Below are 911,483 nucleotides of genomic sequence, written 5' to 3'. Positions count from 1 at the left end.
TTCGGGCGAGAGCCTGCTGGTACGGTCCCGGGTCGTCGACGTCGCCTTCGTCGATCGTTCGGCCGGGGTTGACCGAGTCGGTGACCATGCTCAGGTAGACGATGAATGCCAGGTTGCCAAACGGCAGGATGACGTAGATCAACACTTGCAGGGGGCCGAGGGTGTCGCCGACGGAGATGCCGATGACGAACAGGATCGTGATGAGAAACAGCGGCCCGGCGACCAGGACGGTGACGTACGATTCCGCGAGCGTGCCGAGCAAGTCGAGCATACGTTCTTGCTGGGACTCCGACTCCTCCTGGTAGTCGTGGTACTGGCGCTCGAGGAACGACGAGAGGCTGTGGCCGCTCTTGAGGACGCTGATCAGGTTCTCAGAGAACTCCCGAAACTGGGGGCTCGGGGAACGTCGGCTCATCGTCTGCAGCGCCGTGATCACGTCCGTGCCGAAGGTGTCCATGTTCCGGACGGCGACGCGAAACTCGCTCGCGGCCTCCCCGTAGGTGTCGTCGTGCGCGGCGACGATACGAACGACCGTCGGAAACTCCATCCCGCTCTGTGAGAGGGCGTAAATGAACGCGACGGTCGACGGCAGGGTGTACTCGATCCGTCGTGCCCGGTTATCGGCGACGTAGCCCGGGTACCACCACCGAAACCAGTAGGTGCCGACGCCGGCGAGCACGCCGAGGGTCAGACAGGAGACGAGTAAGAGCCCGAATAGCTCGAGTGCCGAGAGCGTCGGGATGCCGGCGACGTTCGCGAGAAAGGAGAGGGCACCCGGCAGTTGCTCGCGCATCACCGCGGGTTCGATCGAGAGGACGAGGAGAAGTCCCCAGCTGACGTAGATGCCGAGAATACTGCCGACGACGGCGAGCAGGCCGGCGTAGAGGAGCGACTTCGCCCCGTACTCGCGGTAGGTGGTCGGGATGTGTGCCGCTCGAAGCGCGTCCTGTCTCCCGGGGTGTTCGGACCTGAACTCCTCGACGTAGGGGCCGAAGAGCCGATCCGCCGTCCGGGCGAGGAGCGTATCGACCCCCCGGTTGACGGCCGCGAGCAGGATCGGCGAACAGAGGACGACCGCGAACGCGAGCGGGAGGAAGTTTGCGCGGGTCATGATTGTGGGTGCAGTCGGTCTCTCCGCGTCACTCCGTTTCGAGCGAGTCACCCGCTCGCTTCGGCGGTGTCGCGTCCGCGTCGTTCGTGCTTTCGCCGGTCTCGGTTTCGCCGCTCGTGCTTCCGTCGACTCCGTCGAGTTCGCCGGTCCCGGTTTCACTTGTCTCGAGTCCGTCGAGTCCGTCGCTCTCGCTCGCGTCCTCGATCCGCTCGAGCACGCGTTCCTGGTCGGCGTAGTACTCGTTAACGAGCGCCGTGAATCGTCGGTAGTCCGAAATCTCGTGTTCGAGCGCGTACTCGAGGAATCGTTCCCGGTTGCGTCGTTCGGTCAGGAGTTCCCGCTGGGTCCAGCCGCGTTCGTGTTGAATCTCGGCCACGACGTGGCTGGTTTCGGCGGTGAACGTGTCCGTCTCGCCGTCCCAGGAGTAGGCCGTCGAGTAGTCCAGCTCGCCCGTTCGTTGGTCGATGCCCTCGATCTCTGCGAGGACCTTGTTCCGCCGAACGCGCTCGCCGCCGAGCCTGGTGAGCGTCTGCACCGAGAGGATGTCCAGGCTCTGGACCATCGCTCGGGGGACGTTGATCGGCTCGTTCTCGAGGCGGTTGATGACCGTCTGCACGGAGTCAGCGTGCATCGTCGAGTAGGTCGTGTGGCCGGTGTTCATCGCCTGGAAGAGCGTGATGGCCTCCTCGCCGCGAACCTCCCCCACGACGATGTACTCGGGGCGGTGGCGAAGCGCCGACCGCAGGAGGTCGTACATGGTGACGTTCTTCCCCTCGTGAACGCGCTCGCGAGTGACCGAGGAGAGCCAGTTGTCGTGGTGTAACTGAAGTTCGCGGGTGTCCTCGATGGTGAGGACCTTCGAGCGCGGCGGGACGAACATCGAGATGGCGTTCATGCTCGTCGTCTTCCCCGAGGCGGTCCCGCCGGCGAAGAGCAGGCTTTTGTTGTGCTCGATGGCTAGCCAGAGGTAGGCCATCTGCTCGACGCTAAACGTTCCGTACCGGACGAGGTCGACCGGCGTGAGCGGTTCGTCGGCGTACTTCCGGATGGTGAACGCCGATCCGCGTGGCGTGACCTCCGTCCCGAGGGCGAGTTCGGCCCGGGAGCCGTCCTCGAGGGTCGTCTCGACCATCGGGTCGCCGATGGAGATGTGGCGCCCGGAGTGCTGGGCGAGACGGACGACGAACCGATCGAGTTCGTCCTCGCCGAAGCTAACGTCCGTCTGGACGTCCGTGTACTGATCGTGGTAGACGAAGATGGGGAGATCGTACCCGTCACAGGAGACGTCTTCGACGTGCGGGTCGTGCATGATCGGGTCGAGTCGCCCGTAGCCTCGAAAGTCCCTGAATATGTAGTAAAAGAGGCGGTAGAACGTCGCCATATCGACCTCCGCGCCGTAGCGCTCGAGGTACTCGCGGACGGTGGATCGAAGCAGCGTCTCGACGTCTTCGTCCTCGTCGGTCTGTCGGTAGAGCAGCGGATCGCGCACGTCCTCGAGGAGCGTCTCGAGCACGAGTCGCTCCTCGTCGGTGAGCGTGGGTTCGACCGTCCGGTAGCGGTGGTGGTTAGCCGCCTCGTCGTACTGAACCACGACGAACGAGAAGGGGGCGTTCACCCAGTAGCGGTCGACCTCCTCGAGCCCGTCAGCGTCGTCGAACGTGACGAGCGGGCCGTGCGCGGCAGGGTCGTAGGCCGTCACGTCGATGTGCGAGCCCTGTAGCACCTCGACCACTCGACGCAGCGTTCGTCGAATCTGGTCGAAGGTGGACTCGAGGGTCGAGTCGGGAGGGATCGTCGTGTCGTCATCGACGGCCGAGGGGATTTCGTCGGTTCCGGCGTTCTCGTTGGTTCCGGCGTTCTCGTTGGTTCCGGCGTCCTGGACGCTTGCAGCCGTTGGACCGTCGCCGTCGCTCCTCTCGTTCGCGTCGGTTGCCGACGACGGGTTACTCGCGGGGACCTTCGCGTTCTCGGTAGTGTCCGCGGTGGTGTCGAGTTCGGCTGCCGCATCGGTGTCGCTGTGTGGTTCCATCGTCTCTGTTCGCAGTCTCTTCTACGGTGAGGCCGTATCGCCTTAAATCAGATGGCCATCTGCCGAGTGCCCGACGCGTGAATTCGACGGACGTCAGCACCGCCTTCCCGGCTGGGCTGTCTTGCTCGGATGTGCAGAAAACGCACAATGGGCGTTACGTTCATACCCCGTGAGTGCGAAGGCGTCTTTGCGTAATGAAGCGCGAGCACTTCACGCTATCTGCCAGCAACGTCGACTGGATCGAGACCGACAGCGACCCGAAGAAACCTGCCGTAACGATCGACTGTACCGGTCCAGCGACACTTCTCCGAGATCGTCTTACTGACCCCGATGGCGAGCCACTCGAGGCTGGCCAGACGGATGCCGCGCTTCGACTCCAGGGTCCAGTCGATGCCGAGGATACCGACGGCGTCGTCAGCGTCACGAACCGCGTGACCGGCGAGTTCGTTCTCGAACTCAACGTCCCTGCCCAGGACGTCCTCCAGTTCATCCGGGCCGCCCGTGGCTACGGCGAGGGAACGACCGACGACGGCGGGCGCTACCACGTCACGATCACCCTCGACGGCGAACCGTTCGTCGAGTACGACAAACGCACGTTTCTCGTCTACGACGACGACGGCGACCTGCTCCGACACCGGAGCCTGATCCCGAGCGGCGTCGAACTGTAGCCACTCGCAGGGACTCGATTCTGACCTGTCGGGAACGGACCGGCAGCTATAAGTGATTTAGGGTAGCCTAAACTAACGAAGACAGCGGTTGCCAATGGCTCACGAATCTCTGCTCACATCGACGGCCGACGACCGACTCGCGGACGCACCGCCGACCAGCGACGTCATCCTCGAACTCGAGGGCGTCGCGAAGCACTACGGCTCCGAGGCGGTCATCGACGACCTCTCACTCACCGTCCAGGACGGCGAAATTCTGACTCTCCTCGGGCCGTCCGGGTGCGGAAAGACGACGACGCTCCGACTCATCGCGGGCCTCGAGCGACCGAACGGCGGGGAGATTCGCCTCGACGGGACGTCCGTGGCCGGGAACGGGTCGTTCGTTCCGCCGGAAGACCGCGGCGTCGGCATCGTATTCCAGGAGTTCGCGCTCTTTCCGCACCTGACGGCCAGGGAGAACGTCGCGTTCGGGCTCACCGACTGGCCCACGGCCGAAAGGGAGGCCCGCGTCGACGAATTGCTCGCTCTCGTGAACCTGAGCGAACACGACGACGACTATCCCGAGGAACTCTCCGGCGGCCAGCAACAGCGAGTCGCACTGGCTCGCTCGCTCGCTCCCGAACCCGAGATGTTACTCCTGGACGAGCCGTTCTCGAACCTCGACGTCGACCTCCGCGTCGAGATGCGCGAGGAGGTTCGCCGAATCATCAAGGAAACCGGCGTGACGGCCGTCTCGGTCACCCACGACCAGGAGGAGGCGCTCTCGGTGTCAGACCGGGTGGCCGTCATGAACGACGGCGATCTGGAGCAGATCGACGAACCCGAACGCGTCTTCCAGCACCCCAAGTCGCGGTTCGTTGCGGGCTTTCTCGGGCACGCGAGCTTCCTGTCGGGAACCGTCCGCGGCGACCACGTCTCGACGGCCCTGGGTCGCGTCCTGCGAGCGGACGTCGACGGCCTCGTCGCCGAGTACGACGGGACCGACATCGACCTCCTCCTGCGCCCCGACGACGTAACGGCTTACCCCGCAAGCGGCCCCGAGGCCGACGGGACGGTCGTCTACCGGCGCTACCTCGGCCCGACGATCCTCTACCGTGTCGAACTCGACGACGGCGAGACCATCGAGTGTATGCACAACCACTCGGATCGGATCGACCTGGACGAGCGCGTCGCCGTCAGGGTGACCGCCGACCACGACCTGGCGTGGTTCCCCGCCGACCAGCGCGTCGACGCCGTCGAATCGGGCGTCGAGAGCGAGGCGACCTCGAGTTCGGCCGATTGAGCGTCTGTTTGGTTGTCTGACTTCTCTTACAGCGAATCAGTCTCGTGGCGAAACGTCTGAAACTCGAGCGTCCGTCCCTCCGGATCCTCGGCGAAGAACTGGTAGATTCGATAGCGGTCGTTCTCGACCGGTTCGCCGAGCGCCCGACCCGCAAGGCGGTCGTACATCGCGTCGACCTCGTTCGCGGTGTCGAAGACGAACGTGATCGTGCCGTCCGTTTCGGCGCTCTCGCGAGCACAGAATCCGAGCAGAAGATTGTCGTAGGTGAGGATCGTGCAATCGGGCTGTTTGAGCCACCGTTCTGCGCCGATATCCTCGACGTAAAAGTCGACGATCGGCTCGAGCGATTCGGTGCCGAAGAAGACGATGCCGGACATACCCGAACCGAGTGTGGGTGACGGAAAAACCGTTGGGGTGCCGGAGTATTTATGAGACGTCCATCGACAGTGACAGGTATGTCTCAGTCGGGTCGGCGGATGGCGACAGTCGCCGTACTGCTGTCGGTGGTGCTCGCCGGCTGTGCGGCGCCGATGGCCGACACGGACGGCGTCGACGGCTCGACGGATGAGGACCACGCGACCGACGAACGCGCCCTCGAGGTGCACGGAGACGTGCCGCTCGACGCGAACGCGACGTTCGAGCGCGTACAGACGCTCCTCGCGGTCGACCTCCGGCCGCCGACGGTGTACGTGAACGACCCCATCGAGCGGCCGCCGCGCCCCGTCCAGGATCCCTCGAGTTTCTACGCCGTGATGGGGATTCCGGCGCCCGACCCGGCCGACGGGGCCGAGGAACTCCGGGTCGGTGGCGTCTCGAGTCCGATGCAGGCGGTGTATCTCCTTCCCGAGGTAGAAGCCTCGCCAGCGGAGATCGAACAAGTGTTCGTCCACGAACTGGTCCACACCGCGCAGTTCCAGCGGGGAGCACCGCGGCGAGTCAGGGCGGAGATCCCAGCCAAACACCGCGGGACGACCGACGCCAGGCTGACGGTGACGAGCCTGGTCGAGGGAAGCGCCGTCTACGTCTCGAGTGCGTACGTCGAAACGTACGACCTGCCCGTGACGCCCGAGGACGACCTGCTCGAGTCGCTGTACCCGAACGCCGGCCCGGGAACCAGGCTCGCCTGGGGACCGTACCACCATGGCGGTCGGTACGTCGCGGCGGCCGCCGAATCGCCGGCTACCCACTGGAGCGTCTACGAGACGCCGCCGGTGACGATGCAGGAGGTTCGTCGTGGCGAACCCGCCATCGCTTCAGGCGAGGCCGAACTCGAATCGTTCGGGATCGACATCGACGCCGAATCAGCTGGCTGGGAGAGCGACCCCGCCAAGACGGACGTCGTGGGGTCGTTCGTCCTCGAACAGGTGCTCGCGACGGAACTCGCCCCGGAAGTGGCGAGAGAGGCCGCCGCTGGCTGGTCGTACGATCGCGTGCGACGGTTCTCGAGTGAGGGGTCGGTGACCGGCGACGGCGATAACGACGGTGACGAGGTCGACAGTTACGTCTGGGCGATCAGATTCCAGGACGAATCGAACGCCTCGCTCGCGACGGACGCAATGGCCACGGCGCTCGAGCGCCGGGCGACGAGCGTCGAGGCCGAGTCCGGAACCGACGCGGTAAATCGCACGGCGACGACGACGCGCTGGCGAACCGAGACGTACGCATTCAGCCTCGAGCGTACCAACGACCGGACGATCGTTCTGTTCGCCGGCGACGAGACGTACGTCGAGTCGGCGAGCCTCGAGGGAGTTTCGGCAACGGGCGACGTCCAGGTCGCGTTCGACGAGCAGAAATCGATGGCGGCGTCGGCCGACTCGAGTCGACGCCTGCCCTCGAGCGTGTCGATCGAAACGGTCGGACCAGCGGTACGGCCAGCGCCCTCTTCGCCTGGCGACACGCTGTTGGGCGTTCGAGCATCGTCTCGCGGCGCCGTCCTCACCAGAGGTGCGCGATGACCGTTCGCCGGACGCTGGCGATCCGCTGCGGCATCGCCGCTCCGACCGTCGCGCTGGCTGGAATCGTCCTGTCGACGCTCGTCGCGACCCCCGAGACGTTCACCTGGCGAACGCGTGCACTCTCGGACATGGGCCGGGTCACGGCGCGAACGTTCTGGATCTTCAACGGCGGTCTGGTCCTCGGCGGTCTCCTCGGTACACCGTTCGTCGCCCTGCTCTGGTCGCGTGCCCGTAACCGGCTCGAGCGGATCGGCATCGCGCTCACCGGCGTCGCCGTCCTTGGTATGATCGGCGTCGGGATCTTCTTCCTCGGACACACGGCGTACTACCTCGAGTCGAGCCTGCACGGCCTCGCCGCGCTGACGGTGTTCGGCGTCGCCCCAGTCGCCCAGCTGCTCACCGGGACGGGACAGGTGCTGGCCGGTGATCGATGGGTCGCGGTCGCGTCGATCTGGCTCGGTGTTGCCCACCTGGCCGGCTGGCTCGGCTGGCTCCTCGTTCGTTCCACGGCGCCAGACCCGGGACACTGGTTCGCCGTCCCGGAGTTCGTCGCCGCCGTCGCCTTCGGCGCCTGGATACTGATCCTCGCGAAAACGGCTGCTACTCGGTCGGGGACTCGAGACAGGTCCTGAGAGACGGCTCGAAACGACTACTGATTCGCGCCGAACCGGGTGAACAGCCCGGAGAATCCGATACGATCGGCCCACGAGGACTGGTCGTCGCCGAGGGCGGCGATGCCGCCGGGGCCGGCGGTACACAGCAGGCCGCTCGCGACCGTCAGCCCCTCGAGGGCCGCCCCGGTTTCGGTGTCGTATCGCCACCGGGCCGCGCCGTCGCTCGCATCCAGCGCGTAGATGACCCCTTCGTCGGTACCGACACAGCACGTGCCGTCGACGACGGCCGGTGCGGTCGGCGTCGCCCCGCCGGTGTCGAACCGGAACCGCTCGGCGCCCGAGGCCAGGTCGACCGCGTACACGCTCAGATCGCCGCTGGCGACGTAGACCGTTCCGTGGGCGACCGCCGGGGCCTCGAGGACGCCGCCGGTGTCGAATCGCCAGCGAATCGTGCCGTCGGCCGCCTCGAGGGCGTAGAGACTGTCGCCGGCCGTGGCGACGACGAGGTCGTCCGTGGCGGCTAGATAGCTGGCTCCCTCGGCGTTCACGCCAGCGCCGACGTCACCGTCGCCATCACCGTCACCCTCGACGTCGACCGCTGCCCGGATGTCGCGCGTCCACTCGAGCGTGCCGGATTCGCCGTCGAGGCGTCGAACGATTCCGTCAGCCGTTCCGGCGAAGACGCCGCCGCTGGTGACGGCGACCTTCGCGACGGCCGCGGTCCCGTCGGTCGCGAGCGTCCACTCGACGCATCCTGACTCGGCCTCGAGGGCGTACACCGTTCCGCCGTCGTCGTCGGCATAGACGGTTCCGTCGTCGACGACCGGGGCGACCCGGCAGGTCGCCTCCAGCCGGTACTGCCAGCTTCGTTCGCCGGTCTCTCGGTCGAGCGCGTACACCGTCCCGTCCGCGCTCGTGGCGTAGACCTCCTCGCCGACGACCGTGGGCGCCCCGATCACGATACCGTCGGTCTGATACCCCCAGCGCTCGTCGCCCGTCTCGAGCGAGAGCGCCAGCACGCGACCGCTGTCGGTGCCGACGTACACGGTGTCGGCGACGACGGTCGGTGCGGTCGTTCGCACCTCTGGATCGAACCGCCACTGGACGTCGACCGCCGACGAGAGCGGGTTGCCGTCCGGAACGGCCCCGGTCCGTGCGGCGTCGGCTCGAGTGGCGCTCCAGTCGGCCCACTCGTCGTGGTCGTCGATGGGTTCGCGCGCACTCGTCGACCGACTCTGCGCCCGCACGGCCGCCTCGGCGACGGCCGGGACCGGATCGGCTCCGAGCGACTCGAGGGTCGACGGCTCGACGCCCACGAACCCGAGGCTGTGACACGCCTGTTCCCTGACGCGGCTATCGGGATCGGCCAGTCGAGCGACGAGCACGTCGACCGCGTCCGCGAGGTCTACGTCGCCGCGAGGCGCCAGTGCGGACAGCGTGCGAGTGGCGAACGCTCGAACGCTGTCGTCTTCGTCCTGGAGCGCGTCGACGAGCGCCGGGACGCTCGACTCGAACCCACCGGAGTCGTCTTCGGCGACTGCCGCGAGGGTTCGAGCCGTCGTCGTCCGAACCACGGGCGAATCGACATCGAGTCCCGCGGCAACCTTCGACAGCGCCGTCGGTCGTAGCTGCTCGGAGCACTCGGCGAGCACCGACAGTCCGAGCACCGCGATTCCGGCCGCCCAGGGGTCGCCGTCGACGCGGCGACCGAGTCCCGAGAGCTGATTGTTGATCGCGTCCGTGTGCGTCGGTGTCTCCCCGCCGGCCACGAGCGACGCGGCGTCGACCAGTCGGTCCTCGACGGCGTCGAACTCCGTCTCGAGCGTCGAGTCGTCCTGGAGGACGGCGACGGTCGCGAGCGAGAGCGTCGCGTAGCCGCGAACGGCCGTCGTCTCGTGTTCGAGGAGGTCGGCGACGGCGTCCGCGTTCTGGCTCACTGACTCGGATTCGACCGCCGCGAGCGTCGCGAGGTCGGCCGCGACTGCCTCCATCGACCGATCGTCTGCGGACTCGAGGAGGAGCGCCACGACGGACCGACCCGACCCATCGGCTACGGCCGAGAGTGTTCGAAGGTGGGCCTGACGTTCGAGTCGTCCGGCGTTCGCCAGCCGTTCGAGCAGGCTCGAGGCGAGCGGTTCCACGATGGCCGTATCGACGCGAGCGAGGTCGGCCAGCGAACGGGCCAGGGCGGTCGTTCTCGCCGTCGTCCCGTCGTCGAGCTGGTCCAGGACGGCCTCGGTCGGCGTCGGATCGGTCTCGATGGGTCTCGTGAGGAGAGTTTCGAGTGCCTCGAGCGCGGCACTCCGTTCGGCTGGTCGACAGTCGTCGGCAAGTCGATCGAGAACGGCGTCGACGACGGCGGTCGTTTCGTCGCCGGTCTCCGGGAGCAACACGCCGAGGGCCTCGAGTGCGCCGGTTCGAATCGAGGCGTCGTCGGCTGTGGTTTCGGCGACTGCCAGCGCCCGAGCCGGCGATCGAATGCGGTCGCCGTCGGGACCGATCGTGGTGAGCGCGGCGACGACGTTCGTCCGGACGGTCCGGTCGGGATCGTCCACCGATCCGAATAGCGCGCCCAGCGCCGACCGAACGTCCTCGGGGTAGGCCTCCCCCAGTCTCTGGAGGGCGATCGCGGCGTTGTTGCGGACACTCGCGTCGTCGTCTTCGAGGCGAGTCGCCAGCGGTTCGACGGCCGAACGGACGTCTCGCGGCCGTTCGGTGGCGACGCCGGCGAGGTCGCGAGAAGCCGCTCGTCGGACGGCGACGGTGTCGGCTGCCAGACGGCTCGAGAGGGATCGAACGGCCGGATGGACGTTCGCAACCTGCTCCTCGGCGACCTCCGCCAGCGACCGGGCGGCGTGGCCCTGTCTCCACGTGTCGGTCTCTTCACCTCGCCCTTCCTCGAGCTGTGCGAGGGAATGTTCGACGACCGCCTGGTCGACGTCGCCGTCGAGAGCGACGGCACCGAGCGCGTCGGCGGCTGGCCGTCTGACTGACTCGTTCGGTTCGTCCAGGCACGCGGCGAGGGCATGAACCTCGACGCGAACGGCGTCGGGGTTGGCCGCCGCGACGGCGGCCAGGGCTCGAGCGACGTCCGCCCGCACCGACGTCCCGTCTTCGTCTTCGTCTTCGTCTTCACCCTCGTCCTCCTCGAGGCGAGCCGCGAGTTCCGCCACGACGGGCGCGACGGCGTCGGGGTGTTCCCCGGCAACGGCCTCGATTGCGGCGGCAGCGTGTTCGCGGGTTTCGATGGCGTCGTCCTCCAGGACGGCGGCCAGCGCGACGACCGACGACCGAACGGTAGCTGGCCGTTCGTCGGCGACGGCGCGCAGGGTCGCCGCCGCGTCGGTTCGGACGGCCGCCTGGACGTCAGTCAGGCGATCCGTGACGGCCGGAACGGACGACTCGAGGCCCGTCAGCGCGGGGTCTGCAGTGGCGACGTGTCGGAGTGCGCGGATGGCCGATTCGCGAATCGAGGGGGTGTCGGTGAGCGCCGCCGTGAGCGGATCGAGTGCGGTCGACGCCCGCTCTGGCGTCTCGGTTGCGACTGCCATCAGCGTGATCGCGGCGTCCTGGCGGACGTTTGGGCTCTGGTCGTCGAGTCGTTTCGCGACGGGTTCGATGGCGACCGGCGCGGGGTCGTCTCCGACCGCGAGCGCGCGGAGTGCGGCCATCGCGTCGGCCCGGATCGCTCCGTCGTCGACGAGTCGCTCGAGCAGGGGCGAGGCGGCGTCGGTCGTCGCGGCGAGTGCGGCCGGGTCCGATTCGGCGACGGCTCGCAGGGCTCGAACGGCGTGTCCGCGAACTGCCTCATCCTCGTGGTCGGCGGCCGTAGCGATCGAGGCTGCCACGGGCCTGACCGCCTGGGCGTCGACGTCGGCGACGGCCGCCAGCGCGGCGGCCGCTCGCCGGCAGACGAAATCGTCTTCGGCATCGTCGTGGTCCTGGTCCTCTTCCTCGTCGGAAACGATCGCTGCCAGTGCGTCGACCGATTCGAGCAACGTGGTCGGCTCCGCGTCACCGATGGACGCGAGGGCGTCGACGGCGTCGGCGCGGACGGCGGTCGATCCCTCGAGTCGATCGGTCAGCGCTGGGACGGCAGCCGTGACTTCCTCCGGGTGGTCCCGGGCGATTGCCGCGAGCGCCGCCGTCGCGTGAGACCGAACCGACGGTTCGTCCTCGAGTCGGTCGATCAATGCTGGAACTGCCGAGCAGACCTCGCGCGGTCGATCGGCCGCCTCGCCGGCGAGCGTGCTGGCCGCGTACGTCCGAACGTCGGGGTCGTCGGCAGAGAGAAAGCGCTGTAGTTGGTCGATCCCGAGGGTAACCTCGAGGTCGTCGCCCGGCTTTCCGAGCACGGGGTCGTCCGGGTTCGAAGGGTCGTTTCGTGGCATAGATGCGTGATAGACGCGAACCGTACTGGTCCAGCACGGTCCACAACTGATTGTGAATCCGTCTGGGGGGAGTTAATTCTATCCCCGCTGTTTCGTTGCCCAAGACTGTCAGCTGGCGCTGGATTTCGAGTCTCGGGACGCGACTGATCGGGTCGAAGTGTGGGTGTGAGTGTAGGTGCAGGCGTAGGTCTGGGTGTGAGTGTAGGTGCAGGCGTAGGTCTGGGTGTGAGTGTAGGTGCAGGCGTAGGTCTGGGTGTGAGTGTAGGTGCAGGCGTAGGTCTGGGTGTGAATGTGAGCGAACACGTCGTCTATTCTGCTGGAGGCGGTACGATGTGCGGAACGGGCCGGAAACGGCTACTTCCGCCAGAACGGAGTGGGGAGGTCGTCGGCCGGGGAGGCCGTCTGCTTGTCAGCGTTCTCGACGTAGTTCTGGACCAGGTAGTACGCCGCGACGTAGGCGACGCCGGCGAGCAACACCGCGAGTATGAGGTTTCCGATGAGCAGGAGCTGGATCAACAGCAGGGCGGTCTCGAGGTGTGCCCACTCGGAGACGATAATGGGGTCGGTGCCGAAGAGGGTTGCACCGACGTAGAAGCTCCCGAGATAGACGGCGGGTTTGATGGCGGGATTCAGGACGGCTACGGAGGAGAAGATCGCGGGCTTCGAGATCCAGGACCACCAGTACGCGAATAGAAAAAACGAGCCGATTCCGAGCCCGCCGGTCGGCAGGGCCGTGACGAAGATGCCGATGGCGAAACTCGTCGCGACCTCGTGGGGCGTGTGTTCCTCTTCCCACGCCGTCCGGAGCGCGTGCCGGACCCGGTCCTGCACGCGTATCACCTGGTTACGAAACATTCTGCCTATCAGCGCAACCTCATCTATCGAGAGAGAAAAGCGTGTCGACAGGTGTCAGCCGGAAATACAGTATTGGGGCCACATCGGTTTCACGCGGCGGCACATCAACGCTCGAGGGGGGACGGGTGTGAGGAGTGTAAGTGTGAGGGTGACTGAAATTGCGCGAGCAACTGTGGAACCTTGGGAGTCGTGGAACCTTGGGAGTCGAGGGAGCGGGCAAAGTCGTGGGAGCGGACAGAGTCGTGAAAGCCGGTAATAAGAGAAGTGCGTGCGTACGAGTTCGACGCTGCCTCCTCAGACGTCGCTCCCCTCCCAGAGCGGATAGAGGTCGTCCATCACCGGGTCGGTGATGGTCTCGCCGTCCAGGACGAGCGACGGTCGTTTGGCGTCGCCTTCGAGCGCCTGGACGCGACCGACGACCGCCGCCTCGATGTCGGCCGCCGAAAGCGAGTCGAGACACGCCTCGAGGTCGTCGTCGGGAATCGTCGCGAGCAGGGCTCCGGAGCCGAATATCCGCAGCGGGTCGACTTCGGCAGCCCTACAGAGAGTCGCCGTCTCCGACCGAACCGGAATCGCGTCGCGGTCTACCTCGAGTCGAACCCCCGAGGCCTGGGCGAGTTCGAGCAGGCCGGCCGTCACGCCGCCTTCAGTCGGGTCGTGCATCGCATTCGCGTACTCCCGGAGGATTCGGGCGTCGGGGACGACGCTGACCTCCGCCAGGAACGTCTCGGCACTCGAGCGCGTCGCCTCGTCGACGCCGAGTTGCTCGCCAAAATCCGCCGCCAGGATGGCCGTCCCCTCGATGGCGGCGGCTTTCGTCAGGAGCACGTGGTCGCCCGGTCTGGCGCCGCCGGTCTCCAGGACGCGTTCGGCGGCGCCCATCGCGGTCAGCGAGACCAGCGGGCGCTCGAGGGCGTCGACGTACTCGGAGTGGCCGCCGACGATGGTCGCCCCCAGCGAGCGAGCGGCGGCGTCCAGGTCGCGGGTGACGGTCTCGAGGGTGTCGTCTCCGTCGTCAGCCGCCGACGAAGGGAGCAGGATGACGGTCGTGAGCCAGCGAGGGTCGGCCCCGCTAGCGGCGACGTCGTTGCAGGCGATGTGAACGCCGAGGGTGCCGACTTCGCTGGCGGCGAGCGAGATGGGGTCGGAACTCACGACGAGGTGACCGCCGGGCCAGTCGATGACCGCGGCGTCCTCGCCCGTCGCCGGACCCTGCAGGACGGAGTCGTCGGCGTCGCCGGTCCGGCCGAAGACGTGCGCCACGAGGTCGTCGGGGTGGACTTTGCCGGGCATACGACGAACGTGGGCGATGGACGGCTTGTAGCTGTCGAAGGACTCGAGTTGGGTATCACTACTTCAAAATTTATGGTTCTGTTGAAACCCTCAACTGTTGATAGAGATCGGGTGCTGAATATAGAGGATGAGTGCAGCACGACAACATCGGTTATTTCGCATTGACACCGGTGAATCATCCGATCACACACGTGCTTACTGATTGTGTCACCCAATTAGATTTGGCTTATAGGTTATGATCAGTGATCAACACCATTTCGAGAGACTGATTGGAGTTGACGGCCTTCGAGAGGGATTCTTCGATTCTTCCGCGTAACGAGCTACGGGTTATCCATCGTAGCCCATGCCAACCATCCCTCAACGTATTCAATTTTCGCGGGATCGCACCGTGGATAGGGGAAGTAGACTGTTTGAGTGTCTCCGGAAGCAACATCGATCCCCAACTCTGTGCTTTGGCCAGCGTAGGCCACCGTCGTCTCGTCGAGATAGGCTTTTAGGTGTGGATACAGCGTAACGTCCTTCGTGTGGTTGTTATCGACTCTTCCAACGTATCCATACACTGGAGCGTCATCGTACGTTCCAATCTGGCCCCAGTCTCCATCGAGAGTCACGTACTCCTCGGAGGCGGGCCCGATATCCTCGACCCCACCACCGTCAGTAGAGAGCGTATACCCCTCTATCGCGTCAGGATTGCCTTCAGAAGCCATCACCGTAAACAAATACGTCTCGTCCTCAGCAACGCCGAACCCCGTATCTTTTGCATGCGATTCATCGGAAAATTCTGCTCGAACCTCTGGAATATTCCCACCTTCCCACGGCCCAATTCGACCCCGAACACCGTATCGACCGCTTTCGGCGTCTCTGAAAAATTCGTGGTCGGTAACGAGCTCTGCGTACGATCCCTCGACATCTGATTCGAGGGATTCACCGTCGGCACAGATCGGGGTGAAATCGGTGTCGAACGTCTCCGTGGCAACCGTCTCGACGTCTCGGTCATCCTCAGGGGTCAAATCAGATCCATCATCCGGTGTTGAACCACGTGAGAGACACCCCGCTACACCAGCAGTTGGCACCGTGATTACTCCAAGTAGATACCGTCGTCGTTTCATTTGTTGAGTTATTGAGACCCGCTCGAAAATAGTTATTTGGGTAACTAAAAGAGGGGTTGTAGTCCTACTGTACGAGGTGTATTAGTCTTGGCTGGTCGGGGCGTACTCCGCCTGTACTGAACGGTTATCAACTCTCGCAGATTGTCTCTCATCTCGTGCCACATTCGCGCTTTGTATTCAGCACGGTCGTTGAAACCTATCACCGTTTGAGGGTTTCAACAAAGCCAAATTTATAGCGTTACGCGGTACGTTTGACTAGCCAGTCACTCGCTAATCGTCTCGAGTCCGTCGACCGGATTGACCGAGTAATCGACCGAGAGGACGTCCTTCGTCGCCCGGATCTTGCCGACGAACGTCGAGATGTCCTCGAGCGACCCCTCCAGGACGAACAGTTCCATGCAGAAGTGATCGCCGACGTGGCTGTGAAAGTTCGAGGCGACGAGCGACTCGTGTTCGTGACGGAGGCGCATCATTCGCTCCTCGACGCTGGTCGTCTCGTAGTCGAACATGACGGTGACGATGCCCATGAGTTCGCGACCCTCGAGTCGGGTGTCCTCGAACTCGCCGAGGAGGTTTCTGGAGGCTTCCCTGACGACTTCGCTCCGACCCGTGTATCCGTGATCGTCGGCGAACTGATCGATTCGCTCGAGCAACGCATCCGGCATCGAGACGCTAACGACGGCCATGTAATAATTCGGCGCTATGAAATTGTTAAGCCTTATTATTCCGGTGCGATTCGGGTTTAGAGCGAGAGGTAGAGCGGATCCGAATGCAAATCTGGATATGGTTTCGGATTCGGATTTAGATTCGGATTTGGATTCGGATTTACATTCAGTAGTCGGCGTTACCGCTCGAGTCTACAGATCAAGGATAAACGACCGGCGACCGACGACCGACGACCGATGATCGACAATCGACGACTGACGACTCAGCGAACCCGAGAGAACCTCTCGTTACACTTCCGCGTCGCGGGCCAACGGTATCTTGCCCGAAAACCCGGCGACGGTGACGGGCGTCGACGAACGGCGTGAGACGAACACTCGTGGCGAAACGCGGGGTCGAATGCGTTCGATCCCGTCCTGAAGTCGGCGTCTGGTTTTCTCGATGAGTAACTCGAGATTACACGCCGGAAGCGTCGGGGCTGGGGCGTGTATTCTCTCTATTACAATGGCCGGTCCCCGCACACGAGTGCACGTCATGTCTGGAAATCGGCCCCGAAACGCGCCACGCTCGCGGGTCTCCCGTCGGACGTTCGTCGCCGCAGCGGGTGCCTCCGGTGCGGTGGGACTCGCCGGATGCATCTACGGCGGCGGTGGTGAGGACTCCGAGGGATCGGTCTCGTTCGGCTTCGATCCGAGCGCCGCGAACGAAGTGGGCGACGACATCGAGGACCTGTACCACGAGAACGGGCTGAGCGAGGACATCGAGATCGAGTTCCGCCCCGGGGCGGACAACAGCGACGAACGCCGGGACAACTACCAGACGGCCCTCGACACCGGCGAGGCCGAACCCGACCTGATGCTGATGGACAACGGCTGGGTCAACGTCTTCATCCAGCAGGGGCTCATCGCGAACCTGAACGAGGAACTCGAAGATGAGGACGTCCAGCGGGTCAACGACGAGTACTTCGAGGGGTTCACCGCGACGGCTCGAGACCCCGAATCCGAGGACCTCTACGGCGTACCGCTCTTTCCGGACTTCCCGGTGATGATCTACCGGAAGGACTACGCCCGCGAGGCCGGTTACGAGGACGGCGACTTCGAGACCTGGGCCACCGAACCGATAACCTGGGAGGAGTGGTCGAATCTCGCGGAAGAAGTCGTCGACGCCTCTGACGCCGAGTTCGGCCTCTCGACACAGTGGGACGTCTACGAGGGGACGTCCTGTTGTACGTTCAACGAAGTGTTGAGCTCCTGGGGCGGTGCGTACTTCGGCGGGCGGGACAACCTGTTTGGCCCGGTCGGCGAGCGACCCGTCACCGTCGACGAACCTGAGTTCGTCGACTCGCTCCGGATGATGCGAACGTTCGTCGACGAGGAGTACGACGACGCTCTCGAGGGCTACGCGTCCGGCGTCGCCCCCTCCGACATCACCTCCTGGACCGAGGACGAGTCGTTGCCCGAGTTCGAGAACGGCAACGCGGCGTTTCACCGCAACTGGCCGTACGCGATCCGGGCCGGCGCCGAGGAACACGGCGTCGACAACGTCGGCACGATGCCGATTCCCTACGCCGTCACCGAGGACGAGGCGAACCAGTCCGGTACCGGCGGGACGACTTCCGCCCTCGGGGGTTGGCACATCGTGCTCAACCCGAACTCGAACAACCTCGAGCAGGCACGCGAGGTGTTGCGGGTGTCGATGGAGGACGACTTGCTGCTGGGCATCCTCGACATCTGGGGCTGGCTCCCGCCCAAGCCCGAACTCTTCGAGTCCGAGGAGGCCGAGAGCATCGAGCCGATGGGCGCGTACATGAACACGCTTCGCCTCGCCGGCGAGAACACGATGCCCCGACCCGTCACGGAGGTCTGGGGTACCGAGTCGACGCGGATCGCCGAGGAAGCCAACAGCGCGGTTTCGGGATCGAAGGACCCCGAGGACGCCGCCACGGACCTCCAGACCGCTCTCGAGGACATCGAATCGGGGTGACGTGACCCATGAGTACAGAATCGAGCGGCCCGACACGCGAATCGAGACGGACGGGACCGCTCGTCGCGATCACCAGGTGGATGGAGAACCTCGGCGAAACCGGCTTCGCCTACCTCCTGTTGACGCCCGTCTTCGTCCTCCTCGGGGCCATCGCGCTGTACCCGCTCTTGCGAACCCTCGAGATGTCGCTGTTCACGGACCTCATTGGCGCGGGATCTGGGGAGTTCGTCGGCCTCGATCACTACGTGAGTCTGTTTACCGGCGACGCGGACCGGTGGCTCCCCGGGTCGTCGACGTTCCTTCCGACCGATCTCACCGGGAGTGCGATGTTCCGGAGCGCCCTGATGGTGACGCTCATCTTCACGTTCGTGAGCGTCTTTTTCGAGACGATCATCGGATTCGGTCAGGCGCTCGTCCTGGATCAGGACTTTCGGGGCCGGAGCTGGGTTCGCGTGGCCATCATCATCCCGTGGGCGATCCCCATCGTCATCCAGGGGATGATCTTCTACCTGATGTTCCACCCGAGCACCGGGTTCGCCGCCGACCTGATCGCCCGGCTTGGCATCGTCGCCCAGGAGAACACGCTGAACGATCCCTCGAGCGGGTTGATCATCGTCACCGTCGCGGACATCTGGAAGACGTCGGCGTTCATGGCCTTACTCATCCTCGCGGGCCTCCAGAGCATCGACCGGAGCCTCTACGACGTCGCGAAGGTGGCGGGCGCCACGCGCTGGCAGCAGTTCAAGCTCATCACGTTCCCGCTCATCGTGCCGACGTTGGGCATCGCCATCCTCTTCCGGACGATCGACGCCATGCGCGTTTACGGTCTGATCGACTCGACCGCCGGCTGTACTGCCGTGCCATCGCTGACGTGCATGGTCGTCGCGACGTTCACGACCCAGCGCGGCCTCGCCTCGGCGATCGCGTTCGTCACGGCAGGCATCATCGGTGCGGTCGTGTTGATCGTCGTCTACCAGCAGTACAAGGAGGGGTTGTAGATGGGGGTCGAATCGGGAACCGGAACGCCGCCTCGAGCCGAGTCCGGAACGCCCGACGCCGCGTCGGAAACTCGCCGCGGAGAGGCCGAGGACGGCGGCCCGCTCGAGCGCTGGACGCGATCGGTGCTCACCGACTCGGGGAGTCGGGACCGCCTCTACCGGGCGCTGTTTTACGTCGTCGCGATCTTCTTCCTGGCGACGACGTTGTTCCCCTTCTACTGGCTGCTCGTGCTCGCGCTGACGCCAAACACGGACATCATCGCGGGCGACTGGACGCTCTCGTTCCTGGGCCTCGAGATCCCGTTCCCGACGCCGCAGGCGTTCCGGGTGGAGTCGTTCGTTGAGGTCTTCGAGGTGATCCCGTTCCACCTCTACGTCTTCAACAGCTTCGTGCTGGCGACGATCACGACCATCATCGTCATCATGATCGCGAGCCTCGCCGGTTACGTCTTCGGGCGCCTCGAGTTCCCCGGCCGCGGGGCGCTCATGCTCGGGATCCTGGCGATTTCGTACTTCCCGCCGGCGGCGTTCCTGGTGCCGCTGTTCGAGGCGTTCACCGGCAACGCCGTCGTGATCCCGTTCCTGGGTGTCGAACTGTTCCAGTCGCCGCGGCTGGTCAACAGCCCGCCGTCGATGGTCCTGCCGTTCAGCGCGCTGTTCTTGCCGCTGGCGATTTTCATCCTGACGACGTTCTACGCCCAGATTCCCGACGGCCTCGAGGACGCGGCGCGCGTCGAGGGGACGACCCGGCTGGGAGCGCTGTTCCGGGTCATCATGCCGCTGTCGGCGCCCGGCGTGGCGACGGCGGCTGTGCTCACCTTTATCGCCGTCTACAACGAGTACTTCTTCAGTTCGATCATGGCCATCGGGAACCAGCCCCAGAACTGGTCGCCGCTGGTCGGCGGGATCCTGAGCTACCAGACCCAGTACTCGACGGAGTTCAACCTGATGGCGGCCGCGAGCATCATCGGGGTCCTGCCCGTCGTGATCCTCGTCGTCGTCGCCCAGGAACGCATCGTCAGCGGACTGACCGCCGGCGCACTCAAGGAGTAAATCATGGCACGCGTAACACTCGAACACGTCACGAAACGCTACGAAGACGTCACCGCGGTCGACGACATGAACCTCGAGATCGAAGACGGGGAGTTCGTCTGCCTCGTCGGCCCCTCGGGGTGTGGAAAGTCGACGACGATGGAGACCATCGCCGGCCTCACGAAGCCCACGGAGGGTGAGGTCTACATCGGCGACGTCGACGTCACGAACTTGCCGCCGAAGGATCGTGGGGTGTCGATGGTCTTCCAGAACATCGCGCTGTTCCCACACATGGACGTCTACGAGAACATCTCGTTCGGTCTCCGACTCCGGAAATACGACAAGGACGAGATTGACCGCCGGGTCGACCAGGCCGCCGACATCGTTCAACTCGAGGGCATGCTCGACCGAATGCCCGACGAGATGTCCGGGGGACAGCGCCAGCGCGTGGCAATCGCGCGGGCGATCGTCCGCGAGCCGGACGTCTTCCTGATGGACGAACCGCTGGCGAACCTCGACGCAAAGCTCAGAGTCCACATGCGGACCGAACTCCAGCGTCTGCACAAGGAACTCGATACGACGATCATCTACGTCACTCACGACCAGGCCGAGGCGATGACGATGTCCGATCGCATCGCCGTCATCAATGCGGGCGAACTCCAGCAGATCGACCCGCCGCTGGTCTGTTACAACGAGCCCGCCAATCTGTTCGTCGCCGGGTTCATCGGCTCGCCGTCGATGAACTTCGTCGAGGGCGAACTCGCCGAGGACGGCCTCCGAAGCGAGTGGTTCGACGTCGCGTTCGACCCGTCCACGATCGAGGGCGTCACGGTCGGCGACCACGTGACACTCGGCGTCAGGCCGGAGGACGTCCACCTGGCCGACCGAACCGAGTCGCTCTCGACCGCCACGCGGGAGATCCCCGTCACCACGGACGTCCTGGAGCCGATGGGCAACGAGGTGTTCGTCTACCTGCGCCTCGCGGACGGCCCGAGTCGAACGATGGACGAGGACGTCGCCGGCGCTTCGACGGGCGAGTTGCTCATGAGCCTCGATCCCGACACGCCGATCGAGGAAGACCAGGAGACCAGCGTCGTCCTGGATCGCTCGAGCATCCACCTCTTCGACACCAGGTCGGGCGAAGCGCTGGTTCACGGCATCGAGACGCTCGCCGAACAGTCCCCGGGCGACGACACGACGCCGACCGAAGCGGGGTCCGACAGCTACTCATGAGCAACCTCGTCATCGCGATCTACTACGGCGGTCTGCTCGTCCTGTTTTTCTTCTGGATCTACGGCATCGTCTCGTTCGTCCTCGACGTGCGATACAAGATCGTCCCTGGAATCCGTCGGTACCGCCGGGGGCGACGACGTCTCGAGGACGATGCGACAGAACGAGACGAGCGGGACGAACGGGAGCGACAGCTGTACTGAGTCGAGTTCTGACTCGACCGGGAGACGCACTCACCGCACATGACGCCACAACACGACCGAACGACGCTTCGGACCGGCCTCGTCGGCCTCGGAAACATCGGGCAGTACCACACGGAGCGGCTGCTCGACCTCGGCGTCCCCCTCGTCGGCGGCATGGACATCTCCGCGGAGGCTCGGGAGAGCTTCGCGCGTCGCTACGACGTCGACGCGTACGACGACCACACCGACCTCTACGACGAGGTCGACGCCGTAATCGTCACCACGCCGAACAAGTTCCACGAGGAGTACACCGTCGCCGCGCTCGAGCGAGACGTGCACGTTCTGGTCGAGAAACCGCTCGCGCACTCCCTCGAGAGCGCCAGACGAATCGTCGACGCCGCGAAGGCGAGCGACGCCGTCTGCATGGTCGGGTTCAACAACCGCTTCCTGAACACCGTTCGAATCGTCCGCGATCGGATCGAACGCGGCGACCTCGGGCGGGTGAACCACATCGAGGCGAACTACGTCCGTCGGCGAGGCGTTCCCGGCCGCGGCTCCTGGTTCACCCGCCGGGCGGTCGCGGGCGGCGGTGCGTTGATCGACCTCGGCGTCCACGCCATCGACCTCGCACTCTACCTCCACGAGTACCCCGACGTCGTCGAGGTCAACGGCGTGACGCGAACCGAGTTCGGCATCCAGGAGGAGTACGCCTACCTCGACATGTGGGGCGACGACGCCGGGCCGGACGAGTTCGACGTGGACGACTCCGCCAGCGCCTTTATTCGCTGTGCGGACAACCGGACGATCTCGCTCGAGGTCGCCTGGGCGACGAACCGCCCGCCGACCCACGAGTTCTTCGTCCGCGGCACCGAGGCGGCCGCACGGTTCGACTTCCTCGAGGGGGATCTCTCGTTTTATTCCGCGAGTGCGGCCGGTCCACACCACCTCGAGGATACGTCCGTGGAGACGGCTCACAACGACACCCACGCCGACGAACAGCGCGCGTTTTTCGACGCCATCGTCAGCGGCCGGTCGCTCGAGGACAGCGTCGACCAGGCGTTCGCGGTGCAGCAGGTGATCGACGGGATCTATCGCTCGAGCGACCTGGGCAAGTGTGTGATGGATTTCGAGTCTCCTTGATCGCCTCTGGCCGTCCTGCCGTCGAGACGGCGAGACGTCGAGAACTGGACGACTGCGCGTACCCGCCCTTTTATTTCGCCAGCAGTCGTCGGTCGAGACGTATGGACATCGGCGTACACACCCCACCGCTGTACGGTGAATCGCTCGAGGACGCCGTCGCCTACCTCGCCGAGCGGGGCGTCGGCGCGATCGAACCCGGCGTCGGCGGCTACCCGGGCGACACCCACCTGCCTCGAGACGAGTACCTCGACGACGAGGACGCGCAAGCGGACCTCCACGCGCTGCTCGAGGATCACGAGATGCGAATCAGTGCGCTCGCGACCCACAACAATCCGCTCCACCCGGACGAGGAACGGGCCAGTGAGGCGGATACGGAACTCCGAGAGGCGATCGAGTTGGCCGACCAGCTCGATGTCGGCACCGTCACCTGTTTCTCGGGTCTCCCCGCGGGTGGACCGAACGACGAGGTCCCCAACTGGATCACGGCGCCGTGGCCGAGCGAACACGCCGACGCCCACGAGTACCAGTGGGAGGTCGCCCGCGAGTACTGGGGCGACCTGGCCGCGTACGCGGACGATCACGGCGTCGATCTGGCGATCGAGATGCACCCGAACATGCTGATCTACGAACCCAGCGGCCTGTTCGAGTTGCGCGAGGCGACCAACGAGCGCGTCGGGGCGAACTTCGACCCCTCGCACCTCTACTGGCAGGGGATTTCGATCACGGACGCGATTCGCCATCTCGGGAAGCGCGACGCGATCCACCACGTCCACGCCAAGGACACCCGCATCTACGAGGAGGAGTCGCGCGTGAAAGGCGTCCTGGACACGACGGCCTACGACGACGAGGCCAACCGGTCGTGGCTGTTCCGCTCGGTGGGCTACGGACACGGCGAGGGTCACTGGAAGGACATCGTCTCGACGCTACGCATGGTCGGTTACGACGACGTGCTGAGCATCGAGCACGAGGACTCGCTCACGAGTTCGACGGAGGGCCTCGAGAAGGCCATCGAACTGCTCGAACGGGCGGTCTTCACGGACCAGCCGGGCGAAGCCTACTGGGCCGAGTGAGGGACTCGCCGGTGTCGATGAATTCTATTCCGTGTGATTTCTGACTCCCTAACTCCCGCCCACTCGCCGCCAGGTCCGCCGCGACGCGGCTTCTAGGAGCGGCCCTCGGTACTTCTCGAGGTCGAAGTTGAGCCCGATGTAGACGCTCACGGCCGCGAGCGCGATCCCGGCCGCGACGTCCGAAAACCAGTGGATGCCGAGGTACATCGTCGAGACGACGACGCTCAGCGCCAGGACGCCCGAGATGGGAACCCAGAGCGGATACTCGTCGCGGGTTGCCAGTGCGAGGAAGAAGACGCTCACCGACAGCGACGTGTGAAGCGAGGGGAAGACGTTCGTGTTCTGGTTGATCTCGTTGGTCAGGAACCGGGCCTGTGGATAGGACTCGTAAAGGAGCGGGACGACATCGAGGGCGAGCAGGTTTCGCGGCCCGTAGGCGATGAACAACACGTAACAGAGCAGGCCGATGGCGTAGTTCGCCGTAAACGCGAGCACCAGCGAATTGAACCGGTCCATTCGCTGTAGCGAGAAGTACGCGACGAATGGGAACAGGAGCAAGAAGGCGTAGCCATAGAGGTAACTGAAGACGAAAAACGACGTCAGGAGGTCGCTCTCGAGCGACTGGAGCACGATGACGGGGTTCTCGGCGAACAGTTCCCGCTCGAACCGGTCGATCAGCGGCGTGATGTTTCGGCCGACGACGCGAAACTGTAACCACGACATGATGTCCTGGGAGGCCCACGGGACGCTCTGGGAGGCCCCCCATCTGAGGACCAACACGCCGAGGAGGGCGCCGAGGGAGAGGGATGCGTTTCGAAACCGCGAGCCAGCATCCCGGAGTGCGCGGGTGAATCGTGCCGGCCCGATCAGGACCAGGGTCGCGGAGCAGAGCATCACGCCGACGCCGAGCGCGAGGTCCAGCACGACTCCTTCGAGTGCCATACGCTCCTGGTACGTTCTCGACGGGGTTAAAACAATCTGCTCGCGGTCGAATCAGTTCACGGTGATCGACCGAAGGCCTGGGTGAGCACTGTGACCGAAGGCCTGGGTGAGCAATATGGCCGAAGGCCCAGTGTGACTGTGACCGGAAGCCCTGCTATGCAAAGCTGACGCGGCCGATCACTCGACGAGTTCGCCGTTGACGTAATTGTATCCAGCCTCCTCGAACAGCGCGCGTGCCTGTTCCTCGTCGAGTTCACCGTCCTGGCCCGGGAACGCGTACCCCGAAGCGTAGCGGTCGGTGTCCCACTGGTCGGCAGGGATGCCGACGAAGGCACTCTGGGCCTCTGGCGCCCTCGCATACCCGTGAAAAATCGCCTCGACCGCATTTTCTCGGTCGATCAACTGCGATATCACGCCCCTGAACCGAGGATTGCCGAGCGAGGAGTGGGTCAGATTGTACCCGATCATGTAGAACGCCCCGGTGTCCTGGGTCGTCGTCCGAATGGATTCTTCGTCCTGGACCTCGTCGAGTCGAGTCGCCGGGATCTGATTGGCGATGAAGTCGAGGTCGCCGTCGATCAGCGCGTCGAGAGCGGCTCCGGCGTTCGGCAGGACGCGAAACTCGAGGCCGTCGAATTTGGCGTCAGCCTCCGTGGACGCGTCTTCGTCGTCGAACTGATCGTCCTCGTCCCCATCTTCGAGTTCGTCGTCCATCTCGTCTTCGAGTTCGTCGTCCGTCCCATTGGTGGTTCCGCCGTCTGACTCAGGCTCCGTCTCGGGGTCGTCCGTCGCCGGTTCGTCTTCGTCTTCGTCTTCGTCTTCGGACTCAGATTCGGATTCGGGCTCGTACAGCACGTGGTCCTCGAACAACTCGAGGGTGACTGACTCCCCGTCTTCGGACTCGACGAACGCGAACAGGCCGGAGCCGATGGGTTCGGAGTTATCCCAGTTGAGGGCGGCGGTCTGGTGATCGCCGACGAGTTCCGAACGCTCGTACCAGACGTGTTCTGGCAGCAGGGGGAGCGTGAGCGCCCATCGGGCCACTTCCCGAGAGACGTCGTCGAAGCGAATGCGGGCGGTTCGCTCGCCGACGACGGTGACCTCGTCGATCAGCGACTGACGACCCCGTAATTGTGGTGCCGTGACGGGGCTTTCGGCCTCTCCGAGCGAGGTGTCGGAGAGAAAATCGACCGTGAACCGGACGTCCTCGGCGTCGATTGGTTCGCTGTCGTGCCAGTGGAGGCCGTCGTGGAGTGTCACCGTCGCCTCGAGGGCGCCACTGGATTCCTCCCACTCGATGCCGTTGGCGAGCCAGTGGACGTACTCCTCTTCGAACTTCCGAACGAGCGGATCGTACACCAGGTCCAGAATCGTCTGGACGTCGGTCAGGTCGACAACGAGCGGGTTCAGGCGTGACGTGCGCTGATAGCCGAACAGTCCGGCACGAAGTGGTCGGTCGATCTCGTCGTCGGGTGGATTCGTGACGGCCTCGAGATACTCCCGCGGGGTAAACGGGATCCGGGACAGTGAGAGGTCGGCGTCGACGGCGCCGAGGTGGTCGTGGTGGGCGACGACAGTGTACGGAGCCGTATCGTCCTGGGTGAGGTAGGTAAACAGGGAGTCGAAGATCTCGCGTCGTTCGTCTCCATCCGCCTCGCGCTGTGAATCGAGGTGATTGTCTGCCGTGGGATCGGAGAAGCGAAACGGGTTCTGCCAACCTTGCTCGCCGACGAAATCCGAGTGGAGGAGCGACCGGAGCGAGTCGACTTCGTCGATGCCGGGGTGGCGGACGATGAAGATGTCGTAGTTTCGCTCGATTAGCACCTCGCGGTAGAGTTCGGCTTCCTCGAGCGGGACGTGATCGGTGTCGATTCCGACTGTGCGGAGGTTGTCGGTCAACTGGTTCGCGATTTTCGGAGCGATGACGTCGTCGTCGGTCGGAACGGTCTTGATTTCGAGTGAGATTGGGTCGGGCGAGGTGCCATTGGTTCCCGACCAGATATACTCCGAACAGCCGGCGAGGGACGCGCTGGCAGCGGCCCCGAGCGTGGCCAGGACGTCTCGCCGGCGTACCCGATTATCCATCACCTCACTGGTTACTTACGGCGCAGTATATGACTTTCTACTCAATCGACATTGCGTGTCTTTGGCAGTTTGCCGTCCTCGAACGGGGGTGGCATCTCTTCGGTCACGTCGGAGATGATACACCGAACACGACGACCACCAGTGGGCACCCTGCGGTCGCGCGATATGCGAGAGACGGAAATTGAGTGTAGGGCCAGAGTGATGGTTCGAGCATTGAGTGTAAGGCCAGAGTGATGATTCGAGCGTCGAGACTCGAGTTCTGATTCGAGTGAAGCCTCGAGTAATCGCTCCCAAACGTGACGTAGCGACCGATTACCCGCTCGCTCGAATCTCGGCGCTCGCAGTACGGTCGGCATAACAATGGATGCATACGGAGCCCTGACTATACGGCTTCCAGACAGGTTTCCCGCGACGATCGCCCGCAGGAATCGGGGCGAGCGCTGTAAGATGGGGATACCAGGCGGTAGCCGGCGGAAACAGAGCCATGAAACTCGCACTCATCGGTTTCGGTCAGGCAGGCGGAAAGGTCGTCGACGCCTTCTGCGCGTTCGACGAAACGATCGGCGGCCACGTCGTCGAGGCGGCGATCACCGTCAACACCGCGACGGCCGACCTGCGCGGACTCGAGCACGTAACTCCCGAAAATCGCGTCCTGATCGGGCAGTCTCGCGTGAAGGGCCACGGTGTGGGCGCCGATAACGAACTGGGCGCCGAGGTCGCCGCGGCCGACGTCGACGAGATACAGACGGCAATCGATCGCGTGCCCGTCCACGACCTGGACGCCTTCCTGATCGTGGCCGGGCTGGGCGGCGGGACGGGATCGGGCGGTGCCCCCGTGCTCGCGACGCACCTCAAACGGATCTACAACGAGCCGGTGTACGGCCTCGGCATCCTCCCCGCGACGGACGAGGGCGGCATCTACACGCTCAACGCCGCTCGGTCGTTTCGGACCTTCACGCGCGAGGTCGATTCGCTGCTCGTCTTCGACAACGACGCCTGGCGCCAGACCGGCGAGTCGGTCGGGAGTGGGTTCGAACGGAGCAACCAGGAACTCGTCGAGCGAGTCGGTCGACTCTTCGCGGCGGGCGAAGTCTCGTCGGGCGACCACGTCGCCGAGAGCGTCGTCGACGCCTCCGAGATCATCAACACGCTCGAAAACGGCGTCGCCACGATCGGCTACGCGACCCAGCCCGTCGACTCGAACACGTCCGGAATCCTCGACCGCGTCTCCGGAGCCTCCTCGAGCACCAACTTCGGCACCGAACACGGGGCGACGAACCGAATCACGAGCCTCGTCCGAAAGGCGACGCTGGGCCGACTGACGCTCCCCTGTTCGGTCGCGAGCGCAGACAAGGGACTCGTCGTGGCGACGGGCCCGCCGGACGAACTGAGCCGGAAGGGAATCGAGCGTGGACGTACCTGGCTCGAGGAGGAGACCGGGAGCATGGAGATCCGCGGCGGCGATTACCCGCGACCGGGTGCCGACGAGGTGGGGGCCATCGTGCTCCTCTCCGGAGTCACGGACGTGCCACGCATCGAGCAACTCCAGTCGGTCGCCGTCGAGACCAAGGAGACGACCTCGGCTATTCGAGCCGAGCAGACCGGCGGCCTGGAGTCGCTGCTCGACACCGGCGGTGAACTCGACGCGCTGTTCTAGGGGCACTCGTCAGATTCGATACCGAAAACGAAACCCGCCGGCAGGTCGCGGGACATGAAACGTTAAGAGAGTTGACTGTGTATTCGGCCACGAGCATGGCTACCACGAGGCGGAGTGACCGGCGATGACGGTCGAACAGTTCCACATCGACGGCGACGTCGCACTCGTGACCGGCGCCTCGAGCGGCATCGGCCGGACCATCGCCGAGCGCTTCGCCGACGACGGCGTCGACGTCGTAATCTGCTCGCGGGAGCAGGGGAACGTCGACCCCGTGGCTGAGGCCATCCAGGACAGCGATCGACCGGGAAATGCACTCGCCGTCGAGTGCGACGTCACCGATAGTGAGGCCGTCGCGGCCCTCCTGGAGGCGACCGTCGAGACGTTTGGCGGACTGGACGTCCTCGTGAACAACGCGGGCGCCAGTTTCATGGCCACCTTCGACAGCATCAGCGAAAACGGCTGGCGGACGATCCTGGACATCAACCTCACCGGAACGTACCTGTGTACCCACGCGGCCGCCGACCACCTCAAGGACGGCGGCGGCATCGTCGTCAACCTCTCGAGCGTCGCCGGTGTCCAGGGCGCGCCGTACATGAGCCACTACGCGGCGGCGAAGGCCGGCGTCAATGCCCTCACGTCGTCGCTGGGCTTCGAGTGGGCGAGCGAGGGGGTGCGCGTCAACGCCGTCGCTCCCGGCTTCGTCGCGACGAAGGGCGTCGAGGCCCAGATGGGCATCGCGGCAGACGAGGTCGACCGCAACGAGATCGACCGACGGATGGGGACCGTCGATGAGATCGCCGACGTCGTTCAGTTCCTCGCCAGTCCCGCCTCGTCGTACCTCGTCGGTCAGACGCTCGAGGCCGCCGGCAAACCACCGATCATGGAGAACCCCGACACCTGACACCAGGCATCTGAGATTTAACACCTACTACCTACGATGACCCGAAAAACGCTTCACCTGCCCGTCGCCGCACAGCCTTCCGTCCAGTCGCTCGTCGACATCGCCAAACGAGGCGAGGAGCGGGGATACGAACGCGCGTGGGTTCCGGAAACGTGGGGACGCGACGTCGTAACCGTCCTCACGCGAATCGCCACCGAAACCGATGAGATCGGCATCGGCCCGAGCATCGCTAACGTCTACTCGCGCTCCCCGGCGCTCATGGGGCAGACGGCCGCCACCCTCCAGGAGGTCTCCGACGGCCGTCTCCGTCTCGGCATCGGCCCCAGCGGCCCGGCCGTTATCGAGGGCTGGCACGGCGTCGAATTCGATCGTCCCCTCCGGCGCACACGCGAGTACCTCGAGATCGTCCGGGAAGTGACCAGCGGGGAGACGCTGTACTACGACGGCGACGTCTTCTCGCTGGCGGGCTTTCGACTACGCTGTGACCCGCCCGAGACGTCGATTCCCGTCGACGTGGCCGGTATGGGGCCGAAATCCGTCGAACTCGCCGGGCGGTTCGCCGACGGCTGGCACGCCATCGTCTTCACGCCCGAGGGCATGCGCGAACGTCTCGAGGATCTCGAGCGGGGGATCGACCTCGGCGACCGCGAGCGCGACCACGTCCGCGTGACGCTCTCGCTGACTGCCTGTGCGCTAGAGGACGGCGAACGAGCCCGTACCCTCGCCCGCCAGCACCTGGCGTTCTACGTCGGCGCGATGGGCACGTACTACCGGGAGTCCCTCGCTCGGCAGGGATACGAGGAGGCGGCGAACGACATCGCGGCTGCCTGGTCGAGCGGCGACCACGAGCGGGCGTGTTCGCTGATTCCCGACGACTTACTCGACGACCTCGGCGCGGCGGGGACGCCCGAGAGAGCCCGCGCCGAACTCGAGAAGTTCGAGACGATCGATGGCGTCGATTCGCTCGCCATCGGCTTCCCGCGGGGGGCCACGACCGAGGAGATCGAGGCGACGGTCGACGCGCTCGCGCCTGAGCGTTGAGTCCTCAGTTTCCGGGCTCCGGCGGACGAGTCCGGCGATCTTCCTCGCCAGGTAGCACGTGTGAGCGTTTAAGAGAACTCGTCACGAACGTCACCCATGAGCATGAGCTACCGGAAGGTGAACTACGAGGAGGTCGAGCAGGTCTCGGACGCGATGCACCTCCTGAGCGAGCCACTGGGATGTCGCCAGGTCGGCGTCACGTTCTCCCGGTGTCCGCCGAACTGGAACAGCAAACCGCACGATCACACCGGCGACGACCACGAAGAGGTGTACGTCCTGGTTCGAGGCACTGCGGAGGTTCGCGTCGACGACGAGTCGGTCCCCGTCGAGGAGGGGGACGCGGTCTGGATCGCACCGGAGGCAGAAAGGCAGATCAGAAACGGTGACGAAGAGAGCGCATTCGTGTTGATAAGTGCCCCCGAGTTCGATTCGGGGGAAGCCGACGACGATACCTGGTCACTCACGGGTTTTCAGGGCTGAGTCCTGTCTTGTCCTGGTCCTGGTCCCGGTCGCGCTCTCGCTCTTATCCTCGCTCTCACACTCACTCTCACACTCACTCTCGAACTTCAGTCGGACGAATCACGTTGTCCACGGCCTCCCGGAACCCGTCGCTCTCGCAGTACCAGAGCCACGTTCCGGTCAGGGCGGTCACGAGGGACATCGCGACGAGCGCGGCGACGGACGCGGTGTACGCGATGGAAGCGTCACCCGTGACGGCGCCAACGTTCGCGGGATTGTCGTGGACGAAGAAGAAGTAGACGACGAACCAGCACGTCGTGGCGGTCGTTCCAACCAGCAGCGGTGCGCCGTAGCCGTAGTTCTTCACCCAGACGAACCCCATCGCGAGAAACGGGCCGAGGTACCCGACGAGAACGATGAACTCGATCTGGCTCTCTGTATACGTCACGCCGGCCGCCGACTGGGCGATAGCGAACAGGGCGCCGCCGACGAGGTAGCCGGTAAACGACATCGTGACGATGAGGCGTCGATCCACGTCTCTCACTGGCCGTTTGAGGGGCTTAATTGTTGTCGACGACTCAGCTCTCGAGTCGTCACGGCTCGCGATTGTCACAAGCTCGTCGACCCAGGACCGGTCGACTCAGGTAGCGGGCGCCGAAACGACGACTATGACCGTGGTTCGAATACCGGTTGGCGGCGGGACGCCCGAAGGAACCAACAGCGCCTACCTCGTCGACGAACGGGTTCTCGTCGATCCTGGACCGCCGACCGAGGCGGCGTGGTCGGATCTCCAGAACGGCCTCGAAATCGAACTCGAGACGCTCGCGGACATCGAGTACGTCGTCTGCACCCACTGGCACGCCGACCACGTCGGACTGGCGCCACGTCTCGCCCAGGCCGCCGACGCGACGGTCGCAATGGGCAAGCGCGACGCGCCCCTGCTCGCGGCGTACGCCGCCGAGCGCGAGGCCCGACTCGATCGAGACGCCGCAGCGATGGTCGCCTGGGGTGTTCCAGAGGACGTCGTCACCGCGGTCGTCGAGAGTGATCGATCGTCACCGCTTCCCCACGCAATGCCCGTCGAGTCGCTGGTCGACGGGCAGACCGTCGCGGGCCTCGAAGTGCTCGAGACGCCCGGGCACACGGCGGGGCACGTCTCGCTCGCGACCGACGAGGCGCTCGTCCTCGGAGACGCCGTGTTGCCAACGTACACCCCGAACGTCGGCGGGAGCGACACGCGGACACGCGACATGGACCCGCTCGGTACCTACCTCGAGACGCTAGATCGACTCCTCGCCCGCGAGGGGGTCGAATCGGGTGCGGTAACGCTCCGTCCAGGACACGGTGAAACCGTCGACCCCGAGCGGATCGAGACGATTCGAGACCACCACGACGAGCGAACGCAACGGGTCGTGACGGCTCTCGAGAAACGCACGAAAGCGACGCCGTGGGACCTCGCCCGGGACCTGTTCGGCGAACTCGAGGGGATCCACGCCAAGTTCGGGGCCGGCGAGGTTGCGGCCCACCTGGAACGACTTCAGCGGGATGGCGTCGTGGTGTGTGAGGAGGGTGGTCGGTACGCACTAACGAAGGAATGAGCCGGGTCAGTTCGAATCCACGGGCGAGTCGTCAACGCCCCCGAGCGGAATCGCCCGTGCCGCGGTCGCCTTGAACGACGCGACGATGGGGCGACCAGGTTCGAGACAGAGCGAGTCGACGCTCGTTCGCGTGACGAGTGCCTCGAGTGTGGCTTCGTCGGCCCGTGCCCCCTCGAGCCCGGCTCCGTCGATCCCCGTTCGCGCCTGCGCTCCGTCCACGTCGACGCGAACCTGGGCGACCGCGGTTCCTTGCTCCACGCGCTCGACGGTGCCCTCGAACCGGTTGCGAAAACTCGTCTGGCCTGGTCGCGATCGTTCGCCCGGATCGGACAGGACGACGGCGTCCGACCGGACGCTGACCTGGACCGTGTTGGAATTAGCGGGTGCGACGGCGACGACCCGCCCGATTTCAGTCTCGACCGTCGCGAGTTCGCCCTCGCGTTCGACGACCGTTCCCGATAGCACCGTCTCCGTGACGCTCGCGACGCCCTCGAGGGCCGTCTGGTGACGCTCGAAGCGCCGACGGAGATCCCGTGCAGTCTCGGTGATGGTGGTTCCGCCGCCGTCGGCGCCGCCCCGGTTGCGCTCGGTGAGTGGACCCAGTTCGTCCTCGAGTTCGACGATCCGGCGCTGGAGGCGGGCGTAGGACCGCCCCAGCACGTCCGCGGCCGCATGCATCGATCCGTGGGCGTCGATCGCCTCGAGCATCTCGACGTCGCGGCGGTCGACCGTGACCTCGCCGACGGAGAGTTCCGTTCGATACCCGCGCTCGATCGTCATGGGTCAGTAGACCAGATCCCCCCGGATAAACTGCCGCGTTCGGTCGTCGCTGGGGTCCTCGAAGATAGTATCCGTCTCGCCGATCTCGACGATACCGTCGTCCAGGAGCAGGCCGACGCGATCGGCCACCCGTCGCGCCTGGTGCATGTCGTGGGTCGCCATCGCGACCCCGATGCCGTTCGAGCGGGCCGTCCGGACGGCCTCCTCGAGGATCGCCGTGTTCCGTGGGTCGAGTTCCGACGTGGGTTCATCCAGGACGAGGACGTCCGGATCGTACGCGAGCGCTCGAGCGAAGGCGACGCGCTGGGCCTCGCCACCCGAGAGCGAGTCGACGTCGCGGTCGGCGTACGAGGCGAGGCCGACGATCTCGAGGGCCTGCGCGACGGCCGGAGGCGTCGCCTCGCGTCCGAAGATCGAGGCGAAACTGCGCCGAACTCGTTCGGGCCACGCCTGACGAACGCGCAATCCGTAAGCAACGTTCTGCCGGACGGTCGCGTCGAAAAGGTTTGGCTCCTGAAACACCATGCCGACGCGGCGGCGGTGGTCGAGACGCTTGCCGTTACCGTTCGCCCAGACGTCCTCGTCGCCGTGACGAATCGTCCCGTCGTCGGGACGCTCGAAGAGGGCGAGGAGTCGCAACAGGGTCGTCTTCCCGACGCCCGAGGGGCCGATGAGCGCGACGACTTCGCCGGGGTCGACCGAGAGGGAGACGTTCTCGAGGACGCGTTCGCGGCCGTAGCCGTGGGAGATGCCGCGGGCCTCGATGGGTTCCCTCGGTGCGTTCGTTGCGTTCGTTGCGTTCATTGCATTCGTCTTGTCAGTCTCGTTCGCGTCGTTCGTCACGTTCGTCGCGTTCGGTCCGTCTGCCTCGCCCGTCTCGCCCGTCTCGTCCGTCACCCTCATCGGTACCGCCCACCCCCGCCATCGCCCAGCCGAAGCACCAGCGCGTTCACGAGCAAGACGAGCGCGACCAGGACGCCCCCGAGGATCATCGCCGTCTCGTACCGACCCTGTCGGGCCTCGAGCTGGATCGCCGTCGTGAGCGTCCGCGTGTACGACTCCCCGGAGACGACGATGTTCCCGCCGACGATGAGCACCCCGCCGACCTCGCTAATTGCCCGGCCGAAGCCGGCCAGGACGGCCGTCGCGATGCCATAACGGGCCTCCCTGATCGTCACGATGGCCACGTCGAGCCGGGTGCCACCCATGGCGAACGCGGCGTCACGAACGCCGGCGTCGACGCTCGAGACCGCAGCGAGGCTGACGCCGGTGATAACCGGCATCGCGAGGACGATCTGAGAGAGGATCATCGCCTCCGGCGTGAAAGCGAGCTCGAGCGAGCCGAGCGGCCCCTGGTTCGAGACCCCGAAGAGCACGACGAGTCCGACGACGACGCTCGGAAAGCCCATCCCGGTGGTGATGATCGAGGTGAGCAGTCCCTTCCCGCGAAACGACGTAAATCCCAGCGCGAGCGCGATGGGCAGGCTGAGCAGCGTGCTCACGAGGACGGCGGCGGTGCTGACGTACAGGGAGACCTCGATGATGCTCCTGACGTAGGGCCACTCGAAGGGGAACGCGACCGCTGGCGTTGGGACCGAAGCGGCCTCGAGCGCCAGTGTGGTCATTCCGTGTCTCATCTCCGTAGGGCCACCGTAGTCGTTTCGAATTCTCGATCACTCCTCGGCGTTCGACTCGTCGGACGAGTCGCCGGACGACGACTGCCACGCCGTCGGCACGTACTGTTCGAAGTCCGGCTCCTCGGCGAGTGCCTCGGGGAAGAACAGTTGTTCGTCCGAGACGGTGTACTCCTCGATGATCTCCTGGCCCTCGAGGCTCGTGAGGAAGCCGATGTAGGCCATCGCGAGGTCGTAGGCTGCGTTCTCGTGGACAGCCGGATTTACCGCGACGATCCCGTAGGGGTTCATCAGGGACTCCGGACCGCCTTCGACCGGCCCCTGGACGTGAATCTCGAGGTTGATCTCAGACTTCATTGAGAGGTAGGTTCCCCTGTCAGCCAGGGTGTACCCGCCCATCTCGTCGGTACGGGTCAGCGCTTCGCCCATCCCCGATCCGGTCTCGAGGTACCACTCGCCGCTCTCGGCGGGATCGATTCCCGCCTCGTACCAGAGTTCGAGTTCCTTGGTGTGGGTTCCGGAGTTGTCCCCTCGAGAGACGAACGTGGATTCGTTTTCAGCGATTGCGCCGAGGGCGCTGTCGACCTCGCCTTCGCCGCCGATTCCCGCTGGATCCCCGCTCTCGCCGACGATCACGAAGTCGTTGAACATGAGATCGCGTCGGTTGATCCCGTACCCGTCCTCGATGAACTCGTCCTCGAGCGAGCGGGCGTGGACCATGACCACGTCGGCGTCGCCGTTTCGCGCCGTCTCGAGCGCGGCGCCGGTTCCCTGGTCGACGACGTGAACGGTCGCCCCGAAGCGCTCCTCGAACGGTTCGTTCAGCGCGTCCAGGAGCCCCGTGTCGTCGGTACTGGTCGTCGTCGCCAGCGTGAGGGTTTCGCCGGCGATCTCGGCCCCGTCATGTTCCGAATCGCCACTCGCGAAACAGCCGGCGACGCCGGCCGCCGCGGTGGATCCGGCGACGGCCAGGAACCGACGGCGTTGTATCGACATGGATACCACGATACGCTCCAGTCGCAAATAACCGTCGATCAGCCGTAATCGGATGTGGTTACGGATTGGTGAGTGCGAGACGAGACACCGTTGCCTCGAACTGCGTTATTCGAGTGGGAGTGATCGCACGTCGATCCCCTCACGGCGGCCGTCGAGAACCGAAAACTTCTCGCCGCGACGACGCTCGAGCCAGTAGAGTAACCGCTCGGCCCACGCAAGCTTTTTCGATTTCTCCGGGTCCACGGAGGGGTCGTCGAAATCCCAGCCGACGAAATCCAACCGACTGGCCCCGAGGTGGTCCGCGAGAAACGCCGCCCGGTCGCCGTCGGTGAACCCACCGAAGTTGCGGACGGGCCCGACGGGTTCGGCCTGAGTCGTCGCCAGGACGGACTCCTGGTCGCACTCGGGGACCACGGTTCGGACGGCGGGAACGTTGTCGCCGTGTGCGTGGACGGCTACCGGGGTTCCGCGGCAGGTAAGCCGTTCGACGGTTTCGGGATTCTTGTCCAGGTCCGTCACCATGCAGTCGACCTCGACTCCAGCGGCCTCGAGTACGTCCACTGCCGTCGAGGCCGCGATTACGACCTCGGCCGCTCGAGCCGTCTCGATGGCCTCGTCTGCCTCGAGCGATGGCCCCGCTCCGGCGACGACGACCCGGGCACCGTGCACGAACGCCAGTCGTCCGAGGTCGAAAGTCGAGATGAGACCCGCGAGCACGTCGCGAGCGCGCTCGTCGGCCCTACGGTCGAACCCGAAATCGGCGAGAATTTGCTCGTACGCCGGTTCCCACTCGTGATAGTCCATAGTCGTCACTGTCTCATCTTAGCGCCGACCGCAATAATCCGTTTGTGGGCCGAGCGTTGCCTCGCAAGTACCCCTACCCGTGAGGCCACCCGGCTTCCACTTCCATCTTTCGAAGCGGATGCCATAAGCTTTCTCTTACTCAAACATCCGTCTGACGCCGTTCCGGAGATTTTCGAAATCATCGTCTGAGGCCCCGAAACGCCGAAATATCACGGATGCTTGATCGTCCGTCGCGCACAACAGCACACGTCCGTCAGACAATTCGACCGGGGTTGCACCCGTATTGTGTGCCAACTCGCCGACTCGTTCGCGTTTCGAGGGTGGAAGGCCGTCGATTTCGAGAATCTGATGACATATTTCGTCGGCCAGCGACGGATCGACTCCGCCCTCGCGAAGGTGTGCCCGGAGGTCGCGCGTCGACTCGACGTCGAGCCGAGCAACTCGAACACCGTTTTCCAGCACCTGGTCACGGTCGGTGAACGCCTTCCCGATGTGCGCGGCGTCGCGCGTCTCCGCCACGTCGTGCGTTCGAACGACGTGGGCCCCGCGTTCGACGGCCAGTGCGGTCGCCGCGAGGCTCGCGGGGAGGCGTTCGTCGGTGTCCTGGCTAACGAGGTCGCCAAGGAAGTTCTTCCGGTTTATCGAGACCAGCATCGGCCGGCCGAGCGCGCGAAACTCGCGAAGACGGTGGAACGTCTCTCGGTCGTGGGCGAGCGTCTTCGCCTCGCTCCAGCCGCCGAAGGCGGGATCGACGATGGTCTTCTCGGTCAGCCCGTTCTGCTTCAGCGCCTCGTAGATCTGGTCGACGTAGTCGGCCGACTCGGCCCACTCGGGCGACTTCCGAGCGGTCCAGTCGGTTTCCTCGACGGCACCGGGTCGCTCGAGGTCCGGCGGACTCGCCATCTTGACGACGGCGGCGTCGTGGTCCCGACAGACCGCGGGCATCTCGGGGTCGGCGAACCCGCAAACGTCGTTGACCAGGTCGAATCCGTTCTCGAGGGCCTCGTGGGCGACGGCCGCGTAGCGCGTCTCGATAGAGAACACCGCGTCTCCGGAGACGCGATCGATCGTCTCGAGAGCGACGTGGAGGCGCTCGAGTTCCTCCGCTTCGCTGAGCACGTCGAAGCGTTTGTTGGCCGACTCGAGGCCGATGTCGACGATGTCAGCGCCCTCGCCGACGAGTTCCTCGTCGACGTATCGGGCCGCCTCTTCGGGATCGTCGAACACGCTCGGATCGTACGGCGACTCCTCGCTGACGTTCAGCACGCCCATGATCCGGGGCGGGTGCTCGTCTCCGATGCCCAGTCCCGCGGCGTCGACGCTGTCCATGAGGGTACTCGAGCGGGCGGCTACAAAGGGCCCGTGATTCCGGCGAACAGTTCAGTCGTCGGACCCAGGGTGCGTCCGTCACGAAGTGGTCTGTCGAGATGGTCACGAAAACGCCCCTCGAGCGAAACGAACGTCTCCTCGAGAGCGTATTTCCCACCGGTTGGGAACCACGGCCCCTTCTTAGGTGGATAGACAGCCTACGATTACCTGTAAGAGGTACAAGACAATGTCAACTAACACGTTCAACCGGCTCGAAAGCCGCTACGGCGGTATCACCCTCGAAGGCCACCCCCACGCTCTGTCGGCGTGGTTCGTCGTTGCCCTTCGGTTCGTCATCGGCGGCATGATCCTGTTCGCCGGGATCGGCAAGGTCAGTGACTGGCCGTTCGACGCGAACGGCTACCTCGTCCACGGCGTCGACGCGGCCAGCCCCGTCAGTGGGCTCTACGCTTCGATGGCGGCCAACGCCGCGCTGATGGACGTCATCAACGTCGCCATCCCGGTGACCCAGGTCCTGATCGGCCTCGCCCTCATCGCGGGGGCGTTCGTCCGGCTGGCGGCCCTCGGCGGCGCGCTCCAGATGACCGCCTTCTACCTCGGCGGGTGGGAGGGCGACATCCTCGCGCTGTTCGACTCGACGCTGATCTACGCCGTCGTCTTCCTGGCGATCGCCGCCTTCGGCGCCGGGCGCATCCTCGGCCTCGACCGCTACATCGAGCAACTCGAGATCCGCGGCGAACCGCTCGTCGAGCGGTACCCGGCGATGCGGTACCTGCTGGGCTGAGCCCCTGACCACTCGGGAAGCGAACAGTCTCTTTTTGTCTTCGCGGCCGAAACCCCGACCATGGGAAAAGTGAGTATCGGGATGCGTGGCTGGCGTTTCGACGAGGAAGACATCCTCGACGAAGACGGCGACTTTCTCCCGCTCGCACAGATGCCCGAGGACGCCCGCAAACGGATGATCCGACTCGACGTCATCTACAACGCGCCGTGTCACGGCTGCTGGTTGATCCACGGCGACGAAAACCTCGAGGCGTGCAACCGGGCGCGGTACGTCTACGGCGAACCCCTCTCGGAGGTTATCCTCTGTGAGGAACACGAACCCGACTTCGTCTACTGGTTCCGCGAGGAGGGTGGCGACGCCCACCGCGGCAGCGACGACTTCGCGGAGGCGTTCTACGAGTGGTTCCTCGAGGGCGGTCGCGCACCCGAGGGCTACGAGGGAATGGAGTACGTCGAGACGGATCCGACGGACCTGCCGAAGCCCCCGAAGGCCGACCCCGACGAGCACGGCGACCTGATGGGCGACGACATCAGCGACCGGGTCGGCCTGAGCAACGAGGACATCGCCAACGCGGACGTCGATCTGGGCGCCGAGTATCCAGGACGGAAATGACCGACGACCCGCGAACGTGTTCGCCGGAAACCGGTGACGAGAGTCGTCGAAACCCACCCGCCGTCGCCGTCGTCGACGCCCAGACGCCCGGCAACGTCGGCACCATCGCTCGAGCGATGAAGAACTTCGGCTTCTCGGAGCTGCTGCTCGTCGACCCACCCGAACTGGACCCCGACGGGGAGGCCTACGGCTTCGCCGGCCACGCACGCGAGGACGTCCTCCCGAACGCGCGGGAGGTCTCGTTCGACCACCTGGTCGAGAACTACCACACCGTCGGGACCACGGCGATCACGAACGAGGACGACCAGCATCACGTCCGCTTTCCGTTTTCCACGCCCGCCGAACTCGCCGGCCGCCTAGAGCGCGTCGTAACCGACACCGTCGTCGTCTTCGGCCGGGAAGGCGTCGGCCTGACGAACGAGGAACTCGCCCGCCTGGACGAGGTCTGTTCGATCCCCGCCAGCGAGGCGTACCCGGTGCTCAACCTCGGCCAGGCCGCGACGATCACGCTCTACGAGCTCCGGACGCTCGCGCTCGAGCCCGGAGACGTCCAGCTTCCCGATATCGAACGTGTCCGAGCCGACGAGCCGTCGCTCGAGCGCCTATACGACCAGTGGGCGGCTCTCCTGGAGGAGATCAACCACCCCGAGGAGAAGCGAGCGAAGACGATGCGGATGCTCCGGCGACTACACGGCCGAGCCGATCCCACTGTCCAGGAGGTCACAACCTTGCTCGGCGTGTTGCGTCGGGCGACCGAGCGGCCGGACCAGGAGGGGACCTGAGTGCTTTTCCAGGCCTGAACTGATGGGTGAAACCGATAGCGTTCCCCCGATTTCACGTATCAGGCGACGCTTGGAACGGTACTGAGAAGCACGAACTAGTACGAAGAGGTATCAACACTTCCGAAGGTGGCCGCCAGGGATATAGTCCTCGGCTCACGACCACCGAGCAATGGACGCACACCGTCGTCACGTTCTCGCGATGCTCGGCGCCGCCAGCACGCTTCTGGCCGGCTGTTCCGATCTCGCCGACGAGGGCGATCAGTCGCTCGAGCCCAGCGATGAAGAGGCCAACGAGGATTCGAACGCAGACGATGACACAGACGGGGCCGCCGAGGACGACGAAACCGACGAAGAGACGACGCCCGCCTGGCTCGAGGGCGGCGGACTCCCCAGTTACGCGTCGGTCCTGCCGTCGACCGACGCGCTGGTCGACGCCGAAACGACCTCGCGAGAGTACTTCTTCACCGCCGTCGACCTCGCGACCATCGTCGGGACCCTCGATGACAATCCCGGCGAGGGAACGGTGCCCGACGACCCCCTTCTCCAGAATCCGATCGCCGTGGTGTCGCTCGGCATCTACGGACTGTTCGCATTCGGATCCTCGCCCATTGCACAGGTACAGGCCGAGGCGGAGGGCGAGTCCGACGACGCTGCCCTCGTCTACGTCGACGGCGCGTACGCCCTCTACGGGGCGTACGACCTCGAGACGGCCCGCTCGGGGCTCGAGGCCGAGGGCTACGAACTGCAGGCCGAGGCGGAAGACGGCGCCGACGACTTCGTCGTCTTCGCGGACGACGCCTCGAACGAGGTCGTCGGCGTCACTGACGACGCGTTCGTCTACGCGTTCGGCGCCGACCAGGCTCGGTCCCTGGCGGCGGTCTCTGCCATCGTCGAGACGAACGTCGGCTCGCAGTCGCCGGCCCACGAATCGGACGCGACACTCGAGACCCTGCTCCGTGCAGGGGCGAACACCGGAATCACGTCGTGTCTCGCAGGCGCCGGCGAGTCGCTCACCGACCTCGAGCCCGGCGACCAGGTCCAGGAGGACGACGTCGCGTTCGACTTCTCGCCCTTCGAGGGGGCGACGGGAATCGTCCAGGGACTGCAGCTCGTGGAATCCGAGTCCAATGCTCGCGTAATCGTCACCTACGAGTCCGAAACCGCCGTCGACGCCGAGCGTCTCGAGTCGGGTCTCGGCGGCGAGGCCCGTTCGTTCGACCTGGAGACGGGCGGCTCTGCAGTGCTTGTCACAGCCGTCTACGGAACCGATCCGATCGAGGAGTGAGGGGCGAGCGAACGTTACTCGAACGATGCAGCCGAAATCACTATCCTTTTCATATCAATAAACTACAAAAAATGTAGTTATGGTCCTCGATTAGACTCGGACGGCCGACTCGCGGCGACTCTCTCGAGTGGAAACGGACCCGAGAGCAATCAGGCGCGCTTCTGAATCTCCTCGCGCAACACCTCGCTCACGAGGTCGCCGTCGGCCTTCCCGCGAAGCGCGCCCATGCACTCGCCCATGAGCCCCGAAAACGCCTGCATCCCCTCGTCCTCGACCTGGTCGGCGTTTCGCTCGACGACCTCCAGGACGGCCTCGCGGACGTCGTCTTCGGCGGCGGAGCCGAGTCCGGCCTGCTCGGCGACCGCCCGCGCCTCCTGGTCGGGGTTCGCAGCCAGTTCGGTGAGGAGATCAGGCACACCCTCTCTCGCCAGGTCGCCGTCCTCGGCCATCGCGAAGACGGCCTCCAGGTGGTCCTCGCGCAGATTTTCGACCGGCACGTCGTCCCGACGCAGTTCCGTGAGCGTCGACTCGAGCGTCGTCGCGGCGAAGGTCGAATCGACGCCATCGGCGACGACGCGCTCGAACAGCGGCATGTGGGTGCCGTAGGCGACCTGTTCGGCGAGGCCGGCGTCGAGGTCGTACTCGGCCTGGTAACGCTCGACCTTCTCGGTCAGCAGTTCGGGTTCGGGAACCTCGCTCGGATCGGGTTCGACCGGCGGCACGTCCGTCTCGGGGTACATTCGGGCCGCACCCGGGAGCGGGCGGAGGTAGCGTGTCGTCCCGTCCTGGTTCGCGCCGCGGGTCTCCTCGGGGACGCCATCGAGAGCCGTCCGCGCCCGGTCGGCGACGGCGTCGATGGCGGATTCGGCGACCTCCGTCGCGGCGGCGACGATGGCCACGGCGTCCTCATTCGACGCATCCACCGCGTCGCGAAGTGCCGCCACCTCGTCGTCGGTGACGCCGTAGGCCGGGAGTTCGTCGGTGTGGAAGATGCCGCCCGCGCCGTGGCGCTTCGCGTGGTCGGAGAACTCGGTCCCGAGGCGGCGGTCGGGCGCGATCTCGCGACCGACGAGGCCGTCGAAGCCCTCGAGGCGGACGCCGAAGACCGCCCCGCCATCGTTCAGGGCACTCGCGACGACCCCGCTGTCGGTGTCCTCGAAGACCGCCGTCACGTCCTGGGGATCGTGCACGGCCGCCTCGCGTGATGCGAGTTCGTCGCGGACCGAGACCAGTTCGGCCTGGCGCCCGACCTCGGTTCGGACGATGTCGGCGATGTCGTCCAGGCTCTGGACGCCCTTGATCTCGACGCGAGCGCCGTCGGCGATGGAGACGTTGACGTCCTGGCGGATGGTCCCCAGGCCGCGCTTGACCTTTCCGGTCGAGCGCAACAGCATCCCGATGCGTTCGGCTGCCTCCTGGGCCTGTTCCGGCGTTCGAATATCGGGTGCCGTACCGATCTCGACCAGCGGGATGCCGAGGCGGTCGAGGCTGTAGGTCACGCCGTCGTCGGTCTCCTGGACGCGCTGGGCGCTCTCCTCCTCGAGCATCATGTCCTCGATGCCGACGTCGCCCACGCTCGTTTCGATGGCCCCACCGGTGGCGACCAGCGTCGAGCGCTGGAAGCCCGAGGTGTTCGAGCCGTCGACGACGATCTTGCGCATCACGTTCGCCTGGTCGACCGGCGTCATGTCCATCAACTGAGCGACCTCGAGGGCCGTCTCGAGAGCCTCGTCGTCGAGGCGATGGGGTGGTTCGTCGTCCTCCTCGACGAGACAGGTGCTGTCGTAGGCGAGGTAGGTAAACTCCCGTTCGACCCGACTCTCCTCGAGGGCGGCCTCGTCGAGTTCGCCCAACTCGCTCCGCGTCGGGTGGAGGTAGCGGGTGAATCGGCGGGCCGACTCGTCGGGTTCGCGCAGGTCGGTCGGACACGCACAGAACAGTTTCGTCGCCGTGTCGAGTTGCTGGTGGATCTCGAGTCCGGCGACGAGGCCGAGCGCCTCGTAGTCGTAGTCCGCGGTCATTGGCGAGCACTCGGTGGCGGAGGGGTAAAAAACCGTCCAGTCCGTCCCGGGGGCCAGTTCAGTCGTCGTCGCTCGGGGATTCGTCGAAGGCGGTTTCGCGAACGTCAGCATCTCGGTTGGCGATGGCTCTCGCCGTCACCTCGAGCACTGACCCTTCGGTCGCCTCGAGTGCGCCTGCCTCGATCCGTCGGTATCGCGCGGTCCCCGCCTCGCCGACGAAATTCCGGTCCCCGAGCGGCCGGGTGTCGAGGGCGACCAGAGACGCCACGTCCTCGAGCGCCTCGAGCAGGAGTTGCGTTCCGGGCGCGAGGTCGAAGTCGACGAGCACCGTCGCGTCGGCCGCGCCGACGAGTTCGGCGACGCGTCTTCGAGCGGCGGCAGAGACCGGCGCGAACGGTTCGGTTCGTACGCACTCCAGGTTGCGCTCGGTCGCGCGCTGGTCGACGGCTCCACCGGCCGGTGCGGGACCGGTCGTCACCTCGGCGCCCGCTCGCTCGAACCGTTCTATCACGTCGGCAGCAGTCTCTCCCGTGCCGACAATGTGAACGCGTCGCCCCTCGAGTCTCGACGGGGTCGTCGATTCGATCCCCCGGTCGTCCACGGTACCGAGATCCCCCGACTCCGAGCGCGGAAACGCCGTCACGCTCGCCGCCCCGGTCACCGGGTGTCGGGTGACCGTCGCATTCGCGTCGAAGGCCGACTCGAGCACGTCGGCCGTCAGCACCTCGCCCGGCGGACCGTCGGCCTGGACCGTTCCGCCCGCCAGGACGACCAGTCGGTCGCAGTAGCGCGCCGCCAGGTCGAGGTCGTGGATGGCCGCGACGACGGCCCGCCCGTCCGCGGTCAGGTCGCGGGCCAGCTCGAGCGTCTCGACCTGGTGGTTCACGTCCAGGCTGGCCGTTGGCTCGTCCAGCAACAGCAGGGGTGTGTCCTGGGCGAGCGCCCGCGCGATGAGAATTCGCTGGCGCTCGCCGCCGCTGACCGCGTCGATCGGCCGATCGGCGAACCGGGCCGTTCGCGTCCGCTCGAGCGCCCGGTCGACCTGTCGACGATCGGTCTCTGTAGGCGGGGAGAACCGCGAACGATGGGGGTATCGCCCCATCTCGACGACGGTTCGGACGTCGAAGGCGAACGACAGCGACGTGTTCTGAGGGACGACGCTCACGAGTCGACTCGTCTCACGGGAGGCGAGCGTCGCGACGTCCTCACTGTCGATCCGGACGTTGCCGCCGGCGGGCGTGATCGCGCCGCTGAGCGCCCGCAGGAGGGTGGTCTTCCCCGCGCCGTTCGGACCCACGAGCCCGACGAACTCGCCGCGGTCGACCTCGAGCGAAACGCCCTCGAGGACCTCGAGGTTTCCGTAGGCGACCCGGAGATCCTCGATTTCGACGAGCGGTCGGGGAGACGAGTCGGTCACAGCGAGTGCACCTCCCGTCGAACGAGCAGAAAGAGGAAGAACGGCGCGCCGAGGGCCGCCGTGACGATTCCGACCGGAACCTCCGCGGGACCAGCCCGAGCGAGGGTGTCTGTCGCGACCAGAAACGACGCGCCGGCGAGCGCGCTCGTCGGGAGCAGGATTCGGTGGTCGGGGCCGACGAGCAAGCGCAGGACGTGCGGGACGACGAGGCCGACGAAGCCGATGACCCCGGCAACGGCGACACCCGCAGCGGTGACGACCGAGGCGATAACGAGCAAGAGGAGTTTGGTTCGCTCGACGTCGACCCCGAGGTGGTGGGCGTCCTCCTCGCCGAGCAGGAGGACGTTCATCTCGCGGGTGTAGGCGCCGAGGACGCCGACGCCGACGAGGGCGACGGGGAGGGCGAAGCCGACGTCGCCCCAGTTGCTCCCGCCGAGGTGGCCCATCATCCAGACGACGGCCGCCCGGAGGCTGTCACCGCTATGGACGAGCATGTAGGAGATGAGTGCGCCCAGGAACGCCTGGACGGCGACGCCGGCGAGCAGGAGGGTGGTGACGGGGGTGCGTCCACCCTCGGTTGCGATGGCGTAGACGAGCATCGCGGTGGCGATGGCCCCGACGAACGCGGAGAGGTGCAGGCTCGCGAAGGGGATTAGCGCTGGGTACGCGATGGCGGCAACGGCGCCGGCGGCTGCACCAGTGGAGACGCCGATGATGGAAGGGTCAGCCAGGGGGTTCCTGAAGAACCCCTGCATCACCGTCCCGGCGGCGGCCAGGCCGAAGCCGACCGTGGCCGCCAGCGCAATCCGCGGCAGGCGGACGTCGCCGACGATCGTCTGGTGGCTCGCGGGAACATCGAACCCGAAGATAGAGGCGTAGGTGAACCCGGGTCGAGGAACCGGTCGCTCGAGCAGCGGAACCGCCATCGTGGTCCACTCGAGACCCGCGGGGACGATCAGCACGTTGAGCATCGCTTTCGTGACGACGAACGGTTCGATCCGGACTGGTCCGAGGGCGGCGCTCCCGATCATCACGATACCGAGCAGTATCGCCAGCCCGATCGACCACGAGAGCCCGGATCGCTTCACGTTGGCAAGCTCGCTTGCTTTAGATAAATATTTATTGGATAGCCGTGGAGCATCAGGCGATGCGACGACTACTCATCGTGACGATCGCGTTACTCGCGCTCACCGCGAGCGCCGGTTCCGTGTTGGCTGCCGGGGGCGCTGCGCCAGCGGCTTCAAGCGGGATCCAGACTCCGGCTCAGGCCGACTCCACGTGCGAGTACCCGATCGAATTCGAGGACGCGACAGGCGAACAGGTGACACTAGAGGAACCGCCAGAATCGATCGTCGCGCTCTATCCGAGCGACGCGCAACTGGTGTACAGCGTCGGGGCCGAGGACCGACTCGAGGGCATGCCGATTGGTCCGTACACCGAGGGGCTCGAAACCGAGGGCAAGACCGACATCACCGCCGACGACGGTGCGGTAATCACCGAGGAGGTCATCGCGCTCGAGCCTGACATCGTCCTGGCGGCGAACCTCGCAACGTTCGAGGAGGACAAGTTGAATCAGCTCCGAGACGCCGGCATCGACGTCTACGTCTTCGACGCCTCGGGATCGCTCGACGACGTCCGCGCCGACGTCGAAACGGCGGGCCAGCTTACAGGCGCCTGCGACGGCAGTGACGTGACCCTCGAGTGGATGGACGAGCGCCTCTCAATCATCGAGGACGCGCTCGCCGACGAACCGCGCCCGTCGGCCCTCTACGCGATTGACGGCGAGGTCTACACCGCCGGAAACGGCACGTTCCAGGACGAGGTGCTGACGACAGCCGGCGTCGAGAACGTGGCCGCGAACGCTGGCATCGAGGGCTGGGGAATCATCAGCGACGAGACGATAATCGACGAGGATCCCGAGTGGATCCTCTACGGCGACGACGCTTACGACGAACCGCCCGTCTCCGACGCGGTCGGCGAGACGACGGCGATGCAGGAGGACCAGCACTTCGGCGTCGACGCCAACGCGATGGCCCAGCCCGGACCGAACGTCGTTTTGGCCATCGAGGATATCTTCGCCGCCGTCCACACCGACGCCTACGCCGAGGTCGAAGCGGATTTCGAGGCGGCCGACGAATCCTACGAGGAGTCGCTGGCCGATCTGCAGACGACTGGCTCCGACGAAGATAGCGCTGAAGAAAATGCCGACGGCGGGAACGAAAGCGACGCGAACGACAGCGAGAACGAGACGGAAGACGAAGATCAGGACGCAAACGAATCCGACGACGAGGATTCGATTCCCGGCTTCGGTGTTCCCGTCGCGCTCGCCGCTATCGCGGGTCTGCTCGGACTCCGTCGGCTGTAGCTCCGGACTCGGCAGGTTCTTTCCGAATCACCGCGGAATTCTTGCAGCGAGGTGTTTCGTTGTCCACCTTCTGTTCGACGAGTCTGTAGTCACGCTCGAGTCGAACGGTGGTCAGGGTCCGAGGTACTCGTGAGAACGCTAGTCGGATCGAACAAAAGCCGAGAGCGTACGTAGGGTAGATTCGCTCGCCCCGGTGTGTCGATTAGTCCCTCCGTTCACTCACATTTCTGCTGTGTTTTCGATTGCTCTTCGGCCGCTTCCTTTCGTTTTTCCTTTTTCGATTTCCCGTCCTGGTTGTCAGTGTCGTCGCTGCCATCGTCGCCGTCGTCAGCGTCGTCGCCATCGTCAGCGTCGTCGCCGTCGTCAGCGTCGTCGCCATCGTCAGCGTCGTCGCTGCTATCGTCGCCGTCGCCACTGTCTTCGCCGTTGTCAGTGTCGTCGCCATCGTCAGTGTCGTCACCGTCGTCACCGCTGCCACTATCATCATCGTCGTCGCCATTATCGCCGTTACCGTCGTCTTCTCCGTCCCCATCTCCGCCATTGTCCCCGTCATCTCCATCTCCGCCATTGTCCCCGTCGTCTCCATCTCCGCCATTGTCTCCGTCGTCTCCATCTCCGCCATTGTCTTCGTCACTGCCGTCGCCGTCGTCACCATCGTCACCACCGTCGTCTTCCTCAGGTTCACCACAGAACCGAATATTCGATATTCCGGCTTGCTGTCCGCTCTGCCCCGCTTCGAGATCCGTCTCGACGAACCCCTCGGTCTCACCGTCTCCGTAGTCGTAATCCTCACAATCGCTGCCACCGTAGACACGCACGGAGTACACGACACAGTCGTCGTCGACTGTCCATTCGAAACTGTACGCGTCGCAGCCGTCTCCCTCGCCCTCGCCTTCGGACTCGGTCACTTCCACGGTGATCGCACAGTCACCTTCGACCTGTTCGACGGAACAGCCATCGAACTCGTGGACCGCCATCAACTCGCCATCGGGACAGTCGTACTGCCCCGGTGGCACGCATCCCTCCTGCCCGCTGTCCTGTAGCGATCCGAGACACCCACTCAGCGAACCCATGGCCACCCCGGTCGCCACCAGCACCGTTCGTCGTTTGATGGTGTTACCCATGCGAGCACCGATACCATCACCAGATATTGTTAGAGACAAGTTGAAAATTCGAAAAAAGACCAGACCAAGGATTCGATAGTACCTTCTCTCTGTATGATCGCCTTATTTCCCAGCACACCGGGACTACAGGCCAGGTAGGTTCACCGAACGCCTGGACTTCCACCACGGCGAGCAGACTTTCAGCCGACCACGTCCCAAGCGACCGAGGGGTCGACCCTCGGTAACGCTCGTGACGGCACTCGAGTCGCGATTCCACGCCGCATACCGAGTCGAGACCGGATTTCGCATCGTCTGCGCGCGCCATCTCGTTTTGAAAAGCGTTTACTCACCCGCCCGCCGAGTTGGCCCATGGTCGAGAACGTCATCTGGCCCGCGTACCTGGATTCCACCCGCACGCGGGCCGAGGGGCGACGCGTACCCCTCGAGCTGGCAGTCGAAGAGCCGACGGTCGAGGAAATCGCGAAGGCCGTCCAGCAGATCGGCTACGACGCGACCGTCGAACGCGACAAGGCATACTCGCGAGAGCACTGGGTGCCCCGGGGGCGGGTCGTCGTCCGCGGAACCGACGATTCGACAAAGAACGACCTCGTCCAGGCAGTCGCGGCGTACGTCGTCGCGCTGCGGGAGTGATGCGGCGGATTGGAACGGTCGTCCGGACGGCCCAGGGGCTCGCAGTATTGCGGGCTGAGCCTGTGGGCGACGGGGACGACGGCAACGACGGCGGGGGCGGTACTGGCGACGATAGCGGACGAAACGCCATTGGCACGATGGTCCTGGACGACTCTCTCGAAACCGTCGGTCGCGTCGTCGACGTGTTCGGTCCGGTCGACCGACCGTATCTCGCGGTTACGCCGCAGTCGAGCGTTCACCTGCCCGGCCTCGTCGGGTCGACGCTGTATGCACGATAACGTCGTGCGTTTCGTGCGTAGTGGCGGATCTCTGGCGTAGTGGCGGATCTCTGGCGTAGTGGCAGTCGATGTCTGCCTGGTATCGTTACTCTCGGATCGCCCTCGAATTGGTACTCCTCGGGTCAGTCTCGAGTCGTTACTCCTCGTGTTCGTCTTCGTCGACTCGGCGTCGCAGCCACTCGAAGGCGAGTCCACCGCCGGCGAGCGCGCCAACGCCGGTGAATCCGGGGGTCGAGTCGTCCGTTTCGTCGGCCGACGATCCGCCATCTTCGGTTGCGGATTCGTCGCTGGAGTCGTTGGAGCCGATGGTGTCGTTGGAGTCGTCCGTCTCATCAGAACCGCTCGAGTCGTCGGTACTGTCGCTCTCGTTGCCCTCGCTGATATCACTGGAATCGTTTTCGGAACCACCGTCGTCAGAATCCCCTCTTTCGTTGGAGCCGTCCTCTTCGTCGGTATCATCGTCGATCTCGCTCCCCCCGTCGGACTCGTCGTCTCCGTTCTTTCCGTCGTTGCCCTCGCCGTCCGGTCGCAACGCAGCCAGCGCCTCGCCGTCGACGCTCCCAACGTAGAGCGTTTCGTCGACGAGTGCGAGGGGACTCAGTACCGTCCTGGTGTCTCTCTCCCACTCGACGGAGCCGTCCCAGGCGTCGAACGCGAAAAACCGCATCCAGGACTCCTCGTCCCCATCGGTCGATCCTGGGCCACTTTCGAGACCGGCGTAAACGTGCTCTTCGTCGATGATGAGCGGACTGGTCCCTTCGCCGGACGGCTCTGGATCCCACGCTTTCTCTCCCGTCTCGATGTCGTGGCCCGTAGCGGTGTCGTTGTTCGTCCCGTCGACGGTGTAGACGAGTTCAGAGCCGATCACGGGTGGGTGGTTGTGCGCTCGACCGGCCACGCGAGCGATTCGACCTCCGAATTCGACATCGTGGTAGGAGAGTCCAGCGTCCGATTCGTCCTGGTAACCGACGGCCAGGATGCCATAGTCAACGACCGGCGTGACCGTACTGAACTGTCCATCGTCGTCGTTGGCCTCGAGGTCGAACGTCCAGCGTTCGGAGCCGTCGCTGGCCTCACGGGCGTACAGGCGCGTCTCGTCCGCGACGAAAACGACGCCGTCGTCGATCGGGACCGACATTTCGTGTAGCTCCCCGTCGTCCGGTTCGAACTGCCAGTGCGCTTCGCCGCTTGTGGCGTCGATCGCGTAGAGGACGCCGTCGCCGACGACGAACACGGTTTCGTCCGCGACGTTAGGCGACCGAATTCCGTCGCTGTACTCGAGGTCTCGCTGCCAGCGAACGTCGCCGTCTTCGGCGTCGACCGCGGTGAGGCCGTCGCCGCCGACGTAGACGGTTCCGTCGGCAAACGCTGGCGTTCGATCGGCGCCGAGGTCGTCGGTTTGCCACAGCTGTGACCCGTCCTCGGCTTCGTAGGCGTGTACGGAGCCGTCGTCCGCTCGGAGGTAGACCGTCTCGTCGACGACCGCGACGTGGCCGCCGCAGTCACACGACCAGGCGACCTCGAGAGACCCGGGGTCGTCGATTCCCGATGCGACCCGTGCGTTGTTTCCGGGCCTCCCTCCGAGGGAAGGCCAGTCGCCCGGGTCGGCGGCCGTCGTCGACGCGACGGCAGTCGTCCCACTCGCTGCGGCGAGGGCACTTCCGGCGGTGATCGTTAGCCCGGTACGCCGGAGAAACGTTCGTCGGCTGTGGTCTGACATACGCGGGCCCTTTGACGCTACCCAGTTATCTACTGTTTCGGTAACTCAATTTCGACATCGAAACGGTACTCGTGAGACGATTGCGCCGGGAGCAACGGACCACGTCCCTGGGTCGAAAATAACCGTTCACGAAACCGGGCCCCGCTTCGTTTCTACGAAATGATACGTTCAGTGGCCGATCCAGGTACCTCGTGCGTTGATCGGCGGCGTTTTCGTCCCCGGGCACCCGACGCCACAGCTACTCGAGGGTGAGTCCGCCGCCGCCGGCGAGCGCCGCGATGTCGGTGAATTCGGACGGAAGATTGCCTGCCTCGAGAACGCAACACCAATACGACGGCCGGTCAAATCGCGACCCATGAACGAGCGGATTCGGTTGGGCAGCGCGGTTGGATTCACCTGCCTGCTCTTTATCGGCGTCCAGTTCGGCGCGCTCGCGCTCGTCGAACCGTTCACCGCCGCCGAGATGCAGGCCGTCGAGGACCCCTCCGACCCGACGAACAGCCTGGTCTACGTCGGGGCGATTCTCGTGATGACAGCGTTCATGCTCGCGGCGTTCAAGTACGACCTCCAGTGGATCATTCGGGGGCTCATCGTCGGCGTCAGCGTCTTGCTCTCGTGGTTCGTCTTCGCTGAGATTCTCCCGTCCGTCGCCACGGTCGGCTCGATCGGTGTCTTCCCCCTCCTCGTCTCGCTGGGCGTCGGAGCCGCCCTCGTGATCTATCCCGAGTGGTACGTCATCGACATCGCCGGCGTCGTCATGGGCGCGGGCGCGGCCGGCCTCTTCGGGATTAGCTTCGGCCTCTTGCCCGCTCTCGTATTGCTCGTCGTGCTCGCCGTCTACGACGCGATCAGCGTCTATCGAACGGAACACATGCTCGACCTCGCCGAGGGCGTGATGGACCTGCACATTCCCGTCGTCCTCGTCGTCCCGACCTCGCTGTCGTACTCCTTCCTCGAGGCTGGCGATGTGCCCGGTGAGATCGAAGATCGAGGCGCGGGATCGACGGCGACGACCAACGGCAGTTCCTCGGAAGCCGATGCGGACGATTTCGAACGCTCCACCGTCGAACCGACCGATTCCGAGGCCGTCGAGAACGAACGAGAGCTGGAGCGAACAGAGCCCAGGCCAGAACCGGACGCAGAACCCGAAGGCGTTCGCGACGCCCTCTTCATCGGTCTCGGTGACGCCGTCATCCCGACCATCCTTGTCGCCAGCGCCGCGTCCTTCCTCGATGTCGGCTCGCTCGATGTCCCGCTGATCACGCTCAACGCGCCCGCGTTGGGTGGCGTGCTGGGCACGCTCGCGGGGCTGCTGGTCCTGATGGCCATGGTCCTCAAGGGCCGACCGCACGCCGGATTGCCGCTGCTCAATTCGGGAGCGATCGGTGGCTATCTCGTCGGCGCACTGTGGGCTGGCGTCCCAATCGCGACCGCCCTCGGGCTGTGAGTCGGCGACTCCCGACCACGTCGTTTCGTGCGGGGGGGGGGGGGACGGATTCGACGGCATGAACGTGAACGTAAACATGAACATGAACGTGAAGGCTTATAGCCACCCAACTGGTTAGTTAACCTATGGATCGGTCGTTCTCGAAGAAGCGCCCGTGGCTCGCCGCGTTACTCGGTGTACTCGTCACCGGCTTCGGTCACTGTTACCTCCGCCGCTGGCGGCGTGCGCTGGGCTGGATCGTTTTCCTGTTCGGCGTCAGCATCCTGTTCGTCGAGACGACCACGCTCGAGGCGCTCGCGGCCGGCGAGAGCGGCAATCTGGCGGAATTGTCCCCGCTCGTGTTCGTCGCGATTCTCAGCGTCGTCGACGCGTATCTACTCGCGGTGGCGCACAATCAGGTCGTCCGGCGAACACCCGCGCCCGACGGGACCCTCACACACTGCCCGTACTGTGGGGAGGAACTCGACATGGATCTCGAGTTCTGCCACTGGTGTACGAGCGATCTCTCCGACTTTTCGAACCTGGAAGCACAACAGGAGATGCCTACTGCCTCGGACCGGTAGCCCTCGCGGCGGCTACCGTAACACGGCATCGTCGTACTCGGTGGTCGCCCGCTCCGCTGTCGCCAGCCCGCCTCGCCTTCTCGTTTCTATCGCAAGAGTATACCCGCTGCGCTCGTTTCTGCCTTCGCGACGAACACGGGTTTCGAGCCCGTCACGGACCCTGACGACGGTCGAACCAGGGAGTGTGACGTGAACAGCCGCCGTCACGGAAGCCGGAACGTTGGCCCCTCGTCCGTATCCTGGACCTCGACGCCGATGGCCTCGAGTTCGTCGCGCAGTTCGTCGGCGCGCTCGTAGTTGCCCGCGTCTCGTTCCTGCTCGCGGATCTCGAGGACCAGGTCGACGACCTCGCCCGCGAGTTCGACGTTACCGCTCGCATCGGCGCCGCCGAAGGTCAACCCGAGCACGCCGCCGAGGTCCTCGAGGGTTTCGACGGCTCGATTCAGGCCCTGGTAGTCGTACGCCCCCGGTCCGCTCTCTCCGTCGACGCCCTCGAGATGTCGGTTCGCCGCGCTCGCGACCTCGAGCAGGGCCGACTGTGCCTCGCGGGTGTTGAAGTCGTCGTTCATCGCCTCGGTGAAGGCCTCCCGCGCAGCGGCCACAGACTCACGAAGTTCCTCGTCGGCGAATTTCGACTTTGCTATGGGGGAATCGAGCGCGTCGACGGCGGCGTCGTAGGCGCGCTCGAGGCGTTCCCAGCGCTCCTCGGCCTCCGCAATGGTCTCGTCGCTGTAGAGTTGCTGACTGTTGTACGCCCCCGCGGTGAGGAACGTTCGGAGGACGTTTGTCCCCCACTTCTCGACGGCTTCGTCGACGGTCACGAAGTTGCCCAGACTCGAGGACATCTTCGTCTCGCCCATCTGGAACAACTCACAGTGGAGCCAGTAGCGGGCGAACCGGTGGCCCGTCGCGGCCTCGCTCTGGGCGATCTCGTTCTCGTGGTGGGGAAAGACGAGGTCCCGGCCGCCGACGTGAATATCGAGAGTTTCTCCGAGGTGGGTCATGCTCATCGCCGAGCACTCGATGTGCCATCCAGGACGCCCCTCTCCCCACGGGGAGTCCCAGGTCTGGCCGGTCGGCGTCTCCTTCCAGGTCGCACCTTTGCTGTGTTCGTGGACGGCCGCCTCCGAGACTGGACCTGCCTTCCAGAGCGCGAAGTCGGCGGGGTGGCGCTTTTCGGCCTGTTCGTCGGGTTCGCCCTGGGCTTCGATCGACTCGATGTCCTGGTTCGAGAGTTCTCCGTACTCCTCGAACGTCGTCACGTCGAAGTAGACCGAGCCATTGGACTCGTAGGCGTAGTCCGACTCGACGAGCGTGTCCACGAGGTCGATGATTTCGGGGATGTGTTCCGAGACGCGGGGGTACACTTCTGCCCGCAGGAGGTTCAGCGAGCGCATGTCCTGGATCGTCCGCTGGACGTAGGTTGTGGCGACCTCGGCTTCGTCGTCTCCGAGGTCGTCCTGGCCGACGCGGGCGACGATTTTCTCGTTGACGTCGGTGAAGTTCTCGACGTGACGCACGCCGTAGCCGGTGTGTTCGAGCCAGCGGTGCATCACGTCGACGTGCACCCACGAGCGAGCGTGCCCGAGGTGGGGCGGGTCCGAAACCGTCAGGCCACAGTAGTAGAGGAGGACGTTGTTGGGATCCTGTGGCTCGAACGGCTCTTTTTCGCCCGTCAACGTATTCGTCACGTGCAGGGTCATTACTCGAGTGTCTTCGCGGGCAAACCTTAAAGCGTCGGATGGGGTGTCGACCGTCGACACGGGCCTACTCAATCATCCGGCCGCTTGCGTTCCACGCTCATCCCACCAAGTTGTTTTGGAAGAAGCGTTATCAACGGATTTCGAAACGTTGAGACAATGCCCGAGCCACTGCTGATTTTCGCGCTTCTGATCGCCGTCTTCGTTGGGTTCAACATCGGGGGCTCGACGACGGCGCCGGCGTTCGGACCCGCCGTCGGGGCGTCGCTCGTACCGAAAGTCGTCGCTGGGGGGTTGATGGCCGTCTTTTTCGGCCTCGGTGCGGCGACGATCGGTCGTCGCGTCGTCGACACGCTCGGGCAGCAGGTACTCCACGATTCGTCGCTCTTCACGCTCGAGTCGAGTATCGTCATCCTCGGCCTCATCGGCCTCGCGCTGTTCGCCGGCAATCGAACTGGTGTCCCCGCGTCGACCTCGATGACCACCGTCGGGGCAATCGCCGGCCTGGGCGTGGCCAGCGGCGAACTGCAGTGGGCAACGATGCGCGAGATCGTCTTCTGGTGGGTCGTCGCCCCGATTGCTGGGTTCGCTGTCTCGGTAGCCATCGGGTACTTCTCCTACCAGCGGATCGCCGACTGGATCTCGGAGTCGAGTTCGAACGAACCACTGTTCGCCCTGGACCAATCTGGAACGATTCCCTCGATAACCGTCACCTCGAGCCAGCGCGACGAATTACTGGCCGGGGGCGTAGTCGTCGCCGTTGGCTGTCTCATGGCGTTCAGTTCCGGCACCTCCAACATCGCGAACATCGTCGCGCCGCTGATCGGCGGTGGCGTACTCGACATGTCGGCCGGCATCGTTCTGGGATCGGCCGCCGTCGCCCTGGGTGCGCTGACGATCGCTCGACGAACCATCGAGACGCTGGGCAACGAGATCGTCGAACTCCCCCTCCCTGCCGCACTCGTTGCGTCGACGGTCAGTGGGGTTATCATCACTACACTCTCACTGCTGGGAATCCCCGCGAGTTTCGTGATCGTCGCGACGGTCTCCATCGCGGGACTCGGGTGGAGTCGGACACTCCGCAGCGACGACGGTTCCAACGGCAGAATACGCGCTCCCATCGGCGATGGCGGCCTCGACCCTGCTGAGGCCAGGGGAGCCATCGCGTCGAAGAACGACTCGTCCGAACCCGAACTCGAGTTCGACCCGTTCGAGAGCGCCCGCGTGCTCACGCTCCAGCACGTGATCCCGATCGTCTCGACCGTCGGTGCCTACGCCGTCTTCTCCGTCGCACCGGTGTACTGACGTGGGATTCGCCTCACTCGAGACCGACACGCTCCTCCTCACTCGAGTGCCGTCTCCAGGACGCCCTCGATTGCCCGAACGGCGTTCGCTCCGTCGAGTCGCTCGACCGCGACGACGAGCGTTTCGGGTTCGAACCCGGCGGCGACCACCTCGATGTCCGCGATGCTCAGCGCCGCGAGGGCCGTCGAAACCGCTCGCGCGTCCACCTCGCCCGTCGCGACGATTGCCGTGTACGCACTCGAGTCGCCCCCGGTGCCGAGGAGGGTCGAGCCGACCGCCAGGATGGCCTCGTCGGGGTCGTTGACTGGCCCGACGCCGCTTTGCATGCGAACGCGGACGGTCCGGTCGTCCGAATCGAGTGCCTCGAGTTCGTCGGCGTAGCGCCTGAGCGCCGTCGCGACCGCGTCGGCTTCGCCGTCCACCGCGAGGAAGCGGGCGGCGGCGGTGTAGTTGACCACGCCTGCACGGAGCGCGGTGTGGAGAAACGGATGGGCGTCGACTGCCCGTCGCGTGTCGGCTGCGAGTGACATGTTCGGCGGTGTGGAGGCGACCAGTATAAACGCGCCGGCCGACGGCGACGGCGGCAACGAGGACGGTGGCGAAGACGGCGGCTACGGAGGGGGTGGGTAGGACGGCGGCTACGGAGGGGGTGGGTAGGACGGCGGCTACGAAGATAGTCACAGAAATGGCAACAACGGCGACGGTGGCGGAGATGGCGGTAACGGAGACGGTGGCGGCTACAGTAACGGAGACGACGAGACCGGGGCGCTTTTGGGCACTTCGGACGATGAACCGGACATGGAACCCGAAGCCGTCGAATCTCTCATCGAATCCGAACTCGAGGACGCCGACGTGACCGTCGCCCGCGCCCGCGGCGACCACGACGACGATCACCTGGCGGCGACGGTCATCTCGCCGGCGTTCGAGGGCCTCCCACTCGTCCAGCAACACCAACGCGTTTACGACGCCCTCGAGGGACACATGACGACCGACATCCACGCCCTCGAATTATCGACGTACACTCCCGCGGAGTACGCCGAGCGCGTCGACGACTGAACGCTCGTCGGTGCCAACTCGACGACCGAACGCTCGACAACAGTGACTCGACGACCGAACGCTCGTCGGTGCCAACTCGACGACCGGACGCTCGACAACAGTGACTCGACGACCGAACGCTCGTCGGTGACAGCCCCGGCGACTGAACACTCTACGGCGGCGACTCGACAACCGAACGCGCCACCAATCCGCACGTTTATCCGACTCACCTGAGAGGATTCGGCTATGGAATCGTTGCATCCGCGCATTCGCCTGGTGTGGATCGCTCGGTGGGTGCTGCTGGCGGTCCTCCTCGGCGTCGCCGTCAGCGCCGTCGACCAGTGGCTGTTCTCGATACCGATCACCGTGACGGTCGCCGTCGTCGCACTCGCACTCGTTCTCGGCATCGTCTACGCGATCGTCCTCTACGGCCGCTGGCACTTCGACCTCCAGGACGACGCGCTCTACCTCGAGCGGGGCGTCGTGACGTTCGTCGAGACGGCCGTCCCGTTCGTTCGCGTCCAGCACGTCGACACGCAGTTCGGCCCCGTCGAACGGGCGCTGGGCCTCTCGAGCGTCGTCGTCTACACGGCCGGCTCGCGAAACGCCGACGTACGAGTCCCGGGACTCACCCCCGAACGCGCCCGCCGCCTCCAGGACACGCTCCGGGAACTGGCCGTCGAGAGCGAGGCCGACGACGGCGTATGACGGGCTCGAGTCGCCTCCACCCGTTGAGCGCGGTCACGACCACGGTCCGGTCGGCCGTCGTCGGATTCTCGATGCCGTTCTTCCTCGTGAGCGCGCTGAGTGCCGTCTTCGACGCCGTCTCCGTGTCCTGGACACTGTATCTCTCACCCGTCGGACTGCTCGTCGGCGCCGCGTACGGACTCGCGTACTACTACCGGTTCGGGTACGCGCTCACGGAGGATACGGTCGACGTCGCCTCCGGCGTCTTCTCCCGACGCGCTCGAGAGATTCCCTACCGGCGCATTCAGAACGTCGACGTTCGCCAGGGCGTGTTCCACCGCGTGGTGGGTCTCGCCGTCGTCTCGATCGAAACCGCCGGCGGCGGCGAGACGGAAGCGGCACTCGATTTCGTCGGCGAGGACGAAGCGAAGCGCGTGCAGCGCGAGATTCGGCGGCGAACCGCCAGACGAACCGGTGCGGCCGAGACCGCCACCAGTACGTCCGCTCCAGCGGCCAACTCCACGACCACACCGGACGAAACCGACCAGCACGAACGTGAGCACGAGAGCGAGCGGGAGCACCCCTCGAGCGGCCAGGCCCCGGCCCCCACGGGTTCGGACCTCGGGGCCTCGACCACGAGGACGGAAACAGAAACGGAGACGGAGGCGCCGTTCGAGGACGACCGACCGACGCTCCTCTTCGCACTCGACGCGCGGGAGTTGTTGCTCTACGCGTTTACGACGGTTCGCCCGGCAGCGGCCGCCGGCGTTCTCGCACTCGCGTTCTTCTTCACCAACCAGGTAGAGGCGCTGTTGCTCGCGACGGCCCAGCCGTTCGGCGGCCCGGCCTCGTTCACAGACGGGACGCCCTCGAGTTACCTGATTCTGGGGCTCGCCTCGGTAGTGAACGCCGTCGTCGTCACCTACGCCGTCAGCGTCGCCTACACCTTCGTCACCTACTACGACTTCCGGCTCGGACGCGCCGGCGACGACTTCGTCTACGAGCGCGGCCTGCTCCAGCGTTACAGCGGCTCCGTTCCGGCCGAGAAGGTCCAGTCCGTGACGATCACCGACAATCCGCTCCAGCGCGCCCTCGGCTACGCGGGCCTCTGGGTAGAAACCGCCGGCTACGGTCCGGACTCGAGCGGTGGGAGCACGTCCGCCGTCCCGCTGGCGAGGGCTGAGCGTGTCCAGACGTTCGCGGAGAACCTCACGGGCACCGAGCCCCCGCGATTCGAGTCGCCACCGGCAGTCGCCCGCCGGCGCTACCTCGTGCGCTACGCGCTCGTCGCGGCGGTTTTCGTCGTGCTCGCGTTCGGCGTCTCGAGCCTGACCGGATTTGGGACGGGGTACTGGTATCTCTCGGCGGCCATCTTCTTCGCGGTGCCCCCGGCGGCCCACCTCCGCTACGTCAACCTCGGGTACTCCGTCGGCGACGACCACCTCGTGATCCGTCGGGGCTTCTGGCGACGCCGGACCACCGTGATCCCCTACTACCGCATCCAGACCGTCTCGAACCGCCGGTCGATCTTCCAGCGTCGACTCGGACTGACCTCGGTCGTCGTCGACACGGCCAGCTCTCAGACGTTCGTCTGGAAGACGCCGACGATATACGACGTCGACCTCGGGGACGGCCGAACCGTCGCCTCGACGGGTCGGAAACGGTTGCAGACGGCCCTGCGCGAGCGTCGCGACGCGACGGACGAGGGGCCGCGGTTTTCGGTGGATTTTACCTGACGCCCGCGAACCGCTAGGGTATGGGAGACGAGTTTCGCACGGAGGAGGACAGTCTCGGCGAGATGCAGGTCCCGGCCGACGCCTACTGGGGCGCACAGACCCAGCGAGCGGTCGAGAACTTCCCCATCTCGGGGATCACGTTCGGCCGCCGGTTCGTTCGCGCCCTCGGCGTCGTCAAGAAGGCCGCGGCCCAGGCCAACCGCGACCTCGAGTTGATCGACGAGGACGTCGCCGACGCCATCGTCGAGGCGGCCGACGAGGTCATCGCGGGCGACCTCGACGACCAGTTCCCCGTCGACGTGTTCCAGACCGGTTCTGGCACCTCCTCGAACATGAACGCCAACGAGGTCATCGCCAACCGGGCCGCCGAGCTCATGGGTTCGGAAATCGGCGACCGCGTCGTCCACCCGAACGACCACGTCAACTTCGGCCAGTCAAGCAACGACGTGATCCCGACGGCGATGCACGTCGCCGCCCTCGAGGCCGTCGAGAAGGACGTCATCCCCGCGCTCGACACGCTTCGCCAGGCGCTCGAAGCGAAAGAAGAGGAGTTCGACGACGTCGTCAAGACCGGACGGACGCACCTCCAGGACGCCACGCCGGTCACCCTGGGCCAGGAGTTCGGCGGCTACCGAACGCAGGTCGCGAAGGGGCTCGCCCGCGTCGACAAGACTCGTGAGCACCTCGCAGAACTCGCCCTCGGTGGAACCGCAGTTGGGACGGGGCTGAACACCCACCCCGAGTTCCCCGGGCGCGCCGCCGAGTACATCACCAAAGAGACCGGCGTCCAGTTCCGCGAGGCCGACGACCACTTCGAAGCGCAGGCCGCCCACGACGCCATGTCGGAGGCCCACGGCGCACTTCGCGTCGTCGCAGGGTCGCTCAACAAAATCGCCAACGACCTGCGACTGCTCGCCTCGGGCCCGCGAAACGGCCTCGGTGAGATCGAACAGCCCGAGAATCAGCCCGGATCGTCGATCATGCCCGGCAAGATCAATCCCGTCGTCGCCGAGGCCGTGAATCAGGTCCACAAACAGGTCGTCGGCAACGACGCCGCCGTCGCTGCCGGCGCCGCCGAGGGCCAGATCGACCTCAACCTCTACAAGCCCGTCCTGGCGCACAACTTCCTCGAGTCGGCGGAACTCCTCTCGAACGCGAGCACGGTGTTCGCCGACCGTTTCGTCCGCAAGCTCGAGGCAAACCAGGAGTACTGCGAACGGCAGGTCGAGCAGTCGATGGCGCTGGCGACCTCGCTCAACGTCCACATCGGCTACGACAAGGCTAGCGAGGTCGCGAAGACGGCGCTCAAGGAGGACAAGACGGTTCGCGAGGTCGCCCTCGAGAAGGGATACCTCACGGAGGACGAGGCCGACGAGGTGCTCGACCCGCGGAAGATGACCGAGCGCGGCATCCTCGGCGACGAGTAACTGACGGGTTCTCGACACACTTCGAGTAGCGTTTTTCCACCGCGACCTATCCTCGTTTTCTCGGGTCGACCTGTAATCGAAACTGATTGATCCGCATCACGCTCACTGGATCGTGACGCTCATTTTTTCTCGAACCCGACGCCAAAATCGACCGAGAGTGGCCCAATCGGCGGTGAATACGGTGAAATAAACGAACCCACGTGATTTTTGGCCTGGGTTCACGTCACTCCTCGTATGCACACCTGTCGCAACTGCAACCAGTCGTTCCAGACGTCGCTCGCCCTCGAGATACACCGGGACTCGTGTGAGAAAGGACAACTGTACTGTCAGGTCTGTGGGGAGCGATTCCGGGAACGCGACGCGACTCGAGACGGCTGGCACTACGCGTGCCCGACGGAGGACTGTGATGGCGAGGGACTCCACGAGGACCTCTACGAAATCGACGCGATTCGGAAAGCGACTCACTGATCGACTGGATCGACTACTCCACTGACCTTCTGACTGGCTGCCCTTCTAATCGCTGCGGCCACAACTCTCAATTTCTGCCCGCTGTCAGACGCTTTATCGGGCTGTCCGTCGAATCCCGACCCGATGGAACGACTCGAGCCGAGGATTCGCTGGGTCTGGATCGTCGCCGCCGTCGTTCGAACCGTGATCCTGGGCACCGTCCTGGGGGGCCTCCTGGTGGCGTTACAGACTCGCGAGGTGCTGGCGATCGGCACGGATAGAATTCTCCTCGGAACCGTCGCGCTCGTCGTCCTCGTCTCTCTCGTCCGGACCGCCGTCGCCTGGCGCCGGTACGCCGTGTTCGGCTTCACGCTCCGCGACCAGTCGCTGTACATCGAGCGCGGCGTCTTTACCCGGATCAAGACCGTAGTCCCCTACGTCCGCGTCCAGCACGTCGACTCCAGGCGGTCGCCGCTCGAGCGAGCCCTCGGATTCGGGACGCTCGTGGTCTACACGGCAGGGTCCAGGAACGCCGACGTGGCGATTCCCGGCCTCACGCCCGACCGGGCCGAGGCGTTACAGGAACGGCTCCGCGAACTCACGATCGAAACCAACGGTGAAGACGCCGTATGAAGCGCCTCCATCCGTCGTCGGTGATCGTCCGCTCGCTCTCGCGGAGTCTCAACCTCGGCTTTCTCTTCTTCGTCGTCGGTCTCGTCTCGTCTCCAGGCGAGGCCGGGGCGAACCTCTTCGTCATCGGCGTGTTCGTCCTGGGCGGGATCCTCGTCGGCATCCTCTACGAACTCGCCTACTACGAGCGATTCCGGTACGCCGTCGCCGACGACACCTTCGACGTCGTCTCGGGGGTCGTCTCGCGACGCGACCGCGAGGTCCCACTCCACCGCGTTCAGAACGTCGACGTCCGCCAGACGGCGCTCCATCGCCTGTTCGGCATCGCGGCGGTCCACGTCGAGACGGCCGGCGGGAGCCAGACCGAGATCACGCTCCGGTACGTCGACGAGGCGGAGGCTCGAGCGCTCACCCGCCGTCTCCGAACGGGTGCCGGCGTCGGGGCGGAACCCGATGACGTCGACCGCGAAGGGCCGACGGCCGTCGACACGGACGCTGGCCGTGCGCCTCGAGAACCTGATGGGGTCGCGGGAGAACGACACCAGGACGCCGAACGGACCCTCTTTCGGATCAAGCCGAAGGAACTCGCCATCCTCAGCGTCTTCACGATCGATCCCGGCGCGAGCCTCCTCGGGGGGCTCATCCTCTCGTTCGCCAGCGGGTTCGACCCGACGACGCTCGTCCCCATCGACCTCCTGGAGAGCGACCTCCCAGGAACGGGAGTGGTGGCTATCCTCTGGGCGGGGTTCCTCTTTCTGCTCGCGGCCTGGATTCTGAGCGCGCTCCTCACGCTGACGCGGTACTACGGTTTCCGACTGACGCGAGTCGGCGACGAACTCTACTACGAACGGGGCCTCGTTCAGCGCTACAGCGGGACTATCCCGCTCGAGAAGGTCCAGACGCTCACGATCACCGAGTCCGTCCCCTACCGGTGGTTCGGCTACGCTTCGCTGGCGGTCGAGACCGCCGGCTACGGTCCCGAACAGTCTGATTCCCGCGGGACCGAATCGGCGATTCCGCTGGCTGAGGTCGGTCGCGTCGTCGCGCTCGCCAGGTCGATCGAGCCGTTCGAGGCGAGCGAGATGGGCGAGACGATCGGGGCGGCGGAGACGGCCGATTTTACGGGATCCGCCTTCGACGCCCCTGACGCCCCTGACACCCCTGACACCCCTGGCGCCCCTGGCGCCCCTGACGCCGTCGGCGCCGTTGACGCTCCCGCTGACGCAACAGACGCGCCCACCGACGATTCACACGACGTTGACTTCCCACCGCTCGAGCGACCGCCGCTCAGGGCCCGCGAACGCTACGCCGTCCGGTACATCGCCGTCATCACCGTGGTGCTCGCCGCCGGCTACGTCCTGGCCTCCCGAACCGAAATCGTGCGCGACTGGTACGCGTTCGCGCCGCTGCTCTTCCTCGTCCCACCCGCGGCCCACCTGAAGTGGCGCAATCGCGGCTACCGAGTGGGCGAGGCGTACTTTTACGCGCGAACCGGCTTCTGGCGACGGTCGACCAAGATCGTTCCCGCCTACCGGGTGCAGTCCGTGCTGAACGCACAGACGGTGTTCCAGCGCCGACGTCGCCTCGCGAGCGTGACGGCAGACACGGCCAGTTCGGCGACCCTTCTCGGACGGCCCGCGACGGCTCACGACATCGACGCCGAGCGGGCGTTCGAGGTCCAGTGGACGCTCGAGCAGCGGCTACAGGAACAACGACGAGTTCGGTCTGGCGAGGGCAGTGGATCGGCCAGCGACTGAGGCGAGGTGGACCTGAACAATTCCAGACCGCCGGATTCTCAGGTTACGGCATCGGGGTCGACCGCGTCGAGCGAATCCTCGTCGAACAACGTGTCCAGGACGTCCACGAAGGCCCAGACGTCGTGATAGCCCAGATACAGGGGTGCGGGACAGACCCGGACGACATTCGGCGGGCGAACGTCGACGACGTAGCCGCGTTCCCGGAGAACCGCGCCGAGCGCGTAGGCCTGGTCGTGCTCGAGAGCGACGTGGCCGCCGCGGCGGTCGGCATCGCGAGGAGTCCCGACGTCCACGCCGTACTCGCTCAGGCGCTCGTCGGTGAGTTCGACGAGGTACTCGGTGAGCGCGACCGACTTCCGTCTGATTGCTTCGAGTCCGGCCTCCTCCAGGACCGACAGCGCGCCGTCGAGCGGCGCGGCCGAAAAGATCGGAATCGTCCCGATCTGCCAGGCACCGGCCGAGCGGGCGGGCGTGTACTCGAGGTTCAGGTTGAACTGTGTCTCCTTCTCGTGACCCCACCAGCCAGCGAGTCCAGGACGCGTCCCAAAGTGGCGTTCATTGACGTAGAGGCCGGCGACAGCGCCGGGGCCGGCGTTGCAGTACTTGTAGTGACACCAGACGGCGAAGTCCGCGCCGATTCCTGAGAGGTCGTGGGCCATTGCGCCGATCGAGTGGGCGAGGTCGAATCCCGCGAACGCGTCGTGCTCGTGGGCGATCTCGGTGAGTGCCTCGAGGTCGAACAACTGGCCGCTCCGGTAGAGCACCGAGGGGAAGAACAGGATCGCCGTTTCGTCGTCGACGACCTCCCGGATCGCGTCTTCCTCGATGGTTCGGCCGTCCTCGCTCTCGACGCGAACGAGGTGCTCGTCGGGGTCCAGTCCGCGCGCTCGAAGCTGGGAGGTGATGGCGTAGTGGTCGGTCGGAAAGTCGAGTTCGTTGACCACGACGGTGTCGCCGTCGGCCGCCTTCAGGAAGGTCCCGATCAGCGTGTGGATGTTGACCGTCGTGGAGTTACCGATGACGACCTCGTCGGACTTCGCGCCGACCATCGGTGTCAGTCGGTCCCCGAGGCGCTCGCCGTACCAGAACCAGGGTGGGTCACCCTCGGTCCAGCCACGCACTCCGAGGGTGCGCCACTCCTCGACGACGTGCTCGAGGGCGGCGACGGCCTCGTCGCTCGCCGGACCGAGCGAGTTGCCGTCCAGGTAGCAGATGTCAGGTACGTCGAAACGGTCGCGAAAGCCCGCGAGCGGATCGCTCGCGTCGAGTTCGCGGGCCCTCGATTCGCTGGCGTCGAACTCCCCGTCGCTATCCGATCCGGCTCCGTCCTCGGGGTCGCTCATACACCCACCTTCGCGGCCACCCCCATTCATCTTTGTGCCGCGGCAAGGGCCCGTCATGGACACACGACGGACCGACCTGAATCCGGAGGTTGCGAGCCTACTCGAGGAGCCGACCTATCGAACGCTTCCGCCGTGGAACGCCCTCTCGGTGGAGGCAGCCCGGCGACTCGAGGACGACGTCTTCGGCGGCGAGCCGACGATAGCACTCCCCGAGGTGACAGACACCGCGATTCCTGGACCCGACGACGGGAGCGAGATTCCGATTCGCGTCTACCGCCCGCTCGAGGCTCACGACCTCCCGGTACTCGTCTTCTACCACGGCGGTGGGTGGACGCTCGGCACGCTCGACTCCGCCGACGACCTCTGTCGGGCGTTCGCCGCAGAGACGGGGTCGCTGGTCGTCTCGGTCGACTACCGTCTCGCCCCCGAACACCCGTTTCCGGCCCCGCTCGAGGACGCGGTCGCCGCCCTCAAGTGGGTCGGCGAGCACGTGGAAGCCGTCGGTGGCGACTCAGGTCGAATCGGGGTCTGTGGCTCGAGCGCGGGGGCCAACCTCGCAGCCGCGGTCGCCCGGTGGGACGCTCGGGAAGGAGCCGACGTGCTGGCCCAGCAGGTGCTCTGCTATCCGATCACCGACCACGCGTTCGACACGCCGTCGTACACGGAGAACGGGGACGGCCCCCTGCTCACCCGCGCGGACATGCGCTGGTTCTGGGATCAGTACCTCCGCCACCCGGTCGACGGTGCGAACCCCTACGCGTCGGTCCTGCGGGCTCCCTCACTCGAAGGACTTCCACCGGCCACCGTCGTCACCTGCGGTCACGACCCACTTCGTGACGAGGGAATCGCCTACGCCGGGGCACTCCAGGGTGCGGGCGTGGCGACGACTCATCACCATTACCCGTCGTTACCCCACGGCGCGTTGAGCCTGGCCGATGAGGTCGAGCGATCGGCCGAGGCGATGGAGAAGCTCACCGACCGGATCCGGTCGGCGTTATGAGCTGGTTCCGACGGCGACGCGTACGCCGACCCGCTGATCAACCGAGTTCAGTTCTATTAGCTATAGATAGTATAGCATCAACTCAGGGGAGAATTCGAGGGAGTACGCGCGTTCGCGAGTAGAACGGTGCACGACGGTGGCTCGACGTTCAACACTTTAGGCGAGTGTGTCGAACACGTCCCGTATGCACGGACACACGACGACTGAATTGCGACGGAAACTCGAGAGGCAGGGTTCGTTGCGACAGCGACTCGAGAGACAGCTTTCGGGATGACCGCACACGTTTCCATCGAGGACTACGACGCACTCGCCTCGAGCAAGTCGCGAGCGGTCGCCCTGGACTGTCTGGTCGCGGGTATCGACGCGGCCCACCCGCGACGGGTCGTCTCCGACGCACTCGCACTCGACGACGAGCACCTCACCGTCAGTCCTGTCACCGGCCCCTCGAGGACCTACGACCTCGAGGCGTTCGACGACATAGTCGTTCTCGGCGGCGGAAACGCGGCGGGACACGTGGCCGCGGCGCTCGAATCCCTGCTGGGGGATCGGATCGACGGCGGCGTCGTGGTCACCGACGACCCCGTCGAGACAGACTGTATCGACGTGCTACCCGGCGATCACCCCGTCCCTTCCGAACGCGGGGTCGAAGGGGCGAACACAGTCCTCGAACGGGCCGCGGACGCCGGCCCGGACGACCTCGTCCTTGGCTGTCTCACCGGGGGCGGTAGCTCCCTTCTTCCAGCCCCGGCGAACGGTCTCTCGCTCGAGGCCCTCCGAAAGACTACCGAGGCACTGCTCGCGAGCGGCGCATCCATCGACGAGATCAACGCCGTCCGCAAACACCTCTCGAGGCTCAAGGGCGGGAATCTCGCCTGCGCCGCGGCTCCTGCGACCGTCGTCGGGTTGCTCGTCAGTGACGTCGCCGGAGACGATCCAAGCGTGATTGCCAGCGGGCCGCTCTCGCCCGACTCGACGACCTTCGCGGACGCGCTCGACGTGCTCGATCGCTACGGAATCGACGCTCCGGAACCGATCCTCGAGCACCTCCGACGCGGGGCCGACGGCAACGAACGAGAGACGCCGACCGGCGACGATGCGGTGTTCGACGACATCGACTGCCACGTCGTCGCCAATGCGAACACGGCACTCGAAGCCGCCCAGGAGGTCGCCGCCGACCGCGGCTACGCGCCGCTTGTACTCTCTTCGTCCGTCCGAGGCGAAGCACGCGAGGCCGCGAAAACACAGGTCGCCATTGCCGAGGAAATTGCCCGCACGGGGACGCCAGTCGAGCCACCGGCTGTCGTCCTCTCGGGCGGGGAAACCACTGTCACGCTCGTAGACAATCACGGACGAGGCGGCCCGAACCAGGAGTTCGTCCTCGGTGGGGCGCTCGAACTCGCGGTCCCGGCGGTCGTCGCCAGCGTCGACACCGATGGTATCGACGGTGCGACGGACGCAGCGGGAGCCATCGCCGACCAGCGAACCGTCAGCCGCGATGGATCACTCGATCCGCTGAAGGCGCGACGAGCGCTCGAGCGAAACGACGCCTATCCGGCGCTCGGGTCGGCGAACGCGCTGATTCGGACGGGAGCGACCGGAACGAACGTCAACGATCTTCGGGCCCTCGTCGTGGAACGGGGGGTCACCGAACGGTAAAATTCGGCCCGAGTTCAATATAGCAGGATACGATTTATCTGTCTGTTGTGGGCCGGGCAGTATGGACAATAACCCAACAGCTATGGTTCGATTCATAACTCGAAACTCCGCAAATCGCTCGTTCAGACCCCCAGCGAGTAGATGTTCGCTTCATACACCGTTCGAACCTGATCACCCCAATCGTGGGTGTACGTGTCGATCACGTCACTCGCGACGTCCCCCCGCAAGTACTTGACGACCCCGCGATCACCCGTCCGATCGCGGAGATGGGTCGTGAAAAAGTGCCGGAAGTAGTGGGGCGTCACGTTCTCGCTCGCACCGCCGCCCGTTCGATACCAGCCCCGCGCTCGAGCACGTTCCTCGACAATATAGCGCACGTCCGAGGGCTCGAGGCGCTGGCCCCAGCTGTCGCCGGTGTCGAGGAAGAGCGGTTCGGCCGTCGACCGCGCGTCTGGTCGAATCGCCAACCACTCGGCGAGAACCGCCTGTAGCTCCGAATCGACTGGAATCACGGTTCCGCGCTTGCGCTTGTTCGATGCCGTCCGTTCCTCTCCGTTGACGACCGCGCCGCGTATCGGTTTCTCGTCGACGTACAGCGAGTCAGGACGGGCCTCGAGTTGAACTCGTGGCGTCCACTCGAGGTCGACCGCCTCGAAATTAGCGTGCAGATCGCGTAGATCCAGGTTACAGAGCTCGCCGACACGCATTCCCGTCTTGAGGAGGGTGACGACCACGGCGCGCTCGAGGGGATGAGCGAGGTCTCCGACGAACGATCGCATTTCGGGGATCGAGATCTCACGTCTGGTCGGGTTCGTGTCGATCGATTCGTTCATCTCTTCGACGACCAGCGACATCGGATTCCCCTCGAAGGCCTCGACGCGGGTCATGTAGTCGTAAAATCGGTGGACGTAGGAGGCGTAGGTGGCGATCGTACTCGGCTCGAGGTGGCCTCGCAGGGAGTGTACCCAGGCCATACACTCCCGGCGAGTCGCGTTCGCAGGCGTAACGCCGCTCTCGTCTTCGACGAACGTCTCGAACTGCCCGAGAACGCGTTCGTAGGCCTCGACCGTCCGCTCGCTCTTGCCGTGATAGCGTTGCTCCTCGAGGAAGTAGGAAACTGGCTCCTCGATCGTGGCTGGCTCGCTCGCTCGGTCAGTTGCCATCGGTATCACTGCTCAGGGTGTATCCGCCGTGGCGGCCGCTGTATCGAACCCGGTTCGTCGCCTGGAGGCGCTCGAGCGTCTCGTCGAGCTGAGACTCGATGTCGTCGCTCACTGCATCGAGCAATTCTTCCCACGAATAGGTCCCGGAACGAAGTAAGTCGAGGACCTGTGTTTCGAGACCGCTACCCCCAGGGGTAGCGTCCGGAGAAGGGGTCTCCGCTGTTAACGATTCGAACCCCTTCCGACCGGATTGTACCATACTTCTTACATACTCGCTCTGACTCATGTCGAGTTCGTCAGCGTGGGTGGCCCAGTTTTCTTTCTGGTATCTAGGGACGTACGTTCTGACGACGACGGTCTCCGAATCCGGATCGTCACTCATGGAAGACGGTCCGTACTCGAGGATAATCAATCTAGCTATTACTCGAGATAAGAGACCTTATCTAAACATGGATGCCTGGATTATACCTAACTATGAGTATGCAATTCTATATTTGCGGATAGCATATGCTGTAGTTTGGGATTAGAGATTGGTCAGAATGAGTATGTTGATCAAGATTAGAATTCAACGAATTGCTGCAGCATACGAAGGCTAGCCTGGTAAGTCGTCCATGACGAAACTGAACCGGGGTGCTTCACTACCGAGTCCGAGTCGATTGTGTCCCGAATCTCTAATTATCCGGAGCGGGGAATTCTACATATTCTGATAAATAGTGTGGCGTCGATCCAGCCGATGATGACCGGTGGCGGAGTCCGCTCCAGGAGGTGTGGTCGAACGGTGGTCGAAGGTCGTTCAGACCCGGGTCGAGGCGCGTCGATGAACGTGTCCGTCCGAAGTCGTGATGTATCCATCTTCGACAACGAGCAATAGAGGGCCAGGTCGCTTGTTCAAAGTCGAGAGACGAGCGGTCGTGGGTCGGACATACCGCAAGCTGGCCGTGTTCGCACATCACTCCGCTATCGAGAGGGTGCGTCCATCTGCCGAGCGGACTCGAGCGTCTGAGAGAAGACGGAACGGAACCCACGGATTCGGATTGCGTGTCGCAATTAGGACACTGTCGTTCCAGCACGCCTGGAGATCGAAAACGACCTGTTCTCCAGGACGAAGGCTCGGTTGACGTTCTTCGAGAGGGCTTTCGTCGGGAAATGTAGCGAAGAGGCGGAGGGGACGTTCGATCAACGGGTGGCGTCGTCTGGAATCGATTACGACACCAGGGTAGCTCAGACAACGATGTATCGATGTCGAGGAGCCTCCGTTTGGCCGGAGCAACAATTGCGACCGTCTGAGATGGGGATTCACCCCGTATTGGGTAACGGGTTCAATCACTCTCCTGGAAGTACTGGTTGATCGTGTCGCTGTCTCTCAACATTCGCTTTCGCTACAGCCGCTACACTTGCTCTTGACCACAGCGAAACCCCTCGAGGAGTGCGCCCAGTTGCGGCCAGATTTGATCGTTTTGCTGGTGGAATTAGTACGTCTTTGGTATCGAGAGGGTCCTTCGACCGGGCCAGTTCACCTCGAGGCGCTCGAACCTGCCTTTGGGTTCCGTACCAGCGCGTGTGGACGTTAGTGCACGGGGTGGAGAAGCCGCTTCGGGTGGATCGGTCTCGGAACGCTCTCTGGGTCAGAGAACCGCTCACGCGGCCCGTGAAGGTGTTCGATGACACGGTGCGGCCCAACGGGCCCGATTGGTCCTGGTGGTGTGGCGCGTCCAGCTACAGGCGGTTTCGTCCGTTGATGACGCACGATTCATCTCGCGCTGGCTTGGGAACTGGCGACAGAAGTGGTCGATGTACTTCCTAGAACGGCAAGCGTGAATATCGAGGGGAACGAAATTGTCTCGTCCGGTCCCGACTCTCGATCGCTGCTCGTCCTGGTTGTTTCGGGCAGTTTGCCGCCTCAGCCCGCCCGGCGGGTTGGGAATACACCGACGTTCGGTCGCCTCGAAACCGTCCCTCAACCCCGGTGAAATTGGGGCGGGCTGGTGGGAATAGTGAGCTCATCTTGACAAATCATCAGTAATTCCTGTCTAATCGAAGACTGAGGTACAACTCATAAACTCCATAATGGTATATTGAATTTGGCCTGGTGAGAAGGAAGCTGATAGCTCGAGTATCGCCGGAACTATCGCCGGACGTCGTGGCTACCGCGATACCCGGAGTCGGTCGTTCCAGCACGTTTCGTCCGGGTGGCGAACGGATCGTGTTCCGGACAGATACCGTTCGGCCGTACCTATTTGTCGTCGGATCGTGACTGTCTACCTATGTCCACGATCCTACTGGCAGTCGATCGAGACGAGGACCGGGCAGTCGCACAGGCAGAGTCCATCGTCGGCCTTGAACTGGAGTCAGCGTCGACGCGAGTGCGAGTCGTCCACATCTTCACCGATAACCCCGAAGGGGCGTCCGTCACACAGCTCGGTGCTGTCCGTCGAGCGAAGGCGGTGCTCGAGGCCGCTGGGTTCGATGTCGGGGTCGAGGGCCGAAGTGGGAATCCCGTCGACGAAATTCTCGACGCCGCGGACGAACACGAGGCGGACGTCATTACGATCGCCGGTCGAAAACGGTCGCCGGCAGGAAAGGCGCTGTTCGGCAGCGTGGCTCAGGGCGTGTTTCTCAACACGAACCGGTCCGTCTTGCTGTGCAGTGAACGGGACGCCTGAGTGTCTTCCCGGACCGTTCACCTCGAGCACGATTGACGATTCCCTCGACGATGCCACGCTCTGCGGGGCACCGACCGCTCGAGCAGGCGCCCCCAACGGCGTCGATTTCGACGATGCGATCGGAGAGAGGATGGTAATTCTCCCGGTCGTCGTGACGGTGTGCATACGCCTCGAGGAGGATGTCCGGACTTGTCGTGATCACTGCGAAAACGATCGAGTTCGAGGTGCTGATTGACGTAGTACCCACGTGATCGACGTGCCGTCGACGTGATCGAGGGAGCGTCGACGTGATCGAGGAAGGCATTACCCACAGAGCGGAAATCGGCATCTAACAATGTGACCATCCATCTTCACTGTGGACATGACCGCTGACAGCGAGCACTCGATCGTCTACGTCGGGTGTACCGCGCCCGGTCGGAACGTTCTCGAAGCTCTCCTCGAACACGGCCTGCCTATCGACTCGGTCGTGACGATCGATCCCGAGATGGCCGAGGCGAACGCCGTCTCCGGCTATGCCTCCCTCCGACCGACCGCGGAGGCCCACGACCTCGAGGTGTACCACCCGCGGACGTACTCGATGACCGACGCGGCCGACCTGGATCACTTCCGGACGATCGACCCCGACCTCCTGATCGTCAACGGCTGGCAGCGATTGATTCCGGAATCGATCCTTGAGACGGCAACCCACGGCGCCCTCGGGAACCACGGCAGCGCGTTCGGCCTGCCGAAGGGGCGCGGCCGCTCGCCACTCAACTGGTCGCTCATCGAAGACCGCGACCGATTTCTCCTCTCGGTGATTCGACTTGATCCTGGCGCCGACTCCGGGGACGTCGTGACGACCCGGAAGTTCGACGTCACCGAGTTCGACACCATCGAGACGTTGTACTATAAGGTCTCGATGTGTCTCGAAACGATGCTCCTGGAGGTCGTCGAGCCGATTCTCGAGGGCGAACGGCCCTTCGAACCGCAGACCGGGGAACCGACGTACTATCCGAAGCGGACTCCCGAGGACGGCGAGGTGCACTGGGCAGACGGCACTCGGGAATTGTACAATCTCGTTCGGGCGGTAGCCGATCCCTACCCGGGTGCGTTCACCTACGTCGATGGCGACGGCAACGCGGAGGCCGACGCGCCCAGCAACGCTGACGGCTCCCGGAACCACCTTGAACAGGTTATGATCTGGGAAGCCATTCCGTTCTCGTCGGACCTCGCGAAGTCGGCTCCGCCCGGGACAATCGTCGAGGTCTTCTGGACCGACGAGTTCGTCGTCGCGACCGGCGACGGAACTCTGCTCGTCCGCGAGTGGGAAGTGGACTCGACCTCGGACTGGGAACCCGCCGTGGGCGATCGGTTCGACTCCCGCGGCGAACCGGATCGCGTGGATCGGCCCGACCAACACGAAAATCTCTCGAGTTCAAATTCGAATACGGGTACAGATTCAGGTCAGGGTGACCGGAATGCCTGAACTCTCGACGCTCGAGCGCCTCGAGTATACCCTCCAGGAGTACGAACACCTCCTTCGTACGTTGCTCGAAGACGGCGTCTCGTTCGTGGGCTTCGGCCGGCCCCTCGACCGCGACGAGGTGATCCTGCGCCACGACGTCGATCTCTCACCAGAACTGGCTCTCGAGATGGCACGGCTCGAGGCCGCGCTCGACATTTCGTCGACCTACTGCGTGCTGGTGACGACGCCGATTTACAATCTGCTCGAGGTCGATCGGTCGAAGGCTCTGGGGGAAATTCAGGCGCTTGGTCACGACGTGGCGGTTCACTTCAATACTCACCACTACTGGGACGGCCGGCCGAGCGACGACGAACTCCGAACGCAGGTGCGCGCCGAGTGCGACGTGCTGGGGACGATGCTCAACCGCCACGTCGACGTCGTCTCGTTTCACCGCCCGCCCGAGTGGGTGCTCGACGTCGACTTCGACGGATTCGAGAACACCTACCAGCCGGCGTACTTCTCGGAGATTACCTACCGGTCGGACTCGAGCCAGAAGTGGCGCTCCGAGGCGCCGTTTCCGGAGGGACGGCCGGAACGGATGCAACTGCTGGTTCACCCGGGGCTGTGGGGAGAATCTCCCAGACGGATGGCCGACATCGTCGCCGAGATCGCGACAAGACAGCGTGCACACGTCGACTCGTACCTGGACGGGCTCGGCGTTTGAGGGTTGCGTGGTGTATCGGGGCCCGGCGAGGCGTTACGACTACGAGAGTGCGACTTCGAGTTCCGTCTCCGTGTCGCCATCCGCGAGTAGCGAGCGAACAGCGGCCACTTCTGAGGAAATTTCGGCGGCGTTCTCCATCAGAACCGTCTCACTGGGGAACAGTTGCTCGCCTAGGACCAACCCGTGGTCCCTGGCGGTCGAGCCCGTGACGGTGAGGTAGACGCCAACGCCCGTCTCGGCGATGGCCCGCTCTTCCTCGACGCCCTCGCCGGGGTACTGAAACCGGACGTTCTCGAGGCTTTCGGTACCGAGGACGGCCCGAACCAGCCGTTCGTAACGGGGCGTGATACACAGCGGGCCCGCGTAGTCTCGCAGGAAGTCCCGATCGATCGCCTCGCTCGTGGGGGCGGCGTCGGGTGTCGCCATCAACGTGTGGTAGACGGTGTCTCCCAGGCCAGAAACGACCTGGACGTCGGTGTTTGCGGGATCGATCCGTGCGTTGACGTCGGCGATGCGCTCGAGGGGGTCCGAACGCAGGTCGACGACCTCCTCGAGAATGAGGTCGGCGCTGTCGAATCCAAGTGCGAACTCGTGAGTTCGAAGGGCGCGAAACGGTTCCTCGCGGCCGACGAGGACGAGTTCAGTCCCCTCGGAGACGCCGTCGACGCCCTCGAGCGGGATTGTGACGCTGTCGAAGACGATCCGTCGGGGCTTGCCGGCCCGGTCGTCCCGGAGCAGGGTGTACTCGGGGGCCATCGAATCGTCGACGGCGCTGTAGGTGGCGAGGCGATGGTAGATGTCGGGCTCGTCGGGCTCGACGGAGCCCTTGGTCACGGCCTTCTCGTGTCGAAGCGTCGTGATGACGTCGTCCGCGAGGTCCGGTACGTCGAGCCGACGTGCCAGCAGGTCGAGGACCGACTCGAGCGGTCGACCTTTTCGCGGCATCGCGAGTGGAATGCGCTCGCCCATTGGCGTAGCTGTGAGACGGGCAGCTAAACCGGTTACGTTTCAGGTGAAAATGTCGTGGCTGTGGTGTCTGTGGCGGCGTGGTAACCGTGGTGTTTGTGGTGGCCGTGACGGTCGTGGTGTCCGTGGCGTCAACCAGGGCTTCGATCGAAACGAGAGCACGGAACGGTCGACAGAACGGAACAGCTACTCCGAGAACATCGAACCCAGCTGATTCCGCCACTCCGTGATGTCCGTGACCTCGTCTCGGACCTCCTCGAGGTCGTCTTCGAGGGTCTCGACGTCGGACTGGACGTCCTCGACCGACGATTCGACATCGTCGATAGATTCCTGCAGATCGGATTCGACCTCCTCGAGGTCGCCTTCGATGCTCTCCAGGTCGCCTTCGACGCCCTCCAAATCGTCCTCGATGTCGTCGACTGCCGAATCGGTGTCAGCGAGTTCGGCCTCGAGGTTCTCAGTTCGTTCGTCGACGGTTTCGACCGTCTCGCTGACCGCCTCGAGGTCGGCCTCGAACGAGTCGACTAGCTCCGTGAACTCGTCGATGAGCTGTTCACCGGTCCCGTTCTCGTCGAGGAACTCTTCGAGCGCGCCGGTGTAGGCGGCGAGTTCTTCCACCCGGGACTGGAGGTGCTCGATCTTTGCGGCGTCGCTACCCGAAAGGGTGGCCTCCGGTGGTTCGGAGTCGACGTCGGCATCCAGGGCCGACCGGATCGCCTCGCGGTCATCCTCGTCGAGTTCACCGGAGCGGAGTTCCTTGGCGAGAGCCGCGCCGACGGACGCGGCGTCGGCTGGGAGCGATTGGGCGTCGTTCGCCACGTCTGCGATCTGTTTGTCGGTCACGTCGGTTTCGTCCTCGATCTCATCCTTGCCCTCGTCCATATCGCTGTCCGTGTCGTCGTCGCTGGGATCCTCGAGGTCCAGTTCCTCTGCCTCGGCGTCTTCGACGTCGGTGTCTTTGGCGTCGGCATCTTCGGTATCGTCTACCGCATCGTCTGCGTCGTCCGCCTCAGCGGCCGCCGCCTCGAGGTCGAGTTCTATCGTCGGCGCGTCGTCTTCCGGTTCGTCCTCGTCTGCGGGATCCGGTAGCTCCTCGCCGTCGAATCCGAGGTCGATGTCGGGGGCGTCCTCGTCCTCGTCGTCTCCTTCGTCCTCGTCGACTGGGGTCGGGTCGGTGTCGACGTCGCCCAGATCGAGGTCGAGTCCTTCGTCCTCGTCGAGGAAGCCGCCGGTGTCTTCGTTGTCAGCGTCGCCAGCGTCGTCGGAAACCGTATCCTCGCTTTCCGATTCGTCGAAGTCGAGGTCGATCGACTCGTCCTCGTTTTCAGCTTCTGTGGGCTCGCCCTCGTCTTCGGCTTCTGCGGTTTCGTCCTCGTTCGCGGCTTCTGTAGTCGCCTCCGCGGATTCGTCCTCCGGTTCGCTCGACTCCTCATCGTCTCCATCGTCCACACCATCCTCATCGTCCTCGAGGCCTGGCACGCTGTCGGCTTCCCCCGACAGCATGTCCTTGACCACCTGGTTGCTGTCGTCGGCGATGATGTCGTCGATCATCGTCTCGTCGAGGTGGCCGGCCGCTTCCTCGTCTGCCTCGGCTTCGTCCTCCAGATCGCCATCCCCATCACCTGCTTCGTCTCCGTCCGAGGACACACCCTCGATCGTCGGTTCGGTCAGAAAATCGGTCGGGTCCGTCTCCTCGTTGAGGCGGACTCCGTAAACCGTGACCAGCGAGTTGTCGGGCGAGACGACACCGGAGAACTCGACGTGGTTGTCCTGGAACGCCGTCCAGTTCTCGCTGTGGTACTCTGGGTGGAAACCGACGCTGTCCATCGGGAACGATTCCGGGATCGATTCGGAGAGTCGGATCGTCGCCGGTTCCTCTCGCGTCGATTCGAATTCGAACCGGACGGCCGGCACGGGGAACTCGTCTGCGGTGAACGACTTTCGCACCGTTATCCCATTGTCGGTCACCTCGACCACCTTCTCACCATCCGCGGTTTCGCTCATGCGAGCAACGTTAATTCAGCATTACCTTAAAACGAACGGGCGTTCGTTTGGGGCGACCGAATTCGTTTCTTTTCAGGTGAGATCGACCCGATCACCGATCTCGACGACATCGAGTCGCTTGGGGTGTTCGAAACTCCGGGCGTGATGGTGGAGCACTTTCGGGTCAGCGGTCAGCCCCTTCCACATGTCCCAGTGGCTGGGGAGCAGAGTCTCGAGTTGCAGCGCCTCGGCGCACTCGATGATCTGATTCTCGTCGTTGTACCACCGCGTGCGCACGGGTTCGCGCGTTTCCTTGTCGGGAATAGTGCCGACCGTGCCGAATGCGAGGATTCCGAGGTCGAGATCGTACGTCTCGCCGATGCGCTCGAACGAATCGTCCTCGGGGGGTTTGGTGTCGCCACCGTGGAACACCGTGCCCGCCTCGTGTTCGATCACGTAGCTCACGGGGTGGGTTGCGTCGGGGTCGTTGGCCGACTCGACGTGAATCGTGAACTCGCCAATCTCGAGGGTGTCGCCCACTGTCACTTCGGCGAACTGGTCGTCCGTCACGTCCCAGTTATCGGTCCACGCTTCGTCTTCGCGCGCGACCGCGAGACTGTCGTCGGGGGCGTACAGCGTGGCGCTCGAGTTCGCCAGAATCGGCGCCTGGCTCGGGCCGTGGACGTGGTCAGTGTGTTCGTGGGTGACCAGGAGGGCGTCGGCGTGGTCGACGTCCTCGGGATCGAAGGGCACGGGAACCATCCGTACCGTCCGTGGCGGGTCGCCCAGGCCGACGTAGGGGTCGACGTAGATGGTTGTCCCCTCGCGCCCCTTCAGGACGAAGCCGTTACAGCCCAGGTACCAGATCGAAACCCCGTCTGGGTCGGCCGATTCGATCGCGTTCGGGAGCCAGTCTCCCCAGTCGCTCGTTGCCATGCTCGAGTCTGTGTGAGGGCGGTGGGTAAGTGTTGTCGTTCGATTTTGCTCGCAAAATTTCGGGTTCTCTCGAGCGTTAACAGTTGTCAATTAAATTATATAATTTGCAGGGTATTACTATGATTGGTGTAGTAATATCGGACCGGTCGCGGCCGTGCTCACCAGGTCCCGTGGAACGTGTCGAACTCGAGGTTCTCGAGGGGTTCGTTCCCGACGGCAATCTCGTACTCGCCGGGGGTGAGCATCGGCTTGTGGAAGCGGGGGCCGTCGTCGGTCGTAATCCGGGGACACCCGGTGTTGACGAAGGCGTCCATGTCGAAGTTGCGAAGGCGGTCGGGGGTAACCTCGTCCATCGTGATGAGGTAGGCGTCGTCGTTGCCCTCGAGGATTTCCTGGGCTTTCTCCCAGCGGCCCTGTCCGATTTTGGTACAGAAGATGACGCCCCACTTCTCGGCGTCCATCGCGCGGTGGACGGCGCCGTAGCGCTGTTTCATGAACTTCTCCGTATCCGCCACAGTGACGACGTTGTTGACCGGGTCGGCGATGACGACGTGCTTGTCGGGGTGTTCCATCGCCAGGCCGAGCGGGTGGAACTTGCCGCCGCCGACGTAGAGCACCTGGTCGGCGGGGACGTCCGCGCTGGCGTAGTTGCATCCCAGTACCTGCCCTTCGTGGGTCAGGCGGTCGTCGCCGCGACGTGTCTTCACCTCGTAGCCCTGCTGTTCGAGGAAGTCGCGCATTTCATCGAAGCGATTCATGTGCTGGGCGGTGGTGACGAGTCCGACTTCCGGTAACTCGTCGGGCGACTCGAGCGTCTCCAGGGCCTCCTGGATGATCGGCGTCACCTCGACGTTCGAGAACAGCGGGACGTAGATCACCTTGTCCGTATCCTTCATCGGCGAGTGGCCGAAGTGGACGAACACGTCGGTGCGTTTCATCAGGTAGGTGTCCAGGTCGCAGGCACCGTAGCAGGGCTGGCCCGAAAGCATGATCGTCACGTCCTCTGGGACCAGTTCCCGGAGGTCGTCGGCCACCTTCGGGCCGCGGCGTTTCAATCCCTCGGGGAACTGCAACCCGATTTTCTTCGCGTCTTTCTCCTCAACGGCCTCGACGATTCGCTCGAGTTCGTAGTCCCACTCCCGGTCGTGTTTGAGGGACATACCCGTGTTCCGGAGGTCACCCTCGCTGTACTCCGACTCCTGGCTCATTGGACGATATTGCGGACGCGGACGTAAAACGACGCGGGTTTCCGACGCCGACGGCGGATCCGGCACATACAAACGGCCCGCGTCCCAACCAGAGTTCATGAGCGTCGAAACCGCCCCCGACCCGACCGAGACCGACGTCGAAACCCTCGGCGAAGCCCTCGGCGAAGCCATCACGACTCTGCCCGAGTACGAGGCCTTCGAGGAGGCCCAGCGCGCCGTCGAAGCGGACGACGAGGTCCAGGCGAAAATCGACGAGTTCGAGCGCGTTCGCCAGGAGTTTATGATGGCCCGCCAGACGGGGACGGCCTCCCAGGAGGACTTACAACACCTCCAGGAGACCCAGCAGGAATTGCACGCGATGGAGCCGATGGCTGACTTCCTCGAGGCGAAGGGCGACCTGACGGCACGCCTCGAGACGATCAACCGGGCGATTTCGGACCCCCTCGCGGTCGACTTCGGCGGCGAGGCCGGCGGCTGTTGTCACGACTGAGCGGCGTCCCACCGATCTGAACGGCCGTTCTGGTCACTCGCGTTCCGTTCGAATCGAGCACACCGACGCGAGTATTTTTCGTCCCAACAGTCATAATACTGGAGGGTAAATGGAGGTCAATGGCAGCCGAAGACCCTGCAGATGGGTACCTGTTCGACCTCTACCGGCGCTACATCGGTGAACCGGACGACCGGACCGATGTGTACGTCGGGTTCGGACTGTTTCTCGGTGGTATTGGATTCGCGATCGTCGCGCTACTCATCTACCTGTGGAGTAGTACGCTCGAGGCTCCGGCGTACTTCGTGTGGGTAGAGCCGGCGTACTCCGTAGCGATGATCTCCCTTCCCGTCCTGATGCTGGGGATCGTGGTCTTGCTCCCGTCGGAACGACGAGTCCTGTACACCTCGATCGCCGGACTCGCCGTCACGGTCGTGGCCGTCGGTGGATTCCTGTACGCCTACCCCGATCACTGGAACAGGTACGGGAACAATTACACCACCCAGATCGTCGCAGTCTACGCTGTTGGACTCGCCGGCGTCACCGCCTCGACGGGGGCGGCGCTGATCGCGCACTACCTCGAGATGGCCCAGGCCGTCAACGAGGCGAGTGGGGACGACCAGGACGGCGAGGAACTCACCTACTCCGACGAGGAAATTCGAGAGGACATCGACGCCGCGATGGAGGGCGTCGAACTCTCCTGGGGAGGCGTCCAGAAGTCCGAGAACAAACGACTGACCTTTTCGGACCACGAGTTCGACAGCGAAAACCTGGACACGAACATGGCGACGAAGACGACCCGGTCGAGTGGCGTCGACGCACAGGTTGCGGGCCTCAAGGGGCTCAAGGGTGGAGAGAAGAAGACCGCCGTTTCGGAGTCGTCGGTCGACGACCAGACCCAGAAACTCAAGGAACTGCGCGAACAGCGACGCAAGGAACAGGCCGCCGAGGAAGCAGGGGGGCGTCGCATCACGAACCCGCTCTCGGGGCTGCTGGAGCGCTTGCGGTCGCTGGTAAATCGTAATTAACGCACTCGCCGATGGAGTAATTGGACTTATAACCTCTAGCTTTCTCGGAAATAAACGTACATAGATTTATAATCCGTCAGTGGAGTTGAGGAAACATGGCCAAAGGCCTAGACGTTGGAACAATGAACATCCTGTCGGCACAGCAGGATGGTTCCGATACCGTATTTGTGCAGCAGCGTAACTCCTTCGTGGAGATCGAATACTCCGACATGGCGGAGCAGATGCTCTCGCGAAGCGAAGTCCTTCACATCCGAAAGGACGACAAGGTGTACGTCGTCGGCGACGACGCACTCAACTTCGCGAACATCTTCAACAAAGAAACTCGCCGGCCGATGAAACACGGCATCCTCTCGGCCGACGAGAAGAGCGCGATTCCGATGATGAAACTCATCATCGAGCAGGTCGTCGGCGAGCCGTCCTATCCCGACGAGAAACTCTACTTCTCGACGCCCGCCGATCCGATCGACGACGATCTCTCGACGCTCTACCACCAGAAGACGATCGAGTCCTTCCTCAACGACATCGGCTACGACGCCGAACCGATCAACGAGGGGATGTCCGTCATCTACTCCGAACTCGCGGACAACAACTTCACCGGCCTCGGCATCAGTTTCGGCGCCGGGATGACGAACGTCTGTCTTGCGTACTACGCAGTCCCGGTCATGAAGTTCTCCGTCGCCCGCGGTGGCGACTGGATCGACGAGCAGGCCGCCCGCGCGACCGGCACCCCGGTCGACAAGGTCACCTCGATCAAGGAGGACAACTTCGAACTCGACTTCACGACCGACGTCGGCGGCGTCGAAGGTGCGCTCTCGATCTACTACGAAAACCTCCTGGACTACGTCATCGAGAACATCGTCAAGGAAGTGGACGACGAGGACGTCGAGGAAGGCCTCGACGTGCCCGTGGTCGTCACCGGCGGGACATCGAGCCCCAACGGCTTCGAGGCCCTGTTCCGAGACCACCTCCAGGACGCAGCGATTCCGTTCTCGATCAGCGGCGTGAGCCACGCCGACGAGCCGCTGTACAGCGTCGCTCGCGGTGGACTCGTCGCTGCTCGTTCGGACGAGGACGTCGATTACGAGGAAGAGGAAGCCGAAGCGACGGCTGCGAGCGAGTAACTCGTTCGGTTTCCAGTTCTCAGTTCTCAGTTCTCAGTTTTCGGTTTTCGGTTTCCGGTTTCCGGTTCCCGGTTCCCGGATCACATTTTTCTTCGACAGCGTTTCCCGTTGACCTCGACGGCCGTCAGCGACCGTCAGGTTTCGTAAAAGCGGTTGAACGCGTCCTGCCAGGATTCGAACGCCATCTCTCGGCTCTCGTGTTCGACGGGTACGTCCGCGAATCCGCACCGATTGCACGCGGTCGTCGTGACCTCCCCCAGCGTGAGCCGCTCGAGTGGAGCCTGGCACCGTGGGCAGTCGTCCATGGCTACGGAATGACAGGCAGCTATCTTAAGTGTATGTTCTCGATCCACTGGCACTGCCACCAGCACTGGCATTGGTACTGGCGCGCACGGCGAACGACAGTCGTTTGCCTCCGAGTTGTATTACTACTGAGCATTTGGAAAACTATTTGTATGCGGCCTGTGTATGCTGTCGTATGAGCACGACATCGTCACCCCAGTTCGAGCGAACGATCGATCGCTGTCGGCCGACCGACGTCACTCCCGTGGCGCTCGACGCCTCTGATCTCGACTCGACGGCCCCCGAGTACCTGCGCGACCTCAAGCGCGAGTTCACGCGAAACGACCTCTTCCCGGCCGGGCTGACGGTCGACGCCTGTTTCGCGGAGGACTGTTCGCTCGATACGCAGGCCGAAATCGATCGAGTTCGAAGCTACGTTCGCGCCGGCGCGTTCCTCGGCGTCGGCACCGTGACCGTCGATTGCGACGACGTCGCGAACGCCGAGAAGGTCCGTCCCGCGCTCGAGGCCTGTGCCGAACGGGCCGACCGAGAAGGGCTCTCGTTCGAACTCGACGCACCCATTACCCTCGACCGCGAAGCGTAGGCGATGCCCTCGGGGCTCTCCCGCCGACAACTCGCCCGTGTTCTCGAATCAGTTGCCGATTTTCCCAGTCCCGATATCGACCTCGAGCAGTACCTCACGCCCACAGAGCTCGCCGCGCACCTCAGTCACCTCGCCGCCGTTCACGGCGACCTGACTGGCGCGACGGTCCTCGACCTCGGAACTGGAACGGGAATGCTGGCGCTGGCTGCGGGCCAGTACGCCCCCGACAGGGTCGTCGGGGTCGACGTCGACGCCGCCGCCCTGGTCCAGGCGAGACGCAATCAGGGGCGCGTCGACGAGGTGGCCCGCGAGGTCGGAGCAACCTCGATCGTCGGACCGAGTTCGGGCTACGAGTGGTTTCGCGCCGACGTGTCTCGGCTTCCGTTCGAACGGGAGAGACTCTCCGCGCCAGTCACCGTTCTCTCGAACCCGCCGTTCGGTGCACAACGGGGTAACCGCCACGCCGACCGGAGTTTCCTCGAGGCCGCTGCAGATCTGGCCGACGTCTCCTACACCATTCACAACGAGGGGAGCCAGGAATTCGTCGAATCGTTCGCGGCCGACGAGGGCGGCACCGTCACCCACGCATTCGAAGCCGAGTTCCCGATCGACCACCGATTCGCCTTCCACGACCGCGAGCGGGCGATGCTCGAGGCCGAGGTGTTTCGGGTCGAGTGGCGGGAGAGGGAGTCGCGGTCGTAGTTCGAGTTCGGATCGCGGTCAGTTGTATGTCTCCTTGCTCGCGATCTGGACCGTCGTCTCGCCGGTGGTCACGAACAGATCGTTTCTGACACGAGTGAACTCCAGGCCGTCGACCGCGACCGACTCGTCGGCGGCCGGAACCTCTGCCCTGGTCGGGTCGGCGGATGCGTTCGCGCTGACCTCGAGGACGAACGCGCCGTCGGCGGGTGCAATCGTGACGTTCTTGCCGTCGATTCGGGCGTTGGCGGTCGATGGCTCCGAGGCGTGAGCGAGCACCCGCCGGTCGTCGTGCTCGAGCCAGACCTGGTAGACGGTGTCGTTCCCCACGGGGGTCCACCCTGCGCGAGTGGCCGTAATCGACTCCCGCCAGCCGGGACCGCCGACGTGGACGGTTTCCGAGCCGCTAAAGGCCAGCCGCTGGACAGAGACCGACTCCGACCAGATGTGACGGTTGGGGCTCGAGACGATCACGCCGCTGCCCTCGACCCCGCCCGCGTCGAAGGCCTCGAGGTCGACGACGGAGGCGATCGGGTTCTGCGCCTTCTCGGCGTACGTGATCGAATAATCTTCGACGGTGAGCGTGCCCTCCGTCGAGCCCGCGTCGTCTCCATCCAGGACGAACAGGTTGACCGGAATCGCTGGCCCACAAATCGCCGCGAGGACGACGAAGACGACCACGACTGCCGCGTACTGGCGTGAAGTACTCGCGAGCGACGGGACTCGGGATTTCGGTTGCGCGACGAGTTCGCGGAGTCGATCGCTGGTCGCCGCGTCGTTCGCGAACAATCGGGAGAGAAGGCCGCCATCCTCGAGTATCGGCGCGGTTGGCCGCGAGAGTCGGCGCTCGAGGCGAGCGGGGAGAATCGAGCGCTGAGAGCCGGTCACCGCAACGGTGATCACGAGCGCGAGCGCGATGACGACTACGACGCCGGGGCCCCGGAACAGGACGTACCGGTTCGCGCCGTCGAACCAGTAAATCGCCCAGAGCGACTTCGAGAAGCCGTAGATGAGGACGGCGAGCCAGATCGCGAGCGGGTCCGGCCGGTAGCCGTCGTCCCGGCGGTCGAAAATCACGAGTGCGACGACGAGGCCGACGAAGAATCCGAGGGCGTGGCCCTGGATGGCCGTCGACGCCCACCACGGGGCCGCCGGCGGCCGGGGTTGGACGACGTACCACCCGATCGGCCGCTGGAGGGCGCCGTAAATCGTCGACAGGGTGCCGTGGACGCCGATGGCGCCGATGAGCGTGACGATGGGGTACCGAACGATCGCGAAGCCCGCGAAGGCGAAGACGACGCCCGAGAAGCCGATGACCGGGCCCAGCGCGAAGAGGCCGGTGATCACGCCGACGGCGAGGACGCCCGCGGGGAAGACGACGAGCGCGCGAAGCCACGGGTTCGTCAGGAGACTCGAGGCGAGACCGCTCGACGTGTTCGAGTTCGACTCGACGGTTCTGTTCCGGCTCCCGTTCGCGTAGTGCCCCCACGCGTACTCGGCGATAGGCGCCACGACGATGGTGCCGATGAGGTTCCCCGTGAGGTGGCCCGGGTAGGCGTGGGCGAACGGGGCGGTGAGGATGCCCAGCGGGTAGAAAAACGACCAGGCGCGAAACGGCGTCACGACGGGGTTGTCGAAGTCGGTGATCCCGTCCTGGACGAAGAGGTAGACGGCGATCACGAAGCCGACGACGACCAGCGTTCCCCACGGCACGCCGAGGACGAACCGGTCCTCGAGGACGTCCCGCCAGCGGCGCTCTCTCGGGTCGAGTCGGCTGACGACGAACAGCGAGCAGAGCACCGTCAGGACGACGAGTGCGGTGAGTCCGGTCGTCAACCAGTTCATACCTGCTGGTAAGGGGGGAGCAGTATAGGGATTTCCCTCTCTAGGGTCGTGCGTCGTTCGGTATGTGACGAGGGGAGCCGACGACGACCCCGAACGAGCGCTGGACGCCAGCGGCTTCGAAAGGTACAAGCGGCCAACGGCCGGAGAGTGGGACATGGAACTGCGGGTCACCGAGAGTAGCGAGAACGAGCTCTCGATCGAAATCGTCGGCGAGGATCACACGTTCATGAACGTGCTCAAGGGTGCGTTGCTCGAGCACGACGACGTGAGCGCGGCAACGTACGACATGAATCCCGAGCAGTCGGGCGGTCAGACGGATCCCATCCTGACGGTCAAGACTGAGGGTGGCGTCGAACCGCTCGACGCGCTCGAGGAGGCTGCCGGCGACGTTCGGTCGAAGACGGCGGCGTTCCGCGACGCGTTCGAGGCGGCTATTTGAGGATCGAGTTGCTGTTCTCAGCCTGGTGTGACGAACGGGTAGCACGTCGTCCGTGGTCCCGTGGTCCCGTGGTCCCGTGGTCAGCCGTGAGTCGCCCATCGCACGTCTCGTGTAGCGCGAACCGAGCGAGTCCACGAACTGTGCGAGTAGTGCGAACGGCATCGGCCGTCCTGGATCGGCCAACTCGAGGCACTGACGCAACGAGTGCGCCGCTTGGAGACATCAAACGCGAGCTTCGGTCGAACGCGCCCGCTTAGTAATGGGAGCAAGAGCGGGAACGGCGAGCGGTCACGGCCTGGCCAGTCACAGCCTGACTGGCACGTCACGCTCGTCGAGGTAGCGCTTGACCTCTTCGATCGAGTACTCCCCAAAGTGGAAGATGGAGGCCGCCAGGCCGGCGTCGGCGTCCGCCTCGGTGAATACCTCGTACATGTCCTCCGGGCCGCCACAGCCCGAGGAGGCGATGACCGGCGTGTTGACCGCGTCCGAGACCGCGCGCATGAGCGGGACGTCGTAGCCGTCTTTCGTCCCGTCGGCGTCGATGGAGTTGACGAACAGTTCGCCGGCACCTCGGGACTCGGCCTCCTGGGCCCACTCGACGACGTCGATGCCGGTCCCTTCGCGGCCGCCCTTCTTCGTGCACTCGAACCAGCAGGACTCGCCGTCGAGGTCGACGTAGTGTTCGCCGCCCTCGTCGAACCGTCGCCGTGCGTCGACGCTGATGACGATGCACTGGCTGCCGAACGCGCGGGCACCCTCGTTGATGAGCTCCGGGCGCTCCAGGGCACCCGTGGTGATCGAGACCTTGTCCGCTCCCGCGCGCAGGGTCTCCTTGATGTCGTCGACGGTTCGGATGCCGCCGCCGACGGTCAGCGGGATGAACACCTCGTCGGCGACTCGCTCGACGACCGAGAGCATGGTCTCGCGGCCCTCGGCGGAAGCGGTAATGTCGAGGAAGACGAACTCGTCGGCCCCGGCCTCGTTGTACGCGCGAGCCATCTCGACGGGGTCGCCGGTGTACTCGAGGTCCTCGAAGTGAACGCCGGTGTATACCGCCGGGTTCCCGTCGTCGTCGACGTCGACGTCGATACACGGGATAATACGCTTGGTGAGCATCTGTCTCGAGGTTGGGTCGACCGGGGTTTGACGGTTTCGACCACGGCAGGTGCCCGCGTCTGCGCCGTTTTCAGATTGTGTAGCCGTTGTGTGTTCTGGCCAGTCATCGGTAGTCGGCCGTCTGTCGTCTGCCATCCGTCGTCTGCCGTCCACCATCTGTCTCCCCTCGTTCGTCGTCTAGTAGCGCTTAAGTGCTCGAGTCCGAAACACTCGCGTATGACAGACGAGACGGAACCCACCCACGACGAGGATTCGGGAGCCACCGTCGGCCACGACCTCGAGGACGAGCGAACGACCGCACCGATGAGCCCCTTTTCGCCGCGTGATGCGGCGTTCGGGTTCGTCGTGATGGTCATCGGCGTCGCGATCACCCTCGCGATCCCGATGGGTCTGTTCTAACTGCTAACTGCTAACTGCTAACAGTTAACCGCTAACCGCTAACCGCTATCCTCGGTTTCGCCATCGCTCTAGTCTCTCGTTTCACTCGATTACGCCACGCCGAGCACGGCACGCTGAGCACGCCATGCTGAGCATAGAAAATCTCATAGCTCGGCCGTGTCCGAGCGCTCCGTCGAAGAAATCAAAACGGCGTCGGAGGCCACCACAGCCACCGGAGAGAGTCAGAAAACGTATTCGTCGTCGTGGCCCATCATTCCGTCGTTCTCGAGGCCCGTTTCGTCCTCGTCCATCGGGCCGCTCGTCTTGTACGCCTTAATCCCCGTCGAGAGCAGGTCCTCGATCGCTTCTTCGCGGTTGACGAACTCGCCGCGTTCCACCATCTGCGCGATCTGCATCTCGAGATGTTCCGGTATCGTGATCTCTACTTTCGGCATCTGATTCGGGTTTCGGTGAGGGGGTATTTAAGATTGACGGGGGCAGGAATGGACGACCACGGAATAGACGACCACGGTGCAGTCGCTCGCGACGATATAGCGGGTGGAAAATGAGTTCGTCAGAAACGGTGATGCCCGCTACTTGCTCATCATCGACTCGAGCGTGTTCTTGATCGACGAGGCTGGCTTCGCCAGCATATCAATCTGACGGCGCATTTTCCGCTGGTTGAAGTAGCTCGCGAACGCCAGGATCGTTGGCGGCCAGAGGCCGACGAAGAGTCCTCGCTCCTTGTCTCCTCGCGCGAAGAAATAGTACCACGAGAGGCCGACTGATGCAGCTGCAGCCATAAACGCAGGCCCCATGGCCTGGGATCCCTTCTTTTCCATCTCGTCACTCGTCTCCCGCTCTGTGAGTCGTTGTGTACTCGCCATGCGATAGACCCATCGCCCACGCCCGTATTGGTTATAAAGCGCGTATCCCTCGGTACCGAGGGATTGGGTCCCTCGAACGTTCGTTCCATCCGATTTCACACGGGTCAACGGGCGGGGAATCTCGGATTTATTGTGCGAAACAGAGCGCCCTCTCGACATCGAACGGTACGGTTACGGTCGTCCCGCACGGACGAGTCGACGATGAAGGACGTCACGAATCTCTATCAGGAGTTCGGCGACGAACGGTTGCCGCCCGGACAGCGCGAGACGTCGAAGTTTCCGGTCCTCTCGAAGGGCGAGACGCCGCCGTGGGACCCCAACACCTGGGAGTTTACCGTCACCGGCGCCGTCGAGAACCCCCTCTCGTTCACGTGGGAGGAGTTTCGCGATCTGCCGGCCGAAACCCAGCGCCAGGACTTTCACTGCGTCACCGGGTGGAGCAAGTTCGACTGCGAGTTCACCGGGGTGCCCTTCACCGACCTGGCCGAGCGCGCCGGGGTGACGGACGACGCGAGCCACGTCATGTTCGCGGCCCTCGACGACTACACGACGGACCTCCCGCTCCAGAACTGTCTCCGCGAGGAGGTCCTCTTCGCGTGGGCCTTCGACGGGGAACCGCTCGCGCGCGAACACGGTGGGCCGCTTCGAGTCGTGACGCCACACCGCTACGCCTACAAGGGGGCGAAGTGGGTCACCGGCGTGGAGTTTCTGACCGAACCGGAACTGGGGTACTGGGAACGACGGGGGTACTCCGAGACGGCCGATCCGTGGAAGGAAGAGCGGTACAGCTAGCTCAGACGTCTTTTCGCGTGAACCAGGCGCTGCTGGCGAGGACCAGGACGAGCGTGATCGCAACGAGAATCGCGACGCCGACGAGGTCGTACTCGCCCTGGAGGAGGACGGCGTTCGGATCGTAGTAACGCATCGGGACGACGGCGCCGAGGAACTCGTAGCCGGTTCCCTCGAGTAACGATTCGCCGAGAAAAATTCCGAAGGTAATTCCGAGGGCTGCGCGCTGGGCGATCCCCACCCGGTCGAAGACGACCGAACAGCAGAGGCCGATCCCGGCGCAGGCGAACAGGTAGGGGATCGAGAGCAGGTGGACTGCGAAGACGTCCGCCACGGAGAGCGACTCGTCGATGAGCCACCCGCCCGCGAGGATCACTGGCGGGAGGAGAAGGTTTACCGTGACGATGGGCACGGCGAGGGCGGCGAACTTCTCGGCGACCAGTTGCGATCGCGAAACCGGCATCGCCAGGATGGTGTCCATCCGGCCGCGGTCGACGTCGTCGGCGATCAGTCCGGCGCCGCTGTAGGCCAGGTAGAGCCCGAGAAGGATGACCCAGCCGAAGACGTAGAACTCGAAGGCGAGAAAGCCCTCGAGCGACGCCATCGTCTCGACGTCGAATAGCTGGAGGATCTGTGGCGGGTACGCATCGAGGAGTTCGTCCTCCTGGAACGAGTCGCGGAAGGAGGGGTAGACCCAGATGATCATTCCGGCCAGCGCCATCATCCCGAGTGAGAGGTAGAGGCTGCCTTTCACCCGTTTTCGGGCCTCGTACCGGAGGAATTCAAACATCGTCCTCGCCTCCGTAGAACCGCATGAAGACGTCCTCGAGTGGGGCCTCCTCGATCGAGAGGTCCAGCAGGTCGTACGGCGAGAGGCGCTCGAGCAGGGCGTTGATGTCGCCGGTGAAGGTGAACGCGCACTCGGTGAAGTGCGTTGTCTGTTCGCTCGCAACGGCCGCGTCGGCATCGCTGGCGCTCGTCTCGAGACCGTGAACGCCCTCGAGGTCGAGGATTTCGACGGGAATCGATTCGCTGGCGTGGATGCGAACGACTTTCCCGCTCCGGGTGAGCAGGGTTTCGATTGGGTCCACGGTCACTAGCTGCCCGTTGCGGATGATGCCGACGCGATCACAGAGGCGGCGAACCTCGCTCAGAATGTGCGAGGAGAAGAACGTGGTCACGCCTCGGTCGCGTTCGCCTCGCAGAAACTCCGAGAAGCGCTGCTTCATGAGCGGGTCGAGCCCGCTGGTCGGCTCGTCCAGGATCACGAGGTCGGGGTCGTGCATGAACGTCGTAACGATCCCAAGCTTCTGGACGTTCCCACGGGAGTACTCGCGCACCTGGCGATCGAGCGGCGGGTCGAACAATTCGAGCAGTTCGTCCTGGCGCTCGCCTCCTTTCACTGCGGCGTGTAGGTCGAGGATTTCGGTTCCGGTGGCCTCCTCGTCGAACCCGGGGTCGTCCGAGAGGTAGCCGACCTGGCGCCTGGCCTCGAGCAACGCCTTCCGGTCGCGGACGTCCGCGCCCAGGACCCGGGCCGATCCCGCCGTCGGCGAGATGAAGCCGAGAAGCATGCGGATTGTCGTGGTCTTGCCCGCCCCATTGGGGCCGAGGTAGCCGAAGATTTCGCCGCGGTCGACGGTGAGCGTGAGGTCGTCGGCCGCTCGCACGTCGCCGTAGTTCTTCGTGAGCCCCTCGAGTTCGATGACGGCCATACCGAAGCCTACTCAGCACGGCCATTTGGTTGTACTGGTGGTGTTACCAGTTATCTGAGAAAAATTCGGAGTTCCCCGTGGTCATGGTCGCCGAGAGCCCGGGGTCCGTTACCGACCGAGAATGGGACCCTGCGTTCGATTATCGACTGGGGATCGAGTCCCCACATCCAGTCACTGACCGAGGATCGGTTCCTCGAGTTCGGCGACCGCCGCGAGAATCGCCTCGACGTGGTCCTCGTCGACGCCGTTATCGAAGAGGGCTGTCTCGAGATAGGCTGCGACGGCGTCGAAATCGGCAGGGTCGAGATCCAGATCCGCGTGCGCCTCGCGCATGTCCGCGCCCGTGTACGTGACGGGTCCGCCGGCCACCGAACTGATGAACTGGACCTGGTGGGCGTACAGTTCCTCCAGGTCGTAGCCGTCGAAGTAGCCCGCGAGCTGGTCGTCTGCGAGAACCTTGTCGTAGAAGTCCGAGACGACCGATTCGACAGCTTTCCGTCCTCCGATTTTAGTGTACACGTGTGGTGCCATCGTCGGCTCTATTTTACCGGGAGGTTCGAACCGTTCGCCACGTTCTCACCGCGTGGGAATCGGCGAAAGCGAGCGCCTACTCGTGAAGTGACCGGGGCGTCTGGAACGCCTACTCGAGGAGCGAACGGAGCGACCGAAATACCTACTCGAGGAGCGAACGGAGGCAATTCCCGCCCAGCAGGCCGAGCCCGACGACGCTCGCCAGGATCGCCACGAGCGGATTCAACAGTCCTGCAGCGGCGGCGGGGATCGTGAGCACGTTGTACGAGAAGGCGAGGCGCTCGTTTTGCTCGACCCGTTTGCTGGCAGCCGCGGCCAGTTCGAACGCCGTCTCGATGGACGCGAGGTCGTCTTCGACGATCGCCAGGTCGGAGGCGTCCGAAGCCAGGTCGGTGCCGCTCCCCAGCGAAATCCCGAGGTCCGCCTCGGCCAGCGCGGGCGCGTCGTTCGTCCCGTCGCCGACCATCGCGACCCGCCCACGCTCCCGGAGGTGGCGAACCGTCGCAACCTTCCCCTCGGGCGGGACGCCCGCGAACGCGTGGGAGACCGCCGGGTGGGCCTCGAAGGCGTCCGTGGCCTCCGGGTCGTCGCCGGTCAACACGACCACGTCCATGCCGCGTGTCTCGAGCGCCGAGAGCGTCTCCTCCCAGGCGGGGCGGGGCTCGTCGCCGACGACGATCACGCCCTCGGCGACGCCGTCTCGACCGACGACGACGGGGAGGCGCCCGAAGCCGCGCGCCTCGCTCGCGCGGGCTTCGACGTCCTCACCCAGTGTCCACCCCCGGTCGGCGAACGCGTCGGGATGGCCGACGAGCACACGACCGTCGCCGACGGTTCCCTCGACGGCGTTTCCGTGGCTCTCGAAGTCTGATACCCGGTTCGGGGTAGCGTGTTCGCCCGTCGCACCGCCATCGGGGCGAGTGGCGGTGTCGTCGCGATCGCTACCGCTCGAGTCGGACCCACCCACGGCGTAGGCTCGAGCGATGGCGTCCGCAGCGGGATGGGACGCCCGCTGTTCGAGCACTCCCGCCGCTTTCAGCAAGTCGTCGGGTGCCTCGGTCTCCAGGACGGTCATCTCGCCGCGGGTGAGTGTGCCGGTCTTGTCGAAGACGATCGTGTCGATCGCCCGGAGTCGCTCGAAGACGGTCTCGTCGAAGACGACGACGCCGCGTTCCATCGCCGCCTCGATGGTCGTCGCGATCGACAGGGGCGTCGCCACACCGAGTAGCCAGGGGGTGCCGACCAGGACGACCGTCAGCGACCACAGGGTCGCCTCGCCTGGACCGCGTCCGAAGACGAGCGCGACGATGCCGGCGGCGATTGCGGTGCCGACGAGCGGTCGAACGAGTCGGCCGGCCAGGTCGTCGACCCGCCGCTGGGTTCCGTGGACGGCGGTCTGGAGGTCCCAGACCGTTTCGGTGAGGCGCTCGAGGCTGCTCGATCCACGATCGTCGACCTCGATTACGGCGGCGTCGGCGGTCACGATCGAGCCGCCGACGACCTCGTCGCCCGCGTCTTTGGCGATGGGAACGGATTCGCCGGTCACGATCGCTTCGTCGACCGTGCAGGTCCCCTCCGCGAGGACGCCGTCGATCGGGATGCGCTCGCCCTGCTTGACGAGGACGGTGTCTCCGGCCTCGAGGTCGGCCACGTCGACGTCGGTGACCGATCCGTCCGCCTCGTACCGGCGGGCGCTGTCGACCTGGGAGATCGTGAGTTCGGTCAGGCGGTCCATCGCGCGCTGTTTGACTATCGACTCGTAGAGGATCGCGCCCATGACGGCGGAGGCGACGACGAGCACGAGGTCGAAGTAGACGTTCGGACTGGTCACGAAGACCGCGACGGAGCTGTAGAGGTAGGCGCCGACGATGGTCATCGCCGCGAGCAGATCCGTGTTCGGGCGTCGAAGCTTGAGGCTGACGTAGGCGCCCCGGAGCAGTGGCATCCCGGTGACGTAGAGGACAATTCCCGTCAGGACGAAGTAGACCCGCATGAACATGATACCGCCGTCGGTGAAGATCGTCTGGAACGACGAGAGCGGGCCGATCGGCGCCATGTCCGCCATGTAGGAGGGGTAGAGCATCACGATATAGGGCAAGAGCAGGAACGACCCGAAGACGACCCCCAGGACGTACCGGACCTGGCGCATGTCGTCGGTCCGTCGCTTGCGAACACCGCTCATCTCGCGCGAGCGGCGGCTCTTCCCGGTCTGGTCCGCCTGAGTCTGTGATCCAGCGTCGTCCCGGAGGTACGCCGTGTACCCCGTGATGCTCAGGGCGTCCTGGAGGTCCGCCGGCGCGACGGTCGCGGGGTCGTGATCGACGCGAACCGACTCGGTGACGTAACTCGCCTCGGCCTCGAGGACGCCGTCCAGGTCGGTCGCGACGGACTCGAGGTAGGCCTCGCAGGTGGCGGTGTGCATGCCGTCGACCCGGAGATGGGTGCGTATCGGTGGGCGGTCGTCCTGTTCGTCGCTTTCGGCTCCGGCCGTGGGTTCGGATTCAGTTTCGGCTCCGGCCGTGGCTTCGGATTCAGTTTCGGATTCGGTTTTGGCCCCGGATTCAGTTTTGGGCCCGGATTCGGTTTCGGTTTCGGTTTCAGCTTCGACTTCGGCTCCGGCTGTGGCTTCGACGTCCGAGGCAGTCTCCTTCTCGCCTGCAGTTTCGACACCGTCGGCATCGTCCGAGTTACCGCCGTTCTCGACGTTGGAGCCTACGTCTTCCAGGAGGCCCTCTGGCTCACCGTCAGGGTCTCCCGTCTCGACAGCTACCGCCTCGAAGTGTTCACCGTGCGCGCCACTCGAGGGATCTGCGGGACCCGATTCCACCGCGAGATCCGCCGACGGATCCGGCTCGAGTGTCTCCCAGACGCGCCGACACCCTGGCGAGCAGAACGTCGCGTCGTCCTCGAGCGTCGCCTTCTTTTCGGGCGTCGACGAGTCCTCGACCTCTCGGCCACACAGCGAGCAGATGGTTGTCGCTGGCGACCGGTCGTCCTCAGCCACTACAGACCACCGGGTGGTCGGCGATCCACCCCTGTTCGCGGGTCCGTGTGAGTCGCTCGACGGGACTGCATCGGCTGCCCGATCTCGAGACCATTGCCGACCGTAGGGACGCGAGCGGTTAAACGAGTTCGAAATCGAACCCCGAGAGAGCGACCTCGAAACGCTGAAGGCGCCCCCACACCGAAATGCGCCAATGGATCGACCGTCGGGTCAGGGACGAGTCGACGCGAGCGGGCGGGCGACGGCCTCCGCGACGGGAGCGGGCCGCCGACTGGTGAGTCGGAGCCGTACCATCGGCGACGTCTCGTTCGGGAACGCCCTCGAGCACGCCCAGGGAACGCGATTGCAGTGGGCGACGGCCGACGGCCTCGAACTGGTCGGCTGGGGCGAGACCGCCCGGTTGAGCGCGAGCGGATCGGATCGGTTCGACGAGATTCGGGCGCAGGCGACGACGGCGTTCGACGGGGTCGACCACGACGGTCCGGCTGTTGCCCGTCCTCGGGCGTTCGGCGGATTCGCCTTCCACGACGGCCACGAGCCGCGCGACCCCTGGATGGGGTTCGCCGCGGCGACGTTCGTCGTTCCGTCGGTGGTTCTCGCGCGAACCGACGAGGGAACGTGGCTCACCGCGGTCGACACGAGCGACGACGACGCGACGACGGCACTCGAGTCCTGGTACGACCGGCTTTCGGACGGGCCTGCGATGCGCTCGAGCGGGACGGGCCCCGGAATCGACGACACCCGGCGAACGACGACGCGCGAGCAGTGGACCGCGGGCGTCGAAACGGCCCTCGAGCGCATCGCGGACGGCGTCCTCGAGAAGGTCGTCCTCGCCCAGGCCCTCGATGTCGACCTCGAAGGCCCCCTCGACGTGCCGGCCTGTCTCGAACGCCTGCGCCGACGATACCCGAACTGCTATCGTTTTCTCTTCCAGGACGGCGAGAGTGGCACGTTCTTCGGAGCCCCGCCCGAGCGCCTGGTGGGAAAGTCCGGCACTGACGTCCGGACGGAGGCGCTCGCAGGGTCGGCCCCTCGAGGCGATACCAGGGAGGCCGACGAGGAACTGGCCAACCGACTCCTCGACAGCGAGAAGATCCGGCGCGAACACGGAATCGTCGTCGACACGATTCGCAACCAGCTCGAGGCGCTCGCGGCTGACATTCGGGTCGACGAGCGACGAGTCAAACGGCTGGCCACGATTCAACACTGCTGGACGCCCATCGAGGCGACGCTCGAGGGGGGCCACCACGTACTCGACGTCGTCGAGGCCCTGCACCCGACGCCAGCGGTGGGCGGCATCCCCCCCGGAGCCGCCTGGGAGACGATCCGCGACGTCGAGACGTTCGACCGGGGGTGGTACGCGGCACCGATCGGCTGGTTCGACGCCGTCGGCGACGGCGAGTTCGCCGTCGGCATCCGCTCGGGGGTCGCCCGCGAGGACGCGGTGACGCTGTTCGCCGGAAACGGCATCGTCGCCGACAGCGACCCCGACGACGAGTGGGACGAGGTCGTGCTCAAGTACCGACCGATCCTGGACGAACTCCGCGAGTGATTTCATGACGACACCGAACCGCGCGACACTCTGGGGTCGCACGCTCGTCGACGAACTTGCTGCCGGGGGCCTCGAGGCCGTCTGTCTCGCCCCCGGCAGTCGGTCGACGCCGCTGACGGTGGCGTTCGCCGAACACCCCGAGATCGAGACGTACTCTCTCCTGGACGAGCGCTCGGCGGCGTTTTTCGCCCTCGGACGCGCGCGACGAACCGGCGAGCCCACGGCGCTCGTCTGCACATCGGGAACGGCGGCGGCGAACTTCCACCCGGCGGTGATCGAGGCGAGTCAGGCCCGGGTTCCGCTGCTCGTCCTGACCGCCGACCGGCCGCCCGAACTACGCGACAGCGGGGCGAATCAGACGGTCGACCAGGTGAAGCTCTACGACGACGCCGTTCGCTGGTACGCCGAACTCCCGGTTCCCGAACCCGACGAGCGCGCACTTCGAAGCCTGCGGACGACCGCCGCTCGAGCGCTCACCCAAACGACGGGCACGCCGGCCGGCCCAGTTCACCTGAACTGCCCGTTCCGCAAGCCCCTCGAGCCGACGCGAGTGCCGGACGCGGTGCCAACGGGGCTCGAGGACACGCTGGCCGGACGGGGACGCGACGGACCGTTCGTTCGGGTGTCGGCGGGGGAGACGACGTCGCCGGCGGACTCACGAACACCCGAACGGATCGCTAGAGCACTCGAGAACGCCGCCCGGCCGCTGATCGTCGCGGGGCCGGCGGACCCGCCGGTCAGAGAACCCGCAACGAGCGCCGTCCTCGACCTCGCGACTGCCGTTGGTGTGCCGATCTTCGCGGACCCGCTGTCGACGCTGCGGTTCGGGTCGCACCTCGGGGCAGCGGTGGAGGGCGAACCAGTCGTCTACGGCGGCTACGACACCTACGTCGACGCCGTCCCGGATCCCGACGTCGTCGTTCGATTCGGCGCCTCTCCCACGTCGAAATCCCTCCAACACGCGCTGCGGGACGCCGACTGCCGGCAGTTCCTGGTCGACCCCGCGGGCGAGTGGCGCGAGGCGACGTTTACTGCGACCGATCTCGTCGTTTCGGAGCCCGCACCCCTCTTCGAGGCCGTCTCGAGCGAACTCGAGGACGAGACGACCTGCGCAGGAGCCGATAGCGACTGGCTCGAGACGCTCGCGGCCGCCGAGGCTCGACACTGGGCGGTTTCGACGTCAGGTCGAGCCGACCTCGAGTCTGCTCCCTTCGAGGGGGCGATCCTCGCAACGGTGTTCGAAAACGCGCCCGATCCATCGACCGTCTTCGTCTCGAACAGCATGCCGATCCGGGACGCCGACCGCTTCGGCGAGCCTCGAGACGCCAACCTCACCGTCCTCGCGAACCGGGGGGCCAGCGGGATCGACGGTATCGTGAGCACCGCACTCGGGGCCGGAAGCGCAACCGACGACCCGCTGGTGCTCGTCACGGGCGATCTTGCGCTCTACCACGACGCCAATGGCCTGCTTGCGCTCGAGCGCTGCGGCGTCGACGCGACGATCGTCCTGCTCGACAACGACGGCGGCGGCATCTTCCACAAGCTACCCATCGAGTCGTTCGATCCCCCCTTCACGGAGCAGTTCCGGACGCCTCACGGCCTCGAGTTCGACCCACTCGGCGAACTGTACGGGTTCGACGTCCGCCACGTCGACCCCGCCGAGTTCGAGGACGCCTACCGCGAGTCACTCTCGATGCCCGGCACGCAACTGCTCTCGGTGTCGTTCGACGCCGAAGCGAGCCACCGTCAGCGGGACGTGCTCGAAGAGCGCGTCCTGGAGAGGGTTCACGACCTCGGTTTCGAGGAAGGCGGTAACTCGGGGTCGAGTGATTGAGTACGGCGATCGGTCGAGTGCGGCAATCTGTCGAGCGTGGTGATCTGTCGAGCGTGGTGATCTGTCGAGCGTGGTGATCTGTCGGGGGTGGAGAGGGCGGAGGGAACGGCGGGAGACGAGAACCTATTTCACGACCTCGAACCCACGTCGAACCATGGTTTCGGAAACGTTCGATCCCGCCCGGTGGGAGCCGGTCGATGGGTTCGACTTCCGCGATATCACGTATCACCGCTCGCTCGAGTCGGGGACCGTCCGCATCGCGTTCGACCGTCCCGAAGTGCGCAACGCCTTCCGGCCGGGAACCGTCGACGAACTGTACGACGCCCTGGATCACGCCAAACGACAGACCGACGTCGGGTGCGTCCTGCTGACCGGGAACGGCCCCTCGCCCAAAGACGGCGGCTGGGCCTTCTGTTCGGGCGGCGACCAGTCAATTCGCGGCGACGCTGGCTACGAGTACGAGGGCGATGAAACGCGCGCGTCCGAACAGGGTCGACTGCACATCCTCGAGGTCCAGCGCCTGATCCGCCACATTCCGAAAATTGTCGTCTGCGTCGTTCCCGGATGGGCGGTCGGCGGCGGCCACTCCCTGCACGTGGTCTGTGACCTCACGCTCGCGAGTGAGGAGCACGCGAAGTTCCTCCAGACCGATCCCGACGTGGGGAGCTACGACGCCGGCTTCGGCTCCGCGTACCTTGCCCGACAGATCGGCCAGAAGAAGGCCCGCGAGGTGTTCTTCCTCGGGAAGACGTACTCCGCCGAGGAAGCCGCGGAGATGGGGATGGTGAACGAGGCCGTTCCTCACGAGGACCTCGAGGAGACCGCACTCGAGTGGGCCGCAGAGATCAACGCCAAGAGCCCGAACGCGATGCGGATGCTCAAGTACGCGTTCAACATGGCCGACGACGGCTTCGTGGGCCAGCAGGTGTTCGCCGGCGAAGCGACGAGGCTGGGCTACATGACCGACGAGGCAAAGGAGGGGCGGGACGCCTTCAACGAGGGACGAGAGCCCGACTTCTCGGAGTACCCGTGGCACTACTAACAGTACCCGTGGCACTACTAACAGTACCCGTGGCACTACTAACAGTACCCGTGGCACTACTAGCCCGAAAGCGACGATGATCGACTCGAGCGCAACGGATCCGGGCGGGTGGCGCACGTACCTCGTCACCCAGGAGTCCGTCTCGGCCGGGAGATCGACCCTCGAGATCGTCGGCGCGGCACTCGAGGGCGGCGTGGACGTGATTCAGCTCAGGGAGAAGAGTGTGAGTGCCCGCCGTCGGTACGAACTCGGGCTCGAACTCCGCGAACTAACCGCGGCCGCGGGCGTTCCCCTGATCGTCAACGATCGAATCGACCTCGCGCTGGCGATCGAGGCCGACGGCGTCCACGTCGGGCAGTCCGACCTCCCCGTGGCGGTCGCTCGTGACGTTCTGGGGCCCGATGCGATCGTTGGCTGCTCGGCCTCGACGGTCGCCGACGCGAAGCGGGCGGAAGCCGACGGCGCGGACTACCTCGGCGTCGGCTCCGTCTACGCCACGTCCTCGAAGAACGTCGACCCCGACGAATCTGGCGTCGGGCCGGCGCGAATCGCCGCCGTCGTCGACGCCGTCTCGATCCCCGTGGTCGGCATCGGCGGGATCACCACTGAGAACGCGAGTCCCGTCGTCGAGGCCGGTGCGGCCGGCGTCGCAGTGATCAGCGAAATCACGGCCGCCGACGATCCGAAAGCGGCGAGCGAGCGACTGGCGGCGGCGGTTCGGCGCTGACGAGACCGTAGGCCGCCACTGTCGAGACCGCGGGCCGTCACTGACAGCCACCGAAAGCCGCCACCGCGGCCGCAATGCCAACGTTAACACTCTTTCGAGTGGCACGTTCGAACAATGAGTACGGCAGAGGTGTCTCGAACGAAGGCCTGGGTGATGGCCGCTCGTCCCCAGACGCTGCCGGCGGCCGCCGCGCCAGTGCTCGTGGGAACGGGTCTCGCCGTTTCCGAGGGCGTGTTCGCGGCGCTCCCCGCGCTGATGGCCTTCGTCGGGGCCGCGTTGATCCAGATCGGAACGAACTTCGCCAACGACTACTACGACGCCGTGAAGGGCGCCGACACGGACGATCGAGAGGGATTCACCCGGGTCACCCAGTCGGGGCTGATCGACGCCGGTCAGGTCAAATTCGCGACGCTCGTCACCTTCGCCGCGGCCATCCTCTCGGGCGTCTACCTCGTCTACGTCGGCGGCGTCCCAATCCTCGTCATCGGCCTGGTGAGCGTCTTCTGTGGCTGGGCCTACACCGGCGGCCCCTACCCCCTCGGCTATCACGGCCTCGGGGACCTCTTCGTCTTCGTCTTCTTCGGCGTCGTCGCCGTCGTCGGCACCTTCTACGTCCAGGCGGCCGCCCACATCGAGCCCCTGATCACGACGATTCCGGCGGGAACGATGCCACCCGAGGCGTTCGTGGCGAGCATCCCCGTGGCCGGCCTCTCGACGGCGATTCTCGTCGTCAACAACGTCCGCGACCGCGAGACCGACGCCGAGACGGGCAAGCGCACGTTGGCCGTGCGACTGGGCTATCGGTTCAGTCGCCTCGAGTTCGCAGCACTCGTTTCCCTCGCCTACGTCGTCCCGCTCTGGTTCTGGATCGGCTGGGGGTTCTCCGCCTCCGCGCTCCTGCCGCTGCTCACCGCCCCGTACGCGCTCGCGGTCACCCGCACTGTCTGGACCAGAACCGACGGCGAGGCGCTGAATCCGGCTCTCGAGCAGACCGGGAAACTCCTGGCGGGCCACGCACTCCTGTTCGCGGTCGGCATCGCCCTCGAGGCCGGGCCCGCGGTCGGAACCGGGGTGGGGCTCTGATGGGGCTCGACCTCCAGTTTCGCCCCTTCGAACTCGAACTCGAGCAGCCCTTCGAGTCGGGCGACGCGACGATCACGACCCGCGAGGGGTTCCTGATCCGCGCCGAGTTCCAGGGAGTCGTCGGCATCGGCGAGGCGACCCCGCTTCCGGGCTGGACCGAATCCCTCGAGGACTGCGAACGGGCGCTCCAGGAAGCCGTCGACGCCGCCGACGACGGGTCGGGCGCCGTCCTGGACGCGGTCGAGGACACGGCGGCGGCCAGACACGGCGTCTCCCTGGCGATTTCTGATTGCTACGCGACCCGCGGGGCCCGGCCGCTCTACCAGTACCTGGGCGACGGGTCCCGAGTCGCCAGGGTCCCGGTCAATTCGACCGTCGGCGACGACGACGCGGACGCGACCGCGGCGGCCGCACGCGACGCCGTCGACCGCGGATTTCGGTCGTGCAAGCTCAAGGTGGGCCGGCGCTCGGTCGACGAGGACGTGACGCGCGTCGAGCGCGTCCGGGAGGCCGTCGGTGACGACGTCGAGGTGCGAGTCGACGCGAACGGGTCGTGGACGTTCGACGAGGCCGTCGAGGCCATCCGCGGACTCGACGAGGCGGGGGTTTCGATCGTCGAACAGCCGCTGCCGGCCGGAGCCCTCGAGGGGCACGCCGACCTCCGCGGGCGCGGTCCGAAGATCGCCCTGGACGAGGGCTTGCTCGAACACGGCGTCGACGCGATTTGCGAAGCGAGCGCCGCCGACGTGTTGATCCTGAAGCCGATGGCCCTCGGCGGGCTGGACGTCGCTCGGGAGGTCGTCACCTGGACCGGCGAACTCGGCCTCGAGAGCCTGGTGACGACGACCATCGACGGCGTCGTGGCGCGGACGGCGGCGGTTCACCTCGCAGCCTCGATGCCCGACGTCCCGCCCTGTGGCCTGGCGACGGGCGAGTTGCTGAAGACGGACCTCGGTCGCGACCCCGTGCTCTTCGAGAAGGGGGCCGCCGTCGTCCCGCAGGCGAAGGGGCTCGGCATCGACGACGTGTGGGGGGCGACGTGACGGGGGCAATCGGACCGACGGGACTCGAGTGGGCGACCGACGACCTCCTCGCGCGGCGAGCGGCGACGACGCCCGAGCGAACGGGGCTGATCGACGCCGACGAGGGCCGTCGATACAGCTACGGGGTCCTCGATCGAGCCGTGGACGTCCTCCTGGAGCGGCTGCCAGGCGAGCCGGGTGATCGGCTCGGCGTCGTCCTGACGACCCGGCCCGCGTTCGTGACGCTGCTTTTCGCGGCGATGCGCGGTCAGCGAACGCTCGTCCTCCTGAACGTCCGTGAGACGGCCGAGGAGTTGCGGTCGAAGGCGGATCGAGCGGACGTCTCCGTCCTGCTCTGCGAGGACGACACCGAGGGCCTGGCACGCGAAATCGGCGACGGATCGGTTCCGATCTACACGGTCGATGGCACGCAGGGTGGGAACTCGAGTCCGCTCGCGTCGCTTGCGTCACTCGTTTCGCTCGAGCCAAACGCGGATCGAGACCCGTCACTCGAGTCGAGCACAGAAGGGGCCCCGACACCCGAATCGGAATCGGACACGGAAGGCGAGACGAATCGAACCCCCGAACTGGCCGACACCGGTAGGCATAGCGGCGGGAAGGAACTCCTCGTCGCCTTCACCTCGGGCACGACCGGCGAACCCAAAGGCGTCCGCCTCACCGCCGAGAACCTCGTCTCGAGCGCTACGGCGTCGGCGTTCAGGCTCGGCGTCGATCCCGACGACCGCTGGCTCTGCTGTCTCCCCATGTACCACGTCGGGGGGCTGGCGCCGGTCTTTCGGTCGGCGCTGTACGGGACGGCGGTCGTCCTCCAGCGCGAGTTCGACCCGGACACGACCGCGCGAACGATGGAATCGCACGACGTGACCGGTGTCTCGCTCGTCCCGACGATGCTCTCGCGGTTGCTCGAGGCGGGCTGGCGGCCGCCGGCGAGTCTCCGTTTCGTCCTGCTCGGCGGCGCTCCCGCGAGCCCCAATCTGATCGACCGCTGTGGGCAACGCGGCGTCCCTGCGTGCCCAACCTACGGCATGACCGAGACGGCCTCCCAGATTGCGACGGCGACGCCCGAAGAGGCGATCGCCCACGAGGGCACCGTCGGACGACCGCTCGTCTGCACGGAGGTGGCGATTCTCGACGACGACGGTGATCCCGTCGAGACGGGCGAGACGGGTGAAATCGTCGTCTCCGGCCCGACCGTCACGCCGGGCTACCTCGAACCCGAGCGAACGCGGGCCGCTTTCGACGAGCGCGGCCTCCGCACGGGCGACCGTGGCCGGCGTGACCAGGACGGTCGCCTCTGGATTCTCGATCGGCAGAGCGACCGGATCGTCACCGGCGGCGAGAACGTCGATCCCACGGCAGTCGCGGCCGTCCTCGAGGATCATCCCGCGGTGTCGGCCGCCGCTGTCGTCGGCCTGTCCGACGAGGAGTGGGGCGAGCGCGTCGGTGCGCTGGTCGTCGCCTCGAGCAGGGAGGAGATCGATCCGCACGAGGTCAGAGCGTACTGCCGCGACCGCCTGGCCGGGTTCAAGTGTCCGAAGACGATCGGGATCGCGTCGTCGCTCCCGCGAACGCACTCCGGAACCGTCGACCGTGAGCAGGTCCGCGCGCGGCTCGAGGAGGCGGGCGTCGACGTCTCGGGCGATCGGTGAAGCGCCGAGCGGTCGGTGAGGTGCCAAACGGTCGGTGAAGCGCCGACCGGTCAGTGAAGTGTCGAGCGGTCGGTGAGGTCTGCTAAAACGCTAAGGGCGTCGCCCCCGTCCTTTCCAACGTGTGCACCCTGACGCTCGCCTGGCAGGTGTTCGAGGAAGCGCCGGTCGTCGTCGCCGCCAACCGCGACGAGGGTCTCGAACGACCCAGCGAATCCCCGGACCTGTACGTGACCGATCCCCTCGTCGTCGCCCCGCGTGACGCCGAGGCCGGCGGCACCTGGATCGGGTTCAACGACCACAACCTGTTCGTGGGAATCACGAACCGATGGACCGACGCCGACCTCGCGGGCGAGCGCTCTCGCGGCCGCCTCGTCGCCGACGTGCTCTCACGACCGTCCGCACTCGAGGCCCGGACGTTCGTAGCGGAGGCCGTCGATGCCGTGGAGTTCGAGGGATTCAGTCTCGTGGTAGCCGACCGCGACGACGCCTTCGTCCTGGAGTGGGACGGCAGGCTGCGGACGACGACGCTCGAACCGGGCGTGCACGTCGTCGTCAACGTCGGATTCGACGAGACGTTCGAGATTCCACACGGGCGAGCGGACGCTGCGACAGCCCAGGCCGAGAACGCCCGCCGCGTGCAGCGGGACCTCTCCGCCGCGGCGGTCGACCTGGCATCCGACGCAGCGGAGGCGCCCTCGACCGACGGTGTCCGGTCTTCGGACGTAGGCTCGACCCGCACGCCGGCGCTCGAGTGGCTGGAGCAGGCCCGAACGGTCCTCGGCGATCACGAGTACGGGGTCTGCGTCCACGGAGACGGGTACGGTACGCGGTCGTCGTCGCTGATCGTCCTCGGGGACCGGCGAGGGTACGCGTTCGCCGACGGCCCGCCGTGTCGAACGCCGTATCGGGACGTCGAGGTCGACGCCGGGGGTCGCCTGGAGCGCCCACTCGAGCCACTAGTCGAGAACTGGACCGACCGCGAAGGGCACATTTAAGCGGCTTGCGACCGGTGGATCGGGTATGAACGCGCCGGAACCAGGAGCGGTCGGTATGGTCGGAGGGGAGTTGCGATGAGCGTCTCGGCCGCCGAAGCGGAGCTGTCGGAGGACGAGTTCGCGGGCCTCGAACTCGTCCGGCAGACGAGCGGGATCCACCAGAGCGACTTCTGGAAGGAACTCGGCGTCTCCTCGCGCAAGGGGAGTCGAATCGTCGAGTCCCTGGTCGAGAAGGAACTCGTCGACCGCGAGGAAACCGTCTACAATGGACACAACACCTATTACATCACGCCGACGGCTCGAGACCTCGATTTCACCCTGTTGATGGCTGGCGATATGCTTTCGCCGTTCATCGGCGAGGAGGAGGTCGATCCCAACAGCGACGCCTTTTCGCAGTGGATCATGAACCTGGCCTACCAGGAGTAACGGCTCACGTTTCGGGTTTCGAGTTTCGAGTTTCGCTGATTTTCGCCCAAAAATCGGATCGCTTTCAGACGCCGTCGGGACGCCGTTCGATCAACACGAACGGATCTCGCTCGCGGTTGTAGTAGGGAACGTCGCCGTCGATCGCTTCGATGAGGCGGCGATGAACTTCGCGCGCCGCCCGCCCTTCGTCGGGACTGAGGTGGTGAAGTCCGCGCATGTCGAGCCAGAAGTCGCCGTCGAGCCAGAGGAGCGTCTCGTCGTTCGACTGGTAGACCATCTCGCCCTCGTCGGTCAGTCCGTCGATCGCCAGCTGACGGCCCGAGAGTTGGGCACGCGCGAGCACGGCGACGAGCTGGCGTCGTGAGACCGGCGCGTGGAGGGCGACGTCGTCGATCGCCTCGCCGAAGTACTCCTCGACGAGGTCGCAGGCGCGAGAGAACTCGTCGAACTCGATTTCTTCAAACTCGACTTCCAGATCCGGTGTAATCTTCATAGATACCTTCCCGCTATACGCTCATGTCACGATTCGTGAATCTAGTATATAAATCTACGTAGAGCGCGCTACTCGAGCGCGCTCGCCGCTCGGACGAGGCGGCGCTCGCCGAAGGCGGGGCCGACGAACTGGATACCCACCGGGAGGCCACCGGTCTCGCCGGCGGGTGCCGAAATCGCTGGCAGATCCGCCAGGTTGACTGGGACCGTATTCGCGTCGGCCAGGTACATCTGCAGCGGGTCGTCGAGGCTCTCGCCGAGTTCGAACGGGGTGACCGGCATCGTTGGCGAGGCGAGCACGTCGGCTTCCTCGAGCGCCGCGTCGAAGTCCTGTTTGACCCACGCGCGGGCGTCCTGGGCCTTCTTGTAGTACTTGTCGTGGTAGCCCGCCGAGAGCGCGTAGGTACCGAGGAGGATGCGGCGTTTGACCTCGGGGCCGAACCCTTCCGCGCGCGCCGTCGAGAACGACTCGTTCCAGTTGCCCTCGTAGCCGCCCGAGTGTCCGTACCGGACGCCGTCGAAGCGCGCCAGGTTCGAGGACGCTTCGGACATCGCGATCACGTAGTAGGCCTCGACGGCGTGTTCGACGGAGGGGAGGCTGACCTCGTGGTAAGAGGCACCCTGGTCCTCGAGCGTGCCGATAGCGTCCAAGAAGGTCTCGACGACGCCCTCCTCAGCGCCTTCAAGCAGTTCCGTGGGGACGCCGATGGTGAGGCCGTCGACATCGCCGTCGGCCGCCTCGGCATAGGTTCCTCGGTCGGCGTTGGGATCCTCGCGGGTCGTCCCGTCGTACTCGTCGGGCCCGGCGACGACGTCGAGGAGGGCCGCGGCCGCTTCCGTGGTCGCCGCCAGTGGGCCGATCTGCTCGAGGCTGTTGGCATAGGCGACGAGGCCATACCGAGAGACGAGGCCGTAGGTGGGCTTGATCCCGACGACGCCGCAGAACGCGGCGGGACAGCGGATCGACCCGCCGGTGTCCGAACCCAGCGCGATGTCGGCTTCGCCGGCGGCGACGGCCGCGGCGGAGCCACCGGAGGAGCCACCGGGGACGTGTCCTGGTGCGGCGGGATTGTCCGTCGGGCCGAAGTGGGAGGTTTCGGTGGTCGTGCCCATGCCGAACTCGTCCATGTTGGCCTTACCGACGATGGTGGCACCCGCCTCCGAAATACGGCCGACGACCGTGGCGTCGTACGGCGGGACGTACTCTTCGAGCATCCTCGATCCGCAGGTGGTTCGCACGTCCGCCGTGGAGATGTTGTCCTTGACCGCGACCGTTTGGCCGGCCAGCGGCCCGTCGTCGGCCCCGTCGATGGTCGTCTCGGTGATGAAGATGTCCTCGCTCATGGCTGATCAGGAGACGTTCGGCCCCTTGAAGTACTCGTCCTCGCTGTCCGGCGCGTTCCGGAGCGCCGTATCCGTCTCGAGGCTGCCTCGGACCTCGTCGGCGCGCATGACGTTCGTCAGGTCGGCGTCGGTGTCGACGTCCGGAACCGAATCGAGCGTCTCGAAGGCGGCCAGGATGTCGGCGAACTGCTCGGTGAACTGGTCGACCTCGTCGTCCTCGAGGTCGACCCGGGCCAGTGCCGCGACGTGGCGGACGGCCTCGGGGGTGACGGCGTCCTCGCTCATATGCGACCACTGAGGGCACCGGGGAGTAAGGGTTTCGATACGCCGGGGATCGGGCGACTGTCGTCTCTCGGCGTGCTCGCGAGTGAGTTTGGATCCATCGGGCCGGGCGACTTCGTGCAGGCCAGTGCGTTCAGGCCCGCCTTGACTCGTCTGAAACGACGGATTTCCGCCGCTCGAGGCGCGTTAACGACCCCATAGTAAGGGTAGGGAGTGACGATTGACGTCGTATGGAATGCGATAACTGTGCCACGAACGACTCGGTCGCGTACACGCTCAAGACGCACCTCGAGAGCGAGCCATCGGAGACGGTCGACCTTCACTTCTGTTCCTCGCGCTGTCTCGGCGACTGGACCTAAGCGGGCGTCTCGAGTCGTCCGCTCGTCCGCTCGTCGACCGCCCGTTCCACGCGGTCATTCATCGATCAGCTATCGCTCGAGAGAAGCGACGACACGTACCGCGTGACGTGATCGTCCATCCGTCGCTTGTACCCGGCCTGGCGGGCGAGACGGTCGAGTTCGCGGGCCACCAGGCTGCCGTACTGGACGGCCTTCTTCTCTCGCCGGGCAACGGAGTCGGGGAGATATCGACTGGCGACCGCCCGGAGCGCCCGCTTTCGCTCGTCCTCGTCGGCGAGCAGGTGCGGGGGGAGCGCGAGCGCCGCCTCGACGACGGCGTCGTGGAGCAGCGGCGCGACGGGGGAAACGCCGGCGGCTTCGGCTGCCAGGACGTCTCGCGGTAGCTGTGCCGGGAGCGTCTCGATCTGTTCCCGAACCGCACCGCGGACCGTCTCGGCCTCGACCCGGTGATCGAGGTGGACGACCTTCTCGTACCCACCGAAGAGTTCGTCGGCCCCCTGGCCGACGGCCATCGCGTCGAAGCCGTCCGCGGCGATTCGTTCGGCCACGAGGTACAGCGGCAGGGCGATCTGAACGTCCATGGCGTTCGTTCGCCCGATGGCTCGGGCGACCGCGGGCGTCGCGCGTTCGAGGTCGCTCGGCTCGAGGGAGACGACGGTCAGGTCTCGGCCCATCGCCTCGGCGGCCGTGCGAGCGGCTTCGACATCGTGACTGTCCTGGAAGCCGACGACGTACAGTGGCGCGTCGAGCAACTCGGCGACGAGTGCAGAGTCGACGCCACCGGAGAAGGCGACGGCGACGTTTCGCGCATCGACGGCGTCGATAGCGGTGGCGATGGCGTCGTCGACGGCGTCGATGGCGGTAGCATCGTCTCTTCCGTCGACCCCTGATTCCGAGACGTCGATTTCGGGAAGTGACCAGATCCGTTCGAGCCCCGACGGTCCCAGGCGGGAGCCTGCGGGAACGAGTACCGGGGCCGCCAGGGATTCGGGCGAAAACGCCACTCGATCGGGGGCCAGCGAGACATCTCCCTCGAGAACGGGTTCCTCGACGAACAGCGGAACGCGACCGAGGACGTCACGCACGAGCGCGTCGTCGATCCAGCCGGCGAACCCAGCGGTTCCGGGGAAAGGGTCGCGCGTCTCGAGGGCGTCGCGGATGCGGGTGGCCGAGGCGCCCCGAATGGGGTGTCCCTCGGTACCGCCACGAGAATCGGAATCGGAATCGGAATCGCAACCGGAATCCATACCCGTCATCGAAACAGCTGAAAGACCCCGCCCTTGATCCGGCGCTTGACGCCGCCGGCGGCCTGGCGGAAGCTGATGTGCCAGGGCGTTCGCTTCCCCTCGATCGTCGTCCGTCCGTCGGCGATGGCCTCCAGGATCGCGTCGGCCGAACGCTCGTCGGTGTCGACGCGCGTGACCGCCTGGCCGACCATCTCGCCGATGTGGGCGTCGCTCCCGGCGGTCATCGGCAGGTTTCGAGAGCGCGCGAAGCGTTCGGCCTGGCGGTTCGCCCGTCCGGTCAACAGGCGGGAGTTGTAGACTTCGATCGCGTCCGCCTGTGCGAGGTCGGCGCGCGATACCCGGGCCATCACGCCGTGTCGGGATTCCTGGAACGGGTGGGGGACGACGGCGATGCCGCCTTGCTCACGGATCGCCTCGAGGGTGGACTCATAGGAGAGCCCCGGCGGGACGGCCTCGGCGATGCCGAATCCGAGAATGTGGCCCGCTTTGCTCGAAATCTCCATGCCTGGAATGCCAACGAGGCCGTAGTTCGGGGCCCGTTCGACGGCCTCGAGGCTCGCGGCGATTTCGTCGTGATCGGTGATCGCGATGGCGTCGAGGCCGACGGCCGATGCTTGCTCGAGAATGAACTCGACCGGGTCGCGGCCGTCGTACGAGAGCGACGAGTGGACGTGGAGTTCGACCGACAACACGGTTCTCTGGGTCGTACTCGTGCCGGGCCGGACAAAATACTGCCGATCGGTTGCGGCCGATGGTGGCTTCCGAATTGTACGTATTTGGCCGACTACGTACTGAATAGAGGCCGTTCGATAGTGAACCGCTCTCGGGGCGGACCTGGACGACTCTGGACCAGGTGGTCACTGGGTTCGAGCGCGATTCGCGGAACTCGATGGTTCGTCGAAGTCTGTAAACATCAACAAGAAACTTCGTTCAATCCATACGTTCTACAAATATGTAGCTTCATTTGGATCGGTTTGTCACAACCGTTTATGTTATAAACCACGTTGGAATACGCGTTCACATCCCATGTCAGGGAGTAACGGAGATAAGCAGAGGGGAACCGGGTTCTCACGTCGAACATTCGTCAAAGCGACCGGGGTCGCTGTAGGGGCGGCGCTGGCCGGTGGGGCAGCGACGAACACCGTAGGAGCGACCGACGACATCGATCCACGATTTCTCAACTGGCGGGTGCTCGAGGCGCGTCACGCCTGGGATCGAGGATATCGCGGTCGAACCGACCGGACGATTGCGCTAACTGATTCCGGCCTGGACTCGCGGCATCCGGATCTCGGGCCGTGGAACGGTGTCCAGGCGTTCGTCGAGGACGATCAGGTCAAACTCACGAAACCGGACGAGAACGACCTCGAGCGCGTCGAGACCGGCGACGCCGAGTCCTTTTCGGGAACGATGGGACCGGGGACGTTCGTCTCCGGCGAGGAGGTCTACCACGAGTTCACGACACCCAGCGGCGTCGAGGAACTGGACGCCTCGCTCTCGTGGTCGCCGTTCGTCGAGAACACCAACGACCTCGAGTTCCGACTCGACGAGTACGTCGACGGCCAGTGGGAGACCGCCGCGCGGGCCGCTTCGGCGGACATGCCGGAGACGATCCGGGCGTCGGTTGCGCCCGACCGGCGATACCGGTTCGTCGCCGAGGCGTACATCAACACGCTCTCGGAGTACGAGATTTCGGGCACGTACTTCGCGTACGAGGGCGAGCGAACGACCTACGACTCGAGCGTCGTCTTCGAGGGAACCGACGGCACGCCGACGGCCGACACCCCCAAGACGGTGGGCTGGTACGACGCCGGCTCTCGCTACGGGTTCTACGAACGACCGCGCGACGAGAACGGCCACGGGACCCACTGCGCGTCCATCATGGGCGGGAGCGGCCGGGCTAGTGCCGTCGACCCGGACACGGTCCAGACCGACGAACCTCGCACCGCGCTCTCGGCGGTGACCGGCAATTACCTCGCCTACGAGGTCGAGGCCGACGCCGGCACGGGGGTCTTCGGTTCCGCGTACGGCGAACTCATCGAGGTCCTGATCGAGGGACCCGACGGGCGAACGCTCGAGCGGACCACGCTCGACACCGACGAGGGTGTCCAGGACAACGTGACCGCGGTAACACCGGCCGAGGAATCGGGCACCTATACGGTATACGTTCGGACGGCCGAGGGCGAACTGGCGACGTCTGCGTACGTCGATTCCGTCGCTGCCGGTGCGTTCATCGACCCCGACAAGACCGCCGCCGACCGAACCGGCGAACACGATGGCTTCCACTCCGGTGTCGCGCCGAACGCGAGCCTCGTGTGCCTGCAGGGGCTCTCGGGTCCGACCGAGGACCTGGGTCGACACGCCGAGGACTTCGCCGACCTGTTCAACATGCGCGCGGTCAACATGTCCTGGGGCTACGTCGGCGGCCTGCCGCTGGGCGCAGCGGCGGGTACGCTCGACCGAATCCCGGCTCGAATCAAGGAAATCGCCGACGCGGGCGTGCTGTCGGTCGCGGCGGCGGGCAACGCTGCAACGCCGGCCAACGGGAACGGCTCGCCGGCTGTCGCGGACGAGGCGATTTCGGTCGTCGCGACCGGCCCGCTCGACGGTATTTCGGCGTACTCGAGCGGTGGTATCGGCGGCATCGACGAGGAGGACTACGACACGTACATGAAACCCGACGTCACCGCACCGGGCGGGTACGTGACGGATACAGCCAACGCGGCCGACACCGGCGTCGCGGATCAGCCGGAGGACGAACAGGCGCCGATCCGGGGCTACACCGGCAAGGCCGGCACGTCGATGGCCTCCCCGTACACGAACGGCACTGCCGGGCTGGTCGCCCAGGCGATGGAGGAGGACGCGCCCTCGAGCATCGCGCTGCCCGAACCCGCGGAGACGGACTTCGACGACGTGATGCGCCTCAAGCAGGTGCTGCTCGCCACCGCGTCGGAGACGGCGCTCACCGCTGCGCCGTACCACCGCGCGAAGGCACCGACGTACGACTTCGGCGGGCGGGACCCGTTCGAGGGGTACGGTCGCGTGAACCCCGGCCCGGCCATCGACGCCGTGACCCGAGAACTGTCGGGTACATCGAGCGAGGTCGTCGGCCTGAACGTCCCCGAAGACGAGCGCGCTGCAGCGGGCTACGTGCAGGCCGGACCGGGCACGGTCACCGCGAACGTCCAGGTCAGCCACCTTTCGGGCGGCGACAAGGGCGCGGCGAAGGGTGATCCGCACATCGACCTGTTCGTCTACGATGCCGCGAATCCGGCCGACAACGGCGAGCCGAACGTGCTTGGACGGGCCCAGGGGCTCGACGGAACCGCCGAGACGTCCGTCTCGTTCGGCCGCGACGCGGGCGAGCAGACGGTGTTCGTCGTCGCGAAACTGGTCAACGTTCCGAGTTGCGTCAACGGCGACGATGTGCAGGTCCACCTCGATCTCTCGGTGGACGTCGAAGACGGCTTCTTCGTCGACGGCACCCGCGACGACGACGCCAGCGTCTTCACGGGCGGCCAGACCAACCACGTCGAGTTGACCGCGAACCCGAGTGCCGACGCCGAACTCCGGGACGTCGTCCCCGCCGAGTGGGACGTTCTGACCGAGTACTCCGACGACGTCACCCGCGTCGAGGAGGGCGAGGGCGTCCAGTACGTCTACTTCGGGACGGCCGCGGCTGACACCGACACGTCGGTCGAGTACTTCGTCGAGGCGCCCGACGAACTGCTGCTGAGCGACACCTACGACTTCGGCCCTGCCGAGGTCGACGCAGGCGACGGTTGGGTCGCGGTTTCGGGAACGAGCGACTCGAATGTCGTCGTCGGTCAGAGCACCTAGAACCCGGTTCACCGCCTCGAGCCTCGAGTCCGCGGTTCGAACGATGGCTCGAGTCTCGAAGCGTACCACTACCGATACGAATCTACTTTCACGATGTCAGAGGACACGTCACGACACGTAAACCGACGCACAGTACTCAGGACTGCCGGCGCCGCCGGCGCGGCCTCGCTCCTCCCGTTCTCGGGAACCGCGGCAGCGGACACGGACACGTCGGTGCTCGACGGCCTGCTCGACACCGCGACCGACGTGCTTCAGGAGGTGATCGTCGTTTTCGACGACGCCGAATCGGTCGGCCTCCTCGGAGACCTCGACCTGCAGGCGGGACTCGTCGAGTACGAGGTCCTCCCGATGGCCTACACCGCCCTGACCGGCGACCAGCTCACCACGGTCGCCGACTGGGATGCCGTTCGACGGGTCGCCAAGGCCGTCGACCTCGAGTTTTACAACGACGACTCCCGCGAGGCCACGGGCGCCGACGTGGTTCAGTCGGACCTCGGCTACGACGGCTCGTCGGTGGACACCGTCGTCATCGACTCGGGCTTTTCCGGGCCGCACCCCGACTTCGACGGGCGACTCGAGTCGAACTGGCAGTGGGTCGACAATCCGCTGGGAGACCCCGACCCCGACTGGATCGACCTCGGATCCGAGGCAGACACCGACGACCTGGGGCACGGTACCCACTGTGCCGGTATCGTCGCCGGCGACGGAGCGGCGAGCGACGGGCAGTACCGCGGGATGGCTCCCGGGGCCCGCGTGTCGGTGTACTCGACTAACGAGGCCGTCTACCTCCCGTTCGTCGTCGGCGCGTGGGACCACATGCTGGCCCGGGCGGACGACCCCGATGACGACTTCGACCCCGACGTCGTCTCGAACTCCTACGGCGTCGCCCGCGACATGCGGTACAACCCGAACGACCCCGTCAACGTCGCGTCCTGGGAGGCGTTCCAGCGCGGGATCGTCCCCGTCTTCGCGGCGGGCAACGACGGGCCCGATTCGGACACCCTCTCGCGGTTCGCCAAGGCGCCCCACGTTCTCGGCGTGGCAGCCACCCGTGACGACAAGCACGTCACAGATTTCTCCTCTCGCGGGCGCACGCCCGACGAGGAGCGTGAGACCAACTACGACCGCCGGAAAGCCCTGCGAAACCTCGAGAAGTTCCACGCCGCGATGACTCGCGGGCAGTACGTCGTCGACACCGATTCGTGGACGGGCGAACTCGGCCCTACGGGTACCGGCAGCGACTACTACGAGTGGGTCGCGCCGAAAAACGCCGACGTCCTGGAGCTCGACCTGTCGTTGACTCCAGACGGCGAGCAGATCACGCTGACAGTCCACCGGGGCTCGAAAGACGGCGAGGAAGTCGCCAAACTCGGCGAGGAGCCCGTCTACCAGCACCGGACGCTGACGACGGACGTCGAGGGCGGCGAGACGTACTGGATCGAGGTCGAACCCGCGACCAACGTCGTAGTTACCTACGAGATCGACCTCGAGGCGTTCGAACAGCTCGGCGAACCGTATCGGTATCGGCCAGTCGGGCTCTACCGCCCCGGCGTTGCGACCCCGGGTAACTCCGTGATGAGTACGGTCGGCCCGACCGACCCGCTGGACGCCCTCGAGCCGGACGAGGAACTCTACTACTCGCCGATGACGGGGACGAGCATGGCCTGCCCGGCGGCCGCCGGCATCTGTGCCCTGGTGATCGACGCCGCGCGCAAGAACGGCCACGATTGGTCGCCTGCGGACGTTATCTACACGGTTGAATCCCAGGCCCGCGACGCCCACACTGCCTACACCCCGTGGAACGCCGGCGCCGGCTTCGTCGACGCGCCGTCAGCCGTTCGGCGAGCGGAGGCCGGTGACTTCGCGAAGCACAACGACGTCGAACTGGCCGATCCCGACACGCCCGAGACGCTCGAGGTGGCGGGCGCTCGCGAGGACGACGGGTCGGCGTTCACCGCCGGCCAGACCAATCGCGTCGACGTGACCGTCGAGTCGGTCTCACACGAAGCAATGGTGCGGGACGTCGTCCCCGTCGAGTGGTCAGTCGACGACGCCTACGGCGACGTGGAGCGCGTCGAGGAGGACGGCGACGTGCAATTCGTCTACTTCGGGACCGCGGTTCCGGGTGAGACGGCCACGTTCACCTACTTTGCGGAGGCACCCGAAGAGACGGGGACGTACACGTTCGGCCCAGGTGAGGCGAACGCAGCCAAAACGGACGACGACTGGGTGGCGTTCGGCGATGCCGACGATAACACCGTCCTGGGCGTGGAAACCTGAGGCGGCCGGACTTCATTTCGGTTCGAGGTTCGACTCGAGCGGCATCCTTCAGGAAAACAGTTCCGCGACGCTTCCCGACTACTCGAGGGTCACCCACTCCCCGCGCTCGTCGCTTCGCTCGACGGCGTCGAGGACCCGCTGGGCTGCCAGTCCGTCCTCGAAGCTCGGTTCGTACTCCTCACCCGCGTCGACGGCCGAGAGGAACTCGTAGTTCTCGTGGACGAAGGTGTGCTCCCAGCCGATAACGTGCCCCGGCGGCCACCAGTGATCGACGTAAGGGTCGTCCTCGTCGGTGACCAGCACGGTCTCGTAACCCCGGTTGCCCTCGTGCAGGACCTCGAGTTCGTTCAGCCGCTCGAGGGAGAATTTCAAACTCCCCTTCGAACCGTGAACCTCGATCGTGTGGTCGTTCTTGTGCCCCGTGGCGAATCGCGAAGCCTCGAGCGTGCCCATCGTCCCGTTCGCGAACTCGACCTGTGCGGAGTAGGCGTCGTCGACGGTGACAGGGCGCGTCTCCCCGTCCCCGGTGGGCCGTTCGTCGACGAACGTTCGGAGATGTCCGTTGACGCGCTCGATTTCGCCTGCGAGGTCGTCGCTCCCGACCAGAAAACGCAGGAGGTCGACCGTATGCGAGCCCAGGTCGCCGAGTGCGCCCGACCCGGCCATCTCCTCGTCGTTTCGCCAGGACCACTCGGCCTCGGGGTCGACCAGCCAGTCCTGGAGGTAGCGCCCGCGGACGTGGTGGATCTCCCCCAACTCGCCCGCCTCGAGCAGGTTCTTCGCGTACTGAATCGCTGGCACGAACCGGTAGTTGAACGCGGCGCCGGCGGGGACGCCGGCCTCGCGGGCCGCCTCGGCCATCTCCTCGGCGGCCTCGAGCGTTGGCGCGAGTGGCTTCTCACAGAAGACGGGGGTGCCGGCCTCGAGGGCGGCGATGGTTGGTTCGGCGTGGACGTGGTTCGGCCCGAGGTTGTAGAAGACATCGACATCGTCGACGACGTCGGCCCAGTCGGTGGCGGTCGACGCGAAGCCCAGGCGGTCAGCGGCGTCCGCGAGGGCGTCCTCGTCACGGCCGATCAACACTTGCCGCTCGACGTCCGGCGCCTCGGGGAAGAACATCGGGAGCCGTGCGAACGCGTTCGCGTGCGCCTTGCCCATGAATCGATACCCCAGTACCCCGACGGAGAGACTCATACTCGGATATCCATCTGCACGGTAGTTATTGGTTTGCGTCTCGACTCGATTCTCCCTGTCTTCGGGTGAAAAATAGCTGCCGATAATACGAGAGCGAGGCAAATATTACTGGTAGATGGAAAGTTATTACCCGTAATCTATCGTGGACATCGAGTATGGAACAGGAAGATCGTGACTTTGCCGCGTTCGAGACCCGGGCTGTCACCGCCGGCGAGGAGCCGTTCCGCGTGGGGAGCGAGGCGGGCGACGTCACCACCCCCATCCACCTCTCGTCGACGTTCGCCCTCCCCGGACTCGACACCGACCTCAGCCTCGAAGACGTCGACCCCGACCGCGGCGAGTTCCTCTACTCTCGACTCTCGAACCCGACGCGACACGCCCTCGAGAAACGCCTGGCGAGCCTCGAGGGCGGCGAACACGCGATGGCCTTCTCCTCGGGTACCGCAGCCATCTTCACGACCCTGCTCTCTAGCGTCGAACCCGGCGATCACCTCGTCGCTGGCGACGACCTCTACGCCGGCACCCGGCGGATGCTCGAGTCGGTGTTTCGCGACCGCCTCGACGTGGACGTGACGTTCGTCGACGGGAGCGACGTGGCGTCTCTCGAGGGTACCGTTACCGACGAGACGGTCGTGATCTGGATGGAGACGCCGACGAACCCCCGGATGACCCTGTGTGACGTGGCCGCGATCGCAGAAATTGCCGAGAGCTACGACGCGCTGCTTGGCGTGGACAACACCTTCGCCAGTTCCTACTTCCAGCGTCCGCTCGAGTTGGGCGCCGACGTCGTCGCACACAGTACGACGAAGTACCTGAACGGTCACTCGGACTCCATCGGTGGAGCCGTCGTCACGAGCGACGATGATCTCGCCGAAGAGATCCGGTTCCAGCAGCAAGTCGGCGTCGGCGACATGCTCGCGCCCTTCGACAGCTACCTCGTCCTCCGGGGGCTCAAGACCCTCCCGATGCGCATGCGCCAGCACGAGGCGAACGCGATGGCCGTCGCCGAGTTCCTCGAGGGCCACGACGCCGTCACCGACGTCTACTATCCCGGCCTCGAGTCCCACCCGCAACACGACCTCGCGGCCCACCAGATGGAGGGCTTCGGCGGCATCCTCTCGTTCGAACTCGCGGGCGAACTCGAGGATGCGAAGCGGTTCCTCGAGGCGCTCGAGGAGTTCACCCTCGCGGTCAGCGTCGGCGGCGTCGAGAGCCTGATCGAACTTCCAGCGGCGATGACTCACGAGCCCCTTCCGCGGGAGGAGCGAGAAGCCGTCGGCATCACCGATACGCTGATTCGCGTGTCCGTCGGCGTCGAGTCGATCGACGACCTGCTCGCTGACCTCGAGTCGGGATTCGCGGCGCTCGATGCGCCGTCCGTGGCAGCGGACGACTGAGGACGTTTTTGGTACCGTCTCCGATGACGACTACGGCCGTTCCTCGTTCGGACTCCGAATTTCACTCCGCATATGGCGCGCGTTCCAGTTCAGCAGCCAACGTTCGAAGCCGTGCGATACGCTCGATCGTCGAGGGATGGGCGTAAGTATCCACCTGGAGAGGGTCGCCACCATCCGTCGCTCCCTCCCGTGACCGATCGAAACCGTGCGGAAGCAAGCACATTCCTTCGAGGCCACGGTAGTGCCCGCCGGACGTCGCCTCCGCATCGTTTCGTGCGTCTTCCACGGGGGCGTTCGAGTGTCCGTCGAGTCGCTCGAGGACGCCCGCGAGCGTCGCCGGATCACCGGTGGTGAGAGCGCCAGCGCGGTCGGCGACGAACTCCCGCTGGCGCGAAAGGCTGCGGCTGAGGAAGACGACGGCGGTCGCGACGACGCCGAGAACGATCCCGCCTACGACGACGGTGACGGCCAGGGCTACGGCGAGTTGTAGGAGTCCGTTCAGGGTGAACACGGGCGCATCGGTGAACGACGACCCGAGGAGTGCCGCGACGAACAGGAGCCCACCGTAGACGTACGATCGAGTCCACCGCGGCAGGTGATCCCCGAAGACGACGTGTTCGTCGGCGATCAGCGCCGGGAGGAACGAGGCCAGGGTCATCACGGCCGCGTCGCGGTTCTTCAGATGTGCGAGTTCGTGGGCGAGGACGGCGTCGAGTTCGGCGGAATCGAGCGTCTCCAGGAGCCCCTCGCTGACGACGATGGTGCCCGAACGAACGCTGCCGACGGCGAAGCTGTTGGCCACCTGGGTATCGGCCACGGCGACCGCCGGAACGGCGACGTCTAGCTGGGCGGCGAGTCGCGTGACCCGATCGGTCAGTTCCGGCCGCTCGTCGGGGACGAGCGCTCGGGCGTCGGCTTCGGCGAGGAGTTCCAGGCGGGCGTACCGCAACTGGACGACGAGCAGACATCCCAGACAGAGGGCCGTCGCGAGAGCGAACGCGACGCCGCGAGAGAGTCCGACGCCGTCGAAAACGGGGGCGAGCCAGGGCTCGAGCAAGGTGACGAAGACGAGGGCGAGCACCAGGTTGGCGAGGACGATGGCACCGAGCGTCGTCGCCATGCGTCCGAGGAGGTCACGGGAGGCCATGCACCCGGTTGAACCTGTCGGTCGAAAATAGTTTCGTCGCGCCGACGTCGTACGCTCTCACCTGTCCGATTGACTACTGGTCACAGTGGTAACATTTTTACGGGTCGACCACACACGAAGTGATAGTGTGGGATACGACCGCCACAACGCCGCCCTCGTCGCCTGTTGTGTCTTCGCGATCCTCGCCGCCGCCGCGTTCCTCCCCGCGGCCGGCTACGGCGACTACCCCGACCAGGACGCCGTGAGCGACGACCACTACCTCGAGTCCGGACCCGGGACCGACGGCGGGAACGGGTCGAGCGATTCGGACGGAGACGCGACGGACCCGAATAGCGACGCAAGCGACAGCCCCGACGAAAACGAACGCGAGAACGGATCGACGACGGACGACCAGGAAGATAGTGACGACTCCGACTCGAGTGCCGATCCGGACGATTCGGACGACGGACCTGACGACGCCAACGACGAAAACGAATCGACCGCTGCCGGGGACACCGCCGAACCCGAAGACGGCACGTCGGACGGCGGTGCCGACCTCATTCGAGCCGCTGTCGTCGCGCTCGTCGGCCTGGTCGTCGTCAGCCCGATGGTCCTGCTCTGGCGGGGAACACACCCTGCTCGAGCACCCGGAAACGTGGACGCGGACGTAGCTCTTCCGGACGGATTCCTCCCTCGCCTGCGGTTTCGTCTCAAGCGAATCCCACAGGTGACGATGACGGCGACGATCGGATTCACGCGCGTGACGCCGGCTATCGTCGACAGCTTCGTTCGAACCGGGCGCGCCGCCGGGTCGGCACTCGGAATGGTTGGACACGGTCTCGGTCGCGGACTCAGGTCCGCGGTCGTCTCGCTTCCGACAGGAATCGCTGGCGCGCTGGGTTCGCTCGGTGGACGTTCCCGCTCGTTCTCCCTCTCCGGGGGCATCGCGTCGCTCTTCGACGGCTTCAGCCTGCCTCGACGAGAGGCCGGTTCCTGGACGCGGTCGACGGCCGCTCGAGGCGACGGCCGAACGACCGACGACGCCGAGACCGAGGCCGATCCTGAACCCCAGACGGTCGAGGAGGCCTGGGCGAGACTGACCGAACTCGTCTCACGGAGACGAGACCGGTCGAAGACGCCGGGTGAGTACGCGAGTGCCGCGGTCGACGCCGGTTTTCCGGAGTCGGCCATCTCGACGCTCACCGAGACGTTTCGAGAGGTTCGGTACGGAAACTACCCGGCAACCGACGCTCGCGTCCGTCGCGCACGAGCGGCCTACGAGCGGATCGTTTCGAGACACGACGGAAGGGACGGTGAGTGAGAGTGAAACGAACGATCCTGATCGTACTCGGGGCGGGCGCTCTGCTGACGACGCTCCTGGTGACCACCGGTGTAGTGGTGCTCCCGCCGGCTAGCGCGGCCATCGGCCGGGACGCGATCGTACTCGGGGGCGGTGGGGTCGCGATCGTCCTGGGCGCGATGGTGCTCGTCTCGACGGTAACCGATGCCGGGGCACACTCGGGGCTCGGAGGCCCAACCGACGACGGTGTCTCGGTCGACCGAATCGGCGACGATGTCGAGCACGCCCTCGAACGACAGACGCTCGGCGAGGATCGCGCCGAACGGGTTCGACGACGAAGAGCGCAGAACCGAGTGCGCATCGCCGTTACCGACGCGGTGATGGCGACGCTGATCGACTGCGGCTACGACGCGGAGGACGCACGAGAGGCGATTCGATCGGGGACGTGGACGGACGACCCGCGGGCGGCCGCCTATCTTTCGGACGCAGTCACGTTGTCGAACCAGACGCGGTTGCGGGACTGGCTCGTCGGTCGGCGCGAGCAGCGACAGGTCCAGGCGGCCGTGACGGAACTCGTGGTACTTCGGGAGTCGCCCCCCGAAGACCGCTCCGACGAATCGATGCCGGGGACCGTCCCCAACGGACTCGGGGACCATGAACCCGACCTCGAGAAGCAGGATCGGCCGTGGAGGCGAGCGAGATCGTGAGCGACGCGAACGCGGTCGAGTTGGGAGCAGACACATCCAGTAGGGGCAGAGCCGACGCACCCAGGTCCGAACCCGACAGCGTCTCCGTCGACGATACCGCTTCCGACGGCACCGAACCGCTGACCTCGAAATCGGAGAAGGACACGATCGAAGCCGTCGGCGGCGATTCAGCCGCTCGGACGACGGGAACCGTCGCCGACGAGCGACCGATCTCGAGCGACCGCTGGATGGTCGCCCTCGGGATCGCCCTGGTGGCCATCGGCGTCGGCGTGATCGCTCGCGACGCCGCCGTGTTCCTGTCGTCGGTCGTGGCCCTGACCTACGCCGCCTACGGCTACGCGACGACCCCGCCGTCGCCACAGTTAGCCGTCGAGCGACGGCTCGACCCGTCCGATCCCGTCCCAGGCGAATCCGTCTCGGTTACCGTCACGGTGTCCAACCACGGAACCGATGCCGAACCGGACATACGTGTGGCCGACCAACCGCCGACGAACCTCGTCCTCGACGGGGCGTCCAGGACGGTCGGCAGTCTGGCACCTGGCGAATCGCTCGCGTTCGAGTACGCCGTTCACCCGAGACGCGGCACGCACGTCTTCGGCGACGTCGTCGTCGAGAGCCGGAACGTGAGCGGGAGCGAACGGCTGCGGACGCGGTATGCGTTCGATAGCGGGGGCGAGGTCGAAGACCAGGATCGGGACCAGGACGACTGCAATGGGGCGAACCGCCTGACCTGGAACGACGCGCTCGAGCGCCTCCCCCTCGCGGGACAGACGATACAGCACCCCGGTCGGGTCGAGACCGACGTCGGGGGCGAAGGACTGGAGTTTCACTCGCTTCGCCCCTTCCAGCCGAGCGATCCGATGCGTCGGGTCGACTGGAAACGACTCGCGCGAACCGGCGAGTTGACGACCATCGAGTTCCGCGAGGAGCGAGCCGCGTCGGTCGTCGTGGTCGTCGACGCACGGGACGCGAGTGCGGTCGTCCGGAACCCGGGCGAACTCGATGGTCGCTCGCTTTCGATCCGTGCCGCCGAGTGGGTGGCGACGACGTTACTGGCCGAGAACAACCGCGTCGGAGTCGCCCTCTACGGCGGCCGCGGAGACTATCTGCTCCCGCGGACCGGTCGCGACCAGTTGGCTCGCGTCCGTCGGTTGCTCGACGGCGAGTGGTGTGGCTCGTTTGGCCGCCCGTCGTGGCTCGCCCACGGCGACCGCGCGGTCGACCGGTTCTGCCGCCACCTGGCCGACGAGAAACAGCTGGTCTTCGTCACGCCCCTGCTCGACGACGCTCCCGTCGCGTCCGCTCGTCGGTTCCGCGCCTACGGGCACGAGGTGACCGTCGTCTGTCCGGGGGTTGCCGACCGACCCGACCTCGCCGGCACGCTCGAGCGCGACGCGCTCGAGCGCCGGCTATCGACGCTCCGGAGCCACGGCGTTCGCGTCGTCGAGTGGCGCCCCGACGAATCGCTCCACGTCGCAGTCGACCGGAGTAAACGGCGGTGGTCGACGTGAAGACGGATCGTGCGGTCGCAGCCACTGACCTTCGCTTGCTCGCCGCGACCATCGCGGCGGTAACGACGGTCGGCGTCTGCTGGGGCGCTGGGTACGGACTGGAGGGTGCGCTGGCAGGATTGGGCGCACTCGGACTGGCTCTGGGGGCTGTACTCGCCGCTTCAGACCGACTCGCTCGTCGAGCCCTCGGCAGCGTCCTCATCACGACAGGCCTGCTCACCGTCCTCGGCGGCTGGAGTCTCGCTGTCCACGAGGGCGGTGTTGGCCTGCTCCTGGTCGTCGCGAACACGGTCGCCGTGCTCGCAATCGGTGTCGCAGGGATCGACGGGGACTCGAGTCGGGAATCGGCCGCCTGGTCGGTTCGTGACTCGACCCTCTCGTCACTCCCCGTTACCGTCGGGATTTTCGCCCTGGCGACCGGCGTCGTCGGACGGGTGCTTTCGGGGACGAGACTGACGCTCGAGGCGATGACGATCGGAACGTACGCGAGTTTTCTCTCCGTACTCGCGCTGTCCGCGGTGGCGACGGTGCTGATCGCGTGTGCCGGGTCCGCCCTCGAGCGACTCCTCCCGGATCGAACGTCGACGCTGACCGTTCGATCGATCGTCGAACGGGTACGGAATATTCCGACGGGTGGCTATTACGTTCTCGTGATCGGGATCGTCGTGTTGCTGGCCCCGGGAACCGGTGACGCGTTCGAGTCGACGTTGCGAGCGATGGGAACCGTCGGCTCGCTCGTCCGCTTCGTCCTGGAGAGCGGCGCCCTCCACCTCGCCCTCCTGGGCGCGTCTCTCGGGGCGGGTGTGATCTGTCTCAGCTGGATGGTCGCGTCGCCGGCGCGTGCCTGGTTCGGTCCCGTCCCGCTCCGGACGGTCGCGTTTGCCACCGGTGGCCTGGTCGTCCCGCCCGTCGCGTTCGCGCTAGCATCCCTCCCGTTCGTCGAGGTGGACCCGATCGTGGCGGTCTGGGTTCCGTTCGGCGTGTTGTTGACGGCCGTCCTCCTCGAGTTGCTCGTCATGACGTCGGACCTGCGCGACTGGCGAGGATGGCTTCGGCGACTCGGCTGCGGGTCGATGCTCGTCGTAACGTTCGTCGGCTCTCGGCTCGGTCTCGCTCCGTTAGGCGTGTTTCTCGCCGTGGCGAGCGCGATTGCGGTCTGGGATCTCACCGAGCGGAGTCACGCCCTCCGCGCACAGCTGGGGCCGTCGGTCGACAGCCGTCAAACGGAACTCGTCCACGCGATGGGGACGGTCGTCGTCGGCGGAGTCGGGGTTTCCCTCGCGGCACTCGCCATGTACGGGATCGGCGCCGTGACACCGCCGGGGCAGCGATGGCACGCCCTCGCCCCGGTCACGCTGGCACTGCTCGCGGTGTTCGCCCTCGTCGGATCGATCGCTATGAGTTCCGAATGGCTGTCGGCGGCACGACGTCGTGTCGTAACTGGACTGCGAAGCCAACTCGCCGTCACCGCCCTCGTCGTCCTCCTCGTCCTGGCGATGGCAACCGTCGTCGACGCACTCGACGCGTTGCTGACCGTCGTCCTGTTGATCGGGGTTCCGATCGCCGTCCTCTGGTTGCTCGGCCGGCTGTCCTCAAGCGACGCGGCTGGCGACTTCAAACAGCCGCCGCCAGGTAGATATTGACGGGCGCGTAGGTGACTCGAGCGATCTATCGGTCGACGTACACTCGCGAACGGACGGTTCGAAGCGCTTATACCCGCCACGCTGATAGCACCAACCGACTCGTCGGTCCGCGGGCGACGGCGGGCACCTGTTCGGCTCACGCCACAGGTTGGAATGTGGAAGCTACTCGCGTGTCGAACGCAAGATCGCTTCTGAACCGGGAAACGCCCGCAGACTACCAATGGCACGAAGCTTCTACTCCCACATCAAGGAGGCATGGAAGAACCCGGGCGACGGCAAGCTCGGCGAACTGCAGTGGCAACGAAAGCAGGAGTGGCGCAAAGAGGGCGCCATCGAGCGTATCGAGCGCCCGACGCGACTGGACAAGGCGCGCGAACTCGGTTACAAGGCGAAGCAAGGCATCGTCGTGACGCGCGTCGCCGTCCGTAAAGGGAACGCGCGCAAGCAGCGACACAAGGCCGGGCGTCGGACGAAGCGCCAGGGCGTCAACCGCATCGGTCGCCGGAAGAACATTCAGCGCATCGGTGAAGAGCGCGTCTCCCGAAAGTACCCCAACCTCCGCGTCCTCGCCAGCTACTGGGTCGGTGAAGACGGCGGGCAGAAGTGGTTCGAAGTGATCCTCGTCGACCCGAACCATCCCGCCATCCAGAACGACGACGACCTCAACTGGATCTGTGCCGACACGCACAAGAATCGGGCCTTCCGCGGGCTTACCAACGCCGGCAAGTCCAACCGCGGTCTCTACAACCGCGGCAAGGGAACCGAGAACGTTCGCCCCTCGCTGAACAGCGGCAAGCGCAGTTCCGAGTAATCGCGCACTCGGTCGCTCGAGACTCGCTTTCCACGAACGAATTCTGGCGCCTCTCGAGCGTCAGTACCGTTTTCGATCCCGTTCGAGTAGCTCGAGTAGCTCAACTGGTTCGGGCCACGCGAGCGAGCGTTCAAGCCCGCCAGGTACGGGAGCTGATATCAAGTTCCAGCCCGCCAGGTACGGTAACCGATATTAACATACTGGAACGTGTACGTTCACCCATGCGAGATCGAATCCTGGTTCCGGTCGACGGCTCGGATCGCGCGGCAGACGCTCTCGAGTTCGCGTTCGAGAAGCACCCGGACGCGACCATCGTCGGACTCCACGTCATCGACCCGGCCGACCTCTACGGGGCGCCGGGTCTCGAGGGCGGTGCGATGATCAACTACGAGGAGATTCACCGACAGAGTACGGAACGCGCCGAGACACTACTCGAGAACGTCGCCGAGAAGGCAGCCGACCGCGGGGTCGACTGTGAGACCGAACTCGTCGTCGGTCGTATCGCGCGCTCGATCATCGACTACGCCGAGGAGAACCCGGTCGATCAGATCGTCATTGGAAGCCACGGTCGGCGGGGTGCGAGTCGTATCCTCCTGGGGAGCGTCGCGGAGACGGTCGCTCGTCGGTCGCCGGTCCCCGTAACGATCGTTCGGTGAGTCGGCAGATACGGGTCTTCTGGCACCTACCACGGCCTACCACGGCCTACCACGACCTACCACGGCGGGTCGTCAGTACTGCGAGCGTTCGACACGCTCAGGCGCCTCGAACGGCGTCGACAGCTCGAGCAACTGGACGAGAATGCGTCCGGTCGCCCCCCAGACGGTGTAACCGTCGACGTGAAAGTAGTGGATGACGATGTCGCCGTAGTAGGGGTGATCGCGTCTGTCGTACTCGTAGTTGTCCGGGTCGAGAAACCCCGAGAGCGGCAGGACCACGATCTCGGCGACTTCACGCTCGTCCGGGTCGTACGATCGATCCGGAATCCGCCCGACGAACGGCGTCACGGCGTACTCCGTGATCGTCCGAATGTCGTCTAGCTGGCCGACCACGTCAACCGCCGACGGCTCGAGACCGATTTCCTCGTCGGCCTCCCGGAGGGCTGTCTCGAGGATCGAGTCGTCCTGGGGCTCCCTGCCGCCGCCGGGAAAACTCATCTGGCCAGGGTGTTCCCCGAGGTGATCGGCCCGGCGCGTAAAGAGCAGGTAGTCCTCGCCGTCGCGGTCGATCACAGGGGCGAGCACAGCGGCGTCGTACGACTGGTCGTCGATCTCGGTCGGCTGAAAATCGGCGACCGCTTCGAGTGTGAACCGTCGAGTCGTCATACTGATCCTCGGTCAGGCGTCCTCGAGCGCCTCGACGAGTCTGGTTCGTTCGGCCACCAGGTTGAGGGGAGCCCACGCCTCAAGGTCGTAGCTCAGATCGATCAGGTCTTCGATGGCCGTCTCGTCCACGTTCTCGGTTTCGTCGTTACCCTCGTCTACGTTCTCGGTCTCGTCGTCGCCCTCGTTCACGTACTCGGGACCGTCGCCTCGCCCGCCCTCACCCTCGAGCACCGCCTCGACGTCCGCCAGAAACCGATCCCGAGCGGCCTCCCCGACCGCGTCCTGGTCGGGGTCGCGCGGCGACACGTCCAGGATGTGCGGGAGGTCCTCCGCGTGCTCGGGGGTGCGAGGGAACGCGGTCGGGCCGGGGACGAAGAGTGCGTCACCGTCGTTGTCGCCGTCACCGCTCTCGTCGCCTCCGTCGGTGGCGTGACCGTTACCACGGGGTTCGTAGCGAACCAGCGCGAACGCGTCCAGCGACGCCTCGATCGCTCCCGCCGCAGCGTCCTCGTCGACCGACTGGCCGTCCGCGCGGAACGCGACCTCCGAGAGGGCGCGCTCGAGTTCCGCCCGAGTGAGCCCACCGAAGAGGTCGACGATCCCGGCGAGTTCGTCGCTCGTCCGCTGATCGGGTACGGTCCCCATAGCTCCTGCAACGGACGAAACGGTGATTAGTCTTGCGTGCTCGACTCGAGCGAGGCGGCCGAAGGCGTCCACGGCGTCGCCGCCTGGACGAGCGCGTCCGGATCGACGGGCGCCGCCGTCCAGGACGGGAGTCGTCGTTCCCCTTCGGGTGGGGTGAGCGACCTCGCGTAGCGCGTTACCTGCTCTCGCTCCCCGTCTCGATCGTACGAGAGGCCGTTGAACGCCGCGTCGGCCCGGTACTGGTCGATCAGTCGGTCGGCTGCCGTGCGGTAACGTGTCGTCAAGATTCCGTAGTCGATGTCGACGTCGTTGGCCTCGAGCACGCGAAGAACAGCGGAGGCGACGTCTCGACTCATCCCCTCGAGGCCGGCGTCGCCGTCGACGGTTCGGTGGTCGTGTCGGTGGATACCGAGGTCGACCTGTGCGGATCCCTCGAAGCCAGCGTGCTCGAACGCGTCGCCGAGGGTCGCCACCTCGAGCCCCCACGCCCGGGGCGGCCGGAGTCGGCTAGCGAGATCAGCCGTCATCGCGAACTCGCCCGCCAGCGCGTATCGGAACGCGGCGAGGTACTCGACGACGGGGTCGTCGTGGTCGGCGCGCAGCGCCTCGACGAGAGGCTCATAGAGGAGTCGATAGAGCCGCCCGTACAGTCGGTCGTCTTCGACGCGCGCATAGTATCCCTTCGAGAAGTCGTAGCCCATCGCCAGCGGCCCGAGCAACCGGGCGACGTGATCAGCCCGAAAGCTCGTCGCGTCGGCGTCGTGGACGACGACGTACTCCCCCTGAGCAATCGCCGGGCCGAGCGCGAGCCACACGTCCCGCCCCTTCCCCAGTTCGCCGTCGAGTCCTTTCCTCGCCAGCAGATCCTCGACGGCGGGTGCGTTACACCACAGTACCTGGGTCGGCAGGTCGAACGACTCGACCCACGCCCGAAACGACTCGATCCGGCCAGGGTCGGCCCGGACCGGAACGACTACGCGCTCGGGCGCCGGCCGAATCGACTCGAGTGCCGACAGGACGCCCGTCGCCGCGGGACGCTCCTGTTCCCGATCGGTCATCGGCACGACGATAGCCGTCCGCTCGAGAACGGGCTCGAGACCGTCGAATCCGATGGGGGCATCCGTCAGTCGGTGGAGCGTGGCGACGCGCTCCTGCGTGTACTCCATCGGTGAATCGTTCGGCTGGAGGGTAAAAACGGCGACGACTTGGGCGAAGCCCGCCTCGAGGCCGGTAACTCGCCGATTTTCGGCCCGTACGAGTGTACTTTGTCGCGATTTCACTCGGCTATCGACCTTCGAATCGAAATAGTTCCGAGACACCGGTCTTTTTCTTCTCCACCTTCGTAGGAGGTCAACATGAAATCTATCCGGAAGGCGCTCCGCGAAGGGGAACTCGAGAAAGACACCTACGAGCGAGTGACCTGCGCCGAGTGCGGGAAACCGCTAAAGACGGAGAACGACCCGGACACCATCACCACGATTCGGCGGTGTCCGGACTGCGAGCGCGAGTGGAAGGAGATTCGCTAGGGCTCGCCGGAATCGCCGCCGGGCCCGACGAAGAGGTCGTCGAACATCGACGCGCCGAGCGGGTCGAATCGACCGGCATCGACGTTCTCCTCGACGTGTTCGAGCCGGCTCGTGCCGACCAGCGACGTCGTTACCCCCGGCGCCGACCGCGCGAAGTTGATCGCCCGCTGGACCGGCGTGTCACCCTCGAGGACCGCAGCCACGTCTTCTGGAAGGTCGCTCGTGAGTTCGCCCTGGGCGATGCTCGCACTCGTGAACACGTTGAGCCCGGCTTCGGTGGCAAACTGGAGGACGCTCTGTGGTCCCTCCGGGCCCGGCTGACTCGCGACCGTGAACGCGTCGGCCATCGTGACGTTGAACGGGAGCTGAATCGCCCGAAAGTGCGTGCCACCCGTGCCCGCTTCGCGCGCGGCAGAGCGAGCGCGCTCGACGATTTCGCCGATAGAGAGGTACGACGGGTGATCGTCCGGGACCCGGAACGCCTCCCAGGTCGCCACGCCGTAGTGTGAGAGGTCTCCCGCGGCGGCCCGCTCCTCGAGACGGACGAACGTCGCCTCGAGTTGGTCGTAAACGGCCTCTCGGGACCGTTCTCGTAACTGGGTCTCCGGGTTGTGCACGTAGTAGAGGTCGACGTGCGTGTCGAGGTTCTCGAGGGACCGATCCAGCTGGTCCTCGATGTAGTCGGGAGCGATGCAGTGGCTCCCCGCGGCGAGATCCTCTCGGTCGACGATTCCGGACTCCACGTACGTTTTCCTGACGTACTCGCCCGGGTCGTCCGGTCGCTCGCCGTTGAAGGGGACGAAGCCGCCCTTGGTCGCGACGAAAATCGCGTCGCGGTCGATACCCGTCCGCTCGAGGGCCCGTCCGACGACGCGCTCGCTGCGCTGGCACCGATAGTTGATCGCGGTGTCGAGGACGTTACAGCCTCGCTCGAGCGCTCGCAGGATGGCGGCCTCGTAGCCCTTGTCGACGTCGTCCGTCGGTTCGCCGAGGTAGGTCCCGAGGCCGATGCTCGAGAGCAACCCGTCGCCGTAGCGCCTGAAGTACGTTCGCCCGAACTCCTCGTTGTGGTCGTCGCGGTAATCCCACGTCGCCGGTCCGGTAGCCATGTCACGCTCTTGGAGCGTCGACGGTAAAAGACCGACTCTCCTCGACTTTCGAGTCGTGCGATTCGACGAGCAGGCAGTAGCGATGTCAGTAGCGACAGTGTCAGGAGCGCTCGCCCGCCATCGCCGAAAAGACGCGTTTTTCGAACTCCGGTTTGCTCACGCCGTCGGAGGGGCCGATGCCGTTCATGTGATCGACCGACACCTGACCACCGCCCATGCGTGCGTGACCCCCGGCGTTCGCCATCGGAATGTCGCTGACGGCGTGGCGAAGGGCTTCTCCCATGTGAACGCGGTCGTCTCGAGAGCGACCGGAGAGGTGGATCGTGCCGTCGTGTTCGCCGTAGACGACGACCGCCGTCACGCCCTCCAGGTGCATCAATTCGTCTGCGGCCTGGGGAATCGCGTCGACGTTACCGATCTCACCGACGTCACAGATGGCGAACGATCCCTCGATGCGCTTCTTCTGGATCGCGTCGGCCTTGATCTGGAGCACGTCGTCGCTCACCTGTGGGTTCGCGATCCGGTCCAATTGATCCTCGTCGATGGCCGGGAAGAGAAACGACGCGGCCTGGAAATCGGCCGCCGAACACCCCTTCGTGAGGTGGTTCGTGTCCGAGAGGATGCCGTAGAGCAGCCCCGTCGCCAGTTCCTCTGTCAACTCCACGTCGCCACCACCGGAGTCCTCGCTATCGACCAGGTCGACGCCTATCTCCTCTAGGTACTCGACCAGGATTGCCGACGCGGCGCCGTACTCCGTTCGTACGTCAGTAAACGTGGTTCCGGCACCGTTTCCAGGATGGTGGTCGACGACGACGAGCGGTTCGACCATCTGAGCGCCAGTGAATCCCCTCGGCGTGTTGTGATCGACCAGCACGACCGTCTCGGAGTCGATGTCCGAGGCCGACTCGACGGTCTCGAGTTCGAGTTCGAGTATGGTTCGAAACGCTCGATTCTCCTGGTGGCGGATCTCTCCTGGATAGTAGAGAGTCGCGTCGGTGTCGACGCTCTCCGCGATCGCTGCAACGCCCATCGCCGAGGCCATCGCATCTGGATCTGGATTCGGGTGCATCACGACCGCCACGTCGTCGTACTTCGTGAGGAGCCGTCGCAGTCGATTCCCCGGCGATCGGTTGAACCAGCGAAGAACCCACCAGCCACCGAGTGCGAGTGCTACGAGTCCGACGACCCCCAGCGAGAGAACGAGCGGGTCGATCACTCGTAACGACTCGATGGACTCGCTGACCATCCCGACGCCACCACTAGCACCATCGGCCACGGGATCGATTCGTGTGCCGCCCCGGGTTCCCATACCCCACACTCAAATTGAACGCCCATGAAGGTTCCCCTCGATTGTACCGGCCACAAACCGCCCGTAATAACCGCCTACGAGGGCGAATCCTCCAGATGCGCCGCTATTGCTGACTCGTATCCATCTCGATAGGTCGGGTAGTCGAACTCGTATCCCAGTTCGCGCAATTTTGCGTTCGAACACCGCTTGCTCGTCAGGATTCGACGTCGAGCCGCCTCTGTTAGATCCCCCGCCTCGAGTCGTTCCGCTTTCGTTCGCTTTTCGGGCGGTTCTTGCCCACACTGCTCGGTCAGCCAGTCCGCGAACGCCCACTTCGACGCCGGTTCGTCGTCCACTATCTGCACTACATCGCTACGACCGAGGTCGTGCTCGAGGAGGTATCGAATCGCGCCGGCGGCATCGTCTCGATGGATCATATTCAGGTACCCCTCCGTGACCGGTCCCTCGAGATAGCGCTCCAGGCGGTACCGGTCCGGCCCGTAGAGACCGGCAAACCGGGCGACCGTCCCCTCGAAGCCGTACTCGGGAGGTCGCTCGAGGGCGATTCGCTCGGCCGCTGCCAGCACCTCGGTCTTCTCGGTCGTCGGCTCGATCGGCGTCTCCTCGTCGACCCAGTTCCCACCGTGATCGCCGTGAACGCCCGTCGAGGACGTGTAGACGAGACAGTTCGGTTGCCGGTCCCGTTCGCCGAACGCCCTGATCGCAGTCTCGAGTCCCTCGACGTAGACCTTCCGAGCAGCGTCAGCTCCTCGACCGCCGCTACTCGCGGCGAAGACGATCGCGTCGGCGTCAGGGAGATCCTCCAGCGCCGACGGGTCGGTCACATCAGCCTGGACGGCCTCGAAACCGGCATTCTCGATCGCCGCGAGCCCGTCGGCAGATCGACGAACGCCAATCGCCTCGTGACCTCGATCCTCCAGCTGACGGCCCAGTTCCAGACCCACGTACCCACAGCCGAGAATAGCGACGCGCATACCCGTACATCGGGAAGCCGAATGCAAATGCATAACGACTGCGCTCGCACCTCACGTGCCGCGGTCGACAATCGCGTGTTGAATCGCGACGTACTCCTCGAACGTCATCGGTGCACGACGTTCGATCTTCTGTTGAATCTCCGTGGCGCCGAGGTCGCCGTCGACGTCGGCCGCGAGCGTATCCACGTCGATGACGGCCGTCGTCATCCCTAACAACAGGTGTTCTCCCGCCAGTTCGACGATCGTCTCCGGGTCAGGTTCGCCGTCCTGGAGCGACTGGATCTGGGCGGCCTCCTCGAGAGTCAGAGTCGGTGCCTCCCCGTCCTGGAGCGCCTCCAGTGTCGGTCGGCCGATGCCGGTTTCGGTCTCGGCTTGCTCGAGGCCAGCGTGCTCGAGTGCCGATCGAAGGTCGTCGTCGTACTCGGTTCGAAGCGAGTCGCGGGTGTCCGGGACGGAAAGGCGCTGCTCGTAGAACATATTTGGTGGAAGGTCGGTCAGTACCAAGTCGGTTTTCATCGACGTGTTTCGATTCGATATTCCATATTTAAAGTTATAAAATCAAGTCAGTACTTTCTTATAGTTTTACGTCATCTGTCGTTCAATGCCTTCCAGGACGCGACGACGATGGCTCGCGACGTGCGTTGGTGCAAGCGTAACGAGCCTCGCCGGGTGTGCAGATTTTGGCAGTTCCGATTCGCCAGAGACCAACTCGAACGACTCTAAATCCACTGACTCGAGCGATGGCGGACTCGTTTCGGGGTCATCCGGCGAGGGACCCTCGGTCGCGAGTGACGAGTGGCCGATGGCCGGCGTCGACATTCAGAATACGGGGTATCATCCGACTGCGACCGGTCCGACGAGCTCGGTTTCGGAGCGGTGGCGACTGGAGACCGGTGGTCGGATTACGGGTGGAGCGGCGATTGCTGATGGGACAGCGTATATTGGTGATTGGGATTCGGGTTTTTACGCGATTGATATCCACAGCGGCGATGTGATTTGGGAGTCAGATGAATTGTTGGGTGATCTCCCTGGAACTCCAGCGGTCCTCAATAACCAAGTATATCTAAATACAAATGGACTGTTATTATCGGGCAATGTGAGTAATGGTGGGAAAATTTGGGAGTCAAAATGGAATGCATATACCACTGTTGGAAGCCCAACGGCAGCGGGCGGTTCAATATATGCCAACACGGACGAAGGCCTAGTTATCCAGTTTAATGGTAACTCAGGTAGTGCGGAATGGACTCACGAAATCAGTGGGCGAGGGACTAACACTCCGATACTTTCAGAGGGGATCCTATACACAATGGGGGTTCCTCATTTTGTCTACGCAATTGACATTGAGACGCAAGCACGGATATGGGAAACAGAAGTAGACGAGACAGTAACAGGACTCACTGCTGGTGAAAACCATGTTTATGCGGGAATACGCCAAAAGGAATCGGTCTGTGCATTTGAAAAAGAAACTGGTGAGATCACGTGGGAATGTGATGTTGGGAATACTGTCATCTCATCAGTTAGTTATGATTCAAACTCGCTATTTGTCACAACCCGAGATGGAGTCGCATGTATCGATACAATTGACGGGAAATTAAAATGGGTAAGCCAATCAGGTGGGGTTTGGGGGAATGTATCACTTACGGATAAACTAGCATATACGGGATCTAAAGATGGGGTCTATGCATTCGATAGAGAAACTGGTGATGAACGGTGGTACTATGAAACAGATGGCGAAGTTGCCTCAGAACCGGCTTTTGCTGACGGAATTCTTCTTATCGGAACGAGAGAGGGAACAATATATGCACTCGAGTAAGTGAACTATCCGAGATTTTCTATTTACCACAGGCTGCTGTCTCACTATTTTCGAGGTACCCAACATCGGGCCACGTTTCCGTACACTCAGTTCTAACCCCTGTACGATCACCAACCCCTTGTCCACCAGGCGGAACAACAATTACGACGACAGTGCTCCCTCGAAACGAGATTGCTTTGTTAGAACCTAGCCGCTTCTGGTTGCCACCGATATTTACTGAAACGTTCTTGTCCTCTCGAACATAGGTCGTTCCTCCAGTAACTAGCGGCGTTCCAGTATTGGATGTGACTTCAAATCTAGCATATTTCGACGCTACGTTTACGTTCCAGACGTTTGCTGTTGCGACCCAGTATCCAGGTACAGGTGTGATCGGAATGCCAGCGGGAACACGTTTTGGTGCATCGCCCTGCAACCACTCCTCTTCCTCATCAATGACAATCTCCCCCTCTTCATTGACTATTTCAGCGTTTTCTAATCGTTGTTTGATTACCTCGTCGGTTATCTGCTCAACCTCTGCCCGTATCTCGGCATCAATTTCTTCTAAACCAGAACCAAACGAAACACTCTGGCCTGCAATTTTTTCGGAGATAATTGGGCGAGAAACAGCAGTAACTTTTGCTTTCCACGCTCCTTCCCTCCCACTGAATTCACTTGGGTACTCCTCAGCAAGATCGTCGGCAATCTGTTCAGTGATCGACTCTGTGAGATTTCCTTCACCTAACTCAATTGCGGCCATATCAACTGTCTTTTTCTGCTTAATCGTAGACTCAATGCTATCCCAAATGTTGACTTCTTTCTCTCCAAATAATTCAGAATTAATGTCATTGGCTATTTCCGTAGATAACGTGGTGATCTCTTGGTTAATCTGGTCCTCTATCTGTGATATCTCTCCATCCAGGTCAGCTCCCACCGCCTCCGCCAACTTCGCTGCCCGCAACGTCTCGCCCGCCGTCCGCATCGGCACCCGCTGCTCTTCCTCTCCAAGATCCAACCTCGGAATTTTCGACAAAATACCCGTCATCACCGAATCGTACGGAATCGAGAAGTAGTTCGCATTTCGCGTCGCCATCGGCGCAAATTCCGAATCGTTCCCGACCGCCGGTACCCGCTCGGCCGTCACGTTCTCCGTCACCAGATACGACGGCGACCCCGACACCCGATAGCTCACCCCCTCGAGCAACGGAACCTCCTGGATCGGCTCCGGATCCGGTTCCGACGTGCTCATCGCCTCTTGCATATACGCCGTCGCATCTCCGAGCCCCGAATTCGCCTCCTCGAGCTCGTCGTCCAGGCCCGCCATCACGTCGTCGTGCGTTTCGGCAACGGCCTCCAGGTCAGAGAGCAGAAGTTCGAAGTACGCGAGACGAGCCTCGTACATCGCCTTTTCCGCCGGGTCGACGTACGGACCCCGTCGGTCGATAGAGGCGTCCCGTTCGGCCTCGACTTTTGCGACCAAATCTTCGACGGGCCCGTCCTCGCCAGGTTCTTTGATCATGTCCGCCCGTTCGAAGGTCACCTCGAGACTCTCGATGTCGGCCTGAATCGCGGTGAGATCCTCGATCACATCGGCCTCCAGGACGCCGTACTCGTAGTCGGCGTCGAGTCGTTTTCGCGACGGGATTTCGAGGGAACGCTCGAGGTCGGCTCCGGAGTGGGCTTCGACGGCGGCGTCCGAAACAAGCCTCTCGAAACCGGCCTCGGTGCGTGAGCCGACGAACGCGTTCGCGGCCCTGTCTGGGACGTCGCTGAAGTCGCTCGAGTAGACGCCGGTCCCACCGTACTTTCGGTGAACGCCGTACTCGGTGCGGGCCTTGACCCTCGAGTCCGGGCTGTGATCGGCTTCGTACAGACGAACGCGCACGTCGAACGTACTCCTCGCGGTCGCGTTCGTCTCGATCCGTTCGGTCTCGTTCGTCCGGGTGTCGTTCCAGGACGCGGTCCGTTCGAAGCCATTGACGACGGTGGCGTCGTAGGTGTAATAGGCACTCGCCCGGCCAGGGTCGCGGACGGTGACGTCGGTTACCGTCGTGTTACGGTACGTTCTCGGCGAGCGATCCAGACGCTCCCAGTGTGCGCCTTCGTCGGGCGGGGCGGGTTCTGCTCGCGTGTGGGTTTCGTCGACCGTAACGCTCGAGGCGGCGTCGACGGTATAGACTCGATCGAATGCCGCCGGAATCGAGTGCTCGTTTTTCTCGTCGAACATGTGTCGAAGCGGCATGTACGCGCTCTCGCTGACCGCGATCGTCTGTTCTTCGTCCATCCCGGGTGCGTGACCGGAGAGGTCCTGCAGTGACGGCGCCTCGGGCGGGTTGCCGCCGACCTGATCGCCGTAGACGTACTGGAGGGAGTCACACACGTCCTGGCTGTCGATGCTCGGCGATTCGCCGTCGTTGTAGCCGCCGTAGAGGTCGTCGCCGTCTTTGGCCGCGAGACAGAGCCAGGCCTGGCGCATGGCATCACCGCCATCGACATCCTGGGTACCGAAGACACCGCGCTGGGTCGCGTAGGCGGCGCTGTTCGCCGTCACCTCGACGTGGCGATTGGCGATCACTTCCGAGACTGGCATCCCGGCGTACTGGGCGTAGCCGCGGGCCCACGCGAGCGGATATAGCCGCCCACTAAATTGCCGACCGAAGCCCGATCCTTCGAGCGCACCGGTGTTGAGTGCGGTTTCGTAGGCAGCCGTCCGACGCTGGAGTTCGAATAGCGGCGTTGGCACGGAGACCGCTACGGGTTCGGCGCGGCTCGCGATGACCTCGCCGTCACGTTCGACGGTCGTTCGGACGCCGTCTATCGTCACGTCGAGTCGGCCAGTCTCGTCCGCCGAGACCGTCACCCGGTCCATCCCACGTTCGAGCGACTCGAGGTCGTTCGCGGGCAGGACGGAAACGGTCGTGGTTGTTCCGCGGACGTTCTGTCCAGCGCCCGCGAGGTTCGTCTGTACGTTCAGGTAGATTCGAAGGGCGAGGTAGTTCTCGAGAATCTCGCGGTCGCTACTGGCGTTGACGAGGTCTCCGTAGGGGGTGTTCGCGGGTTCGATAATCGGCTCGCTGGCGACCTGATCGGTCGCGTCCAGGACCGCGTGGCGGATGGCCGTTTGCGTCGCAGCGGTCGTTCGGTCCATCGCGACGGCGGGATCGACGTCGGTTTTGGGGGTCGGTCGCGACTGGAGTGCGCCCACGAGGGTGATACTGCTGACGAGCAGCAATACGCCGATGAGCGCAAACGGGACGCGCCCACGATCGTCGTCCGCGAGCGAGATGGTGGGCGTTCGGGTCACGTATCCCACACCCGTACGACGATGGTGACGTCCTCGACCGTGACTGCCTCCGCGGCTTCTTCAGGCGTATCGAACCGGGCTTCCATGTCGGCAGCCATCGACCGAGCGAGGGCGTCGACGAGGTGTGCGTTCGCCGCCTGTGCGTCGCTATTGGACTGTTCGAGTGGGGTCTCGAGATCCGCAGGATCGACACCGTCCAGGACAGTCGCGAACCGTTGGTATCGATAGACGGTACGGTCCCGGCCGAGGCCGCCGCGCTCGAGCACGAGCGACGTCTGTTCCGGCGGGAAGTATCCCTCGACGATCGCCGTGGAAACGCTGGTTGCGATTGGGTGGTATGTCTCTCTGTCCGGATCCTCGCCCTCGCTCCTATCCTTGTTCTCACCCTCGCCCCCGTCCTCGCTCTCGATGTCGTCCTCGTCTCCACCGAAATCGGCGGAGTCGAAGCGGTCGAACGCGAAGCCGCTGGGTACGGTCATCGAGACGCTACTCACGTCGGCCGTCGGCGACGGAGTCGGGCCGATGCTCGCTCGTCCCTCGAGTGGCGCCCCCTCGTAGGGCGTCCAGTGGGCCGCCACGGCGACGTCACCGTCGACGACCGCGAATTCACTGACGATCGGTCCCTCGATCGTCGTCGCGAAGAGGCGACCGTCCTGCGTGAGCGGTTCGTCCTCGAGCGTCACGTTCGCGAGTGCGGCGTCCGCGAGAACGCCGGCGGCCGGGCCGTGTGTTACGCGCACGAGGTCGCTCCTGGTGTAGTCGTCCGGGTCGTCGTAGGCGTCCTCGGGGGCGCGCTCGAGGGCCGGTTCGAGTGTGTATTCGACGCTGACCGTCGTCGAGCCGAGCAGTTCGACCGCGTGGGTCGCCGTTTCGGGGGTGTGGCCGGTGTCCTCGTCACCTGCGAGATAGATGCCGAGAACGCCGACGGCGGCGCTCATCAGCACGAGACAGAGTGCGACGTCGAGGACCGTACTGACGGCTCGGGCGTCGCCAATGCAGCGCCACCGAGTGCTGATATCAGCCGCGGTCGTCTCGGTATTATCGGCCGTGGACGGCTCGGTATCGGTCGCAGCCGTCTCGGTATCGGCTGTGGACGACTCGTGGTCAGGTACTGGCGAAAAAAGGCCGAGCACTGACGTCACGACCGGACCTCCACGTGGAGCGTAGCGCTCGACACCTTCCCCGAAGGCTCGAGGACGGCTATCGGACGGGTCACGGTATCGCCAGTACTTGTTTTCCCCTCAGGGGTTGAGGCGATTGAGGGCGGACGGTCACCCGTTGCAGAGCCGCGCTCGTACCGACCGTCGACGTACCTCGCCCAGCGTCGCGTTTCTGGGTGGCCTTTCTCGAGCGTCGTCACCGTCACCGTCACGGTTCGGTCGATGGGCAGTCGATCCGCCGGGATCTCTCCAACCGGGTCGTCCGACCCGTTCGGATCGTAGACGCCGTCGGCGGCGATGGTCGCGTGCACTGCCTCGAGCGTGGGTTCTGCAACGGACCGATCGCTGCTCGTCTGACCCATCCCTGAGAGTGCACCCGCGTACACGCCGAGTGCGAGACAGACCGTGGCCACGGCTACGAGTGCGGCGAGCGGTTCGGTTTGCCCGCGCCGGTTCGAACGGTCCGTCGGTGGAGCCGTACTCGGGTGAGGCAGGCTCTCGCAGTACCGTCGAATCACCCGGCGAGCGGTGGGAAACAGGAACATGGCCTCCTCTGGCCGCGCCATCACATATAAACGTCAGACCGTGAAAATGATCCGGAACGTTCAACTTGATTCCCTCGGAGTCCTGCATATGAAAGTAGCCCTGATTGGGATCGGCCAGGCCGGCGGGAAGGTGGTCGAGCGCCTCACGAAATTCGACGCTGAAATGGACTTCGACGCCGTCCAGGGAGCGTTCGCCATCAACTCCGCGACCCCGGACCTTCAGTCGCTCGAGCACGTCGAGACGCACCTGATCGGCGCCGACCGGGTGAACGGGCACGGCGTCGGCGGCGACAACGAACTCGGCGCGGAGATCATGCAGTCGGACGTCCAGGAGGTGCTCGGCGACCTCGACGGTCACGTCACCTCCAGGTCCGAGGCAATCTTCGTCGTGGCCGGTCTCGGTGGCGGCACCGGGAGCGGTGGCGCACCGGTTCTCGTCCACCACCTCCAGCAGGTCTACGACATCCCGGTGTACGCGCTCGGCATCCTCCCCGGACGGAACGAGGGGTCGCTGTACCAGGCGAACGCGGGTCGATCGCTGAAGACGATCGTTCGCGAGGCCGACGCGACGATTCTCGTCGACAACGACGCCTGGCACAGCCAGGGCGAGAGCGTCGAGAGCGGGTTCGACACGATTAACCAGAATATCGCCCAGCGATTCGGCCTGCTCTTCGCGTCAGGCGAGGCCGTCGAGGGCGTCGGCGAGAGCGTCGTCGACTCGAGTGAGGTCATCAACACGCTTCGTCAGGGCGGGATTGCCGCACTGGGGTACGCGAGCGCGCCGTCGAGCGACGACAGCACCCAGAACATTCGAAGCGTGATGAGCGTTTCCCGGCAGGCGTTGCTCACCGGGACGAGTTTGCCGGAGGCGCGGGTCGGCGACGCGGCGTTACTGGTCATCGCGGGGAAGCCGGAGACGATTCCGCGCAAAGGCGTCGAGAAGGCGCGGCGCTGGCTCGAGGACGAGACCGAGAGCATGCAGGTTCGAGGTGGGGACTTCCCCCTCGATAGCGATCGGATCGCCGCGCTGGTCCTGCTGGGCGGTGTCGAACGCTCCGACCGTATTCAGGAGTTCCTCGACCGTGCGCGTGCGGCCCAGCGCGCCGAAGACGAGAAAGCGGCCGGCGACCCGGCTGACGCCTTCGCGAACGACGAACTCGAGAATCTGTTCTGAGAGGTGTCGGCCTTCAGAGGGCAGCCTGATTCCTCAGCTGTCGAGATCCCTCGCTCACCGATCATCGATCACTCGACGTGGGCACCGCTCACCGCTCACCGCTCACCGCTCACCACTCACTCGTTCGGGTTTTCGTCCTGCACTTCGACGATCTCCGCCTGCTCGAACGTTTCGATGCCCCCCTCGAGTCTGACCTGGATGGTCTTCCCAGGAAGTGCCGAATCGTCGTCTTTGTTCGATCGCTGGGGGACGGAAACGGCGGTGACGCCGTCGATCGTGACGTCGCGACGCTGGATAGGATCTCCCTCGTACTCGACGGTTTCCCAGGTTTCGACGTCGAATTCCTCGATGTCTTCGCCGAAGTACTCCTCTGACTCCCGTTCGATCGAGTCCGCGGTCTGGGATTCGCCGGTCGTTCGGTTGTCATCGAACTGGACCTCCTCGTGTTTGTACTGCTCGAGCTGGACGAGCATGCTATGGATTACCACGTGAGCGGGGAAAACGCTGTGTGCGGCGTATGCAAGAGGCCCTCGCCTCGGGGGACAGAGAAGAAGCGGCGCTCGAAATCCGAGGGGGTCGGCGCTCACCACTCGAGGGAGCGGCGCTCGGACTTCGGGGTGATCTTCGACCCTCTAGGGATCGGTCGTTTCCTCGCCGAGCGAGCCGTCGCCCATTCGCTTCGCACGGAGGTATCGCGCCCGGTAGCGGTTCGCCCCGTCGTAGACGTCCGCCTCGCGGATCTCGTCGACTCGTCCGCCCGCGACGGCGTCGACGATTTCGGCCAGCTGGTTCATCTCGCTGGTCGTCAACTCGAGTTCCCACGTCTTCTCCTCCTCGCTCTCGAGAATGGCCCACTTCCGGGCCGCGGCGACGACGAGCGAGCAGGGCTCTCGGCAGGGGAAGACGCCGTCGCCGGGATCGGTGTCGATCGGATCGTCGGCCGCGTACTCCCACTCGCGGCGTTTGAGACACTGGGAGTCGACGCAGCAGGCTTCGGTCAGCCACTCGAGGGCATCCCGCGGGAGTTCGTCGACCACGTCGTAGATGCCGGTCTGGCGCTCGGCCGTCTCGAGCCAGTGGTCGATGTCGATGTCGCCGCGTTGCTCGCGGTGCCAGTTGGCGACCGTGGCCGGGTATATCGTGCGAACGGTTTCGACCAGATCGTCACCCGACAGGCCGGCGAAGCGCCACCCCACCACAAGCGTTGGAGCCGTTTTCAGCGGTCGGTACCGTCCTTCCTCGTCGTAGGTGACGATGTCGCGGGCGTCGCGAGGGTCGTCGTACTCTTCGAGCGTCTCGTCGGTGACGTCGGCGTCCTGGACGTGGCGGATCTCGTAGACGCGTTCGCCGGTGCTGTGGTCGGTGTCGGTGCCTGCGCGGGGATCGGTGCCGGCGTGGCCTGTGCGGTCGCCGTTTTCCGCCGCGAGGTGGGTCGTGATCTCGAGTTCGCCCCAGTGACGGACGACGCCCGACTCGAGGGCGTCGTATCGCTCGATAACGCCGGTCGCTTCCGTTTTCGTCGCTACTGTCTCGACGTCCGGGTCATCCAGCGGCGCCCCTTCACACCACCGCAAGAACGCGCGCCGGGCGGTTTCGCGGCCGCCGACCGTCTGATCCCAGACGTACCAGTTCGTGACGTAGGGGGCGATCGGATCGAGCGACTGGCGCAACTCGTCCATCGATCGCTCCGTCGCGTCGGCTACGGTCGACGCCTCGATTTCGACGGTCGCGGTCGGAGTCTCGAGTCGGTGTGTCGAACCGTCCGCGAGTCGCTCCGCGACAAGTCCGTCGAAGTCGATCACCGGTTGGTCGTCCTCGTCAGTCTCGAGTACTGTCTCCAGGAGCGCTTCGAGCACCACGTCGGCGACTCGTCGATCCGACTCGTCCACGTCAGCGGCATTTCGCTCCACGTCAGTCACCCGCCGCCGGCGTCTCGCGCGTCCAGGACTCGACTTGCTCGAGCGCATCGCCGACGTCGGCGCCGGCGTCGACCGCCCGCTCCAGGATCACGTCGGCCATCAACGGTTCGGTACCGACCGCTCCGGCGTACCAGATGCGCTGGCCGTCGACGGTTCCAGGCACGTCCCAGCCCGTTCGGTAATCGTCGGTGAGCCCCATGTCCTCCGGGATGTCCTCCTGGGTGTGGAAACCGTCGGCGACGAACAGGGGGACGACGACGACGTCCTCGCTCTCGAAGTAATCGGTGACGTCGTCGACTTCCGGCTCTTCGTCCATGTAGAGTGCCCGTACTTCGTCGAAGCGATTCATCTCACGGATGCGCTCGGTGTGGTGTTCGATGGCTTTCGCGGAGTTCTCGTTTCGCTCGGTCCCGTGGCCGACCACCGCGAGCCCGAACCCGGGGCCGACCTCGGGGTCGTCGGTCACCGTCTCGGCGCGCTTGACGATCACGTCAGTCATCGCGTCGTGGGTCCCGACGGGGCCGCAGTAGTGAACGATTTTCTCGGCGTCGCCGACCTCGAGCGTGACTTCGGTGGCGTCGGTGCCGTCCGACTCCCACAGGTCGGGGTCCCAGCCCTCGAGGCGGAGTTCTCGCGGGATCACCTGTTCGGTGAAGTACCCCTCGCTGATGAACAGGGGGACGACGAACACCTCGTCGGATTCTACGGTCCGTATCACCTCTCGAAAGTGGGGTTCTTCCTTCCAGAATCCCTCTCGAACCTCGTCGAAGGCGCCCGTCTTCCGGATCGTATCCGCGTGGTCGTACGTCGGCTGTGCGGAGTCCGGATTCAGATGCGATCCGTGTGCCACGATGACCAGCGCTTGCATACTCGGTCGTTAGGATGGCAGCGGTTTATCGACTTCGCTGTCGGTGCGTTCGCCGTCGGCGGCCCTACTCCCTTCCTCCTACCCCGGCGGCTCGAGCCGTCCGACCAGCAGGGCGACCGCGACGACGACGCCGATCGAGACGATCAACACGCTGGCGTACGCGACAGTTCCGCCGACCACGGCAGCCGTCGACCAGGCGATGGCGATCGCGAGAACTGCGAGAGCGAGGACGCCGAGGGTACCGGGCTCGAGCCCGCTCACGGCTCGAAGCTGTTCGACGCCGCGCTCGAACGTCGTCGGCTCCGGCTCTTCTCGAGCGGGTTCGCCGAGCGTCTGGTCGACGTCGACCGGACGGGTGGTCGGGAGCAGCGTCACCGCGAGCGTCGTTTCGGTCGCGCCGTACCCCGTCGAGAGGACGATCGATCCCTCGAGGGGCGCCTCGAGTGCCACCGGATCGAAGTCGACCAGGATGGGGGTTGGTCGATCGGGGTCGACGTAGTGGTTTCCGTCTCGAGCGTTCCCATTGCCCGCGTTCAACGCCTCGATCGATGCGGCGCCCGCTAGCTCGCCGGTCAGCCGGCAGTGAACGTGTGCCGGCCCACCCTCGCTCTCGAGTCGGATCTCGAACGGGTGGCTCGCCTCGAGCGAGCTGGCGCTGGCAGCGAGGCTGTCGGACCCGGTTCGATCGACGGTGACGGTGGCCGCGTGGCGGGACACGAGATCACCTTATGCCGGCGATGTTTCGCGCATGTCCGGTGGGAGCAGGTTCGGAATGCCGTCTTCGATCGGATAGGATTCGCCACATCCAGTACAGACGAGCGATCCCGAGATGATCTCCTCGTCGTCGTACTCGGCGTCCTCGAGTTCGAGGTCGTCTTTGTCGAGCGGGCAGCAAAGGATCTCTAGCAACGACTCGTTCATGGTTCGACAGGGGACCGCATCCAGCAAAAGGTTTCGGGAACGGCCGCGTGTCGACGATCGACTGACGCCCATGAACATTTATATGATTGGGTGAGAAGAAAGAAACGAGACGACGGCGTCGAACGCTGGTCTCTCTCCTCTCGAATATGGTTGCCTCGAAGACCGTCGAATCCATCGGACGACTCGGCGATATTGCGACGACACTCGATGCGTGTACGTCCGTCGAATCGGTCTACGAGCACGCGCTGATCGCGGCGGCGGACGCGCTGTCGTTCGAAGCCGCGAGCATCTGTACGCAGCAAGACGGTCGCTTGATCCCCCGGGCAGTGTACGCGAATCACTTGATTCCCGGCCAGGCGCTATCGGCGGACGCCGGCATCGCCGGTCGAACGCTCGCGACCGGATCCACCATCCTTGTCGACGACCTCCGGGACGACGCCGACGCCGCCCCGACGTGCGACTCTTTTCGCTCGGTCCTCTCCATTCCCATCGCCGACGACGGCGTATTTCAGGTGTTCTCGTCGGAACCCGGTGCGTTTTCCGACCTCGACCGTCGAATCGGCGAGACGCTCGTCGCAATCGTGGTCAACGCTCGAACCAGCGTCGAATACGAGGCGGCGCTGGAGACCGAACGCGATCGATTCGCGGCGCTGTTCGAGAACGTTTCCGACGCGGCCGTCCAGTACCGAATCGAAGGCGAGCGCTACCGGATCGAGCGCGTCAACTCCGCGTTCGTTCGCGTCTTCGGGCATGACGCCGAGTCGATCGTCGGCGAATCGATCGCGGACGTACTCGAGGCACCCGACGACGGAGGTGACGACCCCACCCGAACGCCGTTACTCGAACACGCACCTGACGGAGAGACCGAATCCGAAGTCGTCAGAAATACGCCCTCCGGACCGCGACCGTTCTTGCGCCGAACGGTCCCCATAGTAACGGGTGACGAAACGACCCGTGGATACCGGATCTACACCGACCTCACCGCGCTGAAAGTCCGGGAACGCGAACTCGAGCGACAGAACGAGCGCCTCGACCAGTTCGCGAGTATCGTTAGCCACGACCTCCGAAATCCCCTCACCGTTGCGAACGGCTATCTGGGATTCGTCCGGGACGAACTCGGCACCGACCACGACGCGGTCGCCGAAATCCAGCAGGCTCACGACAGAATGGAACAGCTCATCGACGACGTGCTGGCGGTCGCTCGCAAGGGCGACGGGACGGGGACCCTCGAGCCAGTCAGACTGTCCGCCGTCGCCGAGCAGGCCTGGGAACACGTCGACACTCGAGACGCCCGTCTCGAACTGGACGATGGCGGTGTCTGGATCGATGCGGACCCGACGCGTTTGCTCCAGTTGTTCGAGAACCTGTTCCGGAATTCGGTGGAACACGGTTCGGCCCGCGATCAGCACGGATCTCGTGCCGACGACGCCGTGGAGCAGGGGACCGCTTCGGGCTCTTCCGAACCCGGACCCAATGACGATTCGCCAGGAGGGCGAGGCAAAGCGGCGGTCTGCGTCCGAGTCGGCACGTGCGATGACGGATTCGCGGTCGAGGACGACGGCCCGGGCATCCCGCCGTCTGAACGCGAGGCCGTATTCGAATCCGGCTACAGTTCGGGCTCCGGGAGTACCGGACTCGGTCTCGCTATCGTCGAGCGAATCGCCGAGGAACACGGCTGGAGTGTCGAGTGTACCGACGGGTCGGCCGGTGGAGCCCGATTCGAGTTCACGGGCGTCTACCTCAACAGCGCATCCGCGATTGAAACGCCCGATTCGTCGGCGGTGCCGGAATCGAACGGTGATGTCCAGTGATTCGGTTTACTCGACTCGTTCGACTCGCTCGACTCGTTCGACTCGCTCAATCCGCCCGATTCACTCGACCCAGCCAATTCGCCCGACTCGCCCGACTCACTCGACCCCCTCGAACCTCTCGAGTTCCCCAAAAGGCTGCCACGTTGGTGCCGGGGGTGATGGCGTGAACGGCGCCGGTGCCAACCCCAACCCGAACATCGACCTCGTCGACGTCACGTTCTACACCGCCAGTTCGTCCCTCAACGTAACCGACATCGCAGGGAACGAGCTCTCGTTTGGTCTGACCGGGTGGGATCCGTTCGTGAACGACCGCGACATCGACGAGCAGGTCGACGCGGCAGTCACGGCTCGAGTCACGGAGGTCAGGTACGACCTGCAGAACTTCCTCAAAGTCACCCGATCCGACGGCTCGTTTCAGGTCGAACGGAACGGACAAACGACGGCTGCCATCCGCGACGACGTCGGCACCGACCGACCAGTCCGGTACTCGTTACCCGAGGGACAGTACCGGTGTTCGGTCGAATCGAGCATCATTGTCCACCTCTGCTTCGACGGCGCCGGAACGATCAGGTACCGGCCGGAATCCGGCCTCACGATATCGTTTCCCCACCCCACGACGGTCACCTTCGGCTTCAAGACGTACGTCGACTACCCGCGCCACGAGCTGACCGTCGAACCCACGACAGCGGGGTTTGCAACGGCCGTATCCCACCTCGGCGCCGCCATCACGACGACGACGGTCGACCGAGTACACCGAAACCATCGGGGCTATCCCCCGACGATACGCCTCGGTTCTGAGACGACCGTGCCAGCGGCCGTCGAGGCGTCGACACCCGATACCGGGATCGAACTCCTGATTCCGGACTCGCTCTCGGCACTCCTGCCGGTGGCTCCACTGGCGTACTATCTAGGGGCTCGCGTCAGTGTCCAGGACGACTCGGCACCGATCCTTCGTGCGCCTGCTGTCGACGTCCACCACGAGTTCGACCCGCTCCCGGCGTTCGAAGGGCAGGCAGCGACGCTGTTGAAGCGAGTCTTCTTCCTCGACATGCTCGCCACGTGGTACGACGATTCGGAGTGGACTGTTCGGGCGCACAGTATCCTCGAGTCGGCCGGAATCGACCTCGAGCCGTGTGTCGAGGCACCGCTCGCGGAGCGTCTCGAGGCCTATCTCTCGTTTCCGGGGCCGCCGCTCGAGGACGCGCTTCCCTCCTGGCCGTACCGGATGACGGTCGAGCCGTCGCCGGAGTCGGTTGCTCAGCTTCCACATCTGTTGTACGATATGGCGGCGATCGAGCTTCCGAAGGTGGCGGAGGCGACGGAGGGGACTAAAGTGGCTGAAGTGACAGAGACAACGGAGGCGATGGAGACGACAGAGGCGACGAAAGAGGTGGCAGAGCCGACGGACGCGACTGACGTGATTGATGGGACGGAAGCGATGAAAGCGACGAAAACGACCGAGAAGAATCGATCGGCAGTCGATTTTCCCTCGAACAACGAACAGCGTTTCGAGGCAATTTCTCGGCTGCGAGGTCGCCTCCAGCCGGGTGGAGTCACGTCGGATCCAACCGACGCCGCGTTTACGTCGATGCCCGCCGCCTACCGCAATCGCCTCGAATACCTCGGAGCCGACCGTCGACAGCGGGCCGTGGTCGTCGCGTTCACGGACGAAATCGCGGACGCGGAACGAGCCTCGGTCGTCGATCGCTACCGACGACGAGACGACGTGCTCTCACCGACCGTGACGGCACTTGAGGACCCCTCTCGCGAGGAACTCGCCGATGTCTTCGAGACGGGAGTGGACTTCCTCCACGTCATCGGTGACTGCTCCGAAGCCGGTATTCGCTGTCGTGACGGCGTCCTCGAACCGGCATCGCTGGAGGAGAACAACGTCCAGCTGTTTCAGATCGACGGGCCCCGGTCGCTCGCCGTCGACCTCGTCGAGCACGGGAGCGTCGCCGGAGCCGTCGGGGTCCCCGGGGTCGCCGGGACCGCTGGAGTGGGTGGAGACCACGACGACGATGTCGGCCGCTCGGGCAACACGACCGTCGGCGAACTGCTCCTGTACGGCCACAGTTTGGCCACGGCAACGCAGTGTGCGGCCAGCACTGACAACACCCAGCCGCGAGCCGTCGTCGGCGACGGCAGCTACCGGTTCGTCGCTAGCTGGTGGCCGACCCTGATTTACGTGCTATCTGCTGGCGGCCGTCGAGCCAGTAAGGAGGGCGATGACGAGTGCACAGCCAATGACGGAGACGCACGAGGAGATTCAGACGGACTCCGGGTAACGGCCGTTCCGTTCCCCATCGACCCAGTCGGGGGATACGCGGTCCCAAACTGGGGTGACGGAAAGCGCCTGCAACCGAATCCGCTCTCGTTCGAGGTCGATCCTGGATCAGTGACCGACTTTCTCGCGGAGTCCGAAGCCCCGATCTACTACGACGGCCGATTTTACTGGCCGGAAGAACAGCTACTGCTCGCCTACCCGATCGCGTGAGTTGGGACCGTGACGAAACGGACCCTAACTGCGCTCGCGAACGCGCCAACAGACGGCTCGATTCATCGATCGGCCGGGCCTGGCGACACTACTCGTAGGGCGACTCGCGGACGACCGTCTGTTCGCGTCCTGGACCGACGCCGATGGCGTAAAGCGGCGCGTCGAGTTCCGTCGACAGGTACTCGAGGTACGTCCGCGCGTTCTCGGGGATGGCCTCGTAGCCCTCCTCGGCGACGGCGGCCCAGTCGACGTCCGGCCAGCCCTCGAAGGTACGGTAGGTGGCCTCGCAACGAGCCCATTTCTCGGTCGTCGGCGGGACGGTGAAGATCTCCTCGCTGTCGAACTCGTAGCTGTGGCCGACCTTGACCTCTTCGAGTCCGGCGAGGACGTCGATGTGGTTGATCGCGAGGCCGGTGAAGCCGTTCGTGCGAGCGGCGTGGCGCAACATGGGGATGTCGAGCCATCCGACGCGGCGGGGGCGCCCGGTGACGGTGCCGTACTCGCCGCCCTCGTCGCGGATGTAGGTTGCGAGTTCCTCCTCGTCCTCGTCTTTGCCTTCGCCTTCGTCCCCATCGCCAGTACTCGACTCGGCGTCGTAGCCGGGAGTCTGCCCCTCGACGCCGCCGAGTTCGGTCGGGAGCGGGCCGGTACCCACCCGGGAGAGGTAGGCCTTCACGATGCCGATGACCTCGCCCTGGCCGACGACGGTCGGTCCCAGGCCGGTGCCGACGGTCGCACCCCCCGCGGTCGGGTTCGAGGACGTGACGTAGGGGTAGACTCCGTGGTCGATGTCGATCGATGTGCCCTGGGCACCTTCGAGCAGGACGTTCTCTCCCGCGTCGACGCGCTCCTGGAGGAAGGTGCCACAGTCGACGGTCATATCCTCGTCCGCGAGCCGCTCGCCGTAGGCGCGGTAGGTCTCGAAGAGGTGGTCGACGTCGAAGGCCGCCGCCGTCTCGCCTTCGAGGGTCACGTCGAAGACGTCCTCGGCGAGCGCGCGCTTCTGGGGGACGACGTACTCGAGACGCTCGCGGAGGACCTCGGGGTCCAGGAGGTCGCCGATGCGGACGCCGCGGCGGCCCGCCTTGTCCTCGTAGGTGGGGCCGATGCCGCGTTTGGTCGTCCCCGCGGCGAGGTCGGCCTTCTCTTCCTCCTCGATGCCGTCGAGCACGCGGTGATACGGGAGTATCGCGTGCGCGCGTTCGGCGACGCGAACGTCCGGCTCGAGGCCCCGCTCGCGGAGCTGATCGAGTTCGTCGAACAGCGTCTCGGGGTTGACGACGCAGCCGTTGCCGAGGACGCCTGTCTTGCCGCGCACGGCGCCGGACGGCACCAGCGAGAGTTTGTACGTTTCGTCGCCGTGAACGACGGTGTGGCCGGCATTGTCGCCACCCTGGTAGCGAGCGACGACGTCAGCAGCGTCGCCGTAGAGGTCGACGACGCCGCCTTTGCCCTCGTCGCCGAGTTGCGACCCGACGATTGTGACAGTCATACAGGCGCCGGATTCTTGCCCGGTCGATAAACCGGTTACGGTCTGTGGGGCGCGACGGGCGATATTCGATCCACGTTTGTGTATAGGAGGTTCCTTTTCGAAGAGAAAATCTGGGTGGTCGTGAATATCTCCTCGAGTATTCGTCGAGTGTCGTCACAGTACCCGAACCCGAAACGTTAACCTCTGTCACGACAGAGTGTCAGGTGACGGTTCATTTTGCCGCAACGCGAGGGCAATCTTTAAAAGGTGCAAAGACAAGTTAACAAATGCCATGATAGACCGACTTGAGAAGGAAGTCGATATGCTGGAACGACATCTGCAGGTCCTGAAGATGGTCATCGATAACGAACCGATCGGGATCGTCAAGATGTCCAACGAAACCGGGTACCCCCACCACAAGGTTCGGTATTCCCTGCGCGTACTCGAAGAAGAGAACCTCATCGAACCCTCCAGCCAGGGGGCAATCAAGACCGAGCGGACGGTCGAGTTCGTCGACGAACTCGACGGCAAACTCGACGAGATCGTCGACAAGCTCGAGGGCATGAAGATCGAAGACGTCGCCGAAGTCGAAGGCTAGCCTAGAGTTCTGGGACGTTCATGTGGAAGCCGCCCGAACGCGACTCCACGAGGCACAGGTGATACCCACCCTGTTTTCGCGACAGCGACACGTAACTCAGCCGTGAGTCTCGCGTGAGGAAGCCGCCGCCGCCGGTCGCCTGCTCGGTCACCTCGAGGGCGCCCGGCTCGAAGAAGCTCGAGGTGACGAAAAACGCTGCGGCGAGTTCGCCGTGGTTGGCTTTGACCGCCGAGACGGATTCCTCCAGCGTCTCGAGATCCGTTTGGGTGGCGGGATCGCGCGATCCATCGAGGTTGGCCGCGAGCAACGGATTTCCCATCTTGTCGAATGCGACGACGTCGAATGCGACTTCGTCGGGAACGCCCTCGGTGTCGTCCCCGTCGAGGGAGACTGAGGCGTCGAGTTCGGCTCGATCGATGCGGGGGAGGGCGTCGTAGAGATCACCGAGGCCGTCCGCGTGGCCGGTATCACGGATTTCGAACGGCAGGATAGCGACGAGCCACTCGACGAACTGGTACTCGATCCGCGACCCGAGGAACGCCTCGTACGGTTGGCCGTCGACGACGACCTCGCTCGCGTCGAACTGCGTGTGGTGTTCGAGACGGAGGTTCTCCGCGACGTCCTCGCGACTCACGTTCTCATCGTGGGCCGTCGCCAGCGTCGGCTGACTCTTCGAGGCGTACCGGACGAACAGGTTGGTCCTGGACAGCGCCTCCTGGGGCGAGAGATTGGTCCCGTCGACGGGGACGCCCGCGGCGTCGGCCGCTCGAACCTGCTCGAGTTCGGTCTCGAGCGTTTCGATGCGTTGTTGCAATCGGTCGACGGTCGCCGAGAGTTCCTCGGCGCGCTCGCGGTACCGGTCGCGCTCGGTCGCGAGTTCCTGCTGGCGCTCTTCGAGTGTCCCCTTCTCTCGCTCGAGTTCGTCGACGCGCTGAGTGAGTCGATCGATCTTGTCCTCGCGCTCAAGCATGTCCTCCTCGAGAGTCTCCCGGGGGACGTTTCTCGCGGTGCTAGCGGTGGATCGAGCACGACCCTGCCCTGATTCGCTGGTGGTCCCGTCCTGTTGTGGCTTCGAACGACCGGTACTCGAGTTCGACGCCTGGGTCGACGAGGCCCCACCGGTCGCAGACGAGGCAGTCGCCGATCCAGACTGGCGCGACCGATCACCCGTCGTTCGGCGCCGACTTCCGGCGTTCGATTGCGATCGCGACCCGTCGTCGTCCGTCCGGTCGGGACGTGAGGACTTCTTCGGGTCGATCGAGGGGATGTTTCGAGTTTCCCGCCATTGCTCTTCCTGCTTGAAGCGTTCGTCGAGCGGATCACTCTCCGACGGCTCGTTGTCGGTTTCGGGTGCTCGGCCGTCTGTCTCTCGTTCGTCGCCGTCCTGGACTTCGTTGTCCTCGCGGGCCTCGCGGGCCTCGTGGGCCTCGCGGGCCTCGCGGGCCTCACGAGACTCGCCGCTCCCGTCGTCCTCGTCGGTACCCTCCCAGGGAACGCCGTCGGCACCGAGTTCCTCCGCGGCGGCTTCCACGTCCTCCGGATCGAGCGAGTCGCTCGAGGTCGGCGGCATCGGTTCGGCATCTTCCACGGGCGTCGCCGCGTCCGGTCCGGCGTCGGTTGGTGTATCGGGCGCGTCGTCTCCGCGACCGGACTCGCCACTCGCGTCCGGTCGGCTCTCACCTCCCGCCGGGGGCATCGGCTGCGCATCGGCATTCGATTCGTCGTCGACCGTCTCGGCGTCATCGAGTTCGTTGTGTTCGTCGTGTTCTTCGGGTTCGTCGTGTTCGACGGTCGAGCCAGTATCAGTTCGAACGTCGGCTTCGGTCGCCGGTTCCGTGATGCCGGACGTCTCTACTGGCTCCGATTCCGGTTCGGCCGTCGCACTCGTCGTGATCCCACCGGCGGTATCGCTCGTTCCATCGGACACCGGCTCGGACTGCGATTCGACGTCGCGCTCGCTGTCGGTCGCCGTACTGGTCTCACCGACTGTCTCGCTCGCCCCGCCGGACCCCCTCGCTGATGCCGTCGAGGCTCCGGACGTCGGCTCCGGTGTCGGCGCCGATCCGGGGACGTCCTGGATGTCGATATCGACGTCGACCACCTCGTAGATTCCGACCTCGTCGTCGGCCCGTTCGAACGCCTCATCGCCGCTCAGGAGGCGTTGTGCGTTCCCAATGTAGGCCGCGGCCATCCGTCGACCGCCGTAGTACACGAGGTAGTAGTCGCCGCTGAGTACCTGTTCGCTCAGTTCGACGTAGCCGGTGAACGACCCCTCCTGGAGCGTCTGGTCGACCTCGCTCAGTGGCGTGTCGTTTGTGTAGTACTTTGCTCTGGTTTCGCCGCCCTGCTCGTCCATCGTACACAGCAGTGGCAGGGACGGGTGTGGCGCCTCGTAGGTCGTGCCAGTTGCTCCGTCGAACTGTTCGAGAGCGCCGTCAGCGACGCCGACGATGCGTCCGTTGAGCATGAATGCCCAGGCACCGCCGGTCGTTACGGCACCGGAGAATTCCTCGTCGGCGAGTGAAGAGAGACCGTCGTAGCCGCCGGAAAACGGACGGGAATCCCATCGCTCGACGCGCTCTTGCGTGCGCGGATCCATGTTTCAACAAGCGGGAACCGGTGTAAATACGTTTCGCCTGGTTCGATGGCGAACCGGAGGTCTATCGGCGGCCTCGAGTTTCGTTTAGTGGCGTTCCAGGCCTGAACGAACGAGTGAAACCGGCGGCGTTCATCCGGTTTCACTCGGAGTCGACGTATGGATGGGTACTAGATCTTCGACTCGGCGTCGTCGGCCAGTTCCTTCATGCGCTTGCCTATCCGGCCGGCGCTCGAGAACTCGTCCTCGCTCATCGCGTTCGCGAGCGCGTTGCCGAGGACGAAGACGGCGTGTTTGTGCTCGCTCTTTGACTTGTGGACGTCGTCGGGGTCGACGTCGAGTTGGTGATAGGCGTCGAAGAGGCTCTCGTCGACGTGCTCTCGCTCGGAGAAGTACTCCATGATGACGACGAGTTCGTCGTGGAGCTCGAGCAGTTCGTCCTTGTGCATACCCGCGACTATGAACGGTTCCGATTTAAGCGTTGTGTGGCTCAGCGTGCCAAATTCGGGCGATCAGTCCCGGCCGTCTGCGGTCACGTCTCGTCCTTTCGGTGATCCCGTTAACGCCCCTGTCGCCCCTTCGTCTGTCGATAATCGGACGCCATCAGGTCGACGAAGTGCTCCAACCAGGCCTGGGTCTGGGCCCGGGTCTGGGCTGCGGGCTCGAGCATGGGCACGAGTTCGAAGCCGCGACCCCGGATCGTCGTCGCGTGGTGGGTCTCGATCTCGAGGTTGTCCGCGGCCGTGGTCGTGTACTCGGTGCCGATTTCGGTGAGCGCGCGCTGGCCCACGGGGACGATGATCTCGGGGTTGATCATGCGAATCTCGGCGTTGAGGTACGGTTCGCAGGTGACGATCTCCTCGTCCGTCGGCGGGCGCTCGGGGTCGCGACAGCGGGTCAACAGGGTAAGATAGACGTTGGCGAGTTCCGGTTCCTCGGGGTCGCTCACGCTCGCGCAGAGACCGAGTCGCTGGAGGATTCTGTAGAGGCCACCATTAGCCCCAACTTCACTCGTTCCACCGTCGTCACCGGCCCCGCGTTCGCCTTCGTCTTTGGAACCCGCCTCGAGGAACGGAATCCCGACCACGTCGGCCGGAGCGCTCGGTCGTTCGCCGACGAACAGGAAGTCCGCCCCTACGTCGCCGTAGCCGTGGACGACCTGCGTGCGCGGCGCACAGAGTTCCGGGCAGTTCTCGCAGTTCTCGTCCATGCCGAACGGGTTCGCCGTCGACAGCTGATTCGCGTCCACGGTCGTCTCTGGGCTGGCTGCTACAAAAACGACGCGCTCCGGTCCGTACGGTCCCTCCCCCACCCTCGACACTCCAGAGCCGAATCTCAGCGCCCGAGGCCGCCGCGTTCGTTGACCTCGAGGATGAACTTGACGTTCCGGACGATTTCCTCGGGCGAGGTGTCCTCGGTCTCGTCGTAGAGGTCGCTCGTCCGGTAGAGGATGTTCGCCAGTTGCTTGCTCTCGCTCGAGTCACTGCGCACGTCGTCGGCGATTTCCCGGAGCAGAGCCACGCGCTCGGAATCGGGCTCGAACTCGTCGTCGCTCATGGTTTCTCGGTGTACTCGTTCATGGATTCAGCGCTCCCCTCGCTCTCGTCCTCACCCTCGCTCATGCCCGCGTCCACCGGCGGCGTTCGCTCGGCAACCGACTCGGAGACGGCCCGCCGGTGGACGATGCCGGTGTTGTTCGCAACCGACGCGGTCAACTCACGGAAGGCCTCGCCGGTCTCGCTCTCCTCGTCCAGGACGGTCGGCCGTCCCTCGTCGCCACCCTCTCGGACCCGGGGATCGAGCGGGATCGAGCCGAGGAACGGCAGGTCGTGTGCCTCGGCGAACGCCGACCCGCCACCGGACCCGAAGATGTCGTGTTCGCCGTCGCAGTCGGGACAGACGAACGTGGCCATGTTCTCCGCGATGCCCAGGACGACGGTGTCGTGGCGGGCGAACATCTGGAGCCCCTTCCGGGCGTCGTCGAGGGCGACGTCCTGGGGGGTCGTCACGATCACCGACCCCGTCACCGGGATTGTCTGGAGCATCGTCAGCTGCGTGTCACCGGTCCCCGGCGGAAGGTCGATCACGAGGTAGTCGAGGTGACCCCACTCGACGTCCTCGGTTAGCTGGGTGATCACCTTGTGGACCATCGGGCCCCGCCAGATGACGGGGTCGTCCTCGCCGACGAGAAAGGCCATGCTCATCAGCTTTACGCCGTACTTCTCCGGCGGGACGAGCGTCTCGTCTTCGGTCGCCATCGGCGGCTCGTCCGCATCGACCATACGGGGTACGTTCGGGCCGTAGACGTCGGCGTCGAACAGGCCGACGCGGGCGCCCCGCCGGGAGAGTCCCGCCGCGAGGTTGACCGCGACGGTCGACTTCCCGACGCCGCCCTTCCCGGAGGCGACGGCGATCACGTTCTTGACGTTCGGGAGCACCTCGTCTCCGCTCGAGTCGTCGCGGTCTGGAATGCTCGCGGAGAGCTCCGGGTCGATCCCGTCCTCGGCGAGGGCGTCCCGGACGGCGCCAGCGATGGCGGTTTCGGTCGGCGAGTACGGCGCTCCAAGAGCGAGGTCGACGGCAACCTCGCCGTCCTCGCTAACGGTTACGTCGTTCACGAGGCCGAGCGTGACGATGTCGTCCCCCAGTTCCGGGTCCTCGACCGTTCGCAGACGGTCTCGGACGGCGGCTTCGTCCATACCTACTGGTGGCCGCTGGCGCTCGAAAAGCGTTGTGTTGTCTTCAGCAGGCATCGGCCTCGGGTGCTCGTCGCCCCCGTTCGAGGCTGCCGTCTCAGGTCCGAAAGTCGAACCGCGGCCCGCCGTAGGTGGGCGGTTCGGGTTCGAGTTCGACGCCGTGCTCGAATCGAACGAAGTTGAGGTAGTAGAGGCGGCCGCAGCCCTCGATTGCGTTCCCGTCGCGGTCGGTCACCGGTCCGTCCTCGCCGCAGCGAAAGGCGATGCCGCCCGCTGCCTCGCGAACCTCGAACGGGTCGGTTCGCGTCGCGTACTCCCAGCCAGGCTGGCGGACGGTCGTCACGGACCGATCCGCGAGGTCGGGGGCTCGCTCGAGGCTCACGACGGCGTCACAGTGCGGGCAGGTGTAGCGAACGGTGACGGTGTCGGTCATACCAACTTCCACGTCGCGGCGTGCCAAAAGCCGTGCGCCCGATTTCGGTCGGAACCGACGGCAGAACCAACCACCCGGAACACCTTTTGTGCTGACCGCAGTCTGCTCGAGTATGATCGACGAGACGGCCGAGGAGATCAAGGAAATGCAGACGCACAGTTCCTCGGTGGTAGCGATAAAGGCGACGCGCGCGCTGACGGACCTCCTCGAGCGGGAGTTCGCGACCGTCGAGGAGTACGTTCGCGACCTCGACCGAAACGCGACGGCCCTCCGCCGGGCCAACCCCTCCCACGCCTCGCTCCAGAACGCGGTCCGCGAGGTCGTCCACCAGGTCGAAGACGCCAACCCCGACACCGTCTCGGAGGCCAAGACGTTCACCGAGACGGCCATCGAGGACGTCGTCGCTCGCGTCGAGTCCGGGAAGACCCGAGCCGCCGAGAACGCCATCGAGTACCTATCAGACGGCGAGACGATCCTGACCCACGACTTCTCCTCGACAGTCATCGAGGCCCTCGAGCTGGCCACCGAGCGCGGGATGAGCTTCGATGTGTACGTCACCGAGGCCCGGCCGCGCTACATCGGTCGCAAGACGGCCCGGCGACTGGCGACGCTTCCGGGCCTCGACGTGACCCTGATCACCGACAGCGCCCACGGCCACTACCTGCCCGAGTGTACGCGCGTGCTCATCGGCATGGACTGCATCGTCGACGACTCCCTCTACAACCGTGTGGGGACCTTCCCCATCGCGTCGACGGCGGCCCAGCTCGAGGTGCCGGTCACGGTGCTCGGCTCCGCCGCGAAGATCGTCTCCGAGGGCTTCGCCTTCGAGAACGAGTACCGGACGCCCGTCGAGGTCATGGCCGAGCCGGCGGAGGGGTTCTCGATCGAGAATCCCGCATACGACGCGACCCCCGTCGCCCTCCTCGAGAGCGTGATCACGGACGAGGGGCGGAAGACGTTCTAATTCTACGGTGGGAAGCGATCGAGTTTGGAGTCGGTACCTCGGAACGAACGGACGGCGAGCGGGGGGGGGGGGCGAATGGAGATAAAGAAACGGGTGACGACCAGGGACGGCGAACGGGGATGGGGAGATTCAAGAGGCCCGCGCGTGCCATCTCGAGTAGATGCGCCACGATCACCTCATCACGAGTAAACACCTCACGCGGGAGGACATCGAGGCCGTCCTGGACCGGGCCGCCGAGATCGACGCCGATCCGGACGCCGTCGCCGGAAACCACGAGGGGACGCTTCTCGGCCTGCTCTTTTTCGAACCGAGCACTCGGACGAAAATGAGCTTCGAGACGGCAATGAAACGCCTCGGCGGGGACGTTGTCGACATGGGATCCGTCGAATCCTCGAGCGTCAAGAAAGGGGAGACGCTCGCCGACACCGTCCGCGTCATCGAGGGGTACGCCGACGCCATCGTCGTTCGCCACCCCAGTCAGGGCTCTGCGAAGATGGCGAGCGAGTTCGTCGACGTCCCGCTCATCAACGCCGGTGACGGGGCGGGCCACCACCCGACACAGACGCTTCTCGATCTCTACACGATTCGGGAAAACGCCGGCCTCGACGACCTCTCGATCGGCATCATGGGCGACCTGAAGTACGGACGGACGGTCCACTCGCTGGCCTACGCGCTGTCGAACTTCGACGCCCACCAGCACTTCATTAGCCCGGAGAGTCTGCAACTGCCGCGGGAGGTCGTCTACGACCTCCACCAGGAGGGGGCGTCCGTGCGCGAACACGAAAGCCTCGAGGAGGTCCTCGCCTCCCTGGACGTGCTCTACGTGACCCGTATCCAGCGCGAGCGGTTCCCGGACGAAAACGAGTACCAGCGAATCGCCGGCGAGTACCAGATCGACCTCGAGACGCTCGAGGGCGCGAGCGACGACCTCACCGTGATGCACCCGCTCCCGCGGGTCGACGAGATCGCGGCCGAGATCGACGACACCGACCACGCGGCGTACTTCGAACAGGCTCACAACGGGGTGCCGGTTCGAATGGCGCTCCTCGACAGCCTCCTCGGAGGTGACTCTCGATGAGCGATAATCACGATCACAGTCACGACCACGACCACGATCACGATCACGACCACGATCCCGACCACGACCACGAACTCCGCGTCAGCAAAATCAGAAACGGCACCGTCATCGACCACGTGCGGGCCGGCCAGGCGCTGAACGTCCTCGCAATCCTCGGGATCGACGGTAGCCAGGACGAGGAGGTCTCCGTCGGGATCAACGTTCCCTCCGATCGCCTCGCCCGCAAGGACATCGTGAAGGTCGAGGGCCGCGAGCTGAGCCAGGAGGAAGTCGATGTAATCTCGCTAATCGCGCCCGACGCGACGATCAACATCGTGCGAGACTACGAGGTGGCGAGTAAACATCGCGTCGAACGACCCGAGGAGGTCGAGGGCGTGCTCACCTGCCCGAACGCGACCTGTATCACGACCGAGAACGAACCCGTCACCTCTCGCTTCGACGTTCTCGAGGACGGGGTTCGCTGTTCGTACTGCGAAACGATTGTTCGCGACGAAATCGCCGACCTGATCGACTCGCGGTAGGTGACGAACGGATTTCTCGTCCGATTTCCGAGACTATCCAGAATCTCTAAGTGTTAGGCGATTGATTCTCTACTCGTACATGTCGCGTACGATCAAATTCCTGCTCGTCCTGGTCGCCGTCGTCGTTCTCTGGAAAGTCGTCTTCAGCACGTCCGAGGTCGACGTCGAGTACGAACCGACCGAGTAGATACGCACACCGAACGAATCAGAACCGCTTACCGTCTCGACGTCCTATCGCCGCCCATGTACGGCGTCGTGACGCGAAACCCCGACGAAGTCGCGTGGGACGACTTCGGCCGGGCATTCTACGAAGTCAAGGACGTGACCGGCCGGTCCGCCGAACCGCTCCCCGACGCAGTGAACATGGTCTCCTGTTTCGGCGACAACGCGGCGGCCGACGCCGACCCCTCGCTCGTCCCCGTCGACGACGAGGGCCGTCCCGCCACGCGAGACCGACCCTACTTCGACTGGGCCTACATCTGCCCCTCGCGAACCGAGTACCAGGAGGGGCTCTTCGAGATCATCGACGACTGCGTCGCCGTGAACGAGGACGTTCGACTCGACGACGTCGGCTTCCCGCGCCCGGAGTACTGTCGATGCGAAGTGTGCGAACGACGCTTCGCCGAGAGCGAGTTCGAGGACCGATTCGCCTGGCGGGCCGACGTCATCACCGAGTTCGTCGAGGCGGCGGCTGATCGCATCCCCGGTCGAGTCTACCTGACGCTGTATCCCGACCCCTATCCAGGACACCTCTCCGAGCGATCCGGGCTCGACATCGCGGCCCTCGAGCCTCACGTCGACGAGTTCGTCGTCCCCCTCTACGACATGGGGTACACGACGACCTACTGGCTGGAGACGATCGCCAGTGGGTTCGAGAGCGCGCTCGAGACGCCGTTCAGCATCGAACTCTACGCAGTGGACATCGACCTCGAAAACCTCTGTCGGGCGGCCGAGGTTGCCGGTCACTACGGCACCGACGTCATCTTCGGCTACGAGGCGGGCAACGCGCGGGCGGCGGTGCGACGTCTCCAGGCCGACCGACGCGAGGGGGTCTCTCACGGCGAACCCTGACACGGCGTCGGTCCCGCTCTGCTGGGGTGACGACGGTTGGTGCCAGGAACGGGAACCAGCACATACTATTTGACCGTGGGCCTCGAACACCCGACTTACAGCGATGTACGAGCGAATCCTCCTCCCCACCGATGGCAGCGAGACGACGGCTCGCGCCCTCGAGCACGCTATCGACCTCGCGAACCAGTACGATGCTGCGTTACACGTCCTCTACGTGATCGACAAGGCCGTCTTCGCGGGCGATGTCGAAACCGGTCCCATCGTCGAGCAGTTCGAGACCGTCGGCGACTCGGTCCTAGAGGACGTCTCCGGCGAGGCTGCCCGGGCTGGCGTCGAGCCGGTTATCACTACGCTCGAGCGCGGCAGTCCCCACACGAAGATTCTCGAGTACGCCGAAGGTCAGGGGATCGATATGATCGTGATGGGGACGCACGGGCGAACCGGGCTGGATCGGTACCTGATCGGGAGCGTGGCCGAGAAGGTGGTTCGACTCTCCGATGCGCCGGTGTTGACGGTCCGTCAGGCAGAAGACGTTTCGGGCGACGAGCGGTAACCGGTGGCGTCTCGGTGCTCGTGACTCGTTACTTGTTGTTAGTTATTCGTGACTCGTTACTTGTTGTTAGTTACTCGTTGCCCGTTACTCGTTACCTGTTAGTCGTTGCCCGTTACTCGTTACCTGTTAGTCGTTGCCCGTTACTCGTTACCTGTTAGCCGTTACCCTCGTTCCCATCGTTCGTTGGCCATTAGCCGTTACCCTCGTTGCTGTAACTCGTTATCCGTCACATCCATCGATAGTCACTCCTTGGCAGCATCGCCCGCCAGCTCCTCGAGCACCGTTTCAGCGTTTTCGACGGCCTGTGGCTTCTTCGCCGGATAGGCCTCGACTTTCGCGCGGAACGTGATCCCCTCGCCGAGTCGGACGTCCCCGCCGAACGCGGCTTGCTTGTCCAGTCGGAGAAACAGTTCGCAGTTGTCGGTGACGCGGTCGTCGAGTTCCGCAAGCAGTCGGTCGAACGTCTCGAGGTCGGTCAACTGGGCGAGAACGTGGCGGACGTCGTCGGCGTTTTCGACGCGGGCGGAGAGAACGAGGATACGGTCCCCATAGTGCCCCTCACTCTCGACGCGTTCGATCTCGAACTCCTCGGGGAGGAAGCGTCTCAGCGCCGCCTCGACGCGCTTGTCGTCTTCGGTGGCGTAACAGAACGTTCGCAAGTCGACGTAGTGAAGCGGAATCTGTGGCATCGGCGTGTCCTCGAGTCGAAGTCAGACGGGCAGTGGTGAGACGTGCTACTGGGGCAGGCAGATTACGCGGCGTCTTCGTCTTCGCTTTCGTCTTCGTTTTCGTCCTGGAGGGCGTCCTCGTCGTCGGCCACCTCGAGGGCGTCCTCCGGAACACCGGCCTCCTGGCCGTCCTCGAAGCTGATGGTGTAGGTCGTGTCGCCGAACATCGACTCCATCGTCTGGGTGACGGTGCCGGTTTCGCCGTCGAACTCGCTGTGCTTGTCGTGCAAGACGACGCGGTCGTCTTCGTCGAAGCTCATACCGGCTTTTCCCCGTCGTCGGGTAAAAAGGGCGTGATTCCTGCCAGCCCTGGCGAATCCGTTTGGAGAGCTGCGACTATCTGTCGATCCAGGCGTGTACCCACTCGTAGGCGGTACCGACGGCGACCGCGATTCCATAACACCCGAAGACGAATGGGATCCAGTAGACCCAGAACTCGAAGCGTGGCGCGAGCTTGTGGCCGATCGCTGTGCCGATGGTGTAAATGATGTAACCGGGAAGCGCGAGTGGGGAGAACAGGGCTGTCTTGAGCCAGCCGAGGCCGAACGGAACGACCAGGAGGAGAAACGTGCCGATGGTCACCGGGGCCGTCAGGATGCGTCGGGGGGTGGGGGTCATTGGGCCACCTCCGTGTCCGTGTCCGCGTCCGTCTCGAGCAGGCCGTGTAGCGCGAGAACGCGGGCCGCCGCCGCCCGCGTGAACGCGTTTTTCGTGGATCGGTCGAGCATGAAGCGGGTCGTCTCGAAGAGGTAAGCGGTCGACCCCAGTTCGTGCGCTGCCTTCTTGAACAGAAGCGGACTCGGTTGGGTGCTCTCCATGGCCACGAACCGGTGAGCGGGCATGTACCAGGGAACGAGGTCCTCGTTGAGGGACGCCGCGAGTTCGTCACCGTGGGCGTCAGGCGTGTGGAAAACCGCCTGGCCGACGTACCGGTCGTGGAGCCCGTAGATGCCGAGCGATCGGTGCAGATCGAGCACGACGTCGGGGTCGTGGCGTTCGACGGCGTCCCAGATGCCGCGAGCGAGGTCAGTTATCGGTTCGCGATCCAGCGGAAACATCCGGTTGAGATCCCCGTCGATGCCTTCTCGCTGTTCGTTCTCGACGGCGACGCGGTTCGCCTCGGGAACGACGACGACTGTCCCCGCCTCGGGGTTCCAGTCGACCATCTCGTTGGCGATGTCGATGCCGTTATACTCGTCGCCGTGGATCCCGCCGAACACCATCACCGTCGGGCCATCTTCCGACGCGTCGATTGCGTGCAGCGGCGTCTCGTGCTCGGTTCCGGGGAGGAGGCGCTCCGTCTCCCGTTCGACGTCGTCCGCCGCAGACGGCGCTCGAGCCGCCGAAACGAACGTATCATCACGCATCGTCTGACTCGCGGCGGCCGCGACCGTGACCACCCCAGCGGCGAGCGCCCCACCGGCGCCCAGGACCGTCCGTCGTTTCATCGTCCAGAACGATAACGTACTCCCTTAAGCGGGTTTCCATCGACGAGATCGACGTCAAAATAGATACACTTCGACGACCATCATCTCCAGTGCGAACGACCGATCGCGTTCTTACTGACCGAGTTCTTCGAGCAAGGTCTCGGCTGCTGCCCGGGAGGATTCCGGCCCGCGGCCCGTGATCAGGTCGCCGTCGACGATCACGTCCGTGTCGGCCCCGGCGTCGGCGTCCCAGTCGGCGCCGGCGGTAGTGACCTCGTCTTCGACCCAGTAGGGGAGCTTGCGGCCGTCGGGGAGCAGGTCTCGGTCGTCGACGATGTCTTCCTCCCAGTCGTTGGGGAACCCGGTGACCCGTCTCCCGTTGGCGACGAACGCGCCGTGGCTGTCGCGGGCGAACGCGAGTATACCGACGGCGTGGCAGACGACCAGGGCCTTCCCCTCGCCCTCCAGGATCGTTCTCAGGGCGCCTCGAGCGTGATGGTCCTGATTGATGTCCCACTCGGTGCCGTGCCCGCCCGGGAAGACGACTGCGTCGAAGTCCTCGGCGTGGACGTCCGCGATGGCCTCCGGATCGCGCAGTCGTTGGTCCGCCTCGTGGCGCTCCTGGACGCGTTCGGCGGTCTCCTCGCCGACCGTCTCGGGATCGATCGAGCGATCGTCGATCTCCGGCGGCCCGCCGGAGGGCGTCGCGATCGTCACCTCGACGCCCGCGTCTTCGAGCGTCTCGAGCGGGTCGATGCACTCCTCGCCCCAGTAGCCGTACTCGCTCACGACGAATAGTGCGGTTGCGTCCGTCATCGAGTGAATCGACGAGTGCCACGGGGGAGTATCCTCCCCTGTCGTGTGCAGGGGTTGCCCTCGAGCGCCCTGACGTCCCAGCGCTCCGGCGTCTTACCTCTCCGATGCCCAGCGCCCGGTTTCCTCCTTCTCCGACGCCCAGTTCCCCGACGTCTTGCCTCCCCGGCGTCCTGGTGCCCCAACGCCCAGTGCCCCGACGTCCCAGTATCCCGACATCCTGGTGCGCTCAACTATTCTGACGGTCACCTCGGCGTGCAGAGGACTTTTCGGTCCCGATGGCGTTACTCGAGACGACCATGTCACGACGTCCCAACCCACTGGACGACCTCGGTGCGTTCCTCGAGCGACTCGGCCGCGAGTTCACGGACGCGACCAGTTCGTGGAACCCCGAGTTCACCCCCAGAGGCGGCCTCGGTTGGTCGCTCCACGACCGTGAACCCAACGTCGACGTCGCCGACTACGGCCACGCGTTCGTCGTCAGCGCCGACGTCCCCGGCTACGACGCGGACGACCTCGAGATCCAGGTGTCAGCCGAGAGCCTGCAGATACGCGGCACTCGGGACCAGACGCGAGATCGAGACGATGCGAGCATCATCAGACACGAGCGGCAAGCCAGTTCTTTCAATCGGCGAGTGGCGTTTCCCGACCCGGTCGAGACCGCCGCCGTCGACGCGACGCTCAACAACGGCGTGCTGACGGTCACGCTCGCGAAACGCCAGCCAGCAGGCGAACCCAGGCGAATCGACATCGACTGAGCGACTCACTCCTCGGAACTGCGCTCGGAATCGAGATTCAGCGCCTCGAAAAACCGTCGCCGAACGCGGGTCCCGACGAACGCCAGCACGCTCTCGTTATCGCTGGCCTCGTCAGCGAACAGTCCCAGCCCAATTCGGCCGCCAGCCATGTCGTGGTGGCCGCCAACCGAACCGAACTCGCCGTAGGCTTCCTCGAGAACGTCACCGATGTTGATCCGCGGGTCGATCGACCGCCCGCTCAGTCGAACCGTCCCGTCGACGATGCCGTAGGTGAGCGTCGTGTTGACGCCCTCGATGTTGAGGAGGTAGTCCGCTGCCTGAGGAAGCGCGTCCGTCTCGACCGTTCGACCGACGCTCGCGATCACCGACGACCCACGGCGCTCGCGGGAGGTTATCGCCCGACCGATCGCGTCGATGGTCGCCGGCGAGAAGGCGCTGCCGTACAGCTGTTCGAGCGTCTCGAGGTCGGCCTCGGGGTACACCGCCAGCGCGGCTTCGTACTCCCGCTGGGTCGGCTCGCGGACGAAGTCCAGGCGCTCGCGGTGAAGCGCGAAGAGCAACGCGGATGCCAGTCGCGTCGTCAACGGGACCTCGAGTTCGTGGAGATACTCGACGAAGATCGTCGCCGTCGCCCCGTAGTCGGTTCGGACGTCGACGAACGCCGCGTCGCCGGATTCGCCGGGGTGGTGATCGACGATCACGTCCGGTTCGAACCGAACGTCGAGCGCCGTGTTCGCCGTCGGCATGGAGTGATCGACGAACGCGATACAGTCGTATTCGCCGATCTCGAGGTCCTCGAGCGGTTCTACGTCGACCTCGAGGCGGTTGACGAACGCCCGGTTTTGCTGGTGGGATATCTCGCCGCCGTAGGCGATGGCCGTCTCGGCGACGTCCTGGTCGGTCGCGATCGCTTCGAGTGCGAGCGCGCTCGCGAGCGTGTCCGGGTCGGGGTTGTCGTGACAGACGATCACGAGCGACGAACAGTCGGCGAGGACGTCCGCGAGGTCCGCTGCACGAGACATACCTGACGTATGAGGGGGAAACGCTTCAACGTCGCTACTGAATTCGATGTGTCGTCATCGAAACGAATACTGTCGGTCGGCATTCGACGTTTCTCCTGGAGCGGCGCGCTGTCGGTCGTCGTTTTTCGAACCGCCTCGTACGGGTGGTGGTGCGATCGACGCTGGCTATCACCCTCTCTGGATCTGTCGAATTCCCCGGCGCCAACGAAGCCGTCGAACCTAGCGAACCGAGCGAATCCAGCGACCCCTTCGAAGCCATTGGAGTCGTCGAATCTATCGAAGCCGTCGAACCCGTCGACGACATTCCGATACCACTTAGCGATGACGTCACGTAACTCGACTATGGACCAGCACGACTTCGTTCGACTCTCGCTGCTCGCCTTCGGACTCGTCGTCCTGAGCTTCGTCGTGCTCGGATTCAGTCGGATCGTCCTCCCGTCGTTCCAAATGGCCCAGACGGTCGCCGCCCCCATCGGCCTCGTCGGGTTCGCACTCGCCGTCTTCCTCTTCCTCCGAGCGACCGCCGCGGCGATCGGTATCGTGCCCATCGAGGAAGACGCCGACGCGGATGCAGAGGGGGACGCGTAAGTCGTAACCCCGGACGCGAACGCAACCGTTTTTCATCGCACGCGCGAATTTGCCGCTATGACTGCGTTCTCCGTCACCGAAATCGCCGACCTCGGCCTCGAGGCCCGGGCGGCCCTGTTCCAGCGCGACGCCGGAATCGATGCCGCCAGGAACGACGCCCGCGAGATCGTCGAGCGCGTCCGCGAAGAAGGCGACGTCGCTGTCCGGGAGTACTGTCGCGAGTTCGACGGCGTCGACGTCGGCAACCTCGAGATCACCGACCAGTGCGAGCGCGCCGTCCAGGACCTCTCGGACGACGTCCGCGACGCCATCGAAACCGCCATCGAGAACGTCCGCGAGTTCCACGAGGCCCAACTCCCCGAGGACTGGCGACACGAGTTCGACGACGGCCGCGAACTCGGCCGACGATTCCGGCCGCTCGAGCGCGTCGGCGTCTACGTCCCCGGCGGCACGGCCGCCTACCCCTCGAGCGCGATCATGGGTGTCGTCCCCGCCGTCGTCGCGGGCGTCGAGCACGTCTCCGTGGTGACGCCGCCAGCCGAGGAGATCAACCCGGTCACGCTCGCGACGATCCACCTCGCCGGAGCCGACGCCGTCTACAGCGTCGGCGGCGCCCAGGCCGTCGCCGCCCTGGCCTACGGGACCGAGAGCGTCACATCTGTCCAGAAGGTCGTCGGACCCGGCAACCGCTGGGTGACCGCCGCGAAAGCCGAGGTTCGCGACGAGGTGGAGATCGACTTCCTCGCGGGGCCGAGCGAGGTCGTCGTCGTCGCCGACGAGACCGCCAATCCCGACTACGTCGCCGCCGAACTCCTCGCCCAGGCCGAACACGACCCGAACGCCTCCGTCGTCGCCGTCACGGACGACGAGGCGACCGCCGAGGCCGTCGTCGACGCGCTCGAGGAATCGCTCCCTGAACGCGAGCGCGAGGAGACCATCCAGGAGGCACTCGAAAACGACGCCAGCGCCGTCTTGCTCGCCCGGTCGATGAGCGAGGCGATCCTCTTCACCGAGGAGTACGCCCCCGAACACCTCGCGATCGTCGCCGACGACGACGAGTCCATCCTGGAGCGCGTCGACAGCGCCGGGAGCGTCTTCCTCGGCCCGAACACCCCCGTCGCGGCGGGTGACTACGCTAGCGGCACCAACCACGTCCTCCCGACGAACGGCGGCGCAAAAGTCACGGGCGGCCTCTCGGTGGAGCACTTCCTCCGGGCCACGACGGTGCAACGGCTCTCCGGCGACGGACTCACGGAACTCGCGCCAACCATCACGACTCTCGCCGACGCAGAGGGCCTCGAGGCCCACGTCGAGAGCGTCCGCGTCCGTCTCGACGTCCAGGACGACGAGTGAGTTCCCCCTCCCTCGACGAGCGTCACAGTTAACACCGAGGCAGCCGTGGAGTGCAGTATGAGCACGGAGAGCGCAGACGGTGGATCCGCCAACCCACGAATCGAGGTGACCGAGACCGCCGCCGAGCGCGCCCTCGAGTTACTCGAGACCGAAGACTACGACACGACGGAGGCCGGACTCCGACTGTTCGTCCAGCAAGGCGGCTGTGCCGGCCTCTCCTACGGAATGCGATTCGACGAGAAACCGGAGGCCGACGACACGATCTACGAACACCACGACCTGCGGGTCTTCGTCGACCCCGCGAGTCTCAAGTACATCGAGGGCAGCGTCCTCGACTACGAGAGCGGCCTCCAGGCCGAGGGCTTCCACGTCGAAAACCCGAACGTCGTCAGCGAGTGTGGCTGCGGCGAGTCCTTCCGGACCTGATTACGCTACTCCTGGAGTTCGAACGCGACCGTCACTTCTGCCTGATACTGTCGATCCTCTACGGACGCAATTTCGACGCCCAGTTCGTCGACTTCGACCCAGTAGACGTTGTTCAGCGTCGACTCCGCCCGGTCGATGGCGTCGTCCGCTGCGGCGTCGAAGCTCTCCGTACTCGTTCCGATCAGGGTGATCTTCTTGAAGACCATTGCACGGCCCCCTACATCGGTCGTCGCCTTAAACGTACGCTGAGCACTGTTCGAATCCGAGCACGAGCCCGCCGCTGGTTCCCGCTTCTGGGCTCGATGTGAGCACTCGAGTTCCTATTTGGCGTCAGTGCTGGCGTCCTCGATGGTTCTGATGTTGTCTGAGCAGGTCGTCCAGGCGTCTGCTCGAGAAACGGGAGTTCGGCGGTGGCTCGACGAGTGCTGCAGCTCTTCAGTATGAAAACGATATGAATGGAAGCGGCGAGTCGGAGTTTCCAGCGGATCTCTCACGCCAGTACTGACCGAAACGCGGGCGGGCTTATCTGCCGTGTTCGGGATGGGTACGGGAGGTACCCCGCCGCTGTGGCCGCTCTAATGCCGATCGGCGGAATCGAACCGCCGCGAGGACGCCAGTATCGGTGGATGCTGAATGCGATATGAGTAGTCGGCGGCGAGCCGGGGTTCCCAGCGGGTCTCCCACGCCAGTACTGGCCGAAACGCGGGCGGGCTTAACTACCGTGTTCGGGATGGGTACGGGTGGTGCCCCGCCGCTCTGGCCGCCGTAATGCCGACTCGCGGAGTCGAACCGCGATTATACCGGGGTCGGTGTACGGTGTCTAAGATTCTCTGGTCGGTTGTGACCGTGGTGTACGTGTAGTCCAATTAGCGCCTGGACCCGTTCTTACGGGTTGATCCATGCGAAATGAATGGTGGCTTGATCTGTTAGTGCTCGCGGGCTCAACACCTCGTTGCCTCGGTGCGTACACCCCGAGTCTATCGAACTCGTCTTCTACGAGTGATCTCGGTGGTATCTCTTTTTCAGGTGGGTTTCGAGCTTAGATGCGTTCAGCTCTTACCCGTGGTGCGTCGCTGCCCGGCACGTGCCCTCTCGGACAGCCGGTACACGAGTGGCACCCATTCGGAGTTCCTCTCGTACTATACGAACGTTCCCGTCAGATACCGTAACACCCCCAATAGATAGCAGCCGACCTGTCTCACGACGGTCTAAACCAGCTCACGACCTCCTTTAATAGGCGAACAACCTCACCCTTGCCTGCTTCTGCACAGGCAGGATGGAGGGAACCGACATCGAGGTAGCAAGCCACCCGGTCGATATGTGCTCTTGCGGGTGACGACTCTGTTATCCCTAAGGTAGCTTTTCTGTCAGCAATTGCCCGCATTGGGCGGGCTAATTGGTTCGCTAGACCACGCTTTCGCGTCAGCGTCCGTTGTTGTGCCGGACACTGTCAGGCTTCCGTATGCTCTTGCGCTCTTTCTCGGGTCTCCGACCCGAGTGAGGAAACCTTGGGGCGCGCTCGATATCTTTTCAAGCGCGTACCGCCCCAGTCAAACTGCCCGGCTACCAGTGTCCTCCGCCAGGAGTGAGAGTCGCAGTCACCATCGGGTAGTATTTCAGTGATGCCTCGGTGGCCCGCTAGCGCGGGTACCTGTGTAGTGGCTCCTACCTATGCTGCACAATGGCGACCACGTCTCAGTGACAGCCTGCAGTAAAGCTCTATAGGGTCTTCGCTTCCCCTTGGGGGTCTCCAGACTCCGCACTGGAATGTACAGTTCACCGGGCCCAACGTTGGGACAGTGGCGTGGCGCTCTCATTGATCCATTCATGCAAGCCGCTACTAAAGCGGCAAGGTACTACGCTACCTTAAGAGGGTCATAGTTACCCCCGCCGTTAACAGGTCCTTCGTCCCCTTGTACGGGGTGTTCAGATACCTGCACTGGGCAGGATTCAGTGACCGTACGAGTCCTTACGGATTTGCGGTCACCTATGTTGTTACTAGACAGTTGGAGCGCCCGAGTCACTGCGACCTGCCACTTTCCGTGGCAGGCATCCCTTATTGCGAACGTACGGGACTAACTTGCCGAATTCCCTAACGTCGGTTGCTCCCGACAGACCTTGGCTTTCGCCGCCACGAGTACCTGTGTCGGATCTCGGTACGGACAGTGTGCTTGCCTTTTCACGGGCTCTGGGTTGACCTCTCTTGCGTTATCCAGCCATTCGACCGCTTCGTGCCATTACGGCTTCCACGGTCTTGGACTGTTCACCCGGGCGAAAGCCCGGGAGAGGCGGCCCCAAAGCGTCGGCTTTGAGTGCACACTGGCATAGGAATATTAACCTATTTCCCTTTTGTCAGCTTCGAATTGCGGGCTGACTTAGGACCGGCTAACCCTCAGCTGATTAGCATTGCTGAGGAACCCTTACTCGTTCGGCCGTCGGGGTTCTCACCCGACTAACGCTGCTACTATGACCAGAATTTTCGTTACTGCACGGTCCACACGAAATCTCTTCCGTGCTTCCACCCGAACAGTACGCCAACCTACGGAATCGTGCGGTGAGGCACGTCGCTAGGTCTCGGTGATGAACTTGAGCCCCGATCATTTTCGGCGCCGCAAACCTCGGCCGGTAAGCTGTTACGCTTTTCTTAGAGGGTAGCTGCTTCTAAGCTCACCTCCCGGCTGTCTAGGGCTTGCGACCACCTTCGATCGCACTTAGTCCATACTTGGGGACCTTAACCCAGCTCTGGGTTGTCTCCCTCACGGTACACAGGCTTACCCCGCGCACCGGACTCCCCGCGTCGACGGCGTTCGTAGGTTCGGAGTTGGACAGGGGGGCGAACTCCTCTCGGAGTCCGGTCCCCCAATCCGTCGCTCTACCCCACGAACTACCTCGGCGGAGGTCATGCTTCGACATGTTTCGGTTGGAACCAGCTGTTTCCGGATTCGATGGGCCTTTCACCCCTAGACATAGGTCACGCGAGGGTATTGTAGGACACCAACGCTAGCGGGCCTCCACGTGGCTTTCGCCACGCTTCACCCTGCCCATGCCTAGATCATCCGGTTTCGGGTCGTGCCCGCCTGACTCCCCGCGCTTGAACACGGTGACCCTGGTCGTAAGACTGCGGTCATATCGGTTTCCCTCTGCCTTCCCCGATACTCGGGTTAGACTCGTCAGACAGGCACACTCTCTGGTTCGTTTTTCAAAACGTACGACGGAACACCGGCTTCCCTCTCGGCTTACTACAGGTTCGCACCTGGTTCATTGTGAGAGGGACCTTGTATGCCCCGTCGCTCTATCGCCAACTGAGTTCACGCCCTATTGCACCTCCCTTTTTGGGGTGCTTTTCAGCGTTCGCTCACGCTACTTGTTCGCTATCGGTCTCGAGGAGTGTTTAGTCTTCGCGGTCAATGCCCGCGGTTTTCACGAGGGATTTCCAACCCCCGCTACTCTGGAGCTGACGCACACTTTAGTGATCGACGGTACGGGACTGTCACCCTGTTTCGTACCCTGTTCCAAGGGATTTCGCGTCGATGGTCAAGTGCTGAGAGTCAGTCCGAACACCACATTGCCCGTGAGGGCTTCGGTTTGGACTGTGTCGGGTTCACTCGCCGTTACTAACGACATCGCGGTTTGCTTTCTTTTCCTGTCGATACTAAGATGTTTCAATTCTCGACGTTCCCCATTGCGCTAAGCAATTGCAAGAGGATTCCTATTCGGAGATCTCGGGTTCTTCCCCTCCGTGCGGGTCCCCCGAGCTTATCGCAGCTTGGCACGTCCGTCATCGGCTCTCGAGCCGAGCGATCCACCAGTTGGCACAGTAGCCACGTTCTTTCGGATCGGTGCTGCACAGAATGCAGCGGTTGTGACCCGGGAACGGGTCCAGTGGACGCCTGGACTACACGTACATACGGTCTTCATCTGCCATCAGTAGACGGCTGGTGGCATCGACCCTTCCCACCCACGCTTGCGCGGGGTGGTGCATCAGTTTTGCTTACGGATTATATTCTCTTTCGGTCACGTACTTAAGGGCACGGATTCGACTTCGCCTGGTGACTCCCCCACACGACTGCCACTGGCATGGAGTTCACTCGAGCCGAGACGTACTCCGGGAGCGCTCGAGAGCCCGAGCCACAGATTCGCCGGGGAGTGAACGCTTTTGGTGGTTCCCACACCACTCTCTGCCATGCCACCAGCTAGCGACGACTCGAGCGCACCGAATGTCGGCGAACTGACGCCGCCGACGCGAACCCTGATGGGACCGGGGCCGAGCGACGTGCATCCGCGCGTGCTCCGGGCGATGAGTACCCCTCTCGTCGGACACCTCGACCCCTCGTTCATCGAGATCATGAACGATGTGCAGGAATTACTCCGGTACGCCTTCCGGACGGACAACCAGTGGACGATCCCCGTCTCGGGAACCGGCTCGGCCTCGATGGAGGCCGCGATCGGCAACGTCGTCGAGCCGGGAGACACGATGCTCGTTCCGACCAACGGCTACTTCGGCGGGCGCATGGCGTCGATGGCTCGCCGTGCGGGCGGCGAGGTCGTCGAGGTCGACGCGCCGTGGGGCGAACCGCTCGATCCGTCCGCGGTCTCGGACGCGCTCGCGGAACACGACCCCGACGTGTTCGGATTCGTCCACGCGGAAACGAGCACAGGCGTTCGCCAGCCGAACGTCCCCGAACTCACCGCGGCGGCCCACGACCACGACGCACTCGTGATCACCGACACGGTGACCTCGCTCGGCGGCGTCGAACTCCGCGTCGACGACTGGGACATCGACGTGGCCTACTCCGGCCCGCAGAAGTGTCTCTCCTGTCCGCCAGGGGCCAGTCCGCTCACCCTCTCCGACGAGGCGATGGAGAAGGTTCTCTCGCGCGAGGAACCATCCCGGTCGTGGTACCTCGACCTCTCCCTGCTCGAGGGCTACTGGGGCGACGAACGCGCCTATCACCATACGGCCCCGATCACCAACGTCTACTCGATCCGGGAGGCCCTCCGGCTGGTCGCCGAAGAGGGAATCGAGAACCGCTGGGAGCGCCACCGACGACTCGCGGGCGCGCTCAAGGCCGGCGCCGAGGGGATGGGCCTCGAGATGAACCCGGACGACGAGTACTGGCTCCCGAGCCTCAACGCCGTCCGGGTTCCGGAGGGGATCGACGACGGCGAGGTCTGTGACGAACTCCTTGAGCGCTACGACCTCGAGATCGCGGGCGGCCTGGGCGACCTCGCCGGCGAAATATTCCGCATCGGCTGTATGGGCTACTCCGCATGTCCAGAGAACGTCACGCTTCTCGTGGCCGCGCTGGGCGACGTGCTCGACGATCTCGGTGCGAACGTCGATCCGGACGGCGGCGTCGCTGCGTGTCGTGAGGCCCTCCGATAAGTGAGTGCGGGGACTGTCGTTAGACAGTTACTTTCGGTCCTGGCGGTGCGCGTTCGACCTGATAATCTTCGCCGTCGGCGGCGATGATGGCCCACTCGTAGCCCGTATCGAGACTCTCGAGTCGAACCTCGAGGTCGTCTACGTCACCGGGTTCGGTGACGAAACAGTGAAATTGTCCCGAGCATCGTGGAAGCTGTTCGACGTCGGAGACGGCGTTGACGTGAACGACTTTCCACGCCCGTTCTGCGCGGAAATCCGGTCCGTTGCCCTCGACCGTGTAGCCGAGTTCTGCGAAGATCGACCTGGCCTGCTCGACGAGTCGCATGTTAACAGGACCCATTCAGACGAAGATACACTGGACACCATGATAAACGTTTGCACGGCGACAATCTCGAAGGACGTCGATACCTCAACTGCTACGTCAACTATTCCTGGTAATTACTCGTGGGCGGCGTCCCACTCGGTCGGTTTTCGGAGGTTGCCACACCGGTTACACAGGATGCGCCCCATCGGATCCATCGCGTTGTCGATCGATTCGCAATTCGAACAGAACCAGCCGTAGCGACGCCTCCGCTCGCGGCTCTCGTAGGCGACTAGGAACGGTCCCTTGGATCCGCGGTCGCCGTCGGTCGTCTCGACGTAGACCGTGTCTCCATCGTCGGTAGCCACCGCTTGCATACCGCCTGCTACGGAATCGGCGGGTAAATGACTGTCCTTCCGGGTCTCAGGTCGACCGTTCCCGGTAGGTGCCGAGCACCTCCTCGAGAACCAGACACTCCTGGTCGGTCGGTTCGTAGTGCCTGTCGATGAAGTCCTCGGCGTCTTCGTAGTTCCCGCGAAGCCCGTACTTTCGGACGGTGATGAGCGCGTCCAGGAAGAACGTCCCGCCGTCTGCGCCCACCTCCTCGGTTCGAGCCGGTCGGTCGATGTTCAACTCGCTCTTGATCTCGTCGAAGTTGAACGTCTCGACCTCGTGGTCTGGGTTGATCAGGGTCAGCACGTACTCCGCGGAGAACCGGTAGAACTCCGATTTACTCTCGAACATACCGTCGTCGACGAGGTTGTCGATGGCTTCGACGACGTCGTCGGGATATCTGACGGTATCTTTTGCCATACCTTCCAACTCACTGCTACGACAGCATTATTGTTGCGGGAACAATCTAATAAATGACATAAATACTCTCGAACGCGAAATTCGAGGTTCGGGCGCGGAGATCCGAGACTCGAGACTCGTATCGACGCTCGTAACGGCGCGAACATTTTAGGGGTCTCCGTGGCTCTCTTCGGACGACGACAGGGAGACCCACGTGTATTCTGGACTCATCTTCGAATCGCTGCCGTGGTGGATCGCCGCGCCACTGTTACAGCTCGGTATCCTCGTCTTCGGGATGGCTCTCGACGAGACCTACGTCAATCGGGCGACGGTGCTGACGGGAGCGATCGCTCTCTACACCCACTCGGTCATCGCAGGCGGGGTCTGGATGCCGGTCGGGCTCTACCTCGATATCGGCGTCGTGATCGGCGCGTACGGCCTCTACGCCTACGTGGTCGACGCCTACGTCGCCAACTGGTTTCGGGTCGCCGCCTTCTTCGTCTACTCGCCGCTGTCGGTCTTCCTGGTCATCCTCCTTCCGGACGTCGTCTTTCCGCTGGCGCTCGTCCTGGCCGGGTACGCCAACCTCCAGTTGATGGCGACTCTCGATCCCACCGAACCCTACTATTTCGGGCCGGATTCGCCCGACGAGTTCGAGGAGGTCGTGGCTGTGGCGGACGACGGTGGCGAGGACAGAGGCGAGGACGCTGATGAACCGGAGACTGAACCGAACGTCTCGGGCGAGGACTCAGGCGTCGACCTCCCTGGCACGGAACCGACTCCCACCGGTGGGGATTCGGACGAACGCGGAATTTTACCCGAGTTCATGCGTCGGTTGTAGCCCGCGGCGACTCGTTCGCAAGCTGGACCAAAAGCGACCGTTCAGCCCTCGAAGCCGTCTTCGAACACGAACGCCCCGTCTCGCTGCACGACGTACACCCACCTTTTGTCTCACTCGTCACTTCGTGCCTCGCTCGCAAAATCTGGACCAAAAAGCGGCTGTTCAGCCCTCGAACCCGTCCTCGAACACGAACGCCCCGTCTCGCTGCACGACCTCGCCGTCCACTTCGATGAACGAATCCTCGCTCATGTCGACGATCATGTCCATGTGAACGGAACTGTCGTTTCGCTCGTTGCCCTCGCCGACCGTCTCCTCGTAGGCGCGGCCCACTGCCATGTGGACCGTATCGCCCATCTTCTCGTCGAACAGCATGTTGTAGGTGAACTCGGTGATGTCGCGATTCATCCCGATGCCGAGTTCGCCAAGCCGGCGGGCCCCGTCGTCGGTCTCGAGCACCGTCGAGAGCACCTCCTCGTTCTTCTCGGCCGCGTGGGAGACGACTTCGCCGTCCTCGAACTCGAGGTACACGTCCGTGATCTCTCGCCCCTGGGCCATCAGCGGCTTGTCGAAGAGCACCTCGCCCTCGACGCTGTCGGGGACGGGCGCGGTGAACACCTCGCCGCCAGGCAGGTTCTTCTCCGCGTAGTCGTTGAGCGTCGGGTTCCCCGCGACCGACATCGCCACGTCCGTCGTGTCGCCGCTCACGATGTGAACCTCGTCGGCGGGATCGAGGATCTCGACCAGCTGCTGCTGGAACTCCCGCTGGGCGTCCCAGTCTCTGGTGATCGCACCCCAGACGAACTCCTCGTAGGCCTCGGTGCTCATCTCCGCGTCCTGGGCGTTCCCCGGGGCGGGGTACTGGGTGCCGACCCAGCGCTTGCCCATGACTTCGTCCTGGATGGGCTTGTAGGCCTGCCCGAACGCTGCGGTGACTTCGGGGTCGACGTCGCTCGTCTCGTAAGTGTTCTCCGAGGCGCGGATCGAGATGAAGACGTCCGTCTCCTCGGCGGCCGCGAGGACGTGGCTGGGGCACTCGAGGTCCTCGGGATCGACGGCTCGCCGGTAGGCGCGGCTGGCGGCGCTGTTCGACGCGCTGAGCGATGGGTGGGCGCCGCGCTCGCCGAGCAGTTCGTGAATCGCCACGACGAGGTCCTGGGCGATAGGCGGTGCGCTGATTCTGACGTTGTCGCCTTTCTGTACGTCGACGGAGTGGTCGACAATGATTTCGGCGTGTTCGCGGATGCGTGGGTCCATACCCGCTAGTCGTGAAATCCCGTCAAGAAACTTTATCATTTGGTTGACGAGGGCAACGTTAGAGGTCGGTTCCCGACTCGCTCCTCGAGTTTGAATCGACGCTCGATTGGACACGCCGACGGCCTCACGTACCCATCGATGCACCCACCACCTCACGTACCCACCGACGCACCCACCACCTCACGTAACCACCGACGCACCCACCACCTCACGCACTACTCGAGCGTCGGCGGTTCCTGGCGACCGATGTGTATCTCGTGGGCCTCGACGTCCTCGATTGCGGCAACCCGGCCGCCGACGCTCACGGAGCCGTCGTCGGTCTCGAGGGTCAGGCTAGCGACCTCCTCGCTCATCTCGAAGGAGACGTCGACGATCTGGCCGCGAACGACCCGCGAGCCCCCGCGCTCGACGTCGCGCCCATCGATGGTGGCGTAGAACTCGCCACCGTCCTCGATGAGGTCCTTGACGCAGCGGCGGATGGAGGCGTACTTCCGGGGGTAGGGACGACCTTTACCGTTCTCACCCAGGGTTTGCTCGGCGGTCGTCCAGAGCACGGTGCCGAAGAAGCCCGACACCAGGAAGCCGAGCGCGGAGCGGTTGAAGATGACCCCGTAGCGGTCCTGGTCGTCCCGGAGGGCGTCCTGGGTCGCGTACATCGAGTAGTTGCCGTCGGCGACGGCGATGACCGGCGTGGTAATCCCACGGCGGGCACGCGCCGTCGTCGCCACGGCCTCGTAGTCAAACTCCGCGGGAAGGGGGGCCTCCACGGCAGGCGTCACGATCAGGTCGACGCTGACGTCGGCGCTCGTCGCCGCCCGGAGCTGGTCCTCGAAGCGGATCAGCAGGTCGGGGGTCAGGGACAGCGCTAGTTCGTACTCGGCCTGCTCGATGATCTCTTCGAGGTAGCGCAAGATCGTCGATCGCGACTTCACGAGGGAGACGGCCTCCGTCTCTCGTGCCGGAGCGGTGTACCGGGCCTCGAGTTCGTCGACCATCTCCTCGAGGGCGTCCTGGACGTCGTCGAACGCGTCGCCGGGGTCGATCGCAACGATCTTCATCGGGCGGGATTCGCGGAGTTCGACCAGACCGCGGTCGCTCAGACTGCGGACGGTGTCGTAGACGCGCGGCTGTGGGATGTCGGTTCGATCGGCGATCTCGCTCGCCGTGAGTTGTCCGTGTGCGAGGACGGTCAGGTAGGCGTCGATCTCGTACTCGCCGAGATTGAATCGATCGCCCACGCGTTCGACCGTCGAACGCAGTTCGTCTGTGGCCATACGCGGTCATCGAACGCGACGGCTAAAACATTTCTTATGTTTCGAGTAGCACCTGATTCCAGAACAGAGTACCCGGCGTCGAACCCTTCAGAACGCTTAACCACGACGCCCCTGACAGTGAGGGTATGCTGCAGAACGCCACGGGTGGCAATGAGACGGCCGTCGAGGAGGGGCTACGGTCACTCGCCCCCAACTGGATTCCGCCCGGGGTCGTCGACATGGCGTTCGCCGTATTCGTGCTGATCGTCGGCTGGTACCTCTCGAAGGTCGTCGTTCGCCTCACTGGTCGGACGATCGCCCAGAAAATCGAACGGCCATCGGTGACGCGAACGGTCCTTCGAGCCGTTCGAATCACAGTCATCGCGTTCACGGTCCTGGTCGCGGCCAACATCCTCGGTCTAACTGGCTTCGAAATCCTGCTTCCGGTGACGGTCATCTCGGCCATGGTGGGTATCGTGCTCGCTCCGTTGGTCGGCAGCCTGATCAACGGCCTGTTCGTCCTCTCGGACCAGCCATACGAAATCGGCGACATGATCGAAGTTACCGACAGTGGGCACCGGGGATTCGTCGAGGACATCACGATCCGCTACACGAAGATATTCACGCTCGAGAACACGTTTATCGTCATCCCGAACTCGGAGATAAACGCCCGGGACGTCGTCAACTTCTCGGCCGAGGACGAACGGACACGGCTGTCCATTTCGTTCGAGATCACCTACGAGAGCGACCTCGAGACGGCCATACGTGTCTCCGAGCGAGCGACGCGAGGCGTCGACAACGTGATCGCTGGCGGCCCGGATATTCGCATCGGGAGCGCCCGGTACGCCGCCTCGCCGACGTGTGACGTCCTCGAGTATGGCGACAGCGGCGTCACCCTGCAGGTTCGGTTCTGGGTGAATCATCCGTACAAGATCACGGTCGTCCGCTCGGCGGTCCATCGAGCGATCCGCGACCGATTCAGCGCGGAGGGAGTCGAGTTTGCCTACCCGCACACCCACCACGTCTTCGACGAGACGAGTGGCACCGCTCGAGTCGCACAGGTCGACCGCGAGACCCAGCCCCGGCCGACGAGTCGGAAACACGAACAGGTTGCTGACGGGGACGGGGTCGGGGACGGGGACGGGAACAGGAACGAATAGCCCTCGAGCGACCCGTTTGAGGCCCGTACTGTGGCCCCGATCGATAGCAGTCCAGAGCAGAGTTACAACGAGCGGCAACACTCTCGCCGTAAAAGGTTTCAGGAGCCGCCTACGCGACGGCCTGGCCGACCGTGATCACTTCGCACTCGAGGTGGTTCTTGAGGTAGCGCTCGATGTTAGGGTTGTCCATCACCCGCCCGAGGATGCGTCGCCAGCGGCTCACCTGCTTGCTGCCCACGACGACGACGTCCGCCGCCTCGCCGGCGACTTCGTCGAGAATCGTTTCCTCGACGAGAAACCCTGATCGGACGACGTATCGGGTGTTCTTCAGGCGACCGAACTGGCGCTCGACAGCTGATTTCAGATCCGTCCGCGTCACCGTCTTGCCGTTCTGATAGAGATTGACGTGCAACACCGAGAGAGCCGCGTTTCGTTCGTTGGCGACCTCGATGGCCTCCTCGAGCGTGCGGCGAGAATTGTTCGTTAATGGGTATCGAACGGGGACCACGACCAGTGTCATCAGGAGAGAAAACGCGGTCCGTAGTGGTAAACGTTTCACTCGGTGTGTTTGCTCGACTCGAGTCGTGATTCGAGTCGACGCACGCGCCCCTCGATAGCGGGGTCGATGCCGTTCTCTCTGGCGTATTCGACCAACACGTCGTACTGGCTCGACTCCGTTCGCTCGACGCGATCCGCCGGGTCAAGCGCGGGAAACTCGTCGTCGGTGTGAAAGAGGTAATCGGAGGTTGCCACTCGGTAACGCTGGTCAGGGTCGAGCGGTTCCCCGCCGACGCTATCGACAGCGACGCTGTGATCCGTCGGGTCCCACTCGAGGATGACGCCGCTCACCTGGGCGTGCCACCAGTCCGGTTCGGCGAACCCCAGGTCGAGTCCGGCGGCCCCCTCGAAGATGGCCTCGAGCGTCGAGCCGCTGACCTCGGCGACGGCGACGGGTTCCTCGAACGGGACGAGGCTGACGACGTCGGCGACCGTGACGTCACCCGAGAGCGTCGTCCCGGTCCTGAGCCCGCCGCTGTTCTGGATAGCGACGTCGGCCCCGGTCTTCCAGCGGTAGGCGTCGGTGACGAAGTTCCCGAGCCTGGCCTCGCCGCCAAAGAGTGTCGTCTCGGACCGGTCGAGTGGCTCGTCGACGCGAGCGATCACCTCGTCGAGTCCCGTCTCGTCCTGGAGGGCTTCGAACGACCGGACCACGTCCTCGTGGGGCTCGAGTCCGGTCGTCTGCCGAATCGTCGCGGCCGGCCCGTCGCGCTCGAATGTCAGGTCAACGATCGCCGTCCCGCCGTCGCCGGGTCGCGTGAGTAGCGTCCCTTCGACGACCTCGTTCCGGGCGCTCGGAACGTGCCCACCGAGGACAACGTCGGCATCAACCTGCCGCGCAAGGGCGTCGTCGCCTCGCCCGAGGTGCGAGCAGACGACGACGTAGTCGGCCCCCTCGTCGCGGAGGTCGTCGATCGCCGCCCGCGCGGTCTCGACGGGATCGTGGACGTCGATGTCCGTCGCCATCGGGTTCAGCGACACCGTCCGCGGCGTCGTGACCCCCGTGAAACCGATCCGCGTCCCGTCTCGTTCGAGCACGGTCCACGGCCGGACGCCAACGTCCGACCCGAACGGGCCGCCGTTGCGCCGCACGTTCGCGCTCAGCCAGGTCTGTGGGGAGCGGCGAACGATCTCGCGGGCCGCGTCGACGCCGAAATCGAAGTCGTGGTTGCCGAAGGTCTCGAGGTCCGGGTCGACGGCGTCGTAAAATTCCAGGGCCTGTCTCCCCTCCATTACGAGCGGCAACACGCCGGGTGCCGTGTTGTCGCCGGTACCGACGACCACCGTGTCCTCGTCCCGGTACTGCTGGAGGGCGGTCGCGAGCCGACCGATTCGTGCGGGCTCGTCGCAGGCGTTTTCGACGTCGGAGTACTGGAGGACGCGAGCGGGCATTCGCCAGTCCTTTCGATTCGGAGGTCTTTGCTCCGTCGGTTCGTCACCCTCGGCGATACCGTCGCGTCCACCGCGGCTCCGAACGGAGGGCGAGCCACCATCCGAGCGCTCCGGCGATACAGGCGATCACGGTCAGTGCGGCCGCGACGGCGGTAGTCAGCGACACGGCGACGAAGCCGACGACGAGCGTCGGCACCAGGGCGACGGCGACGCCGAGGGTGAACGCGCCGAACCTGACCGCGTCGAAGAGGAACTCGTTGGGGTCGAAGCCGGCGACGAAGACGGTCAGACCGTAGTAGTACAGCGCAAGGCCGACGAGGAGCACGAACCCCACGACAGCGTCGAGAAGCGGCGGTCGAGCCCAGACGAGCGCGACGAGGTAGGCGAGCGTCATCGTCGGGAGGCCGACGAGGTAGAACGCACGCCGCTTCGCTCGAAAGACCGTGGCGACCGAGACGGGATAGGCCGCGTAGGACTCGACCGCGTCGAACTGGGTCAGCCAGTTGTAGGTCGTGAAGGCCGACAGCCCGAGCACGCTCCCGAAGAACGGACCGAGTGCGGGTTCGATCCCGACGCCGTCTCGAACGATCCCGACGAGCACGACGACGAGGCCGAGGAGGATTCCCACCGACACGAGCGGCTTCCAGACGCCGCCGCTCGACCGCGCCAGGTCGAGCAACGTCTTCGCGACGAGAGGGTCGCTTCCGGGCAGGGACTCGAGTGTACGAAAGCGCTGGCGGTGCGTTCGCGTCGGACGCGCGTACGCGGGATCGTAGATTCGAACGGAGAGCGCGGCGGTCACGACGAGGACGGCGACGAGGGAGGCGCCGATCTGGAGCGGTGCCCCGACCAGGACGAGGTCGGTCACGGAGACGGACGGGCGAGGGCGGCCCGCGATCGACCACGCGCCACCGACCGCGAGGACGCCGAGCAGGCCGCCCCGCGTCGATAGTCCTCGGGTTCGGAGGGCGATGAGCGCGAGCGTCGCCGTCATTCCTGCGGCGAAGACGAGCCACAACGAGAGCCAGAGTCCGAGTACGTCCGCTGGCGTCGAAACCGAGAGCCCCTCGAGCGCCACGACCACCAGCGAGAGCGGCAGGATCATCGTCACCCCGTAGAAGAGGGCGTCCTTCAGCAGGAAGTGAGCGAGCAGCCGTCGCCGGGACAGCGGCAGGGTGTCCGCGCTCGAGAGGAGCAAGGAGAGGTCGCCGAAGACGTTCTCGAGCATGTCCGAGCCGGCGAAGGCGGCGGTGCCGCTGTAGAGGCCGAACGCGAGGGCTGCGACGTGGACCCCGGCCAGGATCGAGTCGTTCGTGTAGCCCGTTTCGCGCAGGGCGAACCCACCGGCGACGACGAGGGCGGCGACGACGAGCGGAAAGGCGTAGAACCGTCGACCGCCGAACAGTCGGGCGTGGAGTCGCCACTCCTCGAGGGCAAGCGTGCGGAAGACGAGCCAATCGAGAGACGTGGTCATGGTGATTGAGACTCTGGCGGTGCTACTGGGGCGGTACTGGCGTCGAACCTTCGCCACCGAGCGTCGGAACGTCCGCTGAATCGGTCGTTTCGACGTACTCGAGGAATCGCTCGCGAAGCCCGCCAGCGTCGACGGGCGTTTCGACGATGCGGCAGGTGCCGTCGGTGACGAAGCCGACGCGGGTACAGATCGCCTCCGCGACGTCGACGTTGTGCGTCGACACGAAGATCGTGTGTCCGCGGTCGACGTACTCGAGCAGAAACGCCTTCACCTGCTCCTGGACGAGCGGGTCGAGGTTGACGAGCGGTTCGTCGATGAAGACGAGGTCGGGTTCGTGGAGGAACGCCTGCGTGATCATGACCTTCTGCTGTTGGCCTCGCGAGAGGTCGGTGTGCAGCGTCTCGAGTTTGCTCGCGAAGCCGAGGCGGTCAGCCCAGGTGTCGACGCGGGCGGAGACGGTGTCGAGTTCGAGCCCGCGGATCGAGCCCACGAACTCGAAGTACTCGCGCGGCGTCAGGAAACTCGGCGGTGACTGTTGCTCGGGGAGGATTCCGACACGCCGGCGCGTCTCGACCGGTTCGCTCGTGGGATCGGTCTCCAGGACGGACACCTCGCCTGCGTCGGGGGCGAGTCGGCCCGTGAGGATGCCGATCGTCGTCGTCTTGCCGGCGCCGTTGGGGCCGAGAAAGCCGAAGAGTTCGCCCGAATCGACGGCGAAGCTCATTCCCGAGAGTGCGGTCACCGATCCGAACGACTTCTCGAGTCCGGCGACGCGGAGCGCGACCATTGCTGTGGACGATTCGTCGGGCGTTCCCCATAACTGTACTGTCCGTTTTGTCGAGGAGTGACAGCACGGCGGGTCGTTTTCGGTCGCGTCAGTACTCTGTCCCGCGTCAGTACTCTGTCCCGCGTCGCGCCTGCTGGCCGTCGTCGAAGGGGTGACGACGCTTGGCGACCTCCGTCACGAGGTCGGCGTGCTCGAGGAGGTACGCCGGTTCGGTGTGTCCGCCCGTGAGCACGACCTCGAGCGAGTCGGGCTTGTCATCGAGGAGTTCGACCACGGATTCGGGCTCGATGAGGTCGCTCTCGACCGCGTAGAGGATCTCGTCGAGAACGAGCATGTGGACGCCGTCGTCGGGATCGGAATCGAGCGGAAACGGCGTCGTCAGGTCGGCTTCGTTCGCTGCCGACACCAGGTCACGAGCGCGCTCGAGTCCAGATCGGGCCTCGCGCTCGTGGTCGACGTCGTCGCTCCCGTCGGCCATCCCGTGCCAGCCGTAGTGGCCGAGGTTCTCGTAGCTGAACCCGGGGAGGGACTCGATGGCGTTGTACTCGCCGCGGACGGCCTCGACGCTCGAGGCGCCGCCCTTCATGAACTGGAGCATGTGGACCCGAAAGCCGTTTCCCGCGGCCCGCAGTCCCAGTCCCATCGCGGCCGTGGTCTTTCCCTTGCCGTCGCCCCACCACACCTGCACCAGACCGAACTCCGACGGGGCGTCGGGCGTGATCGGTCGGGCCGTGGGGGAGTTCCCGCCACCGGGAGTGTTCTCGAGGACGTCAGACTCGTTATCGACGTCGGCCCTTGCTTCCCATTCGCTGTCGCTGTCGGCGCCTGTCTCCGGCTCGGCGTCGCTGTCGCCCTCACGCTCGGCGTCGCGGCCGCCCTGACTCTCGCCGCCGTTAGCCGCTGGTCCGTCCATGCGCCATCTCGGACCGTCACGACCTAACCGTTTGTGCCATCGACCGGTGTCCCCTCGCATCGACCGGCCTCAGTCGGGGTCCCAGACGAGTTCGGACTCGGCTCGGCGCTCGCGGTACCGTTCGCGAACCCAGGCGACGCTCTCGGGATCGTCGGTTCGGAGGACACCCGCGAGCCCGTTCTCGGAGTACACCGTTAGTCCGGCGACGACGGTCTCACCTTCTGCGATCCAGATGGCGTACGGCGTCTCGAGCGCGGCCGTGTACAGCCGACCGGAGCCCGCGTCGATGATCTCCCGAAGCCGGTCGTGCTGATCGTCGTCGAGCGAGGACAACAGGGTCTGATCGAGAACCAGTTCCGCGCACAACCCGCCGTTCTCGATCGACTCCAGGAACTCGTCGAAGTAGAGGTCGAAGACCACCGGAGCCGTGCCGTACACCGCCGACGATTCGTGGACGTACCGCATGGTCGTCTCGAGGGCCGTCCACGGCGCCTGCGGACTCGGCACGTCGATCGATGCCTCGCGAAGGAACGACAGGTCGATCGACTCGAGGGGGAGTTCCTTCAGGATCGGCTCGCCCCGTTCGATCTGCTCCAGGACGGCGAGGTAGTCCTGTCGAGCGCGACAGGCGAGTCGCCCTGTTTCGGTCGCGAGGTAAGCCGAATCACGTCGTTCGATACACCCGGTCTCGAGCAACGACGCGATCCCGCGGTCGATCGTTGATCGGGACGTGGACAGTTCGTCGACGAGTTCGGGTTTCGTCCGTGGCGTCTCGAGGAGGGCTTCCAGGAGGGCGTTTCGTGCCGCGAGTAACTCGTCCATGCACCAGTTCGTCTCGTGGTTCGTGGCGAGGCACTAATAACTCTCGGACGTTGCCAGGTTCGAAACGGTTCCGTCTGTCGATCGTTACTGCGTCGACTCGGCCACGCGCTCGGTGAACTGCTCGCGAACTTTGTCGATTTTGGGCGCAGCGTGCATCCGACAGTAGGCGTCCGTGGGGTTCTTCTCGAAATAGTCCTGGTGGTACGCCTCGGCTTCGTAGAACGTCTCGAGCGGTTCGACCTCGGTCGCGATTTCGTCGTCGTAGACGCCCTCGGCCTCGAGTTCCTCGATAAACGCCGTCGCGAGTTCGCGTTGCTCGTCGTCGTGCGTGAAGATTGCTGACCGGTACTGGGTACCAACGTCCGGTCCCTGCCGGTCCACCTGCGTCGGATCGTGGACGGTGAAGAAGATCTCGAGAATTTCGTCGTAGCCGATCACGTCGGGGTCGTACTCGAGTTGGACGACCTCCGCGTGGCCGGTCTCGCCCGTGCAGACGGCCTCGTAGCTCGGGTCCTCGACGTGGCCGCCCGCGTATCCCGACGTGACCGACTCGATGCCCTCGAGTTCCTTATACGCCGCTTCGATACACCAGAAACAGCCGCCGCCGACGGTCGCTCGTTCCATGGGTGTCGTACGTGCTGGCCGGCAAAAGGTGTGACGGGCTTCGGCCGTGCTGGCGCCCGGTCACCGATCATCGTCGCGCTCGCCGGCATCTGTATCGCTTTCGCCGTTCCCGTGATCCGTATCGGATCCGCCTGCTGGAGCCCCGTTACCTGCGTCCGACCCGCCAGGGAGGACGTGCGGATCGGCGGTCTCGTCGCCGTGGACCGTGTCGTCTCGTTCGAACGCGTAGAAGGCGAGCCCCGCGACCACGAGTACGAGAAGGCCCGGGATCGGGACGGTCCCGAGCACGACGTGCAGCGACAGCGCGAAGAGCATCGGAACGGCCACAACGGCGGCCCACAGCCACGGACGCTCGAACTCGAGGCGGTCGGCGTCCCGGTAGACGACGATAGTGACGGCGCCGATGAGAACAGCGCCGACGAGGGCGACCACGAACTGGGCGGGAAGTGCCATCACCTCGATCAAGGGCCGATCGGGGGAAAAGCGTTCTGAGACGACGGCTCGCTCTCGAGCACGGCGACCACCTCACTCGAGCACGGCGACCACCTCACCCAAGCACGGCGACCGCCCGAACCGGGGCGCCGTCCCCGTTCGCGACCGCGAGCGGATACGCGTGGACGGTGAACGCCTCGCCGGCGGGAAGCGCCTCGAGCCCCCTGAGGTTCTCCAGGAGGAGCCGGTCGTCGGCGAACATCGTTCGGTGGAAGGGGTAGTTGTCGGGTTCGTCCTGGACGGGTTCGCTTCCCGGCGTCGGGTCGACGTTCATCGCGTCGATGCCGAGGTCGAGGGTGCGCTCGACCAGCCAGTCGGCGGCCGCCGCGGTCAGGTAGGGGTGGTCGAACGCTCGGTCGGTTCCCCAGTGGGTTTCCCAGCCGGTTTGGCAGATGAGGAGGTCGGGATCTCCGTTTTCGTCTCCGGTCGTGGTCGCGTCAACGTGCGCATCCGTATCGGCGCCTGCGTCAATGTCTGCATCCGTATCCGCCTCAACGTCCGCGTTCGCGTTCGTGTCTGCGTCAACGTTCATGTTCACGTCCACGTCCACGTCCACGTCTGCGTCCGCAACGGCAGCCACCGCCCGCTCGAGGTCGTCCGCCCCGATCGGTTCTCGAGGCTCGAGCGGACGGCAATCTGCGAGAACGGCCCTAAATCGGAACCGCTCCACGTCGAAGTCGTCGAGCGTTGGGCCATCCGACCGCATGTGCGCGGGCGAGTCGATGTGCGTCCCCGTGTGAGAATCGAACGACAGACCCGTGGTCGCGTAGCCGTCGTCTTCGACCGTCGCCGCGGGTTCGACCGCGACCGGCGGCGAGCCCGGATAGACGGGCATGCCAGTCTCGAGCGGGTACGAGAGGTCGTGGACGGGCATCGACTCACACTCCCTCTCCTTGTTCCTCGCTCGAGTCGCGTTCTATCGGCACCTCGCTCACCTCGCGTTCTGCTGGCTCGCTGCTCACCTCACACTCGAGCGTCTCGAGGAACGAATCGACGACTTTCGCGCGTTCCTCGGCAACTGCCCGCCCCTCTGGCGTGTACATTCGGTCGGGCAATCGCAGCAACTTCTTGTAAACGTGATTGACACTGGTTGCGCCGGCCCGCGTATCGTCTTCGGCCGGCGGGAGGGAGGAGTCGTAAATCGTCGTTCCGAGTTCGCCCCCGTAGGAGAACGTGCGCGCGAGGCCAATGGCTCCGAGCGCGTCCAGGTTGTCGGCATCCGAGAGGAGGCGTGCCTCGGTCGTCCGGGGGTCGACGTCGTTCGAGAAGCGATGCGCGCGGATGCAGTGGGCGACGGCGTCGACCGACTCAGGAGGCTGGTCGAGCGACTCGAGGATCGTCCGGGCCTCACGGGCACCCCACTCGGCATGGTCGTCGATGGTGCCCGCATCTTCCTTCGGTCGGCCGATGTCGTGGAGGACCGCAGCCAACAGTAGTACGTCCTGATCGACGTCCGTCCGCTCGGCGGCGAGGCGGCGCGCATTCGTCTCGACGCGCCTGACGTGGTGCCAGTCGTGGGCCGGAGCCACCGCTTCGTCGAAGTAGGATCTGGCGATGGGGCGAACCTGCTCGAGAACGTCGTTCATGGGCACTCGTTTCATGGGCATTCGTTCGTGGCCGCCGGCAAAATCGTTCGGGAACGACCGACGGTTCGGTCGGTCGTGCGAACTCAAGTGATCGAGTGATCGGGTGATCGAGTGATCAAGTGATCAAGTGATCGAGTGATCGAGTGATCGAACGATTTTGTCGGCGGACACCCACTCGAACGCCGGACTGTCTGACTAAGAATTAAGAGTCCGCCGTGCATGGGTGGGTACATGGACGACACTCCACAGGAGATTACCTCGCTCGTCGGACGCGAGGTCTACTCGAACAACGGCGTCTTCGTCGGCGAAGTCGAGGACCTGCGACTGAACGTCGGCGGCGAAGCCGTCACCGGACTGGCACTCGGCGGACTCAACTACGAACTCTTCGGCGACGAGGTCAACACCGCACGCGGCGTCATCCTGCCGTACCGTTGGGTGCGATCCGTCGGCGACATCATCCTCGTGACCGACGTCGTCGAACGGGTCAAGGAACCGGACGAGGAAGAAGACGAACTGGTCGCGTAGGCTGGCGGGACGCGGACGCTGACGCGGACACAATACACGAATCCGCTTCTATCTATCCTGACGAGAGCGGGCCGTCGTCGCTCTAACTCCCGTTTCCTTCGCCCTCGACACCCATCGCATCGAACAGCGTTCGCTTCACTGCCTCCTCAGTCAGCGTCAGGAGCGTCTCGCGCGTGTCGTCGGAGATTTCGATTCCCGTGAAGATCCCGAGAGGAATCTCCGCGCTGGCCTGCGTCGAGTGACCCGCCGTCTCGCCGATCTCGCCGTAGGCGTCGGCCAGAACACTCCCGATGTTCATTCGGATGTCCTTCGAGCGAGCGGCGAGGAATATGGTCTCCTCCGCCACCCCGAAGACGGCCGTCGTCGTCACCCCTTCGAGGTTCAAGAGGTGATTCGCGGCCTGCATCAGCGCCTCCCGGTCGCGGACGAATCCCGCGTTCGAGACGAGGTGGCTCCCCTGGACGTCCCGATTCGCGATGGCCTCGGCCAGCACGTCCAGCGTCTCGGGCGACATCGAGGGCGACTCGACCTGCTCGAGCGTGTCGTGGTTCGCGAAGGGATAGAGGTAGGCGGCGGCGGTGAGGTCCGCGGGCGTCGTATCGCGTTTGAAGTCGAGGGTTTCGGCCCGGATGCCGTAGAGCAGCGCCGTCGCCACTTCCTCGGAGACGTTCATGTCGAACTCCTGGATGTACTTCGTCATGATCGTCGAGGTCGAGGACATGTTGGGTCGAATGTCGGTAAAGAAAGGCTCGATGTCCTCTTCGGGTTCGGCGTGGTCGATCAGCACGTCGACCTCGAGCTCGAGGTCCTCGGTGCTCGTGTGGTCGACGAGCGCGACGGTGTCGTAGACTGACTGGTCCTGGACGTCGTCCCACTGCAGGAGGTCGATGCCGAGCAAGTTGACGAACGCCCGGTTCTCCTGGTGGCCGATGTCTCCGAGGTAGATAATGTCGGATTCGATGCCGAGGTGGGCTGCAATCGCCTGCAACGCCGCTCCGCTGGCGATCGAATCGGGGTCGGGACTGGGCTGGGTGACGATCGCCAGCCGGCCGGTCGTCTCCTCGAGCAGGCCAGCGAGCGTTGCGGCGTTGTGCTCGAGTTCGCCGGACTCGAGGGCTCGCAGCGCGGAGTCGGCGATGACAGTCGAGGGATTGATGACGATGTCGGCCCCGAGGTCGGCGAGTTCGTCGCCGGAGACGGGATCGCTCGCGCGCGCGACGATAAACTGGTCGCCGTTGGTGTCGCGGATGCGCTCGACGGCCTGTTTGTTGGCCTCGACGTCGGAGGCGAGGATGAGGACGACTGAGCGGTCGGCGACGAGTTCGGCGGCCTCGACCTCGCGGATGTCGGCGGTTCTGGCGTCGAGGTCCTGGTCGCGGAGGGACTCGACGCGGTTTTCGTCGCGATCGATGATCAGGACGTCTTTTCCCTGTTCGGCGAGTTCCTCGGCGACGGCGTAGCCGACGCTCCCGCACCCGAGGATCGCGTAGTCCGAGATCGACGAAATTGTAACCCCCGTACTCATGTGACAGTCCGGTTGAACCGACTGTACTTAACGTTCCCGAAGACGGTTACGGTTGTCGTTGCACTGTCCGGCCGACGGCGTGTTCGTGCGTGCCACATTGCCTTCTAAAGGAAACCTATTTGAGCGACGGGCAAAAACTCGAATGCATAGGGCCGGTAGCTCAGTTAGGCAGAGCGTCTGACTCTTAATCAGACGGTCGCGTGTTCAAATCGCGCCCGGCCCGCTTTGCTCCTCACGAACAAACCCGTGATCGACAGGTAACGAAACCGGTGTGATTTGAACGCAGGGAAGTCGCGCGCAACGCAGTGAGCACGGCCGACCGTGGGTTCAAATCGCACCCGGCCCGCCTCGAGCCCGATAATTCGAGGAGTATAGATTTCGAGAGATACGGCGCACGATCGAGCGACAACTGTTCAAATCACACTAGAGTGTCATGGGCGCTCGAGAGCTGGCGGTGGCCGGGAACGATCGATTCCGGGACGATTTCAGGAATGCTGCAGATTCGAGCGAACGTCGGCGATATCGAGTAATCCGGTCGCCACCGAGAGCACCGCCCAGACGGCCACGCCGAGGGCGACAGCGAGGAGGAGTGACGGAATCGAGGTGATGTAGTCGGTGACGGCGAAGACGACTATCGCCATGACGCTGGTGATAGCGCAAATGGCGGCGAGTCGCCGAGCCAGGAAACCCACACGGAGTGAGAACTCCTGGTGGATGATGTAGACGTTGGCGAGAGTATACATCGAGTACGTAATGATGGTGGCGATTGCGGCGCCAACGACGCCCATCGTCGGAATCAAGAGAACGTTGAGGCCGACATTTAGGATGGCGGTTAATCCCTTGACGAGGGCTCGAGAGTGCGCGCGACCGAGGTAGTCTAGGCCGTTACTTGTGAGCTTGGTCACGGCCTGGAGGATAGCGAACAGGGCGAGCATCTGTAGGACCGAGATAGCACCGACTTGTCGATCATGTGTCAATCGAGTTCGGGGATTTCACAGAGCGATTCGAAGGACAGAAGGAACGTTCGGGTACCAATGCAGCGGTTACAGCGAGTTCGTGTTCACTTCGATCCCGTCGACGAAAATTCGAAGGTCGTCGGTGGAGCTCACTTCGAACGTTTCGATGTCGCCAGTGAAGTACCACTGGGTCCAGGATTCGGTGAGATACCAGTCGACCTGCCCATCGCCGTACTGCTCGCCCTCGGTCACCCACTGAGCGATCTTCTCGTCTGGGCGGATGTCGCCGCTCACTTCGACGAAGTATTCTGTAGTTCCCTCGAGTCGCAACACGGACTCCGCGTCCGCCCGACTCGACGTGTCCAGACTGTTGGGGTCAACCGTCTCGCCGTCGACGAAGACCCGGAGGTCGTCGGTCGAGTCGACCTCGAACGTCTCGATTTCGCCAGTGTAGTGCCACTCGGTCCAGGAGCCGGTGAGGTACCAGTCGACCTGGCCGTCGCCGTACTGTTCGCCCTCGGTCACCCACTGAGCGATCTTCTCGTCCGGGCGGATGTCGCCGCTGACGGCGATCAGGTAGTCGCACTCGCCCTCGAGTCGGAGAGTCTTCTCCGCCGGTTCGGCGTCGTTAGACGCTCCGAGAGCATCCGGGTCGACCTCCTCTCCATCGAGGTAAACACTGATCTCCTCGACGTTCTCGAGTTCGAATGCTTCGACCTCGCCGGTGAAGTACCACTCGGTCCAGGAGCCGGTGAGGTACCAGTCGACCTGGCCGTCGCCGTACTGTTCGCCTTCGGTCACCCACTGAGCGATCTCAGGCGCCGGTTGGATGTCGCCGCTGACGGCGATCTGGTACTCGCCTTCGCCCTCGAGACGGATCGGGGTTCCGTCGGGATCCGTCGCTTCTTCCCGTTCGTCGTCGTTCTCGCTATTTTCGTCACTCGTCTCCTCGGGTGCCCAGTCGCCATCTGGCACTGGACACGTCCCGCTGTTCGAGATGCCGCTTGTGGACGGGCTTCCGCTCACGCTCGTTCCGGTGACGTTGATCGTCGAGTTCTCGATCCGAACGTCGCTCGAGTTCCGAACGCGGACGCCGTCTCCAGCCTTTTGGAGACAGAGATTGCGCAGTCGGGCGCCGCTCCGACCACTGAGGTAGATGCCTGCCTTCGAGGAGTCGCCGGTGATCGAGACGTTATCGATGATCGTTCGTCCCGAGCCGCCCTCGTCGAGCTGAACGGCGTAGAAGTCGCTATCCTGGCGGATCACGCAATCACGAATCTCGATTCCCTCGTGGGAGTTCGACGTATATATCGCGTGGGCGCCCCTCGGATCGCCCATCACAAATTCGCAGCCTTCGATGGTGATGTCGCCCGAAGTCGAGCTATTCGAGTTGATCCAGATACCGCGTGCCGCGCTCGCACCGGACCACCTCGCTGGCGGAGCTTGCGACTGGTTGAACACGGTATCCCGCACCGTCGTGTTCCCGCCGATTCTGACGCCCGTGTTCGTGTCCTCGAGGTAGCAGTTGTCGATCAGCAGGTGACCAGGCATATTGTGAAAGTACATCGAGTTATTGGCGAAGCCCGAGACCGCCACGTTTCGCAGCGTCAGGTCACCCTCAGAGCCGACGATTTGTAGTCCCCCACGGTTTGACGATTCGTCGACGGCCGCAGAGCCGTCCATCGCACGGACGTTTTCGACGAGCCCCTGGGTGCCGCGGTGGGCGTCCAGGTAGAGGAGCTCCGAGTTAGCGCGGCTCGAGGGGTCGCTCATCCGCCCGACGAACTCGACGTTCCTGAACGTCCAGTCGCCGCCGTGGAGGAAGTTGACCGGAGCCGCGCCGTCAGCGGACAAATCGACGTCGATGCCATCGATGGTCCAGCCGTTGCCCGTCAGGTGGAGGTATCCTTCGGTGACGTGGGATGGAACGACGAACGTCGCGTCCTCGCCGTACCACGTCCAGTCGTTCGCTCCGTTCCGAAAGGAATCGAGACGATACTCTCCTGGTGGGAAGTAAATCGTCGTACCATTGCCGTGAACGGATTCGAGAACGGCGTTGATCGGCGTGTTTCCGGAGTTATCGGCACCGGCATCTACGATGTTGACGTCAGCGTCGATGTCAGCGCCGGCCGCCGCCGTTCCCGTCCCGGCGACGAGACCGGCGGTTGTGCCGGCGAGTTTGAGATACGAACGCCGATGGAGGATTCTATCGGCCGTTTGGGCCTGGTTACGTTCAGGTAGCTGATCGCTACTCGAGTCGACCGGAGTGTCGCGTGCCATACAGTCAGGAGAGATTACCAATGATACATAAACTTTCTCGTCCAATAATTGGGTATTTGTTTTGATATTCAACGATGTGTGAATGAGTGGCCATTAATTAAGCCATACTTACAAAAACTACTGAACTATTGTAGACGGTCCCTCCGGGCGATTAGCACCGAAATACTCGGGATTTCTGAATATAATTCCACGAGAATGGGACTGTTCTTGCGGTAGTTCTCTCGTGGCGAACGAACCTGTCTAATCCGCATTACAGCACCCACTGACAATCGTTTGGTGAGTATTATCTCATTGGTAGGAACACCATCTTCTCGAGAATAGGTCGACGGCGTTTTACCGGCCGTCTGTTACTCGTAGCCCACTGTCAGCCGGCGAATTTGCGGCTTAACGGAGATTATATTCGACACCTCGTGGCGTGTAGTAACCTTTAAACCAAAGTGCGCACAAGTGGGGAACAGATGGCGAGTAACAAGATTCTCGGAATCGACCTCGGAACGACGAACAGCGCCTTCGCGGTGATGGAAGGCGGCGATCCGGAGATCATCGTCAACGCGGAGGGCGACCGAACGACGCCCTCCGTCGTTGCGTTCACTGACGACGACGAGCGCCTCGTCGGAAAGCCAGCGAAGAACCAGGCGATCCAGAACCCGGAGAAGACCATCGCGTCGATCAAGCGCCACATGGGCGAGGAGGACTACACCGTGGAGATCGAGGGCGAGGAGTACACGCCCCAGCAGATCTCGGCGATGATCCTCCAGAAGATCAAGCGCGACGCCGAGGAGTACCTCGGTGACGACGTCGAGAAGGCCGTCATTACGGTCCCGGCGTACTTCTCCGACACCCAGCGCCAGGCGACCAAAGACGCAGGCGAAATTGCCGGTTTCGACGTCGAGCGCATCATCAACGAGCCGACGGCAGCGTCGATGGCCTACGGTCTCGACGACGACTCCGACCAGACGGTACTCGTCTACGACCTCGGTGGCGGCACTTTCGACGTCTCCATCCTCGACCTGGGTGGGGGCGTCTACGAGGTCGTCGCGACCAACGGGGACAACGACCTCGGTGGCGACGACTGGGACCACTCGATCATCGACTGGCTGGCCGAGGAGTTCGAGGACGAACACGGTATGGACCTCCGCGAGGACCGACAGGCCCTCCAGCGGCTCAAGGACGCAGCCGAGGAGGCAAAGATCGAACTCTCCTCGCGAAAGGAGACCGAGATCAACCTCCCGTTCATCACGGCCACCGACGACGGCCCGATCCACCTGGAGAAGTCCCTCACGCGTGCGAAGTTCGAATCACTCACCTCGGACCTGATCGGGCGAACCGTCGAACCGACCGAACAGGCCCTCCAGGACGCGGGCTACGAGAAGGAGGACATCGACGAGGTCATTCTGGTCGGCGGTTCGACCCGGATGCCCCAGGTTAGCGAGCAGGTCGAGGAACTGATCGGCGAGGCGCCCCAGAAGAACGTCAACCCCGACGAGGCCGTCGCGCTGGGCGCGGCGATCCAGGGTGGCGTCCTGGGCGGCGAGGTCGACGACATCGTCCTCCTGGACGTCACTCCCCTGAGCTTGGGGATCGAGGTCAAGGGCGGCCTCTTCGAACGCCTCATCGAGAAGAACACGACGATCCCGACCGAGGAGTCGAAGATCTTCACGACCGCGGCGGACAACCAGACGTCCGTCCAGGTGAGGGTCTTCCAGGGTGAGCGCGAACTCGCGAACAAGAACGAAATGCTCGGCGAGTTCCACCTGACCGGCATCCCGCCCGCACCCGCGGGAACGCCACAGATCGAGGTCACGTTCTCCATCGACGAGAACGGCATCGTCAACGTGAGCGCCGAGGACAAGGGCACCGGGACCAGCGAGGAGATTACCATCGAGGGCGGCGCGGGACTCTCCGACGCCGAGATCGATCGCATGCAGCGCGAGGCCGAGGAACACGCCGAGGAGGACAAGCAGCGTCGCGACCGTATCGAGGCCCGGAACACGGCCGAAGCGACGATCCAGCGCGCGGAAACGCTCCTCGAGGAGAACGACGACGTCGACGACGACCTCCGCGAGAGCATCGAGGCCGCGGTAGACGACCTCGAGGAAACGATCGACGATTCGGACGCCGACGCCGAGGCGATCGAATCGGCGACCGAAGACTTGAGCACGGAGCTTCAGGAGATCGGCAAGCAGATTTACCAGGAGGCGGCTGCGGCGGGTGCCGGTGGCGCGGGTGGCGCAGGCGGTGCGGGCGCCGCTGGAGCCGGCGCGGGTATGGGCGGCGGCCCGAACCCCGGCCCCGACGGTGCGGCCGGTGACGACGAGGGCGAAGAGTTCGTCGACGCTGACTTCGAAGACGTTGACGAAGACGTCGACGAAGACAACGACGAGTAACGGGGAACAACGCTGAATCGGCCGTCGTCAACGCGCTGATTTTCGCTGTCGAGGACGATGCGAATCGGTGTTCGTCAGCCCAGTACTTGCGTCCGTTACGAGCCTGGTTACGTGCCTGATTACGAGCTTAGTTACGTGCCTGATTACGAGCTTAGTTACGTGCCTGATTACGTGCCTGAGAGAGAGCGGCTCCCGGGCGCCGTCTGAGGGCTGAGGCTCGGCCTGGAAGGTAGGTGGTTCAATTAAAGAGTTGAAAGACTCGATCCGAAGATTGGGAAACTCGATCCGAAGTCGGGAGACTCGAGTTCGAGCCCTTGCCGGTTCGCTCTCACGACGTTACCCTCACTCGAGTAGTGAACGCAGAACGGTCGTTTCAAGTGTCTCAACGGTATACCAGTGGATAACGAATGAGTGAGGACTTCTACGACGTGCTCGGCGTGAGCCAGGATGCCTCTGCCGAGGAGGTCAAGAAGGCGTACCGGAAGAAGGCCACGGAGTACCATCCGGACGTCAGCGACGATCCGGACGCCGAAGAGAAGTTCAAGAAGATCCAGAAGGCGAAGAAGGTGCTCACCGACGAGGAGAAGCGCCAGGCCTACGACCGGATGGGCCACGACCGATTCGAACAGGCCGAGAAACACGGGTTCGACGCCGGCGGTGGCGGCCCGGGTGGAATGGGCGGAGATCCGTTCGGCGGCATGGGCGGTATGGGTGGTGGAATGGGCGGCGGCCTCGGCGACATCTTCGAGCAGGTCTTCGGCGGCGGCGGTGGCCGCGGCCGCGGTCGCAATCGGCCCCGCAAGGGCCGGGACCTCCGGACGGGCCTCGAGATCGATCTCGAGGAGGCGTTCGAGGGCGTCAAAAAGCAGTTCACAGTCGAGCGCCCGGAAGCGTGTGAGACCTGCGACGGCGAGGGCCATCCGCCCGAGGCCGAGGCGTCGACCTGTCCGGAGTGTCAGGGTCGCGGCCAGGTGACCCAGGTCCAGCAGACGCCGCTCGGCCGGGTCCAGCAGACGACGACCTGCCGTCGGTGTGAGGGCGAAGGCACGCTGTACTCCGAAACCTGTGACGACTGTCGCGGGGAGGGGTACGTGCGCAACGAAGCCTCGCTGTCCGTCGAGATTCCGGCGGGCATCGACGACGGCCAGACCCTCCGGATGGAGGGCGAGGGGGCCCCGAGTCCGAACCGTGGACCCCACGGAGACCTGCTGATCGACATCTCGATCGTCGACCACCCCGAGTTCGAACGCGAGGGCGACGACCTCCACTATCGGCTACCGATCTCGTTCCCGCAGGCCACCTTCGGCGACACCGTCCAGGTACCGACGCTTGAGGGATCCGTCGAGTTCGAGGTGCCGAAGGGAACCCAGAGCGGCGAGACGTTCCGCCTGGAGGGGAAGGGAATGCCGCGCCTGCGACGGTACGGCCAGGGGGACCTCTACGTGCGCGCGCAGATTGTCACGCCGGAGTCACTCAATGACGAGCAGCGGGAGGCGCTCGAGGCGTTTGCCGAGGCCGGCGGTGAGGAGATCGACGTGAGCGAGGGGTTCTTCGAGAAGATCAAGCGGAGTTTCTAGGTTCTAGTTTTCGAATCTCAAACTTCGAACCTCTACCTTCGAACTTCTAATTCCTGGACCCTCGAGCCGACGCGGAAGTGGCGGCGCTTTTGTAATCGTGGTGAGTAAGACGGGTATGGAGACGCTGGCTGCGTGTTTCGAACGCGAGCGGCGGAGTGAGCGGCTGGCACTCGAGGACGGAACCGGCCGAACATACGATGCCCACTGGCTTCGCACCTCGTCCTGGAAGGCCGGAAACTTTCTGCGCCACACGGGCGTTCGACGGGGCGTCACCGTTGGCGTCGTTGGATCGGGTCCACTGCCCCTGCTCTCGTTTTTTGGAGCGGCGTTGCTCGAGTCCCGGACCAGGTTCGATCCGCCCCGCGACCTGCGAGGGAGCGAGGGCTTCCGAACGCTCGTCGCACCGGTTAGCGATCTCGACGGGTACGACCTCCCCGAAGGCGCTCAGCGGGTCGGCTACGGCGACCGCCCCGACGATCCAGGGGTCCGTCACCTGGAGAGCGGCCTCTGGAGCGAGAATCCGTCGTTTCCGCCCCTCGAAGTCGATCCCGAGACGCCGCTGCTCGTTGCCGACCGACGCGAGTACAGTCACCGGTCCGTGCTCGAGGCGGCCCGAGACGTCGTCGACGAGTGGGGAATCGAGTCCGGCGACCGCGTCGCGCTGCAGGCGCCCCTCTCGGATCCGCGGGCGGTCGTCGGGGGTGTTGTCGCGCCGTTGCTCGTGGATGCGGTCACCGTGCTCTCCGATTCGGTCTCGGGTTCGAAGCCTCTGACCGAGAACGTCGGCACGGACGTCGACTTCGTCGTTACGACCGAAGGCGAACATTCTCACACAGCGGTCCCCGTTCTGCCGCTGTTTGCGATCCAACTCGAGTAGACGTCGTTCATTTTCTCGGCCGTATCACCCTGTTCGACGTCAGCCGTCAACCGTCGGTCGGCGGGACGTACCGCTCGGCCGGCGTTCGTTCGCGACTGAACGCGGTCGACGCGAACACGAGTGCCAGCACGCTACACGATCCACCGAGGACGCCCACAACTAACGCGACCGTCCCCGACCCGATCAGCGCCAGGGCGAGCAACATCGGAGCGAGCGTCCCGGCCGCCAGCCCCAGGACGAGCCGGGACGCGCTGCGCATCCCGAGGTTGCCCCTGAGGAACGCGAGGAGGCCCCCGTAAATCGACAGCGGTCCGGCGAGGAGGACGAGTCCGGCCAGCAGAAGTCGAACGGCCGGGACGAACATCGCGAGTCCGCCGGCGACGACGAGTACCATCGCTCCCGCCAGTCGGCGTGAACGGTTACTGCTTGCGGTCTCACCTCGAACCACGTCCTGTCGGTGGTCGAATGCGTTCCTAACCGTTTCGGTTCGTGGCCCGCCGGGTTCTGGTCAGCACCGAACCTGGAGACGCGAACCGGGAAAACGGTCGACAATCGCCCCTGGTGAACGGATAGACGATGTTCTGGGTAATGGACCACGTTCGTGTTCAGCAACTGGAACGTATAGGAAACGTCATTATCGGTGACGGTCATGAATGCGTGTATGACGCAATTGCTCCATCAGCTCCGGGGGGAGGGAGGGAGCACGCTGGGCGGTCAGCGGGGACGACGAAACCGCGAGCAGTGTAGTGTTCTATCGCGAGGCACGCGATGATCGACCGCGCCGACCGGGGGCTGACGCCGGTACTCGCCCTGACGATCATCATCGGCATGGTCGCCGTCGCCAGCATTGGCATCGTCCTCGTCGGAACCGGGGCGCTCACGACGTCCTCGGACCAGCTCCAGGATGAGCGCGTCGAACAGTCGTTCGTCAACCTCGGCTCGGAACTGAACACGGTCGCCGCCTCGAGCGACGACACGCGGTCGGTCGCGCTCGGCCTGGCAGACGCCAACGGCCAGGTTTCTCTCGTGGATTCGGGCCACATTACGGTGACTGCGTCCGGCCTCGAGGACCCCATAATCGACGAACCGATGCGAGCGATCGAGTATCGTGACGGCGATACGGTCGTCGCCTACGAGGGCGGTGCCGTCTTCCGCGCCACGGGTGCCCAGGCGAGACTCGTCTCCGCACCACAGGCCGAGTACCGTCAGGACGCCTTCCGACTACCGATCACGCGACTCGAGGGCGTCGAATCGGTATCGAACGACCGGATTCGCCTCTCGAAAGTACGGAGCGATCGGCCGACCCGCGATAGCCCGAGCGTCGCGGGTCGGTTCGTCACGATCACGATCGAGAGCCCGTACTACGCCGGCTGGGCGACCCACTACGAGCGACAGGTCGGCGACAAGTACGTGACGGTCGATCACGCGAACAGGACGGTCACCATCCTGCTCGGACAGCCCAATCCCGACGGGTCCTACGACGGAGCGGTCACCGCCGTTGGGGACGTACTCGATAACGGCGGGAACCCCTCTGTGAACGGCTCGATCTCGGCGACCGGAAACGTGAGTATCACCTGTGAAGCACCTGCCAACTGTACGGGCGGCGAAGCGGTCGACCTTCGGCCGCTCGACGACGACATCGCGTACCTGTTCGAGACGTCGGCGGAGGACGCCCGCTCTATCGACGGGACGACCCTCGAGAACGGGACCTACTACGCGGACGAGTTGCTCCTCGCGAAGGGAGACGGCTTCGAGATCGATCTGAGCGAGGGGGACGTAACCATCCTCGTCGATGGGAACATCGGACTCGACAACGCGAAGATCGAGGTCGTCGACGGTGCGGGAACGGAACACGTCGCGAGGGTGTACACGACCGGCGACGTAGCTATTGGAGGCGGTAGCGGCGGCGTCACCGTCGAATCCGACGATCCCCGGCACTTTCAGCTCTACGGAACCTCGGAGATGAAGTTCGCGATCGGTCAGGGGACGTTCACGGGAACCATCTACGCACCACGGGACGAGCCGGCCGAGGGGACGAACGAACTCGTCGACGAGTACCTGAACAACGCCGACTGCTCGCCAGACGCCGACTGGGCCGACGTCTGCATTGGAACGGGGAGCGTCGACTTCACGGGATCGATCATCTCGGGCCCGATGTCGATCGCCCAGAACGCGAAGTTGACGTACGATCCGTCGCTTTCGACCGTCGAGCCGACGATCGCGATCCCGCCGGAGCACTTACCGCCGAAACTGAACCACCTGACCGTCGTCGTCCACGAAGTTGCCGTCGAGCGCGAGTGACGAGTGGCGAGTGGCGAGTGACGAGTGGCGAGTGACGAGTGGCGAGTGGCGAGTGACGAGTGGCGAGTGACGGGTGACCGGCCGTTCGCGCGCCAGCTATTTCCCTGTCTCTTTCAGGAACGCCGCCCCGTCAGTGCCTCGCTCGCGGGTGCGAACGAAATGGTCGAGCCGAGTCCCTCCTCCGTCGCCCGTTCGTACAACATCGCCGCGGCCGCGACGGTTTCGATCCCGGTCCCGCCGCTGTCGAACACCGTGATCTCGTCGTCGCTCGTTCGTCCGGGCGCCTCGCCGGCCACAATCTCGCCCAGTTCGGCCTGGACGTGATCTTCGGCTATCGCACCGGCCTCGAGCGCCGCGAGGAACGAGCCCCCGTCGTAGGTCGCCCGGTCCCGAAGGTCGGGAACGTAGGTGGCCCGTTCGATCGTTTCCACGTCGAGTTCGCGCTTCTTCGGGTGGTACTGCCCCATCGCGGTGACGTGGGTTCCGTGCTCGAGGACTGAGCCGTCGAAGACGGGGTCACTCGCCGTCGTCGCCGTGATCACGACGTCGGCACCGTCGACGGCGGCGGCGCTCGAGTCGACGGCCGAGACGCTGGCGGCGAGTTCGTCGTCGAACTCGGCGGCGAACGCCTCGCGATTCGATTCGGTCGGCGAGAAGACGCGAACCGTCTCGAAATCGCGAACGGTAGCCGTCGTGTGGACCTGTCCGCGCGCCTGCGGGCCGGTGCCGATCACGGCGAGGGTATCGGCGTCCTGGCGAGCGAGTTCGTCGACAGCGACTGCGCCGGCGGCGCCGGTCTTGAATGGGTTCATGTGAGCACCGTCGAGCAGGGCGATTGGTTCGCCGCTGTCGGCGTCGAACAGGGGCGTGACGAACCAGGCGTCGCCCGAGCCGAACCCGGCGCTGTACATGTAACCCCCCATCGCGCCGGTTTCCGGAAGTACGGCGGAGTAGGTCGTCAGGAGTCCACCCGGATCGGCACGAAAGAGTTTGGTTCTGGGTTCGGCGGGCGCGCCGGTGCCGCGCTGGCGGTACCCGTCACGAACGGCATCGACGTAGTCGGCGGGCGAGGCAAGACCTACCGTCTCTTCACTGGTGAGAAACAGGACGTCGGTCATACTCCCACGAGGAGACCAAGAGATAAAAACCGCGTGGCTGGGGTTACTCGGAGTTGATCGTCGGGTGCGTGGCTGGGGCGTCCTCGATAGTATCGACGGGACCGTTGACGAACATCGCGTGTCCGATGACGCCGATTGCGACGGTGGCGCTAATTGGGACTGCCGCCGTCAACGAGACACCGACGACGGTCAGGGCAGCGGTGATTCCGAGCAGTGCGACCGGGATAAGTCCGAGAACAAGGTCGTAATAGCCAGCCATAATCTATTACATTCTATGAGGAATAGGCATATAAGCGTTTCCCATAATTAGCCGATATTGAATTTGTCCCTGATTCGTATAGATGGGCGATTATCGCCATAACTTATGGCGTGGTTCCGACCGGCGAAAATGTCCTGGTTCGAAACCCCCTCTCAAAATTGGTATGGTCGAATTCAATATGTACACGGCCGCAAACGGCCGATTTCGAATCGTCGACCACTTCGGCGACCGATTCGGTCCGGGTCGGCCTGCACTCGAGACATTGGTCACTGACCTGACGATACCCGAGGCGTGAGTATCTAATCGGAGATCACTCGAGCCAGCCCACTTTACGGAGTCCCACCGAGAGCCCGACACGCCAGGTCCCGAGCACGAGCAGCCCAATACCGGTGATGACGACGTTGAACGCCCACAGCGAGTTGCCGTCGAAGAACGGGGACGAGCGAAGAATGAGGCCGACGTTCGCTCCACCAACCCAGGCGACGGTCGTGACGACGCCGGCGGTCTTCGTCGACGTGATCGCTCGTCGAGCGTACGCCCCGGCCAGGAGGGCGACGACCGTCCAGCCGACGAGAAACGGCAGGGCGGTCTCGAGGGCGGCTCCCGGTTCGCTCGCGATCGGCAGGCCGTGCTGGCGTCGGCCGATCAGCATGATCGTCGTAATGAGGGCGAGGTCGACCGCCCCGACCAGCGCAACGGCTCGCTGTCCAGGACGATCGGTATCGAATGCGGTAGGTAGCGCTCCCATGCCCATCGGTCGGGGCGGAGCCCGTATTGCTGTCACGGTTTCTGGCCTTGCATCGGTGTCATCAGGTTCGCTCCGCGTCACCCGTGGCTCTCGAACAGTCCGCCGTGCGTTTCAGGAGATGACTACAATAATATAGTCCGAATACAAACGATGTGACAGATGGCCGTGGTCGACCAACGCCGCGAACGGTGTGATGGATGCGGACGGGCCGTCGCGCTCGAGAACCTGACCACCGTGACGATGCCCGATGGGGAACGCCTGGCCTGCTGCCCGACGTGTGCGCCCCACGCCCGCGAGGCCGCCCGAAAACTCGAGTCGATCGACCGGCCGCGCGGGACCTGTGGTGGCTGTCGCTCGAGCTTTCCGCGAGACGACCTCGAGGACGTCGTGTTGCCCGATGGAGCGGTGATAACGTGTTGTCCCGACTGCCTCGAGGAAGTTCCCGGCCATGGGGATGCGGGAACCTCGGCATCGGATGGGCTAGACGACGGTACCGGAACGTCCGCCGACGAACCGGCGGAGACGACCCACCTCGCGACCCGTCGAACGCTCTGTAGTCAGTGTCACGAGTACGTCGACGAAGAACTCTACCACGTGACGACGATCGACGGCCGGACCGAGGAGCTGTGTCCTGACTGCAAGGCACTTGCCGAGGAGAAAGGCGTCGTCAGCGGCGTCAAGATGCGCAAGTCGGAGGCGCGGGAGATCCTTCGCGTCGGCGACGACGTGACGAGCCGGGAGCTTCGTGAAGCCTTCCTGACCCAGATCAAGCACGCCCACCCCGACAAGAAGAGCGGGAGTGAGTCGGCATTCAAACTCGTCAAAGAAGCCTACGACCGGCTGAAGTAACGTGTTGACGTCCTCGCGCGCCTGAAGACGCGGGAATCACGCCGTCCGTTCGAGTCCGTCCATGCGCCTGACGAACCCGATCGTCGCCGGATCGAAAGCGTAGGCGGCGTCACAGACCTCGCAGCTGGCTTCGAGCAACTGGCCGTGTTCCGAGAGTTTCCAGAGTTTCGTCTGCCCCTGCGTGATGTCCAGCGTCACCGGGTGGCCGCAGTCCGGAATCGTACACGGGAACCGGACGTACCAGTTGGGGACCGACAGCGCCCCGAGTGGAGAGAGTTCGCTCCGAAGCCGACAGAGCAGGTTGAAGATCGTGAACGAGAGGTTCTCCCGATCGATGGCGACCCCTTCCACGTCGGCGATGAACCCGCCGCGGAACGCCTCCTCGTCGTACAGCGGGAGAACTGGAATCCCCTTCGCGAGCGCGTACCCGATCTCTTGGTTGACCCAGGGACTGGTCGACGACGCCTCGGTGAGTACGGCGACGACGACGTCGCTGTTGGCGAGTCGGCCCTCGAGTCGCTTGCGCGTTCGGCCGGATTCGATCTCTTCGAGGGCGATGTGGACGCCGAACGGGAAGTTCTTGACCGTCGAGAACAGCTCCTGCACGAGGTCGATGTCGACGGGTGCGTGGGAGACGAACACCTGCTCTCCGGTCATCGGTAGCTCTACGAACCCGAAGACAGCAATCCGTAATGAATGTACCTACTTCTTACCCTTCGGCGTGTGTAATTGTATCGAGAACGAGATCCGAGAACTCGATATCGGAGAGGTCGTCCCCCAGCCGATCGAACCACTCGCGTTCGACTCGCCACGTCCCGCGCCGGTCCCCATCGGTGGATCGAGACACTGCCTCGAGCGTTCCCGGCTCCCACTCGCGTTCCTCCGCGACGTCCAGGACGATTCGAACGACGGTACTGACCTCGTGGGTGGTCACGCCTGGCACGTTGTGCACCATTTCGTACTCGAGTCGCGTTCGCTCGTCGGTTCGCTCTAGCGATGTGGCGTAGACGCCCTGGCTCATCAGGCGGTTCTCGAGGGTGACCTCGAGTGGGTGTGCGGTCGACGTGTCGTCGGCGCTCGGGCGGGTCTCGTCGTCGCTCATCGGTACTGATTCGAGTTCGCTGGCGACGGACAAAAAGCGTCCGGCTCACCGGCCTGCTCTCGCGTCATCATCGTCTCCGCCCCGTTCCGTCTTTGGTCCGGTCCCACTTACAGGGGCTCGACCAGATCGGCGAGCGCCACCGCTGGGTCGTCGGCCTTGGCGACGCCGCTGGCGAGCAAGACGCCGCTCGAGCCAAGGTCGGCGGCGGCGACGACGTCCTCGCCGGTGCTGATCCCCGCGCCACAGAGCACGGTGACGTCCTCGTCGACCCGAGCGGCGGCGTCGACGGCATCCTCGACCACGTCCGGATCGGCCTGGCTGACCGGCGTCCCGGTGCCGATCAGTTCCGGCGGTTCGACGGCGACGGCGTCGGGTCCGAGCGCCGTGGCCGCCCCGATCTGGGCCGGGTTGTTCGCGCAGACGACGGTCTCGAGGCCGGCGCGGTCGGCCGCCCGGATCGCGCCGTCGACGTCGGCGAGTTTCAGGCGGCGTTCGGAGTGGTTGATCAACGTGCCCGCCGCGCCCGCGTCCGCGACCGCCTCCGCGAGTGTGTGCCCGGTATTGCTCCCGTAGTCGATCGGATCGACGTGCTGGGCCCAGGTCTCGACGCCCGTCTCGGCGACCCGTTCGAGGTGCGTCGCCTGCGGGGCGACGGCGATGCGAGCGTCGGTCGTCTCGTCGACGTCGCGGGCGGCTTCGGCGACGGCGACGGGATCACACGGATACGTCTTGAGGTTGATCAGAACGAACATGCTCGAGAGGAGACCCTCGCGACCAAAATAGTTACCGAGTGGTCGTCGTCTCGAGGTCCGTCTCGGGTTCGCCGGGTACCGACGGATCGTATCGATGGCAGGCAACCGGTCGGCCGTCCGGACGGGTCTCGAGCGTCGGCGACTCGCGCTCACAGACGGTCTCGGTCGACGCCGCGAGGTAATCTCGAGCCGCTTCCAAATCGCCGTCGTCGATGGATTCGACGGCCGCCGTGAGCGCCGCCTCGAGGTCAGGATCCGCGAGTTCCGCGGGTAGGTCGAACGTCGATCGAACGGCGTCGTCGGTGGTGGCGATAGACCCGGTAGCCGCGTGATCGGTGCCGTCCGGTCCACGTCCGGCGCCAGCGACGGCGACGGCGGCACGGACGTCATCTGCGGTCGTCCACTCGTTCTCGAGGCGGAATCGGAACTGCACGAGCCCTTGCCACTGATCACGAGGGATGGTCACGCCGGCAGGCGGGATGATCGCCGGACACCGGGGGTGGAATCGGCACCCGGTCGGCGGGTCGGACGCGTCGGGGAGGTCGTCGGTCAGGGGCTCGACGCCCGCCCGCGGTGCGTTCGGATCGAGGCTGGGAATCGACGACACGAGCAGTTGCGTGTACGGGTGAAGAGGGTCCTCGAAGACGTCGTCGACCGCGCCGTGCTCGACGATTTCGCCGAGATACATCACTGCTGCGCGGTCACAGAACCGGCGCACGAGTTCGACGTCGTGACTGATGAAGACGATTGCGACGTCGAACTCGCGCTGGAGACGCCCCAGCAACTCGAGGACGTCGGCCTTGGTTCGGCCGTCGAGCGCGCTCACCGGTTCGTCCGCGACGAGCAGATCCGGGTTCAACACCAGCGCCCGAGCGATGGCGATGCGCTGTTTTTCCCCGCCGGAGAACTCGTGTGGGTACTGGTCGGCCGCGGCGGCGGAGAGCCCGACCCGCTCGAGCGTGTCCTCGACGACGTGTCGGCGCCGCTGGGAACCGTGCAAGCCGTGGATGCTGAGGGGCTCCTCCACGGACTCGCCGACCGTTTGACGAGGATTGAGTGCCGAGTCCGGATCCTGGATCACGAGCTGTGCGCGCCGGCGAAAGCGGCGCAGTTCGTCGCCGTCGTACGCGCGAACGTCGTCACCGTCGAACCGAACGTCGCCGCCGGTCGGTTCCTCGAGGCGGAGTACCGACAGCGCGGTCGTGGATTTCCCGCAGCCGGATTCGCCGACGAGCCCGAACGCCTCGCCGGGCTGGACGTCGAAGCTCACGCCGTCGACGGCCCGAACGGTCCCGATCTCGCGCCGAAGCAGTCCCTCGGTGATCGGATAGTGCTTCTCGAGGTTCCTGACTGAGAGCAGCGGATCGGCCTCAGTCATCGTCGGTCAACCCCGCCGACGCCGAGTTCTGGAGCGGTGTCGAGGACCGTCCTCGCGTCTTTTCGGTCGCCGTGGTAGATACACGCCGCGCGGTGGGCGTCCACGCCGTCGACCGGTTCGAACGGCGGTTCGTCGACTCGACACGCCTCGACGGCGTGTGGGCACTCCCGACGGAAGCGACAGCCGTCCGACGGGATTGAGTCGTCCCGGTCGACGGTATCAGTACGGCGATCCGGCCCGTCCGTTCCACCCTGGCCGATGAAACTCCGGAATAACGACTGGGTGTAGGGGTGTCCTGGTCGCTCCAGGACGGCTTCGACCGGGCCGCTCTCGACGGCGTTCCCGGCGTACATGACGACGACGCGGTCGGCCAGCGAGGCCACGACCCTGAGATCGTGGGTGACGAGCAACAGCGTCAGTTCCCGCTCTCGTCGGATGTCGTCGATCAGGTCGATGATCCGAGACTGGATCGTGACGTCCAGCGCGGAGGTCGGTTCGTCGGCAATGAGCAGGTCAGGCTCGGCGGCCAGGGCGATGGCGATCAGGACGCGCTGGCGCATCCCGTCGGAAAACTCGTGCGGGTAGGCGTCGAGCCGATCCGCCGGTCGCGAGAGGCCGACGGTCTGTAGGAGGTTGATCGCTCGCCCCCGTGCATACTCGTCGCTGACGTCCCGGTGGAACGTGATCGCTTCGACGAGCTGATCGCCAACGGTGTACACCGGATCCAGCGCGTTCTGGGCGTTCTGGAAGAGGTACGCGATCCGGTTGCCGCGGATCGATCGAAGTAGGCTTTCGTCGGCCGAGAGCAACTCCTCGCCCTCGAACGTCACCGAGCCGGAGACGTCGACCTGCGAACTCGAGACCAGGCCGGTGATCGAATCGCAGGTCAGCGTCTTCCCGCTCCCGCTCTCGCCGACGAGGCAGACGGTTTCTCCCGCCTGGACGTCGAAGTTCACGCCGTCGACGGCCCGAACGGGACCGGCGGCGGTCGCGATGTGGGCGTGCAGGTCGTCGACGGAGAGCAGTGGGTCCGTGTCAGTCATGAGTCCCTCGTGGATCGAGCGCGTCTCGCAGTCCGTCGCCGGCCACCTTGAACGCCGCGACGGTCAGTCCCAGGGCGATGGCTGGGAGCGTCGAGACCCACCACGTGTCGAGCGGGGCTGCCCTGAACAGCCCCTCACCCATCGTCATGCCCCACGACTGGAACGTGGCGTGGAAGCCGAGGAACGCGAGTGCGGCCTCGGTCAGGACGAGCACGGCCATCAGGTGGAACGCCGCCGGGATCACGCTGTTGGTGATGTTCGGCAGGACGTGTCGACGCAAAACGTACGGCCTCGAGGCGCCGAGCACTCTGGCGGCGAGAACGTATCCCTCCTCGCGTCGCTGCAGCGTCTCGCTCCGGACGATCCGGGCGATCCCGCCCCACGAAAGCAGGCCGAATGCGGCGAGCAGGACGAAAAACGAGTCCCCGATGAACAGGTACGCGATCATGTAGATGACGATCGCCGGGATGCTGAGCTGGACGTCGACGTAGCTCATCAGGAGGTCGTCGACGGAGCCGCCGTAGTACCCCGCGACGAGACCGACGATCGTCGCCAGCGGGACGATAATGCCGACCGTAACGAGCACGGCGTAGGCCACGGGTCGAGCGCCGACCACGAGGAGGTCGACCATCTCGTACCCCCAGCGGTCGGTTCCGAGCACGTACTCCCAGCTCCCGTGACACTGCTGGTCGTAGACCGAGTCACCGGTAACCGAACCGACGCAGTCCTGTCCCGTCTCCAGGTAGGAACCGCTGAAGCCGACCGGTGGCTGGAGTTTGTCGGTTCCAGCCGTCCCCGATTCGAGCGTCAATCGGGGCTGGAGCCCCGTTATCATCGCGTAGAACGCCGTGAGGACGACGGCACCGAGAACCACGAGGCTGGCAACCGTCGCCCACCGTCGCCGAAGCCGAGCGAGGAGTCGATGGCCGTGCGACGGGTCGACGATCATCGGGACGGCGCCGTAGGCGACGACCACGACCAGCGCGAGCAACAGCAGCCAGTCCTCGGGACCGACGTACCATCGAGCGACGAGAAAGATGCTGTCCTTCCATCGGTAGTAGAGGTAGGCCAGTCCAACCGCGAGCACGCCGACAACGAGCGCGATTCGTTCGAGCGAAAACCGACGCGACGCCGAGTCGACCCGATCCCAGTCGATCTGTTCGAGCGCCGCGACGTCCGCCTGCCCCGTTGGATCGTCTCTGGAGGGGCCGTTCGATCCCGATTCCGTCATTGCGAGTCGTGCAGGAACCTGTCGCCTCTGCGAATAAGTGTTTCTGTTCCGTCACAATCGCAACACTCATATATCCCTGGCTGACACGTGTGCTGTACTCGTGATTCGCGATCTCGTCGTCACGTCTATGCCACTCGCAGGTGATCACCGGTGAGATTGGGGCGAATTCTGGCTCAGCGTCTCGCGCTGGGGGCGATTGCCGCCTGGGCCGTGCTCACGGTGATGTTCGCACTGTTCGCCGCGACCGAAGACTGGGTGCTCGACAGACGACTCGCGCTCGCGGCCTACGGCGGTGCTGACCCCGACGAACTCGAGTCTATTCGCCAGTCGTACCTCGCCAACCGAGGGCTCGACAGACCGCTCACCGAGCAGTACGTCGACTGGATGGGAAACATGATCACCCTGGAGTGGGGCAATTCCTTCCAGAGCGGCGAGGCCGTGTTTCCGCTGGTCCGCGAGGCCACCCTCGAGACGGCGCTGTACGTCGTCCCGGCAATCGTGCTGGCGACGACGCTCGGGCTGGCAGTCGGCGTCTACGCCGCCATGAACGTGCGCTCGATTCGCGGCAACGGAGCCATGGGAATCGTGTACCTGCTGTTTGCGATCCCGAACTTCTGGGCCGGCTTCCTCATCCTGAGCGCGTCCGCGACTGCCGGCGCTACCTTCAGGTGGGGAAGCGAGTTCAACTGGATCGTCGAGACCGAGTTACCGTTTCTCTACGGGCGCGTGCTTCCGGTCGTCCTGGTGACGACGACGCTACTCGCTGCAATCGTCAGCTACGCTCGAGCGTACGCCCGCCAGTACTACACCGCGGACCTCACCAAACTCGTTCGCGCGAAAGGCGGTGGACGGCTCGACGTCGCCAGACACGTGTTACGAAACGCGGCGATCCCGTTGCTCTCGCTCGTGTTCGCCGAGACGCTCGCACTGCTCGCGATTTCGGTGATCATCATCGAAGCGGTCTTTGGCATCGGGGGGCTTGGCTCGCTCTTCTACAACGCCGTCTGGGCGCGCGACCTCCCCGTCATGATGGGCGTGACGGTCGTCATCGTCGCCTTCGGCATCGTCGGCAACGTCGTTCAGGACCTGGCGTACTCACTCCTCGATCCTCGAGTGGACACCGGGTCGCGGTGAGCAGCACGGGCGTCCAGGAAAGGAACCGCTGGTCGGGCGACGATCAATCCTTGCGCTTGACGACGTCACCGAGCGTGTAACTCCCGCTCGAGGAGCCACCATCCCAGTCACTGTCCTCGCTCGACCCGGATCCACCGGTGAGGCTGATTTCGAGGAATCGCTCGAGTTTGCTCTGGACGCGGTCGCTGGGCAAGGTATCCCCGCGCTCGAGTTTGCGGATCAGACTCGCCTTCTCGTTGAGTTCGTTCGCGAGGTCGGACTGACTGAGGTCCTTCTTCTCTCTCGCCCGACGAATACGGTCGTCGTAGTCGGTGACGATCTCGTCCATCTCGTCGAACATGTCGCGACGACGCGAGCCACCGGACCCCGAGGAGCGACCGCCGCTCGAGGTACCGCCGCCGGATCCAGAGCCCGACCCCGACCCCGACCCGGAGCCCGTCGAGTACTTCGTCGACGTGCTCGAAGCGGAGGCTGTCTTCACCTCGGTGCCGAAGTCGGTACAGTTCGAACACACGTCCAGCTTCGCGCCTTCGACTTTGATGGTCTTCGGGGACGACGTCTCGGCGCCACACATCTCGCACTGAACCATGATCGGGTCTAACGCACCACGCGTGATAAAGGGTACGGCGCCGGCGGCCTGGACGGGTCGTGTATCGAACGAGGCCACGGACTCCTGGAGACGGGAAGATGGCGGGAGCACGACGAAAATCTGACGAAAAGATGACGGGAAGACCACCAGAAGTCCCTCGAAGTCGGCGCTACTCGAGCGCACTCCAGGAGTAAAAGAACCGCTGGAGCGCCGTCAGGTGGCCGACGACGGCGAGGAAGACGAGCAGCCAGCCGACGAGCGAGAGGCCGCCGGCGTCGAACGACTCGAGCGGATACGCGAGGAAGCCGACGATTCCGATAATCGCTAGTCGGTCGGCGCGGCCGACGAGCCCACCGTAGACCCGGTCGAGACCCACCGCCTGGGCCTGAGTGCCCAGGTAGGAGGTCATGACGACACCCGTAACCGCCAGAAAGCCCAACCAGTAGTCACCGACGCCGGCGGCGAGCCCGCCGATGATCACGATGTCTGCATACCGGTCCAGGACGTGATCGAGCAGGTCCCCCGCTGGGGAGGAGACGCCCTGTGCTCGAGCGAGCGCGCCGTCGATGATGTCGAACCAGCCGTTGAGGAAGACGAGTGCCGCGCCGACGGCGTACCAGACGGGGTGAGCGACCCCGCCGAGGTAAAACGCTAGACCGGCGGCGATCGCCACGAACCCGGCGATCACGCTCACGCCGTCGGGGGACATCCCGATCCGGTCGAACCCACGGACGAACGGATCCAGGAACCTCGAGACGTACGGTCGGAACTTATCGAGGGTCATGCCAGGTACCCCACGAAATCGACATCGCCGGCGCTCGGTGCTCGCGTACCGTGGACGACGGCCTCGAGTTCGTCGGCGACCGCCTCCGGCTCGCGGTCGGTCGTGTCGATTTCGTAGACGGACTCGAGGCCGTGGCGGTCGACGGCCTCCGAGAGGATGACGTCGAGCGCCTCGCTTTCTGCGTTCTCGCGAGCTTTGTTCGCACGTTCTCCGCGCTCGCGCAGTCGTTCCTCGAGTGTCTGGGGAGCACACCGCAAGACGGCAATGCGATTCGCTGGCAGGTGATGGGCGAGGTGCGACTCGATCAGGACGTCATCCCGGTCTGCAAGTCGCGCCTCGAGCGCATCCAGGTCGGCGACCTTGCTGTCGCGCGCTTCGTCGACGGTCGTGTATAGCCCCTCGCGTTCGAGGAGGTCGTTGAGGTGGATCACGTCGTAGTCCTCGAGTCGAACCTCGTGGCGGTCATCGAGTTGGTGCTCGTGGCAGTCATCGAGTCGATCCTCGAGGATTGTCGTCGCCGTTGTCTTTCCCGTCCCCGGGGTGCCGGTGATCGCGACCCTCACGCGCCGTTCACCTCGGTTTGGGTTCCGCCGTCGGGGCCGAGTTCGCGCTGGTGCCCTCGGTCCTCGAGCACCTCGTTGAGCGTCTCGACAGCTCGATCGGTTTCGGACGGCGTGCCGCAGGTAATACGGATGCACCCCGGGAGCCCGAAACTCGTACAGTCGCGGACGATCACGCCCCGTTCTTGCATCGCCTCGGCAACCGTTGTCGCCTCCCCGACGTCGACGAGGACGAAATTCCCGTCGCTCGGCCAGACGTGTGCATCGATTTCCTCGCGCATGGTCGCTCGAGCCTCGGCGACGGTCGCAACAGTTCGCTCGACGTGTTCGTCGTCATTGATGGCGGCCAGGCCGGCCCGACAGGCGAGTTCGCTCGCGGCAAACGGGGTGTTCACACGGGCGTAGGCGTCCGCCCATGCGTTCGGAACGATTGCATATCCGAGCCGCAGGCCCGCCAGGCCGTACGCCTTCGAGAACGTCCGGAGAACGGCGACGTCGTCGCGGGCGTCGAACCCGTCGCGACCGGAGATCAAAGCGACCGCGCTGTCGACGTCGGCGAACTCGCCGTAGGCCTCGTCCAGGACGACGAGCGTCTCCTCGTCCGTTCGGTCAGCGATTTCCGCGACGGCCTCCAGGTCGATCGTCGATCCCGAGGGGTTGTGCGGGCTGGTGAGGTAGACGATTCGTTCGCCGTCGTAGGCCTCGAGGACCGTCTCGGCGTCCTGTGAAAAGTTGTCTTCGCGCGCGAGGGCGTACTCGGTAACGTCGCCGTGGTGGAACCGAGCGCTCATGCCGTAGTAGGCGAACCCCGGGGCGGGAACGAGCACGTCGTCACCCGGCTCAAGGGTCGCCCTCGAGAGGTAGTCGATGGCACCGTCGCCGCCGTTTGCGAGCCAGATCTGATCGTCCGCGATGGCCCAGCGGTCGGCGATGGCGGCGGTGAGATCGGCGTGAGCCGCCTTCGGGTAGGAACTCACGCTTCCAGCGGCGTCTTCGATGGCGGCGACGGCCGCAGGGGAGGGGCCGTGGGCGTTCTCGTTGGAGGCGAGTTTGACGAACGTCGAGGGATCGCGCCCGAGTTCGCGGGCGACCTCCTGGATGCCTCGACCCGCCTGGTAGGCGACGTGGTCGGACAGATCGCGCGGGTGCATACGTGAGCCTTTTCCTCACGACGCTTAAGCGTGCTTACCTGTGCCGGGCACCCCTGTGCACGCTCTCACTACTAATAGTTGTAAAATCTGGATCTACACCACTCACGTCTGAACGAGGGCTGATCGTGAAATGGGTTATCTAAGCGACGCTGGCATTGTGGTATGCTATTCCATATGTGATATGTGCCCCTTGATTCGATATTCGTACTATTGTGTAAATTCGGTTTTCAAGCGTGTGTATGCCTATCTATTGGTTTGACATACCGGCTCAGACGAGACAGCAAATTTTATACGGTTCGAAGGGATCTTATCAGCCGAAATGTCGAACGAAAACGCCTATTCACGGCGCACCTTCCTGAAGGCAACTGGTGCAGGTGCCGCGACTGCCGCAGTCGCAGGGTGCTTCGGAGGAGATGGCAACGGTGAAGGGAATGGTAACGAATCTGGAAACGGGAACGGAAACGGAAACGGAAACGGCGAGGACAGCAGTGCGTCCGACAACGATCTTCGGCTGATCAACTCGACGGTGTCGTCCCTCGACCCCATCCAGTCGACTGACACCGCGTCCGGGATCATTATCGGCCAGGTGTACGAGAACCTGACTCACTACCCCAATGGTGAAGCCGAGGTCGAGAATCAGCTCGCCGAGGAAGTCGAAATTTCCGACGACCTCCTCACGTACACCTTCACGATCAAGGAAGCGCAGTACCACGACGGAAGCGAACTCACGGCTGCCGACTTCAAATACGCGTGGCGCCGCCTCGCCGAGTCCGAGGAGAGTCAGCGCGCGAACTTCGTCACCGACATGCTCGGCATCGAGGCCGAAGTGGACGACGAGGGCGTCGTCACCCCTGACTCCCTCGCCGTCGAAGCCGTCGACGACCGAACGCTCGAGGTGACCATTGCCGACCCCGAGCCCGCAGCACTCGACATCCTCGCGTACGACTCCTTCGCGGCCATGCCGGAAGGCCTCGTCGACGACATCGAGGGCTACGACGACGCCGAATACACGCAGGAAGACATTTCCACCGACGTGATGGTGGGAACCGGTCCGTTCGAGTACGACCTGTGGGAGCCAGGCACGGAAGCACGCGTTGCCGCCTTCGACGACTACCACGGCGAAGCCGCCTCCGTCGACGGTGTTCACTGGCAGATTCTCGAGGACGACGACGCCATCTGGACGTACGTCAACGAGCAGAACGCAGACGTGTTCGGCATCCCGACGCCGTTCTACGAGCCGGACAACATCGACGCAGAAGAGGACGACCAGGGACGCCAGGTCGGTACCTACGGTCCGCTCGAGAACGAGGAAGAAGTCAACTACCTCGGCGTCGCCGAGATGAGTACCTTCTACGTGGCGTTCAACGCCGCCCAGACGCCAAAGCCGGTTCGCCAGGCCATCGCCTACGTCACCGATCACTCGGAGTTGATCGAGAACGTGTTCAAAGAGCGCGGTGAGGAAGCGTACAGCTTCACCCCGCCTGGAATGTGGCCCACCGGAAACGACGAGTACAACAGCTACGTCGACGAGTGGCCCTACAGCGCCAACGAGACCGACCGTGATTCGGCCCGACAGGTCCTCGAGGAGGCCGGCTACACGGAGGACGATCCGTTCGAGCTGACGATCACGACGTACGAAAACGAGGCGTTCCAGGAGTTCGCGACCCTTACTCGAGACAAGGTCGCTGGCCTCGGCATCGATCTCTCGATCGAAACTGCAGAGTTCGGGACGCTCATCAGCCGCGGTGAAGACGGCGACCTCGGCTTCTACTCGCTCGGCTGGATCTGGAGCTGGGTCGACCCTGCCTACGGTCACTTCGGGTTCAATCCGGAGAACACGAACACGGATAATATGCCCGGAGAGGCGAACGGATACTACCTCGACTGGCAGGAAGAAGATTCCGAAGAGATGCAGAAAGCCGCGGACGCCTGGGAGACGATCGAGAACAACCCGTCGCCCGACGACGAGGACATCCGTGCCGAAGCGCACGTCGAGATCGAAGAGGCCGTTCGCGACGACATGATCCTCCTGCCGCTGTTCCACAACCTCAACGAGCGGTTCTGGTACGATCACGTCGACATCCCGGAGACCGGCCCGCTCGGCGGCCACCGCCAGCAGTACAACACCGTTACGCTAGACAGGTAATCCCTGTCCTCGGTTACTCGATTTTTGGTAGCACGGGTTCTCTAGTGCCAACAAACGTTCCACGCTACAGTCAAATGACTCGACGAAATCAGCATACATATAACAGTAGACCACCTATCCACTCCAAGATTCGACATATGGTCTATAATCAGACGACGGGTGAGGTTCAATGAGCCGATGGAAGTATTTCTTCCAGCGGGTCGTCCTCATGATTCCGGTCCTCTTCCTCGTAATGACGCTCATCTTCGTCATTATCCGAATGGGACCGCTCGACCCGGTTGCATCGATGCTCGGACCGGAAGCGAGTGGCGCGCAAGCGGAACGGATTCGGGATCAACTCGGTTTGAACGATCCGCTCTGGCAACAGTACGTCGACTTCATTGTGTCCCTCGCGACGTTCGACCTGGGTCAATCGTGGGTCATCCACCCCGGTCGATCGGTGAACGCCCTCATCGGGACGTACGCCCCACGAACGATCTGGCTCGGGTTCTGGGCCGTGTTGCTCCCGCTATTTATCGGTATCCCGCTCGGATTCTACGCGGGATTGAACCAGAATAGCTGGGCCGACTACGTCGCGTCTTTCTCCGGTATCGTCTGGTTGGCGATGCCGAACTTCTGGCTGTCTATTATGGTTCTGGCGATCCTTCGCCGAACCCAAGGTGGTGGCTTACTCGGATTCGATTGGTACACCATCGGGCCCGACGTCAGGAGTCTCATCGGCACGCCACCTCTCAACTTCGTCGGATTTGAGAACGGATTCTATTTCGACGGGGGGATGCTCGCGGTCGCGATTAAAGTGATCCTCCCACCAGCGATCGTCCTCGGCTCCGCCTCGATGGCGACGGAGCTTCGAATCGGCCGAACAGCGATGCTCGAGACGATCAACTCGAACTACGTCGAAACGGCGAAGGCAAAGGGACTCTCCAATCGCGTCATCATCTGGAAGCACGTCTTCCGAAACGCGTTGATTCCCCTTCTTCCAGTGATCACGAACGAGGCGCTCCTCCTGATCGGTGGCTCGGTCATCGTCGAAGTCATCTTCGGTATCAACGGGCTGGGACGGTTGTTCTTCCTGGCTGCCTATCAGGGGGACCTCCCACTGGCTGGGTCACTGATCTTTATCTTCGCGCTAATCACCATCTCGCTGAACATCATCCAGGACCTGCTGTACACTGTTCTCGACCCACGTGTGGGGTATGAAACATGAGCTACGACGAATACGACGACACCACGTTTCGCGAACGCATCGCTACGAACCCACAACCAGCCCTTGTCTGGGTGGCAGGGTTGCTCGTGTTGCTCGCACTGGAGACCGGGCGTATCGCGAGCGGCTTGCTCAAAGCCGGTAGCGGAATTCGATTCGGTCTCGAGGGCGCTGCTTCGATCCCGGCCTGGGTTGGAAGGAACGTCGATGGGACACTCGGACCGATAGCAGGAACCGTCGGCACTATCTTGACGGCACTCCTGTTGATCGCCGTCGCAGCGGTCTTCGTCAAATTGCTCTTCGTTCCCGTCTCGCTCGTAAAAACGTTCGGCCTCTCCCGGGGAACCGGTGCCGACGACGTTATCGAACGGGCCCTCGTCGCCGCAGGGCTGGCTATCGGCGTCGTACTCGTTGTCTTTACCCCCCTCGGAGCCGGTCTCGAGGTCGCCATCGGCTGGTTGACGTCGCTGACCGAGTGGGTCTCGACCCTTCCCTCGATAACCAGCACCGAGACGATTCCGAACGCCGGGCACAGAACTCCCGATGGTGGGTGGGAAGGGACCTTCCTCGGCCTCTCGTCCGGACAGGCCTGGGCGATTCGCGTGTTCGTCGTCTACGCATACGCGTTCACTCTTCTCGTGTGGATCTGGAAGGGGTATACAACCTTCCGGACCCACTACCGTGAAGCCAACTGGACGCCGCGAGACGACAGCATCAACCGATTTCGGACCCATTACTGGGGAATCTTTGGGCTGATTGTCGTCTTTACTTTCGTGGTCATGGCGGCCTGGGCACCGGCCCTCGCTCCCGTCTCGATCGACCACAATCACTACAACCCGTACGATCACGAGTTCGAATATCTCGACGGAGAGAGCGTCGAGACGGTCAGTCACGGGACGGCGAACTTGCAGACGAAATCGACCGGCGGATCGAATAACGTCGGTCCGATGAGCTACGACCAGTACGATCGCTGGGCCCCGATGGGGACGACACAGAGCGGGAAGGACCTGTTTACGTTCCTCGTCTTCGGTGCTCGAACGTCACTGGTGATCGGTATCATCGCAATCGGTCTCGGCACGCTGATCGCGCTGTCGCTGTCGCTCGTTACGGCCTACTACAAGGGCGTCGCTGATCTGTTGACGGTCCTGGCCAGTGATACGATCATGACGATCCCGGGATTCTTACTCCTCTTGCTGGTTTCAGTAATTTTCCAGCAAGCGAACCACCCGCTCGCAACGATCTACGACGGTGGTATACTCATCGCACTGATTCTGGCGCTCGTCTATTGGCCGGGCCTATGGCGGTCTATACGTGGGCCCTCGCTCCAGGTTGCCGAACAGGAGTGGGTCGATGCCGCGAAAAGCTACGGACAGACCCCCGTGATGACCATGAGAAAGCACATGGCCCCGTACGTCGCGGCGTACATCATGATTTACGCGTCGTTGCTTCTCGGGGCGGCAATCATCGCGACGGCAGCGCTGTCGTTCCTCGGATTAGGGATCAATCCTCCGACTCCCGAGTGGGGGCGCATCGTCAACGACGGTCGTTCGTACGTCTCGACGGCCTCGTGGCACATCTCGACGCTTCCCGGCCTACTGATCGTCCTCGTCGTGACGGGCTTCAACGCGCTGGGCGACGGAATCCGCGACGCGATGGACCCGGAGAGTGACGTAGAGAGCGGTGAAGCCGGTGCGGCAGCCACTGGAGGTGGTGGATGATGTCCATGCAATCAGTAGCTGATCCAGTTTCGACCCGTCCAGAACCGATCGTCTCGGTTCGAAATCTCCGAACCGTGTTCCACACGGACAAGGAAGTAATTCGAGCCGTCGACGGCGTCTCGTTCGATATCGTTCCCGGCGAGACGGTGGGTATCGTCGGTGAGAGTGGCTCTGGAAAGAGCGTCACCGCCCGGTCGCTCATGGGTCTGGTAGATAACCCAGGCCGAATCGATCCGGCCAGTAGCATTCGCTTTACCCATCTCGAAACGGTCCGAGAGTTTGCCAAACGGTTCGACGACAACACCGTCGACGTGGCGAGCCTCGAGTCACGGTACGATCCGGAGACGCTGTTCGAGCGACTCCCCGACGTCACGCCGGAGACACTCGGGTACACGTCGGCCTCGGAGGCAACCCTCGCTGATTTCCTCGCAGCCGGGTACGGTGAAGAACTCGGTCTCGCCGAGGACGGTGCCGTCGAGGAAACCGACTTCGTGTTCGTCACTGAGGGCGACGCGAGCGTTCCAGAGCAGATCACGTCCGGCTTCATCGAGATCACTCGACTCGGGGACGAAGCACAGCGTGCCATGCGAGGTGGCAAAATCGCAATGGTGTTCCAGGACCCGTTGACGAGCCTCAACCCGGTTTACACCGTCGGGAACCAGATAAAGGAGGCGCTGAAACTGCACCAGGGGATGAGCGGGCGCGAGGCCACCCAGGAGGCAATTTCTCTGCTGGAAGACGTCGGTATTCCGGACGCACGGCGTCGCGTCGAGGAGTACCCACACCAGTTCTCCGGCGGGATGCGACAACGAGCGGTCATTGCGATGGCACTGGCGTGCGATCCGGAAGTGCTGATCTGTGACGAGCCGACGACCGCTCTCGACGTGACAATTCAGGCCCAGATCCTCGAACTCCTCGAGGATCTCCAGACCGAACGGGATCTGGCAATCATGTTCATCACACACGACATGGGCGTGATTGCAGACGTCACCGATCGCGTGAACGTGATGTACGCCGGAGAGATCATCGAAACCGCCGATGTCGAAACCCTGTTTGGCGATCCAAAGCACCCATATACACAGGGATTGCTCAGGTCGATTCCCGGAAATCAGACCGGTGATCGGCTCGAAACGATCGAAGGCAACGTGCCGACGCCAAACGAGCCAGCAACGTACTGCCGATTCGCTCCCCGATGTCCGGAGGCGTTCGAGGCCTGTGAGGAGGTACATCCAATACAGGTTCCAGTCGACGAGGAATCCGAGGACCACACTGCGGCGTGTCTGCTGTATCCGGAGGGCAAGTCCGAGATGCAACGCCTCGAGTGGCATACTGCAGGCGACGAGCGAGTGACGGAGACAGGTGATAGCCAATGAGTCAGAAAGCGATGCAAACCGAACGAGCGGACCAGAAAGAGGACGTAATGGTCGAGGTCGACAACCTTCGAACGTACTACGATACTGGCGGTCTCTTCGGCAGCAACCCGGTCAAGGCTGTCGACGGTGTCTCGTTCGACATCAGACGCGGTGAGACGCTCGGTCTCGTCGGCGAATCCGGGTGTGGGAAGACGACGCTCGGACGAACGCTCATCCAACTCGAGAAAGCGACAGGCGGCGAAATTCGATTCGAGGGAACTGACATTACGACGCTGAGCGGTGCCGACCTCAAAGCCTGGCGTCGAGACGCGCAGATCGTCTTCCAGGATCCGGATTCGAGTCTCAACGATCGAATGACCGTCGGCGAAATCGTACGCGAGCCACTCGACGTATTCGACTGGAAGACGCCGCGGGACCGGCGACAACGCGTTCGCAAACTCCTCGAGAAGGTTGGGCTCCAGCGTGAGCACTACTTTCGGTATCCACACCAGTTCTCCGGCGGACAGCGACAGCGGATTGGGATCGCCCGAACGCTGACACTCGAGCCGGAGTTCATCGTTCTCGACGAGCCAGTTTCGGCCCTCGACGTTTCGGTCCAGGCGGAGGTCATCAATCTCCTCGAGGACCTGCAAGACGAGTTCGGGCTGACGTACCTGTTTATCGCCCACGACCTCTCCGTGGTCAGGCACATCTGTGACCGGGTTGCGGTCATGTATCTCGGAAACATCATGGAGATTGGGCCAACCGAGGAGCTGTTTACTGATCCGTCGAATCCCTACACGCACGCGCTCCTGTCTGCGATCCCCAAACCGGACCCGACCGCGAAGAAAGATCGAATCACGCTCCACGGCACGCCGCCAAACCCCCGCCACCCACCGGATGGATGTCCGTTTAGCACGCGGTGTCCAGCACGGATTCGACCACCGGAGTTCGACCATCTCGGCGACGAACTCTGGACACAGCTGGGGACGCTCAGAGAGATTCTCCGAGAACGAAAACGGACGGAGCGAAAAATGAGTGACCGGGTCCGCGAGTTGCTCGGTAAGGATCCCCGCCTCGGAACTGTCGACGAAATCTACGACGAATTGTTTAGCGACATTTCAGTTCCCGAAGACGTCGAACGAATCCTGTCGAACGTCGCGAACTACGTCCGCGACAACGACGAGGAAAGCGCACTCGAGATCATGAACGAATCGTTCGGCAGCGTCTGTGACCAGGACATGCCCCAATACTACACCGTCAGTGAGTCCGGGCGAAAGAGCTTCTGTCACCGTCACGACGATGCATACGAGGAGCCAGGCCCGGTCCTGGACGAGCGTCACCGGTGACCGGACGTGGCTAGCGAGACTCTCGGTACACGAGCGCGCCTCGCTGGTCTAGTGGTCATCGATACGCTCACGTACGTACTCGTGGTTGCGGCGGTCGCTACGGTCGTCGCCCTCGCTATCGGTATTGGAACCGGTGGCGGGTTCGTCCGAGGGAAGTTCGTCCTGTTTTTGCTGGGGTTCGTCCTCATGGCTTACTCGGTCGTTCGGTTGTGGCCGTCGTCACCGACGACTACTGCCGACGAGTCGACGGAGCACTCGGACCTCCAGATGGCCGTCGAGAGGAGAACTCATCGGACACCTTTCCAGGCGTTCGTCCGTGCCGTCCCACCGCTGCGATGGGTTCGACTGCCGCCACCGGACGCACGACTGTCTTCACCGCTGAAGCTGTTTGTGAGTAGCCTCTGCGTTCTCGCCGTCTCGTACCTGATGGAAACGTGGTTCGGCGTTGCCTGAACGGACCGAGAGACGCGTTCGGTACTGATTCTGCCCTTCCAGAGGGGGCGAGGCTCGTCGGTTCGGTCCCGAACCCCACTCGACACTCGAAACCATTAACAGGCTCGTCCTCTGAAATGGACTATGACTAAGGCCGAGGATGACAGCTTAGGCATGCGTCGGACCTCAGGTGCGACCAAACAGGCCTGGAAGCAGACGAACGAGGACATGCAAGCGATGGCCAAGGGACGCCGCGACGATGGATGGGACGCCGTCGCGATTCCGACAGTGCATACCTCGGTGATTTCGCGCGATTCGGGCGACGACGATCGGTTCGGGTTCATCTACGTCGTTCCGAACAACCACGCCGACGCGTTCACTGACGCGTTCGAGCGCGGAACCTTCACCACGTACGAGGCCTACCAGAACGAGGTGAACAACGTCACGTTCCTGGTGACGGAACTTCTCGACCCCGACGCGAAAATCGCGATTCTCGTCGCCGGGTCGTACGAAGAACGCTTCTTCCAGCCGGTCATGCCGGCGATTCTCGACGAACAAGCGCTATATTCTCATTTCAAACTACTCAACGGTGACGTACTCGGTACGATTCGTCACGACGAGTACGAACCGCTGCTCCCGGATTCGCTCAAACAATAGCCCTATTCCCCTACTCCGTCCTGGAGAGGTTTTCGACGGGAAATCCCACGACTGTTTTCCGAGGTATACGAGGTCGTCCAACCGGGTTCGACCAGGTCGGAGCCTACGATGACCGATCGGTACGTGCTGGTTTTGTGTGCCACTGGGTGGATGAGATGTGCGACACTGGGTGGATGAGATGTGCGAGTTAGTTGGTTCCGATGTCGGTGGCGATAGCGGTGTCGGTGTCGGTGCCGATATCGATGCCGATGTCGGTTTCCGTTTCCGTTTCCGTTTCCGTTTCCGTTTCCGTTTCCGTTTCCGTTTCCGTTTCCGTTTCCGTTTCCGTTTCCGTTTCCGTTTCCGTTTCCGTTTCCGTTTCCGTTTCCGTTTCCGGTGCCGATGTCGACGTCAGTACCGTTCCCAATTACTCGAGGACGACCAGCGTATCGCCCATGTCGACGCTCTGACCTTCCTCGACGGCTACCTGCGAGACGGTTCCGCCCGTCGAGGCGACGATGTCGTTTTCCATCTTCATCGCTTCCAGGACGACGACGACGTCACCAGCGGCGACCTCGTCGCCCTCCGCGACCTCGACGGCGAGGATGGTTCCCTGCATCTCGGCGTCGACGCGTTCGCCGTCGCCCTGAATCTCGACGTCGCTGCTGGAGTCGTCACTGCTGGCTGATTGTGGCGGTCCGCCGGCGGTGCTCGACCCCCCGTTGCTGGCCGCCTGCGGAATTTCGCCGCTGCGATCCTCGAGGTTGACATCGAAGCGTTTCCCGTTCACCTCGACGGTAAACTCGCGTTCGACGACCGTCTCGTCCGCGCTGGCGCCAGTGCCAGTGGACTCTTCACTCCCCCACTGTTCCTGGGCCTGTTCGATCCTGGACGGCTCGAGTTCGTTGTCCAGGTACTTCGTGGTGTGTCGGCCCTCGACGAACATCTCGTCGGTCAGCATCAGGCGGTGGAACGGGACGATGGTCGTGATGCCCTCGATCTCGTATTCTCGCAGGGCGCGAAGCGAGCGTTCGATACACTCCTCGCGGTCTTCGCCCCAGACGATGAGTTTGGCGATCATCGAGTCGTAGTCGGTGACGAGTTCGTCACCCTGGCTGAGGGCGTCGTCCAGGCGGACGCCGATTCCTCCTGGTGGGTTGTAGGTCGTCAGCGTCCCCCCAGAAGCCGGTTGGAAGTCCTTCGCTGCGTTCTCGGCGTTGATACGGAACTCCATCGCGTGGCCGTCGATCTCGACATCGTCCTGCTCGAAGTCGAGTTCCTCGCCTGCGGCGACCCGGATCTGGCGCTTGACGATGTCGAGGCCGGTGATCTCCTCGGTCACACAGTGTTCGACCTGGATGCGGGTGTTGACCTCGAGGAAGTAGAAGTTCGCGTCGGCCCCCAGGACGCTCTCGCGCCCGAGTTGTTCCTCGACGAGGAATTCGACGGTACCGGCGTTCGTGTAGTCGGCGGCGGCGACCCCGCGACGAGCGGCCTCGCCGATCTGTTCGCGCAGTTCGTCCGACAGCGCGGGCGATGGGCCTTCTTCGATGACCTTCTGGTGACGGCGCTGGAGTGAACAGTCGCGCTCGCCCAGGTGACGCACGTTGCCGTGCTCGTCGGCGATGATCTGGACCTCGATGTGGCGGGGCTTTTCGAGGTAGCGCTCGAGGTAGACCGAGTCGTTGCCGAAGTAGGCTTCGCCCTCACGCTGGGCGCTCTCGAGTTGGTCGTCGACCTCGCTCTCGTCCTCGACGACCTTCATGCCGCGGCCGCCGCCACCACCTTCGGCCTTGATCGCGATCGGGTAGCCGTGTTCGTCGCCGAAGGCGCGGACCTCGTCAGGGTCGGTAACGGGGTCGGTGGTGCCGGGCACGATGGGCACGTCGGCCTCGTGCATGATCGTTCGGGCCTTGGTCTTCTCGCCGAGGCTCTCCATGGCCGAGCTCGAGGGGCCGATCCAGGTGATTCCCTCTACTTCCTCGACTTTGGCGGCGAACTCGGCGTTTTCGGCGAGGAAGCCGTAGCCGGGGTGGATTGCGTCGGCATCGGCCTTTTTCGCGGCCTCGATGACTGCCTCGTGATCGAGGTAGGAGTCGGCCGCGCGAGCGGGGCCGACGTTGTAGGCTTCGTCGGCGTAGCGGACGTGACCACCGTGTTTGTCGGCGTCGGAGTAGACGGCGACGGTCCCAACGTTCAATTCCTCACAGGCCCGCATGACTCGTACCGCGATCTCGCCGCGGTTCGCGACCAGAACCTTCCTGAACATTCCTGTTCGAATCGACGGAAGGGGCCTACCTTACTTTTTCGCAACGGAACGAGTCAGCGGTGAAACGGATTCGTGTTAACACACCCCTCCCCGGCGTGGCAGACGCCAAGCGTTCACCGTGCGAATTTTCGCCACGGGACGAGTATTTCGCTCGAAATGTCGTCTGTCTGTGCGAGACGAACGACGCGAGTGCTGTCGGAAACGATCGATTCGCCCAAACGATCGATTCGCCCGTTCGACGGAGAATTCACGCACACCGATACTGGGTTACGTTCGGACGGCCGGTACAGTAGACGACGACTCCTCGCCCTGACGGGACTGATCGAATCGTTACGCCCCCCCAATCTCGAGTACGTAACGAAGAAAGACACGAGACGCCCGCAACGGCCTCAGAATCGACCGGTGCGGCCGGCCGCAGCCCAGGGGTTCGTCGGCGCTCGAGTCGGGACGCGAACGGTTCGGCTCTGCTGGGCGTCGATCCGGCCGGCGAACGACCAGCGCTTGCCGTCCCAGGTCTCCTCGTCGTCGGTCTGGGCGGCCGCCGCCTCGAGGTCCCGGAGGTGGGCGCCGATCGCTGCGACGATGGCCGCGGCCTCCTCGCTGGTGGCGTCCGCCGGGAGGGTAATCGAGACGTCTTTTTCGAGGCCGAGGTCGAGTTCAGCGCCGAAGTCGGCGTCGTCATCGAGTGCCGTTCCCTCGACCGGTTCGTCATCCTCGGTCTCGGTTTCGGTCTCCGTCTCGAGCGCCTCGGAGTCGTTCGCCGTCATCACAGGGGGATGTTCCCGTGTTTCTTGTCGGGCGTGTCTTCGCGTTTAGTCTCGAGCATCTCGAGGTCCCGGATCAGCCGTGGGCGGGTTTCGGTCGGACGGATCACGTCGTCCAGGAAGCCCTTGTCGGTGGCGGTGTAGGGATTGGCGAACTCCTCGCGGTACTCTTCGATGAGTTCCTCGCGCAGGGCGTCCGGGTCGTCGGCCTCGGCGAGTTCCTTGCGGTAAAGGATGTTGACCGCGCCCTTCGGCCCCATGACAGCAATTTCGGCCGTCGGCCAGGCGTAGTTGATGTCCGCGCCGAGGTTCTTCGAGGCCATCACGCAGTAGGCGCCGCCGTAGGCTTTGCGGGTGATGACCGTCAGGAGAGGAACGGATGCCTCCGAGAACGCATAGAGCAGTTTTGCTCCGTGGCGGATGATCCCGCGGTGTTCCTGGTCGGTCCCGGGCATGTAGCCGGGCACGTCGACGAAGGTCACGATGGGGATGTTGAACGAATCGCAGAAGCGGACGAACCGGGACGCCTTCATCGAGGCGTCGACGGTGAGCGTGCCGGCGTTGACCCGCGGCTGGTTCGCGACGACGCCGACCGACCGACCGTCGAGTCGTGAGAAGCCGACGACGATATTTTTCGCGTAGTTCTCGGCCACCTCGAAGAACGAGCCCTCGTCCATCACCGTCTCGATGACGTCGGTCATGTCGTAGGGCTTCTGGGGACTGTCGGGGACGATGGACTCGAGGGCCTCGTCCCGACGGTCGGGGTCGTCCCACGGCTCCACCCGCGGGGGGTCCTCGACGTTGTTCTGCGGGAGGTACGAGAGCAGTCGCCGGATGTCATCCAGGGCCTGCTCTTCGGATTCACAGGCGAACTGGGCGACGCCCGTCTTGTTCGCGTGCGTGAGCGCCCCGCCGAGTTCCTCGTGGGTGACGTCCTCGCCGGTGACGGTCTTCGTGACGCCGGGCCCGGTGATGTACATGTGGCTCGAGTCCTCGACCATGAAGATGAAGTCCGTGATCGAGGGAGAGTAGACCGCGCCCCCGGCACACGGCCCCATGATCGAGGAAATCTGGGGGATGACGCCGCTGGCTTGCTGGTTCCGGCGGAAGATTTCGGTGAATCCGGCGAGACTCTTGACGCCCTCCTGGATGCGGGCGCCCGCAGAGTCGTTCAGGCCGACGATGGGGGCACCGACCTCCATCGCCATGTCCATCACCTTCGTCACCTTCTCGGCGAAGACTTCGCCCAGAGAACCACCGAAGACGGTAAAGTCGTGGGCGAAGACGAAGACGTTCCGTCCGTCGACCTCGCCGTAGCCGGTGACGACGCCGTCGCCGAGGACCTTGCGCTCTTCCATCCCGAAGTTGCGCTCCTCGTGGGTTCGGAGCTGGTCGAACTCGGTGAAGGTGTCGTCGTCGAGGAAGTACTCGATGCGCTCTCGCGCGGTCATCTTTCCCTTCTCGTGCTGGCGTTCGATTCGCTCTTCACCGCCCCCGAGCAGCGCTTCCTCGCGCATGGACTCGAGTTCCTCGATACGCTCTTCCATCGTCATCGGTCGTTCCACCCGTGGCCGCTCATTGCCCGAGGGAACGACCAGGGGCACAAAAAGCGTTCTGGGATGGTCCCTTGCGGGTTGTGTCGCCGATTGGCGCCGTACCTCTCGGTGTGTCACCAAACAACTTCACCGATCGGAACACCGCCAATTCCACGTCTATCATGAATTTACCGCCGGTGATCGTCGGGAGGAAGCCCTATTTTCGTCGAAACCCCGTGATATATCGGAACGTGATCAATTTCACGCATAAAGTCTTTGTATCCCCCGCGATATCAAGAAGCATGGTACAGAAGCTACCACGACGAAAGGTGCTAACCGGTATCGGTGCAGCAGGTGCACTCGGCATTGCTGGCTGTCTCGACGGACAGGGAGACGGCAATGGTGGGAACGGCAACGGCAATGGAAATGGCAACGGCAACGGTGGCGCTGAAGTCGACTACGATGGAACCGTTCGATACGGGGTCTTGATGCCCGAGACGGGCGACCTCGGCAGTCTCGGTGGGACGATGCGTGACGGGGCGTTGCTGGTCGAACGCCAGCTCAGTGGCTCCCTCGACTTCGACGTCCAGACGGGCGACACGGAAACGGATCCCTCCGCCGGCCAGTCGTCGGCACAGAACCTCGTCGACAGCGGGATGCCCGCGGTCGTTGGCCCGGCCGCCTCGAACGTCAACCTGCAGGTGACTCGTCAGGTCTTCATCCCGAACCAGGTCGTCGGCATGTCGCCCTCGTCGACCGCACCGGCGGTCACGGACCTCGAGGACGACGGCTTCATCTTCCGGACGTGTCCGAGTGACGCACTCCAGGGCCCCGTCATGGCCCAGGTCGTCTCGGAGGACCTGGAGGGAACTTCGACTGCGACCCTGTATCTGAACGACGACTACGGGCAGGCACTCGAAAATTCGTACGTCAATGCGTTCGAGGAGGAGGGCGGCGAGGTGACGAACCGCGTCTCGTTCGAGGCCGAACAGTCCACGTACAGTTCACAGCTCGGTGACGCCCTCGCCGACGAGCCGGACGTGCTGATGGTCGTCGGCTTCCCACAGTCCGGCATTACGCTCTTCCGCGATTACTACAGCGACTACGCGGATGACTGGGACGGCTCCATCATCGTCCCCGACGGCCTCATCGATTCGGAACTACCGGGCGAAGTCGGGAACGAAATGGAAGACGTCTGGGGTACCGCACCGAGTGCCGCCGGTCCTGGAGCGGACTTCTTCGCCGACCAGTACGAAGAGGAGTTCGGCTCCGCTCCGGAAGTCTTCAACGCCCAGGCCTACGACGCGGCCGCGGTCATCACCCTCGCGACGATCGCCGCGGGCGGTGACGAGGCCGACGGCACGGCGGTCCGTGACGCCATTCCCGAGGTTGCGAACCCCGAAGGAACCGAGTACGGGCCGAGCGAACTCGCCGACGCCGCCGCCGCAGTTGCCGACGGTGAGGAGATCAACTACGTTGGCGCCTCCTCCCCCGTCGACTTCGACGACAATGGAGACATGGTGAGCGTCGCCTACGACGTCATGCGGTACCAGGGTGGCGGTATCGAGGTTCAGGACACGATCGACTTCGAAGCGGAATAGGGTCGATCGGACGCAGTCGATTTTTTGACGTTTGTCGATGCTCCGACTCGAGTAGCGGCTATTGCGATTTCGATATGCACGTTCGAGAAATCACGATACTGGATCCGCCTCCGAGAAACCACGATACTGAATCCGCCTTCGAGAAAGAGTAATCCCACGAAACGCCGAAAGGAGTAATTCGTCGATTGCCGGGAACCGATTACCCGCCGAGGAACTGCTGACGCACCTCGTCGTCGGCCAGCAATCGATCCCCGGTGTCGGTGTAACTGTTTTCGCCCTGTGCGAGCACGTAGCCCCGGTCACAGTGTCTGAGAGCAGTCTTGGCGTTCTGTTCGACCATCAGGATTGCCGTCCCGTCGTCGTTGATCCGATCGATCCGGTCGAACATGTCCTGGACGAGGTCCGGAGCAAGCCCGGCCGACGGCTCGTCGAGCAACAGCAGATCTGGATCGAGCATCAGGGCTCGCCCCATTGCGACCATCTGGCGCTGTCCGCCGGACATCGTCCCGGCTTTCTGCTCGCGACGCTCCCGAAGCACCGGGAACCGTTCGTAGACGGCCTCGAGTCGATCCTCGGGCACCGAGTCGAGGATGTACGCGCCCATCTCGAGGTTCTCCTCGACGGTGAGCGTGCCGAAGATGTTCCCGTTCTGGGGGACGTAGCTGATGCCCTTGTGGATAATCTCTTCGGGGGCGAGGGGGTGAATCTCCTCGTCCTGGAAGGTGATCGACCCGCCCATGTACGCCGTCAGGCCGAATACCGACTTCATGAGCGTCGACTTACCGGCACCGTTCGGGCCGACGATGGTGACGTACTCCCCCTCGCCGACGTCAAGGTCGACGTCGGTCAGGATCTGGAGGTCGCCGTAGCCAGCGTCGAGGTCCCGAACGGAGAGGATCGTCTTCTCGGGGACTGTCGCCAGCGGGTCCCGGAGTGCGGAGACCCCGTTGCTACCGCTATCACCGTCCGCGCTCGGTTCGGTCGATCGGTTCGTCTCGGTTTCGGCCGTCTGTGTCTGTGACTCTGGCTGATCGGCGCTCATACGTCCATCTCCCCCAGGTACGCCTGGATAACCCGTTCGTTGCTCTGGACCGCTGCCGGTTCGCCTTCGGCCAGCACCGATCCCTGGTGCATCACGATCACGTGTTCGCAGTTCTCCATGATGACGTCCATGTCGTGCTCGACGAGCAGGAACGTGTACCCCTGCTCTCGGAGTTCGTGAACCCGATCGAGCAGTTTCTCCTCAAGCGTCGGGTTGACGCCCGCGAGCGGTTCGTCGAGCAATAGCATATCCGGATCGGTCATCAACGCCCGGGCCATCTCGAGGAGTTTTCGCTGGCCGCCCGAGAGCGTTCCCGCCTGCGTGTGAGCGATGTGATCGATTTCGAAGAAGTCGAGCATCTCCCAGACCCGGTCACGGATCTCGATTTCCTGTTCGACGACCTCTCCGCGGACGCCCGGCGTCACCGACCGCCACAGCGATTCGCCGAGTTGCCCCTGTGGGGCGAGCATGAGGTTCTCCAGGACGGTCATCTCCTCGAGTTCGCGAGCGATCTGGAACGTTCTGACGAGGCCCTTGTTGGCGACCTGGTCGGGGCGGAGGCCCGTGATGTCCTCGCCCTGGAAGCTGACCGTCCCCGAGTCGGGCGTGTGCGCGCCAGCGATGCAATTGAACGTCGTCGATTTGCCGGCCCCGTTCGGCCCGATGAGCCCGGTGAGCGATCCGGCTTCGACCTCGAAGGTCGCGTCGTCGACGGCGACGATGCCGCCGAAGGTCTTTCGAAGGTTCTCGATCCGGAGCGGGACGTCGGTTGCCGGTTCGGACTGGTCCCCGGCCGTCGCCTCCGTCCCCGCGGCTCGAGCCGCGTCGTCCGCGTCGGTACTGGTTGTATCACTCATCGTGGTCACCCCCCGTGGTCCCGGCACGGGTGTCGCGGTCGAGTCCAACTGCAGCCGCCGATTCGGTTCGGTGGCCGAGCATCCCTTCTGGACGCTGTTGCATGATGACGATGAGTACGACGCCGAGCAGGATAAATCGGAACGACGAAATGTTGTCGACCAGGAACGCCAGGAGCGGAGCGAAGTTGAAGACGGCAAGCGGTTCGACCGCGCCGGCGAACGTCCCCGGTGGCACTCCGAGGTCGACTGCGCTCGAGACGATGTTGCCGAGGGTTCGTGGCCCCTCGAACAGGAGTCCGACGAAGAGGATCGATCCGATGACGCTACCAGTGTTCGATCCCGACCCGCCGATGATGACGGCAATGAACACGTAGAAGGTGACGATGGGTCGGAAGGAGTCCGGACTGACGTAGCTCTGGGAGCCCTGCCAGAGGATACCGCCGAGTCCCATCAGGGCACACCCGAGCATGAACACCTTGATCTTGAACCAGCGGGTGTCCTTGCCGAGTGACTGTGCGACGAGTTCGTCCTCGCGAATCGCCTTGAGGACCCGTCCGAACGGGGAGTTCCCCACCCGGGCCAGGAGCCAGTAGATGGCGACGACGAACACGGCCATCACGAGAACCCAGGCGGCGCGTTGAGCCAGCGTGTTGTTGGCCGCGTAGTAGGTCTCGACCAGGCCATCGGTGGGGCGGGCGGGAAGGTCCGTCCCGCTGCCGCCGCCGGTTCCGAACCCGAAGGTCGCCACCGTCCAGTCCGAGAGATTCTTTGAGTTGGCCGTGAGCCGGATAATCTCGGATAGGCCGAGGGTTACGATTGCGAGGTAGTCAGCGCGTAGCCGAAGCGCCGGAACCGCGGCGATGAGGCCGACGAGCGCGGCGACGATCATGCCCGCAATGATGCCGATCGGAAGCGGGAGGCCCAGTCCCTGGCCAGAAATCGCGTCAGGCGGCGTCGACACCACTGACATGGTGTAGACGCCAACGGCCATGAACCCGGCGACGCCGATGTTGAACAGGCCAGTGTACCCCCACTGGAGGTTGAGGGCCAGTGCCAGCACGGCGTAGGCGGCGAACAGGAACGACAACCGTGTGTACCGGGATTTGAGCGCTCCCATACCGTCACCCGAGATGAGCGTAAAGATGGCAAACAGCGCATATACGCCGAGGAGCGTGAGCAGGACGAGCCGGAAGTCAGTCGCTGCCACCTCCCGGGCCAACACGCCCCGAACGTCGGTCGGCTCGTCGGCGCCGGACGATCCGCCGCTTTCTTGTTCGACGCTCATGCGGTCGTCACCCCGCCGAAGATGCCCTGCGGACGGTAGAGCAGGACAAGGATCATGATGACGAACGCCGCGGCGGCGTTGAAGTCCGAGGGAATCCAGATGAGCGACACCTCGTGAACGAAGCCGATGACGAAGCCACCGGCGATGGCGCCGTAGATGGAACCGATCCCGCCGAGAATGACCGCGGCGAAGATGAACAGCAGGAGGAACCAGCCGAGGTTGAACTCGATCGTCCCGCGCTCGAGGACGTACAGGTAGCCGGAAATGCCGGCGAGTGCCCCGCCGATGACCCAGGTCGCCGTGACTACGCGCTCGGTCGGAATCCCCGTGACGAGCGCGAGGTCCTTGTTGTCTGCCATCGCGCGCATCGCCTTGCCGAGTTTCGTCCGCTGGAGCATGAGGTGCATCCCGAGCATCAACCCGACGGCGACGATGACCAGCGACGCCTCGTGAAGGTCGACCGAGAGGCTGAGAATTTCCGCGTCGACGTCCCGAGTCGACGTGACACCGCGGTTAGTTCCGTCGTAGACGAGCTGGATCACGTAGCGAAGCGCGAGCGCGGCTCCGATGCTGGCGATCAACAGCGAAATGCCGCCCCGTCCGCGCATCGGCTTGTAGACGAGTCGGTCGATCGCGACGGCGACGATCACGGTGGCGACCGCGGCGACGGCGACACCGAGTAAGATACCGAGCGGCGCTTCCACGATGGAGGCGCCGATCTCGTTGACGTTCTCTCCGCTCCCCGATCGGACCAGCAACAGATACCCCGTATCTGCCGTACCCCACCCAGCGACCAGCAGCGCTGCCCCCCAGCCGGTGAACGCACCAGTGGTCACCAGGTCACCGTGAGAGAAGTTCGCGAAGTTGAGAATGCTGTACGTCATCGAGAGTCCGATACCGGCGAGCCCGAAAATGAGGCCGACCACAATTCCGTTCCAGATGAGACCTCTGAACCGACCGAACGTGAGCGTCCCACCGAACGTTCGGCTGCCGGTCAACGGAATCTCGATCCCTGCAAGACGGGCGATCAGGTCGAGTGCCAGTAACACCCCCGCAATAATCGCCACGAACAGAAGCGGTTGCTCCCGTATACGGGCTCCCCAAGTAATTGATTCTGAACCTCCCATGTGTGAAGCTATCAAGTAACCAAGCGAGTGCGGGTATAAATAACTCTTCGGTCTTGTGGCGGTCGATATCACGAGACAGTGTCGGGTTGGCGAACTGTTTACCCGGTTGAAAGGCGTAAACCGCGAACGCCATACACGGTTCGGGCGCGCTCGGTTGCACAACCCTCGAAGTAATTCGACGTCGCCACTCGGTCCATGTAAATGGATCACGCTGACGCCCGACGGACGGTCAAGCCTCGCCGTACACCGGAACGGCCGCGCCGCTGGTCACTGAGGCGCCGTCGCTACAGAGAAACGCCATGACTGCAGCGATGTCGGCCGGGTCGACCCACGAGTCGTGGTCCGCGTCGGGCATCATCTCTCGGTTTGCTGGCGTGTCGATCACGCTGGGGAGGACGCAGTTCACCCTGACCGCCCCGCGGTTTTCCTCGGCCAGCGTCTCGGTCAGGATCTTTACGCCGGCTTTGGTGATCCGATAGGGGCCGTCGCCCGACCCACCCTCGAGCCCCGAGCGCGCGCTCACGTTCACGATGGCACCCCCGGTCTCCTGGAGGTGCGGAAGGGCGTATTTCGACGCCAGGAACGCCGACTTGAGATTGACGTCGACCAGCAGTTCGAACTCCTCGAGCGGCGTCTCCTCGATGTAATTGCCTCCGCGCCAAGTCCCGGCGATGTTCAGCAGGTGGTCGAATCGGCCGTGATCGTCGAGTACCGTCTCGAACAGGGATTCGACGGCCGACTCGTCTGTGAGGTCCGCCTGGTAGAAGTGGGTGTCCGCGTCGGGGTCGAGCTGTGCGTCCTCGTCGTCGGGTTCGACGACGTCGACGGCACAGACAGTTGCGCCCGCGTCCCGAAAGCGGTCGACCGCGGCGCTTCCGAGCGCACCGCTGGCGCCCGTGATGACCGCGACGGTTCCGTCGAACTCGAGTGTCGGTGTCGACATGGGCGACCCGTCCACGCCCAGCCGAATCAAACTAGAGGGCGAGTAGAGTGGGTATCGCACTCGAGGACGAATCGACCAAAGCCGCACTCGAGGGCGAATCGACCAAACTCGAATGTCGGTGAGGAATGGCCGAGGTCGCTCTCGAGGGCGGAACGGCCGAAATCACACTCCGATGCGAAAGACCACGGCGGCAATCGACAGGGCAGACTTCAAGCACGTTCGTCCAGTGTGTCCACACAGGCAATGCGACTCATCGCTCACCGCGGATTCGCCCGGACGGCCCCCGAAAACACGATTGGGGCGATCCAATCGGCAGCTGAGTACGCCGACGCCGTCGAATTCGACGTCCGACGGTGTGGCTCCGGCGAACTCGTCGTCTTCCACGACGACACACTCGAGCGCGTCACCGTCGAGTCCGGCGCCATTGCGGATCGCCCGCTCGAGGAACTGCGAGCGCTCACCGTCCTGGACTCCGAGGATACGATTCCGACGCTAGATGAAGTCCTCGAGGCGCTGCCGCCCTCGCTAGAGGTCAACCTCGAGATGAAGGAACTCGGTATCGCCGCGGACGTACTCGAGGCGCTCGAGGGAGTCGAAAACCGGGTCGTGACGACCTCGTTTCTCCACCCGGAACTCCGACGAATACGCGACCTGGATCCCGACCAGCCGACCGGCCTCCTGGCCAGTCGTCATCTCGAACATCCGGTGACGACCGCCATCGAACTCGATTGCGACGTTATCGGGGCAAACTACTGGCGCTGTCTGTTTACTCGGCTGGTACCCCGAGCGAAGGCGCTCGGCCTGGAGGTTCACGCCTGGTCGATCGAACACGAGTTTCTCGCCCGAGCATTGGGATATCGCGGCGTCGATTGTATCTCCGCCGATCGGCCGCTAAATCTGTAGCCGTCGATCCGGGTCTGTGATGGCGGCGTCGAACGGCTCCCCGTGACAGCACCGCTTGTACGGCCTCCCGTGACGGCACCGCTCGCACACCCCGTTCTCGAGAGGCACACAGCCCCTAACTCCGGGCTACTCGACGTGATAGTTCACCACGTGCTCGGGGGCGGCGCTCGAGGCGGGTTCGTCGCTCGTCACCTCGTCCTTGCGTTCGTCGCTGTCGTCCGACTCGAGGGTGACCCCCAGTCTCTCCTGACCAGGGTCCGGCAATATATCCGAGACCGTCTCGACGTGGTCGGCGATCGCGCTCGGTCGCTCCTCAGCGACCCGTTCCAGACAACCGAGGAGGCGATTCGTCGTCTCATCGTCCAGCGAATTGGACGATTCCGAGAGAAACTCGACGACCCCCGGTACCGACGGGGCCACGTCGTCCGGCGACTCGGCGGCCAACTGCTCGAGGCAGTAGGCGACGTCACGGTGGACGTCGGGGGTCGACGCTCCGAGCATCGACCGGAGAACCGGCACCGTCGGCAAGCAAGTCGACGGATTCGTGTCGACAGTTCGGCACACGGTTGCCACGCCCCGTTCGCGTACCGCTGGATCTGGATCGCTGAGCCTCGCGACGACGGCTCCGAGATCGAACGATGCGTCTCCTCCCGTGGGACTTCCGTCCCCGTCCCCGTCCCCCGACATGTACGATTGGACACCTGCGACAACGAGAGCATAAGTATTGTGGCCGACCGAGCTCCCACCGACTCGAGCGATATTACTACACCACTGAATAATACCACTAAATTATATCCCGATGCAGCACGGACTCCCCTACGATGGCGTTTAGCGACCAGCTACTCGAAACCGGCACCCCGATCTGGGAAGCTCAACAGACCCACCCCTTCGTGCGAGAGCTCGCGGCGGGAACGCTCGCAGATGAGGCGTTCCGCGCGTGGGTACGTCAGGACTACCGGTACTTGCTCGATTACGCGCGAACCTTCTCGATTGCAGGATCGAAGGCGCGAGACCCTGACACGCGGGCGCACTTGCTCTCGGTCGCGCACTCGATCCTGGACGACGAACTGGAGTTACACCGCTCGTTCGCCGCGGAGTACGGCCTCTCGCGAGCGGACCTCGAGGCAACCGAGAAGGCGCCGACGTGCGTCGCGTACACGAACTTCCTCCTCCGGACGGCCTACGAGGGGTCGATCGCCGAAATTGCCGCTGCGATTTACCCCTGCGGGCAGGGCTACCTCGACATCGCGGCCCACATGGACGGCCTCGCAATGGAAGAGCACCGCTACACGCCGTTCATCGAGAAGTACACGAGCGACGAGTTTCACGACTCGGTCGCCTGGATGCGCGCGTTCGTCGACCGCTGTGGCGAACGGTATCCGGGCGAACGCGAGGCGATGGAACGCGCGTTCCTGACGAGTGCGAAACTCGAGTACCGGTTCTGGGAGATGGCCTACCACCGGGAAGACTGGGGGCTGTCGGAAGCGACCGAAGGACGAAACCGCGTGGACTCGCAGTAACCTATCAGTCGTAACTGGAACCTATCAGTCGTGACCGGACACGCAAACCGGCTCGTACGGCTCCTCGAGGTACTCGATGTCCGAACGCGAGAGCGAGACGTCGAGCGCCTCGACGGCCTGCTCCAGGTGCTCGACGCTCGTCGTGCCGACGATCGGCGCGTCGACCCACTCCTGGTGGAGGAGCCACGCCAGCGACACCTGGGCCATCGTGAGCCCTTTGTCCTCGGCCAGTTCCTCGACACGTTCGTTGATCTCACGGCCGCCACCCTCGCGGTACGGGTGGGCGTACAGCTGTTCCTCGGCATCGCCGCGGGTCGTCGTATCAACCCGTTCGTCCGGGCGGGTCAGGTAGCCGCGAGCCAGTGGCGACCAGGGGAGGACGCCAATCACCTTCTTCTGACACAGCGGTAGCATCTCTCGTTCTTCCTCGCGGTAAACGAGGTTGTAGTGGTTCTGCATCGTGACGAACCGGTCGAGGCCCAGTCGGTCGCTCGCGTGCAACGCGTCCGCGAACTGGTGGGCCCACATCGAGGAAGCGCCCAGGTACCGAACCTGATTTCGCCGGACCGCGTCGTCGAGCGTCCGGAGGGTCTCCTCGATCGGCGTGTCCTCGTCCCAGCGGTGGATCTGGTAGAGGTCGATCGTGTCCATCCCCAGCCTGTCGAGGCTGGCCGTCAGTTCCTGCTCGATGGCCTTCCGCGAGAGTCCGCCCGAGTTCGGGTCGTCCTCGTCCATCTGGAAGTAGCACTTCGTGGCGACGACCGACCGGTCGCGGTGCCCCTCGAGGGCGTTCCCCAGAATCCGTTCGGACTCGCCCCGTGAGTACATGTTCGCCGTGTCGAAGAAGGTGATCCCGAGGTCGATCGCTCGCTCGATGATCTCGCGGCTCTCCTCCTCGTCGAGCACCCACGGTCGCCAATCGCTCGAGCCGAAGCTCATACACCCGAGACAGAGGCGGCTGACGTCCATGCCGGTCGAGCCGAGGGTCGTGTACTCCATGCGGGATGATCGACTATCGGGGCCAAATAGCCACTCGTTTCAGACGATGCCGCGAGCCAGCGACCCAAGTATGGGGAGTCCGAGTGCCGCACCGACGGTGAGGTAGATGGCGGGCGCCATCTCGAGTGCCGGGCCTCGACCACTACCGAGCACGAACGCGAAGACGACGAGCACGACGAGGCCGAATCCGAGGCCGTAGCCGAGCGCTCGCAGGAGGCTCCGTGCGACGAGGCCGACGAGAACGCCCCCGGCGACGAGGCCGATCCAGTGGAACCACGAGAGGACGAGACCGAGGCCGACGGCGAGGAGCAGGGCGAGGAGGTGAATCGAGCGTTCGGTTCGAACTCGAGCCAACGTCGGTCGGACCGTCGTCGCCGTCTCGTCTCTACTCTCCGAAGCCGTCATCGCTCCACCCCCTCGAACCGCGTCGCCGTCTCGCCGGCGGCCTCGAGGTCCATCGGCTTGTACTCGCCGTCGGCCCACCGCCCGAACTGGTCGTCGTAGTGGGCCGAGAAGTAGTCGCCCGAGTTCCCACCGGGGAGGATTGCCCAGGCTTCGTCACCGGGTTCGACCACCATCCGCCAGCTGGCGCCGACGGCACTCTCGACGCGGTAGTTGTCGACCGTCGCCCGGGACCCGTCGGTCGGTCGCTCGTCGTAACTGAGAAACGGCGCCTCGCTGCCAAAGGGGTGCCCGATGGGCCCGGTGGTATTCCAGTCGCCGTAGGTATCCCACCCTTCGGCCTCGAGTTCCTCGAGGGTCGTCTCGAGCGCCTCGACGAGAATCACCTCCCGCGAGCGGCCCTCGAAGACTGGGCTCTCGGCGGGCAGCGTCGCGACGATCCAGTCGTTCGGGTAGTACTCGGAACCGAGGTCGGCGGGGTCGAAGATCGGCTCGAGGACACCCTCCCGGAGGTGCTCGAACCAGCGGGCGAACAGCAGGGCCCCGCGGGAGTCGCGCACCATCTCGTACTCCGGACCCCAGTCCTCGAGCGTTTCGAGGGCGTCCTCGAATTGGTTGAGATCGTCGACCGTCCCGTCCTCGAGTGCCGCGGTTCCGATGTCGAGCAAGTCGGGAACCGTGTCGACGGCGCGCTCGTCGCGACGGTCGGTCTGGAGGTCGCGATGGTAGGCGACGTCGGTTGCCAGGCCCTCGTCGGCCGCGGCATCGAGCACGTCGTAGATTCGTCTACCACGATAAGGCATCGCGAAGGCGGTACCGAGGTAATGCTCGGGGTCGTCCGCGGTCCGCTGATTCGCCGTCGCCAGCAGGTCGGGATCGATCGCCGCGGGCTGTTCCTCGAAGGGGACGAACCCGTCGGCTTCCCAATCGGAGACGTCGTAGGGCTCGTAGCCTTCCCACTCGCCTTTGCCCGCGGAACCGTCGAAAACGCGATTTCCAGCGATCGGTTCGCCGCTCGAGCCGTCGCCCTCCCGACGGATCGGCAACTGGCCGACGGCGACGTACAGCGTCCGTCCGTCCGCGTCCGCGTACACGAGGTTCTGTGTCGGCACATCGAACCGGCTGGCGGCCTCGAGCGCGTCGTCGACGCCCTCGCTGACCGTCAGGTCGTAGACGGCCTCGGTCGTCCGTGTCGCGCTGAGTCCGGTCCAGGCGACGCCGACCGTCTCGCCCTCGCGTTCGAGCAGGGGGCCATGGACGGTCTTTCTGACGGTGATCGACCGATTCTCGCCGCCGGAGACGGCGATTTCGCGCTCCTCGGTCTCAAACTCTCGCCACTCGCCCCGATACCGGTAGCGCTCGTTCTCGTCGTCTATCTCGTAGGTGTAACAGTCCAGGACGTCCGCGCCGACGTTCGTGAAGCCCCAACCGGCGGCCTCATTGGCACCGATGATGACGAAGGGGACGCCCGGGAACGTCACCCCGCGAACCGAGGCTTCCGGAGTCTCGACGTGCTGTTCGTACCACAGCGGCGGTGTCATCAACTGGAGGTGCGGATCGTTCGCGACGACGGGCGTCCCGCTCTCGGTGTGCTCGCCCGAGACCAGCCAGCTGTTCGAGCCGACGCCGGGCGGCGACTCGAATCGCGAGAGCCACGTCGCCAGGGAGGGGGTACTCGAGTCGCGGGCGTCCGCGGTGCGGTCGGTCCCGGGTTCGTCGTCGCCGGCGTCTGGACCGTCCTCGCCTGTACGGACGCCTCGAAGCTCTCCCAGGTCGTCGACGTGTTCCGGACCAGTTCGCAGTACTGGCGTGTCGTGGTCCATCCGCTCGGGGAACAGCGCCTCGAGAATCGCCGGGTCGAGCCGATTTTCGAGCACCCGGCGTCGAAGCGCGCTGAAGTTCCCCGTGAGCGTCCAGGCGATCTGTTTCTCCATCAAGAGCGTGTCGGCGGGCACCCACGGGTCCGGCTCGAACTCGAGCAGTTCGAACTCGAGCGGGAGCGTCGTGCCCTCGAGCGCCGCGTTCACGCCGTCGGCGTAGGCCTCGATGAGCGACCCGGCGTGGGTCTCCTCGAGGGCGTTCCAGGTTGCCTCGGCGGCTCCAGCGAAGTCCATCCGGACGTGGAACTCGTCGCTCTCGAGAGTGGCCTCGCCGACGACGGCCGACAGTTCGCCTCGCATCTGTCGACGCTGGAGGTCGAGCTGGAAGCCGCGGTCGAACCCGTGGAGGTGGCCGACGGCGAAGTACGCCGCCCGCTCGTCGTTCGCCTCGACGTGGGGAACGCCCTCGTCGTCGATTCGAACGGTCGCGTCGCCGTAGGGACTCTCGACGCGTTCCGGGCGTTCCCGGTCGGCGGCGTTCCAGGCGGACCCCGAAAGCGGCGCGAACTGCTCGAGGAGGTCGCCCGCGGACGAGAGTGAGAGGCCGGCGACGCCCGCGAGGACGGCCACGGCGAGCGCGCCCCGTCGCGTCATTCCTTCGTTCACGGCCGGTGACATTCGCGGGGTGGCGTATAACTACTCGGGTCGCGGCGGTGGAGAGACGCTGGGCGTGCTAACCACGGCCTGCTTCCCTTAGAGGGCCGCCTGGTCGACCCGCTCGAGCCCCCACTGGAGCAGCAGGTACGCCCCGAGACCGGCCACAACGTAGCCGGCGAACAGGAGCCAGGTCGTCGTCGTCTCGCTCCCGATGGCCAGTTTCGCGACCGTGTTCGCGGGATGTTCCGGCAGCAAACTCGTGACGACCAGGAGGCCGACGATGCCCGCCGAGTAGAGCAACTGTGCCTGTCGTCGGTCCGGGGCGTACAGCGCCACACCCATACCGAGGGCGACGATGAGTAACGCCAACGCGGCGACGAAGACGATCAAGGCCGCTGGGTTGGCGATCGCCGTCCCGTTGAACGCGAGCAAGAGGAGCCAGGCGAGTCCCTGCAGCGGGGCCAGGCTGGCCGTCGCGACGAGTTTCGCGTCGATCACGTCGGGGAACGACAGCGGCGCCACCCGGAGCAACTCTAACGTGCCACGCTGGCGCTCCTCGATCAGCGAGTCGACGGCGATCGAGCCGCTGATGAACACCGGCAGGAACAACAGGAGCGGCACCAGGATGGTGTAGGTGAACCCGAAGTACGGCGTCGCGCTCGTCGAGGGCACGGACAGGGGTGGCGACTCGAGGCGGTCGGCGTTCGCCTGCCGTTCCTCGAACTCCACCGTGCGGAACGTCTCCTGGAGTTCCGAGATCAACAGCGTCGTCCCGATCCCCTCGTCGGGTGCCGTGACCACGATCGCGAGCCGGCCGTCGTCCAGGCGGTTGGTTTCGACGACGGCGGCGACGGCTCGTCGGTCGAAGTCGGCGTAAGCGGCCCCGCGGTCGTCGTAGAGTCGCGGTTCGATGGCCTCTCGATGGTGGACGGCCTCGAGTAGCGCGTCCCTGTCGTCGCCGGTGAGCGCGACAGTCATCTCCTGGCCCTCGACCGCGCCGGGGTCGTACAGCGAGACGAGGCCGACGACCAGGAAGCCCGAGAAGCCGGCGATGACCAGCTGGATGGCCAGCGCGAGCACGATGGTCTTCTCAGAGCGCAGGGAGCGCCACTCGCGGCGGACGATGGCGAGTCGGGCGTGCAGGGTCGAGTCATCCTCACCCGCCCGAAGCTCACGCGACAAGCGCGATCACCCCGAGGTTGTAGACCGCGTGAACGAGCGTCGCAGCAGTCAGGCCGAGTGCGTACGCGGTCCGGCCTCGGCTGGCACCGATCGCCCCAATGATCGCCGTCACGACGTGCAACGCCAGGGGTGCGAGGAAGACGGCGACCACCACGGCAACGGGGGCACCAGAGAGTGACGGACCGAAGGCGGCCTGTCCCTCGAGCAGGTCGGGAAGCCCGACGAACTGGGCGGCGTGGGTGAGTTTTTCGCCCAGGAAGAAGCCCAATCCCGAGAGCGCGCCGAGGACGACCGCCGTTCGGACGGACGATTCGAACCGCGAGTGGGCGTAGCCCGCGTAGACGTGGAGGCTCTTCGCGAGTTCCTCCAGGAGCGCGGCGACGACGAAGACCACCGGGAGCGACACCGTCTGCGGTAGCGCGAAGACGAGCGCAACGGTGAGCAACTGGCCGGCGAAAACGAACGGGATGAAGACGACCGGCATCACGAGCACGCTGGCGTACCCCCGGACGTGCGCGGCGACGGCGTCGACCGCCTTCGATGGGATCGGCTTCTGAGTGAACATGTCCTCCTCTCGGTAGCTCCCGAGACCCAGTCCGAAGAGGACGAGCGCGCCGAGAGTCAGCGGCGACGTCGAGAAGAGGTACTCACCGAAGCGGACGCTCTCACCCTGGAGGTCCAGGACGACGAGCGTCAGCGGCGAGATGAGCGAGATCGGCGTGACGTTCGTGAAGATCGCCGGCACGAACGCGTAGGTCGTCAGCACCACCGAAACCGTCACCGTGACGAACGTGAGTTCCTTGAACGAGCGGGCGAACATCGCCCCGACGAACGTGGCCGCGAGGAAGGCGAGCGCGATGGGGACGACGGCGGCGACCGACAGCCAGCTCCCCTCGATCACGTGCGCGATTACGACGACGATTCCAAGGAGTGCCAGCAGGTACGGGAGCGTCTTCCCGGCGACGATCTCGTATCGCGAGGCGGGCGAGACCAGCAACAGTTCGCCGCGGCGCTTGATCCGCTCGTCCATGATCGTGCTCCCGTAGGACTGAATCACGACGTTCATCGGGACGACGAACAGGAACGCGAGCACGAGCGATCGGAAGGGAAACGGCGGCGTGATCGATCCCGGTGTCTGTGGCTGGCTCGGCTCTTCGATCGAGCCGCCGCCGAACTCCGGCACGCTGATGCCCGAGCCAGATCCGTCGCTCGAGTCCGCGGGAGCACCGCTGTTACCGTCGCTCGAGCCGTCGGCACCCGTTCCGTCGCCGCCGTCAGTCGAACCAGCACCGGATCCGGTCGATCCGCCATCGCTCGAGTCGCTCCTGTCGCTCCTGTCGCTCGTCGAATCAGGGCCGGATCGCTGCTGGTAGGTCAGGATAACGGAGACGGGAAACGCGGCGCTTCGATCGTTCTCCGCGTACATTCGCTCCTCGTTCTGCGCCTCGACGGCGTCGGCAAACGCGGCGTAGGCGGCCCTCTCTTTCGAGGTCCGTGCCCTGTCAGGATCGATGACGTCGCCGCGGTATACGTGCACGTCGGCGTCGGTGCCCGGTTCGACGGTCGTGAACGTCGGATTCTCGACCGCGACCGCGTGGTACAGGCTCTCTTCGTCGACGGCTACGGTGTAGAGTCCGTCCTCGAGACCCACACCCTCGTCCACGGTCGCGAAACCCACTGCACCGACGACGAGGGCGAGCACGAGGACGATCAGAATCGTCTTCCGGTCGACCGTGCCGGCGCTCCGGGAGACTTCCCAGCGGGCGATTCGGGCGGTTCGGCGGACGAAGCCGCGAACGGCGTCCGTTCTGGACGTCGAATCGGTCGAATCAACTGAGTTGGCGGCCTGGGCGTCACTCGAGTCGGGGCCAGCCGTCACGCAGCCGCCTCCCCGGCCACGTCGAGAAAGATTTCCTCGAGACTCGGCGTCTTCGTCTGAATGTCGGTGACGGAGCCGCCGGCCGCCTCCACGGCGTCGCGGACGGCGTCGACGCCATCGAGGTCTCGAACCACGTATCGAAGATCCCCGTTCTCGCGACCGATCTCGGCTACCGGGGCGGCGATCGCGTCGCTTCCCACCACGTCGTCCCCCTCGGTGGAGACGAAGACGTGGTAACTAGTCCCACCGTAAGTCGAGCGGATGTCCTCGATGCTTCCGCGAGCGACGATCTCGCCCTCGGCCATGATGACGAGGCGATCACAGACGCTCTCGACGTGAAAGAGGTTGTGTGCACTGAAGACGACCGTCTTCCCCTCCTCGCTGAGTTCCCGCGTAAACTCCAGGATGGCGTTCGTCGTCAGGGGATCGAGTCCGGAGGCGGGTTCGTCGAAGATGAGCACGTCGGGGTCGTTGACCAGCGCGCGTGCGATGGCGACCTTGCGCTTCATCCCCTTCGACATATTGCCCAGTTCTCGATCACGGTGCTCGAGGTCGAGGCGGTCCAGGAGGGCGGTGATGCGCTCGCTCGCCACGTCATCTGGAACGTCGTAGAGGTCGGCGAAGAACTCGAGGTAGGAGAGGGGCGTCATCTCCTCGTACAGCGGTGACTCCTCGGGGAGGAAGCCGAGACGGCGCTGCATCGCCGAGGAACCGGCGGGGTGTCCAGCCACCACTGCGGTTCCGCCAGTCGGTTCGATCAGTCCGGCGAGCATCTTCAGCGTCGTGGTCTTGCCGGCGCCATTGTGACCGACGACGCCGAACACCTCGCCCCGATCGATCGAGAACGAACTGCCTTCGACGGCGACGAAACTGCCGTACTCCTTGCGTAGATCCGCAACGTCAATCATTCAATTGCATCGATAGAAGGAGACCCCGCAGAAAAGGCTAGCGGCCGGTCGAAATTCGAGTGAGCGCAAACTGTGCAGCGCGAGGGCGTCCCATGCGGCGGTTAGCCCTCCCCCCATCCCTACACTTATCCTTAGCCCTACACCTATCCCAACTCTATCCCTGCCCCTGCCGATTCGGCGCACCGAATCGCACCACGACCGCGAACAGGGCTGCCGACCCACACAGCAGGCCGAACAGGAGCACTCGAGGAGTAACCCGGTCAAACCCGGCGGTGGCGAGTTCGACGGCGGAAGCGAGTCCGATCGTTCCTACGGCCCCGACGACGACCCACTCGAGGACAGTACCATCGACTCGAGCGTCCAGGCGAGCGAGTAGCGCGAATCCGTCGCTCCGAGGGTCGTCGACGTCGGGCACGCGGAGGCGACGCGTTATCCCGTCCCCGTCTCCGTCTTCGGCTCGGACGGCCTCGATCCCTCGTCGGTACGACGCGAGGATCGCGCCGACCAGGACGCCGACGAAGACCGCCTGGCCGACTGGCACGGACGGCACCACCAGGGCGAACAGCCCCAGCGCCAGCGGCGGCGCGGCGCCGACGGCGACCGTCTCCAGGACGTCGACGAGCGGCAACGACTCCGCTCGAGGGACCGTCTCCCCGGAAGCCGCCGAGGTCTCGCCGGAAGCTTCGCCTCGTCGGTCGCTCACGTTGCTCGGGGATTGTCCCCGTTACGTCGAAAAGCTTTCTTCCGGGACCGTTCGCGAAGCTCGAGTCCGTCGAACCCGGCTACGGTGGTCGCTCGAGGGAGAATCGTTCGTCGGTCTTCGTGTACCAGCTCCCGGCCAATCGTCCGACGGCGTCGACGTTCGCTACGTCGATTTTCCCATCGGTCGTCACCTCCTCGTCGAGGTGTACGTAGCGAACGTCGCCGAGGACGAGCGTGGACCCACCAACATCGAGCAGGTCTCTGCGGGTGCACTCGAGGGCAACCTTCGAATCCGCGACTCTCGGTGGTGCGACGACCGTCGACTCGGCGCGCTCGAGACCGGCGTGCTCGAACTCGCTGTCGCCGGCCTCGAGGGTGGCGCTGGTTTCGTTCATCGCTTCCGCGAGGTCCTCGGTCACGAGGTTGACGACGAACTCGCCGGTGTCGCGAACGTTCCGCGGCGTGTCCTTGGGGCCGTCCGGACCGTCGACCGGCGCGAAGACGACGACTGGTGGCTCGACCGAGGCGACGGTGAAGAAGCTGTAGGGGGCGAGGTTGTCGACGCCGGCTTCGCTTCGGGTGCTGACCCACGCAATCGGGCGCGGGACGACCGCACTCGAGAGGACTCGATAGAGCGACCCCTCCCGTTCGTCGACGTCGATTTCGATCGCGTCGGTTGACGTCGTGGAATCGATCACTGTTGATCAGCGCCTCCGCCGCAGCTCTCGTTTCGCGGATCGACGAAAGTACTTCCAGGAACGTCTTCGCAAAACGTCTTCGTAGTTTCAACGTCGGTACAGCTGTTAGTGACATGGTGCAGTTCCGTCGTCGGTGGCTCGGTTGGGCCGGCTATCATCGTTAGTGATTGCCTCGTGTTATCTGGTACGATACCGAACTGCTATAGGCTTTCGAGACGAAGAGAAACCAGATACCTACGATGTCATCTGACTCCACTCCACTCGAGGTCGAGCGCGCTGATACGTCCACTGACGGCGACGTCGCCGTCGGATCCGAACCCGAGGACTCGCCCTGCCCCGTCATCGATTCGATCGAGCAGATCGGCTCCCAGTGGCGACTCGCCGTCCTCCACGAACTCCAGAAGGGCGAGTACCGCTTCAACGAACTCAAGCGCGCGACCGACGCGAACGCCAGGACGCTCTCGCGGGTGCTCGAGGACCTGGGCGAACTCGGGTTCGTCGACCGGCGGATCGAGGAGGACGCGCCGATCGCAACCTACTACAGTTTGACCCCGAAGGGGCGGTCGCTCGAGCCGGTCTTCGACGAAATCGAGTGCTGGGCAGGCAGCTGGCTCGAGGAGTCCACGTCTGAGGACGAGTAGCGACTACAAGGACCGCAACGTCGACTGAAAGCTGCCGGACGCGAGACGAGTCACTCCCCCCAAAATCGGTGTCTTCGAAGTGTTCGTTGGCCAGGTCCCCGATCAAGTCCGTGACCTCGTCAGCCGTCTCGTCGTTCAGGTCGTCGGTGTCGAAGTTTTCTAACTGGGGATCGTCCAAGGCCTCGGTCGTCGTTTCCGTCTGGTCTGTCCTCTCGCCGATCATCGACGAACTACGACACGAGTCGGCGATCGAGTCGGTCACGAGCGCTGACGAAATGATTGATGGCGCCACGAGTGGGAGACGTGCGGTACGCACAAAGACGAACGATGACTTATCACGCACTATTCGACCCATGGTAGCTCCCGGACGCGTCGCCGCGATTCACTTCACCGGCCGCATCGCCGAGGGGGACGCCGTAGGCGAGGTCTTCGACACGACCGACGTCGACGTCGCCCTCGAGGAGGGCATCTACCACGACCATCGCGACTACAAGCCACTCGAGGTCAGGGTCGGCGAGGGGAAGATCCTCCCGGGCATCGACCGTGCGCTCCGGGAGATGGCCGTCGGCGAGCAACGAACCGTCGAACTCGAACCCGAGGAGGCGTTCGGGGCTTACAGCGAAGAGCGCGTGCTCGAGGTGCCAGCTGAAACGCTGGCATCTGATCCGTCCGATCTCGAGCCCGGGACGCTGGTCCGGGACGACAACGGCCGAACCGGGTGGATACAGGCGGTCGAGGACGACGGACGCGCCGTCGTGGACTTCAATCACGAACTCGCCGGGACAACCATCGAGTGCGACCTCCACGTGCTGGCGGTGAGCGACGATTCGACGGAAGCGACGGACGAACTCCTCGCTGACGAGCGCTCGCTCTCGAGGTCGAAGGAGGTCGATGCGGACGAGGCGGGTGCTGACGAGACGAACGCGAACGAGGCAGCCGAGGAAAAGGCGGATTGACGCTTCGACCTCGAGATCCGTTCACTCCTCGACGGTCACCGTCACCCCGTGCGGTTCGTAGGCGTTACAGGCGTACCCGTCCTGATTCCACGGGAACTGCTCGTCGGAGATGGCCTCGAGTCCCGCCTCGGGATCGGATATTGGACCGAACTGCGTGTACCCGTTCTCGTCCGTCGCTCGCGAGTAGAGGACGTGCTCGCCCGATTCGGCCTCCCAGAGGTAGCGGAACTGTCGCCAGCCGCCGGGGCCGAGATCGGGGCCGAAGAACTCCGCTTCCTCCCAGCTCTCGCCACCGTCGGTGGAAACTTCCACGGACTCGACGTGGTCGTCGCCGGCCCAGGCAACCCCGAGCACCTCGACGCTGCCGTCCTGGGCGCGCGGCGACACCGTCGATTCCTCGCCGGGATAGCCGATGATCGACTTGACGACCTGGTCGTAGATGTACGGGAGGTGGTCGAGTTCCCCGTTCGCGGCCGCTTCCATCTGTGCCCAGGTGTCGAACTCGTCGATCGTCTCGTTGTGCTCGGCCTCCTCGCCCTCGGGGATGATCCGGTAGGAGTTCTGCTGCCAGTGGAGGTACTGCTCCCACTCCTCGCCGATCATCATCATGTCCATGACCTCGAGTTCGCGGAGCCACTTGACGTTGTTATTCCCCATCCATCCGGGGACGAGGAGCCGAACGGGGTGGCCGTGTTCGGCCGTCAACGGTTCTCCGTCCATCTCGTAGGCGAGTAGGCAGTCGTCCATCACCTTCTGCATCGGGATGGAGCGCGCGAAGATTCGCTCGCCCTCCGGGTGATCCCCGCCAGCGGCCATCAGCCACTTCCCGTCGCTCGTGTCCGCGCCGTGGGCCTCGAGGATCTCGCTCACCGGCGCACCGGTCCAGATGGTGTTACCGACCGCGCCGAAGGTCCAGGGGTTGCCCGCCACCTCGGGGTCGAAGTAGGATCGACCGTTGCCCGAACACTGCATCGTGTGGGCCACCGACTCGGTCGAGTACTCGCGCTCGAGGGCTTCCATCGAGAGCGAGACGGTCTCCTCGCCCAACCTGAGTTCGATCTCCCACTCCTCGGCGTCGATCTGGGGCGACAGGTAGTGATTCCGGATGTAGTGTTCCTCCTTCGGCGTGAGGTAACTCGTGTAGGTCTCGCGGGCCGCCGCCTCCGCGTTCTCCGGATCCGGTGAGTAGATGCGCAATCCTGGATAGTGCTCCTCCAGGTACTCGGACGTCCCCTGTTCGGGTCCGCCGTCGCCCTCACCCTCGTCGGACCCCGATTCCTCTTGCTCCTGTCTCGCTACCGCCGACCCGGTTACGCTCAGTCCCGCGAGTGCGCCCGATGCCATCATGAACTTTCGCCGATCGAGCAACCGCCGTCGTCGTCGTTCGGTCTCGCCCGACTGCTCGTCCCCGCCGCTCGTTGACTGTCTCTGCATGACAAACCCACTCACACCACAGGTGGCGATATAGCTAACATAATTCTGCCGCATCGTTCCCCGCTCGATAAAACGTCTACCGATCACTCCAATAGAGAATCGTGCGGATTGACCGGCTCTCGGCCCCTCGAGTCCGGAACGAAACGTCGCTCGAGGTCGAGAAAACGGCTAGTCGTCGGCCGCTTCGCTCGACTCGTCGTCACCGTCGCTACACGGTTCGACCTCGATCGTGCCGACCATCTCCTCGTCGTGGATCGCACAGACGTACTCGTACTGCCCGACGGCGACGAAGCGATGGTCGAATGTCTCTCCGCTTTCGCGGGTGGCCTCGTGGTCGATGTCGTCGGCTTCGCCCTCTCCGCCTCCGTTTTTGCCCTCGTCGGCCGAGAGGTCGTAGGAGGCGAACGGCTCGGCTCCCTCCGACACCGACGCGTTGTCGGACGCGTCCGGGTGGGCGGTCACGTTGTGTCCCTCCTCCTCGAACGTCCAGCGGACGACATCGCCGGCCTCGAGCGAGACCGATTCCGGTTCGAACGCGAGCTCGCCGTCCGGCGCGACGGTGACGGTCGCGTCCGGTTCGTCCAGGACCTCCACGGTACCGATCATCTCCTGGTCGTGGATCGTGCAGACGTACTCGTACGCTCCGGGGGTTTCGAACGCGTGAGCGAACGTTTCGTCGGCCTCGCGGGTGGCCTCGTGGTCGATCTCGGAACCCTCGTTCTCGGCCTCGTTCTGGCCGTCTTCTTCACCCACGTCTTCGCCTTCACCCTCGTCTTCGCCTACGCCTTCATCGTCGTCCTCGCCGCTCGAGAGATCGTAGGAGGCGAACGGCTCGGCCCCCTCCGGCACCGACGTATTGTCGGAGGCGTCCGGGTGTGCGGTCACGTTGTGCCCCTCCTCCTCGAACTGCCACTCCACCGTGTCCCCGAGCCCGATCTCGAGCGCGTCGGGTTCGAATCGGCGGTCGCCGTCGGGGTCGACGGTGATCGTTTCGTCCGCGCACGCGTCGACCTGCACGGTACCGACCATCGTGTTCTCGTGGGGGACGCAGACGTACTCGTACTCGCCGGGGGTGGTGAAGACGTGGCGGTACGTACTCCCCTCCGGAACGACCGAGAAGTGGGCGTCACCCTCGTAGGAGGCGAACGGCTCCGCGTTCGGCGGGTTTCGATTCTTTTCCGACGCCCCGGGAAGGGAGGTGACGTTGTGGCCCGCGCTGGCGAACGTCCACTCGACCGCCTCCCCGAGACCGATGTCGACGTCCTCGGGTTCGAACCGCCAGGCGCCGTCGGGGCCGGCGACGACCTGCGTCACGGCGGGGTCGTCGCTCGAGTCGTCTTCGCCGTCGAGTCCGTCCCCTTCGTCGCCGTCTCCCTCGTCATCGGCTTCGGATTCGACGTCCGTTCCATCGCCGTTTCCCTCGTCCTGGAATCGATTGCCGTCAGTTCCGCCGACCTCGCCGGCCAGGGCCGCGGTCAGGGTGACGCCCGTTCCGAGGTGGCGCAGAAAGCGCCGTCGGGTGTTCGCGTCGCTCATGTGAATCCAGTCCACTACATGGGAGCGCCGACAAAGATGCTATTCCACGAACGCGTGACTGACAGGGTCTCGTGAACGAATTCGGCGGATAGCTCTTTTCCAACTAGAGGCCGGTCACTCGAGCACGTCGAACGCCACCGCCAGGTCGAGCGGCCAGTAGACGAACCGGTACCGGCCGGCTGGGAGCCCCGGGCAGACCTCGAGTCCGGAGTACAGCTCCTGGACGGCCGCCTCAGTGAGTTCGATCTCCCAGTCGAAGCCCTCGCCGGGTCGGTGTATGATGCCCTCATCCGTGTATCCGATGCCGTGTTCGGAACGGTGGCCCCGGACCTCCTGCCAGCCAGCCTCGGTCTGGACCTCGAGCGAGAATTTCCGGTCGTTGCCGGTACCCTGCTCGACGCTGGTGAGGTTTCTCATCGTGATGGACACCGACTCGCCGCGAGCGACCTCGAGCGAGTCGACGCGCATGGCGAACGCATCCGCGTCGCCCCAACGAACCGACTGCGCGGACGAGAGGCGCTGGAAGTCGTCGTCCGAGCACTCGAGCGGTTTCGGAATCGTCGCCGGATCGCCGTCAGGCTCGACGCCACCCTCGAGTCCGACCGGGTCGATGACACGCTCGTGAGCCGCCTCGACGGTTTCGGTGTTTCCCCAGCCGTCGGTGAGTGTGACGACGGCGTTGTGGAGCCATACCCCGTCGCCGTCGAACGAGACGCGCGTGAGCGAGGACGGGTAGGCCAACGCCTCTCCACAGCCGCCGTCGCTCGAGTCGACGACCTTCGCCGTCGCCGTGATCGCGCTCTCCTGGGCGTCGAATCTCACGTCGTCGATCTCGATGCTGTCGTGACAGATCGTCGGGCCACCGGATTCGAGGAGCACGAGCACCTCCGTCTCGAAGTCGGTCTCTTCGAGGAACGGGTCCACAGTTTCGGCGGTTCGGTTCGTCGCGACGGCGTCCAGTCGCTCGAGGACGTCGGGATCAGTGAGGAGCGCGACGGTGCCGACCCCGTCGGCGGCCCACAGCGGTTCGTCGGTTCGGGGCTCGAGTGCGATGGTCTCGACGGCAGTGATTTCGGGACTCGAACCAGTGTCGTCGTGATTCGAGTCGTCGGTGCCGTTGGTGCTGTTAGTCCCGTCACCGTCGCTCGGGTCGTCCTCATCGTCTCCGTCACCGGGGTTCGAGCCGGTCGGACTGGCGTCGAGACAGCCGGCGACGGCGAGCCCGACACCGAGTGCGCCCGAGCGAAGAATCGTTCGCCTGGAGGGATCCATACGCGATACTCTCGCTGGAGACGATAAGTGCTCTCTGGAAGGTCAAACAACGATTTCACCGTTGCTTCGGGGACGAACGCGACAAAATCGGTAAGAACTACGGACTCCAGCCGGCTACTCCGCCGGATCGAGTTCGACCTGCTCGAGCGAGCGATTCAGGTGACAGACCTCGTGTGGCGGATCGCCGAACAGTTGCTGGATCCGGTACTCGCGGTCGAACTCGACACCGTCGGGTTCGCAGTAGGCGTGGCTCGGACAGTCGATGTACGGACAGGGGCCGCTCAGGCTCGCCTTGCTCCCGCTGAACGCGCCCTTCGAGGGGACGTTCGCCGCGACGGTCGCCGGTTCGACCTCGACGGCGCGGACGCCTTCGTCGTGCATCGCACACTCGAGCGTCTGGGCGTTCTCTCGCACGTCGGTGACGCGGTAGCGGCGGCCGACCTCGAGGTTGAGACACTGGCTCCGGTAGGGACAGCCGGCGCAGCCGTCGGCCTCGCCCTCGTAGACGAACTCGGTGCCGGGGTCGGCGAGACGCGTCCCGAGAAGGGTCACGGTGGTCATTGGTAGTATCCTTCGAACCGCGACCGGTTAAGCCTCACGTCACTCGCTCGAGTCTGCTCCAGCGGCTCGCTGGTCGATGTCGTCGAGGTGGGGCGACGTGGTCAACCGCACCGCTCAGTCGGCTCCAGCACGTTCGAGGTAGTCCTGGGCCGCGATTCGGATCACGTCCTCGGGGCCCTCGACGCAATCGCGTCTGAGCGCCGGGTACCGGCCCTCGAGTCGGTCCGCGATCAGGCCGTCGATGGCGGCGACCTCCTGGACGGTCATTCCCTCGAGTTCCATCGAGAGGATGCTCGCGACGGCGCTGCTGACGGCGCAACTCTCGCTCTCGAAGGCGATGGCCTCGATGGTGCCGTCGGGAGCGACGTCGACGTGGAACTCCCCGTCGTCGCCACAGGAGGTCTCCTCGGAGGACTTGACGAGGTCGGGGTTCTCGAGACCGCCCGCGTTCCGGGGGTCGCAGTGGTGGTCGTAGAGAACGTCGTGGTACCGGTCGGATTGCAGGTAGGCGTCTAACTTCGCGCGGGCGTCGTCGATCGCCTCGAGCAAGGCGTCGACCTCCTCGCGCGTGTTGTAGACGTAGAACGACGCCCGGACCGAACCAGGAATGTTGAGGGCGTCGTGCAGCGGCTGGGTGCAGTGGTCGCCCGCCCGGACGGCGATCCCGCGGTCGTTCAGGAGCGACGAGAGGTCGTGGCCGTGGACGCCGTCGACGTTGAACGCGACCAGGCCGGATCGCTCCTCGCCCGCGGGCGGCCCGTAGGTCGTCACGTCCTCGCGCGCCTCGAGTCGCTCGAGCGCGTACTGAGCGAGGTCGTTCTCGTGGGCGGCAATCGCGTCCATCCCGATCTCCTCGAGATAGTCTGCCGCGGCCGCGAGCGCGATCCCCTCCGCGATGGGCGGGGTGCCCGCCTCGAACTTCCAGGGGAGTTCGTTCCAGGTCGAGTGCTCGAAGGTGACGTGACGGATCATCTCGCCGCCGAAGAGGAATGGTTCCATCTCCTCGAGAATCTCTCGCTTACCGTAGAGTGCACCGATGCCCGTCGGTCCAGCCATCTTGTGGCCCGAGAAGGCGAAGAAGTCCGCCCCCATCGCTTCGACGTCGATGGGTCGGTTCGGTGCGGACTGGGCGCCGTCGACGACGACGTAGGCGTCGTGCTCGTGGGCCATCTCGGCCAACTTGGCGACCGGGTTGATCGTCCCGAGGACGTTCGAGACGTGGACGACCGAGACGACCGCGGTGTCCGGACCGATGAGTTCGTTGGCGTGCTCGAGGTCGAGGTGGCCGTCGTCGGTCACCCGGACGAAGTCGATGTCGGCACCGGTCTTCTTCGCGACCTGTTGCCAGGTCACGACCGAGGCGTGGTGTTCCATCTCCGTCGTCACGACCTGGTCGCCGGGCCCCAGTTCGTTGAGCCCCAGGCCGTAGGCGACGAGGTTGATACTCTCGGTAGCCCCCTTCGTGAAGATGAGTTCCTCACGCCCGCCGCTGGCGCCGACGAACTCGGCCAGTCTGTCGTGGGCCTGTTCGTAGGCGATCGAAGCCTCGTGGCTCAGCGTGTGAATCCCGCGGTGAACGTTCGCGTTGTACGTCGAGAAGTACTCCTCGAACACGTCGTAGACCTGACGCGGCGTCTGGGTCGTCGCCGCGTTGTCCAGGTAGACGAGGTCCTGTCCGTCGACGTCGCGCTCGAGGATTGGGAAGTCCGATCGTACAGAATCGGTCATATCTCGTGATTACCTCCATTGATTAAAGTAGTTGCGACGGCGTCGAAATACGCATCGTTCGAGATGGGTACAGAATACGTGGGCACCAAGACGAAAGTACGCGGGTGCCGAGACGAAACCCACATTACCCGGACGCACGACAGTACCAACGAACGAACAGTGACGCGCGTCTGCCTCGTCGGCTCGCCCGACGTCTCACTCCAGTACGAACTCCTCTCTCGAGAGACGTCTCGGGAGGCCCTGTCCACGTACGACCTGGCTCGCCCCTTCGAGAACTCGCTGTCAGTTCGGACAGTGAGCCTCGGGGCCGCCGTCTCGCTGTGTAACGACCTCCAGTGGTACCTCGTCCGGTTCGTCGACGAGGTCTTGATCCAGGAACCGAGCGTGAGCGACGACGAGTGGCTCTCTCGCGACCTCGCCGTCGCCCTTCGAAACGGCGACCTCCAGCCCGCGGAGACCGGCGAGCACCTGAAGATATTCGGGCTCGAGCGAGCCGAAGCGCCGGGGCTCGAGACTTCGACGGGTGACGGCGGGAAGCCCGACGATCGACAGCGTGCGACCGACACACGAAACGACGAACCCGGCGGCGGAGACGAACGAGCGACCGACGACGACTCGATTTCCGGGCCCGCACAGGCGACGACGCGTCTGGCCGGCAACGGAGCCGAGCCAGGCGGCCCGCCGAAACTCGTCGAACCGCTCTACGTCCGCCGAACGGACGGGGAGATGCCCACGTACGACCTCAGGGACGTCGAGGAGACACTGATCGTGCGACTCACCGAATCCGAATTTTCGCCATAGCTCGAGCTTATCCGTCGCTCGAGCGGATCTCGTCGGCTCGTCGATTCATCGATTCGTCGGCTCGTCGGTTCGTCGGCTCGTCGGTTCGTCGGCTCGTCGGTTCGTTGTGGAGACCCACAACGACCAAACCTTCACTACTCTGCTCGAGAAACACGCTCCATGGTCATCTCGACCGAGCCAGCGTGGAAGGAACTCGTCGACGGACTCGGACGGGAGTATCAGGACGCGGTCGTGTACGGCGATCTCGAGCAGGAAACGATCCTGCACGAAGGGGACGTTCGACTGCTGGCGAACGGATGGGTCGAACTTCCCACTGGTAGACTCCTCTCCCCAGACGCAGTCCATCACATCGACACATAGGTCGCCCGTCGAGACGGACGCCTCGAGGGCAAGCGAGAAATACGCGCGCAACGACGTTCGTGGTGCCAACCCGGCAGAAATCGGAACCGTCAGTCGAACAGCCCCGTCGAGAGGTACCGTTCCCCGTTGTCCCAGAAGACGGTGACGACCAGCGGGCAGTCGTTTTCCGTCTGACCGCCGTCGGTTCGGGTCTGGGTCGCCGGCGTGAGCGGCCCGTCGAACGCGTCGGGGAGTTCCGGACACTCGAGATCGGGATCGGCCACCTCGTGAGCCACTTTCTGTGAGACCAGACTCGTCGCACCGCTCGACTGTCCGACGAGGACCCCTTCCTCACGAGCCAGGCGGCGACACTCGTCCTCGGCGTTCTCGAGAGCGACAGTCTCCACGCGATCGATCAGGTCGGTGTCGAGGTTGTCGCTGACGAATCCTGGACCCATGCCCTGGAACTCGTCGTTTCCGGCCACCCCCGTCGAGAGCACGGCGTTGCGCTCGGGCTCGACGGCGACGATGTCCACGTCGGGGAACTCCTCGCGGAGTCGGCGGCCGACGCCAGAGAGCGTCCCGCCGGTGCCGACGCCGGCGACGAAGACGTCGACCGTGCGCTCGCCGACCTGGTCGACGATCTCCTCTCCGGTCGTCCGGTAGTGTGCCTCGGGGTTCGCCGCGTTCTCGAATTGCCCCAACTGGACGGCGCCTTCGGCCTCGAGTTCGTCGGCACGCTCGCGAGCGTCGGTCATGTCGCCCTCGACGAGTTCGAGGTCGGCCCCGTAGGCGGCCATGATCCGGCGCCGTTCCTCGGACTTCGAGGCTGGCATCACGATCGTGAGGTCGTAGTCACGGGCCGCCGCGACGAGCGCAAGGCCGATGCCCGTGTTGCCGCTGGTCGGTTCGACAATGCGGTCGCCCGGCTCGAGCCGTCCATCGCGTTCGGCGGCCCGGACCATTGCGAGCGCGGGGCGATCTTTGGCCGACCCGCCGGGGTTGAACGACTCGATCTTGGCGGCAACCGTCGCCCCCTCGGGCGAGTCGACCTGGACCAGCGGTGACCCGATCGTGTCCAGGATACTGCCTTTCATTGTCCATCGGTAGGGACTCGATCGGTAAACCCGTAGCGGACCCCGGCAGGACGTGCCGGTGACGAAATAGAACGGGATGCCACGAACCAATCCGTTAAGCCGTTCGCGTCGAAACTATCTCGCGTGACGCTCGAGACGATGCGACCGAACCCGACCTGGGACAGCGCCGCCTACGAGGACACCGTTTCCACGCTCGCGGCCCACCGTGAGGACTTGACGTACCTCGTCTGGGGTGGCGACTGGTGTAAGGACTGTCGAGCGCTCCTGCCCGACTTCGCGGCGGCGCTCGAGGCCGCCGAAATTCCGGACGGCCGGATCGAAGAACTCGCCGTCGACACGGACAAGCAGGGGCCGAAGGTCGACGAGTACGATGTCGAGTACATTCCGACGGTCGTCGTGCTCGACGACGACGGGACCGAAGTTACCCGGTTCGTCGAGAGCGAGTCGCTTCCCCCATCGGTGTACCTCGCAGAACAGCTCGAAAGTGCACTCGAGACGGCCTGAGACGCTACCAGACACGAGACGGTCTGAGACGCTATCAGAAAGACACGAGACAGCCTATCGCAAAGAAATCGCAGCGACGTCACCCGATCCGCATTGTGGGCAGGAGTGGTGGGGTTGGCTCAGTGACGTCCCGCATCGACGGCACTCGTGGTAGAGAGACGACTGGCGATGACTGTCCCAGGTTCGCCTGATCCAGTTTGCCGCGAGAGTAGTCAGTGTCATGAGGGCATTCGTCCAGCAGTCGCGGGTCGGTCGGTAAATACTTTGTGAACATTCGCCCATCAAAAATAGTAGTCATAGACACACGTATGAAAATGTTCGTCTTTTATATACAAGCTATAAGATATCGTGAGAATATCCGATAGAACGAAAGTAAGAAAGTGACGATCGAGCGACGATGACGACTGACTCACCCTCCGGACCCGGGTCGCGACGTGGTCAGTTTTCGGGATCCCCCAGTAGCCACTCGAGCGCCTCGCCGACGTCGTGGCTGGGCGGCGAGCAGGTCCGCTGGCGGCACGCGTAGAGCGTGGGTTCGCCGTCTCTCGCCTCGCGTCCGGCCCAGATCGGCGGTACCTCCGAGCGGTCGAGGGCGTCGAGCCAGGCCTCGAGTCCGTCGTCGGTCGGCGGTCGCCTGGCGAGTAGTCGGTCCGGGAGGAACGTCGACCCGATTTCGTTCCGCCAGTCCCGCGGAATCTCGTCCGCGGCGACCGTCAACTCGAGCGAACCGGTCGCGAGTCGATCAGCCGCGAGCACGAGCGAGGTGTACTCGAGCGGGCTCGAGCGCATCCGGCTGGCGTGAGTCTCGAGGACCGCTTCCGCGACGTCACCGAACGACTCGGTGGCAATGTGCTCGAGCGCGAGCAGCGTCTCGACGGCAACCCCGGTCGACGAGGGCGTCGAGGCGTCAGTGAGTTCCTGGGGCCGCGCGACCAGCGACTCCCCGCTCGAGGGGGTGAAGTACAGCGTCTCGCGCTCGCCGTCCCAGAACTCGGATTCGATCGTTCGAGCCAGTTCGAGAGTGAACGACAGGTGCTCGAGGTCGCCCGTCGCCTCGTAACACGTGAGTGCCCCCCGGGCGAGAAAGGCGTAGTCCTCCAGGTAGCCGTCGATGCCGACCTCTCCGTCCTCGTACCGCCGGTTCAGGGTGCCGCCGTCGGCGTCCCACAGGTGCTCGCGAACGAACGCCAGCGCCTCGGTGGCCGCCTCGGCATAAGCGTCGTCGCCGAGGACGATCGCCGCCTCCGCGAACGCGGCGATCATCAGGCCGTTCCAACCGGCGAGCACCTTCTCGTCCCGATTCGGCCGCGATCGCTCCTCGCGAGCCTCGAACAACCGATCGCGGGCGGCCTCGAGAACCGCGTCGACCGTCGACGGTTCGAGGTCGTACTCGCCGACCAGGTCCGATCGCGAGGCCGAGATCGTGAGCACCGTCTTGCCCTCGAAGTTACCGCCGGACGTCACGCCGTACCGGTCACAGACCAGGTCGACGACGGTCTCGTCGTTCAGGTCGATTTCCTCCGAACGATCGGGACCCGAGAGCGCGTCCCGAATCTCGTCGGGCGTCCAGACGTAGAACGCGCCCTCCTCGCGCTCACCCGCCTCGGTCTCGCTCTGGGCGTCGAGCGTGCTGAAGAAGCCCCCGTCCTCGTGGGTCAGTTCCCGTTCGACGAACGCGAGGGTCCGCCTGGCCACGTCCGCGTAGCGCTCGTCGCCGACAGCCTGGTACCCCGCCAGGTAGGCTCGCGTCAGTTCGGCGTTGTCGTAGAGCATCTTCTCGAAGTGAGGCACCGTCCACTCCCGGTCGACGCAGTAGCGGTGGAAGCCGTCGCCGACGTGATCGTACAGGCCACCGCCCGCCATCGCGTCGAGGGTCCTGACCGTCGCCTCGAGGTACTGCCCCTGGCCCGTGCGGTCGGCCGCCCGGAGCAAGAGGTGGAGCCGCGCGGGCTGGGGGAACTTCGGTCCACTCGAGCCCCAGCCGCCGTGTCGTTCGTCGACGCCGCGGAGGGCCGTCCCGGCGGCCGACTCGAGCAACTCGCTGCCCGGCGTCTCGACTCCCTCCGGAGGTTCGGGCGTGGCCTCGAGCTGGTCGCTTGCGGCGGCCGTCCACTGATCCGCCCGATTTTTCATCTCCTCGCGGTCGACCTCCCAGGAGTGAGCAATGTTCTCGAGAAGGTCCTGGAAGCCGGGCATCCCGCGCTGGGGTTCTTTCGGGAAGTAGGTCCCGACGTAGAACGGGCGGCCGTCGGGGGTGAGCCACGCCGACAGCGGCCACCCGCCGCGGCCGGTGACCTGCTGGCAGACGGTCATGTAGATGCTGTCGACATCCGGGCGTTCCTCGCGGTCGACCTTGATCGGGACGAAGTGTTCGTTGAGCAACTCGGCGACGCCGTCGTCCTCGAAGCTTTCGTCAGCCATGACGTGACACCAGTGACATGCCGAGTAGCCGATCGAGAGGAATATCGGGATGTCGTGCTCCTTCGCCGTCTCGAGGGCCTGCTCGTCCCACGGCTGCCAGTTAACCGGATTGTCCGCGTGCTGGCGCAGGTAGGGACTGGCTGTGTCCTGGAGGCGGTTGCGCTCGGTGGGTGTGCTCATTGCCGTCGTCTACGCGCGGGCGCTGTAAAAGCACGGCGTCCCGCTCGAGCCTGCGGATTCGGGACCCGCGAAGATCACTGCGAAAAGATGCTTCTGTGTCCGTCGAGCGGAGCGTGCTCGGACTTACTCCGTCAGCAGACGACGCAGCACGAGGTGGAGCACGCCGCCGTTCTCGATGTACTTCACCGCGGCGGGCGTGCCGACCTGTGCGGTCACGGTGAATTTGGTCGTCTTGCCGTCTTCTGCCTCGGCGATAACCGTAAGTTCCTGATTGGGCTCGAGGCCGTCCTCCAGCCCCCGGATCTCGAAGTACTCCGAGCCGTCGAGACCGAGTTCCTTCCAGCCCTCGCCCTCGGCGAACTGGAGCGGCAGGACGCCCATGCCGATGAGGTTGTCGCGGTAGATCCGCTCGTAGCTCTCGCCGATGGTCGCGCGGATGCCGAGCAGGTCAGTGCCTTTGGCGGCCCAGTCGCGGCTCGAGCCGGTGCCAAGTTCGATGCCGGCCATCACGACGAGCGGGGTGTCCTCCTCGCGGTAGCGCTCGGATGCCTCGAAGACGGTCACCTCTTCGTCGGTGGGGTGGTGGATGGTGTATCCCCCTTCCTTCCCGTCGAGCATCTCGTTCTGGATGCGGACGTTCGCGAACGTCCCGCGCATCATAACCTCGTGGTTGCCGCGGCGCGAGCCGTAGGTGTTGAACTCGTAGGGTTCGACGCCCTGGGCGGCCAGCCACCGCCCCGCCGGGAGGGCCTCGCTGAACGGCCCCGCGGGGCTGATGTGGTCGGTCGTCACGGTGTCGCCGAGCATCATGAGCCCGCGCGCGCCCTCGATGTCCTCGACGCCTGGCTCCTCGAGCGGGAAGTCCTGGAAGAACGGCGGCTCGCGGATGTACGTCGAGTCGTTGTCCCACTCGTAGACGTCCCCCGTGGGGGCTTCGAGGGCTTCCCAGCGCTCGTCGCCCTCGAAGATGCTCGCGTACTTTGACTCGAACATCTCGGGGGAGACGCTGTCGTGAATCGTCTGTCGAATCTCCTCCGGGTCCGGCCAGACGTCCTCGAGGTAGATTTCCTCGCCCTCGGCGTTCGTGCCGATGGGTTCCTCCTCGAGGTCGATGTCCATCTTACCAGCGAGACCGTAGGCGACCACGAGCGGCGGGCTAGCGAGATAGTTCGCGCGAATCTTCGGGTGGATACGGGCCTCGAAGTTGCGGTTCCCGGAGAGGACGCTGGTCGTCCAGAGGTCGTACTCGTCTATGGCGGCCTCGATCGGCTCGGCGAGCGGGCCGGCGTTTCCGATACAGGTCGTACAGCCGTAGCCGACGACGTGGTAGCCCAGTTCCTCCAGGTCGTCGAGCAAATTTGCCTGCTCGAGGTACTCCGTGACGACCTTACTCCCGGGCGCGAGGCTGGTCTTGACGTACTCGGGTACATCGAGGCCGGCCTCGACGGCGTTGCGCGCGAGCAGGCCTGCGGCGACCATCACGGAGGGGTTCGAGGTGTTCGTACAGCTGGTGATCGCGCTCACGAGCACGGAACCGTGGCCAATCTCGACCTCGGTGCCGTCCTCGAGGGTGACGGGGACCTTCTCGTCGAGGTCGGGTTGACGGGGTTCGCTGACGAGGCCGCCGTCGCTCTCCGCCACACCACTGTCGATTACACCCTCCTCCTCGAGCAACGTCGGGAAGTGCTCGTCCAGGTCACCCATCGGGATGCGGGCGTGGGGCTTCTTGTGACCCGCGAGGCTGGGCTCGACCTCGCCGAGATCGAATTCGACGACTTCGGTGAACTCGGGGTCCTGATCGCCGAAGAGACCCTGGGCCTCGAGGTACTCCTTCACCAACGCGATGTGATCGTCGTCGCGACCGGTGAGCTCGAGGTAGTCCAGCGTCTTCTCGTCGACGGGGAACATGGAGATGGTCGAACCCTGCTCGGGCGCCATGTTCGAGATGGTCGCCCGGTCGGCGACCGAGAGCTGGGAGACGCCGGGGCCGAAGAACTCGACGAATTTGTCGACGACGCCGACCTGGCGGAGCTTCTCGGTGATGTGGAGGACGAGGTCGGTCGCCGTCGCGCCCTCGGGGAGTTCACCGGAGAGGCGGACGCCGACGACGTCGGGCAGGGTCATCGTGATCGGCTGGCCGAGCAACGCGGCTTCGGCCTCGATACCGCCGACGCCCCAGCCAACGACGCCGATGCCGCCGATCATGGGCGTGTGACTGTCCGTGCCGACGAGGGTGTCGGGCAGGAGCCACTGCTCCCCCTCGACCTCGCGGTCGTGGACGACCTGACCCAGGTACTCGAGATTGACCTGGTGGACGATGCCGGTTCCTGGCGGCACCACGTTGAAGTCGTCGAAGGCCTGTTCGGCCCACTTGATCGCACGGTAGCGCTCCTCGTTGCGCTCGTACTCGAGTTCGACGTTCTGTTCGTAGGCGTCCTCGCTTCCGAAGTAGTCGACCTGGACGCTGTGGTCGATCACGAGGTCGCAGGGGACGTCGGGTTCGACGATGGTGGGGTCCTCGCCTGCGCGATCCGCTGCGGAGCGCAGGGCAGCGAGGTCGACCACGGCGGGGACACCGGTCAAGTCCTGCAGGACGACCCGGGAGGGACTGAACGGCACCTCGGCGTCGGGTACGTCAGGTTGCCAGGATGCGGCGTTTCGGACGTCGTCTTCGGTAACCATCTCGCCGTCGACGTTGCGGAGCACTGACTCGAGCAGTACGCGAATGCTGACGGGCAGACTCGAGAGGTCACAGAGTCCTTCCTCCTCGAGCACGGTGAGGTCGGCAAATTTGTACGTTTCTCCGTCTCGCTCGAGTTCGCGAATCGCCCCGAACGGGTCGGCTGTGGAATCGTTCGTCATCGATATTGGTTAAACTGAGGAAATGGGCGGGTGTGAACCTATCGATATCCCGGTGCAAATCTTGCCGAACATGCTCGAAAAGCACTCGTAATGCCGACGATTCGTCGGAAACGAGTATCGCTTCTCTCGACGGCGACGTGAACTTCGCACCACTCGAAGCGGCGCGTACCCTCAGCGTACGAATCCACGACCTGGACGGCGATTTAGGACTGCCTGACGTACTCCAGGAAGGAGAAGCCGTCGCGGTCGTCGCGCTCGACCTCGGTCCACGCCTCCCGATCCCACTCCGGAAAGGAGGTGTCGCCCTCGGGGCGGTCCCGAATTTCGGTGACGACGAGCCGATCGATCGCGGGTAGGAACTGCTCGTAGACGGTTGCGCCTCCCGCGACGAACGCCCGGTCGGTGCCGTCGTGGCGGTCTTCGGCCGCGCGCTCGGCTGCCTCGAGCGCAGTCTCGAGGTCGTGGGCGACGACGACGTTTTCGGGCGTCTCGAGGTCGCGGCTCGTGAGGACGATGGAGGTCCGCCCTGGCAGGGGCTCGCCCAGTCCCTCGAGGATTCCCTCGTAGGTCACGCGACCCATGATGACCGGGTGGCCCGTGGTCCGGTGCTTGAAGTGAGCCAGGTCCTCGGGGACGTGCCAGGGCATCTCGCCGTCGCGGCCGATGATCCCGTTCTCGGCCACGGCGACGATGCCCACGAGTTCGAGGTCGGTCTCGAGGGCCGAGTCGGAATCAGGCGACGAACCCGTCATTCGGCGACCGCGAACCGAAGCCCGTCGTGGGACTCGTAGTCGACCAGTTCGACGTCGTCGGCCGAGAGTTCGTCGATCGTCACGTCCGCGAGTTGCAGCCGCGGGCGCTCGAGCGGCTCGCGCGTGCACTGGCGAAGCAGGTTGGGGACGTGATCGTACCGTTCCTCGCCCTCGGCTTCGTCCGGGGCTTCTTCGAGGAGCCACTCGCGGACATCGGCGTAGTCCTTGCGGTTCTCTTGGAGGTCGATCTCGGCCAGCCGATCCTGCAGCGCCTCTCGATTGTCCGCATACCACGCGCCGCGCTCGCCGGTCCCACAGTAGACGTGGGCGTCGACGATGGTGTGTCCGAAGGTGCCCGCCTCGAGGCCCGTCTGCTGGGCAACGAGTTTCGTCAGGAGCGCGTAGGCGGCGATGTTGAACGGAATCCCGAGGGCCACGTCGCCCGAGCGCTGGGTGAGGTGGCAGTTGAGTCGGTCGTCCTGGACGTTGAAGACGAATGAGTAGTGACAGGGCGGCAGGGTCGAGACGGCGGCGTTCGCGGGGTGCCAGGCGTTGACGACCAACCGGCGAGAGTTCGGATTATCGGAGAGCTGGTCGATCACGTACTGGAGCTGGTCGAAGGTCTGGCGGCCGTCGGCCTCACGAGTGACCCACTGGCTTCCGGCGGGCTCTCCGCTGGTGACGTCGTCGGGGGCGGCGTCCGCCCAGGATTCTCCCTCGAGCCGACTCTCGTCGTCGGGAATCGGAAATCGGCGCCAGAAGCGACCGTAGGCCGTGTCGAGTTGGCCCTCATCGTCTGCCCACGCGTCCCAGATCTTCGTCTCCTCGCGCAGGTCGCGGATGTGCTCCTCGCCGGAGAGGTACCAGCACATCTCGTGGATCATCGAGTTCCAGCGGTAGCCGTCCATCTGCTTGGTCGTCAGGAGCGGGTAGCCCACGGCGAGATCGATTTCGTAGTGCTGACTGAACGAGGAGATGGTGTCGACGCCGGTTCGGTTGGGTTTGTACGCTCCTCCTGAGAGCACCGAATCGACGAGCTCGAGGTACTGTTGCATGAGACTGGGTTTCGAGCGGATGCCTATAACCATTGGTCCATCCGACTCGATCGTCTCGCCGGAATCGAGTAACCCGACCCACAGTCGACGGACTCCCCTCTGCACATGGCACGTTCATGCACAGACAGGTCTCGAGAAAGGACAACCTTTACAGGTTCCTGCGTACCGACTTCGATCATGCGCGAACACGTACTGCTGATCGGAGGCGGCGGGCGCGAACACGCCATCGCGCGCGCACTGGCCGACAGCGAGGCCGACCTGTACGCTTGCGCGGGGAATCGAAATCCAGGAATCGCCGAACTGGCGAGCGGGTTCGAAACGCTCGAGACGACCGATCCCGACGCGGTGGTCGACTACGCCCGATCCGTCGACGCGACCATCGCCATCGTCGGTCCGGAAGCGCCACTCCAGGCGGGCGTTGCTGACGCACTCGAGAACGCGGGCGTCTACGCCTTCGGGCCGAATCAGGACGAGGCCAGAATCGAGACGGACAAGGCCTTCCAGCGCCGGTTCATGCGGGAAAACGACATCTCGGGATGTCCCGATTTCGAAACCTTCGACGACGGCGAGGCCGCCTGCGACTACGTCGATCGCTACGATGGGAATCTCGTGATCAAGCCCGCCGGCCTCACAGGCGGAAAGGGCGTCAAGGTCATCGGCGATCAGGTGACCGCCGAGGAGGGTAAGGAGTACATCCGGGAATCCGACTACGATCGACTCGTCCTGGAGGAGCGACTTATCGGCGAGGAGTTCACTGTCCAGGCATTCGTCGCGAACGGCGACGTCCGCACGGCCCCGGCGGTCCAGGACCACAAACGCGCCTACGAGGGCGACGAGGGGCCGAACACCGGCGGAATGGGGAGCTATTCGGACGCGACGCGCGAACTGCCCTTCATGACGGAAGCCGACTACGAGGCCGCCGTCGACATCATCGAGGAGACCGTCGAGGCCCTCGAGGGCTACAAGGGCATCCTCTACGGCCAGTTCATGCTCACCGCCGAGGGGCCGAAGGTCGTCGAATTCAACGCCCGCTTCGGCGACCCCGAGGCGATGAACACTCTGCCGGTTCTCGAGACCGACTTCCTCGACGTGCTCACGTCGGCCCGAAACCGCGAACCGTTGCCCGACCTCGAGTTCGCCGAACAGGCCACGGTCTGTAAGTACGCGGTTCCTGCGGGGTATCCCACCGATCCCGAGGCCGGTGCTAAAGTACAGATCGATGAGGAGAGCGTAACCCGCGTAGCGCAGGCCACGGACGACTCGAGCGGCGACGACGCGCGAGAGAACGCAGGCGACGCCCTACTCTACTACGCCAGCGTCGAAGAGTGGAACTCTTCGGACAATCAGAACTCACCGAATCCAGATGACGTGGACGAACGGGAGGACGGCATCTACACAACGACCTCGAGGTCGTTCGCCGTCGTCGGTCTCGCGGATACCATCGCCGAGGCAGAAGAGATCGCCGAGGAAGCGCTCGCCGACGCTGGCGAAGAAGGCCTGCACGTGCGACACGACATCGGGAAAGCCGATTTGGTTCAGCGCCGTATCGACCACATGGACGAATTGCGTGGGAAGTGAAACCGCGACTGTACTCACCCCCGCGCAGTTTCAAGCCCGCATTATATTCGATTGAGCAGCGGAGGTAGGCGTATGTCCGCACGCTTCACGGACGACGACGAGGGAAAGCCAGTCGTGAACGAAAACGGCGAGCGAATCGGGATGGTCGAGTCCGTCCACGGCGATACCGCACACGTGAATCCCGATCCGGGAATGACCGACACAATCAAGTCCAAACTCGGCTGGGGCGACGCCAGCGAGGACACGTACGAACTCGACGCGAGCAACGTCGATCACATCGGCGACGACGAGATTCGACTCGGGCGACTTTGAACAGGTAGATGCCGGGGCGGTAACGGCGCAGAAATCCGACCTGCTCCCCCGTCAGTTGGTTTCTTGTAGGATTGGCACGAACGCCGTGTCAGTGACCGACGACCCTTCGAGGCCCGAGCACGACCAGAAACGCAGACACGACCGCGTGCACCGCCACCCGACGCCCGGCCCGACGAACTCGCTGGGCCACTGGACGAGCGCTCGCCACCCCCTTCGCGTGGCGATCAATTACGTCGTCGTCTGGCTTATTCGGACCTCGCCGAGCCTGAAACTCAAGCGCTGGCTCATGCGACGTCTCGGCGTCACGGTCGGTGAGGGCGTCTCGTGGGGCCTCGAGGCCACGCCGGACGTGTTCTGGCCCGACCTCATTACGCTCGAGGATCACGCCATCGTCGGCTACGATGCCACGATTCTCTGTCACGAATTCCTCCAGGACGAGTATCGAACGGGGGAGGTCGTCGTCGGCGAGCGGGCGATGATCGGCGCTGGGGCAATCATCCTTCCGGGGGTCGAGATCGGCGCCGGTGCCAGCGTCGCGGCGAACTCGCTCGTGACGCGGGATGTCCCACAGGGGGAAATCGTGGCGGGGGTGCCGGCGACGACGATGACAGACTCAGGTCCGAGTCCGAGTCCGAGTCCGGATTCGGATTCGGGTTCGGGTTTGGATTCGGATTCAGGTTCGGATTCGACATCCAGCGAGCGAGACGAGGCCGAGGACGCAATCGACGGCGACGAAGAGGTCGCAGTCGACGACGACAGAGCACTCGACGCAGCCACCGACGAAACCGACAGCGAGGCGGAAACGGCGCGAGAACGGGACGACCCACCCCACTCTGTCGAGTGATCGTGAATCCCGTCTCCAGCCCCGGCCCCGTCGCCGAACTCAGCGGGCATCCCGCGGTTCGACTCCGTAGTGGTCCTGGAGGGGCTCAACTACCTTCCCGTGGAATCCAACGAGGAGGACGACCGACGCGACGATGATCCCCGTGTCGAGTGGCGTCGACATGAGGCCGAGGGCGACGATCAGGGTCGTCGCGCAGGCGGCCGCGTGGTTGGTGTCCGACCAGAGCATACCGACGGTCGTCAGGACCATGGCGACGGTCGAACTCACCGCGAGTCGGCCGACGGCTGGAGAGAACGACTCGGCGCGGGTGAACGCGTCGGTCACCAGTAACCCATCGGCGAACACCACGTAGGCGAGTAGCCCGAAAACGGCCGCGATGGCGTGCCCGCCGATGACGTGGTAGGCGCCCTCAGCCCGCGGCTGTTCGCCGGTCGCCAGCAGGTACGCCGAGGGACCGAGGCTCGGGAACAGGAACGGTCGACCGGTCGCCCAGGCAATGGCACCGAGGAACGTGAAGTGAATGATGACGTTGATTCCGGCGCTCAGGTCGTCACGTACCGACATCGGTCGATGTATTCCGTCCGGGCGGATAACTTCCAGGGTCGGAGGAAGTATTCACCCGTGATTTCCTGATTTCACGGCACGTTCGCCAACTCGGGGCGGCTAGTCCAGCTCGCCTTTTGCCTCGTCGGCGTAACTGTCGGCCAGTCGAACCGGCTCCGGGAGCTTGTAACCCGTGGAGAGCGCGAGGGCGAGGTCGGCCGCGCTTTCGGGGCCGACTCGGTGGCCAGGACTGACGTACAGCGGGTTGACGTAGCGGTTCGGCGAGTCGTATTGCTTCGTCTGAACGGCGTACCCCAGGAGCGTTCCCGGGTCGGTCTCGACGCGCGCGTTCGATTCGATCGGTACCCGGGTGCCGGCGGCGAGGTTCTCGAGGTCGCCCGTCGCCTCGCCACACAGCAGACTCTTGGCGACGCCGACGCTGGGGGCGTCCAGGACGACGCCCATGTGGGTCGCGATGCCGGCCTCCCGAAAGTGAATTCGACCGCTGCCGTCGAACAGGAACACGTCGGGGTCGGTCGTCAGGGTCTCGACCGCCTCGAGGATCGGACCGCCCTCGCGGAACGAGAGCAGTCCCGGGACGTAGGGGATCTCGAGAGGCGTTACGGCGAAGACGCGCTCGAGGACCTCCTCGCCCTGCGTGACGACGATGGCGCTGAGTGCGCGTTCGGGTTCCGAATCGAGCAGGAAGGACTGGTCGACGCCGGCGACGATTGGCTGGGTGATCGACTCGGTATCGCGGTTGCCATCGCACTCGCTCTCGCTCTCACTGTCGCTACCACCCACGCTCGAGGTCGAGGTCGCCGCTAGCGGATTCGTCAGCGCTTCGAGGTCGAACGCGAAGTCGTCCTCGAAGACGGCCTCGCGCGCGATTTCGTGCTGCATGGCTTCCATGTCGGCTCTCGAGAGCGCGGGGTCGGGGACGAGGTCGGGACGATGGATGCGTGTCATAGACCTAATGTGTGTGAAGGTGGGACGCGTATACGTCGAGAACCGGATGGAAGCGGGGAGCACGATAACGCTTGGGAGCGGAACGCGTTAGAACCGTCTGCGGCCTGGTCCGCCGGGGCCACCGGGCCCGCCCGGGCCTCCTGGACCTCCGCCGCCAAGCTGGAACTGATTCGCCGTTCGCACGTTCTGGGTCCGTTTGATGTACTCGCCGTAGGCGAGACCGACCACGAGACCGACGAGGTGGGCCGCGTGTGCAACGCCGCCCCCGCCGGCGGTTCCGCCGCCGATGAAGAAGATGCTGACTAGAGCGGTTCCGGCCGCAAGGAGCCAGATCGGCACGGGGAGGATGAAGTACAGGTAGACCTTGAGATTCGGATTCAGAATCGTCAAAACGCCCATGATCGCGAGGGCGGCGCCGCTGGCTCCGAGCACGTTCGAGGGGACGCCCTGGTAAGCGGAGATTGCGATCTGTCCGAGGCCGGCGAGAACGCCACTGACGATGAACAGGATAGCGAACTTTCTCGAACCGACGTACCGCTCGACGAGCGGCCCAAAGAAGAAAATCACGATGCTATTGAACACGATGTGGAAGATGTTGACCGGCGAGTGGGCGAAAATCGAGGTCACCCACGTCCACACGTACTCCGGGTTCGCAGTCGAGAGCATGAAGATCGAACGGTGAGCGGACCCGCCAGCGGCGAAGAGCACGATCCACTGCGCCAGGAACGTGATCCACATGAGCGCCAGGAACGTGTACGTCATGTTCCCCCGGAAGTACCCCAGCGGCCCGCCGGGACCCATGTTGAACGGCAATTTGTCGCTCAGACTTGAGGCCGTCTTCCCCCGGCTATCGACGCTATCGTCGAACCCGCTGTCGAAGACCCCCTGCGGATCGTTCCAGTTCCGCAACCCCGTACAGTCGTGGTTCTCCGGCAGGCGGTGTTCGCTGCAGAAGGTCCCCCCGCAGTGCCGACAGTTGTACGGCATGCTTTCGTTTTTCCCACACGCGTCACACGTTGCCATTGGCGCCCCGTATGTGGCGCGTCGCTATGGGGTTTGGGGTTTCTCCCGTCCTGTGTCCCCGGTCTCCCGTCCTGTGTCCCCGGTCTCCCGGCCTTCGGAACCGGGGACGGACGTTGGCAACCGTGCGAGCGCGTAACGAGGATTTTTGCCCCTTCGAGTCCCACGACGACCTGTGCAAGACTACGAGCGAAAACAGTTGCTCGAGCGCGTCAACCGGGATGGCGCGACGATCGGCGCGGACATTCCCGAGGAGATCACGATCCAGGACGAGTCGATCGATCTCCGGCAGTTCGTCTTCGAGATCAAGCGCCGGGAGACGGTGCCGGCGGGCGAACGCGAGCGCGTCGAGCAGGCCAAACGAAACCTCAGGCGAGAGCGCGTCGAGCGACTCGAGTTGATCGAAGAGGGCGACATCAGTCGGGAGGAGGGCGAGGAACTCGTCCGATCGATCGTCGGGATCGATCGGGCGCTCAACGCCCTCGAGAACCTCGGGCCGACGGACCTCGAGCGCGAGCAACAGGCACAGAACACGGCGGACAAGAAGCGCTGGATGTCCTTCCTGAAAAAAGCGCTCGGGCGGGACACCGACGCGGGTACGCGGAGGGGTCGCTGATGGCGACCAACGCCGAACTCGCTGCCCGGTTCGAGGAGTTCGCGGATCTGCTCGAGGCCGACGACGTGGAGTACAAACCGCGGGCCTACCGGCGGGCCGCCGAGGCGATCGGTGCCCACCCCGCGCCAATTGCCGACCTGGTGAACGCGGGGAACGAGGAGGCGATCGAGGACATCGACGGCGTCGGGGACGCCATCGGTTCGAAGATCGTCGAGTACGTCGAAACCGGGGAGATCGAGGAACTGGAGGAGCTACGGGCGGACCTCCCCGTGGACATGGCCGACCTCACCCGCGTCGAGGGCGTCGGCCCGAAGACGGTCGGTACGCTCTACCGCAAACTCGAGATCCAGACGCTCGACGACCTCGAGGCGGCCGCCGAGGCGGGAGAGATCCGTGAAGTGTCGGGATTCGGCACCAAGACCGAACAGAACATCCTCGAGAACATTCCGTTCGCCCGTGAGATCGGCGAGCGGAAACTGCTCGGCGAGGCCCGCCCGCTCGCGGACGACGTGCTCGCGTTCCTGGAGTCGCTCGAGGCGGTCGAGCGCTGCGAGGTCGCCGGCTCGATCCGTCGGTGGCGTGAGACGATCGGCGACGTGGACGTGCTCGCGGCCACCGTCGAGGCCGAGGAGGTCGTCGGTTCGTTCGTCTCCTGGGACTCCGTCGACGACGAGATCGAGTCCGGGCCGGCGAAGGCGAGCGTCCGCGTCGGCGAAGTCCGCGTCGACCTGCGCGTTGTGGTGCCCGAGGAGTTCGGGGCCGCGCTCCAGTACTTCACAGGGAGCAAGGATCACAACGTGACCCTACGGAACTACGCGATCGATCGCGGGCTGAAACTCAACGAGTACGGCGCCTTCGACGTTTCCGACGTCGAAGACCACGAGGTGGGCCAGCGCGTCGGCGAGCGGGTGGCCGGCGAAACCGAGGAGGGGATGTACGAGGCGCTCGGCCTCGAGTGGATGCCTCCGGAACTGCGCGAGGATCGCGGCGAAATCGACGCCGCCGCCGACGGCACCTTGCCGGATCTTCTCACGCGCGAGGATATCCGCGGCGATCTGCACACCCACACCGAGTGGTCCGACGGCAACAACTCGATCGACGAGATGATCGCTGCGGCCGCGGAGCAGGGGTACGACTACTACGCGATCGCGGACCACGCGGAGGGGCCGGGCGTCGTCGGCGGCATGGGACTCACGGACGCCGAGATTCTCGAGCAGGTAGAGGAGATCCGTGAGGTCGGCGCCGAGGCCGACCTCGAGGTGTTCGCGGGGATCGAAGCCAACGTCGACGCCGAGGGGGAAATCGGCCTCTCCGAGGACGTCATCGACGCCCTGGACGTGATCGTCGCCTCCCCCCACAGTGCGCTCGACCAGGATTCGGACGCGGCGAACGAGCGCCTGATTCGCGCGATCGAGAACCCGGCCGTCGACGTCCTGGGCCACCCGAGCGGCCGCCTGCTCAACCAGCGCGAGGGCCTCTCGATCGACGCGGCCGCGCTGGGCGAGGCCGCCGCGGCGAACGACACCGCCCTCGAGGTCAACAGCAACCCCCACCGACTCGACCTTTGGGGAAACGCCGTCCAGGCCGCGATCGACGAGGGGGCGGTGATCGCTGTCAACACCGACGCGCACAGCCCGGCGACCCTCGAGTACGTCCGCTGGGGGGTCCACACGGCTCGCCGCGGGTGGGCCGAACCCGCGGACGTGATCAACGCCTGGGAGCTCGAGGAGTTGCGCGAGTTCCTGCATTGATGCACTGATTCCCTTACTGCACTGACCCACTGACGCACTGACCACGTGATCCACCGTGAGCGACCGACTCCTCGTCGACGGCGTGCGGCGGCATCGTCACCTACTGTCGGATGTGCGGCCACGACACGGTCTACGCGGGCGACTGCGACCTCGAGGCCGGCGATGGCCTCCTGGACGTCGCCGCCGATGAGGGCCGAACGATCGTCACGCGAGACGTCGACCTGGCCGCCCGGAGCGAGCGCGCTATCCTGCTCGAGTCACGCGATACGGACGAGCAACTCCGAACCCTCCACGACCGCGGGCTCGACCTGACGCTCCCCGACGAACCGCGTCGGTGTGGTCGGTGTAACGGCCCGCTCGAGCACGTGTCCGAGGCGGAAACGGGAACGGCCGACACGCCACCGTACGCGCCCGAGCCGAGCGAGATGGCGGTGTGGGCCTGTCGCAACTGTGGCCAGCACTTCTGGAAAGGGAGCCACTGGGATAGTGTGCGGCGGAGGCTCGGGCCGGTGCGAAGCGAGAAGTCGTCGGGTGAACGCGACTCCGCGGGTGACGAAAACAGCCCTACGGAATACCAAAACGACTCCGCAGGTAACGAATATGGGAGCGATCAGTAGACCGAGACGTCCTCGAACCGCCCGTCGTAGAAGACGTGATTCGGGTGCGTCGGCTCCGTGCCGGAGAGGTACAGCCGATCGACCTTCTTCCAGGTGTTCTCGTAGGCGAGGTGGGCCAGTTCGGCCGCAGTCGTCCGCCAGCGCCGAAAACCGTCGGCGTAGACGACCCGTCTGGGGGCGTCGGCTCTGAGCGCCGAGACGAGGTCGTCCTCGGATTCGATCGCCTGCTCGAACGCAACGTGGGCGACGCCGACCGTACTCGGGAGGTGGGCGTACGACGAGGCAAACGGGGCGATGTCGAGACTGTCGGCCAGGTCGCTCGCTCGTCGGTTGTGCGCAGGGAGGTGTTTCGGATTGAAGATTTCGACGGCGTCGATACCGTTCTGAAAGCGCCGGAGGTCCTCTTCCGTCAACGACACCGTCAGGTACTCGGGATGGGGCGCCAGCACCGCGGCCCCCTGTCGTTCGAGTTCCGCCATTGCCCCCTCGAGGGTGATGAAATCGGGGACGGGTTCTTCGAGCCCCATCCCGAGGACGTGCTTTCGGTCGTTCCAGGAGCCGGTGAACACCTCGCGTGCGGGGACGACGGTCACGTCGTCGGTACTGTAGGCGTTTGCTCGCTCCCGAATCTCGGGGAGACGAGTGAAGTGAGGGGCGTAGACGAGTACGTCGATTCCCGCCCGACGGGCGTTCTCGATCACCCGCTCGTTCAACACCTTCACGTGGAGGTCGACCCGGACCTGCTCTCCGTCGCTCACGGTTCGCGGTACGCCAACCGAGGAGTTATGAATTCTGATTTGTCGGTTCCCCGGAATCGTCGTCGGCGACGCGTTTTCCCCTCGTTATCACCGATCGTATCGCGATAACTCCCTCGCGGAGCGAGCTATTGCCGAAAGAACCTTTATGGCCGGCGCGAGTATCACGATTGAATGGACACGGCCTGGGAATGTGGGATCGACGACTGCGGCTCGGTGTTCGAGGACGTCGAGTCGACCATCGCCCATCAGGTAACCGCCCACGAACGCCTCGAGTGTGGCGTCTGTGGAACCATCGTCCCCGACGGCTACCTGGCGATCCGCCACGTCTTCTCCGAACACAGCCGCGCGGAGTACGTCCGCGCCTACGGCGCCGGGGCGGAGGACGTACGCCAGCGCGAGGACCTCCTCGAGGAGGTCGACGACGTCGTCGATCAGCAACGGCTGGCCGACCACCTCGAGAGCTAGTACCCTTCCAGGCGTCGACAGATGAGTGAAACCGGATGAACGCCATCGGTTTCACCCACCCAGTTCGGGCCTGTAACGCCACTAGATATCCTTCGAACGGCCTCCAAAGCCTCGAGTGCCATCGAATCGGTTGACCGCCGATTGCCACGGCTTGGACTCCTCCCGTTTCCGTCGTCGGGTATTCTCACTCCGATGCGGCTACCGCTCCTCGCAAAATGTAGTCCATAGCCCCCGTACGCGAGCGAAGCGAGCGCCGAGTGAACCGACTCGCTATCGCTCGTCGGAATCCAGGACGCGAATCTGATCGCCCCGCACCGTCACCGGAATCGGGACCGTCGCCTCGTACAGTTCGACAGTCACCTGGTCCTTCCCTTCGTCGATGCGCTGAACTTGCGCCTTCTCGCCCTTGAACGGTCCGGCGATGAGTTCGACGATGTCGCCCTCGGCGATACCCTCGACGTCCGGCTTCGGCGAGAGGAAGTGCTCGACCTCCGAGATGTCGGACTCGCCCGGGATGACCGTTCGAGCGTGGGGAATGTCCTCCAGGATGCGCTCGAGAACGGCGTGGCCGTCGGACTCGACCATCACGTAAGAGGTCAACGAGTCGGGGGCGAGTGCGGCGTGTACGTCCGGTTCCTCGCGGTTGATGATCATGTCGGCGACGGTCTGTTCCTGGCTGGCCGTCGTCTTGACTGCGTAGATCGGCATTAGAAGCCCCCGCCGGTGAGGAACAGCATGACCACGCCGATGAGGAATCCGAGCAGGCCGACGAGCAGGATTCCTGCCCCGGCGATCTTCGACACTTGCACGAATTCCTCCCGCGTGGGGGTCGTCGCCATCTTCAGTACCCGCACGTACGAGGTGAGATCGTAGGGAACGTCCATATCTGTGTGTTCACAATGCGGGGCCTTTTATCTGTCTTTCTCTTCCGGGGGTCAATCGCTGGTCTGTGCCCACCGGTACACACTCACGTTGCAGATGACGGCCGCGCTTTCGTGTTCCTGGACGGTACATTTCACGTATGGCCGAAGACGATACCGACCGAACCGACGAGTACGAGGCCGAACGAGAGGCGGAGATCGAGGACGAACTCGAGCGAATCGATCGCGATCCGGACGAGGTCGACGAAGGAGGCGACCTCGGCAAGCAGAGTGCGCCACGTCGAGCGGACGAGGAACGTCGAGCGGACGACGAGTCCTGACGGTTTGGGCGACCGTTCTGCCCCACCATCGGCCGGTCGCGCGTTCGAATCTTCGATCGCGAATGAGCCGGCCCCGTCCGCCTTCCGAACACGAAAGACCGCCTCTCGAGAGGTGATCGACTTGTGTTCACCACTATATAATTTGTAGTAACAGCATCGAGCGTCAGGCACCGAGCGTCGGTCACCGAAGATTCGAGTATCAGGCGTCGAGCATCAGGTGTCGAACATCGATCACCGAGGATTCGAGCATTAGGCGTCGAGCATCAGGCGTCGAGCATCCAGGAATCGAGTACCGAGCATCCAGGAATCGAAACAGGCTCGAGTTCCGTTCGAACTAGTCCGCCGACACGAACGGACAATACATCGAGCGTACTCGGCAAGTTTGTCTACGCTACTCAATCAAACACCGCTGAGAAGAGCTCAGCGAGTACGACGAAGCCCAGGCTTCGTCAAACGACGAAAATCGGAGATTTTCGAGTTTGACTTCGCTACGCTCAGTCAAACAACTCAGCGCCGTCGACCAGGTGCTCCTCGACGGCGTCCAGGTCCAGAGTGACGCCAAGTCCCGGCTCCTCGGGAATCTCGATGTAGCCATCCTCGATCACCGTCTCCTCGACGAGGTCGTCCCACCAGCCGAGTTCGTAGCTGTGGTACTCGACGGCCAGTGAGTTCGGGATGGCCGCACCGACGTGCGCCGCGGCCATCGTCGCGACCGGCGAGGCGACGTTGTGCATCGCGACGGGAACGTAGTACATGTCCGCCAGGTCTGCGATCTTGCGCGTCTCGCGCATCCCGCCGACTTTCGGCAGGTCGGGCGCGATGATGTCGACGGCCTGTCCCTCCAGAAGGCGACGCTGACCGTGTTTCCGGTAGACGTTCTCGCCGACCGTGATCGGCGTCGTCGTCGATTGCGTAACCTCGCGCTGGACGTCGTGGTTCTCCGGCGGAACGGGGTCCTCGAGCCACCAGACGCTGTACTCCTCGAGGCGCCTGGCCAGTCGCTTCGCGCTACCGGCGGAGAACGTCCAGTGGCAGTCGAAGGCGACGTCGGCCCTGTGACCGACGGCCTCGGTGACGGCCTCGACGATGCTCGCCTTGTGCTCGATTTCGACGTCGCGCAGGTGGCGATTCGCCCGATCCTTCTCGTGGCCCGAGGGCACGTCCAGGTCGAACTTCAGCGCGTCGTAGCCGAGTTCGTCGACGACGCGCTCGGCCTCGTCGGCACAGGCGATCGGATCGGCTTCCTCCTCGGTGTGACAGTCGCAGTAGACTCGCATCTCGTCGCGGTACTTCCCGCCCAAGAGTTGGTAAGCTGGCACCTCGAGGATCTTCCCGGCGAGGTCGTGGAGGGCAATCTCGATGCCCGAAATCGCCGTGACCGTCACACCCGCGAGCGATCCCTCGCCGGACATCTTCTGAACCATGTGCTCGGTGAGCCTGTCGATGTCGAGCGGATTTTCGCCCTCCAGGAAGGGTTTCATTCGCTCGACGAGTTCACTGACGCCAGCGCCCCAGTAGGCCTCGCCGGTGCCGACGATTCCCGCGTCGGTGTACACGCGGACGAGCGTCCACGGGAAGTTTCCGTCGACCATGGTCGTCTGAATGTCGGTGATCTCGACGTCCCGGCCACCGCCGCGTTTCGCCGCGACGCCCATCGTCTCCGCCGACAGCTCTCGCATCGTATACTCCGCGTTCGGATCGTGTAGTTGCGAGTAATCGATACCCATGCACCACCATTGACTCGCATAGTAGTAAAAGCTTATACATTGCCGTGAGCAAAACACGACGCTCGTTCGTCCGTTTCGTCACTCTCGAGCGACTAAGCGTTGACCCTGCCGCTGCAGGGATTGGCTATGTCTCGGAGCGCCTAAAACGGTCGACGATCGGTTATAGGCCCGAGTCGAGGGCGTCCAGGACGTCGGCCGGTGTCGCGTCGAACCCACCGGCCTGGGCGAACGACCCGGAGCCGCCGCCTCCGCCACCGAATTCGGCCGACAGATCGTCGACGACGTTGCTCGCATCGACGGCTCCGTCGGCTCGAACGACGGCGAACGTGTAGTCGGTTTCGCCAACGACGGCGAGGACGTCCGCGTGCGCATTCGACGCTTCACGAACGGCATCCCCGAGCGCTTCAGGCTCGAGTCCGTCGACGCTCGTCACGAGCCACGTCTCTCCATCCCGTTCGACGGGATCGGCTGCCTCGAGCGCTCGTTCGACGAGGTCGGCCTCGAGTGTTCGCTTGTCGGCCTCGAGGGCGTCCTGTCGCTTGACGATATCGTCGAGGGCGTCCGATATCGAGCCGACGTCCGCCCCCAGCGTCCGCTTCGCCGCGAACGCCGCTCGCTTTTCGGCTGCCCGGCGCTCGATCGCTCGTGGGCCGACGGCGAACTCGACCCGCGTGAGCCCCTCTCCGGGGTTCGACCGATCCAGGACCGTGACGGGCCCGATTTCGCGAGTGTTTCGAACGTGGGTGCCGCCACAGGCCGCGACGTCCCAGGGGTTGCTCGACCCATTGGTCGTCCGGCCGTTATCGTCTTTCGAGCCGATCGTGACGACGCGGACCTGCCCCCTGGAGAAGGCGCCTTCCTCCGTGGCCTCGTTGAACGCAATCTCGTCGCGTTCGCGCGCGTTCGCGACCTGGACGTCCTCCCAGGAGACCGGTCGGGACTCCCAGACCGCCCGATTGACCAGGTCGTCGAGTTCGATCAGGACGTCGTCGTCGATTTCGGTCGTCGTCTCGAGGTCGACGCGGATCTTCTCCTCGCCGATGTCGAACCCACCGTAGCCGAGGTCCTCGAGGAGGCGCCGTCCGGCGCCGTAGAGGACGTGGCTGGCGGTGTGTGCGCGCATGCAGTACATCCGGAACGACCAGTCGATCGAGCACATGACACGGTGGCCGGCCCTGAACGACGGTGGATCGGCGAGGACGTGGACGTGCTCGCCGTCGACGACCTGGACGTCCTCGACGGGAACGTCGCCGATTCGTCCGCGGTCGGCTGGCTGGCCGCCGCCCTCGGCGTAGAAGTACGTCGTCTCGAGCCAGACGCGTTTTCCGTCGACTGCCGTCACCTCGGTTTCGAATCGCGTTGTGTAGGGCTCGGCCGCTGCCCGTTGACCGCTCATTGGTGGGACTCCGTCGGCCTCCGATAAAAGTCTGCTCGCCGGGGCATCTCCCGGTCTGGGGGGCGTGTTGGCACGGTCCGGGCACTATTCGGCGAGTTCGACGTCGAGGACCGACTCGAGGGCCGTGATGAGCCCGCCGCCGACGCCGGCCTGGGTCGCTCGCCCCTGTTCGACGGCCAGCAGGTCGGACTCCCGGCAGCCGAGTTCTTCGGCGAGTTCCTCGCGCTTTAGGCCGGCCTCCTGGCGGGCCGCCTCGGCGCGTTCACCGTAATTGGAGACGAGATACGGTAGCGGGTCGTCGTCGTAGTTCGTTCCCTCTTTCTCCCAGTGTTCGGAGTCGCCGTCCCAGATCGGGTTCGCCCGGGCGACGTTCTGGGCGGCCTTCTTCTTGCGGTTGGGTTCGTCCTGGGATCGCGAGCCGCTGGAGCCAGAGCCCCCCGAACGACGACTACGCTGCTTTTGCTCGTCGCTGTGGGGGGCACAGTTCGTGCAGACCTCGAGGTCGGCACCGGCGACGGTCGCTCGACGCAGCGAGTCGCTTTCGGCGCCACAGAGCTCGCAGTTCGTCCCGCCGCCGCCGGACGACGAGCCGGTCGAGTATTTTGCCATGACTACCATTGGCCGGTCCAACATTTCAAGGCACCGTTCACTGCCCGTCGATTACCGGTTTCTGTGTGACGGCACCCCAGAGCCGGCGGCAAAAGAAAGGGCTTTTATATGCCCGTTGGATATCGGAAAGTGCAGAAAGACGCCGCGAGCGTGGGTAGCCAAGCTAGGCCAACGGCGCAGCGTTGAGGGCGCTGTCCCGTAGGGGTCCGCCGGTTCAAATCCGGTCCCACGCATCGCAACGGTGGATTATCCCACCACTCGATGCAGGTGATCTCCCTTCGCGGACATCACCCACGCATAATCCTTTCCGACGAACCGACCACTCGAGTGCGAACGCCATCTACAGGTAGTGCCGTGGGAACAGGCATGGACTCGAGGGATCCGTATACCACCGAATCACCGAATCACGATCGTGTTTTTCGCGTCGGCCCAGAAAACCATCACGAGGTATTGACGGTGTCCCTCGAGAGCAATACAGGCCGTCGGACCGTTTCTCGGGCCGATTGACTTTTGTGTCCGGCCCCGGTACGGACACCTGGAAAACTGCGTAGCCCTTTGTACCGATATGCAAACTGAAATCCCTCCCCCAGACAGCACGAACGACTCGAATTACGACCAGGCGAACGGCCGGTACGTCTTTCGCTACGACCCCGATGGCACGGCGACGTTGACGACGACGATCGTACACGCCCTCTCGAACATCGCGAACGTCGACGTCTCCCAGGGCGAATTCTCGCTGTACGACAGCATCGACCCCGACGCCCTCGAGCGATTGTTCAGCCCGAAGAACGACGGCGGACGACGACTCGACGGCCACGTGTGCTTTAGCGCGCTCGAGCACGAGGTGTACGTCTTCGCCAACGGCGACATCTTCGTCTACCCGCCGACTGGTAACGGCCAGTCACCGCTTCGCTGACGCTCGACACTGATAGTGGCGTCCAACGACAGCAATACCGCCCGTATCGGTACCGCCTCGGGCTACACGAGCGTTGCGTTCCCGACACGTCGTCGTCTCGTTGACGCCGATCCCGTTATCGTCGACCTCGTCATCAGACACTGGCCTCCGCGTTGGGCTATCTCACAGTCCCGCGCAACGGACAGCTATTTCTCCCTTCTCGGTCTCGAGTCGACCATGACGGTCATCGGCTTTCTGAGCACGGCACCGGTCGTCGAGGACAGCATGTCGGCTGAAGTGGCCAACGCTGTCGAGGCGCTCGAGGACTACGACGTCGAGTACGAAACTGGACCGATGGGGACGACCATCGAGGCCGAAAACGTCGACGAACTGTTCGCCGCGGCACAGGCGGCCCACGAGGCGGTCGACGGCGACCGCGTCAGCACTTTTCTCAAGATCGACGACAAGCGGACGAGCGACGAGTCCGCGGCGGCGAAGGTCGACGCCGTCGAGTCCCACCTCGAGCGGCCGGCCAGAAGTCGCGAGTAGTCGCAAGTAGTTGCACCTGGCTACAACTAACAAACGGTTTGAAGGCGGAGCGAGTAGCTCGAGCCATGGAGAGTCTCAACCGGATGGCCATCGAACTCGTCGACGAGGCCCTCGAGTTTACCGAGGAGCTCAACGTGGGCGCGTACGAACTCGAGAACGAGACGACGGTGCTCGACTTCGGCCTCGAGTTCGACGGCGGCATCGAAGCGGGACTGCTGTGTACGGAGATCCAGACGGCTGGACTCGCGACCCCGAGTCGCGACCTCACGGAGATCGGCGGCGCCCCCATCCCGCACGTCGAACTCTCGACGGACCAGCCCGGGCTGGCGTTGCTCTGCTCACAGAAGGCCAGCTGGGAACTCACGACAGAGGACTTCGAGGCCCTTGGAAGCGGTCCCGCCCGCGCACTCGTCGCCGAGGAGACGGAGTTCCGCCGCATCGGCTACACCGACGCCTTCGACCTGACGGTGCTCGCGCTCGAGACCGACGAACACCCGACGGAAGCCGCCGCCGAGCAGGTGGCCGCCCTCACGGGCGTCGAGACCAGCGGCGTCTTCCTGCTGGCCTACCCCACCGCCAGCGTCGTCGGGAGCGTCACGAACGCGGCCCGCGTGGCAGAGCACGCGACGTTCAACCTCGTGGAACTCGGCTACGACCCGCTCGACGTCGTCTCCGCAACCGGGCGCGCGCCAGTGCCGCCGGTCGCCGGCGACGAGCAGACGGCCATCGGCCGAACGAACGACGCCGTCGCTTACGGCGGGACGGCCCACCTCGTGGTCCGCGAGGACTTCGAGGCCTTCGACGCGGTTATCTCGAGCGCGCGCGAGGAGTACGGCGCGCCGTTCGCCGACATCTTCGAGGATCGAGACTGGTCGTTCGAGGAGACGTCGGCCGACCTGTTCGGCCCGGCGAAGGTGACCGTGGACGTCCTCGGCGGCCCGACGTACGTTTACGGCGAGACGGACGAGGACGTCCTGGTCGACTCCTTCGGCCTCGACGCCGACCGCTGAGATCTGTATGCAGTTCAAACTCGTCCCCGAGGCGCCCGACGACCTCGCGTACGTCGAGACCGTCCAGCGAGCCGTCCCCCTCGTCCCCGGCACCGAGGACGACTGCTGCGCCCGGATCATGCGCGAGACGGGGATCAGCCCGCGAGACGAAGCTCGGACCTGGCTGACGTTCCTCCGGGCGCTCGAACTCGCTCGAGAGGGGCAGGCTGGGTTCTACCGCGAACGGGTCGACCCCGACCCCGATCACCTTCGCGAGCCGTTCCGCGAGCGCGTCTACGGCGTGCCCGTTGTCCTCGAAATTCTCGAGGCCGCCGACGAACCACTCTCGGGCGACGCCGTCTTCGAGGCGTTCCGCGACGAAATCCCGGCCTACGAGCAACACAAACACCGGACCCGCCTCCAGGAGATCTGGGGCGAACGCGTCCGGCGACTGCTCGAGTGGGCGGTCCTGTTCGACCTCGCCGAGCGAACGCCCGAGGGGTACGCTCGAGACGGCGGTCGAACGAACGGATGACCACCCCCACGACGCCCGTCGACGCCGTACTGTTCGACCTGGACGACACCCTCTGTCGATACTGCCGGTCGCCGGCGACGGTTCTCGAACGAGCGTTCGAACGCGCTGGCGTCGACCCGCTCTTCGAGCCGTCGGCGTACTACGACCGGTACGGCGCCTACCTCGAAGATAGCTCGAGCGTCGCCGACTTGCGCAAACAGTGCTTCGGCGACCTGGCGGTCGAAGCGGGCTTCGACCGGGACGCTGGCGTCGCCGTCGCGGAGGCGTTCACCGCCGAGCGCGACCAGCGGGCGGTCGATCCGCTCTCGGGCGTTCCCGACGTCCTCGAGACGCTTGGTGAGGAGTATCGTCTCGGCCTCGTCACCAACGGCGACCCCGAGATGCAACGCGAGAAACTCGACGCCATCGGCCTCACCGACGCGTTCGAGACGACGGTCTTTGCGGGGTACGACACGGCGCCGAAGCCCGATCCGGAGCCGTTCGGGCGGGCGCTCGCAGCCCTCGAGACGGATCCGGAGCGCGCGGTGTACGTCGGGAACTCCCTCTCGAGCGACGTCGCAGGTGCTCGAGCGGCCGGGATTCGGTCAGTTTGGGTACCCCCGGAGCAAGACATTCCCGCGGAGCCGACGCCCTGCCCGGACTACACGCTCGAGTCGCTGGCGGATCTCGAACAGTCACCCTGGCTCGAGTCGTAACGACGTCCGGCCCAGCAATTACCGGTCGTCGGTGGTTTCCAGTAGCGGGAGGAGCAGGGAGGCGAGGGCATCTGGCCCGCTGGCGGCGACCGTCGCCTCGGGTCGCTCCTCGTCGCCCACATACACCGTCTCGAACCCCCGCTCGCGGGCCGGGACGATGTCGTGTTCGTACGTATCTCCGATGTAGATGTACGCGTCCGCTGGCAGGCGCGCCTTCGCTTCCTCGAAAATCTCGGGATCGGGCTTTCGGGCACCCAGGTCGTTCGAAACGATGACCTCGTCCACGATCTCGTCGAGGCCGTGTTCCTCGATCTTGCGCCACTGCATGGGTCCGTCCCCGTTGGTGAGGATGCCCGTCCGGTGACGGTCAGCGACGGTCTCCAGGAGGCGCCCTACGCTGGGGTCGATGGTCATCGACGCTGCCTGGGTTTGGATGTACTCGGTCGCGAGCGATGACGGGTCGCTCGATAGGTCGTAGCGGTCGCAGACCTCTTCGAACGCCCGTTCGTAGGGATCCGGTTTGATGCCGGTGATTCCGTCGAGCACCTGATCCGAAAACTGCGCGGCCATCTCCGCGGTCGACTCCTCTGAGATGACACTCGCAAACTGGTCGTCGAACGGCATCGTGTACTTGAGGAGCGTGCCGTCGAGATCGAAGTAGACTGTCGTCGTCACGACAGGAAGCAGAGACTGGTCGGGAAAGGTCGTTTCGGTTCCCTGGCCACCGATTGCTGGAGACGACGGCGACAACTCAGGACAGCCGCGCCGCCAAATCCGCCTCGGTGATGATGCCGACGGTCTGGCCCGCCTCGGTGATCATGACGGCCTTGTAGTGCTCGAGGAGGTTGCTAATCTCGTCGAGCGTCGCGTCCTTCGAAACAGTCGGAAAGCTCTCGGCCATGTGTTCGGCCACAGGTTCGTTACGGTCCTCCTCGTCCAGGTGGACCAGTTCGGTCTGGCTGATCGAGCCCACCGGGATCCCGTCCTGGATGACCGCCAGTTGCGAGTACGCCTCCCGTTCCATCTGGTGGGCGGCCTCGCTGACCGGATCGTCGGGGGCGACGCTGACCACGTCCTCGTGCATGAGGTCGTCCGCACGGATAATGTCGCCCTCCGCGTCCTCGAGGGCGTTGACGATCCGACGCAGGGTCGAGAGTCGCGGGTCGACGTCGCCGCCCTCGATGCGGGCGATTAGGGGCTGGGAGACGTCGGCCCGGTTTGCCAGTTCGCTCTGGGTGAGTTCCAGTTCGTTCCGGCGCTGTCTGAGGTCCGTCGGCGTCGGCAGGTCCATACCGGCACATAACCGCGGGTTATAGAAATGTGTTTGGGTGGGACGGTCTCGAGAACCCGCCGTTGGGGTCAGTCCTCGTCGTCGTCGAGTTCGAAGATTTCGACGACCGACAGTGGCACGTCCCGAAGCGCCCCGCCGATCTCGCTCTTCGCGATGCGGGAGGCGTGTTCCTCGCTGTCGGCGTTGAAGACGTCCATCTCGAGGGCGAGCCCGACGAGCGCGGTTTCGGCCGCGATGAACGCGGAGTCGAACGGTTCGCCGCAGGCGGGACACCCCGTCGCGCCGACCTCGACCTCGACGTACTCCATGTTCTCGCTGTTGAGTCGCTTTCCGGCTTCGCTGACGGCGACGCCAATTGCGTCGTCAATCGCCTCGACGTCGCGAACGAGCCACGCGGCTTCCATCGCGACGAGATAGTTGGCCATACTCCCTGGTCGGGCCCCGGGGTTTCCTGCTTTGCGGTTTGGCCGCGCTCCGTTCGTCGTCGAAACCGATCATTTGGTCGAATACTCGCGAAACTTAGATGCGCGCACGGTTGGCCTACGTTGGCCATAAGTTATGGAAATCGCCCCCGTGTATTGGCGTCTGGATACCCATTCCTCGGGCAGCAACGCGGATCCAGTTGCCCTTTCCACAACTGTACTTGAACCGCAAGACGGCGCGGACTTCAAATCTTCCTGATTAATCATCAACGCGCTGTCGGGGCAACAAGGCTTATATATATACCTGGTCTGACCATCGACCGAACGCCGATGATATCCCGCGTGTACTACGCGTCCCTGTTCGCACTGTATCAACTGTGCATCGCAGTCGGTATCGTCATGATGCCGCTCGCGGTCGCCGCCCGCCAGGCCGGGATTTCGATCCCGATCCACAAGATGCTCGCCACCGTCGGTGAGGCCTACGAGAACGCCCAGCCGGAGCCCTGAACGTCCACCGTTTCTGCCGAGACCCACCTCGAGCCGTCGTGAACGACCCGACCTCGAGCCACCGCGTTACGCGACGTGGCGAAACCGGAACGAAGCACGGTGACCGCCGATGTTTTATACCCTGTCGGCCGTAACATGCGGATAATGCGAACGCCATCCCACGACTCCGAGTTCTCTCGCACCGTCGACCAGCTGGCGAACGAGCCCTCGCCGTACGAGCCGGAACTCGGCTCGCTCCCCCAGAACGGCCTCTCGCAGGCCGAACTGGACAACGTGAACAAGACGGGGACCACGACGATCGGCATCACGACGGCCGACGGTGTCGTCATCGCGACGGACATGCGCGCGAGCCTCGGCGGTCGCTTCGTCTCCAACAAGAACGTCCAGAAGGTCGAGCAGATTCACCCGACCGCTGCGCTGACGATGGTCGGCAGCGTCGGCGGCGCCCAGTCGTTCATCAAGAGCCTCCGCGCCGAGGTCAACCTCTACAGCGCCCGACGCGGCGACGAGATGAGCATCGACGCGCTCGCCACTCTCGCGGGCAACTTCGCCCGCGGCGGCCCGTTCTTCGCCATCCACCCCATCCTGGGCGGCGTCGACGCGGAAGGGAGCCACGTCTACAGCATCGACCCCGCCGGCGGCGTCATGGAAGACGACTACACCGTCACCGGCTCCGGCATGCAACTCGCCTACGGCCACCTGGAGCAGGCCTACGAGGAGGGGCTCTCGAACGACGAGGCGATGACCATCGCCGCCCGGAGTATCAAGTCCGCCGCAGAGCGCGACACCGGCTCCGGAAACGGCGTCTTCCTCTGCGAGATCACCGAGGACGGCGTCGAGATCCACGGCCACAACGACTTCGAAGAAGTCATCTGAACGAGTGAGGCCCGAGTGACCAGGGCCTGAACGAACCCATTTTCCCGCCCTCGACGAGTAATGACCGTCGCGTCTCTCTCGAGGGGCACTGCACATTTCCTCTAGCGGCTGTGCCGATCGATTCGTAATCTGGAACCGCTAGTAACTCAGTACCCGTGGGCGACGTGCTCGAGCAGGATCGACTCCGTCCCCTCGTACACACCGACGACGACGATTCGGTCTTCCGCTTCGACTGAGATCGTGTGGGTTTCGCCGACCGCGGGATCGCCGTCAGTCCGAACCGTCTCGCCGTTTCGTTCGATCCGCAGTGCGTCGAGGTGTTCGATCACGGTGATCGTAATCACGGCCTCGCCGTCCTCTTCGTCCAGGCTGAGGCCCGCCTGTGGTCCGGTATGGCGCGCCACGTCTGCTGGCGGTTCGAAATAGTTGAACGCCGTCGTCTCGATCCATCCCTCGTAGACGGCCACGCGGTCGGTCGTCCACACCGACGTCTTGTTGTAGTACTCGAGTGGAAGCCACGATTCGATATGGGAGCGTGGGCGCTCTTCGTGGAGCGTTTCCAGATCATCGTATATCCAGGCGGTCGATAGCTCCGTGCGTTCGGCCCCAAACGACCAGGAAACGATGAACCCACCCGGTTCGTACGATGGTCGCCCGGGACTATCAGGAGCGAGACAAAATAAATACGAACTTTCCCCGCTCGGGACGATCGCTTCCTCGAGCACCTCCAGGAGCGTGCCGACGTCGTCGTGCGTCTCGGGAAGTGTGGCGCCTGACGCCCCTCCCGTTTCCAGGAGCGACCCAACCGACAACGTTGACGAATCCGCAGCGTTCTCGTCGATCAGCCCCGCTGTGGGCGCGACAACGAGGGTGGACGGGCCGACGGCAACGGCCGAGTCCTCCAGCAGTACCCTGTCGCCGTCCTGGATGGAGACGCCGTCGTACACTTCGTACGCTCCGTGGCTGCTCGCGTCGGCGTACCCTGCTGTTTCGATGGCGTCGGTAACGACACTCGGATCGAACGAACCGTAAAGAATCTCACCCACGTTTAGATTGAGGTACCGGTCCAACTCTTCACTCGAGATGCCGAGTGCGCTGTACGCTTCGACGGCCTTCTCGAGTTCGGCTCGGTCGACGCTCGAGGCCGTAGCAGACATATCGTAGGCGGCCTGGACGTCGATCTCGAGGAATCCTGGAGTCCCATCGTAATCGTAGGCATCTACCGCCGGTGTCCACTGGCGAAAGAGTGGTTCGTCACGTGCTTCATAGATTTCCTCGGCCTCGTCGTCGGTGTTGGACTGGTCGTCGGTTTTGGACTCGTCGTCATCGACACCATCGCTGTCGACGGTGGTATTCGAGGGTTCGCCCTTTGCGCCGCCATCACTGTCTCGAGAATCGGCCGTCAGGCAGCCCGCGACCGTGGTGAACCCGCCGAGAACCAGCGATTGTAACAGCCGTCTTCGCCCAACATAATTCATTACGATACGTCTCGCTCTTGAATACAGGACAAAGAGTATTTCTGGTTGATACGACCCAGCCAAACCGGCTCAGTCCAGCGTCCGGGTCGCCTTGTGCGTGTCCTCGAGGCGAACCGCTCGTCCCGTCTCGCTCGAGCGGTAAATTGCATCGATGACCTGCTGAACGGTCAAGGCCTCGTCGACCGTGTTGGTCGTCGGTTCGTCGCCGGCGACGACCGTCTCGAGGAAGACACGATCCTGTTCGTAGTGGCCGGTTACCGACGTGTCGCCGGTGAGTTGGGTGTCCGCGTAGTGGTCACAGCCTGCGGTACCCGCCTCGAGCAACTCGAGGTTCGAATCGCCGATTTCGAACTGCGCACCGGCGTTGCTTCCCCGGACGTGGAACTCCTGGCTGGGGTCGCGGTTCGTCGCCCAGCCCGCCTCGAGGGTGATCGTTCGCCCGTCGGCACAGCGGATAAAGGCGCTGACGGAGTCGTCGACCTCGTACGTCTCGACTGTCGCGTTCCAGTTATTGCCGAACCCGTCGGGATCGGCGTACTCCTTCTGGGTGCCGAACGTGGTACGAGCCGTGCCGGAGACCTCGATTACGTCCGGGAAGTCGAGCATGTAGAGCGCGAGATCGATGGCGTGGACGCCGATGTCGAGGAGGGCGCCACCGCCAGCGAGGTCCGGGTTCGTGAACCAGGAACCGGGGCCGGGGACCCCGCGTCGACGGACGTAGTTAGCTTCGACGTGGGTCAGCCGGCCGAATCGACCCTGGGACTTGTAGGCGTCGAACATCGCCGCCGACGCGGCGTGGCGGTTGTGGAACCCCACCATACAGATCCCCTCGGCGCGCTCGGCCGCCGCGGCGATGCGTTCGGCGCTCTCGAGGGTGTGACCGAGTGGCTTCTCGACCAGCACGTGGCGACCGGCCTCGAGCGCGGCGACCGCGATTGGCTCGTGGAACTTGTTCGGCGTCGTGACGACGACGACGTCAACGTCGACGCTCTCGTCGTCGAGCATGGCCTCGTGAGAGTCGTACGTCTCGGCGCCGAACTCCGTACCGAACCGTTCGCGCTGTTCTTTGACCAGATCGACACCGGCGACGATATCGGCGCCCTCCTGACGCATGTTCGAGGCGTGGAGTTGCCCCATCCCACCGAGGCCAACGATACCGACGCCGATTCCGATGCCGGTGCCCGTCCCGGTGCTGGCCTCGCTCATCGAGTAACCCCCGATTTACCGACTCGTAGTCGGGTAATGCCCGATTTCATCTGAAAACGAATGCGAAAGAACGCTCCCATAGAGAAAACCGGGTTGGCGATCAAAATAAGGGTTGTGACCCATGTCGCCTATATATTCGTACCAGTTGGATTCGAATTCTTGTCGATTCCCCGACGAATGTCAGCGTCCCTACCGCTAGTGCCAGCTTACGACCCCGTCAGCCGCCGCCGGGACCGCCCACGCTTTCAGTCTCGATGTCGAACCGCTTCACGATGGCCACTGTCACGATCTGGAACGAGTACCGACACGAGCGGGAGAACGACGAGGTCGCCGCTGTCTACCCCGACGGTATCCACGCGACCATCGCCGGCTTCCTCGAGGCCGACCACGAGGTGACCACGGCGACGCTCGACGAACCCGAACACGGGCTCACGTCGGACGTGCTCGAGGAAACCGACGTCCTGCTCTGGTGGGGACACACGGCACACGACGAGGTCCAGGACGAAATCGTCGACCGAGTCCAGGAGCGCGTCCTCGAGGGGATGGGTCTGCTCGTGCTTCACTCCGGCCACTACTCGAAGATCTTCAAGCGCCTCATGGGGACCACCTGTAGCCTCCAGTGGCGCGAAGATGACGGCCTTGAACGCCTGTGGGTCGTGGACCCCGGCCACCCGATCGCAGACGGCCTGGACGAGTGCATCGAACTCCCGGAGACGGAGATGTACGGCGAGCCCTTCGACGTCCCCGAACCCGACCGCCTGGTCTTCACGAGCTGGTTCGAGGGTGGCGAGGTGTTTCGCAGCGGCTGCTGTTACCGGCGTGGAAGCGGCCGCATCTTCTACTTCCGGCCCGGCCACGAGACGATTCCGATCTACGAGAACGAGGACGTTCAGCGGGTGATCCGGAACGCTGTCGAGTGGGCCACGGCCACAGAGGGCGCTCCGCGGACGTTCGGCGAGCGAGACTGAGTTCGTCCTGGCCTGCGTCGGGCACGCGAACTGGGTCCGACCTCGGACACAAACGTAAACTCGGGGCGAACGCGCTCTGAAACCCGACCTCGAGCGGCGCGTTTTTGCCGCCGGCGCGAGACGGTCGCGTATGGACGTACACGTAGTCGGTGACGACCCCGTCCGCGCGGCCGTCGTCGCCGCATTCGACGATGTGGACTCGGTATCGGCAGTCGACGCAACTCCCGACGATCTGAGCGACGCCCGATTCGCCATCGTGAGCGACGTCGTCGGCGCCGAGACCTTCGAGCACGCGAATGCGGCCGCTCGTGAGGGAAACACGCCCTGGATCGCCGTCGAAGTTGGCGGCGTCGGGAGTCAGCCGATCCAGGCAGTCGACGCCGCAATCTCGGGGTTCGCCGCCGACACGGCCTGCTTCTCGTGTCTCGAGGCCCGCGTCGAGTCGACGCTCCAGGACGAGGACGTCGGTGACGGCCGTCCCCGCGCGAACCGGAGCGCGGCCAGGCTCGCAGGGGCCATCGCCGGCCGGGAGTGCATTCGGTTGTTCAGCGGAGCGGAACCGACGATCATCGGGCAGGTTCGCGAGGTTCCCCACGCCAGGCGACGGTTGCTTCCCGTTCCAGGCTGTGCGTGCGAGCCCTCGGAACGGGATCGATCCCTCGACCTCGGGGACGACGAATCGCTCGACCTCGAGGCGGCCGTCGACCGGGCCGAACTCGCCATCGACGACCGCGTCGGCATCGTCGAATCCATCGGCGAACTCGAGTCGTTCCCGGTCCCGTACTACCTCGCGACGGTGGCCGACACGACGGCCTACAGCGACGCGAGCGCGCCGACCCAGGCCGCCGGCGTCGCCGTCGACTGGAACGAGGCGCTGATGAAGGCCGTCGGGGAAGGCCTCGAACGCTACTGTGCGGGCATCTACCGAGATGCGGACTTCGTTCGCGCCAGCGAAACCGCTCTCGAGAACGCCGTCTCGCCGACCGACCTCGTTCGACCGGACTCGTCCCCCGAGTACGATCCCGACGAGGACCGCCGATGGGTCGAGGGTGTCGCCCTCGAGAGCCGCGAGTCTACCCACCTTCCAGCGGCAGCGGTCCAGTTCCCCCAGCCTGGCGACTCGCTGGTGCCGTCGATCACGACCGGACTCGGTCTCGGCTCGTCGACGGTCGACGCGCTCCGTTCCGGGCTAACGGAGGTCGTCGAACGCGACGCCACGATGCTCGCGTGGTACTCCACGTTCGAACCGTCGGCCCTCGAAGTCGAGGCCGAGGCCGAGGTCTACGAGACGCTCGCCAGGCGAGCGAGGAGCGAGGGGCTCGAGACGACGGCGCTCCTGTGCTCACAGGACGTGGACGTCCCCGTGGTAGCCGTCGCCGTTCACCGCGACCTGGATACCCCCACCGAGGAGTACGGGGATCCGTGGCCCCACTTCGCCGTCGGCTCGGCCGCCGGACTCGACGTCGACGCTGCCGCGACGAGCGCGCTCGGGGAGGCGCTCCAGAACTGGACGGAGCTTCGAGGAATGGGGCCGGAGGAGGCCGAAAACGCGAGCGGTGCCATCGGCGAGTACGGGTCGTTTCCCGACCGGGCCAGGAAGTTCGTCGACGTCGGTGACGCGCAGCGGGTCTCGGCTTCGTCCGTCAGCCCAGATCCCGTGCCGACTGGTGCGGCGAGACTCGAGGCGCTGCTCGAGCGCGTGACCGACGCCGGATTGACGCCGTACGCCGCCCGGCTCACGACGCGGGATGTCGAGCGAATCGGGTTCGAGGCCGTGCGCGTCGTCGTCCCCGAAGCGCAGCCGTTGTTCACGGGCGAGCCCTACTTCGCGCCTCGAGCCGAGACGGTCCCCGACGAACTTGGGTTCGAACCGCGGCTCGAACGGGCGTTCCATCCCTATCCGTAGTTCAGTATTTCGTCTCGGCGGCGCCGATCGAACGATCAGTCGCCTGTCGTATTCTCTTTCGATTCGTCCTCGTTATCGGTCGAGTCGTCCTCGTTATCGGTCGAGTCGCCCTCGTTATCGGTCGAGCCCGACGTATTCTCGGAGGAGTCGTTCGCCTCCTCCTCGAGTTCTTCCTGCTCAGCCTCCGCTTCGTCCTCGTCCTCGATTATCTCGAGTTCGAGAGTGTCGTCGAAAATCCGAACGCTCACGAGCTGAGTCTCCTCCGTAATTTGGCCGGTCTCGACGAGATCCTCGCCGGGGCCCCCGTCCTCGCCGTCGCGTCCGTGCCGGGTGACCCGGAACTGCTGCGGGCTTCGTTCGATGCGGCGAGGAACGGCCCGCTCGCCGGGGATCATGTTGATGCCCTCGTCGTAGGTCTTCCGCCCAGTCTCGGCTTCTTGCGCCTCGATCGCGACGTTGTACGAGAATTCGGCTTCGTTAAAGATCAGGATCGGCGTGTTCGGCTGAATTCCGCCTCCCGTAAAGAACTCACCGAGGCCCTGGAAACAGCCGGCGAGTCCGACGCTTGCCCCGACACCGATCGCCTGGAGGACGTTCCGACGGTTCACACCGCCGGCTAGGGAGTGGACTCTCCTAAGCGTACTGATTCCTTCGCTCGAGTTTCAGCCAGTCTTGTACACGCCCCGAGCGTCCGCGATCAACGTATCGTCCTCGCTGTAGACTTCGACATCGACGACGCCGACGTCCCCGCCACAGCGGACGACGTCGGCCTCGGCGTGGAGGTCGCCCGTGCCCGCCGAGAGGTAGTCGATGCGCATGTCGATCGTCGGCACCGGCTGGTCGACCTCCGAGACGAGCGCCGCCCCGCCGACGGTGTCCGCCAGGGTGAACGTCACCCCGCCGTGGGCCATCAGCCGATCGGCGTTCCAGGACAGTTCCTCGCGTATCTCGAGGCGGCCTTCGGCGTGACCGTCTTCGGCTTCGGTGACCTCGACGCCCAGCAGGTCGGCGAACGGCATCTCCTCGAAGAAAGACTCGATGTCCATACTCGAGGATGGTTTGGGATGGTGCATAAACGATGGGGATCGCGTGTGACGGTCGAGACGGTCTCGAAACGATCGTGAAATCGAGACGGTCTCGAGGAGGAAAACTTACGGTATCACAGTATTTTGGATTGAGTATGTCTACGCGCGCACACTCCCGTGGCGGTGGCGGATTCGTCGCCGCGGTGAAAGTCGACCTGGCACGGCTCCACGGAGCGTGGATGGAGCTCGTCTTCCCCCGTCAGCGTGGCCGGGGCCACTCCGTCATGGGGAAGTGGAAACCGGAATCGCTCCCGCAGAAAGTGGGCTACTATCTCTGGAGTCTCGTCGGTGCCCTCGGCATTCTACTCGTGTATCCGTTCACCGTAATCGGTCTCGCGACCCGCTACTACGCGGCGAAACTCGACTCGACGCGAACCCGACTCGGCATCGTCGGCGTCACCGCCGTCGCCCTGCTGGGCTGGGGTCTGCTGACCATCGCCTGGGGTGCGATGTCGTACATGGAGCAAGTCGACGTCCCTCTCGACGCCGTCTACGCCGTCGCCGCAGCGAGCGGCGTCGCGACGATCTCGACCGCACTCGCAGCCGCCTGTTCGAAATTCGGCGGGCGAGCACTTTCGGTGATTCTCGCCTACCCCTTCGCGATGACCGCCCTGTTCTTGCCCCCGGTCGTCGCCGCGCTCGTGACCCCCTCGCTCGAGCCCTACGTCCTCGAACCCAGCTACGACCTCGCCGTGTGGCTCCTCGACACCGTCTTCGTCGTCGGGGACCTCAACCAGTACCTGCGGGACAACTACCAGCTCGAGGGCGCGGCCTACGCGGCCATGTGGCTCGGATTCTCGTTCCCGATGGGCTGGTTCCTCGGGACGATGGTCTCACTGGCGAACGTCGTCCGGCCGTCGGGCGAGTAACCGAGTCCTCGCTATCCGGCAACTCCAGCAACCGACGGAAACGGGCGCATCGTTTCGGTATTCTTAGGAATCTTCGCAACCGACGTTCGCATATGGCACTCGAGTTCGACCTCGTCAAGACCGTCGGTGCGTTCGTCGCGATCATCGCCGTCGGGACCGCTGCCCTCACGATGATGCCGGGTATGACGACCGGTACGATCCTGACGATGGTCCTGCCGTCGATGGCCATCTTCGGCGCGATCATGCTCGCGATCGGCGTCAAACACGGCGAGTACCGGGCGATGCGCTGATCGCGTCACCCGTTTTAGAGCATTTCTCGAGCGGTTCGAGCAGTAACTGTCATGTGATTAGAAAGAGAGAGTGACGGGTGTTAACCGGTAGGCTCGAGCGATGAATCTCGAGTTGTGAGTCTCGAATCGTGACGAATCCCGCCCCGACTCGTCGCTTCCGACCAGTCGCAACGGAGCGGGCGCTCACCACGAGCGTATTCTAAACGAAGTACTCGTCCGGACGGTCGGTGACGACAGCCCGGCGTCAGAACTTAGTTGCGGACGACGTTCGTCGCGCGGGGGCCTTTGGGGGCCTGTTCGATGTCGAATTCGATGTCTGTGCCTTCTTCGAGGTCCGGGCCGCCGACGTCTTCCATGTGGAAGAATACGTCATCGTCTGCGTCGTCCGTCGAAATGAAACCGTAGCCGCCTGTGTCGTTGAAGAAATCAACTTTACCGTTTGCCATTACAAACAAACGTTCACCCGGTACACGGATAACGCTTGCGAGGGTCGCGGTACCACGACGGTCGCTTCCGCCGTGTCCTACATATAGCCGAGATCGCGCAACCGCTCCATCAGATCCTCTTTGTCCTGGGCGCGTCCGGCACGTTCGGTCGTTCCCTCGAGGTCCTGGAGCCAGGCGGGGTCGTCTTCGGTCTTCTCGGTGCTGATCTCGCTCCCGAGCGAGCGGAAGCCTTCCCAGTACTTCGGCGAGACGGGGGTATCGCTAGGCTCGAGGTCGTTCGGCAGGTCGTCGGCGCTCTGCGGGACGTAGCCCTCGTCCGGGAACGCCTCGACGGTGTCCGGGACGACGAAGTTCCAGAACGCCTCCCAGACTGCCGCCTCGTCGAACTGGAGGATGGGCTGAACGCGGTCGTGGGGCGGGTAGATGTCCGGATCGTGGCGCGGCGAGAAGAACGTCTCGTCGGCGCGTGCTTCCTGTTCGTCCCAGCGGACGCCCGAGAGGATGCCGTCGATGTCGTACTCCTCGAGCGCGTCATTGAGCGCGACCGTCTTTAGCAGGTGGTTGCCGGCGTAGGTGTCGAGCAGGAACGGGAACGAGTCCTCCTCGTACTCGAGGATGTTCTCGACGTGGTGGCGATTGTGCTCGGACAGTTCGTCGACGGGAATGTCGTCACCCGGCTCGAGGTCGTTCTCTTCGACGTAGTTGCCGATGTCCTCGTTTCGCGCGTAGATGACCTCGAGGTCCCACTCGTCGGCCCAGTGGTCGACGAAGTCGTGGATCGCCTCGAAGTGCTGGTAGTGGTCGATGAAGATCGCCGGGGGTACTTCGAGGTCGTAGCGGTCCGCGACCTCCTTGACGAAGTACAGGACGAGCGTCGAGTCCTTGCCGCCGGTCCACATCACGGCCGGGTTCTCGTACTGCTCGAGACCTTGTCGAGTGACCTCGATGGCCTTCTCCATCTTGTCCTGGACGTGCGGGTAGTCCTCGGGATCCTCGTCGGTGCCGTCCTCGTAATCGACGTCGACGTACGTGGGGAAATTGTCGGGCATACGGTGTAATTACATATAATTACGAGGGTTAAAGTCCTTACGCCGGCGGAACGTGCTGTCGCCTCCGTTCGGTCTTCGCGTGGGTTATGCTAACAGGAACCGCTAGAGGCAATCCGACCGTTCGATCGAAGCGGGTGAGAACCACGGAAACGGAATCGACGAGGTACCTTTTTCGACGATCCGCACTTGATGGTCGCGTCTGTTCACACCGATTCTTATGCCGTCTCGATCACAACCGGACATCGACAATGACCCAGCGGCCGCCGTCACCGCAGACGCCGGCGTCGAAACCGTCCGTCGTTCCGACCGGCGACTCGTCTCTCCAGGACCGGGCCGTGCTGACGACTCCACAGCTCGCCGATCGACTGGAAGAACGGATCGGCTATCGACTCGATGAGACGGCTCTCGAGCGGGTGCTCATCGAACTCGACCGTCACGGCTACGTCGAGTGGGAAGGGGTCACCTGCGTCGGCGATTACGTGTGGAACCTCTCGGAGTCGCCTGATCACATCGCCAACGCGGTCGCGAAAATCCTGACGAGTCGGCTCGAGAACTGGCTCCGCGCGTAAGACGGTTCCGGGGACGGAAGCCGGACCGATTCAGCCGTTGATGGACCTGAGAACCGGTATTATCCGAGGGATAAGAGATATCACGTTCTCTGAGAGGATGTCGCAACAATTCGACTGGGAATCCGTTCTCCATCGCGAGTCCCCACAGAACGCGTATACAGGCGGTCTCGAATTACAATCCAGAGTATCGATCGACGTAGAAGTCAGGTGGGATACGGGTTCATAATCGCCGTGGATTCCGTAGACTCGTCCCCGAAAAGGAGAGGAAGGGCGGCCCCGGCGAACTGTTTCGATCTGTAATCGACGTCATACCCTGTGTATAAGTATAATAGAACAGTCGGTAGTTCTACTCGATGAACGTTCGCGACGTGTATCAAACGGCGAATCGAGTGCGCAGGCTGGTCCAGGACGAGCGAGAATCGAGGTTGATGTTCGAACTCTCGCGTCGGGAGCGCCTCTGGCTCTATCGACGGCGGTTTCTGAGCAAGTCGGGTGTAGTTTACGACTTCGATACCTACGACCCGTCGCTGTATCTCGACGACTTTCAACGGTACGTCCGGACGGGTCGAATCAACGACCACTGGGGCGCACTGATCGACAATAAACTCGCCTTTCACGAAATCCTTGGCAAGTTTCCGTCCCATCGATCGACGGTACACGGACTGCTCAGGGATGGCTGGTTCCACGCGTTCGATTCGAGTGACAACACTGTAGTCGCAAGCGACGGTGGCATCGAACTCGAACGTCCGACCGATCCCGACGTGTCGCGTCCAACCAGGGATCCGATCGACTGGTTCGACGAGACTCTTTCGGACGGAGAGCAACTCGTTTTGAAGTGGTTCAGCGGCGGCGGCGGAAACAACGTTCACTTCCTCGAGCGAAGGGACGGGTCGTATCTGTACGACGGCGGGCAGATGACTGATACCGAGCTTGCCCGGACGCTCGCGGACCTCCAGGACTATCTCGTCTGTGAGTTCGTCGAGCAAGGCGAGTACGCCGCCGAACTGTACCCCGACACGACAAACACGATCCGGGCGCTGACGATGTACGACGAGCACGCCCAGGAGGCGTTCATTCCGATCGCGGTTCAGCGAATCGGGACCAGCGATTCTGCGCCTGTAGACAACTTTTCGAGGGGTGGATTGTGCGCGAAAGTCGATCGAGAGACCGGAGCGCTCAGTGCTGGCGCTCAGTACTATCACAGCGACAGCGTCGTCTGGCACGACACGCACCCCGAAACCGGCGCCCGAATCGAGGGAACGAAGGTCCCGGGTTGGGACGAAATCCGCACCAGACTGCTCGAGATTGCCAACGAACTCTCGTACATGCCCTACGTCGGGTGGGACATCGTCGTCACGGGCGACGGCGAGTTCAAGATCATCGAGGGGAACAGCCAGACGGGCGTCGCCTCGCTACAGGTCCACCGCCCGCTCCTCGCTGACGAGCGAACGCGACGGTTTTATCGACGACACGACGTCGTTTGATTGCCCGTCTGCGGGCGAATTTCCCTGCAGAGACCGTCCAGAGTGGAAAGATGATCGGCAAGAGTTTCTTCGGGTTTACACGGTGAAGCCACTCTACTTTGTGGTCTGCTCGAGATGAGAAGGGAGAGAAGCGCCCCGGTTTCGCTTTATCTGTCTTTATTTTCAATCACTGATGAACTTGTTGTCCCGCCAGTTCACCCCGCTCGAGGCCGACTTGCGCTCGCGGGGCCCCTCGACGACCTCGACGTCGGCGGGTCTGGCCTCGCCGTCGACGATTCGGGTCGCCTCGAGGTCGCCGTCGCGCTCGGAAATCGCCGTCAGCGTCCCCTTCTCGGTCTGGAGGGCGATGTCACAGAGCACCTGGAACATCTCGTACTGGAGGAGCGAGTTCTGGAGGACCGTCTCGCGGTCGCCCTTGAACGCCGCGAACTCGACGAGTTCCGACTCGATTTCCTCTTCCTCGTCTTCGTCCCAGCGGAACGAATTCTGCCGGCGTTCCTCCGGATCCTCCTCGTAGACCCGGTTCTCCGTGACGCTGGCTTTCAACTGGGCAGCCGGCGTGTACTTGCTGACCGTGTCGTCGTTGGAGACGGCTTTGAGGATGAGGGTGTTGTTTCGGCGGGTGAGCTCGACGTCGGTGACGCCGTCGGGGTAGGTCGCCGTCTCGAGGTGCTCTTCGAGGTCCTCGAGCGGGAGTTCGAGCGTGGAGTGCAGCCGATACACGTGTCTGGATTCCTCTGTTGACATATCTGGAAGGGGGTGGGCGATAGTCGTCTGGTTCCTAGTACGGTCGCTCCCCATATATGACCTGCTATTATCTCCCCGGGTGACGTATTGGAATACATATGAGTGTTTGCGAACAGGTCGCCGAGGATCTCGTCGACGGCGGTCCTGTCAGGTGGTCAGTATCCGGGGTACCCGATCAGGTACTCGCCTGGAGCGTCGTCTCGAGTTCGCCGCGCTCGTCGAGTTCGGCCAGGACGTCCGACCCGCCGACGAACTCGCCGTCGACGTAGGTCTGTGGGATCGTCTCCCAGCCGCTGTGTTCCGAGAGGGCCTCCCGGAACTCGGGCAGGGATTCGAGTACGTCCACCGTCTCGATATCGTTTCGGTGCTTGCCGATTAGCTCGAGGGCGCGCTGGGAGTACCCACACTGGGGCATGAGTTCGTTGCCCTTCATGAAGAGAACGATCTCGTTCTCGTCGAGGGCGGTTTCGACGATTTCGTCGACCTCGTCTTGCTCGAGGCTACTGTCTGGCTGAAACGTCATGGGCGTTCGTAGGGGCGTGGGATGGAAAGCGTTTGCGCCACACGGATATCGTCGCAAATCCCTCAGACTTTAGGAAGTATCGTGTTCCAAACCCGTCTCAGGTGAAGACGCGATACCGGACGGCGAAGCGAAGCACCGGGCTAGGACTGGTAGTCGTCCGCCTCTTTCCCGACGCTGATGACCTGCAACAGGGAGTAGATCGGAACGCCGTCGAGTTCGTCGACTCCCTGCTTGTCCGCGAGGACGACACACGCGAGCGGTTCGCCGCCTTCCTTTCGAATCGCGTCGATGGTCTCGCGCATGGTCGTCCCGCTGGTGACCGTGTCGTCGACGACGTAACACTCGCGGTCCCGAATCGCCGCGAAATTTCGGGAGAAGGTCCCGCCGAGCTCGTCGATGTCGCCCTCCTCCCACTGGTGTTTCGCCGGCGTGTACGTTCCCAGGTCGGTCTCGAGTTCGTGGGCGACCAGCGCGGCGATGGGGCCGCCGGCCTTCTCGATGCCGATCGTCAGATCGACGTCTTCGCCGTGTTTGGCGAGCAGGTCTGCCATCGCGCTGGCGACGTAGCCCATGCGCTTCGAGTCCCGACCGATGGCCGACCAGTCGACGTGGATGTCCGCCGATCCGGCGGTATCGGCCGTCTCGGGGGCCGACGGTTGCGGTGCGGTGCCGCTGCGTTCGACCAGCCAGCTCGCCGTCTCGCGGGAGACGTTCAACTCGTCTGCGATCTCGCCCTTCGAGAGGCCGCGCTCGGCGAGGTCGGCCGCACTCTCGATCAGGTCGTCGACGTTCTTCATATACGATCGAATTCGACCGCCGTTTTTATAGTCGTGTCGTCGTCGACGAATGCCGCCTCGAAGGCTTCGACGTCGTAAATCCCGGTCACGAGGTCGTCCAGGAAGGACGACGGCAGCTGTGTGAGCGTGTCGATGGCGGCCTCGAAGTGGCTGCGGTTGGCATTGACGCTCCCGACCAGCGCCTTGTTGTGGAGCACGAACTCCTCGTGAAGCGCGCCGCCGTCGATTTCGAACGTCCAGCTCGAGGGGACGCCGAGCAGGGCGCCGACGCCGTTGGGCGCGAGCGCCTCGATCGTCTCGAACGCGTGGGGGGCGTACCCTGTCGCCTCGTAGATGAAGTCCATTCCCTCGTACGCGTCGGGCACCTCGGATACCGGCGTCTCTCGCGAGTCCACGTACGTCGCGCCGAGGGACTCGACGATGTCGATCGTTGGGTCCGGCCGGTCACGCCGGCCGAGGCAGTACGTGCGATCGACCTCGAGAGTTTTCGCGAGCATGGCGACGGTCAGCAGGCCGAGCGAGCCGTTGCCGAGGACCATCGCGGATTCGGGTTGCCAGTCGAACGCCGACCGGCTGGCGACGGCGTGTTCGATGGCCTTCTCGGAGATGGTGATCGGTTCGACGAGGAACCCCAGCGGCGCGAGTTCCGCCGGGATCGGAACCAGGTACTGGGCGGGGCTGGTAAAGTACTCCGCCATGAACCCGTGAGCGCCGACGATGCCGCGCTCGTGGTACTCGCCCTCGGGCGCCATGTCGGGATAGCCCGACTCGAAGTAGCGATTCGACCCGTTCGGCGGTCGTCGAACCGTCGGGACGACGATCTGCCCCTCCTCGAGGTCGGTCCCGTTCGCGTCCTCGACGACGCCGACGGCCTCGTGGCCCAGCACGAGGTGGTCCTCGCCCTCTGGGACGCCGCCGTGTTCGCCCGCGATGACCTCGTGGTCGGTCCCGTCCACGCCGACGCGGAGCGTGCGAACGAGGGCTTCGCCGTCAGACGGGTCGGGAACCGGCTTCTCGAGCATCACTGGCTCGCCCGAACCCGGCTCGACTGCGATGGTTTTCATACCGATCCCTCGTTCCCCGACGACTAAAAGTTTATTCTATCTCGAGTAAAGATCGCAGGTATCGCCAGAGAGCGACTGCTGTCGTGCCAGCAAAGACGGCTGCCGTTGCGTCGACGGAACGGCCACTGTTACCCCAATGAACGGCCACCGTTGCGTCAGCGGAAACGATTAACCCGCCGCCGCGCGCATGCCGTGACATGGAACGCTACGACCTCGTCTACCGGCTCTACGACGAGTTCGACACGAAGACGCTCCGGGAGTACCAGGAGTTCGTCGACGTCTTTCCGCCAATCGACTCCCGGGTGGCCCTCGAACACTGGCAGGACGCGAGCGAGGAACTCGAGTCCCGAAAGGACGAGATTCGCTCGGCGTTCGCCGCCGGCGAGACGCTCGCCGAAGTCGCCGCGCGAACCACGCGAGATCAGGCGTTCACCGCGCTCGACCTCGAGGCCAGGTACGGCCGGGCGGTGAACGTCCTCGTGCTCGACGTCGACGAGACGCTTCGCTCCGCGGGCGGGACGGACAACGAGATTCCGCGCGACACCCTCCACGTGCTTACGGAATTCCACGAGGCGGGGATCCCCATCGTCATCTGCACCGGACAGACCCTCGAGAACGTCAAGGGATTCGCCATCCAGGGGCTGGGCAGTGAAATCGTCCATTCGGGAAACCTCTCGATCGTCTACGAGACGGGAAACGGCGTCTTCACGCCGGGCCACGGCGCCGACACCAAGCAACTGCTCTACGAGGACCTCGACGCGGTGATTCGCGACGTCTTCGACGACGTTCGCGCACGCGTCCTCCCCGACGCCCCCGAGGACCTCCGCCGGGGCTGTCACCTGCAGGGCAACGAGTTCAACGTGACGATGAAACCGAACTACGAGACCGGGTCGAGTCGAGCCCGCGAGATCATCGACGATGCGCTCGTGTACATGATCGACCTGCTGGGCGGGGCCGTCGCCGAGACAGTGGACTGGAGCGGGGCCGACACGACCGAAGCAGCTGACGAGGACGACACCACCGAAGCGGGCGAGGACGTCGACGTCCCGGAGCCGAGTGAGTACGCCCGCGCGTTCTACGCCGCCGAAGACCCCGAGATCAGGGGCGTCCTGGAGCAGGGCGGCGCCTATCCCGACGTCGATCGCTCGGGCGTTCCCGACGCGCTCGCAGACGTCTTCGAGCGCATCGACGTCGCCTACTACGAAGCCGACGCAGCCGAAATCGCCAGTCTCGAACTCGACAAGGTCGCCGGCGTCGAGCGCGCGCTCTCTGTCCTGGACGTCGAGGATCCGTTCGCGCTCGTCATGGGCGACTCGAAGAGCGACCTGCGCGTGATGGAGTGGGTCGCGAGGAACGACGCCGGCATCGCCGCCGCGCCGGAGCACGCCTCGAAGGACGTGCTCGAGCACGTCCTCGGTTCGGACGAACTCGTCTTCGATCGGGGCAAGAGCGTCGACGTGTTGCGGACCGTCTACGCGCTCAACAGGTTCGCTCGACTCGATCGGTGACCGCTCGGTGGGACTGACCGTCTCGACGCCGTGAAAAAGTGGTTTTCACTCGCGTCGTGACGTGATTGTATGCGACGTCGAACACTGCTGGCCGGCCTGGGGAGCGCGGGTGCGGCCACCGGCGTAGTGGGTGCCAGCGACGGTGAGTGCGAGTCTCGAGACCAGGACGGGGACGATTCCGTGGATCAGAACGAAGACCTGCCGGACACGATCGGGATCGACATCGAAAACCTCGAGGGCGAGTGTCTGAGCGACGGGACGGGAGCCTATCCAGCGGTGCGGTTGCTCGAAGGCGGATTGCAGGTCGAGACGGCGCTCCAGACGCCGTCGCCGTGTCACGAGGTCGTCCTCGAGTCAGCGGCCGTTCGCGAGCACGGTGGCACCGATACCGAGGACGACGAGCGTGGCCAGGTCGATGGCAACGATGACGACAGCGATGGCGATGGCGATAGGCACCTGGACCGGAGCACGACCGAACTGGTCGTTCGTCTCCGTCCCGGCGAACCGGTCGACGAGACCTGTATCCAGTGCGTCGGTGCCGTGAGTTACTGCCTGTCGGTTACGTTTGCCGACCCCGGTGCTCGCCCCGACGCGTTCAGGTTGGTCCACGAATCGTTCGCTGATCCCCGGACAGTTCTGAGCCTCGAGTGGCTGCCCACGAGCAACGAGGAGGATGGTGACGAAACGAAGAACGATGCTGATTCGGGCGACGGATAGGGCGGAGACTACAGGAGCGACAAAAACGACCACTGAATCAGTGCTCGACGAACTCGAGCAAGATGCCGCCCGTATCCCGCGGATGCAGGAACGCCACGTCGTGACCCCAGGCGCCGGGCCGCGGTTCGTCGTCGATACACTCGATACCGAGGTCGCGAGCGCGCTCGAGGGCCGCCGCCGCGTCGTCGGTCTCGACCGCGAGGTGGTGGATTCCGGGGCCGTTTCGCTCGAGGTACGTCGCGATGGTGCCCTCCTCCTGGGGCTCGAGCAGCTCGAAGTAGCCGTTCTCGAACGCCAGGAAGACGACGGTCATCCCGTCGAACGTCTCCTCGTGGGCGACCTCAACGTCGAAGAGGTCGGCGTATCGGTCGGCCAGCGTCTGGGCGTCCTCGGTCGCGATTCCGGCGTGATCGAAACGCATCATGTCTCGAGATGAATCGACCATCGTCGTCAGTGTTGCGCTCGATTCGCGGTCCGCGAAATAGCCGTGTAGACGCCGTGACGGACACTCCGTCGTGACGGCGAGGGACGACCGAACCCAAAAGTGTTAGTAGGAAAACAACAGATACTCGAGCGAATGCAGATCACCACCACCGAAACCGTTCCGGACGGCGAAATCGACGAAATCCTCGGCGTGGCCCGCGGAAACACCGTGGAAGCCAGAAACGTCGGCCGAGACATCACCCAGGGCATTCGCAACATCTTCGGCGGCGAACTCAAGGCCTACTCCGAGTTGCTCTCGAAAGCGCGGGACGAAGCCGTCGACCGCATGGAAGCCGATGCCGAGCGCATGGGCGCCGACGCGGTCGTCAACGTCCGCCTCGAGACCTCCCAAATTACCGACGGCGGCTCGGAGGTCATGGCCTACGGGACGGCCGTTCGGCTTCGGTGACGGTCTCGGTTCCTCTTCCGCTCACTCGCTCGGACACTCGCCAAATTACGACCCGTCGTCGTCCCCACCCCCGCCCTCGTCTTCCATCGCGAACGCCGGCGGTTCTCCCGAAATCTCGAACACCTCGCGCATCTCCTCCTCGGAGAGTTCGAAGTCGAAGCAGTCGGCGTTCGCTTCCACGTGATCGCGACTCGCCGCCTTCGGAATCGCGACCACCGATGGCTGCTGGAGCAGCCACCGTAGTGCGACCTGGGCCGCCGACTTGCCGTGTCGCTCGCCGATGGACTCGAGGCGCTCGTCGTCGGCGACGTCTCCCCTCGCCAGCGGCGAGTAGGCCGTGAGCGAGACGCCCGCCTCGAGGCAGTACTCGAGCAACGCGTCCTGGCGGTTGAACGGGTTGTACTTCACCTGGTTCGTGACGATGGGCGTCTCCGACCGGTCGACGGCCTCCTCGAGTTCCGGGACCGAGAAGTTGCTGACGCCGACGTGGTCGACGACCCCCTCGTCCTGGAGGTGATTCATCGCGTCGAGGGTGATCTCGAGGGGCACCTCGTCGGTCGGCGCGTGCAACAACAGGAGGTCGATCGTCTCGATCCCCAGTCGGTCACGACTCCCTCGGGCGGACTCGAGCACGTCGTCGAAGGCCGCGTCCTCGGGATCGATCTTCGTGACGACGAACACCTCGTCGCGGGGGACGTCCGCACGCTCGAGGCCGTCGCCGACGGCCGATTCGTTGTCGTACATCGTCGCCGTGTCGAGGTGGCAGTAGCCGGCCTCGAGGGCCCACTCGACGGCTTGTGCGCAGTCCTGGCCGGTGATCCGGGCGGTGCCGAAGCCGAGGGCGGGGATCGACGCACCGCCGGCCGATACGGTCGAGTCGATGGTCAGTTGCGACATGGTAGCCGGTCACCGCTCCAGGTTAAGAAACGGCGGCTTCGACTCGCCGGGCCGGCGGTCGCGTGCTCGATTGAGGTAGCCCGTGCCGGCAAATATCCGGGGAGTGCCTGGACGCTTCGAAACGCGACCGTGTGGCCGGCGTGTCCAGGACTGAAAAACCCGGCCGCTACCTCTCTCCTCACTCTCACACCGCGCTTCCCGGCGTGTACTCCCCGAACTCCTCGCGGAAGACGTTACAGATCTCTCCAACCGTTGCGTACGCTTTGACCGCGTCGACGATGACCGGCATGAGATTGTCGTCGCCCCGCGCGGCCTCCCGCAAGCCCTCGAGCGCTGCCTCGACGGCCTCCTCGTCACGATCCTCCTGGACGGACTCGAGGCTTCGAATCTGTCGCCGTTCGTCTTCTTCCGTGACCTCCTGGACGTCCATCTCGGGGTCTTCCTCGACCTCGAACTCGTTGACGCCGACGATGATGCGCTCGCCGTCTTCGATCTCGCGCTGGCGGTCGAACGCGGTGTCCTGAATCTGGCGCTGGACCCACTGCTGTTCGATCGCTCGCCGCATCCCGCCGCGCTCGTCGACCTCCTCGAGGAGGTCGTAGGCCTCGGCTTCGACCTCGTCGGTGAGGTGCTCGACGTAGTAACTGCCAGCGAGGGGATCGACGGTGTCCGCCGCGCCGGACTCGTGAGCGAGGATTTGCTGGGTGCGCAGGGCGGTCCGGACGGACTGCTCGGTGGGGAGAGCCAGCGCCTCGTCTTTCCCGTTGGTGTGGAGGCTCTGGGTTCCTCCCAGCACTGCCGCCAGCGCCTGGTAGGCCACCCGGACGACGTTGTTCTCGATCTGCTGGGCGGTGAGCATCGAGCCCGCCGTCTGGGTGTGGAACTTCAGTTGCCTGGACTTGGGATTTTGCGCGTCGAATCGCTCCTCCATCAGGTCGTGCCACATCCGACGGGCGGCGCGGAACTTCGCGACTTCCTCGAAGATGTTGTTGTGGCCGTTGAAGAAGAAGGAGAGCTGCGGGGCGAAGTCGTCGACGTCCAGCCCGGCGTCGATGGCGGCCTCGACGTACTCGAGGCCGTTTCCGAGGGTGAAGGCGAGTTCCTGGGCGGCCGTCGAGCCGGCCTCGCGGATGTGATAGCCCGAGATGGAGATGGTGTTGAATTTGGGCACTTCCTCGGCGCAGAACTCGAAGATGTCCGTGATGATCCGCATCGACGGCTCGGGCGGGTAGATGTAGGTGTTCCGGGCGATGTACTCCTTGAGGAGGTCGTTCTGGATGGTTCCCCTGAGTTCGGCGCGGTCGACGCCCTGGCGGTCCCCCACGGCGATGTACATCGCCAGCAGGACCGACGCGGGCGCGTTGATCGTCATGCTCGTCGAAACCTCGCCGAGCGGAATGCCGTCGAACACCGTCTCCATGTCCTCCAGGGAGTCGATGGCGACGCCGGCCTTGCCGACCTCGCCAGCGGACATCTCGGCGTCCGAATCGTAGCCCATCTGGGTCGGCAGGTCGAACGCCATCGAGAGCCCGGTCTGGCCCTGGTCGAGCAGGTAGTGAAATCGCTCGTTGGTGTCCTCGGGTGTCGAGAACCCGGCGTACTGGCGCATCGTCCACAGCCGACCCCGGTAGCCCGTGGAGTAGACGCCGCGGGTGTAGGGCGCCTCCCCGGGGAAACCGAGATCCTCCTGGTACTCGAGGTCGGCGACGTCCGCCGGCGTGTACAGTCGATCGACTTCCTGGCCGCCGGTGTCGGTCGTGAACGTCTCCTCGCGTTCGCCGAATCGGTCGATCACCGGTTCGACCTGCTCGTCGTGCCAGGTTTCTTTCCCCTCGCGGATCGCCTCGAGATCCTCGGCATCGAACATTATCGATGCCGACGGTTTCCTGTGGCTTGAAGGTTGACAAACGAGTCGGTCGACGGGAACGCAACCGGCCGCGCTCGTCCGGCGCTACGCTACGTTCTGGGCTCGGCCGCCTCGGCGTTTTCCTCCCGATTGCGGTACTCCTCGAGCACGCGGTCTTCCCGCGATCCCGTCCCGAACAGCCGCTCGGTGAACGTTCGCTGTGACGGCCGTTCCGAGAGCAGGACCGACCCGTCGACGACGTTGGCGACGTCGATGTGGAGCGAATCCTTGACGAGCCGCGAGAGCAGCCCGCGCTCGGTCGCGCCCATCATGACGATCGTGCTGTCCAGGTCCCTGGCCGTGCGACAGATCGCCCGCTCGACGTCTCCCGAATCGTCGACGACGATGTCGGCGTTCTCGAGGCCGTGATCGTTCGCCCAGTCGGAGAGGAACGCTTCGCCTGCCGCCCGGTCGGCCGGCTCGTCGACGACGTGCAGGAGGCTGATCTCGGCATCGGCGCCGGTCTCGAGGGCCTGTGCGATTTCGGCGCTCAGGTTCGAGTCGGGCCCGCCGGCGGTCGGAAGGAGCACCCGTGACGGGTCGAGGCCACGGTCTTTGACAACGAGGAAGTCCGCCGGGAGTCGATTCGTGAGTTCGTCCAGGTGGCTCTCGGCGCGGGCGGAGGTCCACAGCTGATCCTGTCCCCACCCGAGGAGTACGAGGTCTGGGCGAGTTCGCCTGGCGCGGTCGAAGATTTCCTCGAACGATCGAGGAGAGACGATGGTCGACGTCCCGAACTCTACGTCGTAGCCGTCGCCGATCCGGCGGATATCCTCGAGCAGGCGGTCGGACTCGCGAACGATTCGGTCGTGATGACTCCCGCCGTCGGCCATGTGCTGGGGCGTCTGGACGATGTGGACGACGTGGACCTGCCCCTTCTCCTTGGTTTCGGCCAGCGCACAGGCAAACTCGACGAGTCGCGCTTCGGTTCGCGGGTTGGCGATGGGGACGAGGATCCGGTAGGAGTCCTCGTCGCGAACGATCGTCTCGACGGTGTCGACGACGGGGACGTACGTTCGCCCAGAGAGCGAGCCGAGGAGCCACTCGCGGATGGTGAGTCGTCTAGCGTTCTCGTACCGGTCGATGTCGAGTCGCCGGTCGCTGGTCTGATAGTAGTTGACGACGGTGACGAGCAGGACGCCGCCGAGGGTGTTCCCGAGCAATACCGGGATCACGAACTGGGTCATCGCCGGGATCACCGCAACGTCGCCGAGGACGAGGATCAGGTAGACGACCTCGGTGAAGGAGACGACGACGTGGTACAGGTCGCCGAGCGGGATCGTCAGAAAAGCCAGATAGACCACGAGCAACCGCGAAGTGGTGTCGCGAACGGCGAAGTTGATCCAGACGACCCCCGCGACGACCAGTCCAGCGAACGCCCCTTTGAAAAAGAGGCTCGTGGCCGGGGTTTCGATGCCCTTTTCGGCGAAGTAGATCGCCATTTCGGCCGATTGCGCGTCGAAGACGCCACCGTAGGCGAGGGCCACCGCTCCGAGCGCGCCGCCGGCGAAGTTTCCGGCGAGGACGATCACCCAGTGGCGAAGTAGCGTCGGGACCGACGAGAGGCGCTCGAGGACCAGCGCGACCGGTGGCAGGGTGTTCTCGGTGTAAAGCTGGTAGCCGCCGATGATGATGTAGATGAACCCCAGCGGGTAGAGCAAGGCGGCGACGATGTCGCTCTCGGTCTTCGTCGACATCGAAGCGTAGACCAGGAACGTGATCGTGATCGCGAAGCCGCCGGCGAGTGCGCTGAAGAACAGTTCCCGCACGCCGGAGGTGATCTCGTGATCGGCGTCCGCGACGATACGCTGAAAGACTTCGTCCGACGAAAATCGGTCCGGCATGACCGTCCCGTACGCCGGTGCGCCGCTCTCGGCCCGCTGTGGAATCTCCACTGCGGAATCGTCGTCATCACTCATTGTCGACTCCCACTCATGGCAGGGCTAAGTGACTTTCTTCATCGGATGGTCCGTGCCGGGGTTCGAGCGTCATCGACGCCCGGTGTCGTACTTGTACGTCGCCGTGTCCGGATCGATACCGAAGTCCTCGGGGGAATCCTCGTCGCCGGCGTCGGCGCCCTCGGATTCGTTCGCCTCCTTGAACGCTTCTCGCAATCGTCCGGGCATCTCGAACCCGTCGACGCCGATGGCGAGCGGGACCGCGTCCGGATCGACGCCCTCCCGTTTGTCCGTCAGTCGTTCCTGTAACACGGCAGGGAGGGCCGATTCCTCGAGGCGACTGAAGCCGAACTGCGCGAGGTAGGCCCCCTCTCCGGTGAGGGTGTAGACCGTCTCGAAGCCCTCGTCGCCGGCGTACTCGACCAGTCGTTCGACGACGTGGGCGCCAACGCCCTGTCCGCGCCACTCCTCCAGGACGCCGATGCTCGTCAACTCGCAGACGTCGTCGGCGTCGTCTGGTTTGTGGATACGGATGCGGCCGAACCCCGCTTTCTCCCCCGATTCCTCGTCGATGGCGACCACGTAGTCACGCGACCGGAACGCCGTGTCGTCGAGCCCCATCGCCTCGATGTGATCGAGAAGCCAGACCTCTTCCCGGTTTTTCGCGTCCCGTACGTACATGATTCGAGGTAGGGTCGCCGCGGCCAAAAGCGTTTGTGGGGTACTCGCAGGTTTCGGCCGACATCGAGACGGTAACGTTCATGATACGGGACAGCAAACCGTGTCAGTGACATGGAAGGGGACCTTATCGACGAGGTGGTCCACGAACCCGACGAGACGTTCGTCGAGTCCACCAACGTCCGGGCGTTCATGCGCGAGTACGGCATCGAGGACTACGACGACCTGATCGAACGCACCACGACCGACCGGGACGACGGCGAGAGCGGGGTCGAGTGGTTCTGGGACGAACTGGTCGAGTACCTGGACATCGACTTCTACGAAGACTACGACCAGATCCGGGACGACAGCGACGGCCCGCAGTTCACCGACTGGTACCCCGGCGGCGAACTCAACGTCGCTCACAACGTCGTGGATCGTCATGCCGCCCTCGAGGCCGAGACCCGCAACAAGGTCGCCACCATCTGGGAGGGCGAAGACGGCGAGGTCCGGGAGATCACCTACCACGAACTCCACCGCCAGGCTAACAGGGTAGCGAACTACCTCGAGTCGGCAGGTATCGAGACCGGCGACACCGTCGGGCTGTACATGCCGATGGTGCCAGAGGTGGTGTCGATCCTCTACGGCTGTTTCAAGGTCGGCGCCATCGCCGTCCCCATCTTCTCGGGCTTCGGTGTCGACGCCGTCGTCACCCGCATCGAGGACGCCGAGTGTTCGGTACTCTTTACGGGAGACGGCTTCTACCGCCGGGGCAGTCCGGTCACGCTCAAGGGCAGCGCCGACGACGCCATCGTCCAGGCGGGCCACGTCGAGCACACGGTCGTCTTCGATCGACTCGGGTCGAGCGACGTCAGTGGTAACGCCGACGCCGGCGACGATAGCTCGGCTGTCGACGTCGAAATTCCGTGGAACGACGCCCGCGACGTGTGGTGGCACGAGGCCGTCGAGAACCAGGACGACGCCTACGAGAGTAAATCCCTGGACTCGAGCCAGGAGTCGATGCTGCTCTACTCCTCGGGCACCACGGGGACGCCGAAGGGGATCGTCCACACGCACGCGGGCGTACAACTGCAGTGTGCGAAGGAACTCCACTTCGGGTTCGACCTGAAGCCCGCCGATCGCTTCTTCTGGGTCAGTGACATCGGCTGGATGATGGGGCCCTGGACCCTGATCGGCGTCCACACCTTCGGCGGCACCGTCTTCATGTACGAGGGTGCCCCCGACTACCCGAACCCCGACCGCTTCTGGGAAATGATCGACCGCCACAAACTCACCCAGTTCGGCATCTCGCCGACCGCCATTCGCGCGCTTCGGAAACACGGAGATCAGTGGCTCGAGGGCCACGACCTCTCTTCGCTTCGAATACTGGGCTCGACGGGCGAACCGTGGGACCCCGAGAGCTGGCAGTGGTTCTACGAACACGTTGGCGGGAGCGAGGCACCGATCGTCAACATCTCCGGGGGCACCGAGATCTGCGGCTGTTTCCTGATGCCGATGCCCGATCAGCCGCTCAAACCGTGTACCCTGGGCGGCCCCGGACTCGGCATGGACATCGACATCGTGGATCAGGACGGCAACTCCGTCAAAGACGATCACGAGCGCGGCTTCCTCGTCGCCCGCGATTCGTGCCCCTCGATGACCAAATCCTTGTGGAGCGGCGACGAGCGCTACCTCGAGGAGTACTGGTCGACGTTCGAGGATCTCTGGGATCACGGCGACTGGGCCCAGAAGGACGAGGACGGCTTCTGGTTCCTCCACGGCCGGGCCGACGACGCGCTGAACGTGGCGGGTCGGAAGGTCGGCCCCGCCGAGATCGAGGGCGTTCTGATCGATCACGAAGCCGTCAACCAGGCCGCGGCCGTCGGCGTCCCCGACGACACGACCGGTACCGCGGTGGTCGCCTACGCCATCCTGGAGGACGGCGTCCAGGAGTCCGAGGAACTCCGCGAGGAACTCCGCGAACAGATCGGCGACGAACACGGCAAACCGTTCCGTCCTCGCGAAATCCTCTTCGTCGACGGCTTCCCGAAGACGCAGTCGGGCAAGATCATCCGTCGGGCCATCGAGGCCGCCTACACCGGCGAGGACCTGGGCGATCTCTCGAGTCTCGAGAATCCTGCGGCGCTCGAGGCACTCGAAGACGCCCGATAGGGCGGTCAGGCTGCTCGAGATCGAGTATCCGTTTTCCACGTCGCCAGGCCGGTGAGTGCCGCGCCCACGAGACCGGCGACCCCGGCGGCGAGGAACGCCGGCGTGTACGTCCCGAAGAGATCGTAGCTCGCGCCGGCCAGCGGCGGGGCGAGCAGTCCCGAGACGGCGAACGCGAGCGAAACGACGCCGAAGAGGGCGTTGGCGTCGTCGGGACCGAACAGATCGACGGTGAGCGGGGACAGCAACGCCCCGTTACCGCCGTAGGCAGCGCCGAAGACAGTTGCGAAGGCGACGATCCCGGCTGGCGACGACAGGACGGGTAAGGCGAACGTCGAGAGCGCCATTAGGGTCGAACACCCGATGAACGTACGGCTCCGACCGAGGCGGTCCGACGCGAACCCGATCGCCGCTCGCGAGGCGGCGGTCGTGGCCCCGATGATCGAGAGCGCGAGCGCCCCGACTCGCGCGTCGAGCCCGAGGTCAGTGACGTGAGCCACCAGGTGGACCAGCGTCACGTACAGGGTCCCGTAGATGAGTATCCAGCTGACGAACACCAGGAGGAAACGACGGCCGGTGGCGATCGACGCGACGTCTCGAGCCTGCTCGAGCCACCCTCTCGACCGCGAGCGCGTCTCCGGGTAACCGGCGGGAAATTCGCTCGCCGGAACCCCTCGCTCTCGAGGGTCGTCCTCGATCAGCACGGTGGCGACGACGAGCAGGGCGACCAGCCCCGCGATAAGGGCGAGATAGGCGCGCCGCCAGCCGTAGCGGGCGATGAGGAGCGTCGCGACGGGCGTGACGGCGACCATGCCGACACCGAGTCCGGCGCTGGCGAGACCGCTCGCGAAGCCTCGACGGCGCTCGAACCACCGGGGAACGGTCGCGTACGAGACGACGTAGATCAGTCCCATGCCGAGGGCCGTGACGACTCCGTAGGCAAGGCCGAGCGTCGTGATCGAGTTCGCCTCGCTCGTCCAGAGCAACCCGAGTGCCAGCAACACTACGCCGGCGCCCATGACTCGTCTGACGCCGTAGCGGTCGGCAATGCCGCCGAAGAGCGCCGCACCGACGTAGATCATCAGGGTCTGGACGGAGAACACGAGCGACGTCGCGCCTCGAGAGAGGTCGAAGTCGGCCGCTAACGGTTCGAAGAACACGCCAAAGGAGTAGGACACACCGAAGATGACGAAGGTGCCGATGAAGCAGGCTGTCGTCACGACCCAGCCGTAGTAGTAGCCGTCGTTCGTCGAAACCGGCCCCGTCACTGTCCCCGAATTGGTCGGTTCGACATATAAATATTTAATACAGTTACCAATTACCACGGATCATGGCAACACGAGACAATGGTGCCAGCGGAGGGACGAATCGTGGTGGCGACTCGAAACCAGGACTCTTCGAACGGGTCGGAAAAGAGCTCGCAGACGTCGTCGAACGATGGATGCCGAGTCCGTTTCTGTTTGCGATCATCCTGTCGTACATCGTATTCGTCGCCGGAATCGTTTTCGAGGGATCCGATCCGCTCGAGATGACCACCTACTGGTTCGAGGGATTCTGGGCGTTCCTCGCGTTCGCGATGCAGATGACGCTCATCCTGATGACGGGCTTCGTGCTCGCGTATCACCCACGAGTGAACGCGTTGCTCAAACGCTTGACCCAGCTTCCGAGTTCCGGGAAACAGGCCGTCGTCCTGGTGGGCGTCTTCTCGATGGCCGTGGCGTGGATTCACTGGGGGTTCAGCCTCATCCTCGGGGCGATTTTCGCTCGAGAGATGGGAAAGACAGCCCATCGGAACGGAATGCCGGTTCACTACCCGCTGCTGTGTGTCGCCGGGTACATGGGCCTCGGCCTGACCTGGCACTGGGGGCTATCGGCGTCGGCGCCGCTGTTGCTCAACACCCCTGAAAATGAGTTCATCGAGGGAGGCTACATCGACGGAATCGTCCCGGCCAGCGAGACAATCTTCAGTAGCTACGCCCTCTTGCTGACGGTTTCCTCGATCGTGGTCGCTGCTGCGTTCTTGTACCTGCTCGCGCCGGGGGCGGGGCGGACGCGCTCGATTACGGAATTCGTCGACGAGAAGAACCTGTTCGACGAGTCGGGGGCCGGTAGCGACACCGTTCCCGACGGCGGCATCGACACGTACGAGACGCCGGCCGAAAAAATCGACAACAGTCGACTCCTCGGCGGACTGATCGCTCTCGGTGGCGTAGTCATGGTCGGCTACCTCCTCGCGACCGAGGGCCTCAATGCCTGGAATCTCAATCTCGTGAACTTCGCGTTCCTGTTCGCTGGCTTGCTCGTCTTCCTGCGCCCCGCCTACTATCGCGAACGGTTCGGCGAGGCGGCGGAGGCCGCCGCCGGTATCATCCTGCTGTTCCCGTTCTTCGCCGGTATCCAGGGGATGATGAACGCCTCCGGGCTCTCCTCTTCGATCGCCGAGGGACTGTTCGCTATCTCGGAGCCGGCGACGTTCCCGATCGTCGCCTGGATTGCCGGCGGCATCGTCAACCTGTTCGTGCCCTCCGGCGGCGGCGAGTGGATCGTCCTCGGTCCTTCGGTCGTCGAGGCGGCACAGGGTCACGGCGTTCCCGTCGGGCAGGCCACCATCGCCTACGCGGTCGGCGACGCGCACACGAACCTGTTCAACCCGTTCTGGGCGCTCCCACTGCTCGCGATCACGGGGATCAAGGCGCGAGAGATGTTCGGCTACGCGATTGCGATGATGCTTCTGCTCACGCCGTTCCTCGCGCTCGCGCTTACGTTCATCCCGTACTGACTCGAGACGTACTGATCCGAGCGAAACGATATCACCTTCTGGGTCGAGATCGAGACCCGCGAAGTTGGCTCGAGCGATCGGTGACTGATTCGCTAACCGAGGAATCAGTCCCGTCCGGCGTCGTAGTCCCCGAGGGATCGATGCCTGCTATCGACGGCACAACACGCTTCCGTGTCACTGCCACACATACTGATGATCTGCTTCCAAACGGGACAGATGGGACCACGGAGGCAGATCGCGTATCGACTCGAGAGACAACGAGCGAGTGGAGCGATCTCGAAGGCGACCACACGGACACGCGCGATCCCCAACAGACACGGACGCGATCCCCCACAGACACGCCAATCGCATTACGTCCAGGAACAGAGTGCGATACAATATTTTTCGCGGACCACCGCCGAATCGAGAGCGACCGGTCCTCACCGTCCAGGGCGGAGTGATCGACCGGACGGCTCCGATCGCGTCCGGAGAAGCGAAACCGGCCGACAGCCGATAGTATAAGAGACTCGAGTTCGATCCTCCGAATATGCGCCACGCACGGGGTCCCCTGCTCACGGTCGACGTGAGCGACCGGACCGCAACCACGACCGACATCGACGATGTGCTCGAACGAACCATTGGCGGTCGCGCGACGGCCACCGCCCTCGCACACGACCGCATCCCGTTCGACGCCGATCCGTTCGGCCCGGAGAATCGCGCCTACCTCTCGACGGGGCCGCTCCAGCAGAGCCGGATGTCCTTCACCGGCCGGATGAACATGACCGGGCTCTCACCGCTGACAGATGGCCTGGTTTCAACCAACGCCGGCGGCTACCTCTCCCGGAACTTCGCAGGAACTGGCATCAGCGTCCTGGAGGTCGTCGGTGAGAGCGACGAGTTGCTCGCAGTACACGTCACGGACGGCGCCAACGGTGTCGAAGTCGAGTTCGAAGCAGTACCCGAACTCGAGAACGCACTCGTCCCCGAAATTTCCGAGTACGTGGCCGACACCCGGGACCTCGGCCCCGAACACTGCATCGCCATCGGCCCTGCCGGCGAGAACCTCGTGCGCTTCGCGAGCGTGATGACATTCGACTCGCGAGCGTTCGGTCGAGGTGGGCTCGGGGCCGTTCTGGGGTCGAAGAACGTCAAGTGCGTCACCTTCGAGGGCGATTCCGCACCCGACATCGAGTTCCCGCCGGTCCAGATGGACGTCCACCGCGAGGCCGCCGAGTCCGACGACCTGATGAAACGCCAGGGGACGACCGGCGGCACCGAGTTCATCAACGACAACTTCTCCCTGCCGACACGGTACTTCCAGGACTACGAGTTCGAACACGTGGCTGACATCGGCGGCAACGCCGTCGAGGAGAAGAAGTACAAGCGCGCGGCCTGCTCGGCCTGTGCCTACGGCTGTAAACTCCCGACCAGGGACGAAGAGACGGGCCTCGAGACCGAGGGCCCGGAATTCGAGACGGTCTACTCCTTTGGCTCCCTGCAGGGGATGGGCGACGTCGTCGACGTGATGAAGGGGAACGAACTCTGTGACACGCTGGGGATGGACACCATCTCCGCCGGCGTGACGGTCGCCGCTTACCTCGAGAGCGAGGACGCCTTCGGCGACGCGGATCTCGCCCACGAGATCACCGAACGAATCGCCTACCGCGACGGCATCGGTGACGTACTCGCCGAGGGCGTCCACCGCTGTCACGAGGAGCTGGGGGTCGACGACTACACCGTCAAGGGAATGGAGTTCGCCGCCCACGACGGGCGCGTCCTCCACGGACAGGGACTCTCCTACGCCGTTGCCAACCGCGGCGGGGACCACATGTACGCCAGCATGCTGAGCCTCGAGTACAGCGGCGAACTCGACCCGGAGGGCACGCTCGGCAAGGCCGAGACGCTGGTCGACGAGGAGAACTCGTCGGCGTTTCGCGACACGGGAATCGTCTGCGCGTTCGGCGACGACTACGTGACCGACGAGCGACTCGAGGAACTGTTCGACGCCGACTACGAGGACCTCATGGCCGTCGGCGCTCGCACGGTCGAGCGGGAACGTCACTTCAACAACCAGCGCGGGTTCGGCGTCGAGGACGACCGAACTCCCTACGATCTGCCGGACCTCGAGGCCGCGGTGGATGAGTACTACGAGGCTCGTGGCTGGAACGACGACGGGACAGTTCCGACGGGGCGAGTCGATTCGGTCGTTCCCTCCGCGGACTGACGGGGCCGGACTCGGGTCGTCACCGTCATCAGCGTTTCGCCATCAACCGCCGTACACCGACGGCACGAGCCGATACACGTCGCCGTCCTGGAGTTCCGTCTCGAGGCCGTCGAGGTGTCTGACGTCTCGCTTGTTCTTCGTCACGACCGTCTTTCCGGCGAGTGACTCCTCGTCGCCGTCGAGCAGGCGGCCCTCGAGCACCGGATAGGCGGCCTCGAGTTCGACGAGCAGGTCGCGGACGGTCTCGCCGTCCGTGTCCCACTCGGTCGTCGTTTCGCCGGTGTCCTCGCGAAACGGCCCGAAGAAGACACACTCGAGTTGCACGTCCCGACGGAGGGCGCCCTCGCTCTTGTACGTACGGGTTCCGGCGCTCGTTTGTGGATCCCAGCCGAGACCACTGGATCGACGGGGCGGCGCCCTTTTGGTGATCTACGCGCAATTGAGTCTATGCGTCACGCGATGGAAGCGGCGTCGGGAACCGTCCTGGCAGTCGGTTCTGCGTCCTGGATCGAGGCGCTCGCTAGCCCCGCCGAAACGGCGGCCAAGCGGTCGCAGTCGAGCGAAGACGGGAGCCAGCGAGCCAATCCCTCCGTTACCGTCTACGGCCCGGTTTCGGCCGTCGAAGAGCGGCCGCCAGAACTCGAGTCGCTCGAGGTAGTCGACTGCGTACTCACCGACGACGTGGGTACTGTTTCGGCCGCCTCCGCAGCACTCGAGGACGTGCCCGTGGTCGTCGGTCCGCCAGCCGATCGATCGACCGTCTCTGATTCCAGTCGAAACCACGACGGCGACCCGCTGGCAGCACACCTCGAGTCCGCCCTCGACGCCGGTGCGATCGACGTCGTCGACGTCACGACGGCAAACCATCCCGGTCTGCTCCGACGACGGCTCGCGACCGTTCTCGAGCGTCAGCGAGCGACGGCGGCCGCAGCGGAAGTGGACACCTGGTGCCAGACGTTGATCGAAAAGTCCCAGTCACTATTCCTGGTCCTGGACGACGGCGGGCGAGTAACCTTCGCCGGGCCGTCCACGCCTCACATCGTCGGTGTCGACCCCGATGCACTCGTCGACCACCCCCTCGACGAACGGATTCACTACGACGACCGCGATTCGTTCTACCGGGCGTTCGAGGCCGTTCGCGAGGCAGACGCCGGTACGTCGAAAACGTGTGAGTACCGGTATCGACACGCCGACGAAACCTGGCGCGTTCACGAGGCGGTCCTCACGAATCGGCTCGAGGACTCGGCCGTGGACGGTGTCGTCGTTTCGACGCGCGACATTACGGCCTACCGGCGGGTCGAACGTGAGTTGAGCGAGTCGTTCGACCGCGTCACCGACGCGTTCTTTTCCCTCGATACGAACGGGAACTTCACGTACCTCAACGAGAGAGCCGAAGAGCTCCTCGAGACGTCGAAAGAGGCGATCCTGGGGGAGTCGTTCGTCGATGTCTTTCCAGAGGCCGAAGGCGGCGACTTCCAGCGAGAGGCGATTGCGGCCCTGCAATCACAGGAAGCGCGAACGATCGAGAGCTACTACGAACCGTTCGATCGGTGGATCGAAGCCCGGATGTACCCGTCACCGACGGGGCTGTCGATTTACTTCAGAGACGTGTCGAGACGAGTCCGGCGTGAACGCGCGCTCGTCGAGCGGTCCGAACGGCTCCAGGTACTGGTCGAAAACGTCCCCGTCATCCTGTTCGTCATCGACGATGACGGAACGTTCACCCTCTCGGAGGGACGTGGCCTCGAGCGAATCGGACTCGATCCCGGGTCGGTCGTCGGCCAGTCGATATACGACGTGTACGCGGAGCACCCACCGGTCGTCGGCGACGTCAACCGAGCGCTCGGCGGTGAATCGGTCCACAGCTTCCAGCGGATCAAAGGTCGAATCTTCGAGACATGGTACCGGCCGGTGGTCACCGGTGGAACGGTCGAACGGATCATCGGAATCGGCGTCGACGTCACCGAGCGACGGCAGTACGACGAGACGCTCAACACGCTGTACGAAGCGACCCAACACCTGCTGACGGTCGAATCGAAACAGACCGCCTGTGAGTACATCGTCGACGTCGCCACCGACGTACTGAACCTGGAAAACGTCGTCGTGTTCCGGTTCGACGACCGAGAGAACGAACTCGTTCCGGCCGCGTACACGACGGACCTCCTGACCGATATCGGCTTGCCGCCCCGGTTCGGGCCCGACGACAGCATCTCCTGGCAGACGTTCGTCGACGGCGAAACGAAGGTCTTCGACGACATTCGAACGTCGCCACACGTCTTCGACGACGATACCGCCGTCAGAAGCGGACTCTTCGTCCCACTCGGTGAACACGGCGTGCTGGCAACGCTGTCGACCGATGAGGGCCAGTTCACCGACGAGACGGTCGACCTCGCGCAGGTGTTCGGCGCGACCGCCGAAGCCGCCCTCGATCGGATCAGTCGAACCCAGCGACTCCACGAACGCGAACAGGAGCTCAAACGCCAGAACGAGCATCTCGAGCGCCTGAACGAGGCGAGTTCCCTCCGCGAAGAGATCGAGTCACTCCTGCTGCGCGCGAGTTCGAGGGACGAAATCGAGACCGGGCTCTGCGACCGGCTCACGGACCTCGAGGACTGTTCGTACGTCTGGATCGGCGAACCAGACCCCGGCGGCAACGAGATACTGGCGCGCCATGAAGCCGGATACGGCCGCGGTTATCTCGAGTCGGTGACGGTGACGGCCGTCGACGACCCGGCCGCCGAACCGGCTGGTCGAACCGCTCGCACGCTCGAACCGACGAACGTCGACAACGTCGCCCAGGACCTCCGTCACGGCGCCTGGCGAACCGAAGCCCTCTCGCGGGACTTCCAGAGCGTCTACGCCGTGGCACTCGTCTACGACGACTTCCTGTACGGCATCTTGACACTCTACAGTACGGATCGAACGGGCTTCGACGAACCCATCCGGTCCGTCCTGGACGACCTCGGCGAGACCGTCGCCTACGCGATCAACGCCGTTCAGCGAAAACAGGCGCTCCTGGGCGGTGCAACTACCGAAGTCGAACTCGAGGTGACGACCGAGACGCCGCTGACAGCTCTCTCCCGCGTCGCGAACGCCCGCGTCGAACTCGAGGGGATTATTCAACAGGAAGACGGCACATCGACCGTCTTCGCGAACGTCGATAGCGACGTCGAACCCGACGTCCTGGACTCGATCGAGACGGTCACCGACGGGACCGTCATCAGTCGAACCGACGACCGAACAGTGATCCAGCTCGAACTGACGGAACCGTTCCTTGCCGCCATCGTCGACGGCCACGGCGGCTTGCTTCGATCGTTTACGGCTCACCCCGACACGGGAACGCGAACGACGCTGGAGATACCGAACTCCGTCGCCGTCCGAGAAGTTCTCGCGGAGATGAACCGACGAGGGCTCTCGGCGTCGATGGTCGCCCGTCGGGAGCGGTCGGGCGAGAACGAACGGTTGGCGGGGGACCCGAGGACGCGCGAGCGCGATCAGTTCCTGTCGTTGTTGACCGATCGCCAGCGAGAAGTCGTTCAGACCGCCTATCACGGCGGCTTCTTCGAGTGGCCGCGAGAGACCACGGGCGAGGAACTCGCTGGGTCGCTCGGCATCTCGTCACCGGCCTTCCACAACCACGTACGATCGGTCGAACGAAAGCTCTTCACCGCCGTCTTCGATCACGAGTGGAGCAGGGTTAACTGATTAACCCCCATTCTTCGACCACATTATAGGGTTAACAGCCAGACTCTTTGCCCAGACCTACAAACGGTCGACTGTCTTCCCATCTCTAGGGGGGTTGAATACACGATGACTGAAACATCTTCGCCACAAATTCGTTCTGGAACGACTGAATCGTACTCGGTTCAATTCGACCGACTCGACGACGAACCGCTGAGCGTCACCGTCGCCGACGCTGTAGCAACGTTTACCGGACTCGACGTTACGGAACTCGACCCGCTTCACTATGCTATCGACGCCGACGCGCTCGAGCGCCTCTTCGAGCCGCGCGCGGAGGGCCTTCGATCCGACGGCACGGTCTCGTTTGCCTACAACGAGTGTCTCGTGACTGTCTCCGCTGGCGGCGAAATCAACGTCGAGCCACTCGATAACTGATCGGTTCTGTATTTCTCGAGCTATCTAGACGAAAGTAGCGACGGCGTCGCTGTCGGAGTGCGAGTGACGAGTAATGAATAGCTCATTACGAACAACGAGGGGTAGCAAGTGACGAGAAACGAGCAGCGAGTAGCGAGTAGCGAGTAGCGAGTAGCCGCCCACACCCAAAAATATAGTGTGATATTAACACACTATATTGTATTCATTCCCCATAGGCAACGTCTTTATAGGACGTCTCGCTACGTCTGTCCATGTCATCGAAGACCCCCGAATCCGAGACGATGAAAAACGTTAGCCACACCCCGCCAGCAGGACACTCCGTCACGAACGTCTGGCACCGCGGACGAGACGACGACGAATCGGACGAGTAACTAGCGTCTAGTCGCTGTCCTGGATCAGTTCTCGCTTCGCGAGCGAGATTACTACCTACTGCCTACTGCCTACTGCCTACTGCCTACTGCCTACTGCCTACTGCCTACTGCCTACTGCCTACTGCCTACTACCTACTGCCTACTACCTACTACCTTCAGAGCGACCGCCGTCTTCCCTTCGGAATCATCGACCTGAGCTCGTCGTGCAGGTAGAGGCCGACACCGATTGGCTCGCGGTCGCCGTCGACGTCGTGTGCGGCGATTAGATAGCCCCAGTCGCCGTCCCACTCGAGGGACTGGTCTTCGCCGTCGGCGAACCGGGTCGCTTCCGCATCCGAGAGGTCGACGACACACCGAGTGGCGTGCCGTCCGAACCGCTGGACGAAATCCGTCGTCGGCTTCCAGTGGTCCTGTCGCGTTCGCAGGCAGGTCATCCCGAGGGCCTCGATTTCGGCCGGTGACGGGCTCTCCCCGCTATAGATCCAGATTTTCCCGGCCCCTTTCTCCCAGAACGTGTGTTCCTCGAACGTCTCTGGCGGGATGCCAAAGCGGTCCCCGAAGTACTCGAGCACCGCTTCGCGCGAGGCCCGGCCCTCGACAGTTCGGTCGGCGTCCGTCGCCGGGAGCCGATCGAACTGCTGACCGACGTTCATCTCGAGGTCGTCGGCCATCAGGCGCCCACCTCCAGTTTCGCGACGAAAAAGCCGCCGGTGTCGTTGTGGTGCGGATAGATGCGGATCGCCCGTTCGAGGCTCGGGTCGTAGGTCTCGTCGTTCCACTCGGTGACGCCGGGGGCATACTCGAGGTCAGGGTCGAGATCCACGTCGACGACGCGACAGTCCTCGGCATCCAGGACGTGCTGAACGACCGCTTCGTTCTCCTCCGGCGCGAACGTACACGTCGAGTAGACCACGGTGCCGCCCGGCTGGGTCGCCTGCACCGCTCGCCGGAGAATACCCTTCTGAATGCCCGCCACCGAGTGGACGTGGTCCTCGGACCACTCCTCGAGCGTCGTCGGGTTCTTGCGAATCGTCCCCTCACACGAACAGGGGGCGTCGACGAGTGCGTGATCGAACTGGTCGACGGCCAGCGGCGCGAACGAAAAATTTCGCGCGTCCTGGTGGGTGACCGCCAGCGATGTCGCGCCGAGACGCTCGGCATTGAATCGAAGCGCTGAGAGGCGACCGAGGTTGCTGTCGTTGGCGACGACTGTGCCCCGGTCGTCCATCAGCGCGGCCAGCTGGGTCGCCTTGCCGCCGGGGGCCGCGCAGGCGTCGAACACGGTCTCGCCTGGGTCGGGGTCCAGGACGACGGGCGGCACCGCGGAGACCTCCTCCTGGGTGTGGACGAACCCGTGAAACGAGGCCCACGTCGACCCTGGCGAGTCGGTCTCGAGGCGGAGTACCCGCGGATTCCACGCGGCCTGTTCGTACTCGATGTCGTCGTGCTCGAGGGTCGCTATCGCTCGCTCCACGGAGGCCTTGATCGTGTTCACCCGGACGGCGATTCCGAGCGGCCGTCCGCAGGCTGCCTGAAACGCCTCGAAGTCGTCGACGATCGGCCGGTACCGCTCGAGTGGCTCCATTGGGACGAGATTCGAGGGCGCTTCGTTTGTGGGTTTCGAAGCGGTCGGCGCCATGGGGTCGACACCACGGGGCCGGCGCCAGGGAGATCGATGCCACGGGGCCGAGAGCCGCGGGCGCCTGCCGTGGCCGGTTTTAAGTCGCCAGACGATGTCACCTCGCCTATGTCAGAGATCCGTAGACAGGGGCCGGAAGCCGAACTCGAGGACCCAGTGCTCGTCGAAGGGTTTCCCGGCATCGGTCTCGTCGGGAAAATCGCAACCGACCACCTGATCGACCAGCTCGACATGCGCTACTACGCGAGCGTTCACTGCGACGGACTCCCGCGAATCGGGATCTACCGCGGCGGATCAACGACCATCCAGCCGCCCGTCCGACTCTACGTCAGCGAGGCCGAGGACGTCATCGCGCTCCAGAGCGACGTTCCCATCAGCACGCAGGCGCTCGAGTCGGTCGCCGGCTGTCTGACAAGCTGGGCGGTCGACCACGACGCGACGCCGGTGTACCTCAGCGGCCTGCCCTCCCAGCGTGACGACCCGCCCAAACTATTCGGCGTCACGACCGGCGACGCCAACGCCGTCGACACCTACGGCATCGATAGCCCGACAGAGGACGGCGTCATCAGCGGTCCGACCGGCGCCCTGCTCAACCGGGCGGCCGAACTCGGGACCGATTCGTTCGGCCTCGTCGTCGAGTGCAGCCCGCAGTTCCCCGATCCCGAAGCGGCGAGCATCCTCCTGGAGGACGGCATCTGTCCCATCGCCGATGTCGAACTCGACGTCGAGGCGTTGATCGATCGAGCGGGGGAGATCCAGGAACAGCGCCAGGCGTTCGCCGAACGGATGCGCGAGGTCGAATCCGCCGAGAGCACGCAGGCCCAGCCGTTGCGGATGTATCAGTAACCGACGCCTCCACGCCCGCCCCGTCACGAGAGGTGGCACCCGCAAACCCAACGCCTTTTCGACTCGTCCGCTAGCGCTCGAGTATGGATTCCAGTTCCGAACCCACCAGTGGGGACTGTCCGGCCGCGAACGGCATGCCGATGCTCGGCCTCGGCACCTGGCAGAACACCGATCCGAGCCAGTGTGCGGACTCCGTTCGAACCGCGCTCGAGATGGGGTACCGTCACGTCGATACCGCGCAAGGTTACGACAACGAGGAGTACGTCGGGCAGGGAATTGCCGACGCTACTGCCAACGCCGACGCCGACGCCGACATCGACCGCGAGGACGTCTTCCTGGCGACGAAGGTGGCTACCTCAAACCTTGCCCACGACGACGTCCTCGAGACAACCGAGGAGAGCCTGGCGAAACTCGGCGTCGACGCCGTCGACCTGCTGTACGTCCACTGGCCGATCAACACCTACGACGCCGAGGAGACGCTGGCCGCGTTCGACGAACTCTACGACGACGGCCTGATCCGCAACGTCGGCGTCAGCAACTTCGAGCCTCGCCACCTCCAGGAGGCGATCGACCTCCTGGATGCACCTCTCTTCGCGAACCAGGTCGAGTGTCACCCGCTGCTTCCCCAGGAAGAGCTTCGGTCGGTGTGTGCCGACCAGGACGTCGAACTCGTCGCCTACTCGCCGCTGGCTCGAGGCGAGGTCTTCGACGTACCCGAGATACAGTCCGTGGCGGAAAAACACGACGTCAGCGAGGCCCAGGTTAGTCTCGCCTGGCTCCGCGAGAAAGGCGTCACCGCGATTCCGAAAGCGACCGGCCAGGATCATATCTCGGACAACTGGGCGTCGCTAGGCGTAGAGTTGGACAGTGAGGATCTCGAGAGAATCGACGGGATCGAGGAAGTGCATCGAGAGGTGGATCCGGATATGGCTCCCTGGAATTGATCTCGATTATACAACCACGAATCTTCGGCGTTACTCAGAATCGAACTCAGAGAACCTGATTTCGATGAATTTCGTGTCTCGGCTTGCTTCCTCCATTTCAGTCTCCGAGACTTGTTTTAATACCTTATTCTCGAGATTTTCGTCGTAGTGAATCAGCAGGTGATCCTTGTTGTGGTTATCCGTAACGATGTCGTCGATAGCCAGTGCCCCGTAGATTTCGACCTCGTCGTTCATGTGCAGCGTTCCCTCCGATGCGTGGAGTAACCCAGTTAACTCGGATCGCGAATTTTCCTGAGGTTCTATTTGCACGTCTCCGGATACATAAAAGGAGATATCCAACGAATTATGCGCGTCCTGATTGATTACGGATGAATCGTCTAGCACGAGGTCACCATCTACGTGAACCTCAAGTTCGTTTCCGGATTCAACGATAATGTCCGAAGAGGACAGTTCCAGATCACCGTCAACGTACAGCGTCGAGCTATCGGTTACGGTAATTTCGTTGGAGGTAACGAGAAGTCCCTTCTTGTAGTACTTGCCTCCCTCGAGATCGCCAGTCACGTACAATTGTTCGTCCGAGTAGTCAGACGGATTATCCAGTAACTCTGACGTTGGAATCCCTTTTTCGATACTGTCGTTGTCCCAATAGACGTTATCAGCCTCGAAGTTTTTGTGAGATCCGTTACGCATATTCTTCTTCACATTTCCTGATGTGACAAAGTCACCCCTGATGAGGATCCCCTGAGATCCTGCTCCCATGTTGTCGTCTAGGTCGTCATGGGCAGCAACCTTCGCGTTCCGGTTAGGATTGGCAGGATCGTATGATCCGACCTCAGAATTGTAACTATCCGCAGTCAGCCCCGGTATATCGTTCAATCCGACGTTTTGCTGGTTGGCCAATCCGAGCGAGAGCGCGTTCTCGACGGTTTTCGGTTCAGGTGCTTTTCCACCAGGGAACATAACTTTGAGGGTATTGTCTTCCGGAATTGTTTCGATATCGTCAGCATCTTCAAACAGAGTTTCCCAGTGCTCGTAGTATTCGCTCTCGATTACGATAGTTACGTTGGCAGTCGAGTCAGTAATTGGAACCGACCGCGTCGTTTTGTGTCGCAACTCTTCGTTCAGTGAATCCCCAGAAACGACAGGCATCGTAAGTCGATATACTCCATCCTGTGAATCCATTTCTGGAGAGTCTACCACTCGCTCGCCATCGATGAGTAATCCGCCTTCGTAAACCAGGTTGCCGTTCACGATGCGGTTCATGTCGTGATTTGCAACGACCTCCCCGTCTACGAGAACCTGAATATTTCCTCCCGATTCGAACTCGAATTCACCGACGTCCGTCGCCAACGTCCCGTCATTTGACATAGAGGCCGTTCTCATCTCCTGTGAGAGCGACTGCATTTCATTGATTCTGTGTTCTGAGTTCGATTGATCCTGTACAACGGCGAGGGCAGACGACCCCATAACGGCAACTGCCGTCGCTGAAATGATGACAAAACCCATCAAGAGCACAACCCCAATAATACTCGCCTGTCCCCGTCCCATGAATGTTCTTGGGTTCCGTTTGTCTTTCTAGCATATCTAGCTATTGGCCAATGAGGATGCTAACGTCCAATACACGAGCGAGAAAGCACGGTACTATTCAGCCGTATTCCCTCAATCGGGGCGCACTACCCAACTCGGTCGAGTATCGTCTTGTGTCGACCTGGCCAAAATTTCTCTCGACGTGTTTTCACCCCATCAGCAATGTTGAGCAGACACTCCCCTAATAGCGGTCTCCCGAGGCGGATTATTCGCTCGGCGAGTAGTTCGGCGCTTCGTCCGTAATCACCACGTCGTGGGCGTGCCCCTCGGCCTGGCCAGCCGAGGAGACACGAACGAACTCCGCTCGCTCCTTGAATTCGGGGACCGTCTCCGCACCGACGTACCCCATTCCCGACTGCATTCCGCCCGCGAGCTGGTGGAGCTCCGACTGGAGCGTGCCCTTGTACGGCGTCGCCGCCTCGACACCCTCCGGCACGTACTCCTCGTCGTCCTCCGGATCATCCTTGAGGTATCGGTCGCCGTCACCCGATTTCATCGCCCCGACAGATCCCATTCCTCGATACTGCTTGTAGCGCTTGCCGTTCATCGTCACGACGCGTCCAGGAGCCTCGTCAGTGCCCGCAAAGTACGAACCGAGCATCACGGCGTCGGCACCGGCGGCGATCGACTTGATGGCGTCGCCGGAGTAGCGAATTCCGCCATCAGCGATCACCGGAATGTCGTGCTGGCTCGCCACGTCCGCGACCTGCGCGACCGCCGTGATCTGGGGCATACCAGCGCCGGAGACGACCCGCGTCGTGCAGATCGATCCCGGGCCGATGCCGACCTTGATGCCGTCGGCGAAGTCCACCAGGTCCTCCGCGGCCTCTCGCGTCCCGACGTTCCCGACGACGACGTCCGCGTCGACGGATTCTTTGATCTCGCGCGCTCCGTCGATGACGTTCAGGTTGTGCGCGTGGGCGCAGTCGATGAAGAGCACGTCCACCCCCGCCTCGTCGGCCGCGACCGCGCGATCAGTTTCGAACGGACCGACGGCGACGCCACACCGCAGGCGGCCGGTTTCGTCTCGAGCGGCCTGTTTGTACTCCCGTCGCTGCAAGATGCCCTGCATCGTGACCAGGCCGACCAGCAAGTTCTCGTCGTCGACGACGGGGACGCGCTCGATCTTGTGCTCGTACATCAGGTCGAACGCGTCGCGCGCGTCGATGTCCTGGGGCGCCGTGATGACCTCGTCGGTCATCGCCTCCGTCACCGGGTCGTTCTCTCCTACCTCGAGGTGCGGGCGGATGTCCGTACTCGAGATGATGCCCAGCACCTCGCCGTTCGTATTGACGACGGGTGCCCCGCCGACGCCCTCGCGGACCATCATCTCGTCGACCTCGCGGACCGTCATCTCCGGGTCGGCCGTCACGACGTCGTCGAAGGGGATGATGAGTTCGTCCGCGCGCTTGACACTACTAATCGATTCGACCATCTCATCGATATTCATGTTCCGGTGGAGGACGCCGAGTGCGCCGTGACGGGCCATCGCGACTGCCATCTCGCTCTCGGTGACAGTGTCCATCGCCGCCGAGAGAATCGGGACCGAGACCTCGACGTTTCGAGACACTCGCGAGGACAGGTCCGCCTCGTCGGGCTCGACACGACTCTCCTTTGGCCGGAGCAAGACGTCGTCGAACGTCAACGCTTCCGGTACGCGCAATTTCGCAGAATACGGCTCGTGCTCGGGAACGTCGTTCGCCATGTAAACTGTCCGGAACCGTCGGTAAAAAGCGTTCCGAGACTCCCTCGAGCGTGTGGTACTCGACGCCATTCTCGATGTTTGACGCGATGGGGTTCCGACACTAGCACTGTTACTGCCACCGGTACTACCACAATTCACGGTCTCACTCCCTGGCGGGCAACTTTTGCTGATCGATGTCGCCCAGTGTTGAAAACTCTCGTCTAATCGGCTACGACAGGAGATATTCTCTAGTGTTACTCGTGTTTCGGTTACGATTTCACGGTTCGTGTTCAGCAATCTCACACAACGTTTAATAATACAGGTCCACTCGATTCGAGTATGCACGCTGTGAACTTCCGCGATTCCCGACTCGCCGGCCGGACGACGTTCGACTCCGTAGCCGCGATTTTCTTTGGGAATTGCCCACTCACAGCACGAGGTCTTCGGCTTGGACGGAAACGCTCCTCGTCGACGTCGATGTCGACGTCGATGGACTGGCTTCCGCTCCAGCAGTCGCTGCGGGACCGTTCACCTCGTTACCCCCATCCCCAGGCCTCGGGTCACGGCCATCGTTCGTAATCGATGAGTACGTCACAACACCCCGTCGCCCTCCGTCTCGAACGATTAGTCGGCGGTGACGCCAGACTCCTCGCCCTGGTGATGGCCCTCCCGCTAGTCGACGGCATCTTCGTCGCCCTGATCCTGGCCGGCGCCCTCGAGACGCCGGCGAGCGCCGTCCAGGTTGGCCTCCTCATCTTCGGTGGCAGTGCGACCCTCGCCGTCATCCTCGCGGAGATGCAGGGGACCGTCCGCGAGCAGGTTCGCGTCGTGTTGCTCGTCGGCATTCCGTTGATCGTGCTCGCAGCGATCCAGGCCGCGCTCGCGCCGGCGATCGAGAGCGTGATCGAGACGGCGACCTTCGAGCGATTCGCCGCGCTGGTCATACTGGCCATCGCCGCCAAGACCGCGAGTGCCACCGTCGGCGAGTACCTGCCGAGTCCTGGCGTCATCATCGGACTGGGACTCGTCGCCAGCCTCGAGCCCTCGGGTGCGGAGTTCGCGCTCATGGACGACCCACACCTGGTCGCCAATGCGACGCTGGCTGCCGTGATCGGCGTGGCGTTCGCGCTCTCCGTGGCTGCCAGCGGGCCGTACCTGCGCGAATACATGGATCTCAACCGGTTCCGGTTCGGGAGCGCCGTCGCCCTCGGTCTGTTGCCACTCTCGATTATGGGGATGGCCTTTGGGCAGGCGCCGCTGGCTGCGCTCGTCGTCGCCGCGCTGTTCGCGCTGGATCCCGACACCGATGACGAATCGGACGCCCCGTCGGCCAGTTCCGGAACGCAGACTGATGGCGGCGAAAGTTCGGAAGCGTCGATAGACGCGGCCGATAATCTCGAACGGGACGACTCGAACTCAACCGTGACCGTCGACGACTCGAACGGCGACGCCGATCCGTACCCAGGCGACGACACGACGTCGACCGCTGGACGGGCCCCCTGGCTCTGACGCGGTCTCGAGTTGGAATTTCGCCTGATTCACTCCGAACGCTCGGGTCGCTGGTCAGAATCTGCGGCCGCAGTCTCTCACCTGAACCGTAACTGCTTTAGGCTGGATCACCCAACGATTGCTCGAGGGGTCGTGGCCAAGCCAGGCATGGCGACTGACTCCAGAGGTCCCGCGCCCGGGACGACACTCCAGACTGATATACTGATCGGGCACCTGATCAGTGTCCGTGTGATGACCCTCTGGAGTTCCGAGGCGCACCGGAGATATCAGTCGATCGGGGGTTCAAATCCCTCCGACCCCATTCGAAATATAAGTCACGGAGAGCCTTCTCGACACACTTCTGACCGAGGGTGGTCTGCGTAAGTTCCACATCCTGGACGCCGGTCGATCGGTCGATCGGTCGACCTGTGACCACTGTGGTACCCACATTAGCGAGTAGTTCCGCCGCGTCTTATGGTGACGACGGGGACCGCGGCCACGCTGCAGCGAGTGCAATTCGTCCCGTCGCCTGAGCCGCGGAATCGGCGCGGATGTCGATGTCTCGATTCCCGATTCCGAGATCGCGCCCGGTCGCCACGGAGGTGAGCCCGCGTGAAAATAAGCGCTCACTGCTTGAGCGGTATTGATCGCCTGGAGGGTGAGCCCCAGCTTCTCGGCGGTGCGTGTTACCGATCTATCGCTTTGCCAATTTCGAACACCCAGAACGCCTCATTACCAATTGCAAGTGTCGTAATCCCCAGGCTGAGGTACAAAAGTACCACTTCGGAGGTTACTATTCCGAAGATCGAACACTGTATTGCGAGCGCCATTAGCAGGAGGTTCCGAAGCCGTCGTTCTGTCGCACTCATTACAACTAACAAATACTATCTGTTTGATATAGATTCTGGTACTCGAATCATTCCTCGATCACTATGACTTTTAGCGAGAGATAGCGGCGTTGTATTTTCAGCAGTAGTTATGTTAGCCGACCGGAATATATTAGATGATTAGGTCAAATTTCCTACTATGCGTCGCAGACAACTCCTTGTGAACGCAGGATCGGTAGCGCTCGGTAGTACGATAGCCGCTTCGGGCCTGGCCGCTGCAGAGTCCGGCCGACGACTTCCACCGAACGAGAACGTCTCGAGCGCATCCGTCCATCCGTTTCCGACTCCAAAGCCCCAGGAGGTGTCGACGGGTGACTGGATCACCCATCGAATTGGATGGATTTCACCGACCAAACCGGAACTCGAGGACTTTCTCGGGAAATATGAGATTCGAGCGTGGATCGATGGAGAGCCCATAGACGATTTCGACTCATATCGCGGGGGTATCGACGAAGAAGAGGACGGCTGGACGACGTACTGGCGCTACACGACACCGCCAAAATCGCCCGGAATCTACGAATTTGAGGTGGAGTACAAATTCAACGAGGATTTGGGTAACGGGAAGAACGAAGCTGGTGACGTTATCAGGGTCGGCGGTACGTACGAAGTCGCACCTGGTGGCGGTCGTGGCAAAGGACGATAGCGGAGTCCAATCAAACTTTTCGATTAAACCAGTCGACTTTTTGCGTTCTTGCTGTTGTGCTTCCGGCGAGTACGTCCCGCGGTAGTGCTCGAGAAATGTTTCGAGATCGTTCCATCCGCCCAGTCGATCACCAGGAGCGGATCGACATCGTTGCTCGCTAGCGCGGTCGCTCACGTCCGTCGGAGGTCGTGCACGCCGAGATAGAGCCAGCCGTCGTCGCCGGTCACCTGGTGAAGTTCGCGAGCGGTTCTGCTGACCCATCGCCGAAGCGAGCGCGTCGTCGAGATCTCGAGCAACGGTTTTTCGTTCGAGGAGTCGCGGACGTCGGCCACGGTTCGGATAGTGGTCGCCAGATCGCGCGGAACGGGCGTCTCACGGAACTTGTTGCCTTTCCCGTGCCATACCCGGAGTACTGTCCCGGCGTCGGTGTCGACGACGTCCTCGGGCGAGACGTCGAGAATTTCGTGCGACCGGAGCCCACAGCGTGCGCCCAACGAATAGGCGAGTTGCTGCTGGGTGTCGGTGGCGACCTCGAGAAGCTGTGCAACTTCGATCTGGCTGAGCCAGACTTTCATGTCGTCGCAGTTCCGATGTTGCTGGAGATTTATGTCCTGGTTGCGAGTAAGGCGGACGGCAACCCGGGTATAGTGAGTGTCTTGGTGCGATAGGCGGCCCGATCGGGCCGATTCACGTCCGAGATCTACTCCTTTTCGGACAGCCACCTGAGTTGCTTTACAGCATCAATTAGCTTGAGACCATATTCGGAAACGAACTTCTCAGCTCATCTCCTAACTGCTTTACTTTTGAAGAAAGAAAATATACTACCGATCGTCCATATTACTGGACTCCGAAACTATTGATAGCTGTTTCTTCGTCTGGATCGCCTGAGCTACCTTGGTATGCAACTACGCTATAGTTGCCTGTACTGTTTACCTTGATAGAACCACCAACCGATTCAGTACTACCCTCGTTAGAGCCATCAGTTGAATTAACTACCTTAACTCCGTCTGCATTACCTTTATCTTGGAGAGTAACCGTAACTTCCGATGCGCCATCGCCGTCAATGGTTACACCAGCGTTTACATTTGTACTGTTGCTCTGACCGAGGTCGAGCACAAATGCAGCGATCACGGCAGCCAAAATCACCGTGATAGCCACCATAAGGATCACTCCAATAACCGGCGATACCGCTCGGTTGGACGATTCGTCTTCAGTTTGAATTTTGCTTTCCATTCTCATAATTAGGAAGTAACTGTGAAGCTATTAATCGCCGTTTCTTCACCGTTGTCTGTGTAAGCAACTACACTATACTCGCCAGATTCTCCAGAAGTTCCGTCTATAGTAACGGATTGCCCTGTTTCAGTGAGATTACTGGGTATGTGGCTTCCACTATTGTTTACGAACTTAACTCCGTCTGCATTGCCTTTGTCTTGGAGAGTAACCGTAACTTCCGATGTGCCATCGCCGTCAATGGTTACACCAGCGTTTACATTTGCGCTATTGCTCTGGCCGAGGTCAAGCACAAACGCCGCGATCACTGCAGCCAGGATTACGGTGATCGCAACCATCAGGATAACACCAATAACTGGCGATACCGCCCGACTGGACGATTCGTCTTCGGTTTGAATTTTGCTTTCCATTTGCATGTCGAATCACAGCACCGTGTGAACAATAGGAAGACTTATTGACAGGGGAATGATTCCCACAATCGACGGATGGGTTAGGGGGTATGTACCACGTCAACCACTCCGTCAGCTTCTCATCGTTCTGTTAGATGCTGATAGTGGAACCTCAACCATCCCTAATAAATACATCGGCCACTTCTGAATAAATGACTCTCAACCTCAATGGAACGTTTTCAAAGCTGATAATCAGTGGCTGGTAGAACCCTTACAGCACCCCCTTGAAGCGCCACCACCTTGCGATTTCAAAATAACAGTTCCAGAACCAGAATCTACACGGTTCTGTACTGTTGTCACTCACACAATGAGCGAATCGGTTTTGTCACCGACGAAACCGTCGCGCGCACCTTCGACAGACTCGTAGCTGTAGTTCATGACGTCGATATTGAAGTAGAACAATACCGTGTCTGACCGTCGTCCGTTTCCCTGACGATCGCCCTTCCCACGGCACCGTCCGGGTCGAGAATGGAGACGTACAACCCGTCCTCCTGTCCTCGTAGTCCTCGACGGCTTCGACGACGAACGTACCCGTCTCGGTCTCCTCGCCGGCAGCGACGGTCCACTCGTGTTCGCCGGGACCCAAACTTCGTGAATAGATGTACCCGGCCTCCTCGACCTCCAGGACACGTCCATCAGACCGATTTCCGTGGCGGATTCCGCCTACTTCACGAGCGACACGAGCACGAGCACCAGTCCGCTCGAAACGATCGCCGACTGGATGAGTCCGGCTGAAAGAATCGAGAAGCCGAACGTGTGATAGATGAGACCCTCACAGATCGCCCCGCCGGCGATGAACACGAACCCCGCCGAGACGTACAGCATCGGCTGACTTTCGTTTCGACGGTAGCCGTGGTAGGCCAGCAACGCGACTGCCAGTCCCAGGACGAACGTGACCAGTTTGGCGGCGACGAGCGATGGCCCAATCATTGTGATACTCGCATATCGTCCCAGAGTTCCGTGAAGTTGTCCGCCAACGTATCGCAAGTATCGACGGTGAGCGTAAACTCGCCTTCCGAGAGGTCGACGTGGAGCCCTTCGAGGACGGTTTCGAACTCGCGTCTGTGTGTTCCGTCCGAATCGATCGACGTTCGCTCGTCGAGAAGCCCGTGGTTCTGCAGCTTTGAGACCCGACGGTACACCGTCGCGAGCGAGGCGTCGCAGGCGTCACTGAGCGCTTTTGCGGTCATTGGCCCGTCGTCAGCCGCGACGAGGATCCGACGGGCGTAGTCGTCTGCCAGGACCTGAAATATATCCGATGAATCTGCTATTGCCTCCTGGTTCACAGCCATTCGGTTACTCAACGTCGGCAAATAAGCTGCGATTTTCCAGTCCAGCAAAAGACCAAGGGTGTTTTGTGTGCCTCTCGATTCGGTACGAGTATCGAAACCAGTCGCCACCATGACGGATTATCTACTCGCATTTAAACCCGCGATCGGACTGTACGGCCAGCACGATCCCAGTGCAGTCCTCTTCGAGGACGGAGTCCCCGTATTCGGCGTCGAGGAAGAACGTTACACGCGAGAGAAACACGCCACGGAGACGTTCCCCTCCAATGCTATCGAGGCGTGTCTCGAGTATCGCGACCTGACTATCACGGATCTCGATCGTATCGTCTTGCCCTACGATCCGACGCTCCGCAGGAAGATCACCGCCCACTACGTGACCGATGCGATCCGCGCCCCCGGAGTTGGTCGGACGCTTTCTGCGCTCGAGGAGTCGCTCGTCACGCAGGTTCGGAGCCGGTTTCTGCCGACGCGACAGATTGAGCGTCGACTCGAGGCCTTCGGGACGCCATTGCCGCCGGTCGAGACGATTGCCCACCACCGCTGCCACGCGGCGAGCGCGTTCCATCCCTCGGGGTTCGACGAGGGGGTCGTTCTCACGATCGATGCGAAAGGCGAGTACGACTCGACGGTCATCTGGCACGCCACCGAGGACGGCCTCCGGCGAGCTCGGACGTACGAACACCCCAACAGCCTCGGACTGTTTTACGCCATCATCACGGAATACCTCGGCTACCGCATGTTCAACGGCGAGGGGAAGGTCATGGGACTGGCACCGTACGGCGAGGACAACACCGAAATCGAACATACCCTCCGTACGTTGATCGAAACGGGCGTCGACTACGACGTGACCAGCCTGACGAAACGATGGGGGACCGGCCACGGCGTGGAAGCGCTCGAGGAGGCGTTCGACCGCCCCCGAAGCGAGACGTCCGGCGAGTTCGACCAGTGGGAGAAGGACCTCGCTCACACGGCCCAGAAGTTGCTCGAGGAGACCGTCGTCGACATCGTCGAAGCAGCCGTCGACCGCCTCGGAACGAGAACGGTCGCCATGGCCGGCGGCGTCGCGCTCAACTGCAAGCTGAACCAGCGCGTTCGCGAGTTGCCCGTCGTCGAAGAGACGTTCGTCCAGCCCGTCGCTCACGACGCTGGCCTCGCGCTGGGGGCTGGCTGGGCGCGCCAGCGACCGATCAACGTCGACCGGCAGACACACGTCTACCTCGGCCCCGAGTACGAAACCGAGCAGATCCGGTCGACTCTCGAGACGAACAAACTCTCCTACGTCGAACCCGACGACCTCGAGCGCTACGTCGCCGAACGGATCGCCGATGGCGACCTGATCGGCTGGTTCCAGGGCCGCATGGAATTCGGGCCGCGGGCCCTCGGCGCCCGAAGCATCCTCGCCGATCCGCGGACAGCAGCCTCGCGCGACCGAGTCAATCGGTTCGTCAAACACCGCGAGGAGTGGCGTCCCTTCGCCCCGTCGATGCTCGAGTCAGCCGCCGATGAGTATCTGGTCGACGGGGAACCGGCCCCGTTCATGATCGACGCGTTCGACGCCAACCCGAAGAAGGTCGAGGACCTCGAAGCCGTCTTGCACCCTGCCGACGATTCGACGCGCCCGCAAACGGTACGCGAAGACCAGCATCCACGATACCACCGGCTCATCTCTGAGTTCGCCGACATCACGGGGGTTCCCGTCGTCCTCAACACGTCGTTCAACGACCACGCCGAGCCGATCGTCAGGACCCCGACGCATGCGATCAAGGACTTCTACGGCATGGGACTGGACGTGCTCGTCCTGGAGGACCTCGTTGTGGAGAAAGAGTCGGCGTAGAACGCGAGTCGCCGATTACCGCTCCCACGTCGGCAATCGAACGACTGAGAGCCAGAACGTCTCGAGCGACTGGATCGTTTCGATGAACTCGGTGGGGTCGACCGGTTTGGTGACGTAGGCGTTCGCGTGGCGTTCGTACGATTTGCGCATGTCCTCGCGACTCTCCGAACTGGTGAGTACGATCACCGGAATCGTCTTGAGGTCGGGGTCGGATTTGAGTTCCTCGAGTACCTCCACGCCGTGTTTTCGGGGTATATTGAGGTCGAGCACGACGAGGTCTGGACGCGGGGCATCCTCGTACGCACCGCGGCGGTGACAGAACTCGAGCGCCTCGATTCCGTCTTTCGTGACGTGCAGCGTACACCCGCTGTGGCCGGTCGCGAACGCCTCGGTGGCGAGCCGAATGTCACCCGGATTGTCCTCGACGAGGAGAATGTCGGCCGAGGGTTCGCTTTCCTTCATCGTCTATAGTCGGTAGATGGGGTAAATGAGTATATCGGCCAGGCTGTTGGCCCGTGCTCGAGATGGCCTTGCGGACGCTTCGTCCGTAGTGATTACACGAATTGCCAGGCGGTGGTCACGACTACCGTCGTGGGTAGGTGTCCTGGCTATCGTCGAGCAGCGAAAGAATCTCGCCGTTTACGGCGGGCACGGTACGCGACGTGTGAAAACTGCGAGGCACGGGGAAGTCACGTTCGCTTCGTCACGCCGTCCGACAGAAGGCTTCTGCTTCGTCACGCGTGCTCGACGAGTGCACCGTCTGGGATTTGAACCACGACCAGACGTGCTCGTTACGCTGCGCGCGACTGGTCTACTTCAAATCCAGGACCGCAGTTGCTGCTCACCGTGTGTTCGCAGCAACATGCTCCGTCTGGGATTTGAACCCAGGTCATCGGCTCGAAAGGCCGAAATGATTGGCCGGACTACACCAACGGAGCGGGTCGCATCCAATCGTTTCCCGGGGCTAGTAAAAAGCGTTCCGTTCCGTGGCGAGGGTGATAGCCCGTGACGAACGCGTCGAGTCCGCCGCTAGCGCCTCGGGTCCGCCGCTGGCACCTCGGGTCCGCCGCTGGCGCCTCGAACCCCACTTCTGACGGGTGCCTTCACCGCCTTCTCAACGCTTTTCGTCCAGGCGCGCGAGCACGCACGTACAGCATGAAGTTCGTCAGATTCCGCGATCCGGCCGGAGCGATTCGACGCGGCCGACTCGAAAACGACCGCGTCCAGTTCGGATCCGACAGTTACGACCTCGAGAGCGACGAAATCGACGTCCTACCACCGTGTGAACCCTCGAAGGTCGTCTGCATCGGACGCAACTACGCCGACCACGCCGCGGAGATGGACTCCGACGTCCCCGACCGTCCGTTGCTCTTTCTCAAGCCGCCGAACACGCTGGCGGCCCACGGGGATACCGTCACGGTTCCCGGCGGGAAGGAGCGAATCGACTACGAGGCCGAAATCGGCGTCGTAATCGGCGAGCAGTGCCGGCACGTCCCAGCCGAAGACGCGATGGACGTCGTCGAGGGCTTCACCTGCGTGAACGACCTCTCGAACCGCGACGACCAGCGCCAGGAGCAAAACTGGGTCCGCGGGAAAGCCTTCGATGGCGCCGCGCCCATCGGTCCCGTGCTCGCGACGCCCGACGAAGTGCCCGAGGATGCGTTCGTCCGCTCGCGCGTCAACGGCGAACTGAAACAGGACGGCTCGCGAACGCAACTCATCTTCTCGATTCCGGAACTCATCGCGGAGATCACGACCTACCTCACGCTCGAGGCCGGCGACGTGATCGCGACCGGCACCCCCGAAGGCGTCGGGCCGCTCCAGGACGGCGATACGGTCGAAATCGAGGTTGAGGGCGTGGGGACGCTCGCACACGAGGTTCGGATCCCCGACGAGAGTCGGTGAAGACGTCATCACAAATCGGCTGGGCCTGGGCTATCGCTACGGGCCCCGAAGATCGGCTGGGCTGTCGCTACGGCGTCGAGACCTGGCCAGTATTCGCCTCCGTGTCGTGAGACCACTGACCGGCCTGGCCAACCGTGACAGTCCTTCGAAGAGTGGATCTCGCCGGACCTTTATCGTCTCCGAAACCGAACAGAAGCGTATGGAACGAGCTGCGAACCACTACGAGGAGCCCTCGATTCGAGAACCGGATCACCGCTTGCCGGGTGTTCACTGATGGCGATCACGTTCGACGGCCCCATCCTCGTTCCGGCGGCCGACCCCGACGACGGGGAGCGAACGGCCAGAGCGCTCGCCCCGCGAATCGGTCCGGAGAACACCGTCCTGGTCGTCCACGTCATCGAAAAGGGAGGTGGTGCACCTGACAAGGCGCCGCTCGAGGCTCGCCGGGAGTTCGCCGAGGACGTCTTTTCGCGAGCGGGCGCCCCGCTCGAGGAAACGGGTGCGCGCGTCGAGACGGAGGTCCTGTACGGGACGGACGTGGTCGAGACCATCTTCGAGGCCGCCGACGATCACGGGGCTGACGGTGTCGCGTTCGTCCCGCGCAAGGGGAATCGGTTGGTCGAGATGCTAAGCGGCGATACGAGCAGACGGCTGATCAGGAAGGCGACGCTCCCAGTGCTGGTATTGCCGGTCGAGGAGTGAGTCGGACCGCCGTCAGCCCGCAGTCGGCGTCGAAACCTAGAGGTAGCCGTTCTCGAGCAACAGTTCGCCGTTCAGCACGCTCGCACCCGCCGCTCCGCGGATCGTGTTGTGAGCGAGGCAGTTGTACTGCAGGCCGAAGGTCGACTCCTGGAGCGCGCCCACGGAGATTGCCATTCCCTCCCCCAGGGTGCGGTCGAGGCGAGGCTGGGGTCGCTCGAGGTCCTCGAAGACGTGAATCAGCGGGTCCGGTGAGGAGGGAAGGTCGAGCGAGGGGTACGCCTCGAGTGCCTCGACGGCGGATTCGGGCGTGAGATCGTCGCCCGCTTCGACCCAGACGTTCTCCAGGTGGCCGTCCAGCGTCGGAATCCGGTTACACGAGGCGCTGACGTCGACGCCGTGGAGGTCGAGTTCCGCGCCGTCGAACGTGCCCAGGAGCTTCTTCGATTCGGTCTCGAGTTTCTCCTCCTCGCCTCCGATGTGGGGGATGGCGTTGTCGATAATCTCCATCGAGGTGACGCCGTCGTAGCCGGCCCCTGACACCGCCTGGAGGGTGGCGACGTGGACGCGTTCGAGGTCGAACTCGGCCAGGGCAGCGAGAGTGGGCACGAACGTGATCGTCGAGCAATTCGGGTTCTTGACGAGGGCACCGTCCCAACCGCGCTCGTCGCGCTGGACCTCGAGCAGGTCGAGGTGATCGGCGTTGACCTCCGGAATGATTAGCGGGACGTCGTCGGCCATCCGGGCGTTCGAGGAGTTCGAGGAGACGACGTAGCCCGCCTCGCAGAAGCCGGGTTCGACGGCGGCGCCGACGCTCGAGGGGAGTGAGGAGAAGAGGAGGTCGACGTCGTCCGGAACGGCGTTGGGGTCAGTTTCGGTGACGGTCGTGTCGGCGACGGCGTCCGGAATTGGCGTGTCGACGCGCCACTTCGCGGCCTCGCGGTAGAATTTGCCCGCGCTCGAGTCGCTGGCGGTGAGCGCCGCGATTTCGAAGTCGGGGTGGGGTTCGAGGAGTTGAATGAGTCGCTGTCCGACGGCGCCGGTGGCGCCGAGGATGCCTGCTCGTACGGTCATTGTCGGCCCTGGGTACCGGGCGCGCAAAACGGTTTGGATGGTGTCACGGTTTGCAGTGGTTCGGGGGCTCGTGACGTGGATGGCAGTCGCTCGAGGACGAGGAGAATCACGCCGAGAACGGGTCGGACGAGAGTGAGTCGGCTGAAAACGAGGTAGTGGGTTGCTCAGTCGTCCGCCGGCGCCGCTCGCGACTGCACCTCGAGGTCGCCCTCGTCGAGGCGCTGCTCGACGTTGCGAGCCGCGTCGACCATGTTCTTCATCTTGCCGTAGGCGACCTCACGGGGGAGGAGTTTCACGCCGCAGTCGGGCGAGACGACCAACTGTTCCGGAGGGACGACCTCGAGTCCCTTCTCGATGTTGCGTTCGATTTCCTCGACCGACTCGACCTCGGCGTCGTGGACGTCGACGACGCCGAAGGCCAGGTCCTTGGTGAATTCGGGGTCTTTGAACACCTCGAGCTGGTCGTAGTCGCCGTTGGCGAGTTCGAGGTCGAATTCGTCGACGGGGAACTCCAGTATTTCGGGGTAGATCCGCGAGTAGTCTCCGTAGCAAACGTGGAGGCCGATTCGCACGTCCTCGGGGATGTCGGCGACGATGCGCTCGAGACACTCGCCGACGATGGCGTGGTCGTCGGGGGTGGTCGCGAGGGCGGGTTCGTCGATCTGGATGTAGCGAGCGCCAGCCTCGACGAGCTTTTCGATTTCCTCGTTGACCAGGTCCGCGAGGTCGTACGCGAGCGACTCTTCGTCGTCGTAGGCCTCGTTGAACGACCAGTTCGCGAGGGTGTACGGACCCGTGATGGGGACCTTCACCGGGCGGTCGGTCGCCGACGCCGTGAACTCGTACTCCTCTACCAGCCACGTCTCGTCGTACTCGACCTCGTTGACGACGGACGGCTTGTCGAAGTAGTTGTGGCCCCAGACCTTGACCGGACCGTTGAACTCGTAGCCGTCGATCCGGTGGGCGAAGTACTCGACCATCTCGTTGCGGCGCATCTCGCCGTCGACGACCACGTCGAGGCCCGCGCGCTCGTGTTCGTTCGTGATGAGACGGGCCGCGTCGTCTTTGGCCTCCTGGTAGTCGTCGGCGTCGAAGCCGTGCTCTGGGTCCTGGTACAGCTCTTTCGCCCGGTTGAGCCACTTGGGCTTGGGGTAACTACCGACGACCGTCGTCAGCAGGAAGTGCTCGGCCGCGTGGTCCTTAGGTCGGAACTGGTCTTTGTTCGCGTTCTGGTGCTGGCTCATGCGTGGGTCACCTCCGCGAGCGCGGCAGCCTCAGCCAGCACCTCGAGTTTCGCCTCGAACTTCGCGTACGGCAGGTAGAACGTCTCGGTGTTCGTCGTCAGGTACGTCGTCTCGAAGTCGGTGACTGGAATCTGGTCGAATACCCAGTCGGCTCGCTCGCGGATCGCTTCGGGTTCCTCCAGGAGGGTGTTCTGGCCGTCGGCCAGTCCCAGCGAAATGTCGTCGGTGGCGCCGTACTCCTGGATGTTGTAAAGATTCTGCTCCTGTTCGGTCACGAAGTCGAACCCGAGCGCGTCGAAGTCGGCGTCGAGCAGGTGGGCGTAGACCTTCTCCTCGAGCGCCCCGTAGAACGGCTGGACGATGACCTCGGCGTCGGTCGCGCTCGCGACGGTGTCGACCGCCTCGCTCGCGCGTTCGTCGAGACCGTCGCCGGGCGAATTCTCGACGAGCGACGGTTCGAGCAGGAACAGCGTCTCGTGGGCCGGGAACGCCTCGACCTCGCCGGCCAGGAAGTCGGCGACGGCCGACAGGAACGTCTCCTCGTCGCCGTAGTGGTCGTCGGTGGCCAGGTCGGCCAGCGAGTACGGGCCGGGGAGGACGGCCTGGAGCGGTTCCTCCGTCAGAGCGGCGGCGGCCTCGAGTTCGCCCGCGACGTCGCCCGAGAAGCCCAGTTCGTCGGTGACGACGGGGTCGCGATAGAAGTTGTTGTTGTCGTAGTAGCGGACGATGCCCCCCGTGTCGACGGCGTCGTGAACGGTCAGCGGATGGGCGAGCATGTCGTCCCAGCGAAGCTGGCCCTCCGAGATCAGGTCCAGTCCGGCCTCGACCTGGGTCTCGACGACTTCGGCGCGCGCCTCGTCGTAGATGCTCGTGATCGCCTCGCCCTCGTCGCCGCTGATGAGATCGTGTTTCTGGTGTCCTTTTGCGTCGGATAAATCGTCTTTCGCCCAGTCCGGGAGCGGAAACAGCCCCGGCGTGGTCGATACGTACTCGGTCATGCGTGGACGGAGCTAGGCTATGCCGGTGCTTAATATTTTCCATACGCTTGTATGCTTACGAGTTATCTCCAGTGCGTTCGAGGAAGTGTTCGATCCACTCGAAGGCGGTACCGAAAACGGCGGAAATCTCGCTCGATGCGGTTACTGCGAAACGCGAACGGTCGCCGACGGCGAACCCCATATCCGATTACCGAACCAGTTCGAGCACCGTCAGCGTCTCGAACGGGAACGACTCGTCGGCGACGGCGACCGCACTGAACCCCTCCTCGCCCGCGCGTTCGACCACCGCGTCGACCCCCGTGAGGCTGCTGACCAGGAGGAAGACGACGCCGTCCGGAGCCAGTACCCGGGACACCGTCGCGAGGAACGGATCGATCACCGCCCGGCCATCCTCACCGCCCGAGAGGGCGCGCTCCATCCAGTCGTCCCACTCGTGGTCCGGGTCCGTGGGCAGGTACGGCGGGTTGAACGCGACGGCGTCGAAGGTGCCCGCTCGGAACGGCGAGACGAGATCCGCCTGCACCGCTTCGAGTCCACGCTCGCGTGCGTTCGCCGCGGCGTGCGGGTTGACGTCGGCAGCGACGACTCGAGCCCCGACCTCGGTCGCGATCCGGTCGGCGACGTACCCCGAACCGGTGCCGACCTCGAGGACTAACTCTCCCTCCTCGAGTCGGTCACTGGCCGCGTCCGCGAGCAGTTGCGAGTCCTCCGCCGGCTGATAGACGTCGGTTTCGAGCCCGCGACGCTCGGCGAGATCCTTCCCCATCAGTCGTCCTCCGACGGCCGTCTGGACGTCGTCCCTCGAGCCGTCGTTTCGTTCACTGGTTCGTCCAATTGCATTCGAAATCCGTCGGTCTCCTCGCGTCCGCTCAACTCCCGCTGTGGGTACGGGATCTTGACGTCGGCCTCCTCGAACTGGGTCTTGATCGCGCTGATGGCCTTCGTCCGGGCCGTCCAGCGCCGTCGCGCACTCGGCCGATCGATCCAGAATCGAACGCCCAGGACGACGGACGACTCGCCGAACTGCTTCGTGACGACCATCGGTTCGGGGACGTCCATCACCTCCTCGATCGGCTCGAGGGCGTCTCGAGCGAGCGTCGCCGCCTGGTCGACGTCGACGCTATAGTCGACGCCGACTTCGACCTCGATTCGAAGACGCCCCTTCTTCGAGCGGTTCGTCACGATGCTCGTCGTGACGACGTCGTTGGGGACGACGATGTACTCCCCGTCGAACGACTGAATTTGCGTGTTGAAGATCGAGATGTTCGTGACCGTTCCCTCCCGTCCGTCTATCTCGACCCAGTGGCCAATTTCGAACGATCGGGAGAACATCAGGACGAACCCGGCGAGCAACGCGCCGAGGGTCTGTCTGGCGGCCATACCGACGACGATACCCAGGAACCCGGCCCCGACGAGGAGCCCGCTGAGGTCGTCGATCCAGATGCTGAGGACGATTACGAGCGTGACGGACCAGATGAATACCTGGATGACGCGATTCGATACCTCCTCCTGGTGTTTCGTGACCGTGGTCGAGGAGGCCACCACGTCGTGTAACAGCCGTCTCACGAATCGCCAGACGATGTAGGTCATCACGACCATCACGAACGATGCGGTCACCCGAGGGAGGAACGTCCCCTCCGGATCGAATCGCGAGAGAACCGTCGACAGTTCCTCGGTCGCCCCCCAGACCCCGACGGCCACGTACAGCGCCAACCCTCCCGCCCCGAACAGGAGAATCGTCGCGACGATATCGGCGTACAGCGCCCGCGATCGGTCGGAAATCCAGGACTGGAGGCGTCGATGGGAAACTAACACGAGCAGAAACAGCCCCGTAACGACCGCCGTCGCCACCCCCTTCTGGAACTGCGTGTGGAACGTGTTTTCGAGCCACTCGAGCCCAGTGAACGCGTCTACCACGGATTTTCACCTCTCATCCGAACGGCCCACCTCGTCGGCGAGCGTCGCCAGTTCGGCGAATTCGGTGGGCGTGACGGCCCCCGCCCGTTTGCCCAGCAGTTCCTCGTCTGCCGCCTCGACGACGGCGTCTGCATCCTCGAGCCCCGAGATGTGAGCCGTGTTGCGAATCGCGTTTCGCATCGTCTTTCGTCGCTGGGTGAACACCGCCTTGACGAACCGCAGGAAGAACGCCTCGTCCGCGACCTCGTAGTTGGGCGTCCGCGGGATCGACCTGACGACCGCGCTCTCGACCTGCGGCGGCGGCGAAAACGCCTCCTTCGGGATCGTTTCGACGATTTCGACGGCCGCAAAGTGCTGGGCCGAGACCGACAGCCGCCCGTATTCGGGGGTCTCCGGCTCGGCGACCATTCGCTCGGCGAACTCCTTCTGAAACATCAGGACGAGTGGACGCTTTTCGGGGAGGAGGCGAAACGCAATTTCGCTCGAGACGCCGTAGGGAAGGTTCGAGACCGACGCCGAAAAGGAGGGGAGGTCGACATCGAGAGCGTCGCCCTGGACGACGGTCAGGTGGCCGGCCGCGACCTCCTCGGCGAATTCCTCCTCGAGAAACGCGGCCAGCCGTCGGTCTCGTTCGACGACGGTCACCTCGTCGGCGACGGCGAGCAGTCGGTCCGTGAGTGCACCCGTCCCGCCGCCGATCTCGAGGAGGTGGCTCGTTACCTCGCGGGTCGATTCGGCCGATTCAGTCGATCCGGCCGGTTCAGTCGATTCAGTCGATCCGGCCGGTTCAGTCGATTCAGTCAGTCCGGTCGATTGCTCTCCCCTGCCTGGCGACGCGTCCTGGTCGAGCGACTCGAGATACGTCGGCAATCGATCGAGGACCCGATCGTCGACGAGAAAGTGTTGATCGCGGTCGGGATCACCGCGAACCCCCGCCCTCGCGATCAACCCGTCTGGATCTCTCATTGCCCGGACGTAGGGGGCAGGGGGCTGTAAACGCACCGTCTCGAGAGCGTATCACTCGTTTGAATCACCGTCGCGTGAATAGCTGTCGTGTAAATAGCTGTCGTGTGAATGGCCGCGTGTGAAGACCTGTCGCATGAGTAGCTGTCGCTCGCAACCGGCGGTGAAGACGAAAAGGAGCGACAAACTACTCGTTTCGCTGAGCGTGACCCACGAACGTCCGATACTTGAGGTCCTCGTCCCGTAACTCCTCGAGAATTCGATTTGCCAGCACCTCGTCGGGGTCGTGCAATCCCGAGACCCGATCCTCGAGGTCCTCGAAGCTCTCGAAGGGCTTTCGCTTTCGCTGGTCGAGGATGTTGTTTCGGAGTTTCTTCCCGATGCCTGGCAACAGGTTGAGCTGATGGAGCCGAAGCGTGATCGGCTGCGCATCGTTGTAGAAGTCCACAAACCGCCGTTCGTTCTCCTCGATGAGATCGGCGATGACGTACTCGAGTTCAGACTGGGCACCCGAGGAGAGGTCATCGTACCCGACGGGGTGACACTCCTCGACGACGTCGCGCTCTGCTGGGGGCTCGACGACGACTCGGGTGCCGATCGTGAGCCGAGCATCCTCGTCGAAGGCGACCTGATACAGCGTGAAGTCGTCTACGCCAAGGGCGTAGCCGGCCGGTGACTGCTGGTAGCGACGTCGTCCACCTGAGAGCCCGTGGGCTAGATAATCCAGCACGACCGCTCGGCGCACGTCCGTCTCATCGCTGTCGGCTTCGCTCATTGACTCGAGGTACGGTGACGGAATACTTAAAGAGTCGGCTCAACGACGGTTCGCACGAACGACACTCAGCAAGCCGAAGTCGGATACGTCAACGCCCGAACGGCCTCAGACGTACTTCGCGATGATGTTGAGGATCTCGTCGAGTTCGTCACCCGACACGGAGTAGCGCTGCTGGGCGAACACCGTCCGAAGTTCCTGTCGATCCCGCGGAAGCAGGTTCGCGATCTTGTACGCCGTCGGCTCGTCGACCTTCTCGAGGTCCTGGAGGTCCTCGACGAGGGCGTTCGCGTCCTCGGTCTCCAGGATGGCGAAGCGGTTGACGTGTTCGATGGCGCGCGCGAGTTCGTATCGTAGCTCGCGTTCGTCGTCGAGTGCCCGTTCGGTTTCGATGTCCTCGAGGAGATCCTTCGTCTCCGAGACCGTCAGGTACTCCTCGTCGACGATCTCTTTGAAGATCGTCATTCCTGGGCGCGGAGGTGGGCAGCGGTGACGATCAACGTCTTCGCCTTCCCGCCGTCGGTGATCTCGACTTTGAAGGCCTTGCCCTGTTTGCCGACGACTTCACCGGTGTGACCGTCGAATCGTGGGTGGTAGCGCCCTTTCGGAACGCTCGGATCGATCTTGAGGTGGACCTTCTGGCCCACGTCGTACTCCTGGATCGCGCGCTGCGGCGGCGAGGTCCCGCGATCTCGGGGGTTGTTCGAGAGCTTTCGCCGGGTTCCCTGACGAGGTCCGTTCGAGTTCGGCATAGTCGTACGACGCTCTTGACCGGTGACGGTTATAAAACGCACGTTCTCGCCCCGTCTCGTCTCAAGATCACGGTGGCCGCTCGAGGTGAGGCTATGGGTGGGGCTATTCGTGATCGAGTAGCCGGGAATCTCGACCGAAAAAGGGAACAGTAATCCCGCCGGCAGTTGCCTCCGTACGTATGAGCGACGATCGCGGTACCGACGGTGACGGCGCACGGGAGTTTCGTTTCGAGACTCGTTCGATCCACGCAGGCCAGGAACCCGACGACGAAACCGGCGCCCTCATGACGCCAATTTTCGCGAACTCGACGTACGAACAGGACGGCCCCGGCGACCACCGCGGCTACGAGTACTCCCGAACCGGCAACCCCACGCGCGACGATCTCGAGGCCAACCTCGCGAGCCTCGAAGGTGCCGACTACGGCCGCTGTTTCTCGAGCGGCATGGGTTCGATCAACACCGTCTGCAATCTGCTGGAGTCCGGCGACCACGTCGTCACCGGGAACGATGTGTACGGTGGCACCCACCGCATCTTCACCCAGGTCTACGAGCAGTACGAGATCGAGTTCACCTTCGTCGACATGACCGACCTGGAGGCGATCGACGCGGCGTTCCAGGACAACACCGAACTCCTGTGGCTCGAGACCCCGACCAATCCGCTACTGTCTATCGTGGACATCGAGGGGGCTGCTGAGATCGCCCACGAGCACGACGCCATCTGTGCCATCGACAACACCTTCGCAACGCCATATCTCCAGCGCCCGCTCGAACTGGGTGCCGACGTCGTTAGTCACTCGCTCACCAAGTACCTCGGCGGCCACTCCGACGTCGTCGGCGGGGCGCTCCTGACGAACGATCCCGACCTGGACGAGCGCTTCGGCTTCTACCAGAACTCCGTGGGCGCGACCCCCGGCCCATTCGACGCTTTCCTCGTCCTCCGCGGAACCAAGACCCTCCCTGTTCGGATGGATCGTCACTGCGGGAACGCCCGCGCCATCGCTCAGTGGCTCGACGATCACCCCGACGTCGATCGCGTCTACTACCCCGGCCTGGAGAGCCATCCTGGCCACGAGATCGCCGCGAAGCAGATGGACGACTTCGGGGGCATGCTCAGTTTCGAACTCGACGGGACGCTCGAGCAGGCCAGCGACGTGGTTTCGAACACGGAGGTGTTCACCCTCGCCGAGAGCCTCGGTGGCGTCGAGAGCCTGATCGAACAGCCCGCACCGATGACCCACGCGGCGATCCCCCGGAAAGAGCGCATCGCGGCCGGACTCACCGACAGTCTGATCCGCGTCTCGGTAGGTATCGAGCACGTCGACGACCTGATCGGCGATCTCGAGCAGGCGATCGAAGCGGCGCTGGAATGAGCAAATCCGAATGAGCAAATCCGAATGAGCAAATCCGAATGAGCCAACTCGAACGATCACTCCCCGTAGACGAATCCACTGCCCGGCGCGTCGTCGCCGTCGCTCGAGAGAACGGATTCGCCCTCGTCGCCGCCGGGGTCGCGTTCTACATCTTCAACGCCCTGATTCCGCTGGCCATCTTCGCACTCATCGGGATGACGACGGTCGGCTGGCTCGAGAGCGCCCTGGAGCTACTAGCACCCGCGTTCGGGGCCGACCCCGAATCACTGGTGTCGACGATGAACGGGATGATCGGCGAAGGATCGGGTCGAGGGCGGGCCGCGGTGATCGCCGCCGCCATGCTCGCCTGGAGCGCGTTCACGACGTTCCAGTCGATCAACCGCGCGTTCGGTCACGTTTACGGCGTCCAGGCGGAACGGTCCCCTCGTCAGACGGCTCGAGACACTGGGCTGATCCTCGTGACGGTGATCCTCGCCGTCGCTTCGGTGATCGTCGTCCAGGTCGGGGTAGTGGCCGTCGCCGGGCAGACGGTTGCCCTGCTGGCGAGTATCCCGCTCTTGGCGGGGGCGCTGTTCGCCGTGTTCCTCCCGATGTTCTACCAATTTGCTCCGCCTGCCGTGACGGTTCGGGAAGCGCTCCCCGGTGCCGTCCTCACGGCGATTTCGTGGACCCTGGGTGCGATCGGCTTCCGCCTCTACCTCACGACCTCCGAAAGCGTCGAGCTGTACGGCGTCGCGGGCGGCATCATGTTGCTCCTGACCTGGCTGTACGTCGGGGCGCTGGCGCTGCTCGGCGGAGTGATACTCAATGCGGTCATGGCAGACCGCGTCGAAGCCGAAGACCGGTGGGCGATCGGCTGAGCGGTCCGCTTCTCGAGGGCACAAGTGCTCCAGTTTTCGAGGACACGAGTGATCCGCTTTTTGTGGACTCGAACAATCCATTCTCGTGGACGTGAGGATCCTGCTCTCGTGGACGTGAGGATCCAGTTCTCGTAGACGCGAGCGACTCGATTCTCGTAGACTCGGGTGGCGGCCTCATCGCCACGAGCACGACTGGTACCTGGCCTCTCCTGGGCACCAGGACACCTCATTCATCGATTCGAGGAGCGAACGCCGTCGCTACGGTGATCGACGACAGACGAAAATTCGGCGGTCGGACCCTCAGATACGCCCGACGTTCTCGACGTTGACGCTCTCGACGCCCTCGACCTCACTGAAGGCCTCTTCGACGCCCTCGGTGCCACCGGAGCCGTCAGGGACGATGACGGTCGGGTAGAGCGCGACGAGACCAAACGCGACTTCCTCGCGCTCGACACCGTTGATCTTCGCCCCCTCCGAGAGGGCGGTTTCGAGGCGCTCCTGGAGCGCGTCGAGGTCGATTTCGGGGCTCTGCGGCATGACTTTGATCTTGGCGGCTACTTTTCCCATGGTATCAGGGGCCGAGGAACCCACAGTCGGGGCACTCGTAAAGGTTGCTCTGTTTGCGACACTTGGCACAGCGGTAGATCTGTGCGCCACAGTCGGGGCACTTGAACGACGCGGCGTTCGTGCCCGCGATGTTGATCCCACAGGAGACGCACGAGCGAGTCTCCCGTCGGTCCGTGGAACTCATACTCGTTTCTTCCCGCCCGTCGCTTTTAACGGTTGTCTTTCGCGCTACCGGCGATCACTCGCCCTCTCGAAGACGCCGCTTCTCAGAGCCCGGCGAGAGCCAGCGGACCGATCAACACGCCCATGAGATGAACCCGCCTGGCTTGCAGGCGAACGGGAACCAGCCCGACGACGGTGGCCACGCCGAACGTGAGAACGCCGACCGGACCCGCGAACACGAAGGCGAGACAGACCAGCAACGAGAGCACCGCCGCCGAAATCCGCCAGTACTCGAGTCGGCCGACCAGTTCGAGGTAGGCATCGCCGACGACGATCACCAGCGCGAATCCGATGACTCCGGCCAGGACGACCCCGGAGAGGAGAATCGGGAGCTCGAGCGGTGCGTCGACGCGCTGGAAGGCGACCATGACGCCCGAACGCGGCTGGCCGATGGCGACGAGCGCGAAGAGCGCGAAAATGGTGTTCGCGGTGTCGACGCCGCTCGTCGCCACGATGTAACTTCGGGCAGTGGCCCCGCCTGGGAGGACGACGAGAACGGCGACTGCGGCGATCGCGGCGGAGATGCCGGGCAAGTAGCCGACGACGGCACCGGCCAGCGCGCCGGCGACAGCCGTCATCAGAATCAACGGGCGGGACATGCGAAGCACTGCTTCCCGCTGTGGGGGGACGCCGCCTCGAACGGCGTCGATCAACACCGGGGCACCGAAGAGGCCGGCGAACAGCGGCGCGAGCATCCCACCGGCTTCGAGGGGTGCGTCGGGCGACAGATCGAGCGTCGCCCAGCCGAGAGTCGCTGCGAGCGAAAACGAGAGGAGACCGGCGAAGCGGCGCCGCCACGTGGATTCTGAGAGCACGAGGGCGATCACGATCACCGCGAGCAGGATCGAAAGATTGGCTCGAAGCTGGGGGTAGACGGCCGTGACGGCGACGGTTACGGGAATCGCGAGCGGTATCGCCACGAGGACGGCCAGCAGGCTCCCGACCGCCGAGAGCCGAATCGCCTCGAAGCCCCGACCGTCGAGCACCAGCTGGTGGCCCGGTAGCGCTGTGACGGCCATTTCGGCGTCGGGGACTCCGAGGGCCATCGCCGGGACGGCGTTCAGGAAGGTGTGGACGACGCCCGCCGAGAGCATTGCACAGCCGACGAACAGCGTCGGCCCCGGAACGGAGGGGGCGACGCCTGCGAGCAGGAGCGCGAAGTTGTTCGCGTGCAGCCCGGGAATGAGGCCGCTGACCGAGCCGAGGGCGGCACCGCCGACGATCCAGCACAGGAGGGCGGCCGTGAACGTCGGATTCACGGTCACCTCGAGGAACGCCTGTGCCATTGGTCACGTCTGGGCGCGTTTCAGTACTTAAACTCGAGGAGTGTACAATGGTTGCTCGAGTGAGAGCAGCCACGTCGAAATGGGATGCAATAGGTGAAATAGGTGAACTTAGTACAATAGGGACAATAGCCAATCCAATCGGCGTCACTGAAAAGCCGATCAATATCAGGGTACCGCAAGCGCGGCGCCACAGTGGGGGCGAGAACAGACGACGCAGTAGCGTCCGAGAGTTGGTTCGAATTTCTACGGATTCACGGAGGCCGCCAACGAACGTGGCCATGCGGCCTCTCACTCGTTGCTTTCAGACCCTTCCTCCCCGACGGTCGCTCCAGGAAGCGGGAACTCCGCGTCCGCCGGCACCGTTTGCTCCGCCTCATGGTCGTCCCGTTCGAGCAGGTACAGGAGCAGTCCCGTACCGCCTGTCAGCACGACGATACCGAACCACCTGTCGTAGTCGTCCATCCCCAACCGTTTCGCGTCCTGGTGGACGAGGAACGCGGCCCCAATTACAATCGTCGGAACGACGAGGAACAATCCGACGAGGACGATTGGCTCCATATTTATATGCATTAGATTTATTTATTATAGGTGTTTCGAGGATGAGCAATGGCTCGCGGTCGGCACCTGCAAGACATTTTGCAAGGGAGAAGCGCCAGCCTCATCTGTCACTAATCAGGATGCGGCGTACGCGCTGACGTGGGATTCAGACCACTGATTATTCCCCAACTGCACTCCAGATATCGAATTGTCTGAGTCTTGGCGGCAGAAATTTCCCGGACTCGAGTCTCGACCTTCCAATCAAGACGGGCACGTACGAATCGGGTGGCGTTGCCTGTACCACCGAAGTGTCTCACGACAGGTATGGTCTCTCGACCACCCTTTCGACGGAACTGATTCGAACTAATCTCACCCTGATTGGTGTTCGTATCGATTACGAACATACGTGGGCTGTGATTCTTGGATGGCTCGAGATTACCATCTCGAGGTCGAAGTTTGGTGTCACTCTCACCGGAGGAGCGAGTTGGAGACTCTACGAGGCGACGGGCCCGTGACCGATTGAGTTGATCTCGACGGGTGCAACGGAGGTCGCTGACTTAGACATCGGCTTCGTAAAATAAATCCTCTTTCAGATATGGATAAACACATGGCTCAAACTGAGAAGTACCGAACGTACGTCATCCTCGTGATGGTGTGCGTCCTCGTCAGTATGAACGGATTCTTGCTCTATTACCAACTTGGATGGGGAGCCACAGTGGCAGCGGTCGTCGTCGGACTGGTTCTCGCGACCGGCGTGACCAGCCTGACGACGCCGCTTGACTGAGGCCTATCGTCACCAACGGTTTTAGGCAGTAACGGTGCTGTGGCTCCCACGTTAGTTTGGCTCCGTAAAAAATCGGTGTGAAACGTCGAAACCCGACTTAGCCGAAGAGTTCGCCGAGGCCCTCGCCGCTGGCCTCCTCTTCCTCGTCATCGTCGTCGTCCGTCGTGTCCGGCACGTCGCTGGTCTCTTCGGCTTCCTCGGCCTCGCCCTCGTCGGCACCAGCAGCAGCCGCACCGCCGGCGGCAGCGCCGGCAGCGGGGACCGCGGCAGCCTCGGAGACGGCCTCGTCGATATCGACGTCCTCGAGTGCGGCGACGAGCGCCTTGACGCGGGACTCCTCGACTTCGACGCCGGCGGCCTCGAGCACGCCGGTCAGGTTGTCTTCGTTGATCTCTTCGTCGGTCTCGTTCAGGATGAGTGCTGCGTAAACGTATTCCATTGGTGTAATCCTCGTAGTGTGTCTGTGTCTGTATCTGTATTATCCGAACATTGCGCCGAGTCCTTCTGCGCCGTCACCGTCATCGTCGTCATCGTCCTCGTCTTCGTCAGCGGCCTCGGACTCGTCGCCGTTCTGGTCGTCGCTCGATTCTTCCTCAGACCCTGCCGCACCCGCGTCCGCAGCGGGGGCCTCGACGCCCTGGAGTTCCTCCGGGAGCGCCTCCTCGTCGTCGATCTGGGCCGCAATCGCGCGCAGTTGCGCGTCGGCTTTGCGGACGAGGTCGGGCATGAGGTCGTCGTTTTCGATCGCCGCGTGGAGGCCGAGGCTTTTGGCCTCGCCCGTCGCCTTCGCGATGATCGTCGGCACGGTCTGGGCCGTCGGGTAGCCCGCGTTGATCGAGAGGTTGCGTGCGAAGGCCGCGGCCGTCTGCACGTCGCTCTCGTAGGCCTCGACGTCGATGTCGAGGTCTTCGGGATCGAACAGTACGCCCTCGGAGAAGACGGCGCGCAGGTCGAGACCCACTTCCTTGGGCTCGATGCCGAGCTCGTTGAGGACGTTCGCGAGATCCGCCGAGACCTCCTCGCCGGCCTCCAGGACGGTCGAGTCCTCCATGACCTGGATCGAACCCTCTTCGATCCGGGCGTTGGCCCCGATCTGCTGGAGTTCGCCTACGAACGGACCGGGGTCGACCCCCGTGTCACCCTCGGGGATGACGATATCGTTCGGGGCCACTTCGCCAGCGTTGATCGGTGCGGGCGTCTTCGAGGCCTCGAGTTCCTTGTACAGCGCGAACGGGTTCGCGTTCGTCGCGACGAGGCCGACCTGTCCGTCGACGTGCTCGACGAGGTCGTCGAGTCCGCCGGACTCGAGCGCGCGTCGTTGCAACGTGTTGCGGCTGACGCGGACCACGGCGGTGCCGTGGAGGCCGCGACGCATGTCCTGGAGCTGCTTCGAGGGGATGCCGGTGATACCGATGACGCCGACGCTCTCGTACTCGTCGATGAGGGTCTCGAGTTCGTCGACCTCCTCGCGCTTCCACTCGGGGAGGTTCTCGGTCTTGCGTTCGGCTTCCGCCTGTGCTTCAGCGCTCATTTCAGGCCACCTCCACGGACGGCCCCATCGTCGTCTTCACGTAGACGGAGTCGATGTTCTGTGGGCCCTTTTCGAGGTCGGCGTGCAAGCGCCGGAGGATGACGTCGATGTTGTCGGCGATGTCCTCGGCGCCCATGTCCTCGGCACCCACGCGCGTGTGGAACGTGCGTCGGTCCCGCGAACGAACTTGCACGGTGTTCTTGAGCCGGTTGACCGTCTCGACGACGTCGTCGTCGGGCGAGAGCGGGTCCGGCATCTTCCCTCGCGGACCCAGGATCGTCCCCAGGTGCCGCGCAATGTCCTGCATCATCGCCTCCTCGGCGATGAAGAAGTCGGTTTCGTCCGCCAGATCTTTGGCGTCGTCGTCGTCCAGATCGGCCACGTCGCTCCCCGAAAGGACCTGGTCCGCGACCTCCTCGGCGCGGACGGCGGTCTCGCCTTCGGCGATGACGACGATTTGGGTCTCCTGGCCGGTTCCAGACGGCAACACGACGGACTCGTCGACACGATTCGACGGTTCGTTGAGGTCTAGATCGCGCAGATTGATCGCGAGGTCGACCGTCTCGGTAAAGTTCCGATCGGGTGCGTCCTCGAGTGCGCGAGTGACTGCTGTTTCGATATCCGAATTTGCCATCGTTCACCTCCGTAGTACGCAGGGTATGCTTCTACGGGTCAGTGAAACAGGCCATGCCTGTCTCGCTTTGAGAAAGTGTCATGGCGAACTTAAACCCGTCGAACTCCGCGCCTCGAGGAGCGAGGGGTTTCGTGGCCTCGATTTGATCCAGTTGGACGCTCCTCGAGCGTACAGTTCGCTCAACTGATCCGGAACTTGGATCAATTAGAAGTTGTGAATGTGCAACTGACCGAAATGTACATTATCGTGGCAGATGTAGGACGCAACAATGTGGCCGATAGATTTATACGCTATCGTTGGGGGCCTCGGGGGAGGGGGCGAGAGCGGTTCCGTTCGCGTCTACGAACAGGCGGTTACGGCGTTCAGTGGGCTGTCGCCGCTCGAGCAAGCCGCGATACAGGCCGTCGGGATCGTCCTGGTCGGCGGGTTTGCTCTCGGAATCCTCCGGTACTCGGGGAGGAAAACGCTCGAGGTTTCTCGACGGAGCCCGGTTATCTCCCTGTGTGTCGGGATTCCAGGTACGCTCGTTCTCGGCGGCCTGTTCTATACCGGCATCCTGATTTCATCTTCGGCGGTCGGGATATTCTTCGCGATTCCGCTCGTCGCCATCGGCGTGGTCGTGCTTCCGGTGAGTGCAGCGCTCGGCTACGTCGCCATCGGGGCAACGATTACGTCGCGGTTCGGGCTGTCTCGGACCCCCGGCTGGGTGATCGCTGGCGGCCTACTCGGGGGAGTCACCGCGCTGGTCCCGACTTTCGGGTTCGCATTCGTCACGATAGCCACCGCGCTAGGAGTTGGTGCCGGTACTCGAGTGCTCGTTGGGAACGGTGGCGTTCGCCAGCCAGAGGAACGGGTCGTTCCACCGGCGAACAAGGTGTAGACACTCGATCGATTGTCGCGTCAGCGTTCTGGACGAACGGACAGTTAGACGTGACAATGCGAGTTGGACGAGACGAAGCGAGGACGGAACGCGTCGAATTGAACGTGATGCAACGAAGCGAAAACGGTAGCGACTGCTACTCGAACCCCAAAGTGTGATTGAGAAGTGGGTGACCGTTCGATGCTCGGGTCGTCACTCGACGAGAGCGTCGTCGTACTCGCCGTCGTCGACTTTCGCTTTGAACTCGCGAGCATCGACGCCTTCGATTGTGACGCCCATCGAGGCGCAGGTGCCGACGACCTCTTTGGCCGCGTTCTTCGTGTCGTAGGCGAGCAGGTCGGGTTTCTTCTGCTCGGCGATCGTTTTGACCTGATCGATCGAGAGGTCGGCGACGAAGTCCTTCTGGGGTTCGCCGCTTCCCGTGTCGAATCCGGCCTCGTCCTTGACGAGAGCGGCCGTCGGTGGGACACCGACGTCGATCGAGTAGCTGCCGTCGTCCTCGTACTCGATGGTAACCGGTACTTCGGTGCCGTCGAAGGCCGCGGTCTGTTCGTTGATGTCGTTGACGACCGCCTGTACGTCGACGGGCGTCGGTCCGAGCTCGGGACCGAGCGGTGGGCCAGGATTGGCCTGGCCACCCGGTACGAGCGCTTCGATGGTTCCAGCCATACCCGAATGAATCCTCGCTCGAGTTTTAAGGGTTGCCATTCGGTCCAGTCCGGCCCGAAAAATGTGTGAGAGTCTGTCGTAGCGAGTGAAACGAGACGAGGATTCCTCGATGAGACCGTGTCGGGTGGGCTCGAACGTGACTATTCGAACGACTATCCGTGACTCACCCACCCCACTGTGTCGAGTGTTTCTCTGCGACGACGAGAAACGGTCAGGATAGGAGAGGTCGTCCAGAATATTCGGATATCTGGGGTGACCTACCCCACCGTGTCAAGTGTTTAGTTGCGCGAGCTTCCGTCTGAGATCACATCCAGCTGGACGAGGGTGAATATCCATCGGCTGAAGGACAGAGTCCTGCGGGTTACACCCCCACCCCACTGTGTCGAGTGTTCTGCCAACGCTAGTGGAGGGCCGAAAGGAGGGGCTACTCGAAAGCCGAAAGGAGGGGCTACTCGACTACTGGAATCAATGGAAGTCGACGACGATTAGATCGCAATCGAGTAGCTTTCGTACAGGCGGTTCTCGATCACCGTACTCCTCGCCGTCATCGTAATCCCCGCAGTTTTGCGCCTCGAACCGCCTCGAGCGAGATGTCGACGTCCTCGAGTTCGTCGACGACGTCGAGGGCCAACTCGAGGGTCACGTCGAGATCGTACTCGTAGTACTGGCCGCCCGATCGACCGTGATTACGGGCGTACCGCTTCAAAATACCTTGCATGGCCAGATCGGAGAGGTGATCGTGCATCCGTCGCCGAACGAGGGGCTTCGTCCCGAACCGTTCGGCGATCGCCGAGTACTCAGGGTAGATTTCGCGAACGCGGGCAGGCGTCTCGTCACCGATCGCGATGCTGAGCACCGCCGCCAGCGCCAGGTGACCGTGTCGAGTCAACTCCATCATTCCCTGGCGGATCTGTCCACGCTCGAGCGCCTGCTGGGCGTCGCGCACGTGAGACTCTCTAATGGTCGTCTCGTCGGCAGCTCGCGTGATGTCCCCTGCCTTGTAGAGCAAATCCAGTGCCTGCCTCGCACTACCGGTGTCCTGGGCGGCGAGTGCTGCACACAGCGAGAGCACGTTCGTTTCGTAGGCGGTTTCGTACAGGGCGTTCTCCGCTCGTTGCTCGAGAATCGAGCGCAACTCGCCGGCGGTGTACGGCGGAAAGTGAACTTCCTCCTCACAGAGGGTGTCCTTGACCTTCGGGGAGAGACTGTCGTGAAAGCTCAGGTCGTTACTGATGCCGATGATACCGGGTTTGACCGACGAGAGGTAGCCGTTCGCACGAGCGCGTGGGAGTTCGTAGAGGATGCCATCGTCGTCGCCGATGTGATCGATCTCGTCCAGGACAATCAGGACGGTTCCGCCGATGCTCTCGAGTTCGGTGTAGAGCATATCGAAGACGGTCTGGCGAGGGTAGCCGGTCGTGCTGATCTGTTGGCTTGGCGGTCGCAGTTCGTTGACGAGATTCGCGGCGACCTGGTAGGAAGAAGAGAGGTTGTTACAGTTGAGCCAGACGACGGTCAACGCGACGTCGTCGTAGGCGTCGACGTCACGCTCGAGATGGGAGAGGAGATAGCGGGTGACGGCTGTCTTCCCGACGCCGGCCTTGCCGTAGAGAAACAGGTTTCGTGGCTGTGCTCCGTTGATGACGGGCTGGAGAGAAGCCATGTACGTGTCGATCTCTTCGTCCCGTTCCTGGATCGACTCCGGTTGATAGTCCTCCCGTAGCACGTCCTCGTCAGAGAAAATTGACGTGTCCCGATCGAACAGCGGCATTAGTTGGACTGCTCGCTGCAAGATATATAAAACCACCGTGTCGAGTGCGTCGAGTGTTCGACGGATCGTCTCCGGTCGGCCCTACCACCCCTCGATGAGGTGGACACCCCACCGTGTCGAGTGTTTCGGACCGCTCCCAGGAGCTCGAACTGATCGCCTTTCCGGGTCAACCCATGTCGCGTCGCGAGCGATCGTATCGAGACGCCAGATAGGCTGTCTCGATAGCCGAGTTCACCCCTCGAGTTCTCCACCGTATGCGTACCGGGAGACACTTCTTCCGGTGACGTACGCTCGATTCAGACCTCTCATCTGCATTGACGGTTCAGATGAGCCATCCGAATGAGTCGCTCGTTGCGTTCCGTTAGCGGGATTTTGCGTTCGACGATGACTATCTTTTCGATATTACGATGTCATCGTGATTTTCTTCGTCGGTGACGTTACTCTCACCTCCCCTGTCAGGAGACGCACCGTCGAGGCGCCGTCCTTTTTCAGACCACCCCTCCCAAAGATGCCTCGAGTTCACCCACCCGATCTCCTTCATCGACGACGCCTCGACTTTGCTCGCCTCGCAGACATCACCACCCCTTAACCCGAAACACTCGACAAAGTGGGGTCTCTCACCCTACCGCCCCTCAGTCGACGGCCGGCCCACTCCAAAAAACACTCGACACGGTGGGGTGGGACACCTCACGAAATGCCGACCGACCGGACAGACCTCGAATTGGCCGTCCTCTTGCTTTAGTCATCTGGACGAACATCTTCGCTCGCATTCCCAGTGGATAAGAACTGGTGTGACCCGCTATACTGGGGGAGTTCAAACGTTCAGGTGTACATGGCCGATCACATCGGAGCCCCTGGAACTGGCATCTCGCGGCGACAATATCTGGCTGCAACCGGCGGAACTGGCGCTGCCGTCCTCGCTGGCTGTCAGTCACCGATGAACCTGAATTCGAAAGCAGCCACCCAGTCAGACCTCCCGACGACGAGCCCACCGTCGGTCGTCCAGGTCGACGACCAGGGCGGAGAAGTCACGCTTCGGAGCGTCACCTCCCGACACCCTGTGCACCCGCTCGAGTCGATGGGCGGTCCAATCGAGTTCCCACAGGTCTGGGCGTTCCAGGCCGACGACAGGGAACCCAGCGTTCCGGGGCCGATCCTGCGAACGACCGAGGGCAACGACATGGAAGTGACGCTCGACAACACGGACGGGAGTCACCCGCACACGCTTCACTTTCACGGCTCACACAAGACCTGGGAGAACGACGGCGTGCCGACGACGACGGGTATTCGCGTCGACCCGGGCGAGAAACACACCTACACGATCCCGGCGAACGTCCCGGGGACACACCTCTACCACTGTCACTATCAGACGAACAGGCACATCGACATGGGGATGTACGGAATCTTCCGCGTCGATCCGAAGGGGTACGAACCAGCCGACAAGGAGTACTTCATGACGGTCAAGGACTGGGATTCACGCGTTCCTAGACAGATGAACGGCGAGGACATCGAGTACAGCCCTCGCCAGCGTAATCCCGACGTGTTCACGATCAATGGAAAGAGCCTGCCCCGGACGCTCCACCCCGAAGACGGTTCGCCGATGATCGTCGATTCGGGCGACACGGTCAGGCTCCACTTCGTCAACGCGGGGTACATGTCTCACCCGTTGCACACGCACAACCACCGTTTCCGTCTGGTCGAGAAAGACGGCGGCCAGATACCCGAAGCGGCGCAGTACGAGCGCGACATCACCAACGTCGCGCCCGCGGAGCGCCATACGATCGAGTTCGAAGCGAACGCCGACCCGGGAATTTACCTGGCGCACTGCCACAAAGTCGATCACGCGATGAACAGGAACTTCTACCCCGGTGGTATGGTCAGTGCGATCGTCTACCGCGACGTCATGGACACCGACATCTTCAGCGACCTCATGGGGTACGCAGGCTACGAGGGCTGAGAAGACTGCGTCCTGCTCTCAGACGTTTTCTTCAAACGCTGCTCTCATTCTCGTAACGATCCCTTTCTTCGCCCGTCTTTTTGTTCTCCACCTTTTCTCTTCTGTTCTCTTCTCCTCGTCTCTGTTCTTCTTGCGTCTCCTCTCTCCTGATTGCGTCTTTGCCGTATCTCCTCGTGTATCTCTCCTCGTCTATCTTTCCTCATGCCCGACGAGTCCGAACCGGGCGCCTGGTGTCGATTTTCTCCGACTGTCCGTTCCTTCTCTATTGGTCTTTGGTTCCAGTTCGATCACCACCACTGCCGCGCGAGGCCGTTTCTCGAGGAAAAGGACCACTACTCCAAAGAAGCCTCGATTACCCGCCGGAACAGTCGCTTCACGTTATTCTGCCGTCAGGAGAGTATCTCAACGGGACATGAAACCAAACGACAACGAACGGACGCCTGACAACGAGCAGGCGCCCGACACCGCACGGACGACACTCGAGGGGACGACGCTCGAAGAGACGTCACAGGAGAAAACGAGTCAGCAAACAGAGACTCGTCGACGAACGTGGCCGTCACGACGAACCTTCCTCCGGGCGACCGCTACGGCTGGCGCCGTGGCGAGCCTCAGCGGCCTCACCGTCGCCCAGGAAGAAACGACGATCGAACTCGGCGGCGTCACCTCAGGCTGGGAGGGGCGGTCGCCATCCGATATCGAAGGGGAGACGAATCCGACGCTGACGCTCGAGGCCGGACAGACGTATTCGATAACCTGGGAGAACGTCGACGGCTTGCCCCACGATATCATCATCCTGGACGCGGACGGGAACGATATCGTCGGGACGGAAATCATGAGCGGACAGGGCGAAACCCAGACCCTCGAGTTCGAGGCGACCGAGGAGATGGCCGAGTACTACTGTTCGGTCCATCCGGGGACGATGCGTGGCGACATCCAGATCGGTGAATCGGCCGACGGTGCCGACGGCGACGAGACTGAGGAGGACGTGGCCGACGTCATCGGCGAGGGGCCCACGATTGGTCTCGAGCGTGTCGCCGGCGGGTTCGTCTCGCCGATCGGGTTCGAAACGGCACCCGGTCAGCAAAACTGCTACTACGTGCTCGATCAACCAGGTCAGGTTTACCACGTTGCTGCCGACGGTGGCGAACCGACCGAGTTCCTCGACCTCACCGACCGGATGGTCGACGTCGGTGCTGCGACGGATGCGGGGTTCGACGAGCGTGGCCTCCTCGGACTCGCGTTCCACCCCGAGTACCAGGAGAACCGCCGGCTCTTCGTCTATTACAGCGCCCCTTTGCGTGAGGACTCGAGCGACGAGAACGGGACTGACGACGGGGCTGACGACGACGGAAACGAGACCGACGACGGAAACGAGACCGACGACGGAAACGAGACCGACGACAACAACGAGACCGACGACAACGGCAGCGAAGGCTCGAACGGCGAGGACGAAGCGGAAGAGTCCTACGACCACACAGCCGTCCTCGCTGAATTCCAGGCGACGGAGGACTTCGCGTCGGTTGACCTGGAAACGGAGCAGATTCTCATCGAAGTGGACCAACCGCAGTTCAATCACAACGGCGGCCCCGTCGTGTTCGGACCGGACGGCTATCTGTACTGGGCACTGGGCGACGGCGGCGGAGCGGACGATGTCGGCTTCGGTCACCTGGAAGACTGGTACGACGAGAACGAGGGCGGCAACGCCCAGAATACGACCGAAACCCTGCTCGGCGGGATTCACCGGATCGACGTCGACAACGAAGGCGAGGACGGGAAACCCTACGCCATCCCGGGCGACAACCCGTTCGTCGACAGCGACGACGGCTTCGACGAGTACTTCGCCTGGGGGCTTCGCAACCCGTGGCGGGTCTCGTTCGACGGAGAGGGTCGTCTCTTCGTTGCAGACGTCGGGCAGAACCTGTACGAGGAGGTAAACATCGTCGAGAACGGCGGGAACTACGGCTGGAACGTCAAGGAGGGCATCGAGTGCTTCTCGACGGCCGATCCGAACGCTCCGCCCTCGGAGTGCCCGTCGCAAACTCCCGACGACGTTCGTGGCGGCGAACCGCTGCTCGATCCCGTCATCCACTACCCACACCAGGTTGGCGAGGAGACCATTGGCATCTCGATCACCGGCGGCTACGTCTACGAGGGCGAGGGGGCACCGGCGCTCGAGGGCCACTACGTCTTCGGCGACTGGAGCAACGCGTTCGAACGACCTTCGGGGACGCTCTTCGCGTCACCGCTCGAGGAGTACGAGCCGATGGCCGATCGAAGCGAGGAGGACCTGTGGGACATCAACCGGCTCTCGGTTGCCAACGCGCCCGAGAACGCGATCAACCGGTTCATCCTCTCGTTCGGTCGGGATCACGATGGCGAGCTGTACGTCCTGACGACGGCGCGGTACACCGACGGTGAAACGGGCGAAGTGTTCCGCATCGTCTCCGAGGAGGACGGTGAGGAGATCGAACCTCACGAAGATTCGGTCGCACAGGAAGCGGGTGAGGAGGAAGGCGAAGGAGAAGACGGTGAGGGAGAAGACGAAAGCGAGACGAACGACGATGAAAGCGACGAGGGTGACGATACGGAGCAGGACGACGGGGCCGACGACGGAAACGAGACCGGCGACGGGAACGAGACCGACGACGGGAACGAGACCGACGACGCTAACGAAACCGAATCAAACGGAGGTAGCGGTAACGAGACCGCCTGACTGTGATGGTTGCGTAACTTCGTCTCGGTAGGACGACGCAACTCAACGTTCGCCTCGGGAACGAAACGCAACTTCGCCTCGAGGCCGGAGACAAAACGCTGCACCAGTAACGGCGACGATCCTACCTCGTGTTAGGGCGACCAGGCTCGAGACGATTTGTGAACCCAGCATAACGATCTGGGACATCTCGATCTGTACGACAGTCTATCTGCGTGGCAGTTGAGCACCTGTCCATTAACTCTGCCACGTCTGAAGAGGCAAGCCTGGGTATTACACAGCGGTTTCCCATGGGAGAAGATATGCCGGATACCTTCTCGATCGACGCAGACTGGAACGCACTCTACACTGACGGCAAATGGACGGAATCAGACGGCGACGAAGAAATCTCGGTCCAGGACCCCTCAACTCGAGAGGAGATCGCACGCGTTCCCGCAGGGTCGGAAGCCGACGTCGACGCGGCGTTCAAGGCTGCGGCAGCGGCCCAGGCCGAGTGGCGAGAGACCCCGCCTGTCGAGCGCGAGCGCGTCGCCCTCGACGTGGCGAACCTGCTCCAGGAGTACGAAGCCGAGATCGTCGACCTCCTGGCCCACGAGGCGGGCGGCTCCCGGATCATGGGCGAAACGTCGGTCCAGATCGCTACGGACCAGGCGATGGAGGCCGCGACGCTCCCCCGCCGCATGAAGGGCGAGCAGGCCGACTCGAACGTTCCGGGCAAGGAAAATCTCGTCAGGCGGGAACCGCAGGGCGTCGTTACGGTAATCTCGCCGTGGAACTTCCCCCTCAATCTCTCGGGTAGGGCCGTCGCGCCCGCCATCGCGACCGGCAACGCCGTCGTGCTCAAACCTGCGTCGAACACGCCGATTACGGGCGGGCTTCTAATCGCGAAATTGTACGAGGAAGCCGGCCTACCGGACGGCCTGCTTAACGTCGTCACCGGTAGCGGCTCCGACATCGGCGACGCTGTCGTCGCCCACCCCGAGAGCGACGTCGTCGCGTTCACCGGTTCGACGCCCGTCGGCCGCGGCGTTGCGACGACCGGCGGCGAGAACCTCTCCGTGATCGCCCTCGAGTTGGGCGGAAACAATGGACACATCGTGACCGCCGACGCCGACCTCGAGGCGGCGGTGGATTCGGCGGTCTTTGGGACCTTCGTCCACCAGGGACAGGTCTGTATCTCCATCAACCGCCACATCGTGCACGAGGACGTCTACGACGAGTACGTCGACCGACTCACCGACCGCGCCGAATCCCTCCCGGTCGGAAGCGCCCACGATCCCGAGACGGTAGTCGGCCCGGTCATCGACGAATCCCAGCGCGACGAGATGCTGGGGTACGTCCAGGAGACGGTCGAGGCCGGGGCGACACTCGAGACGGGCGGCGAGACGGTGCCGATGGATAGCGCCGGAGACGAGGGCGACGAAAACGAGGGTGGCGACGGAAACGAAAGCGGTGACGATGGAAAGGGGGACGGCGACGACTCTCTGCTCGTCGCCCCCACAGTCCTCTCCGGCGTTACGAACGACATGGCCGCCGCGTGCAACGAACACTTCGGCCCCATCGCGCCGGTGATTTCCGTCTCGAACGTCGACGAGGCGGTCGAGGTGCACAACGACACGAAGTACGGCCTCTCGGGATCGGTCCACGCCGGTGATGTCGGAACGGGAATGCAAATTGCCGAGCGGATGGAGACGGGCATGGTTCACGTCAACGATCAGCCGGTCAACGACGAGGCTCACGTTCCGTTCAGCGGAACGAAGGCGTCCGGCGTCGGCGGCTACAACGGTACCGACATCATGGACGAGGTGACCGAGAAGAAGTGGATTTCGCTTCAGCACGACCGTCGGGAGTATCCGTTCTAACCGCCTTACCGTTCTCACTTCTTCACCGTTCTCACCGCCTCACGCGTGCCCGAATCAACGTTCGAGTTCGGTGCGAACGAAACGTCTCGAGCACGTACGCAGTCACGGAACGAATGCAGTCACAGAACGAAGTTCTCACTCGAGCGTGACGCGATCATCGGAGTAGACGGTGACATCGTAGCCACGGTACTCGAAGCTCACCTGCCTGAACGGTGCCGCTGGTCCAGTCTCCAGGAAAATCTGGTCGAGAGCGGACGGATCGACGACGTCGTTGAGCGGTGGATGACAGGCTTCTGGATCGATTCCATCAGCCTCGGCGACGGTTTCGATGACGCGCAAACTCGGATTCGTCGCCCACGAATCGGCTGCGTCGTCGGGTGCCATGCTCATGGTTAGACCAGGAGCTGGATGTCCGACTCGGCCATGTGCTGGAGCGCCGTCGCGGCTCCAACGCCAGTCGTCACGCCGTCGTAGAAGTCGTCCTCATCGTAGTCCATCAACTCGATGGTCATCTGGCAGGCCTGGAGGTCGACCCCGCTCTCGAGCGAGATGTCGATGAGTTCCTCGATGGTGGCCGTCCCGTTCTCGTCGATTTTCTTTTGCATCATCTTCGTCGCCATCGAGTCCATCCCGGGGAGGGCTGCCAGGGCGTTCGGCATCGGCATGTTCGGATTGCCGACGGCGCTCAACTTGAGGTTCTGGGACTTCTCCTCGTGGAGAATGTCGAGCCCCCAGAACGTGTGGAAGACGACGACGTCCCAGCCGAAGGCGGCTGCCGTGCTCGCGAGGATCAGCGGCGGATACGCCATGTCGAAACTGCCCTGGGTGGCGACGATCGTCATCTTCTTCTGGTCGTCGTCCAGGTCAGCGACGGTGTCCTCGAGTTCCTCGACGCGCTCGAGCAGGGCCTCCACGTCGGCAGCGTCGAACTCGCTGCCGTCGATGGACGGGGTTGCGTTGTCGGTGCTCATTGTATACTTAGGCAGTCTTCTTCACGTAGTGCGTGTAGAGATCGTCCGATTCGACCTGGTCGAGGAGCTCGACGCCGTCGGTGCCCTCGGCCCAGCCCCGAATGTCGCTCATGCTACCTGAGTCGGTCGCCACGACCTCGAGGACGTCGCCGTCGCCGAGGTCGTCGATGGCCTGCTTGGTCTTCACGATGGGCATTGGGCAGGACTGTCCTTTCACGTCGAGCGTCTCCGTAACGGTGTACTCTGAACTCATTGATGATCGGTTGCTCTGTATTGGAGCTACCACACAATACCGGATAGGGGAATAAAAGAGTATCGATTATTGCCCTTCTAGTGAATCACCGTGATACCGGGGTGATAGTTACATCTAATCGTAAGTGCCAATACGCACGTTATTCGAGATACTGTCGAACCAACGACGGACATAATATTGTATAGATAGGGAAATACCATGCAAACTCTTAAGTGAGAGCACCCGGTACGGATGGATGAACACAATGAGCGAAATGGACGTACCAACGCCCGACGTTGCAGTCGATTCGATCACGCCTGCGGAGTTGAAAGCCAGCATCGACGAGGGAGATTCGGTCACGATCCTCGACGCTCGCATGCAATCGGATTACGACGAGTGGCGCATCGAGGGTGACACCGTCGAGACGATCAACGTCCCGTACTTCGAATTCCTGGACGACGAAATCGACGACGACGTGCTTGCACAGATTCCGGACGACCGCGAAGTCACCGTCCTCTGTGCGAAAGGCGGCGCCAGCGAGTTCGTCGCCGGGGCGCTCGAGGAGCGCGGTTACGACGTCAACCACCTCGAGGACGGGATGAACGGGTGGGCGCGCATTTACGAGGCCCACGAAGTCACGAACTACGACGGCGCCGGTACCCTGCTCCAGTACCAGCGTCCCTCCTCTGGCTGCCTGGGCTACCTGCTCTACGACGGCGACGACGCCGCCGTGATCGACCCGCTGCGTGCCTTCACCGACCGCTACCTCGAGGACGCCGACGACCTCGGCGTCGACCTGACGTACGCGTTCGACACGCACGTACACGCGGACCACATCTCGGGGCTTCGATCGCTCGCCGAGGAGGGCGTCGAAGGCGTTCTCCCCGCGCCCGCGGCCGACCGCGGGGTCACCTACACCGACGACGTGACGCTGGCCGAGGACGGCGACGAATTCGCGGTCGGCGACGCCACGATCGAGGCGGTCTACACGCCCGGGCACACCTCAGGGATGACCTCCTACCTGATCGACGACGGCCTGCTCGCGACCGGCGACGGCCTGTTCGTCGAAAGCGTTGCCCGACCGGACCTCGAGGAGGGCGACGACGGCGCGGAAGACGCCGCGCGCACGCTGTACGAATCGCTGCAAGAGCGCGTGCTGACCCTGCCCGAGGACACGCTCGTCGGCGGGGCTCACTTCAGCGACGCGGCCGTCCCCGCCGAGGACGGGACGTACACGGCGCCGATCGGCGACCTCGTCGACCGCATGGACGCACTCACGATGGACGAAGACGAGTTCGTCGACCTGATCCTCTCGAACATGCCGCCTCGTCCGGCCAATTACGAGGACATCATCGCGACGAACCTGGGACAGCAGACCGCCGAGGACGACGAGGCGTTCGAACTCGAGCTCGGCCCGAACAACTGCGCCGCCAGCCAGGATTCCCTGGCTGACGACTGATCCAGATACCCGTGATCGCTGAACTCCTGCCCCTACAACTGTACCCGCAACTGCCCTTACAACTGCACCTGCCACTGCAATTGGCGCCGCTCGCCGACCTCTTCCCGAACGGCATCTCGCGGTACGCCATTGGGGGATTACTCGTCGGTCTCGGCGCAGTCGCAATCTACCTCGGGACGGGCATCGCCGCCGGTGCGAGTACGTTCCTCGAGTCGACGCTGTCGTACGTTTCGGACCAGTCCCAGTTCCAGCAGTATCGGGCGTCTCGAGACTGGCGCGTCGTCTTCACCCTCGGGATCATCCTGGGGGCGGCGGTCTACGCCGTCGTCTGGCAGGGCGGCGCTTGGACGACCGACGTCCAGCCGTGGCGACTCCTGGTCGGCGGCGTGTTCGTCGGCATCGGCACGCGCGTCGGGAAGGGCTGTACGTCGGGTCACGGCGTCTGTGGCGTCGGCTCGGCTTCCAAAACCTCGATCGTCGGCGTCGTGACGTTCCTGGCGGTGGCGATCGTGACCGCACAGCTGGTCTCCGCACTGGGGGTGAGCCCATGAGCGCGAGCGGGCCCGAACGGCACTCGCTGTTCATGCCGCTAATCCTCGTTGGCGGCCTGATCTTCGGATTTGGCCTCGCCTACAGCCACATGGCCCGGCCAGAAGTCGTGCTAGATTTCCTCCAGTTCGACGACTTCGGCCTGCTGTTCGTGATGTTCGGCGCGGCGGTCGTCTCGGGCATCGCGTTCTGGGTCACGCCGCGCCTCCGCGAACTGGCGCCGTTGACCGGCGACACCTACGGTCGTCGCCTGAAATCGTTCGATCGAAACGTCCTGATCGGCGGCGCCATCTTCGGCGTCGGCTGGGGCCTCTCCGGAATCTGTCCTGGCGCGGCCTACGCCAGCCTCGGGATCGGGAACGTCACGATCCTGTGGGCGATCGTCGGGATGTTCGCCGGTGCCTACCTCCAGGGCGTCTGGCGGAGCCAGCGCGCATCGAGCGAGACGACACCGTCGAGTGCAGACTGAGAGGCGACGATCGCCCACCCACGACCCACGTAGCCCTCGAGCGTTTGAGCAAATTTCGAGCCAGAGACCAAATTTCCGGTACACACGTCACCAACGATGGACCTCACGACGATTGCACTCTTCAGCATTGCGGCACTCGCCAGCCTGTTCATGGCCTGGGTGATCGGCGCCGGCTCGAGCGGTGCGACGCCGTTCGCCCCGGCGGTCGGCGCGAACGCCATCTCGACCATGCGAGCGGCGTTCGTGGTCGGTATCCTCGGATTCGCCGGCGCAGTTACACAGGGTGGAAGCGTCTCGGACGCCGTCGGCCGCGGCCTCGTGCAGGGAGTCACGCTTCCGCCTAGCGCCGTTATCGTTGTTCTCCTGATCGGCGCCAGCCTGATGGCGGTTGGCATCGTGACGGGGTATCCGATCGCGATCGCGTTCACCGTCACGGGCGCGGTGATCGGCGTCGGGTTCGCCCTCGGCGGCCAGCCCGTTCCCTCGAAGTACGCCGAAATCGGAGCGCTGTGGGTTCTGACGCCGTTCGTCGGTGGCGGCATCGCTTACGGAATCGCGAGCGTCCTGCCGCGCGCTGACGTCCCCGAACGAGTGAGCGTGCCGATCCTCGCCGTGATCGTCGGCGCCGTCGTCGCGAACCTCGAGTTCGCGTTCCTCGCGTCCGCAGGCGGGACGCTGGCGGCGGCCGGAAGCCGATTTGTCCCGCTCGAGGGACTCGTCGGAACGGGGGCCGCAACCGCGCTTTTCGCGATTCCGGTGGGCCTGCTGGTCCGCTGGGACGTCAGTCGTGATCTCGGCGGGGGGCTTCGCCGGTTCCTACTCGCGCTCGGTGCCCTCGTCGCCTTCTCTGCGGGGGCGAGTCAGGTCGGACTCGCGGTCGGCCCACTGTTGCCACTGGTCGAAACCGGGGGCGGGATGGCCGTCTCGACCACGGCGATCCTCACCGGTGGCGGACTCGGGATCCTCGTGGGCTCCTGGACGGGTGCACCGCGAATGATCAAATCGATCTCCCAGGAGTACGCCTCGCTCGGCCCGCGGCGATCGATTTCGACGCTCGTCCCCTCGTTTCTGATCGCGCAGACGGCCGTCCTGCTCGGCGTCCCCGTCTCGTTCAACGAGATCATCGTCAGCGCGATCATCGGCAGCGGACTGGCCGTGGGTGGGAGCAGCGGCGTCAGCCCTCGAAAACTCGGCGTGACGGTCCTCGCCTGGATCGGTTCGTTCGTCCTGGCGTTCGGGCTCGGGTACGGACTCGAGACGGCGATCGGAATGTGACGCTCGCCAGCGGGCACCGAGTCCGAAGGGCGATGGATGGCGCCGACGTCGACGTCGACGTCGACGTTCCCGCGGGCACCGCGTGCTATCGCGGTAAACGCGCGACTACCGCGGACGGCCGGGTCGAATCTTTATCACGAGTTCGGGAGTAGGTTGAGGTATGACTTCGAGTGACGCGGTTCGATCGCTGCTCATCCTCCTCGCCATCCTCGTACTCGTCCCGTTCGTCGCGATGGCCATCTTCTGGCCGGCGATGGGCATGTGGGGTGGCGGACACATGGGTAGTGGTCCGTGGGACGGAACGGGGATGCCGTGGTCCTGGCTCGCGATGTGGGCCCTGTTGCTCGCTATCGTCGTCGCAAGTGGCTACCTACTCTACAGAGCGCTTACCTCTCGAGGTGGCGAAACCGACCCTGCTCTCGAGGAATTGCGCCTGGCGTACGCCCGCGGCAATCTCTCCGAGGAGGAGTTCGAAACGCGACGAACTCGACTCGAGGACGATCGGAACCGATAGTGCCGCGGTCAGATGAACGCCAGGGGAACCATCACCAGGACGCCCGCGATGATCCCGCCAGCTAGCTCCGGTTTTCCGCCGCGTGGCAACCCAGAGCCGATGTCGAGCGCTTCGGGAATGAATTCGCTCACGACGAGGTAGATCATCGCACCCGCGGCGAACCCGAATCCGAACGGGAGGAAGTCCCGGGCTACCTGGACGAACGCGAAGGCGATGACAGCCCCGATTGGCTGGGGGAGACTCGAGAAGACGGCCCACCAGACCATCTTCCAGCGGCTGACTCCCATCGACTTCAGCGGAATCGAAATGGCCGTACCCTCCGGGATGTTGTGAATCGAGATGGCAATCGTCATGAACACCGCCAGGAGCGGGACGGTGAACCCCAGGAACCCGATCCCGCCCTCGAGGCCGAGGTCGGCGAACGAGACGCCGACGGCGATTCCTTCCGGGAAGCTGTGTACCGTTAGAATGCCGAGGATGAGCACGAGCTTTTTGAAGTCGGCCTCCTCGTACTCTCGAGGGTCGAGATCCGCGTCGAGGAGCACGTTATGGGCCAAGACGACGAGGAGGACTCCGACCAGCATCCCCGCCACAATTTCGAGGGCGGTCCCCTCGGCCAGCCCCTCCTCGATGAGGCCGAACACCGATGCCGAGACCATGATCCCGGACGCGAGTCCCCAGAGCACGACGTTGTGACGGTCGCTAATCTCGTCGAAGAAGAAAAATGGGAGCGCTCCAAGCCCGGTTGCGAGGGCAGTTACGAATCCGGCGACGAATACCAGCGTCAGGTTCTCGAGGAGACTCATCGTCGGTGATCGGTTCGGATTGGAGATACGTACCTGTTGTGTCTACTGGCGGTCGTGATACGCACCTGCTGTATCTACAGGTGGCCGAGAAACGCACCCATTGTGTCTACAGGTGGCCGAGAAACGCACCCATTGTGTCTACTGGTCATTGATCGAACCCGGACGTGACGTCGTGAGCACCGGGACCGGCGTAATTCGAAGCATGCGCTCGGTCCTGGAGCCGAGCAGGCGTTGATCGAGTTCGGACCGTCCGTGCGTCCCCATCGCGATCAGGTCAATCCCGTGTTCGACCGCGTACGAGCGAATCGCTTGCGGGACGGATCCCGATTCAACCGTCGTCGTCACCTCGTCGACGCCGGCCGAGCGCATCGTCTCGGCCGTTTCGGACAGCGCGTCTCGAGCGCGGTCACGCGACGCTGTCGTGGTTTCGTCCGACGAATCCGCTCCGATGCCGAACAGCGAGTCCTGGACGACCGTGAGGACGTGGAGCGTGGCACAGTGTTCGCGCACGATCTCGCCCGCCAACTCGAGGGCACGTTCCGCGTGTTCGCTGCCGTCTGTCGGCACGAGCACGTTTTCGTAGGGGTACGGTTTGCTCGCGTCGCTGGCCGCTCGAACCGCGAGAACCGGCTCGTCGCTGGCGTTGACGACGTGTTCGGTAACGCTCCCGAGGACGTGTTCAGTCAGACTGCGTTCACCGCTCGTCCCCATCACGACGAGGTCGACGACGTCCTCGGCGGCCGCCTCGGTGATGACCGTCCGCGGCTGACCCTGTATCGTGTCGGTGACGGTCGAGACGCCGTGGACCTCGGCCCGCTCGCGCGCGTCCTGCAGGACGTCCTCGCCGGCGTCTTCGAGCACGTCGACGACGTTGGCTTCGTATCGAACGTGACTCGGCTTGTTCGTGTCCGCCACGTACAGCAGGTGGACCGTCGCGTCGTGGTCGGCCGCGATTTCGAGGGCGTACTCGAGCGCGACAGACGACGCGTCACTCCCGTCGACCGGGACGAGGAGGAAGTCGTACATGGGGTGGAGTTCGACCGGGACGGCCATAACTGTGAGGCGTTTTCAGAAGGGGGTTTGGGATCGATGTCGACGAACGGCTACCGAGATTTGACGAACTGCTACTGCGATCCGATGAACTGCTATTGACGTGTGGCAAACTGGACCGCTGGAGTTCGACCCACCGCTAATCTAACGACGCTATTCGCGTCTCTACCCTCGTGTCTATTCCCGACTCTATCCCCCTCTCTATCCACGTCTACGCGAAGACTTTACGTCGCCGACCTGGAACTCATCCGTCTCGAGCGGGTCGTCGAATGCGCCAACGATCGCCTCGAGGGCGTCGGTCGCGGTCATCAACCCGTCGATTCGTTCCGACGGTTCGGCAGCGTTCTCTCCGACGGAGTCGCTCTCTCGAGACGGGCGGCCGTCGCCCGCGGATGCGTCAGCCTCGACCGATTCATCAGCTGCGGATGCGTCAGCCTCGACCGACTCTCCATCTGAACCCCCGACACCCGTCTGAACGAGCCCCAGTTCCTGGTTCTCGGCCTGCAATTCGTCGATTGCCTCGCTCACCGGCGTGTCGGGCGCGAGCGACATCGGCGGCGTGGAGATGTCCTCGAACGAGGTTTCGCCCGAGCGAAGCGAATCGATCCGATCGACGACCGTCGGCACGTAGACGATCCCGACGTATCGCTCGAGGTCCCCTTCGACCAGTGGGAATCGCGTGTGTGGGCTCGATCCCATCCGCTCGAGGTTCTCGGCGACCGAGACATCCGTCGAGAGGAAGACGATGTCCTCTCGGTCGGTCATGACGTCGCTCACCCGTAGTTCGTCGACGGCAAGGGCGTTGAAGACCTCCTCTCGGCGTTCCCTGGACAGTTCGCCTTGCTCGAGGACGGAGCCGAGTTCCCGGTGGAGTTCGGCGCGCGTCTCGATTCGCTCGGTTTCGGCCTCGAGCCAGGCGCCGGTCATCTCCACCCCGAAGAGTTTGAGCGTCGCCTTCGCCGTCCTGTCGCCAACGGCGATCAGCGGAGAGATCACCCACGCGAACCAGTACAGTGGCCCGGCTCCGTACCGTGCGACCTGTTTCGAGCGTTCGACGCCGAGGTAGGTCGGCGTCTGCTCGCCGTGGGTGAGGTGGATCATGTTGATGATGAAGAACGCCAGCAGGGAACCGGCGCCGACGGACGCGAGAAACGAGTTCTGGAAGACCGGTTCGAAGATGGCCGCCAGCCCCGGTTCGGCGACAATTCCGAGCGCGATACTGGTCCCCGAAATCCAGATCTGACAGGTCGTCAGGTAGAACTCGAGGTCCTCCGTCATCTCCCACGCCCGTCGAAGTCCCGGTGTGTCGAACTCCGACTCAGGATACTGCCTGACGCGAGTGAGCGCGAACTCGGTGGCGACGAAGTAGGCGTTCACCAGAATTAATCCAGCCCCGGCGAGCAACCTGAGACCGATCTCGAGACTGTTCACTCGAAGACGGTTCAACGAGCGTGTACAAACGTCTTGGTGCTTCGACAGCCGAGGAGTGGACGGTCAGAGCGACCAGGGGCGTATGCGTTTCCACGAGTCGGCCCGTTTCCGTTTTTCGTTCGAGATACTGACGACGGTACCGTTTGCTCGACGGATTGAAAGGTGAAGACGGCGAACACTCCCTGACCGAACGAACTCGAGACTGCCTCCTCGAAACGAACGAACTTGAGACTGTTTCCAAAAGAGGATAGGAGGATGGGAGATGGGGGATGGGGGTGGGGGTGAAACGGTAACCACGGTATCTGAAGCGAAATTCAGCGATCGATAGCTAAAACTATTTGTCCATGTACTTTGTTTAGATACTGACGATACTATGGTCGCAATTCAAATAAATTCGCTCACACGACAATTCGGCGACGTCACGGCCGTGAACGAGCTCGACCTCGAGGTCAGGAGAGGTGAAGTGTACGGCTTCCTCGGCCCGAACGGAGCGGGGAAGTCGACGACGATCAACATGCTCCTCGGGTTTACCCCGCCGACGTCCGGAACCGCGACGGTTCTCGGTCACGACATTGTCGACGATTCGCTCGCTATCCGACAGGCGACCGGCGTCCTCCCGGAAGACTTCGGCATGTACGACCGATTAACCGCGCGAAAGCACGTCCAGTTCGCCATCGACACGAAAGGCGCAGCTGACGATCCCGATGCACTACTCCAACGAGTCGGACTCCAGGAGGCCGCTGATCGGAAGGCAGGTGGCTTTTCGACCGGGATGAAACAGCGCGTGGCACTCGCGATGGCGCTCGTCGGTGAGCCCGACCTCCTCATCCTCGACGAGCCCTCGTCGGGACTGGACCCGAACGGCGCCCGGGAGATGCGCCAGATCATCCTCGAGGAAGTCGACCGCGGCGCGACGGTGTTCTTCTCGAGTCACATCATGGAACAGGTGGAAGCGATCTGTGATCGGGTCGGGATTATGCGCGACGGTCAGCTCGTCGCCGAAGACACGATCGAGACGCTGAAAGAGCAGTTCGACGCCGAATCACGGCTCGTCCTCACCGTCGATACGGTGCCGGACGGAATCCTCTCCTCCCTTCAGTCCATGGCGAGCGTCTCCGACGCACGGGTCTCGGGAACCGATATCGTCGTCAGCCTGAAAGATTCGGACCAGAAAGCGGCCATCATCAACGCCGTCGAGGAACGAGGGGTGAAGATCACCGACATCACCTCGAAGGAACCGTCGCTCGAGGAACTGTTCGCCGTGCTCACGACGTCGGATTCCGGCCGACTCGAGAACGCCAATTCGGCGGAGGTCAACGCATGAGCTGGATGCACATCGCCAGCAAGGACTTCTCCGACGCCGGCCGATCGATGATGTTGTGGGCGCTCACCGTCCTGTTAGTTCTGCTCGTTGCCGGCGTATCGGCGATCCCATACCTGCTTGCCGAAGGGACGACGCCGACGTTCGCGGAGGCGCTTTACTTCCTCTTCACGCCGATCGCCTTACTCATCCCGATCATCGGGTTAGTCGTCGGCTACCAGGCGATTGTGAGCGAACGCGAATCGGGGAGCATTCGTTTCCTCCTGGGTCTCCCAAATACCCGTCGCGACGTGATTCTCGGGAAGGTCATCGGACGCGCCGGCGTCGTCGCAGTTCCGACCCTAATCGGTTTCCTCGTCGGCGCGGTCGTAATCGGTGCGCTGTACGACGGCTTCGTCGTTGCAGATTACCTCGGCCTCCTGGTCTTCTCGCTGGTTATGGGTCTCGTCTACGTGTCGGTGGCCGTGGGTATCTCGGCCAGCGTCAGTTCTCGAGCGAAAGCACTGGCGGGCGTTCTGGTGTTCTTCGTCCTCTTCGACTTCCTCTGGGAGTTCGTCCTGATGGGCACGTACTGGGTCCTCGAGGGAAGCTTGCCTGGATTCGACGGACTACCTGTCTGGTACCTCTTCGTTCTTCGGCTAAGCCCCGGACAGGCATTGACTGCGATCGCGCTGACCCTCATCGAGATTGTAGGGGCGGAGGGTCTCGATTTCACCGCTGCTGGTCGTGTCGCGGGTGACGTCCCATTCTACCTCGAAAATTGGTTCGCGTGGATCATCGTGGCCCTCTGGATCATCGTTCCGGTCAGCGTTGGGTATCTCCGCTTCAAAAACGCGATCCTGAGCTAATCGTCGAGTCGCCAGAACTGCGATCATCTCACCTGCTTTCTCCTCGTTTCACAGATCGGTCCGTGAGATCAATCCGTGAGATCAATCCGTGAGTTCTCTCGAGTTACGAGCCAAAAATACGTCCGATCGCCCCCTCTCGAGGACCCAGTACGAATTGACAAAACGTGGCTTCCTCGGACGCCCTCCTTTCCTCCGGCGACCTACTCGTAGAGCGGGTTCGCCGCACAGAGCTCGTCGACCGACTCGCTCACGTCGGCGATCACGTCCTCGTCGTCAGGCGAATCGATCACGCGCGCGATGAGGTCGCCGACGGTCCGCAGGTCGTCCTCGTCGAAGCCACGGGTCGTCAGCGCCGGGGTCCCCGCCCGGATGCCACTTGGGTTGAACGCCGAGCGCGTCTCGCCGGGGACGGTGTTCGCGTTGAGGACGATGCCGGCATCCTCGAGCGCCTCTTCGGCGTCGCCACCGGTCGTATCGGGGTGGGACTCTCGGAGGTCTACGAGCACGAGGTGGTTGTCGGTGCCGTCCGAAACCAGCGAGAACCCGTGGTCGGCAAGCGTCTCGCCGAGGGCCTTCGCATTGGCGACCGTCCGTTCGGCGTAGGTCTCGAACTCGGGCTCGAGCGCCTCGCCGAAGCCGACGGCCTTGCCGGCGATATTGTGCATGAGCGGGCCGCCCTGGCCGCCGGGGAACACGGCGGAATCGACGTCATCGGCGTACTCCTCGCTCGTCATGACGATGCCGCCCCGTCCGGAACGAATCGTCTTGTGGGTCGAGCCGGTCACGAAGTCCGCGATGCCGACGGGCGAGGAGTGGACGCCCGCGGCCACGAGTCCCGTGATGTGGGCGATGTCGGCGAGGTGGAGCGCGTCGACCTCCTCGGCGACGTCCTGGATGCGCTCCCACTCGACCTCGCGTGGGTACGCGGAGTATCCGGAGACGATGACGTCCGGTTCGAATTCGGCGGCGTGGTCGGCGAGCCCGTCGTAGTCGAGGTAGCCGGTGTCCGGGTCGACCTCGTACTGCTCGACCTCGTAGAGCTGGCCGGTGAAGTTCGCCGGGTGGCCGTGACTTAGGTGGCCGCCGTGGGTCAGGTCGAGCGAGAGGATCTTGTCGCCGGGCTCGAGCATCGCGAAGTAGACGGCCTGGTTGGCCTGGGTGCCCGAGTGGGGCTGGACGTTGACGTGCTCGGCGTCGAAGAGTTCCGTCGCGCGGTCGATGGCGAGCTGTTCGACCTCGTCGGCGTACCGACAGCCGCCGTAGTAGCGCGCGCCGGGGTAGCCCTCGGCGTACTTGTTCGTGAGCGCGCTCCCCTGGGCGTCGAGAACGGCGCGGCTGACGTGGTTCTCGCTGGCGATCATCGACAGCGTGTCCTGCTGTCGTTCGATCTCACCTTCGAGCGCGTCGGCGACGGCGGGGTCGACGGCTCGGACGTGGTCGTGGTCCATATTTCCAGTGGCGCCCGGACGCTGTATAAGTGTACCTTTCCCCGGCAACGTGGGCCGCAACCGTTCTCGATGTCGAACGCTCGAAACTGTGCGGCGGAGACGAGGAGGATATGAAAGATATACAACTGGTAAGGCGATACAACTAACTTCACGGGCGGAGATTCAATAACTCGAATGATAGAGTGGGAGGTGGCCGACGACGACACCCACCTGCGAGTGGTCGACGCAGACAACGCCGAACTCCACGTGCAGGGGATCGGCCTCGACGTCGAAGGCCCAGGTCCGGACATCTCGCGGCCGGTCGACGACACCGTCGCGGTGACGGCAACCGCGTTTCGCTTCCCGCACGCCGTCGTCTACGCGTTCTCGCTCGGCCGAGACGAACGATTCCACCTCGAACCGGATCAACACTCGATGACGCTTCCGCCCGGTGAGTACGTCCTCGACATCGACACGGGCATCAAGACCTACCTTCGGTTCTCGGGGGAGGCGGTCGTCCAGCGCGCGCCGGACTATTCCTCGCTGGTCGTCTCCTTCCCCGAGCGCACGCGAACCATCCTGGGCTTCCGGAGCCGTCACGAGCTGCCGGCCGAGACGATCACGATTCCCGACACGCCCGCCGGATTCGCTCGCGGCCTCTCCGCGCTCTCGTCGTCGATCAAGACCGACTCACCCGATCGTACGTACCCGACGCTCCGCGGTCATCCGCCGCTGCTCGAGACCGGCCCCACGTTTTCGGCACCCGACGCCGTCCTCGAGCAGGCGTCCCAGTCCGACATCGAACTCGTCGTCCCGCCGTGTTACGACACGCTGTTCGTGACGGCGCCACTCGCGTACTACCTGCAGGCGGCGGTCAGGACCGAACCCGACGCGACACCACGCATTCGCCTCCCGTCGGTCGCCCGCGAACACGAACTCGCGCCGATGCCCGACCTCGAGCGGGACGTCGAACAGTGCCTGCGGCAGTGGTTCTTCCTGGACTGTCTCGTTCGCAACGCCGGTCCCTACGGCACCACGCTCGCGGAATCGAGCCTGCTCGATGTCCTCGACCTCGACGCGGAGCGACTGTACCACGCGACGCCCCAGGAGCGACTGTCGACGTACCTCGACGTTCCGTATGCAGCGGTCAAACACCGGCTGCCGGAGTGGCACCTCTCGACGTACGTCGAACCGAACGCGGCGAGCGTCGAGGCGATTCCCCATCTGCTCGATCGCCTCAGCCTGATCTTCACGCCCAGGACGTCGACGCTCGAGGGACGAGAACTGGTCGAGCGCTCGCTCACCGACTTCTACCGCAGCGGGCCGTCCGGGGCCGGGAAGGTCGCCTCCGTCAACATCGTCAAACCGGAACTTCGGGGCGGACGCGTCCACGGTTGGCTCGCAGACGGCGTCCCCATCGACGTGTTCAAATCGACCGTCGGCGCCTACCGGAACCGCCTCCAGTTCCTCGAGCGCGACACAGAGTCGACGTCGATCCGCGTCGTCCTGAACGATCCCGAAATGGCTGGTGAACGCGAACGGGTCGCCGAAATCTATCAACAGCGAGCGGAGGAACTCTCCCTCGACGTTCGCGTCCAGGAACACCTCACGACCGACGCGCTCGCGCGACTGCTCGAGGACGACCACGCGTTCGTCCACTACATCGGCCACTGCGAAACCGGCGGGTTTCGGTGCCCGGACGGATCGCTCTCGGTCTCGAGCCTCGAGCAGTGTCGCGTCGAGACGTTCTTCCTCAACGCCTGTGGCTCGTACTACGAAGGGATGGGACTCATCGAGCGCGGGAGCGTCGCGGGGGCGGTGACGTTCACGCAGGTGCTCAACGACCACGCGCTGAAGGTCGGCGCGACGTTCGCGAAACTCCTCGTCCACGGCTTTAGCTTCGAGCGCGCGATGCGACTCGCCCGGCGACGGATCATGATGGGAAAAGATTACGCCGTCGTCGGCGACGGCACGCACGCGCTGACGGGCGGCAACCTCGAGTTGCCAACGACGGCGACCATCGACCGACTCGAGGACGGCCGGTACCTGCTTGAACTCGAGTGTTACTCCACGCGGGTCAACGGCCTCTACTACTTTCCGCATGCAGCCGACAACGAGTACAGCTATCTCTGTGGTTCGCCGGCGACGTTCACGCTCGATGAAGCAGAACTAGCGGCATTTCTCGCGGAATCGAACGTCGCGGTTATCTACGACGGTGACGTCTACTGGTCGACCGAACTCGCCGGCGAGTTCGACGGTCAAGGGCCTCCGTAAGTGCTGATCCGACTGGACGCGTCGGTCGTCGTCTCGTGCTCCTGGATTGGCTGTTCGGGGGCTCCTCGCTCTCGTCCCCACGGTCGCGTATCCGTGACACCCATACGACAACAGGAATGGCATTCAGGGGAGTTAACTGTTGCTATTGTGTGACTATCTAGCACAGACATACGACTCTCTGTTACTGACGATGGAACTTCAGCACGGAACGGTGCCTGACGGCTTTCTGTATGTGGTTTGCTAGCTAAACTCTCGGTCGATCGAAAGAAATGCCGAGAAAAGCGACAAAAATCACCTCATCTGGACGTTAACCACAAGGTTTGGCAGAATTTGGGCCAACAATATTAAGTAGTTGGCGATCAATTACTTGTGTATACGCATGGCTTCGAATTTACTCAACCACCAGATTGACGATATCCTCGAGTCAGTTCTCGAGGAGACGACCGGTGACGTATACATGATCAACCCGTCCTGGGACGCCATCGACGAGTTCGTCACCGTCGCGACGACCTTCGACGGCGACCTCCCGACCGTCCACATGCTCGCGGACGACCGCACGCTCAAGGACGTCATGGACGACTTCATCGTCGCCTCCAACGCCGCCGACCTCATTGCCGACGGCGCCCTCGAACTGCGAACCCTCGATCAGGCTCCCGAAAACTCCCTGCTCATTACCGAGGACAGCGTCGTCGCTGTCGTCCACGCGGGGGACCGCGTCGGCGGCCTCGTCACCGAGGACGAGGAGTTCGTCGAGGCCGCGTTCGACACCTACGCCGGCCGCTGGGAGGAGGCGAACGCCTTCAACCTCCGAACGCCGCCGATCACGCGCGTCCGCGAGACGCTCACCGACGAGATCAGCGCCGAGGCCGAGGAGGACTTCACGGCGATCCTCAACTCGCTCGAGACCGCTCGCGGCGACGGCGACGGCCTGGACGAGGTAACCATCTCGCTGCTCGTGGCCGCGAAGAACGAGGCTCTGCTCTACGACATCAGCAAGTGGGGCGAGGACGTCGGCATCGCCAGCAAGGCGACGTTCAGCCGAACGAAGACCAAGCTCGAAGACATGGGCCTGATCGACACCGAGAAGGTCCCGATCGACGTCGGTCGTCCGCGCCTGCGCCTCAAAATCGGCGACGAGCGCCTCGACGAGGCCGACAACGGCCAGCTCGCGACGGTCGCTCAGAGTATTCTGAACTAGAGAACCGACCTTTTACGCTGCGGTCTTGCTTCGCTGACGGCTTCGCCGCCAGCGATGCGTCCCTCGGTAAAAGCTCGACCAAAAGCACTCCTCCCTTCGTTCGCTCACTCCGTTTACTCACATCGGTCGTCGGCCCGCTCGCTCATTCTTCGCTCGCGGTACAATTTCGTGCGGTGCCTGCCCTTCCCGAAACGCGGGACTCTCGCAGTGCTCGAGCCCCGCGTCCGGCCACGTCGGTCGTCCAGAGCTGTTCTCATCAGTGGCAGTTCTCCACGTATGCGGTCGCAAACCACAAGTCACCGCCGTCCCTCGAGTTGCGTATGTACGAGGCCGTTCGCGTCGACGCCGACGCCGATGGAGTCGAAACGGACGCCGAGACCGTCTCTCGCGTCGCCGAAACTGCCGCGAGCTACGGCTTCGAGGGCGTGGTCGTTCGAAACCACGACGGCTCGAGACTCGAGTTCGACGCCCAAGATCTGGCTGACGAGCACGGCATCGACGTCGTCGACGGCATCGAAATCCGGGCCAACGATCCCCACCAGGCCAGCGGTTCGGTGGGGAACTACCGACCGCAGTACACGATCCTGGCGATCCACGGCGGCACGAACGCGCTCAATCGGTTCGCCGTCGAAACCGACAAAGTCGACGTGCTCGCGCACCCGATGGACGGCTCTGGCGACGTCAACCACGTCCTGGTGAAAGCGGCCGCGGCCAACGGCGTTCGCCTCGAGTTCTCCTTCGCGGACGTCCTCCGGACCACGGGTGGCCGGCGGGTTCGGGCCGTCCAGTCGCTTCGCAAACTCCGGGAGATCGTCGACTACTACGACGCGCCGTACGTCGTCAGCGGCGATCCCGAGGGGCCACTCGAGGTACGGGCGCCGAGGGAACTCTGCGCGCTCGGCGTCGAACTCGGCTTCGACCGCGAGTGGATCGTCGACGGTCTCGCGGAGTGGGGACGACTGGTGGCGCGCAACCGACGGATCCAGTCCGATTCGTTCATTGAACCGGGGGTCGAACGTGGACGATATGAAACGAAGCGTCGCGGATCACGCGGCTCGATTCGACGAGAAGGCGAGTGAGTACGACGACTCGAAGAGCGACGAATACCGCGCGTGCGCGAATCTGGTTATCGAACACGCGGCCCCCGAATCCGACGAGACGATCCTCGACCTCGGCGCCGGAACCGGGGCGATCGCCCTCTCGCTCGCGTCCGACGCCGAGGCTGTGATCGGCCGGGACATCAGCGAAGGCATGATGGACGAAGCGCGCGCGAAAGCGGAGGAACGCGGCCTCGAGAACGTCTCTTTCGACTACGGAACCTTCCGCGAACCCGACGTCGACAGCGTCTCCGTCGATATCGTCACCTCGAACTTCGCCATGCACCACCTCGCGGACCACGAGAAACGCGAGGCCATTGACGTCATCGCCGCCCTCGAGCCCCGACGATTCGTCCTCGGGGACGTGATGTTCTTCGGCGAACCGGACCCGAGCGAGCCGTTCTACGACCCCTCGGTCGACGACCCGGCGACGGTCGGAACGCTGGCAGACGCGTTCACCGACGCCGGCTTCTCGCTGACGGCCGTCGAACGGGTTCACGACCAGGTCGGTGTCCTGGTCGCCGAGCGTGCCGAGAAACAGGAGCCGTGAGTCGCTGCACCTGCACATGAAACACCTCCCGAAACACCTCCGGCCGCGGTGGCGATACCTCACCGTCGCTCTCGAGAGCCGTCCCGACGCGGTCATCGGTCGGCGAGCCTTCCAGCGGGAAGTCTGGTACGCCGGTCAGAACCTCCTCGGCGATCCGGGGAGTGCGGACGCCGACCTGACGGTCGTCCGATTCCGGTTCGACGCCGACGCAGGAAACGGGGAGGCGATAATCCGCGTCCGCCACGGCGAGGTCGACCGTGCTCGAGCCGCGGTCGCCTGCGTCCAGAGCGTCGACGGCGCGTCGCTGGGTCTGGTCGTTCGAGGCGTGAGCGGAACGATTCGGGGGGCCGAGTCACACCTGTGATGGGCCGTTCGATCGACGATGCCCCTGTTTCTCGAGCTTGACGCTCGAGCGAACACCGGAAACGAACGTTCGAGCGAACACTCGCGACAAACGCCCGAGGAGAACACTCGCGAGATGAACACCGGAAACGAACGCTCGCGACGAACGCCCGAGACAAATACGCCCCCGGACCGCGGTAAGCGAGACCGGAGGAAGAAAACTATTTAGGACGCCGCCGGTAAGGTCGGGTAGAGAGATTCGTCGTGTTCGACATCGCTGACCGAGTCGTCGGGCGAACGAGCGTCGTTTCCATCCTGTGGCGATGACTGGTGCCGATGGCGGTCATCCGGGGGCAGTCACCCGGCCCGATGGAATCGGTGCCGGCGCCGTTTCACCGCGACTCGATGACGCGACCGTCACCACGACACCCCTCGATTCCGATCTAACGTTAACGTGATACTATGCAGGGACAAGCCCAACAGCAGGCGTACGACCGCGGCATCACGATCTTCTCGCCAGACGGCCGACTCTACCAGGTAGAGTATGCCCGCGAGGCGGTCAAACGTGGCACCGCGAGCATCGGCATCCGAACGGCTGGCGGCGTCGTCCTGGCCGTCGACAAGCGGATCCCATCGCCGCTCCTCGAGGATTCGAGCGTCGAGAAGATCCACAAGGCCGACGACCACATCGGCATCGCGAGCGCCGGTCACGTCGCCGACGCTCGCCAGCTTATCGACTTCGCCCGCCGGCGGGCGCAGGTCAATCACCTCCGCTACGGCGAACCCATCGGCGTTGAGAGCCTGACCAAAGAGATCACCGACCACATCCAGCAGTATACCCAGGTCGGCGGTGCCCGCCCGTTCGGCGTCGCACTCATCGTCGGCGGCATCGAGAACGGCGAACCCCGTCTCTTCGAGACCGATCCGTCGGGAACGCCTTACGAGTGGAAAGCCCTCGCCGTCGGCGCCGAACGCGGCGAACTCCAGGGCTTCCTGGAGGAGAACTACGACGAGGAGGCGGACCTCGACAGCGGCGTCGCGCTCGCGCTCGAGGCGCTCGCGTCGGTCAACGACGACTCCCTCCTCCCCACCGAAGTGGGCCTGGCGACGATCGACGCCGAGACGGAGTCGTTCGTCCAGTTCGACGACGACCGCATCGAGGAGTACCTCGTGGAGAACGAACTGCTCGACGAGGGCGACGACGAAGACGAGACCGACGGCGAGGAGTAATCTTCGCTACCGCGAACGCGACCATCGGCAACGGTGTCCTAGCCCCGACCCCGACCCCGATCCCATCACCGCCCGACGGGAAACACTCTTGTAACCGCCCGCGGATATCTTCGGATATGATATCGCTCGACGAGGCAGTCACCGCGCGACTCGAGTCACACGGTGCGCGCTTCGAAGTGCTTGTCGACCCTGACGCGGCACTGACGATCAAACGCGGCGAGTTCGACGGCGACTTAGAGGACGTCATCGCCGCGGAGGACGTCTTCGACAACGCCTCGACGGGTGACCGGCCGGCCGAGAACGACCTCGAGGACGTGTTCGACACCACGGATCCCCTCGAGATCATACCCGAGGTAATCAAACGTGGAGAGATCCAGATCACGGCCGAACAGCGCCGGGAGATGCAAGAACAGAAGCGAAAGGAACTGATTACGACCATCGCGCGAAACGCCATCAACCCGCAGATGGACGACGCGCCCCACCCTCCCGAGCGGATCGAAAACGCCCTCGAAGAGGCCGGATTTACGGTCGATCCGATGGAACCGGCGAGCGAACAGGTCGACGACGCCCTCGACGCCCTTCGCCCCGTGATCCCAATCCGATTCGAGGAGATCACCATCGCCGTCCAGATTCCCCCGGAGTACGCCGGAAGTGCCCAGGCAAAGATTCGCCAGTACGGCGACCTCGAGCGCGAGGAGTGGCAACCGGACGGCTCCTGGATCGGCGTCATCACGTTCCCGGCCGGGTTGCAAAACGACTTCTACGACGTCGTTAACGAAAATACGAGCGGCGAAGCGGAAACACAGATCGTCAGCGATAAGGGTGAGTTGAGCACGCGGTAGCGATCGTTCGACGCACGAAATTCGAAAAGTCAGTTATCCGCGACGGAATCCGATCAGGAAGCCGGCCGTGAAGCCGACCCCGACGGACATCGTCGAGATGAGCGACTCGAGGTAGGTCGGGTCTGCGTGTTCTGACGTTTTGATCAATCCGTTCGATAGCGCGCCCCAGTCGACGATGAGGATACCCTGTGATTCGAGGTACCGGAATATGACGAGCTGGACGCCGATGATGACGGCGATGAGTTTAGCGATTTTCTTCGCGGCGAAGCCCATGAGGGCGCCGATGGCTGCACCGCCACCGAACTCGAGTCCCAGGGCCGTTGGATCGATATTGACCATGATAGAGAGAATTCGAGTCGGCCACCATGACTTTTGTGGTGAGTGGACATTCTCGGGAACCGGATGGACAACGCCGGCAGAGGGGAGTGGCTGACGACTGCATAGCGGACTAGCGAGGCGACCTTCCGTTTGGACTACCAGCGTGCACCGCTTGCAACTACAAGCGTGCACCGTTTGAAACTATCAGCGCGAACTACCGCTCAACATTGTGCGCGTGGCCAACGTAAAGCGCCACCAGGTGGACGGCAAGGAGGGTGACGAACAGGCCCGTTCGCGTCCCGTCCGAACCAATGGCCAGTATCGGCAAGTACGCGATCGGCAGTACAATCGCCGTCCAGAAACTCGCGACGCGCAGGCGGTCGACGAAGCTCTCGGTCGCGGGTCCGTGCTCGCCTTCTCGTTCGGTCGTGGAAGCGGCTTCTCCGGGCGCGTCCTGGTCGGTTGCGAGGCGACTGTCCTGTGTCGCTCGAGGCCCTGGCATTGGGTCACCTGATCACCAATACCTTCACCGTGGACGCATAAATACCGAATACTGCGTTTCGTCGGAATCGGCTTAGTTCACTCGTGTAAGCCGTGATTACCGAGTCGAGCCGATTCGACGTTCGAGAGAAAGAGCCGATTACGACCGATGGGCATCCGGTTTACGCCGGTCGTACCGATCGTCCGTTACTGGAACCCGATACGACTTCCCCGGCGACCCGTGCCGGGTTCGACCCTGTTTCCACCGCCCTTGAACTGCTGTTCGATCTGATCGTAGTACTCGAGGATGTCCTCGTTGATCGTCGGGCGCACGTTTTCCATCGCTTTCCGGAAGTGGCGCATCTCGACGAGATCGGCGTCGTCGTCCTCGCGGAGCGCCTCGATCGCTGCCTCCCGGCCGATCGACTCGAGGTCGCTGCCCACGTACCCCTCCGTGATCTCGGCGATCTCGCGCAAGCTGACGTCCGCGGCCAGGGGCGTGTCGTCGGTGTGGATTTCGAGGATTCGTTCGCGACCCTCAGTGTTTGGTTCGCCGAGCATGACCAGCCGGTCGAAGCGGCCCGACCGGAGGAGGGCCGGGTCGATCATGTCCGGGCGGTTCGTCGCACCGATCACCATCACGTCCTCCATCTCCTCGAGGCCGTCGAGTTCGGTCAGTAGCTGGTTGACGACGCGTTCGGAGACGTTCGACCCGACCTCGCCGCCGCGGCCGGGGGCGAGCGAGTCGAGTTCGTCGAAGAAGATCACCGTTGGGGAGACCTGCCGGGCCTTCCGGAAGGTCTGACGGATGGCTTTCTCGGACTCGCCGACCCACTTGCTGAGCAACTGTGGGCCGCGAACCGAGATGAAGTTGGCGTTGGTCTCGTTGGCGACGGCCTTTGCCATGAGCGTCTTTCCGGTGCCCGGCGGGCCGTACAGCAAGACGCCCGCGGGTGGGTCGATGCCCATCCGCTCGAACTTCTGGGGCTCGCGCAGGGGCCACTCGACGGACTCCTTGACCTGATCTTTCGCCTCGTCGAGCCCGCCGACGTCGTCCCAGCTAACCTTCGGCAACTCGACGAGGACTTCCCGCATCGCCGACGGTTCGACCTCGGCGAGAGCGCCGCGGAAGTCCTCGCGCTTGACGATCATCCGGTCGATCAGGCTCGGCGGGATGTCCTCCTCGTCCAGGTCGATCTCCGGGAGGTACCGCCGCAGGGCCTTCATCGCGGATTCTTTGGTCAGACTCTCGATGTCCGCGCCGACGAAGCCGTGGGTCTCGTCGGCCAGGTGCGAGAGGTTGACGTCGTCGGAGAGCGGCATACCCCGGGTGTGGATCTGCAGAATCTCCTCACGGCCGACCTCGTCCGGGACGCCGATCTCGATCTCGCGGTCGAACCGGCCGGGCCGGCGGAGGGCGGGGTCGACGCTGTCGACGCGGTTGGTCGCGGCGATGACGATCACCTGGCCGCGAGCCTCGAGGCCGTCCATCATGGTCAGCAACTGGGCGACGACGCGGCGTTCGACCTCGCCGGTGACGTCCTCGCGCTTGGGGGCGATGGAGTCGAGTTCGTCGATGAAGATGATCGCGGGAGACTCCTCGCTGGCGTCTTCGAAAATTTCGCGGAGCTGTTGTTCGGACTCGCCGTAGTACTTCGAGATGATCTCGGGGCCGGCGATGGAGAAGAAACTGGCAGAGGTCTCGTTGGCGACGGCCTTCGCGAGCAGCGTCTTGCCCGTCCCCGGCGGGCCGTGCAGGAGCACCCCTTGCGGGGGCTCGATTCCCAGCTTCTTGAAGATCTGGGGGTGTTTCATCGGCAGTTCGACCATCTCGCGGACGCGCTGGATCTCGTTCTGGAGGCCACCGATGTCCTCGTAGGTGATCCCGCCGCCGGTCTTCTCGAAGCCCGAGATGGGCTCCTCGCGAAGTTCGACGTCGGTATCCTCGGTGATGAGGACGACGCCCTCGGGATCGGTTTCGACGGCGATCAGCGGGATTGCCTGGCCCGGCGAGCGCATGAACGGGTGGTTCGTCGAACTCATCACGGGGACGATGTCGTGGCCGACGACTGGCCGCTTGAGGATCTGGCGTTTCACCATGCCGGCGGCGTCGGAGCCGAACTGGACGGAGGCCTCCTCCGGGGGAGCGAGCACCAGCGTGTTCGCCTTCGTCGCCTCGGCCTTCCGAATCGTGACGCGCTCGCCGATGCCGACGTCGGCGTTCTGGCGGGTGAACCCGTCGATGCGGACGGTGTCCGTGTTCCAGTCCTGTCGGTCCGCACGCCAGACCTTTGCAGCGGTCGTCTCCGACCCTTCGATCTCGATGATGTCGCCCGGACTCAGCTTCAGGTGAAGCAAGGTGTCCGGGTCGAGACGGGCGATGCCGCGGCCCGAGTCGTTCGGGTACGCTTTCGCGACCTCCAGTTGCACTTCGTTCATGGTTTGGGGTAGACGGGGATGTTCCTGACTCCGACTCGGTGTCGGATAGGTGTTTTGCTCACAGCAGACGCATACGAACCGCGAACGCACCTGTGCTAGCGCCTGTCATATGTGACTGAGTCAGGGAGCTACATAGATGTACCGGCCTCGGTCGTTTTCCGAGACGGAACGACGGTCTTTCCCTGTGCGGGAGTGCGTGGGTTTTTGGTCACGCTGCCCGCCGTCCTAGCTATGACCAGGAGACTGCTCGCCTTCGACGGCCGGATGGGCGCAAGCGGCGACATGCTGCTCGCCGCCCTGCTCGCCGCCGGGGCTGACCGGGCGGCCCTCGAACCTGTCGAGCGCGCGCTCGATGTCGAGTATCGTATCGGGCGCACCTCGAAGTGTGGAATTCACGCGACGACGGTCGACGTCGTGATCCCCACCTCCAGCAGCCAGGACGCCCACATCGAGGCACCCCGTCACGACGATGTAGAGCGCGGGGACGAATATAAGGACGACGGTGTGCACGGGCAAGGTTCCGAAAGTGAGGTTGCGGGCGATCACCATGGAGACGATCACGGCCATGCCCACGGCCATAGAAACGACCACGACCACGACCACACCGCCGATAATAGCCACGACCACTATCACGACCACAGCCACGGAGACGGCCACGACCACACCGCCGATAACAGCCACGACCACTATCACGACCACACCGCCGATAATAGCCACGACCACGGCCACGGAAACGGCCACTATCACCATCACGACCACAGCCACGGAGACGACCACGACCACCATCACGATCACGAAGCTGACGGCCACGTCCACGCCGAAGGCCACGGCCCTCACCGGAGCTACCTCGAGGTCTGCGACATCGTCCGAAACATGGGCCTCGAGGAGCCGGTCGAAGCCGACGCCCTCGCCATCTTCGAACGACTCGGCGAAGCGGAGGCCGCCGTCCACGGAACCGACATCGAGTCGATCCACTTCCACGAGGTGGGCGCCGACGACGCCATCGCGGACGTCGTCGGTACCGTACTACTGATACACGACCTCGAGGTCGACCGCGTCGTCACGACACCCATCTCGGCCGGCGGCGGCACCGTCTCGATGAGCCACGGCGAGTACCCAATCCCCGCCCCAGCCGTCCTGGACATAGTAAAGCGGGCCGACTGGGAACTCTCCGGCGGCCCGGTCGAGGCGGAACTACTGACACCGACGGGGGCCGCTATCCTTGCCCACGTCGCCGAGGGAATCGAGACTCTGCCGACGATGAACGTCGAAAACGCAGGCTACGGCGCCGGTGGCTACGACCTCGATCCGCACCCGAACGTTCTCCGCGCGCTGGTCGGGACGACTCGCGGGACCCTCCAGCGCGAGGACATCGCCGTCCTGGAGACGAATCTCGACGACGCGACCCCCGAAGTGCTCGGCGGCCTCCAGGAGACGCTCTCGGACGCGGGCGCTCGAGACGTTTCCATCGGCCCAGTCACCATGAAGAAGTCCCGGCCGGGCCACCTGGTCAAGGTGATCTGCAGACCCGCCGACAGGGAACGCGTTGCCCGGAGGCTCGCCGAGGAGACGGGAACGCTCGGAATCCGCGACGCCGGCGTCACCCACCGCTGGATCGCCCGGCGCGGGTTCGAGACGGTGAGTCTCGAAGTCGGCGGCGACGCCTACGAGGTGACGGTCAAGGTGGCGAGCGACGAGGCCGGCGATGTCTACGATGCGAGCGCGGAGTACGACGACGCCGCGGCCGTCGCCGCCGAGACAGGTGAGCCGATTCAGTCCGTCGTGGCTCGAGCGGAGCGGGCGTTCTGGGCGGAACGTTCGTCCTGATGCTAAAACTATATATTCTATAATATTTGATGCATATGGCGTAGTAATAAGATATATTTTCTATAGCTTTGGGCATCACACCACTACACGCGACCTCGAGTCACGACCTCGAAATCAGTTCACATCGCCGTTATCGTTGCCGTCTCTTCTGTCGGGGACATCTCCCCCGCCGCCGTCGTTACCATCGTTTCGATGCACCGCGAGCGCCTCCTCGACCGTCAACTCGCCACACGCGACCCGCCTGGCCAGGGCCTCGTCGATCGCCCGATTCGTCTCACTCCGCTCGCGCGAGCGGTCCTTGATCACCTGGAGCTCTCCCGGCGTCGGTTCGATCTCGCGTGTGTCGATCGCCTCGCCCTCGAGACGGGCGATGTTCACCGCCGCGAGGACGTCACCCATTCCTCGAGCGCCGGTGCCGAGGTACGGCGTCGTCCCCGTCTCGTCGACCATCTCGACGCGGACGTCCTCGAGTTCGTTGATCAGTTTGGCTCCCTCCAGGCGCGACCCGTCGCCGATGCGGACGACCGGGTCGACGGCGTCGTCGCCGCGGACCTCCTCCAGGACGACGTCAACGGCGTCCCCCAGCGGTACCTGGAACGCGGCGACGACGGTTTCTCCGGCGAGCACGGCAATGCCGGGTTGGCGGCCGGGGTCGACGCCGACGACGGTTCGACCGTGCTCACCGCGAATGGTCGCCAGCGCCTGATCGACCGCCTGTCGGCTGTCGTCGGGGTCCACGACGATGGTCGGCGCGTCGGCATCCCCGAACGATTTGGCGTGTTCTGCGCCGGTGAGGACGACGACGGTTTTCGACGGGAGCGGATCGTCGGGCTCGATCGTCGTGAACGTCGCACCTCGCTCGCGAAGGTCGGCGACGACCTCGTGGTACACTTCGAAGTCCGCGGTGGCGACGACGATCATAGTCCCGCTTCGACCGCCACCGAATAAATTGCTCCGTCTCCGGACGAGCGATCGGTTCCGGGGGGTTTTTGCCCGCGACCTCCCAACTGAGCGCGTGAACGACGAGGCGATATCGACCGGCTGTCCCCCGGTCGACGCGTTGCTCGAGGGCGGGTTCGAACGCGGAGCAGTCACGCAGCTGTACGGCCCGCCAGCGTCGGGGAAGACGAACCTCGCGCTGTCGGCCGCCGTCGAGACGGCCGTCGCCGGTGGTACGGCCGTCTTCATCGATACCGAAGGCGTCTCGGTCGATCGATTCGAACAGCTCCTCTCCGCTCGCACCGACGACGTCGAGTCGGTCGCCTCCAGGATCATCATCGAGGACGCCTACGACTTCGACGAGCAGGCCGAGGCCGTGCGCGACACTGCGGACTTCGCAACCCAGGCCGACCTGGTCGTCCTGGACAGCGCGACCGGCTTCTACCGAATCGAGCGCGCCGAAGACGGCGAGGCGGGCGACGCCCTCCGTCAGGTGGCCAGCCAGATTACCCACCTGCTCTCGCTCGCGCGCAAGCACGACCTCGCGGTGGTCGTCACGAACCAGGTGTTCGCTGATCCCGATAGCGACCGGACGCGCCCACTCGGGGGGAACACCCTGGAGCACTGGACGGGCGTGGTGATCCGCCTCGAGCGTTTCCGCGCCGGCAATCGTCGGGCGACGCTCACGAAACACCGCTCGAAACCGGCGGGCGAGTCGGCGACGTTCCGGATCACGGGGTCGGGGCTCGAAGGTGCCGACGACGCTCGGCCGTAGCGGCTTACGTTCCCAATCGCCGCGAGACGACGAATGCTAAAGTAACAAAATTTGTAATGAGTGCCAGTTTTCGCTCGAGTCGAGCCCTGACCTTAGAGTTCGTTCAACTTCCGGAGTAACTGCCCACGGTACTCCTCGTCGCTACGGACGCCCTTGAGCTCCAGGACGTTCCGCTCGAGTTTGTCCAGGGCGACCCTGAACGAGTTCTCCGCGCCGTAGCCCTCGCCGGAGCCGGCGACCTGGGACTTGTTCGTTCGGAGGCGGATCTGACACTGGATTAGCGGCGTGCCGCGGAGCTTCTCCTTGTGCTCGTGGAAGCGGACGTGGGCGTGGTGGACCCGCATGTCCGCGTACTTGTCCGAGACCTGTTCGATGCTCTGGACGATGGACTCCCGGGAGATGGTGTCCATGAGCGAGATGTTCGTGATCTGGACGTCCATGTGCTCTTCCTCGGTGAACGTGAGCGCCCGGAGCACGTCGGTCTTGGTGACGACGCCCTCGATGAGTCGGTCGTCGTCTGCGGGCGTGACGACCAGGCCGGCGTAATCGTCCTCGAGCATGGTTTCGACGGCCTCTCGAGCGGTCTTGTCGGCCGTCGTGGTAACTACGGGGCTGTTCATGATGTCGTAGAGCGGCACGTCGAGCATCCGCTCGTTGTCGCCGACGCGGTCGCCGGTCGTCATGCGCTCGTTTTCTCGGATGACGAAGTCGGCGATGTCGTGGGTCGTCACGACGCCGGTCAGGTAACCGTTCTCGTTGACCACGGGGAGCCGGGAGATACCGTGTTCGCGCAGGTGATTGATTGCCTTGCCGACGCCGTCGTCCTCCGCGAGCGTGATCGGGTCGGTCGTGTAGATGTCGCCGACGGTGATCGCGTCGAGGTTCTCGAGGACGGCAGTGAGCAGGTCGTCCTCGGTGATGACGCCCCAGAGGTTCTCGCCCTCGAACACCGGTGCGACCTTGGTGTTGCCCTCGACGAGCATGCGGGCGACCTCCCTGACGTCCTCGTGCCGGTCGACTTTCGGCGCCGGGTCGTTGCGACTCGGCTTGATCAACGCCGCCACCTTGGCGTCGTCTTCGACGTGTGACTGGAGTACCTCGCGCTCGCTGATGACGCCAGCGTACTCTCCGTCGTTGGTCACGATCAGCCCCTTGGGGTTGCCGTCCTCGAAGGTCGAACGGACTTTCCCCATTCGCGTCCCGACGTCGACCTCGATGTACTCCGTGGTGGCGATATCGGCGATATTCATCGTTACACCTTCCCCTTCTCTCGCTGGACTATTTAACGTACCGCCCGCGCCTGTAACCCGTGACTACCGGGTGTTTTTATGTACCGCCGTCCTGGTCGTGACATGGCTCGAGACATTTCCGTCTTCGGCCGGTACACCTACCTCGCGACGGAGATCTTCTGGGGTGCCATCGCGTTCGTACTGCTGCGACGGGCCGGCGCGCTCAAACGGGCGGCCGTCACGATCATCGCGCTGTATCCAATCGCCTATTTCTGGGACTGGTACACGCTCGAGGTCGGCGTCTTCGACATTCAACTGCGAACGGGTTACGACATCGGCGGTATTCCGATCGAGGAACACCTGTTCATGGCCGTCGTTCCCGGGCTGGTCATCGCCTTCCACGAGACGATATTTGACTCGAGTGTGGCCACTTCCCTGGAAGAGGGAGACCCATCGCCAGCCGAGAGGTAGTCCGTACGTCGTCGCGAACGACCCTCGCCGGGACCTGTCTCGAGCGACGACACTCTCAATCGGTAGTTAGTTACTGTCGTTCGTGGACGTCCACCCATGAGCAGACGCGGTCGCCAATTGGGACGGGAGAAGTCGTCCAGCGAGCGCCAGACGAACAGAGCCAGTCTCAACATCACGTCACTCGTGATGACCGCCGTCCTGGTCGGCGCAATCGTCCTCGCGGGCGTACTGCTCGCCCCGCAGGCAATCGCGTTCGTCCAGGACGAACTCGGCCCCTCCGTCGAGCCGCCGGAACCGGGTGACCGAAACCCGCCGGTCACCGACCCGGACGACCCAGGACCCTCGAGCTACGAAACGGAGACTGAACGAGTGGACTCGAGCGCCGTCGAGGACCGCGTCCACGAACTCGTCAACGAACGACGCACCAAACACGGCCTCGAGCCGATCGCGTGGGACGGGACGGTCGCCTCGGTGTCCCGCGCCCACAGCCGAGACATGCACGCAGACAGTCGATTTGCCCACGTCAACGCCGACGGCGAGTCGCCGTACGACCGGTTTGGCGACGTCGCCGACTACTGCCGAGCTTACGGGGAGAACATCGCCCTCACGCACGTCGGGAGGACGGTCGAACGCTCCCACGACGGCGAACACGTCGAGTATCAGACCGCGGACGAACTCGCCGAAGGCCTCGTCGGGCAGTGGATGCACTCCGACGAGCACCGGGCGACGATTCTCGAGGAAAACGACGCAATCGACGGCTGGGACCGGGGCGGCGTCGGCGTCTACATCGACGACGACGGGCGAGTGTTCGCGACCCATAACTTCTGTACGGTGCGCAAACCGTTCGACTGGTGACGTCATCGGCGTCGATACTTCACATACTCTTAAGTTCTCCTCGTGGAAGCCGACGGCATGAGCCACCAGTCGGACCGCGACGTTCGTACCATCGTACGAGGGATCGTCGGAACCGCACAGGAGCGAGAGATCACGTTCCTCGCCGCCGGATTCGCCTACTACGCGTTCGTCTCGCTTTTCCCGATGATCGTGCTGGCGCTCGTCGTCGGTACCCTCGTCGGCGGCCAGCAGGTCGCAGAGGACCTGGTCGTGCTGGCCGGCGACTTCCTCCCCAATGCCGGCGAAGATCTCGTGCTCGAGGCGCTTACCGCCGAGTCGGGACGAACCGAGGCGACCATCGTCGCCCTCGCCGTCTCGACGTGGGGTGCGCTAAAGGTCTTTCGCGGGCTGAGCCTCGCGTTCGACCGCGTCTACGACACCGTCGCCGAGGACTCCCTGCTCGAGCAGATTCGCGACGGAATCACAGTCATCCTGACGATCGTCCTCGCGCTTTTGCTTATGATCCTCATCGGGGCGGTGATCGGCCTCATCGCCGGGCGGGTTCCCTACGTCGGGGTTCTCAGCTGGCTCGGATTGCTCCTGGGGCTCGTCCTGGTGTTCCTGCCGCTTTACTACGTGTTGCCCCCGATTCCCGTCGAACTTCGCGAGGTGATTCCGGGCGCGTTCTTCGCAGCGATCGGCTGGGTGCTCCTCCAGGCCGGCTTTCAGCTCTACGCCGCGAACGCCGGGCAGTACGAGGCCTACGGGGCGATCGGCGCTATCCTGTTGTTCGTCACCTGGCTCTACTTCGCTGGCATCCTGATCCTCCTGGGGGCAGTCATCAACGTGGTGCTGTCCCGACCCCGACTCGCCTCGGTGTAACCGGGTCCCGACGTAGCCGCGGCCGCAGGCTCAACAGGCGAGCGAAGGGCGGGTTTCGTCCCCCTCGGACGGGGAAAATTTATGCCGACTCGAGCGCCAGACGTGAGCGATGAGCGAGCACGACGGCGCGGACGACGGTCCGGGGAAGCAGGGGGCCGAAAGCGAAGACGACGGCCCGGGAGACCAGAGGGGCGAAAGGGAACACGAGGGACCCGGCGGCGGGCCGAAACGGGTCGTCTCGAACACGAGCGTCGACGACATTCTCAACTCGCTGAACGAGACGAACGCCGGCGACTCGAACCCCCGATCGGCCGACGCCACTCGTGCTCAATCTAACCCACCTGCTGACTCGAGGGGGCAACTCGAGGGTGAGGTGAGCTTCGAGGAAGCCGAAGAATCTGAAGAAGCGAGGGTCGAAAACGCCGAAGAAGAGGGGACGGGAAACGCCGAAGAAGTGAAGGTTGAGAACGCCGACGGAACCGATGGAGAATCCGAACAGACCCAAATCGCCGAAGGGGCCGATGGGAAAACGGAACCCGAGCAAGCGCACCGCGACGAATCGACCGTGAGCACCCCGACCCAGGACGACCTCTCGAGTCGCGTCGAGCGCGGAGCCGTGACGGGTGCCGACGTCCGGGCTGCCGAAGCCGGCGAGAGCCGCGAGCGAACCCCGGACATCGACGAAATCGACCTCTCGCTCGACGACCTCGAGACGAGGACACCGTCCGAATCTGAGGTGTCCGGGTCGACCGTCGCTTCTACTTCCAACCAGACCGACGACCCTGCTCCCTCGAGCGGCGAAGCCGACGACCGGCCGGACTCGAACGGACTGCTCGCTCGCCTGCGCAACCTGTTCTCGCAGTGAGTCAACGCGATGAGTCGCTGGACACGGGTCGCGCTCGCCTCCGTACTATTCCCCGGACCGCCCCGACTGTTCCTTTCGAAACGTCGCCACACTATCGACTCCGTGTGTGATCGTATCACACGGCACGACTCATATGAACCGTTAGGTTCCTCGAGCGACGACGTCGACCATGACGCGAATCGCACTGGTGTGCGTCCAGAACGCTGGCCGCAGTCAGATGGCGACCGCCTACGCCGAACGGGAACGTTCGACCCGCGGCCTCGAGGACGAGGTCGAGATTCTCTCCGGCGGAACTCATCCGGCCGACGCGGTCCACGACGAAGTGGAGGAAGCCATGGCCGAGGAGGGATTCGACCTCGCCGGGCGGACGCCGACGTCGATCACCACCGACGAACTCGAGTCCTGCGACGTCGTAGCGACGATGGGCTGTTCGACGCTCGACCTCGATACCGAGGTCGACGTTCGCGACTGGGCCCTCGAGGATCCTCACGGGAAAACACTCGAGCGAGTGCACGAGATCCGCGAGAACGTCCGACGACGGGTGATCGCGCTGTTCGACGAACTCGAGTCGGGGCGGGATCTCGAGCCGGTCACAGAGTAGGTATGAAAGCTCTGTTGACCCCTCTCTGATAGGTTTGCACTGCTGTGCTGTATTCAGAGACTATTGCCGGTGCGGGTTTATTCAGAGACTATTACTGGTGCGGGTAGCTGCACCCTACACGTGCGTACTTACCGTGACAAAGGATTGTTCTTTTAGGCCACACGTGAAGCACTCAGCTATCGAATCGTCAGTAGGAACTCAGGCTTCTTTGGGTTCCTCTTGAATGAGTGCCATCCAAAATCCCTCGATTTCCTGGACGAATTCGATATAATCCTCTGGTTCAACTGGCTTTTGGACGAAATGATCCACGTCGATTCCCTTCGATTTGAATATGTCCGCTCCAACCTCCGAACTCGTGAGGACAACAACCGGGATCTCACGGAGTGAAGGTCCGTTCTTCAGTTCAGCTAGGACGTCCGTACCACTTCTTCCAGGTAACTTCGGTTCGAGCAGGATGAGATCAGGACGCGGTTCGTCTGCATACTCTCCTCGCTGATTGACGAAATCGAGAGCTGCGTCGGCATCAGCGACCGTGTAGAGACTATTCTTGAGTTTCGCATCTTTGAACGATTCCGTAAAGAGACGGGTATCCCCGGGATTTGGTTCGACCAGTAATATGGTTACCAGCCGATCCTCCTGCTCACTGTCTGAAGCCATTATAGATGATTTGACCGAACAGTGAAAAGGCTGCGGCCAATTGGCATTGATCTGTACTTTCTCTGTATAAACCGCTTACCACTACGAACCTCGAGCGACTCCTCGTGCGACATTCGTGCTCTGTATCCATCACGCGATTCCTGTCGGGATTGAAGATATTCAACAGAGACGTGGGTAAACACTGAACACGGCGTGGCGTTACTCACGACCCAGCGTGTGAAACTCCTCGTTCGGTCGCATGTCGGCCAGTTGAGCCATTCGATTCGAGAGGTTGAAAAACGCCGCCACCGAGCCGATGTCCCAGATCGCCTCGCGGCTGAACCCGTGATCCTCGAGTGCCTCCAGGTCCGCCTCCTCGACGGTCGCCTGGTCGGTCGTGAGCGCGACCGCCAGGTCGAGCATCGCTTGGTGGCGGTCGCTGACGTCGGCGTTCCGGTAATTCGAAATGAGCTGATCGGCCAGCAGCGGATCGTCTCCGTAGAGGCGAACGAGCGCCCCGTGGGCCGTGTTGCAGTAATAGCAGTCATTGGCCCCGCTGACGGCGACGATGATCATTTCGACCTCCAGGCGCGTGAGTTCGGTGTCTTCGACCAGGGCGTCGTAGTACTGGAAGAACGCCCGAAAGTGTGAGGGACGGTAGGCGTACGCGAGGAACACGTTCGGCGTGAAGCCAGCGCGTTCGGTCTCCTCCTCGATGCGCTCTCGGAGGTCTTCGGGCAGGTCTTCCACGTCCGGAACTGGAAACCGGGTCATCGGATCGACGTCGGTCATGGTCTCGAGGACGGGCGCCTCGAGGAAAACGTTCCGGGTCCGAGCGGTCAGACGGCACCTCGAGTCCCCCATACTCGACTCGGTCGACAGTCGAATTCGTCGACACTCGAATCTCCTGGATACTCACCTCCGCCGGTACCCGAGTTGCCGATACCCGTACCACTTCGGGACGCGGATCGCTCCGGGACGCATCTCTCCCCGGAACACCTCGTTCAGAAGGATTATGCCACGGCTGTTCGTGCCCTCGAGTAGAGGTTCATGTACCAACTCGGCCACTACGGCGTCGCCCTGCTCCTCTACGCGCCCATTGCCGTCTGGCTCGGCCTGGCTGGTGAGGAGTTCGTCGCCCTCCTGGGCGCCGTCATCTGTCTCTCCTTCTCGACGCTCCCGGACTGCGACCACAGCCTGCCGTTCGTCGCCCACCGCGGGATCACCCACACGATCGGATTCGTCCTCCTGGTTCCGGCCGTGGTTGCCGGCGTGGCCTACGCGGCCCTCGAGGTGACGATGGGGTCGCCGGACCCGGTCGTCGTGGGGTTCGTCTACGGCGTCACCGCGTTGTCCCTCGGATCGCACCTGCTGGCCGACGCCTTGACGCCGATGGGAATCACCCCCTTCTGGCCGCTCTCCTCGTACCACGTCTCGCTCCGGGTCACGACCGCGAAGAATCCGGTCGCCAACTACGCCCTGTTCGCACTTGGGATCGCGGCGAGCGTCGCGTCGATCGTCGTCGTGACGGGTGGCTGGTAGCCGACCTGACGGGACTGCCTCGTCGAGCCGGTTGCTCCCGTGCTCGGACTCGCCGACGATCGGTGACGTTCTCTCCTCGTCGACCCCCGATACCTTTCACCTCGGTTGACGGAATACACGTCGGATGAGCGCCTACGAAATCGCGTTGATCGTCGTCGCCTTCGCCATAGTGGGCGCTGTGCTGCTCCCACGGTTTTTGACGGACAAACCGCTCTCGCTACCGATGATCTACGTCGGGTTCGGCGCGGTCCTGTTCTGGATCGTCCCCGGATTACCGACGCTCGATCCGGTCGCCAACTCCGGCGTGACGGAGCGACTCACCGAACTCGTCGTGATCCTCGCGCTGATGGGGGCCGGGTTGAAAATCGACCGTCCGTTCGACGTGCTGAGGTGGGGATCGACCTGGCGACTCCTTGCGATCACCATGCCGGTGTCTATCGCACTACTGACCGTTCTCGGGTGGTACGTCGCCGGGCTGCTCGTCCCAACGGCGATTCTCCTCGGCGCGGTTCTCGCACCGACCGATCCCGTTCTGGCGTCGGACGTCGAAGCCGGCGCCCCGCTCACCGAACTCGAGGAGGAACGATCGGACGAGCACGAGTGGGGATCCGTTCGGTTCTCGCTCACGTCGGAGGCGGGCCTCAACGACGGGCTGGCCTTTCCGTTCACGTATCTCGCGATCGCGGCCGCGTCGGCGAGTATGGCTGGATACGGCTGGCTGGTCGACTGGTTCCTGGTCGACGTGCTGTACAGGATCGGCGCCGGGGTCGTCGTAGGATACGTCGTTGGACACGTCATGGCCCGAGTGGTGTTCTACGCGCCATCGCTGTCGCGGCGAGAGGAAGTGATGGCTGGGGCGGAGGCGCTCGCGGCGACGCTCTTCGCCTACGGACTGGCCGAGTTGCTCGGCGGATACGGATTCATCGCCGTGTTCGTCGCCGCTCTCGAACTCCGCCGGTTCGAGTGGGAACACGATTACTACCAACACCTGCACGACTTCGCTGCTATCGTCGAACGACTCCTCATGGCGACGGTGCTGGTGCTGTTCGGCGGCGCAATCGCGGGCGGGCTACTGGCACCGCTGACGTGGGATGGCGCAGTGCTCGGCCTGGTTTTCCTGTTCGTGATCCGTCCCTTCGCTGGCGGTATCGCCTTCCTCGGCTCCGACGCGCCGACGGCCGACCGCGCCGTCATCTCGTTCTTCGGCATCCGTGGTATCGGCTCGTTTTACTACCTGTCCTTCGCGCTGGCCCACGCGTCGTTCGAGGAGCTCGAGCTGCTCATCGCCGCGGAGTGGTTGTGGGCCTTCGTCGGCTTCGTCGTCCTCGTCTCGGTGTTCGTTCACGGGTTCACGGCCAGTCCCGTGATGCGTGCTGTAGACGAACGCCGCCCCGTGGACGGACTGCGGTAATCTCGAGCATTGGTTTCACGTCCTCGTTCCGGGCACCCATCCCGTGTCTCGACAAGTGTACGTCAACGATCCACGGAACTGCCAGCAGCGACTCACTCGAGCCCAACGCCCTCGGCCAGGAGTTCGTGTGATCGCAACACGTCCTCGTGATCGGCGACGAGGTTCTGGACCATCACCTCGGAGACGCCAACGCGGTCTACCAGTTGCTCGAGGAGCCCCGCCAACGTGTCTGGGTCGCCCGAAATCGCTCGCGGCCACTGCCCATCCTGGAGGTCGGCCGGCGTCGGATCGGGCACCTCGCCGAGTTCCGAAATCGCCGTCTCGACCGATGGCAGGGAGCCGACGACGCCGCGTTGCATCCGCTTGTAAGACGCCTCCGCGGTCGCTCGGAGGCGAGCCGCCTCCCGGTCGGTCTCGGCGCACGCGGCGTTGATCGCCAGCATTCCGTACGGGTCGTCGGGACCGGCGCCGATCGAGGAGGGCTCGAACGCGTCCCGGTAGACCTCGAACGCTCGCTCCGCGAGGTTCGGTCTGATGAACGCCGCGAAGCAATAGCGGAGGCCGAGTTCGCCCGCGATTTTCGCACTCGAAGGGCTCGAGCCGAGCACCCAGAGGTCGGGCGGACCGGCGCCGGATCGCGCCAGGGTGAGGTCGGCGTAGGCGTGGTCGTCCCCGAACCCGTCGTAGAGGTGGTTCGTGACGGCCTCGATCTTCTCGGCGTGGTCGCGGTCGGGATTCTCGCTCACCCGCGAGGTCTGGAGCGCGCTGTCTGCGGCCGGGATTCCGGTCGCGCGGCCGAGGCCGAGGTCGATCCGCCCGGGGGCGAGTGAATCGAGGACGCCGAACGCCTCGGCGACCTTGAACGGGCTGTAGTGGTTGAGCAGGACCGTTCCGGACCCGAGCCTGATCTCCTCGGTTCGGGCGGCGAGGTGTCCGATCAGCACCTCCGGGGTCGTCCCCGCGATGGAGTCAGCCATCCCGTGGTGTTCTGCGACCCAGAACCGATCGTAGCCCACTCGTTCGGCCAGCTTCGCGAGCGAAATCGTGTTCCCGTAGGCGTCGGTTGCCGTCTCTCCCTCGCGAACGGGCGAGAGGTCGACGATGGAGAGGTCCATGACTCGAGGCTAGCGAGCGCGGTGGAAAAGGGTTCTCGAGGCGGAAATCCGGGAACGTGTTAGTCCTGGATGCTCGGATGCAGGCGGTGATACTCGATTCGAGCGCGACGCTACTCAATCCGAGCGTGACGCTCCGGACCGTCCGCTCTGAAGTTCCGATCGACTCGCCCAGGCACCGACGAGGAGCGTCACGATCAGTGCCCCCGCGGCGAGCACGTAGAGCAGGTCGAGCGCCGACGAGACGGTCATCACCGACTCGCGGCTGAGGAATAGCGTCGTCGCGGTCAGCACGACGCCCGCACCGATTGCTGCGCGAGGAAGCCGGCCCTCGAGAACGGCGCGGCCGACGACCGTCGCCAGCACGACGGCCCCGACGAGCGTCAGGAGCAATACCATCTGGATCGTCAGGGTCGTGGGCGTGTTCTGCGAAATGAACAGCGGGCTCAGGATCACCTGGACCGGGACCGTGAGGGCCGCGACGACGAGCGCGGCGACGAGGTGCCGGCCCGAAAGGCGGTGATGCAGGGCGATGACGAGCGCGAGGACGAAGCAGACGAAGATCACGATGGCCGTCCAGAAGTGAAGGTTGAGAATCTCGTACTCGTAGGTGAGGACGGTTTCTCGACCGAGCAACACCTGGATCGGCGTCAGCAGCGCTCCGGCCACCACGAGCGACGTGATCCGTCGATCGACGGCCTCGTCGAAGTACCCGACGAGGGCGGAGGCGACGATAGCGAACCCGGCGACCATCGCGACGACGCGGTGAATCCACTCCCAGAAGCTCGGCCGTCCCTGCGGGAGCAGGTTCAGAAACCCGCCGTCACAGACCGGCCAATTGGCGTCACAGGCCAGCCCTGAGCCGGTCGTTCGCGTGGCGACGCCGAGGACGATCGTTCCCGCCACGAGCGCGACCGTCACGGTGAGCAGGGCGGAGAACCTCCGTCGACCGAGGTCGATCGGTAATCGTGAGGAATCAGACGTGTGAGTTTCGTACGACACGGTCTCTCAGCGGTGGTTGGGTGCGCCCGTATTTGAATCGTCCGCGTTCGTCCCACTGGGTGGGAACCGGACCGAACACCATCGATACGACGCATCAGCGACACCGAGACGCGCCCTTCGTCGGATTCAAGAACCCGCCACCCGACCCACCGGCATGGAAAAACTCGAACGACTGGATGCCACCCTCGAGGCGAACGACCTGAAGTCGGTCTGGTTCGCCCGCCCGAACTCGTTCGCGTGGCTGAGTGGCGGCAGTTCGGTCGTCGACCGCGAGGGCGACGTCGGCGTCGGGGCCCTCGGATACGACGGCGAGGAGGTGACGCTGCTGGCCGACACCATCGAGATCGACCGACTCTACGAGGAAGAACTGCCAGACTTCGAGGCTGCGGACGTGTCGGTAACCCGTGAATCGTTCCCCTGGTACGAGCGCTCGCTGCTCGAGGCAATCGTCGATCGCGTCGAGGATCCAGCAGCCGCAGACGTCGACGTCCACGGCCTCGAGCGCCTCGACCCCGCGACGGTTCGTCAGCCGCTGACGGCGACCGACCGCGAGCGCTACCGCGACCTCGGCCGGGAGACGGCGGCGGCCGTCGAGGCCGTCTGCCGGGAGCTCCAGGACGACGACACGGAAGACGAGGTCACCGCGGCGCTCACGGTTTCACTCGCTGCCCGAGACATCGAGGCCCCGGTCGTCCTCGTGGGCGGCTCCGAACGCGCCCAAAAGTACCGCCACTATACGCCCAAACCCATCGAGTTCGGCGACTACGCGCTCGTCTCGGTGACCACTCAGCGCCACGGCCTGCACGCCAGTTGCACCCGCGCCGTCGCCTTCGATCCGCCGGAGTGGCTTGCGGAGCGCCACCGTCACGCCGCCCGTGTCGAGACGACCGCGCTGGCCGCGACCCGGGACGCTGCCGCGGCGAACGGTACCGCCGGCGACGTCTTCGCCGAGATTCAGGCGGCCTACGACGCCCTCGGCCACGCCAGGGAGTGGGAACGCCACCACCAGGGCGGCGCCGCCGGGTTCGCCGGGCGCGAGTGGATCGCGACCCCAGATCACGAAGCGCCCGCGATCGCGCCGATGGCTTACGCCTGGAATCCGACCGTCCAGGGTGCCAAGAGCGAGGACACCGTCCTGGTCTCGGACGATGGTTTCGAGACGCTGACGGACGCCGGAACTGGAACCGGTACCGACGACGACTGGCCGACCATCGAGGTCAAGGCGGTCGGCGAGTACGACCTCGAACTCGAGCGGCCCGCGGTGCTCGGTCTCGAGTGAGTTGCGATCGGTTCTGATTTCGATTTCGCTCTCGAGTGACCTGTTACCGACCCTGCTCTCGAGGAAGCAGGTCCGCGCTTCGACGCAGGCTCAGGTCATTATTCGTCGAACCATCGGCTCGGGTAACGCCTCGAACAGCCACGCGACCAGCCGCCAGCGTCGGGTGACGTAGACGTGTGAACGCTCTCGGCGAATCGCTCGAGCGATCTGTGCGGCCGCCGTCTCCGGCGAACTGACCCAGAACGGGTCGTCTGCGAGCATGAGGTCGGTGTCGACGAACCCGGGTTCGACTGTCGTGATCGTCACGTCGGCCGAGCGGGTCGCCTGGCGGTGTCTGAGCCCCTCGAGGTACGTCGAGACGAAGGCCTTCGAGGCGTTGTAGGCGGGCGAACTGGGGTTCCCGAACCGGGACGCTACCGATGAAATGCCGACGAGGTGACCGTCGCGCTCGCTCTCGAACGCCTGGCGGCTCTCGAAGTGCTCCATCGCCGCCGTCGCAAGCGCGGTAAAGCCGCGGACGTTGACGTCGATGGTCTCCCGTTCGTGGTCCCACTCGAGACCGTGGTTGGGGCCACCGACGCCGGCGCAGAGGACGACGAGGTCGACCGGCGGCATGGCCTCGATCAAATCGCCGAAGCCGTCTCTGGCGTCCTCGACGTCGGTGACGTCCATCGTCGCGACGTAGGTGTTCGTCGGCATGGATTCACCGATCGACGTCAACCGTTCGGTTCGCCTCGCCGCGAGGCCGAGTTCGTACCCTTCCGCGGCGAGTTCGCGGGCGAGCGCTTCTCCGATACCGGAGGAGGCGCCGACGACGATCGCCCCTCGAGTCGTGGACATGGGCGTGCATTCGGCGTGGACGGTATAGTCGTGTTGACTCGAGAAGTCACTGGCCCGAATCGTGGGTCCACCGGACCCGTACCGATGTGGTATAGCGCACGATAGGGGGCACTCACATATCTGGAACCGGGAGCGTAACCGAGAATGTTGCCCCTTCCTCGGGTTCGGCATCGACCCAGATATCGCCGCCGTGACGCTCGACGATGCGCTTACAGAGCGCCAGGCCGATACCGGATCCCGGGTACTCCTCGCGACTGTGAAGTCGCTGGAAGACCTCGAAAACTCGACTGTCGTGTGCCGGGTCCAGTCCGATCCCCTCGTCGCACACGGACACGACCCACTCCGTCCCGTCCCGTTCGGCCGAGACGTGTATCTGTGGCGGTTCGTCGCCGCTGTAGGTCATCGCGTTGTCCAGGAGGTTCTGGAACAGTTGGCGGAGTTGCGTACGGTCTCCTCGGACCTGGGGAAGCGAATCGGACGTGATGGTGGCGTTGCTCCGTTCGATCTGCACCTCGAGGTCGTCGAGCACGTCCTCGAAGACGGTGTCGAGATCGGTCGGCTCGAGCGGCTTCCCTTCCGTCTCGATACGGGAGTACTCGAGCAATCCCTCGATCATCGCCCGCATTCGGTCGGCCCCGTCGATGGCGAACTCGAGGTAGTCCGTCCCGTCGGCGTCCAGGTCGTCTTCGTAGCGTCGTTCGATCAACTGGAGGTAACTCGAAACCATCCGCAGGGGCTCCTGGAGGTCGTGGGAAGCGGCGTAGGCGAACTGTTCGAGGCGCCTGTTCGATCGTTTTAGCCGCTCGTTTGCTCGTTCGAGTTGTTTTTCCCGTTTTTTCCGATCGGAAATGTCTCGGATGACGCCGGTGAAGTAGCGGTCGTTCTCGTAGACGATTTCGCTGAACGTAATCGACAGCGACACCGCCGAACCGTCGGCGCGCTGACCCTGGAGTTCGACGTAGTCCCAGTCGAGGGTCCGCTCGTCGGTCTCGAGATATTGCTGAAGTCCCGCCCGATGACGAGTCGCGAGGTCGTCGCGCATGAGTCTCGTTAGCGACTCGCCGACCAATTCGTCGGGTTCGTAGCCGAAGACGTCCTCGACGGCGGGGTTTACCGAACGGATCGTACTCTCGGCGTCGATCGTCACGATGACGTCGTTGGCCGCTTCCGTCAGCGCCCGGTACCGCTCGAGTTCCAGTTCGTACTGTTTGCTCTCGGTGATGTCGCGGAAGTAGACGGAGACGCCCGTTTCGGAGGGGTAGAGGTTCGCTTCCACCCAGAAGTCGAGCGGGTCGAAGTACAGGTCGTAGCTGGTCGCCACCTGGTCGTTCAGCGCCGTGTGAAATGCGTCCCAGACTTCGTCCACTTCCGCCGCTTCGGGGAACATCTCCCAGAGTTTCTCCCCGAGCAACTCCGCTCTCGGTCGCTGGAGCAGTTCGGCGGCGCGATCGTTGACGTGTGTGAATCGAAACTCCTCGTCGACGGCGTAGAACGCGTCGGTAACCCGCCCGAGCATCTCCTTGAATTCGTTCTCGAGACGCTTCTGGTCGGTGACGTCGGTAAGCGCGAGAACGGCGCCGGCGCCCTCGTCGGTGTCGCCCTCATCGGCGTCCAGTGGGGCGCCGTTCACCGTCACCCAGATGCGCTCGCCGTCGGGACGGCGCAGGCCGACCTCCATGTCGAAGATCGGCTCACCGGTCGAGATCACCCGCATGAACGGCGTTTCTTCCCCGGAGAGGGGAGTTCCGTCGGCGTCGGTCAGCATCCAGCGCGGGTCGTCGTACGCGACCGATTCGATCTCTTCGCGGTCGCGGCCGAGAACGCTCTCGGCGTGCTCGTTCGCGAACTGCAGGTCGCCGTTCGCGTCGAATACAACGATCCCGACGGGACTGGTCTCGACGATCAGTTCTTTGACCTCCTTTTCCGCCTCGACAGATCGCTTCGCCCGGCTGGTTTCGATGGCGGAGGCGAGCACGTTCGCGATGCTCTGGACGAAATTTACGTCGTACTCGGTGAACGCCCGGCGTTCCGTCGTGTGCGTACCCAGTACGCCCCAAGGGTCCTCCAGCGAGCCGATGATGACGCTGATTCCGCTGACGACGTTGTGGTCGACCAGCAAGTCAGGCCCGGAGAAGCGGTCTTCGGTCCGCAGATCGTCGACCACGACAGGTTCCTCGGAGAGGAGTGTATAACCCGCCTGCGAGTCCAGATCGGTCGACGCCGTCGCGGTTCCGACGAGTCCGTCTTGCCAACCGACCCCCTGCCGGAGGAGGACCTCGTCGCCGCCAGGGAGCAGTTCGAGCACCTTGCAGTACTCGACGTCGAGCGTATCTGCGACGGCGACCGAGGCGTCGTGTAGTAACCCATCGAGGTCGTCGGTTTCGAGCGCCTGCTGGCCGAATTCGGCGACGACCTCCTGCTGTTGGACCCTCGTGCGGAGTTCGCTATCCGCACCCGGACTCGAATCCATTGCCATTGATATATTTGCGTGCGTGTGTAAATCCTTTCGTTCGTCATGCCCATCTTATAATACTCGGACCACCTGGGGCGAACGATCAGTTGGCGCTCTCGCTAATCGGCGAGTCCACCATCGGCCGGTCCTGGACCCCCGTCTTTTGTCGACACCTGGTCGATCCCATTTTTCGACGAAACATAGTCGAACCATCCTTCGACGATACTCGGCCACCATCACTCATCACTACAAACGACGTCCTCGACGACGCGCCGCGAACGACTGCCGTCTTCGTCCGTCTCGTACACGTAGAGTTCGTCCGCTCGTTCGTCTCGCGTCGCCCGATGTGTGCCATCACAGAACGGGTACGTCTCCGCGAGTCCGCACTGACAGATCGCGACGTTCCCTTTCTCGGGATCGATGTCGTCTTCCTCGAGCTTTCGCGGGCCGGTCGCGTCGTGTCGGACGAGTCGTGCCATGTCGGAAGAGACGGCCGTGCCGTACTAAACGGTGGCCACGTCGGTCAGACCGATCGCTCGAGCCGCGAAATCGAGAAAAACGGTACACGGCAGGCAATACGCCTTTCCCCCTACTGCTCGACTATCGAGCCATGGTCGACGCCCTCACCGTGCTCGCGGTCGTCCTCCTGATCGGCGGCATCGCCGGCACCGTCGTCCCGCTCGTCCCCGGCGGCGGGCTCTCGTTGGCCGGTCTCTTCCTCTACTGGTGGCACACCGGGTACACCGAACCCGGCGTCGTCCCGTTCGTCGCGTTGACCGCGCTCGGCCTGGCCACCCTGTTCGCGGAGTTCTTCGCCGGGTCGCTCGCCGCCCGTGCTGGCGGGGCCTCCTGGCAAACGACCGCGCTCGCTGCCGCCGTCGGCATCGCACTGATGATCGTGACCGGACCGCTCGGCTTCCTGGTCGGCCTCTTCGGCACCGTCTTCGCCCTCGAGTTCGTCGGGAACCGTGACCTGGAGAATAGCCTCCGGGCGGCCGGCTACGCAACTGCTGGAACGCTCGCGTCGACGGCGGTCCAGTTCCTGTTGACGAGTGCGATACTCGTCGGATTCCTCCTCGCCGTGTTCGTCTTCTGATCGCCCCGACTGCGTGCAGGATCGCTGACCACCGAAACGATTGTGTCACTGGATCGCCCAGTGTCGGCACAATGCGCTGTAGCGAGGAGGGCTGTGACCGTGACGCCGCCGTGGAGTTACACGTCCCGTGGGCCGAAAACCGCGTCGTGTGCGCACCCCACGCCCGCGTGCTGGGTCGCCAGGACGGCGTCGTCGCCGACCCGTTCCCGGACAGCGGGCCGGATCTGCTCGAGGAGTGATCGCGTATAGTTCCTCGAACTCGAGGATGTCGATGTCGATTACGGATGCGCGTAGTACGCGACGACCTCCTCGCTGCCTTCGTCGACCTCGTCGATCCGGGCGAAGCCCACGCGCTCGAACTGGACGAGGTCGTCGGGGTCGAGGTCCCCGACCTCGGGTTCGGCTCGACCCTCGACGTCGCCGTCCATCGTTCGCAGCGTGAGCGAGACGCTCTCGGCCGCCGGCGCCCAGTGGATCACGTCGACGTCACCCTCGCGGACCACATCGATGGAGTCGCCCGTGTACTGCAGGACGTCTCGAGTGTACTGGAAACAGCCGAGTCCCTTCAGCCAGATGCGTTCCTCTCGCTGGGGGAAGTCGTCCTGCTCGAGGACGACGGCGTCGCCGGCGGGGATGTGGCGAACGCCGCGATCCTCGTGGTTCGGGTGCAACGGCGGCGTCGCCTCATCTGGCGGACTCCCGGCCAGCCCGACTTCGGCACCCTCGCGAACGAAGAACCGCCGGTCGGTCTCCTCGTCGATCAGGTTTCGGTTCTCGGCGTAGATGGAACTCATCGCGAGGTCGACGTCGCTCGTCGAGGTGCCGAGCTGGATCATAGCGTCGGTGATCGCCTCCCCGCGAATCCCACGGCGCCGCAAGCTCCGGATGGTCGGTGCTCGCGGGTCGTCCCAGCCGTCGAGGTGGCCGGCCTCGATCAACTCTCCGATGCGAGAGGTACTCATCTTCACGTCGTAGGCGTCGACCTGGACGTGGCCCCAGTGGACGACCTCGGGGTACTCCCAGTCGAAGTAGTCGTAGAGGAACCGCTGGCGTTTCGCGGAGTCCTGGAGGTCGATTCCCCGGATGATGTGGGTGATGCCGATGCGGTGGTCGTCGACGCCGGACTGGAAATCGAGCATCGGCCAGCAGCGATAGTCGGCGGCCCGCTCGCGCGGGTGGGGTGTGTCGACCATTCGGAAGGCGACCCAGTCTCGAAGCGCGGGGTTCTTGTGTTGGATGTCAGTCTTGACCCGGAGGACCATCTCGCCGCTTGCGTACTTGCCCGCGACCATGTCCTCGAACTCCTCGAGCACCGTCTCCGAGTCCTTGTCGCGGTGGGGACACGGCTCGCCGGCGTTTTTCAGGTCGCTAAACTCGTCGCCTGGACACGAGCAGGTGTAGGCCCCGCCCATTTCGATGAGCTCTCGAGCGTGGTCGTAGTAGCTCTCGACCCGGTCGCTCGCGCGGTAGACCGCGTCTGGGTCGAACCCCAGGTAATCGATGTCCTCGAGGATCCAGTCGTAGGCCTCGAGGTTCGGCCGCTTCGTCTCGGGGTCGGTGTCGTCGAAGCGAACGCAGAACCAGCCGTCGTAGCGCTCCTTGTAGGTCCCGATGACGGCGGGCATCCGCGCGTGGCCGATGTGCCAGGGGCCGTTGGGATTCGGCGCACAGCGCATCCGGATCTCGTCGTACTCGTCGGCGTTCGGGAGATCGGGCAGGACCGTGTCGTCTTCTTCGTCCTCGGCCTCGAGTTCGGCCAGTTCCTCGGGTGCCAGTTCCTCGAGTCTGGCGCGGCGCTCGTCGGAGTCGAGACCGTTGACTCGAGACACGACGCCACCGACGACGCCAGGAACTGCATCGGCGTGCTCTCGGAAGTCGGGATTGTCGCCCATCAGCGGCCCCATGACGGCGCCGACGTTGGCGTCGCTCCCGTGTTTGACCGCGTTCAGCAGTGCGTGCTTCTCGGCCTCGCGCTCGACGCGGCCTCGTAACTCCTCGTCCATGTTGGCGAACAGTTTCGCCTGCGCGTTCAAAACAGCCGCGGTGTGTGCCCGAGTCCGCGCTCGAGCGTGCCGACCAATGCTCGAACTCTTATTTGTTCTCGGAGGCGCCAACCGGTTCTCGAACGCGCCGACTAGTCCTCGGAGGCGTTCGACGCCTCGGCGACGTCCTCTTCGTAGACGATCATCTGCTGGATGTTCATCCACAGCGTCATCTGCTGCATCTCGCCCTCGTTGTGGGCCTCGAGCCACTCGTTTTTGACGCCCCAGCCGTAGGCCTGCCCCGTGAGCGGGTTGACGAGGTCGCCGACGAGCATACCGTAGTCGCTGTCGCCGTTCACGACGACGGTCTGGTTGTATGCCTGGACGATGACACCCATCTCGTCGAGGGTGGCCTGGTAGAGGTCGTGGTCGACGCCGGTCGCTGGTGCGTCGTCTGATTCGTCGGTGGAGTCACCGTCCGACTCGTCAGACGGCAAGTCCGCTGACGAGTCCGAACCGTGCTCGAGGTCGTCGCCGACAGTCGACTGATACTCCAGGATGAGGTCGCCGTCGTTCTCGTAGAGCGCTTCGACGGTGATGTCGTAGTCCTGGATGCCGTTCTCGAGAACGTAGTAGAATTCCTCTGGTGTGCCCTGTGGTGGGTCAGATGGTTCGGTCGGTCGAATGTTCCGACCGGAACTGCCGAGAAACGAGCCGAGACAGCCGGCGAGGCCGGTCAGCCCCGCCGCCCCGATACCGCCCAGCAGGCGGCGGCGAGAGAGCGAACCGTTCGAGTTGTCCATACCCTTCGTAGCAATACCACGTCCAAAAACCTCCGTTCCATTTCGAGCGGTGAGTCGTCGGCCAACTCGAACGATGAGTCGTCGTCGAGGGACTGCCCAACTGGCCGTCTCGGTAGCCGCGCTCGATCAGTAGCCGCGCTCGATCAAATAATCGGCAACCTGGAGGAGCAATTCGCGAGCCTCGTTGTCGGGAAGCACCTCGAGGCGGTTCTTCCCGCGGTCGACGAGGTCGCGCGCCTTGTCGTTCGCGTAGGAGATGGAGCCGGTGTCCTCGAGCGTGGCGACGGCGTCGTCGATCTCGGCCTCGGTGACGGCGTTGACGTCGGTGGTGTCGACCAGCGACTCGACGTCGACGCCCTGCTCGCGGGCGTGGACCGTGATGAGCGTCTGCTTGTTCTCGACGAGGTCGCTTCCACGCTGCTTGCCGAGCTTTTCGCTGGGGACGGTCAAGTCGAGCACGTCGTCCTGGATCTGGAAGGCGCGTCCGACATCGAGTCCGTAGCCGTAGAGCGCGTCGACGGTGTCCTGGTCGGCCCCCAGCAAGATTGCCGGGAGGGCCGCCGAGGCTGCGTAGAGGACGGCGGTCTTCTGCTCGACCATCTCGAGGTACTCCTCGGGCGTGACGTCCTCGCGCGATTCGAAGCTCACGTCGAGCGACTGTCCCTCACAGATCTGCGTGCAGGTGTTCGCGAGGATGTGGAGCGCCTGCACCGTCCGGTCGGATTCGGCGCCCGTCTCGAGCATGATCTCGAAGGCCTTCGAGTACAGCGTGTCGCCCGCGAGAATCGCCGTCTCCAGGTCGTAGGCCTTGTGGACGGCGGGGACGCCGCGTCTGAGGTCGTCGTCGTCCATGATGTCGTCGTGGATGAGCGTGAACGACTGGATGACCTCGACGCTGACCGCGGCAGCCATGAGGTCGACGGTCGTCGACGGTCCCTCGACCGTCGGGAACTCCCGGTAGGGCGTCGACAGCGGCTCGACGTCGGTGAGCGCTTCTCCGGTGGCCAGCAGGACCGTTGGCCGAAGTCGCTTGCCGCCGGCGTCGAGCAGATATCGGGACGCCTCGTACAGACGTTCCGGCCGCGTGATCGGTAGCTCCTCCGGGATGGCTTCGTTGACGAGTTCGCGTCGCTCGCCGACGGCCTCGAGCACCGCTTTTTCGCGTGCCTCGGGTGATGTCATATCAGTCGACAAGCTGGATCAGGTTGCCGTTTCGCGAGACGTGGACGTCACGGCCCATGTGGTACCCCTCGCCTTCACAGAGTTTGACGTAGCCGGAAAGCCCTTTGAGATCCTGGTGGGCGGGAACGATGTGCTGGGGCTGAAGCGCGTCGAGCATCGCGTAGTGGCCCTCCTGGTTGAGGTGGCCGGAAACGTGGATGTCGTCGTAGATTCGCGCGCCCTGCATGCCGAGCAGTTTCTCGGCCTGGTAGCGCTGGCCCTCGTTGGTCGGTTCGGGGATGACGCGCGCGGAGAAGACGACTTTGTCGCCGTTGTCCAGTTCGTAGGGGGTCTCGCCGCGGGCCATTCGGGTGAGCATCGCACGGGGTTCGCCCTGGTGGCCGGTGACGACGGGCAGGAAGTTCTCCTTGCCCTCGTTCATGATCCGCTTGAACGTCCGGTCGACGGACTTTCGGTGGCCGAACATTCCGAGGTCCGACGGGAAGTCGATGAAGTCGAGTCGCTCGGCGGTGCCGGAGTACTTCTCCATCGAGCGTCCGAGCAGGACGGGCTGGCGGCCGATGTCGTCGGCGAACTCGACGAGGCTCTTCACGCGAGCGATGTGTGAAGAGAAGGTGGTGGCGACGATGCCGCCGTCGTAGTCTTCGATGCTGTAGAGGACGTCGCGGAGGTGCTCGCGGGCGACGTTCTCGGAGGGCGTTCGGCCCTTCTTGTTGGCGTTGGTGCAGTCCTCGATGTAACAGAGCACGCCCTCGCCCTCCCGACCGATCTCGCGGAAGCGCTTCATGTCGATGGGGTCGCCGATGACCGGCGTGTGGTCCATGCGCTTGTCCAGGCCGTAGACGATGGCGCCCTCGGGCGTGTGGAGCACGGGGTTGATCGCGTCGATGATCGAGTGGGTGACGTTGACGAACTCGAGTTCACACCCGTGGTCGCCGATGGTCATCGACTCGCCCGGGTCCATCTTGACCAGGTCGTTCTCGACGCCGAACTTCTGTTCGCTCTCGACCTGCTGTTTGACCAGTTCGATCGTGAACGGCGTCGCGACGACGGGGGCGTCGTAGCGGTGGGCGAGTTTCGAGATCGCGCCGATGTGGTCGAGGTGACCGTGGGTCGGGACGATTGCCTGGACGTCGCCCTCGAGGTCGCTCATGATCCGATCGTCGGGGATGGCGCCCATGTCGATCAGATCGAGGCTGTGCATGCGTTCGGTCTCGACGTTGTCGTGGATGAGAACCTGTGAGAGGTTCAGACCCATGTCGAAGATGACGACGTCGTTTCCTGCGCGAACGGCAGTCATCTGCCGTCCAACTTCTTCGTAGCCGCCGATGGTTGCAATTTCGATTTCCATGGTTGTATATACTGAGCGCGGTGTGTGCGCTCATCGAAACGGTCCGCGGACTCCCGGGTACGAAAGACCGCCACGGTGTCGCGTCGGTCGGGGTCCCGCTATGCGTTCGGGATCGATTCCGGACGTAGAACACGGCGAGGCCGTGGCCACGTCGCGCGAACGCACTTGCCCGCGGGTTTCGCTATCCCCGTCTACACACCCAGGTAGTATAAAGTCCGTGGGTTCGACGACCGATCGATGCGGGCACGCCACTAATCGTCGACGAACACGACCGCTGTCGCTCGAGTGAAGGAAAGGGTATCTTCGACCGTACTCGGATCCCTCCCATTCGGCTGCACGAAAAATAAACGGTTTACGCGTTGTCCCGAATGTTATTCTACGCGAACACTCTCAATAACATTAATATCAGGGTGCATTGAAGCACGATCTATGCCACCACGACGCACGAGTGACGTTGGCACGACTGGTCGAACCGTCTCCCGGCGAACCCTCCTCCGCGGTTTCGGCGTCTCCGCCGTCGGTATCGGCACGCTCGGCGCGGCGACGACGTCCGTCCAGGCGGGGAAAGGTGATTCCTGCGACGACCCGCCGATGGACTTCCCGCGCGTGAGCACGCGAGGCCACTTCGACACGACCTGGTACGGGAGCGTCTATGTCACCGACGGAAACACCGCGACGAACTACGACCTCGCGGGCGATCCAATTCCTGGACTCGGCCAACCGGCGGCCGAAGAACTCCTGATCCACGCCCACGGGTGGAACAACGACCTGGAGGGCGGCGTCTGCTCGAATAGCACCGCCGCGAACACGTTCGACCTCGAGGGCTACGACCACCCGGTCGTCGGCTACACCTGGGACGCCGACTACGGCTGGTACAACGCGACCGAAATCGCCGAACGTAACGGTGCTAAACTCGCGAGTTTCCTGGTCAACTATCGCGCCCAAAATCCCACCGTGACGCTGCGGCTCTGTTCGCACTCCCTCGGCGCTCGAGTCGTCCTCAGCGCGGTCTCGACGCTCTCGTCGTGGGGGTACCACGACCTTCTCGAGAGCGTCACCCTCCTGGGCGGCGCTGCCGACGACGACGCGCCGTCGCTCGAGGGGAGTTATGGCTCCGCGATCGCGAACGCGACTGGCCGCCTCGACAACTTCTGGATGAACGACGACGCCGTACTCGACTGGGCCTACGGCACTGCCGAGATGGGGACCGCGATCGGTGCGACGACGATCGATGGCACACCGCCGTGGAACTACACCGATCACAACGTCGACTACGTTCCGGATCACTTCACCCACTACAAGCCTGATGGGTGCATCCAGGAGGTGATCGCGACTTTTTGACCGGATCGAACGCTGTCCTTTGACCGGATCGAGTCCCCATACGACGCCTCCAGCGTGGTCTCCCGTCGCCGTATCGCCAACCCTTACTCGAGTCCCCACCAATACGGTACATGATCCGATCCTTCGACGGCCGGAAACCGACGATCGCGGATTCGGCGTACGTCGACGAGCGCGCGGTGGTCATCGGCAACGTGACGATCGAAGCCGACGCCAGCGTCTGGCCGGGGGCCGTTCTCCGAGGCGATCACGGCGAAATCGTCCTCGAGGAAGGCGCGAACGTCCAGGACAACGCGACGGTCCACGAGGGGTCGACGATCGGCCCCTACGCGACCGTTGGCCACAACGCGATCGTTCACGCCGCGACGGTCGGCGAGCGGGCGATGGTCGGGATGGGCGCGATCGTCCTGGACCGGGCGACGGTCGGCGCGGAGAGCCTGGTCGCTGCGAACAGCGTCGTCACGGAGGACGCGACCGTTCCAGAGTCGGTCCTGGTCGTCGGTGCCCCTGCCGAAGTCAAAAAGGAGGTCCAGGATTCGCCGTGGACAACCGCTGCGGATCACTACGTGGAACTCGCGGGCCGGTACGCCGAGACGTCCGATGTTCTCGAGCGTGGGACGCTCGAGCCGGACTCCGGGACCGACTAGGTCGACCCTCGACTACGTCGTCAGTGAGACGTCCGTCACCGTCCCGACGCCCTTGCTTCGACCCTCCCGGAAGACGAACTTCTGGCCCTCCTCGACCAGGTACGAGCGGAACTTGAACCGCACCCGGGTTTTACCCTTGTCGCCCGGCAGGAGGCGGCCGTCTTCGGGATAGAAGGCCGCGGCCTCGCCGATGGTCTCGAGGTGGACGACGGGTTCGTAGCCGTCGCCGATTCGCGTGGGGTGGTTGAGTACCATCACCTCGGCCTCGAACTCTCGAACGGGCGTGGGATCGGCGTCGCCTGGAAGGAGGACCATCCCGCGCTCGATTTCCGCCTCCTCGACTCCCTTGAGCGCGATGCCAACGATTCGTCCGGACTGAGCCTGATCCACGCGGTGGTAGTGCATCTCGATGGATCGGACTTCGACCTCGCGGAACGAGCCGTCGCCCATCGGTCCGAGCAGGAGTTCGTCCCCGGCCTCGACCTCGCCGCGCATGACCGTGCCCGAGGCGACGGCGCCGACGCCGGTCACGGCGTAGCTCCGGTCGATGTACATCCGGAACTCGCCGTCGTCGCTGGCGGTCTTCGGCAGCCGGTCGAACAGTTCGTCCAGAACGTCGAGGCCGTCCATCGTGATCGCGCTGGTTTCGACGATGGGGACGACGGTGTCGCCGATCTCCTCGACGGCGGCGTCGACGCCGTGGCGATCGACCCGGAGCGGGGACTTGCCGACGTCTCGGAGGAGGCGCTCGACCTCCAGGACGACCTCCTCGATGCGGTCGTCGTCGACGAGGTCGGTCTTGGTGAGGGCGACCACCGTGGGGAGTTCCGTGGCGAGCAACACCCCGAGGTGTTCGCGGGTCGTCCGCGTCGGCCCGTCGTCGGCGGCGACGACGAGCATCCCGTAGTCGAGTTTCTGGCCGACCAGCCCGCGGATCGTGGTCCGGAGCCAGGGCTCGTGACCGACGGTATCGACGAACGAGACGAGGCGGTCGGCTTCCTCGACGACGGCCGCCCGGTCCTGTTTCCGGTTCGGGTTCACGACGTGGACCGGCCCCTCGTCGTCGAAGCCGTAGACGGCATAGGAGAGGTCGGCGGACAGCCCCCGCTCGACTTCGTGAGGCTGGACGTCCAGGAAGGCTCGCGTCGCGCCATCACCGTCGTCCGGGCGGCCGGTGACGAGCGAGCCGACCAGGGTACTCTTGCCGTGGTCGACGTGGCCGGCCGTCCCGACGACGACGTGCTGGTCGTCCGTCTCGAGGACGGCGCCCTCCCGGACCAGGGCGATACCGACGACGCCGCCTTCGATGCCCCAGGTCTGGACGTCCTCGATGTGACACTCGGCTTCCTCGGCGAGCAACGAGAGCACGTCCATCGACTCCGAAAAGGTGTCGACGTCGATGCCGGCGAGGCCGCCATCGTCGGTGACGCCGACGACGTACGTCGCCTCGCCGTCGCCCGAGAGGACGCGGTGTCGGAGCTGTGCGGCGAGACTTTCCCGTCGCCCCCCTTCGAGGTGGATCGACTCGAGCAATCGTTCCTTGAACTCGACGTTCCCACCGTCCTGTTCGCCACGTTCCAGGGCCCGCTCCAGGAGGGCCCGGTCACGGCTCATATTCGGTGATAGCGAGTCACACGGCAAAAGCCTTCCTGCCGAATGTCAACGTGTGTCTCTCGAGAGCGATTTTGCCACGGGGGTCGTTGCCTCACTCGCGGAGGCGATCGTAGGCCGCCGTCACCCGCTTGAACTCCGCCTCGTCGCCACCGCGGTCGGGGTGGACGTCCTTGACGCGCTCTCGATAGGCCCGTTTGATCGTCGCCTGGTCGGCCGTCGGGTCGACGCCGAGCACGCTCCGGGCTTCGGCGGTCGTGGGTCCGTTCGAGGCCGAGACCCGTTCCCGTGGGCCACCGTCTCGCCAGGCCGTAGAGCTGGCTCCCGTCCCTGGTCCGGGTTCGGTGCGAGCACCACCGATACCGGCACCGAACCGGGCCTCGCGTTCTGCACGCGTTCGTGGGCCGCCTCGAGCACGTGGACCGGCCCCAAAACTGCCATGGTCGCGGTCGCCCCGGGCACGTCGCGTCCGCTCACGCTGACGTTGCCGACCCCGAACCTCGCGACGACGAAGGCGCTCCAGGAGCTTTCCGCTGCCGTGGTAGTACATGAAGTAAGCTGTCGCTCCGAGCGGAACCGCGACGACGAACGGAATCGGCGAGCGCGAGACGAACGAGCCGATCACGAGCAGGGCCGTCATGCCCGCGAACAGCGCGGCGACGAGCAACACGATCGGTGACCGTTGCACACTCGAGGTAGGGACTCGAGTGGCCTAAAGGATGCGGCGACCGAACACACGTCGGTCTCGCCTCGAAGTGTCGTCCGACCCCCGTGTCGAATACGCGAACGTTTGTGTTCACCGAATGATGCGGCCCAGGGTTGGCGAGCCGAACGGTGGCGGGTCGAGGGGTGACGACGTGTAGCCGGGACGCAGCCTCGAGCCAAAAACGCACGTCCTTCAGTTCGATCTTCCGCTCAAACCTATCACTAGGCTGTCTGGCGGGCATTTCAGCCCTTTGAGTACGGGAGCAAAACCGTTCAAGAACTATTCTGAATCTCCAGAACGAACGGCACTGCTTTACCCGGTTACTGTCTGCGAGGAACTAATGCCAAACGATCGAGCGAGCGACGAGCCGAGGCGGGCGAATCACCAGTCAAAATCCGGCGTGGGGCGCCGAGCGTTCATCGCCGCCGGCGGTAGCGTCGGTGCGACGGCGCTCGCCGGGTGTACGTCCGGTGACGATCCCGAGCCGTCGAGCGGCGACGCGACGTCCGACCAGGACACGCAGTCGGACGATGGGTCACAAACTGGTGGCTCCGAGGAGAGCACCCAGGAAGGGAATTTTAGACTGCTCATCAGCGACATGCCGGCCGACATCGGCGACTTCGAGCGGTTGGACGTCACGCTCGATTACGCCCGGATCTTCGACGGTGGTGAGGACGAGGGTGACGACGAGGACTCGAGCGAAACCGATGGCGAGGACGGAGGCGAGGGATCGAACGAAACCGAAGAGGAAGCCGACGATCAGCAGGACTCGAGTGACGCTGGCGAGGACGATGTAGACGCAGACGGGGAATCCGACGAAGGCGACGAAGGTGACGAAGGCGATGAAGACGGCGAAGACGAGAACGACACAGCCGACGGCGTCGAACGAAAGCGCGGGTTCTACATCGTCGACCTCGAGGGAAGGACGGTCGACCTCACGAACCTCGTTGGCGAGCGAGCGGTCTCCGTGTTCGAAGGCGAACTCTCCCCGGGAACCTACGAAAAGATCGAACTGCACGTCTCGGCGGTCGAGGGTATCGTCGACGGCGAGCAGGCGAACGTCAAGCTCCCGAGCGAAAAATTACAGATCACGCACCCCTTCGAGATTGGTGCCGACGACCCCGTCGATTTCGTCTTCGACATCAACGTGGTCAAACGTGGACAGGGATCCGATTACAACCTGAAACCCGTAATCTCCGAAAGCGGGGTGGCCGGCAAGGACGTCGAGGTCGAGGAAGTAGAACGCGACGACGAAACTGACGGTGGCGAAGAAACGGACGACCAAGCGGACGAGGAAGAAGCCAACGAATCGGAAGACGCCGACGAAGATACCGGAGAGGAAGCCAACGAATCCGAAATAGACGACGACGGGGACAGCGAAGACGAGTAGCGACAAACGGCCTCTCGACGGGACCAACTTCGGCTCTTAGCGTCCCTGGGCCTCAGTTTCCGCCGGGCCTCACCTCTCTTCTGGCTCACCTCCAGCGCATCGACCCGACATCTCATCTCCTCGCGGACAGTGGTACACTTTCTGAAGTTACTATGGAACGTGTATCGCTGACTGTTTCTCTTGCTCGAGCGAACTATGTCCCCAGTGCCGGCACCGGTTTGAAGCCACTCGAGTCCGTACCTCGCCTATGAGCGTCAGCGGCCTCTGTCAGATCTGTGAAACGCGGTCGGCCGAGGAGCGGTGTGACAACTGCGGCGCCCTCGTCTGTCGAGTCCACTACGAGGGGGGTGTCGGCCTCTGTGCGAACTGCGCCAACACGGTGAATCCGAACGACCCCGACGACGTGGACATCAATCGGCTCTGAACCGATGACGTCGATTCGCGACCTGGTCAGCGGTTCACTCGGCATCGGGGAACGCTACTGCCTCGAGGTCACGAGAACCGACGACGGAACGCTGATCGCCGCACATCCCTCCGACCGGAGCCCGATGGACGTCGTCGTCTGTGAGGGGCTCGAGACCCTCGATTCGCCGACGGGGCGGCCCCCCGAGGGACCGCTCGAAATCGAAGTCGAGATACTCGGCCGCGTCGTGGACGGTCGCCTCGCCGGGCGAGTCGTCTCGGCGTCGTGTGCGTCGCCGGATAACGTCGACTGACGCAGGTTCGGTCTCGAGACGAGTCGACAGTCAGGCTCGTGTGACGAGGAAGGGAGTCAGGCCCGTCTGGCCTCGAGGACCGCTCGCAACACGGTCCGGTGACAGCGCTTCTTGCCCGTGTTCTCGAAACAGACGAGTGCGATCGATTCGCCGTCCTGGAGCCGTCCCTCGAGATCCGCGAGCGCCTCTTCGGCCTCGCTATCGGTCTCGAGGTGCTCTCGGTACCCGTCTTCGAAATCCACCTGCTCCCAGGACGCGTTGTGGGCGCCCTCGTCGCACATACCGGCCATCTTCAGGTCCTCTGCGGCCGCCTTGGCGTCCTCGAGCAACGTCGACGGCGGCCCGAGTGCCGACCGATTCTCGTCGACAGCGGCGTGAAACCACGAGGTCGGCTGGCGGACGACGCCGACGAGCGTCGTTCCGGGCTCGATGTCGACCAGGTCGTGCTGGAGGGCGGCGACGTAAGTGTCGGTGAGTGTGCCGCCCGTGGCGTCCGCTGTCTCGGTGAGCGTTTGTTCTCCTGCGTCCGTCCCTCCGGGGGCGTCCCCGTCCGTCTCGGGTTCCGCCCCCGGCCCGGCGTTCGGATCGGTGCCCATACCCTCCGTACGGTCGTCCAGCATTTATATACGATGGCGCGACAAGTATCGAGTCTCTATGGCCGGCGACAGCGAAGACCCGAACGCCGACGTACAGTACCACCTCGAGGTCGCGGCCGAGGACGTGGCCGACACCGTACTCCTCCCTGGGAATCCCGAACGCGTCGAGAAGATCGTTGCCCACTGGGACGGTCACGAGGAGCGCGCTCACCACCGCGAGTACCGGACGGCGACGGGTACCTACGACGGGACGCCGATCTCGGTCACCTCGACGGGGATCGGCAGCCCCTCGGCGGCCATCGCCGTCGAGGAACTCGCCCGCGTCGGCTGCGAGACGTTCATCCGGGTGGGTTCCTGTGGGGCGCTCCAGCCCGAGATGAGCGTGGGCGACCTCGTGATCACGACTGGCGGCGTCCGCCAGGAGGGCACGAGCGACGAGTACGTCCGCGAGGACTACCCCGCCACGGCCGACTACGAGGTCGTCAGCGCGCTGGTCGCCGCCGCTGAACGGCTGGGGTACAACTACCACACGGGGATCACGATGAGCGCCGACTCCTTCTACGCCGGGCAGGGTCGACCCGGGTTCGACGGGTTCGAGGCCGCTGGCACCGACGACCTGATCGACGAACTCACCGAGGCCAACGTCGCCAACATCGAGATGGAAGCCAGCGCCATCCTCACCATCGCGAACGTCTACGGCCTCCGCGCTGGGGCGGTCTGCTCGGTCTACGCCAACCGCGTGACCGGCGAGTTCCGCACCGAAGGTGAATCTCGAGCCGCCGAAACCGCCTCGCTGGCGACGCACCTGCTGGCGAAGATGGACGCGGCCAAGCGCGAGGCCGGGGTCGACCGCTGGCACGCTGGACTCAGCCTCGAGTGACGTTCCTCGCGGGTGAGAACGAGAAGTGACGTATATTCGGTGACCGAGCGTGTGTTCGGTATGTCACTCATCGTTCCGTTCGACGGATCGAAACTCGCCGAGGCCGCATTGTGCAAGGCAACTCGGTTCGCCGCCGTATTCGATGAACCAATCCTTGCCATAACCGTTATCCCGGTGGGAAACCGTGCCTACGCCGCCGAACGTGGCTGGATCGACGACGAGGCAGCTTTCGACGGCGACGCGATCGTACAGGGGCTTCGCGAGCAGGTGGAAACGCTGTGCTCGGACGCTTCTTTCCGGATCGAGCGAGTGGACCGGTACGCCCCGTCGGGGACGATAGCCAAACGGATCCGACGCATCGCCCGTGAGGAAAGTGCGTCGATGGTCTGTATCGGCAGCGAGAACGCGGGGCGACTCGTCACCTCGGTGAGTAGCGTCGGCTCGAGTGTCGCCGCCGACGACACTTACGACGTTCTCGTCGTCCGACGGGCCGATCAGACGCACGTCGAAACGACCGGGGACACAACGCAGACGAATGGTCCGTCGTAGTAATTTCGGATCGAAACGCATAGGTCGCCCGTGGCGAATCCACACTCGTGAGCAGATACCGAAACTTCGCCCTCTTTCTCGCGCTGGCGGCCGTCTGGGGTACTGCGTTCGTTGCGATTGGGGCCGGCCTCGAGTACTTCCCACCCGTGCTCTTCGCGGCACTCCGGTACGATATCGCCGGCCTCATCATGCTCGCCTACGCCGCGTACGTGGTCGACGGCGAGGCGTTGCTCCCGGAGGACCGCGACCAGTGGCTCCTGGTCACGATCGGATCGGTCTTTCTCATCGCGGCCTACCACGCGTTCCTCTTCGTCGGCCAGCAGAACACGACGGCCGCGGCCGCCGCAATCGTGGTGTCGCTCTCGCCAGTCCTCACGACCGGGTTCGCCCGCGCGCTCGTTCCGTCGGACGCCCTCTCTGCGGTCGGACTGGTTGGCGTCGGAATCGGCCTCATCGGAGTCATCGTCATCGCCCAGCCGAATCCAAACGATCTGCTCTCGGCGAACGCAATCGCGACCGGTCTCGTCTTCCTCGCCGCGGCGTCGTTCGCCCTCGGAAGCGTGCTCACCCGTCGACTCGACGCCGAGATGGCAATCGAGACGATGGAGGCCTGGTCGATGATCGGCGGCGCAATCCTCATGCACCTGCTGAGCTTCGGGTTAGGCGAACCGATCGAACCGGCGACGTGGCTCCACCCGAACGCGTTCTGGTCGCTCGCGTACCTCGCACTTGCCTCGAGCGCCCTCGGCTTCCTCGTGTACTTCACCCTGCTCGAACGTCTCGGCCCGATCGAGATCAACATGGTGTCCTACGTCGCGCCGATCTTCGCCGCGATTTTCGGCTGGCTGCTCCTCGACGAGGTGATCACTGGAACGACGGTGTTCGGCTTCGTCCTGATCGCGATTGGGTTCGTCCTGGTCAAGCGTCGGGCCATTCGCGACGAGTTCGTGAATCTGCGTGCGACGACCAGAGGCTAACGCTGGCTCTGGGCACGACAGCCTGCGATCGCTAAATCGTTCGCTGTCGCGATGGAAACCGGTTGCCGACGACGTCGCGAGTCGCCCATCACCATCCCGAGGCAATAGAACGAAGGGCTACCGCTCGAGTCCGACGAGTACGTCGAGTACGCTGAGTCCGACGAAATCGATCTGGAAAAGGTACGTCCGAATCCCCGCAACGTCGAATCCGCCTTCCATCGAACGGTGCCGAGGTGTTCGCTCTCGGGGCTATCCGAACTTGCCGGTGATGTAATCTTCGACGCGCTGGCTCTCCGGATTCTCGAAAATCTTCGTCGTGTCGTCGAACTCCACGAGTTCCCCGCCGGTGAGGAACACGGCGGTCTTGTCCGAAATCCGGGCCGCCTGTTGCATGTTGTGGGTGACGATCACGACGGTGTAGTCGGTCGCCAGCTCCTCGATCAGGTCCTCGATCTTCGAGGTCGCGACGGGGTCGAGCGCGCTCGCCGGTTCGTCCATCAGGATGACCTCGGGGTCGGTCGCGATGGCACGAGCGATACAGAGGCGCTGTTGCTGGCCACCCGAGAGATCCAGGCCGCTCGAGTCCAGTTGGTCTTCGACTTCCTCGTGCAGGGCCGCTCGTTCGAGAGCGCGTTCGACGCGTTCGTCAATGTCGTCGTCGATCCCCTGGACCTTCAGGCCGTAAGCGACGTTGTCCCGGATCGATTTGGGGAACGGATTGGGCTGCTGGAAGACCATCCCGATCTTGCGGCGCAGGGCGACGGGGTCGACATCGTCGTCGTAGACGTTCTTCCCGTCGAACAGCAGTTCGCCTTCCACGCTGGCGGCGTCCACGAGGTCGTTCATGCGGTTGATACACCGGAGGAACGTCGACTTCCCACAGCCGGAAGGGCCGATGACCGCGGTCACCTGTTTTTCGGGGAGTTCGACGGAGACGTCCTGGAGCGCCTGATCGTCGTCGTAGTAGACGTCGAGGCCGCGGCTCTCCAGGATGGTCCGGCCGTCGGTGGTGGTCGACGAATTGGCGTCGGTAGCCCGGTCGTCAAGTCCACCGGTTCCCGGCGTCGGGGAGGTGTGATCGTCGCTCGGTTCGGTCTTCGAGGTGGTCATGGGTTCTCGGGTCATTGGTCGTGCTGGTAGTGGTTCCGGATGAGGATCGCAACGGAGTTGATCGACAGCAAGACGACGAGCAGGGTGACGACGCCGGCGGCGACGACTCCGTACTGGAACTCGGCTTCGGGGTACTGCGCCCAGGTGTAGATCTGCATGGGCATGGCGCTGACCTTGCTGAGGAGGCTGTTCGGGACGCCGAAGACCGTCGTCGGCGCACCGATCATGATGAGCGGCGCGGTCTCGCCGATGGCCCGTCCCAGCGCGAGGATGGTTCCAGTCAGGATACCCGGCATCGCCCGTGGGAGGACGACGTTCCGGATCGTCTGCCACTTCGTCGCGCCCATTCCGTAGGAGGCCTGACGCTGGGAGTCTGGAACGGCCCGGATCGCCTCCTGGGCGGAGATGATGACGATAGGCAGGATGAGAAGGGCGACGGTGAACGCGGCTACGATCAGGGTCCCGAAGCCGAGGCCGATGAGGCTCACGAACAGGCCCAGGCCCAGCAGGCCGTAGACGACAGACGGAACGCCCGCCAGATTGGCGATGTTGATCTGGATGAACGTCGTGAGCGGCCCGTCGCTCGCGTACTCTTCTAGGTAGATCGCCGCGCCGACGCCCAGCGGGAAGGTCACGAGCGCGATCAGGAGCATAAGCGCGATCGAGCCGATCAGCGCCGGGAGGATGCCCGCCTCGAACGGATTCGGGTGCGGGCCGCTGGTGAGGAATTGCCAGTCGAGCCAGCCAACGGCGTCGACCGTAACGTACGCCAGCAAGACCGCGAGCGAGAGGATACCGACGAGCGCTGCCGCGAGGGTTAGCCAGCGGAAGGCGACGTCCTTCGTCCGACTCACGCGTCCGAACCCGGAGTCCTCGACCGACTGGTCGCCGGTTTCGGCCGCCATCACTGATACACCTCCCGGTAGCGCGAGGCGATAAATTCGCTCACGAGGTTCATTGCAAAGGTGATTACGAACAACGTCAGGCCGACCGCGAACAGGCTCTTATAGGCCACCGACTGGCCGACGACGTCGTTCGTCCCGATCTGGACCATCGCCGCGGTCATCGTCTGGACTGATTCGAGAAACAGTCCGGCTGGATCGGTCAGGTCGATTAGCTTGGGCGTCTGTCCCGCTGCGATGGCGACGACCATAGTCTCGCCGATGGCTCGCGAGAGTGCGAGGATGAACGACGAGAAGATGCCCGACAGCGCCGCGGGGACGACGACGGACGTTGAAACAGTGAACTTCGTCGCCCCCAGCCCGTAACTGGCCTGTCGGAGCGAGTCCGGCACCGCGCTCATCGCATCCTCGCTGATCGAGGACACCATCGGGATGATCATGATGCCGACCATGATCGAGGCCGATAGGGCGTTGAACGTCGATAGCTCAACGAACGGAATCGCGTCCAGCGCCGGCGTCACGTACACGAGCGCGAAGTAGCCGTAGACGACCGTCGGGACGCCCGCCAGGACCTCGAGAGCCGGCTTCAGGTAGGCTCGGCGGCGACTCGAGGCGTACTCGCTCAGGTAGATCGCCGTCAGCAGGCCGATCGGCAGCGCGATGGCGGCGGCCCCGAACGTGATGATCAGGGTCCCCGAAATTAACGGCAACACGCCGAAGGCAACGGGATCGTTCGTCGGACTCCAGCGGGTGCCAAAGAGGAAGTCGATCGGTGAGACGGCGGCGAAGAAGTCCAGCGAGTCGACCAACAGCGTCAGGACGATAGCGACCGTCGTCAGGATAGATAGTAGCGCACACAGCGTGAAGAGGTATTTGAAGAAAACCCCGCGAGCCGTCCGATTGCCGTCGTGAGAGAGGTCCATCGTGCTCATGCGGTCACCTCGTCGATGGCCGCCTCGAGTTTCTCGAGGTTCTCGTCGCGGACGTCCTCGGTGACGGGAACGTAGCCGACCTCCGCGATGAGGTCGGTCGCCGACTGCTCGATGTAAAAGCGCAGGAAGTCTTGCACTTCGGGATCGGCGAGCGCCTGGTCGGACGCGTAGATGAACAGCGGGCGCGACAACGGGGTATACTCGCCGTTCATGGCCGTCTCGATCGACGGCTCGATACAGCCATCGCCGCTGTCGATACCGACCGCTTTGATCTGGTTTGGGTTCTCGGCGTAGAAGGCAAATCCGAAGTAGCCGATGGCGTGTTCGGAGCCACGAACGCCCTGGACGATCGTCCGGTCCTTCTCGGTTCCGTGATAGTCGCTCCGGTGATTGGCGTCCTCGCCGATGATCGTCTCGACGAAGTAATCGAACGTTCCGGAGGTGGTATCAGCCCCGTACAGTTCGAACTCCTCGTCGGGCCAGTCGTCACGCACGTCGCTCCAGCGCTGAGCGCCGTCAGTGCGCCAGATCTCCCGGAGTTCCTCGACGGTGAGACAGTCGACCCAGTCGGCGCCAGGGTTGACGACGACCGTCAGCGCGTCCGTCGCGATGGTAAACTCGATCGGCTCAATTCCGTTCTCGCTACACTGTTCGCGTTCGATGTCCGCGACCTCGCGACTCGCGTTGTTGATCGCGGTCATTCCCGGACAGAAGAAGTTCGAGAAGCCGCCGCCGGTCCCCGTCTGACTGATGGAGACGTTGACGTTCGGTCGTTCCTCGAAGTACGCCGCGGCGACGGCTTCGGTCACGGGAAAGACCGTGCTGCTTCCGGCGATCGGTACCTGTCTCCCCTCTTCGGCCAGTACGTCGGTACAGCCAGCCAACCCGGCGGTCGCCGCGACCCCCGTCGCGGCGAGCAGTTCCCGTCTCCCGAGACCGGTCGACGGGGTGCCAGAGGCGTCTCTCGACATCACTGGATGGATACTCCAGACGAGGTAAATAGTCTACTATGATGAGAACATAGTGCTATATAGTCATACGTGACGTAAGACGGTTCGCCACCTATCGCGCCCGTTCGAGGGTTGTAGTGGCGGTGTGAGTCTTCTGCGGAAGTGCCGACTTGTAACTCGAAACGCGATGGATCTCTGAACTCTGGAATACGCCGCCGCGCTATATATGTCCGGGTCCGTCCGTCCCGAGTTCGACCTGGCGGGCCCTCGTCGACGGATGGAGGCCCGATGGGAGCGGACATCGCCGAAGACTTCGTACTCGGCGAATCACCTCCCCGGACGTCTAACGGTCGTCGCGGTTCCATCGATTCCGGTTCCGCCGAGCACGGTTCCATCGATCGTAGCTCAAACGTCCGTAGTTCCATCGAACGCAGTTCCGTTGAACGCAACGAGTAAGTCCCCAACGAGGTACGGGACCACTCTCCCCTCACTACGATCACCGTTTCTCGAGGCGATTTCTCAGGATGATCGCGGCCGCGTTCATCCCCAACAGGATGACGAGGAGCGTGATGACGCCCGCCGCCACGACGCCGTAGCGGAAGTCCGGGTCGAAGTAACTCCTCCAGGAGAAGAGCTGAAGCGGCATCGCGGTGACGGTCCCGAACAGCGAGTCAGGCGCGCTCGAGACCGACGTCGCGGCCCCGATCATGATGAGCGGCGCCGTCTCACCGATGGCCCGTCCCAGCGCGAGGATGGTTCCAGTCAGGATGCCAGGGAACGCCTCCGGGAGGACGACCTCCCGTGTCGTCTGCCAGCGGCTCGCGCCCATCCCGTAGGATGCCTGCCGAACCGAGTGCGGTACCGAGCGGATGGCCTCCTGGGCCGAGATGATGACGATCGGCAAGACGAGCAACCCGACCGTCAGGCCCGCCGTGATGACCGTTCCTCGGCCGAACCCGAATCGGCGGGCGATGATCGCCAGGCCGAGCAGTCCGTAGACGACCGAGGGTACGCCCGCCAGGTTGGCCAGATTGATTCGAACGAGGCGGATGAGCCAGGTGTCCGGTGCGTACTCCTCTAAGTAGACCGCCGCACCGACGCCGAGGTGGAACACGGCGACGATCATCACGATCAGCATGAATATCGAACCGACGATCGGGGGGTAGAGGCCGGCGTTTTCCGGAGTTCGGGAGGGCCCTTGCTGGAAGAACTCCGGTCGAATCCAGGAACCAGGCATCGGAACGCCAAGCGACCAGGAGACGGCGACGGCCGCAACCGCGCCGCCCAGGAGAATTGGGATCGCGAAGAGACCGATCCTGGCGGCGGGGCCACGACGGTAGCCGTCTCCGAGGACGACGGTTGCCGGCACGACGAACCCGAGCGAGAAGACGATCGGTGCGCCGGCGGTCTCGAGCACCCCGACCTCCACGAGGAGGCCGAGTCCAACGGTCGCCCCGACGACCAACCAGGCAGCGACGGTGGCCGCCCGGTCGTCTCGAGCCCTCGCCCACCACAAGAGCGCGCCGGCGACGGGGACGGTCGCCGTGAGCAGGTACAGCACCCACGACTTCGCCATCCCGAGGACGGTGGTGATCGGGCCCAGCAGGGCGGTTGCGGCGATCACGCCCAGCACGACTGTCGCCATCACGAGCGGGCCGGTGCCGTCGAGTCGCTCGAAGCGATCGCCGTACCGCGCTGCCACGATGACGGGCGCGACCGCCAGCAAAACGTACGCTGCCCACACGGAGGGGGTAACGATCGTAAACGCGACGATCAGGAATCCGCCGAGGCCCGCCGCGAGCAACACCCCGCCGACGCTCGTCTTCGCGACGTCGGCCGCTGGGGTTCCCCAGATTCGCCGAACGAACAGTGTGACGGGGAGAACGAACGTCAGTCCGACGATGGCGAACCAGGCGGGGTCGGCCTCGCGCAACTCGATTGCGTCGACGGTCACGTACGCGAGTAACACGAGGAGCGTGACGATGCCGAACAGCGCGGCGCCGAGGCAGGTGTACTCGAACGCGGCGCCGCGGACGCTCGCCAGGACGCTCGAGCGGCCGACCCACTCGCGTTCGTCGATGCGGGTTCCCATCTAGTACACCTCCCTGTAGCGACGCTGGACGGCGTCAGCGATCAGATTCATCGCGAACGTGACGACGAACAGGGCCATTCCGAGGGCGAACATCGACCAGAACACCGGGGTGCCACCGGCCGTGTCCGAGCCCGCAGCCTGCACCATCGCGGACGTAATCGTCTGGATCGAGTCGTACAGATTCTCGTCGAGTCTGCCCGGGTCCAGGATCAACATCTTCGGGTTCTGTCCGGCCGCGACGGTCACGATCATGGTCTCGCCGATCGCTCGCGAGATGGCGAGGATGAACGACGAAATGATCCCCGAGAACGCCGCGGGGACGACGACGCGAACCGAGACGTCGAACTTCGTCGCCCCCAGGCCGTAGCCGGCGTGGCGAAGCGAGTCCGGAACGGCGCTCAGGGCGTCCTCGCTGATCGAGGATACCATCGGGACGATCATGATCCCCATCATGATGGACGCTGACAGGGCGTTGAACGTCGACAGGGGCAGGAATCGGTCGAGAAACGGCGTAACGTACGCGAGCGCGAAGTAGCCGTAGACGATCGTCGGGACACCCGCCAGCACCTCGAGGGCCGGCTTCAGATAGGCTCTCGTCGTCGGGCAGGCGTACTCGCTCAGGTAGATTGCCGCGCCGAGTCCGCACGGAAGCGCGATGGCGGCGGCAGCGACGGTGACGACGATCGTTCCGCTCAACAGTGGCAACAGGCCGTAGGAGTACGGCCGAATCGTCGGTCGCCAGTTCCGGCCTGTGACGAATTCGGAAAGGGCGCCCGTGATCGAGCCGTCGAGCAGTCCGGCGTACGCCTGGAAGAAGTACAGCGCGTCCGAAAAGAGGGTGTAGAGGATGCCGACGGTGATCGCGACGGTCAGGGTTGCACACCCGAAGAGCCCGTACTCGTAGAGCTGTTCGCGCCGACGATCAGCCGCCGGGCGTTGCCACTCGCGCTTCGAAACGTCGCCGCTCATCGGCGTCCCCTCCGCTGATTTGGTGTCGAAAACATTGGAACGTTCTGGACGTGTCAATCTGATTAGTTGGCCGACGGAATCGCCTCTTCCTCGCTGATGTCGCCATCGATGGCAGTCTGCAGGCGGTCGAGATTGTTCTGCACCGCATCGTCGCTCATCGCGACGTAGCCGATCTCCTCGGAGACGACCTCGAAGTCGCCCGAGAGTTCGATGGCGAACTCCACGAACGCCTGCACAGCCTCGTCCTCCTGGAGCCTCTCCTGGTTGACGTACCAGAAGATCGGCCGAGCGAGCGGGTAGGATCCATCGGAGGCGGCCTCGAGACCCGGCGCCGTACACCCGTCGCCGCCGTCGATCTCGAGAGCTTTGATGCCCTCGGGGTTGTTGTCGTAGTACGCGTAGGGGAGGTAGCCGTGTGCGTAGGGATTTCCGGACACGCCCTCGGCGATGAGGTCGTCTTCTTCGGTTCCCTGGAAGTCCTCGCGGATGCTCCGGAAGTCGTCGAGCACCTCGCCCGTCCAGTAGTCGTAGGTCCCCGATGTCGTGGCGGGGCCGAAGAGCTCGATCTCCTCGTCGGGCCAGTCAGAGTCGATGTCGGCCCACGTCTCGGGGGCGCTGTCGGGCAGCCAGATTGCCTGCATCAGTTCGTAGTCGGCGCAGTCGAGCCAGTCGTTTTCGGGGTTGACGATCACCGTCAGGGCGTCGCCCGCACACTGGAACTCGATCGGCTGGAAGCCGTTGTCCTGACAGTTCTGGATCTCCGCTTCGAGAATCGGCCGGCTCGCCCCGGTAATGGCGCTCTCACCGGGAATGAAGAAGTTCTCCATCCCGCCGGTGCTCCCGTCGCTCGAGAGTTCGTACTCGAACCCGTCGTGCGTAGTGGAGAACTCTTCGCCGGCGGCCTCCGAGACGGGGAAGACGGTACTGCTTCCGGAGATTCGAACGGTTCCCTCGATGGCGTTTTCGTTGTTACCATTTCCGCCGTTGCCACCGTTCCCGTCGGCGCTCGCTTCGTTCTCTGCACACCCGGCGATTAGGCCCGTCCCCACCGCGCCAGTCGCCGCGATGAACTTCCGCCGCGTTGCCAGACCGCTCACCGTTCGAAGCTGGTTGTCGACCATCGAGTGAGGGATTTGCCTATCTCCGTAAGTACGATGCTATGACCGGCATATACGGCTACAGAGTCGTCAATACCGGTATCACTGAGACCGTGATCGAACGTATCTAACGAGACCCACGGCCTCGACAGCGTCGACTCAGTTAGTCGCTATCGGTGCCAATCGCGCGAGCGATGGCAGCAGAACGGGGTCTCGAGGCGTCGATCCGAAGAGGTGCATTCAAGTATGCGCCGCGACTTCGTGAGCGTATGAAAGATCAGGGACGCTCTACGCGCAAGCGCACCGGCGGACGACTGAAGCCCTTCAACAACCGACGCAAACACCAGCTCGGTCGCCACCCGACCGAGACCCAGGTCGGCGAGCCTCGCTTCCGCACCATCGACGCCCGTGGCAACAGCGAGAAGACTCGTGCGCTCGCGACGGACGTCGTCAGCGTCAGCACCGGGGAGGAGACGGTGACCGCCGAGATCACGGACGTCGTCGAGAACGACGCCAACCCCAACTACGTGCGCCGAAATATCATCACGAAGGGCGCCGTCATCGACACGAGCGAAGGCCAGGCCCGCGTCACCTCGCGTCCTGGACAGGTCGGTCAGGTCAACGCCGTCCTTCTCGAGTAAGCGATCGTTCGGCGACTCACCGTCACCGCATCTCTTCGAGGTCGACGAACACGTCTACGTTCGCGGTGAGCCACGTCGTTACCGTATCGAACCCGTTCTCGGTTGCAGACGCCGCCCTCGGTGCGATCGTACAGCGATCGGGACGGTCGTCGTAGCGTACGACGACGGCAGTGTACATCGGCGGAGCCGGTTCGTCGTCGAGCTCGTCGGCTGTTCGCGTATCGGGACCGTTTTGCACAGGTGACATTGGCGTACCAGCGCCCCTGGAGGGCCCTGTACCCGCCCGCTCACACGAACGAGTGAAAACCGATGCTAATTGTTCTCCCGATTCCTCTGGTCAGCTCCGTACCGCCACGGACGACTGCCGAGAAGCGGCGTCGTTAGTAGCAGCGTCAGGGACGGGGCGCCGCCTTCTGGAGTGCCGTCTCCGCGATGTTTCCGCCGTAGTCGGCGCTTCGGGAGAGGGAGTCGACGATCAGTCCGAGCGACTGTGCCTGGACCGAGTCGAGGTCCCGAAGCAGGTGGTCGATCGATCGCGTGTGTTCGTCGATCTCGAGGACGGCCTCGAGCGCGTCGTGGCCCAGCTCCGTCGCCTCGTCGGTGTCGTCGGCGAAGAGCGCGTCGAGGGACTTCTCGAAGACGTCGAACGTCTCGTCGTACAGCTCGACCAGCGCGTCGGCGACCTCCTCGGATACGTCCTCGAGCTTCATCGCGAGTTTGCTGATCTTGACCGCGTGATCGGCGACCCGCTCGAGCTGGCGGGCGCTGGAGTGATAATCGAAGCAGTCCTCACGGGAGACGCCGAGTTCTTCGGAGGCCCGGGGCGAGCGGAGCGTCGCACGAAAGATGCGGGAGACGACGAGCCAGAGCCGATCGACGTCGTCGTCGCGCTCGATCACGTCGCGAGCGATGTCGTCGTCGTTCTCGATGAGCGCCGTGACGGCGTCCTCGAGCATGGACGCGGCGATCAGGCGCATCCGATTGACGGCGTTGACGATGGACAGCTCCGAGGAGTCGAGCAGGTCCTGGATGACGACGCTGTTGGTCGTCTCCTCGAGGACTTCGACGCCGACCAGGCCCTGAGTCGCGCTCCTGATTGCCCGGCGCTGGTCGGTCGTGATGCGGCTTGCCTCGAGCGCGATGATGTCGAAGCCGCTGACGTACATCGTCATGACCGCCCGCGTGAGGCGCTCGCCCTCGAGGTTCGAGATGTCGAGGGTTCCCTTCTGGCGGTCGCTCTCGCGCTGGGGCGTCAACAGGAGGGCGTCGTCCTCTGGGTAGCACTCGACGACCGATCCGGCGCTGACGTCGTTCGCGGTTGCCCAGGACTTCGGGAGCGAGACGGTGTACGTCGACCCACCGGTCACCTGGACTTTTCGCGTTTCCATATCGAAACCACGCAATCACGAACATATAAATCTATACAAATCTATAGATCTCCCTCGGCTCAGTAACACACCCGGTAGATTCCTAACTCAGGTGTGGGTTTCCGGCAGAGGGGCGTACGAGAGGAAATTGTAGACCACTGTCGTTTGCTGACCCTGAAATCCATACCGAACTATTTTGATCGAGAGTAGACGCTCGAGAATACGTCACATACATAGTACTATATAGAATAATCTAATCTATATTCTCTCGAGGAATCCGACCAGCGCCTCGTTGAACGCGGTCGGTCGCTCGAGCATCGAGAGGTGGGCAGCGTCGGGGATCTCGACCCCGTCGGCGTCCGAAATCTCCTCGACGAGGTACTCGTGGAACCACGGCGGCGTCAGCTGGTCGTGTTCGCCGTAGATCGCCCGGACGGGGATCTCGATCTCGTGAAGTCGATCCCTGACGTCGAACTCGTGGCACGTGAGGAAGTCCCGACGCGTGACCGTCTGCCCGCACTCGCGCATGGTCTCCATCGAGATCGTCCGCAGGCGCTGATCCGGGTCGTGAAAGAGCCGATCCGGTTCGTGCAGGAACTCGATCGCCCGCTCGAAGTCGTTCTCGAGCCACCACCGGAGGTCCTCGAGCACCCCAAGTCGAGCCCCCGTCCCGGTCAAAATCGCTCCGTCGAGATCGACCTCGTCCGCTCGCTCCAGGAGGACGTGCATGGTGATGGCCCCGCCCAGAGAGTTGCCAACGAGCACGCGTGCGCCCGTCTCCTCGAGGATCGCGATGACGTCGTCGGCGTACGCCGAGAGTGTCGTGTAACCCGAATTTGCGTCGACGTCCTCAGACTCTCCATGACCGCTCAGATCGAGCGCGACGATGGGTCGCTGGCTGCCGAGGCGGTGCTGGGACTTCCAGACGGCGCTCGAACCGCCGCTGCCGTGAACGAAACAGATCGGCTCCCCTGATCCGTCGCGGTCAGCACGCACGTATGCCGTTTCGCGTCCGTGGTGTTCCACCGTGTGCATACGCAGATACACGACGGGCGCCCTGATAAGTGGGGATGACGGGGATCGCCCGTTTCGTTACTGCCGTCGTCAGTTCTCGTCGACCAGTCGGAGTGGGACCGCTACACTACCGATATCGGGTTTTCTATTCACGTATGGCGATTCACCTACGAAACGTATTTATAGTAGCACAGCTTACCTGGGGTTAGTTACAATGAAAATAGCACAACTTGCTCGCGATGACGAACGACTGGTCCGTCGGTTCGAGAACGACGATGGATCGACGATCGTCATCGACTTCGGTGGCGACACCGCCGACGCATCCGCCGAGATCGTCGACGGGACCGTTCTCGTCGTCGCCGGCGACGAACAGTACGAACTCGAGGTGCCGGTACAGGCGAGTGACGCGCAAGCGTTTATGAAAAACGGGGTCCTCACTATCGACCTAGAGGCATCCCAATGAAACTCACCGTCAGACCCCTCAAGCAAAAAGACGCAGGTCGCGGACTGGCCGCCATCGACCGCTCGTCGATGAGCGAACTCGGCCTCGAGAACGGCGATTACATCCTGATCGAGGGCAACAGCGAGGACCGGGCCGTCGCCCGCGTCTGGCCAGGGTATCCCGAGGACGAGGGCCGAGGCGTCATCCGCATCGACGGTCGCATCCGCCAGGAGGCCGGTGTCGGCATCGACGACCGCGTCGCCGTCGAGAAAGCCGACGTGAAACAGGCTTCGAGCGTCTCCGTGGCACTTCCTCAGAACCTCCGGATCCGTGGTGACATCGGCCCGCTCGTTCGCGACAAACTGAGCGGCCAGGCCGTCACCGAGGGCCAGACGGTGCCCTTCTCGCTCTCGTTCGGCCCGATGGCCAGTTCCGGCCAGTCGGTCCCCCTGAAGATCGCCTCGACGTCCCCGAAAGGGACGGTCGTGATCACGGACTCGACGGAGATCCAGATCTCCGAGACTCCTGCCGAGCAGATCAGCGCTGGTGCCGGCGGTCGCGAGGGCATTCCGAACATCACCTACGAGGACATCGGTGGTCTCGACAACGAACTCGACCAGGTTCGCGAGATGATCGAGTTGCCGATGCGTCATCCAGAACTGTTCCAGCAACTCGGCATCGAGCCGCCAAAGGGCGTCCTGCTCCACGGCCCGCCCGGCACCGGGAAGACCCTGATGGCGAAAGCCGTCGCCAACGAGATCGACGCCCACTTCAAGACGATCTCCGGCCCGGAGATCATGTCGAAGTACTACGGCGAGAGCGAAGAGCAACTCCGCGAGGTGTTCGAGGAAGCCGAGGAGAACGCCCCGGCGATCGTCTTCATCGACGAGATCGACTCCATCGCAGCCAAGCGAGAGGAGGCTGGCGGTGACGTCGAACGCCGCGTCGTCGCCCAGTTGCTCTCGCTGATGGACGGGCTCGAAGAGCGCGGGCGCGTCACCGTCATCGCGGCGACCAACCGCGTCGACGCGATCGATCCTGCGCTCCGCCGTGGTGGCCGATTCGATCGTGAGATCGAGATCGGCGTCCCGGACAAGGACGGTCGGACGGAGATCCTGCAGGTTCACACCCGCGGGATGCCGCTCTCTGACAGCGTCGACCTCGACCAGTACGCCGAGAACACCCACGGCTTCGTCGGTGCCGACCTCGAGAGCCTGACGAAGGAGGCGGCGATGAACGCCCTCCGGCGCATCCGCCCCGAACTCGACCTCGAACAGGAGGAGATCGACGCCGAGGTACTCGAGCGTCTGAGCGTCACCGAGAAGGACTTCAAAGAGGCGCTCAAGGGCATCACGCCGTCGGCGCTCCGGGAAGTGTTCGTCGAGGTGCCGGACGTCACCTGGAACGACGTCGGCGGCCTCACGCAGACGAAAGACCGGCTCCAGGAGACCATCCAGTGGCCGCTGGACTACCCCGAGGTCTTCCAGGCGATGGACATGGAGGCTGCGAAGGGCGTCCTCATGTACGGGCCGCCAGGGACCGGAAAGACCCTGCTCGCGAAGGCCGTCGCCAACGAGGCCCAGTCGAACTTCATCTCGATCAAGGGTCCCGAGTTGCTGAACAAGTACGTCGGCGAGTCCGAGAAGGGCGTCCGCGAGGTGTTCGAGAAGGCCCGGTCGAACGCACCGACCGTGATCTTCTTCGACGAGATCGACTCCATCGCGACCGAACGCGGCAGCGGCCAGATGGATTCGGGCGTCGGCGAGCGGGTCGTCTCCCAGCTACTGACCGAACTCGACGGCCTCGAGGAACTCGAGGACGTGGTCGTCATCGCGACGACGAATCGGCCGGATCTGATCGACACGGCCCTGCTCCGTCCTGGACGGCTCGACCGCCACATCCACGTGCCCGTGCCGGACGAGGAGGCCCGCAAGAAGATCTTCGAAGTCCACACCCGCGGCAAACCGCTGGCTGAGGGAATCGACCTCGACTGGCTCGCGAGCCAGACGGAGGGCTACGTCGGCGCGGACATCGAGGCCGTCTGCCGCGAGGCGTCTATGGCCGCGACCCGGGAGTTCATCGAATCGGTCGATCCCGAAGACATCGGTGAGGCCGTCGGGAACGTCCGGGTCAGCGAGGCCCACTTCGAGCAAGCGCTCCAGGAAGTCCCGCCGAGTGTGACCCAGGATACGCGCGAGCGCTACGAGGAGATCGAATCGCAGTTCCAGTCGAGCGAACCACAGACGAAGGAAGAGCAGGTCGGCCGAACGTTCCAGTAAGCCGGGTGCTTTCTCTCTCCCTGCGAGACTGAAACGCGATTTTGCGGCGAATTTTTACCGACCGATTGACGAACCATCGAGCGGAATTACAACACCCCTGCCACGAACCCGAGTCCCATCGCGACGAGGACGGCCGCGGAGAACGCCGGCAGGTACGGCGTGTACTTCTCGACCGTTTCTTCGTGACGTTTGTAGCTCGCGACCAGGAGCATGGTCAGGGTGACGATTTCGATGATGACGGTGATCGCGTAGACAGCCATCAACTCGAGGCAGTAGTTCGACCGGAACAGAGGGCGATGATCACAGGAGCCGTTTTCCACGTGCATTCTGTAGCGATAACGCTGTTCGTCAAACGTTTTGTCAGTGACTGTTTCTATTCGCTGGAACCCTCGTGATTCGTAAAAGCGGACTGTAATATCGTTCGCCGCGAACACAGACAGGCGAAGGGGTGTGCCGCCCCGAACCCGTGTTTCGCACTCTACGCGTTTGAGAAGGGTACTACCAATTTGCTCGCCGCACTGTTCGGGAAGAACGTAGATTCGATACAGGTGGAACGTTTTCTGGTCATCTCCAGGCAGAACCTCTGCGAACCCAACAACTTCTTCCTCGAGTTCTGCAACGAAAAAGGGGCGGTCACCTGGTTGTATATCGTCAGAAACGAGCTTTACTGGATCGAACCACGAATTTATGAACGCTGTGACAGTCTCTCGACCAATGATCGGATCAGATGCTGTCTGCCACGATGCCCGCGCGACGTCCTGGATGGGGAGCATCCTCTGCTCGTGCTTCCCGAACAGAGGGTGCGTTGGTCATTGGCGCCATTATTGACAGTCGATCGTGATGAATAGAGCGCTTAGTAGCCCAAACCCGCTACTTTGCTATCGGTTCTCCCGCTGCTCAACCTTGTTCAGCTAGGTGAAATCTATGGTACGTTCACGGAAGAATAACTCTCGTGGGTAATAGTGGGTAAGACTTAACCAGAAGTGAATCGTAGTGAGTCACATGACGAAAGTGGATGCTCACGACCTGCGAACCAACGAGACCGACGACCGAGGTCGAATCTACCTCGGGACGGAGTACGCAAACAAGCGCGTGACCGTCGCCGTTGTCGAAGTCGAGTCTGACCGACCCGACGAGGACGAATTAGCCGCGGCTTACCGCGAGGCTTCCGAGAGCGCTGATCATCTCGCTGAGGAGTGGAAGGGGGCATCTGACGAGGCGTGGAACGGACTCGATGAATGAGCGATGATACCGAGGTTCGGCGTGGCGATGTCGTAGTCGTTCGTCTCGACCCTGCCGAAGGCCATGAGATGAAAAAGACTCGACCTGCGGTGATTGTGCAAAATGATATTGGAAATCGCAACTCCAGTACGACCATCGTTGCTCCGGCGACAGGTACGTATCGAGGCTACCCGTTCGAGGTGCTGGTCGAAGAGGATGGGTCACCGTTCGAGAAGAACTCCTCAGTTCGCCTCGACCAGATTCGCGTCGTCTCTATTGAAAAGCGGCTTCACTCGGTTGTCGGGAGTCTGAGCGAGACGACCATGGCCGAGGTGGACGAAGCACTGAAACTGAGTCTCGGGCTGGATTGAGTCACCGAATTCCGGGTCAACTACACCTGCGACTGGCGCTATCGGTCTTCGCGTGCTGCCCTTTGGGAAACCTTGGTCAGGTCTCGGACTGACGTTACAGATTCCATCTACTTTGCCGCATTCTTCATAGCGTCCGGAATGGCAGTTGGCAACGTAAGTATTCTCTCGTAAACCTAAGCCGAAGTTCTTCGTTCGAGCGCCAGTTTAACCCCGAATCCGATGAGGACGCTTCCGCTGGCCACACGAAGGGCATCTTTCACGAGTTCGCGTTCAGTAATCACTCGCCTTGCTCGGGCGGAGAATACCGCGAGCATTGCCTGATAAAGGAATCCGAGACTCGCAAACAACACGCCGAGCGTGAAAATCTGGAGGGCGGTAGAACTTCCTGGCCGGACGAACTGCGGCAGGAAAGCGAGGAAGAACACCGCCACCTTCGGATTCAGGACGTTAATTAGCAGGGCACTTCGAAACGACTCACTCGGCGTGTAGGTAGTGCTCTCCGGCGAGATCTCGAATTCCTCCGAATTTCTCAACGTCTGCACGCCGAGATACACGAGATACGCCGCACCGACGAATTTGACGACGGTGAATGCCAGCGCGGACGTTTGGAGAATTGCCGAGAGTCCAAGCATGGCCGCTGTCGTGTGTACGACACTCCCCGTCGAAGATCCAAATGCGGCAGTGACACCGACGGTACGTCCGTCGCTGATACTCCGAGTTAGCGTGTAGATACTGTCCGGCCCAGGTGAGACGATGAGGGCGATTGCGACGGGAATGAACGCAAGGACGACACCTGGTTCTAACATGCACTAGTGCTCGAGGATTAACACCTTAAACCTGGACGATTCGTGACAGGTTACCGAGACTCGCGCTGTTCTACTTTGTTCAACTCGATCAGTAACCTGAAGATCGCCTTGACCAGGTTGTCGTCGACGTCGAACCGATTTGCGTTCTCACCCGCTCGCTCCATCACTCGAGCCTCCTGCGTTTCGTCCGTCGTCGGTAACCCCTCGGCGGCTTTCACCTTCGCGATCGTGTCCGCGACGTACGTCCGTCGAGCGATCAACTCGACGAGATCCTGGTCGATGTCCTGGATCTCCTCGCGTAGCTCCTGGAGGTCCATCTCCTCGGGTGCCCGTCCTTCGTCGTTCGGTTCGTCAGTCGTGGTCTCTGAATCGTTCGTCATAACGTTGTGGCTCCGTCGGTTCGCGTTCGAACCAGCCGCGCTGTCCCAGGTCTGTCTCGCCACCGCTCACACACTCTCTCGAGTGCGTTCCGCTCACCAACGGCTACGTAACTCGGTCCCGTCCCGGAGAGTGAGACGCCTGCAGCGTCCGGAAGCGCCTCGAGCACCGGTTGGGTCGAACACTCGAGAGCGCCACAGAACGCAAAGCCGTTGACGGTCATCGCTTCGGCGTAGCGTCCGTCGAGGGCGAGTTCGGCAACGAGGGTAGCCATCGAGTCGATCCGTTTGCAGGCGTCGACGTCGGCGTCGGCGCTGAACGACTGTTCCGGCGGGGTGTATATGGCGGCGTGGTCCCCGAGTCCCGCTCGGTCGTGTTCGAGCAACCGGTCCTCCGTGTTGTCGGTGATCGTGACGCCCCCGAGCATGCTCGCGCTCGCGTCGTCGAGCGCACCGGTGACGGTGACGCCCGCGTCCCTGGCGGCCTCGACGCCGATCAGGCAGGCCTCGAGTCGGTCCACGTCGTCGGCGAGTCCGAGTGCGTCGAGCGTCGCGAGCACCGTCGCGTTGGCGGCGGCGCTCGAACTCTTCAGCCCCGAGGCAAGGGGTACCTCGCTCTCGGTCGCGACCGTTCCGCCGCGAATCGACGCCTCGAGGTCGGCTGCTTCGCGGTAGTGCTCGAGCGTGCGCTCGATGCAGCGTTCGATCAACGTGGTGTCGGCGTCGGGAGCGCTCCCGACCGTCCCGGAGACGTCTTCCGAACCGTCGAGTTCGACCGTCGCGGTCGTCTCGAGGTCGATCGCGAACGCAGCGCCCGTGCCGGTCGCCAGGGCGTTGAGTATCGTCCCAGCAGCGGGTGCGGTCGCCCGGCCTTCCATACGGTGTCTCTCTTGTACGGGCTATTTACGGCTGATGGTCGGTGCGGTTCTGGCCGCAATTGCGGAGTCGACGATAGGAGTGCCAACGTGTGTCGGCGATAGCAGCGGCGTCGTGCGTTACCGGTAGCAGCGCCATCGTCCCGCCCTCGAGTGCCACGGACAGTCCGTGGTGCTTTTGCCGCCCGCCCCCAAGAGGTGCGTATGAGCACGCGAAGCAACGTCGCCCCGAGCACGCTGCCGGTCGAACTGGTCGACGGCGGCGTCGTCGTTCGCTACCTCGACGGACGGGAGACGTTCTACAACGGCGTTCCGGAACCGAAGGAGGGAAGCGTTCGGTCCCCGCCGGGAAAGGAAGTCCACGTCCTGGTCACCGGTCCCGACGGCGTCGAGGGCGTGATGACCTACGTCAACGATCGAAACACCCACGAGGACATCCTCGAGGCGACGGGTGTCGGGCGAGTCATGCTCGAGTCGACGGACGAGGAGGAGTTGTTTCCCGGGGTTACCGTGACCACCGAGGGCTACTCCGTTCGGGTTGAGGCGGATCACGACGTCGTCGACGGCCGGGTGTTCGTATTCGCCGAGGACGAGATGAGCGAGCACGCGTACGAACTGGTCGAGGGAGAGGGGCGAGACGAACGAGACAAACGAGACAAACGAGACGGGCGAGACGAGCGAAACGAACGAGACGGGCGAGACGAGCGAAACGAACGAGACGAGAAACACGGGTCCGAGTGATGCCACTTCGAAAACAGTGGCGGGATTTCAAGCGTGCAGCCGTCGCGCAGGCGCCGGACCGCCCAGGGATCTACGAACTCGGCGACGCGGACGGCAAGGTTCGAACGGTCGGCTCGGGCGTCCTCCAGGACGAACTCAAGACGGCGCTCGCCTACGAGAGCGCCGACCAGGTGCGCTGGGAGGCGACGCACACGCTCGAGGAAGCCGAGAACCGAGCCGCCGAGCACCGCGCTCGAGCGGGGTTCGAGGAGTAAGCGACGGAGTCGCCGCTGGCCGCGAGTGAGGTCACTGGATGTACGACGGGCCTTCGGCGTCACAGTGGCGTTCGTGTTCTTCGGCGTCGCCTTCGAGGTCGAACAACAGGCCGCACTCCTCACACTCGTACCAGGTGGCGTCGTCACGCTGGGTAGTGACCACCATACCACACTATGGCACGCGAAAGGGGAAAACCGTTACTCCGGCAGTGGGTCACGGTCGGCGACCAATTATAGAATTCTAGCGCTCTTCGTGCGACCGACCTGCCCGATCAGCGGCGGTCTCAAACCCGAGTTCGGACTGCTCGAGCGACCGACGGCCCTCACGCTCGGCGAGTGCCTCCGGATCGGGAGCGACATCGTCGGTTATCCGTGCCCACGAGTTGTGCACTTTCGCGTGACACCACCGACAGAGGTAGATCGTGATCTCGTGGCCGACGGCCTCGCCATCTCGAGCGTAGGACAGGTGGTGTTCCTCGAGTAGTGGGCGCTCGCCGGAGATGGTCGACTCGTCGGGGACCTGGCCGAGTCGGTGTTCCTCGAGGCCACAGCGAGCGCACTCGCGTTCGGTCGTCCGGGACCGGAAGTGGGGGCATGTGGCCCAGGGGGAGAGTTCGTTCTTATCCGACATCGACTCGTTCGCATCGCGACACCCGGAACAGTCGCCGTCCGCGTTGGCGACTACGCACGCGTAGTTCGCCGCGGCTCGCTCGCGGGCGAACTCGGGGTCGTGCTGGTAGTGATCGAAGGCGTACCGGCACTTCCCGTCGCTGGTGAGGTGATCGCAGACGCCGGCGAACGCGTAGGGATCGTCGACACCGACCGACGTTCCCCGTGGCGTCTTCTCCATACCACTGTGTACGTTCGAGCGAAGTTGAATCTGTGGTCTGTGCCCGCCCTCGGTGTCGATACGCCTTTTACCTTGCCGCCGCCACTCGAGGCCGTGACAGTCGTGTACGACCCCGACGGTGCGGCGCGGACGCTCGCGACGACCGTCGACACCGCCGACTCCCTCCTGGAGCAGACTCGCGGGCTGATGTTTCGTCGCTCGCTCCCCGACGACTACGCGCTCGCCTTTCGATTCGACCGGGCGAAAACCCGCGACATTCACATGCTGTTCGTGTTCGTCCCGCTCGACGTGATCTGGGTCGCGGACGGCGTCGTCCAGCGGGTGGAAACCCTCCGACCCTGGCGGGGATTCGCCCGAGCACGGGCCGACCTCATCCTCGAGTTACCGGCGGGCGCCGCCGAAGCGGTCGAACCCGGTGAAAAACTGCTTCTCGAAACTTGAGCTGTCCTGTCAGGCCATCTCCGTCGCGTGGCAGGTAGTGCCGTGACCGGCGCCTTTAACCACCGACGGAGCCACGGTTGAGATACAATGACACGAGACTCGTTCTCATCGTCAGAGGATAGAGGAAGTCGGGGCGACCCGGCTGGCCGCGAAATTCGCCGATAACGACTTTTCCACCGATCCTATGACCCGCCCACCTACCCCGCTTACTGACACGTCCGTCGAACTGCTGGATACGACCCTCCGAGACGGCGAACAGGCCCCCGGCGTCTCGCTCTCGCCGGACGAGAAAGTCGATATTGCTCGCGCCCTCGAGCGCGCCGGCGTCGCCGTCATCGAGGCCGGGAGCGCGTGTACTGGTGCAGGCGAGCGGAAAGCCATCTCCCGCGTGACCGACCTCGACCTCGAGGCTCGCGTGACGAGCTTCTGCCGTGGCGTCAGGAACGATATCGACCTCGCCCTGGAGTGCGACGTCGACGGCGTCCACCTCGTCGTACCCGCGAGTGACCGCCACGTCGAGGGGAAAGTCGGCAGCACCCGTGAGGATGTCCTCGAAACGACCGCCGACCTGGTCGGCTACGCTGCGGATCACGGCCTCTGGGTCGAAGTGATCGGCGAGGACGGCTCGCGAGCCGATCTCGACTATCTCGAGACCCTGATGGCGACCGCCCTCGAGGCGGGCGCCGACCGGACCTGCTTCGCCGACACCGTCGGGCACACGGGTCCGGAGCGGACGGCAGAGGCGGTCTCCCGACTGGCCGAACTCGGCCCAGTCAGCGCCCACACGCACGACGACCTCGGGCTAGGCGTGACCAATGCCCTCGCCGCCGTCTCCGCGGGCGCTGACCTGGTTCACTGTACCGTCAACGGGCTCGGCGAACGTGCCGGAAACGTCGCCCTCGAGGAGGTTGCCATCGCGCTCGAGCACGTCTACGACGTCGAGACGATCGAACTGAGCGAACTCTACGACCTCGCCCAGCGAGTCGCCAGGGCGACGGGGGTCGAACTGGCGCCCAATAAGGCCGTCGTCGGGCAGAACGCGTTCACCCACGAGAGCGGCATTCACACCGACGGTACCCTGAAGGACGACAGGATGTACGAGCCCTACCCGCCCGAGACCGTCGGACGGGAACGTCGATTGGCGCTCGGTAAGCACACCGGCCGGGCCGGCGTCAGGGCCGCGCTCGAGGAACACGGCGTCGACGCGACCGACGAGCAGGTCGGGACCATCGCCACCCGAGTGACCGAACTCGGCGACCGCGGCCGACGAGTGACCGACGCCGACCTCCTCACGATCGCCGAGGACGTCACCGGCGCCGACCGCGATCGGACGGTCGAACTGCTCGACCTGAACGCGACCAGCGGCGGCGAGGTGCCAACGGCGAGCGTTCGACTCTCCGTCGCTGGCGAGGAGCGCATTGCTTCGGGGACCGGGTCGGGTCCCGTCGACGCCGCCGTCTCCGCCGTCCGCGAGGCGATCGGATCCGCTGCGGACGCCGATCTGGAGGCCTACCACGTCGACGCCGTCACCGGAGGCACGGATGCGGTCGTCACCGTCGAGGTCACGATGGCTCGAGACGACCGCAGCGTGACGGTCGCCCGGAGCGAGGCCGACATCACCCGCGCCAGCGTCGAGGCGATGGTCGACGCGCTCGACCGGTTGCTCGAGGACGAAGATGACCGGCAGGTCGTTGCGTCAGCCGACGACTGAGGGTGAGGACGAAACCGTCCGATCGCGCTACTCGGACGTCCCTGCGGGGCGACCTCAGTAGATCCGATCCAGATCTGACTGCTCGTAGCTGTGTTCCTCCGCGGGGAACGCCTCATCCTCGACGGCTTCGATGTAGCCCTCGACGGCCGATTCCATCTCCTCGCGGACGTTCCCGAACTGCTTCGAGAACGAGGGGCTCCACTCGCTGAGTCCCACCGCGTCGTGGAACACGAGAACCTGTCCGTCGCAATCCGGGCCCGCGCCGATACCGATCGTCGGAATGTCGATTGCCTCCGTGACCTGTGCCGCGACGTTCGAGGGAACGTGCTCCAGGACGAGCGAGAACGCGCCGGCGTCCTCGTGGGCCTGGGCCAGGTCGACGATCTTTCGGGCGGACTCCTCGTTAGTTCCCTGGCGGGGGAAACCACCGTACTGGTTGACGTGTTGGGGGGTCAGTCCGAGGTGGGCCATCACCGGGATGCCGAGTTGGACCATCTTCTCGGTGAGGTCGACGGTGTGTGGCCCAGACTCGAGTTTGACCGCTTCGGCCCCCTCTTCTTTGAGCATACGTCCGGCGTTTTCGAGGCTCTCTTTCTCGTCGACGCCGAAGGAGAGAAATGGCATGTCGGCGACGACGAGGGCGTCCTCGGTCGCACGAGAGACGGCGCCGACGTGGCTTGCCGTCTGGTCGACACTTACCGGGAGCGTCGTCTCGTACCCGAGGGTCGTGTTGCCGACGCTGTCGCCGACGAGAATCACGTCGACGCCGGCCCGGTCGACGATGCGGGCGGTGGGCGCGTCGTAGGCGGTGAGCATCGTGATCGGTTCCGTTCCGGCTTTCTCGCGAACGTCACGAACCGTTGGCATACCACGACAGTCGCGCTCGAGCGAGTAAACGTCACTGTTTCTGGGCCAGAGCGGGTCCGAGACGGTCGGTCGAGTTACGAAGCGAAAATTCGAAGCAGGCGCCGTCCCTGTTTCGTCCGCGTTCGCTACATTCGACGGTCCAGCCGTGTGCATCGGCGATCTGGGTGACGATCGAGAGTCCGAAGCCCGTTCCATCTGTCCCGGTCGAATAGCCCGAATCGAACACGCGTTCGCGTTCGTCCGGCGGAATTCCGGGTCCGTCGTCGACGACGTAGAAGCCCTCGTCGCTCGAGCCAACCGCGACCGATACCGTCGGTCCGGCGTGTTCTACACAGTTCCGAAAAAGGTTCTCGAGGGCTCGAAGCAACCGGTTACGGTCTGCTTCGAGCGACCGATCGTCGACCACCGTCAGCGTCGCCGCACCCGTGTCGACACCGTCCCAGGCTTCGCGGGCGACGGCCTCGAGCGACAGCGTCTCGGTCTCGTCGACGGCCGATCCCTCCCGCGCCAGGGTCAGCGCGTCGTCAATAATCGCCTGCATTCGGTCGTGTTGCGTGCGAATAACGTCGAGGGTCTCCCGTTCGTCCTCGTCGACGGACGTCTCGAGCATGTCGAGATACCCGGCCGCGATGTTCAGCGGATTCCGGAGGTCGTGACTGACGACGCTCGCGAACTCGTCCAGGCGAGCGTTCGTTCGCTCGAGTTCGCGTTCGTGTTCCCGTCGGTAGGTCTCGTCCTGGATCATCACGAGCGTGGCGTCCGACCCGGTCGTGATCGGCTCGCTTCGAATGGCCACGTGCTGCGTGGTTCCCGCCCGTTCGATGGCGAGTTCGTCACGGCCGGTCTCGACGATCGATTCGACGGTTTCGGTGCCGAGTCGGACTTGCTTGGCAGACGCGCCGATGAGGTCTGCGCCGGGGTTGGGCCCCTCGAGCATGCGTTCGGCCGTCGCGTTCACGTCGACGATGCGCCTCTGTTCGTCGAGCACGATTACGCCGTCGCGCATCGTCTCGACGACGGATTCCCGGGCGACCGGCACGATCTCGAGCAACCGATAGCGGAAGATGGCCGCGGCGATGGCGACGCCGGTAATTGCGAACGCGACGGGCGTCCAGTTGACCGATTCGGGTCCGCCCATTCGGACGTAATGGACGTTCGCGAGGAGAGGGACGACGACGGCGGCGGCGATCGCAATCGCCTGTTTTCGATACACGCGACGGGAGGTGTACGCGACGTGTCCGATCAGCGCTATGCCGGCGAGAATCAGAATGTAGGCGTAAATCAGGTGGAGATCGTACACCCAGCCGGTCGTGTAGGCGATGAGTGCGCGTTCGCTGACGAATCTGGCGTCGGCCAGGAACCAGCCGTGAAACCCGTTCGTCACCATCGTGAGAAACGTGAGGGCGGGAACGACGGCCAACAGTCCGATCGTTCGTCGAGTGACGTGTCGGTCGTAGTTCGCGTAGTGGGCAGCGAAGACGATCCAGGAGACGGGCAACGCGAACGTCGCGACGTTGATCAGTCCGAACCAGAACCACGTCGCCGTCGCACTGGCACTCAGGTGCGCGCCCAGCGACCCGACGCTCCAGGCACAGGTGACCGCCATCATGACTGCCAGAACTGTCGTCAGTCGATCCTGACGATTGCGCCGATTCCGAAGGGCGTAGACAGCGACCCCGATCGAGAGTACCGCTGCGACGAGCAATGCCCCGACGAAGACGGAACGGAGGTCAGTCATCCGTCCTCCGCCGGCAGCATTGTTTCATACACGAACCACTCTTCTGCCAGTACATGAAGGCGTTGGCCCACTCTCACGGGCAAGGACCGACGCCAAAGCCAGTAGCGTTAAGCCCGCTCACTCGAGACGTCCGATGTGCCTCAACGCGTCGAGACGAGTTCCCCGGAGGGCGTCGACTACGGCTGGGTGATGCAGGTCACGTTCGTCACGACGATCGTGGTCGGCGCTCCGCTCGTCGCCCTCGCGTCCACGACTGTCGACCTGCCGACGTGGAACGCTCGAGCCGAGTTCGCCATTCGGGTCGGCGCCGTCGTCTGGGTCCTCACAGCACTCGCCGTCTTCGCGTACGCGAAGCGGATGCAGGGTCGGTAGGCTGTCGGGACCTCTCTCGTCCGTATTTTGCCGACCTCCCTCCGCGCAATCCGCCGCCTCGAGGGCACCTGTTCGTCGACCTCGAGAGTCTACTGCCCGTCGACGTACTGGAATCTCGCGCCCGCTCGTTTCGCCGTCTCTTCGTCGCGTGGAGAGTCGCCGATGAAGAGGGTCCGCGACGGTACCGACTCGAGCCCGTCGATCACCGCGAGCAACGGCCCCGGGTGTGGTTTCCGCGTCTCGACGGTGTCCCGTCCGACCACGGCGTCGACAGCCGACGCGAGCGCGTGTTCTTCGAGGGCGATCCGACACGCCGCCTCGCAGTTGAGCGAGCAGACGCCGACGGGCACGTGCTCGGCCCGCCGCTCGAGATCGTCGGCGTGAGCCAGTCGCGTAGATCGACGCGCCCCTTCGCGCTCGTGGCCGGCGATCGTCGCCTCAACCTCAGCCGCGAGCCCGACGTCTGGCGCGCTGGCCAACAGCGACCATAGGCTGGACGTCGGCGGGTCGACGTCCGCCGCGCGGTACACATCGAGGACGTCGCTGGTGACGGCGTCCCAGTCGACCGGGAGGTCGACCAGCGTCCCGTCGAGGTCGTAGACGATCGCGTCGTAAGCGTCGGCGTTCACGAACGACGAGAGGAACGTCAGGGCGATAGTGGCTTCGGTCGCTGCCGGTGTCCAGGATCGAGAAGTATGTTTCGAGGGGGTTCGAGGGCTACTCGAGAACGACTCAAAGGGCACTCGAGAACGCCGAGAGAACGCCTCGAAGGTTACTCGACGGCCACTGGAGAACGACAGAAGAATGCCCGGAGAACGCCTCGAAGGCTACTCGAGGACTACTCGAGAAGATGACGAGCGATGATCTTCTTTTGAATCTCGGTCGTTCCCTCGTAAATCTCGGTGATTTTGGCGTCCCGGTAGAGGCGCTCGACCTCGCCTTCGGTCACGTAGCCGTAGCCGCCGTGGATCTGGACGGCTTCGTTGGTGACGAACATCGCCGACTCGCTGGCGAAGTACTTCGCCATGTTCGCGAACATCGCGGCGTCGCCCTCGTTCGCCGCTCGCTTGCGGGCCGCTTCCCGCGTGAGCAGGCGCGAGGCCTCGATCCGGGTCGACATCTCCGAGAGCTTGTGCCTGATCGACTGGATATCGCCGATCGGCCTGTCGAACTGTTCGCGCTCCTGGCTGTAGGCGATGGCCTCGTCCAGAGCGCTCTGGGCGAGCCCGACCGACTGGGCGGCGATGGCGATGCGGCCGCCGGTCAGGATCTCGAAGGCAGCGGAGAGCCCCCGTCCTTCCTCGGTCAGCCGATTCTCGGCCGGGATTCGAACGTCGTCGAAGTGGAGTCCCGTCGTGTCGCTCGCTCTGAGCCCGAGTTTGTCCTCCTTCTCGCCCACGGTGAGTCCGTCCGCGTCGGCGGGCACCAGGAACTGCGTGACCGTCGAGGGGTCGTCCCGGTCGGTCTTCGCGAAGAGGACGATCACGCCCGCCCGCTGGCCGTTCGTAATCCATTGCTTGTCGCCGTTGATGACGTACTCGTTCCCGTCTTTGACGGCCTCGGTCGTCATCTCGGCCGGATTCGACCCGGCGTGTGGCTCCGAGAGGGCGAAGGCGCCGACCGGTCGCCCGGTGGCCATCTCCGGCAGCCAGCGATCCTTCTGATCGTCGTCGGCGAACGTGGCGATACACGAGGTTGCCAGGCAGTGGACCGAGAGCGCCGTCGCCATCGCCAGCATCCCGTAGGCGACCTCTTCGTTGACGAGGGCGTAGGTGATCGGATCGGCGTCGTACCCGCCGTACGCCTCGGGAACCGTCAGACTCGTCAGGTCTATGTCCGCGAGGCCGTCCCAGACGTCCTCCGGGAACGTCTCCGTCTGGTCGGCCTCGAGCGCCGTTGGCCGGATCTCCTCGAGGGCGAACTCGTGCACCACGTTCCTGACCGCCTCCTGCTCGGCCGTGAGTTCCATGCCTCGAGATCCGTGGCAACGGCAAAAAATGCCACCGGTTTGCGTTCCTCGTCCCCTTCTCCCCGCTTCTGTCGATCGACAGCGAACGCGGCGACGACGAAGGCGGCCGACGACGAAGGCAGCCGACGAGTCCGCTACAACAGGTCCAGCGCCTCGAGTTCGGCCTCGAGTTCGGCCGTACTCGCCTCGTCTTTCAGCCGCAGCGGACTCCGGAGCGGTCCCGCGTCGAATCCACGAAGCCGGAGCGCGCTTTTGACGCCCGACATGTACGCACCGCCGGTCTTGAGCGCATCTCGAACGTCGTAGACGCGGCTCTGCAGTTCACGGGCGCGGTCCTCGTCGCCAGCGTCGTAGGCCTCGTAGAGATCCACGACGAGTTCGGGAAAGACGTTCGCGACCGCGCTAACCATACCCGAGCAACCGATCTCGAGGCCTGGAAAGAGCAGCGAATCCGATCCGGAGAGGAAGGTCAGTTCGGGGTGGGCGTCGATCGACTGAGCAAGCCACGGGACGTCCTTGCTCGAGTCCTTGAGACCGGCGATGCCGTCGATCGCTGCCAGGTCGTCGAGCGTCGACCGCGAGATGGCGTTCCCCGTTTTACTCGGGATGTGATAGATGTAGATCGGGAGATCCGTCGCTTCGGCCACCCGGCGGTAGTGCTGGAGGGCAGCGTCGTGATCGACTGGATAGTAGTACGGCGTCACGACGACCAGGCCGTCGACGCCGACGCGCTCGGCGTGAGTCGCGTGCTGGATCGTCTCGTGCGTGCTCGGCGCGCCGACGCCCGCGATGACGGGCACGTCGCCGTCGATTTCCTCGACCACCGCTTCGACCACGCCCCGTTGTTCTTCGGCGGTCAACAGGGGAAACTCGCCGTTCGTCCCGAGCGGGAACACGCCGTGGGCGCCGCCGTCGACGACGAACCGGGCGTGGGCCGCCGTGGTCTCGTAGTCGACCGACTCGTCCTCGTGAAACGCCGTGACCATCGGGGGGACGACGCCGTGAACCGAGAGTGGATCCTCCGTTCCAGGATCGTGATTCGACATACGCGCAACTCAGTTCGGCACGGCTATAAAGGACAGCGGTGCCGGCAGGGCTTCCGGCGCGAGCGATGCCGGTGTCAGCTTTATACAGTCGTTCGTGATAGAACCGGTTATGGCAGACGAAGTCACCGACCTGTTGACGAAGGCGTACATCGACGAACTCGAGACCGTGATGAACTACCTGACGAACGCGATCGTCCTGGACGGCGTCCACGCCGAGGAGGTCAAAGAGAGTCTCGAGACCGACGTGGAGGAGGAACTCGAGCACGCGCGGATGCTCGGTAACAGACTGAAACAACTCGACGAGTCCCCGCCGGGTTCGATGGAGTTCGAGGCCCGCCAGTCGAGCCTCCAGCCGCCTGAGGACACGACCGATGTCCAGTCCGTGATCGAGGGCGTCCTGGAGGCGGAGGAGGACGCCATCGAGACCTACCGATCGCTGTTCGAGGCGGCGGGCGAGGCGAACGATCCGGTCACGGAGGACGTCGCCGTGACGATTCTGGCCGACGAGGAGGCTCACCGGACGGAGTTCCGCGGGTTCCAGAAGGAGTTTCCGAACGACTGATCGGCGTTCGGTGCTGACTCGAGTGACTCGAGTAACGCGGATATCTCGAGCAATTCGAGTGACTTGAATAACGCGGATATCTCGAGCAATTCGAGTGACTTGAATAACGCGGATATCTCGAGCAATTCGAGTGACTTGAATAACGCGGATATCTCGAGCAATTCGAGTGACTTGAATAACGCGGATATCTCGAGCAACTCGAGTGACGACGTACCCACGAGCGTGACCCCGAGCCGACTCGGTTCGACCGACACGTGTTTTACCGATGACCGAGCAGGTCACCTATGACCGTCGACGCCGTCCTCTTCGACTTCGACGACACGCTCTACCCCTACGCACCGTGTAACGAGGCAGGCAAGGCCGCCGCTCGGGAGACCGCCCTCGAGCGCGGCTACGCCCTCGACACCGAGGAGTTCGAAGCGTTCTACCAGACCGGCCGCCGCGACGTGAAACGCGACCTCGTGGGGACCGCCGCGTCTCACGACCGTCTGCTGTACTTCAAGCGTGCACTCGAGCGCCACACGGGCGAGCCCCGACCGTCGGACGCGCTGGCACTGGGCGACGCCTACTGGGAGGGGTACCTCCAGGCGATGTCGCTCCATTCGGGCGTCCAGGAGACTCTCTCGACGGTGCACGAGGCCGGCATCGATGTGGGAATCGTCACGAACCTCACTACTCGGATTCAACTGCGTAAGATCGAGCGGTTGGACCTTGCGGACGCTATCGACCTGCTCGTGACCTCAGAGGAGGTCGGCCAGGAGAAACCCGCCTCGGTCATGTTCACCTACCCGCTCGCGCGACTCGAGTGCCACCCGAGTGATGCAGTCATGGTCGGCGATTCGATCCCCTCGGACGTCGTCGGCGGAAACGCGATCGGCCTCGAGACGGTGTTGTTCGACGCTGCGGGCGAGGAGCCGGACGACCCTGATCTCTCGGGAGTCGATGATCAATCGGGGGATGATCGCATCCCCGACCACAGGATAGATCACTTCGGCGACCTAACGGACCTGATACTATGACTGTACTCCTCGAAACCCAGCGCGAGCAGGTAGTCGAGCGTGCGAGCGACCTCGCATCGCTGACCCCCGGCCGAACCGGAAATCTGAGCGTCCGCGACGGCGACGTCTTCGCGATCACGCCGACTGGCGTCCCCTACGACGCGTTCGACGTCGACGACGTACCGGTCGTCGGGGTCGACGGCGAGCACCGCGACGGGGCGATGAAACCCAGTAGCGAGGTGCCGATGCACAGCGCCATCTACCGCCGCGAGGATGTGGGCGCCATCGTCCACACGCACTCGCCGTGGTCGACGACGCTGGCGATCGCCGACGAACCCCTGCCGCCGATCCACTACATGATCGTCGCCGTCGGCAAGCGAGTGCCGGTCGCCGAGTACGCCCCCTACGGCACCGACGCGCTGGCCGAGAACATCGTCACCGCGATGCGCGAGGCCGACGCCACCGCGAGCCTCATCGAAAACCACGGTCTGGTTGTCACCGCACCGGACCTCGAGACGGCGCTCGAGAACACGGCTCACGTCGAGAGCCTCGCCCGGATTTATCTGGAGGCGCGCTCGGCCGGCCTCGAGCCTCAGCGACTCTCCGACGAACAGCTGGAGACGGTGCTCGCGAAGTTCGAGTCCTATGGCCAGCAATAGCGAGCATCGGGCGTTCGATAACAGTTTGCCGTTTCATTCAACGACCTGCTGACCTACCAGCCTTGTTGTCGATGCTCGTTACGGATAGGTAGTGATTCGGAATTGGAATCACAACGATTACTTCGAAGGGGGCACACGAACGTGTTCATGCCACCCGAAGAGAGTCCCACTGTGGAGGACGCATACGACAAACTGGCGGAGACGTACGAGACGCAAGAAGAGGACCCGTACTGTGCGGATCTGGAGTTTCCTGCGACGACGGAACTCGTTCCAAACGTCGCAGGCAAACGAGTCCTGGATGCGGGTTGTGGACACGTTCGGTACGCAGCGTGGTTGGCCGAGAGGGGAGCGGACGTTCTCGCTGTCGACAGGAACACCGAGATGCTCGAACAGGCGAGACGACGAATCGGCGATCGAGCGGAAATTCGCCAGGCCGATATCACGGCGACTCTCGAGTTTGCCGACGACGGAACGTTCGACGGTGTTATCTGCGGCCTTTCGCTCCATTACGTCGAAGACTGGCGACAACCCTTCGCGGAGTTCGCCCGCATTCTTCGTCCAGGAGGATTCCTCGTGTTTTCGGCACAACATCCAGTCGATGAGTACGTGGCATTCGAGGCCGAGAACTACTTCGACGTCGAACAGGAACGGATGACGTGGTCCGCTTCCGGCGAGGAGATTGATGTCCCCTTCTATCGTCGGCCATTTTCCGAAGTCGTCAACCCGCTCGTCGAAACTGGGTTTCAACTGGAGGAACTGGTCGAGCCGAAGCCGAACGAGTCCTTCAAAGAGAAAAAGCCAGAATCGTACGAGAAACGGTTGAAATACCCGACGTTTCTGTGTGTTCGAGCGTCGAGATCTAAATAAGGAGCCATCGGAACATTCGCATTTGAACTGTTTTCGACGCCACGTCGAGACCACCGCTCGCGAAGCGCTCAGTCGCGGTCGGCTAGTAACTCCTCGGCCGTCACCAGCGCATCCATCTCGAGGCCCGCGGCTTCGACGTTCTCGCGGCCGCCTTCCTGACGGTCCACGACGACGAGCGTGCGCTCGACCGTCGCACCCGCATCGCGTAGCGCCTCGACCGCGTCCACCAGGCTCGTGCCCGTCGTGACGATGTCCTCGACGACGACGACCTCCTCGCCCTCCTGGAGTCGACCCTCGATCAGGTTCGCCGTCCCGTAGTCCTTGCGCTGCTTCCGGGCGATGACGTAGGGAACACCGGCGGCGACGCTCGTCGCGGCCGCTAGCGGGACGCCGCCGAGAGCGACTCCGCCGAGTTTCGTGTCGGCCTCGAGTCGCTCGGCGAAGGCCTCGGCGATCAACTCGAGACAGCGCGGATCGGTTTCGAAGAGGTACTTGTCGACGTAGTAGTCGCTGGTGCCACCGTGAGAGAGTTCGAACTCGCCGTATCGAACCGCGTCGGCGTCACGAAGTGCGTCGATGAGTGCCTGGTTCGTCATTGGCGACAGTGGGGTGGCGAATCGAAATAAACGATGTGATGCGCGCTCGTAGCCGAAGGCGGGTTCGAGGTCGAATGCGCGTTGAGGAGTAGGTGCGCATTCGAGGTCGGTGCCTGGAGTTCGGAGATCGAACGCATTCGAGGTCGGTGCCTGGAGTTCGCTCAACGGAGCGACACTCGATGTCAGCACTCGTAGCGGTCGATTCGAAGAGCGGGACGCAAACACCTGACTGCCTACCAGGGCTCGTTCTTCAACCCGAGTCTGTACGCGATCACGTTCGTCAGGACGTGCAACAGCGGTGTAATGACGACGACGACGAGGATGACCTCCCACGTAAATACGGACAGAAACCAGTCGATGTCGAGCAGGGCCGTCACCGGGAGCGAGACGACGACGAAATCCAGTTGATCGACGACGGGAAACATCGCCCCGCGGTCACGGCCCGTTCGACGCTTGAGAAACGACGCGAGGATGTCCCCGAGCATCGCCCCGCCGGCGAGTCCGAGCGCCGCGAGCGGCGTGAACGTCGGCACCTCGAAGCCGAGCGCGGCGCTCGCGTCACCGGCGATCAGCGTCAACATCGCCGCCAGGACCAGCCCAATCGTCGTCCCTACCGCCGTTCCGCGCCAGGTCTTGCCGTCGCCCAGCAGTCGCTTTCTGTTGAGGGTTCGACCTCCGTCGATCGGCCGACCGCCGCCGGCGAGCACCGCTGCGTTGTTCGGCACGTACGCGGGCACCATCGCCCAGAACGCGACTACGATCGTCTCGAGTACTGCCATGTCACCCTCGATGTGCCGGTGGCTCTTAACCGCTGGTGGTTCTCGACCGCCGACCGGAGAGTCGATAACCGATGACAGTCGCAGGCGACGATCCCTCAACGAGGACGAATCACAAACTGCCAAATAAGAGGGGGACACACGTTCGATCATGATCCCGCCCATCGCGAATCGGTTCGTCGCCGGTGAGTCACCCGCGACGGCCCTCGAGCACGTGCGGACCCTGAACGACCGGAACATCAACGCCATCGTCAACCTCCTCGGCGAACACTACGACTCCCGGTCGCCGGCGGCGGCCGACGCGGCTGAGTACCGCACGCTCGTCGCTGCGATCGGCGACTCGAGCCTCGAGGCCTGCATCTCGGTGAAACCCTCCCAGATCGGCCTCGACCTGGGCGAGGACGTCTTTCGCGACCTGCTCGAGGAAATCGTCGCGGAGGCCACAGATCGAGACGTGTTCGTCTGGATCGACATGGAAGACCACACGACGACCGACGTCACCCTCGACGCCTTCGAAGCGATGACGACAACCTACGACGGCAACGTCGGCATTTGCGTCCAGGCGAACCTCGAGCGGACTCGCCAGGATGTCGAACGCCTCGCCGACTTGCCAGGCAAGGTTCGGTTCGTCAAGGGGGCCTACGACGAACCGGCCGAAATAGCCTACAAGGACAAAGCGGCCGTCAACCGCGCCTACCGTGAACTCCTCGAGTACGCCTTCGAACACTTCGAGGACGGCGTCGCCGTCGGCAGTCACGATCCGGCGATGATTGAGCACGCCATCGACCTCCACGAGGAGTACGGGACCGACTTCGAACTCCAGATGCTCATGGGCGTTCGCGAGGACGCCCAGGAGGAACTCGCAGCGGAGTACGAGATGTGGCAGTACGTTCCCTACGGCGGCCGGTGGAAGTCGTACTTCTACCGGCGGGTCATGGAACGCAAGGAGAACCTGTTTTTCGCCCTGCGGGCAATCCTCGACCGGTAAAGGGAAGGGCTGATAACCCCGTAGTGTGACCCACAGCACATGACCTCGTGGAAGCGGGACTTTGCGAGCGGCCTCGTCGTTCTCGGTCCCATTCTCATCACCCTCTACCTCCTCTACTGGCTCTACGGGATCATCGCGGGGGTCACCCCGGAGTTGATCCTGGACGCCGACGTGCTCAGACCGCTTATACCGGATGGCGCGTTCGAGGGTGCGGCCCGTACCCGTGAACAGGTCGCACAGTTCCTTCGGGTCGTCGTCGTCCTCACAGTGCTCATCATCCTCACGCTCTCGATGGGATACCTGATGCGAACGACCATCGGCGGGCTGGTCGAACGCGTCCTGGACAACGTCGCCAATCGCGTCCCCGGCCTCCGGGTCGTCTACAACGCCTCCAAGATGGCCGCCGAAACCGCCTTTGGGGAGCAGGAATCGCTGCAGAAGCCAGTCAAGATCGAGACCTGGAACGGGGCCCGGATGACGGCGTTCAAGACCGGGAAAACGGCCGACGACGGCCGCGAAGTGCTCTTCTTGCCGACCTCGCCGAACATCACGACGGGATTCGTCATCGAAATCGAAACCGACCGCATCACCGAACTCGACGAGGACGTCGAAGACGCCCTGACTCGGGTACTCAGCGCCGGATTCGGTGACGCGGATCGGGGCATGGACGCCGGCATCTCGATCGACGTCGTCGACGAGCGCGTCACACAGCACCTCGAGTCTGATTCCGATCAACCGTCGGAGGCGAACGACTGAGACCGAGTTCATTCCGGACACATCACACCTATGTCGACGCTCTCTGAGGTTCTCATAATCGCGACGCTCGCCGGTTGTGCGACCGGAATCGGTGCCCTGCCGACGATCTACACCGACCGGGTGAGCCACAGCGTCTACGACAGTTCGCTGGGGTTCGCCGCCGGCGTCATGGTCGGAGCGGCCGTCTTCGCGCTGATCATCCCCGGTCTCGACCTCGGCTCGCCGCTCGAGGTCGTCATCGGCATCGTCGCCGGCGGGCTCTTTTTACTCGTCGTCAATGCCGCGCTTCCCCACCTTCACATCAACACCGGATTCCGAGACGAAGCCAGCGGAATGGAGGGAATCGCCCTGCTCCAGAGCGACGAGGCCGCGGCCGAACGGGCGGCGATGGACGACAACCGGCGGCGGGCGTTGCTCGTCGGTGCGACCGTCACGATCCACAACGTCCCCGAAGGGCTCGCCGTGGGCATCGCCTTCGCCAGCGGGGAGGCGGGATTGGGACTCGCGATCGCCACGGCCATCGCCGTCCAGAACGTTCCAGACGGATTCGCGATGGCGATTCCGGCCATCAGAGCCGGCGTTTCCACGCCGAAGACGATCCTCTACACCACGCTCTCGGGCGGCCTCCCCGAACCGATCGCGGCCGCGGTCGGTTTCGCCCTCGTGGCGTTCGTCACCGGTATCTTCCCGATCGCAGCGGGGTTCGCCGCTGGCGCGATGATCGCGGTCGTGTTCCGCGAACTCATCCCCTCGAGTCACGGCCACGGCTACGCGGACACGGCGACGATGGCGTTTCTCGCTGGATTTTCGGTGATGCTGGTCGTCGATACTGTCCTGGCGGTGTGACTCTCGTTCGAGTGGCGCTACGATAGGGTCGCGTCGGAGGGACGACTACGCCGACATCCCATCCCTCATCCCGGCTACTCCCGGTCGGCGGGCGCGTCGGTCTCGGAGTGGTCTGATTCGGCGTCCATCGACGCCTGAATCTCCTCGAGTCCCGGGGCTCGTCGGCGAACGATCACCAGAACGATGCCGAGCATGATCGCCGGAATAACGACCATCGCGACCAGGACGAAGAGAGCAATCTCGAGTTCCGGTGGGCCGGGGATGGTGGCGGGGACGTGCTCGAACGAATAGCTGAACGAATGCTCGAACGAGCGGTCGAACGAATAGCTGAACGAATGCTCGAACGAGCGGTCGAACGAATGGCTGAACGAACGGTACGGCACGGACATAACACACGTACTCGAGACGCACATACAACAGTTGCCCTCGTTTTCAGTTCGAGACGCCCGTCGCTCCTCGAGTACGCCACCTCCTCGACCCGCTCACTCGAGGTCCAGGAACGACTCGGCGTTCTCCCAGAGGAGCTTTCGCTGCACGTCCTCGGGGAAGTCGAGTTCGGCGAACTGCTCGAGCCAGGGCCCGGGCTCGAGCATCGGGTAGTCGGTGCCGAACATGACCTTGTCTTTCAGTAGTGACTTCGCGTAATGGAGCACCTGATCGTCGATGTATCGGGGCATCCACCCCGAGAGGTCCATGTAGACGTTTCCCTTCTGCTGGCAGATGGCCAGTTGCTCCTGTTCCCAGGGGAACGCCGGGTGCGCGATCAGGATCTGTAGGTCGGGGTAGTTCGCCGCCACGTCGTCGATCAGCATGGGATTGCCGTACTTGATCTTGAGGCCGCGACCGCCGGGCGAGCAGGCCCCCAGTGTCGAGTTCCCGCCGTGAAAGACCACCGGCACGCCCAGGTCTTCGATGGTCGCCCACAGCTCCTCGTGTTCTGGATCGGAGGGATCGAAGCCCTGAGCGATCTGCTGGAACTTGAATCCGGAGAGGTCGAGGTCTTCCACGCAGCGGATCGCCTCCTGGACGCAGTCGTCCTTGAGCGGGTCGACCGAGCCGAAGCCGACGAAGAAGTCCGCGTAGGTGTCTCGAACTTCGGCGACGTAGTCGTTGGGCACCGGCGGATTGCCGGTGTTGGTCTCGGCGTCCCACCCGAGGAGGACTGCCCGGCCAACGCCCGTTTCGCGGTACTCCTCGACCATGTGCTCGTAGGTGTCGGTCTCGAGGTCAGCGCCGAAGCGGTCGGCCGCGTCGCGCATCATCTCACCGCCCGCGTCGTGGAGGAACTCGCTGGTCGGCTGATGGGCGTGGGTGTCGATCGCTCGCGGCCCGTCGGCGGCCTCGAGTGCTGCCGGAAGCGTCATACCCAACTCTCCTCTCGCGGCCGTAAAAACGGCGCCGGTTCGCGCTGACGGGTGGACGCCACCGCATTCAAGACCCTTCCCGACGTAGGTCAGGTATGATTCGCGATCAGCTAACCGAGGTGACCGGCCGGCATCCCTGACGTGGTCAGGTACTGGGCGGATTCGAGAGACGGCGCTTCGAGGCGTGCCCCCGTCGATCGCGTTGGCGAGCGTTCACTTGCACGCTCGCTCGACTGCTCGTTTGAGTGTCAGTCCGAGCGCTCATTCCTGCGTCCTTCCGGGCGCTCGCTCGAGCGGTCGAATCGCGTCGACGCACCTATCGACCACGATCAGCTACTCGTATGAACGAACGCACACACGAACGGACGAGTGCGGACGCGTCGGCGGACGAACGAGCGATCGTCGCTAAACGCGTCGACTCCGGCGTGCCCGACACCGAAGAGATTTCGGACCTCGCCCGTGCGGCCGGGTACACCGTCGTCGACGAGGTCACCCAGACCAGGACAGCGGATGCCGCCCTCCAGCTGGGTGAGGGGAAGGCGAACGAGCTGGCGGAGGCGGTCCGGCGGGCCGACGCCGAGACGGTCATCTTCGACAACCGGCTCGGTCCCTACCAGACGTACAACCTCGGCCAGCTCCTGCCCGAGGGCGTCACGGTCATGGACCGATTCACGCTGATCCTCGAGATATTCGGTCAGCGCGCCCAGACCCGGAAGGCCCAGCTCCAGGTCGAACTCGCCGAACTTCGGTACGAACTCCCGCGCGTCGAAGCGAAGGCGAGTCTCGCCAAACGGGACGAACACCCCGGCTTCATGGGACTCGGGGAGTACGACGAGAGCCGCGAACAGGACATCAAGGACCAGATCAGCCGGATCGGGGACGAACTGGATCAGATCGAACAGACCGAGGAGCACCGCCGCGAGCGACGTCGCGACTCGGGATTCGACCTCGTCGCCCTGGCTGGGTACACCAACGCCGGGAAGTCCACCCTGCTCCGACGCCTGGCGCGGGACCTCGAGGTCGAAGAGAACGAGGACCTCCACCCGGACCTCGATGCGACAGCTGAGTCCCAGGACAAGCTCTTTACGACCCTCGGGACCACGACTCGACGGGCGGACATCGAACCCCGAAACGTGCTCGTGACCGACACGGTCGGGTTCATCAGCGACCTGCCCCACTGGCTCGTCGAGTCGTTCAAGTCGACGCTGGACTCGGTCTACCGGGCCGACCTCGTCCTGCTCGTCGTCGACGTGAGTGAACCCGTCGAGGAGATACACGAGAAACTCGTCACCAGCCACGACACGCTCTACGAGCGCAACGAGGCACCCATCGTCACCGTCCTCAACAAGATCGACCGCGTGACCGACGAGGAACTCGCCGAGAAGCGCGAGACACTCTCGGCGCTGGCACCGAACCCGGTCGCCGTCAGCGCCCAGGAGGGAAGCAACGTCGACGCCCTGCTCGAGCGGATCGACGAAGAACTCCCCAACTGGGAACGCGAGCGCCTCGTCGTGCCGATGACCGACGACACGATGAGCCTCGTGTCCTGGATCCACGATCACGCCAGCGTCGACGACGTGACCTACGGCGCCGACGATGTCGTGATCTCGTTTCTGGCCCGGCCAGCAGTGATCGACCAGGCGCGAGCTCGAGCGAGCGACCTCCAGGCGGCAGAGGTCTGACTGGTTGCGTCCGGTACTGGTCTCCGTCGTGGCGTGGGTAAACGTCGATCGATGAATGTGATGAGCTGTCAGTATCGTGTGCGCGGAACTCATCACCGTTCCTGGATACGTATTAGTTCGAAGAGAGAATCGGAGAACGCTGGTGGATACCGTAGTCACTACGGTTGGTGGGTGTGATCGTTTGGCTATGGCAATATCCGGAGCCGTCTTCAAATATTACCTCTACAAAGCGACGGAAGCGGTCGAATTCTATCGACCGATCATGTACCTCTATTTTCTCTCGCAGGGATTATCTTTCACGCAAATCGTCATCATCGAGGCGCTTTACAACCTGACGACAGTCCTCGGCGAGGTACCGACTGGATACGTCGGTGACCGGATCGGGCGCCGAAACAGCCTTCTCGTCGGGTCGGTGCTCATTACGGCGACGTTGGTCGGAATCGCGTTCGCATCTTCGTTTCTCGTGTTCGCCCTCCTCTTTATCTGTTGGTCGCTCGGCTATAACTTCCGCTCGGGAACGGAGGATGCGTGGGTGTACGAAACGCTCACGGACGTGTCTGCGAGTGACGAGTTCACCCGCGTTCGTGGGCGTGGGCAATCGATTGCCCTGACGACCGGTGTCGGTGCGTCACTCGTCGGTGGCTACCTCGGCGGTCTCGACCTCACGTACCCGTTTCTCGCAGCTGCGCTGTTTACCGGGTTAGGCCTGCTCGTGATCGTGACGCTGGACGAACCGGTGACGTACGAGGACAGTGGTTCGAGCGAGATGGGCATCCGAGAGGCGTGGGGTGTCGTCAAACAGGCTGTCGGCCAGCGTCGTCTGCGGTCGTTCATCGTCTACTACTTCGTGCTGTTCTCGGCCATTACCTATCTCGTGTTCATCTTCCTCCAGCCGATATTCGAGACCGTCGTGACCGACCTGAACATGAGTCTCACCCTCCCACTCCCGGCTCCCGGTCAAGGAAACCCCTATACACTCACCCTCTCGACCGATAACGTCGAAACGCTTCTGGGGGTGTATTATGCCGCGATCAATCTCGTCTCGGCGGCAATCAGCTATCGAATCAATTTTATCGAGGAGTGGGTCGGGTTGCGTCGGTGGTTTATCGCAATCCCGCTTCTCGTTGGTGGGCTTCTGGCAGCGATGGTGTTCGTGCCGCCGATAGCGCTCGTGGCGTTATTCGTCGGCTGGGCCTGTGTTGAGCCGACGCGAGTGCTTGCAGGACAGTACGTGAACGACCGCATCGAGACACTCGGTCGTGCAACCGTATTGAGCGCGATGGCGATGGTGAGTGCGATAACCGTGATCCCGTTTCAGCTCGGGAGTGGCGTGATCTCGGATCTCGTCTCACCGGTAATCGCCCTGTCGGCAGCGGGTGTGATACTGGTCGTCGGCTCGATCGTGATCTTACTCCGGGAGTCACCGATCGAACAGTCATCGATCCGTTCGAATCCAGATACTGGTACGTAGGTGGCGCATCGTTCGCGGTTACGACACAACTCTACTGAACGGTTGATTCACACTTATAACAGGACTGCCTGAGCCAATCCGAGGAACACGAAAAAGCCCAGTACGTCGGTTGCCGTCGTGATGAAGATCGTCGCTGACGTGGCTGGATCGTATCCGATTCGGTCGAGTAACAGCGGGGTCAACGCACCGAAAAACCCCGCAATGACGAGATTCGCCACCATCGAGACACCAATAACGGCCCCGAGTAAGAGGCCAAACTCGCCAAACGAGAAGGCGATAGCGATCACGGCCACGAGCACACCGGTAATGAACCCGTTGGCAGCACCGGCAACGACTTCGTTGAAGATCACCCGCTTGCCGGTGTTGAGTGACACCTCACCGAGTGAAATTCCGCGAACGGTGACTGCCATCGCCTGCGTCCCAGCGTTCCCGCCCATCCCGGCAACGACTGGCATGTACGCTGCCAAAATAGCGACGGCGGCAATGGTCGACTCGAACAGTCCGACGACCGCTGCAGCCATAAACGCTGTTCCGAGGTTGAGGATCAACCACTTGTACCGCCTCCGTATCTTCGATCCTGGACCGTCGAGGACGCTCTCCTCTTCGGCGACGCCAGTGAAGTCGTAGAGCGTTTCCCCTCGAGCCTCTTCGAGCAGTTGCAACAGGTCCTCGGCGTGTATCACTCCGAGAATGTCGTCCTCTTCGTCGAGGACGGCGACGGCGCGCTCGCGGTTTTGCTTGAAAACCTCGATTACCTCTACGTCATCGCGGTCGTACCGGACGTGTGGCGTCTCCTGTACGTAGTCACTTATCGACTCGGTTACGTCGTCGGCTATCGATAGTGCCGCACCAGGAAGTTCACCCTGTAATTCACCATCATCAGTAACGAAAATCGTCGGCACACGTCCCGTTCGCTCTTCGAAGCGACGAACCCGTTCGGTCACTTCTGGGAATTGCCGCGTTTCATCGACGGTAACGTAATCGAGGCTCATCAGCCCCGCTGCACTTTCGGGGTCGAACGAGAGCAAAAAGTCGATTTTCTCGCGGCGCTGGTTATCGAGCGTCGCGAGGAGCGCCTCACGTGTCTCTTCATCGGTGTGTCTGAGAACCTCGGTCACCTCGTCTGGATCGAGTCGGTCGATAAATGTCTCCAGTTCCGACCGACTCATATCCACAACGAGGACCTCTTGTACCTCGTCCGGAAGTCCGAAAAATACGTCCCGCCACTCCGTTCGTGGCAGAGCAGTAAAGGGATCAGACGGCGCAGAAGACATCGCAATCGTCTCCTGAACGTCTGTCGATTGTTGGGACATACACGGACCGTACAGACCAGACCCTAAATTATAATCGATAGTCGAATTCGCCCTGCGAACACGTATTTAAAACATCTACTGAACAGCTTCACGGAATCTCTCTGGAACCAGACGTAGTGAATAGTTGGTCTGTATCTTGTACGCCACATCTGACAGCAGTTCAGCGGGTAGTCAGGTCCTGCAAGAATCATGGCACATATCTCGCAGTCTCTCAAGTCTGTCGAGAAACCAGTCAATAGCCTCCGAGGAAGGGGAAGATCTACTTCTCCAACGACAATCCCCACAATTGCTTTGTTTTCGACGCGACTACTCTTGAGCATGCAGCTTGGACTGATCCTGGAGACAAACGATCCGGAACGAGTCTGGAACGCATTTCGATTGGCGAATACGGCTCTCGACGCGGGACACTTGGTGGAGACGTTCCTGCTAGGGGATGGGGTTGATGCACCCGACCTCGATCACGAGAAGTTCAACCCCCACGGGGTGATGCGCAAGTACACGAACAACGACGGAACGCTATTTGCGTGTGGCACCTGTATGGACTCACGAGATATCGAGCCGGACGACCTCCGACCACGGTCAACGATGGACGACTGTTTACGAATCGTGGAGGACGCCGATAAAGTGCTTACAATCGGTTGATCGTTCTCTCTCCTCACGCTGTAGTACTGCATCCAGACTCTGTATTCACACACCAATCCAGACATCATCCAGAGAGATAGATCTCCGAATCAGGAACGACGCACACCGATTCTGCCAACATCCTCACCCTATAAATGCGTGACCTGACTCAGTGTGAGCATGGAACGCGTTGCGATCATCGGCGCGTCGATGACCCAGTTCGGCCAGCGTGAGGAGTGGATCCGCGACCTCCTCGCCGAGGCCGGCATCGCCGCCCTCCAGGACGCCGGCGTCGCCTCGGACGACGTCGAGCACTGCTACGTCGCGAACATGTCGAGCGGCGAGTTCGAGGGCCAGGGTGGCATCATGAACATGCTCGCTCACGACCTCGACCTTTTGCCGGCGTACGCCCAGCGGGTCGATCAGACGTCCTCGAGCGGCGGGGCCGGTATCTACGCCGCCTGGCAGTCCGTCGCCAGCGGTGCCAGCGAGATGACGCTGCTCGTTGGTGGCGAGAAGATGACCCACCGGACCACGGGGGAGTCGACCGACATCATCGCCTCGATCACCCACCCCGAGGAGTACAAACACGGCGTCACCCTGCCCTCCTTCGCCGGGATGACTGCCCGTCACTACCTCGAGCGCTTCGACGCACCCCGGGAGAGCCTCGGGAAGGTCGCCGTGAAGAATCACAAAAATGGCGTCGACAACCCCCACGCCCAGTTCCGGAAAGAAGTAGACCTGGAGACCGTCCTGGAGTCGCCCATCGTGGCTGATCCCCTGCGTCTGTACGACTTCTGCCCGATCACCGACGGGAGTGCGGGCCTCGTGTTCTGCCCGGAATCCGTAGCGAAAGAGTACGCCGACGAGTACGCCGTCGTCGCAGGTGTCGCCGGGGCGACCGACACCCACGTCGTCCACGAGCGCCCCGATCCCACCGTGATGAACGGCGTCGTCGAGAGCGGCGAGGCCGCCTACGAGATGAGCGGCCACGGCCCCGAGGACGTCGACGTGGCCGAACTCCACGACATGTTCACCATTCTCGAGTTCCTGCAGATGGAGGGACTCGGCTTCGCCGACCACGGCGAGGCCTGGAAGCGCGTCGAAGCCGGTGAGACCGAGAAGACCGGCGACATGCCGATCAACACCTCCGGCGGCCTGAAGTCCAAGGGCCACCCCCTCGGCGCCAGCGGCGTCGCCCAGGGCGTCGAAATCTACGAGCAACTCGTCGGCGAGGCCGGCCCGCGACAGGTCGACGCGGACGTCGGCCTGTGCTGTAACGTCGGCGGGTTCGGCAACTGCGTCATCACGACGATCATGGAGGCGCCGGCATGATGATGGAAGCCTACCGCTACGCCGACGGCACGGTCGGGTTCCCCGGCCACCACCTCGGCCCCGACGGCGAGGAACCCGTCGACACGGTCGACCTGAGCGAGTTCACCGCGACGGTCGTCACCTGGACGACGAGTACTGCCACCCCTCCCGGTGTCCGCGAGCCGAATCATCTGGCTATCGTCGAATTCGACCTCGAGGACGCCTCGGACGTGGACCAGCCGCCCGTTCGCGCCCTGGGTCAACTCACGACCGGAGACGTCGAGACCGGCGACGAGGTCCGGCCGATCTACGTGGAGGAACTTCGAGAACCAGGTGTGGGGATCAAAGTGACCGAGAGTCAGGCGTGGGACGGCTACCGGTTCGAACCAGTCTGAGCGGTTGCTCGCTTGCGGGCCTATTCGTCGGCGTCTTCGTCTCTGTCGTCTCTGTCGTCTCTGTCGTCTCCGTTGTTTTCGCTGTCGTTGCCGTTTTCTTCGCCGTTACTCGAGCCGCCATCCGAGCCGTCGTTCGGCCCCGTTTCGCTAGTACTCGGGTCGCGCGTCCCATCCGAATCATCACCAGTTGACTCCCCATTGCCCGCCGACTCGTTGTCCTTCCCTGTCGACGAGGATTCATCCGTTTCATCCGCTCTGTCTTCGTTCGAGGCGCCATACCGATCTCGCAGCGTCTCGAGTTCGGCGTCGACGTCCACGCCGGGGTCTGTGGATTCTTCGGAGAGCCGGTGGTCGACGTTATCCCCGTCCTCGTCCCTCGCGGACCGCTGGTCTCTCGCGGATCGCTGGTCGTCGTTCCCGGACTGGATATCGATCCGATATGGCTGTGACTCGGCGTCGGACCCGGAGGCTTCCATCCGTTCGACACGCTCCGCCAGTCGCTGATCGATATCGTCGCGAAGCCGCCTGGCATCCTCGAGCAACGTTCGCGTCCGGTCGTCGACCTCGATACCGACTTCGTCGGCGTCGCCCGAGACGGCGTCCTGCAACTCTCGAAGCGCGCGGTCGAGGTGCGTGAGCGTGGTCTCGCGGAGTTCGCTCGAGCGGTCGACCGTCCGGTCGGCGGCGTCCGTCGCAGCGTCGCGAACCGCTCGCTGGCCTCGAGCGATCTTGAGTCCTCGTCTGAGGGCCTCGAGCGCGCGAATGTTCGCCTCGAGAGTCGCGATCAGGGCTGGAATCGCGATTTCGTCGCCGAACCGCGCGAGTTCGCCCGGCGTCGGCGGCCGTAACGGAAATTGCCGTCGACGGGGGTCTCGCGATCGGACGTCGACCTCGAGTTCGTCGCGGAGCGCGTTCAGCGTCGCGCTCAACTCCCGAAGTGCTTGGACGAGGTCGTCGCGGTCGTCGCGGTCGTTACGGTCGTCGCGGTCGTCCATGCGACCACTGCGTGGCCATTCGTGAAAAAATGGCCGATTAGGTCCCTCCGCAGCGAATCATACACTGGACTCGAGGGACGTATTTTGTTCGAGATGAACGTACTTAGATGAATAACGACCACAATGTTTATTGCGGTCGACGATGAGGCTGTAAATGGATGCAGACTGAGTCAGGTACCGGTGTGTCAGACGGCGTCACCTTCGCACAGGCGCTCGACCGACTCAAACGGAACGGAAGTACTGTACTGGTCGTCGGGAGCAGCGAGCAAGCCGCACACGAAGTCGCGTGCCAGCGCTTGCTCGGGACGCACACCGGTACCGAACGCCATCGGCTCGCCGTGACGGCTCGAGACGCGACGTACCGGGGCCACGGCTGCGTCTGTGAGTCCACGGACGCACGGACGCGTCACATCGAACACACCGTCCGACCAGAACAGGAACCGACCATCGATTCGACCGGTCGGCCGCTCGCCACCCTCGGAACGGACGTCATCGACGCGATTCGAGAAATCGAGTCGGCGGAGGACGGACTCGATCCTGCCGAACTGCGCGTCTGCGTCGATTCGATCGTCCCGTTACTGAGCGAGTATGACCCCGAGGACGTGTTCAAACTGCTCCACATCACGACGACCACCGTCCGAAGTACGACGGGAATGGGCCACTTTCACCTCCCGCTGGCGCGCGATCACGACGCGGTCAACCTGTTCGAACCGCTGTTCGACGCGGTCGTCGAGGTTCGACGCCGCGACGGTCGCGTCGAGCAACGGTGGCACCTTCGTGACTACACTGTCCAGAGTGAGTGGCTCGAACTGTAGCCGTCCACTTTCACCCCGCTGACCAAACCCTCTTAGGCGGTCGGACCCCAGTGACTGACGATGGATGGGGACGAGTCGTCGCACTCGACGAGACCGTCGTTGCCGCCTGCACTCGAGTCGGCCGACGTCGCTGACTGGGATGTCTTCGAGTTACTCGAGCCGGCAGTCCAGGAATGGTGGCTCGAGGCCTTCGGGGAGTACGTCCCCGAGAACGGCGGCTTCTTCACTCCACCACAGCGCGGCGCCATCCCAAAGATTCACGCGGGAACGAACACGCTTATCTGTGCGCCCACGGGTTCTGGCAAGACGCTCGCGTCGTTTACCGCGATCATCGACGAACTCTTCAAGCGCGACCGGGACGGCGACGGACTCGAGAACGCGGTGTACTGTCTGTACGTCTCGCCGCTGAAGTCGCTGGCCAACGACATTCACCGAAACCTCGAGGTACCGCTCGAGGGGATCGAATCGATCGTCGAAGAGCGAGGCGATTCGATGGGCGAGATTCGCCACGCGATTCGTCACGGCGACACCAGTTCGAGCGAGCGCCAGGCGATGCTCGAGACGACGCCCCACGTTCTCAACACGACGCCGGAGACGCTGGCTATCTTGCTCAACGCGCCCAAATTCCGTGAGAAACTGCGCAGCGTGGAGTACGTCATCGTCGACGAGATTCACTCGCTGGCGGCGAACAAACGTGGGACGCACCTGTCGGTGAGCCTCGAGCGACTCGAGGCGCTGGTCGACCACGACGTCACGCGAATCGGCTGTTCGGCGACGATCGAACCGCTCTCGCAGGTCGCGGAGTTTCTGGTTGGCTGTGAACCGTCTGGCGATCCGGCGTCGGCTGGCTCGGACTTCGAGGGAACAGGCTCGGATTTCGAGGACGGACGAACCCCTCGAGACTACGACATCGTCGACGCCCGCTTCGCCCGCGAGTTCGACCTCCGCCTCGAGTGCCCTGCCGACGACCTGATCAACACCTCGCGAGACCTCGTCCAGGACCGGTTCTACCGACTCTTACACGAGCACATCCAGGACCACACCAACACACTCGTCTTCACGAACACGCGTTCGGGTGCCGAACGCGTGTTGCACACGCTTCGCGAGCGGTTCGACGCCTACGACGAGGACAACTCGGGGTGTCACCACGGGAGCCTCTCTAAGGACGTTCGACACCGAGTCGAAGGAAAGCTCAAAGCGGGCGACCTGGACGTGGTGACGTCCTCGACGAGTCTCGAGTTGGGAATCGACATGCCCCACGTCGACCTCGTCGTGCAGGTCGGCTCGCCGAAGTCCGTCGCCGCGTTGCTCCAGCGCGTTGGACGGGCGGGCCATCGGGTCGGTCAGACCGTTACGGGTCGAGTGATTGCCCTCGACCGGGACGAGTTGCTCGAGTGCGCCGTGATGCTCAAGAAGGCCCAGGAGGGCTTCGTCGACGCCGTGTCGATCCCCGAGAACGCCCAGGACGTCGCTGCCCAGCAGGTCTACGGGATGGCGATCGCCGAGATTCGACCGGAACGGGAGGTGCTGGAGATTCTGCGGCGGGCGTATCCCTACCGGCGCTACGGCGGCGACGATTGGGAGCAACTCCTAGCGTACCTCACGGTCGAGTACGCCGGTATGGAGGACCGGAACGTCTACGCGAAGGTCTGGCGTGACGCCAACGATCCACCCGACGGCGAGCACCACTACCCAGAGTACCCCGTCGGCGAGGTGCTGATGGGCAAACGTGGTCGACTCGCCCGCGTCATCTACATGACCAACGTCGGCACGATTCCGGACTCCTTCACCTGCGACGTCTACACGCGCGCCGACAGCGCGTGGGTCGGCCAGCTCGACGAGGGCTATCTGGACACCCTCGAGAAGGGCGACGTGTTCGTCCTCGGCGGCGATCACTTCGAGTACCGCTACCGACGCGGGCCGAAGGTGTACGTCGACCGGACGAGCGCGCGGCCGACGGTGCCGTCCTGGTACTCCGAGCGCCTGCCGCTCTCCTCGGACATGGGTCGCGAGATCCTCGCGTTCCAGCGAACGCTCCTCGAGCACTACGCCGAGGGCGGCTCCTCACGCGTCCGCGCCTGGCTTCGTCAGTTCCCGCTGGACGACTCGAGCGTCCGCGCGATGTCCAGGCTGTTCGACTACCAGATTCGCTACGCGGGCACGGAGAGCGTGAGCACGCCCGACCGACTCGCCATCGAGGTCCAACGCGACCGCGACGAGTACGAGCGCCACTACTACGTCCACTCCTGTTACGGTCGTCGCGTCAACGACGGCCTCTCGCGACTGCTCGCCTACCGGTGTGCCCAGGAGGCGACTGCAGACGTTCGTGTCGCCGTCGCCGACAACGGGTTCGTCCTCTCGATGCCCCTGAACCGGAAGGTCGACCTCGAGGGAATTCTCGACGACCTCGAGCCCGAGGACGTGCGCCCGGACCTGCGAAGCGCGCTGTCGGGAACCGACCTCCTCCAGCGGTACTTCCGGATCAACGCCACGCGCTCGCTGATGATCCTCAAGCGGTACAAGGGCTACGAGAAGTCCGCCAGCGAGCAACAGGTCTCGAGCGAGATGCTGCTCGGATTCGCCGAGGGCCTCGAGGACTTCGCCGTCATCGAGGAAACCTACCGCGAACTCCTCGAGGACAAGTTGAACGTCGCGGAGATCGAAGGCATCGTCTCCCGCCTCGAGTCGGGCGAACTCGAGGTCTCGAGACGACTCGTCGACTCGCCGACGCCGCGTGCGTTCGGCCTGGCGACGCTCTCGGCGAGCGACGTGGTCCTGGCCGAAGACGAGAGCGCCGTCTTGCAAGCGTTCCACGAGCACGTCCTGGAGGAGATTGACGAGAGTGCGCTGGCCACGTCGGCCGATAATCGATAGGGGGGTTCGCGTTTTCCGACCCAAAATCCAGTTCGTGCTCGAGGAGGGTTCTCCGACCCGTTTACAGCGGCTATAATTCAGTTTCTCCTGGTGAAATTGTTTCGCCTAACGATAATGACGGATATACCTCGACATTTAGGGACACCGCTTTCATAGGTGTTCGTTGGCCCGATATCCAGAGACATGAGCAGCCAACTCGATCACGCACCCCACGGAGAGGTGGAACTCGACTCGACGGACGACGAAACGGAGGCGCTGACGGGGGAACTCGTCCAGGCGATCGCGGCCCTGGAGGAGGTGCCCGAAACCGATGTCGGACCGTTGTACGAATCCGTCGAACTGGAGTCGGTCGTGACGCTACTCCGCCACGCGAGCGCGCACGATTCGACGGTCAGTGTCGAATTCGAACACGAGGGCTACACCATCACCATCGGTTCCGACGGAACCGTTCGAATTTACGAGGGGGACCCACAGATCGGCCAGCCAAACGAGTCTGCGTGAGAGGAATCGATGGAATGCGCAAACAGGAACTCATCCATCTACACGCTCTCGCGGTCGAACTTCGCAAGGACGTAACCAAACACGAGACGGTACCGCCGAGCGCGTTCGAGGAGTACGATCGGTGTGGGGTCGCTCCGACGTCGATTCACTACAACAAGCCTCGGCACAAAGAAAGTCTGCTGTTGCTCCTGGACGGGATCTGTCGTACTATCGGTCGGCCGCCGGCGCAGGAGCTCCCCGACGGGATGCGGTGAGGCCGGCCGAGCACGCGTGAAGAGGTCGTCGTCCGCTGCACCGTCAGTCGCGACTCCGTTCGAGGGAGGGGTGTACCAGTGCCGGAATACTGGGATCTGTCTCAATAAATCACAGATATTCGTCATCACAATCGCCGTGATGTGCTCGATACTCGAAACGGCAACAGCGAGCGAGGAACGGACGGGTCTCGAGGATTCGGCGGCCGACGGACGGCGCACCGATTAATCTCGCTCCCGTCGATCACTCGGGGGACGAGACGGTAAATGTCACCCGGGCGTCAGCACCTTCGGCGAGTGCGGCCACCAGGTCGCGGTCGAATCCCTCGGCGGCGACGTCGGCCTCGAGCATGACCGTCCGCTCGTCGACGTACTCGCTGGTTCGTCCGACGGCACTGCGCTCGCTGGCGAACTCGAGGTCGGGGTCCCCTCGCCCCGTCACGCTGTCGGCGTGCCCGTCGGCCTCGATGGTGACGGTGACTACCGCGTCGGCGTCCCGACAGGCCTCGACGAAGTCCGGATCGAAGTCGGCGGGTGCGCGGTCGGCGTCGATGGCGAGGATGCAGTCCCCAGCCGGCGTGAGGTAGTCGTCGGTCGTGATTTCGAAGGTGCTCGCGTGTCTGCCAGAGACGTGCTCGTGGCCGCGGGCGTGGACGACCTCCGTCAGGGTGCTCGAGTCGCCGTCGAGTGCAGGTTCGGATTCGGCGTCGCCTGTGTCGCGCATACTCGAGTGAACGCGAGCGGCGTAAAAACGGATTCGAAACCGCGTCGTCAGATCAGGCTTGCACCGTCGAAGGCCGACCGCTTGACGTCGACTTCGAGCAACTCGAGAATCGTCGGGGCGACGTCGTACAGGTCGGCGTCCTCGATGGTGGCCTCGGGGTCGTCGATGAAGAGGCTGGTATCGTCGAAGCTGTGCATCCCGTTACGCGGGCCCGTGGTGAAAATGTCGTTGTCGGCTTTGAACCCCGACTTGAGGTCGAAGCCCTTGGCCGGAATCGCCACGAGGTCCGGTGCGATGTCGTCGTGGTCGCCACGGAACGCCGTCTCCTTCTCGACGACGCGGTCGACCACGTTCCGACCGTCGGGACCCTCGAGGTCCTCGAGCATGGCCTTCAGTTCGTCACGAACCGCGTCGTAGTCCTCTTGTGGGACCGATCCGCGTGGTTCCCGGCCCTCGAGATTGAGGTAGAACCGGCCGGGGATGAACGAGTACGCGCGCGTTTCGTCGGCGATGTCGCCCAGTTCATCCGGGCTGTCGGTGTCGAAGGAGAGCCATCCCTCCTCGCGGAGCCACTCGTTGAAGTGGACCTCGTAGTCGAGGCTGGTGAAGCCGTGATCGGAGGCGACGATCAGCGTCACGTCGTCCGGTAGGAGGCCGCGAATGCGCCCGATGTAATCGTCGAGTTTCTCGTAGAACTCGAGGAACTCCTCCCTGTACTCGCCGTCGCGCTCGTAGTCCTTGAACAGGAAGTGGTTCACTCGGTCGGTGGTCATGAAGACGCCGAAGAAGAGGTCCCAGTCGTCCGTTTCGAGGTAGTGTCGGAACGCCTCGAAGCGGGCGTCGAGCGTCTCGTGGGCGTCCTGGATGAAGTCGGTCTTGTCCGGTTCGTGGCCGAGTTTCGGGTTGACGTCGATGCGGTAGTCGATCGACTCGAGGTAATCGCGAACGTCGTCGGGAAAGGCCGCCTTCTCGAGGTCGGGGGAGAGAAATCCCGAAACCATGCGCTGGACGTCTCGCTGTGGTGGGAACGTGACGGGAACGTTGAGCACGGTCGCCTTACGACCCGCCTCCGTTACGCGGTCCCAGAGGCGAGTCGCCTGTACCTCCCGCCCCATCGGAACGTACGTCTCGTAGGTGCCGACCTCCCGGTCCTGGAAGCCGTAGACGCCGGTCTCGCCAGGGTTGACGCCGGTCGTGAGCGCCGGCCAGCAGGCACTCGATTCGGGAGGGACGATGCTGGAGATCTCGCTCGCGGTCCCCTCGTCGGCGAGCGCGGCGAAGTTGGGGAATCGATCGCGGTTGTTCGTCAACAGACTGTACGGCACACCGTCGATACCGATAAACGCGACGCGCGGGTTTTCATCGCCGCGCAATCGGTCGAACAGACCCATGGGGGTCCGTAGTCCGACCGGCTACAAGAAGGTTCGTCTCGAGACACTGTTTTCGAGAACGATAGAGCCCCGCGTCTCGCCAACAACGATCGAGCCACACGTACTACCGAGAGCGATCGACGCCACTGCAGCCGATTCAATCTCGACGCTGACTCGGCGCGTCGGGATCGAAGTTCGTTGGCACGACCGTCAGGTGGGCCATTCCGGCCCCATCCGTCGAGTCGTCCGCCGACGCCGCGTCGTGAGTCGGGTGCTGGTTGGTCGCCATCTCGATGCTAGCTACGCCAACGACGCCCATAAAATTACCCATGCTCATAATGCATTGTTCGGACGGTGTCGATAACTCTCGAGTATCACTCGACGAACCGCCGCAATACGGATGGGGTACGTTACCCGAAGTGCTCCTCGTAGAGGTCCTGGGCGTGCTCGATCGCGTCGTGGGCAGCCTGCTTGTCCTCCCAGCCCTGCGTCTCGACCTCCTTGCCCTCCTCGAGGTTCTTGTACGTCGAGAAGAACTCGTCTATCTCGTCGCGCTGCTGTTGCGGGATGTCTTCGAGGTCCTGAATGTGATCGTACCGGGGGTCCTCTTCGGGGACGGCAACGACCTTGTCGTCCTGTTCACCGTCGTCGTCCATCTTCATGAGTGCGACGGGACGAGCCTCGATGACACAGCCGGGGAACGTCTGGTCCTCGACGAGCACGAGCACGTCGAAGGGATCCTCGTCGTCGTAGTAACTCTGCGGGATGAACCCGTAGTCTGAGGGATAGTGGACGTTCGAGTGAAGTACACGGTCCAGGACGACGCCCGGCACGTCCTTGTCGTACTCGTACTTGTTTCGCTCGCCCTTGAGACACTCGACGACGGCGTAGATCGTTTCCGGTGCGTTCGGTCCGGTCTCGAGGTCTTCCCAGAGATTGACCATACAGGCAGGTCCGCGGTCGATCAAAAAGTACTTTCGTAATCCCGTGGAGCCACGACGTGCTGGTGTTTCACGTGGGAGTCCAACGAACCGAAATTCGCCCGCATACGGGCCGTCTGCCCCGTGTAGCACCTGTTACTGCGCACTGGCGCAAATTGAATAGTTGGTAACTCTTAAATATCTTGGTGACATTTGCACATCCATGTCAGAGGCACAAGCAATCACCGGCGAGCAGAGTATCGCACGCGAACTTACAGCGTTCCAGCGGAACATTTTGGTCATCCTGGCGAAGGAGCCGATGTACGGCCTGGCCATCAAGCGCGAGCTCGAGGACTACTACGGGACGGAAGTCAACCACGGTCGACTCTACCCCAACCTCGACGAACTCGTCGACCTCGGCCTGGTCGAAAAGAGCGAACTCGACAAGCGGACCAACCAGTACGAACTGACCGACGACGGCTACGAGGCCGTCCTCGACGGTCTCGAGTGGTCGCTTTCGAAGGTCGTCACGGGCGACGACCGCGCCGACGAGATCGGCGAGATCATCGACAGCAGCTACTGAAAACCCGTTCTGACATCACTGAGACGGTTCCGACCGGAATTCGGGCACCGGTTTTTCGGCCGTCTCGTAGATACGCTCGAGAGAGTCATCTATCGCGTCGCGTTGCTCCTCGGAGGGCCAGGCGTTGCGAACGAAGTACTCTGACCGGAACTCCGCGAGTTCGTCGCTCGAGGCGGACGTGATCGGTTTCGCGTAGTGGTTTCCCATGAAGTCCGCGAGCGCCTCGGCGGTGTCACCGTGAACGTCGCCGTGAACGTCGCGAACCTCGGCCGCGAGCGACCGGTTTCGTTCGTCGACGGTCTCCCAGTCCTCGGGATCGCCCGGCCCGTCGAGTGGAATTTCGACCGCGCGCGTGAGGTCCTCGATGCGGTCCGTTCTGATGACCCCGGCCTCCTGGTCGTGCCACTCCTCGGGATGTAAGACGAGCACCTCGTCGCCGTCGTCCGAGCGGACGTGGTCCGTATACTCGTGTTCGTCGAGCAACCGTTCCCGGCGATCGGCGTAGGCCTCGCGTTCCCCTTCGTCGACGGCGTTTCGCTCGAAACGTCGGAGGCGCTCGGCCTCGTCGACGACGTCGGCGGGCAGGTCGTGTGCTGCGTCGGACGCACCGTCGGCGTCGTTCTCCCGCGGTTCGGACTCGAATGCGTCGTGGCCGGTCATTCGTCTCGAACGGTAGGGCTCGAAGCTATTGTGCGTGCTGTTTCTGCTCGCGTCGACGCCACGATGCCGGAGCCGATACGCGTTCGGCCCGAATCGGGTACCAACGAGGAACGGGTGGCACGCCGACGTCGGACGGACGGGAGTTGTCCCACGTCGACGACCATTCCAGTACCCGGCGGTCGACGTTCGAGAACGGTCTCTTCGGCGCGTATTACTCGACAGTGAACCTGTCTCAAATCGTTACGACACCGTTTCACATGCAGCGAGCGAACGTACGAGTGAGTGGAACGACAATGAGTGTTCACGTTGACATCGGCGAAAACCGAACCGTTCGATTGACCGACGAACGCATCGAGTGTCGACCGCCGAATCGGGTCGCATTCGCGGCCGAGGGGGTGATTACGGTGACCAGAGAGTTACTGGGCGAATTCGAGGGAGCCTCCCTGAAACCGGTACGCGTCGATATTTCGGTCGACGAGTCACGCACCGTCAGGACCGATCTCGAGAAGGAGGCCTCGCTTCGGCTCGAAACGGTGGACGTCGGCGTCGAAACGCCCAATACGGACGATCTTTCGCCGGGGATGGACACGGTCTCCGCTTCGTCAGGCGACGGCACCGAGTCGACCGACGCGTCGCCTGGAGCGATAGCTTTCTCTGTCGAAGGAGCAATTGTAGACGTGCCGATGGAGACGCTCGATCTCATCACCGATGGATCGCCGTCGCTCGAGTCGGTCGTGTTCGCCGTCGACGATCCGGTCAGGACCGATGGCGGATCGGACGACGTCGTCTTTTCGCTTGGACTTCTGGGCCACCGTATCACCATCTACCGAAACGGTGCCATCGACGTCGGTACGGGCGAGAACGGGGTGGACATCGATTTCCTGTAACGAGAGACGGTCGACGTTCCCGACCAGCGAGAGCCGGAAGCCGAACCGGTCTCGCGCCCCTCACTGAGACTGGTCCATCGCCTCGTTCGCCAGCGCGTCCGCTCGGTCGTTGACCTCACGGGGAACGTGCTCGAGCGTCCACTCGTCGAACTCGCGAAGGAGTTCGTGGACGGTCACCCGCTTTTCTCGCAATTCGGGATTATTGGTGTTGTACTCACCGCGGACCTGCTTGACGATGAGTTCGGAGTCGCCGCGCACGTGAACCTCGTCGTAGCCGTAGTCACGGGCCCCCTCGAGCGCCGCGATCAGGGCCTCGTACTCGGCCTGGTTGTTCGTCGCACGACCGATCGTTTCGCTCCCGTCCGCGACGATGCCCTCGCTCGTGACGATCACCCAGCCGATCCCGGCGGGCCCAGGGTTGCCGCGCGCGCCACCGTCGAAGTAGACGTGCGCGCGACCGCCGCCATCGCGCAGGAGTGCCTCGAGGTCGCGAGGCCTACCTCCCTGTATGACGACCTTGTTCTCGTAGGCGACGGCCGTCGCATCCCCGTGAGACGCCCGCCAGCGCTCGTGATCGGTATTTCCCGACTCGACCATCACACCCGCGTCCTGGAGACGTTCGCGGGCGTCTTCGACGTCGCACTCGATGACCGGCATACGCGGAATTGTCGCCGTACACCGGCTAAAACTGTTGTGGTTTCACTCCGAAAACCGGGCGTAAACACGTCCGAGTCCGTCGAATTCGGTTGATTCGATCCCTGGGACGAATAGACTGACCAAAGGTTTATATAATACCGTGCTACTACTATAAAAGTGCGATGACACGGTCCACCCGCCAGCGGGAGCGAATGCGCGAGACGGACGAGACCGAGGACCAAGAGGGGGTACGTGCGTGCCCCGAGTGCAACTCGGATAATCTCGTCAAGGATTCCGACCGGGGTGAGCTCATCTGTGAAGACTGTGGGCTCGTCGTGGAGGAAGAACAGATCGACCCCGGCCCGGAATGGCGGGCGTTCAACCACCAGGAACGACAGAACAAGTCCCGCGTCGGAGCGCCGACGACGCAGACGATGCACGACAAGGGACTCACGACGACGATCGACTGGAAGGACAAAGACGCCTACGGTCGATCCATTTCCTCGAAAAAGCGCAGTCAGATGCATCGACTGCGCAAGTGGCAAGAACGCATCCGGACGAAAGACGCCGGCGAACGCAACCTGCAGTTCGCCCTCTCCGAGATCGATCGCATGGCCTCGGCACTCGGCGTTCCGCGATCGGTTCGTGAGGTCGCGTCGGTCATCTACCGACGCGCGCTCAAGGAGGACCTGATCCGCGGACGATCGATCGAGGGCGTCGCTACGTCCGCACTGTACGCCGCCTGCCGAAAGGAAGGCATTCCGCGCAGCCTCGAAGAAATCTCCGAGGTATCCCGCGTCGAACGCAAAGAAATCGGTCGCACCTATCGATACATCTCACAGGAACTCGGCCTCGAGATGAAACCGGTCGACCCGAAAAAGTACGTCCCTCGCTTTTGCTCCGAACTCGAACTCTCCGAAGAGGTCCAGTCCAAGGCCAACGAAATCATCGAGAAGACGGCCGAGGAAGGGCTCCTCTCCGGAAAATCACCAACCGGGTACGCCGCCGCGGCCATCTACGCGGCCTCGCTGCTGTGCAACGAGAAGAAGACTCAGCGAGAGGTCGCTGACGTCGCGCAGGTGACCGAAGTCACGATCCGGAACCGGTATCAAGAACAGATCGAAGCGATGGGCATCCACGGCTAACGCCGGTTAGCCGTCCGTTTTCCGTCGGCAAAAGGCTCGAGAGTGGCCGGTCTGTGTGCTATTCGTTCGCGTGAACGGCGTCACTGACAGCCGATTTCCTCGGCCCGTTCGAGTAGCGTCGCTTCGCCGATCGAACTGCTCACCTGGTAGGTCAACTCGCCACAGTCCCACGTGACGAGGGTCGTCCCGTTGAAGGTCGAGACGGTCGCCTCGAGTTCACCGATGCCCTCGCGGTCGGGATCGTCGCCGCGGAGATCGCCCTCCGAGACGCTAAACCAGAGGAGGTCCTCACCAACACGGTACTCCTCGTGGTAGGTCTGGACGCCGTTCCACTGGTCGGCGGACACGGACTGTCGTTCGTACTCCGCGGGGAACGTCGCGTTCGGAACCTCAAATCGCAGGTACTCGTTCGCTTCCGAGCGGTCCGCAAACCCGTGTTGTTCGAATTCCGGCTCTTCGACGGATCGCTCGTCGTCCGTGTCGTTCTCCGCTGGCAGATCGAACAACCCGGCCTCGAGGTCCGCTCCGAACGTGACGGTCTCGAACGCGCTGGTGACCTCGAGTTCGGTGCCGTCGACGTCCGTGTACGTTCCCTGCATTGCGAGCGGATACCCGTGTTCGTCGTCGATCCAGAACGTCCCGACCTCGAAGTCAGTCTCCTCGTACGCACTCGTCTCGAGCGGGTAGACGTAGCGAGTGTCGCCGACCAGTACGCCGATGCCACGGTCGACTGTCGTCTCCTTTGGCTCGACCGAGACGACGTGGGTCGTTCGGTTCGCGACCGTCTCGGTCCCCTCGTAGCTGATATCGTACTGGTCGAGGTGCTCCCCGAGGAATCGCGCCTCGTCATCGGATTCAGTCTCGGTCTCGGACTCCGCTTCGAGATCGTAAACCGTCACGTCGTCGGTCTCACCGTCAGCCAGCCAGAGTGTCGAACCGTTTCGAACGACGATCCCTCCCTCGTGGCTCTCCTCGAAGCCGACCGAATCGATCACGTCCGATCGCATCTTCGACGGCGGGCGTTCCCAGACGCGTTCTGTAGTCTCGTACGTTCCTGTACTGTCAGTGAACGTAACCGCTCGCTCCCCAGTCAGCGGCGGTACGCCGTCGGCCGTCACCGCCTCCTGGAGAAGCATTTCCCCATCCGGTTGCGTCTCCCCCGAAATTGCCACCGTGCATCCGGCACAGATGACCACGAGTGTGATCGCTGCGAGAACTAGTCCGTCGTGAGTCCACCCCATACTCGTTCTTACGCGTACACGCTTATCTAAGTATTTCTATGTTGGGGAAAATATCAATGGGGGTGGATGCAGGATAGCCGTCGAGTGTGTGCGTACACCTCGGGCGTCGATGGGTCGGAGTGACGTGACGAACGTGGTGTCAGAGGCACGTTCGGCTTGATGGATGCAGTGGAGGGCCGACTCCGCCCAGCACGCCGGTTACGGCCTGCAACTATCCGTTGAGACCGACGTATAATCAATTCGGACGAGCGACTTCACGAAGAGAAAAGACCGGGGACTCTTTAAGAACCATCGTGTCCTTGATGTACGGTCTAGTTGCCACCGAGTGGTATACTCGGAGTATACCTCCCCCGACTTTCGCACAATCGGTCCTGGACTCTCGAAAATCGGTTGTAATGAACCGCGTCGGTCATCGGCGCCGCCTACACGTCGTTCTCCTGACCTCTCGTTACCAGCCGCCGACGCCCCCGCGACACCCTACCTCCTACCCCTTGGCCTCTACTTCGTTCCGTACAGCGAGTACGTGATCGCCAGCAGTCCGAGCAATCGACTCACGTTCTCGAGGAAGACCGTCGTCGCCTGGTCGACCGTGGTGAGCGTCGTCACCGAGACGTTGATCACGAATGGACCGAGCGTCAGCAACAGCAAGCCGATGGCGAGATACTTCATCGCTCGGCTGTCGTTTCGCCGGTACCCACGATAGGCCTGCACGGCAAGGACCGTCCCCACGAGCGCGACGAGGAGCAGACTCGCGACCGTCAGCAACTCGAACGTCGACGCCTGATCGAGGCGGACGACGCCCCGGGTCATTGCAACCCCTCCCACATTCGGGTAAACTTGTCGGCGACGTCTTCGTCTTTCCGGGTGATTTCGAGGGACAGGTCACCGTCCTCGAGGGTCACCTCGAGTCGCTCGAGGCGGGCCGCGTAGACGCTGTAGTGGTTGCCGTCCGGTGCGAGTTCGGTCTGTTCGCTGATCAGGTCACACTCCCGGAGTCGCTCGAGGCGACGGTAGATCGTCGGGAGCGACGCGTCACAGCGGTCGCTCAGGGTGCTGGCGGACATGGGTTCGGCGCTGGTTTCGGTGAGGATCGCGCGGGCGTACTCGTCGTCGAGGAGGGCCAGTAGTTCGGGGGGATCGGCGTCCTCACTCACGTTTGATACGTCGTTCCCACACAGCTATCAAAAGCGCCCCGGTTTTTCTGGCTCAGAACATCCGCTCGAGAGCGTTCTGACTCGGACCTGCCGCTCGAGCGTGACAACCCGACTCAGTCGCGCGGGTGAAACCGCTTGACGGCCGTCCGAACGGCGTCTTCGCGGCCGATGAACGTGACCCGATCGCCCGCTTCGAGGACGGTGTCGGCTTCGGGGACGTGCGTCTCCCCGTTTCTGGCGATCACGGCGACGATGCAGCCGTCGGGAATCTCCGAATCGAGGTCGCGGATGGTCGCTCCGTCCAGTTCGGCCGCGGTGACGACGATCTCCTGGGCGTCGTGGCCCTCGCCGAGTTCGTTCATCCAGTGAGCCAGCGCCGGGCGTTCGATCTCGTTGTCGATGGTCCAGGCCGTCGCGCTCGAGACGTCGATGGCGTCGACGTCGAGTGTTTCGAACGCGTCGACGTTCTCCGGCGTGTTCACCCGGGCGAGGACGCGTTCGACGTCGAAGCGCGTGGAGGCGAGCTGAGAGACCAGCAGGTTGGTGTCGTCGTCGGCGGTCGTGGCGACGACCAGTTTCGCGTTGTCGATGCCGACCTCCTGGAGCGTCTCGGTCGAGGTGCCGTCGCCGTGGTGGGTCGAGAACCCCTCCTGACGGAGTCGTTCGACGGTCGCCGAGTCGCTGTCGACGAGGATGACGTTCTCTCCACGGTTCTCCAGTCGCGTGGCGAGCGTTCGGCCGACCCGACCGCCGCCGACGATGATGGTGCGCATTGGTTCGATTTCGAAGTATTCCGCGAGCTGGCGGGCGAGCCCCGCCTGTAGCACGACCGTGATGAAGATGACGAGAAAGACGGTGCCGGCGAGGGTCTGTGCGGCCACGGCGTTTCCGGCCGTCTCGAGTTCGATGGCGAACAGCGTGGCGATGGAGGCGGGGATGATCCCTCGCGGGCCGACCAGGCTCAAGAAGTACCGTTCGCCCGCGCTAAATCGCCAGTGGGTGGTCGCCGCAGCGACGATCAGCGGACGGACGATCAGCGTGACGGCGACGACGACCGCGATGCCGCCGAACCCGAGGCCGAGGAGCGCCTCCACGTCGATGAGCGCGGCCAGCGAGATGAAGACGAACGAGAGTACGAGCAGCGTCAGGTCGCGGTTGAACCCCTCGATTTCCTCGCGGTGTGGCAGATCCAGGTTGCCCAGGACGAACCCGGCCGTCCCGGCCGCGGCCACGCCCGTCTCGGCGAAGATCGAATCCGCGAGTCCGAAGGCGGCTAACGCGCCGATCAGTACGACGAGACGGGCGGTCTGTGGAGCGTCGCCCGCGGGCTGTTTGACCCGCGTCAGCAGGGCGTAGACGACGATGGCGACGACGATTCCCACGCCGATACCGACCGTGTAGCGCTGGAGGAAGTACACCGGCACGTGCGAGCGCTCGTCCCCGACGACGACCGTCTCGAAGATGACGATGGCCAGGAGCGCGGCCGTCACGTCGTTGACGATTCCCTCGGCCTCGAGAGCGGCCTCGACGTGCTCGCGGACGGTGATCACTTCGAGGATGGGCGTCACCACGGTCGGGCCGGTCGCCACCAGCAGGGCGCTGATCAGGAAGGCGATCCCCCAGTCGGTGTGCAGAAAGTACCGGACGGCGAGCGCGGTTCCGCCGAGGGCGACGGCCGCACCGAGCGTCGTCAATCGGATGATCGCTCGCGGGGCCAACTCGAGCTTTTCCCGGCGAAGGTGAAAGGCCCCGTCGAAGATGATGATGGCAACGCTCAGGCCGACGACGGTGGAGAGGCCGGCGCCAAAGGTATCGATCGAGACGAACCCAAGCCCTTCGGGACCGACCAGCAGGCCAATGAGGATGAGAAACAGGACGCTCGGGATGCGGAGGCGATTGGACAGCAACTGTGCGCCCAGTCCGAGGACGAGGATGCCGACGATGACGGGGAGGATCGACGCCACTACGACGACGTATGTGATTCCACCTGATAAATCAATCCCGCGTGGGAGTTCGACGACCGTTCGTCGAGGGAGATGCCCCGAGGGAGATGCCCCGAGGGAGATACCCCGAGGGAGATACCACGCCACTCGGGACCTCGAGACGAACATTCAAACCCTCGCCGCCCCTACCTCGAGTGAATGCGCCTCGACGACTACATCGAGGAGTTAGAACCCGACGAGGAGGCCGAGCGTCGGCGCCTCGCGAAGGAGAAGTCCTACGCCATCACGGACCACCTCGAGGACTTCGAGCGCAACTTCGAGCGGGCGCTCTCGGGCGACACCCTCGTCGGCTCCACAGCGCCCTCCATCTTCGTCGGGCGGTCGAACTACCCCGACATCCCCGTCGGCGTGCTCTCGCCGGTCGGCGACGAGGACGACGCCGAGTCCTACGTCACGGACGGGAACTGGTACCAGCAGGGGTACGGAATCGACGACGTGCTCCAGCGCCGGACCGGCCTGCTCAACTCGAACAAGCGCGCCAACGTCGACGCGCCGGGCATCGCCAGCCGACTCGCCCCCTCCGTCCAGGACGTCTGGGACGGCTTCGTCGGCGTCCAGCGCGAGGTGGCAATCGCGGACCGACCGGTGGACCTCGAGATCGGTCTCGAGGGCAAACCCGACCTGGGCCTCGACGCGGGCACCGACGTGGCGACCCCGCGAGGCCCCAGGGCGGCGGCGCGCTCGGCCGACTTAACCGAGAACCCGCACGTTCCTCGACCAGTTAAGAAGACGCTCGAGGACGACGACTGGCAGGCCCAGGGGGCGATGACCTACCTCTACCGGCGCGGGTTCGATGTCTACGAGATCAACTCGATCCTCTCGGCTGGCGCCCTCGGCGAGGCCGCCCAGCGGCGACTCGTCCCGACCCGCTGGTCGATTACCGCCGTCGACGACACCGTCGGCCAGTACCTCCGTGGCCGGATTCGGAACGCCCCGAGTATCGACGATGTCCAGGTCTGGGCCAACGAGTACGTCGGCAACCGCTACTGGGTGATCCTCGCCCCCGGCACCTGGGAGTTCGAACTCGTCGAGATGAAGGCGCCGGGCAGCATCTGGAACCCCGACCCAGGGGCAGGAATCTGGATGGCCAGCGCCTCGGAGGGGTACCAGGGCCGATCGAGTTACGTCGAGGAGACGGCAGGGGCCTACTACGCCGCCCGACTCGGCGTCCTCGAGCACCTCGAGTCGATCGGTCGCCAGGCGAAGTGTCTGGTGCTTCGGGAGGTGAGCGACGACTACTGGGCGCCGGTGGGGGTCTGGCAGGTCAGAGAGAGCGTTCGGAACGCGTTCGAGAGCGCGCCGGGAGCCGCAAACGGTCTCCAGGACGGCAACCGAGCGGGCCTCGCCGGCGAGTACGGTACTGCCGAGACGTTCCACGATGCCGTTGCGACGGTCGCTCAGCAGTTGCCGGTCTCCTTCGACCGGTTACGACGCAAGTCGGAGCTCGCGGCCGGCGTGCAATCGAGTCTGGCGGCGTTTTCCGGGCGTGAGTGACCGGAGACCGCGCCGCTTCCGACTCGTTCGGTCGGACTTGGTCTCAGATCTCAAATATTGGGCCTCATGCCTCTGATCTCAGGTCTCAGCCTCTGGTCTCAGGTCTCATGCCTCTGATCGAAGGCATCAGGTCTCAGGTCTCCACGTCTCAGATGATTCGCTCGTCGTCCTCGTCCTCGGCGCTCCGTCGCTTCCCACGATGTCGACGGTCACCGTCTTCCTCGCTGAGGTCACCCTCGGAATCTGAAACTCCATCCATCTCCTCTGCCTTCCGTTTTCTGGCGCTGTCGCTCTCGGCATCGTTCACGCTTCGTTCGTCTGCGTTTCGCCCGTCTACGCTTCGTTCGTCTGCACTTCGCCCGTCTGCGCTTCGTTCGTCTGCACTTCGCCCGTCTGCGCTTCGCTCACGATTCGGTTCGTCGTCGCGGTCCCTCGCGAGGCCGCCGTGGTGCTGGTCAGCCGTCTTCGACCTCGAGTCGGCCTCGACCGCGGACTCCTCGTCGTCGAAGACTCCTTCGCCTTCGTCGAACAGGTCTTCATCCTGATCGAACAACTTCTCCGTGTCCTCGTCGCTAACTCGGCCGTGACCCTCGTCGATACCGCGGGTTCGATCCGGTTCCGACCTGTTCGGTTCTGTCTCTCGGCTCCCCGGCCCCTCGCTTGGTTCCCGTTCGTCGACTCCTGTCCTGGTCTCAGTCTTCGGCTCTCGTTCGTCGAGGCGACGTGCGTCGGCTTCGGTCCCCATCTCCGCTCCCGTCTCCGCCTCCATCCCCGACCCCGTCTCCATCTCGCGACCGCTCGAGTCGTCCACGTCCTCGGCTCCCATCGCGCCCGGACCTCGGAGGTGAACCTCCGTGTGGGTCACGTCGGAGACGTCGGACTCCTCGAGCGTAATCGCCTCGTCGCTCGGCGACCCCCAGCTGAGGGCGGCCTTGATGCTGTCGGTGATCCCAGGATCGGGTTCGACGTAGGCGGTGGCGCCGTCAACGTCCGTGACCATACCGACATCGTCGCCGTGCTCGTTGATGACGCGCTTGCCGACGTCCTCTGGCGTAAATCGTGCGGACATAGCGCTCGAATCAACGGGCGGCACACGGATGCAAGTGGACCTTGCATGCGCGTGCTATCTCTTGACACGCTAGAGGCGACGAGAAAAACGAACGGAAAACCACCTCGAACCGGTTTAGATGTCGGTCGTTCGGTCCGTTCCTCCTGTTCCAGTCGTGCTTCCGAGGTCGGATCTGAGGTGGATCTTGTCGTCAGTGACCCGCTCGATGGCGTTCTCCTGGAGCGGGTAGGTGTCCTCGTTGGTGTCGCCCCAGCCGAGTTTCGCCTTGATCGTGTCCGTCATTCCCGGGTCCGGTTCAACGTGGGCCGTGCCGTGTTGCATGGCGGAAACCATGCCAATCGTTTCGCCGTTCGCGTTGACCACTGTCTTGCCGATGTCGTCCTCTGTCAGGTTGTGTGCCATTGCACTCGAACAGTCCACGAAATTGATAAAGGGTCTGCTGCCTGCCGCTGCAGGCACTCGAGGGGATCAGTCGAAGTCCGGCTCTCTCCCCTCGAGAAACGCCGATACGCCCTCTTCGTGGGAATCAGAGGTGTACGCTTGCACCTGTAACAGGTTCTCGTACTCGAGGGCCTCCCCCCAGTGCCGACCGAGGTTTTCGTGCATCGCTCGTTTCATCAGCGCGATGGTTTCAGTCGGTCGACGGCCGAGTCGATCGACCGTCTCCTGGACGCGCTCCTCGAGGTCGTCGGAATCGACCGATTCGTTGATCAGGTCGAGGTCGGCGGCCTCCTCGGCGTCGAAGAATTTTCCGGTAAACGCGAGTTCCTTCGCCGTACGCAACCCGACGAGTTTCGGCAGGAGAAACGTCCCACCGGTGTCGGGAATCAGTCCGACGCGCACGAACGCACACGAGAACGTCGCGTCCTGGGCGGCGTACGCGAAGTCCGAGAGGGCGACGATCGCTAGGCCGGCGCCGACGGCGTCGCCGTTGACCTTCGCGATGATCGGAACCGGACACTCGAGCATCTCCTCGACGACCCGCCCGAACGTCTCGGTGATTCGGTCGAACGCCTCCTGTGGCCCCTCCCGCCGCTCGGCCATCGCCTGAATGTCGCCACCGGCGCTGAACGCCGTTCCCTCGCCCGTCAGGACGACGGCGTGGTGGTCAGCCGGTGATACGTCGGCTATCGCCTCGGCGAGCGTTACGGCCGTCTCCGTCGAGAAGGCGTTGAGCACGTCGGGTCGATCGAACGTGATCCGAACGACGCCGCCTGCATCGTCTACCTGCATGCATCGAGCATTCGCCAGGAGGCGCTTAACGGTATGCGTTCGAGCGTCGACGACCGGGTATGCGACAGGGTCGAAGACAGTAACGGACGCCTACCAGTCTCCATCCAACGAATAACCATATGTGGTTGTCTGGATTTCTGACCTATGGTAGGACTCACCGGCCGAATTGGGCGCTCAGACGAGAAACCGTTCGCGTCGTCGCTGGAGTCGCTCCGCCACACCGATCGGCTCGAGGCGACCGTTACCTACGACGAGGGCGTCGTCCAATTAGGACACACGGCGTATCCCGAGTACCCCATCGACAGCTTCGATCGCGGTCGATATCGAATTCGATTCGAGGGGAAATTGTACGATGTGCCCGAGGAGAATCGTCGCGATGAACTCGAGCGGGTTGCGCCGTTGTTGTTCGAAGACGAGAACGCCACCGCCGGTACCGATGACCAGTTCAAAGAGCTTCGCGATTGGCTGCTGTCGGTCGACGGCGCGTTCGTGTTGACCGTCCTCGACACCACAACTGGCGAACTAGTACTCTGCAACGACGTTCTCGGTCGGCTACCCACGTACTTCTATGCCGACAAGGAGTCCATGGTCTTCTCGAGAGAACTGCGATACGTCCTCGAGTCCGTCGACGTGGAGTTCGACCGCCTGGGGGCTGCGCAGTGTCTCCTCTTCGGCTATCCCCTGGGGGACCGAACGCTCGTCGAGAACGTGCGTCGACTCCGGCCGGGGTCGCTCGTTCGCGTTCGAACAGACACCGTCAAAACGAGCATGCAGTCGGTGTACACGTTCTCCTTCGACGACCCGGCGCACGCCCATCGAAGTCGAGAACAGAACGCTACTCAGCTAGCGACACGGTTCGTTCGGGCGTGTGAGCGTCGTGCGGGCCACTTCGACACAGATCTCATCTCGTTGAGCGGCGGCCTCGACTCGCGGTCGGTACTCGCTGGCTACCACGCCGCGGGTTGTCCGGTCGAGGCGGCAACGATGGAGTCTCCCCAGTACGTCCCCGTCTCGGACGTCGATATCGCCCAGGAACTGGCCGCGGACTTCGAAGTCGACTGGCGAACGTACGACGTTGGCCAGCCTCGTGGGGCCGACCTCGACACGCTCGTGAAGACGAAAAACGGCCACATCGGCCTCATGACGTCCTTCGTCCTCACCTTCTTGCGCCATCTCGAAGCCGACTACGGGGCGTCGATGGCCTACATCACGGGTGACGGCGGCGACAAGGTGCTCCCGGACTTGACCCCGACGGGTTCAGTTCGTAAAGGCACCCTCGTCGACTACATCGTCGAGGAAAACTCCATCCTGGACATCGATCAGGTGTCCCGAGTCACTCGCGTCTCCGAGGACGCGATCAGAAGGAGCATTCGCGACCACGTCCGCACCTACCCCGAAACAACTGTCGACGGCCTCTACATCCACTTCCTGCTCTACGAACGGGCCGCAAACTTCCTCTTCGAGGGCGAAGACCGAAATCGACTGTTCTTCTGGAGTGATACTCCGTTCTACTCGCTACCGTTCTTCCGCTACGCGATGAACTGCCCACCCGAACAGAAACGACGGTACAACCTCTACCGTTCGTTCCTCGAGACGCTGTCGCCGAATGCGGCGAGTCGAACCCACGCCGTCTACGGCGCGCCGGTCAATTCGAGACGCCACGCCGCAGCGGCCCTCCTCGACGACGTACTCTCGCGATATCCTACCGTCCTGGAGACGCTCAAGCCGATCATCAAAGCCGTCAATGACCTCGAGACTGATTCGAACATCGACGCCGACACTATCGACTGTATACGCCACCAGGTCGACCGAATTGAAGAAGTGGACGTCGGACTCGACACCGACGAACTGCATCGATTCCTCGATACTGCCAATGACCGGGAGAAATACGCCATCTACCGTATTTTTGCGATCACTTCTATCGTCGACGACCTCTCCTCGAACGATCGAAAGAGCGTCCTCGAGTCACGAGAAGACGCTGTCTTCGCCTGAGTCCGACCCTTCGTTTCTGCATAGATGAATATGGCACTTTTATAGAATAAAAAATTTTAATATGCGCCAATACGATTTATTAATATGCGATCACTGGACAAAATTGATATCGAGATCCTCCACCACCTCGTCGCGGATGCCCGCCAGCCCTACAGTGAAATCGCCGAGCGGGTCGACGTCTCCGCGCCGACTGTGTCCAACCGAGTCGACCGGCTCGTCGATATCGGCGTGATAGATGGCTTCACCGTCGCCGTCGACCGATCGACCGTCTCTGCCGGAACCGAAGTACTGATCGACTGCACGCTCTCGCCGGACGCAGACGATCGGATCGCCGACCGCCTGGCCTCGCTCGAGGCGATCGAACACGTCTTCGTGACGGCAGACGGCCGAGTGCTCGCGACCGCTACCGTCTCGCAGGCACGAATACGAGCGGTACTCGCCGACGCAGTCGACCTCGAGTCTCTCGACAGCTACCGGGTTCACCTGCTCGAGGACCGCCACTGGTCCCCATCGATCGCCTCGTCCGATCTCGCTTTCACGTGCGACGAGTGTTCGAATCGGGTGACGGACGACGGCGTCTCGATCACCATCGACGACGATCGCTACCTCTTCTGCTGTCCGTCCTGCCGGTCCGCGTTCGAAGAGACTGCAACGATCAGCGAGTCGGCGTAACTCGAGTCGAGAATTCACGCAAACCTGCGAGCGCCGAGAAAACCGGTCCTACCCGAAGTTTTCGATGCGCGCCTCGTCCGGATCCTCGCCGGCCGCCTCGATTGCCTCGGCGACCCGGTCGACGAAGTCCGCGAACCCGAAGACGTAGCACTGCCCGTCCTCGAGGTGTGCGTCGACGGCCGACTCGAGACTCTCGTCGTCGCCCGACTCGAGTACCGTGACGGCCGCTCCCGCTTCAGAAAGTGCCTCGAGTCGCTCGGTGTGGGCCGGTTCGTCGTCCTGATAGATGACGGCCGCGTCGTGGCCGGCCTCCTGGGCAGCCTCGGCGATAGCGACTGCGGGACCGATGCCTGGCCCGCCAGCGATCGCCACGACATCGCCGTCGTTCTTGTAGGTGATCGTTCCGAACGGCCCCTCAATGTGAACCGTTTCGCCGCCCTCGAGGGAGGCGAGCCACGGCGCGAGTTCGCCGTCGGGATCGACGCCGACGGTGATCTCGAACGTCTCCTCGACCGTCGGCGACGAGAGGGTGTAGTGGCGTGCGACCTCCTCGCCCTCGGGTGCCGCTCGAAGGAGGACGAATTGCCCGGGGAGCGCCTCGAAATCTTCCGGCGTCGCGAGTTCGAGTGCGACGGTCGACGGTCCCACTTCGGTGACGGACTCGACGGTAACGGCCGTGCCTTCCATACCGGACCGTACCGGCGGCCGCCTCAAAGAAGTTCCTTTCCTCGCGGCGGTTTTGAGCCTAGAGTTTCCGAGATCCCGTTACGCTTCCAGTTCGTCGCCGTATCGACTCTCCCACAGGCGGAGGTAAACGAACAGCGGGGCCAGCGTCGCCCCGGCGTCGGTCGGTTCGTACTCCACGCGCGGCGGAACCTCGTCGTAGGCGGTTCGCTCGAGCAATCCAGCCTTGACGAACTCAGAGAGGCGTGCAGAGAGGGTGTTCGGGGAGGCAGAGACCACGTCCTCGAGTTCTGAGAAGCGACTCGGCCCGCCCGCGGTCGTAATCGCTCGCAGAATCGAGAGCGCGTGTCGGCGCTCCAGGAGCGTGAGAACGTCCTGTTTCGTTGGCGAATCGTCCGTCGTCTCGTCGGTCGTTCCTTCCGTTTCGCTTACTCCCTCCACGTCAGTCGCGGCTTCTACGCCGGTCGCCGCCTCTAGACCGGTTGCCGACTCGAGGGCGTCGGTCGCCGGAACGTCGAGGATCGTTTCGAGCGCGTCCGTGATGGTATCTGGATCGGCCATACAGACGCTACGCAATCTGTAGTATTAAACTCCTGGATGTATAGCGAGCGACGAGTCCTGCGGGTCCGTGTACTCGGCTCACGATCGCGTCCGAACACTCAAATGATTCCTGTGTGTGAGACGAATTATGTCTGAACGAGACGCGATCGAAGCAGTGGACGAACCCGCGACGGTGTCGTCGCTCGTCGACGATCTCCGGGCGCTCGGGCTGACGGCGGGTGAGACGGTGCTCGTCCACGCCTCGCTCAGTTCCCTCGGGTGGGTCTGCGTAGACGCCCAGACCGTCGTCGACGCGCTCATGGCCGCCGTAACTGAGGCGGGGACACTCGTCATGCCGACTCACTCGGGACAGTACGGGGACCCGGCCGTCTGGTCGAATCCACCCGTTCCCGACGACTGGATCGACACGATTCGAGCGGAGCGACCACCCTATCGACCGGAGACCACGCCGACACGCGGCGTCGGTGCGGTTCCGGAGTGTTTTCGATCGTACCCCGACGTCTATCGGAGCCGGCACCCGACCGTCTCGTTCGCGGCCTGGGGCGCCGACGCCGAAACCATCGTCGCCGACCACGGGTTCGACGATGGTCTGGGGGAGCATTCGCCGCTGGCCAGCGTCTACGACCGCTCCGGCTCGGTCCTCCTGCTAGGAGTCGACCACGGTGCCAACACCTCGCTCCACCTCGCCGAGTACCGGGCGGACATCGATCTGCCACGGACCGATACCGTCGCTACCGTTCTCGAAGAGGGCGAGCCAACGTCGGTCACCTTCCAGGACATCGAAACCGACGCCAGCGACTTCGCGATCCTCGGTGACGCGTTCGAGGACGAACACGACTCGATCGTTCGACGCGGATCGGTCGGCGCCGCCGAGACGCGGTTAGTTCCCCAGCGAGCGATGGTCGATTTCGCCGTCGATTGGTTCGAGACGAATCGGTAACCCTCTCCCTTTGTTGACTCGAGACACCAAGATCCGAGACTGCGCTCTCGCCGATCACTCGAGGCTCGAATTTTCTGTGGATTCGGCGGGCCCCGTTCCTGTGTTTCGGACCTCGACCTCCGAGATGCGCGCCCCGTCGACTGCCGAAACGGTGAACTCGTACCCGTCGATTTCGAACTCGTCACCGACGTCCGGGACGCGGCCTGCTCGGGACAGGACCAATCCACCGACTGTCTCGACGCCGTCGGCCTCGAACGTGGTCTCGAGCGTCTCGTTGAGCCTCGATACCGTGAATCCGCCGTCGACGACGTAGGTGCCGTCCGCTCGCCGGTCGATCGACGGTTCGTTCGTAGCCGCGTCGAAGTCGTCGCGAATGTCGCCGACGAGTTCCTCGACGAGGTCCTCGACGGTCACGATGCCCTCGAACGCGCCCCACTCGTCGACGATGGCGACCATCTGTTTTCGTTCGCGCTGGATCTGCTCGAGGAGGTCAGTGACCGACCCGGTTTCCGGATAGACGAGCATCTCCCGGGCGACGTCACCGGCCGTTAGCGCGTCGGCGTCGGGGTTTTCGTGGGTGACGCGGAGAACGTCTTTCACGTCGAGGAATCCCTCGATCTGATCGTCGGTGTCGGGATCGATGACCGGGTACCGAGTGTGGCCTTCCTCGATGATTCTGGACCGAACGGCCGGAAGCGGCGCGTCCGCAGAGATGGTGATCACGTCCGGTCGAGGAACCATGACCGCCTGGACCGAGAGTTCGTCGAAGTCGAACACGCGTTCGATTAGTTCGACTTCCTCCATCTCGATGTTCCCTTTCCGACCGGCCGTCGACAGCACGGCGAGGATCTCCTCTTCGGTCAGCACCTCCTCGTTCTCGGAGGCCGGCGGGATGCCGATGAGCCGCGTGAAGAAGTTCGCGGTCCCGTTGAAGACGACGAGTCCGGGGATAAACACGTAGTAGAAGAACTTCATCGGTCGTGCGACGATCAGCGCCACGCGCTCTGCCTGGGCGATCGCGATCGTCTTCGGAGCCAACTCGCCGAAGACGACGTGCAAGAAGGTGATGATGCTGAACCCGACGGCGAAGGAGACGAGGTGGATCAGCCCCCCGGGTAAGATCGGCGACAGTACGGGTTCGAGCAGAGCCGCGACGGCGGGCTCACCGATCCAGCCGAGACCGAGTGAGGAGATGGTAATGCCGAGCTGGGTCACGGCGAGATAATCGTCGAGGTTGTCCATCGCGTCCTGTAAGAGGACCGCCCCCGAGCGCCCTTCCTCGACGAGTGCGTCGACAGCGGTCGCTCGAATTCGAACGTATGCGAACTCCGCGGCGACGAAAAAGCCGTTCAGGAAGACCAGGACGAACGCGAGGAGAAGTCGACCGACCGAGAGGGCGACGTCTACCATCGTTTTCTCCGTATTTGATCCGTTCTCGAATTCTCGATCGAGACACGAACTGGCTGATTCCGGTTCTGTGCGGTGTTCCACATAGGACGGTCTTCCACCTTCAGCCAGATAATTCCTATAGAAATCTGTACAGTATCCGCGTCGATGTCACATACCGGTCGAGATGTGACAGTGGAGGCGCTTATGGAAGACGACCACGTCAGCGACCACACAGCCACGAATGGTCGCGAGGCGTGGTCGGCTCGAGCATGAGTGATCCACCATGACACGTCGGTTGTGTCACGTGGCGCCCGAACTGGGACGTTCGCGAGCCACTTGCACTCACAGGGGTCGTTGATGCGTCGATTCCTCAGTCGGCGGAAGGTCCCGTCGACGGATAACTATTGGTCGTATATCTTCATAAGCTCGACTTAATAAGCAATTTTAGCAATACTACCGGAATTTTGAGACCGAATACAAATATTTGGGGCTAAGAAAAAACGATCGTCAGTATATGTTGGGTGTATTGGTACAGAACTATTCGGTTGATCACTGACGGGACTTGAGGCGGGACAGACTGACGGGACTTGAGGCGGGACAGACTGACGGGACTCAGACGGGGTACCACTGGCGATGCTCGAGACGGAGTATCTACACTATCTACACCGAATGTTCACGCATCCGCGCTCCGCCAATCCAGGACGCCAGTGTCGGCCGTCGGTGTCCGATAATCGTCACTCGCCGCTTGCAACCCGAGTCACGCCACTCGAATTGAGTGCACGACTACGCGAAGAAGTCGACGGAGGGCAGCTAGAGATCGACCTTCCGCTGGTCTCCATCGGATAGCTTGGCGCTCACGAGCGCCGCGTGGCTTCGCCGCAATCGTTCCGACAGCGCCTGGTGAGAGATACCGAGTTCGTCCGCGAGCTCTTTCAGCGTCACCTTTCGCGGTACGTCGAAGTAGCCCAGTTCGTGGGCCGTGACGATCGTCTCGTACTGGGTCTCCGTGAGCGGCGTCTCCTCGCTGAGGTCGCCGTCCAGTTCCGTCATGCGACGCACCGAGACGGAGAACTCCTGGTCCAGCAGTTCGTCGTGTGCGGCCGAAAGCGACTGTCGATCGTGAAAGAGCAGTTCGATCGTCCAGTCGTGGTCCACTCCGGTCGTCTCGAGGATGGCTCCACCGTGATCGGCGATCACCTTCTGGAACTGCGTGATCGGCGCGTCGAACTCGAGACGAAAGAGCCAGCGTTCGCGGCTAGCGTCGGTCAGACTGGCGAGCACCGAGAGCGTCGGATCTGCCTCGAGCGCCTCCTGGATCTCGTTGCGACTCGCCCCCGACACCCACACGAGTGGTGGGCCCTCTCCGACCACCCCTGCAAACTGGAGTTCGAGCGACGGGATGCGCTCGAACGCGGTCGCTGCAGCGAAGTGGCCGGCGGGGACCTCGAGTTCGGCGACTGTCGTCATCATCGACATTCACCACAACCGCATATAGACGGCTTCGGTTAGCGGTAGGTGTTCCCGCTACCATTGTTCGAAAACTATCTCGTTCGGAGATAGGTTACTCCGTTTTACCACCTCCACGTCGGGCGTTCACGACGGACTACTCGAACGACCGACATACATCGTTAACTGATACCGTGTTCAACCCCAGCGCATTACGATGACGACTTCGTCTCGTCTGTCGGTAGGAGTAATCGGCCGATATGCGGTGATGGGACTCGGTTTACTGTACGTCCTGGTCGGCACCACGTACTTCGTCACCGTGGTGTCGGAGGGAACGTCGCTCGGGTCCGCATTCGTCGTCTTCTCGTTTATCGCCGGGTCGGGCCTCGTCGTCTTCGTCGGCGGGTATCGTCTCCCGACGTCGGCCGTCGACCACCGATTCTACTCGTCCGTCGCTCGCTGGTCGCTTCTCGGAATCGGCGGGATGCTCGTTATTCTGGGAGTCTATCACGCACAACCGGACATGGGCCTCGAGGATCCTCGTCGGTCGCTCGCCGTCCTCACCGCGCTGAGTTGCGTCGCCGGATTCGGCGTCGGAACCTACGCCGCCCGGGCCAAAACGAACGCCCTCGAACTCGAGCGACGGAATCGGGCGCTCGAACGCGTCCAGGACAAACTCGAGGAGACGAACGAACAGCTCGAGCGATCGAACGAGCGACTCGAACAGTTCGCGTCCATCGCCTCCCACGACCTCCAGGAGCCGCTTCGAATGGTCACCAGTTATCTCCAGTTGATCGAGAGTCGCTACGCCGACGAACTCGACGAGGACGGCGAGGAATTCATCGAGTACGCCGTAGATGGCGCGGAGCGAATGCGAGCGATGATCGACGGCCTCCTCGAGTACTCGCGCGTCGAGACACAACGGGAACCGTTCGAACTGGTCGACTTGAACGACGTCTTCGCTGACGTCCGCAAAAACCTCGAGCTCAAGCTTCGGGAGCGGGACGCCGATCTCGAGGTGGACGACCTTCCTCGCATCGAGGGTGACCCGAGCCAGCTTCGTCAGCTCTTCCAGAACCTCGTCTCGAACGCGATCGAGTACAGCGGCGACGAACCGCCGGTCGTCGACGTGACGGCCAAACGGGACGGCGATCACTGGATCGTCTCGGTTCGTGATGAAGGGATCGGAATCGATCCGGACGAGACGGAACGCATCTTCGACATTTTCCAGCGGCTTCACAGCGAAGACGAGGTATCGGGAACCGGTATCGGCCTCGCGCTCTGTAAGCGAATCGCGGAACGCCACGACGGCGATATCCAGGTCGATTCCGAGCCTGGCGAAGGCTCGACATTTTCGGTCGCTCTCCCGGCGGCGCACGGCGAGACGTGATTTTCGGGCGACAGAGCCACCGCCGAGCCGGTAGCTCCGCTGCAAGTGAACGACGTAATTCCGTACGTAACAGTTATTTTTACAACCAACATCTCAGGAATATACAATCAAGAGCGTCGTGAGTACGAAAGAGGCTCATCGACCCATACATTTTTGGCAAAACGAAGGGAATCAGTCCGCGTCCGTTTCGTCGGTGGACGGAGTATCCGATTCTGAGGTACTCTCGTTAGTTGATTCATCGGATTCCGCTGATGACCCGGGGTGTGTCGCTGCCAGTACGTTCTGGACGTAGCGCATTCCGGTGGCAATTCCCATCACGCTGTCCATCAACGATTGTTGAGTCGCCTCCCCAGGATAGATCCGGTGCTCTAACTGGAGCACCTCGGCGTTCCGAAGGTCACAGGCGCGGTCCTCTTCGTCGAGGAACGTGTAGAACCCGGGCGTCGCAGCAAGCACTGGCCCGATCTGGGTCAGTAGCTCCGTACGCGACTCCTCCTCCCGGATGAGTCGCTTTGCCCGTTCGGTGTCGAACGCGCTACGCCCGACGACCCGAATCGGACCCCGCTTCTCCTCCTGGATGAGGTGTATCGGCAGGCGCGAGAGGGTCACCTGCAGGTTGAACTCCGTTTCCTCCTGAGAGTGAGGCGTAACGTCCTGGATGGCGTTCTCGTCGAGCCACCACCTAACCTGCTCAACGCTCACGTGGGTCGTCATGACTCGACTCCGGCTTCGAGCCAAAAAAGGACTGACCTGGCAGGAGCCGACTTTTCGACTTCGAGAACGTACGGACTTACCGATACTCGGGTTCCTCGGAAGATCGCATTCGATGACGGTTGTAGTTGCGGGTTTCCTACTGCTTCGAGAATACCCGCTCGCAACGATCGAGGTTCCCACCGGGGCCTGTGGCCCGTCCACCTTCGAGTGCGAGGTATTCGGCGAGGTAGCTGTCGGACTCTGGAACGGTGAAGTCGGTGTCCTTCCACGATTAAATGGTGCGCGGAGAGTCGTCGCAGTACGCCTTACAGAGCGACAGTAACAGGGAAAGTCGGATCAGGCTAATCACCCCGTGCACCAAGTGAGGGGACGCTCAGCTCGAGGTCGTTAATAGTGGCTCCGTAGAAGTGGTAATATGCCCGGGGAGGGCTCCGAACCCTCGATCTCCGCATGTCCCAGGTTCGAGGCTCGGCAGAGTCCTCGAGGGACACGGAGGCTTCCAAGGCGAAACCGCACCGAATCTCTGAACCCTATGAGTGCGGCGCTATGTCCAGCTAAGCCACCCGGGCTTGCTGCAGTAGCGGGTTGTTCGCTGTGTTTCTTTAACCTTCCCATTCGCCGACGGCGTGTAATCCCTACCCACGGATTTATCACCAGCCCATACGAACCACGGTGCATGACCGTTCCCGGTATCGTCCAGTCGACGCTCGAGGGCGAGGAAATCGCTGCTCGAGTGCCACTCGGTGGTGACGACGAACTGTTCATCACACCCTCCAGGACCATCATCTATCGCGCCGAAGGACTGCTGAGCGACGAATCCGTCGACACGTTCTCGCACGACGCCGACCGCCTCTCGCTCTCGGAAGGCCGCCGAAAGACCCGATTTACGCTCGAGTACGCCCTCGACGGCGAACGTGAGTTCACGATTCCGGGCAATCGAACCGACGAGGCCCTCCACCCCGTCCTCGCCGGCGTCCTCACCGGCAACGACATCACCGACTCGGGCGAGTCCGTCCTCAAGACGTTCCGGTTCAGCGAACTCACCCTGATCATCACGAGCGACCGGCTCGTCAAGCACATCGGCGAGGCCGTCTGGGACAGCGACTTCGAACAGTACCACTACGCCGACGTGACGAACCTGTCCTTCGAGGACGGTAGCGTCGCCACACAGGTCGTCCTCGGGGTGGACGGTCGCCAGCAGCGGATCAAAGCGCCGAACGACCAGGCCGACGAGGTCGCCGAACGCCTCAAGCGCGCGCTCTGTTCGTTCCACGACGTCGAGACGCTCGAGGAACTCAACGCGCTCCTTGCGGCAGACGATGACGACGCGGACGAACCGACGAGCGAGTCAGCGTCGGGCGTCGACTTCGGCATCGGCGTCGACCCGCTGGATGCGAACCCGCGGGAACCAGACGACCTCGGCGAGGAGGCGGCCGCGAGCCAGGAACCGACCGAGACCGACCCCTCCAACGACCCACTCGGCTCCTCGAGTGCCTTCGATTTGGGGTCAAACACGGACGAGGTGCCCGGGCAGACGGCCCAGCAGCAGGCTGCTGACGGCGATCTGCACGACGAATCCAGCGTGACCAATCGATCTTCGGCCTCGGCCGGCGCAGTCCGGGACACGTCGACGGCCGACCCGTCCTTGGCCGACCCGGAACTGCTCGAGCGGATCGAGTCGCTCGAGTCGGCCGTCGAGGCCCAGACCGAGTTGCTCGAGGCCCAACAGGCGACTATCGAGCAGTTGATCGAGGAGCTTCGGCAGGGTCGATAACTGCTGCTGGCAAAGCTATCGGAACTATAGCAACTACCGAAGCTATAGTAGCTACCGACTGTATGGCAACTACCGAACGGAAAGTTATGGCGTTACGGCGGCGTTTCTGACGTAATCATCGCCCTCACTCCCGCCCCGTGACCTTCCTGATACACGACGAGCCGAACGGACCGAGCTCGCCGGCCTCGAGTTTGATAAAGTGACCCGTCGAGAGCCCAGCGCCACAGCGTCGACAGGAGAACTCGCCCTCCTTGGTGATGACCTGTTCTTCGAACCGGACGTACTGACGGCTCTTTACGCGAACGATGCCGTCGTCTCGGTCGATGATGCCGCGCAACTCCGCCTCGTCCAGGATCGTTCGCGTCACCGCGGGATCCGTAGTGATCGTCTCGATTCGGTCGACGACCGCTGGGAGCGGGAGCGACTCGTGCTCGAGTCGCTCCAGGAGAGCGAGTCCGAGGTCGACGCGGTCGTCTTCGGCCATCGTGCTCGCTCTCGAGTGATCCGTGGACGGTGATAAACGTTGTGTCGACGCCGGCCCTATCGCCTGGATTGGTGCTCTCATTACCGAAGAACACGGAAATTGGAAGGAAGGGAACCGCTGCTATCACTTCGGGAGAACGTCACGAGACAGAAAGGTTTCAACCCCGGCGTTCGAACCTCCGGCAATCGATGGCGTCGCCGATCACCACTCGAGCCCTCCTCGGGACGGGACTCGTGGGTTTCGTCCTCCTCGCGAGCCTGCTCGTCTCGCCGTCGGCCACAGTCGGCGTGCTCGAATCAGTCGCCGGCGATCCGTACCGGTTCGGACTCGCGGTCGCCGTCCTGTACACTGCCCGGCCCCTCTTCGCGTGGCCGACGACGCCGCTCGCCGTCCTGGTCGGCTACGGCTACGGCGCGGTTCTCGGCCTTCCTGTCGCCCTGCTCGGCGTCTCGCTGACCGTAATTCCGACCTTCCTCGTGGTTCGCTGGCTCGTCGGGGGAAGCGATCGGGCGGCCGGCGATGTACGCCCGCTCGCGGGCGTCCTCGGGCGAAGTCGTGACGCGGTCGACCGGTACTACGACGCCGTCGGCCCCGTTCGCGGCGTCGTGGCGTCGCGACTCGCGCCGATTCCCTCGGACGTCGCGACGGCCGCGGCGGCCGTCAGCGGCGTCCGTCTTCGACACCTCGTCGTCGGGACGGCACTCGGCGAACTGCCGTGGACGGTCGCAGCTGTTTTCGTCGGTGCCTCAGCGGCCACGCTCACGAGCGACGTCCTGGTCGACGGGGTCGGTCAGCACGGGTTCGTCCTCGCCGGGTCGGCAGCGGTCGTCGCCGTTGCACTGTTCGCACCGTCGATCTATAGCCATCTCCGGACCGGGTCGACCGTGAGGACGTCGTTCGAGTGAACGAAGACGCGTCTCCGTTCACGTCACCTGTGTCACTCACGATATTCGTGCTACACGCCTCTGGAGGATCCTTGCGCTCTCGCCCTCAGCGAACCCCTGCGCTATTCCCCTTCGGCGAACTCCTCTCCCATCGAGTCACCGAGTTCCTGCAAATCAGCCTCGAGCCGACGATAGCGGTCGGTTCCCTCCAGGTCGTCGATCGAGAGGGTATCGTCGAGCGCTTCCTTCTTGTTCGAGAGGGCCGTCACCTCGCGGCGGCCGTGTTGACCGTATCGCGACTTCGCGCGGAGATTTTCGATCAGGCGCGTCAACGTCGTTCGCGAGACTGGCTTCGTCACGTAGTCGTCGACATCGAGGTCGATGATGTCGAGTCCGGGGTCGACGGCGGTAACCATGATGACCCAGCAGTCGTGGCCTCGACGGCGGAGTTCGTCCAGGACCTCGTCGCCGGTGAGGTCGGGCATGTGTCGGTCGAGCAGCACGACGTCGACCTCGTCGCTCAACTGCTCGAGTGCACCGCGACCCGTGTAGGCGGTGCGAACGGCGTAACTGTCGCGCATCCAGCTCGTGTAGAGGTCGACCAGTTCGCGCTCGTCGTCGACGACGAGAATGGTCGGTTTGGTTGCCATGCGACGGGAATCGTCAGAAAGTGGGGCACTCGAGGGGGTAGTCGTTTCGGTCAACTCAGTCGGTGAGTCGTCCGTCGACGAAGCGTTCCGAAAGTCGTTTAGTCGTCCGTCGGCGTGGAGCTATCGAAGTCGCTGAATCGTCTGCCGACGTAGCGCTATCGAAACGGGTCGGAACAATCGTAGACGACGCCGTGTTGTGGACAAACGTACTTGCAGTGGCGTTTGTAGAGGTGGGCCCCGCAACTGGGACACGCGGGTCCAGCGTCGGTCATTGGATCGTTTTCGGAGTCGGGCGTGCTAAGTGTTCCGTAGGAGGCTCTGTTGAAGGTGTTTCTCGTCCCTTGCTGCATGGACGGCGCATACGTGTCACGGGTGCCTCTCCGGCGCATCTCGTGTTCGCGAAAGCGAATCTTTTTGACTACGAACACATGGGCACAGGTATCGATGTACCTGGTTACGTTTCGCCTGGATCCGGGGGAGTACGATGCGGAGTTCCACGAGTTGAACGACTCGATCCAGGCCGTTGCCGAAGAGACGGACGGTTATCGCGGTAAACGAACGTGGAACGACCCAGCAAGTGGCGAGGTGCTCGTCGTCTACTACTGGGAGTCACTCGACGCGCTCGAGGCGTTTGGCGCGGATGCAGACCACAAACGAGCGAAACAGCGGTGGAGCGAGTGGTACGACGCGTACGAAGTCACCATCACGGAAGTCATCGAAACGTATGGAAGCGGATTCGGTGACTCCACTGACCCACCCGAGTAGTGTATCCACTGTACTGACCGCACAAGGTCGCGAATATCATTTACTAGCATTTCAACAGATCCCCGCAGGGTGGTCACGTCGTCGGGTTCAGGCCTGATTCGGACGTTCGCCGCTCATCTCGAGAACCTCTCGACGGGCGCGGTAGGAGTCAGAAACGATTCGATTTCGGTGTGGCCGCTGGCTCGAGAGCTACTCCTCCAGTGAAGTCGAACCCTCCGTTGAAACTCTGGAAAGCTAAAATCCGAATCGGTGTCGACGCTACTCGATCAGCACTCGCTCCAGCCGCAGGACTCGCAGGTTTTACAGCCCTCCGAGAAGTACAGCGAGAGCGATCCACAGGAGGGACACTCGGGCGACTCGCCGGCGTCGATGAGGTCCTGCGTGGCGTCCCGTTCGTCCGCAGTCGCCGCCCCACCGTCGGTCTCGTGGTCGTCCGCGTCGACGACCTCAACGTCGGTCTCGAGGCCGGCGTCTGCGTCAGTGTCAATCTCGGCGTCCGCTGACTCCTCGAGCGTCTGCTGTTTGGGGTACGGCTTGTCGATTTCGTCGTCGAGATACCGGCGCATCGCGGTGCCGATGGCGTCCGGGATCGACTGAATCTGTTCGCCCTTGTCCCAGGCGACTTTCGGACTCCGGGTCCCACAGAGTTCGTCGATGACCTCCTCGGGATCGACGCCCGAGCGCAGTGAGGTGGAGATGACCTTCGCAAGCGCCTCAGTGAAGGAGTTCGTGAAACCGCCGGAGTGGCCGATGTTCGCGAAGAGTTCGAACGGCTGGCCGGTCTCGGGGTCCTCGTTGATCGTCACGTACACCTTGCCATAGCCGGTGTCGATCCGCTGACTCACGCCCTGGAGAGAATCGGGGCGTTCGCGCTTCTCGGCGAAGTCGACCGTGACGGGTTCGTCCTGGTTCCCGATGGTCGCGCCGTCGGCCTCGAGTACCTCCCGGACGTCCTCGTGCTCCAGGAACTGCTCGAGGCTGCCGAAGATGTCGTCGATCTGTTCGAGCAACGCTTCGGCCGCTTCCTGCTCGTCGGCGAACTCCGTGTTGTCAGCTCGCGTCGTCAATACCTGCTTCGTCCGGGTGCCGTCGCGGTAGTAGGTGACGCCCTTGCCACCGTTCTCGTAGACCCACTCGAAGACGTCCTTGGCGTCCTCGAGCGTGGAGTCGTTGGGCGCGTTGACCGTCTTCGAAATCGCGGAGTCGACGCCTTCCTGGCAGGCACACTGGACCGCGGCGTGGTCTTTGGCTGAGAGATCGGCGGTGATGACGAACAGTTCGCCGATGGCGTCCGGGACCGTCTCGAGTCCCTCGACGCCGTCGAACTGATTCGTGGCCATCTGCTCCTGGGCCTCGCGTTTCACAGCCGCAACGTCGATGTCGTTGGCCTCGAGCGTCCGCAGGAAGTAGTCGTCGAACTCGACGAGCATCTCGTCGCCCTGAACGTCGTCGGTGACGTTCTTGTAGTAGGCGACGTTGTAGATGGGTTCACAGCCGCCGGTCGTGTTGCCGACCATCGAGGTCGTTCCGGTTGGCGCGATGGTCGTCACGTTGTGGTTCCGGATGGGGTACCCGTCGGCCCAGTCGTCGGCGGACTCGCCGGTCTGGCCCTCGAACCACTCGCGGTATTCGGTGGGGTTCGCGTACTTCGAGTCGTCCCAGTCGTTGAAAGAACCGCGTTCGGTCGCGAGTTCGTGACTGGTCGCCTTCGCGCCGTGGTTGATGTGAGTCATCAGCTGGCGGGCGACCTCGTTACCCTCGTCGCTGCCGTACTTGATGCCGAGCTGGATGTACAGTTGGGCGAGGCCCATGATGCCCAGCCCGATCTTGCGCATGTTCCGGACGGTCTCCTCGATCTCCTCGACCGGGAAGTCCGACATGGTGACGACGTTTTCGAGGAAACGAGTCCCGTACCCGATGCGTTCGTCGAACGCCTCCCAGTCGATGGCATCCTCGAGGAACGCGGCGACAGCGTCTTCGTGGGAGTCGTACTCGTCGGCGTGTTCGGCCGACCAGACGCGCCAGTCGGGGGCGTCGAAGTCCGCCAGCGTCGAGAGGTTGATGTGACCAAGATTGCAGGCCTCGAACTCCTCGAGCGGCTGTTCACCGCAGGGATTCGTCGCCAGAATCCGGTGGTCCGGATGCTCCTCCACGTCGAAGGAGTGTTCCTTGTTGACTCGCTCGAGGTAGATGACACCCGGTTCGCCGTTCTCGTGGGCACCCTCGACGATACGCTCCCAGACGAGTTCGGCGGGTACCGAGAGCGGTTCCCCGACCTCGACGTATTCGCCGAGGTCGTAGCGGCCGTACATCTCTTTGGTCTCGGCGGTAGCGATGTGTGGCTCTTCGGTTCGCGGGTTGGTGAACGTGTACTCCTCGCCGTCCTGGACCGCCTCCATGAACGCGTCCGTGACCCCCACGGAGATGTTGAAGTTCGAGAGGTGGCCCTCGACGGCGTTGCGCAGGTGTTTCGGTACCTTTCCGTCGTCGTCGATCAGTTCGCGAGCCTCCTCGAGCGCCTCGGCGAACGTCGTGTACGTATAGTCGTCGGGGTCGTTGAGTCGCAGCGTGTGTGCCAGCGAGACGTCTTTGTTCTTCGCGTGGATGAACTCGATGACGTCGGGGTGCGAGACGCGCATGATCCCCATCTGGGCGCCTCGCCGCGTCCCGCCCTGTGCGATTGTTTCACAGAGCTGGTCGTACGTTCGCATGAAGGTGATCGGCCCGGAGGCGATGCCGCCCGTGGAGCCGACGCTGTCTCCGAACGGTCGCAACTTCCAGAAGCCATAGCCGACGCCGCCGCCGGACTGGAAGACCTCGGCGGCCTTCTTGGCCGTCTCGTGGATGTCCGCGAGGTCGTCGTCGGGGCTCATGACGAAACACGCCGAGAGCTGCTGGAGTTCGTCGCCGGCGTTCATCAGTGTCGGCGAGTTCGGCATGAACGAGAGGCTTTCCATCCCCTCGATAAACGTCTCGGCGACGTCTTCGACGTGCTCGCGTACGGGTTCCGGCAGTTCCGGAACGACCGTGTCGTAAGCGAACTTGTTGACGTTCCGTTCGGTCAGCGTCGTCTCGCTGTCGTCGTCCACGGTGGTCCCCTCCCCGAAGACCTCCGCCGCGAGTTCGTCCCGGCGCGGATGACCCGGCTTGAGCTGATCGGGCGTAACCGTGATCTCGAGACCCTGGTTGTTCGCCTCGTACACCGCTTCGGCCAGCGCGATGTTCTTCCCGACGCGTTCGAACAGTTCCTCCTGGGTCTCAGCGAGTTCGCCGTCGGCGTCCTTCCGGAGGTAGCGGGCGGGAAGGATGTTCTGGTAGGCGTTTGCCGTCATCCGATCCTCGAGGGTCTCTCCCTCGGTGCGCTTGATCGGGAGCGTGAGGTCGTCCGCGGTGAGTTCGGACCCGCTCATGCGCGCGCCACCTCGAGCACGCAGGAGTCTCCTGACGCGAGTTTCCCCGAAAATTGAGTGTTCCGTTCCATGAGTAGTGACGACGGTTTGGTGTTCTCCCAACCCTATAAATCTACCTGAGTTGTAAGAACGCAATTTCAGTTGTGCTTATACCAGTCGGTGCTCGCAAATGAAACCGGCGACTGAGACTGCCGCCGTGGCGTCTATGAGGCACTAGGAACCCAACGGTCTTAATGATTTCCAGAGGGGACCGAAAGTGATCGCATTCCTGTTCGGAGAGGCCACGTACGGCGGTTTTTAGTTTTTCGGCTGGTTCGTACGGCGGCATCGTGAACACACGACACGGTGGGGTGCCTGGCCGGTTCGCAGTTTCGGCGGGCCACGTCGACTCGCGGCTTGACCAACCCGATCGGCTCGGTCGGCTCGACTGGCTGTCGCCGACGGAACGTTCACCTGCAAATTACTGTCAAGATGGTCGGAAGTATTAGGTATCTCTAGCGCGCGTAGGTAGTTATGCTCGATCCGATTACAGGTTCACCGGTGCTCATGGTACTCGCGGCACTCGTCGTCCTCTTCGTCGTCGTCGCCGCGGTCAGGTTCGCAATCAAGATGGCGATCCGAATCGGTCTGGTCGCCGCTGTCGTCCTCGCTGGACTCTACACCGTCGGCTATCTCGGCGTCCTTCCGTTCTGAGAACGGACCCCATCGAGAAAGTTCTCGATAACGTCGTGTCCGACAGCAGTGAGAACGCTTTCTGGATGAAACTGCACGCACTCGAGCGCGACGTCCGGGTCGACGTGGCGAACCCCCATCACGAGCGACTCGCCGACGTGGTCCGTCGTCGCCGTCACCTCGAGACAGTCGGGCACGTCCACCGCCACGAGCGAGTGGTACCGGCCGGCCTGAAACCCCTGTTCGAGCCCCGAGAAGACGCCCTGCCCGTCGTGGGAAACGGGTGAGGCCTTCCCGTGGATCGGTTCGGGAGCGCGCTCGACCCTCCCGCCGAAGGCGTAGACGCCGGCCTCGAGACCGAGGCAGACGCCGAGGATTGGAACCGTCGAACACAGTTCCTGGATGACGTCCATCGAGACGCCTACGTCCCGGTCGTTCTCCGGGTGGCCTGGACCAGGACTAATGATGATTGCATCGGCGTCGACCGCACGGACGTCCTCGAGCGAAGCGGTGTTCTTCACGACCGTCGTCTCGGCGTGTTCGCTGACGTACTCGACCAGGTTGTACGTGAACGAATCGAAATTGTCGACGACGAGGACGTGCGGACGGGGCGGTTCGGTTTCGGTCTCGGCGGGTGCGCCGGCGACGCGGTCTTCGCGCAGGGAACTCATCGGCGAACCTCCGCGACGGCGTTTTCGCTTTTCTCGTTGTATTCGCCTTGCACGTCGTGCTCGTCCTCTTCGTCGTGCTCGTCCTCTTCGTCGTACTCGTCCCGCTCACGACGACCCCGGTCGTCGCCTTCGCCGCCACTCTCCGAACCATTTCTCGCGCTCGAGTCCACATCGATCCGCTCGAGGGCGCTCACCACTCCGCTCATCTTCTTCTCGGTCTCGTCGTACTCGGCGGCCGGATCGCTATCGGCGACGAGTCCCGCACCCGCCCGAACCGTGAGTAGCTGGTCGTCGTTCCGTTCCTCGACCGTCGCCGTCCGGATGACGATCGCGACGTCAGCGTCGCCCGTCCAGGAGAAGTAGCCGACGCCGCCGCCGTAGAGCCCGCGCGGTTCGTCCTCGAGGTGGTCGATGATCTCCATGGCCCGAACCTTAGGCGCACCCGAGAGCGTCCCGGCGGGGAACGCCGCGCGGGTCGCGTCGAACGCGTCCAGGTCCTCCTGGAGCGTGCCGGTGACCGTCGACTCGATGTGCTGGACGTGGCTGTACTTGAGGACGTTCATGAACTCGTCGACGCGGACCGATCCCGCCTCGGCGACCCGTCGAACGTCGTTTCGCGCCAGGTCGACCAGCATCGTGTGCTCGGCTCGCTCCTTCCCGTCGGCGAGCATCTCGCCGGCCAGTCGACGATCCTCGACGGGGCTCGAGCCTCGGTCGCAGGTGCCCGCGATGGGGTTCGACATGATCTCACGCCCGCGAACGGAGATGAGCGTTTCCGGACTCGCGCCGACGACGGTGAGGTCGTCGTGCTCGAGCAAATACATATACGGCGAGGGGTTCACGGCCCGCATCGACTCGTAAAATCCCAGCGGATCGACGTCGCCGCGGAGTTCCCGCCGACGGGAGATCACGCCCTGGTAGATGTCCCCGTCGAGGACGTGCTCTTTGGCGCGCCTGACGTGGTCCTCGTAGTCCTCCCGCGAGCCGGCGGTCTCACCCCGGCGACGGAACCCCCCGGTCTCGAGTGCCGTCGCCGACTCCAGCGTCTCCTGGACGCGCGTCGCTTCGGCCTGAAGCTCGTCGTGCACCGCGTCCGGGTCGTCGTCGGCCTCCAGGACCGGCGTGAACACGAGCGAAACGGACCCGTCCCGCTCGTCGAAGGCCAGCGTCTTCGTCGTCAGGACGAACTGGGCGTCCGGAAATCGCGACTCGGGTCGCTCGAGTCCGACCTCCTCGAGCCAGAGGTCGTAGACGGCGTCGTAGGCGAGAAAGCCGACGAGTCCGCCGTCGAAGTGCTGGCGGTCCCGGTCTGGCACGTTCTCGAGACGGACGTCGGGGAGTGCGTCCCGGAGCGCGTCGAGGGTGTCCTCGGTCTCGGTCCTGGCCCCGGATCCGGCCCCGTTTCTATCGATTCCGATCGTCTCGAGCGGCGCCTCAGCCGTGAGCGCCTCGACCTCAACTCCTTCGGGCCCGACGGTCACGACGGCGTCGGGATCGTAGCCCACGTACGAGAAACGAGCGTGTCGCTCCGCCGTGCTCGCGTTCGGCCGGAAGGCTCCGTCCGGGTCGCTCGAGGGCGTCTTCTCGGCGCTCTCGAGCAGGAACGCGTAGGGCGTTCGCTCGTCGTCGCCCTCGCCGGCTTCGGTGCGGTCCGTCGTCGTTCTCCCAGTGAGTGCAGCGTAGGCGGCGAGCGGCGTCGTCTCGACCCCGAGCGTCGCCTGGACGCGCACGATAGCCGGTCGGTCGGATCGGTCGGTGGCGTTCGCGTAATTGCGAAAGGTCTCGCGGTCGATCTCGAGCGTTGCCGTGTTGGCAGATTGCGTCATGGTCGTCGATCTGGAGTCCGTCATCGCTCCCTCGTAACTTGCAAAGGGTTTCTCACGGCTCAACCACTCGCGGACGAGAGTCGCTCGTCGTCGTTCGTCGGCCTCGCTCGACGAACGACCGGACGGCGTCTAAGTCTTTGACGCCGAGGCGCGCTTCGATACCGCTCGAGACGTCGACGGCGTACGGCGAGACGGTCCGAATGGCATCCTCGACGTTGTCGGGCGTCAACCCACCGGCGAGAATCACGGGCGACTCGAGGTCCGCGGTCGCCGCTCGGGTCCGTTCCCAGTCGTGGGTCTCGCCGGTCCCGCCTGCACCCTGCTCGTCCGCCGAGTCCACGACCAGCGCGTCCGCGAGGTCGTCGTACCGCGAGGCGGCTGTCACCCGTTCGGCGTCGACCGCGAGGAACACCTGTGCGTCGACCTTGGCACGGAGGTACGCGAGGTCGCCGGGGCGCATCCCGCCGTGGATCTGGATCGCGTCCGGGTCGATCCGCTCGACGAGTTCGATCGCTCGCTTGGGCCCAGTTGGCATGGTCACCAGGACGGTCGTCACGAACGGCGGCGCGGCAGCGACGAGGTCGGCCGCCCGTTCGGGAGCGACTTCGCGCGGCGTATCGATCGGGACGTCAGAGACGATTCCGATGGCGTCCGCACCGGCGTCGACGGCCGCCTCGAGGTCTGTTTCTCGAGTGAGGCCGCAGATCTTGACACGCGTCACGTCACCGGACCTCCGGGGCGACCCTGCACAGTCGCTCGAGCGTCGCGCTCGCGTCTCCGCTCCGGATCGCCTCGAGCGCGCGGTCCGCACCGACCTCGAGGGTGGGCGCTTCGCCGGCGACGTAGATGGCAGCCCCGGCGTTCGCCAGGATGACGTCGCGTTTGGCCCCGTTGACGTCTCCGCCGACGATTCCTCGCAGGTCGGCGGCGTTTGCCGCGGGCGTTCCCCCCGAGATGTCGTCGATGGCGTGGCGCTCGAGGCCGAGGTCGGCCGGCTCGAGGGTGTACTCCTCGACCGTTTCGCCGTCGACTTCGGCGACTCGCGTCTCGCCGTGGATAGCGATCTCGTCGGTGCCGTCGCCGTGGACGACGAGCGCGCGGTCGACGTCCATTCGCGCGAGTGCCCGGGCGAGGATCGGAACCAGATCGGGGTCGTACACGCCGACGACCTGGGCGTCCGCCCCAGCGGGGTTCGTGAGCGGGCCGAGGACGTTGAAGATCGTCCGAATGCCGAGTTCCTGGCGCGGGCCGATCACGGCCTTCATCGCGGGATGGAAGACCGGCGCGAGCATGAACCCGATGCCGTCTTCCTCGATGGTCCGTTCGACGGCCGGTGGTTCGGCGTCGATGGTAACGCCGACCTCCTGGAGCACGTCGGCGCTGCCGGACGAGGAGGACACCGAGTAGTTGCCGTGTTTGGCGACTGCCACGCCCGCGCCCGCGGCGACGATGGCGCTCGTCGTCGAGACGTTGATCGTGTCGTAGTCGTCGCCACCGGTACCACAGGTATCGACGAGTGGTTCGCGATCGGGGTCGATCGTTCGGGCGGCGTTGCGCATTCCTTCCGCAAAGCCCGCGATTTCGGCTTCCGTTTCGCCTTTCGTTCGCAGAGCCGTTAGCAGCGCGCCGATTTGGGCGTCCGTGGCACCCTCGAAGACCGCGTTGGAGGCGGCTCGAGCGTCGGCTTGCGTCAGGTCGCGACCGTCAGTTACGTGTTCGACGTATGGTTTCATGGGAGACACCAATGTACGAGTCTGTCTTGTAATGTCCAAACAAGTACATAGACTTAAGCGTGTCGGAGCCTCGTCCGTGGTGAGGTCTCGCGCACGGCCACCGATTCGAAACCTTCAATTAGGGTGGCGGGCAACGATTGACTGCAGTACGAAGACGCAAACCGGACGGGTTGGTGGTCTAGTCTGGTTATGACACCTCCTTGACATGGAGGAGGCCGGCAGTTCAAATCTGCCCCAACCCACTTTTCAGCGATACAACTCGACGAGCGTAGCGTGGCGCTACGCGCCACGGAAATGCGAACGATGAAGTCGTGAGCGTAGCGAGTCGCTCGTCGCTGAAAAGGTGTTACGGGGAGATTTGAACCAGACGAGGCACGCACAGCGAAGCGAGCACGTCTCGGCGAGGTTCAAATCTGCCCCAATTCACGTTCTCACGTTATGAGATTAACCAGACGCCGTCGGACTCTTTAGAACCATTCGTTGTCCGTTGAAACTACTTCGACTAGGCGCTAGTGGACCACGTGGGTGTGCTTCTCGAGCACGAACCCTGAAGTATATAGGTTCGAAGAGTCACTATCCATCTAACCGAAAGACGCGCAGTCCCTCACACGGATGCGAGTGAACGCCCAGGCGACAAACACACGTGTTACGGCGATCGACGCACCTCACTGACGCCTGACTCGCTCTATTCCCATTCCCTGTGGCTGGACCGCTATGATCGGCGAATCTATGGAAATCGAAATTGCAACCATCGGCGGCTACGAAGAAGTTGGACGGCAGATGACTGCCGTTCGCGCAGGAAACGACATCGTCATCTTCGACATGGGTCTGAACCTCTCGAAGGTCCTTATTCACGACAACATTCAGACCGAGAGCATGCACAGCCTCGATCTGATCGACATGGGCGCCATCCCGGACGATCGAGTCATGAGCGACCTCGACGGCGACGTCCAGGCGATCGTTCCGACCCACGGCCACCTCGATCACATCGGTGCCATTTCCAAACTTGCGCACCGATACGACGCCCCCGTCGTCGCGACGCCGTTTACGCTCGCACTGGTCGAACAGCAACTCGAAGACGAAGACAAATTCGCCCCGGACAGCGACCTCATCGAGATGGACCCGGGCGAGTCGATGACCATCGGCGACCACGGGTGTGAACTCGAGTTCGTCAACGTCACCCACTCGATCATCGACGCGATCAACCCCGTGCTCCACACGCCCGAGGGCGCCATCGTCTACGGCCTGGACAAGCGCATGGACCACACGCCGGTCATCGGCGACCCCATCGACATGAAGCGCTTTCGCGAGATTGGGCGGGAGGGCGAGGGCGTGCTCTGTTACATCGAGGACTGCACCAACGCCAACAAGAAGGGCCGAACGCCCTCCGAGAACGTCGCCCGCGAGCACCTGCGCGACGTCCTCTACAGCATGGAAGACTACGACGGCGGCATCGTCGCCACCACCTTCTCTTCACACATCGCTCGCGTGAAGAGTCTCGTCGAGTTCGCCAACGACATCGGCCGCCAGCCCGTCCTGCTCGGACGCTCGATGGAGAAGTACTCCGGCACCGCCGAGCGACTCGACTTCATCGACTTCCCGGACAACCTGGGCATGTTTGGCTATCGAAGATCGATCGATCAGTCGTTCGAACGGATCATGAACGATGGCAAGGAGGATTTCTTGCCCGTCGTCACCGGCCACCAGGGCGAACCCCGTGCGATGCTCACCCGGATGGCCCGCGGCGAGACCTCCTACGAACTGGACGACGGCGACAAGGTCGTCTTCTCCGCACGCGTCATCCCCGAACCGACCAACGAGGGCCAGCGCTACCAGGCCGAGAAACTGCTCGGCATGCAGGGCGCCCGTGTGTATTCCGATATTCACGTGTCGGGTCACCTCTGCCAGGAAGGTCACTACACGATGCTCGACGCGCTCCAGCCCCAGCACATCATCCCCGCTCACCAGGACCTCAAAGGCTTCTCCGGGTACATCGACCTCGCCTCGAACCAGGGATATGCACTCGGGCGAGATATACACGCTTCATCGAACGGAGATATTATTCAGATAGTTTGAATTAAAGCGGGACCACCCGGAAGAGTAGATCCCTCCTAAAATATCTGTGGCCAATGTTTGTTGCTGTGCGAATTATAAGTATAGATTCACTAGACGAAGGGACGATTTAACAGCGACCTTACTCGTCGTCCTGGGCTTTCTTTTCCTTGATGTCTTTAAGTTGGCCGAGTAGATCGTCGGTCGAGCTACCGTTTTCGACAGTAACCGTTCCCTTGTGTTCGTGTTCGTGGACACTCACAGCAGCATCTTCATCATCTTCTGTATCCGCGTTTTGATGCTGTTGCTCGGATTCGTCGTAGCTTCCAAAACCCATAGTAACAAGGCGAGAGCCCAGGGGTATAGTTCCAGCGGTTCAACTGTACCGCTATGAAGGGACGTCAAAAATGGACGCAAATACTTACGCATCACTAGAAAACTAGAATTCAGCATCAGTGCGGCCAGGCTATCTTCACCGTCCGTAGCTACCCCATATCGGATCTGATCGATTGGGCCGCACGTTTGCTCGAGACCGTTCCGTGAGACCTCGCCTGAGCGGTATACCAGACGTATCCTGTGAACGATGACTTCGAACCGTAGCCTTCCCCGTTCAGCCTGCCGGGGTGAACGTCTCCTGGAGAGCGCCGAATTATCGTCACGACCGCTGTTTCTGCTGAGCGAACGATCCAACAGCAAACAGCTCTCACGTCACCAGACGCTGGTCGATTCGGGGTCGTCGATGCGACTCCGCAAAATCACCCTTCCTCCCCGTTTCAGAAGTATCCAGTCGTCTCCTTACCGCACTCGGTCGAATTGACTCGGCTCGTACTCGCACTCTGGGAGCTAGAGGCCTCGATGGCGAGTGACAGCCACAAGACCCATTTTGGTATTCGATCACTCACGCCGCTACTCGCAGACGAGGGTCTGGAACGCACCATCAGCGTCCTCGAACACCTTATCGAGGGTCGGACTGACTCGGGGCTCGTCGTCCTCGGTCTCGAGTACACCAAACACGACGAGGCCACGCTCTCTGCATTGAGAGAGATCGTCGATGGAATCGTCTGGATCGAAGAACGAACAGACGGCTCAATTTCGGCGGAGTACCGGCGAGTACACGAACAACTCAGTGGCGTCTAATCGCGCTTTCTCCAGGCTGTCTATACAGTCAACTACAAGAGATCCTCACGACACTCCTGCAAAACTTCTACTGGAGACAACGACGGTTCGAATCGATTTTCCTCACCACTCCAAGAGCGCCCCTCGCCCATGGAAATGCACGAGAATAACGAGAAACGTCGTCACGCCTGTTAGCGCAAACGCACCGCCGACGTAGAAGACCGACGCCATACTCAATTCGACCATCAGCCAGCCACCGAGTAAGGGGGCGATCACGCTTCCTGGACGCCAGACGAGTTCGCGAATGCCGAAACTCGAGGCAACGCCGCCCTCCTCGGTGCCTTCGTCGGCGAACAACGCCATGCTCGCTGGTTCGCGGAAACTATCGGCGATGCCGAGGAGCCCAGACAGGAAGACGAGCGGGAAAAACGCTGGCGACACCTCGCCAATGAGGACGAGCTGATCCCCGATCGAGTCGTACGGCAGCCAGGCAGGGAGCGTGCTCCCGGCGAGTACTGTGGGAATGGACACGACGAGTTCAGCGGGAAACCCGAGCCCTGTACCCAGCCACGGTGAGAGCGGGACGACCAACGCGATGAGGCCGTAGGCCGCTCCACCTGCAAAGACGAACAGTGCCCGTCCGTATCCGTCCGAGAGCCGTCCGGTAAACGGTTGACAGCACATATTGGTGAACTTTTCAGCGACGACCGTCAGTGCGACGGCGAAGCCGCCGTATGCAAGACCGCCTTGAGAAGCGGAAACGCCGGCGAAAATCGGCACCCAGGTTCGAACGAGGGTTACAGAGAACGCGTACTGGAAGCGGAACGTCGAGAGCGTCAAGATGCGGCGATTGAGTGCCAACCCCGAAAACGGAAACCCTTCGATGCGCGTCTCGTCTGGGTTCAGGTACCAGAAGGTTCCGACCCAGGCAACGACCATGATGCAGACGATGACGAGAAAAATCGGACCGAACCCGAACGCGTCGTAGAGCGTCCCTGCGCTGATGCTGCCAAGTATCGACGCCCCAAAGCTCGCCGCGTTTGCTTTCCCGATGTAGTTCGCTCGCGTCCCCACGTCGGCTATCTGGCCAACGAGCGACAGGGTCATCAGGCCAGTGCCGGTGACGGCGATACCCTGGAGCGCGCGGATAGCGATGAAGGAAGCGCTCGAATCGACGATTGGAAACAGTGCGTAGACGCCAATGCCGACACCGAGTACGATGAGCAGGACGAGCCGTTTATCGAAGCGATCACCCGCCCAGGCAAGCGGGACGACGGCGACAGTCTGTGCGAGGGTGAACCCGGTCGTATACAGCCCGATGATGAGGCCGGCGCTAATTGTTATCCCGAGGACGGTCGTGCTCGACGGATCGAGCGAATTGATGTAGTACGGTAGCAGCGTGATCAGCGTGATGAAGCCGAACCCTTCTGCGAAACGTGTGAGATAGAGTACCCAAAATTGGACTCGTTTGTCGTCCACACCCTGATTTTTGACGATCTGAGTAAAGCCATTTCGATTGTCTCGGGGGAGCGGGATCTATCACTACGAGATAGCGGCCCGCGTGTACGCGCCGTAGTCAGCGTGTGGGAAACGGGTGGGAAACGGGTGGGAAACGGGTAGGGGCTATTTCGCGCTGGTCGAAGTGGTATTGACTGATGCCCTCACTGTAGCCGCCGAACAGTTCGAGACTGGCTCCGTCCACCTGGAGAGTGCCACGGAGAAAGAGCGTGTGACGATTCCCGACAGGCCGAGGTTCGAGGTTGAACTCGAGCGACTCACCGATTTTGAAACTGTAGAGCAACGATACGAACTCGAGCACGAGATTCGGTGGACCGAGTAACGTCGTCATCCTCGGTCAATTGCCACGAGTAAGCGTTCGCATGATGACGAACGACTCCCCCTGTCGCGCTCTATTGTCAGAGATCCCCTAGCGACTTTCCTCACTCGAGGACAGGTATCAGGGGAACCGGAACGTCTCCAGATTCTTCGGCTGATAGGTCCTGACGTTGTAGTTCTGGTACAGTGCAGAGGAGAGTTGATCCGTCGCCTGTTCGTCGCCGTGGACGCACAGAATCGTCTCCGGTCGGGGATTCATTTCGCCGACGTACTGCTCGAGTCCGGCTCGGTCGGCGTGACCGGAGAAGCCGCTCACCGATTCGATCCTGAGTTCGAGCGTCAGGCGATTCGCGCGATCGGCCCGTCCAGGAAGGGTAATTTCCACGTTCCCGCCCTGAATTCTGCGCCCGAGCGTCCCCTCGGCCTGATACCCGACGAACATGAGGGTGTTCGCTGGGTCCGGCCCAAGCAGTTCGAGCCAGGACATGATCGGTCCGCCGGTCACCATTCCCGACGTCGAGAGGATTACGCAGGGCTCACCGCTCGCTATCTCTTCACGCATCTCCTGTCCGCCGTCAACTTGCCGGAACTGGTCCGCGACGAACGGGTTCTCGTCTTCGTGTAAAATACGCTGTTGTAGCCCATCTCTGAGATATTCGGGGTAGGCCGTGTGAATTGCCGTCGCCTCTCGAATCATGCCGTCGAGATAGACCGGCATCGTCGGGATGGCCCCCTCCCGCATCGCCTCCTCCAGGACCAACATTAGTTCCTGGGATCGACCGACTGCGAACGCGGGGATGACGACGATCCCGTCCTTTTCGTACGTCTCCCTGATGATCTCGTGGACCTTCGCTTCGCTGTCCTCGGTCTCCGTCTGATAGTCGCCACGACGACCGTACGTCGACTCCATGACCATCGCCTCCGCGCGCGGGAAATCGTTCACGGCACCGTTGAACAGCCGCGTCGGCTCGTAGTGAATGTCACCCGAAAAGAGGATGTTGTAGAACCCGCTTCCGATGTGAAAGTGAGCGGACGCGCTACCCAGAATGTGCCCCGCATTGTGCATCGTCAGTTTGACGTCCGGCGCGATGTCGGTGACGTCGCCGTACTCGACCGGAATCGTGTGCTTGATCGCCTGTCGGACCTGCTCGCTCGAGTACGGCGGCGTTCGGCCTTCCTTCGAGGCCACGGTCAGGTAGTCGAGTTGTAACAGCCCCATCAGGTCCCGCGTCGGTTCCGTCGTGTAAATCGGGCCATCGTACCCGTACTTGAACAAGAGCGGAAGCAATGCGCTGTGGTCGAGGTGAGCGTGGGTCAGCACGACGGCGTCGATACCCGTTAGCGGCATCGCCTCGGGCGCGTGAAGGTAGGGCACTTCTCCCTCGGCCCCGGGTTTGTCACCGCAATCGATGAGTATCCTCGTGTTTGGGGTGTGGAGTACGAAACTCGCGCGACCAACTTCGCGGCAACAACCCAGCGTCGTGATGCGAACCCACTCGATGTCCTTTTCGGGTTCTCCGTGTATTTTCTCGCCGACCTTCGCGAGGAACTCGCGCCGTTCGCCACGCTCCTGGGTCAGGAAGTTCCTGACGTTGTCGACGGTCGAAGACTCCATCGGCGGTGTTCGAACCACTTCCAGGTTCCATCCGATTTCTCGGGTGATCTCACGGAGCGTACTTCCTCGCTGGCCGATAACGAGCCCTGGCTTCTCGGCTTCGACGATCACTTCTCCGATCGACGGGTAGAACTCGAGATCCTGGATTTGAGCCTCGTCAGGAGCAATTTCTCGGATCTTCGCTTCCGCGTCCGACGGGCTCGACTGTGCCCCCGGCGCTGGACGTATCGTCACCCGTTTTCGAAGTGTCCGTGCGAGGTCCCCGATGAGATTGCTGTTTTCAGCGAACTTTCGAGGGGTCTCGGTGTAGATGACGAGGTCTGGGCCCTCGTACTGGACCTCGGTGACGTCCAGATGCGAGGGTACCTGCGTTACAATGCGTTCGTGTAGATCTGAGTGGGTCGTATCGTCGCTCATAGGGGGAGGTCGCTGTCTCGATGCAATTTGACCGGGATCCACTGTTGTAGTCTACGACAGTGGCGTACTCGGTATCGCCGGACCAACTGGCCGAGATCGCCAGGAAGAACCGGTCAATCGAGTACCGAGCGCCCGGTCAACGCTGTCGAGAGACGCGATGAACTGCTACTATTGACTTCGCAACGAGTATTAAAAACCTTCCTACTGTGGCAGTACCGGATTCTTTCGCATTAACGAGCGGTCTCGACCACTCACGGACTGTACCTGGGTGATTGGGATTCGAGCGCCTCTTCGTCCACCCAATTCGTAGCCGAGTTCTCCGTCACGACCCCCTCGACCGAGAGGGCCGCGACCTCGTCGTTCCTGATGGATCACGAGCGCGGTCCGAGCGAAGTTCGAACGGCGTTCAGGCCAGCCACTCCTCGGGCTTCGTGTCGTAATCGACGTCGTCGGCGGTGAGGTGCTCGACGGCGTCCCAGGACACGTCATTCACTGTCACCTCCTCGCCGTCGTACCGAATGCGCTTGCCCACCTCTTTGGCCTCTGGCTCCCGGTTGCGCCGCCTGGCTACCTCCACGTCGTGGTCGTCCACTTCCTTGACGATGGTCAGCAGGTTCACAGGCCGACCCCACAGCTCGAACACGCGCTCGAGCGTCGCCTTCGCCTGCGGGACGTCGAGCATCACACCGTTGTACCGGTGGCCCAGCAGGAGTTCGTTCGCGTTGTCGTAGTTGCCGTCGTAGACGGCGATACTGGGTTTGCCGAAGTTGGTGAACTGCAACAGGAGTTTCTTCTTGACGTCCTCGGCGTCGACGCTCGAGACGTGGAACTGGCCGGTCGCCCGGGAGTGTTCGTAGGTGAAGTAGTCGTTCGCGGTGATGAACTCCTGGGTCAGGAAGGCGTCGAGGAAGGTGACGTCGTTGTGGCTCTCTCGGACGTCCAGCATTCGATCCCAGCCGACGCTGCAGTCGACGTCCGCGAGCGCCTCCTCGATCGACCCGTAACGGGCGTCGTCGAACAGGTAGCGCCCGATCGACTCGAGGTCGTTCTGGCTGACACGAGCCAGGAACCCGCGATTCTGGGGTTTCACGAGCGAGTAGTGGCGCCGAGCGAGCCCCTCGTGGGTCAGTACCTTCCACGGGTAGCGATCGACGTCGATATCGCCGTCGCGGGCGGCCTCGAGGGCCTCCTGGTCGACCCAGGACTCCGGAACGTCCTGGAGGGCGTCGAGTGAGTCGCCCGTTATCGAGGCGATGGCGGACGGCGGTTCGAGCGCCTCGAGCACGTCCTCGAAGTCGACGACGTCGCTGAGGTTGCGCCAGGAGATGCCCTCCACGCGGAGCAGGCGTTCGAGCACCTCCCGTCGATTCGTCGTGTTCTCGACGTACTCCCACAGAGCCATGCCCAGGCTGTAGGGGTTGAGACCCGGCGAGGCGAGTACCTTCGCCATGTGGTCGGCGTAGTTGAGGAACTCGTCGTCGCCGGCGAAGCCCTCGTCGGTCATCATCGTCGACTCCCAGTAGGCTGCCCAGCCCTCGTTCATGATCTTCGTCATCTTCTGGGCGGCGAAGTAGTACGCCTCGGTGCGCATCATGTCGAGGACGTCGCGCTGCCAGGGCTCCATCTCGCGGGCTTTCCCCGACTCCGCATCGTACTGCTTGCCGTACTCTCGGACGAACGCGAGCACGTCGGACTGCGGTTCGCTCGGGAACTCGGCGCCCGCATCCGAATCTTCGAGTCCCGCCAGCCACTCGTCGTCGAAGACCTCGCCTCTCACCTCCTCGGAGAGCCCCAACTGGTCGAGCTTTTCGGCGAGGTCGTCGTCGAGGCTCTCCTCGGGGCCGTCCATCTCGAGGCGACGCTCGAAGACGGCGTGCTGGTCGATCGTGTCCTCCAGGACGAGCGCGTTGTCGATCCACTTCTCGACCTCGGCGCGGTCGATCTCGGGGTCGGCCATGTAATCGGCGATGGCCCGGGCGTGACGTTCGAGCGTGGCGGCGGCGTTGACGTCACCGTCGCCCGCCTCCCCCGTGAAGAGGCCGAACCACTCGTTTTTCGCGAAGAAATCCGAGTGGGCCTCGACGTGGGTGATGACGGCCTTCTGGTCGGCCGTCGTGTTCGACTCCTGGAGGAAGGCGTGGGCCGGGTTGTCGTTGTTGACGATTTCGAAGGCCTTGCCGCCGCCGTACTGGCCCTGCTTTTGCTGGCGGTCGTACTGCATCCCCCAGCGCCAGTGGGGATAGCGCGATTGGAAGCCCCCGTAGGCGATGAGTTCGTTCATCTCGTCGTAGTCGACGATCCAGTACTTCACCGGGTAGGGCTCGAGGCCGAGTTTCTGGGCGAGGTTGCGCGCCTCGCGAACGGGTTCCTCGAGGTCGGTGGCGATCGCCTGTTTGTGGAATCGATCCGAGTTACTCATGAAATCCACCTCGTGGATTTCGTGCGTTCGAAACGCAGCCCGTGTGTTTCGTTACTCATCTGAATCACCCGCTTCGGTGCTGAGGATGCGGTAAATCGCGTCGGTCACGTCCTCCTCGCTGTTGACGTACGCCACCGCGACGTCGTCGCCGTCGCCGAAGTGGCGCTCGAGTTCCTCGGCGTGGGTCGCGTTGATGGCGTTGCCGCTCGGCTGGGTCTCAACGTAGGCGTGGAGGTTCGCTGGAATCGACTCCATTAGCGGGATGACACCCTCCTCGGTGTCGTTGCTCGAGTTCTCGGAGTCGCCGGCGGCGAAGACGTAGCGGTTCCAGTCGCTCCAGGGGTACTCCTCGAGGAGTTCCCGGGCGAGTTCGTACGCACTCGAGATGCGGGTCCCGCCACCGGAGCGGATCCCGAAGAACTCCTCGCGCTCGACCTTCCAGGCGTCGGCATCGTGGGCGATGTAGACGAACTCGGCGTTGTCGTACTTCCCGGTGAGGTACCAGTCGAGCGGCGTAAAGGTGCGTTCGACGAGTTCCCGCTTCTTCTCGCGCATCGATCCCGAGACGTCCCGAATGTTGACGACGACGACGTTCTTCTCTTTCTCCTCGATGATCTCGGGGTAGCGGTAGCGCTCGTCCTCACGCCGGAACGGAACGTGCTTGATGCCGTCGCGTCGAATCTGCTCGTGAATCGTCTCACGCTCGACGTTTTCCTCGACGTCCTCGATCGACGTCCACGTTCCGCGGTCGTCGGCCGCCTCGGCGTGGGCATCCTCGATCCAGGCCATCGACACCGGGAGGTTCTCTCCGCGGGCCCACTCGAAGACCTCCCGCGGGGTAATCCCCTCGACCTTGCAGACCTCGCGGACGAACTCCTCGTCGAAGTCCATCGTCAGCTTGCGCTTGAGTCCCTCCTTGAACATGCGCTCGAAGTCGAGCGTGCTGTCCGGGCCGGATCGGGTGAGGTCCGTGTACGGGCCCTCCTTCTCCTCGATAACGCGTTTACCCTTCGGCTCTAGGTCCAGGCCGAGTTCCTCGTCGAGTTCCTGGGCGAACTCCTCGGGGTCCATCTCGTAGTACTCGTGTTCACCCCCTTCCTCGCCGGGTTCGCCCTCCTCGTCGTCGTCTCCGTCGCCAGGCTGGGGCTGTGGCTGGCCGACCGGCTGACCGACGTCCGGGGTGTCGCCGTCCCCCTGGCCGACGCCGCCCTGGTCGCGCTGATCGTACTCGAATCCTGGCAGGGAGACGATCTTGATCGGGATCTGTATGTCGTTTCGATTGCCACCGCTCAGGTCGCCGTACTGGATAAACTCCGAAAGGTCCTCGCGGCGCTCTTCGCCCACTTCGCGGAATCGGTCGAGGTCGTCTCTCAGTCCCATCGGTAACTCACCTGACTCATGACGTGTCTGCTGGTCAACTCGGCCGACGCCGGGGAGTAATCGAAGTCCGCGACCAGGCGCTCGAGGGTCGCCTCCTTGACGGCCTCGGTCTCGGTGCCGCTCGGCGGGTCGTCCCACTGATGGGGGTCGAGGTCCTCGAAGGTCCGCCTGACGTCGTCCCAGTCGTGGCTCTCCAGGACAGACCTGATGACGGGGATCGACGCGAGGTCGACGTCCGACACGGAGAAGTCCTCGTCACGGTGCTCCCAGGCATGGCGGTTGAGCGCCGTGATGACCTTTTCGCGGCGGAACTCCCTGACGACCTCCCGTGGCAGGTTCGACTCGTAGGCCTCTTCGGAGAACCGGCCGAGGTGTTCGACCTCGAAGAGCTTCATCTTCAGCGGGTCGGGGTCGATCTCTTCGCCACGGTCGTTGTAGAGCGCCTCGTCCGTCTCCCAGGCGTAGACGTGCTCGACGTACTCGGCGACGGTCGCCTCGTCGACGCGTTGCTCGTGCATGATGGCCTCGATGACGTCGGACTCCTGCTGATCGTAGACGTAGTTCTTCACGGGAACGACCCGGTTCTCGAACTCCGAGCGCTCGCCCGTGGAGAACACCGGGGCGTCGGCCAGTCCCTCGGCTAACGCGTTCAACACGTCTCGCGGCATGACCACGTCGGCGACCGGGAGGTCGGGGTGGTGGCGGTCTGCCTCGTGCTGGAGGAGTTCGGCCAACGTATCACGGGTGTACGTCACCGGAATGCCGTGCTCACCGTCGTGGCTGTGCTCGTCGAACTCGAACTCGTCTTTGTCCCGGCGGGTGTCGCCCTCCTGGAGGTACCCCCGGTCGTAGAGCAGCGCCTTGTCGATCAGGTCGAGCCCAGGGGGCGTTCCGTCCTCGTCGAGGCGCGTGAGGACTGCGTAGAGGGCTGCCGCCTCGAGCGCGTGCGGGGCGAACTCGCGTTCGCGAAGCGTTCCGTCGCTCTCTTTGACCGTGATGGTGATCGGTTCCCTGATCTTCGCGGCCACGTCGTCGTAGTCCTCGGCCTCCCAGATGGTCGTTTCACCGGTGAGTTCCCGGCGGATCAACTCGGTCTCGAGGCTCAGGTTCGTCAGGTAGCCGAACTCGTGTTTGTCGAGGCGGCGCTTGAGCGCCTTCAGCGGGTCCATCCCGTTTCGGTCGGCGTGCTGGTTGAGCTGGGCCTCCAGGTCGGGGTTCGAGATGATGAGCAGCTGGGTGTCGACGTCCATCGCGATTCCCTTGTCGAGTTTTACGGATCGCTCGTCGGGTACGTTGAGCAGCTTCTGGAGCAAGTCGGCGTGCTGGGCGGCGTCCTCGACCACCGTCAGGACGCCGTTGCCCTGCGAGAGGACGCCGTCGTAGCTGAACGCCTGCGGGTTCTTCCGGCCGCGGGAGTCGAGTTCCTGGAGCATCCCGTGCATCCACGAGCCGACCAGCCGTTCCTTCGGTCGACCGTCGTCCTCCGCGTGGAGGACGCCTATTCCCGAGCCGACGTCGACGACGTAGTTCTTCACCCGGAGGTGACTCTCGTCGGTGATCGCCGAGAAGAGTCCCTCGGTACCGTGGCGGCGGTACTGTTCCTCGAGGTAGTCGTAGGCTTCCCTGGAGAACGGATCGAGTCGGGTGTCGACCGAAATCGGGACGTGCTCGTCGAGTCGGTCGTTCAGTGTCGCGAGCAACTCTTCTCGGACCTGCTCGGGAAAGACGGCCAGCGGGTGGACCTGAACCGGACTCTCGTACCAGTGGTCGTCGTCGGACGGCGCGGGATTGCCGCCGTAGCTCAGTCCCCGCTCGTCCGGGTCGGTCGCGTCGACGTTCCACTCGAGGGTGTAGCGGCGACCCGCAGGCGTCTTCGAGTACTCGCGAAGCCCGTTGACCAGGCACCGCTTGAGTTCGGACTTGCCGGTCGCCGTCGGCCCCTCGAACCAGATGATCTTCTCGTCTTTCGCCCGGCCCGCGGCGATGGACTGCAGGTCGTCGACGAACTCGTTGAGTACCTCGGTGTTGCCCAGAATCGCGTGCTCGCCGTCGTTTCCGGGGTCGTCGAAAAAGCGGTAGCGCCGCTTCTCTTCTCCCTCCTCGACGACCGTTCGCGTTCCGGCGGCCTCGATGGCCTCGAGCAGGTACTTCGAGGCGTGGGAGGCCGTCGACGGGGTCTCGAAGATCCGGTCGACGTACGCCGCGAGGCTCATCGGCTCCTCGTAGGTCTCCTCGAGCGTGCGGTCGGCCGCGTCGACGTAGTCGGTGCCGCGCATGTTAGTCCTCGATTTCGGCTTTGGCGACCTCCGCGCCAGCGAACTCGAGCACCTCCTTCGCGCCGGCTTCGGAGTAGCCCTGTTCCATCAGGGCGTCGATCCAGGCGCTGCGCTCGTCGTCGTCGAACTCGTTGGCGCTCACCAGCGCGGAGAAGTTGATGTTGTGCTTCTTGTCCTCCCAGAGCTTTCGCTCGAGGGCGCGGCGCAGACGTTCGTTGTCCTGCGGGTTGAACGTGTCGCCCTCGCGGGCGCGGCGGGAGACCCAGTTGGACACCTCCTGGCGGAAGTCGTTCTTGCGGTCCTCGGGCACGTTGAGTTTCTCCTCGACCGAGCGCAGGAACGTCTCGTCGGGTTCCTGCTCGCGACCCGTCAGGGAGTCCTCGATGGTGTCGTCGTCGATGTAGGCCATGACGTGGTCCATGTACTTCTCGCCCTGGCGCTGGATCTCGTCGACGTCGTAGGCCAGCGCGTGGCGGACGTCCTCGATGGCGCGCTCGCGGTACTCCTCGCGAACCATCTCGAGGTAGCGGTAGTAGCGCTCGAAATTTTCTTCGGGGATCGATCCGTGGTGCTCGAGGTTCTCCTCGAAGAAGTTGAACACCGTTAGCGGTGAGAGGAACCCACGCGAACGGTGCTTCGAGTCCATGATCGCCTCGGCAATCTCGTCACCGATGAACCGTGGGGAGACGCCGACCATCCCTTCGCCGATCACGGCCTTGCGGGCGGCTTCCTCACGGAGCTTTTTGACGTCCAGGTCGTCGCCCTCGTCGATCTCGCCGTTGTAGGCCTTCGCCTTCGAGAGCAGATCGACCGTCTCGGTGTCGGGCTCTTCGATCCGGGTGAGAACGCCGAACAGGCCCGCCATCTCGAGGGTGTGGGGCTCGACGTTGATGTCGGGGACGTCGGCGTTGGCGAGCATCTTGTCGTAGATCTGTGACTCCTGTTCGTAGGAGAGGACGTACGGGAAGTCGATGCGCTTGGTCCGGTCGTTGAACGCCTCCATCTTCTCGTCGCCCTTCTTGTCCTTGTACTCGGGCATGTTCGTCCGGCCGACGATCACCTGATCGATGTCGATCCGGGGGTTGTTCTTCGGCTTGATCGTCATCTCCTGGGTGGCGTGCAGAAAGTCGTAGAGGAACTCCCGCTGGAGCTTCAGAAGTTCTTCGCCGGAGAAGATGCCGCGGTTGGCGTTACAAAACGCCCCCGAGTAGTCGAACGCGCGCGGATCGGACTCGCCGTAGATGGCGATCTTGGAGTAGTTGACGTCGCCGGTCAACTCGGTCTCGTCCTGGTTCTTCTTGTCCTTAGGTTCGAACGTCTCGAGACACTGGCGCTTGTTTTCGTCGGCAACGAGGCGGACGATGTCGACGTGATTCGCCAGCACCTGCTGGAGGTCGTCGTCGTAGTGAGCGAGCAGTTTGTCCATGTAGAACTCGCTCTCGGGATCGAGACTCTGCTCGTTGCGGATCGTGTACGGTGCGTCGAGTCGCTCGTTCAGGGCGTCGATCACCGTCTGGCGCTGCTCGAGCGGCAGGAGAACGAGGGGGTCCTGGTTCATCGGCGAGCGGACCGTGTCGTCGGTCGGGTCCTGGTCGCGGATCACGTCACCGAGGTTGGTCCAGCGAAAGGTGTACATGCGACCCTCCTCGCGGAGCGTGTAGTCCTCGAAGTACTTGCGCACCTGCTTGTCGAAGTGCGATTTCCCGGAGCCGACCGGGCCGAGCAGGAGTTTGATCCGTCGTTCCGGACCCAGACGCCGGGCGCCGGATTTGACCTTGTTGACGAATTCGTGGATCGACTGGTGGATGACGGTCCCGTAGAACGTGTTCTCGCCGTCACCCAGCGGATCCTCGCTCGCGAGTCGGTACTCGACGACGCCTTCGGTCTCGTCGTAGGACGTGCCGTAGAAGTCGAACATGTCCGCGACGCGCTGGTGGGCGTTTCGCGTGATCTTCGGATCTTCGTAGCACGCCTCGAGGTACCAGTCGAAGGATTGCGTCTCCCGAAGGTCCTCGGGGACGGATGCTTTGTAATCGCTGCTCAGCGTCTCGAGGGTTTCGATGTCACTAGTCATGGATTGTGTTGGGCTGGGAACCACAGCCGGGGCCGTCCGTACCGATTCGGTTCACTTCGGTCAATCCGACTGGGCGACGATGGCGTCTCGATCCGTCGAGACTCGCCACTCTCGGTACCGGTCGGATAGGCGAAGTCGCTCGGGCGGCATTCGCAGGGATTGTCATGTGTGAACCTTCACCACTCCGTCGACGCGGCGACTCGTTCATCGCCTGTGTCGACAGTGCACCGTGTGAAGTGGATCGATCCGCCGATCGGATATCGATAGTGTTTAATGAGTGTGTATTCGAGACACTTAAGCATAGCCCCAAAAGATATTTACCAGGACCTTTTTCCGGCAATTCCGTTCAAGAACGTTTGTATGTTGACACAGAACATGGTCGAATAGTGCCGCGGCGTATATAAGTCGAGGGCGGCTGTGAGCCGATTTTGCTCGCGCGCACGTTCCGATATCACACTCTCGAACCCGTGTCAGAGCACCAGCCGGTGTCAGTACCGCTTTAGGGCTCGTGTGCGTATACCGGGTACTACCAATGAGCGACTTCGCCGACCTCCCCGAGGACTGGACCGTCTGGAGTGACCAGGACGACGGTCGAGTCGTCCTCGCCTACCGTCCAGACGTGTTCGACGCTGACGAGTATCCGGCCGCGTGTCTCCCGACGCTGTATCTCACTCACGGCAAACGGTCACGCCGTCCAGGCGTCAACCCGGGCAACCGGTCCGCCGAGCACGACTGGCACGTCACCCTCTACCTCGAACCGGAAGTCCACCTCCAGGAGACCAACCGATTTCCGACCAGGGAGGAGGCCGTCGACTGCACGCTCGACCTGGCCGAGCGATTCGCCGCGGGCGAGATCGATTTCCGCGAGCTGTACCAGGTGCCTCGCGAGCGATACCTCGACGCACTCGAGGAGTTGACCGGCGACGGCGACTGATCGGCCCGCCATCGTGATTCGCGTTCTTCGCGTGACTTGCGTCACTCACCTGCCAGTGTGACTCGCGTCACTCACTTCGGCGTAACACGCCACCGCCCAACCCCTCCCACTCGACGCGATACCCCAGTCGCGAGAGGGTGGCACTCGTCTCCGCGAGTCCGACCTCCTCGAGGACCGTCTCAACCTCGGCCAGCGAAAGCCCGGCTTCGAGGTCCTCTCGCAGCGCCGCGAGCACGCCGGGGCGAACGAGCGATCGTCCGACACGTTCGTGGTCGGGAAACGCCACCGCCTCGAGGGCGTCCTCTCCGACGCCGTGGCGGGCGGCGAGGTCGGCCAGCGCGATCACGTCCTCGTCCAGGACCAGTTCGTCCGGGAGGCGTTCGGCACTCGCCGCGACCAGATCCGTCTCGTACTCGCGGAGCACGTCGGCGACGTCCTTCAATCGAACCGTTCCGCGGAACGGGATCGCCCGGTGGTCTCTTGCCTCGATGGCCTCGCCGGCCCCGAGGGACTCGTCGACGGCCACGATCATGTCCACGTCCTCGAGGCCCTCGAGCTGGCCGAGTTTCTTCTCGACGTACTCGGGCGTCCAGAAGCCCATGATCTCGAAGTAGACCCGGAAGTCGTCGTGACGGTAGTCGAACGCGAAGTCGGGGATCATCGCCCGCGTCCCCGTCGATAGGGGTTCGGGTTCGCGAACGAGATCCCACTCGAGGTCCAGGTTCGAGAATCGGGCGGCGAAATCGATCTCGACGCCGCTGTCGAAGGACACTTCGGTGACCGGGTCGGTGTCGGGCACCCGCACGGGATCGGCGTCCGATAGCGTGAGCGTCCGCTCGGTTCCCCGGTCGTCGATCGTCGCTTCGAGCGACCACTCCTCGGCCTTCGCGACGGTGCGCAGGAGGCGTGCGAACCGGGTTCCGTACCGTCTGGTGGCTCGAAAGAGTGCGGTGGGGCCGGTGACGACGACGATTCGGTCTCCCTCCTCTGGAACTTCGATTTCGTACATCAGCCGGAGCCGTTTGACCGCCGAAATCAACGCCTTCGGATCGGACGACCGAACGCGGACCTCGGTCGCGTCGAACAGCGCCGTCTGGGCCAGCGAGAGGTTGTACTGGGCGACGAGGCCGTTCGGATCCCACGGGACGTCCAATTCGGCGAGCACCTGGCGCTCCTCGAGGTCGGCGAACAGGCCCGCCTCGAGGGCGTCCGCCGACACGTCGCGGCTTTCCGCGGCGCCCACGAGCGCCATCGCCCGCTCTTCCTCGGCGACGACGCCGACGGCTTCGGCCGCCTCGAACACCGCCGGGCGAATCCGTTCGGGATCGAAGGGAGCGTCCGTCTCGAAGGTGGCCTCGCGCTCGCACAGGGCGGCGAATCCCCGAGCGAGTTTGAAGTCGGGCGCGTCGGCCTCGAGACCGGCCAGCGCGTCCTCGAGCGTTCCCCACTGCTCCCCGACGTGGCCCTGGAACGTCCCGATGACGCGGGCAGCAAGTGGCCGGTGCTCGCGGTCGGCGAACTGGAGGTGGTAGCCGCCGCCGGCCCGGGAGACGCGGAGCAGTTCCTTGCGCAGCATTCACTCGATGTGGACGGGCAGGGGGCAAAAATCGTCCGCTCGGCCGTCGCTACGGAGACGGTGAGCGACAGACGAGAATGATTCGAATCTCCCCGATACTATAAAATCTATATCGAGGCTTCGATACTAGTACCTCGCCTCCCGCTTTCGGCCGATGCCGACCGCTCCAGCGATTCGCTCCCGGCGGATACCCAAAACGTTTCCTCCGTTCGTGACGTTCGTCTCGACCACATGAATCGCCGTGTTCGTCGCCGCGCTACTCAGCGCGGACCCGCCGGCCGAGTCGCCTCGCGTTCGATCACTCCCGTCGCACCGATGGCCGACGCTCGAGTCGAGGGAGGTCGGTGACGATGCGACCGGCGCAAATCGACGCCGCGGTGGACATCGCCTATGGCGTGTTGATCTTCCTGGCGATCGCCCTCATCGCGACGCTCGAGAACTCGCGAATCGGGATCGCGTTCGGGATCGGGGTCTTCGTGGCCTACGTCATCCACGTCGTCTGGAAGATGGCCCGGTTCGACCCCGAGTGGATGACCCAGGTCCTCGAGGAAACGGTCGAACAGACCGTGGGCGAGACCGTCCAGGAGACGGTCGGCCAGCAAGTCGGCGAACAGGTCGAAGAGTCGCTCGAGCAGACCGTCGAGAAAACGGTCACCCCGCAGGTCGAACGAACTGTCGAGGAGACGGTCCAGGCACAGGTCGGCCAGCAGGTCGAAGAGAGCGTGGGAGCGGCCGTCGAGGAATCCGTCGGCAAGCAGGTGAGCGAGGTGCAGGCCCAGGTCGAGTCGGTGGAAGAGCGCGTCGACCGGCGACCGCGCGAGGATCAGGTCGAGGAGTTGATCGAGGAGTCGGTCGATAAGACGAACGACGAACGGGCGAACGACGAGGACGCGTAAGCGCCTCGAGGCCTGTTGGGGCCACTCGAGGAGAGACCGTTTAGGACAGAACTCACGTAGAAGTCACAAGCCCATCGGCAAACATCAGTATCGTTAGAACCACAATAGGAACGGCGAGAATCATAATTCCGTTGTTAGGAAACGTGAAAACGGCTGTTGGAACGCCGATAAGGGCGGAAATGAAACAGAAGGCGAGGAACCGCCGATCAGTGAGTGTACTCATACTCCAGAATATCACGTGATAGTAATAAAACCACTCCGTTAGCGATAAAACCGACCAGTCCACATTCACCTGTATCAGCTATTCTGATGAGTGCTGTTTCAACAGAGCTGTCTCTCGAGCCCGAACTCACTAGAGTCATCGCACGACCGTCACGGGAACCGGCGACCGCCGGAAAACCGTCTCGGCAACGTTCCCGACGATGACCCGATCCAGGAGCGAACCGCCGTGGCTCCCGAGCACGACGACGTCGTAGTCTTCGGCCTGGTTCACGATCGCCCGCGCGGGATGGCCGAGTTGCACCGTCGTCGTAATCTCTCGACCGTGGTCTGCCGCGACGGCCGCCGCTTTCTCGAGTACCGGTTCGGCACTCGCTTCGGCGGACGCCTCGAGGTCGTCGGACAGCGCGAGTCCGGCCGCTTCCCCCCACATCGGCGACGGTTCGCCGACGATGTGCATCACGGTGATGTCTGCGTCGGGGTACACCTCGAGGGCGTGCTCGAGGGCGTGTTCGGCCATCTCGGAATCGTCGATCGGGACGAGAACGCGTGAGATCATGCTGGTGTCTACGGTGAGAACCCGGATAAAAGGCGCCTGCGTTCGAGTGAGCGACGACGTTGGGTCGGTACTGGCCGATAGTTGGGGAGCCGAACGCCATCAGGTGCTAATCGCGGGACGGAGGTGATTAGGTACTAATCGGAACCAGGACGAAGAACAGATAGGAGAGAATCGTCGCGAGCGACGGCCCGATGATCCACATCGAGACGTACTTCATGATCGCTCGCGGATTGAACAGATCGCTCGCGTTCAACACCTCAGGGGGCTCACGTTCGCCGATTTTCGTCACCGGCGCCTGCGGTTCTGCGGTCAACGCGCCCATCTCGATTTCGACGTCGGTGTCTCCGCGAATAACGTCTCGGGCGGCGATCGGACGCGTTGCTCGCCCCCAGCCGAGGCCGACGATGGTCATCACCGATCCCATGACGAGGCTGATCGGGATGCCCATGTACGAGAGCGTCGTCGTGATCGTCGAGGCCGTAAGCATCACGATCAGGGCCGCCAGCAGCGGTATGTCACTGAGTTCGCTCCCCACTGACTCCATCGTCCGTCTCGCGATGGTAAAGCCACCGATTCCAATCGCGACCGTGGCGATGATGATCGCGGTGTTGTCCGGAATAGCGTTACTGCTGACGAGCGGGGCGACGGCGTTCGGAACGTTGCTGGCGCCGGCGCTGAACGCCATGTAACAGCCGACGACGAAGACGACAACCGTTCCGGCCAGTTCCTGCCGGGTTGTGTTCGGCCCGAGGGCGGGTTTCGGGAAATTGCCGCTCCGGTCGAGGGCGAGCAACGGACCCGGCGTATTCCGGATCGCGTACCGCTGATTGAGTTCCGGGTAGACGTAGCGGCCGAGCACTGCCCCGACCCAGAGGCCGACGACCGGGGTGACGATCCACCAGGTCACGATTTCGCCGATCGTCGCGAAATTGAGCGTGTCCGTCGCCAGCCCGAGGCCGGCGATGGCTCCGACAGTGGTCATCGAGGTGGGGACGGGGACCCCGAAGACGTTCGCTACGAGGATCCCGAAGCCGATGAAGAAGAGCACGGCGACGCCGGCCGTGAGGCTGATTTCGGTCGTGATGATTCCTTCGCTGAGCGTGTCCATCACGTTTCGGCCGACCGTCCACCCGCCCAGGAAGACGAAGAACGTCATCAGCGCTGCGGCGGTCGTTTTCTTGAGCAGTCCAGCACCGACGGCGGGCCCCCAGGCGATCCCCGTCGACGATCCGCCGATGTTGAACCCGACGAACAACGAAGCGACGACGCCGACGACTAACACGGCAGAGAGCATCACGGGATTGTACCGGGATCAGACTGAAATAGATTGTGAGACGGGAATTCAGGAACTCGAGAGCCGGAACTCGAGTCCACGAAATTCGGGCGCACGACGAGAGAGGTGAACGATGAGCGAAGTGAACGATGAGCGAAGTGAACGATGAGCGAAGTGAACGATGAGCGAAGTGAACGATGAGCGAAGTGAACGATGAGCGAAGTGAACGATGAGCGAAGTGAACGATGAGCGAAGTGAACGATGAGCGAAGTGAACGATGAGCGAAGTGAACGATGAGCGAAGTGAACGGTAAGCCGCGGAAGAAACGGTATCGCGCCCCGTCACTCCCGCTCGCCGACTCGCCCTCGATCGTTCCTCGGATCCGCACCGCTCGAATTGCCGTCGAGCTCCTCGAGTTCGTCGCCGTCCTGGTTGCGTTCGTCGTCAGAACTCGAGCCCTATTTCTCGCGTTCCGTTTTGTCTGTGAACTCGTTTGAGTCGGTCAGATCGTTGGAGTCGTTGGAGGCGCTTGACCCGCTCGAATCGTGGAAGTCATTCGAGTCGTCGACGACAATTGTTACGGGCTTAGACACCGTTTCGTCGTTCATCTTCTCGCGGTCGAGGAGTCGATCGAGGGTGAATATCGTGTTGAGTTCGCGCTGGACCTGATCGAGGACGCCGCCTACGAGTTCGCTCGGCTGGATCGCCGTGTACTCGTAGGGATTGTTGCCGGCGCCACCACTCGCCCGTTTCTGTCGGCTAACGCGGTCTTCGCCGTGCAGTTCCGCCAGTGCCTCGCGAACCGTACTCGGGTACAGCCCCGTCCCTCGAGACACTTCCTCCGACGTGCTCCCTGGATTGGCCAGCAGGTGGATGTAAATCTTCGCCCGGGTCTCGGTGTCGAGAATCCAGGAGAGGAGGTCGACGATTCGCTGGTCGACCTCGTCGGCGGTCTTCGTCCGATCCGGGGTGCCCGCTTCGGTCCGGGCTGTATCGCCAGGTGACGCCGACGAGCCCCGTGGCGACGCGTCGGTCGCCTCGCCCTCGCCCGCCTCGGGATGGGCGTCGGATTCGTCGGGTACCCGACGCTCATCGGTATTGTCAGAAGTCATGTGTCCTCTCGGCTAGGACAACGATGACGGCGGTGTTAAACGTTTGTGGGGTATTGGCACCGGCTCGAGACTCCGTCTACTCGAGGCATAGATCTATGCTACCAAGGAACATATATCGGGTATGACTACGGAACCGCCACCCCCGGAGGAACGAGCGATGCGCGTGTGGTCGTTGGGCTCCTATCCAGACATCGCGCCACACTTCCTATCGATGGCGGCTCACCTCGTCGAATCCACTGCCGTCACCGAGGGCGAAACCGTCCTCGACGTTGCGTGTGGAACGGGAAACGTCGCCCTCACCGCCGCCAGACGCGGGGCGACCGTGACCGGTCTCGACCTCGTTCCGACGATGCTCGAGGTGGCTCGAGAGAACGCGACGATCGCCGACGTCGACGTCGAGTGGCACGAAGGGACCGCGACAGACCTACCGTTCGACGACGATACGTTCGACGTGACGCTCTCCTGTGTCGGCCACATGTTTGCAGAGCCGCCCGACGACGCCGCACGCGAACTGCTTCGCGTCACGCGTTCGAGCGGGACCGTCGGGTTCACCTCCTGGACACCCTCGAGTGTCGTCCCCGCGATGGGTGCCGTGGTTCGCGAGTATCTTCCTCCGAATCCGAACGCCCCGGACCCACCGTCACTGTGGGGCGATTCCGCCGTCGTACGCGACCGGATTGGCAGTGGGGTCGACGAGATTACGTTCGAAACTGCCTCGGTGCTGATTCCCGCTCTTTCACCAGAGCACTACTGGGAGAGCGCGACGACCGAGTCCGGACTGTTCATCGTCGCCCTCGAGCCCATCGACCAGGCAGACCGTCCTGCGCTCCGTGACGAGACGGTCGAGACGATCGGGCGGTACTTCGACGACCACCGCAACTGCGTCCCGATGGAGTATCTGCTCACGAAGGCGACGGTGGCGTAATCACCCAGAACCACTAGTCTCGAATCGTTCCCGTGTCTGGGTCGAGGGTAGCTGTACGGCGTCTCGATCGAAGCGAGCGCGGTATGAGGGCCCTCCAGAATCGACCGACGCCGGTTCGTTCTCACTTTGGGTTCAGCACTCGAGTCCGGTCAGGCTTCGACCAGCAACGACTCACAGAGGGCGTCCACGCCCTCCTCCTCGCGAATTCGTCGCTGTCGCTCGGCGCCACTTTCGCGGTCGTACACCCGTTGGATGCCGTCGATGCCGAGTCGCTCACTCTCCTGGTCGACCAGTTCGCCGAGCGAGACTGTTCCCTCCAGGTTGCGGTCGATGAACGCGGCGTCGTGGCCGTGGCGGATCGCCCGCCACTTGTTCTCGTCGAGCAGTTCGCGCCGGTGACGTCGTGCAGTGCCAGGGTCGCCGTCCTCGTAGGCCTCGGCGAGACTTTTCACGAGCGCGTGGGTGTACTCGACAAACGCCATCACCACGTCGGGGTCGGCCTGGCCGTCCGGCGTACGAATTTCGACCGTGCCGTGGCCCGTGTGAGGGCGCACATCGAACCAGAGTTCGCCGCGGTCCTCGATCGAGTCGGTCTCCAGCATCCGCCGTTCGTAGGCGTCGAAGGCCGCGAAGTCCTCGAAGTACGTCGGCATACCAGTGTTCGGCAGTCCCTCGAAGATCTTGGCTCGAGCGGAGTGTAAACCGGTGTCGAACCCGTCCCAGAACGGCGAGTTCGCCGACAGCGCGAGCATGATCGGGACGTACCAGCGCAGTTCGTTGGCGATCCACACCGCCTTGTCCGCGTCGTCGACGCCGACGTGGACGTGGACGCCGGCGGTCGTATTCCGGTGTTGTGTGTACTGGATGCGATCCAGTTGCGATCGATAGCGAGGCTTCTCTGCGTGCTCGAGTTCGCGCCAGCGCGCGAGCGGGTGGAGGCCGGCGGCGGCAATCTGAAAGCCGTGGTCGTGGGCGTGCTCGAGAAGCGCTCGACGCACCTCGAGCAAGGCGTCTTCGGCCTGTGACGGGTGCTCGATTAGCGGTGTCTGTGTCTCGATGACGAACTTGAAGAGTTCGTGGTCGAGGCGGTCCTCGAGTACGTCTGGAGGCTCGTGTTCGTACACCAGTTCGTCGCTGCCACTCGTCGGGCGCCCGCGGTCGTCGACGACGAAGTACTCCTCTTCGATCCCCAGCGTCCCCATTCGCGTGAACGATTCCGGCGACCCGCGTTCCATTGCCCGACTGTTCTCCATCCGGTAGTAAATACCGTTTGGAGTCGGCACGCCAGGGGGGCTTCGCGTCCGAATCCGTCGGGAGGTGCTGGAAGTCGTTCGGTCGCTTCGGTTACATCTGATCGCTTTGGTTACCTCGGCCACTCCGGCCACTTCGGCCATACCGGCCACTTTGGCTACACTAGCCACTCCGCTCACACCGGCCACTTCGGTCACTTCGGCCAGACCAGCCACTTCGGTCACTTCGGCCAGACCAGCCACTTCAGTCACTCCAACCGCGGCCGTGCAACGACTCCCAGGTGATCGACGTGAAACGCGTCCAGGCGTCGCACATCGAGCACCTCGTAGGACTCCTCGAGTTCCTCGCGAACCCGTTCGAACACCGCGTCGGGATCCGCGGTCACGTCCTCGCTCCGGGCTTTCACCGCGAGGAGGAGCCGCCCGTCCTCGTCCAAAAATTGGCGATTTCGCACGGCGACGTCGGCCTGCCCGCGGGTAGCGACGTCCTGGACGACGACGTCGACGTTCGATTCGACGACGTGGGCGTAGGTCTCGGGTTTGCGAGCGTCCTTCAACAGCGGAAAGAGCCGCGGACGGGATGCGGCAGCCTCGAGCAAATCCCGCGTCGGGCGGGGCGCGAACTCGACGGCGTAGGTCGGGCCGGAGAAATCGGCGACGTGGCTCACCGTGGTGCCGCTGGCCGCCCCCAGGTAGAGGACGGTCTCACCACCTTCGAGGCCCGTATCCATGCCCAACTCGAGCATCGCGCCGAGTTTCGACCTGGACGGATCCCACGCCCGCCATGGGCCGTCAGTCGGCTCGCCGTAGACGGGTTCGCCGCGCGTTGCGAGTCGTTCTCGGCCGCTGATTTCGCGGCGTTCCACGCCCTCGGGAAGCGATGGCGACGATCCCTCACTCATCGTCGTCACCTCCGTCGTTCTCGGCTCGAGCCCGAATCGTCTCGATCCGCTCGGCGAGTTCGGCCTCGAGTTCCGGGCGATAGTCCCCGGAGTAGTGGTCGATCCGGGCTGCGATAGTGAGCTTCCCGGCGAGGGCGCGGGCGGCCGAGCCGCGGTCCTGGAGGCGGGTCCCGCGGACGGCCTCGTGAGTGAAGATGATTCCGTGTTTGGGCGAGGAGGCGTGGCCGCGAAGGTGGGCGAACAGGGCCTCCTCGGCGCCGAGCACCTGAACGGTCCCGGAGGGTTTCTTCGCTAGCGTCTCGAGACTGCCAGCCAGCGAGAGCAACCTGGCGGCGAGCAACGGTCCGGCGAGCGCCGAGAGGTTGGGGGCGACGGTCGGTGCCCGACGCTCGACGTACGCCTCGAGGGAATCGGCCTCGTCCGCCAGGTCGGTGACGCGGGCGGCCAGCGACTGGATTGGTGCCCCCACGTCTTCCCTGGCCGTCTCGTTCCCGGTCAGCGACCGCGCGTACTCGATTCCCGACCCGGCATCGGGGTCGACCGTCCCCGCCCACTCGGCGAGCCGTTCGGCGAGTTCGTTCGCCGTTCGCCGACAGTCGTCGAGCGCCCTGATCGCGTGGACCAGCTGCTGGTCGTCGGCTCGTTCGCGTTCCCTGACGGCCGCCGTCGTCGCCTCGACGGTCGCCTCCTGGAGCGCGTCGTAGTACGCCGACCGGTCGGCGGCGAACCCCGCTTCCACCGCCTCGGTCGGCCAGTCCGCCGGTTCGGCGGCCGTTCCGGTCCGAATCCGCGCTCGAGACGCCTCGAAATCGCCGTCGACGAACCACCCGTCGCCACTCATGCGTTCCTCTTTCGGGCGGTTCCGATTAACTCTTTCAACTCGTCGGCGCGGTCGACGTCCGTCGAGCGGTTCGTGTATGGTCACTGTGCCGAGTGAACCGTTCGCACCCGTCGCCTGGCGTTGGGCGAAAGACCCGGGTCTCCTCCTAACCGACCTAAACCGTGTTGAACGCATTTTTCGTTGAGATTCTGGCGAACGCAACCCCTAAGTCATCCGAGGATGAACGTCACGAATGTTCACATGGACGAGTACGTCGACGAGTTGACGACGCTGGGGCTCTCGAGTTACGAGGCTCGAGTGTACGTTGCCCTCGTAGAGAACGGCGTGATGACGGCCGACGACGTGGCGACCGAGGCAGACGTTCCGATCGGGCGGATCTACGACGTGCTCAACTCCCTCGCGGACCGATCGCTCGTCAGAGCGGACGACGGCCGCCCCCGAACGTACGCCCACGTCGAACCGTCGATGGCGATCGATCGCGTCCTCGGGCGCCGTCGAAACGAACTCGAGACGAAACGCGGCGAGTACGAACGGACGGCCTCGAGCGCCCGCCGGAGCCTGACGGCGCTCGCCGAGGAGGTACAGACCGAGCAGTTCGCGACCAGCGCGTTCCACGACGTCGCCGCCCGCGACCTCCTGGTCGAGCGCTTCGGATCGGCGGCCATCGAGATCCGTATCTACGTCGACACGGTCGCGTTCCGGTCGGAGATCCGTGATGCGTTCGTCACACGGCTCGAGGCCTGTCTCGACGACGGAATCGACGTTCGACTACTCGCGACCGAGTTCGATCCGTGCTCACCGCCGCTCGCGCGGTTGCTCGATTCCGGGTTGCGTATTCGTCGAACGGAGACCGTCCCGCACCAGCGGTTCATCGTCATCGACGAGCGGGAGGTCTGCGTCGAGGTCCTCGATCCGGTTCACGCCGACGACCTCCTCGCCGTCGTCAACTTCCGGGACGATGGAATTGCCACCGACCTCGCCTCGAATTTCGACGAGCGCTGGCGGCGGACGGGACCAGGATACTGACCCGATCACACGTCAAACGAACTACCCGCAGGGATTAGATCCCGAACGTCGCTCGCAGCATGTCCCGCGTTCCCGGCCCGAGACCGACGGCAACCACCGTTATCAACAGCAAGATGGCGTACCGGGGACTCTCCTCGAAGATCGACTCGTCGAACACCCAGATGATGAAGACGGCGGCGACGACTTTGACGATGAGGAACGGCCACGCTGCGCCGATCACGTCGACGACGGACGCCGGGAATACCGCTTCGGTCGTGGTGACGATCCACTCGTTGACCGGGTGTTTCGGACTGTACCCGAGGCCGAACGCGCTGGCCCAGTCGAGGCCGATGACGTTAGCGATGCCGTCGACGCTGTGCGCCCAGATGACGACCGCCCCCATGAACCCGGTTCCCCGGTTGAGGTCGGGCGCGAATCGCGTGATCGCCCCGTAGGTGATGGCGGTGACGACGGTCGCCCCGACGAGCGTTATGAGCGGGATGAGTGGGTAAAAACTCGCCAGTTCGTGGGTCGCCGCGAAGTAGCCGAGGTAGGCCACCGTCACCGTCAGTGCAGCCGTCCCGATCCCAGCGAGCGGGTACTCGTAGCCCGAGACGTATCCGCTTCGATCGAGCCAGACCGAGACGACGACGGCAAACAACGCGACCAGGAAGACGGTTCCGTAGATGAACGGACTGATGAGGGCGGCCACCCAGGGGAGCCCGATGGGCATCTCGCCGGTCTCGACGAGCGCTCGAACGTTGGCGTCCTCGACGACGCGCAGCGCCCCGCCGAACAGCATGAACGGAAACAGGCCGTAGAAGCCCGCGCGGTAGCGATCGATCTCGAGGCGCTTGATCAGGAGGATGATCCCGACGAGCATGAGCACGAGCGTCGGAATGTACCCCGCGTATGACTGCCAGGTATAGCCGGGGCTGGCCTCCGGTCCGGTCGTGTTCGGCCCGCACTCGGTCGGCGAACCGCCGTTCCAGGCGATGCAGCCGTAGTTCTGGGCGTCGGCGGCGACTGGACCCCAGTAGTAGTGCCAGAGGATTTCGGCGGCGACTCGGTGCGGGAACACCACTGCCGCTAGCGTGATCAACGCGACGAGCGATCCCACGACCGCTAGCCAGATTCGTCCTGCGCCGTAGCGGTCGACGTACGCTTCCATACCACCACACCGGTGTGGTCGTCGCTTACCGTTTCCGGTTTTTGTTGCGCGAGCGAGGGACGATCTGGACGGCGTCAGTTCTGCTCCGGCGAAATTGGCAGCTCCTGGCTGTCGTACGTCGTCCCGAGAATGACCATGGTCTGCGAACGCGAAAAGCCGTCCATCTGCGCGATCTGGTTGAACATCAACTCGCGCAGGGCGTCCGCGTCGGCGGCGTAGACGCGCATCATGACGTCCCACTCGCCGGTCGTGAGGTGGACCTCCTGGACCCCTTCGATGTCGGTTAGTCGTTCGAGGGTATCCTGTTCGCGCCCCTGTTCGACCCGCAGACCGACGAGCGCTGAGATGCCGAGACCGATCGCCTTCGGCTCGACCTTCGCGTGGTAGCCCTCGATGACGCCCGCCTCCTCGAGCCGATTGACCCGGTCGTGAACGGTCGCGCTCGACATGTCGATCTGGCGGGCGATTTCGCTGAACGGCGTTCGGGCGTTTTCCTGTAGAATCCGGAGGATCGCCCGATCAGTGTCGTCGAGGTTCATACTATCGATGCACGTCAGGTCGTCAAAATTCTTTGTACATCTGCGTCCCGGTCCGACCAATGTCGGCCTGTTTATGGTTGTCCACCCGAGACTTGTCGTATGAGCGTTATCACCGAATTTACGGTTCCTGCGGGCGCGTTCGCGCTCGAGCACACGCTCGAAACCCTCACGGACGCGACCGTGGAGGTCGAACGCCTCGCGACCCACAGCAGAGAGTGGGTGATGCCGTTTCTGTGGGTGGCCTCGGACGAGGACGGCCTGGAGACCCTGGAGACGACGCTTCGAAACGATCCTTCCGTCGACGACCTCACCCTCCTCGACTCGGACTCGAACGTCCACTACTTCAACGTCGACTGGGCCGAACCCGTCCAGGAACTGGTGGACCAGATCGTCGACCGCCACGGCGTTATGCAGGAGGCGGAAGCCGCAGACGGCACCTGGTACCTCAAACTCCAGTTCGTCGACCGAGAGGCACTCGAGGAGTTCCAGACGTTCTTCCACGAGCAGGGCTACGCGTTCGAACTCCAGCGGATGTACCCTGGCTCCGCACCAAAAGAGCGCGAGTACGACCTGACGCCCGAACAGCGGGAGGCGCTCGTGACCGCGCTTCGGATGGGATACTTCGAGGTTCCTCGCGAGGCGCAGATCGAGGACCTGTCGGAGGCGCTCGGCATCTCGACGAACGCCGTTTCCGAACGGTTGCGTCGCGCGACCGGTAACCTGACCAGCAATGCGCTCGCCGTCTCACTCCCTTCGTCTGTGGACGTGGCGGTCGAACGGTAGCGAGTGTGCCCCTATTAGGGAACGCATCTGTCTCTCAAACGGTAGCGTATCGACCTCTCAAACGATAGCGTATCGACCTCTCAAACGATAGCGTACCGACCTCTCAAACGGTAGCGTATCGGCCCCTCGAAGCCGATCGAAATTCGCTACACCTCGATGGCTCGCGTCGCCGCAAGTACCTCGTCCTGGACCTCGTCTTCTCCGTTGGAGGCAACCAACCCTCGAGAGTCGTAGCGCCAGGGCTCGCCGTCGATGTCAGTGACCGTTCCGCCGGCCGTTCTAATCAGGTGGACCCCGGCGACGGAATCCCAGGGGTTCGCCCTGCGGTTCGTGATGACGCCGTCGAGTGCGCCCGAGGCAACCATCGAGAGGGCCGCCTGTGCGCAGCCGTACCGGCGCATGTCGCCGAATCGCTGGACGATCTCCCTGGTTGCGGCGGCGTACTGGTCGCGCTCGTCGAAGTCCCACCAGATAGTCGGACAGACCGCGCAGGTCTCGGGGTCGTCGCGGTCGCTGACCGAGATGGGCTCGCCGTTGCGGGCGACGCCGTCTGGTCCCGCCCGGTACGTATCGCCCAGCGCAGGCATGACGACCGCCGAACCGACCGGCTCGCCATCGACGACGGCGGCGACGGCCGTCGCGAAGATCCGAACCCCGCGGACGTAGTTGTTCGTGCCGTCGATGGGGTCGATGATCCAGGCCGGTCCCTCCGCTGGGACCGTCTTTCGCTCGTCGTCCTCCTCGCCGACGATTGGATCGTCAGGGTAGGTCTCCTGGATCACCTCGATGACCGTCCGCTGGGCGTCTCGATCCGCCTGCGTGACGACGTCCGTCTTCCCGCCCTTCAACTCGACCGGGATGTCCCGTCGAAACGACTCGTGGGCGACCTCGGATCCGGCCTCGGCCGCTCGAGCGGCGACTGTGGCCCGATCCGCTGCCGATCCCACGTCGAGGCTCTCCTCTCGTTCGTTCATACTTCGTCTTCGGTAGACGAACGGTCAAATGGATGCCGGTTCGGGGTCATTCGAGAACGGATGTCGATTCGGAGTCGCTCGAGACGCCAGATCGCGGAAACGCGGAAAGTGGGTACACGTATGTTGACCACACTGTCGAAACGAACCCAATTCGACCTACCGTTCACCTGTGGGAGTAGACGTCAACAAGAAGACATATGTGTGGCCGACGCGAGTGGAAGATATGGACCGCCGCCGATTCCTCACCGGGGTCGCGATGGGGTCGGTCAGCGTCGCAGGGTGTCTGGGAGCGGGAGAGAGCCTCGATCTCCCTGACGGGATGACGGTCGAGACGCACCACCGCGTCGGCAGTCACCTGATTGACGACGGTCTCGAGCCGTCCGGGGAGCGACCACACTCGTATCAGACGATCCTCACTGACCGGTCGGCGGCTCAAGAGCGGATGCGAGACGGAAACCGAGACGAAAACGAGGACGAGAACGAGACCATGGAATTCGTCGCGGAGACCGATTTCGACCGATCGTACCTCGTGGTCGTCGTGGCACGATCCTGGTCGAGCCAGCACTGGCTCGAGGTCCGGGAAATCGAACGAACCGAAGCCGGTATTCACGTCTCTATCGTCACTGAATCGGACGATCCGACGGTCGACGACGCCGCAGTCCACTCGATCGCGATCCGAATCACCGACGAGGAGGGTGACGAACCGGACGTCGTCGCCGTATCGATCGACGGTGAGTCGATGGGAACGGCCGAAAAGGCTGTATCACGGGTTCGAACTACGATTTCGTCGAGTTAGTCGTCGTACCGCGATTCCCCCGACTCTCCGCTGGTCCGTCCCCTCGGCCTCCCGCTCCTGGGCTACGACGACTGGAGCCGTTCGACGCGCTCGAGTGAATCTGCCTCGGACGGCGTCTTGTCCTCCCTGATCCCGAGAAACCGGGGGAACCGGAGTGCGTACCCCGAACTGTACGTCGGCGAGGTCTGGATCTCCTCGTAACCCACCTCGAACACGACTGCGGGCTCGAGGTCCACGTCCTTGCCGTCCTCGGCCCGAATGTACGGCTCGAGGCGCTCGGTCAGGTCTGCGAGGGTCTCGTCGGTGATCCCCGTGGCGACCTTGCCGATGGTCTCGAACGCGCCATCTCCGGAGGTATCCGTCGCCCGAACGGACAGCAAGAATGTGCCGAGGAAGGTTCCCCGCCGACCCTCGCCCCACTCCGCGCCCGTGACGACGCAGTCGAGCGTCTCGATGTCGGGTTTCCGCTTCAGCCAGTGCTTGCCGCGACGACCTGGCGAGTACGTCGAATCGGGGTCCTTGAGCATGATCCCCTCGTGCCCGGCCTCGAGCGCGTCGGCGTCGATCGATTCGATCTCGTCGGGGTCGTCGGTGAGCCAGAGAAGGGAAAGGCCCTCGGGCGTTTCGTCCCTGGACGCTTCGGACGCCCCCGTTTCGGCGGCGTTCTCGGGCGAGAGCACCGCCTCGAGTCGCCCGTGGCGCTCCGAGAGCGGAACGTCGAGCAAGTCCTCGCCGTCGACGTGGAGACAGTCGAAGAAGACCGGCCGAACGGCCACATCCTCGCGCGCTTTCGCCACGTCGTGTTTTCGACGGAATCGCCGGAGCACCTCCTGGAACGGGAGCGGTTCTCCGTCGTCGTCGACGGCGACCACTTCGCCGTCCAGGATCGTCGGCACCTCGAGGGTCGCCTCGGCGAACTCGACGACTTCCGGGAGCGCGTCAGTCACGTCCTCCATGTTCCTCGAGAAGACGCGGGACGTCGGGTGTTCGTCCCCCGAGTTCCCGTCGGACGCACCCGTCGTCCCGACGCCATCAGGCGCGTAGTGCAACTGGACGCGCGCCCCGTCGTACTTCCACTCGACGGCCGTCTCGTCCCAGGCCTCGAGCGCGTCGGTCACGCTCCCCGCCTGGGCGAGCATCACCTGCACCGGACGGCCGACCTCGAGGGTGAGCGCGTCCAGTCCCTCCACCCCTTCGTCTCGAGCGACGACGGCGACGCGGCCGTAGTCGTTCGAGACCTGCAACGCACGTTCGACGCGGTCGGCGGAGACGTCGAACGCCTCGGCGATAGCGTCGCGGACGGTCCCCTCGCCGACGCCGATACGCATCTCCGAGAGGACGAGGCGAGCGAGGTAGCGGGCCTCGTCGGCCTCACACCGGTTGAACAGCGAGAACAGGAGGTCCACTTTCGCGTCGTGGCTGCCCGACCCGTCAGTTTCGGCCAGTTCCGTGAGCGTGTCGGACACCGTCGCGACGGTGAGTCCGTCCTGGCTGCCACCGCCGTCACCGTCACCGCCACCGCCGCCGAACGCTCCTAGCCCCCGCTGGCCGCCGAACTCGTAACTCGCGGCGACGGCACCGATCTCGCCGACCTCGGCGACGGCGTCCTCTACGTTGTCCGGGCCGACGTTCGTCCCAGCCGCGCGAGCAATCGCCTCGTAGCACGTCCGCGGACCGATGTCGAGCTTTCGGGCGTCCCAGGCGGGGAAAACCCGCCCCTGGACGAAGCGGGCCACGATCTGGAGGTCCGGGCCGGCCGCCTCGAGAAGCGACTGAACGTGGGCGACGGTCTCGAGATCCGCGGGTTCGGCCTCGATGGTGGCGGCGTGGTCGGCGAACGTGACGAAGTCCATGTCGTGGGTGTAGGCGACGGCGGTCGCTTAAGGGGTTCGAGATGGCATCGGCCGACGGTGTGATCGACCAGTCCCCTTCCAGGCGTCGACTGGTACTAGGGCTTGTGGGTGAACAGCACCGGCTTCCCGTCCTCGACGCCCGTACAGATGTCGAGCGGGATGGTCTGGTTCAGGCTCGTGTGCTCGTCCTTGCAAACGACCATGTCGTCGAACGGCTGGTCGCAGGCCGGACACGCCAGGCCGACCGTGTTCTGGTACTGCTTGATCGACTCGTTTTCCTCGCGAAGCGTCGCCGAGGAGACGTACTTCTCGAACTGCTCCATGGGCTACGTGGGAAAGAACAGAGGTAAAGTGTTTCCCCGGTGGTCCTCGAGGCACGTTCGAAGCCGCAAGGGTGCCCGCACCTCGAGGGTTCGTTCGAGCGGATCGACGTGGGGTGAGGTGAGAGGAGGGAAACGCAGAAGAGGAGGTGAGGCGGTGCGGATGAGGAAGGGATGAGAGGGGAGCAGGGAGGGAAATGCGGGAACGTGGAGGGAGAGTGAAAGAGGGAAACCGCCTCGACCATGGCTCACGTCACCACATGATTTTCGCCGGCGCGATCAGCTGGTGGTGTTGCTCGACAGCTCGAGGCTCCAGGAGCCGAGGTCGCGCACGCCGTTGACCAGTCGACTGTTACGGATGGAGATCTTGTGACTCTGGTCGTACAGACAGGCCGCCTCACGGCCGCTATACGACTCGGCGTCGACTTCGAGGTAGCTCGAATTGGATCCGAGTTCGACGATGGGGAAGTGGCTGGCACGGAGCGTCATGTTCCACACTGAGAGGTCCTCGCTCGTACTGACGATGGCGTTGCGTTTGACGCCGTCTCGACCGCGCTGGTCGACCTCGCATGCGGCAAACCGGACGTTAGGCCGTTCACAGCGAATTCCGTCGCGGAGGCCGCTCGCGTCGCCGGCTTCGCCGTCGATGGAGAGGTACTCACAGTGGACGCGGTCCGTGTTGTTGGAGCTGCGCAGCCAGAGCGGGTAGCCCCCCGCGGCATTGTGGGTGATGTTCGTGCGGGCGATGGTCGTCTCGCCGGCGCCGGGAGAGACGACGATGCCGTGGTTGACGTCGTTGCCGCTCATCTCGATCGTCGTGTTCTCGATCCAGGCGCTCTCACAGTTGCTCAGTACGGAGATCGCGTGATTGCTCGGACTCGGGTCGCTGACGCGGATCGCGGCGCCCTTGATCGTGACGTCGCCCCGCTCGACGCGGATGCCACGATGGCTGGGGTACTTCTCGTCGACGTCGTCGATTTCGACGGTGGGCCACCTGACGACACTGTCCGCGCCGCCGATCCGGATGCTCGCGGAGGTGCTGTTCCGGTAGACGCCGCCGTGGACGATGATCTTTCCGGGGCCGTTACACGCGTAGAGGCCGCTCCCGGGGAAGCCGCCGACGTGACACCGCCTGAACATCAGTTCGCCCGCTGTCCCGTTCGCGAGGATGCCGATCGGGCCGCGCGAGCTCGTCTTCCCCGCGTGGGGTGTGTCATCAGCATTCTTGCCGCCGTCTGGTGCCTTGAAACCGACGACACGTCCGGTCCCGTTCGACCCGATCACATCGAACCGCGCGGGGCCCATGGTTCCGCTGTCGTGTTCGCCCTTGACGCGAACGTCCTCGACGTCGAGACGGTCGGTGACTACCGTGTCGATCGTCCGAATCCCAGTATCCTTGGCGGTCTGGTCGACCGTGAATCCCTCGAACCGAAGCTTCTTGCCGGGGCGGGAGAGCGTTCCCAGGCGGAAGAGGCGGTACTGAGGGCCGTCGAAGTTGTAGTAGTTCGCCGGGACGAGCGTCGCATCGTTGCCGACGAAGGCGACGTTGTCGAACTTCGTGAACCGGAACTGGCTGTCCATCGCGTAGCGCCCAGGTGGGAAGTAAAACAGCGTGTTATCGTTCCGAAGGCGATTGAGCACGGGAGTGATCGATCGGTTCCCGGTGTTGTCGGCGCCGGCCTCGACGACGTTGACGACGTGTCGGTACTCGCCGTCGTACTGGGTGTACGAACCCGATGCCGCAGCGTTCGAAGAGAGACCGATCGCAGAGACACCCGCAATGGCCGCACCCTTCACGAACGTCCGCCTTGCTGGTCGGCGGGTGTCGGTTTTGGTTTCGGTTTCGGTGCCAGGTAGCTGCTCGAAGTCGGTAGATCGCCCGTCGTCTGCGTCGCGTTCGTTTGCTATTCCAGTCATGATATTCAATTATACGTACTAGTTCTACTGGAAAAGAGGGCGTAGCTAGCCACGAAGCCATGCGAATCCTTGTCAGTGGCTAGAATAGCAAAACCGGTATTCGTACGTCAGTCTGATTCGAAGACGAGTTCGAAGAATTTTCGCTGTGCGGCGCGGAGGTGATTGTTGAACGTCGGCTGTGAGACGCCGAGTGTGTCGCTAATCTCGCTGCCGGTGCGTTCGCGTGGCGACTCGAAGAATCCGCTCTCGTAGGCGGTCCGGAGTACCTCTCGCTGCCGGTCGGTCAGTATCTCGTCCATGTCCGCCGCGAATCCGCTCTTCGTCTGTCGATCCCGGTCTCGGGGCTGTTCGCGTCGCGCCAGCAACTCCGAGTGGTCGTACGTCGCCTGGATCGTGTCGATGAATAGTCGAACGTCCGCGCTCTCCGGGAGGGCAACGACGATGGTTCCGTCACCGCCTTCCGCCCTGAATCGCTGGGGGACGGCGCCGTGACCGAGGAGCGTTCCGAAGAAACTCGACTCGTCGACCGTACACTCGAAGAGACACTCCTCGTCGGTCTCCGAGATGAACCGCGTGCCGTCCACCGCGAACGCTCGCTCCATGTGCTCGAGGACGGGCTCCGACGGCGTCCCGTGGGTGGTGAAGAAGACCCGGTAGCCGCCATCGGATCGGGCGACCACGCTCTCGAGTTCGACGACGCAACCGACGTCGGCTGTCACCGAGAGGAACGGAATCGCGTCGTCCCGAATCTCGAACTCGAGCTCGACGAACTCGTCGCTCACGAGCGCTTTCTTGCTCTCGACGGCGTTGATCGCGTAGGCGATGGTCTCGCCGAGTTCGACCAGGACGGTTCGCTCCAGGTCCCCGAACGTCTCGAGTCGATCTGAATACACCGTCAATACGCCGTAGCGCATCTCGCGATACACGAGCGGGATCGCGATACAGGCGCGATACCCGCGCTTGAGCGCCTCCCGGCGCCACTGGGGGAGTGGCGGCTCGCCGAGCAGGTCCTCGACCACCTGTGGTTCCTGTGTCTCGTTCGCCCGTTCCGTCGGTCCCCGTTCGCTCGAGTCAGCTTCCCCCCGTTGATCGATCGCATCGAGGTACCCATCGTTGACGCCTCCCCACTCCTGTGGTGCCACCGCGTCGTGCACCGCGTCGTACTCGCCGATCCAGGCGAAGGTGTACGGTCCCGCGGTCGTCAACTGGGTGCAGACGGCCTGTTCGATCGCCGTTCGCGAATCCGCCGCCACCAGCGCCTGATCGATGTCACGGATGACGTCGTTGATCTGGTTCAGACGCGTGAGCCGTTCGTTCTGTTCGTGCAGGCGTTCGTCGCGTTCGATGAGTTGTCGTTCACGTTCGGCTCGATCGAGCGAGGACTCGGCGTTCGTCGCCAGGAGACGAGCCAGCGACGGTTCCGTACTCGCGGCCAGTATCCGGGCGAGTGATAGTCGCTCGTCGTAAACGTCGTCGGTCGTTCTCGAGCCGATGACGAGCACGCCGTGTCGCCCGAGCGGGAGAATCGCGACGCCGTACGTGTCGGCGTCGATTCCATCGGCATCGGGGACGACCGCCATCTCGTCGTGAACCGTCACTCGTTTCTCGGCGAACGATTGCCACGCCAGTTCGGCCTGCGGGTCGAACATCTGCTCCACGTCGACGACCGCTCCGGCCATCGCCGTCTGTGCGCGTGGTCTGAGCGTTCCCGTCTCGCTATCGTAGACCGCGATCATCGTAATCGGGAGGCCGAGCGCCGTTTCGGCGGTCTCGACCACGGTATCACAGACCTCTCGTACCGTCTCAGCCCCGAGCAACTCCCCCGTCGCCTCGACGAGCCCCTCGAGTTGCGCTTCGCGCCGGCGTCGCCGTTTCTCCTGTTCGACCCGATCGAGGGCTGCTTCGGCGGTGGCCGCGAGCAGCCCGGCGAGCTGGCGTTTGTCCGCGTCGAACACCCTGATCCCGTCGGAGACGGCGACCATGACGCCGTGGGTGCCAAGCGGGAGCCAGATGCCGCTGGGAAACGCTGCCTCGAGACCCTCGTCGCGACCGGTCATGCCGTCGTCCATCACGATGGTCTCTTGCTCGACGAACGATCGCCACGCAACCGAATCGTCGTCGGGAATAACGGGTGACAGGGATCCGAACCTGTTCTCGACGTACTCGGTCGTCGCGGCCGGCGAGAGCCTGGTTCCGTCCTCGCTGGCGAAGTACACCCCAACGCCAGGAATACCGAGGACCTCGTTCGTCGTCTCGAGGATCAGGTCGCTCACGTCCTCGGCGGTCTCGGCGTGAAGCAGTTCCCGGCTCGACTCGTGGAGCGCCGTCAGCGTCCGTTCGTGTTCCTCGCGTTCGAGGGTGAGCGCGAGGAGCCCCTCGTTCGTCTCCCTGAGTTCCGCTTGCAGCGCCTGAATCATGTCCCGGTCTGCGCCCGAGGGCTGTTCGTCACCGTCCTGGCCACTCATCGTGATCCCCTCGTAACCACCAGCACGGTTGCGTCGTCGTTCTCGTCCGCCAACTCCGCCAGGAGTCGGTGTGCGAGCGTCGAACTCGGCTCGTCGACGAGGTGGACGAACTCGTCCCACTTCCAGAGCGACCGTACACCGTCCGAATACAGCGCCAGGGCGTACTCAGGATCCCACTCGTTTTCCCTGATCAGCGGTTCCGGTGCGTCGTTCCCGAGCACTCCCCGTCGCGTCACGAACTGGAGCGGCACCGGGGCCTCGACCTTGTGGGAGATGTTGCCGACGCTGGCGTAGGAAATCGTCTCTTTGGTCCAGTCGAAGCGAGCGAGCGCCATGACGACACCGCGCGTCCTGGAACACACCCGTTCGACGCCCCGAAAGATCGCGGTGAGCGACTGGTCGAAGTGGCCCGTGACGTACCGTTTCGCCGCTGCCGCGGCGGTGTGGGCATCCTGTCCGTGCCCCAATCCGTCGATGACGCCGACGAGGGCATTGTCTCCCCACCGTTTGATGACGAACGCGTCGCCGTTCGGATCGCCGCGTGACCGGGGACGCGTTGCCGCTCCGAACGTGAGCGGAAACGGTTTCTGGGAACGTGCTCGAGGCTGGAAATCGCGCTTGGCCACGATGTGCGTGCCGGCGTGTGAGTCGGGGCGAGGAACGACTTCGAATTCGTCCATGAGCCGATCGACTGCCCCGAGCCCGGACCCCAGGCTTCCTACCGTCGAATAGCCGTCGACGATCGCTCGATCGACGTCGCCGATTCCCGGCCCCGAGTCCTCGGCGTGAATCTCGATACCGCGATAGTCGTCCGACGACTTGGGCACGAGCGTGATCGTCCCTTCGCCGGCGTGTTTGACGATGTTCGAAGCCAGTTCGTGGATCACGAGGACGACCTCTTCGACGGTCGACTCGTCCAGCTCGAACGCTGCCAGGATCGGCTTCGCCCGGCGGCCGGCGAGGATGACGTCGGCCTGTTTGGAAATCGGGATCGACGCCTCGTCGTCACCCGTCATTGGCGACCACTCGTGGCACGTACTTGCGGATGGTGACGGTCGTCCCCGTTTCGGCACTCGTGTCGATCTCGAACTCGTCCATCATCTTCTGGGCGCCGGAGAGGCCGTGGCCCATTCCGCTCGACGTCGAGTACCCCTCTTCGAGGGCGCGATCGATGTCCGAAATTCCTGGACCATCGTCGTCGAAGACGATCTCGACGACTCGCTGGCTCCCCTTCGAACGGACTCGCCAGCGCATCGTCCCGACTTCGGCATAGAGATAGATGTTACGGGCGAGTTCGGAGACAGCGGTCACGATCCGGGTGGTGTCCGTCAGCCCGAAGCCGGCGGTCGAAGCGACGTTTCGAATCGTGGTCCTGGCGGTGACGATGTCCGATTCAGAGGCGATCTCGAGGACCCCTTCTTCGCTCACCATGTGACTCACCCCGAATCTATCTCGAGGGCGTCTAGCGCCGCATCGATACTCCTGGCGGTCTGCACACCACCCAGGTCGAACCCGAGTTCGGTCACCGTGATGGCGATGGCGGGGCCGATGCCGACGAGAATCGGTCGAACGCCCATCAATTCGACCATCTTCGCCGTCTCGACGATCACCCGGGCGAAGAACGAGTCGACCGTTTGCACGTCGGAGACATCGAGCACGACTCCCTCGATACGTTCGAGGTTCGTCTGGTTGATACGCTCGAGAATGCGTTCCTGGAGGTCGTCGATCGTACTGTCCGACGGGTGTGGGGGGAGGGTCGCGATCAACGTTCCTCGCACCTGGATAACGGTGACGCGATCTGTGTGGGTCATGTTAGGTAGATTGAGACGCATTCGTCACGATGTCGATGTTCTGGGTGAGGTGCAGTCCGAGTTCCAGCCCCTCGCTCAACGTGGATCTGGTTCGGATGTCGTCCATCGTGATCCCGAGCTGGACCAGCGTCTGGGCGATGTCGGGATTGATCCCGGTGATGATGACTTCGCTGCCCAGCAGCGATACGGCGTTTACCGTATCGGTGAGGTGCTGTGCCGTCGCCGTGTCCACGTTCGGAACGCCGGTGATGTCGATCAGCGCAATCTCCGCCCCGTTCTCCGTGAGTTCGGTGAGCAACTCCTCGGTGAGCCGCTGTGCGCGAGCCGTATCCAGCGTTCCGACCACAGTTGCGAGCGTGATGCAATCCCAGATTTCGACGATCGGCGTCGACTGTTCGAGAATCGCTTCGGCCTGTTCGGCCGTCTTCCGCTCGAGTCGTTTCCGCTCGGAAATGTCGGTGACGTAGGCGATGAACTCCCCATCGTCGACGGTTCCAGAGACGAGTACGTCTATCGTCTCGCCGTCGTTCCCGAGAAGTTGCGTTTCGAACGCGTCCACGCGACCCGTTCGTTTGAGCTGTTCTTCGAATCGCTCGGCGTCCTGTGGATCCGCGTATTCGATGGACGAAATTTCCGAGCGAAGCTGTTCGACCGAATCGAAAGAAAGCATTCTGGCGAGCCGCCGATTGGCGTACTGATTCTCTAGGTCGACCTCGGAAGCTTCGAGATCCATATCGTCGACCGGAACCCGGAAGATGCCGATAGGAGCATTTTCGATCAATTTCTCGTAGGGGGGATCACTGGATGGCATCTGTAAGCCGGTAAAGATACAAAATCTGGCCTATTAACGTTTAGGACGGTTTAGGTGTTACATTTTCATCACTACTGCTGGCTGCCGGTGTGCGTCTTCCTCGATGAGCGAGTTTCTGGCTCAAACGACTCGTAGTCCGCTCGATGGGGAATCCACTCATCCGGCAGGAAGGCAACGAAATTCGACCACCTCTCACATTCGGTGATGGTCCGGTTCTGAAGAGTGTTTTCGGTGGCTTGTCCTGGACGGGCCATCTGGTCGCGATCAGCGAGTGGATGCGCGCTCTCGAGGCGTTTGCCCTCGAGCTCACCGCGACCCGCAACCACGATCTTCGACTTACGACCTGCGACACGGTACCGTTTCGCGGTCCAATCGCTCCCTACCAGCCGGTCATCCGGGAATGCAGGCCGCCAGTCCCCGGACCGGGCCGAAAACTCGAGTACAGTATCCGCTCGGGGGATAACTGCATTTAACCCGCTGGAAAGCAGACTCGGTGGTATGGGAGCCGAGGAACTCGCGTCGCGTCTCGAGGAGGTACTCGCCGTCGATACCGAGTCGTTTCGCGACCGTGCGATCGAGGAAGCCGACGTCATCGTCGAGGGAATCGAGTCGGGCGCGTTCGACAACCCGCAGGCGATCGTCGGCTTCGAGTACGAATTCTACGCCGTCGACGCCGAAACCGCCGCGCTCAAGCGCGTTCCTCGGCGCCTCCTCGAGTTGATGGGCTTCGAGAAAGAACTCGGCCTCCACAACGCGGAGATGACGACGAGTCCGCAACCACTCAACGCCGACGGGCTTCGCGCCCAGGAATCGGAGATTCTCGCCCGCCTTCGCGCGGCCGAGAACGTCGCGAACGCGGAGGGAATGTGCCTGGTCAGCGATGGCCTCTGGACCCTCCCGCCCGCGGGCGAATCGGCTCACGAGTATCTGACGGACACGATCGAACGGACGCTCGAAGTCGATGATTCTCCGGACGGCGACAGCGAGGGAGCGGGCAACGACTCGCGCACCGTCACGCTCGCGACGAACATGAGCGACGCCGCCCGTTACCACGCGATGGCCAACACCGACCGTGCCGAGGCCGCCGGGATGGTCCTCGACTGTCCGAACGTCTCGCTCGCCGCCGAAACCGCGATGCCGGAGAGCCTCATCACCTCGATACAGCCCCACTACCAGGTCCCCCACGCCCCCGACCTCCCGGTGTACTTCGACTACGCCGTCAGGATCGCCGGCCCGCTGCTCGCACTGGGGGTCAACTCACCGTTCCTCCCCGCGGATCTCTACGACGAGGGCGCGTCCGCCGAGGACGTCCTCCGAGACGCCTGGATGGAACACCGGATCAGCATCTTCGAGACCGTCCTGAACGATCCCTCGGCCGGGGCCGGCAAAGTTCGGTTCCCACGCGACCTCGAGAGCGTCGAGGAGGCCGCCGAGCGAATCGCCACCGACGACACCCTCGTCCCGATGCCGGTCGGCGACGGCGACAGATTCGACGACCAGTTCGCCCACTTCCGGCGCAAACACGGCACCTACTGGCGGTGGGTCCGCCCGGTCTTCGACGGCTCGAGTCGATCGGCGGCGAACGCCCGCATCGAATTTCGCCCGATTCCGGCCCAGCCGACCGTCCGGGACTCCGTCGCGTTCCTCGCGGCGTACGCGGGTCTCCTGGAGAGCCTCACCCACCTCGAACACCCCGTTCGCGAACTCGACTGGGAGATCGCTCGCGAGAACTTTTACGCCGCGATGCGCGACGGGCTGGCAGCCGACATCGAGTGGATCACGAACGACGGGCAATCGACGAGCGACACGGAATCCGTCTACGAGGATCTCTTCGCCCACGCCGAAGACGGCCTCTCGAGTCGCGGTCTGACCGACGAGGAGGTCGCGGCCTACCTCCATCCGCTTCGTCGCCGCGTCCGCCAGGGACTGACCCCAGCCCGCTGGAAACACGAACTGGTGGCCGACGAGGTCGCCTCGGGGGAATCGCTCGCGGGCGCCATCGAGGTGATGCAACGTCGGTACGTCGATCAGCAAGCCGAGACGCTGTTCGAGGGGAGTTTCGCGGACTGGACGTAACTCACTGACCCGCGTCCGGATTCGGGAAGCGGAAAACGACCCGTCACTATCAGCCCCCAGGATCTGGCCGCAACTGCTTAAGCCCCCCAGCGGAAACGGACGCGTATGGTTACGTTCCTCTCCGGGGGTACCGGTACGCCGAAGCTGTTAGACGGGGCCGGAGCGGCGTTCTCGCCGGACGAGATTACCGTCATCGCCAACACCGGCGACGACATCGAACTCGGCGGTCTCTTCGTCTCTCCCGACGTCGACACACTTCTCTTTCAGGGCGGCGGCGTCCTCGACCGCGAACGGTGGTGGGGAATCAGGGGTGACACCCACCGCACGCACTCGGCGCTCTCGGACATCGCCGCGGCGGCCAACCTCGCCGACGGCCCGCAGTATCTCGAGGCCTCGAGACAGACAGAGGGTCGCGACATCGCCCGGTGGCGTCGATTCTCGGGCATCGCGGAGTTCATGACGATCGGCGATCGCGACCGAGCAGTTCACCTCACGCGGACCAGTCTCCTCGACCAGGGACACACGCTTTCGGAGGCCACCGACGTCCTCGCCGACGGATTCGGGCTGACGATCGACGTCCTACCGATGAGCGACGACGCCGTCGCGAGCCTGATCCATACCGAGGACGGCCTGATGCACTTCCAGGAGTACTGGGTCGCCCACCGAGGGGAACCGACGATCACGAACGTCGAGTTCCGGGGCTCGTCGACCGCCGAACCGGCCCCGGGAGTGCTCGAGGCGCTCTCCGACGCCGTCGTGATCGGTCCCTCGAACCCGGTAACGAGCATCGGGCCGATGCTCGCGCTGCCCGGCGTCGCGAGGGCGCTGATGGAGACCCCCGTCGTCGCCGTCTCGCCGTTCCTGGGCAACGAGCCCTTTTCCGGCCCGGCCAGCGACCTGATGGAGGCCGTCGGCGCGACGCCGAACACGGCCGGCCTGGCGACGGCGTACCCCTTCGCCGACGCGTTCGTCATCGACAGCGACGACCCGACCGAGTTCGACCGGCCGACGATCCAGACCGACATCCGGATCGACTCGCCGGAGGACGCCGGTCGCGTGATCCAGGCCATCGACGAGGCGCTCTCAATAGTCGCCTGACCGATGTCACCGCTCTCACCCTCCGCACCACTCTCGCCCTCCCCGCCACTCGTACTGGCCAGCCTCTCGGGACAATCGGACGCCGAGTGGGCCCTCGCGGCCGCCGAGTGGGCCGGCTGTGCGTTCCTCGGTGGTATCGCCCTCGACGCCCCGTCCCGCGAGGCCGCCCGCGAACTCGTCGCCCGCGACCGGACCGAATTCCTGCCCGACGACCCGGTCGCGTTCGTCGACGATCAACTCGCCGCGCTCCAGGACGAGCCCCTGCAAGCGGGTATCAACGTCAGGAGCGCGAGCGCCGACGCCATCCCGGCCGTCGCTCGCGTCTGCCGGAAGCGAGATGCGTTGCTCGAGATCAACGCCCACTGCCGCCAGCCCGAACTCTGTGCGGTCGGCTGTGGCGAAACGCTCCTGCGAGACACGGACCGACTCGGCGAGTACGTCGCCACCGCCGTGGACTGCGGCGCGACCGTCGGCGTCAAGATCCGCGCTGAGGTCCCCGGCGTCGACTTGCCGGCGCTGTGTCGCTCGCTCGAGGCCGCCGGCGCGTCGTTCGTCCACGTCGACGCGATGGACTCCGAATCAGTCATCGCCGACGTCACCGACGCCTGCGACCTGTACGTGATCGCCAACAACGGCGTCCGCGACGAGTCGACGGTTCGTGAGTACCTCGCCTACGGCGCCGACGCGGTCAGCGTCGGCCGACCCAGCGACAACCCGGTCGTCCTGGAGCGGGTACGGCGGGCACTGGAAAACGAGACGCCGGCAACTGATCGATAACGCTCACACGCGCTGATAGGGCCCGAGTCGAGTCCCGTCGAGCAGGTACGACTCCGTCGAGTCGAGCCCTGCCGGCAAAAACGGCGCCAAAAACGACTGGTTCTCGCGGTTGGTCCACGTCCCGCCTGCCAGGTCGTTGAACGCCGGCACGACCACGACCTCGGGCGGGTCCGCGTCGCCCTCGAGCCACGGTAGTCCGTCGTAGTCCTCGTCGTCACGCTCGCGAAACGGATCAGGGTCGAGTCGTCCGCGAAGCCAGACGCGCTCGACCCGGGCGCCGCCGACGTCGTCCTCGAGTCGAACGGTGGGGTGTTCGTGGCCGAGACAGACGATGCCGGCCTCGAGTACCGACCGGTCGGGCCAGGTGTGACCGTGACAACAGCCGAGACCATCGAGTCGGACGCCGCTGCCGTCCGTGATCCGAAGCTGCGTACCGCCCAGTTCACCCTCGACGGTGCCGCCGCCGTCTTGGTTCCCAGAACCGTCGAACCCCTCGTACCCCGTCCCCAGCCATCCCTCGATGGCTCCGTCGTGATTGCCCCGGACCAGCGTCACCGAGACACCGTCGGGAAGCGACTCGAACAGCACCTCGAGTTCGCCTCGCTCCGCGCCGCCTGGATCGCCGATGGCGTGCATCAGGTCGCCGAGGACGATCAGCCGACTCGCGGCGGTTCGTTCGAGCAGCGAGCACAACCGGGTTCGACGCTCGTCTGCTCGACTGGGGACGTCGACGCCGCGCTCGTAGCGCAACCCCACCTCGTAGCCGGCGTGGTAGTCCGCGATCACGAGCGCGCGTTCGTCGTCCAGTTCCGCGACCGCCACCGGTTCGTCGGGCACGGGCTCGAGGCGGGCCATCGGCTCAGATGGCCTTCAGTTTGCCGTCCCCGGGCTCGTAACACTGCCCGCCCATCAGGGCGTCGTCGATGGCCTCTTCGACGTCGTCCTCGTCGGCCCCGGTCTCGTCGGTGACGGTGTCGATCACGGCTGATCGATCCGCGCCGTCGCCGTCGTCGAGTTCGGTCATCGTCTCGACGACGAGGTCCTGGAGGTCGACGTTCTCGATGTCGGTCTCCTCTTCGCCGTCGTCTCCCTCGTCTGCCTGGTCTGCGTCGGCTTGCTCGTCATCTTCGGTTTCCCCGGCACTCTCTTTTTCGTCGCCCTCGTCGACTCCTTCGTCTTCGTCGGCTTCCCCGGCCTCCTCAACACTCTCGTCTTCGTCGGCTTTGGGTTCCACATCGTCGTCTTCGGCGCCCCCGACCGACTCGTCGCCCGCTGGCACGTCGATGTCCGCCTCACCCGGCTCGTCGACGTCCGCTCCCGTCGAGAACTCGGTCCCGAACTCGGCCTCGATTTGCTCGCGTTCCTCGTCGTCCATCTCGTACATGCCGGAGGCATCCTCGAGTTCGTCCTCCTCGATGTCGCCGTTCTGGCCGACGTCGACGGATTCCTCATCGAGGGGTTCCTCACCGACGGATTCCTCGTCGACCATCGAACCCGACTCCTCGGCGGTGGCTTCCTCGTCCTCGTCCTCGGCATCGGCATCGGCATCGAAATCGCCGAGTTCGTCCGCCGTCGAATCCGATTCTCCGGCGTCGAAGTCGCCCAGTTGATCATCTCCGCTCGCGTCGTCGTCTCCACTGGTATCGTCAACCTCGAGATCGGCGGATTCTGCCCCGGATTCAGCCGTCGCCGGCGCCTCGGATTCGCTCCCCTCCTGGACTGGGGCGTCCTGGAGGTCGCCGTCGCCGTCGCCGTCCACATCCAGGTCCAGGTCTATGTTCAGGTCCAGGTCGACGGACTCGGCGCTCGCCAGCGCGGTGAAACTCGACGCATCCGGTTGCGAATCGCTCGGCCGTCGGTCCAGCCCGCGCACCTCGTCTCTGTCGCCGGCCACGACCGCGGCCGCGTCGAGCGCGAGGTCGCGAACACTCTCGAGGTAGGCAGGCGTGGTCCCGTAGTGGTCCTGGGCGAGCGGGATTCCGGCGGCGAGGCCGCGTTCGACGCCCGCCTCGTGCAGGGCCGTCTCGAGCGCGGCACCCGAGGCCTCGAGGTCGGCCGCTGCCGCGTAGGTGCCGACACGCTCGAGGGTCTGTTCGGCCGCCGAAACCACCCAGCGCTCCCGCGTCTCGGGGTCGACCGTCGCGATGCTCTCGGGGCGGATCGACGTGTAGACGACGTCTGAATCGTCGGGCTGGAACGTGCGCGCCTTGCCCGTGACGGCCACGAACGCCGGCGGGTCGATCCGTTCGAGGAAGGCGAGTTCGTCGGGCTGGTACTGGCCGGCGTAGACGACGAACGCGCCGGTCGGATCGACGACGCGTGCGCGGAGCATCTCGTCGTTGACTGCCGTGACCTCCGTGAGCGCCCCGACGACGAACACCCGGTTGAGTCGTGCTCCAGTCGGGGTGATGACGTAATTCGGCGCTCGCTCCTCGTCGCTCTCGGCGTGGGAGTAATCGGCGTCGTCGAACTCCCCTGCGAACACCCGATAGGCGACCTCGCGCCCCGGCACCTCCTCCTCGGAATTCGAACTCATGCGTCCACCTCCGTCCCGCGGTTACGGCCATCCAGCAACGCTCGAGCGCGTTCGACGGGATCGTCGTCGCTTTCGGCGAACGTGCTGGCGTCCAGGTTCGCGCCGTACTCGTCGACCGAGAGGTGGCCGCGAACGCGGTACTCCGTGCCGACGACGTTCTCCCGGATGGTGTCCGCGACGGCCTCCTGGTCCATCGCCTCGCGGGCCTCGTCCTTCGCATCCTCCAGGTCACCGCCGTAGACGTCCTCGGTGAGTTCGTCGTCCAGGATTACCGTCACGGCGCCGGTGCCGTCGTCCAGGATCGCCTTCACCCGGAGGTCGTCGACGCCGTCGACGTCGCCGTGGGTGCGACACTGCCCCTTCTGGATCACGCGATTGCACTCGGGACAGCGCTGGATCAGCCCGGAGCCGTCGCGGACGGCCAGCAGGTTCCCGACGAGTTCCACGTCGTAGACGCCGCCGGTCGCGACGGCCTCTCCGATGGGGAGTCTGGGCGCGTCTGAGCCGACGTCGACGTCCGTCTCGAGGGCTGTCACCGTCGAGAATTCGGAGACGTTCACTTCGGGCACGCCGCGAAACTCACGGACGTAGGCGTTCTCGATGTGAACGGAGGCGCCCTCCTCGATCTCTGGGACCGGATCCCAGTTCGTGAACGGCAGTCGACCGCTCTCGTCGCCGAAGACCCCGCTGAGGATCTCGGTCTCGCCGTCCCGGCCGTTGATCGTCCGTTCCTCGCACTCCAGGACGGCGACCTCGATCGTCTTCGCGCGGTCGCCCGTCCTGAGGTCGGCGAGGTCGGCGTCGCCGCCGACCTCGTAGGGGATCTCGAGGGACTCCTCGAGGAACGACAGCGACGTACTCTCCCCGAGGTTGAGTTCGGGTTCGCCGTCCCACTCGCGGACGCCGGCGTTGCCCGCGGTGATCGTGTCGCCCGGCGAGAGGCCGAAGTCCTCCCAGGCGGTGAAGTCGATCACGCCGGTCTCGTCGGCGAGTTCGCCCTCGACGATGACGTGGTCCGAGCCCTGGTAGCGGATCGACCGCTCCCCGGCACTCAGGACGACCCCGGTGACCGTCACGGAGCCGTCGTCGGGCGTGATCTCCCCGACGTCTCTGGCCGAGGGCGCACCGCTCGAGCCGCCGCTCGAGCCGTCGCCGTACTTTCGACGGAGGCTCTGTGTGGCCTCGTCGAGTGGAACGCTGTACTCGAGTAAATTCTGCAGGTCTGCTTTGACCTCCTCTTTGTCAACACCGAGATCGGAGGCGAGATCCTCGGCATGGGTATCGATATCCATCGGGTTCACTTCGAACGGCGAGGTAAAAAGCGTTCCCGGAACGGAGTGAAAGTAAAACGCGCCCGTGTGGACGCGAAATTTGTGTTTCCAGTTCATCGCTCATCGCTCGTTCTTCCAGTTCCGCCCATCGCTCCTCCGTGGCGTTCGCGGTGCTTTCTTTACCGACGGCGCCAGAGAAGCGGTATGCACGTCGTCGTAAACGCCGCGATGAGCGCCGACGGAAAACTCTCCTCGAGGTACCGAGAGCAGATCCGCATCAGCGGCGAGGCGGACTTCGACCGGATGGATGCGCTCCGGGCGGCGAGCGACGCCGTCGTCGTCGGCGTCGGGACGGTGCTGGCCGACGACCCGCACCTGACCGTCAAGGACGACAAACGGCGACAGCGACGGCTCGAGGCTGGCAAATCACCGTCGCCCGCCCGCGTGGTCGTAGACTCGCGTGGACGAATACCGCCTGAGGCGGCCGTGATCGACGATGCCGCCGAAACCTACGTCTGCGTGACCCAGGATGCGCCCACCGAGAACGTCGATGGCCTCGCTGAGCACGCGACGGTCGTACCCGCGGGAACGGGTAGCGTCGACCTCCCCGAGGCGTTCGCCGCCCTCGAGTCGGCCGGGCTCGAGTCGATCATGGTCGAGGGTGGCGGCGAACTCATCTTCTCGCTGGTCGAGACCGATCTGGTCGACGAGTTGCGGGTGTTCGTCGGTCCGCGGATCATCGGCGGTCGAGACGCCCCGACGCTGGCCGACGGGGAGGGGTTCGTCGGGGACTTTCCGGAACTCGCGCTCGAAGACGTCAAGCGACTCGACGGTGGCGTCGTCCTGTCCTGGCGACTCGACTCGGACGCGGCTGTGTGATTCGTTCCCGCGTCACTGGGACAGCCAACAGGTATATACCCCACCGTGTTCTGCACCCACCAACGACCGGTGCACGACGTGAGCGATCTCCGTACACACTCGGTTCGACCCGTACTCGCCCTGTCTCTCGGCGCCTTCGGCGTCTCGGGACTGGTAACCGCAGGAACCGCTTCTCTGGAACCAACGACGCTCGAGACGACGCTGGGCGCTGCCCTCGCCGTCGTGGGCGTCTACGGCGTCGCGTGCTACGCACGACGCGTTTCCAGACCGACGCTGGCGCGCCGCTCGATCGGCCTCTGGCTCGCGTTCATCGCCGTCGCCGGCCTCCACCTACCGGGTCTCGAGGCGACCGGTGCGGCCCTTCCGGCTCCCACCGGCGGTGTCGTCGCCGGGTTCACCGCACTGACCTGGGCGACGCTCGTCGGCGCCGCCTCGACGACGACGTTCCTCGCCTTCCAGGAGTACAACGCCGGAACCGACGCGATTCCGGCCGAGGAGTCCGTCGTCGAGCAGGACTACGAGTACTAGCTCACTTTTTGCATACTCGACTCGGGAACCTCGAGCGACGGCTTGGAGGTGCTCCGCACTGCCCCTTCTCTGACCCGCCGGCATGATGAGGTGCCTTCTCCTAACTACAGTAAATATAGTAGATTGGTGTGAAAAATATAACTTTGTCCGTGAGTGGCTGGCGGCGTCTTCCTGTAAACTGGTGACAGGCTCCTATCGGAGGGTTGGAAAGCGAGGCACCGTCGACGCCTCCTGTCCTGGCTACCGAACCCGATAGCTCACCGCGATCCCTTCCCCCAGTGGGAGCACCACCGTTTCGAAGTCCGGATCGGCACGAACGGTCTCGAGGTACGTTGCAATACCCCGCGTGTGCTCGTTGACGTCGTCCGGATCGCCACCCTCGACGATCTCGAGGAGTTTCTCGAACTGAATGATCCCCGCTCGCATCGCGTTGTCCGCGACGATCACCCCGCCAACGGAGAGTTTCGGCTTGGTGGCTGCGAACGCCTCGGCGTAGCGGTGTTTCTGGTGGTCGATTAGCACCACGTCGAACGGCCCCTCGTAGTCCTCGACCGTCTCGAGTGCGTCCCCGAGTTCGTAGCTGGCGAGGGCGTCGTAGCCGCCGCGCTCCAGGTAGGACTTCGCCAACTCGAGTTCGTCCGCGTCGACTTCGGTGAGGACGATTTCGCCGTCGTCGGGGAGTGCCTCGGCGAGCCAGTACGCGGAGTAGCCGTAGCCGGAGCCGAACTCGAAGATGCGCTCGGCGTCGGCGAGTCGAGCGATCAGGCGGAGGAAGCCGCCGACTTCGGGACCGACGTGGGGGAAGCCCTCGGCGGCCGCGTACTCGTCCATCTCGGCGAGCGTCTCGTCCGGTTCCGGACTAGTCGCCTGGACGAACCGGACGACTTCGTCTGCAAGAACGTCGACCATGGACGGTGATACGCCACGGCGCGAATAAAAGGTAGGGTGAGGTAGGCGCCCGAACGACGTATCGATGGAGCCGATTATCGATACTTCCATATACGTTCCCGTCGGATCTGAATACATGACGATGCACTGCCACCTTTGTCACCACACCCGGCACATCTCTCCTCAAGAGTGTTCTAATGCCCTCCGTTGACAGTTTGCCCATTTCGAGATACCTCCACTAACCACACGCAATGGCCCTCCTCACTGTCGTCTTCGTTACTGGATTGATCGTCGCAACCGGTCTCGTCACGACCTGTGCGTTCTGTACGACCCACGAGCAGTTCCGTCACGCCATCACCGATGTCGACCGACGACTCGTCGAAATAGCGCCGTACCTCGGCGTTGCGGGGGTCTTTTTCCTGGCGAAACAGGCAACGAACGGTCTCAGTCTCCGCATCTCCCGCGCGCTCGGCTGGGACATCACCGACTCGCTGTATGAACTCGAGGGACTGTTCGTTGCCGACCTGCAGGCCACGGTTCCCGACGCCTCGATCGCCTTCTTTTCGGCGATGTACATGTTCGGATTCCCGTACCTGCTCGTCGTCCCGCTCGTACTGTACTTCGTACACGCCTCGAGCAGGCACCTCAAGGGAATCCTCACCGCCTACGTTCTCAACTACACCGTTGGGGCGATCCTGTACACGCTCTTCATCGCCTATGGCCCCCGAAATCGAGTGCCACAGCACGTCGATGGGTTGATGTACGAGATCTACCCGGAGACGCAGACGCTGACGGCCGCCGTGTCCTCCAACACGGACGTCTTTCCGTCGTTGCACACCTCCCTCGCGGTCGTCGTCGCGCTGTTCGCCTGGCAGACCCGGAAGACGTACCCGCTGTGGTCTTACGTGTCCTCGATTACGGCCGCGGCGGTCGTTCTGTCGACCATGGTACTCGGCATCCACTGGCTCACGGACGTCGTTGCCGGCCTCGTCCTCGGCACCTGGAGCGTCGTCGTGGCGACGCGCATCGTCGAGACGTTCGAGGGCGAAGCGGACGCGCCGTCGCCGCTCGAGGACGGTGAGGAGAGCGTCGCCTCCGAGATTGGCGACTGAGACGATCGGCGGCTCGTATCGGTGGTCGTTCGCCCGTGATCGATGGTGATGGTCGACGGGGAATCCCGACCTGACGACGAGCGGATCAGGCGACCGTCCAGATTCCCATCGCGGCCGTCGAACTCCCGCCAATGAGCATCGGGAGCCAGTAGACGGCTCCACGAAAGATGAGGACGGCGGCGGTGATCTCGGGAACCGGAACGGCGGTCGTCGGGACGAGCAGGAGGACGAACGCCGCTTCGATGCCCCCGAGCCCACCCGGAAGCGGCGCGGCGCCGGCCAGATTGGCCAGCGGAATCGCGAAGAGAACGACGGAGACGTGCACGCTGTGCCCGACGGCAGCGAACGCCGCGAGGAGGGCCGCCGCCTGGAAGAGCCAGCCGAGAAGCGAGAGACCGACGATGAACGCGAGCTGTCGGCGACTCGTTCCGACTCGACGGAGGTCTGCGAAGAAGTGCGCCACCCGTCCCGCGATTTCGCGCTCGAGCGCGACTGGATTGAGTCGACCACCGCCGAATCGACCGGCTACCTTCGCGATGGTCGCTGGAACATAGGCCTCGATACGGTCTCGAACGGCCCACCCGAGCGCGAGTACCAGTCCGAGAACGGTTACGAGCACGAGCGCACCCGTCAGTGCGTTTTCGAGGCGTTCACCGACGGTGGCGGTCGTCGCGTAGTAACCGACGCCCACGAGTGCCAGGAGGACGGACGGAGCGACGTTGGAGACGTCGACGGTGGCGATACCGGCGAGGCCGGTCTCGTACTTCGCACCCGTGCTCCTGGAGATGAGCAGCGCGGAGAAGGGTTCCCCGCCGGCCTGTCCGAACGGCGTCACGTTGTTCGCGAAGACAGCCCCCGCGTAGACCAGGAAGGCCTTCCCGACGGTGACGCCGACGCCGAGGGTCTCGAGCACGCTTCGGAGCATGAGGCTCCAGGACGCGAGCCAAGCGAGGCCGAGGATGATCGTCGCCGCGACGAACGCCGGGTCGGCTGCCAGCAGCGCGTCGATGACGTACTCGGCGCCGACGACGACGAACAGGACGACGAACACCGCGAGCGCGCCGAACGCGCCGAGAAGTAAGGCCCGCCGACTCCCAGGTGCCATACGTGAGAGTACGGTCCGATCCCCTTGAACGTCCTGATTCGTCTCGAACTCGGCGCAAGTACCGGTTTTTTGCTGCCAGCCGACGAACCAGTAAAGATACGTCGATTGGATAGCAAACGGGACATAACAGATGAAAAGTCAGCGTCTCCTCGACTCACCGTGGGACTACTGTCTCGTCCTGGACGCGTGTCGATACGACGTGTTTAGCGAGGTGTACGACGAGTACCTCGAAGGCACGCTCGAGAAGCGCCGGAGTACGGGATCGTCGACGCCGGAGTGGGCGTATCGAACGTTCACCGGCGACCACGACATCGCGTACTTTTCGGGGAACCCGTTCATCAACGACCTCGGGATTCCGTTGAACGAACTCAGGTGGGGTGCTAGCTGCGACTACGAGTGGACGGCGAACGAACACATCAGCGACGTCGTCGACGTCTGGAAGCACGGGTGGGACGACGACCTCGGGACCGTCCCGCCCGACAGCGTAGCGGAGTCGTTCGCCGAGCGCCGCGACCTGGCCGAGACGGCCGATCGGACGGTCCTCCACTACATGCAACCCCACGCGCCGTACCTGTCCCGCGGTACTGGCCAGAAACTCCAGCAGATCCAGAAGGGAATCCGTCGCCAGGACGAAGCCGACGGAGACGAGGACGATGGGGGCGTCCTCGACTCCCTCGGCGAGACGGTCAGGCCGAAGGTGGAGTCGACCCTCGAGGGGAGCGAACTCGCCCAGAAAGCCGGCCTCTGGCTCGAACTCGATCCGACGGACCTCGTCCGCAACGGAACCCGTGACGCCGCAATTGCCCTCTACGAGGAGAACCTGCGTATCGCCCTCGAGTCCGTCGCGGCCCTCGTCCCGGAACTCGAGGGCCGAGTCGTCGTCACCGCCGATCACGGCGAGGCGTTCGGTGAAGAGGGCGTCTGGGAGCATCACATCGAAACGCACATTCCGGCGCTCGTGGAGGTACCGTGGCTCGTCCTCGAGTGAGTCGGTGGGGCGGTCCGTCGGCGGGCACGAATCAGTTGCTACCAAACGGATTGGCAACGAGAGGTGACGTCGCGTGAAGGTTTCCCACTACTTCGAGTTCGAAGAGCACGTTACGGGCGGCATCCGGGAGTCGGTCGCCCACCAGCGCAAGATGCTGGATCGACTCGACGTCGCGTACACGACCGAGCCCCGACTCGACGTCGACGTGTTTCACTGCAACCTCATGGGGCCGCGGTCGGTCTGGTACGCCCGGCGCGCTCGCTCGAGGGGGGTTCCGGTCGTCGCCAACACTCACGTCACCGCCGAAGATTTCGGCGACAGCTTCCGGTTCACCAACGCGCTGGCGAAGCCACTGCGGCCGTACCTCGAGCGGGCCTACGGCCTGGCCGACGCCCTCGTCTGCCCCTCGGCGTACAACCAGGCTCTGATCGAGTCGTACGCCGACGTACCGACGACCGTCATCTCCAACGGCGTCGACGTCGAGAAACTCGAGGGATTCGAGTCGCTCGAAGAGACCTACCGGGAGCGCTACGACCTCGAGTCCCCCGTCGTCTTCCTCGTCGGCCACGTCATCAAGCGCAAGGGACTCGAGACGTTCGTCGAGACGGCGCGGCGGCTTCCGGACGTCGACTTCGTCTGGTTCGGCCCCGTGGATCGCTCACTGAAGGGTCGGGAGACGCTCCGTCTCGTCGACGACGCCCCGTCGAACTGCACGTTCACCGGCTACGTCGAGGACATCCGCGGCGCGTTCGCGGCGGGTGACGTCTTCTTCTTCCCGACCCACGAGGAGAACGAGGGCATCGCCCTGCTTGAGGCGATGGCGGCCGGCAAACCCGTCGTCGTCCGCGACATCGAGACGTTCTCCTGGCTCCAGGACGGCGAGGACTGCCTGAAAGTCGACGCGGACGGCACCGAGGGGTTCGAGGCGGCGATCGAGCGGCTTCGCGATCCCGACGTCCGTCAGCGGCTGGGCGAAAACGCCGCGAACCGAAGCGAGGCGTTCTCGCTCTCGGCGGTCGCCGGTCGCTACGAGACCCTGTACGCGGAGGTGGCCTGAATGAAGATCGGCTTCTTCACCGACAGCTACTTCCCCGGCATCGACGGCGTCACCTACACGATCGACCTCTGGCGGGCGGAACTCGAGGCGAAGGGACACGAGGTGTACGTCGTGTATCCGGACGGCGACTACGAACCGGACGAGAACGAGATTCCGGTCCGTTCCCTGCCGAATCCGTTCTACCGAGGGTATCGGATTCCGCTGTTCAAGCGAACCTCGAAACTGCCGGATCTCGACATCGTCCACTGCCACGGTCCCGCTCCGGTGGGCATCCTCGGGCGATACTACGCCTGGAAGCACGACGTGCCGTCGATTTACACCCACCACACGCCGCTCGAGGAGTACTTCCACCAGAGCGTGAAGTCGAGAACGGTCGCTCGGGGCCTGAGCAAGTTGTACGTCCCCTGGGAGAACTCCTTGCTCGGGAGTTTCGACGTGGTCACGGCCTCGACGAGTCGAATCAACCGTGCCGTCGAGTACATCGAACTCCCGGTCGGCATCGACATGGAGTTCTTCCAGCCGACCGACGAGGACTGGTACCCCGATCCGGACCAGACGGTCGTCGGGTACAGCGGCCGGTTGAGCATGGAGAAGAACGTCGACGAGGTCCTGCGCGTCGCCGCCAAACTGCCCGAGTACGAGTTCGTCGTCGTCGGCGAGGGGCCGTATCGCGAACCGCTCGAGGCGCAGGCACCCGAGAACGTCACCCTGCGGGACTTCCTCCCGCGCGAGGACGTCCCCACCTTCTACTCCTCCATCGACGTCTTCGTGACGGCCTCGACGGGCGACACCCTGGGTCTGTCGACGCTCGAGGCGAACGCCTGCGGGACGCCGGTCGCGGCCGCTGACGTCCCGCCGTTCGACGAGACGATCCAGCCCGAGAACGGCGACCGGTTCGCCCTCGGTGACCTCGAGGCGATGGCCGAGGGAATCGAGTCCTGTCTCGAGACCGACCGCGATACCCGAGCGGCCGTCGAACGCTACGCCATCGACCGGACGCTGGTCCACCTCGAGCAACTGTACCACAACGTGCCGCTGACGACGCCGGCGGCGTCCGCGCTCGAGGATTTGCAGTGGCAGCCGTCTCACGAGGACTGATCGACGGTTGTTCGACGGCTGATCGTCGGACTCTCAGTTGGTTACGGCGGCGGTCGATCCTCAGCGTCCCGAGTGCCGCTCGCTCACCGACCGTCGGCGTCCCGAGCACAGTTCGACACGGTCTGTGCGCGGTCCGCACGCGACGACCCGGGCAATCAGCAATCAGTACCCCTATATGACGAAGGTCGGAACGATTCGCTATGGACGGAAAGCGAGTCCTCGTCACCGGCGGCACGGGGTTCATCGGCTCGAACCTCGCGAACGCGCTCGCCGCGGACAACGACGTCGTCGCCCTCGACAATGGCTTTCTCGGCACGGTCGACAACCTCGAGGACGCGGTCACGTACGTCGAGGCGGACGTCCTGGACGACGACCTCCCGACCGACGTCGACGTCGTCTACCACCTGGCGGCGCTCTCGAGTCGACAATTGCTCGAGGACCACCCACGAGAGGGGACGCGAGTGAACGTCGAGGGGTTCGTCAACGTCGTCGAGCAGGCGATGGCCGACGGCTGTGAGACGGTCGTGTACGCGTCGACCTCCTCGATCTACGGCGACCGGACCGAACCGACCCCCGAGGACGTCCCCGTGGACGCCTCGACCGGCTACGACGCGTCGATGCTCGCCAGGGAGCGCTACGCGGAGTACTACAACGACTTCTACGACGATCTCGCCCTGGCAGGCATGCGATTCTTCTCGGTGTACCAGGGGTACGGCGGAGCGGAGAGCCACAAGGGGACCTTCGCGAACACCGTCTCGCAGTTCGCCGGGAAGATTGCCGACGGCACCCCGCCGGTCCTGTGGGGCGACGGCAGCCAGACCCGGGACTTCACGCACGTCCAGGACGTCGTCCGGGGACTCGAACTCGCTGCCGAACACCGACTCGACGGCGTCTACAACCTCGGGACCGGGGAGTCGTACTCGTTCAACGAGGTGGTCGACCTGCTCAACGACGCCCTCGGGACCGACGTCGAACCGGTCTACGAACCCATCCCGCTGACCAACTACGTCCACGACACCTGCGCCGACAGTTCGACGTTCAGGGACGCGACCGGGTGGAACCCCGAGATCGACTTCGAGGAAGGCGTCGAGCGGGTCTGTCGACCGTACATCGAGACAGCCAAGAACGACGAGCGATAACGCCTGACCTCGGAGAAATCGGCAAATGGGCCTCAGACGTCCCGATCGACGACGAACTCGGTAAACTCGAGTAACTGCGCTCTCGGTCCCGGTGCCAGCTCGATCGGCAGGTCCTCGAGCGCCCCCCGTGCCTGTTCCGAGAACTCGAGCGCGCGGTCGCGGGCGTACTCGATGCTCCCCGCGTCCTCCAGGATCGCGAGCGCTTCAGCAATCTCTTCGTCAGTATTGGCCTCCATTCCGAGTATCTCCTCGAGTCGACCCGCTCGGTCGGGGCTTGCGGTTTCAATGGCGTGTAAGACCAGCAGCGTCGTCTTCCCCTCCCGTATGTCGTTGCCAAACTCCTTGCCGAACTCGCCGGCCCGTCCCAGCGAATGCTCGATGTCCAGGATGTCGTCGCCGATCTGGAACGCGATGGCCGTCAGTTCCGCGTACTGGGCCAGCCCTTCCTCGACGGTCGTCGACTGATCGGTGACGATCGCTGCCAGCCGAGCGACGATCCGGCTCAGACACCCGGTCTTGCAGGCGCACATCTCGAGGTACTGCTCGGTCGAGATGCGAACGCCGCGCTCGTTGTGCCAGCAGATGTCCATCCCCTGGCCGAGGTGGGTCCGGTTGAGTTCGTACAGCAGCATCTCGTAGGCTCGAAGCCGTGTTTCTGCACCGAGGTCGCCCGGATCGTGCGTCAGGATCTTCAGCGGGAGAAAGTACATCGCGTTGCCGGCGTTCAGGGCGACGTCTTCGCCGTGAACGTGGTGGATCGCCGGTTCGCCGCGTCGAATCGACGCTCCGTCCTCGACGTCGTCGACGATGATCGTCCCGTTGTGAAGGATCTCGGGAATGCAGGCGTAGGGGAGGTACGCCTCGGGATCCTCGCCGAGCGCGTCGACGAACACCAGAAACAGGACGGCCCGCCATCGTTTGCCGCCGCGGTCCAGGAGGTCCCAGAGCGGATCGGCGAGCGCGCGCTGGACCCCTTCCGGATCGTACGCGAACGTTGGCTCACCGAAGAACGCCTCCAGGTCGTCGCCGTCGACCTCCCGTGGGAGTATCTCGGCGATGGCGTCGTCGATCACCGGCCGCCACTCGGCAAGCGCCTCTCGCATACGTCTCACGCTCGCCGGGCGGCGATAAAAAGCTTCAGTTTCTGATGAAATGATCGCCGTCCGGGCGGTGTGCGCGGGGGAGGGGAGCCGGGAAGGGGTGTTGGTCGCTCGTACGAGTTCGGCGACTCGCACTCGCGTGGCGTCAGTTGCTCGTGTGACGACAGTCGCGAGGCCGATGCCGACACACCCCCTACTCGAGTCCCTCGGCGTAGACGACGTCGGCCTCGGTCGCCTCCGGGTGCCGACCGTCGAGCGGGAGTTTCCACCCGTCGAGCACCGACGGGTCGTTTCGGGCGTTCGTCAACGTGGTCCGGACTTCGAGCAGGTCGACGCCGTAGAAGTCGTTTGGGACCTCGTGGAGGTACTGCAGGGCGGTGGCGAACAGGCTTCGCATCCCGTCGTCGTCCTCGAAGTCGACGTGCTTGTAGACGCCGGCGGCGACCTGTACCATGCCGTGGAGGAACTGGCTCTCGACTGTTCCGCGACCGTAGTTGTACCACTCGTCCTCGAAACAGTCGTGACTCGCGTGATAGTCGCCGGCGTTGAACAGTCTGACGCCGTGAACCGTCGCTCGCCGGAGCGTTCCGTGCTCCCAGCGGTCGAGTTCGGGCCGCCAGCCCGTCGGCGCGCTCGAGTCCGACGGTGGGTCCACGTCGGGGGCTCGTGTGTGTTCGTCCACGAGCGGATAGAGGAGAGGCAGGGTAAAACGTCTTGGTGCCTCCGTGCGAACCGCCGAGCCGTTCCCGGGGTCGTAGATTGGCCGGAGCGCTTATAGGATTCGATTGACGAATGGAAGTAATGATCTATCCGTCGCAACGATGTGTGGCGTGTGGCGAACGGCTGTTCGCCCACGTCGACGGCGGGGTCGTGTGTCACAATTGCGGGGCCCGGTACGACCAGGACGATTCCGACGGACGGGGCGAGTCCTCGGACGGTCCCTCCTCCCCCGACTCCGGCGGTTCCCGGACGAGCGAGACGGAACTCGTCGTCCAGGCCGTCTCGCACATCGACCCACCCGAACCGGCCGAGCGCGCTCACGAACGGGACGACGAACGTCGCCGCCCAGCGACGCCGATTCTCCTCGAGACGCCGTCGTCCTGAGTCGTTCCCGGGTTCCGCGCGAGGCGGGGTGCCGCACTCGTCTTCTGCCGTACGTATCGTTCTGTTCGACGATACATTGCTGTCGACGCCGGCCGATTCCCGCGACGTACTGCCGTCACTGTCACCGTCGATCGTCTCTCCGCGGATCGTGGTTCAACTCGTCGGCATCGCCGTGAGCGCTCGCCAGGTAGATCGCGCTGTTGACGAGGCCGATGTGGCTGAACGCCTGCGGGAAATTGCCGAAGAGCTCGCCGGTCTCGGGTTCGATTCGCTCCGACAGCAACCCGAGCGGCGAGGCGTGCTCGAGCACGGTGTGGAAGATGTCCTCCGCCGCGTCGACCCGGCCGGCCAGCACGAGCGCGTCGACGAGCCAGCAGGTGCAGAAGACGAACGTTCCGTGGACGTCGGGGACGGCCTCGCTCCCCTTCGTTCGGTAGACCAGGCCCTCGTCGGTCGCGAGCTCATCCAGGACGGTGTCGAGCGTCGACGTCACCCGGGGGTCGTCCGGCGGGAGGAACCCGTACAGCGGGATCAGGAGACAGGACGCGTCGAGTGCGGTCTCCGTATCGAAGTGCTGGACGAACGACCCCGCGCGCTCGCTGTAGCCGTGCTCGAGGATCGCCTCGCGGACTGCCTGGCGCTCCGATCGCCACCGCTCGAGGGGCGCCTCGACGTCGTGATCCTCGGCGAGCGTGATCCCCCGCTCGAGGGCGACCCAGCAGAGGAGCTTCGAGTGGACGTAGTGACGCTGTTCGTCACGGTACTCCCAGATGCCGTGATCGGGCTCCGACCAGACGGAGCACACGTGATCGACCAGCGCTTCGATCGCCGCCCACTCGTCGTCGTCGAGGTCGCCGTCGTGGACGAGCGTCTCGTAAATCGCCTGCACGATGGCGCCGTAGATGTCGTGCTGGTTCTGCATCGCGGCCGCGTTCCCGACTCGAATCGGCGTCGAGTGGCGATAGCCCGAGAGCCCCTCGAGTTCGTGTTCGGTGAGGTCCGTCTCGCCGTGGACGCCGTAGACGGGTTGCATCTCACCCGGTGGCTCGGTGACGATGTCCCGGAACCACTCGAAGTAGTCCCGGGCTTCCTCGTCTCGACCCAGGTTGTGCAGGGCCTGTATCGTGAACTTCGCGTCCCGGATCCAGTTGTACCGGTAGTCCCAGTTGCGATCGGTGCCGTACTTCTCCGGGAGCGACGTCGTCGCTGCAGCGTAGATGCCGCCCGTCTCCTCGTTGATCAGGAGTTTGAGCACCAGTCCCGACCGGAGGATGTACTCGCCCCAAGGGGTGTCGTCGACGAGCGGAGCCGCGTCGTCGATCAGCGAGTCCGTCCAGGATTGCCAGTAGTCGACAGTCGAGGCGAGCGCGTTTCGACACGATGCGATCGACGCTGGTTCCGGTTCCGGCTCCGACTCCGGTTCCGGCTCCGGTTCCCGTTCCCCTTCGCCGTCGCGCTCGCCCATCCCGTACCGGAGACAGAACCAGACCTCGTCGCCCGCGACCAGCGTTCGCGTGCCGACGACGCGATCCTCGAGCGCGTTCGGTTCGAACTCGCCACAGACCTCGAGGACGAGGTCGTCCTGGCGCTCGATCCAGTCGGGGCTCGCCCTCGAATCGCCGGTCGCCAGGTAGCCTGTCTCCGTCCGGGAGACGGTCGTCGGCGCCTGGCCGTACTCGAACCGCGGCTCGAACTCGAGTTCGACTGTGAGCGTCCCGTTCGTACACCAGACGCGTCGGTAGATCGCGAGCTGGTCGCGGTCGTCGTGGTTCTGATTGCCATCGTGTTCGCGGTCGTCGTCACCCCAGACCGGCATGAAGTCCGTCACCTCGAGTTCCCCCGAGCGCGTCGAAAACGTGGTCTCCAGGACGTTCGTCCGGTCGCGGTAGGTTCGTTCGACCTCGTAGCTGTCCGTCGGCCTGACGGCGAAGTGACCGCCGCGTTCGTCGTCGAGCAGGCGGGCGAACACGCTCGGTCCCGCGGCGTGGGGGAAGCAGCACCAGTCAATCGACCCCGATCGATCGACGAGAGCCATCCGGTCGTCGTTGCCGATGATTCCGTACTCGGTGAGTGGCGTATATCCCATGCTCATCTGGTCCCTGTATCGGTCGTTCTTCGAAGCCGTCGCATCTACCCGACCCGTTCCACGACGTCTTGGATAAACGTGGCTCCTGAAATGTCTGCCCGCCCACCCACACGACTGGAACGGCCCCGGCCGTCGAATGCGTCCCCGACTTATACGGTCACCCTCGTTGAAACCGCACCCGTCTCGAGACGGTTCGCGTCTCCAGAGTGATCCACATGACTATCGGCTACCACGCCTCTCACGAGCAGTTCGCCCCGAGCGAGTTGCTCGAGTACGTGCAACGCGCCGAAGCGCGCGGCCTCGACCACTGTCTGGCCTCGGACCACTTCCACCCCTGGAGCGAGCGACAGGGGGAATCCGGGCACGTCTGGTCCTGGCTCGGCGCCGCCGCACAGGCGACGTCGATGACCTTCGGGACGGTCAACGCACCGGGCTACCGGTACCACCCCGCAGTGATCGCCCAGGCAGCGGCCACCCTCCGCGAACTTCACCCGGAACGCTTCTGGCTGACCGTCGGCAGCGGGCAGCTGCTCAACGAGGGTATCACTGGCGTCGACTGGCCGGTCAAGGACGAGCGCAACGCCCGCCTCCAGGAGTGTGCCGACGTGATGCGACGGCTCTGGGACGGCGAGGAGGTGACCCACCAGGGCCGGGTGACGGTCGAGGCGGCGAAACTCTACTCGCGCCCCGAGACCCCGCCGCCGCTCGTCGGTGCCGCCCTCTCGCCCGAGACCGCCGCGTGGCTCGCGGAGTGGGCCGACGGCCTGCTCACGCTCGGGACGCCCGATCACGACGCTGATGCCGAGCGCGTCCGGGCGTTCAAAGAGCGGGCACCGGACAAGCCTGTCTACCTCAAAGTCCAGCTCGCCTACGACGAGACGGACGAGGCCGCTCTCGAGGGCGCCTACGACCAGTGGCGAACCAACTGCGTGCCGGGGCCGGTGACCCAGCAACTCCGGACGCCCGGCGACTTCGACGAACTGGCCGAAGGCGTCGACAGGGAGCAGGTGGAGGAGAACGTCCGCGTCTCGGCCGACATCGACGAGCACGTCGCGTGGCTCGAGGCCGATTTCGACCTCGAGGTCGACCGGGTGTACCTGCACAACGTCACTACGAACCAGACGGCGTTCGTCGAGGACTTCGGGGAGCACGTGCTTCCGGCGCTCGAGGACGAGGGGTGAACGAAACCGTAGAGTATTCAAAGGCCACCTTCTTACTCGCTAGCGCGTGCGAGGGTAGCCAAGCGGCCAACGGCGGCGGACTCAAGATCCGCTCTCGTAGGAGTTCGTGGGTTCAATTCCCTCCCCTCGCATCGTAAGATGCGGAAGGTCCTGCGGCAGTGATCTTCCCTCGCAACAATCCTTCGGCTACGTCGTCACGGAGCGACGCCTATCGATTCGAGCCGAGGCGCACCTCCGGTCTACTTAGGCGCCTTCCTCGAGTCGGGCGTACCGCGTTTCGAATCGGTCCCGACAGGACGAACAGCAGAAGTGGTAGGCGTCCCCACCGATAGTCGCCGATTCGCCCTCGCTGTCGACGGTATTCCCGCACTCCGCACAGGTCAGCGCGAACGCGGTTCCGCCGAGCGACGGGCGCCACTCGACGTCGTCCATAAGCGTAACGCGATACTCCAGGTCGCCGTTTTCGAGCAACTCCTCGAGCCAGCGACGAACGTTTCGCCCCTCTGCACGGGCGTAAAACCAGACGTCACCTTCGGCGGTCACGAAGACGTGCTCGACCGCGTCGGCGTCGCCGATCCGCTCTCTGAGCGCGTCGACGTCCGCACCCACAACCTCGACCTGGACGAAGACGGGAACGCCTCCCTGGATCGTCGACCGGTCCACGTCGATCGTGAACCGGTTGATGACGCCGGCGTCCTGGAGGCGGGCGACGCGGTCAGAAACGGCGGGTCCCGATAGTCCGACCGTCTCTGCGATGTCGCTGAACGGACGACGAGCGTCTTCCCCCAGGAGGGACAGAATCTCCACGTCGATTTCGTCGATCGTGTGCATACTTCGTCTAGTGATTCGTTCCCTAATAGCGCGTCGATAGGGTGCTTTACTCGGGGTCTATACGTGTCCGACCCTACGCGGGAATCGCCTCGACTGTAGGCGGAGATAATTTCCTAAATACATCACTCATACACATATTATTTTTGGTGACTTTCATAAAACGACGACTGTACGTCTCTTTACTATTATCGGGTGAGGCGGGGTTCGTATGGTTCCCAGACCAGTCGATAACAGATGACAGAGCATCCCCCCAAAGGAGCAGACGAATCGCCATCCGTCGTTTCGAGGCGGCAAGTTCTCCAGGGAACGGCGGGTGCCGGTCTACTCGCACTCTTCCCGACGGCGAGTGGTACTGTCGACGAGACGACTGAAGTCGTCGTCCGCGCCGAGGACGTGGACGTTCCACTCGTCGCATCCGATTCCGTCGTCGACGAACTCAAGGCGACGGCCCAAAAGAGCCAGGCCCCCATCGTCGAGTACGTCGACGAAACGGACGGCCTCGCGGTGAAGAAACGCTTCTGGCTCGCGAACGCGCTCCTCCTCGAGGTCGATACCAGCGTCGTCGACCTCGAGCAGGTGACCGCCCAGGAGGGCGTCTCGGAGGTCCACCCCAACTTCCGCTACGAGATCCCAGAACCGGACGTCGGAACCGTTAGTGAGGAAACGGGTAACGTCACGTACGGCCTCGAGCAGATCGACGCGCCCGGGGCGTGGGACGCGTACGACTCGCGCGGCGAGGGCGCCCGAATCGCGGTGCTCGACACCGGCGTCGACCCGACCCACCCGGACATCGACCTCGAGTCCGACAACTTCGCCGAGTTCGACGGCGACGGCGAGCAGGTCGACTCGGAGCCCCACGATTCACACTATCACGGCACGCACGTGAGCGGGACGGTCGCGGGTGGCGACGATTCCGGCACCGCAATCGGCGTCGCCCCGGACGCGACGTTGCTCGGTGGACTCGTCCTCCCGGATGGGGGCGGGTCGTTCGCGCAGATCATCGGCGGTATGCAGTGGGCGGTCGAGGAAGACGCCGACGCGATCAACATGAGCCTCGGGATCGACGGCTACGTGGGCGAGATGATCGAACCGGTCCGGAACGCAGACCAGGCTGGTACGGTCGTCGTCTCTTCGTCGGGCAACAGCAGGGTCGGAACGTCCGGGTCGCCCGCCAACGTCTACGACGCCTTCGCAATCGGGGCCTCAGACGAAGACGAGGCCATCGCCGAATTCTCGAGCGGTGAAACGATCTCGACGGCGAACGACTGGGGGCACCTCGCGCCCGACGACTGGCCCGATAGCTACGTCGTCCCGGACGTGTCGGCGCCGGGCGTGGACGTAACCAGCGCGTTCCCGATCGACCACTCGAACGGGCCGTATCACGCCATCTCCGGGACGTCGATGGCGTCGCCCCACGTCGCGGGCGTCGTCGGTCTCATCAGATCGGCAGCCCTCGAGGAAGCCACGCCGGAGCGGGTGAAACGCGCCCTCGCCGCCACTGCCTGGAAACCCGAGGGCGAGTCGGACGACCCCGATATTCGGTACGGACGCGGAATCGTCGACGCCTTCGCTTCCGTCGGTCGCGTCGCCGCCGATAGCGGTGTCACCGGGACCGTCACCGACTCCGACGGCGCCCCCATCGACGACGCAACCGTCACACTCGACGGCTTCCCGGTCGAGACGAACGCCGACGGGGAGTTCCAGGTCCGGGCAATTCCCGGTACGTACGAGCTAACTGCCAACGCGTTCGGCTACACCGCCGACACCGTCACCGTCGAGGTCGACGACGGCTTTCACTCGGTCGATTTCACGCTCGGCGACAGCCTCGCCATCGCCGTCGTCGACGGCCAACCCGAGGGCCTCGAGGCCGGCGAGTCGTTCGACGTGACCGCGAACGTCGCTCACGTCGAATCGGTCACCGTCGAACAGGTCGGAGACTACGTCGGCCAGGCCTGGCTCGAGGTCGACGGTGAGGAGACCACGTTCGGCGAACGCGTCGACTTCGAATCCGCCCGCTCGGACGAAATAACGATCACCGTCGGGACCGAATCCGACGGCGTCGGCAACCTCGAACTCGAGTACACCTTCTCGGGGCTCGGCGACTCCGTCACCGTCTCGACGGGGCCGACGTTCGTCTACGACGAGCCTGTTCCGATCGGCATCGTCGACGCCGGGAGCGGCTACGCGGCCGACATCGAGACGATTCTCGCCGAGGCGATGCACCCTCGGTACCAGTTCGACCGCCTCGAGCCAGCGGCCGCCCTGGACGCAGCCGAGAGTCGCGAACACGAGGGGTACGTCGTGCAAAACTTAGGCGACGACGCGAACCTCGTCGCCGACTTTGTCAACGTGGCTTCGGCGCCCGAAATCGGTACGGTGTACCTCGACCAGTTCGGCGACGCGAGCGATGCCGTCTCCCAGGTGTCCGATGCGATCGGCGACCCGCGCGAGACGAACGAGGTCGCCGCCCAGGTGCCGTATCCGATCGCGTATCCGATCGAGTACGACATTTCGGCAGCACACCCCGTGTTCGAGGGAATCGCCGCCGAAGGCGAGAGCGTCACCATCACCGAACCCGATCCGGTCTCGGTCGGAATCGGCGTGTACTACAGCGGGTTCCACAGCTACTTCGAGGGGTACAGTGGTGGCGTCGCCGGCTCGACGGTCGCCTCGACGGCCGTCGCGTCCACCGAGACGGGCGATGGCCTCGCAATCGACGACCTCTCTCGAGTCGTCCACGCGTCGTCGCTCGGCCTCGGGACGTTCGTCGACCGAGACGCCGTCACCGACGCTGGACAATCGCTCCTGGGCAATCTCGTCGCTCACGCCGCCACGACGCCGCCGATCGACGTCGTCACCGCGCCGGCCGAACGGGTGGCTCCCGGCGAGTCGGTTACCCTCGAGGTCGCCGTCGAGAACCTCGAGGAACTGGAAGTCGGCGTTACTGGATTGCAGTTCCTGGACGAGGGTGACCTCTCGCTCTCGATCGATGGAGAGAGCGTCGCCTTCGACGACACGCTCGAGTACGACGCCTACGACGGGACGGTCGAGATAACGGTCGACACGTCCCAACGGATCGGCGAGTTCGCGATCAGTACCCGATTCGTCACGCTCGGCGAGCGTGGTCAGACGATCGAGACGGCGGCGACGTTCAGACCGACGACCGTCTACGAGTCGCCGCTGCGCGTCCCGGAGCAGGTCGACGACCTGCAGGCGGCGGTGGACTTCGTTCGCGAGGGCGACACCGTCGAACTCGCCGACGGCGTCTACGAGGTCGACGCACCGGACCGCGGCTTCCAGACCGGTCTGTACGTCGGCACCCCCGGAATCACGATCCGGGGCGTCGGCGGTGCGACGCCCTCGATTGTCCACGAACGGGACCTGCCAGGGCCGCGGATTATCCACATCGGCGCCGACGACGTTACGCTCGAGAACGTCGAGGCGAACGTGATCGACGGGGAGGTCGATTCGAAGAACGCCATCGGAACCGGCGTGCTCGCCGGTGATGGCACCAGCAACGTGACCATCAGGAACGTCACCGCGGCCGGGACGTTCGGCGTCCAGCTCCGCGAGACGGCCGATGCGCTCGTCGAGGACGTCACCGCGTTCGGGACGGTCGTCGGCGTCGGCACCGACTCCGGGTTCTTCGGCACCGTCAACGGCGCAACGATCCGGAACGTCACCGTGACCGACAGCCCCGACTACTCCTTCCAGGGCGGCGTCATCGTTAACGGCGCGACCCGCGTCACCGTCACTGACTGTCACCTCGAGCACGAGGACGGCGATCGGGCCGGTGTGGCGCTCTTTGGTCCCTTCGACGGCGGCGAGGACTGCCGTATCGCGAACAACACGATCGTCGGCCCCGACGAGGAACCCTACTCGGACGACCGGAACAACGGCATCTACGTCGACGGCGTCGACGTCGCGGTTGAGGACAATCACGTCGTCGACTCCCACACGGGGATTCGCGTTGCCCAGTACGGGTTCGGCATCGATCCGCCAGCAGTCAGCATCGAACGGAACACCATCGAAAACGCTGGAATCGGCTTCCGGCAGTTCGGCGACACGGCCCTGTTCGCGTTCAACGACGTCGAGGCAGCGACCGGTCTCGACCTCGGACCCGGCTACTTCGGCCTCGACGCCGACGCAGTCCTGGCGCGGTACAACGACCTCTCTGCCACCAACCTGCCGTTCCGCGGCGAGCCCGGCGACGGGTGGAACGCACCCGAAGGACCGTTCGACTGTCGCGAGAACTACCTCGGCGACCGAAGTTACGGCGATACGATCGTAGATGGCGACGTCGCGTACGATCCCTACCTGACCGTTCCGCCGGTGGAACTCGAGTCCACAGACGTGGACGCGGATGCAGGAGCCCTCGCCGTCGACGCACTCGAACCGACGGAAATCGCGACAGACCTGTCCCTCGATCCGGGTGGCTCGTACGCTGTCGGCTTCCCGGGGCCGACCGATCAGACAATCTACGACGTCCTCGGCGTCGACGGGTACGGCGAGTTCGCCGGCGAAATCGAGATGTGGAACCACGACGCCGGCAAGTGGAAGTCGGTCACCGGCGACGGGAACCTGCAGTACGCCGACACGCTCTACGCGTTCAGGGTGACGCCGGCAGAAGGTGTACGCGCCGAGGTCCACTTCCAGCGGGCGGACGACCCGCCGGTCGGACCGGACGGGACGCCGCCGGGTCACCGCGATTCCGACCTCGGGAAATCCCACCTCCAGGAGGGCTGGAATTTCGTCGCCGCGCCGACGTATGGCGACGAGGGAGACGTCTTTGAGATGGACGTCGTCGACTCGATCGACGACTCGCTGCACGCACCCGGTGGGCAAATCGGCAACGGCCAGAAGACAGCCTTCACCGGCTACCTGGTCGAGGCGACGGACGACCACTGGCTGGACGCCGGGATCACGGCGTACGACCCGACGATGACGGAACTCTACGAAGGTCTCGGTCTCGACCCGCAGATTCACGCAAATCCCGGCCCCTCGACTGATGCCCGTGGGATGGATCGGACGCTCGAGAGCGTCCTCGAGGCCCCCGGCGACGAGGAGACTGCCGTCGAGCGGGTAGCCGCCTTCGTCACGGAACGGCTCGCGACCGTCGACCTGGACGCCGACCTGGACGACGTACTCGAGGAGTTCTCGACGACGGCGGAGGCGACGGCCGCCGAGGCGCCGTCGGCGCACGCCGACCTCGTGGCGGAAGCGACGGATCTCGCGGCCGAGCGGGCCGTCCAGACGCTGATCCAGGGCGAGTTCCTCGACGAGGAAGGTGACGATACGACCGCTGATCGGACCGTGGAGTCACACGCGGACGACCGCGGGGGTTCGACGCTCTCAGGAATTGGACGGCCGGTCGCTACCGACGACTGAGCACCCGATTAAACGGGTCACTGCGGTGACTCCAATCGAACGAATCACCGCGGTGACCTCAGTCGAACCGCAGTCTACGGTAGTCTCCGTTGGTGCCGACACCCAGTCGCTCGTTGGCCCCGACGACGGCGCGGTTTTGTCGTTCCCTGTGCATTGGAGCGTGTTCGCCCCACGTTCGCGCGGAAACGCGGCTGCTCGCTCGATATCTGGCCAGATCCGTTCGAGGCAATTGCCGACGGTCTTTCGGTAACCCACTCGGACGATGCATTCCCTTCAGGACGACGAATCCAGTTCGTACGCTAACGTGTTTCTGCTATCGGCGTGGTGGGTCCGTCGCTCTTCGAGAACGGATTACTGGAGAAGTATATGTGTTCTATGATTTGCACCTATCTCTCCGTATTTTGAGATAGGATTTCTCATCCGACTCGAGACTCGAGACAACGAGAGGTCAATTGGACAGAGGGAACGTTATCGACGAGCGGCGTGTCGCTGATTCGCTCCAGCCGAACGTGATGATCCGAGGAATACGGCGATTGTCTGAACCGTCCATGAACGGATTCTGACGATAGATATAGGGAATGGTCCACGACGACCTGCCACATCGTATCCCGTTCGCCGCATCCAGCATTCGAACCGTAACCGGACCAATGGGCGTGTATCAGCGAGGGTTTTACCGTCCGAACGCCGGTCGGAGTGGTGTCCTCGAGATGTTCCTACTGTGCCGGGATCGAATCGAACTATCATCGTACAATCTATGAGAGCTATTTGATATTAGAGGCCTCTACCTCATTCGACTATGGCTGCCAGCATCGCCCCATATCGTCCGACAGTCGGCGACTTCACTCGCGGGCGGTTCGAGCCAGCAATCGCTGCGCTTCGTCGCGGATCTCCGGGGTCCGCCTGTCGATACCTTCGCCGGAGAGCACCTCAAGCGCCGTGGTCGTGAGCCACCGGTGGGACTCCGCCCGGATGACGTTCAACAGGACGAAGAGTTCCGCCCGTCGGGTTTCGGGATCCCAGATCGATCGCTGCAGTCGCAGGTCGTTCGGCGCCGAGCGCGCACGCGAGAGGTTCGCCCCGACGCCGGTGTGGAGCCAGTTGGAGTACCGCTCGTAGAATACCTGAACGGCAATTTCTTGCCAGTAGGCCTCGAGCGTCGCCGCGTCTGTGGTGATCTCGGCGAGCCGGTTGAGGTACGACAGGTAGTCCTCGCAATCTCGAGTAAGCCCGAGCGGGTGGACGACCCCGTCGACGGTTTCGGTCGGCACGATTTCGACGGCGACCGGCGTCGCTCCGTCGAATTCGACCTCCAGGACGAGTCCCCAGGAGGTGTTCTCCTCGTCGGCCATGCTGTCGAACAGGAAGTTACCGAGGCTGTAGAAGATCGTGCCGTCGCCGTACCGTTCCCAGCCCTGAGGGACGTGCGGGTGGTGCCCGACGACGAGGTCGGCCCCGATGTCGACGAACTCCCGCAGGAGTCCCTGGAGTTGAGGAGCCGGGAACGGGACGTACTCCACGCCGCTGTGGGCGACGACGATCACGCTGTCGTACTCCCGATCGGCCGCCCGGATGGCCTCTCGAGCGCGACGATCGGAGAACCACGCCGCTCCGTGGCCCCGTTCGTCGACGAGGTTGAACTCCCGTTCGCAGACGTTGACGATCGCGACCGACTCGTCGGGCCCGACCGCGAGCGGTTCATACGCTTCATCGGGCGTCGAGCCAACGCCCACGGTCGCGAGGTTTGCGTCGTGAAGCGCCTCGAGTGTCGTCACGACGCCCTCGGGTCCGTAGTCGCGGACGTGGTTGTTCGCGAGCGTGCAGACGTCGAAACCGACGTCCGCCACTGTCTCGGCCGTCCCGTCCGGGTTCTCGACGCACGGCCCGCTCTTGTCGATCGGCGTCGCCTCATCTGAGACGATGGGGGCTTCGACGTTGAGGATCGAGACGTCGGCCACGCCGATCCGTTCTCGAAGGGGCGACGACACCGTTCGTTCGGCGGTCGGCCTGGCGTCTCGATTGAGCGCGCAGTCGCCGGCGACGACCATCGACCAGAGGTCACCACCCCGTCGGTCGCGACCCGTTCCGAGGTCGACTACCGTGGCGAGGTCGTCGCTCACGACGGTCGAGCCTTCGACACTCGAGTCCTTCGAGCGGTCGTCACTCGTGCCACTCGAGGCTTCGTCACTCATCGGCTTCCTCGCTTCCCTGGCCAGCGGTTTCGGGATCGATTCGGAACCAGCTCTCGAGCGATCGGACGTCCATCGGCCCACCGGTTTTTTCGGCTCGACCATATACCTTTGCTCGAGCGCGGGAAGCTCAGGCCTGGTCGGTGATCCAGTCGAAGACGGCGTCTCGTCGGTCCGTAGAGAACGCCTCGGGCGACTCCTCCGGTCCGTCGCCGAGACGGGCTTCGTGGTAATCGAAGCTCAATAGGTCGTCCGGTGCTCGAATCTGGAGCGCCTCGGGCACCCCGTAGAGGTCGTAGACGGACCGGGCTTCGGAGACGCATCGAAGGACGTCCGCCTGGGGGTGGGTCCAGTCGAGCGACGGGGCCACCGCGAGCGTCGGTCGGGGTGCGATCAGTCCGAGCACCTCGTGGAAGTCGAACGGGACGCGCTCGGGGTCGTCCCGAAACAGCCCGAGGCGGGGTTGCAGCCCGTGCATGTGAGACAGCCGTCCAATCACCGCGTTGGCGCGTTCGGTTTCGGAATCGCTCGTCCGGAACGGCGCGAACCCACTGACCGAGGCGACGCCGGCGATGCGCTCGTCGAGGGCTGCCGCGTACAGGCCGACGGTGGCCCCGAGCGAGTACCCCAGGACGAAGATTCGGTCGTCGTCGATGCACTCGAGCGCCGAGAGCGTCTCGACGGCCGCCAGCGCGTCGTCGACCAGTTTGCCCATCTTCGACCAGTTCGGGTGACGCTCGTAGAAGTGCTCGCCCTCCTCGATCCGTGTGCCGAAGCCGAGCTGGTCGTACGCGTACAGCGCGAACCCGCGGTCGGTGGCTCCCTCGACCGGGACCTGCCCGCGCCCGTCCGCTCCGTACCCGGTGTTGTAGGCGTAGGGATGCAGCCAGACGATCGCGGGCAACTGTTCGTCCGGGCGGTCACTATCGGTCGACTGCGGATAGTAGAGGTCGCCCTCGACGCGTTCGCCGTAGGTACGCGACGGTGACAGCCACTGTTTCTCGACGCCATCCGGCGGGTCGGGTCGGCCGATGACGTCCGCGAGGTAGTCCGGTTTCCCGCCTCGACCCGCCTCCTCGAGCGAGGACGTAGGCGGGTCCGACGCGCGCGGCGGTCGCTCGCCGAGACTCCAGCGGAGTCGCTCTCGAAGAATGGGTTTTCGATCGACCCACGCCTCGACCGTCTCGGCTCGGTTACCATCGTCGTCTATCAGGGGGTCCTCGAGTCCGCGTTCGGGGAATTCGGCAACGTCGACGTCATCGACCGCCGTCCGACGCCACTCCTCGAACGAAAAGTCGTGGTAGAGCCGCGCCGGGTCGTCGTACTCGCCGAGTCCGAACGTGTCGTCGAAGAAGTCCAGGATCTGGTGAAGATCTCGCGTGGTCCTGGCGTGACGACCCTGGCGATACTGCAGGGCGAGTCGGTCGCCGGCGTCCAGGAGGTCGTAGACTGAGTTGGCAGATTGGTACACCTGCGCGACGGCCCACGCGCTCGTCGTCCGCTCGTTCAGCGCCGTGTGGAGCAGACAAGGGCGCGGCGCGACGAGCGAGACGAGGTGGTTGGCGTCGACAGGGAGGCGATTCTCCCGGCCCACGAAGAAGCGCCAGCGCGGGTGAAACCAGCTGCGCCGAAGGCGCGCGTGGACCGACATGTCCCCGGCGTAACAGTCGTCCCGATCGAATCGTGCTGGAACGACGGCGCCGCTCCCGGCGCTACAGGGGGCGACCGCGTCGATTCGTTCGTCGAACGCCGCGGCGATCAGCGACTGCTTGCCGTTTCGCGACGCACCCGTGATCGCGATCCGATCGTCGTCCGCCTCGGGTACCGTCTCGAGGTAGTCGACGACGCGATGGGCGGCCCACGCTCGCCTGGCGAGCAACTGGAAGTCGTAGTCGGGGTAGTACTCGCCGTAGTCGGCCGCGTCGTCCCGGGCGTCAGCCGCCGCGTAGACGACGGCCGCGTAGCCCCGCTGGAGGGCCAGCAGCGCCCACTTGCGGTGGTTCCACTGGGTCATGAACACCGGAAACGGCCCTGTCCCGTCCGGAACCATGAGTTCGAGGTCGAGCGTCAGGTCGTGGCCCGGGCCGAATTCGAGTCGGACGTCGCGTATCGTCGCTCCCTCCACGGTCCGAGAGTCGAGTTCGCTCGCCCGAACGTTTCCCGGCGCGGGGGGCATCCGTCCGTAAAGCCAGTACTCGAGCTGGTTCCTGTATCGATCTCGCTGCTGTTCCCACTCCTCGCTGGTCGTGATCTCGGCGCGACGTTCCGCTCCAGGACCGTACTGAACGAGGGGGTCGGGAAGCTCGGCGAGTGCCGGCAACCGCTCGAAGTCGGGCGGAAGTTCGCCCGTTCGTTCCTGCCACGCGAGCCAGCTGTCGTCCCGGTGAGAGAGGCGTGGATCGGAGCCGTACTCGTCGGCCTCGGGCGCGAGCAGGGGGCGCAGTTCCTCGAGGGAGTCCCGTCGTCGCTGTCTCTCCTGGGCAGACGATGGCTGTCCGTGGATCCGTTCGGGGTGGAGTGGATAGTCGTCGGCAGGTGTGTCTGCGGGCATGGGTCGTCTGGGTTCGCTGGGTACTGGTCGGGCTCGAGACTAAAGTCATTGGGTCGATTCATTCTATTGCACCTATTGCATCTATCGAACCTATTGTATTGTCCTCGAGCTGCGTACCCGCTCGCCGAGCGCCTGCGCGTGCTGTAGGATCCGTTCCTCGGCGTTCGAATCGAGTGGCCCCGAAAACGCCGACCGGCGGATCGCTCCCTCGCTCTCGTAGCCACCCTCGGCTCTCACTCTGGCCGTTGGCACGTACGTGAACTCGTCGTTCGCGTACCCGGCCACCCAGACCGGTCCCTCGAGGCGATCCTTCAGTTGAATCCCGTACTCGACGAGAACTTCGCCGCCGAGAGCCACCAGCGTGAGGTCGTCGCCGAAGCCGAACGCCTGTATCGGATACGGGTGTTCCGTTCGAATCGTGCCGGTCTCGTCGAGTTCGTCGAGGAGCGCCTCCGCGCGGACACGCAGGTGTCGCACGTCGCCTTTCCGCATCGCCTCGAGTTCGTCCCTGCTCGGTGGGTTCTCGAACTTGAGTGCACAGTCCTCGAAGCCGGTCCTGAGCGGTCCTCGAATCGGCCGTCTTCGGGATTCGATCGCCGCCCGGACGGTCGTGGCCATCGTGCATCCGTGGTGTTTCGCCAGGTCGACGTCACCGCGTGGATACGGATTCTGGTCGCCGGCACAGCCCAGGAGACAGAGGGCGGTGACCCCTGAATAGCGCTCCTCGAGGTACTGGCGGGCGAACCCGGCCCAGTCGCCGCAGTACTCCGTGAACGAGAGAGTCGTCGTGTGGCACGCGTAGCCGAACACGATGGCCGAAGGCGCCATTCCGTCGGTTCGATTGCCCCCTTCGTCGGGTTCGACGACGAGAACCGGAACCTCGTGATCGACCGGCCCGTCGGGGTTTTGCTCGTGGGCGATCCCGTCCTCGACCGGCAGTCGTCGATTCATCGCGAACCCACACCGGGCGTGACTGTAGCTGAGACGCACCGGCGCTCGGCCGTCGAGTGCCTCGCCGATTACGGTGACAAGTTCGTCCTCGAGTCGTTCGCGATACTCATCCGCGTTCGTTCGATACCGCTCGACGTCGTCGGCGTACATTCGCACCTTGAAATCCCGGAATTCCGGTCCGCAGTGGGTGTGCGTCGCCGCAAGTACGATAGAATCGGGATCGATACCGAAATTCGCCTCACAGCGCTGCGTGACGGCGTCTCGGATCGCTCTCGGGATGAACAACACGTCTGCGGAGACGATGGCCGCGAGCGTTCCCGACTCGTCCTCGAGCGCCAGTGCCGTCGCCTCGAGGTCGTGTTCGACGCCCGTGGCGGGGTCTTCGCGCTTCGCGAAGCCCGCCATCCACATCGGTTTCTCGGGCGTAATGACGCGGGTAGCGGTGCCGGCCCGCCACTCGTAGCCGCTCGAAGACGTATCGTGTGCGTCCCGTGGCATCGAAGATCGGTTCTCGGTTCGGTCCGATCCCATATGGATGTGGCGGCGTTTCGTGCCCGAAGCGCTCGAGGTGCTCGAAGCGTCGGAGCACTCGAGCACCAGTTACCGACTTTCGGAGAGCGCTCAATTCGGGGGCCAGACTTGAGCGACTGCTACTCCGACTGCGTGGAGGCACCCTGCTGCTCGAAGATCGACGCGATCTCCTCGGCAAATTCGACGGTCCGCTCTGGCAGTCCGTACTTCTCCTCGGAGCGATCGATCGCCCGCATCTTGTCGACGAACTCACGCCGGTGGTCCAGGTCGACGATGGTCTCACGAACGTCGAACGTTACCCTCCCGTCCTCGTCGGTCTCGAGCCACGCCTGGGTTCGTTGCTTCTCGTCGTAGGAGATCGTGTACGTCTCGTTGCCGATCACGTTCACGATGGTATCGAGATCACCGATCTCGAGGTCTCCCTCGTCGGTCTCGAGGTAGACCGTTTCGCCCTCGACGCGCGTTTCGTAGCGTTTCATACGTTGGCGTAGCGTGAGTCACGCAAAAGTACGTTTGGGTCGCCAGGTCGTGTGACCGATCTTCTTCTGGATCTGTGGATCGGGCGACCGTTCCCGACATTCTGGTCAGCCGGTGACGTCCTCGAGCAGTGCCTCCCAGAGGGTGGGAAGGCCGTCCCACTCGAGGAACGCTGGCGGTGCCCAGTGGGGCGCACAGTCGGTAGTGAACGCGAACGTTCGTCCGTCCCCGTACGAGCCGACGGCGAGCAGGGGATCGTCGCCGACCGTCGCCCAGACGTCTGCGTCGGCGTCGGCGACGACCCGGTTGTAGCCGAGGACAGCGGGCCACTCGTCGTCGAGGGTCGCTCCTGGAACCCCTTCGTTCGTCGGGCGCACGCCGGCCGGCGCCTCCACCCGGTCGTCGCCGGGACCGATCGAGACCGGCAGTACGTCGGCGAGCGCGGTGCGATCGTACCGCGCCTGGCCGTTGACGCCCGCGAAGCTCATGTAGCCGCCGATCATTCCCAGTCCGCCGCCGTCTTCGACGTACGACGCCAGCAGTTCACACCGATCGACGTCGACTTCGCCCCGTCGGACCTGCGGCGTGAGCTGGAGGGTGTCCGCGCCGATGTCGCTCAGAATCACGAGGTCGTACGTCTCGAGTTCAGCCCGCGTCCGAGGGAATTCGCGGGTCGCGACGTGACAGGGCTGGTAGGTCACCGACGCGCCCGCGACCTCGAGGGCTGCGACGAGGTGATCCGGCGCTTCGTCGTAGGACGCCCCGGTGAGGACGTCCTGTCCCTTGATCTCGAAGGTGAGCATTTGCCAGGACTCACCGGCGAGGAGTACGTTCGTCATTGGTCGCTCGAAACCAGGGAGCGTCTGTGTATCAAGCCACCGGTCGCCGGTTACCGCCCACCGGTCGTCCGTCACTGGCCATCGACGTCTGTCACCGTCCACCGGTCGTCCGTCACTGGCCATCGACGTCGGTCACCGGCCACCGACATCGGTTCTCGTCGAGTCGTTTTCGACCGCTAAACACACCTTTCCTCGTCCCGTCCGAGACGACGGCCGCATCCTGCGCTCCTGGACCGGCCACACGGCAACGTCCGGTCGCCTGGGACCGCGCGTCTCTGAGCGAGCGATACCACGTCGTGGCACCTGAAACGGTCCGAGTCGGCTCGAATTTGCCTCGAGGTGGCCGTCGACGGGGACAGCGTCGACAAGCAGCGTCGACGGGTGCATCGGATTCGCAGCAGAACTGGCGAAGTTGACGACGCTGACGAACGAGTACCGTATCGGGACGGACCTTTCGAAGATTGTCCGACCTGCTGTTTTACATCGCAAAACGAAGGGGTGAGATGCTGTCACAAAGTGTTACAAGCGTATGAGAGTCACGTTATGGCTCTCTGTGGCAGTCATTCCCGATATAATGACGGAAGAAGGCAGTAAGGATGTTCGCTCTCGAGTGTGAATGGCCGTTTAGGTGTAGTGAACGCCATCTGGATTTCCACACGTTCGCTGTCCGGACGTGACGGTGTCTCCGGCCGCCCTCGCTCGAGTATAGTACTAGCGCGATCAACCCCGCCCGCCGCTTGTGGTGAATGGATGTTCGATTTTGGGACATCGAAAGCACCCGAGTATTGGTACGTGCCACCCCTCTCACCACAACGTACATTACAACTTGCCACCATGAACCGATTGGTAACGATGCAGCTATGCGAATCGGATCCCCCGCAGGTGAGCCTGACGTGATCGCTGTCGGTCACCGAACCCGACACGTCACCGGACCGTTCGAATCGAGCACCGTCGGCAGGCAGACAGCGGTGCCGACGACCGCCGACCGCCACCGGTGGCGAACGACCCGGTGCAACAGGAAGGAGGGCCGTCACCGCGTCGCTCGCGCGTTCGAACGAACTGACGACGACCTGGAGGCAACGAAATGACGGAGCGAGCCGTCGGCTACGTCGGCCTCGACCACCATCACGCAGAGCCCTACCTGCAGACCCTCGACGCGCTTCAGGCGACGGTGACGTGCGCGTGCGAACCGAATCCGGCTTTCGATCCGTCCGCCGTCGATTCTCTCGGCGAGGTCCCGGTCTACGACTCCATCGAGGCAATGTTGGCCGCCGAGTCGGTCGATACGGTTTTCCTCACGCTTCCAAATCGCGACACGCCCGACGCCATCGAACGAGCGCTCGACGCCGGGGTCGACGTCTACACGGAGAAGCCGGCGGCCCGCCAGGTCACTGAACTCGAGCCCGTGCTGGAGCGGGTCGCGACCGCCGACGAAACCGTCTGCGTGTCGTACCCGTGGCAATCACACCCGATCGCTCGAGACCTCCGTGGGCTGGTCCAGGACGGATTCTTCGGCGACCTCCGCGCGTTCGAGGCGCGCTACGTCGCGTCGCAGTTGTCGGTCCGGGATACCGACCACTTCATTTTCGACCAGGACGCCAGTCGCGGTGGCATCCTCCAGTGGCTCGGCATTCACTGGCTCCAGCTGATCGACTGGCTTCTGGAGGAACCGATCGTACGCGTCAACGCGAACATGGCTTCGGGAACCGAGGGGGTCGCTGTCGAGGACGTCGCGACGCTCCAACTCGAGACATCCGAGGGAGCGGTCGGTACGCTCCACTGCGGCTACCACCTCGGTGAAGGCCTCTACGACACCAGAATCGACCTGTACGGAAGCGACGGTCGGAGTAGCTGGGACCCGATGGGACGGGAGTTCGGGTTCGAGGGCGAGACGACGCTCGAACTCGACGACGCGAGCGGCGAGTGGGCCAGCACGCCCCATCGGACGATCACCCACGAGTACGACCCGGCACCGGGCTACGGCGGGTCGTGGGGCAAAGCCTTCGTCGAGGCGTTCTTCGAGGCCTGTGATGGAAAGCGCGACCCGCCGGTCACGCTCCAGGACGCCGCCGCAGTTCTTCGCATTCTCGACGCCGCCTACGAGTCCGCGGAGACGGGGGAGTGGGTCGACGTCGACACTGACGTTTCCGCAGCGTAGCCGTCCTGGAGGCCACCGGCACGCTTATAGGACGGTCGCCGGAACTACGATCCGTTACACCATGAGCGACTACACGGTTGGAATCGTCGGAACCGGGCCACATCCCGAGGACTCGGATCACGACGGCTACTCCATGGGCCACCGCCACGCGCGGAGTTTTCGACGGGCCAACGGCTGTCAGGTGGCCGCCTGTGCGGACATCGTCGCCGATCACGCGGCCGCGTTCGGAGACGAGTTCGGCCTCGACGATGAACGTGTCTTTACGGACGTCCAGGAGATGCTCGACGGGGCGACTCCCGACGTCGTCAGTATCTGCACCCCGCCGTCGACGCACGGGGAGCTGGTCGAAACGTGTGCCCGCCACGAGTCGGTGCAGGCGGTCCACTGCGAGAAGCCGATGGCCGAGACGGTCGGGGAGAGTCGGCGTCTCGTCGAAGTCTGTGAACACGCCGGCGTTCAGCTGACGATCAACCTCCAGAACCGGTGCAGCGACGCCGCTGGCGAGATCAAGCGGGTCATTGAGGACGGGGCGATCGGCGACCTCGAGCGCGTCGAGATCGGTCGCCAGGACCTGCTCCAGACGGGGCTCCACCACGTCGACCTCGCGAACTACGTCCTCGGTGACGAACCAGTGGCGTGGGTGCTCGGGCAGATCGACTACCCGGACGAGCACGTCTGGTACACGAACATGCCGTCCGAACGCCAGGGACTCGGTATGTGGGCGTACGAATCCGGCGTTCACGCGCTCTGCTCGACGGGCGCGGGCGCCGAGGCCGTCGGCCCCCACACCAATCGCTTCATCGGGACCGATGGTGAGGTCGAGTTTCAACTCGGCGACGGGTATCGCATCCGAACCGACGGCAAGTGGAGGACCGTCGAGGTCGGCGGCGACGCCGCCCAGGACGCGGCCATCGTGACGCTCATCGAAGCGCTCGAGACCGACGAGGAGCCGATTATCAGCGGCCGACGAGCGCTCGGATCGACGGAGGTCGTCTTCGGCATCTGGGAGTCGGCGCGCAAACGGGGGCGCGTCAGTCTCCCGCTGGATATCGAGGACAATCCGCTGGCTGCGCTCATCGAGTCGGGAGAGTTACCGCCGGAGGAGTGAGCGACTCGAGCGAGTTACCGCCGGAGGAGTGAGCGACTCGAGCGAGTTACCGTCGAGCGAGTGACGACCTGGGGGAGATCCCACCCGTGTCGGCAACTACACCACGTCTCGAGAATCGTCCCCACGGATCGATACCCGAGAGCACGTACATTTTAGTGCTCGTAGAAAGAGTCCGTTGTCAATGAACGACGAACGAGCTCCCCGCATTGGGATCGTCGGCCTCGGGACGATCGGTCGAATCCACGCCACCCGGCTCGACGACCTCGGTGCCGACCTGGCGGGCGCCGACCTCGACGCCGACGCTCGGTCGGCCTTCGCCGACGAGTTCGACGCACCGACGTACGGGGATCACGAGGTCCTGCTCGAGTCCGACGTAGACGCGGTAATCGTCGGCGTCCCGAACTGCGCCCACGAGGAGGTCGCAGTCGACGCGCTCGAGGCTGGCGCAGACGTCCTCCTCGAGAAACCGCTGGCTCATTCCCTCGAGAGCGCCGAGCAGATTGCGACAGCAGCCCGGAGCGCGGAGGGATTCTGTACGGTCGGGTTCACCATGCGGTACGCGAACGCGACGAAGCGAGCAGTCGAACTGCGAGAGGCGGGACGGCTCGGCTCGCTCTCGCACGTGAGCGTCGAGTACCTCAGGCGAGGCGGCGTCCCCGGTGGCGGTCGCGGCTGGTTCACGAACGAATCGCTCGCCGGTGGCGGCGTACTGATGGATCTGGGCGTCCACGTCATCGACCTCGCCCTGTACCTGCTCGACTATCCGGCCGTGGTCGAGGTGAGCGGACGGGCGCGCTCGGAGTTCGGCGAGTACGCGGTCGACGACTCCGCGACTGCCTTGCTCCGGTGTGCCGATGGACGGACGATTTCCGTCGAGACGTCCTGGCACGGTACGGCGACCCCCTCGAGGGAGTGCGTGGTTCGCGGGACGGAGGGCGGGCTCGCGTTCGAGGTGTCGGGATCTGAACTGACCGTCGTCAGCGCCGACGCCGACGAACCCGTCGACACTATCGAGGTCGGCACCGCGGACATGCACCTCGCGGAGGATCGGGCTTTTCTCGATGCGGTCGCCGGGGACGCCGACCCCACCGCGGGAACGGTCGAGGAAGCGCTCCTCGTCCAGCGCGTGATCGACGCCATCTACGAGTCGAGCGAGCGAGGACGAGCGATGCCCCTCGAGCGATGACGACCACAAGGACTACTAATCCCCTACCTCTTTGGTGACGGGCTCACAGTAGCGATACATGGAGAAACGATCACTGGAACCGATCGGACCGGTCACGTCGCCGCCACCTTTCGGTCCCTGGCGACTCGACACCAAATCGAACGTGGTCCTCGGGAGCGGAGGACAAGCATGACGATCCGCGTCGGACTATGTACGATTTCGGACAAAGAGCGTCCCCTCGAGGAGGTCCTCGATCTGGCCAGCGACGCCGGGTACGATGGCGTCGAAATCTGGGGCCGCGATCACGTCGCTGACGGCTCCGAGGAGACCTGCGAGCGGATCAACGAGGTGGCGAGCGCTCGCGGCCTCGAGATTGCCTCGTACGGCTCGTACCTGCGCTGTGGCAGCGACGACTTCGACGACGACCTGGAACACGAACTCGCGGTGACTGATAGCCTCGACACAGACATTATCCGGGTCTGGGCCGGCAGCCAGGAGTACGGCGATCACGACGAGGACCACTGGGATCGGGTCGTCGCCGACCTCGAGCGACTGACCGAGCGCGCCGCCGACTACGACGTCGAGATCACCGTCGAGAAGCACAACAACACGGTCACGCACACCCGCGAAGGAGCCAGACGGCTGATCGAGGCGATCGACGACGAGCGCTGTCGCTTGAACTACCAGCCGGGCTTTTCGATTCCAGCACCCGAACTCGAGCGCGAGGCCCGGGAACTCGCGCCGCTCTCGAATCAGCTCCACCTCCAGACGACGCGTGAGCGAACCGAACGCGCTCGCGCCCCGCTCGCAGAGGCGTACTACGACCTCGAGGCGATCCTGGAGCCGTTCCTCGAGGACAAATTCGACGGCTTCGCGAACGTGGAGTTCGTGACCGACGAGCGTCCCTACCGGGAAGCGATCGAGGCCGACCTGGAGACCGTCCGATCCTTCGTCTCGACGGGACGGTAACGTATTTCACTCTCCGGTGATTCGTACCGGCCACCAACTATGCACGCACTCCGAGTAGCGCTGTTGAACGCCTCGTACAACGACGAGGCGACGGCGCGGAACTTCGATCGAGACGTACGAGCCGAGGTCCACTCGTTCGCGGTGGACGAAGGCGACCTCCCCGAGACCTACGACTACGACGCCGTGATCGTCAGCGGGTCTGGCGCGTCGGTCTACGGCGACGAACCGTGGATTCCGCCACTGCTCGAGTGGGTGGACGAGGCGATAGATCGCGACCTTCCCGTGCTCGGCGTCTGTTTCGGCCACCAGTTGCTCGCACACGTCCTCGGCGGCCGGGTCGAACCGATGGGCGAGTACGAGATCGGCTACCGGGAGATCGAACGCGTCGGCGACTCGCAGTTGCTGTCGAGTCTCCCCGACCGGTTCCTGGCGTTCACGACCCACTCCGACGAGGTGACGAAACTCCCGCCTGGAGCCGAACTCACGGCCGAGAACGACTACTCGATACACGGCTTCCGCGCCGGCCACGTCTTCGGCGTCCAGTTCCACCCCGAGTACGACCGCGCGACCGCCGAACGGATTACCCGCGAGAAGGACCTGCCCGAGGAACGAATCGCCGCAGTCCTCGACGGAATTACCGAAGAGAACGTCGTCACGGCGGCCGACGCCAAAGTGCTGTTCGACAATTTCCTCGGGTACGTCGAGGCGCTGTCGGCCGAGCGGCCGACGAACGAATCGCGAGCCTGATCGTTTTTCGAGTACTCTACCGGTCCAACCCAACCGCTCGAGTACTCCGCCGGTCCAACCTAACCGCTCGAGTACTCCGCCGGTCCAACCTAACCGCTCGAGCGCCGTAATGTTTCGACCAAATCTCACTCGCTCGCTCGTCGGAACACGCGACGACGTGCGAGTCAGGTGCGCCGACTGGGGGTCGGGAGGCGCTCGACGAAGGGCGGGATCACGAACGCGAGGGAAGAAAATCGGGACTACGAACGTGAGAAGAGAAAACCGAGACCGTGAACGCGAGGACAGAAAAACGGGTACTGCGACCGCCTACTCCCGCGACCACACCGACGTCAGCGGAATCCGAACGTCGTCGCCTTCCTCGATAATGTAGTTGTACCCGCCGTCCTCGAGCTGGTCTGGGTCGACGAAATCACGGGTGAAGGTCTTCTCGCCGACGTCGACCGTCATCAGGTTTCCGCGCCCGTCCTCCAGGGCCTCAATCGGGTAGGAACCGTTCCCTCGGCCACGCTGGTCACGACCGAGGATCGGGTTCTCCGGGTCGGGTTCGCCCCGCCAGGGGTCGCGCTGGTCGTTGTCGACGTAGACGAACCCGGTGTGGCGCTCGAGGAGGCCCGTATCGGCGGCAATTCGGATCGTGAGCTCGTTCTCGAGACTCATCTCCCGGGTGAAGTCCTCGACGGAGCCCCGGACGAACCCCTCGGCCTCCTGGATCAACGGCGAGTCGTCGAGAGGCTCGAGCCGCGTCCCGTCCTGGACGTAGGCGTACTCGGGTTCGCCGTCTTCGACCGAGTAAAGGCCGAAGAAGCCCTTGAACTCGAACGTGTCGTCGACAGTCAGCGTGTCGGTTTTCTCGAACGAACAGACGGCGTAGTCGGTGCGCCCGTTTACGAGGTCGATCTTGACGGCGTGGCCCGGCCCGCCCGAGACCGGAACTTCCTCGATCGACTCGACGACCCGGTCGCCGTCGTAGTGTTCGATTACGGAGGTGTACGTCGTCTCGAGGTTCGATCCACGCCGGTTGAGGAAGGCGTATCTGAGGCTGTCCTCTGGCGCGGCGCCGCCGGAGCTGTTCGGTGGATAGCCGTTGGCCAGTTCGACGTCGTCGAAGTCACCGAACGACGTGAGTCGGAGGTGGACACCGTCGGCGTCGTCGTCGCGCTGGTTGAAGTGGTCCTCGACGTCCCAGTCCAGGACGACCCGGCTCGCGGGGTCGTCGTCGCGCTCGACCTGGTCGAAGTAGTTGAGCCCGGACCCCCGCGAGTCCGGCGACCGCGCCCCGTCGTACGCCGAGTCGGCGTACGGCACGCCCTCGCCGGCTAACGTCCCGCCGTCCTGGGCCTCGAGGTCGAGACCCTCGGTGGCGAGGTCGGCTTTCGTCGTGTGGAAGCCGTAGCGGTGGTCGTCGCCGCCGGTGACGCGGAAGAAGTCCACGGCGTAGGAGTGTTCCTCGTCGACGGTGATCGACGCGGTCGTTCGTCGGTACTCGTCGGCTTCCTCGTAGACGTGGGGCGCCTCGACGTCGATCAGGTTCACCCGCTCGTCCTCACCCTCGAAGTGTCGAGGGGTGCCGACCCAGTGGTGATCCTGGCCGCGCTCGTTGACCACGACCGTGTTGTGGCTGATCGTGTTGTCCGTGAAGAACTGCCGGGGCGGGTGGGAGCCAGTATTCTCGGGGTAGCCGAGGTCGCGCGAGAGTTCCATCTCGTGGGCCGCGACGCCGATCTGTAGCGTGTCGCGGTGGGCGTGGGGGGTTCCACCGCCGCCGATTCCGTTGCGGCCGTAATACATCCAGAACGCGCGCTTCGCATTCCCCAGTTCGGCCGCGTCTCGGCGCTCTCGATCCGCCTCATCGAGCAACGTCAGGTAGTACAACGCCATCTTGTACCCGCCCGAGTCGTCGTTCTGGCCGACACACTCGAAGCGCATCGTATTGGTTCCCGCGGGTAATTCGAGCAAGTACGAGATAGTGTCTCGACCGCCGCCGTCGGCCATGAAGTCGATGGTGTCGACGTACTCGCCGTTGACGGACAGGTCGTAGATACCGTAGGTACTCACGAACAGCGTCTCGAGCTCGAGTTCGTACTCGTCGGCGTCTGCGACGTCGAACTCGAAGGTCCACCACTCGCCCGCCTGGCTGGCTTCGAACTGAATCGCCTCATCGAAGCTGTCGTTGATCGGCGCGGAGGCCTCGGCGAACAGGTCGGATGTGTCGTAGGTCACCCCGAAGGATTCGGTCGTGTAGTTCTCACCATCCCGGAGCGCCGCGAAGCCAAAGCCAGCGAGGTTCTGGCTCGGCAGGTCGAGTGGCCCCTCGGCGTCGACGATCGACTGGATCTCCTCGGCGAGTCCCTCGGGATCGGCATCGTAGATGGAACCCCTGATTCCGGCCGTCGAGTAGCCGTTCGAGTAGTGCCACAGCTGCGCAAAGCGGGAATCGTCCGTCACCTCGTAGCCGTCTGAGATGCCACTCTGGCTCATCTCGTTACCTGCCGGGTGGTGGGTGTCCCCGAGCGCTGGTGAAAACTCGTCCAGGAGGAGGAGGTCAGAGTTGATCTTGAGCGCGCTCTGGAACTTCGGATGCTGGTAGAGGTCCGCGCCGTCGAACCCGTCGTACCCCTGTAAGTTCTGGGCGACCTGCAGGATCGAGGACATCTGGATCCGGTTGTAGCCGAGTGAGCCCTCGTGCCAGTAGCCGTCGCGGTCACACTGGTCGACGATCGGGGCGAGCACGTTTCCACCCGTCGTGTACCAGTTCTCGGGTTCTTCGTTCCAGACGTCGCCGTCGAAGTACTCGTTCCCGGGCTGGAAGATCCACTCGATGGCCTCACGCGTATAGCCGTTCTCGCGCGTATCGTCGAGCACCCGGGCCGAAATCGCGAGTGCCGACAATTGACCGCGTGCAGGCGCGATCTGGGAGGCCTTCGCGGCCGGAAAGATCTCCTTGACGTAGTTCTCCTCGATGTTTTCCCGGATGCGCGCGACCGCATCCTTGTCGTCCAGTCCGGGGTACTCGTCGGTCTTCCCGTCCAGGAAGCTCACGACTTCGTCCGCGACCGCTGGATCGTCGAGCGCGGGGAAGAACGCGTCGTAGGCGACCAACAGGTTCCGGGCGAGGTTCCCCTCCCAGTGTGAACCGATGATGCGCCCGGTCTGACGGCCGCCGTGGCTGTTCCAGAAGCCGTGTGCGTTCTGCTGGTAGTCCGCGATCGTCATCTCGGGGTAGACGTCCGCGATCCGATCCATGAGTACCAGTCCCGCGACCGCGTACTCCGATTCCTCAGTGAGCAGATAGGCGTCGACCAGCGCGTCAAGAATCCGACGAATTCCGCCGGGGCGCCAGACGAACCAGTGGTTGTAGTAGGCGACGAAGTTCCACCGATTGCCCTCGCCCATCCCGAGGTCGTCGTTCTCGTCGATCCATCCCCAGCCGTCGTCGACGCCCCAGCCCTCGCCCATCTCGGGGTGTTCCTCGTTGACCAGCAACGAGTCGTCGGCGAGATCGGGGTCGAACATTCCCCGGTCGTTCAGGCCGCTCTCGCGGTAGGCGCCGAAGTCGTTCGTCGGCACCGTCAACGTCCCGTCGCCGTGGGGGTCGTCGACGTTCGTCTCTATCTTCCAGAGGCGGTCGGTGCCGGGGTCGCTGTCGCCGCCGAGAATGTGTCGCTCGTTCGAGAGTCCGCCACCGCGAGGGACCTGCTGGGACGTAACGAGGTTCCAGAAACTATCGAGGTCGGGGCCGTACTTCTCGAGGTAGCTGTCGGCCGACTCGACGGCGTTGTCGCGCTGGCCCGCCGCCCAGTCGTAGCGGTCGATGTTTCGCTGTGCGTTCGCCCGCATCACCTCGGTCCACATCGTTGGTCGCGTTTTGAGGTGGTATCGCTCGTCGTCTTCCGCCGCGGCGGCGCCGCCCGTCGTGGACATCCCGGCGAGCAGTCCCGCGCCGGTCGCGGCCAGCACGGATCGCCGCGAAAGGTTTGGATTCGTCGAGAAGTCACGAACCACACTCAGGTCGCCGACCCGCCAGTGCTGGTCGTCTTCCGTACGACTATCGCCGCGCTCGCGTTGCTTGCGCTGTGGCATCAAATAACACTCCCACTCACAGGATAAATAGATTTTCGTGTCGAGCATACATTTCTCCGTGATTACGAAAACGTAGACGCGAATTCGGTGAACTTATCGGCTCGACGACGAAATCAACGGACTCGCCGATCGCAGTTCAGTACGCCAGGGAGCCACCTCGAGCGGTGGATTTAGGACACGGGCCGCGAATTGGGTGAGCATGACCCTCGATTTACTCGTCGAGAACGCCCGGATCGTCGACGGCACTGGTGCGCCCTGGATCCGCGGCGCGGTCGGCGTCGTCGACGGTCGCATCGACCGAATCGCGACGGCCCCCGACCACGGCCTCGACGCCGACACGCGTCTCGACGCCGACGGGAGCGTCGTCTGCCCGGGTTTCATCGACGCCCACTCCCACTCCGACCTCGAGCTATTCGCCGACCCCTCTCTTGCCCCGAAGACCCGGCAGGGAATCACCACCGAGATCCTCGGCCAGGACGGGTTCTCGATGGCCCCGCTCTACCGCGAGGAGGGGATCGGTCCGTGGCAGGAGTACCTCAGCGGCCTCGCGGGGAGACTCGAGCGCGAGTGGTCGTGGAACTCCCTCGGCGAGTACCTCGACGCGGTCGACGACGCGAACATTGCGCCGAACGTCGCGACGCTGGTCGGCCACGGTACCGCCCGCTACGACGTACTCGGCATGGACGACGTCCAGCCGACTGACGACGAACTCGAGGAGATGGCGTCGCTCGTCCGCGAGGGACTCGAGGACGGGGCTATCGGCTTCTCGACGGGGCTCGTGTACACGCCCCAGGTGTACTCGGAGACCGAGGAGGTGTCCCGACTCGCGGCCGAACTCGCCCCCTACGGGCGGCCGTTCGTCGCCCACATCCGCAGCGAGGGCCGCTGGATCTGGGAGGCGCTCGACGAGTTCGTCGACATCGGCGCCGAACACGGCATTCCGCTCCATATTTCGCACTTCAAAGTTACCGGCAGCGAACAGCAGGGAAAGGCCGATCGCCTGCTCGCACAGGTCGAAATCGCCCGCGAGCGCGGTATCGACGTCACCGCAGACCAGTACCCCTACACCGCGGGGAGCAGCATGCTGACGTCGCTGTTGCCGCCGTGGGTGCAATCGGGCGACGCCGACGCCCTTCGCGAGACGCTCTCGGATCCCGACCAGCGCGAGGAGATTCGGCGTGACATCGAGGAGTGGCGCATCGACGGCTGGGAGAACGTCGGCGGCAAGACCGGCTGGGACCGCATCGAGGTGACGAACCTCACCTCCGAGGCGTTCGGCGAGGAGGGTGGACGCGACATCGCGACCATCGCGACCGAGCGCGACAGCACGCCGATCGACGTCCTCTGTGACGTCCTGCTCGCGGAGGACTTCGAGGCGTCGATGATCGCCCATGGGCTGATCGAGGAGGACGTCCGAACGATCATGCAGAGCGAGCGCGTCATGGTTGGCACTGACGGCCTGTTCGGGGCCCGTCCCCACCCCCGGGTCTACGGCTCCTTTCCCCGAATCTTGGCGAAATACGTCCGCCAGGAGAACCTCCTGTCGCTCGAGGAAGCCGTCCGATCGATGACGTCGCTCCCCGCTCGAGCGATGGGACTCGATTCGAAGGGCGTGCTCCGTCCGGGCCTCGACGCGGACCTGGTCGTCTTCGATCCGGCGGTGGTCGACGACCGCGCGACGTTCGACGATCCGGAGCAGTACCCGCTCGGGATCGAGCACGTCGTGGTCGACGGGACGCCGATCGTTCGCGAGGGCGAGGACACCGGCGCCCGCCCCGGCGGCGCGATTCGGGCCTGAGTACTGGTTCGACCGGCCGATTACTGGCGGGATCGAAAGAACGTTGGTGGTCCGCGGGAATGCTCGAGTAACAATGCGAACGGTACGATTCAGCGACCAGACTGGCTACGCGCGACGCGGCGAGTGGACCGACGACGGCATCGTCGCCGACGGCAAGACCTACGACCCCGGCGAGGTGGACGTCCTCCCGCCGTCGGAACCGACGAAGATTATCTGCCAGGCTGGCGGGTACATGGACCATCGCCGGGAGTCCGGCTTCGACGACCGACCGGAACGCCCGGAACTCTTCCTGAAGACGCCCAACTGCGTCGTTGCCCACGGCGACGCCATCGAACTCCCTCCTGGACGCGAGAGCGTCGAGTTCGAGGCCGAGTTCGGTGTCGTCATCGCCGAGCAGTGTCGCGACGTCTCAGTCGAGGAGGCGATGGACGTCGTCGAGGGCTTCACCTGCCTCAACGACGTCTCGAACCGGGACGACCAGGCCGAGGAGCGCAACTGGGTTCGCGGGAAGGCCTTCGACGCCTCGCTCCCGATGGGGCCCGTGGTGGCCACACCGGACGAAGTGCCCGACGACGCCACCCTCGAGTTGCGCCTGAACGGCGAGACGAAACAGGAGAGCACGCGTGAACACCTCATCTTCACGGTGCCGGAGTTAGTCTCAGACATCTCCGAACTCATCACCCTCGAGCCAGGCGACGTGATCGCGACCGGGACGCCCTTCGGACCAGACGAACTGAGCGAGGGCGACGTCGTCGAGGTCGAGTTCGAGGGCGTCGGCGTCCTCGAGAACCGGGTGATCGCCCGATGACGCTCGAAGGGAATACGATCTACGACGACCTCGGCGTCCCGCCGGTGGTCAACGCGACCGGAACCAAGACGCGAATCGGCGGCACGCTCATCCGGGAGGAAGCCCTCGAAGCGATGAACCGCGCAGCGGAGGCGTTCGTCCGCCTCTCTGACCTGCAGGCGGCCGCCTCCGAGCGTATCGCGGAGGCGACCGGGGCTGACGCCGGCTACGTCACCAACGGCGCGAGTTCCGCGCTCACGCTGGCGGCGGCCGCGTGCATCGCCGGCGACGACCTCGAGGTCATGGCGCAGTTGCCCGACACCGAGGGCGTACCGAGCGAGATCGTGATGCCCCGGACCCATCGAAACGGCTACGATCACGCCCTACGCGTCGCCGGCGCCGAGATCGTCGACGTGGGGGCGAACGACTACACCCTCGGAACTGGCTCTGAAAACACCGAGCCGTGGGAGATCGAGGCGGCGATCACCGACGAGACGGTCGCGGTGGCCTACATGGAGAAACCCTATACGCGACCGCCGCTAGAGACGGTCGTCGAGATCGCCCACGACCACGACGTGCCAGTCATCGTCGACGCAGCGGCCGAGTTACCGCCAACCGAGAACCTCTCGAAATTCGTCGAACAGGGCGCCGACCTCGTCGCTTTCAGCGGCGGGAAGGCGATCCGCGGGCCGCAGTCGTCGGGCATCCTCGCCGGCCGCGAGGACCTGATCACATCCGTCGCCCGCCAGCACCTCGACATGCACGCCTCGGAGCCCGTGTACGACCCGCCCGAGAGCCTCGTCGACGTCGACGACCTCCCTGGCGTCCCCCGACAGGGGATCGGCCGATCGATGAAGGTCGGCAAAGAGGAACTGGCCGGACTGATCGCCGCCCTGGACGCGTTCATCGACCAGGACGACCAGGCGGTACTCGACGAATGGCACGACCGCGCCGAACGGATCACCGGCCAACTCGAGGGGATCGACTGTCTCGACGCCGTTCTTGCCAACGCCGGGAAGACCGACGCCGTCACGAGCGTCGTCGTGACGGTCGACGAGGAGCGGTCGCCGGTCGACACCGTGTCGCTGGTCGGGGGGCTTCGGGCGGAGAACCCACGAATCTTCGTCGGCGCCGACGACGTCCACCAGTCCCAGTTCACGATCAACCCGCGGTGTCTCCCGGACGACCAGGCAGAGTACGTCATCGAGCGAATCGCCGCACACGTCGGTTCCGGGGGCGAGTAGGCGCCGTCTCGAGGACGGTACCGTTCGTCGGGATCTCGAGATGGCTATCGTGGGGACGACAATCCGAACACAGACGACAACACCTATTCTCCTGGACGAGAATTTCTCCCCATGCGGATACTGTACATCGACGTCGATTCGCTGCGACCCGACCACCTCGGGTGTTACGGCTACCACCGGAAGACGTCACCGAACATCGACGAACTCGCCGCCGACGGGCGCCGGTTCACGAACGTCTACGCGTCCGACGCACCGTGTCTCCCCTCGAGAACGGCGTTCTACACCGGCCGATTCGGCATTCACACCGGCGTGATCAATCACGGCGGGTTAAACGCCGATCCACGCCGGCACGGTCCCGCACGCGGCGAACGCTATCCGCGACGCTTCCGAACGCTCGCCTCGATTCTCGGCGAGCAGGGACTGGACACGGCGATGATCAGCCCGTTTCCCGCCCGCCACGACGCCTGGCAGGTCGTCGAGGGGTTCGACGAACTCTACGACACGGGCGGCAACGGTTCGGAGCGGGCCGACGAAGTCTACCCATACGCCCGCGACTGGCTCGCCGAGCACGCCGCCGAGGACGACTGGTACCTCCACGTCAACTTCTGGGACCCCCACACCGAGTACACGACGCCACTCGAGTACGGCCATCCGTTCGCGGACGACCCCGCCCCGGACTGGCCGCCCGAGAACGTGATCGAGCGCCACTACCAGGGCACCGGCGCCCAGAGCGCACAGGACCTGTGTAGCTGGGGCGACAAGCGAGACGCGCCCAGGATGCCCCCGGACGTCGCCTCACGCGAGGACTTCGAGACCATGGTCGACGGCTACGACGTGGGCGTCCACTACATGGATCACCACGTCGGGAAGCTGTTCGACTTCCTGCGCGACGCCGGCGTCTTCGAGGACACGCTCGTCGTCGTGAGCGCCGACCACGGGGAGAACCTGGGCGAACTCAACGTCTACGGCGACCACCAGACGGCCGACGAGCCGACCTGTAACGTGCCGCTGATCGTCCGCGGCCCCGATGTCGAGCCTGGCGTCGACGACGAGTTTCGGTACCAGCTCGACTTCCCACCGACGCTCGTCGACATCGTCGGCGGTGACGTACCCGAGGGCTGGGACGGGCGGTCGTTCGCCGGATCGGTCACCGGCGGCGGAATGGACGATGGAAGTGGCCGCGAACGCCTCGTTCTCAGCCAGGGAACCTGGGCCTGTCAGCGGGCCGTTCGCTGGGACGACTGGCTGTTGATCAAGACCTACCACGACGCGCTCAAGAGCGACCTCGATGATCTTATGCTGTTCGACCTGGCCCACGACCCGCACGAGACGACGAATCTCGCCGACGAGCATCCCGACGTCGTCCGCGACGGATTGAGTACGCTCCAGGAGTGGATCGACGACCGCCTGCTCGAGGCCGCTCGCGGCGAGCGGGGCGGCAACCCCGGCGCCGAAAACGCCGTCACCGATCCGATGTGGCAGGTCCTCCGCGGCAAGGGACCGTACTATACGTGGGACGCACTCGAGGACTACGCCGAGCACCTTCGACGGACGGGTCGGGGCGAGCACGCGGCGGCGCTGCTCGAGCGCCACGGCTGACCGCTCGCAGACGTCCACGGCGCATCAGCACGACTCCTTCGCGACGCCGAAATCAGGGAGACACGAGATCCGAGGCGAGAGCCGACGTGAGATTCCCACCGTACTCCGACACCTCGAATGCCTCGGCGTACTCGACCTGCCGGCCGCGTTCGGGCCCGCACTGTTCGATCAGATCGTCTCGGAACCGATCAGCCGTCGCGCGCATCTCAGCGAGTCCCGGAATCGGGTCCGTCTCGAGCCACTCGCGACGGTCGTCGGGGTCGTCGGGAACGGCCTCGAGTTCGCCCTTGTTGTACGGCAACCACTCGTACATCTGGGACTCGTGGCAGTCGAGCGCGTCGTACTTGCACTCGACGTGTTCGTCGTCAATCGGGACGATCACGTCCGGCGTAAACGGGTACGGCCGCTCGAACGTGTCGAGTAGGTACGCAAACACGGGGTTGTCATGGAGCGCTGGCGTCTCCGGACAGACGTTCGGAACGGTGACCATGTAGGCCGCATCCCGGACCAGTTGGGAGGTGTACCGGTGATCTGGGTGATAGTCGTTCGTCCGGTGGGTCAACACGAGGTCGGGGTCGTATTCGCGGATCAACTCGATGACCGTCTCGCGGTTCTCGAGGGTCGGCTCGAGCCGGCCATCCGGGTTCTCGAGGACATGGTACTCGATTCCGGCGGTGACGGCAGCCGCAGCGGCCTCTCGTCGACGTCGCTCGGCGAGTTCGTTCCCACCCTGTTCGTGGTGGCCGCTGCGGCCGTCGGTCATCGAGACGAACCGGACATCGTGGCCGGCGTCCGCCCACGAACAGGCCAGCCCGCCGGCGCGAATGTCGGGGTCGTCGGGGTGAGCGCCGATCACCAGCAGTCGTCTGGACATGGCTACAGTACGGCCGGTGGGTGACGAAAACGTTCCGGTCGCTCGAGGTCGAGGTCGAAGTCGAGGTCCTGGACGGAGCCGAGTGAGCGGTCGAGGTCCTGGACGGCGACGAACGCGTCCCCCTACGCGAGCGCGTTTCCGATCCACTCGAGGTGCGCCTCCGTCAGCAGGGAGTGGTGATAGATCGAGAGTCGGCCGTCGGTCGCTGACCTGATCCCCTCTACGAGATCGGTCACCTGTTCGGGCCCGTCGACGACGGCTGGATCGAGCGTGATGCCGGCGTCGATCGGACAGTCGACGACGCGCTCGAGCCCCACGATGTGCTCACGGGCCGTTTCAGCCTCGGCGACGTAACACAGCGCCGTCACCCTATCGATGTGGGCTTCGAGGCGCTCCGGTTCGACGCCCGCCGCGGGGAGCGTCGACGGCGCCTGGCCGTAGGCCTCCATCGCGTAGTAGTTGAGCGGCGTCGATCCGGACGCCGCGGCAAGTCGCTCGAGTAACGCTTCGATCACGGTCGCCCGAAACTCGAACAGGTCGTCCACGAGCGGTTCCCGCTCGCGAAGGTCCTCGATAGGTGCCAGCGAGGCGTTCGGGTCGGCGAGCGAGGGGCGAATGAGGTCCTGGACGCGCGCTCGTGCTCGTTCGAGGTCGACCCGGTGTGACGCGGCCGCCGATCGACAGCCGTCGCAGAAACACTGCGAGAGGAGTACCGCCTCGGCGTCGCTCGTCACCGTCTGGCGCTTGTCGTGGCCGTACTGCGATCCGTGGTCGTGAAACGCGCCTGGGAAGCCGATCGATTCGAGCTGAACCTCGTCGACGCCACGGTCACGGATCGATCCGACGACCGCGGCGAAGTAGTCCTGGACCGCGGGGTGAGATGGGCACAGTGAGTGGTCGTGGGCGTCGCCGAACGCGCTCTCGATCCGGTAGTCGGGGTTCCTCGACCCCAGTCGCGTGTTGTGCAGGCAGACTGTCCACGCGTTGGCGGCTATTCCGTGATCGTGTGCCCCGTCGACGATTTCTGCGAGCGGATCACTCCAGGAGCCGACACGATTGACCGGCGGCTCGATTGGCAGGTCGTCGAACCGTTCACCAGGCTCGAAGTAACAGCCGCCGCCGTAGGCGCGAAACAGGTCGTCGGGAAATCGGGGCTGCATCGACCGAACGGAGTGGTAGTGGCTGGCGACGTTCAGGGCGTCGATACCATGATCGCGAAGCCGTTCACAGGCCGTCTCGAGTCCCTCGCGCTCGAGCGTCCAGGGATAGGTCCACAGTGCTGGCATGTCGGAAACGTCGAAGGGGGCCGGCATAAAGATGGGCACCCCGGCGGTCGAAGGGACGGGGAGTCCTCGGGCCCGAGAGTCGCACGGGGTCGCGGTATCTTTATGCCGGAACAGAAATGAGAGGGCTACCTATGGGCGAACTTGCCATCGACGGCGGACCGAAAGCAGCCGAAGCACTCTCGATTCCGGAGTGGCCACAGCCAACGGATGCGTGTCGAGCGTATCTCCTCGAGGCGTTCGAGGGCGGCAACTGGTGTCGCGGACCGTGGATCGAACGCCTCGAGGACGAATTTGCCGCGTATCACGACGCTGAACATGCGATCGCCGTCAGTAACGGGACCGTCGCGATCGAACTGGCGCTACGAGCCGTCGGCGTCGAGCCCGGCGACGAGGTGATCGTTCCCTCCTACTCCTTCATCGCGAGTGCAAGCGTCGTCCCCGCCGTGGGGGCGATCCCGCGATTCGCCGATACCGACCCGGAAACGTTCAATATCGATCCCAATTCGGTACGCGAGCAGATCACCGACGACACGGTCGGGATCATCGGCGTCCACTTCGCGGGATATCCGATGGACATGGACGAATTGCTGCCGATCGTCGAGGAACACGACCTCTTCCTGATCGAGGACGCGGCCCACGCGCAGGGATCGGAGTGGCGCGGCCAGAAGGTCGGCACCTTCGGGGACTTCGGGACGTTCTCGTTTCAGGAGTCGAAGTCACTACCTAGCGGCGAAGGCGGCATCGTCGTCACCGACAACGACGTGCTCGCGGAACGAGCCCGAGTCATGCAGAACATCGGCCGTTCGCAAGGTGAGACGGGATATCGTCACTACAAACTCGCTTCGAACTCCCGGATGTCCGCGTTCCAGGCCGCCGTCGCGATCGGCCAACTCGAGAAGCTACCAGAGGAGAACGACCGCCGCGAAGCGAACGAGGAACTGCTCCTCGCCGAACTCGAGGAGATCGGCGGAATACACACGAAACCCCGAGACGACCGCATCACCGCTCGCGGCTACTGTCTCGAGAACGTTCGCTACGACGCCGAGGCGTTTGGTGGGCTCAGCCGCGACCGATTCATCGCGGCCGTGCGCGCCGAGGGCGTGCCGGTCTACGACGGCTACGAAGTCCCAATCTACAAGCAACCGGCGTTCTTCCGGGATCAGGTTCGGCGGCTTCTCCCGCCCGGAACGGACGTCCCGGACTACTGGAACTTACACCTTCCCGGTGCGGAGCGACTGTGCAGGGAGAACGTCGCCTTCAGCCATCCGGTGTTGCTCGCCGACGAGGAGGGCATCCGGACGATCCCTGCTGCGATTCGAAAGGTGAAAGCCCACGCCGACGAACTCCGTGAGCGGTAAGATGGCCGACAGCGACGAAATCGGCCCATCGGTGATCGAGCAGATGGCGATTACTCTGCCGACCAGGTCGACGTCAACGGAATCCGAACGTCGTCGTTGTCGTCGATGATGTAGTTGTAGCCGGTGTCCTCGAGCTGGTCGGGATCGACGAAGTCCCGGGTAAACGTCTGGCGACCGGTATCGAGCGTCACCAGATTCCCGTTGCTGCCCCCGAGTCCTTCGATCGGGTAGGCGCCGTTACCCTGGCCGCGCTGGCCGCGGCCTTCGATGGGGTTCGTCGGGTCCGGTTCGCCTCGCCACGGATCGGAGTCATCGTTGTCGACGTAGACGAAGCCGGCGTGTCGCTCGAGGTGGCTTCCGTTACCGCCGACACGGATCGTCAACTCGTTCTCGAGAGATATCTCGCGGGTGAAGTCCTCGACGATGCCCTGCACGCGACCGACCGATTCCTGGACGAGCGCGGGCTCGTCGAGGGCCTTGAGCCGCGTGCCGTCCTGGACGTAGGCGTACTCGGGTTCGCCGTCTTCGATCGAGTAGAGCCCGAAGAATCCCTTGAATTCGAAGGTGTCGTCGATCGTCAGCGTGTCGGTCTCCTCGAACGAACAGACGACGTAGTCGGTGCGCCCGTTCGTCAGATCGACTCTGACGGCGTGACCCTCGCCGCCGTCGACGGCTACCTTCTCGACGTTGTCGACGGCGCGCTCGCCCTCGTAGTGCTCGATCGTCGAGACGAAGTCGCTCTCGATGTCGTTCCCCTGTCGACGCAGGAGTACGTAGCGCAGGGAGTCGGGATTTCCGCTGCGGTCGGGCGGGTGGCCGTCAGCGAGGGCGACCTCGTCGAAGTCACCGAAGGACGTCAGCCGCAGGTGGACGCCGTCGGCGTCGTCGTCGCGATGGTTCCAGTAGTCCTCGACGTCCCAGTCGACGGCCACGCTGGAACCGGGATCGGTGTCGCGTTCGACGTTCGTGAGGTAGTTGAAGCCGCTCCCGACCTCGCGGGTGTAGTCGGTTTCCTCGCCGTAGTCCGGCTTCCGGATATCCTCGCCTGCGTAAGTGCCGCCGTCCTGGGGGACGAGGTCAAGGCCCTCGGCCGTCGCCTCGCCGACCTGTCCGTGGAAGCTGAACACGTGATCGTCGCCGCCGGCGACGCGGAAGAAGTCCACAGCGTAGGAGTGTTCCTCGTCAACGGTGATCATCGCGGTCGTTCGGCGGTACTCGTCGCACTGCTCGTAGGCCCGGTAGGCATCGACGTCGATCAGGTTCACCCGCTCGTCCTCGGCCTCGAAGTGCCGCGGCGTGGCGACCCACCGCTGCTCCTGGCGCGATCGGTCGACCGTCACGGTGTTGTGGCTGATCGTCCCCTTCGTGAAGTCGTGTTTCGGCCAGTTGCCGGTCCGTTCCGGGTAGCCGAGGTCGGGCGAGAGTTCGAGGCGGTGAGCTGCCACCCCGAGGTTGAGCGCGTCGCCGTGATTGTGGGTGCTGCCGCCCGCGTCGATGCCGGTACGGCCGTAGTACATCCAGAACGCGCGCTTGGCGTTACCGAGTTCGGCGGCGTTCTCCCAGTCCTCGCGCTCGTCCTCGCCGATCAGCGTGAGGTAGTAAAGCGCCATCAGGTAGTTGCTCGACTCGTCGTTCTTGCCGACGCACTCGAAGCGGAGTTCGTTAGTGCCGGCCTCGAGATCGACTGTGTACGTGATCGTGTCGCGGGTGAACGAAGGGCTGTAGAAGTCGACAGTGTCGACTTGCTCTCCGTTGAGGTACAGGTCGTAGATACCGTAGGAACCGACGAACAGCGCCTCGATGTCGAGGTCGTACTCGCCAGCTTCGTCGGCATCGAACTCGAAGGTCCACCACTCGCCGGGTTCGTAGCACTGGAACTGGATGGCTTCGTCGAAGCTATCGTTGACTTCGGTACTAGCGTCAGCGAACAGTTCCGAGGTGTCGTAGGTCGTCCCGAACGACTGGTTCAGATAGTTCTCGCCGTCTCGGAGTACGGCGAAGCCGTAGCCCGCGAGATTCTGGCTGGGTAGGTCGAGGGGGCCTTCGGCGTCGATGATGCCCTGCACGTCGTCGCTGAGGTTCTCGGGTTCAGTGTCGAAGATGGAGCCGTTGATTCCCGCCGTCGAGTACCCGTTCTGGTAGTGCCACAACTGAGCGAAAATCGGCTCGCCCGTCAGCTTGAATCCCTCTTCGACCGAAGTCTGGCTCCACTCGACGGCGGACGGTCCGTGTGCGTCGCCGAGTTGTGGGGTGAACTCGTCAATCAACAGCAGGTGCGTATTCTGCAGGAGCGACTGCTGGAGTTTGGGGTGCTGATAGAGGTCCGCGCCGTCGAACGCATCGTAACCCCGGAGGTAGTCGGCCACCTGTCGTACCGAGCTGTGAGGAATGCGGTTGTAGTGGGGCGCCTCGATGTCGAAGTAGCCGTCGCGGTCGGCTCGGTCTACGAGCGGGGTGAGAATGTTTCCGCCTGTGGTGAACCAGTTCTCGGGCTCTTCGTTCCAGACGTCGCCGTCGAAGTACTCGTCTCCGGGCTGGAAGACCCACTCGATCGCTTCTCGTGTGTAGCCATCGGGTTCGTCGAGTGTGCGAGCGGCCTGCACGAGCGCGCTGCCCCCGCCACTCTCGACGATCATGTTCGAGTTCTTATTCGCTGGCAGAATCTCGCGGTGAATACCGTCCTCAATGTTCTTTCTGATCTTCTCGATCGAATCCTTGTCCTCCAGGCCGGGGTACTCGTCGGTCCTGGCGTCGAGGAACGCGATGAGTTCGTCGTCGCCCTCCATGCCGGGGAAGAACGCGTCGTAGGAGCGGACGATCGGCCGCATGAGGTTCGACTCCCAGAACGCGCCGACCACCTTCCCCGTCTGGCGGCCACCGTGGCTGTTCCAGAACCCGTCGAGCGTGAACGTATACTCAGTGAGGTCCATCTCGGGGTAGACGTCAGCGATCCGGTCGAGGAGGACGGCACCCGCCCTCGAGTACTTCTGGTCGCCGGTGTAGAGGTAGGCGTCGGTGAGGCGGCGAATAAGCCCGAGAATGCCCCCGGGCCGCCAGATGTGCCAGTGGTTGTAGTACGCGACGAAGTTCCACCTGGTGCCGGTGCCGCCGCCCAGGTCGTCGTTCTCGTCGACCCATCCCCAGCCGTCGTCGACGCCCCATCCCTCCCCCATCTCGGGGTGTTCTTCGTTAACCAGCAGGGAATCGTCGGCCAGGTCAGGGTCGAACATTCCCCGGTCGTTCAGGCCGCTCTCGCGGTAGGCACCGAAGTCGTTCGTCGGCACGGTGAGTTTCCCGTCGCCGTGCGGATTGTCGACTTCCGTCTGCATCTTCCAGAGACGGTCGTCGCCCGAATCGTGGTAGCCGCCGAGGATCTCGCGCTGGTTCACCAGTCCGCCGCCGCGGGGGATTCCCTGGGCGGTGACCAGGCTCCAGAGGCTCTCGAGGTCGGGCCCCAGCTGTTCCAACCGAGCGTCGGCTTCCGCGACGGCGGTGTCCCGTTGACTCGCGGCCCAGTCGTACCGTTTGATGTTCCGTTGGGCGTTTGCTCGCATCTCGTCGGTCCAGATCGTAGTCCGGGTCTTCGCGTTGAGCGCGTCGGACTCTGCGGCGCCGACCGTCCCGGTGCTCGAGAAGAGCGCGCCGAGAATGCCAGCGCCCGTCGTCGCCAGCATCGATCGCCGCGAGACGTCGAAGTCGCTCGAACGGTCGCTTACTGCATCCAGTTCCGGTCGAGACCACTCGCTACGGTCTCGGTAGTGCTTATCATACGACATCCACCCACACGTTACTTCACAACACAATATAATTTTCGCAAACTATTGTATCGTTATCACATATGAACATACTATAAAACAGGAGCCATTCCCGTCTAATAGTTTTACAATTCCTTCCTGTTCTAACTCGCTAGAACTCGATCTGATCAGTCCGCTGTGTGCCGACCATTTCAAACTTGAGCCCGTTTACCAGGGACTTCTATCGCAACGGCTAAATTCGATCGACGAGCCCCGATGAGGTCTCGAAAGGCGCTCAAGGCCGATCGATGACGCCCCGACCATCTCGCTCGGCGACCTCTATCAGCCACCCGAGTGACGATTCGTACGTCGATGCAGTTTCGGGGTAGACCGTCTGATCGGCCGCCCGCAGTTCAGCGAGCGTTTCGACCGCTGATCGGTAGTTCGCTTTCGCTCGTTCGGGCGTTCGGTCTCCGAGCGAACTGTTCACGTGCGCGAGCAGCGTTCCGGACGGACGTTTCCACCACGTTGGCAGAATCAATCCGCCGAGTTCGCTATAGACGTCGAAGTCCGACGGGACGAACGGACCCAGCGCGTGTCGGGTTACAGTCCGCGAGTACGCATCCCGGTCGTCGACGCTCGTCGAGTTCCAGAGTCGATCCGCGAAGATCGGCATCGCCGACGGGAGCGCCCGCTCGAAGTACGCCCGTTCCGTCTCGTCGGACGGTTCCCACGCGAGCAGTCCGCCGCCACGGATCTGGTGGGCTCGCTCCTCGGGCACCGTCGGTCGACGCCTGGGCGCCCACCCGAGCACGTAGTCCTCCGTGATCCATCCCCGAACGTAGGCCGCGTGGACGTACGAGTTGATCACGTCGAACCCCTCCTCGAGGAACCGTTCCAGGCTACACCCCTCGACCGGACCCCGGTCGGGCGCTGCGACGCGCCAGAAGTGAATCAGCAGGTCCCGGGGGAGGTCGGGCGACGCCGAGATGTCGATCTGGTCGTTCCAGACGATCGTCCGGCGATCGTGCTGGGCGAGGAAGTCGTGGAGGTGACGAACGAACGCGTAGAAGTGTTCGGTGTCCGTCTCTGAGCCGTCCGCGGCCATCTTCGCCTGGCAATCGACGCACTCGTTCCAGGAGTACCCCTGCATCTCCCACTCGTCGCCGCCGACGTGGACGTACTCGAATGGGAACCGCTCGATTACCTCCTCGAATAGCGTCTCGACGAACTCGACGGTCTCCTCGGACCCGATACAGATCGTCCGGTCGGCGGGCTCGCCGTCCTGGACGGTACACCTGAGTTTGGGGTACCGCTCGAGGAGGTGGCCGGCGTGGGCCGGAACGTCTATCTCGGGAACGATGTCGATTCCCCGGTCGGCTGCGTACGCGACGAGTTCGTCGACGTCCTCGGGCGAGTACGCGGGGAGGGGTGTGCCGTCCGCATCCTGGTTCAGTTTGGGGTAGTTCGTGGACTGGAGGGCACAACCCTCGTCGTTGATCAGGTGGAGGTGGAGTCGGTTGTACTTCGCCCGGGCGGCCTGGTCGATCCGTCGTTTCACCTGCTCGACCGGGAGAAAGCCGCGGGCCGGGTCGAGCATGAACTCGCGCCAGGACGACTCCGGCCAGTCGTGGATTTCACAGGCGGGCAGGGTCCACTGCTCGTACCCGTCGCCCTCACCGCCTCGTGAAATTCCGGTCACGAACGTCTGGCAGCCGTGTCGGAGGCCATCGGCGGTCGCGGCTCGAATCGATACCGTCCCTGCGTCTGCGTCCGCCTTGAGGACGTATCCCTCCGGATCGTCGAACGCCTCGGCGGGTGTGTTGGTGGGCGCGTCCTCGAGACGTAGTTCGACGTCCGCGTCGTCAGTGCCTCGCCGTACCGGGGCGTTCGTCTCCCGCTCGAGGAGCGTCTCGAACAGGGACCCGATGGCAGGGGGGACGTCCGCCCCCGTGGCGAGCGTAAACGGTGGTTCGAATCGCACGGTTCCGCTCGTCGCCTGGACGCGACGCGGTCGAGGAACGACGCGGAGCTCGGTCGCTGTCATGTGTTATCGGGTCCGATGGAGGCGAGGGTCTTAATCGTTTGTACCGCCGATCGTTACGCAATCGGTCGACTAAATACGATCGCTGATCGTCGCGTAATCGATCGAGTCGCGACACGACGCGTCGTGTTCTTCTTGGCGCCGACGGCAAATCGATACCGTACCAGTATTTATAGTGACTCGGGAATAGCGTACACCAGATGGCGATCCAATCAGCCCTGTTCAGCAAGGTTCTGCGCGACCGGAGCCTCGAGGAGGCCGTCGATCTTACGGCCGAAATCGGCTACGACGGGTTCGAACCGATGTGCCGGGCCCCCCACCTCGCCGTCGACCGGTCGACCGACGAGGTTGCTGACCTCCGGGAACGGCTCGACGATCACGACCTCGACGTCCCGTGTCTCGCGACCTACACGGGTGCGTACGTCGGCACGTCCCGATCCGAGTGTGAGGCCCAGGTCGAAGCGCTCGAACGATTCCTCGAGTTCGCGACCCTGCTCGACTGCGACTTCGTTCGGCACAATCCCGGCGGGCCGGCCCCGTGGAAGGCGACCGATCAGGATGTCGAGACGGCTGCGACGTGGTACCAGCGGGCCGCGGATCGGGCTGCAGCGCACGGCGTCACTCTCTTGATCGAAATCCACGCCCGCTGGCTCTCCGAGACGATTTCGGGTACGGAGCAACTGCTGTCGGCCATCGACCGGGACAATGTAGGCGTCATCCACGACGCCGGAAACATGTTCCTCGTCGGCGAGGCGTACGGTGCCGAATCGGTCGACCGACTGGGCGACGACCTGCGCCACGTCCACGTCAAGGACGAGCAACTCATCGCCGACGGGGACAACAGGGGGAACGGGAACGAGAACGAGAACGAGAACGAAGACGGGGACGGAGACGGGGACGCCCACGGCGCGTTCCGCCTCGAGACCGCCGACGGCCTGCGGACGTATCGACCCCGCCGACTCGGCGAGGGTGAGGTCGATCACGCGCCCCTGTTCGAGGCGCTGGTCGCGGCCGAATACGACGGGTTCGTCACCGCCGAGTGTAGCGTTCCCCAGGACGAACCCGCCGACGACGACGCGATTGCAACGCACGAACTCGAACAACTCACGACGCTCATCGACAATGCCAACTGACAACCTAACGACCGACGCTCGTACCGAAACCGACCGACCAACGAAGCGGTGGTCCCGATGACTGACGCCGACGGCCCGCGACTCGCGACCCCGGAGGAGTTCTCGGAGATGATGGGCCTCCTCGATCGCAACTTCGCCTACGAGCGCGGCGGGATGCAGGCCAGCCTCCCGTTCGCGTACAACCCGGATCACAGTGACCACCACGCGATCATCGTCCAGGACGACCGGATCGTGAGTCACATCGGCGCGGTCCCCCAGACCCTCTCGACCGGCGTCGACGGCGAGACGGTCGAGTGCTGGGGAATCGGCGGCGTCGCCACCGACAAACGGTACCGCGGCAACGGCTACATGAGCGAGTTGCTCGAGTTCTGGTTCGACCGGATGGCCGACGAGGACGTTCCCCTCTCCGATCTGAGCGGCAACCGCCAGCGCTACGCCCACTTCGGCTACGAGAACGTCGGCACCGAGTACCAGTACAAACTCACCGAGCGATCGTTCGACGGCGACGTGACCGCCTCGGAAGCCGTCGTCGGCTACGACGCCGACGCCCACCTCGAGACGCTTCACGAGATTCACGAGGCCGAACCGTACCGCGTGGTCCGCGACCTGGACGAGACTCGAACCGTCCTCGGACAGCGCGACCTGGAGACGTTCGTTTACGTTGGTGACGGCGGCGACGACGGTACCGATGGTGGTGACGGTAGTGACGACGAGGGCTACGGCGGTGAAGACGTTGGCCAGGGTGGCTACGGTGGCGCAGGAGATCCAGCGTACGTGAGCCTCACCCGAACGAGTCGGAGCCGCACGGTCGAGGAGTTCGGTGGGTCTGAACGCGGCCTCGAGACGCTACTCTCGCACGTCCTGGCGCTGCTCGATCTGAACGACCTGACGGCGCGCGTCCCGCCGTGGCATCCACTCGAGCCGGTCTTCTCCGGCCACAGTCGATTCTGGACGGCGCGCCCGCATCGCAAGTTCCGCATCAACGATCTGCAGGCCGTGCTCGAGGCGTTCGAGGGACAACTCGAGGAGCGCTGGCTCGAGAGCGGGCGATCCGACGAGGGAAGCGTCGAACTCGCTATCGCGGGCGAGCAGTCGGTCCGGATCGTCTACGGTCCCGATGGGGTGTCGGTCGAACCCGGAAGCGACGGGCTGGAGCCGGACGTCGAGTGCGAGCGAACGACGATGTCGTCGCTCCTGTTCGGCATGCACGATCGGTGTGCGCACCTTCGAGCGGGCGATCCGCTGCTCGAGACGGCCCTGCCGCTCAGATTCTTCGTGTGGGCGTCCGAGCACGTCTGACGGTCTCCCCCTCTATCTCGACACGGGTTCTACGTCGGACTCAGTTTTCGGTGGAAAGAACGCCTCGAGGCGTGCCTACCGCTTGCTCGGTCGCGTCGGCGTTTCGTCGCTCCCGAAGATTTGCTGCTGGAAGCTCCAGTCCAGCCCGGCGGTGAGTCCGCCGTCGACGACGAGGTGCGTGCCATTGACGAACGAAGACATGTCCGAAGCGAGAAAGAGGGTCGCGTCGGCAACCTCCTCCGGCCGGCCGAATCGGCCGGTCGGGTACTGGTCGATCCACTGGTCGCGTTGGGTCCACTCGCCGTCGTGTTCGTCCGACGCGCGGCTCTCGCCGGTTGTGTCCATCTGCCCGCTTCGTCGGTCGGTCTCGATGGTCCCTGGGCAGACGACGTTCGATCGAACGCCGTGGCGGCCGTACTGCGTCGCGATGAGTCGCGAGAGGCCGACGACGCCGCTCCGGGCGGAGGAATAGGCGATCTGACCGATTCCGTCCAGGCCGTTGACCGAGGACATGTGAACGATCGAGCCGCCGCCGCTCTCGACCATCGGGGGGAGCACCTCCCGAGCGACCAGGAAGAGCGACTTCAGGTTGAGTTCGACGGTGCGATCCCAGGCCTCCTCGTCGATTCGATGGAGGTTGTCGTCGTTGATCGAGCCACCGGCGTTGCTTACGAGGGCGTCGATTTCGCCGAATCGCTCGAGAGTCGCGTCGACCAGCACCTCGATCTCGTCGGCGTTCGTGACGTCACAGGGGACGCCGACGGCGTCGACGCCGTGCTCCGTGCGAAGTTCCTCCGCGACGGTCGTCACGTCGTCGTCGCTGCGCGAGGAGACGACCAGGTTGGCTCCCTCTGCCGCGAATCGGTCGACGATGGCCCGTCCGATTCCGCGGGTTCCGCCGGTGACGATCACCGTCTCGTCTGCGAGTAGTCCCGACATCGTATTCGAGGTATGCGATGCCACCGTCTTAACCGATTGGGTCACGTCAGAAGTCGTCCTGGACCGGCGTTTACGCTCCCTCTCCCCGTTCCACCGTACGTCATCCGGATAGCCGGTCCAGAAAGACCTTTGAGTTATCGCTCGAGAGAGCGTATATGGCCGACGCATCGACGACGATCGGAGCGTTATCGCTAGAGGCAAAGGTCGGGCAGTTGATCCACGCGGGAATCGGACTCGGGAACTTCGAGACCGAGACCGGGTGGCCCACCGAAGAGATGAAGACAGTCCTCGAGACAGTCCGACCGGGAGCACTCCGGATCTACGGAAACCACCGGGTGACGCCCCACTTCATGGCCCAGTACACGAACCAGGTACAGGAGTGGGCCGCCGACGTGGACCCCGGACTGGCGCTGTTGATCTCCGCCGACTGCGAGTACGGAACCGTCGACATCGTCAGACACGAGACCCGCGCGTACCCAGCACTCATGGGACGGACGGCCGCCGGCAACCTCGACCTCGCGAGGGACGTCTCGGCGGCCATCGCCCAGGACATGCTGGGGATGGGCCTCAATATGAACCACCAGCCCGTTGTCGACGTGAACACCAACCCCGACAACCCCGTCATCGGCGTTCGCTCTCCCGGCACCACGCCCGAGACGGTCGCTACGTATGCGACGGCCGCGCTCGAGGGAATCCACGCAGAAGACCAGGTGGCCGTCGCCAAACACTTTCCGGGCCACGGCGACACCGAACTCGACTCCCACATGGAGTTACCGCACGTCACTTACGACCGAGAAACCCTCGAGCGGGTCCACCTGCCGCCGTTCGAGACGATGATCGAGGAGGGCGTCGACTGCATCATGACCTCCCACATCGTCGTCGAGTGTCTCGATCCGGGCCTTCCCGCGACGCTCTCTCCGGCGATCCTCACCGACCTCCTCCGGGACGACCTCGGCTTCGACGGCGTCGTCGTCACCGACGCGATGATGATGGACGCCATCGCCGACAACTACCCCGTCGGTGAGGCCGCCGTACGGGCCATCGAGGCCGGCGCCGACCTCGTCCTCACCGGATTCGTCCCCGCCGACGACCTCCTGGAGACGCGAGATGCGATCCTGGAGGCGGTCGAGTCTGGTCGCCTCTCCGAATCTCGCATCGACGAGTCCGTCGAGCGCATCCTGGCGCTGAAAGACCGCCACGACGTCGGTGAGCGCCGATACGTCGATCCGCTCGAAGCCATCGAGTCGATGGCGAGCACCGAGCACGAAGCGATCGCTCGCGAGGCCTACGAGCGGTCGTTCTCCGTTTTGGGCAACGGCGACGTCCTCCCGCTTTCGCCGGACGCGTCCGTACTCCTGACCGGGATCAGAGGTGTCCAGGACTTCGAGCCTCACCTCGACGCCGCATTCGGTGACGTCCTCGCCTGCTCGCTCGCTCCCGGCGACGTTCGTACGCTCGACGACCCGAAGCCGACGATGGAACCCGAGTCGACGGAACGATCCCTCGAGACGCTCCGGTCGGTCGCCGACAGCGTCGACGTCGCTGTCGTCACGACGTACGCCCGCGAGGCGTTCCCCGAGGGCCAGCGACGGATCGTCGAGGAACTCGCGACGACGGTGCCGGTCGTCCTCGTCTCTCTCGGCCTCCCGAACGAGCACAGTGACCTGCCAGAGGGCGTGGCCTACGTCGCAACCTACGTCCAGGACCGCCTCGGTCTACCCTCGCCGCTGCCGGACACGGCCGGGGCGGCACTCGCCGACGTGCTCGCCCGGGACCCCGACGTCCTCGAGTCGCTTCCAGTGGAGTAGGCGTCGTATTGGTGTCGTTTCGGTCGGATGTGGTTTCTGCCACGCGAATACGCGAATGGTCGTGTGAACGTTCGGCTCGCTTCTCGAGTGCGTCTCTGGCTATCACACGGGCTAGCTACCACACGCACGACGGACAATTTCAGGGCAGCGATTTCGCTCCGACTTCGACGAAACTGGAACGACGACTCGAACACGGCGGTTTCGAAGACGGACCGTGCAGTCTCGTCTGCATCGATTCGCGTCAAAAAAGATGAATTGCTCGTCCGGTCGTTACTTCGGTTACTTCGGGGAGATGTGGCCACGCATGGCGGCGTGGAACGAACCACGGTAGGCCTCCCAGTCGCTGTTGTCGGTCGCGAACTCCCAGTTCTCGACGTTGCCCCAGGAGCCGGACATCGGCTGGAACAGGTCGATTCCCGGGAGGTAGAAATTCCAGAACCAGGTGAACGTCTCGGCGATCTCCTTGCTCCGTTCTTCGGTATCCGTCGTCATCCACTCCTGGAAGAGCTCGTACAGATTGACCTCCTGGGTCGATCCCGAGAGGTCTTCCTGGCCGACTTCCTCCGGAATTTCGACGACGAGTTCTTTGCCGTTGTACGGTGAACGACTCTCGCCGTTTGCCAGCGCATCCTCGATGAGCGCCTCGTCGCCCAGGTCGTTGCCGGCGGCGTGCGTCGGTCGGAAGTACGCGTACGGGTGAGCGATCAATGCACCGTGGTTGCCCATCGAGAGGTCGAAGTCGACGTGGTCTTCGGTACTGTCGTTGTACGCTGCACCCTCGAGAACTTGCAGATCAGTCTCGAACCCGAAGTTCGAGAGTTTGTCCGCCGCCGTTCGAGCGGGGTTGGAGGCCCAGTCGGGGACGACCATCTCGAGCGAGATGGACTCGCCCTCGTCGTCGACCCAGCTGTTGCCGTCCTGTTCGTAGCCGATCGAATTGAGGAGCTCCGCTGCGCCCTCCTCGTCCGCGCCGACGGGGTACTCGATGAAGTCGTCGGCGTAGTCGCCCAGACGCTGCTCGGTGACCGCCTCGGGAAGTCCCGTCTGTGCCGTCCGGACCGAGTTCGGGGGCGCGAAGTTCTCGGAGATGTTCTCGATGCTGAGGAGGTGTGCGATGGCTCGGCGGAACTCGACTTGACGGATGTGTTTGGAGCCAGGTCCATCCATCATGAACTCGAGTTTCCGCATGAACGTGCTCTCGAACGACCCGATCGTCTCCAGGTGATCCACCTCCTGGTCGCCGAGCCAGTTCGAGAGCTGTGCGAATCCGAAATCGAGGTCGCCGCCGACCATCTGCTGGGCGATGGCGTCGCCGGAGGCGAGCACGTAGTCGAGTTCGTCGATCTCGATCTGGTCGGCGTACGGGTGACCTTCGAACAGTTCGCAGTAGATGCCCTGTTCGTCGTAGTCGACGGCCTGGAACGCGCCAAGGCCGAGCCCTTCGTCGATGAAGGTCTCCATATTGATGGGCATCTCCTCGCCCAACCGCTCTTCGATTTCGAGCCGTTCGTCGTCGGTCGTGGCGTCCTGGAGTTCCTCGGCCCACGGTTTGTACTTGTCTCGGTGTCCGCGCATCATCTCGCCGAGGTAGCCCCCGAGGTAGTTTCCGACCAGTTCGGGGTTCTGGGGCTCCTTGTACTCGCGGATGATCGTCCCACCGTTGTTCTCGAGATGGAGGGTTTCGTAATTGCTCGAGTCGGGACTGAGCAATCGCGCAACCTCGCCGTACCAGTACTTGTCGGCGGCGTTGACCACGTCACCGTTCCACCAGGAGAACTCTTCGTTGTGGTGGACCGTCAGTTCCTGAGTGTCGGCGTCGTAGTCCCAGTCATCGATGAGGTCGAGGGACATCGATCCATCGGCGTACCACCGCTGAACGGGTTCGAGGAGCAGCCACGAGGGCGTCCACGGGTAGCTCGGCGCCCACGTGTTCCAGTTCATCTGGGTTGGGATGGACTGCATGAACGTTCTGATCGTGACCGAATCACCGCCGCCGTTCCCACCGTTTCCACCGTTTCCACCGTTTCCACCATTGCCGTTACCATCGTCTTCGGTGCTGAAACAACCAGCAACGCTACCGGTGACCATTGCTGAGGTTGCTGCCATCATCTTCCGCCGAGTGAGGTACTCCTTCGCGGAAGAGATAGTCTTATCTTTGTTACCTTGCGGCATACGGTGCCTACATTACAAACAGTACCCTAAATATATTTCTATAACGATACTTACACTACGGTCTTAGGACAACGGGCGATCGACGTGTTTCAATCGATTTTCGGCCCACGGAGTCGTGTAGCGGCCGGACGGCACGGAAGCCAGCTAGTACGTCCTGGACAACCAATCGAACTGCGAGGAGAATCACTTCGGACAGAAAATAGGCTTACCGTTGCTGTACGATTTTGAGCGCGAGGTAAAAGAAACTCCCAGCAACGACCGCTGAAATCCCGAAGACGCCAAACATCGCCGCGAAAACGCCGTCGTGCCCGGTCAGCATCAGGTAGCTCTGGTTGACGACCTCGAAGAACACCGCGATGAGAAACAGGATGACGCCTATCACGATGGTGGACAGCAAGAGCGATCCTCGGAGGACCTTGAGACCCCGATAGAGGTGCTCGGTCGTTGGAGTCGAGTCCGTGGTCGTTTGGGTAGACATTTCGTACCAGGGGTTTCACAATAGGCCGATATAAATCTTGTCTCGGCATCGAAACCGACGGCAGGGCTTTGAAGCAGGAACGTGGTCAGTGTTCTTGATCCTCGCCGCCGCCGACTTTCTTCGAATGACGCGCCCTGATCCGGGGGTTGAACACGCGGTCCATCCCCTGAGAGAAGAGGATCAACCCGAACGAGACGATGACGACCGCCATCATTGGCCAGAAGATCTGGTAGAAGTTCGCCATGTTGACCAGGGCGAACCCTTCGCTGTAGGCCGTGTCCATCATGATCCCCCAGTTCGCCGTCGTGAACGGCAACACGCCGAGGAAGTACAGCGCCACGGACTCGAAGATGACGCTGCGCCCCGCCTGTGCAGCGTTGATCAGGATGTAGGGCATCAACTGCGGCGTGATGTCCCGGCTCAGGATCGTCGTCGAGGGAATCCCCATCGTCCGGGACGCCTCGACGTAAGACTCCTCTCGGAGCGTCAGCACTTGCGAGCGAAGCGCTCGAGCGAGTCCCGGCCAGGCGTCGATGGCGAGGATGACGCCCACGAGCCAGGCCTGGCGGGGCGGGTAGATCGCCGCGATGACGATGACCAGCGGGATGCCGGGCATGGTCATCATGATGTCGGTGATCGACATTAGCACGGAGTCGACCTTGCCGCCCTTGTAGCCGGCCGTGATGCCGATCAGGATCGCGAGCCCGACGGAGACCACTGCGCCGGCGATGACCATCTCGACCATGTCGGGCGTCGAGTGGACCAGCTGTCGGCCGATCGGTTCGCCGTAATTGGTCGATCCCAGGGGTGCGTTGAACTCGACCCACGGGAACGACGCGGTCGTATCGATCCAGCCGCCCTCTTCCGTGATCGCGGCGAACCCGCCGTCGAACGGCTGGTGATTCGTCGGCGCCTGGTTCGTCGCGGGAGACTCGATGATCGTCACGTGTTCCAGGAACCACCAGTTCGAGGTCGATACCTTCGCCGCTACCCCGGTAAGCAAGAACAGCGAGATGACGAGGATGCCGATACGAGTCCGCCAGTCGCTCCAGGCGACACGGCCGGGTGTGAGCACGTACGCGTCCAGGAGCAATCCGAACCGTTCTCTCCGTGAGAGTTGCACCCTGTCGGCCTTGGCAAGCTGGCCGAATAACTGGTCGTCGCTGAGCTGTTCGCCTCCGTCCGTTCCCGTTTCTTCAGTATGCTTCACTCTGATCACCTGAACCCGCTCGTGGATCGACGATTCCGTACGTGAACTCCGCGATGAGGATGCCGATGAGCGTGACGATCGTGAAGAACAGGAAAGATCCCATGAGCAGCGGATAGTCACGCCGCATGATCGCGTCGTAGGTGTACCAGCCGACACCTGGATACGTGAAGATGTACTCCAGGACGACACTGCTCGAGAAGACGGCAGCGATGCCGATCATCATCTGGGTGTAGAGAGGCAAGATTGCGTTCCGGGCGACGTACCGGGTCGCGATCCGACTCGAGCTAATCCCCCGTAATCTGGCGACCCGAAGGTAGTCTTCGCCCAGGATCCGTACAGAGTTGCCGCGCATCGCGAGCGCACCGCCGCCGAAGCCGACGATGAAACTCGACATGATCGGGAGCGTCCCGTGGTGAACGATGCTCCACATGAACTCGGGATTGAGTCCGGCAGTGACGTCCCTGCTGTACCGTCCGCTTCCAGGGAACCAGCCGAGATCGTACGCGAAAAACGCCAGGAAGAAGAACGCGCCGACGTAGTACGGAATCGAGTTGAGAAAGGTGGCGAGTACCGTGGAGTAGCTGTCGAAACGCGACCCTTCCTTGTACGCCATCGCCGCTCCCAGGAGGATGTTCGCGGTGTATCCGAACGCCAGGCCGTAGATGCTGATGAAGATGGACCACGGCATCGCCGCAAACAGGATGTCGAACACCGGGTCGCCGTACTGGATCGACTGGCCGAAGTCCTGGTAGATGATGACGTCCCGTAGATACTCGACGTACTGGATGTAGATGGGTTTGTCCGGATCGAATCCCGTGTGGACTCGAATCATCTGATCGATCACTTCAGGATCGGCGGCCTGACCACTTCCGGCGAGCCGACGCTCGAAGTCCGCGCGCATTGCGTCGGCCGGACTACCGGGCATCAGCCGAAACAGGGCGAACGTGATCGTCGTCACCGCGAGAAGCGTCACGAACGCGTGGGCGATGCGTTCCCAGTAGTATCGCAACCCGATGAGCACGCCCACGAGGGAGACGAGCGCGTTACGGGTACGGTCTAGATGCTGTCTCATGTACTGCTATCGAGTGTCGTCTCGATACTAATATAGTTTGTCCCACCGGTGGATTTTTGGTTCGATCGATGACTTCTCGTGAAATTCACTACTGGTCCACGTTCCCCAGCGTCACCGACAACGAGCCAGGACGAACCCGCTCAACAGGGAGAGAACCGAGAGTCCGACGACGTTCATCACCGTGACGACGTAGGTTGGACTTCCTGGCTCGGCAGCGTAGAGCCAGATAACCGAGAGGCCGAGAAACCCAACCGAGAACGTAAACAGAAAGCGCCAGCCCTGCTCGTAGTCACAGAGGTGCTCGAGGAAACTTTTGTCGTATTTACCGGCCATGTGCCATACGATTCGTCGGGGCATGAAAACAGTTGCCCCGCCGTCGGGCTCGAACTCAGTTCAACTCGTCGACCGACACTGACTCGTCGTCGTACAGGGGGTCGCTCTCCCAGTACTCGTGACTCTCGTCCTCCCGGAAACAGGCCGCGATCGAGGCGCCGTCGGTTTCGAGGAGCGCCGGTTCCTCTCGCTGACAGACCTCGCGGGCCTCGGGACAGCGCGTGTGGAACTGACAGCCACTCGGCGGATCCGTCGGATCGGGGATGTCGATCTCTCGAACCGGCGGTTTCGTCGACTGAGCCTTCTTCGCCGCGTCCGGGTCGAGGGGCGGCGTCGCCCACCGGAGCACCTTCGTGTACGGGTGCTTCGGCTCGTGAATTATCTCCGCCGCCGGCCCAATCTCGACGAGGTTGCCCAGGTACATGATCCCAATTCGACCGCCGGACTTTTCGGTGAGGTACCGCGCGTTCGAGAAGTCGTGAGAGATAAACAGGTAGGAGGTATCGAACATCTCCTGCAGGTTGAGCATCAGGTCCATCATCTCCACGCGGAGCGAAACGTCTAGCGCGCTAACGGCCTCGTCGGCCAAGATGAGGTCCGGACTCATCAGGAGCGCCCGCAGGAGGACGACACGCTGTTTCTCCCCACCCGATAGCTGGTGGGGATAGCGGAGAGCGTAGTCCTCCGCCGGCTTCATGCCGACCCGCTCGAGCAGGTTGTACACCACGGTCTCTCGATCCGTGGCGTTGAGGTCCGGTCGCCATCGCTTCAACGGCGCCGAGAGACTCGTCCGGACGGTCCGACTGGGGTTGAGCGAGCTTCCCGGGTCCTGGTGGATGATCTGCAGCGAGCGTCGAATCTCGTCGAAGTCGATCTCGCCGTCGCCGCGTCTGGCCTCCCAGATGTCCTGTCCCCGATACGCGACCGTTCCGCCCGTCGGCTCCTGGAGACCGATGGCGGTCTTCCCGAGCGTCGTTTTGCCGCACCCGGACTCGCCGACGAGCGCGATGACCTCGTTTTCCCTGATGTCGAGCGAGATGTCGTCGACCGCACGGACCGTCATGTCCTTGTCGAAGAGCCGGTCGATGAACCCGGACTGGTCGAAGTGAACCTCGAGGTCGGTCAACGAGACGACGGCGTCCTCCTCGGAGACCGTCGCCTGATCTAGCTGGGTATCGACGTTCTCGGTCCCGAGCGTGTAGGGAATCGCTTCAGCCGACTGTTCCCAGTGGAAACACGTCGCCTTCTGTTCGTCGTCGACGTCGTGATATCCCGGGTCCTCGTCGATACACTTCGGCGTCGAGATCGGACAGCGAGGTGCGTACGAACACCCCGCCGGCGTATCGACCGGATCCGGGCTCTCGCCTTCGATCGGGTGCATCTCCTCCAGCGGGGCGTCGACGCTCGGGACAGACTTCAGCAGGGCGCGCGTATACGGATGGGCCGCCTCGCGAATAATCTGCTCGCTGGGGCCGTATTCGACGAACTCGAACGCATACATCACCGCCAGTCGATCCGCCAATCCGGCGACGAGCGGTAAGTCGTGGGTGATGAAGACGATGGTCAGATCGTACTCGTTCTGGAGCGTGTCCAGGAGGTTCATGATCGACCGCTGCATGAGCAAGTCGAGCGCGGCGGTCGGTTCGTCCATGACCAGCACCTGCGGCTCGAGGACGAGACTCAGTGCGATGAGCGCGCGCTGTTTCATGCCGCCGGAGAGTTCGTGCGGGTAGGAGTCGAGCACGCGATCCGGGTCGAGATAGAGGTCTGCGAGAAGTTGCCGGGCGTGGGCCATCTGCTCGTCCATGTCCGCCCGGTGAGCGTGGATCGTTTCCTCGAAGTGATCCCTGATTTTCATGGTCGGATTGAACGAGCTCATGGCCCCCTGGAACACCATCGCGATCTCTTCCCAGCGGAACTTCTCGAGCTGGTCGTCGGTCAACGAGAGGACGTCCACGGGCTCTTCCCCAGGGGGACGGTAGGTGATTTCGCCGGTGGCGACGCCCGGCTCGACGACCGCGTTGAGCAACGCCGACGCGAACATCGACTTGCCGCTTCCACTCTCGCCGATGATGCCGAGCATTTCGTCGCGGTGGACGTCGAAGTTGACGTTATCGAGGACGCGAGACGTTCCCCGATCCATGTCGAACGTCACGGACACGTCGCGTGCCTCCAGAATCGGTTCCTCGGTAGCGTTTCGATACTCGAGTTCGGATTTAGACTGTGTCATTTCGTTACCATCGATCTGATTTCGGTCGTGATAAGTCGCGTGTTATCGGTGTTCACTGCGTTCGTCTTCCTGAGGTACGTGTTTGAATATGAGCTATATAAACTTTGTCTGCGTGGCAACGTGGTCCCTGCTAGGTCTTCCCCAGGTGATCGATGACGAGAGAATCTACTCGCTGTCGAGCGACCCATCGAACCGCCCATGGACACGGGTAGCGGTCTTCCGAACCCGTTCGTCCGGATCCGAATCGGCGAGGTCGGCGATGGTCGACCGATCGCTCTCGGTACCGGCGGCGCCGAGGGAAATAACCGCGTTCATCCGGACGGACGCGTCGTCGTCCGAGAGCAGGTCTCGAAGCGTCGGGCGCATCGACTCGAGCGATTCCGGCCGAGCCAACGCCGCGTCTGCGACCAACGCGACGCCCGCCCGCCGCCGATCGACATCCGACGACTCGAGAAACCGGGACAGGTCGCTCGCGAACGGGGCCACCGCCTCACCGACGCACTCGGGTCGCTCGGCGTCGAGGGCGACGAGCGCATCCGCCGCCCGCCACGGAACCGGGTGTTTCGTGTCGGTAGCGGCTCGCTCTGCCAGCTCTGACGCGAACGGCTCGACGGACGTCGGATACGCCGTCGCGAGATCCTCGAGCACCTCGCAGGCGCCGGCTCGAATCAGGTGGTGGTCGTCCTGGAGGAGGGAGGCGATCGACGGGACGTCGGATCGAACGGCTGCCGGATCGTCGGCGGCAAGCAGTGTGAGCGCCGCGATCGCGTGGAGGCGCGCCTGATCGCGCCGCTCTCGTTCCGGCTGTAGTGCCGCCGCATCCGATTTGCCGACGGGGCCACCGCGTTCGTCCCGACCCGTCGTGGGTGCGGAGACCGGATCGTCACAGATGGCGACGAGGGCGTCGACTGCGGGGACGATCGATGCCGGCCGTACGTGTGCGAGTTTTGCGATGGCGACGATGGCCGCCTCTCGCCCAGGCTCAGCCGGGTCGGTGCCGATCGATCGGAGCGCATGGACCAGCCCGTCGACGACGTCAGGATGTTTGTCGGCGAACGCAGCACTCGTCAACGCCGCCCGCTCGCGAACGTCGGCCGCGTCGTCGGTGAGGTGGGACTCGAGTCGGGCACCGACGTCGTCGGCGACCGCCGGGCGGTCCGAGACGAGGGTCCGATAGGCCTCGAATGCAGTCTGGCGGGCCTTCCTGGATTCGGACACCAGGAGGTCGGCGAGCTCGTCCACGTCGACCGTCTCCGGGTTCGACTCGACGGCGGTGCGAATCGCCTCGGCGCGCTCCCTGCGATCTTTCGGCGACATGGTAGCCAATTACGACCATCTGGATTTATAATTGCTGCTCGGAACGCCGGCGATCTGCTCGTAACGCTGGCGGCGCGGACTAGGCACGCGCTCGGGCGCGAAAATCATTCTCGATGCGTGTCCACCACAGAACCCGCACGCTTCGAAGATCGATCTGACCGGAACAATAATGAATGGGAGTTTCTAATACGTCTGCTATGGCTACCGCATACGGTGACTTACGCGAGAGTCTGCAAAGCGTAGCGTTCACGACACCGACGCCGTTTAGCGCCGATCGTGACCGAGTACTCCACGAAGAAATCGAGCAGAACGCTCGAACGCTCTACGACGCCGGCGCTCGGACGTTCATCCCCTGTGGAAACACGGGCGAGTACTACTCGCTATCCCAGGACGAACGGATCGACGTGATCCAATCGACGGTTGACGCCCTCCCCGACGACGCGACGGTCGTCGGCGGGGTCGGCGGGAGTGCGAAGAACGCCGTCGAACTGATCGAGGCGTACGATACGGCCGGGGTCGACGCCGTCATGGTCATGTATCCGAGACACACCTACATCCACGAGCAGGGGTTGATCGAGTACTACCGTACGCTCGCTGCGGCCACGGACCTCGGAATCGTCCTGTACAAGCGCGGCGACCTGCTCAGCGAGACGGTGCTCGACGACCTCTCGACGATCGACAACGTCGTCGCCGTAAAGTATGCCGTCAATGACGTCAAGCTATTCTCCCGACTGGTCCAGACGGTTTCGGGAGACGTCGAGTGGCTCAATGGCGTGGCCGAACGATACGCACTCGCGTACGCCATCGAGGGTGCGGACGGGTTCACCACCGGAATCGGGAACTTCGTCCCGAAGCCGGTCCTCGCACTCGACGAGGCACTCTCGGCCGGCGACTGGGATCGCGCCAGACGAATCAAACACGCGCTCCGTCCGTTCGAAGAGTTCAGGGAAGAACACGGCGGCGGGTCCGCGTTCAGTTCGGCGAAGAACGTGCCGGTGGTCAAGTACGGACAGGAGCTACAGGGAATGGCAGGTGGTCCCGTCCGCGAACCCCTCGTCGAACTCTCGAGCGACGATCGTGATCGCGTCGAACGGTACCTCGAGCGACTCGAGAGTCAGAACGAATCGACTTCTCTCGAGGCGTAACTCGAGCGAAACGACGACCGTACAGCACGAATTGGGCGAGGTCGAAACTCGATCACTGACCGCTCACGTATCGATGGCTACTGAACAGGCAGTTCGTCGCTCCGTCCAGTCGTTTCCTGGATGGTCTCGATCGAACGCGAGTCTTCTCCCTCCTGAGTGGATCGTTCTCTGATACCGAACGAAGATTGCGTCCTATTCCGACTCTCCCGGTTTTTGGCGACCGACAGTCAGCCTAACCCCACGAACTCGGTCCGCTCTTCGTCCATCTCGAGCGAGCACACCGAAAGATGGCCGCGGAGACGAGGCCCCATTCGAATTGGAGACGAACGCATCGTCAGCGCCTATTGTTCGTTCTATCCGAACGGTCGCACCTCTGTGGAGAACGAAAGCCACAGATGGGGTTCCAATTGGCATCATCGTCACGAACGAGACCAGAACATTACATACCTAAGTTAGTAACGGGCGGTGTTGTCGTGGGTCGATAGTGACCACCAGAGAACGACACAATCTTTCGTTCGAGTACACGAGATTCAACGACAGGGCTCGAACGCGGGACGGACCGGCGAAGAGGGCGATGCCTACGAATAGGTCACGTTAATTTCGATGACACGGGCGGTATCTCGTACTAGCTCTGGGAGCGTCGTTCGAAACGTTTCGTCGTCGATTCGTTTCTTCGGACCGGAGACACTGATGGACCCCAGCACCGCTTCGTCCGATTTAATCGGGGCGGCGACGCACCGCAGCCCTTCGATGCGTTCGCCATCATCGAACGCAAAGCCGCGCTCCCGGATTTCCTCGAGCCGAGCCGTGAGCGCCCCTCGATCGGTGACCGTGTTCGGCGTCACTTTGGGGAGTCCGTACTCGTCTAGAATGGCTTCCCGTCGCGATTCGTCCAGGTGAGCGAGAATCGCTTTTCCGACCGCCGTCGAGTGCAAGAACACGTGCGTTCCCACGTGAGAGTCGGTCGTAACCGCCTGCTTCGACCGGGACTGATAGAGGTAGACGCCTTTGCCACCCTCCTCGACGACGATCTTGGCCGTTTCCCCCGTCTCTTTCGCGAGTTCGTCCACTTCGTCTTTCGCCATCCTGTAGAGAGGATGCTTGACTCTGGCGTGACCGCCCAGCTGGAGGGCTCGAAGGCCGACCGTGTAGAACCCGTCCTCGTTGACCAGATATCCCTCGACAGCCAGCGTCCGCAGGTGGCTGTGAATCGTACTCTTCGAACGGTCGAAGTGAGTGGCGAGTTCGGTCACGCCGGCTCCGTTCCGGCGACGGATCTCGTCCAGGATGTCGAGCGAGAGGTGCGTCGCTTGCACCCGGCCGCTGGAGGGGAGGGCTTCTTGGTCCATAGCGGACAGTGGGACTCGATCACAATAAACGTTCCTTACTGCCGAACAGTTTCCGCGACGGTCCGTCACCGTGACCATACTTTGCACGAAACGGGCGCGCTCCGGGCCCGAGAGCCGTTCGTCGGGTAGTCCGCCTTTCCCGGACGCCCGTTTACAACGGGACGAACAGACAAAGTGGGGTGGACATCGCCGCTGGAACGTTCGGACCGCCGATGCGATCGAGTTCGTCGTCTCGTCTCCACGACCTTCGAGTCAACTCGGCGGTGAAAAGCGGTGGTGAGAACTATAACAGGCGGTGAACGCCGTTGCCCCTTCGGTCGTGACTGGACGGCCGGAACCAGCCGTTCCGGCGACTGCCTGCGACCGATGTCGAAGCCGTTTCAACGATTACTACGTCGCCGCGACGACTTCGATTTCGACGCCGATGTCGATCGGGAGGTCCGACACCTCGACCGCACAACGTGCTGGGAACGGTTCGGACAGGTACTCGGCGTACACCTCGTTGACCGCGTCGTAGTTGTCCATGTCGGTGACGTACACGTTGGCCTTGATCACGTTGTCGAGCGACGTCCCCGCCGCCTCCAGGATGGCGCCGATGTTCTCGAGGGTCTGGGCTGTCTGGTCTCGAATGTCGTCGACTTCGACTTCCCTCGATTCGGGGTTCGCTGGCCCCTGTCCGGAGACGTAGACCGTGTCGCCGTGGACCATCGCCTGTGAGTACGGGCCGATACTGGCGGGTGCGTCGTCGGTACTGATTTCTTCCATACGCTTTCGCAGACGGAAGCCCGATGAATAAATCCTCCTACTCGACGTCGATACTCGACTCTTGATACTCGACTCTTGATACTCGATACTCGATGCTCAACTTTCGACTCCCCGACTCTCGACTCGATAGACAGACGGTTCCCGCGCGACTCGCCGCCGTTGCTAGCGTGAACACTCCAGGAGGCGACGGCTACCGGCCCCCGAACGTCGGTGACGTTCGCGTGAGCCGAAGAGTTAAGCCGCGTCGATTCATCGAACCAGAGCGATGACGAAGGCCAGCGTCGACACGATGACGTACGAGGAGGCCGTCGAACGTATCCCCGACGACCCGGTCCCCGAGTTCTGGGTTGGAAGTCTCGAGGCGCTCGAGGATCAGCTGTACTCGCTCGAACGCGGGTCGATCGAGGAACTCTCCGATTCGGCCGGCGGCCGACCGATTCAGCTGGTCACCTACGGGGCGTTCGAGGAACTCGAATCGCGGGCGAACTTCAACTCGGCCGTCGCCTCCCGGGATCCAACGAACTACGCCGACAGAGAGATGCGCGAGAAGCCGGTCGTCTGCTTCGTCGGTCCCGTCCACGGCCACGAGGTCGAGGGGCTAACCGGACTCTGTAACCTGCTGTCGATCCTCGAGACGGGCCGGGATTTGCGGGGACGAGCGCAGCCGACCCTCCGCGACCTCGCCGACGAGTGCCGGATCGCGATCCTCCCATGTGGGAACCCCGACGGACTCGCTCGTTTCGAACCGGACTCGTTACAGGGGCTCACGCTGGCCGACCTCGAGTTCTGGGGTCAGGGAACGTGGGCCGACGACCGCCTCATCGGGTGGCCCGACGCGAAACAGCAACACCCCATGACGGGAGACGAGGTCGGATTCCTCGGGTGTTACTTCAACGACGATGGAGTCAATCCGATGCACGACGAGCCCTTCGCTCCGATGGGGGTCGAAGCGCCGGCGGTTCTCGACGTCGTTCGTCGGGAGGCGCCGGACGTGACGGTGTCGCTCCACAGCCACGGCTACCCGCCGACGCTGCACCGGCCGCAGTTCGTTCCCCTGCAAAAACAGGCGGATTCCCGATCGATTCACCGAACGTACAATACGCTTCTCGCGGAGCTCGACGTTCCCCGGCTCTACCTCCACGACGTTACCGGGGAATCCGGGCGTCCAGGACCGTACTTCAATCTCGTGAGTGCCGCGTACCACGTCAGCGGCACGACCGGCGTGCTCCACGAGTGTCCGCACGGTCTCTCCGGCGACGACGTGTTTCAGATTAGCCACGAGGGCATCCTGGACGTGCAACTCGCCCTCTACGAGGCGGTCCTTCGCCACGCGATTGAACCCGCCGAACCGTAGGCTCGGTCGAACCCGCCGAACCGTAGGCTCGGTCGAATCCGCCGAACTGTAGGTGCCGGTCGAACCGGACCAATCGTTGGCGGTAGACGGCTGCTACTCCTCGTCTGAACTCCACCAGCCTCGCTACTCGAGACGAGCGGCTTCAATTTCGGATGACGGGACGTGCCTCCCGCTCGCGTCACTCCGCCTTCGTGACGACGTACCCGTCGAAGTTGAGGATGACCGACTGGGCCGTATCTCCGAACAGCGCCTTCCCGGTCGGGCTTCGTTTACGTCCCAGGAGGAAGACGTAATCGCAGTCGTTCGCCGCCGCGACCTCGAGAATCGCGTCAGCCTGGTCGTCGTCCCCATCCACGTACCTCCCGACCGCTTCCGTCTCGAGGGGGAGATCGGTGAGGAGGTCGTTGATCGCGGTCCGGGCGACTTTTTCCGCGTATTCTCCGGGGTCCGGATTGAAATCCGAGCGTTCGACCCGATCGATCGTGCCGAGCACGTCGACGTCCTTCTCGTACTCCGATTCGGTCACGACGGTCAACACGAGCAACGGCGCGTCGGCCGCGGCCGCGAGTTCGCCAGCCTCACGGATAACCTCGACGACTGCATCGCTCGAGTCCGTCACCACGAGTGGTCGTTCCATGCGGTCACATCGCACATTACGTACTAATCACTTGTGACGGGGGTGAAACACGTTCGGTCCTCGGCTGGCAGCGCTCGAGAGGTAATCGATCGCCTTGATTCAGTTCTGCTGGTATTCTCGTCAGTTCTGCGCGGTAATCTCGTCAGTTCTGCATGTCACCCTGCAGTTCAGGACTGTGCGTTCGCGGATGGACGTGACCCGGGCTCCGTCCAGGTCCAGGTCCAGGTCCAGGTCCAGGTGGGCGGTAGCTTTATAGTCGAACTCGCGTTCTCTCTGGACGAAGCAAAACCCCCTGACACACAGAGAGTTATGAGTGACGGAAATTCGATTTCATCGACGGTAACGAGCGAAGCACAGCTAGAGGACCTCCTCTCCGAACCCTACCCCGAGGACGTCGAATTCGCGGAACGGCTCGAAGGCGACGTCATGGTTCTCGGTGCGGGCGGAAAGATGGGGCCGACGCTCATCAGACGGATGCTCAGAGCGATCGGCGAGGCGGGATCCGATTCGACGGTGTACGCCGCCTCGCGGTACTCCGATTCCTCCGTCGAGGAAAAACTCCAGTCCTGGGGGGCCGAGACGATCCGGGCGGACCTCCTCGAGGAGGGCGCACTCGACTCGCTTCCGGACTGTGAGAACGTCATCTACCTGGTCGGCATGAAGTTCGGAACGACCGGCCAGGAGCCAAAGACCTGGGCGATCAACGCCTACCTTCCTGGACGCGTCGCGAGCCGATTCGAGGATTCGCGGATCACCGCGCTGTCGACCGGGAACGTCTACCCTCCGGTGCCGGTCGACTCCGGCGGCTCGGTCGAAACCGACGAGACGGGGCCGGTGGGCGAGTACGCTCAGTCCTGTCTGGGACGCGAGCGCGTCTTCCAGCACTTCGCGAAGGAGAACGGAACGCCCACGTGTCTATTGCGACTCAATTACGCCGTCGAGTTGCGCTACGGCGTGTTGCTCGACCTCGCGAAGCGAGTGTACGCCGAAGACCCGGTCCCGCTGGAGATGGGCCACGTGAACGTAATCTGGCAGGGCGACGCCAACTCGGCGTGTTTCCGCTCCCTGGCACTGGCCGACTCCCCCGCGGAGATCCTGAACGTCACCGGGCCGTCCGTCCTCTCGGTTCGCGACCTCGCCGAACAGTTCGCCGACGAGTTCGGCTGCGAGGTATCGTTCGACGGCGAGGAGAAGGAGACCGCGCTTCTCAACGACGCGAGTCGGTGCAACGAACGGTTCGCGGTCCCGAAGATGCCGGTCGACGATGTCGTCGAACTCGTCGCTTCGTGGGTCGAACAGGACGGTCCTACCCTCGGAAAACCCACGAAATTCCACGTGAGAGACGGCGAGTTCTGATCCGAACGCCGTGGTATCGGCTCCAGTTGCCAATTCGACGACCGTCCTGCGGATGCGAACTAAAATCCCACTCTCGATTCGAGTCCGGAACGGCTGTCCCGAGTGAACCAACACGTCCACACGCAATACTCTCGAGCGAACCAACACGTCCACACGCAATACTCTCGAGCATCGAAAACGTGTAGTCGTTCGCGTCGGTACTGACGAGTGGATGGTCGACACCTATCTGAACTTCGTCGACGGGACATGGACCGAAGCGTCTACCAGCGAAACGTTCGAAAACACGAATCCAGCCGACGTGACCGACACCGTCGGCGTCTTTCAACGATCGGGCGCCGCAGACGCCGAACGAGCGGTAGCCGCGGCCAACGCGGCCAAAGACGAGTGGGCCGCCACGCCGGGCCCCGAGCGCGGGCGCATCCTCCGAGAGACGTCGAACCGCCTCGCAGATCGCAAGGACGAGGCGACGACGGCCCTCGTCAGGGAAGAAGGGAAAACCGAGCCCGAAGCGGCGGGCGAGGTCCAGCGGGCGATCGACATCTTCGCCTACTACGGTGAGAAGGCAGCCGACATCGGCGGCACGGTGAAGTCCTCGAGCAGTCAGGACACCCGCCTGTACACGGTCGACGAACCGCTGGGCGTCGCGGCGTTGATCACGCCCTGGAACTATCCGATCGCGATCCCGGCCTGGAAACTCGCACCGGCATTGGCCGCCGGCAACACCGTCGTCTTCAAACCCGCCTCGCTCGCCCCCGACGTCGCGAGGATCCTCGTCGAGTGTCTCCAGGACGCCGGACTGCCTGACGGCGTCGTCAACTACGTCACCGGCCCCGGGAGCGAGGTCGGGTCGACGTTCGCGACCCACGAGGATGTCGACGCCGTCTCGTTCACCGGCAGCGCAAACGTCGGCGACACGGTGCATCAGCAGGCGACCAAGGACCAGAAGCGTGTCCAGCTCGAGATGGGCGGCAAGAATCCAGTGGTCGTCACCTCCAGTGCCGATGTCCAGGAGGCCGCCGACATCGCCGCGGGCGGCGCGTTCGGGGTAACCGGCCAGGCCTGCACTGCGACCTCGCGGGCGATCGTTCACGAGTCGCTCTACGACGAGTTCGTGGAAGCCGTCGTCGACCGGGCGGAATCGCTGACGGTCGGCGACGGCCTCGACGGGGCGGACGTCGGACCGCACGTGAGCGAGAGCGAACTCGAGAGCACCCTCGAGTACGTCGACGTCGGGAAGAGAGAAGGCGCGACCCTCGAGACGGGCGGAGAGCCCCTCACCGAGGGCGACCACGGGAACGGCTACTACGTCGAGCCGACGGTGTTCTCCGACGTCGCACCCGAGATGCGAATCGCCCAGGAGGAGATTTTCGGCCCCGTTCTCGGCGTTATCCCAGCAGCGACGTACGACGAGGCCGTCGAGATCGCCAACGACGTCGAGTACGGCCTGTCGGCCAGCATCGTCACGAACGATCTCCGCGAGTCGAACGCGTTCGTCGACGACGTCGAGGCGGGCGTCGTCAAGGTGAACCAGCAGACGACGGGGCTGGAACTCCACGTCCCCTTCGGCGGCATGAAAGCGTCCTCGAGCGAAACCTATCGCGAGCAGGGAGACGCCGGTCTCGACTTCTTCACCATCAGCAAGACGGTGTACGTGGGCTATTGAGGGCTGAATACCCGATCACACGCCTCGAGCGACTGATCCCGTCGTCGTTGTTTTGGACGAGTCTCGAGAGAGCGAGAGACGTCTCAGGGAGGAGGTACACGCAATCCAGTGGGACGCTACGGTCAGCAGCCGTGATCCACGGTCTCTGCTCGAGCACGACTGTCTGCGAACGTGGCACTGCCACGTTCGAGCGACGCGAGGGGCTCCTCGGTGAGGCCGTTTTCGCAGATGAACCACTCGGCACCCACCGACGCCGCTGCTGACGCGCAGGCGTCAACGTCTACGGCACCGTCCCGGACGTCGACATGAAGGAGGGACTCGTCCCCTGGTACCGTGTCCGTGAGGTGAACGAGCGGCGCGTTCCCCGCCGTTATCTCGAGCAACTCGAAGGGGTCGTAGCCGGCGTGAGCCGCGAGGCCGACGTCCGGTTCGAATCCGAAGCGCCCGTCGGCGCAGTCGACGAACCGCTCGAAGGCGACTCTCCCGTCGACGACGTCGAACTCGAACGTGTGGTTGTGATAGAGCAGGTCGAGGTCGTGTACGTCGAGTTTGGTGGCGACCTCGGCGAGGCGATCCGCGGCCGCTTCGATCCCCGCGACCGATTGGAAGGCACTTGCGTCGTACGATGGAACGACGACCCTGGAAGCGTCGACTGACTTGCACGCGCTCACAATGTCGTCGAATTCGTCTTCGATCCGGTCGACGCCGACGTGTGCACCGGCGACGACGATGTCCGTCTCGACGAGTGCGTCCACCGTTCGCTCGAGCGCCGATTCGTCCGCGAAGGAATCGAAGTGAGCGTCGTAGAGTTCGACGCCTTCGAAGGTGGTGTCAGCTACGCGCGAGAGCGTCTCCCAGATCGGTTCCTCGAGGCCTCTCAGCGTGTACAGCTGTATCGCCGTGCGTACCATACTCCGAAGATGTCGAGGTGGGGTAAAAAGTACTGTTGCACGGTCATCTCTGTCGAGAGTTCTTTCTTGCGAGTTCGACCCACTGACCGAACGTCGTGGTGTCGGACGCGTCGAAACGAGCCTGGACCCGTCCTCGAGTTACTCGTCGACGGCCTCTCGATGGTGGACTCGAGGCGTGAGTCGACAATCAGCTGTCCGAACTGCAGTCGTCCGGATCCCCGATATCGCCTGGCCCAGCATCTGTCGAGACGAGTGTCCCGTCCTCGACGAACCCCTCCGGTCTTCCCGCGAGCCGGTCGATCATCGTGATCCGGGCGCGCTCGAGATCGCTCGCGTGTTCGGCCTCGCTCGAGAGGTCGCGCTCCTCTCCCGGATCGTGTGCGAGGTCGAAGAGCAGTTCGCTGTCGGTTACGGGGTTCCAGACGTACTTGAACCGACCGTCGACCAGGTACTGGGTGCCGTTCTCCGGATCGTAGCTGCCGGCGGCGTGCTCGCCGTGATACCACTCGCGCCAGTCCTCGCGGTCCGGGTCGCGAACGAGATCCAGCAGGTTTCGTCCCTCGACGGCATCCGGAACGTCGACGCCCGCGACCGACAGGAGCGTCGGCATCACGTCCTCGAGTCCCACGGGCCGATCGATGAGCTGCGCTTGTGGGAGTTCCATCGAGTCGGGGAACCGAAGCAGGAGCGGGACGCGAGCCGAGCCTTCGTAGGCGTAGGTCTTTCGCCACATGTGGTGGTCTCCGAGCATCTCACCGTGATCGGAGAGGAACACGACAAATGTGTTCTCGCGTTCGCCGATCAGGCGGAGTTTTTCGAAGACGCGTTTGATCTGATGATCGATGTGGGTGATGAGGCCGTAGTAGGCTGCCCGCGCCCGGTGAACGACCGTCGGCGGCAGATCGGCGACCCAGGCGCTGATCCCCGGATAGTCGGGTATCTTCTCGCCGTGTTCGTCGTCGATCCAGTCGCCCATGTACGGCTCCGGGGTGTCGCGGTCGACGTACATGTCCCAGTACACCTGCGGCGGGTCGAACGGCGTGTGCGGGCGGACGTAAGACAGGTTGAGGAAGAACGGGCGGGTATCGTCTCGCTGGTCGAGGAACTCGATCGCTCGCCTGGTCGTCCAGTTCGTCGGGTGCTGGTACTCCTCGAGGTGCCACGGCCGCGAATCCCAGGAGTTTCGCCCAAGCCCGTGGGAAAGTTCGTCGCACAGGCCGTCGGTCTCTTGCTCGAGCCAGCGAGCGTAGTCGTCGTCCGGGTGGGCGTGGAGCGCCTCGTGCTGATCCATGCTCTCGAAGCCGACGTGATTGCGAATCGGGAGCGAGTGGATCTTGCCGGTGAGCTTGGTCTGGTAGCCTGCGTCGCGAAGTTCCTGGGGGAGCGTGTGCTCGAATTCCCACGGCGTCGTCACCCACCCGGGCGCGCCGTTGGTGTACGGCGTCTGCCCGGTAAGCAGTGATCGGCGTGCGGGAATGCACGATGGGGCGGGCGTATACGCCCGGGTAAACATCGCCCCCTTCCGGACGAAGCTGTCGATGTTCGGCGTGTGGATGAGCGAGCGGCCGTCGGCATCGGTCGGCGCGTGCGGATCAGCCCCGATGCAGTCGCCCCGATGCTGATCGGTAACGATACACAGGATGTTCGGGCGCTCCGACATACTGCACGTCACTGACGGGGACACCATAAGTCTACGTCTCTGTCAGCCTCAACTCCGCGGCCGTTGCGGTGTGTTTCTCCCCTCCCGTGCTTGCGCCACAACGGCACACGCATGCCGAGCGTTCCCGATTGGGAACGGCCGGAATCGGAACTACAAACGACGTCGTATGACACATATCGGGATCATCGGCAACGGATTCGTGGCCGAAACGCACGCCGACACGTTCATCGACCGAACGAACCTCGAGGCGACGCCCAATCGCTCCGTTAATGACTTCCTGGAGTGACGTCGACGCCGTCGAAGCGGCCTCCGAGTCACAGCGTTCGACGAGCTAGGGCTCAACAAGCCAGTACGCGCGGGACTATCCCCAGCACCCCTCGTCCCGGTGACGGCCAGCCCCAACTCGGCGACTCTCGATTCACGACCGAACGGTCCGGATCGGAGATCGACGACTAGTGATCGAGGGCCCCTCTCGGTGGTACAGTTCTCTCGACTTCAGGAGCGGCGATTTTCTCCTCATTCGAGCCGTTACTCGAGTGGCGACCACCAGCAGGTGCTCGCGAGACCGGGCGAGGGCGGAACTTCCGAACAGTCCGGAACGGAACTGATCTAATATTCGAACGCGGTACCAAACTGCTAGTCCTCTCCCCGGCGTCGACTGACGAGCGAAGCCGGATGAACGCTATCGGTTTCGCCCATCAGTTCAAGCTTGGAAAAGCACTACGTCTCACTCGGTTTCGGCTCTTCGTCCTCGCTCACCATCGTCAAACGGTGTTGTACGTAGAACCGGAAGTAGATCGTCCAGATCAGGGCGAACACGAGCATGATTCCGAAGAACGGTGGCCCCTCGACGTCGTATGTCATCACCACGAATCCGCCGCTGATCAGGACGCCTAGATTGTACATGAACATGGCCACGTCACCTATCGTGAGGTTCATGGAATACGTAGTCGGGAAACCCGTAAAAATAAGGGGGTTCTTCGAGCGTGCGTTCCTCCGATGAGGAGACGCGTTCGATCCGGAATCCCGGTCCTCGCCGTGTGATTACCTCGAGTCCTCGAGTGGGCGAAGGGGATCACAGCGACGTGAGATTGATCTCGACGACGTTGACGCTTCGCCTGATCATCTCCGAGAGGTCGCCACGAAGCCGATCCTCGCCCATTCGGCTGGCCGGTCCGATGACGCTCAACGCACCCAGCACCGTCCCCGACTGGTCCGTGACCGGCGCACCGACGCCGACGAGCCCCTGTATCGTTTCCCCTTCGTTGTACGCGACACCGCGCTCTCTCACCGCCTCGAGTGTCTCGAAAAGGTCGTCGGTATCGGTAATCGTTCGGTCGGTCTGCTGGGCCAATCCCCGTTCATCAACGATCTCCTGGACGCGCCCTTCGGGAAGGTGAGCGAGGATCGCTTTGCCGACGGCCGTGTGGTGGAGTTCGCTCCGGTAGCCGACGTGCAGCGGCGTCTGTACCGCCTGCTCGCCGTATGCGACGTGGAGGCAGACACCGACGCTGTGTTCTTCGACGGTGAACAGCGCCGTCTCGCCGCTCCGTTCTGCCAGCTTGTCGACCTCCGTTCGAGCGATACCGAGCGTCGAAACCCGCGATTTCGCCTGGTGTGCGTCGTCGAGAAAGCAGAGGCCGAGGTGGTACGTTTCGTCGGCATCCTTGATCACGTAGTCGTTCGCCTCGAGCGTCGCGAGGTGATTGTGGACGGTCCCCTTCGTGACGTCGATTTCCCTGGCGATCTCCGTAACTCCCGCTCCGCCCCTCTCGCGAAGGACTTCGAAGATTTCCAGCGTCGTCTGCACCGCCTGAATCCGCTTTTTCTTGCTCGAGTCCTCTCGTCGCTGGGGCATATTCACGCGATACATTCCCGGTTCCCTTAACTGTTCATCTCTGGTAAACCGCTGTGATTCGAGGGTTGAGATTGTAGTCGTCTCGTCGTCTCGTCGTTTCGTTGACGAGGAAACCGGAAACCGGAAATCAAACTCTAATAACCAGAAACCGGAACCACCTCGCTACGGCCGAAGAACTGCCTTGACGACACCGTCGCGCCGTTCTCGAACGGTCTCGAGCGCCGTCTCGAACTCCTCGAGCGGAAACTCGTGCGTGACGACGCCGTCGATCGTGAGGTCGTCCCGCCGAAACAGCTCGATCACTTCGTCGACTGCGTGAGAGGCCGTGACGCCGCCGACAACGGTTAGTTCCTTCGCGACGATCTGGTCCGGGTCGAGTTCCTTTCGCTGGCCGAAGACACCTGTCAGGACGATCTTTCCCTGCTTGGCGGCGCTCCGAACGCACGTGTCCAGGACGTCACCAGCCCCGGCGGCCTCGACACAGACGTCGACACCGCGCCCGTCCGTGTGTTCCATAATCGCCTCGACTGGGTCCTCCTTGTAGACGTTAACCGTGCGCGTCGCCCCGAGGCGTTCCCCCGCCTCGAGTCGTGCCTTGCGGGTGCCCGTCAGGACGATGTCCTTCACGCCCTGTGCTCGGAGGAGTTGCACCCCGTAGAGACCGAGCGACCCCGGCCCGAGGACGGCGGCGGTGTCGGTGAACGACGTCTGAATGCGCTGGAGGGCGTGGAGCGTACACCCCGCCGAGTCGATCTGGCTCGCCTCGACGTCGGAGACGTCGTCCGGAAGCGGGGTCACCGTATACGCCGGCCAGGCGGCGTACGTCCGATAGCCGCCGTCGACCGTAAATCCGATTTCCTTCAGGTCCGTACACTGGTAGTACCGGCCGTCCCGACACGCCTCGCAGGTGCCACAGTAGACAAACCCGTGGAGTGCGACTCGCTGACCGACCTCGAGGTGGTCGACGCCCTCGCCGAGTTCGACGACCTCACCGGCGACCTCGTGACCGAGCACGACCGGGTAGTCGGTCCACGGCGGTCCCTCCCCCTCGATGAGGCCGACGTCGCTCCCACAGATTCCGATCGCTCTCACGCGAACCAGCGCCTCACCAGGTGCTGGTTCGGGAATCTCGCGTTCTTCGGCCCACACGTCGCCGGTTCCGTCGGTGACGACCGCCTGTTGTCCCTCCGTTCGATCGACGCTCATGTTGTCACGATCACCTCGTTACCGTGCTCGCTCGCGTCTACGGCCGCCGCGCGAACGGCGTCCGAAGCGGCAATTGCGAACGACGGTGGAAGGGCATCGTCCGGTTGACGGTTGCCAGTGAGGAGACTGCTGCTATCGCCGATAGTCCTGATCAACGAACCGATCACTCCTGGAGCGCTGTCCGTGTGAATTGCTTCCATAGTCCGGCTCAATCTGGTGGTGACGCTCGATGTCGATAATACTACCGATACACCAACTCCTCTCGGCATGGCAGTTCGCGCCGTGCTGGTTTCGGGACGCGTCCCGTTCACAGAAATCCGGCACGACCGCAAGGCCAACCGGGCTCGACGAGACGAAGAGAAGAAAAGAGAACGACACTCTCATGGCCTGTACTCGGCTTCGGATCTCAATTCTCGCGAGTGGCGTCAGTAGTAGGGCTGGTAGTCGTCGAGGAACGCCCGCCCGTCGACATCGTAGGCCGCTAACGAGTCGGACGTCGGCGTGATCGTTCGGCCCTCTTCGAGTGCGGCGTTCGCCCCGAGCAAGAGAGTCGCAGCGTCGAGCATTCGTTCGCCGGCCGCGTCACGCGCCCCAGTTATGGCCTCGACGAACGCGTCCAGGTAGCCCCGGTACATCGCCTCCAGGTCGACGTGAGTGGTTTCAACTTCCTGGATCACCGTCTCGTCGCCGACGCCGACGAACGTGAACGTTTCGCGGTTGCTCGCCCCGACGCGGTTGCTCGCCCCGTCGAGATGAATGGTCGCGTGCGAACCGTCGACGAAGACGACGTCGACAGAACGACCCGGGCCATCGGCAGGAGCGACGCTCGCCCACCGATGGTCGACGAGAAAACGGATCGCGTCGACGACGTGACAGCCGTAGTAAAACGGGTCACCGTATCCGACGCCGTAGAATAGCCAGCCGTCGCCGGCAACCTGAATCGAGCGAAGAGAGGGATGGTACGGCACTGCAGAGCCGCCGAACAGGGGCGTCTCGTTGGCGGCCGACCGGATCGCTCGAACGTCCTCAAGCGATCCAACGACCGGCTTGTCGATCGCCGTCGGAACGGCGTCCCGTAGAAAGGGGACGGCGAGGTCGCGGTGCGTGGTCCAGTCCAGGGTCAGAATCATGACTGCGTCGACGTCGTCGGCCATCTCGAGCGGTTCGTCGTACAACGTCGCTCCGTTTCGTTCACCGTAGGCTCGAGCATATGCTCGATCTCGAACGGCTCCCCCGTCCCAGACGGCCGCGAGCGAGGTTTCCGGGTGGTTTCGTATCGCCATCGCATACGACTCGGCGTGGCTCGTATCTAACCCGACGATGCCGATTTTGATCATCACCGGCCACAGACGGTTCATCGGTTTAAATTGCTCGCGAATAGTGAGGCAGTGCTGAGAGAGCACGCAGAATTTGTATAGCTTAATGAAGTTTATCTCGAAGTGGTTTATATATTGAATCGGCCGAATTGTTCCTGCTCACAGGGGATTGCGACCGAAGCGTTCGCGATTGGGACGGCACCGGACAACCTGGAAGGCCCAGGCTGTTGCTGGAGACTTTGATGTTCCTCCCGCCTCGTTGAGCGTATCGGTCGTAGGTCGAACATCTGTCAACCCCCAGGCGTTCCAGAGTTGCTCTCCTCCAGAGACTGGCTAATTCGAGAGCCGAAATGTGCTCGAGGCCGACACCTGTAGTCATAGTCCAATTCGATACTGGGGAGATGTCGTCTCGAGACCGGGGGAACGTGACTGCCCAGTGGCAACCACTTGTCTCGCGAGCCTCCGCAGGCCGCTATGCACGTGTTGCGATGTGCAGACGTACACGAAGCCTCCCGACGTGAGCCGAAGCTCGGCGGTGAACCGGCGGACAGGAAATTAGTCCGTAGTTTACGCGAGTCCGCGTCATTCGAGCAACGCCCCCCAGCAGAGCCCGTGCCGTGATCTCGACTGACTCGATTTCCCTCCTCGGATCGCATTCCCGAGTTGAGATACTAGCCCGTCCTGAAGTCCCAACAGTTCCTGGGGCGCGAGAACTACCGAGGGCGCCTGTGCCGCCTTGCTAATCTACCCATTCTGAGCTACCACAACGACCTGAGCATCCTTCCGAAGAAAAGCCACTCGAGGTAGCTACCTCAGGCAACCTAACCAAGGTGGCTATCCCACCAATTTAAGCTGTCATACCTGAACCGCCTACTCCAACTAGTATGTCTATCAGACCTAATTCATCTATCTAGGCTAGTCTGCCTACTTGAGCTAGTGTGCCTACTCGACCTATTGCACCTATTTCACCTCGGGAAGCCTCCTACGGTAGTTTTATGCAGGCCACGTGAGACGGTGTAACCGACAAGCGTGATGGTCCAGAAACGAAGAATAGCCACAATAGGTGACTATTCCAACATTCGATTCGAAGCACGGAGGGTCGCACATGAGTGACGCAGAAAAGACTCGCGCAGTCAGCGTCGTCATCCTGAAAGGTGGCGTCGGGAAATCAACGATTTCGATGAACCTCGCGCGTCAACTGACCGAACGCGGCCGAGTTCTGTTCGCCGACCTGGATCCGAACGGTCACGCGACGAACGGCCTCGGATTCGGAGACGCCTATCGCGACGAGCTCACGCTCGGCGACGTGATTCTCGATAAGGGAGACGCGACCGCCGGCGACCTTATCGTCGAGACGTCGTTCGGGTTCGACCTCCTCCCGTCGTCGAACACGCTCGAGGACGTCGAAAAAGACCTCGCCGGTGCCCTCCAGGGGTCGGCCAGGGTCAAGACAAAAATCGTCGACCCTCTCCTCGGCGAGCGCTACGACTACATCGTATTCGACTGCCCCGCGTATCCAGGAATGCTCAACAACAACGCGCTGGTTGCCACACAAAACGTCATCATCCCGCTCGAGCCAGGATCGAGTTCGATCGGCGGATACAAGCGAACGATGGATCGGCTCATCAAACCAGCGCGGGAGTACATCGACATCGAGGTCCTGGCGCTGGTGCCGAACAAGCTCCGCGAACGGATCGACCAGCGGACCGAGGATCGCGAACTCCTCGAGAACCTGAACACCGCCGAGGCGACCCAGGGAAAGATCCCGAACTTTGCGCGGATTACGCCGGCGGAGTTCGACGCGATCGACGACGGCGAGATGCAACCACCCAAACCGGGGGTCCGATACAGCGCAGCACTGTCGAAGTCGCTCAAAGCCCACCAGCCGCTCCTCGATTACGACCCGGAGAATAGCCAGGTCGAGAACTTCGAGGAACTCGCGTCGATCGTCGCGAACGGAGGTGTCGAGCGATGAGTGACGAGAACCCGTTCGATGACCTCGGTGGGCTCGAGACCGAGGATACGAGCCCAACGGACGAACAGCCCGAGCCAGCGACCGAAGCCGCTTCGCAGCCGTCGTCCGACTCATCGTCGACCGATCGAGTCCAGTCGGACGAGTCCAAACGGGAGGCCACGGACGATGACGCGGGTGCTGTGATGAGTACGGACCAGAACGCGGGCACCGACACTGGCACGGACGCGGACATCGACACAGGCACGGACGTGGACACTGAAACGGATACGGACCTCTCGGGCCCGTCGTTCGAGTATGCCGAGGTCCAGCAGCGACCGCTGTACGTTCGTGAACGCACGTGGGAGGAATTCGAGGACGCGATCGGAATTTCCGTAGTTCCCGAGCTGCGACGAGAGAGCGTTCGGGACGAAGCGAAACGCGAGATACACGATGCCGTCATCACCCTCGCGGTGGAAGAACCGGAGCGACTGGTCGAAATCATCCTCGAGCGTCGGCGAGACTGAATTTTCGCTGACTCTTCGTCCGGTTCGCTAGTCATTCCAGCGGATTCGAGAAACCGTTCGTCCCAGGAGCCCGTTCGTATCGAGAAAGCGTTCGTCTCAGGAGGCCGTTCGTATCGAAAAAGCGTTCGGAGAGCGTGAGAATCTTGTCAGTCGTACCGGGATGCTATACTCTCACCTACCTACCGCTTTGCTAGACTAGCGGGGAATAAGATAGCTCACTATCGAGCACGTGCACGATTGCTCCGAAAGAGCAGCAAACATGGGTAGACATGTCTGACGACTCTCGACAGTGCACGTTTCGATCGATAGAACCGCGATTCGGATCGATAGGGCGTGATATGGAGCGAATACAACCCATAACCGACATTGGTGGCGCTTACAACATTCGAAATTCTGGACGAGAACGCTCGTGATGCAACGGCTGCGTCGCCACTACTCTCGCTAGCTCAATTCAATTGTAGTGCGGCCTCGTCGAGGGTTTCGGTCACAGTTCAAATGCAGATTACAGTCATTTTTCTGGGAACACGATGAAGTTCTCTACTTTCGTACAAATATATGAGACCCGTAGCAAGCGCATATTTCACATCGAACCACGCCAGCAGAAGGAGATTCGAACGGATTCCGTCGATTCTCGAGGCGCGGCGCTACCGGACGTGGACGCGCGTCACGTGTCCGCCGCATCCACACTGCTCGACGTACTCCCAGTCGACATCGCCGTCGAGACGTGTCTCGAGCGTCTCGTACAGGTACGACTCGGGGTGGCCGTGAGCGCCGTGAGTCACGAGGTTGACGTGGTGGCCCGAGGTCGTGTGTTCGACCGCCTCGAGGGCCTGTCGCCGGACCAGATCAGCGTCCTCCCCGTGGGCGGGTTTCTCGAGGTTTGCCGACCAGGAGTTGTCGTGGACGCGGTCGGTGATCGGTTCGGCGTCGTGATCGTGATCTGCCCCGGGACCGTCCTGGTGACCGTGATCGTTACCGCTTGCTGTGGTCATACCAGTGGCTAGTGGCTCGAGCGTGAAGTCACCGCTCCCGAATATATTCGCACGCCTCGACCCGGACTCAGGCGTGTTCGATCCGGACTTTCCACTCGTCCGCGGCAACCTCGGTCGTCTCGTGGGTAAAGCCCTTTCCCTCGAGGATGCCGTAGAGTGGGGCCGGTTCGAAGCTATTGATCAGCAAGAGCGTCTCGCCATCCTCGAGCGCTTCAAGTTCACCCATGATATCGCTGAACGGTTCGCCGTCGATTTGGCGGGCGTCGAGAACACGGTCTGCGTCGGTATCGTCGCTCGTCATCGGTTCACTGTACGAAAACCACTGTGGTAGGGGTTTCGGCGATCATATTCCCCTCGTTACCGTTCAGCAACCGAGCTCGGCACTGGTCCGCAACCGACCTCGTCGCCGTTCTGAAACCGAATATGTTCGTCACTAGTTACTGGACGCGTCCCCACTCACTCGAAGTATGCCACGCGCAACGCTCCAGATTGCGATCCCCGAGGCGATGTGGATCGCTCGCCTCTCACGGACCAATCTGCTCGAGGAGGTTCGCATCCTCTCGGCGATCCCGAGCGGCGCCCGCGGGACCGCTGTCGTCGAACTCACGGCACCCGATCCGTCGTCGACGATCGACGCGATTCGCGACGTCGAAACCGTCGCCGACATCGATGTGCTTCAACTCGAGGACGACCGAGCACTGCTCCAGCTCGAGACGCAACTTCCGGTGTTGCTCAACGCCGCCCGCGAATCGGGCGTGCCGGTCGGCATGCCGTTCACGATTCGAGACGGGACGGCGACCTGGGAGATCACGACCTCCCACGACCGGCTCTCGGAACTGGGGCGACAACTCGAGACCTTCGGCGTCGAGTTCGCCGTCGACTCGATTACGCCAGATATCGACACGTCGCAACTGCTGACCGAGCAGCAGTTTCGTGTGATGGAGACGGCACTCGAAGCGGGATACTACGACACGCCTCGCACCTGCACGCAGTACGAACTCGCCGAAACCGTCGGCGTGGCTCGCTCGACGTGCAGCGAGGTCCTTCACCGGGCCGAAGAACGGATCGTCAAGGCGTTCATGGACGTGACTGTCGACCCAGACCCGATCGAGGCCTAACAGCAGAACATAAACGGATTCATCAACGCGACGCGGTCGCCCTCCTCGAGTCGTGTCTGAAATCCCTCGTTGTGTTCGTTGAATCGGCCGTTCACCAGAATACGCGCGTACGCTCGCGTCTGCTCGCCTTCGGGATTCTTCCGCCAGGTACCGGGCAGTTCGGCGGGTGCTGGAGCCCACCCCCTGGCCGTCGACTCGGCCTCCGTCTCAGCGATGAGGAGGTCGGCGACGTCGTACTCCGCGAAGAACGCCTCGAGAAACTCCGCGAGCGTCGTCCCTTCGAAGGTAAACGGGAAACGATGTCGACCCACGGCGGTTCGAACGTGGCCCGTACAGGTGACCTCCACCGTCGTCGATTGCGTCGCGTCCGCGTGATCCTCGGTAGTCGTTCGTGTCGCCATACCGTTCGATACGTCTTTCAAAGGCAAACGTCCGGCTCCGAATATGTTCGTGACGAACGAGGCCGCCCGTCGGTCACTTCCCTCGTCGCTCGAGGAACACCGCGAACACGACAAATGCGTATACAATCGAGCCAGCGAGAACGACGATTCGACCACCTTCCTGGAGCGGTGAAATCGAAAGGAGCAGGCCGCTGACTTCGACGAAGAGGCCTCCGGTGAGCAGCGCAATCGAGAGACCGGCGGTCCGATCGTCGACGAGAGAGCTCGAAGCGACAGCCGGCGGGTAAAACTGGTAGGTCACGCCAACGACGGACAACCCGAGTAGTCCGACGAGCGCCAGCCGGTAGTGCGCGTCGAAAGGGTTACCAGGGACGCCGAACCAGTCAGTGGCGAAACTCAAACCGAGGATAGCCACGCCGGCCCCGCTGAGGACGCCGAGCGTGACAGCATAAAACCCCACCCGACGACGGTCGCTCCGGGAGAACATGTCGACGTAGGCGAGCGAGAACCCGACAAGGGCGGTCGCCTCGAGTACCGCGCCGAGGAGAAAGAGCGACCCACCGAGAAAGTCGCTCGCCAGGAGGGCCGGGCCAAGCGCGCCAGCTGGCAAGACGAGCGCGACGAGCCACTTCCGAGGCGAGACGACCAGAAATCGCGGGAGGAGCCGAAACCCGACGGCGAATAGCAACAGGGCGGCCCCGCCTGCTGCGAGGAGGTGTGACACCGGCGGGCCGCCCGCGACGAGGGACTGGTCGAACTCGACCCACTCCAGGACGGGAATCGTCGCTCCCGCCAGGACGTAGAGAGCGACGACGGGAACGAACGCGTTCGCGTAGCGGTCGACCCATTGCCGGTCGGCGTTCGCGTCTCCGGTTCCGGTTTCGCGCCCCGAGAGATTGTCCTGGACCGTCCATCCGATCGTGCCGACGAAGACCAGACACCCCGCGAGCCAGAGGGAGGCCCCGATCCCGGTCAGCGTCTCACCTGTCGCCGGGGACAGTGGACTGACGCCGAGGTCGATACCGCCGCTCGAAGCCGCACCGAGGGCGAGACAGCCCGTGCCGACGGCAGCCAGGGGCAGGTGGACGGCGGGTGCCCTCGGGAACGCGAGCGTTCGATCGAAGTAAGACGGCAGCAGGCTGTACCCCTTGCCGAAGACGACGTGGAAGACGAAGCCGTACAATCCGAGCACAACCCCGACACGACGGCCCACGCCAGCGACGGTTGCGAGCTGCCAGCTCACGAACCACACGATGCCGACCGCGACGAATCTACGCGCCCACCGGGCTTTGATCGCCGTGCTCATTGGTTCCCCTCACGAGATGGACGGTATAGAACCTTGACACCAGGCCGAACACGTTCGCCGAAATGGTTTGGACCGTCGTTCCGCATTCTCGTCGGTATGGCGTCGACAGAGGAGGGTCGATCGATTCCGGAGGCGGACTGTTCGTCCGAGGAATGGTGGGCGTACGTCGAAGCGGTGGAACTCGAGCAGGTTGAGACCGCCCACCGGACGCTCGAGCAGTGCGGGACGCTGACCGCGGCACAGCGGCGCGTCATCGAGGAACTGGCGGCGACCCTGGTCACTGGGCTCGCTCCTGCCGCCGGTTCGATTCGCCGTGGAGCGCCGTTCACGAGCGACGAATGAGCGTGCATCGCGAATTCGAAGTGGCGATCACTCGCCGTCTGCTGGAACCGTCCGTTTGTACCGCCGTAGCGTGTCGCCGTCCTCGTTGCGAAGTTCGACGGTGAACTGCTTCTGACCGACGACCGTCTCGAGATCGGACCGCCGGATCTCGAAATCGTACGGCGATTCCTCGACGGTTTTGATGCGTTTCTGGCCTGAAGTGACGACCACGTGGTCGATCCCCGAAGGATCCGACAGCGAGCACTCGACGAGTTCGTCGACGACGGTGCACTCGAGATCGGGGTCGACGTCCGGACTTCCCGTTCCGTCGTCGACGAGCGTCCCGAAGTCGAGCAGCATAGGGGATACCGGGGCCATCCCGAGGACGAGAACGATCGTCAGGAATATCGAAAGGTTGAGCATCGATCCTTTGCGAGCGATCGTCCGCGTCAGGGGGTGATTCGACGTACGGCGAAGGCGGATCACCCACGGGAGCAAGACGAAGTGGGTCAATGGTCCCCAGACGATGAGCGCGAACCCGTAGGCCATGACGAAATACAGGAACGACCAGGAGGGGCGGTACGAGAGCAACAGATTCGCGGACGACCAGCAGAAGAAGCCAAAAAACAGCAGGCCGACGCTCTTCAGCACCCGCCAGATAGGGGTGTTGGCGTAGTAAACGCTCAGGACGTCGTTCCAGGTCCGTCTGAACAGACCGCTGGCGAGCGAGAACACGGATGAAGACGTACTGTCGGTCATTGTTGGATGTCGTGAAGTTGTGGATGCGTGGGTGGAGGACGAAGCCGGTGGGTGGGAAACCGACTATATGCCGATTTTCCAGAGTTGGCTAAGCAGGTACCAGTTGAGGAGGTACGTGATTACGAACGCCGTCAGGAAGACGAGACACAGGACAAACGTCCCGCGCATCTCGTAGTGGTGGACGGACTCGCCGCCGTCGGCTGCGAGGCCACCGTCGGGCGTGATGTCGTCATTGTCGCCGGGTTCGATGCGCTTGCCGAACAGGACAGAGCCGACGGCGAGCACCAGAAACAGGACGCCCCCGGCAATCGCCAGCAGGGCGAACACGCCGAAGACGCTGAATAGCGGTCCCGCCGCGCTCAGGCTGAACTCGGTCCCGGGGATGTTCTCGACGACCTCGGTTGTCCGACGGGGGACGCCGTAGAGGATCCCGACGTACATCAGCATCAGCGTCGCGATCGCCATCGCGCCCGAGTAGAGGTACGGCTGGATCGAGGCCAATTTCGGCGAGATGAACTGGCGCATGAACAGCGTCCGGATGGCGAAGTACGTCAGCCCCATGAAGGCGACCGTCGTGCCGAGTACGACGGTTGCGTGGAAGTGACCGACCGTGGCAAGCGTATTGTGCCAGGTCATGTTGAGCTGAAGCTGCCCCATGATGACGCCGGTGATCCCCCCGAGGAAGCCGAACAGGATAATCGAGAAGATCGTCGCCGAGAACATCGGATTGAGCCATGGCGCGCCAGTGAGCCAGCCGAACAGCCCGCCCCCCAGGCCGCGCCTGCGTCGTCCGGCCTCGATACCCGCGGGAATCGCGAAGGCGTGAATCAGGCTGGCGAACGTCGCCCCGTAGAACGCGTAGGAAGTGTTGAAGATGCGCCACCCGGTCGAGACCGCGGGATCGGACAGCAGGTGGTGAGCAGCCCCCAGGTTGATGAAGAACAGGTACAGGATGAACGCCGTCCGCGAGACTTTCTCGCTGACGACCTCGGCTCCCCCGACGACGTGGGTTAAAAAGTACCAGACGGCGATCATCGCCACGAGGTTGATCTGCTGGGTCCCGTGGCCGGCGATCCAGTACAGCTGACGGTAGATCGCGGCGTCGACCGAGGCGATAATCTCCATTCGCCAGAGGAACGCGTAGCTGAACGCGGCAAGACCCCCGAGGATCGCTTCGACGGCGATGACCGCGGTGGTGAACGCCGCGAACGTCACGAGCGGGAGCGTCTGGCCCGCGTTCTCGCGCTTCTCGACCCAGAGCGTGGCGAAGAACGGGAGAGCCGCGATGGTCGCCCCCAGCAGGAAGACGATCACACCCGCGTAGAAGAGTGGCTCTGACGGATTGGGGACGTACGCCGTCAGCAACGGCGCTTCGTTCGGCGCGCTCGTCTTCCAGATGCCGTAGTTGACAGCCACCGCGCCGAGAACCATCGTCCCCCAGCCGACTTTGGCGAGGGTGGGGATCGACAGTCGACGACCCAGAACCATCGGACCGCCCACGTAGAGGACGGCGATTTCCATGAAGATCATCCAGAAAATCAGCAAGTTCCACGCGTGCATGCTCAGGTGGGTGTAGAAGTCGCCTGCCTCGAGCAAGCCGACCAACTCCCAGCGCGTCATCGCTACGGTGAAGGCGAAGATGCCGCCCACGAGCAGCGCGACGATCGCCGTCAACGCGAAGAGCTTGGTGGGGTTTTCGGCGGAGCGATGAATCCGCAGTCCCGTCACCGAGCACGTTCGAAATCCGTCGGGGCCGTACTCGTTGTCGAAGAGATCCAGCATCTATACCCCCTCCGTAACGACGATCGTTCCGTGCATCGTTCGGTGCCCCTGGCCGCAGAACTCGTTACAGATGATGTGGTAGGTTCCTGGCTCGTCGAACTCCATCGGTACGACCCACTCGTAGCCCGGCAACACCTGCAGGTTGATTTGCTTGCTCAGGTTCGCTTCGGGCCGCAGCGAAAAGCCGTGCTGGACGTCGTAGGAAGTCAGATGGATGTCGTACTCTGTCCCGGTTTCGAGGACAACTGGAGCGCCGTCCCACGTGAATCGCATGCCAGCCAGGTACACGTCCGTCCCATCGGGAACGAGACCGTCCTCGGTCTCTTCGGCCGCGTCTTCGTAGGTGGCCATCTTCTCGCGAAACTCCTCAGCCGATACCTCGTAGGTTTCGCCGGTCGGGTTCTGGTCGCCCGTTCGCGTCCAGACGGTCATCCAGCCGAACAGGATGATCGACCAGATTCCGCCGAGTCCGAGCCAAACCGTCTCCCGCCGGTTGATCTTTTGATCCCACCAGTTGCCCTCGGGCGGTTTGATTGGCGACGTCATGGTTCACCCCAGCGGAACCGAAAAGACGTCGATTGCCCCCCAGATCACGTACACGAACACGAAAAACGTGAACGCGAGGATGGCTAGCACCCATATTCGATCGTACACCCGCTGCATGAACGGTATCTCATCAGCTGACTGTGACGTCATTCGAATCTCCCTGTCGGTCATTTGGATAACGGTTCCATGGGCGTTCCCACGCACATGTTCGCAACCGTTCTCGGCCGCTGGGAGGCGATTCACATCCTTTCCGTGACCAGTGAGGGCTCGAGAGGCAACCGCCGCTGCGATGGTCGCGTCTCGAGAGGTAGGTAGCGAATCTATAGTAGTCGGTGGCACGATTTACCGATCGGCGCAGGCAGACGACCGGAACCAGTCGCTCCGGCCATACAGTCGCGACGAGAAGGTAATGACTTCAACGCCTGCTATAGTTGCCAGGGAGTGCAATTTCATCACTCGGTAAGGCGGATAGTAGGTTGGGGCAGATTTGAACTGCTGCAAGATGTGCCCGCTTCGCTGCGCGCGACTTGCGTAGTTCAAATCACCCGTCTCAATTTTCCCGACGCGAACTCGTCGCTCCGCTCCTCGTTTTTGCCTCGGAAAATGGGTTGGGGCAGATTTGAACTGCCGACTTCCTCCGTGTGAAGGAGGTATCATAACCGGACTAGATCACCAACCCTCAACCCACGGTATCCGCGGGCGAAACTTAAGCGTTCCTTTCACGACCGGTCCCGATCAGTACGTCGGCGTCTCCTCACCCTCGCCGTCGCGCTGATTGACCACTCGAGCCAGCGTAAACAACCCATCCGACAGCCGATTCAGGTACTGCACCGCGTTTTCGTTGACGGCATCTGGATCGGCGTCCGCCAGCGCCACCGCTCGTCGTTCGGCGCGTCGACAGACCGCTCGAGCGTGGTGTAACTGGGCTCCCGACTCTCCACCGGAGGGGAGGATGAACGAGCGAAGTGGCTCGAGGTCCTCGTCGTGGTCGTCAATCCACGTTTCGACCCGCTCGACGTGCTTCGCGGTGATTATCGGGTCGTCGTCTCCGGGATCAGGATTCGCGAAATCAGCCTGGACGACGTGGAGGTGGTTCTGGACCGTTCGCAATTGCTCGTCGACGTCCGCGTGTCCCGTCGGTCGGATCGTCCCCAGGAGCGCGTTGAGTTCGTCGACCGTTCCATAGGCTTCGATCCGCGGATCTGTCTTCGATACGCGCGTCATGTCCCGCAGGTCGGTGCCGCCGTCGTCGCCGCGTCCGGTGTAGATTGGCATCGTACCCGTGCAAACGACCGGGTGTATCTTAATTTCCTCGCCGAACGCTGCCTCGAAGTGCGGATCGGCCGCTCTTCGGGCGTATCCGAGTGGTCACCGAGTCCCCCCCCCCCTTCGGTACCGATGAAATCGACCGGTTCCTTCGAATTCGATGGAGTGGCAGAAACTCGGGCCCAATTTGATTCCATATACCACTATGTCGTTCATATCTGTGTGAGAAGCGAATCAGACACCAGTGAACCAGTACGTTAAACTCGTTCGACGCGCAATCGACGCACATGACGATGGAACTCGAGGCCGAGTGTCCCGACTGCGGTGAACAGACGTTCTACCGGGCGGCGAGTACGACCGTGCATCTCGGAAAGAAGGTGAAGTGGCACTGCCCGAACTGCTCGTACGGGTTCGTTCAGATCAACGGCATCGACTCGAGCGCGGTGTAACCGGCGTACGAAAGTAATTTTCGCGAACGGTACTCGACATCTCACTTTTAGTGCGATTTCGGCACTGAATCGGGTACACTGAACGAGCGCGAGACACCTTGCCACTCTGGGCGGCGAACGATCCAACGACGCTGGGAGTGTGGCTTGCGACCGCCGAAATGCTCGACTAGCTGTAGCGGAAATGCGTTTGAACCGCCAGCTACAGAAACTGCCAGCGCGCGTTCGACTACGAACGCGGCGTTTTTTGGGCTAATCGGGTAATCTAACTCTCTGATTCGAGAACCGACCACGAAAACGATCGAGGGACGACTGGGCCCAGTTCCAACCCTGAATCTGCATTCCCCGACGAACGGATCCGAAAACGGGAAACGTCTGCACGCGTCAGTTCGAAATCCGTACCGATAAACCGCACTTCGCGATATATATCGCCGCCAGGGTTACCGATCGACGGTCGTTCCCCACTGGCTCCAGGCGAAGACGAGTACGAGTATGAGACCGAGGATCAGAAACAGGGACCAGTGGACGAACGGCGAGTTCCCGAGCCATCCAGGAAGCGTAATGAGACCGGTCGCCTGCATCGCTCCGAACGCGATCAGGCTGATCCCGACGATCGAAATGAGGCCGATAGCGATCGTCTCCTTGATCATCCAGTAGCTCTCTCGAGCCTCCTGCTCGCTATCGGTGACCGGTTCGTCGATCGCGTCCGCGTCGGGTTCGTTCCCCAGGAGTCGGGCGTCCTCGTTGATCTCCTCCTGGTCCGTGCCAGGGGTGTCCGACCCAGAGCGAGGGGTGTCCGACCCAGAGCCAGGGGTGTCCGTCCCGGAGTTATCGGTGTCGCTCACGGTGGACTAGTTGCTTCCGAAACCGGTAGCCATTGTACTTGCACTTACAAGCGCCCGAGACCCCACAGTCCACTGAGCAGACGTGTACGTGCCTGAGTCGCTTAGAACCTTAGAGCGGTCGTCCCGTCAGTGCAGGCCACTCCTGCGAATGGTGACCCCTCCGTTTCCGACAGCCCCGTCGTCGAAGACGGCAATACTAGCCACACTGCGCAGGATAAAGCCTCGAGCCTCGCTGTATCATCATATGAGCGACGACCGAGACCGTTCGTTCGCCACGAATTCCGTCCACGCCGGACAGGAGCCAGATCCCGCGACGGGTGCACGAGCCCCGCCGCTGTACCAGACGACATCGTACGTCTTCGACGACGCTGACGACGCCGCCTCGCAGTTCGCCCTCGAGGAGCCGGGATACATCTACTCGCGGTTGATGAATCCGACCCTCGAGACGCTCCAGGAGCGACTGGCCGCCCTGGAGGGCGGGGTCGGAGCCGCGGTGACGAGTTCGGGGATGGCCGCGTTCGACCTCACGACGTTCCTCCTCGCCAGCGCGGGAGACAACATCGTGAGCGCATCCTCGCTGTACGGCGGTACCTACACCTACCTGACCCACTCCGTCGAGCGCCGCGGAATCACGACGCGATTCGTCGACACGCTCGACTACGACGCCTACGCGGAGGCGATCGACGAGGAGACCGCCTTCGTTCACCTCGAGACGATCGGCAATCCGGCCCTCGACACGCCCGACCTCGAGCGCATCGCGGAAATCGCCCACGACAACGGCGCGCCGCTGGTGGTCGACAACACGTTCGCGACCCCGGCGCTCTGTCGCCCGCTCGAACACGGCGCCGACATCGTCTGGAACTCGACGACGAAGTGGCTCCACGGGTCGGGGACGACCGTCGGTGGCGTCGTCGTCGACGGTGGATCGTTCCCGTGGGCTGACTATCCCGAGAAATACCCCGAACTCGCGGCGGACAACCCGGCCTACCACGGCGTCAACTTCGCGGAGACCTTCGGCGAGGCGGCGTTCACCTACGCGGCCATCGCTCGCGGCCTGCGCGACCTGGGCAACCAGCAGTCGCCCTTCGACGCCTGGCAGACGATTCAGGGCCTCGAAACCCTTCCGCTCCGGATGGAACGCCACTGCGAGAACGCACTGGCCGTCGCGGAATTCCTCGAGGATCACGAGGCCGTCTCCTGGGTGAATTACCCGGGCCTCGAGTCACACGCAACCCACGAGAACGCGAACCGATACCTCGAGGACGGCTACGGCGGCATGATCACCTTCGGACTCGAAGCGGGCTACGACGCCGCCAGAGAGACTGTCGAGTCGACCGAGCTGGCGAGCCTGCTCGCCAACGTCGGCGACGCGAAGACGTTGATCATCCACCCGGCGAGTACGACCCACCAGCAACTGAGCGCCGAGGAGAAGGAGGCCTCGGGCGTCACCGACGACCTCGTCCGGCTCTCGGTCGGCATCGAGGACCCCGGCAACATCATCGCGGACCTCGAGTCGGCCATCGAAGCGGCGACCTCGAACTAGGCCGCTGGGTGGCCGTTCGAGACTGACGCACTTTTTTAGGACGACGCTGCGTCGTAGCTCGCATGAGTGACGTCCAGGTGCTGGCAATCTGTGGCAGCCTCCGCGAGGAGAGCTACACGCGAATCACCCTCGAACGAGCCCTCGAGGCGTCGGCCGACACGGGCGCGGAGACGGGGTTAGTCGACCTTCGAGACTACGACCTCCCCCTGTACGACGCCGACGTCGACCGCGAGGATGCAGGTGACGCAGCGACAATCGCCACGCGCGTTCGAGACGCGGACGCCGTGCTCCTCGGCTCGCCGATGTACCACGGCTCGTACTCCTCGCCGCTGAAGACCGCGCTGGATTACTGCGGATTCGACGAGTTCGAGGACAAGACCGTGGGGCTGGTGGGAGTCGCCGGCGGCTCATTTCCGGTGACGACGCTCGAGCACCTGCGATCCGTCTGTCGAGCGCTCAATGCGTGGGTGTTGCCCCATCAGGTCGCCGTGCCCCGCGCCCACAGTGTGATCCAGGACGGGGCGTTCGTGGACGATTCGCTCGAGGAACGCGTCGCGACCCTCGGCGTCCGTGCCGTGCAGTACGCGACGATCGAACCCGACCCGGGAACGTTCGAAGGCGATCAGAACGTCGGCGCCTGACCCACAGGAACTCGAGACGGTCAGGGCTCGAGCGCGAGCTGAAATCGCCGCTGGTGGGCGAGAAACGCGAACGCGCCGAAGACGAGAAAGCCCAGCTGGTAGGCCTCGATGCGGAAGACGACGGTGGTCGCCCCGAACGCGAGTGGCTCCGTGAGGACCGTCCAGTTCGTCAACCAGGTCGACGCGAGCAGGGTCGTTGCGCCGACCGCGATCAGCGTTCCCGAGAGCAGTGACGTGACTCGGCAGCGACGCGTTTCGGGGAGTTGGAACACACGACGCTCGAAGTGGAGTTGGATGGCCACGACGCCGGCCAGGAGGGGTCCGGCGACGAGGAGTCCCTCGGGGTTCCCGATTCGCTCGGCGACGAGCAGCCAGGCGGGCCAGGCGGCGACGAAGAGGAGCGCGACCCCGATCCGACGCGGCGTGAGTAAGGCGTACATCGGGGTCGTCGTCGCGCCGAACACGCCCGTTCGGAGTAATGCCCCGCAGAAGAGGATGCCCAGTGCGGCGAGTGCGGTCGATGGCGTTCGCGATTCGACGACGATCAGGGTAAACCAGAGCCCAACAGCCGCGGTGTCGAGCGTCGCGGCGCTGCCCGCCGCCGTGACGCCGACGAGTCGGCGACGGGTGTGGCGGCTGAAGCGTCCGGGCTGGCGGATGACGCTCATACCGGCGACATGGACCGGATCGGTTTCGTTATGGGATGCGTTCTGCGAACCGGCGTGGCCGAACGCCGGATGAACGGAATTGGAAACCGATTTAACCTCGGCTTTCCCCGCTTTCATCCGATGCACGCGATCACGAAGAGTGGGTGGATCGAAGTCGTCACGGGGAGTATGTTCTCCGGAAAGACCGAGGAGTTGCTTCGACGGCTCCGCCGGGCCGAGATCGCGGGTCAGGAGGTTGCGGTGTTCACCCCGGCGCTCGACGAACGCTACGGCGAGGACTACGTCGGCTCACACGACGGGCGACGCTGGGAAGCGACCGCCATCGATCCGGACAGCGACCTCGAGGCCGTCTTCGACGGCCTCAACGGCGAACAGGTCGTCGCCTTCGACGAAGCCAACTTCTTCACGGAGACGCTCGTCGACGTCTGCGAACGGCTGGCCGACGATGGCCGGCGCGTCATCGTCAGCGGGACCGACCAGACGTTTCGTGGCGAACCGTTTCATCCGCTTCCGCAACTGATCGCCTGCGCCGAGTACGTCGAGAAATTTCGGGCGATCTGCGCCCGCTGTGGCGAGCCCGCGACGCGAAATCAACGGCTCGTTAACGGCGAGCCAGCCCACATGGACGATCCGACGATCCTCGTCGGCGCGGACGAGTCCTACGAGGCTCGGTGTCGACACTGCCACACGCTCCGGCGAGACTGACCAACGAACCGAGATCAACGAGACCGACGAACCGAGACCAACGAGACTGACGAACCGAGACCGATGACCCAGTGGATCAAAGACCCCCACGGCGGACGCGATCGCGGCCCGAGAGGACTCGCTCGGGCGTGGGTCGAGGTACTGGTCCGCCCTCGGAACTTCTTCCAGGTAGGGGTCGCACCGGGAGACCAGGCGCCCGGCCTGCTCTTCGCGATGACAGTGGTGCTGATCGCCGCGACCTCCCACTATTTACTGGTTCCCGACAACTTCCCGTCGGTCCCCGTCTCGCCCGTCCTGGAGGGGCTGTTCTGGATCAGCCTGCTCGTGTTGTTCGTCGCTCCGTTCGGGTTACACGTCGTCTCGGCCATCCAGACGCTCGTGCTCCTGGTCGTCGTCGACGACCGCGCTGGCATCAGCCAGACCGTCCAGGTGATCGCGTACGCAACGGCCCCTTGTCTCGTCGCCGGGCTTCCCGCGCCCGCGATCAGGGTCGCGGCCTGTGCGTACGGGACCGTCCTCCTGTGGGTCGGCCTCCAGGTCGTCCACCGAACCTCGTTCGTTCGAGCCCTCGTCGCCGGCACGATTCCCGCAGCACTCGTCTTCGGGTACGGGTTCGGTGGGTTCGGAGCGCTCGAAGTCCTCGGTATCGCGATCCCGTTTTAAGGGGTCGTCTCGAGCGGGGGTTCCCGGTCGTCGAGGTGCCGGCTCGATCCCGCCGAGGGCATCCAGGACGCGTATTCGACATCCGTCGGTCCGGTAGGGGCGTCCTACCACTCCGTTGAGTGGCGGCCCAAATTGAAACATTGCACAGAACTATTTATCGGGATGTGGATGGTCGAACTATGTCCGATAAAGAGACGCCCCTCTCGGAACGTGTCGTCAAAGAAGCGATCGGTGTCGGCATGGACTCACCGATGCGAGACCCGATCCTCGAAGCAATCGAGGAAGCCGACGGAGGCAGTTCGTCGTCGAAGCGGATGGTTCCGGCGGCGGGACTCTTGCTCGGCGCCGGTGCAGCCATCGGCTACCTGCTCGGACGTTCGGAACTCCCCGATTCGGAGATGCGAGACGAGGTAAAAGACGAGCTTTCCGACATCGACCTCCCGGCTGCCGAGATGGAATCGGTGACTGAAACGGACGAGTCAGAATCCGCGGAGTCGTCCGAGGGCTCCCGTGGCTGGCTCTCGAAACTCGTGGTGCTCGGCGTGACCGTCGCCGCGGCACTGGCCTGGCGGCGTCGCCGGGCCGCGGAAGACGAGTGGGAGCCGATCGAGGAGTTCGAACCGGCCACTGACGCAGTGTCGATGGACGCCTCGGAGGAAGGCGAAGACGAGGAGGGCGAAGACGAAGAAGCGGCGGAAGCCGAAGACGAGGACGAAGCCGAAGCTGAAGCCGAAGACGAAGAGTAATCGAACCCAGCGACTGTCGTCGCTTTTTCGAGTCGTTTCTGCCTTCTCGAGTCGTTTCTGCCTTCTCGAGTCGTTTCTGCCTTCTCGAGTCGTTTCTGCCTTCTCGAGTCGTTTCTGCCTTCTCGAGTCGTTTCTGCCTTCTCGAGTCGTTTCTGAACTGTCAGTGCGTGATTTCGGAGTAGTAACTGTCCACAGACGGAGACTGGCTCGAGGAGGACGTGTGTCTCCACACCTCTCGCTATCGGCTGTGTCGGTTTCCTCGATTCTCGAGCCGGCCGGTACTCGGCCCTGGTACGATCACGGCCTCGAGTCAAATTTCGCCGTTCCACCTCGGCTGGGTCCGCCGGGCGAAAACCGCCCGATAGTGCCGACGACGGGTGAGAAGACCTAAGGGGGCAACGGAGACACAGACACACGATGGAGACGACCCACCGCGTTGTGACCGGCGACGCCCGCGAACTCGCTGCCATCGCGGACGAGTCGGTCGACCTCGTCGTGACGTCGCCGCCCTATCCGATGATCGAGATGTGGGACGACCTCTTTGCCGAACTCGATCCGGTCGTCGGCGACGCCCTCGAGCGAGGGGACGGTCGCGAGGCGTTCGAGGCGATGCACGCCCAACTCGATCGGGTCTGGAACGAACTCGAGCGCGTGCTCGTCGACGGCGGCATCGCCTGTATCAACGTCGGGGACGCGACCCGGACGCTCGACGACAGCTTCCGGGTCTACTCGAACCACGCCCGCGTGCTCGAGGCGTTCGAGGCCCGCGGGTTCGACCCCCTCCCCGATATCCTGTGGCGCAAGCCCGCCAACAGCGCCGCGAAGTTCATGGGAAGCGGGATGATACCCCCGAACGCCTACGTCACCCTCGAACACGAGTACATTCTCGTCTTTCGGAAGGGCGACTCCCGGCGATCGTTCCCGCCAGGAGACGACGACCGCTACGAGGCGGCCTACTTCTGGGAGGAGCGAAATCGCTGGTTCACGGACCTCTGGTCGGACGTGACCGGCGAACTGCAGACCCTCGACTCGCCGGACGACGATCTACGCGAGCGCTCGGCGGCGTTCCCCCTCGAAATTCCCTACCGGCTGTGCTGTATGTACTCGACCTACGGCGACACCGTCCTGGATCCCTTCTGGGGCACGGGGACGACGTCGCTGGCGGCGATGTGTGCCGGCCGTCACTCGATCGGCTACGAACTCGAGGCGGCGTTCGTCTCGGCGTTCGATGACCGCGTGCGGGAGGTCCAGGACCGCTCGCGGTCGATCGGTGAACGTCGCCTCGAGCGTCACCGGGCGTTCGTCGACCGAGAGCGCCAGCGGACGGCGGGGCCGAGTCTCGAGTACGAGGCCGACCACTACGACACGCCCGTCGTCACGCAGATGGAGTCGGGGATCCGTCTCTACGAGGTGGTCGACGTCCAGCTTTCTGATGGGGGCGATGCGGGTACCGGCGACGACGACGCCGATAACGTAGGGTATCGACTGACCCACGCGCCGCTCGAGTGACGAGAATCGACGAGTGGCTGATCCGTTCACACGCAAACCGACGGGTAGCCGACCGGCTGCACGCAGGTCATGTCGACCTGGTGCGATCACGTTCCAACTACGCGTGCTCCAACTACGCCCGCAGCCTGGCGACCGTCTCGCCCTCGCTCTCGTCTAGCTCGACGAGTCCGTCGTCGGCCAGATCCGAGAGTAATCCCCCGAGCCATTCGCGCCCGTGCTCGCCGTCGGGAGTGTAGTCGACGCGGATTCGCGGTCCCAGCGTGTCGAGAGGGAGTTCGTCGTACTCTCGGAGCGCTCGGACGATGCGCCCGCGGAACTGGCGACGGCTGCCCTCGAACGTGGACTGGGTCGGCACGTCGGGTGCCGAGAAGTCCCCCGTCGCGTAGGCGCTGCAGTGCTCGCGCCAGGGACAGCCGGCCTCGTCGCACCTGGGTCGCTGGGTGCAGGCGACCGCGCCAAGTTCCATGATCGCGTTGTTCCAGACGCGCGAGCGACCCTCGGGCATGAGCCGATTGGCTGCCGTCTCGAAAGCCGCGTCGTGGTCCGGCACGTCGAACGCCCGGTAGCAGACGCGCTTGACGTTTGTGTCGACGACGGCGTCGCCAGTGTTGAATGCGAAACTCGCGACTGCGTTTGCCGTGTACGGGCCGACGCCCATCAGTTCCTGGAGGCCGGTGGGCGTCTCCGGGAAGGCGCCGTCGAACTCGTCTTCGATCTGGGTCGCCGCCTCGTGGAGGTACTTCGCCCGGTTGTTGTAGCCGAGGCTGTGACTCGACCAGAAGCCGACGACGGCCGAGCGGTCGGCCGCGGCGAGTGCTTCCGTTGTCGGCCACCGCTCGAGGAACGCGTCCCAGGCGTCGACGACGCGATCCAGCTGGGTCTGCTGGCTCATCACCTCACTCACGAGAATCTCGTACGGATCGTCTGTCTCGCGCCAGGGGTACTCCCGGTGATCGGCCTCGTACCACGCGATTAGCCCCTCCTGGACGTGCTCGAGCGCGTCACCCGACGGGAGGGCCGTCGACTCGAGCGGCCCGTCTCCGGGGTCGGTCGATTCCGCGTCCTCGTTCATTGTCCTGGATTGTGAATCGACGACCTTACGGCTAGCGATTCCTGCGCTCGCAGCGAGCGCGAAAGGTCTATGAATCGTCCTCGAGTTGGGAATGCCATGAGCCTCGACGCGCTGACCGACGAGATCGAAGCGACCTACGCCGACCTGGGCGAGGAGTGCACCGTGGCCCTCGACCGCGAGACCCGGAACGAGTTGGCTCTGCTGGCGACCGCGCTCGAGCCAGAGTCGACCGACGAGCTCCTCCGTCGGGCGGTTCACATGCTCTTTCAGACGACAGTCGACACGGGCAAACTCGACTTTCAGCTTCGGTCGGGGTACGACGTGACCTACGACGAGTACCTCTCGGGGATGACCTACGACGAGATGACGGGCGCGAACGACTACCCGCAACTGGATGACGAACGGCGCTACCAGTTCTGACCGTCTGATCGCCCCGCCGTCGACAGGGTTTTGGCCGCTCGTGTCACAACGTGTGACATGGATACCGGATCCGTCGAGGACGGCCCAGCCCCCAGCGACGCGTTCCAGGCGCTCGGAAACGAGATCCGGATGCGAACCGTCCGGACGCTGCTCTCGGACGGCCCGTGCACGTTCTCGGAACTGTTCGAGGCGAGCGACACCGACACGTCGTCGGGGTTCGCCTACCACCTCCGACAGCTAACCGGCGAGTTCGTCCGACAACGCTAGGACGACCGGTACGAACTCACCTACGCCGGCCGCGAGGTCGGGCGAGCGATCCGGGCGGGCACCTACACCGACAGCGTGGACTGCGAGTCGATCGCCCTCCCCGAACCCTGCCCGTTCTGCGAGGAGACCGAACTGGTCGCGACCGTCACCGACAACGTCTCTCGAGTGGCGTGCCAGTCCTGTGGCGCACCGATTCTGGAACTGTCGTTCCCGCCGAGCGGGTATGTGACTCGTGAGGCGGATTCGATACCGACAGCCCTCGACTCCTACCACCGACACCGCATTCGGACGTTCACCGACCGCGTCTGCCCCGACTGCGGCGGGGAGACGACGGCGGACGTCGAACCAGTGATTCGGACGGCCGACGACGAGGCCGACGGTCCAGACCGCGTCCAACTGGCCTTCAAATGTGAGGCCTGCGGATCGGCCCTTCGCTGTCCGGTCACACTCGCGGTCCTCGAGCACCCCGCGGTCGTCTCGTTCTACCACGAACACAACCGCGACGTCCAGGAGCGCTCGCTCTGGAACGTCGGTCGCGAGTGGCGCGAACGCGTCGTCTCGAGCGATCCGTGGTGTCTCCTCGTGAGTACCAGACTCGAGGACGAGACGTTGATTCTCTACGTCGGTGGGGACGGGACTGTCGTGGATAGCCGCCGACGGCCGATTACCGACGACGACGCCAGGTCCGATTCCGGGTCCGACGCGGAGTCGAATGCGAACGAACCATCGACGACTGAGGACGACGAGACGCAACCCGCGCTCGAGACGGACTCGAGCGACGAGAGCGCGACTGTCTGATTGTCGTCCTCGACAGTACGTTCTTCGGCCATTGAACCCCTCGAAGAATGAGAGGTCTCTGTGATCGTGCTGAATACAGAGCGCGAATGTGTCATGGCCTAAAAACCGATTTGCCAGGAGGGAAGTGATTGGTGGTCGACGGTGCCATCCCTGAAGCCAGTGATCCGTTACTCAAGACGCCCACCGGAGATCGTGACTCCAGGTGTATGCCTACGACTGGCCCTTTCTGGGGCACGGAATGCTGACCTCGTCGGCCTGGTCGTTGAGCGATTCAAGAACTGGTTGAACGTCGTCAAATCTGCGCCCCTTCGTTACTCTGTTCGTCTCTGGGTCCCAGTTGATGAAACCGTAATCATTCAGCAGGGGGAGGTGCTTGTGGTGCAACGCGATTTCGAGATCTCTACGTACCTCCCCGTCATTGAGAATTGCCTCGGGGACCTGGACGCCATCTGCTGGCTGGTTGTTCAATTCGGCCAGGATTCGGCGACGCGGGCCAGCGGACAATGCCGTGAAGAGTCGGTCCATCGGATCTTTTTTCCGCCGTTACCACGAAAAGGGAGTCGCCAAAAAATTTTGGGTAAAGCCTCTTAGGAATCAAGAAAAGCAGAGGGTGTGGAATCGGCGTCAGTCCGTCGAGGTGATTGTTTCAATTGAGATCCGGTCAACGAGGTACGTGAGTCGAGAGTCCCCCGTTATCCTGAGTCGTAACCCGCTGCTCGCCGCTGCAATCGCCGACAAGCTGGTGGCGAGTTCTCAGTACAGGGAACCAGTGGTAGAGAGAGAGATATCTATATGCTACTACATCACCTGTTCGGCGAACACGTTTAATAACGAAGAGGGAAAACGCTGTGACAGTTCCAGCCATAAAGCGAAATTCATTGATTTCTGTGAGTGAAAATAAATCCATTCCCGACATTCTGCTTGTAGAGGATAATCCCGGAGATGTTCGACTAACACAGGAAGCCTTACGGGATGCTAAGTTTGACGCGAGATTGCATATCGCCTTAGATGGCATTGAGGCGCTAAATTTCTTGAAAGATGGAGAATCACCCTGTCCCGATCTTATATTATTAGATTTGAATCTCCCACGTAAAGATGGATTCGACGTGATGGAAGAGATCAGAAACGATCCTGATTTGACTCATCTTCCAATACTTGTGTTGACCAGTTCAACAGCCAAAGAGGATATTCTTTCGAGCTATGAGCGATATGTAAACGCTTACTTAACAAAGCCTGACGATCCGGGATCTTTTGTCGAATTAGTACAGATTGTTGAGGAGTTTTGGATTGGGAATGTCCGGCTTCCGTCATGTTCTTAAGTGGTCAAAGCGAGTCAGCTGGTTGAATACTTTATGGGAAGCTCACATCCGTATGTATCAGTTGGTTCCGCACTGAGTAAGTGACATGAACGACTTCGGTGTGCTGCATCCATTCTCTGTATCTCGCGCTACGTTACTGTCTGTTTCTATGAGTGTAACAGGCTCCAGTTTTCGAACTTTTGACATCCAGGAGTAGCGATTTGACTTTCACCGGCGAGGGCTTGTTATCGGCCAGCACTCTCCGTAATCTTGAGGGCGTGACCGACTTACGTGAGTCCGGCGTCCACCAGCGCCTGTGCACACCGCTGTGAATCGAACCGATCGATTCCACTCGAGTCGATTACACCGATGTCGACCGACCCACCGGACCACTCCTCGTCTCGAGCATCCGCGAGCGCCTGGAGCGCGATCCGGACGCCCTCGTCACCGTCCAGGTTGGCCTCGTAGGTCGCCTCGAGGGACGCCCGAATCGCCTCGCTGTCGCCGCCGATCGCCGTCGCTCGCCAGCGCCGGGTCAGCCCGGAGGGGTCGAGTTCGTAGAGCCGCGGTTCCGGGTCGACCCCACCGAGCAGGAGCGCGGTCCCGAACGGTCGGGTGCCGCCCGACTGGGTCGTCTCCTGGACGTGGTCGGCCACGGCCGTGGCGACCGGTTCGACACCCGGCGGCTCCCCGTACCGGAGTCGCTCCTCCTGAGTGTACCGACGAGCGTAATCCACGAGACGACGTGCGTCGGCGACGTGGCCCGCGCTCGCGGCGGCCAGTCGCCCGTCGAGATCGTGGAGTTTCTCGACGCTGTCGTTCGCGAGCAAGGGAGAGGGCGTTCGGCTGTCGGCGGCGAACACGACGCCATCGGTCGTTTCCACCCCGACGACGGGACTCCCTCGAGCGACAGCCTCGCGAGCGTACTCGACCTGGTAGAGCCGGCCGTCCGGCGAGAAGATCGACGTCCCGCGGTCGTAGGCCTGCTGGTCCGACTGCATCAGCTCGCCCTCCGTTGGTCGACGGTCACGCCATCGGCCGTGATCGTAGCGGTGGTCACCCCGTCACCGCTCGCGGTATCGCGCTCACTCGCAGCCTCGACGGCGGCGATCGCGGCGTCCGTCGCCGTATCGAGTTCGGGCGTCGGGTCGTCCTCGAGCCGTCCCTCGAGCACGCCGTAGGCGACCTGCATGCCGCTCCCGCCGGCCGCGTAGCGGTATTCTACGACGCTCCCGCTACCGTCGAGTTCGTAGACGTGGCCTCCCGTCTCGTCGACACCACACAGGAGCGGGGCGACGGGGAGGCCACGGACGAGGTTTCCCGCTGTTCGCGCGAGCGCGGGGAGATTCATCGATTCGCCTCGGCGGGACTCGTAGAGCCCGGCTTCGGCGCGCAGCCGCCTGATGACCTCCTGGGCCGGGCCGACAGATCCCGAGATGGCCATCGCCGCGGTCGGATGAACTGCCGAAATCTTTCGGACGTCCTTGTTGGCGGTGAAGCGGCCCCCGAGGCTCATTCGCTGGTCGGCAGCCATCACGATGCCCGTCGCCGCTCTGATTCCGATGATCGTCGTTCCGGTCGAGAACCCGAGGTCGTGCGTGTCGCCGCCTCCGGTCGCTGGTGCGTACTGTGCGAGTGGTGCGGTTCGGTAGCCCGGGATCGAGAATCGCTTGTCGAACTCGAGCCCCGGTCGCGAGTCGTTACCCGATCGCGAGTCGTTACCCAGCCGCGAGTCGTTACCCAGCCGCGAGTCGTGGGTACTGCTGTATCGCGTCATCACTCGAGTGGACGCGACCCAGCGGAATATATGTTAGCTAAAATATATTTTAGCCGATCGAGTTGCGATTCGTCAGGCGGTCGTCGCCGTCTGCGTCGCGACGTCGTCGATCGCCTCGAGCAGTAGCCGGGAGCCGAGGTCGACCTCGCGTTCAGTGACGTCGAGCGGCGGCAGGATTCGCAGCGTCTTGTGTCCACAGCCGAGCGTGAGTAGCCCACGCTTCATCGCCGCCTCGACGACGGCCTCGCGGCGATCCTTGGTGTCGAACTCGAGCGCGAGCATCAGGCCACGGCCGCGCACGTCGGTGACGCCCTCGACGTCGCGTTCGGCGAGGATCGAGCGGAACTGCTCGCCGCGTTCGCGTACGTTCTCGAGCAGATTTTGCTCGCGAATCGCGTCGATGGTGAGCACGCCCTGCAATGATGCGAGGAGGTCGCCGGCGCCCCACGTCGAGGAGATGCGGCCCGTCTCCTCGGGGAAGACGTCCGAACGAGAGATGGTCGCACCGACGCGCAGTCCCTTCGCGCTGGTGATGACGTCCGGGGTGAGATCCAGGTGGTCGATCGCCCACATCTCGCCGCTCCGGCCGAGTCCGGACTGGATCTCGTCGGCGATGACCCGCAATCCGAACCGGTCCCGGAGAGCCTCGACGTCGCGGGCGAACTCGGGATGGGGAACGCGGTAGCCGCCCTCGCCCTGGACCGGCTCCAGGATGAGGAAAGCCACTTCGTCGGAATCGACGACGCCCCGTTTGGGGTCGAGTTTGTCGGCGACGACGTTGCCGCCGGGTCCGTCCGTGAGCCAGTCGTTCTCGTAGTGTTCCTGGCTCGAGGGGTAGGGAACGCTGACGACGCCGGGCACCTCGGGGTACCCCTTCCGGTGGACGGCCTTCGACCGGTTCAGCGAGAGAGCACCTAGGGTGCGCCCGTGGAACGCACCGTCGAACGTAATCGCACGGTGGCCGCCACTCGCGTAACAGATCTTGATCGCGTTTTCGACCGCCTCCGCTCCGGAGTTCGAGAGGAACACTCGATCCATGTCGTAGTGGTCGGTCAGGTCGATCAGTCGATCCATCAGCTGAGACGGTCCGGGAAAGTCCGGGTTCGAGGGGGAGCCACCGCCGCTCACGTAGAAGTCCTGGCCGGCGATTTTCGTCGGGTCGACGAGGTCGAACGCCTCGAGTTTCTCTTTCACGGCCGGGTTGTTGTACCCGAGCGGGGCCGCGGCGACGTGACTCGTGAAGTCCATGAGGACGTTGCCGTCAACGTCTGTACAGAACGGGCCGATGGCGTCGGCCTGTGTATCCCAGACGAAGTCGTAGACGTAGGTGCTCGGGGCGGCAAACTGGTGGTGGTACTCGGCCCACTCCGTCGCTCGTTTGCCCGGCATCGTCTCGACTCGCGGCTCGACCGTATCTCGGTCCATACCGAAGTTGCGCCGGCCGACGATTAAAAATATTCGTTGTGGTTCGGGCAATACTCAGTACCCTCCTGAGCGTCGACTGATGAGTGAAAACGCACGAACGCTATCAGTTTCACCCATCAGTTCAGGCCTGGAACGTCACTCAGACGACGATGAGCGCGGTGGCGACAGCCCCGCCGGCCAGGAGCACACCACTGGAGATCGCGACCTGGCGCTTGAACTTCCCGTCCGGGGACGTCGCCGCGAGCAACGCCTTGACGACGATGCTCGAGACCGTTGCCAGCAAGATCGCGATGGTCGCCTCGGGCGCGGTGAGCGTCCCGCCGCGATAGAGAACGACGGCGGACGTGGTCGCCCCGGCGCTCGAGACGAGCCCGCTCGCGACGGCGGTGGCGTAAAAGCCGAGCGTGCCGAACCAGGTCTCCGCCAGCGAACCGAAGACGAGGACCGCGAAGAAGACGGCCCCGAACCCGAGGGCGTTCTTCAGTGAGAACGGGTTCTCGAGGTCTATCACCGTGGATTCAGACCAGTCGGCGATGAGAAACGCGATGACGAACGCGAGGACGATGACCGTGCCGAGCGGAACGACGGCCTGGACGAGCGGCGCGACGGTGCTTCCAGCGGTGAACGCGACGGCAATCGCGAGGTTCCGCACCGCCATCGCCGCGTTCGCCAGCAAGATCGCAGCGACCGCGTACGAGGCCGCCTCCGGTCGCTGTCGGACGTGATCGAGCATCGTCCCGACGACGGCCGTCGAGGACGCCAGGCCACCGAAGAACCCGGTGACGGCGATGCCGCGACCGCCGTACGTCGAGACGATGGCGTAGTTGACGATGCCGATTCCGGCGACGGCGACGACCATGAGCCAGATGACCTGGGGTTCGAGCGGAATCGTGACCGTACCGAGCGAGAGATTGTACTCGGCCGGCAGGATGGGGTAGATGACGAACGCCAGGATGGCGAACTCCGTCGTCGACCGCATCTCCTCGCGCGAGAGTCCCCACGCGAACTCGTGGAGTTCGCGTTTGAGCACGAGCAGGAGCGAAGAGAGGACGGCGACGGTCACGCCCTCGATGACGAACTCCGCCGCGACGAGCGAGCCCACACCGTAGGCCACCAGCATCGAGACGGACGTCGTCAGCGAGAGACCGGCGTCCTCGTCGCTCATCAGCCCCTGCACGGCGAGCAACACGCCCTGGACGATGACGAGCAGACCGCCGAGGAGCAACAGGCTCTCGCCGACGTCGGCTTCCAGGACGAGAATCGTGAAGACGGCGGCGAGCAGGCTGATCAGTGAAAACGTTCGGATACCGGCGGACTTCTGTGACCACTCGCGCTCGAGCCCCAGGAACATCCCGAGCGCGCCGGCGAGAGCGATTCGAACGACTGCCTCGTCGAGTGGGGCTTCGAGTATCTGTATCTGCAGGGGAGCGTCTGGTAGCATTGCGTCGTATACGAAGCGGATTTCGATCTAGCCGAGTGCGATACCTGGAGAGAACGCGGCTCAGAGGTCGACGTACTGGCCCTCCCAGTCCCGACGGGCCTCGAGTTCACGTCGACCGCGTCGAGTGAGCGTGTAGAAGTTGGTCCGTCGGTCGCGGCTCCCCTTCTCGACGAGTCCCTTGTCGACGAGCGTGTCCAGGTTGGGGTAGAGCCGTCCGTGGTGGATCTCCTTCTCGTAGTACTGCTCGAGTTCCTCCTTGATCGCGAGGCCGTGTGGCTCTTCTTCGCCGGCGATCACGTAGAGGAGGTCGCGCTGAAATCCTGTCAAGTCGTACATTGGGAACGTACCACTCGTACTTCTTGTCGAATTTTAATAAATATATCGGGTTGCACGCGGCACATGGGCGAAGCGTTCCGCCGAACACGCGGCTGACAAGACCTTCGAAACGTAAGGGCTTCGACCAGTATGGAAAGCATGACGCATAACGAAGTCCTCATGTCTACGATGAATTGTGTTCGGTCTGGAATTAATTGTGGCCTGTGCGACGATCGTCGGTGCTCGACACTAATGACCGTCGTCAACCGTCGTCGACCAGCGTACACGTCGATTCGAATTCGATGATGGGTGACACGAAACGATGATGAATGACACAAAGCCGATGGCGCACGCTACGACTACTCAACACGCAGCACTCAAGAGCGTTGTAAACAGGAAAGCAAACCACGCGGCGTGAAAATGGCCGCGTGATTGCTTGCCGCCCTGAATTGGTCCCCGCTGACGCTTCGGCCCTCCAAAGCGAAGCGTCAATTGGTAAAATTCACCGAAGAGTCTTAAAGGTACCGACACCGCCTCGAAACGTGACTGGTCCGTTTCGGAATATGTTCGGGTCTGGAAGTCACATGTGTTCCTCCTCGAGGACCCAGCCCAGCGCCCGGCGATAGTACGTGAACATCTGTCTGACGCCCTCGTGACGCATCTCGTCGCTCTCGAGTTGCTCGACGAGGAACTCGTACTGCTCGCGGATTTCGTCCTCTTCACGCATAGCTCTCTCTCGTATCCGCACGGTGAAAAGTGGGACGCCGGAACACGGCTCACGATCGTCCGGGTGGCGTACGGCTGCTCTCGATACCCAGCCCATCGATCAGGCTGGGTCAGACTTTTCGAGCGGTCAACGGCTGTCGACGGCACAACTCACAGGGGAATTCCGGATGCTCCAGGACGTGCCAGACGAGTATGTGTCTTCGACTGCCGGAGAGTCCGCTTCGGCCGACGTCGTCCGCCGTGAACGTCGTCGGGAGCGCCTCGAAGAGGTCGACCACCGCCTCGAAGGAGTCGAAGACCTTTCGGTGCCCGCTCGAGGTCGCGCCGTGACGGGCGACGACGTAGGACCCGTCGGGACGATGCGTCGCTTCCGTGTGAGTGAACGTTCGCGTTTGCGAGAGCGCGTCGGCGAGCTGGTCGCGAAGCTGTGCTGCGTCGGTACTGGTCAACGCGTAGGTGGCGGAACCGACCTCGAGGACGACGCCGTCGTCGGTCGTTCGTACCTGCGTGTCGTCACTACCGACGAATTTCTCGACCAGGAGCGTGGGTACTCCGTGTCATCGTATCCGTCCGTTCTCGCGCTCGAAATAAAATCGTTTGGGCGACTCCACGACGTTCGAGCTCGACGATCCGTCGAGCCGACGTGTGTGGTGACGCTGTTCGAAAAGTGAGCGAGACGAGTCGCGAGGGACTCGTTATACGTCTTCGTCGTCTTCCTCGTCGTCCGTTTCGTTGTCGTCACCGATGTCGGTCTCGTTGTCGTTCGACTCGTTGTCGTCACCGATGTCGGTCTCGTTGTCGTCCGTTTCGTTGTCGTCGCCGATGTCGGTCTCGTTGTCGTCTTCCTCGTCGTCCATTCCGTCGTCGGTCTCATCGTCGTCGCCGACGTCGGTCTCGTTCTCGTCGTCGCCCATTCCGTCGTCGTCCCCATTACCGACACCGTCGTCCACTCCGTCGTCGGTTTCGTTGTCGCCCGGGCCCTCGTCGGTACACCCAGCGAGGGCGGCCGTACCAGCAGCGCCAACTGCAACGACGAACTTCCGTCGGCTGAATCTGTCTTGGGACATGCGAATCCGGGTATTTCACTCTAGCTTCTAGGTATACGCATTGCAATTGCCGTCTCTTCATTTCCCGTCGGGTAAGCACTCGCCGAATTGATGGGACCTGGGTGACAAAATAGCGAGTCGAACGATCGGCTCGAGGCCGCCGGTGTCGTGCATCGACGGGACTTTTGGGCTCGCGCGCGTACGAACGGCAATGAACGTCCGCGGCGAACGCGAGTGTACGTCCTGTGGGACCCGCTGGTCGTACGCCGAGACGGGAAGCGTCGGCTGTCCAGCCTGCGGGAGCCTCAAGAGCGTCGGTACCGGCGAGCGCACGGCGACCACCGACCGGCCCGCGTCGTTCGACCTCACGAGCGTCCGCGGGGCCGTCGACGAGGTGGCCAACGACGAACTCGCCGACCGCGCCAGAGGGATCTGCCGCGAGTACGTTCGGAACCGCGGATTCGTCGCCGACGGGGACCTTCGCCCGCTCGACGACACGTACCTCGCCGCAATGGAACTCCGCCACGCCGCCGACATCGTCGGCCGAACCTCCCAACTGACCGAAGACGAAGAGCTGTACTTCCTCTCGCTGTTGCGCGATGCCGACGACGGTACGCGGCCCGACCCGGAGACGGTCCCGCCGTCCTTTTACGAGGCTCGAGGCCTCGCCGTCGCCGACGCCGTGCGCACCTATCGGCGTGATCTCCGCGTCTGGGTCGAGGAGACGGACCAGGAACTCGAACTCGAGGACGCCCAGAGCACGCTCGAGAACCTGATCGATCACGAAACCCGCCTGCGCATGCTGGAGGGCGACGTCGAGCCGACGATCGCGGAACGACTGCTCGAGACGACTCGACACCTGGCGAACGGCGTACAGGGGGACGTGGCCGAACTCGAGGCCGCACGAGAAGGCCTCGAGTCGCTGACGAAGACGCTGTAGGACCGGACTCGAGGTCAGGATCAGGGCAACTCGACGTCGATTCCCTCCTGCAGGCTGGCGGCTTTGACCGTGTTGTAGAGCAACATCGCGCGCGTCATGGGGCCGACGCCACCGGGGACGGGGGTGATCGCACCAGCTCGCTCCTTCGCGCTCTCGAAGTCAACGTCGCCGACGAGTTCGTATCCCTTCTCGGTGTCCGCGTCCACGCGGTTGACCCCGACATCGATGACGGTTGCGCCCTCGTCGATCATCGAGCCGTCGATCAGTTCTGGAACGCCGACGGCGGCGATCACGACGTCCGCCGTGCGCGTCTTGGCCGCGAGGTCGTCGGTCCGGGAGTGACAGACGGTCACCGTCGCGTTGCCGTCGTCGGCCTTCTGGATCAGCAGGTTCGCGAGGGGCTTGCCGACGATGTCCGAGCGTCCGACGATGGTCACGTCCGCGCCCTCGGTGTCGATCCCGGCAAATTCGAGCAATTTCTGGACGCCGTGGGGGGTGCAGGGCCGGAATCGGGCGTCGCCAGCGACCAGTCGCCCGACGTTCTCGGGGTGAAAGCCGTCGACGTCCTTCATGGGGTCGATTCGCCGGATCACGTCCCGATACTCGACGTGGTCGGGGACCGGCGACTGGACGAGATAACCGTGAACGTCGGGGTCGTCGTTGAGTTCCGCGATGACCTCGTACAGGTCCTCGGGGGCAGCGTCTCCGGGGACATCGACGTGGTGAGGTTCGATGCCAACCTCCTCGCAGTCGCGCTGTTTCATGTTCACGTACGTCTGACTCGCCGGATCGTCGCCCATCAGGACGGTCGCCAGTCCAGGACGGGCGCCGGCGTCCGCGAGCGTCTCGATCGCTCCGGTGAGATCGGCTCGTATCTCGCTTGCGACCGCCTTCCCGTCGATGATCGTTGTCATACCGGAACCGGACACCGCGAGCCTAATCAATGCTCGGGTTCGTGCCCATCTATCCTCTCGAGGCGAATGTATTATTCACGTTCGTGCATTTCGGGATTGGCTCGTCGCCCGTTCGCTCCAATGGTTGCCCCTTCGCTCCCAATCGCCGCCCCTTCGCTCCCAATCCTACCTCCCGAGGACGAGCGATTCGTCGGATCCTTCGCGCCGCCAGCCACCGCTCCTGTGAACGAATAACTCGAGCGACGCCGACCCGAATACCTTCCTCGGAACGGTTCAATGCCGTTATTTCGCTTCGTTACCTCCGTACCCTCGTGGAGAACGTCACCGACCGGACGAGCAACCCCTTCGGCATGCGACCGCCCTTCCAGAGGCACGACCCCGGGAACGTTCCGGCCGTGTTCGGCTACGGCGACGCCAACGCGGACTTTCACCTCATCGGAGACCATCCCGGCGTCCACGGCGGCGAGACCACCGCCATCCCGTTCACCGAGCGCGAGGCGAGCGAGCGTCTCCTGGACGTCTTCCGTGCCGTCGGATTCGTCAGCGGTCCCGCCCGAAAACCGGCCTTCTCGAACTTCTTTGCCGACTACCTCCACATGTGTACCCTTCCCGGCGGCCGCCCGCCAACCAGGGACGAGTACGACGAACTCGAGCGCTACTTCGACGCCGAATTGCGCGCAATCAACGCACACATCCTCCTGCCGGTCGGTGCCAAAGCGACCGATCACGTCCTCCAGGAGTACACGACCCAGCGCCGACGGATCGACCTCGATATGCCCGCCCTCCACGCGACGGAGATCCGCGGTCGTGGGTTCATGGTCGTCCCGATTCTCGACCCGGCTGAGTGGGAAGCGGAGGACCGAGAGCGGTTGCTCGAGCGACTCGAGGCGATTCTCGATTCGGACTACCGGCAGACGAAGGGCGTGGCGACGCGAATCGGTTGAGTGCGATTCGACCGCCTACCCGGCGACAATAGCTACAATAGGTAACTACCGCCCGAACCGCTTTCGAACGCTCACGCGGAGTGGGAGCCCTAGCGCGCCGAGCAGCGGAACGACGACGAACAGCGCCAGGTCAGCCGGGAGCGTCGCGTAGCCGGCAGCGGCGACGACGAACCCGACGAGGGGCGCGAGGACGCCCAGAACGTAGAGGTACGAGGGCGACCACCCCGGAAGCTGGTGGGTCCGGTGAACGACGACGCCGATCAGCAGCGGCATGAGGACGCTTCCCGCGAGCATCGGCCCGCCGACGGCCATCGTCGCTGCGGTGAGCGCGACCCCGAGGACGATGGTTTCGTCGATCGAAATCGGCCCCCAGGTCTCCTCGCGCCAGGCGATTCGGGCGGCGAGCACGAGGAGCACCGAGAGGCAGACGACCCCAGCCAGGACGCCGTACCACTGGATCGGTTCGAGGGGCGAGGGCGGGGCGACCGGTTCGACGCTCGAGACGAACGCGATGGGGGTCGAAATGCCGTGCCGACTGGTCGAGAGGAACGTCCAGAGGGCGTTCGGCTCGGGGCCGATCGACTGCAGTTCCAGCGCCAGGTTCGAGAGCGCGTTCTCGTGCTCGAGCCCGAAGTGGACGAGTCCGGCGAGATATACGAGGATCGACGTCCAGATGAGCGGCCAGGCGAAGTTCTGATCGCGCCACCACCGGGCGAGCGTGTTGTCGGTCAGTCGGCCCGACCTCGAGTGAGAGTGAGAGTGGGGGGTCGACTCGGTTCGGGTGCCCGTCGGACCGGCGGTGCCGGTCGTCGTCCTGCCTGCCCTTGCACTCGAGGCGGTCGCGTTCGAGCGGGCGTCTGTTCCGGTGTCGGCGTTCGTACCGGTACCCGTAGCCGAGGCGGACGCGCTGGCCGATCCCGCCCCGGAAGTCGTACTCGATTTCCGCGAGTACGTGGTCCCGCCTGCCGACGTAGCGCTCGAGGCAGTCGATTTCGTGGTGTGGGAGGCCGTCGACGAACGCGACCTCGATCCCGATTCTGAATCTGAACCCGAATCCAAATCCGAGGAGTCGTCTCCATCGTTCTCGTCTGCATCCGCATCCACGTTCGCGTCTGTATCCGCGTCCGCGTCAGTAGCCGACTTCCAGAGGTCTGGCGAGGGGAGCCCCGACGTTCGCTTGGCGACGTAATCTTCGTGCCCGAGGCGGTCGTAGGCCTGGCGTTCGACCGGATCTCCCAGAATGTCGTAGGCCTTCTTGAGCGCCGTAAACTGCGCCTGTGCCCGGTCGTCGTCGTTCAGATCCGGGTGGTAGACCCGGACCTGTTCGCGAAACGCCTGCTTGATGTCGTCCTGGGAGGCGTCAGATGAAACGTCGAGAAGGTCGTAGAAGTCGATATCGTCGGTCATGGAAGATCGGTCATCTGTGGCCCCGGGACTGGTCTGTTAGACCGTTTTCCTGCGACAACTTATACTTTCAATATCGCTGATTGTCTCCGCGGCGTATCTGCCCATCGTGAACGAACTGGCATGGGTATTTCGGCCGACGACGTCTTCGCTGCACCCGGACAACTCTACTCGAACTCGTCGAGGGAGGCCTGTCCGGAGCCCCGAACCGACGTCTCGCGGTTCGCTCGTTCCTCGTCGTCATCGTCGGTAGACCGTTCGGCCTCGTCACGACCGCCCGAATTCGACGCGAGGGCGGTTTCGAGGTCGAGTTGTTCTACGGCGTCGGTCACCCTCTCGGTGGACGAACTCGAGTCCTCACCACCGAACGCGTCGTTCTCGCCGTCATCGGTACCGGAACTCGAGTCCGCCCCGTTCGATCCCGCCCGATCCTCCCAGTCGACGCTATCGAGGCTCGCCTGGTCGGCCTCGCTGAACTCGAGGTTCGCCACTCTGACGCCGAGTTTGCGCACGGGATCGGACTCGAACTCGGCGAACAGGTCCAGAGCGATCTCCCGAACGAGGTCGGGTTCGTCGACCGGTCCGGGCAACGAGCGCTCGCGCGTGTTGACCTCGTAGGGCGGACGGACGGCCTTCACGCCCACGGTCCGGTACAGTGCGCCCTCACGTCGGGCACGGTCGGCGACGGCCGCCGCGAGCGTCTCCACCAGTTCGAGTTTCGGTTCAGGATCCTCGACGGGCCCGTCGAACGCCGACTCCCGCGAGAAGCTCTTGGGCAGTCCCTTCGGTTCGACGCGCCGGTCGTCGTCTCCCCGCGCACGCTCGTGGAGTTCGCGGCCGCGCTCGCCGAATTGGTCGACGAGGGGCTCTGGATCGGCGCTAGCGACGTCCGCGGCCGTCTCGAGCCCCATCGACCGCAGTTCGCGGGCCGTCACGGGGCCGACGCCGTGGAGCAAGTCGACGTCGAGCGGGGCCAGGAACTCGCGGACCTCACCGGGCCGGACCACGGTCAGGCCGTCCGGTTTGTCGAAGTCACTGGCGATTTTGGCCGCGCTCATCGAGGGCGCGACGCCGACGCTGACGCTGATGCCGACCTCGCGACGGATGCGGTCTTTGACGTGGCGGGCGAAGCCGTCGACGACCGACCAGGCGGTGCGCTCGGTCACGTCCAGGTAGGCCTCGTCGACGCTGACCTCGCGGACGACGTCGGCGCAGTCGTGGAGAACGTCCTTCACCTCGGCGGCGACCGACTGGTAGTGGTCCATGTCGACCGGACGGTAGTGGCCGGTCTCTTCGACGGCGAGGTCTGAGTCAAGGTCGTCCTCGACGTCGACCCGGCGGGGAAGCGCCTCGAGCGCCGTCGAGATGGCCTGGGCGCTCTCGACGCCGAATGCGCGCGCCTCGTAGCTAGCGGTGGCGACGGCTCCGACCGAGTCGCCGGGTTCGTACCCCATGCCGACGACGACCGGTTCGCCCTCGAGTTCGGGTTCGCGGAGGCGCTCGCAGGCCGCGTAGAAACAGTCGGCGTCGACGTGGAGGACGATGCGGTCCTCGCGCTCGTCGGAGCGGTCGACGCCGGGGAGGTACGGTTCGTTGGCCATGTGCTGAGGGATTCGGATGTGTTCTCGCTGAGATTTCGACTCGGAGGCCGTGAAGGTTGCGCCCGCGGGGTCACGTTCGTTGCCTGAAGCGACGCATCGTCTGGTTCCGTTTCCAGTCGCAAATACTATCGTTTCTATAGTATTGTCGAGCGCCAGCCGTACCCGTCCGGCCCTCGTCACGGCCTGCCGGAACGCCCGCACTTTTGACCTCCGAGGGAAAGCCCCTGCCATGAGCACCGACTACGACCTCGACCGATTCGACTCGAGACGCTCCTCGGTCCACGCCACCGGCGGGATGGTCGCCACGAGCCAACCCCTGGCAGCCCAGGCCGGCCTCTCGATCCTCGAGGACGGCGGGAACGCCTTCGACGCCGCCGTCGCCACCGCGGCCGCGCTGAACGTCGTCGAACCCACGTCGACCGGTCTCGGCGGCGACGTCTTCGCCCTCTACCGAACCGCCGACGGCGAGGTCGGCGCCATGCGCGCCTGCGGCGGCGCCCCCGCCGAGGCGACCATCGAGAACGTGACGCGCTCCGTCCAGGAGCGAGAGGACGCCGTCGACTGGTACCCCGAATCCAGGGGCTACGCCGTCGACGACACCGGGGATGACGACCTCGAGATGCCGTTCCTGGGCCCGCACGCGGTCACGGTTCCCGGGACGGCCCGCGGCTGGGAGGCCACCGTCGAAGAGCTGGGGACGCTGACGCTCGCTGACGTCCTCGAGCCGGCTATTCACTACGCCCTCGAGGGATACCCCGTCTCGGAGGTCATCTCCTATTACTGGCAGGGCGCACCCCGTCTCTTTACCGACGACCACGCCCGCGAGGCCTACCTGTTCGACGGCGAGGCACCCGATCCAGGTCAGATCGTCACGCTCGAGCACCTGGGCGAGTCGATGCGAACCATTGCCGAGGAGGGCGCCGACGCGGTCTACGAGGGCGAGATCGGCGAGGCCATCGCCGACGAGGTGCAGTCGAAGGGCGGTTTCCTCACAACTTCGGACCTCGCAGCCTTCGAACCCGAGTTTCTCGACCCCGTGAGCACTACCTACAACGGCGCGGAGATTTTCGAACTGCCGCCGAACAACCAGGGGCTGATCGCACTCGAGGCGCTGAACATCGCGGAAGCAATCGGCGCGGGCGAACACGAGTACGACTCCCCAGATCGGGTGCACGCGTTCGCGGAGGCGACGAAACTCGCGTTCGTCGACGGCCATCACTACGTCACCGATCCGGACTACGAGACGGTGCCGCCGCTGGGATCGAAGGCCTACGCCCGCGAGCGCGCCGCGGCGATCGGCGAGCGGGCGATCCAGGACCCCGCGGTCGGCGTGCCGACGAAGGCCGCCGAGGACGCCGACACCGCGCTCCTGACCGTCGGCGACGCGGAAGGCAATCTCGTCTCCTACATCAACTCCCGCTTCGCCGGCTTCGGGAGCGGACTGGTCGCCGGGGACACCGGCATCGCCCTCCAGAACCGCGGCGCCTCGTTCTCACTCGACCCCGAGCATCCGAACCGCCTCGAGCCTGGCAAACGGCCGTTTCACACTCTCGTGCCGGCCATCGCGAAATTCGACGAGGACGACTGGGCGGCCTTCGGCGTGATGGGTGGATACATGCAACCCCAGGGCCACGTCCAGGTCGTCTCGAACCTGGTCGACTACGGGATGGGCGTCCAGGAAGCGCTCGACGCGCCGCGCTGGCGCTACCGCGAGGAGGGGGCGCTCGGCGTCGAGGAACGGTTCCCGAACCAGACCGGACTCGTCCGCAAAGGACACGACGTGCAGGTGCTTCCACCCGTGATGTTCGGAGGTGCACAACTCGTTCGCCGCACCGGAGACGTGCTTACCGGGGCGACGGAGCCGCGAAAAGACGGTCAGGCGGTCGGGTTCTAGGGATCAATGGCGCTCGAGTTCGGTCGACGGTAGACCTCGACTATCGACTACCCGCTCCAGGTACCGCCGAGGTCGTCGGCGACGTTGTCGCGCCAGCTATCGAACTCGGTCTGGCACTCGGGGTTGACGCCGAGGTGGTCGACGAACCCGGCACCGGGGTCGCTCAGTTCACCGCCGCAGAACGGGCAGGTCGCGGTGTCGTTCCAGTGTGTTGCGTGCGTTGACATACGCTGATCGTCCACAAACCTGTATTTAGTTCTATCCGGCATACGTATAAAACACCTATTATGGGGATAAGGCACATGCATATCTTCGTTCGGCCACTTTCGAGATAGGGAGACTATCACCGTCAGAGTATCGAATCGTAGCAGGGGTCTAATCGGCGTGCGACCTGGACCCGAGCGACCCGCGTTCGACCGCCGAATCCCTCGACTCGACGACGCATCTCAGGACCTGGCAACGACTCCTCGAGCAACGAGTTTCGTAACCTGGCAGAATGAACCCGACCCGAGACGGCGACGTCGGCACCCTCCGAACCGGCGGAACTATACCGGAACCCTTCCAATTTGCTCGACGACAGATGAGCCGTCCACCGCACGTCTCGAGACGACAGGTTCTCGCCGGGGGGAGCCTGGCTCTGGCGGGATTTGCCGGCTGTGGGCTCCCTGGGTACGGCACCTACTCGCGGGATCAGCACTCGTTCGACCCCGATATCCTGCCCTACGACGAAACGTACCCGGACCGCGACGACGCGACGATGTTTCGCCGCGGGCTCCGCCGCCTGGGATACTACCCAGAGGAGACCGTGCCGGAGTCGGTGTCAGTCAACTGGTCGCTCCCGGTCAACTACATCGGTCACACCGCAGCGAAATCGAGTCCCCTGCCGACGCCCGACGGTGAGACGATCCTGATCCCGTCCGACACCGGCCGCATCCACGCGGTGACCCCGCGCGGTGAGCACAGGTGGACGCGGATGACGGGTGCCTCGCGATCCCTGGGCTTTCACGGAACGCCAACCGTCATCGGCGACGTGGCCTACCTCGGAGGCTACGACGGCGACATGTACGCCTTCGATCCCGAAACCGGCGACGAGATCTGGCACACGACGGCCGGCCAACTCGACGGCTCGATCGCCATCGGCTCGAGCCCGGCCTACTGGGACGGCGTGATCTACGTCGTCACCGAGTACTCGAACCCGAACGCGGGGACGATGTGGGCGCTCGACGCCGGCACCGGCGAGCCGCTGTGGAAGGACGACCGCCTGTGGGGGATGCCCCACCCTTCGACGGCCATCGACCCCGAGACCGAGCGGATGGTCACCGGTTCGAACGACGGCGTCGTCTACGCCTGGGAATTTCCGTCGTTGGAGTTCGCCTGGGAGTTCGAGACCGGCCACCACGTCAAGGGGACGATCCCGACCTACGACGGCAGCGCGTTCGTCGGCTCCTGGGACGGGTACTTCTACCGACTCGACCTCGAGGACGGCACCGAGGAGTGGTCGTTCGAGATCGGCGAGGTGATCATGTCGAATCCGGGAATCGACCCCGAGACGAACGTCGTCTACACGGGCGGCGACGACTGGAACGTCTACGCGCTGGACGCCGACACAGGCGAAGAGCAGTGGTCGACCCACGTCGAGGGCAACGTACTGGGGTCGCTGACGGTGACCGCCGACGCGGTGCTGGTGGGCTCCTACGACGGCCACCTCTACGCACTCGAGAAGGACACCGGCGACGTTCGATGGAAGGTGATGAACCGCGGCTACGTGACCAGCGAACCGATTCCGCGCGACGGCCGGATCTATTACGCCGAACGGGCCAGGATCTCGAACTACTGGAGCGACACCGAGGAGGCGGTCTTCGAGGCGCCTGGACACGCTTACTGTCTCGTCCAGGACGAGTAACGGGTTGGGGGTAGGGACGCTCGAGGACCCGGATCGAGCGATTGCTGGAGGATCCGAATTGTGCGATTGTTCGAGGACGCTTTCGGGCACTGATTTGCGGCGAAGTCGAACGGCAACTGGGAGCGACTCAGTTCGTCCGTTCGAGTACGTTCGCCACGGTGAGGATGATATCGAGTTCGGTAGGGGATTCGACGAGTTCGACGACACCCGCCTCCGAATCGTAGTGGATGAAGTCGTACTCGTCGGCTTTCTGAAGGTGGTTGTGATGAAGCGAGAGTTCGATGTTGTTCCACTTCTCCTTGGGGCGGGGATAGGACCCCTCGTCCGTTTCCATGTCCGCTACCGCTTCCACCACCTCCTCGACTGGCACTGCGCCATCCTGTTCGTTGAGATAGTACAGTGCATATCGGCGGCGCTTCTCATTGAGAAGCCCTAGCACATTGTCAACCGTTACCATTGACCGAATGGAGATTTCGAACGGACATAAGTTGCGCGGTGGTGGGTTGTGGCCCGTCAGGTGTACACTTCGCCGACGGGAACGAGTTACGTCCGACCTACCGTACGGTTTTGACGGTCGCACTGCACCAGCGTCCCCGGGCGGATACCCGGACGCAGTCTGTCGCGTTCGCATCTGGCGACCTAGAACGCGCGTTCCCTCGACACGAACGCTATCGTCTCGTCCACGACGAACGCCCCACGTCCGAAAAAGCACTCTTGGGAGGTTTCTCGTCGTCGTCATCTGATTCGCCGTGAAACGACCGGACATTCCGGGCGAGTGGGTGGTTATTATACCTCGCACGTTATAGAAGGGGCAAATGGTCGAACCAATCGGTCACGGCGCGATGGCACTACTGTTCGCCGTTCCCGCCTGGGTCCTGTGGGGTCGTCGACCGGCGGTTACGTTCGCCGCGCTCACACAGGTCACGGCGCTACTTCCGGACATCGACCTCCTTTTCGAGCCCTATTTTTCACATCCTCAGCTCCAACACCACGGGTTGACACACACCGTTCCGTTCGTCCTGGTGGTCGGCCTCGTCTTCGGCGCCGTGGCCGCACGAACGCTCACGCGGACGTTGAACGCTCATCGCTTGATACGAAGCGATTCGATCTCTCCCGAGACGACATTCGTCTTCGCAACGAGTGCGTTCTGGGCTGGTGGCCTCAGTCACATTTTCGTCGACCTGCTCTCGTCGGCGCCGGATGCGGCGATGGAGCCCTTCTGGCCGATTTACCCCGGCGAAATCGTCATCAATATCGTCGCATACGATTCGACGCCGGTGAACGTGGGACTGGTCGTCGTCGCCGTTGTAACGCACGTGGCGCTGTATCGTGCCGAGCGTTACCCCTACGAAACTCGGTGGAGCGTCGGGTCGTAGTCGTTCGCCTGCTCATCGTGATTTCCTCGGTTCCGTTCGGCCGCCTCGAGACGGCGAAGACTGCGGCCGAAACGATGGCTGGCCTCGAGCGACGTTGCGTTCGAACGATAGCGGTTTCCACTCGACCCAGAAGTAGCTAGCAGCCAGTCGGTTGGCGTAGGTCTCTCACACGTTTCCATAGCCGACCGGTCGAACGGATCGTTACCGGCGATCGGACGGTCCCTCGCTCGAGGCGGTTGGCTCGGCCTCGGTTAGTTCACTCTCGGTTCGTTCGGCCCCGGTTCGTTCGGCCCCGGTTCGTTCGGCCCCGGTTCGTTCGGCCCTCGAATCCTCGAACCGTCCGCTGCGGTATTCGGTGAGTCGGGCCTGTCGGACCCCCGTCGGCTGGCCGGTGAGGACGTACGGGAGGAGGATGTAGACGGCGTTGATCACGAGAATCAGCAAAATTGGGGCGAGGAACAGCCCGTAGAAACCGAAGACGAGAGGCCCGACGATGTAAGAGACCAGGAGCATTCCCGTGTGGGTTTGCTTGCCGCTGATGTGTGCCCGGATAAAGAAGTCAGGGATGAAGTCGACGACGACCGCGCTGACGGCCGCCAATGCACCTACCGGCACGAGGAGCGAGAGGTCGCCAGTCGCCCACGCGTTCCCCGCGAGGAGGACGATGACGGGGACGTAGACGAGTTTGATGCCGACGACCGGAATGAGGCTCCCAATACCGGTGAGCGCGCCGATCAGCGCCGGAAACGGAACGTCAACGGGGGCTGGCGCGAAGAAATTGTACGTGTAGAACGTCACGACACCGACGATGGCCGTGACGAACACGTTGACGATGTTACCGAAGAGCGTCATCGAGAGTTCGGGGTCCACGGCGCGAGCATACGCGCGCATGACTCCCGACTCGTCGTAGGTATCGAGTACCCACGAGACGAATCGCGGGCCGTCGACGAGCATGTAGTACACCAGCGTGACCACGATGATCAACTGGACGACCGCACCGCTGACGACGCTGACCGTCCCTGCGAGGCTCAACACCACGACACCGAGGGAGGCCTGCGAGGAGAGGTCCGTAACGATTCCTCGAATTTCGTCCAGGTCGAGGCCGGTTACGTCGATTTCCGTGACCACCTGCTCGAGAAATTGATCCTGCACGTTGTATGCTGCGAGCAACGCCTGTGTCTCGATGACAATGACGGCGACGGTGTAGGTGATGAGAACGAGAAACGGCACGCCGAACAGGACGAGCGCGAGGATCGCCCGCGGCCGTCTCGGCACGTTGAACCGATCGAGGGTGCGGTAGATCGGGCGAACGGCGTAGTAGAGGAAGACTGCGAAGACGAGAACGCCGAGGAACGAGAGGGCAACGTAGGCGACCACCAGGAACAGGGCGGCGACGATCGATCCGACAGCGATCCGACGGCCGAGCACACGGTCGCGTTCCATCAGTCCGTGATACGACGGACGGGTATTTCACTCCACTGGCAGGTAACGCTCGCTGCTCACCGACCGGACACGAGAACTCGTCGCCGAACACTCGAGGTGCGCCGAACACTCGAGGTGGTTTTACGGTTCCGCCCGTCGAATCGAATCAGTATGACACGCTCGATTTTCGTCCCGCACGACGGATCCTCGCACGCACAGGCGGCCCTCGAGTACGCCCTCGAAACGTTTCCGGACGCCTCGATCGTCCTGTTCCACGCGATCGATCCGTTCGAAGTGACCCCGACCGAGGAACAGCTTCCGCCCCTGACCGACGCCTGGCTCACCGAACACGAGTCGGAGGCCGCCGATCTCTTCGCCGAAGCGAAGGCGTCGCTCGAAGACGACGCGGTGATCGAAACCGCGACCGCCGTCGGGTCGCCAGCCCAGTCTATCGTGGCGCACGCCGAGGACGCGGACGCCGACCAGATCGTCATGGGCAGTCGCGGACGCGGCGGCGCGGCCGGTCTACAGATGGGGAGCACGGCCGAAATCGTCGTCAAGCGAGCGAACGTTCCGGTGACGGTCGTTCGGTGACCGTTCAGCACTCTCCAGGAACGTCGATTCGAACCAGTGAAAGCCCTCGTCGGATCGCAAACGAGGCCGGGTCGAACGAGACGATCGTATCGTCGTCCTGGACGGCGAAGAACGCGAAATCGATTCTGAACGCCACCCGGGACTACTCGAGCAGCCCACGTAACGTCGATTCGTCCTGCATCCCCACCAGCTGTTTGGCGGGCTGGCCGCTCTCGAAGAGAATCAGCGTCGGAAGCCCACGAACGCCGTACTGCTGGGCGACCCCCGGGAGCGCCTCGGTATCGACTTTCGCGATCGTGCCCGGCGTTTCGGCGGCGAGCCGGTCGAGGACGGGCGCGAGCATCTGGCAGGGACCGCACCAATCGGCGTAGAAGTCGACGAGCACGCGACCGTGCTCCTGGAGCACCTGCTCGAAGTGCGTCTGGCTCTCGATGGCGATCGGTTGGTCTGGACTCGAGGCGCGCTGATCGTCCTGTTCGGCTTTCGCTTTCAGTTGCTCGATCTTGCGTTCGCGTATGCGTTCGAGTTCGTCGTCCTCCGCCGGATTCGTCTCGTCGTCAGTGCTCATACGTTTCGCTCGCCTGCCGCGTCAAAAACGATTTCGTTGTGTTCGAAATGCCCGAGGCGTTCGTCAGAACGGGAGTTTCGAACGGAGCCAGCCCAGGAAGCCGCTCGAGTCCTCGTCCTCGCTCTCGTCGTCCGTCGGAACGAGGTCCGTCTCCGCCGATTCGACGTCAGAGACGACGAGTGCGGACTCCTCGTCCGACGCGGTCGACTCGAGGGAGTAGTCGACGCGTTCGGCCCGAGCGGCGGTGTCGGGTTCGGGAGTGTCTTCGTTGCCGTTGCCGTCGCCGTCAACATCGTCGTCGGCGTTACTGGCAGCGCTGTCCGGTTCATCGACCGAGTCCGTCGCCCGATCAGGGTTGTCTCTGTCCTCGTCCTTGGCATCGAACTCAGATTCGGGTCTGGGTTCGGTTTCGAACTCGGCTTCAGATCCGGATTTGGATTCGGAAACGTCCTCGACCCCTTCCACACCCTGAATCGAATCGATTTCGGTCGCTCCCGAATCGCCGTCGTCCGCGGAAGACGAGTCGTCACCGCTATCGACCCAGAGGAACTCGTCGGATCGCGTCCGGCCGGTGAGCAACAGGTCGTCGAGCGCACCCTCGTCGACCAGCTCGTCGTCGACGTCGTGATCCGGTTCGTCGACTTCGTCGGCGCTCGCGATGATCTCCTCGGGGCTCTCGTCCTCGAGAACCTCGTCCATCCCGGGGTTGGCGGCGGCCTCGTCGCGAAGCTGACTGAAGAGGTCCGCAGCGGTCACGTCCTCGACGTCGTCTGCGTGGGCCGGCTCATCGCGGTCGATCGGCTCGTCGTCGGCCGAGTCGTCTTCGATCTCCCCGAAGAGCTCGTCCATGCTCGGACCGATATCGAAATCCCCCTCCCTCGATTTTTCATCGGTCGTACTATCGGTCATGTCCTCTTCTCTTCGAATAGATTATCAATCGGCATTAAGCTTTGGAATATTAACAGTCACTGAAGTGTGATATTCGATTCGCGTTTCGAACGTCGGCGACCGTTTCCCGACGTATACGTATAGCTGCATAAGAAACGAATGAGGGGAGAAAACCAGGGTACGAAACGGGGTCGAAGCACTCGATAGCCCAAATCGAGAATCGTGAGAGTAAAATCCGGTGGTCGTTACGGTTCAGTCAGATGGCAGACCGTGGGTTCGACCTCGAGGAGCAATTGACGTCCCAGGCCGACGCGGACCGACGGTACTCGCTCGCACCAGCCGACCGAATCGATTCCCGTGGCTACGTCTCCGAACCACCGAGAGGCGGCCTCCCGATCCTGGAGGCCGACGAACTGCTCGTGTTCGGTTCGAACAACTATCTGGGGTTGACCGCGAACCAGCGGGTCCAGAACGCCGCGCGACAGGCCGCCGCTACCGTTGGAACCGGATCCGGCGGAAGCCGACTCACGACCGGCGACACGATGGTCCACCACGACCTCGAGCGACTGCTCGCCGAGACCTTCGAGACAGATCGCGCGCTCGCGTTCTCCTCGGGCTACGCCGCGAACGTCGGGACGATCACCGCCCTGGATCCCGACGTCGTCTTCGTCGACGAGTACACCCACGTCAGCGCGTTCGACGGCTGTCGGCTCTCCGGGACCGAGGTCGTTCCGTACGGTCACTGCGATCCCGACGCCCTCCGCGACGCGGTGGACGACGCTCTCGAGCGGCGCGCTGTCGATGATGGCAGATCCACTGCCGACGCCGACACTACCGTCAGAGTCGACACTAACGCCGGCGACGACACTGATGCCGGCGACGACACCAAGGCCGACGCCAACGCCGACACCGGCGACGAATCCTGGCTCGTCGTCACCGATTCGGTCTTCAGCCAGGACGGGTGGGTCGCTCCGCTCAAGGAACTCTGCGACGTCGCCGACTCGGTCGGCGCCTGGGTCATGGTCGACGAGAGCCACGCGACCGGCCTCTACGTCCGCGGTGGTGGGATCGTCCAGGCCGAAGGCCTCGCCGATCGCGTCGATATCCAGATGGGGGCGCTCTCGACGGCGCTCGCCAGCCAGGGCGGCTACGTCGCAGGCGACGACGCGTTAATCGAGTGGCTGGCCGCTCGTGCGCCGCCGTTCGTCGAGTCGACGGGTCTGACTCCGATGGCGGCCGCGGCGGCGAGCGAAGCGCTCCACCTCTCGAAACACGGCGATCACCGCGAATCCCTCTGGGAGAACGTCACCCGACTCCGCGACGGCCTGCTGACGATGGGATACGAGGTCGACGGCGATTCGCAGATCCTGCCGGTCTACGTCGAGACGCGAGACGCGGCCCGAACCCTGGCGGACGACCTCCGCGACCGGGGCGTAATCGTCTCCGCTCCCATTCGCGCGAGCTCTGGAGGACACGCGTCCAGGAACGCAGTTCAGGAGGGATACGTCTACGTGCTCCCGACGGCTGCACACACCCGTGATGATCTCGTCATCTGCCTCGAGGCGTTCCAGGACGCGGGCGAAGCCTGCGGCCTCCTGTAGATAAATCCAATCGCCCTCGAGAATCCTTCAATCGAACGTTTTAGTGGCTAGAAAAAGTCGGATAGGCCCGACTGTCCATCGTCGTCCTCGTCCACCTCGTCCTCTTCGTTCTCCTCGCTCTCGTCGGCACCCGACGTACTATCGTCGGCGTCTGCACTCGAGTCGTTCCCCGTCCCCGTCCCCACCCCCGAACTCGCCTCGCCGTCGACGTCTGAGGCCGAGGAAGCGGACCCTACGTCGAGAAGCGACGCGTTCTCCGAATCCGTGGATTCGTCGCCCGACCCCGACCCGTCATCCGAACCGTCGTCACTCCTGGCGCCCTCGCCGCTCCTGGAGCCCACGTCGCTCGAGTCGTTGGCGTCCGCGGTGCCGAAAAAGGCGGACCCGGAGTGCGAGACCGTCTCCTCGGTCTGGCGTTCGGCAGCGTCCTGGACGATCGACTCGACCTTGTTGGTGTCGGCGCCGCTCCCGGTGACGAACGAGACCTCCTTCTCGTCGAGGTCGTAGGCAGCCGCCATCGTGACGGTCAACTCCCGGTTTCGACAGAGGTGGGTCATGCTCGAGAGGAACGGCATGATCTCCCGGCGAACGGTACCGATGCTCGCCACCTCCCGGTCGGCGATCCGCTGGGCGATGGCGTCGCGCCGGTCGCGGGTCCCACGGGTTCGCCCGAGTTTCGACCAGTAACTCGGCGGGCCGTACCGGGTCCAGCCGCCTTTGGGCTCGCGCCTGGAGGCGGCGACGCCGGCGGCAATGTTGTCGGTCGCGTAGCGCCAGTACGAGTAGTCCTGGGTCGAGCGCACCCGGCCTAGCCAGCGGTCGGCGTTACTCATGAACTCGTAGGCGTCGGCGAGCTCGCCGCCAGAGTAGTCCTTCGGCACGTTGTCCTCGACCCAGTTGAGCAGGTCGTCGGGCGTCTCGTCGGTGTCGTAGGCAGCCAGCAGGGCACCGTGGGCGTCCTTCTCTTTGATGAGCGCATCGAGGAAGTCGAAGATTCCTTCAGTGCTGTCGCGTTCGCTCGTCACGACGTCGTCGACCGTCAGTCGCTCGCTCCCCTCCGCGACCGCCTGCAGGTCGTTGACCGCGGACCGAAGGTCGCCGCTCGTCGCGTCGGCGATCTTGCGGAGGGCGTCGTCCTCGAACTCGATGCCCTCGCGTCGACAGATGTCCCGGAGCACCGGAACGATCGAGCGTGCCGAGACGTCGCGGAACTCGATGGTCTGACAGTAGTTCCGCAGCGAGTTGCTCATGTCGTAGAACTCGTTTGCCACGAGGACGATCGGCTGGCTGGCCGACTTGACCACGCGTGTAACTTCTCGGGAACCGCCGTAGTCGGCGTTGCCGTGGAAGTTGTCGGCCTCGTCCAGGATGACGAGGCGGCGACCGCCGCTGCCGCCGGTCAGCGTGCCGCTCTTCGAGGCCTCGCCGGCGACGCGCTTGATCACGTCGGCCTGGCGGTCGTCGCTGGCGTTGAGTTCCATCACCGGCCAGCCCATGTCGTTGGCCAGCGCGTGGGCGGCCGAGGTCTTCCCGATCCCCGGACTGCCGTGGACGATGACGGGCTTTCGGTGCTCGTCCCACGTCCTCGCCCACTCCTCGAGTTTGTTGCGGGCCTTGTCGTTTCCCCGTACCTCCGACAGCGTCGTCGGGCGGTACGTTTCCGTCCAGTCGCTCATTGTCGGAGATAGGGACGAGTCGCGTTTAGTGGTTGCGGAGCGTCACCCTCGACGAGCGTCTCCAGTCGAGTTGAGACGTCACCTCCTCTCTACGCACGGCGCTCGAGACTCGAGACGATGCTCGGTCCGATGAATGGCGACATTTGCAGGTGGTGCGACTGTCTGACCGGATTCTCGCCCGCTCGAAACCCTACGTTACGGCCCCTTACCCGGCGAACGCTCCGAATCTCGGACGATCGTTTGGACGGTACAGGAAACAGTCTCTCGAGCAGTCTAGGGAACGATTACCACCGTTTCATCGCCGAAACTGAACTTACACGCAGAATAAGCAAGAGGACCGGTGGTGGCGGGATCAGTATGTCCCTCTGGCCCAGGCGGACCGCGATGGCTCTCGGCGCATCGCTCGTCATCGGTAGTTTCCTCGGTGCCGCCAAAACGAGTAGCGGGGCCGACGCGAAGTCGACGGTCCCGATGGCGGTGACGCCTGCAGACGCCGATAGCTGGACGTCCTACCACGGCACCTCCGGAAACACCGCCGCTCTCTCGGGCTCGAATCGGTTTCCAGCGCCCGAGACCGTCGTCTGGGAATACGACCAGGACGGCGACGTCGTGGTCGCCGACGGCACAGTCTACCTCCGGACGGGTGCTGGCATCCACGCCCTCTCCGCCAGCGACAGATCCATCCAGTGGGTGCGAGAGGACGTCGGTGCCGACGGAACGCCCGCCGTTGTCGACGACACCGTCTACGTCGCCGGTGACCGGGTGACGGCGCTCGACGCCGGCAGCGGCGATACCGTCTGGTCGACGTCGTTCGGGACGGACGGCCAGGGCCAGATCCCGAGTCCGACCATCGTCGACGGATCGATATACGTGGTCGTCGACGGCGCCCTTCGCTCGCTCGACGCTGACGACGGGACCCCCCGGTGGCGACGGAGCGCGGTCGACCTCGAGCGGCGGGACGTCGACGTGGCATCGTTCGCGTCGATTCCGGTCGCCGTCGCGAACGACCTCGTGTACGCCGTCGCCGACGCCGGTTTCGTCGCGCTGGACGCCGAGTCTGGGAAGACTGTGTGGACCGTCCAGGAGCAAACGCGATCGGGAAACGACGTACGCGGTTCCATCGTGGCGACTGAAGATCGTCTCTACGTGGCGTGGATGGGTGACGATAGCGACGGTGGCAACGGAGGTGACGGCGACGACGGTGACAGTGGCGAGTGGGTGGAGGAAGAGAAGTGCCTGGTCCTCGACGCCGACGACGGGGAGCTCCTCGAGCGAATCGGGTTACGGTTCCCGCTCGCGGCAACCGACACCGTCAGAGTCAGCGCCGAGCGACACGGCGTCTACGCATACAACTACGAGACCGACCACAGCTGGACCGTCGGTGGGTCGATAGACGCGTGGGGACGACCGTCCATCGGCGGCCGGACGGTCGTCGTTCCGTACCACCCTGTCGACGGGGACCCCGCCATCTTCGGAGTCGACATCGAGACTGGGCTCGAGCAGTGGTCGTTCCCGCTGGCGGCCGTCGGACTCGACGCCGCTCACGAGGCGAGGTGGCCCGACCTCACGTACGTGATCGGTGACGGAACGGTGTACCTTTCGGGACACGGGAGCCTCGTCGCGCTCGAGCCGGCGACGGAGGTCGGCGCGGACGAGACGGGTGCGAATGAAGACGACGCGGTCGGTACCGACACTATGGACGGCGACGACGCCGACGATGAAAACGGATCGAGATCGGATGAGGAGTTCGCGTCAGACGACATCGACGTCAAGGTCAACGACGACAACGACAGCCCCAACGATTCGTCGAACGCCACCGAAACCAAAGATCCGTCGAACGCCACCGACACCGGCAATGAGAAGCGCCAGGACGACACCGACGGCACCGCATTCGACGAGACCGGTCACGAAATGGACGGCGTGAACGACGCGGCCAGCGACGAGGAGGACGGCGCACCCGGGTTCACCGTCGGCACCGGACTCGTTAGCGGAGGACTCGCCCTGGAGTGGCTCCGTCGTCGATTACCGGCGAACAACTCGGAGCAGTAGCCCTGGCTGCTGGGACGCACGGACCTGTCCGCTGGAACGAACAGCCTCTGTCCTGAAACGATACGCACCCGTCCTGGAACGATACCCAGCCCGTCCTGGAACGTCACACACTCACATTGCGCCCAAAGAGTGACGGTCCTCGTCACGGAACGTCTCGCCGAATGTTCCCCGAGACGTTCGAAACCGATCGACTTCGGTTCGCGCCCTTGACGACCGACACAATCGCGCCCCTCGAGCTGTACGAGTACACGAACCCGAACACGGAATTCGGAGCGGTCGCTACCCACCTCACGACCGACGTCCACGAGACGCCGAACGACGCCCGTGAGTACCTCCTCGAGTCCGAAAAGAGGTGGAACGACGCCACGCGAGCGAACTGGGCGATCTATCCGCTCGAGGGCGAACCCGCCGCCGGGGCGTTCGCCGGCGTCGCCAGCCTCATCCCGCTCTGGGAGAAGCGGACCGCTCGCCTCGGCGTCTGGCTCCGCAAATCGTTCTGGGGGCGCGGCTACTCGAGCGAGCGCGCCGCAGCGACCATCGCCGTCGCGTTCGACCGACTCGACCTCGAGGTGGTCTCGGTTGGCTACCTCGAGGGCAATGCAAAGTCGAAGCGGGCGATCGAGAAGTACGTCGAGCGCTACGGGGGGACGTACGATGGCGTGTTGCGAAACTGGGTGCCACTCGACGGCGAGGTCCGCGACCTGCACCGGTACACGATCACCGCCGAGGCCTGGGAGGCGAATCGGCCCGAGACGGCGTATACGGTTCGCAGGTGAGCGACGATGCTCGAGTGAACGTCGTTGCTCGAGTGAGTGACGATGACCGAGAGAGTGGCGTCGAAGGCACCAGCCAGGACGACCGAAAGGGTCGACGAAGGACGAAGGAAGCTTTAGGTCGCTTCCACAGACAGTATCGACAGGGAACTCCAGATGACGAACGCGATACCGGACTCGAGCGTCGAAGCGTCGAGCGAAAACGGCGCGGCCAGCGACGGGAACGAGGCGAGTGCGGACGAACCGGACGCAGCGGGGGACCTCCGGCCGTTGTTTCTGGGCGTAGTCGCCGGCGCGCTCACCTGGATCGTCGGCTACGCACTCACCTACGGGCTGGCTCGCGAGTCGATCCGCGCCGACCTCCGAACCGACGTCCTGGAGTCCGCCGCGGGCGAGACGCTCACCGCCGAACTGATCGCCTGGACCTACCTCAACGCCCACGGGGTGGCGACCGAGGTGCCGCGACGCGGCTTCTTCAGACTCTTGCCGGCAGAGCAGAACGTCGTCCTGGACGGCAGCGGTGCCGAGTGGCTCCTCTTGTTGGTGCCGCCGCTCGTCATCGCACTGGCCGGCGCGTACTGTGCCTACGATCAACTCGAGCGTCTGGAGTCGATCACCGAGGCAGCGATCGACGGCGCGATGGTCGCCATCGGCTACCTCGCCGTCACGATCGTCGCCGTGCTCGTCTCGACGGTCGCGATCGAGGGCGCGGTAATCCGGCCCTCGCCGCTCGAGTCCATACTCGTCGCCGGCATCGGCTATCCGATCGTCTTCGGTGCGCTCGGGGCCGTCGCCCTCGTTCGGCTCCGCGCTCGCGGTGGCGTTCGAGCTTCGTGACCGCCGTTATTCTCCAAGCTCTCGAGCGACCATCTCGCCCCAGTGGGCGAACCCGTGGCGCTCGTAGAACGCCTGCGCCCGGTCGTTTTCGCGGTCGACGTCTAGCACTAGTCGTTCGAGCGGAAGGTCCTGATCGCGAGCGGTCGCGAACGCTCGCTCCATCAGCGCGTCGGCGACGCCCGTCCCGCGCGCGTCGGGAGCGACGTAGATCTCGTTGAGAATCGCCGCGTCCCAGACGTACGCGAGCGACTCCGGGAGGACGAAGACGTAGCCGACGAGCGTCGAGGATCCGTCTCGGTCGTCCTCGGGCTGGTCCTCGTTTCCGACGGCGGCGACCGTCACCGCCTCTGGCTCCTCGCCCAGGCAGCGCTCGACCCACTCGAGGTAGCCCTCGCGGTACGCGTCGGTGAGCTTCGATTCGTATCGTTCGGATTTGCCGTCGTCGCCCGTGCCCTCGCCGAGTCCGCGTTCGAAGGCACGTTTGAGCGCCCACAGCTCGTCCGCGTCGCTCGCCGAATCGTACGGTCGGATCGTCGGCTCGACGGTCGTGTCCATACCTGCCGATGGTCGCGAGGGACTAAGGCTCACCTGATTTCCCGACCTGGTGCGTTCGGCTGATCAGCCCCCAGGGATCGAAGAGGTAGACGCCCGCGAGGCCGAGCGCCAGGACGACGACGAACAGGCGGGCGACTCCCGCCAGATCCGTTGGGATCGTCGGCTCGAGCGTAATCGCCATCACGGCCGCGACGCCGATCCACAGGACGGCGGTGATCGTCCGCTGACGACGGTTCATACTCGAGTATGGCCTCGAGGCGTACTTCAAGGTCCCGTTTATCACGCGCAATTCTTGATGGTCTCGTGCTCAGCGGCGTGCTCGAACGCGGAAGCGAACGCCCTGCTGATCTCCTTCGTATCGTCGAGATCCCACCGTCGAACGATCGGAATTAGGCTCGAGCGATGTGCTCGAGTACCGACGCTCATACTCGATACTATAATTATCTAAGTATAATAGTATAGGGTGTATAGTGAACTTTGAGGCTGGCGTCGTCGAGCAGGGTATTCGAACAGCGTCGAGTTCCATTCCCTGTTTGTCGGTTTCCGCTCGCGGATGCAAGTATCACTACGCGGTACGCACGGCTTTCGCCGTTCACATCGTGATTCTCCCCGACGACCGTAGCCGTTGCACCCGCGGTCGACGTCATCCAACCCGGTCCATCGCCGGTTTTATTTTACTGTTGAAAATAGCGTCGCTATGGTCAAAGAGCCCGTCGACGTCGAGACGGCGGGGCAGAACGTCGCCGGTGAGGCGCCTGCGGCGGAGCCAGAAGCGGTCACCGACGACACGACGGTCCACGACGACGATGTCGAACTCGAGCGAACGATTGGATTGGTCGGCGGCCTGGCAATCGGAATCGGGACGATGATCGGAGCGGGGATTTTCGTGTTCCCCGGGTTAGCGGCGAGCAACGCGGGGCTCGCTGCCACCGTCTCGTTTGGTATCGGCGGGTTGATCGCGTTGCTCGTGGCGCTTCCGACGTCCGAACTCGCCACAGCCATGCCCCGTAGCGGGGGCGGATACTACTTCATCTCGCGAGGGATGGGTACCGCCTATGGTGCAATCGTGGGTCTCGGGCTCTGGTTGGGGTTAATGTTTGCCTCCGCGTTCTATCTCGTCGGCCTCGGTCACTACGCGAGCGCCGTGTTCGCCGAACTCGGCGTCGGGCTCCCGTTCAGCCCCGTCATCGGGATTGGATTACTGTTCGGCGTCGCGCTGACGGCGTTGAGTATCGGTGGCACAGAAAACACGGCCAAGCTGCAGAATATTGTCGTCGGGATTCTCCTCGTCGTCCTTACGGGATTTCTCTCGTATGGCGTCCTCGACGCTTTCGGGGTTTTCGGTCGGACCAGCGTCCCGGAGCAATTCTTCTCGAGAGGCTACTTCCCAGTATTGACGACGGCTGCGCTCGTGTTCACATCGTATCTGGGGTTCGCCCAGGTCGCAACCGTTGCAGGTGAGATCAAGCGGCCGGAGCGGAATCTGCCGCTGGCGATGGTCGGGTCGGTGCTCGTCGTCACCGTGTTCTACGTCGTGACGATTTTCGTCGCGACCAGCGCGTTCGGAGCGGACCGGCTCGGTCAGTTCGGTGAGACGGCGATGGTCGAAGTGGCCCGCGAGTTCCTCGGACTACCCGGCGCGGTCGCTATCCTGGGTGCCGGACTGTTGGCGACGTTCTCGAGTGCGAACGCGTCGATTCTGAGCGCCTCCCGGGCAGTGTACGCATTGAGTCGGGACGCCTTGTTACCCCGAAAAGCGAGCGAGGTCAACCTCCGGTATGGGACTCCACACGTCGCACTGCTGGCTGCCGGTGGCCCGATTCTCGCGCTCGTGGCGACCGGACAGGTCGAACTGCTCGCGGAGGTCGCGTCGTTTCTCCACCTGATTATGTACGGTCTAATGTGTGTCGCGCTGATCGTGTTGCGACGCCGGAATCCCGAGTGGTACTCGCCCAGTTACCGTGTCCCGGGGTATCCAGTGTTGCCTGGCGTCGGTGCGCTCGCCAGCTTCGGCCTGATCGCCTTCATGCAACCTGCGTCGATCGCCATCGGCATCGGAGTCATGGTCGTGTCGTACCTGTGGTATCGTTATTACGCTGGAGACGTCATACTCAAGGGAGACATCTGAAATGACGGACCGACCATCGATACTCGTTCCGATTCGCGTACTCGAAGGAGAGTCGGTTCCGGAGGGGGTTCCCGGTCTCCTCGCGAACGCCCACGTCGTCTTGCTGGGATATCACGTCGTTCCTGAACAGACCGCACCGGGGCAGGCACAGATGCAGTTCGAGGAGCGAGCCACGGCCCGTCTCAACGAATACGAGGCGATCTTCGAGGAGGCGGGAGCGATTGTCGAGCGGCGACTCGTCTTCACGCACGACGGACAGAAGACCATCGACCGCATAATTCACGAGCACGACTGCATGGCAGTTCTCGTCCCGAACGCCACCGGGACGGTTGACGATGTGCTCGTCGCCGTCCGCGGGACCGTGGGAATCGACCGTCTCGCCCGCGTCGTCGCCGGCGTGTTCGGTGCGATGGACACCTCGATAACGCTGTACCACGTCGTCGAGACGGAGCAAACGGACGAGGACATTGGGACACTTCTCGATGGGATGGTCGATCGACTGGGAGAGCTCGGTGTCGATGAGTCGAAGATCGAGACACGAGTCGAACGAGATCAGAGGCCTCTCGATGCGATCGTCGACGCATCTGAAGCGTTCGATGCCGTCGTGATGGGTGAGACGGATCCGTCGCTCGTGACGTACGTGTTCGGTATGCCAGCCGACCAGGTTGCCGATCGGTTTCTCGGCCCCGTTCTCGTCGTCCAGCGTGAACTTGCGAACGAAAGGGACGAGGAAGATGGCGAATACCATAGACGTGGACGATAGGTATCTGACGGAGGATTTTGTGGAGGAGGTGGCGACGAGATTGCCTCAGAGCACGGCATTTGCAACCCTCGTGTGGCCGTGCAGATTATGGGTTTCGACGGACGTTGATATAGAATACGTAGCAACGTTCGTGGCTGGCGTCGTCGAGAGCGGGCCAGACGCTCGCTACGCTCGCGAGTTGGATCGTGAAAACGCCGAGAGGGAGATTTGAACTCCCGTGTCCGTGGGGACAGCAGATTTCGAATCTGCCGCCTTGGCCGGGCTAGGCTATCTCGGCTCACTCGTACGTAGCCGGGTGGTGATTTTAGCCGTTTCGGTTTCTCGCAGGCGCGAGGTCGATTACCACGGTTGCGACCAGATCGGTATCGAGACTGAAACCAGCATCGAAACCGCCGCCTAGAGTCGTCGACACCTGCTCGAGCGCTACCTCCCGAACACTACCTCTTGAGCGTCACCTGCCTGACCGCACTACCTCGAACGTGACAATAACAGAAGAAATATGGGCGATCACCCCGAGTCCGACGCCATGGACGTCACTCAGGCCAGCGAAGAGTGCAACACGGTACTCGACGCAATTGGCAAGGCCGTCATCTGCGACCGTGAATTTCTCGAGACTGTCCTCCTCGGCGTCGTCGGACGCGGGCACGTCCTGCTCGAGGACGTCCCCGGCACGGGGAAGACCCTCACCGCCCGCAGCGTCGCGACCGCCCTCGGACTGTCGTTCTCGCGCATCCAGTTCACCCCGGACCTCCTCCCATCGGACGTGACCGGCACACACGTCTTCAACGAGCAGGACCGCGAGTTCGAGTTCAACGAAGGCCCCATCTTCGCGAACATCGTCCTCGCCGACGAGATCAACCGCGCGCCGCCGAAGACCCAGGCCGCGCTGCTCGAGGCAATGGAGGAAGGGCAGGTGACGACCGACGGCGAGACCCGCCAGCTACCACAGCCGTTCTTCGTCATCGCGACCCAGAACCCCGTCGAGCAAGAGGGGACGTTCCCGCTCCCCGAGGCGCAGGTCGATCGCTTCCTCGTGAAGACCTCGATGGGGTATCCCGACGAAGGTGGGGAAATCGAACTCCTCCAGCGGCGGGCGAGTCGCGACGAGATGAGTCCCTCCATAGAGACGGTGTTCGAACCCGAACACGTCGAGGCACTCCGGAAAGTTCCCGAGACCGTGACGGTGGATCAAGACCTCCTGGAGTACGTCGTCGCCCTCGCCCGGCAGACACGGACCGACGGTCGCGTCGAGGTGGGCGTCTCTCCCCGTGGGACCCAGCGCCTGTTCGAGGCCGCTCGCGCCTGCGCGACCATCGCGGGCCGGGAGTACGTCACCCCGGACGACATCAAGCGCGTCGCCCACCCGGTGATGGCCCACCGCCTCGTGCTCACGCCCGACGCGACGGTCAACGAGGTCTCGAAGACCCAGATCGTCGATGCTGTCCTGGATTCGGTGCCGGTGCCGACGCTCGAGTGAGGGGAGCGACGGACTCGAGATTCAGGTGAACGGTATTGCGAGACATCGGACGACCTCACCGCGTGGAGAACGCTATCGCGAGCTATCGGAGCGTCTCGACCCCTCACCGTTGCGGTTTTCAATATCGCCAAAAAAGACGTGAACGGCGTCGGCTCAGGCTTCCATCTCCGGCGCACTCTCAGCTTCGACGAGCTCTTTGGACGTCCGGAGCGAGTTTCTGAACTGGCGCTTGTTGTACCGCTTCGCGACGGGTTCGAGCACGCGCTCGAACAGCGAGTCGCCGAACTCGTAGTCGGCCCGCTGGACGACCTTCGTCCCGGAATCGGTCTCTGCGTAGTGGTAGTGTAGCTCCCCGGTCATACCGGGGCTCTCGAACGTGGTGATCGTGTGTTCGTTCGGTTCGGCGATTCGCATCTCCATTTCACCGTCCATCGAGGTGCCGAGCAGCCTGTAGGTGGCGTTCATCCGGAGGCCGTCGTCGGTCTCCTCGACGATCTCGACGTCAGTCAGGCTGGGCATGGTGCGGCGCCAGTTCTCGGGGTCGATCCCGAACTGAAAGACGCGGTCTACGGGCGCTTCGATTTCGATCGTGTGCTCGAACTTGGGCATCTATATCATCTCTGTGTCAACTCGAATCACGCACTTGCATCTCGGAAGAATCGGGTACGACGACGGCTGACTCACATGATATAGGCGCTCTGAGGTAATAAAGCTATACTCGGCAACGTGACGCCAGGGACCGCTATCCCGTGTTTTTCATCCCAGCAGCGATCCCCTTGACCGTCAGTCGCAGGGTCCGCTCCTCGACATCTGTTCGGTGGGTCCGTCCGAGTAAGTGCGTCTGCAACAGGTTGAGCGGATCGACGTAGGGGTTCCGTCGCTCGAGGTTTTCACCCATCCAGTCGCGCGTGTGCAGGGTCTCGCGCTGGCCGATCGTCTTGACCAGGTCGACCGCGCGGTCGTACTCCTCGGTCACCCGCGGGAAGAACTGCTCTCGCAAGTCCTCGGTCGCCAGGTCGGCGTACTGCTCGGCGATCTCGAGTTCCGTTCGCGAGAGCGACAGCGCCGCGTTGTCGAGCGTCGTGCGGAAGAACGGCCACTCCTCGTACATCGTCTGCAGGGTTTCGACGTCGCCACCGTCTCGCGGCTGATCGCCGCTCGAGTCGTCCGCCGAACGTGGTTCCGCGCCGTCCTCGAGATAGGCGTCGATCCCGGCGGCGACGGCGTACCAGCCCGGCAGGATGCACCGCGCCTGCGTCCAGGAGAACACCCACGGGATCGCCCGCAGGTCCTCGACCGTCCGTTCGCCGCTCCTGGAGGCCGGCCGCGAGCCCAGGTCGAGGTCCTCGATGACGGTGATGGGCGTCGCCTGCTCGAAGTACTGAACGAAGCCGTCGCTCTCGAGCAGGTCGCGGTACTCCTGGCGGGCCGCGTCGGCCATGGTATCCATCGCCTCGATCCACTCCTCCTCGATGCGCTCCTCGGGTTGCTCGATCGCCTGCTTTCGAGCTCGCAACTGAGCGTTGAGCATCTGCTCGACGTTGCGCTCGGCGATGCGGGGGTTGCCGTACTTCTCGGCGATGGCCTCGCCCTGTTCGGTGAACTTGACCTGGCCGGTGACGGTGCTGTTTGGCAGGGCCAGCAGCGCCTCACCCATCGGGCCGCCGCCGCGGGAGATGGACCCCCCGCGGCCGTGGAACAGGCGCATTTTTACGTCGAAGTCGTCACAGATCTGACCGAGTCGGCGCTGGTTCTTGTAGAGCGACCAGTTCGCCGCCAGGAACCCGTTCTCCTTGTTCGAGTCGGAGTACCCCAGCATGATCTCCTGAGTGCGCCCGCGGGCCTCGAGCACCTGCGCGTAGGCCTCGTTCTCGAACAGCGTCCCCATGATGCGTCGGGCGCCCGAGAGGGCGTACTCCGTCTCGAGTAGTGGCACGATGTCGATGCCACAGTGTTCCGGCAGGGAGACGATGCCCGCCTGGTCGGCCAGGAACAGCACCTCGAGGACGTGGGAGGGCTCGTTGTTCATCGAGATGCAGTAGGTGTCGATGGCCTCGTTCCCGTACTCGGACTGCCAGTCGGCGAGGCTGTCGAAGAGGGTGACGACCCGACTCGAGGTGTCCGAGAGGTCCTCCGTCCGGGAGAGGTCGACGATCGGTTCGTCCTGGAGGACGGCGTCGGTAAGCAACTCGACGCGCTCGTCCTCCGAAAGGGACGTGTACTCGATGCCTTCCCGTGAGAGGATCTCGTCGATAGCGTCCGTGTGGTTCTGGCGGTGATCGCGCAGGTCGAGGCTGGCCAGCGAGAGGCCGAACGTGGCGACCTGCCTGCGCAGGGGGTCGACGTGCGCCTCGACCACGGTTTCCCCGCTGTTCTCCCGGAGGCTGTCGGCGATGATCTCGAGGTCCGCGACGAGTTCGTCGGCGTCGTCGTAGCCGCCGGGCCGGACGTCGCCGACGCGCCCCAGGCGCTCGCGCATCAGCTTGAGCTTCTGGCGGTAGGGTTCGCCTGGATAGCGTTCCTTCGCCGTCCTGGCGCTGCCCGGCAGTCGCTCCCGGTCGTCCTCGAGCGAAGCGTCGAACGTGTTGCCGGTGGTGATCCGACTCCCGTCCTGGCTGAGCACGCCCGAGAGCCGTTTGAGTTGCTCGCGATAGCGGTCGATCACGACCTCGCGCTGGCGTTCGAGGGTGTTTGCCGTCACTTCGGGCGTGACGTAGGGGTTGCCGTCACGGTCGCTTCCGGCCCACGAGCGGAACTCGAAGAGTTTGGGGACGTCGATGGACCCGTCGAGTTCGTCGTCCAGCGCATCCGCCAGTTCGTCGTACACCTCGCCGACGACGTCGAACAGGGTGTTCTCGAGGTACCACTGGACGTTCCGGGCCTCGTCCTCGGGTTCGGGTTGGCGCTTGCGAACCTGCGGGGTCTGCCAGAGGCTAGTCACCTCGGCGTCCACGTCGCGCCAGACCTGTTCTCGCTCCTTGTCGGTCAGCAGGCGCTCGTCGAGCGTCTCGAGGTGGGTCGCCACCGTCCGCAGCTTGGATTTGACCGTCTTTCGACGGGCTTCCGTCGGGTGAGCGGTGAAGGTCGGTTCGATGAGCACGTCATCCAGGATGCCCGCGACGGTCTCTAGATCCGCCTCGGACAGCTCTTCGGCGGCCGTCTCGAGGCTGTCCTCGAGCGTCCCGTCCTGGGAGTCCTGACGGATCGATCTGACACGTTCGCGCTCCTCGGCGAGGTTTATCAGTTCGAAGTAGGTCGTGAACGCACGGGCGACCACGCGTTGCTGGTGTGGCGACAGTCCCTCGAGTTCGGTGGCCAGAGGCTCTCGGGACTCGATGTCCCCCGCGCGGTAGTCGATGGCCGCCGTTCGACAGGATTCGACGGTATCGAACGCACGACGCGACGTCTGATCCTCGAGGACGTCACCCAGGAGGGCCCCGAGTTCGCGAACGTCCTGTCGGACTTCCCTGTTGTGCAGTCGCATACCACCACTCTACGCGCCCTGTTGCTAAAAACTCCGTACAGCGCGAAAGTTTGCCACGTGAATCGTCTTTCGTGAGGGTTCTCGAGGCCGTTAGCGGAGGGTTTTGAGACGACCGTACACCCTCAATTGTACTCACGCCAGCGATAGCCACACTCGGTACACTTGAAGAACCGTGTCGGCGGTTCGTCGGCCGAGGCCGTCTGCTTGATCGTGTACCAGGCCTCCTCGGTGCCACACTCGTCACAGCGGACGTCCGTCGCGATCGGCTTGCCCTCGAAGTTCGCCTCCTCGTCGGACTCGATCACGTCGTCGAACGTCTGGGATTCGGTCGTGACGAACGAGGCCTCCTGTTCTCGGTCTCGAGCCGTCGACGCCCCGCAGTCGTCGCTGGTACAGACCATGTGGTCCCCATCGGCTTTCATCATCGAACCGCAGTCGTCGCAGAACTGCATACCAGAGGTATCGGCTCGAGGGGCAAAAACGATGCGTCAGGCGGCCCGGCCGAGGCGCGTCGAGGACGGCTTTCGACACTCGAGACAGTGACTATTTCGCCCTTCGCCCGCGAGTGTCGCACATGAACCAGACCACGGAGACCACGGCCCGTGTCCTTCCGGGTCGCACCGCGGACGAGTGGCTCCTCCTCGATGTCGACACGGCCGATCCGACGTACGTCGAGCGACCCGACCTGGACGGCGACCTCGATTCGGGCGACGACGCGGATCGAAACGGTCCCGGTCTCGACCACGGCAACCGGATCGAGGCGACACTCGAGTGGGACGACGGCGAACCCCGTCTCGCTTCCTGGACGGTTCTCGAGTCGACGCGATTTCGCTTCCGTCGGACGGACGCCCCGGTCTTCCAGGCTGCCCAACATTGCTTCGAGGAGGCCCGACGAGCGGGCGAGGCGATGAACGCCCGCGTGATTCACGACACCGACGGTCGCCCGAACGGCGTCGTCTACACATTCGCGGATCAGCCGGGTCAGCGCGACCTCTACGCCGAGTTTCGCGACGGCGAGAAGCCCCTCGAGCCCTTGCTCGAGCGCGCCGCCGAGTCGACCGAACCGCCGTTTTCGGTCTGGGTGCTCGACGTGAATGAGCCGTTCGTGCTCGTGACCATCGTCCTCGATCCGGACGGGTTGCTCGAGGAGAAGATGCGTGAGACGTACAGGGATGCTCGGTAGGAAACGACGCCTCCAGTCGCGAGGCGAGTACCGCGACCTGGCCGCTCACTCGTAGGTGAAAAATCGGACGTTGCAGGACGGACACACCAGTTTTTCCTGCGGCGTCTTCCCGACCGGCGTCGCCTCGCCACAGCAACTCGCGCGCGTTATCGTCACCCTGCCGCCACAGAGCGGGCACTCCTCGAGTAGCGACCGCAGGGGGCGCCCCGCGGCGCGGGCGACCGCGTTGTCGACCCGCTCTTCGAGCGCGCGGGCTGCAGCGAGTTCGGCGATGGCGATTCCCTGGTGAAGCGTTACGGGCGCGCTCTCATCCGGGTCCAGGATGACGACGGGGCGACCCCACTGCCGGCGCGTGCGCGTGTCGACGTCTGCCGGCGTCTCCTCGTCGGCCACGTCGGCCAGCGCCTCGAGATCGAGGTGACGAAGCGACACCATCTCGCGACGCCAGTCCTCGCGGAAGGCCGGGTCGAGCACCACGTCCTCGGCCTCGAGGTCGACGACGCCGGCCTCGAGCAACGTGGTGAGGACCACTTCTCCGTCCGGTGGGGTTTCGTCGCTCGAACCCGCGCCCGCGTTCGCGTTCGCAGCCGTATCCGCGGTCGTGGTCGAACTCGTCGTCGATCCAGATTTCTCGACAGTTCCGGGACTGGTGGCGTCGGCCAGCGATCCGTTCGTCGACCCCCTCTCGTGACCGAACGGATCGACCGGCAGCCTGGCGACGAGCTTCGGCGCCAGGTGGGGCGTGTACGGGACGAGGTAGCCCCGGAGGCCGATCCCGGCGACGCCAGCAGTCGCGACTCCAACTGCGGTCCGTCGCCGCCCCCTGAGAGCGAGGACGCCGACCACCGCGATGAGCAACGCGAGGTTGGTCACCGTACACGGCCAGCAGCGATTCTCCCCGATGAATTCCGGGCGCCGAATGCGCTCGAGAAGCGAAGCCATGCGAGGCAATTCCTGATGGGACGGCTTGAGTGTGGCGCCGGAGATAGCTTTTTTCAACACGTGTTATACGTCGACTGGAACGAATGTACGCCCTCCACAACCCGGCAGGCTGGTGGTTCGGATGGACGGCTACGAACTGGTCGCGACGCTCGAGGACGCGGGCCTCACCCCGAGAACTGGAGCGCGAACGACCCGGCCGCGAGGAGCAACTGTACTGAATCGATGACCGACGAGACACCCATCCGGGGCGGAATCGTCGGCTGTGGCAACATAGGCCAGTACCACGCCGACCGCCTCCAGGAGCTCCGTGTCGACCTCGTCGGCACCATGGACGTCTGGACATAGGCGCACAACCGGTTCGGTCGGCTACACATTTTATAGTTTTCCGATATCGGCGCCTGGAATCTCGCGATAACGTAACCGGCGGCGGCGATGATCGTGTCCGAGTCAGATAACTACCGATCGAGAAGTGGACTGATCGGAAAAACGGGCTACTCGAGGTACCGCCCCGCGACCGATCCCAGAATTTTCCGCTCGGCCTGCCGACGGTGTTCGTCAGCGGTACGTCGATCGATGCCCACCGACTCGGCGACGGCCGCCATCGACGTCTCTCGAGGAATCTCGTAGTATCCCCGTTCGTACGCTGTCGCGAACACCTGGCGCTGTCTGCGGGAGAGGGCCGGCAACGGCTCGCCGATCCCGTCCGGCGTCCGGTTGCGGTCGAGGCTGTCGAAGGAGAGGTCCCGCTTCGACTCGACGCTCACGTCGAAGTCCTCGAGCAGGTCGTGATAACAGCGGGTGAGGTGGGCCGACTCGAGCGCCAGGAGGCGAATCGACCGCGCCCCGTCTGCGTATCGAATCGGCGGCAACAGAAGACAGCCGTGGTCGTCCAGGACGGCATCGACGACCGCGGTCTCGAGCGCCTTGACGCAGTTTCCGGTGACGACCACGGCCTCGGGCCCGTCAACGATGGCATCGTCGATCCCGGCGAACTCGTCGACGGCCTCCAGGACGGCCTCGAGACCGCCGGTCTCGCACTCGAGGAGCAACAGATCGCTGTGGTCGTTGCACCACAGGGAGAGCCGTGCGTCGAACGCCGCGGTGATCGCATCGTAGGAGCCGAACTCGGCTCCCGATTCAGAACCGGCGAGGCGGAACGTCGCTTCGTACACGAAGGGGTGGAGGGTGGCCACGTATATAGTACCCGGCGTGTGGCTACTCGAAACACTTGCCGGCCCGGGCCGTGTGCGTACGTATGGCAGACTCGTCTTCGAACATCGAGCGCGACCAGGATGGGACGACCGAGTGGGAGGGAATCGGCGAACCGAGCGAGCAGTGGCGATCCTACCGGGGCGCCCCGACCGGCACCAACCTCGAGTGTCGCGGCTGGCGTCAGGAGGCGGCGTTCCGCATGCTGAACAACAACCTCGACCCCGAGGTGGCCGAGGACGCGGCGTCGCTCGTCGTCTACGGCGGCACCGGCCGGGCAGCCCGGTCGTGGGACGCCTACGACGCGATCTGTGACCAGTTGCGGGACCTCGACGACGACGAGACCCTGCTCGTCCAGAGCGGCAAACCCGTCGGCCGGTTCACGACCCACGAGCGCGCCCCGCGGGTACTCATCGCGAACTCGAACCTGGTCGGCAAGTGGGACGACTGGGCGCACTTCCACGAACTCGAGGCCCGCGGGAAGATCATGTACGGGCAGATGACCGCCGGCTCGTGGGCCTACATCGGGACCCAGGGGATCATCCAGGGCACCTACGAGACGCTGGCCGAACTCGGCCGCCAGCACTTCCCCGAACGCGAGGGCCTCGAGGGGCGGATCGTCGTCACCGCCGGTCTCGGCGGCATGGGCGGCGCCCAGCCTCTGGCCGTGACGATGAACCACGGCGTCTGCATCGCTGCCGATGTCGACGAGCGTCGGATCGAGCGCCGCCTCGAGACCGGCTACTGTCAGGAGCGCGCGCCCGACCTCGAGACGGCCATCGAACGCGCCGAGGACGCGGCGGAGGCCGGCGAGGCCTACAGCGTCGCCGTCCACCTGAACGCCGCCGACATGCTCGAGTCGATGATCGAGCGCGGCTTCGTCCCGGACGTGATCACCGACCAGACGAGCGCCCACGACGAACTCGAGGGGTACTATCCCGCGGGGTACTCAGTCGAGGACGCCGATGCCCTCCGGGAGCGAGACCCCGAGGCGTACGTCGAGGAGAGCCTCGCGACGATGGAGCGTCACGTCGACGGCATTCTCGAGTTACAGGAGCGGGGTGCCATCGCGTTCGAGTACGGGAACAACATCCGGGGGCAGGTCCAGGACTATCGACGTGGCGCAAACGGCGGGGGTGGCGCGGGCAGCGGCGACGGCGACGAGAGCGAAAAAGCGTGGCCCCTTTCAAGCACCGACTCGAGCGAACGGCAACCGTTCGACTTCCCCGGCTTCGTGCCCGCCTACGTCAGGCCGCTGTTCTGCGAGGGGAAAGGGCCCTTCCGCTGGGCGGCGCTCTCGGGCGATCCCGCCGACATCCACCGCACCGACGACGCTGTTCGTGAACTGTTCCCCGAGAAGGAACACCTCGCCAGGTGGATCGACCTCGCCCAGGAGCACGTCGAGTTCCAGGGGCTCCCCTCGCGCGTCTGCTGGCTCGGGTTCAACCGTGACGAGGACGGCCTCACCGAACGCGCCCGGTTCGCCCTCCGGATCAACGACCTCGTCGCCGACGGCGAGATCTCGGCCCCGATCGTCGTCACGCGCGATCACCTCGACGCCGGGTCGGTCGCCAGCCCAAACCGCGAGACTGAGGCGATGGCCGACGGGACCGACGCGGTCGCCGACTGGCCGATCCTCAACGCCCTCCTGAACTGTGCGGCGGGTGCCGACATCGTCAGCGTCCACGACGGCGGCGGCGTCGGCATCGGGAACGCCCTCCACGCGAACAACCACGTCGTCCTGGACGGGAGCGAACTTGCCGCGGAGAAGGCGCGCCGCGTCTTCACTACCGACCCCGGTATGGGCGTCGTGCGTCACGCTGACGCCGGCTACGACGTGGCGCTCGAGGAGGCCCGCGAGTCGGACGTCACGATCCCGATGGGTGGTGACGAGCGGTGACAACCTTCACCACCCCAGTCGAGTGGGGGAGCCCCTCGAGCGACCCCAACGACCAGACGTTTGCCGATGTGGTCGCGGCGGTGGAACTCGATAACGCCGACGAGTACGACGCCGTGTTCGTCGGGGAGCCCTCCGACGTCGCCGTCATCGGTCGCCGTGGTGCCCGGGAGGGACCGCGAGCGATCCGGGAGTCGATGGCCGGCGTGAAGACCCACCACTTCGAGGTGGGTTCAGTCGGCTCGAACGGCACGAACGGCGCGAACGGCTCAGCCGCCCCAATCGGCGACCTCGGCGACCTCGAACTCGACCTCCCCAACGACGACGTTTCGACTGTCCAGGACCGAGCCGAAGCGGCCGCCCAGGCCGTCTACGAGACCGGCGCTCGCCCCGTCTTCCTCGGCGGCGACAACTCCCTGACCGTGGCGAACGTCTCGCCCTTGCTCGCCGACGGCTCGGTCGGCGTCGTCAGCCTCGACGCCCACCTTGACTGCCGGGAGCCGATCGACGGCCCCTCGAGCGGTACGCCCTACTATCAGCTTCACGAGCGCGGCCTGGACGCCTTCGCCGTCGTCGGCGCGCGACACTTCGAGACCTCGAGCGCGTATGCTGAGTACGTCGAGGAGCAGGGTGGAACGGTCGTCACCGCAGAAACCGTGCGCCGGGACCTCGAGGCCGCGGCGGCCCGGGCGCTCGAGGCGATGACGGGCGTCGATCGGATCTTCCTCAGCCTGGACGTGGACGTACTCGACGCGGCGTTCGCACCTGGCGTGAGCGCGCCCACGCCGGGCGGGCTGACGACGACCGAGTTGTACGCACTCCTTCGCCGAATCGCGGCCGACGAGCGCGTCGCCGGGTTCGAGGTGGTCGAGTGTGCGCCGCCGCTCGACCGCGGGGGGATGACGAGCGACGCGGCGGCTCGAGCCGTCGCGCACGTGCTCGCGGGGTGGTCGGCGTGAGTCGCGAAGGAGAAACAGGTACCCAGGAGGGCCACACCACAGTCGTCTACGGCACGAGCGAATTAGTGGTCGGCCCGGCGAGCGGAACTAGTGGCGAGTGGGAAAATGGGGACGAGAGTCGTGACGCCGCCCTCGAGACCGTTGATAACGGCGCGTTCGTCGCCGTCGACGGCGAGGTCGTCGCCGTCGGCCCCACGGACGACGTCGTTCGAGAAACCCCGCCAGAGAACGCCGACACGGCCATCGACGCGAGCGGCCGAGCCGTCGTCCCCGGATTCGTCGACCCACACACCCACGCGGTCTTCGCCGGGGATCGCTCCGACGAGTTCGAGGCCAAACTCGAGGGAACGACCTACCAGGAACTGCTCGCGCAGGGTGGCGGCATCCTTCGAACCGTTCGATCCACGCGCGAGGCGAGCCTCGAGCGTCTCGTCGAGAACCTGCTCGCCCACCTCGACGTCATGCTCGCCCACGGGTCGACGACCGTCGAGGTCAAGTCCGGCTACGGCCTGGAGACCGGGACCGAATTGCGGATGCTCGAGGCCATCGACGCCGCGAACGAACGCCACCCCGTCGATCTCGTGCCGACCTACCTCGGCGCCCACGCGGTTCCGGAGGGCGCCGACGCCGACGACTACGTCGAATCCGTCGTCGACGACCAACTGCCCGCGGTGGCCGACCAGGGAATCGCCCGTTTCTGTGACGTCTTCTGCGAGGAAGGCGCGTTCTCCGTCGACCAGTCGCGACGGGTGCTCGAGGCCGGCCTGGAGCACGGACTCGAGCCGAAGGTCCACGCCGAGGAACTGTCCCACCTGGGCGGGACGCAACTCGCGGCCAACCTCGAGGCTGCAAGCGCGGACCACCTGCTCTACGCAACCCGCGAGGACGTGGACGCGCTCGTCGAGGCCGGAACGGTTCCCGTCCTCCTTCCTGGCACCGCCTTCGGCCTCGGGGAGGCCTACGCCGACGCCGAGACGATGCTCGAGGCCGGCGCCCCGGTGGCAATCGCGACCGACTTCAACCCGAACTGCCACTCACGGAGCATGGAGTTCGTACAGACGCTCGCGTGCGTCGAGATGGGACTGACGCCCGCGGAAGCCCTGCTGGGTGCGACCAGGAACGCGGCTCGAGCGATTGGCGTGACGGACGGGACGGGCACCCTCGCGGTCGGTGCCCCGGCGGACGCCCTCGTGCTGGAGGCGCCGCGATACGCCCACCTCGCCTACCGATTCGACACGACGGCGGTGGAGACGGTGCTGAAGCGAGGGCAGGTCGTCGTCGAAAACGGGACGGCGCTCGAGGGGGTGCGTTCGTCGTGAGCGCCGTTATACTCGAGTACGGTCGCACGAACGGGGAAGACCCGTTCGAATCAGTAGGTGATGATTTCGTAGCCGTCGGCGACGAGGGATCGGACGCTCGGATGTCCCTCGAACTCGGTGACCTCCTCGACGGGTTCGTCCTCGACCTCGTCGTCGACGTCGTAGGCGTCGGCGCAGTACGAGCAGACCTGCGCGTGGTGCTCGACGGCGTCATAGAGGGCGTGGTAGTCGTGATCCTCGTCGGCGAGTTCGGGGACCCACTGGGTTCCAGCGCCGTCGAAGATGAGTTCGATCTCGTCGCCGTGGTCGTCGAACTCCTTGGCGGTCTGGAGGGCGTTGACGACGCGACCGAGGTCGGACGGGGCTTCGGTGCCAGCGAGAACGATGATCGCGGTCTTTGGCATGTGGTCGACCGTTCACGGCGGACGGAAAGGACGGTTGTGCGCTCGTGTGCAGGTGGCCCACGAACGAACGGAGGACGGCGGGACGGAGGCCAGCATGACTGACGCCGACAGCGCCCCCGTCGAACTCGACGGCCGCTCACTCACTCCCGAGGACGTCGTCGCCGTCGCCCGAGACGGCGCCCCGGTCACGATCACGGAGGGCGCCCGCGAACGCGTTCGCGTCTCCCGGGAGCGCGTCGAGGACGTGATCGAGAGCGGCGAAGCCGTCTACGGCCTCAACACGGGCTTCGGCGAGCTGGTCGACGAACGGATTCCGCCGGACCAGATCGAACGCCTCCAGACCAACCTCCTGCGGAGCCACGCCGCCGGGGCGGGCCGAGCGTGTACCCGTGAGGAGGTTCGGGCGATGATGGTCTCGCGGGTCAACGCGTTAGTCGCGGGCTACTCGGGCGTGCGCGAGGTCCTCGTCGATCACCTCGTGGCGCTGCTCAACGAGGACGTTCAGCCGGTCGTCCGCTCGCGCGGGAGCCTCGGCGCCAGCGGCGACCTCGCGCCGCTCGCCCACCTCTCGCTGGTTCTCATCGGCGAGGGCGAGGCAATCATCCGTGACGACGAGGAGTCGATGCGCGTCGCTGGCGACGTGGCCCTCGAGGCGGTCGGGCTCGAGCCGCTGTCGCTCGCACCGAAGGAGGGGCTGGCGCTGATCAACGGCACCCAGCTAACGGTTGGACTCGCGGCGATGCTTGTCGTCGACGGCGAACGACTGCTCCGGGCTGCGGACGCCGCAGGCGCGCTCACGACCGAGGTGACGCTGGGGACGACGGCCACCTCCGACGCGGCCATCCACGACGTGCGGCCCCACGCAGGCCAGCAACGAAGCGCCGCGGCGGTTCGCGCGCTGACGGCCGACAGCGACGTCGTCGAGGCCCACCGAAACTGCGACCGCGTCCAGGACGCCTACTCCCTGCGATGTCTCCCACAGGTCCACGGGGCCGTCCACGACGCGGTCGCCCACCTCCGGGAGGCCGTGACGGTCGAACTCAACAGCGCAACCGACAACCCGCTCGTTTTCTCCGCCGCAGACGCGGACGACCGCGCCTCCGGAACCGACCGCGCGGCCGTCATCTCCGGGGGGAACTTCCACGGCCAGCCCCTCGCCTTACGTCTCGAGTACGCCCGCCTCGCACTGACCGACCTGGGAGCGATCGCCGAGCGTCGGATCGATCGCATCCTCAATCCGAACCTCCAGGAGGACCACCTCCCACCGTTTCTCGCTCCCGAGAGCGGCCTCCAGTCGGGCTACATGATCGCCCAGTACACCGCCGCCGCGCTCCTCAACGAGTGCCGGTCGATCGGCGCGGCCTCGAGCGACAACACGCCGGTCAGTGGCGGCCAGGAGGACCACGTCAGCATGAGTTCGCAGTCGGCGCTGAACGCCCGACGGGTGCTCGAGAACGTCCGTCGGATCGTGGCGACCGAGGCGGTCTGTGCGACGCAGGCGGCCGACTACGTCGGCAACGCCGAGGACGTCGACGTCCTCGCGCCGATAGTCGACCGAGCGGCGACGGCCGACCGAGCGGCGACGGCCGACCGAGCGGCGACGGCTGCTGCCCTCGGAAACGGAACCGGGGCACTCTACGAACACGTCGGGAAGTTCGTCCCACCGCTCGAGGACGACCGCGTCCTGGACGCCGAACTCGATGCGGTTGCCGATGCCATCGCATCCGGGGGGATCGATTCCGTGGTGGTTCCAGTTCTCGAGCCTCTGGACGAATAGTAACGTCCGACGCTCGAGCCTCTGGACGAACAGTAACGTCCGGCGCTCCAGGCCAAGGGCGCTCCCCTCTCAGTCAGTCCCGTCTTCGTCGAAGAAGTCCCGGAGAATTTCCTGTAAGCCGCGACGCAGATGCTGGTGCATCGTCGGCGCAGCAATTCCCATCGATTCGGCGATCTCTTCGCCCGTACTTCCGCGCGGCCAGTCGAAGTAGCCGCCGTAATACGCAAGTCGAAGCGCCGTGAGCTGGCGATCTGTGAGCCGGTCGGCGATTCGATTGCGTCGGTCGCGGGCGGTCATCACGGGTCGGTCAGCCTCGCGTTTGGAAACGAGTTTAGTCTGTGCGTAGATCCGCTTCATCGCCTCGACAATCTCTCGCGTATCGGTCTCCCGGGAGACCTCGGCCGTCAGGTGCCCGACGCCGTCCTGGACGCTGACGTCGCGCACCGTTGCCCCGTATCCGGTGAGCGTTCGAACCGCGGACTCCGAGAGCCGGATTTCGATCGTCGCCTGGTCGTCGCCGTCGTGGATGAGTCGACACTCCTCGACGGTGGGGTGGGCAGTCGCTTCGTCGTGTACCGTCTTCCCGTCGAGCCCATCGACCGTCACGTACTGGTAGGTTCGACCGGCGGCCGTCGTCCCCGACCACTCGAGGGTGCACGTGCAATCGTACTGCGTTGAGAGATCGAACGAGAACGAGTCGCCGCCCTCGATCCGGAACTCGAGGACCGTCACGGCATCGGCGAACAGCAGCCGACGGTTCTTGATCGCGTTGATGGCGAAGCCGATCGTCTCGCCGAGGAGCCGGAAGGCGTCCTCCTCGCGCTCGCCGAACGCGTCCGCTCGACGAGCCAGTACGGTCAGCACGCCGTACACGCTGTCGCCGTGGGCGAGTGGGACCGCCAGGGCCGATTCGATGTCGTGTTCACGGGCAGCCTCCTTGAGAGGATCTGGGAGGCTTGAACGTTCCGACAGGTCGTTGCTCGACTGAATCGTGTTCTCCCGCATCGCACGGACGATGGGCCGGTCGGGATCTGCGTCGAGGTCGATCTCCTGGATTCGCTCGAGGTAGGACTCGACGTCGCCACACCCCGTCTGGTAGACCACGTCGTCGTTCCCGGAGGGCCGAGAGATCCACGCCCCGCAGTAGAGGTCGGAGGCGACGAGCTGCTCGCAAACGGCGTCCTCGACGGACGACTGCGTCGGCGCTTCGACGAGCGTCTCGATGATGCGCCGGACGACGGCGTTGATCCGGTTGAGCAACTGGAGTTGATCTCGGCGCTGCCGAAGCGCTTCCTCTCTATTGGCCCGTTCGGTGACGTCGCGCGCCAACCAGATTACGGCTCGCTGATCGGCCGAGCGCAGGTCGATCGGGGCGACTCGCGCCTCGTACAGCCGCACGCCTTCGGTCGTGTTCGTCTCGTACTCGACGTGTTCGATGGCGTCGTTTTCGAGGGCCGCGGTGACCGTCTCGTGTAAGCGGTTTGCCTGCGAGTTCTGAAACGCGTCCCACAACGTCTGTCCGACGAACTCCGTCGAAGCGACGGTGTAGAGGTCGGCCGCATCCGGTCGAACGTTCGCGTCGAGGTAAGTTCCGTCCGCCCCGATCACGAAGACCTCGTCGGGCAACGTCGTCGCGAGTACCTCGGCAGCGGTCGTGACGGGTCGGGGCGAACCGATGTGCTCGAGGGCGCGCTCCCAGTGGGTCTCTACTCGGTCGTCGATCGCATCCAGTGACGACGTAGGAACGTAATCGTCGGCACCACCCCGGATCGCGGCGGTCGCGAGGCGATCAGATCCCACCGGCGAGACGACGATCGTTCGTCGGCGATCGGATTCGTCCGTCAGCGTCTCGAGAATCGAACGAACCCACGACTCGTCGCGAGCGCAGACGACAACCACCGGAAACTGCTCGGCACCGTCCTCGAGGAGTCGAAGACACGCCTCGCGCGAGGTGACGGTTCGAACCGGACGGTCGAGACCGTCCGCGAGTTCTTCGACGAGCGCATCGGCGTCCGTCGATGAGGCGATGAGGACTGCGTGTGAATCGGGGCTGGTCGACATAGTCAGATCACGGCCGTTGGGCCTGCAGCGGTAATCGCTCGGACGTACGCCTCCTGCGGCGGCGGTAGCCGGATACGCTATCCGACGAGACGCTTCGTCTGAGAGCGCAAACGGGGTTCGCGAGGAGCAGAGTCGACTTTTCAGAGGAAGCGTGAACGCACGAGCGAACCGTCCGTGTCGACTGAATCACCTCGAGTTCCCCGGTCTTGTTAGTCGATTGGCAACCCGGGTGGATAAATGGTTCGCTACGGCCGATTCTCGTCTGGACACGGCGTAGCTACTCGACACGGCCGTACTCTTGCGGTTTATCCAGTTGCATATTCGTTTCAAGCGGCACAAACGATCGCACTCACTTATACCGTGTCTGCCTGATGTGTGAGTGGGGATGGGATGATAGATACCGTTAAATCGCTGCTGTTTTCCGAGTCGGAACGCGAAACGATTTACGAGTGTCGGCGGTGTGGAACCGGCGTCGACTCGCCGTCGAGTACGTGTCCGTCCTGTGGGAACGAGGACATCGCCAGCTTTCACACGCGGTGAACGGAAAACCACTTCGGCACGTCAGCACCCGCTCGAGCGGCCGTTCTGTCGCCGAAGGATCGGTATCGACTCCGTCCGATCGACCGATTAGATCTCGTCCCGGGCCTTCAGCTTCTCCATGACGTCGTCGACGAAGGCGTCGACGTTCTCGTAGGGGAAGTCACCGCCCGAGAGCTTCGTGTTCAGCTCCATCGCCGTCATAGAGAAGTCACCGGACTCGAACTTCGTTCCCGGCCCGTTCGGTAGGGCGGGTACGAGGTCCATCGGGCTCGAGATGGGGTAGTCTGCGCCTTCGAACGCCTCGGTAAACTGCTCGCGAAGTTCGTCTTCGTCTGCCATAGCACCCTGACGTTCAGGCGGATAAATAATAAACCTGTTTACTAGGTCTCGTAATCGACCTACGCCTCAGTCGTCCCCAACCTGGGCAGCGATGTCCTCGACGACGTCCGGGTTCCGGAGCGTCGAGGTGTCGCCAAGTTCGTTGCCCGAGGCGATGTCCTCGAGCAGGCGACGCATGATCTTGCCCGAACGGGTTTTGGGGAGTTCGGGGGTGACGATGACCTCTTCGGGTCGAGCGATGGGCCCGATGGCGTCTTCTACCCCCTCGATAATTCGGTCGCGCATCGAGTCGGTCGCGTTGGCATCGTCCTCGAGGATGACGTAGGCGTAGACGGCTTCGCCTTTGATGTCGTGGTCGCCACCGACGACGGCGGCTTCGGCGACGCCCTCGACGCCGACGATGGCGCTCTCGATTTCCATCGTGCCCAGGCGGTGCCCGGAGACGTTGATGACGTCGTCGACGCGCCCGAGGATGGTGATGTAGCCGTCGTCGTCGATTTTCGCGCCGTCTTCGGGGAAGTACACCCACTCGTCGCTTTCCTCGTCGGAGTACTCCTGCCAGTACTCGGAGAGGAAGCGCTCGTCGTTGTTGTACAGCGTGCGCAGCATCCCCGGCCACGGATTATTCACCGTAAGGTAGCCGGCGTTGCCCGCCTCGACCTGGTCGCCGCTGGCGTCAACGATGCGGGCGTCGATACCCGGCAAGGGTGGCCCGGCCGAGCCGGGTTTCATCTCCCCGATGCCGGGGAGGGTGGTGATCATCATCCCGCCCGTCTCCGTTTGCCACCAGGTGTCGATGATAGGACACTCGCCGTCGCCGATGTGATCGTAGTACCACTGCCACGCCCGCGGGTTGATCGGTTCGCCCACGGTGCCCAGAAGCCGAAGCGAGGAGAGGTCGTGTTGATCGGGATACTGTTTGCCCCACTTCATGAACGCCCGGATGGCGGTGGGGGCGGTGTAGAAGATGTCGACGTCGTTCTTCTCGACGAGTTCCCACAGCCGGTCCTTCTCGGGGTAGTCGGGCGTCCCCTCGTACATCACGGTAGTCGTCCCGAGTGCCAGGGGGCCGTAGACGATGTACGAATGCCCCGTAATCCAGCCGATGTCCGCTGCACACCAGTAGGTGTCCTCGGGTTTGACGTCCAGGACGGCGTGAGAAGTCCAGGCGGCGTACGACAGATAGCCCCCCGTGGTGTGTTTCACCCCCTTTGGCTGACCGGTGGTGCCCGAAGTGTACATCAGGAACAGCATGTCCTCCGCATCGCGCGAGACCGGCTCGACCGTCTCGCCTTCGTGTGCGTCGACCAGTTCCTCGTAATCGTGGGCGTTGGCGCCGAGGAAGTGGTTCAGTTCGTCGCCGAGACGGTCGACGACGACCGTCTCGACGTCGTGATCGACGCCGCGAAGCCCCTTGTCCGCCTTCTCCTTGTGGTTCAATGGATCACCGCGCCGGTAGTAGCCGTCGCAGGTGACGAGGTACTCGCTGTCGGCGGCGTTCATCCGGGTCGCGAGCGCGTCGGCGGAGAAGCCAGCGAACACCACCGAGTGGGGCGCGCCGATGCGGGCACACGCGAGCATCGCGATGGGTAGCTCCGGAATCATCGGCAGGTAGAGCGTGACGACGTCGTCCTCCTGGACGCCTAGCTCCCGCAACGAGGCGGCAAACGCCTCGACCTCGTACAGCAGGTCGCTGTAGGTATACGTTCGAGTTTCCCCGAGTTCGCCCTCCCACTTGATCGCCGCCCGATTCTTCGCACCGTTCTCGACGTGGCGATCCAGACAGTTGTAGGAGGCATTCAACTCGCCGTCGGTGAACCACCGATAGAACGGCGCGTCGTCGTCCTCGAGGACGGTGTCGTACTCCTGGCTCCAGGAGAGCAGGTCCGCGGCGCGCTCCCAACACTCCGGCCAGTTCTCTGCGAACTCCTCGTAAATCTCGGGGTCGCTCACGTTCGCCTGGTCGACGAACGACGCCGGCGGCTCGTAGGTCTCCCCCTCGGCTAACCGCGCCTCGAGTTCGGTTTCCTCGTCGGTATCTGGTTCCTCGGCCATGACTAGTGCAAACATCGGGCATGAGCGGGATAAACGTTATCCTCGTCGCCGTTTCGCGTGGCGATTTTGGGGTGGCGGCAGGAGGGGAGCGGTTCCCCGTTCGTCGTGACAGTTCTGGAGCGGACGTGTACGCTCGGTTCCGGCGCGGAGTTCGGCCCAACAAAGGAGAAACGTGTCGTCGATTGATTCGATGCGTGGGTCTGGGTCGGTAGGAGCGACCGACGAAAGCGATTCAGTTCCGCTGGGCCGCCACGAACGCGAACGCGAGCGCCGCGAGTCCTAGGACGGTAGCCGCCAGGCCCACTAGCGTCGCACCTGCCATCGCCACGGTTCCGCCGGCGACGATGCCGGCGCTGCCGCCACCGGCGGCTACAATTCGAACGAGGTCGGCGTTCCCAATCGATTCCGATTCCCCGGACTGCGCGTCGAGGTCGTCTACCGCCGACGCGAGCCCCTCGAGGCGGTCGTCCTGGGCCGATTGCTCGGCTTCGAGGGCCTCGAATCGGCTCGACTGGTTCTCCCGTTCATCCGCCAGTGCGTCGACCCGTTCAGTCACTGTCGCTCCCGAATCGACCGACGATTCGACGTTCGCGAGGCGCTCTGCGAGCGCAGTCGTTCGTTCCTCGAGGTGTTCGACGTCGACGGCAGGAATTTGTTCTTCGCGTATCTCGGATTTCTCGCGCTCCTCGCGCTCCTCGCGTTCCCGACGCTCCTGGAGCGACGACTCGATCGATTCGACGCGCTCGAGTGCAGCCACTGCGCGCTCGTCGGTCGAGTCGATCCGATCGTCGCGTTCGGACGCGTCGGTTTCGAGGACAGAGACCGCGTCGTCGAGACTCGATACGTCGTTCTCGAGGGCGGCGACGGCGTCACCCGTCGTCTCGAGGCCGTCGGACAGGGACTCGAGTTCAGTCGCGTGATCCTCGAGAACGGCTTCCGTCTCGCGAACGGACGCCGCCTGTTCGTCGACGGCCGCCTCCACGTCGTGAATCGCCGCCGCGTGGCCCTCCAGCGTGGACTCGACGCCGTCGACCGTCTCGGTAACGCGCTCGAGATCCGACGAGACCGACTCGACCGCCGCGGTGGCAGAGTCGACGTCCTGGACCGCCTCGTCGATGTCCGATCGGACGGCCTCGAACGCGTCGTCCGAGGGGACCGTCTCTTCGAGCGCCGAGAGGTCCGCCTCGAGGGACGACAAACTGTCGGCGAGTCCGTCGCGATTCTGGGCCGCGTCCGAGAACCGCTCGTCGGTGTCGGACTCGAGCGTCGAGAGGTCGGCCTCGAGATCGTTCGCCGTCTCGGTGATCGATTCGACGGTTTGCTCGAGTCGTCGAACCGCTTCCAGCGTCGATTCCACGTCGCCCTCGACGGCCGCCAGCGACGCCTGCGTCGCGCAAGCGTCGAGCGCCGATTCGACGGATTCGAGGTCGTCGGCGAGTGTCTGGACCGTCGAGCTGGCCGACTCCACCGCCTCGGTCGTCGACTCGAGGTCACTCGAAACGCTCTCGAGGCGCGTCTCGAGCGCGTCGACGGTCTCGGCCTTCGCGCTGGCGTCGGAGACGTCCTCGAGGCCGTCGGCGAGTGACTCGACGCCGGTCGTGACCGCCTCGACAGTCTCGTCGATGGACTCGACCGCCGACTCGAGGGTCTCGAGATCGCCGACCACCGCGTCCATCTCGTCGTCTCTCGAGCCCAGGCGTTCGAACAGTTGCGTGATGGCGTCGTCACTTCGAGCGCGCTCGGTCTCGCGGGCTGCATCGTCGAACGAGAGCGTCGTATCGGCTCCACCGGACGACGCGCTCGCTCCACCTCCCACCTCCGCGCCAGGCGAGGACGACGAGGCGGCGTCGACTGACCCGTTCGACTGTCCGGAGTGGTGGCCGTGACCCCAGAGGACACCCTCGTAACCGACGACGCCGTCTCTGGCGGCCTCGAGCGCGCCTCGAACCGGGCTCTCGGCGGGAGTCTCCGCGAGGCGAACGCCGCGAATCGAGAACGGGAGCGAAGCGGCGTCGAACCGGCCGCCGAGGAGGAACTCGATTCCTACGACCGCCTCGTCCCCGCCGACGGCGACGGGGACGCTGAGCCCCTGCTGGAGGTCGACGTCGCCCGCTCGAGCGCGTATCAGGGCGATCAGGTCGGCAACCAGTTCGTCGTGGGCCCGTGCAAAGGCGCTCTCGACGTCGCCGGTCGCCGCGTTCGGATCGAGCGTGAAGCCCTCGAGGATCGAAGCGATCTGGTCGGGAGCGTAATCGGTCTGGGCGGCAGCGCGATCGACGAGCCAGTCGCTCCCCCGTGCGAGCGAGCAGGCGAGCACCGGGACGCCGTAGTACGCCAGTCCGACGCTCGTCGTCTGGGACTCGATGCAGACGCCCAGTCCCGTGTAGTTGTCCTCGCCGAGTTGATCGTAGACGACGGCAAAACCCTTGCCGATCGGCGTCGCCTCGTCGACACACTCGGCGACGGCGGTCGCGACAGTCTCTCGCATCTCGGTCGTGTTTCCGGCCTCGACCGCATTTTCGTCGGTCTCGACGAGCGTTCCCGGCGTCGTGTACCAGCATTCCTTCGCGTCTGACCCATCCAGGACGGCGGCCACGAGCGTCTCGAGGGCGCGGCCGCACCACCCGTGCTCGAGCGTTCCGTTCGTGAACAACGGGACCGGTTCGGCGCCGTTCGCTCGGGCGACCGAACGGGCCGCCGTCCCGACGAGGTACGTCGTTCCGTCGTGGTCGAACGACAGCTCAGTTTGCTCTTCATCCAGTACGTCCGTGCCGTCCTCGAGCGGGAGCACCGCGGCCGGTTGACTCGTGACGACCGTGCCCGAGCCGTCGTCTCTCACCGACCGGAGGGCCCCCGTTCCGATATCGAGACCGATAGCCATGCGACCGGATGACGGGGTGGCCTCTTTGCCTTTTGGCTCAAAATACCAGAACTGAAAATCAGCGCGCATCGAAACGTGGACCGGCCGTCGCTCGTTATCGCCTGGTCAAAAGGAGTCGAGGTCGCCCGGTCAAAAGGAGTCGAGGTCGCCCGATCAGAGGGGGTCGAGGCCGTTTTCGGCCCGCAACACGTCGATGTACTCCCGAAACCCGGTCTCGAGGTCGTACTCGGGATCGTACCCCAGGTCGTCCTTCGCCGCAGTCATGTCGAGTTTCTGGGTCCACGGGAGTTCGCCCTCGTCGGATACCTCGAGGTCGGCGTCAGGGACGATCGATTCGACCGTCTCGGCGGCCTCACGGATGGTCGCGACGGTCCCGCGGACGTTGTAGACGCGACGGGAGAGGCGCTCGTCGGGGGCGAACGTTGCCTTGCGGAACGCCTGAGCGATGTCCCGGACGTACTGCCAGTCGATCACCTGGTCGCCGTACTCGACGGCGAACGGCTCGCCGAGGGCCGGCTTCTCGATGATGTTCGCCAGAAACGCGGAGCCTCCGGTCTCGCGGTAAGGGCCGTAGGCGACCGTCGGACGGAGTGCGACGTGGGAGACGCCGTGGTCCTCGTAGTAGACCCGCGCCTGGTGTTCGTTGTACTCCTTGGTCGCTCCGTAGAGTGTGTCGGGGTAGACGAGGTCGTCCTCGGTGACCCAGCCGTCGTTTGCCGTGTAGTTCGTCGGCGGCGCGAACACCGCGGCAGAAGACGCCCAGGCGACGCGCTCGACCTGGTCGTCGAGAATTCGGGCGGCTTCGAAGACGTTGTTCGTCCCCTCGATGTTGACGTTCATCGCTGCGCGTGGGTTCTCACGCGCGGTGGTCGTCAACAGCGCGGCGAGGTGGACGATGTGCGTCGCGCCTGTCTCACGAACGGCGCCGATGACGTCGGTCACCTCGGAAACGTCTCCGCGGCGGATGTCGATGTCGTCGGCGACGCCGAGTTTCTCGAGGATCCGCGGGTCTGTCGAGAGGTCGAACGCGACGACGTCGTGACCCGCTTCGACCAGGTCCTCAACGACGTACGAACCGATGAATCCCGTGCCACCCGTGACGAGTACTGTGTCCGCAGACATTATCACGAATCTCCATCGTTGACGGCAAAAGCGTTCTGACATGGCGCCGTGGCTCGAGACCGTGATGTGAACACCCCGAGAGCCGACGTACCGCCCTGAAGCGAACGGAACCGCCTCGACCGGGGTAGAAGCCGGATCCGAGTCGAGCGACGCACAGCGGTGTGGGCGAAACCGACCGCCGCTTGCGCTACGAACTGGCGACTCGAGTCGACTCGCCGAGGCGTACGTCGTCGCCGACCGAGAGAGTGGTCTCCCACTGGTCGTCGGGAACCGTCGTATTGACCATGAGCCGGAAGTAGTGGTCGAACCAGTCCGACCCGGCCCACGACGGGAGCGTCGCTTCCCGGCGTTCGACGAACGTCCCGCGAAAGCCAGGGGTGTCCTCACCCGTGTCCGGATCACGCGTTGGCACGACACAGCGCTGGCAGGGGTTGATTCCCAGAAGCGTCACGTCGCCGAGGTCGAACGATACCGCTCGGCCCGGTCGATCGTACAGGCGGTCCTCCCAGAACGCCTCGTCGGCGTTAATCTCGAGGTTCGCCCGCAGCCGTCGTCGCATCTCGTCGACGTCGATACCCTCGTACCAGTCGGCGACGGCCTCGAGCGTCCCCGTGCTGATGACCGTCGGCCCGGAGGCGTCGGTGTCGTCCGGGAACCCGCCTTCGTCGTCACAGACGACCTGGACGGGGTAGCCGAAGAAGTCCGTAAGCCACGACTCGAGGGAATCCCGGTCGACATCGAGGTGGTAGGTCCTCGTCTTTCCGCCTCGTTCACCGATCGCGACCGTCTTCCGCTCGAGGTCGTACTCCGTGTGCAACCGGTGGACTGCGCGCTCACGCTTTCCGTTGACGTACGCGTCGGACTCGTCGACGATCGCGTACCGTCGGTCCCACTCGAGCGCTCCGTTTGCACCAACCTGGGCCGCGTCCACGGAAACGGGATCGAGTGACTTGATCGGGTAGACGGAGAGCCGCTCGAGGTGTGCCATCACCGAGGAGTAGTGATCATCGGATAAATACGTTCGTACAGCTGTCGTTCCGACGACCTACTCGTGGAGACCGCCGACCTCGTCGTAGAACGACGACGAGAGCTGGTCGGCCATCTCCTCGTCGGGGTCGATCCGTACGTCGACGACCGTCGGGACCGACGCAGCCTTCGCGTCCGCGATGGCGTCATCGAGGTTCGCGGGGTCGGTGACCTGGACGCCCTCTCCGCCGAGCGCCTCCGCCACGCCGACGAAGTTCGTGTCGTGAAAGTGCGCGCCGGGGATCGAATCGTCCATCTGGCGAACCATGCCGAGCGAGGTGTCGTTGAGGACGACGAACGTCGGTGCGACGTCGCAGTCCACGGCGGTCTCGAGGGCCGTCATCGTCATGGCGAAGCCGCCGTCGCCGGCGACGCAGATGGCGTCCTTGCCGAGCAAGGCGCCCGTGACGGCGGCTGGGGCCGCCCAGCCCATCGCACCGACGCCGCCGCTCCCGTAGTAGCTTCCCGTCGTCTCGGTCTGGAAGTAGTTGAGGAGCCAGAAGCGGTTGTTCCCGGAGTCCGCGGTGACGACCGTGTCCTCGTCGACGACTGCCTCTATGGCCTTGCACACGCGCTGGGGTTTGATGGGTGTACTCTCGGCCTCGCAGGCGGGCGCGTGGAAGTCCTCACGCGCCTCGGCCGCTCGCTCGAGCGCCCAGTTGTTTTCCGCGTCGCGGCCCTCGCTCGCCTCGAGCAGTGCCGTGAGCGTTTCACCGGCGTCGCCGATCAGGCCGACGTCGGCCGGGTAGACCCAGCCGGCGTTTCGCGAGTCGACGTCCGCGTGAATGATCGTCTGTTCGTCGGGGCGAATGAACGACTCGGCCTGCCAGTTCGTGTCCATCGGGTTCATCCGACAGCCAACGACGACCAGGACGTCCGCCTCGCTGACGACGCGGTTCGCTCCCTCGTGGCCGAACGAGCCGATGACGCCCGCCGCGCGCTCGTGGGTCTCGGGGATGGTGGATTTCCCCAGATAGGAGGTGGCAACGATGGCGTCGTACGCGTCGGCCACGGCCTCGAGTCGGTCGTAGGCGTCGGGTTCGCCGGTTTCGTTGCCGCCGGCACTCGCGTGGACGCCGTTACCCGCCAGGATGACGGGGCGGTCGGCGTTCTCGAGCGCATCCGCAGCGGCTTCGACGTCGCGATCCGTCGGTCGCGACTCCCAGTTTCTGACCTGGGTTTCGTCGTCCCAGAGACCGGGCGTCACGTCCCCGGGTAGGTCGTCCGTAATCGCCGAGCCGTCGAAGATGACGGCGCAGGGACCGTTCCGACCGGCGGTCGCGTGCTTGAACGCGAGCTGGACCGTGCGGACGGTTTCCGGCGGGGTACGCGGGAACCACCACTCCTTGGTCACGCCGTCGAGAATCTTCGGCAGCGAGAGGCCGCCGTAGTCGCCCCTGGACTGCTGGTAAGGCGCGAGCGTGGAGTAGTCGCCGCGCTCGGAGGCCTCGGTGAGCACGACCATCGGCGACGAGCCGAGCCTGGCTTCCATCTGGCCGATGGCGCCGAGGCTGCCGATCCAGGGCCCCTGTCCGGCGAGAACGGCAGGGGAGCCGGTCATCCGGCCGTAGGCCTCGGCCATGACGCTCGCCTCGCGCTCGTCTCGCGGGCGGACGACCGTCACGTCGGTGTCCCGGTGGCCAATGGTCTCGAACACCTCGATGAGACGGCCACCCGGATAGCCGAAAACGTACTCGACCTCGAGCGCCTCGAGCGTGTCGACGACGCGGTCGGCGGTCGTTTGCGTGGAGTGCGTGTCGTCCATGGTGGTCGACTCAGTCGTCCTCCGAGTTCTCCGAGGGGAGCGCCGTCTCGTCGACGTGAACGGTCTCCTCGACGACCATCGTCTCGCTCGCCTCCATGTCGGCGAACGTCGCCGCGTCGGCTTGCACCTCCTGCCCGACGTCGGACTCGAACGCAGCGGCCATCGCCGCACCGTCGGCGAACGTCAGCCGGACGATGCCGTCGTACGCCGACTTCGAGGGATCGGTCGGCGTCGACGTGACGTACCGCTCGAGACCGGGGAGGTCAGACGCGAGGTCGGTGTGGTCGCCCAGCCAGCGCTCACAGAACTCCTCGTGACTGAGGTCGTCATCGCGTACCAGCAAGTTGACGAACGTGATCATGTTCCGTGCGTGGCGTCTTCGGGTTCGACCTTTGCTCTGTCGGTCCAGGCCGCTCACCCGTGGAAGACACATTGTTTCGTCCTCGAGTAAATTTGGGGAATATATCAGAGATCAAACAGTGAATTTCGGTGGATTATGAGCCAGGTAATCGGGATCAGAGAGTGCAGAATCGGGTTACTGAGCCGGGTCGTGGAAACGGGGGGCATACCGGCTGGCAAATCCTCCGGATTTATGTATCAGAGTGGTGGTTCTTCCTAGTATGTCCGAAACCGGGACGCAGCCGCGTCACGTCCGCGAGTCCCTGGCCGATCCGAAGCGTGCCCCGAACGTCCAGTACTACGGTCCGGTGAGCTCGACGACGGTCGAGGAACCGCCCACCCACCGCACCGACGACGACCTGATCGCCGGGCTCCGCGAACTCGCCGCCGCCGACGAGACAACGACCGAGTTCGGCTCCGCGTCCTACGTGAGCGAGTTCCGGTCCCGGAGCGCCGACCGGACGAAAAACGCCGTCGACGACGACTTCGGCGAGGCGGATTACGCCGCCATCGACCAGGCGACCGAGGCCGTCGAGAACCGCGCGATGCTCTGTGTCGACCGACTCGTCGGCACACACCCGGAAGCGACGTTTTGCTGCCGATTGTACGTCCCGGTCGAGTACGCGCGAATCGCTCACGCCTGGGCGATGCTGTTCGAGCCGACCGACGGTCGCGACCCGGACTTCGTCACGGTGCAGGTTCCGGACGCGTCGGAGACGGCGATTCGAATCCTTCCGGACGACGGCTTCACCGCCGTCGTCGGCAGCGACTACACCGGCGAAGCGAAGAAGTCGTTCCTCCGGCTGTTCATGCACCGGGCGAAACGACTCGGCGGCCTCGGCCTGCACGCCGGCAGCAAGCGCGTTCGCGTGGCTCGAGCGGCCGACGACGACACTGTCGAACCCGAAAACCACCTCGAACACGAGGACGGAACCGACTCCAACCTCGAGACCGTCGGTCAACTCTTTATGGGACTCTCCGCGACCGGAAAATCGACGCTCACAGCCCACGGCTGCTGGCTCGAAGCCCCCGAGGAGGCGGTCATGGTCCAGGACGACGTCTGCGCGCTCTTGCCCGATGGATCAGTCGCCGGCAGCGAGGGCGGCGGCCTCTACGTGAAAACGCACGGCCTGGACGCCGACGAGCAACCCGGGATACACGCCGCGGTCACCGACGAATCGGCCGCGCTCGAGAACGTCGCCGTCGACGAAGACGGGACGGTCGACTTCGACGACAATCGATACACGAAGAACGGTCGCGCCATCATCCGACGCTCGGAACTGCCCAACGCCAGCCAGGACATCGACCTCCAGGACGTCGATCAGCTCTTTTTCATCACACGGAACCCGCTGATGCCGCCGGTCGCCAGACTCGACGACGAACAGGCGGCGGTCGCGTTCATGCTGGGTGAATCGATCGAGACGAGCGCCGGCGACCCCGACCGCGCCGGCGAACGTATCCGGGTCGTGGGGACGAATCCGTTCATCATCGGTCCGGAAGGCGAGGAGGGGAACCGTCTGCGAGAGCTGGTCACCTCGCTGGACCTCGAGTGTTACGTCGTGAACACGGGGACGGTCGGTTACTCCAACGCGAACTCGAAGGACGTCGGCGTCACCGAGTCCGTGACGATCCTGACCGAACTCGCACGAGGGACCGTCGAGTGGACCCGGGACGAGCAACTCGGCCTCGACGTCCCTGCGAACGTGCCCGGAATGGACATCGAGGCGTTCCGCGTCGCCGAGTACGTCGACGATTACGATGGCGAACTCGAAACGCTACGCGAGGAGCGTCGTGAGTACCTCGAGTCCTTCGAGCAACTCGACCAGGAGATCGTCGACGCGGTGTACTGACCGCTCAGCGCCTTCCCAAAGTAGTCTCGAGCGAGGAGGACTGATCTCGACTTCCTGGTGTGAGGACGAAACTTGAGCGAAGGAGGAGGTGGGGGTGGGCAGCACTTGCCGGTCACAGCTACTGTTATATGCACAGCGTTCTCATCGTGGGCAATGAGCGTCCAGATGCAGAAACCAACGACGCGGGTATGCGAACGCTGTGGCCGGACGGAACGCTGGGACGACGCCCAGTCCGCCTGGCAACACGCACCCGACGGTGAGCGCGGTAACCCCCACTGTATTCACGAGTGGGACATCAACGGGTCGTTCACCCCCTACGAATAACGCGACCGGTCTGTGCCCGAGGCCCGCCTCGAGGGCCCCACATGCCCCTGACGAGCATCTAATATGGCTATCAACGAGCGATCGGCAACTCGCCGTGACGCTCAGTTTCTGTGAGATAACACTGCGGGTCGGGTCCGAAGAGGGAATCACTCGAGAGCGCCCGCAATCGAGATCCACCGCGACAGATTGACCGATACTGGCACGTCGAACACCGCCCGGTAAGGTGGTCCTCGCGCGCTCGAAGATCGTCGAGCAACGGATTCGTCTCGTCGTCCCAGATGTTGCCGAACGGTCGGTCGCGAACGTTGCCGAGGCTGTAGCCCTGCCAGAACTGGGTCAGGTGGACGTTTCCCTCGTAGTCGACGTCCGCGATGCGCTCGCCCGTCGGGTCGCCCCCGTTTCGCACGAGATGGCGGTAGACCGACCCGGCTTTTTCGGGGCCAAAGCGGTCGGCGGCGTACTCGACGAGGAAGGGCGCGTCGACGTAGTTGCCGACTAGCAGAGTCTCGATCTCCTCGCCGCGGTCGTGGTACTCGAGCGTCAGGTCACAGAGTCGTCTGACCGCGTCGCGGGTCGCCTCGGGGCTAAGGTCGATGTCGGTGATGTCGGCGCCGCGCCCGCCGTAATCGAGGTGGTAGAAGCAGAACCGATCGACACCCACGTCGGTCAGCAAGTCGACGACACCCTCGAGGTCGGCGGCGTTCGCCTCGGTGATCGTATACCGTAGTCCGGTCTTGAGCCCGGCCGACTGACAGGCTTCGATTCCCCGGACGGCGGCATCGAAGGCACCCTCTTTCCCCCGGAACGCGTCGTTGCGCTCCGGGAGGCCGTCGACGGAGATGCCGGCATACTGTAGCCCGGCCGCCTCGAGCCGAGCCGCCTTTTCGGGCGTGATGAGCGTCCCGTTCGTCGAGAGAACGGGCCGGAGTCCGAGGTCTGCGGCGTGCTCAACGAGTTCGGGAAGATCCTGCCTGACGAGTGGTTCCCCGCCGGAGAAGAGGACCACGGGGACACCGTAATCCGCCAACTGCTCGAGGAACCGTCGGGCTTCGATCGTCGAGAACTCGCCCGCTGCGGGCTCGGTTTCGGCCGCCGCGTAACAGTGTGCGCAGTGGAGATTGCAGCGGCGCGTCGCGTTCCAGACGACGACCGGACGGCGCTGTTTTCCGGTCGTGATCTGGGGCTTGCTCGAGCCATCGGCGGCGTCGTAGCGAAGCCCGTCGCCCTCGGCGTCGAGGTCACAGAGGAGCTTGCTTATCGAGATCACGAGTCGTTCACCCGCGGGGTTTCTTCGGCCTCCTCGAAGGCGCGAGGCTCGGGTGAGGCTTCCCGAGAGGCCTTTCGACCAGACGCCTCGTCCGGCGAGTCGGCTGCGGTGGACAGCGGGCGCGTCGAGTACCGTTCGACCGCCTCGGCCGGGCACACCCAGAGGTCCGCGGCATACCGACCGAAGAGCCGCGAGGCGTTGTCGACGGCCTCCTCGACGCTCGTCGCCGAAACGCTGCCGACGTGATGAAGGCGCTTGTCTCGGTCCTCCCGAAGGAAGACCTCCCACTGTGGGAGCGGCGTTCCGCGGCGATCCCCCGCCACTCGCTCGCGACGTACAGATTCGACCATCGTGTTCGTTCGCGGTTGGGTTCTCGGAGGTATATCCCTCGTTGCGAACGTCTTCGGGCGGCGTTCCCGGATCCCGAGAACGAGAACCGACCCTTTGTAGGCGGCGTCGCCAACGGCGGGTGAGTATCTATGCCAGGGCCACCCGGTCGCCGATCGATCGACACGTCGAAACGCCCATTCGTGCTAATCTGGGAACAGACCCGGGCCTGCGCGCTCGCGTGCACCCACTGCCGGGCCGACGCCCAACCGGAGCGTCACCCCGACGAGTTGACAACCGCCGACGGAAAGCGACTGCTCGAGGACACGAGCGACTTTGGAGAGGGCCAGCTCGTGGTGCTCTCGGGCGGCGACCCGCTGGTCCGTGACGACGTCCCGGAACTGATCGAGTACGGAACCGACCTCGGCCTGCGGATGACGATTACGCCAAGCGGAACCCGGTCGGTCACAAGAGACCGCATCGAGGCGCTCTCCGAGGCGGGGCTCCGACGGATGGCGCTCAGTCTCGACGGCGCGACCCCCGAGAGCCACGACGCTTTCCGGGGCGAGGCGGGAAGCTTCGCGGAGACGATTCGGGCGATGAAGGACGCCCGTGCGGCCGGCGTTCCCGTCCAGATCAACACGACTGTCTGCCGGCAGACCGTCGACGAACTTCCGGCGATCAGGGACCTGCTCGCCGACCTCGGCGTCATCATGTGGAGCGTCTTCTTCCTCGTCCCCGTCGGACGCGGGCGAATCCTCGAGCCGATTTCTCCCGAGGAGGCCGACGCAGTAATGTCGTGGCTTGGCGAGGTCAGCGACAGCGAACCGTTCGGGGTCAAGACCACCGAGGCGCCACAGTACCGACGCGTCCGTCTGCAAGAACGACGGGAATCGGACGACGGAACGGTCGACGCCGACGGCCTCCGACGCCGAAGCGGAATCGTTGCCGGCGACGGCTTCGCGTTCGTCAGCCACGTCGGCGAGGTCTACCCGTCCGGCTTCCTCCCGGTGTCCGCCGGCAACGTCCGCGAGGAACCGATTACTGCCATCTATCGCGACTCGGCGCTGTTTCGATCCCTCCGTGATCGCGGTCGACTTCGCGGAAAGTGCGGGGCCTGTGAGTTCCGAACGGTCTGTGGCGGGAGTCGCTCTCGAGCCTACGCCTACACCGGCGACCCCCTCGAGAGCGACCCACTATGTCCGTACGTTCCTGCGGAGTACGACGGCCCGCTACCGTGGGACGACCCGACGAGTGCTCCCTCGCCACCCTCGAGGCCGACCGACGCCGATTGAGCGAGTTCGGCGGTCGAACGGTGAGGGAGAAAAGAGGAGGGTCCGAGAGACGGGGAGGTAGAGGGATTCGATGAACAGGGATCACCGAACGTGTTCGTACTGAAGTCCTTCGACCCGCAGTACGACGGGTACCTATGAACGCTTTGAACGAGACGATTCGCGTCGAGATCGACGTCCGAACGCCGTCGACCTGTCCGGTCGCTGCGGCCTCCGAAACGACCGGCTCCCTCGTCGAGACCGTGACGCGGGCGTCCGGGCGAAACATGGGGTCGCACGTCGACGAGGAGTTCACCATCGCGAGCGACGCTGCCGTCGACCTCGAGACGGACGACGCGGTCGAGGACGTCAACCGAATTTTCGACCTCGACTCGCACGCCGTCTATCGATTCACTCGCTCGGCGACGTCGCCGTGTGTCTGTGATCGCATCGAAGAACTCGGCTGGCCAGTCTCGGACATCAGCGCGGAGAACGGGTCGCTCCTGGTCACCTGCTACGTCGACGATCAGACGGGGTTCTCGGAACTCATGTCGGACCTCCAGGATCGGTTCGGAGACGTCCGGGTTCGACGACTGCTCCGCTCTGGAGGCGACGGTGACGGCGACGGACCGCTCGTCCTCGAGGTCGACTCCCTGACCGCCCGACAACGGGAAGTGCTCGAGACGGCGCACGAGATGGGGTACTTCGAGTATCCTCGCGAGTCGAACGCAGGCGACGTGGCCGAGGCGCTCGGGATCACGCGCTCGACGTTCGGCGAACACCTCGCGGCGGCCCAGCGAAAAGTTCTGCAGACGTTAGGCTGAGTCCTCGCCCGAGTTGGTATCCTGGAGCGCCTGCCAGGAGAGCCGCGGGTTTCGCGCCGCGCTCGTCTGATCGATCCGGCCCACGGCGGTTCGGTTGGGCGCAGCCCCGAGTTCGTCGTCACTCGAGGCCGACGCCTGCTGGAAGGCTTCGGCGAGGGTGTCGAGCGTTTCCTTGCTCTCGACCTCGGTCGGTTCGGTCATCAGCGCCTGCGGGACGATCTCGGGCCACTTCGTCGTCGGCGGGTGGACGCCGAAGTCGAGCATCCGTCTGGCGACGTCGGCCGCGTCCTGGTCGCCCGCGCTGGCGACGAACTCGTGGTGGAACGGACCGTAGGGGACCTCGTAGCCGATCTGACTCGCGAGGTAGTTCGCGTTGAGGACGGCCTTCGCGCTCGCGTCGAGCAGTCCCTCGTCGCCGAGTCGGGCGATGTAGGCGAACGCCTTGACCAGGACGAGCCAGTTGCCCTGGAAACCGTGGACGTGGCCGATCGAGTGTTCAGGGGTGAATAGCTCGTACTCGCTCTCGTCTTTCTCCTCGCCCCTGCTCTCGCCCTCACACTCACGAACGCGAACCCGTGGCTCGGGAAGGAACGGCGCCAGCTCGTCGACGACGCCGACCGGCCCGGCACCTGGGCCGCCGCCACCGTGGGGCGTCGCGAACGTCTTGTGGACGTTGTAGTGCATCACGTCGAAGCCCATGTCCCCCGGGCGCGCCCGCCCGAGGAGCGCGTTGAGGTTCGCGCCGTCGTAGTACAGCAGACCGCCGACGTCGTGGACCATCTCGGCGATTTCGGTAATGTTGCGCTCGAACAACCCGAGGGTGTTCGGGTTCGTCAGCATGAGCGCCGCCGTTCGCTCGGAGAGGGCGGCCTCGAGGGCCTCGAGGTCGACGCGGCCGCCGTCGTCGCTCGGGAGCGTGACGACGTCGTACCCGCCCAACGCTGCAGTCGCGAAGTTCGTTCCGTGGGCGCTCTCGGGAACGATCACCTCGTCTCGCTGGTCGTCCCCGTTGTGCTCGTGGTAGGCGCTGGCGACCCGAATGCCGACGAACTCGCCCGCCGCACCAGCCGGCGGCTGGAGAGTCACGGCGTCCATGCCGCCGATTCGCGCGAGGTAGTCCTGCAGCCGGTAGAGCAACTCGAGGGTCCCCTGGATCGACCCCGCCGAGCGGTCGGGGTGGACCGCTGCAGTGTCGAGGGCGGCGACGTCCTCTGTGAACTTCGGGTTGTACTTCATCGTACACGACCCCAGCGGGTACGGCCCGCTGTCGATCCCGTAGATCATCTGGGAGAGACGCGTGTAGTGACGCGCGAGTTCCGGTTCGGAGAGTTCCGGGAACTCGAGGGAATCCCGCGTCAGGTCGTCCGGTAGCGGCGAGTCGTCGCCGACGTCGACGCGAGTGCTGTCTTTCTCCGAGAGGAGCGGTTCGTAGTGGCCGTTGCTGACGTATCGGGCCTGGTCGTACCGTCGGCCCTGTCTCTCTCCCTGTTCCTGCTCTCGTTCCCGTCCCTGCTCTCGTTCCCGTCCCTGCTCTCCTCTCCGCCCCTGGTCGCTCATCGAAGCACCTCCGTGAACGCCTCGACGAACGCATCGAGTTGCTCGTCCGAGACGCCCGCGACACAGACCTGCAGTTCCTGCTCGCCGACGACGTGAATCGCAAAACCGCGCTCCTCGAGGTCGTCCGCAATCGCCTGGGCGGGCTGATCGACCTGGACGACGAACTCCCGAATGTGGTGGCGGTCGTTGACCGGCGCCGTAACGCCGACGAGGTCGTCGATGCGTGCGGCGAGATCCTCGGCTCTCGTCACGTCGCGTTTTGCGAGGTCGACCAGCCCGGAGGGGCCCAGCGAGGCGGCGTGCATCGCGGTCCGCAGGGCGACCCACGCCTGGTTCGTACAGATGTTACTCGTCGCTCGCTCGCGGCGGATGTGCTGCTCGCGGGTCTGGAGGGTGAGCGTGAACGCCCGCCGATCGGTCGTGTCCTCGCTCACGCCGACCAGGCGACCGGGCACCTGCCGGAGGTAACTCTCCCGGGTCGCGAACAGCCCCAGTCCCATGCCGTAACTCGTCGGCAGCCCGAGCACGCTCGCGTCGCCGACGACGACGTCAACGCCCACGTCGACCGGCCGCTGGAGCAGCGAGAGTGCGACGGGATCCGACCCGAGCACGTACAGCGCGTCGTGCTCGTGGGCGAGGTCGCCAATCTCCGCGAGGCGTTCCTCGATCGTGCCGCGAACGGTAGGGTTCTCGACGTAGCACAGGACGACCTCCTCGTCGATGGTATCCGTGAGGGCCTCGACGTCCACGGTGCTGTCGTCGGTCGGGTACGTCTCGACCTCGAGATCCGTGCCGGCGACGTAGTTCTCGAGGGTGCTCCGGCGTCCCTCGAGCAGGAGGTCCGGAACGAGCACGCGGTGGCCCGAGGTGTCTCGAACGCGGTCGGCGAGCGTCGCTGCTTCCCCGAGAGCCGTCGCCGCATCGTACATCGAACAGTTCGCGACCTCGAGGCCGGTGAGTTCGACGAGCAGGGACTGGTACTCGAACAGCGCCTGCAGGAAGCCCTGGGAGACCTCCGGCTGATACTGGGTGTAGGAGGTCAGAAACTCCGATCGATCCGCGAGGTGATCGACCAGTGACGGCACGTAGTAGCCGTAGTGGCCCCGGCCCAGCAACTCGACCAGGTCGTCGTTTCGCTCGAGTGTCTGGCGGACCAGGTGGCGCGTCTCGCGCTCGCTTCGCGCGTCGATCCCGAACTCGTCGTCGAACCATACCGCCGGCGGAATGTCGAAGAGGTCGTCGACGGAGTCGGCGCCTACCGCTTCGAGCATCGCCGCCGTGTCGTCGTCCGTGTGAGGAGCGTACGGGCTCCCCGTGGTACGTGTTCCGTTCATGGTAGCGCAGGTGTGTCTTCGCTGATTGAAAAGTCGGTCGCCCCCACTGCTTGCCGGCCGCAGGGTTCGTTCCGAGACACGTTAACTGCGGGTTCGGAGCACGGGGTTATCAACGCATCTCTTTCTCGCCGTCCGCTCGAGCGGCCGGCCGAGTCACTCGACGAATCGGTACTTCCGCTCGCCCATCCGGCCCCAGCCGTCGAATGCGAACTCACCTTCCGGGGTCGTCAGCGGTTCGATGTCGACGTCCATCTCGTGGTTGTGCGCGTCGTGGATCTCCTCGTAGTCGTCCCAGTCGATGTCGTAGCGGGACTCGAGTTGCTCGTCGACGTTCAGCGCCTCGATCTCCTCGAGCCAGTTCTCCTGGACGACCTCGGTGTGGATTTCGGCCTGGGCACCACTGCCGTAGGAGCCGACGAGGAGCTGCTCGCCGACCATGTCGCGGTCGTTCTCCGCGGCGTGTTTCAGCGCGCTCGCGCGGGCGACGTGGACCGACCCGGTGTACCAGTTGCCGACGTCTCGAGCGATCGTCAGCGTCGGGTCGATGGTCTCGGCGTACCACGCCTGGTAGCGCTCGGTTCGCTTCAGCCCGTCCATGTACTCCCGAATCGCGTCGGTGAACGCCTCCTCGTCCTCGAAGGCTTCCTCGCGAGGTTGGCGGCCAATCTCCTCGGCCAGTTCCTCCTCGATCTCCGTGTCGCGAGTGATGTGGCGATACGCCAGCAGAGCGGCCTTTCGGACCATGCCCGGGAACGGCGTGTGGAACGGCGCGTACTGGAAGTCGTCGACCGTGATCTCGCCGGCCTCGCGCTGGTAGTCGATCAGCGCCTCGCGCATGCGGGCGAGGTAGACCTGGACCGAGCGCTTGCCGTCGACGCTCGGGAACTGCTGGTTGGGTTTGAGGAAGTCGGTCTCGTCGGCCGACCCGAAGCCCTGTTCGGCCGAGAGTTCGACCAGGTTGGGGTCCTCGCTGATGAGCATGGCGACTGCGCCCGCGCCCTGGGTCGCCTCGCCGGCGTCACCGCGGGCGTACAGGGCGGTGTCGGTGGCGATGACGATGGCCGAGCGGCCGCGATGTCGGTCCGCGCGGATCCAGTTGTACGCGTCGTCGAGGCTCTGGGTGCCGGCGATGCAGGCGAACTTTCGCTCGCCCTTGTTCGCGTGGTGGAAGTCGGCCTCGAACACTTGCTCCAGGCAGCCTGCGACGTACGTCGAAACCGGCTTCGAGTTGTCGAAGGCGCTCTCGGTGGCGACGTCGATCCGGCCGATGTCGTCGGGCTCGAGGCCTTTGCGGTCCATGAGGCGGTAGGCGGCGTTGGCGCCCATAGTGACGATGTCCTCGTAGCTGTCGGGGAACGAGGAGGCGTTGAGTCCCAGCCCTTTGGTGTACTTTTCGGGGTCCTCGCCCTTCTGTGGGGCGAAGGTGCCGGGCAAGTCGAGTTTGAGGTTGCCCGTCCAGATTTCGACGGCGTCGATACCGACGGATGTCATAGGAGAACGCTACAGGTGAGGATACATGATATTGTCGTTCGTGGTTTCGACGAATGTCGATCACATCTAATATGACTACAGCAGCGTATATCAATAAGTATGAACTATGCGTTTGGATCAAGATCTAGAGTAGCCGAACTCTGATCTTCAAATATAAGTGTGATCGTTACGGTGACATCACCCATGTTGGTGTTTCCTTGGTCGGTTTGGAAACGGTCAAATTCAAATAACTCAGCCTGACCAGACGGGAGGGGCACGTTTTGATCGAAGTTGTAGATTTCCGCAGTCTCAAAGTTCGAACTATCAATATTAATTCGTTCATTTACGAGAACATCAGTATTTCCAGTTGTTCCTAGTGTAAGAGCTTCTCCTTCGGAGACGTAGATAATATCCTCATTTGTTGTCCCATTTATCGCAATTGCGTTAATAGTGACGTCAATGTCTCCTGTATTTTCTAGTTCGAACTCGAGTTTTCCACTACCTCCAGCGTTCTCTACATTTGGTGTGACTTGAACCTGACCTGCTTGGCTTCTGTTAACGCTTATACCTTGACTGTCGCTAGTATTTTCACTGCTAACAATTGCAGTGTAGTTTCCGGAATTACCCTGTTCTGTCTCCCACTCAAGAGTTATCTCCTCACTTTGACCCCCTGCAAGATTTTCGACGGTTGTACTGTCGACGACGCCTTCACCATCAATTTCAAGTTCTATCGTCTGTGTCCCCTCAAAATCGCCAGTGTTCACAATCGTTGCGTTCACGAGCAGCGTCTCACCCTCTACGACTGGACTATTCGTGTCGTCAATCTCCACCTCGAAATATGGACTACCCTCAACGGTTGTAACCGTTGCAGTGTCCCTATTGAGTTCGTTCGTACCGTCTTCGTTATCGTAGAGGACTGCAGTGAGATCTTCACCAGGGTCGAACGAATCATGGTCGACTTCAATACTGTAGTCACCACCAGCATCGACTGTTCGTTCCCCGACCTCCGCCCCACTTGAGTTTTCGATAACGACCGTCGCATCGCCGTTCTCGGTATTGGAGAACCAGACGTCTTCGACCTCAACGGCTCCCTCTGGCGGGATTGTCTGATCATTGAAGGTTAGTTCTCCATCCGGCTCCCTGCTGATCGTCAGTACAATTGTGTCGCCATCGCTCCCGCTCGAGGTGTACACTTTGACGCTATCACCGTCTTCCGCATCGTCGTTGACGGTAAACGTGGTCGTATTCGTACCGGCAGAATCACTCCATCCTGTATTCGGAGAAACGGTTCCAACGCTGGTGTCGTTGACGGAGAAGTCGACCCTGGCACCGTCTGCAACGTCGTCAGTCTCCATCGTCAGGTCGATTTCGTTTCCGGTTACGACACACGCGTTCTCGTTACATTCGTCCTCGTCCACCCCAACCTGACCAGACGGATCCTGCCAATCGACCCAATACGCTGGCGTCGCGCCGTCACCCTCTCCACCGCTTCCACTCCCGGCCCTCACCTCGAATTCGATTTCGACATCCGAGCCATCGATCGACAATTTCACGGTATTACCAGCCTCGAGTTCGTCGATCCGCACCTGACCGTCACTCCCAGTCGATGTCGATCTGAGGATACCATCGCCCTCGTTCGTAATTTCGACGTTCCGCACGGGATTGTTGAGTACATCCCGAACTTCGATGATTGCTGTTGGTGCGAATTCGTCGACGACGGTCATGTAGGACACGCGATCGACGGCATCTGCTCGAGTCGCGTCCCCGACTCCGACTTCGGCCATTCGGAGTGAATACGATTGATCTACCAACTGAAACCGGATCGCTGGCTGCTCGGCCGTCCCGGCCTCCTCGATACTATCCTCAAGTACCGCATCTGACTGCCGAAGACTGTCGTTCCAGGCTTCGAAATTCGACGTCGGCAGCGTCATCGTAATCGGTCCGTTATCCTCTTCGATGCTCACGGTATTCGATGACGTACTGAACGCCCGAGTTTCCACCGAGACAGTCGAACTGCTTGAGGTCGACAAATTCCCAGTCATCGTGACGATCATAATTTCGTCACCATCAATCACGATCTGGTCGCCTATCGGGATGGTCGCATCGTTCGAGTGGTGATTGTACAAAAATCCGTGCTCGAGAACCGTCACCGGGGCGTTTCGATACTCGTTGTATCTCGGCGTGTATGTGAGTCCGTAGGTTTCACGTGACCAGTTTTCGATCGGCACCTCGTCGCCATCAATCGAGGTCGCATTCTCGATGACGATTTCGCCGAGAGATTCAGACGCCAGGGTCCCCGATGACGGTGGCGGGTTAACGGTCATCGATCGAGACGGATAACTCGTGCCGAGACTAACCGAATCAGCACCGCCACTGCCGCCACCAGGAACGGAGACGATCGTATTCCGTAGGTCCTGTAGTTGGCTCTGAGTCTGCTGATTGTGCTCGTACTCTACCGCCTGATTCTCGTCAGGGACCACGTTCACCTGGTACAGCGCGAGCGCCGACACCAGAATGCCGAGCATGAGGACCGCTCCGACCACCGTGGACACGGCACGCTCCTCACCTCGGCCTATCATACGCAGTGATAGTCCCGATGACGTATACGCTTATTGGCTCCCACCAAACCGCAGCGCGAGCCCCGAAAAGCAGTCTATTCGCCTTCCGCCTTCCGCCTTCCGTCTCTCGTATCCTGTCCCTTGTCTCTCGTCGCTCCTCCGTTACTCGTCTTCCTCAACAACTTCAGGATCGCTCATCGCACTCTGGAGGCTGTCCAGGCCGTTGACCCACTCCGTCACGAGGCCGTACTCGAGTTGCTCCGCAATCGTCATATCGAGTTTCTCGCCGTCGATGATCAGCGTCCCCGCCTGGGCCGCGTATCCGAGTGCGGCATCCAGGTCCTCTTCGGCTTCGGCGTCCGCGGCCGCGCCGATGTAGTCGTTGACGCTCGCCTCTTCGGCCGGGCCGCTGGCGACGTACTCCTCGGCCGCGATGAAGACGCAGACCAGGCTCGTCTGGACGCCGTCGACCAGCATCCGGGTCTCCTCGTCGTCGATGTTGACCTCCGAGAGTACGATCTCGCGCACGTCGGCGATTTCCTCGAGGGTCTGCTCCTGATCGAGTTCGCCGTCGTCGTACGCCGCGACGATTTTGGCGATGGCGATGGCGGTGTCGTCCTGGAGGTTCAGGAGGAGGCGGGCGGAGGACTCGTCTTCCGGATCGATTTCCTCGTCGTCGATGCGGTCGATCCAGTTCTGCCAGCGTTCGGCCGAATAGAACTCGGTCGGGGAATTGCTCATACTCTCACCTACACCGGCCGCTTGAAATGCCTTTCTCTACTCTTCGCTTTCTCGACCGGCGGCGAAATCCGTCGGCAATCAATCCTCGAGCGTCGCTTCGGACTCCTCGAGTGTCCTCTCGGTGTCGATCCCGTACACCAGTTGCGGCGTCTCGACGTGGGCGTTCCTGACCGCTTCGTCGTGCCCCTCCTCGAGGAGCCAGCGAACTCGTCGCGGGACCGTCTTCGGGCCGAGGACGGCTCCTGGCCGGTCGGGGTCGTCGACGAAGTCGGTCTCCATGAGGAACGGGTCGCCGGCCTCCGCAGCGGTCTCGAGGCGATCCTTCTCGCTCATCACGCTCGGGGTGACGCCCGCGAGGCGGCCACCGGCGTAGTGTTTGACGACCCGGTGTGCCGGCAAGCCGGCGTCCTCGGCCCACTCGGCGACCGTGGTCAGGTCCTCGGTGGCCTCGGCGTGGAGCTGGACGGCACACTCGAGGTCGGCGCCGAGTTCGAACGTGTGGCGCATGACGTTGTTCGACACAGCCCAGACCTCGTCGTCCACGTCGTAGTGTGGGCGTCCCGATTTCAGCCCCAGCGCGTCGCCTGCGTCGACGTACTCGGCGGCGACCTCGAGTCCCGCTCGCATGATGGATTCGGCTTCATCGGGGGTCTTTCCACGTTCGTCGACCAGGCGCGAGATCAGTCCGGGGTGGACGCCCAGGATGGGCCAGGCACGGCCTTCGAGTCGCTCGCTCGCTTCGGAAACGATCTCGAGGGTTCGCTCGAAGACCGGTCGGAAGTCTTCGCCCGCGTCGGCTTCGACGTCGAGGTGCCAAGAAGGTTTGTTGACGACTAAGAGGTGTGTTCCGCCCATGCGTGCGAAGTCGTCGACTGCCTCGAGACCCCGGCCGTGATCCGGGTCGAGGTGGAGGTGATCGTCGAGGATCGGCGTCTCGTGATCGAGCATGAATCGACGTTGGGTGAGGTGGCAGAAAAGGCATCGGCTTCGACGCGATCCGCTCGACGATCGAAACAATGGCTCGTGAACGTCTCGCCGCTCGATCCGATGATCTGTCGCCTCGAGTCAGTCTTCGAGCGTCAGCGCCGTGTCGGCGGCGTTCTGGAGGGCGTCTGACCGTCCGTACGAACCGGGCGCGATAGCGACCGTCTCCACGCCCTTTGCGCCGGCGTACTCGAGAACGGGTTTGAAGTCCGTGTCGCGCGAGGCGATGGCGAGGACGTCGATACGGTCCTCGACGACGCTGGCCGTGGCGTCGACGGCGAGTTTGACGTCCACGTCCCCGCTAGTGATGACCACCTCGAAGCCCCGGGCCTCGGCCGCCTGGATCAGTCCTGGCGTGGCGTGTTCGTCGAGGTAGAGCCGACGAATCGCGGTTCGCCCCTGGTCGGAGACGGCGGTTCGAAGGTCGTCCAGGTCGACGTCGAACTCCTCACGGAAGACGTTCGGTCCGTCGACGAAGAGGCCGACTCCCGACGGTTTAGATTGGTCGGCCGACACCCACTCGCGGACGGACTCGAGCATACTCACGGTCACGGTAGCCAGTGCGGTACAATAGATGTAGCGAAGAGACTCGAGATGCGGAGCCATTCGGCGTCACTGATGTGGCGTTGTCGTCATCGAATCAGGCGGAGGGTGGAGGTTCAACCTACTATCGCATTCTGCCAACCGGTTATTTTAATAAACTTATACTTCGTTGTTTTCCCTTCCCGAGGTATATTTCAAACACGAATCGATCAATATTCGCGCCGATATTCACTTTCCTAATCCCAAACTCTCAAATCAATTGATCTACTGACACTAAATTCCAGTGAGTTTCACAACTATTTAATTATAGATAGCGGTACGCATAGCCACACCATGCCAAAACATGGCAATCCAGGTTACGATCGACGTTCCGTACTGAAAGCAGCCGGAGCCCTCGGTGCATTCATGGGTCTTGGCGGGATCACCGCCGCTACTCCCGGTCGCACCCCCGGCCCGAAGGAGAACGAAATTCTCGTCGGAAAATCGAACACAGTGGGGCTGGCCACTGCGCGAGCCAAAGTCGAAGAGAACACACCTGACCACGCCGCCGTCGTTCACGAGAACGAGACGCTCGGCTACATGGCACTCGAGGTCGACGAAGATCGAGTCGGAACGATGGACTCGATCATCGACCAGCTCGAACGGCGACCGGAAGTGGAGTACGCAGAGCGAAACGCGACGTTCGAGACGCAACTCCAGCCGAACGACCCGAGTTACGGCGATCAGTATGCCCCACAACAGGTTCGAGCCGACCAGGCGTGGGACACCACCCTCGGCTCGATGGACGTGACTGTTTCAGTCGTGGACCAGGGCATCGAATACGGTCACGCCGACCTGACTGACCGATTCGGAAGCAACAAAGGATACGATTTCGTCGACAACGACAGCGACCCCGCTCCAGTCGACTCGAGCGAAAACCACGGTACGCACGTCGGTGGGATCGCGGCCGCGACGACCGACAACGGAACCGGGATTGCCGGCATCTCTAACTCTCGATTGCTCTCGGCGCGAGCGCTCGGTGCAGACGGCGGCGGTTCGCTCTCTGACATCGCCGATGCGATCCAGTGGTCGGCCGACCAGGGCGCGGACATCATCAACCTGTCGCTCGGTGGTGGTGGCTACACGGACACGATGAACAACGCGATCAACTACGCGGTCGACAACGGGTCGCTGCCGATCGCCGCTGCCGGGAACGACTACGGCAGTTCGGTCTCGTATCCCGCCGCTTACGAGAACTGCGTCGCGGTTTCGGCGGTCGACGAGAACGAAAGTCTCGCTAGCTTCTCGAACAAGGGACCGGAGATTGACGTCGCTGCACCAGGCGTCGATATCCTGTCGACGGTACCCTACGGCGGCTACGACACCCTCTCGGGGACCTCGATGGCCTGTCCCGCGGCGGCCGGCGTCGCCGCGCTCGGGAAGGCAGTCTTCCCGAACGATACGCCCGGCGAACTCCGTCAGCGCCTCAAGGACGCGGCCGTCGACATCGGCCTCCCGTCCGACGAGCAGGGTGCCGGTCGCGTCGACGCCCTGAACATCGTCGAGGGCGGGACCGATGATCCTGACGACCCGGACGACCCCGACGATCCGGACGACCCCGGAGACGGAGAGTGCGGTGACGTCGTCGAGTCGGCCTCGGCTTCGGACTACTTATACAGCGGATCCAGTCACTCCTACACATACTCGCTCCAGACGGCGAACCCGTGTAGCGCGACAGTGACGCTCTCCGGCCCGTCCGACGCCGACTTCGACCTCTACCTGACTCTCGACGGCCGCACGCCGTCCACCTGGGACTACGACGAGCGCTCGATCACCTACGACAGCGAGGAGGAGATTACCGTCTCGCTCTCCGGTGACGAAGAGTTCGGCATCCTCGTCGACTCTTACAGCGGCAGTGGGTACTACACCCTCTCCATCGAAGAACTCGGCAAGTAACGCCAGCTAATCGACCTCGCCACCACGGCAGGCACCCCTCTGTACACCCTTTTTTGACAGAACAGTTCCCCTCGAGCGCCGGCTGAATGTAAAAACATTACTTACCCGCGGGTGACGTGACGAGTATGTCGCTGCAGATGCCGCCGTTGCGTGGGGTCCACGACGAGCGGGGAGCGAAAGTCACCGAATTCGGCGGCTGGGAGATGCCAGTCGAGTTCGACTCGATCCAGGAGGAACATCGAGCGGTCCGGGAATCCGTCGGCAAGTTCGACGTCTCCCACATGGGTGAGATCGAAGTCAGCGGCCCGGACGCCCGGACATTGATGCAACGACTCACGTCGAACGACGTGACGGCCCTGGACGTCGGTGACTCCCAGTACGCGACGATCACCGACGAGGACGGCGTGATCATCGACGACACGGTGGTCTACCGACTTCCGGACGACGGTGACGACCACGCCTTCCTGTTCATCCCGAACGCCGGCAACGACGAGGCCATGACCGAGCGCTGGCGAACCCACCGCGACGAGTGGGGACTCGAGGCGTCCGTCGAGAACCAGACGCACGAGTACGCGATGTTCGCGATCCAGGGGCCGGACGCCCGCGAGCTGGTACTCGACGTCGTCGCCGACCCCGACTGCGTGAGCGATCTCAGCCGGTTCGAGGCGACGTACGCGACGGTCGAGGGTACGGACTCCGAGTCCGAGTCCGAGTCCGAGTGCTGGGTCGCCCGCACCGGCTACACCGGCGAGGACGGCCTCGAGGTCATCGCCCCGTGGGACGACGCGGAATCAGTCTGGTCGGCCTTCGACTGTCAACCCTGCGGGCTGGGCGCGAGGGATACCCTCCGCCTCGAGGCCGGGTTCGTCCTGGCCGGGCAGGACTTCGAACGGGAGACGAACCCGCGCACGCCGTACGAGTGTGGCATCGGTTTCACGGTCAAACTCGATACCGAGTTCGTCGGCCGTGACGCACTCGAGCGTACGAAAGAAGAGGGCGTCGAGGAGAAACTCGTCGGCTTCCGACTCGTCGACCGCGGTATCGCTCGCCACGGCTACGACATCACGACCACCGACGGCGACGTCATCGGGACGGTCACGAGTGGAACGATGAGTCCGACGCTCGAGGCGGCCATCGGCCTGGGCTACGTGCCCGTCGAGTACGCTGATGCCGGGACGAAGATTCGCGTCGACGTCCGTGGCCGACCCAAAAAGGCAAAGATTGAAACGCCTCCCTTCGTCGATACAGTATAATGAGCTTCGATACCCCAGACGACCGACGGTACCAGGAATCGCACGAGTGGGCGCTCGAGACGGAAGACGGTGTCAAAATCGGCATCAGCGACTTCGCGCAGGACGAACTCGGCGACGTGGTCTTCGTCGAACTGCCCGACGAGGGCGAGGACGTCACGGCGGGAGAGAGCTTCGGCGTCGTCGAGTCGATCAAGGCGGTATCCGATCTGTACGCGCCGGTCAGCGGCACGGTCACGGCCGTCAACGAGGACCTGTTCGACGCCCCCGAACTCGTCAACGAGGACCCCTTCGACGAGGGCTGGATGCTCGCGGTCGACCCCGACGACGAGACTGAACTCGACTCGCTGCTCACCGCCGAGGAGTACGAAGATCAGGTCGCCTGAGCACTCGACGTTCAGCGTTCGGCAGAAGCGTTCAGCAGAAGCATTTCACCCTTCATCCTGCAACAGAAGCATCCAGGATGCCACTCCTCACTCGAGCCCGGCCAGCCGATCCAGTAACTCCTCGAGCGGCAGCGTCGACGTCGACAGCGCGTAGCCGTCGATTCGCGCGAGGTCGGCAGCGTGTTCCCAGAGGTCGTCGGGCTCGAGTCCGTGGAGGACCACGGCGTTGGGGGTCGGGTTGACGACCCGGAGGGCGACCAGCGGCGACTCGCCGCGGGTGACGCCGGTGAACACTAGCACCCGGTTGGTGCTCTGGCCGTAGAGGCGAAAGAACTCCTCACTCGAGAGGCGAGTGATCGCTTCGATGCTGTTGATGACCGTGTGACCGCTGATCCGGTCGGAGTGGCCCGAGGCGATTTCGGTCGCCTCGATCGTCTCGTAAAGGTGTGCGAGCGGGTACGTCGTCGCGTACTCGCGCAGGTCGTAGATGACGTCGCTGTCGAAGCCCGCCGAGAGCACGCGGCCGTACTGTCGAATTCGATCACCGCCGCGGCGTTCGTCGATCTCGAGGAGTCCCTCGACGAGTCGGCGAACGACGCCGATACCGGGGCTCTCGCGACGGCCGCTCTCGTAGTCGGAGATCACCGACGAGGAGACGTCGAGTTCGCCCGCGAGATCAGTCTGGGAGACATCGAAGTCCGTTCGCCACTTTCGAAGCGTCGCGCCCGGGTCGTTGCTCAGCGTGATCTCTCCTGCGATCTTCTCCGCCAGTTCCCGTTTTGGCCCGCGCCCACGTCCGCCCATATCCCTGGCTCTCGCGGGCGCGGCAAGTAGCTACCGGCATTCGACGGTAGAGGCGAACACTCAAGGTCCGAGGCTCTGAGGTGTGGGCATGCCGTCGACCGTCGTACACGTCGGGCTGGCGGGGCTGATCGGGGTCGCCCTCCTCGCCGATCGCTTCGATACGCGAGCGATCCTGTTCGTCATGGCCGTGACCGCCCTCGTCGACCTCGATACGTTGCTCGGCATCGTCGTTCCCGGCACCCACCGTGCTGCCTTCCACAACCTCTGGATCGTCCTGGTTCCCGCACTGGCCCTGTACTGGGACTGGAAACGCGACCGATCGATCGTTCGCTCGCGGTGGGGCGCCTACGGCTACCGGGTCGGGTGGGTGACTCTCGTTGCAGTCCTGTTCGCCCACATCTTGCTCGATGCGTTCTACAACGGCGTCAACCTCTTCTGGCCCGTCCACGACCGGTTCTTCGACCTCTCGGGGACGCTCCTGGTCACCGACCAGCGCGGTCTCGTCCAGACGTTCGTCGAACTCGAATCCAGTGAATCTGGAACCACAGTCTCGGAGTCGACTGCTCGCGGCACGACGGCGGACACCCACTACTCGACGGGCTTCGATCCCTCGCGCGGATCGGACCCAGAACCGACGGACGTCGAGCGGATCTTTCCGATCGCGAGTTCCGGCGAGCTATTCGTCGTGACGCTCGTCGGATACCTGACCGTCGGGTATCGAGTGCTCGAGTCGCGCCGACGGCTCGATTGAGAGTGAAAACGAGGGCCGGGGACAGAGACAGACACAGAGACAAAGCAAAGTACGAACGAACCCCCGTCAGTCCCGAATCCGGACGAAACCATCCTCGAAGACCACACGGTTCGGGATGACGTGTTCCTTCGAGTCGGACTCGATCTTCGTCACGAAGAGATCGACCTCCTGGACGATCCCCGCGTGGTCGCCGATCTCGACTCGATCGCCGATCCCGTAGGGCTGGTTGAGCAACAGGTAAATGCCGACGGCACTCGAGACGAGGAAGTCCTTGAACGCGAACGCGCCGACCAGGACGAGACCGGTGGTGTAGACGGTCAGGAGGATCAAAAGCGGCAGGACCGCCACATTGATCTGGGCGAGTGCGATGAGAAAGGCGACGAAGAGGACGGAGTACTTGACGATCCTGGGGATGATCGAGACCTCGGGAAGTTTGACCCCTCGAAGGTACTCGCTGACGGCCAGTTCGGCCTTGTCGGCAGCGACGAACCCGACGAGGATGACGAGGACCGCAACGAACACCTGCGGAACGAACGTCCAGATGGTCTGCCAGAACGCTTCCGTCGGCAGGAGCTGGGCGATATGAATCGCCGTTAGCAGGGCGATGCCGTAAATGAACCAGGAACTGAGTCGAGCGACGATCTTGACCGTCGAGGTGCCAAGTGACTGAGCGGTTCGCTCGAACGGCGTTCCCTCGACGGCCTCCGGGACCTCGGCCGCCCGCAGGAGTTCTTCGTTCAGTCGACCGACGACGTACCCGACGACGAGACCGAGAACCAGCACGGCCAGCGCTATCACGACGGGTTCGTCGACGAGCGTCTGTAGCTCCATGTCAGTACTCCTCCGGGTCGACCTCCAGAATAATCTCCCCGGCTTTGAACGCGCGCACCATCCCGTCGCTCTCGGAGAGGACGATCGCGATCGCGTTCGTATCTCGCGTGATCGCTCCGCCGGCCATGTGGCGGGCGCCCAGCCCTTTCGGGATGTCGACGCCCTCCGCCGAGGGCTCGAGGTAGCGGTAGGCCGAGACGAGTTTGCCCGAGTCCGAGATGATGAACGCGCCGTCGAGGCGCGAGAACTCCTTGAGCATGACGTTCACGATCGGATCGCCGACGTGGACGTGGGACTTCTCGAAGGGGTTGTACGAGAGCGGCCGGGACTTGTTCATCACCTTGCCGGCGTCGCCGACGACGAACAGCGCGCCGACGGGTTTGCCCTTCTGGCCCTTCTTTCCGAGTTCGACTGCCAACTCGAGGACGGCCTTGATGACGTCGGGGTCGGCCCTCGATTTCGCGAAGAGGTTGTAGATGCCCGACTGGTCGTCGATGTTCGCCCGAACCCGAGAGACGGTGTCGATGTCGTCGCCGAAGACGCTCGTCGCGCAGGCCAGTTCGTCACCATCCTCGATGATCCCCTGTTCCAGGCCGCCTTCGAGTCCGAACCGGATCCGTTCGGAGACGTTCTGGAACTCGAGGGGGAGTTCGACGAACGTCTCGGCGCTGACGGTGTTTTCGGTCCCGACGACGATCACCTCGAGGTCGTCGACGGCCACCAAACGGTCGTAGTACGACCCGCTGGGGGCAAAGAGTGCGACTGCGTCGACGTCCGAAAAGAGATCCCCGAATACGTCGCCTAGTTCGACCATTGTCTCTTACAAGCAGTTCGCGGCCGAATAAACGTTTTGGGCCGTCTGACGTGCGTCCGCCGATTATTCATCACCGAGTGTCGGCTAATACAACGTCGTGGCAAGGGATAGCCTGGAACCGCCCGAGTGAACGGCGACTCGGGCCAAAGAGTTATGCGGGCGCTGGGACAAGAGGTCACAATCGCATGGTTGGTCGGCTGGAAACGGGCATCGACGTGCTGGATCGGAAGTTAGACGGCGGATTGCCCCCAGGTTGTGTCGTCGCCTACACCGCGAGTCCCGCCAGCCAGTCGGAACTGCTCCTGTACGAACTGACGGCCGCCCGCGGCACCCTGTACCTGACGACCGAGCGAACCGACGACACCGTTCGCCATGCCATCGAATCCTCGATGAGTCGCGTCGGCAGTCCCACCGTCCGCCGGGTCACCGATTCCGACCCCCTCGAGGAAGCGACCCGCCTCATCAGTGCGCTGCCCGATGGCGCGAACCTCATCATCGACACGATGGACGTCCTGGAGCGCGCCGATGGCGACGCGTACCTCGAGTTTCTCAACGATCTGAAGTCACACATGCTCGAGACGGGCTCGATCGCCGTCCTCCACTGTCTCAAGCGCCCGAATCCCTCCGACAACCGGCCGACCACCGAACACGTCGCCGACGCCGTCTTCGACCTGCGGACGTCCCTCGATGGGACCGAGATCGAGAACCACCTTGCGATCCCGAAATTCCGGGGCGGCGGTGCCTCCCCCGAGATCATTAAACTTCAGCTCTCCGAGCAGGTCGAGATCGACACGAGTCGGGACATCGCGTGACGACGGGTGCTGTTACGGACGATTCAGGTCTCGACAGCCGGCTACTCGAGTCTCGACAGCGGATTACACGAGGTCGACCTCGGTGAACTCGAATCGGGCTCCGCCATCTCTACTCTCGGAGAGCGCCCAGTCCCAGTCGTAGATCGCGGCTAGCTGGGTGACGAGCGTTAGACCGAGTCCCGTCCCGCGCGAACTCGTCGTAAAACCCGGCTCGACGACCTGGCTGTGGGTCTCCGGCGGGATACCGGGGCCGTCGTCCTCCACGTAGAAGCCGTCCTCGAGGTCACCGACGCGAACGGTCACACCCTCGTGAGCGTGCTCCAGACTGTTCTGAAAGAGGTTCGCCAGCAGGTGATGCAGGTGCACCGCGTCGCCGCGAATCGATCGGTCAGTATCGAGGACGAGCGTGGCCGTCGCCGTTTCCTCGGTGGCGTCCCACGCCTGTTCGGCCACGTCCGTGAGGTTGATCCGGCTCTCGTCTACGTGTACGGGCGATTCACGGACGATGACGAGGAGAATATCGATCATCTCCTCGATGCGCTCGTGAGCGAGTGCCACCTGTCTGGCGGCATCTTCGTCTCGCGGGCGCGACTGCTCGTGGTAGCCCTTGGCGATCGTCAGCGGGTTCCGAAGTTCGTGGGCGAGCATACCCGCGAAACTCTCCAGTCGATTGTTCTGATAGGCGAGTTCGTGGCTCCTTTGCTCGGCCTCCCGCGCCCGCGTCCGTGCCTGAGCGTCGTAGACACCCAGTCCGAAACCGGCGAGGGCGCTCAGCGCGGTGAGGATCAACACGTTCGGGACGACACTCGCCAGGTCGCTGACGAGACTCGAGATGGCGAAGATGGTTGCCATGACCCCGATCGCGCCGAGACACCAGCCGGCGATCCGGCCGTAGAGCGCCGCGTGAACCGACGATTGTGCCAGTCGATAGCCGCCGTAGAGTAGAACCAGTCCAGGACCGGCCGTCAGGACGACGACGATCAGCAGGGCGCCCCGTGGTAGCTCCTCGCTCCCGGGAAAAACGGCGGGAAAAACGGATAACGCGACGTACGCGGCGCCGAGTGCCATCACGACGTGGCGCCCGTCGGCTACCGAACGTGTTCGGGGGACGTGCCGCATTGTCGTCTACAAAAAAGTGGACGACTATCATAGTATCGGCCGACCGGTGTGTCCCCTCGAGGAGTGGTGAGTCACAGCCACCGCTGCTGGGAGGCGAAAGAATCGGAAAACTGGGCTTACTCGTCGCCGGCTTCGGCTTCGAGTTCTTCGACGATTTCGTCGGCGTCGACGTCGGCGTCCTCGAGTGCGGCCTCAAGGTCGGCTTCGCCGCCGGCACCGCCCATGCCGCCCATCATGCCACCCATACCGCCCATCATACCACCCATGCCCTCGATGACCTCCTGGACGATGACGCGGTCGACGCCGACCTTGTCCATGACGTCCTGGGCGATCTGTTGCTTCTGGAACATCCACTGCTGGTTCATCGCCATCTGGGGCGTGGACTCGACGTAGAGCGTTTCCTTCTCGACCACCTCGGTCTCGAACTCGGGTTCGGTTTCCTCGTCGTCGTCATCGTCGTCGTCAGACTCGACGGGAACCTCCTCTTCGACCTCGTCGGTTTCGATCCAGAGGTCGGGTTCGGTTTCGAGGTACATTCCGAAGAGGCCAGCAGCCTGCTCCTCGCGGTCGTCGACTTCCTCGACGACCTCGTACTCGTACTCGACGTCCTCTCCGGCGAGGGGGTGATTGAAGTCGACGCGAGCGCGCCCGCCGACGATGGTACTGATGTAGCCGTGACGGCCGTCGATGTGGACGTGCGCGCCGGGGTAGCGGTCGTCCTCGTCGATCTTGTCCGCGCTGATCGTCTCGACGGCGTCGTTGTCGTACTCGCCGAAGGCCTCCTCGGCGGGGATGGTAACATCGCCCTCCTCACCGGCTTCGCTGCCGATGATGGCGTCCTCGACGGCGCCGAAGATGTGGCCCTCTCCGAGGACGATCGTTCGCGGGGCGAACTCTCGATCCTGGGCGTCGACGCCCTCCTCCTCGGCGACCTCGGCGTCGGTCGTGTCGACGAGCTGGTCGCCCTCGACGGTGCGAGCGGTGTAGGCGATCTTCACGAAGTCACCGGGCTGGAACCCGCTCTCGGGCTCGCTCTCCTCGGCTTCGGTGTCTTCGGCTTCCGTTTCGACGTCATCGGCCGATGTCTCGGCCTCCTCTTCCTCGGTCATACGTGGTACCATCAGCCGTCCGCATTTAAGACCGACGTTTTCGTTCGGGCGCTCGGTTTCCACTCGTTTCCAGTTCCTCCCCGCTCGAGCACCGAGTTCGTGACCGAGAGCGAGAGTCGACCGTGGAACGACACGTTCCTATGGCTCCCGGCCCTCGAACGACGTATGTACGAAGTCGAACTCAAGGTCGAGGTTCCCGCGACTCTCGAGGCGGTCCGGGCGCGTCTCGAGGCGCTCGACGCGACGCGCGAGGCGACGGTCGTCCAGGCGGACACCTACTACGACGCCCCTCACCGATCGTTTGCCGAGTCCGACGAAGCGCTGCGCATTCGGCGAGAGGCGGTGGACGCGGACGCCGACACCGCCGTCGCCCTCCACGACGTCGACCACGAGGCCCGAGTGACCTACAAGGGGCCGCTGCTCGAGGACGACTCGAAGACCCGCGCCGAACACGAGACGGCCGTCGGCGACGGCGAGACGATGGACGCCGCGCTCACGAAACTCGGCTTCGAGCCCGTCGCGACGGTCGAAAAACGCCGCGAGCGCTACTCGCTCGAGGGGTACACCGTCACGCTCGACGCCGTCGAGGGGGCCGGCGAGTTCGTCGAAGTGGAGGCCGACGCCGAGACCGAAGCCGAGATCGAGTCGGTTCGCGAGGGAGCGGCGGCCATCCTGGAGCGCCTCGACCTCGATCCCGCGGAGCAGCTTCGAACATCGTACCTGGAACTCGTGCTCGAAGACTGAGCGGGACGGAGGAAGGTTGCGAAAAAACGGTTGAGCGGCTGTGCTGGAGGGATTCTGGAAACGGGCGACTCAGTCGGCCGTCGCAGCTTCGGCGTGACTGATGTCGGTCCCCAGCAGCTCGAGGAATTCCGCGAGCCACTCGACGTGGTCGGGCCAGGCCTGGCCAGTGACGAGGTTACCGTCGCGGACGACGCCGTCGACCCACGAACAGCCGGCGGCCTCACACTCCGCGCGGACCGCGGGATACGAGGTCATTTCGTAGCCCTCCAGGACGTCCGCCGCCGCGAGAATCTGCGGGCCGTGACAGAGCGTCGCCACGGGTTTGTCCTCCTCGAAGAAGTGCTGGACGGCGTCGATGACCTCGTCGTAGGTGCGGAGGTACTCCGGCGCTCGGCCGCCGGGGACGCACAGCGCGTCGTAGTCGGCGGGGTCGATCCCGTTCATCGTCGCGTTTAGCTCGAAGTCGTGGCCGCGCTCTTCGAGGTACGTCTGGTCGCCCCGGAAGTCGTGGATCGCCGTCTTGACCGTCTCGCCCGCGTCTTTGTCGGGACACACAGCGTCGACGTCGTGGCCGACCATCTGCAGCGCCTGGAACGGAACCATTATTTCGAGGTCTTCGCCGAAGTCGCCGACGATCATGAGTATGTCTTTCCCCATCGAGATCACCGGGCACGTGTACGCCCTCGAGTGGTATAAGATCACAGGGGGCACACACGTGGATCACACAGTGCGACGACTCTAACGAGGCGAGCGTCCTTCGTCGCTCGCCGAAAACTCGACTATCGGTCTCGCCACGCCTCTCTGAGGAGGCCGTACTGAATCATGTCGCGGTACGCGCCGTCGATAAACCGATCACGGCGGATCCGGCCCTCCTCCTCGAAGCCGAGGGACTCGAGCAGCCCTCGAGAGGCGTCGTTGAAGTCGAAGACGCCGGCGCCGACGGCGGGGTGATCGTAGACGCGAAAGACGTAGTCGACGACGAGCGAGACGGCCTCGGAGCCGTACCCCTGGCCGTGGTACGCTGGCGCGAGCCAGTAGCCAAGTTCCGGTCGTCGGTAGTGGGCGTCGCCGACGTAGACGACGCCGAGTCGCTCCACGTCGTCCTCGTCGGGTTGGCCCGGCCGTCCGTCGTCGAGGCAGACGAGAAACTGGTCGCTGTCGTCGTCATCGGTAGGGACCTCGATTCGCTCCTGATTCCAGAGGGGGTTGCCGATCGGATACCTGATCTCGGGGTTGGCGAACGCCCGCTGGAGAAACGGGACGTCCTCGCGCTCCACCGTACGAAGCGTGATCCGCTCGCCGTTCGTGATGCGTGCACCCGGCATGCGTTGATGGATCGACGCCCCGACAATAGGTCTTCTGGGGACCGAATACATGAACATCGGGAACGAGCGATCAGCGACCGCACGTCGTAATCGGTTTCGGCTGCTCGAGAGTAACTCTTTACTTTCAGGTTCTGCTGATACCATACTGTCGGGGACGATTCACGAAAGGATACAGTCATTACCGCCGTACAGTTCACTCAAATACTGGGTGGGGCATAATGGTGGTTGTAAGATATACTGGTGTATGCATCACCTCACCGCACGATATTTTTGCTGTGTGGTTCCGTATTCTCACAAGTGTGCCCAAAAATTCGGCTGGCAACGGAGAGGGATGCAGAAGCTATTGCATCGATTTATACACCCATCGTCGAACAGACGCACATTTCGTTTGAAACCAGTCCACCAACCATCGGAGAGATGGCTCAACGCATCCGAACTACTGTGGAACGACTTCCGTGGTTGGTGTGTGAGCACGACGGTCAAATAACGGGTTACGCGTATGCGAGCACGCACAACGAACGCCCAGCGTACCGGTGGGCAGTCGACGTCTCTGTGTACGTGAACGAAGCCTGGCGACGGAAGGGAATTGCGAGCGCGCTCTACGAATCGCTCTTCGCGCTCCTGGACCGACAGGGATTGTGTAATGCGTACGCTGTAATCGCACTACCGAACCCTCAGAGCGTCACGTTTCACGAATCACGCGGATTCGAAAAAGTCGGTGTGTACCGCAACGTCGGATACAAGAACGGGAAGTGGCGCGACGTTGGCCACTGGGAATTACCGCTTCAGTCCCTTGCGACACCTCCATCGCCACCGACCCCTCTCGAGGAACTCCAGAATACCGATAGGTATAGCGGTGCACTCCTGACGGGTGAATCATCACTTCAATTGTAAGTTCTCCGTTTCAGTACACCTGCGACTCGAGCGAACTGGCTCTCCGTCAGTGTTCGTAGGCGATTCGTTCGACAGCACGAACCAGCCTGTAGAACAGATAGACCACAAACACTGAGAGACCGAGGGAGAACAACGCGACGAGCCCCCATACCCAGAGGAGGATTTGCGCCGTGATTATCGCGTAGGCGAAGCTAATGAATAAAATTGCACCGAGGACGATACCGTATCGGGCAGGAATACGTCGCTGGTTGTGGATGGAGGACATGGAACTACGTCAACACTAACTGCTAAATTGGTTTCGGTCCACGAGCATGGCTCACCGCCGTCTGTACTTCCTATACCGATCGTTTAAAATGTGACAAAAGAAGCGGTCAGTACCGATCTCGACGGGTCTTCCATCTCTACTCTCGCACACGGTGTTACGTGAGACGCGAGCACTCGAGTATTCGACAGTCGAACGATGCACAGGTCCGGTTGTCGGTGTATAACCTCGCCGCATATTTCCGTCCGTCAACGTTTTCGCAAGTTATAGAACCATCCCAGCGCAACCTCGGGTAATGAGCGAACGGAACATCAGGGTCGAACGGATCGACCGCCGAGCGGTCGAGGACCAGGAGGTCGAAATCGTCGAGCGAAAAGGGATCGGACACCCCGACTCGATCTGCGACGGAATCGCCGAGAGCGTCGGCAGTGCGCTCGCCCGCGAGTACCTCGACCGGGTCGGAAAGGTGCTTCACTTCAACACGGACGAGACCCAGCTGGTCGCCGGCGAGGCCGCCCCCGCCTTCGGCGGCGGCGAAGTCATCGACCCCATCTACGTCCTGATCGTCGGTCGCGCGACCAAACACTACGAGGGCCAGACCATCCCCACCGAGCGCATCGCGCTGACGGCCGCCCGCGAGTACCTCGAGGCCGAAATCCCCAAACTCACCTTCGGCGAGGAAGTCGTCGTCGACGTGAAACTGGGCGAGGGGAGCGGCGACCTGCAGGATGTCTTCGGCGAAGAGGAAGTGCAGGTGCCGATGGCCAACGACACGAGCTTCGGCGTCGGTCACGCACCGCTGTCAGAGACCGAGCAGATTGTCTACAACGCCGAGCAGCGACTCAATCGCGAGTTCGCCGCTGAGAACCCGTACCTCGGCTCGGACGTGAAGATCATGGGCAAGCGTGAAGGCGACAGCATCGACGTGACCGTCGCCGCGGCGATGATCGACGAACACATTCCGGACATGGACGCCTACGTCGACGCCGTCGCGTCGGTACGTGAGTACGTCGCCGACGTCGCGAGCGAGTACACCGACCGCGACGTCTCGGTCTACGTCAACACCGCCGACGCCGTCGAGGCCGGATCGATCTATCTGACCGTCACCGGTACCTCCGCCGAACAGGGCGACGACGGGTCCGTCGGCCGCGGCAACCGCGCGAACGGCCTCATCACTCCCAACCGGTCGATGTCGATGGAGGCCACGAGCGGGAAGAACCCGGTCAATCACATCGGTAAGATCTACAATCTCCTCTCGACGGACATCGCCGAGAACGTCGTGAGCGAAGTTGACGGCATCCGCGACCTCCGCGTTCGCCTCCTGAGCCAGATCGGGCGACCGATCGACGAACCCCACGTCGCCGACGTCCACGTGGTCACCGAAGACGACGTCGACCTCGAGACCGTCCGCCCCGAAATCGAGGCAATCGTCGACGACGGTCTCGCGAACGTGACCGACATTACCCAGCGCGTCATCGACGGCGAGCTGGATACGTTCTGAACGCGCCTGGACGCGCCGCTTCTCATCAGCTTCGTCGAACTCGCGTTCGATCCTCGAGTGCCGCCTTCGCAAGAACCAAACCGGCATCGATCGTGTATCGAAACGAAATAGCGAGCCGATCGTCGTGCCCAACTCGAGTCCTACCGAACCCAGCCCCCGCCGCGTCGTGTTCGCCGTCGTCGTGAGTACCTTCTTCGTCGGCTTCGGCGGCGGGGTCGTCTTCCCCATTTTGCCGAACCTCGGCGAGGTGCTCGGCATCTCGGCGGTCATGGTCGGACTCATCCTTTCGGCGAACCGCTGGACGCGTCTGGTGGCGAACGCGCCTGCAGGCGTGCTCATAGACCGAATCGGCACCCGCACACCGTTCGTCGTCGGACTGGCGATCGAGGGAGTAGCCACCTTCGGATACGTGCTCGCGATTTACGCCTCGAGACCCGACACGGCCCTCGGTTCGGCGGTGGGTGTCGTCTCCTCGAGTCCGGAAGCGTGGTTCCTGCTCGCACGCGTCCTCTGGGGGGTCGGGAGCGCGCTCGTGTTCGCGACGGCATACACCATCACCGCGGACGTGAGCGAGGCTGATTCTCGCGGGACGAGCATGGGCATCGTCCGGGCGGGGATCACGTTCGGGTTTCCGGCAGGACTGGTGCTCGGCGGGGTCGCCAGCGAACTGTACGGAAACTCTACGGCGTTCGTTCTGGCGGCGGCCTTCGCCGGGTTAGCGAGCGTCATCGCCTACGCCGTGGTTCCGGAGACTCACGTCGAAGAACGTGACTCCTCGGTGAGTCCGCTCGATCTCGAGGTGACGGTGCCGGCGCTGACGGTCGGTTTCGTGAACTTCGGGCTCTACTTTGCCTACGTGGGCATCCTGTTCTCGACGCTGGTGCTCTACCTCGGGGCCGAGTCGCTGACCATTTCGACCGACGTGCTCGGGTACGCGATCAGCTTCGAGGAGCAGGGAACCTCGGGGATGCTCATGGCGATTACCGTGCTCATGGGGGCCATCTTCACCATCTCGGGCGGCGTCGCGAGCGACTCCGTCGGCGCGCGAGTTCCCGTACTCGTGTCCTTCCTGGTGTTGAACGCGATCGGCTTCCTGGTGTTGACCCTTGCCGGTTCGTTCGTCGCCGTGGTCGTCGGCTGTGCCCTCATCGGCGCGGGACAGGGCGGCGTGGGCGGTCCGCTGACGGCGCTGCTCGCCGACCTCACGCCCGAAGACCGAATGGGGCGGGCGATGGGGACGAACAACGTGCTCGGGGACGTCGGCGGTGGACTCGGTCCCCTGGTGGCCCTCCCCCTGGCGAGGACCGTCGGCTTCGAGGTGATGTACGCCGCCAGCGCGGGAATCGCCCTCCTCGCGGGTCTCCTCCTGGTGGTCGGCATCTACGTTCACACGGGGAGCGTCAGTCCGTCGGTCGAGGAGTCGATCATCTAATCACAGCCCGCCGAGCAGCGCCTCGAGCGGTTCGAACCAGACCGCGGCGACCAGGACGGCGAGAAAGACGTACGAACCCCGGATGAGGAGCATCGTTGCCAGTTCCGGCTCTGCTCGCCGGGCGACGACGGCGACCGCCCCGAACGCGAGCACGGCGAGCACGCTCGAGGGAGGGAACACACGAGCGACGGCCAGGCCGGTGACGACGAGCAATCCCGCGACCATCAGTCCGTAGGCGACGGTATAGGCCCGCTCCGGGCCGACGACGACGGCGACGGTTCGCTTGCGGATCGAGCGGTCGTAGTCGTAGTCCGTGGTGTCGTCGATTACCTTGATGCCCGACAGGAGGACCAGGAAGACGACGGCAAAGCCGAGGGCGAGGAGAGTGATCGTGGTCGCCTGCGCGTAATACCCGCCGAGAACGCTCAGGGCGATTCCCAGCGGGTAGCCGGTCGTCGCGGTGAGCGGGTTCGTGTCGAGTTGTGGCGCGTGGTGGTAGGCGACGAGCCACGTCGGAACGGTGAGCACAACGGCGACCCAGTTCACGGCGAGGAACAGGAAGAGACAGCACGCTGCGAACAGAACCGACGACGCCAGGAGACCGACGTGACAGCCAGCGACGGTGAGCGGGTGGTCGTCGTCCTCGCCCCGAACGTGGAAGTCGACGTAGCCATCCTTGAGGTGGGCGGTGTAGACCGCTGCGAACATCGCGAGAAGGTGCACGCCCGCGACGCCGGGGTCGATTCCTCGCGCGAGAATCGCACCGAATAGCGACGCGGCCAGCGGCGGCAGCATGAACACCGGATGAACCTGTGACCAGTACGCTCGAGCGGCCGCCTCGAGTCCGGACCCGCGTCTGGCGAGTGCCATAGTTCCCTAGACGCTCGCCCGAAACATAATACCGGAGGGACGTTTCGAATCGCGAGAACACGATTGTGGGATACCTCTGTAGCGAAGTTGGTGCAATCTAGTGTACATCGTTTCCGTCGAGAAACGGATCGATCAATCTCGAGGTTGCCCCTGCCGGCGACCACGCCGGAGTATAGCTATCGGTCGCTTTCATATCGCGTGCAAGCACATAACATATATACTGGTAGTCGCCTGTGTTATACTATCCCTCACACGGGACATTCACACACAATGACGACACGACGATCACTCTTGCAGGGACTGGGTGCACTGGGCGCAACGATGACGTTTACTGGACTGGCGAGTGCGAGCGACGGGCAGGCGCGCTACCTTGCCAGGACATCAGGTGACGCGGCCGATGCCGTCTCGGCCGCCGGGTTCGATGTTCGATCTACACTCGCGAACGGCCGCGTGCTCCTCGTGACCGGGCCGGCAGACGCGACCGACGACCTCGAGTCCGTTAGCGGCGTCTCGTTCGCTGTGCCCGACCTCGCGTTCGAACTCGAGATGCCCGCTGTCGTGGAGATGTCGGGCACGGAAAACAGCGCGGCAGTCGACCAGATCTACGACCAGTTCCTCTGGGACAAACAGGTACAGCAGGTTAGAGAGGCCCACGAACACTCGACTGGCGCAGGTCGGACCGTCGCGATCATCGACACCGGTGTCGACGACACACACCCCGATCTCACCGTCGACACCGATGCCAGCGTTTCGATTATCGAAGGACAGGTCGGCGACCACACGGGGGACGTCGGCTATCACGGCACGCACGTGGCCGGGACGACAGCCGCAAACGGCAGCGTCGGTATGCTCGGTACAGCGCCCGACGCGACCATCGTCTCGATTCGCGTCTTCGGCGCCGAGGGTGGGGCCACCTTCGGCGACATCCTGGCTGGCATGGAGTACGCTGCCAATATCGGGGCCGACGCCGCAAACATGAGTGTCGGAACGCCGCCCATCCCGCCGGCAGCGAACGCCGACCAGTATCGGCGAGTCATGGAACCGGTCGCACAGTCTGCGACGAGAGCGGGAACCTTACTCGTCGGCTCTGCAGGTAACTCGGACGCAAACCTCCAGCAGGGTGGGCGCTTTACCCTCCCCAACAGCCTCTCGGGCGTGCTCTCGGTGAGCGCGACGGCGCCGAACGACGAACGCGCGTTTTACTCGAACTACGGGACGAACGAGATCGACGTCGGCGCGCCCGGCGGCGGGTACGAAACTGAAGAGAAGACCGTCATCGAGGACCCTGACGAAGTCGAGTGGCCGTACCCGTACAACCTCGTGTACTCGACCGTTCCCGGTGATTACGGCTGGGCCGCCGGCACCTCGATGGCCGCCCCGCAGGTCACCGGTCTCGCCGCCCTCGTGCGCGAACTCGCGCCTGACTCTAACGCCAAGCGAGTCCAGGACGCCATTGTCCAGGGTGCCGAGGGAACGGACGGCCGAAGCGACCCCGAGTTCGGGGCCGGTCGGACGAACGCGCTCGAGACAGTCGAACGGCTTCTTTAGGGCCGATTCGCCTACATTCCTTTTCGCTTCGTGTTCGAGTAACTTTCAGAAAGTCTCCCGTCCAGAACAGCCACGTTGCTGGCGTTCGTACGTGGACCGATGGCAGATTCTGACTCTTTCGAGGCTCGCCTCCGCCGACTCCACGATCACCTCGAGGCTACGGCCGAACTCCCGATCGATCGCCGCACGAACCGCTGGCTCGGCGAAGCCGAAGCCGTGGCCCGCGACGCCGCAGAGAACGACCTGGACGAGGCGACGAGTCGAAAGCGGGTTCGGCAAGTCAGGCACCTGCTCGCAGAAGCGGACTTGCCCGAACACGAGCAGGCGAAGGGCCATCTCGAATCCGCTCGTGAGCTGTGTACGGCGATTCTGGGTGACTCGAGTAATGCTTCTAGCTGAACAGTATCACCGACTGCATCGTACTGGCCCAATTACTTCATAAAATGCAGCAATTCGCTACCGATTCTATAGTTACGCATCGACACTGGGCAGGTCATCTATCAATCGAGGGATCTGCCCACCCTCCCGATCTATTTCGCTTATTTCACCCACACAACCTATTGTGGCTATTCTACCTATTGTTCCCCGCCAACTACGGGGCTAGTTCCGCTGTACGTACCGAGCTTACCGGACCGCTTCGGTCGCTTGCTGGATGATCCCGAGAGCCTCCTCGAGTTCGTCCATCCCGGTCGCGTAGGACAACCGAGCGTAGCCCGCGCCGTTGTCTCCGAAGGCGTTGCCGGGGACGACGACGACGTTACGGGAGAGCACCTCGTCGCACCAGCCTTCGGGAACCTTCGGCATCGCGTAGAACGCGCCCTGGGGCGTCGGGACCTCGAGTCCGGCGGCCTCGAGGCCCTCGACGACGACGTCGCGGCGCTCCTCGAAGGCCGCAACCATCTCGTCGACGGGGTCCTGGGGACCCGAGAGGGCGGCCTCGGCGGCGTACTGGGCGGGGGCGGAGGCACAGGCCTGGCAGTACTGGTGAACCCGGAGCATGCGCTCGATGCGGCGGTTCGAGCCGACGATCCAGCCCAGCCGCCAGCCGGTCATCGAGTAGGTCTTCGAGCACGCGCTGACGACGACGACGTTGTCGGTACTCGCGAACTCCATCGGCGAGCGATGCTCACCGTCGAAGACGATGTGCTCGTAAACCTCGTCGGAGATGCAGAGCACGTCGTGTTCGTCGGCGATGCGGGCGAACTCGCGCATGTCGGCCTCGCTCTGGACGGCGCCCGTCGGGTTGCCGGGGCTGTTGACGACGAAGGCGGCCGTGTCGTCGGTGATCGCCTCCTCGACGTCGGCAGGATCGAGGGTCAGATCCTCGCGCAGGTCGACCGGCTTCGGCGTTCCGCTCGCGAGTCGGGTCAGGGCGTCGTAGGCGACGAAGCCCGGGTCCGGGAAGATGACCTCCTGGCCGGGGTCGACGTGGGCCTCGAGCGCCAGGTGGAGTGCCTCGCTGCCGCCCGCGGTGACGATGGCGTCGCCCGGGTCGACGTCAAGGCCGTAATCGCGGTCGTACTTCGCGGAGATGGCCTCGCGCAACTCGAGGGTGCCCTTGTTGGAGGTGTAGGCGTCGGCCTTCCCGGCCTCGATGGCGTCGACGGCCGCCTGGCGAGCGTGCTCGGGGGTGGGGAAGTCCGGCTGTCCGATGCCGAGGTTGATCGCGTCGTCGCCTGCCGCCTCGAACACTTCGCGGATTCCGCTGATCGACACCGCCTCCACTCGGCTGGAAAATGCCGTCATACCAGAACGCGCGTGCCCCATCCCGATAACTGTTGATACGTTCCCTGGACACCCCTCGAGCCGTCCCGGTGATTAGTCATTCGACCGACTGGTAGCCAGAACGCATTTACCTCCACTGTGACTTTTTCAGGTAATGATCAACCGGAGATCGGTCCTGGCTGGCGCCGGTACCGGGGTGCTCGCGGCGACTGCCGGCTGTCTGGACTTTCTACTGGGGAACGAACCACTCGAGTACACCGCCGAACCGGTGCTCCCCGCCGAGGCGACCCTCGAATCGACGGGCTACGCCGAATACCAGTCGGGCTGGCAACGCGTGACCGAGGAGGCCGCCGGCCGAGAAATCGTCGCCTCGGCCTGGTCGGTCGCGTACACGAACGAGGTGACGATCCAGGGCACGAGTCGGGACGCTGCCGTCTTCGCCGCCATCTCCATGCCGAAGATGTCGGTCGGGGGAAAGGCGATGAACCCGCTCGCCGACATGGATACTGACGAACTGCTCGAGGAACTCGGCGGCGAACTCGAGAGCGAGTTCGACGGCCTGGCCGAACCGCAACCGACCGGCGAATCGTTTGCCCTCGGTATTCTGGGCGCGAACCGGACCGTCGACGAGTTCGCCTCCGAAGCCCAGTTCGACGACGAACACCTCGAGATAACCCTCTGGATCACGAAATTCACACACGATGATGATCTGATCGTGCTGATCGGCGGCTTTCCGACGCAACTGCCCGACGAAGGCGTCTACATCGAGGATCTGATGCAGTCGGTCGAACACCCGGCGTCTCGAGACGTGCCTGCACCGGAGACGGACGAGGGGGCCTGAGGGTTCGTCACCGCCGAGGGACCAAAAGGTTTGCCACCAAGGAAGGATCCGAGGTGTCGTCGACGACGAGCCATCAAGCCGCTCGCCGTCGAGGGTCGTAGACCGTACCCCCACACGCGACGTAGGGGAGCCCTCACCAGGTGTAACCGAAAAAACACTCGCACCCGATGCCAGGCGTCCTCAGTCCTGTCGGGCAATTTTCGTGTGTCCCGTTCGCGGATCAATGTGGACGTGTCGACGGCCCTGGTCGGTCGCCGCCGGCACGATCCAGGTTGCTCGGCTCTGATACGGAACTTTTGTCTCGATACTGGTACAACCCGCGGCCTCGAGTGCGTCGTAGGCCGTGACGGCCGCCTGTTCGACCGTTCCAATGCGGCTCGTTGTCGGACGGGGCGTGAGTGCGTTGGTCATAGTGTATCCTTCACTCGTGTGTATGTTCCACACACCCATGAAGGAAGACGGCGGTTCCCAGTCGCCGGGAACGATTCGTAGGAGAGTCGTGAGGTGATTCGAGGGCGCTCGGTGGTAATCGCGGACGATTCGGGATACTAGAGCAGGTCGGTCCTGCTGTGTCTGCACTGCACCGCTGTCCGCGCCACACTGCCATCCGCACTGCACCACTATCCGTGCTTGTACGTCACGCCGGCTCCCGTCTTGGGATACTCCCAGCTGACGTTATCGTACGGGCAGGCGAAACGACAACTCGAGCACTCGAGGCAGTTTTCGTAGGCGATGGTCGGCACGCCCTCACCGTCTTCGCGCCGCCAGACGTCCGCGGGACAGATGGAGACGCAGTCGGCGGTCTCACACGAATCCGCACAGATACTTGCCACCTTCACGTTCAGATGTGAGTCGCCAGGGTCCTCGTACTTCACCGTGTAGAGGCGGTCTTCCATCGAATCGTTCTCGATCTCGGGTACCTGTGGGCTAACGCTCATCTTATTTCACCAGTTTTCGGTATCGCAGGGCCAGTTTCGTCGCGCCTTTCCATCCGCCGAGGGTGTCGAAGACGCGTTGCTTCGCGGCTTTCGCGTGCATCTCCTTCGGTCGTCGATCCATCGTGAAGTACTCGCTACTCGCATCAGCGATCGCTCGCGGCAATTGTTCGAACAGGAGTTCGCGGTCCTCCTCGACCCGGTCCTGGAGCCACGCGTACCGCTCGAGGTTCTGGACCACGAACGAGTCCTCGAGTCGTTCGGGATAGGACTCGAGCGCCGAAGCCTCGGTGCGACCCCGCTCGGCCGCTTCCACGATGGCGGTGCCGGCGTAGTAGCCGCTCTCGACGGCCATGTTCGTCCCCTCGAGGTGGACGCCGTTGTTGAGTACGAGGCCGGCGGCGTCGCCGACGATGACGGCCCCGTCGTGGACGAGGTCGGGCATCGACTCCGCCCCACCCTCGGGAATCGTCTTCGCGCCGTACTCGACGGTGCGGGCACCTCTGAGCAACGGCGCGACCGCAGGGTGGCTCTTGAACAGGTTCAGCGTCTCCTCGGGGGACTGGCGCTTCGTCGCCGCGTCCTCGAGGCTGTAGGCCACGCCGACGCTCACCGTGTCGCCGTTCGTGTAGATGAACCCGCCGCCGTAGGCCTCGCCGACGGCCCCTTCGCCGAAGTACTGGTAGGAGACGCCGGCGTCGCCGACGAGCCGGAACCGGTCCTCGATCACGCCCGATCGCTCGGGGAACTCGAGGACTTCCTTGGCAGCGACGGCGATGTTCTCGCGCGATTCAGTCGATTTGAGGGCGGCACCTTCGCTCACGAGCGAGTTGCCGCCTTCAGCGAGCACGACGTACGGCGCCCGAATCGCGCCGTCGGGGCGGTCGGTCTCGACGCCGACGATGTCGCCTCCCTCACGGATCACACCGGTGACGGTGGTCTCCGTCACGAGGGTGGCCCCGGCCTCGACCGCCTGGTCGGCGAACCACGCGTCGAACTCGCCGCGGTAGACCGTGTAGGAGTCGTTGTGTGGCTCACGGTGCCACTCGCCGGGTTTGAGCGAGATCGCCGTCTCGTCGTCGTGGCTCAGCATGCTGAAGCGCTTCTCGGCGACGTAGCGCTCGAGCGGCGCCGCGTCCAGGTCCACCAGCTCGCGGATTGTCGGCGTGTAGAGGACGCCACCGAAGACGTTCTTCGCCCCCGGGTACAATCCGCGCTCGACGAGCAGGGGCTCGAGTCCCTGCTTGGCCATCGTCAGGGCGGCGGCGCTCCCGGCGAGACCGGCCCCGACGACGATGGCGTCGAATTCGTTGTCGTAGTTCGGCGCGTCGAGCGCGGCGTCGCCCGCGCGCTCGTCGAGCAGTTGGGGACCGTCGATCGATTGGTGGTCACTCATGGCATCACCTCCGTCAGGTCGCGCTCGCGAAGCGTCTCCGCGAGCCTCGGACACACGTCGGCGAAGTCGCCGACGATGCCGTAGTCTGCGTGTTCGAAGATCGGCGCGTTCGGGTCGGTGTTGATCGCGATCACCGTTCCCGACTTGTTCATCCCCTCGACGTGCTGGATAGCCCCGCTGATTCCGAGAGCGACGTACAACTCGGGTCGGACGGTCTTGCCCGTCTGACCGACCTGTCTCGATCCGTCGACCCAGCCTTCGTCCACGGCGGCGCGACTCGCCGCCAGTTCGGCGCCGATGGCCTCCGCGAGGTCGATTGCGGGCTCGAGGTTCCCTTCGATCCCGGCGCCGACGGCGACGATACGGTCGGCCTCGGTGATGTCGGCGGTGTCGCCGACATTTCGCTCGAGAACCTCGCTGATCGTCTCGGACTCGTCGACGACGACGTCCACTGCGGTGACCGCCTTGTCGGCGACCGCCCAGTCGCCGTCCAGATCCGGCTCACCGGGTTCGAAGACGCCTGGTCTGACGGTCGCCATCTGGGGGCGGTGTTCCTTACAGAGGATGGTCGCAAGGATGTCGCCGCCGAACGCGGGCCGTCGCGCCTGCAACAGGCCATTGTCGTCGACGTCGATCTCGGTCACGTCGGCTGTCAACCCGGCGTGGGTCGGCACGGCGACTCGTCCGGCGAAGTCACGGCCGGTGTGCGTCCCCCCGATGAGGACGATCGACGGTTTTCGCTCCTCGACCATCGCCCGGAACTGCGCGCCGTAGGGATCGGCCCGATAGGGCTCGAAGACCGGGTCGTCGGCGACGAGGACGCGGTCGGCCCCTCGCTCGAGGGCCTCGCGAGCGACGTCGTCGAGGTCCTCTCCGATGACGAGCGCGACGAGGTCCTCGCCGGTCTTTGCCGTGAGTTTCTTGCCCTCCTCGAGGAGCTCCCAGGAGACGGCCATCACGTCGCCGTCGTGGACTTCGACGAACACCCAGACGTCCGCGTAGGTCTCGAGGTCGATGCCGCCGTCGGCGTCGTTGGTGTCGTTAGCTTCGTTGGCGACGTCACTGGCGCTCATGCGATCACCTCCTGGAGGCAGTTGGCCAACTCGTCGACGTCTTCGACGACCTCGCCGCGTCGGTCGACAGGGTCGACGGTCTCCATCCCGCCGACTGAGGTCGGCGAGACGCCGAGGCCGACCTCGTCTTCGATGCCCAGATCTGCGGCTGTCCACTCGATCGGCTCGAAGTCGTTTTCGGCGTAAAGCTTCCGATGGAGGCCAGCGGGACGGGGGTCGAACTCGCCGTAGGCGACAGCGACAACCACCGGTAGCTCCGCGGCCACCCGCTCGTAGCCGCCTTCGACGTCGCGGACCGCGACCAGCCGCTCCTCGTCGAGGCGGGGCTCGAGGTCCTCGACGTAGGTCAACTGCGCCCACCCGTTGTGCGCCGCGATTCCCGGCGGGACCTGTCCCGTCGAGGAGTCGGTGGTCTCCTCCCCGCAGACGACGACGTCCGCCCCGAGTGTGTCGGCCGCGCTCGCGAGTGTCAGGCTCGTTGGCCAGGTGTCACTGCCCGCGAACGCGCGGTCCGTGATGAGGACTGCATCGTCACAGCCCATCGCGACCGCCTCCTCGAGCACCGGCGTGGCCATCGGCGGCCCCATCGTGATCGCCACGACACGGGCGTCGACGACGTCTTTGATCGACAGAGCGGCCTCGAGAGCGTCTCGATCCGGCGGATTCATCACGGCGGGGGCGTTCGCCCGATCCAGCCGACCGGTATCGGGATCGATTCCCACCTCCTTGGCGTCGGGTACTTGCTTGACGCCGACGACGATTGTCCAGGTCATATACTCACCTACCTCGAGGTAGCCGCCCCATATCGATCATAAACGGCGATGGTTCCCATTCCGTGGGAAGGGATCACAAAATACAGCTATCGAACACGTTCGGTCGATTTCCCAGCGGGTGGAGATTCCCGGTAGCCCTCTCCTGGTCGTGGTGCTTTGCCGGGAAACGAACGCCTGTTCGGACTACAACCGAACTCGAGTCGTCGATGGCATCACACCATGCCGTGCTCTCACTCGAGTCGGTACTTCCGGTGGTCTCAGAGCAGAAGTGAGTCTCCGACTATTTTGTCGATCAAAAACGGGCCGGGAGACGGTCGCGTCGGCGAGTTAGCGAGTCAGTAGAACTCGCGAACGAGATCCATGGCGTTCTCCGGCGCGCCATCCGGAATCTCCGCCATGTTCTCGGTGACCCCGTGTCGCTCGTGATACGGAATCGAGTTCTCGTTCTGGTACATGACGCCCTGGTACTCTTTGTCCGTGTCCAGGATGACGCCCTTCGCCGCCTCGTAGTCGTGGCGGTCGTGGTCCTCCTCCTCCTCCTTCAGGTCGACGAGCGAGTCACGGAAGTAGTCGTAGGTGTCGACGTCGTTGAACGTCACGCAGGGGCTGAACACGTTGACGAAGCCGAAGCCGTCGTGTTCGATGGCCTCCTCGATGATCTCGGCGTGGCGAATCGCGTCCGAGGCGAACGACTGGGCGATGAACGTCGCCCCCGAGGCGAGCGCGAGCGCGAGGGGGTTGACCGGCGGCTGCTGAGACCCTTCGGGCGTCGTCGACGTCTCGAAGTCCGAGCGCGAGGTCGGCGAGGCCTGTCCCTTCGTCAGCCCGTAAATGCGGTTGTCCATGACGACGTAGGTCATGTCGACGTTCCGTCGGGTGGCGTGGACGAAGTGGCCAGCCCCGATCGAGTAGCCGTCGCCGTCGCCGCCGGCGGCCATGACTTCGATGTCGGGACGGGCCATCTTCACGCCCGTCGCGACGGGCAGGGCCCGACCGTGGACGCCGTGGATGGCGTAGCTGTGCATGTAGGTCCCGATTTTCCCCGAGCAGCCAATGCCGGCCACCAGGAAGGTGTTATCGGGATCGTTGCCCGTGTTCGCGAGGGCCTTCATCATGCCGTTCATCGTCCCGAAGTCGCCACAGCCGGGACACCAGGTCGGTTGCTTGTCGGATTTAAAGTCGGTGAATCGTACCTCTGATTGGGAACTCATTGTGCTGGCACCTCCTCTTTCAGTTTCGCGGTAATTTCCTCGGCGAGTTCGTCGGCCTTGAACCGCACGCCAGTGTACTTGTTGATCCGCTTGACCCGCTGGAGCGTGTCGTGCTCGAGCACGTCGGCGAACTGGCCGGTCGCGTTACACTCGACGACGATGACGTCGTCGGCGGCCTCGAACTCCTCGGAGAGGTCTGGTCGCGGGAAGATGTACGGCACCGAGATGACCCGGACCGGGACGTCGTCGTCCTCGAGCAGGGCGACCGCCTCTCGAAGGGCCCCCTCGTTGGAGCCCCAGGAGACGACGAGGTCGTCGGCGTCTTCGTCGCCGAACTCGCGGTAGTCCCACTCTTCTTCTGCCTTCGCGGTCTCGACTTTGCGGTTGCGCTTGTCAACCTGCTCGACGCGGACCTCGGTGTCCTCGGTTCGCCGTCCGAGTTCGTCGTGTTCGAGACCTGTGCTCATGTGCGCGCCGTCGGTCATGCCAGGAATCGCGCGTGGGCTGATGCCGTCCTCGGTGGCGGCGTGAGCGCGGAAGTGTCCCTGGTCGTCGAGCCACTCGGCGACCTGGTCGTCCTCGAGCAAGTTGCCGCGGTCGATTTCGACGGCGTCCATGTCGAACGTTTCGGGAGAGAACGTCTGCTCGGTGACCGCCAGCGCGAGGTCGGCGACGACGTAGACGGGCGTCTGGTACTTCTCGGCGTAGTTGAACGCCTCGACGGTCTTCCAGAAGCACTCCGAAATGGTCGTCGGGGCGACGACGAAGCGCGGAATCTCCCCGTGACCGCCGTAGAGGGTCATGTTCAGGTCGCCCTGTTCCTGCTTGGTCGGCATCCCCGTCGAGGGGCCCGAGCGCATGACGTCCACGATGACCAGCGGCGTCTCGCTGGTCGCGACGAGACCGAACGTCTCGGCCATTAGGTCGATGCCGGGGCCGGAGGTCGCGGTCATCGACCGGGCGCCGCCGCGGGCCGCGCCGAGGGCCATGTTGATCGCCGAGAGTTCGTCCTCGGCCTGGACGACGTGGCCGCCGTACTGTTCGATTCGCCCGATCAGGTACTCCATCACGTTCGTCGCGGGCGTGATCGGGTAACCGGCGTAGAAGCGACACCCGGCAGCGAGTGCGCCCATTCCGATGGCCTCGTCGCCGTTGAGCAGGACGTAATCCTCGTCCGTGGTCTCGAGGGCGTAGCCCAGATCCAGGTCGTAGTTCTCCTGGACGTAGTCTCGCCCCTTTCGGGCGGCGTCTTTGTTGTTGTCCACGATCTTCGACCCCTTCCCGCCGAAGCGCTTCTCTAGTGCTTCGTCGAGGTAGGCGACGTCGAAGCCCGTGAGTTCGCAGGCGGCCCCGAGGGCGACGACGTTGAGCATGATCGCGCCGCCGGCCTCCTCGGCCAGCGATTTGAGCGGTACGTCGACGGCGGTGATTTCGTCTGGAATCTCGGCGTCCCAGGAGCGCTCGCCGTCGTAGATGACGGCGCTGCCCTCGTGGAGTTCGTCGAGGTTCTCGTCGATGGTTCGCTGGGTGAGCGCGACGAGAATGTCGAGCCGATCGACGACACTCTGGACGCGGTCCGTGGAGGTGCGTATCTTGTAGGCGGTGTAACCGCCCCGGATTCGCGACGCGAAATCCTTCGACGTAAAGACGTGTCGTCCGGCCCTGGAGAGTGCCTGGGCGAAGATCTTCCCGGTGGAGTCGATGCCGTCCCCGGCCTCGCCTCCGATAGCCCAGTTCAAGTCCTCGGTCATGTCGTAGCGAACGTTGCCTCTAGCCCGTCAAAAGACTTCTGAAACCCCACCCGAAACCGCGCTCGAGCGGAGTTGTTACACCGATCGTAGTGAATTTTTTTCGTCGATCGTCCGTTTTCTCGTGTCGCCCAGATTGAATCGGCGGACGGACTACTCCTCGGCGTCGTCGAGGTCGTCATCCGAGGCGACTTCGCCGCCGAGTTCGATCGCATCCTCGTCGGTTTCGCCGGGTGTCTCGTCCGCGGATTCGCCCGTTCCTCCATCATCGTCCACATCGTCTACATCGCCCTCATCGCCCTCGTCGCCCTCGTCGCCCTCATCGCCCTCGTCGATTGTATCGTTCTCGTCGACTTCGCTGTTCTCGTTGCCCACCCCGTCGCGGTCGGCCTCGTTCTCGACGCCGTCACCGCCGTCTTCGGTCTCCTCGAGGTCGCCATCTTCGCCCGTCGATGCGTCGGTTTCGTCCGATTCGTCGCCGGGTGCTGGCTCTCCGCCGTTACCGCCTTCGTCGACGTCACCACCTTCGTCGTCAGGACCGCCGTCGCTGTCGTCACCGACGGATTCGTCGTCAGGACTGCCTTCCTCGATGTCGTCGGCGACGGCGTCCGCATCGTCAGCGTCCTCTCCCTCGAGTTCGCCGTTGCTCACCGTCACCTGGGCGTTCTGAATCACCTTCTCGCCCATCTCGTAACCGGGCGTGAATACCTCGGCGATCGTTCCCTCTGGCTGGTCGCTGTCGATTTGCACCATGACCTCGTGGCGCTGGGGGTCGACCTCGGTCCCCGGATCGGGATCGATCTCCTCGACGTTCTCTTCGTCCAGGACGCGGTCGAACTCGCGGAGGGTCATCTCGACGCCCTCCCGCAGCGTCTCGACATCGCCGCTCTCCTCCGAAAGCGCTCGCTTGAGGTTGTCGCGGACGCCGACGAGTCGTCCGACGAGGTCTTCGGTCGCGCGCTCTTTGAGTTGCTCCTGGCGCTTTTTCGCCCGCTTCTTGTAGTTCTGGAAGTCCGCCTGGGTCCGCTTGACGTGGCCCTTGAGGTCCTCGATCTGTTGCTCGTTGTCCTCGATCGTCGCCTCCCGTTCCTCGAGTTCCTGCTCGCGCTCCTCGAGCTGTGCCTGGAGGTCGTCGATGGTGTCGGCCTGGGCCTCGACGCGCTCGCTCAGGTCCTCGAGTTCCTCGCGCTGGTCGGTGACGGTCCCGTTCAGGTCGCGGGCCATCTCGACGATGGCGGTGACGTCGCGGGCGATTTCGTCGTCGTAGCCCCGCAGCGTCTCGAGCAGGTCGCGGATCTCGTCGCTGGTCTGGGGTACCTCGTCGGCACCGCCTTCGAGGGGTGTTGCCGTGGGTTCTGTGGACTCTGCGGACTCTGCGGACTCTGCGGACGCCTGACGATCTGTTGCCGAATCCGGCGTCCCCTCGTTCGTGTCCTCCCCGGCAGGCGAGTCCTCGACGTTCTGGTCACGGTCCTCCGGACGCTCGTCGTCGACGTCGGCGTCCGAACCATCGCCGTCGGTTTTGGTTTCGGTTTCGGTCCCCGGTTCGGCGTCGCCTTCCGCAGGCACGCCCTGGGCTGTGGGGGTTGCGCCCTCGTCTTCGCTCATGTCCCAGACAAGGCACAGCGGTAATAAAAGGGTTGAGGTATGCGTTCTCGCTTCGACTCCCTGGACCGTACGTCGACGGCTCGAGCCAGCGGAGCCGTCGTGAACGAACACGGGAATTATGTACTCGTCGTCCCGACTGTCGATAGTCGATGCCACCTGCTGGCTCCCCGTCGTCGATCCGTCTCCGGTACGAGGACGGGACGATCCGGATCGAGGCGCCCGAGGATGGAGCCGAGGCGCTCCTCGAGGACGGCTCACTGGCCACCGTCGAACTCGACCATGACCCTCGCTCGGACACCCTGCGAACCGAGGCCGTCCACTACGCTCTACTTCGGGCGGCGCTCGCCCGACGCGACGAATCGGTCCAGGACGCAGTCCTCGAAGCGACTGCCAGTTTTCCCGAGGGGTTCGCCTCCGAGTACGAACTTCGCTCCTACCAGCGGACGGCTCTCGAGCGCTGGTTCGAGACGGACCGTTGGGAGGGCCTGTCGTTCGCCGACGGCGGCCCGTCCTACCCGGCGCCCGCGGGCGTTCTCGAACTGCCGACCGGCAGTGGAAAGACCGTCATCGCTATCGAGGCCATCGAGCGCCTCGCAGTGCCGACGCTGATCGTCGTGCCGACGATCGACCTGCTCGAGCAGTGGGCGACCGAACTCGAGGCGGAGTTCGACGTCCCCGTCGGCCGATTCGGCGGCGGCGAGCAGCGACTCGAGGCGCTGACCGTCTCGACGTACGACTCGGCGTACCTGAAAGCAGACGCGGTCGGCGACCGGTTCGGGTTCGTCGTCTTCGACGAGATCCACCACCTCGGGGGCGAGGGCTACCGCCAGATCGCCCGGCTACTGGCCGCACCAGCCAGGCTGGGACTCACCGCGACGTTCGAGCGGCCCGACGACGCCCACGAGGTGATCGAAGACCTCGTCGGTCCCGTCGTCCACCGACTCTCGCCCGACGACCTCGCGGGCGAACACCTGGCCCCCTACGACGTGAAGCGACGGGAGATCGAGCTCACGGAACGCGAGCGCGAAGCCTACGAGCGCCACCAGGGGACTTTCACCGACTACCTCGCGCGCTCGAACATCCGAATGCAGTCGGGGTCGGACTACCAGGAACTCGTCAAGCGTTCAGGGAGCGACCCGGCCGCGCGGGAGGCACTCCTGGCCCGCCAGCGCGCTCGCGAGATCATGCTCGGCGCCGAGGGGAAGATCGAGGCCCTCGCGGAGGTGCTCGAGACGCACCGCGGCGAGCGAACGATCGTCTTCACAGCCTACAACGACCTCGCCTACGAGGTCGGTGAGCGATTCTTGATCCCGGTGATCACCCATCAGACGGGAACCGCCGAGCGACGGGAGATCCTCGAGCGGTTTCGTGACGGGACCTACTCTCGCGTCGTGACCTCGAACGTCCTGGACGAGGGGGTCGACGTGCCCGACGCCTCAGTCGCGGTCGTGCTCTCGGGGAGTGGAAGCGAGCGGGAGTTCACCCAGCGTCTGGGTCGAATCCTGCGGCCGAAGGACGACGGCGGACGGGCGATCCTCTACGAACTCGTGGCCGCCGAGACGAGCGAGGAGTCGATCGCCGATCGCCGTCGGTAACGGTGAACTCGACTCTTACTCGAGTGCCTCGTCGTCGAGAAACCGATCGCGAACTGTCTGCGCGACGGCCGCGCCGTAGTGATCGACCAGCGGCTGAAGCGCCGACCCGAACGCCCGCATGCACTGGCGTGAGGAGTGAAACTCGAGTTCCGCCGCCACGTCGTCCCAGATGTGAGCCTGGAGGACGCGTCGGACGAGCATCCGCTCTTGCCGGGCGGAGAGCGCACCCTCGAGGCCTGGCGGCCGCTCGATCAACGCCCTCTCGACCAGTCGCCTGAACGGGGCTGGATCAACGTCATAGAGGCCAGGGCCGTACGCCGCGCCGGCGACGATTTGCCACTCGTCGGTCGATAGCTCGAGCGAAGGCGCGTGGTCGGCACCGATCGATCGACAGACCGCCCGAACCACGTCCGGGTCGAGGTCACGGAGGCCGTCCGAGAGCACCGCCGGGAGGCGGCGGGCGAACCTGGTCGCGTGGCGCTCGAGCAGAGCCTCCCCTGCCTCGCTCATCGGCGCGAGCATGATCGCCGAGTACTCCCCGCTCGCGTCGTTACGGGTCGTCGAGAGGTGGACTGTCCGGTAGCCGTTCGTCCGCCAGAACGAGACGAGGTCGGGCGTCGCACCGAAGCCGGTGCCGAGCCAGTCGATGCGGCCCTGGAACTCCTCCCGGATGCGCTCGAGGAGGTGCGAGCCGAGCCCCCGTTCGCGCCGCGCGTGATGGGTCGCGATCCGAACAACGCGAATCCCGGAAGCCTCACCCGCCGACTCGTCGCGCACGTGGCTCGTCAGTATGTCCGGGATCATGTTCCCGCGGATGCGCCCGCCCTCGTACATCCGTTCTCGATCCGCTGCCGAGAGATTCCCCTCCCGTGCCAGCAGGGCAATGCTGACGACGTGACCGTCGTGGAGCAAGGCCCGCGTCTCGAGGTTCGGCGCGTCGAGCAGTCGGGCGAGGTCGTTCGGCTCGGTTCGGTAGTGGGCGAGCACGAGCAGGCCGACGACCTCCCGGAGGAGCGACTCGTCTTCGAGGAGGGCATCGGGCTCGAGGCGGCGATACTCGACCGACTCCGGGGTCGCGTCCTCGATCAGCGAGGCTACCGGTGGGCTGGCGTCGAGCAACAGCGCTCGAAACGACCAGACCTCGAGCGGGTCGCCGGCAGCGTACCGAATCGGCTCCTGGAGGGCGTACTCGCGGACGTCGTGGCCGCTCGCCTCGAGCCGATCCCGAAAGCGGACCGAGAATCCACGGCCAGCCCCCTCGTAGCCGTGAATCGTCGTCGCGAACGTGATTCGATCGGCGGCCAGCAGCGACTCGAGTACCGTTACCGAGAGGGCGGCAGCCTCGTCGACTAGCACGACGTCCGCGGTTTCGGCCCGGGAGACGGCTTCGAGCGGCGGGGCGTATTCGATGGTTCCGCCGTCGACGGTCCGCAGACGCCGCCCGTTCCGATCGGGGTCGCCCTCGAGGTCGCCGCGCCCGGCGAGCAACTCACTCGCCCGGGCGAAGGCTTCGGCGGCGTTCGCCCAGGTGGGCGCAGTAACCAGGACGTGATCGCCCGCGGCGGCGAAACAGCCGGCTGCCAGTCCGATCGCGCTCGACTTTCCGCGGCCGCGGTCGGCCTCGAGGACGACGGCGTTCTCGGGAACGCGAAGGCGCTCGAGGGTCTCGAGTGCCGTTCGCTGGTCGTCGGTGTAACAGGCACCGTAGGCGTCCTGCGGGAAGTATCGTGTTCGTCGGTCGTCGTCGGCCTCGCCGACTCTGACGGGCGTTTCCCCCGTAGAGAGCGGCTCGCCGCGGTACACCAGACGAGGAGCAGGGTGTGTCAGCCCGTCGTCCTCGAGGCGGGCGTCGTCGACGTCCACGATAGCGATTCCGCGGTGGACGCGGAGCGTTTCGACGAGTCGTCGACGGAATCGCCCGGTCACGTCCTCGAGTTCGAAGGGGGGAACGGCCATCGACCGCTCGAACGAACCTCGTTCGTCGGGCCACTCTTCGAGCGGTGGCGTCAGCAGGATCAAGAGTCCCCCGGCGTCGACCGTCCCGACGAGTTTACCCAGCGCGTTCGGCTCCAGGGTGTCGTGAGCGTCCAGGACGACGACCTCCCGGGTCGTCCCCAGGAGCGCTCCGGCTTCGGACTGGGTCTGGTGTTCACAGCGGAGTCGATCGTCGGGGCCGACCAGCGTCGTCCGCGAAATCGGGACGTCGAGGGACTCGAGGACAGTCGTTAGTACCTCGTACCCTCGTTCGCGGTCGCCCTCGAGGACGAGGCCACGACGCTCGTCGATAGAGGCGGCCTCCTCCTGGAGGGCTCGAGCGTGCGCGGCGACGTTCATGTGGGCTCATCGGACAGGTGATCGTAAGTTACTGTCGGCTGGCACTCGCCCGCGAGTTACTGCTGGCTGACATTCGCCTGGAACTCTCTCCTGGCGAGTGTTCGTCGGCAGCGAGGAAGGCGACCGTGAGTCGTCGGCCAGCCTTCCTCCCGTGCAACGGTTTCCCACGCCTCCGTTCGTTTGAACACGCTTTTAAGGGGGGCACCGTTACTGGGAAGTACACCCTACGCGGGGTTGATGATACTCCTAGCCTCACAGGACTTTCGCCGGACGCGTCCGGCCCGGGCCCAGCCCCGGACGGCAGGGGAGTGCGAGCCCGCGCGTAGGAGAGGTGAACAACCAATGGCAGTCTACGTAACCACAGACATCCCAGCCGACCTCGCCGACGACGCCCTCGAGGCGCTCGAGGTCGCCCGAGACACAGGCAGCGTAAAGAAAGGAACCAACGAAACGACCAAGGCCATCGAGCGCGGCAACGCCGAGCTCGTCTACGTCGCCGAGGACGTCTCGCCAGAGGAAATCGTGATGCACCTCCCCGAACTCGCCGATGAGAAGGGCATCCCGGTCGTCTTCGTCGAGACCCAGGACGACGTCGGTCACGCCGCCGGCCTCGAGGTCGGCTCGGCGGCCGCGGCGATCGTCGACGCCGGCGAGGCGTCGGACGACGTCGAAGACATCGCCGGAAAGGTCGAGGACCTCGACTGAGGTGACTACAGATGAGTGCTGAAGAAGCAGAAAACGGGTCAACGCCCGCCGAGGTCATCGAGATCGTCGGCAAGACCGGCATGCACGGCGAAGCCATGCAGGTCAAGTGTCGGATCAAGGAGGGCGAGAACCAGGGACGCATCATCACCCGAAACTGCCTCGGGCCGGTCCGCGAGGGGGACATCCTCCAGCTGCGCGAGACCGCCCGCGAGGCCGACTCCATCGGAGGACAATAATGGTCGAGAAGCGAACCTGCGACTACACGGGCGAAGAGATCGAGCCCGGCACAGGTATCATGTACGTTCGCACCGACGGTACCGTGCTCCACTTCGTGGATTCGAAGGCGGAGAAAAACTACAAGCTCGGTCGCGAACCGCGCGACCTCGAGTGGACCGAAGAAGGCCGTCGCGGCAAGGGTCCAACTCAGGTCGACACGTCGGCGGACGAGTCTACGGAACCCGACCAGGAGGACGAAGCCGGAGAAGACGAGGATCTCGTCGAGGAGGACGAAGCCGGAGAAGACGAAGGCGAAGCTGACGAGGACACCGAGTCCGCCGGCGACGATGTGGACTCCGAGGAGGAGGCCGTCGAAGGCGAGGCGGAAGCCGAGGACGACGCCGGAACGGGCGAGGAAGCTGAAGCCGATGCGGAAGCTGAAGCCGATGCGGAAGCTGAAGCCGAGGAGGAAGCAGGTGAAGAAGCGTGAGCGACCACGAGCGCACCTTCGTCATGGTCAAACCCGACGCCTTCGCTCGCGGTCTCGTGGGCGAAGTCGTCTCTCGACTCGAGGACCGCGGCCTCAAACTCGTCGGCATCAAGGTGATCAACATGCCCGAGGAACGGGCCAGAGAGCACTACGCCGAACACGAGGACAAACCGTTCTTCGACGGTCTCATCGAGTTCATCACCGCAGGTCCGGTCGTTCCGATGGTCTGGGAGGGCCAGGACGCCACGCGGCAGGTCCGACAGATGATCGGCGCGACCGATCCGCTCGAGGCCGCCCCCGGAACCATCCGCGGCGACTACGCGCTGGACCTCGGTCGTAACGTCGTTCACGCGGCAGATCACGAGGACGACGGCGCGAACGAGCGCGAGATCGCGATCCACTTCGACGAGGACGAACTGATCGACTACGACCAGCACGACGCGTCCTGGCTCTACGAATAGCTCGACGCAGGTATCGGGGTCCAATTCGGGATCTAACCCGAGACCCGATCGCCGTCGAACGGAACGATCCGTACGACGACCAACGAATTTTTGCTATCTCGAGAACGTGTAGGAAGGAATACAGGTACGCGTTCAGATAGACGTAACATCTAATGTGCACCCACCAGTATAAGTGGGTGGTGGTTTCGAATGTTAAGTTACGGTAGGTGGTTTGCAAATGGGTAACAGGGAAAAGGGGTCCACGGCTCGAGCATGCTATACGACGCCCTCACTGGACCTGGTTTTTGAACTGCTCTCGAGCCGTCGTCGTCGGCAGGCGCTCTATTACCTGTCCGAACGATCGGACGGCGTCGCGTCGGTCGACGAGATCGCCGATTACGTACACACCAACGACGACCGAAGCGACTGTTCGGCGGACGGACGGTCAGAGATTGCTGCTGGGCTCAGACACGTTCACCTTCCAAAACTCGAAGACGCCGGCGTGATCGACCACGACGCGCGAAGCCAGACGGTCAGGTACTGGTCCCAGCCATCACTCGAGGAGTGGCTCGAGCACGCCTACCACAAGGAGTCGTTTCAGTAGTACCAGTCTCGACGGAGATAAGTCGGAGGCGGTGACGCTCAGGAAAGTAGATATATTATGGGGTATGATAGCGTTTCCCTCCTCAATGTTTAACAGGTCAGCGGTCGATTGCCCAACCGGTGTTCACCAATGACTGACCACGAACTGCCACCACTGCCGTACGACTACGACGCACTCGAGCCATCGATTTCCGAACAGGTCGTGACCTGGCACCACGACACTCACCATCAGGGGTACGTCAACGGCCTGAACTCCGCCGAGGAGACGCTATCGGAGAACCGCGAATCCGGAGACCACGGTTCTACGGGCGGTGCCCTTAGCAGCGTCACCCACAACGGCTGTGGTCACTACCTCCACACGCTGTTCTGGGAGAACATGTCCCCTAACGGCGGCGGCGAACCTGAGGGCGACATCGCCGACCGTATCGCGGAGGACTTCGGCTCCTACGATGCCTGGAAAGGCGAGTTCGAGGCCGCCGCGAGCGCCGCCGGTGGCTGGGCGTTGCTGGTCTACGACCCCGTCTCGAAGCAGCTTCGTAACCTCGCCGTCGACAAGCACGACCAGGGCGCGCTCTGGGGCGCACACCCCATCCTCGCCCTCGACGTCTGGGAACACTCCTACTACTACGACTACGGCCCAGACCGCGGCAGCTTCGTCGACGCCTTCTTCGACGTCGTCAACTGGGACTCCGTCTCCGAGGAGTACCAGAAGTGCCTCGACCACTTCGAGTAAGCGACGATCCCGTACACCGTCACACTTTTTTTGCGCCGGCTGTGAACGGGTAGCGACGCGAGCCGCGACTCGTATAGAGCGACTCGCGTGGAATGACTCGTATAGAGTGTGGGACGACTCGTATAGAGTGTGGGACGACTCGTATAGAGTGTGGGACGACTCGTATAGAGTGTGGGACGACTCGTATAGAGCGACTCGCGTCTAACGTTGAACGTCGAAACCCACATCGTTTAGCCGCAAGACCCGTTAGTCGAGGTATGCCCGTTCCAAAAGACGAATTCGAAAACCTGCCCCCGTGTGACTTTTACACGCCCGAGGAACTCCTCGAGGACGACCAGATGTACAGCGTCTACGAAATCGCCCGGCTCTTGCAGGGGCTGGATCCGAACGCAGAAATCGACCGTGAGACGGAGGACATCCTCCTCGACTGGGCAATTCCGTGGATCATGACCAACGCGGACGACCTCGTGGTGGGCGAACCGCGAACCGACGACGAACCGGGCTACTACGGCCTCGAATCTTGAACGACGAGACTGTCAGACCTGCCTCGCCATTCGACCCGCCAGTTCGACGTGCTCGTACGGCCGGTCGGTGACGCTCGGCCCGTGGCCGACGTGAAGCACCTCGAGGTCGGAGTCGAGTCGTTCGAGGATCCGATCGATACTATCGACGAGCGTCGATCGGTTGCCCTCCGGAAGGTCGGTTCGCCCGAACGCGCCGTCCTGGAAGACGAGGTCGCCAGCGAATAGTACACCTGCCTTGTGTGCGTATAGACAGAGGTGGTCGTCCTTGTGGCCCGGCGTGTGCAACGCGACGTACTCGTCGTCGCCAAGAACGACCGTCGTCTCGTCCCCGAGTTCGTGGTCGACGCCGTCGGCCGCCGGGTCGAATCCCCAGACATCGACGTCGAAGGCCGTCGTGACGGCCTCGAGATTGCCGACGTGATCGGGATGGGTGTGAGTGAGCACGACGGCATCGAGCGCGTCGACGTGTTCGCGGACCGAGTCGACGACATCGAAGTTCGCTCCCGTATCCACGAGGACAGTCCGATCGCCGGTGACCAGGAACGCGTTGCTCGTGAACACCTGCTTTCCTGCAGCGAGATTTACGATCATCGCCAGCAGATACGTTTCGGGTCACTTTGTGCGTGTCGACACGCGATTTCGGACGCCTGGGTGTGCGTACCGTAGTGGAATCGACATTCACAAGGTCTTTTACTGAGAGCACGTACAAGAGAGACGAATGAACGGGTCGGCTCTTCGAACAGGGATCCTCGTGATCGCTCTCCTCGTCGCCGCAGTCGGTGGCGGAACGCTGGTGGCCGCCGACGATTCGACCACCGCGGTCGAACGGGAACGGCTACCGGATGTGGACACCGGGCAGCCAGCCATCGGTGCTGGCGAGGACCGATACGCGAGTGCCGCTGCCACCTCGTTCCAGGAGCAGGGCTTCGAAACGACGACGTTCATCGTCACGGTCAACGACGATGGGTCTGCCATCTGGACGTTCCGCTACGAACGCATTCTCGACGGCGACGAGGCTCAGTCGGAGTTCGAGACGTTCGCCGAAGAGTTCGAATCCGAAGAGACGAAACTCTACGCGGACTTCGTGAATCAGGCTGAAGTCCTCCTCAACATCGGTCGAGAGGAAACCGACCGGGAGATGGAAGCAACCGACTTCAACCGAACAGCACGGATCGAACAGGGGTTCAACACGCGAGGTGTCGTCGAGATGTCGTTCACCTGGAACGGGTTCGCTCAGGTAAACGACGGCGAAGTCGTCGCTGGCGACGTTTTCGAAGGGAACTTCGTCGTTGCCTCCGACCAATCGCTCGTCGTCGAAGCGGGTGAGGGCTTGTGGTTCGCCGACGTCCAGCCGATTGGCGAGCTCAGTGCGTCGTCCCTCGAAGCCAGCGATTCGGTTACCTGGACCGGTCGAAAGCAATTCCTGGACGGGCAGCCGCGGGTCGTTTTCGAGAGCGAATCGGCAGGTGGGTCGGTCCAACCAGATGAGGACACGGAAAACGAGTCGGCCCTTCCGATATCCACCATCGCACTGGTGCTCGCTGGCGGCGCGATTTTGCTCGGTCTCCTCGCCGCCGGTATCTCCCGATACGGACTCTTGTCGAGGACGGACCGGTCGGATCCGGATGCACACCCTGAGCCGACTCGAGAACCCGATCAATCGCCCACCCAGCCGATACCGGACGACGAACTCCTCAGCGACGAGGATCGGGTCGTCTCACTCATTCAAGAACGAGGCGGCCGAATGAAACAGGTCAATATCGTCGACGAAACCGGCTGGTCGAAGTCGAAGGTGAGCATGTTGCTCTCGGAGATGGAATCCGACGGTACCATCAGCAAACTCCGCGTCGGTCGGGAGAACATCATTAGCCTCGAGGGATTCGAACCGGAGGCGACCAGGTCACCGTTCGAGGAGTGATTCGCGTATGTGATGGCTGGTCACGGTATCGATGAAACGCAACCCTTAAACACTCTTCTCGGCAAGCATAGATTGCAAACCCGCTCCGTTGGTGTAGTCCGGCCAATCATATTGCCCTCTCACGGCAATGACCAGGGTTCGAATCCCTGACGGAGCATTCTTTTCCCGCCGCCGTCTCCCGATTTCGAGCCCGTGCCACCCTCACGTAAGCATGGAACTCGAAGGCAATGCGATTGAAAGTGTCGAGTCACCCCGACGCAGTATAGCGATTCCAACTATTTGCCCTGCAATCCGATCCGTAGGATTCGTTAGCCGGAACACGCCTCCAGTGACGACATCGACGGTCAGCACGGCGAACCCGACACCGAACACTCCGGTTCCAACGGCGGCGGCCCCGATCAACGTGCGCGCTGAGTGGCGATCAGCGATGATCCCGGCAGGCAAAATAGCCAGCACGTAGCCAACGAAATACGCGGAGTAGACGACACCAGCCTCGGTTCTGGACAGTCCGAGATCTGCACTGATAAGCGGGAGGACCGCAGAATAATTGGCCTAACTGAACGAAACCAGCCCGATCGCCCCGCTCAGTACGAGCCATACCCGGGTCTGCGTGTCCATGCGTACTGAGCCACCAACGGTGGGGAAGAGTAGTTTTTGATTGCTCCGTGCAGCGACCTACACGACCGGCGCCTTTCCTGCTGTTCGCCGTTGTTGGTGATTTGGTCCACGCCCGTTTCGAGGTAACTTGGCGCTACACGAGTTGGTATCTTAGTGGGTGAAATGTTCTCTCATTCTCTTTCGTTCAATACTAACTACAGTGAGTCGTCGAAACACCGCAACCAACTTAATCAGCAAAATCGAACAGTTTGGTCGTCTCCATACGCGGATCGTCTTCCAGTTCGTGATCCAGTTTCTTCGGATCGGGAATCGGAAACGTAATCTCCGGATCGGGTCGTGATACTGCGGCTGCAACCCGTTTCACCTCCTCGAGGATCGTCACACCTTCCTCCTCGACACCAGTGATCGTACACCAGGTACGCGAGCGGGTGATCCCGACGAACGCTTCGTTGCGTCGGTGGACGGCACTCTCTCGGTACTCCGGATTCTGGATGGTCTCCAGGCCGATGAGATACACCGACGCGGCCTCGTTGCCTTTCGCTCGATGGATGACCGAGACGGTGACTTCCCCATCTGTGGCAAACACCTTCGGATCACCAAGCCAGACACAGTTCACCTCGTGACCGTACTGTTCGAGTTGCTGGCGTAGCAGCACGTGACCCACGTCTCGGTATCGAGGGCCGGTCGCGATAACCAATACCTGCTCCGGTCGAAGCCCGGTTTCGATATCCTGGTTGATCTGCGTAGCAACCCACTGTAACTCTGCCATTTTGGTCGGAAACGATTCCGCCTGGATGAAGGGCTTGGCTTCCGGGACGTCGTGCAAGGGGTGCGGCGAGTGTTCCTAGGGACGGCGGATCGTCGCGTCCTCACCAATCTCTCGGAAGTCACCCGTCACCTCGTACCCGAGAGAATCCCATCCATCGCTTCGCGTAATCGTCTGGATTGGCCCAGCAACTGACTTGAGCCCCATCCCGAGTGCGTGAGCCGCCATCAGCACCGATCGAGGAGAGCGGTAGGCCTGGCGCATGACGTGGCTCTTCTGGACACCACGAGCGTAGGAGCCGCGCAAATCGAGGACTGGGTCGCCGTCGTCGTCGGTGCCGAAGATATTAATCGGACTTGGCGCCGTCAGACTGGAGAGGCTCTGTGCCTCGTCGTATGCCCAGACAAGGCGTTGCTCGTCATCGAGGGCTTCGAGACAGAGATTGAAGAAATTCGAGCCAAAATCCTGTGCCTCGTCGATAAAGATCGCGTCGTAGAGCTGTGGAACGTCAGCTTCCTCGAGTAACTCGCCACAACAGGCGTCGAAGATATCGTCGTGATCAGAGAACGCGTTCGTCGCGTCGAACAGTGTCCGTGGGTCACGACCAGCAGCGCTCGCCAGATTGTAGTAGATGCCCTCGCCGGACTCTTTCCCACCCCAGGCGTGGATGATGGAGAGTTTCTCCCAGTTCGGATCGTCGTTGGTGAACCGCTGATAGAAGCGTTCGACAAGCGCGGTCAATTGCTCGTACAGGCTCTTCGTCTGGAACGTGAGCGCGATGTCCATCTCGGGATAGCGCTGGTGCGTTCGGGCGGCTTTCATTGCCAACAGGACGGTCTTCCCCGAGCCGGCGATCCCACGAATTTGCTGTGGTCCAGGTGGCACCAACATTCCGATTTCCTGTTGTTGCTGGTCAAGACCACGCAGACCGTTGGTCACCTGCTCATACAGTTCGCCCTTCGTGGTCGGATTGGCGGGTGGTTCGGTCCGATCACCACTGATCGATTGGCCACAGCTCAGTACGTCGCGTGCAGCCTCGTACTCGGTTTCCGTGAGCGGGTCGAACGTCCGGACGTTCTCGAGTGCATTACGCAATGCGACCGGTGTCAACTCATCGCTCAGAAGCGTTCGTGGTGCTACAGGCCCGTCGAAGCCGCGAGCGTCCCACTCCGCTCGAGTGATATTTGGGAGAGCGACGAACGTATTCGCGGGAACGCGACAGCCATCAAGATCGGATAACGCTGGTTCGCTCATGAAGAACCGGCGCAAGAACAGCGCCTGATTTCGTGCCTGTTGGTGCGGTGTTGCCCGCGAGTAGCTCATGTTCCGCAAATACCAGGTGTGTCCCTCGATCCGGTCGATATGGCCGATCTTGTACCCTTTGACCTCGATGACGAGTAACCCCCAGTTCCGGATGCAAGAGGACGATGTCGGGCTCGTGATCGAAGTTGTCGCCACCCTTATCGACGATCGGATACTGGTGGTATGCAACCCCACGCTCACTGGCGTCAAACGCCTGTTTTAATCGCTCCCACACCTCCAACTCCGCATCAATCCCGGCGGCATCTGTGTCCGCAGTCGTGGGAAGAAACTCCATACACCTACTGGTTATTAGATTAGTATATCTGTTCTTGCCACATGTTGGTTGGGTTTCAATAATGCCGAATACCATCGATTTCGACCGTTTAGTACCCTGTATGCCCTTTATATCGATCTCTGTGGTAACTTCTGTATATGGGGGCATGCCACACACGAGGGCGATTGTAACGACCGCAGAACCGTTGCAGGGAGCATTAGCCGACGACAATACCTGAGCGCGTTAGCAGTGATGGGCGGGGCGACAGTGATCCCACCAGTAAGTGCTCAGAACGGCGAACTATTCCGTGAGACAATCGACGATGGTGGTGCAACCGCATCTGTTTCCGAATCTGGCAGCATTATCGCGTTTGGAGTCTACCCAGGTACAGCGCGAGCCTACATCGCAACTGATTCAAACGACTACGAGGCCGTCGAATTTGTCCTTCCGGGTGACTCGAGTGGCTTTCCAGTCTCCCATGTCGCGGTAACTGAAGAGACTAATACCATCGTTGCAGCAGCGATGGACGTCGATGTGTTCGGAGGCGGCAACCTCGATGATGCTGGTGGATTGATTGGTACACCCAGCACAGAGGCAGAGTGGGCCTACGAACAACCAGGTCTGTGGGACATCGGGGTATCTGGTGACCTCACAACCGTTGCCGCTGTTTCAAACCCGATGGACGTCGCTCCTCACGTGGGTGTCGTCCAGGAGGGTGAACTGGCATGGGAACAGCCCTTAGAGGATGCTGCTGGGTGGGCAGTAGATGTTTCCGATGATGGCCAGTATATTGCCGTCGCGTGCGTGCATATTGACGACGGGCTTGAACGCTCTGGTCAGCCGAATGTCCGGCTCTACGGAGCTGATGGCGACCTCTTGTGGCGTCACGAAACGGCCGAGGATGTTCTCGATATCGCCATCAACGAGGACGAAGGCATCGTAGTGGCAGGGACAGATGACTGGTCGACGCTCGCGTTCGATCTTGACGGGGAACTCCGCTGGCAACGCGATGAGTCACCAACAATGACTGTGCTTTCAGGCGATGGCACGACTATTGTTGCAGAATCACCTGTTACTGCACTCGATAGTAGTGACGGCTCAGTTCTCTGGGAGAGCGAAATGGGCAACGCGAACGTAGTGGCCGATCCAATGACCGTCTCGGCCGATGGAACGCGAGTGGCTGTGTCAACGCTCGACTTTGAATTGTTCGTACTCGAAAATGGTGAGCCAATCTGGGAAGGCGAAAATGAGGCTGGGCCGTACTATTCGGCGATTTCAGCTGATGGGTCGACGCTCGCAGCGATGGAAGTCGACAACGATGCCAAGAACGCAGCGCTCGTCGGGTATCCTCTCGGAACGTAATGCCAGACCAGCTTTTGTGGTCGCTATTGTGGAAAACAGCAGTGAATCATGTAGCTTGGTCTTGAGAGGTAGCTGCTAAACTAGACAGTATCCGCCGGGTCGAGCCTCTTCGACCTGACGGGAGCATCCAAAATGTACGGGGTTCTGAGCCAATCGAATTCGGGACGGTGACACGTGCATGAGTTACTGACTTCGATCCTGAGAAACTGGATCCACTCTCAAGAATCAATGAAACTTCTGCGCTGATTGTTTGCCAGAGACTACACCTTGCTTTGGAGTCGCTCGCGGCGTTCTTCGAACTCTTCATTCGAAATGTCACCACGGGCATAGGCCGTCCTCAACTCTAGGAGTGCAGTATCACTTTGTTGAGTACTGGACTGGCGAATCACACTGTACAGGAGGTACCCGAACCCGAGAATCACGAGCAAAGGCACCACCGACATGAGAAGCCACATCCACGTGGCTCCAGTTCCGTCCCATGTACTCCCAGTCCACATGTGATCCCATCCCCACAGACCCATCATCGGCATCATGACCACCATCATGAGGAACGGCAGGATCAGGAATGCGGCGATGACGATCAGGATCGTCCGAACCAGTGAATCGTCGGTTGCCATACCCTGAGATAGGCTGTCCAAGTATGTTAGCTAGCCCCCAAATCTCACGCGGCAGGAAACGTAGTGCGAGAAGATATGATTACAAAATCACTCTAAAAGATAGTGAGAATCTGTTGCTCACTCGCTGACGGTGACTCTCGCGGCGATAGTGTTGTGCATCCACGAAAAGGCGCACAGGACGACGAACGTAATGATCGGCGCCTCGATCATGCCGGTAAGATTGACGATGAGATCCGCGAGTCCGACATCCGCCAGCAGCAGTAATGCCCGTTTCCCGACTCGATGCCGGCCGTCATTCCGAGAATCAGTAGGAAACCGAGTCGATAATCGATATTATCGAGGCCGCGATTTCTCTCACCATTTATCCGCGGTTTTGAAGGAATCTCACTCTCACAAATTTCGGTAATTCGAGCGTTTGTATTCCATCGACAATTGCGGCTGCTCGTCGGTACCCCTACCGACCGGCGGATAGATTACGACGAAGTCACCCGGCGTGAGCGTCGAGACGCGTTCAGTCAGTTCTTGAAGTACTGGTCGCCAACCGATAGTGTTTCGGCGAGCGCTCGCACACACCACGAGATCGTCCGCCGTCACGTCTTCAGAAAGAACCCGAATCAATTGTTCCCAGTCATCGATGGATTCTCTCTCGATAGGCGTGTTCGATTTGAGTTTCCCGAACAGCTGCTCGTAACGACCCCCCGACTCCTCGACGACGAGTGCTCGGATAGGTGCTCCAGTACCCGCTGCGATTCGTTCGATCGTCTGTCCGACCTCGTAGAAGTTTGGATCATGTGACAGCTCGGGTGGAAGCACGAAGACGATTCGGGAGACGGTATTGAGAGGTGCCCTGATTCGGGAGACGAGAACGAGTTGATCAGTCCATGCGAGAACCTGCCGCGTAGTCTGACTGAAGAGAGGTTGTCTATAGAGCCGCATCCCATCCCAGTCGAGAAGGATCGTCGTGATCCGGTTTTCAACGGCTGCGCGAGTGATCCCGGAGGCGATGTTGTGATCGACCCGCGTGTGAAACGTTACCGGCACCTCTGCGCCGGCAGCATACTCTTCCGTGTGTGCGATTGCTGCATCGGCGGTCGCAACCTTTCGTTCCGTTTTCGGTCCCGGGTGGACGACCGCCAGCGTGTGTAACGGTTCGGTGGATTGTTCCTCCCGGATAAATAATGCCAGATCGACCAGCGATTCGTGATACCTCATCAGCTTCTCGTGGTGCTCGGGGACCGGAGTAAACGGAATGAGGATCCGTTGACGAACGTCGGTCGGCTTGCGTTTCCCTCGCCGGTCTTTCGTCACGACTGCTCGACCGTATTTCTCCACCACGATCGGACTGACCAGACTCACGACGAGGATCATCAACACCGCGCCGTTGATCATATCCGTATCGAATCCGGGAACACTAGCGTCGAACGCGATGAGCACGATCGCTAACGCTTCGGCCTGTCCGACCGAGAGCCCGAACATGCTTCCGATCTGGTCGTGGTCATACGCGTACAGCAGGCCGGTAAGCCAAGACGCGACGAACTTCGTGACGAGTGTGAGTCCGATCAGTGCCCCGGCGAGCAGCAGCGACTCGCGGCCCCCAACAATCGCAGTCACATCAACGAGCAACCCTATCGAGAGGAGAAAGAACGGGATGAACAGCGCGTTGCCAACGAACTGGACGCGATTCATCAATGGCCCTCGATCGGGGATGAGCCGGTTGAGCGCCAGTCCCGCTACAAGCGCTCCGATAATGGGTTCGGCTCCAACTACTTCAGCGAAAACCGCTGAACCGAAGAGAGCAGCCATGACGAACAGGAACTCGAAATAACTCTCTTCGGCCAAGCTCCGAAAGAACCGGCGACCGAGCCACGGAACGATATACCAGATCCCGGTGAAGAGCAGCGCGATGCCAAGCCCGAGTTCCACCCAAAACAGCCAATCGAGGGGAGCTTCCGCCGAAGCAACGACGATGACGAGAACGAGCAGTGCGAGTACGTTCGTGAGCACGGTGCCGCCGATGGTTGCTGTGACGGCGTCATTGCCGACGATCCCTAATTGACGGGCAACAGGATATGCGAGCAGCGTATGCGAGGCGAAGATAGCCGCGAACAATAGCGCCGTTGGCAACGAAAATCCGAACACCCACATCCCGAAAACGGTACCGACTCCCTGAGGAATGAGGAATGCGAGAACGCCGAAGATGATGCTCTGGTCGATGTTGTCAAAAAACCTATTGAGATCGATCTCGACACCGGCGAGGAACATCAGATAGATCAGTCCAACCTCCCCGAGGAGAACGATCGCATCCCCTCGCTCGATAATACCAGCTGCATTCGGACCGATTGCAGCCCCAACGAGGATGATTCCGATAATGCCGGGCAATCGATGGCGTTCCAAGAGGAGTTGTGCGACGAGAAAAATAATCATCGCCAACGCGAAGATAGTTATCGGATCTTCGACAGGAATGGTTGGAAACAGTGTCACTAGGAGTTCACCGCCGATCAAAACGTCATACCACCGCTTCACCTATCCTCTCTCCGATCGTTTTCGGCGATATCTTTGCGTCACAAACCAACAAGGGCCGAATTCCACGGCGAAATAGCGGACTTTTTGCCAAGCTGGCGGAATCGATAGCGGCTGGGTGTATCACTCTCTTACGTAGATGAGAAGATCGTTTTGTTGGAGTTCGAAATCATGATCAGGTGCGAGATGCAACTCCTCATTTCGACTGACACCGATGATGCGGTCAATGTCGAGCGCTGAGAGTTCTACGTCCGGGTCGCTCAGACGAGTGAACAGAATATCACTGTCAGTACCGCTAACGGGCTCGTCGAGGACAGCAGCAGCGACCATCTGTCCAGAGATCTCCGATAACTCAAGTACGTAGTCCGCGCCTGCTCGTTTGACTCGTCCAACTGCTTCGCTCTCTGTCACTCGCACAAAGATATCGACTGTAGAACTCAACTCACGCGCAAGTAGTGTTGCGTACAGTGCTTGTCGGTCTTTAGGAAGCGAAATGATGACTGCGTCTGCGTTTTTTACGCCCGCCTCTTGAAGTGTCTTCGTAACAGTTGCGTCGCCGACGACGTCCACGTGTTCGCCCTCGTCAATATCTACGACGGTCGGATCCGCACCCCAGGTTTCCAACGCCGACCGAACGGTACTGCCGACCGTTCCGTGACCGAGGATAACGATTCGATCGGACTGCATTCCCTCGCTCATCGCATAGTGCGTGGCGAGCGCTTGCCCGATGACCTGTCGTGGCTGTACGACGTACTCGACGCCAGCCGAGTGCAGATACTGCCGGAGTGTCGCGTCCTCAAGTGTTGCGGTTATCGGGACCATCGGAGCCACGTCGCGGATAGCGAGCGCAGCGTTCAGCGTCAACTGATCGTCGCCAGCGACGACCGCTGCCTGTGCCTTCTCGACCGAGGCTTTCCGGAGGTCAGATTCGGATTCCGGATCGCCGTGTAACACGGTGTGTCCGAGATCGCGGAGCTCTACCGCGCGATCTTGGTCCGTTTCAATGATTACGTAGGGGTGTTGATGAGCGTGTGATTCAATCTCGGTGATGAACGTGTGGACGAGCGGTGTGTGTCCGGAGATTACGACGTGATTTTCGAGTGGCTCGACGGTATCGAACCGCCGTTGCTGGAGAAACTGACTGAACCAGGGCACGACGAATAGTGGCAGGAGGAGAAAGAGGAGCAGGATGCCGGTGAACTGCATTAGAATCGTGAACAGGTTCATGATCGTCGTTTCCCACGGTGCGTCTTGCCCGTATCCTGTGGTCGTCAACGACTGGACGACTGTCTGAAGGGCGCCAGCGAGAGAGAGGTTGCGGTCCTCGTACACGGCCATTCCGTACCAGTAAAAGGCCGTGTAGACACTCATGATGACGGCCACGATGACGACGTACACTGCGATGCGATATCCGAGGCTCAGCTTCGTTAACCATCGCGTCGTCTTCGTTGCCCAGCGATCAATACTCATCCCCTTTCACCTATTCTCGCCATGGCCGAAGACTGCTGGGTCTTTCATCAAGTTGGGTGCTTCTCGATTCTCTTCTCAGGAACGTTTCTCGTCATCTTCTCTCATTTCGAGCATATTTGAGTGATAATGTGTAGGTGTGTTCCGACGCTGTATAGAAGCAGGCCAAGTCCAACAAACAACGCTGGCATCACGATTACTTCATATATCGGGATCAGGGCTGGAACTGCAAGGACCAACAGTCCGATCAAGAAGATGAGGACGATGATACCAAACCCGGCCTGAAGATACCGGTAGCAAGTTTCTGCATCAGGCAATAGTTCGATTTTACACTTTTCGGTCATGCTTTCTCTTCTCGTAACTCTGCGGCTGCGTTCTTAGTGGCAAGTGCTAACCCCGACGAACAAGGATTGTCTCGTACATATCCTAGATGTGCACCCAGCACGGTAATCAAATGGTTGTCAGTATTGTCTAGATAATCCGAATCAAGTAGCAGATCATGAGATCGTCGATATCAAGCGATCTGTCTGGCGAACCCAATGTCCGTTATACGCGGAGCAGGCGCAATACCACGCCGTTCACGGCGTGGATACGCGCCGTCACTGGGGAATCCCTCCACACACTTCAACAGACTCGAGGTTTTAACGTGGACATTCAAGTGGGCAGGCCGCATACTGGTGAAACAGGAATCAGGCTGGGAACGGAGCGATTCCCGCTTAGTCCGACGATGGCGGCCTGCCCGCCCCAAGCAACCAAGCAATAATCGGAACCAGTCACTGACCGGCGTATCCTCACAGGGTACGACTGGAGTTGACTGCTGTACGCAGACGCAACGTAACTCCGAGTCCGTCGACGCTGGCCCAACCCTCGCCGGGCAAAAACAACCACGAGGGTCGAACGCAGTGGAGGATAGGAGTACCGGGGGCTTGGCACTCCCAGCAGTCCCACCCGCCACAGTCCGTGAACCCCACACGGATTCTCACCGTGTCGGGGTTCGGTGGAACTGCAAACCTGAAATCTCCAACGCTCAGGATTCCTCCGCGTTTACGCGGAGGAGGATGTCAATAGTCGCTGGAAGTCCTACTCAGTCACAGTGAGGGCCATGATCGGAACCATACCGAGGCGAATATATCAACGTGCACAACCCAAGTCAGCTACGCATTCTCGACGAGGAGAAGAAACAATGGATTTCTCTTTGACATCAACGCGTCGGCACGACGGCACGGTAATTCTGCTCCTGGTGGCGGGGTTGGTAACGAGTTATCACTTTCTTCTCCGGCCGTGGCACAGGACGTGGAGCGCCACCGACGAGGAGATCAGCCGGCTGCTGCCAGGCGACGACCTCGTCCCCGAACCGAGCGAGAAAACCACCCGCGCGATCACAGTCGAGACGGCAAGTGAGGACGTATGGCCGTGGATCGTGCAACTCGGACAGGGGCGCGGTGGCTTCTACAGTTACACCTGGCTTGAAAATCTCGCCGGTGCGGATATCCACAACGTCAATCGAATCGTCCCGGAACTTCAGGAACTGGAGGAGGGTGATTCGATTCGCATGGTTCACGAAGAGTACTGGTTACAGAGTCCAGTCACGGCGATGACTGTCAAACGAATCGAACCGGGCCGAACGCTCGTTCTCCAGGGATACGATGGCGGGACGTGGACGTTCCATCTCGATCCGACGAGCGAGGAGACGACACGTTTCATTGTCCGGGGTCAAAAGCCGAAAACCCGAACAGTCCTCGGATATGTCCTCCGCTATCTAGCGTATGAACTCCCGCATTTCATCATGGAGCGCGGCCTTATGCGTGGAATCAAAGCCCGTGCTGAACACTTCGATCGAGACGAAAGCATCCACTCGGACCGGCCAACAGGGACTGACGGTAGTGCGTGATCGCTGCGTGTAACACGCGGCTTTCAGTCTTCGCTCTGGCGTCGTACCTAGTAACTTCATGATCAGTTCGGTCAACAGACCGATCCAGAGCGTTAAGCCCGTCCTTGGCGACGTCGTGCCATGAACTCGGACGAGCTAACGACCACGGTCTGGGAACTCGATCAGGACGAATTCCCGGCCGACGAGCCAATCGAAGAGCAGGCACGGTTCCTGCTTCGATACGCGATCTTGGCACCATCCAGCCACAATTCACAGCCATGGCAATTTACGATAGACGAAGACCGAATCCAGATCTTTGCCGACGAGACACGCTGGCTAGAGGTGGCTGATCACGACAAACGGGAGTTACATCTCAGCCTCGGCTGTGCCATCGAAAATCTCTGCATTGCAGCAGAGCATTTTGGATTCGACTATCGAATCCAGTACCACGATTCCGGAGAAACCGATTCCATTGCCGTCGTGACCCTTCACTCGGATGGAAATCAATCGAGCGACCGACCACGAGGGCTGTTCAAGCAAATCACGGAGCGATACACGAGCCATTCACTGTTCGAAGATCGATCGCTTCCCCAACCCACGCGAGATACGCTCCACCAGAGCATTCTCGAAGACGGCGTGTCACTTTATTTGATCGATGAGCCAGGTCTAAAGCGATCAATCGGGGAGCTACAGGCAGAAGCAGATCAGATCCAGATGAACAATTCGGAGTACCGGAAAGAACTCGGCTACTGGGTTGGGATCGGCGCGCTGGGCCAGTCGTGGCTTATGGCTCGTATTGCACAAGCTGTTGTAACTCATTTCGACCTCGGTGATCGTGAGAGTCAGAAAAATTCGGAGCTGGTTCGAAGCGCACCCATCATCGGACTTCTCGTCACGTCAACCGACGACCCACCGGCGCGAGTCAAAGCTGGACAAGCTTACGAACGGCTAGCCCTTGCTGCCAGCGCCGACGATCTCGTCACCCATCCAATGAGTCAGATTTTGGAAATCCCCGAAAAACGAGAGGGGCTTGGTACTCAGGTTGGAATTACTGACGGTATTTCACAGCATCTTTTCCGGTTAGGGTATACAGATGAATCACAGGATCACACACCACGTTGGCCGCTTGAGAAGTTCCTCTCAACGCAGCTGTGATGTGTCACCGTCCCGGGTTTAATTTGCTCAGAACCCTGCAAATTTCAGATAGCTCCTCCAAATCGAAGAAATCTGGCACGGCTAACCACGATCACCCCCGACAAAAGCTACGACTGGGACGCGCTCCGGCACGGACTCGGAGAGGCTGGCATCCGCCCGGTAATCAAACATCGAGAGTTCCATGAACTCGACAAAGCGAACAATGATCACCACGACGAAAACATCTATCACCGTGGATCGGTCGTTGAAGCGATCTTCTTGCAATGAACCATCGGTTCGGCGAGACGTTGCGGGCGAGAACGCGGTTTAACCAGTTCAGAGAACGCGTCCTAAAGGCCGCCATCAGAAAATCGATCGAGCTGTGAAGCTTTAATGCCACTGATCTCGCGCGCCTAAACAAGCCCCAGAGCACATATTCGGTACTAACTGCCCCAGACGAAAGAGATGGAAATCGCGAACGTGGAGCGCTGATAGACATCCTGTTGAGCGTATTAAAGAGTGTTATTGCTCTGCCTCGACGATGGCCCCGAGGCGGACGGCTGTTGGTTCAGCGTGGCGATCAGTAACTATCTGTAGCCCAACGGGCTTGCTCTCGGTCGTCCCACAGGGCACCGACAGAGCCGGGTGGCCGGTCAAATTGAATGGAACGGTGTTCGCTACGGTCTGAACGACTCCAGATCAAACACCTCGTCAAATTCCGGTGCCGGGATCGGTGTCGTTGGTGTGATGAGCGCGTCAACCCCCTCGAACAAGTCGTCTATGCTAGCAGTGAGAGCTTGTCGGAAATTTTGGGCGGCGACATACACGGACCCCTCAGTAATCGCATCCACGCAATCACCAATCAGCAACTGATTGCGAACAATCTCACCGTAGCCGCCGCTACCGGTCATTGTGGCCACAGATGTCCGCCAGGGCTCACTGTAGCCGGTACTTGTGCTATAAACCTGCCCGTTAGTACGGAGCAGTTTGGCGAACTCCGGACCGATGATTCCCATTGACGCCAGCGGTGCGTTTCCGATCTCGGGTATCGATACGTCTTCGACGGTGGCGCCAGCGTCCTCAATAGTCTCGATACCACCTCGAACCTGCTCAACAACGCCCTCAGTCGCATTGTCCATCATTTCCGTAACGACACCCACGTGGAGCCCTTCGATTCCCTCGCCAACTTGGTCAGTTAGTCCTGTAGCAGGCTCGACACCCAACGTCCCGGGGTCCTCGGCAGACGGTCCGCCAATCGTCTCGAGCGTCAGTGCAGCCGTTTCGACCGTCTTCGCCAACGGGCCGATGTGATCCAGCGAGGGCGATAGGTCAGCAAATCCAAAGCACGGAACTGCACGGTGAGTAGGTTTGAATCCGACGACCCCACAAAACGATGCGGGGATGCGAATCGACCCTGCGGTGTCGCTTCCGAGTGCCACATCGACCAGATCAGCGGCGACTGCGGCAGCGGATCCGGCAGACGAGCCTCCCGGCACACTTCCTTCAACCACCGGGTTTTCGACAGGGCCGTAGGCACAAGTCTCCCCCGTCGTGAAGTATGCAAACTCGTCCATGTTAGTCGTGCCCACGACGTCGGCTCCATGGTCGACGAGACGGCGAGCTACGGTCGCGCTGTACTCTGGAGTGAACTCGACGGCGGTCGACCCACATGTCATCGGTACACCAGCGACCGCAATGTTATCTTTCACCGCTACCTTTAGCCCTGTTAGCTGGCCCGAGTCTCCCTTCAGTGAGCAACGATAGCGAAAGGCGTTGTACTCATCGTCTCCCTCGTGGACATCAGTTGCCAAATCCCCATCCGGCGTCGAGGGATCAAGCGTCTCGAGCTGTTCACAGGTCTTGGTGATTTCATCAGCGTAAGCGCCGATCGCGTCCTCGTCGAGAGCGATGCCAAAATCACTCGCTGCCTTTCGGACCGCATTTTCACGTTCACCCATGTAGATTCAGCAACTATTCCCACGAGGTGAATCAAGAATGTTTGCTCCCAAGCACCCCCTACTTGCCCGCAGGTTTCATGCTGGTGGACGGCCCCAGCACAGGGTCGACTCATCTCAGCAGATGTAACCGATAGGCCATAGTCCCTAAACCCACTGGTGAACTCACTCTTTGTATCTCGCACGCTCCTTCTAACACTCTTTGGGAGTTCACCGAGTCTCTACGAGATAGAGGGCGCCTATGTCACACGGTTGGATGGTCAGGTCAGATACGCATTCCCGAATCTGGCACTACAGATAACATCCTATTATGAACGGCTCAATCACTTTAACAGTCAGTCCTCTTCGAGTACATCGACTGCCACTTCATTCTGTCGCATAAACGGTGGTGTCCACGGGGCATTATACCGGAGGAGATAGGGGTCGCCTGCCAGTTCGATTCCTTCACGCTCGAGTGTGGAAAGAAGCTTCCGTGTCCGTCGTTCAACCCGCGACTCTGGAGCATACCAAGAAAACTGGTCCACAGCGACTGTCTTCTGTGGCTCGGTGACGAGTGTAACATCCGATTCCGTCGGTTCTGGTGCAGTTTCAGGACTATATTCTGAGGGCAGATAAAACGCCATCCGGACCGTATCAGCGTCAGTCTCAGTCGCCTCTGACCGAACAGGAGTAGTCATCGAGATTGCTTCCCCGTTCTGTGTTTCGACAGGGGCAGTCATCGAGATCGACTCGTTACCTTGGTTGGCTCCCGAGATGTATCTGAAGAGTTGCCGAAATGCAATCCGCTGATTTGATGCCGTCGTTTCGACACGAATCGTCTGGGGATAATGACGGATTTCACCGCCGTTTAGCGTTCGTAGCTGTTCATATGGCACTGATTTTGCCTTCCAGGTTGAGTAAATGCCCCACCCAACCCAGCCAACAAATGCCACGCCACCGCCAACAATTACCGCCTTCGTGAGTGGTCTCATACACCACCCTCGCCGTCCATACAAATGAATGAACTCCCCAGACAAGTGTTGACGTGTTTTTCTGCGTGCTGCATGGACACTTTGTATACAGCAGGCAGCTCTGGTCATCTCCTAAGGGTTTCAACAATGCCTACAGAATATACATACACGATGCCACTCCCTATTTTGGACGGGCCATTACCCTCACCCTCCGTCCGCGATTCCGTCAATGGGCTATCCATCAGTGACTCGCCACCAACAATCGTCAGTATCAGTGATCTCCACGGCTATCTCGAACCAGCACGAAGCGCACTCCTGACGTTGGCGGATCATCCTGAGTTCGCTCCAGTGGTCGTTCCCGGAGATGACGAAGCACTCGGCTTTCCATTACCTCGAGTAGCCGATTCGAACGGTGTCGTGTGCGAAACGATCGCTGGAACCGACGTCGTCGTATTCGCGACCGACGACGGCATACACGCGTTCGAAGATCCGGGATACGAGTTCGAGCCAGGGACTGACGGGGAATTTTACGCCGATTCGACGACGTGGAACGGTGCAACGGGAGAGGCAGCCGATGGGCCACAATTGATACGACTACCAGCACGACGACTCTTTGCGTTCGCGTGGCAGGACGATCACGGTCCGGACGCGTTTTTCCAATCTTGAGGAAACCAATAGGGTGCTTACTGGCGGTCAGTCAAACGTCCTCACTCTGATGGTGTCCGTTCGGCTAGTCGGCAATCTGTTCCGACTGCCGCGTCTTTTCAATCTGGAGCGGATCGGACGACGAAGTGGCAGTGACGAGCCGTAAGAACTGGCCGGCGTTAGTGAGGAATTTGTTCTCCGCTTTTCGGAGGTGCTCTTCGAACGTCGAGCGAGCAACGGCCGTCTGATCGGCCAATTCCCGGAGTGACGTCTTCCGTGGTTGCTCGTAGTACCCGCTCTCGAGGGCAAGCCGAAGCGCGGCCAGCTGTCGTTCAGTCACGTCTTCGAACAACTGATCGACCGGAGCCAACATACTGTGAGGGATTTGCTGCTCTGTAATCGCCGTCTTCGAGAGGACTTCGATGTCTCGATTGGCCTCAAGATCGTGAAGGAGAGCCCGGACGTCACCCTCGTCGAACGCGATCACCGTGTAGTGCTCCCAGCCCTGCCGGTGGATCGTCGGCGGCTGGTACAGACAGTTGTATTCCTCGAACCGTTCGATGATGGAGTCCTCTAATGAACAGAGGCAAGATTGTGTGACGACGTGGAGACCGGACGAATCAATCGACTTGTGAAGGATCGTCCCCAGATTGTCGATTTCTTCGAGGAGTTCGGCAGCTGGCAATTCCGGGGACGTGATCTCGATTACCTGGCAGTCGCTCAGGTACCACTCGCGGATTGTGAGGTCCGGGTAGTGTTCCGAGATCTCCCGATATGGACACTCGTGTTTGACCCGGAAGGAGGCCTCGTAGAGACTCATACACGGGTAGATGGACCGAATAGAAATAACGATGCCGGTCATGACCGGCAGCACCTATATTCTAAAATCCCTCGTATGGGTAACCACTGATGTCGAAGATTCGTCCCAAGCAACTCGGTAACCGGTTGCAGACCGATACAGATGATCTGCTCGTGCTCGATATCCGTCACACGGAGGAGTACGACGACTGGCATATCCCGGATAGCATCAACGTCGACGTCTACGACGAACTGGCCAACAACCCCAATACGGCGAAGGAGGCCCTCGCAACCCTCCCCGACGAGAAGGAGATTGTTACCGTCTGTGCTGCGGGCGTCGTCTCGCAAACCGCAACGGATGTGCTCGAAGAACTCGGGTACGAGGCTGCGACGCTCACGGACGGGATGAACGGGTGGAGTCGCGTTCACCGGAGCGCGCCCGTCCCGACCACCCTCGACGGAACGCTCGTCCAGGTCGCTCGTCCGGGAAAGGGGTGTCTCTCTCACGTCCTGATTTCCGACGGTGAAGCGGCCGTGTTCGATCCCTCACACTACCTCGAGGAGTACGAGGAGATTCTCGACGACCACGATGCTGAACTCGTCAGTGTCTTCGATACGCACGCACACGCCGACCACGTCTCCGGCGGTGCGGAACTCGCCGAACGCCACGGCGTTCCGTACTATCTCCACCTGAAGGATGCACTCGCTATCGACGCGACCCCGGTCGAAGACGGAGAGACGGTCGAAGTCGGGAGCGTTGCCATCGAGGTTATTCACACGCCCGGCCACAGCGAGGGAAGCGTCTCGTTCGATATCGACGACGAGGCGCTCGTTACGGGCGATACGCTCTTTCACGAAAGCGTCGGCCGCGTCGAACTCGGCGTCGAAGCCGGTATCGAGGATTCCGACGCCGAAGCGAACGCCGCGACGCTCTACGAGAGTCTCCAGCGGCTGCTGGACCGCCCGGACGACGCAGTCGTCCTCCCGGCACACGATTCCGGGTCGCCCGAACCCCCGGTGACCGCGACGCTAGGCGAAGTTCGAGAACGGAACACCGACCTCGAACGCGACCGGGAAGCGTTCGTCGAGACGCTCGCCTCGGATATTCCGGATCACCCGCCGAACTTCGAACGCGTCAAGCGAACGAACGTCGGGCAGGAAGACATCCCCGACGATGAGTTGTCCGAACTCGAGCTGGGTCCAAACCGCTGTGCTGCCGAGTAATCCATGAGCGAGGCAACTACACTGAAACAGGGGATTCGCGAACACCTCGGGCAGTTCTCGCTGCACGTCCTGTTGGTGTTCGCAACGGGACTGACGATTGGTTCCGAGCGCACCGTCGTACCCGTTTTGGGCGAGGACGTACTCGGCGTCGAGTCGTTTCTCGTCATCGGCTCGTTCGTCGTCTCCTTCGGCTTCGTCAAGGCCCTACTCAACCTCTACGCCGGGAAGTGGGGCGAGGAGTACGGTCGCAAGCCGGTGCTCGTGCTCGGTTGGCTCACCGCGTTACCGATCCCGATAATCCTCATCTACGCCCCCAGCTGGAGCTGGATCACCGTCGGGAACGTTCTGCTCGGGATCAACCAGGCGCTGACCTGGAGCATGGCGATCAACGCCAAGATCGATCTTGCGAGCCCCGACCAGCGCGGGCTCGCCGTCGGCATCGACGAGGCGTTCGGCTACACCGGCGTCGCCGCTGGCGCCTGGATCACGGGCGTCATCGCCGGCCGGACGAGCCTCCGACCGGAGCCGTTCTACTTCCTCGCGGTCGTCGTAGTGCTCGCCCTCCTCATCTCCATTTTGCTCATCAAGGAAACGGTTCACCTCGCACAGTTGGAGGGGGACGACGACCACCACGACGCGAACCTCCCCTTCAATGAGGTGCTGAAGCGGGCAACGTACGGCGACCGAACGCTGTTCGCCGCGGCGCAGGCCGGCCACATCGAGAACTTCGTCGACACGCTGTTCTGGGTCGCGGTGCCGCTCTATCTCACGAGTCAGGGGCTCGCGATCGAAGCCGTTGGCGTCGTCGTCGGTGTCCACAGCGCGATGTACTTCCTCCAGATTGGCACCGGCGGCCTCGCCGATCGCATCGGACGGCGTCCGCCGGTCATCGCGGGGATGTTCCTCGCGGGAGCAGGCGTCCTCGGCATGGTGTTCGTCGAGGGCTATCTCCCGTGGGCCGTCCTGGCCGCAGTCTCCGGGCTGGGAATGGCGTTACTCTATCCGAATCTGATGACCGTCCCCGGCGACGCCGCTCACCCGTCGTGGCGGTCGGCGGGAATGGGCGTCTACCGGATGTGGCGGGACGCGGGCTACGGGGTCGGCGCAATCCTGATCGGCCTCGCGATGCAGTTCGTGAACGCCGAAGCCGCGTTCTACATGACGGCAATTTTGATGTTCGTCTCCGGCGCGATCGTCTACCTGTGGATGGAAGAGACCCACCCCGAGTTCGGAACGCACGAGCCACCTGCGCCAGCTACCAAACCAGCCACTCGGCCAGCGTCTGAAGACTAGATCAGTAGAACGCCCTTTTCATAGTTGGTCGCGATATCCGACCCAGATGCTGTTCGTAGCGACGCCGAGTTCCTCCCGAATCCGAACCGGTTGACCGCGATCATGTCACGGATGAGGGGAAAACTGGTCACTACGAGTTTTTCGTCTAAAGCTGCTCGTAGGTCTACTCAGTGAGCCCCTGGATAGGGATCTAACAAATGAACAAGTACAACAGTACGGAAGTTGGATGGTTTCCTCACCAAGGTTTTCGATGGGCTATCTGCCGCGAGTGCACAGAGGCGCTCGAGGGGTGATACGCGACGATCCACCGATCATCGGATTCGATCCAGGGAGAGGCGACGCGGCCACCGTCGGCGACGGTTGCCTCGGCGTCTTGATCGGGCTTGGCAGCCCAGTCTATGAACCGATGGAAAAACTCCGTCACGCCGACGAGGCTGAACAGCGCCATCCAGACGATCACCCCTACCTGGCTCGGAGAGAGTTTGTTTGGTGTATCGACGAACCCATCCAGCGGCCGGATCTCACTGACACTGTGATCGATCTGGGCTTCCTCCGAAGATGGTCCGCCCTGTGACACGACGAACCACATCGGGAGGAGTACCGCGAGCAAGAGCACAACGATAACGATAGTGCAACGATCCATGTGTGGGAATTATGCGGACGAAGAGGCCAGTAGATTCACAGCACAATCGTGCAACCTGGAGCGGGCCCGGTCCACTCATTTTCCGCTGGCTCTCGTCTCCTCGAGATGTGTCGACACAGGAGTGGCAGTATCTGAGCCTGGTCAGGCCAGGTACTCTCAGCATCCGCAATACGTGACGTTGACGGTCGGCTACCCGTCGAACCTTTCCGTATCGATCGTCTCCAGGAAGAGCGGGCTTACGGCGAGTTCGCCGGAGGCGATCCGGATGAGGCGCGGCTCGTCCCATCACGACGGGAGACGAGAACCGCGGCCAGCACCGCCACGAAGATTCCGACGGGAAGCCCGAATATCATCGCTGTTGCGAGGCCGACCGCCTGCGTCCAGAGAACCACCGCCGCGAGTCCACCGCCGGCAACGAACCCGATGATTCCCGCTATTGTCGCCCGGAGGCGACGTACCGTCCGTTCAGAGCTCCGGCCAGTGGCAGTGATTTCTTCCCGGTACGTGACGCCCAGGTGCGTGAGCAAGACCAGGGCTATCCCGGCCGTGAGGCCGGCAGGGAGCCCTAGCATCGTGGAGGGCCAGACGTAGGGGTCGAGGGCCTCGGTCACGCCGATACCGATCACGAGAAAGCCGATAATGCCGACGACCACACTCACCGCGACCTTGAGGATACTGTTCATGGTTCTTATACAGGTTAGGCGAGAAAACCCACGACTTCAGTCGTGGGATGAATCGCCGCACAGTTTGCAAACGCCGAAACCGGAAGGCTTGAGTGCCCCACGCGCGTATATTCGATTGTCGACGGAACGGTTTCCCGTTTCGGTTTGACACCCCGAAAACTGGCAGTTGACTCGGTGTTTGCCTCATCAAAACGTAAGCCCTCGGGGACGCAGACCGACACAAAACAACCAGGTACCTCCGAATCCCTCGCGGGATAGGAGTAACGGGGGCGTGGCACTCCCACCAGTTCGTCGGACTGGAAAGCCGAAGAGACCAACGAACCGCCCGTTGGCGGGCGTGGGAAGCCCACGACTTCAGTCGTGGGAGCATGTCACACGGCCGCTGAGAATATATCCCTCTTTGCTGACTCCCGGGCACAGAGAAAGATGGCTGCTGAACGAGGACGGCCACGAACGGGATCCGACCGAGAGAAACACGTGGACCTCCGCCATAGCTCCGATGGCTGCTCGGGGAGAGAACGATCGATGGCCGGAAATCGGCTACTCGTCAGCGCCCTGTCGCTGACTGCCCCTCGGCACGTATCTTCACCGGGATGGGCGTCGAGTGACGATCCGTGTTCGCGTGCTCATAGCGGTCGATATAGACGAGGATCGAGCACTCTCCCAGGCGGATTTCGTGATGACGCTGCCGAACGCATCGGGGTCGGTCAAAGCGAACGTCCTCGGCGATCGCAAGCAGCCCTCCATCGGGAAGGCGGTCTTCGGAAGCGTCACCCAGTCGGTCATCTTCGAAACCGACCGCCCCGTGTTAGTCAGTCGCGCCACTCACGACTGAGGCGGCGTTCGGATTCGCTGGCACTTCCGTTCACTCTCACGCTAGCAGTTGCTCGCAGCGGTCGTACTGAACAGCCGCTGGGCCCGAGCGAATAGACGCACGGCATCAGACGCCGCACTCGGTCCGCGTCGACATCGACGACTCGAGTAGAGCCGCAGTGTGACGCTCGAGTCGGCGAGTCCCCCTCCACATTTCCCCAGGTGATAATTCAGTGAGAGGGCCAATAGCGTTTCAAGACGACGGCTGTGGTACGGCCTACAGTCATGCAAGCGTTCGTGATGAATGAGATCGGCGAAACCGGACTCGCCGAGAAAGAGGAACCGGAAGCAGGCCCGACCGACGCAATTCTTCGTCCGACGAAGGGGCTCATCTGCACATCCGACGTACACACGGTTCACGGCGCAATCGGCGATCGGGAAAACCTCACGCTCGGTCACGAGGTCGTCGGCATCGTCGAGGAGGTCGGCGAGGCCGTGGAGTCATTCGAGCCGGGCGACCGCGCTGTCGTCGGTGCGATCACCCCAGACTGGGGGTCGGAAGCGGCCCAGGACGACCACCCGTCGCAGTCGAACGGCGCCCTCGGTGGGTGGAAGTTCGCGAACGTGAAAGACGGCACGTTCGCGGAGTACGCTCATGTCAACGAGGCGGACGCAAACCTGGCCCACATTCCCGACGACGTCAGCGACGAGGAGGCGGTGTACACTACTGACATGATGAGCACGGGGTTCATGGGTGCCGAACACGCCGACATCCCCATCGGTGGGACCGTCGCGGTGTTCGCCCAGGGTCCCGTGGGCCTCATGGCCACCAAAGGTGCGGCACTCCAGGGGGCAGGACAGATCCTCGCGGTCGAATCGGTCCCGGAACGCCAGGAACTCGCCGAACACTACGGAGCGACGGAGATAGTCGACTTCGAGGAGCACGATCCCGTCGAGCGAATCCGTGAACTGACCGACGACAGGGGCGTCGATGCCGCCATCGAAGCCCTTGGTTCCTCGGCGACGCTCGAGCAGTGCGTCGCGGTGACCAGGCCCGGCGGGAAGATTTCGAACATCGGCTATCACGGCGAGGGCGAGTACGTGAACGTCCCGCGTGAGGAGTGGGGCGTCGGCATGGCCGAAAAGGACATCGTCACCGGCCTCTGTCCCGGCGGTCGGCTCCGACTGCGACGGCTCTTACGACTCCTCGATGCGGGGCTGGTCGATCCAACGCCGATGACTACCCACGAGTTCGACTTCGACGAAATTGAAGAGGCGTTCCGGCTGATGGAGAGCAAAGAGGATGGGATCATCAAACCGCTAATTCACTTCGACTAGAATTCAAGAGCGGCCCGAGAATATAATGAGGAAGGCCGGTGACGTTTGGGTATGTACCAGACGATTCTGCTGCCGACCGACGGAAGCGACGCCGCAAACAGTGCCGTGGGACAGGCCTACGGGGTAGCCGAGCGCTTCGGCGCGACCGTTCACGTGCTCTACGTCATCGACGTGGAGCAAAACTACTCGTTCGAAGCGTCCGAGGAGGAACTGTCCGAAGCGTTTCGAGACGAGGGCGAGACCGTGACGGAGGAAGCGGCCCGCCGAGCGCCGGAGGGCGTGGACGTCGTCACGGCCATCGAAGAGGGGTCGCCACACCAGTGCATTCTCGAGTACGCCGATGAACACGGTGCGGACCTGATCACGATGGGGACACACGATCGACGCGGTCTTGATCGGTTCCTGATCGGGAGCGTCACGGAGCGCGTCCTGCGTGGGGCTGACGCGTCGGTGCTGGTGACGCGAACGGCGGCGGAGGCCGGCGTCGAAACCGCCGAACACGCCATCGAAGTGGCTCGAGACGTGCTCGCCAGTGAAGGCCACGAGGACGCGACCGTGCTCGAGGAACCGTACGAACAGGGCGGGTACTGGATCGTTCGGACGGAAGCGGACCACGAGCAGTTCAACGTTCACATCGAGCGCTCGAGTGGTGACGCTCGGGTTGCTCGGATCGAGAGACGGTGACAGTGACTGGTGACCGGTGATCGGTAACTGGTAACTGACGCGCGCCACCTCGAACTCGACTCGTCGTTGAGTTACGTCATTCCCTCGTATCTGAGAGCTGGCCGAACGTGGTAGAAACACGGCCAAGTGTACTGAACTATGCTGTCGTTTTGACGCAGACGACGTGGCCGACGAACTTTCGCAGCCACTCGACTGTCACTGTCGGCCCAATCACGACAATAGGGCGTCTGAGACTGTATGACTTGTCACTATACTTGAATTTGACAGGCCAGATAAGCGCGTACCAGCGTCTAAAACTTCGCAACTGAACTGGCGACGGGGAGGAAGGTACCCGTCACCAATCCCAGGTTAGGGTCTAATAGGTGGGTACTGATCGGATCGATACTGTCGCGCACGGTAGATAGCGCGACAGGTTGTCATGGTGGTGCGATTATTATCAATCTCGTCGCGATTCCCACTCACTTGTAATCGTCCCACGCGGTCAAAACGCAACATTCGGAGACCCCGTCTATCGGGGCTTAGTTTGGTTAGAGATGAAGGACCAGGCAGATAGTGACTGGAAGCGCAAAACAGTCCGAACTGGTGGACTGTGACGATCGACTCGGTCCGCAGACGGGCGACGAGCAAGTGGTTCCAGCAGGGGCCAACGTATACGGCACCACTGATCGTACGGCCGTGCATGGAGGCGATGGTTATCACCGACTTCGGCGGTACCGAGGTATTCGAACAACGTGAGGTCGATCGGCCGACTCCGGGGCCGACCGAGGTCCTCGTTCGTGTTCACGCTTCGTCGGTCAATCCCGTCGATTGCAAAATTCGTCAGGCGGGTTCGTGGGCCGGGATCACTCCACCGACCGTCATCGGATACGACGTCTCCGGCGTGGTCGAAGGGATCGGAGACGAGGTCACCGACTTCGAGGCGGGCGACGAGGTGTTCTACACGCCCGAGATCTTCGGCGAACAGGGTAGTTACGCCGAGTATCACGTCGCCGATGAGTCGATCGTCGCCCGAAAGCCCGAGTCGCTCTCTCACGAAGAGGCGGCGGCGCTTCCCCTCGCGGGCGGGACCGCGTGGGAGGCGATCGTCGAACGTGGCGACGTGACTGCCGGCGAGACGGTGCTGATCCACGGTGCTGGCGGCGTCGGTTCCCACGCCGTGCAGATCGCCGACGCCGCTGGTGCACGGGTAGCCGCCAGGACGAGTCCCGCGACCGTCGAACAGACCGAAGACCTCGGCGCGACGCTCGCCATCGACTACGAGTCGGAGGAGTTCGTCGAGGCGATCGAGTCGACGTTCGACGAACCGGTCGACCTGGTCTTCGACACCGTCGGCGGCGAGACGCTGGTCGAGAGCAGCGACATCACGAAGCCTCACGGGCGACTGGTCACGATCCTCGAGCCCGAAGGCGAGTGGGGCACCGCCTACCAGAAGAACCTGACCGTGGAGATGCTGTTCCTCGAGCGGGATCGACGCCCTCTCGACGGACTGCGCCGACTCGTCGAGCAGGGCCGCCTCGAGCCCGTGATTGATTCGGTCCTGCCGCTGTCGGACGTGGCGAAGGCCCACGAGATGGTCGAGGAGGGTGGCCTTACCGGCAAGATAGTGCTTTCCGTCGACGACAAGTAACGTTAGGGTATCGATCCGTTTCAATCATATTCGCGCCTTCTCTTCAGCACGCCTCGTGACCTCGAGTGTTTCACGCGCACTGGCATGCCCCTCATTTTTCCCGGTAGTCGTGGGCCCTTCCCTGATGGACGCCACCGATCGAACCATCCCGCGACGACAAGCATTGCGCATCGGCGGCGCAACTCTGTTCGGAATCGCGGGAGTCGCAAGCGGAATCGGATCGGCTGTACTCGAGCGGTCCGCACAGGAGGATGGTGAGGGCACGCAGGAGGAAACGATAGTCGCCTCGAGCGAGGCGGTCGACGTCGGATCGGACGAGAGCCTCGAAACGTGGGTGTACGACGAGCAGGTTCCCGGCCCCGAACTCCGAATCAGTGAGGGGGAGACGCTTCGTGTCTCGCTCGAAAACCAGTTGCCCGCGGAGACGACAATTCACTGGCACGGTGTTCCCGTGCCGAACCCGATGGACGGCGTCCCCGACGTCACGCAAGAACCCGTTCCGTCCGATGGGACGTTCGAGTACGAGTTCGAGACGACGCCGGCGGGGACGTACGTCTACCACAGCCACGTCGGATTGCAACTCGATAGGGGCCTCTACGGGCCCCTGATCGTCGAGGAGGAATCACCGCACGTCGAGTACGACCGCGAGTATACACTACAACTCGACGATTACCTCGAGGAGGAACCTGCGCTGGACTCGATCGAAGCCCCACCAGGCGGCGATGGCGGGATGGGTCCTGGCGGTGGCGGCGGGCAGGGCGATGGACGAGGTCCGAACGACGGTATGGGCCCAGGCGGCATGGGTCCCGGAGGCGGTGGTGACGGTGGCGGCATGGGTCCCGGAGGCGGGGATGGGCCTGACGACGGTCGCGGCCCGGGCGATGGAATGGGCCCTGGCGACGGTATGGGCCCCGACAGTCAGATGATGAGTCAACGACCGCCGTACGAAGGACTGCTCGTTAACGGTCGCCTCCCGTCGAATCCACCGGTGTTCGGCGTCGAAGAGGGCGAGCGCGTTCGTCTGCGTTTCATCAATCCGAGTAGCGCCACGACCTATCGCGTCGGCGTCGGCGGACACTCGCTGACCGTCACGCACGCCGACGGGCGACCGGTCGAACCCGTCGGCGTGGATTCGTTTGTCGTGAGCATGGGCGAGCGATACGACGCGATCCTCGAGGCAGACTCCCCAGGTGAATGGGCTATCGTCGCGGAACCCGTCGTCGGCACCGAGAATCCCGCGGAGGCGAGACTGCGGTACGAGAATACCGACGACGGCTCTGTCGACCGACCGTCGTTCGACGGCCGGGAACTCGAGTACGGCGACCTCGAGGCGCTCAAGCCGCTGGATCTCGACGGGGAACCAGACCGGATGTTCGACTTCACGCTGTCGGGCGGAATAATGGGTGGCGCCGACGCCGACGCGTGGACTATTGACGGGGAAGTGTACCCGGACGCCGACCCGCTCGAGATCAGCGAGGGCGATCACGTCCGCGTGCGGATGGTGAACCGCAGTCCGGCGATCCATCCGATGCACCTCCACGGTCACTTCTTCCAGGTCGGCGACGCGGTCAAGGACACAGTCCTTGTCGCGCCCCACGGCGATCAGGTGACGTTCGACTTCCGCGCAACCAATTCCGGCGACTGGCTGTTCCACTGCCACAACGTCTACCACCTCGAGCGGGGGATGGCTCGCGTGTTCGAATACGAGTGAGGAATACCGGGAAAACCACACCCCGGATTGATTGGGACTGCCGTAGAGGACACCCGTATGGTCAGCGCCCTCGAGTACCACGAGCGCACCAAACACTCGCCAAAAAGCGTCCAGGAGAGCGGCCACCGTCTCGATTTCGATAACAAGCCTCGCCCCTTCAAGCGCTACGAGAACCTCTCGCGACGAGCGCTATCGGACCGTGTTCGCGTGACCGGCATTCCTGCGCTGTCGGCGATCACACCTACCAACGCCGATTTCTCGCACGAGCGAGCCGTCAACCTGGACGCGCTCACGGCGCTGTCGTACTTCTCGACCGGAATCACGAAGCAACTCACCCGTCAGGGCCGCGAGCTACTCTTTCGCGCCGCGGCCTGCACTGGGGCGCTGTATCACGTCGACCTGTACGCGGTCTGTGACGACCTTGCGGATCTGAAAGCCGGCGTCTACCACGTCGAGCCCCAATCGCTGTCGCTCGACGTGATTCGCGAGGGGGACTACCGGGGCGTGCTCGCGGCCGCCAGCGATCACGACGGCGTCGCAACTGCACCGGTCACGTTCGTCGCGACGTCGACCTGGTGGCGAAACGCCTGGAAGTACCGCGACCGGACGTACCGTCACGCGTTCTGGGATTCGGGGACGGTACTCGCAAACCTGCTAGCGACCGCGGATTCGCTTTCTCTCCCCGCGGAGGTCGTCCTCGGGTTTGCCGACGAGTCCGTCGTCGAACTGCTGGGTGTCGACCCACGACGGGAAGCGCCGCTCGAACTCGTCCCCGTCGGCGCCGGTAATCGTGCGCCCGACGCACCCACCCTCGAACCAATCGATCCGACGACTGCGGCGCTGTCACCTGAAGAGAAGGAGTTCCCGCTCGTCCACGAAGCCTGGCGGGCGAGCACGCTCGAGAGCGGAGACGCCGTCCGCGAGTGGCGCTCTATTGCACGAGCGCAATCGGTCGGACAACGAAAGGGAGGTGATGGAGACCGGATCGAACTCGACCCGGTCAATTACGAGACGGAGTCGAAGCGGCCGCTACACGCGACGATCCGTCGTCGGGGCTCCTGTCGCGCCTACGAGCGCGAACCGGTGAGCTTTCGGAAATTTTCGACGGTGCTCGATCGTGCTACACGAGGCGTTCCGCTCGACGGTCGCGAATCCGACGCCTCGCCGCTCCAGTTCGTCGACGCGTACGTACTCGTCAACGGCGTCGACGACGTTCCGCCCGGCGCATACCACTACCACCCCGAGGCGGGCGAACTCGAGCGCCTGATCGACGGCGAGTGTCGCGAGGAAGCGGCCCACCTCGCGCTCGATCAGCGCCTCGGCGGGGAAGCCGCGGCCTGCGTGTACTTCCTGACGGACCTCGAGGCGGTCGTCGATCGACTCGGGAATCGGGGGTACCGACTGGCACAGCTCGAGGCGGCGGTGACCGCCGGGCGTTGCTATCTGGCGACCTACGCACATCGCAATCTCGGCGGAACTGGGCTCACGTTCTACGACGACCGCGTGACGTCGTTTCTGTCCCCGCGTGCCGACGGACAGACGCCTATGTTCCTCTACACGTTCGGCAAACCGGAGTAGAGACGTGAACCGTGTGATTACTTAGATAGCATCTATCGAATGTGCATCCATCGCTGAGCCGACTTGCGGGTCAATTGCATCGACCTGCTCTCGCAACCACTGGCCATATTGATATATCATTTAGTAGTTTATGGATCAGTTTCAGCGATCACCCGTATTACTCGATGATTCGGGACGAGCGAACGCTCTCGTGCAGTCAACTATTCTAGCCCCGACGGACGGAAGCGATGACACAGATGAAGCGATTGAAAGAGCTAAATACTGGTGAATCAGTTCGACTCGACTATTCATGCGCTGCTGTCGTCAACGAACGGTTCGTCGCTACTGACTACGACGTGTTCGAGGAAGCCGATTGCAAGGCTGAACGAGCATTGGATGAGGCGAGCGAGAAACGTAACCGGGATTGACGTCAAAAAACACCGCAGGGCTGGGATTTCGCATAGAGAATTCTTCGAGCCATCGACGAGTACGAAGGGGCCTCGACAATGGGTACACACGGACAGAACGGACTCGACCATTTCTTCAGGCCGGGAACGATACCGATCGTGGAATTCGCCGGCTTTGGTACTCGTTCGTACAGTTTTCAAATCAGACTTCAGAAAAGGGGACTCTCGAGCAAGTGACGTTCACCTGGAGCGGCTAATCGACGACGTATGTCGTGTGGCTGAGATGGGCGCGAACTCAGTACAGAGCAACTCCAGATTCGACCGCCTGGGTCCGTCAGCAACGACCGTAGGGGGCGCACACTTGCGTCCAGAAAGAGGACACCTCGGTCAGGTGAGCACCTGATGACGGTCAGGCGGAAAGAGTGTGCGTGTCCGGAGTTCGATGCTACCGAATCACCGACGCAGCGTTCTGATGAACAACTCGACGTACTCTATGAACGAGACGGTCGGCGTTCCGGGTAGATATACTGGGGGTTCGGACTGATCGAGCGGGTCGTTGAATTTGGCCGAGTTCATACACCAGTTACGGTCCAGAGGTGTTTATGCATTCGTAAATATAATACAGGAATTGAAAACTAATATTCGTGATTGTTGGGTGCTGGCGTGGTGGTGAGAATCACTGGTCGCCAGTCGCGGCGATCTACTAACCAACTGTACAGAATTCAGTCGAGAAAAACTGTGTACCGGGCTGAACGCAATTTCGTTTGGAGCTTGAGGTATAAAGAGACCCCATCGGATCGATTAGAGATTGCTGTATCCCTGGCACACGGCTTAACAATCAAGTGAATCGAAAAACGATGGGCGTCACAGTAGCCCGGGTTATGCGATTGGCAGTGTCGTGATCCCCCAACTGTCGGAGCATCCCGAGTACGTCGGGCCTGACTCGACGCTCGGCTATCTTTCCGTCCTCGAGTCGCAGGAACGCCATTGCCTCAATCTCGAACGCGTTCCCGGTCGCCTCGTGTCCCATGAACACTCCCTCGTGTGTTCCCCGCTGTGTCATCCGGACGACGACCGTGTCTTTTTCCGCGACGGTCTCTTCCGGAGTGACGACGAAATCGGGAAACGCCGTGCGTAGTTCCTTTGTGGTTTCCACGATAGCCTCTCGGCCCGTTGTTTCGCCCAGTGGAGTGGAATCGACGATATCCACGTCCAGAAACTCTCTGGCTGTGTCGTAGTTGCTCTCGTTGACGAACTCGTTCGCGAATCGACGAACGAGTTCTTTGTTTGCCCTGGTTGTCGATGCTGATGCCATACTCTCCCTCGCACGTCTGTACGCTCGGCTCGGACCCTCGCGCCCCTCGATGCCCGAATCTAACGCAAGTGTACGTTACGCCGTGAACCATGTTAACAGCTTTTCAATGTTTTCGGGGTCGCTGGCCGAGGAGATCCCCTCGAAACCCGACTCGATGCGAACCGTTGACCGATAGCACTGCTCTAAAGTGGCTTCGTACTGGATACCGATTCTGGACCTTTCACGCCGCTGTAGAGGAGAAGTGAACGAATCGAACGAAGTGTGAAAGAGTGCGCGTACCATCGCACGCCGTCCGGTCCTCCTCTATGCACTCCAGAGATCAAAGGTCAGTAGAACCAAGCGAAATCGGTCCTCGACAAATCAGCGATAATCGTGATGGATACTATATTTTGGGTACCACCTCCTGAACCGGACGAGCCGTCAGAACGATCCGAAACCACCCACTGAAAAACCATCTTATTCCAGTAAGCCGTCCATTAGGTATCAAACAGTGCGTACTTTGCCGGTATATTGGGGTGTTTTGGACGGATTAGGCGCATAAGCCGCCTCCAACCATCATCATTAAGTGACTGTCACGAGTCGTGACCGATGAGACGATGCAGAACAAGCGATCCCTCAATGTCGACGTCCCCGAATACCAGCTCGAGATTTACGACGAGGAGGCCGAACAGATGGGCTTTGGCTCCCGGGCAGCCTACATCCGCGCGATGATCAATGCTGGACGGCGGGATTTCGGCCTCGACCCCCAGGGTCAAGGGGGCGAAGACACCACTCTAGATGACCTGATCGAACAGCGTATCCTCACCCACCTGGGCCAGACTGGTTCTCTCCCCACCGACGAAATCGTCGATGGACTACTCGACGAGGTCGAGCAATCCACGACAGCGGCACTCGAGCGACTGAACGACGCCGGCGACATCGATTACTCCGTCCAGGATGGCGGGTTCGTCCTGAACCAATGACGAAGATGGCAGGGAAAGACTTCACGCGGTCATCAACTGATGCTACGACCGACCCAATCGTGACGTTTATCGAGGAGATGAAGCTGTACGGGCGATCGGAAACGACGGTCGACGATTACGAGACGACGCTTCGGCAGTTCGACGCTCACCTGGGTGAAGCGGTGCTTGCCGACGCTGACCGCATTGACTGCTTGCGATGGATCCAGGGGTTGCGCGACGACGGCTACGCTCCCGGTTCGATCCGGACGAAGGCCGTCCACCTCAACCGGTTCTACGGGTACATGGCCCAGGTCGGCACGTTCGATGCGAATCCGATGGTAGTCGTCATGGAAGAGATGAGCGAGAAGGGAGATTCCTCGCCGACGCGCCGACACGTAACTGTCGAACAGATGAGCGAGTTCGTCGACGGCGTCAAACATCCCCTCAGGCGGGCGCTCGTAACGTTGCTGGTGAAGACCGGAATGCGGGCCGGCGAAGCGTGCAACCTCGACTTGCGTGACGTCCACCTCGATGACGCCGGTGTTCGAAAACATCGTTCGAAGCCGGTCCGGGCGGCGATTCGCGATCACCCGGGTACGCTATTCGTGGACAGCACTATTGGCGTTGGAAGCGTCGTACACGGCGAAAAGCGTGTCGACGGGAACAAACGTCATCGAGACACCCGAATCCCAATCGACGAGGAGTTGCGAGACGCACTCGTACGTTGGCTGTCTGTCCGCCCCGACCCAGTCTCGGATGCCGATCCGCTGTTCGTGAGCCTCTCGAGGGATTACGGCGAACGGTTGACGAGCGACGCCGTGCGCTCTCACGTTCGCTCGGTGGCCGAAGAGTGGGGCTGGTACGCTGAAGGTGCAGGGCCGGAGGAGAACGTGACGCCACACTATTTCCGCCACTTCTTCACCACAGAAATGCGCAACCGAGTGGGAGATGCGTACGTCGTCAAGTACGTCAGAGGCGACGTTGGTGACGTGATGGACAGGTACACTCACAACTGGGAGGAACTCGTCGAGGCACCCTACCGAAACAACATCTTTCGTTTACAGGAATGACCGACCTGGCCCAAATAAATTGTATATTGCTATATTGAATGTCGCCACCATTGTCGAAAGCCAGAATACACGCCTGGGCGTTATCCGCAGTCGATTGGGCTGCAACGCGTTTCCGGACGATCGGAGAGTAAATGGGCAAAGTGAGTTCAGTACGTGATGGGTGTGTCACAGTATCCAGTGTGATGTCGGGCCTGACGGAGTGAGGTGAATTAATCCCTCGCGTCCAGTTCGTCTCATCGCTCGGCGCTCGATAGAGCACTCGTTAAGCACGTCTGAGAAGCGAACTGACCGTATCGCTGGAATTACTATCTAATCCATCAACTGATCACAATAGTCTCCGTCCTGCGGATTCACCAATAGACACTGGTTCGTTTAGCACTCCCACAGAGTCCTATCCGATACGTGATTGGTTCGAAATTTGTATGGGTTAGTAGTGCGTTGGTAGTTCAAAACACTCGTGTCTGCTCGTCCAACAATTCAGCCGTGAATTATGGAGGTGGTGAGTCTGCATTTCTACGTGCGAAACGATACTTCGAGCAGATTCGGTCGATACACTCGAGTGGACCACGCTGTGAGAGTCAAATGAGGCAATACAGTACCGTACCCATTCTCTAGAGATGTGGAATCGTCGGGATCGAGTTCCCGAACAGTCGATGGATAGAGACCGCTGCTGGATCAGTTCTCCGTTGTCCGTGAACATCGACATCGAGAACCAGCGTTGATGGGGATTATTTCGAATATACCCCAATACCGGAAACCGTTCGTAATGATTTTAGGCTGTCAGCTAGAGCGAGGATATCGTGAATCGTCTCGAGTTTGACGATCACTGTGTCATCGGTACTCTCAAGAGGTGAGCACACGGGTGACGTTTCGGTGCCAGAACCATATCTGGGACTCCGATGCTCGAGACCGTCGTTACACATCCGATCGTTCGAGGCGCGTTCTCGGTAACGGGGAAACGTATAACCCGTACTGCGCGAGTTAGTTCCATAGAAATGGAATGAGAGAGGAAATCTCGATTTCGAACGGGCTCCTCGGGTACTGGTCGGGCGAGCGATCGCCCGACGGTATCGTTCGAGACCGCTCGCTCGAGGGTAACCACGGTAACTACGGGGTCGACGCGCGCTGGATCTGGTTTACGAACCCGCGAGCGGTCAGACACGTCGGCGATCGGGAGCGAACGTACGTCTGCTACCTCGGCGGTCCGACCGGGCGGGATATCGTCGCCGCGGCCTACGACCACGAGACGCGTTCGTTTTCGACCACCGTCGTCGACGAATCGTTCTCCGACGACGACCACACGAATCCGTCACTAATCCTCCGCAACGACGGACGAATTCTGCTGTTCTGGGCGGGGCACAACGGCGACGCACTGCACTACACCGTCTCCTGTGATCCCGAAAGCGTGTCGGCGTTCGGCCCGACCCGGCGGATCCAACAGGAAAGCGTCACGTATCCGAACCCGGTCCGATCGCCCGACGATCCAGAGACGCTGTACCTGTTCTACCGGGATCGGACCTACACACGCGACGCGACGGACGATAAATACGGCTACGTGGGCGACGGCAACCTCTACTACCGAATGTCCGATGACGACGGGCTGACCTGGAGCGACCAGACGCGAATCACTGTCCCCCCGGAGGGCCACTACTCGATGTACTTCGTTCCCGCTCGCGGAGACGACGCGATTCACTTCTTCTTCACCGACGCCGAGCGCGGTGGCGATGCCCCCAAGTGGAACATCATGTACGCACAGTTTCGCAACGGACGCTTCTACGACGCTGACGGGGCATTCATCGCCCGCCCCGACGACCTGCCGATGACGAAGTCGGACCTCGAGGTCGTCTACGACTCCACCGCAACGGGGAACCACTACGCCTGGGTCTGGGACAGTGCGGTCGACGACGACGGCAATCCGGTCGTTGCGTACGCGACGTTCCCGTCGACGCTCGCCCACGAATACCGGTACGCGCGGTGGGACGGTGACCGGTGGTGCGATCACCACCTCGCGGACGCAGGACGTTACATAGCCAGACAGCCGATCGAGTTGCACTACTCCGGCGGGCTCTCGATCGACCGCGACGACCCGAGCGTCGTCTACGGCTGCGTCTCTCGAGGCGACCAGTGCGAACTACGGCGGTTCGAGACCGCTACTGGCGGTAAGACCTGGGCGGAGTTGACTGTGACGAAACGGTCGACCGGGTGCGACCTCAGGCCGGTCGTCCCGCGAAACGCCGGCGAGGACGTGCCAGTCCTCTGGATGACGGGTTCGTACAAACACATGGACACGGCACAGACCGTCCTTCGCGGGCTGCCCACCGACCAACTCATCGGGCCGACACTCGAGGGCGACGGTTCACACGGCGTCGACCTCGGGTTCGACCGCTACGACACCGCCACGTTTGCCGGCGGTATCTCCGTCGCCGCACGCCTCGAACCGCGGGACGTGACCAAGCCACAGGTCCTCGCAAATTTCGGCGGTGCAGTCACGCTTGGGATCGGTATCACGGGGGAATCGGGGATCGAATTCTCGCTGCGCGGCCCGGAAGAGGAGCGTACGGTTACCTGGGAGGACGTAGCAGCGAGCGAGCCCCATCACGTAGCGGGCGTCTGGGACGGGCGAGATCGCCTTACACTCGCCATCGACGGTGAAGTGGTCGACGAGGCTCGTTTCGACGGTCCGATCGAATTCGAGACCGACTGGGCCAGCTGGACGCTACTGAAGGGCGAGTACCTCTTCGGTCGCGGCTACGACGGAACCGCTACGGACGTTCGACTCTACAACCGGCCACTCTCGACGGCGGAGTTGCGGACGCTCGCGGAGTAGCCATGACGGTCACCTCGAGAACTTTGCAGCAGTCGACTCGAGTACCGTCGCTCCCGTTCGGTCCGGGCGGCGACGTACGACGGTGTACAGACCGTCTTCGAAGACGAGGGATACGACCTTCTCGTAACGCCTACGTCTCCGTTCCATCGATTTGGAACGATTCGCTCGACGACGCGCTCCAAGACAACGAAGAGGAGTGGGACAGTCCGCCGAGTGCGTGACCGGGGGTAAGGTAGAATCACGGGCTCGAGGTCGGATATCACGTCGTGACGGACGTCCACTTTCAGGAACTGTCCTGGACGTGACGCTGGATCTCGTGACAGGTCGAGGGTCAGTCGAACGCGACGTCGACCGGTTCGCCCGTCTCGGCGGACTCGTAGGCCGCTTCGACGACGGCGACGGCCAGCAGGCCGTCGTCCGGGGTGATCTCCGGTTCTCGATCTGCCCGAACACTGCTCACGAAGTCCTCGATGAGGCCCGCGTTCGCGTTCGTGCCGTAGAACGCCGTGTGAACGCCCGCGTTCGAACCGGACTCGGCGGTGTGGACGAGCGACTGATCCGTGTAGTCGATGCCGACCGTGGCGTCGGTGCCGGTCAGTTCGAGGGTCGCGTCGCCCCACGTGTGCCAGGCGTCCGGCTTGCTCCAGGACCCGTCGAGGAAAAACGGCGTTCCGTCCGCCAGTTCCATCGAGAGAACGTTGACGTCGTCGACCGCGATGTCGTGAAAACGCGTGCCGACCTCGGCGTACACCTCCGTGACCGCCTGACCCGTGAGGTGATAGACGAGGTCGACGATGTGAACCGAGTGGTCCATCACGGCACCGCCGCCAGCGGCCTTGGGATCGACGAACCAGCCGCCGGGCATCTGCCCACGGTTCGTTCCGGAGATCGCGAGGAGGTCGCCGACTTCGCCAGCGTCGAGGGTCTCCTTGGCCCGCTGGGCCGGACCGCAAAACCGAAGCGGCATGGTGATACCGGCACGGATTCCCGACTCTTGCCAGACGTCGACGATCGCCCGTGCGTCCTCGAGAGTCGGCGCGAGCGGCTTCTCACAGAGGACGTGGACGCCGGCGGCGGCCGCCCGCTCGAACCACTCGCGGTGGTCGGCGTTTGGCGCACAGATCACTGCGGCGTCGATACGCTCGAGAAGGGCGCCGGCGTCGGCGACGTACTCGGTGTCGTGGCGTTCGGCTGTCTCCTGGCCGCGATCGGAATCTCTGTCTGTGACACCGGCGAACTCGACGTCCTCGCGCTCGGCGAGTTCACTGGCGTAGGCGTCCGTGTGGACGTGGGCAGTCGACAGGACCCCCATCGCGATGGGTTCGTTCATTTCGTCACCTCCTCGGGTGCGACAGGGACACCGCGGTCGGCCGAGCGCTCGGCGGCGAGCGCGAGGCGAAGCGCTTCGATCCCCGCAGAAGCGCCGACCTCGGGTTCCGAACCGTCCTCGAGACAGGAGACGAAGTGGTCGAGTTCCCGCCGATAGCCGTTCCTCGCGAGCGGGCTCTCGACGGTCGCCTCGCCGTCGGTCCACTCGGCGTAGGCCGACTCCTCGGCGCTCGAGAACTCGACCAGGCCATCGTCGCCGGCGAATTCGAGTTCGACGGTAAACGGCCTCGAGTCAGGTTGGGCCCACGAGGACTCGACGTAGCCGACCGCGCCGCTCTCGAAGCGAATGGTGACGAACCCGTGTTCGGACTCGTCGTCGCGGTGGCGGCGGGCGAACACCCGCTCGATGTCGCCCCAGCACCACCGGAGATAGTCGAGGTCGTGGATCGCCAGATCGACGAAGATGCCGCCGCTCTTCTCGCGGTTGGCGAACCAGTTATCAGAGCCCCAGTCCGGGAACGGCGAGAGTCGCCGAGCGCGAGCGACGCCCTCGTTCCCGATCGCGAGGTCGCGAGCATTTCGGTAGTTCGGAAAGAAGCGGGCGACGTGGCCGACCATGAACGTCAGCCCGGCATCGGCGACGATCTCGTCGATCTCGTGAGCCTCCGAGAGCGTCCTGGCGATCGGTTTCTCCAGGAAGACGTCGACGCCGGCGGCGGCGGCCGTCCGAACCAGTTCGACGTGCGTGTGTGTCGGGGTACAGATGTCGACGTAATCGGGGTCCGTCTCCTGGAGCATCGTCTCGACGTCCGTGTAGGTTTCGGCTTCGAAGCCGAACTCCGCGACGAACTCGTCGGGACCGCTCGGCGAGGCGACGCCAACGACCTCGATGTCCATCTGGGCGTACTCCACCGCGTGGGTTCGGGCCATGAATCCCGATCCCGCGATACAAACTCGCATACTGGGCATTGACACGCCAGAGCAATATTAAACGTTTCGTGGGAGGAGTCGAAGCACAGGCCGTCCGTCTGCGAGTCGCAGCGTCGTGTCGCCCACGCGTTCCTCCCGCTCGAGGCCGAATCCACGGAATCCGCCACGAAGCCCCGTCTGAGTGAAGCCATAGCCTGCCTCTCTCAGGGTTCGGGCGCAACTGCCGGGAACGGGTGATGGCCACTGAGTAGTTGTAGATCAAGTTCGTTTTGCTCTTCGAAACACACTCGGTTGGCGATACGAGGGCGCGTTGTACACCTGCGTAGACAACCCAGTGTCCAGGATGTGGACTCGGCCGTCCGATCCGAACAGTGGCCAGATCGTTCGAGATCGTACCTCAGAAATTACACACCTAGGTCTGTAATATAAGGATGGGGAGACAAAAGGTAGGGCCGGTATAGCCGAACGTACCGCGACGGCGACCATGAAGGCCTGGAGTTCCCAAGCGCTCGTCTCTGACATACACGCGCATCGGCGGCCGATTACCGAGTGCTCAATTGCAGTCGACAGACACGATAACAGGCAACGTGTTTTATCATAGGAAACATCATCAAGCCCCCGGCGCTCCGACTCGCTCGTGATGGATTCGAACGACCTGGTCCATCACCCCGGACTCCTCGAGTTCGATCTCGTCCTCGACACGGAAAAGCTAGCAGTCCGAACCGGACCCCCAACTCACGAACCAGCCGCTCGAGCGGTGACGACCGCTGATGGTCCGAACCGTAGCCGTTGGTGTCTCCGGCCCCCCGTTCGGCGGTCACAAATACCGCATGCATCAGACCAGCGCCGCCCTCGGACGCGTTCAACTGACACACTACGACGACCCCACAGCGGGGATCCAGGACGCGATATACGACTTTTACGATCTGGTGGAGGGCGTCCCGGGCATTCACGCCCATCGACCCGACGACGAGGGAAGCAACCGCCGTTCTGAGAGAGTCCGCCGTCCAGGACGACCTCTCTCTCACGTAGCCGCATCGAGTTCGAGGACGTTCTGCGAATGGAGCGGCCTATTCGACTCGTTGGCCGCCACGGTCAGTTCGAACGGACGGGATTCGTATCTAGCAAGATCCGACTCGAGAGTTCACAGACCTACTCGTACATCGACTCGATTTTCCACGCCTCGAGCGGCGTGAACCGCGTCGGATCGAGCTCGAAGCGCCGACCGAACGGCGCGTCGGTCACGCTGCCGAACTGCATGCGGCCGTCCGCGACGTCGAGTGCGGCGAATCCGTCCTCGTGACGCTCGTAGAGGTCGCCGTGGGCCTCGAGGAGCGTCTCCTGGAGGTCCTCGGGGAGGAAGCTCAGGCCGTGATAGTAGTGGTGGCCATTGCGTTCGATGTGATCCAGTCCGAGTGTCCCCATCACCGCCAGGTCGTGGAGCAATTCGATCGGACCGATCGTGGTGAGGTCCTCGCCACTCATGACGTAGTCGCCGTCCGTCTCGCGGCGGCATTTCTCGATGAGACAGGCGTTGACGACGCCCTTGAAGACGCCCTTGCAGTTCTTGTGGCTCGTTCCGGCGTACCCACACTCGAGGGCACGACCAGCGCTGTCTAACCGGTCGTCGGACTCGTCGATGATGATCGGCGGGCTATCACTCCACTCGGAGAGGACCTCGCCCGTCTCGTCGGTAAGCGCCTGCTCGCGAGGGAGCGGCTGTTCGACGTACGCGACGTGATCGACGACGGCGGCGAGGGTCGGATCGTCGGCGTGGCGTTCCCACTGCTCTTTGAAGACGCGAACGCTCTCGTATTGCTCGTTCGCGTCGAGCGTGCAGAGATACGTGTCGTGTGTCCCCTCCTCGAGAACTGCACCGATGCGGACGAGTCGGTCTGCGTCGCGCTCTGCGTCCGCCGAGAGTTTGATCTTGAAGTGCGTGATTCCGTCGCGCTCGACGTACTCTTCGAGGGCCTGCGGGAGTCCGTCCTCGAGCCTGTTCGTCGCGTCGATTTCGTCCTGCCGGAGCGGATCCGCCAGTCCGACCGTGTGTCGAACGGCCGCTTCTCGAGCCGGGTTTTCAGGCAGGTACGTCGTGAGCGATTCGCCCTCGAGCTCGGGGTAGATTCGCCCGGGGTCGACCCCGAAGGCACCGCTGCGGATTCCGTCTGCGAAGGTGAGCTGTCGGTGGCGACAGAAGGCGTCGACGAGTGCCTGTTCGACCATGCTCACGCCGTAGCCCCAGAGCAGCGGCGGGTGTTCGGTGTCGGCGGCCCACTGACGCTGGCGCTCGTAGAGGTCGTACCAGAAGTCGAAGACGGTCGGCGCGGGTTCGAGGTCCCGAGCGTGATCGCAGGCAGCCGTGAACACCTCGAGCAGGCGCTCGTTCTGTTCGATCAGCGAGAGGTCGGGGTCCTTGAGAAACCACATTGGGGCGATTCCGACCATCGAGACGCCCGTCGCCCGCTCACCGTCGACCGCAATCTCGAGGTCGAGAAAGTGGTGGGCTCCCTCGGTTGCGACGACGTTGCCGAAGTGAAACGGCATTCGTGTGTCGTTGTTTCGCACGTACTGGTCAGCACGGACGACTTCGACTTTCATACGCAAAATCACTGTCAGGAGAGGCATAAGTGTGCGTGATTGGGGCCAACGAGACGGTCGAGCGCTCGAGAATCGGGTGGGGTCCGGTACTCTCGATTCGAGACGCTATGCCCTCAGATCGCTCGCTAAACTAGTCGCGCGTGGCTACGATATCCCAGTAGTGCTCGCGGACGCTCTGCGACAACATTGGCGGACAACGACCTGGTAGTGTGTATTCAAGCGATTGTTCTACGCTGGTACGTTCGTTTGAACCTCGAAATACGTCTATTCGACTCGAGCGCAATGCGGAGTCCAGGATCGGTCCTCGCCCGTGTTATCGTGACCATTACGTCTTGACCGTGCATAGCGACTGCGGTCACTCTTCTGGAGATGTCGTCTGAGTCTGTTTAACAGAGCCAAACATTTATTTTTCACATACGCCCATACATCTGGTATGCCCGAAGCGAAGAATCCGGTTCGAGCGGTCCAGCGTTCCCTCGATATCATCGATATCCTCCGGGACACCGGTGGGGCCCGCGTCACGGATGTCGCCAGGGACATCGGCGTCTCGAAGGGGACCGCCCACTGCCACCTGGCGACCCTCGAAGAACGTGGGTACGTCATCAACGAGAACGGTGAGTACAAATTGGGATTGCGCTTCATCGACGTCGCACACCACGCGAAGAACCGCATCGACATCTACGATATCGCGACCACGGAGGTCGACGCACTCGCTGAAGAGTCCGGAGAGATGGCACTATTCACCGTCGAAGAGGACGGCAAAGGAATCTGTCTGCATACGGCCCGGGGCGCGAAAGCCGTCCAGACCGAGATATACGTTGGGTATCGAAACGCCCTCTACCACACCGCCGTCGGGAAGGCAATGCTCGCGTTCATGCCGGTGAAAGCGCGCGACCGACTGATCCAGGACATGGAGTTCGAAGCCCTCACCCCGAACACGATCACCGGCGAGGAGGCGTTGCGCACGGAACTCGAGACGATTCGTGAGAGTGGAATCGCGTACAACCACGGCGAGACGATCCAGGGACTCGTCGGCGTCGGCGCGCCGATCCGTGACCAGGACGGGACGATCTACGGTGCGATCAGCATTATCGGTCCGGAACGCCGGATGAACGAGGAACGTCTCGAAACGGAAATACCGGAGATGATTCGTCGGGCAGTCAATATTATCGAGATCAACATTACGTCGCTGTGAACTCCTTTACATCGCCGTGAACGCCTTCGGCGAAGAAGCACGTCGGCATCAACGACCACTCGAAACGGAACTCCTCGCGTCCCAGCCTGGCGAGACGATTCGATGGCGTCTGCCAAAATCACGGTCGAACACAGCGAGCCGTTCGGCAGGTGGCCGGGGCCGCGATAGAACGTGCCCGTCGTCGTCTCGACCGAAGCCCGTTCACGGTCGAATGCGTGGCAATTGGGCGGCACAGTCTTTTCATCCTGGAGCCAGCGCACAGGATCTCTGCTTCGACCGCCAGAGCACAGTCTCTATACTCCGACCACCAGAGCTATGTTCGTTCTGGAACATCCGTTCCTATCGAATGCTCGAGATACGACCACTCACGGCCGACGACCTCGACGACGCACTGACCCTCTCGACGCAGGCCGGCTGGAACCAGCATCCCGCCGACTGGGAGCGGTTGCTCGCGTGCTGTTCAGCGGGCTGTTTCGCCGGCACCGTCGACGGCGACCTCGTCGCGACGACCACCGTGATAACCTACGGTTCTGACGGCAACGGAGCCGACGTCAGCTGGGTTGGGATGGTGCTGGTCGACGAAACCCACAGGGGCCAGGGTTTCGGCAGTCGAATCTTCGAACACGGTCTCGACTACGCACTCGGGAACGGGGGCGATATCGTCGGCCTCGACGCGACACACCTCGGAGAGCCGATCTACCGAAACTACGGGTTCGAGTCCGTCGAGCCCGTGTTTCGCTGGCAAGGAATGCTTCCTCGACCCGAAGACGTAGCGGACGAACGGGAACCGGGCACCGGTAGGGAGACTATCGAACGCCTCACCCTCCCGGACGTCGACGCCGTCTTCGAGTTCGATCGCCATCACGTCGGCGTCGACCGGAGCACGCTACTCCAGGAACTGTTCGCCGAGCCCGAGGTTCGCGGGTTCTACTCGCAAACCTCGGCCGGGATCGAGGGCTACGCGATCATCCGGCCGGGAAGAACCCACTGGCAGATCGGGCCGCTCGTGGCGGCCGAACCATCCGTGGTCGATCCATTACTTCGAGCCGTTTCGGCCGACCTTCCTGGCGAGAAGGTGATCGTCGATTCACCGGAACGGGGCGCGACCACGTCCTCCCTCGAAGCGCTCGGTCTCGCCCGCGAGCGAGAACTCGTGCGGATGACGTATCCGGATCGCGAATCGGCACTGGCCACCGAGTCCGTCCACGGATTTCTCGACTTTGCGTTCGGTTGATTCGATCCCGATTCGTCTCACGAGATTGGCTGTTAGCGATCTCATTGCGTCTAGTCGATAATTGATATCGAGTGGCCGTTTTGGACGGGAAAGCCAAGGCCGTTACGAACTCGGTCGAGTCATCTTCGCTCCTGGTTCTCGGTGAGCGACGAGCGACCGAACCACGAATCACAGTCACGAGCGTGTAAGTATCTGCGTCACGGTCGGGAGCTCTCGCTAAAATTTGTCAGTTTCGAGTTTTGTTTGGTCGATTCGTCATTAGTAGTGTATAATACTCCCACTACAACTCCAGATACTCTCTCGACTTCCTCTCCACTCACTGGGAAAGCACACAACGCGAAACTCGACGACGTAAGTTTCGTGTAGAGCGTAGTCGACGGCCCGAGCTGACCGCTCAACTCTGCTCTAATGAGAGCAGGGAGAGTGTCGTAGCCGACAACCAAGAATACGGCTTCAGAAGAAACGTATTGCACGATCGATCGACTCAGGAACTCCGTTCTGGGTCGCTGTCGCATCATCAAAGTCGACGACGCGAGGAAACCGATTCGACCTCATTAATCTTGTGCAATTATATCAATACCTACTCCTGAAGATATTGGCAAAATAGTATCACTACCGGTTCGAGACGGCTTCGTCGGCCTCACCACACACCTCGTTCTGCTGACTCACACGAGAGCAATGCTCTCGTGGACGGCGTGAATCTACTCGTGCGTACACGGCAAAATAACCCTAGCCGAAGTCCGATCTCTCAGACCCTACTCGATTCCGCTACTAGCCGTAAAGATCGCTGAGCGAGAAAAAGGACCTTGCCTTCGTCGACGAGGACACCAGGGCACCCTCGAGAACGTCAGCGAAGAATTAGCGGGAACCATCGTCGGTGATCGATCTCGAGGAAAGACGAATTTGAAGATGTAGTGGAGAACTGGCCGGCAACGACGGAATACGCCGGGATACTCGAGTTCGGTCTACCCGACTGTGGTAACTTCCGACCAGTAGATAGTAGCGTCGAGACCGCGGCATAGATCCGGTCCAGTTATCGAGTGCTATCGTACGAAAAGACCGAATCTCGGACAGAGATCACCTGGCCGGCTGGCGGAATAGCTTTCTCACCATCTCGCCATAGACCGTCCATGAGCGACGACGAAGCAGTTTCGGTCGAACACCGACCGCCAGAGGAGGTGTTCGGACTGCTCTCGAACGACCTCCGCGTAGAGATCGTTCAGGTTCTTGGGAAGAACGGAGAGCCGCTATCGTTTTCGGACCTCCGGACAGCTGTGAGCGAACGGGACTCAGGGAAGTTCAACTATCACCTTCAAAAACTCGTCGGCCACTTCGTGACCCAGGACGAAGACGGCTACCGACTCTCGTTCGCCGGTGAACAGGTATACGGTGCTATCCTCTCGGGGTCGTACACGGCAAACGCATCGATTCCCCCGTTCAAGTTCGACGGACCGTGTCCGATGTGTGGTCACTCCAGCCTCATCGCAGAGTACGGTAACGAGACAGCGCTACTCTACTGTCGGGAGTGCGAAGCGTGGCGCAATGAATTCTCGTTTCCACCTGGCACGCTCGACCAATTCGCCCGGCAGGAACTCCCGTTTGCCTTCGACCGCTGGATGCGGGCGACGGTGATGAAATTCCTTCAGGGCTTCTGTGAGAACTGCGGTGGCCGAGTCGATGCGGCCCTCGAGCGGGCTTCGTCGGCCAATTCGAGACCCGTTAGAGCAGTATTCGAGTGCGAACGTTGCGACGATGAATTACGGGCTTCACCTGCACTCCCGGTACTGTACCATCCGGTCGCCATCTCATTTTTCGAACAACACGGCGTTGACGTGCTGCACGATCCCTCCTGGCGATACTACGGAGAGGACGACGACATGTTGGTCGAGATACTGGACGACGATCCGTTGAGAGCCCGCGTGTCCGTGACGGTTGACGAAACCGAACTCGTCGCCACGGTAGACCACGACGTCACGATCGTGGATGTGGCCATCAGCGGCGACGACTAGAGAGCAGGAGCGGCAGAATAGCTAATACCCCACCATCGCCTGTTCTTCACAACTATCGTACAGAAATGCGCTTCTGGGAACGGTCAAGATGGCTCTCATCCAGTCACTAGTCGGACATGGACCCACGAATTGTGGAACACGCACGTATCATCGTCGACCACTCAATCGCTGTGAAGCCAGGAGACGAGGTTCTGATTACGGCTCCGTCTGAAGCTGAAGATCTGGCTGTCGCGCTGAACGAACTTCTCGGAGATCGCGGTGCGCGACCGATCTACATCGGGCCAAGTAGCCGGGCCCAACGTGCATTTATGCGAGCGATGGATCCCGACGACTACGACGGGCCGCCAGCAACGTACATGGCCCTCGCCGAAAACGTCGACGCCTCGATTGCAATCCGTGCGGCGTCGAACACGAACGAAACCAGCGACATCCCCCCAGAGAAGACCACCGCCTATTCAGCGTTGATGAAGCCGTTCCAGGAAAAAATGGCGGACAAGCGGTGGGTTGCGACCCAGCACCCCGCACCGGGGAACGCACAGGACGCCGAGATGAGTACGGCAGCGTACGCTGATTTCGTGTACGATGCCGTCAACAAGGACTGGGAAGTTCAACGCGAGTTCCAGGAGAAACTGGTCGCGTTGTTCGAGGAGGGACACGAGGTACGAATTCGCTCTGGTGACACGACGGACATCACCATGTCGATCGACGGTATGGTACCGATCAACGACTTCGGTGAGAAGAACCTCCCTGGCGGTGAAGTCTTCACGGCACCGAACCCAGACTCGGTCGAGGGCGAGGTGTTGTTCGACAAACCACTGATGGCCTACGGACGCGAAGTCACGGGCGTTCAGCTCATCTTTTCGAAGGGCGAGGTAGTGGACTACAGTGCGGGGAAGAATCAGGACCTGTTGGAGGCCGTTCTAGAGACCGACGACGGCGCTCGGCGACTCGGCGAACTCGGGTTCGGTATGAACCGCGACATCGATCAGTTCACCCACAACATGCTCTTTGACGAGAAGATGGGGGATACCGTCCACATGGCACTAGGTCATGCCATTGACGAGAGCATTGGCCTGGACCGTACAGGCAACGAGTCGGCCATCCACATGGACATGATCGTCGACATGAGCGAGGACTCGGTCATCGAGATTGATGGTGAACGGATACAGCGGAATGGAACGTTTGTGTTCGAGGACGGTTTCTAGAGATCGAAGCCCATCAATCATTCTCACTTCGAACGAGGCGATACCCGTTGCACGACCGAACACTTCTCACGACCCGGACAGTAGGGAAACGCGTCTTTTCACTTTGAGGAGCGCCAATGTACGCTAAGATTCTCATTCCGACGAACGGGTACGCGCTCTGGAGCGGCGTCAAAGAGGGATTGGACTGTACTACAAACGGTTTTCGACGCACGGCATCGAGACCGCGTTCAATCTGGAGTTCGCCCGACTGCAGGATCGGTCCCTGGGACGGATGGGATATCTAGGCTCTGCAAGTTTCGGAACTGAACGGCAAATCGGTCGGTCGACATCGTCTCGCCGGAAACGGGTGATGCCGGCATCATCGACGCTTACGAACGATACGACGAAGGGCTCGTAAACGAGTGGTCTTGTTCAGTAACGACTACGAATTAGTTGACAACGCGCGGGCGCAGACTCGCAAAATCCAGTATGAGCCAAGATAGTGTTCGACAGCAGAGCTCGTCGTGGGTGAAATCTACGAAAACAGTCTTCGACATCGTCGAGACGCTGCGCGAGCGAGACGGGGCCGGCGTGACGGAGATTGCTCAAGCGATCGACCTCTCGAAGAGCGCGGTGCACAAACACTTACAGACGTTACGCTCTCTCGGATACGTCACGAAGGACGGCACCGAGTACCGACTCGGCCTCAGTTTCCTCTCGCTGGGCACCTATACGATGGAACGCAAGTTGCTCGAATTCGGGGACGCTACGAACGATATCGATAGTTTGGCGGAAAATACGCGGATGCCAGCTCTCCTCGTCGTACCAGACGGCACCGATAGCGTCGTATTCTACCAGGTGTCAGGAACTCAGGACCCTCGTTTTCGAAATGGAGAACGTTTCTTCCTTCCGACGAAGGCTTCGGGAGTTAGTATTTTGACACACCTCCCCAAAGAACGGCGTAAAATGGTCCTGTCCCAACTCGAGGAGGAGCGGCGAGAAGAGATCAGCAGCCTGCAACAGGCCAGAGATCAGCGTGTCGTCTACAAGAAAGACGTAGAGAACCAGCAGCAGTCTGTCGCGGCACCCGTACTCGATTCGAACGAAATGCCAGTCGGCGCCATCGCAGTGTCGGGCGCTCTGGGCAATATTAGCGACAAGCGCCTTCACGAGGACGTACCGGGGCTCGTTCTCTCAACGGCTAATTCCGTGCAAGGAAATATTACATCGAGCATCAGGACCGTCCGAGCGACACGGTCTAGTCTAACACCCCATTGTTACATAATCTGACTGGCTAGTATGGCTGTCGCGTGCTTTAGTAGTGTGGGAAAAGTCCAAGACAGACTTGGCGCTCGCCCGACTTCCCGCACACGAACTATTGAAGCGGTTAATTCGCATCGTCAGGGTATGAAACTACTTTTTCGATCAGGTTTCGATCGACGTAGCGAGCTGACCGCTCAACCCTAACCGAGAGAGTGAAAACAACCATTCGTAGCCACCGACGAGAAGGGCGGTGGCAGAGAGCTCGTGTAACTTGGCCGATCGATTCAGGACACCCGTTCCGGAGCGCCGCCCTATCATCGAATTTGATGTCATCAGAAAAATGTTTTGACTGTATCGATATTGTGCTACCTACTCAATACAACCTCATTCAAATAACCCCATATTTATATCATTACCAGTCCGGAACGATTTCGCCAGCCTTCGCACACGGCTCGTCGTGCCGGGCCGCACGAGAACATTCCTCTCGTGGACGTTGTCGAATCTCCTCGTATGCCTACGGTGAACCGCCCCGGGGTCAAGCCCCGAGGCTTCCTGCGGTTTAGTAGAGACGAGTGGTCGCTATGTCGGCGCCTTCGACGAGCGCCTCGAGCTTCGCCCACGCGATTTCGGGGTCGACCATCCCGAGGCCGGCCTGCGTACCGAACCCGCAGTCGGGGGCGGCAACCAGCGGTGTCGACTCGTCGACCGCGTCGGCGACGCGTTCAAGTCGGTCAGCGATCGTCTCCGGGTGGTCGATGATGTTCGTCTTCACGTCGACGACGCCCGGCATCAGCGTCCAGCCGTCCGGAAGCGGTTGCTCGGTGAACGCACGGTATTCGTGCTGGTGACGGGGGTTTGCCTGTTCAACGCTCAGTCCGGAGATGTCGGCTTCGTAGATCACCGGTAACAGCTCGACGAGGTCTGTATCGAGGTGGTGGGGGCCCTCGTAGCTGCCCCAGCAGGTGTGGAGCCGAACCTGTTCGTCCGGGACGTTCGCGAGCGCCTCGTTGAGCGCCTCGACGTGGAGCTGCGTCACCGCTTTGACCTCCTCGAGGGGTTCGTCCGCGAAGGCTGCCGTGTGGCCGGCCGTGAGGAGTTCCGGGGCGTCGATCTGGAGAGACAATCCGCTGTCGCCGACGAGTTCGTACTCGTGCGCCATCGCGTCCGCGACGGCGAAGAGGAACTCCTCGTATGAGTCGTAGTGCTCATTGACGTGCGTGGCCGTGACCACGCTCGGCGATGCCGAAGTCATGAACGTTTCCTCGAAGTCGGCGTCGACCGTTTCGAGCGCCTCGCGAAACGCCTCGAGTTCGGCTTCGGCCTCGTCGACGCCGGTATACTCGACGGGGTCGGTCACGACGGGGTGCATCGAGAGGTCGATGACGTCCGTCTTGAACGTCTGCTCGGCGTACTCCGGGAACGCCTGGAGGTCCGCCCAGAGTTCCTGCTCGCGCATGCCGTCGATGCCGCTGAGGCGGTCTGCGACGTACCAGTTGAACGAGACGCGCGATTGTTCGCCGTTGTTGGCGATATCGAGTCCCACCTCGGCCTGGCGCTCGACGACGGATCTCGTGGCCTCCGTGACGGTCGCGTTCCATTCGTCCTCGTCGACGTCCGTGTCGTCCTGACGGGCTTTGAGGAGTTCGAGCAGTTTCGGGGGACGCGGAAGACTACCCACGTGTGTCGTCCGGATTCGGTTTTCGGTCGTCGTCATTGGATCTCACGCAAGTACTCGTTCCGATAGGTAGTAGAACCCAGGGGGTTGGTAGCACAGAGCGACGACAGGATCGGCATCCGGCGAACGCGGTGACGTATCGACGACAGTCACGAATGCGGCGACCCTAATGATAGGATTTTTCGCCGGCCTCGATTGGCACCTCGAGCCAGTTTTCCATCGGTGGAAGCGGACACTCGTACCGGTCTGCGTACGCACACGTCGGATTGTACGCTTCATTGAAGTCGAGGACCCAGATTCCGTTGTTCGTGCGGTGGTGCTCGGACTCGAGGTCGATGTATCGGCCGGCGCCGTACGTCTCCTCGCCGCTGGTCGCGTCTCGAAACGGAACCCAGAGTCGTTCGTCGTCGGGGTCGGCCTTGTACGCCTGGATTGCGACGTCCTCGTCGCCGACGGTGACCCGGAACTCGCCCCAGCGCAGGAACTCACGCTCGCCGTCCGTGCTCGTCCCGACGGCCACGCGGTCGGGGTCTTCATACTCATGGAGGGGACGTTCGAAGCGATACTCGTCGTCGATTGGGTAGTACTCGAGGCCGTCGAACGTCTCGCGCTCGGACTCCGGAATCGGAGAGTGTGGGTTCTCGCCGAAGTATCGATCTTTCTCCTCGCGCTGGGTTTCGATCGCTCGTCGCCAGTCAGAGCCCATGATCGAACGAACGTGACGAGTCGTCGTAAAGCCGGCCCTTGCTCGCGTGTAAGCTAAAGCGTCGATAAGTAAGGACCGTTCACTACGGTCACTGCGTTCTCGGCGACTTCGTTCGACTCAGGTCGTCGTGGGAAGTGGACGGGCACCCCTAGCTATCGGTACCGGCGTGAAGCATCTCGCTGGTGCAGTAATTAGTACCGGTCCGACGTAAACGCTAATTTCCATCTGTTCTCGTAGATATCAGTCACAGCCTCGAGACCGAAACAGTCTCGAGCGTCGTCGTACGTCGGGATCGAGCAGAGTTGCAGTGACCGAAACGCTTCTCACACTCGGGCGAATGGTGGAACGTGTCTTTTCACTCCAGAGCGATTCAATGTACGAAGTGAACACAAATGTACGACGAGATCCTCATTCCGACGGACGGAAGCACCACTATCGATCAGACGCTCGAGCACGCCCTTCCGATCGCCGCCGATAACGATGCGAAAGTCCACGCGCTATCGGTCATCGACACGCGGATCGTCCAGGCAGCAACGGGCGAGACGCGTGAGGAAATCAAGAGGCAACTCGAACGCGAGAGTGAGGCGGCCGTAACCGACGTCACCGAGCGAGCGTCGGACGCCGGACTCGAGGGGGTCGAGGCGGTCGAGCGCGGCACACCGGCCAAAGCGATCCTCGAATACGCCGAGACTCACGACGTCGATCTAATCGTCATCGGCACGCACGGGAAGAGTCCTCGAGAGAAACGGATTACGATGGGGAGCGTCTCCGAACGGGTCGTCGACAAGTCCCCGATCCCGGTGTTTGTCGTCCGTAGCGCGAACGGAGTTGTATAGACCAACGTGTTTTTCCAAGATTCAATGGTACATCCAACAATACGCTTTTCGTGGCGCTGCCCGATCCCCTCTCCATGATCAGAGACGTACTCGACCGGGAGCCGGACGATCGAGTATCGGTGCTCGGTTCCAACGGGACCGTCGTCGCCCCGGAGCTCGTTCCCAACCTCGACGACGAGACGCTGGTGTCGATATACGAGGATATGCGCCTGTGTCGGCGATTCGACGAGCGGATAATCAGTCTCCAACGCCAGGGACGGGTCGGGACGTACGCCTCGCTCGCCGGACAGGAGGGGGCACAGATCGGGTCGACGTATGCGCTGGCCACGGAAGACACTATTTCCTACCAGTACCGCGAGCACGGGACCGTCCTCTCGAGGGGCTTCCCGTGGGAGTACCTGTTGTACTGGATGGGACACGAGGTCGGAAACGCGGTGCTCCCCGACGACAACGTCCTGCCGCTCAACATCTCGATCGGTGGCCACCTCCCGCACGCGGTCGGGTACGCGTGGGCAGCGAAGTTGCGCGGCGACGACCGCGTGACGCTCGTTCACTTCGGGGAAGGATCGACGTCCGAAGGGGATTTCCACGAGGCTGCGAACTTCGCGGGCGTCTACGACGTTCCGATCATCTTCTTCTGCAATAACAACCAGTGGGCGATCTCCACGCCACGGGAACAGCAGACGGCATCGGAGACGTTCGCGGAGAAGGCTCGCGCCTACGGCTTCGACGGCATCCAGGTGGACGGAATGGATCCGCTCGCGACGTACGTCGTGACGGAGGCAGTCCGCAGTCGAGCGGCAAATCCCCTCGATGGAGAGCCTCGACCCACGATGATCGAGGCAGTTCAGTACCGCTTCGGCGCGCACACGACGGCGGACGATCCGACCGTCTATCGCGACGACGCGGAGGTCGAACACTGGAAGGAACGCGATCCTATCAGGCGGTTCGAAGCGTACCTTCGAGGACAGGGGCTGCTCGACGACGAGCGCATCGACGCGATGGAGTCGGCGATCGACGAGACGCTCCAGGAGGCCATAAACCGTGCCGAGTCGTACGAGGGCGATCCCGACGAGATATTCGAGGATACCTACGCAAATCCCACAGAAAGACTGGTCGAACAGCGTGCGTTCCTCAGCAAATGCGAGGTGGAGCCCCCGGCCTCAAGGAACGAACGAAGTGAGTGAGTAGGTCGGGGAGGAAACCGACATGACACGACACAACCCACGTACTGCAACCGACCGATTCCCGAACGTATAAGTACCGTCACATTGTCTCTGAAGTATGGACGTGCGTCGAACCGCCGTCGTGAAACTCGCCGTTTCCGACGAGCACCGCGACACACTCCACCGAACTGCCGAGCAATACTTGTACTGTGCGAACCGAACCGCCGACTACTGTTGGTCTGAAACCTCGTACAGCGAGTGCAAGACCAACAAACGACAAGTACGGGACGCACTCTACTCGGACCTCCGAGCGGAGACAGAGTTACCAGCCCAACTCGTCCAAGCCGCGATACGACGCGCCGTCGAAGCCATCAAAGGCGTCGTCGAACGCTGGAAGAAGGGACAGTGTGTCTCTTCCCCAACGTTCACCGACGAAACGATGGATTACGACATGCGAAGCGCCACCTTCTACCGACGCAAGGTGTCGTTAGCGACAATTGAGGGCCGGGTCGAACCCTCGTTCGTTCTTCCGGCCGATAGCCCGACGCCCTACGAGCGGTACGTCCTCTCCGAAGACTACGAGTTCCGCGAGAGTACGCTTCGGTACGACGCGGCTACCGACGAGTTCTACCTCAATATCTCGACTCGGCGGATCGACGGCAATGACGCGGAGGTTCCGGTAGATACCGGGCACTCCGACCAAACGGTCCTCGGTATCGACCTCGGCGTCAACTCATTGGCCGTCTCCTCGACCGGCACGTTCTGGCAGGGAGACGAGTACGACCACTGGTGTCGTGAGTTCGAGAAGCGACGGGGTGAGATGCAACAGCGCGGCACGCAAGCCGCGCACAACGCGCTTCTTCGCCTCGGGAAGCGCGAAGACGCGTGGCGAAAACAGTACATTCACACCGTCGCCAACGAACTCGTCGCGGAAGCCGTCGAACGAGACTGCGACGTTATCGCGTTCGAAGACTTGACCGACATACGCGAGCGTCTTCCGCACGCGAAGTGGCACCACGTCTGGGCGTTTCGACGCCTGTTCGAGTACGTCGAGTACAAAGCACCCGAGAAGGGCGTCTCCGTGGAGCAAGTCGCGCCGAATCACACGTCCCAGCGCTGTTCTCGGACGGACTGTGGGTTCACACACGAGGCCAACCGCCACGGAGAACGCTTCTGTTGCCAGAAGTGCGGGTACGAGGTGAACGCGGATTACAACGGCGCGAAGAATATCGGGCTCCGCTACGCCCGAAAGCGGACACACAGACTCCGTTCCTCGCCCACGTCGGGGAACGGAGACGCAGAAGTAGACCTGCGTGTGAATGGTGGGACATTGAACGGCGAGAGTCACCGGCCTATTGCTGGTGACTGATTGCCGGGAGTCCACATCAAAGCCTCACCCTCAACGAACCGAGGCGCGTATGCGCTGAGGGAGTAGGGTGGGGTAGTTTACTACTCGTTTTGCACCTTGTCCATCTTACACTGGACACAGAGGTCGTCAGCGAAGCAGGCGATATTATCGTAGGGGCAATCGTACGCTTCGACGGTTACGGAGAGGCTCCGTTTCGCGTGCTCCCACTCGGCCGCCCAGTCTTCGATACGCGTATCGACGGAGGTGAACACGACGTCGTCGTCTCGGTCGATGATTTTCGCTGCAGTGACGTCGTGTTGGTGTTCTTTCACGGCGTCGATTGCCTCGTAGTACGACGAACAGACAATCTCGTCAGTGCCGCCAGTATCGTCCAGTAATCGGACTCTGATGGAACCATCGTACTCCTCAGTTGGATCCAGACCACCCGGCATAGTGGTACTCATGGGACGATACGATAAAAGGCCCCACCCCCGCCCGTTCCTCGAGCGAATCGATCTCGGGAAGCGTCCTCGAGAGCGACTCGAGTTCCACCTCGACGCTCGTCGCTTGCTGTATTCGACGACGAACTGGCGAATTGTGATTGACGAACGTCCAGCGGGCTAACCGAACGTCCCGACGAGGCACGTCCCGTCGTCGGCGAGACGACGACACGTTCGTTCGCGAGGGCGGTCGATACGCTGCTCGAGGCGGACGAGCCCTCGTCCCGGGAGTTCGTACCCGATGCGGTAGGCGGTCTCGTCGTCGAGGTCGTACGAGAGCGCGCGGTCGAAGAAGGTGGCGACGACGCACTGACGCCACGCCAGCACCTTCGCGTGTGCCATTCCGTGCACGGTCAGTTCGAACCCGGCGTAGGGTTCCGTCTCGAGGAGCGAGGCGTCGGCGAGTACGTTGACCATCTCGGTGACGCTGGCCGGCGCGACCGACAGCCGTTCGGCCAGCTCACCGACACGCACGCGGTGGGTTCCGCGACCAGAGAGCCAGTAGCCACCAAGGAGGTACCAGCCGGAGGTGGCGGTGAGCACGTCTGTCGAATCCGGATTCGAGCGCTCGCGCCTCGAGTCGGCTTTCGGTACCCTCGACCGGTCATGGCTCGAGCCTGCTGTGGTGTCCATCGACCACTACTCGCGCGTCTAGCCGGGAAATTCCTCGTCCGAATACGTTCGTATTTCGTATTCTGATTCTGTTGAGACCCTTCAGATCTGATAAGAACTGCGTGCTGAATACAGGGCGCAGGCCGTGTTTAGACGCGGGAATTTGAGTACTACAAGTCCTACAGTCGAGGAATAGTTACAGATCATCCGTGAAGGGTGCTGACGGATAGACCCTTATCTTGACCACTTCGTTGCTTCAACCGTTCTAACGGGGATGTAGAAACACCCTCGCCTTAGCCCGTGACCAAAACTCTCAACGATGACGCCCAGATACTGGCCAGAAATCGGCATAGAGACGTTCTCACGACCGTCTAAACAAGGCCCAGGGCGCATAGTTAGTAGGAAGAATCGGACGCCGGGTTAGATCGGCCAGTGTAGGGAGGTGCCGTTATAGATCCAATTTGTCAAACGTCTGCCTGGGTGGTCGGGGGTTTTGCGTTCAGTTCCCACTCAATGTCGTACCTGTCAAGAAATACCTGGTGATGGGGTGCGTTCTCCTCTACGTCGCACCTGAGGGCGTTGGCACGGTCAGTAATCGCGTCAAATGCTTCCTCATCGACGGCCAGGGCGATGTGGTCGAGTCGACCAGTTCCCTGTTGATCTGATGCACCGCCGACCGCCACGTAGAACTCATCCCGCCCAAGGAACGACATATACGGTGTGACTCCTCTATCAAGAGCCTCGTCCCAGGAGACATCCTCTGGAACGATTCCAGGTTCACCATCGAGCGCTGCCTCGCGAAATAGGACCTCAAGGTCAAACAGTTCCTTGTAATACGATTCACCGTCCGGAACGTCGTCAACCAGCAGAACGAAGTGGTGGACACCGTTGACGTGCATACATAGGGCTAGTTAGCAAAGTGTATAGGTCTCTGGTCCATCTCACCTGTTCCGCCTGTACTGCTTTGATAGAACACGTCTCTCTCAGCCAAATCACCGATCTTTCGAGGAGGAAAAGAACCGGTCCGTGCTGACTATATCCTCTATATTCAGCAGACAACTCTTGTAATCTACTGAGGATTACAACAAAACATGCTAATCGCGTTTCTGATACTTCATAATCGGGTTCTACATCCGGAAGAATAGGTATGGTCTCTGTTTCGAGGGCCGATTATGAAGATAGTCTAGGAATGATTGCACGATGAATATCTCCCTCGAGCGTATGGCTTGTGACCCAATCGTCGAGTAAGAGACCTCTCGAGGCGATTAGGGGGCGTTCGCGTATGTCTCGATGATTACCGAGACTGATGGGCGAACGAGGTCCGTTTCGTGATCGGTACTCGCTGCGTAGATGCAGGGTTCGAGGCGTCAAACGCACATAATTGGTTCGAGACGCGCTCTATGGTGTGTTTACGTTCTCGGGAAGTGTCTCAACCAGTTCGGCAATTTCAGTACTGTCTAGCACCCCAAAACCGATAGCAGAGAACCGATTATGAACTTTTGAATTGGAGACTGGACGGTCACACGCTCGACTCGAGTGAGTGAATGAAATCCCTGCAGAGAAGACTCTAAACCGCCGAATTCAATTTCGTGGAACAGATCTGAGACGCTTTTCGTAACGTTTTGCTTCCTGGTGACCGCCAACCCTGAAAACGCAAGACGGAAACCGATTATGAACGTTTGTGAGCGTGATTTTCCCCTCTTTTTGGGCCGCTCTCTTTGTCCTGCTCACGTCTCCCCACTGTTCTGGACGCCATCTCCAGCGATAATCGCTCATTCAAGATCTCTTCCTAGATTCGTCCATAGGCCACCCCTACACACATCTTCCGGACCACTAGCGCGGTTATGATTACCAAGGTAGTCTGGCCAATACGATCATAGAAGCGCTCATCCCTCTGTGAATTCCTCCATTCGTTAGGGAGCATGTTCAGTTCGCACCCATATGCACCGGTTGCTTCCATCCAATGTGATTGAAATAAATGAGGTCGATATGCTGCATCCATTCTCTCTATGCAGCACGGCGGTTCAAACCTATCACTCTCTGAGGGATTTAACAGAGCCAAATTTCTGTTTTCGATCACCTGGGAGGCGAGTCGACGCCGGGCTGGGAGGGCGACGGCTCGCTTCCTGGCTCTTCACTCGAGAACCGACCGAACAGCAATCCCGGCACCGAGTGGGGACTGTGTCGCCTGAGGACCAGGACCACGTTGAGCAGGAAGAGCGCGGCGCCAATCGTGACCGAGAGTCCACCGATGGTCGAGACCGTTCCCAGAGCTCCCGAGGCCCCCGAGAGTTCGAACGCGTCGCTGGCGACCAGCAACCCCACTCCGACGACGAAACAGACGAAGTCGGCGCGCGCCACCCGGTCGTCGTAGAGGTCGTCGATCATGGGCACCGGCTCGAGACCGAGTCGGTCGCTGTAGCGGTGGACCCAGACGATGAACGGAACCACGTGGTAGAGCGTCCCGAGGACGATGAAGCCGATGACGCCGAGGATCAACAGCGAGGCGGCGCCAGGGGCGCCGAAGAGCGTGGCCGGGTCGAGCGGGTCGCGCAACCAGGCGGGACCAGTCCAGATCGCCCACCCACCCATCGCCGTGGCGAGGACGGCGTACCGGCTGAGCATCGGCGTCCAGGGCACCTGTGCCTCGAGGAGCCGACGGACCAGGATCACGCTCATTCCGAGGGCGCTGGCGACGACGAGGACCGCACCCACGCGGGCAAGTGGCGCGACGTCGAAGAGCCGTCCTCCAGCCAGCGCGAGGACACCCACGGGATGGCCGACCGACTCGAGTCGACGTAGCGGGAGGTCGATCCCGTGGAGACTCGACTGGGTGAACATCGTGGCGAGCTGGTAGAGCGCTCCGTAGACAGTCGTGAGGACGGCCCCGTAGAGCGCGAGGGTCGCGTGACTCATCCGGACCGATCCGTGGCTCACGGGCGTATCCGCGAGAATCGGCCGCGTCAGGCCGGCTGCGAGAACCACGCCCAGGCCCGTCAACAGGACGAAAAAGCCCAGCGCGATGGCGAAGTGGCGCTCGGTGACGTCCCACGGCCGGGCCGAGCGAAGCGTCCGCCCTACGTTGTAGACGAACGTCCAGAACCCTGCGAGCATCACGAACCCGCCGAGCGGGAGCCAGCGGTACGCGCCCACCAGAAGCGCGGCGGCGAACGCGAGGAGGCCGACGACGACCAGCCACAGTTGTGCGCTCGCCAAGCGCCTCGAGTGGATGGCAACGCCAGACCAGACCGGGACGAACTGGGTCATTGCGCCCATGATCGTCACGGCGACCCAGCCCACCAGCAGGAGGTGAACGTGTGCCAGCCCGAGATTCCCGGGAACGACCGTTGCGTCGAACGAATGGACGGCCCCCGCGAAAGCTCCGGCGAGCAACAGCCCGGTCCCGACCAGGAAGTGTCGAAGGGGGATCGTCATCGGCGGACCTCGATCCGCGTCGATCGATCCCGGTATCGCGCTCATATTCAACGAAAGGGGCTCGAGCTACCTCGAGATGGTTCCGAACATATTCCGGTCGGCGTTCGCTGGCAGGTATTTTGGCGGCGAGGCGGAGAGGGATGAGCGACGAGAGCGCCCTCCTGAGAAACGAGAAACCTCGACCCAGAAACGCGACGGTCAGAACTTCAGAACGGCGCGTCCGAACTGCCCCGGCTCGGCCCCGTCGCACCCATCGAGCGCTCCATCGGATTGGACCCGATGTCGCCACTCGGCTCGTGATCGACCGCACCCGTCTCGAGGAAGACGGCCTCAATCTCCTCGAGCTGGGCGTTGATCGCCTCGCTCTGGTGGTGCATTGGCGCCGCGCGAACCGAGACGAGGTCGTACTCGTGGCGCTCGGAGAGGCCGTTCCAGGCCCGGAACGAGCCGATGGTGAGGGTGTGCGTCTGCGGACAAAACGGCGTCGTCGGGGTGAACTCCGCCCGAAGGACCGTGGGATCGTCGCGGTCCCGGGCGTATCGGTAGCCGGCGCCCGGATGACGGGTGTCGAGGTTGAGCCTCGCGAGGTTGTAGTTGAAGGTCATATCGTAAACCTTCCGCTCCTCGAAGCAGTCTCGCGTGAGCCGATGAAACGCGAGGTGGTCGTCGCCGATCAAGATGTCGTGGTCCTCGAGGGACGGCCCCGGCTTTGGCACGTTTTCCGGAACGTACTCGTCGTAGCCGTCGAAGAGGTCGTCCGCGCCGAACGGGGATCGAAAGCCGCGCATACCGAACGAGAGGGGCTCCGGCACCCTATGGGTGGTCCCGGACATATTCGCGTCAGGTGCATCAGGCGCCTCAAACACGTCGACATTTCGGACCGATTTATACCCTCTCGCCCCAAAACGTCCGGCAATGGTCTTCCCAGGAGTCCTCGCGGGCGGGTCGCTGGTCGACGTCGCCGTCGTCCTCGTGACCACGGGCGTGATCTGGATCGGGAGCGGCTGGCTCGAGGGGTCGGCCGATACGCTCTCGACGTACTACGAACTCCCGGCCGTCGTCCAAGGATCGATCGTCGTCGCCGTCGGCTCGAGTTTTCCGGAACTCGCGAGCGTCGTGTTCACGGCGCTCGCCGGGACCTTCGACATGGGTGTCGGCGCGATCGTCGGCTCTGCAATCTTCAACATCCTGGTGATCCCCGCACTCGCCGGCATCTTTTCGGACGGAACCATGGAGACGAACCGGACCATCGTCTACAAGGAGGCCCAGTTCTACATGATCGCCGTCTCGGGGTTGATCATCACGTTCGCGCTGGCGGTCATCTACAACCCCGTCTCCAACGGCTCGGGACTCGGCGGCGAAATCACCCGTCCGCTGGCGATGCTCCCGATCGGGCTCTACGGCCTGTACCTCTTCATCCAGTGGCAAGACGTCAGCGATTACGAGGCCACGGAGGCGAAGCCGTCGATCGACCTCGCTCGAGAGTGGGGAAAACTCGCTGGCGGATTGCTCCTGATTCTCGTAGCGGTCCACCAGCTGGTCGGTAGCGTCGAATCGCTCAGCACGACGTTCAGTATTCCGGAGTTCCTCGCCGGCGTCACGATAATCGCGGCCGCGACGAGCCTGCCGGACATGCTGGTGAGCGTCCGGTCGGCTCGAGGCGGCAACGAGGAGACGAGCCTTGGCAACGTCCTCGGGTCGAATACGTTCGACCTGCTCGTGGCGATCCCCATCGGCGTGTTGATCGTCGGGACGGTCGCAGTGGACTTCGCGGTCGCCATTCCGATGTTCGGCGTGCTCACCCTCGCCACGGTGGTTCTCTTTGCGGTCATGCGAACCGACCTCTCGTTGACCACCCGGGAGGCGTACCTGCTGCTCGTGAGCTATCTGGTGTTCGTCGGCTGGGTGATCGCGGAAACGATCGGCGTGACCAGTTTGATCAGAGGCGTTTGAGACCAATCGTGGCTCGAGATTTGGACGTGAGCGCATCGCTCGAGGCCCGGATGCGACTGCACCACTCGAGTCAAGGCAACCGAATCGATTCGGGCGAATCCCCATGGGCCCGGGATTCGTGGGTACGACTATATGTCAGAACCGACCGCCGATCCCGCCGCACCCACCGAAGGCGCCGTCCTCGAGGACCTCGAGGGCGCACCCCACGCCCGCGTCTTCGAGGGCGAACCACAGACGATCAGGCTCACGCTCTCCGCCGGCGACTCCATCGCACCCCACCAGCACCCCGACCGGCAGATCGTCTTCTACCTGCTCGAGGGACGCCTGACCGTCACGCTCGGTGAGGACGAGCACGAACTCGAGGCCGGCGATATCGTCCGCTTCGACGGCGACCAGTACGTCTCCCCGGAGGCCATCGAAGACAGCGTGGCCTTGCTCGTGCTGGCGCCTCGAGCCGACTAGCGCTCGTCGTTGGTTTCTATCGACGGGACGCCACCATTCGAGGCCAAGAACGATCGTCCCTGGAGTCGTACGAGCAGCGTGACCACCGGGACGATCACGCTCTACATCGCGACCAGCGTCGACGGATTCGTCGCCACCGAAGACGGCGGCGTCGAGTGGCTCGAGGCGTTTCAATCGACGGGCGAGAGCGACGGTGGGTACGATGCGTTCTTCGCGGATATCGACGCCCTCGTGATGGGCTCGAATACGTACGAACAGGTGCGGTCCTTCGGCGCGTGGCCCTACGAGGATCGGCCGACGTACGTGTTAACTCACGACGATTCCGTACCGGTCGTGGACACAGTCGAGTTCGTCGACGAACCGGTTGCGGACCTCGCTCCGCGACTCCGAGAACAGTACGGACGTATCTGGCTCGTGGGTGGCGCTCAGGTCGCCCGAGAATTTCTCGAGGCGAGGCAGGTGGACCAACTTCGGCTGACTATCGCCCCCATCCTGCTCGGCGGCGGGATTTGTCTGTTCGGGACGAAAGGACTGAGAAACCGGCTGAAGCTGGAAGAGACGACGGCGCTGGAGAGCGGGCTGGTCGATCTTCGTTACGGGATCCAGGAGTAGTGGTTCCCCGTCGAAATTGTTTGGACAGTGGGCGGGTGGCTCCGTCCACTGTGGGTTTATCACGCTGATCGTCGTCCGTTCACTGCCATGAATTTCGACGAGTTCACCGGCGAAATCCAGCACCGCCTCGAGCTTCCCGGCACCGGCGAGACCGTCCGCGCGACTCGGGCGACGCTCATGACGTTAGGACAGCGCATACCCGAAGGGGCGGCCGAGGACCTCGCCGCCTCGCTCCCGATGGAGATCCAGTGGTACATGACCGGCGCCGTCCACGAGCACGGCCAGCGATTCGACTGGAAGGAGTTCGTCTCGCGAGTTAGCGAGATCGAGCGCGCCGAGCCGCCGAAAGCGGCCTACCACGCTCGCATCATCGTCGACTTCATCCGGACGCAGGTTCCGGCCTCGGATTTCCAGCAGCTCCGGGATCAGCTCCCCGAGAGCGAGGACGACGAAAACTGGCGGAAACTCTTCGAGATCGTCGATGGCGGCGGCTGGGGCGAGGCCGAGGAGGCCCAGACTGGCGGCGGTCCACAGTCGACGAACGACAGCGTTGGCGACGACACCACATGACAGTGACGGCCTCGACTAACGGAGACGACGGACAAATCGTCGGATCTCGTTCGAATCCGCCCAGCCGAACTACGGCGGATACGTCCCGGTTAACTGCGTCTGTGCAATCACGTGCCCGTCCATCGCTCTTCCGAGTTCGTCGGCCGAGGCGCCCGCCTCGAGGTCGAACACCGCGTCGAGGGCGTACGCCTTGAATCGATAGGTGTGCTCGGCGTCCGGTGGCGACGGCCCGCCGTAGCCGACGCCGCCGAAGTCGTTCTCCCCCTCGATGGCGCCCGCAGCGTCCCAGTCCTCCGGAATCGAGGTCGTCTCCGGCGACACGTTCCACACCAGCCAGTGGACCCAGATCCGACCGGCCGGTTCGATGGCGTCGGGATCGTCGACCACCAGTGCGAGTGAGTCTGCGTCGTCGGGCACGTCCTCGATCTCGAGCGGCGGGTTGACGTCCCGTTCGCCGCGTCCGTACTCGTCGGGAATCCGCTCGCCGTCGTCGAAGGTGAGGCTGGTGAGTCTGAGGTCGCCCCGCTGGGTCGCCTCCGCGAGTACGGGATTGTCGTCGTCTCCGTTTCCACCACCGGGACCGCCGAGCCCGCCGAAACACCCCGCGAGGATTGCGACGAGTGCGGTCGTTATCGTGCGTCGTGTCATGTTCATCTCCGTTCCTGTCTTTGCTCGTTTTACCGTTCTCGAGCGGACCCTTAGACCGACGTCATCATCTCGTGCAAGACGACGGCTCCGGCCTCGAGTCGTATGAAGTCCGATTTGCGGAAGTCGAGCACTCGAGTCGAGAACGTGGACCACCGCCAGGGGAATAAAACACCTACCCGTCACAGCGAAGTGTTCCCGGACCGAGCGATAGCGAACGCCGTTCACCGCTCGGCGCTCGAGTACGCGATCACGCCGAGAGTACGGTCACCCGGAGCCGTCGCCGTCGAGGGCCGTCACAGTCGACGAACAGGATCGATTGCCACGTACCGAGTGCGAGTTCTCCCTCGACGATCGGCACCGTCACGCTCTCGCCGAGGATCGTCGCGCGAAGGTGGGCGTCCGCGTTGTCGTCGATCGCGTCGTGCTCGTAGCCGTCCCCGCGGGGGAGCAGTCGCTCGAGGGCGTTCTCGAGGTCGGCCAGGAGCCGACGCTCGTTTTCGTTGACAATTACCCCAGCGGTCGTGTGGGGGACGAAGACGGTGCATGTACCGCTCTCGACGGCGTCGGAGAGGGCGTCTTCGACGGTCGACGTCACGTCGACGACGTCGAGTCGGTCGGTGGTCTGGATCTCGAGTTCCATTGGTTGCATCGTTACGTCATGTCGCTATTGGGCATTGCGCGAGTCCGTCGTCTCAAGTCGTTCCCCTCAGCGTCCGGAGCCATAATACGGTCACTCACGCGAGAATCGAAGTTCCTTCGCAGGATCCTCGGCGACGACCCACCAGTGGACGTCTCGCTTCGGATGGCGTCGCTCCACGTGCTCGCGAAGTTGCTCGCCTGTGTCGAAGTCGTCGCCACAGAGGTTACAGCGATGGTGGTGGTGTTTCGGCGACATAAGGCGATCACGACGGCCATCCCAATGAATTCGGGGGGCCAGTCGCGGCTTCGTTTCGGCTTCCTGGGCGGCAGCTCGAGAGAACCGGACCGCTAACCGGTCGAAGTGAAGAAACCGCGGATGGTCGACGATGAGTTCCGACAGCACGGCGAACGGAACCGCGATCAGAACAACGATACCGATCACTTGCGGAGTAACCGCCGCGTCGGTGGCGACGACGACGGCGAGCACGTCTTCGGTGACGCCGAAGGCGACCCCGATGACGAAGAACTCGAGCAGGCGTTTCAGCCGCTGGACGTGCATACCCCGTCGACACCTCGAGACGGGAAATCCCTTCGCGTACGGGTCGCCAGCCGATCCGTCAAGACTGGATTGGCCACATTCGCCCCCTCCAGACTCAAGGTCGTGGCCGTTGAACGAGTCTCGATGGGAACTAGCGAGAACGAGGAATCGACCGTCACGATCACCGTCGGCGGGGTCGAACTAGAAGGCGAGTTGCTCGTCCCGGACGGGGCAACAGGTATCGTCCTGTTCGCTCACGGCAGCGGCAGCAGTCGACACAGCCCGCGTAACAACTTCGTCGCCGAACGGGTTCGCGACCGCGGGGTCGCCACCCTGCTGTTCGACCTGCTCACCGAGGCGGAGGATCGGACCTACGAGACGCGGTTCGACATCTCCCTGCTGACCGACCGACTGGTCGGTGCGACCCGCTGGGTGCAGAACCGGGACGACGTTGGCGCCTTTCGGATCGGTTACTTCGGCTCGAGTACGGGTTCCGCGGCAGCCCTGCGAGCCGCGGCGCGGCCAGAGACCGAGGTTTCGGCAGTCGTCTCCCGTGGCGGTCGGGTCGACATGGCCGAGGAGGCCCTCGAGCAGGTCTCGGCGCCGACACTGTTCATCGTCGGCGGGAACGACCACCCCGTCCTCGAGTGGAATCGCGAAGCCTACGACCGGTTGTCGAGCGAGAAGTCCCTCGAGGTGATCGAGGGCGCGTCTCACCTCTTCGAAGAACCCGGCGCGCTCGAGTCGGTCGCTGACCGTGCCGGCGAGTGGTTCGAACGGAACCTCGCCTGACGAAGTCGGGGAAGCATGGACCTAGACCTGGACCCCACGATCGAGAATCCGGACACGGGCCCGACGGCCGCGGAGATTCCGCCGGAAACGCCCCCGAGACGAATCGGAATCGAGGCAGAGGCGCTGGACCGCGAGCAGACGACGCTCGAGCGGATGCGACTGCCGAGAGCGGCGCTTCGGCGATTCGCCCTACTCGGCGGACTGTATGTGGCGACAGTCGCGGGAATTGCGCTGCTGTTCGACGGGGGAACGGACAGCCTTCCGTTCGTGCCCATCGTCGTCCTCGTCGCGTTCGTCTTCGAGACGACGGATTCCGCGGCCGGAATGGGGTTCGGAACCGGGATCGCGCCACTACTGTTCGTCCTGGGGTACGGGCCGCTCGAGATCGTCCCCGTGCTGTTGCTATCCGAGACGCTGACGGGGATAGTTGCTGGCGCTGTCCACCACAACGTGGATAACGTAACGTTCTCTGTGCGACCGCTCAACGACGAGACGAAACTGCTGGCCCTGCTCGTCGGTGTCGGGTCGGTCGCCGTGCTCGGCTCCGTGATACTCACGTATTTTACGCTCGGACTTTCCGACGTCGTCATCGAAGCATACGTGTCGATTCTCGTGGTGACGATGGGGGTGGTCGGCATTTTACGGGCGAAATTGCGGACGCGAATCGAATATCGACCGCACCGTCTTTTCGCGTTCGCACTGCTCGCCGGGGTGAACAAGGGGATCGGCGGTGGCGGTTACGGCCCCGTCGTGACACTGGGACAGATCCTCTCGGGTGTGTACGAAAAAAGCGCCGTTGCGATCACGACGCTCGCGGAAGGGATCGTGTCGATCGTCGGTGCGTTCGCGTTCTTCCTCCTAGTCTTTCAAGGCGTTCCGGTCGATCTTCACCTCCTTCCGTCGATCCTCGCGGGCGGGTTTTTCGCGGCTATCATCGCTCCCTACGGCGTCCGGGTCGTCCCGAACGCGGTCTGGCGGTACCTCATCCCGATCTACGCGTTCGCCATCGGTGTGCTGGGACTGGCTCTCGGTCTCGTGGTGTGACGAATTCGGGCGAAGTTCTTACTATAAAAGGTATAGCTGTCGTAGAAACGGTGGCAGTATTCGAGCGATCGACGGGAAACGGGAGACAGGAAACCGAACGTCTACTGGCCGGCCGCGGACGGAACGGGCTCTTCGACCTCGTTCGCCGTTGCGTCGGCGACTCGAGCCCGGTTCACCTCCCCGATCCGGTCGGCGACGGTTTCGATGAGGTCCTCGAGAGCACCCTGGACGGAGCTCGAGTCATCCTTGACCGGCGGGACGTCGCGCTCTTCGGCGCCGAACTCGGGATCGAGGGGGAGTTTCGCGAGCAGCGGGACGTCGTAGTCGGCGCTGATGTCGTCGCCACCGTCGCGGCCGAAGAGGTCGTGCTGGTCGTCGCAGTTCGGACACCGGAAGGTCGACATGTTCTCGACGATACCCAGGATCGGCGCATCGTGTTCCTGGAACATGCGCAGCCCTTTCCGGGTGTCGTCGACGGCCATCTGCTGGGGCGTCGTGACGATGACGGCCCCCGCGACGGGCATGAGCTGGAGGAGGTTGAGCGTCGCGTCGCCGGTTCCCGGCGGCAGGTCGACGATCAGATAATCGAGGACGCCCCACTCGACCTCCTGGAGGAACTGGGTCATGATGTTGTTGACCATCGGTCCCCGGAGGATCGCCGGGTCGTCCGCGTTCTCCGTGAGAAAGCCCATGCTGATGACGCGGACGCCGTCCGACCGGGGCGGCACGAGTTCCTCGTCGGGCGTAATTCCGGGTTCGCCCTCGATCGGCAGGATGCGCGGGACGTTCGGGCCGTGGATGTCCGAGTCGAGGATGCCGACCCGCGCGCCCAGTTTCTCGAGACCGGCCGCGAGGTTCGCAGCGACGGTCGTCTTGCCGACACCGCCTTTGCCGCTCGAGACGGCGATCACGTTCTTCACCCGGGGAAGGATCTCCTCGTCGAAGCCGATGTCCTCGCCCACGTTGGCGCGAACGTCGGCCTCGAGGTCCGCGTCGAGGTCGGCGACGACTTCACGGATGCGGTTCCCCATCGCCATCTCGGCGGGAGCGTAGGGCGCGTTGAACGCCAGCGAAATCCGGGCGGTGTCGTCCTCGATGGAGACGTCGTTGACGAGGCCGAGCGAGACGATGTCGTCCTCGAGTTCGGGGTCCTGTACGGTTGCGAGTTGGGTTCGGAGGTCGGATTCGGATACGGTCATAGGTTCGGTTTGGTTTGAATTGGTGTCGGTGTCGGTGTCGTTCGTTGCTCGATACGCGGGTCGAAGGGCGGCGATGAAATTAGAAGAAGATCACGTCGAGAATCACCGTCTTGATGAACATGGCGGTCCAAAGGAGCGTGGTCAGTCCCACGAGGTAGACCACCCCGAGGGTCGCCGTCTTCCTGTCGCGGGGCTCGCCGAGGTACCACGCCAGGAGGACCACGTAGACCGGGACCAGGATGATCCCGAAGATGAGCCACGTGCCGGGGCCGAACGCCATTACGCGTTCACCTCCATCGAGGAGTCAGCCGTCGGAGACGATTCTGTCTCGTCGTCGTGGCCCCGCAGTTCCTCGATCGCGTGGAGTTCGACGACCGGGATGACCTTCGCGACGACCATGAAGAACGTGATGACGATGGCGATGGTCCCGACCAGTGAGGAGAGTTCCACGAGGCTCGGAAAGTACGAACCCGGGACGCCGCTGTAGAGGCTGAACGTCGGGTGCATGAGCCCCTCGACGACGAAGAGGATCTTCTCGACCAGCGTCGCACAGAGCACCGCGACCGCCGCGGCGATGCTGCGTTCGAGGCTGAACAGCGACGGGCGGAGCGTCTGGGCGAAGACGTACGCCATCGTCCCGAAGACGAGGCCCATCGACACCCAGTACAGCGGCTGGGCGAGTTTGGCGTGCATCGCGTAGTCGACGTCGACCGGCGGTGCGAAGACGCCGTTGATGATCTGCTGGAGCTGGAGCCAGAGGAACAGCAGACTGAAGAAGCCGAGCCACAGCAAGAGCCCGCGGAACACGTCGTCGGTGATGATGTGGTCCCAGTCGTACGCTCGCCGGAACGCGTAGGAGGCGATCAACACGCCGCTGATGGCCGAGGTCAGCGCGATGGTCAGGAACTGCGGACCCTGAACCGCGCCCGACCAGCCGGGCATCGACGACAGCAGGGAGAAGAGCCACGGAATCACCCCACCGTGGAGCAACAGCGGCGCGAGGATGATGATCCCCAGCGCGAGCCACCAGACCATCCGTTCGACGACCTCGTCTTCCGCCTCGGTGTACCCGATTGTCAGTACCCGGTACAGCGGCTCGAGTCGGTCCGGGAGGTCGTCGCGCAGACGCGTCACGTCGTAGCGGATCGTCAGCGCGAGGTAGGTCGCGGTCATCACGAAGTAGAGCGTGATGACGGTCACGTCCCAGACCAGCGGCGAGGTGTGGATCGTCTCGTGGTAGTTGAGCAGGATGCTCGTGACGATCCGGTCCGGCCGGCCGACGTGGATGATGATGTACAGTCCGGCCGCCGTCAGCCCGGCAATCGTCAGCAACTCCGCGAGACGGGCGACCGGCTTGTACCGGTCCATCCCGAGCAGGCGGACCGCCGCCGACAGGATGATCCCGCCGTGGGCGATCCCGACCCACCAGATGAACGCGCCGATGTACAGCCCCCAGGTAACGCCGCCGCTCGAGCCCCAGTCCCCGAGACTGGTGACGATGAGGCCGTCTCGAAGCTGGAGTCCCCAACCGATCAGGAACGCGAGGATTCCAAGGGAGACGACCGCGAGCAGGCCGTAGTATCCCTTCGAGGTGCGCTGCATCGGCCGAACGATGTCCGCTTCGCTCGGACGTTCGGTACTCACGGCGAGACACCTCCGGCGAACGTGCCGTCGTCCAGGACTTCCTTCCGGCGGTCGAGTTGCCCGACATCCTCGTAGGCCACGGGCCCCTCGACCTGTTTCGCGTCGGGGCCCGGTTCGTTCCCGACGAAGACGACGTTCGGGTCGGTGCCGAGTTCTTCGAGCAGCCGGAACGTCGAGACCGTGTTCTCGGTCCGGTTGGGGAACGTCTCGCGGTCGTTTGGATTCGCCTCCCGAACCTGCTCGAGGTAGCGGTTGGGGTCGCTGTCCTCGTCGTTCATGTCCCCGAAGTGGATGGCGTCCATCGCGCAGGCGTCCTCGCAGGCGGTCGTGCCGATCTTGTCCTCGCCTTGTTTGCCGTCCTGGCGGGAGGGACACATCGTACACTTGCCCATGACGCCTTTCGGCGGCCGGCTGTCGACCCGGCGGTCGCGTCCATCGTAGACGTGCTCCGGATCGAGTTCCGACTGCGGCGTATCGGGTTCGCCCCACTGGAAGTAGTTCACGCCGTAGGGGCAGGCCACCTGACAGTACCGGCAGCCGATGCAGACGTCGTAGTCGGTGAGTACGAGGCCGTCCTCGGTCCGCTTGTGTCTCGCGGTCGTCGGACAGACCTTCTGGCAGGGGGCGTCCGAACAGTGCTGGCACGTCCGCACGAGGAAGTTGTGCCCGTCCTGGTCGGGCTCCTCGTAGGTGAAGACGTACATCCAGTTGGCCCCCATCGAGGTGTTGTTCTCCTGGCTACAGGCGACCACGCAGGAGAGACAGCCGTCGCACTTCTCGAGGTCGATGACCATTCCGTACTGCTTGCCCTCGTCTTCGCCCTCGCCGGCGGCCGTGGCCGGGTCGGCGCCCTCGGCGCTGTCCACCGTAGCCCAGGTGCCGAGTCCGAGGAAGAGTCCCGCGGCTCCCATCTTCTTCATCACCTCGCGGCGGTCCATCTCGCCGTCCTCCTCGAGGGCGGCCAGTCTGTCGGCCAGCGAACGCTCGTCGTCGATATCTTCGAGCCCTGCCAGCTCCTCGGGTAGTTCGGAATCGTCCACGTCGAACTCTTCGACAACCGCGTCGTGGTAGCGCGCGGCGAACTCGGCTTCGATCAGTTCACCCGCGACGAGGCGCTGGGCGTCCTTGGCCATCGCCAGCCCGAGGTCGGCGTCGTACTCGCCGTCCTCGAGTAGTTCGCGCATCTCTGCCTCCCACTCGTCGGTGTGGAGTGCCTCGAGTGTCTCCGTAGCGTCGGCGGCTCCGGTTTCGGCTTCGTCGGCGCTCATACGCGAGTCCACCTCGGCGTTCGCGTCGTGAATAGTACGATCATGGCTGGAGCTATTCGACGACGACGGCGCCTTTCATGCCCATGCTGATGTGGGGCGAGCAGTAGTAGGTGAAGGTTCCCGTCTCGTCGAAAGTGTGTTCGAAGGTCTCGCCTTCGTCGCCGTACATCTCGCTCTCGAAGCTTCCGTCCTCGGCGATTACGTCGTGGCTGCCACCGGCGCCGGTCCACTCCCAGACGACGGTCGTTCCCGAGTCGACGACGATGGCCGCAGGTTCGTACGCGAAGCCGTCCGAGCCGGCACCGACGTCGACGGCGACCTCGGACTCACCGGTGTGATCCTCGACGCCGTCGTAGTTGTTGGCGTCGTCGAGGTAGCCGTCGAAGTCGTACTCGGCGCTGCCGTTCCCGTTCCCGTTACCGTTTCCGCCGTTACTATTCCCGTTCCCGTTGCCGTTGCCGCTGCTCGCTTCTTCGTCCTCGAGACATCCAGCGAGTCCGCTGAAGAGGAGCGCTCCACCAACGGCCTGTAGAAATCGCCGTTTCCGTCCATCGTGTACAGTCATATACCTCTGGGCAGGAGTATGGAATAGGAGCATAGGAGCACAGCGGTGATTTCCAGACTACGGGAACACGCCCGATGATGTTCGGAGAAACGTACTGCTTGCTATAGAACGAGAAAATTGGGCCTTTCGGGTCGCTCAGGACACCAGTTCTTCCTCGAACGGAAGCGCTTGCTCCACGTCGACCAGATTGTCGACGAACTGCTTGATGATCGCCTCTTCGGCGCGATGAAGCGTCTCGCTGCAGGTCGACTTCGCGATATCGAGACGGTCGGCGAGGTCGGTCAGCGAACACCGGCGTGGGGTATCGTAGTACCCGTGCTCAACGGCAGCGACGACGAGTTCGTGCTGGCGCTCAGACAGCAACTGCGTGTCGTGAAGCCGCTCCTGGACGCTGTCGATACGGTACTCGAGGCCGAACCGGGAGAACTGGTCGGCCAGCTGGGAGAGTCGGTCCCGAGAGCCAGCCACCTCGAGGGTCGCTTTCCCCTGTCGGATCTCGACCGGGAGTTCGATCGGCATGCCGGAGTCGCGCGAGGAGAAGAGCAACAGCGGGGCCGTGGTCTCGAAGTGGACCGTCGCCTCGTTCTCGCTCCACTGAATTAGCGAGATTTCGGTGAGCTGCGGGTGGTCTTCCATGTCCTCCAGGACAGCCGGGACGTCGGGACCGGTGATTCGAACGAGGGCAAACCCCGATTCGGCGCCCGGAACCGCGGCGTCGACGTAGAAGGTGGCCTCCGGGTGGGCGCTCGAGACCTCCTGTACCCACACCTTCTCCGGGAGCGTGACGGTGAGCGTCGCGTGAGCCATACGAACACGTTCGGGTCGTTCTCCCTAATTACTATCCCAGAATATGACCGGCCGGGAACGACCGTGGGGTTTATCATCTCGAAACGGAATCGCGGCAGGATTTCGCTCGAGAGCGGCGAGTAGCGGCGCTAGCGTTCTCCGGACGACGGATGGAAGTCGGCATAGACCGGCCAAAAGGGGACCAACAGAAGGAAAACAGCGACGATGAAGACGGGGACAGCCAACCGTGATGGTAGACCGAGCCACCACAGCAGGACCGTCCCACCGAGGGCGAGTCCGACGTGGAGGAGCACCGCGATCTGGACCGAGAGGAATCCGTGCGTGCCGGCATCGGTCGGATACATCGAGTATCGGTACCGTTCGAATTCACAAAAGTGTACGTATTCTCACGTATCCGGTACGTCGACCGTCTGGACGGCACCTGGACGATCGTCCAGGTATGCTCGGAATGTTTGACGGGACGGGTACCAGCTTGTGAATACGACGGGTTTTGGATAACATGTACTTTTGACACGCACGTGAGCACGCAATTCAGAGGGCGAGTCAACCGTTCGCCTGGAACCGGCCCGAACGTATTCGGAGGAACGCCGATACCGGTGGAACCACTACCGACGACTGCATGACGACACTCGATGTGAGATCGATTCCGCCGGTCGACCGCCATCCGACGATTCACGACGCCTTCGACGAACTCGAGGCGGGCGAAACGCTGACGATCATCAACGATCACGAACCGAAGCCGCTGTTCTACGAGTTCCAGGCGGAAGTCGACGAGTTCGACGTCGACGGATACGCCGTCGAGCAGGCCGAGGCGGGGAAATTCGTCGCGGAGTTCCCCAAACGAGCCGAGTAACGCACCCGTCGCCAAACTGGTACCCTCGTTCATCTCCACCGTTCGCGTTTTCGTGCGAACGTTTTCGTTCGTCACCCGAACGCATTCGCGAGCAAGTAGACGACCCTCGAGCCCGTTTGCAGACGTATGTCTACTCACGACCAGGGCCACGAATCCGTCGTCGAACGAACGTCAGCGCCCCAGGACCGGCCGCGAACCGTTCTCGACGTCCGATCGCTGGGGCCGCCCGCTCCGCTCGCGAACACGCTCGAGCGACTGGCGGACCTGCCCGACGAAGCGGTGTTACTCCAGCGAAACGACCGCGCCCCGCAGTTTCTGTATCCGAAACTCGAGGACCGGGGCTACACGTACGAGACGCTCGAGACCGACGCCGAAGTCGTGACCGTTATCTGGCGAGAGTGACCGCAAAACCTTGGTGCCGTCTCCGTTTTCACCGGATTCGAACCCCCGTCTGAACGAATTGCTTGAAGTTGATACCCTCATAACGGGGGGTCTTTTAAATATTTAAACTCATGTCCGAACACCTCCGTGTGTATTTCCATTGTTCGGGAATCGTATTCATACTTGAACATACGTCAAGCCATACTCCCAGGTGAGGACAATGACCCAACTGAATTCGAAACGACGGCGGTTCTTGCAGGGGCTCGGTGTGGCTGGTGCAGTAGCGGTCGCTGGCTGTGTCGGGAACGCTGACGAGGGGAATGGAAACGGAAACGGAATTGGCAACGGCGAAGAACCAGCGGGCGACACGGAGGAATCCCTCCCGGGTGCGAAGCCAGTCGACGTCGACCGCGTTGCGGCCGATCCGACGGACATTCCGGGGCCGGTCGACTGGAACGAGCCGCGTCGCCACGAAATCTCGATGACGACAACGGAGGTCACCGCGGAGATCGAACCGGGCGTCACTTTCGACTACATGACGTTCGACGACCAGATCCCGGGACCGATGATTCGCGTGCGCCGGGGCGACACGATCCACCTCACGCTCACGAACAGCGAGGAGAACTCGATGCCCCACAACATCGACCTTCACGCGGTCTACGGCCCTGGTGGGGGCGCCGAGGACACGACGATCAGTCCGGGTGAGAGCGCGGAAATCGAGTTCAAGGCGATGTACCCCGGCGTGCACGTATACCACTGTGCAGTCCCGAACATGGACTACCACATCAGCGCCGGGATGTACGGCGCGATCCTCGTCGAGCCCGAAGACGGCCTCCCGGAGGTCGACCGCGAACTGTACTTCGGGCAGAACGAACTGTACACGAAGGGAACCCCCGGCGAGGAGGGCCACCACGCGTTCAGCTTCGACAAGATGAAAGCCGAGGACCCGACCTACGTCACCCTCAACGGCGAGGCCTACGCGTTCACCGGGAACGGCTACGGCCCCGTGACCGTCCAGAAGGGCGAACGGGTTCGCGTGTTCTTCGCCAACGGCGGTCCGAACCTGACGAGTGCCCTCCACCCCATCGGGAACGTCTTCGATGCGTACTACCGCGAGGGCGACCTGGTCTCCGATCCGGGCCGCTTCATCGAAACTGCGCCGGTCGTCCCCGGTTCCGTCGCGGCCGGCGAGATGGAGACCCCGGTTCCCGGTCCGATCAAGCTCGTCGACCACGCACTCACTCGAGCCGCTCGGCGGGGGATGCTGGGCGTCATTGAGGTCGAGGGCGAACCGGAACCCGACATCTTCAATCCGAACCCGTAGGCTCGCTGTGTGTGGAGCCCACCTTTCTTTTCCGCGACTCGTCTCCTCTCCGATCTGCCTCAATTCTCATCCACGACTCTCGACAGTTGATGAACTGGCTCGAACGAGTACGTCATTTGCCATACTCACCAGGCAGCTCGAGAGCCTCGAGTTCGGTATGGCTACAGACTGAAGCCGGTACGCACTGCTCTGTCCGACTGCAACCAGAGTACGGATTCGGACTCGAGGGAGAAAACGCGACCGTTTCGATACCTGGCGGCGAAATCGACGGGCTACAGATCTGAACGATAGACGTGAATGCGGAACTGCCACTAATCTAGCTCGAGACGTCTCGTCGCTCGAAGTATTCGCTCGCGACGACCAGGAGGACGACGATGGCAACACAGAGGACGGAGAAATCGGTCCACGAGATCTCGCCCTCGGCGAGAATTGCCCCAGGGTCGAAGTACCGCGAGAACGCTACGTCGCCGAGCCATTCAGCGTCAGTGCCGAAGGTGAACGTGTCGAGCAGGAATAGCCCAAACACCGCGCCGACGCCAACGGTCTGGGCTCGGCGAACGGAATCGAAGACAACCGATGCGAGCAGGCCAACCCCGGCACAGGCGAGCAGGTACGCGATCGAGTACGCGTGGACGGCGAACAGATCGACGACGTCGATCGATTCATCCACGAAGATTACACCCAGATAGATCGCGAGGAACGTGATCGCGTTGACCAGGACGAGTCCAGGGACGAGGGACAGAAATTTCCCGACGACGAACCGAGTGCGCGACACCGGTAGCGTGAGCGTCATCTCCACCGTTCCCCGCTCGAGTTCGCCGGCGACCGTCGACGCCGCGGCGTACGCGTAGTAGATCGCGAGCAAGATTACCCAGCCGAACTGATAGAGCTGCGAAACGAGGTAGCCCTCGATCGTCGTTAGCGTGGTTACACTTCCGACGAACGCGCGCGTCGCCTCGGGCGGGAGCGACTCGAGGTAGGCGTCGAGGTCGGGCCCCGTCGCCTGTATCGACGGAAAGAGCGCGATCGTGAGCGCGATCAGGGCGACCAGCGCACTGGATAACAGTAGCGATCCGCGCAATCGTCGGTCGGCCTCGAAGGACGTGAGTTCGAACATTCGGATCAGGGAATCCGCCGCCACCTGACGACGAATGGTGACTTATAGGTTTCCGAGGGCTCGACGATCACAACGATCCATTGATTCGCCAATGGGGCGGAAACGAAAGGGTTCGCCCGCGGAACGGGCCTGACGATTTATTCGTCGGTCGGCCGTCCTGAGATGGAAATGACGGGCCAGCAGGATGCCTCGAGTCGACGGAATCGTCGCCTCGTCGTGCTCGGGCACGTCGTTCTCATCGTCGGATTTTTGGCAGGGTTGCTCAGTGGGGCGACGGTGCTCCAGGTAGACACTGTCGCGGCAAACGTACAAGACGACAGCGCTGGGAACGAGACGGGAACCGATCCCGACTCGGCGGGCGCGAACGCCACGGACGACGAAGGCGACGACGGGAATGAGTCCGGTCAGTTTCCGCCCAGCAAAGGCGAGGCCGGTCCGCCACAGGAGGGTCCCGCCACGGCAGGTCCGACGATCGTCCAGGCACCCGCCGACGACATCGAGGTCGTCGTCGCGGAGGGTCAGTCAGTGCGAGCGGGTGGCGCGACGACTGTGACGCTCGAGGTGACCAACGACGGCGACGACGATGCAATGGACGTCGTCGTGACGCTCCAGGCACCGGACGGAACGCTGTCGCTCGGGGCACCGAACGCGCCCCAGGCCGAGCAATCGGTCTCCCTCGGGGACCTCGAGGAGGATGAAACAGACACCGTCGATGTCCGGGTCGCGGCGGCCGCGGTCGAACCAGGAACGTATCCGGTGTTCGCGACCGTTCAGTACCTGGTCGAGGACGGTGACGAGGGAGACGACGGTAGGAACGGTGACGATAACGGCGACAACGGCGACGACGAAACCGTCGTAATCGGCGGGCCGTCGGTGCTCGCCATCGGCCTCGAGGAGCGCCCGAGACTTGTCGTAACGCCCGTCGACGAAACCGTTCCGGTCGACGGCGACGGCGTCTACGAGGTCCGAATTTCGAACGACGGCACCGAACCCGTTTCCGGCGTCGTCGCCACCCTCGAAGCCGGGCCACCGCTCTCGAGCGAGTCACCGACAGCGTACGTCGGGACCCTCCACCCCGGCGAATCGGAAACGGTACGCTTCGCCCTTGAATCGTCCTCGGACGCCATCGAGACGACCACCAGCGCGACGATCACGCTGACCTACGAGAGAGGGTCCGATGGCGACGGCCAGACGGCGACGAATCCGATCGCGGTCCCCGTTTCGCTCGTCGAATCCGATGGCGAGGCCGATGTCGAGTCGATCGCCCCGTTCGTCGTCGTCGCTCTCGTGCTCGCGCTCGCCCTTGTCTGGTGGTATCGGCGCCGGTGATTCGAGTCGACCGTGGCTCGAATCTCGAGATTCGAACCACCGATCACGAGGGGCCGTCCTCCCCGTCGCCATAAAAGTGCAGAAACACGTCGTCGATAGATGCTTCACGCACCTCGAGGTCCAGCACCGTGTACTCGTGTAACCTGTCGATCAGTGCGTCGAACTCCCGTGAAAGGACGAGTCGATACGCGCCGGACTCGAGTCGATCGACCCGCGCGATTCCCTGGAACTCGAGTGCCTCGACGGGTGGCTCCTCGGCCAGTCGGACGGTGGCAACCGTACCGCTCTCTGCGAGGATGTTGCTGACGGTGTCGAGTTCGATCAATCGGCCGTTCCTGATGATACCGACCCGGTCGCAGACGCGACGGACCTCGCTGAGCACGTGCGAAGAGAAGAAACTCGCCAGCCCGCGGCGCTTTCGTTCTTCGAGCAGATAGTAGAACTCGTTCTGAACGAGCGGATCCAGTCCCGACGTGGGCTCGTCCATGATCGCCAGCTCCGGATCGTGCATGAATGCGGCCACGATGGCGAGTTTCTGTCGGTTGCCGCTCGAGTAGGCCTTCACGTGTCGCTCGAGCGGCACGGGAAAGCGTTTCAGCAATTCCTCGCGCCGCTCCTCGCCGCGAAGCCGGCCGAAGTAGTCGAGGACCGCCTCGCCCGTGACCCGGTCGTAGAAGGTGACGTCGCTCGGCAGGTAGCCCAGGTCCCGTTTCACGGCACGGAGGGCGTTCCGGTCGGTGACATCGTGGCCCAGTACCCGCGCTTCGCCGTCCGTCGGCCCCAACAGCCCGAGTAGGACCCGAATCGCCGTCGACTTTCCCGCACCGTTGGGGCCGAGAAATCCGAATATTTCGCCGTTCTCGACGGCAAACGTGAGGTCTTCGACGCCGCGAACGTCCCCGTAGTACTTCGTGAGTCCCTCGACCGCTATCGGGTATGCATCTCCGCTCGTCACACCGAGCGTACTCCGCCCCGGGTCATAATACGTACGTGGCCCCGCGGCGATACCGATCGCTCGAGTCGGTCGAAACATGTTCGGGGGAATTATCGGGTACGACCGTTTCTAACGACTTCGTGTGAACGGGAACGGGAGCGGAAACCGCCCGTTCGAACACGCTCTACTCACTCATGACGACCCTGTTTACGACACGTCGATTCGTCCTCCTCCTTGCGACAACGACGCTCGCAACCTACGCACTGCTCGCGACGGGGGCGGCGCTCGCGACGACCGACGCCGGGAGCGCCTGCGGGAAGTGGCCGCTCTGTACCGACGGAATCGCGTCACCGATCGATCCCACGCTGATTGCCGTTCTCGGCCATCGACTGCTCGCCGGGGTCGTCGGCCTGTTACTCGCCCTGACGACGCTCGGTGCCTGGGAGGCGGAGTCTAGTCGACGAACGCGTATCGCCATCAGCGGCGGCGTGGTCCTCTTCGTGATTCAGGTCGGTGTCGGTGGACTCGTCGTCGTTACCGGGGAGCCCGTCGCGGGACGAGCCCACCTCGCGATCGCTGCCGTGCTTTTCACCGCGCTGCTCGCTGCCCTCGGCTGGACGCTCGAGGGCAAGTCGACCACCGAGCGAGCCACATTCGACGCCGCCGACTCGGCCCCGTCGTCCGAACCTGCAAGCGAGCCGCCGTCGTCCGCAGCCGCAAGTGAGACGACGTCGTCCGCACCTGCGAATGAGCCCTCGTCGAACCCGACTCGAACCACCGCGGAACGGTCGGCGCGCGCTCGGCTCCATTCGAGGGGACGATCCTACCTCGAGTTGACGAAACCGCGATTGATGTGGCTGCTGTGTTTGCTCGCGCTCGCGGGAATGGCGCTCGCGACGACGACGACCGGCCAGTGGCCCGACGGCGTGACCGTCGTGGCGACACTCGCCGGCGGGATGCTGGCGACGGGAGCGAGTGGGGCGTTCAACCACGCCTACGAACGCGACCGCGATCAGCAAATGTCGCGAACGGCGGCCCGGCCCGTGGCGACCGACCAGGTGTCGGCCGCTCGCGCGACTCTCTTTGCGTTCGCACTGGCCGTCCTTTCGATGGTCGTGCTCGTGACGCTGGTCAGCCTCCTCGTCGCGGCGCTGACGCTAGCAGCCATCGTCTACTACAGCGTGCTCTACACCGTCGTCCTCAAACCGAATACGACCTGGAACATCGCGATCGGCGGCGGGTCGGGCGCGCTTCCGGCCGTCATCGGCTGGGCCGCCGTCACGGGCTCGGTCGGGCTGCCGGCAATCGTCCTCGCGCTGATTGTCGTCGTCTGGACGCCGGCACACTTCTACAACCTCGCGATCGTCTACCGCGACGACTACGCGCGAGCAGGCTACCCGATGTTTCCGGTCGTCTCGGGCGTCTCGGCCGCCCGTCGCCGGATCCTCCTGACCCTCGGCGGAACGCTGGTGATGACGACCGTGCTCGGCCTCGTGACCCCGCTCGGCTGGCTCTTTACCCTCTCGACGATCACCGTGGGTGGGCTGTTTCTCGGGACGGCAGTTGTGCAGTGTCGCCGCCGAACAGACCGCGCGACGCTCCGGACCTTCCACGCCTCGAACGCCTACCTCGGCGTCGTCCTGCTCGCCATCGTCGCCGAAGCGCTCGTCGTCGGACTCCGACCATGACCATGAACGCGATAACCCCACGCATCCGACACGACACCCTCGACTCGAGTACCGCCGTCGTCAGCGTCGTCGTTCTCGGCGACGGGATCGTCATCCTCGGCTTCTTCGCCGTCGGCTTGCTCTCGCACGCGATCGAGCCGTGGACGTACCCGCTCCACACCCTCCGGACCGCCGTGCCGTTTCTGGCCGGCTGGCTGATCGTGAGTCCGCTCGTCGGAACACTCCGGCTCGATACGCTTTCCAGCCCCTTCGAGACCCTTTGGTATGTCACGCTCGGCTGGATCGGCGCCTCGGTCGTCGGCGCCGCAATTCGGTCAACGGTGTACTTCCCCGGGGGCGCCCCGCTCGAGTTCGTCCTCGTCAACGTCGTCTTCGGACTCGCCTTCGTCCTGCCGTGGCGACTCTGTGTCTCGCTTCTCGTTCGTCGAGCGCGTCGACGACTCATTTAAACATCCCCACATAGTGCGGCTATACCCCTATCGAGACCCGCCGTGTTCGTCTAGGTAGAGGTGCCCAACCGACTGCAATGACAACTTACGAATTTACCTGTCCAGGCTGCGGCCAGCGAGGCCCCGTGGGCGGCGACGTACGCGACGCGACGGTCGAATACGGGTGTCCAGTCTGCGGAACGACGGTTTCCCGCGAACACTTTCTGGTTCACTGAGGACGTTTTAGCGTGTTTCGATGCGTTTCGACGTATTCGGCGTGTTTTAGCACGTTCGCTGTGTTCACCGCATCTTGCCACCGCTCGAGAGCCTGACCGACGGCGAAAAGTCGACAGGACCTACGCGTCTCCGCGATCGATTTCGGTTCGGCGCCCGCTCAGGTCGTCGGGTTCGAACCGGTAAAGTTTGATGTCGAGATTCGCCTTCGACTCGCCCCAGATTTCGAACAGCGGTCGCTTCGTCGTCCCGTACTGCTCGACATCCTGGACGGTGAGGTCGGTCGGGTCGATCGTCTCGAGTGTGCCGACGGCGACGGCACTGTGGTAGGTCCGGCCGCCATCTTGTTCGTCGTAGACGACGAGACGAACCTGGGGAGTAGAGTCGAGGAACTTCCGTTTCTCGCTCTCGGGCGTCGAAACCAGTCGCATGTAGAACGACCGGCTGTTGGCGTCGTATCCGTAGGAGATCGGAATCGCATACGGCGTGTTGTCGCTGGCGAGTGCCAGGACGCCGGTCTCGTGGCGACTCAGGAAGGCGTCGATTTCTGTCGCCGTCATCTCGGTTTCCTCGGCTAGTGACATCGTCGTATGCAGAGTCAAAGCCTATGCGCCATTAAACTATTTCCGTTGTCGCTCGGGGAAGATCACGCGTCGGTCTCGAGGATGTCCTCGAAGAGCTTTCGCTGGGCGGCGACGAGGTGTTCGGTGAACGTCGATTGGCTGATGTCGAGTTCGGCCGCGATTTCGGTCGCGTTAGCCCCTTTCGGCCGCTCGAAGTAGCCGGCATCGTAGGCGGCCTGCAGGACCTCATGCTGGCGGTCGGTGAGTTTTCCGCGGTTGACGAACACCTGCTCTTCGGTCGACCCCTGCAACGGCGGCTGGAGGAGTCGTTGGACGTCGATGTCGGGGTACCGTTCGCGGAACTCGGCCATGATCGCCTGAAGTTGGTCGAAGTGCTCGGCGTGAAAGACCAGCGTGAGGTCCCCGTCCTCGGCGACGTAGCGGTGGACCGGACAGCCGAACGAGCCGAGACAGGCGCACGGACAGTTCGAGTCGTCGTGCGTGTGGCGATAGAGGTTGGTCGACCCGTAGGAGAATATCGGGCCGGAGACGTCGTCGATTTCCTCGTCGGTGGCGGCGAGGAACTCCGTGGTGCTTGTGGTACTCTTGGCATTTCCCTCGCTGTCGCTCAAGTTACCCTCGCTCGCAGTACTGGTCGACACCCGATCGACCGTCGTCCCCGTCCGCTGTGAAAAGCTCGCTATCGGGCAGCCTTCGGGCGATCCGACTTTCACCGTCGCGCGAATTCCCGGCGACATCGTCTACCGTTGGGTTCGAAGTCCGGCCTAATGAAGATAGGGTTCCGCGGACTCGGGGCCGACGTGTCGGTCGACGGTCACTCGACGAGCCACGAGAGACGACTGTACTGTCGTTGAAGCGACGGTCGGATATCCAGAAGTACTATTTATTTGGCTCTACGTCTGGAATGGTATGAATCCCCTGGCTCGATTCCACTCGGCGTTCGGTGGGCGTCGTGCGATCCTCGCACTCGGGGGACTGTACGCCACTATCGGTATGATCTGGCCACTTATGCAGGCCGGTGAAGCGCTATCGAGTTCGGTAGTACTAATCGTCGTCGTCCTGGTCAGCGGGTCAGGCCTCGTGCTTCTCTACGGGGGATATGGTCTGCCCCGGACTGACATTCAGCCGACGTTCTTTTCGACCATCGCCCACTGGTGTCTCCGCGCGATCGGCGTCGTCGTCAGTATTCTCCTCTTCATCTATCTCGCCGGCCAGTTGTCGGACCCAGTGAACAACTTCCTCATCCTCTCTGCGCTCGCTGGCGTCGCCGGATTCGGCGCAGGGGCCTACGACGCGCGCGCGAAGTCACGAGCTTACGTCCTCGAGCAGCGCAACCAGGAACTCCAGGACACGCAGGCGGAACTCGAAGAGACGCTCGACCGCCTCACGACGTCCGAACAGCGCTACCGAACGTTGACGGAGAACTTTCCGAACGGGGCCGTCGCGCTGCTGGACACCGAGTTACGACACACACTCGTCGCAGGAAACGCCCTCGAGGAAACCGGGTACGACCCGACCGAACTGCAGGGAAAACGAGTCCAGGACGCCTTCCAACCGGAGGTCGTGGACGTCGTCGAACCCCACTATCGCGCGACGCTCGAGGGCGAATCGACCGTCTTCGAACTGGAGACTCCTGGACAGGTGTTCGAGTTCCGTACTCATCCGTTGACCGACGAGGGTGGACGCGTCTACGCCGTGCTGGTCATGTCCCAGGACATCACCGAGCGGAAAGACCGCGAACGGGAACTCACGGATCGGATTCGCCAGCAACAGATCGTTGCCGATCTCGGCCAGCTCGCACTCGAGACGGACGACCTGGACGAGCTCATGCACGAAGCGACCCAGCAGGTGACGGCCGCGCTCGACATCGAGTACTGCAAAGTCCTCGATCTCGATGCCCGGGCCGACGAACTACTCCTCCGCCAGGGGGTCGGCTGGAAACCCGGGCTCGTCGGAGCGGCGACGGTTTCCGCCGTCGAAGCCGACTCGCAGGCGGCGTACACCCTGGCGAACGATCATCCCATCGTCGTCGAAGACCTGGAGACGGAAACACGGTTCACCGGTCCGGATTTACTTCGCAGCCACAACGTCCGCAGCGGGATCAGCACGATCGTCGGCCCGAGTGACGATCCGTGGGGGATTCTGGGCGCTCACGACACCGATCCGCAGGTCTTCAGCGACGAAGACGTCACGTTCATCCAGAGCGTCGCCAACATCATCGCGGAGGCCATCGAACGCCACCAGTATCAGCACGAACTCGAGCAGTCCGTAGCCAACTTGCGCGAATCCAACAAGCGCCTCGAACAGTTCGCCTACGCCGCCTCCCACGACCTCCAGGAACCGCTCCGGATGGTCTCCAGTTACCTCCAGCTCATCGAGCGCCAGTATAGCGAGGCCTTCGACGAAGACGGGGAAGAGTACCTCGAATTTGCGATCGATGGGGCCGATCGGATGCGGGAGATGATCGACGGGTTGCTCGCCTACTCGCGGGTGGAAGCGAGCGGCAAACCGCTCGAACCGCTCGATCTCGAGGTCGTCCTCGAGAACGTTCGCGAGGACCTCCAGGTGCGGATTTCTCGAAGCGACGCGACGATCACGACCGAATCGCTCCCAACCGTCGAGGGCGACCACGATCAGTTGCGACAGGTCTTCCAGAACCTGATGAGCAACGCGATTCAGTACAGCGGCGACGAGCCCCCGTCGATCCACGTCTCGGCGGAACGAAACGGCTCTCGATGGATCGTTTCGGTCCAGGACGACGGGATCGGAATCGATCCCGACGAAACGGAGCACATCTTCGACGTCTTCACCCGACTGCACAGTCGGACGGAGTACGAGGGGAGCGGGATCGGACTCGCCATCTGTGAGCGGATCGTCGAACGCCACGGCGGCGAGATCTGGGCGGAGTCCGAACCCGGTGACGGAACCACGGTCTCGTTTACTCTCCCTTCGGTCGGTGAGCGGGCCGAGTGAGGGTCGCAACGGTCACGACACGGACACGCGGACGAGTTCAGACCAATCTGGCCATTCGAGCGGGATTCACGTGCTCGTGTTCGATCCATCTACGGCGAGTTTCGAGTTTCGAGTTTCGAGTTTCGAGTCTCGAGCCTCGAGCCTCGAGCGACGTCCTGGACGCCGTCGCCTCGCCGTTCGTTCCCATCGAACAGAGGAATCGCCCCAGCAGGGCGAAACTCGACGACCACGGGGTATTCTCATCACCTCAGAACGAGAGTGGACCACTTATTACTGGAGAGTGTTTGATCTAGTAGCAATGAGTACAAGTGAGGACTATCGCTTCGTCTGTCCCGAGTGCGCCCAGTCCATCACGGTCAACGCGTCGATGCGGGAGGCCCTCGTCGAGAACGGCTGTGTGGTCTGTGGGAGCGCCGTCTCTCGGGCGGACTTCGAAGAGATGGCCGAAAGCGACGCCTGAATTACCGCCCGTCACCGACGCGTCGAACGCCCGTGCCTCTCTTTTCGCGACCGGCCGACTTCTCGATGGACGAATTTTTCTCGACGGATGCCCGCTGGGTCGCCTCTCGACGACATCGACGGAGCAGAGTCCAGGACTCGAGTTCTTCGATGGCGATGGCGATGATGATGACGACCATCGGAAGATGGGACTATTCGTGTCCGAGACGAGCCCACCCATCAGTCACTCGATGCCGTGTGGTGCGTTCACAGGCCCCGAAACGGCTATTTTCACCACCCTATATAAATGACCCACGATATCGGTGGTGTACACTCGAGGGCCATCGGTTCCTCTACAGAAGTATGAGCCAGTCACTAACCGCGACGACGAGCCCCTTCGGATACGACACCCCAAGCGACGAGACGACGATCACCACCGGCGACGACGTCCAGACCATTCTCGATGCGCTCACCGACGCCGACTGCCGGACCATCCTCGAGGCCCTCAACGAGGACGCCGCGTATCTCACCGCATCCGAACTCTCCGAGCGCTGTGACGTCCCCCTCTCGACGACCTACCGCAAAATCGAGAAGTTGACCGACGCGGGGATGCTCGACGAGAAACTTCGCATCCGCCGCTCGGGCAAGCACACGAGCGAGTACGGCCACCGCGTCGACGACGTCCAGATCTCGGTCGAAGCCGACAGTGGGATCGAACTGTTGCTCTCTCACCCCAGCGCCTGATCGGCTACGCTCTTCTCTTTTACTCCTAAAACTATCGTTTCAACGCCTCGAGCAACGCGTCCAGGTCGTCTCGCGTGTTGAACGCGTGAACTGACGCCCTGATGGCGTCCGGGTACGAGAGCGACCGAACGGCGACGTCTTGCTCGGCGAGGCGGTCGACCGTCGCCTCCGGATCGGGCACGTCGATCGTGACGAGTCCGGACTCGAACTCACGGGGGCTGCACAACGCGGAGTCCGGGAGGCCGTCCGTGAGATACTCGGTAAGATCGACGATACGGGACTCGATGGCTTCCGTTCCGAGTTCCTGGTGATAGTCGATCGCCGCCGCCAGGCCGTCGTAGAGGGCGGGGCTGGTCGTGCCGACCTCGAACCGACCGGCACCGGGCGCGTACTCATAGTCGTGCGCGGAGGCGTCGGTCACGCTCCGGTAGCCGATCGCACCCGGCACGCACTCGCGTTCGGCCCCCTCGCGGACGTAGAGGAAGCCGGCGCCGAAGGGGCCGAGCAGCCACTTGTGACCGGCGCCGACGACGAAATCGGCCCCCCAGTCGGTGACGTCGACGGTGGTCTGTCCAGGCGACTGCACGGCGTCGACGAGGACCCGCGCGTCGGCATCGTGTGCCAGCTCGACGAGTTCCTCGATCGGCAGTCGCGTTCCGTGTGTCCAGGTGATCGAACTTACGACCAGGAGCGTCGCTCCCTCGAGTGCGTCCTTCGCGGCTTCGAGGTCCAGTTTCCCCTCCTCCGTCTCGAGGACGCGAACCTCCGTGCCGCGCGTACGCTCGAGCCGTCGCCACGGCAGGATCCCCGCCGGGTGTTCGAGGTCAGTGCGGACGACGACGTCGCGTTCGTCCCAGTCGAACGCGCCGGCGACGCGGTTGATGCCGTCGGTCGTGCTCTGGGTGAGCGCGATTTCAGTCTCGCGAGCGCCGATGAGGTCGGCGACCGCCGTCTTCGCCCGGTCGAGGCTCGAGCTGGCCGCGGCGTACATGCCCTCGCCGGTCGGCGCGTCGTACTCGTGGGACTCGAGGGACGACTCGATCGTCTCGACGACGGGCCGGGGGCTGGGCCCGCCGGCGCCGGTGTTCAGGTAGATGCCGTGCTCGAGCGCCGGAATGTCCGCGCGAAGGGTCTCGTGGTCCATGAGAATAGCTGAGTTTACTCGTCGAAGGCCCTAATCGTTGGCCTCGATCGGAGGGGCTGCCGGTTCCGTTGCCAGTTCGGCGTCCGTCTCCTCGACCCAGGCCTCGGCGTCGAGCGCGGCCATGCTCCCCGTCCCGGCTGCGGTGATTGCTTGCCGGTACTGTGGGTCCATGACGTCGCCGGCGCCGAAGACGCCGGGCACGTCGGTCTCGGTCGTCGAGCCCCGGGTCTCGAGGTAGCCCGCGGCGTCCAGCGAGACGGGCGTATCCACGAGGAAGTCGGTGTTTGGGACGTGGCCGACGCCGTAGAAGATGCCGCCGACGTCGACGGTTTCCTCGATGACGTCCTCGCCGACCTCGACCTTCTCGATCGGGTGGCCATCGGGGTGGCTCACGAGCGTCGCGCCGGTGACGCCCGAGTCCCGGTCGCCCTGGATCGCGAGCAGTTCGGCGTTCCAGCGGAACGAGATCGTCTCGTGATCACGAGCGCGCCGGGCCATGATGTCGGAGGCGCGAAGTTCGTCGCGTCGGTGGACGACCGTGACACTCTCGGCGAACTTCGCGAGGAAGAGCGCCTCCTCCATCGCGCTGTCGCCGCCCCCGACGACGAGCACGTCGTCGCCGCGGTGGAAGGCGCCGTCGCAGGTCGCACACGTCGAGAGCCCGTACCCCATCAACTCGTCCTCGTTTTCGGCACCGACCCAGCGAGCGCTCGCGCCGGTGGCGACGATCAGTGCGCGTGTCCGGATCGTCTCGCCGCTCGAGAGGTCGAGTTCGAACGGGTGGGCCTCGAGGTCGGCCGCCTCGACGGTTCCGTGGGCGAACTCGGCGCCGAATCGCTCTGCCTGTTCCTTCCCGCGCTGTACGAGTTCCATGCCGCCGACGCCCTCCGGGAAGCCGAGGAAGTTCTCGACTTCCGTCGTGAGCGTCAGCTGACCGCCGGGTTCGGGGCCCTCGAGCACGAGCGGCCCGAGGTCCGCCCGCGCGGCGTAGACGGCCGCGGAGAGGCCAGCGACGCCGGAGCCGACGACGACGAGGTCGAGGTCGTGGTCGTGGTCGTGGTCAGAGTCGCGTTTCTCCTCGCTCATTCGTTCGTGTATCCCTCGACCAGGCTGCGGAGTCGGTCGGCGGGCAACGCGCCGACCTGCTGTTCGACCTGCTCGCCGTCGGCGAACACCATGATTGTCGGGACGCCGCGAACGCCGAAGCTGCCCGCGAGCGGCTGGTTGTCGTCGACGTCGACCTTCGCGACCGTGGCGTCGGTCTCCGTGGCGAGTTGCTCCATCACCGGCTCGAGCATCTGGCACGGGCCACACCACGTCGCGAAGAAGTCGACGAGAACGACGTCGTTCTCGCTCACGACCTCTTCGAAGTGGGACTGGCCCTGGATGTAGACTGGTTCGTCGGCGGTCTGGTCGGTTCCGCTGTATGCATCAGATGACATCACCTCTTCGTATGGCCCGGGAGTGTTTAAAGGTTTTGTGTGTATTGTGCAATACAGTATCGTGGCCTCGAGTTGTGGAGTGAGGTCGCAGCACTCTAACTCCTTAAATTAGCGAGTATTGGTAGCATTTCGATTAATTAGAACGAATCTCGAGCAAGGTTGATTGCGAACTTTCCGAAATTCTGCTCGAAGTCGAAACGGCAGGACGTCTGCGATCAGGCGGCTTCACTTCGGGTACTGCCGGCTGCATCCGAGTCCGAGCGAGCGATACCGTACCCGAGCGCGAGCAAGAGCACGCCCGACAGCAAGAACGCGACGTCGAATACCAGGACGCTCGCCGGCCCGTCGGGCCACACGTGGTGGAGTTCGAGGAGGTGGTGATTGACGAGTCCCTCGACCAGGTTGAAGAGACCCCAGCCCATCAGAACCGAACCGAATAGCGTTCGGCTCGAGGGTGGGACGTACGGATGTCGCCACGCGCGGACGATCAACACGATCCCGACGATCGTGAACGCGTATGTCGCCACGTGAAAGAGCCCGTCGGCGAGGACATTGAGCTGTAACGCAGCGAGGTCGGTCGTGTCCGTCCGGGCCGAGAGCATGTGGTGCCACTGCAAGATCTGATGCAGGACGATGCCGTCGAAAAATCCGCCCAGTCCGACACCGAGGGCGACTCCGGCCTGGACGAGCGGTTTCGACCGCGCGGAGAGCCCGAGCCACGTCTCCGATTGCGGGGGTGGCGCCATCCTAGCTGGCCATAGCGCGACACGATTCGGCACACTTCGGAAGGACCTCCGCACAGGCCTGACAGTGATCGTGATCGTGCTGTTCGCACTCCTCGGCACAGGCCTCGCAGGCGTCCGCACAGATAGCGGCGAGGTCGCCGTGGTAATCCGAATCGCGGGCCATGAATCGTGCGTGCAACGTTGCCAGGTCGGCGACGTCCCGACAGAGCCGGATGCACTCGGCCATCTCCTCGCCGTGGTCGGCACACGCGTCTGCACACCACTCACAGACCTGGGCGGCCTCGAGGCAGTTGTCGATGCAGTCTTTCATCTCGTCGTCCCGCGGCAGTTGTTGTAGCGCCATCACAAGAGCGAACAACACCAAACCGGATCAACGCCACACATGCTCATGCAAGCGCCTTCCGATGCACACGAGCGGTACCCCGCGAAGGGCACGTGACTGCCAAACGACTTTGGGAATCCGCGTCCTGGATCCCGGTATGGCGTCCGACGCGGACCAGGAGGGCGTTCGAGTCTGGCTGGTCGAGCGAACGTACTCCGACGACGAACAGAATCTCATCATCCTCGTCTACGCGACGCCCGACGGCGAGCGCTACTTCCGTAAGGAACGGGCGCTCACGAGTTTCACCGATGCTCGGGAGACGACCGCTGCACTCGAAGTCGATGCCGACAACCTCGGGTCGGTCGACGACCCCGACCAGCGGGAACGCTACGCGACCGAGGCGACGCGAATGGCTGCCGAGCACGGCCCCGACGATCCGATATAGCGTCCCCGCGGGCTCGAGACCACTGGCTGACGGTCTCGAGTACCGTGCTACGTCGAAAACGAGTACTCCGAACGCATTCGAGCCCCGACTAATCGGCCGTCGAACGGGCGATCCGAGCGTTCTGTCGCATCGCGACGATGGTGCTGTAGATGACGGCTCCACTGACCATGAACGCTGAGAGCAAGATCAACGCGAAGCTAACCGTGCTCAGGACCTCCATCCCGAGGTAGTCCCCGGCCTGGCGGAACGCGACGGCGACCGATCCGCCCAGGAGCATCAGGCCGAAGTAGATCTTGATGTCACCCTCGTCGACGATGCTGGTCGCCGCCGAACCGATGCGGGCGCCGAATGCGCTCCCGGCCAGCAACGGCGCGACGATCGAGAGGTCGACGCCGCCTTCGAGGCCGTAGAGGAACGACCCGATCCCGCCAGAGAAGACGATCTCGAACAGGTCAGTCCCGACGGCCACCGGGACGGGGACCCCGATCAGGTAGAACATCGCGGGCATGCGGATGAATCCGCCGCCAACGCCGAGGAAGCCCGACAACAGCCCCGTGACGAACGCGACGCCGAGAACCATCCACAGCGAGACCGTGATTCCGCCGGCGATGGTCATCATCGGGGGCACGTGGTAGGACTGAATTTTCTTCGCGATGTCCGGGATCGCGTCCGGATCGATCTCCTGGTTGGCGGCGTCGTGGTGGCCGCCCGAGGTATCGGTGCCGTTACCGTCACCATCACCCTTCAGCGCGTTCCGGGTGACGAACAGACCGATCGACCCCAGCAACACGACGTAGGTGACGCCGATGACGCCGCTGGCGAGGCCGAGTTCCTCGAGGTAGAAGACCCCGATCCGCCCGACTTCGATGCCGACGGTCGTCCCGACGATCATCAACCCGCCGAGTTTGTAGTCAACCTGGCCGAGGTCGTGGTGTTTCATCGTCGCGATGACGGCGGTCCCGAAGACGAACGCCATACCACTCCCGACCGCGACGCGGGCCGGGTAACCCATGACCAGGAGCGCCGGCGTCACGAGGAAGGATCCACCCATCCCGAAGAAGCCGAACAGGACGCCAACCATGAAGCCGAAGCTCACGAACAGGACGAGCATCGTGAGCGCGATGCCGAATACCTCCATATTAGACGTTTTCGATAGCGTCGATCAGGGGCGGTGCGGCGACTCGCTCGAGTAAACCGTACCCCACGTAGAGGACGATTGCCTCGACGAGGACGGCACCCACGAGGACGCCTGCCTGTACTGGTTCCGACAGGGAGGCGAACTCGATCATTCGTCTCGACCTCCGTTCTTCGCGTATTCCGGTTGTGTGTAGATCACGGTTTTCTGCTCGTCACCTTCTACTGCAGAGGTACCTATAACGCTTTTGGGATTAGTGCACAATATTACCGTCACCTATCCCACGCCTAACCAACAGAGATATTCGAATACGTTACAGAAATACGTGAGCGTTCGGCGGGGCGGTTGAGCACGGACCCGAGCGTCTCACGCGCGGATCGACGCCGGAATGACGAGGATGCGTGACCCCACGCCACGAGAATATCCGTCCGGTGTCGCGGGTTCGTTCGACAATCGATGCGTGAACACCACGTTCACTGTAGTCGACCGCTGGCTACTCGCAACCGCCACCTCGCTGAGGACTCGAGTCGTAGAGACGGCCTGGGGACATCTGAAGGGTTGATTCGTGCGCGTAAACGAACATCTTACCGAACAACCTGTTCAGCACCGAACGGGTGCACTCACCGAACCGAGCGATCAACGCCCGAAACCTTCTCTAAACAGTATTGGATATTCAAAACAATATTATGTCTGGGTCCCCTAGCGACGGTATGAAAGCCGTCTTGGCGACCGACCTTTCAGCCGCCAGTGAGGCGACGATCGAGACCGAGACCTGCCTCGAGTGTCTCGGCCGGATCGGCATCGAGGAGATTCACCTGGTGACGGTCATCCCCTCGAACGTACACGCAGGTATGCCCGGCATGGACTTCGAGGGGCGGCGCGAACGCGCACTCGAGCGATACCGCAACGTCATCGAGGGCGCCGGCTTCGACGTCGAAACCCACGTCGTTCGGGGGACGCCCCACCGGCGAATCAGGGGAATTGCGGAGACGATCGGTGCGAGCATGACGATCGTCGGCTCCCGCGGGAAGAGCCCGCTCGAGAACCGGGTGATCGGGTCGACCGCGCGTAACCTCGCCCGCACGAGCGAGACGCCGTTGCTCGTCAACCGAATCGAGCGCGGCGTCGACGAGCCCGAAATCGTCCGCAAACACCTGTTCGAGCGAATGCTCTACGCGACGGACTTCTCCGAGAACGCCGACCGTGCGTTCGACGCGTTCTCGTATCTCCGACACGCCACCAGGGAGGCGACCCTCGTTCACGTCGAGACGCCGAAAGATCCCGAGCTTCCAGAGGGAGAAGACCCTCGCCAGCGACTCGAGGAACTCGCCGACCAGCTCCAGGAGTGGGGAATCGACGCCCGGATCGAACGCAGGCAGGGAGATCCGGCTGACGAAATCCTCGACGTCGAGGCCGAGTACGAGCCGACGACGACCCTCGTTGGCTCCCGCGGACACAGCCGCCTGCGACGGCTCCTGCTCGGGAGCGTCTCCGAGGACCTCGTCACCCGCGCGAACGGGAACGTGTTGCTCGTGCCGCCACCGCGCATGGCCTGATCGATCGGGGGCAGAATTTTCGCAGGTCAGAACCGCGCCCGTGCCGCCTCGAGGTCCGCTCGCGTGTCGATGCTGTCGAACGAACCGAGCGTCGCGTGTCGTTTCCAGTCGGCTGGCTCCAGGACGGTCCACTCGATCCTGTCGAGCGCAGCCAGGATCTTGCCCTCGTCGGCCTCGAGCGCCGTGCGACACGCATTGGCCATCGGTTCTGTCCGGTAGACGGCCTGGGTCGTCTGGAACCAGCCGTCCGGATGCTTCGGGACGACGGCCGCCGTCCTAACCTCATGTTCGTCGGTCTCACGATCACCATCACCCTCGAGTCGCTCGAACAGTGCCTCGAGTAACGCCGTCTCGACGAACGGCATGTCACACGCTACGACCGCCGCGACGGGAGCGCTCGCGGCCTCGAGCCCCGTCGCGATCCCGGCGAGAGGACCGCGGTCTGGCGTTCGGTCGACGGCCACCTGGATCGTCCGCGACCTGGTTTCGAGTGCGTCCTGGAGGGCGTCGACCTGCTCGGCGCGGCAGTTGACGACGAGTTCGTCCGTCACGTCCTCGAGTCGGTCGGCGACGTGGCCGATCAACGGCGTGCCGTCGAGGTCGGCGACTGCCTTGTCGCCGTCCTGGAAGCGAGTCGAAAACCCGCCCGCGATGATGACGCCGGCGCGCGAGGGAGTCTCGGTCATCGTGGTTCGGGTTCTCCTTGGCGATACGGGTGAATCAGTGCATCGAAGAAGACGAGGGAGTCCTCCATGTGGTGAGGAAGGGAAAACCGTAATTGACGTGGATTACTCGAGCGTCGGCGAGGCCGTCAGCGAGCGGTCGAATGCGCTCGACGGCGCGAATCGGTCATCGACTCGTCCTCCCGCAGGGACGCGGTACCCGTCAATCCGCTGGAGCAAGCGTGGGCGTCATTCGTTCGGGTCGCTCCCGTATTTCAAAAACGCGTAGACCAGCGTCATGACGACGACGAGCGACGTGAGGGTCGCGACCAGGAGCGTCACGGCCGGTCCGGGGACGACAGACGGGAGGCCCCCACCGTCATCGCCGCCGACCGACGCTTCCGGATCGACGGTAATCGTGCCGACCATGCCGAGACTGAGGTGCGGGTCGCAGTGGAACTCGTACTCGCCTTCTGTCTCGAACGTGAATTCGTACTCGAAGCCGGTGTTCTCGATCGGGTCGTATCCGTCCCAACTGGCGTCGTCGGGTTGGCTGTCGACGGCGACGTTGTGATTGTCGGTGATCCAGACGAACTCCACGAGCGTGCCGGGCGGAATCTCGAGCGGACTGTCGGTCCCGGGTTCGTACGCGTAGTCGACGAGTTCGACGGTTACGAATTCGCCAGCCGTCCCGTCGTCACCGTCCTGGTCGCCCTCCTCGTCGTCCGCTTCCTGTGTTTCGTTCTCGCTTCCTTCTTCATCGTCCGTTCCCTGTGCGCCGCTCTCGTCGCCGTCCTCGGTTTCGTTGTCCGCACCATCGTCCTCCTGTGCGTTGACAGACTGCGGCACTGCCAGGGCCGCCAGTGCGAGCGCGAGCGAGCGAAGCAACTCGCGTCTGTCGTGGGCGCACTCTGTCCGTTCGGAATACGGTCCTCGAGCATCCATCGAGCGACGTACCACGACGGCGAGCAAAAAGCGCTAGGGGGCACTCGGGCGGAAATTATCCGTTTCTCGAGACAGTCCGTGCGGTCGTGAACGGCCTATTTTTTGCCCGACGGTCGTACTGATCGACATGCAAGGGCTCCGCTGGGTACAACTCGGTGGCGAGGACCTGGATTCGTTTCTCGACCGAGGCGGGACCGGCGTTCTTTCGTTCGGAACGACCGCCGAGGAACCGCCGTTCTCGATTCCGGTTTCCTACGGCTACTACGCGGACGAGGGTCACTTCTACTTCCAGCTGTCGTTCCCGGAAGGGCACAGCGGTGGCAAAGCGGCGGTCCTCGACCGACCGGTCTCGTTCGTCGTCTACGCGGAGACCGACGACGGCTGGCACAGCGTCGTCGCGACCGGATCGCTCGAGGAGATCTCGGACGAGCCGTACGAATCGGCGGCGGTCCAGGGGATGTGGGCGGTCCAGATTCCGGCCGTCGACATCTTCGAGCGACCGCCCGACGACGTGACGTTTCGCGACTTTCGGCTTGTTCCGGACCGGGTCACCGGCCGGAAAGAAGTCGAGACGGGGGAGTGACCGCCGCCCGAAACCGGCGGCGATGGAGCCGAAAAGCCCCGTTTACTGTCCGGACTTCCACTCGCCGTGCTCGCCCTCACGAAACTCCCCTTTCGCCTGCCGCTCGCGCGGCCAGAGGACGATGGCGACGGCGGCCAGGTACCAGAGGGCACAGACGGCGACGACCACTTCGCCAGGGACGAGTGCGATCGACGCCGACTCGAGCCAGGCGTCGCTCGGGACGAACGCCGTGATCCGAAAGGCCCACGCCAGCACCAGCACGGAGAACAGCGCCAGGTAGATTCGGCGAAGTCGGTTCGCGAGCGCCTCGAGCATAGACACTTTCACCGTCGGCCGGCGATAATCGTCGCTCAACTCGACACGCCAGTCAGGGTTGTCGACGGGCGCGTCGGGATCGAGCGTCGCCGCTAGCAGGTTCTGTTGCATGAGGCGGACGCGAGCGCGGTATACGTCGTAATCTCGGTAGCGTCTGGCTTCGATGAGCAAAAACATCGTGACTACCAGACCCGCGATCAAAATAATGTAGTGTGGATTGTCCGTACTCGAAAACGCCCAGGTCAGGATGGCCGCCATGATGGTGACGCTCCAGGTCGTCGTCTGATCGAGGCGTGAGCGCCAGGTCGTTTCCCTGGCGACCTCCCCGCGATAGGTGTCCCCCAACACCGAACTGATGGTCGTCCGATCCCGTTGGAGGTCGCTTCCGATCGCCGCGTCGTCGTCTCGTTCCTGGGTATCGCCGGTGTCGGTCGCGTCGTCGCTCGAGGGTGACATACGACGTCTACACCGACGAGGATAATGAACGAAGGCGGGGTCAGCACCTCGAGACGCGAACGCAATCAGAGAACGAACGACGACTGGACCCGTTATCGACCCAGCAGACTGCCGTCGGCCCACTTCTCCTCGTACTCGGCGTCGTCGGCTATCAGCATGAGAATGCCCTCGATCAATCCGAGAATCGGTGGGATCCCTGTCCAGAAGAAACACAGGTACAATACGCCGAGTTTCATGTTCCCCTGGTAAAACTTGTGGGCGCCGATTCCGCCGAGCAACAGCGCCAGGACGCCAGCAGCGATCTTGTCCGAATTGGACGATCCACCGCTTGAAGCGGGCTGACGAGTGCCACACTCCGGACACAGTTCCGCCTGCTTGGTGATGAGTGAGCCACAGTCGACGCAGTACTTCTCGTTCGCGCCACGTTCACCGTGGCCTCCTTCGAGCGAGATCGACTGGTTGACGCCGCAGCTGGGACAGACCGACGCCTGATCGTCGATTTCGTCGCCGCAGTTGATGCAATGCTTCATGGGTAGGTGTCAGCGAAACTTCTCACGCTCGAGGTAAATAACCAGGTGCAAGAGGTGCTGTTCAGTCGGACCGACGAAGCGAGTACGAAAGCAAGAGGCCAGCGAGGAGCCCATAGGCGAGACCGATGACAAGCACCGTCAGCACCGACTCGAAAATCAGGAGCGAGAGACCCAGTCCGTAGCCAAAGCCGAGCAGCGCGCCGGTCAGCGTTCGAAAGGCGTTCGTCCCGCGGGTCTCTCGAAAGGTCGTCACCGACCAGTCGAGGAGTGCGGGTGCGGGCAGGATAGCTACGAAAAGTATCCGGTTTGCCGGCAACGGAGCGAACAGATATGCGAGAATGCCGGCGACGATGCTCGGGTAGATGCCCAGGCATCGGGCACAGACGTCCACCTGGCGACCGAAGACGACCGGCGAGTAACACCGGTGTCGTTCCGAAGGCAGGTGGTGGGCGAGCAAGAACCGCCGAGTTTCGGCTAACCCTTTCCGGAGTTCCGCCCGATCGATCCCCATACGCGTCCCTGACAGGGAAACCGGATGAATCTACTGGACGCTCGCGAAAGAAGCGAAAAGAGGCCCGAACCCGAGTTCGCCGTCCGGACTCACTCCAGCATTGCCGTAGTGGACAGTTTCCCGATTCGGTGCGTATCCTCCGCGTCGCTCCCGATACGATACGGGTTCGATGCGTGCTGAACATCCCACATCGACACCGTCGATCGGCGTCCCTCCGCGCGACCGATAATCGGCCACTGCGGTCCGTTATCGGACTTCGAGCGACGCCCCTATCCGCACTCGACGCGAAGGGGATACGACCATGACGGCCGACGAACCCGACTCCGAGCGAACGGTGATCCGTACCGGTCGATCGTTCGAACAGGCGTACCGTCTCGACGCGAACGAGCTCGGCGCCTTCCTCATCTCCCTGGGCGAACAACTCCAGGCGGGTGACGAACTCACGATCAGCGACGACGAGTGGGAGCTCCCCTTCGCGTTCGGCGAACCGATCGAGCTGGAGATAGACTTCGACGGGGTGGGCGACCCGGAACTCGAGATCGAACTCGAGCTTCCAGGACGGACCGACGAAACTGCGCCGCGGGTCGAGTGAGCCGGACGAACCGAGCGGAACCAATCCCTCCACCGACGACTCAGGACGCGTTCGAGGACGGCGATCTCGACTCTCTCGCCGGCCGAAAGAGACCTTTAATGATCCTAGTACTCATTGGGTGGAACCTTTTTATGTATTACCGTGATTGAGTGGTATAGAATGGGCACTCGATCACCGACGTACGTTCACAAATCGTGTGCGTACATCACTCGAGACGAAGCGGAGCTACTGGCGTTCGAGAGCCCCGAGCACGACGGACTGCAGATTCCGAAGGGGACGATCGAACCCGGCGAGTCACCTCGAGCGGCCGTCTTTCGCGAAATCGTAGAGGAGAGCGGCCTCAGCGCGGTTAGCTCGACCAGCCACGTCGCCAGCGACGTCTGGAACCGGTACGAGTCCCCGCCGAAGTACTACGTCAGACACTTCTTCCACGCGACGGTCCACGACGCCCCCGACGAATTCACCCACGTCGTCACCGGCGAGGGCGAAGAGGTCGGCGTCGAGTTCGAGTACTCCTGGATCGACCTCCGAGAGCCACACTCGTTCGCGCTCGACCTGGACGACTACCTCTACTTACTCGAGGGGGCCCCGGACCAGCTGACCGCCGTCGGTACCGCTGCCGACTGACCACGGTGGGCTTTCTGGGGGTCCTGAATGACGCGATTCTCGCGAACGGCGGCTGGCGACCGGAACGGGGATGTCGACCGTTCTCCAGGATCGAAGGCCGGTTCCGGGGCGATCGAAAAGCTCACACCGGGACTCGAGGCACAGGCTATTGAAAGCCAGTGCGCGGCGGCGTTTCCAGGCTCGTGACGCCTCCCGGGTCGTAATGTCTCCAGATTCGTGACGTCTCCAGGCACGTGACGTCTCCCAACTCGTGAGGACGAGTGAATGCCGTACAGTTCTTCGAGCGACGAGATCAAGATCAGTCGTCGGCGCGGTGAGCGCGGCCGTCACCGGGGGACATCGCGTCGCCGATCGTGCCCGCAGTCCGACGGAGGAGGAGCCAAAATTCTCGACGGCGCTGGACGAACAACGTCACCCCGAGAACGACGTAGACGATGGTGTACGCCAGCAGGAGTTCGGTACTCGAGACGGGGAGCGTCACGAAATCCCGGATGATGATAAACTCGAGCAGTACCTGCGAGAGAAACAACACGAGCAGCGTCAGCGCCTCCGTCACGGAGATTTCGAACCGGATTAGCAGCGAGACGGCGAAGAACGACTGGGCGGCGGTGAGCCAGATTTCGGCCTCCTGCTTGAAGTCAAATGCGAGCACGCCGTAGTGCCCCAGCGCGATCGAGTGGACGACCACGAGCGTCCCAATGAGCAGCGTCCACTGGTTGAGCTTCGAGGAGATGAGCGCGTTGAACCCCGCCGTCGAGCGCGCCTTGTTCACCAGGTAAACGACGACGATGAGCTCCGGTGCCTCCGAAGCCAGCGGGGCGATCCACTGGATCATGAAGAACGAGGGGATACCGATTCCCTCGCCCAGGAACTCGAGGCCGTGAGCGAAGGGTTCGACAGCCGTGAAGATCATCGTCCCGGAGTACACGAACAGCCCAAACACGGTAGCTATCCGGAGCCGCTTCGGGAGGTGCTGGAGGTATGCCGGAACGCCGACGTGGTCCATGTCGGGTTCGACATCGCCGCGGATGATTACCGCGATGTAACAGGCGTACAGACCGACCAGGACAACCATGTCCAGAATATCGATACCGCCGTTTAGCGGCACGAGGAATGCCCACAGGGTGGCCAGCAGGAGGAAGACGACCTCGAGGCCGATCTCGCGGTCGAGAACGACCGAATCGGAGAGGATGCCACGTCGGTTTCGCACCGCTGGATCGACGGACGCCCCCGCCCGATAGATCGTAAAGAGCGCGACGCCGGCCCAGCCGAGGCCGATGAGGATGCGGTTCGCGCCGGTCATGTTGGCGACGGCGAGATTCCCGGCTTCGGCGCCCCGCGGGGTTCCCGCGTTCCACGCGTAGAGCGCGTCGACGGCGTACTCGGGCGCCACCGCCAGGACGGCGAGGACCGCAATCGCGAACGCCTGCGGGACGTCCTTCTCGGCGGTTTCGGCTGCCCAAGCGAGGAGGAACGCCGAGCCGAGGACGGCGAGTCCCGTCACGAACACGGTTTCGAGTGTCGAGAGCGTAGCAAGGACGGAGGGTGCCTGGTACCCGAGTCCCACCTGGGACGTCAGCCAGGGCAAGATGGTCGTTGCCCCGCCCACCACCACCCAGGGGAGCGTCAGTGCGAACGCAGCCGACAGGGCGAGGAGGACTCGTCGATTCATGTGGTCTGGATACGCTGCCCACGAGTATCTGGAATCGCGTATCGGTACTCGTCATGGCTTCTATCGGTCGTATCGAAATGGTGCTGGTGCCTGCTCCTGCGTGCAGTCTGTCTCGCGGCGTCGGTCCTAATTCACTGCATTCGTCGATACCGTTTCCGAGCCGTCAAACGACAGGTCTCTCAGTGTCCATTCGGAACCCGAGGAGGCGCGGACCGAACTCGAGAAACACTCGCCGAAGCACGGCCATCTACCCGTTCGAGACGAACGTAACAACGACCGACTCCGTGCCGGCTCACGACCTGCGAGTGACTGCCGACACTGGGAAGGGCCGTCCGGGCGAACGTGCTCTCGTGGCCGACAACGCACGCGACACCCACGCCGGTAGCGAGCCACCACACCGGCGAGACGACGCGGCGAACGACGTCGACTACCGGACCCAGCCCGAGCGATATGAAATCGGCCGCGGCGAAGAAGGCGTGTTCAAGGTCCAGCCTTACAAGGCCGAGCTCTTGCCACTGTGGGGGTATGCGGACCGCGAGACGGCCGACGAAGGCGGGGAAGCCATCTACGAGCGATTCCGTGAGTACAGACGCGACGGTGATGTCGTGGGAATGGACATGGCGAGAAAGTATCTCCAGATGGGGTACACCCGAGCGATGCGGTACGCCAGGTACCCCGGTGGTCGAAAGTACGTTGACGGAAGCGAGCGCGAGCCGATCCACTGGGCTGACTCCGACAAGCGCGAAGCCGCGTTAGTCTACGAGACGTGGCTCAAGTTGGTCACGGACGACAGCGAGTACCAGCGGCTCAAAGCGTCTCACCGCGATCGATACGGCTGAGTATCGGGAGCAGATGGGCCTCGGCACTCATAGGGCTCGTCGCCACCGGGTGCCGAGTCCGGTTCGGAGCGAGTACGTCGTCATCGGCCGCTCGAGCCTACGTCCGCCACCCAAAAATCAGTTCTCGTTTGCCATCAGTTCCGTTCGGACACCGTCCCCAGTCCTGGAATCGCAACTGATCGCTCCAGGCGAGCCATCGCGAGCGACGTCGTGAGCACCAGCGCGAGGTAAAATAGCGCGACGATGATGTAGATGTTGGTGAACTCGAACGTATCAGAGCCGATGTTCCTGCCTCGCCGGAACAGTTCGGGGACGGTAATGAACGCCGCCAGCGAGGAGTACTTGATGAGGTAGATGAATTCGTTTGTCCAGCCGGGAATCGCAAACCGGAGCCCCTGCGGGAGGACGACGTGACGGATGCCCTGCGTCCTGGAGAGGCCGACGGCTCTGGCTGCCGTGAGCTGTCCGGGGTCGACCGATTGCAGGGCCGCCCGGATGTACTCGGCCTGGTAGGCCGAGGAGTTGATCGTGAAGCCGACGATGGCGACGAAGATGGCGGCCCGTGGAATCCCACCCTGGCCGACGAAGCCGAGCGAGTCGAAAATGCCCGCCAGTGGCAACCCGAAGTAGAGGAAGAAGAGCTGGGCGAGCAGGGGCGTCCCGCGGATGAGTTCGGTGTAAGCCAGCGAGATCCGACTGAGGATCGGGCCGCCGTACGTTCGCGCGACCGCGAGGGGGACGGCGATCACCAGCCCGAAGAGCATCGAGAGGACCGTCAGGTAGACGGTGATGAACGCGCCCGCCGCCAGCGACGGCGCCGACTCGATCGCCAGGCTCACGAGGTCGAACGATTCGAACGGCTCGACGGGGAGCCAGGGCTCGCGCTGGCTGACTCCCATCTCCGAACGGATCAGGTCTGGAAACCCGACTGCGGTGAACAGGCTGTCGAGCCACGCGTTGTGGTAGGCCCAGCGGGCGAGCAACCACGTCCAGAAGACGACCCCGATGGCGCCGATGACGAGCCGTCGCCGACCGGGAAGGGTGTCGACCGCCGAGCCGCGAGCCTCCTCGAACGCCGTCATCGGTGGACGGTGAGGTCGCCGAGGAAGGCGGCGGTGCGGTCGTGTTTCGGATCGTCGAACAGCGCCTCGGGTGGGCCACGTTCGACGATCCGGCCCTCGTCCAGGAACGTCAGCGTCGTGGCGGCCGAGCGGGCGAAGCCCATCTCGTGGGTGACACAGAGCATGGTCATCCCCTCGTCGGCGAGGTCTTTCATGACCGCGAGCACCTCGCCGATGAGTTCGGGGTCGAGCGCGCTGGTTGGTTCGTCGAAGAGGATGAGTTCAGGGTCCATCGCGAGCGCGCGAGCGATGCCGACGCGCTGTTGCTGGCCACCCGAAAGCTCGGCGGGATAGGAGTCGGCCTGGGTCTCGAGTCCAACGCGCTCGAGGTAGTCCACGGCTCTGGCATCGGCTTCCTCCCTCGAGAGGCCGAGGACCTCCTCGAGACCGAGGGTGATGTTGCCTCGCGCCGTCCGATGGGCGAAGAGGCTGAAGTCCTGGAAGACCATGCCGACGCGCCGCCGAAGGTCGTTTTCGTCGATATCGTGGATCTCGACGTCATCGAGGTAGATGGCGCCGTCGTCGATCTCAGTGAGTCGGTTGACACACCGGAGCATGGTCGACTTCCCCGACCCGCTGGGGCCAACGATCACTTCGACGTCCTGGGATTCCATCTCGAAGCTGACGTCGTGCAGTACCTCCTCGTCGCCGTAGGATTTGTCGACGTGGTCGACGCGTAACAGACTCATATAGGCTCAGTCGTTTCCTCCGGGGATCGCGTAGTGGTCGTGTAAGCGGTCGAGCGAGCGGTTCGTCACGAACGTCAACACGAAGTAAATCGCACTGATGGTGATGATGACCTCCATGACGGCCGTGTCGCGTCCGGGCCGGAGGTAGAGTTGATCCGCCTGGTAGAGCAACTCCGCCAGCCCGATGGCGAAGGCGATGCTCGTGTCCTTGAGGACGATCGTGAACTCGTTCTGGAAGCCGGGGATCGAGCGGCGAATCGCCTGCGGGAAGATCACGTGTCGAATCGCCCCCAATTTCGTCATCCCGACCGATCGCGCGGCTTCCATTTGACCCTCATCGATCGACTGAATCGCCCCTCTGAACACCTGCGCCTGGTAAGCGCCGCTTCGAAGACCCAGCGCGACCGTCGCGGCGATAAATCTATCGAGCCTGATGTCGAGTACCGGAACCGATCCGAGTCGGGGGAGTGGCAACCCGTAGTAAAACAGGACGATCAACACGACGATAGGCGTCCCGCGGAGGACGACGCCGACGGTGCTCACCGCCTCCCGGAGCCAGCCCGAACCGTACACCTCGACGGCGCCCGCCGGGAATCCCGACAGGAATCCGAGCGAGAGGCTCGCGATCGTGAGTAAGATGGTGACGATCGTCCCCTTCAGTAAGAACTCCCAGTTCGAGGCGACGAACTGCCAGTCGCTCGCCTGCAAGACGGCGGCGTCCATGATTCGTTACTCGAACCAGGTTTCGATGAGGTCCTCGTAGGTGCCGTCGTCACGAATCTCGGCGAGGGCGTCGTTGATGTCTCCGATGCGATCGTCGTCCTGGCGCATACCGAAGCCGAACACCTCGCCGGTTTCGATCTCGAAGGCGACCTCGACGTCTCGCCCGGACTCGAAGTTCTGGGCGACGGGAATGTCGATGATGATCGCGTCGACGTTGCCGTTTTCGAGGTCCTGGACGGCCATCGGGTAGTTCTGATACTGGCGGGTGTCGTCCTCGGCGACGATTCCGTCCTCGACGAGTGTCTCGACTTCTCCTTCGCCTGTCGTGCCGGTCTGGGCGCCGACGACGGCTCCCTCGAGGTCCTCGACCGATCCCGGATCCAGGTCGCCGTCGCTGGCGACGAGGACGGCCTGGTCGGATTCGTAGTAGGGTTCGGAGAACGCGATGGTCTCCTGGCGCTCCTCGGTGATCGTCATTCCCGCGGCCGCGAGGTCGATGTTCTCCTCGGTGAGTTCCGGGATCAGGGACTCGAACTCGATTTCGGTCCAGTCACCGACCTCGTAGCCGGCCCGGTCGATGGTTTCCTCGGCGAGGTCGATGTCGAACCCGACCAGCTCACCGTCGTCGTTGGTGAATTCGAACGGGGCGAAGCCGGGCGCCGTTCCAGGGATGATGGTATCGTCGCCACCACCGAGAACGTCGCCGAGACAGCCAGCGACGCCAGCGGTCGCACCGACTGCGCCGACGGTCTTCAGGTACGCACGGCGATCCATGTCGAATCTGCGAGTCATACCCGTGAACTCGCAAGACTGACGTTTTAACGTTTCGCACGAGGGTCGCAAATCGGCGCTCTCGGGACCCTCGAGAGCGGGCATCGGCAAATATTGCACCTCACGTATCAGTACACTATCCGATCACTATCTGCCCACCATCCGACCTCAGCCCGAAAAACACCGTGACGCCGTCTCTCTATCCGGACGTCGACCTCGACAACTGATCCGAACGTCGACCTGGACCGACGGTCGAACGAAGAGCCGACAGTATAAGTCCGTGCCTCGAGACCTGGGTCGTAGATGCGACCATCGACGCGGCGGCTGACGGGTTCGGACACTGGATCCGGCCGAGGGCACGTGACGCGTACGGACGGCGTCCAGGACGAGGGTGACGGAGCGGACGTCGGCGTGAACAAAGACGACGAGGCGGACGGCGACAAAGACGGGGACGGCGGGGCAGACGACCGCACCGTCGGCCAACGCGCCAGACGCGCCAACCGCTCGAGCAGACCCCTGGTCAGTTTCGTTGTTCCCGCGCGCAACGAAGCCGAGTACATTCGGGGTGCCCTCTCGAGCATCGAAGGCCTGGACACTGCCTACGACTACGAGGTGGTCGTCGTCGACGGCGACTCGAGCGACGGCACCCGCGAAATCGCCCGCGAGTACGACGTGACGGTCGTTTCCGGCCCGGCGGACGGAATCGGGGCAGCGAGAAACCGTGGTGCGCGCCGCGCTGAGGGCGAGTGGCTGGCCTTCGTCGACGCCGACACTGAGGTTCGCGCCTCGTACCTGACCCGGATGCTCGGATTCGTCCAGGCCGAAGGGCTGGCCGCGGCATCCTCGCGCTGTCGGATGACCGGTCCCCTCCGGGCGAAGTGCGTCGAAGCGACGATCAACTATGCGTTTCCGCGACTCGAGCGGCCGGTCCTGCCGGGGTTCAATACCTTCGTCCACCGCGACGCGTTCGAGGCGGTCGGCGGATTTCCGCCGGTCGCCAACGAGGACACGGCGTTCAGTCGGGCGCTTGCGCGCTCGTTTCCGACGGGCTACTGTCCGCGGGTGCTGGTCGAGACATCGGGTCGACGAATCGCGGCGAGCGGTCTGACGGGCACGCTCTGGCACTACGTCAGACTCGACGTCGGTCGCGTGTTTGGGTGACTGCGTAAAGGATCGGTCTACTCGACGTCTAACCTCGGTCGGAAGACGGGGGACTACCGAACCGGGTACCGAACTCGGACTATCGATTCTACCCACTGAAATCGAAACCGTGACGCCGTGTAACCGGCTGCTTGAATATGACAGGTCAACGTTCTTTGTGTCTATCGGCGACTTTCAACCTGGTCTGAACCCTCGAGCGCGAGCGGGCACAGACCCTGGAATTCACCCGTTGACGATCGAATCTGGCCACATCTCCCCCACCCTCCCCCTCCCGAGGTGGCCAGTCTCTCCTCATCGACTTCGAGCGATCAGTCGACCGAGCTCGTTTCGTAGCCGGTTCACTCCGACTGGGCGTCGACGACCGCCACGCCTGCCAGATTGACGATGTCCTTGACCTCGTCGCCCCGCTGGAGGACGTGAACCGGCTTGTCCATCCCGACGAGCATCGGGCCGATGGCCTCCGCACCGCCGAGGCGCTGGAGGAGTTTGTAGCCGATATTGCCCGACTCGAGGTTCGGGAAGACGAGCACGTTCGCCGGCGCATCCAGGTCGGAGAACTCGTAGGTACCGGTGAGGATGTCCTCGACGACGGCCGTGTCGGCCTGCATCTCGCCGTCGACGGGGAAGTCGACCTCGGGGTCGCCCTGGAGCATCGCGGCGGCGCGACGCGGCTTTCTGGTCCCCTCGTTGTCGACGCTCCCGAAGTTGGAGTACGAGAGCAAGGCTGCCCGCGGCTCGACGTTGAATCGGCGGGCAAGCTTCGCCGTCTGTTTCGTGACTTCCGCCAGCACCTCCTCGTCAGGGTCCTGGTTCACGGTGGCGTCCGCACAGAAGACGATCCGATTCTTGAACGTCATGAGGTAGACGCCGGCGGCGTAGTCGACGTCGTCGGCGGTGCCGATGACCTGCAACGGCGGTCGAAGCGCCGAGGGATAGTGGTGAGTCAGTCCCGTGAGCAGGGCGTCAGCATCCCCCTCCTCGACCATCACACTGCCGAAGTAGTTCGTGTCCCGGCGGATCAGTTCGGTCGCCTCAGAGCGCGTGATTCCCTTGCGCTGGCGAAGGTCGAACAGTCGTTCGGCGTACTCGTCGTGGGCCCCCGCGGTCGGATCCGCGACCGTGGGCGTGAAGTCGAGGCCGAGATTCGCCGCCGTCCGGGTGATCGTATCCTCTTCGCCGATGAGGACCGGGTTGGCGATCCCCTGTTCGGCGAGCTGGTAGGCCGCGCGGATCATCTTCTCGTCTTCACCCTCCGCGAGCGCGACGCGCTTGGGGTCGCTCTTGGCCTTGTTGAGCACGACGCGCATCATCTCCCGGGACTTGCCGAGGCGAGCCTCGAGTTGCTCCTCGTAGGCCTCGACGTCGATTTCGGTCCGGGCGGCGCCGGAGTCCATCGCCGCCTGGGCGACCGCGGGGGCGACGCGGAACAGCACCCGCGGATCGACCGGCTTGGGGATGATGTAGTCGGGACCGAATTGGATCGCCTCGTCGCCGTAGGCCTTGACGACCGCGTCGGGGACGTCCTGGCGGGCGAGGTCGGCCAGTGCCTCGGCTGCCGCGACTTTCATCGCCTCGTTGATCTCGGTCGCGCGAACGTCGAGGGCGCCGCGGAAGATGAACGGGAACCCAAGGACGTTATTGACCTGGTTGGGGTAGTCCGAGCGGCCGGTGGCCATGATGACGTCGTCGTCGCGGGCGTCTTTGGCCTCCTGGTAGCCGATCTCCGGATCCGGGTTCGCCATCGCGAAGATGATTGGATTGTCGCCCATCGACTGTACCATCTCCGGGGAGACGATGCCGCCGATCGAGAGGCCGACGAAGACGTCCGCGCCCTCGAGCGCGTCCGTCAGATCGCCCCCCGGCACGTCGCGGGCGAACTCGCGCTTGTACTCGTTGACGTCGCCGGCGTCGGCTCGCTCCTGCGTGATGATCCCGGAGGAGTCACACATCTGGATGTTCTCCCGCTTCGCGCCCAGCGACACGTAGAACCGGGCCGTCGAGAGCGCGCTCGCCCCGGCACCCGAGAAGACGATATCGAGGTCTTCGAGGTCTTTGTCGGCGATTTCGGCGGCGTTGACGAGCGCGGCGCCGGAGATGATCGCCGTCCCGTGCTGGTCGTCGTGGAAGACTGGGACGTCCATCTCCTCGCGGAGGCGCTCCTCGATGGTGAAACACTCGGGGGCTTTGATGTCTTCGAGATTGACCCCGCCGAAGGTGGGCTCCATCATCTTGATCGCCTCGACGAGTTTGTGGGGGTCGGCCTCGTCGAGTTCGATGTCGAAGACGTCGATGTCGGCGAAGCGCTTGAACAGCACGCCCTTGCCTTCCATGACGGGTTTCGAGGCCTGGGCGCCGATGTCGCCCAGTCCGAGGACGGCAGAGCCGTTCGAAACGACGCCCACGAGATTGCCCTTCGCCGTGTAGGTGTAGGCGTCGGTTTCGTCCTCGTGAATCTCCATACATGGTGCGGCGACGCCCGGCGAGTACGCCAGCGAGAGGTCCCGCTGGGTGTTCGTCGGCTTCGTCGTCGAAATTTCGATCTTGCCCGGTGGCTCGCTCCGGTGATACTCCAGCGAGTCTTCGTCCAGTCCCATATCGGGGTGAGGTACGTGCAGTACAAAAAACGATGCGAAGCGGATGTTCGACGATCGTCGTATATCGGTCGCGAACGGTAATTAGCGATTCGACCCTTTTATACGCGCCCCGCCTGTGACCACGGGTATGGACGTCGCGCTTGGTGGGACCTTCGACCCCGTTCACGATGGCCATCGACGGCTCTTCGAACGGGCGTTCGAACTTGGGGACGTGACCGTCGGGCTGACCAGCAACGAACTCGCGCCGAAGACCCGACACGTCGACCGGTACGTCCGCCCCTACGACGAGCGAAAGCGCGACCTGGAGGCCGAACTCGAGACGCTCGCCGAGAAACACGACCGCGAGTTCGAGGTCCGGACGCTCACCGAGCCGACGGGAATCGCGACAGAGGCCCAGTTCGACTACCTGATCGTCTCGCCCGAGACGGTCGAGGGTGGCAAGAAGATCAACGACCTGCGCCGTGAGCGCGGCCACGATCCGCTGGAACTCGTCGTCGTCCCCCACGTTCGGGCCGAGGACGACGACATCATCTCGAGTACGCGCATCGTCAACGGCGAGATCGACGAGCGCGGGAATTTGACGCCCGACCGCGAGGGGCGGGAGTCCTCGAGGCCGGAGTAATGCGGCGCACCGATCGGATTCGGTCAGTTTTCGTCCGGCGCTGAAACGCGGCCTCGAGCGCTGTCCACATTTGCAGCGGAAAGCGAACGAAATTTTCGAGACACGTCTCGCTACCACTCAATGACGGCCGCGGAGAATCGGACGACTGATGAGAATTGGAACCCGACCGAACCTTCGAGCAAGTCGACCGCTGCTATCTCGCGACTGACGGATTCCCCCATCTTATCGGAGCGCCAATAGATATCTCTAAGTGTGATGAATAATTACACCTCAATTGCAACAGCCATCAGGCGCGATGACACGGCACACGCGTTCGAGTCGCACGCTCGAGCGACGGCCCGGATTCGCGCCCGCGGACACCACCGGACGATCCACCAGCCATGAGTGACAATTCACGAGACGACGACTCGAGATCGCTGTACAGACGAACCGTCCTCGGGGGCGTTGCGGGACTCGGTGCCTACGGACTGACGGCCGGGTTTAGCGATTCGGTCGCGGCGAGCGCCCCGGAGGGCGTGACGGCGAGCGGAATCGACTCCTTTCACCCTGGTCACCCCCGCTTCGTCCAGGTCGGCGAGAAACTGTGGAACTCGGCGTTCGTCGGCCCCGAGATGATCGGTGGGCGAGACAACCTCGCCCCGCGGGTTCCCAATGCCAGCCCAAATCCAGGGGGCTACGCCGCCGAGGACTTCACCTGGTCGGTCGCCCAGCGCCCCGAGGGGAGCGAGGTCGAGTTGACCTACCAGTCGTCGCTCGATCCGGACCGGCCCCGGTACGACGAAGGCCGAGACAACGTTGCCGAGTTCGAGGCCGACGTTCCCGGCACCTACGTCCTCGAACTCGAGGCGCCCGACGGCACCCACGAGTTGACGATCCACGCGTTCCCCGAATCCGAAGGCGGAGCGGGCGGCCAGCCCCGAATCGAACTCGAGGGACGGTACGAGGACGGCGAGTACGTCCTCGAGACGAACGCACGACTTGCGCCGAACAGCCGGGCGACGCGGGCCGACCTCGAGGTCGCCTTCCTCGCGGACGACCGGGACGCGCTCGCCACCGACGCGATTCAGGTCGACGGACTGACCGGTCGCGTACCCGAATCGGCCATCGAGGGCGAGTCCGCCCGCGTCCACGCGGTCGCCTCCGACGGTGACAGCCTGAGCACCCTCGATACGATCGAACTCGGACCCGACGGTACGACCTCCCTGCCCAACCGCCCGCCGGAGTGGATGGCCGAGGGCGTCATGTACCAGATCTTCCCGCGTTCGTGGGCAGGCGAACGCGGCGCGACGACCTTCGACGACCTGATCGACGGCGTCGACTACCTCGCCGACCTGGGCGTCGACGCGGTCTGGCTGACGCCCGTCGTCCCTGCCGAGAGCGTCGACAAACTCTTCGGGAATAACAACGAATCGGGCTTCCAGGAGGGGGCGCCCGGCGGTGGGCCACACGGCTACGACACGAACGACTACTTCGGGATCGCCGGGGACCTCGTCCCGGAAGGGATGGATCCCATCGAGGCCTACGCGGCGTTCGTCGACGCCTGTCACGAGGCCGGTATCAAGGTCGTCTTCGACCTCGTGAGCAACCACGCCGGGCGTGGCCACGCGTACTTCCAGGACACCATCGCCGAACAGGGATCCGAACCGCCAGCACCGAACTGGGAGTATCCACCTGTGGACGCCTGGAACGAGGACTCGAAACACTTCGACTGGTGGGACCGCCTCGAGGCGCCGATTACCCACGACGGCGAGACGGTGGAACCGGCCCCCAGTCCGACCGGCTTCTGGGGCCTCCGGGTCATGCCCAACTGGAACTACGACAACGTGGCGGTCCGCGAGCACATGCTCGCCGTCGCCGAGTTCTGGTCCGGCGAGGTCGGCGTCGACGGCTTCCGCTGTGACATCGCCTGGGGGGTCCCCCACAGCTTCTGGAAGGCGGTCCGCGAGGTCGTCCGGTCGAACGATAGCGAGTTCCTCATGCTCGACGAGACGATCCCGAAGGACCCCGCCTTCTCGGAGAACGAGTTCGACATGCACTTCGACACCGAGGGGTTCACGACGACGACACACGACGTTGCCGGCGGGTTGGCCTCGCCCACAGACCTCTACGACGACGTGCGGGCGCGAGCTGCGGAGGGCATCCCGGACCACTCGCTCGTCCTCAACGCGATCGAGAACCACGACGAGTTGCGCCTGCTCAACCAGACCGTCGTCGATCAGGCGAATCCGAACCACGACGAGGCCTCCGACGAGGAGTGGGAGCGCGGGGCCGCCCTCCAGCGCGCCTGCTGGGCCGCCGGCGTCACCCTCCCCGGCGTCCCCTTCGTCTACTACGGCCAGGAGCGCCAGATCAGCCGGTTCGGCGAGGGTCGACACATGGGCGAGAACGACCCTCGAGGCTACAACGACGACGGCTCGGTCAACAGCGGGGCCGACGTCCGCCCCGGCGGCCGCCAGCGAGCGTTCGTGAACTGGGAGACGTACGACGAGGACCACCTCGAGTTCTACCGGACGCTTATCAGTACGTACCACGACCTCGACGTGCTGAAAACCGACGCCGACCTCGTCGGCGAGTGGCACGAGTCCGACGACCGCGTGCTCGTCTTCGGGCGCGACGCTAGCCTCCTGGAGGATGTCGCCGGTCCCGACCGCGTCGTCGTGATCGTCAACTTCGACCCCGAGGGGGCGGTGACCGTCGATTTACGTTCGGACGTGCACGCGACCGACGTCGTCTCCGGCGCGGATCTCGAGGTCCAAGGCGAGGCCGACGACGAACGACGCACCGTCGAGGTCGACCAGGTCGCGATCCTCGAGACGCCGACGTTCTTCGCCGCGGGCGACCGCATCGCGAACCTCTCCGTCACCCCGGGAACCGACAAGGGCGGCAACGGCCGCTACCAGTACCCGACCGACGACCGGTTCACCGACGGCATCTTCGACCTGACGGCGTTCTCGGTTCACGACGGCGGCGACACCTACCAGTTCCGTGCGGCGGTCGGCGGCGACCTCGAGAACTACGACGGGTACGACGGCGGGTTCTCCGCCCAGCACCTCCAGTTGTATCTGGCCGACGGTTCCGACGACGGGACGACGGAGATGCGCGAGGGTGTCAACGCGACCCTCGAACGCCCCCACCAGTACCGGGTCGTCGTCGACGGTGAGAATGGGACGCGACTCGAAACCGCCGACGGGACGCGACTCGCCGAGGGCGGCGTCGCCGCGAACCCGGCCGCCGACGAGATTCTCGTCGACGTGCCGAAAGCCGCGCTGGAGACGCCCCTCGAGGACCTGGACGTCGCGGTGGTGATGCTGGGCTACGATCCGGACGCGCCGGGGAACGTCATGCAGGCCGAAGCGGAGGCCACCGAGACGACCTTCGGCGGCGCACAGAACGACGCCGCGCCCAACGCGATCGACGTGGTGACGCCGGCAGACGTCGACTGGTACCGGGGACTGGCTTACAGCGACGGAACGCGAGCGACGGTGCAGTACGTCCCGCTCGTAACCACGCTCGAGGCGGTCGCCACGTTCGACGAACCCACCGGCGAGCCCTACGGCCCGGGGACCTACGAGTACCCGACGAGCGACGACTTCTACGAGGGGGCCTGGGATATCGACGAACTGACCGTGTCGGCCTCGCGCGATCGCGTCGAGTTCGCGTTCACGATGGCCAGCGAGATCCAGAACCCCTGGGGCCTCCCCCGCGGCTTCTCCCATCAGTTCTTCCAGGTGTACGTCCACGACCCCGGCGCCGACGTAGAGGGAACCACGGAGGGTCGAACCGGGCTGAACGCCGACATGGCGACGCCCTACCACTACCGCGTCGTCGTCAACGGCGAGTCGGTCAAGAGCGTCGAGTCCGCGGCCGGCGATTCAGTGACGTCGAACGTCGAGACGAACGTGGAAGGGCGCACGGTCTCGGTCCGCGTTCCCGCCGACGCGATCGGCTGGGACGTCGAGGCCGGCGGCGGAATCGGTATCGCGGCCCTCGTCGCCCCGTTCGACGGCTACGGGGACGGCGCGATTCGCGGTATCGCCCCCGAGGCCGGCGAGTACGTCATCGGCGGCGGCACCGGCGACAACAATCCGGCCGTGATGGACATGGTCACCCCCGAGGGCGTGGACCGCGTCGAGGTGCTCTCGGAATCCGATGGTTCGGTGCCACAACTGCCGTTCGTCGCGCTCGGCGACGTCGAGTTGTCCGAGGCCGGAGACGGGTCCTCGAGCGACGGGAGCGATGGTACAGAGGGGAACGGAAACGATAGCAGCGATACGCCAGGGAACGACGATGGCGACGGTGACGATGACGGCGGAAACGGAGACGAGGATGACGACTCTGCTGGCGACGATAGCGACGGCAGCGGTGGCAATGGTGGCACCGGCAGCGACGGATCGGAAGACGATGGACTCCCCGGTTTCGGCGCCGTCGTCGGCACCGCAGGCGTCGCTGGCGGAACCGCACTGGCAGCGAAGCGTCTCGCCCGGGAGGACGACGAATAACGCTCCGCTACTCGCGTTTGTCGTCGGCATTCGAGGCCGTGAGAGTGGTCGTCTCGAGCGCAAATCGGCTGGCGACAATCGGTAAGAGAATCGGGCGAAAACGCATCTCGACGACCGAAGATCCCTCAGGCAATGGAACACTTTCGCCAGTGTAGCGGCAGCCTACCGGTACGACATCGGTGTTTTCCTGCTGGAACGATTCCGCAGATCGGGATTACTGACCATTACTCGGTGCGTCGAGCGAGGGCCTCGCTATCTGGCGACGGTGAATCGCGAGGAGAGGAGAGAACGTTCGAGAGGGAACGAGACGCTCGGCTGACTCGGTCGAAGCGGTGGCGATCTGTACTGATGAGATGGTTCGAAGCGTCCGAGCGTTATCCGCTGTCCAGGAGAGTCACTCACGTCGCTTTCGATGACCGATCAGCCTACCACTTCGGCGGCTCGAGCCCGGCGCCGGCCAGCAGGTCCTTCCAGCGCTGTTGGATCGAGAGGCGGGAGACGTCTGCGGCGTCGGCGACAGCACACTGGGTGCGGCCATCGCCCGCGACGAGCGATCCGGCGTAGATGCTCGCAGCCAGCACTGCCGGCTTCGATCGGTCGGCCTCGGGCACGTTCGCGAGAAAGAGATCGGCAGCCGTCGAGCGAGCCTCGCCCGTCAGCTCGAGGCGATCCGCGGCCTGCTCGAGTTCCTCGAGCCACGGTTCGTGTTCGACGCGCGTATTGGCGCTATACATGCTCGTTACAACGGATGGTTGCACCATAAACACACGGTTGGCGATCGCTCCCGTCGCGTCCCACCGTCGTTCATCTGTCGAGGACTATGGCGGTGGCTGTGACTCTCATCGCAATAACGTGCTACGCCAGACAACGTCCAGCTACGAAACCCTAGGCTAACTGGCCCTTCGCCCGGGATTTCACTAGGTCACTCTTACTAAAGCGGTTCGGATTCGAAGCGACGACCACGCACCCGGCGGGGGGTACGCGTCACCACATGAACGAACCAACTTGCAAACTCGTCTGTACTGGCTGCGGGCTCGAGATGCCGTATCGAGACCGATCGCTTGCCGAGCAGGCAGCCGAACTCCACCAGTTGCGAGACGCCGAGCACATCACGTTCATCGTGCCGCCGGACTGGTCGCCCGAGGAGCCAGTGACCCATTAGGACGGACCGATACTTTCTTAGCTGATTCGACGTGTACTCGAACATCGAGCGCGGGTAGCCAAGTGGTAACGGCGCAGCGCTTAGGACGCTGTCTCGTAGGAGTCCGCAGGTTCGAATCCTGTCCCGCGCATGCCTCTCCGAGCATTCCGCGAGGAGAGGCATCGCGACGATGGATTCGAACGAGAGAAGTCGAGCGGAGCGAAGCGAGCACGTCTTCGCGTTGTTCGAATCCTGTCCCGCGCACCGACTCGAGTCCGACCAGTGCAACCTTTCGATAGCAGGGGCCGAATGTCGAGTGTCGAACTCGAGCCACGTGACTTCGAGCCACGAAACTCGACGCAAACTCCCATGATTTAAGCAACGGCGCAACTGCGTAACGAGTGCGCAATGAAACTCCACGAGTACCAGGCGAAGCAGGTGTTCGCTGACGCCGGGGTTCCGACGCCAGCGTCGACGCTCGCGTCGGACGTCGACGGCGTCCTGGCGGCCGCCGACGAGATTGGCTATCCGGTCGCGATCAAGGCACAGGTTCAGGTCGGGGGTCGCGGCAAGGCCGGCGGGATCAAACTCGCCGAGGACGCCGACGAGGCTCGCGACGCGGCCGAATCGATCCTCGGGATGGACCTCAAGGGCTACCACGTCGACCGCGTGCTGGTCGAGGAAGCGGTCGACTTCGTCAACGAACTGTACGTCGGCGTGACGATGGACCGCGGGGAGGGCAAGCCCGTCGCCATGGTCTCGACGAAAGGCGGCGTCGACATCGAGCAGGTCGCCGAGGAGACGCCCGAAGCGATCGCTCGCGAACACGTCGACCCCGCGTTCGGCATGCACCCCTACCAGGCTCGCAAGGCCGTCTACGACGCAGACGTCGATCCGGACCTCGCCCTCGACGTGGCGGGCGTCCTGACGACGCTCTACGACCTCTGGGACGACCGCGACGGGTCGGATGCCGAAATCAACCCGCTGATGGTCACCAGCGACGGCGAGGTCATCGCGGCCGACGCCGTGATGAACATCGACGAGGACGCCCTGTTCCGTCAGCCCGAAATCGCGGAGATGGAGGACGAAGCCGCGAGCGGCGACGAACTCGAACAGAAGGCCGATGAGTACGACTTCGACTACGTCCGCCTCGAGGGCAACGTCGGGATCATCGGCAACGGCGCCGGCCTCGTGATGACGACGCTCGACCTCGTGGACCACTACGGCGGGAAACCCGCGAACTTCCTGGACGTCGGCGGCGGCGCGAAGGCCGAGCGAATCGCCAACGCCCTGGACATGGTGTTCTCCGACGAGAACGTCGATTCGGTCGTGTTCAACATCTTCGGGGGCATCACCCGCGGCGACGAGGTCGCCAAAGGAATAAACGAGGCCCTCGGACAGTTCGACGAGATTCCAAAGCCGGTCGTCGTGCGACTGGCCGGAACGAACTGGGAGGAAGGCATGGAGATTCTGAACGAGGACCTCGTGACGGTCGAACAGACCCTCGAGGATGCGGTTCAGCGTGCCGTTGCTTACGCTGAGGACGAGGAGGGAGACCAATGAGCGTTCTAGTCGACGACGACACTCGCGTGGTTGTACAGGGAATCACCGGCGGCGAAGGGAAGTTCCACGCCGGACAGATGCTCGAGTACGGGACCAACGTGGTCGCCGGCGCCGTCCCTGGAAAGGGAGGTCAGGAAGTCCACGGCGTCCCGGTCTACGACACGGTCGACGAGGCCGTCGAGGAAGAGGACGCGGACGCGTCGGTCATCTTCGTCCCGCCCGCGTTCGCCGCGGACGCCATCTTCGAGGCCCTGGACACGGACCTCGACCTCGCGGTCGCGATCACCGAGGGTGTCCCGACCCAGGATATGGCGAAGGTCAACAAGCGCCTGACCGAGACCGACACGCGGCTCATCGGGCCGAACTGTCCCGGCCTGATCACGCCCGGCGAGGCCAAGCTTGGCATCCTGCCGGGGAACATCTTCGCCGAGGGTGACGTCGGTCTCGTCTCCCGCTCCGGAACGTTGACCTATCAGGTCGTCGACAGTCTCACCCAGCGCGGGATCGGCCAGACGACCGCCATCGGCATCGGCGGCGACCCGATCATCGGCACCGACTTCGTCGACGCCCTCGAGCTGTTCGAGAACGATCCCGACACGAAGGCGATCGTCATGTGCGGCGAGATCGGTGGCGAGGACGAGGAGGAGGCCGCGGCTTACATCGACGAGCACGTCGAGACGCCCGTCGCGGGCTTCATTGCCGGCCGAACGGCCCCGCCAGGAAAGCGGATGGGCCACGCCGGCGCCATCGTCTCCGGGTCCGGAACTGGCACCGCAGAGAGCAAGATCGACGCGCTCAACGACGCGGGCGTCCCCGTTGGCGACACGCCCGAGGAAGTCGCGGATCAGATCGAAAGCTTCCTCTAGAGGGGAAGTCGGTCGGTTTTTCGTTGTTTCGTCTTTGACTTCGAGGCAACTCGAGACGGGAATGCGTGTTCGTTCACCGCGCGACTCTCTGCTGTCCGCCAAACGGACTCGAACCTGCCACAACACGTAAGCGAGTCCCCTGTGACGCTGACCGTATGCAGCGGATGCCACTCGGAATCTCGCGATTCGACGCGATGATCGGCGGCGGGGCGCCGAGCGGAAGCATCGTCTTGCTGGCGACCGAAGCGGGTGCGGGCGGCCGGGAGTTCTGTTACACGGCGACGGCCATGAACGGCCTCGCCAGGGCAGACGGCGACCAGTTCGAGTTCTACTACGGCGACCTCGAGCCTGGCGTCGCTCTCCCGGACAACGTCCACTACGTCTCCTTTACGAGCGAGCGCGACGCGATCGTCGACGAGATGACGTTCGTCCTGGACGACGACCTCGTCGAGGCTGGAACGTCGGCCGTCTCGTTCGTCGACCTCTCTCAGGAGTTCTTCCAGTTGACCCCGGTGCCGACCGACTGGTACAGCACCGCCCGGACCGACATCACGAACCTGGGTGCCGGGACGAACCGACGGAACGTACTCGAGGCGCTCGGCGAGTACCTCTCCGAACACGCTCCCGGGAACCTGGTCGTCATCGACTCCGCGACGGATCTGCTCGCGGCCGCAGCCACCAGCGACCAGTTCTCCCAGAGCGATTTGACGATACTGCTCAAGGGACTCAAACGAGCGGCGTACCGCTGGGGCGGCATCGTTCTGTTGCTCGTCGACGTCGAAACGCTCACTGGGCAGGCGTTCGGTCGGCTCAAGGAAGCCGTCGATGGGACGCTGCACTTCGAGTGGGAGAGCGGGGGATCCGAACGAGATCGGACGTTGGTCGTCGAGGAGTTTCGAGGGGTACTCTCGCGGCTCGAAGACGAGAACATCGTCCAGTTCGAAACGGAGATTCGCGACGGCGGATTCGACATCAGTAACGTACGAAAGATTCGGTAGGTTCCTCCCATCCCTCTCCTCCACCACACTCATTACCCCGTCCCCTCCCTTCACCGCCTCCATATCTCCGTCCCCTCCCTTCACCGCCCCTTCCTCCATCCCTCGCCCTCCGGCCATCCACACCCGTCAACCGAATACCACGTCGAGAGCCGAACTCCTGTACGTATCGAGCGCTGAAACCGACACAACCCCTAAGAGTGCGCCCCTCGAATCGGGTACGCATGGCGAGCGAGAACCACGAGGACGGGGCGGTCTCGTTCGCGTTACCGGCCGATGTGAACGATTGGATCGACGAGGAGTCCGACCGGCGCGGCGAGACGCGAGCGGCGTTCTGTCGACAGCTTCTGTCGGCGACGCACGCAGTTACCACCGACGCTGAGGGCCCCGACGACGATAATCCGGTCGAACCCGCTGATTCCGTCGACACCCAAACCCTCCGATCCGCACTCCAGGAGCAGCGAACCGAGTTCGTCGACCACGTCGAGGACGTTCGCGAGCGCGTCGTTCAGGTCAAGCGAGAGGCCGATCGAAAGGCACCCGAGGTCCACGACCACGACGAGTACGCCCCCCGTTCGGCGGTCGAAGCGCTCGACGAGGATCTCGAGACCGTAGCGGAGCGATTGTCGGCATTCGAGGACCGGGTCGACGCGCTGTCGAGCCTCGAATCCGATCTCGAGGGCCTCTCGGAGACGGTCGACTCGGGCTTCGAGAATTTCGAAGACGTCCTCGAGCACGTCCTGGAGACCACCGACGAACTCGAGCGACAGTCGACGACGCTGGCGACGGCGGTGCTCGACTTTCGCGAACGGCGAGACGCCCTCGCGGCTCGCGAGCGTCGCCGTTCGGAGGCCGAACGACTGCAGCGAGCGGCGAGTCGGCTCGGGATTCAGACGGCCACCTGCGCGGCGTGTTCGACGGCCGTTTCGATGGGGCTCCTGACCGAACCGGCCTGCCCGCACTGTGGCACCCAGTTTGCGGACGTTTCGAAGAAGCGTTCGTTCCTGGGGTCGCATACGCTCGAGACGGGCGAGCCGCCGGCCCTCGAACCGGCGGCGCACGCGGCGGTCGACACCGACGAGACGACGTCGGTCTTCGAGACGGTCGAGGCCGACGCGGAACCGTCGGTCGACGACCGACGATCTGTGGGACGAGGTGAGAGCGAATGACCGACGACGGAAGCGATGGCGGCGATGAGGCGAGTCCGGACTCCGAAGACTTAGACGCGAGACTGGACCCAGAGTCAGAACCGAACGAGGACGCGAGAGCCGTGGCATTCGACGAACAGGCGCTCGAACCCGCCACAACTGACGAGGCACCGCCAGCACTCGAGTCGGCCCCCCAGGAACCTGACGATCGCACAGACCCCCTCAGCGGCCTCGCGGCGCGAGTCTCCGACCAGGAGACGTCCCCGCCGAAGCGGGACCCGGCCGTCGACGACCTGTTCGATCGGGAGGACGTCGCCGAAATCGATCGCGAGCGCCTCTGGGCGGAACTCGAGGACGAATCCACGGAGACGCCGCTCGAGGCGTCCGCCGAACGGGAGTATCGGACCGTACCGAAGCGAAGCTACTGCCACCAGTGTGAGTACTTTTCCGACCCACCCGCGGTCGCCTGCACTCACGAGGGCACGCAGATCCTCGAGATGCCCTCGATGGACACCTATCGCGTCGTCGACTGTCCCGTCGTGCTCGAGGACGAGGCGCTCGAGCGGGATCGGTAATCGGTGGATCATAGTCACTCACCGAGTCAGTGACAGTCGAGAAAATCCTCGTTTCAGGCCGAAACGGCGGCGCCCTTCTTTCGCGTGACGTAGCCCGCGATTCGGTTTCGAACGCCCTTCGATTCGATGTTGGTGAGCTTCGTGACGCTATCTTTGTTCTGCTCGAAGTCAGTCGTGAACGCCTCAGGGTACCGCTCCAGGAGGACGTTCCCGGTCTTCTTGACGTAGGCCGGCTTGATTGCCATACCCGCTAGTTCCTCGAGCGCCTTCTAAAGCCATTCGTTCTCGTCTCGCGCCCGCGGCGACGGTTCCCACTCGCTGTACGCCACGAGATTCGCGAACGCCACCCGCTCTCTGGCTCCGCCAGCCCGGCCGACCACCTCGAGACAGTGCTCCAGCAGCCCCTCGAGTCGCGAGCGGTCGTAGCCCTCGACGCCGAGCCGAGACGCCGCGACGGTCGCCTCGATTACGGCGCCGAAGCCGCGATTGATCGGCGTCACCGACTCGCGTACGACCGTCGACTCGCGAGGTTCGAGCGTCCAGGCCGCCCAGTCGGTGCCGTCGTCCGTGCCGGTTTCGACTCGCTCGACCGCTACGCGGGCCCAGGCGTCGGCGGACTCGAGGATCGGGTCCTCGCGTTCGGTGATCGAGAGCGCGGCGTCGACGAAGTCGACCGGGTCGCGGGTGAACTGGACGTACCCCTCGCCTCGTCGCTCGAAGTTCCGTCGCGTTCGCGTCTTCCCCCAGGTTCTGGCAGTTGCGGGGTCGCCGGCGAAGACGCCGAGGGCGGCGACGTTCCACAATCCGTTGGGCCCGAGCGTGGTGACGACGGTTTCGCTGACCCCACTGGGCTCGAGTGGCCATCCCACGGTGCTCGCGCCATCACTGGCGTCTTGGTCGGAATCGTCGTCGTCCGCTCCGAGGTCGGAATCGTCGCCGCTCATATCTCGACCGTTTCACGCTCGAGGGCGATGAATAGCCCGGCCGCGGTGAGATCGGCCGTCGTCCCCGGATTGATCCCGCGGTCGACCAGCTCGTCGGCGAACTCCTCGATGGCCGGTCGACCGACTTCGAGGGCGTCCCGCTCGTGAAGCATCGAAGCGCGGTCGGTCACCTCGGCCGCGACGTCTTTGCCGTGGCGGGCGGCGACGAGGGTGTCGGGGCGTTCGGCCAGCAACGAGAGGAAGACCGCGGCGGCGCGGTCGAGGATCGACCCCTCGGCGTCAGCGAGCCTCTTGGCTGCAGCGAACGACCGCTCGAACCCGCGGACCCACTCGCGAGCGACGTCGTCGCCGGGGACGCTCCGGTCCATCACGTCGTACAGCGTCAGCCCGCGCTCCTCGAGTACCGGGATCGCGTCGCTCCCGCGGCGCACGTCGAGGGGTTCCATGTCAGCCGGCGGGTCGCCGACGAAGACGTCGACGTGATCGAACGCGCAGTAGAACGCCGCGGCATCGGCGACGGTCGTTCCCTCGACGACGGCCGTGGCGGCGGATCGAGTGGGGACGTCACCGTCTCGAGCGGCCCGAACGAGCGGAACGAGCACCAGCAACGCGCCGAACTGCGTGTTGCCGCCGTCCTGTTCGGCCATGCCTTCGATCGCGTGCTCGAACGCCGGGCCGACAGGCGCGCCGTCGGCTGCCATCTCGAGGCCGTCACGGGCACCCACAGCCCCCGCGAGAAAGTGCTCGAATCGCAAGTCCGCGAGGTCGCGATGTCGGTCGACGTTCCCGGGTTTCGGCGTGCCGGCGACCTCGAGCAAGAGCGCGAGTTCGGCGGTTCGATCCGGTCGCATGCCTACACCTGCACGCCGGCGGGGCTTAGGCGTAGGTGTCTCGTGGCTCCCAATCGCCTCGAGTGCAATCAGACCCGGCTCTAGCACTCCTCAGGATCGGTAACGACGAACGTCCCCGTCTCGGTCACGTCGTTCGCGGAGACGGTCCAGTCGTGTTCGCCGACCCCGAGATCCCTGCTCGTTACGGTGTAGTGAACGGCGTCGGTCTCGCCACTGGCTAGCTCGAGGGAAACCGACTCGTCGTACGGACCGACCTCGAGGCGAACCTCGATCGCGGCCGTCTCGTCGCGTCGGTTCGTCACGGTGACGTCGAAGTCCGCGCCGTCTTCGTCGGGATCGGCGTCTTCCCGGTACTCGATCGATTCCGGGGCCTGGACCGAGAGGCGTGGAGGATTGCCGTTCGGGTCCTCTCCCCCGTCTTCGGACGACCGAAGGGCCGCGATCCTGTCCGGTGTCGAGACGTAGAGGGTGTCCCCGTCGGCGGCGTACGACATGGCCGGCCACATCGCGTCCCTGTAATCCTCGACGCCGAGTTTCGCGAGCGAAAACGACCAGAGTTCGTCCCCGTTTTCGAGGTCGAATCCGTACAGCTCTGGCTGTTCTCTCGAATACGAGTGGTGCGGAATGACAATGATTTTCCCGGCAACGATTGGACGGCCCCAGGCATCCGTCGAGCCGCCGATCGACCACTGGGAGTCCGTATCGTAGTGGTACGCTCCGAAGCCGTGCCTGCCCGCCCCGACTCTCGTCGAGTCGGTGACCGCAAGCGGAAACCTATACGAAGCCTCACCGACTCGTTCGCCTGTTCGCACGTCGAGAACGGGGAACTCCTCGCCGTCGCTGATCCTACCCGTAAAGAGGCGTCCTGCCCCGATGGTGAGGTCGTCGTGGTAGCCTCCGATCGAGTTGGGATACCGTTCCCGGTAGGTCCATTGATCGTCACCCGTTACCGGGTTGAGCGCCACGAATCCCGCCTCGCCGACCCCCGCGTAGATCGATTCCTCGTCGGCGGCGAGCGGCATCGACACGAATCGAGCCGATTTTTCGCCGTCGCGGGTCTCGAGCGTGACCGACTCTCGCTCCCATCGGATCGAGCCGTCGACCCGGTCGAGCGCGTACAGCGTCCCGTTGACGACGACGAACACCGTCTCGTATGCGACGGTAGGATCCGGAACCGGAGCCTCACTATCGGACTCGAAGCCCACTCGCCAGCGAACCTCGCCCGTCGAGGCCTCGAGCGCCGTCACTGCGTCGCCGCCGACGTAGACGGCGTCGTCGGCCACTGCCGGCGTCCCTGCGGCACCGACGTCGTCGCTCTCCCACCGTACCGTGCCGTTCTCGGCCTCGAGCGAGTGCACTTTCCCGTCGGTTCGCAGGTAGGCGACCTGATCGACGACGGCGAGGTCTCCTTTGTGGTCGTACTCCCAGGCGACCGACGTTGGCACGGGAAGCCAGCCATCGAGCGAGATAGCCGCCGAGTTTTTGACACCTCCGTGGTGGGAGGACCAGCCGCTTTGCTCTTCGAACGAGCGTTCCGCATCCTCGGTCTCCTGAGTCGCTCCGGCGGAGACGAGGATGCTCCCAGTCGCGAGCGCTGCACCTGAGGCCAAGACGGACCGTCGTTTCCAGGACGACATAGGTGCGAAAATCGGACTTCCTCCTATTCCTATGCAGTTGTTTACCCGAACGTTTCACGCAGAGAAACTGTTGTCGACGCTGTAGCTATGGCGCCGGCACGGGATCGATCGAACGCCAGGGAACACGACTGTGACCGACCACCTCCGTGATTCGGGCTTCCCCTCGAGCAATTGGATGACTCGGCCCGTCACTCGAGAGATTCTACTCCCGACGCCGATCATCGGATGCGTCGCCGCTGGTGGGAAATTCTCAAGACGACTCCCCCACAACGATCTGTCATGACCGAGACTGACGACGGCGTCACGCTGACCGTGCGCGCGGCGGAGAAGCGTGACGCTGGCCGTGGCGTCGCACGAATTCCCGAGACGGCACGGCGAAAGCTCGGCGTGTTGAGCGGCGACACCGTCGTCATCGAGGGCGAGGGGCGAACCGTCGCGAAGATGTGGCCGGCGGACCCGGCGATCCCGAAGCAGGTCGTCCAGATCGACGCCGACACCCGCGCGAATGCTGGCGTGAACGTGGGCGACACCGTGGTGGTTCGAGCGATGGACGGCTCGTCCATCCGAGCGGCCGAAACCGTCACGCTCTCGCCGCCGCCGTCGCTGAGCGACGCCGAGTCGCGACTGGCCGAGCGCGTCGCCAACCAGAAACTGCGCAACCGGCCGATCCGCGCCGGCGAACAGATCCGGATCGAGGGCGTTGCGGCCGACCCCTTCACCGTCGTCGAAACCGAACCCGCCGGCGACGTCCAGATCACCGGCTCCTCGACTGTCCTGGTCTTCGACGACACGGATACCGACGCCGCCGACGCCCCAAGTTCGACGGCGACTCGAGACGCCGACGGACGAGCGTCGTCGGGGTCGGCAGCTACGCGGGACCGTCCCTCCGGCGTCACCTACGAGGACATCGGCGGCCTGGACGAGGAACTCGAGCAGGTCCGAGAGATGATCGAGTTACCGATCTCCGAGCCCGAGTTGTTCAAGCGCCTCGGGGTCGAGCCGCCGTCGGGCGTCCTCCTGTACGGACCGCCCGGCACGGGGAAGACGCTGATCGCCCGCGCGGTCGCGAACGAGGTCGAGGCCAACTTCGTGACCATCTCCGGGCCGGAGATCATGTCGAAGTACAAGGGCGAGTCCGAGGAACAACTCCGACGGACCTTCCAGGAGGCCCGCGAGAACGCCCCGACGATCGTCTTCTTCGACGAGATCGACTCCATCGCGGGGACGCGCGACGACGACGGCGACGCCGAGAACCGGATCGTCGGGCAGTTGCTGACCCTGATGGACGGCCTCGACGCCCGCGGCGAGGTGATCGTGATCGGGGCGACGAATCGGGTGGACACCATCGATCCCGCGCTCCGGCGCGGTGGCCGCTTCGACCGTGAGATCCAGATCGGCGTCCCGGACATGATCGGCAGACGCGAGATCCTCGAGGTACACACCCGTGGGATGCCCCTGGCTGAGGACGTCAACGTCGACAAGATCGCCAGTCGAACCCACGGCTTCGTCGGCGCGGACCTCGACGCCGTCGCCACCGAAGCCGCGATGGCCGCTATCCGCCGCCGTCCCGCCGACGCCGACGAACGCGCAGCCTGGAGCGCGAACCCCACGGTCACTCGGGCGGATTTCGACACCGCGCTCGCGGCCGTCGAACCCTCCGCGATGCGCGAGTACGTCGCGGAGTCGCCCAACACCGACTTCGCGGACGTCGGCGGGCTCGAGGACGCTAAACAGGTCCTCCGAGAGTCCGTCGAGTGGCCGCTGACCTACGAGCGACTCTTCGATCGGACGAACACCGACCCGCCGTCGGGCGTCCTGCTCTACGGGCCGCCGGGAACCGGAAAGACGCTTCTGGCTCGAGCGCTCGCCGGCGAGACGGACGTCAACTTCGTCCGCGTCGACGGGCCGGAGATCGTCGACCGCTACGTCGGGGAGTCCGAGAAGGCCATCCGTAAGGTGTTCGAGCGCGCCCGGCAGTCGGCCCCCTCGATCGTCTTCTTCGACGAAATCGACGCCATCGCGGCCAATCGCGACGACGGCCACGAGGTGACCGATCGCGTCGTCTCCCAGCTGCTGACCGAACTCGACGGCATGCGAGAAAACCCAAACCTCGTGGTGCTGGCGGCGACCAACCGCAAGGACCACCTCGACCCGGCCTTACTTCGGCCGGGCCGGCTCGATACGCACGTCCTGGTCCCCGAACCCGATCTCGAGGCCCGCCGCAAGATCCTCGAGGTCCACGGCCGTGGCAAGCCGTTCGGAGAGGACGTCGACCTGGACGCCCTCGCCGACGACCTGGAGGGCTACACCGGCGCCGACCTCGAGGCGCTCGTCCGGGACGCCTCGATGCGGGCGATTCGCGAAGTTGCCACGAAGTACGGTCCCGAAGAGGCGAACGACCACGCCGACGACGTGGTGGTCGAGCAGCGCCACTTCGAGGCGGCTCGAGATGCGGTGGACGCCAAACGCTAATTCCGGGTGGTGTTGGCTGGCCGGTTGCCGCCTGTGTTGGCTGGCCGGTCGCGCATCGGCCAGGGACCGATCAGGGTTCCGAGCCGTCCACGTCGAGTCCGTCGTTGCCCGACAGCAGATTCCCGTCGGTCTCGAGGATCACTGTCTCTCCGGCGGTCATCTTCTGGCCCGGCTCGACCGCCAACTCCTCGGGGTCGACTGAGGGTGGAAAAACCACGTCGACGCGGCTCCCGAACGCGATGTGGCCGATTCGCTGGCCGCGATCGAGCGAGTCACCAGGTTCGACGTAGGGGTGGATGCGGCGGGCGAACGCGCCGGCGATGAACGTGACCTCGGCTTCCATAGCCTGGCCCCCGGTTTCATCGAGGCCTGGTTCGGGGCTCTGATCGTCACCCTCGGAAAACGCTTCCTCGGAGAGCGCCCCCTCGGAGAGCGCCCCCTCGGAGAGCCCCCCCTCGGAGAACGCCCCCTCTGCGGGCTCGAGGTGCAGGTGAACTTTCTCGTTCCGATCGGAGTCCTTCGAAAACGCGGGTTTGAATCCGCCCGGCGAGTGCTCCACGTCCCGTACCGTGGCGTCGAACGGCGCACGGACGACGTGGACGTTGTGGACGTTCATGAACGTCCCCAGCCGGAACCGGTCGCCCTCGGTCCGCACGACGGACACCTTGCCGTCGGCGGGCGCGACGACGCCGGACAGAGGCGGCGTTCGCTCGGGGTCACGGAAGAACGCGAGCGTCCCGACGCCGAGCAGGAGGGTAGCGATGCCGACGCCGACGCTGATGAGGTAGGCGAACGGGGCCACGACCAGCGGAACGATGGCGTAGCGCCACGCGCCCGGCGCGAACTTCATAGTCGGACGAACGCGGTGTGAACGCTTGGGCGTTACGACCGCGACTCGATCGGGAATCGGTCCCGTTCGAAGCCGGCGCCGTACTCAATCTCAGTCAGTCCCAGAAGGCCTTCGTCCGGGCGTACTGGCGCTCCTTCTCGAGGATGTCCCGGTAGAAGTCGGCCTCGTTCTCGCGCAGGCGACTGATGATCTGGGCGGCGTTGTGCGGGCCGACGCCGCGGGCGGACATGGCGACGACGGCCCGCTTGCCGTGACTCTGGACGAGGTTCGCATTTTTAACTGCACGACGGGTCAGCTCCTCTTGCTCGTTGTCCTTCGAGTCGGCCTGGACGGCCTGGAGGACGTCGTCGGCCCACGGACTCAGCGCCGCCACGCGCGTCGAACCGCAATTCGGACACTCAGGTTGCTCCGCGACCCGCTTCACTTTCGTTCGCGAGTACCACTCCCGACAGTGGGTACACAGCAGGGTCACCCGGTCGTCCTGGAGGCGCTCCTTGACGGTCTGGATGACGCTCGCGTCGGCGTTCTCGGGCACTAGCAGTTCCTTGCCACCGGAGCGGCCCGCGCTCCCGATAGCCGTTCGGCCGCGAACCGTCTCGAGCGAGAGTTCGCCCGACTGGAGTCGCGAGAGGACGTGGCTCGCACCAGTCACGTCGAGATCCTCGTGGAACACCTCACGGATCGACTCGGCGTACATCGGCGTGTCCTCGAGCGCTTTGAGTAATCGCTCGTTCGACATGCGGCCGGAGCCCTGCCAGCGCTTGAGCGCGCCGAACTTCGCCGAGACCTGCGAGAGGCGATAGGCGAGGGCGTCCGACCCCTTCAATCCCAGCTCGACGATGGTGCCGACGTGGTCGGGGTCCGTTTCGGTCAGGACGGCCACGATGTCGCTCGTCGCCACGTCGGTCGGTACCTCGAGTTCGATCCGGTAGGGGTCAGTGTCGAGCCCGATCGACGACCCGGACTGCTGGCCGAGCAGGGCCGAGAGCACCCGACCGAGAGTCTCGTTCGTCCGGTGGCCGAAACAGGCGTTGAGAACGACCGTCCGTCCCTGGCGCTCGAGCAGGATGCGGTCGTGGGTCGGCATCGGCGCCTCGCCCTCGAGCTGTTTTCGGAGCCCAGAGACGGCCCCCAGGAGCGTCGTATCGTCGCCCGGATAGCGTCCGCCGAGGTCGCGAGCGACGGCGCCGTCGTCGGCGCCGGTCTCGAGTTGCGAGCCGACGGTACCGCGAATCTCGCCCACCTCCTGGGCGACCGGTTCGGGAACGGGTATCTCCTGGCCGATCCAGGACGGGACCTCACCTGCTGGATCTTCGATGGGCGTGACCCGTACCCGCTCTTCGTCGTCGTCGATCTCGACGATTCGCCACATCTCTCCGCGCTGGATGAAGACGGCTCCCGGCTGACCGAAGGTCGTGACGAATCGCTCGTCGAGGGTGCCGATCTGGCCGCTCGAGGCGATGTCGTGGACCTCGTAGGTCGCCTCGTCGGGGATCATCGAGAGGTTGGCGTAGACGTACTGCCAGGTGCCGCCGGTAGTCTCAACTCGCTCGCTGCTCTCATCGAACCAGACGATGCGATTCCGGTGGAGTTCCGAGAGGACGCTCCGCAGGGCAGACTCCTCGAGGTCCCGGAACGGATAGGCGCGAGCGAACAGGTCGCGGAACTCCGTCAGGTGACGCGAGCCGGTCGATTGGACGATCCCCGGTATCTGGTTGGCGACCACGTCGAGACTCCCGTCGTGGATCTCGGCCGGTTCGACCTCCCCGGCGCTCGCCCGGCGAGCGATGGCCAGCGCCTCGAGCGTGTCGTCCGGGCGGGTCGTGACGATGGTCCCCCGCGAGACCTGATCGCGGCGGTGGCCCGCGCGGCCGATCCGCTGGAGCAGTCGCGAGACCTGGCGCGGGCTCTGGTACTGGATTACGTGATCGATTCGGCCCACGTCGATCCCGAGTTCCATCGAAGAGGTACATAGCAGGGCGTCCAGGTCGCCGGCTTTGAACCGGTCCTCGACGTCGATGCGGGCTTCTTTCGAGAGCGACCCGTGGTGGACGCCGATGGGAAGGTCGAGGCGGGTGAATCGCGAGCCGAGCGCCTCGGCCGTCTGACGGGTGTTGACGAAGATGAGCGTGGACTCGTTTTCGGCGACGAGATCCCTGATAAATCGGACGTGGCTGGCCGTCGTGGCATCGGTGGCGAGTTCGCCCGCGAGTCGCTGGTCTTCGTCCGTGATCTCCGGCTGGCGCACCCGCACGTCGATCCGGCTCCCGACGTCGATTTCGCGAATCGTACACGGTCGGTCACCAGTGAGGAACTGGCCCACCGACTCGGGGTCACCGACCGTCGCGGAGAGCCCGATGCGCTGGAACGAACCCGAGAGTTCGCGGAGTCGCTCGAGTCCCACCGACAACTGGGCGCCCCGCTTGGAGGCGGCGAGTTCGTGAACCTCGTCGATCACGACGTGGGAGACGTCCTTGAGTCCCTCCCGGAGGCGCTCGCCGGTGAGCATCGCCTGGAGCGTCTCGGGGGTCGTCACGAGCACGTCGGGCGGATTCTCGGCCTGTTTTCCGCGCTGGTACTGCGTGGTGTCGCCGTGACGGACATCCACCTCGAGTCCAAGGTACTCGCCCCACCACTCGAGGCGCTCGCGCATGTCGCGGTTGAGCGCCCGCAGCGGGGTGACGTAGAGCGCGCCGAACCCGTCGGGCGGGTCGGCGACGAGGTCGTCGAAGACGGGGAGCATCGCCGTCTCGGTCTTGCCACTCCCCGTGGGCGCGATCACGAGCGTGTGCTCGCCGGCGGCTAGCGGTGGGATGGCGAGTCGCTGTGGCGCCGTCGGCGTCGCGAACCCGCGTTCGGAGAGGGCCTCCCGGACGCTCGAGCCGAGGTGAGTGAAGGCGGCGACGTCCCCGTCTGTCATCGATTCTAGCAGGGGCCGAGCGAGGATAAAAGCCGTGTTACCGGCTCGACGTGCGCCGTGTTCTCGAGCGTCTCGGCCGCCAGTACCGCGGCTTCGTCGCTCGTAATCCCCTTATACGCCGGGCCCACTACTCCCCTCCATGCACCCGCCCGGCGCCGACACCGTCCTCGTCCGACACGGGGACCTCAACACGAAGAGCAACACCGTCAAGCGGTACATGCTCGACTTCCTCCTCGAGAACCTCGAGGCCGTCCTCGCGGACCGTTCGGTGGCCGGCGACGTGGAGGGCAACTGGAACCGGCCGCTGATCCACACCACCGAGGACGCCGTGGAGGCCGCGGCCGCCGCGGCCGCCGACGTTTTCGGCGTGGTCTCAACCAGCCCCGCAATCGTGGTCGAGGCCGACCTCGAGACGATCTGCGACGCACTCGCCGAGACCGCCAACGCCCGCTACGACGGCGGCAGTTTCGCCGTCGACGCCACCCGCGCGGACAAGCGCCTCCCGTTCACGAGCGAGGACGTCGCTCGCCAGGGTGGCACCGCGATCTGGGAGGCCATCCAGGACGACTTTGCTCCGGAAGTCGACCTCGAAAATCCCGACCTGACCTTCGGCGTCGAAGTCCGCGACGAGGCGGCTTACGTTTACCTCGACCGTCTCGAGGGGCCAGGCGGCCTGCCCCTTCGATCGCAGGCGCCGATGGTAGCGCTCGTCAGCGGCGGCATCGACTCCCCCGTCGCGGCTTACGAGATGATGCGCCGAGGCTCGCCCGTTATTCCGGTCTACGTCTCGCTGGGCGACTACGGCGGCCCGGACCACGAGGCGCGAGCGATCGAGACCATCCGCTCGCTCTCGCGGTATGCGCCGAACGTCGACCTGAGCGTCTACCGCGTGCCGGGCGGCGAGACCGTCTCCCTGCTCGCGGAAACGATGGAAGAGGGTCGGATGCTCTCCCTGCGTCGGTTCTTCTACCGGATCGCCGAGCAGATTGCCGAAGAACACGACGCGAGCGGAATTGTCACGGGCGAGGCAATCGGCCAGAAGTCGAGCCAGACGGCCCAGAACGTCGGCGTCACGAGTCGTGCGACGCGACTGCCGATTCACCGGCCGCTACTGACTCGAGACAAACAGGAGATCGTCGCACAGGCCCGCGAGATCGGCACCTACCGCGACTCGACGATCAATGCCGGCTGCAACCGGATCGCTCCCGACCGCGCCGAGACGAACGCCCTCCTCGAGCGACTGCTCGAGGTCGAACCCGACGATCTGTTCGAGCGCGCCGAAGCAGCGGCGGCGAACGCCGAGCGGATCGAGTTGTAGCGAACTCGAGGTTCGGACGCCGTTCGTCGCCGAAACTGAACGCCGACGGCATCTATACTATATAATCTATAGCATATCAGGATGCTCTTCGCAGGAACCCAGACCGAAGCTCTCACGGTCGGTGACTGACCATCCGACGACCGAAACGGTGTCAGCGCCGTGACGACCACTTTCGTTCATTTCTCGACGATAGTGTCCCCCCCCCCCCAGTGTGATAGTTCAGCACAGCGAAATAGTTCTCGAGCGTGCAATCCGGTCATATCCGCCTGATAATAAAACCACATATCGGTCATTACCGTGGCATGGCAGGTTTGAACCGCCGTACGGTACTGTCAGCAGGTGCAGCGCTTTCGACAACCGGAATTCTCGCATCGGTCGGGTCGGTCCTGGCCGACGGTCACGGCGAAGGCGACGAAGATGGTAGCGAGGACGGAGACGGTTCTCATCGCGAACGCCCGACCGAAATCGCCTGGCGGTACGACGGGGCGCACGACCTCGGTTCGACCGTGATCGCCGACGACCGCATCTACACCCTGGCCCAGGGAGGCTAACCGCACTCGACGCCGAGGATGGCTCGAGCGAGTGGGAGACGGCTGACATCGGCGCCGAGCGAACGCTCTCGACCGACGGCGACGCGCTCTACGTGGGCGGTGATCCGATCCGGGCTATCGACGCCGAGACGGGCGACGTCCGCTGGGAGAGCGAGATAGACAGCCTCGAGCTGGCGGTCGGGCACGGTATGGTATACACCGCGAGCGATCACACCGTCTACGCGCTCGACATCGAAGACGGCTCGATCCGATGGGAACGCGAGCGCGTCGAAGTAGAGACGGACGACGGGACGGAAACGGCCGAAGAATTGCAGTTCGGCGACGTCTCCGACGATGCCGTCTACGTGTTCGATTCGTCCTACGCACCCGGGCGTGCGGGGATGTTCGCCGGGCTCGATCCCGAGACGGGCGAGACGGTGGTCACGGTCGACCACGACGAGTCGGTCACCCAACTCATCGCCGGCTCGGGCTACGTCGCCCTCTTCCCCGGTTACGACGCCACCTCTCTCTACGATATGGCCACCCGGGAGGTCGTCGCTAGTACGTCCAGGACGCTCGATCACACCATCGTCGACGAGACGTACTTCGCGCTCGGCAGGGACGGAACACTCTCGGCGTTCGACCTCTCCGAGAACGGCGACCACGCGTGGACCCTCGATCAATACCACAGCCTCCCCGCACTCGAGGACGAGACTGTCCTCACCGCGTACGGGCCGGATTCAGCCGACATGCCCGACGACGAAGACGACGAGGATCGGGTGATCGCCTACGATCTCGAGACCGGCGAGGAACGCTGGCGGTACGCGTTCGACGAACGCGAGTGGATCGGAAGCCAGGAATCGATCGTCGCCGACGAGGCTACCGTCTACGTCAGTCGCGATGGGGAGTTACTAGCCCTCCGGATGGAGGACGAAGAAGATGGAGACGGGGAGGAACCCGACGAAGAACCCGGCGAGGACGATCCGGGCGACGAAGATCCAGAAGAGGAACCCGACGACGATCGATCTCTCGGTAACCGGGCCGGATTCGATCGCTTCGGGAGAGTCTGCCGACTTCACCGTCACCCTGCGAAACGACGGTACGGAGCCGGTCGAACTCGACGTGACGCTCGAGGTCGAGGATCGTACCCGGTCCGGAACGGTCGAGGTCGCGGGTGAGGATTGCATCTCGAGTACCTTCACCGTCGCCGGGAGCGACCTCCCGACTGGTGACGTCGAGTGGGCAATTATCGCGGGCGAACAACGCGTCGAAGGGACGCTGACCGTCGAGGGCTGCTGACGAGACCGGTTTTCGCTATCAACCTCCCTCGCACGCCCAGTCCAGTGGTGTCGATTCGACCGCTTGTAGCCGTCCCCGGTGACCACCACGAGGCCCTCGAATCGAACCCCGAGCTCGCCCTCGAGGTGGATTTTCTGTTTGCCGCTGAAGACTATACCTGGCTAGAGACACCGTCAGCGAACACCGGGCGGTTGGAGAGAATAATTTACTCACAAACCCGTTCGAACTTCCCTTCAGAGTCGGTGACACCGCGTCCGATCGATAGCCGGCCTGACGCTCGCGTCGCCGAGTATCTGTCCTTACGACGGTACTACATCTGACCTAATCACTTTGGGAGAGGGGTCTTCCCGCTCACTCGGTTGACTTCTGTACGGTCGAACGACGACTGATCCCCAGTTCCGGGGTCAATCCCGTGCCGTCGTCGCTGTGAAGCGGAACCACTCAACGTGCAGCATCTCACCAGCACTATGCAACTCAGTCTCGAACTCGAATACTGGACCGTCGACGATACGGGTGCACTCGCACCTGCAACACCGGTGCTCGACCGCATCGACGATCTTCACGCCGAGAGCGCAGACCCAATGCTCGAGGTCGTCACCGATCCGTGCGATAGCATCCCCGAACTCCAGGAGGAGGTCGCGTTCAGACTCCAGGAAGCGATAGAAATCGGTCGAGAAGAAGGACGCCATCTCGTCCCGCTCGCCACCCCGCTCAACGCCGGTTCTCTCGGCACGAGCGATACGCCTCGGACGCGGATTCAGCGTCAGGTTCTCGGCAACGCGTTCGAGAAGGCCACCTATTGCGCCGGTACCCACCTGCACGTCGATCAGATCGAGGGGGCCGAAGTCGACCAGTTGAACCTCCTGACCGCACTGGATCCGGCGTTTGCGCTCGCCGGGAGTTCCACGTACCACCAGGGAGAGAACGTGGCTGCCTGTGCGCGCCCCCACGTCTACCGGCGGACGTGTTACGGCGACCATCCCCGGCTCGGCCGGTTGTGGCCCTACGCCAAGGACGTAGACGAGTGGAACGACCGGATCGACGCCACGTTCGACGGCTTTCGTCAACAGGCGATTGCCGAAGGCATCGACCAGGAGACGTTCGACGAGCACTTTACGCCAGAGGATACGATCTGGGCACCGGTTCGATTGCGCCAGGAATTCGACACGATCGAATGGCGTGCTCCGGACGTCGCACTCCCTGGACAGGTACTGCGACTCGCCGAAGACGTCCGAGATATCTTGAGCCTCGTCGAGAATAGGCGCGTGGAGATCGGAGGACGTGGCGACATTACGGGGTCAACCGTGTCGATACCCGAGTTCGATCGCGTGAAACAGCACGTGAGTAACGCCATCGATTACGGGCTCGAGGCGCCTGCTGTCGAGCGATACCTCGAGACGATGGGATTCGACCCCTCCGCCTATCGTCCGGTCTCGACGGATCTCGAGGATAGACCACGACTGTCCAGGACGCAAGCACAGCGACTTCGCCTTCGTTATGCCCACCGACTCGAACGGGAAGTCGACGCACTCGCCTCCGAGCAATCACCAGCGAGGCCTCCGGTTCTCCAGCCGGTCTGAGCCAGCGTTTTCACTCCGCCGGCAGTCCTCAAGCACACCTCAGTTCCCAATACTCTGGCATTTTTTGGGTGCACATCAGCATCCAATTCGACGCGGACGACTCTGTTATCGGCGATCGCTCTCGCACGCCCAACCCAGCGGCGTAGCGTTCAGCCGCTCGCAGCCGTCCTCCGTGACCACCACGAGGTCTTCGAGTCGAACGCCGAACTCGCTGTCGAGGTAGATTCCGGGCTCGACGCTGAAGACCATGCCCGGCTCGAGGGCCTGGTCGTTCCCCTCGACGACGTAGGGCGGTTCGTGGACCTCGAGGCCGACGCCGTGGCCGGTGCGATGAACGAAGGCGTCGCCGTAGCCTGCGTCGGTGATGATCTCGCGGGCGACGGCGTCGACCGACTCGGCCGTGACGCCGGGTTCGACGTGCTCGATCGCCGCCCGCTGGGCGCGGGCGACGGTCTCGTGCACCTCCCGGTACCCTTCGGGCGGATCGCTGGTGAAGACCAGCGTCCGGGTCTGGTCGCCGGGATAGCGGGCCTGGCCAGACTCCAGGTCCGCGTCGACGAACGCGCCGAAGTCGAGGACGACCGGATCACCCGCCTCGATGGAACGGTCCCCAGGCTGGTGGTGCGGACGCGCGCCATTCTCGCCCGCAGCCACGATGGTGTCGAACGCGGGACCGCGGCCACCCTCGGCCTCGAGCAATCGGTCGATTTCGTCGGCAAGGTCCCGTTCGGTTAGCCCGACGACCTCCTCGCCGCGTTCGCGGAGCGTCGTGGAGACACGGTCGGCGAGGTCGCCCGCTCGACGAAGGGCTGCCCGTTCGGTTCGGTCCTTTCGGAGGCGGAGGGGCTCGAGCACCTGGCTCGCGAGGTCGTACGTCGCGTCGGGAAACAGGCCGCGAACGTCCTGGGCGAAGGTCGTCCAGAGGCGGTCGTCGAGCAGGATCGTCTCGTCGGTCCCGGTTCCCGGCTCGAGACCGACGATTTCGAACGCGCTCGTGAGCGCCTCGACGGGGTCGTCGCCGTCGTCCCAGAGGACGATCCGATCGACGGGCGCAGCCTCGAGTTCCGCTCTGTACATCGCGGGCGCGACCACGACCGGCAGCCCGTCGCGGGGAACGATGGCCAGGAAGTGACGTTCGGACGGCGACTCCTCGACGCCCGTCAGGTACGTGAGCGCCGGTCCAGGCGAGGCGATCAGCGCACCGGCACCGCGGTCGGCGAGGCCTCGCTGGCACCGCCGTACTCGATCGGCGAACGGCTCGTTCATGGCTGACGATGCGGGGGAAGCCCCTTGAACGTTGCTCGAAGCGTCGATCGCCATTCGCTGGTCGCTGGTCACCAGTCGGCGCGAGCCCTGAGCGTCCGTGAATGTCCCCGCAGCGAGCCGGTTAGGGTGGTGTATATCAATGGCCTGTGACTGCAGGCCGCGAACGAAACAGCAGGGCAAACGAGGGATTTTCATAGATGCGATTTACGGAGCGAGTAGCGGTGGCGGAGTCGAATCAGGCGAACGATTTACGGAACGCCGGCCGGCGGGTCGTGACCGACGGCGGCGTCGATTTCGACGCCCCGGAATCGCTGCTCGTCGTCTCGAATCGGCAGCCGTACCGTCACGAGTGGACTGACGGGGGCGTCAGTGACGAGAACGGCAACGGCGATGACGACGGAAACGGCGACGAGAACGAGGACGGCAACGACCCAGGCGACCGCGACGTCACCGTCGACGAACCGACCGGCGGACTGACCGCCGGACTCGATCCCGTGATGCGAGCGATCGGCGGCACCTGGATCGCCTGGGGCGACGGCAGCGCCGACCGCGCGGTTACCGACGAAAACGACCGCGTCGACGTCCCACCCGGAAGCGACGATCAGTACACCCTGCGGCGGGTCTGGCTCTCGGACGAGGCCGTCGACGGCTACTACACGGGCTACAGCAACCGCGTCCTCTGGCCGCTCTGTCACGGCATGACCGAACTGGTCGAGTCTCGACCGAACGACCTCGAGTGGTATCGTCACGTGAACCGACAGTTTGCCGACGCCGTCCTCGAAGAGGCCACCGACGAGTCCGTAATCTGGCTCCAGGACTACCACCTCGGGCTCGCGCCGTCGATGATCCGGGCGGAGGCACCAGCGGGTGCGACGGTCGCTCAGTTCTGGCACATTCCGTGGCCTGACCCGTCGTCGTTCGCCGCCTGCCCCAACGCCCGCGAACTCCTCGTGGGGCTGCTCGGGACCGACGTGTTCGGCTTCCACATCGAGCGCTACGGGACGGCTTTCCTCGAGTGCGTCCAGGAGACGCTTCCGTCGGCGACGGTCGATTTCGGCGAGCGCACCGTCGAGTACGACGGCCACGAGACGCGAATCGTCGCGACGCCGATGGGCGTCGACGCGAGCAGCTACGAGGAACGGGCCCGAGAGATCGGGGCCGACAGGTGGGATTCCCTACGCGAGCGGTACGACATCCCCGACGGCTGTGCCGTCGGCCTGGGTGTCGACCGCCTCGATTACACCAAAGGGATTCCGGAGCGACTGGCCGCCCTCGAGCGCCTCTTCGAGGGGTACCCCGAGTGGCGCGAGTCGTTCACGTTCCTCCAGAAGGCGACGCCGAGTCGGACGGAGATTCCGAGCTACGATCGACTCGGACGGCAGGTTCGATCGACCGTCGACCGCATCAACGAACGCTTCGGTACCGACGACTGGCAGCCGGTCGTCTACACGGAGGACTTCCTGGACCGGGCCGACCTGACCACGCTCTACCGCGAGGCTGACCTCCTCGTCGTCAGCTCGGTCCGCGACGGGATGAATCTCGTCGCCCAGGAGTACGTCGCGTCCTCGGTCGACGGCGACGGCGCCCTCGTTCTCAGTGAGCACGCAGGAGCGGCCGACGCGCTCGGCTATCCGGCGTTCACGATCGACCCAGCGGACACCGATCGGTTCGCGCGAACGATCGCCGACGCGCTCGGGACCCCGAAGAGCGAGCGGACGACCCGGATGGCCGCCCTGCGAACCCACGTCTCCGATCACGACCTCGAGTGGTGGATGAGCAAGCAGTTCGCCCACATCGAGGCAGCCCGATTTCCAGCAGTCGACCGACGAGTGAACGACGTGTCACGATCCCTCTGAGTTCCCGATGTCCCTCCAGCAACGAACGACCCGAGACCTGCAGGAACGCCTCGCAACCGGACTCGACCGCCACGACGAACTGCTGGCGTGTTTCGACTTCGACGGCACGCTCGCCCCCATCGTCGATGACCCCACGCGGGCGCGACCGCTTCCGGCGGCCGAACGCGCCCTCGAGCGCCTCGATTCCCACGAGGACGTGACGACGGCAATCGTCAGCGGGCGCGCGCTCGCCGACGTCTCCCGGCGCGTCGACGGACCGTCGGTCTACGGCGGGAATCACGGCCTCGAACTCGCACGGGACGATTCGGTCGCCGTCCACCCCGTCGCACGGAAGCGGTCACGCCTGGTCGAACAGTGCTGTGACGTCCTCGAGGACCGCCTCCAGGACGTCTCCGGTTGTCGCGTCGAGAACAAACGCCTCACCGGGACGGTCCACGTTCGCCACGTGTCGCGGGAGCTGGTCCCGGTCGTCGAACAGGAGACGCGAGCGGTCGTCGATCGGGTCGGGAACGGCGACCTGGAGTGCAGCCACGGCAAGGCCATCCTCGAGTTCGGCCCGCAGGTTCCCTGGACGAAAGGCGACGCCGTCTCCTTGCTCCGGTCGAGGCGGGCGCGGGATCCGTTTGTCCTGTACGTCGGCGACGACGTGACCGACGAGACGGTCTTTCGTCGCCTCAGTTCGGACGGACTGGGCGTCGCCGTCGGACGAGCGACGGAGACGGCCGCCTCGTGTCAGGTTCGATCGCCTCGAGCCGTGGCACACCTCCTGGACTGGCTCGTCGACGCTACGGCTGGGCGGTTCGAGTGACGACTGAGGGTCGCCGTCGCAGAGGCAATTGGAGATCGACGTCCTGGGAACACTCAGACATCGACGTCCCGGGACACTCAGCAATCGACGTCCCGGGACACTCAGCAATCGACCTTGCAGTGACTACCGCAGATTGACGCCACCCTTGTATTCGCGCAACGTCGACTCCGCGCAGAGGGAAAACCGGTGGGTGAGCTTTCGATCCGGGTACGGCGGTGGCGCGTACTCGTAGCCACAACGGGATCTCTCGGAGTCGAACGACGAGTCCCACGCGTAGGCGCTCATCATCGGCGTCGACACGGTCGCTTCGTTGGCGACGTACGTCCGCCCGTGTTCGTGGCGGAGTCCAAGCGTGTGGCCGACTTCGTGGATCACGACCTGGACGGTGAGGTTGGGTCGCGAGTACGGGAGTTCGACCCCTTCCTGGCTCGGCGGTTCGAGTTCGGCGATATGACGCGCCCCACCGACCGAGGCGACGTGTGGAATCGCGTAGCCCGTCGGCGACGTGTGCATCGGTCCGTCGGTGACCAGCAGGTTGACGTCCTTCGCGGCGTCGATCGAACCGATCCCCGTCGCTCCTGATCCGACAGCAAGGGGCCACTGCCCCGACCGGACTGGATGGGCACCGTCCTCGGAATCGACGGGAACGACGCCGCCGAAGGAGACGTCGACTTTCCAGAACTCGTACTCGAGCGCGGCCTCGAGGTGGGCCACGAGCAGGTCGGCGATATCGTACGTCGAGGCCTGCTCGGTCAGCCAGAATCGTACCTCGATCTCGGTCGCCGGCTCGCGCGTCGCGTACCTGAGCGTTCCCAGCGTACCCAGCGATCCGACCCCAGCGAGAAACGACCGGCGCTTCACGATCGGAGGGTCGAACGAAACCATCTAGAAACCTGGTATTCACATCGCCATCCATTAAGTGTGTGACACCGAACCAGACCCACTCGCCCGCGACGACGTTACTGTCGCGTATCGATCGCTCGCGTCTTCACCCGTCGTCGACCCGTCGTTACCCTGATCTCGAGCCAGTCGGGCAAGTCGCTGGTGGCGACCGGCGTCAACGACAGGAGTGCGTCACCGTCGGCGACCAGCCGTCGACCGGATCGGTGGCGGAGACAGGGCTCCCACGTGCCCGAGCGGTGCTTCTCGAGGACGTCCCAGCTGGTGTAAAATCGCCCGTCAGACCCCAAGTACACGGTTCCGAACCGACCGCCGCCGACACCATCGTTCCCGTCGCGCTCGCTTCCCATCGTTGTCCGACTCGAGAGTTGGCTACCAGTCGTATTCAGTTACGGGTGAATATACGGTTCGTTTATCAGTCTCGATAGACGACTGGTCTCGACGGTGTCCGGTTCCAGGCCGTGTCGAACCGAACCGTCTGTACAAGGGACGTTGCTGCCAGGCGACGCTGCCGAGCGGAGGACGAAGGCCACTTCCGAGCGGAGTCTAAGCCGTGAGGCTCTCGTTCGGGTCGTACAAAATTGCGATCCTGGACGAACTGCCATCGCCCCACCGACCGCCAACTACGATCACCCCCGGTTAAGTATCCCGCGAACGCCTTTTCGCCCATGAACGACACGCGACGCGCCGTCCTCGAGGCGCTGGCCGACGGCCCCGTGTCGGGGCCGGGCCTCGCCGCAGAACTCGAGTGCTCCCGTGCGGCCGTCTGGAAACACGTCGAGGCGCTCCGGGACGCCGGCTTCGACGTCGAGAGCACCGGATCGGGCTACGTCCTGGGTGGGGATTCGATCGACGCGTACTCCGGGCCGGCGATCGAGTACGGCCTCGAGGCGCCCTTCGAGGTCGAGTACCACGAGACGCTCGCCAGCACGAACGACCGCGCACGCGAATTGGCCGGGAACGGCGAGGCCGACGTCGCCGTAATCGCCGACGAGCAGACCGGCGGCCGCGGGCGACTCGACCGACCCTGGGTCGGTCCCCGGGGCGGCGTCTGGCTCAGTATCCTCTGTCGACCCGAGATCCCGCCCGCTCGCGCGCCCCTCTACACCCTCGCGGCCGCGGTCGCCACGGCCAGGGCTGCTCGAGAGGCGGGCGTCGACGCAGCGATCAAGTGGCCCAACGACGTGATCGTGCCGGGCGACGGGGACGACTACCGCAAGCTTGCGGGCATTCTGACGGAGATGGAGGGTGAGACCGACCGCGTCGCGTGGCTCGTCGTCGGCATCGGCATCAATGCCAACCTCGAGGCCGTCGACCTGCCCGAGGTAGCGACGAGCATCAGCGACGAAGCGGAGGCCGTCGACCGACGTCGGTTCGTCCAGCGGGTGCTCGAGGCCTTCGACGAGTACCGGTCGAACCTGGACGCGGTGATCCCCGCCTGGCGTGAACTCGCGGCGACGCCCGGCCAGCGCGTTCGGGTCGCGGTCGCCGGAACCGAACTCGTCGGTCGAGCCGTCGACGTCGACGAGCACGGCGCGCTCAAGATTGCGACCGACGAGGGCGAACGGACGGTGACGACGGGCGACTGCGAGCACCTTCGCCCGGTCGAGTAATTGGCGTCGAACGGGTTACTCGACGGTCGCCTGGGCGTTCTGCACCCCCTCGGGTTCGTCGTCGTGGTCGCCGTCGACGCGAACGGTCAGGACCGGGACGCCAGCCCGCCTGACGACGCGTTCGGTGACGCTTCCCAGGAGGAGGCGGTCGATGCCGCCGCGGCCGTGGGTCCCCATGACGACGAGGTCGCACTTCTCCGGTTGGGCTTCGGCGACGATCACCCGGCTGGGCGATCCCTCGAGTACCTGCGTCTCGACGATCACGTCGTCGGGCGCGAGTTCGACGACTCGTTCGACGGCTGCTTCCCCCTCCTCCCGGAGTGCGTCGGTGATCCCGTCCCACGCGGTCTCCATCGGCAGCCCGCCATAGTTCGCCGCGTTGACCACGTAGATCGCGCGCACCGTCGCGTCGTGGAGTCGGGCGAGGTCGATGGCGTACTCGACTGCACGCTCGCCCTCGACCGAGCCGTCGGTCGGGACGAGGATACACTCGTACATGTGTTATCGTGGTACATACTCGCCCGACGGATAAGTACGTTGCTGTGGATTGGGATGTGAAGAATTATAATCTAGTGGTACCACTAGGTTATCGATGGTGGAGACGCAACTACAGGCCGCCCGGAGGGGGACGGTCACCGACGCGATGGCAAGAGTCGCAGCGCGAGAACAGCGCGACCCGGAAGTCGTTCGGAAGGCGGTCGCCGACGGTCGCGCCGTTATTCCAGCGAACGTCGGTCACGACGCGCTCGATCCGATGATCATCGGCCGCTCGTTCGCGACCAAGGTCAACGCCAACATCGGCAACAGCGAGACGACGAGCGACGTCGAGACCGAACTCGAGAAGCTTCACACGGCCGTGCACTACGGCGCCGATACCGTGATGGATCTCAGCACGGGCGGCGACCTCGATCGCATTCGGACGGCAAATATCGAGCACTCGCCCGTGCCGATCGGGACGGTTCCCCTATACGAGTCGGTCAAACGCGCCGGTTCGCCCGAAGACCTGACGACCGAGTTGCTGCTCGAGGTGATCGAAAAGCAGGCTCGACAGGGCGTCGATTACATGACGATTCACGCGGGAATCCTCCTCGAGCACCTGCCGTTGACGGAGGGACGAACGACCGGGATCGTCTCGCGAGGAGGCTCGATCCTCGCGAAGTGGATGGAAACCCACGGGGAACAGAATCCGCTCTATCAGGTCTACGACGACATCTGTGCCATCTTCGAGGAGTACGACGTGACGTTCAGCCTCGGAGACAGCCTCCGCCCGGGATCCCTGGCCGACGCCTGCGACGAGGCGCAGTACGCCGAGCTCGACACGCTGGGACACCTGACGCGGCGGGCCTGGGATCAGGGCGTCCAGGTCATGGTCGAGGGGCCAGGCCACGTCCCAATGGACCGAATCGCCGAAAACGTCGAGCGCCAGCAGGACGTCTGCGATGGCGCGCCGTTTTACGTCCTCGGGCCGCTGGTCACCGACATCGCGCCGGGATACGACCACATCACGAGCGCCATCGGGGCGGCAATGGCGGCCAGAGCCGGGGCCGCGATGCTCTGTTACGTCACGCCAAAAGAACACCTCGGGCTCCCGGAGAAAGACGACGTCCGAGACGGACTTGCAGCCTACCGAATCGCTGCCCACGCCGCCGACGTCGCGAACGGCCGCCCCGGGGCTCGAGACTGGGACGATGCCCTCTCGGAAGCCCGGTACGCGTTCGACTGGTCGGTCCAGTTCGACCTCGCCCTCGATCCCGAGCGCGCCCGGTCGTTCCACGACCAGACGCTCCCTGGTGACAACTACAAGGAGGCTCGTTTCTGTTCGATGTGCGGTGTCGAGTTCTGTTCGATGCGCATCGACCAGGATACCCGCGAGGAGGGGGAGCTAGGTCGGCTGACGGCACGGACGGATCTCGAGACCTCGCCGGCCGCTTCAGTCAACCTGCCGCCAGTTGGCGTCCACAACGAGGGTGAGGTTGTAACCGACGAGACGGGCGTCGAGAGAGACCGCGATCCGAATGTCGACGCGACCACCGATTCGCGCTGACGCGCGTGCTTTCGGACACGGACACCCTGAATACGACCGCCTTCGGACACGAGCGCCCTGAATACGACCGCCTTCGGACACGAGTGCCCTCGAGCCATCGACCGATGCGTCCACCTCTTCGCGAGGGTCAACCAATGACGTCTATCTTTTCGTGAGATCCGGCCGTCGGTGGATTCATTTGGCTGTCAGCCGTCGCCGCCAGCATGGAGACGAGACGCATACTGCAGGTCGACGCGTTCACCGACGAACCGCTAGCCGGCAACCCCGCCGGCGTCGTCCCGAACGCGAACGACCTCTCGGAGACGCAGATGCAGGCCATCGCCAACGAGATGGCCGTCAGCGAGACGGCGTTCCTCCTCGAGAGCGACGACGCCGACCGTCGAATCCGCTACTTTACCCCCACCCAGGAGGTCGACCTCTGCGGGCACGCGACCATCGCCAGCTTCGCCTGGCTCGCCGAACACGGCGACATCGAGCCCGGAACTTCGACCCTCGAGGCGAACGTGGGGGTCCTCGAGATCGACGTCGAAGCCGACGGCACCGTCTGGATGACCCAGGACGCCCCAACGATTCGCGAGGTCGACCTCGAGTACGGGGACGTCGCCGACGCGCTGGGCGTCAACCAGGCTGGGCTCGAGGGCGTCTCCGCGGACCTCCCGCTGGCGGTCTCTTCGACCGGCCTCCCGTTCCTGCAGGTCCCGATCACCTACCTCTCGGACGTGGGCGGGGCCGAGCCGGACGCGAACGCCGTGGCGACGCTCGCCGACCGCGTCGGCGCCGCGGGCGTCTACCTGTTCACGTTCGACGCGCTCGAGGCCGAGTCGACCCTCCACGGCCGAGCGTTCGCCCCGGGGGCCGGCGTCCCGGAGGATCCCGTGACCGGCACCGCGAGCGGCGCCTGCGGCGCTTACCTCGAGCACTTCGGCGCGTTCGACGACTTCCCTGAGGAACTACGTCTCGAGCAGGGTCACTACGTCGACCGGCCCGGACTCGTTCGCGTCCGCGTCGGCGACCAGGTGCAGGTCGGCGGCCGAGCGGTGACCGTCCTGGACGGCTCGTTGCAGGTTCCCGAGGCCGAGGCGGACGACATCCTCGAGGCCTGATCGTCGATCCGAGACGGAGGGGACCCTCGAGGCCAGACTGTCGGTCCAGGACGTGGCGAGGCGAACGCCCGTGAAGAGAGGGCCGTCAGGGCAGCGGATCGGATCCCTGGTTCGAGTTCGAGTCCGCGTCGCCGCGCTCACGGTCGTTCGAGTGGGTCGACCCCGATCCGGTCGAATCGGGCCGTCCCGTGGCGGTCGACGAATCCGATTCCGACCGAGAACGCGAGGTCGTTCCCTCGTTCGTTCGAGAGCCCTCGCGGTCGAGCGGACGACGCCCCGCGGCACCGTCGGTCGAAGAACCGGACTCGAGCGCCGACGGTTCGTCGCTCACGCCGGTCTCGAGTGCCGTCCCCTCGTCGAAACTCGCGGCGTGTTCCTCGCGCTTGAGTTCCTGGACGCTCCGGCGCGTCTCCGCGATGTCCTCCTCGAGGTCCGTCAGCCGGCCGTCGAGGCCCTGCAGAATGTCGCTCTTGAGGGTCTGTCGATCGAACTGGCGGGCGGCCTCCTCGCCCGCGGCCACTGGTACGGTGTACAGGAGCGCGAACGTTCGACCGAACTGCCAGATGGCGATCCCGAGAAGTACGAGGATCACGGTGATCACCGGACTCGTCACCTCGAGCGCCTCCCCCGGACTGGTCGGATCCGAGAACAACGCGCCGATCGATCCCGACAGGCCGACGGTGAGGCCGAGAGCGACGAGAACGAGCCCGCCGACCAGCGAGCCAGTCACGATAGCCCGATACTGGAGCGTCCGCGTGAGTACCTTCGCAAGGTCCATACGCGAGAGACTCTCACTCGAGCGGTATAGTCACTTCGGGACTTCATCGGAGCGGGACGTGTTTACCCAGTAATGAAGATCGCTTATGAACCCACGAATACCGCTCTATACGCGCATTCGCGGGAGAATCGGCCGGTTCCGCCCGTTCGACCGAACTCACCACCGTTCGAGAAGTTCATTCGGTTTCGAGTTGGAAATTGTAAGCATTGTTCGCAACCTTCTTTATTCGATGCGGTGTCCACGAAGACACAGATGGCAGTACTCTGGCTGGACGAGATCAGCGCCGACGACATCGAGACCGTCGGCGGCAAAGGAGCCTCCCTCGGGGAACTCACGGATGCTGGGTTGCCCGTCCCACCCGGGTTCGTCGTCACCGCCGGGACCTATCGACGCTTCATCGAGGACGCCGGCATCGACGAGGAACTGTTCGAGGTCGTCGACGTCGACGTCGAGGACTCGGCCGCGCTCGCGAGCGCGGCCGACGGCGCCCAGGACCTCATCCTCGAGACGCCGTTTCCCGACGAACTTCGCGAGGAAATCCTCGAATCCTACCGCGAGATTGAGGGTGACGAAGAAGCCTTCGTCGCCGTTCGCTCGTCGGCGACGGCCGAGGACCTCCCGGACGCCTCCTTCGCCGGACAACAGGAGACGTTCCTGAACATCACCGAGGACGACCTGCTCGACCGCGTCCGCCGGTGCTGGGCCTCGCTGTTCACTCAGCGGGCAATCTACTACCGACAGGAGCAGGGCTTCGACCACTCCGTCGTCAACATCGCCGTCGTCGTCCAGCAGATGGTCGACGCCGAGACCTCGGGCGTCATGTTCACGAGTCACCCCTCGACCGGCGACCCCACCATGATCATCGAGGCTGCCTGGGGACTGGGCGAGGCCGTCGTCTCCGGGGCCGTCTCCCCGGACAACTACGTCGTCTCCCGCGAGGACGGCTCGATCGACGTCACCGTCGCCGAGAAGAAAGTGATGCACGTCAAGGACGAGGAGACGGGCGAAACCGTCGAGCGCGAGGTAGACGAGGACCGTCGGAACGCACGGGTGCTCTCCGATCGCGACCTCGAGCAACTGGTCGAACTCGGCGAACGCGTCGAATCGCACTACGACACGCCCCAGGACGTCGAGTGGGCGATGGTCGATGGCGTCATCTACATGCTCCAGTCACGGCCGATCACGACCATCGACGGCGGGTTCGACCCCGACGTCGAAACCTCGGGGCTCGACCAGGCCGGAATCGAGGCGGACGCGGCGACCGGCATCACCGACGGCAGTGGCTCCCAGGCAATCGCCGGCGGCAAATCCGGCGACTCGGGACCGAAAAGCGGCGAGGTCATCGTCGACGGCCTCGGGTCGAGCCCCGGCACCGCCAGCGGCGCCGTCCGGATCGTCCGCAAACTCGACGAACTCGACAAGGTCGAATCGGGCGACATCATTGTCACCGAGATGACCACGCCCGACATGGTGCCGGCGATGAAACGCGCCTCCGGCATCGTCACCGACGAGGGCGGCATGACCAGCCACGCCGCCATCGTCTCGCGAGAACTCGGCGTCCCCGCCATCGTCGGCACCCAGAACGCGAGTACTGTCCTGGAGGACGGACAAATCGTCACCCTCGACGGCGACAAGGGAACGGTCCTCGAGGGGGCGAGCGAGCGCGAGGACGATCGCGAACCCGTCGAGGAGGTCCGGCCACAGTCGCCGGTCAAGCCGATGACGGCCACGGAGGTCAAGGTCAACGTCTCGATTCCGGAGGCTGCCAACCGGGCGGCCGCCACCGGTGCCGACGGCGTCGGCCTGCTGCGCATCGAGCACATGATTCTCTCGCTCGGCAAGACACCCGCGAAGTACATCGAGGACAACGGCGAGAACGCCTACGTCGGCGAACTCATCGAAGGCATCCGGACGGTCGCCGACGAGTTCTACCCGCGCCCCGTCCGCGTTCGCACCCTCGACGCCCCAACTGACGAGTTCCGTGAACTCGAAGGTGGCGAGGGCGAACCCGCCGAGCACAACCCGATGCTCGGCTACCGCGGCATCCGTCGCAGCCTCGACCGCCCGGACGTCTTCGCCTACGAACTCGAGGCGTTCCGCCGCCTGTTCGAGATGGGCTACGACAACGTCGAGATCATGTTCCCGCTGGTCAACGACGCCGGGGACGTCTTCCAGGCCAAGCGGCTCATGCAAGAGGCAGGCATCGACCCCGAGAAGCGCAAATGGGGCGTGATGATCGAGACGCCAGCCTCGGCGCTCTCGGTCGGCGATATGGCCGAGACGGGCATCGACTTCGCCTCCTTCGGGACGAACGACCTCACCCAGTACACCCTCGCGGTCGACCGGAACAACGAGAACGTCGCCGACCGGTTCAACGAACTCCACCCGGCCGTCTTGCGCCTGATCGGCGACGTGATCGAGACCTGCCGCGAACACGACATCGATACGAGCATCTGCGGCCAGGCGGGCTCGAAACCCGAGATGGTCCGGTTCCTCGTCAACGAGGGCGTCAGCTCGATTTCGGCGAACATCGACGCCGTCCGCGATGTGCAACACGAGGTCAAGCGCGTGGAACAGAAGCTGTTGCTCGAGTCCGTACGCTAAAACCCGATTCGGCTTCCGATTCGTACTCAATTTTTCAGCTATCAACTGCGGCGAAATCCGTCGAGGAACGCGCTCGCGCCACGATAGAGGACGGCGACACCGGCGAACCCAACGAGGAGTCCGAGAATCACCGCTGACCAGCCGAACCCGGCGACCGCCGTCGAGAATCCGATCCAGGTAGCCCCGGCGAGGACCGCGAAGACGCCGAGTGTGAGGACCAGGAACCGAGCCATCGCGACCCGCCGCGACCCTCGTCCGAGTGTCTCGAGGCCACCTAACTGGATCGCAGCAGCCTCGACGGCGAGCTGGAGGCCCAGGAGCAGCGAGACGCCCACCAACAGGAGGCCGCTGCCCCCGCCGGTCACCAGGTGGTCGTAGTCGAGGGCTACGAGCAAATCAGACAACAGCAGGTGCAGCACGAACATCGAGGGGAGTCCGACGAGGAGAACTGACCCGATGTAGACTAGCGTCGCCATCAGCATCGGACGATCGGTCGAGTCCATACGTACTCGGGTTCGTGATAGTGAGCTATAATTTTTCGGACGTGGCCACGTCGTACACGAGGAACCCGTCGGAGGGGAGACGTGCAGAAACGCGGTGCAGTCGCCCTCAGGAGGCGTGTAGAAATCGGTGCAGTGGACGCGAGGAGGTGTCGGCAGGAGGAGTCGAGCGTCTCAGTGTGCCTGCTCGAGTTCGCCAACATCGACACCCGTCTCAGCTACTGGCTCGCTCTCCCGGTAAAACACCCGCAGCGTGTCGACGCTGTCTTCGGTTCGTGCCAGCTGGGTAAATCCCAGATCAGTGAAAATCGGCTTCCACTGCCTGAAATAGAGCGGAAAGTCCTCGACCTGCGTAGTCCGCAACAGCTGATCGCCGTCGGGTTCGTTCTCCTTCGTCACAAGCAGGTTGTCGGTCACGCGGGCGATTTCGCCGAAGACCCACTCATTGTTGGGATGGATGTGCTGGAGGGCCTCCACCGAAAAAACGACATCGAACTGGCCGTCCTGGAGTCGCGGGAGGACGTCCTCGAGCGGTTCCCAGTAGAACGTGCCGTCCTCGGCCAACTCGGGATACCGCTCGGCCATGACTTCGCTAGCGTCCTCGTTCAGGTCGATCCCGTGGAGGTTTTCGTAGCCGTGTTCACGGAGGTGGTCGAGGTGACGACCGGCGCTGCAGCCAACCTCCAGGATCGTCGCGTCGCGGTCGACGCGCGCGTCGAGCACCGATCGGATCGATTCCGTGCCGCCGGTCGTCCCCATGTCAGCGTAGAACTCCGGCGAGTAGACGCCCGAGCGCTTCGCCCAGCGTTCCTGGACCTCGTCGGGGTCCATTCGCCTCGAGTCCATCGAGAGTAACAGGGTACCGAAGGCGCCGAGGGCGGCCTGCGGGCGGGTACGAAGGTAGGTGAGCGTGCCCTCGTCCGCGAGCGTTTCGCGCTGGCGGTCGATGGTCGCTCGTATCCACCGGGTGGCCGCCGACAGTCTCGTCATACCGGGCGTACGGCGTGGGACCGTAAACACCTGTGGTCTCGAGGTCGTCCCTGTCCGTCGATCTCGC

Annotated in this window: 861 protein-coding genes, 11 tRNA genes, 3 rRNA genes and 9 pseudogenes (1 of these 884 running past the window's edge); 396 read left to right on the top strand and 488 right to left on the bottom strand. The window is 63.6% G+C overall.

The genetic code is table 11. The annotated features are described in order from the left end of the window. On the bottom strand, positions 1-1,111 hold the 5' portion of the coding sequence (locus NGM15_RS06570) for a type II secretion system F family protein (RefSeq protein WP_253436856.1). Its footprint begins 968 nt before the window's first position; 1,111 of the gene's 2,079 nt are visible here — the first part of the coding sequence; its start codon is at positions 1,109-1,111; the stop codon falls past the left edge of the window. Positions 1,112-1,139: 28 nt separating this feature from the next. Next, entirely contained in the window at positions 1,140-3,140 is a 2,001-nt protein-coding gene (locus tag NGM15_RS06565) for a type II/IV secretion system ATPase subunit (RefSeq protein ID WP_253436854.1), read from the bottom strand. Positions 3,141-3,334: 194 nt separating this feature from the next. Between NGM15_RS06565 and NGM15_RS06560 the strand changes: the two genes are divergently transcribed. Continuing rightward, positions 3,335-3,808, top strand: coding sequence for a DUF5793 family protein (locus tag NGM15_RS06560; RefSeq protein WP_253436851.1), 474 nt, complete (start codon positions 3,335-3,337; stop codon positions 3,806-3,808). A gap of 94 nt (positions 3,809-3,902) precedes the next feature. Further along, entirely contained in the window at positions 3,903-5,087 is a 1,185-nt protein-coding gene (locus NGM15_RS06555; protein ID WP_253436848.1) for an ABC transporter ATP-binding protein, read from the top strand. 26 nt (positions 5,088-5,113) lie between these two features. Here NGM15_RS06555 and NGM15_RS06550 read toward each other — a convergent pair whose 3' ends face one another. After that, a complete protein-coding gene (locus tag NGM15_RS06550) occupies positions 5,114-5,464 on the bottom strand; it encodes a VOC family protein (protein ID WP_253436845.1) in 351 nt (116 codons plus the stop codon). A 78-nt stretch (positions 5,465-5,542) separates the two neighbouring features. Between NGM15_RS06550 and NGM15_RS06545 the strand changes: the two genes are divergently transcribed. Continuing rightward, entirely contained in the window at positions 5,543-7,042 is a 1,500-nt protein-coding gene (locus NGM15_RS06545) for a hypothetical protein (RefSeq protein WP_253436842.1), read from the top strand. Continuing rightward, positions 7,039-7,674: a DUF998 domain-containing protein gene (locus NGM15_RS06540; protein WP_253436839.1), complete on the top strand. Its 636-nt coding sequence runs from the start codon at positions 7,039-7,041 to the stop codon at positions 7,672-7,674. The genes NGM15_RS06545 and NGM15_RS06540 overlap by 4 nt, the downstream gene beginning before the upstream one ends. 17 nt (positions 7,675-7,691) lie before the next feature. On the opposite strand, the gene NGM15_RS06535 is transcribed toward NGM15_RS06540, so the two are convergent. From NGM15_RS06535 to NGM15_RS06510, 6 genes are all read right to left on the bottom strand, one after another. Further along, positions 7,692-12,047 (bottom strand): outer membrane protein assembly factor BamB family protein, encoded by a 4,356-nt coding sequence (locus NGM15_RS06535; protein ID WP_253436836.1) that lies wholly within the window; start codon positions 12,045-12,047, stop codon positions 7,692-7,694. 108 nt (positions 12,048-12,155) lie between these two features. After that, positions 12,156-12,350 (bottom strand): hypothetical protein, encoded by a 195-nt coding sequence (locus tag NGM15_RS06530; RefSeq protein WP_253436833.1) that lies wholly within the window; start codon positions 12,348-12,350, stop codon positions 12,156-12,158. 51 nt (positions 12,351-12,401) lie between these two features. After that, positions 12,402-12,878: a DUF2062 domain-containing protein gene (locus tag NGM15_RS06525; protein WP_253436831.1), complete on the bottom strand. Its 477-nt coding sequence runs from the start codon at positions 12,876-12,878 to the stop codon at positions 12,402-12,404. A gap of 318 nt (positions 12,879-13,196) precedes the next feature. Continuing rightward, positions 13,197-14,195: an AIR synthase family protein gene (locus NGM15_RS06520; RefSeq protein WP_253436829.1), complete on the bottom strand. Its 999-nt coding sequence runs from the start codon at positions 14,193-14,195 to the stop codon at positions 13,197-13,199. A 320-nt stretch (positions 14,196-14,515) separates the two neighbouring features. After that, positions 14,516-15,304 (bottom strand): hypothetical protein, encoded by a 789-nt coding sequence (locus NGM15_RS06515; RefSeq protein WP_253436827.1) that lies wholly within the window; start codon positions 15,302-15,304, stop codon positions 14,516-14,518. Between the two features lie 263 nt (positions 15,305-15,567). Continuing rightward, positions 15,568-15,990: a CopG family ribbon-helix-helix protein gene (locus NGM15_RS06510; protein ID WP_253436824.1), complete on the bottom strand. Its 423-nt coding sequence runs from the start codon at positions 15,988-15,990 to the stop codon at positions 15,568-15,570. 511 nt (positions 15,991-16,501) lie between these two features. Between NGM15_RS06510 and NGM15_RS06505 the strand changes: the two genes are divergently transcribed. From NGM15_RS06505 to NGM15_RS06475, 7 genes are all read left to right on the top strand, one after another. Continuing rightward, positions 16,502-17,950, top strand: coding sequence for an extracellular solute-binding protein (locus tag NGM15_RS06505; protein WP_253436822.1), 1,449 nt, complete (start codon positions 16,502-16,504; stop codon positions 17,948-17,950). Between the two features lie 8 nt (positions 17,951-17,958). Then, positions 17,959-18,948 (top strand): carbohydrate ABC transporter permease, encoded by a 990-nt coding sequence (locus tag NGM15_RS06500; RefSeq protein ID WP_253436819.1) that lies wholly within the window; start codon positions 17,959-17,961, stop codon positions 18,946-18,948. Further along, entirely contained in the window at positions 18,949-20,001 is a 1,053-nt protein-coding gene (locus NGM15_RS06495; protein WP_253436816.1) for a carbohydrate ABC transporter permease, read from the top strand. Positions 20,002-20,004: 3 nt separating this feature from the next. After that, positions 20,005-21,213 carry an ABC transporter ATP-binding protein gene (locus NGM15_RS06490; RefSeq protein WP_253436813.1) on the top strand — a complete coding sequence of 403 codons (1,209 nt, stop codon included), beginning with the start codon at positions 20,005-20,007 and terminating at the stop codon, positions 21,211-21,213. Further along, positions 21,210-21,413, top strand: coding sequence for a DUF8005 family protein (locus NGM15_RS06485; protein ID WP_253436811.1), 204 nt, complete (start codon positions 21,210-21,212; stop codon positions 21,411-21,413). Before NGM15_RS06490 ends, NGM15_RS06485 begins: the two co-directional genes overlap by 4 nt. A 39-nt stretch (positions 21,414-21,452) precedes the next feature. Continuing rightward, positions 21,453-22,532, top strand: a complete 1,080-nt coding sequence (locus NGM15_RS06480; RefSeq protein WP_253436808.1) for a Gfo/Idh/MocA family protein — start codon at positions 21,453-21,455, stop codon at positions 22,530-22,532. A 101-nt stretch (positions 22,533-22,633) separates the two neighbouring features. Then, positions 22,634-23,602 (top strand): sugar phosphate isomerase/epimerase family protein, encoded by a 969-nt coding sequence (locus tag NGM15_RS06475; protein ID WP_253436805.1) that lies wholly within the window; start codon positions 22,634-22,636, stop codon positions 23,600-23,602. A 48-nt stretch (positions 23,603-23,650) separates the two neighbouring features. Here NGM15_RS06475 and NGM15_RS06470 read toward each other — a convergent pair whose 3' ends face one another. Both NGM15_RS06470 and NGM15_RS06465 read right to left on the bottom strand, forming a co-directional pair. Then, positions 23,651-24,544 carry a phosphatase PAP2 family protein gene (locus NGM15_RS06470; RefSeq protein WP_253436803.1) on the bottom strand — a complete coding sequence of 298 codons (894 nt, stop codon included), beginning with the start codon at positions 24,542-24,544 and terminating at the stop codon, positions 23,651-23,653. Between the two features lie 177 nt (positions 24,545-24,721). Beyond that, the gene (locus NGM15_RS06465; protein ID WP_253436800.1) at positions 24,722-26,629 is read right to left on the bottom strand and encodes an ABC transporter substrate-binding protein; all 1,908 of its coding nucleotides are present in this window, start codon (positions 26,627-26,629) and stop codon (positions 24,722-24,724) included. Positions 26,630-27,113: 484 nt separating this feature from the next. Between NGM15_RS06465 and NGM15_RS06460 the strand changes: the two genes are divergently transcribed. The 4 genes from NGM15_RS06460 to NGM15_RS06445 all read left to right on the top strand — a co-directional run bounded on the left by NGM15_RS06460 (position 27,114) and on the right by NGM15_RS06445 (position 30,708). Further along, positions 27,114-28,286, top strand: coding sequence for a tubulin/FtsZ family protein (locus NGM15_RS06460; protein WP_253436797.1), 1,173 nt, complete (start codon positions 27,114-27,116; stop codon positions 28,284-28,286). A 124-nt stretch (positions 28,287-28,410) separates the two neighbouring features. Beyond that, positions 28,411-29,187 (top strand): SDR family NAD(P)-dependent oxidoreductase, encoded by a 777-nt coding sequence (locus NGM15_RS06455; protein ID WP_253436794.1) that lies wholly within the window; start codon positions 28,411-28,413, stop codon positions 29,185-29,187. A 36-nt stretch (positions 29,188-29,223) separates the two neighbouring features. Beyond that, positions 29,224-30,228, top strand: a complete 1,005-nt coding sequence (locus NGM15_RS06450; RefSeq protein WP_253436791.1) for a TIGR04024 family LLM class F420-dependent oxidoreductase — start codon at positions 29,224-29,226, stop codon at positions 30,226-30,228. A 102-nt stretch (positions 30,229-30,330) separates the two neighbouring features. Further along, on the top strand, positions 30,331-30,708 hold the full coding sequence (locus NGM15_RS06445) for a cupin domain-containing protein (protein WP_253437938.1): 378 nt from the start codon (positions 30,331-30,333) through the stop codon (positions 30,706-30,708). A 73-nt stretch (positions 30,709-30,781) separates the two neighbouring features. Here NGM15_RS06445 and NGM15_RS06440 read toward each other — a convergent pair whose 3' ends face one another. Then, positions 30,782-31,222 carry a hypothetical protein gene (locus NGM15_RS06440; RefSeq protein WP_253436788.1) on the bottom strand — a complete coding sequence of 147 codons (441 nt, stop codon included), beginning with the start codon at positions 31,220-31,222 and terminating at the stop codon, positions 30,782-30,784. 133 nt (positions 31,223-31,355) lie between these two features. Between NGM15_RS06440 and NGM15_RS06435 the strand changes: the two genes are divergently transcribed. Beyond that, entirely contained in the window at positions 31,356-32,285 is a 930-nt protein-coding gene (locus tag NGM15_RS06435) for an MBL fold metallo-hydrolase (protein WP_253436786.1), read from the top strand. A 6-nt stretch (positions 32,286-32,291) separates the two neighbouring features. Here NGM15_RS06435 and NGM15_RS06430 read toward each other — a convergent pair whose 3' ends face one another. From NGM15_RS06430 to folP, 6 genes are all read right to left on the bottom strand, one after another. Next, positions 32,292-33,065 (bottom strand): TOBE domain-containing protein, encoded by a 774-nt coding sequence (locus tag NGM15_RS06430; protein ID WP_253436783.1) that lies wholly within the window; start codon positions 33,063-33,065, stop codon positions 32,292-32,294. 3 nt (positions 33,066-33,068) lie between these two features. Continuing rightward, entirely contained in the window at positions 33,069-33,869 is an 801-nt protein-coding gene (locus NGM15_RS06425; RefSeq protein ID WP_253437936.1) for an amino acid ABC transporter ATP-binding protein, read from the bottom strand. 95 nt (positions 33,870-33,964) lie between these two features. Then, entirely contained in the window at positions 33,965-34,690 is a 726-nt protein-coding gene (locus tag NGM15_RS06420) for an ABC transporter permease (protein ID WP_253436780.1), read from the bottom strand. Positions 34,691-34,738: 48 nt separating this feature from the next. Further along, positions 34,739-35,695: an ABC transporter substrate-binding protein gene (locus tag NGM15_RS06415; RefSeq protein WP_253436778.1), complete on the bottom strand. Its 957-nt coding sequence runs from the start codon at positions 35,693-35,695 to the stop codon at positions 34,739-34,741. Between the two features lie 105 nt (positions 35,696-35,800). After that, entirely contained in the window at positions 35,801-36,499 is a 699-nt protein-coding gene (locus NGM15_RS06410) for a 6-hydroxymethylpterin diphosphokinase MptE-like protein (RefSeq protein ID WP_253437933.1), read from the bottom strand. 135 nt (positions 36,500-36,634) lie between these two features. Further along, entirely contained in the window at positions 36,635-37,828 is a 1,194-nt protein-coding gene (folP, locus tag NGM15_RS06405; protein ID WP_253436775.1) for a dihydropteroate synthase, read from the bottom strand. A 226-nt stretch (positions 37,829-38,054) separates the two neighbouring features. Between folP and NGM15_RS06400 the strand changes: the two genes are divergently transcribed. The 4 genes from NGM15_RS06400 to NGM15_RS06385 all read left to right on the top strand — a co-directional run bounded on the left by NGM15_RS06400 (position 38,055) and on the right by NGM15_RS06385 (position 41,291). Next, on the top strand, positions 38,055-38,612 hold the full coding sequence (locus NGM15_RS06400; protein WP_253436772.1) for a DoxX family protein: 558 nt from the start codon (positions 38,055-38,057) through the stop codon (positions 38,610-38,612). Between the two features lie 60 nt (positions 38,613-38,672). Continuing rightward, positions 38,673-39,224: a DUF8114 family protein gene (locus NGM15_RS06395; RefSeq protein WP_253436769.1), complete on the top strand. Its 552-nt coding sequence runs from the start codon at positions 38,673-38,675 to the stop codon at positions 39,222-39,224. Then, positions 39,221-40,006 (top strand): RNA methyltransferase, encoded by a 786-nt coding sequence (locus tag NGM15_RS06390; protein ID WP_253436766.1) that lies wholly within the window; start codon positions 39,221-39,223, stop codon positions 40,004-40,006. The genes NGM15_RS06395 and NGM15_RS06390 overlap by 4 nt, the downstream gene beginning before the upstream one ends. A 169-nt stretch (positions 40,007-40,175) precedes the next feature. Beyond that, complete coding sequence (locus NGM15_RS06385; protein WP_253436764.1) at positions 40,176-41,291, top strand: hypothetical protein; 1,116 nt, start codon at positions 40,176-40,178, stop codon at positions 41,289-41,291. A gap of 149 nt (positions 41,292-41,440) precedes the next feature. On the opposite strand, the gene gatE is transcribed toward NGM15_RS06385, so the two are convergent. From gatE to btuC, 3 genes are read right to left on the bottom strand one after another with little or no spacing between them, the layout of a single operon-like run. Next, positions 41,441-43,312, bottom strand: coding sequence for a Glu-tRNA(Gln) amidotransferase subunit GatE (gatE, locus tag NGM15_RS06380; RefSeq protein WP_253436761.1), 1,872 nt, complete (start codon positions 43,310-43,312; stop codon positions 41,441-41,443). 58 nt (positions 43,313-43,370) lie between these two features. Then, positions 43,371-44,729, bottom strand: coding sequence for a heme ABC transporter ATP-binding protein (locus tag NGM15_RS06375; RefSeq protein ID WP_253436759.1), 1,359 nt, complete (start codon positions 44,727-44,729; stop codon positions 43,371-43,373). Continuing rightward, complete coding sequence (gene btuC, locus NGM15_RS06370; RefSeq protein ID WP_253437932.1) at positions 44,726-45,760, bottom strand: vitamin B12 ABC transporter permease BtuC; 1,035 nt, start codon at positions 45,758-45,760, stop codon at positions 44,726-44,728. The genes NGM15_RS06375 and btuC overlap by 4 nt, the downstream gene beginning before the upstream one ends. A gap of 116 nt (positions 45,761-45,876) precedes the next feature. Here btuC and NGM15_RS06365 point away from each other — a divergent pair, with 116 nt between their 5' ends. Next, entirely contained in the window at positions 45,877-47,094 is a 1,218-nt protein-coding gene (locus NGM15_RS06365) for a PGF-CTERM-anchored ABC transporter substrate-binding protein (RefSeq protein ID WP_253436756.1), read from the top strand. A gap of 215 nt (positions 47,095-47,309) precedes the next feature. Here NGM15_RS06365 and NGM15_RS06360 read toward each other — a convergent pair whose 3' ends face one another. Next, positions 47,310-48,218 carry a hypothetical protein gene (locus tag NGM15_RS06360; RefSeq protein ID WP_253436753.1) on the bottom strand — a complete coding sequence of 303 codons (909 nt, stop codon included), beginning with the start codon at positions 48,216-48,218 and terminating at the stop codon, positions 47,310-47,312. Between the two features lie 348 nt (positions 48,219-48,566). On the opposite strand from NGM15_RS06360, the gene srp19 reads away from it, so the two are divergent. Together srp19 and NGM15_RS06350 are read left to right on the top strand one after the other, a co-directional pair. Continuing rightward, positions 48,567-48,848, top strand: coding sequence for a signal recognition particle subunit SRP19 (srp19, locus tag NGM15_RS06355; protein ID WP_253436752.1), 282 nt, complete (start codon positions 48,567-48,569; stop codon positions 48,846-48,848). Further along, the gene (locus NGM15_RS06350) at positions 48,848-49,126 is read left to right on the top strand and encodes an H/ACA ribonucleoprotein complex subunit GAR1 (RefSeq protein WP_253436750.1); all 279 of its coding nucleotides are present in this window, start codon (positions 48,848-48,850) and stop codon (positions 49,124-49,126) included. Before srp19 ends, NGM15_RS06350 begins: the two co-directional genes overlap by 1 nt. A 136-nt stretch (positions 49,127-49,262) precedes the next feature. Here the strand turns inward: NGM15_RS06350 and NGM15_RS06345 are convergent, their stop codons facing one another. Then, on the bottom strand, positions 49,263-50,846 hold the full coding sequence (locus NGM15_RS06345) for an outer membrane protein assembly factor BamB family protein (protein WP_253436748.1): 1,584 nt from the start codon (positions 50,844-50,846) through the stop codon (positions 49,263-49,265). Between the two features lie 355 nt (positions 50,847-51,201). On the opposite strand from NGM15_RS06345, the gene NGM15_RS06340 reads away from it, so the two are divergent. Further along, positions 51,202-52,293, top strand: coding sequence for a presenilin family intramembrane aspartyl protease PSH (locus tag NGM15_RS06340; protein WP_253436746.1), 1,092 nt, complete (start codon positions 51,202-51,204; stop codon positions 52,291-52,293). A gap of 125 nt (positions 52,294-52,418) precedes the next feature. Beyond that, positions 52,419-52,856 carry a zinc ribbon domain-containing protein gene (locus NGM15_RS06335; RefSeq protein WP_253436744.1) on the top strand — a complete coding sequence of 146 codons (438 nt, stop codon included), beginning with the start codon at positions 52,419-52,421 and terminating at the stop codon, positions 52,854-52,856. 203 nt (positions 52,857-53,059) lie between these two features. Here NGM15_RS06335 and cysS read toward each other — a convergent pair whose 3' ends face one another. Further along, on the bottom strand, positions 53,060-54,559 hold the full coding sequence (cysS, locus tag NGM15_RS06330) for a cysteine--tRNA ligase (protein ID WP_253436742.1): 1,500 nt from the start codon (positions 54,557-54,559) through the stop codon (positions 53,060-53,062). Positions 54,560-54,715: 156 nt separating this feature from the next. Here cysS and NGM15_RS06325 point away from each other — a divergent pair, with 156 nt between their 5' ends. Further along, positions 54,716-55,861, top strand: coding sequence for an inorganic phosphate transporter (locus NGM15_RS06325; RefSeq protein WP_253436740.1), 1,146 nt, complete (start codon positions 54,716-54,718; stop codon positions 55,859-55,861). Between the two features lie 38 nt (positions 55,862-55,899). On the opposite strand, the gene NGM15_RS06320 is transcribed toward NGM15_RS06325, so the two are convergent. Further along, positions 55,900-56,391 carry a DUF7523 family protein gene (locus NGM15_RS06320; RefSeq protein ID WP_253436738.1) on the bottom strand — a complete coding sequence of 164 codons (492 nt, stop codon included), beginning with the start codon at positions 56,389-56,391 and terminating at the stop codon, positions 55,900-55,902. A 268-nt stretch (positions 56,392-56,659) separates the two neighbouring features. Here NGM15_RS06320 and NGM15_RS06315 point away from each other — a divergent pair, with 268 nt between their 5' ends. The 7 genes from NGM15_RS06315 to NGM15_RS06285 all read left to right on the top strand — a co-directional run bounded on the left by NGM15_RS06315 (position 56,660) and on the right by NGM15_RS06285 (position 63,580). Beyond that, complete coding sequence (locus NGM15_RS06315; protein WP_253436736.1) at positions 56,660-56,917, top strand: BolA family protein; 258 nt, start codon at positions 56,660-56,662, stop codon at positions 56,915-56,917. A gap of 225 nt (positions 56,918-57,142) precedes the next feature. Further along, complete coding sequence (locus NGM15_RS06310; RefSeq protein WP_253436734.1) at positions 57,143-57,604, top strand: PH domain-containing protein; 462 nt, start codon at positions 57,143-57,145, stop codon at positions 57,602-57,604. Further along, a complete protein-coding gene (locus NGM15_RS06305; protein WP_253436732.1) occupies positions 57,601-59,319 on the top strand; it encodes a PH domain-containing protein in 1,719 nt (572 codons plus the stop codon). Before NGM15_RS06310 ends, NGM15_RS06305 begins: the two co-directional genes overlap by 4 nt. Before the next feature lie 20 nt (positions 59,320-59,339). Continuing rightward, entirely contained in the window at positions 59,340-60,746 is a 1,407-nt protein-coding gene (locus tag NGM15_RS06300) for a class II fumarate hydratase (RefSeq protein WP_253436731.1), read from the top strand. 234 nt (positions 60,747-60,980) lie between these two features. After that, positions 60,981-61,214, top strand: coding sequence for a transcriptional regulator (locus tag NGM15_RS06295; RefSeq protein ID WP_253436729.1), 234 nt, complete (start codon positions 60,981-60,983; stop codon positions 61,212-61,214). Positions 61,215-61,337: 123 nt separating this feature from the next. After that, on the top strand, positions 61,338-61,826 hold the full coding sequence (locus tag NGM15_RS06290) for a PH domain-containing protein (protein WP_253436727.1): 489 nt from the start codon (positions 61,338-61,340) through the stop codon (positions 61,824-61,826). Then, complete coding sequence (locus NGM15_RS06285) at positions 61,823-63,580, top strand: PH domain-containing protein (RefSeq protein WP_253436724.1); 1,758 nt, start codon at positions 61,823-61,825, stop codon at positions 63,578-63,580. The genes NGM15_RS06290 and NGM15_RS06285 overlap by 4 nt, the downstream gene beginning before the upstream one ends. A gap of 38 nt (positions 63,581-63,618) precedes the next feature. Here the strand turns inward: NGM15_RS06285 and kynU are convergent, their stop codons facing one another. Beyond that, on the bottom strand, positions 63,619-64,923 hold the full coding sequence (gene kynU / locus NGM15_RS06280) for a kynureninase (protein WP_253436721.1): 1,305 nt from the start codon (positions 64,921-64,923) through the stop codon (positions 63,619-63,621). 55 nt (positions 64,924-64,978) lie between these two features. On the opposite strand from kynU, the gene NGM15_RS06275 reads away from it, so the two are divergent. Both NGM15_RS06275 and NGM15_RS06270 read left to right on the top strand, forming a co-directional pair. Next, entirely contained in the window at positions 64,979-65,923 is a 945-nt protein-coding gene (locus tag NGM15_RS06275) for an alpha/beta hydrolase (RefSeq protein WP_253436718.1), read from the top strand. A gap of 270 nt (positions 65,924-66,193) precedes the next feature. Continuing rightward, on the top strand, positions 66,194-67,579 hold the full coding sequence (locus NGM15_RS06270) for a glycerate kinase type-2 family protein (RefSeq protein WP_253436715.1): 1,386 nt from the start codon (positions 66,194-66,196) through the stop codon (positions 67,577-67,579). A gap of 122 nt (positions 67,580-67,701) precedes the next feature. On the opposite strand, the gene NGM15_RS06265 is transcribed toward NGM15_RS06270, so the two are convergent. After that, positions 67,702-68,742: a tyrosine-type recombinase/integrase gene (locus NGM15_RS06265; protein WP_253436712.1), complete on the bottom strand. Its 1,041-nt coding sequence runs from the start codon at positions 68,740-68,742 to the stop codon at positions 67,702-67,704. Beyond that, positions 68,732-69,124 (bottom strand): DUF5805 domain-containing protein, encoded by a 393-nt coding sequence (locus NGM15_RS06260; protein WP_253436709.1) that lies wholly within the window; start codon positions 69,122-69,124, stop codon positions 68,732-68,734. Before NGM15_RS06260 ends, NGM15_RS06265 begins: the two co-directional genes overlap by 11 nt. Positions 69,125-71,006: 1,882 nt before the next feature. Between NGM15_RS06260 and NGM15_RS06255 the strand changes: the two genes are divergently transcribed. The 3 genes from NGM15_RS06255 (at position 71,007) to NGM15_RS06245 (ending at position 73,573) form a co-directional block, all read left to right on the top strand. Further along, positions 71,007-71,405 (top strand): universal stress protein, encoded by a 399-nt coding sequence (locus NGM15_RS06255; RefSeq protein ID WP_253436706.1) that lies wholly within the window; start codon positions 71,007-71,009, stop codon positions 71,403-71,405. Between the two features lie 361 nt (positions 71,406-71,766). After that, positions 71,767-72,870 carry a methionyl-tRNA formyltransferase gene (locus NGM15_RS06250; RefSeq protein WP_253436703.1) on the top strand — a complete coding sequence of 368 codons (1,104 nt, stop codon included), beginning with the start codon at positions 71,767-71,769 and terminating at the stop codon, positions 72,868-72,870. After that, positions 72,863-73,573 (top strand): polysaccharide deacetylase family protein, encoded by a 711-nt coding sequence (locus NGM15_RS06245; RefSeq protein WP_253436700.1) that lies wholly within the window; start codon positions 72,863-72,865, stop codon positions 73,571-73,573. Before NGM15_RS06250 ends, NGM15_RS06245 begins: the two co-directional genes overlap by 8 nt. A 39-nt stretch (positions 73,574-73,612) precedes the next feature. Here NGM15_RS06245 and NGM15_RS06240 read toward each other — a convergent pair whose 3' ends face one another. The 4 genes from NGM15_RS06240 to dph2 form a co-directional block, all read right to left on the bottom strand. Continuing rightward, positions 73,613-74,542, bottom strand: a complete 930-nt coding sequence (locus tag NGM15_RS06240) for a phosphoribosyltransferase HisG-related protein (protein WP_253436698.1) — start codon at positions 74,540-74,542, stop codon at positions 73,613-73,615. Between the two features lie 183 nt (positions 74,543-74,725). Then, positions 74,726-76,543 carry an AAA family ATPase gene (locus tag NGM15_RS06235; RefSeq protein WP_253436695.1) on the bottom strand — a complete coding sequence of 606 codons (1,818 nt, stop codon included), beginning with the start codon at positions 76,541-76,543 and terminating at the stop codon, positions 74,726-74,728. Positions 76,544-76,615: 72 nt separating this feature from the next. Continuing rightward, positions 76,616-77,458, bottom strand: a complete 843-nt coding sequence (locus NGM15_RS06230; protein WP_253436692.1) for an MBL fold metallo-hydrolase — start codon at positions 77,456-77,458, stop codon at positions 76,616-76,618. A 158-nt stretch (positions 77,459-77,616) separates the two neighbouring features. After that, positions 77,617-78,666, bottom strand: a complete 1,050-nt coding sequence (gene dph2 / locus NGM15_RS06225) for a diphthamide biosynthesis enzyme Dph2 (RefSeq protein ID WP_253436689.1) — start codon at positions 78,664-78,666, stop codon at positions 77,617-77,619. A 97-nt stretch (positions 78,667-78,763) separates the two neighbouring features. Between dph2 and NGM15_RS06220 the strand changes: the two genes are divergently transcribed. From NGM15_RS06220 to NGM15_RS06210, 3 genes are all read left to right on the top strand, one after another. Continuing rightward, on the top strand, positions 78,764-79,156 hold the full coding sequence (locus NGM15_RS06220; RefSeq protein WP_253436686.1) for a YlbF/YmcA family competence regulator: 393 nt from the start codon (positions 78,764-78,766) through the stop codon (positions 79,154-79,156). Positions 79,157-79,275: 119 nt separating this feature from the next. Next, positions 79,276-80,181, top strand: coding sequence for a cell division protein CdpA domain-containing protein (locus tag NGM15_RS06215; RefSeq protein ID WP_253436683.1), 906 nt, complete (start codon positions 79,276-79,278; stop codon positions 80,179-80,181). 95 nt (positions 80,182-80,276) lie between these two features. Beyond that, entirely contained in the window at positions 80,277-81,302 is a 1,026-nt protein-coding gene (locus NGM15_RS06210) for a disk-shape morphogenesis protein volactin (RefSeq protein ID WP_253436680.1), read from the top strand. Positions 81,303-81,436: 134 nt separating this feature from the next. On the opposite strand, the gene NGM15_RS06205 is transcribed toward NGM15_RS06210, so the two are convergent. Next, positions 81,437-81,607 carry a zf-TFIIB domain-containing protein gene (locus NGM15_RS06205; protein ID WP_253436677.1) on the bottom strand — a complete coding sequence of 57 codons (171 nt, stop codon included), beginning with the start codon at positions 81,605-81,607 and terminating at the stop codon, positions 81,437-81,439. Between the two features lie 173 nt (positions 81,608-81,780). Here NGM15_RS06205 and NGM15_RS06200 point away from each other — a divergent pair, with 173 nt between their 5' ends. Further along, on the top strand, positions 81,781-82,188 hold the full coding sequence (locus NGM15_RS06200; RefSeq protein WP_253436674.1) for a DUF7961 family protein: 408 nt from the start codon (positions 81,781-81,783) through the stop codon (positions 82,186-82,188). A gap of 3 nt (positions 82,189-82,191) precedes the next feature. Continuing rightward, on the top strand, positions 82,192-82,890 hold the full coding sequence (locus NGM15_RS06195; RefSeq protein WP_253436672.1) for an METTL5 family protein: 699 nt from the start codon (positions 82,192-82,194) through the stop codon (positions 82,888-82,890). An 18-nt stretch (positions 82,891-82,908) separates the two neighbouring features. Here the strand turns inward: NGM15_RS06195 and NGM15_RS06190 are convergent, their stop codons facing one another. Further along, positions 82,909-84,732: a rhomboid family intramembrane serine protease gene (locus tag NGM15_RS06190; protein ID WP_253436669.1), complete on the bottom strand. Its 1,824-nt coding sequence runs from the start codon at positions 84,730-84,732 to the stop codon at positions 82,909-82,911. Between the two features lie 154 nt (positions 84,733-84,886). On the opposite strand from NGM15_RS06190, the gene NGM15_RS06185 reads away from it, so the two are divergent. Beyond that, positions 84,887-85,171 carry a DNA-directed RNA polymerase subunit L gene (locus NGM15_RS06185; protein ID WP_253437929.1) on the top strand — a complete coding sequence of 95 codons (285 nt, stop codon included), beginning with the start codon at positions 84,887-84,889 and terminating at the stop codon, positions 85,169-85,171. A 303-nt stretch (positions 85,172-85,474) separates the two neighbouring features. On the opposite strand, the gene hisF is transcribed toward NGM15_RS06185, so the two are convergent. Further along, complete coding sequence (hisF, locus tag NGM15_RS06180) at positions 85,475-86,287, bottom strand: imidazole glycerol phosphate synthase subunit HisF (RefSeq protein WP_253436666.1); 813 nt, start codon at positions 86,285-86,287, stop codon at positions 85,475-85,477. Between the two features lie 216 nt (positions 86,288-86,503). On the opposite strand from hisF, the gene NGM15_RS06175 reads away from it, so the two are divergent. Beyond that, positions 86,504-86,686 carry a DUF7550 family protein gene (locus tag NGM15_RS06175; RefSeq protein WP_253436664.1) on the top strand — a complete coding sequence of 61 codons (183 nt, stop codon included), beginning with the start codon at positions 86,504-86,506 and terminating at the stop codon, positions 86,684-86,686. Positions 86,687-86,907: 221 nt separating this feature from the next. Here the strand turns inward: NGM15_RS06175 and NGM15_RS06170 are convergent, their stop codons facing one another. Together NGM15_RS06170 and NGM15_RS06165 are read right to left on the bottom strand one after the other, a co-directional pair. Next, positions 86,908-87,120: a ribbon-helix-helix domain-containing protein gene (locus NGM15_RS06170; RefSeq protein WP_253436661.1), complete on the bottom strand. Its 213-nt coding sequence runs from the start codon at positions 87,118-87,120 to the stop codon at positions 86,908-86,910. Between the two features lie 138 nt (positions 87,121-87,258). Beyond that, on the bottom strand, positions 87,259-87,552 hold the full coding sequence (locus NGM15_RS06165) for a hypothetical protein (RefSeq protein ID WP_253436658.1): 294 nt from the start codon (positions 87,550-87,552) through the stop codon (positions 87,259-87,261). A 201-nt stretch (positions 87,553-87,753) separates the two neighbouring features. Here NGM15_RS06165 and NGM15_RS06160 point away from each other — a divergent pair, with 201 nt between their 5' ends. Further along, a complete protein-coding gene (locus tag NGM15_RS06160; protein WP_253436656.1) occupies positions 87,754-88,344 on the top strand; it encodes a sulfite oxidase-like oxidoreductase in 591 nt (196 codons plus the stop codon). 1 nt (position 88,345) lies between these two features. On the opposite strand, the gene NGM15_RS06155 is transcribed toward NGM15_RS06160, so the two are convergent. From NGM15_RS06155 to NGM15_RS06140, 4 genes are all read right to left on the bottom strand, one after another. Further along, entirely contained in the window at positions 88,346-89,131 is a 786-nt protein-coding gene (locus tag NGM15_RS06155) for an ABC transporter permease (RefSeq protein ID WP_253436653.1), read from the bottom strand. Then, positions 89,124-90,056 (bottom strand): ABC transporter ATP-binding protein, encoded by a 933-nt coding sequence (locus tag NGM15_RS06150; protein WP_253436651.1) that lies wholly within the window; start codon positions 90,054-90,056, stop codon positions 89,124-89,126. Before NGM15_RS06150 ends, NGM15_RS06155 begins: the two co-directional genes overlap by 8 nt. Before the next feature lie 171 nt (positions 90,057-90,227). Continuing rightward, entirely contained in the window at positions 90,228-90,587 is a 360-nt protein-coding gene (locus tag NGM15_RS06145; RefSeq protein WP_253436649.1) for a group I truncated hemoglobin, read from the bottom strand. Between the two features lie 142 nt (positions 90,588-90,729). Then, positions 90,730-93,591: a heavy metal translocating P-type ATPase gene (locus tag NGM15_RS06140; RefSeq protein ID WP_253436646.1), complete on the bottom strand. Its 2,862-nt coding sequence runs from the start codon at positions 93,589-93,591 to the stop codon at positions 90,730-90,732. A 193-nt stretch (positions 93,592-93,784) separates the two neighbouring features. Between NGM15_RS06140 and NGM15_RS06135 the strand changes: the two genes are divergently transcribed. The 9 genes from NGM15_RS06135 to NGM15_RS06095 all read left to right on the top strand — a co-directional run bounded on the left by NGM15_RS06135 (position 93,785) and on the right by NGM15_RS06095 (position 103,942). Beyond that, positions 93,785-95,143, top strand: coding sequence for an isochorismate synthase (locus NGM15_RS06135; protein ID WP_253436643.1), 1,359 nt, complete (start codon positions 93,785-93,787; stop codon positions 95,141-95,143). Positions 95,144-95,147: 4 nt separating this feature from the next. Continuing rightward, a complete protein-coding gene (gene menD, locus NGM15_RS06130; RefSeq protein ID WP_253436640.1) occupies positions 95,148-96,977 on the top strand; it encodes a 2-succinyl-5-enolpyruvyl-6-hydroxy-3-cyclohexene-1-carboxylic-acid synthase in 1,830 nt (609 codons plus the stop codon). Positions 96,978-97,131: 154 nt separating this feature from the next. Further along, positions 97,132-98,019, top strand: coding sequence for a 1,4-dihydroxy-2-naphthoyl-CoA synthase (locus tag NGM15_RS06125; RefSeq protein WP_253436637.1), 888 nt, complete (start codon positions 97,132-97,134; stop codon positions 98,017-98,019). Between the two features lie 76 nt (positions 98,020-98,095). Next, complete coding sequence (thiE, locus tag NGM15_RS06120) at positions 98,096-98,746, top strand: thiamine phosphate synthase (RefSeq protein ID WP_253436634.1); 651 nt, start codon at positions 98,096-98,098, stop codon at positions 98,744-98,746. A 114-nt stretch (positions 98,747-98,860) separates the two neighbouring features. Continuing rightward, positions 98,861-99,829 carry a 1,4-dihydroxy-2-naphthoate polyprenyltransferase gene (locus tag NGM15_RS06115; RefSeq protein ID WP_253436631.1) on the top strand — a complete coding sequence of 323 codons (969 nt, stop codon included), beginning with the start codon at positions 98,861-98,863 and terminating at the stop codon, positions 99,827-99,829. After that, positions 99,829-100,872 carry a mandelate racemase/muconate lactonizing enzyme family protein gene (locus NGM15_RS06110; protein WP_253436628.1) on the top strand — a complete coding sequence of 348 codons (1,044 nt, stop codon included), beginning with the start codon at positions 99,829-99,831 and terminating at the stop codon, positions 100,870-100,872. The genes NGM15_RS06115 and NGM15_RS06110 overlap by 1 nt, the downstream gene beginning before the upstream one ends. Further along, positions 100,857-102,521 (top strand): class I adenylate-forming enzyme family protein, encoded by a 1,665-nt coding sequence (locus NGM15_RS06105; RefSeq protein WP_253436626.1) that lies wholly within the window; start codon positions 100,857-100,859, stop codon positions 102,519-102,521. The genes NGM15_RS06110 and NGM15_RS06105 overlap by 16 nt, the downstream gene beginning before the upstream one ends. Positions 102,522-102,640: 119 nt before the next feature. Continuing rightward, positions 102,641-103,516 carry an NRDE family protein gene (locus NGM15_RS06100; protein ID WP_253436623.1) on the top strand — a complete coding sequence of 292 codons (876 nt, stop codon included), beginning with the start codon at positions 102,641-102,643 and terminating at the stop codon, positions 103,514-103,516. 75 nt (positions 103,517-103,591) lie between these two features. Next, positions 103,592-103,942 carry a helix-turn-helix transcriptional regulator gene (locus tag NGM15_RS06095; RefSeq protein ID WP_253436621.1) on the top strand — a complete coding sequence of 117 codons (351 nt, stop codon included), beginning with the start codon at positions 103,592-103,594 and terminating at the stop codon, positions 103,940-103,942. A 64-nt stretch (positions 103,943-104,006) separates the two neighbouring features. Here the strand turns inward: NGM15_RS06095 and NGM15_RS06090 are convergent, their stop codons facing one another. The 3 genes from NGM15_RS06090 to gatC all read right to left on the bottom strand — a co-directional run bounded on the left by NGM15_RS06090 (position 104,007) and on the right by gatC (position 106,063). After that, positions 104,007-104,435, bottom strand: a complete 429-nt coding sequence (locus NGM15_RS06090) for a DUF8048 family protein (RefSeq protein ID WP_253436618.1) — start codon at positions 104,433-104,435, stop codon at positions 104,007-104,009. Between the two features lie 68 nt (positions 104,436-104,503). Continuing rightward, positions 104,504-105,778: an Asp-tRNA(Asn)/Glu-tRNA(Gln) amidotransferase subunit GatA gene (gene gatA, locus NGM15_RS06085; protein ID WP_253436616.1), complete on the bottom strand. Its 1,275-nt coding sequence runs from the start codon at positions 105,776-105,778 to the stop codon at positions 104,504-104,506. A 6-nt stretch (positions 105,779-105,784) separates the two neighbouring features. Beyond that, the gene (gene gatC, locus NGM15_RS06080; protein WP_253436613.1) at positions 105,785-106,063 is read right to left on the bottom strand and encodes an Asp-tRNA(Asn)/Glu-tRNA(Gln) amidotransferase subunit GatC; all 279 of its coding nucleotides are present in this window, start codon (positions 106,061-106,063) and stop codon (positions 105,785-105,787) included. Positions 106,064-106,290: 227 nt separating this feature from the next. Between gatC and NGM15_RS18680 the strand changes: the two genes are divergently transcribed. Then, positions 106,291-106,419 (top strand): hypothetical protein, encoded by a 129-nt coding sequence (locus NGM15_RS18680; protein WP_256499061.1) that lies wholly within the window; start codon positions 106,291-106,293, stop codon positions 106,417-106,419. 65 nt (positions 106,420-106,484) lie between these two features. Here NGM15_RS18680 and NGM15_RS06075 read toward each other — a convergent pair whose 3' ends face one another. Further along, entirely contained in the window at positions 106,485-107,666 is a 1,182-nt protein-coding gene (locus NGM15_RS06075) for an asparagine synthase C-terminal domain-containing protein (protein WP_253436610.1), read from the bottom strand. Between the two features lie 5 nt (positions 107,667-107,671). Beyond that, on the bottom strand, positions 107,672-108,358 hold the full coding sequence (locus NGM15_RS06070; RefSeq protein WP_253436607.1) for a CehA/McbA family metallohydrolase: 687 nt from the start codon (positions 108,356-108,358) through the stop codon (positions 107,672-107,674). Between the two features lie 334 nt (positions 108,359-108,692). On the opposite strand from NGM15_RS06070, the gene NGM15_RS06065 reads away from it, so the two are divergent. Beyond that, positions 108,693-111,503: a S8 family serine peptidase gene (locus NGM15_RS06065; protein WP_253436604.1), complete on the top strand. Its 2,811-nt coding sequence runs from the start codon at positions 108,693-108,695 to the stop codon at positions 111,501-111,503. A gap of 93 nt (positions 111,504-111,596) precedes the next feature. After that, a complete protein-coding gene (locus tag NGM15_RS06060; RefSeq protein ID WP_253436601.1) occupies positions 111,597-113,783 on the top strand; it encodes a S8 family serine peptidase in 2,187 nt (728 codons plus the stop codon). Positions 113,784-113,861: 78 nt separating this feature from the next. Here NGM15_RS06060 and NGM15_RS06055 read toward each other — a convergent pair whose 3' ends face one another. Then, positions 113,862-114,977 (bottom strand): Gfo/Idh/MocA family protein, encoded by a 1,116-nt coding sequence (locus tag NGM15_RS06055; protein ID WP_253436598.1) that lies wholly within the window; start codon positions 114,975-114,977, stop codon positions 113,862-113,864. A gap of 155 nt (positions 114,978-115,132) precedes the next feature. Here NGM15_RS06055 and NGM15_RS06050 point away from each other — a divergent pair, with 155 nt between their 5' ends. Next, complete coding sequence (locus tag NGM15_RS06050; RefSeq protein ID WP_253436596.1) at positions 115,133-116,374, top strand: trans-sulfuration enzyme family protein; 1,242 nt, start codon at positions 115,133-115,135, stop codon at positions 116,372-116,374. 61 nt (positions 116,375-116,435) lie between these two features. Here NGM15_RS06050 and NGM15_RS06045 read toward each other — a convergent pair whose 3' ends face one another. After that, a complete protein-coding gene (locus tag NGM15_RS06045) occupies positions 116,436-117,521 on the bottom strand; it encodes a M48 family metalloprotease (protein WP_253436593.1) in 1,086 nt (361 codons plus the stop codon). 127 nt (positions 117,522-117,648) lie between these two features. On the opposite strand from NGM15_RS06045, the gene NGM15_RS06040 reads away from it, so the two are divergent. The 6 genes from NGM15_RS06040 (at position 117,649) to NGM15_RS06015 (ending at position 124,128) form a co-directional block, all read left to right on the top strand. Continuing rightward, positions 117,649-118,821, top strand: coding sequence for a DUF4129 domain-containing protein (locus NGM15_RS06040; RefSeq protein ID WP_253436591.1), 1,173 nt, complete (start codon positions 117,649-117,651; stop codon positions 118,819-118,821). A gap of 2 nt (positions 118,822-118,823) precedes the next feature. After that, the gene (locus NGM15_RS06035; RefSeq protein ID WP_253436589.1) at positions 118,824-119,507 is read left to right on the top strand and encodes a DUF7269 family protein; all 684 of its coding nucleotides are present in this window, start codon (positions 118,824-118,826) and stop codon (positions 119,505-119,507) included. Then, complete coding sequence (locus tag NGM15_RS06030) at positions 119,504-121,018, top strand: DUF58 domain-containing protein (protein WP_253436586.1); 1,515 nt, start codon at positions 119,504-119,506, stop codon at positions 121,016-121,018. The genes NGM15_RS06035 and NGM15_RS06030 overlap by 4 nt, the downstream gene beginning before the upstream one ends. After that, positions 121,015-122,661 carry a hypothetical protein gene (locus tag NGM15_RS06025; RefSeq protein ID WP_253436583.1) on the top strand — a complete coding sequence of 549 codons (1,647 nt, stop codon included), beginning with the start codon at positions 121,015-121,017 and terminating at the stop codon, positions 122,659-122,661. The genes NGM15_RS06030 and NGM15_RS06025 overlap by 4 nt, the downstream gene beginning before the upstream one ends. Before the next feature lie 220 nt (positions 122,662-122,881). Next, on the top strand, positions 122,882-123,472 hold the full coding sequence (locus tag NGM15_RS06020; RefSeq protein WP_253436580.1) for a 50S ribosomal protein L15e: 591 nt from the start codon (positions 122,882-122,884) through the stop codon (positions 123,470-123,472). A gap of 221 nt (positions 123,473-123,693) precedes the next feature. Continuing rightward, positions 123,694-124,128, top strand: a complete 435-nt coding sequence (locus NGM15_RS06015) for a universal stress protein (RefSeq protein WP_253436578.1) — start codon at positions 123,694-123,696, stop codon at positions 124,126-124,128. A 72-nt stretch (positions 124,129-124,200) separates the two neighbouring features. Here NGM15_RS06015 and NGM15_RS06010 read toward each other — a convergent pair whose 3' ends face one another. The 3 genes from NGM15_RS06010 to NGM15_RS06000 are packed head-to-tail and all read right to left on the bottom strand — an operon-like array spanning position 124,201 to position 126,605. Next, complete coding sequence (locus tag NGM15_RS06010; protein WP_253436576.1) at positions 124,201-124,794, bottom strand: NUDIX hydrolase; 594 nt, start codon at positions 124,792-124,794, stop codon at positions 124,201-124,203. Between the two features lie 12 nt (positions 124,795-124,806). Continuing rightward, positions 124,807-125,439 (bottom strand): DUF7109 family protein, encoded by a 633-nt coding sequence (locus tag NGM15_RS06005; RefSeq protein ID WP_253436573.1) that lies wholly within the window; start codon positions 125,437-125,439, stop codon positions 124,807-124,809. A 26-nt stretch (positions 125,440-125,465) separates the two neighbouring features. Then, positions 125,466-126,605, bottom strand: a complete 1,140-nt coding sequence (locus NGM15_RS06000; protein ID WP_253436570.1) for a glycosyltransferase family protein — start codon at positions 126,603-126,605, stop codon at positions 125,466-125,468. 189 nt (positions 126,606-126,794) lie between these two features. Here NGM15_RS06000 and NGM15_RS05995 point away from each other — a divergent pair, with 189 nt between their 5' ends. Continuing rightward, a complete protein-coding gene (locus tag NGM15_RS05995; RefSeq protein ID WP_253436567.1) occupies positions 126,795-126,965 on the top strand; it encodes an HVO_0758 family zinc finger protein in 171 nt (56 codons plus the stop codon). Here NGM15_RS05995 and NGM15_RS05990 read toward each other — a convergent pair. From NGM15_RS05990 to NGM15_RS05975, 4 genes are all read right to left on the bottom strand, one after another. Next, the gene (locus NGM15_RS05990) at positions 126,962-128,074 is read right to left on the bottom strand and encodes an aldo/keto reductase (protein WP_253436564.1); all 1,113 of its coding nucleotides are present in this window, start codon (positions 128,072-128,074) and stop codon (positions 126,962-126,964) included. The genes NGM15_RS05995 and NGM15_RS05990 overlap by 4 nt on opposite strands. 100 nt (positions 128,075-128,174) lie before the next feature. Continuing rightward, the gene (locus NGM15_RS05985; protein ID WP_253437927.1) at positions 128,175-129,320 is read right to left on the bottom strand and encodes a DHH family phosphoesterase; all 1,146 of its coding nucleotides are present in this window, start codon (positions 129,318-129,320) and stop codon (positions 128,175-128,177) included. A 137-nt stretch (positions 129,321-129,457) separates the two neighbouring features. Next, on the bottom strand, positions 129,458-130,357 hold the full coding sequence (locus NGM15_RS05980; protein WP_253436562.1) for an SDR family oxidoreductase: 900 nt from the start codon (positions 130,355-130,357) through the stop codon (positions 129,458-129,460). 51 nt (positions 130,358-130,408) lie between these two features. Then, positions 130,409-130,834 carry a DUF5791 family protein gene (locus tag NGM15_RS05975; protein ID WP_253437924.1) on the bottom strand — a complete coding sequence of 142 codons (426 nt, stop codon included), beginning with the start codon at positions 130,832-130,834 and terminating at the stop codon, positions 130,409-130,411. A gap of 325 nt (positions 130,835-131,159) precedes the next feature. On the opposite strand from NGM15_RS05975, the gene NGM15_RS05970 reads away from it, so the two are divergent. Further along, complete coding sequence (locus NGM15_RS05970; protein ID WP_253436559.1) at positions 131,160-132,170, top strand: outer membrane protein assembly factor BamB family protein; 1,011 nt, start codon at positions 131,160-131,162, stop codon at positions 132,168-132,170. 19 nt (positions 132,171-132,189) lie between these two features. On the opposite strand, the gene NGM15_RS05965 is transcribed toward NGM15_RS05970, so the two are convergent. Genes NGM15_RS05965 through NGM15_RS05955 form a run of 3 tightly spaced genes read right to left on the bottom strand, consistent with a single transcriptional unit; the run spans position 132,190 to position 137,176 of the window. Further along, complete coding sequence (locus tag NGM15_RS05965; protein ID WP_253436556.1) at positions 132,190-135,459, bottom strand: DUF7286 family protein; 3,270 nt, start codon at positions 135,457-135,459, stop codon at positions 132,190-132,192. Further along, positions 135,447-136,592 carry a DUF7284 family protein gene (locus NGM15_RS05960; RefSeq protein ID WP_253436554.1) on the bottom strand — a complete coding sequence of 382 codons (1,146 nt, stop codon included), beginning with the start codon at positions 136,590-136,592 and terminating at the stop codon, positions 135,447-135,449. The genes NGM15_RS05965 and NGM15_RS05960 overlap by 13 nt, the downstream gene beginning before the upstream one ends. Continuing rightward, positions 136,589-137,176, bottom strand: a complete 588-nt coding sequence (locus tag NGM15_RS05955; RefSeq protein WP_253436551.1) for a DUF7285 family protein — start codon at positions 137,174-137,176, stop codon at positions 136,589-136,591. Before NGM15_RS05955 ends, NGM15_RS05960 begins: the two co-directional genes overlap by 4 nt. Before the next feature lie 67 nt (positions 137,177-137,243). Here NGM15_RS05955 and NGM15_RS05950 point away from each other — a divergent pair, with 67 nt between their 5' ends. Then, on the top strand, positions 137,244-138,329 hold the full coding sequence (locus tag NGM15_RS05950; RefSeq protein WP_253436549.1) for a tubulin/FtsZ family protein: 1,086 nt from the start codon (positions 137,244-137,246) through the stop codon (positions 138,327-138,329). Between the two features lie 116 nt (positions 138,330-138,445). Here NGM15_RS05950 and NGM15_RS05945 read toward each other — a convergent pair whose 3' ends face one another. The 5 genes from NGM15_RS05945 to NGM15_RS05925 form a co-directional block, all read right to left on the bottom strand. After that, a complete protein-coding gene (locus NGM15_RS05945) occupies positions 138,446-138,802 on the bottom strand; it encodes a hypothetical protein (RefSeq protein ID WP_253436547.1) in 357 nt (118 codons plus the stop codon). 159 nt (positions 138,803-138,961) lie between these two features. Then, a complete protein-coding gene (locus NGM15_RS05940) occupies positions 138,962-140,188 on the bottom strand; it encodes a DR2241 family protein (protein ID WP_425494477.1) in 1,227 nt (408 codons plus the stop codon). A 52-nt stretch (positions 140,189-140,240) separates the two neighbouring features. Beyond that, positions 140,241-141,116: a CbiX/SirB N-terminal domain-containing protein gene (locus NGM15_RS05935; protein ID WP_253436540.1), complete on the bottom strand. Its 876-nt coding sequence runs from the start codon at positions 141,114-141,116 to the stop codon at positions 140,241-140,243. 78 nt (positions 141,117-141,194) lie between these two features. After that, entirely contained in the window at positions 141,195-141,833 is a 639-nt protein-coding gene (locus NGM15_RS05930; RefSeq protein WP_253436538.1) for a DUF7524 family protein, read from the bottom strand. Positions 141,834-141,842: 9 nt separating this feature from the next. Next, positions 141,843-142,037, bottom strand: a complete 195-nt coding sequence (locus NGM15_RS05925; RefSeq protein ID WP_253436535.1) for a methytransferase partner Trm112 — start codon at positions 142,035-142,037, stop codon at positions 141,843-141,845. Positions 142,038-142,183: 146 nt separating this feature from the next. Between NGM15_RS05925 and NGM15_RS05920 the strand changes: the two genes are divergently transcribed. Both NGM15_RS05920 and NGM15_RS05915 read left to right on the top strand, forming a co-directional pair. Beyond that, positions 142,184-143,848, top strand: a complete 1,665-nt coding sequence (locus NGM15_RS05920) for a sensor histidine kinase (protein WP_253436533.1) — start codon at positions 142,184-142,186, stop codon at positions 143,846-143,848. Between the two features lie 163 nt (positions 143,849-144,011). Continuing rightward, positions 144,012-146,345 (top strand): hypothetical protein, encoded by a 2,334-nt coding sequence (locus NGM15_RS05915; RefSeq protein WP_253436530.1) that lies wholly within the window; start codon positions 144,012-144,014, stop codon positions 146,343-146,345. Between the two features lie 88 nt (positions 146,346-146,433). Here NGM15_RS05915 and NGM15_RS05910 read toward each other — a convergent pair whose 3' ends face one another. After that, positions 146,434-147,837: an adenylosuccinate synthase gene (locus NGM15_RS05910; protein ID WP_253436528.1), complete on the bottom strand. Its 1,404-nt coding sequence runs from the start codon at positions 147,835-147,837 to the stop codon at positions 146,434-146,436. Positions 147,838-148,108: 271 nt separating this feature from the next. On the opposite strand from NGM15_RS05910, the gene NGM15_RS05905 reads away from it, so the two are divergent. After that, positions 148,109-148,414, top strand: coding sequence for a hypothetical protein (locus tag NGM15_RS05905; protein WP_253436525.1), 306 nt, complete (start codon positions 148,109-148,111; stop codon positions 148,412-148,414). 1 nt (position 148,415) lies between these two features. On the opposite strand, the gene NGM15_RS05900 is transcribed toward NGM15_RS05905, so the two are convergent. From NGM15_RS05900 to NGM15_RS05875, 6 genes and pseudogenes are all read right to left on the bottom strand, one after another. After that, positions 148,416-151,013 carry a DUF7527 domain-containing protein gene (locus NGM15_RS05900; RefSeq protein WP_253436522.1) on the bottom strand — a complete coding sequence of 866 codons (2,598 nt, stop codon included), beginning with the start codon at positions 151,011-151,013 and terminating at the stop codon, positions 148,416-148,418. 167 nt (positions 151,014-151,180) lie between these two features. Further along, a complete protein-coding gene (locus NGM15_RS05895; protein WP_253436521.1) occupies positions 151,181-151,459 on the bottom strand; it encodes a UPF0058 family protein in 279 nt (92 codons plus the stop codon). 110 nt (positions 151,460-151,569) lie between these two features. Then, a complete protein-coding gene (locus tag NGM15_RS05890; RefSeq protein WP_253436518.1) occupies positions 151,570-152,259 on the bottom strand; it encodes a uracil-DNA glycosylase in 690 nt (229 codons plus the stop codon). An 86-nt stretch (positions 152,260-152,345) separates the two neighbouring features. Then, complete coding sequence (locus tag NGM15_RS05885; RefSeq protein ID WP_253436514.1) at positions 152,346-152,567, bottom strand: DUF7976 family protein; 222 nt, start codon at positions 152,565-152,567, stop codon at positions 152,346-152,348. Positions 152,568-152,665: 98 nt separating this feature from the next. Beyond that, positions 152,666-153,709, bottom strand: a pseudogene (locus NGM15_RS05880) (Mrp/NBP35 family ATP-binding protein); the annotation flags it as partial. A 94-nt stretch (positions 153,710-153,803) separates the two neighbouring features. Then, on the bottom strand, positions 153,804-154,139 hold the full coding sequence (locus NGM15_RS05875; protein WP_253436512.1) for a DUF7969 family protein: 336 nt from the start codon (positions 154,137-154,139) through the stop codon (positions 153,804-153,806). Between the two features lie 112 nt (positions 154,140-154,251). Here NGM15_RS05875 and NGM15_RS05870 point away from each other — a divergent pair, with 112 nt between their 5' ends. The 5 genes from NGM15_RS05870 to NGM15_RS05850 all read left to right on the top strand — a co-directional run bounded on the left by NGM15_RS05870 (position 154,252) and on the right by NGM15_RS05850 (position 158,326). Continuing rightward, a complete protein-coding gene (locus NGM15_RS05870; protein ID WP_253436509.1) occupies positions 154,252-155,103 on the top strand; it encodes an eIF2B alpha/beta/delta subunit family protein in 852 nt (283 codons plus the stop codon). Between the two features lie 160 nt (positions 155,104-155,263). Continuing rightward, complete coding sequence (gene pyrB, locus NGM15_RS05865; protein WP_253436506.1) at positions 155,264-156,181, top strand: aspartate carbamoyltransferase; 918 nt, start codon at positions 155,264-155,266, stop codon at positions 156,179-156,181. After that, a complete protein-coding gene (pyrI, locus tag NGM15_RS05860; RefSeq protein ID WP_253436503.1) occupies positions 156,178-156,702 on the top strand; it encodes an aspartate carbamoyltransferase regulatory subunit in 525 nt (174 codons plus the stop codon). The genes pyrB and pyrI overlap by 4 nt, the downstream gene beginning before the upstream one ends. Before the next feature lie 243 nt (positions 156,703-156,945). After that, entirely contained in the window at positions 156,946-157,773 is an 828-nt protein-coding gene (locus tag NGM15_RS05855; protein ID WP_253436500.1) for a hypothetical protein, read from the top strand. A 103-nt stretch (positions 157,774-157,876) separates the two neighbouring features. Continuing rightward, a complete protein-coding gene (locus tag NGM15_RS05850; RefSeq protein ID WP_253436497.1) occupies positions 157,877-158,326 on the top strand; it encodes a universal stress protein in 450 nt (149 codons plus the stop codon). Between the two features lie 242 nt (positions 158,327-158,568). Here NGM15_RS05850 and NGM15_RS05845 read toward each other — a convergent pair whose 3' ends face one another. From NGM15_RS05845 to NGM15_RS05825, 5 genes are all read right to left on the bottom strand, one after another. Next, the gene (locus tag NGM15_RS05845) at positions 158,569-159,015 is read right to left on the bottom strand and encodes an RNA-binding protein (protein WP_253436494.1); all 447 of its coding nucleotides are present in this window, start codon (positions 159,013-159,015) and stop codon (positions 158,569-158,571) included. Positions 159,016-159,077: 62 nt separating this feature from the next. Beyond that, complete coding sequence (locus tag NGM15_RS05840; RefSeq protein WP_253436491.1) at positions 159,078-159,314, bottom strand: DUF1918 domain-containing protein; 237 nt, start codon at positions 159,312-159,314, stop codon at positions 159,078-159,080. Positions 159,315-159,390: 76 nt separating this feature from the next. After that, complete coding sequence (locus NGM15_RS05835) at positions 159,391-159,672, bottom strand: hypothetical protein (protein WP_253436488.1); 282 nt, start codon at positions 159,670-159,672, stop codon at positions 159,391-159,393. Beyond that, positions 159,669-160,502 carry a succinylglutamate desuccinylase/aspartoacylase family protein gene (locus tag NGM15_RS05830; protein WP_253436485.1) on the bottom strand — a complete coding sequence of 278 codons (834 nt, stop codon included), beginning with the start codon at positions 160,500-160,502 and terminating at the stop codon, positions 159,669-159,671. The genes NGM15_RS05835 and NGM15_RS05830 overlap by 4 nt, the downstream gene beginning before the upstream one ends. Positions 160,503-160,613: 111 nt before the next feature. Further along, positions 160,614-161,297, bottom strand: a complete 684-nt coding sequence (locus NGM15_RS05825) for a type 1 glutamine amidotransferase domain-containing protein (protein WP_253436483.1) — start codon at positions 161,295-161,297, stop codon at positions 160,614-160,616. 296 nt (positions 161,298-161,593) lie between these two features. On the opposite strand from NGM15_RS05825, the gene NGM15_RS05820 reads away from it, so the two are divergent. After that, the gene (locus tag NGM15_RS05820) at positions 161,594-162,052 is read left to right on the top strand and encodes an Hsp20/alpha crystallin family protein (RefSeq protein WP_253436481.1); all 459 of its coding nucleotides are present in this window, start codon (positions 161,594-161,596) and stop codon (positions 162,050-162,052) included. 5 nt (positions 162,053-162,057) lie between these two features. On the opposite strand, the gene NGM15_RS05815 is transcribed toward NGM15_RS05820, so the two are convergent. Then, entirely contained in the window at positions 162,058-163,074 is a 1,017-nt protein-coding gene (locus NGM15_RS05815) for a DHH family phosphoesterase (RefSeq protein WP_253436479.1), read from the bottom strand. Between the two features lie 342 nt (positions 163,075-163,416). On the opposite strand from NGM15_RS05815, the gene NGM15_RS05810 reads away from it, so the two are divergent. Genes NGM15_RS05810 through NGM15_RS05800 form a run of 3 tightly spaced genes read left to right on the top strand, consistent with a single transcriptional unit; the run spans position 163,417 to position 165,441 of the window. Next, a complete protein-coding gene (locus NGM15_RS05810) occupies positions 163,417-163,662 on the top strand; it encodes a hypothetical protein (protein ID WP_253436476.1) in 246 nt (81 codons plus the stop codon). A gap of 57 nt (positions 163,663-163,719) precedes the next feature. Beyond that, a complete protein-coding gene (hisD, locus tag NGM15_RS05805; protein ID WP_253436473.1) occupies positions 163,720-165,015 on the top strand; it encodes a histidinol dehydrogenase in 1,296 nt (431 codons plus the stop codon). Between the two features lie 57 nt (positions 165,016-165,072). Beyond that, positions 165,073-165,441: a HesB/IscA family protein gene (locus NGM15_RS05800; RefSeq protein WP_253436470.1), complete on the top strand. Its 369-nt coding sequence runs from the start codon at positions 165,073-165,075 to the stop codon at positions 165,439-165,441. 5 nt (positions 165,442-165,446) lie between these two features. Here NGM15_RS05800 and NGM15_RS05795 read toward each other — a convergent pair whose 3' ends face one another. The 4 genes from NGM15_RS05795 to NGM15_RS05780 form a co-directional block, all read right to left on the bottom strand. Continuing rightward, positions 165,447-165,647 carry a dodecin gene (locus NGM15_RS05795; RefSeq protein ID WP_253436468.1) on the bottom strand — a complete coding sequence of 67 codons (201 nt, stop codon included), beginning with the start codon at positions 165,645-165,647 and terminating at the stop codon, positions 165,447-165,449. Between the two features lie 250 nt (positions 165,648-165,897). After that, a 5S ribosomal RNA gene (rrf, locus tag NGM15_RS05790) occupies positions 165,898-166,019 on the bottom strand. Between the two features lie 68 nt (positions 166,020-166,087). After that, positions 166,088-166,209: ribosomal RNA gene (gene rrf, locus NGM15_RS05785) — 5S ribosomal RNA — on the bottom strand. Positions 166,210-166,349: 140 nt separating this feature from the next. Further along, a 23S ribosomal RNA gene (locus NGM15_RS05780) occupies positions 166,350-169,271 on the bottom strand. Positions 169,272-169,624: 353 nt separating this feature from the next. Here NGM15_RS05780 and NGM15_RS05775 point away from each other — a divergent pair. Further along, positions 169,625-170,827, top strand: a complete 1,203-nt coding sequence (locus NGM15_RS05775) for a pyridoxal-phosphate-dependent aminotransferase family protein (RefSeq protein WP_253436465.1) — start codon at positions 169,625-169,627, stop codon at positions 170,825-170,827. A gap of 19 nt (positions 170,828-170,846) precedes the next feature. On the opposite strand, the gene NGM15_RS05770 is transcribed toward NGM15_RS05775, so the two are convergent. The 3 genes from NGM15_RS05770 to NGM15_RS05760 all read right to left on the bottom strand — a co-directional run bounded on the left by NGM15_RS05770 (position 170,847) and on the right by NGM15_RS05760 (position 171,941). Further along, positions 170,847-171,152, bottom strand: coding sequence for a DUF7116 family protein (locus NGM15_RS05770; protein WP_253438271.1), 306 nt, complete (start codon positions 171,150-171,152; stop codon positions 170,847-170,849). 113 nt (positions 171,153-171,265) lie between these two features. Further along, complete coding sequence (locus NGM15_RS05765) at positions 171,266-171,505, bottom strand: DUF5816 domain-containing protein (protein WP_253436462.1); 240 nt, start codon at positions 171,503-171,505, stop codon at positions 171,266-171,268. 46 nt (positions 171,506-171,551) lie between these two features. After that, complete coding sequence (locus tag NGM15_RS05760; RefSeq protein ID WP_253436459.1) at positions 171,552-171,941, bottom strand: ribbon-helix-helix domain-containing protein; 390 nt, start codon at positions 171,939-171,941, stop codon at positions 171,552-171,554. 193 nt (positions 171,942-172,134) lie between these two features. Here NGM15_RS05760 and NGM15_RS05755 point away from each other — a divergent pair, with 193 nt between their 5' ends. Further along, on the top strand, positions 172,135-172,761 hold the full coding sequence (locus tag NGM15_RS05755; RefSeq protein WP_253436457.1) for a hypothetical protein: 627 nt from the start codon (positions 172,135-172,137) through the stop codon (positions 172,759-172,761). Positions 172,762-172,923: 162 nt separating this feature from the next. Here the strand turns inward: NGM15_RS05755 and NGM15_RS05750 are convergent, their stop codons facing one another. Both NGM15_RS05750 and trmB read right to left on the bottom strand, forming a co-directional pair. Continuing rightward, positions 172,924-174,015, bottom strand: coding sequence for an aminopeptidase (locus NGM15_RS05750; RefSeq protein ID WP_253436454.1), 1,092 nt, complete (start codon positions 174,013-174,015; stop codon positions 172,924-172,926). A gap of 215 nt (positions 174,016-174,230) precedes the next feature. After that, the gene (gene trmB, locus NGM15_RS05745) at positions 174,231-175,289 is read right to left on the bottom strand and encodes an HTH-type sugar sensing transcriptional regulator TrmB (RefSeq protein ID WP_253436452.1); all 1,059 of its coding nucleotides are present in this window, start codon (positions 175,287-175,289) and stop codon (positions 174,231-174,233) included. 125 nt (positions 175,290-175,414) lie between these two features. Here trmB and NGM15_RS05740 point away from each other — a divergent pair, with 125 nt between their 5' ends. Next, entirely contained in the window at positions 175,415-176,428 is a 1,014-nt protein-coding gene (locus tag NGM15_RS05740) for a mechanosensitive ion channel family protein (RefSeq protein WP_253436449.1), read from the top strand. 109 nt (positions 176,429-176,537) lie between these two features. On the opposite strand, the gene NGM15_RS05735 is transcribed toward NGM15_RS05740, so the two are convergent. The 10 genes from NGM15_RS05735 to NGM15_RS05690 form a co-directional block, all read right to left on the bottom strand. Next, positions 176,538-176,948 carry a universal stress protein gene (locus NGM15_RS05735; RefSeq protein ID WP_253436446.1) on the bottom strand — a complete coding sequence of 137 codons (411 nt, stop codon included), beginning with the start codon at positions 176,946-176,948 and terminating at the stop codon, positions 176,538-176,540. A gap of 35 nt (positions 176,949-176,983) precedes the next feature. Beyond that, positions 176,984-178,378, bottom strand: coding sequence for a bifunctional metallophosphatase/5'-nucleotidase (locus NGM15_RS05730; RefSeq protein ID WP_253436443.1), 1,395 nt, complete (start codon positions 178,376-178,378; stop codon positions 176,984-176,986). Between the two features lie 43 nt (positions 178,379-178,421). After that, complete coding sequence (locus NGM15_RS05725) at positions 178,422-179,852, bottom strand: hypothetical protein (RefSeq protein ID WP_253436440.1); 1,431 nt, start codon at positions 179,850-179,852, stop codon at positions 178,422-178,424. Positions 179,853-179,874: 22 nt separating this feature from the next. Continuing rightward, positions 179,875-180,639, bottom strand: coding sequence for an ABC transporter ATP-binding protein (locus tag NGM15_RS05720; RefSeq protein WP_253436437.1), 765 nt, complete (start codon positions 180,637-180,639; stop codon positions 179,875-179,877). A 106-nt stretch (positions 180,640-180,745) separates the two neighbouring features. Continuing rightward, entirely contained in the window at positions 180,746-181,552 is an 807-nt protein-coding gene (locus tag NGM15_RS05715) for a cob(I)yrinic acid a,c-diamide adenosyltransferase (RefSeq protein ID WP_253436434.1), read from the bottom strand. 69 nt (positions 181,553-181,621) lie between these two features. After that, positions 181,622-182,374: a helix-turn-helix transcriptional regulator gene (locus NGM15_RS05710; protein ID WP_253436431.1), complete on the bottom strand. Its 753-nt coding sequence runs from the start codon at positions 182,372-182,374 to the stop codon at positions 181,622-181,624. Between the two features lie 84 nt (positions 182,375-182,458). Beyond that, entirely contained in the window at positions 182,459-182,998 is a 540-nt protein-coding gene (msrA, locus tag NGM15_RS05705; protein ID WP_253436429.1) for a peptide-methionine (S)-S-oxide reductase MsrA, read from the bottom strand. Between the two features lie 60 nt (positions 182,999-183,058). Further along, positions 183,059-183,451, bottom strand: coding sequence for a hypothetical protein (locus tag NGM15_RS05700; RefSeq protein WP_253436426.1), 393 nt, complete (start codon positions 183,449-183,451; stop codon positions 183,059-183,061). A gap of 94 nt (positions 183,452-183,545) precedes the next feature. Next, positions 183,546-184,364 (bottom strand): cyclase family protein, encoded by an 819-nt coding sequence (locus tag NGM15_RS05695; protein ID WP_253436423.1) that lies wholly within the window; start codon positions 184,362-184,364, stop codon positions 183,546-183,548. Between the two features lie 4 nt (positions 184,365-184,368). Next, a complete protein-coding gene (locus tag NGM15_RS05690; protein WP_253436422.1) occupies positions 184,369-185,091 on the bottom strand; it encodes an HD domain-containing protein in 723 nt (240 codons plus the stop codon). A gap of 216 nt (positions 185,092-185,307) precedes the next feature. On the opposite strand from NGM15_RS05690, the gene NGM15_RS05685 reads away from it, so the two are divergent. Continuing rightward, positions 185,308-185,601 (top strand): PRC-barrel domain-containing protein, encoded by a 294-nt coding sequence (locus tag NGM15_RS05685; protein ID WP_253436419.1) that lies wholly within the window; start codon positions 185,308-185,310, stop codon positions 185,599-185,601. Between the two features lie 82 nt (positions 185,602-185,683). On the opposite strand, the gene NGM15_RS05680 is transcribed toward NGM15_RS05685, so the two are convergent. Beyond that, positions 185,684-187,126: a DHH family phosphoesterase gene (locus tag NGM15_RS05680; protein WP_253436417.1), complete on the bottom strand. Its 1,443-nt coding sequence runs from the start codon at positions 187,124-187,126 to the stop codon at positions 185,684-185,686. A gap of 149 nt (positions 187,127-187,275) precedes the next feature. Here NGM15_RS05680 and NGM15_RS05675 point away from each other — a divergent pair. Continuing rightward, positions 187,276-187,349, top strand: a tRNA-Lys gene (locus tag NGM15_RS05675). A gap of 262 nt (positions 187,350-187,611) precedes the next feature. Here NGM15_RS05675 and NGM15_RS05670 read toward each other — a convergent pair. Beyond that, positions 187,612-188,061, bottom strand: a complete 450-nt coding sequence (locus NGM15_RS05670) for a polysaccharide biosynthesis C-terminal domain-containing protein (RefSeq protein WP_253436414.1) — start codon at positions 188,059-188,061, stop codon at positions 187,612-187,614. 108 nt (positions 188,062-188,169) lie between these two features. Continuing rightward, positions 188,170-190,362 carry a right-handed parallel beta-helix repeat-containing protein gene (locus NGM15_RS05665; protein WP_253436411.1) on the bottom strand — a complete coding sequence of 731 codons (2,193 nt, stop codon included), beginning with the start codon at positions 190,360-190,362 and terminating at the stop codon, positions 188,170-188,172. 458 nt (positions 190,363-190,820) lie between these two features. On the opposite strand from NGM15_RS05665, the gene dnaK reads away from it, so the two are divergent. The 3 genes from dnaK to NGM15_RS05650 all read left to right on the top strand — a co-directional run bounded on the left by dnaK (position 190,821) and on the right by NGM15_RS05650 (position 195,203). After that, positions 190,821-192,749 carry a molecular chaperone DnaK gene (gene dnaK, locus NGM15_RS05660; RefSeq protein ID WP_253436408.1) on the top strand — a complete coding sequence of 643 codons (1,929 nt, stop codon included), beginning with the start codon at positions 190,821-190,823 and terminating at the stop codon, positions 192,747-192,749. A 407-nt stretch (positions 192,750-193,156) separates the two neighbouring features. Beyond that, a complete protein-coding gene (gene dnaJ, locus NGM15_RS05655; RefSeq protein WP_253436406.1) occupies positions 193,157-194,326 on the top strand; it encodes a molecular chaperone DnaJ in 1,170 nt (389 codons plus the stop codon). A 115-nt stretch (positions 194,327-194,441) separates the two neighbouring features. Then, complete coding sequence (locus NGM15_RS05650) at positions 194,442-195,203, top strand: hypothetical protein (protein WP_253436404.1); 762 nt, start codon at positions 194,442-194,444, stop codon at positions 195,201-195,203. A gap of 46 nt (positions 195,204-195,249) precedes the next feature. Here the strand turns inward: NGM15_RS05650 and NGM15_RS05645 are convergent, their stop codons facing one another. Continuing rightward, entirely contained in the window at positions 195,250-195,597 is a 348-nt protein-coding gene (locus NGM15_RS05645; protein WP_253436402.1) for a hypothetical protein, read from the bottom strand. A gap of 374 nt (positions 195,598-195,971) precedes the next feature. Here NGM15_RS05645 and NGM15_RS05640 point away from each other — a divergent pair, with 374 nt between their 5' ends. Further along, on the top strand, positions 195,972-197,504 hold the full coding sequence (locus NGM15_RS05640) for a DUF7289 family protein (protein ID WP_253436400.1): 1,533 nt from the start codon (positions 195,972-195,974) through the stop codon (positions 197,502-197,504). A 239-nt stretch (positions 197,505-197,743) separates the two neighbouring features. Here NGM15_RS05640 and NGM15_RS05635 read toward each other — a convergent pair. The 3 genes and pseudogenes from NGM15_RS05635 to NGM15_RS05625 all read right to left on the bottom strand — a co-directional run. Continuing rightward, a pseudogene (locus NGM15_RS05635) lies at positions 197,744-198,415 on the bottom strand (ornithine cyclodeaminase family protein); the annotation flags it as partial. 250 nt (positions 198,416-198,665) lie between these two features. Continuing rightward, complete coding sequence (locus NGM15_RS05630) at positions 198,666-198,881, bottom strand: DUF8015 family protein (RefSeq protein ID WP_253436394.1); 216 nt, start codon at positions 198,879-198,881, stop codon at positions 198,666-198,668. A gap of 310 nt (positions 198,882-199,191) precedes the next feature. Further along, the gene (locus tag NGM15_RS05625; RefSeq protein ID WP_253436391.1) at positions 199,192-199,629 is read right to left on the bottom strand and encodes a DUF3054 domain-containing protein; all 438 of its coding nucleotides are present in this window, start codon (positions 199,627-199,629) and stop codon (positions 199,192-199,194) included. Between the two features lie 159 nt (positions 199,630-199,788). Between NGM15_RS05625 and NGM15_RS05620 the strand changes: the two genes are divergently transcribed. Then, entirely contained in the window at positions 199,789-200,478 is a 690-nt protein-coding gene (locus NGM15_RS05620) for a J domain-containing protein (RefSeq protein WP_253436389.1), read from the top strand. A gap of 36 nt (positions 200,479-200,514) precedes the next feature. Here NGM15_RS05620 and NGM15_RS05615 read toward each other — a convergent pair whose 3' ends face one another. The 6 genes from NGM15_RS05615 to NGM15_RS05590 form a co-directional block, all read right to left on the bottom strand. Then, complete coding sequence (locus NGM15_RS05615) at positions 200,515-201,135, bottom strand: toll/interleukin-1 receptor domain-containing protein (RefSeq protein WP_253436386.1); 621 nt, start codon at positions 201,133-201,135, stop codon at positions 200,515-200,517. A gap of 52 nt (positions 201,136-201,187) precedes the next feature. Then, entirely contained in the window at positions 201,188-201,580 is a 393-nt protein-coding gene (locus NGM15_RS05610; protein ID WP_253436384.1) for a DUF8159 domain-containing protein, read from the bottom strand. Positions 201,581-201,687: 107 nt separating this feature from the next. Beyond that, positions 201,688-202,332 (bottom strand): triose-phosphate isomerase, encoded by a 645-nt coding sequence (tpiA, locus tag NGM15_RS05605; RefSeq protein WP_253436382.1) that lies wholly within the window; start codon positions 202,330-202,332, stop codon positions 201,688-201,690. 31 nt (positions 202,333-202,363) lie between these two features. Beyond that, entirely contained in the window at positions 202,364-203,710 is a 1,347-nt protein-coding gene (locus NGM15_RS05600; protein ID WP_253436379.1) for an ABC transporter ATP-binding protein, read from the bottom strand. Then, complete coding sequence (locus NGM15_RS05595) at positions 203,707-204,753, bottom strand: ABC transporter ATP-binding protein (protein WP_253436376.1); 1,047 nt, start codon at positions 204,751-204,753, stop codon at positions 203,707-203,709. The genes NGM15_RS05600 and NGM15_RS05595 overlap by 4 nt, the downstream gene beginning before the upstream one ends. After that, positions 204,746-205,984 (bottom strand): ABC transporter permease, encoded by a 1,239-nt coding sequence (locus NGM15_RS05590; protein ID WP_253436373.1) that lies wholly within the window; start codon positions 205,982-205,984, stop codon positions 204,746-204,748. Before NGM15_RS05590 ends, NGM15_RS05595 begins: the two co-directional genes overlap by 8 nt. Positions 205,985-206,134: 150 nt before the next feature. Between NGM15_RS05590 and NGM15_RS05585 the strand changes: the two genes are divergently transcribed. Then, positions 206,135-207,118 carry an ABC transporter permease gene (locus NGM15_RS05585; RefSeq protein WP_253436370.1) on the top strand — a complete coding sequence of 328 codons (984 nt, stop codon included), beginning with the start codon at positions 206,135-206,137 and terminating at the stop codon, positions 207,116-207,118. Positions 207,119-207,161: 43 nt separating this feature from the next. On the opposite strand, the gene NGM15_RS05580 is transcribed toward NGM15_RS05585, so the two are convergent. From NGM15_RS05580 to hisC, 4 genes are all read right to left on the bottom strand, one after another. Then, entirely contained in the window at positions 207,162-207,707 is a 546-nt protein-coding gene (locus tag NGM15_RS05580; protein ID WP_425494471.1) for a multiprotein bridging factor aMBF1, read from the bottom strand. A gap of 169 nt (positions 207,708-207,876) precedes the next feature. After that, positions 207,877-208,491 (bottom strand): CDP-alcohol phosphatidyltransferase family protein, encoded by a 615-nt coding sequence (locus NGM15_RS05575; RefSeq protein ID WP_253436368.1) that lies wholly within the window; start codon positions 208,489-208,491, stop codon positions 207,877-207,879. After that, on the bottom strand, positions 208,488-209,054 hold the full coding sequence (locus NGM15_RS05570; RefSeq protein WP_253436365.1) for an adenylate kinase family protein: 567 nt from the start codon (positions 209,052-209,054) through the stop codon (positions 208,488-208,490). The genes NGM15_RS05575 and NGM15_RS05570 overlap by 4 nt, the downstream gene beginning before the upstream one ends. Next, positions 209,051-210,202, bottom strand: coding sequence for a histidinol-phosphate transaminase (gene hisC, locus NGM15_RS05565; protein ID WP_253436362.1), 1,152 nt, complete (start codon positions 210,200-210,202; stop codon positions 209,051-209,053). The genes NGM15_RS05570 and hisC overlap by 4 nt, the downstream gene beginning before the upstream one ends. Before the next feature lie 319 nt (positions 210,203-210,521). Between hisC and NGM15_RS05560 the strand changes: the two genes are divergently transcribed. The 7 genes from NGM15_RS05560 to NGM15_RS05530 all read left to right on the top strand — a co-directional run bounded on the left by NGM15_RS05560 (position 210,522) and on the right by NGM15_RS05530 (position 219,060). Beyond that, positions 210,522-212,348 carry an ABC transporter substrate-binding protein gene (locus NGM15_RS05560; RefSeq protein WP_253436359.1) on the top strand — a complete coding sequence of 609 codons (1,827 nt, stop codon included), beginning with the start codon at positions 210,522-210,524 and terminating at the stop codon, positions 212,346-212,348. Positions 212,349-212,517: 169 nt separating this feature from the next. Beyond that, positions 212,518-213,555: an ABC transporter permease gene (locus NGM15_RS05555; protein WP_253436358.1), complete on the top strand. Its 1,038-nt coding sequence runs from the start codon at positions 212,518-212,520 to the stop codon at positions 213,553-213,555. After that, positions 213,552-215,270, top strand: coding sequence for an ABC transporter permease (locus NGM15_RS05550; protein ID WP_253436356.1), 1,719 nt, complete (start codon positions 213,552-213,554; stop codon positions 215,268-215,270). Before NGM15_RS05555 ends, NGM15_RS05550 begins: the two co-directional genes overlap by 4 nt. Then, on the top strand, positions 215,270-216,643 hold the full coding sequence (locus NGM15_RS05545) for an oligopeptide/dipeptide ABC transporter ATP-binding protein (protein ID WP_253436353.1): 1,374 nt from the start codon (positions 215,270-215,272) through the stop codon (positions 216,641-216,643). The genes NGM15_RS05550 and NGM15_RS05545 overlap by 1 nt, the downstream gene beginning before the upstream one ends. Next, positions 216,640-217,971: an ABC transporter ATP-binding protein gene (locus NGM15_RS05540; RefSeq protein ID WP_253436350.1), complete on the top strand. Its 1,332-nt coding sequence runs from the start codon at positions 216,640-216,642 to the stop codon at positions 217,969-217,971. Before NGM15_RS05545 ends, NGM15_RS05540 begins: the two co-directional genes overlap by 4 nt. 51 nt (positions 217,972-218,022) lie before the next feature. Continuing rightward, positions 218,023-218,424 (top strand): DUF7555 family protein, encoded by a 402-nt coding sequence (locus NGM15_RS05535; RefSeq protein ID WP_253436347.1) that lies wholly within the window; start codon positions 218,023-218,025, stop codon positions 218,422-218,424. Between the two features lie 123 nt (positions 218,425-218,547). Beyond that, a complete protein-coding gene (locus NGM15_RS05530) occupies positions 218,548-219,060 on the top strand; it encodes a DUF7529 family protein (protein WP_253436344.1) in 513 nt (170 codons plus the stop codon). Positions 219,061-219,247: 187 nt separating this feature from the next. On the opposite strand, the gene NGM15_RS05525 is transcribed toward NGM15_RS05530, so the two are convergent. The 4 genes from NGM15_RS05525 to NGM15_RS05510 all read right to left on the bottom strand — a co-directional run bounded on the left by NGM15_RS05525 (position 219,248) and on the right by NGM15_RS05510 (position 223,619). After that, a complete protein-coding gene (locus NGM15_RS05525) occupies positions 219,248-219,466 on the bottom strand; it encodes a hypothetical protein (RefSeq protein ID WP_253436341.1) in 219 nt (72 codons plus the stop codon). Continuing rightward, the gene (locus tag NGM15_RS05520; RefSeq protein ID WP_253436338.1) at positions 219,467-221,308 is read right to left on the bottom strand and encodes an acetyl-CoA carboxylase biotin carboxylase subunit; all 1,842 of its coding nucleotides are present in this window, start codon (positions 221,306-221,308) and stop codon (positions 219,467-219,469) included. It abuts the gene before it with no gap. Positions 221,309-221,697: 389 nt separating this feature from the next. Next, positions 221,698-222,075 (bottom strand): DUF8022 family protein, encoded by a 378-nt coding sequence (locus NGM15_RS05515; RefSeq protein ID WP_253436335.1) that lies wholly within the window; start codon positions 222,073-222,075, stop codon positions 221,698-221,700. After that, complete coding sequence (locus tag NGM15_RS05510; RefSeq protein ID WP_253438265.1) at positions 222,075-223,619, bottom strand: acyl-CoA carboxylase subunit beta; 1,545 nt, start codon at positions 223,617-223,619, stop codon at positions 222,075-222,077. The genes NGM15_RS05515 and NGM15_RS05510 overlap by 1 nt, the downstream gene beginning before the upstream one ends. 290 nt (positions 223,620-223,909) lie before the next feature. On the opposite strand from NGM15_RS05510, the gene NGM15_RS05505 reads away from it, so the two are divergent. Continuing rightward, the gene (locus NGM15_RS05505; RefSeq protein ID WP_253436332.1) at positions 223,910-225,208 is read left to right on the top strand and encodes an ABC transporter substrate-binding protein; all 1,299 of its coding nucleotides are present in this window, start codon (positions 223,910-223,912) and stop codon (positions 225,206-225,208) included. Positions 225,209-225,407: 199 nt separating this feature from the next. On the opposite strand, the gene NGM15_RS05500 is transcribed toward NGM15_RS05505, so the two are convergent. The 5 genes from NGM15_RS05500 to NGM15_RS05480 form a co-directional block, all read right to left on the bottom strand. After that, positions 225,408-226,250 carry an ABC transporter ATP-binding protein gene (locus tag NGM15_RS05500; protein ID WP_425494470.1) on the bottom strand — a complete coding sequence of 281 codons (843 nt, stop codon included), beginning with the start codon at positions 226,248-226,250 and terminating at the stop codon, positions 225,408-225,410. Next, entirely contained in the window at positions 226,247-227,107 is an 861-nt protein-coding gene (locus NGM15_RS05495; RefSeq protein WP_253436329.1) for an ABC transporter ATP-binding protein, read from the bottom strand. The genes NGM15_RS05500 and NGM15_RS05495 overlap by 4 nt, the downstream gene beginning before the upstream one ends. Next, positions 227,100-228,392: a branched-chain amino acid ABC transporter permease gene (locus NGM15_RS05490; RefSeq protein WP_253436326.1), complete on the bottom strand. Its 1,293-nt coding sequence runs from the start codon at positions 228,390-228,392 to the stop codon at positions 227,100-227,102. Before NGM15_RS05490 ends, NGM15_RS05495 begins: the two co-directional genes overlap by 8 nt. After that, positions 228,389-229,519, bottom strand: coding sequence for a branched-chain amino acid ABC transporter permease (locus NGM15_RS05485; RefSeq protein WP_253436323.1), 1,131 nt, complete (start codon positions 229,517-229,519; stop codon positions 228,389-228,391). The genes NGM15_RS05490 and NGM15_RS05485 overlap by 4 nt, the downstream gene beginning before the upstream one ends. Positions 229,520-229,748: 229 nt before the next feature. Beyond that, positions 229,749-230,462: an SDR family oxidoreductase gene (locus tag NGM15_RS05480; RefSeq protein ID WP_253436320.1), complete on the bottom strand. Its 714-nt coding sequence runs from the start codon at positions 230,460-230,462 to the stop codon at positions 229,749-229,751. Positions 230,463-230,705: 243 nt separating this feature from the next. On the opposite strand from NGM15_RS05480, the gene NGM15_RS05475 reads away from it, so the two are divergent. After that, a complete protein-coding gene (locus NGM15_RS05475; RefSeq protein ID WP_253436317.1) occupies positions 230,706-231,365 on the top strand; it encodes a glycerophosphodiester phosphodiesterase in 660 nt (219 codons plus the stop codon). A 126-nt stretch (positions 231,366-231,491) separates the two neighbouring features. Here NGM15_RS05475 and NGM15_RS05470 read toward each other — a convergent pair whose 3' ends face one another. Then, on the bottom strand, positions 231,492-231,866 hold the full coding sequence (locus tag NGM15_RS05470; protein ID WP_253436315.1) for a hypothetical protein: 375 nt from the start codon (positions 231,864-231,866) through the stop codon (positions 231,492-231,494). 320 nt (positions 231,867-232,186) lie between these two features. Here NGM15_RS05470 and tenA point away from each other — a divergent pair, with 320 nt between their 5' ends. Then, entirely contained in the window at positions 232,187-232,885 is a 699-nt protein-coding gene (tenA, locus tag NGM15_RS05465) for a thiaminase II (protein WP_253436312.1), read from the top strand. 24 nt (positions 232,886-232,909) lie between these two features. On the opposite strand, the gene NGM15_RS05460 is transcribed toward tenA, so the two are convergent. The 8 genes from NGM15_RS05460 to NGM15_RS05425 all read right to left on the bottom strand — a co-directional run bounded on the left by NGM15_RS05460 (position 232,910) and on the right by NGM15_RS05425 (position 242,132). Next, positions 232,910-233,884, bottom strand: coding sequence for an aldo/keto reductase (locus NGM15_RS05460; RefSeq protein ID WP_253436309.1), 975 nt, complete (start codon positions 233,882-233,884; stop codon positions 232,910-232,912). A 39-nt stretch (positions 233,885-233,923) separates the two neighbouring features. Next, the gene (locus tag NGM15_RS05455) at positions 233,924-234,289 is read right to left on the bottom strand and encodes a hypothetical protein (protein WP_253436307.1); all 366 of its coding nucleotides are present in this window, start codon (positions 234,287-234,289) and stop codon (positions 233,924-233,926) included. Next, positions 234,286-236,772 (bottom strand): penicillin acylase family protein, encoded by a 2,487-nt coding sequence (locus NGM15_RS05450; RefSeq protein WP_425494469.1) that lies wholly within the window; start codon positions 236,770-236,772, stop codon positions 234,286-234,288. The genes NGM15_RS05455 and NGM15_RS05450 overlap by 4 nt, the downstream gene beginning before the upstream one ends. Before the next feature lie 87 nt (positions 236,773-236,859). Beyond that, positions 236,860-237,945 (bottom strand): ABC transporter permease, encoded by a 1,086-nt coding sequence (locus tag NGM15_RS05445; RefSeq protein WP_253436303.1) that lies wholly within the window; start codon positions 237,943-237,945, stop codon positions 236,860-236,862. Next, positions 237,935-239,824 (bottom strand): ABC transporter permease subunit, encoded by a 1,890-nt coding sequence (locus NGM15_RS05440; protein ID WP_253436300.1) that lies wholly within the window; start codon positions 239,822-239,824, stop codon positions 237,935-237,937. The genes NGM15_RS05445 and NGM15_RS05440 overlap by 11 nt, the downstream gene beginning before the upstream one ends. Next, the gene (locus NGM15_RS05435) at positions 239,821-240,732 is read right to left on the bottom strand and encodes an ABC transporter ATP-binding protein (RefSeq protein WP_253436297.1); all 912 of its coding nucleotides are present in this window, start codon (positions 240,730-240,732) and stop codon (positions 239,821-239,823) included. The genes NGM15_RS05440 and NGM15_RS05435 overlap by 4 nt, the downstream gene beginning before the upstream one ends. A gap of 154 nt (positions 240,733-240,886) precedes the next feature. Further along, the gene (locus NGM15_RS05430; RefSeq protein ID WP_253436294.1) at positions 240,887-241,435 is read right to left on the bottom strand and encodes a hypothetical protein; all 549 of its coding nucleotides are present in this window, start codon (positions 241,433-241,435) and stop codon (positions 240,887-240,889) included. Positions 241,436-241,514: 79 nt separating this feature from the next. After that, positions 241,515-242,132: a flavin reductase family protein gene (locus tag NGM15_RS05425; RefSeq protein WP_253436291.1), complete on the bottom strand. Its 618-nt coding sequence runs from the start codon at positions 242,130-242,132 to the stop codon at positions 241,515-241,517. A gap of 239 nt (positions 242,133-242,371) precedes the next feature. On the opposite strand from NGM15_RS05425, the gene NGM15_RS05420 reads away from it, so the two are divergent. Beyond that, entirely contained in the window at positions 242,372-242,773 is a 402-nt protein-coding gene (locus tag NGM15_RS05420) for a winged helix-turn-helix transcriptional regulator (protein WP_253436289.1), read from the top strand. A gap of 353 nt (positions 242,774-243,126) precedes the next feature. Next, positions 243,127-243,729, top strand: coding sequence for an FKBP-type peptidyl-prolyl cis-trans isomerase (locus NGM15_RS05415; protein WP_253436286.1), 603 nt, complete (start codon positions 243,127-243,129; stop codon positions 243,727-243,729). 21 nt (positions 243,730-243,750) lie between these two features. Here NGM15_RS05415 and NGM15_RS05410 read toward each other — a convergent pair whose 3' ends face one another. The 5 genes from NGM15_RS05410 to NGM15_RS05385 all read right to left on the bottom strand — a co-directional run bounded on the left by NGM15_RS05410 (position 243,751) and on the right by NGM15_RS05385 (position 250,260). After that, positions 243,751-245,163, bottom strand: a complete 1,413-nt coding sequence (locus NGM15_RS05410; RefSeq protein ID WP_253436284.1) for a sulfite oxidase — start codon at positions 245,161-245,163, stop codon at positions 243,751-243,753. A gap of 168 nt (positions 245,164-245,331) precedes the next feature. Further along, positions 245,332-246,699 (bottom strand): cupredoxin domain-containing protein, encoded by a 1,368-nt coding sequence (locus tag NGM15_RS05405; RefSeq protein WP_253436281.1) that lies wholly within the window; start codon positions 246,697-246,699, stop codon positions 245,332-245,334. A 114-nt stretch (positions 246,700-246,813) separates the two neighbouring features. After that, complete coding sequence (locus tag NGM15_RS05400; RefSeq protein WP_253436280.1) at positions 246,814-247,971, bottom strand: hypothetical protein; 1,158 nt, start codon at positions 247,969-247,971, stop codon at positions 246,814-246,816. A 114-nt stretch (positions 247,972-248,085) separates the two neighbouring features. Continuing rightward, positions 248,086-248,532, bottom strand: coding sequence for a UPF0179 family protein (locus tag NGM15_RS05395; protein ID WP_253436277.1), 447 nt, complete (start codon positions 248,530-248,532; stop codon positions 248,086-248,088). 114 nt (positions 248,533-248,646) lie between these two features. Further along, positions 248,647-250,260 carry a SufS family cysteine desulfurase gene (locus tag NGM15_RS05385; protein ID WP_425494468.1) on the bottom strand — a complete coding sequence of 538 codons (1,614 nt, stop codon included), beginning with the start codon at positions 250,258-250,260 and terminating at the stop codon, positions 248,647-248,649. 159 nt (positions 250,261-250,419) lie between these two features. Between NGM15_RS05385 and NGM15_RS05380 the strand changes: the two genes are divergently transcribed. Further along, entirely contained in the window at positions 250,420-251,061 is a 642-nt protein-coding gene (locus NGM15_RS05380; RefSeq protein WP_253438254.1) for a DUF5804 family protein, read from the top strand. 159 nt (positions 251,062-251,220) lie between these two features. Beyond that, a complete protein-coding gene (locus NGM15_RS05375; protein ID WP_253436274.1) occupies positions 251,221-251,421 on the top strand; it encodes a hypothetical protein in 201 nt (66 codons plus the stop codon). A gap of 89 nt (positions 251,422-251,510) precedes the next feature. On the opposite strand, the gene NGM15_RS05370 is transcribed toward NGM15_RS05375, so the two are convergent. Then, positions 251,511-252,497, bottom strand: a complete 987-nt coding sequence (locus NGM15_RS05370) for a PLP-dependent cysteine synthase family protein (RefSeq protein WP_253436271.1) — start codon at positions 252,495-252,497, stop codon at positions 251,511-251,513. 123 nt (positions 252,498-252,620) lie between these two features. On the opposite strand from NGM15_RS05370, the gene NGM15_RS05365 reads away from it, so the two are divergent. Then, positions 252,621-253,001 carry a TlpA family protein disulfide reductase gene (locus NGM15_RS05365; protein WP_253436268.1) on the top strand — a complete coding sequence of 127 codons (381 nt, stop codon included), beginning with the start codon at positions 252,621-252,623 and terminating at the stop codon, positions 252,999-253,001. A 438-nt stretch (positions 253,002-253,439) separates the two neighbouring features. Here the strand turns inward: NGM15_RS05365 and NGM15_RS05360 are convergent, their stop codons facing one another. From NGM15_RS05360 to thyA, 4 genes are all read right to left on the bottom strand, one after another. Beyond that, entirely contained in the window at positions 253,440-255,602 is a 2,163-nt protein-coding gene (locus NGM15_RS05360) for a thioredoxin domain-containing protein (RefSeq protein WP_253436266.1), read from the bottom strand. Positions 255,603-255,725: 123 nt separating this feature from the next. Next, on the bottom strand, positions 255,726-258,464 hold the full coding sequence (gene acnA / locus NGM15_RS05355) for an aconitate hydratase AcnA (protein ID WP_253436263.1): 2,739 nt from the start codon (positions 258,462-258,464) through the stop codon (positions 255,726-255,728). 203 nt (positions 258,465-258,667) lie between these two features. After that, complete coding sequence (locus tag NGM15_RS05350; RefSeq protein WP_253436260.1) at positions 258,668-259,216, bottom strand: dihydrofolate reductase; 549 nt, start codon at positions 259,214-259,216, stop codon at positions 258,668-258,670. After that, a complete protein-coding gene (gene thyA / locus NGM15_RS05345; RefSeq protein ID WP_253436257.1) occupies positions 259,213-260,271 on the bottom strand; it encodes a thymidylate synthase in 1,059 nt (352 codons plus the stop codon). Before thyA ends, NGM15_RS05350 begins: the two co-directional genes overlap by 4 nt. Positions 260,272-260,448: 177 nt before the next feature. On the opposite strand from thyA, the gene purD reads away from it, so the two are divergent. The 3 genes from purD to NGM15_RS05330 all read left to right on the top strand — a co-directional run bounded on the left by purD (position 260,449) and on the right by NGM15_RS05330 (position 263,005). Next, positions 260,449-261,849, top strand: a complete 1,401-nt coding sequence (gene purD, locus NGM15_RS05340; protein WP_253436254.1) for a phosphoribosylamine--glycine ligase — start codon at positions 260,449-260,451, stop codon at positions 261,847-261,849. Positions 261,850-261,921: 72 nt separating this feature from the next. Then, the gene (locus tag NGM15_RS05335) at positions 261,922-262,161 is read left to right on the top strand and encodes a PRC-barrel domain containing protein (protein ID WP_253436252.1); all 240 of its coding nucleotides are present in this window, start codon (positions 261,922-261,924) and stop codon (positions 262,159-262,161) included. Between the two features lie 91 nt (positions 262,162-262,252). Beyond that, complete coding sequence (locus NGM15_RS05330) at positions 262,253-263,005, top strand: acyltransferase (RefSeq protein WP_253436249.1); 753 nt, start codon at positions 262,253-262,255, stop codon at positions 263,003-263,005. A 39-nt stretch (positions 263,006-263,044) separates the two neighbouring features. Here NGM15_RS05330 and NGM15_RS05325 read toward each other — a convergent pair whose 3' ends face one another. The 3 genes from NGM15_RS05325 to NGM15_RS05315 all read right to left on the bottom strand — a co-directional run bounded on the left by NGM15_RS05325 (position 263,045) and on the right by NGM15_RS05315 (position 265,540). Further along, the gene (locus tag NGM15_RS05325) at positions 263,045-263,569 is read right to left on the bottom strand and encodes an HPP family protein (RefSeq protein WP_253436247.1); all 525 of its coding nucleotides are present in this window, start codon (positions 263,567-263,569) and stop codon (positions 263,045-263,047) included. Between the two features lie 99 nt (positions 263,570-263,668). After that, on the bottom strand, positions 263,669-264,517 hold the full coding sequence (locus tag NGM15_RS05320) for an endonuclease V (RefSeq protein WP_253436244.1): 849 nt from the start codon (positions 264,515-264,517) through the stop codon (positions 263,669-263,671). An 87-nt stretch (positions 264,518-264,604) separates the two neighbouring features. Continuing rightward, positions 264,605-265,540, bottom strand: coding sequence for a rhomboid family intramembrane serine protease (locus NGM15_RS05315; RefSeq protein WP_253436242.1), 936 nt, complete (start codon positions 265,538-265,540; stop codon positions 264,605-264,607). Between the two features lie 172 nt (positions 265,541-265,712). Here NGM15_RS05315 and NGM15_RS05310 point away from each other — a divergent pair, with 172 nt between their 5' ends. From NGM15_RS05310 to NGM15_RS05300, 3 genes are all read left to right on the top strand, one after another. Further along, on the top strand, positions 265,713-266,153 hold the full coding sequence (locus NGM15_RS05310) for a DUF5788 family protein (protein WP_253436239.1): 441 nt from the start codon (positions 265,713-265,715) through the stop codon (positions 266,151-266,153). Beyond that, positions 266,153-267,904 (top strand): DNA polymerase/3'-5' exonuclease PolX, encoded by a 1,752-nt coding sequence (gene polX, locus NGM15_RS05305; protein ID WP_253436238.1) that lies wholly within the window; start codon positions 266,153-266,155, stop codon positions 267,902-267,904. The genes NGM15_RS05310 and polX overlap by 1 nt, the downstream gene beginning before the upstream one ends. A gap of 92 nt (positions 267,905-267,996) precedes the next feature. Next, positions 267,997-268,521 carry a Mut7-C RNAse domain-containing protein gene (locus NGM15_RS05300; protein WP_311136466.1) on the top strand — a complete coding sequence of 175 codons (525 nt, stop codon included), beginning with the start codon at positions 267,997-267,999 and terminating at the stop codon, positions 268,519-268,521. Here the strand turns inward: NGM15_RS05300 and NGM15_RS05295 are convergent. Then, positions 268,515-269,279: a PHP domain-containing protein gene (locus NGM15_RS05295; protein WP_253436235.1), complete on the bottom strand. Its 765-nt coding sequence runs from the start codon at positions 269,277-269,279 to the stop codon at positions 268,515-268,517. The two genes, NGM15_RS05300 and NGM15_RS05295, sit on opposite strands and share 7 nt — an antisense overlap. A gap of 171 nt (positions 269,280-269,450) precedes the next feature. Between NGM15_RS05295 and NGM15_RS05290 the strand changes: the two genes are divergently transcribed. Next, positions 269,451-269,744 (top strand): DUF7565 family protein, encoded by a 294-nt coding sequence (locus NGM15_RS05290; RefSeq protein ID WP_253436232.1) that lies wholly within the window; start codon positions 269,451-269,453, stop codon positions 269,742-269,744. Positions 269,745-270,014: 270 nt separating this feature from the next. Here NGM15_RS05290 and NGM15_RS05285 read toward each other — a convergent pair whose 3' ends face one another. After that, complete coding sequence (locus NGM15_RS05285) at positions 270,015-270,452, bottom strand: transcription elongation factor Spt5 (protein WP_253436230.1); 438 nt, start codon at positions 270,450-270,452, stop codon at positions 270,015-270,017. Beyond that, positions 270,452-270,628, bottom strand: a complete 177-nt coding sequence (locus NGM15_RS05280; protein ID WP_253436227.1) for a protein translocase SEC61 complex subunit gamma — start codon at positions 270,626-270,628, stop codon at positions 270,452-270,454. Before NGM15_RS05280 ends, NGM15_RS05285 begins: the two co-directional genes overlap by 1 nt. A gap of 137 nt (positions 270,629-270,765) precedes the next feature. Between NGM15_RS05280 and NGM15_RS05275 the strand changes: the two genes are divergently transcribed. Further along, positions 270,766-270,945 (top strand): hypothetical protein, encoded by a 180-nt coding sequence (locus NGM15_RS05275; RefSeq protein ID WP_253436225.1) that lies wholly within the window; start codon positions 270,766-270,768, stop codon positions 270,943-270,945. A gap of 494 nt (positions 270,946-271,439) precedes the next feature. Here the strand turns inward: NGM15_RS05275 and NGM15_RS05270 are convergent, their stop codons facing one another. From NGM15_RS05270 to NGM15_RS05260, 3 genes are all read right to left on the bottom strand, one after another. Beyond that, positions 271,440-272,672 carry a mandelate racemase/muconate lactonizing enzyme family protein gene (locus NGM15_RS05270; RefSeq protein WP_253436222.1) on the bottom strand — a complete coding sequence of 411 codons (1,233 nt, stop codon included), beginning with the start codon at positions 272,670-272,672 and terminating at the stop codon, positions 271,440-271,442. A 160-nt stretch (positions 272,673-272,832) separates the two neighbouring features. After that, positions 272,833-274,068, bottom strand: a complete 1,236-nt coding sequence (locus NGM15_RS05265; RefSeq protein ID WP_253436219.1) for an alanyl-tRNA editing protein — start codon at positions 274,066-274,068, stop codon at positions 272,833-272,835. A gap of 84 nt (positions 274,069-274,152) precedes the next feature. Continuing rightward, positions 274,153-274,677 (bottom strand): helix-turn-helix domain-containing protein, encoded by a 525-nt coding sequence (locus NGM15_RS05260; protein WP_253436217.1) that lies wholly within the window; start codon positions 274,675-274,677, stop codon positions 274,153-274,155. Positions 274,678-274,825: 148 nt separating this feature from the next. Between NGM15_RS05260 and NGM15_RS05255 the strand changes: the two genes are divergently transcribed. The 6 genes from NGM15_RS05255 to NGM15_RS05230 all read left to right on the top strand — a co-directional run bounded on the left by NGM15_RS05255 (position 274,826) and on the right by NGM15_RS05230 (position 278,340). Then, positions 274,826-274,910, top strand: a tRNA-Leu gene (locus NGM15_RS05255). Positions 274,911-275,242: 332 nt separating this feature from the next. Beyond that, positions 275,243-275,593, top strand: coding sequence for a HalOD1 output domain-containing protein (locus NGM15_RS05250; RefSeq protein WP_253436214.1), 351 nt, complete (start codon positions 275,243-275,245; stop codon positions 275,591-275,593). 216 nt (positions 275,594-275,809) lie between these two features. Further along, positions 275,810-276,121 carry an MTH1187 family thiamine-binding protein gene (locus NGM15_RS05245; RefSeq protein WP_253436212.1) on the top strand — a complete coding sequence of 104 codons (312 nt, stop codon included), beginning with the start codon at positions 275,810-275,812 and terminating at the stop codon, positions 276,119-276,121. Between the two features lie 65 nt (positions 276,122-276,186). Further along, positions 276,187-277,131 (top strand): methenyltetrahydromethanopterin cyclohydrolase, encoded by a 945-nt coding sequence (gene mch / locus NGM15_RS05240; RefSeq protein ID WP_253436209.1) that lies wholly within the window; start codon positions 276,187-276,189, stop codon positions 277,129-277,131. A gap of 7 nt (positions 277,132-277,138) precedes the next feature. Next, a complete protein-coding gene (locus NGM15_RS05235; RefSeq protein WP_253436206.1) occupies positions 277,139-277,645 on the top strand; it encodes a double winged helix-containing putative transcriptional regulator in 507 nt (168 codons plus the stop codon). Continuing rightward, positions 277,642-278,340 carry an HAD family hydrolase gene (locus NGM15_RS05230; protein WP_253436203.1) on the top strand — a complete coding sequence of 233 codons (699 nt, stop codon included), beginning with the start codon at positions 277,642-277,644 and terminating at the stop codon, positions 278,338-278,340. Before NGM15_RS05235 ends, NGM15_RS05230 begins: the two co-directional genes overlap by 4 nt. 18 nt (positions 278,341-278,358) lie before the next feature. On the opposite strand, the gene NGM15_RS05225 is transcribed toward NGM15_RS05230, so the two are convergent. From NGM15_RS05225 to NGM15_RS05215, 3 genes are all read right to left on the bottom strand, one after another. Further along, on the bottom strand, positions 278,359-279,015 hold the full coding sequence (locus tag NGM15_RS05225) for an HAD family hydrolase (protein WP_253436201.1): 657 nt from the start codon (positions 279,013-279,015) through the stop codon (positions 278,359-278,361). Positions 279,016-279,091: 76 nt separating this feature from the next. Then, positions 279,092-279,631 (bottom strand): CBS domain-containing protein, encoded by a 540-nt coding sequence (locus NGM15_RS05220; RefSeq protein WP_253436198.1) that lies wholly within the window; start codon positions 279,629-279,631, stop codon positions 279,092-279,094. Positions 279,632-279,699: 68 nt separating this feature from the next. Then, positions 279,700-280,056: a DUF555 domain-containing protein gene (locus NGM15_RS05215; protein ID WP_253436195.1), complete on the bottom strand. Its 357-nt coding sequence runs from the start codon at positions 280,054-280,056 to the stop codon at positions 279,700-279,702. Between the two features lie 327 nt (positions 280,057-280,383). On the opposite strand from NGM15_RS05215, the gene NGM15_RS05210 reads away from it, so the two are divergent. Both NGM15_RS05210 and psmB read left to right on the top strand, forming a co-directional pair. Then, positions 280,384-280,560, top strand: a complete 177-nt coding sequence (locus NGM15_RS05210; RefSeq protein ID WP_253436193.1) for a hypothetical protein — start codon at positions 280,384-280,386, stop codon at positions 280,558-280,560. 144 nt (positions 280,561-280,704) lie between these two features. Then, positions 280,705-281,436, top strand: a complete 732-nt coding sequence (gene psmB / locus NGM15_RS05205; RefSeq protein ID WP_253436190.1) for an archaeal proteasome endopeptidase complex subunit beta — start codon at positions 280,705-280,707, stop codon at positions 281,434-281,436. Between the two features lie 146 nt (positions 281,437-281,582). On the opposite strand, the gene NGM15_RS05200 is transcribed toward psmB, so the two are convergent. Both NGM15_RS05200 and NGM15_RS05195 read right to left on the bottom strand, forming a co-directional pair. Beyond that, positions 281,583-282,914 carry a hypothetical protein gene (locus tag NGM15_RS05200; RefSeq protein WP_253436188.1) on the bottom strand — a complete coding sequence of 444 codons (1,332 nt, stop codon included), beginning with the start codon at positions 282,912-282,914 and terminating at the stop codon, positions 281,583-281,585. A gap of 69 nt (positions 282,915-282,983) precedes the next feature. Next, a complete protein-coding gene (locus NGM15_RS05195; RefSeq protein ID WP_253436185.1) occupies positions 282,984-284,120 on the bottom strand; it encodes a Gfo/Idh/MocA family protein in 1,137 nt (378 codons plus the stop codon). Positions 284,121-284,392: 272 nt separating this feature from the next. Here NGM15_RS05195 and NGM15_RS05190 point away from each other — a divergent pair, with 272 nt between their 5' ends. Together NGM15_RS05190 and NGM15_RS05185 are read left to right on the top strand one after the other, a co-directional pair. Further along, positions 284,393-285,088, top strand: a complete 696-nt coding sequence (locus tag NGM15_RS05190; protein WP_253436182.1) for a ThuA domain-containing protein — start codon at positions 284,393-284,395, stop codon at positions 285,086-285,088. A gap of 130 nt (positions 285,089-285,218) precedes the next feature. Further along, positions 285,219-286,994 (top strand): YcaO-like family protein, encoded by a 1,776-nt coding sequence (locus NGM15_RS05185; RefSeq protein WP_253436180.1) that lies wholly within the window; start codon positions 285,219-285,221, stop codon positions 286,992-286,994. A 35-nt stretch (positions 286,995-287,029) separates the two neighbouring features. Here the strand turns inward: NGM15_RS05185 and NGM15_RS05180 are convergent, their stop codons facing one another. After that, positions 287,030-287,602, bottom strand: a complete 573-nt coding sequence (locus NGM15_RS05180) for a hypothetical protein (protein WP_253436177.1) — start codon at positions 287,600-287,602, stop codon at positions 287,030-287,032. Positions 287,603-287,656: 54 nt separating this feature from the next. Further along, complete coding sequence (locus NGM15_RS05175) at positions 287,657-288,040, bottom strand: PaaI family thioesterase (protein WP_253436174.1); 384 nt, start codon at positions 288,038-288,040, stop codon at positions 287,657-287,659. Positions 288,041-288,174: 134 nt separating this feature from the next. Between NGM15_RS05175 and NGM15_RS05170 the strand changes: the two genes are divergently transcribed. Together NGM15_RS05170 and NGM15_RS05165 are read left to right on the top strand one after the other, a co-directional pair. Continuing rightward, positions 288,175-288,948, top strand: a complete 774-nt coding sequence (locus NGM15_RS05170) for a hypothetical protein (protein ID WP_253436171.1) — start codon at positions 288,175-288,177, stop codon at positions 288,946-288,948. A gap of 92 nt (positions 288,949-289,040) precedes the next feature. Further along, on the top strand, positions 289,041-289,238 hold the full coding sequence (locus tag NGM15_RS05165; protein ID WP_253436168.1) for a DUF7333 family protein: 198 nt from the start codon (positions 289,041-289,043) through the stop codon (positions 289,236-289,238). 251 nt (positions 289,239-289,489) lie between these two features. On the opposite strand, the gene NGM15_RS05160 is transcribed toward NGM15_RS05165, so the two are convergent. Together NGM15_RS05160 and NGM15_RS05155 are read right to left on the bottom strand one after the other, a co-directional pair. Then, on the bottom strand, positions 289,490-289,684 hold the full coding sequence (locus NGM15_RS05160; RefSeq protein ID WP_179259303.1) for a cold-shock protein: 195 nt from the start codon (positions 289,682-289,684) through the stop codon (positions 289,490-289,492). Between the two features lie 77 nt (positions 289,685-289,761). Further along, entirely contained in the window at positions 289,762-290,733 is a 972-nt protein-coding gene (locus tag NGM15_RS05155) for a phosphoadenosine phosphosulfate reductase family protein (RefSeq protein ID WP_253436166.1), read from the bottom strand. A 248-nt stretch (positions 290,734-290,981) separates the two neighbouring features. Between NGM15_RS05155 and NGM15_RS05150 the strand changes: the two genes are divergently transcribed. After that, on the top strand, positions 290,982-291,302 hold the full coding sequence (locus NGM15_RS05150; RefSeq protein WP_253436163.1) for a hypothetical protein: 321 nt from the start codon (positions 290,982-290,984) through the stop codon (positions 291,300-291,302). Between the two features lie 428 nt (positions 291,303-291,730). Next, positions 291,731-292,786, top strand: coding sequence for a sugar-transfer associated ATP-grasp domain-containing protein (locus NGM15_RS05145; RefSeq protein WP_253436161.1), 1,056 nt, complete (start codon positions 291,731-291,733; stop codon positions 292,784-292,786). A gap of 162 nt (positions 292,787-292,948) precedes the next feature. On the opposite strand, the gene NGM15_RS05140 is transcribed toward NGM15_RS05145, so the two are convergent. The 4 genes from NGM15_RS05140 to NGM15_RS05125 form a co-directional block, all read right to left on the bottom strand. Then, a complete protein-coding gene (locus NGM15_RS05140; RefSeq protein ID WP_253436158.1) occupies positions 292,949-293,533 on the bottom strand; it encodes a DUF7110 family protein in 585 nt (194 codons plus the stop codon). A 175-nt stretch (positions 293,534-293,708) separates the two neighbouring features. Continuing rightward, entirely contained in the window at positions 293,709-294,056 is a 348-nt protein-coding gene (locus tag NGM15_RS05135; RefSeq protein ID WP_253436155.1) for a glutaredoxin family protein, read from the bottom strand. 140 nt (positions 294,057-294,196) lie between these two features. Continuing rightward, positions 294,197-294,853, bottom strand: a complete 657-nt coding sequence (gene gfcR / locus NGM15_RS05130) for a transcriptional regulator GfcR (protein WP_253436152.1) — start codon at positions 294,851-294,853, stop codon at positions 294,197-294,199. Then, the gene (locus NGM15_RS05125; protein ID WP_253436149.1) at positions 294,850-295,917 is read right to left on the bottom strand and encodes a glucose 1-dehydrogenase; all 1,068 of its coding nucleotides are present in this window, start codon (positions 295,915-295,917) and stop codon (positions 294,850-294,852) included. The genes gfcR and NGM15_RS05125 overlap by 4 nt, the downstream gene beginning before the upstream one ends. A gap of 197 nt (positions 295,918-296,114) precedes the next feature. On the opposite strand from NGM15_RS05125, the gene NGM15_RS05120 reads away from it, so the two are divergent. Beyond that, positions 296,115-297,425 (top strand): HAD family hydrolase, encoded by a 1,311-nt coding sequence (locus NGM15_RS05120; protein ID WP_253436146.1) that lies wholly within the window; start codon positions 296,115-296,117, stop codon positions 297,423-297,425. Between the two features lie 69 nt (positions 297,426-297,494). Beyond that, positions 297,495-298,142, top strand: a complete 648-nt coding sequence (locus NGM15_RS05115; protein WP_253436143.1) for a hypothetical protein — start codon at positions 297,495-297,497, stop codon at positions 298,140-298,142. A gap of 37 nt (positions 298,143-298,179) precedes the next feature. Here the strand turns inward: NGM15_RS05115 and mce are convergent, their stop codons facing one another. Then, complete coding sequence (gene mce / locus NGM15_RS05110; protein WP_253438251.1) at positions 298,180-298,563, bottom strand: methylmalonyl-CoA epimerase; 384 nt, start codon at positions 298,561-298,563, stop codon at positions 298,180-298,182. Positions 298,564-298,719: 156 nt separating this feature from the next. On the opposite strand from mce, the gene NGM15_RS05105 reads away from it, so the two are divergent. Further along, positions 298,720-299,034, top strand: a complete 315-nt coding sequence (locus NGM15_RS05105) for a YbjQ family protein (RefSeq protein WP_253436140.1) — start codon at positions 298,720-298,722, stop codon at positions 299,032-299,034. Positions 299,035-299,079: 45 nt separating this feature from the next. Here the strand turns inward: NGM15_RS05105 and NGM15_RS05100 are convergent, their stop codons facing one another. The 4 genes from NGM15_RS05100 to NGM15_RS05085 all read right to left on the bottom strand — a co-directional run bounded on the left by NGM15_RS05100 (position 299,080) and on the right by NGM15_RS05085 (position 304,416). Further along, positions 299,080-299,931 carry an aldo/keto reductase gene (locus NGM15_RS05100; protein WP_253436138.1) on the bottom strand — a complete coding sequence of 284 codons (852 nt, stop codon included), beginning with the start codon at positions 299,929-299,931 and terminating at the stop codon, positions 299,080-299,082. A gap of 184 nt (positions 299,932-300,115) precedes the next feature. After that, positions 300,116-301,798, bottom strand: coding sequence for an acyl-CoA mutase large subunit family protein (locus NGM15_RS05095; RefSeq protein ID WP_253436135.1), 1,683 nt, complete (start codon positions 301,796-301,798; stop codon positions 300,116-300,118). Between the two features lie 89 nt (positions 301,799-301,887). Then, positions 301,888-303,756, bottom strand: coding sequence for a formate/nitrite transporter family protein (locus NGM15_RS05090; RefSeq protein ID WP_253436132.1), 1,869 nt, complete (start codon positions 303,754-303,756; stop codon positions 301,888-301,890). A 69-nt stretch (positions 303,757-303,825) separates the two neighbouring features. Further along, a complete protein-coding gene (locus NGM15_RS05085) occupies positions 303,826-304,416 on the bottom strand; it encodes a GNAT family N-acetyltransferase (RefSeq protein WP_253436129.1) in 591 nt (196 codons plus the stop codon). Between the two features lie 111 nt (positions 304,417-304,527). Between NGM15_RS05085 and NGM15_RS05080 the strand changes: the two genes are divergently transcribed. Beyond that, a complete protein-coding gene (locus NGM15_RS05080) occupies positions 304,528-306,564 on the top strand; it encodes an AMP-binding protein (protein ID WP_253436125.1) in 2,037 nt (678 codons plus the stop codon). Between the two features lie 5 nt (positions 306,565-306,569). Here the strand turns inward: NGM15_RS05080 and NGM15_RS05075 are convergent, their stop codons facing one another. Continuing rightward, positions 306,570-307,829 (bottom strand): MFS transporter, encoded by a 1,260-nt coding sequence (locus tag NGM15_RS05075; RefSeq protein WP_253436122.1) that lies wholly within the window; start codon positions 307,827-307,829, stop codon positions 306,570-306,572. Positions 307,830-307,891: 62 nt separating this feature from the next. Here NGM15_RS05075 and NGM15_RS05070 point away from each other — a divergent pair, with 62 nt between their 5' ends. Further along, positions 307,892-309,340, top strand: coding sequence for a short-chain fatty acid transporter (locus NGM15_RS05070; protein WP_253436119.1), 1,449 nt, complete (start codon positions 307,892-307,894; stop codon positions 309,338-309,340). 526 nt (positions 309,341-309,866) lie between these two features. Next, positions 309,867-311,543 (top strand): aldehyde ferredoxin oxidoreductase C-terminal domain-containing protein, encoded by a 1,677-nt coding sequence (locus NGM15_RS05065; protein ID WP_253436117.1) that lies wholly within the window; start codon positions 309,867-309,869, stop codon positions 311,541-311,543. A gap of 42 nt (positions 311,544-311,585) precedes the next feature. On the opposite strand, the gene NGM15_RS05060 is transcribed toward NGM15_RS05065, so the two are convergent. Then, on the bottom strand, positions 311,586-311,867 hold the full coding sequence (locus tag NGM15_RS05060; protein ID WP_253436115.1) for a ubiquitin-like small modifier protein 1: 282 nt from the start codon (positions 311,865-311,867) through the stop codon (positions 311,586-311,588). 123 nt (positions 311,868-311,990) lie between these two features. Between NGM15_RS05060 and NGM15_RS05055 the strand changes: the two genes are divergently transcribed. The 3 genes from NGM15_RS05055 to NGM15_RS18995 all read left to right on the top strand — a co-directional run bounded on the left by NGM15_RS05055 (position 311,991) and on the right by NGM15_RS18995 (position 316,030). Beyond that, a complete protein-coding gene (locus tag NGM15_RS05055; RefSeq protein ID WP_253436112.1) occupies positions 311,991-315,248 on the top strand; it encodes a PAS domain-containing protein in 3,258 nt (1,085 codons plus the stop codon). Between the two features lie 105 nt (positions 315,249-315,353). After that, positions 315,354-315,659, top strand: a complete 306-nt coding sequence (locus tag NGM15_RS05050) for a HalOD1 output domain-containing protein (RefSeq protein WP_253436109.1) — start codon at positions 315,354-315,356, stop codon at positions 315,657-315,659. A 251-nt stretch (positions 315,660-315,910) separates the two neighbouring features. Then, entirely contained in the window at positions 315,911-316,030 is a 120-nt protein-coding gene (locus NGM15_RS18995; protein ID WP_484549591.1) for a DUF7989 family protein, read from the top strand. Positions 316,031-316,185: 155 nt separating this feature from the next. On the opposite strand, the gene NGM15_RS05045 is transcribed toward NGM15_RS18995, so the two are convergent. Both NGM15_RS05045 and NGM15_RS05040 read right to left on the bottom strand, forming a co-directional pair. After that, on the bottom strand, positions 316,186-316,701 hold the full coding sequence (locus NGM15_RS05045; protein ID WP_253436107.1) for a DUF7122 family protein: 516 nt from the start codon (positions 316,699-316,701) through the stop codon (positions 316,186-316,188). After that, a complete protein-coding gene (locus tag NGM15_RS05040) occupies positions 316,701-317,615 on the bottom strand; it encodes an RsmB/NOP family class I SAM-dependent RNA methyltransferase (RefSeq protein ID WP_253436104.1) in 915 nt (304 codons plus the stop codon). The genes NGM15_RS05045 and NGM15_RS05040 overlap by 1 nt, the downstream gene beginning before the upstream one ends. A gap of 162 nt (positions 317,616-317,777) precedes the next feature. On the opposite strand from NGM15_RS05040, the gene NGM15_RS05035 reads away from it, so the two are divergent. Continuing rightward, positions 317,778-318,515, top strand: coding sequence for a proteasome assembly chaperone family protein (locus tag NGM15_RS05035; protein WP_253436101.1), 738 nt, complete (start codon positions 317,778-317,780; stop codon positions 318,513-318,515). 83 nt (positions 318,516-318,598) lie between these two features. Then, the gene (locus NGM15_RS05030; protein ID WP_253436098.1) at positions 318,599-319,459 is read left to right on the top strand and encodes an aldo/keto reductase; all 861 of its coding nucleotides are present in this window, start codon (positions 318,599-318,601) and stop codon (positions 319,457-319,459) included. A gap of 30 nt (positions 319,460-319,489) precedes the next feature. On the opposite strand, the gene NGM15_RS05025 is transcribed toward NGM15_RS05030, so the two are convergent. Both NGM15_RS05025 and guaB read right to left on the bottom strand, forming a co-directional pair. Further along, entirely contained in the window at positions 319,490-321,007 is a 1,518-nt protein-coding gene (locus tag NGM15_RS05025) for a DUF7289 family protein (protein WP_253436095.1), read from the bottom strand. Between the two features lie 244 nt (positions 321,008-321,251). Continuing rightward, positions 321,252-322,751, bottom strand: a complete 1,500-nt coding sequence (guaB, locus tag NGM15_RS05020) for an IMP dehydrogenase (protein ID WP_253436092.1) — start codon at positions 322,749-322,751, stop codon at positions 321,252-321,254. A gap of 561 nt (positions 322,752-323,312) precedes the next feature. Here guaB and NGM15_RS05015 point away from each other — a divergent pair. The 3 genes from NGM15_RS05015 to NGM15_RS05000 all read left to right on the top strand — a co-directional run bounded on the left by NGM15_RS05015 (position 323,313) and on the right by NGM15_RS05000 (position 325,748). Then, positions 323,313-324,239 carry a DUF5794 domain-containing protein gene (locus NGM15_RS05015; RefSeq protein ID WP_253436090.1) on the top strand — a complete coding sequence of 309 codons (927 nt, stop codon included), beginning with the start codon at positions 323,313-323,315 and terminating at the stop codon, positions 324,237-324,239. A gap of 126 nt (positions 324,240-324,365) precedes the next feature. Further along, positions 324,366-324,540, top strand: a tRNA-Trp gene (locus NGM15_RS05010). Between the two features lie 704 nt (positions 324,541-325,244). Next, entirely contained in the window at positions 325,245-325,748 is a 504-nt protein-coding gene (locus NGM15_RS05000; protein WP_253436087.1) for a hypothetical protein, read from the top strand. 170 nt (positions 325,749-325,918) lie between these two features. Here the strand turns inward: NGM15_RS05000 and NGM15_RS04995 are convergent, their stop codons facing one another. The 5 genes from NGM15_RS04995 to NGM15_RS04975 form a co-directional block, all read right to left on the bottom strand. Further along, the gene (locus NGM15_RS04995; RefSeq protein ID WP_253436085.1) at positions 325,919-326,323 is read right to left on the bottom strand and encodes a tyrosine-type recombinase/integrase; all 405 of its coding nucleotides are present in this window, start codon (positions 326,321-326,323) and stop codon (positions 325,919-325,921) included. A 262-nt stretch (positions 326,324-326,585) separates the two neighbouring features. After that, entirely contained in the window at positions 326,586-326,987 is a 402-nt protein-coding gene (locus NGM15_RS04990) for a type IV pilin domain-containing protein (RefSeq protein WP_253436082.1), read from the bottom strand. A 2-nt stretch (positions 326,988-326,989) separates the two neighbouring features. Beyond that, the gene (locus NGM15_RS04985) at positions 326,990-327,388 is read right to left on the bottom strand and encodes a type IV pilin domain-containing protein (RefSeq protein WP_311136465.1); all 399 of its coding nucleotides are present in this window, start codon (positions 327,386-327,388) and stop codon (positions 326,990-326,992) included. A gap of 702 nt (positions 327,389-328,090) precedes the next feature. Continuing rightward, the gene (locus NGM15_RS04980; RefSeq protein ID WP_425494467.1) at positions 328,091-328,357 is read right to left on the bottom strand and encodes a DUF7521 family protein; all 267 of its coding nucleotides are present in this window, start codon (positions 328,355-328,357) and stop codon (positions 328,091-328,093) included. Beyond that, on the bottom strand, positions 328,354-328,719 hold the full coding sequence (locus tag NGM15_RS04975) for a winged helix-turn-helix domain-containing protein (RefSeq protein ID WP_253438245.1): 366 nt from the start codon (positions 328,717-328,719) through the stop codon (positions 328,354-328,356). Before NGM15_RS04975 ends, NGM15_RS04980 begins: the two co-directional genes overlap by 4 nt. Before the next feature lie 109 nt (positions 328,720-328,828). On the opposite strand from NGM15_RS04975, the gene NGM15_RS04970 reads away from it, so the two are divergent. Beyond that, positions 328,829-330,550: a carbamoyltransferase family protein gene (locus NGM15_RS04970; protein ID WP_253436077.1), complete on the top strand. Its 1,722-nt coding sequence runs from the start codon at positions 328,829-328,831 to the stop codon at positions 330,548-330,550. A gap of 15 nt (positions 330,551-330,565) precedes the next feature. Here NGM15_RS04970 and NGM15_RS04965 read toward each other — a convergent pair whose 3' ends face one another. Then, positions 330,566-331,012: a response regulator gene (locus NGM15_RS04965; protein WP_253436074.1), complete on the bottom strand. Its 447-nt coding sequence runs from the start codon at positions 331,010-331,012 to the stop codon at positions 330,566-330,568. 401 nt (positions 331,013-331,413) lie between these two features. Beyond that, positions 331,414-331,488 (bottom strand) — tRNA-Glu (locus NGM15_RS04960). A 217-nt stretch (positions 331,489-331,705) separates the two neighbouring features. On the opposite strand from NGM15_RS04960, the gene NGM15_RS04955 reads away from it, so the two are divergent. Further along, positions 331,706-332,455: a fumarylacetoacetate hydrolase family protein gene (locus NGM15_RS04955; protein WP_253436071.1), complete on the top strand. Its 750-nt coding sequence runs from the start codon at positions 331,706-331,708 to the stop codon at positions 332,453-332,455. 273 nt (positions 332,456-332,728) lie between these two features. Continuing rightward, positions 332,729-333,157, top strand: coding sequence for a universal stress protein (locus tag NGM15_RS04950; RefSeq protein WP_253436069.1), 429 nt, complete (start codon positions 332,729-332,731; stop codon positions 333,155-333,157). 36 nt (positions 333,158-333,193) lie between these two features. On the opposite strand, the gene asd is transcribed toward NGM15_RS04950, so the two are convergent. From asd to NGM15_RS04905, 9 genes are all read right to left on the bottom strand, one after another. After that, positions 333,194-334,228, bottom strand: a complete 1,035-nt coding sequence (gene asd, locus NGM15_RS04945; RefSeq protein WP_253436066.1) for an aspartate-semialdehyde dehydrogenase — start codon at positions 334,226-334,228, stop codon at positions 333,194-333,196. Positions 334,229-334,392: 164 nt separating this feature from the next. Then, positions 334,393-335,472 (bottom strand): methionine synthase, encoded by a 1,080-nt coding sequence (locus tag NGM15_RS04940; protein WP_253436063.1) that lies wholly within the window; start codon positions 335,470-335,472, stop codon positions 334,393-334,395. Next, positions 335,469-336,470 carry a 5-methyltetrahydropteroyltriglutamate--homocysteine methyltransferase gene (locus NGM15_RS04935; protein ID WP_253436061.1) on the bottom strand — a complete coding sequence of 334 codons (1,002 nt, stop codon included), beginning with the start codon at positions 336,468-336,470 and terminating at the stop codon, positions 335,469-335,471. Before NGM15_RS04935 ends, NGM15_RS04940 begins: the two co-directional genes overlap by 4 nt. A gap of 187 nt (positions 336,471-336,657) precedes the next feature. Beyond that, positions 336,658-337,236, bottom strand: a complete 579-nt coding sequence (locus NGM15_RS04930) for a HemK2/MTQ2 family protein methyltransferase (protein WP_253436059.1) — start codon at positions 337,234-337,236, stop codon at positions 336,658-336,660. Beyond that, on the bottom strand, positions 337,236-338,387 hold the full coding sequence (locus tag NGM15_RS04925; RefSeq protein ID WP_253436056.1) for a mechanosensitive ion channel family protein: 1,152 nt from the start codon (positions 338,385-338,387) through the stop codon (positions 337,236-337,238). The genes NGM15_RS04930 and NGM15_RS04925 overlap by 1 nt, the downstream gene beginning before the upstream one ends. A gap of 6 nt (positions 338,388-338,393) precedes the next feature. Further along, a complete protein-coding gene (rsmA, locus tag NGM15_RS04920; protein WP_253436053.1) occupies positions 338,394-339,353 on the bottom strand; it encodes a 16S rRNA (adenine(1518)-N(6)/adenine(1519)-N(6))-dimethyltransferase RsmA in 960 nt (319 codons plus the stop codon). A gap of 184 nt (positions 339,354-339,537) precedes the next feature. Beyond that, a complete protein-coding gene (locus NGM15_RS04915; protein ID WP_253436050.1) occupies positions 339,538-340,125 on the bottom strand; it encodes a DUF655 domain-containing protein in 588 nt (195 codons plus the stop codon). Between the two features lie 105 nt (positions 340,126-340,230). Further along, positions 340,231-340,587: an RNA polymerase Rpb4 family protein gene (locus tag NGM15_RS04910; protein ID WP_253436048.1), complete on the bottom strand. Its 357-nt coding sequence runs from the start codon at positions 340,585-340,587 to the stop codon at positions 340,231-340,233. Beyond that, on the bottom strand, positions 340,584-340,874 hold the full coding sequence (locus NGM15_RS04905; protein WP_253436045.1) for a 50S ribosomal protein L21e: 291 nt from the start codon (positions 340,872-340,874) through the stop codon (positions 340,584-340,586). The genes NGM15_RS04910 and NGM15_RS04905 overlap by 4 nt, the downstream gene beginning before the upstream one ends. 179 nt (positions 340,875-341,053) lie before the next feature. Here NGM15_RS04905 and NGM15_RS04900 point away from each other — a divergent pair, with 179 nt between their 5' ends. Next, on the top strand, positions 341,054-342,244 hold the full coding sequence (locus tag NGM15_RS04900; protein WP_253436043.1) for a cystathionine gamma-synthase: 1,191 nt from the start codon (positions 341,054-341,056) through the stop codon (positions 342,242-342,244). Between the two features lie 38 nt (positions 342,245-342,282). Beyond that, positions 342,283-343,104 (top strand): YihY/virulence factor BrkB family protein, encoded by an 822-nt coding sequence (locus NGM15_RS04895; RefSeq protein ID WP_253436041.1) that lies wholly within the window; start codon positions 342,283-342,285, stop codon positions 343,102-343,104. Positions 343,105-343,404: 300 nt separating this feature from the next. Here NGM15_RS04895 and NGM15_RS04890 read toward each other — a convergent pair whose 3' ends face one another. From NGM15_RS04890 to NGM15_RS04875, 4 genes are all read right to left on the bottom strand, one after another. Continuing rightward, positions 343,405-343,671: an elongation factor 1-beta gene (locus NGM15_RS04890; RefSeq protein WP_253436039.1), complete on the bottom strand. Its 267-nt coding sequence runs from the start codon at positions 343,669-343,671 to the stop codon at positions 343,405-343,407. A 4-nt stretch (positions 343,672-343,675) separates the two neighbouring features. Continuing rightward, entirely contained in the window at positions 343,676-343,855 is a 180-nt protein-coding gene (locus tag NGM15_RS04885; protein WP_253436037.1) for an HVO_2753 family zinc finger protein, read from the bottom strand. A gap of 82 nt (positions 343,856-343,937) precedes the next feature. After that, positions 343,938-345,179 (bottom strand): tripartite tricarboxylate transporter permease, encoded by a 1,242-nt coding sequence (locus NGM15_RS04880; RefSeq protein ID WP_253436034.1) that lies wholly within the window; start codon positions 345,177-345,179, stop codon positions 343,938-343,940. Between the two features lie 288 nt (positions 345,180-345,467). Next, positions 345,468-345,737 (bottom strand): hypothetical protein, encoded by a 270-nt coding sequence (locus tag NGM15_RS04875; RefSeq protein WP_253436031.1) that lies wholly within the window; start codon positions 345,735-345,737, stop codon positions 345,468-345,470. Between the two features lie 586 nt (positions 345,738-346,323). On the opposite strand from NGM15_RS04875, the gene NGM15_RS04870 reads away from it, so the two are divergent. Further along, the gene (locus tag NGM15_RS04870; RefSeq protein WP_253436028.1) at positions 346,324-346,500 is read left to right on the top strand and encodes a hypothetical protein; all 177 of its coding nucleotides are present in this window, start codon (positions 346,324-346,326) and stop codon (positions 346,498-346,500) included. Positions 346,501-346,597: 97 nt separating this feature from the next. Here the strand turns inward: NGM15_RS04870 and rpl12p are convergent, their stop codons facing one another. The 3 genes from rpl12p to NGM15_RS04855 are packed head-to-tail and all read right to left on the bottom strand — an operon-like array spanning position 346,598 to position 348,665. Beyond that, positions 346,598-346,939: a 50S ribosomal protein P1 gene (gene rpl12p / locus NGM15_RS04865; protein WP_253436025.1), complete on the bottom strand. Its 342-nt coding sequence runs from the start codon at positions 346,937-346,939 to the stop codon at positions 346,598-346,600. A gap of 39 nt (positions 346,940-346,978) precedes the next feature. Next, positions 346,979-348,031 (bottom strand): 50S ribosomal protein L10, encoded by a 1,053-nt coding sequence (locus NGM15_RS04860; protein WP_253436022.1) that lies wholly within the window; start codon positions 348,029-348,031, stop codon positions 346,979-346,981. 1 nt (position 348,032) lies between these two features. Further along, a complete protein-coding gene (locus NGM15_RS04855) occupies positions 348,033-348,665 on the bottom strand; it encodes a 50S ribosomal protein L1 (protein ID WP_253436019.1) in 633 nt (210 codons plus the stop codon). 268 nt (positions 348,666-348,933) lie between these two features. Here NGM15_RS04855 and NGM15_RS04850 point away from each other — a divergent pair, with 268 nt between their 5' ends. Next, the gene (locus NGM15_RS04850) at positions 348,934-349,545 is read left to right on the top strand and encodes a hypothetical protein (protein WP_253436016.1); all 612 of its coding nucleotides are present in this window, start codon (positions 348,934-348,936) and stop codon (positions 349,543-349,545) included. Positions 349,546-349,737: 192 nt separating this feature from the next. On the opposite strand, the gene NGM15_RS04845 is transcribed toward NGM15_RS04850, so the two are convergent. Next, positions 349,738-350,214, bottom strand: a complete 477-nt coding sequence (locus tag NGM15_RS04845) for a 50S ribosomal protein L11 (protein ID WP_253436014.1) — start codon at positions 350,212-350,214, stop codon at positions 349,738-349,740. A gap of 544 nt (positions 350,215-350,758) precedes the next feature. Then, on the bottom strand, positions 350,759-351,985 hold the full coding sequence (locus NGM15_RS04840) for an orc1/cdc6 family replication initiation protein (protein WP_253436010.1): 1,227 nt from the start codon (positions 351,983-351,985) through the stop codon (positions 350,759-350,761). Positions 351,986-352,817: 832 nt separating this feature from the next. On the opposite strand from NGM15_RS04840, the gene NGM15_RS04835 reads away from it, so the two are divergent. The 3 genes from NGM15_RS04835 to NGM15_RS04825 all read left to right on the top strand — a co-directional run bounded on the left by NGM15_RS04835 (position 352,818) and on the right by NGM15_RS04825 (position 358,514). Next, entirely contained in the window at positions 352,818-353,942 is a 1,125-nt protein-coding gene (locus NGM15_RS04835; RefSeq protein WP_253436007.1) for a multicopper oxidase domain-containing protein, read from the top strand. A 412-nt stretch (positions 353,943-354,354) separates the two neighbouring features. Beyond that, the gene (locus NGM15_RS04830) at positions 354,355-356,655 is read left to right on the top strand and encodes a PQQ-dependent sugar dehydrogenase (protein ID WP_253436004.1); all 2,301 of its coding nucleotides are present in this window, start codon (positions 354,355-354,357) and stop codon (positions 356,653-356,655) included. 299 nt (positions 356,656-356,954) lie between these two features. After that, positions 356,955-358,514 carry an aldehyde dehydrogenase family protein gene (locus NGM15_RS04825; RefSeq protein WP_253436001.1) on the top strand — a complete coding sequence of 520 codons (1,560 nt, stop codon included), beginning with the start codon at positions 356,955-356,957 and terminating at the stop codon, positions 358,512-358,514. Positions 358,515-358,649: 135 nt separating this feature from the next. Here the strand turns inward: NGM15_RS04825 and NGM15_RS04820 are convergent, their stop codons facing one another. Genes NGM15_RS04820 through NGM15_RS04810 form a run of 3 tightly spaced genes read right to left on the bottom strand, consistent with a single transcriptional unit; the run spans position 358,650 to position 359,738 of the window. Next, positions 358,650-358,904 carry a HalOD1 output domain-containing protein gene (locus NGM15_RS04820; RefSeq protein ID WP_253435998.1) on the bottom strand — a complete coding sequence of 85 codons (255 nt, stop codon included), beginning with the start codon at positions 358,902-358,904 and terminating at the stop codon, positions 358,650-358,652. Between the two features lie 2 nt (positions 358,905-358,906). Further along, on the bottom strand, positions 358,907-359,485 hold the full coding sequence (locus tag NGM15_RS04815; protein WP_253435995.1) for a DsrE/DsrF/DrsH-like family protein: 579 nt from the start codon (positions 359,483-359,485) through the stop codon (positions 358,907-358,909). A gap of 7 nt (positions 359,486-359,492) precedes the next feature. Beyond that, entirely contained in the window at positions 359,493-359,738 is a 246-nt protein-coding gene (locus NGM15_RS04810) for a sulfurtransferase TusA family protein (protein WP_253435992.1), read from the bottom strand. A gap of 244 nt (positions 359,739-359,982) precedes the next feature. Here NGM15_RS04810 and NGM15_RS04805 point away from each other — a divergent pair, with 244 nt between their 5' ends. The 5 genes from NGM15_RS04805 (at position 359,983) to NGM15_RS04785 (ending at position 363,983) form a co-directional block, all read left to right on the top strand. Beyond that, positions 359,983-361,176: an MBL fold metallo-hydrolase gene (locus tag NGM15_RS04805; RefSeq protein ID WP_253435989.1), complete on the top strand. Its 1,194-nt coding sequence runs from the start codon at positions 359,983-359,985 to the stop codon at positions 361,174-361,176. A 62-nt stretch (positions 361,177-361,238) separates the two neighbouring features. Further along, complete coding sequence (locus NGM15_RS04800) at positions 361,239-361,727, top strand: YeeE/YedE family protein (protein WP_425494494.1); 489 nt, start codon at positions 361,239-361,241, stop codon at positions 361,725-361,727. A gap of 32 nt (positions 361,728-361,759) precedes the next feature. Beyond that, positions 361,760-362,194, top strand: coding sequence for a YeeE/YedE family protein (locus tag NGM15_RS04795; RefSeq protein WP_253438240.1), 435 nt, complete (start codon positions 361,760-361,762; stop codon positions 362,192-362,194). Between the two features lie 96 nt (positions 362,195-362,290). Then, positions 362,291-363,469, top strand: a complete 1,179-nt coding sequence (locus tag NGM15_RS04790) for an inorganic phosphate transporter (RefSeq protein ID WP_253435986.1) — start codon at positions 362,291-362,293, stop codon at positions 363,467-363,469. A 160-nt stretch (positions 363,470-363,629) separates the two neighbouring features. Further along, on the top strand, positions 363,630-363,983 hold the full coding sequence (locus tag NGM15_RS04785; RefSeq protein ID WP_253435984.1) for an SHOCT domain-containing protein: 354 nt from the start codon (positions 363,630-363,632) through the stop codon (positions 363,981-363,983). An 8-nt stretch (positions 363,984-363,991) separates the two neighbouring features. On the opposite strand, the gene NGM15_RS04780 is transcribed toward NGM15_RS04785, so the two are convergent. The 3 genes from NGM15_RS04780 to NGM15_RS04770 form a co-directional block, all read right to left on the bottom strand. After that, positions 363,992-364,789, bottom strand: coding sequence for a ZIP family metal transporter (locus NGM15_RS04780; RefSeq protein WP_253435981.1), 798 nt, complete (start codon positions 364,787-364,789; stop codon positions 363,992-363,994). Positions 364,790-364,927: 138 nt separating this feature from the next. Continuing rightward, the gene (locus NGM15_RS04775) at positions 364,928-365,815 is read right to left on the bottom strand and encodes a universal stress protein (protein ID WP_253435979.1); all 888 of its coding nucleotides are present in this window, start codon (positions 365,813-365,815) and stop codon (positions 364,928-364,930) included. Between the two features lie 225 nt (positions 365,816-366,040). Then, positions 366,041-367,270, bottom strand: coding sequence for a CNNM domain-containing protein (locus NGM15_RS04770; protein WP_253435977.1), 1,230 nt, complete (start codon positions 367,268-367,270; stop codon positions 366,041-366,043). Positions 367,271-367,643: 373 nt separating this feature from the next. On the opposite strand from NGM15_RS04770, the gene NGM15_RS04765 reads away from it, so the two are divergent. Continuing rightward, the gene (locus NGM15_RS04765) at positions 367,644-368,594 is read left to right on the top strand and encodes an ABC transporter ATP-binding protein (protein ID WP_253435975.1); all 951 of its coding nucleotides are present in this window, start codon (positions 367,644-367,646) and stop codon (positions 368,592-368,594) included. Further along, on the top strand, positions 368,591-369,439 hold the full coding sequence (locus tag NGM15_RS04760) for an ABC transporter permease subunit (RefSeq protein WP_253435973.1): 849 nt from the start codon (positions 368,591-368,593) through the stop codon (positions 369,437-369,439). The genes NGM15_RS04765 and NGM15_RS04760 overlap by 4 nt, the downstream gene beginning before the upstream one ends. A 200-nt stretch (positions 369,440-369,639) precedes the next feature. On the opposite strand, the gene glyA is transcribed toward NGM15_RS04760, so the two are convergent. Then, entirely contained in the window at positions 369,640-370,887 is a 1,248-nt protein-coding gene (gene glyA, locus NGM15_RS04755) for a serine hydroxymethyltransferase (protein ID WP_253435971.1), read from the bottom strand. Positions 370,888-371,061: 174 nt separating this feature from the next. On the opposite strand from glyA, the gene NGM15_RS04750 reads away from it, so the two are divergent. The 7 genes and pseudogenes from NGM15_RS04750 (at position 371,062) to NGM15_RS04720 (ending at position 378,399) form a co-directional block, all read left to right on the top strand. Beyond that, positions 371,062-373,140: a hypothetical protein gene (locus tag NGM15_RS04750; protein ID WP_253435969.1), complete on the top strand. Its 2,079-nt coding sequence runs from the start codon at positions 371,062-371,064 to the stop codon at positions 373,138-373,140. Positions 373,141-373,519: 379 nt separating this feature from the next. After that, positions 373,520-374,338: a transcriptional regulator TbsP gene (tbsP, locus tag NGM15_RS04745; RefSeq protein WP_253435967.1), complete on the top strand. Its 819-nt coding sequence runs from the start codon at positions 373,520-373,522 to the stop codon at positions 374,336-374,338. A gap of 320 nt (positions 374,339-374,658) precedes the next feature. After that, a complete protein-coding gene (locus tag NGM15_RS04740) occupies positions 374,659-375,417 on the top strand; it encodes an RNase P subunit p30 family protein (protein WP_253435965.1) in 759 nt (252 codons plus the stop codon). Then, a complete protein-coding gene (locus tag NGM15_RS04735) occupies positions 375,365-375,985 on the top strand; it encodes a class I SAM-dependent methyltransferase (protein WP_253435963.1) in 621 nt (206 codons plus the stop codon). The genes NGM15_RS04740 and NGM15_RS04735 overlap by 53 nt, the downstream gene beginning before the upstream one ends. A gap of 16 nt (positions 375,986-376,001) precedes the next feature. Then, a pseudogene (locus NGM15_RS04730) lies at positions 376,002-376,343 on the top strand (Rpp14/Pop5 family protein); the annotation flags it as partial. 446 nt (positions 376,344-376,789) lie between these two features. Next, positions 376,790-377,557, top strand: coding sequence for an archaeal proteasome endopeptidase complex subunit alpha (gene psmA / locus NGM15_RS04725; RefSeq protein WP_253435960.1), 768 nt, complete (start codon positions 376,790-376,792; stop codon positions 377,555-377,557). A gap of 116 nt (positions 377,558-377,673) precedes the next feature. Continuing rightward, positions 377,674-378,399: a ribosome assembly factor SBDS gene (locus NGM15_RS04720; protein ID WP_253435957.1), complete on the top strand. Its 726-nt coding sequence runs from the start codon at positions 377,674-377,676 to the stop codon at positions 378,397-378,399. A gap of 33 nt (positions 378,400-378,432) precedes the next feature. On the opposite strand, the gene NGM15_RS04715 is transcribed toward NGM15_RS04720, so the two are convergent. The 3 genes from NGM15_RS04715 to NGM15_RS04705 all read right to left on the bottom strand — a co-directional run bounded on the left by NGM15_RS04715 (position 378,433) and on the right by NGM15_RS04705 (position 381,636). Next, positions 378,433-378,738, bottom strand: a complete 306-nt coding sequence (locus tag NGM15_RS04715) for an FUN14 domain-containing protein (protein WP_253435954.1) — start codon at positions 378,736-378,738, stop codon at positions 378,433-378,435. A 193-nt stretch (positions 378,739-378,931) separates the two neighbouring features. Then, entirely contained in the window at positions 378,932-379,219 is a 288-nt protein-coding gene (locus NGM15_RS04710; RefSeq protein ID WP_253435952.1) for a DUF8028 family protein, read from the bottom strand. Positions 379,220-379,404: 185 nt separating this feature from the next. Beyond that, positions 379,405-381,636 (bottom strand): CDC48 family AAA ATPase, encoded by a 2,232-nt coding sequence (locus NGM15_RS04705; RefSeq protein ID WP_253435949.1) that lies wholly within the window; start codon positions 381,634-381,636, stop codon positions 379,405-379,407. A gap of 231 nt (positions 381,637-381,867) precedes the next feature. On the opposite strand from NGM15_RS04705, the gene larC reads away from it, so the two are divergent. Beyond that, complete coding sequence (gene larC, locus NGM15_RS04700) at positions 381,868-383,463, top strand: nickel pincer cofactor biosynthesis protein LarC (protein ID WP_253435946.1); 1,596 nt, start codon at positions 381,868-381,870, stop codon at positions 383,461-383,463. Between the two features lie 114 nt (positions 383,464-383,577). Here the strand turns inward: larC and NGM15_RS04695 are convergent, their stop codons facing one another. Beyond that, complete coding sequence (locus NGM15_RS04695) at positions 383,578-384,384, bottom strand: hypothetical protein (RefSeq protein WP_253435943.1); 807 nt, start codon at positions 384,382-384,384, stop codon at positions 383,578-383,580. Positions 384,385-384,478: 94 nt separating this feature from the next. On the opposite strand from NGM15_RS04695, the gene radB reads away from it, so the two are divergent. Further along, positions 384,479-385,177: a DNA repair and recombination protein RadB gene (gene radB / locus NGM15_RS04690; protein WP_253435940.1), complete on the top strand. Its 699-nt coding sequence runs from the start codon at positions 384,479-384,481 to the stop codon at positions 385,175-385,177. A gap of 92 nt (positions 385,178-385,269) precedes the next feature. Here radB and NGM15_RS04685 read toward each other — a convergent pair whose 3' ends face one another. Beyond that, a complete protein-coding gene (locus tag NGM15_RS04685) occupies positions 385,270-386,427 on the bottom strand; it encodes a CBS domain-containing protein (RefSeq protein WP_253435937.1) in 1,158 nt (385 codons plus the stop codon). A 102-nt stretch (positions 386,428-386,529) separates the two neighbouring features. On the opposite strand from NGM15_RS04685, the gene NGM15_RS04680 reads away from it, so the two are divergent. The 5 genes from NGM15_RS04680 (at position 386,530) to NGM15_RS04660 (ending at position 390,059) form a co-directional block, all read left to right on the top strand. Next, positions 386,530-386,877, top strand: coding sequence for a lycopene cyclase domain-containing protein (locus NGM15_RS04680; protein ID WP_253435934.1), 348 nt, complete (start codon positions 386,530-386,532; stop codon positions 386,875-386,877). A gap of 96 nt (positions 386,878-386,973) precedes the next feature. After that, the gene (locus NGM15_RS04675; protein ID WP_253435932.1) at positions 386,974-387,732 is read left to right on the top strand and encodes a CAP domain-containing protein; all 759 of its coding nucleotides are present in this window, start codon (positions 386,974-386,976) and stop codon (positions 387,730-387,732) included. A gap of 57 nt (positions 387,733-387,789) precedes the next feature. Further along, on the top strand, positions 387,790-388,593 hold the full coding sequence (locus NGM15_RS04670) for a YihY/virulence factor BrkB family protein (protein WP_253435929.1): 804 nt from the start codon (positions 387,790-387,792) through the stop codon (positions 388,591-388,593). Between the two features lie 109 nt (positions 388,594-388,702). Beyond that, positions 388,703-389,458, top strand: a complete 756-nt coding sequence (locus tag NGM15_RS04665) for a hypothetical protein (RefSeq protein WP_253435926.1) — start codon at positions 388,703-388,705, stop codon at positions 389,456-389,458. Between the two features lie 169 nt (positions 389,459-389,627). Beyond that, positions 389,628-390,059, top strand: coding sequence for an arsenate-mycothiol transferase ArsC (locus NGM15_RS04660; protein ID WP_253435924.1), 432 nt, complete (start codon positions 389,628-389,630; stop codon positions 390,057-390,059). A 198-nt stretch (positions 390,060-390,257) separates the two neighbouring features. On the opposite strand, the gene NGM15_RS04655 is transcribed toward NGM15_RS04660, so the two are convergent. Together NGM15_RS04655 and NGM15_RS04650 are read right to left on the bottom strand one after the other, a co-directional pair. Then, entirely contained in the window at positions 390,258-390,716 is a 459-nt protein-coding gene (locus NGM15_RS04655; RefSeq protein ID WP_253435921.1) for a response regulator, read from the bottom strand. Between the two features lie 198 nt (positions 390,717-390,914). Continuing rightward, positions 390,915-391,487, bottom strand: coding sequence for a peroxidase-related enzyme (locus NGM15_RS04650; protein ID WP_253435919.1), 573 nt, complete (start codon positions 391,485-391,487; stop codon positions 390,915-390,917). A gap of 258 nt (positions 391,488-391,745) precedes the next feature. Here NGM15_RS04650 and NGM15_RS04645 point away from each other — a divergent pair, with 258 nt between their 5' ends. Both NGM15_RS04645 and NGM15_RS04640 read left to right on the top strand, forming a co-directional pair. Beyond that, the gene (locus NGM15_RS04645; protein ID WP_253435917.1) at positions 391,746-392,237 is read left to right on the top strand and encodes a metal-dependent hydrolase; all 492 of its coding nucleotides are present in this window, start codon (positions 391,746-391,748) and stop codon (positions 392,235-392,237) included. Positions 392,238-392,361: 124 nt separating this feature from the next. Continuing rightward, positions 392,362-393,648, top strand: coding sequence for a cation:proton antiporter (locus NGM15_RS04640; protein ID WP_253435914.1), 1,287 nt, complete (start codon positions 392,362-392,364; stop codon positions 393,646-393,648). Positions 393,649-393,740: 92 nt separating this feature from the next. On the opposite strand, the gene NGM15_RS04635 is transcribed toward NGM15_RS04640, so the two are convergent. Together NGM15_RS04635 and NGM15_RS04630 are read right to left on the bottom strand one after the other, a co-directional pair. Further along, entirely contained in the window at positions 393,741-394,763 is a 1,023-nt protein-coding gene (locus NGM15_RS04635) for an LLM class flavin-dependent oxidoreductase (protein ID WP_253435911.1), read from the bottom strand. 114 nt (positions 394,764-394,877) lie between these two features. Next, entirely contained in the window at positions 394,878-395,762 is an 885-nt protein-coding gene (locus tag NGM15_RS04630) for a COX15/CtaA family protein (RefSeq protein WP_253435908.1), read from the bottom strand. A 154-nt stretch (positions 395,763-395,916) separates the two neighbouring features. On the opposite strand from NGM15_RS04630, the gene NGM15_RS04625 reads away from it, so the two are divergent. Next, positions 395,917-397,041, top strand: a complete 1,125-nt coding sequence (locus NGM15_RS04625) for a M24 family metallopeptidase (RefSeq protein ID WP_253435904.1) — start codon at positions 395,917-395,919, stop codon at positions 397,039-397,041. A 90-nt stretch (positions 397,042-397,131) separates the two neighbouring features. Here NGM15_RS04625 and NGM15_RS04620 read toward each other — a convergent pair whose 3' ends face one another. The 3 genes from NGM15_RS04620 to NGM15_RS04610 all read right to left on the bottom strand — a co-directional run bounded on the left by NGM15_RS04620 (position 397,132) and on the right by NGM15_RS04610 (position 400,812). After that, positions 397,132-397,881, bottom strand: a complete 750-nt coding sequence (locus tag NGM15_RS04620) for an SDR family NAD(P)-dependent oxidoreductase (protein WP_253435902.1) — start codon at positions 397,879-397,881, stop codon at positions 397,132-397,134. Positions 397,882-397,993: 112 nt separating this feature from the next. Continuing rightward, positions 397,994-400,351 carry a PAS domain S-box protein gene (locus NGM15_RS04615; RefSeq protein WP_253435900.1) on the bottom strand — a complete coding sequence of 786 codons (2,358 nt, stop codon included), beginning with the start codon at positions 400,349-400,351 and terminating at the stop codon, positions 397,994-397,996. A 218-nt stretch (positions 400,352-400,569) separates the two neighbouring features. After that, positions 400,570-400,812, bottom strand: coding sequence for a CDGSH iron-sulfur domain-containing protein (locus tag NGM15_RS04610; protein WP_253435897.1), 243 nt, complete (start codon positions 400,810-400,812; stop codon positions 400,570-400,572). Between the two features lie 131 nt (positions 400,813-400,943). Here NGM15_RS04610 and NGM15_RS04605 point away from each other — a divergent pair, with 131 nt between their 5' ends. Both NGM15_RS04605 and NGM15_RS04600 read left to right on the top strand, forming a co-directional pair. Further along, positions 400,944-401,429 (top strand): DUF456 domain-containing protein, encoded by a 486-nt coding sequence (locus NGM15_RS04605; protein ID WP_253435895.1) that lies wholly within the window; start codon positions 400,944-400,946, stop codon positions 401,427-401,429. A gap of 71 nt (positions 401,430-401,500) precedes the next feature. Continuing rightward, positions 401,501-401,668, top strand: a complete 168-nt coding sequence (locus NGM15_RS04600; RefSeq protein WP_253435892.1) for a DUF8014 family protein — start codon at positions 401,501-401,503, stop codon at positions 401,666-401,668. 39 nt (positions 401,669-401,707) lie between these two features. On the opposite strand, the gene NGM15_RS04595 is transcribed toward NGM15_RS04600, so the two are convergent. The 4 genes from NGM15_RS04595 to NGM15_RS04580 form a co-directional block, all read right to left on the bottom strand. Then, complete coding sequence (locus NGM15_RS04595; RefSeq protein WP_253435890.1) at positions 401,708-403,432, bottom strand: glutamate--tRNA ligase; 1,725 nt, start codon at positions 403,430-403,432, stop codon at positions 401,708-401,710. Positions 403,433-403,563: 131 nt separating this feature from the next. Further along, a complete protein-coding gene (locus NGM15_RS04590; protein ID WP_253435887.1) occupies positions 403,564-404,214 on the bottom strand; it encodes a DUF8159 domain-containing protein in 651 nt (216 codons plus the stop codon). Positions 404,215-404,340: 126 nt separating this feature from the next. Further along, on the bottom strand, positions 404,341-405,396 hold the full coding sequence (gene idsA3 / locus NGM15_RS04585) for a geranylfarnesyl diphosphate synthase (protein WP_253435885.1): 1,056 nt from the start codon (positions 405,394-405,396) through the stop codon (positions 404,341-404,343). Position 405,397: 1 nt separating this feature from the next. Next, on the bottom strand, positions 405,398-406,747 hold the full coding sequence (locus NGM15_RS04580; RefSeq protein WP_253435882.1) for a ribonuclease J: 1,350 nt from the start codon (positions 406,745-406,747) through the stop codon (positions 405,398-405,400). A 429-nt stretch (positions 406,748-407,176) separates the two neighbouring features. Here NGM15_RS04580 and NGM15_RS04575 point away from each other — a divergent pair, with 429 nt between their 5' ends. After that, complete coding sequence (locus tag NGM15_RS04575; RefSeq protein ID WP_253435879.1) at positions 407,177-408,088, top strand: DUF726 domain-containing protein; 912 nt, start codon at positions 407,177-407,179, stop codon at positions 408,086-408,088. A gap of 110 nt (positions 408,089-408,198) precedes the next feature. Beyond that, positions 408,199-408,732 (top strand): gamma carbonic anhydrase family protein, encoded by a 534-nt coding sequence (locus NGM15_RS04570; protein WP_253435876.1) that lies wholly within the window; start codon positions 408,199-408,201, stop codon positions 408,730-408,732. 12 nt (positions 408,733-408,744) lie between these two features. On the opposite strand, the gene NGM15_RS04565 is transcribed toward NGM15_RS04570, so the two are convergent. Next, positions 408,745-410,346: a GTPBP1 family GTP-binding protein gene (locus tag NGM15_RS04565; protein ID WP_253435873.1), complete on the bottom strand. Its 1,602-nt coding sequence runs from the start codon at positions 410,344-410,346 to the stop codon at positions 408,745-408,747. 91 nt (positions 410,347-410,437) lie between these two features. Beyond that, entirely contained in the window at positions 410,438-411,031 is a 594-nt protein-coding gene (locus NGM15_RS04560) for a J domain-containing protein (protein ID WP_253435870.1), read from the bottom strand. 358 nt (positions 411,032-411,389) lie between these two features. On the opposite strand from NGM15_RS04560, the gene NGM15_RS04555 reads away from it, so the two are divergent. The 3 genes from NGM15_RS04555 (at position 411,390) to NGM15_RS04545 (ending at position 413,155) form a co-directional block, all read left to right on the top strand. Next, positions 411,390-412,439, top strand: a complete 1,050-nt coding sequence (locus tag NGM15_RS04555) for a DUF4382 domain-containing protein (protein WP_253435867.1) — start codon at positions 411,390-411,392, stop codon at positions 412,437-412,439. 247 nt (positions 412,440-412,686) lie between these two features. After that, on the top strand, positions 412,687-412,863 hold the full coding sequence (locus tag NGM15_RS04550; protein WP_253435864.1) for a hypothetical protein: 177 nt from the start codon (positions 412,687-412,689) through the stop codon (positions 412,861-412,863). A gap of 4 nt (positions 412,864-412,867) precedes the next feature. Beyond that, a complete protein-coding gene (locus NGM15_RS04545) occupies positions 412,868-413,155 on the top strand; it encodes a hypothetical protein (protein ID WP_253435861.1) in 288 nt (95 codons plus the stop codon). A gap of 56 nt (positions 413,156-413,211) precedes the next feature. Here the strand turns inward: NGM15_RS04545 and NGM15_RS04540 are convergent, their stop codons facing one another. Then, positions 413,212-413,751, bottom strand: a complete 540-nt coding sequence (locus NGM15_RS04540) for a DUF488 family protein, N3 subclade (RefSeq protein ID WP_253435858.1) — start codon at positions 413,749-413,751, stop codon at positions 413,212-413,214. 58 nt (positions 413,752-413,809) lie between these two features. Between NGM15_RS04540 and NGM15_RS04535 the strand changes: the two genes are divergently transcribed. Genes NGM15_RS04535 through NGM15_RS04525 form a run of 3 tightly spaced genes read left to right on the top strand, consistent with a single transcriptional unit; the run spans position 413,810 to position 416,157 of the window. After that, entirely contained in the window at positions 413,810-414,631 is an 822-nt protein-coding gene (locus tag NGM15_RS04535) for a nucleoside phosphorylase (protein WP_253435856.1), read from the top strand. 60 nt (positions 414,632-414,691) lie between these two features. Further along, positions 414,692-415,180: a universal stress protein gene (locus tag NGM15_RS04530; RefSeq protein ID WP_253435854.1), complete on the top strand. Its 489-nt coding sequence runs from the start codon at positions 414,692-414,694 to the stop codon at positions 415,178-415,180. A gap of 47 nt (positions 415,181-415,227) precedes the next feature. Next, positions 415,228-416,157 carry a DMT family transporter gene (locus tag NGM15_RS04525; RefSeq protein WP_253435851.1) on the top strand — a complete coding sequence of 310 codons (930 nt, stop codon included), beginning with the start codon at positions 415,228-415,230 and terminating at the stop codon, positions 416,155-416,157. A gap of 249 nt (positions 416,158-416,406) precedes the next feature. On the opposite strand, the gene pstB is transcribed toward NGM15_RS04525, so the two are convergent. The 7 genes from pstB to NGM15_RS04490 form a co-directional block, all read right to left on the bottom strand. Beyond that, a complete protein-coding gene (gene pstB / locus NGM15_RS04520; protein ID WP_253435849.1) occupies positions 416,407-417,282 on the bottom strand; it encodes a phosphate ABC transporter ATP-binding protein PstB in 876 nt (291 codons plus the stop codon). Beyond that, positions 417,279-418,172: a phosphate ABC transporter permease PstA gene (gene pstA, locus NGM15_RS04515; protein WP_253435846.1), complete on the bottom strand. Its 894-nt coding sequence runs from the start codon at positions 418,170-418,172 to the stop codon at positions 417,279-417,281. The genes pstB and pstA (NGM15_RS04515) overlap by 4 nt, the downstream gene beginning before the upstream one ends. After that, a complete protein-coding gene (pstC, locus tag NGM15_RS04510; protein ID WP_253435844.1) occupies positions 418,172-419,101 on the bottom strand; it encodes a phosphate ABC transporter permease subunit PstC in 930 nt (309 codons plus the stop codon). Before pstC (NGM15_RS04510) ends, pstA (NGM15_RS04515) begins: the two co-directional genes overlap by 1 nt. Continuing rightward, positions 419,098-420,072 (bottom strand): PstS family phosphate ABC transporter substrate-binding protein, encoded by a 975-nt coding sequence (locus NGM15_RS04505; protein ID WP_253435841.1) that lies wholly within the window; start codon positions 420,070-420,072, stop codon positions 419,098-419,100. The genes pstC (NGM15_RS04510) and NGM15_RS04505 overlap by 4 nt, the downstream gene beginning before the upstream one ends. A 475-nt stretch (positions 420,073-420,547) precedes the next feature. Next, positions 420,548-422,143, bottom strand: coding sequence for a phosphate ABC transporter permease PstA (pstA, locus tag NGM15_RS04500; protein ID WP_253435838.1), 1,596 nt, complete (start codon positions 422,141-422,143; stop codon positions 420,548-420,550). After that, positions 422,144-423,112 carry a phosphate ABC transporter permease subunit PstC gene (gene pstC, locus NGM15_RS04495; RefSeq protein ID WP_253435835.1) on the bottom strand — a complete coding sequence of 323 codons (969 nt, stop codon included), beginning with the start codon at positions 423,110-423,112 and terminating at the stop codon, positions 422,144-422,146. A gap of 62 nt (positions 423,113-423,174) precedes the next feature. Next, positions 423,175-424,233, bottom strand: coding sequence for a PstS family phosphate ABC transporter substrate-binding protein (locus tag NGM15_RS04490; RefSeq protein ID WP_253435832.1), 1,059 nt, complete (start codon positions 424,231-424,233; stop codon positions 423,175-423,177). 245 nt (positions 424,234-424,478) lie between these two features. On the opposite strand from NGM15_RS04490, the gene NGM15_RS04485 reads away from it, so the two are divergent. Beyond that, positions 424,479-424,850: a 30S ribosomal protein S8e gene (locus tag NGM15_RS04485; RefSeq protein WP_253435829.1), complete on the top strand. Its 372-nt coding sequence runs from the start codon at positions 424,479-424,481 to the stop codon at positions 424,848-424,850. Positions 424,851-424,872: 22 nt separating this feature from the next. On the opposite strand, the gene NGM15_RS04480 is transcribed toward NGM15_RS04485, so the two are convergent. From NGM15_RS04480 to NGM15_RS04470, 3 genes are all read right to left on the bottom strand, one after another. After that, on the bottom strand, positions 424,873-425,097 hold the full coding sequence (locus tag NGM15_RS04480) for a DUF7511 domain-containing protein (protein ID WP_253435827.1): 225 nt from the start codon (positions 425,095-425,097) through the stop codon (positions 424,873-424,875). Between the two features lie 145 nt (positions 425,098-425,242). Next, complete coding sequence (locus tag NGM15_RS04475) at positions 425,243-426,238, bottom strand: phosphate signaling complex PhoU family protein (protein WP_253435824.1); 996 nt, start codon at positions 426,236-426,238, stop codon at positions 425,243-425,245. 237 nt (positions 426,239-426,475) lie between these two features. Next, complete coding sequence (locus NGM15_RS04470) at positions 426,476-427,252, bottom strand: alpha/beta fold hydrolase (RefSeq protein WP_253435821.1); 777 nt, start codon at positions 427,250-427,252, stop codon at positions 426,476-426,478. 193 nt (positions 427,253-427,445) lie between these two features. On the opposite strand from NGM15_RS04470, the gene NGM15_RS04465 reads away from it, so the two are divergent. Next, positions 427,446-427,694: a DUF7127 family protein gene (locus NGM15_RS04465; protein ID WP_253435818.1), complete on the top strand. Its 249-nt coding sequence runs from the start codon at positions 427,446-427,448 to the stop codon at positions 427,692-427,694. Further along, on the top strand, positions 427,691-429,952 hold the full coding sequence (locus NGM15_RS04460) for a CDC48 family AAA ATPase (protein ID WP_253435817.1): 2,262 nt from the start codon (positions 427,691-427,693) through the stop codon (positions 429,950-429,952). The genes NGM15_RS04465 and NGM15_RS04460 overlap by 4 nt, the downstream gene beginning before the upstream one ends. Positions 429,953-430,038: 86 nt before the next feature. Here NGM15_RS04460 and NGM15_RS04455 read toward each other — a convergent pair. Further along, positions 430,039-430,253, bottom strand: a pseudogene (locus tag NGM15_RS04455) (hypothetical protein); the annotation flags it as partial. Between the two features lie 76 nt (positions 430,254-430,329). Next, positions 430,330-430,725, bottom strand: a pseudogene (locus NGM15_RS18890) (GNAT family N-acetyltransferase); the annotation flags it as partial. A 229-nt stretch (positions 430,726-430,954) separates the two neighbouring features. Here NGM15_RS18890 and NGM15_RS04450 point away from each other — a divergent pair. Both NGM15_RS04450 and NGM15_RS04445 read left to right on the top strand, forming a co-directional pair. Beyond that, positions 430,955-431,194: a hypothetical protein gene (locus NGM15_RS04450; protein ID WP_253435814.1), complete on the top strand. Its 240-nt coding sequence runs from the start codon at positions 430,955-430,957 to the stop codon at positions 431,192-431,194. Further along, positions 431,191-431,544: a type II toxin-antitoxin system PemK/MazF family toxin gene (locus NGM15_RS04445; RefSeq protein ID WP_253435811.1), complete on the top strand. Its 354-nt coding sequence runs from the start codon at positions 431,191-431,193 to the stop codon at positions 431,542-431,544. Before NGM15_RS04450 ends, NGM15_RS04445 begins: the two co-directional genes overlap by 4 nt. Positions 431,545-431,717: 173 nt before the next feature. On the opposite strand, the gene NGM15_RS04440 is transcribed toward NGM15_RS04445, so the two are convergent. The 3 genes from NGM15_RS04440 to NGM15_RS04430 are packed head-to-tail and all read right to left on the bottom strand — an operon-like array spanning position 431,718 to position 433,605. Then, the gene (locus NGM15_RS04440; protein WP_253435809.1) at positions 431,718-432,350 is read right to left on the bottom strand and encodes a LysE family translocator; all 633 of its coding nucleotides are present in this window, start codon (positions 432,348-432,350) and stop codon (positions 431,718-431,720) included. 50 nt (positions 432,351-432,400) lie between these two features. After that, positions 432,401-432,730 carry a chorismate mutase gene (locus NGM15_RS04435; RefSeq protein WP_253435806.1) on the bottom strand — a complete coding sequence of 110 codons (330 nt, stop codon included), beginning with the start codon at positions 432,728-432,730 and terminating at the stop codon, positions 432,401-432,403. Next, positions 432,727-433,605 carry a shikimate kinase gene (locus NGM15_RS04430; RefSeq protein ID WP_253435804.1) on the bottom strand — a complete coding sequence of 293 codons (879 nt, stop codon included), beginning with the start codon at positions 433,603-433,605 and terminating at the stop codon, positions 432,727-432,729. Before NGM15_RS04430 ends, NGM15_RS04435 begins: the two co-directional genes overlap by 4 nt. 201 nt (positions 433,606-433,806) lie before the next feature. Between NGM15_RS04430 and NGM15_RS04425 the strand changes: the two genes are divergently transcribed. Continuing rightward, complete coding sequence (locus tag NGM15_RS04425) at positions 433,807-434,343, top strand: DUF5796 family protein (protein ID WP_253435801.1); 537 nt, start codon at positions 433,807-433,809, stop codon at positions 434,341-434,343. After that, the gene (locus NGM15_RS04420) at positions 434,343-434,597 is read left to right on the top strand and encodes a DUF7508 domain-containing protein (protein WP_253435799.1); all 255 of its coding nucleotides are present in this window, start codon (positions 434,343-434,345) and stop codon (positions 434,595-434,597) included. The genes NGM15_RS04425 and NGM15_RS04420 overlap by 1 nt, the downstream gene beginning before the upstream one ends. Positions 434,598-434,628: 31 nt before the next feature. Here the strand turns inward: NGM15_RS04420 and NGM15_RS18675 are convergent, their stop codons facing one another. Then, positions 434,629-434,763 carry a DUF7128 family protein gene (locus NGM15_RS18675; protein ID WP_256498985.1) on the bottom strand — a complete coding sequence of 45 codons (135 nt, stop codon included), beginning with the start codon at positions 434,761-434,763 and terminating at the stop codon, positions 434,629-434,631. A gap of 75 nt (positions 434,764-434,838) precedes the next feature. Further along, positions 434,839-435,447, bottom strand: a complete 609-nt coding sequence (locus tag NGM15_RS04415) for a DUF7097 family protein (RefSeq protein ID WP_253435796.1) — start codon at positions 435,445-435,447, stop codon at positions 434,839-434,841. A 93-nt stretch (positions 435,448-435,540) separates the two neighbouring features. Between NGM15_RS04415 and NGM15_RS04410 the strand changes: the two genes are divergently transcribed. Continuing rightward, positions 435,541-435,888 (top strand): DUF192 domain-containing protein, encoded by a 348-nt coding sequence (locus tag NGM15_RS04410; RefSeq protein ID WP_253435793.1) that lies wholly within the window; start codon positions 435,541-435,543, stop codon positions 435,886-435,888. 184 nt (positions 435,889-436,072) lie between these two features. Continuing rightward, the gene (locus tag NGM15_RS04405) at positions 436,073-437,599 is read left to right on the top strand and encodes a (R)-citramalate synthase (RefSeq protein ID WP_253435790.1); all 1,527 of its coding nucleotides are present in this window, start codon (positions 436,073-436,075) and stop codon (positions 437,597-437,599) included. Between the two features lie 54 nt (positions 437,600-437,653). Here the strand turns inward: NGM15_RS04405 and panB are convergent, their stop codons facing one another. Together panB and NGM15_RS04395 are read right to left on the bottom strand one after the other, a co-directional pair. Then, positions 437,654-438,466 (bottom strand): 3-methyl-2-oxobutanoate hydroxymethyltransferase, encoded by an 813-nt coding sequence (gene panB / locus NGM15_RS04400; protein WP_253435788.1) that lies wholly within the window; start codon positions 438,464-438,466, stop codon positions 437,654-437,656. Positions 438,467-438,497: 31 nt separating this feature from the next. Beyond that, a complete protein-coding gene (locus NGM15_RS04395; RefSeq protein ID WP_253435786.1) occupies positions 438,498-440,204 on the bottom strand; it encodes a sensor histidine kinase in 1,707 nt (568 codons plus the stop codon). Between the two features lie 135 nt (positions 440,205-440,339). Between NGM15_RS04395 and NGM15_RS04390 the strand changes: the two genes are divergently transcribed. Then, entirely contained in the window at positions 440,340-440,576 is a 237-nt protein-coding gene (locus NGM15_RS04390) for a DUF5822 domain-containing protein (RefSeq protein WP_253435783.1), read from the top strand. Positions 440,577-440,665: 89 nt separating this feature from the next. Here NGM15_RS04390 and NGM15_RS04385 read toward each other — a convergent pair whose 3' ends face one another. The 3 genes from NGM15_RS04385 to NGM15_RS04375 form a co-directional block, all read right to left on the bottom strand. Continuing rightward, positions 440,666-441,205 carry an HAD family hydrolase gene (locus NGM15_RS04385; RefSeq protein ID WP_253435780.1) on the bottom strand — a complete coding sequence of 180 codons (540 nt, stop codon included), beginning with the start codon at positions 441,203-441,205 and terminating at the stop codon, positions 440,666-440,668. Positions 441,206-441,414: 209 nt separating this feature from the next. Beyond that, positions 441,415-442,545, bottom strand: coding sequence for an acyl-CoA dehydrogenase family protein (locus tag NGM15_RS04380; protein ID WP_253435777.1), 1,131 nt, complete (start codon positions 442,543-442,545; stop codon positions 441,415-441,417). 134 nt (positions 442,546-442,679) lie between these two features. Next, positions 442,680-443,591: a dihydrodipicolinate synthase family protein gene (locus NGM15_RS04375; RefSeq protein ID WP_253435775.1), complete on the bottom strand. Its 912-nt coding sequence runs from the start codon at positions 443,589-443,591 to the stop codon at positions 442,680-442,682. Positions 443,592-443,700: 109 nt separating this feature from the next. On the opposite strand from NGM15_RS04375, the gene NGM15_RS04370 reads away from it, so the two are divergent. The 4 genes from NGM15_RS04370 (at position 443,701) to NGM15_RS04355 (ending at position 446,677) form a co-directional block, all read left to right on the top strand. Further along, positions 443,701-444,153 (top strand): ferritin-like domain-containing protein, encoded by a 453-nt coding sequence (locus NGM15_RS04370; RefSeq protein WP_253435772.1) that lies wholly within the window; start codon positions 443,701-443,703, stop codon positions 444,151-444,153. A 284-nt stretch (positions 444,154-444,437) separates the two neighbouring features. Next, a complete protein-coding gene (locus tag NGM15_RS04365) occupies positions 444,438-445,172 on the top strand; it encodes a ribulose-1,5-bisphosphate 5-phosphatase (RefSeq protein WP_253435770.1) in 735 nt (244 codons plus the stop codon). After that, complete coding sequence (locus tag NGM15_RS04360; RefSeq protein ID WP_253435767.1) at positions 445,169-445,810, top strand: ribulose-1-phosphate aldolase; 642 nt, start codon at positions 445,169-445,171, stop codon at positions 445,808-445,810. The genes NGM15_RS04365 and NGM15_RS04360 overlap by 4 nt, the downstream gene beginning before the upstream one ends. A 147-nt stretch (positions 445,811-445,957) precedes the next feature. Further along, positions 445,958-446,677: a class I SAM-dependent methyltransferase gene (locus tag NGM15_RS04355; RefSeq protein ID WP_253435765.1), complete on the top strand. Its 720-nt coding sequence runs from the start codon at positions 445,958-445,960 to the stop codon at positions 446,675-446,677. A gap of 68 nt (positions 446,678-446,745) precedes the next feature. On the opposite strand, the gene pyrE is transcribed toward NGM15_RS04355, so the two are convergent. Both pyrE and NGM15_RS04345 read right to left on the bottom strand, forming a co-directional pair. Further along, a complete protein-coding gene (pyrE, locus tag NGM15_RS04350; protein ID WP_253435762.1) occupies positions 446,746-447,273 on the bottom strand; it encodes an orotate phosphoribosyltransferase in 528 nt (175 codons plus the stop codon). A gap of 233 nt (positions 447,274-447,506) precedes the next feature. Beyond that, on the bottom strand, positions 447,507-448,052 hold the full coding sequence (locus tag NGM15_RS04345) for a CDP-2,3-bis-(O-geranylgeranyl)-sn-glycerol synthase (RefSeq protein ID WP_253435760.1): 546 nt from the start codon (positions 448,050-448,052) through the stop codon (positions 447,507-447,509). A 148-nt stretch (positions 448,053-448,200) separates the two neighbouring features. Between NGM15_RS04345 and NGM15_RS04340 the strand changes: the two genes are divergently transcribed. Genes NGM15_RS04340 through NGM15_RS04330 form a run of 3 tightly spaced genes read left to right on the top strand, consistent with a single transcriptional unit; the run spans position 448,201 to position 450,639 of the window. Next, positions 448,201-449,037, top strand: coding sequence for a proline dehydrogenase family protein (locus NGM15_RS04340; protein WP_253435757.1), 837 nt, complete (start codon positions 448,201-448,203; stop codon positions 449,035-449,037). 39 nt (positions 449,038-449,076) lie between these two features. Next, positions 449,077-449,793: a DUF502 domain-containing protein gene (locus NGM15_RS04335; RefSeq protein ID WP_253435754.1), complete on the top strand. Its 717-nt coding sequence runs from the start codon at positions 449,077-449,079 to the stop codon at positions 449,791-449,793. Positions 449,794-449,823: 30 nt separating this feature from the next. Beyond that, the gene (locus NGM15_RS04330; RefSeq protein WP_253435753.1) at positions 449,824-450,639 is read left to right on the top strand and encodes a ZIP family metal transporter; all 816 of its coding nucleotides are present in this window, start codon (positions 449,824-449,826) and stop codon (positions 450,637-450,639) included. Between the two features lie 74 nt (positions 450,640-450,713). On the opposite strand, the gene NGM15_RS04325 is transcribed toward NGM15_RS04330, so the two are convergent. Together NGM15_RS04325 and NGM15_RS04320 are read right to left on the bottom strand one after the other, a co-directional pair. Then, positions 450,714-451,028, bottom strand: a complete 315-nt coding sequence (locus tag NGM15_RS04325) for a hypothetical protein (RefSeq protein ID WP_253435750.1) — start codon at positions 451,026-451,028, stop codon at positions 450,714-450,716. A gap of 93 nt (positions 451,029-451,121) precedes the next feature. Further along, positions 451,122-452,003: an amidohydrolase family protein gene (locus NGM15_RS04320; RefSeq protein ID WP_253435747.1), complete on the bottom strand. Its 882-nt coding sequence runs from the start codon at positions 452,001-452,003 to the stop codon at positions 451,122-451,124. Between the two features lie 341 nt (positions 452,004-452,344). Between NGM15_RS04320 and hflX the strand changes: the two genes are divergently transcribed. Beyond that, complete coding sequence (gene hflX / locus NGM15_RS04315) at positions 452,345-453,685, top strand: GTPase HflX (protein WP_253435744.1); 1,341 nt, start codon at positions 452,345-452,347, stop codon at positions 453,683-453,685. A gap of 187 nt (positions 453,686-453,872) precedes the next feature. Then, positions 453,873-455,156 carry an MFS transporter gene (locus tag NGM15_RS04310; protein WP_253435741.1) on the top strand — a complete coding sequence of 428 codons (1,284 nt, stop codon included), beginning with the start codon at positions 453,873-453,875 and terminating at the stop codon, positions 455,154-455,156. Positions 455,157-455,209: 53 nt separating this feature from the next. On the opposite strand, the gene NGM15_RS04305 is transcribed toward NGM15_RS04310, so the two are convergent. Next, on the bottom strand, positions 455,210-456,469 hold the full coding sequence (locus tag NGM15_RS04305) for a magnesium transporter (protein ID WP_253435738.1): 1,260 nt from the start codon (positions 456,467-456,469) through the stop codon (positions 455,210-455,212). A 318-nt stretch (positions 456,470-456,787) separates the two neighbouring features. Between NGM15_RS04305 and NGM15_RS04300 the strand changes: the two genes are divergently transcribed. The 3 genes from NGM15_RS04300 to NGM15_RS04290 all read left to right on the top strand — a co-directional run bounded on the left by NGM15_RS04300 (position 456,788) and on the right by NGM15_RS04290 (position 458,799). Further along, positions 456,788-457,111 carry a DsrE family protein gene (locus NGM15_RS04300; protein ID WP_253435735.1) on the top strand — a complete coding sequence of 108 codons (324 nt, stop codon included), beginning with the start codon at positions 456,788-456,790 and terminating at the stop codon, positions 457,109-457,111. Positions 457,112-457,270: 159 nt separating this feature from the next. Then, positions 457,271-458,425, top strand: coding sequence for a thiolase family protein (locus NGM15_RS04295; RefSeq protein ID WP_253435732.1), 1,155 nt, complete (start codon positions 457,271-457,273; stop codon positions 458,423-458,425). Continuing rightward, a complete protein-coding gene (locus tag NGM15_RS04290) occupies positions 458,422-458,799 on the top strand; it encodes a nucleic acid-binding protein (RefSeq protein ID WP_253435729.1) in 378 nt (125 codons plus the stop codon). The genes NGM15_RS04295 and NGM15_RS04290 overlap by 4 nt, the downstream gene beginning before the upstream one ends. Before the next feature lie 20 nt (positions 458,800-458,819). Here the strand turns inward: NGM15_RS04290 and NGM15_RS04285 are convergent, their stop codons facing one another. Then, positions 458,820-459,794, bottom strand: a complete 975-nt coding sequence (locus tag NGM15_RS04285; protein WP_253435726.1) for an MSCRAMM family adhesin SdrC — start codon at positions 459,792-459,794, stop codon at positions 458,820-458,822. A gap of 158 nt (positions 459,795-459,952) precedes the next feature. Between NGM15_RS04285 and NGM15_RS04280 the strand changes: the two genes are divergently transcribed. The 4 genes from NGM15_RS04280 (at position 459,953) to NGM15_RS04265 (ending at position 464,238) form a co-directional block, all read left to right on the top strand. Continuing rightward, positions 459,953-460,609 carry a DUF7504 family protein gene (locus NGM15_RS04280; RefSeq protein ID WP_253435723.1) on the top strand — a complete coding sequence of 219 codons (657 nt, stop codon included), beginning with the start codon at positions 459,953-459,955 and terminating at the stop codon, positions 460,607-460,609. Positions 460,610-460,669: 60 nt separating this feature from the next. Then, on the top strand, positions 460,670-463,483 hold the full coding sequence (locus tag NGM15_RS04275) for an ATP-dependent helicase (RefSeq protein ID WP_253435720.1): 2,814 nt from the start codon (positions 460,670-460,672) through the stop codon (positions 463,481-463,483). A 183-nt stretch (positions 463,484-463,666) separates the two neighbouring features. After that, the gene (locus NGM15_RS04270) at positions 463,667-463,984 is read left to right on the top strand and encodes a HalOD1 output domain-containing protein (RefSeq protein ID WP_253435718.1); all 318 of its coding nucleotides are present in this window, start codon (positions 463,667-463,669) and stop codon (positions 463,982-463,984) included. Further along, the gene (locus NGM15_RS04265; RefSeq protein WP_253435682.1) at positions 463,981-464,238 is read left to right on the top strand and encodes a UPF0058 family protein; all 258 of its coding nucleotides are present in this window, start codon (positions 463,981-463,983) and stop codon (positions 464,236-464,238) included. The genes NGM15_RS04270 and NGM15_RS04265 overlap by 4 nt, the downstream gene beginning before the upstream one ends. 241 nt (positions 464,239-464,479) lie before the next feature. Here the strand turns inward: NGM15_RS04265 and NGM15_RS04260 are convergent, their stop codons facing one another. The 4 genes from NGM15_RS04260 to NGM15_RS04245 form a co-directional block, all read right to left on the bottom strand. Then, the gene (locus NGM15_RS04260) at positions 464,480-464,902 is read right to left on the bottom strand and encodes a DUF371 domain-containing protein (RefSeq protein ID WP_253438238.1); all 423 of its coding nucleotides are present in this window, start codon (positions 464,900-464,902) and stop codon (positions 464,480-464,482) included. 104 nt (positions 464,903-465,006) lie between these two features. Further along, on the bottom strand, positions 465,007-466,350 hold the full coding sequence (locus tag NGM15_RS04255) for an alkaline phosphatase family protein (protein WP_253435679.1): 1,344 nt from the start codon (positions 466,348-466,350) through the stop codon (positions 465,007-465,009). 136 nt (positions 466,351-466,486) lie between these two features. Next, positions 466,487-466,666: a hypothetical protein gene (locus NGM15_RS04250; RefSeq protein WP_253438281.1), complete on the bottom strand. Its 180-nt coding sequence runs from the start codon at positions 466,664-466,666 to the stop codon at positions 466,487-466,489. 73 nt (positions 466,667-466,739) lie between these two features. Continuing rightward, entirely contained in the window at positions 466,740-467,273 is a 534-nt protein-coding gene (locus tag NGM15_RS04245) for an inorganic diphosphatase (RefSeq protein WP_253435676.1), read from the bottom strand. A 199-nt stretch (positions 467,274-467,472) separates the two neighbouring features. Between NGM15_RS04245 and NGM15_RS04240 the strand changes: the two genes are divergently transcribed. Beyond that, the gene (locus NGM15_RS04240) at positions 467,473-467,832 is read left to right on the top strand and encodes a PadR family transcriptional regulator (RefSeq protein ID WP_253435673.1); all 360 of its coding nucleotides are present in this window, start codon (positions 467,473-467,475) and stop codon (positions 467,830-467,832) included. Positions 467,833-467,847: 15 nt separating this feature from the next. On the opposite strand, the gene NGM15_RS04235 is transcribed toward NGM15_RS04240, so the two are convergent. Further along, a complete protein-coding gene (locus NGM15_RS04235; RefSeq protein WP_253435671.1) occupies positions 467,848-468,492 on the bottom strand; it encodes a DUF7108 family protein in 645 nt (214 codons plus the stop codon). Between the two features lie 293 nt (positions 468,493-468,785). On the opposite strand from NGM15_RS04235, the gene NGM15_RS04230 reads away from it, so the two are divergent. Then, the gene (locus NGM15_RS04230; RefSeq protein WP_253435668.1) at positions 468,786-469,379 is read left to right on the top strand and encodes a hypothetical protein; all 594 of its coding nucleotides are present in this window, start codon (positions 468,786-468,788) and stop codon (positions 469,377-469,379) included. Between the two features lie 60 nt (positions 469,380-469,439). On the opposite strand, the gene rnhA is transcribed toward NGM15_RS04230, so the two are convergent. Continuing rightward, the gene (gene rnhA, locus NGM15_RS04225) at positions 469,440-470,036 is read right to left on the bottom strand and encodes a ribonuclease HI (RefSeq protein ID WP_253435667.1); all 597 of its coding nucleotides are present in this window, start codon (positions 470,034-470,036) and stop codon (positions 469,440-469,442) included. Between the two features lie 161 nt (positions 470,037-470,197). On the opposite strand from rnhA, the gene NGM15_RS04220 reads away from it, so the two are divergent. After that, positions 470,198-471,160, top strand: coding sequence for a transcription initiation factor IIB (locus NGM15_RS04220; RefSeq protein ID WP_253435664.1), 963 nt, complete (start codon positions 470,198-470,200; stop codon positions 471,158-471,160). Between the two features lie 80 nt (positions 471,161-471,240). Here NGM15_RS04220 and NGM15_RS04215 read toward each other — a convergent pair whose 3' ends face one another. The 4 genes from NGM15_RS04215 to NGM15_RS04200 form a co-directional block, all read right to left on the bottom strand. Continuing rightward, positions 471,241-472,401: a LolA family protein gene (locus tag NGM15_RS04215; protein ID WP_253435661.1), complete on the bottom strand. Its 1,161-nt coding sequence runs from the start codon at positions 472,399-472,401 to the stop codon at positions 471,241-471,243. Between the two features lie 498 nt (positions 472,402-472,899). Then, complete coding sequence (locus NGM15_RS04210) at positions 472,900-473,211, bottom strand: DUF7521 family protein (protein WP_253435658.1); 312 nt, start codon at positions 473,209-473,211, stop codon at positions 472,900-472,902. Continuing rightward, positions 473,208-473,555 (bottom strand): winged helix-turn-helix domain-containing protein, encoded by a 348-nt coding sequence (locus NGM15_RS04205; RefSeq protein ID WP_253435655.1) that lies wholly within the window; start codon positions 473,553-473,555, stop codon positions 473,208-473,210. The genes NGM15_RS04210 and NGM15_RS04205 overlap by 4 nt, the downstream gene beginning before the upstream one ends. Before the next feature lie 113 nt (positions 473,556-473,668). Then, positions 473,669-475,519 carry a cation:proton antiporter domain-containing protein gene (locus NGM15_RS04200; RefSeq protein ID WP_253435652.1) on the bottom strand — a complete coding sequence of 617 codons (1,851 nt, stop codon included), beginning with the start codon at positions 475,517-475,519 and terminating at the stop codon, positions 473,669-473,671. A gap of 177 nt (positions 475,520-475,696) precedes the next feature. Between NGM15_RS04200 and nreA the strand changes: the two genes are divergently transcribed. Next, the gene (nreA, locus tag NGM15_RS04195; protein WP_253435650.1) at positions 475,697-477,052 is read left to right on the top strand and encodes a DNA repair protein NreA; all 1,356 of its coding nucleotides are present in this window, start codon (positions 475,697-475,699) and stop codon (positions 477,050-477,052) included. Positions 477,053-477,200: 148 nt separating this feature from the next. Here nreA and NGM15_RS04190 read toward each other — a convergent pair whose 3' ends face one another. From NGM15_RS04190 to NGM15_RS04180, 3 genes are all read right to left on the bottom strand, one after another. After that, entirely contained in the window at positions 477,201-478,121 is a 921-nt protein-coding gene (locus tag NGM15_RS04190; RefSeq protein ID WP_253435647.1) for a hypothetical protein, read from the bottom strand. A gap of 114 nt (positions 478,122-478,235) precedes the next feature. Next, positions 478,236-478,523: a hypothetical protein gene (locus tag NGM15_RS04185; RefSeq protein ID WP_311136457.1), complete on the bottom strand. Its 288-nt coding sequence runs from the start codon at positions 478,521-478,523 to the stop codon at positions 478,236-478,238. 66 nt (positions 478,524-478,589) lie between these two features. Further along, the gene (locus tag NGM15_RS04180; RefSeq protein WP_253435644.1) at positions 478,590-479,354 is read right to left on the bottom strand and encodes an enoyl-CoA hydratase/isomerase family protein; all 765 of its coding nucleotides are present in this window, start codon (positions 479,352-479,354) and stop codon (positions 478,590-478,592) included. Between the two features lie 144 nt (positions 479,355-479,498). On the opposite strand from NGM15_RS04180, the gene NGM15_RS04175 reads away from it, so the two are divergent. Together NGM15_RS04175 and NGM15_RS04170 are read left to right on the top strand one after the other, a co-directional pair. Further along, positions 479,499-481,346 (top strand): asparagine synthase-related protein, encoded by a 1,848-nt coding sequence (locus NGM15_RS04175; protein ID WP_253435641.1) that lies wholly within the window; start codon positions 479,499-479,501, stop codon positions 481,344-481,346. 84 nt (positions 481,347-481,430) lie between these two features. Continuing rightward, the gene (locus NGM15_RS04170; protein WP_253435640.1) at positions 481,431-482,018 is read left to right on the top strand and encodes an AsnC family transcriptional regulator; all 588 of its coding nucleotides are present in this window, start codon (positions 481,431-481,433) and stop codon (positions 482,016-482,018) included. 48 nt (positions 482,019-482,066) lie between these two features. On the opposite strand, the gene NGM15_RS04165 is transcribed toward NGM15_RS04170, so the two are convergent. Both NGM15_RS04165 and NGM15_RS04160 read right to left on the bottom strand, forming a co-directional pair. Then, on the bottom strand, positions 482,067-482,705 hold the full coding sequence (locus NGM15_RS04165; protein WP_253435637.1) for an FAD-dependent oxidoreductase: 639 nt from the start codon (positions 482,703-482,705) through the stop codon (positions 482,067-482,069). 78 nt (positions 482,706-482,783) lie between these two features. Continuing rightward, the gene (locus tag NGM15_RS04160) at positions 482,784-483,263 is read right to left on the bottom strand and encodes a winged helix-turn-helix transcriptional regulator (RefSeq protein WP_253435634.1); all 480 of its coding nucleotides are present in this window, start codon (positions 483,261-483,263) and stop codon (positions 482,784-482,786) included. Between the two features lie 127 nt (positions 483,264-483,390). Between NGM15_RS04160 and NGM15_RS04155 the strand changes: the two genes are divergently transcribed. Continuing rightward, complete coding sequence (locus tag NGM15_RS04155) at positions 483,391-484,203, top strand: AAC(3) family N-acetyltransferase (RefSeq protein ID WP_253435631.1); 813 nt, start codon at positions 483,391-483,393, stop codon at positions 484,201-484,203. Between the two features lie 54 nt (positions 484,204-484,257). Here NGM15_RS04155 and NGM15_RS04150 read toward each other — a convergent pair whose 3' ends face one another. Together NGM15_RS04150 and NGM15_RS04145 are read right to left on the bottom strand one after the other, a co-directional pair. Further along, positions 484,258-485,613: a hemolysin family protein gene (locus tag NGM15_RS04150; protein WP_253435629.1), complete on the bottom strand. Its 1,356-nt coding sequence runs from the start codon at positions 485,611-485,613 to the stop codon at positions 484,258-484,260. A 789-nt stretch (positions 485,614-486,402) separates the two neighbouring features. Continuing rightward, positions 486,403-487,059, bottom strand: coding sequence for a helix-turn-helix domain-containing protein (locus tag NGM15_RS04145; protein ID WP_253435626.1), 657 nt, complete (start codon positions 487,057-487,059; stop codon positions 486,403-486,405). Positions 487,060-487,255: 196 nt separating this feature from the next. Between NGM15_RS04145 and NGM15_RS04140 the strand changes: the two genes are divergently transcribed. Next, positions 487,256-488,428 carry a sensor histidine kinase gene (locus NGM15_RS04140; RefSeq protein WP_425494466.1) on the top strand — a complete coding sequence of 391 codons (1,173 nt, stop codon included), beginning with the start codon at positions 487,256-487,258 and terminating at the stop codon, positions 488,426-488,428. 171 nt (positions 488,429-488,599) lie between these two features. Here NGM15_RS04140 and NGM15_RS04135 read toward each other — a convergent pair whose 3' ends face one another. Together NGM15_RS04135 and NGM15_RS04130 are read right to left on the bottom strand one after the other, a co-directional pair. Beyond that, complete coding sequence (locus NGM15_RS04135; protein ID WP_253435621.1) at positions 488,600-489,142, bottom strand: type III secretion system chaperone family protein; 543 nt, start codon at positions 489,140-489,142, stop codon at positions 488,600-488,602. A gap of 416 nt (positions 489,143-489,558) precedes the next feature. Beyond that, positions 489,559-489,711 (bottom strand) — tRNA-Met (locus tag NGM15_RS04130). Between the two features lie 107 nt (positions 489,712-489,818). Between NGM15_RS04130 and NGM15_RS04125 the strand changes: the two genes are divergently transcribed. Next, entirely contained in the window at positions 489,819-490,916 is a 1,098-nt protein-coding gene (locus tag NGM15_RS04125; protein ID WP_253435618.1) for a DUF7115 domain-containing protein, read from the top strand. Positions 490,917-491,040: 124 nt separating this feature from the next. Here NGM15_RS04125 and NGM15_RS04120 read toward each other — a convergent pair whose 3' ends face one another. Further along, positions 491,041-491,400, bottom strand: coding sequence for a DUF5830 family protein (locus tag NGM15_RS04120; protein ID WP_253435616.1), 360 nt, complete (start codon positions 491,398-491,400; stop codon positions 491,041-491,043). A 188-nt stretch (positions 491,401-491,588) separates the two neighbouring features. Between NGM15_RS04120 and NGM15_RS04115 the strand changes: the two genes are divergently transcribed. Beyond that, positions 491,589-492,305: a TVP38/TMEM64 family protein gene (locus NGM15_RS04115; RefSeq protein ID WP_253435614.1), complete on the top strand. Its 717-nt coding sequence runs from the start codon at positions 491,589-491,591 to the stop codon at positions 492,303-492,305. A gap of 101 nt (positions 492,306-492,406) precedes the next feature. Here the strand turns inward: NGM15_RS04115 and NGM15_RS04110 are convergent, their stop codons facing one another. Further along, positions 492,407-492,934, bottom strand: a complete 528-nt coding sequence (locus NGM15_RS04110) for a response regulator transcription factor (RefSeq protein WP_253435612.1) — start codon at positions 492,932-492,934, stop codon at positions 492,407-492,409. A gap of 155 nt (positions 492,935-493,089) precedes the next feature. Then, a complete protein-coding gene (locus tag NGM15_RS18780) occupies positions 493,090-493,206 on the bottom strand; it encodes an HVO_2523 family zinc finger protein (protein WP_305882003.1) in 117 nt (38 codons plus the stop codon). A gap of 172 nt (positions 493,207-493,378) precedes the next feature. On the opposite strand from NGM15_RS18780, the gene NGM15_RS04105 reads away from it, so the two are divergent. Next, positions 493,379-493,699: an antibiotic biosynthesis monooxygenase family protein gene (locus NGM15_RS04105; RefSeq protein WP_253435611.1), complete on the top strand. Its 321-nt coding sequence runs from the start codon at positions 493,379-493,381 to the stop codon at positions 493,697-493,699. Positions 493,700-493,965: 266 nt separating this feature from the next. On the opposite strand, the gene NGM15_RS04100 is transcribed toward NGM15_RS04105, so the two are convergent. Next, positions 493,966-497,109: an adenosylcobalamin-dependent ribonucleoside-diphosphate reductase gene (locus NGM15_RS04100; RefSeq protein ID WP_253435609.1), complete on the bottom strand. Its 3,144-nt coding sequence runs from the start codon at positions 497,107-497,109 to the stop codon at positions 493,966-493,968. A gap of 513 nt (positions 497,110-497,622) precedes the next feature. Between NGM15_RS04100 and NGM15_RS04095 the strand changes: the two genes are divergently transcribed. Next, the gene (locus tag NGM15_RS04095; protein ID WP_253435607.1) at positions 497,623-497,802 is read left to right on the top strand and encodes a DUF8029 family protein; all 180 of its coding nucleotides are present in this window, start codon (positions 497,623-497,625) and stop codon (positions 497,800-497,802) included. Here the strand turns inward: NGM15_RS04095 and trpG are convergent. Genes trpG through trpD form a run of 4 tightly spaced genes read right to left on the bottom strand, consistent with a single transcriptional unit; the run spans position 497,778 to position 502,011 of the window. Then, the gene (gene trpG, locus NGM15_RS04090; protein ID WP_253435605.1) at positions 497,778-498,452 is read right to left on the bottom strand and encodes an anthranilate synthase component II; all 675 of its coding nucleotides are present in this window, start codon (positions 498,450-498,452) and stop codon (positions 497,778-497,780) included. The genes NGM15_RS04095 and trpG overlap by 25 nt on opposite strands. After that, on the bottom strand, positions 498,449-500,278 hold the full coding sequence (gene trpE / locus NGM15_RS04085) for an anthranilate synthase component I (RefSeq protein ID WP_253435604.1): 1,830 nt from the start codon (positions 500,276-500,278) through the stop codon (positions 498,449-498,451). The genes trpG and trpE overlap by 4 nt, the downstream gene beginning before the upstream one ends. Before the next feature lie 52 nt (positions 500,279-500,330). Beyond that, a complete protein-coding gene (locus tag NGM15_RS04080) occupies positions 500,331-500,999 on the bottom strand; it encodes a phosphoribosylanthranilate isomerase (protein ID WP_253435601.1) in 669 nt (222 codons plus the stop codon). Position 501,000: 1 nt separating this feature from the next. Then, the gene (gene trpD / locus NGM15_RS04075) at positions 501,001-502,011 is read right to left on the bottom strand and encodes an anthranilate phosphoribosyltransferase (RefSeq protein ID WP_253435598.1); all 1,011 of its coding nucleotides are present in this window, start codon (positions 502,009-502,011) and stop codon (positions 501,001-501,003) included. 167 nt (positions 502,012-502,178) lie between these two features. Here trpD and NGM15_RS04070 point away from each other — a divergent pair. Together NGM15_RS04070 and NGM15_RS04065 are read left to right on the top strand one after the other, a co-directional pair. Continuing rightward, a tRNA-Val gene (locus tag NGM15_RS04070) sits at positions 502,179-502,253 on the top strand. A 487-nt stretch (positions 502,254-502,740) separates the two neighbouring features. After that, positions 502,741-504,087, top strand: a complete 1,347-nt coding sequence (locus NGM15_RS04065) for a ribonuclease J (RefSeq protein WP_253438236.1) — start codon at positions 502,741-502,743, stop codon at positions 504,085-504,087. 118 nt (positions 504,088-504,205) lie between these two features. On the opposite strand, the gene NGM15_RS04060 is transcribed toward NGM15_RS04065, so the two are convergent. Next, on the bottom strand, positions 504,206-504,400 hold the full coding sequence (locus tag NGM15_RS04060; RefSeq protein ID WP_253435596.1) for a DUF5786 family protein: 195 nt from the start codon (positions 504,398-504,400) through the stop codon (positions 504,206-504,208). Positions 504,401-504,705: 305 nt separating this feature from the next. Between NGM15_RS04060 and NGM15_RS18885 the strand changes: the two are divergent. Further along, positions 504,706-505,200 (top strand): annotated as a pseudogene (locus tag NGM15_RS18885) (DUF7504 family protein); the annotation flags it as partial. A gap of 102 nt (positions 505,201-505,302) precedes the next feature. On the opposite strand, the gene NGM15_RS04050 reads toward NGM15_RS18885, so the two are convergent. Further along, positions 505,303-506,658, bottom strand: coding sequence for an MFS transporter (locus tag NGM15_RS04050; RefSeq protein WP_253435591.1), 1,356 nt, complete (start codon positions 506,656-506,658; stop codon positions 505,303-505,305). A gap of 169 nt (positions 506,659-506,827) precedes the next feature. On the opposite strand from NGM15_RS04050, the gene NGM15_RS04045 reads away from it, so the two are divergent. Continuing rightward, on the top strand, positions 506,828-507,019 hold the full coding sequence (locus tag NGM15_RS04045; protein ID WP_253435588.1) for an amphi-Trp domain-containing protein: 192 nt from the start codon (positions 506,828-506,830) through the stop codon (positions 507,017-507,019). Positions 507,020-507,136: 117 nt separating this feature from the next. Here NGM15_RS04045 and NGM15_RS04040 read toward each other — a convergent pair whose 3' ends face one another. The 5 genes from NGM15_RS04040 to NGM15_RS04020 form a co-directional block, all read right to left on the bottom strand. After that, positions 507,137-509,047 carry a beta-CASP ribonuclease aCPSF1 gene (locus tag NGM15_RS04040; protein WP_253435586.1) on the bottom strand — a complete coding sequence of 637 codons (1,911 nt, stop codon included), beginning with the start codon at positions 509,045-509,047 and terminating at the stop codon, positions 507,137-507,139. A 406-nt stretch (positions 509,048-509,453) separates the two neighbouring features. Further along, positions 509,454-511,466, bottom strand: coding sequence for a SpoVR family protein (locus tag NGM15_RS04035; RefSeq protein WP_253435583.1), 2,013 nt, complete (start codon positions 511,464-511,466; stop codon positions 509,454-509,456). Between the two features lie 51 nt (positions 511,467-511,517). Further along, positions 511,518-512,846, bottom strand: coding sequence for a YeaH/YhbH family protein (locus NGM15_RS04030; RefSeq protein WP_253435580.1), 1,329 nt, complete (start codon positions 512,844-512,846; stop codon positions 511,518-511,520). Further along, positions 512,837-515,122: a PrkA family serine protein kinase gene (locus NGM15_RS04025; protein WP_253435577.1), complete on the bottom strand. Its 2,286-nt coding sequence runs from the start codon at positions 515,120-515,122 to the stop codon at positions 512,837-512,839. The genes NGM15_RS04030 and NGM15_RS04025 overlap by 10 nt, the downstream gene beginning before the upstream one ends. 1 nt (position 515,123) lies before the next feature. Then, entirely contained in the window at positions 515,124-517,196 is a 2,073-nt protein-coding gene (locus NGM15_RS04020) for a PrkA family serine protein kinase (RefSeq protein ID WP_253435574.1), read from the bottom strand. A 532-nt stretch (positions 517,197-517,728) separates the two neighbouring features. On the opposite strand from NGM15_RS04020, the gene NGM15_RS04015 reads away from it, so the two are divergent. After that, complete coding sequence (locus NGM15_RS04015; protein ID WP_253435571.1) at positions 517,729-518,130, top strand: DUF5820 family protein; 402 nt, start codon at positions 517,729-517,731, stop codon at positions 518,128-518,130. A 67-nt stretch (positions 518,131-518,197) separates the two neighbouring features. Here the strand turns inward: NGM15_RS04015 and NGM15_RS04010 are convergent, their stop codons facing one another. Next, positions 518,198-519,706 (bottom strand): DUF790 family protein, encoded by a 1,509-nt coding sequence (locus tag NGM15_RS04010; protein WP_253435568.1) that lies wholly within the window; start codon positions 519,704-519,706, stop codon positions 518,198-518,200. Between the two features lie 350 nt (positions 519,707-520,056). Between NGM15_RS04010 and NGM15_RS04005 the strand changes: the two genes are divergently transcribed. Beyond that, positions 520,057-520,602 carry a hypothetical protein gene (locus NGM15_RS04005; protein WP_253435565.1) on the top strand — a complete coding sequence of 182 codons (546 nt, stop codon included), beginning with the start codon at positions 520,057-520,059 and terminating at the stop codon, positions 520,600-520,602. A 358-nt stretch (positions 520,603-520,960) separates the two neighbouring features. On the opposite strand, the gene NGM15_RS04000 is transcribed toward NGM15_RS04005, so the two are convergent. The 3 genes from NGM15_RS04000 to NGM15_RS03990 form a co-directional block, all read right to left on the bottom strand. After that, on the bottom strand, positions 520,961-521,380 hold the full coding sequence (locus NGM15_RS04000; protein ID WP_253435563.1) for a universal stress protein: 420 nt from the start codon (positions 521,378-521,380) through the stop codon (positions 520,961-520,963). A gap of 127 nt (positions 521,381-521,507) precedes the next feature. Next, on the bottom strand, positions 521,508-522,674 hold the full coding sequence (locus NGM15_RS03995; RefSeq protein WP_253435560.1) for an inorganic phosphate transporter: 1,167 nt from the start codon (positions 522,672-522,674) through the stop codon (positions 521,508-521,510). A gap of 437 nt (positions 522,675-523,111) precedes the next feature. Continuing rightward, positions 523,112-523,765 carry a helix-turn-helix domain-containing protein gene (locus tag NGM15_RS03990; protein WP_253435557.1) on the bottom strand — a complete coding sequence of 218 codons (654 nt, stop codon included), beginning with the start codon at positions 523,763-523,765 and terminating at the stop codon, positions 523,112-523,114. A 121-nt stretch (positions 523,766-523,886) separates the two neighbouring features. Here NGM15_RS03990 and NGM15_RS03985 point away from each other — a divergent pair, with 121 nt between their 5' ends. Further along, complete coding sequence (locus NGM15_RS03985) at positions 523,887-524,690, top strand: class I SAM-dependent methyltransferase (RefSeq protein ID WP_253435554.1); 804 nt, start codon at positions 523,887-523,889, stop codon at positions 524,688-524,690. 149 nt (positions 524,691-524,839) lie between these two features. On the opposite strand, the gene NGM15_RS03980 is transcribed toward NGM15_RS03985, so the two are convergent. From NGM15_RS03980 to NGM15_RS03970, 3 genes are all read right to left on the bottom strand, one after another. Next, positions 524,840-525,925 carry a glutamate--cysteine ligase gene (locus tag NGM15_RS03980; protein WP_253435552.1) on the bottom strand — a complete coding sequence of 362 codons (1,086 nt, stop codon included), beginning with the start codon at positions 525,923-525,925 and terminating at the stop codon, positions 524,840-524,842. A gap of 263 nt (positions 525,926-526,188) precedes the next feature. After that, positions 526,189-526,842, bottom strand: a complete 654-nt coding sequence (locus NGM15_RS03975) for a fibrillarin-like rRNA/tRNA 2'-O-methyltransferase (protein ID WP_253435550.1) — start codon at positions 526,840-526,842, stop codon at positions 526,189-526,191. Beyond that, entirely contained in the window at positions 526,835-527,683 is an 849-nt protein-coding gene (locus tag NGM15_RS03970; RefSeq protein WP_253435548.1) for an NOP5/NOP56 family protein, read from the bottom strand. The genes NGM15_RS03975 and NGM15_RS03970 overlap by 8 nt, the downstream gene beginning before the upstream one ends. A gap of 219 nt (positions 527,684-527,902) precedes the next feature. Here NGM15_RS03970 and NGM15_RS03965 point away from each other — a divergent pair, with 219 nt between their 5' ends. Continuing rightward, positions 527,903-528,709, top strand: a complete 807-nt coding sequence (locus NGM15_RS03965; protein WP_253435546.1) for a TrmB family transcriptional regulator — start codon at positions 527,903-527,905, stop codon at positions 528,707-528,709. 34 nt (positions 528,710-528,743) lie between these two features. Here the strand turns inward: NGM15_RS03965 and NGM15_RS03960 are convergent, their stop codons facing one another. Continuing rightward, a complete protein-coding gene (locus tag NGM15_RS03960) occupies positions 528,744-529,859 on the bottom strand; it encodes a DUF63 family protein (protein ID WP_253435544.1) in 1,116 nt (371 codons plus the stop codon). Between the two features lie 74 nt (positions 529,860-529,933). Next, the gene (locus NGM15_RS03955) at positions 529,934-530,398 is read right to left on the bottom strand and encodes an Lrp/AsnC family transcriptional regulator (RefSeq protein WP_253435542.1); all 465 of its coding nucleotides are present in this window, start codon (positions 530,396-530,398) and stop codon (positions 529,934-529,936) included. Positions 530,399-530,497: 99 nt separating this feature from the next. Between NGM15_RS03955 and NGM15_RS03950 the strand changes: the two genes are divergently transcribed. Then, positions 530,498-531,181 (top strand): helix-turn-helix domain-containing protein, encoded by a 684-nt coding sequence (locus tag NGM15_RS03950; protein ID WP_253435540.1) that lies wholly within the window; start codon positions 530,498-530,500, stop codon positions 531,179-531,181. A 146-nt stretch (positions 531,182-531,327) separates the two neighbouring features. Here NGM15_RS03950 and NGM15_RS03945 read toward each other — a convergent pair whose 3' ends face one another. Further along, positions 531,328-532,155: an inositol monophosphatase family protein gene (locus tag NGM15_RS03945; protein WP_253435538.1), complete on the bottom strand. Its 828-nt coding sequence runs from the start codon at positions 532,153-532,155 to the stop codon at positions 531,328-531,330. A 223-nt stretch (positions 532,156-532,378) separates the two neighbouring features. Here NGM15_RS03945 and NGM15_RS03940 point away from each other — a divergent pair, with 223 nt between their 5' ends. Next, entirely contained in the window at positions 532,379-532,951 is a 573-nt protein-coding gene (locus NGM15_RS03940; protein ID WP_253435536.1) for a hypothetical protein, read from the top strand. A 62-nt stretch (positions 532,952-533,013) separates the two neighbouring features. Here NGM15_RS03940 and ligA read toward each other — a convergent pair whose 3' ends face one another. The 8 genes from ligA to NGM15_RS03900 form a co-directional block, all read right to left on the bottom strand. Beyond that, positions 533,014-534,804: an ATP-dependent DNA ligase LigA gene (ligA, locus tag NGM15_RS03935; protein WP_253435534.1), complete on the bottom strand. Its 1,791-nt coding sequence runs from the start codon at positions 534,802-534,804 to the stop codon at positions 533,014-533,016. A 95-nt stretch (positions 534,805-534,899) separates the two neighbouring features. Then, positions 534,900-535,127 (bottom strand): DUF7385 family protein, encoded by a 228-nt coding sequence (locus tag NGM15_RS03930; protein ID WP_253435531.1) that lies wholly within the window; start codon positions 535,125-535,127, stop codon positions 534,900-534,902. 276 nt (positions 535,128-535,403) lie between these two features. Continuing rightward, on the bottom strand, positions 535,404-537,041 hold the full coding sequence (locus NGM15_RS03925) for a right-handed parallel beta-helix repeat-containing protein (protein ID WP_253435529.1): 1,638 nt from the start codon (positions 537,039-537,041) through the stop codon (positions 535,404-535,406). 107 nt (positions 537,042-537,148) lie between these two features. After that, positions 537,149-539,506, bottom strand: a complete 2,358-nt coding sequence (locus tag NGM15_RS03920) for a bacterio-opsin activator domain-containing protein (protein ID WP_253435526.1) — start codon at positions 539,504-539,506, stop codon at positions 537,149-537,151. After that, the gene (locus NGM15_RS03915; protein ID WP_253435524.1) at positions 539,503-540,522 is read right to left on the bottom strand and encodes an ATP-binding protein; all 1,020 of its coding nucleotides are present in this window, start codon (positions 540,520-540,522) and stop codon (positions 539,503-539,505) included. The genes NGM15_RS03920 and NGM15_RS03915 overlap by 4 nt, the downstream gene beginning before the upstream one ends. Continuing rightward, positions 540,512-540,934 (bottom strand): anti-sigma regulatory factor, encoded by a 423-nt coding sequence (locus NGM15_RS03910; RefSeq protein ID WP_253435522.1) that lies wholly within the window; start codon positions 540,932-540,934, stop codon positions 540,512-540,514. Before NGM15_RS03910 ends, NGM15_RS03915 begins: the two co-directional genes overlap by 11 nt. Positions 540,935-540,942: 8 nt before the next feature. Beyond that, positions 540,943-541,317 carry an STAS domain-containing protein gene (locus NGM15_RS03905; RefSeq protein WP_253435519.1) on the bottom strand — a complete coding sequence of 125 codons (375 nt, stop codon included), beginning with the start codon at positions 541,315-541,317 and terminating at the stop codon, positions 540,943-540,945. 1 nt (position 541,318) lies between these two features. After that, positions 541,319-542,050: an STAS domain-containing protein gene (locus NGM15_RS03900; protein ID WP_253435517.1), complete on the bottom strand. Its 732-nt coding sequence runs from the start codon at positions 542,048-542,050 to the stop codon at positions 541,319-541,321. Between the two features lie 576 nt (positions 542,051-542,626). Between NGM15_RS03900 and NGM15_RS03895 the strand changes: the two genes are divergently transcribed. From NGM15_RS03895 to NGM15_RS03885, 3 genes are all read left to right on the top strand, one after another. Further along, positions 542,627-544,204, top strand: coding sequence for a glutamate-cysteine ligase family protein (locus NGM15_RS03895; RefSeq protein WP_253435514.1), 1,578 nt, complete (start codon positions 542,627-542,629; stop codon positions 544,202-544,204). A 105-nt stretch (positions 544,205-544,309) separates the two neighbouring features. Further along, positions 544,310-545,302: a 2-phospho-L-lactate transferase gene (cofD, locus tag NGM15_RS03890; RefSeq protein ID WP_253435513.1), complete on the top strand. Its 993-nt coding sequence runs from the start codon at positions 544,310-544,312 to the stop codon at positions 545,300-545,302. Positions 545,303-545,305: 3 nt separating this feature from the next. Continuing rightward, a complete protein-coding gene (locus NGM15_RS03885; protein WP_253435510.1) occupies positions 545,306-546,079 on the top strand; it encodes a tRNA-dihydrouridine synthase in 774 nt (257 codons plus the stop codon). A 3-nt stretch (positions 546,080-546,082) separates the two neighbouring features. Here the strand turns inward: NGM15_RS03885 and NGM15_RS03880 are convergent, their stop codons facing one another. From NGM15_RS03880 to NGM15_RS03870, 3 genes are read right to left on the bottom strand one after another with little or no spacing between them, the layout of a single operon-like run. After that, entirely contained in the window at positions 546,083-546,934 is an 852-nt protein-coding gene (locus tag NGM15_RS03880; protein ID WP_253435507.1) for a metallophosphoesterase, read from the bottom strand. A 4-nt stretch (positions 546,935-546,938) separates the two neighbouring features. Continuing rightward, a complete protein-coding gene (locus NGM15_RS03875) occupies positions 546,939-548,615 on the bottom strand; it encodes a hypothetical protein (protein WP_253435504.1) in 1,677 nt (558 codons plus the stop codon). Beyond that, positions 548,612-549,907, bottom strand: a complete 1,296-nt coding sequence (locus NGM15_RS03870; protein WP_253435501.1) for a Single-stranded DNA binding protein — start codon at positions 549,905-549,907, stop codon at positions 548,612-548,614. Before NGM15_RS03870 ends, NGM15_RS03875 begins: the two co-directional genes overlap by 4 nt. Before the next feature lie 183 nt (positions 549,908-550,090). Here NGM15_RS03870 and NGM15_RS03865 point away from each other — a divergent pair, with 183 nt between their 5' ends. Continuing rightward, positions 550,091-550,765 carry a 2,5-diamino-6-(ribosylamino)-4(3H)-pyrimidinone 5'-phosphate reductase gene (locus NGM15_RS03865; protein ID WP_253435499.1) on the top strand — a complete coding sequence of 225 codons (675 nt, stop codon included), beginning with the start codon at positions 550,091-550,093 and terminating at the stop codon, positions 550,763-550,765. 78 nt (positions 550,766-550,843) lie between these two features. Continuing rightward, positions 550,844-551,293: a hypothetical protein gene (locus tag NGM15_RS03860; RefSeq protein ID WP_253435496.1), complete on the top strand. Its 450-nt coding sequence runs from the start codon at positions 550,844-550,846 to the stop codon at positions 551,291-551,293. A 240-nt stretch (positions 551,294-551,533) separates the two neighbouring features. Here NGM15_RS03860 and NGM15_RS03855 read toward each other — a convergent pair whose 3' ends face one another. Then, on the bottom strand, positions 551,534-552,202 hold the full coding sequence (locus NGM15_RS03855; RefSeq protein ID WP_253435494.1) for an O-methyltransferase: 669 nt from the start codon (positions 552,200-552,202) through the stop codon (positions 551,534-551,536). Between the two features lie 230 nt (positions 552,203-552,432). Between NGM15_RS03855 and NGM15_RS03850 the strand changes: the two genes are divergently transcribed. Continuing rightward, the gene (locus tag NGM15_RS03850) at positions 552,433-553,293 is read left to right on the top strand and encodes a phosphatase PAP2 family protein (RefSeq protein ID WP_253435491.1); all 861 of its coding nucleotides are present in this window, start codon (positions 552,433-552,435) and stop codon (positions 553,291-553,293) included. A gap of 85 nt (positions 553,294-553,378) precedes the next feature. Here NGM15_RS03850 and NGM15_RS03845 read toward each other — a convergent pair whose 3' ends face one another. After that, positions 553,379-554,398 (bottom strand): lysylphosphatidylglycerol synthase transmembrane domain-containing protein, encoded by a 1,020-nt coding sequence (locus NGM15_RS03845; RefSeq protein WP_253435488.1) that lies wholly within the window; start codon positions 554,396-554,398, stop codon positions 553,379-553,381. 130 nt (positions 554,399-554,528) lie between these two features. Between NGM15_RS03845 and NGM15_RS03840 the strand changes: the two genes are divergently transcribed. From NGM15_RS03840 to NGM15_RS03825, 4 genes are all read left to right on the top strand, one after another. After that, complete coding sequence (locus NGM15_RS03840) at positions 554,529-555,386, top strand: hypothetical protein (RefSeq protein WP_253435485.1); 858 nt, start codon at positions 554,529-554,531, stop codon at positions 555,384-555,386. A 73-nt stretch (positions 555,387-555,459) separates the two neighbouring features. Continuing rightward, on the top strand, positions 555,460-556,443 hold the full coding sequence (locus tag NGM15_RS03835) for a glycosyltransferase family 4 protein (protein ID WP_253435482.1): 984 nt from the start codon (positions 555,460-555,462) through the stop codon (positions 556,441-556,443). Beyond that, complete coding sequence (locus NGM15_RS03830; protein WP_253435480.1) at positions 556,444-557,541, top strand: glycosyltransferase; 1,098 nt, start codon at positions 556,444-556,446, stop codon at positions 557,539-557,541. It abuts the gene before it with no gap. A gap of 200 nt (positions 557,542-557,741) precedes the next feature. Next, entirely contained in the window at positions 557,742-558,680 is a 939-nt protein-coding gene (locus NGM15_RS03825; protein ID WP_253435478.1) for an NAD-dependent epimerase/dehydratase family protein, read from the top strand. A gap of 32 nt (positions 558,681-558,712) precedes the next feature. Here the strand turns inward: NGM15_RS03825 and NGM15_RS03820 are convergent, their stop codons facing one another. Both NGM15_RS03820 and NGM15_RS03815 read right to left on the bottom strand, forming a co-directional pair. Beyond that, positions 558,713-559,783 carry a polyprenyl synthetase family protein gene (locus NGM15_RS03820; protein WP_253435476.1) on the bottom strand — a complete coding sequence of 357 codons (1,071 nt, stop codon included), beginning with the start codon at positions 559,781-559,783 and terminating at the stop codon, positions 558,713-558,715. Positions 559,784-559,973: 190 nt separating this feature from the next. Next, positions 559,974-560,462: a DUF309 domain-containing protein gene (locus NGM15_RS03815; protein WP_253435473.1), complete on the bottom strand. Its 489-nt coding sequence runs from the start codon at positions 560,460-560,462 to the stop codon at positions 559,974-559,976. Between the two features lie 119 nt (positions 560,463-560,581). Here NGM15_RS03815 and NGM15_RS03810 point away from each other — a divergent pair, with 119 nt between their 5' ends. Next, a complete protein-coding gene (locus tag NGM15_RS03810; protein ID WP_253438279.1) occupies positions 560,582-560,884 on the top strand; it encodes a hypothetical protein in 303 nt (100 codons plus the stop codon). A gap of 121 nt (positions 560,885-561,005) precedes the next feature. On the opposite strand, the gene NGM15_RS03805 is transcribed toward NGM15_RS03810, so the two are convergent. Further along, a complete protein-coding gene (locus tag NGM15_RS03805; protein WP_253435470.1) occupies positions 561,006-562,976 on the bottom strand; it encodes a glycoside hydrolase family 15 protein in 1,971 nt (656 codons plus the stop codon). A gap of 209 nt (positions 562,977-563,185) precedes the next feature. Between NGM15_RS03805 and NGM15_RS03800 the strand changes: the two genes are divergently transcribed. After that, entirely contained in the window at positions 563,186-564,151 is a 966-nt protein-coding gene (locus NGM15_RS03800; RefSeq protein ID WP_253435467.1) for a TIGR03885 family FMN-dependent LLM class oxidoreductase, read from the top strand. 48 nt (positions 564,152-564,199) lie between these two features. Then, positions 564,200-564,282 (top strand) — tRNA-Leu (locus tag NGM15_RS03795). A 112-nt stretch (positions 564,283-564,394) separates the two neighbouring features. On the opposite strand, the gene NGM15_RS03790 is transcribed toward NGM15_RS03795, so the two are convergent. Next, the gene (locus NGM15_RS03790; RefSeq protein WP_253435465.1) at positions 564,395-564,982 is read right to left on the bottom strand and encodes an AsnC family transcriptional regulator; all 588 of its coding nucleotides are present in this window, start codon (positions 564,980-564,982) and stop codon (positions 564,395-564,397) included. A gap of 234 nt (positions 564,983-565,216) precedes the next feature. Here NGM15_RS03790 and NGM15_RS03785 point away from each other — a divergent pair, with 234 nt between their 5' ends. Beyond that, entirely contained in the window at positions 565,217-570,370 is a 5,154-nt protein-coding gene (locus tag NGM15_RS03785) for a S8 family serine peptidase (protein ID WP_253435462.1), read from the top strand. 839 nt (positions 570,371-571,209) lie between these two features. Here NGM15_RS03785 and NGM15_RS03780 read toward each other — a convergent pair. The 5 genes from NGM15_RS03780 to NGM15_RS03760 form a co-directional block, all read right to left on the bottom strand. Next, entirely contained in the window at positions 571,210-572,559 is a 1,350-nt protein-coding gene (locus tag NGM15_RS03780; RefSeq protein WP_253435459.1) for a CapA family protein, read from the bottom strand. Positions 572,560-572,686: 127 nt separating this feature from the next. Next, positions 572,687-575,107: an alpha/beta hydrolase gene (locus tag NGM15_RS03775; protein ID WP_253435456.1), complete on the bottom strand. Its 2,421-nt coding sequence runs from the start codon at positions 575,105-575,107 to the stop codon at positions 572,687-572,689. 90 nt (positions 575,108-575,197) lie between these two features. Next, positions 575,198-576,556 (bottom strand): neutral/alkaline non-lysosomal ceramidase N-terminal domain-containing protein, encoded by a 1,359-nt coding sequence (locus tag NGM15_RS03770; protein ID WP_253435454.1) that lies wholly within the window; start codon positions 576,554-576,556, stop codon positions 575,198-575,200. Positions 576,557-576,708: 152 nt separating this feature from the next. Further along, a complete protein-coding gene (locus tag NGM15_RS03765) occupies positions 576,709-577,068 on the bottom strand; it encodes a hypothetical protein (protein WP_253435451.1) in 360 nt (119 codons plus the stop codon). A gap of 105 nt (positions 577,069-577,173) precedes the next feature. After that, positions 577,174-577,905 carry a glutamine amidotransferase gene (locus NGM15_RS03760; protein ID WP_253435448.1) on the bottom strand — a complete coding sequence of 244 codons (732 nt, stop codon included), beginning with the start codon at positions 577,903-577,905 and terminating at the stop codon, positions 577,174-577,176. Between the two features lie 860 nt (positions 577,906-578,765). Here NGM15_RS03760 and NGM15_RS03755 point away from each other — a divergent pair. From NGM15_RS03755 to NGM15_RS03730, 6 genes are all read left to right on the top strand, one after another. Continuing rightward, a complete protein-coding gene (locus NGM15_RS03755) occupies positions 578,766-578,993 on the top strand; it encodes a hypothetical protein (RefSeq protein WP_253435445.1) in 228 nt (75 codons plus the stop codon). Continuing rightward, on the top strand, positions 578,990-580,063 hold the full coding sequence (locus tag NGM15_RS03750) for a Gfo/Idh/MocA family protein (RefSeq protein WP_253435442.1): 1,074 nt from the start codon (positions 578,990-578,992) through the stop codon (positions 580,061-580,063). The genes NGM15_RS03755 and NGM15_RS03750 overlap by 4 nt, the downstream gene beginning before the upstream one ends. Positions 580,064-580,124: 61 nt before the next feature. Continuing rightward, positions 580,125-581,171, top strand: coding sequence for a Gfo/Idh/MocA family protein (locus NGM15_RS03745; protein WP_253435439.1), 1,047 nt, complete (start codon positions 580,125-580,127; stop codon positions 581,169-581,171). Between the two features lie 181 nt (positions 581,172-581,352). Continuing rightward, a complete protein-coding gene (locus tag NGM15_RS03740; RefSeq protein ID WP_253435437.1) occupies positions 581,353-582,357 on the top strand; it encodes a Gfo/Idh/MocA family protein in 1,005 nt (334 codons plus the stop codon). 168 nt (positions 582,358-582,525) lie between these two features. Then, positions 582,526-583,305 carry a sugar phosphate isomerase/epimerase family protein gene (locus tag NGM15_RS03735; RefSeq protein ID WP_253435434.1) on the top strand — a complete coding sequence of 260 codons (780 nt, stop codon included), beginning with the start codon at positions 582,526-582,528 and terminating at the stop codon, positions 583,303-583,305. Between the two features lie 39 nt (positions 583,306-583,344). Next, positions 583,345-584,052, top strand: a complete 708-nt coding sequence (locus tag NGM15_RS03730; protein WP_253435431.1) for a type 1 glutamine amidotransferase — start codon at positions 583,345-583,347, stop codon at positions 584,050-584,052. A gap of 306 nt (positions 584,053-584,358) precedes the next feature. Here the strand turns inward: NGM15_RS03730 and NGM15_RS03725 are convergent, their stop codons facing one another. Then, on the bottom strand, positions 584,359-588,132 hold the full coding sequence (locus NGM15_RS03725; protein ID WP_253435428.1) for a carbohydrate-binding protein: 3,774 nt from the start codon (positions 588,130-588,132) through the stop codon (positions 584,359-584,361). A 199-nt stretch (positions 588,133-588,331) separates the two neighbouring features. Between NGM15_RS03725 and NGM15_RS03720 the strand changes: the two genes are divergently transcribed. The 4 genes from NGM15_RS03720 to NGM15_RS03705 all read left to right on the top strand — a co-directional run bounded on the left by NGM15_RS03720 (position 588,332) and on the right by NGM15_RS03705 (position 593,560). Further along, complete coding sequence (locus tag NGM15_RS03720) at positions 588,332-589,930, top strand: N-acyl-D-amino-acid deacylase family protein (protein WP_253435426.1); 1,599 nt, start codon at positions 588,332-588,334, stop codon at positions 589,928-589,930. Positions 589,931-590,003: 73 nt separating this feature from the next. Further along, entirely contained in the window at positions 590,004-590,738 is a 735-nt protein-coding gene (locus NGM15_RS03715) for a fumarylacetoacetate hydrolase family protein (protein WP_253435423.1), read from the top strand. Next, complete coding sequence (locus tag NGM15_RS03710; protein WP_253435420.1) at positions 590,735-591,961, top strand: aminotransferase class V-fold PLP-dependent enzyme; 1,227 nt, start codon at positions 590,735-590,737, stop codon at positions 591,959-591,961. The genes NGM15_RS03715 and NGM15_RS03710 overlap by 4 nt, the downstream gene beginning before the upstream one ends. A 111-nt stretch (positions 591,962-592,072) precedes the next feature. Beyond that, a complete protein-coding gene (locus NGM15_RS03705; protein ID WP_253435417.1) occupies positions 592,073-593,560 on the top strand; it encodes a sulfatase in 1,488 nt (495 codons plus the stop codon). A gap of 52 nt (positions 593,561-593,612) precedes the next feature. Here the strand turns inward: NGM15_RS03705 and NGM15_RS03700 are convergent, their stop codons facing one another. Further along, a complete protein-coding gene (locus NGM15_RS03700; protein ID WP_253435415.1) occupies positions 593,613-594,434 on the bottom strand; it encodes a PIG-L deacetylase family protein in 822 nt (273 codons plus the stop codon). Positions 594,435-594,556: 122 nt separating this feature from the next. Continuing rightward, positions 594,557-595,720: a hypothetical protein gene (locus tag NGM15_RS03695; RefSeq protein WP_253435412.1), complete on the bottom strand. Its 1,164-nt coding sequence runs from the start codon at positions 595,718-595,720 to the stop codon at positions 594,557-594,559. 131 nt (positions 595,721-595,851) lie between these two features. Between NGM15_RS03695 and NGM15_RS03690 the strand changes: the two genes are divergently transcribed. Then, positions 595,852-597,078, top strand: coding sequence for a DegT/DnrJ/EryC1/StrS family aminotransferase (locus NGM15_RS03690; RefSeq protein ID WP_253435409.1), 1,227 nt, complete (start codon positions 595,852-595,854; stop codon positions 597,076-597,078). Positions 597,079-597,128: 50 nt separating this feature from the next. Here NGM15_RS03690 and NGM15_RS03685 read toward each other — a convergent pair whose 3' ends face one another. Both NGM15_RS03685 and NGM15_RS03680 read right to left on the bottom strand, forming a co-directional pair. Continuing rightward, on the bottom strand, positions 597,129-600,854 hold the full coding sequence (locus tag NGM15_RS03685) for a heparinase II/III domain-containing protein (protein ID WP_253435405.1): 3,726 nt from the start codon (positions 600,852-600,854) through the stop codon (positions 597,129-597,131). A 253-nt stretch (positions 600,855-601,107) separates the two neighbouring features. Continuing rightward, positions 601,108-602,859 (bottom strand): family 20 glycosylhydrolase, encoded by a 1,752-nt coding sequence (locus NGM15_RS03680; protein WP_253435402.1) that lies wholly within the window; start codon positions 602,857-602,859, stop codon positions 601,108-601,110. Between the two features lie 197 nt (positions 602,860-603,056). On the opposite strand from NGM15_RS03680, the gene NGM15_RS03675 reads away from it, so the two are divergent. After that, positions 603,057-603,989 carry a sugar phosphate isomerase/epimerase family protein gene (locus NGM15_RS03675; protein ID WP_253435399.1) on the top strand — a complete coding sequence of 311 codons (933 nt, stop codon included), beginning with the start codon at positions 603,057-603,059 and terminating at the stop codon, positions 603,987-603,989. A gap of 57 nt (positions 603,990-604,046) precedes the next feature. Then, positions 604,047-605,288: a GNAT family N-acetyltransferase gene (locus tag NGM15_RS03670; protein ID WP_253435396.1), complete on the top strand. Its 1,242-nt coding sequence runs from the start codon at positions 604,047-604,049 to the stop codon at positions 605,286-605,288. A 75-nt stretch (positions 605,289-605,363) separates the two neighbouring features. Here the strand turns inward: NGM15_RS03670 and NGM15_RS03665 are convergent, their stop codons facing one another. Beyond that, on the bottom strand, positions 605,364-606,227 hold the full coding sequence (locus tag NGM15_RS03665; protein ID WP_253435393.1) for an SDR family NAD(P)-dependent oxidoreductase: 864 nt from the start codon (positions 606,225-606,227) through the stop codon (positions 605,364-605,366). A 155-nt stretch (positions 606,228-606,382) separates the two neighbouring features. On the opposite strand from NGM15_RS03665, the gene NGM15_RS03660 reads away from it, so the two are divergent. Next, positions 606,383-608,035, top strand: coding sequence for a glycoside hydrolase family 3 protein (locus tag NGM15_RS03660; RefSeq protein ID WP_253435391.1), 1,653 nt, complete (start codon positions 606,383-606,385; stop codon positions 608,033-608,035). A gap of 279 nt (positions 608,036-608,314) precedes the next feature. Here NGM15_RS03660 and NGM15_RS03655 read toward each other — a convergent pair whose 3' ends face one another. From NGM15_RS03655 to NGM15_RS03625, 7 genes are all read right to left on the bottom strand, one after another. Continuing rightward, positions 608,315-610,141 (bottom strand): ABC transporter substrate-binding protein, encoded by a 1,827-nt coding sequence (locus NGM15_RS03655; RefSeq protein ID WP_253435388.1) that lies wholly within the window; start codon positions 610,139-610,141, stop codon positions 608,315-608,317. Between the two features lie 271 nt (positions 610,142-610,412). Beyond that, positions 610,413-610,685, bottom strand: a complete 273-nt coding sequence (locus NGM15_RS03650) for a hypothetical protein (protein ID WP_253435386.1) — start codon at positions 610,683-610,685, stop codon at positions 610,413-610,415. Between the two features lie 85 nt (positions 610,686-610,770). Continuing rightward, positions 610,771-611,895 (bottom strand): ABC transporter permease, encoded by a 1,125-nt coding sequence (locus tag NGM15_RS03645; RefSeq protein ID WP_253435383.1) that lies wholly within the window; start codon positions 611,893-611,895, stop codon positions 610,771-610,773. Continuing rightward, complete coding sequence (locus NGM15_RS03640) at positions 611,882-612,967, bottom strand: ABC transporter permease (protein ID WP_253435380.1); 1,086 nt, start codon at positions 612,965-612,967, stop codon at positions 611,882-611,884. The genes NGM15_RS03645 and NGM15_RS03640 overlap by 14 nt, the downstream gene beginning before the upstream one ends. 111 nt (positions 612,968-613,078) lie before the next feature. After that, positions 613,079-613,300, bottom strand: a complete 222-nt coding sequence (locus tag NGM15_RS03635; RefSeq protein ID WP_253435377.1) for a hypothetical protein — start codon at positions 613,298-613,300, stop codon at positions 613,079-613,081. 55 nt (positions 613,301-613,355) lie between these two features. Further along, entirely contained in the window at positions 613,356-615,530 is a 2,175-nt protein-coding gene (locus NGM15_RS03630; RefSeq protein ID WP_253435374.1) for an ABC transporter ATP-binding protein, read from the bottom strand. 165 nt (positions 615,531-615,695) lie between these two features. After that, positions 615,696-616,847: a HEAT repeat domain-containing protein gene (locus NGM15_RS03625; protein WP_253435371.1), complete on the bottom strand. Its 1,152-nt coding sequence runs from the start codon at positions 616,845-616,847 to the stop codon at positions 615,696-615,698. A gap of 197 nt (positions 616,848-617,044) precedes the next feature. Here NGM15_RS03625 and NGM15_RS03620 point away from each other — a divergent pair, with 197 nt between their 5' ends. Further along, positions 617,045-617,992, top strand: a complete 948-nt coding sequence (locus NGM15_RS03620) for a dihydrodipicolinate synthase family protein (protein ID WP_253435368.1) — start codon at positions 617,045-617,047, stop codon at positions 617,990-617,992. Between the two features lie 578 nt (positions 617,993-618,570). Here the strand turns inward: NGM15_RS03620 and NGM15_RS03615 are convergent. After that, positions 618,571-619,341 carry an IclR family transcriptional regulator gene (locus NGM15_RS03615; RefSeq protein WP_253435365.1) on the bottom strand — a complete coding sequence of 257 codons (771 nt, stop codon included), beginning with the start codon at positions 619,339-619,341 and terminating at the stop codon, positions 618,571-618,573. 390 nt (positions 619,342-619,731) lie between these two features. After that, positions 619,732-620,106 carry a Rid family detoxifying hydrolase gene (locus NGM15_RS03610; protein ID WP_253435362.1) on the bottom strand — a complete coding sequence of 125 codons (375 nt, stop codon included), beginning with the start codon at positions 620,104-620,106 and terminating at the stop codon, positions 619,732-619,734. A 265-nt stretch (positions 620,107-620,371) separates the two neighbouring features. Between NGM15_RS03610 and NGM15_RS03605 the strand changes: the two genes are divergently transcribed. Then, a complete protein-coding gene (locus NGM15_RS03605) occupies positions 620,372-621,460 on the top strand; it encodes a M14 family zinc carboxypeptidase (RefSeq protein WP_253435359.1) in 1,089 nt (362 codons plus the stop codon). Positions 621,461-621,638: 178 nt separating this feature from the next. Here the strand turns inward: NGM15_RS03605 and NGM15_RS03600 are convergent, their stop codons facing one another. Continuing rightward, positions 621,639-622,097 (bottom strand): universal stress protein, encoded by a 459-nt coding sequence (locus tag NGM15_RS03600; RefSeq protein ID WP_253435356.1) that lies wholly within the window; start codon positions 622,095-622,097, stop codon positions 621,639-621,641. Between the two features lie 309 nt (positions 622,098-622,406). On the opposite strand from NGM15_RS03600, the gene NGM15_RS03595 reads away from it, so the two are divergent. Further along, a complete protein-coding gene (locus tag NGM15_RS03595; protein ID WP_253435353.1) occupies positions 622,407-623,453 on the top strand; it encodes an NAD-dependent epimerase/dehydratase family protein in 1,047 nt (348 codons plus the stop codon). A 211-nt stretch (positions 623,454-623,664) separates the two neighbouring features. Continuing rightward, a complete protein-coding gene (xacF, locus tag NGM15_RS03590) occupies positions 623,665-625,116 on the top strand; it encodes a 2,5-dioxovalerate dehydrogenase (RefSeq protein WP_253435350.1) in 1,452 nt (483 codons plus the stop codon). 122 nt (positions 625,117-625,238) lie between these two features. On the opposite strand, the gene NGM15_RS03585 is transcribed toward xacF, so the two are convergent. From NGM15_RS03585 to NGM15_RS03560, 6 genes are all read right to left on the bottom strand, one after another. Continuing rightward, the gene (locus NGM15_RS03585) at positions 625,239-626,027 is read right to left on the bottom strand and encodes a sugar phosphate isomerase/epimerase family protein (protein WP_253435346.1); all 789 of its coding nucleotides are present in this window, start codon (positions 626,025-626,027) and stop codon (positions 625,239-625,241) included. Between the two features lie 187 nt (positions 626,028-626,214). Then, positions 626,215-627,687 (bottom strand): arylsulfatase, encoded by a 1,473-nt coding sequence (locus NGM15_RS03580; protein ID WP_253435343.1) that lies wholly within the window; start codon positions 627,685-627,687, stop codon positions 626,215-626,217. Between the two features lie 720 nt (positions 627,688-628,407). Next, the gene (locus NGM15_RS03575; protein WP_253435340.1) at positions 628,408-628,626 is read right to left on the bottom strand and encodes a DUF8074 family membrane protein; all 219 of its coding nucleotides are present in this window, start codon (positions 628,624-628,626) and stop codon (positions 628,408-628,410) included. A 136-nt stretch (positions 628,627-628,762) separates the two neighbouring features. Beyond that, complete coding sequence (locus tag NGM15_RS03570; RefSeq protein ID WP_253435338.1) at positions 628,763-629,545, bottom strand: IclR family transcriptional regulator; 783 nt, start codon at positions 629,543-629,545, stop codon at positions 628,763-628,765. 162 nt (positions 629,546-629,707) lie between these two features. Continuing rightward, on the bottom strand, positions 629,708-630,751 hold the full coding sequence (locus NGM15_RS03565) for a zinc-dependent alcohol dehydrogenase (protein WP_253435336.1): 1,044 nt from the start codon (positions 630,749-630,751) through the stop codon (positions 629,708-629,710). A gap of 425 nt (positions 630,752-631,176) precedes the next feature. Beyond that, complete coding sequence (locus tag NGM15_RS03560) at positions 631,177-632,088, bottom strand: Gfo/Idh/MocA family protein (RefSeq protein ID WP_253435333.1); 912 nt, start codon at positions 632,086-632,088, stop codon at positions 631,177-631,179. A gap of 1,084 nt (positions 632,089-633,172) precedes the next feature. Between NGM15_RS03560 and NGM15_RS03555 the strand changes: the two genes are divergently transcribed. Further along, a complete protein-coding gene (locus NGM15_RS03555; RefSeq protein WP_253435331.1) occupies positions 633,173-634,042 on the top strand; it encodes a ParA family protein in 870 nt (289 codons plus the stop codon). After that, positions 634,039-634,545 (top strand): DUF7970 domain-containing protein, encoded by a 507-nt coding sequence (locus tag NGM15_RS03550; protein ID WP_253435328.1) that lies wholly within the window; start codon positions 634,039-634,041, stop codon positions 634,543-634,545. Before NGM15_RS03555 ends, NGM15_RS03550 begins: the two co-directional genes overlap by 4 nt. 644 nt (positions 634,546-635,189) lie before the next feature. Here the strand turns inward: NGM15_RS03550 and NGM15_RS03545 are convergent. Further along, the gene (locus NGM15_RS03545) at positions 635,190-635,537 is read right to left on the bottom strand and encodes a CGCGG family putative rSAM-modified RiPP protein (RefSeq protein ID WP_253435325.1); all 348 of its coding nucleotides are present in this window, start codon (positions 635,535-635,537) and stop codon (positions 635,190-635,192) included. 67 nt (positions 635,538-635,604) lie between these two features. Beyond that, complete coding sequence (locus NGM15_RS03540) at positions 635,605-635,838, bottom strand: DUF2249 domain-containing protein (RefSeq protein ID WP_253435322.1); 234 nt, start codon at positions 635,836-635,838, stop codon at positions 635,605-635,607. Positions 635,839-636,004: 166 nt separating this feature from the next. On the opposite strand from NGM15_RS03540, the gene NGM15_RS03535 reads away from it, so the two are divergent. After that, positions 636,005-636,655 carry a helix-turn-helix domain-containing protein gene (locus NGM15_RS03535; RefSeq protein ID WP_253435318.1) on the top strand — a complete coding sequence of 217 codons (651 nt, stop codon included), beginning with the start codon at positions 636,005-636,007 and terminating at the stop codon, positions 636,653-636,655. Here the strand turns inward: NGM15_RS03535 and NGM15_RS03530 are convergent. Together NGM15_RS03530 and NGM15_RS03525 are read right to left on the bottom strand one after the other, a co-directional pair. Beyond that, entirely contained in the window at positions 636,652-637,056 is a 405-nt protein-coding gene (locus NGM15_RS03530) for a MoaD/ThiS family protein (protein ID WP_253435315.1), read from the bottom strand. The two genes, NGM15_RS03535 and NGM15_RS03530, sit on opposite strands and share 4 nt — an antisense overlap. A 73-nt stretch (positions 637,057-637,129) precedes the next feature. Next, positions 637,130-638,362, bottom strand: a complete 1,233-nt coding sequence (locus tag NGM15_RS03525; protein ID WP_253435313.1) for a hypothetical protein — start codon at positions 638,360-638,362, stop codon at positions 637,130-637,132. A 96-nt stretch (positions 638,363-638,458) separates the two neighbouring features. Between NGM15_RS03525 and NGM15_RS03520 the strand changes: the two genes are divergently transcribed. Further along, the gene (locus NGM15_RS03520) at positions 638,459-638,704 is read left to right on the top strand and encodes a hypothetical protein (RefSeq protein WP_253435311.1); all 246 of its coding nucleotides are present in this window, start codon (positions 638,459-638,461) and stop codon (positions 638,702-638,704) included. 27 nt (positions 638,705-638,731) lie between these two features. Here NGM15_RS03520 and NGM15_RS03515 read toward each other — a convergent pair whose 3' ends face one another. The 6 genes from NGM15_RS03515 to NGM15_RS03490 form a co-directional block, all read right to left on the bottom strand. Continuing rightward, positions 638,732-639,442 carry a hypothetical protein gene (locus NGM15_RS03515; protein ID WP_253435309.1) on the bottom strand — a complete coding sequence of 237 codons (711 nt, stop codon included), beginning with the start codon at positions 639,440-639,442 and terminating at the stop codon, positions 638,732-638,734. 63 nt (positions 639,443-639,505) lie between these two features. Then, positions 639,506-641,224 carry a cytochrome c oxidase subunit I gene (locus tag NGM15_RS03510; RefSeq protein ID WP_253435307.1) on the bottom strand — a complete coding sequence of 573 codons (1,719 nt, stop codon included), beginning with the start codon at positions 641,222-641,224 and terminating at the stop codon, positions 639,506-639,508. Next, positions 641,225-641,770 (bottom strand): cupredoxin domain-containing protein, encoded by a 546-nt coding sequence (locus tag NGM15_RS03505; protein ID WP_253435306.1) that lies wholly within the window; start codon positions 641,768-641,770, stop codon positions 641,225-641,227. A 3-nt stretch (positions 641,771-641,773) separates the two neighbouring features. Beyond that, positions 641,774-641,920, bottom strand: coding sequence for a hypothetical protein (locus NGM15_RS03500; RefSeq protein ID WP_253435304.1), 147 nt, complete (start codon positions 641,918-641,920; stop codon positions 641,774-641,776). Positions 641,921-642,374: 454 nt separating this feature from the next. Continuing rightward, positions 642,375-642,449, bottom strand: a tRNA-Val gene (locus NGM15_RS03495). Between the two features lie 56 nt (positions 642,450-642,505). Further along, positions 642,506-643,045, bottom strand: a complete 540-nt coding sequence (locus NGM15_RS03490; RefSeq protein ID WP_253435302.1) for a cob(I)yrinic acid a,c-diamide adenosyltransferase — start codon at positions 643,043-643,045, stop codon at positions 642,506-642,508. Between the two features lie 278 nt (positions 643,046-643,323). Between NGM15_RS03490 and NGM15_RS03485 the strand changes: the two genes are divergently transcribed. Beyond that, the gene (locus NGM15_RS03485; RefSeq protein ID WP_253435300.1) at positions 643,324-643,485 is read left to right on the top strand and encodes a DUF7838 family putative zinc beta-ribbon protein; all 162 of its coding nucleotides are present in this window, start codon (positions 643,324-643,326) and stop codon (positions 643,483-643,485) included. 437 nt (positions 643,486-643,922) lie between these two features. Here NGM15_RS03485 and NGM15_RS03480 read toward each other — a convergent pair whose 3' ends face one another. Further along, entirely contained in the window at positions 643,923-644,327 is a 405-nt protein-coding gene (locus NGM15_RS03480; RefSeq protein WP_253435299.1) for a hypothetical protein, read from the bottom strand. A gap of 244 nt (positions 644,328-644,571) precedes the next feature. Here NGM15_RS03480 and NGM15_RS03475 point away from each other — a divergent pair, with 244 nt between their 5' ends. Next, the gene (locus tag NGM15_RS03475) at positions 644,572-645,870 is read left to right on the top strand and encodes an O-acetylhomoserine aminocarboxypropyltransferase/cysteine synthase family protein (protein ID WP_253435297.1); all 1,299 of its coding nucleotides are present in this window, start codon (positions 644,572-644,574) and stop codon (positions 645,868-645,870) included. Positions 645,871-645,932: 62 nt separating this feature from the next. Beyond that, a complete protein-coding gene (locus NGM15_RS03470) occupies positions 645,933-646,511 on the top strand; it encodes an NADPH-dependent FMN reductase (RefSeq protein WP_253435296.1) in 579 nt (192 codons plus the stop codon). 20 nt (positions 646,512-646,531) lie between these two features. On the opposite strand, the gene NGM15_RS03465 is transcribed toward NGM15_RS03470, so the two are convergent. Next, positions 646,532-647,179 (bottom strand): hypothetical protein, encoded by a 648-nt coding sequence (locus NGM15_RS03465; protein ID WP_253435294.1) that lies wholly within the window; start codon positions 647,177-647,179, stop codon positions 646,532-646,534. Positions 647,180-647,299: 120 nt separating this feature from the next. On the opposite strand from NGM15_RS03465, the gene NGM15_RS03460 reads away from it, so the two are divergent. The 4 genes from NGM15_RS03460 to NGM15_RS03445 all read left to right on the top strand — a co-directional run bounded on the left by NGM15_RS03460 (position 647,300) and on the right by NGM15_RS03445 (position 650,802). Continuing rightward, on the top strand, positions 647,300-647,884 hold the full coding sequence (locus NGM15_RS03460) for a thymidine kinase (RefSeq protein ID WP_425494493.1): 585 nt from the start codon (positions 647,300-647,302) through the stop codon (positions 647,882-647,884). Positions 647,885-647,947: 63 nt separating this feature from the next. Continuing rightward, the gene (locus NGM15_RS03455) at positions 647,948-648,547 is read left to right on the top strand and encodes a YIP1 family protein (protein WP_253435291.1); all 600 of its coding nucleotides are present in this window, start codon (positions 647,948-647,950) and stop codon (positions 648,545-648,547) included. A 179-nt stretch (positions 648,548-648,726) separates the two neighbouring features. Further along, entirely contained in the window at positions 648,727-649,293 is a 567-nt protein-coding gene (locus tag NGM15_RS03450; RefSeq protein ID WP_253435289.1) for a hypothetical protein, read from the top strand. Between the two features lie 417 nt (positions 649,294-649,710). Further along, positions 649,711-650,802 carry a DNA-methyltransferase gene (locus tag NGM15_RS03445; protein ID WP_253435287.1) on the top strand — a complete coding sequence of 364 codons (1,092 nt, stop codon included), beginning with the start codon at positions 649,711-649,713 and terminating at the stop codon, positions 650,800-650,802. Positions 650,803-650,914: 112 nt separating this feature from the next. Here the strand turns inward: NGM15_RS03445 and NGM15_RS03440 are convergent, their stop codons facing one another. After that, positions 650,915-651,874 (bottom strand): HhH-GPD family protein, encoded by a 960-nt coding sequence (locus NGM15_RS03440; RefSeq protein WP_253435285.1) that lies wholly within the window; start codon positions 651,872-651,874, stop codon positions 650,915-650,917. 96 nt (positions 651,875-651,970) lie between these two features. Between NGM15_RS03440 and NGM15_RS03435 the strand changes: the two genes are divergently transcribed. The 3 genes from NGM15_RS03435 to NGM15_RS03425 all read left to right on the top strand — a co-directional run bounded on the left by NGM15_RS03435 (position 651,971) and on the right by NGM15_RS03425 (position 653,359). Then, positions 651,971-652,294, top strand: a complete 324-nt coding sequence (locus NGM15_RS03435; RefSeq protein ID WP_253435284.1) for a ribbon-helix-helix protein — start codon at positions 651,971-651,973, stop codon at positions 652,292-652,294. Positions 652,295-652,351: 57 nt separating this feature from the next. Next, a complete protein-coding gene (locus NGM15_RS03430) occupies positions 652,352-652,561 on the top strand; it encodes a winged helix-turn-helix domain-containing protein (RefSeq protein WP_253435282.1) in 210 nt (69 codons plus the stop codon). Between the two features lie 75 nt (positions 652,562-652,636). Next, on the top strand, positions 652,637-653,359 hold the full coding sequence (locus NGM15_RS03425; protein ID WP_253435280.1) for a DUF7351 domain-containing protein: 723 nt from the start codon (positions 652,637-652,639) through the stop codon (positions 653,357-653,359). Positions 653,360-653,569: 210 nt separating this feature from the next. Here the strand turns inward: NGM15_RS03425 and NGM15_RS03420 are convergent, their stop codons facing one another. Beyond that, positions 653,570-653,884, bottom strand: a complete 315-nt coding sequence (locus NGM15_RS03420) for a DUF7344 domain-containing protein (RefSeq protein WP_253435278.1) — start codon at positions 653,882-653,884, stop codon at positions 653,570-653,572. A 353-nt stretch (positions 653,885-654,237) separates the two neighbouring features. Here NGM15_RS03420 and NGM15_RS03415 point away from each other — a divergent pair, with 353 nt between their 5' ends. Then, entirely contained in the window at positions 654,238-654,678 is a 441-nt protein-coding gene (locus NGM15_RS03415; protein WP_253438234.1) for a response regulator, read from the top strand. Between the two features lie 266 nt (positions 654,679-654,944). On the opposite strand, the gene NGM15_RS03410 is transcribed toward NGM15_RS03415, so the two are convergent. The 8 genes from NGM15_RS03410 to NGM15_RS03375 all read right to left on the bottom strand — a co-directional run bounded on the left by NGM15_RS03410 (position 654,945) and on the right by NGM15_RS03375 (position 661,408). Then, positions 654,945-655,661 (bottom strand): archaeal proteasome endopeptidase complex subunit alpha, encoded by a 717-nt coding sequence (locus NGM15_RS03410; protein ID WP_425494492.1) that lies wholly within the window; start codon positions 655,659-655,661, stop codon positions 654,945-654,947. Further along, on the bottom strand, positions 655,658-656,434 hold the full coding sequence (locus NGM15_RS03405) for a proteasome subunit beta (protein ID WP_253435274.1): 777 nt from the start codon (positions 656,432-656,434) through the stop codon (positions 655,658-655,660). The genes NGM15_RS03410 and NGM15_RS03405 overlap by 4 nt, the downstream gene beginning before the upstream one ends. A 72-nt stretch (positions 656,435-656,506) precedes the next feature. Next, positions 656,507-657,859 carry an aminotransferase class III-fold pyridoxal phosphate-dependent enzyme gene (locus tag NGM15_RS03400; RefSeq protein WP_253435273.1) on the bottom strand — a complete coding sequence of 451 codons (1,353 nt, stop codon included), beginning with the start codon at positions 657,857-657,859 and terminating at the stop codon, positions 656,507-656,509. A gap of 139 nt (positions 657,860-657,998) precedes the next feature. Further along, positions 657,999-659,300, bottom strand: coding sequence for an MgtC/SapB family protein (locus tag NGM15_RS03395; protein WP_253435271.1), 1,302 nt, complete (start codon positions 659,298-659,300; stop codon positions 657,999-658,001). A 60-nt stretch (positions 659,301-659,360) separates the two neighbouring features. Next, complete coding sequence (locus tag NGM15_RS03390; RefSeq protein WP_252698748.1) at positions 659,361-659,636, bottom strand: PadR family transcriptional regulator; 276 nt, start codon at positions 659,634-659,636, stop codon at positions 659,361-659,363. Between the two features lie 559 nt (positions 659,637-660,195). Beyond that, on the bottom strand, positions 660,196-660,342 hold the full coding sequence (locus NGM15_RS03385) for a hypothetical protein (protein WP_253435269.1): 147 nt from the start codon (positions 660,340-660,342) through the stop codon (positions 660,196-660,198). Positions 660,343-660,451: 109 nt separating this feature from the next. Continuing rightward, on the bottom strand, positions 660,452-660,790 hold the full coding sequence (locus tag NGM15_RS03380; protein ID WP_253435267.1) for a DUF7528 family protein: 339 nt from the start codon (positions 660,788-660,790) through the stop codon (positions 660,452-660,454). A 246-nt stretch (positions 660,791-661,036) separates the two neighbouring features. Further along, a complete protein-coding gene (locus NGM15_RS03375) occupies positions 661,037-661,408 on the bottom strand; it encodes a hypothetical protein (RefSeq protein WP_253435266.1) in 372 nt (123 codons plus the stop codon). 190 nt (positions 661,409-661,598) lie between these two features. Between NGM15_RS03375 and NGM15_RS03370 the strand changes: the two genes are divergently transcribed. Further along, complete coding sequence (locus NGM15_RS03370) at positions 661,599-662,327, top strand: DUF7117 family protein (protein ID WP_253435264.1); 729 nt, start codon at positions 661,599-661,601, stop codon at positions 662,325-662,327. A 20-nt stretch (positions 662,328-662,347) separates the two neighbouring features. Here the strand turns inward: NGM15_RS03370 and NGM15_RS03365 are convergent, their stop codons facing one another. After that, a complete protein-coding gene (locus NGM15_RS03365) occupies positions 662,348-663,241 on the bottom strand; it encodes a bifunctional methylenetetrahydrofolate dehydrogenase/methenyltetrahydrofolate cyclohydrolase (RefSeq protein ID WP_253435262.1) in 894 nt (297 codons plus the stop codon). Positions 663,242-663,552: 311 nt separating this feature from the next. Between NGM15_RS03365 and NGM15_RS03360 the strand changes: the two genes are divergently transcribed. After that, complete coding sequence (locus tag NGM15_RS03360; RefSeq protein WP_253435260.1) at positions 663,553-664,185, top strand: uracil-DNA glycosylase family protein; 633 nt, start codon at positions 663,553-663,555, stop codon at positions 664,183-664,185. A 45-nt stretch (positions 664,186-664,230) separates the two neighbouring features. Here the strand turns inward: NGM15_RS03360 and NGM15_RS03355 are convergent, their stop codons facing one another. Both NGM15_RS03355 and dinB read right to left on the bottom strand, forming a co-directional pair. Then, positions 664,231-665,592, bottom strand: coding sequence for a J domain-containing protein (locus NGM15_RS03355; RefSeq protein ID WP_253435259.1), 1,362 nt, complete (start codon positions 665,590-665,592; stop codon positions 664,231-664,233). A 164-nt stretch (positions 665,593-665,756) separates the two neighbouring features. Beyond that, entirely contained in the window at positions 665,757-667,190 is a 1,434-nt protein-coding gene (gene dinB, locus NGM15_RS03350; protein WP_253435256.1) for a DNA polymerase IV, read from the bottom strand. Positions 667,191-667,419: 229 nt separating this feature from the next. Between dinB and NGM15_RS03345 the strand changes: the two genes are divergently transcribed. Further along, positions 667,420-669,084 carry a gamma-glutamyltransferase family protein gene (locus tag NGM15_RS03345; RefSeq protein WP_253435254.1) on the top strand — a complete coding sequence of 555 codons (1,665 nt, stop codon included), beginning with the start codon at positions 667,420-667,422 and terminating at the stop codon, positions 669,082-669,084. A gap of 47 nt (positions 669,085-669,131) precedes the next feature. Here the strand turns inward: NGM15_RS03345 and NGM15_RS03340 are convergent, their stop codons facing one another. Next, positions 669,132-669,311, bottom strand: a complete 180-nt coding sequence (locus tag NGM15_RS03340; RefSeq protein ID WP_253435251.1) for a DUF7501 family protein — start codon at positions 669,309-669,311, stop codon at positions 669,132-669,134. Positions 669,312-669,664: 353 nt separating this feature from the next. Between NGM15_RS03340 and NGM15_RS03335 the strand changes: the two genes are divergently transcribed. After that, positions 669,665-670,987, top strand: coding sequence for an outer membrane protein assembly factor BamB family protein (locus tag NGM15_RS03335; RefSeq protein ID WP_253435248.1), 1,323 nt, complete (start codon positions 669,665-669,667; stop codon positions 670,985-670,987). Between the two features lie 127 nt (positions 670,988-671,114). Here NGM15_RS03335 and NGM15_RS03330 read toward each other — a convergent pair whose 3' ends face one another. Then, positions 671,115-671,444 (bottom strand): DUF7344 domain-containing protein, encoded by a 330-nt coding sequence (locus tag NGM15_RS03330; protein ID WP_253435246.1) that lies wholly within the window; start codon positions 671,442-671,444, stop codon positions 671,115-671,117. Between the two features lie 358 nt (positions 671,445-671,802). Here NGM15_RS03330 and NGM15_RS03325 point away from each other — a divergent pair, with 358 nt between their 5' ends. Continuing rightward, entirely contained in the window at positions 671,803-672,363 is a 561-nt protein-coding gene (locus NGM15_RS03325) for a metal-dependent hydrolase (protein WP_253435243.1), read from the top strand. A gap of 201 nt (positions 672,364-672,564) precedes the next feature. On the opposite strand, the gene NGM15_RS03320 is transcribed toward NGM15_RS03325, so the two are convergent. Next, positions 672,565-673,806, bottom strand: a complete 1,242-nt coding sequence (locus NGM15_RS03320; protein ID WP_253435240.1) for an AI-2E family transporter — start codon at positions 673,804-673,806, stop codon at positions 672,565-672,567. Positions 673,807-673,956: 150 nt separating this feature from the next. Here NGM15_RS03320 and NGM15_RS03315 point away from each other — a divergent pair, with 150 nt between their 5' ends. After that, the gene (locus NGM15_RS03315; RefSeq protein WP_253435237.1) at positions 673,957-674,379 is read left to right on the top strand and encodes a universal stress protein; all 423 of its coding nucleotides are present in this window, start codon (positions 673,957-673,959) and stop codon (positions 674,377-674,379) included. A 142-nt stretch (positions 674,380-674,521) separates the two neighbouring features. On the opposite strand, the gene trxA (NGM15_RS03310) is transcribed toward NGM15_RS03315, so the two are convergent. Together trxA (NGM15_RS03310) and NGM15_RS03305 are read right to left on the bottom strand one after the other, a co-directional pair. After that, positions 674,522-674,947, bottom strand: a complete 426-nt coding sequence (gene trxA, locus NGM15_RS03310; protein ID WP_253435233.1) for a thioredoxin — start codon at positions 674,945-674,947, stop codon at positions 674,522-674,524. A 63-nt stretch (positions 674,948-675,010) separates the two neighbouring features. Then, positions 675,011-675,856 carry a hypothetical protein gene (locus NGM15_RS03305; RefSeq protein ID WP_253435230.1) on the bottom strand — a complete coding sequence of 282 codons (846 nt, stop codon included), beginning with the start codon at positions 675,854-675,856 and terminating at the stop codon, positions 675,011-675,013. A gap of 239 nt (positions 675,857-676,095) precedes the next feature. On the opposite strand from NGM15_RS03305, the gene NGM15_RS03300 reads away from it, so the two are divergent. Then, entirely contained in the window at positions 676,096-677,436 is a 1,341-nt protein-coding gene (locus tag NGM15_RS03300; protein ID WP_253435227.1) for an aminotransferase class I/II-fold pyridoxal phosphate-dependent enzyme, read from the top strand. 47 nt (positions 677,437-677,483) lie between these two features. Here NGM15_RS03300 and NGM15_RS03295 read toward each other — a convergent pair whose 3' ends face one another. Next, a complete protein-coding gene (locus NGM15_RS03295) occupies positions 677,484-679,112 on the bottom strand; it encodes a replication factor C large subunit (protein ID WP_253435225.1) in 1,629 nt (542 codons plus the stop codon). Between the two features lie 357 nt (positions 679,113-679,469). Here NGM15_RS03295 and NGM15_RS03290 point away from each other — a divergent pair, with 357 nt between their 5' ends. From NGM15_RS03290 to NGM15_RS03280, 3 genes are all read left to right on the top strand, one after another. Continuing rightward, on the top strand, positions 679,470-681,161 hold the full coding sequence (locus NGM15_RS03290; RefSeq protein WP_253435223.1) for an outer membrane protein assembly factor BamB family protein: 1,692 nt from the start codon (positions 679,470-679,472) through the stop codon (positions 681,159-681,161). Positions 681,162-681,322: 161 nt separating this feature from the next. Continuing rightward, positions 681,323-681,937, top strand: a complete 615-nt coding sequence (locus tag NGM15_RS03285) for a GNAT family N-acetyltransferase (protein WP_256498948.1) — start codon at positions 681,323-681,325, stop codon at positions 681,935-681,937. 153 nt (positions 681,938-682,090) lie between these two features. Continuing rightward, complete coding sequence (locus NGM15_RS03280) at positions 682,091-682,771, top strand: DUF7978 family protein (RefSeq protein ID WP_253435217.1); 681 nt, start codon at positions 682,091-682,093, stop codon at positions 682,769-682,771. Positions 682,772-682,777: 6 nt separating this feature from the next. Here the strand turns inward: NGM15_RS03280 and NGM15_RS03275 are convergent, their stop codons facing one another. Together NGM15_RS03275 and NGM15_RS03270 are read right to left on the bottom strand one after the other, a co-directional pair. Beyond that, positions 682,778-683,326 (bottom strand): GNAT family N-acetyltransferase, encoded by a 549-nt coding sequence (locus tag NGM15_RS03275; protein ID WP_253435214.1) that lies wholly within the window; start codon positions 683,324-683,326, stop codon positions 682,778-682,780. Positions 683,327-683,348: 22 nt separating this feature from the next. Then, on the bottom strand, positions 683,349-683,564 hold the full coding sequence (locus NGM15_RS03270) for a hypothetical protein (RefSeq protein WP_253435212.1): 216 nt from the start codon (positions 683,562-683,564) through the stop codon (positions 683,349-683,351). 459 nt (positions 683,565-684,023) lie between these two features. On the opposite strand from NGM15_RS03270, the gene NGM15_RS03265 reads away from it, so the two are divergent. Genes NGM15_RS03265 through NGM15_RS03255 form a run of 3 tightly spaced genes read left to right on the top strand, consistent with a single transcriptional unit; the run spans position 684,024 to position 686,428 of the window. Continuing rightward, positions 684,024-685,454, top strand: coding sequence for an APC family permease (locus NGM15_RS03265; protein ID WP_253435209.1), 1,431 nt, complete (start codon positions 684,024-684,026; stop codon positions 685,452-685,454). Between the two features lies 1 nt (position 685,455). Continuing rightward, on the top strand, positions 685,456-686,217 hold the full coding sequence (locus NGM15_RS03260; RefSeq protein WP_253435206.1) for a universal stress protein: 762 nt from the start codon (positions 685,456-685,458) through the stop codon (positions 686,215-686,217). Continuing rightward, positions 686,189-686,428, top strand: coding sequence for a hypothetical protein (locus tag NGM15_RS03255; RefSeq protein ID WP_253435203.1), 240 nt, complete (start codon positions 686,189-686,191; stop codon positions 686,426-686,428). Before NGM15_RS03260 ends, NGM15_RS03255 begins: the two co-directional genes overlap by 29 nt. Here NGM15_RS03255 and NGM15_RS03250 read toward each other — a convergent pair. Then, a tRNA-Ser gene (locus tag NGM15_RS03250) sits at positions 686,410-686,494 on the bottom strand. The genes NGM15_RS03255 and NGM15_RS03250 overlap by 19 nt on opposite strands. Before the next feature lie 249 nt (positions 686,495-686,743). On the opposite strand from NGM15_RS03250, the gene NGM15_RS03245 reads away from it, so the two are divergent. Next, complete coding sequence (locus NGM15_RS03245) at positions 686,744-687,694, top strand: AAA family ATPase (RefSeq protein WP_253435200.1); 951 nt, start codon at positions 686,744-686,746, stop codon at positions 687,692-687,694. 153 nt (positions 687,695-687,847) lie between these two features. Here NGM15_RS03245 and NGM15_RS03240 read toward each other — a convergent pair whose 3' ends face one another. From NGM15_RS03240 to NGM15_RS03230, 3 genes are all read right to left on the bottom strand, one after another. Beyond that, positions 687,848-688,303, bottom strand: a complete 456-nt coding sequence (locus tag NGM15_RS03240; protein ID WP_253435197.1) for an SRPBCC family protein — start codon at positions 688,301-688,303, stop codon at positions 687,848-687,850. A 133-nt stretch (positions 688,304-688,436) separates the two neighbouring features. Further along, positions 688,437-691,178: a phosphoenolpyruvate carboxylase gene (gene ppc / locus NGM15_RS03235; protein ID WP_253435194.1), complete on the bottom strand. Its 2,742-nt coding sequence runs from the start codon at positions 691,176-691,178 to the stop codon at positions 688,437-688,439. A gap of 122 nt (positions 691,179-691,300) precedes the next feature. Further along, positions 691,301-691,630 carry a transcription factor S gene (locus tag NGM15_RS03230; RefSeq protein ID WP_253435191.1) on the bottom strand — a complete coding sequence of 110 codons (330 nt, stop codon included), beginning with the start codon at positions 691,628-691,630 and terminating at the stop codon, positions 691,301-691,303. A 122-nt stretch (positions 691,631-691,752) separates the two neighbouring features. Here NGM15_RS03230 and NGM15_RS03225 point away from each other — a divergent pair, with 122 nt between their 5' ends. Continuing rightward, positions 691,753-692,361, top strand: coding sequence for a DUF6663 family protein (locus tag NGM15_RS03225; RefSeq protein ID WP_253435188.1), 609 nt, complete (start codon positions 691,753-691,755; stop codon positions 692,359-692,361). A gap of 45 nt (positions 692,362-692,406) precedes the next feature. On the opposite strand, the gene NGM15_RS03220 is transcribed toward NGM15_RS03225, so the two are convergent. Continuing rightward, entirely contained in the window at positions 692,407-693,303 is an 897-nt protein-coding gene (locus tag NGM15_RS03220) for a DUF8054 domain-containing protein (RefSeq protein ID WP_253435186.1), read from the bottom strand. A gap of 222 nt (positions 693,304-693,525) precedes the next feature. Between NGM15_RS03220 and NGM15_RS03215 the strand changes: the two are divergent. Then, positions 693,526-693,639, top strand: a pseudogene (locus NGM15_RS03215) (Gfo/Idh/MocA family protein); the annotation flags it as partial. Between the two features lie 155 nt (positions 693,640-693,794). On the opposite strand, the gene NGM15_RS03210 reads toward NGM15_RS03215, so the two are convergent. Continuing rightward, positions 693,795-694,496 (bottom strand): helix-turn-helix domain-containing protein, encoded by a 702-nt coding sequence (locus NGM15_RS03210; protein ID WP_253435184.1) that lies wholly within the window; start codon positions 694,494-694,496, stop codon positions 693,795-693,797. 62 nt (positions 694,497-694,558) lie between these two features. Between NGM15_RS03210 and hutU the strand changes: the two genes are divergently transcribed. The 3 genes from hutU to hutI are packed head-to-tail and all read left to right on the top strand — an operon-like array spanning position 694,559 to position 698,687. Beyond that, positions 694,559-696,412, top strand: coding sequence for a urocanate hydratase (hutU, locus tag NGM15_RS03205; protein WP_253435181.1), 1,854 nt, complete (start codon positions 694,559-694,561; stop codon positions 696,410-696,412). Further along, positions 696,409-697,368 (top strand): formimidoylglutamase, encoded by a 960-nt coding sequence (gene hutG / locus NGM15_RS03200; RefSeq protein WP_253435178.1) that lies wholly within the window; start codon positions 696,409-696,411, stop codon positions 697,366-697,368. Before hutU ends, hutG begins: the two co-directional genes overlap by 4 nt. Further along, positions 697,356-698,687, top strand: coding sequence for an imidazolonepropionase (hutI, locus tag NGM15_RS03195; protein ID WP_425494491.1), 1,332 nt, complete (start codon positions 697,356-697,358; stop codon positions 698,685-698,687). The genes hutG and hutI overlap by 13 nt, the downstream gene beginning before the upstream one ends. A 50-nt stretch (positions 698,688-698,737) precedes the next feature. Here hutI and NGM15_RS03190 read toward each other — a convergent pair whose 3' ends face one another. Further along, on the bottom strand, positions 698,738-699,091 hold the full coding sequence (locus tag NGM15_RS03190; protein ID WP_253435171.1) for a DsrE family protein: 354 nt from the start codon (positions 699,089-699,091) through the stop codon (positions 698,738-698,740). A 94-nt stretch (positions 699,092-699,185) separates the two neighbouring features. Here NGM15_RS03190 and hutH point away from each other — a divergent pair, with 94 nt between their 5' ends. Next, positions 699,186-700,868: a histidine ammonia-lyase gene (hutH, locus tag NGM15_RS03185; RefSeq protein ID WP_253438231.1), complete on the top strand. Its 1,683-nt coding sequence runs from the start codon at positions 699,186-699,188 to the stop codon at positions 700,866-700,868. Between the two features lie 69 nt (positions 700,869-700,937). Here the strand turns inward: hutH and NGM15_RS03180 are convergent, their stop codons facing one another. The 8 genes from NGM15_RS03180 to NGM15_RS03145 form a co-directional block, all read right to left on the bottom strand. After that, positions 700,938-702,929: a bacterio-opsin activator domain-containing protein gene (locus NGM15_RS03180; protein WP_253435169.1), complete on the bottom strand. Its 1,992-nt coding sequence runs from the start codon at positions 702,927-702,929 to the stop codon at positions 700,938-700,940. Positions 702,930-703,556: 627 nt separating this feature from the next. Further along, positions 703,557-703,808, bottom strand: coding sequence for an MTH865 family protein (locus NGM15_RS03175; RefSeq protein WP_253435166.1), 252 nt, complete (start codon positions 703,806-703,808; stop codon positions 703,557-703,559). Between the two features lie 66 nt (positions 703,809-703,874). After that, positions 703,875-705,863 carry an acetate--CoA ligase gene (acs, locus tag NGM15_RS03170; protein ID WP_253435163.1) on the bottom strand — a complete coding sequence of 663 codons (1,989 nt, stop codon included), beginning with the start codon at positions 705,861-705,863 and terminating at the stop codon, positions 703,875-703,877. Between the two features lie 232 nt (positions 705,864-706,095). Then, positions 706,096-708,744 carry a disk-shape morphogenesis protein volactin gene (locus NGM15_RS03165; RefSeq protein WP_253435161.1) on the bottom strand — a complete coding sequence of 883 codons (2,649 nt, stop codon included), beginning with the start codon at positions 708,742-708,744 and terminating at the stop codon, positions 706,096-706,098. 153 nt (positions 708,745-708,897) lie between these two features. Then, the gene (locus NGM15_RS03160; RefSeq protein ID WP_253435159.1) at positions 708,898-709,866 is read right to left on the bottom strand and encodes an NAD-dependent epimerase/dehydratase family protein; all 969 of its coding nucleotides are present in this window, start codon (positions 709,864-709,866) and stop codon (positions 708,898-708,900) included. A 187-nt stretch (positions 709,867-710,053) separates the two neighbouring features. Further along, the gene (locus NGM15_RS03155; RefSeq protein ID WP_253435156.1) at positions 710,054-710,854 is read right to left on the bottom strand and encodes an MOSC domain-containing protein; all 801 of its coding nucleotides are present in this window, start codon (positions 710,852-710,854) and stop codon (positions 710,054-710,056) included. 57 nt (positions 710,855-710,911) lie between these two features. Then, complete coding sequence (locus NGM15_RS03150; RefSeq protein WP_253435153.1) at positions 710,912-712,657, bottom strand: thiamine pyrophosphate-binding protein; 1,746 nt, start codon at positions 712,655-712,657, stop codon at positions 710,912-710,914. 10 nt (positions 712,658-712,667) lie between these two features. Beyond that, complete coding sequence (locus NGM15_RS03145; protein ID WP_253435150.1) at positions 712,668-713,018, bottom strand: EthD family reductase; 351 nt, start codon at positions 713,016-713,018, stop codon at positions 712,668-712,670. Between the two features lie 259 nt (positions 713,019-713,277). Here NGM15_RS03145 and NGM15_RS03140 point away from each other — a divergent pair, with 259 nt between their 5' ends. Continuing rightward, positions 713,278-714,906 (top strand): phosphoenolpyruvate carboxykinase (ATP), encoded by a 1,629-nt coding sequence (locus tag NGM15_RS03140; protein ID WP_253435148.1) that lies wholly within the window; start codon positions 713,278-713,280, stop codon positions 714,904-714,906. A gap of 153 nt (positions 714,907-715,059) precedes the next feature. Further along, the gene (locus NGM15_RS03135) at positions 715,060-715,230 is read left to right on the top strand and encodes an HEWD family protein (RefSeq protein WP_253435145.1); all 171 of its coding nucleotides are present in this window, start codon (positions 715,060-715,062) and stop codon (positions 715,228-715,230) included. Between the two features lie 70 nt (positions 715,231-715,300). Here NGM15_RS03135 and NGM15_RS03130 read toward each other — a convergent pair whose 3' ends face one another. Together NGM15_RS03130 and NGM15_RS03125 are read right to left on the bottom strand one after the other, a co-directional pair. After that, the gene (locus NGM15_RS03130) at positions 715,301-716,497 is read right to left on the bottom strand and encodes a TIGR04347 family pseudo-SAM/SPASM protein (protein ID WP_253435142.1); all 1,197 of its coding nucleotides are present in this window, start codon (positions 716,495-716,497) and stop codon (positions 715,301-715,303) included. After that, positions 716,494-716,847 (bottom strand): Htur_1727 family rSAM-partnered candidate RiPP, encoded by a 354-nt coding sequence (locus NGM15_RS03125; RefSeq protein WP_253435138.1) that lies wholly within the window; start codon positions 716,845-716,847, stop codon positions 716,494-716,496. Before NGM15_RS03125 ends, NGM15_RS03130 begins: the two co-directional genes overlap by 4 nt. Positions 716,848-716,976: 129 nt before the next feature. Here NGM15_RS03125 and NGM15_RS03120 point away from each other — a divergent pair, with 129 nt between their 5' ends. After that, the gene (locus NGM15_RS03120; protein ID WP_253435136.1) at positions 716,977-718,119 is read left to right on the top strand and encodes a TIGR04053 family radical SAM/SPASM domain-containing protein; all 1,143 of its coding nucleotides are present in this window, start codon (positions 716,977-716,979) and stop codon (positions 718,117-718,119) included. Positions 718,120-718,253: 134 nt separating this feature from the next. Beyond that, positions 718,254-718,919: a helix-turn-helix domain-containing protein gene (locus NGM15_RS03115; RefSeq protein WP_253435134.1), complete on the top strand. Its 666-nt coding sequence runs from the start codon at positions 718,254-718,256 to the stop codon at positions 718,917-718,919. Here the strand turns inward: NGM15_RS03115 and gcvPB are convergent. From gcvPB to NGM15_RS03080, 7 genes are all read right to left on the bottom strand, one after another. Next, positions 718,911-720,476 (bottom strand): aminomethyl-transferring glycine dehydrogenase subunit GcvPB, encoded by a 1,566-nt coding sequence (gcvPB, locus tag NGM15_RS03110; RefSeq protein WP_253435131.1) that lies wholly within the window; start codon positions 720,474-720,476, stop codon positions 718,911-718,913. The two genes, NGM15_RS03115 and gcvPB, sit on opposite strands and share 9 nt — an antisense overlap. Continuing rightward, entirely contained in the window at positions 720,473-721,810 is a 1,338-nt protein-coding gene (gene gcvPA / locus NGM15_RS03105) for an aminomethyl-transferring glycine dehydrogenase subunit GcvPA (protein ID WP_253435128.1), read from the bottom strand. The genes gcvPB and gcvPA overlap by 4 nt, the downstream gene beginning before the upstream one ends. 153 nt (positions 721,811-721,963) lie before the next feature. Then, positions 721,964-723,301: a hydroxymethylglutaryl-CoA synthase gene (gene hmgB / locus NGM15_RS03100; protein ID WP_253435127.1), complete on the bottom strand. Its 1,338-nt coding sequence runs from the start codon at positions 723,299-723,301 to the stop codon at positions 721,964-721,966. A gap of 104 nt (positions 723,302-723,405) precedes the next feature. After that, positions 723,406-725,832 (bottom strand): CARDB domain-containing protein, encoded by a 2,427-nt coding sequence (locus NGM15_RS03095; protein WP_253435125.1) that lies wholly within the window; start codon positions 725,830-725,832, stop codon positions 723,406-723,408. Positions 725,833-726,000: 168 nt separating this feature from the next. Then, positions 726,001-726,579 carry a DUF2150 family protein gene (locus NGM15_RS03090; RefSeq protein ID WP_253435123.1) on the bottom strand — a complete coding sequence of 193 codons (579 nt, stop codon included), beginning with the start codon at positions 726,577-726,579 and terminating at the stop codon, positions 726,001-726,003. 78 nt (positions 726,580-726,657) lie between these two features. Further along, on the bottom strand, positions 726,658-727,527 hold the full coding sequence (locus tag NGM15_RS03085; protein WP_253435121.1) for a TatD family hydrolase: 870 nt from the start codon (positions 727,525-727,527) through the stop codon (positions 726,658-726,660). A 117-nt stretch (positions 727,528-727,644) separates the two neighbouring features. Then, positions 727,645-728,103, bottom strand: coding sequence for an NYN domain-containing protein (locus NGM15_RS03080; RefSeq protein ID WP_253435119.1), 459 nt, complete (start codon positions 728,101-728,103; stop codon positions 727,645-727,647). Positions 728,104-728,439: 336 nt separating this feature from the next. Here NGM15_RS03080 and NGM15_RS03075 point away from each other — a divergent pair, with 336 nt between their 5' ends. The 3 genes from NGM15_RS03075 (at position 728,440) to gcvH (ending at position 731,677) form a co-directional block, all read left to right on the top strand. Continuing rightward, positions 728,440-730,041, top strand: a complete 1,602-nt coding sequence (locus tag NGM15_RS03075) for a S8 family serine peptidase (protein ID WP_253435117.1) — start codon at positions 728,440-728,442, stop codon at positions 730,039-730,041. 125 nt (positions 730,042-730,166) lie between these two features. After that, on the top strand, positions 730,167-731,294 hold the full coding sequence (gcvT, locus tag NGM15_RS03070; RefSeq protein ID WP_253435114.1) for a glycine cleavage system aminomethyltransferase GcvT: 1,128 nt from the start codon (positions 730,167-730,169) through the stop codon (positions 731,292-731,294). Continuing rightward, positions 731,294-731,677, top strand: coding sequence for a glycine cleavage system protein GcvH (gene gcvH, locus NGM15_RS03065; RefSeq protein WP_253435112.1), 384 nt, complete (start codon positions 731,294-731,296; stop codon positions 731,675-731,677). Before gcvT ends, gcvH begins: the two co-directional genes overlap by 1 nt. An 87-nt stretch (positions 731,678-731,764) precedes the next feature. Here gcvH and NGM15_RS03060 read toward each other — a convergent pair whose 3' ends face one another. Continuing rightward, positions 731,765-732,481 carry a helix-turn-helix domain-containing protein gene (locus NGM15_RS03060; protein WP_253435111.1) on the bottom strand — a complete coding sequence of 239 codons (717 nt, stop codon included), beginning with the start codon at positions 732,479-732,481 and terminating at the stop codon, positions 731,765-731,767. Between the two features lie 88 nt (positions 732,482-732,569). Between NGM15_RS03060 and NGM15_RS03055 the strand changes: the two genes are divergently transcribed. Continuing rightward, complete coding sequence (locus NGM15_RS03055; protein ID WP_253435109.1) at positions 732,570-733,232, top strand: metal-dependent hydrolase; 663 nt, start codon at positions 732,570-732,572, stop codon at positions 733,230-733,232. Positions 733,233-733,298: 66 nt separating this feature from the next. Here the strand turns inward: NGM15_RS03055 and NGM15_RS03050 are convergent, their stop codons facing one another. Both NGM15_RS03050 and dacZ read right to left on the bottom strand, forming a co-directional pair. Beyond that, positions 733,299-734,063 (bottom strand): mechanosensitive ion channel family protein, encoded by a 765-nt coding sequence (locus NGM15_RS03050; protein WP_253435107.1) that lies wholly within the window; start codon positions 734,061-734,063, stop codon positions 733,299-733,301. 1 nt (position 734,064) lies between these two features. Next, positions 734,065-734,877, bottom strand: coding sequence for a diadenylate cyclase DacZ (dacZ, locus tag NGM15_RS03045; RefSeq protein ID WP_253435104.1), 813 nt, complete (start codon positions 734,875-734,877; stop codon positions 734,065-734,067). A gap of 185 nt (positions 734,878-735,062) precedes the next feature. Between dacZ and NGM15_RS03040 the strand changes: the two genes are divergently transcribed. After that, positions 735,063-735,689: an RAD55 family ATPase gene (locus NGM15_RS03040; RefSeq protein ID WP_253435102.1), complete on the top strand. Its 627-nt coding sequence runs from the start codon at positions 735,063-735,065 to the stop codon at positions 735,687-735,689. Between the two features lie 63 nt (positions 735,690-735,752). Here NGM15_RS03040 and NGM15_RS03035 read toward each other — a convergent pair whose 3' ends face one another. After that, positions 735,753-736,757: a sensor histidine kinase gene (locus NGM15_RS03035; RefSeq protein WP_253435100.1), complete on the bottom strand. Its 1,005-nt coding sequence runs from the start codon at positions 736,755-736,757 to the stop codon at positions 735,753-735,755. A 167-nt stretch (positions 736,758-736,924) separates the two neighbouring features. Next, a complete protein-coding gene (locus tag NGM15_RS03030) occupies positions 736,925-737,917 on the bottom strand; it encodes an FKBP-type peptidyl-prolyl cis-trans isomerase (protein ID WP_253435098.1) in 993 nt (330 codons plus the stop codon). A 165-nt stretch (positions 737,918-738,082) separates the two neighbouring features. Here NGM15_RS03030 and cyaB point away from each other — a divergent pair, with 165 nt between their 5' ends. After that, positions 738,083-738,661: a class IV adenylate cyclase gene (gene cyaB / locus NGM15_RS03025; RefSeq protein ID WP_253435095.1), complete on the top strand. Its 579-nt coding sequence runs from the start codon at positions 738,083-738,085 to the stop codon at positions 738,659-738,661. Between the two features lie 69 nt (positions 738,662-738,730). Here the strand turns inward: cyaB and NGM15_RS03020 are convergent, their stop codons facing one another. Both NGM15_RS03020 and NGM15_RS03015 read right to left on the bottom strand, forming a co-directional pair. Then, entirely contained in the window at positions 738,731-739,318 is a 588-nt protein-coding gene (locus NGM15_RS03020; protein ID WP_253435093.1) for a DJ-1/PfpI family protein, read from the bottom strand. 122 nt (positions 739,319-739,440) lie between these two features. Next, the gene (locus tag NGM15_RS03015; RefSeq protein ID WP_253435091.1) at positions 739,441-739,986 is read right to left on the bottom strand and encodes a GNAT family N-acetyltransferase; all 546 of its coding nucleotides are present in this window, start codon (positions 739,984-739,986) and stop codon (positions 739,441-739,443) included. A gap of 240 nt (positions 739,987-740,226) precedes the next feature. Between NGM15_RS03015 and NGM15_RS18880 the strand changes: the two genes are divergently transcribed. Further along, positions 740,227-740,880: an arsinothricin resistance N-acetyltransferase ArsN1 family B gene (locus NGM15_RS18880; protein WP_425494465.1), complete on the top strand. Its 654-nt coding sequence runs from the start codon at positions 740,227-740,229 to the stop codon at positions 740,878-740,880. 46 nt (positions 740,881-740,926) lie between these two features. On the opposite strand, the gene NGM15_RS03010 is transcribed toward NGM15_RS18880, so the two are convergent. Continuing rightward, positions 740,927-741,145, bottom strand: a complete 219-nt coding sequence (locus NGM15_RS03010; protein WP_253435089.1) for a DUF8066 domain-containing protein — start codon at positions 741,143-741,145, stop codon at positions 740,927-740,929. A 292-nt stretch (positions 741,146-741,437) separates the two neighbouring features. Here NGM15_RS03010 and NGM15_RS03005 point away from each other — a divergent pair, with 292 nt between their 5' ends. Both NGM15_RS03005 and NGM15_RS03000 read left to right on the top strand, forming a co-directional pair. After that, on the top strand, positions 741,438-742,643 hold the full coding sequence (locus tag NGM15_RS03005) for a methionine adenosyltransferase (RefSeq protein WP_253435087.1): 1,206 nt from the start codon (positions 741,438-741,440) through the stop codon (positions 742,641-742,643). A gap of 124 nt (positions 742,644-742,767) precedes the next feature. Then, entirely contained in the window at positions 742,768-744,075 is a 1,308-nt protein-coding gene (locus NGM15_RS03000; RefSeq protein WP_253435086.1) for an MFS transporter, read from the top strand. Here the strand turns inward: NGM15_RS03000 and NGM15_RS02995 are convergent, their stop codons facing one another. After that, on the bottom strand, positions 744,076-744,945 hold the full coding sequence (locus tag NGM15_RS02995; RefSeq protein ID WP_253435083.1) for a UbiA prenyltransferase family protein: 870 nt from the start codon (positions 744,943-744,945) through the stop codon (positions 744,076-744,078). A 270-nt stretch (positions 744,946-745,215) separates the two neighbouring features. Here NGM15_RS02995 and NGM15_RS02990 point away from each other — a divergent pair, with 270 nt between their 5' ends. Together NGM15_RS02990 and NGM15_RS02985 are read left to right on the top strand one after the other, a co-directional pair. After that, positions 745,216-746,493 carry a S8 family peptidase gene (locus tag NGM15_RS02990; protein ID WP_253435081.1) on the top strand — a complete coding sequence of 426 codons (1,278 nt, stop codon included), beginning with the start codon at positions 745,216-745,218 and terminating at the stop codon, positions 746,491-746,493. A gap of 99 nt (positions 746,494-746,592) precedes the next feature. Further along, positions 746,593-746,892: a DUF8152 family protein gene (locus NGM15_RS02985; protein WP_253435079.1), complete on the top strand. Its 300-nt coding sequence runs from the start codon at positions 746,593-746,595 to the stop codon at positions 746,890-746,892. Positions 746,893-747,117: 225 nt separating this feature from the next. On the opposite strand, the gene NGM15_RS02980 is transcribed toward NGM15_RS02985, so the two are convergent. Beyond that, positions 747,118-748,239: a pyridoxal phosphate-dependent aminotransferase gene (locus tag NGM15_RS02980; protein ID WP_253435077.1), complete on the bottom strand. Its 1,122-nt coding sequence runs from the start codon at positions 748,237-748,239 to the stop codon at positions 747,118-747,120. 133 nt (positions 748,240-748,372) lie between these two features. Here NGM15_RS02980 and NGM15_RS02975 point away from each other — a divergent pair, with 133 nt between their 5' ends. Continuing rightward, the gene (locus NGM15_RS02975; RefSeq protein ID WP_253435076.1) at positions 748,373-749,059 is read left to right on the top strand and encodes a DUF6517 family protein; all 687 of its coding nucleotides are present in this window, start codon (positions 748,373-748,375) and stop codon (positions 749,057-749,059) included. Between the two features lie 180 nt (positions 749,060-749,239). Here NGM15_RS02975 and NGM15_RS02970 read toward each other — a convergent pair whose 3' ends face one another. From NGM15_RS02970 to NGM15_RS02935, 8 genes are all read right to left on the bottom strand, one after another. Next, a complete protein-coding gene (locus NGM15_RS02970; RefSeq protein WP_253435073.1) occupies positions 749,240-749,470 on the bottom strand; it encodes a hypothetical protein in 231 nt (76 codons plus the stop codon). A gap of 209 nt (positions 749,471-749,679) precedes the next feature. Then, positions 749,680-749,997 (bottom strand): ferredoxin family protein, encoded by a 318-nt coding sequence (locus NGM15_RS02965; RefSeq protein WP_253435071.1) that lies wholly within the window; start codon positions 749,995-749,997, stop codon positions 749,680-749,682. Position 749,998: 1 nt separating this feature from the next. Beyond that, the gene (locus NGM15_RS02960) at positions 749,999-751,390 is read right to left on the bottom strand and encodes an FAD-dependent oxidoreductase (protein WP_253435070.1); all 1,392 of its coding nucleotides are present in this window, start codon (positions 751,388-751,390) and stop codon (positions 749,999-750,001) included. Next, positions 751,387-752,463 carry an electron transfer flavoprotein subunit alpha/FixB family protein gene (locus NGM15_RS02955; RefSeq protein ID WP_253435068.1) on the bottom strand — a complete coding sequence of 359 codons (1,077 nt, stop codon included), beginning with the start codon at positions 752,461-752,463 and terminating at the stop codon, positions 751,387-751,389. Before NGM15_RS02955 ends, NGM15_RS02960 begins: the two co-directional genes overlap by 4 nt. After that, the gene (locus tag NGM15_RS02950; RefSeq protein ID WP_253435066.1) at positions 752,460-753,236 is read right to left on the bottom strand and encodes an electron transfer flavoprotein subunit beta/FixA family protein; all 777 of its coding nucleotides are present in this window, start codon (positions 753,234-753,236) and stop codon (positions 752,460-752,462) included. Before NGM15_RS02950 ends, NGM15_RS02955 begins: the two co-directional genes overlap by 4 nt. Positions 753,237-753,571: 335 nt before the next feature. Further along, complete coding sequence (locus NGM15_RS02945) at positions 753,572-754,447, bottom strand: 2-oxoacid:ferredoxin oxidoreductase subunit beta (protein ID WP_253435065.1); 876 nt, start codon at positions 754,445-754,447, stop codon at positions 753,572-753,574. Next, complete coding sequence (locus NGM15_RS02940) at positions 754,444-756,198, bottom strand: 2-oxoacid:acceptor oxidoreductase subunit alpha (protein ID WP_253435062.1); 1,755 nt, start codon at positions 756,196-756,198, stop codon at positions 754,444-754,446. The genes NGM15_RS02945 and NGM15_RS02940 overlap by 4 nt, the downstream gene beginning before the upstream one ends. Before the next feature lie 150 nt (positions 756,199-756,348). Then, positions 756,349-757,803 carry a nucleotide exchange factor GrpE gene (locus NGM15_RS02935; RefSeq protein WP_253435060.1) on the bottom strand — a complete coding sequence of 485 codons (1,455 nt, stop codon included), beginning with the start codon at positions 757,801-757,803 and terminating at the stop codon, positions 756,349-756,351. Positions 757,804-757,952: 149 nt separating this feature from the next. Here NGM15_RS02935 and NGM15_RS02930 point away from each other — a divergent pair, with 149 nt between their 5' ends. Further along, a complete protein-coding gene (locus NGM15_RS02930) occupies positions 757,953-759,398 on the top strand; it encodes a DEAD/DEAH box helicase (protein ID WP_253435058.1) in 1,446 nt (481 codons plus the stop codon). 15 nt (positions 759,399-759,413) lie between these two features. Here the strand turns inward: NGM15_RS02930 and tmcA are convergent, their stop codons facing one another. Continuing rightward, a complete protein-coding gene (gene tmcA / locus NGM15_RS02925; RefSeq protein ID WP_253435056.1) occupies positions 759,414-761,732 on the bottom strand; it encodes a tRNA(Met) cytidine acetyltransferase TmcA in 2,319 nt (772 codons plus the stop codon). Positions 761,733-762,074: 342 nt separating this feature from the next. Between tmcA and rpl7ae the strand changes: the two genes are divergently transcribed. The 7 genes from rpl7ae (at position 762,075) to NGM15_RS02890 (ending at position 765,443) form a co-directional block, all read left to right on the top strand. Beyond that, complete coding sequence (gene rpl7ae, locus NGM15_RS02920; RefSeq protein ID WP_253435053.1) at positions 762,075-762,437, top strand: 50S ribosomal protein L7Ae; 363 nt, start codon at positions 762,075-762,077, stop codon at positions 762,435-762,437. Positions 762,438-762,448: 11 nt separating this feature from the next. Further along, positions 762,449-762,673: a 30S ribosomal protein S28e gene (locus tag NGM15_RS02915; RefSeq protein ID WP_253435051.1), complete on the top strand. Its 225-nt coding sequence runs from the start codon at positions 762,449-762,451 to the stop codon at positions 762,671-762,673. After that, complete coding sequence (locus tag NGM15_RS02910; protein ID WP_253435049.1) at positions 762,673-763,143, top strand: 50S ribosomal protein L24e; 471 nt, start codon at positions 762,673-762,675, stop codon at positions 763,141-763,143. The genes NGM15_RS02915 and NGM15_RS02910 overlap by 1 nt, the downstream gene beginning before the upstream one ends. Beyond that, positions 763,140-763,604 (top strand): nucleoside-diphosphate kinase, encoded by a 465-nt coding sequence (gene ndk, locus NGM15_RS02905; protein WP_253435048.1) that lies wholly within the window; start codon positions 763,140-763,142, stop codon positions 763,602-763,604. The genes NGM15_RS02910 and ndk overlap by 4 nt, the downstream gene beginning before the upstream one ends. 217 nt (positions 763,605-763,821) lie before the next feature. Then, a complete protein-coding gene (locus tag NGM15_RS02900) occupies positions 763,822-764,187 on the top strand; it encodes a DUF7344 domain-containing protein (protein ID WP_253435046.1) in 366 nt (121 codons plus the stop codon). A 129-nt stretch (positions 764,188-764,316) separates the two neighbouring features. Beyond that, positions 764,317-764,919 carry a superoxide dismutase gene (sod, locus tag NGM15_RS02895; RefSeq protein WP_253435044.1) on the top strand — a complete coding sequence of 201 codons (603 nt, stop codon included), beginning with the start codon at positions 764,317-764,319 and terminating at the stop codon, positions 764,917-764,919. Positions 764,920-765,176: 257 nt separating this feature from the next. Beyond that, entirely contained in the window at positions 765,177-765,443 is a 267-nt protein-coding gene (locus tag NGM15_RS02890; RefSeq protein ID WP_253435042.1) for a DUF5827 family protein, read from the top strand. Positions 765,444-765,455: 12 nt separating this feature from the next. Here NGM15_RS02890 and NGM15_RS02885 read toward each other — a convergent pair whose 3' ends face one another. Beyond that, positions 765,456-766,034: an MBL fold metallo-hydrolase gene (locus NGM15_RS02885; protein ID WP_253435039.1), complete on the bottom strand. Its 579-nt coding sequence runs from the start codon at positions 766,032-766,034 to the stop codon at positions 765,456-765,458. A gap of 127 nt (positions 766,035-766,161) precedes the next feature. Here NGM15_RS02885 and NGM15_RS02880 point away from each other — a divergent pair, with 127 nt between their 5' ends. Beyond that, the gene (locus NGM15_RS02880) at positions 766,162-767,361 is read left to right on the top strand and encodes a helix-turn-helix transcriptional regulator (RefSeq protein ID WP_253435037.1); all 1,200 of its coding nucleotides are present in this window, start codon (positions 766,162-766,164) and stop codon (positions 767,359-767,361) included. 82 nt (positions 767,362-767,443) lie between these two features. Next, positions 767,444-767,518: transfer RNA gene (locus tag NGM15_RS02875), tRNA-Glu, on the top strand. 44 nt (positions 767,519-767,562) lie between these two features. Here NGM15_RS02875 and NGM15_RS18875 read toward each other — a convergent pair. From NGM15_RS18875 to NGM15_RS02865, 3 genes and pseudogenes are all read right to left on the bottom strand, one after another. After that, positions 767,563-767,895 (bottom strand): annotated as a pseudogene (locus NGM15_RS18875) (MFS transporter); the annotation flags it as partial. Between the two features lie 310 nt (positions 767,896-768,205). Continuing rightward, positions 768,206-768,748 carry an ATP-binding domain-containing protein gene (locus NGM15_RS02870; protein WP_253435035.1) on the bottom strand — a complete coding sequence of 181 codons (543 nt, stop codon included), beginning with the start codon at positions 768,746-768,748 and terminating at the stop codon, positions 768,206-768,208. Positions 768,749-768,823: 75 nt separating this feature from the next. Further along, the gene (locus NGM15_RS02865) at positions 768,824-769,999 is read right to left on the bottom strand and encodes a DEAD/DEAH box helicase (RefSeq protein ID WP_253435032.1); all 1,176 of its coding nucleotides are present in this window, start codon (positions 769,997-769,999) and stop codon (positions 768,824-768,826) included. A gap of 136 nt (positions 770,000-770,135) precedes the next feature. Here NGM15_RS02865 and NGM15_RS18670 point away from each other — a divergent pair, with 136 nt between their 5' ends. Both NGM15_RS18670 and NGM15_RS02860 read left to right on the top strand, forming a co-directional pair. Then, on the top strand, positions 770,136-770,270 hold the full coding sequence (locus NGM15_RS18670) for a hypothetical protein (protein ID WP_256498939.1): 135 nt from the start codon (positions 770,136-770,138) through the stop codon (positions 770,268-770,270). Positions 770,271-770,573: 303 nt separating this feature from the next. Then, positions 770,574-771,683 carry an outer membrane protein assembly factor BamB family protein gene (locus NGM15_RS02860; protein ID WP_253435029.1) on the top strand — a complete coding sequence of 370 codons (1,110 nt, stop codon included), beginning with the start codon at positions 770,574-770,576 and terminating at the stop codon, positions 771,681-771,683. 260 nt (positions 771,684-771,943) lie between these two features. Here NGM15_RS02860 and NGM15_RS02855 read toward each other — a convergent pair whose 3' ends face one another. The 4 genes from NGM15_RS02855 to NGM15_RS02840 all read right to left on the bottom strand — a co-directional run bounded on the left by NGM15_RS02855 (position 771,944) and on the right by NGM15_RS02840 (position 776,631). Next, complete coding sequence (locus NGM15_RS02855) at positions 771,944-772,300, bottom strand: SHOCT domain-containing protein (RefSeq protein ID WP_253435026.1); 357 nt, start codon at positions 772,298-772,300, stop codon at positions 771,944-771,946. Positions 772,301-772,690: 390 nt separating this feature from the next. Further along, positions 772,691-774,781, bottom strand: a complete 2,091-nt coding sequence (locus tag NGM15_RS02850; protein WP_253435023.1) for a cation:proton antiporter — start codon at positions 774,779-774,781, stop codon at positions 772,691-772,693. Positions 774,782-774,943: 162 nt separating this feature from the next. Next, positions 774,944-776,047, bottom strand: coding sequence for a potassium channel family protein (locus NGM15_RS02845; protein WP_253435021.1), 1,104 nt, complete (start codon positions 776,045-776,047; stop codon positions 774,944-774,946). A gap of 344 nt (positions 776,048-776,391) precedes the next feature. Beyond that, positions 776,392-776,631: a hypothetical protein gene (locus tag NGM15_RS02840; protein ID WP_253435018.1), complete on the bottom strand. Its 240-nt coding sequence runs from the start codon at positions 776,629-776,631 to the stop codon at positions 776,392-776,394. 758 nt (positions 776,632-777,389) lie between these two features. On the opposite strand from NGM15_RS02840, the gene NGM15_RS02835 reads away from it, so the two are divergent. The 3 genes and pseudogenes from NGM15_RS02835 to NGM15_RS02825 all read left to right on the top strand — a co-directional run. Next, the gene (locus NGM15_RS02835) at positions 777,390-778,178 is read left to right on the top strand and encodes a hypothetical protein (protein ID WP_253435016.1); all 789 of its coding nucleotides are present in this window, start codon (positions 777,390-777,392) and stop codon (positions 778,176-778,178) included. Between the two features lie 120 nt (positions 778,179-778,298). Then, on the top strand, positions 778,299-779,312 hold the full coding sequence (locus NGM15_RS02830; RefSeq protein WP_253435013.1) for an Acg family FMN-binding oxidoreductase: 1,014 nt from the start codon (positions 778,299-778,301) through the stop codon (positions 779,310-779,312). Positions 779,313-779,378: 66 nt separating this feature from the next. Further along, positions 779,379-779,685, top strand: a pseudogene (locus tag NGM15_RS02825) (IS5/IS1182 family transposase); the annotation flags it as partial. 128 nt (positions 779,686-779,813) lie between these two features. Here the strand turns inward: NGM15_RS02825 and NGM15_RS18870 are convergent. The 4 genes from NGM15_RS18870 to NGM15_RS02805 form a co-directional block, all read right to left on the bottom strand. Next, positions 779,814-779,924 carry a hypothetical protein gene (locus tag NGM15_RS18870; RefSeq protein WP_425494464.1) on the bottom strand — a complete coding sequence of 37 codons (111 nt, stop codon included), beginning with the start codon at positions 779,922-779,924 and terminating at the stop codon, positions 779,814-779,816. Between the two features lie 44 nt (positions 779,925-779,968). Beyond that, positions 779,969-781,249 (bottom strand): amidase, encoded by a 1,281-nt coding sequence (locus tag NGM15_RS02820; RefSeq protein ID WP_253435010.1) that lies wholly within the window; start codon positions 781,247-781,249, stop codon positions 779,969-779,971. Between the two features lie 332 nt (positions 781,250-781,581). Then, a complete protein-coding gene (locus NGM15_RS02815; RefSeq protein ID WP_253435008.1) occupies positions 781,582-782,217 on the bottom strand; it encodes an SOUL family heme-binding protein in 636 nt (211 codons plus the stop codon). Between the two features lie 709 nt (positions 782,218-782,926). Further along, a complete protein-coding gene (locus NGM15_RS02805; protein WP_253435005.1) occupies positions 782,927-783,661 on the bottom strand; it encodes a helix-turn-helix domain-containing protein in 735 nt (244 codons plus the stop codon). A gap of 89 nt (positions 783,662-783,750) precedes the next feature. On the opposite strand from NGM15_RS02805, the gene NGM15_RS02800 reads away from it, so the two are divergent. Together NGM15_RS02800 and NGM15_RS02795 are read left to right on the top strand one after the other, a co-directional pair. Then, positions 783,751-784,863 carry an MBL fold metallo-hydrolase gene (locus NGM15_RS02800; protein WP_253435002.1) on the top strand — a complete coding sequence of 371 codons (1,113 nt, stop codon included), beginning with the start codon at positions 783,751-783,753 and terminating at the stop codon, positions 784,861-784,863. 3 nt (positions 784,864-784,866) lie between these two features. Continuing rightward, on the top strand, positions 784,867-786,156 hold the full coding sequence (locus tag NGM15_RS02795; protein WP_253435000.1) for an MFS transporter: 1,290 nt from the start codon (positions 784,867-784,869) through the stop codon (positions 786,154-786,156). Positions 786,157-786,391: 235 nt separating this feature from the next. Here NGM15_RS02795 and NGM15_RS02790 read toward each other — a convergent pair whose 3' ends face one another. Beyond that, complete coding sequence (locus NGM15_RS02790; RefSeq protein ID WP_253434997.1) at positions 786,392-786,745, bottom strand: hypothetical protein; 354 nt, start codon at positions 786,743-786,745, stop codon at positions 786,392-786,394. A 290-nt stretch (positions 786,746-787,035) separates the two neighbouring features. Next, positions 787,036-787,482 (bottom strand): DUF8147 domain-containing protein, encoded by a 447-nt coding sequence (locus NGM15_RS02785; RefSeq protein ID WP_253434994.1) that lies wholly within the window; start codon positions 787,480-787,482, stop codon positions 787,036-787,038. 622 nt (positions 787,483-788,104) lie between these two features. On the opposite strand from NGM15_RS02785, the gene NGM15_RS02780 reads away from it, so the two are divergent. The 6 genes from NGM15_RS02780 to NGM15_RS02755 all read left to right on the top strand — a co-directional run bounded on the left by NGM15_RS02780 (position 788,105) and on the right by NGM15_RS02755 (position 795,233). Next, on the top strand, positions 788,105-788,317 hold the full coding sequence (locus tag NGM15_RS02780) for a hypothetical protein (protein ID WP_253434991.1): 213 nt from the start codon (positions 788,105-788,107) through the stop codon (positions 788,315-788,317). Between the two features lie 263 nt (positions 788,318-788,580). Beyond that, entirely contained in the window at positions 788,581-789,633 is a 1,053-nt protein-coding gene (locus tag NGM15_RS02775) for an NAD(P)-dependent alcohol dehydrogenase (RefSeq protein ID WP_253434989.1), read from the top strand. A gap of 51 nt (positions 789,634-789,684) precedes the next feature. Next, positions 789,685-790,317 carry a universal stress protein gene (locus NGM15_RS02770; protein ID WP_253434986.1) on the top strand — a complete coding sequence of 211 codons (633 nt, stop codon included), beginning with the start codon at positions 789,685-789,687 and terminating at the stop codon, positions 790,315-790,317. Between the two features lie 679 nt (positions 790,318-790,996). Next, positions 790,997-791,944 carry a zinc-binding dehydrogenase gene (locus tag NGM15_RS02765; RefSeq protein ID WP_253434984.1) on the top strand — a complete coding sequence of 316 codons (948 nt, stop codon included), beginning with the start codon at positions 790,997-790,999 and terminating at the stop codon, positions 791,942-791,944. A gap of 124 nt (positions 791,945-792,068) precedes the next feature. Further along, the gene (locus NGM15_RS02760; protein ID WP_253434981.1) at positions 792,069-793,655 is read left to right on the top strand and encodes a multicopper oxidase family protein; all 1,587 of its coding nucleotides are present in this window, start codon (positions 792,069-792,071) and stop codon (positions 793,653-793,655) included. A 57-nt stretch (positions 793,656-793,712) separates the two neighbouring features. Continuing rightward, positions 793,713-795,233, top strand: a complete 1,521-nt coding sequence (locus NGM15_RS02755; protein WP_253434978.1) for a SagB/ThcOx family dehydrogenase — start codon at positions 793,713-793,715, stop codon at positions 795,231-795,233. Between the two features lie 1,224 nt (positions 795,234-796,457). On the opposite strand, the gene NGM15_RS02750 is transcribed toward NGM15_RS02755, so the two are convergent. After that, positions 796,458-796,934 (bottom strand): ester cyclase, encoded by a 477-nt coding sequence (locus tag NGM15_RS02750; RefSeq protein ID WP_253434975.1) that lies wholly within the window; start codon positions 796,932-796,934, stop codon positions 796,458-796,460. Between the two features lie 596 nt (positions 796,935-797,530). On the opposite strand from NGM15_RS02750, the gene NGM15_RS02745 reads away from it, so the two are divergent. The 3 genes from NGM15_RS02745 to NGM15_RS02735 all read left to right on the top strand — a co-directional run bounded on the left by NGM15_RS02745 (position 797,531) and on the right by NGM15_RS02735 (position 801,772). Next, positions 797,531-797,896 (top strand): DUF5805 domain-containing protein, encoded by a 366-nt coding sequence (locus NGM15_RS02745; protein ID WP_253434972.1) that lies wholly within the window; start codon positions 797,531-797,533, stop codon positions 797,894-797,896. Next, positions 797,893-798,945 carry a tyrosine-type recombinase/integrase gene (locus tag NGM15_RS02740; protein WP_253434969.1) on the top strand — a complete coding sequence of 351 codons (1,053 nt, stop codon included), beginning with the start codon at positions 797,893-797,895 and terminating at the stop codon, positions 798,943-798,945. The genes NGM15_RS02745 and NGM15_RS02740 overlap by 4 nt, the downstream gene beginning before the upstream one ends. A 1,000-nt stretch (positions 798,946-799,945) precedes the next feature. Further along, positions 799,946-801,772, top strand: coding sequence for a BNR-4 repeat-containing protein (locus NGM15_RS02735; RefSeq protein ID WP_253434967.1), 1,827 nt, complete (start codon positions 799,946-799,948; stop codon positions 801,770-801,772). Between the two features lie 331 nt (positions 801,773-802,103). Here the strand turns inward: NGM15_RS02735 and NGM15_RS02730 are convergent, their stop codons facing one another. From NGM15_RS02730 to NGM15_RS02720, 3 genes are all read right to left on the bottom strand, one after another. Continuing rightward, complete coding sequence (locus NGM15_RS02730) at positions 802,104-803,102, bottom strand: Gfo/Idh/MocA family protein (protein WP_253434964.1); 999 nt, start codon at positions 803,100-803,102, stop codon at positions 802,104-802,106. Continuing rightward, a complete protein-coding gene (locus NGM15_RS02725) occupies positions 803,099-804,061 on the bottom strand; it encodes a Gfo/Idh/MocA family protein (RefSeq protein WP_253434961.1) in 963 nt (320 codons plus the stop codon). The genes NGM15_RS02730 and NGM15_RS02725 overlap by 4 nt, the downstream gene beginning before the upstream one ends. Before the next feature lie 1,122 nt (positions 804,062-805,183). After that, entirely contained in the window at positions 805,184-806,632 is a 1,449-nt protein-coding gene (locus NGM15_RS02720) for an enolase-like domain-containing protein (RefSeq protein ID WP_253434958.1), read from the bottom strand. Between the two features lie 433 nt (positions 806,633-807,065). On the opposite strand from NGM15_RS02720, the gene NGM15_RS02715 reads away from it, so the two are divergent. The 5 genes from NGM15_RS02715 (at position 807,066) to NGM15_RS02695 (ending at position 813,544) form a co-directional block, all read left to right on the top strand. Beyond that, positions 807,066-807,827 carry an IclR family transcriptional regulator gene (locus NGM15_RS02715; protein WP_253434955.1) on the top strand — a complete coding sequence of 254 codons (762 nt, stop codon included), beginning with the start codon at positions 807,066-807,068 and terminating at the stop codon, positions 807,825-807,827. 346 nt (positions 807,828-808,173) lie between these two features. Next, positions 808,174-809,061, top strand: a complete 888-nt coding sequence (locus NGM15_RS02710) for a GNAT family N-acetyltransferase (protein WP_253434953.1) — start codon at positions 808,174-808,176, stop codon at positions 809,059-809,061. Between the two features lie 1,130 nt (positions 809,062-810,191). Further along, on the top strand, positions 810,192-811,070 hold the full coding sequence (locus tag NGM15_RS02705) for a DUF7351 domain-containing protein (RefSeq protein WP_253434951.1): 879 nt from the start codon (positions 810,192-810,194) through the stop codon (positions 811,068-811,070). A 116-nt stretch (positions 811,071-811,186) separates the two neighbouring features. After that, entirely contained in the window at positions 811,187-812,275 is a 1,089-nt protein-coding gene (locus NGM15_RS02700) for an aminopeptidase (RefSeq protein WP_253434948.1), read from the top strand. A 468-nt stretch (positions 812,276-812,743) separates the two neighbouring features. Continuing rightward, positions 812,744-813,544: an IclR family transcriptional regulator gene (locus NGM15_RS02695; RefSeq protein WP_253434946.1), complete on the top strand. Its 801-nt coding sequence runs from the start codon at positions 812,744-812,746 to the stop codon at positions 813,542-813,544. 532 nt (positions 813,545-814,076) lie between these two features. Here the strand turns inward: NGM15_RS02695 and NGM15_RS02690 are convergent. Beyond that, positions 814,077-815,231 carry a cobalamin-independent methionine synthase II family protein gene (locus NGM15_RS02690; RefSeq protein WP_253434943.1) on the bottom strand — a complete coding sequence of 385 codons (1,155 nt, stop codon included), beginning with the start codon at positions 815,229-815,231 and terminating at the stop codon, positions 814,077-814,079. Positions 815,232-815,358: 127 nt separating this feature from the next. After that, entirely contained in the window at positions 815,359-815,898 is a 540-nt protein-coding gene (locus tag NGM15_RS02685; RefSeq protein WP_253434940.1) for a DUF1684 domain-containing protein, read from the bottom strand. Positions 815,899-816,290: 392 nt separating this feature from the next. Between NGM15_RS02685 and NGM15_RS02680 the strand changes: the two genes are divergently transcribed. From NGM15_RS02680 to NGM15_RS02670, 3 genes are all read left to right on the top strand, one after another. Beyond that, positions 816,291-816,734 carry a universal stress protein gene (locus NGM15_RS02680; RefSeq protein ID WP_253434938.1) on the top strand — a complete coding sequence of 148 codons (444 nt, stop codon included), beginning with the start codon at positions 816,291-816,293 and terminating at the stop codon, positions 816,732-816,734. Between the two features lie 74 nt (positions 816,735-816,808). Then, on the top strand, positions 816,809-817,921 hold the full coding sequence (locus NGM15_RS02675; protein WP_253434935.1) for a thiamine pyrophosphate-dependent dehydrogenase E1 component subunit alpha: 1,113 nt from the start codon (positions 816,809-816,811) through the stop codon (positions 817,919-817,921). Between the two features lie 97 nt (positions 817,922-818,018). Next, positions 818,019-819,269, top strand: a complete 1,251-nt coding sequence (locus tag NGM15_RS02670; protein ID WP_253434933.1) for an RNA-guided endonuclease InsQ/TnpB family protein — start codon at positions 818,019-818,021, stop codon at positions 819,267-819,269. An 80-nt stretch (positions 819,270-819,349) separates the two neighbouring features. Here the strand turns inward: NGM15_RS02670 and NGM15_RS02665 are convergent, their stop codons facing one another. From NGM15_RS02665 to NGM15_RS02645, 5 genes are all read right to left on the bottom strand, one after another. After that, positions 819,350-819,700 carry a hypothetical protein gene (locus tag NGM15_RS02665; protein WP_253434930.1) on the bottom strand — a complete coding sequence of 117 codons (351 nt, stop codon included), beginning with the start codon at positions 819,698-819,700 and terminating at the stop codon, positions 819,350-819,352. Between the two features lie 168 nt (positions 819,701-819,868). Next, positions 819,869-820,381: a metal-dependent transcriptional regulator gene (locus NGM15_RS02660; protein ID WP_253434928.1), complete on the bottom strand. Its 513-nt coding sequence runs from the start codon at positions 820,379-820,381 to the stop codon at positions 819,869-819,871. A gap of 443 nt (positions 820,382-820,824) precedes the next feature. Next, complete coding sequence (locus tag NGM15_RS02655; RefSeq protein ID WP_253434925.1) at positions 820,825-821,259, bottom strand: VOC family protein; 435 nt, start codon at positions 821,257-821,259, stop codon at positions 820,825-820,827. Positions 821,260-822,436: 1,177 nt separating this feature from the next. Beyond that, a complete protein-coding gene (locus NGM15_RS02650; protein WP_253434922.1) occupies positions 822,437-823,840 on the bottom strand; it encodes a hypothetical protein in 1,404 nt (467 codons plus the stop codon). Positions 823,841-824,001: 161 nt separating this feature from the next. Beyond that, positions 824,002-824,583, bottom strand: coding sequence for a DUF7998 family protein (locus NGM15_RS02645; protein ID WP_253438226.1), 582 nt, complete (start codon positions 824,581-824,583; stop codon positions 824,002-824,004). Positions 824,584-824,710: 127 nt separating this feature from the next. Here NGM15_RS02645 and NGM15_RS02640 point away from each other — a divergent pair, with 127 nt between their 5' ends. The 4 genes from NGM15_RS02640 to NGM15_RS02625 all read left to right on the top strand — a co-directional run bounded on the left by NGM15_RS02640 (position 824,711) and on the right by NGM15_RS02625 (position 827,392). Then, complete coding sequence (locus NGM15_RS02640) at positions 824,711-825,748, top strand: sodium:calcium antiporter (RefSeq protein WP_253434919.1); 1,038 nt, start codon at positions 824,711-824,713, stop codon at positions 825,746-825,748. A gap of 132 nt (positions 825,749-825,880) precedes the next feature. Then, positions 825,881-826,210, top strand: a complete 330-nt coding sequence (locus tag NGM15_RS02635) for a cupin domain-containing protein (protein ID WP_253434916.1) — start codon at positions 825,881-825,883, stop codon at positions 826,208-826,210. Between the two features lie 78 nt (positions 826,211-826,288). Continuing rightward, positions 826,289-826,822: a dihydrofolate reductase family protein gene (locus tag NGM15_RS02630; RefSeq protein WP_253434913.1), complete on the top strand. Its 534-nt coding sequence runs from the start codon at positions 826,289-826,291 to the stop codon at positions 826,820-826,822. 87 nt (positions 826,823-826,909) lie between these two features. Further along, positions 826,910-827,392, top strand: coding sequence for a DUF2267 domain-containing protein (locus tag NGM15_RS02625; protein WP_253434911.1), 483 nt, complete (start codon positions 826,910-826,912; stop codon positions 827,390-827,392). Positions 827,393-827,461: 69 nt separating this feature from the next. Here NGM15_RS02625 and NGM15_RS02620 read toward each other — a convergent pair whose 3' ends face one another. The 3 genes from NGM15_RS02620 to NGM15_RS02610 form a co-directional block, all read right to left on the bottom strand. Continuing rightward, positions 827,462-828,040, bottom strand: a complete 579-nt coding sequence (locus NGM15_RS02620; RefSeq protein WP_425494463.1) for a YbhB/YbcL family Raf kinase inhibitor-like protein — start codon at positions 828,038-828,040, stop codon at positions 827,462-827,464. Between the two features lie 247 nt (positions 828,041-828,287). Continuing rightward, a complete protein-coding gene (locus NGM15_RS02615) occupies positions 828,288-828,680 on the bottom strand; it encodes a secondary thiamine-phosphate synthase enzyme YjbQ (protein WP_253438223.1) in 393 nt (130 codons plus the stop codon). A gap of 90 nt (positions 828,681-828,770) precedes the next feature. Then, positions 828,771-829,238 carry a hypothetical protein gene (locus NGM15_RS02610; protein ID WP_253434908.1) on the bottom strand — a complete coding sequence of 156 codons (468 nt, stop codon included), beginning with the start codon at positions 829,236-829,238 and terminating at the stop codon, positions 828,771-828,773. Positions 829,239-829,361: 123 nt separating this feature from the next. On the opposite strand from NGM15_RS02610, the gene NGM15_RS02605 reads away from it, so the two are divergent. Both NGM15_RS02605 and NGM15_RS02600 read left to right on the top strand, forming a co-directional pair. Continuing rightward, positions 829,362-830,009, top strand: a complete 648-nt coding sequence (locus NGM15_RS02605) for a dienelactone hydrolase family protein (protein WP_253434905.1) — start codon at positions 829,362-829,364, stop codon at positions 830,007-830,009. 15 nt (positions 830,010-830,024) lie between these two features. Continuing rightward, positions 830,025-831,053 carry a sulfite exporter TauE/SafE family protein gene (locus tag NGM15_RS02600; RefSeq protein ID WP_253434902.1) on the top strand — a complete coding sequence of 343 codons (1,029 nt, stop codon included), beginning with the start codon at positions 830,025-830,027 and terminating at the stop codon, positions 831,051-831,053. A gap of 101 nt (positions 831,054-831,154) precedes the next feature. On the opposite strand, the gene NGM15_RS02595 is transcribed toward NGM15_RS02600, so the two are convergent. The 7 genes from NGM15_RS02595 to NGM15_RS02565 all read right to left on the bottom strand — a co-directional run bounded on the left by NGM15_RS02595 (position 831,155) and on the right by NGM15_RS02565 (position 836,880). After that, a complete protein-coding gene (locus NGM15_RS02595) occupies positions 831,155-832,252 on the bottom strand; it encodes an Mrp/NBP35 family ATP-binding protein (RefSeq protein ID WP_253434899.1) in 1,098 nt (365 codons plus the stop codon). A gap of 79 nt (positions 832,253-832,331) precedes the next feature. Beyond that, positions 832,332-832,532, bottom strand: a complete 201-nt coding sequence (locus NGM15_RS02590; RefSeq protein ID WP_425494462.1) for a hypothetical protein — start codon at positions 832,530-832,532, stop codon at positions 832,332-832,334. Next, positions 832,532-833,896: an NrfD/PsrC family molybdoenzyme membrane anchor subunit gene (gene nrfD, locus NGM15_RS02585; RefSeq protein ID WP_253434896.1), complete on the bottom strand. Its 1,365-nt coding sequence runs from the start codon at positions 833,894-833,896 to the stop codon at positions 832,532-832,534. Before nrfD ends, NGM15_RS02590 begins: the two co-directional genes overlap by 1 nt. Beyond that, on the bottom strand, positions 833,893-835,164 hold the full coding sequence (locus NGM15_RS02580; RefSeq protein WP_253434894.1) for a 4Fe-4S ferredoxin N-terminal domain-containing protein: 1,272 nt from the start codon (positions 835,162-835,164) through the stop codon (positions 833,893-833,895). Before NGM15_RS02580 ends, nrfD begins: the two co-directional genes overlap by 4 nt. Before the next feature lie 52 nt (positions 835,165-835,216). Further along, positions 835,217-835,729, bottom strand: coding sequence for a halocyanin domain-containing protein (locus NGM15_RS02575; protein ID WP_253434891.1), 513 nt, complete (start codon positions 835,727-835,729; stop codon positions 835,217-835,219). Between the two features lie 135 nt (positions 835,730-835,864). Next, on the bottom strand, positions 835,865-836,536 hold the full coding sequence (locus NGM15_RS02570) for a helix-turn-helix domain-containing protein (protein WP_253434889.1): 672 nt from the start codon (positions 836,534-836,536) through the stop codon (positions 835,865-835,867). Between the two features lie 128 nt (positions 836,537-836,664). Next, on the bottom strand, positions 836,665-836,880 hold the full coding sequence (locus NGM15_RS02565) for a hypothetical protein (RefSeq protein WP_253434886.1): 216 nt from the start codon (positions 836,878-836,880) through the stop codon (positions 836,665-836,667). A 275-nt stretch (positions 836,881-837,155) separates the two neighbouring features. Between NGM15_RS02565 and NGM15_RS02560 the strand changes: the two genes are divergently transcribed. From NGM15_RS02560 to nirK, 3 genes are all read left to right on the top strand, one after another. After that, a complete protein-coding gene (locus NGM15_RS02560; RefSeq protein WP_253434883.1) occupies positions 837,156-837,389 on the top strand; it encodes a DUF2249 domain-containing protein in 234 nt (77 codons plus the stop codon). Between the two features lie 126 nt (positions 837,390-837,515). Next, on the top strand, positions 837,516-837,791 hold the full coding sequence (locus NGM15_RS02555; RefSeq protein WP_253434881.1) for a DUF2249 domain-containing protein: 276 nt from the start codon (positions 837,516-837,518) through the stop codon (positions 837,789-837,791). A gap of 199 nt (positions 837,792-837,990) precedes the next feature. Continuing rightward, complete coding sequence (gene nirK, locus NGM15_RS02550) at positions 837,991-839,094, top strand: copper-containing nitrite reductase (RefSeq protein ID WP_253434878.1); 1,104 nt, start codon at positions 837,991-837,993, stop codon at positions 839,092-839,094. A gap of 316 nt (positions 839,095-839,410) precedes the next feature. On the opposite strand, the gene NGM15_RS02545 is transcribed toward nirK, so the two are convergent. Beyond that, positions 839,411-840,211 carry an ABC transporter permease gene (locus NGM15_RS02545; protein ID WP_253434875.1) on the bottom strand — a complete coding sequence of 267 codons (801 nt, stop codon included), beginning with the start codon at positions 840,209-840,211 and terminating at the stop codon, positions 839,411-839,413. A 168-nt stretch (positions 840,212-840,379) separates the two neighbouring features. Between NGM15_RS02545 and NGM15_RS02540 the strand changes: the two genes are divergently transcribed. Further along, the gene (locus NGM15_RS02540; protein ID WP_253434873.1) at positions 840,380-841,540 is read left to right on the top strand and encodes a COG1361 S-layer family protein; all 1,161 of its coding nucleotides are present in this window, start codon (positions 840,380-840,382) and stop codon (positions 841,538-841,540) included. Between the two features lie 43 nt (positions 841,541-841,583). Here NGM15_RS02540 and NGM15_RS02535 read toward each other — a convergent pair whose 3' ends face one another. Continuing rightward, complete coding sequence (locus tag NGM15_RS02535) at positions 841,584-842,495, bottom strand: ABC transporter ATP-binding protein (protein WP_253434870.1); 912 nt, start codon at positions 842,493-842,495, stop codon at positions 841,584-841,586. A 173-nt stretch (positions 842,496-842,668) separates the two neighbouring features. On the opposite strand from NGM15_RS02535, the gene NGM15_RS02530 reads away from it, so the two are divergent. The 3 genes from NGM15_RS02530 (at position 842,669) to NGM15_RS02520 (ending at position 844,826) form a co-directional block, all read left to right on the top strand. Then, a complete protein-coding gene (locus tag NGM15_RS02530; RefSeq protein ID WP_253434867.1) occupies positions 842,669-844,162 on the top strand; it encodes a heme o synthase in 1,494 nt (497 codons plus the stop codon). Beyond that, positions 844,159-844,611, top strand: a complete 453-nt coding sequence (locus tag NGM15_RS02525; protein ID WP_253434864.1) for a DUF3054 domain-containing protein — start codon at positions 844,159-844,161, stop codon at positions 844,609-844,611. Before NGM15_RS02530 ends, NGM15_RS02525 begins: the two co-directional genes overlap by 4 nt. 77 nt (positions 844,612-844,688) lie before the next feature. Beyond that, complete coding sequence (locus NGM15_RS02520; protein WP_253434861.1) at positions 844,689-844,826, top strand: DUF7560 family zinc ribbon protein; 138 nt, start codon at positions 844,689-844,691, stop codon at positions 844,824-844,826. A 120-nt stretch (positions 844,827-844,946) separates the two neighbouring features. On the opposite strand, the gene NGM15_RS02515 is transcribed toward NGM15_RS02520, so the two are convergent. Both NGM15_RS02515 and NGM15_RS02510 read right to left on the bottom strand, forming a co-directional pair. Next, positions 844,947-845,408 (bottom strand): pyridoxamine 5'-phosphate oxidase family protein, encoded by a 462-nt coding sequence (locus NGM15_RS02515; RefSeq protein ID WP_253434858.1) that lies wholly within the window; start codon positions 845,406-845,408, stop codon positions 844,947-844,949. A gap of 62 nt (positions 845,409-845,470) precedes the next feature. Next, positions 845,471-846,145 carry a helix-turn-helix domain-containing protein gene (locus tag NGM15_RS02510; RefSeq protein WP_253434855.1) on the bottom strand — a complete coding sequence of 225 codons (675 nt, stop codon included), beginning with the start codon at positions 846,143-846,145 and terminating at the stop codon, positions 845,471-845,473. A 172-nt stretch (positions 846,146-846,317) separates the two neighbouring features. Between NGM15_RS02510 and NGM15_RS02505 the strand changes: the two genes are divergently transcribed. Both NGM15_RS02505 and NGM15_RS02500 read left to right on the top strand, forming a co-directional pair. Further along, positions 846,318-848,381, top strand: a complete 2,064-nt coding sequence (locus NGM15_RS02505) for a sensor histidine kinase (RefSeq protein WP_253434852.1) — start codon at positions 846,318-846,320, stop codon at positions 848,379-848,381. 298 nt (positions 848,382-848,679) lie between these two features. Further along, positions 848,680-848,841: a DUF7560 family zinc ribbon protein gene (locus tag NGM15_RS02500; RefSeq protein WP_253434849.1), complete on the top strand. Its 162-nt coding sequence runs from the start codon at positions 848,680-848,682 to the stop codon at positions 848,839-848,841. A 1-nt stretch (position 848,842) separates the two neighbouring features. Here NGM15_RS02500 and NGM15_RS02495 read toward each other — a convergent pair whose 3' ends face one another. Then, complete coding sequence (locus NGM15_RS02495) at positions 848,843-849,019, bottom strand: hypothetical protein (protein WP_253434846.1); 177 nt, start codon at positions 849,017-849,019, stop codon at positions 848,843-848,845. Positions 849,020-849,182: 163 nt separating this feature from the next. On the opposite strand from NGM15_RS02495, the gene NGM15_RS02490 reads away from it, so the two are divergent. After that, entirely contained in the window at positions 849,183-849,563 is a 381-nt protein-coding gene (locus NGM15_RS02490; protein WP_253434844.1) for a winged helix-turn-helix domain-containing protein, read from the top strand. Positions 849,564-849,594: 31 nt separating this feature from the next. Here the strand turns inward: NGM15_RS02490 and NGM15_RS02485 are convergent, their stop codons facing one another. The 5 genes from NGM15_RS02485 to NGM15_RS02465 all read right to left on the bottom strand — a co-directional run bounded on the left by NGM15_RS02485 (position 849,595) and on the right by NGM15_RS02465 (position 853,238). Further along, positions 849,595-850,707: an aminotransferase class V-fold PLP-dependent enzyme gene (locus tag NGM15_RS02485; RefSeq protein WP_253434841.1), complete on the bottom strand. Its 1,113-nt coding sequence runs from the start codon at positions 850,705-850,707 to the stop codon at positions 849,595-849,597. A gap of 30 nt (positions 850,708-850,737) precedes the next feature. Continuing rightward, positions 850,738-851,793: an NAD(P)/FAD-dependent oxidoreductase gene (locus NGM15_RS02480; RefSeq protein ID WP_253434838.1), complete on the bottom strand. Its 1,056-nt coding sequence runs from the start codon at positions 851,791-851,793 to the stop codon at positions 850,738-850,740. Then, complete coding sequence (gene trxA / locus NGM15_RS02475; RefSeq protein WP_253434835.1) at positions 851,790-852,149, bottom strand: thioredoxin; 360 nt, start codon at positions 852,147-852,149, stop codon at positions 851,790-851,792. The genes NGM15_RS02480 and trxA (NGM15_RS02475) overlap by 4 nt, the downstream gene beginning before the upstream one ends. A gap of 215 nt (positions 852,150-852,364) precedes the next feature. Further along, positions 852,365-852,895, bottom strand: a complete 531-nt coding sequence (locus tag NGM15_RS02470) for a DUF2243 domain-containing protein (RefSeq protein ID WP_253434834.1) — start codon at positions 852,893-852,895, stop codon at positions 852,365-852,367. A 1-nt stretch (position 852,896) separates the two neighbouring features. Further along, complete coding sequence (locus tag NGM15_RS02465) at positions 852,897-853,238, bottom strand: four-helix bundle copper-binding protein (protein WP_253434831.1); 342 nt, start codon at positions 853,236-853,238, stop codon at positions 852,897-852,899. 136 nt (positions 853,239-853,374) lie between these two features. On the opposite strand from NGM15_RS02465, the gene NGM15_RS02460 reads away from it, so the two are divergent. Next, positions 853,375-853,662: a DUF7967 family protein gene (locus tag NGM15_RS02460; protein ID WP_253434828.1), complete on the top strand. Its 288-nt coding sequence runs from the start codon at positions 853,375-853,377 to the stop codon at positions 853,660-853,662. 88 nt (positions 853,663-853,750) lie between these two features. Here NGM15_RS02460 and NGM15_RS02455 read toward each other — a convergent pair whose 3' ends face one another. Together NGM15_RS02455 and NGM15_RS02450 are read right to left on the bottom strand one after the other, a co-directional pair. Beyond that, entirely contained in the window at positions 853,751-854,800 is a 1,050-nt protein-coding gene (locus NGM15_RS02455; RefSeq protein ID WP_253434826.1) for a sulfite exporter TauE/SafE family protein, read from the bottom strand. 1 nt (position 854,801) lies between these two features. Then, entirely contained in the window at positions 854,802-854,951 is a 150-nt protein-coding gene (locus NGM15_RS02450) for a DUF7512 family protein (RefSeq protein WP_253434823.1), read from the bottom strand. 556 nt (positions 854,952-855,507) lie between these two features. Between NGM15_RS02450 and NGM15_RS02445 the strand changes: the two genes are divergently transcribed. Continuing rightward, positions 855,508-856,353 carry a universal stress protein gene (locus NGM15_RS02445; protein WP_253434820.1) on the top strand — a complete coding sequence of 282 codons (846 nt, stop codon included), beginning with the start codon at positions 855,508-855,510 and terminating at the stop codon, positions 856,351-856,353. Between the two features lie 26 nt (positions 856,354-856,379). Here NGM15_RS02445 and mobA read toward each other — a convergent pair whose 3' ends face one another. Further along, complete coding sequence (gene mobA / locus NGM15_RS02440; protein ID WP_253434817.1) at positions 856,380-857,039, bottom strand: molybdenum cofactor guanylyltransferase; 660 nt, start codon at positions 857,037-857,039, stop codon at positions 856,380-856,382. Between the two features lie 225 nt (positions 857,040-857,264). Beyond that, positions 857,265-857,960 carry a cupredoxin domain-containing protein gene (locus NGM15_RS02435; protein WP_253434815.1) on the bottom strand — a complete coding sequence of 232 codons (696 nt, stop codon included), beginning with the start codon at positions 857,958-857,960 and terminating at the stop codon, positions 857,265-857,267. Between the two features lie 127 nt (positions 857,961-858,087). Between NGM15_RS02435 and NGM15_RS02430 the strand changes: the two genes are divergently transcribed. Next, on the top strand, positions 858,088-858,543 hold the full coding sequence (locus NGM15_RS02430) for a pyridoxamine 5'-phosphate oxidase family protein (protein ID WP_253434812.1): 456 nt from the start codon (positions 858,088-858,090) through the stop codon (positions 858,541-858,543). A gap of 42 nt (positions 858,544-858,585) precedes the next feature. Here NGM15_RS02430 and NGM15_RS02425 read toward each other — a convergent pair whose 3' ends face one another. From NGM15_RS02425 to NGM15_RS02415, 3 genes are all read right to left on the bottom strand, one after another. Beyond that, the gene (locus tag NGM15_RS02425) at positions 858,586-859,314 is read right to left on the bottom strand and encodes a DUF2270 domain-containing protein (RefSeq protein WP_253434809.1); all 729 of its coding nucleotides are present in this window, start codon (positions 859,312-859,314) and stop codon (positions 858,586-858,588) included. A gap of 92 nt (positions 859,315-859,406) precedes the next feature. After that, the gene (locus tag NGM15_RS02420; protein ID WP_253434806.1) at positions 859,407-859,844 is read right to left on the bottom strand and encodes a TM2 domain-containing protein; all 438 of its coding nucleotides are present in this window, start codon (positions 859,842-859,844) and stop codon (positions 859,407-859,409) included. Between the two features lie 61 nt (positions 859,845-859,905). Next, a complete protein-coding gene (locus NGM15_RS02415) occupies positions 859,906-860,355 on the bottom strand; it encodes a DUF2085 domain-containing protein (protein ID WP_253434803.1) in 450 nt (149 codons plus the stop codon). 301 nt (positions 860,356-860,656) lie between these two features. Here NGM15_RS02415 and NGM15_RS02410 point away from each other — a divergent pair, with 301 nt between their 5' ends. The 3 genes from NGM15_RS02410 (at position 860,657) to NGM15_RS02400 (ending at position 861,760) form a co-directional block, all read left to right on the top strand. Beyond that, positions 860,657-860,947 carry an amphi-Trp domain-containing protein gene (locus tag NGM15_RS02410; protein ID WP_253434800.1) on the top strand — a complete coding sequence of 97 codons (291 nt, stop codon included), beginning with the start codon at positions 860,657-860,659 and terminating at the stop codon, positions 860,945-860,947. A 159-nt stretch (positions 860,948-861,106) separates the two neighbouring features. Continuing rightward, positions 861,107-861,574, top strand: a complete 468-nt coding sequence (locus NGM15_RS02405) for an NUDIX domain-containing protein (protein WP_253434798.1) — start codon at positions 861,107-861,109, stop codon at positions 861,572-861,574. 27 nt (positions 861,575-861,601) lie between these two features. Continuing rightward, positions 861,602-861,760 carry a hypothetical protein gene (locus NGM15_RS02400; protein WP_253434795.1) on the top strand — a complete coding sequence of 53 codons (159 nt, stop codon included), beginning with the start codon at positions 861,602-861,604 and terminating at the stop codon, positions 861,758-861,760. 112 nt (positions 861,761-861,872) lie between these two features. Here NGM15_RS02400 and NGM15_RS02395 read toward each other — a convergent pair whose 3' ends face one another. Continuing rightward, positions 861,873-863,246 carry a sodium:calcium antiporter gene (locus NGM15_RS02395; RefSeq protein WP_253434792.1) on the bottom strand — a complete coding sequence of 458 codons (1,374 nt, stop codon included), beginning with the start codon at positions 863,244-863,246 and terminating at the stop codon, positions 861,873-861,875. Positions 863,247-863,551: 305 nt separating this feature from the next. Here NGM15_RS02395 and NGM15_RS02390 point away from each other — a divergent pair, with 305 nt between their 5' ends. Next, positions 863,552-864,085: a DUF4385 family protein gene (locus tag NGM15_RS02390; protein WP_256498928.1), complete on the top strand. Its 534-nt coding sequence runs from the start codon at positions 863,552-863,554 to the stop codon at positions 864,083-864,085. Between the two features lie 134 nt (positions 864,086-864,219). On the opposite strand, the gene NGM15_RS02385 is transcribed toward NGM15_RS02390, so the two are convergent. The 4 genes from NGM15_RS02385 to NGM15_RS02370 are packed head-to-tail and all read right to left on the bottom strand — an operon-like array spanning position 864,220 to position 867,410. Next, entirely contained in the window at positions 864,220-865,167 is a 948-nt protein-coding gene (locus NGM15_RS02385) for an amino acid ABC transporter permease (RefSeq protein ID WP_253434789.1), read from the bottom strand. Next, on the bottom strand, positions 865,164-865,895 hold the full coding sequence (locus NGM15_RS02380) for an amino acid ABC transporter ATP-binding protein (RefSeq protein WP_305882002.1): 732 nt from the start codon (positions 865,893-865,895) through the stop codon (positions 865,164-865,166). The genes NGM15_RS02385 and NGM15_RS02380 overlap by 4 nt, the downstream gene beginning before the upstream one ends. 6 nt (positions 865,896-865,901) lie before the next feature. Next, positions 865,902-866,618 carry an amino acid ABC transporter permease gene (locus NGM15_RS02375; RefSeq protein ID WP_253434786.1) on the bottom strand — a complete coding sequence of 239 codons (717 nt, stop codon included), beginning with the start codon at positions 866,616-866,618 and terminating at the stop codon, positions 865,902-865,904. Positions 866,619-866,624: 6 nt separating this feature from the next. Beyond that, complete coding sequence (locus tag NGM15_RS02370) at positions 866,625-867,410, bottom strand: transporter substrate-binding domain-containing protein (protein ID WP_253434783.1); 786 nt, start codon at positions 867,408-867,410, stop codon at positions 866,625-866,627. Between the two features lie 495 nt (positions 867,411-867,905). Between NGM15_RS02370 and NGM15_RS02365 the strand changes: the two genes are divergently transcribed. Next, positions 867,906-868,550 (top strand): glycosyltransferase family 2 protein, encoded by a 645-nt coding sequence (locus NGM15_RS02365; protein WP_253438216.1) that lies wholly within the window; start codon positions 867,906-867,908, stop codon positions 868,548-868,550. Between the two features lie 338 nt (positions 868,551-868,888). On the opposite strand, the gene NGM15_RS02360 is transcribed toward NGM15_RS02365, so the two are convergent. Next, the gene (locus NGM15_RS02360; protein ID WP_253434781.1) at positions 868,889-871,144 is read right to left on the bottom strand and encodes an NADP-dependent malic enzyme; all 2,256 of its coding nucleotides are present in this window, start codon (positions 871,142-871,144) and stop codon (positions 868,889-868,891) included. 127 nt (positions 871,145-871,271) lie between these two features. On the opposite strand from NGM15_RS02360, the gene NGM15_RS02355 reads away from it, so the two are divergent. Both NGM15_RS02355 and NGM15_RS02350 read left to right on the top strand, forming a co-directional pair. Beyond that, positions 871,272-871,766 (top strand): phosphopantetheine adenylyltransferase, encoded by a 495-nt coding sequence (locus NGM15_RS02355; protein ID WP_253434778.1) that lies wholly within the window; start codon positions 871,272-871,274, stop codon positions 871,764-871,766. A gap of 380 nt (positions 871,767-872,146) precedes the next feature. Beyond that, complete coding sequence (locus NGM15_RS02350) at positions 872,147-876,265, top strand: glucodextranase DOMON-like domain-containing protein (RefSeq protein ID WP_253434775.1); 4,119 nt, start codon at positions 872,147-872,149, stop codon at positions 876,263-876,265. A gap of 425 nt (positions 876,266-876,690) precedes the next feature. On the opposite strand, the gene NGM15_RS02345 is transcribed toward NGM15_RS02350, so the two are convergent. After that, positions 876,691-876,999: a cyclin family protein gene (locus tag NGM15_RS02345; RefSeq protein WP_253434773.1), complete on the bottom strand. Its 309-nt coding sequence runs from the start codon at positions 876,997-876,999 to the stop codon at positions 876,691-876,693. Positions 877,000-877,256: 257 nt separating this feature from the next. Here NGM15_RS02345 and NGM15_RS02340 point away from each other — a divergent pair, with 257 nt between their 5' ends. The 7 genes from NGM15_RS02340 (at position 877,257) to NGM15_RS02310 (ending at position 882,553) form a co-directional block, all read left to right on the top strand. Beyond that, complete coding sequence (locus tag NGM15_RS02340) at positions 877,257-877,427, top strand: hypothetical protein (RefSeq protein ID WP_253434770.1); 171 nt, start codon at positions 877,257-877,259, stop codon at positions 877,425-877,427. A 48-nt stretch (positions 877,428-877,475) separates the two neighbouring features. Continuing rightward, positions 877,476-877,557 (top strand) — tRNA-Leu (locus NGM15_RS02335). Between the two features lie 257 nt (positions 877,558-877,814). Continuing rightward, a complete protein-coding gene (gene sucC / locus NGM15_RS02330) occupies positions 877,815-878,969 on the top strand; it encodes an ADP-forming succinate--CoA ligase subunit beta (protein ID WP_253434768.1) in 1,155 nt (384 codons plus the stop codon). Further along, complete coding sequence (gene sucD / locus NGM15_RS02325; protein WP_253434765.1) at positions 878,966-879,835, top strand: succinate--CoA ligase subunit alpha; 870 nt, start codon at positions 878,966-878,968, stop codon at positions 879,833-879,835. Before sucC ends, sucD begins: the two co-directional genes overlap by 4 nt. Positions 879,836-879,990: 155 nt before the next feature. Continuing rightward, the gene (locus NGM15_RS02320; protein ID WP_253434762.1) at positions 879,991-880,833 is read left to right on the top strand and encodes an RAD55 family ATPase; all 843 of its coding nucleotides are present in this window, start codon (positions 879,991-879,993) and stop codon (positions 880,831-880,833) included. 221 nt (positions 880,834-881,054) lie between these two features. Beyond that, positions 881,055-881,999 (top strand): hypothetical protein, encoded by a 945-nt coding sequence (locus NGM15_RS02315; protein WP_253434759.1) that lies wholly within the window; start codon positions 881,055-881,057, stop codon positions 881,997-881,999. Continuing rightward, positions 881,996-882,553, top strand: a complete 558-nt coding sequence (locus tag NGM15_RS02310; protein WP_253434756.1) for a DUF8135 domain-containing protein — start codon at positions 881,996-881,998, stop codon at positions 882,551-882,553. Before NGM15_RS02315 ends, NGM15_RS02310 begins: the two co-directional genes overlap by 4 nt. 53 nt (positions 882,554-882,606) lie before the next feature. Here NGM15_RS02310 and NGM15_RS02305 read toward each other — a convergent pair whose 3' ends face one another. The 4 genes from NGM15_RS02305 to NGM15_RS02290 form a co-directional block, all read right to left on the bottom strand. Then, the gene (locus NGM15_RS02305) at positions 882,607-882,798 is read right to left on the bottom strand and encodes a 30S ribosomal protein S17e (RefSeq protein ID WP_253434753.1); all 192 of its coding nucleotides are present in this window, start codon (positions 882,796-882,798) and stop codon (positions 882,607-882,609) included. Between the two features lie 24 nt (positions 882,799-882,822). After that, a complete protein-coding gene (locus tag NGM15_RS02300; RefSeq protein WP_253434750.1) occupies positions 882,823-883,497 on the bottom strand; it encodes a DUF447 domain-containing protein in 675 nt (224 codons plus the stop codon). Continuing rightward, a complete protein-coding gene (locus NGM15_RS02295) occupies positions 883,494-884,348 on the bottom strand; it encodes a triphosphoribosyl-dephospho-CoA synthase (RefSeq protein ID WP_253434748.1) in 855 nt (284 codons plus the stop codon). The genes NGM15_RS02300 and NGM15_RS02295 overlap by 4 nt, the downstream gene beginning before the upstream one ends. An 80-nt stretch (positions 884,349-884,428) precedes the next feature. After that, complete coding sequence (locus NGM15_RS02290) at positions 884,429-885,958, bottom strand: PQQ-binding-like beta-propeller repeat protein (protein WP_253434745.1); 1,530 nt, start codon at positions 885,956-885,958, stop codon at positions 884,429-884,431. Positions 885,959-886,264: 306 nt separating this feature from the next. On the opposite strand from NGM15_RS02290, the gene NGM15_RS02285 reads away from it, so the two are divergent. Continuing rightward, positions 886,265-888,457 carry a CDC48 family AAA ATPase gene (locus NGM15_RS02285; RefSeq protein WP_253434743.1) on the top strand — a complete coding sequence of 731 codons (2,193 nt, stop codon included), beginning with the start codon at positions 886,265-886,267 and terminating at the stop codon, positions 888,455-888,457. Positions 888,458-888,527: 70 nt separating this feature from the next. On the opposite strand, the gene NGM15_RS02280 is transcribed toward NGM15_RS02285, so the two are convergent. Together NGM15_RS02280 and NGM15_RS02275 are read right to left on the bottom strand one after the other, a co-directional pair. Further along, positions 888,528-889,307, bottom strand: a complete 780-nt coding sequence (locus NGM15_RS02280) for a protein sorting system archaetidylserine decarboxylase (protein WP_253434740.1) — start codon at positions 889,305-889,307, stop codon at positions 888,528-888,530. Positions 889,308-889,401: 94 nt separating this feature from the next. Then, positions 889,402-892,227, bottom strand: coding sequence for a DEAD/DEAH box helicase (locus NGM15_RS02275; RefSeq protein WP_253434738.1), 2,826 nt, complete (start codon positions 892,225-892,227; stop codon positions 889,402-889,404). A gap of 139 nt (positions 892,228-892,366) precedes the next feature. Here NGM15_RS02275 and NGM15_RS02270 point away from each other — a divergent pair, with 139 nt between their 5' ends. From NGM15_RS02270 to NGM15_RS02250, 5 genes are all read left to right on the top strand, one after another. Further along, complete coding sequence (locus NGM15_RS02270; protein ID WP_253434736.1) at positions 892,367-893,545, top strand: tRNA sulfurtransferase; 1,179 nt, start codon at positions 892,367-892,369, stop codon at positions 893,543-893,545. A 302-nt stretch (positions 893,546-893,847) separates the two neighbouring features. Then, positions 893,848-894,096, top strand: coding sequence for a hypothetical protein (locus NGM15_RS02265; protein ID WP_253434733.1), 249 nt, complete (start codon positions 893,848-893,850; stop codon positions 894,094-894,096). Then, positions 894,015-895,253, top strand: coding sequence for an outer membrane protein assembly factor BamB family protein (locus tag NGM15_RS02260; protein ID WP_311136464.1), 1,239 nt, complete (start codon positions 894,015-894,017; stop codon positions 895,251-895,253). Before NGM15_RS02265 ends, NGM15_RS02260 begins: the two co-directional genes overlap by 82 nt. Next, complete coding sequence (locus NGM15_RS02255; RefSeq protein ID WP_253434730.1) at positions 895,198-895,374, top strand: hypothetical protein; 177 nt, start codon at positions 895,198-895,200, stop codon at positions 895,372-895,374. The genes NGM15_RS02260 and NGM15_RS02255 overlap by 56 nt, the downstream gene beginning before the upstream one ends. Positions 895,375-895,841: 467 nt before the next feature. Next, positions 895,842-896,954, top strand: a complete 1,113-nt coding sequence (locus NGM15_RS02250) for a glutamate-cysteine ligase family protein (protein ID WP_253434727.1) — start codon at positions 895,842-895,844, stop codon at positions 896,952-896,954. A 105-nt stretch (positions 896,955-897,059) separates the two neighbouring features. On the opposite strand, the gene NGM15_RS02245 is transcribed toward NGM15_RS02250, so the two are convergent. Beyond that, complete coding sequence (locus tag NGM15_RS02245) at positions 897,060-898,220, bottom strand: aminopeptidase P family protein (protein ID WP_253434724.1); 1,161 nt, start codon at positions 898,218-898,220, stop codon at positions 897,060-897,062. A 197-nt stretch (positions 898,221-898,417) separates the two neighbouring features. On the opposite strand from NGM15_RS02245, the gene NGM15_RS02240 reads away from it, so the two are divergent. Beyond that, a complete protein-coding gene (locus NGM15_RS02240) occupies positions 898,418-900,076 on the top strand; it encodes an alpha,alpha-trehalose-phosphate synthase (UDP-forming) (RefSeq protein ID WP_253434722.1) in 1,659 nt (552 codons plus the stop codon). A gap of 7 nt (positions 900,077-900,083) precedes the next feature. Further along, entirely contained in the window at positions 900,084-900,884 is an 801-nt protein-coding gene (gene otsB / locus NGM15_RS02235) for a trehalose-phosphatase (protein ID WP_253434720.1), read from the top strand. Between the two features lie 123 nt (positions 900,885-901,007). Here otsB and NGM15_RS02230 read toward each other — a convergent pair whose 3' ends face one another. After that, positions 901,008-901,769: a zinc metalloprotease gene (locus NGM15_RS02230; protein WP_253434718.1), complete on the bottom strand. Its 762-nt coding sequence runs from the start codon at positions 901,767-901,769 to the stop codon at positions 901,008-901,010. Between the two features lie 74 nt (positions 901,770-901,843). Further along, positions 901,844-902,134: a hypothetical protein gene (locus tag NGM15_RS02225; RefSeq protein WP_253434716.1), complete on the bottom strand. Its 291-nt coding sequence runs from the start codon at positions 902,132-902,134 to the stop codon at positions 901,844-901,846. A 318-nt stretch (positions 902,135-902,452) separates the two neighbouring features. On the opposite strand from NGM15_RS02225, the gene NGM15_RS02220 reads away from it, so the two are divergent. After that, entirely contained in the window at positions 902,453-903,397 is a 945-nt protein-coding gene (locus tag NGM15_RS02220; protein ID WP_253434714.1) for a biotin--[acetyl-CoA-carboxylase] ligase, read from the top strand. A 15-nt stretch (positions 903,398-903,412) separates the two neighbouring features. On the opposite strand, the gene NGM15_RS02215 is transcribed toward NGM15_RS02220, so the two are convergent. Continuing rightward, entirely contained in the window at positions 903,413-903,895 is a 483-nt protein-coding gene (locus tag NGM15_RS02215; RefSeq protein ID WP_253434712.1) for a universal stress protein, read from the bottom strand. Positions 903,896-903,989: 94 nt separating this feature from the next. Between NGM15_RS02215 and thiC the strand changes: the two genes are divergently transcribed. Together thiC and NGM15_RS02205 are read left to right on the top strand one after the other, a co-directional pair. Continuing rightward, positions 903,990-905,441 carry a phosphomethylpyrimidine synthase ThiC gene (gene thiC, locus NGM15_RS02210; RefSeq protein WP_253434710.1) on the top strand — a complete coding sequence of 484 codons (1,452 nt, stop codon included), beginning with the start codon at positions 903,990-903,992 and terminating at the stop codon, positions 905,439-905,441. Between the two features lie 203 nt (positions 905,442-905,644). Beyond that, positions 905,645-906,544 (top strand): PhzF family phenazine biosynthesis protein, encoded by a 900-nt coding sequence (locus NGM15_RS02205; protein ID WP_253434707.1) that lies wholly within the window; start codon positions 905,645-905,647, stop codon positions 906,542-906,544. 85 nt (positions 906,545-906,629) lie between these two features. On the opposite strand, the gene NGM15_RS02200 is transcribed toward NGM15_RS02205, so the two are convergent. Next, positions 906,630-907,322, bottom strand: a complete 693-nt coding sequence (locus NGM15_RS02200; RefSeq protein WP_253434704.1) for a hypothetical protein — start codon at positions 907,320-907,322, stop codon at positions 906,630-906,632. Positions 907,323-907,574: 252 nt separating this feature from the next. Between NGM15_RS02200 and ppsA the strand changes: the two genes are divergently transcribed. Then, complete coding sequence (gene ppsA, locus NGM15_RS02195; protein ID WP_253434701.1) at positions 907,575-909,926, top strand: phosphoenolpyruvate synthase; 2,352 nt, start codon at positions 907,575-907,577, stop codon at positions 909,924-909,926. Positions 909,927-909,967: 41 nt separating this feature from the next. On the opposite strand, the gene NGM15_RS02190 is transcribed toward ppsA, so the two are convergent. After that, complete coding sequence (locus NGM15_RS02190) at positions 909,968-910,429, bottom strand: hypothetical protein (RefSeq protein WP_253434698.1); 462 nt, start codon at positions 910,427-910,429, stop codon at positions 909,968-909,970. A gap of 171 nt (positions 910,430-910,600) precedes the next feature. Next, a complete protein-coding gene (locus NGM15_RS02185; RefSeq protein WP_425494490.1) occupies positions 910,601-911,257 on the bottom strand; it encodes a class I SAM-dependent methyltransferase in 657 nt (218 codons plus the stop codon). Between the last annotated feature and the right edge of the window lie 226 nt (positions 911,258-911,483).

The organism is Natronosalvus halobius (genome assembly GCF_024138145.1).
GTDB classification, from domain to species: Archaea; Halobacteriota; Halobacteria; order Halobacteriales; family Natrialbaceae; genus Natronosalvus; species Natronosalvus halobius.
The sequence above is the reverse complement of the archived record's forward strand: the minus strand, read 5'-3'. Positions and strand labels throughout refer to the sequence as shown.

Coding starts and splice junctions, on each gene's coding strand:
- NGM15_RS06565 (WP_253436854.1), bottom strand. CDS start 3,140: ATGGAACCACACAGCGACACCGATGCGGCAGCCGAACTCGACACCACC.
- NGM15_RS06560 (WP_253436851.1), top strand. CDS start 3,335: ATGAAGCGCGAGCACTTCACGCTATCTGCCAGCAACGTCGACTGGATC.
- NGM15_RS06555 (WP_253436848.1), top strand. CDS start 3,903: ATGGCTCACGAATCTCTGCTCACATCGACGGCCGACGACCGACTCGCG.
- NGM15_RS06550 (WP_253436845.1), bottom strand. CDS start 5,464: ATGTCCGGCATCGTCTTCTTCGGCACCGAATCGCTCGAGCCGATCGTC.
- NGM15_RS06545 (WP_253436842.1), top strand. CDS start 5,543: ATGTCTCAGTCGGGTCGGCGGATGGCGACAGTCGCCGTACTGCTGTCG.
- NGM15_RS06540 (WP_253436839.1), top strand. CDS start 7,039: ATGACCGTTCGCCGGACGCTGGCGATCCGCTGCGGCATCGCCGCTCCG.
- NGM15_RS06535 (WP_253436836.1), bottom strand. CDS start 12,047: ATGCCACGAAACGACCCTTCGAACCCGGACGACCCCGTGCTCGGAAAG.
- NGM15_RS06520 (WP_253436829.1), bottom strand. CDS start 14,195: ATGCCCGGCAAAGTCCACCCCGACGACCTCGTGGCGCACGTCTTCGGC.
- NGM15_RS06515 (WP_253436827.1), bottom strand. CDS start 15,304: ATGAAACGACGACGGTATCTACTTGGAGTAATCACGGTGCCAACTGCT.
- NGM15_RS06510 (WP_253436824.1), bottom strand. CDS start 15,990: ATGGCCGTCGTTAGCGTCTCGATGCCGGATGCGTTGCTCGAGCGAATC.
- NGM15_RS06505 (WP_253436822.1), top strand. CDS start 16,502: ATGTCTGGAAATCGGCCCCGAAACGCGCCACGCTCGCGGGTCTCCCGT.
- NGM15_RS06500 (WP_253436819.1), top strand. CDS start 17,959: ATGAGTACAGAATCGAGCGGCCCGACACGCGAATCGAGACGGACGGGA.
- NGM15_RS06495 (WP_253436816.1), top strand. CDS start 18,949: ATGGGGGTCGAATCGGGAACCGGAACGCCGCCTCGAGCCGAGTCCGGA.
- NGM15_RS06490 (WP_253436813.1), top strand. CDS start 20,005: ATGGCACGCGTAACACTCGAACACGTCACGAAACGCTACGAAGACGTC.
- NGM15_RS06485 (WP_253436811.1), top strand. CDS start 21,210: ATGAGCAACCTCGTCATCGCGATCTACTACGGCGGTCTGCTCGTCCTG.
- NGM15_RS06480 (WP_253436808.1), top strand. CDS start 21,453: ATGACGCCACAACACGACCGAACGACGCTTCGGACCGGCCTCGTCGGC.
- NGM15_RS06475 (WP_253436805.1), top strand. CDS start 22,634: ATGGACATCGGCGTACACACCCCACCGCTGTACGGTGAATCGCTCGAG.
- NGM15_RS06470 (WP_253436803.1), bottom strand. CDS start 24,544: ATGGCACTCGAAGGAGTCGTGCTGGACCTCGCGCTCGGCGTCGGCGTG.
- NGM15_RS06465 (WP_253436800.1), bottom strand. CDS start 26,629: ATGGATAATCGGGTACGCCGGCGAGACGTCCTGGCCACGCTCGGGGCC.
- NGM15_RS06460 (WP_253436797.1), top strand. CDS start 27,114: ATGAAACTCGCACTCATCGGTTTCGGTCAGGCAGGCGGAAAGGTCGTC.
- NGM15_RS06455 (WP_253436794.1), top strand. CDS start 28,411: ATGACGGTCGAACAGTTCCACATCGACGGCGACGTCGCACTCGTGACC.
- NGM15_RS06450 (WP_253436791.1), top strand. CDS start 29,224: ATGACCCGAAAAACGCTTCACCTGCCCGTCGCCGCACAGCCTTCCGTC.
- NGM15_RS06445 (WP_253437938.1), top strand. CDS start 30,331: ATGAGCTACCGGAAGGTGAACTACGAGGAGGTCGAGCAGGTCTCGGAC.
- NGM15_RS06435 (WP_253436786.1), top strand. CDS start 31,356: ATGACCGTGGTTCGAATACCGGTTGGCGGCGGGACGCCCGAAGGAACC.
- NGM15_RS06430 (WP_253436783.1), bottom strand. CDS start 33,065: ATGACGATCGAGCGCGGGTATCGAACGGAACTCTCCGTCGGCGAGGTC.
- NGM15_RS06425 (WP_253437936.1), bottom strand. CDS start 33,869: ATGAACGCAACGAACGCAACGAACGCACCGAGGGAACCCATCGAGGCC.
- NGM15_RS06420 (WP_253436780.1), bottom strand. CDS start 34,690: ATGACCACACTGGCGCTCGAGGCCGCTTCGGTCCCAACGCCAGCGGTC.
- NGM15_RS06415 (WP_253436778.1), bottom strand. CDS start 35,695: ATGTCGATACAACGCCGTCGGTTCCTGGCCGTCGCCGGATCCACCGCG.
- NGM15_RS06410 (WP_253437933.1), bottom strand. CDS start 36,499: ATGGACTATCACGAGTGGGAACCGGCGTACGAGCAAATTCTCGCCGAT.
- folP (WP_253436775.1), bottom strand. CDS start 37,828: ATGGACAGCGTCGACGCCGCGGGACTGGGCATCGGAGACGAGCACCCG.
- NGM15_RS06400 (WP_253436772.1), top strand. CDS start 38,055: ATGTCAACTAACACGTTCAACCGGCTCGAAAGCCGCTACGGCGGTATC.
- NGM15_RS06395 (WP_253436769.1), top strand. CDS start 38,673: ATGGGAAAAGTGAGTATCGGGATGCGTGGCTGGCGTTTCGACGAGGAA.
- NGM15_RS06390 (WP_253436766.1), top strand. CDS start 39,221: ATGACCGACGACCCGCGAACGTGTTCGCCGGAAACCGGTGACGAGAGT.
- NGM15_RS06385 (WP_253436764.1), top strand. CDS start 40,176: ATGGACGCACACCGTCGTCACGTTCTCGCGATGCTCGGCGCCGCCAGC.
- gatE (WP_253436761.1), bottom strand. CDS start 43,312: ATGACCGCGGACTACGACTACGAGGCGCTCGGCCTCGTCGCCGGACTC.
- btuC (WP_253437932.1), bottom strand. CDS start 45,760: ATGATCGGGAGCGCCGCCCTCGGACCAGTCCGGATCGAACCGTTCGTC.
- NGM15_RS06365 (WP_253436756.1), top strand. CDS start 45,877: ATGCGACGACTACTCATCGTGACGATCGCGTTACTCGCGCTCACCGCG.
- NGM15_RS06360 (WP_253436753.1), bottom strand. CDS start 48,218: ATGGGTAACACCATCAAACGACGAACGGTGCTGGTGGCGACCGGGGTG.
- srp19 (WP_253436752.1), top strand. CDS start 48,567: ATGGTCGAGAACGTCATCTGGCCCGCGTACCTGGATTCCACCCGCACG.
- NGM15_RS06350 (WP_253436750.1), top strand. CDS start 48,848: ATGCGGCGGATTGGAACGGTCGTCCGGACGGCCCAGGGGCTCGCAGTA.
- NGM15_RS06345 (WP_253436748.1), bottom strand. CDS start 50,846: ATGTCAGACCACAGCCGACGAACGTTTCTCCGGCGTACCGGGCTAACG.
- NGM15_RS06340 (WP_253436746.1), top strand. CDS start 51,202: ATGAACGAGCGGATTCGGTTGGGCAGCGCGGTTGGATTCACCTGCCTG.
- NGM15_RS06335 (WP_253436744.1), top strand. CDS start 52,419: ATGGATCGGTCGTTCTCGAAGAAGCGCCCGTGGCTCGCCGCGTTACTC.
- cysS (WP_253436742.1), bottom strand. CDS start 54,559: ATGACCCTGCACGTGACGAATACGTTGACGGGCGAAAAAGAGCCGTTC.
- NGM15_RS06325 (WP_253436740.1), top strand. CDS start 54,716: ATGCCCGAGCCACTGCTGATTTTCGCGCTTCTGATCGCCGTCTTCGTT.
- NGM15_RS06320 (WP_253436738.1), bottom strand. CDS start 56,391: ATGTCACTCGCAGCCGACACGCGACGGGCAGTCGACGCCCATCCGTTT.
- NGM15_RS06315 (WP_253436736.1), top strand. CDS start 56,660: ATGGAACCCGAAGCCGTCGAATCTCTCATCGAATCCGAACTCGAGGAC.
- NGM15_RS06310 (WP_253436734.1), top strand. CDS start 57,143: ATGGAATCGTTGCATCCGCGCATTCGCCTGGTGTGGATCGCTCGGTGG.
- NGM15_RS06305 (WP_253436732.1), top strand. CDS start 57,601: ATGACGGGCTCGAGTCGCCTCCACCCGTTGAGCGCGGTCACGACCACG.
- NGM15_RS06300 (WP_253436731.1), top strand. CDS start 59,340: ATGGGAGACGAGTTTCGCACGGAGGAGGACAGTCTCGGCGAGATGCAG.
- NGM15_RS06295 (WP_253436729.1), top strand. CDS start 60,981: ATGCACACCTGTCGCAACTGCAACCAGTCGTTCCAGACGTCGCTCGCC.
- NGM15_RS06290 (WP_253436727.1), top strand. CDS start 61,338: ATGGAACGACTCGAGCCGAGGATTCGCTGGGTCTGGATCGTCGCCGCC.
- NGM15_RS06285 (WP_253436724.1), top strand. CDS start 61,823: ATGAAGCGCCTCCATCCGTCGTCGGTGATCGTCCGCTCGCTCTCGCGG.
- kynU (WP_253436721.1), bottom strand. CDS start 64,923: ATGAGCGACCCCGAGGACGGAGCCGGATCGGATAGCGACGGGGAGTTC.
- NGM15_RS06275 (WP_253436718.1), top strand. CDS start 64,979: ATGGACACACGACGGACCGACCTGAATCCGGAGGTTGCGAGCCTACTC.
- NGM15_RS06270 (WP_253436715.1), top strand. CDS start 66,194: ATGACCGCACACGTTTCCATCGAGGACTACGACGCACTCGCCTCGAGC.
- NGM15_RS06265 (WP_253436712.1), bottom strand. CDS start 68,742: ATGGCAACTGACCGAGCGAGCGAGCCAGCCACGATCGAGGAGCCAGTT.
- NGM15_RS06260 (WP_253436709.1), bottom strand. CDS start 69,124: ATGAGTGACGATCCGGATTCGGAGACCGTCGTCGTCAGAACGTACGTC.
- NGM15_RS06255 (WP_253436706.1), top strand. CDS start 71,007: ATGTCCACGATCCTACTGGCAGTCGATCGAGACGAGGACCGGGCAGTC.
- NGM15_RS06250 (WP_253436703.1), top strand. CDS start 71,767: ATGACCGCTGACAGCGAGCACTCGATCGTCTACGTCGGGTGTACCGCG.
- NGM15_RS06245 (WP_253436700.1), top strand. CDS start 72,863: ATGCCTGAACTCTCGACGCTCGAGCGCCTCGAGTATACCCTCCAGGAG.
- NGM15_RS06240 (WP_253436698.1), bottom strand. CDS start 74,542: ATGGGCGAGCGCATTCCACTCGCGATGCCGCGAAAAGGTCGACCGCTC.
- NGM15_RS06235 (WP_253436695.1), bottom strand. CDS start 76,543: ATGAGCGAAACCGCGGATGGTGAGAAGGTGGTCGAGGTGACCGACAAT.
- NGM15_RS06230 (WP_253436692.1), bottom strand. CDS start 77,458: ATGGCAACGAGCGACTGGGGAGACTGGCTCCCGAACGCGATCGAATCG.
- dph2 (WP_253436689.1), bottom strand. CDS start 78,666: ATGAGCCAGGAGTCGGAGTACAGCGAGGGTGACCTCCGGAACACGGGT.
- NGM15_RS06220 (WP_253436686.1), top strand. CDS start 78,764: ATGAGCGTCGAAACCGCCCCCGACCCGACCGAGACCGACGTCGAAACC.
- NGM15_RS06215 (WP_253436683.1), top strand. CDS start 79,276: ATGGCAGCCGAAGACCCTGCAGATGGGTACCTGTTCGACCTCTACCGG.
- NGM15_RS06210 (WP_253436680.1), top strand. CDS start 80,277: ATGGCCAAAGGCCTAGACGTTGGAACAATGAACATCCTGTCGGCACAG.
- NGM15_RS06205 (WP_253436677.1), bottom strand. CDS start 81,607: ATGGACGACTGCCCACGGTGCCAGGCTCCACTCGAGCGGCTCACGCTG.
- NGM15_RS06200 (WP_253436674.1), top strand. CDS start 81,781: ATGAGCACGACATCGTCACCCCAGTTCGAGCGAACGATCGATCGCTGT.
- NGM15_RS06195 (WP_253436672.1), top strand. CDS start 82,192: ATGCCCTCGGGGCTCTCCCGCCGACAACTCGCCCGTGTTCTCGAATCA.
- NGM15_RS06190 (WP_253436669.1), bottom strand. CDS start 84,732: ATGAACTGGTTGACGACCGGACTCACCGCACTCGTCGTCCTGACGGTG.
- NGM15_RS06185 (WP_253437929.1), top strand. CDS start 84,887: ATGGAACTGCGGGTCACCGAGAGTAGCGAGAACGAGCTCTCGATCGAA.
- hisF (WP_253436666.1), bottom strand. CDS start 86,287: ATGCTCACCAAGCGTATTATCCCGTGTATCGACGTCGACGTCGACGAC.
- NGM15_RS06175 (WP_253436664.1), top strand. CDS start 86,504: ATGACAGACGAGACGGAACCCACCCACGACGAGGATTCGGGAGCCACC.
- NGM15_RS06170 (WP_253436661.1), bottom strand. CDS start 87,120: ATGCCGAAAGTAGAGATCACGATACCGGAACATCTCGAGATGCAGATC.
- NGM15_RS06165 (WP_253436658.1), bottom strand. CDS start 87,552: ATGGCGAGTACACAACGACTCACAGAGCGGGAGACGAGTGACGAGATG.
- NGM15_RS06160 (WP_253436656.1), top strand. CDS start 87,754: ATGAAGGACGTCACGAATCTCTATCAGGAGTTCGGCGACGAACGGTTG.
- NGM15_RS06155 (WP_253436653.1), bottom strand. CDS start 89,131: ATGTTTGAATTCCTCCGGTACGAGGCCCGAAAACGGGTGAAAGGCAGC.
- NGM15_RS06150 (WP_253436651.1), bottom strand. CDS start 90,056: ATGGCCGTCATCGAACTCGAGGGGCTCACGAAGAACTACGGCGACGTG.
- NGM15_RS06145 (WP_253436649.1), bottom strand. CDS start 90,587: ATGGCACCACACGTGTACACTAAAATCGGAGGACGGAAAGCTGTCGAA.
- NGM15_RS06135 (WP_253436643.1), top strand. CDS start 93,785: ATGGATCGACCGTCGGGTCAGGGACGAGTCGACGCGAGCGGGCGGGCG.
- menD (WP_253436640.1), top strand. CDS start 95,148: ATGACGACACCGAACCGCGCGACACTCTGGGGTCGCACGCTCGTCGAC.
- NGM15_RS06125 (WP_253436637.1), top strand. CDS start 97,132: ATGGTTTCGGAAACGTTCGATCCCGCCCGGTGGGAGCCGGTCGATGGG.
- thiE (WP_253436634.1), top strand. CDS start 98,096: ATGATCGACTCGAGCGCAACGGATCCGGGCGGGTGGCGCACGTACCTC.
- NGM15_RS06115 (WP_253436631.1), top strand. CDS start 98,861: ATGAGTACGGCAGAGGTGTCTCGAACGAAGGCCTGGGTGATGGCCGCT.
- NGM15_RS06110 (WP_253436628.1), top strand. CDS start 99,829: ATGGGGCTCGACCTCCAGTTTCGCCCCTTCGAACTCGAACTCGAGCAG.
- NGM15_RS06095 (WP_253436621.1), top strand. CDS start 103,592: ATGAGCGTCTCGGCCGCCGAAGCGGAGCTGTCGGAGGACGAGTTCGCG.
- NGM15_RS06090 (WP_253436618.1), bottom strand. CDS start 104,435: ATGAAGATTACACCGGATCTGGAAGTCGAGTTTGAAGAAATCGAGTTC.
- gatA (WP_253436616.1), bottom strand. CDS start 105,778: ATGAGCGAGGACATCTTCATCACCGAGACGACCATCGACGGGGCCGAC.
- gatC (WP_253436613.1), bottom strand. CDS start 106,063: ATGAGCGAGGACGCCGTCACCCCCGAGGCCGTCCGCCACGTCGCGGCA.
- NGM15_RS18680 (WP_256499061.1), top strand. CDS start 106,291: ATGGAATGCGATAACTGTGCCACGAACGACTCGGTCGCGTACACGCTC.
- NGM15_RS06075 (WP_253436610.1), bottom strand. CDS start 107,666: ATGGATTCCGGTTGCGATTCCGATTCCGATTCCGATTCTCGTGGCGGT.
- NGM15_RS06065 (WP_253436604.1), top strand. CDS start 108,693: ATGTCAGGGAGTAACGGAGATAAGCAGAGGGGAACCGGGTTCTCACGT.
- NGM15_RS06060 (WP_253436601.1), top strand. CDS start 111,597: ATGTCAGAGGACACGTCACGACACGTAAACCGACGCACAGTACTCAGG.
- NGM15_RS06055 (WP_253436598.1), bottom strand. CDS start 114,977: ATGAGTCTCTCCGTCGGGGTACTGGGGTATCGATTCATGGGCAAGGCG.
- NGM15_RS06050 (WP_253436596.1), top strand. CDS start 115,133: ATGGAACAGGAAGATCGTGACTTTGCCGCGTTCGAGACCCGGGCTGTC.
- NGM15_RS06045 (WP_253436593.1), bottom strand. CDS start 117,521: ATGGCCTCCCGTGACCTCCTCGGACGCATGGCGACGACGCTCGGTGCC.
- NGM15_RS06020 (WP_253436580.1), top strand. CDS start 122,882: ATGGCACGAAGCTTCTACTCCCACATCAAGGAGGCATGGAAGAACCCG.
- NGM15_RS06015 (WP_253436578.1), top strand. CDS start 123,694: ATGCGAGATCGAATCCTGGTTCCGGTCGACGGCTCGGATCGCGCGGCA.
- NGM15_RS06010 (WP_253436576.1), bottom strand. CDS start 124,794: ATGACGACTCGACGGTTCACACTCGAAGCGGTCGCCGATTTTCAGCCG.
- NGM15_RS06005 (WP_253436573.1), bottom strand. CDS start 125,439: ATGGGGACCGTACCCGATCAGCGGACGAGCGACGAACTCGCCGGGATC.
- NGM15_RS06000 (WP_253436570.1), bottom strand. CDS start 126,605: ATGGAGTACACGCAGGAGCGCGTCGCCACGCTCCACCGACTGACGGAT.
- NGM15_RS05995 (WP_253436567.1), top strand. CDS start 126,795: ATGAAATCTATCCGGAAGGCGCTCCGCGAAGGGGAACTCGAGAAAGAC.
- NGM15_RS05990 (WP_253436564.1), bottom strand. CDS start 128,074: ATGGCTACCGGACCGGCGACGTGGGATTACCGCGACGACCACAACGAG.
- NGM15_RS05985 (WP_253437927.1), bottom strand. CDS start 129,320: ATGGTCAGCGAGTCCATCGAGTCGTTACGAGTGATCGACCCGCTCGTT.
- NGM15_RS05980 (WP_253436562.1), bottom strand. CDS start 130,357: ATGCGCGTCGCTATTCTCGGCTGTGGGTACGTGGGTCTGGAACTGGGC.
- NGM15_RS05975 (WP_253437924.1), bottom strand. CDS start 130,834: ATGTTCTACGAGCAGCGCCTTTCCGTCCCGGACACCCGCGACTCGCTT.
- NGM15_RS05970 (WP_253436559.1), top strand. CDS start 131,160: ATGGCCGGCGTCGACATTCAGAATACGGGGTATCATCCGACTGCGACC.
- NGM15_RS05955 (WP_253436551.1), bottom strand. CDS start 137,176: ATGGCGCGGCCAGAGGAGGCCATGTTCCTGTTTCCCACCGCTCGCCGG.
- NGM15_RS05950 (WP_253436549.1), top strand. CDS start 137,244: ATGAAAGTAGCCCTGATTGGGATCGGCCAGGCCGGCGGGAAGGTGGTC.
- NGM15_RS05945 (WP_253436547.1), bottom strand. CDS start 138,802: ATGCTCGTCCAGCTCGAGCAGTACAAACACGAGGAGGTCCAGTTCGAT.
- NGM15_RS05935 (WP_253436540.1), bottom strand. CDS start 141,116: ATGCAAGCGCTGGTCATCGTGGCACACGGATCGCATCTGAATCCGGAC.
- NGM15_RS05925 (WP_253436535.1), bottom strand. CDS start 142,037: ATGAACGAGTCGTTGCTAGAGATCCTTTGCTGCCCGCTCGACAAAGAC.
- NGM15_RS05920 (WP_253436533.1), top strand. CDS start 142,184: ATGGTTGCCTCGAAGACCGTCGAATCCATCGGACGACTCGGCGATATT.
- NGM15_RS05910 (WP_253436528.1), bottom strand. CDS start 147,837: ATGACTGTCACAATCGTCGGGTCGCAACTCGGCGACGAGGGCAAAGGC.
- NGM15_RS05905 (WP_253436525.1), top strand. CDS start 148,109: ATGATAGACCGACTTGAGAAGGAAGTCGATATGCTGGAACGACATCTG.
- NGM15_RS05900 (WP_253436522.1), bottom strand. CDS start 151,013: ATGGATCCGCGCACGCAAGAGCGCGTCGAGCGATGGGATTCCCGTCCG.
- NGM15_RS05895 (WP_253436521.1), bottom strand. CDS start 151,459: ATGCACAAGGACGAACTGCTCGAGCTCCACGACGAACTCGTCGTCATC.
- NGM15_RS05885 (WP_253436514.1), bottom strand. CDS start 152,567: ATGAGCGACGACGAGTTCGAGCCCGATTCCGAGCGCGTGGCTCTGCTC.
- NGM15_RS05875 (WP_253436512.1), bottom strand. CDS start 154,139: ATGACCGACACCGTCACCGTTCGCTACACCTGCCCGCACTGTGACGCC.
- NGM15_RS05870 (WP_253436509.1), top strand. CDS start 154,252: ATGATCGACGAGACGGCCGAGGAGATCAAGGAAATGCAGACGCACAGT.
- pyrB (WP_253436506.1), top strand. CDS start 155,264: ATGCGCCACGATCACCTCATCACGAGTAAACACCTCACGCGGGAGGAC.
- pyrI (WP_253436503.1), top strand. CDS start 156,178: ATGAGCGATAATCACGATCACAGTCACGACCACGACCACGATCACGAT.
- NGM15_RS05855 (WP_253436500.1), top strand. CDS start 156,946: ATGTACGGCGTCGTGACGCGAAACCCCGACGAAGTCGCGTGGGACGAC.
- NGM15_RS05850 (WP_253436497.1), top strand. CDS start 157,877: ATGTACGAGCGAATCCTCCTCCCCACCGATGGCAGCGAGACGACGGCT.
- NGM15_RS05845 (WP_253436494.1), bottom strand. CDS start 159,015: ATGCCACAGATTCCGCTTCACTACGTCGACTTGCGAACGTTCTGTTAC.
- NGM15_RS05840 (WP_253436491.1), bottom strand. CDS start 159,314: ATGAGCTTCGACGAAGACGACCGCGTCGTCTTGCACGACAAGCACAGC.
- NGM15_RS05835 (WP_253436488.1), bottom strand. CDS start 159,672: ATGACCCCCACCCCCCGACGCATCCTGACGGCCCCGGTGACCATCGGC.
- NGM15_RS05830 (WP_253436485.1), bottom strand. CDS start 160,502: ATGAAACGACGGACGGTCCTGGGCGCCGGTGGGGCGCTCGCCGCTGGG.
- NGM15_RS05825 (WP_253436483.1), bottom strand. CDS start 161,297: ATGACGGACGCAACCGCACTATTCGTCGTGAGCGAGTACGGCTACTGG.
- NGM15_RS05820 (WP_253436481.1), top strand. CDS start 161,594: ATGTCACGACGTCCCAACCCACTGGACGACCTCGGTGCGTTCCTCGAG.
- NGM15_RS05815 (WP_253436479.1), bottom strand. CDS start 163,074: ATGTCTCGTGCAGCGGACCTCGCGGACGTCCTCGCCGACTGTTCGTCG.
- NGM15_RS05810 (WP_253436476.1), top strand. CDS start 163,417: ATGGACCAGCACGACTTCGTTCGACTCTCGCTGCTCGCCTTCGGACTC.
- hisD (WP_253436473.1), top strand. CDS start 163,720: ATGACTGCGTTCTCCGTCACCGAAATCGCCGACCTCGGCCTCGAGGCC.
- NGM15_RS05800 (WP_253436470.1), top strand. CDS start 165,073: ATGAGCACGGAGAGCGCAGACGGTGGATCCGCCAACCCACGAATCGAG.
- NGM15_RS05795 (WP_253436468.1), bottom strand. CDS start 165,647: ATGGTCTTCAAGAAGATCACCCTGATCGGAACGAGTACGGAGAGCTTC.
- NGM15_RS05775 (WP_253436465.1), top strand. CDS start 169,625: ATGCCACCAGCTAGCGACGACTCGAGCGCACCGAATGTCGGCGAACTG.
- NGM15_RS05770 (WP_253438271.1), bottom strand. CDS start 171,152: ATGCGACTCGTCGAGCAGGCCAGGTCGATCTTCGCAGAACTCGGCTAC.
- NGM15_RS05765 (WP_253436462.1), bottom strand. CDS start 171,505: ATGCAAGCGGTGGCTACCGACGATGGAGACACGGTCTACGTCGAGACG.
- NGM15_RS05760 (WP_253436459.1), bottom strand. CDS start 171,941: ATGGCAAAAGATACCGTCAGATATCCCGACGACGTCGTCGAAGCCATC.
- NGM15_RS05750 (WP_253436454.1), bottom strand. CDS start 174,015: ATGGACCCACGCATCCGCGAACACGCCGAAATCATTGTCGACCACTCC.
- trmB (WP_253436452.1), bottom strand. CDS start 175,289: ATGGCCACAGACGAACTGCGTTCGACGGTCGAACGCGTGGGCGATCGA.
- NGM15_RS05740 (WP_253436449.1), top strand. CDS start 175,415: ATGCTGCAGAACGCCACGGGTGGCAATGAGACGGCCGTCGAGGAGGGG.
- NGM15_RS05735 (WP_253436446.1), bottom strand. CDS start 176,948: ATGACACTGGTCGTGGTCCCCGTTCGATACCCATTAACGAACAATTCT.
- NGM15_RS05730 (WP_253436443.1), bottom strand. CDS start 178,378: ATGCCCGCTCGCGTCCTCCAGTACTCCGACGTCGAAAACGCCTGCGAC.
- NGM15_RS05725 (WP_253436440.1), bottom strand. CDS start 179,852: ATGACCACGTCTCTCGATTGGCTCGTCTTCCGCACGCTTGCCCTCGAG.
- NGM15_RS05720 (WP_253436437.1), bottom strand. CDS start 180,639: ATGGTCGCGCTCCGCGTCGCCGGACTCGAGAAGTCGTTCGGATCGGTG.
- NGM15_RS05715 (WP_253436434.1), bottom strand. CDS start 181,552: ATGGACGGACCAGCGGCTAACGGCGGCGAGAGTCAGGGCGGCCGCGAC.
- NGM15_RS05710 (WP_253436431.1), bottom strand. CDS start 182,374: ATGGACGAGTTACTCGCGGCACGAAACGCCCTCCTGGAAGCCCTCCTC.
- msrA (WP_253436429.1), bottom strand. CDS start 182,998: ATGGAACGAGCGACCGTCGGCGGCGGCTGTTTCTGGTGTATCGAAGCG.
- NGM15_RS05700 (WP_253436426.1), bottom strand. CDS start 183,451: ATGGCACTTCCCGCCCAGTTCGTGGTCGCCCTCGTCGGCGCTGTTCTC.
- NGM15_RS05695 (WP_253436423.1), bottom strand. CDS start 184,364: ATGCCCGTCCACGACCTCTCGTACCCGCTCGAGACTGGCATGCCCGTC.
- NGM15_RS05690 (WP_253436422.1), bottom strand. CDS start 185,091: ATGAAACGAGTGCCCATGAACGACGTTCTCGAGCAGGTTCGCCCCATC.
- NGM15_RS05685 (WP_253436419.1), top strand. CDS start 185,308: ATGGACGACACTCCACAGGAGATTACCTCGCTCGTCGGACGCGAGGTC.
- NGM15_RS05680 (WP_253436417.1), bottom strand. CDS start 187,126: ATGAGTACGGGGGTTACAATTTCGTCGATCTCGGACTACGCGATCCTC.
- NGM15_RS05670 (WP_253436414.1), bottom strand. CDS start 188,061: ATGCTCGCCCTGTTCGCTATCCTCCAGGCCGTGACCAAGCTCACAAGT.
- NGM15_RS05665 (WP_253436411.1), bottom strand. CDS start 190,362: ATGGCACGCGACACTCCGGTCGACTCGAGTAGCGATCAGCTACCTGAA.
- dnaK (WP_253436408.1), top strand. CDS start 190,821: ATGGCGAGTAACAAGATTCTCGGAATCGACCTCGGAACGACGAACAGC.
- dnaJ (WP_253436406.1), top strand. CDS start 193,157: ATGAGTGAGGACTTCTACGACGTGCTCGGCGTGAGCCAGGATGCCTCT.
- NGM15_RS05650 (WP_253436404.1), top strand. CDS start 194,442: ATGGAGACGCTGGCTGCGTGTTTCGAACGCGAGCGGCGGAGTGAGCGG.
- NGM15_RS05645 (WP_253436402.1), bottom strand. CDS start 195,597: ATGGTACTCGTCGTCGCCGGCGGACTCGCGATGTTCGTCCCGGCCGTT.
- NGM15_RS05640 (WP_253436400.1), top strand. CDS start 195,972: ATGATCGACCGCGCCGACCGGGGGCTGACGCCGGTACTCGCCCTGACG.
- NGM15_RS05630 (WP_253436394.1), bottom strand. CDS start 198,881: ATGGCTGGCTATTACGACCTTGTTCTCGGACTTATCCCGGTCGCACTG.
- NGM15_RS05625 (WP_253436391.1), bottom strand. CDS start 199,629: ATGGGAGCGCTACCTACCGCATTCGATACCGATCGTCCTGGACAGCGA.
- NGM15_RS05620 (WP_253436389.1), top strand. CDS start 199,789: ATGGCCGTGGTCGACCAACGCCGCGAACGGTGTGATGGATGCGGACGG.
- NGM15_RS05615 (WP_253436386.1), bottom strand. CDS start 201,135: ATGACCGGAGAGCAGGTGTTCGTCTCCCACGCACCCGTCGACATCGAC.
- NGM15_RS05610 (WP_253436384.1), bottom strand. CDS start 201,580: ATGAGCGACGACGAGACCCGCCCGAGCGCCGACGACACGTCGACCGCA.
- tpiA (WP_253436382.1), bottom strand. CDS start 202,332: ATGTTCGTTCTGATCAACCTCAAGACGTATCCGTGTGATCCCGTCGCC.
- NGM15_RS05600 (WP_253436379.1), bottom strand. CDS start 203,710: ATGACTGAGGCCGATCCGCTGCTCTCAGTCAGGAACCTCGAGAAGCAC.
- NGM15_RS05595 (WP_253436376.1), bottom strand. CDS start 204,753: ATGACTGACACGGACCCACTGCTCTCCGTCGACGACCTGCACGCCCAC.
- NGM15_RS05590 (WP_253436373.1), bottom strand. CDS start 205,984: ATGACGGAATCGGGATCGAACGGCCCCTCCAGAGACGATCCAACGGGG.
- NGM15_RS05580 (WP_425494471.1), bottom strand. CDS start 207,707: ATGGTTCAGTGCGAGATGTGTGGCGCCGAGACGTCGTCCCCGAAGACC.
- NGM15_RS05575 (WP_253436368.1), bottom strand. CDS start 208,491: ATGACCCTCGATAAGTTCCGACCGTACGTCTCGAGGTTCCTGGATCCG.
- hisC (WP_253436362.1), bottom strand. CDS start 210,202: ATGCACCCGCGCGATCTGTCCGACCACGTCGCCTACCAGGCGGGTCGA.
- NGM15_RS05560 (WP_253436359.1), top strand. CDS start 210,522: ATGTCGAACGAAAACGCCTATTCACGGCGCACCTTCCTGAAGGCAACT.
- NGM15_RS05555 (WP_253436358.1), top strand. CDS start 212,518: ATGAGCCGATGGAAGTATTTCTTCCAGCGGGTCGTCCTCATGATTCCG.
- NGM15_RS05550 (WP_253436356.1), top strand. CDS start 213,552: ATGAGCTACGACGAATACGACGACACCACGTTTCGCGAACGCATCGCT.
- NGM15_RS05545 (WP_253436353.1), top strand. CDS start 215,270: ATGTCCATGCAATCAGTAGCTGATCCAGTTTCGACCCGTCCAGAACCG.
- NGM15_RS05540 (WP_253436350.1), top strand. CDS start 216,640: ATGAGTCAGAAAGCGATGCAAACCGAACGAGCGGACCAGAAAGAGGAC.
- NGM15_RS05530 (WP_253436344.1), top strand. CDS start 218,548: ATGACTAAGGCCGAGGATGACAGCTTAGGCATGCGTCGGACCTCAGGT.
- NGM15_RS05520 (WP_253436338.1), bottom strand. CDS start 221,308: ATGTTCAGGAAGGTTCTGGTCGCGAACCGCGGCGAGATCGCGGTACGA.
- NGM15_RS05515 (WP_253436335.1), bottom strand. CDS start 222,075: ATGACGGCGAACGACTCCGAGGCGCTCGAGACGGAGACCGAAACCGAG.
- NGM15_RS05510 (WP_253438265.1), bottom strand. CDS start 223,619: ATGGAAGAGCGTATCGAGGAACTCGAGTCCATGCGCGAGGAAGCGCTG.
- NGM15_RS05505 (WP_253436332.1), top strand. CDS start 223,910: ATGGTACAGAAGCTACCACGACGAAAGGTGCTAACCGGTATCGGTGCA.
- NGM15_RS05500 (WP_425494470.1), bottom strand. CDS start 226,250: ATGAGCGCCGATCAGCCAGAGTCACAGACACAGACGGCCGAAACCGAG.
- NGM15_RS05495 (WP_253436329.1), bottom strand. CDS start 227,107: ATGAGTGATACAACCAGTACCGACGCGGACGACGCGGCTCGAGCCGCG.
- NGM15_RS05490 (WP_253436326.1), bottom strand. CDS start 228,392: ATGAGCGTCGAACAAGAAAGCGGCGGATCGTCCGGCGCCGACGAGCCG.
- NGM15_RS05485 (WP_253436323.1), bottom strand. CDS start 229,519: ATGGGAGGTTCAGAATCAATTACTTGGGGAGCCCGTATACGGGAGCAA.
- NGM15_RS05480 (WP_253436320.1), bottom strand. CDS start 230,462: ATGTCGACACCGACACTCGAGTTCGACGGAACCGTCGCGGTCATCACG.
- NGM15_RS05475 (WP_253436317.1), top strand. CDS start 230,706: ATGCGACTCATCGCTCACCGCGGATTCGCCCGGACGGCCCCCGAAAAC.
- NGM15_RS05470 (WP_253436315.1), bottom strand. CDS start 231,866: ATGCTCGGAGCGTCGACCCCCGACGTCCACCGTGACGTCGCCTACTGC.
- tenA (WP_253436312.1), top strand. CDS start 232,187: ATGGCGTTTAGCGACCAGCTACTCGAAACCGGCACCCCGATCTGGGAA.
- NGM15_RS05460 (WP_253436309.1), bottom strand. CDS start 233,884: ATGGAGTACACGACCCTCGGCTCGACCGGCATGGACGTCAGCCGCCTC.
- NGM15_RS05455 (WP_253436307.1), bottom strand. CDS start 234,289: ATGACGGCTTCGGAGAGTAGAGACGAGACGGCGACGACGGTCCGACCG.
- NGM15_RS05435 (WP_253436297.1), bottom strand. CDS start 240,732: ATGATTGACGTTGCGGATCTACGCAAGGAGTACGGCAGTTTCGTCGCC.
- NGM15_RS05420 (WP_253436289.1), top strand. CDS start 242,372: ATGTCATCTGACTCCACTCCACTCGAGGTCGAGCGCGCTGATACGTCC.
- NGM15_RS05415 (WP_253436286.1), top strand. CDS start 243,127: ATGGTAGCTCCCGGACGCGTCGCCGCGATTCACTTCACCGGCCGCATC.
- NGM15_RS05410 (WP_253436284.1), bottom strand. CDS start 245,163: ATGCAGAGACAGTCAACGAGCGGCGGGGACGAGCAGTCGGGCGAGACC.
- NGM15_RS05405 (WP_253436281.1), bottom strand. CDS start 246,699: ATGAGCGACGCGAACACCCGACGGCGCTTTCTGCGCCACCTCGGAACG.
- NGM15_RS05400 (WP_253436280.1), bottom strand. CDS start 247,971: ATGGATCCCTCCAGGCGAACGATTCTTCGCTCGGGCGCACTCGGTGTC.
- NGM15_RS05395 (WP_253436277.1), bottom strand. CDS start 248,532: ATGACCACCGTGACCCTTCTCGGGACGCGTCTCGCCGACCCCGGCACC.
- NGM15_RS05385 (WP_425494468.1), bottom strand. CDS start 250,260: ATGACCGATTCTGTACGATCGGACTTCCCAATCCTCGAGCGCGACGTC.
- NGM15_RS05375 (WP_253436274.1), top strand. CDS start 251,221: ATGGTCATCTCGACCGAGCCAGCGTGGAAGGAACTCGTCGACGGACTC.
- NGM15_RS05370 (WP_253436271.1), bottom strand. CDS start 252,497: ATGAAAGGCAGTATCCTGGACACGATCGGGTCACCGCTGGTCCAGGTC.
- NGM15_RS05360 (WP_253436266.1), bottom strand. CDS start 255,602: ATGAGCACACCCACCGAGCGCAACCGCCTCCAGGACACAGCCAGTCCC.
- acnA (WP_253436263.1), bottom strand. CDS start 258,464: ATGACGAACGATTCCACAGCCGACCCGTTCGGGGCGATTCGCGAACTC.
- NGM15_RS05350 (WP_253436260.1), bottom strand. CDS start 259,216: ATGACGGGTTCGTCGCCTGATTCCGACTCGGCCCTCGAGACCGACCTC.
- thyA (WP_253436257.1), bottom strand. CDS start 260,271: ATGCAACAGTACCTCGAGCTCGTCGATTCGGTGCTCTCAGGAGGAGCG.
- purD (WP_253436254.1), top strand. CDS start 260,449: ATGCGCGAACACGTACTGCTGATCGGAGGCGGCGGGCGCGAACACGCC.
- NGM15_RS05335 (WP_253436252.1), top strand. CDS start 261,922: ATGTCCGCACGCTTCACGGACGACGACGAGGGAAAGCCAGTCGTGAAC.
- NGM15_RS05325 (WP_253436247.1), bottom strand. CDS start 263,569: ATGTCGGTACGTGACGACCTGAGCGCCGGAATCAACGTCATCATTCAC.
- NGM15_RS05320 (WP_253436244.1), bottom strand. CDS start 264,517: ATGACACGCATCCATCGTCCCGACCTCGTCCCCGACCCCGCGCTCTCG.
- NGM15_RS05315 (WP_253436242.1), bottom strand. CDS start 265,540: ATGGCAACGTGTGACGCGTGTGGGAAAAACGAAAGCATGCCGTACAAC.
- polX (WP_253436238.1), top strand. CDS start 266,153: ATGGCGACCAACGCCGAACTCGCTGCCCGGTTCGAGGAGTTCGCGGAT.
- NGM15_RS05290 (WP_253436232.1), top strand. CDS start 269,451: ATGGACACGGCCTGGGAATGTGGGATCGACGACTGCGGCTCGGTGTTC.
- NGM15_RS05285 (WP_253436230.1), bottom strand. CDS start 270,452: ATGCCGATCTACGCAGTCAAGACGACGGCCAGCCAGGAACAGACCGTC.
- NGM15_RS05280 (WP_253436227.1), bottom strand. CDS start 270,628: ATGGACGTTCCCTACGATCTCACCTCGTACGTGCGGGTACTGAAGATG.
- NGM15_RS05275 (WP_253436225.1), top strand. CDS start 270,766: ATGGCCGAAGACGATACCGACCGAACCGACGAGTACGAGGCCGAACGA.
- NGM15_RS05270 (WP_253436222.1), bottom strand. CDS start 272,672: ATGGGTATCGATTACTCGCAACTACACGATCCGAACGCGGAGTATACG.
- NGM15_RS05265 (WP_253436219.1), bottom strand. CDS start 274,068: ATGAGCGGTCAACGGGCAGCGGCCGAGCCCTACACAACGCGATTCGAA.
- NGM15_RS05260 (WP_253436217.1), bottom strand. CDS start 274,677: ATGGCAAAATACTCGACCGGCTCGTCGTCCGGCGGCGGCGGGACGAAC.
- NGM15_RS05250 (WP_253436214.1), top strand. CDS start 275,243: ATGCAAACTGAAATCCCTCCCCCAGACAGCACGAACGACTCGAATTAC.
- NGM15_RS05245 (WP_253436212.1), top strand. CDS start 275,810: ATGACGGTCATCGGCTTTCTGAGCACGGCACCGGTCGTCGAGGACAGC.
- mch (WP_253436209.1), top strand. CDS start 276,187: ATGGAGAGTCTCAACCGGATGGCCATCGAACTCGTCGACGAGGCCCTC.
- NGM15_RS05235 (WP_253436206.1), top strand. CDS start 277,139: ATGCAGTTCAAACTCGTCCCCGAGGCGCCCGACGACCTCGCGTACGTC.
- NGM15_RS05230 (WP_253436203.1), top strand. CDS start 277,642: ATGACCACCCCCACGACGCCCGTCGACGCCGTACTGTTCGACCTGGAC.
- NGM15_RS05220 (WP_253436198.1), bottom strand. CDS start 279,631: ATGGACCTGCCGACGCCGACGGACCTCAGACAGCGCCGGAACGAACTG.
- NGM15_RS05215 (WP_253436195.1), bottom strand. CDS start 280,056: ATGGCCAACTATCTCGTCGCGATGGAAGCCGCGTGGCTCGTTCGCGAC.
- NGM15_RS05210 (WP_253436193.1), top strand. CDS start 280,384: ATGATATCCCGCGTGTACTACGCGTCCCTGTTCGCACTGTATCAACTG.
- psmB (WP_253436190.1), top strand. CDS start 280,705: ATGCGAACGCCATCCCACGACTCCGAGTTCTCTCGCACCGTCGACCAG.
- NGM15_RS05200 (WP_253436188.1), bottom strand. CDS start 282,914: ATGAATTATGTTGGGCGAAGACGGCTGTTACAATCGCTGGTTCTCGGC.
- NGM15_RS05195 (WP_253436185.1), bottom strand. CDS start 284,120: ATGAGCGAGGCCAGCACCGGGACGGGCACCGGCATCGGAATCGGCGTC.
- NGM15_RS05190 (WP_253436182.1), top strand. CDS start 284,393: ATGGCCACTGTCACGATCTGGAACGAGTACCGACACGAGCGGGAGAAC.
- NGM15_RS05185 (WP_253436180.1), top strand. CDS start 285,219: ATGGACGTACACGTAGTCGGTGACGACCCCGTCCGCGCGGCCGTCGTC.
- NGM15_RS05175 (WP_253436174.1), bottom strand. CDS start 288,040: ATGGACATCGAGTCTTTCTTCGAGGAGATGCCGTTCGCCGACCTGCTG.
- NGM15_RS05170 (WP_253436171.1), top strand. CDS start 288,175: ATGTCTACGCGCGCACACTCCCGTGGCGGTGGCGGATTCGTCGCCGCG.
- NGM15_RS05165 (WP_253436168.1), top strand. CDS start 289,041: ATGGCACTCGAGTTCGACCTCGTCAAGACCGTCGGTGCGTTCGTCGCG.
- NGM15_RS05160 (WP_179259303.1), bottom strand. CDS start 289,684: ATGGCAAACGGTAAAGTTGATTTCTTCAACGACACAGGCGGCTACGGT.
- NGM15_RS05155 (WP_253436166.1), bottom strand. CDS start 290,733: ATGCCCGACAATTTCCCCACGTACGTCGACGTCGATTACGAGGACGGC.
- NGM15_RS05150 (WP_253436163.1), top strand. CDS start 290,982: ATGACCCAGCGGCCGCCGTCACCGCAGACGCCGGCGTCGAAACCGTCC.
- NGM15_RS05145 (WP_253436161.1), top strand. CDS start 291,731: ATGTTCGAACTCTCGCGTCGGGAGCGCCTCTGGCTCTATCGACGGCGG.
- NGM15_RS05140 (WP_253436158.1), bottom strand. CDS start 293,533: ATGTCAACAGAGGAATCCAGACACGTGTATCGGCTGCACTCCACGCTC.
- NGM15_RS05135 (WP_253436155.1), bottom strand. CDS start 294,056: ATGACGTTTCAGCCAGACAGTAGCCTCGAGCAAGACGAGGTCGACGAA.
- gfcR (WP_253436152.1), bottom strand. CDS start 294,853: ATGAAGAACGTCGACGACCTGATCGAGAGTGCGGCCGACCTCGCCGAG.
- NGM15_RS05125 (WP_253436149.1), bottom strand. CDS start 295,917: ATGAAAACCATCGCAGTCGAGCCGGGTTCGGGCGAGCCAGTGATGCTC.
- NGM15_RS05120 (WP_253436146.1), top strand. CDS start 296,115: ATGGAACGCTACGACCTCGTCTACCGGCTCTACGACGAGTTCGACACG.
- NGM15_RS05115 (WP_253436143.1), top strand. CDS start 297,495: ATGCGACGTCGAACACTGCTGGCCGGCCTGGGGAGCGCGGGTGCGGCC.
- mce (WP_253438251.1), bottom strand. CDS start 298,563: ATGCGTTTCGATCACGCCGGAATCGCGACCGAGGACGCCCAGACGCTG.
- NGM15_RS05105 (WP_253436140.1), top strand. CDS start 298,720: ATGCAGATCACCACCACCGAAACCGTTCCGGACGGCGAAATCGACGAA.
- NGM15_RS05100 (WP_253436138.1), bottom strand. CDS start 299,931: ATGTCGCAACTGACCATCGACTCGACCGTATCGGCCGGCGGTGCGTCG.
- NGM15_RS05095 (WP_253436135.1), bottom strand. CDS start 301,798: ATGTTCGATGCCGAGGATCTCGAGGCGATCCGCGAGGGGAAAGAAACC.
- NGM15_RS05090 (WP_253436132.1), bottom strand. CDS start 303,756: ATGAGTGATGACGACGATTCCGCAGTGGAGATTCCACAGCGGGCCGAG.
- NGM15_RS05085 (WP_253436129.1), bottom strand. CDS start 304,416: ATGTACGTACGGGACGCGAAAAACCGGGAAGAGGTCTGGCTTCTCGAT.
- NGM15_RS05080 (WP_253436125.1), top strand. CDS start 304,528: ATGGAAGGGGACCTTATCGACGAGGTGGTCCACGAACCCGACGAGACG.
- NGM15_RS05070 (WP_253436119.1), top strand. CDS start 307,892: ATGGCAACACGAGACAATGGTGCCAGCGGAGGGACGAATCGTGGTGGC.
- NGM15_RS05065 (WP_253436117.1), top strand. CDS start 309,867: ATGCGCCACGCACGGGGTCCCCTGCTCACGGTCGACGTGAGCGACCGG.
- NGM15_RS05055 (WP_253436112.1), top strand. CDS start 311,991: ATGCGTCACGCGATGGAAGCGGCGTCGGGAACCGTCCTGGCAGTCGGT.
- NGM15_RS05050 (WP_253436109.1), top strand. CDS start 315,354: ATGACTGAAACATCTTCGCCACAAATTCGTTCTGGAACGACTGAATCG.
- NGM15_RS18995 (WP_484549591.1), top strand. CDS start 315,911: ATGTCATCGAAGACCCCCGAATCCGAGACGATGAAAAACGTTAGCCAC.
- NGM15_RS05045 (WP_253436107.1), bottom strand. CDS start 316,701: ATGGCCGACGACCTCGAGATGAACGTCGGTCAGCAGTTCGATCGGCTC.
- NGM15_RS05040 (WP_253436104.1), bottom strand. CDS start 317,615: ATGGAGCCACTCGAGCGGTACCGGCCGATCGTCGACGACTTCGAGGCG.
- NGM15_RS05035 (WP_253436101.1), top strand. CDS start 317,778: ATGTCAGAGATCCGTAGACAGGGGCCGGAAGCCGAACTCGAGGACCCA.
- NGM15_RS05030 (WP_253436098.1), top strand. CDS start 318,599: ATGGATTCCAGTTCCGAACCCACCAGTGGGGACTGTCCGGCCGCGAAC.
- NGM15_RS05025 (WP_253436095.1), bottom strand. CDS start 321,007: ATGGGACGGGGACAGGCGAGTATTATTGGGGTTGTGCTCTTGATGGGT.
- guaB (WP_253436092.1), bottom strand. CDS start 322,751: ATGGCGAACGACGTTCCCGAGCACGAGCCGTATTCTGCGAAATTGCGC.
- NGM15_RS05015 (WP_253436090.1), top strand. CDS start 323,313: ATGAGTACGTCACAACACCCCGTCGCCCTCCGTCTCGAACGATTAGTC.
- NGM15_RS05000 (WP_253436087.1), top strand. CDS start 325,245: ATGCGTCGCAGACAACTCCTTGTGAACGCAGGATCGGTAGCGCTCGGT.
- NGM15_RS04995 (WP_253436085.1), bottom strand. CDS start 326,323: ATGAAAGTCTGGCTCAGCCAGATCGAAGTTGCACAGCTTCTCGAGGTC.
- NGM15_RS04990 (WP_253436082.1), bottom strand. CDS start 326,987: ATGAGAATGGAAAGCAAAATTCAAACTGAAGACGAATCGTCCAACCGA.
- NGM15_RS04985 (WP_311136465.1), bottom strand. CDS start 327,388: ATGGAAAGCAAAATTCAAACCGAAGACGAATCGTCCAGTCGGGCGGTA.
- NGM15_RS04980 (WP_425494467.1), bottom strand. CDS start 328,357: ATGATTGGGCCATCGCTCGTCGCCGCCAAACTGGTCACGTTCGTCCTG.
- NGM15_RS04975 (WP_253438245.1), bottom strand. CDS start 328,719: ATGGCTGTGAACCAGGAGGCAATAGCAGATTCATCGGATATATTTCAG.
- NGM15_RS04970 (WP_253436077.1), top strand. CDS start 328,829: ATGACGGATTATCTACTCGCATTTAAACCCGCGATCGGACTGTACGGC.
- NGM15_RS04965 (WP_253436074.1), bottom strand. CDS start 331,012: ATGAAGGAAAGCGAACCCTCGGCCGACATTCTCCTCGTCGAGGACAAT.
- NGM15_RS04955 (WP_253436071.1), top strand. CDS start 331,706: ATGAAGTTCGTCAGATTCCGCGATCCGGCCGGAGCGATTCGACGCGGC.
- NGM15_RS04950 (WP_253436069.1), top strand. CDS start 332,729: ATGGCGATCACGTTCGACGGCCCCATCCTCGTTCCGGCGGCCGACCCC.
- asd (WP_253436066.1), bottom strand. CDS start 334,228: ATGACCGTACGAGCAGGCATCCTCGGCGCCACCGGCGCCGTCGGACAG.
- NGM15_RS04940 (WP_253436063.1), bottom strand. CDS start 335,472: ATGAGCCAGCACCAGAACGCGAACAAAGACCAGTTCCGACCTAAGGAC.
- NGM15_RS04935 (WP_253436061.1), bottom strand. CDS start 336,470: ATGACCGAGTACGTATCGACCACGCCGGGGCTGTTTCCGCTCCCGGAC.
- NGM15_RS04930 (WP_253436059.1), bottom strand. CDS start 337,236: ATGGGGAAGGATCTCGCCGAGCGTCGCGGGCTCGAAACCGACGTCTAT.
- rsmA (WP_253436053.1), bottom strand. CDS start 339,353: ATGAGAGATCCAGACGGGTTGATCGCGAGGGCGGGGGTTCGCGGTGAT.
- NGM15_RS04915 (WP_253436050.1), bottom strand. CDS start 340,125: ATGAGCGAAGCCGACAGCGATGAGACGGACGTGCGCCGAGCGGTCGTG.
- NGM15_RS04910 (WP_253436048.1), bottom strand. CDS start 340,587: ATGACGATCTTCAAAGAGATCGTCGACGAGGAGTACCTGACGGTCTCG.
- NGM15_RS04905 (WP_253436045.1), bottom strand. CDS start 340,874: ATGCCGAACTCGAACGGACCTCGTCAGGGAACCCGGCGAAAGCTCTCG.
- NGM15_RS04900 (WP_253436043.1), top strand. CDS start 341,054: ATGAGCGACGATCGCGGTACCGACGGTGACGGCGCACGGGAGTTTCGT.
- NGM15_RS04895 (WP_253436041.1), top strand. CDS start 342,283: ATGAGCCAACTCGAACGATCACTCCCCGTAGACGAATCCACTGCCCGG.
- NGM15_RS04890 (WP_253436039.1), bottom strand. CDS start 343,671: ATGGGAAAAGTAGCCGCCAAGATCAAAGTCATGCCGCAGAGCCCCGAA.
- NGM15_RS04885 (WP_253436037.1), bottom strand. CDS start 343,855: ATGAGTTCCACGGACCGACGGGAGACTCGCTCGTGCGTCTCCTGTGGG.
- NGM15_RS04880 (WP_253436034.1), bottom strand. CDS start 345,179: ATGGCACAGGCGTTCCTCGAGGTGACCGTGAATCCGACGTTCACGGCC.
- NGM15_RS04875 (WP_253436031.1), bottom strand. CDS start 345,737: ATGGAGCCAATCGTCCTCGTCGGATTGTTCCTCGTCGTTCCGACGATT.
- NGM15_RS04870 (WP_253436028.1), top strand. CDS start 346,324: ATGGCTCAAACTGAGAAGTACCGAACGTACGTCATCCTCGTGATGGTG.
- rpl12p (WP_253436025.1), bottom strand. CDS start 346,939: ATGGAATACGTTTACGCAGCACTCATCCTGAACGAGACCGACGAAGAG.
- NGM15_RS04860 (WP_253436022.1), bottom strand. CDS start 348,031: ATGAGCGCTGAAGCACAGGCGGAAGCCGAACGCAAGACCGAGAACCTC.
- NGM15_RS04855 (WP_253436019.1), bottom strand. CDS start 348,665: ATGGCAAATTCGGATATCGAAACAGCAGTCACTCGCGCACTCGAGGAC.
- NGM15_RS04850 (WP_253436016.1), top strand. CDS start 348,934: ATGTGGCCGATAGATTTATACGCTATCGTTGGGGGCCTCGGGGGAGGG.
- NGM15_RS04845 (WP_253436014.1), bottom strand. CDS start 350,214: ATGGCTGGAACCATCGAAGCGCTCGTACCGGGTGGCCAGGCCAATCCT.
- NGM15_RS04840 (WP_253436010.1), bottom strand. CDS start 351,985: ATGCCGCTGTTCGATCGGGACACGTCAATTTTCTCTGACGAGGACGTG.
- NGM15_RS04835 (WP_253436007.1), top strand. CDS start 352,818: ATGGCCGATCACATCGGAGCCCCTGGAACTGGCATCTCGCGGCGACAA.
- NGM15_RS04830 (WP_253436004.1), top strand. CDS start 354,355: ATGAAACCAAACGACAACGAACGGACGCCTGACAACGAGCAGGCGCCC.
- NGM15_RS04825 (WP_253436001.1), top strand. CDS start 356,955: ATGCCGGATACCTTCTCGATCGACGCAGACTGGAACGCACTCTACACT.
- NGM15_RS04820 (WP_253435998.1), bottom strand. CDS start 358,904: ATGAGCATGGCACCCGACGACGCAGCCGATTCGTGGGCGACGAATCCG.
- NGM15_RS04815 (WP_253435995.1), bottom strand. CDS start 359,485: ATGAGCACCGACAACGCAACCCCGTCCATCGACGGCAGCGAGTTCGAC.
- NGM15_RS04810 (WP_253435992.1), bottom strand. CDS start 359,738: ATGAGTTCAGAGTACACCGTTACGGAGACGCTCGACGTGAAAGGACAG.
- NGM15_RS04805 (WP_253435989.1), top strand. CDS start 359,983: ATGAGCGAAATGGACGTACCAACGCCCGACGTTGCAGTCGATTCGATC.
- NGM15_RS04795 (WP_253438240.1), top strand. CDS start 361,760: ATGCCGCTAATCCTCGTTGGCGGCCTGATCTTCGGATTTGGCCTCGCC.
- NGM15_RS04790 (WP_253435986.1), top strand. CDS start 362,291: ATGGACCTCACGACGATTGCACTCTTCAGCATTGCGGCACTCGCCAGC.
- NGM15_RS04785 (WP_253435984.1), top strand. CDS start 363,630: ATGACTTCGAGTGACGCGGTTCGATCGCTGCTCATCCTCCTCGCCATC.
- NGM15_RS04780 (WP_253435981.1), bottom strand. CDS start 364,789: ATGAGTCTCCTCGAGAACCTGACGCTGGTATTCGTCGCCGGATTCGTA.
- NGM15_RS04775 (WP_253435979.1), bottom strand. CDS start 365,815: ATGTACGACTTCCTCCTCGTCCCGGTCGACGGGAGTGACGCGTCGTCT.
- NGM15_RS04765 (WP_253435975.1), top strand. CDS start 367,644: ATGGTCGCAATTCAAATAAATTCGCTCACACGACAATTCGGCGACGTC.
- NGM15_RS04760 (WP_253435973.1), top strand. CDS start 368,591: ATGAGCTGGATGCACATCGCCAGCAAGGACTTCTCCGACGCCGGCCGA.
- glyA (WP_253435971.1), bottom strand. CDS start 370,887: ATGGACCACGACCACGTCCGAGCCGTCGACCCCGCCGTCGCCGACGCG.
- NGM15_RS04750 (WP_253435969.1), top strand. CDS start 371,062: ATGATAGAGTGGGAGGTGGCCGACGACGACACCCACCTGCGAGTGGTC.
- tbsP (WP_253435967.1), top strand. CDS start 373,520: ATGGCTTCGAATTTACTCAACCACCAGATTGACGATATCCTCGAGTCA.
- NGM15_RS04740 (WP_253435965.1), top strand. CDS start 374,659: ATGTACGAGGCCGTTCGCGTCGACGCCGACGCCGATGGAGTCGAAACG.
- NGM15_RS04735 (WP_253435963.1), top strand. CDS start 375,365: ATGAAACGAAGCGTCGCGGATCACGCGGCTCGATTCGACGAGAAGGCG.
- psmA (WP_253435960.1), top strand. CDS start 376,790: ATGCAGGGACAAGCCCAACAGCAGGCGTACGACCGCGGCATCACGATC.
- NGM15_RS04720 (WP_253435957.1), top strand. CDS start 377,674: ATGATATCGCTCGACGAGGCAGTCACCGCGCGACTCGAGTCACACGGT.
- NGM15_RS04715 (WP_253435954.1), bottom strand. CDS start 378,738: ATGGTCAATATCGATCCAACGGCCCTGGGACTCGAGTTCGGTGGCGGT.
- NGM15_RS04710 (WP_253435952.1), bottom strand. CDS start 379,219: ATGCCAGGGCCTCGAGCGACACAGGACAGTCGCCTCGCAACCGACCAG.
- NGM15_RS04705 (WP_253435949.1), bottom strand. CDS start 381,636: ATGAACGAAGTGCAACTGGAGGTCGCGAAAGCGTACCCGAACGACTCG.
- larC (WP_253435946.1), top strand. CDS start 381,868: ATGACCAGGAGACTGCTCGCCTTCGACGGCCGGATGGGCGCAAGCGGC.
- NGM15_RS04695 (WP_253435943.1), bottom strand. CDS start 384,384: ATGATCGTCGTCGCCACCGCGGACTTCGAAGTGTACCACGAGGTCGTC.
- NGM15_RS04685 (WP_253435937.1), bottom strand. CDS start 386,427: ATGAATATCGCCGATATCGCCACCACGGAGTACATCGAGGTCGACGTC.
- NGM15_RS04680 (WP_253435934.1), top strand. CDS start 386,530: ATGGCTCGAGACATTTCCGTCTTCGGCCGGTACACCTACCTCGCGACG.
- NGM15_RS04675 (WP_253435932.1), top strand. CDS start 386,974: ATGAGCAGACGCGGTCGCCAATTGGGACGGGAGAAGTCGTCCAGCGAG.
- NGM15_RS04670 (WP_253435929.1), top strand. CDS start 387,790: ATGAGCCACCAGTCGGACCGCGACGTTCGTACCATCGTACGAGGGATC.
- NGM15_RS04665 (WP_253435926.1), top strand. CDS start 388,703: ATGAGCGAGCACGACGGCGCGGACGACGGTCCGGGGAAGCAGGGGGCC.
- NGM15_RS04660 (WP_253435924.1), top strand. CDS start 389,628: ATGACGCGAATCGCACTGGTGTGCGTCCAGAACGCTGGCCGCAGTCAG.
- NGM15_RS04655 (WP_253435921.1), bottom strand. CDS start 390,716: ATGGCTTCAGACAGTGAGCAGGAGGATCGGCTGGTAACCATATTACTG.
- NGM15_RS04650 (WP_253435919.1), bottom strand. CDS start 391,487: ATGACCGACGTCGATCCGATGACCCGGTTTCCAGTTCCGGACGTGGAA.
- NGM15_RS04645 (WP_253435917.1), top strand. CDS start 391,746: ATGTACCAACTCGGCCACTACGGCGTCGCCCTGCTCCTCTACGCGCCC.
- NGM15_RS04640 (WP_253435914.1), top strand. CDS start 392,362: ATGAGCGCCTACGAAATCGCGTTGATCGTCGTCGCCTTCGCCATAGTG.
- NGM15_RS04635 (WP_253435911.1), bottom strand. CDS start 394,763: ATGGACCTCTCCATCGTCGACCTCTCGCCCGTTCGCGAGGGAGAGACG.
- NGM15_RS04625 (WP_253435904.1), top strand. CDS start 395,917: ATGGAAAAACTCGAACGACTGGATGCCACCCTCGAGGCGAACGACCTG.
- NGM15_RS04620 (WP_253435902.1), bottom strand. CDS start 397,881: ATGTCCACGACTCGAGGGGCGATCGTCGTCGGCGCCTCCTCCGGTATC.
- NGM15_RS04615 (WP_253435900.1), bottom strand. CDS start 400,351: ATGGATTCGAGTCCGGGTGCGGATAGCGAACTCCGCACGAGGGTCCAA.
- NGM15_RS04610 (WP_253435897.1), bottom strand. CDS start 400,812: ATGGCACGACTCGTCCGACACGACGCGACCGGCCCGCGAAAGCTCGAG.
- NGM15_RS04605 (WP_253435895.1), top strand. CDS start 400,944: ATGGTCGACGCCCTCACCGTGCTCGCGGTCGTCCTCCTGATCGGCGGC.
- NGM15_RS04600 (WP_253435892.1), top strand. CDS start 401,501: ATGCGCTGTAGCGAGGAGGGCTGTGACCGTGACGCCGCCGTGGAGTTA.
- NGM15_RS04595 (WP_253435890.1), bottom strand. CDS start 403,432: ATGGACGAGGAGTTACGAGGCCGCGTCGAGCGCGAGGCCGAGAAGCAC.
- NGM15_RS04590 (WP_253435887.1), bottom strand. CDS start 404,214: ATGGACAACTCGAACGGTTCGCTCTCTCGCCGCCGCCTGCTGGGCGGT.
- idsA3 (WP_253435885.1), bottom strand. CDS start 405,396: ATGACATCACCCGAGGCACGCGAAAAAGCGGTGCTCGAGGCCGTCGGC.
- NGM15_RS04580 (WP_253435882.1), bottom strand. CDS start 406,747: ATGGAAATCGAAATTGCAACCATCGGCGGCTACGAAGAAGTTGGACGG.
- NGM15_RS04575 (WP_253435879.1), top strand. CDS start 407,177: ATGCCACCACGACGCACGAGTGACGTTGGCACGACTGGTCGAACCGTC.
- NGM15_RS04570 (WP_253435876.1), top strand. CDS start 408,199: ATGATCCGATCCTTCGACGGCCGGAAACCGACGATCGCGGATTCGGCG.
- NGM15_RS04565 (WP_253435873.1), bottom strand. CDS start 410,346: ATGAGCCGTGACCGGGCCCTCCTGGAGCGGGCCCTGGAACGTGGCGAA.
- NGM15_RS04555 (WP_253435867.1), top strand. CDS start 411,390: ATGCCAAACGATCGAGCGAGCGACGAGCCGAGGCGGGCGAATCACCAG.
- NGM15_RS04550 (WP_253435864.1), top strand. CDS start 412,687: ATGAGCGTCAGCGGCCTCTGTCAGATCTGTGAAACGCGGTCGGCCGAG.
- NGM15_RS04545 (WP_253435861.1), top strand. CDS start 412,868: ATGACGTCGATTCGCGACCTGGTCAGCGGTTCACTCGGCATCGGGGAA.
- NGM15_RS04540 (WP_253435858.1), bottom strand. CDS start 413,751: ATGGGCACCGATCCGAACGCCGGGCCGGGGGCGGAACCCGAGACGGAC.
- NGM15_RS04535 (WP_253435856.1), top strand. CDS start 413,810: ATGGCCGGCGACAGCGAAGACCCGAACGCCGACGTACAGTACCACCTC.
- NGM15_RS04530 (WP_253435854.1), top strand. CDS start 414,692: ATGTCACTCATCGTTCCGTTCGACGGATCGAAACTCGCCGAGGCCGCA.
- pstB (WP_253435849.1), bottom strand. CDS start 417,282: ATGACCCGAGAACCCATGACCACCTCGAAGACCGAACCGAGCGACGAT.
- pstA (WP_253435846.1), bottom strand. CDS start 418,172: ATGGCGGCCGAAACCGGCGACCAGTCGGTCGAGGACTCCGGGTTCGGA.
- pstC (WP_253435844.1), bottom strand. CDS start 419,101: ATGAGCACGATGGACCTCTCTCACGACGGCAATCGGACGGCTCGCGGG.
- NGM15_RS04505 (WP_253435841.1), bottom strand. CDS start 420,072: ATGTCGAGAGACGCCTCTGGCACCCCGTCGACCGGTCTCGGGAGACGG.
- pstA (WP_253435838.1), bottom strand. CDS start 422,143: ATGGGAACCCGCATCGACGAACGCGAGTGGGTCGGCCGCTCGAGCGTC.
- pstC (WP_253435835.1), bottom strand. CDS start 423,112: ATGAGCGGCGACGTTTCGAAGCGCGAGTGGCAACGCCCGGCGGCTGAT.
- NGM15_RS04490 (WP_253435832.1), bottom strand. CDS start 424,233: ATGGTCGACAACCAGCTTCGAACGGTGAGCGGTCTGGCAACGCGGCGG.
- NGM15_RS04485 (WP_253435829.1), top strand. CDS start 424,479: ATGAAAGATCAGGGACGCTCTACGCGCAAGCGCACCGGCGGACGACTG.
- NGM15_RS04480 (WP_253435827.1), bottom strand. CDS start 425,097: ATGTCACCTGTGCAAAACGGTCCCGATACGCGAACAGCCGACGAGCTC.
- NGM15_RS04475 (WP_253435824.1), bottom strand. CDS start 426,238: ATGGAAACGCGAAAAGTCCAGGTGACCGGTGGGTCGACGTACACCGTC.
- NGM15_RS04470 (WP_253435821.1), bottom strand. CDS start 427,252: ATGCACACGGTGGAACACCACGGACGCGAAACGGCATACGTGCGTGCT.
- NGM15_RS04465 (WP_253435818.1), top strand. CDS start 427,446: ATGAAAATAGCACAACTTGCTCGCGATGACGAACGACTGGTCCGTCGG.
- NGM15_RS04460 (WP_253435817.1), top strand. CDS start 427,691: ATGAAACTCACCGTCAGACCCCTCAAGCAAAAAGACGCAGGTCGCGGA.
- NGM15_RS04450 (WP_253435814.1), top strand. CDS start 430,955: ATGACGAAAGTGGATGCTCACGACCTGCGAACCAACGAGACCGACGAC.
- NGM15_RS04445 (WP_253435811.1), top strand. CDS start 431,191: ATGAGCGATGATACCGAGGTTCGGCGTGGCGATGTCGTAGTCGTTCGT.
- NGM15_RS04440 (WP_253435809.1), bottom strand. CDS start 432,350: ATGTTAGAACCAGGTGTCGTCCTTGCGTTCATTCCCGTCGCAATCGCC.
- NGM15_RS04435 (WP_253435806.1), bottom strand. CDS start 432,730: ATGACGAACGATTCAGAGACCACGACTGACGAACCGAACGACGAAGGA.
- NGM15_RS04430 (WP_253435804.1), bottom strand. CDS start 433,605: ATGGAAGGCCGGGCGACCGCACCCGCTGCTGGGACGATACTCAACGCC.
- NGM15_RS04425 (WP_253435801.1), top strand. CDS start 433,807: ATGAGCACGCGAAGCAACGTCGCCCCGAGCACGCTGCCGGTCGAACTG.
- NGM15_RS04420 (WP_253435799.1), top strand. CDS start 434,343: ATGCCACTTCGAAAACAGTGGCGGGATTTCAAGCGTGCAGCCGTCGCG.
- NGM15_RS18675 (WP_256498985.1), bottom strand. CDS start 434,763: ATGGTGGTCACTACCCAGCGTGACGACGCCACCTGGTACGAGTGTGAG.
- NGM15_RS04415 (WP_253435796.1), bottom strand. CDS start 435,447: ATGGAGAAGACGCCACGGGGAACGTCGGTCGGTGTCGACGATCCCTAC.
- NGM15_RS04405 (WP_253435790.1), top strand. CDS start 436,073: ATGACCCGCCCACCTACCCCGCTTACTGACACGTCCGTCGAACTGCTG.
- panB (WP_253435788.1), bottom strand. CDS start 438,466: ATGCCAACGGTTCGTGACGTTCGCGAGAAAGCCGGAACGGAACCGATC.
- NGM15_RS04395 (WP_253435786.1), bottom strand. CDS start 440,204: ATGACTGACCTCCGTTCCGTCTTCGTCGGGGCATTGCTCGTCGCAGCG.
- NGM15_RS04380 (WP_253435777.1), bottom strand. CDS start 442,545: ATGGAACTCACGGCCGAGCAGGAGGCGGTCAGGAACGTGGTGCACGAG.
- NGM15_RS04375 (WP_253435775.1), bottom strand. CDS start 443,591: ATGTCGAATCACGATCCTGGAACGGAGGATCCACTCTCGGTTCACGGC.
- NGM15_RS04370 (WP_253435772.1), top strand. CDS start 443,701: ATGGCAGACGAAGTCACCGACCTGTTGACGAAGGCGTACATCGACGAA.
- NGM15_RS04365 (WP_253435770.1), top strand. CDS start 444,438: ATGACCGTCGACGCCGTCCTCTTCGACTTCGACGACACGCTCTACCCC.
- NGM15_RS04360 (WP_253435767.1), top strand. CDS start 445,169: ATGACTGTACTCCTCGAAACCCAGCGCGAGCAGGTAGTCGAGCGTGCG.
- NGM15_RS04355 (WP_253435765.1), top strand. CDS start 445,958: ATGCCACCCGAAGAGAGTCCCACTGTGGAGGACGCATACGACAAACTG.
- pyrE (WP_253435762.1), bottom strand. CDS start 447,273: ATGACGAACCAGGCACTCATCGACGCACTTCGTGACGCCGACGCGGTT.
- NGM15_RS04345 (WP_253435760.1), bottom strand. CDS start 448,052: ATGGCAGTACTCGAGACGATCGTAGTCGCGTTCTGGGCGATGGTGCCC.
- NGM15_RS04340 (WP_253435757.1), top strand. CDS start 448,201: ATGATCCCGCCCATCGCGAATCGGTTCGTCGCCGGTGAGTCACCCGCG.
- NGM15_RS04335 (WP_253435754.1), top strand. CDS start 449,077: ATGACCTCGTGGAAGCGGGACTTTGCGAGCGGCCTCGTCGTTCTCGGT.
- NGM15_RS04330 (WP_253435753.1), top strand. CDS start 449,824: ATGTCGACGCTCTCTGAGGTTCTCATAATCGCGACGCTCGCCGGTTGT.
- NGM15_RS04325 (WP_253435750.1), bottom strand. CDS start 451,028: ATGTCCGTGCCGTACCGTTCGTTCAGCCATTCGTTCGACCGCTCGTTC.
- NGM15_RS04320 (WP_253435747.1), bottom strand. CDS start 452,003: ATGACGCTTCCGGCAGCACTCGAGGCCGCCGACGGGCCGCGAGCGATC.
- hflX (WP_253435744.1), top strand. CDS start 452,345: ATGAACGAACGCACACACGAACGGACGAGTGCGGACGCGTCGGCGGAC.
- NGM15_RS04310 (WP_253435741.1), top strand. CDS start 453,873: ATGGCAATATCCGGAGCCGTCTTCAAATATTACCTCTACAAAGCGACG.
- NGM15_RS04305 (WP_253435738.1), bottom strand. CDS start 456,469: ATGTCCCAACAATCGACAGACGTTCAGGAGACGATTGCGATGTCTTCT.
- NGM15_RS04300 (WP_253435735.1), top strand. CDS start 456,788: ATGCAGCTTGGACTGATCCTGGAGACAAACGATCCGGAACGAGTCTGG.
- NGM15_RS04295 (WP_253435732.1), top strand. CDS start 457,271: ATGGAACGCGTTGCGATCATCGGCGCGTCGATGACCCAGTTCGGCCAG.
- NGM15_RS04290 (WP_253435729.1), top strand. CDS start 458,422: ATGATGATGGAAGCCTACCGCTACGCCGACGGCACGGTCGGGTTCCCC.
- NGM15_RS04285 (WP_253435726.1), bottom strand. CDS start 459,794: ATGGACGACCGCGACGACCGTAACGACCGCGACGACCGCGACGACCTC.
- NGM15_RS04280 (WP_253435723.1), top strand. CDS start 459,953: ATGCAGACTGAGTCAGGTACCGGTGTGTCAGACGGCGTCACCTTCGCA.
- NGM15_RS04275 (WP_253435720.1), top strand. CDS start 460,670: ATGGATGGGGACGAGTCGTCGCACTCGACGAGACCGTCGTTGCCGCCT.
- NGM15_RS04270 (WP_253435718.1), top strand. CDS start 463,667: ATGAGCAGCCAACTCGATCACGCACCCCACGGAGAGGTGGAACTCGAC.
- NGM15_RS04255 (WP_253435679.1), bottom strand. CDS start 466,350: ATGGGTCTGTTCGACCGATTGCGCGGCGATGAAAACCCGCGCGTCGCG.
- NGM15_RS04250 (WP_253438281.1), bottom strand. CDS start 466,666: ATGAGCATGGGTAATTTTATGGGCGTCGTTGGCGTAGCTAGCATCGAG.
- NGM15_RS04245 (WP_253435676.1), bottom strand. CDS start 467,273: ATGGTCAATCTCTGGGAAGACCTCGAGACCGGACCGAACGCACCGGAA.
- NGM15_RS04240 (WP_253435673.1), top strand. CDS start 467,473: ATGTCAGAGGCACAAGCAATCACCGGCGAGCAGAGTATCGCACGCGAA.
- NGM15_RS04235 (WP_253435671.1), bottom strand. CDS start 468,492: ATGACCGGCCACGACGCATTCGAGTCCGAACCGCGGGAGAACGACGCC.
- NGM15_RS04230 (WP_253435668.1), top strand. CDS start 468,786: ATGAGTGTTCACGTTGACATCGGCGAAAACCGAACCGTTCGATTGACC.
- rnhA (WP_253435667.1), bottom strand. CDS start 470,036: ATGCCGGTCATCGAGTGCGACGTCGAAGACGCCCGCGAACGTCTCCAG.
- NGM15_RS04220 (WP_253435664.1), top strand. CDS start 470,198: ATGACACGGTCCACCCGCCAGCGGGAGCGAATGCGCGAGACGGACGAG.
- NGM15_RS04215 (WP_253435661.1), bottom strand. CDS start 472,401: ATGGGGTGGACTCACGACGGACTAGTTCTCGCAGCGATCACACTCGTG.
- NGM15_RS04210 (WP_253435658.1), bottom strand. CDS start 473,211: ATGACCCGGGGCGTCGTCCGCCTCGATCAGGCGTCGACGTTCGAGTTG.
- nreA (WP_253435650.1), top strand. CDS start 475,697: ATGCGCCTCGACGACTACATCGAGGAGTTAGAACCCGACGAGGAGGCC.
- NGM15_RS04190 (WP_253435647.1), bottom strand. CDS start 478,121: ATGTCCGCACGATTTACGCCAGAGGACGTCGGCAAGCGCGTCATCAAC.
- NGM15_RS04185 (WP_311136457.1), bottom strand. CDS start 478,523: ATGGCACACAACCTGACAGAGGACGACATCGGCAAGACAGTGGTCAAC.
- NGM15_RS04180 (WP_253435644.1), bottom strand. CDS start 479,354: ATGCAGGTAGACGATGCAGGCGGCGTCGTTCGGATCACGTTCGATCGA.
- NGM15_RS04175 (WP_253435641.1), top strand. CDS start 479,499: ATGGTAGGACTCACCGGCCGAATTGGGCGCTCAGACGAGAAACCGTTC.
- NGM15_RS04170 (WP_253435640.1), top strand. CDS start 481,431: ATGCGATCACTGGACAAAATTGATATCGAGATCCTCCACCACCTCGTC.
- NGM15_RS04165 (WP_253435637.1), bottom strand. CDS start 482,705: ATGGAAGGCACGGCCGTTACCGTCGAGTCCGTCACCGAAGTGGGACCG.
- NGM15_RS04160 (WP_253435634.1), bottom strand. CDS start 483,263: ATGGCCGATCCAGATACCATCACGGACGCGCTCGAAACGATCCTCGAC.
- NGM15_RS04155 (WP_253435631.1), top strand. CDS start 483,391: ATGTCTGAACGAGACGCGATCGAAGCAGTGGACGAACCCGCGACGGTG.
- NGM15_RS04150 (WP_253435629.1), bottom strand. CDS start 485,613: ATGGTAGACGTCGCCCTCTCGGTCGGTCGACTTCTCCTCGCGTTCGTC.
- NGM15_RS04145 (WP_253435626.1), bottom strand. CDS start 487,059: ATGACGACAGTCGCCGAACTCGAGGTCCCCGCCGGCCACTTCGCTGCA.
- NGM15_RS04140 (WP_425494466.1), top strand. CDS start 487,256: ATGACGACTTCGTCTCGTCTGTCGGTAGGAGTAATCGGCCGATATGCG.
- NGM15_RS04135 (WP_253435621.1), bottom strand. CDS start 489,142: ATGACGACCCACGTGAGCGTTGAGCAGGTTAGGTGGTGGCTCGACGAG.
- NGM15_RS04125 (WP_253435618.1), top strand. CDS start 489,819: ATGACCGTTCCCGGTATCGTCCAGTCGACGCTCGAGGGCGAGGAAATC.
- NGM15_RS04120 (WP_253435616.1), bottom strand. CDS start 491,400: ATGGCCGAAGACGACCGCGTCGACCTCGGACTCGCTCTCCTGGAGCGA.
- NGM15_RS04115 (WP_253435614.1), top strand. CDS start 491,589: ATGGCGTCGCCGATCACCACTCGAGCCCTCCTCGGGACGGGACTCGTG.
- NGM15_RS04110 (WP_253435612.1), bottom strand. CDS start 492,934: ATGGCAACCAAACCGACCATTCTCGTCGTCGACGACGAGCGCGAACTG.
- NGM15_RS18780 (WP_305882003.1), bottom strand. CDS start 493,206: ATGACCGACGCTGGACCCGCGTGTCCCAGTTGCGGGGCCCACCTCTAC.
- NGM15_RS04105 (WP_253435611.1), top strand. CDS start 493,379: ATGTACCTGGTTACGTTTCGCCTGGATCCGGGGGAGTACGATGCGGAG.
- NGM15_RS04100 (WP_253435609.1), bottom strand. CDS start 497,109: ATGAGCGGGTCCGAACTCACCGCGGACGACCTCACGCTCCCGATCAAG.
- NGM15_RS04095 (WP_253435607.1), top strand. CDS start 497,623: ATGCTCGATCCGATTACAGGTTCACCGGTGCTCATGGTACTCGCGGCA.
- trpG (WP_253435605.1), bottom strand. CDS start 498,452: ATGAGTTCCCTGCGCGAAGACCGCGTCGCCGGCGCACCCGCCGAGACC.
- trpE (WP_253435604.1), bottom strand. CDS start 500,278: ATGACGCAATCTGCCAACACGGCAACGCTCGAGATCGACCGCGAGACC.
- trpD (WP_253435598.1), bottom strand. CDS start 502,011: ATGAAACCATACGTCGAACACGTAACTGACGGTCGCGACCTGACGCAA.
- NGM15_RS04065 (WP_253438236.1), top strand. CDS start 502,741: ATGGAAATCGAAATTGCAACCATCGGCGGCTACGAAGAAGTTGGACGG.
- NGM15_RS04060 (WP_253435596.1), bottom strand. CDS start 504,400: ATGGGTTTTGGAAGCTACGACGAATCCGAGCAACAGCATCAAAACGCG.
- NGM15_RS04040 (WP_253435586.1), bottom strand. CDS start 509,047: ATGAGCGACGATACGACCCACTCAGATCTACACGAACGCATTGTAACG.
- NGM15_RS04035 (WP_253435583.1), bottom strand. CDS start 511,466: ATGAGTAACTCGGATCGATTCCACAAACAGGCGATCGCCACCGACCTC.
- NGM15_RS04030 (WP_253435580.1), bottom strand. CDS start 512,846: ATGGGACTGAGAGACGACCTCGACCGATTCCGCGAAGTGGGCGAAGAG.
- NGM15_RS04025 (WP_253435577.1), bottom strand. CDS start 515,122: ATGCGCGGCACCGACTACGTCGACGCGGCCGACCGCACGCTCGAGGAG.
- NGM15_RS04020 (WP_253435574.1), bottom strand. CDS start 517,196: ATGACTAGTGACATCGAAACCCTCGAGACGCTGAGCAGCGATTACAAA.
- NGM15_RS04015 (WP_253435571.1), top strand. CDS start 517,729: ATGAGCGACTTCGCCGACCTCCCCGAGGACTGGACCGTCTGGAGTGAC.
- NGM15_RS04010 (WP_253435568.1), bottom strand. CDS start 519,706: ATGCTGCGCAAGGAACTGCTCCGCGTCTCCCGGGCCGGCGGCGGCTAC.
- NGM15_RS04005 (WP_253435565.1), top strand. CDS start 520,057: ATGCGACCGGCGCAAATCGACGCCGCGGTGGACATCGCCTATGGCGTG.
- NGM15_RS04000 (WP_253435563.1), bottom strand. CDS start 521,380: ATGATCTCACGCGTTCTCGTCCCGATCGACGATTCCGAGATGGCCGAA.
- NGM15_RS03995 (WP_253435560.1), bottom strand. CDS start 522,674: ATGCTCTCTGCCGTGTTAGTCGTCGGCGTCGTCGCTTCGTTGTTCGTC.
- NGM15_RS03990 (WP_253435557.1), bottom strand. CDS start 523,765: ATGACTTCTGACAATACCGATGAGCGTCGGGTACCCGACGAATCCGAC.
- NGM15_RS03985 (WP_253435554.1), top strand. CDS start 523,887: ATGACTACGGAACCGCCACCCCCGGAGGAACGAGCGATGCGCGTGTGG.
- NGM15_RS03980 (WP_253435552.1), bottom strand. CDS start 525,925: ATGGAACGCGGGTCGCCGGAATCGTTCACGCGAATGGGGACGCTGGGG.
- NGM15_RS03975 (WP_253435550.1), bottom strand. CDS start 526,842: ATGAGTGAGGGATCGTCGCCATCGCTTCCCGAGGGCGTGGAACGCCGC.
- NGM15_RS03970 (WP_253435548.1), bottom strand. CDS start 527,683: ATGAGTGGCGACGGGTGGTTCGTCGACGGCGATTTCGAGGCGTCTCGA.
- NGM15_RS03965 (WP_253435546.1), top strand. CDS start 527,903: ATGAACGTCACGAATGTTCACATGGACGAGTACGTCGACGAGTTGACG.
- NGM15_RS03960 (WP_253435544.1), bottom strand. CDS start 529,859: ATGGAAGCGTACGTCGACCGCTACGGCGCAGGACGAATCTGGCTAGCG.
- NGM15_RS03955 (WP_253435542.1), bottom strand. CDS start 530,398: ATGAACCTCGACGACACTGATCGGGCGATCCTCCGGATTCTACAGGAA.
- NGM15_RS03950 (WP_253435540.1), top strand. CDS start 530,498: ATGAGCGTTATCACCGAATTTACGGTTCCTGCGGGCGCGTTCGCGCTC.
- NGM15_RS03945 (WP_253435538.1), bottom strand. CDS start 532,155: ATGAACGAACGAGAGGAGAGCCTCGACGTGGGATCGGCAGCGGATCGG.
- NGM15_RS03940 (WP_253435536.1), top strand. CDS start 532,379: ATGGACCGCCGCCGATTCCTCACCGGGGTCGCGATGGGGTCGGTCAGC.
- ligA (WP_253435534.1), bottom strand. CDS start 534,804: ATGGACTTCGTCACGTTCGCCGACCACGCCGCCACCATCGAGGCCGAA.
- NGM15_RS03930 (WP_253435531.1), bottom strand. CDS start 535,127: ATGGAGCAGTTCGAGAAGTACGTCTCCTCGGCGACGCTTCGCGAGGAA.
- NGM15_RS03925 (WP_253435529.1), bottom strand. CDS start 537,041: ATGACTGGAATAGCAAACGAACGCGACGCAGACGACGGGCGATCTACC.
- NGM15_RS03920 (WP_253435526.1), bottom strand. CDS start 539,506: ATGAGTGGCCAGGACGGTGACGAACAGCCCTCGGGCGCAGACCGGGAC.
- NGM15_RS03915 (WP_253435524.1), bottom strand. CDS start 540,522: ATGACGGGTGACGACGAGGCGTCGATCCCGATTTCCAAACAGGCCGAC.
- NGM15_RS03905 (WP_253435519.1), bottom strand. CDS start 541,317: ATGACCCACACAGATCGCGTCACCGTTATCCAGGTGCGAGGAACGTTG.
- NGM15_RS03900 (WP_253435517.1), bottom strand. CDS start 542,050: ATGGATCTCGAAGCTTCCGAGGTCGACCTAGAGAATCAGTACGCCAAT.
- NGM15_RS03895 (WP_253435514.1), top strand. CDS start 542,627: ATGGGAGCCGAGGAACTCGCGTCGCGTCTCGAGGAGGTACTCGCCGTC.
- cofD (WP_253435513.1), top strand. CDS start 544,310: ATGGTTACGTTCCTCTCCGGGGGTACCGGTACGCCGAAGCTGTTAGAC.
- NGM15_RS03885 (WP_253435510.1), top strand. CDS start 545,306: ATGTCACCGCTCTCACCCTCCGCACCACTCTCGCCCTCCCCGCCACTC.
- NGM15_RS03880 (WP_253435507.1), bottom strand. CDS start 546,934: ATGGCCCGCCTCGAGCCCGTGCCCGACGAACCGGTGGCGGTCGCGGAA.
- NGM15_RS03875 (WP_253435504.1), bottom strand. CDS start 548,615: ATGAGTTCGAATTCCGAGGAGGAGGTGCCGGGGCGCGAGGTCGCCTAT.
- NGM15_RS03870 (WP_253435501.1), bottom strand. CDS start 549,907: ATGGATATCGATACCCATGCCGAGGATCTCGCCTCCGATCTCGGTGTT.
- NGM15_RS03865 (WP_253435499.1), top strand. CDS start 550,091: ATGCACGTCGTCGTAAACGCCGCGATGAGCGCCGACGGAAAACTCTCC.
- NGM15_RS03855 (WP_253435494.1), bottom strand. CDS start 552,202: ATGGTCGACGTTCTTGCAGACGAAGTCGTCCGGTTCGTCCAGGCGACT.
- NGM15_RS03850 (WP_253435491.1), top strand. CDS start 552,433: ATGGCCCTCCTCACTGTCGTCTTCGTTACTGGATTGATCGTCGCAACC.
- NGM15_RS03845 (WP_253435488.1), bottom strand. CDS start 554,398: ATGGCACCTGGGAGTCGGCGGGCCTTACTTCTCGGCGCGTTCGGCGCG.
- NGM15_RS03840 (WP_253435485.1), top strand. CDS start 554,529: ATGAAAAGTCAGCGTCTCCTCGACTCACCGTGGGACTACTGTCTCGTC.
- NGM15_RS03830 (WP_253435480.1), top strand. CDS start 556,444: ATGAAGATCGGCTTCTTCACCGACAGCTACTTCCCCGGCATCGACGGC.
- NGM15_RS03825 (WP_253435478.1), top strand. CDS start 557,742: ATGGACGGAAAGCGAGTCCTCGTCACCGGCGGCACGGGGTTCATCGGC.
- NGM15_RS03820 (WP_253435476.1), bottom strand. CDS start 559,783: ATGCGAGAGGCGCTTGCCGAGTGGCGGCCGGTGATCGACGACGCCATC.
- NGM15_RS03810 (WP_253438279.1), top strand. CDS start 560,582: ATGATCTATCCGTCGCAACGATGTGTGGCGTGTGGCGAACGGCTGTTC.
- NGM15_RS03805 (WP_253435470.1), bottom strand. CDS start 562,976: ATGAGCATGGGATATACGCCACTCACCGAGTACGGAATCATCGGCAAC.
- NGM15_RS03800 (WP_253435467.1), top strand. CDS start 563,186: ATGACTATCGGCTACCACGCCTCTCACGAGCAGTTCGCCCCGAGCGAG.
- NGM15_RS03790 (WP_253435465.1), bottom strand. CDS start 564,982: ATGCACACGATCGACGAAATCGACGTGGAGATTCTGTCCCTCCTGGGG.
- NGM15_RS03785 (WP_253435462.1), top strand. CDS start 565,217: ATGACAGAGCATCCCCCCAAAGGAGCAGACGAATCGCCATCCGTCGTT.
- NGM15_RS03780 (WP_253435459.1), bottom strand. CDS start 572,559: ATGAGTGACGAAGCCTCGAGTGGCACGAGTGACGACCGCTCGAAGGAC.
- NGM15_RS03775 (WP_253435456.1), bottom strand. CDS start 575,107: ATGCCCGCAGACACACCTGCCGACGACTATCCACTCCACCCCGAACGG.
- NGM15_RS03770 (WP_253435454.1), bottom strand. CDS start 576,556: ATGCCACGGGACGCACACGATACGTCTTCGAGCGGCTACGAGTGGCGG.
- NGM15_RS03765 (WP_253435451.1), bottom strand. CDS start 577,068: ATGAAACGCTACGAAACGCGCGTCGAGGGCGAAACGGTCTACCTCGAG.
- NGM15_RS03760 (WP_253435448.1), bottom strand. CDS start 577,905: ATGACGAACGTACTCCTCGCCGGTGAGTCCTGGCAAATGCTCACCTTC.
- NGM15_RS03755 (WP_253435445.1), top strand. CDS start 578,766: ATGCGAATCGGATCCCCCGCAGGTGAGCCTGACGTGATCGCTGTCGGT.
- NGM15_RS03750 (WP_253435442.1), top strand. CDS start 578,990: ATGACGGAGCGAGCCGTCGGCTACGTCGGCCTCGACCACCATCACGCA.
- NGM15_RS03745 (WP_253435439.1), top strand. CDS start 580,125: ATGAGCGACTACACGGTTGGAATCGTCGGAACCGGGCCACATCCCGAG.
- NGM15_RS03740 (WP_253435437.1), top strand. CDS start 581,353: ATGAACGACGAACGAGCTCCCCGCATTGGGATCGTCGGCCTCGGGACG.
- NGM15_RS03735 (WP_253435434.1), top strand. CDS start 582,526: ATGACGATCCGCGTCGGACTATGTACGATTTCGGACAAAGAGCGTCCC.
- NGM15_RS03730 (WP_253435431.1), top strand. CDS start 583,345: ATGCACGCACTCCGAGTAGCGCTGTTGAACGCCTCGTACAACGACGAG.
- NGM15_RS03725 (WP_253435428.1), bottom strand. CDS start 588,132: ATGCCACAGCGCAAGCAACGCGAGCGCGGCGATAGTCGTACGGAAGAC.
- NGM15_RS03720 (WP_253435426.1), top strand. CDS start 588,332: ATGACCCTCGATTTACTCGTCGAGAACGCCCGGATCGTCGACGGCACT.
- NGM15_RS03715 (WP_253435423.1), top strand. CDS start 590,004: ATGCGAACGGTACGATTCAGCGACCAGACTGGCTACGCGCGACGCGGC.
- NGM15_RS03710 (WP_253435420.1), top strand. CDS start 590,735: ATGACGCTCGAAGGGAATACGATCTACGACGACCTCGGCGTCCCGCCG.
- NGM15_RS03705 (WP_253435417.1), top strand. CDS start 592,073: ATGCGGATACTGTACATCGACGTCGATTCGCTGCGACCCGACCACCTC.
- NGM15_RS03700 (WP_253435415.1), bottom strand. CDS start 594,434: ATGTCCAGACGACTGCTGGTGATCGGCGCTCACCCCGACGACCCCGAC.
- NGM15_RS03695 (WP_253435412.1), bottom strand. CDS start 595,720: ATGCCAGCACTGTGGACCTATCCCTGGACGCTCGAGCGCGAGGGACTC.
- NGM15_RS03690 (WP_253435409.1), top strand. CDS start 595,852: ATGGGCGAACTTGCCATCGACGGCGGACCGAAAGCAGCCGAAGCACTC.
- NGM15_RS03685 (WP_253435405.1), bottom strand. CDS start 600,854: ATGTCGTATGATAAGCACTACCGAGACCGTAGCGAGTGGTCTCGACCG.
- NGM15_RS03680 (WP_253435402.1), bottom strand. CDS start 602,859: ATGACAGCGACCGAGCTCCGCGTCGTTCCTCGACCGCGTCGCGTCCAG.
- NGM15_RS03675 (WP_253435399.1), top strand. CDS start 603,057: ATGGCGATCCAATCAGCCCTGTTCAGCAAGGTTCTGCGCGACCGGAGC.
- NGM15_RS03670 (WP_253435396.1), top strand. CDS start 604,047: ATGACTGACGCCGACGGCCCGCGACTCGCGACCCCGGAGGAGTTCTCG.
- NGM15_RS03665 (WP_253435393.1), bottom strand. CDS start 606,227: ATGTCGGGACTACTCGCAGACGAGACGGTGATCGTCACCGGCGGAACC.
- NGM15_RS03660 (WP_253435391.1), top strand. CDS start 606,383: ATGGCCGACGCATCGACGACGATCGGAGCGTTATCGCTAGAGGCAAAG.
- NGM15_RS03655 (WP_253435388.1), bottom strand. CDS start 610,141: ATGGCAGCAACCTCAGCAATGGTCACCGGTAGCGTTGCTGGTTGTTTC.
- NGM15_RS03650 (WP_253435386.1), bottom strand. CDS start 610,685: ATGTCTACCCAAACGACCACGGACTCGACTCCAACGACCGAGCACCTC.
- NGM15_RS03640 (WP_253435380.1), bottom strand. CDS start 612,967: ATGAGACAGCATCTAGACCGTACCCGTAACGCGCTCGTCTCCCTCGTG.
- NGM15_RS03635 (WP_253435377.1), bottom strand. CDS start 613,300: ATGGCCGGTAAATACGACAAAAGTTTCCTCGAGCACCTCTGTGACTAC.
- NGM15_RS03630 (WP_253435374.1), bottom strand. CDS start 615,530: ATGACACAGTCTAAATCCGAACTCGAGTATCGAAACGCTACCGAGGAA.
- NGM15_RS03625 (WP_253435371.1), bottom strand. CDS start 616,847: ATGTCGCCGAAAGATCGCAGGGAGCGCGCCGAGGCGATTCGCACCGCC.
- NGM15_RS03620 (WP_253435368.1), top strand. CDS start 617,045: ATGGCTACCGCATACGGTGACTTACGCGAGAGTCTGCAAAGCGTAGCG.
- NGM15_RS03615 (WP_253435365.1), bottom strand. CDS start 619,341: ATGGACCAAGAAGCCCTCCCCTCCAGCGGCCGGGTGCAAGCGACGCAC.
- NGM15_RS03610 (WP_253435362.1), bottom strand. CDS start 620,106: ATGGAAGAAATCAGTACCGACGACGCACCCGCCAGTATCGGCCCGTAC.
- NGM15_RS03605 (WP_253435359.1), top strand. CDS start 620,372: ATGACGAAGGCCAGCGTCGACACGATGACGTACGAGGAGGCCGTCGAA.
- NGM15_RS03600 (WP_253435356.1), bottom strand. CDS start 622,097: ATGGAACGACCACTCGTGGTGACGGACTCGAGCGATGCAGTCGTCGAG.
- NGM15_RS03595 (WP_253435353.1), top strand. CDS start 622,407: ATGAGTGACGGAAATTCGATTTCATCGACGGTAACGAGCGAAGCACAG.
- xacF (WP_253435350.1), top strand. CDS start 623,665: ATGGTCGACACCTATCTGAACTTCGTCGACGGGACATGGACCGAAGCG.
- NGM15_RS03585 (WP_253435346.1), bottom strand. CDS start 626,027: ATGGTACGCACGGCGATACAGCTGTACACGCTGAGAGGCCTCGAGGAA.
- NGM15_RS03580 (WP_253435343.1), bottom strand. CDS start 627,687: ATGTCGGAGCGCCCGAACATCCTGTGTATCGTTACCGATCAGCATCGG.
- NGM15_RS03575 (WP_253435340.1), bottom strand. CDS start 628,626: ATGAACCTCACGATAGGTGACGTGGCCATGTTCATGTACAATCTAGGC.
- NGM15_RS03570 (WP_253435338.1), bottom strand. CDS start 629,545: ATGCCCCAGCGACGAGAGGACTCGAGCAAGAAAAAGCGGATTCAGGCG.
- NGM15_RS03565 (WP_253435336.1), bottom strand. CDS start 630,751: ATGAGCGTCGATCGAACGGAGGGACAACAGGCGGTCGTCACCGACGGA.
- NGM15_RS03560 (WP_253435333.1), bottom strand. CDS start 632,088: ATGATCAAAATCGGCATCGTCGGGTTAGATACGAGCCACGCCGAGTCG.
- NGM15_RS03555 (WP_253435331.1), top strand. CDS start 633,173: ATGAGTGACGCAGAAAAGACTCGCGCAGTCAGCGTCGTCATCCTGAAA.
- NGM15_RS03550 (WP_253435328.1), top strand. CDS start 634,039: ATGAGTGACGAGAACCCGTTCGATGACCTCGGTGGGCTCGAGACCGAG.
- NGM15_RS03545 (WP_253435325.1), bottom strand. CDS start 635,537: ATGACCACAGCAAGCGGTAACGATCACGGTCACCAGGACGGTCCCGGG.
- NGM15_RS03540 (WP_253435322.1), bottom strand. CDS start 635,838: ATGACGAGCGACGATACCGACGCAGACCGTGTTCTCGACGCCCGCCAA.
- NGM15_RS03535 (WP_253435318.1), top strand. CDS start 636,005: ATGCCACGCGCAACGCTCCAGATTGCGATCCCCGAGGCGATGTGGATC.
- NGM15_RS03530 (WP_253435315.1), bottom strand. CDS start 637,056: ATGGCGACACGAACGACTACCGAGGATCACGCGGACGCGACGCAATCG.
- NGM15_RS03525 (WP_253435313.1), bottom strand. CDS start 638,362: ATGAGCACGGCGATCAAAGCCCGGTGGGCGCGTAGATTCGTCGCGGTC.
- NGM15_RS03520 (WP_253435311.1), top strand. CDS start 638,459: ATGGCGTCGACAGAGGAGGGTCGATCGATTCCGGAGGCGGACTGTTCG.
- NGM15_RS03515 (WP_253435309.1), bottom strand. CDS start 639,442: ATGACCGACAGTACGTCTTCATCCGTGTTCTCGCTCGCCAGCGGTCTG.
- NGM15_RS03510 (WP_253435307.1), bottom strand. CDS start 641,224: ATGCTGGATCTCTTCGACAACGAGTACGGCCCCGACGGATTTCGAACG.
- NGM15_RS03505 (WP_253435306.1), bottom strand. CDS start 641,770: ATGACGTCGCCAATCAAACCGCCCGAGGGCAACTGGTGGGATCAAAAG.
- NGM15_RS03500 (WP_253435304.1), bottom strand. CDS start 641,920: ATGACGTCACAGTCAGCTGATGAGATACCGTTCATGCAGCGGGTGTAC.
- NGM15_RS03490 (WP_253435302.1), bottom strand. CDS start 643,045: ATGCCAATCTACACCGGACGCGGCGACGACGGCGGCACCGACCTGCGG.
- NGM15_RS03485 (WP_253435300.1), top strand. CDS start 643,324: ATGACGATGGAACTCGAGGCCGAGTGTCCCGACTGCGGTGAACAGACG.
- NGM15_RS03475 (WP_253435297.1), top strand. CDS start 644,572: ATGAGCGACGACCGAGACCGTTCGTTCGCCACGAATTCCGTCCACGCC.
- NGM15_RS03470 (WP_253435296.1), top strand. CDS start 645,933: ATGAGTGACGTCCAGGTGCTGGCAATCTGTGGCAGCCTCCGCGAGGAG.
- NGM15_RS03465 (WP_253435294.1), bottom strand. CDS start 647,179: ATGAGCGTCATCCGCCAGCCCGGACGCTTCAGCCGCCACACCCGTCGC.
- NGM15_RS03460 (WP_425494493.1), top strand. CDS start 647,300: ATGCACGCGATCACGAAGAGTGGGTGGATCGAAGTCGTCACGGGGAGT.
- NGM15_RS03455 (WP_253435291.1), top strand. CDS start 647,948: ATGACCCAGTGGATCAAAGACCCCCACGGCGGACGCGATCGCGGCCCG.
- NGM15_RS03450 (WP_253435289.1), top strand. CDS start 648,727: ATGTCCGATAAAGAGACGCCCCTCTCGGAACGTGTCGTCAAAGAAGCG.
- NGM15_RS03445 (WP_253435287.1), top strand. CDS start 649,711: ATGGAGACGACCCACCGCGTTGTGACCGGCGACGCCCGCGAACTCGCT.
- NGM15_RS03440 (WP_253435285.1), bottom strand. CDS start 651,874: ATGAACGAGGACGCGGAATCGACCGACCCCGGAGACGGGCCGCTCGAG.
- NGM15_RS03435 (WP_253435284.1), top strand. CDS start 651,971: ATGAGCCTCGACGCGCTGACCGACGAGATCGAAGCGACCTACGCCGAC.
- NGM15_RS03430 (WP_253435282.1), top strand. CDS start 652,352: ATGGATACCGGATCCGTCGAGGACGGCCCAGCCCCCAGCGACGCGTTC.
- NGM15_RS03420 (WP_253435278.1), bottom strand. CDS start 653,884: ATGGACCGACTCTTCACGGCATTGTCCGCTGGCCCGCGTCGCCGAATC.
- NGM15_RS03405 (WP_253435274.1), bottom strand. CDS start 656,434: ATGACGCGATACAGCAGTACCCACGACTCGCGGCTGGGTAACGACTCG.
- NGM15_RS03400 (WP_253435273.1), bottom strand. CDS start 657,859: ATGGACCGAGATACGGTCGAGCCGCGAGTCGAGACGATGCCGGGCAAA.
- NGM15_RS03395 (WP_253435271.1), bottom strand. CDS start 659,300: ATGCTACCAGACGCTCCCCTGCAGATACAGATACTCGAAGCCCCACTC.
- NGM15_RS03390 (WP_252698748.1), bottom strand. CDS start 659,636: ATGTACGACTTGACAGGATTTCAGCGCGACCTCCTCTACGTGATCGCC.
- NGM15_RS03385 (WP_253435269.1), bottom strand. CDS start 660,342: ATGCGTGAAGAGGACGAAATCCGCGAGCAGTACGAGTTCCTCGTCGAG.
- NGM15_RS03375 (WP_253435266.1), bottom strand. CDS start 661,408: ATGTCCCAAGACAGATTCAGCCGACGGAAGTTCGTCGTTGCAGTTGGC.
- NGM15_RS03370 (WP_253435264.1), top strand. CDS start 661,599: ATGAACGTCCGCGGCGAACGCGAGTGTACGTCCTGTGGGACCCGCTGG.
- NGM15_RS03365 (WP_253435262.1), bottom strand. CDS start 663,241: ATGACAACGATCATCGACGGGAAGGCGGTCGCAAGCGAGATACGAGCC.
- NGM15_RS03355 (WP_253435259.1), bottom strand. CDS start 665,592: ATGACCGACGATATCGACTTCTACGACCTTCTCGACGTTTCATCTGAC.
- dinB (WP_253435256.1), bottom strand. CDS start 667,190: ATGGCCAACGAACCGTACCTCCCCGGCGTCGACCGCTCCGACGAGCGC.
- NGM15_RS03345 (WP_253435254.1), top strand. CDS start 667,420: ATGAGCACCGACTACGACCTCGACCGATTCGACTCGAGACGCTCCTCG.
- NGM15_RS03340 (WP_253435251.1), bottom strand. CDS start 669,311: ATGTCAACGCACGCAACACACTGGAACGACACCGCGACCTGCCCGTTC.
- NGM15_RS03335 (WP_253435248.1), top strand. CDS start 669,665: ATGAGCCGTCCACCGCACGTCTCGAGACGACAGGTTCTCGCCGGGGGG.
- NGM15_RS03330 (WP_253435246.1), bottom strand. CDS start 671,444: ATGGTAACGGTTGACAATGTGCTAGGGCTTCTCAATGAGAAGCGCCGC.
- NGM15_RS03325 (WP_253435243.1), top strand. CDS start 671,803: ATGGTCGAACCAATCGGTCACGGCGCGATGGCACTACTGTTCGCCGTT.
- NGM15_RS03320 (WP_253435240.1), bottom strand. CDS start 673,806: ATGGAACGCGACCGTGTGCTCGGCCGTCGGATCGCTGTCGGATCGATC.
- NGM15_RS03315 (WP_253435237.1), top strand. CDS start 673,957: ATGACACGCTCGATTTTCGTCCCGCACGACGGATCCTCGCACGCACAG.
- trxA (WP_253435233.1), bottom strand. CDS start 674,947: ATGAGCACTGACGACGAGACGAATCCGGCGGAGGACGACGAACTCGAA.
- NGM15_RS03305 (WP_253435230.1), bottom strand. CDS start 675,856: ATGACCGATAGTACGACCGATGAAAAATCGAGGGAGGGGGATTTCGAT.
- NGM15_RS03300 (WP_253435227.1), top strand. CDS start 676,096: ATGGCAGACCGTGGGTTCGACCTCGAGGAGCAATTGACGTCCCAGGCC.
- NGM15_RS03295 (WP_253435225.1), bottom strand. CDS start 679,112: ATGAGCGACTGGACGGAAACGTACCGCCCGACGACGCTGTCGGAGGTA.
- NGM15_RS03290 (WP_253435223.1), top strand. CDS start 679,470: ATGTCCCTCTGGCCCAGGCGGACCGCGATGGCTCTCGGCGCATCGCTC.
- NGM15_RS03285 (WP_256498948.1), top strand. CDS start 681,323: ATGTTCCCCGAGACGTTCGAAACCGATCGACTTCGGTTCGCGCCCTTG.
- NGM15_RS03280 (WP_253435217.1), top strand. CDS start 682,091: ATGACGAACGCGATACCGGACTCGAGCGTCGAAGCGTCGAGCGAAAAC.
- NGM15_RS03275 (WP_253435214.1), bottom strand. CDS start 683,326: ATGGACACGACCGTCGAGCCGACGATCCGACCGTACGATTCGGCGAGC.
- NGM15_RS03270 (WP_253435212.1), bottom strand. CDS start 683,564: ATGAACCGTCGTCAGCGGACGATCACCGCCGTCCTGTGGATCGGCGTC.
- NGM15_RS03265 (WP_253435209.1), top strand. CDS start 684,024: ATGGTCAAAGAGCCCGTCGACGTCGAGACGGCGGGGCAGAACGTCGCC.
- NGM15_RS03260 (WP_253435206.1), top strand. CDS start 685,456: ATGACGGACCGACCATCGATACTCGTTCCGATTCGCGTACTCGAAGGA.
- NGM15_RS03255 (WP_253435203.1), top strand. CDS start 686,189: ATGGCGAATACCATAGACGTGGACGATAGGTATCTGACGGAGGATTTT.
- NGM15_RS03245 (WP_253435200.1), top strand. CDS start 686,744: ATGGACGTCACTCAGGCCAGCGAAGAGTGCAACACGGTACTCGACGCA.
- NGM15_RS03240 (WP_253435197.1), bottom strand. CDS start 688,303: ATGCCCAAGTTCGAGCACACGATCGAAATCGAAGCGCCCGTAGACCGC.
- ppc (WP_253435194.1), bottom strand. CDS start 691,178: ATGCGACTGCACAACAGGGAAGTCCGACAGGACGTTCGCGAACTCGGG.
- NGM15_RS03230 (WP_253435191.1), bottom strand. CDS start 691,630: ATGCAGTTCTGCGACGACTGCGGTTCGATGATGAAAGCCGATGGGGAC.
- NGM15_RS03225 (WP_253435188.1), top strand. CDS start 691,753: ATGAACCAGACCACGGAGACCACGGCCCGTGTCCTTCCGGGTCGCACC.
- NGM15_RS03220 (WP_253435186.1), bottom strand. CDS start 693,303: ATGGCTTCGCTTCTCGAGCGCATTCGGCGCCCGGAATTCATCGGGGAG.
- hutU (WP_253435181.1), top strand. CDS start 694,559: ATGGCAGACTCGTCTTCGAACATCGAGCGCGACCAGGATGGGACGACC.
- NGM15_RS03190 (WP_253435171.1), bottom strand. CDS start 699,091: ATGCCAAAGACCGCGATCATCGTTCTCGCTGGCACCGAAGCCCCGTCC.
- hutH (WP_253438231.1), top strand. CDS start 699,186: ATGACTGACGCCGACAGCGCCCCCGTCGAACTCGACGGCCGCTCACTC.
- NGM15_RS03180 (WP_253435169.1), bottom strand. CDS start 702,929: ATGTCGACCAGCCCCGATTCACACGCAGTCCTCATCGCCTCATCGACG.
- NGM15_RS03175 (WP_253435166.1), bottom strand. CDS start 703,808: ATGGCAGACGAAGACGAACTTCGCGAGCAGTTTACCGAGGCGTTCGAA.
- acs (WP_253435163.1), bottom strand. CDS start 705,863: ATGGCCGAGGAACCAGATACCGACGAGGAAACCGAACTCGAGGCGCGG.
- NGM15_RS03165 (WP_253435161.1), bottom strand. CDS start 708,744: ATGGCTATCGGTCTCGATATCGGAACGGGGGCCCTCCGGTCGGTGAGA.
- NGM15_RS03160 (WP_253435159.1), bottom strand. CDS start 709,866: ATGTCTGCGGACACAGTACTCGTCACGGGTGGCACGGGATTCATCGGT.
- NGM15_RS03155 (WP_253435156.1), bottom strand. CDS start 710,854: ATGGCACACCTCGAGCGGCTCTCCGTCTACCCGATCAAGTCACTCGAT.
- NGM15_RS03150 (WP_253435153.1), bottom strand. CDS start 712,657: ATGGACGACACGCACTCCACGCAAACGACCGCCGACCGCGTCGTCGAC.
- NGM15_RS03145 (WP_253435150.1), bottom strand. CDS start 713,018: ATGATCACGTTCGTCAACTTGCTGGTACGCGATGACGACCTCAGTCAC.
- NGM15_RS03140 (WP_253435148.1), top strand. CDS start 713,278: ATGTCCGAAACCGGGACGCAGCCGCGTCACGTCCGCGAGTCCCTGGCC.
- NGM15_RS03135 (WP_253435145.1), top strand. CDS start 715,060: ATGAGCGTCCAGATGCAGAAACCAACGACGCGGGTATGCGAACGCTGT.
- NGM15_RS03125 (WP_253435138.1), bottom strand. CDS start 716,847: ATGGTCGAATCTGTACGTCGCGAGCGAGTGGCGGGGGATCGCCGCGGA.
- NGM15_RS03120 (WP_253435136.1), top strand. CDS start 716,977: ATGCCAGGGCCACCCGGTCGCCGATCGATCGACACGTCGAAACGCCCA.
- NGM15_RS03115 (WP_253435134.1), top strand. CDS start 718,254: ATGAACGCTTTGAACGAGACGATTCGCGTCGAGATCGACGTCCGAACG.
- gcvPB (WP_253435131.1), bottom strand. CDS start 720,476: ATGAGCGACCAGGGGCGGAGAGGAGAGCAGGGACGGGAACGAGAGCAG.
- gcvPA (WP_253435128.1), bottom strand. CDS start 721,810: ATGAACGGAACACGTACCACGGGGAGCCCGTACGCTCCTCACACGGAC.
- hmgB (WP_253435127.1), bottom strand. CDS start 723,301: ATGACATCCGTCGGTATCGACGCCGTCGAAATCTGGACGGGCAACCTC.
- NGM15_RS03090 (WP_253435123.1), bottom strand. CDS start 726,579: ATGAGCAATTCCCCGACCGAGTTCTATTCGGCCGAACGCTGGCAGAAC.
- NGM15_RS03085 (WP_253435121.1), bottom strand. CDS start 727,527: ATGCTCGATCACGAGACGCCGATCCTCGACGATCACCTCCACCTCGAC.
- NGM15_RS03080 (WP_253435119.1), bottom strand. CDS start 728,103: ATGCTCGAGTCCGTCCGCGAGTGGGTGTCGGCCGACCAATCTAAACCG.
- NGM15_RS03075 (WP_253435117.1), top strand. CDS start 728,440: ATGCCAAAACATGGCAATCCAGGTTACGATCGACGTTCCGTACTGAAA.
- gcvT (WP_253435114.1), top strand. CDS start 730,167: ATGTCGCTGCAGATGCCGCCGTTGCGTGGGGTCCACGACGAGCGGGGA.
- gcvH (WP_253435112.1), top strand. CDS start 731,294: ATGAGCTTCGATACCCCAGACGACCGACGGTACCAGGAATCGCACGAG.
- NGM15_RS03060 (WP_253435111.1), bottom strand. CDS start 732,481: ATGGGCGGACGTGGGCGCGGGCCAAAACGGGAACTGGCGGAGAAGATC.
- NGM15_RS03055 (WP_253435109.1), top strand. CDS start 732,570: ATGCCGTCGACCGTCGTACACGTCGGGCTGGCGGGGCTGATCGGGGTC.
- NGM15_RS03050 (WP_253435107.1), bottom strand. CDS start 734,063: ATGGAGCTACAGACGCTCGTCGACGAACCCGTCGTGATAGCGCTGGCC.
- dacZ (WP_253435104.1), bottom strand. CDS start 734,877: ATGGTCGAACTAGGCGACGTATTCGGGGATCTCTTTTCGGACGTCGAC.
- NGM15_RS03040 (WP_253435102.1), top strand. CDS start 735,063: ATGGTTGGTCGGCTGGAAACGGGCATCGACGTGCTGGATCGGAAGTTA.
- NGM15_RS03035 (WP_253435100.1), bottom strand. CDS start 736,757: ATGGCACTCGGCGCCGCGTACGTCGCGTTATCCGTTTTTCCCGCCGTT.
- NGM15_RS03030 (WP_253435098.1), bottom strand. CDS start 737,917: ATGACCGAGGAAGAGGAGGCCGAGACATCGGCCGATGACGTCGAAACG.
- cyaB (WP_253435095.1), top strand. CDS start 738,083: ATGTACGAAGTCGAACTCAAGGTCGAGGTTCCCGCGACTCTCGAGGCG.
- NGM15_RS03020 (WP_253435093.1), bottom strand. CDS start 739,318: ATGGGGAAAGACATACTCATGATCGTCGGCGACTTCGGCGAAGACCTC.
- NGM15_RS03015 (WP_253435091.1), bottom strand. CDS start 739,986: ATGCCGGGTGCACGCATCACGAACGGCGAGCGGATCACGCTTCGTACG.
- NGM15_RS03010 (WP_253435089.1), bottom strand. CDS start 741,145: ATGTCCTCCATCCACAACCAGCGACGTATTCCTGCCCGATACGGTATC.
- NGM15_RS03005 (WP_253435087.1), top strand. CDS start 741,438: ATGAGCGAACGGAACATCAGGGTCGAACGGATCGACCGCCGAGCGGTC.
- NGM15_RS02995 (WP_253435083.1), bottom strand. CDS start 744,945: ATGGCACTCGCCAGACGCGGGTCCGGACTCGAGGCGGCCGCTCGAGCG.
- NGM15_RS02990 (WP_253435081.1), top strand. CDS start 745,216: ATGACGACACGACGATCACTCTTGCAGGGACTGGGTGCACTGGGCGCA.
- NGM15_RS02985 (WP_253435079.1), top strand. CDS start 746,593: ATGGCAGATTCTGACTCTTTCGAGGCTCGCCTCCGCCGACTCCACGAT.
- NGM15_RS02980 (WP_253435077.1), bottom strand. CDS start 748,239: ATGACGGCATTTTCCAGCCGAGTGGAGGCGGTGTCGATCAGCGGAATC.
- NGM15_RS02975 (WP_253435076.1), top strand. CDS start 748,373: ATGATCAACCGGAGATCGGTCCTGGCTGGCGCCGGTACCGGGGTGCTC.
- NGM15_RS02970 (WP_253435073.1), bottom strand. CDS start 749,470: ATGACCAACGCACTCACGCCCCGTCCGACAACGAGCCGCATTGGAACG.
- NGM15_RS02965 (WP_253435071.1), bottom strand. CDS start 749,997: ATGAGCGTTAGCCCACAGGTACCCGAGATCGAGAACGATTCGATGGAA.
- NGM15_RS02960 (WP_253435070.1), bottom strand. CDS start 751,390: ATGAGTGACCACCAATCGATCGACGGTCCCCAACTGCTCGACGAGCGC.
- NGM15_RS02955 (WP_253435068.1), bottom strand. CDS start 752,463: ATGAGCGCCAGTGACGTCGCCAACGAAGCTAACGACACCAACGACGCC.
- NGM15_RS02950 (WP_253435066.1), bottom strand. CDS start 753,236: ATGACCTGGACAATCGTCGTCGGCGTCAAGCAAGTACCCGACGCCAAG.
- NGM15_RS02945 (WP_253435065.1), bottom strand. CDS start 754,447: ATGAGTTCCCAATCAGAGGTACGATTCACCGACTTTAAATCCGACAAG.
- NGM15_RS02940 (WP_253435062.1), bottom strand. CDS start 756,198: ATGACCGAGGACTTGAACTGGGCTATCGGAGGCGAGGCCGGGGACGGC.
- NGM15_RS02935 (WP_253435060.1), bottom strand. CDS start 757,803: ATGAGCGAAGACGAGGGCGCAACCCCCACAGCCCAGGGCGTGCCTGCG.
- NGM15_RS02930 (WP_253435058.1), top strand. CDS start 757,953: ATGCCACCTGCTGGCTCCCCGTCGTCGATCCGTCTCCGGTACGAGGAC.
- tmcA (WP_253435056.1), bottom strand. CDS start 761,732: ATGAACGTCGCCGCGCACGCTCGAGCCCTCCAGGAGGAGGCCGCCTCT.
- rpl7ae (WP_253435053.1), top strand. CDS start 762,075: ATGGCAGTCTACGTAACCACAGACATCCCAGCCGACCTCGCCGACGAC.
- NGM15_RS02915 (WP_253435051.1), top strand. CDS start 762,449: ATGAGTGCTGAAGAAGCAGAAAACGGGTCAACGCCCGCCGAGGTCATC.
- NGM15_RS02910 (WP_253435049.1), top strand. CDS start 762,673: ATGGTCGAGAAGCGAACCTGCGACTACACGGGCGAAGAGATCGAGCCC.
- NGM15_RS02900 (WP_253435046.1), top strand. CDS start 763,822: ATGGGTAACAGGGAAAAGGGGTCCACGGCTCGAGCATGCTATACGACG.
- sod (WP_253435044.1), top strand. CDS start 764,317: ATGACTGACCACGAACTGCCACCACTGCCGTACGACTACGACGCACTC.
- NGM15_RS02890 (WP_253435042.1), top strand. CDS start 765,177: ATGCCCGTTCCAAAAGACGAATTCGAAAACCTGCCCCCGTGTGACTTT.
- NGM15_RS02885 (WP_253435039.1), bottom strand. CDS start 766,034: ATGATCGTAAATCTCGCTGCAGGAAAGCAGGTGTTCACGAGCAACGCG.
- NGM15_RS02880 (WP_253435037.1), top strand. CDS start 766,162: ATGAACGGGTCGGCTCTTCGAACAGGGATCCTCGTGATCGCTCTCCTC.
- NGM15_RS02870 (WP_253435035.1), bottom strand. CDS start 768,748: ATGGCAGAGTTACAGTGGGTTGCTACGCAGATCAACCAGGATATCGAA.
- NGM15_RS02865 (WP_253435032.1), bottom strand. CDS start 769,999: ATGAGCGAACCAGCGTTATCCGATCTTGATGGCTGTCGCGTTCCCGCG.
- NGM15_RS18670 (WP_256498939.1), top strand. CDS start 770,136: ATGACGAGTAACCCCCAGTTCCGGATGCAAGAGGACGATGTCGGGCTC.
- NGM15_RS02860 (WP_253435029.1), top strand. CDS start 770,574: ATGGGCGGGGCGACAGTGATCCCACCAGTAAGTGCTCAGAACGGCGAA.
- NGM15_RS02855 (WP_253435026.1), bottom strand. CDS start 772,300: ATGGCAACCGACGATTCACTGGTTCGGACGATCCTGATCGTCATCGCC.
- NGM15_RS02845 (WP_253435021.1), bottom strand. CDS start 776,047: ATGAACCTGTTCACGATTCTAATGCAGTTCACCGGCATCCTGCTCCTC.
- NGM15_RS02840 (WP_253435018.1), bottom strand. CDS start 776,631: ATGACCGAAAAGTGTAAAATCGAACTATTGCCTGATGCAGAAACTTGC.
- NGM15_RS02835 (WP_253435016.1), top strand. CDS start 777,390: ATGATCGGAACCATACCGAGGCGAATATATCAACGTGCACAACCCAAG.
- NGM15_RS02830 (WP_253435013.1), top strand. CDS start 778,299: ATGAACTCGGACGAGCTAACGACCACGGTCTGGGAACTCGATCAGGAC.
- NGM15_RS02820 (WP_253435010.1), bottom strand. CDS start 781,249: ATGGGTGAACGTGAAAATGCGGTCCGAAAGGCAGCGAGTGATTTTGGC.
- NGM15_RS02815 (WP_253435008.1), bottom strand. CDS start 782,217: ATGAGACCACTCACGAAGGCGGTAATTGTTGGCGGTGGCGTGGCATTT.
- NGM15_RS02805 (WP_253435005.1), bottom strand. CDS start 783,661: ATGAGTCTCTACGAGGCCTCCTTCCGGGTCAAACACGAGTGTCCATAT.
- NGM15_RS02800 (WP_253435002.1), top strand. CDS start 783,751: ATGTCGAAGATTCGTCCCAAGCAACTCGGTAACCGGTTGCAGACCGAT.
- NGM15_RS02795 (WP_253435000.1), top strand. CDS start 784,867: ATGAGCGAGGCAACTACACTGAAACAGGGGATTCGCGAACACCTCGGG.
- NGM15_RS02790 (WP_253434997.1), bottom strand. CDS start 786,745: ATGTGGTTCGTCGTGTCACAGGGCGGACCATCTTCGGAGGAAGCCCAG.
- NGM15_RS02785 (WP_253434994.1), bottom strand. CDS start 787,482: ATGAACAGTATCCTCAAGGTCGCGGTGAGTGTGGTCGTCGGCATTATC.
- NGM15_RS02775 (WP_253434989.1), top strand. CDS start 788,581: ATGCAAGCGTTCGTGATGAATGAGATCGGCGAAACCGGACTCGCCGAG.
- NGM15_RS02770 (WP_253434986.1), top strand. CDS start 789,685: ATGTACCAGACGATTCTGCTGCCGACCGACGGAAGCGACGCCGCAAAC.
- NGM15_RS02765 (WP_253434984.1), top strand. CDS start 790,997: ATGGAGGCGATGGTTATCACCGACTTCGGCGGTACCGAGGTATTCGAA.
- NGM15_RS02760 (WP_253434981.1), top strand. CDS start 792,069: ATGGACGCCACCGATCGAACCATCCCGCGACGACAAGCATTGCGCATC.
- NGM15_RS02755 (WP_253434978.1), top strand. CDS start 793,713: ATGGTCAGCGCCCTCGAGTACCACGAGCGCACCAAACACTCGCCAAAA.
- NGM15_RS02750 (WP_253434975.1), bottom strand. CDS start 796,934: ATGGCATCAGCATCGACAACCAGGGCAAACAAAGAACTCGTTCGTCGA.
- NGM15_RS02745 (WP_253434972.1), top strand. CDS start 797,531: ATGCAGAACAAGCGATCCCTCAATGTCGACGTCCCCGAATACCAGCTC.
- NGM15_RS02740 (WP_253434969.1), top strand. CDS start 797,893: ATGACGAAGATGGCAGGGAAAGACTTCACGCGGTCATCAACTGATGCT.
- NGM15_RS02735 (WP_253434967.1), top strand. CDS start 799,946: ATGAGAGAGGAAATCTCGATTTCGAACGGGCTCCTCGGGTACTGGTCG.
- NGM15_RS02730 (WP_253434964.1), bottom strand. CDS start 803,102: ATGAACGAACCCATCGCGATGGGGGTCCTGTCGACTGCCCACGTCCAC.
- NGM15_RS02725 (WP_253434961.1), bottom strand. CDS start 804,061: ATGCGAGTTTGTATCGCGGGATCGGGATTCATGGCCCGAACCCACGCG.
- NGM15_RS02720 (WP_253434958.1), bottom strand. CDS start 806,632: ATGAAAGTCGAAGTCGTCCGTGCTGACCAGTACGTGCGAAACAACGAC.
- NGM15_RS02715 (WP_253434955.1), top strand. CDS start 807,066: ATGCCCGAAGCGAAGAATCCGGTTCGAGCGGTCCAGCGTTCCCTCGAT.
- NGM15_RS02710 (WP_253434953.1), top strand. CDS start 808,174: ATGCTCGAGATACGACCACTCACGGCCGACGACCTCGACGACGCACTG.
- NGM15_RS02705 (WP_253434951.1), top strand. CDS start 810,192: ATGAGCGACGACGAAGCAGTTTCGGTCGAACACCGACCGCCAGAGGAG.
- NGM15_RS02700 (WP_253434948.1), top strand. CDS start 811,187: ATGGACCCACGAATTGTGGAACACGCACGTATCATCGTCGACCACTCA.
- NGM15_RS02695 (WP_253434946.1), top strand. CDS start 812,744: ATGAGCCAAGATAGTGTTCGACAGCAGAGCTCGTCGTGGGTGAAATCT.
- NGM15_RS02690 (WP_253434943.1), bottom strand. CDS start 815,231: ATGACGACGACCGAAAACCGAATCCGGACGACACACGTGGGTAGTCTT.
- NGM15_RS02685 (WP_253434940.1), bottom strand. CDS start 815,898: ATGGGCTCTGACTGGCGACGAGCGATCGAAACCCAGCGCGAGGAGAAA.
- NGM15_RS02680 (WP_253434938.1), top strand. CDS start 816,291: ATGTACGACGAGATCCTCATTCCGACGGACGGAAGCACCACTATCGAT.
- NGM15_RS02675 (WP_253434935.1), top strand. CDS start 816,809: ATGATCAGAGACGTACTCGACCGGGAGCCGGACGATCGAGTATCGGTG.
- NGM15_RS02670 (WP_253434933.1), top strand. CDS start 818,019: ATGGACGTGCGTCGAACCGCCGTCGTGAAACTCGCCGTTTCCGACGAG.
- NGM15_RS02665 (WP_253434930.1), bottom strand. CDS start 819,700: ATGCCGGGTGGTCTGGATCCAACTGAGGAGTACGATGGTTCCATCAGA.
- NGM15_RS02660 (WP_253434928.1), bottom strand. CDS start 820,381: ATGGACACCACAGCAGGCTCGAGCCATGACCGGTCGAGGGTACCGAAA.
- NGM15_RS02655 (WP_253434925.1), bottom strand. CDS start 821,259: ATGCACGTCAACGGTGTCCACCACTTCGTTCTGCTGGTTGACGACGTT.
- NGM15_RS02650 (WP_253434922.1), bottom strand. CDS start 823,840: ATGAGCGCGATACCGGGATCGATCGACGCGGATCGAGGTCCGCCGATG.
- NGM15_RS02645 (WP_253438226.1), bottom strand. CDS start 824,583: ATGCGCGGCTTTCGATCCCCGTTCGGCGCGGACGACCTCTTCGACGGC.
- NGM15_RS02640 (WP_253434919.1), top strand. CDS start 824,711: ATGGTCTTCCCAGGAGTCCTCGCGGGCGGGTCGCTGGTCGACGTCGCC.
- NGM15_RS02635 (WP_253434916.1), top strand. CDS start 825,881: ATGTCAGAACCGACCGCCGATCCCGCCGCACCCACCGAAGGCGCCGTC.
- NGM15_RS02625 (WP_253434911.1), top strand. CDS start 826,910: ATGAATTTCGACGAGTTCACCGGCGAAATCCAGCACCGCCTCGAGCTT.
- NGM15_RS02620 (WP_425494463.1), bottom strand. CDS start 828,040: ATGACACGACGCACGATAACGACCGCACTCGTCGCAATCCTCGCGGGG.
- NGM15_RS02615 (WP_253438223.1), bottom strand. CDS start 828,680: ATGGAACTCGAGATCCAGACCACCGACCGACTCGACGTCGTCGACGTG.
- NGM15_RS02610 (WP_253434908.1), bottom strand. CDS start 829,238: ATGCACGTCCAGCGGCTGAAACGCCTGCTCGAGTTCTTCGTCATCGGG.
- NGM15_RS02605 (WP_253434905.1), top strand. CDS start 829,362: ATGGGAACTAGCGAGAACGAGGAATCGACCGTCACGATCACCGTCGGC.
- NGM15_RS02600 (WP_253434902.1), top strand. CDS start 830,025: ATGGACCTAGACCTGGACCCCACGATCGAGAATCCGGACACGGGCCCG.
- NGM15_RS02595 (WP_253434899.1), bottom strand. CDS start 832,252: ATGACCGTATCCGAATCCGACCTCCGAACCCAACTCGCAACCGTACAG.
- NGM15_RS02590 (WP_425494462.1), bottom strand. CDS start 832,532: ATGGCGTTCGGCCCCGGCACGTGGCTCATCTTCGGGATCATCCTGGTC.
- NGM15_RS02580 (WP_253434894.1), bottom strand. CDS start 835,164: ATGAGCGCCGACGAAGCCGAAACCGGAGCCGCCGACGCTACGGAGACA.
- NGM15_RS02575 (WP_253434891.1), bottom strand. CDS start 835,729: ATGACTGTACACGATGGACGGAAACGGCGATTTCTACAGGCCGTTGGT.
- NGM15_RS02570 (WP_253434889.1), bottom strand. CDS start 836,536: ATGGCTCACGCGACGCTCACCGTCACGCTCCCGGAGAAGGTGTGGGTA.
- NGM15_RS02565 (WP_253434886.1), bottom strand. CDS start 836,880: ATGTATCCGACCGATGCCGGCACGCACGGATTCCTCTCGGTCCAGATC.
- NGM15_RS02560 (WP_253434883.1), top strand. CDS start 837,156: ATGACGACACTCGATGTGAGATCGATTCCGCCGGTCGACCGCCATCCG.
- NGM15_RS02555 (WP_253434881.1), top strand. CDS start 837,516: ATGTCTACTCACGACCAGGGCCACGAATCCGTCGTCGAACGAACGTCA.
- nirK (WP_253434878.1), top strand. CDS start 837,991: ATGACCCAACTGAATTCGAAACGACGGCGGTTCTTGCAGGGGCTCGGT.
- NGM15_RS02545 (WP_253434875.1), bottom strand. CDS start 840,211: ATGTTCGAACTCACGTCCTTCGAGGCCGACCGACGATTGCGCGGATCG.
- NGM15_RS02540 (WP_253434873.1), top strand. CDS start 840,380: ATGACGGGCCAGCAGGATGCCTCGAGTCGACGGAATCGTCGCCTCGTC.
- NGM15_RS02530 (WP_253434867.1), top strand. CDS start 842,669: ATGACGACCCTGTTTACGACACGTCGATTCGTCCTCCTCCTTGCGACA.
- NGM15_RS02525 (WP_253434864.1), top strand. CDS start 844,159: ATGACCATGAACGCGATAACCCCACGCATCCGACACGACACCCTCGAC.
- NGM15_RS02520 (WP_253434861.1), top strand. CDS start 844,689: ATGACAACTTACGAATTTACCTGTCCAGGCTGCGGCCAGCGAGGCCCC.
- NGM15_RS02515 (WP_253434858.1), bottom strand. CDS start 845,408: ATGTCACTAGCCGAGGAAACCGAGATGACGGCGACAGAAATCGACGCC.
- NGM15_RS02510 (WP_253434855.1), bottom strand. CDS start 846,145: ATGTCGCCGGGAATTCGCGCGACGGTGAAAGTCGGATCGCCCGAAGGC.
- NGM15_RS02505 (WP_253434852.1), top strand. CDS start 846,318: ATGAATCCCCTGGCTCGATTCCACTCGGCGTTCGGTGGGCGTCGTGCG.
- NGM15_RS02500 (WP_253434849.1), top strand. CDS start 848,680: ATGAGTACAAGTGAGGACTATCGCTTCGTCTGTCCCGAGTGCGCCCAG.
- NGM15_RS02495 (WP_253434846.1), bottom strand. CDS start 849,019: ATGGTCGTCATCATCATCGCCATCGCCATCGAAGAACTCGAGTCCTGG.
- NGM15_RS02490 (WP_253434844.1), top strand. CDS start 849,183: ATGAGCCAGTCACTAACCGCGACGACGAGCCCCTTCGGATACGACACC.
- NGM15_RS02485 (WP_253434841.1), bottom strand. CDS start 850,707: ATGGACCACGAGACCCTTCGCGCGGACATTCCGGCGCTCGAGCACGGC.
- NGM15_RS02480 (WP_253434838.1), bottom strand. CDS start 851,793: ATGAGCGAGGAGAAACGCGACTCTGACCACGACCACGACCACGACCTC.
- trxA (WP_253434835.1), bottom strand. CDS start 852,149: ATGTCATCTGATGCATACAGCGGAACCGACCAGACCGCCGACGAACCA.
- NGM15_RS02470 (WP_253434834.1), bottom strand. CDS start 852,895: ATGGCGCCACCCCCGCAATCGGAGACGTGGCTCGGGCTCTCCGCGCGG.
- NGM15_RS02465 (WP_253434831.1), bottom strand. CDS start 853,238: ATGGCGCTACAACAACTGCCGCGGGACGACGAGATGAAAGACTGCATC.
- NGM15_RS02460 (WP_253434828.1), top strand. CDS start 853,375: ATGGCGTCCGACGCGGACCAGGAGGGCGTTCGAGTCTGGCTGGTCGAG.
- NGM15_RS02455 (WP_253434826.1), bottom strand. CDS start 854,800: ATGGAGGTATTCGGCATCGCGCTCACGATGCTCGTCCTGTTCGTGAGC.
- NGM15_RS02450 (WP_253434823.1), bottom strand. CDS start 854,951: ATGATCGAGTTCGCCTCCCTGTCGGAACCAGTACAGGCAGGCGTCCTC.
- NGM15_RS02445 (WP_253434820.1), top strand. CDS start 855,508: ATGAAAGCCGTCTTGGCGACCGACCTTTCAGCCGCCAGTGAGGCGACG.
- mobA (WP_253434817.1), bottom strand. CDS start 857,039: ATGACCGAGACTCCCTCGCGCGCCGGCGTCATCATCGCGGGCGGGTTT.
- NGM15_RS02435 (WP_253434815.1), bottom strand. CDS start 857,960: ATGGATGCTCGAGGACCGTATTCCGAACGGACAGAGTGCGCCCACGAC.
- NGM15_RS02430 (WP_253434812.1), top strand. CDS start 858,088: ATGCAAGGGCTCCGCTGGGTACAACTCGGTGGCGAGGACCTGGATTCG.
- NGM15_RS02425 (WP_253434809.1), bottom strand. CDS start 859,314: ATGTCACCCTCGAGCGACGACGCGACCGACACCGGCGATACCCAGGAA.
- NGM15_RS02420 (WP_253434806.1), bottom strand. CDS start 859,844: ATGAAGCATTGCATCAACTGCGGCGACGAAATCGACGATCAGGCGTCG.
- NGM15_RS02415 (WP_253434803.1), bottom strand. CDS start 860,355: ATGGGGATCGATCGGGCGGAACTCCGGAAAGGGTTAGCCGAAACTCGG.
- NGM15_RS02410 (WP_253434800.1), top strand. CDS start 860,657: ATGACGGCCGACGAACCCGACTCCGAGCGAACGGTGATCCGTACCGGT.
- NGM15_RS02405 (WP_253434798.1), top strand. CDS start 861,107: ATGGGCACTCGATCACCGACGTACGTTCACAAATCGTGTGCGTACATC.
- NGM15_RS02400 (WP_253434795.1), top strand. CDS start 861,602: ATGACGCGATTCTCGCGAACGGCGGCTGGCGACCGGAACGGGGATGTC.
- NGM15_RS02395 (WP_253434792.1), bottom strand. CDS start 863,246: ATGAATCGACGAGTCCTCCTCGCCCTGTCGGCTGCGTTCGCACTGACG.
- NGM15_RS02385 (WP_253434789.1), bottom strand. CDS start 865,167: ATGACGGCGTTCGAGGAGGCTCGCGGCTCGGCGGTCGACACCCTTCCC.
- NGM15_RS02380 (WP_305882002.1), bottom strand. CDS start 865,895: ATGAGTCTGTTACGCGTCGACCACGTCGACAAATCCTACGGCGACGAG.
- NGM15_RS02375 (WP_253434786.1), bottom strand. CDS start 866,618: ATGGACGCCGCCGTCTTGCAGGCGAGCGACTGGCAGTTCGTCGCCTCG.
- NGM15_RS02370 (WP_253434783.1), bottom strand. CDS start 867,410: ATGACTCGCAGATTCGACATGGATCGCCGTGCGTACCTGAAGACCGTC.
- NGM15_RS02360 (WP_253434781.1), bottom strand. CDS start 871,144: ATGGGACTGGACGAAGACTCGCTGGAGTATCACCGGAGCGAGCCACCG.
- NGM15_RS02355 (WP_253434778.1), top strand. CDS start 871,272: ATGGACGTCGCGCTTGGTGGGACCTTCGACCCCGTTCACGATGGCCAT.
- NGM15_RS02350 (WP_253434775.1), top strand. CDS start 872,147: ATGAGTGACAATTCACGAGACGACGACTCGAGATCGCTGTACAGACGA.
- NGM15_RS02345 (WP_253434773.1), bottom strand. CDS start 876,999: ATGTATAGCGCCAATACGCGCGTCGAACACGAACCGTGGCTCGAGGAA.
- NGM15_RS02340 (WP_253434770.1), top strand. CDS start 877,257: ATGAACGAACCAACTTGCAAACTCGTCTGTACTGGCTGCGGGCTCGAG.
- sucC (WP_253434768.1), top strand. CDS start 877,815: ATGAAACTCCACGAGTACCAGGCGAAGCAGGTGTTCGCTGACGCCGGG.
- sucD (WP_253434765.1), top strand. CDS start 878,966: ATGAGCGTTCTAGTCGACGACGACACTCGCGTGGTTGTACAGGGAATC.
- NGM15_RS02320 (WP_253434762.1), top strand. CDS start 879,991: ATGCAGCGGATGCCACTCGGAATCTCGCGATTCGACGCGATGATCGGC.
- NGM15_RS02315 (WP_253434759.1), top strand. CDS start 881,055: ATGGCGAGCGAGAACCACGAGGACGGGGCGGTCTCGTTCGCGTTACCG.
- NGM15_RS02310 (WP_253434756.1), top strand. CDS start 881,996: ATGACCGACGACGGAAGCGATGGCGGCGATGAGGCGAGTCCGGACTCC.
- NGM15_RS02305 (WP_253434753.1), bottom strand. CDS start 882,798: ATGGCAATCAAGCCGGCCTACGTCAAGAAGACCGGGAACGTCCTCCTG.
- NGM15_RS02300 (WP_253434750.1), bottom strand. CDS start 883,497: ATGAGCGGCGACGATTCCGACCTCGGAGCGGACGACGACGATTCCGAC.
- NGM15_RS02295 (WP_253434748.1), bottom strand. CDS start 884,348: ATGCGACCGGATCGAACCGCCGAACTCGCGCTCTTGCTCGAGGTCGCC.
- NGM15_RS02285 (WP_253434743.1), top strand. CDS start 886,265: ATGACCGAGACTGACGACGGCGTCACGCTGACCGTGCGCGCGGCGGAG.
- NGM15_RS02280 (WP_253434740.1), bottom strand. CDS start 889,307: ATGAAGTTCGCGCCGGGCGCGTGGCGCTACGCCATCGTTCCGCTGGTC.
- NGM15_RS02275 (WP_253434738.1), bottom strand. CDS start 892,227: ATGACAGACGGGGACGTCGCCGCCTTCACTCACCTCGGCTCGAGCGTC.
- NGM15_RS02270 (WP_253434736.1), top strand. CDS start 892,367: ATGCACCCGCCCGGCGCCGACACCGTCCTCGTCCGACACGGGGACCTC.
- NGM15_RS02265 (WP_253434733.1), top strand. CDS start 893,848: ATGGCAGGTTTGAACCGCCGTACGGTACTGTCAGCAGGTGCAGCGCTT.
- NGM15_RS02250 (WP_253434727.1), top strand. CDS start 895,842: ATGCAACTCAGTCTCGAACTCGAATACTGGACCGTCGACGATACGGGT.
- NGM15_RS02245 (WP_253434724.1), bottom strand. CDS start 898,220: ATGAACGAGCCGTTCGCCGATCGAGTACGGCGGTGCCAGCGAGGCCTC.
- NGM15_RS02240 (WP_253434722.1), top strand. CDS start 898,418: ATGCGATTTACGGAGCGAGTAGCGGTGGCGGAGTCGAATCAGGCGAAC.
- otsB (WP_253434720.1), top strand. CDS start 900,084: ATGTCCCTCCAGCAACGAACGACCCGAGACCTGCAGGAACGCCTCGCA.
- NGM15_RS02230 (WP_253434718.1), bottom strand. CDS start 901,769: ATGGTTTCGTTCGACCCTCCGATCGTGAAGCGCCGGTCGTTTCTCGCT.
- NGM15_RS02225 (WP_253434716.1), bottom strand. CDS start 902,134: ATGGGAAGCGAGCGCGACGGGAACGATGGTGTCGGCGGCGGTCGGTTC.
- NGM15_RS02220 (WP_253434714.1), top strand. CDS start 902,453: ATGAACGACACGCGACGCGCCGTCCTCGAGGCGCTGGCCGACGGCCCC.
- NGM15_RS02215 (WP_253434712.1), bottom strand. CDS start 903,895: ATGTACGAGTGTATCCTCGTCCCGACCGACGGCTCGGTCGAGGGCGAG.
- thiC (WP_253434710.1), top strand. CDS start 903,990: ATGGTGGAGACGCAACTACAGGCCGCCCGGAGGGGGACGGTCACCGAC.
- NGM15_RS02205 (WP_253434707.1), top strand. CDS start 905,645: ATGGAGACGAGACGCATACTGCAGGTCGACGCGTTCACCGACGAACCG.
- NGM15_RS02200 (WP_253434704.1), bottom strand. CDS start 907,322: ATGGACCTTGCGAAGGTACTCACGCGGACGCTCCAGTATCGGGCTATC.
- ppsA (WP_253434701.1), top strand. CDS start 907,575: ATGGCAGTACTCTGGCTGGACGAGATCAGCGCCGACGACATCGAGACC.
- NGM15_RS02190 (WP_253434698.1), bottom strand. CDS start 910,429: ATGGACTCGACCGATCGTCCGATGCTGATGGCGACGCTAGTCTACATC.
- NGM15_RS02185 (WP_425494490.1), bottom strand. CDS start 911,257: ATGGACCCCGACGAGGTCCAGGAACGCTGGGCGAAGCGCTCGGGCGTC.